Here is a 922746-nt window from a genome sequence, read left to right as displayed (position 1 = left end):
GCTTATTCATTGGTCCAAAACCAATAAATATGCGGTATTTTTTTGTGCAGTTTTGAACTCCAATTAGATAAATCCCTATCGACTATAACTAATACCATGTCCTTGCCATTCGCAAAACCTCCCCACTTCACAAAACATACAACCATTTGGCAAATAATGTTTGACATGTGAGGAATGTCACTGATAAGATGATGTAAATTAAACCTAGTTGAATAATCGGATAAGGTTCTTCAGAGGATTTCATTATTTTTTTACTCTGAATACCTATTAAATACATAAGTATAGTTTAGTTTAAATTTATCGGAAAGGGTGAATGGAGTGTCGGAGGAAACACTGGTTATCGAACATTTGAATAAAGTATTCGCCGCGCCTGCAGGTGATGTTATCGCATTAAGCAATATTCAGCTGAAGGTGAAAAAAGGCGAGTTGATTACGATTATAGGTCCCAGCGGCTGCGGAAAAAGTACCTTGCTAAAAATTGTGGCAGGATTGGATACGAGCTATAGCGGCACGGTTCTACTGAATGGCAAACAGATCGACGGTCCGAGTATTGAGAAGGGATTTATTTTTCAAGAACCAAGACTTTTTCCGTGGTTGACGGTGGAGCATAATATTGCAGCAAATTTATCGCTTAAAAATCCACAGGTTCGCAAAAAAGTAGATGAATTGATTGAACTTGTACGATTAAAGGGTTTTGAGAAATCCTATCCACGTGAGCTGTCAGGCGGGATGGCCCAACGAGTATCTATTGCTAGGGCGTTGCTCCGTAATCCGGATGTATTATTGCTCGATGAACCTTTTGGCGCACTAGACGCTTTTACTAGATCACATCTGCAAGAGGTACTTCTTGATATTTGGCAGAGCAATAAGACGACTATGTTATTTGTGACTCATGATCTGGATGAAGCTGTATTCCTGGGTGAGCGGGTAGTCATTATGAATCCCCGACCTGGGCATATTCGCAATATTCTTCCCATCGATTTACCGTTTCCGCGAAAAAGATCCAGTACTTCATTCCAAGAATTACGTCGACTGGTTCTGAGTGAGTTTGAGAAAGTAGAAGAACCGGCAATCGATGTTGGAGCTGGTATCTAGATAAAGAGAGTCCATTTTTTTATAAAAAGGGGAGAAATGATCCATGAAATTATTTCGTAATTCACTACTTCTTATGTTTGTTTTGACTGTATTTGCAACAGGCTGCGCTTCGAATGAAAAGAGTGCGGGAAAGAACGACGCCAACAAATATGAAGGTGTGACCATTAAGATTGGCGTGCAGGGCAGCGGGGGGATGTTTGGTAAAGCCCGTGAGGAAAAATGGTATGAGCAAGAATTTGATAAGCTGGGCGTAAAAGTAGAATGGACGGAATTTCAAAGTGGACCCCCAATGACAGAGGCGATCGCTTCTAATAAGTTGGACATAGCGACTCTTGGTAACATGCCGGTGATCGCAGCCCAAGCTGCGGGTATTCCTATTAAGATTATCTCACAAGTATTAGAAGGTACGAATAACGTTGCTCTTCTTGTACCTGGTAGTAGTACTGCTCAGAAACTGGAGGATCTGAAAGGCAAGAAGATAGCTGTTACAAAAGGCAGCAATGCTTACAACTTCCTTTATCGCGGTATTGAGGAATCAGGTCTTAAAGAAGCAGATTTTGAGATTATCCAGCTACAGCCTGATGAAGCACAACCTGCATTTGAAACCGGTGGCGTTGATGCATGGGCTACATGGGATCCGTATATTACTCTTAACGCATTGACCGGTAAAGGGAAGGTTTTGACGGATGGTGAGCAACTGGGTGTCTTATCTCCTTCTTTTGTGATCTCCCGTTCAGCGTTCGCAGAGAAATATCCAGAACTAGTTACGCTTTATTTAAAAGTAACCAACAAAGCTATAGCTTGGGAGACAGATAATCGCGCTGAAGCGACTGAAAGATATGCAGCTGAGCGGAACATTCCGGCAGCGGTAATCGAAGGTACGTTTGAACGTTCCCAGATGATCAACATTCCAATTAGCGATGCTGTTGTTGAAGAATTGCAGAAGACAGCCGATTTTCAATTTAATATTAAGAACATCCGTAAAGAGATTGAAGTTTCTAAAATAACAGACAATCAATATATTGAAGCAGCACTGAAGGAACCTTTGAAGTAACGGATGAAACCACAGATGTAGAAAAGAGGTTGTTTACATGCAATTCAGTGCTGAAAAAGCTGTGATCTCGCCACTAATTCATAAGAAGAATCCAGTAAAGAAGCGCGGACTTTCCATCCAAACGACGAATGTATTGCTTGGACTTATCTTACCAATTGCTTTACTCCTGATTTGGGAGATAGCCGGAGCGATGGGAAAGTTAAATCCTATATTGCTGCCAAGGCCAAGTGAAATATGGCGGGAACTGGTTAGCTTGACCGCGTCCGGTGAGCTGGCGAAACATTTAGGCATATCTGCTTGGCGGGCACTGCTTGGTTTCTTAATAGGGGGAGGGCTTGGCTTAGCGGCGGGTTTGTGGGTAGGCTTCTCATACAAAACAGAACGTTTGCTGGATCCGTCGCTGCAAATGCTGCGCACGCTGCCCCATTTAGCAATCGCTCCACTTTTTATTTTGTGGTTCGGATTCGGTGAAACCTCAAAAATATTGTTGATTGCCAAAGGTTCATTTTTCCCATTATACGTGAACACATTTCTAGGAATCCGTTCGGTGGACAACAAGTTGTTTGATGTTGGGAGAGTACTGCAATTCAGTAAATGGCAGATGGTGAGTAAGTTAATTATTCCAGCCTCACTGCCCAACATCTTTTTAGGTATCCGTTTGTCTGTGGGCATAGCTTGGCTTGGACTTGTCGTAGCGGAGATGATGGGCTCTAGCTCAGGTGTTGGCTATCTAATCAATGACGCGCGATCGTTTTCTTTGACCACAGTGGTATTTGTTGGGATCATCGTGTTTGCTGTAGTAGGTAAACTGTCAGATTCATTAGTGAAGCTGTTGGAATCGAGATTGCTAAGATGGCAGGACAGTTATAGGGGAGATAAAGGATCATGAGCAATCACCTATCCAGTAATAAAATAGAGCGTCACGACGATGGTTTAAGCTGGATTCCAAAAAAACTGCATGGTTGGATTGTACCTCTAGCTCTAGTGGTGATTTGGGAAGTGGCAGCTGCGCTCCATCTAGTCTCTGCGACGACATTGCCTGCTCCATCTACCATTATTGCGCAGTTCTTTTCTTTAATAGCTAGCGGTGAGCTGTTTCGACATCTGGGGATTAGCGCCTATCGGGCAGGGCTTGGCTTTTTATTGGGATCTGCTACTGGACTGCTACTTGGCTTATCTACAGGACTTGGGAAGTTGGTAGAGCGTACACTGGATCCATCTTTACAGATGCTTCGGACGATTCCATTACTTGCCCTTATTCCGTTATTCATTTTGTGGTTTGGTGTAGGTGAATTTTCTAAAATACTAATGATTTCATTAGGTGCTTTTTTTCCAGTTTATCTGAACACTTTCCTAGGAATTCGTAATGTTGATATCAAGCTTGTTGAAGTATCCCGTATTTTCCAATATACAAGATGGCAGCTGCTTAGCAAAATGATTATTCCGGCTGCAATGCCTAATATTCTACTTGGTATTCGCCTATCACTTGGTGCATCGTGGCTTGTACTCGTCGTAGCGGAGATGATGGGAACAAGTGCGGGGATAGGCTATATGATTCAGGATGCCAGAGCTTATTCGCAAACAGATATAGTATTCGTTGGAATTTCAATCTTTGCAGTGATAGGAAAACTTTCGGATTCCGCAATTCGATTGCTGGAGAGAAGATGGCTGCATTGGCGTGATACATTCAAAGGTTAACGAACTCTAGAATTCGAAAGGCAGGGTCATTATGGGAACCAGAAAAGATCAGCTACATTTAGGTGCATTTATTTATTATTCAGGACATCATCATTATGGCTGGCGTCATCCGGAATCGGGAGCGGATAAGATCTTCAATTATAAATTTTATCGCGAATTGGCAAAAACCGCCGAGCGTGGGAAGTTCGATATGATGTTTTTGGCGGATTTGTTGTATGTGATGGGTGCGGATCAAGCAGCTTCGGGTATGCTGGACCCATTGACGCTGTTGTCAGCCCTTTCGACAGAAACAGAAAAACTCGGATTAACGGCTACCGTATCGACCACGTATAACGAACCTTATAATGTGGCTCGCAAATTTGCTTCTTTAGATCATATTAGTGAAGGCCGAGCGGGTTGGAATATTGTCACCTCCCAGCTTGATGTGGAAGCTTATAACTATGGGAAGCCGGAGCATCCAGAGCACGGACTTCGGTATAAAATGGCACGTGAATTTGTTGAGGTGGCAACGCTTCTCTGGGACAGCTGGGAGGATGACTCTTTAATCGTCAACCGCGAAGAGGGACAATTTGCTGACGCGAAGAAGATCAAAGAAGTGGAATACAAAGGGGAGTGGTATTCTACAAAAGGAACCCTCAATGTTCCTCGCTCACCTCAAGGGTATCCTGTACTTATTCAAGCCGGATCTTCTGGTCCAGGACAAGATTTTGCAGCTAGTTTTGGAGAGGTGATCTTTACGGCACAGCAGTCGCTTGAAGCGGCTAAGGCCTTCTATGAAAGCGTCAATTCCAAATTAGCAGATTATGGCCGTGAACGTGGTAGCTTAAAAATTATGCCGGGCTTGTCTCCGATCATTGGAGCGACCGAAGAGGAAGCCCAAAGTAAATATAAAGAACTGCAGGAGTTGATTCCTCCTGCCGCTGTTGTTGGTATGTTGTCTGGCATGTTGAGGTTTGACCTGTCCGAATACCCAGTAGATGGACAGCTGCCTGAGATTCCTGATCCAGTAGAAGCATCAAATGGAATGAAAAGCCGGGTTCAGCTGATTATGGATATGGCTCGTAAGGACAAATTATCGATATTAGAATTAGGCCGCCGTTTGCTTGGTGCACGCGGACATATGCAGTTTGTTGGAACCTATGAACAATTGGCAGATTTAATGCAATTGTGGTTCGAAGAGTACGGCTGCGATGGATTTAATATTATGCCACCAGTACTGCCGGGCAACTTGGATGAATTTGTGGATCATGTTGTGCCCATCTTGCAAGCACGCGGCTTGTTCCGCACTGAGTATACGGGGAGTACCCTTCGTGAACATCTAGGATTGGAGCGTCCGGATATTCGTCATTTTCAGAATCGTAGAGTGGCTGAAATAGGGGCTGGTAAATAAGGTTGGATTCACTCCTTTATCGGTTTTTGAAGAACCAATAGAGGAGTGTTTTTGTTATAATAGAATAATCTGAATAGTAAAAAATCATTCTATAAATGCCACATTTTAAATGTCTACCGCCCTACAATAAGGTTTATATATGGTAAATATTGTGATAGACTTAAATAGTATTAGAGCACAACTACAGTGTTTGCAGCTGCATTGGTATACTGGTCTAAACCATACCAAAGACGGATATGCTTAAACCAAGCAATAAAATGCTTGGGAGGTGTCATTCTAAAATGTGTGAGAAGGAGGAGGAAAATGGTATGAGTCTTGTACAAAAGAAAAAAAATATCCCTAACTCATTGTCTGAACATCCTAACTTCAAATCGAAAGTACCGCGTTTGAATGTAGTTGATGGAAAGGCTAAAATTGACTCTGATAACCGTCTCCAACAAAAATGGTTTGAGGAATTTAAGAAGTAATAGATGAATCTAAAAGCCGGGCAAGTTTTTTGGTATGAAGTAGATTATCCAAAAACAGGAGAAACCGAAATAAGACCAGTCGCAATAGTGGAAATTATTGATGGATTACCAATTTTTGTTGTTTTCGTTGCATTGACCCACTCTAAAATAAAAGATTTTGAAGGAAAGTATGATAAGTGGAAAATTCCATTATTTAAAGGAAGAGACTGCGGATTAGGGGAAAGTTCATTTGCAAAAGTGAATTGCGTAGCCCAAGCGGAGGCCTCCTCCTTTAATTCATCTGATTACATCGGTCAACTAAACCCAATCGATTTAAAGAACGTTAAGAAAAAATTAATGGAATTCCTCGATTCAGGGGATGGATTTTGGTAAATTATACATAATTTTTTGAAGAACACTTCTTCAACGAAGTGTTTTTTTGTACCATAAAGCTGGAGGATACTGTTCACTAGATAAGGACGTCATGAAGAAATGAGGTTCGATATGATAAATGTTTATCTTGATGACTTACGAGACTGTCCAGAAGGGTTTACCTTGGCAAGAACATTTGAAGACGCTGTTAAACTTTTCGAAAATAATGAAGTGAACATCCTTACGCTTGATCATGATTTAGGTGAAGACGCCGAGGGAATTGAACTAAAGAACGGGTATGATTTTGTGAAATACTTTTGTGAGCATGGTTTAAGGGCGAATAAGATTTATCATCATACGGATAATCCTGTAGGCAGAAGGAATATGTACGAGACCTTATTGGCAGCTCAACGCAGAGGTTTTATAAAGAAGGATATAGAAATTTACTATTATCCCATAACAGTCAATAAGTATAGTGGAGATTGATGGGACTAAGAGATGTGTTAATCTTTACATAACTTTATACCAAAAAGCGAGGCGTAAGGAAATGAATGCAGCAGAGTTTCAACAGTATGTTAAGGAGTTCAGTGAAATCAAAGGGTTTGATACCAGCACCATTGAGCAGAGAATGCTGTACTTAATGACTGAGGTTGGGGAGTTGTCCAAAGAGGTTTTGTCGGTATCTTTTCATCCAGATGCGGAGCGGAAAGAAAACTTGGGATACGAGATGTACGATGTGGTGTGGAATATTTTTGATCTGGCCAATAAACTTGGCATTGATCTGGAGCAGGCTTTTAAACGTAAGCTGAAGATTAATGAACAGAGGACTTGGGAGTAGGGTGTATCTATTGAATACTTTAAAAAAATCCAAGGACCTCCCCTGAGGAAAGCCTTGGATTTTTTTTCACCCTAAATTTTATTTAAATGAAGCATAACCTTCATCAGCCATTACAACACTACCGTTAATTGCACTAGCTTCTGGTAAGGAGAGCAAGTATACAGTGTCTGCAACTTGTTCAGGTAATGTTAGTTTGTTACCCATTACTTTGCTCTTCATTTGGTCAACCATTCCTTGATCTTTATATCCTTGGATAATTGGCGTATCTACAGCGCCTGGAGCAACGGCAAGCACGCGGATGCCATGAACCGAAAGTTCAAGTGCTGCGGATTTAGTCATCATAATGACCGCACCTTTGGAAGCGTGATATGCGAATGTACCTGGGGAAGCTAGGAATCCAAATACAGAAGCTGTATTGATGATCACACCTTTGATGCCGAGCTCACGCATTTTTTTACCAGCAGCGATAATCCCATGGGCTACACCATGCTGATTGACATTAATGACACTGTGATAATCCTTAAGGTCTTGGTCTAGTACAGGAGTGACGCGGCCGATTCCGGCATTGTTGAACATAACGTCAATTCTTCCATAAGTATCTACAGTTTTTTGAACCAGCGCTTCGACATCTTCATATTTGGAAACATCTGTTTTGACGAAAATTGCTTCGCCACCCTCTTTAATAATTTGTGCTACCGTTTCTTCACCTAATTGTTGATTGAAATCGGCAACGACAACTTGATCACCTTTACTTGCAAATTTAATGGCGGTTTGTTTCCCGATTCCACTGGCTCCACCTGTTATTACGGCTACTCTTTTGTCTGTCATTTGAGTTTCCTCCTCAAGAAATATAGTTATACTAGAAATGAAAGTTGATATAGTAAAAATGGTTACTTACTAACTTATTTACATTGTAACACTTGTCTAAATTAATTAAAATTTAAGTAAATTTAATATTTATTAAGTAAAGATTAACTTAAGGGGTGATTCAAATGAATTTGGAGCAATGCGAGAATATTGTAGAAGTCGCAAAGATTGGTTCTTTAACCAAAGCAGCTCAGAATCGTCATATCACTCTATCCGCAATGAGTCAGTCCATTACCATGCTGGAGGCTGAGCTGGGAGTTACTTTGTTCATCCGTTCGCGCGGGCAAAAGGCGGTTCCCACAGCAGAAGGAAATGCCATTATTAGCAAAGCAAATGAAGTCCTGATGAAAGTAAATGAATTAAAAGAAGAAGCACAGATTTACAGCGATACGTTAAGTGGTCATTTGAAAATTGCTACGATACCTGGACCCATGCATCTGATGGTGAAGGTAATCTCTAGTTTTAAGGCAGATTTTCCAAATGTGAAAATAGAGATTTTTGAAAAAGGACCCAAAGAAATTCTGGATAATGTACTTCAGGATGAAATGGACATTGGACTTATGGTCTCACCGGAGGGAATGCCTGACACATATAAGGGGGTTAAGTTTGAAAGGTTAATGGAAGGAAAGATTGTAGTGGGTGTACATCCATACTCACCGCTAGCCCTGAATTCAATCCTTACACCGGATCAGTTAGTGGGGCAGACGTTGGTTTTATACGATGATCCTTACATTAAGGACTATGTAGAGCGATATTTATCTGGCTATGGGCCGATCAATTTGCTTTTTGTAAGTAACAACACACGGGCGATTGAGAATGCAGTTGCAGAAGGACTGGCCATCACAATTGGTCTGGATTATTCGTTTCTAAAAATATCAGAGATGACTTCTGCCTTCATGAAAACCATCGAGTTACGATCACCAGATACCCGTGCGAAATATTCAGGAGCTATTGTCTCTGCTTCAAAACAGACCTCCCAGACCGCCCGAAGATTTATCAACAGGCTAAAGCATGAATTTGATGAAATGATTAGACGAAGTTAACAGTATGCCTTGGTAAATTTTATCTAACCTTTACGCTTCCTAGTTAATATTAACCCTATGATGTTGTCCAAGCTCAGACGATATTAGGACAGCCAAGTGGGGAGGATGTCAACACAGTGAGAAGGTATCTAAGGCAAATTAATGTTGTTGTTATCTTTGTTTTGTTGATTTCGTTGTTACAACCGGGGGCAATTGTTCGCGCTTCCATCTCTGATTTACCAGCAACAGACTACGGAACCGTTATTGATGTTCGCCAAACGGAGCTTGCACCTGGGGCGATGTATACCTGGATGGATCTCCAGAATGAACGTGGTTTACAAAAGATACATGCAGTGGAGTTCAACCCGCAACAAGGAAATTTGGAGCTGCGGGCAGGTACGAAGGATGGAAAGGTATACGGTATGAAGGGCGTTACAGAAATGGCCACGTATGCGGATTCACCTGAAAACCGAGTGATCGCAGGAATCAATGGTGATTTCTATGAAATCTCCGGTTTTGCTACGGGTGTTCCCAATGGACTTTTTATGGATGAGGGTGTGATCCTGAACAGCTCGATCTCAGCTTTTACATTCGGTTTAAAAGAAGACGGCAGCTCCATTTATGGTGTGCCGAAGCTGACCAAAAACGTGACGATTAATGGAAAAACAACCAATCTGACCAGCATCAACCGATACCGAAATACAAATGAGCTGGTTCTTTATACGGAAGATTATAATACAACTACAAAGTCAACCAATGAGGGTGACGAGGTTGTTCTAGATATTGTCGAGGGAGAAGTGAAAAGCGGCCAGACCTTGAAGCTGAAGGTATCTGAAATCCGCAACAATCAAGGCAATACGCCGCTTTCCCAAGGAAAAGTGGTTTTATCTGCCCAGGGTACGTCCCGTGCTGTTCTGCAAGGGTTATCGGTTGGCGATAACGTTACTGCCAGCTTTGCGCTCAGCGGAGAATGGAATGATGTGAAGGTAGCTATTGGCGGCGAGGGGCCGCTGGTAAAAGACGGAGTAGTTCAACAAGGTGTAGGGCCTTTAGGAATTCATCCGCGGACAGCCATTGGGACAAAAGCGGATGGAAGTCTCGTTTTATTCGAAGTGGATGGAAGATCGCCAGGTTTTAGTGAGGGCGTAGATACCGATGAGCTTGGCAACATTCTGAAGGATATGGGCGTAGTGAACGCCATGAATCTGGATGGTGGCGGTTCTTCTACTTTTGTGGCCAGAATGCCGGGTACATCTGGTGTCCGAATGATGAATCAGGGCTCAGATGGTTACGAGCGTAAAACCGGTAACGGTTTATTGCTTGTCAATACAGCCCCTGAGCAACCTTCGGCTTCTAAGCTGGTTGTGCAGCCGAATACGGAACGTATTTTGCAAGGCTCCAGCTTTATATTCAAAGCGGCAGGAGTGGACGAGAACGGCCATCCGGCGCCTTATTCGGGTACGCTGAATTGGCAGGTGGACGCTAACCTTGGTACTGTCGATGCGAACGGAGTCTTCACCGGAGGAATCACTGCCGGCACAGGAAATGTAATTGTAGAGGCTGGGGCAGTCAAAGGCAGTGCTGAAATTGAGGTTGTAGATAAGCTTACAGAGCTTAGGTTTCCTGATGAGATCAAAACTTATTCTTCAGGTGCTGCTACACAATTAACTGTGAAGGCGCTACGTAATGGACAAGTGATTCAAGCTGACAACCCTAGCTTCGAATGGCGGGTTGAGGGCGAGATCGGAACCGTGGACGAGAAGGGTCTGTTTCAGGCGACGAGTGAGAACGGGAAAAACGGAAAGATTTATGCTAAATACAGGGACGTTGAGACCTCTTTTGAAGTAAATGTGGGGTTACCGCCTGTAATGCTGGAGGATTTTGAGAATGGCATTGATAAATATATAGCCTCTAGTGCAGCAGCTAACAGCGTGGCGATTCAGGAAGTGTCGGATCTGGATTTTGTCCGCAACGGGGACAAAGCCTTGAAGCTGGATTATGATTTTGTTAATAAAACAGGCACATCTGGTGCTTATTTAGCCGCAAGCTCAACCGCCAATCGGATTCAGATTCCGGGGTATCCTGAAAAGATCAGTATGTGGATCTACGGAGATGGCAAAAAGCACTGGCTGCGGGGACAGATTCGGGATGGCAATAATGCGGCAGTGCCTGTGGATTTTACTGATCAGGTAAATGGTGTGAACTGGACGGGGTGGAAATACGTCGAAGTATCCGTTCCTAAGGGGAAAACCACCCCGTTAACGATGGATATGCCTGTCCGCTATATGGAGACAAGCAATCTTAATAAGAGTGCGGGAGCTATTTACGTTGATGATATTCGTGCCATTTATGGCCCGCTAGAGGAGGACAGAACACCTCCTATTCTTAAAGATGCATATCCCGGCGTGAACGAAATTGTCAAAACAGCTACACCGACCCTTTCCGTCAATGGTGAGGATGATGGTTATGATCCAGTGGTGCATCCGGGAACGACCTTAATCGATCCTGACAAAACACGAGTATATGTGGACGATCAATTAGTGGAGCATGGCTTTTATCCTCCAAAAGGTCAGATCACTTATAAACCAAAGGTTCCACTGACAGAAGGCCGTCATAATGTAAAAGTTGCCATTCGCGATTTAAGCGGTAACCAGACGATAAAAGAATGGTATTTTACAGTAAATTTGGGCTCTCCGTTCTATGTGTACCAAACACCAGAAGTAGTATATGCCGGCAACACTTACACTTTGGACGTAACGGCAGAGAAAGCGAGCAAGCTGCAGGAAGGAAATCTTACGTTTGCTTTTAATCCGGCTGCAGTTAAAGATTTGCAGGTAATTCGGGGGAATATGTTATCAGAAACACAAGTGGAGTCCATCATTGATCCGGTATTGGGCACTGTGCGTCTTAACTTAACGAATATCAATTCTTCCAATCTGGGAGATACGGATCTCATCGGGCAAATTCAATATACAGTTCGAAATGATTTTGTGGGTCCCTACACTCAGGAGCAGTTGGCTGGAGATATTAGCAAAGCTTTTGTAATTGAAAATACATCCGGATCGGTAACTTCTACAGAGGGTACTGGGGTTCCTATTTCTTTTATTGGAGCAGCTGTTGAATCTGTTGTGAAGACACAGTTGATGCTCACTTGGAACCATTATGATCTTGCGAAGGGCTTTGATGCATCTTTTGCGGTAAAAGATCTGAATGGAAGTGTCGTTGAAGGAGCAAAGCTGCTGTTCGATGGAGTGGAGGTACAAGGTGTTGCTTCAGGGGCAAGTGGAACACTAACTACTGACTTTGTCACTTCAGCAGAAGGAATTTTTAAATTGCAGGCGGTAAAAGGAAATACCTATAGTCCTGTAATGACGTTCAAGGTTGCTCCATATGACGCTACTGCAGCTCCGCGTAATGTTAATGTTACGATGGGCCAAGATGCAGCAACTTCTCGCCAGTTCACTTGGCAGACAGAACCGTTGACTATGGATACTGTAGTAGAACTTGTGAAAAAAGCGGAGTTTACAAGCTTTCAAGCTGCGAATGTAATAAAAATTACCGGCAGCAGTTCAATTTACAACACCAACAATGACGGAACGATGCGAGTTCATAAAGCGGAGGCCACTGCGCTTACCCCCGGAACGGAATATGTATATCGTGTGGGTGATGGCGAGTCAAATGTAAGTGAGCAAGGAGCTTTTGTTACAAGTGGTGGTGAGGACACTTCTACAAAATTCCTGTTTATCGGAGATTCCCAAGCAGATTCTAAGGCTGGTTTTGGTCTTTGGAGAGATACGATTGAAGCGGCTTACGCGTATATGCCGGATGCGGAAATGCTGGTTCATGCTGGAGATATGGTGGATAAGGGCTTTGAACAAGAGCAGTGGAACTGGTGGTTTGATGCAGCTCAAAAGCAGCTGATGAATACCACACTTGTTCCGATTATCGGGAACCATGAAGTGATGGGAACCAATGGAGATGGGGATTATCTGGCGCAATTCAATAACCCGCAAAACGGTGCGGCGAGCGTAAAAGGTACGAATTATTCTTTTGATATTAAGGATACGCACTTTGTGGTTATGAATACAGAGCATTCAGGTAGTCCGTTCACTGAACAGGCCGAGTGGTTGGATCAGGATCTTTCCGCTACAGATAAAAAGTGGAAGGTGATTTTTTTCCATCAAGGACCGTACGGCAGCATCTATTCGAATGAGCAGGTACAAGCGAAGTGGGTTCCGGTCTTTGATAAGCACAACGTAGATTTGGTGATGAACGGTCATGATCATATCTATTTGCGAACTTTTCCAATGAAGGAGGGTAAACAGGTTGCAGAAGGCGAAGGCACTCGGTATGTTATCGGCGGTTCCTCGGGTCCTAAGTTCTATGCACTGACACCACGTTTTTGGCAGGAAAAAATATATGACGAAGATGAGCAAATCTATACGGCTGTTGAGATTGAGAAGAACGAGATTACGGTTACCGCAAGAACAGTAGACGGAGTTGAGATTGACCGTTTAGTAATCGGCAAATTGGTTCCGGAATCCATTACGCTGGATCAAACTGCTGTAGAGCTTGAGCCTGGGGCTAGCCTGCAATTGCAAGCTAAGGTGGGGCCGGAAGAGGCTAATCATCTGACAAAGCTTTGGTCCATCGTTCCTGATACGGCAGAATCAGTTGTTACTGTAAATGAAAATGGCTTGGTTACTGCATTGAAGCCAGGGACAGCTAAGATAAGAGTCACAGTGACAGGTTACCCGAATATTTTTGCTGAAAGTACGATAACTGTAGATGCGCTGCAAGCAATTAAGCTTCAGGGAAAGAGACAGCTTAAACCGGAAGAAGTCGACCAATCTGTAACAGAAGCTGTCTACGCATCTGGTAAACGAATCGCTATATTAGATGGACTTCATTATTCCAGCTTGAATGAGCATATTGCTACGATCAATGAACAGGGTTTAGTTCAGGCTCATCAGGAAGGCTCCACTGTGATTTCAGTAACCTATAGGGAGTTCGCCTCGGAGTATAACCTTGTCGTAACAAATGATGAGACACCTATTCTTACAGAAATAACGATGAATGGGCCAGATTCGCTGGAACAAGGAAGTAAAGGCTCCGTTGTTGTTCAGGCGGTATACAGTGACGGCAGCAAGCAAGAATTGTTCGAGGGAGTAATCTTTGATACATCTGATCATTCCATTGCAATGATTAGTGAGGCTGGAGAACTTCATGCTTTGAGTGCTGGTACAACAAAAGTCAGCGCTGTTTATAACGGTTTGAGCACTGAATATATTCTGATAGTGACTGAGGGCTCGCCGGGTACGACACCAAGCCCAGAGCCAACACCAACGCCGACACCGACACCAACACCACGTCCAGAGCCAACATCAACGCCGGGTGCTTGGGTGCCGGGACCTGCGGTGACACCAACGCCAACCGCTACACCAACTCCGTCGGCATCAGCACAAACGGGCGTAGTCACCATAACGGCTTCTCAACTGTCAGAGAGCAAGAATGCTCAAGGTGAAGTTGTGGTTTCTGTTAATGGGGCGATTACGGAATTACTTCTGCCAGGCAATGCAGCAGAGCTGCTTGGACGCGCACCGCTTAGAGTGGTTATGCAGGATTTATCCGTTACGATTCCTGCTACAGTACTGGCAGAACTAAGTAAGCTAATCTCAGCTGAGGCTCTTGCCAAGAGTACGATTTCACTACGGCTGAAACCTGTAGCTGATAATACAGCAGTGGATCTGTTGGCTCGTGCAAGTGCACTTGCGGGTGCACAATTGCGGGCGAAAAGTGATCTGCGGGAATGGTCGCTTAGCATATTCACACAAAATGATCAGTCCTTCTCGTTAAGACAGTTTGCAGAGCCGATTATGATTTCATATAAGGTCGGTGCAGATGTAGATCGAAGCTTATTAGGTATTTATTTTATCGAAGACGTGGGTAAATTAGAGTATATGAGCAGTACATGGACGAATGGTTATCTATCTGCTGCCGTCAGTCATTTTAGTAAATACATTGTTTTAGAAGTTGATAAAACATTCAAAGATTTGAAGTCCGATCACTGGGCTTACCTTGCTGTGAAGCAGCTTGCGGTAAAACAGCTTGTACAGGGTGTAGCTGCGGACCGATTTGATCCGAACCGTGCGGTTACACGGGCGGAGTTCACAGCGATGTTAGTTCGTGCGCTTGGCTTGAAAGGTCAAGCGGAACCTGGTTTCGCTGATGTAACTGCAGATAAATGGTATGCAGAAGCAGTAGGGTTAGCCAAACAAGCAGGAGTGATTAACGGCCAGACTGCTTCACAGTTTGAACCGGAGGCGAAGATTTCCCGCCAGGAGATGGCTGCAATGCTGGCTCGTGCATATGCTTACGCGAAGAGTAATGTATCTGTAGCTAGCCGTAACATTTCGGCATTCAACGATATTGGTTATGCTCCACAGTGGGCTCAAGAGGCAATCAGCGAAGTGTACAGACTTGGTCTGATGCAAGGACGGGCTGAAGGACAATTTGCACCGAACCAAAACGGAACACGTGCTGAAAGTGCACAGATGATCCTCAACCTGCTGAGTGTTATGGAGTAATGATTGTGGCCAGTCTCAGGTTGATGGGGACTGGCTGTTTTTTTGATAATTGGATTAGTTGGATATGTGCAGGGTACGCACGTATGTACACAGAGGGGGAAAGCGAATTAAAAGTAAAAACAGGTGGTGAGACACAAAGGATTGGAGAAGGGAAAATGGAGAACGGAAAGTTAAGGCACGCTCGCTGAGGCAGGCTAAAGTACGCTCGCTGAGGAACGCTAAAGCTAAAGTACGCTCGCTGAGGCAGGCTAAAGTACGCTCGCTGAGGCAGGCTAAAGTACGCTCGCTGAGGAACGGCTAAAGCTAAAGTACGCCAACAGCGATGCACACTTGGTAAGTTCGGCTCGGGTGAGCTCCGTTTATCAAGAAAGTTTGTTTTAACAGATAGCCTCGATGGTTTGGGATCGTAACGGACTGTATTGCCGCTATTTTAAGTTTTTGGTCCATATTTCCAACTTTTCGGACTCCATAGCTCTTATTGTCATACTTTTGCCCGGAATCGTAATATATTTTAATGAATAGCTGCATCTGAGTCCGATAGATGAGCAGAATGGCTGAAATCAGCTTAATAAGGTCTCCTCGGTCCGATGAGGTAGAATTGAGTGAGCAAGGTGAGTTACTTGAGTCAGGTGAGCCAAGTGGAGCTAGGTGAGTCAGGTGAGTCAGGTGAGCTAGGTGAGCTAGTTGAGTAAGGTGAGTAAGGTGAGTAAGATGAGTAATATGAGCTTAGGTGAGCTAGGTGAGTATAGTGAGTGAGGCGTGCAAGTTGAGCTAGTTAAGTAAAGTTAGTAAAGTGAGCAGAAAGTGGAAGGTAAGACCAAGAAGATGAATAGGGCTTAAGCAGAAAGTAAAACTGAGGCGAGTAACGAACATATTCCAAATCCTTACAGACGGGCGCCGAGTCTTTTTCCGGTATTTTGTAAAGATAGGGTTATATTGGGCGTGGAATACTGGGAATTACTCTTCAGAGGCAAGTAAAAACAAGGAATAATTGTTATTAGCCAACACAAATTGTTATGTTGTGTTATGATAGTAGGGAGGTGACTCCCATGAATGATTTTGAGAACTATCCCGATGAGCTGGGTAATTTCATTCGGCACATCAGAAAGACGAGAGGGTTAACCTTAAGAGGACTGGAAGAAAAGAGCGGTATAAGTTACTCACAGCTTAGCAAAATCGAACGTGGAGAGAGCATTCCGCTTAAAGACAATCTGGACAAGATCATTGAAGCGCTTGGAACGGATCTGAAGAATCGGATGTACCATTTGGCAGATTATATGCCAGATATTGAATATATCAAGACCTTGAAGCAAGGATATGAGCTGCCACAGCTCAAACAGTCTCAAGATTACATCTACGAGACAGCCTTTAACAAGCTTAAGGAATTCAGAGCGAAGGAAGGGAAAGAAACATCGTACGTTTCCTTTGATTCGAATGAAGTTATAGTTTACGAAACGGAATATGGGGCAGGAATGGTAATAGAGAAGATTGAGAAATACAATCTGACCGATGTCCTGAACGATAAGTTTGAGGGTAACCTCGACTCCTTAAGAAAGAGCCCCCGTAAAGGGCGTCAAGCCTTTCTATTTGGCGAGTGGCTACGGGAGTGCGTTTATGAACTGAAGGAAGAGGAACAGGATCAGGTCATACAAGCACTTAAAGAATTTACTCAGTTTAAAGTACAACAAATAAAGGGTGCTTATAAATAATGTATGCCTTTTGCTAATGATCTCAAAAATGAATGAATGTTGCCCTTTCTTGCAGCCATCTATTCATCTTGATCCATAAACTAACAACTAAAAATGGTTTGACAGAAAAGGGGATATTAATAATGAAAATTAACATGAAGTTTACCAGCAAGGGCAAAGTCGCTATAGAGAATTTTAATAACGAGGAATTGCTGGAGATCTTCGCACGTTACATCAAGACATTATCCAAAAAGTATGACATCGAAGTTGATGTTCCTCTTGAAGCGAATCAAAACATTGTTGGTGATGGTGCGGTAATCGCAACTGCAAAAAATGTGAAATGTGATGTTGAAACTTTCTTTAAAGAATTGGGCAGAGATATTAAAGTTCCCTTGAAGAAAAGACTCGGCGGCAAATTGGAAAATGTTTTCAAAACAGAAATTACAGAATAGAGCATTATTTTTATCTCAGATTAACCATCATATGTGCATATAAAAAAGGTAGGGCCGCGGAGGCTCTACCTTTTTTATGTTAATGTAGTTGACTTAAGGCGACCTAAGGAGTTTATTGTTGGTTGAAGCTGAAGAAAAATGTGTACCATGCGTCAGTGTGAATTTAATGGGGAAGGGGATGTTATATACTTTCAGAATCTATGAGATTTCTACTTCTCATGATCTCTTTAATAATTTCAATGAAATCCGGTAACGCATGGGCATCAACCGCTAGCTCATAGATTCTTAGTAAATCCTCGTCAGATATAGATTCCAGAGATGAGGGCCGTGGAGAGGGATGAAAATAGTAATTCATTATGATCCTCCATCATTAATTGTTTTTATTATAGGTTTATCTATATGGTATCATTTGGAATAGGATCCGTCTCCTGTCATTCATCCTACGAATTTATCTTTACATTTGAGGATTATTATGGCATAATGTGCGATTTTGAGGAAATTGCTAAAAAGTTTCAATTTTTAATAAAATAATCCCGGCATGCGTGAACATGCCGGGATTATTAAAAAACTGAATTTTATTCTGACGGTTTTTTCTTTTGTGAAGCAAGATACTTCTTAAGGCGAGGTTCATTGGATTCCGAAACAGTAGTGAACTGCGTACCTTGATTAAAGCATACAATCTTCCGCCCGGGATCATAGCCTTCTATGTTGTTGATATTGACGACATTGCTGCGGTCAAGGCGTTCGAATCCCTTACCCTCATACGCTACGGAAAGATCGGAAAGCGTGGTGGGGAGAATAAATTCGCCTTCTTTCGTATGGACGAATATTGTATTTTTATAATTCGAGAAATACAATATATCTTCCTCTAGAATATCACTAGAGGAACCGTCTTTCTGTAAGACACGCATCTTTTCCCCATCCTTGTTTAATTACTTGCGCAGTTCTTTTGGAATTTCAGGGCTGTAAGCTGCTGGTTTTAGAATTTTTGTAAAAACTTGAGCAGAAGTACCCAGTAGGTTAGAAGCATAACGAGCTAAGGTTTTTTTCATCTGATTGACCTCCTTTGTAATGGGATTATAACTGTAAAGGATTGAACTAAAAATGCCAATCCAATGACAGACGAATGGATCCAAAAATTCAAAGAAACCAGAATTATGGAAATGATCTTTAAACCCAAATACCATTCTTTGGGGATTTGAGCATTAGCATCAGGATTCGGAGCACATAAGATCATTACAAGTAAAGAAAAAAGATTAATCCAAATCAAATGGTTATGTATTAGATAGGTAATATGAGGGATAAGTGAACAGATAAAGATAGATACAATATTGCAGGCTCTTGCGGATTTTAAATGCACACCACCAGATGACATTCTTAGGAGTATGAAGCTGAATAAGGCTAAGAATGTTTCCTTAAGCTGTCCAGTGAGCCCGCCAATGCATAACGAAGTCATAATAATTAATAAAGTATTCATAATAATGCTAAGGGCATAATGCATGATTTCAATAGAATGCGTTTGCTCTGGATTACTTTTCTTAATGAACTCAACAATTTTAAGAGATAAATGATTCATAATTATTTCTGTCCTTTTTGTATGAGAAATATAGATATCCCCATAATAGTATTCCATAGAGAAATGGGATTATGAAAAAGAAACGAGATTCAAAAAAGTAGTTGAGTGAAGTAACGACAATTATTGTAGGAAGATTAAGAGCGAATAATATTTTTTCATTAGTCGTTGGTTTAATTTTTACATCGGGTTTATCAGGTACAAAGTCATATCCAATACGTTTATGACCTACATACATACCAATGAGAATCGCGGTTAATGCTGATAAAACCTGCATTGTAATCATGTTTTTGGTAATCGGATTCAAGATATTTAGAGGCATGATGATTACAGAGTTTAATAGATACATAAGACTGGTCTGAATCACCAAGTATGCTTGATAGGTCATCCCGGTTAATATAGAAGCGTAGAAGGGATGAATCCGGAATAACATCCACATAAAACAAAACATTAGTGCAAATTGTGAGAAAATATCTAATGGAAAAATCCCATAGTTGATCCTAATTGTATAAGAACAAAAGCCCATAATAAAACTAGCAAACACCATCTCTTTATGATATAGATCAATTTTGAAGATTTTGAAAGCCAGAAAAAACATTGCATAAGTCTCTAGTATTGAAAATATCATAAAAAGAATAAAATCTAGCATGCCGACACTCCCGATGACTTCTAGTTTAACCAACCCTATTATTGCAAGTATCGTATAAAATGAGCTAAAATACAACAACTACAGTATAATTTTCCTCCTATTTTTTCAAAAAAATTCAAAATGAGAGGGGTTTAGACATGGATCGACGTCCAGAAAGCAGTGAGTATCTCAAAGAATTATCAAAATATGTCGATTTAGTGCCAGCTGAAGGAGACATGATTACTATTTTTAGAGAGCAGACGGATGAGATTTGCACTTTTATTTCGAATCTTACGGAAGAACAAGGGGACTATCGTTACGCTCCGGAGAAATGGAGTATCAAGGAAATGGTCGGACATCTGGCTGATACCGGAAGAATCATGTCCTACCGTTTATTGTGCATCGCCAGAGGGGATACGACTCCACTACCGGGTTTTGAAGAGAAAGACTATGTACTTACCGCCAATTTCGAAGCGCACACTTTAAAAGCATTGCTGGCCCACTACAAGCTTGTTCGAGAATCGACATTACTCCTAATGGAAACTCTGCCGGAGGAAGCATGGATCCGGAAGGGAATAGTTAACGAGGCTACTCTTTCTGCGAGAGCTCAGGCCTGCATTATGATTGGACATGACCATCATCATTTGAATATTCTTAAAGAAAGATATTTAGGGTAATATCTTCTTAATCAAAAAAGCATTCCAATAGCCTTTATGGCCTTGGGATGCTTTTTATACACGGCTATAGCGGTGGATTCTTGTGACATTTGCGGCATACCGGATAGTAAGCTTCATTGCCACCAATCTGGATTTGCTTGCCGCTATATACGGGCTTGCCGTTTTCTACTCGTAGAGCCATAGTAGCTTTGCGCTCGCAGAACCAGCAGATCGTCTTCATTTCCTCAATTTTATCAGCGTAGATCAGCATATATTTGCTGCCTTCAAATAACTGATTCTGAAAATCATTTTTAAGTCCGAAGGCCATTACCGGAATGCCCAGCTCATCAACGATACGCACTAGCTGGAGAATACATTCCTTGCTTAGAAATTGACATTCATCAATAAGTACACAGTGTGGTTTAGGTTGGTTACTGCTGACGATATTATAAATATCTGTGTTCTCATCGATGGGGATTGCTTGTTTCCGAAGCCCAATACGAGAAGAAATAAAACCAACCTCGTCCCGGTCGTCTATGGATGGAGTGAAAATGAGCACCGATTTCCCCTGCTCTTCATAATTATGTGCAACCTTGAGTATCTCAATAGATTTACCACTGTTCATTGCTCCGTATTTGAAAAACAATTGTGCCACTTCCATCTATCCTTTCGTAAAAAACATTGATTATATCTTAAAAATGCGACCATATTAGAGTATCATATTCGGATCAGATGTATCCAGTGAAAACATTGCGATTGATTGGATGTGGTATGATAAGAGGTAATAAGAGATGGGAAAGGAAGTAATAAGTGTGACTGAAAGATTAGACGAATATAAGGAACGGTTAGCTCTTTTGCAGCAGAATGGAGATTTATCCAGTGACACTGAAAGCTTGCTGGAAGAAATGATGGCGGATTTGGTGGAATTGAATCGGAGTAATAAAGCACTGCGTCGAGCAATACTGAAAACTGGACAGGCTTCCACGATGTCAACTCGGTTAAGGGATGCACTGTACGAATAGAAAAAGAGGGTATGCGAATGGCTTTGATTTTCTCTTTTCTCAAAAAATATAAGGTAGCTGCAATAGCTGCCCTTGTAATGATGCTCATTGAATTGACGGTAGAATTATCACAGCCTTTGATCATTTCCAAAATCATTGACTTGGGGATCCGAGAAAAAGATACCTCTGTAGTATGGCTGTGGGGCAGTGTATTGATCGGCAGCGCGGTAGTTGCGTTTACAGCCGGGGTACTCAGTTCTTTTTTTGCTGCCCATGCAAGTCAGAGCTTTGCGTTCGATCTTAGGGACAAATTGTACGAAAAGGTACAGTCTTTTACGTATGAAGTATTTAATCGTTTTGCTACTTCGTCACTGATTACCCGTCTGACTGGCGATGTATCACAGCTGCAGGATACTATTTTTATGAGCTTGCGCTTTATGACACGGGTGCCACTTGTTGTGGTAGGCAGTGTGATTATGGCGTTAGTTGTTCATGTGAAGCTGGGATTACTGCTGACGGTGGCGTTACCTTTGTTGATTTTTTTCCTCTATTGGATTATGAGAAAAGCTTCCTTGTTATTTCGTACGGTCCAGCAGCGTTTAGACGGAGTTAATGGCGTGATTCAGGAGAACCTTACGGGTATTCGCTTGATCCGCGTATTTGTGCGTATGGGGTATGAGATTGAACGTTTCACGGTATTTAGCGGGAATTTGATGAGATCAACAGTGTCTGCCTTGCGTTTGACTGAGACGACGATGCCTTTTGTTATGCTTATTGTGAATGCGGCGATTTTGGCGATTTTATGGTTTGGACGGATAGCCATTTCCAGCGGGGATGCTACTTTGGGTCAGACTGTTGCTGTTATTAATTACTCCTTGCGAACAATTGGAGCGTTATCAGCTATCTCTGGTCTTGTTGTAACGTTTTCCCGCGCTCGTGCCTCCTCTCAACGTGTTTCAGAAGTTATGGAAGCGGGAGCTGGAGTTCGTGAAGGCGGGACTTTGCAAGGTGAGCCGATTCAGGGCCACGTTAAATTTGAAGGCGTTTGCTTTAAGTATCCTAATAGTGATATCTCTGTCCTGGAGGACATTCATTTTGAAGTAGCTGCTGGTGAGCGAGTAGCGATTATGGGGGCGACCGGATCAGGAAAATCCTCACTCGTGAGTTTGATTCCGCGCTTGTATGAAGAGACAGACGGCACCATTTGGATTGACGGTGAAAAAAGTGCTGATATCGATATTTCCAGACTGCGGAAATCGATAGGTTATGTGCCTCAGGAATTGCAGCTTTTCAGCGGATCAATTCGCGATAATATTGCATGGGGCAATGAACACGCCACACTGGAACAAATCCAACAAGCAGCGGGAGCTGCACAAATTCACGAGACGGTAAAAGGGTTGCCAGATGGTTATGACACGATGCTTGGTCAACGAGGGGTTAATCTCTCCGGCGGACAAAAGCAGCGGTTAACGATTGCCCGTGCACTTGTTAGAAAACCGGCTATGTTGATCCTTGATGACAGCACCAGTGCCCTTGATGCGGTTACGGAAGGGCTTTTGCTGGAGGCGCTAAAGGATATCTCCTGTACAACCTTTTTGATTACTCAGAAAATCAGTTCAACGGCATCAGCCGATTTGATCCTGTTGCTGGATGAGGGACGATTAATTGGCAAAGGCTCGCATAAGGAGCTTATGGCAAGCTCCGAGCTGTACCGCAAGATTTATGAATCACAGGTAGAGGAGGCGAAGCAGCATGTTCAAAGCATTAATTGAACCTTTTCGTCATCCTAAACCGAATTTTGAACTTGGCGTGGGACGAAGTCTAGGGACAGCATCTGGCGGCAAACCCAAAGCAAAGGCGAAGGATTGGTCAGGGACGCTGATCCGGATCTGGAGTTATCTAGCTGAGCGTAAAGCCAAGCTTATTCTTGTACTGATCATGGTTGTCTTCAGCTCAGCGCTAGCGCTGCTGGGGCCATACATGATTGGCAGAGCGGTGGATAATTATCTGGAAGGTACCGGCGGGCGATCATGGGTTGTTTTTCTGACAAGCCTTGCTTGTGTGTACATTTTTTATTCTCTGACTTCTTGGCTGCAAAACATATGGATGATCGAAATTGCTCAAGAAACTGTATTACGGATGCGTACGGAGCTATTCTCCCATTTACACCGTCTGCCTATTTCCTTTTTTAATCGGAGACAGCAGGGGGAAATTATGAGCCGTCTTACCAATGATATCGAGAACGTCAGCTCTACGTTGAATAGCTCGGCTATTCAGATATTTTCAAGTGTCTTAACCTTGCTAGGAACCGTAGGGGTTATGCTGTGGCTTAGTCCCTTGTTGACGCTGCTCACATTCCTCGTAGTGCCTTTGATGTTGTTAGGCATGCGCTGGATTACACGCCGTACAGGCCCATTATTTAAAGAACGCCAGCGTAATGTAGGGGAACTTAACGGTTATATTGAGGAGACCTTATCCGGACAACGGATTATCAAGGCTTTTTCACAAGAGGAACGCGTCATCTCTGGTTTTCATGAACGCAACAAGCGAATTATGCTGTCAGGTTACTGGGCGCAGTCCATTTCTGGTTTCATCCCGAAGCTTATGAATGGTCTTAATAATCTTAGCTTCGCCATTGTTGCAGGAATTGGTGGTCTGCTTGCGATCCGTGGGTCGATTACAGTGGGTGTGATCATCGTATTCGTTGAATATACCCGCCAGTTTACTCGTCCGCTTAATGATTTAGCGAATCAGTGGAATACCTTGCTCTCAGCGGTGGCAGGGGCCGAGCGGGTGTTTGAAGTGCTGGACGAAGAGACCGAGGCTAAAGATGAAGGTGCAGCCAAATCACTTGAAACTGTACAGGGTGCGGTGAAGTTTGAAAATGTAGCTTTTTCTTATGATGGAGGTTCTAACACGCTGCAGGATATCAGCTTTGAAGCGAAGCCTGGCGAGATGATCGCTTTAGTTGGACCTACCGGTGCAGGCAAAACAACGCTAATTGGGCTGTTATCCCGTTTCTATGATCCCAATCAGGGGAAAATCACGCTGGATGGCTTAGATATCACTTCGATTCGGCGGGAAAGCTTGAGAAGTCATATGGCCTTTGTATTGCAGGATTCCTTTTTGTTCAAAGGGAGTATCCGCGATAACATCCGATACGGGAGGCTGGATGCGTCCGATGAAGAGGTTGAAGAGGCGGCTAAGCTGGCCAATGCCCATTCTTTTATTATGCGAATGCCCGAAGGTTATGAACGGATGCTCTCGGCGGATGGCAGCGGTATAAGCCAAGGGCAGAAGCAACTGCTCTCCATTGCGAGAGCGATTCTTGCTAACCCCTCTATGCTTGTGCTTGATGAAGCAACCAGCAGTATTGATACAGTGACCGAGATCAAGATTCAGGAAGGGCTGCAGGCGCTGATGAAAGGGCGAACGAGCTTCGTCATTGCTCATAGACTTGGCACGATACGTGCAGCTGATCGAATTCTTGTGCTTCAGGGCGGCAGATTATTGCAGCAAGGCTCTCATGAAGAGCTGCTGAAGCAAGGCGGACTGTACAGCGAGTTGGTACAGGGGCGGCGGAAAGAGGCGCTTGATAAGGCGGGTATTTAAGAAAAAGGCGGGAATTTTCAGGGAGCGCAGATTGCGTCCATGAAGTTCTCGCCTTTATGTTATTTATGATAGATAACGAGCACCAGATCGGGTGAGCTGGGAGGGTTTGAAATATGGGGGAATCTATTGTACAAATTACAATCAGCAGGGTAATAAGGCTTGATTGTGTGCGATTCGAGATTCAGATGATCAGGTGAATAAATGATGAGATGAAAAAGCTGATCCTAAGTTTAGCATAGCCTCTTAAGAGATCGTTTCCTGCGTTCCGGCTTGTTTCGCCTTTTGCTTCTCCTTGAACCTTGGACCTACGTAATTCTTCTTACGGTCCCTAGCCAGAATCCAGCCACCAAGGAAAGTCATGCCAGCTGCGAAGAGCAGCAATCCACCACCGAAATGCAGCCAAGCAAAGTGGGGCACTACAGAATCATCACCATGCATGGATATGTAATCAAAAATATCATCCTTCATCATGAGGAAGCCCTTCATTGCTATTAAGCCCGGAAACACAAGAATAAGGATGGCAATGAAGCGTGAAATTAACAGTTTCATAAGTGTCTCCTACCCCTCTTAGCCCTTTAGATTCACCCATATGATAACGCTTTAGCAAGAAAAAGTCCATTTGCATATGACGTTTATAAGTTTTGTAATAGAGCAAAAAGAGAGTACAATATACTAAGTAAAATGAACTTACGTGTAATGACTGGAGGATACATATCATGACAATTTCATGTGACGTGGCCATACTTGGCGGAGGTACTGGAGGGTATGTGGCGGCTATTCGCGCTGCACAGCTTGGAAAGTCCGTTGTCGTCATCGAAATGGACAAACTGGGAGGAACCTGTCTGCATCGGGGCTGCATTCCTAGTAAATCGCTGCTCCGTAGTGCAGAGGTATATGCTGAAATCAATGAGAGCGAGAGCTATGGCATTGAGACAAGCGGTGTACAGCTGGTATTCCCAAAGGTACAGAAACGCAAAGAAGCTGTAGTTGAGCAACTTCATCAAGGCGTACAATATTTGATGCGCAAAAATAAAATACAAGTTGTCAAAGGTAAAGGGCGCGTAACGGGTCCTTCTATTTTTTCTCCGCGCAGCGGTGCTGTAGCTGTGGAACTGGAAGATGGGGAGATGGAAACAGTAGTTTCCAGCCATCTTATTATCGCTACGGGCTCACGCCCCCGAGTATTGCCTGGTCTCGAACCAGACGGGAAAGTGATTCTTAGCAGTGATGAAGCTCTCACACTCGAAGAGCTCCCATCCTCTATCATTATTGTGGGCGGCGGTGTAATTGGGGTCGAATGGGCTTCAATGCTGGCTGATTTTGGAGTGCAGGTAACTGTGGTTGAAGCTGCAGGTCAGTTATTGCCTCAAGAGGATGAAGAGATAGCTAAGGAACTGCAACGGTTGTTGAAAAAGCGTGGGGTTAAGGTACTGACTGAAACTACAGTGGATGCTGCAACCTGCCAGGTAACGGAGGATGGAATTTCGATCGAAGCCCGTAAGGGAGAGCAAAGTCAAAGCCTAATGGCAGAAAAATTGCTTGTATCCGTAGGCAGAGTGGCCAACATCGAGAATATTGGTCTGGAAAACACAGACATTCGCTTTGACAAAGGGATTATTGCTGTAAACGCTAGTATGCAGACGGCAGAGCCGCATATTTATGCCATTGGCGACTGCATCGGTGGGCTTCAATTGGCTCATGCAGCCAGTCATGAAGGGATAATGGCGGTTAACCATCTATCTGGTGAGAAGCTACATCCTTATCATACACATTTAGTACCACGTTGTGTCTATACTCGGCCTGAGGTAGCAAGTGTGGGCTACACCGAGAAGGAAGCTAAAGAGCTTGGACATGATGTAGTGATTGGCAAGTTCCCATTCTCGGCCATTGGTAAGGCAATTGTATATGGCCAGAAGGATGGATTTGTCAAAGTTGTAGCGGATCGTAGCAGTGGAGATATTCTTGGTGTGCAGATGATTGGTCCTCATGTGACGGATCTAATTGGAGAAGCGGCCTTGGCACAGCTACTGGATGCAACACCTTGGGAGATTGGTGAAGCTATACATGCTCACCCTACCCTTTCGGAGATTATCGGAGAAGCAATGTTAGCTGTGGATGGAAGATCTATTGGATTTTAGTTTTTCTTAGCTTTTCTTTTTGGGTAGAAAGGGATTATAATATACTCAAGTCAAGTCTTAGTACCAGGTTTTAAGATCAGGGCATAATTGGTCTTAATTCCTGTAAGACTTCAGGCTTTATGAATAAGGAGGTATCTCTTTATGGAACCCCAAGGTACTGTAGAAACGATTAACAGACATAAGCAGCTTGGACTTAGTGACGGCCAGGTCATCGATATGTACAGATATATGTCGCTCGCTCGTAAATACGATGAGCGCAGTCTGCTGCTTCAGCGCGCTGGCAAGATCAACTTTCATGTCTCCGGTATAGGCCAGGAGGCGGGTCAGGTGGCGGCGGCGTTCGCGCTGGACCGGCAAAATGATTATTTTTTACCTTATTACCGCGATTATGCTTTCGTGCTCTCAGTGGGTATGACTACACGCGAACTTATGTTGTCCGTATTCGCTAAGGCAGAAGATCCAAACAGTGGTGGGCGGCAAATGCCGGGTCACTTTGGCAGCAAACGTCTGCGTATTGTGACAGGGTCAAGCCCTGTAACCACGCAGGTCCCTCATGCGGTTGGCTTTGCTCTGGCGGCCAAAATGCAGAAGAAGAAATTCGTCTCCTTTGTAACCTTCGGTGAAGGTTCCAGCAATCAGGGGGATTTTCATGAAGCTTGTAACTTTGCCGGAGTGAATAAGCTGCCGGTTATTATCATGTGCCAGAACAATCAGTACGCAATCTCTGTTCCTGTTCATAAACAGTTAGGCGGCAAGGTTAGCGACCGTGCGCTGGGTTATGGATTTCCTGGTGTGCGTGTAGACGGAAACGATCCGCTTGAGGTTTATCGTGTCGTTAAGGAAGCGCGGGAAAGAGCCCTCGCGGGTGAAGGTCCTACGCTGATTGAAGCGATGATGTACCGTTTGTCTCCACACTCCACCTCAGATAATGATCTGGCTTACCGGACCAAAGAAGAGGTTGATGAGAACTGGAAGAAGGACGGCGTAGCAGGATTCCGTAATTACTTGATCGGTCTGGGATTGTGGAGTGACGAGCAAGAACAAGATCTTGCTGCTGAATGCAATCTTGAGCTTAAAGCGGCTATCGAGTATGCCGATAATGCTCCGTTCCCGAAACCGGAAGACACACTGCTGCATGTATACAGTGATTCCGACCTCAAAGGAGGGGCATAAACCATGGCTATAATGGAATATATCGATGCCATCAGGCTCGCGATGAAGGAAGAAATGGAGCGCGATGATTCCGTGTTCGTGCTTGGTGAGGACGTTGGTCTCAAAGGCGGCGTATTTACCACAACTAAAGGTCTACAGGAACAGTTTGGCGAAGAGCGGGTTATGGATACACCCCTCGCTGAATCAGCGATTGCTGGTGTAGCCATCGGAGCAGCTATGTACGGAATGAAACCAATAGCTGAAATGCAATACTCCGACTTTATGCTTCCGGCGACGAATCAAATTATCAGTGAAGCGGCTAAAATCCGCTATCGTTCAAATAACGATTGGAGTTGCCCGGTTGTCATTCGTGCTCCTATTGGCGGCGGGGTGTTCGGCGGTTTGTATCATTCACAGTGTCCAGAATCGATTTTCTTTGGTACACCTGGATTGAAGATTGTAGCGCCTTACTCCGCTTATGATGCTAAAGGATTGCTGAAGGCAGCCGTACGTGATCCTGATCCGGTGCTTTTCTTTGAGAACAAAAAGTGTTACAAGCTGATCAAGGAAGAAGTGCCGGAAGGGGATTACACCGTTCCAATTGGCGAAGCTAATCTGCTGCGTGAGGGAACGGATATTACGGTGATTGGCTACAGTCTCCCGCTGCATTTTGCTATGCAGGCTGCGGAAGAATTGGAACGCGAGGAAGGAATTACAGCACATATTCTTGATCTGCGTACCTTGCAACCGCTGGATCGTGATGCGATTATTGCTGCTGCCCGTCAGACCGGTAAGGTATTGATTGTGCATGAAGATAATAAAACAGGCGGAATTGGCGGCGAAGTGGCGGCCATTATCGCTGAGCATTGTCTGTTCGAGCTGGATGCACCAATCTTCCGTCTTTGTGGTCCCGATGTTCCGGCGATGCCAATCAGCCCGCCAATGGAGAAGTTTTTCATGCTAAGTAAAGAAAAAGTGAAGGCGGAAATGCTCCGGCTGGCACAATATTAATTTGTTGAGTAGATGCGAAGCTTCCTAAAACTCAGGTGATGCTGACGAAGCTTCGTAAAACTTTAAGAATATGCTTACGAAGCAAGTTTTACTATGTAGTCTTTCTAAGAGTCAATGCTTCGTAAAACTTTTAAGGGAGTGAAAAGATGTCTGACAACCAAAAGTTGACTGACGTGATCATGCCGCAGCTGGCGGAATCGCTAGTATCGGCGACGATCGGCAAATGGCTGAAGAAACCGGGCGATCCGGTAGAGCAATACGAACCAATATGTGAGCTTATTACAGATAAAGTAAATGCGGAATTACCTTCAACGATAGATGGAGTTATGGGTGAACTATTGGCGGAAGAAGGCCAGGTTGTCAATGTCGGCGAAGTCATTTGTCGTATAGCCGTGCCTGTGACTGCATCTGCTGCTGCAAACGTGACTAACACTAACACAGTTGCAGCTAATTCCTCTAATAATGTTGCAGGACAAAGTGCGATTTCAACTGCTGGCGATATGATGCGTGCACGCTATTCTCCTGCGGTACAGACTTTGGCTGCTGAACATAACATCGATCTGACTTTAGTTGCTGGTACTGGTATGGGTGGTCGGATTACCCGTAAGGATGTGCTGACTTTCCTCGAAAGCGGCGGAGCTAGATCTGCTGCTTCGATTTCTGCTAGCCAGCCTGCCCCAATGGCGTCACAACCGCCTGCTCCACAGTTCGTTCAAGCCCAAGAGAAGAAGGCAGAAGAGCCACTTCGCCATTCGGGTCTACACTTGAGCGAATCTCCTCGTATTCCAACAATTGAAGTTGAGGGTGGCAGAGGCAGCAGTTCTGAATACCTGATTGATGTAACGCCAATCCGGAATACAATTGCTACAAGAATGCGTCAAAGTGTCTCTGAGATTCCGCATGCTTGGACAATGATTGAGGTAGACGTGACTAATCTGGTCGCACTGCGCAATAAACATAAGGATGAGTTCAAGCGTAAAGAAGGTATCAATCTAACCTATCTGGCTTTCATGATGAAGGCTGTTGTGAGTGCGATTAAGGATTACCCGATTATGAACTCTGTCTGGGCTGTAGACAAAATTATTGTCAAACGTGATATCAATATCTCGTTAGCGGTAGGTACAGAAGATTCGGTTATCACTCCTGTGATTAAGAAGGCTGATCAGAAAAATGTCGCTGGGTTGGCTCGTGAGATTGATGAATTGGCACAAAAAACACGCGAAGGCAAACTGAGCCTGGAAGATTTGCAGGGAGGGACTTTCACTGTAAATAATACAGGCTCGTTTGGCTCCATTCTTTCTTATCCAATCATTAACTATCCACAGGCAGCGATTTTAACATTTGAATCGATTGTAAAAAGACCTGTGGTCATTAACGATATGATAGGTGTGCGATCAATGGCTAATATTTGTCTGTCGCTCGATCATCGGATTCTGGACGGAGTCATTTGTGGTCGTTTCTTGCAACGCGTCAAGGATAATATTGAAGGATATACCCCGGATACGAAACTTTACTAAAATAATAACGAGCCAAACTGTGCAGGCATGAGACTGAAAAAGGGGACCTGACGGTATGAATAATTCGGATATTCGTAAGCTGCAGATTTCATATGACCCTATTATGGAGTATGGGACGGCCTGGGAGCTGCAAAAAGAAAGTGTGCATGCCATTGATTCTGGCGAGCAGCCGGAGAGACTTATTCTTTTGCAGCATCCGCCTACCTATACTATTGGTTCACAAAATCATCCTGAACATCTTCTCTTGGATCATGAGCAGCTCGAAGAAAAAGGAATCGCGCTGTTTGAAATCGATCGCGGAGGAGATATTACATATCACGGACCCGGTCAGCTTGTAGGTTATCCGATCCTTAAGCTCGGAGAAGATGGCAAAGTGGATTTGCATGGGTACTTGCGCAGTCTGGAGGCTGTTATTATTGATTATTTGGCATCCTACGGTATTGCCGGAGATCGTAAACCGGAGTACACCGGAGTATGGGTTGGCGATGAGAAGATCTGTGCTATTGGTGTGAAGTTTAATAAAAGTAAATTTAGAAGAGGTTTTATTACCAGTCATGGTTTTGCTTTTAACATTTCTGAGGGGATTGCGGCGCGCGGGTTTCAAGGGATTATTCCATGCGGGATCACCGATTTTGGGATAACTTCTCTAGAGGAATGTGCAGGTCGTCGATTTGAGCTTCAAGAGGTGGCTAGAGAGCTGGTTCCATACTTCTTGAAACATTTCCCATATGAAGAGCTGATGGATACTTTCTGTGATATGGCAAAGGTTGATTAGGAACAAACGTGCAGGCCAAATAGCGGCAAGGAGTTCCTAGCCGCTATTATTAATGCTTCCTGAGCAATGTTTAACCTGCAAGGAACGGCTCGATAACCATAAAGAGCGTAGAGGCAATCATGGCAAACAACATGACGTAGATGAAGATCTTGAACCATTTATTACGTTGCATGGGTAACTCCTTTAGATTTAGTTTAAGTTATTAACATGAAGATGGTAATCCGTACAACCATTGTACCGTATTCACGAAAGAGAGGGAAGTCCAGTGATTTCACAAGACCGATTGATTCAGGAGTTTATGGAACTTGTCCAAGTTGATAGCGAAACAAGAAATGAACGGCAGATTGCCGATGTCCTTAAGAGTAAGTTTAACGAACTGGGTTTAGAAGTGCTCGAAGACGATTCCCAGGAAAGAACCGGACATGGAGCAGGTAATCTATTCATTACCTGGCCAGCTGAGAATGGAGGAGCTGCTCCAAAGCTTCTGTTCACTTGCCATATGGATACGGTTGTTCCCGGACAAAATATCAAGCCTACACTTGGTTCAGATGGATGGATTACAAGTGATGGCACTACGATTCTTGGAGCTGATGATAAAGCAGGACTTGCTGCATTGTTCGAAGCCATTCGTGTGATCCAAGAGCAAAAGCTTCCGCATGGTCAGATTCAATTCGTGATTACAGCGGGTGAAGAATCTGGATTGCTGGGCGCACGTTCGATGGATCCAAGCAACTTGGATGCAGACTTCGGCTTTGCACTTGATTCCAATGGTGAAGTTGGTGCGATTGCGGTCGCAGCACCGACACAGGCTAAAATCACGATGCAAATCTTTGGGAAATCGGCTCATGCTGGCGTGAACCCAGAGGACGGCATCAGCGCAATTCAAGTCGCTAGCAAAGCGATTGCAGCCATGAAGCTGGGTCGTATTGATAATGAAACCACAGCGAATATTGGAAAGTTCGCTGGCGGCGGCCCAACGAATGTAGTGTGCGATCACGTCCAGCTGGATGCAGAAGCACGCAGTATTGTGCAGGAGAAGGTTGGCGATCAAATCGCTTCGATGCGCGAAGCACTCGAGACAACTGTGCGGGAATACGGCGCAGAATGCGAATTCCGCAGTGAAATCATCTACCCTGCTTTTAGCTTTAATGAACATGATCCGGTAGTGCAGCTTGCACAGCGGGCCATTACTTCTATGGGGCTTACTCCACGTCTGTTCCACTCTGGCGGAGGTAGTGACGCGAACGTGTTCAACGGTCTAGATGTTCCGACTGTTAACCTTGCAGTGGGTTATGAACATATCCATACTACCAAGGAACGGATTAAAGCCGAAGATATCGTTAAAGTGGCTGAACTCGTTGTGAATATTGTAAAAGAGAGCGTAAAGGGCTAACCACCTTATAAAACAGCAGAGCAGCGATTCTACCGTAACGGAGGATTGCTGCTCTGTATTTTTTATGTCGAGTTAGTGTAGCTATATTTAGAGCAATCCAAAAAAGTCATGCGACCTCTAACGCTGCTTTTGGCGAGTCTCGAAGTAGAAATTTTCGGAATCCCCGGATGCCACCCCTCTCTTGAGGCTAAAAGACCCAGATGACGCTAAAAGCAAAATTATCGCCATTTGAGAAGAGTTTCGGACACCAGCGCAGCTATTCCATAAGAAGAGGAGCATATAGTGTGTTTTTCGTGCCGATAGCTGCAATGGGGTCCGATAGAATCGTAAAAGTGGGGAAAAGGTGTGTTTAAGTGCAACTGTGTCCGATAGCGCCAAGTCCGCCCCTCTCTTGAGGCTAAAGGACCCAGATGACGCTAAAAGCAAAATTATCGCCATTTGAGGAGAGTTTCGGACACCAGCGCATCTATTCCATAAGAAGAGGAGCATATAGTGTGTTTTCGTGCTGATAGCGTCACTGGGGTCCGATAGCATAGCAAAAGTGCGGAAAAGGTGTGTTTAAGGTCAACCGAGTCCGATAGCGTACAAAGGTAGGCGCAATAGCAACCTAATCAAACAACTTGTGCTAGATATCAGCATCGTGAGCGATCAACAAGTTATGTATGATGCCAGCATCGTAAGCCCATTAGTTGCTTAATCAATCAACCTGTGCCCAATACCAGCGGCCTAAGCAATTCCCCCTAATCGGGGCGACGCAAAAAGACTGGGGTGCCCCAGTAGCCATTTCATGGCTTTTGAGACACCCCTATAGTTGTGTGAACATGTATGGCTAAGTCCCAAAGGAGAGGATGAATTCATCCTGCCTTGGACGGAAGAATTGCGGATTGATCGTGCAGGGAAAGAATGTATGCCAAGGGCATATCGCGCCCATACTGCTGGATCCATCCAGCCAAGATGGCCTTTATTTCCTCCGGCTTACCTACCATCATCACTGCGGATGAGCTTGTACGGCTGAAGATTTCGTTCATCTGAAATTCCTTCTTTCCCTTTAAGTTTGCTATAATACACCGTATGCACAATAGAGAAAAAGGAGACCAGAAACTTTATGGGAGAACAACATTTGCACAGCAAACCCGAGCTTGATGAAGTGACATTGTCTACACAGCCTGTTTTTGATGGGAAGATTATATCTTTGCAGGTGGACACAGTGAGACTGCCTGATGGAAATACTGCGACACGTGAAGTTGTGAAGCATCCCGGCGCTGTAGCGGTGCTTGCTTTAAATAACAATAAAATGCTTGTTGTAGAGCAATACCGTCAGCCCATGCAACGCACTGAGGTGGAAATTCCTGCTGGGAAGCTGGATAAAGGTGAAGATCCATTAGTTGCGGCTGGTCGTGAACTTCAGGAAGAGACTGGATTTCACAGTGGAGATCTGAAATTGCTTAAATCTTTCTATACTTCTCCCGGCTTCGCCGATGAGATTATTCATTTGTATGTGACTACTAACGCTCAACCAGGGGACATGTCACTGGACGAGGATGAATTTCTAGAGGTTTCGGAGCTTACCCTGGAGGAAGCGTATCAATATATGGCTGACGGGCGCATCGCGGATGCAAAAACGATGATGGCAGTGTACGCTTGGCATCTATACACGCTGACAGGCCAATGGAATTAACAACTGAACTGAAGAGTTTCTATTGCGATTTGCATGTTCATATTGGGCGAACGTCGGAAGGTCAGGCTGTCAAAATTAGCGGCAGCCGCGAGCTTACCTTTGCGGGCATTGCCAAAGAAGCTGCAGAGCGCAAAGGACTAGAAATGATCGGTATTATAGATAGTCATTCACCTGGCGTCCTGCGGGATATTCAGCGGTCTTTGGAATCTGGAGAGATGACATTAGCTGAAGGTGGAGGCATTGCTTACCGAGGGACTACGATCATTCTGGGAACAGAGATTGAAATCCGCGAGCCAGGGCGAAAAGAGTGCCATGTGCTCGCTTACATGCCGGACGTGGAACGCATGACCGACTTTAGTGCGTGGATGAGCCGCTATATGCGGAACGTGAATCTAAGTTCCCAACGCCTGTATGCTCCGGCTAGGGAGCTTCAGGATGAGATTTACGGCCGGGGAGGCATTCTTATCCCTGCACATATTTTCACGCCTCACAAGGGCTTGTACGGCTGTGCTGCCGAGCGTATGGCGGACATCTTTGATCTGGACCGCATAGCTGCGGTTGAACTTGGGCTGAGTGCAGATTCCGAAATGGCTGGATATCTCTCTGAGCTGGATAATTTCACGTTTCTAACCAACTCAGATGCGCATTCACTGGGTAAGTTAGGGCGTGAGTATAATGTGATGGAGCTGGCACGGCCTTCGTTCGCTGAACTGCGGCTTGCACTGGAACGTAAAGATGGGCGGAAGGTAAGTGCTAATTTCGGACTTAATCCGCGGCTTGGCAAATACCACCGGAGCTATTGCGGGGGCTGTGGCAGTATTATTGATGAGGCTTATGTCAACTCGGACCGTTGCCAATATTGCGGCAGTCTTAAGCTGGTTAGAGGTGTCTTCGACCGGATCCTAGATATTGCGGACCGCAAGACCCCGTTAGTGCCTGCTGACCGTCCACCCTATCATTATCAGGTTCCGCTTGAATTTATCCCGGGGTTAGGGAAGGCGAAGATGAACGCGTTACTGCAAGCGTTTGGAACTGAGATGAACATTTTACATGGTTGTGGTGAAGCGGAAATTGCCAGCGTTGTAGGTGCGGATCTGGCGTCGATGATCGTCCAGGCCCGCTCTGGAATTTTGGAGCTATCAGCAGGCGGTGGCGGGACGTACGGTAAAGTGGTTCAGCCCATAAAGTAGAGTCATTACCTGAAGGACAAGTCATATCGCGGGACGTTTTCTCATATGGTGTAACATGTAACCGGAAAGGGGAACGTCCCAAATGCGTAATTTACGGCTGATGATGAAGGAACAGACGCCTCTGTATATTTTTGTCGGCGTATTATTTCTGGTAGGTGTTGTATTTGGAGCTCTTATCGTTAGTGCGCTTACGATGGATCAGCAGCAGGAGCTGGGGGATTATCTGGGGAATTTCTTTGTTACGGTTGATCAGCAAGGTCTGCCAGCCGCACCTGATTCGTACTGGAGTATAGCGGCCTTGAATCTGAAATGGATCGGACTGATCTGGATTCTTGGGCTGTCGGTCATTGGGCTGCCGGGAATTTTGATTCTTGATTTTTTAAAAGGGGTACTGATTGGTTTTACGGTTGGCTGTCTGGTTAGTCAATATTCTTGGCATGGGATGTTGTTCGCGTTAGTCTCTGTGGCTCCACATAATCTGGTGCTGATCCCTGTGCTGCTGGTAAGCAGTGCAGCTGCGATAGCTTTTTCCTTGCAGATGATCCGCAGCCGGGTGATGGGACAGCGCCGGACGCCAGTGACTCGTCCTTTTACCATGTACACTATATTGTCATTTGTGATGGCGCTTTTGATCCTGGGTATTTCATGTTTTGAGACTTGGGTTACACCAACCATGATGCGTTGGGTCACGCCTTCACTTGTACAAGCGGTGACGACCTTGACTGTGCAGTAAAAGCGTTTGACTTCTGAAAGCGACACCCCCTATAATGGAAGAAGTGGTTTGAAGACCGGTGCGGTAATTATCCAAGGGGGAGGGAGACAGGTGGAAGCACGGATAGACAAGATTAAGCAACAGTTACAATCCCAAGGATACAAGCTTACACCCCAACGGGAAGCGACCTTAAGAGTGCTGCTGGAGAATGAGGAAGATCATCTTAGCGCGGAAGACGTATTTATGCTCGTGAAGGAGAAAGCTCCCGAGATCGGTCTTGCGACTGTGTATCGTACCCTCGAACTTCTCAGTGAGCTTCATGTCGTAGAAAAGATCAATTTCGGCGACGGTGTAGCCCGGTATGATTTGCGAACAGATACTGCGAAGCATCATCATCATCACTTAATTTGTGTGCAATGCGGCAGTATGGATGAGATTCGCGAGGATTGGCTCGGTCCGCTGGAAGAACGACTGGAGAAAGAGTTTAATTTCACAGTGCTTGATCATAGACTTGATTTCCATGGGATTTGCTACCGCTGTACTGATAAGAACAATACAGACGGAAATCCATCCTAAAGTTATCTTATATTAAGAATTAACTTCACAAGTCCTCCCCGGTTCCTATACCGGAGGGGGCTTTTTAAATGATTAGTCTATTAGAGCCATACATATCAGCCTTTTTTGGAGCATAAAATGAAGGACGAGCAGAATTCATTTATATGTAATAGGAGGCGTCCTTATGATTGTTTCTGTGCCCAAAACAGTGCGTAAGCTGTATTTTATGATCATGTTTGTGGCTCTGAGCTATTTACTCTACTATGCTATGAGCTGGTTAGGGGAATGGCTCAGTCCGATAGAGAACTATGGAATTCCTGAAGGCACCGCTGTTCGGGCATTTGATCACGCCGAGGTTGGTGATGATGGTCTGGATGCACGGCAGCGCTTGCGTTTCTATTACTGGTTCGGAGAATGAAAGCTACGCAGGAAGCAGGAACAAGCGAGAAGAATGTCGAAGAAAGCTAGGGTGGATTTATGCAGAGTAAGCGTTGTGTACACATCTGCTGAAGCCTCATGCTGAATGTGCTGCAGGAAGACACTAAGAGTAGCTGCGCCAGGACAGGAGCGTGAAATAATGAAGTCACACTTGCAGCCTTTTTTACATTATTTGTCCGGAGATAAAGGCTTGTCCCCGAATACACTGGAATCTTACGGTAGGGATGTATCGCAGTTTCTAGAGTTTGCTGAAGAGCGGGGGGTTGAGCAGCCCGAAGAAATCCGAAGATCTCATGTGATGTTATATCTTGGCTCCTTACGCGGAGCGGGAAGAGCCACTGCAACGCTCAACAGAAACGCGGTGTCCCTGCGGACCTTTTTTCATTATTTGCTGAAGGAACGTTTAATTGAGCAGGATCCAACACTGGACATGGAAACCATGAAGCCCGATAAGAAGCCACCTATGGTGCTTGCGGTTTCGGAGGTTGAGCGGCTGCTAGCTGCTCCAGATGTGAGTACAGCACAAGGGATGCGCGATAAGGCTATGCTGGAATTGCTCTACGCAACGGGGATAAAGGTTTCTGAATTAATTTCTCTTAACGTAGACGATGTGCATACAGACATGAAGTTTGCGCGTTGTACAGGGACTTCGGGTAAGGAACGAGTGGTTCCCATTGGAACCATTGCTGCAGAGAGTGTAGCAGCTTACACTTCTCTTATGCGGGACAAGCTGCTTCGTGATCATCAGGAGGAGCCGGCCATGTTCCTGAATAGCCTAGGTGGGCGTTTAACCCGCCAGGGGTTCTGGAAAATCATAAAAAAATACGCTCGGGAAGCAAACATTGAGCAGGATATTACACCGCATACGCTTAGGCATTCCTTTGCCGCCCATTTACTGGAAGGTGGAGCGGATTTGCGTTCCGTACAACAAATGCTGGGTCATGCTGATATTTCGACGACTCAGATTTATAACGGTATCGCGCGTAAGAATATGAAGGAAGTATATGAGAGCCATCATCCCAGAGCTCGCTGATCATGCTTCAAAGATGCTTTTTGTGAGTAAGATAGTTATGATGGAATCATACTTATAGGATAGACTGGGGAATGGGTAATTTTCCACAGGTTATCCTTTGGCAGAAACGGATACCTGACAGGCGATACATTGTATCGCTAGCTACGGAAGCGTCTGACTTCCGGGAGAAGGTACAGCCGTTTCTTCTTGTTGGTGCAAACGAATGAACGAACGATCTATATTAAAAAAGGAGTGAAGACAATATGTCCTCATTTAAACGAATTGGTTTTATTGTTTTGGATAGTGTAGGTATCGGAGAAGCTCCAGATGCTGCGAATTTTGGTGATGCAGGGTCGCATACGCTTGGCCATATTTTGAACCGTGTTGCCGGATTAAAACTGCCTAACCTTCAGCAGTTAGGATTAGCTAATATTGCTCCGCTGCCGCCACTTGAACCTGTAGCTTCACCAACTGGATATTATGGCAAGATGCAGGAAGTATCTGTAGGTAAGGATACGATGACCGGGCACTGGGAGCTGATGGGGCTGAAAATTGAGGTTCCATTCAATACGTATCCGGATGGATTTCCGGCAGAATTGATTGAGAAATTCGAAGCAGCAACTGGCCGGAAAGTGATCGGTAATAAACCGGCTTCCGGTACGGAAATTTTAGTTGAATATGGCGAAGAGCAGATGAAGACCGGAGCTTGGATTGTGTACACCTCTGCGGACAGTGTATTCCAGCTTGCGGCACATGAAGATATCATTCCACTGGAAGAGCTATACAGCGCGTGTAAAATCGCCCGTGAGCTAACTATGGCTCCTGAATTCTCCGTAGGGCGCGTTATTGCTCGTCCATATGTTGGCGAACCAGGAAAGTTCGTACGGACCTCGAATCGCCATGATTATGCCGTGAAACCACCGGAACCAACGGTAATGAATTCGCTGGCTGATATCGGAAAAGATGTTATCGCGGTAGGAAAGATCAACGATATTTTCACAGGTGAAGGGGTTACAGCTTCTTACCCTACGAAGAGCAATGAACATGGTATCGAAGTTACCATTGAGCAGCTTCGCCAACCGTTCAACGGGTTGCTGTTCACGAATCTGGTGGATTTTGACTCTTTATATGGACACCGTCGCGATCCGGAAGGATACGGTCATGCACTGGAAGTATTCGATCAGGCGCTGCCTGAAATTCTATCCACGCTTGGTGAAGATGACCTGTTGATTATTTCAGCAGATCATGGGAATGATCCAATCCATAGTGGAACAGATCATACTCGTGAATATGTGCCGCTGCTTATTTACAGCCCACGCCTTAAGCATCCAGATAGCTTGGGTATTCGTGAGACCTTCTCGGATGTTGCTGCAACCATTGCTGATAATTTCGGTGCGAAGGCGCCGCAGTATGGGACAAGCTTTTTAGCGAAACTGCAATGAAAGAATGTGGGTTGCGCCACAACATTCATTAAGGAGGATCATCCATAGCATGTTAACTCAAAAAGAAATTCAAGAAGCAGCCATTTATATAAAAGACAAATGTCCGGTGGCTCCGGAAATTGGATTGATCCTTGGTTCAGGACTCGGTGTGCTGGCAGACCTGATCACCGATGGGATCAGCATTCCATATGATGAGATTCCTCACTTCCCTGTGTCCACTGTAGAAGGGCATGAGGGAGAACTGCTGATCGGTATGATTGAAGGACGCCGTGTCGTGATGATGAAGGGCCGCTTTCATATGTATGAGGGTTATGGACCGGAGGTTACGGCATTCCCTGTTCGGGTTATGAAAGAACTTGGTATAGCCAGCCTATTAGTAACTAATGCTGCTGGTGGAGTGAACACAGATTTCACGCCGGGCGATCTTATGCTCCTTACGGATCATCTGAATATGACGGGACGGAACCCGTTAATAGGACCTAATGATCCTGCACTGGGCGTGCGCTTCCCGGATATGTCAACCGCTTATAGCCGCCGCCTGATCAAGGTAGCGAAGGAAACGGCAGCGCAGCAGAATTTCGAATTCAAAGAAGGTGTATATGCAGGTCTGCTGGGACCTTGCTACGAAACACCTGCTGAAATCGTAATGCTTCGTCATCTGGGGGCTGACGCTGTTGGCATGTCTACTGTGTCGGAAACCATTGTTGCCCGGCATGCAGGTATCGAGGTATTGGGTATCTCCTGTATTACTAACATGGCTGCGGGAATCCTGGATCAACCGCTCAACCATGAAGAGGTTATGGAAACTGCAGATCGTGTGCGTGAGCGTTTCCTGAGGCTGGTGTTGGGCTTTATTCCGAAAATGTAATTTCGGATACTGCATTTTGAATTTTTGGGAGGTCCAATCTATGACACAAGTGAATGAGCTTGAGCCATTGACGTTTGAACAGATAATGAAGGTAACTAATTTGACTAGACCAAAATTTATCGGACTTGCTCGCGCAATTGTCCGTGAAGTGCAGGTGTAATATGAGAGCTGTAGATATTATTCAGAAAAAAAGAGATGGTGGAGAGCTGAGTCGTGAGGAAATTTCCTTTTTAATTCAGGGCTACAGTAAAGGTGAAGTGCCTGATTATCAGCTCTCTGCATGGGCAATGGCTGTTTATTTCCAAGGCATGAACGCGCGGGAAACCGGCGATCTAACGATGGAAATGGCGATGTCCGGCGATCAAGTAGATCTTAGCCCAATCGCAGGTATTAAGGTCGATAAACACTCCACAGGCGGAGTGGGCGATAAAACAACTGTAGTATTGGCACCCTTGGTAGCTTCTGCTGGAGTACCGGTAGCGAAGATGTCCGGCCGCGGACTTGGGCACACTGGAGGCACGCTCGATAAGCTGGAGTCCATCAGTGGTTTCTCTATCGAGATGGCTCGTGAGCGTTTCTTTGACCAAGTAGGGGAGATCGGGGCTGCCGTGATCGGCCAGTCGGGCAACATTACACCCGCAGACAAAAAGCTGTATGCCCTTCGGGATGTAACAGCAACAGTTGAATCCATCCCCCTTATTGCAAGCTCTGTGATGAGCAAGAAGATTGCAGCAGGTGCGGATGCGATCGTGTTGGATGTCAAAACAGGCAGCGGTGCTTTTATGAAGACGCTGGATGATTCTATAGCACTCGCTCAGGCGATGGTTGACATTGGAACGCATCTGGGTCGCAATACCGTTGCGATTATCAGTGATATGGACCAGCCGCTTGGTTACGGGATCGGAAATGCGTTGGAAATTAAGGAAGGAATCGAGACCTTGAAGGGTCACGGTCCGAAGGATCTGCAGGAGGTCTGTCTTATTCTGGGCAGCCAGATGCTTGTTCTTGGCGGCAAAGCCAAGGATGAAGCGGAGGCACGTTCGATTCTTATGACGCATATTGAAGATGGCAGTGCGCTAGAGAAGTTCAAACAAATCGTGAAGGCACAAGGTGGAGATGTATCGCAAATTGATTCTCCGGAGAAGCTCCCTACGGCTAAGCGATTCATTGAAGTGAAAGCAAAAACCAAAGGGTTCATAGAAGGGATTCAGGCCGAGGAAATTGGCGTTGCGGCTATGCTGCTTGGAGCTGGACGTGAAACTAAGGAATCCGTAATCGATCTGGCTGTGGGAATTCAACTTTCTAAAAAGGTTGGAGATGCTGTAGAGATCGGCGAGACGCTTGCAGTCTTGCATATCAATGATGCCAGTGAGAAGAAAGTAGAGGAAGCTGAAGGTAAGGTGTTAGAAGCCTACCGTATCACTTCTGAACCTGTTCCTGCCCAACCTCTGGTATTTGCACTTGTTACTAAAGATGGGGTAACACGGTACTAGTCAAGGCAACATAAATATTGTCTTGGCTATGGCCGTAAACAGACAACAAAGCAGCGATCCTCCCATATCGGGAAGGTCGCTGCTTTGCGTTTTGTTCAATGGTGCAATATTTATAACTGATTATTGATCTTATTGAAAATCTGCGAAGCCCCGCTGCTTGTATTACATAATACGACTACAGTCTCGCCACTAGCTGGATAGATAGCCGACCGGAAGGAAACACCGGGATCATAGCCCATAATGTGAAATTTGAACACTTTTTCTTCGCGGAGGGTAATCCATACACCATAACCATAATAGCCTTCGCCATCCACATGTACATGGGGAGTAAGCAATAATGAAGTGAGTACTGGACTCAATAATGTATGGTTCATTAACCCGCTCCAGAATAGCTGCATGTCGGGGGCAGTGACGAAAGCACCACCGTCAGCGCCTCCCTTTACCGGGATTGAGTAGATGTTGGTTCTCCAGTTCCCGTTCTCTTCCTCTATGTATCCTAGTGCACAGTTGGCAGGTAAGGCATCTAACGTAAAGTAACCGGATTGCTCCATTCCGCAAGGCTTAAAGATGTGCTGCTCTACATAATCGGAAAAAGACATTCCACTCAGCTCCTCTACCAGAAGGCCTAGCGCGATATAGCCGGCATTATTGTAGTGGAAACGTTCGCCAGGGGTCCACATCATGGGAAGAGTCCGGAACATCGGCACAAAATCCTCAAGCTGTCGCAAGGTGTACATAGGCCGTGCCTTCCACAGATCCTCGAAATCACCCATAATTGTTTCATCAAAATAATCCGGAATACCAGAGCTATGCGTAAGCAGCTGATGTATGGTGATGTCGGGACTAAAGAGAGGGAACTCTACCTTTTTCAGATAATCTAATAGTCTACTTTCAAAAGAAATCAATCCCTGATCGACCAGCTGGCAGACAGCGATCGCGGTAAATATTTTACACCCGGAAGCAATGCCGAACCGAGTATGAATATTGTTTTCGCGCTTATCCGACTTATTGGCATAACCGTAACAACTGCTGATGACTTTTTTATCAGGTTGTTGTACCCGCACTACACCAGAGAAATTGTTCTGTTTAGCTTCTGCTTCAATACAATCTGCAAGGTGGTTCATCTGTATATTCACTCCTCTATAAGCAGTTAAGTTCTTAAATACCATTCGTTAAAATATTACATTTTCCTTTAAAGGGGGGTTAAATGAGTACGGAAAAATTGGAAATACTTAAAAATTGAATTAACTTTTGATCTCCCCTATAATAAAAATGCTCTGCAACTGCTGCTGGGCTTTTTTTTATTGACAACATCATTACTTCTTGCGATAAATTATTATAGTTATTTACTTGGAAATGGAATAATTTCCACCCTTTCTGACGAAACTGGAACACAGTACCTGTGATATGAAGGTTAACGTTCAGGAGGGGAACCATTGTGAGAAAAATGCGTTTTGCTGTGCTTGTGCTCTGTATCGTTGTGTCGGTTCTAGGACCGATGTCAGGTGCTTATGCTGAGGAAAAAAGCAAGGATTCTGGCAGTAATGCTGCCGCTGTAGATCTTGCGCCTGGTGCGCGTTCTGCGATTTTGATGGATGCAGGCACTGGCACTATTATTTATGAAAAGAACAGCCATGATAAGCTGCCTCCCGCAAGTATTACGAAGATTATGACGATGCTGCTTACGGTGGAAGCACTGGATGAAGGAAGACTGCAACTGACGGATAAGGTGCGCACGAGTGAATATGCCGCATCGATGGGCGGATCGCAAATTTTCCTGGAGCCTGGTGAAGAAATGTCGGTGGATGAGATGCTCAAAGGCATCGCTATGGCCTCCGGTAATGATGCATCTGTGGCAATGGCAGAGAAAATAGCGGGTTCGGAGAGCGCTTTTGTCGATCTGATGAATAAAAGAGCGGAAGAGCTGGGTCTGAAAGATACCCACTTTGCCAATTGCAACGGTCTTCCAGCTGCTAATCACTATTCCTCAGCCTACGATATTGCGGTAATTAGCCGGGAGCTTTTAAAGCATGATAGAATTATCAAATATACCGGTTCCTATCAGGATTATCTGCGTAAGGATTCCACCAAACCATTCTGGTTGGTAAACACGAACAAGCTTGTACGTTTCTATACAGGCGCTGATGGACTGAAAACAGGATATACCGCTGAAGCAAAATTCTGCTTATCCGCTACGGCTGCAAGAGACGGTCTGCGTGCTGTTGCTGTTGTGCTGGGTGAGCCGAACACGAAGACACGTAACAGTGAAGTGTCGGGCATGTTTGACTATCTCTTTTCGCAATATAAGATCCACACTATTCACAAAGAAGGGGACGCTATCGGTACCCTTAAGATTGAGAAGGGTGTGAAGTCCGAGCTGCCGATTACGGCGAAAGAGACGTATAGTGTTCTTTTGAAAAAAGGTGTGACGCAAGAAGGCATTCGTCACGAACTAGTACTTCCAGAAAGCGTGAAGGCACCAGTGGCTGAAGGCCAGTCCATAGGCAAGCTGGTTGTCTACCAAGGAACCCAAGTGATTAAAGAGTATGAACTTAAAGCAGGGGAAGCTGTGGCAAAAGCAGGCTGGTGGAAGCTCTTTAAACGTACAACAGGCTCGATGTTCGGCATGGATTAAAAAGAGCTTTTTTGTAGATTGCGCCCATGTGCTTTGTAGATTCATAGGGGTTTTCTTCTAGTTTTGTCGTGAGGCAGGATTCCTGATTTGCCACGTAGAAACCTTGTCCTTGAAGAGAATGGGTACTGTCTCTTAAGGCCAAGTTTTCAAAGCAACGAAGAGGAGAGTGGCAAGCATGAATTCTAATGTGGAAATGGAGCATCACAGGGGTGTGCTGATTGTCCGTTTATCTGGGGAACTCGATCATCATGCCGCCGATTTTGTAAGAATGGATATGGATGAAGCGATTATGCGGGGTCAGGTATCGCATTTGATCCTTAGTCTTAAGCATCTGCAGTTTATGGACAGTTCGGGTCTCGGCGTAATTCTGGGAAGGTATAAACTGATCCATAGTAAAGGCGGCAAAATGGTGGTGTGTGATGCAACGGCACCTGTGAAGCGACTTCTGGAAATGTCAGGCCTGTTCAAGATCATGCCCCTATATGACGACGAGAGCACTGCACTCTCGGATTTGGAGGTTGCGTTATGACAAATGGTAAGGCTGGTAACTTCATGAACGTGCAGTTCGCTGCACTCTCGGAGAACGAATCATTCGCGCGTGTAGTTGTAGCGGCGTTCGTTTCTAGGCTTGATCCTACAATGGACGAGCTGAATGATCTGAAGACAGTCGTGTCGGAGGCGGTCACCAATTGTATTATTCATGGGTATGATAGTGATCCGGAAGGGATTGTGACTATTTCAGCTTCGCTGGACAACGAAACGGTACATTTAACCATTGAGGATCAGGGACGGGGCATTGAGGATTTGGAGCTGGCACAACAGCCGCTATATACCTCAAAGCCAGAGCTGGAGCGGTCGGGCATGGGCTTTACCATTATGGAGAATTTCATGGATGAATTTGAAGTCACTAGTGAACCGGGACACGGCACTTCGATCTCAATGAAGAAAACCATCGTTTCGAAAAAAGCTTTATACAATTAGGGGTTGGAGCCATGGATGCAGAGTCAAAAAAAGCTCCGCCGACCTATTTGGACGATGCGGAGGTCAAACGTCTTATCGCGCTCAGTCAGGCCGGAGATAATCTTGCCCGGGACACACTAGTTAGCTGCAATATCCGGTTGGTCTGGTCGGTAGTGCAGCGGTTTATGAACCGCGGGTATGAACCTGACGATTTGTTCCAGATCGGTTGCATCGGGCTCTTGAAGTCCGTTGATAAGTTCGACCTCAGCTATGAGGTCAAATTCTCCACTTATGCCGTGCCGATGATCATTGGCGAGATTCAGCGTTTCCTTCGCGACGATGGAACCTTGAAAGTTAGCCGTTCTCTTAAGGAGATGGCTAATAAGGTCCGCAAGATGAAGGATGAAATGTCTAAGACGCTGGACCGTCTGCCTACCATCGGTGAAGTTGCTGAGGCACTGGGAGTTACCCCTGAAGAAGTGGTATTTGCTCAGGAAGCTAACAAGCCACCGACCTCGATTCATGAGACTGTGTTCGAGAATGATGGCGACCCGATCACACTGATTGATCAAATCGCTGACGAATCACAGGAACGCTGGTTTGATAAGCTGGCACTGAATGAGGCTATCGGAGGTCTCAGCGAGCGTGAACGGCTGATTGTTTATCTTCGATATTACCGTGACCAAACGCAGTCAGAGGTTGCTAGTCGCCTTGGGATTTCTCAAGTGCAGGTATCCCGGCTGGAGAAGAAAATATTGCAGAATATCCGCGAGCAGATTGCTCAGTAGATAATGGTTAAAATGTAAAGACGCTTGTGAAATAGCGAATAGGAAGAAAAAGCCGCCCCGAGAAGGGGGGGCTTTTTATGTGGAGGGAATCTCAATATGCATTCACTTGGTGACAAGGATATGACCTCATGGTCTATTGACATGGAAGCGAATTTGCTGACAATGTCGAATGTTTTGGAGAAATGGGTGGACTGTTCAGATCATGCTTTACCGCATAACCCCAATTTTTTACGTGAATATGTGTACAGTGAGGATCTTGAACGGTTTGATGCGTATATAGATAAATTATACTCTGGTCACCTATGTAATCTTGAGTATCGTATGCAGTTACCTGCAAAAGCGCTGAAGTGGGTTCAAAGTATAGGCACGCCCGTTTTTAATCAAGAGCATAAGGTTTGTAGAATAGATGGCGTAATCATAGATATCACGGAACAAAAAAATGCTCAAGCCCAGTTAGAGAGTAGCTTTTCTCTGTATCAGCAGATGTTTGCTACGATCGATGTGGCGATTTGGTCTTACGATTACGTATCACGGAAAATGTTATTCATATCGGATGCCATTTTCAATATCACGGGATATTCACCAGAACAGGCGAAGGAAGATGACTTTTGGCTAAGAATTGCTCCTAAAGAAGAGCGGCCTTTAATTCAAGAGATTATAACTACAGTGGGGCAAGGAATAAGCAATCTTAGTGAATATCGGATCATCCATGCCAGCGGTGAACTCCGATGGGTCCAAGTCAGGATCATTCCCAGTATGGATGAGACAGGGGCAGTGGTACGGCTCAATGGGATCTTAATCGATCATACGGAAAAAAAGCAGATGCAAGAGGTTCTATTAAAAAGCGAGCAGCGCTACAAATCCCTGTTTGACCATAACCCAGATATCGTGTGTGAATTGGATCTGCAGGGCAGCATTGTAGCTATCAATCCAGCGGCAGATCAAATTACTGGAGAAGCTTTTAATAGATTCGGAGAAAACTTATCCATTGTGAATTTATTTGGTGCAGAGAATTCGCATATGATGTCTGATTATTTTGAGAAAACGGTTGGCGGAGTTCTGCAGCATTACACGGTTACTTCTGTCCGCGAGAATGGATTAGTTAACCATTGGTCGATGAAAAACATCCCTGTACATGAAAACAATCAAATTGTGGGTACCTTTGTTATCGCAAGAGATATCACTGCATCTGTGGAGGTGGAAAAGCGGCTGGCTCAGCGAGAGGCGGAGTACAGGCTTATTACAGAGAATATGGAGGATATGATTGGGGTTCTGGATCAGCAAGGGAACTTCATTATTGCTTCGTCCTCTTGTGAGAAAATTATTGGTCTTCCTGTTGGTTCAATAAAGAACACAACCATTTTGGAGTATATTCATCCTGATGAACAAGAAGTGTTGCGGGAACAGATCTTGGATATTTTTCGGACAAAAGTATGTAAGATGTTTTACAATCGGTTTATTCACATCAAAGGTCACATTATAGATCTGGAATGCTTGGGTACACCTGTTCTTGGTGAGGATGGAGAAGTAGTTAGTATTGTGATTGTAGCGAGAGACATTACAAAAAGGGTCCAGATGGAGAGTGAACTTAGAGAAAGCGAGGAACTCAATCGGCTGCTTATTGATATGTCACCTGAAGCGGTAGTACTCCATAGTGAATATAAATTCCTTTATGTGAATTTTTCCTGTTTAGGATTGTTTGGAGTTTGCAGTGAGGATCAATTGATTGGCACCTCTATTTTTAATTGGGCCCACCCAGACTATATAACGCTGGCTAGAGATCGGATGCGTGAAATCTATTATGGACCCAATCGGATATTAGCTCCTATTGAACAAAAGGTCGTGCGGTCAGATGGATCTATTATCGATGTAGAAGTAACAGCTAGCTCAATTCTATATAAGGGTAAGGTTGCATGTATCTCTATCTTTAGGGATATCAGTGATCGGAAAAAAATTGAGGTGGAAAGACAGCTTACAGAGCAGATCATTCGGAACAGCGAGGAAAGGTATTTCAACTTACAGATGAGTCTTGATCAATTCTCGCAAGATTTGTTTGGTGCGATGAAGATCAGTCACATGGAACAACGATTACTAAAAGAAGTTAGAGAGGTCTTGCGGGTTACCAATATTTGTATGGTTGAAGTTGAAGATAACCATGATAAAATATGCGAGATTATTGAGACCGAGCAGGGCTATTCACTTAAGATCGGAGAGTTCCGAAGAAAAAGCTATATTCTATCCATTAATGAGAAGTCTATTTTATTAGAAATAAGTTCTGTTCGAGTGTGGCTGAAGACGATTACCCGTTATGTTAGTGTGTTATTTGATAATTTTTTGCTCATAGAAGATCTAACTAAGGACCTTGAGTTAGCGGCTTCCGAGCAAGCTCCGACATGGTTACTACGCTTTATGTTTAATTTATCCGAGAATGAACGCAAACGGCTTGCTCAAGATTTACATGATTCAGCACTTCAAGAACAGATCATCTGGTATCGTAAGCTTGATAATTTTTTAAGTGATAAATCCGTTACGGGGGAACTAAAGGAGCAGTTAGAACAGATCACAGAAGGTTTACTCGATGTTATCTATGAACTGCGGATGATCTGCAATGAGCTTAGACCACCAGCATTAATCAATGAGGGGCTTGCTTCCTCACTTGAGACATTGTTTGAATTTGCTCAGTTGCGGAACGACTATCAGATTTATTTTGAGTCAAACGCTTTCAGGCATAAGTTAAAAGACGAGATTCTAATAGGTCTGTACCGTATTGTGCAGGAACTTTTAGCTAATGCAGCTAAACATTCCTGTGCCACAGAAGTACGTATCTCCTTAGCTAGTGAAGGGCAACAGGTGCTTTTAGATTATGAAGATAACGGAATTGGAATGAGCCTTTTAGGAGAGGATTCTATTAAGAGTATGGGGATTTATGGGATGAAAGAAAGGGTTCGCAGTATGGATGGGACCATACGATTTCTTTCGCCAGAGAATAAGGGATTAGCTGTCTTTATATCCATACCTGCAGATTAATCATGGGGCATAATAAGGGGATAGGGGTGTATTAGGCATGATTCGAATTTTGTTAGTGGACGACCATCCCTCTGTCATGGAAGGGACTAAGATGATACTGGAACAAGAGGGAGATATGGAGGTTACCCTAGCCAATTCAGCCCATGAGGCGCTTAACATGGTGGGTAGCCATACGTTTGACGTGATGCTGTTTGATCTTCATATCGCTGATGGGAATGGGATTGATTTGGCGAAGGAAGTCTTGAAAATAAACGCAGACGCGATTATCTTAATCTACACCGGATACGAAATTACAAACAAATTCAACTTGATGATCGAATCGGGTTTGTTTGGATTTATTTCAAAAACGACCAATAGAGAGCAGTTGGTTGCAGCAGTGCGTTGTGCTTTAAGGGGAGATGTCATTTTGCCTCATACCCTAGTTAAACAGTTAAGAAAAGTATCACCTAAAGGAATGGAGATTAATATTGACCAAGCAAACCCGAAGATAAGCAAAAAAGAGCATGAAATGCTGACAGAGATTGCAAAAGGAAAAAGCAACAAGGAAATAGCAGAGATTGTACTTATGAGTCAACGATCGCTGGAATACAGTTTAACGAGTCTGTTCCAAAAACTAAATGTGAAATCAAGAATTGAAGCGGCAATAAAAGCTAAGCGACTGGGTATATTGAAGGAGTCCGATTTCAACAATTCACTATGAAAATTCGTAACAAACAAATAGATCAAAATCCCGTTCACGGTGCTGTGAGGCGGGATTTTTTGGTCTGCGCTTTTTTTGCGGGATGACGCAATATTTTTGCGTGGTCGCGCTATTTTTTTTCGGTTACCTTAATCTGCTTACCGTATATGATGAAATAGTTCCTAAGAATTACTAAAAAATGACTAACGCCAATGAGGGGCTGAGGAAAATGAAGTGGTTTTATAATTTAAGAACAGCAGTGAAGTTAATCTCCGCATTTCTGTTAGTATCCGCAATATTGTGCTTTGTAGGATTCTATGGAATTACGAATTTGAGTAAGATGGACCGCTCTATCGTGGACATGTACGAAAATCGCTTAACACCTATAGCTTATCTGGGAGAAGCGAATGAACTATTTTTAACAAATAGAATCAATATCCGTGATATAAACACGATGGCTAAAACAGCGGCAGAAAAGAAAGAATACGAAGATAAAATACATAAAAACGTTCAAAGTATTGAAGAGATCATGGGTAAATATAGCAAGACTGCGTTGAGAGCTGAAGAATTAGCCATAATGAAGGATTATCCTGAGATCTGGCAACGTTATATCACAAGTCTTGATGATACTATTGAAATTGATAAAACAAATATTAGTAATGAGAAATATACAAATTTTTTGCTTGTAAGTGATTTGCAAACAGCTACAACAGAGCTGACTGACTTTCTGCAAAATTTAATAGACATCAATATGAAGCAGGCTCAAGGTTCGATTGTTAATGCCAATGACCTTTATCAGTCCTCACGTTTGATTACTTTTAGCGTTACTATTGTTGCGCTGCTCATCAGTATTGGTCTGGGTCTTTTAATATCGCAGATCATAGCACGGCCTCTAAATCAAGTAATGCGCCTGCTAGGTAAAGTGGCCAATGGTGATTTAAGCGAAACGTCGAACCTGGAATCTAAGGACGAGATTGGAATGCTAGCTTATTCTGTTAATGAAATGGTTCTGAACCTAAGACGCACTGTTAGCGGCATTTCCTCTTCTGCGGAAAGTGTCTCAGCTGCTGCACAGCAAATCTCAGCAAGTACAGAGGAAGTAGCTAGTGGAAGTATGAGTCAAGCTAGTGCAGCACAAACGATGAATGAGTTGTTCCGAGAATTATCTGCGGCGATTAATTCAGTAGCCCAGAGTGCTGAACAGGCCTCTGAGCTTTCAGATCAAACGATGCGTATCGCTCAAGATGGAGGGATCGTGGTTAAGAACTCCGTAGAAGGAATGGCAGTACTGGATACACAAATGTCTAGACTTGCGGAAGACTCCGATAAGATTGGTGAGATTATCGCGGTGATTGAAGATATTGCCCAACAGACAAATCTGCTTGCCCTAAACGCAGCGATTGAAGCGGCCCGCGCAGGTGAACAAGGTCGAGGTTTTGCCGTTGTTGCGAATGAAGTAAGAAAGTTAGCTGAGCGGAGCAGTGGGGCTACGAAACAAATCACGGGCATTATCAAAGAAATGCAGAAGAATACGCAGCACAGTGTAAATGCCGTAGTAGAAGGAGTAGCTTTTTCACAAAAAAATGGAGAAGCCTTTGAACATATCCTTACGATGGTGAACGATACCGCTCATAAAGTAACAGAAATTGCGGCTGCCAGTGAAGAACAGGCTGCACAATCGTCTGAGGTGATGTTCTCAATTGAGAGCATATCCGCCGCAACTGAAGAAATGGCGGCAAGCAGCAGTGAAACGGCAACGACGGCCAATGCTTTGGCTCAGCTAGCAGAAGAGTTAAATAGTCTGGTATCTATTTTTAAAGTTAAATAAACAGTGTCAGGGGTATTATCATTGATAGGAGAGGAGAAGTAGTGCAAAAAATAAAGGTGCTCGTTGTAGCTGCTTCAGTAACCATGCGTAAACAGATCTCGAACCTAATTTCGGAGGATTCAACCCTCGAGGTCATTGGAGTAGCTCGAAATGCATCCGAAGCGATCAGCATGGTTCAAAGACTCAGGCCCGATGTCGTGGCTATAGATATAGAAATGCCGGAATTGAACGGGTTGGTAGCACTCACAAGCATAATGTCTCAGCGGCCAACACCTATACTTATCCTGAGCTCCGCTACAAAGGATGGAATAACAGCAACCATTACTGCTTTACAAAATGGTGCAGTGGATTTCATATCCAAGCCGGCTCAATCTTATGGACCTGGTCTATACAGCATAAAAGATGAGTTATTATTCAAAATTAAGAAAGCCGCTGAAATTCCTTTAAGAACTCTTATTCTTAACAATATAAACATCTCCAAAGTGAAAGCTCGACAAGAGAAGCAAAACAACGTTAAGAATGGATGTACAGAAGTTATTGAGCAGATCGTGGGAATTGGATGCGGAGTAGGGGGGCCGAAAGCATTAGAAATCTTAATTTCCTCGCTCCCGGCGAGCTTCCCGTATCCCCTGCTGGTTGTTCAACATATCCCGCCCAAGTACACAAAAGCATTGGCGGAACGACTGAATCGGTTCTCAAGTGTACGGGTGGTGGAAGCCAAGGACAAGCAATCGGTGCTCGGGGGAACCGTCTATATCGCTCCAGGTAATTCTCATATGACCATCATTCAGGAGGGGCAGGATCTCAGAATAAAACTTATGAAAAAGCCTGCAGTGAATGGGCACTGTCCTTCGGTCGATATTTTGTTTGATTCTATATCTGCATTAACTGGTCTACAGCAGCATTTAATCCTAATGACCGGAATGGGAAATGACGGCGCTAAAGGGATGCTGGCTGCTAAACACGCTGGCGCCCAATCAACGCTAGTAGAATCGCAAGAAACTTCTATTGAAAGTGAAATGCCTGAAGCAGCCGCGAAGCTGGGTTGTGTGGATTACGAGCTGCCCTCGCATTTGTTAGCCTCGAAGATTATGGAGGTTACGGGGGAGCTGAGATACCGGAGGGACGCATTTCCATTGGTTTGAACGGTCTTATTTTACTTCTAAAAAAGCGTTGGCAGAATAAAATCCGCCAATGCTTTTTTGTATTTCAGGTTGACACTTTCAAGTGATAACAATTATCATTTACGGAGCTAGAGTAGAGATCATGTAACTCATCGTATACAACGAGCGAAGAAGGAGAGGTTTGCGATGACTTTAAATATATTGAATATGGAAATTCATGATCTTTTTGATCAATTTACTGAACGGATAGAGGGGCATGTTGAGCATAACCAATGGGAACAGCGGCTTACTATTCCTTCACATATTGGCAAGGGAAGCGTCACCCGTACACGGATTCGTCCAGGTATGGAGATTATGTATACGGACATAACTTACGAACAGGATATGAAGCTCCACATTCAAGAAGCTTGTCCGTTGTTTGAACTAAGCTATAATCTAAGCGGAGAAATCTATTGCGAATGGAACGGCAAGGAAAGTTACACGGATAAACAAATGGGCAATGTCCTTTTTCTAGAGGATGTTCAGGTGTATGAAGAGAAAAAAGCAGGTGTCCCCAATCAATTGCTGGAAATACGGTTTGCTCCTAGTGAACTGCTGAATTACGCCGGAGATTTATCGGAGACACAGCAAATGGAAACCTGGCTTAGACATCATCGTGGAAATATTGATCGTTATCCAGATACTGCGGCAATCCGAAAATGTGTCTCCGAAATGATCCACTGTACCTATCATGGAACATTGAGACGTTTATATATGGAGAGCAAAGCCCTTGAATTTATTGCTTTGTTTGGTGAGTCTGATGGTTACGGTTCTATTAGCGATAGTATGACGCTGCGGCATGATGATATTACTAATCTGAAGCGGGTACATGAATTGGTGCAAATCCATTTCGAACAACCGTTATCTATACGTGAGTTGGCTAAGCGGGTAGGTATCAACGAATTCAAGCTGAAAAAAGGCTTCCGCGAATTATTTGGCATGACGATCTTCGAGCTTGTACGTATAAAAAGGATGGAGAAAGCGCTCTGGTATATGGAGGTTGAAGGTTTGAATATAGGGAAAACAGCTGTTTCGGTCGGATATAGCAATGTCAGCAATTTCACGACGACCTTCCGTAAGCATTATGGCTGCAATCCAAGCGAATACTTAAAACGTATCGAACAACAGAGTTTGGAACGAAACAGGCTGTAGGAAGATTTGTAAATGCAGAAAGCTTAAAGCTTCAAGTGTTAGAACATAGGGTTCGGAATCGAACGTTATCTTCTGCATGCTTGAGGTTTTTTTGTGTTTGCTCCCTTATCAAGGAGTGAACCTCCCTTAACAGGTAGAGAAAAAGACCACTCTGAATGATAATAATTTCATAGATTGCAGATAAAAAGGTGGTCATACAATGGAACAACAACAAGTAGATTCGCGACGGTGGTATGCGCTGGGGGTTATTTTACTGCCAACATTACTTATTTCATTAAATACTTATATGATTCAAGTTGCGCTTCCATCTATGCAATATAGCTTGAACGCAAGCTTTTCGGAAGCACAGCTTATCGTTACCGGATTTTCGCTAGGATTAGCTGTGGCGTTGATTATTAGCGGAAAGCTTGGGGATATATACGGCAGAAAACGGATGTTGATGATCGGGGTGAGCGGGTTTACGGTCATGGCAGTGTTAGGCGGACTGACCTCAGATCCGGCTCTTCTGATTGTTATTCGGATTGTGCAGGGATTGGCTGCGGCGCTTATTCAACCTCAGGTTCTATCTACGCTGCAGGTCAGCTTTCTGCCAAAGGAAAAAGGGTTTGTTTTCGGCATTTACGGCGCAATGATTGGCATTGGATTTGCATTCGGATTCATCCTCGGAGGTACTATTGTGAATTGGAATCCGTTCGATCTCGGTTGGCGGATAGTATTTTTTTTCAATGTGCCATTTGGACTTCTCGTCCTGCTGTTAATGCCGATTGTACCTGAAACACGGGCTGAGCAGGCGCACAGTATTGATTGGACTGGAAGCTTCCTTCTGCTGATCGGTTTGTTCCTGTTGATCTATCCGTTGTCAGAGGGACAAAAACAAGGGTGGCCGTTGTGGATTTTTGGCTGTCTAATGTTAGCTCTTTTCGTGTTGTTTACTTTTATCTGGGTTGAAAATCGAAAGGGAAAGCAGGGGACGTTACCGTTAGTCGATCTGTCTATTTTCAGAGATCGAACATTTAGCGCTGGTCTGGCAACCGTTCTTGTCCTTTATCTAAGTATGTTCTCTTTCTTTTTTATTTTGAGCTATTATATGCAATTTGGTTTGCACTATAGTGTTCAAGATACGAGTATGGTTTTCTTGCCTATAGGGATAGGCTTTTTTATGACTTCCCTAATCTCTTCTCGAATGGTCAAAAGATGGGGGATGAGTGTACTTAAGATAGGAGCGCTGATGATGGGGAGCTGTAGTCTGCTGCTTATGTTAGAGCTAAATGTGGACGTTACGCAGCTGCTAGACCCTCGTAATATCCTACTATTATTGATATATGGTTTCGGTCTTGGAATGGCTACTACGCCCCTAGTTAACGTCACGCTTAGTTCAGTACCCACAAAGATCACGGGCACGGGTTCAGGCTTGATCACTACCTTTATGTATTTTGCGAATTCGTTAGGAGTGGCGTTAATCGGTATTTTATTCTCCGCTTCGCTAAAGCATTCTCTTTTGGAAGCAGATCTAGCGGATTATGTAAGGGCGTTTTCCTTCTCATTAGCAGCAATCGGAGGACTTGCTTTTACTGGTTTTCTTTGCCTTTGTTTTTTGCGGGAGCGGAAATTGTAGAGGAGGTATCCTGCTTTTTTTGCGCTGTGAGCAATCTAACAAACGAACGCCCTTCTTAGCTTTATAGTAATACCGAGTGATTGAATTCCATTTAATGTAACTCACTCCAAACCTATCAATGAGAAGGTGCCAGGATGTCCATACTGCAAGTAGAGAATCTCTCGAAAGAATATAAAGGCAAAGGCAAAACGAATCGGTTTCGAGCGCTGAACGGGATTAGTCTTAGTGTGGATAGCGGCGAGTTTGTGGCGATTATGGGACCCTCGGGGAGCGGGAAAACAACACTTTTAAATATACTAAGCGGAATCGACACGGAGTATAGTGGGGTTGTAAGAATTGCAGATACTAGTATAAGTGAGATGTCCAAGAACGAGCTTGCGATTTTTCGCCGGCAGCGTATGGGATTCGTTTTTCAGGATTACAATCTGCTGGATAGTCTGACCCTACGGGAAAATATCATGGTGCCCATGGTGCTGGATGATCAAGAGGTAGAAGATATCAATGCCAAGACAGATGAGACGTTATCGCTATTCGATCTGGATGAGGTGAAGGACAAATATCCTTATATGGTTTCAGGGGGGCAACAGCAGCGGGCGGCGATCAGCAGGGCGATTATAAATCATCCAGATGTGATTTTTGCGGACGAGCCGACGGGGAATTTGGATTCCAAAACCTCGAGTACGGTGATGAAGACCTTCGCCAAGCTCAACACTCTAAAAGGAGCAACGATAGTGATGGTCACGCATGATCCTTTTGCGGCCAGCTATTGTAATCGGGTGCTTTTTATCAAAGATGGGAAGGCTCTACTAGAGATTGCTAGAGAGAATAAAGAGCGCAGAGCATTTTTGGATCTGATTCTGGAGAACCTGGCCTTTATTGGAGGGGGAGAAGATGACCTTTAGGAGAATGGCATTTCAGATATTTAAGGCGAATCTTAGAAGATATTTGTTATTTTTCCTATGCAGCAGCTTTACGGTCATGATCTTTTTTACATTTTATTCGCTGTACAGTAATCCTGATTTTAATGACCCTTATCAAGTGAATGGGATGGTGTCAGGTAATTTATATGCTCCTTTTTTGGTGATAAGGGTGTTTGCTGTTCTGTTTATTGTATATGCTCAAATGGCCTTTTTAAAATTCAGAAAAAGCGACTTTGGGCTATTAATGGTACTTGGAATGACAAGCCACAATATCCGCAAAATCATTTTGTTCGAGAATAGCATGATCGCTTTAGCCTCGATTCTCACTGGTTTAGGTACAGGGACAGTTTTCTCCGGTATTTTTTTCTTGATTGTTTCGCTGTTTGTAAATATTGGGGACAGTGCTTTTATACTGACGCCCGATAGTTATCTGTATACCATTAAATTCTTCGCGGTGATTTACATAGTTGTGATTGCAGTCAATTTGCTACTAACTTTGCGATACAGTATTTTACGTCTTTTAAAAGAGTCCAGAACCGCAGAACGCAACCTGATTCATGGGAAAATCACCGGGGTCATCGGAGTTTTGCTCTTGGGAATCTCCGTTTATAATATGCTCACTCATTACAACCCTTCCGATGCTCGCATGATGTTAATAAATCTGGGAATTAGTATGTTAGGCGTTTATTTGCTGCTGTCAGGACTTGGGGACTGGTTGAAACTTTTTATATCGCGATCAAGCAGAGCATATCACAAGCACCTGCTGTTTAGTTCCAATTTGATCTATACCCTTGGTCGCTCCAAAATAGTGCTTTCTCTTATCACCTTCCTCGTCTTCATCACGATTTCTCTAAGCGGAATTATTTTTTATTTGACCTGGAATGCTGAGGATATTCCGGTTGCAAACAATCCATATGATATTGCCTATTCAGAAGTATTCGGAAAAAATAGCATCTCACCAAAAATACTAAGCGAGATCACGGATCATGGCGCCACGCCGCTGCTTTCACACCAAAAGCTGGAGTATATCGACTTGTTTAATTTCAAAATATTTCTGGACCAGAATATAAACGCATTAATCGGCACTGATTATCATGTGGAGAAAGATCACTTTCTAAATCTGGCCATAGTTGCACAAGGAGAAGAGTGGAAGAATCAAAGACCGGAAATGCCCACCTTTGATCTGATGCTTGCTTCCGGGAAGCATACGCTGTATTCACAAGGTATCCTATTTGACATGGTATTTAACCCTGTGCCGAATCTAATGAATGGTCTTCATATCATTTTAAACGAAGAGGATTATATGGCGCTGAAAGCGGAAAATAAAAAAGCGATCGGTAATCTTCAGCTCCTGAATTTTAAGGATTGGAAAAAAACTGCGGATATAGATGCTAAGTTAAATGCCGCTTTAGCCAAATATAACAAAGACAATACAGAGTCCTGGTATGGCAATGAACGGCAAGAGGCCCTCGTATTCTCTACGAAGTCTAGAATAAGTGACTATCTACAGTTACAGGAGTCTGGCCGATTTGGAATCTTCGTAATTTCATTTGTTGGTTTAATATTTTTCGGCGCCTCCGGGATAGTGCTGCATTTCAGTATTCAGACCGATTTAGAGCGTGAGCGGATCAAATTCAGGAAGCTGAACAAGATTGGAATTACTTCTAAGGACGTGGCTCGCATTATAGGCGGCCCTTTAAAAGTGCTGTTTTTTCTCCCGTATGCATTAGGTATTGCGTTGTCTTCTTTTTATGTTGTTAGTTCTTCCAGGGTTGAAATGTCTACAGCTCTGGAGCCGATGTGGTTTTGTTTGTTAGTAGGCGGAGCGTATCTTTTATTTCAAGTCCTCTTTTATCGTATATACACCAAAATATACACTCACAATATGCTGGCACATATTCAGCTACTCGATATTCCCTTAATAGACCAAAAAGAGATTTCAATTTAATCCCAAATATGATAATATTGGTGCACAAAACGTGGGGGGATTCCATTTGAAAAAGATTTTTTCCAGAATTGCAGTCGCATTAATGATCTTGACCCTTGTTGCGATAGTCACTTGCTTTTATATTGGTGAATTCACCTATGCGTATGGATTAATTTTGGTGCTGTTTTTCGTATTTGCGGGGATGGGGCAGCTCTATAAGCTTAAAAATGATGAGTATATGTACAAAAAACTAAATAACACCGATGAGTATAATGAATATACTAGATGATATAAATTTAACAGAAACTTCTTATGTATAGCCAAACACCCCACTTTAGACAGTGCCTAAAGAGGGGTGTTTTTGTATGTGCCTATGTTTATTTCTTACCGTTGCGTTCAAGAATCATATCTACGAACAGATCAATCTGTGCGGTAATCGCAATCGGATCATAGCGGTAGTAGGTATCAAAATCATTGTAAAATAGATGATCGTTCTTCGCAGCATCAAGTCCGTTCCAAACTGGAGATTCCTTCAGTTCTTTCAGCTTATCCCCTTTTTTGTCAGGATCATAAGTGGTGAGGAACATGTAGTCAGCAGCATATTCGGGCAATAGCTCCATGGACAGCTGCAACGTTTGGTTGTCGTTGCTGTTCTTAGTAGGCATTTTTAGCTTAAGTGCGTTATAAAGGGCTTGTCCACCCCGGCCAGCATTATTTCCGAAGGTCCATAGCTCCCCTTTATCAGTCAGCTCATAGATTCCAAAAGTATCATTTTCATTTACGACACCTTTAAGCTTCTCGCGGCCTTCAGCAGCCTTTTTCTCAAAGTCAGCAATAAATTGTTCAGCTTTGTCAGGCACACCTACAATGTCACCGAACAGTTTAACAGTTTCATAGATATTTGTAGCGGTTCCGTATGGAATATGAATGGTTGGAGCAATTTTGGATAAAGCATCGTAGTTATCATCGTACATAACGACGATCAGGTCAGGTGTAAGTTCCAGAGCTTTCTCGGCGTTAACCGGAGCACCGACATCTTGTGTGTTTGTGAGCAGGTCTTTCAAGAAGGGATTATCAAAGGTACTAGGTTCGACACCTACAACATTTGCTCCTACGGAGAGCAACTCCCCACCATAATAATCTGTAATAATCCGCTGTGGTTTTACAGGTATCTGTACAGTACCTTTAGTGGTTTCATAGCTACGCATTTCAGCAGCTGAAGCCTCAGGAGCAGCCGTTGGCTCAGTGCTTGGTGCTGTAGTTGCTTCTGTTGTTGCTGTTGATTTATTAGATGAAGCATTGTTCGTTCCCCCGCAAGCTGTCACAAATACAGACAATAACATTATGAGTGCCAGGATGGGGAAGAGGGTCTTTCTTTTTAGCATGATAAACCTCCCTATATATATGTACCAATAAATAATAATGAGAATCATTATCATTATTATTTTCAATTTGAACTTTATCAAATCCTAGATTTCCTGTCAATGCAATAAAATAAATGCCTCCTATTAAATCTATCTATTGCCAAACCTAGGAAGGCTCATTTACAATAGCATAGTGATAATGAGAATCAATTTCATAGAAATAGGGTGGCATTCATGAATCAACAGATATCTTCCAAGATTAGACCTAATAAAGGGTCAGCCATACAAGAGTTCCGTTCACGTCCTTGGGCTGCCACGTTAATCTTGGTTGGCGGTCTGGTACTATTAGCACTAGGTATCGCTGTTTCAGTCTCCTTCGGAGCGGCTGATATTAAGCTTTCTGTGGTGTGGGCAGCCGTGTTTCACTTTAATCCGGAGATCATGGATCATCAGATTATTAGAGAATTACGATTACCCCGTGTACTTGGCGGGGCCATGATAGGGGCAAGCTTTGCAGTTGCGGGTGCCATTATGCAGGGGATGACCCGAAATCCACTCGCAGATTCAGGTTTGATGGGCATTAACTCAGGCGCAGGATTTGCGCTGGCGCTTTGTTTTGCATTTTTCCCGAATTTATCGTTTATGTATTTGATCCTATATTCCTTCGTTGGTGCCGGAGTAGGGGCTGGGGTTGTGTATGGGGTCGGATCATTGGCCAAGGGAGGGCTGACTCCTGCTCGTCTGGTGCTGGCGGGTGCTGCTTTTAGTGCACTGCTGTCAGCGCTGAGTGAAGGGGTTGCTTTATATTTTCACATTGGGCAAGATTTGGCTTTCTGGTATGCGGGAGGCGTGGCTGGGACGAAATGGATTCAGCTTAAAGTCATGTTCCCTTGGATAGGAGCGGCGTTAATAGGAGCTATGGTATTATCCCGGTCGATTACAATGCTCAGCCTAGGTGACGATGTTGCTAAAGGGCTAGGCCAGCGCACAGGGCTTGTTAAGCTGGCAGGGACTTTAATTGTATTGATTCTGGCTGGATCATCAGTTGCCGTAGTAGGAGCCGTTGGGTTCATTGGACTAATTATTCCCCATTTGACCCGTTTTTTTGTAGGTGTGGATTACAGATGGATCATTCCATGTTCAGCTATTCTCGGCAGTCTGCTTGCAGTATTTGCAGATTTAACAGCGCGGATGATTAATCCCCCTAATGAAACGCCGCTGGGAGCCATTATTGCACTGATCGGTGTACCGTTCTTCCTTTATCTTGCACGTAAAGAAAGGAGGGAACTGTAATGATAGAGAAAACTTCATTCGATTCCTTCCAAGCCGCCAAAAATAAACGTGGCTTAGTTATAATGATTATTTTAGCTGTACTGATTGTTATTGCTTTTATTATTAGTATGAATACAGGATACATACGTTTGACACCTATGGAGCTGCTTAATACGTTATTCGGTAAAGGGACGGATAAGCAAGAGTTAATCTTGTTTCAATTTCGGTTACCGCGTATTGTGATCTCCGTTCTGATAGGCGCAGGTTTGGCTGTATCCGGAGCTGTGATGCAGGGCGTCTTTCGTAATGCTTTGGCCGACCCCGGCATCTTAGGGATTAACGCTGGCGCAGGAATTATGGTTATGCTGTTAATTTCTTTTTATCCAACGGCAACCGCGGCTCCGGTGTATCTGCTGCCTATGGTAGCGTTTGTTGGTGCGGCAATTACTGCTGCCTTGATTTATGTCTTAGCTTATAAACGGCATGAAGGAATAAAACCCATGCGCCTGTTGCTGACCGGTGTAGCGGTTGCAGCTGGAATGAGTGCAGCGATGATCGTGCTGACTCTTCGGCTGGATCCGGAGAAGTATCAGTTTGTGGCTACTTGGCTTGCCGGGAGTATTTGGGGCACAAGCTGGAAGTTTGTACTTTCATTACTACCATGGATCGTAATTCTCGTGCCGTATGTCATCTATAAAGCAAGGGTAATGAACGTCCTTAATTTGGGTGAACAGACAGCCGTAGGACTTGGGGCTGCTGTAACCAAAGAACAATTCCGGCTTCTTGCGGCTGCGGTTGGTCTAGCTGCGGCAAGTGTTGCTGTGAGTGGCGGGATTGGCTTTGTCGGACTTGTCGGCCCCCATTTGGCGAGACGACTAGTTGGACCCAAACATCAGCTCATGCTGCCAACCTCAGCGCTGCTCGGCTCACTGCTAGTCATTATAGCGGATACCATTGGACGCTGGATCTTACAGCCATCTGAGATCCCCACTGGAATCGTTGTTGCTGTAATTGGAGCGCCATACTTTTTGTATTTGCTAGCCCGTACTAAATCTTGATGAAAGAAGATGGTCACTCACCGGAAGGAGCGAATTTTTACAATGTTGCGTCGTTTTTTTGCTTACTATAGACCCTATAAGGGATTGTTTATTCTTGACTTCTCCTGTGCTATTGCTGCTGCACTGCTGGAACTAGTCTTCCCGCTGGCTGTTAACCGGGTAGTGGATGATATGCTGCCAAGTGGGAATTGGAAATGGATTCTCTATTCTTGCCTCGGTTTGCTGGGGATCTATATCGTCAGCGCCTTTATGCATTTTGTCGTCACTTATTGGGGGCATAAGCTGGGGATTAATATCGAGTCGGATATGAGAAAAAAGCTGTTTGATCGTGTACAGAAGCTCTCTTTCAACTTCTTCGATAATAATAAAACAGGCCATTTGGTCTCACGGATGACAAATGATCTGATGGACATCGGTGAGATTGCCCACCATGGTCCTGAAGATTTATTCATAGCAGTGATGACGCTGCTGGGTGTATTCGGTATCATGCTTAGCATTAATTGGCAATTAGCTATTCTGACCTTTGTAATTGTCCCGCTGATGATTTATTTATCCATGTACTTCAGTCGCAAAATGTCAAAAGCGTTCCACATCATGTTCGCGGACATTGCTGACTATAACGCACGCGTAGAGAACAATGTAAGCGGGATTCGTGTTGTGCAAGCTTTTGCTAATGAGAATCATGAAATTTCCCGCTTTGCAGTTAATAACGAACGCTTCCGTATTACGAAGCTAATGACCTACCGAATTATGGCTTGGAATTCATCCTTTAGCTTTGTGCTCATGAAGCTGGTCTCGTTATTCGTTCTTGTGTGCGGAACCTATTTTGTAATCCAGAAGCAGATGACCTACGGTGAATTTATTGCCTTTGTGATGTTGTCTAATGTCTTCTTAGGACCTTTGCAACAGATTAATTCGGTCATTGAGACCTATCCTAAAGGGATCGCTGGTTTCAAACGTTATCTTGAACTGCTGGAGACGGAGCCGGATGTTGATGACGCAAAAGACGCTAAGCCAGTGTCTCATCTGTCAGGGAATATAACCTTCCAGGATGTAGCTTTTGCTTATAGTGATAAAGAAAAGGTGTTAACCAATGTGAACTTATCGATTTCAGCAGGAGAGACCGTTGCGCTTGTGGGTCCATCCGGTGCTGGTAAGACAACACTTTGCAGCTTGCTGCCACGCTTTTACGATGTAAGCGAAGGCAACATCTCTATTGATGGAATAGATATTCGCTCCATGACGTTGGAATCACTTCGTTCCCATATCGGGATTGTACAACAAGATGTATTCCTGTTTGACGGAACTATCCGTGAGAACATTGCTTACGGCAGATTGGGAGCTTCCGATGAAGAAATCTGGGAGGCTGCAGGGCGCGCTCAGCTGGAAGAACTGATTAAATCTCAGCCCGCCGGGCTGGATACAATGATCGGAGAGAGAGGCGTCAAGCTTTCTGGCGGTCAGAAGCAGAGGTTGTCCATCGCCCGGATGTTCTTGAAGAATCCGACGATTCTCATTCTGGACGAAGCTACATCTGCACTGGATACTGAAACGGAGTCCGCTATACAAGAGGCGCTCGCAGAGTTGTCTGAGGGACGCACAACACTTGTTATTGCTCATCGCCTTGCAACGATCAGAAATGCGGACCGGATTGTTGTCGTTGCGGAAGGTGGCATCGCAGAACAAGGTAAGCATGAGGAACTGCTGCAGACTGCCGGAATTTACAGCCGATTGCATGAAGCGCAGTTTGGAGCTTAAGTAGCTGAAGGGATCACTAGAATATAATTTTGGAGGGACACAATGAATAAACAACTGGAATTATACGATGTAACCATTATTGGTGGCGGACCTGCTGGGATGTATACAGCTTTTTATAGCGGAATGAGAGACTTGAAGACAAAGTTAATTGAAGCGAAGGATGAGCTCGGAGGAAGAATGCTTATTTATCCCGAAAAAATGATCTGGGATGTAGGAGGCGTAACCCCAACTCTTTGTCATCAACTAATCGGTCAGCTCAAGGAGCAGGCTCAAACCTTCGATCCGACTATTGTGCTGGGTCAGCAAATTATGAATCAAGAGAGACAAGAGGATGGAACGTACATCCTGACCTCTTCTACTGGGGAACAACATTGGACCCGCACAGTCATTTTGGCCATTGGTTACGGAATTCTGCAGATGGCAAAGCTTGAAATTGAAGGTGCAGATCGTTATGAGGTGACAAATCTTCATTATACCGTTCAAGAGCTGGAGCCGTTCCGCGGTAAAAGAGTGCTAATCTCCGGTGGAGGCAACTCCGCAGTAGATTGGGCGAATGAATTGGAGCCTATCGCTGCAAGTGTGACGATTGCACATCGTCGTGAACAGTTTGGCGGGCATGAGAAAAACATTGTACGGATGAAGGAATCCTCAGTCAATGTCCGTGCGCCATATGCAGTAAGCCAATTACACAGCAGTAATGGTGAAACGATAGATCAGGTTACGATCAGTCATATAGAGACAGGTGAAACAGAGCAGTTTGAAGTGGATGCTGTCATTGTGAATCATGGTCTGAAAAGCGATTTTGGTCCGTTAAAAGAATGGGGTCTTGATATGGGCGAGTGGTGTGCGAATGTAACCGATAAGCTGGAGACCAATCTTCCGGGTATATTTGCAGCAGGTGACTTTGTGGATTATGCAAGCAAGGTTCGTTTGATCGCAGGTACTTTCACTGATGCGGCTCTGGCGCTTAATAGCGCTAAGCTGTACATAGACCCAACCGCGGCCAAAGTCGCTTACGTATCTTCTCACAATGAACGGTTCAAAGAGAAGAATAAAGCGCTTGGAGTCGTTGACGACCACTAAGGATAGAGGCTTCTCAAACCATAAAATCTGAAGTTTTATATAAGGCGTATAGGGGATCTTATCCATTTCGAGCGGAGAGAAACCTTATACGCTTGCTTTATATTTTATGGGTTATTAAGTCTAGCAGTCTGGAAGGGAGCAGGAATGAAGCTATCAAATAATAACCCGGTTCATAGAATTTATCTGTTAAAAGAGGTAGGGAAACGCCAATGCGGCGGCGGTCACATCAGTAAACCCCAAATTGCCCAGTCCCCACTCTTCCTGACACCAATAGAAGCTATCATTCAAATAACCATAGAAGGAGAGACAGTATCTCTTAAAAATGGTGAAATTCTTTTTCTAAGCGCAGGTGCGACATATCAAATTAATGCTCCATTAGAGACTGTTATCTCTGTTCTAGCAATTTCCTATGAGGTATATGGGCTAAGCAATAGCACGGAGCAAGAATTGGTCTATGGACTTTGCCGTGAAATTTTTCCGGTCAATGGGATTTTACCTATACGTACGACGAATAAAATAACCCGCTTATTCAGCGAATTGGAAGACGTTGCTGCCAATAATTTAGAAGCACAGGCAGATAGAATTCAATCCTTGCTGTATCAGCTACATCAACTTGTCGTAGAGGCTGACGCTGAAGCAGACATTACGGATAGTTCATATTTCAGAATGCTCTCTTATATCCACCAGAATTTCCAAAGGGAGATTACGCGGGAGATGATGTCTCGAATAATGGGCTTCAATCCTCGTTATTTCTCAGTATGGTTCCGCAAGCAGACGGGTTGGAGCTTCACCGAATATGTAGCTCATTTAAGAGTAAATAAAGCGAAAAAACACTTGATGTCCAGCAAAGCAACCATACAGGAAATTTCGCAAAAAGTAGGCTATACAGATGGACTATATCTGAGCCGCAAATTCAAGCAAGTCACCGGGATGACCCCAACAGAGTTCCGTTTGCGTCCCAAACCGAAGCGGATAGTAGCGTTGCAATTTTTAGGGGATTTACTTGCGCTGGGTGTGAAGCCTGTCGCAGTTGAAGAAGATGTGATGAATTACTCCTTGCTTTTGCTGCCGGAACTGGCGGGTGTACGATCATTTGAGCTGCAGGGATGTCCGGAGGAAGCGGAATGGCCTGGGCTGGAAGCCGATTTAGTTATTGCACCAACCTATCTGAGCCCCCGTCAGCTTAAATGCATGGAGAAGTTGGGGCCACTAGTTACGGTAGAGTGTGATAAAATGGACCGCCTGGAACAGATTCGTTTGTTCGGCAGACTGCTGGGTGAAGAGGAGCGGGCAGAGGCATGGATAAGGCACTATCATTTGAAAATAGATTTGTCCAAGCAGCGCTTGTCCTCACTAATTGAATCTGGTGAAACGGTAGCGGTGTATGAGATTAGGCAAGATAACAGTATTTATATCTGGAATCATACAGCCCGAGGGGTGTACAATCTGTATCCAATGCTGGGGTTAACTCCACCGGACAAGGTAAGGTCAGATGTTCTGGAGCGGAATGATCATTTATGCATCTCACTGTCGGAAATGCCAATATATGCGGCTGACCATATGTTTGTGGTCGTATCAGGACAAGAGGACTGGATGTCGAAGACGCGTAAACGGATTAGTAAAAGTGCGGTTTGGCGCAATCTTCCAGCATTCAGGAATGGACGCATATATTACCTGAAGCTTGAGGAATTTTGGGGCAGCGAAGGGCTTGCGCTCGAACGCCAATTGGAGATACAGACAGATTTGTTAACCGGCCATAATTTAAGCTGACAATCGTCCATAACAAAATTGATGTATTAGCGTGTATATATGTTTTCCCGCGGAGACGGTATATTAAATAAAGATCTAAATGATATTGATTATCAATATCATGATAATATAAAGTCTCAAGGGGGATTTACATTGTACAAAATAATATCGTTAGGAAAAACAAGCATGATAGCCGTTATGCTTACGCTGGTGCTGCTGTTGAGCGCATGTGGACAAGCAGCTAATCAAGGGAATGCTCCAGCTAGCACGTCGGCTGAAGTGGCTAAAAGCACTAATAATGATTCTGTAGTTGCCAGCTCTGAGCCGGCTGCTGATGCAGAATACTGGACATACGAAAGCGATAAAGGCCCGGTGCAGATCCCGCGCAATCCACAAAGAGTTGTGATCCCGGTACAAGACTTTATTGGTGATCTTCTGACGCTTGGCGTGACGCCCATTGCCGTTGCCGGGAATGACATCCTGAACCATCCATATTTCAAAGAGGCGCTGACAGGTGTAGAAGTTGTAGGCGATGACATGACGGTGTCCCTGGAGAAAATAACGAGTCTCGAACCGGACTTGATTATCACTTATCAGGAAGATACCTATGAGCAAATCTCCAAGATTGCTCCAACGGTCTTTATTCCTTGGGGCAAATACGACTATAAGGAACGATTGATCGAAATCGGGAAAATCTTGAACAAGGAGCAGCAGGCTGTAAAGTGGGTGGAGGATTTCAATCAGAAGCTGGAAGCGAAGAAAGCGGAATTGTCTGATCTGATCGCAGCTGACAAAAAGGTGGCGATCTTTGAAATTGCCGGTAAAGAGCTGTATTTATATGGTTCGTCATATGGGCGTGGTGGAGAGATTATATATAACGGATTGGGGCTGCATGCACCTGATCTTGTCCAAGAGGCAGCCTTTAAAGAAGGCTGGGCTTCCCTCTCACTCGAAGCGTTGCCCGAGTACTTAGGAGAAGCTGATTATATCTTCCAAGGCTTCAGCCGTGGTGTGGAGCAGGATAAGCTGGACATTCTGGACAGTGTCTTCTGGCAAAGCCTACCTGCTGTTAAGGCGGGTCATGTATTCACCTACGATCTTAAAACGTATTATCTCTCCGATGCTTATGCGCTGGACAAGCAACTGGATGAGATAGTTACGTTGCTGAAGTCTCTTCAATAAGTTAATTTCAAAAGAGTATAAGGGGATGTTCACGGAGCTATAGTAGCTCAAGGACATCCCTTTTGCGTGTTCATATTCCAAGTTAAGCGAGGTTATAGATTCCATTTGTTGCATAAAAAAGCGGTGTAGAACAAATAGTATGAGCAGGAGGTGTTAATGATGGATCCCTTTAACTCTACTATTTTGGACGATAATCTTAAAGAGCTTCAAGAAAGGCTTGGCCATAGCCCTGATATTGTTATTCGTAGAATTAAATCCATAACCACACAGGTTGAGGTAGCTGCCGTATATATTGAGGGATTAATAGAAAAATTGAGGGTCAACGAGTTTGTGGAGCATGCGATGTCGTTTGATAAACTAAGTGAAGAACACCCGGTGGTAAAATCCGCTGAAGATATCTTTTTGTATATGAAAGAAGTGGCGAGAGGAATCGGAGAAGAACAGACGCTTGAAGATTGGGATGTGCTTTTTGAGGCTTTATTCTCTGGAGATACCATTCTTTGGGTCAACGGGATAAGGGAAGCTATCAGAGGGAATACAAGCGGCGGTGAGGTTAGAACGGTATCGGACGCTACAACTCAAGTAGCCATTCGTGGCTCCAAGGAAGGTTTCACAGAATCTATTGGGACGAATATCTCTCTAGTGCGCAGGAAAATAAAAAGCCCTAATCTCTGGGTAGAGTCGATGAAGATAGGTGACGTCACGCAAACGAATGTATCTATTATGTATATTCATGGAATCGTCAATGATAATACCTTACAGGAGCTCAGAACTAAGCTGCAAAGCATTGATATAGACGGGATTCTGGAATCTGGATACATTGAGCAATTTTTAGAAGACACTCCCTTTTCCCCATTCCCAACATTATATAATACGGAACGTCCTGACAGTGTTGCAGGAAATCTTTTAGAAGGACGAGTTGCTATTTTTGTGGACGGGACCCCGTTTGTGCTGATTGCACCTACAACCTTTTTTATGTTTTTACATGCCGTAGAAGATTATTACCAGCGTTATGATATTACGACTTTGATCCGATTATTGAGATTTATTTGCCTTGTTATTTCGTTATTTGGCCCAGCACTCTTTATTGCGATTCTAAATTTTCATCAAGAAATGATCCCAACAGCCCTACTTATTAACTTTGCTTCGCAAAGGGAGGGGGTTCCATTTCCGGCTTTTATTGAGGCTATGCTGATGGAATTTACTTTTGAGATTATACGTGAAGCAGGAATTCGTATGCCATCCCCTATAGGTCAAACTGTATCGATCATTGGGGGCTTAGTGTTAGGACAGGCAGCCGTACAAGCCGGTATTGTCTCTCCTGCAATGGTTATTGTAGTTTCACTTACAGGAATATCCAGCTTTGCTACTCCTGCTTTTAATATGGCTCTTTCCATACGCATCTTGCGTTTCATCATTATGTTTATCGCAGCCTTTATGGGGCTTTATGGAATAACGATCTTTACTTTTATTTTGGTTGCTCATATGTGCAGCTTGAAATCGTTGGGTTTTCCATATATGTCTCCGTTTGGTCCTTTTATCGCTGAGAATCAGAAGGACGCGATCTTGCGTGTGCCCTTGAAATATATGAAAACTCGGCCGCGTCTTATTAGCCAAAAAAATAATACTCGACTTAAGGTGAATGATGGAAAGCCGGGGAGTGGCAAATGAAGGTCGGATGGATGATGCGTTCATTTATTTGTATATGCTGCTTAATGTTGCTGACAAGCTGCTGGAACAGTCGGGAGTTAAACAATTTAGGCATTGTGACCGGTATAGGTGTGGATAAAGTGCCGAATAAAGAGGAATATCATGTTACTTTTCAGATTGTGAATCCATCCTCAACAGCCACAAGTGCAGGAGCTAGCACCGGACAACCCACGGTCACTATTTATTCTTCTACGGACCGTACGATCTTTGGTGCTTTTCGCAAGACTTCAAAAAAGGCGGCAAGACAGATGTTTTTTGCACACACGCAGCTATTAGTTTTAGGCGAATCTACAGTGAAGAGCGGTATTGATGGGATTTTTGACATCTTTGAAAGGTCCCATGAGCTGCGGCTCAACACGAATGTTATTGTAGCCAGAGATACGGAAGCATCCTCTATTCTGAAACTATTGCTTCCCGTAGAAAGCCTGCCTGCAATTGGGATTATTAAAAAGAGTAAAAATACCGCTAGAATATATGGAGAAAGCCGGGATATCAATGTTTTTGAGCTAATTAATGGTATCAGTGGGGAAGGGTCAGTGGTGATATCCGGAGCCAGAATTCTTGGAGACGCTGAAGAAGGAACTAAAAAATCCGGGATGGAGCAAACTCAAGTAAAAGCACTTGTCACAATGAGCGGGCTAAGCGTATTGAAAAAAGGGGTTCTTCAGGGATGGCTGGATGGACCTCTTGCCCGGGGGGCACTGTGGGTACAGAACGAGATTAATGAAACCAGTATTAATGTAGATTCAGATGAGGCTAAAGATTCGATAGCTGTGAACATTAATTATTCAAAAACAAAAATTAAGATTGAACTCCGCAATAAAATACCCGTCATTCATGTGAATGTTGTGGAAGAGGGGACACTTAATGAGACTCAGAGTTATATTGAGCTAAGTGATAGAGAGGTAATCGTTCAATTGGAACAACAAGTGGCTCTTAAAACTAAACAGGAAATAACCCAAGCCTTACAGGCTGCTCAAACTATGAAATGCGATATTTTCAATTTTGGGAATGAACTGAAGCGCACAAATCCAAAAGCATGGGAGACTGTTAAGGACGATTGGGAGTCAGTGTTCGCGGAAGCGGAAGTCGACGTTTCTGTGGAGGCATATATTCGCAGTGTAGGAATGAGATTAGAGCCGCAATTGTTAAAGGAAAAATGACAGGGTTTAGTTGAGAAAGGTGGGAGAAGGCCACTTTATGAAAAAAGAAACCATCAGCGCGAGTCAATTATTTGCTTTGATTTTTTTGTTTGAATTGGGAACGGCCCTTGTGGTACCGATTGGACTTGAAAGTGGCCATGCTGTCTGGATTGCTATTCTGTTAGCTTTGCCCGGTGGACTTCTTTTGTATTTGATTTATGTTTATTTATACCGGCAATATCCGGGCATGATTATTAGCGGGTATACAAGAAAGATACTGGGCAATGTTATAGGCTGGCCGTTAAGCTTAACATACATTCCAATCCTTCTCTTCAATGGCTCCCGAAATCTGCATGAATCAGGTGAGTTGTTAATAGCTGCTTCTTACGACAGAACACCCGTGTTCATCATTTATGCAATGATGGTTGTTGCGGTAATTTACATCTTAAACAAGGGGATTGAGGTGTTTGCGCGGACAGCTGAGATTTATATGCTGATTATAATATTGTTGGGCTTGACCAGTTGCTTTTTGGTTATTGCCGCCGGACTTGTAAAACTAGATAACTTGTTTCCGTTACAGGCCTCGGATTGGAAGAATGCATTAAAATCAGCCTATCTGAATATATGGCTATTTCCGTTCGGGGAGATGGTATGTTTCACTACGATTTTACCTCATATCAAAAAAACCAAGGTAGCAAAAAGAACCGGAATCATCGCAATGACTTTATGCGGATTATTACTCAGTTTTACCCATGCCATCGAAATATCCGTTCTAGGAACAGAAATCTACAGTAGAGCCAATTTTCCGATGTTCACTACGATAACGTTAGTAAACCTGGCTAATTTCATTCAACGTTTGGACGCGCTTGTGCTCTTAACCTTAATCATTGGAGTATTTTTTAAAATGTCAGTATATTGCTATGCTGCAATGGTAGTCACTGCAGATCTATTCAAGGTGCAAGACAGCAGGAAGCTCGCTGTTCCCGTTGGTATTGTTGTTTTGTTCGGGGCTTTTATTAGTTCAGCGAATTATCCGATACATATGGACGAAGGAAGGATATTTCTGAAATATATTTTGCCGTATTTCTGTGCCGCTGTACCTATTCTCTTGTTTATCGTTCATTACATCCGCAGAAAATTAGGAAGCATAGGTTAGTTTATTTTATTTGATGGATTTATTGCTCCTATTTCGGATAGAGGATGTAATTGTATTAACAAAAGGTAAGGAGATAAAAACGAGCATAGTTATTGATTCCTGTATGCTTGTAGCTGCAAAGGAGTCATAGATCGTCCGCATTGAAGTGGTGAGGGTTTCTCCTGATAAAAGGTCGATGATTACTGCCATCAGCAACCCCATAAAAGCAAGCATGAAATATAGTGATAGTAATTTCATAATGATCAACTCCATTTGCTAGATTAATCTTAGGCTAAATGTATTATTACCTCTTGAGTGTTTTTGTAGTCAAAAGAAATAACAAATCCCCTACAGCTCCAACGTTGTTGGAAGCAGTAGGGGATTCTAATTTAAGCGCATTTTATTGTGTAAGCCAAGCAGCCAGCTCTTCGGTCTGGGATAACACGGCAATTGGATCATAGTACCAGGACCGTTCTTCTTTCCATACATAGAGATGGCCATTTTTGACAGCGGGTAGGCTACTCCAGATTGGATCAGCTTTGTAATCAGCTTCTGTACGGTTATTGGAAGTTAAGATAATATAATCTCCTGCGTATTTAGCGAGTGCCTCTGTAGAGATTTCCGCCCATTGCTTCTCCATAATTTCTGCGGCCACAGCTGTAGGGGGCTTGCGACCCAGCGCCTGATAGACAGGCTGTCCGCCTCGGCCAAAGTTATCGCCATAGGCCCAAATGGATTTGCCGCCGTCTTCCATGATGGAAAACGTTGCATCTGCAGGGAGTACTTTGTCTACTTTGGCTTTAGCTTCAGCTATCCGTTTGTCGTAATCTGCAAGCCAGCTTTTGGCTTCCTCTTCTTTACCAAGGAGTTCTCCGAAATAGGTTAATTCGGCATGAGCATCTTTCAGATCACCATATGGCACAACGATGGTTGGAGCAATTTTGCTTAGTGCTTCATAGCTTTCAGCTTGTCCAGAAATAATCAAATCAGGATTAAGTGCGATGATTTTTTCAGGTGACATTTTGCCGTAAGTTCCAGTGTCTGCAACTCCAGTAAGTGCCTCCTTAAAATACATATTCTCCAGTGTTAATCCGGGAGCACCAACAGGGATGGTATCTAGCGCAATCAGACTGCCCAGATATTCCTCAGCGACAATCCTTTTAGGTTGAACAGGAATTTCAATATCACCATTTATAGTAGTGACCTTTTTTAGAGCAGCTGTTTCCGTAGTTTCTGTTGGTTGACTAGTTTCGGTAGGTGCTGTAGTAGCCGATGATGTGTTGCTGGTGTTACTGCCAGTATTCCCCACAGAATTATTGGAATTCCCGCAAGCTGATACGACTAGAATTAATGCCAGCATGAGGGGAAAAAGAAGCCAATGGGATTGTTTGGTGCTATTTTTTCCTGGATTATGCAATTTGTTGTTCCTCCTATGTATATTGATTATCATTCTCAATAAGAACTTTACAAGCTTCACCGGGTATTTACTATGGACGGATATGATCTCAGCTTATGCAAATTTATGATGTCATTACCCGTAGCAATTCTTGAAGCTGTGCCTGTGAGGACAGTGGGTCAAATCCGTAGAACATATCACCTTGGTTCAGAATATATACCCGTCCGTTACGTACTGCATCTAATTGCTTCCAGGCTTTAGAATGTAGTAGGCGAGTAAAACGTTGTCTTCCCTCAGATGATGAAGGGATGCTGGTGATAATAATATGGTCAGCAGGGAACGATACGATATCCTCAATGGATGCCTCTAAGTACCCGGAATCTGTGATCCCTTTTTCAATAATTACGGAGGGGGGCTTGAAGCCAAGATCACCGTATAGAATTTGGCAACCTCTGCCGAAGCTGCTACTGAAACAGTAGGCGGATCGGGAGCTAACCTCCCACACGATAGCCGTACCTCTCTCCATTCCTATTGCATGGTTTAATAACCCGTTGGCGGTAAGACAAAGTCTGTCATAATGACTTAACCATTGTTCAGCACGCTGTCGTCGATTCACAACCTCGGCAATCAGAGCAAATTGCTCTCGCCAACTCATTTGCATAAAGGGCAGCTCAATAACCGGAGCAACAGGAGTCAGAATCTTATTGTCGGGTAGACTGTAGCCGATAATGACGTCTGGTTTTACCGCAGCTACTGAGTCATAGAGTAATGAAAATTTACCTTCGCTCATTTGAAGCTGCTTGGAAGCGGGAACTTGTTCCAAGCTATGCTGCCATTCGGAATAAACCCCGAGTTGAGGCATGATTTCCAGTACTCGCAGGCTAGCGGTGTGATTATAGTTCAAGGCAACGACCCGTTTATTCTTATTCTGGTAGGCTTTAGGTGAAACGCCAACAAGCTGCTTGAATTTTCGGCTCAAATAAGTTCCCTCTTCGTAACCAACCTCATGTGCCAAAGTAGTCAGATTGGGGGAACTGGTGAGAATTCGTTGCTGGGCTTTTCGGATTCTTAATAGTGTAATATAAGCACTGAAGGATAGACCTATTGATTTGCGAAAGGCTCGCGAAAAGTGCTCAGGGCTCACTTCAGCTAAAGCAGCCATTTGATCCCGTGTGATATCTTCATTGTAATGAGCTTCTATATACTCCGTCACTTGCTCCATCCAACTGCTTGATCTTTCTTTACGGGATGTCAGTTCACTATGAAGCTCCACTAGGAACTGGGTGAATAGCTGCTGGACCCTAAACGGCTTTTGCTTATCAGCGTCTATCCAAGCACTGTAAAGCTCACCTGCCAAGGCTGTCAAACGTGTAGAGGCATGGTGGACAGGGGAGTTGTCATTTATAAAAATGTCCTCATCTTTACTCTGGGGTATACAGGAATACTCCATCCATATCCCCTTTAACTGTAATTCAGGTTCCATCTTCAATAAAGAAGAACTACTAAGGGCTATTAAGCTTCCGGCCATGACCTTGTGTAGCTTACCGTCTATTTCAAGAAAACCTTTCCCATCCCAGATCATCATAAGGCTGGAATTAGTAGAAGAAATGTTTGAGGCTGTGTAGTTGGTTATTCCCGATAAGCTGATGACCCGAAGGGGCATATAAAAAGGATGGGATGAATAAGGCATCCCGTCGGATTGGATCTGCATGTAGTAATCCCCTTCTTTTCATTGATAATCATTCTCATTTATAGTATAACAGTCTTTCTTACTATTGACTATAATGATGCTTATGATAGTGTTTAAAATAATCCACGAACGGAATAGGGTTAGCTGATAAGAAGGGGTTGAAGTCATCCATGACGACCTGGAATTTACAAGGAACTGTAAGTCACTTATTAATATGTAACGGTAGCAGCTGCAAGAAACACAAAGGTGAAGAGGTAGCTGAAGCGATAGAAGATGAGATTGAGAAGCAGGGCGCACAAAGTCTTATACATACGACTGTGACCCGTTGTAATGGAAGATGTTCAGATGCTTGTGTGGTGATCGCTTATCCCGAAGGTGTGTGGTACAAAGAGATTACACCTAAGCTGGCGAAATCATTAGTGCGGAAACATTTGCAGGGGGAGAAGCTTGAAGATCACGTGTTATACACCTATGATGGACAATTGATTGCTTCAAATGAAAAGGACGCTAAAGGGAAAAAGAAAAAATAGCAAGGCTTGGGAGTACCTTTTAGTTGCGGTTCTAACCCTGTACAGAGGAATATCTCGTGCAGGGTTATTTATTTATAAACAGGGGAGGATTATGATTGAATCGGATCATGACCAGACTCGTAATAGGACTGTGTGCTTAATTAAGGGAATCAAATTTGACTTGCAGGGCTAACGTTGACTATGCTATTAAAAAGTGAATGAAATAACACAGAATATATGATGGTTTATAGGGGAGAGGGTACGATGGAGAGGCTGCAGGTGTGGCCAGAGAAGTTCAAAAGATTTTTTCTGAATAATAAATTTGTAGTAGTGCTGCTCATTATGCTGCTGGTTGGAATTAATATTCTGGTATTCTCCAAAATACCGTTTATTTTTAAGCCGATATCAGTATTGCTGCACACCGTGGCCGCACCATTATTACTGGCAGGTATAGCTTATTATTTGCTGAATCCGTTGGTAGATCGGATGGAGAAAAGATCCCGAATAAAACGTGTATATGCAATAATCATCCTATATTTGTTGATTGCTGGTATCATCACGCTGGTTTTGTTTATGGTCATTCCAATTATACGGACTCAGCTATCAGGTTTGATCGACAATTTCCCAAGGTATAGTGAATTAATTCAAGAACGGTTTATGGATCTGACCGGAACGGAGTTCTTTGGGCAAGTTCAAGATAGTATCGGAACGAACCTTAGTGAGATAACATCTAAGATAACAGCGTGGGGCAGTTCTTTTCTGAATAATGCCTTGACGGGTGTTGGCAGCTTTGTAGGAGCCCTTACAGAGATTGTCTTGGCGGTTGTAACGACGCCATTTATTTTGTTCTACTTGCTTCGCGATGGAAAAAAATTGCCGGATTATATTCTGAAGTTTGTACCTACTTCTCTGCAGCCGCAGACTCGTATGGTCATGTCGGAGATGAACAGTCAGGTATCCTCTTACATACGCGGGCAAATTATAGTCAGCTGCTGTATTGGTCTGCTGCTCTATATTGGTTATTTAATCATTGGTTTGGAGTACTCTCTGGTTCTGGCTATTGCTGCTGCTTGTACAGCAGTTGTTCCTTATCTGGGCCCGGCAATCGCGATTACACCTGCCCTAATTGTGGCGATGGTCACTTCTCCATTTATGCTGCTGAAGATGATTATCGTGTGGACGGCTGTTCAGCTGATTGAAGGAAAATTCATCTCACCACAGATCATGGGCAAGACGTTGAAGATTCATCCGATAACCATTATTTTTGTAATTATATTCGCAGGTAAAATGTTTGGGATTCTGGGGATTATCCTTGCAGTTCCGGGTTATGCGGTACTTAAGGTGGTATTTACACATCTTTTTGAATGGTTCCGGTTTCGATCGGGCTTATATAAACAGATTGAAGAGAATAAGGAATAATGTGGAAGGGTGAAATGTAATGGGAGCACCAATAGCAGTAACCTCTTATGGTAAGCTTCAGGGAATACAGGAGGGGGAAGTGAACATTTGGCGCGGGATCCCTTTTGCAGCTCCACCTGTTGGAGAACTTCGGTTTCGTGCACCACAGCCACCAGAAGCCTGGGATGGGATTAGAGATGCTTCTGAATTTGGTCCAGTTAGTCATCAGCCAGCGGATACGAGAGGTACTCGGTTCGGTGGCAAGACGCCGCTTCATTCCGAGGATTGTCTGTATTTAAATATTTGGGCGCCAGCAGTTCATGATGAGCCCCTGCCTGTTATGTTCTGGATTCACGGGGGGACGTTTGTGACCGGGGCTGGAAGTCAGGCGCAGTTTGACGGCACAAGCTTCGCTGAGCGCGGCAAAGTAATTTTAGTGACCATTAACTATCGGCTGGGTCCATTTGGATTCATGAATTTGTCTCCATTTGGCCATGGGCTTGCTTCTAATCAAGGATTATTGGATCAAATTGCCGCGCTGGAATGGGTAAAACTGAATATTGCTGCTTTTGGCGGGGACCCGCAGCGGGTAACTGTATTCGGAGAGTCAGCAGGGAGTATGAGTATCGCAGCCCTTTTGGCTATGCCAGCAGCGAAGGGGTTGTTCGCTGGCGCGATTATGCAAAGTGGGGCTGCTCAGACGCTGCCTAACGAGCAAGGAAAGTACATTGCAGCTGCACTGCTAGCTGAATTAGGGATTGCCCCAGATGGAGATGCCAGTCTTCTGCAAACATTTTCTTCTGAACAAATTATCGATGCAGCCGCAAGAATGACTAAAAAGTTAACGGGTGGCTCAATTGGCATGTTATTTCAGCCTGTCATTGATGGGGATACACTTCCTGTAGAACCTGCACAGGCTGTGGCAGAAGGATCGGCACATGGTATTCCGCTATTGATCGGAACCAATCGTGATGAGGGCAACTTGTTCTTCAGAGAAGAATCACCTGAGGCAGACTTTGACGAATCACTCAAGGCGCTGGAGCAGATGATGGGTACTGGGAGTCTGAAAGAGATTGCTAACCATTATTCTTCCACCTGGGAAGGACAAGCCGAAATTCTAACGGATCTTTACTTCTGGGCAACCTCGGTGTCTCTGGCGGAAAACCAATTGAATTATGCACCTGTCTGGATGTACCGTTTTGACGGCACGATCCCAGGTCATCCTTTGTTAAATAAAGCTGTGCATAGTGCAGAAATCGTTTATGCCTTTAATAATCTATCTCATCTAACCCATCTTAGGGCAGAAATTAATCCAACGATGCAGAAGTTGGCTGAAGTTATGCATGACGCTTGGATTGCTTTCGCTCATCAAGGAAATCCGGCTACAGCTGCGAGGTTATGGCCGAAATATAATCTGGAGGAACGGGCTACCTTGATCTTTGATGAAGATACGCATGTAGCTTATGATCCTGAATCAGAGAAACGCAAAAGAATTGTCACTATGCTGGCTTAAGAAGATAGAGAGGCTGAATAAAGATGCAGGTAGAAGGCTTTAACCATGTGACCGTAAATGTCAGTAATTTAGCAAATTCCCTGAATTTCTACACAGGAATTCTGGGCCTTCAGCTAGTTCATAGAGGTAAAACTGATGCTTATCTGGAATGGGGAAGTGCCTGGATATGTCTTCTTGAAAAGCCTGATTATATGGCGATTGCAAATAATGTGGTTGGGATAGACCATATCGCTTTTAGTATTGCAGAGGAACATTTTGAAGAAGCCGTCCAAGGATTGCAAACCCAGAATGTGCCCATAATTAGAGGGCCGATCAAACGGGGAATAGGCTGGACGGTCAATTTTCTAGATCCAGATGGTATACAGCTGGAGCTGCATACCTCGAATCTGCGGGAACGAATGAGTGTTTGGAACACTGCTACCGAATAAAGATGGGTGTCCTATCAGCCTAAACGGCTAATGGGACACCCATTTTTTTAACGACCTAAATATTCTTTGATTCCTAAAACTACTGCTTCGGCTATTTTATTTTGGATGTCCGGGGTAAACAGCAATGCTTCATCCTTGGTATTGCTTAAGTAACCACATTCTAATAATATTGCTGGCATTTTGGTTTCTCTTGTTACATGATAGTTTGCTTGACGAACCCCTCGGTCCTGCAGTCCTGTAGCAACTGCGAGGTATTTGTGAACGGTTTGAGCGAATAATAAGCTATCATTGCGTGTGTAATAGGTCTCTGTGCCACTAGGGTTACTTTTACTGCCCGCCGGAATACTATTGGCATGAACAGAGATAAATAGATCGGCTTTTACATTGTTGGCGAGGTTAGATCTGTCCTGTAGAGTTGGGTATGTATCGCCACTGCGCGTGAGTATAACCTCGATATTTGGTTCTTTCTTTAGTAATTCTGCAATTTTCAGTGCTGTCGGCAAGGTGAAATCTTTCTCTTTAAGCTTGTTAACACTTGAACTCCCTGGATCTTTCCCACCATGTCCTGCATCGATGACGATTATCTTCTTGTCTGTGTTGCCGGTAGAAGGTGGAGGAGTTGTAACCGGTACTTCTGGTAAGGTGGTTTCAGGAAGCGTAACGCTAGTCCCATTAAGATCCACAATAATAAGTCCATCATTAGCATTTATCAGACTGTAGCTATTAGCGCTGTTTAGATCAATGACGATCCGAATGGTAGATGGGGAACTGCTGAACAATGAATAGCGAACGGCAGAGACATTAGGATAGTCAGTAACCGTTAACTGTCCGCTTTGGTTCTTTCCTACGGACAGATTCTGATGGAAGTCGGTTCCAAAGCCAGTATTCGGTAAATCCACGACAATTCGGTCTTTGTCTGTCATAGTGAACACGGTAGGTTTTATACTGCCGTTCACTGCAATAACCAGCTGGTTATCGATGAAGCTAAGATTGGTGACTGTAGCTACTGAGCTATTCCCTTCAGTTGCTGTATTCCCGTTTGATCCGTTGTCTGAAGGTGCTGTTGGAGTGGGTTGTGGAACCGTAATTTCCGGATCGCTTCCCCCAATCTCAGGTACTGGAGAGGTTAAATATACGGTTTTGGTTACATTGTCCCAACCGACAGTAGTTCCTGTCTGTTCCCCAACAAATCTTAAAGGAACAAGGGTTGTGCTGCCACTGAGAAACGGAGGATTGTCCAGTTTGACTTGTTTCCCTGAAGCTTCTGCCATCGTATTATCCACGATCAGCTTTAAAGTAGTTCCCTTTTGCTCAATGATCGCCGTCTTGGTCACATTATCCCATTTCACGGTATAACCAAGCTGTTCCGCAACAACACGAAGAGGAACCATTACACTGCCATTTACAATTTGTACCTGTGCTTCTTTTGAAATCTTAAGATCGTTGCCGTCTAGGTTGATGTGTGTTTCCGCAGAGCCGGCATAACCAGTTCCTGGATGAACCAGCACCAACAAAAGCAGCAGTAACGCCAAAAAACCAAACTTTTTCATCTGCAATCCCTACCATCCCCGTTTATTGGTCTCTAGCAATTCTTACTTTTTCTTCCTTTGATGCCGTTTAAGGCTCGTATAAAGTATAAACGACAATAGTTTCCAAAAGTTGCGCTCTACAACAGATAAAAAGGAAAATTTTCGGTATAAAAATAGAAAAAGAGCCTTCCCAAACATTTGGGATAGCTCTCATTTGCTAGAGAGATTTTATTTTAACGATGTATAACCTGTTTTCTCTACCAATTTCTGACCTTGAGCAGATTGAATCCAATCCAGAAAGGGCTGAATATTAGGGTTGTCGCTTCCCGCGGTCACTGCATAAAATTCTGTTGCCAAAGGGTACTGTCCACTACGAATACTTTCCTTGTCTGGTTGAATACCATCGATGGCCAGCAGGGCTATTTCCCCGTTTCGATTCATTTCTGAGGCGTAAAATAAGAAGCTGTAGCCCAGTGCATTTTTATAGTTGCGATAGCTGGAGGTTTGTTGAATGATACCGCTCATAATATCCGCTACGTCTTCTTGAGGCGGCTTCATGAGTGGAGTGTCCTTCATAAACTTTTGCAACATCGTTTGGCTTCCGCTATCTTCAGGTCGTTGAAAAGCACGGATTCGGTTATTAGCTCCGCCTACATCTTTCCAATTTGTGACCTTGCCTGCGTAAATATCTTTAAGTTGAGCGGTGGAAAGTCCGGTTACGTCGTTTCGTTTGTTTACAAAAAATACGAAGGCCTCGCGGCCGATCGGCGTAAGCTTCAGTTCGACACCTTTTCTTTTAGCTTCTTTTTGTTGTGCAATTGACGGAGCCGCTACAAATATAATATCGGTTTCTCCTTCAATTAATCTCTTGTAAGCTTCAGGCGTGCTGCTGCAAATTACTTGACTTGCTTGAAAATCATACGGATTATAATAACCCTCAGGATAAGTAGATTGAACGAAAGCTGAATACAGTGGATAAAGTGCGGTTGCGCCGTCCAATCTTGGAAGATCGCTATCGATATGATAGGAAGAAGGCTCGTCCAGATTCACTGCTTTGGTCTTCTCAGCAAAGGGTTCATACTGTAGCAGATTAACCTCCCGATCATCGACAGTGGCAATTCTGTTGACGTACGCTTGCTTGATCTCATATCCTGCGGTCGCGAGCAGACTAAGTCCGAGGATAGATAACAATACAATATTGCTTGTTCTTCGGGACAACACATTAAATATGATGAGTACAACATAGATGGCTAATACGATCGCTAAGATCGCCACAAGTGGGGTATAAAACAGCAGTCCTCCGTAAAGCGCAGTAATTATAGCACCTATGAATCCTAAAAAAGCTATTCCTCCAACGGCAAAAATGGAGAACAATAATTTCGTCCAGAATGCTTCTTTCATAACAACCTCCTCGACATGATTACTAAACTATGGAAAAATCAACATAATTTCATTATACAGAAGTTTTTTGGATGAAGCAGTAGAACAATTACGAACAAACATGTAATAAAATGCTGCGAAACATGAAAGTAATGTGTACATTTTCATAAAGTACTGGACGAATGGCTTGAAGAGGTTTATTCTGAGATTGTGAAAAAAACAACGGAATACAAGATTCTCGGGGTAGGGTGAAATTCCCGACCGGCGGTAATGTTCAAAGCGAACTGAGCCCGCGACTCACTTGTTCTGCTTGCAGAGAAGTGACTGATCTGGTGTAAATCCAGAGCCGACGGTAAAGTCCGGATGGGAGAGGATCATAAGATAAAGACGCTAGGAGTCTATCCTTGTACGTCTTTATTGATAATGCCCCCGAGTTTACCTATTTGGTAATTCGGGGGTTTTTGGTCTCTTATCGAGGGTTTGTATCGACAAGGAGAAGGAAATTATGAGTAATGTTACAGCTTCATCATCAACTAAGGTTGGCAGTACATCAGCGCTACGCAGTGGATTTTGGCTCGTTGTGATTGGTGCAGCATTATGGGGCGTTGATCCGCTCTTTCGTATCATCCTGTTAAAATCCTTAACCTCATCGCAAATTGTTCTTCTGGAGCATGTGGTGCTTTTCTTGGCTGCTTCACCTGTTCTTTGGCGTCACCGGGCGGAGCTTAAAGGAATTGGATTTCGCCAGATTGGTGCTTTATTGATTGTTTCATGGGGAGGCTCTGCCGGGGCGACGATCCTATTTACGATGGCACTTTCCAGTGGGGATTTGAATGCAGTGCTGTTACTGCAAAAGCTTCAGCCAATATTCGCTATCGGTCTCGCTGCTTTAATTCTTAAAGAACGTTTGCCAAAAAATTTCGGACCACTCATTGTGTTGGCGCTGGTAGGAACCTATCTGCTGACCTTTGGCTGGAGTATCCCTTTCGGACATGTGAATAACTTTATTGGGGTTAGCAGTCTGATGGCCTTGGGAGCAGCTGCACTGTGGGGGGGATCGACAGTCATGGGACGTTATCTGCTCGGTTCTATGAAATATGAGACAGTGACTTCGCTGCGGTTTATCCTTGCGCTTCCTTTACTTTTCGTTATCACTACGCTAGAAGGTGCCCCGTGGCAGATTCATGGCGGGTTTGGTGCATCGGCAGCTATTGCGGTTAATTTATTGCTGCAAGCTTTGCTGCCAGGACTTCTTAGTATGTTGTTGTATTACAAAGGACTTAGCACGACCAAAGCTTCCTTCGCCACATTGGCTGAACTCAGCTTTCCTATGACGGGAGTAATCATCAACTGGATTGTGTTCCAACAGCTGGTCACTATCCCGCAGATTCTCGGATTTGCCTTGATCTGGGTCGCTTTATTCTTTTTATCTAATCAACAGTCCAAACCACAAACGCTCTGAGCAGATTGAAGTGGAATGGTTCTACCTATATAAAGATGATTCGAAGCCGTATGGCTTTCGGATCATCTTTTTTTGTATGTGATTTTACTCCTTGCTTAGATCAAATCGACTGCAAAAACTGCTGAAATGTTTCTAACGTAACATATAGCAGAGTTAATAAAGCGTTTACAATTAGGGAGCGCACAAAATGACTGTGCTGCTGAGTACATAATCCATGATTAAATTATTTAGGAGGAAGCAGACATTGAAGAAATCATTTGTATTATTTATGATTCTGACCTTTCTTATTTCCCCTTTTACGTTTGGGCAGTCTGCTCAAGCGGCAGGAGATGAGAATATTGCCCTAGGAAAGCCTGCTATATCCGATAGTGAGCTTGCAGGGTATGAAGCGGGTAACGCAGTAGATTCCGATGAATGGAACACACATTGGACGGCGAATGACGGGAGCTTTCCTCATTGGCTGGAAGTAGATTTGCAAGGTGCATATGACTTGTCAGGCGCAACCGTCATCTGGAATGCATGGAGTTACATTAATCAATATACGATTGAAGTATCACGTGATCATAAGGTATGGACAACAGTTGTGGACAAAAGTAAGAGCAGCAGTGTAGAGCAAACTCAGTACAATGCTTTTAAGCTGCGGAATGTTTCATATGTAAGGGTCAACCTGACCGGCATCAACGGCGGAAAATGGGCAGCCATTAATGATCTGAAGGTCTGGGGTGTTCCCGCAGACAGCGCGCCGCATGAGCCGGCACAGGGTGAAATACAAACTGTACTGCCAGTACGGTTGGACACGGAAATTGGGCAAGCCCCTGAGCTTCCAAGTGTTGTAACTGTGGTATATAGCAATTCTGACACGGAGGATGCTCAGGTTGCTTGGGATGTGATCCCGCCAGCAGAGTATTCCCGTCCCGGAACCTTTACAGTAAGCGGTTCTATCTCAGGTACTGTGCAGAAGGCAGTGGCGAAGGTAACAGTAGTAGGTGACAGCAGCACGCCTATTGTTGGATTTGAGAGTATAAATGTCAGCACAATTACGGATGTGCCTGCTTTATTGCCATCAGCGGTAACGGCTATATACGAAGATGGGTCAAGCAAACAGCTGCCTGTAACCTGGGATGACCTTACTGAAGCGGAGTACGCGGTTGAAGGAACTTACAGCGTAATGGGGAAAGTTGCAGGGACAGACCTACAACCCACAGCTGATATTCAGGTTACTCCGCTTGTGCTGCAATCCGGGTTCATAAAAGGTGCGGACATTTCCACACTGGAAGCGATTGAGGATGCCGGTGGAAAGTATTACGACAATGGAGTAGAAAAGGATTTGCTGGATATTCTTAAAAGCCGGGGTGTAAATTACATTCGGCTGCGTTTATGGAATGATCCTCAGGAAGCTGGCGGCTATAATGACCGTGAGCATGTTGTGGAAATGGCGCAGCGTGTCAAAGCCAAAGGGTTTAAGCTGTTGCTTGATTTCCACTACTCTGATTTCTGGGCTGATCCCGGAAAGCAAAACAAGCCAGGAGCATGGGCGGATTACTCCTATGATGAATTGAAGCAAGCGGTATATGACTATACCAAAGATGTTATGGATGAGCTAAAGGAAAAGGGAGCTTCACCCGATATGGTTCAAATCGGAAATGAGATTAATGGGGGCTTGTTATGGCCAGATGGCAAATCCTATGATCAAGAGAATGCTTTTGAGAAGGTTGTTCCGCTTCTGGAGAGCGGAGTGAAGGGAGTTAGAGACAGCGAGGGTGCAGGTCAGGATATCAAAATTATGATCCATCTTGCTGAAGGTGGCAAAAATGATATGTTTCGTTGGTTCTTTGACGAATTAACGCAGCGGAATCTTGATTATGATGTGATCGGCGCGTCCTTTTATCCGTATTGGAGCGGAACGATGGATAGCCTGCAGTTTAACTTGGACGATATCTCTAAACGATATGGTAAAGAAGTGATTGTGACGGAAACCGCGTATCCTTACACGCTGGAGGACGGCGACAATTTTGAGAATAACATCGCCCGCCAAGATCAGCTAGACGGCAGTGGCTTCCCAGCTACGGTTGCAGGTCAAATGGCTGAGGTCAAAACAGTAATGAATGTATTGTCCAAAGTACCCGATGGTAAAGGAACAGGCTTGTTCTATTGGGAACCAGCTTGGATTCCAGTGCAAGGTGTAGGCTGGAAGGTAGGCGAAGGAAATGCTTGGGAGAATCAGGCAATGTTCGATTTTGCAGGGAATGCACTCTCTTCATTAAATGTCTTCAAAACCCCGGTGGCCGGTGAGGGGGGCGAAGAGGAACCCGGAACGGGAGGGAATCCCGGCACTGGTGAGGAACCCGGAACGGGAGGGAATCCTGGCACTGGTGAGGAACCCGGAACGGGAGGAAATCCCGGCACTGGCGAGGAACCCGGAACGGGAGGAAATCCCGGCACTGGTGAGGAACCCGGAACAGGGGTTAATCCTGATCCTATCATCACCGTCAGAGATTCAAGCGTTGTAAATTCAGCAAATAAAGCAGTGGTCGAACATACAGCGGCAGGACAACTTCAGGTGAAGGCACAAGCAGGAATTTCCGGCATAGCTGAGATCACGCTAAGTATAGAGGATATCAATAAGGCGCTGTCGACGCTTCCGGCGGATGGAAAACTGGTTATTTCTGTTCTGCCATCGACGGGAGAGCTTAAGGGAGCAGTCGTTCATCTTCCGTTGAGTTCTATACTAGAGCAGGGCAAACATCCTCAAATAGTAATTGTATATGGGACGGCCTCTGTTACGGTTTCTACGGAAGCTAGTGCAGGAATTATAAAGACGGGAGCTAAGGAACTAACGCTCTCACTGGTTCAGGTAGCTACGCCAACCTTGCCTTCACCATTGGCAACTGGAGCAAAAGACTACCCGGCCTATAACATCCATGTGTCAGTAGACGGGACTTCTATCGATGTTTTCAAAAAAGGAGCAATATCGGTAGCCTTCCACTACAAGCTGAAGCTCGGGGAGCAGAGCCAGCGGATTGCTGTTTATTCGATACTTGCTGATGGAAAACACGAAGTTATCAAAGCTGTGCGGTACAACCCAACCGCGGAACAGATTGTGTTTAACCCAAGTCATTTCAGCATTTATGCTGCGGGGTACGCAGAGGTGGGGTACACAGATTTAAAAGCAGCAGATTGGGCCACGTTAGCGATTGAATCCTTGACGGCTAAAGGGATCGTGCAAGGAATAGGAAACGGGATCTTTAATCCGCAAGGGGAGGTTACACGCGCTGAATTTGTCAGCATGCTGCTGTCCGCGCTGGAGTTAAATGCAGAAAGAGGGACAGGTAGTTTTAAAGATGTGAACCTTGATGCGTGGTATAGCTCTGCTGTGAATACTGCTGGGAAATTGGGTGTTGTACAAGGACATACGGATGGCACTTTTGGCCCGAATGATAAATTGTCCCGTGAAGAAATGGCAGCTATTTCATACCGTGCGCTTAAGTTGGCGGAGAAAGTGAACGGTCAGACGGATGTGAACGTTATTTCTTTTAAAGATAAAGACCTGATCTCGTTGTATGCCAGTGAAGGGATAACAGCGCTTGCGCAGGCTGGGATTATCAATGGATTCGAAGATGGCAATTTCCGCCCGCAAGCCCATACAACACGCGCTGAAGCGGCTTACATCATACTCAATCTTTTGCAGTAATAATAGGCAGACAGGCAATAACTGTGCTCGAAAAGGCAGTTAGGGCCTGTCTTTACCACATTCTTTAGATATTTATCTTTTCGCAAGTAGGGATTGTTTGTACAATAGGGGCTATGACATTTGAGCCGGAGAGTGAAGGAACGTGTATAGATATAATTTATTTACCAAAATCGTGAGTATCATGGTCATTATGCTGATCCCGATAACCATCCTTTACTTCTATTCCAATAAAACGACCACGGATGTGCTGCGTACGGAGTTAAATACTTCGAATAATAATCAGCTTAGTTTTTTTCAGAATCAGGTAGAAAGTAATATGGAGTTATTGTCCTCGTGGCCGATTCTGCTGATCCATGATCCTGATATCCTCAGCCTTAAGGATACTTATCTGGAAAAAGGGCGTTTGAATCTGGATACGATAAACCTGATCAAACGGATTCAGACCAAAATCAGTATTCAAGAAAGCTCCTCCAATTGGAAGAGTAAGCTATATTTATACTCCCCGTCCATTCATCGTATGGTGTCTGAAAATGATGCGAAGTTATACGAAGATGAGGATCTGAAGCGGGAAGTGAAGTCGGGCTGGCATGTGGAGAAAATCGAAGGGCAGGAGGGTGACCGCTTCGTATTCTCATGGTTTTCTTTTACACCTTTTATGTCAGAATTCGCTCCGGAAAAAGTCAAAACGGTTATGAAGGTAGAGTTCGACAGCCGGAACATAGAAGATATGCTGGATAAATTCAAAAGTGATGGCAGAAGAGATCCTTTTTATTATAAGCAGGGAACAGGACTTATTTTTAACCGCAGTGCCGACAAGGTATTAGCAAAAGAATTGGTAGACAGGCTGGAAGAGACCCAGCTGAAGCCTAGTGAGAATCGCACGGTCAAAATAGAAGGTGAATCCTACAGTGTAAATATCGTCTATTCGGACAAAATGGGCTGGTATTTGATCGACTATATGCCGCTGACTGAAATCCTACATCCAATCCTGACCTCTAATCGTTTATTTTATTTTGCGATCAGTGCTTTGTTGTTAATGAGCTGTCTCGTAGCCTATCTGTTATATGTTCAAGTGCAGGTGCCTATAAGGTTATTGGTTGGAGGCTTTCAACGGTTGAAGCAAGGGGATTATTCTGCGCGAGTGGAGATTAAAGGGAAGAATGAATTCAGCTTCCTGTCCGGCCGGTTTAACAGTATGGTAGAACAGATTCAGATGCTGATCGAGAATGTGCTGATGGAGAAAATCCATGTTCGCGAAGCCCGCTTAAAGCAGCTTCAATCACAGATTAATCCACATTTTTTCTATAATTGCTTCTCCTTTATTACAAGTATGGCGAAGCTCGATAATATGGGGGCAGTCGTTGGGATGTCGCATAATTTGTCCCGATATTACAGATACACCACTCGTCAGGAACGTGATTTGGTTGCGCTGTCTGAAGAGGTGGAATTTGTGAATCATTATCTGGAGATCCAGAAGATGAGGATGAGCAGACTTCGTTATGAGATCAATATCCCACCGCAAATGCGCAAAAGAGAGCTTCCGCCGCTCGTACTGCAGCCTTTGGTGGAGAATGCGGTTATACATGGAATTGAGCCCGTCGCCAAAGAGGGACTGGTGCGGATTACGGGTTCCTGTGCAGGCAGAGAAATGACGCTTACGGTTGAGGATGATGGTCAGGGCATGACGCCAGAGGGAATTATAGAACTGGAAAATAAACTAAGCAGGGCGATGGATGAAGAAATGGGCTGCGGTTTATGGAATGTGCATCAGAGAATGCGGCTGCGTTTTGGGGAGACGTCTGGCTTGCGCATCTCGCCTTCTCCGCTTGGAGGATTACAGGTGACACTGCAGTGGTTGCTGCCCTACACAGACAATGAAATGGAATGACATCTAGGAGGGGAAAGAATGATAGAGCTGTTGTTAGTTGATGATGAGCCCTATGTTACGGAAAGTTTAGCTCGTACTATTCCATGGGCTGAAATCGGGGTAAAGCAGGTGCATCAAGCGGCATCGGGTGCTGAAGCTCTGCAAATTATGGAACAGCAGGCTATAGATATTATGGTTACGGATATTTCAATGCCAGGAATGACTGGCCTGCAATTAATTGAAGCCGTGAGCGAGAAATGGCCAAATATTCGGTCCATTTTATTGACAGGTTATTCCGATTTTCAATATGCGAAAAAAGCTATTCAACTGCAGGCATTTGATTATATTTTGAAGCCGGTAAGTGATGATGAGTTTATCAAAAGCGTATCCAGTGCGATTGAATCTTTGAAAGACGAATGGGAAGCTCATGATAGATATCATTTGCTGCTGTATAATCGCAAAGCCGATTACAGTGTTTTGCGGGCTAATCTGATGCACGAATTGCTTCTCGGCAGGGTGCTGTCTGAGCGGACACTAGCCATTAAGCTGAAGGAATATGAAATCTCCTTCCAGCCGGATGCTGAAGCGGCGATGCTGCTGATTCAGCTGGGTAAACATTATGCCGCAATGGATCACCATTCGGTCTCTCTCATGGAATATGCGATCGGCAACATTGCCGAGGAGCTTTTTAAGGAACAGTTCCATGTCTGGTTCTGCAAAGCGCCGCATGATTGCTTGATTCTGCTTGTTGAATTAAAGCCAGCTGTACAGCAGGAATTGGAGCAAATGGCTAACTATGAAGCTGCAAGGCAGCAAATCCTAAAAGCGGTGATCGCGAATTTCCGAATTAGTGTAAGCAATTACCTCAAGGGTGAGATTTCACTGATTGTAACGGAGTGGTTCACCTTTCCAGAGGGGATGACGGCTGCCTATCGAAGCGGCCTTAGCTCGATGTATTTGGCAGCACATGATGAATCCAGCTCCGTGCTGTTTTTGGATGACCGCCAGCATCAGGAGACGATCAGCATCAAATCGCTCGAATGTCTTTATCGTCCACCTACACTCATTCATCTGCTGGAATCCAAACAATGGGATACAGCAAGGCAAAAAATTGCTGACGTGTTCCGGGATATGGAGAATGCACGGTTTTCCAGTGAACATCTGTACGAGGTCTTTCTATCGATAACGAATGCATTTATGTATATAGCGCATAAGAGTGGTCAGTTCATCTCCAAGATCGACCAATACGCTTTAGATCCGTTGTTGACGCAGAGTATTATTGTTTCTTTTGATAAGCTTAAAGATTGGGCGTTTGATATGCTCGATAAGCTTCAGAAGGAGCTATCCGAAAGCGATCAGAATACGAAAAGTTATATTATCAAGCAGGTGCATGAGCTGGTAGGAAACCATTCGGGGCATGAGCTGTCCGTCAAAACCATTGCCGATCATGTATATTTGCATCCAGTCTACTTGTCCAAGATTTATAAAGCTGAGACTGGGGAAGGACTTGGGGACTATATTATTCGGATGCGGATGGAACGGGCATTATATCTGCTTAAAAATACGAATAAAAAAATCTATGAAATCACCTCTGAGCTTGGATATCAGAATCCGCAATATTTCAGTAAGATGTTCAAAAAACACTACAATATGACACCAAATGAATTCCGGGACGGATAGAGGTTGAGAAAGGTGCAGAAACCTTGTTTAAATGACGTATTCGGGCTCAGCGTCGTTCCCTATAATTAAAATGTAACCAACACTTATGGAATCCAAGGGGGAACAAAATGAGCGCGATGAAGAGAAAAAGATGGCTGCCGCTCCTGTGCATGAGCATGCTTTTGGCGGGTAGCCTTGCGGGCTGTTCAGGCAATAACGCTGCTAATAGTAAAGACACTGCTGGAGATAAAGCAGCTGGTGAAGCGACTGCAAATACAGCTTCCAATTCTGAAAACGCCTACAAGGATAAATACGATCCTGAGGTGACATTTACAACCGCATGGGGCGTGGACCCTGAGCTTAAATTCAAAAACGGTGAAAGCATTGAGAATAACGTGGCTACAAAATGGGCTAAAGAAAAATTCGGCATCAACATTAAGTCCCTTTGGTCCATCACAGATACGAACGGCGCATTTGGTACGAAGCTGCGTTTATCCATGTCTTCAGGTCAGGACATGCCTGATGTCGTAACCATCGGTACAGCCGACAACACGATTGCACAGGATTTGATCGATTCCGGCATGTATGCAGATGTAGGAACTTTGTTTGATAAATATGCTTCAGATACTTGGAAAGAAGCGATGGCACAGGATCCTAACGTTTGGAACCAATACAGCCGTGATGGCAAAAGAATGGGCCTGCCTGTTCTCGATTATGCATATAACCATGATTACATTCTGTGGATCCGCCAAGATTGGCTGGATAAGCTGAATATGCAAGCCCCTAAGACGATCGATGAGCTGGAAAAAGTGATGGATGCGTTCAAGAATCAGAACCCTGATGGTTTGGCACCAGACAAGGTAACTCCACTTAGTATCGGCTTCAAAACAACAATGAACACTTGGATGGGCGATCCATCTTGGATCTTTGGTGCTTACGGAACCTTGCCACAGCAATGGAATCTAGATGCTGATGGTAAACTAGAATACGGCTCAGTAAATGCTGGCATGAAGCAAGGGCTTGAAAAACTGAAGGAATGGTTGGCGAAAGGTTATATTCCTCAGGAAGCAGCTCTTTGGGATGAGAACAAAACTGCCGAACCAGCAGTTGCAGGTACAGCAGGGATTCTCCCGGGTCCTTACTGGATGAGCGGCTGGCCGCTTCAGGATACCGTGAAGAACTCTCCAGATGCAGTATGGGCTCCAATTGAAATTCCAGCGGGTCCAGATGGAAAGGTTATGCGTCATGGCACACAATTCACTAACGGTGTAACTTTGATCAGCACGAAAATGAAAAATCCAGAAGCCTTCTTTACTTATCAAAACTATCTGTTCGATAACTTTGCTAATCCAACGCCAGGCAGTGAACTGGATAACGGTCTTTTTGCAGGATATGACTATGAGCTGGACGCGAACGGCAAGATGATCGAAAATGATAAAATTGCTGGCGGTTATGTGAATAGTGTTCGTTATATGCTGGTTCGTGACGGTGCCCGGATCCCGGATGCCCAAATGAAAGCACTCCTTAACCTGGCAGATGGCGCAGAGCCAACAACCCGTCTGGAGAAGGACGTAGCTGTGAATTATGGTAAAGATACCCCTGCGGCTGCCAAAGTTCTGCTGGCGCAAGAGGATAAATCCTTTAAGAATATGTTCACAGGTCCTACGACCGAAACTATGAAATCGAAGATGGACTATCTGAACAAAATTGAGAACCAAACGTTTAATGAAATTATCTATGGCAACAAACCGCTGGATGCATTTGATTCCTTTGTAGCAACCTGGAAATCAGGTGGTGGCGATCAAATCACTAAAGAAGTTAACGAATGGTATGACAGCGTAAAATAAGGTTTGGATTTAGTTTGACTAGGTAAAAAGGAGTAAACGGGACCGTCTCTTCAGCCGTAGCATTAGGCTTTAGGGAGGGTCCCTGTTTGCGTTTGAAGTCCTCTTTTTTCAATGTGATAAAGAGATTGCTTTTGTACCATATATATTGGTTTTGCCCGCTATTTGAGGAATTCGGGCGTTGCTATAATTTGAGTATGGTTACAGAAGAACTTGACACGATATGGGGGACCAAGGATGAGAACACTAAAAAAAACATGGCCTTTTCACTTGATGTTATTGCCAGCGATGATATTCCTGATCATCTTCAGCTTTATTCCAATGGGCGGAATTGTGATGGCATTTCAGGATTATAAGCCATGGCTGAAAATTTCAGGCTCGGCATGGGTTGGATTGGACAATTTCCGTTATCTATTTGAACGTAATGACAGTATGCAGGTCATTTGGAATACATTGATTATTGCTGTTCTAAAAATGATTTTCAATCTGGCTGTACCGTTTGTATTCGCCATTTTGTTAAATGAGATTCGCAAGGTATACATACAGCGTACTATTCAGACACTGGTATACTTGCCTCACTTTTTATCTTGGGTTATTCTCGGCGGGATCTTGCTGGATTTGCTTGCTACAGATGGTTTTGTCAATCAGATCTTAGGCAGCATGGGCTTCAAACCAATCTTTTTCTTAGGGGATAACAACTGGTTCCGGTTCACAGTTATTCTCACAGATGTGTGGAAGGAATTTGGTTATAATACGATCGTTTTCTTAGCTGCTCTAGCAGGAATCAATCCATCATTATATGAAGCTGCTGAAATAGACGGCGCTAACCGCTGGAAGCAGACACGTTTTATCACAATGCCATCTCTATTGCCAATGGTTGTGGTGGTAGGTACCTTGGCTCTCGGAAATGTATTGAACGCAGGGTTTGACCAGATTTTTAACCTCTACAATCCACTGGTCTATCAGAAAGGCGATATTATTGATACCTTCGTGTACCGCACGGCTATTCTGAATGGTGAGATGGGCTTTGGTACGGCAATCGGACTGTTTAAGTCGGCCATTAGTATGATCCTAATTCTCGTCTCGTACAGTTTGGCTAAGAAGTGGGCAGGATATCGCATTTTCTAATCTACCAAAGGAAGAGGGAGACAACTTATGTATTACAAAACAAGAGGTTATCGTATATTCAACGTGTTTAATACTTGCTTTCTAATCCTGCTCGCACTGATGTGTATTGTACCTTTGATTCACGTGCTGGCTGTATCCTTTAGCGCGAAGTCGGCAGCGGATGCCAATTTGGTAGGGTTATGGCCAAAGCAATTCTCTCTGGAAGCTTATAAAAAGACAATAAACAATCCGATCTTTCTACACTCCATCTGGGTATCTGTTCAAAGAACCATACTCGGGACTGGACTTACACTTTTAATTACTTTTTTGGCAGCCTATCCGTTATCCAAAGAAAACTCAGCCTTCAAGGGCCGTAATGTTTACTCTTGGTTGTTCGTTTTCAGTATGGTGTTCAACGGTGGATTGATTCCATTTTACATTGTGATTCAAAAGATTGGTTTGATGGATTCCTTCTGGGTACTTGTTCTGCCAGGTGCGGTAAATACGTTCTTGGTGATTCTGATGCTGAACTTCTTCCGTGGTATTCCAAAAGATCTGGAGGAGGCCTCGCTAATAGACGGAGCCGGACATTTCCGTACGTTGTTCAGTATTTACTTGCCGATTTCTCTGCCGTCGATCGCTACGATTGCCTTGTTCAGCATGGTATTCCATTGGAACTCCTGGTTCGATGGACTATTGTATTTGAATAATTCCAAGCAATTTCCACTGGCGACATTCCTGCAGACGGTTATCATTCAACGGGATATGAGCTCCATGAGCATCAATCCAAAGGAAATGGAGCTGATCTCGCAGACGACGGTGAGAGCCGCGCAAATATTTATCGGAGCCGCTCCAATTTTGATCGTATATCCTTTCCTGCAAAAATATTTTGTTAAAGGGATGACACTTGGTTCTGTAAAGGAGTAGCAATGATGACAACCACATTTATCAATGGAATGGATATCTCGTTTCTGGATGAAATTGAGCAGGGTGGAGGAGCGTATTACAGCGGTGCTGAAGAGTCCGTTGAGAACGCTGAGGATTTGCTCTACATTCTGAAAGACAATGGCGTGAATGCCATCCGGCTGCGGATTTGGAATGATCCTCCGGGCGGCTTCTGCAATCTAGAACGTACGCTGAATATGGCTAAGCGAATTAAAGAAGCAGGACTTAACTTTCTGCTGGATTTTCATTATTCGGATAAATGGGCAGATCCTGCTAATCAATCGAAGCCAAAAGCTTGGGAGAACCTTGATTTTACGGGTTTAACATCAGCTGTGTATGAGTATACTCGTGAGGTTCTTGAGCTTTTGCAATCTCAAGGCACAATGCCCGACATGGTGCAGATCGGTAATGAGATTACTCCAGGCATGTTATGGAATGAAGGCAAGGTGGATGGAGAGTGGGATACTACGGAGCAATGGGAACAGTTCATTACACTGGTTCAAGCAGGAATAGCGGGCGCAAAAGCTGTTGCTTCTGATTTGTCCATCATGATCCATATTGACCGTGGTGCTGATCATCCAGCCAGCCGTAACTTTTATGATCGGTTTTTCGAGCATGGCGTAAATTTTGATGTGATCGGATTATCTTTTTATTCTTGGTGGCACGGCACGCTGGATGACTTGCGATCTAACCTGAATGAATTGGCGGTGCGGTACAATAAGGATATTATTGTTGTTGAAACAGCTTATCCTTGGACGCTGAATGCACCTGAAGGTTTCCCCTTAATAGTAAGTGAGGAAAAGCAGCTGCATGAAGGTTATCCGGCTACAGTAGAGGGACAGACTAAGTATATGAAAGATTTTATTAGTGTTATTGAGAATATACCTAACGGTAAAGGTATCGGGTTTTATTATTGGGAGCCAGCCTGGGTTCCTTCGCAAAAGGAATGGTCCGTGGGACATGAGAATGGTTGGTCCAATCTGACCCTGTTTGATTTTGCGGGAGGAAAATTGGATTCGCTCGAATTCTGACGTATTTAGGATTGAAACAAGAAGACAGCTTAAGGTTAATACCTTGAGCTGTCTTCTTTTTAATTTCCAGAAGAAGGATTGGCCTTTTCTGATACCTATAAACAAGCAATATTTCAGTATTTCAAGAAATTGATTCAGAGCAGCAAGAGTAAAAATAAGGCTTTACTCCCATACTACCGTTATCTTGGACCTGAGCTTCACCATAACCTTTAGGAGGAATGCGGATGAAACAACATTCTGCTCCCACCATCTATATACAGCTTAAAAATCGGGTGATGGTTCCCAAGGGTAAAGGTGTCACGTTGGGTGATATTGCTTTTTTGATAGCGGAGCCTGAGCTGAAAGAGTCGTTGGAGACAATTCTCTTAATGAAGCCGGAACAAAGTGACGGCAATCTGATTTTAATTGATCTGTTGATGGTTATCCCCCGGATATATGAACTTATACCGAATGCGGACATTGAACCGATCGGTGAAGGGAGGACGATTGTGCAGATTGAGAGTCAGGTAGAGAGACGGAAACCTTCGGTGGCGATGTTTGTTTTAGTGTGGCTGCTGCTTTTCTTTGGGTCTGCTCTGACAATTATGAACTTTCATGCTGATGTAAATATGCTGGAGGTACAAATTCGAATTGTGGAGATGCTAACGGGTCATCGGGATGAGCATCCCTATATATTTCAGATTGCTTATTCTCTGGGCATCGGGTTTGGGATGGTCATTTTTTTCAACCATTTATTTAAAAAGAAGTGGAATGAGGAGCCTACTCCGCTGGAAGTGGAAATGTATCTGTATCAGAAGAACATCGACCAATATGTCATCAATGAGGAATACAGCAAGATGAGGCGCCGCAGTGAAAACCAATCAGAGAATACGGAGGACTGAAGATGACGGCACCCATAGCACTGGGACTAAATTTGCTGCTGGGCATTGCGGGTGGTATTGCTGTAGGCGGTGGAGTGATCGCTCTATTTGTTGTGCTGGATATGGTGCCGCGTCTGGCGCAATTAACCTCTTCTTACGATAAAGTTCATTGGTATGAAGGCGCGATGGTAGGTGGATCTTTAGTAGGTACTGTTAGTGATTTTTGGAATTGGAAAATTACCTCAGGTCCTCTAGTTGAACTTGGTGTAGGACTATTTGATGGAATTTTTGTCGGGATGCTCGCTGCAGCATTGACCGAGGTATTAAATGTGCTGCCGATACTCGCTAAACGCTTAAATATGACACATTATCTATTCGGTCTGTTAATGGCGATGGTGAGTGGGAAGGTCGCGGGTTCTTTGTTCGACTGGTTTGTATACCGACAGTAAACAGGGGGTTAGGAAATGAGCAAGTTTATTCACAGCGGTGATTCTGCACCGGAAGATGACCATCTGGAAGATAATGCTGCAGCTGCTGCAGCAATGAAGACAACTGCAGAGGATCTAGTTGCAGATCACACAGAACCTGAGGGCGCTTCAGCTATCGGTGAAAGTGAAGATTCAGCGGAAAATTCTACAACATCTGAAACTAGCCAGGACCAGCAGGATGCAGAGGCATCAGCCGAATTAGGCACTGAGCAGCAGGATGCAGAAGTGACTGCGGAGCAGGGAACAGAACAGCAAGATGCAGAAGTGACTGCGGAGCAGGGAACAGAGCAGCAGGATGCACAAGCGACTGCGGAGCAGGGAACAGAGCAGCAGGATGCAGAAGTGACTGCGGAGCAGGGAACAGAGCAGCAGGATGCAGAAGTGACTGCGGAGCAGGGAACAGAGCAACAGGATGCAGAAGTGACTGCGGAGCAGGGAACAGAGCAACAGGATGCAGAAGCGACTGCAGAGCAGGGAACAGGGCAGCAAGATGTGGATGCGACTGCGAAGCAGGGAACAGAGCAGCAGGATGCAGAAGCCACTGCGAAGCAGGGAACAGAGCAGCAGGATGCAGAAGCATCGGATGAGCTCGGCAATCAGGAGCCAAATGAGCCGAGTAAAGGTTTTTTTGCCAGGTTATTTGGTATGGATTCAGAGGATTCAGAATCAGATGATGAGGCACAGGATCAGAATGCTCAGGCAGCAGGAGGAACAGGTAACGATGCTGGTACTGGGGAGGAGTCTCAAGCTCAACCGAAGCCTTCAAAGAAGCAGGCGCAGCAGCAGTCTCAGAACAAAAGTAAAGATAAGCTACAAAACAAACGCGATAGTGAGCATTCTAACTCATTAAAGGAATCCGTTATTTATTGGCAAGGCAATGATCATATCCCAGGTTCTCTACAAGAAACAAAAAACACGCTGACCGAAGTGATGGGGCTGGGAACAAGTTTTGATGTGACGTTTAGAGAAATGTCCTTTGGGGGACATAAGACAGCTTTACTCTGCTTAAGCGGATTCACCAACGAAGATGTGACGGATGAAATTCTGAAACGACTAACCTACCTTTCTTCAGAAAATTTGTCCGCAGGTGTATTAGGTAGCTTTATGAACGAATACATCCCTCATATTCAAGTTGAAGAGGGTAGTGTATTAAGCGAATGTTTCGATAAAGTATTAAAAGGAATGAGCGCACTATTTATTGAGGGTGAGAACAAAGTTATCCTAATGGATACTCGATCTTACCCCATGCGAAGTCCTGATGAACCCTCGATTGATCGGGTGGTGCGTGGTGCGCGCGATGGTTTTACAGAAACCCTGCTTAGTAATATTTCACTTGTAAGAAGACGGATACGTGATCCGGGGCTGAAGCTTGAAATGTTTCAAGTGGGACGGCGGACACGGACAGATGTCTGCGTGGCTTACATCGATGATATCGTTGATAAAACGCAAGTAACGTCAGTCATCGATAAAATCAACAGCATCGATATCGATGGTATTCCACTGGCGGATAAGCAATTGGAGGAAGCGATTATCGGCGGAGGGTGGAACCCTTATCCTATGGTGCGTTATTCTGAACGCCCTGACGTTGTAGCCTCCAATTTATTAGAGGGACGGGTCATATTATTCGTGGATACCTCGCCCATTGTAATTGTTCTTCCGACTACCTTTTTTGATCTTTGCCAGCATGCGGAGGAGAATCGCCAGACTCCTTTTATGGGGACATATCTGCGGTGGGTCCGTTTCATCGGCATCTTCGCTTCCATGTTCCTGCTCCCGTTATGGATGCTGCTTGTTATCCATCCTGAGTTAAAGCCTGCTATGCTGGATTTTATCGGGCCGCAAAAGACAGCGAGAATTCCTATTCTCGCTCAGTTTCTGATTGTAGAGCTTGGGGTTGATTTACTGCGGATGGCCGCCGTGCATACCCCAACACCTTTAGGCTCAGCGATGGGTCTGATTGCAGCCATATTGATTGGTGATATAGCGGTGCAGAGTGGTCTGTTTGTAAACGAAGTAGTACTGTATATGGCGGTAGCCTCAATCGGTATGTTCGCGACTCCGAGTTATGAGCTGGGTCTGGCGAACCGTATAGTCAGGCTTGTGTTATTAATTGCCGTAGCGGCGTTCCAGGTACCAGGCTTTATGATTGGCACGACGTTACTGACTATCTTCTTAACCACTCATCGGTCCTATAACTCCTCATATATGTGGCCGTTTATACCCTTTAATGCAAAGGCAATGAGTGAAATTCTATTGCGTAAACCGGTCTTAAGTTCGAAGGAAAGGCCGTCTTTTAACAAAACCAGAGACAATACCAGAATGCCGCCATCTCAAGAGAATGAGTAACAATCGTAGGAAAATACAAAACTACTGCAAATTAGTCCATTCAATGGAGTTCCCACTGTCTGTTATACTGAATACACTAAGACAGGGTGGAACCTTGATATTCCACAGAAATTGGAGGACTAAAGAATGTTTCTACACGGTACTAGCCGCATTAACGATGCTGGGCATTTGGAGATCGGCGGATGTGATGTAACTGAATTGAAAGCGGAATATGGAACCCCGCTATATATATTGGACGAGCAATTGGTTAGACAACGTTGCCGGGAATATATGGATGCTTTTAAAGCCTCCGGCCTTGGTTTCCAAGTAGCTTACGCAAGCAAGGCGTTTTCAGTAATGGCAATGGTTCGTTTGGCTGATGAAGAAGGTTTGTCACTGGATGTTGTATCCGACGGCGAACTATATACAGCTTTGCAAGCTGGCTTCCCGGCAGAACGCATCCATTTTCATGGCAACAATAAGACATCTGAAGAGATCGAAATGGCGATTGATGCCAAAATCGGCTGCTTTGTAGTCGATAATCTGGTAGAGCTTAACCTTTTGCAGTCCATTGCTGCACGTAAAGAAGTTAATGTAAACATCTTATTGCGGGTGACACCAGGTGTAGAAGCGCATACTCATGAATATACCGCAACGGGCCAGACAGATTCCAAATTCGGCTTTGATATCGGTAATGGATCGGCCTATGAAGCAGTGAAAGCAGCAGTCAGCAAAAAGAATATCACGCTGCTTGGTGTGCATTCCCATATTGGTTCGCAGATCTTTGAAACCGATGGTTTCCAGCTAGCTGTTGAGCGTGTGGCAACTTTTGCCCGCAGTGTTAAAGAAGGCTTGGAAGTGGACTTCCGTGTAGTCAATCTTGGCGGAGGTTTCGGGATTCGTTATGTCGAGGGAGATACCCCATTACATGTTTCTGAATATGTTGCAGCGATTACGGATGCAGTGAAGACTCATTTTGCTGGAATTTATAGTGCTTTGCCGGAAATTTGGGTGGAGCCGGGCCGTAGTATTGTTGGAGATGCAGGTACTACATTGTACACTGTAGGATCTAACAAGGACATTCCTGGCGTGCGTAAGTACGTTGCTGTTGATGGTGGAATGACCGACAATCCACGCCCTGCTTTGTATCAGTCTAAATACGAGGCATTGCTTGCTAACCGTGCTAACGAAGACGCAACTGAGACTGTCTCCATCGCTGGTAAATGCTGCGAGAGCGGAGATATGTTGATCTGGGATGTAGAGCTGCCGAAGGCTGAAAGCGGCGATTTGTTGGCTGTAGCCTGCACAGGCGCGTACAATTACTCCATGGCCAGCAACTATAACCGTCTTCGCCGTCCGGCTTTAGTATTCGTACAGAACGGACAAAGCGATCTTGTAGTGCGTCGTGAAAGCTATACGGATCTTATTGCCAACGATATTGTACCAGAGCGTATCGCCAAACAGACAGTTGTTGCTAAGTAATAGCCTGCTGCTGTAAGGTGGGTAAAGTTGAGCAGCATATAGAGCAAGCAGGAAAGTCTCCTGCTTGCTTTGCTTTGTGCGTGGTTTCATAGTAATATAATTGAGGTATTCTAAATTTGTTAATTTTGAAAGGGGTCATTTACATATGGCAAAGCAAGCGAAAATCACTCTAGAAAATGGCGGCGTAGTGCTGCTGGACTTGTTCGATCAAGATGCACCTAACACTGTAGCCAACTTTGAAAAGCTGGCAAAAGAAGGTTTCTACAACGGATTGACATTCCACCGTGTTATCCCTGGTTTCGTTGCTCAAGGCGGATGTCCTAACGGAACTGGCTCTGGCGGCCCAGGTTACACAATCAACTGCGAAATTAACCCAAACAAACATGAACGCGGAACACTTGCTATGGCACATGCAGGTAAGAACACAGGCGGAAGTCAGTTCTACATCTGCTACGCTCCACAACCACACTTGGATGGAGTACACACTGTGTTTGGTAAAGTAGTAGAAGGTATGGATCTTGTTGATGCTTTCAAAGGACGCGACAAAATGACTTCGGTAGAAATCATCGAAGCTTAAGATTTAATAGTTAAAAGCCAGTCTCCGAATATCGGGGCTGGCTTTTTTGTGTTGTTAAAGAATCCGCCTAACCTGTCTACGCCGTGAATTGCGCCGCTCTGGTAGCCAGAAGAATATCAAATACATAGCTAGAAACACAGTGAAGGCAAACAGCTCTTCAACAAGCAGGTAATAAGGATAAGGTCCAAAATAATCCAATACGGAATAGGTACTAGGTTTCTGGGATAGGAACATGTAGTTTGAGCCTAGGAAGTAATTAGCAGTCCAGATGCAGGCAGCCACAATATTGAGGCCGAGCATGGTGATGAGTAAAGATCTCCAAGTCGGCTTGTAGCCCTCAATCCAGGTCATGTAAAGAGACGCCAGAATAATAGAACCATGAGCTATAAAAAACAGGAGAAAGCGGAAATGAGGGAACGGATAAACTAGGTTAGGGGTGAGCAACGCAATAAATGCTCCGCCGATCCCGGCAAAGTAGAGAAAGGAATAAAGGGTTCGACTGCGTGAAATTAACATGATAATAGACAGCAGTAGAGTGATTCCACAGAGCTCGAACGGTAATGAGGAGCTGGAGCGCCAGATGTTCTGAGAGATGTACCACATTTGCAGCCCGGCTTCTGAGACTACAAGTAGTATGATTAGCAGCAAACGCACGCTTTGCCGAAGTCTTGAATCTGTACGAATTTCAAACCGTAAGCCATAGAGCAGTAGACAACTTAACGTAATGATAGACAGCGCAACCCAATGCGAAGATGAGAACATGATGAAATCCTCCGCGTGCTGGCGATCAAAAAAAGATGAAAGCTGCATAGACGAACCTCCTTTGAACGTGAAAACATCCATCAAAAATAAAGTTTGAGAATTTTAATAATCTTGATTCTAGATATCCATAAAATGGGTATATATGTATATGTTCTGTCAACTCCACCGCATAAGGAAGACTTTTCATTATATTAACATAAGATGGGGCGTAGGGCGCGGAATTACATATGAAGCTTTTGAACATGCAGGGGTGGAAAACAATTAGAACAAGAAAATGGAGGCAACAGGAACATGTTTAAGAAAAAAATAAGTGTAATGGTCATTATTTTGATGCTTGTGGCCCAATATGCCTATGGCATCGGATTTGCTCCGCAAGTAAAAGCGGCTGCGATTGATGACGAAAGAAATATCATCACCAGTGTTTCAATGGCTGTTTACGGGCCAGATGGAATCACGGTCACGAACAGCGTATACGAACGAGATGCTAATGTTACCTTGGATTATAATTGGTCTCTTCCTAAAAATCATAATTACAAGCAAGGTGACACTTTTACTTTTCAGCTTCCAGAACAGTTCCAGCTATTTAATGATTTTAACGGACCCTTGGTCTCTGAAGATGGAGATGTAGGGAGCTTTGAAGTGAGGCAAATTTCACATGAAGTGATAATGACTTTTAATGACTACATAGAAACACATGATGACGTGCAGGGAACGCTGCGGTTAAATACTAAATTCGATAAACAGAAAATCTCGGGCAGTACTATTCAGAATATTTTATTTCCCGTGAGCGGCGGTATTCAGACAGTGACAGTTAATTTTAAACCCAGTGTTGGATCGACTATAGAGAAGAGAGGTATTCCCGAAGGCTTCAATGCGAACCAAATATTATGGACTGTTGATGTCAATAAGTCTTTGGAAGCCGTGGGGAATGCCATTGTGACGGACCCCATCCCTTCAGGCTTATCATTAAATACTCCAGTCACAGTGAGCGTGTATCAACTGAGCATTCAATTGGATGGTTCAGTAACGGAAGGAGCATTGCTCGACACAAGCAAATACTCTGCAGAGCTCTCCGGAGGGTCATTGATTGTCCGTTTTACGGAGCCTGTGATTAAAGAGGCTTACCGTATTGTATATTCCACAGGGATTACTAATGACCATCAGCTAAGCTTCACCAATACTGCAACTTTTTCAGGAGATGGGCAAGAGCCTGCCAGCTCCTCTGCCACAGTGAATGTAGAACGTGGAGGAAGCTTGAAAAAGTATTCCACAAGCTATGATGGGGGCAAGCAGATCATTTCCTGGGCAATTGAATATAACTACAATGAAAAGAACATCCCGCAAGGAAACGCTGTGTTAACAGATTTGTTCGATGATTCTCAAGAACTGGTAGCCGATTCGCTAAAAGTATATGCTGTGCAGCTGGATTCTTCCGGTGGTGCAACGTTAGGCAAGGTTTTGACAAAGGATGTTGACTACACGGTTGTTTCCACGTCAGACGTTCATAAGTCTGGGTTTGTATTGCAATTTGCACACGATGTTACTTCACCATATCGAATCGAATATAAGACAAAAGCGATAAAACGCGTGTTTGAGGATGCCACCATAACTAATACAGTATCTGATAGTACGTATAGTGATCAGGCTACCCGATTAATCCGGTCTTCCATTCTTTATAAGACTTTATCAACCGTAGATTATCAGAATAAAACATTAGGCTGGAAGGTCACATTGAATAGTGATAATTACCCGATGAGCCATGTTACAGTTACCGAATCCTTCCCATTTGGCGGCCTAAAGTTTATTCCAGAATCACTGGTGATTAGAAATCTGAATGGGAATGTTTTAAATCCAAATAACTATGATCTAGTGTACAACTCACCTGTCGAGCCTAATAAAGGCTTCAAGGTAGTGTTTAATTCACCGATATCTGGTCTTTATACGATTAGCTATACTACAGAATTTAACAAGGATTGGATTTGGGCTAAAACTGAAAATTTCAATAACAAAGTTCGGTTAGACTGGATGGACACTACTGAAGCCTTACGCACGATAGAAGCAGAAGGGTTATTCATTCCTAGACCTGAGGCGAAAAGCAATGGATTTAAAGCGGGAGCCTACGATGCTTCAACTAAAAAAATTACTTGGACGATAGGCGCCAATTATAACGGCAAAACCCTCGAAGCTCCGGCGCTTGTTGATATTTTAAAATCAGGCCAGACCTTGGTTCCTGGTTCACTAAAAGTTTACACTATGAATATTGCAAAGAATGGTGACCCTACCAAGGGTACAGAAGTGAATCCTAATAAATATACCTATAGCGTAAATAGCGTAAATAGCGATAATGAATTAAAGGTTATTTTTACAGATAAGATTAACTCCGCTTTCTACATTGAATTTAACACAAGTCTTGAAGGGCAAATAATAGGCACTACTGTTGATAATAAAGCTAATCTCTATGATGGAGCAAAAGTGGTTTCCAAAGATTTGACCGCCTCCGTAAAAATTCCTTTTGGAGAGGATTATGTGCTGAAGGACGGTACACAAAACGGGGATAAAATCGACTGGAGCCTGCAAATTAACCGGGGGCAGTCTACTGTAAAGGATGCTCTAATCAAAGATACTCCTAGTGCTAATCAAATTTTGCTGCAGAATTCATTCCATCTGTATCCTACGGCTGTAGCTGTGAACGGAGATATCACGAAAAGCGGCCCTGAATTGATTCAGGGTATTGATTATAGCGTTGTTATCACAACGGATGCCGATGGAAAACAATCCTTTGAGTTAAGCTTTGCCTATGAAATCAGCAGGGCTTACATTCTCGAATATCAATCCCTGATTGTGGCTAACACTGGAGACAAAGTAATAAATACTGTACATTTCAGTGGTTTTAACGGCAGCGAAATAAGTAAAGAAACCTCTAGAGAAATTATTGTCGGGGTCTCCAGCGGTTCTGGCACAGGCAGCGGGGGAAGAGGCACTCTCAATATTAAGAAGTTAGATGCTGATGATAATTTAAAGGCGCTTGGTGATGCGACTTTTGCATTGTATCGACTAAATGGCACGGAACGTGTACTGATTAACAGTCTAACTACAGATGCAGAGGGTACAGCGACATTTAATAAAATATGGCTGGGTAACTATGTATTGGTGGAGACAGCAGCTCCAAATGGTTACGTGCTCGATACATCCGAGCATCCAGTGGAGATTCGTTCCTCGTCAGCGATTCAACTGGTGATTACGAATCAAAAAGCAGTGGAGCCCACGCCTACGGTAACGCCAGAACCAACCGGTGCTCCAACAACAACACCAGAACCAACCGTAACACCTGCACCATCAACAACGCCAGCACCGACGGTTTCTCCATCACCAGAAGCGACTGCTGCACCTACACCAATCCCTACAAGCAGCACATCTGGAGGTTCGGTGGTACCCACGTCTACAAGCTCGCCCGTACCCGAAGTAATTATTAATGATCCAGCTGTTCCTGCTGGTCCTGGAAATGCGGCCGATCCAGGATCCCTGACATCAACCGATGAGGGAACTCCTGAGCAAGAGATTACCGAAGAAGAAATTCCATTAGGAGAAGTTGATATCGACGATGAAGAAGTACCAAAAGGTACGGTGAACAATAGCACTTCGGGTGCTCCTCAGCTGCCGAAGACAGGTGAGAACAGTCCTTTGCCTCTGTATCTGTCGGGAATAGGGTTGATAACCATAGGATTTGTTATGAACCGAGTATTTAGACGTAGAGGTAAGACAGAGTGATCGGAGATTAGTGTGATTTAAGATTTTTTTGCAAAAGCACCCAGCATGATAAATGCCGGGTGCTTTTGTGCTTTTTTTTTGAAAATTTTATGGCTGATTCTTAAGTGTACCGGCGTTATCTGAGGTGCTTAGGTTATAGCGCAGCCATTCGCCTTCCTTTTCACTTGAGACATTCCAGCCGAGCTGTTCGGCAACAAAGGCTAGCGGGACTAAAACTTTTCCTCCTGCCAGTAGCGGCGCAGCATCAATGGTGAGAGCTTTCCCGTTCACGAGTGCTTTGACACTGCCCACTGTCATAGTAACGGTGTTCTCGGCGGAAGTAAGCGATACAGTTTTAGTGGCCGCATCCCACGTTATGGATGCACCCAGGGCTGTCCCGATATCTTTGGCGGGCAGCCATAATTCTTTATTTCCTTGCACTAAACGGATGTTAAGTGCTAGTGGTAATCCATTTACTTGTACACTGCTGCGATAAACTTTTCCGTTATTATCCATAACGGCGCTTTCCGCCTGTGATTCCAGCGAGCTATTAAGCGCCTTTATGTTGCTGGAAGTTACCCGATATTTGGAATTGTCCTGTCCGATAGCTTCTGCTATCCACGTGTTAACCTCACCATTATGATGGCTTAAATCCTTATAGAGGTCTAGGTTGAATGTCCAATCCGCTTCGGCTTGGAAATCGTATAGCTTCACATTTGGAAACTGTTCAAATTGCTCGAATATCCATTGCCGCATGAAAAGCTGATTGTTAAAGCGAACGGGATTGCTGGCAGACCAAGCGACCTGACGCATAACGCTGTAGGGTGGGTAGTAGAAATAAAACTGGACATCGGGATATTCCTCCAGCAGAGGACGGATATACGTATTAAAATAGCCCTTTACTTGCTCAATGCTTTCCTCGTTAGTACCGTAATCCAGCTCCTTGTCACAAGCCATTAGGTAAGATTCTGCAACGTATTGCTTGCCAAACACTACTTTGTTATCCCAGTTGTATAAATATTCCAAATTCTGGTTAGCTTCACCACTCAGGTTGTTTTTGATGCTGCTTATAAATTGTTTATATACAGATGAATTGAACCAGTATTTGTAGTCGGTCCACAGTTTACCGTCATACAGATAGTCAGGGAAATCTTCCTCATCTTCCGCTGTGGCGAGTTTCAAAGAGAAATAATCCAAACCCCAGAGCACTTGTTTTACTTTGCCTGTCTCCAAGGCGAGTTTGGCAATTTTATAATGCTCATCGACCGTGGATCCTTCCATAGATAACTTTAAGGTTGTCCCACCTAAGCTGGCATCTACTTGAGAGGGAAGAAAGTTCTCTGTCATAGACGTGCCGATGATAATATTGTCGTAGTCGTAATTTTTAGCTAAACCCGGATTCTGATAACGTTCTTCTTCTGACAAGAGTGGGGTATACCACGATGGACGGTGATAGAATTGTAATGGGTCGATAAAAGCAGTAATCAGCGCCGTTAGAAGCGCTAACAAGCTGAAACAAAGCAGGAAATAACCTATGAAACGTTTCGATTTAGTATGAATCCCGGGGGATTTACGTGGGTTGTTATTATTTTGAAGCCGTGATGCAAGCATCATCATTCCTCCTTACAGTTCTAGAAGTTAAAGTATAAAAAGGTTGTAATTCGGCTGAAGAATAACAGCGAGAACAAAATGATAAATGCCATTACAAATGCTGTTTTCCAGCTATACTGAAAATTACGTTTGTTCAACAGATGAAGGGGATTCCAGAGAATGATCGTCATTAAGATGAGAATCAGGATGATTGCCCATTTAAGCGATCCAATAGATTGCAAAGATACCCCGTTAAGTCCACTCATCCCTTTCAACAAACGAAATGCCTGCGATATATGTTCTGCACGGAAAAACACCCATGTGATGTTCACAAATATGAAAGTCAGCAACCATGATAACCATTTGGGAAGGGAGAAGCCCCAGCGTCCCCAACATTTCTCTACAGCTTGTCCTACTCCATGCAAGAGCCCCCACAGGATGAACAGCCAACCCGCACCGTGCCAGAAACCACCGAGCAGAAAAGTAATAATGACATTTCGGATCGAAATCCAGAAGCTTTTCCGGTTGCCGCCAAGTGGAATGTAGATATAATCTCTAAGAAAATGGCTGAGCGTAATATGCCAGCGTCTCCAGAAATCGCGGATGCTTATGGCTCGGTAGGGTTCATTGAAATTTTGCGGCAGATGGATGTTGAACAGCAGTGCTATTCCAATCGCCATATCGGTATAGCCGCTGAAATCATAGTAGATTTGTAAGGTATAGGAAAGGATAGCGACCCATGAATCTACAAAATATGTTGCAGCTGCAAAACCGTTATCAGCATAACCAGCTAGGGTATCCGCTAGGATGACTTTTTTTCCTAATCCGATGCTGAAGAAGAGGGTCCCCTTCCGTATGTTGTTCCAATTCCAAACCTTATTTCGCAGTTTATCGAATTGGGGCATCATATCCTTGTGATGAAGGATGGGACCGGAGATCAGATGCGGGAAAAAAGTCACAAATAGCGTGTAATTCAAAAGATTGTACTCACGCGCTTGGTTCCGGTAAACATCAACGAGGTAGGCGATTTGTGTAAAGGTAAAGAAACTTATGCCTAAAGGCAATATAAGATGGTGCAGAGAAAGGTTGCTTGCGGTTACCTCATTCCAATTTTCTATAAAAAAATCCGTGTATTTGTAATAGCTGAGTAATAGAATATTTGTGCTTAAGCTAAAGATTAGCAGCGGCCGGCGAAGCTTAGCTGTTGTGGAATGAATGAAATGGCCCATAACATAGTTAAATAAGATGGATAACAAGATTAGAGGGACATATTTTATGTTCCAATACCCGTAAAAAACTAAAGAGGCGAGGGTAAGCCATACCTTAGCACAGAGTGTGAGACGAAGACGATTCAGAATAAAATATCCGGCCAGCACGATAGGCAGAAAACCAAACATAAAGGGATACGAATTAAATAGCATAACAACAATCCTCACTTATAGCAGATTTGGTATGAAATCACTATAAGCCAGAGATCTTAAGGCTTTATGTTATGAAATCTTATCATTTTCTTAATGGATGAGATTGTACAAAAAAATCCCTGCAAGCATCATTCGCTCACAGGGAAAGAGGTTTCAAATTCAGTTTGTTTGCGTGTGCTTTTGGCTGTAATGGTTCCGCCGTGAAGCTCTGCAATACTCTTGGCTATGGCCAGCCCTAAGCCACTTCCGCCTGTCTCTCGGGAGCGGGATTTATCGACACGATAAAAGCGTTTAAATAAGTGGGGGAGGTCGGATGCAGGGATAGGAGTACCGTAATTCGTACATAGAGCAACTATTCTATCGTCTTTTCTAACAACAGAAATGTCTAGAATTTTTCCTTCCTTTCCGTATCTTACGGCATTGGTAAATAGGTTCTCATACAATCGCACCAGCTCGTCCGCATCTCCGTTGATAATCAGAGGAGCTGTATCTGTATGAATGCGGTAGGTCATATCTGCTTGTTCCAGTACGGGTGCAAATTCCTCAATCAGCTGTTCGAGCAGCTTGCCGAGATCTACAGGCTCAATATTTAGCGGTAATCCGCTGCTGCTGACGCGAGTGTATTCAAATAAATCGTCGATTAGCTTTTTAAGAGTCAAAGATTTCTCATAGGCAATATTCACATAATAACGCAGCTCAACCTCATTTTTATAACGATCCTTCTCCACATATTCAAGGAATCCGAGAACAGAGGTTAGTGGGGTTCGGAGGTCATGGGACACACCTGTGATTAGGTCGTTTTTGGCTTTTGCAGCGGCTCGTTCTTCCTCTATAGCAGATTTTAGCTTGCCAGCCATAGTGTTCATATTTTCAGCGAGCTTTCCGAGTTCATCCGTACCTGTTACCGGCACCTTGAAAGACAAATTGCCATCCGCAATGGCCTGAACTCCGCTCGTAATGTTATGAAGATTCTTAGTTGTATTTCTGGACAGTTTTAGGATGAAAAAAATAAATAAAGGAATCCCTATAAGAATCACAACTGGCGTTGATCCAATGGTATTGATCACCCAGAGAATGAGTCTGACTCCCCAAAAGGAGCGTGAAGGATTTAACCACAGCAATAGTGAAGTGCCATAATAGCCGCCCATTAAGATTAAAGCGGTGAGTGCTAGGCTCGTTAAGCTGAAGCCAACTATTTTCCAGGATAGGGTATCGAATCGTTTAAAGTTCAACTAGAAGGACCTCCTTTTTCCAGTTTGTAGCCAACGCCCCATACCGTTTTTAAGTATTGTGGTTTACGCGGATTTTCTTCTATTTTTTCTCTGATTTTACGAATATGCACCATAAGGGTATTGTTGCTTTCCAGGAATTGTTCTTTCCATACTTTGGCGTAGATCTGCTCCATGCTTAGGACTTGTCCCTTATTACGGGCGAGCAGCTCTAGAATCGCAAATTCTCGCGGGGTAAGCTTAACTGGGTGATCATCCACACTTACTTCATGCGTAACCGAATTAATAACCAAGCCATCAATGATGATTTCATCCTGTTTGGCGTTTAGATCTGCCATGTAATTTCGAGTTCTGCGCAGCTGGGATTTAACACGGGCAACTAACTCCAGCGGACTAAAAGGTTTCGTAACATAATCATCTGCACCTACGCTTAGTCCGGTGATTTTATCAAGTTCCTGCCCTTTAGCAGATAACATGATGATCGGAAATTTTTGCGTTTCACGAATTTTAATACAAGCCTCGATGCCGTCCATATTAGGCATCATGATATCAAGAACCATGAGGTCTATAGTCTCTCTATTGATAATTTCGAGTGCTTCCAGCCCGTCTTTGGCAGTTAACAGCCGGTAACCCTCGTTCTCCAGATAGATCTGCATTAGTTTAATAATCTCGGCTTCGTCGTCCACCAATAGCAGCGTTGCGTTGTGCATTTCTCAGCGTCCTTTCTTGCTTGTAAAGCGCAATTCTTGCTATAAGAAGTATACAACATTTTCTTGTTTGGCAGCCTCATTTGAAGACCAGTGAAGGCAAAGGTACTGTATAGCAGCTAATAAATTAGTGGAATAAAAGACCAAATCCCCCACAGCATTATGTCAGTTTGTTTTTTCTTTTAGCTTGCTCTGATTACTGTGCCTCAATCCATGTTTTGATCTGTGGATAATACATTCTCAGCCATGGCTCTAACATGTAAGAAGAAAAATTCTTAAACCTTATTTAACAGGAAACTTCTTAACAGCGGTGGCAGGTAAAAGTAAAGGGAAACTTAATAGTTTCTTAACAAGTCTTAAGAATTAGGAAGCTACTATGCTATAATAATTTCAAATTATATATGTTGGGGGTTATTTGGAATATGTGGAAAGAATTCAAAGCTTTTGCCTTAAAAGGAAATGTTCTTGATTTAGCGGTTGCGGTCATTATTGGAGCTGCATTCGGAAAGATTGTAACTTCATTAGTAAATGACATTATTATGCCAATTGCAGGTTTGCTTACGGGTGGTATAGATTTAAAGGACCGGGTGCTTGAAGTCACTACGGACCTGAAAATACCTTACGGACTATTTTTACAATCGGTTGTGGATTTCTTTATTATTTCGTTCTCCATCTTTCTGGTGATCAAGCTCGCCAATAAATTTCAGCGCAAAGAAGCCGTTAAAGTTGAAGTGGTAGAGACTCCAGCACCTGCAGAGGATATCGTGCTGCTTACGGAAATTCGTGATCTTTTGAAACAACAAGAACGTGGTTTGTAATCCTGAAATATAACCAAGAAGCGCCAGGAGTCCTTGTCCTGGCGCTTCTTGGTTTCCTTTTATAAACTCAGTACAATCTATAATCTAGTTACAAATTTTAAGTAAATATAATAAACGCACTTGCATTTCGCTGGTGTAAGTGATAATTTTGTTAGTAAGGAAAACTTGAATCTCAATTAAATAAAGGATCAATCCTTCAGGGCAGGGTGTAATTCCCTACCGGCGGTGATGCTGTTGTAGAAGTAACTTATTCAGTTCATCTACAGTGCTCAGTCCGCTACCCGGCTCGCGTTGTTGACGCGAACGGTGGACCTGGTGAAATTCCGGGACCGACAGTATAGTCTGGATGGAAGAAGGAGAGGTTGACTGCTTGTCTGCAATGGACTGGCGGATCGCAGTGTTTTCATATAATCATGTGCGATATTTCACAATACCCGTCGATTGACGGCTATTTAAGCACACTTTTATTTGGACTGCCGATGAACTCTCGCATAACCCATCTTGAACTCCTCCTGGAGAATGAGATGGGTTTTTCTGTTTTTTTAGCTTAAGAATTGACAGCAGTGGATAGGAGGAAGAGATGGACAACATGAATGATGAGTTTTATATGTCGCTAGCACTGGACATGGCCGAACGTGCCCAAGGACAGACGGGAATTAACCCTGTTGTTGGCTGCGTTGTGGTGAAGAATGGAGCAATGATTGGACTCGGAACTCATTTACAGCGAGGTACGGGGCATGCCGAGGTGCACGCCTTGAATATGGCAGCTGGGCAGGCACAGGGTAGTACGGCATATGTCACACTAGAACCGTGCAGCCATTATGGAAAAACTCCACCTTGCAGCCAAAGGCTGATCGATGAAGGGGTAGCTAGGGTTGTAGTTGCTTGTGAAGACCCCAACCCCCAGGTGGCAGGAAGAGGAATCCAAATGCTGCGTGACCAAGGGATTGAGGTCGAAGTAGGTTTGTTGCGTGATCGCGCGCTTCGATTGAATGAGCGTTTTATCAAATATATTTTGACAAAACAACCTTTTGTTACGCTGAAGAGTGCAAGTACACTTGATGGCAATCTAGCTACCAAATCTGGTGACAGTAAATGGATTTCGAATGGGGAAGCGCGGGAGATCGTACATACGCTGCGGCATCGGCATCAGGGCATCATGGTCGGTGTGAATACAGTGATTGCTGATAATCCCTCTCTGACAACAAGAACAGAAGTGCCTGGCATTAACCCGACGCGGATCATCATTGATTCCGGGCTACGTATTCCTCTGGATTCGGCAGTTGTATGTGATGGTCTAGCGCCTACACTTATTGTAACAACCGATGCTGCAGATCCTGCTAAGAAGGCTGCACTGCTGGAAGCAGGCGTTCAAATCGTTGTGTGCGGAGCAGGTCCAAGAGTGGATCTGAAGGCGGCCATGATATCCCTTGGCGAAATGGAAATTGGCTCTATTTTACTGGAAGGCGGGGGGACGCTGAATGGTGCGATGCTGGAGAGCGGGCTAGTGGATCGTGTGATTCTTTTCTTCGCTCCAAAAATTGTCGGCGGTGGTGCAGAAGCGAAAGGGACTTTCGTATTTCCGGGTGTAGAGCTGATGAAGGATGCGATCTCACTTGAAGGATTGGAAGTAAAAGTGCTAGGAGATAATGTATGTATCAGCGGTACTCCGGTACGCTAACAAAAGCTATGCAAGAAGTGAATTTGAGGAAGTAATGCTTTTTAGGAGGGATATCATGTTCACCGGATTAATTGAAGAGGTTGGTGTTTTGCGCAGTGTCTCCGCCGGTGGGGAAATGATGGTGCTGAATATTGCCGCTTCGGTCATCATGGATGATCTAAAAATCGGTGACAGTGTGTCCGTCAATGGGGTTTGTCTCACGGCGACAACTTTGGGCGATCATTCCTTTACAGTGGATGTAATGCCGCAGACCTACCGGAATAGCAATCTGAAGGAGCTGAAGCCCGGCAGCCGGATGAATCTGGAACGAGCGATGGCAGCCGGCGGGCGTTTTGGAGGGCATATTGTCCAAGGACATGTTGATGGCACTGCCATTATTAAAAGTGTAAAACGTGATCAGAATGCTGTTGTATTCGAGATTGCACCGGATCGTAAATCACTATTTAAATATATTATCCCCAAGGGATCGATCACGATCGACGGCATTAGTTTAACTGTAGTGAAGACTACAGCAACATCGCTTGCAGTGTCCATTATTCCGCATACGTTAGGGGAAACAGTTCTGACGCACAAACGGGCCGGGGATAGTGTGAATATCGAGTGTGACGTACTTGGCAAATATGTAGATCATTTATTGCATTATGGCTCAGCCGCCCAAGATGAGGAAGGCGAGAGCCGCTCCGGGATTAGTCATGATTTTTTGGCGGCGAACGGGTTTGTTTAAATAAAGAGTTTGCTTACGAAGAAGGGAATAATCTTTCGTAAAGCTTTTAGGAGGATAGGATCATGAGCGAGCAATCGAAAAAGGAAAGTGTCTTGGATCCGATTGAAGAAGCAATATATGACTTAATGCGCGGTAAAGTCATCATTGTAGTGGATGATGAAGATCGTGAGAATGAAGGGGATTTTATAGCCCTTGCTGAACGTGCGACACCAGAGGTCATCAATTTTATGATTACTGAGGGACGTGGATTGGTTTGTATGCCTATTACCCAGGAGCGTGCGGCAGAACTTGAACTGCAAGCTATGGTAACCCACAATACCGATAATCACGGTACGGCTTTTACCGTATCTGTTGACCATAAAGATACAACCACTGGGATCTCTGCGGGGGAAAGATCTTTGACCGTTAAAGCCATGATTGATCCAAAAGCGAAACCTGCTGATTTCCGCAGACCGGGGCATATGTTCCCGCTGATTGCGAAAAAAGGTGGCGTTCTGCGCCGCTCCGGACATACGGAGGCTGCTGTTGATCTAGCGCGGATGTGTGGCGCTTATCCAGCCAGTGTCATTTGCGAGATTATCAAGGAAGATGGCTCAATGGCCCGCTTACCTGATCTAATCGAAATTGCCCGCAAGCATGATCTTAAGCTGATCAGTATCAAGGATCTTATTCATTATCGCAACGAAAAAGAACAACTCGTCACACGCGAAGTGTCTGTACGACTTCCTACCGATTTTGGAGATTTCCAGACCATTGCTTATACAAATGAAGTGGATGATAAAGAGCATGTAGCTTTGGTAAAAGGCGATATTTCCGGCGATGAGCCAGTGCTTGTACGTGTACATTCCGAATGCCTGACTGGTGATGTATTCCACTCCCATCGCTGTGATTGCGGCCCGCAATTTGAAGCTGCACTGCGGCAGATCGAAACTGCCGGTAGGGGCGTGTTACTCTATATGCGCCAAGAAGGCAGAGGCATTGGCCTTATCAATAAGCTTCGGGCTTACAAGCTGCAAGAGGAAGGTCTTGACACTGTAGATGCGAATCTAAAGCTTGGTTTTCCAGCAGATCTGCGTGACTATGGAATTGGAGCACAGATTCTGAAGGATCTGGGTGTGCGCCAAATCCGTCTGCTCACGAACAACCCGCGTAAGATCAAAGGGCTGGAGGGTTATGGGTTGGAAGTCGTTGAGCGCGTGCCGATACAAATGCCGGAGAACAAGGACAACACCAATTATCTCCACACGAAGCAAGCGAAGCTTGGACATATGCTGTCTTTTGACGATATTGAACAAAATGAGGATTCGAAAGCTTAACCATACATTATAAAAAACGAAGGGTAGATGATGGATATGCCGAAATATTTAGAAGGTCACTTAGTTTCTGAGGGGTTAAAATACGGAGTTGTTGTAGGACGTTTTAATGAATTTATTACCAGCAAGCTTTTGTCAGGTGCACTTGATGCCTTTAAACGCCATGGTGTTGGTGATGATGAAGTGGATGTTGCTTGGGTTCCAGGGGTATTTGAAATTCCGTTGATCGCGCAAAAAATGGCTGAAAGCGGCAAATACGACGCTGTAATCACCTTAGGAACGGTTATCCGTGGTTCCACTACACACTATGATTATGTATGTAATGAAGTTGCCAAAGGAGTAGCCGCTATCAATCTTAAGACCGGCGTGCCGACCATTTTTGGCGTAGTCACTACTGAAAATATTGAACAGGCCATCGAGCGTTCAGGAACCAAAGCAGGCAATAAAGGCTGGGATGCTGCGACTGCTGCGATTGAAATGGCGAATCTTAACAAACTGTTTAAGTAAGTCAGCTATTGACGAATCAGTCGAATTCGTGCTTATTTATAGTATAAGAAGAAAGCATGGATTATAAGAGCCCTTTCTACTTGTGTAGCGTCCAGACGGGCGCTGCACTTTACTTTTTTTGGCGGGAGGATGCTTCGTGACTGTATTGTACAAGCTGGAGACGTTTGAAGGTCCGCTGGATCTGCTCTTGCATTTAATTGATAAGGCGGAAATCGACATCCAGGACATTCCGGTCGCCGAGATCACCGAACAGTATATGGAATACCTGCGTAGCATGCAGGAGCTTGAATTGGATATTACGAGTGAATTTCTCGTGATGGCCGCTACCCTTTTATCTATAAAGAGCAAGCTATTGCTGCCCAAACCACCGGTCATTGAGATCGATGATTTTGAATATTACGAAGAGGATGAATTTGATCCACGAGCTGAACTTGTTCAGCGACTGATTGAGTATCGTAAGTTCAAGAGTATTGCTGTACATTTAATGGATATGGAGAGCGAGCGGAGCTTGATTTTTACGAAGGAGCCTGAGGATTTGGGTCCATTCGTGCCAGAAGAGATTGATCAAACGCTAAAAGGACTACATACCTCAGACTTAATAGCCGCTTTTCGTAAAGCGCTAAGTAAGGCTGCCAGAAGGTCTTCTTACCAGCGGATCACCCGGGATGAAATATCGGTAAAAGATCGTATACGTGATGTATCAGATGCGCTGCAGCGCAGAGGAACAGGCGGTAAGCTGCATTTCTCGGCACTGCTTCACGATGAAATGGCACGGCACGAAATCGTAGTTACTTTTCTTGCGATTCTGGAACTGATGAAAATGAAGGCGATTTTTTGCTACCAAGAGAAATTGTTTGATGACATCGTAATGGAGTGGAGAGGAGGAGAACACTTCAATGGATTACAAAACGCTGAAATCGATTATTGAAGGCCTGCTGTTTCTATCAGGGGATGAGGGAATCTCCGTACGCCAAGTGGCTGAAATTACGGAACAGCGCCCAGAGCTTGCGGCCGGAGCCTTAGAGGAACTAAAAGAAGATTATGTAGCACAGGAGCGGGGCTTACAGGTAGTGCAAATTGCCGGGAATTATCGGCTGGCTACATTGCCTGATCATGCCCACTATTTTGAGCGTCTGGCCTATTCACCATCCAGATCAACCTTGTCTCAGGCTGCCTTAGAGACTCTCGCAATCGTGGCTTATCGCCAACCGATTACGCGGGTGGAGATTGAAGAGATCCGAGGTGTGAAGTCGGAACGCGCAATTCATACGCTGAATAACAAGGATTTGATTCATGAGGTTGGTCGTGCGGAAGCGGTAGGCCGGCCAATTTTGTACGGGACGACTAAATCCTTCTTGGAGAGCTTTGGTCTTGCCAGTCTAAAGGATCTGCCGGAACCGACAAATTTTGAGTCCACGGATAATTTGGAAGAAGAGACACAGCTATTGTTCAATAAGCTGGATACTCAAATGACTTTTGAGGATGTCGAGCTGCCTTAGTTCGTACGAGAACGCTAATAATTGTATTGAAGGGACTGCCCTTAAACCATTTATGTGGTTTGGGACAGTCCCTATTTTTATTTAAACTCATATTTTTTATGCAAACCCCGAATTTTTTCCAGCTTAAATTGCCATACTAAACCAAAGGTTCCCATTATTAAGGTTTCTTGGAGGTAAATACGTGACGTTATGGCTTGCAATTCCCCTTGTTTTGCTTGTACTGGCACTGATCCTGGTCCTGTCTTCATCTATCGATTTCCGCATACGGTGTTATAAACATGGAAAAAATGACCTGCTCGAATTAGATGTTACCTCTCTTTTTGGTTTGATAAAGCTTCACTATGAACTTCCCCAATTGGTCTTTAAGGGATTGGAGCAGGGTGTGTGGGGAAAGTTTAAAGAGACAGGGACTGCGACGACAGGTGTAGATACCGTAAAAGAAGAGATATTTGATAAAGAAAGAGTAATGCACTGGCGCGCCAATGTTAACCAAGCTGTGAAATCTACACGCGGCTTGAAGGAATGGTTAAAAGAGACTGTAGCTCATGTCAAAATATCAAAGCTCGATTGGTCCACCGATTTCTCTCTTGGTGATGCAGCAGACACTGCGACCGCATCGGGAGCGGTTTGGGGCCTGAAATGGAGTATTGTTGGTTTTATTTCGCAGTGGGTGAAATTGCAGCAGCATCCTCGAATTTTTGTTAAGCCTGTTTTTGAAGATGAGCTTTGTTTTGCAATGGAGTTTGTCTGTAAGGGGAAAATGTCAGTCGGCTATACTTTGTATGCCTTAATGCGACTATCTCGGCGTGTCTTGCGTGAAAAAGGCGGGATCGGCCATTGGAGAAATCTGCTGAAACAGATGCGTCAGGAGCCACACGGGAAAGTTTAAAATGAAAGTTACATACAAATGGGCGGATGTGGGGATGATATACGCTGTAGAAGAAAGAGAAATCGTACTCAATTAAAGGAGGAAACAATATGAGCGACCATCCTATTCAAGGCCTAATGCAAACAGCGATGGAAAATATCAAGGGTATGGTAGATGTGAATACCATTGTCGGTGATCCAGTACAAACCCCTGACGGCAGCATTATCCTGCCTATCAGTAAAGTTGCCTTTGGATTTGCTGCTGGTGGTAGTGATTATCGAGTAGAAGATTCTATAAGTGGTTCAAGCTCCCAAGGTGGAGTCAAAATGCTTCCATTTGGTGGAGGTAGCGGGGGAGGCGTCTCCATTCGACCGATCGCTTTTTTAGTGGTAGGTAAGGATGGAGTGAATATTGTCCCTCTGGACAATCAAACTCACCTATTCGAAAAAATCATCGATGCAACACCAGGGCTCATCGACAAAATTCAAACGATGTTCCAAACCGGTAATGCTGCAGCTCAAACGCCGCCAACACCTGCCACACCGGCAGCAGCACCTGTTAAAACCGATCCAAGTACATCTCAATCTTCAACTCATTAGGTACACATAATTCTACAAATAGCCTCGGGGATATCGCCATACACAGGCGGTGTCCCTTTTTTGACGTGTCAGAAAGTATATTTTGATCCCCAAATTACCTGAGAATGTATCGAAGCAAAGCCTCACGTTGTGGGGATATTTTGTGTGGAACATCCCAAGGAGTGGACATACCCTAAGGCTGGTCCGCATACACTTGTACAACATAAACACTTTTACTTAAGATCCGATAAGAAGCCGGAGGATGAACATGAAGACAATAACCCGTAAATGGCCATTCGCCTTAATATTGTGCCTTTCGCTGCTGCTTCTGGCGCCGCTATCTTCAATTCAGGCCGAGAACAGCTCTATCTCTACACATGCAAGAGCAGCGGCACTGATTGATGTGGAATCTGGGCGTATTTTGTACAGCAGCCGTGGGGATGAGCCTATGCTTATTGCCAGCTTGACCAAAATTATGACCGCCCTCGTCGCCATTGAGAATGGTGATTTAGCCTCTAAAGTCAAAGTAGGAAAAAATGCCTATGCGAAAGAAGGCTCTTCTATTTACTTGCAGCAGGGAGAAGAGATGACGCTGGAAAATATGCTGTATGGCCTGATGCTGCGCTCAGGGAATGATGCAGCAACGGCGATCGCTGAGCATATCGGTGGTTCTGAGGAAGGTTTTGTATACCTTATGAACGCTAAGGCTGAGGAGCTAGGGCTAACCCATACTCATTTTGCTAATCCCCATGGTCTTGACGCTGAAGGGCATTATTCTAGTGCTAACGACTTGGCTGTTCTGACCGCTTATGCTCTTCATAATCCTGTATTTAAAGAAATTGTGAAGACGCAGGAGAAAACTGCAGACAATCCAAATGAGAAATGGGATTACAAATGGAGAAACAAAAATAAGATGCTGTATTTATACGAGGGAGCGGACGGTGTAAAGACAGGTTATACCAAAAAAGCACTGCGCTGCCTTGTCAGCTCTGCCACCAGAAACGGCCAGCAGCTTGTCGCAGTTACTATAAATGACGGCGATGACTGGAATGATCATGCTTCCCTGCTAAACTTCGGGTTTAATCACTATCCGCTCAAAACACTGATCGAACGTGGTGATGCCGTGTCGGGCTATAACTTTGTAACCTCCAAAACCTTTGCTTATCCACTTGGACAAGGTGAACAAAATAGAGTGATCACGAAACTTGTTTTAAATCAGAAGGAAAGTGCTTCAGCCGAAGCTACACGAGCGAATTTTGGATTGCAAGGAGCGCTTGTGCTGGAGCTGGGCGGAAAAGAAATAGGTCGCGTGCCGGTGTATACTCCTGAGAACCTGCCTCCTGAGCAATCTGCTTATATGAAAAAGTACAGTCCCACACTAGCACAGGCTTACCCGGCAAATAATTGGTTCCAGGCGCTGGGCAGTGCACTGAAGGCTCTATTTGAAATGGGAGCGAGTTCGAAATAAGAAAATGGGCTGATGAATGAAGAAGGAGGCGTATCCATGATTAACGGGATTTGGCTAGGAATGATCATCATCGGTTTTCTGTTCGCCGCCGTTAACGGCAGAATGGATGAGTTTACAGCCGCCGTATTCGACGGAGCCAAGAGTGGGGTAACGGTAAGTTTTGGCTTAATCAGTGTGCTTGTGTTCTGGCTTGGGATTATGAAGATAGCAGAAGATGCAGGTTTGCTTAAAAAGATTGCCAAGGTGCTTGGCCCTGTCGTAGCTTTTTTATTCCCTGATGTGCCGAAAGGGCATCCTGCCATAGGATATATTCTCTCCAATATGAGTGCTAATCTGCTCGGACTAGGCAATGCCGCAACGCCAATGGGCATCAAGGCGATGCAGGAGCTGCAAAAGCTCAACCCTGATAAAGAGACCGCGACACCAGCCATGTGTACTCTTCTAGCGCTTAACACAGCAAGCATTACGCTTATCCCGGCCACACTGATTGCCATCCGGTTAAACTATGGTTCAGCCGATCCCGCAGGCATAGTAGGTACAACACTTGCAGCAACGGCCGTGGCTACACTTGCAGCGATTGCGGCAGACCGGTTTTTCCGAAGGTTGACTTTATTGCGCAAACCGCCGAAGCCCCCTTCAGCAAAGTCCGGGGTTCCTCCTTTGGCGAAGACAACACTCCCTAATTCCTCATTGAAAGGGTGAACGTGATTTGTACCAGTTTATCAGTCTCATATCGGCATGGGCGATTCCGGTCATGATCACGTTCATCCCGCTCTATGCTTTTACGCGCAAAGTGCCAGTCTACGAATCCTTTGTTGAAGGTGCGAAAGATGGGTTTGGCACGGCCATTGCGATTATTCCCCATCTTGTGGGGATGCTGGTTGCGATCAGCGTTTTTCGCGCTTCCGGTGCGCTGGATTTTTTTATGGGCTTCATATCCCCAGCCCTGCGGGGGCTTGGTGTTCCGGCAGAAGTATTGCCGCTTGGTCTTCTGCGGCCGCTTACGGGGACTGGGTCGCTTGCTTACACTACGGATCTAATCCGTGTGCATGGCCCGGATTCTTTAATTGGTATGATTGCTTCCACCATACAGGGGAGCACAGATACTACGCTTTATGTTTTGACCGTTTACTTTGGAGCTGTAGGCGTACGGAATGGCCGTTATGCGCTTAAGGTTGGCCTGTTCTCCGATGTTGTCGGCTTTGTCGCCGCGATCGCTGTGTGTTTGCTATTATTTGGATAGTCACCCCATTGCCCCCCTGAACATATGCTATTGCAGCAATGTGGAGGGGGGCATTCCGCAATGAACTATAAAGGCTTTATTCTGCATCATTCTAGCTGCACATCCATTAACGGTAAAGGTTTTGACTTCTGGGTAGGAGTGGATGGCGCAATTTATGCAGCACCGCTACTGACAGATCCGGAGTATATTCATATTTGTTTGGAAGGTGATTTTGGTAAGAAAGTGGGCGATCCTCCAATATCCGGAAGGCAGGAGCAGCTTTTTGCAACGGCTAAACTCGTTTTAGAATTAGTAGAACGCTACCAAATCTCCCCTTTAATCATCGAACCCCACAATAATTCCTGCCCAGGAGCATTTTTTCCTTGGAATGAACTTGTGATTTATCCCTCTGATGGTTATCATTGATCTGAGGTGACTAGTCGAATATGGAAAGATTACAGAAAATTTTGGCGCAGGCCGGTGTGGCGTCCAGACGCAAGTGTGAAGAAATGATTTTGGCCGGTAAAGTGGAAGTCAACGGGGAACTCGTAACTACGCTTGGCACGAAGGTGGACCCCGCAACAGATATTATTAAAGTTTCCGGTAGACTGATCCGGGGCGAGAACAAAATCTATATTATGTTCAACAAACCTAAGGGAGTAATCACAAGCGCTTCCGATCCAAAAGGTCGTAAGGTTGTAACTGACTACCTAAAAGGAATTACTGAACGGGTTTACCCTGTAGGCCGGCTCGATTACGATACGGAAGGTTTGCTGCTGCTGACGAATGATGGGGACTTTGCTAACTTGCTGACTCATCCGAAGCATCATGTACCTAAGACGTATCATGCTACGGTCAAGGGTATACCGCATGGCACTGCATTGGACAAGCTGAAAGCTGGCATCAAGCTGGAAGATGGCATGACAGCGCCTGCGGAAGTAGAGTACAAGGATATTGATGAGGCAAATAAGGAAGCGGTTATCAGCATCACGATTCACGAGGGACGTAACCGTCAGGTACGACGCATGTTTGATGCGATTTCACACCCCGTACTCCGTCTGAAACGGATTTCATTCGGGGATATTATGCTGCAAAATCTCAAACGTGGCTCTTACCGTCATTTGACCAAGGATGAAATTAACCATCTGCAGCAAATTGCCAAAGCAGGATTGCTTAAAGAAAGAACTCCACGTAAAGAGTCATAAAGACACAGAATATTCACAATTAAACCCCCTAAAGCTGTGACGAAATTCGCTATAATGTTCATAGGATGTTCACACCTTACAACATAAGTATGAGTTGCGTCACAGAAGGGGGCTTTACGTGTGGGTAAAGCAAGAAAACCAATTCAAATCGTGATTCTGTTTCTAATTGTTATAGTGGGCGGTTATGCCATCGGTTCCTCTGTATTTGGGGGAAGCGGCAAACCAGAGGAAGGGAGCAAAGCACCTTCCTTTGATTTGCTTGGGCTTGACGGTCTGGCTCATACCCTAGACGAATATAAGGGCAAGACTATTGTGCTTAATTTCTGGGGCTCTTGGTGTGCACCTTGTGTCAAAGAAATGCCGGCTCTCCAAGCGCAATGGGAGAAATGGAAGGACAAAGACGTAGTGGTCTTAGGCATTAATGTGGGCGAAGACCGGATGACTGTCGAGAATTTTGTGAAGCAGGTAAACATCGATTTTCCGATTTTGATGGACACTGGACGTGATGCTGTACGAAGTTATGGTATTTCTCCGCTGCCAACTACCTTATTCATTAATTCCAAGGGTAAAATTGACAACATTCATATCGGCCAGCTTGATTTGAATTCACTTGATGATCAAATTGGGAAGCTGGTGGATTGATGAGTGAACGCGAGGCATTTATAACCAATACCAAATGTGAATGTGGTCACCAGAACCCTGTAGGTACTGTTTTATGCGAAGCATGCGGGAAGCCGTTGGGGAAGGAATCAGACTGGGGCGAGAATTTGGAAATGCGTTACGATGGCGTAGCTCGCCGATCTCAGCGCGTTAACCCGGGGATTATTGATCGGGTGTGGAATTTTTTCTCTTCCGTCAAAATAGCGATCTATCTGATCGTGTTGACACTTATAGGCTCTATGCTGGGGACGATTTTCCCGCAGGAGAGTACTTTTCTTAATATTGATGCCTCAGTTTATTACAAGCAAGAGTACGGAACAGCCGGATATATTTATCACAAACTTGGACTTTCACATACATATGAATCCTGGTGGTTTGTAACTCTACTCGTAATGATCGGCGCTTCACTTGTGATCTGTAGCTTGGATCGAGTACTTCCGCTCTATAAGGCCTTAACCAGACAGAAGATTCGGAAACATCGTCAGTTCTTAACTCGGCAAAAAGCTGTGTTAGTGACTGAAGTACAAGAGGAACCAGAAGCTTGGGTAGCCCGGGTAATTCAGCCTATGCGTAAAAAGGGCTATCGCGTGAAGACGGATGGAGGGGCTCTGCTGGCAGAGAAACATCGCTTCAGCCGCTGGGGACCATATGTAATACATATTGGCTTAATTATTTTTTTACTTGCTGTATTAGCAAGAGGATTGCCGGGACTGAACATGGATCAGCATCTTGCTTTCCCGCAAGGGGAGATCACACAGATTCCGGACACCACCTATTATTTGAAAAATGAGAAATTTACCGTGGAGTTTTATACGGAGGAAGAGATGCCTGAGGAATTTCGCGGCAAAAAAATACTTCCAAAGCTATTCCAGACCCAAGCTGTGCTTTATGAATGCACCGCGGATTGTGGAGACCCTTTGAAGGAACCGCAGCTATCCGAGGTGACGAAACATGATATCCAAGTAAATTCACCTTTGGATTATAAAGGATTGAAAGCGTATCAGTTTGATTATGATCTGACCCCTGTGCTGCGTTCGGTACAGCCTGAGCTTAAGAATTCCACCACTGGCGAGGCGTACGGCAAATTTAAGCTGGACATGAAGAACCCTCAGCGGGCAATTCAGGCGGGTCCTTATACTTTAACTTTGAAAGAAAAGTATATGGATTTTGGTCTAAATGAGGAGGGTCAGCCGATTTCCAAATCACCTTATCCGAATGCACCTGCTTTTTTGTTCCTGATACAAGGTCCGGATCTCCCGGCGGAAGGGCAGCAGTATTTCTATTTTCCTAAACAGGTGGATAAGGCGCAGTTTCAACAGGCTGCCATTAACGATAAGCTTGGCGGGAGCAATAGATTTCTTGAGCTTGAAGTGGACAACATGAGCGACGTTGATTTTTCGGAATCGACTACTTACTTGAATATACGTATTGATCGTGCAATGCCGTTTGTATGGCTAGGTGCAGCAATCGTGATGCTGGGTTTAGTGCTTGGCTTCTACTGGCAGCATAGACGTATTTGGCTTACCGTTGCTAACGGGGAGCTTATCCTCGGAGGACATACGAACAAGAACTGGTTCGGGTTCCGCCGTGAGATCGTTTCTATTTTAGAAAAAGTAGATCTGGTAGTCGATGAAAAATCATTAGATAATGGAGGAGGCCTTTCATGAGCTTGCTCGACATCAGCAGCGCTGTCTTTATTGCCGCATTTTTATTATACAGCGGTTCGTTTATGTTATTCACTATCGCCATCATGGGTCGCAAGTGGTCAGGCCGCAAGCCGGAGGAACATACCGCACGTTGGGGCAAAATTGCTTTTATTTTCTCTTCAATAGGTCTTATCTTTCATCTTATTTATTTCTTTACACGCTGGGCGGGCTCAGGGCATATTCCGGTCAGCAACATGTATGAGTTCATGACTTTTTTATCGATGATGGTGATGGTTGCCTTTACTGTGATGTACGCTATTTATCGTAAGGTAATCTTGGGTCTTTTTGCAGTTCCAATCAGTATTATTGTGATGGCTTATGCCGCAGTATTTCCACAGGAAGTACAGCCGCTGATTCCATCTCTTCAATCGAACTACTTAAAGATTCACGTAACACTGGCTGCACTAGGTGAATCCTTCTTCGCAGTAGGGTTTGCGGCGGGACTGATGTATCTGCTGCGAACAGTCAATTTTTCCAGTAAAGAGAAGGCGGATCGCAAGCAACAGAGGCTGGTCGAATTTACTCTCTTTTCAATCATTGTTATAATTGGGTTTCTGGGTTCTGTTTTTGCATTCCGCGGAGCAGGCTATGAAACTGTTTTTGTCCGTCCGAACGTTACGATTGACAGCCCCGGGCAGGAAAATAGTACAATAGAGAAAGTGAGTTATCGAATGCCGCCGATTGTGGCACCTCACAATAGCGAAATTGAGAGCTTCCAGTCGTTTCTTGGCATAAAAGAACCACTCTTTGAGGCACCATCTTGGATGAATGGTGTAAATGCTGGACGGAAGTTTAATACTGTAATTTGGTCACTCCTTTCCGGATTAATCCTCTACGGAGTTCTTCGCTTGATCGTACGTAAACCGCTGGGCACTGCTTTACACCCAGTGATGGACGGAATTGATGAGGGCGATCTAGATGAGATTACGTATAGGGCGATAGCCATTGGCTTTCCTATTTTCACATTAGGGGCTTTGATCTTTGCAATGATATGGGCGCAAATCGCTTGGGGAAGATTCTGGGGATGGGACCCTAAGGAAGTCTGGGCGCTTGTCACTTGGCTCTTCTATAGCGCTTATCTTCATTTACGTTTGGCTCGTGGATGGCAAGGAAGAAAATCTGCCTGGCTGGCTGTGCTTGGCTTCCTGGTCGTAATGTTTACTCTGGTTGGCGTTAATTTAGTCATCGCCGGACTTCATTCTTACGCGGGGACGGACTGAGCATAGTTTACCTGTTAACGTTGCACAATGGTTTAAAGGTTACGTTCTACTGTATTGATGAAGGGGTTGTAGTGAAATGGCAGATCATTTAAACAGAATTCTGGTAGTGGATGATGAGGAACGCATTCGCCGCCTGCTAAAGATGTATCTTGAAAAAGAAGGTTATGAAATCGATGAAGCGGAAGACGGAGAAATCGCTCTTCGTAAAGCAACAGCAAATGACTACGGTCTAATTTTGCTGGATGTTATGCTGCCTGGCATCGATGGGATGGAAGTGCTGACAAGACTCAGAGGAGTGAAGTCAACACCGGTCTTAATGCTTACAGCTAAAGGCGAAGAGATCAACCGTGTCCAAGGCTTTGAGATGGGCGCAGACGATTATGTTGTGAAGCCCTTCAGTCCACGTGAAGTCATTTACCGGGTGAAGGCTATTATGCGCCGTTCTTCGGCGACTGCTTTCTTGTCCAAGGAGAGCAATTCCAGCAATAACATTGTATTTACTCATCTTATTATTGAGCATGATGCTCACCGTGTGACTGCTGGTGGTGAAGAAGTAAGTTTGACACCTAAAGAATATGAACTTCTGCATTATTTGGCTATTTCGCCTGATAAAGTATTTTCTCGTGAAGAACTGCTTAAGGATGTCTGGAATTATGAATTTTTCGGAGATTTGCGTACTGTAGATACTCACGTAAAACGTCTTCGTGAAAAACTGAATAAAGTATCACCGGAATCTGCAGCGATGATTACGACCGTATGGGGCGTAGGCTACAAACTAGAGGTACCTAAATAAGTGAACTTCTGGAGAAGTCTTGTCGGCAAACTGTGGGTTACGATCATCTGCCTGGTCGCTGTCGTGCTTATTACCTTGGGGTTATTTTTGCTTCCCTACATAGACAGTAACTTTGCCAATTCCGGAGATATCAAACGTTTATTTATGTATACTTGTATGATCGGATTTTCTTTGACGACATTTTTTGCATTGTTTTTGTTTACCAAAATTACTCAGCCGATGCAGCGTGTCATTGAAGCTGCGAATAACATTCGACGGGGTGAATACGGAACAAGGCTTACGCTTGTCACAAGTGATGAAATTGGCCAGTTGGCTACTTCCTTTAACCATATGGCTGAGGAGCTTGAAGAGAACATTCGCAGTCTGCATCATGAGAAGGGGCATCTGTCTAGCGTACTGCGCAGTATGAGCGATGCTGTGATCACCTTTGACATTGAAGGGCAGATTATTTTGACCAATCCGCACGGCCAAGCTCTGCTAGAGAGCTGGAGCGATTTGCAGTGGGGACATGCGAGTGATGCTGAGCTCCATCCCGAAACGGCTGAGAGCAGTGTTCCTCCTCCCCTGCGTCCTTTATTTTTAAGCACCTTGAAGCAAGGTGGCGATGACCGCTCCAATGTACATGTACGGCAGGGCGTCTGGTCTGTTCATATGGCACCGTTATATTCTGAAGGCAGTATCCGGGGAGTAGTTGCTGTACTGCGGGATGTGACGGAAGAGGTGCGTCTGGAAAAGATGCGCAGAGACTTCGTAGCTAATGTCTCCCATGAAATCCGCACACCATTGTCGATGATGCAAGGGTACAGTGAGGCTTTATTGGACGGGATGGCTTCATCCCCTGAAGAAAGCAGTGAGCTGATCCAGGTCATTCATGACGAATCACTGCGTATGGGGCGTCTGGTTAAGGATTTGCTTGATCTTGCCCGAATGGAAGCCGGACATACGGATATGATGAAAGCTCAGGTGGACATGAACGAACTGCTGGAACGAGTCTACCGTAAATTTTCTGTACGTGCGAAAGAGCGCGATATCCATCTTCACTTACAACAAGAGAGTGATATTGCTGTTCTGAAGGCGGCGGATGAGGATAAACTGGAACAAGTCTTAACCAATTTACTCGATAATGCTTTTCGCCACACACAGGGTGGCAAAAAAATCACGGTTCATACAGGAACTTGTGTATTAGAAGGCCGTCGTTATCTTGAGATTAAAATTCAGGATGAAGGGGTTGGAATTCCACCAGAGGATCTGCCGTATATATTTGACCGCTTCTACAAAGCTGATAAGGCGCGTGTACGGGGAGAATCAGGTGGAACGGGACTTGGACTTGCGATTGTTAAAAATATTGTAGAGTCGCATCACGGGACCATCTCAGCTTCAAGCAAACTAGGCGAAAGTACAACCTTTACGCTAAGACTTCCTGTCGAAAAACAGTAATTCCAAACACAATGTGTGATAGCGCCTCTGACAGCAGAGGTGCTTTTTGTTGAAACAAACACATTAATCTTGTTCATCGTGGAACATATCTTGTAGGTTTTGCTTGGGAGGGCATAGAATGATTTTATCTTTAGACCAAGGTACTACCAGCTCACGAGCCATATTGTTCGATACGGAGGCTAAATGGGTCTCACAAGGTCAATATGAAGTTAAACAATCCTTCCCCCATCCAGGCTGGGTAGAGCATGACCCTGAGCAAATCTGGGCGTCACAGCTCGCAGCGGCAAGAGATGCGATTGCGCGGGGTGGCATAGCAGTTGAGGAGATCTCTGCCATCGGAATAACCAATCAGAGAGAAACAGCTTTAATCTGGGATAAAATAACGGGCAAACCGATATACCCTGCGATTGTGTGGCAGGACAGGCGTACTGCAGAGCAATGTGAAGAACTTAAAAGTAAAGGGCTGGAGCAAGTTATAGCGAGCAAGACGGGCCTTGTTGTAGATGCTTATTTCTCAGCTACGAAAATCTCCTGGATACTGGATCATGTGGATGGCGCCCGAGAACGGGCGAATCGTGGGGAACTTCTAGCAGGGACGATCGACAGCTGGTTAATTTGGAGACTTACTTGCGGAGCCGTACATGTCACTGATGTTACCAATGCCTCACGTACGATGCTGTTCAATCTTCATGAACGGTGCTGGGATGAAGAGCTAATGGAAGAGCTTCGTATTCCGCGTGCCATTCTGCCAGAAGTAAGAATGTCTGGCGGCGAATTTGGAGTAGCAGACAAACAGTGGTTCGGGGCGGACATTCCAATTCGCTCTGTACTTGGAGATCAACAGGCCGCATTGTTTGGACATACTTGTCTAGAACCCGGCAGTGCCAAAAACACCTATGGTACAGGCTGCTTTATTCTAATGAACACAGGCACAGAAGCTGTAGCCTCCAGCCATGGCTTGTTGACCACTGTAGCTTGGGGTATGGGAGATGAACTCTATTATGCCCTAGAGGGCAGTGTGTTCGTGGCCGGAGCGGCCGTTCAGTGGCTGCAGGAGGGGCTTGGTCTTATAGAGGAGCCAGCAGGCTCAGAAGATAAAGCACGGGAAGTAGAGGACAGTGAAGGGGTTATCGTTGTGCCTGCGTTTACCGGACTGGGGGCACCCTATTGGGATATGTATGCCCGTGGAGCCATATTTGGCCTTACTAGAGGCACTACCTCAGGACATCTGGTACGAGCTACATTGGAGTCCTTAGCCTTTCAATCTAGAGATGTAATAGGAGCTATGGAAAAAGACGCAGGCATGCCATTGACCGGCCTTCGTGTGGATGGCGGAGCTGTGCGTAACGATTTGCTGATGCAATTCCAGTCTGATATCCTGGGCAGTGAGGTTACTAGAACAACATATGCGGAGACAACAGCTTTGGGTGCGGCGCTTCTGGCCGGGTTAACGTCCGGAGTCTGGACACGTGCCCAGCTAGAGAGCTTCAACAAGGCTGAGAGGGTCTTCTCGCCTGAGATGGGTATAACTGAGCGGGAAGGTCGTTACAACGCCTGGAAGGACGCTGTAGCGCGTACCATGGGTTGGGAGAAGCATGAAGGATATCAGTGATAAAGGGGCTGTATATGTCTATGGTTAACGGAACCGAATCTGATCTGCCGGGCGGACTATCTAAGCCGGCGCTTCGAGCCCTGCATGGGGCTGGATATGTTCAGCTTCAACAATTCAGCAAGCTTACGGAGGCAGAGCTTCTGCAGCTACATGGATTGGGGCCAAAGGCGATCGTTCTACTGCGGAGTGCTCTCGCGGAAAAGGGGCTCACCTTTGCAAGTAAGTCCTGATGTTGCGTTCATATTTATATTAAAAAACGGCAAGCTTAGGTGAATCCCTAGCTTGCCGCTTTTTGTTATACAGCTCCTAATATTCAATAACAAATGCTACATTTTGCCAACCGGCGCCCACTGTCCAGAACAGGACTTTATCACCACGTTCGATCTTTCCAGTAGTTACAGCTTTATGTAGAGCAATAAATGGGCTGCTGGTAGAGGTATATCCGAATTCATCCCCTATGTATACCGCTACATTGCGATCAATGCCGACTTTCTTACACATCTCTAAGATATTAGGCAATGAAAACTGTGAGAAGCAGGCTGCTTTAATGGCTTCAGGCGCGATATTGTTGTTAGACAGTAGAGTACGAATAGACTCAGAAGCAGCATCTATGCAAATGGAATCATCAAAAGGAATAAACTTCACATTAAACTCTCCAGCCGCTACACCTTCTTTACCCAGTTTAGCCAGGCCTGCGCACGGGAATTTGGAATTATCGCAAACACAAGGATCCGTTTGGTAGATAGAGTCAATGAAACCGACCACATCCTCAGCTTGTTCAAGAATGACTGCCGCCGCTGCATCACCGAAGTTAGCGTAATAGACTGGATCATTCTTATCGGCATGAGGGGTTACATAATCGGAGCCGATGACCAACGCTCGTTTAATCCTAGGATTCGCTTGCATCTGACGGCTAACCTGTTCCACAGAAGCCGTCATACCCGCACAATTAGCATTACTGTCAATGCAGATCGTATGGGATGCGCCTTTGATCAAACGGTGAATCATTAATGAGTTGGTAGGAAAGATATACTCAGGAGTTTGACTTGCATAGGCAATAAGGTCGATATCGGCACCTGTGAGACTACTTTTCTCCAGAACATTCCTGGCAGCCTCAAAAGCCATCGTAAGGGAATTCTCATCCGCATCCTTAATACTATACCGTGTAATACGACCTAATGCGGATAATAGACCTCGAATATCAATGCCTTTTTCGTCAAAATGCTTAATGAAAAAGTCGTTACCAACTATATTGCTGGGATGATAGATATCAATGCCTTTAATACGAATTCCGGTCATAATACGCCTCCAGGAAAGCAGTAAAATGTGGCCTACATATTAAGATTAAAAGATCTAGACTGTAACCGCAGAAATGATCTCGATGTTATCGAGTCCAGCTTTACGGCCAAGACGGGAAAGCTGCATTTTGAGGATCGGGTTATTTTCAAGCGTTAGATTTACTTTTACAAATCCATCATTCTTAAACATTACAAAGCAGCTTTCTAAAAGAGGTACAACATCTGGTGCAGTTACATTTAGCTTTCTGCAGTCGATTTTTAGTTCATAGTCAGCTGGAGTAATTGGATTGATAGTTTGTTGATAAGCTTGAATAGATTTTAGACCATCTTCTTCAGAAAATGTTCCATCCAACTCAATGTTAATAACCTTGTTTGTAGTGTCTGTCTTCAAAACGAAACTTCCCATGCCTAAATCTCTCCCATAGATTGAATTTGTCCAAAACAGTTCGACTGCAATATCCAGCCATGTATATCCATTTAGCTGTTTTATAAAAGTCAAAATTCGACACTATACAGCAAGTAATGGGATATTCCGACTCTATTATAGGCATATTTTTCAAGTGTATGCAATAATAAAGTCGAATTTTGTATATTGTTGTCGAACTGTTGGGTTATTGGATTTCTTCTATGGTTGCAAGCAGGATATTAAAAGCTGTGATGATTCTAGGTGCCCCTATAACGGGTACTAAGTGTAATAGAATACCTTTAAGCTGTTCTACGGTGACTCCAACACGAAGGGCCATGACATAATGAACGCCCAACTGTTCGAATTGACCCATTGAAATTAAAGATGAAATGACTGCGATTTCCTTCCAGTCAGGGGCTATAGTATTACGTTGAAAAATATCGCCATAGGCATTCCCCATAATAAATTCAGCCAAGTCAGGGAAGTGGTCTTTAATTGGAGCTAGTGCTTTTGCGCCATAGTCTCCTGATAGATTCGTGAAGTGGTTGAGACCACTGTTGATATTTTCCTTCATGGTTAGCCTCCTAGTTTAGGTTCAAAGTACGGTGTGCAGTCGGAGGGACTTCATCACGGTCTGTTAGTAGTTCAATAACGGCAACATGGTTTAGAGCTACCGCATCTTTAATTGCAGCTGTGAATTCATCCGCAGTCTCACATTTGTAGCCTTTAGCACCTAGAGATTCAGCGAATTTCACGGCGTCCATTGGTACTTCATATAGAGTTCCATCGATACGACCTGTGGTTTTCTCCATACCCTTAAGAGCCATATCTAGTTGCTTATTATTGACCACGATAAAGATAACAGGGATATCTTTGCAGACAGCGGTGTTAATCTCAGCGCCGAGCATCATGAAACAACCATCACCTGTAATGCAGAGGACAGTTTCTTCAGGAGCTGCAACTTTTGCACCAATAGCCATGCCGATCGAATTACCCATGCAAGCAAAATACGCATCAAAAACAAAGCTGCCCGGTTTCTTAACCTTGTACCATTTTGCAGCGTGGAATCCATGACTTCCATCATCAACGAAAATTGAATTATTATAAGGGATCAAATCACTTAAAGTGCTCATTACGGAAGCAAGGGAAAGATTCTTGAGGGTTGGAAGCTCTTCTGAATAATCCGCATCGGCCAAAGCCTCACGTTTGGTGATTGTGCTTGGGTCAATATGATTTAGGCAGTGCACCAAATTATCGCGCAGGTCCCCAGTGACCGGTATCGTTTTGGACAATAGTATTTTTCCGACAAAGGTTGGATCAATATCAAATTGAATTAAAGTTGCTGGATGATTCTCCCGTTTAAGATTACAGATGGTCATATCACTTAAACGTGATCCAAGCACTATAAATAAATCGCTTTTATTCAATAAATCGTCCCCGTGGGTCGAACCGCCAACGCCAATAGGACCATGATAGAGTGGGTGATCCCAGACTATAGCCCCTTTTCCACCAGGAGATGTTACTACAGGAATATTAAAAGTTTCTGCGAGTTGAGCAAGCTCTTTATGTGCTCCGGAGCGGTTAATTCCTTTACCCGCAATAATCAAAGGATTCTTAGCAGCTTGAATAGCTTCGATGACTCTATCGATATTAGCTTGACTAATTAGAGACTCTCTTTCTGGGATTACTATATTGCATTCTTCCAATACTTCAGTTTGTACATCAAAAGGAATACAAAGATGAACAGGACCCCGTTTGGTCAGGGCCACAGAAATCGCATGATTAAAAATAGTACCAAAGTGATCCCCACGTTCAACCAATTTACTGAACAAGGTGGCAGGTCTGAACATATCAGCTAAATCAGCCAGAAAAGAGGTGGAGTCCTGACATTGAGGAATTCCAAGCTCTGTAATGGATTGGTGGCCGGTAATAAATAGGACAGGTAGGTTGTTAGCTTTCGCATGTGCTGCTGCTGTAAGCAGGTTAGTTCCCCCAGGACCCGAAGTACCAAATGCTACGCCTAGGTTACCCGTTTTCAGCGCATACCCTGCTGCTTCGAATCCGGAGCTTGCTTCATGTCTGCCGGGAATAAATTCAATACCGTAATCCACCATCTTTAGAACAATTGGACAAATGGATTTGCCAATGATCCCAAAAGAATGGGTGACTCCAAGGTTACGTAGTGCTTCCGCCATGTAATCTGCGACTGTCTTCAAAAGAAACACCTCACAAGTTTTTTGATATATATTAGTTATTAATCTACCGAATAGATACGATAGATCAATATACTCAAAAAGTAAAAACCTGTGCTCTATAGTAAGCACAGGTTGGTGGCATAAGGCACCGCTAAGACTGAACAATAGTTCAGCCGTCCTGGTTCCTCTGCAACCTGGCAATCATGGCCTCAAAAGAAAAAATGAGGCTGTAGATCCATGGTTTTGCGTCATCCTCTTTCGAGGATTTTGCCAATATTAATTTATAGTTGATAAGAATAATTTTCCTTTACAATATATTCCTCATTAATTTTTGTCAACATAATCCGCTAAAAAAACTCGAAATTTGACGAAAGTCTTGTCCAAGAGATGAAGTTTTACCTCGCGAAAAAAACTGCCACCTAAGACTCAGCTTAGGTGGCAGTTGATAGTTTTGAACTAGAATTTAAAGATATGAATGGTTTTTTGCAGATTAAATACGGCCTGGGTCATTTTTTCCGTTTCTTCTGCAACAGACTGCAGGGCATTAATCTGTTCATTCATAGCCGCCGATACCTCTTCCGTGCCAGCAGCAGTTTCTTCGGTGATTGCTGAGATATTCTCAATTGCACTGGAAATTTTCAAGGCACTTTCTAGCATAAGATCGCTCTCCGCAGAGAATGAAGAGATTTGCTCGGTAATGTACTGCACGCTTTGTACAATTTGTGCGAAAATATGGGCAGATTGAGTGATCATTTCATTCTGAACCTGCACAACCTCTTCATTGATGGCGATATTATCGATGGCTTGTTTAATATCTGACTCAATGCTGCGGACCAAGCCGAATACTTCTTTTGTGGATGCCGTAGATTCCTCAGCAAGCTTGCGAACCTCTTGAGCTACAACGGCAAAACCCCGACCATGCTCTCCGGCACGAGCAGCTTCGATGGAGGCATTCAGTGACAGCAGGTTGGTCTGCTCAGCGATCTCTGTGATGGTCTTGGTGATCATCGTAATCCCGCGGGCATTTTGTGAGAGAGCTTCAATAGTATCAGCCACTTTTTGTGTAGCCTCTATGTTTTTACGCATGCCTTCAGCCTGTGTATCTACGGATTGGCGCCCTTGCTCAACAAGTTCTAAGGTATGTATTGAACGTCTGTTCATTTCTTTGGTGGAGTTCGTATAATTGGATACTTTAGTTTCAATGTCTTTAATGGATTCTGTCATATCAGCGATATCCGTAGATATTTCATTTGCACCAAGAGCGAGCTCAGTAGAAGAAGAGGCTACTTGTGCCATGACAATTTTCAGGTTCTGGTTCTTATCTTCGATTCCGCGGCTTGCATCCATAACTTGACGGGTGATCTGCGATGCATCGGTCAAAATCTTCTTGAGCTTATCAATCATTGTGTTAAAGGAGCGGCTTACGTCACCCATTGAACCATTTTCGTCCGCTCTGCTAGTGAAATCACCCTTCGAAATACTGTGAGATACATTAGCAATATCATCAAAAGATGATGTAAGCGTTCTCTCCACGAAGCGAGCAACAGGTAAAGTCAGACCTGCAAGAACAACTACTAGTATAATTCCTACGAGAAATTGACCTAGAATCATTAACGTAACTAAGACAGGAATAGCAAACAGTGCGGCAACGAGGTAACATCCGGCAACAATTCTTTGTTTTAACGGAAGTTTGTGCATCCAGCTCATTGGTAAAATGTCCCCCTTATTAAATTTTATGTAATGGTGTTATTATAGGGGATTTATAGGTCATTGGTCTATAGAGAAGTGTCATAAATCTTCTTTAAGTAGTAGATATTTAGAATTCATGTCAAAATTCCTCATATATTGTGGAAATTGTTTTAATAGCAGACTTTACCATCCCTACTAGTTCGATAGGAGCTAAAACAATAACTGAAGGAGAGAAAGAGAGTACGATACGACAGGCAGATTCTATAGCATTAAACTCGGCCTCCACGTTCATCCACCCAGTATTAGCAGAGGGTTCTACTAAAGTTATAGTTACATATCTTTCACGTTGTAATTCTTTAAGAATAGACTCATTCACCTTTAAGTTCACTACATATTTTGGCAGTGCTGCTTTAAAAGCTAAAGTCGATTGTTCCCAGTAGCTTTTTAAATCAAAAGCCTCAGGTCTGACAAATGATTCATAAGTTGCGTCAGCTTGTATTAATCTCGACACGCGAAAAGTCCGCATTTCACCCTCGGTTCGTGCCACTACATACCAAACTCCACGTTTTGCGACTAACCCGAGAGGTTCAATGAAACGCTCCTTCATCTCGTCATTCCGTGGGTAAGTGATCTTCACTTTACGGTCTTCCCAAACAGCTTCCTGCAGGACAGATAGGAACGGATATGTCTCGTCGGAAGGGTGCCAGCTGGCACCATCTATATGAATGCGCTGGCTCAGGTAACTGGCTGGATTATTCGGCCTTGATGGGGAAGCAGCCTCCAGCTTAAGCACGGCGGAAGAGAAGTCGTTTTGTATACCCAGATCTTTTAAGATTGAGGAGTCTGCGGACAGCAGCAGAGTTGCAATCTCTGAGGGCTTCATACCCGTTAAGGAGGTTCGGTATCCTTCTGTGAGCATCCAACCCCCTTCACGTCCCCGTTCGGCAAGAATAGGTATTCCTGCTGTACATAAGGCTTCCATATCTCTAAACACAGTTCGTTCAGACACTTCTAAGGTCTGGGCTAGCTCACGGGACGTCATCTTTCCACGATTTTGCAGCAAAAGTAAGATGGATAACAAACGATCGGCTCTCATTAAGGGACACTCCTCCTCCTAATAAATGTTGGCTAGTTCTTAATTAATTATTACATTATATATGTCAGTTGATGTCATATTAAAGAATTATACTATATAAGGTAAGGATTAAATACAGAACATTAGAGAAAAACAAGTGTAGAAAGGATTGAGAACATGACTTTAAAAGGAAAAGTAGCATTGGTCACCGGAGGCAGCAGAGGTGCTGGTAGAGGAATTGCATTGGAGCTGGCAAGGAAAGGTGCATTCGTTTATATTACGGGCAGAACGACAGAGGCTTTTGGGACAGAGCATAGCAAGCGGAGCATTGATAACGTACTTAGGGAAATAAAAGCGGAGGGAGGGTCCGGCAGCGCCATACGATGTGATCATACCAAAGATCAGGAGACAGAGGCGGTCATTCGCCAGATTGCTTCAGAGCAAGGAAAGCTTGATATTTTAGTCAATAATGTATGGGGCGGCAACGATTTACCTATTGAGCAGAAGTCTTTCTGGGAGCTTCCTACAGCGCATTGGGACAATATGTTTAATGCGGGTGTGAGGGCACAGTTGATAACAAATTATTATGCAATACCATTAATGCGTGAGGCAAAAGCTGGCGGTCTAATCATCCATACAACCTTTTGGGATCGTTACAAATATCTAGGAAATTTCTATTATGATCTTTCTAAACATACACTTGTGCGTATGGCCTACGGGTTATCGAATGAGCTTAAAGAGGACAACATTGCAGTTATTCCGCTTACTCCGGGCTGGATGAGGACAGAGGCGGTGTTGGAGAGCATGAACACGGATGAGGAGCATTGGCATGAGGTTGAAGAATTGCAGATGACTGAATCCACAACCTATATCGGTAGAGCAGCCGCTGCTCTAGCAGCCGATCCTAAGGTTATGTCTATAACCGGACAACCGCAGCAGGTTGCTAAGCTGGCTGAAAAGTATGGATTTACAGACATCGATGGTCGGACTGTTCCCGCATTCTTAGTCTAAACAGCAAACTTGATCTGTTTGATCCCATATGTGCGTATGAAGCAGTATAGGACACAGCTGATCTATAATGCAGCATTTTCGTATGTTTAGAACGCTATCGGTCCCCAGAGACGCTATTGATAGGCAAAGCACCTGATTTAGCTCTCTTCTTGAGGAATAGTGGCACTAGAGTCCGAAACCCTGCTTCAAAGGCGAAATTATTGCATATAAGGTCATCTGGGTCCGTAACCTCAAGGGCGTACGTAAGCCTCCACGAGGGTACTCGATTCGATATTGTAAATGAAGCCGAAATAGGTCGACGATCAACAACAAAAGCAGCGAAACTCCTATAGGGGGAGAATCGCTGCTCTGTTGTTTGATTTCTATCGTATTGCTTACAGAAGAATGATTTCTTCGGCAGTGTTGATTTCTGGTAGACCAGCAAGCTTCACAAGCACATGAGTAGGTACAGCTTTATCAACGGTCAGCAGCATGATTGCTTCGCCACCAACGATTTTACGTCCCACTTGCATGGAAGCGATATTAACATCATTTTCGCCCAGCAATGTGCCCACAAGTCCGATAATCCCTGGTTTGTCGTTATGGGATACTACAATTTGATGTCCTTCAGGAGCGATATCAACCGGGAACTTGTTCACTTGAACAATTCTTTCTCCATAACCTTGCAGCAATGTTCCGGCTACGAGACGTTCTTGGTCGTGATCTGTTTTAAGGGTCACGGTAATCAGATTAGTGAAGCCTTTAGTTTTGGAAGCTTTAGTTATTACTACATTAACGTCGCGTGTTTTTGCCAAGTGCATGGAGTTAACGATGTTAACATCCTCAGCGAAGTGGCGGGAGAGCACGCCTTTCACAATATAGCGGGTAAGTGGTTGGGTATCGACATCTGACAGATCACCCGCATACTCAACATGGATTTCACGAATAGCACTATCTGTAATCTGGGTAACAAAGCTGCCCAGCTTCTCACCAAGTGTGAAGTAAGGCTGGAGTTTGTTCATTACGCTTGGAGCAACTGGAGGAATATTTACAGCATTGATGAACGGTTCATTACGCAGAATATGCAGTACTTGTTCCGATACATCGATCGCTACATTCTCCTGAGCTTCAATTGTAGAAGCGCCCAAGTGAGGAGTCACGATAATTTTTGGATGCGACAAGAATGGGTGATCTGCTTGTGGCGGTTCTTTTTCGAATACGTCAAATGCAGCGCCAGCAACAATACCGCTATCAATAGCTTCTACTAACGCCATTTCATCAATTACACCACCACGGGCACAGTTGATGATGCGCATTCCCTTTTTCATCACTTCAAATTGCGGGCGGGAAATCATATGGCGTGTTTCCGGAGTAAGTGGAGTGTGCACAGTAATGAAGTCTGCTCCGCGGACTACATCGTCAACGGAAGCTAATTTTACTTCCAGTTTCTCCGCACGCTCAGCAGTTAAGAAAGGATCAAAAGCAAGGATTTCCATGCCGAAAGCTTTGGCACGTTTTGCCACTTCGCTACCGATTCTGCCCATTCCCAGTACACCTAAAGTTTTGCCGCGAAGTTCTACACCCACGAAGGTTTTTCTATCCCAGGTTCCACCAATTGTTTTTGCATAAGCTTGTGGAATGTGACGGGCCAAAGCCATCATCATTGCAAAAGCATGCTCACAAGTTGTAATGGTATTTCCATCAGGAGCGTTGATAACAACAACCCCACGTTGAGTAGCAGCTTCCAGCTTGATATTATCTACACCCACACCTGCACGACCAATGACCTTTAAGTTTTTTCCAGCTTCGATAATTTTTTCAGTTACTGTAGTTTGACTGCGGACGAGTAGACCATCATATTCACCGATGATTGCAACGAGCTCATCTTCACTGAGACCTGTTTTTTTGTCTACAACTACATCTGTTGCGTCCATCAATTGCTGAATGCCCAAATCACTGATTGGATCCGATACTAATACTTTAAACATGGTTTCTTATCCCCCTTAAAGTTGAAAAGCTTTATATGTCGAGGACGCCCTGATGGGCAGTCCACAATACCAGAAGGTTCACGAACTAGTAGAGAAAAACATGTAATAATAGTAGATCAACGCGGTGTCGCACAAAAGAAACAGCGTGCAAGAGTACCGCGAAATCGGTAACTTTGGGCATAAGGTAGTATTTATGGGGGATTAGGGAATTAAAAAAACTCCCAACCCCATACTACTGCCGTAGTAAGGGACGAGAGTTATCTTCGTGGTACCACCCTAATTCACTGCAACTTGGAAGAAGCAGCCTCATTGGCCTGCATAGGCCACACTGTTAACGGAGTTGATCCGATTGTACCTACTTTAAGGTTCGATACAATATCTCAGGAGCGCTAAAGATAGCTGTTCGTCACCGGTTTGCACCAACCACCGGCTCTCTGAAGACTTCCAGGATCTTTGTTCCATCATCGGTTTTGAATGATTAATTTTTTCATAATGTAACACGGTATGCAAGTTGTGTCAATAGGCTTTGCAAGCAGCGTTTCTTGAAGTGAACTTCATTTTTCGTTATGATTCAATAACTGGTTCTATTCAAAAAAGAACGGAAGCTGTGGAAGTGTCTCCCTGTTATAATACTGTTCCCGCCATTTTACAAAATCCTGTTCCTGCACAGCACCTGTAGAAATCAACAAGGTTACTGAGGACTGGATATCCGAAAGATTTAATGAGCTTGCAGTGCCTGAGTAAATCATATCGTCTATTTTAGCAGTGATGTCCTGAGGATCATAACCTGCAAAAATTCCGCGATTCAGCATCATGTCAGCGATAGAAGCATTCTTCAAAAGCAGGGGCATTTTTTTCCACTGGATGAAAGACATCGTTTTTAGTTCGCCAGGTGCAGAAGGTATTTTCTGGTTTGTCTTAGAGCCCCATTTTAGCATAGAATCATAGAAGTTCTTTTGTGCTAACAGACCGTACTTCACGGCGCCGGTTGTAAATTCATCATTTTTCAATAACTTGGCTGTCTCTGCACCAGAGGCACTAGTAGAGACTTTGCCGGAGGCCTTAGAAAATAAAGTTAAGCTTTTGAGTACATTGACCTGTGACTGATGTAATAGAGGAGAGTTAGTGAAAATTGAATCTTGATTAACTCTTTCATATTGCTGGTCTGCTAGAATACTTAGATTCTTCATTACTGCCGCATTCATACGAGCATCTGTGCTGCGCGCTAACTTATCTACTTGAATGTTCCAATTCCGCTTGAATTCCCGATAGGGCAAAAATACGTTATGATAGAAAGTAACAAGATCCTGCTGTTGATACGAGCCCGTGAATTCTACTAATCCATTCATGCTTGATTGATTGTCATATTTGGCTTCAGTTTTGTCTGCGCCAACCTTGACGCCAGTAAAAAATGCGGCGAAGGCGCAAACTAAGAAAAACAAAAAAACTAGCGTGTATAACATTTGATTGCGGGACTTACGTTTGCTCATAATAAATGCTCCTTTTTCTGGGGGGATTATCCTATGTATTATGTATTGATAGCAACACTATGGACGGTTTCTCTCTCGGAGCGGCCCGAAAAAAATAAAGAACAGGCAGGTCACGATGAAAAAATTCAAATTTGGCGAGATTAAGGTTAAAAAGGTAGAACCAGGCCAGTTGACAGACCGTCTTCTGCTGCTCAATCTCTATATCACTCAGGGGCTCACATTAATTATCGGTTTGATATGGATATTATTTCAGAAAAGAAATCCTTTTCAGCTATTAATTATTCCAGAAAAAGTACATTTTGTGGCATGGGGCCTTGGTCTTGCTGCTGCAATGCTAATTGTTGACTATTTATTGACACATATTGTCCCTGAGGAAAGCATGGATGATGGTGGAATAAACGACCTTTTATTTCGAAATCGCCCTGTGTGGCATATTATCGTCATAGCAGCAATTGTATCGGTATGTGAGGAGCTCTTATTCCGCGGAGCCATCCAATATTCCATTGGCCCTTATTGGACGAGTATAGTATTTGCTCTTATTCATGTCCGTTATTTACGTCACTTTGTACCTACCGGCTGGGTATTCTTAAGCAGTTATGGTCTTGGATATATTTACATTCAATCGGGCAGCCTCTGGGCCCCTATACTATGTCACTTCTTCATCGACCTGATCTCAGGTCTGGTGATCCGCTATAGGAGGGAATCATGAGTGAGGAATTAAGCCGGGTAAAGTCTCGACAAAAACAACACAAAAGTGAAAGCAAACATCCTGGCAAAAGTAAAAAAGAGAAGCGGACTTCGGAGGCTGTAAAAAAGGCTACTCCTGAAAAGAAGTCTACTCCTATAAAGAAAAATGCTACCGCTCGGGTTTCTACAGCAACTTTATCAAGAAAAGCTCGCCGCCCAGCAGGTTCTGCAAAGCGCTCTTCCACCGGAAGTAAAGAGAAGGACGAAGAATCTGTTCCTTCTCGTTCAGATACTTATTCTTCAGAAAAAGTTCGTCTAAGCAAGATGTTTGTGAATTCTTTGATTTTTATCTTTGTTATTTTGCTAATCGGGCTGCTTTGGTGGGGAATTGAAGGAGCGCCTCCGCTGAGTACATTATGGTGAGCACATGGGTATGGGGAATGGCTCTGGTCATTCTATTGATAGCTGCGGCCGTTGTCATAATCATGGTGATTAATGCTTTTAGAAACAGAATTATTACCGAGGAAATAATGCTAGATTCGTTACCTGAAGAGTTCGATGGATTTCGTATTTTGTTTATAACAGATATCCATCGCCGCCGCCTTCCTTCCGCGCTTCTGACACCATTAAAGGGTGGGGTAGATGTTGTCTTTCTGGGAGGAGATCTAACGGAAAAAGATAGCCCTTTAAATCGTCTTGTCGATAATATGACTCTAGTTACTTCTATTGCATCTACCTATGTAGTGCATGGAAATCATGATTACCGGGCTAATATTTCAAGGGTAGATGAGATTATTCAGGACAGTGGTGCAAAACTGTTAATGGATGAAAATGTGGCTTTTGAACGTGAGGGAGCTAAACTTTGGTTAACCGGAATTGATTTTCCGAAAAATGGGGGCAAAACTCCATACGGTCCTTTTCCGCCATTAACCACAACCCCTTCTGCTGAAGGTACCTGTCGTATTATTCTTGTACATGATCCGCTTTGGTTATCCAAGCGCCAGAGTGTGCCAGCGGACCTGATTCTCGCAGGTCATACGCATGGGGGGCAGGTGATCCTTCCATTTGTGGGTCAAAGACATGTAGAGCATTTCTATCATAAATATGACGCTGGAAAGTTTAGTTGGCCAAGAGGGGACGGTTCCGCAAAAAATGCCCTGCTGCTGATCAGCAGAGGGTTTGGAACAGCACATCTGCCACTTCGCTGGGGCAGTCCTGCTGAAATGCATGTGCTGACACTGCGTAAATCAACCCAATAGGGCTTACTCTTTCCAGTAAGAAAAACTGGTAGCGTAAAAAGGGGGTTCCAAAGCCATGCAAATGGCTTTTGGAACCCCCTTCTATTTTTGTTTGATTCGAAAACAATTGCGCTGACGAAGCAACTATCGGACATGTAAAGATGAGAAGATCAACGCATTTTTAGCTCAATGCTGCGCGGATCAACAAAGCTGTAGCCTTTACCCTCAAGTGTAGTGAGCAAGGTATCCAGTCCCTCAACGGTCCATGGTAGCTCATGCATCAGGATATTACTGCCGGAATGCAGCTGATCGGTAACATTACTGATCAATTTTTCTGTCTTACCCGTTTCCTTTTCTTTCATTTCCCAGTCAAGTGAGCCTACAGACCAGGTCATGTATAACATTCCATTCTCAGCCGCGACCTTCTTGCCAACATCCCCGCCGGCACCATGTGGCGGACGGAAAAAGTGAGGAGCTTCTCCCAATGTTTCTTTGACAATATCTTGAACGTCTTCGATTTGCTTTTTAACCTCAGTATAGGACTTGTCTTTCAATACAATATGATCCCAGCTGTGGTTGCCGATAATTCCACCGCGGTTATGTATTAACTCCAGAAGCTCAGGATGCTCCTTAACACGATAACCATTTACGAAAAAGATGGCTTTAGCTTGATGTTTGTCCAGAACATCCATCAAAGGGTTAATCATTGCCGCATCTTTAGGACCGTCGTCAAAAGTGAGCAGAACCACTTTTTTATTTGTAGCTTCCTCATTAGGGACGATGTCGTAATTTTTGTTCATATGGTACAGCAGTGGAATTTCAGCGGATGCTTCACCCTTACTGGCTGTACTATTTCCTGTAGTACCTCCATCTGCTGTTGCTTCAGGGGTAGGACTGGCTGTTGCTTCAGGTGCTGGCGCCGTAGTTTCTGCGCTTTGTGTAGCTGCCGCCGTGGGCGGATTGTTTGTGGTGTTTGTTTCCTTGGCTGTATTTCCATTTGCACCGCTGTTGCCACAGGCTGTAAGCAGCAAGGTAGCCAATAGGAGCACTGATGTCATTTTACCCACTTTTTTCAACTCGCTTTCTTGTTATTAGGTTGTATGAGCCGGAATCTTTCCGCGAACACTAAACATGATTTTACCATACAAGGAGGCTGGAAATATGAATACTTCGTCATTTTTATGCGGGGTGCTGATGGGCGCCGCAGCCAGTATGATTATGTCCAAAAAGCGGAATTCTTTAATGTCTTCGCTAGGGCAATCGGGTGGTTCCATGAGTGGGGCTGCAGATAAAGCAAAAGAAAAAATAATCGGTATGGCCACGACTGGTTTTGGTAACACTGCTGTTTCAAGCAGTAATGCTCAAAGTAACGGTTCAAGCAGCGCAACCTCTGATGATAAGACTGAATCACCAGTGAAGTCGAAGGAATCCAATCTTAAATTGTTAAAGGAATTCATTCGCAGCAATCCTGAAGTAAAGAGCGAAGTAGAGCAGATTCTTAAAGAAACGCATACAACCATACCGGGATTGTAACCGTAAAGGACTCCATCAGAATCATTTTGGGGATGAAATATTCCGCAGAATGATTCTTTTTTATTATTCAGGGCCTTGAAAATGGTTTATTCAATAGAGAGGATTTTATATATTTATTTACGTGCATTTATCTCGGCAAAATGATAACATACTTACATAGTAACCATTTTTGGCTCATTACTCGGGACTCATCATACATTATAATAAATGAGCTTGCAAAAGGAGGATCCTGTCATGAGAATAGAGCGATTAAGTCAAGATAAGATACGGATTTTCCTCACTTTTGACGACCTGAGCGAGCGGGGCATCCAGAAGGAAGACATGTGGCAGGAAGTTCCTAAGGTTCATGACCTGTTTACGGAGATGATGGATCAAGCATATAGTGAACTAGGTTTTGATGCCACGGGTCCGCTTGCCGTAGAAGTTTTCGCATTGCCCGCGCAAGGCATGGTCGTTATAGTGACCCGAGGAAAATATGATCACCATCAGTACGGTGCGTCCGGGGAAGAAGAATTGCCAGAAGAGATTTATGAAATGGAAGTTACTCTTGAACAAAGCGACTCCATTGTATATGCATTCCGCGATTTCGAGGTTCTGGTTGAAGCGGCTCATGTGCTCATCGGTAATATTACTTCCCAGGGGAAACTGTATTCTTATAACAATAAATGGTATCTGTATTTCGATCCAAAGGAATTTGAAGAAACGGCGTTGTCAGGTCTTGTTGGCGTACTTGCTGAGTTTGGAGATTCCTCACCGGTCACAGAAGCTGTTCTCGATGAATACGGGAAAACAGTGATGCCGGAGAATGCGGTCCAGTTATTGTGCACTCATTTTAAGCGTCAGGAGTAATTAGGCAAGACTAGGGGCTGATGACCATTGTTTAGGCCGATCAGCCCTAGTCTTGTTGTTGGTGATATGTCGGTCATTCTTGTATCAAAGTTATCATCTACCTTGCTGTGTAACGGCAGTAATAGGGTTTAGGGGTGTAGGGAGGTTATTCGGTGCTCGTGTTATCGGTCATTACGTCGGCAGTAGCGCCGGGACTTGCTCTGTTGACCTTTTTTTATCTGAAAGACAAGTATGATCAAGAACCGCTTCATGTAGTCATTAAAGTATTCTTGCTCGGCCTTCTGATTGTGTTTCCAGTAATGATCATTCAGAGAGGGCTGATGCTGGGACTAAATGGTGGTCCCTACGTGGAGTCGTTTCTCATATCCGCTGGCGTGGAAGAATGTCTAAAGTGGTTTGTGCTGTACCATATGATTTACAATCATACCGAATTTGACGAGCCATATGATGGGATACTATACGCTGTGGCGATTTCGCTCGGCTTCGCAACAATAGAAAATGTAATGTACGCTTGGTATAGCAACGCTTCTATCGGATCAATGTTTCTAAGAGCACTTCTTCCGGTTTCTGGACACGCTATGTTTGGTGTGATCATGGGCTACCATATGGGAAGGGCGAAGTTCTCAAAAGGAGTTCATACCCGCAGAATTCTGGTGTTTTCTCTCCTGTTGCCATGGATGTGGCATGGGATATATGACTTTATTTTGAGTACGACAGCCAACTATTGGATATGGTTTATTGTGCCTCTGATGGCTATCCTATGGTATGGAGGTATGGGAAAGGTTGCTAGGGCCAACAGCCGTTCTCCTTTCCGCTTTCTGAAACGTGAAGAAGAGGTTAACCTATAATCGAGATGGACACACTTATATTCGAAGGGCAGTTCCTAGTAAGGAATTCCAGAGAGGAGAGAGGTGTCTTTTTTTGCGTATAAAAGTACGTATCGTTTGCAAACAGTGTGGTGAGACCTACATATTAAGAGGGATTAAAGAGCATGGTGTCATTCAAACCGGCTTTAAACAATGCCTTTGCAGTAATAGCAGTGGCTTTGAGATTGAAGAGAGAGCATGAACGGACGTTATAGTCACATTGTGTAGCAACTTCAGTGCATAAGACTCCTAGTTTATTGTCAAACTAACGCCAATAAGCTATCGAAAGGAGTCTTGTAGCCCTATGTACAAAAGATTAAGTGCTGTAATGTTCCCGCTGACCGCGCTGCTGCTGATTGGTGCGCTTGTGTGGGGTTATCAGGAGAATCAGGAGAAGAATTCAATACTAATTAAGGCGGAGAACCAATATCAACGCGCCTTTCATGATTTGTCCTATCATGTGGACCGTCTTCATGGTGAGCTTGGAAATACGCTTGCGGTTAACTCTGCTTCTAATGGGATGCACCGCAAAGGACTTGTGAATGTGTGGCGGATGACTAGTGAGGCCCAAAATGAGATTAACCAGCTGCCGTTGACCTTGCTGCCATTTAGCAAAACAGAGGAGTTTCTGTCCAAAATCTCCAACTTTTCTTATAAAGCCGGGATTCGTGACTTCACTAAAAAACCTCTGACAGATGGAGAGCTGAGCAATCTAAAAGCATTGTACAAGAACTCAGGAGAAATCTCTAAGGATTTGCAAGAGGTACAAAATAAAGTCATTGGCAATCGGCTGCGCTGGATGGATGTTGAAACGGCGTTGGCGACAGAAAATAAAGCGGAGGACAACACGATTATTGACGGCTTCAAAACAGTGGATAAACGTGTAGGGGCATACCCTGAGCTAGACTGGGGACCTTCAGTAGCAAGCATCTACGATAAACGTTCCGTCAAAATGCTCGGAGGTACCCCCGTGACTGCCGAAGACATCAAACGTAAGGCGTTGAAGTTCGCGGATGCGGGCTCCAATGCTAAAGTGGATGTTAAAGAAAATGGGAAGAACACTGAATGGCCATCCTATACAGCAACTGTTAGCGCTTCGAATAAGAAGCACACCATTAGTATGGATTTCACCAAAAATGGCGGGTTGCTGATCTCTTATTATGACAACCGTGAGGTTGGCCCTGCCAAAGTTTCTATTAAAGAAGCCGTTACCAAAGCAGAGCAGTTTCTTGAGAAAAAAGGATATCCCCATATGACTGCAGTCAGCGCTGATCGTTACGATAATATCGGGAATTTGACCTTTGTAACCAAACAGAATGATGTATTGATTTATCCTGAAAAGATGACCATTCGTATGGGGCTGGATACAGGTGATACCATCGGTTTTGAGGCCAGCGAATACGTCAATGAGCACAAGGACAACCGGAAGCTTCCAAAACCAAAGCTTACCCTTGCAGAGGCGAGAAAATTTCTGAATTCTGATTTCAAGGAACAATACAATCGCTTGTCCTGGATTAAAAATGATGATTCCGTCGAGGTCTTGACTTACGAGTTCGGTGGAGGGGTCAATGGCTCAAAGTATCGTATTTACATTAACGCCGAGGATGGCATTGAAGAGTCTGTGGAAGAAATCAGACCTTCTTCGGGGTCTGAGGCAAAATAAAGGGAGGGCGCATCCAGCAGTTGGGTGCGTCCCTTTTTTTTGCAATATCTATAAAATATATCTGACTGGCTGATATTCCCATGCTATAATCAGGGGTAGTGATAATTACTAAACTGATGTGGCGGTGACATCTTTGTATCCTAAAATTAACGAATATCTATACATACAGGTTGCTTCCAGTGACGCTGCTGAAGCAGAAGTTGAATATAGATCAAGAATTGCAGAGACGGAAGAAGACGCATTCCTGATTGAAATTCCTATGCAGGAGAGCAATGGTCGTCTAAAAAGGCTCTTTATGGGGGACGAGCTTTCGGTTTATTTTTTAACTGAGGGTGGCATCAAAAATTACTTTAATACTTATGTACTGGGCTTTAAAGAAGATGTAATTCGTATGGTCCGGATTCAAAAGCCGGAGACAGATTCGATTTTTAAGATCCAGAGAAGAAGCTTTTTCCGAGTGAATGCAGATCTAGAGCTTGCTGTGAAGGATAGCCTTGGCAAACGGTTCCTGGTTCGTACAGATGATATTGGTGGTGGAGGAATCTCCTTTTTGGTGGATAACCAGGTTAAGCTGGAGGTTGGTAATAAATTGTCCTGCTGGGTACTGGTACCTTATCGAAACGGAAGCACGGAGCATGTCAATTTTGAAGGTGAAGTAGTGCGCATTAAAAAGCTAGAGAATGGACGCCTTTTAGCGATGTTGAAATTTGTCGCTATTTCAGATTTGGAACGCCAGAAAATTATCCGTTATTGCTTCGAACGTCAGTTTGATTTCCGCAACAGATAAGCGTTTTTTACAGCTCTATTAAGCTGTCTGATTTTGCACTGAAGTATAAACTGTGGTATAATTTTATAAGTCGCAGGCAATGCCTGCTTTTTTCTTGATAATATCATCAAGCATAACAATTTATGTGTGCTCCTTGATATTGCAGGAATAGTTTTCGTAACGCTAGATGCTTTTTTTATGAAAGAGTGTTTGAGGAGGAATGCCCCGTTGGATAGGCAGGGTACACATACTTATGACAGAATAAACGTCGCCATCGACGGACCTGCCGGGGCAGGCAAGAGCACTGTAGCCCGATTGGTAGCCCAGAAGTTGTCTTATATCTATGTCGATACTGGTGCAATGTACCGGGCAATCACCTGGTATATGATCCAAGAAGGCATTGAACCGGAAGATCAGCATCGAGTGAACGAGAAGGTTCGCGACATGGTGATTGAACTTATTCCGGAACGAGACATTCAGAAGGTGCTGATTAATGGGGAAGACGTGACCCCACATATTCGGAGCCTTCAGGTTAGCGGCCTTGTGTCGCAGTATGCGAAAATCGAGGATGTAAGATCCAGACTGAGTCAATTGCAGCGTCAGATGGCGCTTCGCAAAGGCGTGGTAATGGATGGCCGCGATATCGGTACAACCGTGCTGCCGGATGCCGAGGTAAAGATTTTTATGACGGCAAGTGTGGAAGAACGAGCTCTCCGTCGTTATAAGGAACTGAGAGACGCGGAATCGGTGACGCTTCAGCAGCTTGAACACGATATTGCAAAGCGGGACCGTCTGGATGAAGGACGGGAGATTTCACCGCTGCGCCGTGCAGAAGATGCTATTCTTCTGGATACGACCTTAATGAATATCGATCAAGTTGTGGAGGCCATTGTATCCCACTGTAGATCTCATGTTGACGGGGAGAGAAATCATTTATGATTTATGCAATTTGTGTTGGATTGCTTCGCTTGATTTACGCAATCCTTTTCCCACTTAAGATTGTGGGGAAAGAAAATGTGCCAAAGGAGGGCGGGGTACTGCTCTGCGCTAACCACATTAGTCTGCTTGATCCAATGACTATTGGAATTAAGCTGGACCGTCAGGTAAAGTATATGGCTAAGGCTGAACTGTTTGAGGTTCCGGTGCTTGGCTGGCTCATTAATAAATTGGGTGCTTTTCCGGTGAAACGTGGCGGCGTAAGCAAAGAATCCATAAAAACGGCCCTTAACACACTTCGTAATGGTAATGTCATGGGTATCTTCCCGGAGGGTACGCGTAACTCTGATGCCGGAGTGGCCAAGAAGGGTGCTGCTAGCTTTGCACTTCGAAGTGGCGCAGCAGTTATTCCAGCGGCTATTATCGGCCAGTATAAACCCTTTCGACGCATGGTCGTTGTCTACGGTGCTCCTGTAGACCTTAGTCAATTTGCCGGTGCGGGGAGCGAATCTCTCGAGGCTGTTACCGATGTCATTATGGATCGCATCCGTGAGATGAAAGAGACAGGTAAACCAAGTGCTAGTTAAGGGATGAGCAGAACAACAAATTTTGCCCAATGTTTTGATTAAATAACGGCATAGCCGCTATTTTTTGGAACATACTATCATCAAGTGTAAGTGAAATATTATGCATTGCTTGTTTTGAACTCTGCTATACGCAGGTTTAAATAAATGGGGTTTTGAATCGAGGAGGCTAATCACATGTCTGAAGAAATTAAAAATCAGGAAGCTGCGGAAAAGAATGAATCCGTAGAAGCGGTGGATTCCGCTGTGACAGAAAATAACGGAGCTGTAGAAGAAGTTGCTGCCGTTAACGAAGAAGAAGTGACTAACCAAGCTGACTTGGAAATCATTTCTCTGAAAAAAGGCGATACCGTGAAAGGAACAATCGTCAAAATCGAAGATAACCAAGCTTATGTAAGCATTGGATATAAATACGACGGTGTGATTCCAATTCGCGAATTGTCCGCAGTACAACTGGACAACGCTGCTGCAGCAGTAGAAGTTGGACAGGAAGTAGAATGTAAAGTTGTCAGCATCAACGACAACAAGGAAAGCCTTGTTCTTTCCAAACGTGCTGTTGATAGTGAAAAATCATGGGAAGATCTTGAGAAATACTTCGCTTCCCAAGAAGCTTTCGAAGTTACTGTGGCTGACGTTGTTAAAGGCGGCCTCGTAGCTGATGTTGGAGCTCGCGGATTTATCCCAGCTTCCATGGTAGAGCGTCACTTCGTTGAAGATTTCAGCGATTACAAAGGCCGTACCTTGCGCGTTAAAGTGAAAGAACTTGACCGTGAGAACAGCAAAGTAATCTTGTCTGCTAAAGAAGTTCTTGAAGAAGAATTCGAAGCTAACAAGCTGAAAATTATGGCTGAACTATCTGAAGGCCAAATCATCGAAGGTACAGTACAACGTCTGACTCAATTCGGCGCATTTGTTGATGTGGGCGGAGTTGACGGTCTTGTACACGTATCTGAAATCGCTTGGAGTCACGTAGAGAAACCTTCTGATGTAGTATCTGAAGGTGATAAAGTACGTGTTAAAGTATTGAAGGTTGATCCTGAAAAAGGAAAAATCAGCCTGAGCATCAAAGCTGCTGCTCCAGGTCCTTGGGACTCTGCTGCTGGCGAAATCAACATCGGTGATGTTGTAACAGGCGTTGTAAAACGTCTTGTGAACTTCGGAGCATTCGTAGAATTGCTTCCGGGTGTGGAAGGTCTTGTGCATATCTCACAAATCTCCCACAAACACATCGCTACTCCACACGAAGTATTGAAAGAAGGACAAGAAGTTCAAGTGAAAGTTCTGGACTTCAATCCATCCGAGAAACGTGTTAGCCTGAGCATCAAAGAAACTGAAGAAGCTCCAGCTCCATCTGCTAGACCTGAACGCAACAATAGCAGAGACAGAGCTCCTAAAGAAGTTCTGAACAACCCTAACGTTTCCCTTAGCAACGAAGGCCTTAGCTTTACGCTTGCTGAACGTTTTGGTGACAAGCTGGACAAATTTAAGGGTAATAACTAATCCCTAAACGAGCTTTTGAATATACGGGTAAAGTAATCGGCGAGCCCTCGATACGGGGGTTCGCCGATTGTCTTTTTTTCGGAACTGGTCGGATTATTGAGAGTTAACATGATTGTTAGCCAATTTAAATGTTTTTTGCTATGATGAGTAACGTAAGGATGACAGGAGGAATGAATATGGCAAGACCCGTTGTGGCAATTGTTGGGAGGCCTAACGTCGGAAAATCGACGATATTTAATCGGCTGATTGGCGATAGATTAGCCATTGTAGAAGATAAGCCGGGGATTACACGTGACCGGATTTATGGTATTTCAGATTGGAACGGTAAGTCGTTCAGTGTGATTGATACCGGAGGTATTGAAATTGATGGAGAAGATACAATTCTGAAATCAATCCGTGTTCAAGCGGAGCTGGCGATTGAAGAAGCGGATGTTATTGTATTTATGTGTGAGGCGAAGAGTGGTGTGACGAATTCAGATGAAGAGGTAGCTCAGATTCTGTTCCGTTCAGGTAAACCGGTCGTTCTTGCCATCAACAAAGTGGATAATATGAAGCGTGCGGATGATATTTATGAGTTCTATAGCCTTGGTTTTGGCGATCCAATCGGAATTTCTGGTAGTCACGGAACCGGACTCGGCGATTTGCTAGATGCTGTAGTTGAACGCCTACCTGAGAAAATAGATGATGAATACGATGAGGATGTCATTCGTGTAGCTTTGATTGGCCGTCCGAATGTAGGTAAATCCTCTCTGGTTAACGCGATTTTGGGCGAAGAACGTGTTATCGTCAGCGATATTGCAGGGACTACAAGAGATGCTATCGATACTCCTTTTGAACGTGATGGGCAACGTTATGTGCTTATCGATACGGCAGGTATGCGTAAAAAAGGCAAGGTATACGAGAACATTGAAAAATACAGTGTTATGCGAGCTATGCGTGCGATTGAACGGGCTGATGTGGTCCTCGTTGTAATTAACGGCGAAGAGGGCATCATCGATCAGGACAAGCATATTGCTGGTTATGCACATGAAGCTGGTAAAGCATCTATTTTTGTTGTCAACAAATGGGATGCCATTGTGAAAGACGATAAGACTATGCAGAACTTCGAGACTAAGATTCGTGACCATTTCTTGTTTATGAGTTACGCACCGGTTGTCTTTTTGTCGGCTTTAACCAAACAGCGTTTGCAAAAACTGCTGCCTGTTGTACAGCATGTATCTCAACAGCACGCACTGCGCATTACTACACATTTGGTGAACGACGTTGTATCTGATGCAATCGCGATTAACCCTCCACCAACTGACAAAGGCCGTCGCTTGCGTATTAACTATGTAACGCAGGTTGCGGTTAAGCCGCCTACGATTGTGGTGTTCGTGAATGATCCGTCGCTGATGCACTTCTCCTATGAACGTTATCTGGAGAATAAAATTCGCGCAGCATTTAATTTCGAAGGAACACCAATCCGTCTCTTTACACGGCGCAAATCCGAAAACGAAGGTTAGGGGAGAAGAAGTGTGGCGCTTGAACTTCTGGTTATCGTTGTAAGCTATTTGCTTGGTTCTGTCAGCTTTAGTGTACTGCTTGCAAAGTTGCTAAAGGGAATTGATATCCGTCAATACGGAAGCGGAAATGCGGGGGCTACCAATACACTGCGTGTATTGGGTAAAGGTCCTGCAATACTAGTGCTGTTGCTGGATGTGCTGAAAGGGGTGGCCGCTGTATGGTTAGGAACCTGGGTCGGCGGTTGGGGAACCTGGGTTCCGGCTCTTTGTGGAATCGCGGCCATCATCGGACATAATTGGCCGCTCTATTTTCGTTTTCGTGGGGGGAAAGGCATTGCTACTACGATCGGTGTTATGGCTACGCTTTGTTTATGGCCAGCGCTGCTCGCCGGTATCATCGCCATCCTGTCTATCTTTATCACACGTTACGTGTCCCTTGGCTCATTAATTTTTGTAGCACTGACACCAGTGGCTTTATTGTTGACAGGATTTACACAACCTGTGCTCTGGACCAGTATTATTATTGCGGTCTTCGCCTTCTGGCGGCACCGGACGAATATTGTAAAGATTGTAGAAGGCCGTGAGAACAAGATAGGCTCAAAAGTTAAAGGAGGGAATCGTGTTGTCTGATAAAGTTACCGTACTTGTAGCGGGGAGCTGGGGAACTGCGCTGGCTAGTGTGCTGGCTGCAAACCACTCGGAAGTTTATCTGTGGACACGCAACTCTGATCAAGCTGCCGAGATCAATGGCTCTCATACGAATAATAAGTATCTGCCTGGCATCGCACTGCCAGCTAACATTATTGCAACTACGGATATGGAAACGGCAGTGTCCGGTTCTAAGGCGGTTGTAATTGTAGCTCCGTCTTCAGGAATGCGGCAGGTTGCTCGCAGTCTGAAGCCATTCTGGAAGGATGACATGTTATGTGTTCATGCTACGAAGGGCTTTGAGTCGGAAAGCAATAAGCGGATGTCCATCGTAATTGCAGAGGAACTAGGCTGTGACGAAGGGCAGATCGTCGTCCTCTCCGGTCCAAGTCATGCAGAGGAAGTTGTACGCCGGTGTCCTACAACCGTTGTAGTTGCTTCACCTGATGACAAACGTAGCGCCGAAGCGCAGGAATTGTTCATCAACAACGATTTCCGTGTATATACGAATCGTGATCAGGTAGGGGTAGAGCTTGCCGGAGCTCTTAAGAATATTATTGCCCTTGGTGCAGGTCTATCCGATGGCCTTGGATATGGGGACAATGCTAAAGCAGCCCTTTTGACCCGTGGACTCGCCGAGATATCTCGGGTGGGAGTTGAGCTTGGAGCCAATCCTTTGACCTTTGCCGGCCTTGCCGGAATTGGCGACCTTGTTGTGACGGCTACTAGTCAGCACAGCCGTAACTGGCGCGCTGGGTCCATGCTTGGTCAAGGCAAGCCGCTGGCCGAGGTGCTGGAATCCATGGGGATGGTAGTCGAAGGTATTCGTACTACCGAAGCAGCTTATGCAATTTCGCTCAAGCTGGGTGTGCAGATGCCGATTACGGATCAGATTTATCATGTGCTCTTTCAAGGAAGAAGCCCACGCAGTGCGGTTGAAGCCTTGATGGGGCGTGATCGTAAGCCTGAGCTTGAGTCGATCTCCCAGGAAACTTGGGAGCAGTGGCATTCCTGATCCTGTTCACCTTTTTCCACAAATTCTCATATGTTGTAATGGGGATTGACGGAGGAGGGATGAAAAGTGAGCAGAGATTTTTCCAAGGATGCATTGAACGCCATTAACAAAAAGGCGGGCAAGAACATTACGGAAAGTGCCGTCAAAAAGCTAGCCAGTACGGTAAAGCCAGGAACTACGCAGAATGAAGCCCAGCTCCGCCAGTTAATTAAGCAGGTGTCATCAATGGCGAAAGTGCCGGTCAGTGAAGCTACTGTGCAGGAGATTATCAATGCCGTTAAAAAAGGCGGCGCAGGTTCCAGCACAATGGAGTCTTTAATGAAAATGATGCTTAAAAAATAGCTTTATGTTGGGTGAGCAAAAGAAAACGGATCAATGAATGATTCCGTCGTCTTTTGCTTTTTTTTTTATATTCCTGATAATTTTCACGAAGCGTAATCTATTTAAAATAATACATAAAAAATGATGTTTTTTTACAGAAAAGGATAAGGTCATGATATAATAGTCCCTAATAAATTACAGGCGAATGGGGGCTTTGACCATGGATCCGATGACAAAAATGTGGTTATCCCTGATTGCGATGCTGATTATGGGATTATCAGTATTTCTTATAACTTTTGCTCGGAGCAAAACCAAGGGATTGCTTAAGGCTGTACTGTCTATACTTGCTTTTGTCATCATGTTAGTGGGCCTATTGGGCGGAGTTGTTTCAATTATGTAAGCAGTTACATAGTGTTGAGGAAGGAAGTAACATCATGAAATCACAAAAAGGAGTTACCGTTGTATTTCAACCAGAAGGTCGTAAAGCTGTTGTGAACCGTGGCATTTCGTTATTAGAGGCTGCTCGTAAAGCAGGAGTGCCAATAACAACTAGATGTGGAGGCAAAGCAGGCTGTCTGATGTGCAAGGTTACAGTCGCGAAGGAAGAGGCTGCTGCAGTAAGGCCTCCCGGTGATATTGAGCGGCGTAAGCTTGGATCGGCCTTAGAAGAAGGAACGCGTCTGGCCTGTCAGGCTGCCGTATGGAGCGACGTAACCGTTCAGGTGCCGGAAGATCCACTGAAGGCTGCGGTGCGCCGTAAGCTTGAAGCAGCGCGGCGTGGGGAAGAAGATGAGCTGTGGTAGCGTAAGAATGTCACCGTGGGAGGGACTCGGTTGGAGTTTAAAGGATATAAAATGAAACTGAAGGCAGGGGCCAAGCTTTTGCTAGGGATGGTATCGCTCGCGCTTACGCTTTCGGGCTGTCTATACCCAGGTGAAGAGAAGCGGGCTAGTGTTAATTATCGGGAAAGTGTTAAACGGATACAAGCAGCCGTTGATGATTATCAACAGGAGGAAGGGGTACTGCCCATTCTTAATGCGGATGAAACTACTCCAAGGTATGAGAAGTTTCGTATTGACCTGGGGAAGTTGAATAATAAGGGATATTTGGATGATATACCGGCTACCGCTTTTGAGCAGGGTGGAAGTGCTTATTTTCTTATTTTGAATGAGGAAATTGATCCTGTGGTGAAGGTGATGGACCTTGTTACGGTTCAAAAGGTGAATGACGTGCAACGACAGGTTAACCGCTATAAATCAGCTCATGGCGGCAACCTGCCTGTGCTTGATGAGCTATACCCCGGATTGTATACCATTGATCATAAGCAGGCGGGTACAAGCTCTATAACCTTAACTAGCGTCTATTCCGGTCAAGTTCTTGATTTTATCATGGATAAGGATGGAACTGTCTACGTAGATTATGTTTTTGATATCATGGCTGCCGTCGATAAGAAGGGTGGAGAGCACGACAAGAATCAGGACTTGCGACTGGATCTGGAGGAAGCTTCATATTACGTTCCCGTAAAGTCTTTGCCGTATCTATGGATTAATAATCAGCCGATCCCACAGCCTCCAAGTTAGAGTTATAGTTTAAAAGCGTCTAAGCTTCGGTTTTATCCGGGGCATTAGGCGTTTTTTGTTTATAACCTTTTAATCTCAGCATCCACTAAAAATAGTTCTATCAACGAATCCTACCTCATAAGATGGATGAGTAAGCTTCCGGGCGTCAGACGCCTTGCGGCGCGCAGACTTAACTTTTTTTGAAATTACATTGGGAAATGCGCGAATACGGGTCATAAATTCGTTCCGGATACATATGATGATACTAGTCCAAATGCATGTCCGAGCATTCGGAGTTTAGCGCGGGGCAAGTACGTCCCGGTCGAAAGCAGCTAGGCTTCGGGCGGGCATACGATAAGTCCGGTTGATGTCCTGCAAGGGTCAGATTACCGGCGGAACGCGAAGTCGATGCTCTTCAGGCATTTTTTCTTCGGAGTAATATGAGGAGGGGATCTCTTTTGGAAAAAGTGGATATTTTCAAGGACATTGCCGAGCGTACCGGCGGAGACATTTATCTTGGCGTCGTCGGCGCGGTTCGCACGGGGAAATCGACATTTATCAAGCGCTTCATGGAAACAATTGTCCTGCCAAACATCACGAATGAGGCTGATCGAGTAAGAGCTGTGGATGAGCTTCCGCAAAGCGCAGCAGGCAAAACGATTATGACGACAGAACCGAAGTTTGTGCCAAACAACGCAGTCCAAATCAAGGTTGCGGAAGGGCTTGAGGTTAATGTTCGTCTGGTAGACTGTGTAGGTTACGCTGTAGAGGGTGCAAAAGGTTACGAGGATGAAAATGGACCACGTATGATCTCTACACCTTGGTTTGAAGAGCCTATTCCTTTTCAGGAAGCGGCAGAAATCGGGACACGTAAGGTTATTCAGGAGCATTCAACGCTAGGTGTAGTGGTAACAACAGATGGTACGATTGCAGAAATTCCGCGGAACTCGTACGTGGACTCTGAAGAGCGCGTCATTGCAGAGCTGAAGGAAGTGGGTAAGCCGTTTGTGCTTGTCATTAACTCCACCCGGCCACGCAGTGAGGAAGCGCAGCAGCTCCGTAACGAGCTAGCCATCAAATACGATATCCCAGTTATGACGCTAAGCGCCGCAAACATGAGCGAAGATGACGTAACTGGTGTGCTGCGGGAAGTGCTTTATGAATTCCCAGTGCATGAAGTAAATGTAAATCTGCCAAGCTGGGTTATGGTGCTTGGAGAAAACCACTGGCTACGTAGTAGTTATGAGAACTCCGTTCGCGATACGGTAAAAGACATTCGCCGCCTGAGGGATGTTGACCGCCTCGTATCTCAGTTCACCGAATATGACTTTATTGATAAAGCTGGCCTAAGTGGTATGAACATGGGTCAGGGTGTAGCAGAGATCGACCTGTATGCTCCAGAAGAGCTGTACGATCAAGTTCTGATGGAAGTGGTTGGGGTTGAGATCCGCGGTAAGGATCATTTGCTCCAGCTTATGCAGGAGTTCTCACATGCGAAACGAGAATACGACCGATTCTCAGAAGCTTTGGAAATGGTCAAGACTACTGGCTATGGTATCGCGGCTCCATCTTTAGCCGAAATGGCACTCGACGAGCCAGAACTGATTCGTCAGGGCTCTCGCTTCGGGGTTCGCTTAAAGGCTACGGCACCATCCATTCATATGATTCGGGTGGATGTGGAGTCTGAATTCTCGCCAATCATCGGAACGGAAAAGCAAAGCGAAGAGCTGGTTCGTTATCTGATGCAGGACTTTGAGAATGATCCTATTAAGATTTGGGAATCCGATATTTTTGGCCGCTCCCTGCACTCCATTGTAAGAGAAGGAATTCAAGGCAAGATAGCTATGATGCCGGATAATGCGCGCTACAAACTGCAAGAAACGCTTGGTCGCATTATAAATGAGGGTTCCGGCGGACTTATTGCAATTATTCTCTAAGCTGAATATAAATAAATTCAAAGAGTGGGAGAAATCCTGCTCTTTTTATTTGTATCTATCCTAAAACTTGATTCCTAGTTCCTATAATAACGGTGAATCTGACTCAATTATTCTGATGAAATAAAGACCTTAAATGCTCCTATAGGTCTAACAAATTAGATTGAATTTAGATAAATATGCAAGGATAGATGATAATTTCTGCTCCTTTTTTGAGTAACAGCTTGAATTTATGGATGGGCTGTATTACTATAAGTTTGTTGCGCTTCAAGGTCTAAGGGCGCCAAAGTTATGTTTTAAACGGGATTATCACGTATATTTTACGTTGAAACGGAAACAGTGTATGATACCGGAGAATTTACTCAGGGAGGTGAGAAAACATGAATAAATCAGATTTGATCAATGTAGTTACAGAAGCAACTGAACTTCCCAAGAAGGATGCTACTAAAGCTGTAGATGCGGTTTTCGAAGCAATTACAGAAGCACTGCAAAGCGGTGATAAAGTACAACTGGTTGGATTCGGAAACTTTGAAGTGCGTGAGCGTTCTGCACGTAAAGGCCGTAACCCGCAAACTGGTGAAGAAATCGAAATTCCTGCAAGCAAGGTACCGGCATTCAAACCCGGTAAGGCGCTGAAAGACGGAATCAAATAAAGATTTCTACATACCTATCCCATAGTCTTTTTAAGAACAACTATGCCGCCCTCCAAGGCGGCATTTGTTTTTTGAAATACTATGAACTGTATAATAGGTTTAGAGGAGGATGAGTGATGATGGATAAAAATACGGGTACTACTCCGCTTCCAACGGGCAGCGACTATATTGTGGTTAAGGCTAAAGATAATGGCGTTCAGGTCATTGGGTTAACCAGAGGTACAGATACACGTTTTCATCATACAGAGAAGCTGGATAAGGGTGAGGTATTGATTGCCCAGTTTACTGATCATACCTCAGCGATGAAGATCCGCGGTAAGGCTGAAATATGGACAAAGCACGGACAATTGGAAAGTGAAAGCTGAAAAGCAGGCATAGCCTGCTTTTTTTCAAAATATAGTAAAGAGAAATGATCGTATTCCGCTAAGAGTGGGAATTATGGATAAGGGGGGCGTGTTCATGAACAAGGCCTGGTGGGTTGGAGCCGTATTACTCTTGACTGCAACCTCTGCTGTAATATTGCCCAAAGTGGCAGATATGGATTCAACCTTACAGCAGAGAAATGGTGCAGTGGAGACTTTTACTGGCGGCCATAACACGGTGCTAGACAACGATAATCTTGTTGATGTTCTTGGCGCACTTCCATTGACCTTATCCATTGATAGCGTAGGCTGGGAGGATCACGTTCTGTCTCTGGATTTAAAAGTGAGCGGAAATGATCATGAACCCCAGGAGCTTTATCGAAATATGGCACAGACTATTTCTTTTGCTTTTCAAGAAACCTTGAATGTGGATCAGCTTCTGCTGCGCATCGTGGTCATGGATAAATGGCTGGATAGCCGCCGGCTGCTGCTAGCAGGGGATATCAGACGCGCGGAGTGGTCCGTTGAACTCCAGAATGAACTTCAGTCTGCGGGTAATCTCCCCATATCCGAGCGTCTCAAGACAGGCTTCCGTATTAGTGAGACTGAGCTCTGGAAGAAGCAGTTCATTTATCCTTGAGAAGAATAAAAGAAACTCAGTTGTATCACAGTGCGTGACAAAAAAACATGTGATATAATAGACAAGATTGTGAACAAAGGAATTAATATAAATGTCAATGGCTTCGGAGGCTGAAATGAAACCGTACTGCATACCGCAACTGGCAAAACCCTACACCGACTACGACATGATTCAGAAGCATACGGATTTGCCGCCGTTTTCTGATGGCCGGGGTCATTTGTTATATATTTTTCTAAACCATGGATCTTCTGTAAAAGGAAGTACTGGTGAGTTGTATACGCTCGTAACCGCACTTATTCAACTTGGACTAGATACACATGAGGTAATTGACCGCTCGAATGATAGACGCGGTGGAGATCCTATGCGTTCCCGTCAATTAAAGGTATTGGCTGGTGATTATTTTAGTAGCTGGTTTTACCATCTGCTTGCAAAGAGTGATCAGATTGAGATGGTTGGAATCTTGAGTAAGGCGATTGCTGATTTCAATGTCTTGAAAGCGAACCTCTATGTGAAGATGAGAGGAATCCGTCTTTCGGCTGAACAATACTTGCGGCACATGGTACAGCTCAATATGCGGCTGTTCCTTTCTTTTACGCCCATGATCGAGAATTCCTTAGTGGAATTGTGGGAGAAGTTATTGACAGAGTTCAGTCAGTGCGAAACTGTTGCCATAGAGCTTCAGCGTTGTGATAACCTTGAGAATGCAAGCAATGGTTATTGCTACTGGAAGATGCTGGAGTCAGCGACAGAGGAAGAACGCAAACAGCTTCAAGACCAGAACCTTGATCAGAAGGACTGGAAGATGCTGAAGATGAAATATAAATGTGATTCTCTGCTGACGGACAAGCTCCATCAGTCGATTCAGTCGATTCAGGGACTATTACAAAGCGTTAAAGACGAAAGCCTGCTTAGAGAGCTTGAGATAGCGCTGGATCGTATTCTCCTGCAGATGAAAGTCTCAGGACAAGCAGCCGTGGAGGGTTAGTGGATGACTATGGACAAAACTACAACTGCTGTGGGTGATAACAGCAAGCCGAAGGAACAGTTTGTGCACTCGGTGTTTGAGAGTATTGCAGGTAAATATGATTTGATGAATGACATCTTAAGCTTTCGCCGCCATAAGGCTTGGCGTAAGTTCACGATGAAGAAGATGGGTATGAAGCGCGGGGATTCAGCTGTAGACTTATGCTGCGGCACTTGCGATTGGAGCATTGCCTTGGCCGAAGCCTCACAGACAGGGAATGTGATAGGGCTCGACTTCAGTGCAGGCATGCTTGAAGTGGGGCGCCGTAAGGTGGAGGAGCGCAAGCTTCAGGACCGGATCTCTCTCGTACAGGGCAACGCTATGGAGTTGCCTTTTGAAGACAACGCATTTGATTATGCAACGATTGGTTTTGGACTCCGCAACGTACCGGATCTTGTTCAAGTGCTGAACGAGATGAAACGGGTGGTGAAGCCCGGAGGAATGGTGGTCTGCCTGGAGCTTTCCAAGCCGATGAAACAACCGTTTAAAGGTATCTATTTCTTTTATTTTCAGCGTGTACTCCCATTGCTGGGCAAGTTATTCGCTAAAAGGTATGAGCAATACAAATGGTTGCCAGAATCGCTGGCGCTGTTCCCTGACCGGGAGCAATTAGCTGCTATTTTCCGTGAAACCGGACTGCAAAAAGTGGAATCCTTCCCCTTGACCGGAGGCATCGCGGCATTACATATTGGGCTCAAGGAGAACGGGAATGTTTAAGAAAATCGGTATCTTTTTACAAATGATCAAGTTTGAACATACGGTATTTGCTTTACCTTTTGCTTTTATGGGCGCTTTACTTGGTTCCGTTGTCATGTTTGGCACACTACCTACCTGGAGCCAGATTGGTTGGATCGTAGTGGCTATGTTTGGGGCACGGAGCGCTGCTATGGGTCTGAATCGACTGATTGACCGGATAAGTGATGCTAAGAATCCACGCACAGCGGGAAGAGCTATTCCTGCAGGATTATTGAAGATCGGTGAAGTCGTCATTTTTATCGGCATTTCGTTTTTCTTACTCTTTTGGGCAGCCTTTAAGCTGAATCCTTTGTCGGCCAAGCTCTTGCCAATCGCAGTTTTCCTTCTTGTCATTTATTCATTTACTAAGCGCTTTACATGGGCCTGCCATCTTATCCTCGGTCTGACCATTGCGCTTGCACCTTTAGGCGGTTGGGTAGCTGTAACTGGTAGTGTGAATTGGACTTCAATGGTATTTTATTTCACTATTGTGTTTTGGACTGCAGGTTTTGATGTAATTTATTCTTGTCAGGATGTTGAGTTTGATCTAAAAGAGGGCTTGAAGTCCATTCCGGTTCGGTTCGGGGTTCAAGGTGCACTCTTTATTGCCCGCGTATTTCACATTCTCACGGCGATTGGTTTCGTATCGTTGCTGTTTATGACGGATTTAAGCTGGTGGTATGTAGCAGGCATGATCATCGCATATATCATTCTCTTTTATGAGCACTACATTGTATCTCCGAGTGACCTGAGCCGTCTGCAGACTGCTTTTTTCACTATGAACGGCGTATTGAGCATCGTGGTGTTCTCTTTCACTTTGATTGACTTGGTGGTGCAGTTCTACTAATGACGCTTACTAAACCGAAAAACATCGTGGTTGGAATTACAGGAGCAAGCGGTGCGATATATGGTGTTCGTCTAACTGAAACCTTGCTGTCACTAGGCTACTCCGTGCATTTGGTAGTTAGCAATGCGGGCTGGCGCGTATTTAAAGAAGAACTTGGCTATATCGCATCAGACCGGGAGGGCTTTTTGAACGAAAGGTTCAAAGGCTATCCCGGTTCTCTGCTTTATCATCCTGTTGCGGATATCGGCGCATCCATTGCAAGTGGTTCGTTTCGTGTGGAAGGGATGATTATTATGCCTTGCTCTATGGGAACATTATCCGCGGTAGCGAATGGGACCTCTGATAATCTGATGACACGTGCTGCTGACGTTATGCTCAAGGAAGGCCGCCTACTGGTGCTTGTACCTCGTGAGACTCCACTGCATGCTATTCATCTAGAGAATATGTTGAAGCTGTCCCGTCTGGGAGTTCGGATGATTCCCGCAATGCCGGCTTTTTATTTTGGGCCGCAAAGTATGGATGATCTGATTAATTTCATGGTGGGCAAAGTGCTTGACAGCTTTAATATTGAACACAATTTATTTCGAAGATGGGGGGATTGAAAGGATGGACAATAACAGCCACACCATCATTGGCAAAATCAGCTATACCAACTCATGGCCGGTATTTCACAATTTTCATCCCTCTGCACTGAAATATCCTGCAGAGATGGTGAGTGAGGTACCTGCCATTCTTAATCAGGGGATGAGCCGTGGAACTATTCATGTAGGTGCTTTATCCTCTTTTGCTTATGCTGAGGCCAGTGACAAATTATTACTTCTACCTGATTTATCGGTTAGCGCGGACGGTCCTGTGAGATCAATATTCCTTTTTTCCAGGGTGCCATTTGCTCAGATTGGCAGCGGTAAGATCGCTGTTACGAATACTTCTGCAACCTCAGTAAATTTGCTGAAAATTTTAATGGAAAAAGCTTTTGGCAATAAACCGGAGTATATTAGCGCTAATCCTGATTTGGATGACATGATGCATGAAGCGGATGCCTGTTTATTAATTGGTGATAATGCTATTAAGGCCTCATGGCAGGATCAAGGTTATATCGTTACTGATCTAGCTGAGGTTTGGAAGGAATGGACGGGCTTAGGGATGACCTTTGCGGTCTGGGCAGTGAATCGAAAGGCTGCGGAGGACAAACCGGAAGCTATTTCTGAGATTGCAGAGGCTTTTGCCGAGAGTAAAATGCGGGGATTGAGAGATTTAGATCCTATTGTACAAGCAGCTTGTTCTAACATTGGAGGAACAAAGTCTTATTGGGAAGGGTACTTCCGCAATTTATGTTATGATTTTGGAGAAAGGCAGCAGCAAGGTTTGAACCTCTATTTCCGCTATGCCTATGAGATGGGCCTGCTGCCGCAGGAAGTGAAGATGGAGATTTGGAGCCATAAACTGTTGACACGGGTGAAAGAATGAAACGACTGCAAATATTCGGATTACTGAACAGAGATATGGATCAGATTGAAAAAGAGCTGTACCGCAGTGTACAGGGGGATGACGATCTGCTTACAGAAACCTCCCTGCATTTATTAAAGGCAGGCGGCAAAAGATTACGTCCCGTATTTGTCCTAATGGGCGGGAAATTCGGTAAGTATGATCTGGAAAAACTGAAACGGGTGGCGATACCGTTAGAGTTGATCCATAGCGCTTCACTGGTCCATGATGATGTGATCGACGATGCAGAATTGCGCCGTGGTGAACTCACCGTGAAAGCAAAATGGGGCGATAAAATTGCCATGTACACTGGTGACTACATATATGCAAAAGCGCTGGTTATGACTACGGAGCTGAAGAATCCACGAATTCATCAAATTCTGTCTAAGGCGATGATCGAAATGTCGATCGGAGAGATGGAGCAGATTCGTGACTTTTTCAACAGTGAGCAAAGTGTACGTCATTATCTACGGCGTATCCGCCGCAAAACAGCCCTGCTGATTGCAGTTAGCTGCCAACTCGGCGCTCTTGCTGCTGAGGCAGATCCAGAAGTAGCTCGTCTGCTTTATAATTATGGATATAACGTGGGTATGGCGTTCCAGATTCGTGATGATTTACTGGATCTCTCAGGCACAGAGAAACAGATCGGTAAACCTCCGGGCAGTGATATGCGGCAAGGAAACATTACACTTCCAGTGATTTATAGTCTTGAGGATGAGCGACTGCGCGAGTCATTGCTTGAGGAACTGAAGTCTATACGTGAGGGACATAGCACGGTAGGACATGCGATTGATCTCATTCTTTCCGGAGACGGAATCGCCCGTTCTGAGGAGCTCGCTTCACGTTATATCGACAAGGCGCTGGCGGCGCTGGAACAATTGCCTAACAATAAGACTAAGCGCAATCTGCGCGATATTGCGTATTTTATAACAGGTAGAAGTTATTGATCTTCTGGTGAGATTGAAATTAAACGTTTCCAGAAAGCAATGTTTCTGTTAAGATAGCGTCAAAACAACCCTTCAAATGGGAAAATGGAGAGTGCTTCTATGGAAAAGACGTATCTGATGGTCAAGCCTGATGGAGTTCAACGTGGATTAATAGGGCGTATTGTTGCCCGCTTTGAGGATAAGGGGTTTAAATTGGTCGCTGCTAAACTGATTACAGTTAGTGAGGATCAAGCGAAAAGACATTATGCTGAGCATGCAGGCAAAGACTTTTTTTCAGAGCTGGTCTCTTTCATCACTTCAGGTCCAGTGTTTGCAATGGTATGGGAAGGCGATGATGTCGTAACTTTATCCCGGACACTCATAGGCAAAACAAAAGTTGGAGAAGCTCTGCCAGGCACGATTCGTGGCGACTTTGCCAGCCATACACCACTTAATTTAATTCATGGATCAGACTCGCCTGAAAGTGCAGAACGGGAAATTGCTAATTTCTTTGCTCCAGATGAACTGAATCAGTATAACAAAGACATCGCAGTCTGGATGTAAGGTCCAGGTGGGAGGCAGGGGATTAACATGTCTGATCGTAATGTTGCAGCATTAACAACAGATCCAGATTATAGCGGATTTATTCACAACGTTAAACAAAGCACCGGAATTGATCTGGCTCAATATAAAGAAGCGCAGATGAAGCGGCGTTTGACGACTCTTCGGATGAAGAATGGGTATCATACCTTCAGTGATTTTTTTGCAGCGATGATGAAAAATAAGGACTTATTTTATGAATTTTTAGATCGAATGACGATCAATGTCTCTGAGTTCTGGCGGAATCCGAATCGCTGGGAAGTTTTGCGGGATATTATCCTCCCTGACCTCCAGCAGTCGGGCCGCAAATTAAAGCTGTGGAGCGCGGCATGTTCCACAGGCGAAGAGCCTTACACGCTGGCTATGATTTTGTCGGACAAGAATATATTGGCGCAGACAGGTATTCTTGCCACTGACATTGATGATGGCGCTTTATCCAAAGCAAAGCAGGGTCTTTATTTGGAACGTTCTTTAAAGGATGTGCCGAAAGACGTGGCAGCACGTTATTTTACGCCGGAAGGCCCTGTCTTCAAGGTCAGCGATTCACTTAAGAAAAACATAGATTTCCGCAAACAAAATTTGCTCTTGGACAAGTTCGACGAAGGTTTCGATCTTATTATTTGTCGCAATGTAATGATCTATTTTACTGAAGAAGCGAAGAACAAGCTCTATCATAAGTTTTCGGCTAGCTTACGTCCGGGTGGTTATTTGTTTGTGGGCAGCACAGAGCAAATCTTTACACCGGCTCAATATGGCTTTGAATCGACGGAAACTTTTTTCTATCGTAAAAAATAAATACTTTTTGCTCCTTCGCCATTAACTTCAAAGGTATACTTTCGCAAAAGTTCAGTGATACTGGATAGTAGAATCTGTACGCTAAGTGAAAGGAAAGTTAAACCGATGGACAAAAGCAAGGTCATTGCCGCGTACAAACGAGGCTTTATCACCGTTCGTGAGTGCGGGCAAATTCTCGGTGTGGAGGAAATGCAATTGGAGCGCCTTCTGCAGCTGGAAGAGCGTAAGTCTACATTCCCTCCACCAAGCCAGCGGCTCGGCAGCCAACAAGCTGAGGACCGAGCCGAGGAGCGCCATTCATACTCTTAAGGGTATGGATGGCGCTTTTTATTTCGGTATACATACAGTGTTTCTAGGGAGATCCCTTTCTTGTCAAAGCGGATTCCCTATACTATAATGAGCAAAGATCATAGGATTTTAGCGGTTTACAGTTTAAAAGTATAAAAGGGGGAAGACATCATGAGTTTACGCTATTTAACAGCGGGGGAAACGCACGGCCCCCAGCTAACGGCTATTATTGAGGGATTGCCAAGTAATTTAACTTTGGATTTTGAAGAGCTTAACTTTCAATTGCATCGTCGACAAAAGGGATACGGACGTGGACGTCGCATGCAGATTGAGAAAGATACGGCACAGATTGTAGGTGGAGTACGTCACGGCTATACTACGGGTGCTCCGGTAGCCTTGGTAGTAGAGAACAAGGATTGGACTCACTGGAAGAACATTATGAATATTGAACCTATTCCAGGCAGTGATGAAGAAAAACGCCGGGTAAATCGGCCGCGTCCTGGACATGCAGATTTGAATGGTGGATTGAAGTACAATCATACGGATCTTCGCAACGTTCTGGAGCGCTCCAGTGCCCGCGAAACCGCAGCCAGAGTCGCATGTGGCGCTGTAGCCAGACAGCTGCTGGCAGCTTTTGGTGTGAAAGTAGCAGGTCAAGTCATTCGCATTGGTGAAATTGAGGCACCTGCAAATGATCTGCCTATCGATGAGCTGATTGAACGGACAGAACAGTCTTCTGTCAGAGTTGTCGACAAAGAAACAGAACAGAAAATGGAGGCTTACATAGATCAGATCAAGGAAGAGGGCGACTCCATCGGTGGAATCGTTGAATGTATCGTCGAAGGACTGCCCATTGGACTTGGCAGCTATGTACAGTCAGATCGGAAGTTAGACGGGGCAATTGCTGGGGCAGTAATGTCGATTAATGCCTTCAAAGGCGTTGAGATCGGCATTGGATTTGAAGCAGGAAAATTGCGTGGATCGCAAGTCCATGATGAAATTATGTATGAAGCTTCTAAAGGATACTATCGCGCAAGCAATCGTTTAGGCGGTTTTGAAGGCGGGATGACGAATGGCATGCCGGTAGTGGTTCGTGGTGTTATGAAGCCTATTCCTACCTTGTATAAGCCACTTCAAAGTGTAGATATCGATACGAAAGAACCTTTTACAGCTCAAGTAGAACGTTCGGATGCATGTGCGGTTCCAGCGGCATGTGTGGTTATGGAAAGCGTAGTGGCATGGGAAGTTGCCAAAGCATTTCTTGATAAATTCGGCGGGGATTCTCTCGAAGAAATTAAAGCGAACTATGAAAACTATCTTGCACAATTGGAGAGTTATTAATCATGCGTACAATCAATGTAGATTTGGGAGATCGTTCTTATCCAATCCACATCGGTAGTGGTCTGCTGCAGAACATTGGCCAGTACTGTGCTGAGGCTGGACTGTCCACTCGCAGCCCGCTACTGGTTGTGAGTGATAGTGAAGTAGCTCCACGGTATTTACCGGCGCTTGAAGAAGCTCTACGTCAGCAAGGTTATACCGTAGTAAGCCATATTATGCCAGCAGGGGAAGCATCCAAATCATTAACCGTGTATGAAGAGGTTATGACGACCGCGATTCAAGCGGGACTAGATCGCAACTCAGCGGTGTTGGCTTTAGGTGGCGGGGTTGTTGGTGATTTAGCTGGTTTTGTAGCAGCTACCTACATGCGCGGAATAGGATTTCTACAAATTCCAACGACGATTCTAGCCCATGACAGCAGCGTAGGCGGCAAAGTGGCTGTCAATCATCCACTAGCCAAAAATATGGTTGGTGCGTTCTATCAACCTTCGCTGGTGCTTTACGATTTGGATACCCTTCGCACGCTTCCGCCACGCCAAGTCTCTTCTGGCTTAGCTGAAGTAGTGAAGCATGGTCTGATTATGGACAAAGAATTTGCATATTGGTGCCGTGAACATGCTGATGAGCTGCTTGCTCTGAATGCTGAAGCCCTCGGTTATGCCCTTGAGCGCGGTTGTGCGATCAAAGCTCATGTCGTGGCGAACGATGAACGTGAGCATGGACTTCGGGCGATCCTGAATTTAGGCCATACGATCGGCCATGCTATTGAAGCGGTTGGCGGATATGGTGTGTTTTTGCACGGTGAAGCGATTGCGATTGGTATGGCGGGTTCGGCGCTGCTGGCTGTAAAGCTTGGACGTGACCGATCCATTTATGAGGATACAGTATCTATGTTATCTGCCCTTTCACTGCCTATACAGCTTCCTTCTGAATATGATGAAGAGGAGCTAATGGAAGCGATGATGCATGATAAGAAATTCAAAGAAGGCAGAATGACTTTTATTGTGCCTGATGCCATAGGAGCCGTTAGTATTGTAAACGATGTACAGGAATCGCTTGTGCGAGAGGTTCTCGCAGAGCTTAAAAAGGAGGGGAAACCGTGGTAAATCGAGGGATTCGCGGAGCAACTACCGTGATTAATAACGAAGAAACAGAGATTTTGCGTGAAACCGTTGTGCTGCTGCGGGAGATCGTTGAACGCAATAATGTTATAGCTGAGGATATTAGCAATGTATGGATTACGATGACCAATGATCTGGATGCTACTTTTCCGGCAAGAGCCATTCGTGAGATTGAGGGCTGGGAAATGGTGCCGCTTATGTGTTCAACCGAGATCCCGGTCAAAGGCAGCCTGCCGATGTGTATCCGGTTAATGGTGCAGTTTAATACGGATAAATCACAGCGTGAGATCCGCCATGTGTATCTGAATGAAGCTCAGAAGCTTCGTCCGGATTTGTCGCAGAGTAAGTCTTAAATTTGAGTTGTGGGTTGTCAATGACCCTTGTCATCATGTATAGTGTAATTAGCCGAGTATAGAAGAGTTTAGTTGAGTTGAGATGAGTATAGTTGAGCAGAGTGCAAGAAATTTTTGCGAATATAAGAAAGTATAAGCTTTGTTCTATACATTCTTATATTTCACGCATATACGCTTACCGTCCTTATAAGGATGCTGAAGACGTTTATGCCTGATTAGCAGTTTTTGTGTACGCAGAGTCTTTATTTTGATATGTACTGGAGTGTTATTTCACATCCGTGATGTATCTTATTTAGAGATAAGTCTGTAGGCACAACATAACGATGCTGATCATTGCTCAAAAACATATACTTACTTACACAAACCCTCTACTTTGGTAGAGGGTTTTTCTGTGTTTCGGAAAGATTTATATAACTAAGGGGGCATCTAAAAATGACGAATCCGAGTGTTCAAGAGGTGGTAAAGCTGTCGCAGGATTATAATCTGATTCCTGTTGTGAAGCGGCTGCTGGCTGATATGGAAACACCTATCCGGTTATTCCAACGTTTTGCTGAACGTGACCGCGCGTTCTTACTAGAAAGTGTAGAGGGTGGCAAACAATGGGCCCGGTATTCGTTCATCGGCAGCGATCCCTTTTTAATGATATCGGGAAAAAAGGGTGCAATTAACGTAGAGATCGACGGTAAGAAAAAACAGCTGCATGGAAAGCCGATTGAGGAGCTTAAGGCGCTGCTTCGTTCATACCGTAGCCCTAAGCTGGATGAGATGCCGCCATTTACTGGAGGAGCGATCGGATTTTTTGGATATGATCTGCTGCAATATTATGAGAAGCTTCCTGAGCATCCAGTAGATGATCTCCAAATGGATGATATCCGGTTTATGTTCTGTGATCGCATCATTGTTTTTGATCATGTGAAACAACAAATTCTCCTAGTTGGCAACCTGCATGTTAAAGACGGTGATACGGACTCAGATATCAAATCCAATTACGAAAGCTTAAGTCGTAAGCTTGAGGATATGGCCGAAGAGCTGCAGAAGGAAGGGCCTAAGGAAAATGTGAACCGCCGCAGTATTCCGCAGGATATTGAGCTGGGTGAGATTCATTCCAACCTGACTAAAGAACAATATATCAACAACGTAGAACAAGCGAAGGAATACATTCGGGCTGGCGATATTTTTCAAGTGGTGTTGTCGCAGCGCCTGCATATTGAAACGGAAGTTTCTCCACTGCATGTATACCGGATGCTCAGGACGCTTAACCCATCTCCATATATGTATTATTTGAAAATGGATGAAGAGATTATTGTTGGAACCTCACCGGAAGCGCTCGTAAAGGTAGATGGAAACCGTGTGGAGACACGGCCGATTGCCGGAACAAGACCAAGAGGTGAAAGTGAAGCTTCGGATCGTGCTTACGCCGCGGAGCTGCTGGAGGATGAAAAAGAACGTGCAGAGCATTTGATGCTAGTTGATCTAGGTCGTAATGATTTAGGAAGAGTGTCCAAATTCGGTTCTGTAAAATGTGATTCCTTTATGGAAATTGAAAGATACTCTCATGTCATGCATATGGTATCGAATGTGTCAGGCACGCTTAGCGAGGATAAAGATTTCTTTGATGCCTTTCTCTCCTGTTTGCCAGCCGGTACTGTATCAGGAGCACCTAAGCTACGGGCAATGGAGATTATTGCTGAATTGGAGCGAGAAGCCCGTGGTGCTTATGCGGGGGCGATTGGATATTTGGGATTCTCGGGAAATATGGATTCATGTATCACCATCCGTACAATCATCTTCCGTAAGGGCAGAGCATATGTGCAGGCTGGGGCGGGTATCGTTTGGGACTCGGTTCCGGAGAAAGAGTATGAAGAGACGGTGAATAAAGCGAAGGGCATGCTAAAAGCTATTCGTATGGCAGAGGCTATGTTCCCACCCGAGATAAAAGAGAAACAAGTCATCAATCAAGATTACATGTACGCATATACCCCTGAACAGGTGGTTTGATTAATAAAAAAGATTACATTAAGGCTGGAGGATGAACATTATGGATGCAACAAAATTGATACAATCAGGAATCGCTGGACTAATCGAAGGCAAAAGTCTGACACGTGTAGAAGCACGGGATATAATGGGTGCAATCATGCTGGGAGAGGCTTCACAGGCGCAAATCGGATCACTGCTGACCGCTTTACGGATTAAGGGAGAGACCGTGGAGGAGATTACGGGGTTTGCGGAAGCCATGAGAGGTTTCGGCACACCTGTCCTTACTGAAAAAGCGCGTCTGCTAGATACATGTGGTACGGGCGGTTCCGGCATCCATAAGTTTAATATTTCTACCGCCTCAGCGATTATTTCATCAGCGGCTTCGGTACGAGTTGCCAAACATGGCAACCGCTCAGCTTCCGGTAGAGCAGGAAGTGCAGATGTACTTGAAGCTTTGGGCGTCAACATTCATCTGAATGCGGATCAGGCCCGGGAATGCTTGGATCGAATCGGCATTTGTTTTTTATTCGCGCAAATCTATCATCCTTCGATGCGGCATGCGGCGGCACCGCGTAAAGAGCTTGGAGTGCGGACGATTTTTAATATGCTTGGTCCGCTTACGAATCCCGCTGGTGCTGACCGTCAGCTGCTGGGGATTTATGATCGGAATAAGACAGAGACGGTGGCTAATGTACTGAAGGAGCTGGGGTCCAAGCGTGCGATGGTTGTTAGCAGCTTGGATGGTCTGGATGAAATCAGCATCTCGGCCCCTACATTAGTGTCTGAGCTAAAAGAGGGCATCGTAACCACGTATGAGGTAACGCCAGAGGCATTAGGTCTTAACAGACATCCACTGGAAGCTGTGCTGGGTGGAGATGCAGCTGAAAATGCGGCGATTATTACCTCGGTCCTTCAAGGGCAGATGAATCCTTATCGCGATATCGTTCTTGCTAACGCCGGAGCCTGTATATATGTTGCTGGTCTGGCAGATACCATGGCCGGAGGCGTAGAGAGAGCAAAAGATGTAGTGGATTCAGGCAAGGCACTATCCAAGCTTAATCAGCTTGTAGCTATGACGGAGGAACTTAATTATGTATCTTGATAAAATTGTCGCGACTAAGATTAAAGAGGTTGAACTGCTCAGTAAAAACTTTTCGCTGGCACAAGCAGAGCGTGATATTGCGCTTCTTCCGGCAACAAGAGGCTTTCGTAAGGCTCTGACCCAAGGGAAGAACAGAGATATGGGCTTGATCGCTGAGGTGAAGAAGGCTTCTCCTTCCAAAGGGTTGATCCGTGAAGATTTTGATCCTGTTTCCATTGCAAAAGGGTATGAAGCTGGAGGTGCAGATTGCTTATCTGTTCTGACGGACACAGAATATTTCCAGGGCAGCGCAGCTTATCTGCAGCAAGTGAAGGAAGCTGTAAATCTGCCGCTGCTTCGCAAAGATTTTATTATCGATGAGAAGCAGATCTACGAAGCACGTCTTCTCGGAGCGGATGCGGTGTTGTTGATCGTCGCTATTTTGACACCGGCACAACTGTCTCATTTTATAGATATAGCTTCAGAGCTTGGATTGGATATCTTGACTGAGGTGCATGACCGAAATGAACTGGCGGTTGTACTGAGCACAGAAAAGATAACCCAACCAAACGTTCTTCTTGGAATTAATAACCGTAATCTACGTACCTTTGAGACCTCTTTGGAGACAACAGCCGAGCTGGCAGCTCTTGTGCCGCAAGGTGTTCCAGTGATCAGCGAAAGCGGAATTTCCGGGTCAACAGACATCGACTACCTAAGAACTACTGGTGCTCACGGAGTGCTCGTTGGGGAGTATCTAATGCGTCAAGCTAACGTAGAGGATGCGGTTAACGGTTTGCTCGGGGAGCTTCCTAACGGAAAGGACCGTGTCCGGCATGGCTGAGACATTAGTAAAAATCTGTGGACTTCAGGACGTTGAAGTGCTAAAATCTATGTTACACTTACCACTAGATTATATCGGATTTGTTTTTGCACCTAGCCGCCGGAAGGTGTCCATAGAGCGTGCTGCCGAACTGATTGCAGAGCTTCCAAATTGGAAGACTGGTCAAATCCCTAAGGCTGCCGGGGTTTTCGTTAATCCGAAGCTGGATGAGTTGAACGAATTGCTGTCTGTGGTGCATTTAGATGTAATTCAGCTCCATGGACAGGAGAGTCCAGCTTTTTGCCAGCAGGTTCGCCGAGCTTATCCACAGGTTCAGGTATGGAAGGCACTGTCCGTTGCTGATCAAGAGCGGGAAAAAGTTGAAAATGAATATACCTTGGAAGATTACGCAGCTGCAGTAGATGCGGTTTTATTAGATACTTATGATCCATTGCAGAGCGGCGGCTCTGGCCGAACCTTCGCATGGAACAAATTACCTGCTTACCAAGAAATTGCAGTACAACATGACTTGCCCTTGTTTGTGGCTGGAGGGCTTCATTCAGATAATGTTGGTGAATTGCTTGATACCTATGCCCCGTATGGGGTAGACGTGTCGAGTGGAGTAGAGACTGACGGCATTAAGGATATTCAAAAAATGACAGCTTTTGTGGAAAGGGTGAAGCAATCATGATACAAGTACCGGACCAGCATGGACGTTTCGGTTCATTCGGAGGCCGCTTCGTGCCCGAGACTTTGATGAATGCATTGATTGAGTTGGAGGAGGCTTACCGTAAGTTTTCGGCAGATCCAGCTTTTCAGGAAGAAATAGATTATCTATTAAAGCAGTATTCCGGACGGGAGACCCCGCTGTATTATGCGGAGCGTCTGAGCAAACATCTGGGAGAAGCTAAAATATATCTGAAGCGTGAAGATTTGAATCATACAGGTGCCCATAAGATTAACAATGCGATTGGTCAAGGGATTCTGGCCAAAATGATGGGAAAAACGAAGGTAATCGCTGAGACGGGTGCGGGTCAACATGGTGTAGCCACAGCTACAGTTGCAGCTTTGCTAGGAATGGAATGTAAGGTGTTTATGGGGGAAGAGGATACACGTCGCCAGGCCCTTAACGTATTCCGGATGAAGCTGCTTGGTGCAGAAGTGATTCCCGTTACTTCCGGATCTCGTACTTTAAAAGATGCCGGCAACGAAGCGCTTCGCTACTGGGTTAGCAATGTAGATGATACCTTCTATATATTGGGTTCAGCTGTAGGACCACATCCTTATCCGATGATGGTTCGTAACTTTCAGCGGGTTATTGGGGATGAAACACGGCGCCAGATTCTGGAGGCTGAAGGAAGGCTGCCGGATGTGCTCGTAGCTGCTGTAGGCGGTGGCAGTAATGCCATCGGTATGTTCTATCCATTTGTTGAGGATGAAAATGTCGGTATGATTGGTGTAGAGGCGGCTGGTAAAGGCATTGATACCCCTTTTCATGCGGCAACAATGAGTAAAGGAACTCATGGCGTATTCCAGGGATCGATGAGTTATCTCCTGCAGGATGAGCATGGACAAGTAACAGAAGCACATTCCATCTCCGCAGGCCTGGATTATCCTGGTGTGGGTCCTGAACACTCCTATCTAAAAGATATCGAACGCGCAAAATATGTCCCGATTACAGATGCAGAGGCGCTAGATGCACTGAAGCTGCTATGCGTAACGGAAGGCATTATTCCAGCGTTAGAATCGGCGCATGCGATAGCACATGTTGTAAAAATGGGTCCAACCCTTACTAAGGATGATATTGTTGTCATCTGCCTGTCAGGCCGGGGAGACAAAGACGTAGAATCCATTATGGCGTATACAGAAGGGAAGGGAACTGAATGACAACCCAAACTACAAACCGGATGGATTTGGTATTCCGGAAGCTTAAAGCTGAGAACCGGACCGCATTGATTCCTTTTCTGACTGTTGGAGATCCAGATTTGGAGACTACTCTTGCCATCATCACTGAACTGGAGACAGCAGGGGCAGATATTCTGGAGCTAGGAGTACCATACTCTGATCCGCTTGCAGACGGCCCTGTAATTCAGCGAGCATCTGCCCGGGCACTGCGGGGTGAAGTTCACCTGCGCACTTGCATGGAGACCGCGTTAAAGGCTCGTGAAGCCGGCAGCAGTTTGCCATTTATCTTGTTTTCTTATTACAATCCTATCCTGCAAATGGGTCTAGATACGTTTTTTGCTGATCTGAACAAGCATGAAATTAGCGGACTTATTATCCCGGATCTTCCCGTTGAGGAATCAGCGGAGATGCGGCGCCGTAGTGATGAAGTTGGAGTCAACCTCATTCCTTTAGTTGCACCCACCTCAAGCGAACGTATTGCAAAGATTGTATCCGGTGCGAGCGGTTTTATCTATTGTGTATCTTCATTAGGGGTGACTGGAGAAAGATCCTCTTTCCATGCGGATGTAGAAGCCTTTATTGATTCCGTTCGTCAAGCTACGGATCTGCCAGTGGCTGTAGGATTTGGGATCTCTACTGGCGAACAGGTTGCCCGGTTTGCTCAGATTTGCGATGGTGTTGTAGTAGGAAGTGCCATTGTCCGCAAAATAGAAGAGGTAATTCCGTTGCTTGATCATCCTGCTACGCGGAATGAGGGACTGTTGCAAATTCGAGAATTTGTGGCACAATTAAAAAGACCATAACAGTGTCATTCTGACCTGTGTATAGTGGAGTAATCAACTATGGAGAGCGAGGACTATTGTATGAATCCAAAACCGAATATAGTTAATCTCCCTGTCTACAAACCAGGGAAACCTATAGACGAAGTCAAGAAGGAGCTTGGCTTAAGTGAGGTTATTAAGCTTGCATCCAATGAGAACCCGTATGGAGCTTCACCGAGTGCAAAAGAAGCAATTCTAGCAGAACTTGAGAATCTTTATCTTTATCCGGACGGCTCAGCCGTTGAATTGACTTCAGCACTTTCCAGCCGTCTTGGCGTGAATAACGACAATATTATTTTTGGCTGTGGCTCAGATGAGATTATTGCACTTATTGCTCGTGCCTTTTTCTTACCGGGTGATGAGACAATCATGGCGGACCAAACCTTCTCCGTGTATAAGAGTAACGCAGACATCGAAAGTGCGGTATCTATTGAGGTGCCACTTGTAAAAGGTACACATGATCTGGATGGGATGCTGGCCCGTATAACGGACCGCACTAAGGTTATCTGGATCTGTAATCCGAATAACCCAACAGGTACGATTGTTCCAGAGGAAGCTTTGGTTTCTTTCCTGGATGCTGTGCCTTCCAATGTAATGGTTGTCCTTGATGAGGCATACTGTGAGTATGTAACAGATCTTTCATACTCCAATGGTATCCAGTTACTGACTCGTTACAAGAATCTGGTTGTGCTTCGCACATTCTCCAAAATTTATGGCTTAGCTGCATTGCGTATTGGATACGGTGTTGCGAGTCCTGAGATCATTTCGTTGATCAACAAGGTACGTGAGCCTTTTAATACCTCACGACTTGCTCAAGCTGCAGCTCTTGCTGCTTTGAATGATCAAGATTACGTACAGGAATGCCGTCGTCTTAATAGCGCGGGTATTGTCCAATTGCAAGGTGAATTCAAACGTCTGGGTCTAGAATCCTTCCCGGCACACGGGAACTTCATCATGGTAGATGTTCGTAAGCCTGCTACAGAGGTCTTTGATGCTTTGATGCGTAAAGGAATCATCGTAAGAGCGGGTCATCAGGTTTATCCGACTTATATTCGGGTTACTGTAGGCTCGGCTGAGCAGAATACAGCTTTTATCACCGCGCTGGAACAAACTCTTATAGAGAGTGGAGTACGCGCTTAGTAATAACAGCAAGTCAAGACTAAAGAAGGCAGGTAGTTCAAAGAACATGACGACAAAAATAGCAATATTCGGTGTCGGTCTGATCGGAGGCTCACTGGCCCTTTGCTTTAAAGGCAAGGAGGGCCTGACCGTCGTTGGCCATGCCCACCGTCCTGAATCCGCGAGTAAGTATATTAGCAGAGGTGTGGTCGATAGTGCCACATTGTCTGTGGAGGAAGCGGCAATCGATGCCGATTTCATTTTTTTATGTGTGCCGGTGGGTATGCTAGAGGATTATTTGCAGCAGTTAAGCAAATTGCCGCTCAAGCCCGGCTGCATCATTACAGATGTTGGAAGTACGAAAGCTAGTATTGCCGCATGCGCGGTCTCTTTGGATATTCCTGGAGTACATTTTATCGGCGGTCACCCTATGGCAGGATCAGAGCGTTCAGGTGTTGAGGCAGCTTCATCGCTGTTGTTTGAGAATGCCTATTACGTATTAACGCCTCCACCGGGAGTGCCAGACGAGGCTTATCATGCGTTGGAGTCCTTACTCCACCTTACTAGAGCGCAGATTGTACGCCTTAATCCAGAACGTCATGATGAGATTGTAGGCGCCATTAGTCATTTGCCACATATTATTGCCGTTGCGCTGGTAAATCAGATTAAAGCTTATGATGATACTGACTCCTTGTTTAGTACGTTAGCTGCAGGGGGCTTTCGGGATATTACAAGAATTGCGTCCAGTGATCCAATTATTTGGCGTGATATCTTGTTAAACAATCGTTCAGTGATGCTTCGATTGTTGAAGGATTGGAACGAGGAAGTTTCTTCTTTTGTTCGTTTGCTGGAAAATGAAGATGGTGTAGGGATTGAAGAGGCATTTCATGAAGCCAATGGCTTCCGTAGTCAATTGCCTGAACGGCGTAAAGGTATGATAGCACCTTTATTTGACCTACATATTGATGTACCGGATCATCCGGGGATTATCGGTCGTATTGCTACAGAGCTGGGGGATCAAGGAATTAACCTTAGCAACGTACAAATTATCGAAAGCCGTGAAGATGTGCCGGGGATTATGCGTCTCTCTTTCCGTCAGGAGAACGATATGGAGCGGGCGAAGATCCTGTTGCAGCATCATGATTATACGGTATACGTGTAGTATTAAGGTTAGTTCGGGTTCATTTTTAAATCATAAAAAACAGTAAAATAGCGATTCTCATGTGAATAGAGAATCGCTATTTTTTTGTTTTTTGGGTTATTGGTTGCTTATTTCAACATGCCGTCAGTATCGTCATCGGCATCGGTACCACCATAAGTACCAGTATAAGTACCAGTATAAGTACCAGTATAAGTACCACCTAGTACTTACGGACCCTAATGACGTTATTTGCTCGTTTTTTGCCTTTGAAGCAGTCTTTCGGACTCCACAGACGCTATTTCACATAAAGAGGCTTATATTGGGTGTTTTTCGTGCCAATAGCTACTATGCGGTCCGTTAGCATCCCAAATGTGGATTAATGCTGCGTTTAAGGTCAACTGTGTCCGATAGCGTCTTCGTACAAGCTAAATGTTTTTTGATCAACGAAGCAAAGAAAGGAGTGCCGCAAAATGCTTCCGGATTAATACCCGAAGACTCTAATTTAGGTTTGGTTTGTTGCAACTGTTCCCCAACTCGCTTTCTTCATTTCGATCAGTATTTCTTCCAAGAAATTCTCTGGTACTTGAGTTTGTTTCTTCGTAACTAGCTTGGCTACCTACAAAACGATTTCTTGCTGCTCCTAGACCGACAATAAAGAGTAAGACCGAAGCGCCAAGCAGTATGAATAGTGGCAGGTTCCAACTATTTGTGGTGTCATGCAGATATCCTATAAGGGCAGGACCGATTGCGGCAAGCAGATATCCGATCGATTGCGCCATACCAGACAGTTCCGCTGCTTGATGCGCATTTTTAGTACGCAAACCGAAAAACATCATGGACAAGCTAAAGGCACAGCCTCCACCAATTCCGAGTATGATGATCCACAACAGAATGATGTTGGAGCTTCCGTAAAGCAGTCCGAGCGTTCCCGTCAAAAGCAAAATGGTTGTAATGAACACTAACGAACGTTGATTTGACATTCGCCCTGCAATAACGGGGACAATAAAGGTAAATGGAAGCAGTGCTAACTGCATTATTGAGAGGTACCATCCTGATTGGCTTGAGTCAATGCCTTGCTGTTTTAAAATTTCAGGCAACCATGCGATCAGCACATAGAAAATCATAGACTGCATCCCCATAAACAAGGTTACTTGCCAGGCAAGAGGGGAACGCCAAACATTCACATCATTGCCGGTCATCTGTTGACTCGTCGAGGCTGTTTGCTTCGTACGCTTCCTTAATTGAGGCAACCAGCAGAGGATCGATACAAAGCTTAGGATCCCCCAAATTCCCAATGCACCCTGCCATTTTAAACCTGCGTTTGCAGCTAGCGGTACACTGATTCCCGAGGCGATCGCTCCAGATAAACTCATTGAAATTGCAAATACACCAGTCATGGCACCGATTTTATTAGGGAAATCACGTTTGATTAAACTTGGCATTAATACATTACAAACGGCAATTGCAAATCCAAGAATTGCAGTTCCAATATACAGATTTGCAGCCCCAGATAAAGAACGTATTACAATTCCAACAGTCAAAAAGATCAGGGCAAACAAAATTAAAAGTTCAACTCCATACCTACGTCCTAGTTTTGGTACTAGAGGCGATAATAAAGCAAAGGTAAGTAAAGGTACCGTTGTGATCAAGCCTGCTAAAGTATTGGAAATATGAACGTCATCCCTTATGAGACCCACTAAAGGACCGACCGAGGTTAAGGGAGCACGTAAATTTGCGGCAATAATAATAATGCCGAGTAGTAGCAGCCCTAAAGATGATGGTACGAATTTTTTATTCGGCATTCTTCATTTTCCCTCCCAGAATTAATGCGTACTAATATCCGCGCGGACAATGAAAGTATAGTATAGTATATTAAATTTAACAATAAGTATTTTAAAGTTTACTTTATTGAGATAGTTCTATAACTTGAAATGCTTATATTAGATAAAAAAATACAACTCAGAGTTTCCATTTAGAATGGAATACTGAGTTGCATGTAATAGGTGAAATTTTCGACTTTTAGAAACCATATTTTAAGGAGATATGGAGCACTGTTTCGCTATTCGTATGATTGGTATAAGAGTGAGGGCGATCTGCACGAAAACTGATCGTATCATATTGATTTAATGTGTACATTTCTCCATCGACTCGTATTTCAATGGAACCAGTCATTACTGTCGCAATTTCAGTTGTATTCACATGATGACCTTCAGGGTGATACGAACTATTTGGCTGTAAGTAAGCCCGACACATTTCAATATCGTTGCTTACGTTTTTAAAGACGGGTTCTATGATCCAATTCTTTTGATCATTAGAAAACCGGAGACCTTCGCCTGCTCGATACAAACTAACAGGGTCTTCAGATTTGAACAAAGCTAATAGGGGCAAAGATATGCCTTTTGAAATTTTCCATATTATCGCCAAAGTTGGATTTGTCTCGCCACGTTCGATATTCCCCAGAGTAAGTTTACTTACGCCCGTTAATTCCGCTAAGTCGTCTAAGCTCATGTTTTTTTCTTTTCTGTACTTTTTCAAGGCACCGCCGATTTGTAGTACCAGTTGTTTTGATTCATCGATTTCATCCATTTCAAATTCACCTCAACAAATAACTTTATAGCTAGTATATTGTTTATCCTGACTCTTTTCCATACGATTAGGATTAGAGGGTGGATTACACACGCAGCTATGCAAATGACGTCTATGTAACGAACCTGCCCGTAGGCTTATCACCTTCCCCGGTTTAATCCTTTATTTTTGCAAAAGGAGGAATACCAATGGGGTGAGCGCAGAGGAGTCTATATTTGTAGGTGATCATCCAATGAATGACGTACAAGCGAGCCGTAACGCAGGGCTGCAAGCCATTGGGAAACGTAATGAGCAGATATCTCTTCAAGTGGACGTAGACGGGGTAATAGATGATTGTGGGGATTTGTGGAAGCTAATTCGCTCGCTATATTAAAAATAATCTAATATAGATCATCTAAAAAAAAGGTAGAGCGCTTTCAGGACAAAAAAAGACCGCTTACAAAGTAAGCGGCTACAGTTCACAATAAATTGGAACCGTTAAGTATTGGATAGGAGTGGAGAGAAACCATACTGTACTTTTATTATATGTATACGTTTACATTTTGTCAACAGTTTTTAAAAATTGATAAATGTGTTATTTTTAAAGCCGGATTCTAAGTCAGAAATCCAATGTCGGGTCTTGCTGGCGAGTCGACCTATCTAAAGTCTATTAATGTCATCCTATGAGAATATGTGGTACAATAGAGCAGGTATGTTTCTAGATTCGTTTCTATATTTATGTAAAATTAGAAGTATGCCTTATTTCTTTTTGTCTTCTTCATATACATCATGCCTTAATTATCGGGTAGTTGAATATACATAGGTGTATTTCATAAAAAAACTAAAAATTTGCAGTAACACCGCAACTTTTAAAGCCCAAACCGGTATAATAAGTACGGACCGGATGGGAAAAGACGTGCAAGGGCGAGGAGGGCCAATCTCACCATGACGGATTCCCAGTTGATCCAGCAAATCAAACAAGGAAACACGGAATTATATTCAGAATTAATGCGTCGCTATCAACGTAAAATACTAGCATTTGTATATCATATGCTTAGAAATTCACATATGGAGCTTATCGCAGAGGACCTTTGTTCGGAGACCTTCTACAAGGCATTTCGTAGCTTGCATTCCTTTCGAGAGGTAGATGCTTCATTCTCAACATGGCTGTACACTATCGCCCGCAACACTGTTCTAAGTGAGCTTCGCAAGAACCGTGCCGGTAATGTATCTCTGGAAGAGAGTGGATATACACCAGTAGCACCGTTTGAAGTTGCACCCGAGCAGGCTGCATTGCGCAATGAACGGATGAATTTGGTCCGTGAGGCGATAAATAATCTTCCCGAAAAACAACGCTCTGCACTTATCCTACGTGAATATGATCAAATGGACTATCAAGAAATCGCAGAAATTTTAGATCAGAGTGTAAGCTCAGTGAAATCATTATTGTTTCGTGCCAGGAGTAGTGTGAAGCTTCAACTCGAATCCTATTTCAATGAGCCTGAAGTTGAAGAGCAGGTTGAGAGGGTGTAAGGCGAATGAATTGCAGGGAAGCGCAAGAATGTATTCCGCTCTTGTGGGACGCTCCCCCCACACATCCTAGGCGGATTTTACTTGAAAGACATATTGAAACTTGTCCTTACTGCGCTGCAGAATGGGCTCTATGGCAAGAGAGCAGCCTGCTTATGCAAGATTTGAGGGAAGAGATCAGTGAAGAGCGTGCTGAAGCCATAAATGTTAAGGTCATGGAGCGGATTTATTTAGAGAGTCCATGGTTGATGCCCGGTGACGGGAAATCTGCTGGGACCTCTGCTATTGTTCGCCATCGGCTTAGCTTATGGATCGCATGCTTTCTGGCAATATTTCTGTCCAGCGTTCTTTATTTTACGATGTTCAGAACTCCAGGTGATGCAGTTGTTGCTCAGAGTGGAATTGTGGAGACAGGTGTCGCTGGATCCTCGATGGAATGGCAATCAACGTATCCAATTTTGGGCTCTGAAGGTGGGATCATTGAACCCCTTGTAGTAAGTATGGGACCCACTCATCCTCAATACTGGATGATGTTATCAATGTTAGGTGTAGGCTTTGCAGTATTTTCATTAACTAGGCTGAATCGTTATCGCCGATCATAGAGGGTTATTAGACGTATGTCTTTGCTTCCGTTGTTTATAATATTCAGAACATTGAATGAGTCCCTTTACTTAATGTAATGAGGGGCTTTTTGCATTGTAAAACTCATAAAAAGAAGACTTTTTATTTCATCCATGTTACATTAAGAGACAAATACTTTGCTGAAAAGGGGGAGGCAACATGCTAATCGGCTTGATACGCCATGGATTGACGGACTGGAACGCGATAGGGAAAATACAGGGACAAAGTGATATTCCACTTAATGATGAAGGACGGATGCAAGCTGCAATGCTTGCTGACCGCTTATTACAGGAACCGTACAGCTGGGACTGCTGCGTTACTAGTAATCTTTCCCGCGCTGCTGAGACCGGTAAGATTATTGCTGACAAGTTAGGGATTCCGCTATTAGAACCTGATCAGCGTATCCGGGAACGTGCTTATGGGCAGGTAGAGGGGCTTACTGCCGCAGAACGTGAAGAGAAGTGGGGTAAGGAATGGAGCCAGCTCTCCCTCGGTCAAGAAACCGACGAACAGCTTCAGGCGCGGGCTCTTGCTTTTATGGAAGATATTTCTGCATTGCATCCCAATCGGAATATACTCGTCATATCCCATGGAGGATTTCTTGCTCAGCTGTATACTGCTCTTTACAAGGATAAGTATTCTGAACGAATTGGCAATCTATCCTTGACGATTCTGGAGAAGAAAGAGCGGGAATGGAACCCTATTTTATATAATTGTACTCGCCATATCCTGCAAAATCAGCATTAACCCGGGCTTCGGGTTATTTTTTTTGCAATAAAGGGAATAAAATAGGCAGTATTCCCCATAATGGTAGTAAAACGGTGAGGCGATAAAACATGAATCTGGCGGATATGCTTACTTATGCAGATATTGGACAGCTGACCGCCATAGCGGGCCGCTACCGGTGTGAATGCAAACAGAATTCCAAACACGACTTGATCCAAAGTATTTTGATTATGCTTGGAAGCAGAAGTTTTATGGAGTCTCATATCCGGGAATGCGCTCCGGAGGATTTAAGGTTTTTAAATACATTGCTTTTTGATGAACGCACCTACTTTAGTCTTGAGGATTTGTTGGCTGTGGCAAGGCAAGCGTCTTTTAATGCACCTGAAGGAAAAACTGGAGGTTTCCGGGAGATGGTCTCTCGCTTCAAGAGTGGAGGCTGGCTCTTTAGTGGTTCCTCACAGCAGACCAGATATTTGTACCAGGTACCCAAAGATTTAAAAGAGCGTTTTCGGGAGACGATGAGTGCGCATATCAAAGAGAGCATCGCAACTAGCCCTGAACCTGTGATGTATCGCAGTGAAGGAGAATTAATGATCAGTGATCTGGTAATGCTGCTGAGATATATTAAGGACAATGAGCCAGAACTGAATCAGGAAGGGGCAATGTATAGGCGTTATCAGCAAGGTGTGATGAACGCGCTTCATATTCCGGAGGAGCTTCTTAGCAAAGGCGGTTGGAGGTTTGGTTATGGGAGAGCTTGTGAGCATTATCCTCCAAGATTTGCGCTTTTGTATGACTATATTCGTCACCGCCGCTGGATCTCTGAGGAAGGCTTCCGGCTAAGGCTTACTGCGACCGGTGAGGCTGTGTTAAACGATGGAAAATGTGATTCGTTGATGCAGATATTCTCTTTTTGGTTAAGACTATATAAAGGGGCTGTGCCAAATCTACCTTCACTTGTGTATTGGATAAGCATCAGCGCCGGTAATTGGGTGACAGTACCTTCTTTAGTGGATGGTGTGGGGTGGCTAATTAAACCGTTTTATTATGACAGTGCTGCTTCTATTCTAGAGCAACGTATAATACGGATGATGGTGCACCTAGGGATGCTTAAATTGGGCGAGACTTCTGGTGGACTCGCTGTGATGATGACGCCATGGGGGATAGAGACAGCCGTGCCTAAGTATCTTCGGTAGAGGTGCGTGTGCGAAATGCTTATGGGGATTACATACGCAGATGTAGGAATCCGTTATTGTTGCTGATGGGTACAATAGAGGAAGTATTGAGCGGAATGGGCAAATATGTAGAACGAAGACAGGATTGATGAATATGCTTTAGTAGGTGCCGATTCTCTTGAAACCGAAAACATAATCATCTTGATGGATATCAAAATATCAAATAACAAGAAAAAAGGATCTCTTAAACAGCGGAGGTGTATCGAATGGACAAAATGAAGGCTACGTATGAAGTGATGCTAGGACTTGCGGCAGAAATGGTGTGGGATGAAGCGCTGCGAAAGCGTCGCTCCGACATCTTGCACCGTGAGATTGACACGGCGCTGGCTACCGGAGATGAGATGGCTTTCCGAAATCTTACTGAGGAACTTAAAAGTTTGGCATAAAGAAATGCGCTTAGCGCATTTCTTTTTTTGCTTATAATCTACTCAATTTGCTTAATCGAACGAAAATATAAAATCTAAATCTGGACGTTCCTCCTCCTCCTTCAATATAATGGGTTCTATAACTTCAGGAAGCTTTGCGAAAGAACGGAAAAATTAACAATTATACATAGGGAGATGAATGGGAATGAAATTCAGCGATTTTGAGGTGGACACTTGGGAAGAAAATCAAAAATTCTATGATACATGTCTCATACCTTTTACAGGATTAAGTGGACTTGAGAGTCCTCCTGAGACCGTTCAGGCACTCGAAAGATTACGTAATTTCATGGATATGGTGGAAATACCGTTCAAGGGGCGGATCGTGACTTACCCAGCCATTCAGTACGCTGGAGAGGGCTATGTGAATTTAATTAATGAGATTTGCCAAAAAGTCAAATCCAGTGGTTTCCAGCATGTAGTGGTGTTGACAGCGGATGTACCTCTCCAAGAAAGCCAAATCTATGAAAGCGATTTAGTTCTCTCTCTGCCTATCATTGAGGCTTCTCAAGAAGGGAGGAATAACAGTGAAATTAGTATGAAAATTCAAGACATGTGGCGGGGATGAACTCCTTATAAATGTGACAGAAAATCAACAATTATAGGTTGAAACCGCTTTTTAGCCTGTCACAAATTAGACAATATTCTTGACGGGTTTTGGAGCCTAAGCTATTATTAGGTTGAATCCAAATGGTATGTGATGTATTTCATTGAAAAGATTTGAAAACGGATTATTTATATTGAGACATCTCTGATCGGACACCACAGATACTTTCTTATATCTTGAGAAGGGGGTTATATAACAGTATGAGCAGCCATAATGAACAACAGGAGACATGGCCTGAACAACCACCCAGCCGTAAAGAGATGTCGCGCAGGCAATTTTTGACCTACACGCTTGGTGGCGCCACTGCTTTTATGGGGGCGGGTACAATTCTCCCCATGGTCCGTTTTGTCGTGGATCCGATATTACATAAGAAGGGTGCTGGAGATTTTATCAAGGTTGCTGAGATAAGCAAAATCACCGAAGAGCCCCAGGAATTTACTTTTGAATTGAAACAGAAGGACGGATGGTACGACAGTACAGCGACACTCACTGCGTGGATCCGGAAAGACGCGAAGGGTGATATTTATGCGCTTTCACCGATTTGTAAACATTTGGGATGTACGGTCGGGTGGAACAACGATAAAGCTCATCCGGACGAATATCACTGCCCTTGCCATGGTGCACGTTATACAAAGCTTGGCAAAAATCTCGAAGTTGCTCCTAAGCCGCTTGACCAGTATAAAACGAAATTCGATAACGGGTGGGTGCTTTTGGGAGACATTGTGCCAAATACAGTAGCTCGTGAGGAGGCGTAGTTCTGATGTTTAAAAATGTCTATAACTGGATTGACGAACGTCTGGATGTTACGCCGATTTGGAGAGACGTGGCCGATCACGAGGTTCCTGAGCATGTTAATCCGGCCCATCATTTCTCTGCGTTCGTGTATTGCTTTGGCGGACTGACCTTTTTTATTACAGTCATACAGATTTTATCAGGTATGTTCTTAACGATGTATTATGTTCCGGACATTATTAATGCTTATGCTAGTGTTGAGTATTTGCAGACAAGTGTTGCATTTGGACAGATTGTCCGCGGGATGCATCACTGGGGCGCAAGTCTAGTAATTGTTATGATGTTCCTTCATACAATGCGCGTCTTCTTTACAGGCTCTTACAAAGCGCCGCGCGAGATGAACTGGGTAGTTGGAATGCTGATTTTCTTCGTAATGTTGGGACTTGGTTTAACAGGTTACTTGTTGCCTTGGGATAATAAAGCTTATTTCGCAACAAAGGTAACTCTTGAAATAGCCAATTCTGTTCCAGTGATGGGGCCGGTGCTGAAGGAACTGATGCAAGGTGGAACGATTGTTGGTGCCGAAACCTTAACTCGTTTTTTCGCATTACATGTATTCTTCCTCCCAGCGGTGCTTCTTAGTCTGCTCGTAGGACACTTTATTATGATCCGCAGACAAGGGATTTCCGGACCGTTGTAAGTTAATCTGAGAGAGGAGGAATACGGATGGCGCATGGAAACAATTCTAAGGAAAAGGTTGTATATGTCGGTGATTCCAGAGTTCGCAGAGGGAACGGATTTATCACACCTCCGGACTACACGGCTTACCCCGGCAAATCGGAAGCCTTTATCCCTAACTTTCTACTGAAGGAATGGATGGTCGGAGTCGTTGTACTTGTAGGAATATTAGTCCTTACTATTTCAGAGCCAGCTCCGCTAGGGTTTCCAGCAAATGCTAGTGCTACGGTTATCCCGATTCCTGACTGGTATTTCTTGTTCCTCTATCAGTATTTGAAGCTCCCATATGCTTCGGGCGATTATATCGTTCTGGGTACACTAGGAGTTACTGGTGTAGCTTTTGGTTCACTTCTGTTGGCTCCTTTTCTGGATACGGGTAGAGAGCGTCGCTTTTACCGTAGGCCGATTGCTTCATCTTTAATGTTCTTGTCACTTGCAGCAATTGTTTATTTGACCAATACAGCCTGGACTGAATACAAACATGAAATGGCTGAAACGGGTCAGATTCCTGAAGATGTTCAAAGGGAAGAAAAGGCGGCGGAGAACAGGGCAAAGGGTCTTCCGACCTCCAGTGCCGTTAAGCCAAAAGAAGTAGCGATTGTGGACAAGGATGATCCTGCTATGGGGCTCTTCAAGCAAGCCACTTGTATCTCCTGTCACGCAGCGGATTTGAAAGGGGCGGGCGGACCTTCACTTCGTGGAGTTGGAGACACTCATGACAAAGAAGCAATCCTTACTATTATAAAAGAGGGTCAAGGGCAGATGCCGAAAATGTACGATACCGCCTTGGGAGCAGGTCTATCAGAAGCGGATATTGATACATTGGCCGGCTGGCTTGCCAAACAAAAAAGCGAACAGTAAAATAATGATAACGCAACCTGATCGTGCATGCGGTCAGGTTTTTGTATGTCTAAATGCAAAGTGCCATTACTTGGGGAGGTTAATAATCTGTATGCCAGTTCATTGGTTTAACAAACTGTTTAAAAACCGGGGAATTATCTGGTTGTTATTTATCGTAAATTTCCTGGGTACAATTTATGGTTACATATGGTATGGCAATCAACTGGAGTTCACTGCGGCTAATTATCCACACTGGCTGCTTCCATTTGTTCCGGATAGTCCAACCGCAAGTTTGTTTTTTACCTTGGCTCTGTTGCTGATGCTCTTTCCTCCAAAAAGCTACACAGGAAACAATGTAAGGGAACTTATTGAGGCTTTGGCGGTCGTTACGTCAGTGAAGTACGGGATATGGGCAGTGAGTATTATTTTTGCCGGGGGTTATCACGGTGATGTTTTGGTTTGGAAAGATTGGATGCTGGTAATCTCCCATACGGGGATGGCAGTTGAAGCATTGATTTATGCAAGGTTTTTTTCTTTCCGCAAAATGATTCCATTAGCCCTGCTTTGGACACTCGCCAACGATATGCTGGATTATTCTTACGGAATCTATCCGTGGTTACCTTCTGTTTTGAACGATTATGTTATACAGGTACAGTACTTTACAATGGCGCTTACGCTGCTTAGTGTTGCAGCTGCTTGGTTGTTTAGTAGAAGACAAAGACCGGTAGAGTCAATCTATCAGTTCAAGAATAGACGTTAGTAAGCAGTTCTATCCCTTGTCCCCCTGCCATACATTTAGAATTATAAGAAGTATAAGTTTTATACTATGCTTTATCCTTATAATTTTACGAGAAACGAATATCGTCTTTAAAAGACGACAACGTCGTTTCTTCTTAAGTAGGAGGGGGATGTCTCATGCTCCGCGGGAGATATTATGTAGTGGTTGTTCTAGTATTCTGCTGGCTGCTGTCCAGTATGGATGTTGTAAAGGCTTCAGCAGCGCTAGGGGATGCTGGTGAAGGGTCTGGCAAAGCTTCGAAGCAAAGCGCCGACGTTAGTTCGGGCAACGGTTTGGCAGTAATGAGCGGAAAGACTGGAGCGCAGCAGCTGGAACAAGCTGCTGAGGCATTGTATGGGAATGTTTTGGAAGGAGATGTAATGAAGGTCCGACAGGAGACCGAAGCGATCTCCAAGATCTTTGTGTCCTCATCCTTTGAAGGAATGACCTCTGTGGAGGGTATTAATGCATTGTCAGGGGTCATTATGGACCTGAAGGCTACCGTGGCAGGCGCGAAAATAAATCCACAGCAATGGGAAGCGGCAGCCGCCAAGCTACGTCTAGCTGCCAACAGTCTTAATCATCCGCGCCAGCCTATTTGGCTTCAGTACTACAAGCTGATTCGTGAGGATCTAAATGCGATGGAGCAAAGTGCGGTTGCGAATGATTTGGCGGGCTGGAAAACAGCTCTGGAAAGACTGCAGGGCAGGTATGATAACATCCGGCCGGCAGTGATTGTCTCCCGCCAGCCTGAAGTTGTGAATGCTTTTGATTCCTGGCTCTCATATGCGGCCGGCATTCCTTCGTCCTCACAAAAGGTTGAACGTGCCCGCCTGCTTGAAATTGTATCTTATGGTCAGGATGCGGTAAGAGTAATGTTCGGAAAAGAGAAGGATGAACCTGCTTTGTCCTTGCCGCTGGCATCGCAAGAATTTGGGATTTGGGGAGGGTTAGCCGCAAGCTTCATTATAGCTGCGTTAGCCTATGTAGCCTATCGCAAGTATCGTGGTCAGAATCAGAATTGGAAGCCGATTCCGTAGGATGAAATTATAAACAGCAAAAAGGAGTGTGGGCTTGAAATGGCCTACACTCCTTTTTATTTAGGTTTCTCGAAAGCCTTCTCCATGTACGTCGTGTACATCACTAATAATTACGAAGGCGCGTGGATCAACGGATTTGACCAGCAGACTTAGCCGGCGGATTTCTTGCCTTGAGACTACACAGTACACCATATATTTGGCTTGCTTGGAATAAGCACCAATGGCAGGGATGAGGGTTACACCACGGTCCATTTCGGCTGTAATCAGATCGGCAATTTGTGGTGCTTCATCACTGATAATTGTAAATGCCTTGGCAGCATAGGCGCCTTCTTGGATAAAATCTATAACTCGTGATGAGATAAAAACTGCGACGAGTGTGTAAAGTATTTTTTCTTTAGGAATGTAGAGGATGGAAGAGCCAATAATAATAATGTCGATGGCCAAAATAATCTGCCCCATGCTCCAACCAAAATTCCGTCCCAGAATTCTTGCGACAATATCTACACCACCTGTTGTACCCCCAAAACGGAATACAAGCCCAAGCCCCGTTCCAAGCGTTACTCCTGCATACAGTGCCGCAAGAATAAAGTCGTGTTCGGTACTGAAGGGGATAATCCATCCCGCAGTAATCATTCGTTCGAAAACCCACAGGAAAAAGGTCAATGCCCCAATCCCTACACCTGTATACACAATTTGCCGCCCGCCTAGAACTTTCCAGCCCAGCAGAAACAAAGGAAGATTGATCAGCAGTGTGGATAAAAAGATGGGAATACTAAAGGCATAATTAAGGAGAAGTGTGATCCCGGTTACGCCGCCTTCCATCAACTGATTAGGAATGATGAAATACAGTAGCCCGAAGGCATATACTGCGGCTCCGAGCAAGATGGGAGCGACTGTCTTGCTGATTGTAATTACCTTTTTTGAATTCATGAAATCCCTCGTTAGGCCTTTTGTAGGCAGTTTTTCTTTTCCTATAATAAGTATACCTTTTCTTGCGTGTGTTAAAATATTCAAAAAAGATTGTCTTCAAAACGTCTTTACGATAACATAGGGGCAAACAGAAGGCAAGATATACAGAGGGGGAGAAGTTACATTTTATGGACAAAAGTCTTGGTGACATACAGCGTGAAGTAGACGCTTATATATCGCAGTTTAAGGAAGGGTACTTCAGTCCACTCTCTATGCTGGCCCGCATGTCCGAGGAAGTCGGAGAACTGGCTAGAGAGGTCAATCATGAGTTCGGCGAGAAGCCTAAGAAGTCTGATGAAGCTGAGAATTCCATTGAACTTGAACTGGGAGATATTCTGTTTATTACCGTTTGTTTTGCAAATTCTCTCGGGATAGACCTGACGGAAGCGCATAATAAGGTAATGCATAAATTTAATACCCGTGATGCGGGACGTTGGACGCCGAAAGACACCGATTAGGCCTCTATAACATATGCTGTACCAAACGAACGGGATTTAGCCGTGAGGATGGTGTGTATATGGATCATAAGGATTATGTAAGAGAGGCCTACCGCTCGATATTGCGCAGTGACTTTGCCGAAGCTATTGTTTGCTTCGAGTCTGCAATTGCAGCAAGCCCTGCTGATGCCGAGGTTAGATATCGTTGTTCCATAACGTATGCCCGCAGTGGTATGCTAGATAAAGCTTTAGTTCATGCTCAGGCTGCTGTAAAGCTGGACACCAGCAAACCTGAGTATAGTCTGCATCTGCAGCATTTGCAGGCTATGATGCATGTACAAGAAGCCAAACGGTTGATAGAAGATGAAGATAACAAAACTCGCAACCCTTATCATCCGATTACACTGCTCAAAGAGGCTATTACCCTTGATCCATTATATGGGGATGCTTATGTATGGCTTGCTATCGCGCATAGCCGAGTGAATGAACATTTACAAGCTATGACTGCCTTAAAAGAAGTGATTTCGTTACATCCGGATGATTCTGGCTTGCGGGAATTGATGAGAGACCTTCAGAAATCCATACAATCGTATATGCAATAACTATATAACTAGTGAGAGCGAGGATGGAAAAAATATGAATAACAAGATCAGGGTCGTTGTATCCGGCGCAGGCGGAAGAATGGGTAAAGAGGTTGTTAAACTTGTATTGCAGGACGAAGAACTGGAGTTAGCAGCAGCAGTAGATCGTTCTTCGGGCGATATTGATGCAGGGCGTCTGGTAGGTCTGGAAGACTCAGGCGTTATTGTAACTTCTGATCTTGAGGCCGCCCTCGCGGGAAGCAACGGAGATGTCCTTGTCGATTTCACTACACCGCAGTCAGCGTATACGAATACAGCGCTAGCTATTAAGTACGGAGTGCGTCCGGTTATCGGTACAACCGGATTCACACCGGAGCAGATGGTGGAACTGGACAAGCAGTGTCAAGAACAGGGGATTGGCGGACTTATTGCTCCGAATTTCTCCATTGGAGCTATTCTATTGATGAAATTTGCGGCACAAGCTTCAAAGTACTTCCCGCATCTGGAAATTATAGAGTATCATGGTGACCAGAAACTGGATGCTCCATCTGGAACTGCGGTCAAAACCGCAGAGATGATTTCGGAAGTTCGTGAGGAACTTCGTCAAGGTAATCCTAAAGAGGAAGAAACCATTGAAGGTGCCCGTGGTGGTTACTATAACGGATTCCGGATACATAGTGTCCGTCTTCCTGGTGTGTTTGCTCAAGAAGAAGTGATTTTTGGTGGATTCGGACAATCCTTGAAGATTCGCCATGATTCTTATGAGCGTGCAGGATATATGCCAGGCGTTAAGATGGGTATTGAAAAGGTAATGGGATATACAGGCTTGATCTATGGATTCGAGCACTTTATAGAATAGACAGGAGAGAACACCATGTTAAAGATCGCATTTATTGCCCACGATCGTAAAAAAGATGAAATCGTAAATTTTGTATTAGCTTATGAACATGTATTTGAAGGTCATGAACTATTTTCTACAGGGACTACTGGCCAACGGATTATGGATGTAACTAACTTAAAAATTCATCGTTACATGTCTGGTCCATTAGGTGGAGATCAGCAAATCGGTGCAATGGTAGCACAGGATGAACTGGATCTTATTATTTTCATGCGGGATCCATTAATGGCGCAGCCACATGAACCTGATATTTCAGCTCTGCTTCGTTTGTGTGACGTATACGGGATACCGGTAGCTACGAATATTGCCACAGCGGAGGTTCTTGTGAAGGCGATTGATCGTGGTGATTTTGCTTGGCGTGCACTGGTTCACAAATACAAACCAGGTGTTGATGAATGAAGCTGGACATTCTTGTATTTGGTGCGCATGCAGATGATGCGGAGATTGGTATGGCAGGAACAATTGCGAAACATACCGCTGCGGGACTTAAGGTGGGACTTTGCGATTTAACAGCCGCGGAAATGTCATCGAACGGTACAGTAGAACTTCGCAAGCAAGAAGCGCAGCAAGCTGCAGACCTTCTCGGAGCATCCGTGCGGACAAACCTGGGTCTGCCAGATAGAGGGCTTTTTATTACAGCAGAGCATGTGGCGGCTGTGACTGCTGAAATTCGCCGCTTTTCTCCTACGATAGTTTTTGCTCCTTATTGGGAGGATCGTCATCCCGATCATATCGCCTGTAGCAAGCTGGTGGAAGAGGCTGTGTTTAATGCCAAGCTACGTAAATATATGCCGGACAAGCCGGCAATTCCTGCTCCACAGCTGTACTTCTATTTTATCAATGATTTAGGACGTACCGATCTTATTGTTGATGTTACTGAACAATATGGCTTGAAGGAGCAGGCATTGTCCTGCTATCGCTCGCAGTTCACCAAACCTCCGGGTGAGGATGCTGTATCCACACCGTTAACGGAAGGCTACATTGAACGAGTCCGTTCGAGAGATATGCTGCTTGGCCAGCGCAGGCTGATTCCTTATGCAGAAGGGTTTGCAACCAAGGTACCTCATACGGTGGAATTGTTTACTTAAGGAACGGATATAACGAAGTTTGTATGATAATATAATAAGCTGATTATGATTGATCCAGGAGCGCTTGGAATGAATACGCCATTGCGCTCCTGAGAGCTTTTTTTGAACAGCTTAGAGAAATGAAGTCCTGTGTGATTTTGAAAGAAACGGTGTTCGCTTCGCTTTTTTGAAAGCGGCCGACAAACAATAGATGATTCATTACACGAATCAATACTGGAGAAGAAGGAGACAGGAAGATGGATCGTATGCTAAAAATAGGAATTACCTGTTATCCGTCTCTTGGCGGTTCAGGCGTAGTTGCGACTGAATTAGGTAAACTCTTGGCCGAGAAGGGTCATGAAGTTCATTTTATTACACATAGTATCCCGTTCCGGTTGGGAACGTTTCAGAAAAATATTTTTTACCATGAGGTAGAAGTAAACGATTATTATGTATTCCGCTATCCTCCGTACGATCTAGCGCTTGCTACGAAGATGGCTCAGGTTGCCAAAATGCAAAATCTGGATCTTCTCCATGTTCACTATGCAGTGCCACACGCAGTGTGTGCTTTCCTTGCAAAGCAAATGCTTGGGAACGATATGAAGGTTGTAACGACTTTGCATGGTACGGATATAACGGTGCTTGGTCAGGATGAATCGCTTAAAGATTTGATTCGTCTGGGGATTAATGAAAGTGATGCCGTTACGGCGGTCTCTCAGGATCTTATTAGAGAAACACGGGACGTACTCGATATTACCCGCGACATTGATCTCACTTATAACTTCGTGGATCATCGGGTCTATTATCCGCGTGATGTAACGGATCTGCGGGGAGATTTCGCAGCGCCTGATGAGAAGATTCTGATGCATATCAGTAATTTCCGTCCTGTAAAAAGAGTCAGCGATGTTGTTGACGTTTTTGCAAAAGTGAATCGTGAACTGCCTTCACGCCTGCTGCTTGTAGGTGAAGGTCCGGATCTTCCCAAAATTCAAGCCAAAATTAGCGAAATGGGTCTGGAAGATAAAGTTCGTTTTCTGGGAAGGCAGGATGAAATCGCTCAGGTGATCTCTTTAGCTGATCTGCTTCTGCTACCTTCCGAGAAGGAAAGCTTTGGTCTGGTTGCTCTGGAAGCAATGGCTTGCGGCGTACCGACGATTGGCTCGCAAACCGGAGGCATCCCTGAGCTTATAGAGCATGGAAAGACTGGATTCCTTGCACCGATTGGCGATACAACGGCTATGGCTAAATATGCAGTTAAGCTCCTGTCGGATGAACGTATGGTGCAACAGTTCAGAGAAGCTTGTTTACAAACAGCCTGCAAAGATTTCTGTAAGGATTCGATAACGAAACAATATGAAGATATTTATTACCGGGTGCTGGGGCGCAAGGTACTTGGACTGGACCCGGTTCGGGGGTAAGGAGTCATATATGGAATGGACAATGGCACCTTCTGCGATGGCAATTGCAGCGGAAATTGTAATTTCCGAGTTAACCCAAAATGGTCACGAGGCTTATTGGGTTGGAGGATGTATTCGCGATGAGCTATTGGGTAGGCCAGTGCATGATATGGATATTACAACCTCAGCACTGCCAGAGGAAGTGATAGCTATCTTTGCGCGCAGTGTGCCAACAGGATTAGCTCATGGTACGGTCACCGTGATACAGGATGGTTGTGGGTTTGAAGTGACGACATACCGGACAGAGAGTGGTTATGTAGACCACCGTCGTCCTGAGCATGTTTTTTTCGTCAACGATGTGAAGGAGGATCTTCGTCGTCGTGATTTCACGATCAACGCGATTTGCTGTGGATTAAATGGGGAACTTATTGATCCTTTTGAGGGTGAGAAGGATCTACAGCTGCAGGTGATTCGCTGTGTAGGCGATGCGGAGGAGCGGTTTGACGAAGATGCACTTCGTATGCTTCGCTGCATTCGTTTTGCATCGGTGCTGGATTTCTCCATCGCGAAGAACACGTGGAGGGGCCTGATGCGCCAGCGGGATAAGCTGGCGCATATTGCTGTGGAGCGTGTCCGCGCGGAGCTGGACCGCATCGTCGAGGGGCCGCATCCTCTGCGCGGCCTCGGCATGCTAGCGCGCTGCGAGCTGCTGGCGCGCGGCAAAGCCCCGTTCCCCTGGACCGGAACCGATATGGCGGCTGCTGCCGCCTTAACGGCCGGGGTCGGGGAACTGGAGAGCGCCCGCCTGCGGTGGGCGCTTCTCCTCCATGCCCTGAAGCAATCGGCCCAAGAGGCCGATGTGCTGCTGCGGGCATGGACGTTCTCGGGGACGACGCGGAGCGGCGTCGTCCAGGTGCTGCGGGTCCGCGAAGCTTGGACCGCTGCGATAGAGGCCATGCCGCCGGGTAAGGGCGGCATGGAAGGTCTGCGGCGGCAATGGATCGCCGCCGTGCTGGCCTTCGGCGTGGAAGCCGCCGAAGGGTGGCTCTCGCTGCTGGCGATCCTGCCAGCCGCCGCACCTTCGCTTCCCGCTGTGGTTTCACCGGCGGCCTCTTCTGCCTTTTCCGTCGTGGAATCGACAGAGGCCTCAACAACACCTGCCGCTGTAAATGTACAAGCGGCAAGAGAATGGATCGCTCAAATGCCGCTAACCAGCCTTTCAGAGCTTGAGATTACAGGCAATGAGCTGGTGGGGGCTTTGGACAAACGTCCGGGACCATGGCTAGGCAAAATGTTAAATGGACTCCTGCAAGCGGTCGCTTCAGGTGATTTACCTAACGATAAACAATTATTACTGCTTGAAGCAAAAAGGATGGATAGACATGAGCGATGATAAAGCGCTGTCGCTAACTGAGCTGAAGCGAGAGACCTCCGCTTCGAATTGGGTAGGCGTCATTCAGTTGCTGGAATCTGTGGTGTCCACTCAAGAAGAAGCTAAGTTTTTAGCGGAGAACGGCGCGCCGGAAGGGACAACTGTCATCGCGGAAGAACAGACGGGCGCCCGAGGCCGAATGGGAAGAAAGTGGTTTTCTCCCCGTGGCAAGGGCATTTGGATGAGTATTGTGTTACGGCCCCAATTACCCTTGTCGGAGACTCCGCAGCTGACATTGCTGGCTGGGGTTGCCGTCTGTAAGGCAATTCGACGGGTAACAGGTGTAGATGCCGGCATCAAATGGCCGAATGATCTGCTCGCAGGCGGTCGTAAGATTTGTGGGATTTTACTGGAATCTTCTCTAAGAGAAGGGGAGCTTCATTATTGCATTGCTGGAATTGGCATTTCCGCGAACATGACAGAGGAAGATTATCCTGATCATCTGCAGGAGGTCGCGACTTCACTTCGGATTGAGCGGGGGGGTGCTCCAGTTGACCGTTCTGAGCTGGTAAAAGCAGTTTTGGACGAGCTGGAGATGCATTACAATTTGTACATGAAGCAAGGTTTTAAACCCATCAAAGAACTATGGGAGTCCATGTCAGTGACTTTGGGCCGCCAGATCGCACTGAATAGCCCTCAGGGGCGTTCCGAAGGTGTGGTAGTAGGTTTGGATGAAATAGGTGGTCTGCTGCTTAAAAACAGCTTAGGAGAGATCTCTAACGTATGCTCAGGTGAAATTGAACTTTTATAATATTTTTTATATGACAAGGGTATCATCCCTTGTCATATTTTTTTCGTGTAATTCCGAGCTTTTTTTGTTATACTATGGGTCGGAGGCGGTATCGTTTATCGAACTGTACTCTTGAACTGAAGAACTTTTTTATATTTTTATTATTGGAAATACCTTCATAACTGCGTTTGACGGTTACGTTGGATTCTGCTCTGAGCCGTAAGGACCGAGACAGAAGGGACGATCGCAAGTGACTCTTTTTTGCCCTTCGGACCTTTTTAGCAAATGATTGCTAAAAGGTTTTTTTGTTGCGATTTTTACGGGCAGGTTACTTAAAAAAGGAGGACGAAAAGAGAAATGGCAAACAAACAAGCGCTAAATATTGTAAAAATGAAAAAAATGAAAGCAGAAGGTGTGCCCCTGAGCATGCTGACCGCTTATGATTATCCGTCTGCAGTTCTTGCAGAAGAAGCAGGTATCGACCTTATTTTGGTTGGTGACTCTCTTGGGAATGTAGTCCTTGGATACGATACAACTTTACCGGTAACGATTGAAGATATGGTGTACCATACCCGCTCGGTAACTCGAGGAGCACAAAGCACCTTTATCGTGGCGGATATGCCATTTATGACTTATCACGGAAGTGTAGATGAAACTCTGCGGGGAGTGCGCAGATTAATGCAGGAAGGGCGGGCTCATGCCGTCAAAATGGAAGGTGGACTCGAGATTTGTGAGACTGTAGCTACGGTGGTAGCTGCGGGAGTCCCTGTACTGGGACATATCGGGCTTACTCCGCAATCCGTGAATATGATTGGTGGCTACCGGATTCAAGGCAAAGATGCCAAAGATGCGCAACGCCTGATGGATGAAGCTAAGGCGCTTGAGGCCGCAGGTGCTTTTGCAATCGTTCTGGAGCTGGTAACGGAAGAAGTAGCCCAAGCGATCTCTGAAGCGCTTAGCATCCCAACCATTGGGATCGGTGCAGGCCGTTACTGTGATGGACAGGTATTGGTTTTCCATGATTTGCTGCGATATGCCTCACCTTACCGTGAGAAACGTTTTGTCAAAACCTATGCGGATGTGGGTAATGTAATCCGTGAGGGCATCAGCCAATATGTGAAGGAAGTGAAGGAACGTTCCTTCCCAGATGAAAGTCACGTTTTTAATGCAGATGAAACGGTTTTGGAATCTTTATATGGCGCTGCAAGAAAGGAAGGGAAATAAATGAGAGTCGTCAGAAGCATGGAGCAGCTGCGCGAAGCTTTGGAGTATATGAGACAAGGCGGGCACGCCCCGATTGGGTTCGTTCCTACGATGGGATACTTGCATGACGGACATGCCAGTTTGCTTCGCCGGGCTGGAGAAATGAGCAACACAGTGGTAATGAGCATTTTTGTGAATCCTTTGCAATTCGGGCCAAACGAGGATTATGATTCCTATCCGCGTGACGAGCGTCGTGATTTGGAACTCGCTGAACGTGAGGGAGTAGATATTGTATTTATCCCCAGTGTGGAAGAAATGTATCCGCAGCCTACTCGGACTACGGTCTCGGTATCGGAGCTTACTACCCGGCTTTGTGGGGCTTCCCGCCCTGGGCATTTTGATGGTGTAACCACAGTGGTTAATAAATTCTTCAATGTCGTACAGCCGGATTATGCTTTCTTTGGGCTGAAGGATGCTCAACAAGTTGCAGTGCTTCGCCGAATGGTGTCCGATCTTAATATGAATGTCGAAATTATTCCTTGTCCGATCGTTCGTGAAGGGGATGGACTTGCACTCAGCTCACGTAACGTATTCTTGTCTCCAGAGGAGCGTAGTCAGGCATTGGTGTTATCTCGTTCCTTACGTGAAGCACGTCAGTCTATTGAAGAAGGAAAAGTAACAACCGTTGCTGAAGTGCGGGAATTGTTGACATCGGTTATTTCCAGCTCTCCTCTAGCGATGATTGATTATGCGGAGATCCTAACATTCCCTGATCTTGAAGGATTAGAGGATGAAGCTCTTTTATCAGAAGTGGATGGGGAAATTATTATAGCGCTCGCCGTGAAGTTTGGCAGAACACGCTTGATTGATAATAATGTATTTATACCAAAGGAGGTTGCTGCACTTGTTTAGACATATGATGAAATCCAAAATTCACCGCGCAACAGTAACGGAAGCGAATTTGAACTATGTGGGCAGTATTACCATTGATGAGAGCTTGATGGAAGCCGCGGACATTCTTGAGAATGAAAAAGTTCAAATTGTGGATAACAACAATGGTTCACGACTGGAAACCTATGTAATCCCTGGACCGCGTGGAAGCGGAGTGATCTGTCTTAATGGTGCCGCAGCTCGTCTTGTTCAGCCGGGCGATACAGTAATTATCATTTCCTATGCGATGTTGTCCTCGGAAGAACTGGAGTCACATAAGCCAACGGTGGTATTCGTGGATGAGAATAACAAACCAGTGAAGCTGGCTGATCATGAATTGCATGCTACAATCGCTTAATGTATGGACTTACGCCATGTAATGAATGGCAGGGATGAAAGACCCCGATCTCGCAGAAAATGAAGTCAGGCAAGCTGAACTGATTTCATCTTCAGTAAGGGGGGATCGCCCATGTTTCAACATTTGTTTGCTGAAATGAACAAGGTGCTTCAGGAGATCGTAACAGATTACCCTACAGCGGAGGGTGCCCGCCGGAACGAGCTTTTATGCAATTATAATATGCTGCATAGACTGAGCGATAAAGTGATGGATGAATGGCTCGCTTTTGCTGAGAAGCTTAGTTCCTTTCGCGAAAGTGCTGATTTTACAGCAGTGGTCGAAGAGGAAGTGCCGGAACAGGAAGCACCAGAGCTATGTATGGATTCCTTTGTAAGAGGTCAGGGGTATTATAAGCTGCTGATGTATGGAAAGTGTATTGATCAGTTTAAAGAAGTTATTGCGCAATACCCGGATAGCTTGGCTGCTCGATTATATTTAGCCATCTCTTATCTGCAGGAAGGTGACGGTGAGGCCGCTTGGAGTCATCTGAACCATATGCTGGGCTTGATACGGGAAACCAAGCTGAAAGCCATGGTTTATAATGCTTTAGGCTGCATACGAGCCTCACAGGAACGTTTCAATGAAGCGCAGGAATTGTTTGATCTTGCTTTGCAGCATGACCCTGCGCTTCCGGAACCAAACGTTAACTTAGAGGTATGCCGCCGTCGTGGAGGGAAGCTGCATTTTGGAAATCAGCTGGTTTCCCTTTTGTAAAAGAATAACTGTTTTGGAAATTTCCATTCAAGCGATGCATCCCCTGAACCAGTGGTGTGCATCGCCTTTTTTCGCAACTTCTGTTATGCTGATTAAGAGTCTCAATTGAAAGGGAATAGAATTATAATGAAATTTGCCGTGCTTGATTTTGAAACAACAGGAACCCAATCCGTGGGTGAAATTATCCAGGTTGGCCTTGCAATTATAGAAGAAGACCGGTCCATCTCCCGGGTATATGGTTCCTATGTCAAGCCCGGAACGCCGATTCCTCCTTTTATAACAGGTCTGACGGGGATTACCGAAGATGATGTTAAGGATGCGCCTGAGCTGGATGAGATGATGATGGAGCTTGTTCCGCTCTTGGATGATGTTGTGCTTGTAGGGCATAATGTCGCTTTCGACTTCCATTTTTTACAAAATGCTTTAGATCGTTGTGGTTATTTGCCATTTCAAGGGCGGATTTTGGATACGATTGATTTTCTGAAAATTTGCTTTCCTTCGCTCACATCTTATCAACTAGGCTCTGTCAGTGCTCATTTTGGAGTGACACATGATCGTCCGCATCAGGCAGATAGTGATGCACTTGCGACTGCTTTAGTGCTGTTGAAATGTCTTGAGGAGCTCTACGAGCTGCCGCTGCTTACGATCCAGAGACTCTGTGAGCTGTTTACCGAAGAGGATAGTGATCTGGGCTGGTACTTTGATGGTCTTCTGCGAGAGCGGGAAGCGGAGACGCTACAGCCCGAAGGTGATCTGACTTTCTATCGTCAATTAGCGCTTGCAGTAGGAGATTGGACGGAGTTAGCGCCACCTAGAGATGAGCATGCTGAGAATCCGCTAGCGAATTTATCTTTTACTGATTATATGGACGAAGTAACCAAACGACTTAAAGACACATTACCGCAGTATGAAAGCCGGGAAGCTCAGGATATTATGATCAATGAGGTGATGACGGCACTTGCCGAAGACAAACACCTACTGATCGAAGCGGGCACAGGAACCGGTAAATCGCTCGGTTATTTGTTGCCTGCCATATATCAAAGCGTTCGCACCAATGAAAAAGTCATGGTCAGCACTCATACCATTAATCTGCAGGACCAATTGCGCGAGCGGGATATCCCTTTGTTAACGCAGGTAGTTCCTTTTCCGTTTAAAGCTGCTATTTTTAAGGGAAGAGGGCATTATTTGTGTCTGCGTAAGTTTGAGCATAAAATTAATAAAAAGGACTTTATAAGCCCAAGGGAAGATGCGCTTACTGCAGCTCAGATGATTGTATGGCTCACTCAAAGTGAATCAGGGGATGATGAAGAGCTGAATTTAAGCGGCCGGGGCGGTGACTTCTGGGAGACGGTGGCAAGCGATACCGATTCCTGTCTGGGCCGTTCTTGTCCTTGGTTCCGCAAATGTTATTATCATAGGGCCAAGCATGAAGCTGGGATTGCTGACGTGGTTATTACGAACCACTCCAAGCTATTCGCAGATGTTAAGGCTGGGCACCAGCTGCTTCCGGCTTACGAGCATCTTGTCATTGATGAAGCACATCATTTAGAAGATGTGGCTGGTAAACATCTTGGCATGCATATGAAGCATTTCACTGTGGCACACACGTTATCGCGACTGTATAAAGATAGCCGAAACGGACAGCTTCCTGCTCTGCGTCAGATATTACAGTCGTCAGGCAGTGAAGAGGCTTCAGAATGGAGCGGAGTCATCGATCGGATCTACCCGGATCTGCTTACTGTCAAAGAAACCTGGGATGCACTCAGCGACAAGCTGTTCAGCCTATTGCCGGAACGCAGTGATGCAGGGGCAGGAGAAGCGGGACAACTGGTTATGCGGTTGCTTCCCGCCCGTAAGCCGAAGGATTGGGATGAATTGGTTGCGCTAGAGAACACTATGAATCTGACGTTAAGCGACATCATCCGTAAGGGTGATAAAATGCTTAACGAGATGCGTGACCAGGAAAGCCAATCCTCAGCAGACAGCCTTGTTACTGATATTAGCGGTTTATTTAAAGATTTGGCTTCCATACGTGAGCAAGTAAGATTCTTTATGGGGCTGAATGACGATAATGTAGTATATTGGCTGGAGGCAAATGGAAATTACCGCAGCAAATCACTACAGCTGTATGCCGTCCCTGTGGATGTTAGCAGCCAGCTTAAAGAGTTGTTCTTCGATAAGAAAAAAAGCATCGTGCTTACCTCGGCGACGCTATCTGTAGATAAATCTTTTCAATTTATGATTGATAATCTCGGACTTAACGAAGCTGTAGAAGAGGGACGTCTAATGACCTCACTCCTTCCATCTCCCTTTAAGTATCGCGAGCAGGCACTGCTAGTTATACCGCGTGATTTTCCTAGTGTGAAGGGGAGTGTGGGCGATGCTCGATTTGTCGATACACTCGTACAGTCATTATCGGAAGCTGCTAAAACAACACGTGGGCGGATGCTGGTTCTGTTTACTTCTTATAAAATGCTGCGTCAGGTATATGATCCGCTTAAAGAGGCTTTGGCCTCACAAGAGATTACGGTGCTTGGTCAAGGCGTGGAAGGTGGCAGCCGGAGCAAGCTGATCCGGCGCTTTCAGGACAGTGCAGCATCCGTATTGCTGGGGACGAGCAGCTTCTGGGAAGGTGTAGATATTCCAGGTGAAGCACTGACTTGCCTGGCCATCGTGAGACTTCCGTTTCAACCACCGAATCACCCGTTGGCGGAAGCGAAGTCGGAGTTATTGCAGGCCCAGAAGAAGAATCCGTTCATGAAATTATCTGTTCCTCAAGCGGTTATTCGTTTTAAGCAGGGATTCGGAAGACTGGTTCGCACGGCGCAGGATCGCGGAATAGTTATTGTTTATGATACAAGGGTTATTGAATCTCATTACGGGAAGTATTTCCTTTATTCATTGCCTGGTCCCAAAATGGAGCATATGCTTACTGATCAAATGGTCCCCCGCATAGCGGAATGGCTAGAGGATGGTGGCGCTTCTTAAAACGCTCGTCTTCAGTTTAGCTCCTCCTTATCCTTAAGGGCGGTGTGTTACAGTACCGTCCTTAATAAGGAGAGGTAGACGTTTGAATATGGATTTTCACAAGAACATTACTATTTTTAGGAGGAAAAATATGAAATCGGATAAAATATCAGAAGCCGTTGTTCGCAGACTGCCTGTGTACTTGCGTTTTTTGAATGATCTCCAGAATCGCGAAATATTAACAGTTTCCTCTCAGGAACTTGGACAAAAGCTTGATCTTAATCCCGCACAGATTCGTAAGGATTTAGCATATTTTGGTGACTTCGGCAGAAAAGGTATCGGCTATGATGTAACGTATCTTATTGAGAAAATCCGTCATATCCTGAAGCTGGATCAACAGCTTAATGTAGCTTTAGTTGGAGCAGGTAATCTCGGACATGCCTTGTCTAATTACAATGCATATCTCAAAGATACTATGAAAATCACGGCTATATTTGATTCGTACGCTCCTAAGGTTGGACGTAAGATCAACTCCCTTACTGTGCAACCGATGGATGAACTAGGCAGCACAATTCGTGAGCAAGGTATTCGCATTGCCATTATTACCGTACCTGATTCAGAAGCTCAAAATGTAGCAGATATCCTCATTTCTTCTGGGATTGAAGCGATTTTGAACTTTGCCCCTGTGATTCTGAAGACACCACCGAATATCCGGGTGCATGCAGCTGATTTTACAACTGATCTGCAAAGTCTTGCTTATTACTTGCGGGATGGAAAGGAAGAAAGTGAACATGAACAACAATAAAACGATAATTAAGGGCGGGTATTTTCTGACTCCGGGAACGGATGAGCCGGTTCTGAGTGGATATATGACTATTGAAGATGATTTAATCACTTACATAGGAAAAGAAGAGCCTCAGATGGAAGCTGGAGTGCAAGTGGTTGATGGCAGCCGTCTGCTGTTCATGCCTGGACTTGTAAACACACACGGTCATGCGGCGATGTCTTTGCTGCGTGGATATGGAGATGATTTAGCGCTACAAGTGTGGCTTCAGGAGAAGATGTGGCCAATGGAGGAAAAGTTCACCGGTGATGATGTATACTGGGGAACCTCCTTATCTGTATTGGAAATGCTGAAGGGTGGAACTACGACCTTCCTCGATATGTATGATCATATGGACCGAGTAGCCGAGGTAGCTGAGTTATCAGGTATCCGTTCCGTATTGATGCGTGGTGTGATCGGGTTATGTCCAGAGGATGTACAGAATCACAAGCTTGCGGAAGCGATTTCTTTTGCCCGTAACTGGCATGGAAAGGCTGACGGTAGAATTACTACTATGATCTCGCCACACGCCCCTTATACTTGCCCTCCTGACTTCCTGGTTAAGTTCGTGCAGGCAGCGCATGATCTGGATTTACCGATGCATACGCATATGTCCGAAACGAAACGTGAAGTGGAACAAAATGTGGCGGATTACGGGTTGCGTCCTGTAGCTCACTTAGAGAAGCTTGGAATGTTCACACGTCCCTCGATAGTTGCACATGGTGTTCATTTAAATGATGAAGAGATTGAGATCTTGGCTCGCCATAATGTGGGTGTATCTCATAATCCGGGCAGTAATTTGAAGCTGGCTAGCGGAGTGGCTCGGGTTACTGATCTTCTAAAAGCTGGTGTGAAGGTGTCTCTTGGCACGGATGGCGCGGCAAGCAACAATAACTTGGATATGTTTGAAGAGATGCGGCTTGCAGCTCTCATTCATAAGGGTGTCAGCGGTGATCCAACGGCTGTCCCTGCTCCAGAAGCTCTGCGTATGGCTACAGAATATGGCGCGCAGTCCATCTTTTTAAATAATGTAGGCAGACTTGCTGTAGGGATGAAAGCTGATTTCATTGCTATTGATATCGATCAGCCGCATTTGCTGCCACACACAGATCTGTTGTCTCATGCAGTTTACTCTGCTAGCGCTAAGGATGTTGAGCATGTGTGGGTGAATGGTAAACAGGTCATCAAGCATGGACAATGCTTAACCCTGGATGAGGAAGCTATCCGGCGTAAAGCGCAAGAAGTCTTCGAAGGTTTATTGAAGCGTTAAGTCTGGAGAATAACGAATAATTAATAGGCTGCGACTTTTTGCTTTTAGCAAAAGTTGCGGCCTTTTGTGCATTTTTAAGGCTGAGAAAGCTAGAAAATTATGAAATTTTGGATAAACACGCAGGTGTGTTATATAATCAAAAAAGATATATTACTAGAAAGGGAGCTGTACCTTGAAGAAAAGGAAAAAATGGATCCTCCTGGGGTCAGTTCTGATTCTGCTCCTGGGGTTTGGACTTATCCAGTTCTATGCCTATATTATGAAAGATCAATGGAACGAGCGTGATATCGCTAAGGATGTTGCCAAAACCAGAGCGGGTCTAACAGAGGTAACCAAAGCACAAAAATCGGTTTGGGATGAAAATGCAGTGTACTGGGTATTAACAGGGAAAAATGAAGCCGGGACTGCTCTTATGGTCTGGGTCCGCTTTACGGTAGATGGAAAATTTGCTGAAGGCGACGACGCAGTGTTTGCTGAGGAACTAAGTAAAGGAACCTCGGAAGCCCAAATACGCGGCATTATCAAAGCTGATCTTCCGGACATAACGATTGAACGCTTGCTGCCGGGAGTATATAACGGAGAGTATGCTTGGCAGCTTTTTTATAAACAAAGCGGTCGGTATTATTATCAATTTTATCGCTTTTCGGATGGGTCCCGAATGGGCGAAGGTTACAGTTTACCTAAAAGTTAAGCTGAACATAAGGAAATTAAGGGTGGCATAGTAAACAAGCGAACTTATTATAAGTTCGCTTGTTTACATTTATTTGATGTACAAAAGTGATATACTAAGTGATATACTGAATGGGTGGTTATCACCGAATATTCCCTTAAATTCACATACGAAAATAGGCCGATTGATTAAAAATCAAGGCCGATTTTGTCGAAAGTGAGGAATTTATTTGGTATTGATGGAAATATTTAAAAAATTAAATTTTAAATATATTCACATTTATTTTGAAATTAGTATATACACCTGTGATATACTACTACTTGTAATTAGAACAGCAATAAGAGACTTCAGTCTCTCTGATGAGCTCTCAAGTAGCTATAAATTATTATAATGAGCTTTATATTTTGTCATCTTTGAGAGGAGGACGTTTCTTGAAATTACGTCTTGTACCTGTGCTGATAACGTCTCTACTGTCGGCTACTCTATTGTTTGGTGGCTTCTTTTTGTATCGTCAGTTTGCAATGCAGGAACCACTTCAGAAGATTGTATCTCAATATGAGGGCGTCAATAATTCTCATATCAGTATTAACCGCAATGAGGTCACTTTGAAACTTGATCTCCAGCCAGGCACGAAATTACGTGAGCTGGTTCAGTACGTCTCCCAAGAAGGAAAATCGATGATTGATGGACGTACACTAAAACTTGATGTAGAACAGAACTCCAGTGAACTGCTGGATGAATACTGGGATAAAGCGATGTTCTCTGTAGCTGAAGCCATGGAGAGCCGTAAATATACACTTATACCCACAGAACTTGATGGACTCAAAGCGCAATATCCGCAATATAAAAATGTGATAGCCTCAACAGAAATTGACGACAATAATGTCTATGTAAGCTTGAGTAATGGAAAAGAAAGCAAATTTATTATTTTGCCGCGAAAACCTGCGACATTGGGGGTATGGAATAATGCCTAAATACCTTAAAGAAATTCTAATCGGATTTGTTCCTGTCTTGTTTATTTTTATGGCTTTTCTAGGCATTAATATATTCCCGATTGTAATTGCTGCTGGGATGCTCACGGCTTTACTTATCATTGCTCATTTAAGAGGCGGACTTGCGGTAAATGCAGGTGCCGGGAAGAAACGCAAGAAGGATGGACCTTCAAAGCTTACTTTTGAAGAAATTGGCGGGCAAGACAATGCAAAACAGGAGCTTCGTGAAGCGTTGGATTTTTTGATCCGGCATGAGGAAATCAGCAAATTCGGGATTCGGCCTTTGAAAGGGATTCTGCTTACAGGCCCTCCAGGAACAGGTAAGACCCTTATGGCTAGAGCAGCAGCACATTATACGAACTCTGTATTTGTGGCAGCATCAGGCAGTGAGTTTGTAGAAATGTACGTAGGTGTCGGTGCCGGCCGTATCCGCGATTTGTTTAAGGATGCCCGTACCCGCGCCCTTAAGGAAAACAAGCAAAGCGCTATTATTTTCATAGATGAAATTGACGTAATTGGCGGTAAGCGTGAGGGCGGACAGCAGCGAGAATATGATCAGACCTTGAATCAGCTGTTGACTGAGATGGACGGGATCTATAACAACGAAACACCACGCATTCTACTGGTAGCAGCCACTAACCGTAAAGAAATGCTTGATTCAGCATTGCTGCGTCCTGGCCGGTTTGACCGTCATATTCAAGTGGACATGCCTGATAAAAAAGGCCGCAGATCGATTCTCGAATTACATGCCAAAAATAAGCCGCTTCATGCCAATGTGAACCTCGATAAAATTTCCGAAGAAGCCTATGGTTTCTCCGGTGCTCAGCTCGAAAGTGTTATGAATGAGGCAGCAATTTATATGATGCGTGAGGAATTGACAGAGGTTGAGCAGCGGCATCTGTCGATGGCGATTGACAAGGTTATGATGGGGGAAAAAACGGACAGAGAAACAAACCACGAAGAGAAAAAGCGGGTGGCAATCCATGAATTGGGACATGCCATTATGGCTGAGCTGCTCCGTCCGGGAAGTGTCAGTCAGGTTACGCTGACTCCGCGGGGGCAAGCCCTTGGTTATGTACGTCACAATCCTCAACAAGAGCAGTATCTGTACACCAAAGATTATCTAGAAGATCAGATTATGATCGCACTTGGTGGAGCGGCTGCAGAAGAAATGTATTATGGCGGACGAAGCACAGGTTCGCGTGGCGATTTTGATCAGGCCCTGAATATTGTCGAAACCATGATGAAATCCGGATTGACTTCGTTGGGTATCGCCAAGCTGGAAATGGTTACCACTGAAGAACTTATGAAGGAAAACAGTAAAATATTGGATGAATTGATGGTACGTACTCACGACCACCTTGAAAAGCAACGAAATGTATTTGATTACTCCCTTGACATTTTAATGAAGGAAGAAGTGCTCTCTGGAGAGCAATTTCGATGTCAATTTCGTGACAGCGTGCGTTTACCAGCATAAATATTTATGCTGGTTATTTTTTTTTACTTTTCAGGCATGCTAAGATATCATTATATGTCGGGCTTTATAAATTTTTGCGACAGACAAGGTACAATACAAAAGTATAGATACCTGAAAGGATGGAGACTTTTTTATGAATTTCAAGAAAATTGGTGTCATCGGCGGTGGCACAATGGGACAAGGGATTGCCGAAATGCTGGCAGCCAAGGGCCTGGATGTATTGCTGGTGGAGAAAACCCCTGAGAAACTGGACTACTCCTACGAAATGATCGAGACAAGTCTAGATAAGCAACTGGAGAAATGGGCGATCACTCAAGCTGAGAAAAAGCTGATTCTTAGCCGCATTCAAAAAGTGACACATTTCGCAGAGCTGAGCTCTTGTGACATGGTTATCGAAACAATCGTTGAGGATTTAGAAGAAAAGAAAAAAATATTGAATCAACTGGATCAAGTATGTCCAAACCACATTATTCTTGCCAGCAATACGTCAACACTTAGCTTGACTGAACTTGCAAGTTCTACAATGTATCCGGAACGCGTGATCGGAATGCATTTCATATACCCTGTAGCTAAAGTGGATCTTGTTGAAATTGTACGCGGTCTGAAAACTTCAGATGCTACTTTTGAAGATACAAAATCCTTTGTTGATGAAATTGTTGAGAAAAAAGGTGTAATGATTTATGAATCCCCAGGATTTGTAACATCACGCCTCATTTGCTTGTTTATCAACGAAGCTATGCATGTACTGCAAGAGGGCGTTGCCTCCGCACAGGATATTGACGATGCTATGCGTATTGGTTATCAATTCCAATATGGACCGCTTGAAATGGCTGACAGATTTGGTCTGGATTCGGTTCTTGCTGCACTCGAAAATATGTTCCGTGAATATGGTGAGCTGAAATATCGTCCTTCCACGATCCTTAAGAAGATGGTGCGTGCAGGACAATTGGGTATGAAATCAGGCGAAGGCTTCTTCCAGTACGACAAGGATGGTGACCGTATATGAATATTCTAGTAATTAACTCCGGTAGTTCTTCTTTAAAATATCAATTGTACAATATGGCTGATGAATCCGTTTTGGCTAAAGGTTTGGTGGAACGTATCGGGATGGATTCCTCCATTCTGAACCATAAACCTACTGGTAAAGCTGAAGTAACAGAAGTAAGTGAAATTTTGGAGCATAACACAGCGATTCGTAAAGTTCTAGCTTGCCTAACGGATAAAGAGCATGGCGTTATTGAATCCATTAAAGAAATCAATGCTGTGGGTCACCGTGTAGTACATGGTGGTGAATTCTTCAAAGCTTCCGCACTTGTGGACGCTGATGCCAAGACTAAAATTCGTCAATTGTTTGACCTTGCACCCCTGCATAACCCAGCAGCAATGATGGGGATTACGGCTTCTGAAGTAAATATGCCGGGTGTACCGCAGGTTGTTGTATTCGATACTGCATTCCATCAAACAATGCCTGAAAAAGCTTATATGTACGCGATTCCTAGAGTACTGTACAATAAATATAAAGTTCGTCGTTATGGCGCACACGGTACATCACACGACTTCGTAAGCAAAGCTGCTGCGGAGTACTTGGAGCGTCCGTTGGAAGATCTGAAGATCATTACTTGTCATATCGGTAACGGAGGTAGTGTAACTGCAGTTCAAGATGGAGTGTCTGTGGATACTTCCATGGGTATGACTCCTCTGGAAGGTTTGATGATGGGTACTCGCAGTGGTGATCTTGATCCAGCAATTGTACCTTACGTGATGAACAAGGAAGAATTGTCCGTAGGCGAAGTTAACTCCATGTTGAACAAACATAGTGGACTTCTAGCAATTTCGGGCGTAAGCAGTGATATGCGTGATATTATTGAGGGTATGGAAAAAGGTGAGCCTAATTCCACGCTAGCTTTTGAAATGTATGAGTACCGCTTGCGCAAGTATATCGGTTCTTATGCGGCTGCTATGAACGGTGTAGATGCTATCGTATTCACTGCTGGTGTTGGTGAAAATGCTTCATTGCTACGTGAGAAACTGCTAAATAACCTTACGTTCCTGGGTATTGAGTTGGATGTTGAAGCTAATAAAGTTCGCTCCGGCGACCCGCGTCGTATCTCTACGGTAGATTCCAAAGTGCAGGTGCTTGTAGTTCCGACTAACGAAGAACTTGTCATCGCACGTGATACAAACCGTATTGTGCAAGGAATTAACGGCTAAATTAGAGGAGAGATTGAAGGCATGGCTAACAAGAGTGTAATCAAGAACGTGAATGAACATGTTGGAGAAAGTGTTGTTATCGGTTGTTGGGTAAACAACAAGCGCTCCAGTGGTAAAATTCAGTTCCTGCAGCTTCGCGATGGTACAGGTTATATTCAGGGAGTTGTAGTGAAATCAGAAGTGCCTGAAGAGGTATGGGATGCAGCTAAGAGCCTCACACAGGAAAGCTCATTGTATGTGACCGGTATTATTCGTGAGGAGCCTCGCAGTCAATCCGGTTTTGAAATGACTGTTACCGGAATTGAAGTTCTGCACCTTACAGAGAATTATCCAATTACTCCGAAAGAGCATGGCGTTGATTTCTTGATGGATCACCGTCACCTCTGGCTCCGTGCCTCGAAGCAGCGGGCTGTTCTGGTTATTCGTGCGGAGATTATCCGGGCAATCCAACAGTTCTTCAACGAGAGCGGATTTACAAAGGTGGATCCTCCGATTCTGACGCCAACGTCAGCAGAGGGAACTACTAACTTGTTCCACACGAAATACTTCGATGAGGATGCTTACCTGACCCAAAGCGGACAGTTATACATGGAAGCTGCAGCTATGGCACTGGGCCGTGTATATTCCTTTGGACCAACCTTCCGTGCGGAGAAATCTAAGACTCGTCGCCACTTGATCGAGTTCTGGATGATCGAGCCTGAAATGGCCTTCACAGATCATGAAGAAAGCTTGAAGGTTCAGGAAGAGTTTATTAGCTTCGTAGTACAATCCGTATTGAAGAATTGCCGTGCGGAGTTGGAAGCGGTAGGCCGCGATATTTCCAAGCTGGAGAATATCAAAGCACCATTCCCACGCATTACTTATGACGATGCGATCAAGTTCTTGAATGATAAAGGCTTTGAAGATATTGCTTGGGGTGATGATTTCGGTGCACCTCATGAAACAGCAATCGCTGAAGCATACGATAAACCTGTATTTATTACTCATTATCCTGCTTCATTCAAAGCGTTCTACATGAAGCCGGATCCAAATCGTCCTGAAGTCGTACTGTGTGCTGATATGATCGCTCCTGAAGGTTATGGAGAGATTATTGGGGGTTCACAGCGGATCGATGATCCTGCGCTGCTTGAAGAGCGTTATAAAGAGCACAATCTTTCGATGGACTCTTATAAATGGTACATGGATCTGCGTACTTACGGATCTGTACCTCACTCCGGTTTTGGACTTGGGCTTGAGCGTACTGTAGCTTGGATCTGTGGTCTTGACCATGTACGTGAGACTATTCCATTCCCACGTACACTGTACCGCCTCTACCCATAAGTTCTTAGGATTTGAACAAAGGGGGAAGCACATGGACGGCAAGACATGGAGTACCTGGAGCGAAGGCGTCTCCTTCGGTCTGGAGAACGGAATGGCCGTCATACCTTACGCATTACTGAAGTATTACCGGAAGCTGAATTTAAGCGGAAGTGAAGCCATGCTGCTGATTCATCTGCTCTCCTTCAGGCAAGTGGAAGGGATTGAGTTCCCTTCTCTGGAGGAGCTTCAGGTCGTAACTGGTCGTAGCATTTCCGTTCTGGCCGGAGAATTGCAGAAGCTCATGAAGGAGGGTTTCATTAGCATCGATGGAGACAACGATGAGCTAAGAGATATCCATTATGAACGCTACAATTTCTCAGGGCTATATGGAAAGCTAGGTGCTTATCTTGCGACAGCTGTACAAGAAAATGAGCAAGATAAGGACAAGGGAGCATATGGAACATCAGCTCCCCGGGCTGCTGCGTCAGGTGGAGGATTCGGAACTCCCCCCATATCTCCTTCTTCACTTGGAGATAAAGAGGAAAGCCGGAATCTATTCAGTATTTTCGAGAAGGAATTCGGGCGCCCGCTGTCTCCAATGGAATGTGAGACGATTTCCAGCTGGGTGGATCAAGACCGATATCCTGAGGAGCTGATTCTGTTAGCACTCAAGGAATCCGTATTTGCGGGGAAGGTTCATTTTCGTTATATCGACCGGATATTGCTGGAATGGGCCCGTAACCGGGTCAAGAACGCTCAGGATGTTAAGACATATACACAAAAATTCCGCAATGGTGGAAGATAGATCGTTTAGGAGAGAACCGTATTGCTTTAGCTATTGCTAGAGTCTGTACGGTTCTTTTTTTATTTTTTTAGATAAGTGCAGGGGTAGGCGAGGATCTCAGCGTCTATTGCTGTGGGAAGGAGGGGAGAGTCATTGAGGAAGAGCTATTAATCAAGCGGATTTGCCAAGGAGACGAAGATGCATTTCGCCAGTTTGTAAATACATACAGTCAGCACATATACAAAATCACCTATTCTGTATTACGTGAAGTCAAAGGGGCTGAAGACGCTGCTCAGGAAGCTTTTCTTCAGATGTATAGATCTCTCCCTGACTACCGTTATCAAGGCTTAAAATCATGGATTACGCGGATCGCCTTAAATAAGGCTATTGATGCCAAACGTAAACGTGATCGGCTACGAGAGTTACCTGGTGACTATGAGCTTGTGCTGAGCCAGACACCTTCAAATGAGGAGGATGTACTAGCCACTGTTGTCCGTCGTGACCGGATGAATCGTCTGTCGGGTGAGATCAACAATTTACCGGAGGGTCATCGGGAAATTATGGTGGCTTATTATCTGGAAAATAAAAAATATGAGCAAATTGCTGCTGAAAATGAAATTACTCTGAAGACGGTGGAGTCCAGACTATATAGGGCGAGACAATGGATGCGAAAACATTGGAAGGAGGACGAATGGCTATGATGAAGAGTGGAGAAAACCTAATTCGCCGCGAGCAGGCAAAAGCTTATCTTGAAGGGCAAGAAAATAGTTTAGAGCGAGAAGAATGGGAACTAATGCTGCTCAAGGATGAAGACACATTTGTTTCATACATGGAGATGCTGGATGAGCTAAAGGAGGATCTGCCTTCATTGGAGAATTCGTCTGCTTTTACAGAGAGAGTTATGGGAGATTGGGTGGCTACAGTGAGAACTTCAGTAGTCATAGAAGAAGTAGCGGGGCAAGAAGAAGGATCACGGCGTTATCGCTGGTATGATAAAACAATCTTTCATTATGCCGTTGCTGCTTCGTTAACGCTGTTGATTATGTCTTCCGGGATGTTTGATAAGTTACTCACGGGTGAAATGGAGCTTATTGTCCCTAAGAAAGATAATTCGCCATCTTATAGCGAACAATTCATGCAAGCCACCAGCGGATGGTTGAGCCGGATTATGGACGGAAGACAGAAATGAGAGGAGAAATGAACAATGCAACAGCAGCGTAACAAAATTAAGGGTCTTTTTCTTAATATGATTCCTGGAGCAGGTCATTATTATATGGGAAGACGCCCACAAGGGATTGTTTATTTTTTGCTAAGCTTTGGTGTGTTATTTATGTCATTCTTAATTGCTATGGCTGAAGGGGATGAGGGAATTCTGGCATTGGGAGTGATCGGATTCTTACTTCTATGGATTCTTTCGATGATTCATCTGGTGATTAAATTACTGCAAATGCCCACTCCAATTGTAGCGCCTGATGGATCAATGCTGGATTTTAGTTCTACTATGCCCGTAAAGACGGAGGATAATGAACGTGTGCATGTCATCTTATTGTCTTTCATTCCTGGATTGGGTCATTTTCATATGGGGCTGATGCAGCGTGGACTATCCTTTCTGATTTCTTTTTTCGGATTCATGACCGTTATGCTGTTCTTGGCCGGAATTACTTCGAGTGATGCATTTTTGCTGCTGTTTGGAGTATTGCCAGTAATTTGGCTGTATTGCATGTTTGATGCAGTTCAGTTGATCCATCGTAAACAAGCAGGAGAAATGCTTGTTGACCGCACATTATTCGAAGAGATGGAGGCTGGACGTGAGGAAGGACGACGCAGCAAAGTATTAGCGACATTACTATCCGCATTTCCTGGCGCTGGACAGATGTATCTGGGACTGCAAAAAAGAGGGCTCCAGCTCATGCTTCTTTTCTTAGGAAGTATCTATGTCATGGATCTATTGCGGTTAACATTGCTCTTTTTCCTTATCCCGGTCATTTGGTTCTATAGCTTATTCGATGGCTTACAGTTAGTTAGCCGATATGGACGTGAACCTTTGCAGGATAAGCCGGTTATCGAAGGTTTCTTAAATCATCAAGGATGGCTCGGAGCAGTCCTGATGTGTCTCGGATTATACTTTATTGTTGTGAATGTCGCAGTTCCTGCCATCGATATCAGATTTCCAGAATGGCGGCTGGAATATCGCGTAAATGAATATTTTAAGACCATTGTCGTATCCGTGTTATTGATTGGTGGAGGGGTGAAGCTGATGACTGGAAGTAAGAATAATAAAGGCAGAAAAGGGGCGGGGGGTCAATCTTGAATAATCCAGTAGAAGTAGAGCCGGGAGTCATGGTAACTAGCGAGTTTCCAGTGAACGAAGGGAAATCTAGAAGTTGGCGTGTAGGTACGTTGTCGATGGGACTGAGCCTTTTATTTCTCGGGGCATTAATAATGGTCTCGCAGTGGAAAGGAGCGGATGTGTTCGAGACAACACTTGCTTGGTGGCCGCTCATTTTTATTTTACTTGGTTTAGAAATTGTAATTTACACCTTATGGTTCCGTGGTAAAGGGAAAATGTACTATGATGTGCTAAGTGTTCTGTTCGTCGGATTTCTGGCAGTGTGCTGTTTAGTGTTCGCAGGAGTCAGCTCTTTAGGATTAACACAAGAACTTAGACATGTGATCTCATCTACGGAGGAGAATTATTCCTTGCCGGAATGGAAGGGGAATGTTCCACAGGGTGTAGGCACACTTATAATCCAGGCTGCCGAACCTTATGGAATTATGGTTGATCGAACGGCTGGGAACGAGTTGAATGTATTTGGGAGTTATTCCACGGCAGAAGGGCAACTCAAGCAAGAGCAAGAGAAGCGGCTGTTGCAAACTAAGCAAGTCGGAGACACATTTTACGTCATCTTAGGAGACATACCTAGACATCTAGTATTCGATAACTCCAGGAATGCGTTGAACGTGACCGTTGCGGCTCCAGTAGATCTAAAGGTAATTGTAAGAGATAATTATGGAAATGTTGTAACAAGGTAAAAAAAGATCGCTTCCCACCCGATGAGGGGATGGGCTGCGATCTTTTTTGGTTAAGAACGAAGCTCTTTCTCTAGGGCTGCACCCATTTCACGTGAGCGTTCGGCACATCGGTTAACTGCTGCAATCACGGTTTCAAAGAATTCCCCTCGTTCAAGCACTTCTATAGCTGCTTGTGTTGATCCGTTAGGGGAAGTAACCTTCTTACGAAGTGCTGCGGGTTCTTCTCCCGTCTGTTGTACCATTCGGGCAGCTCCCAGCACAGTTTGAACAGTTAATTCGGTGCTTTGATCAAGTGGCAGCCCACCACGGATACCAGCGGCGATCATGGCTTCCATCATGTAATAGATATACGCAGGCCCGCTGCCTGAAATTCCGGTCAAGGTTTCCATACGTTCCTCATCAATGACTGTTGTAAGCCCGACAGCCTCAAAGATATTAAGAGCAAGGCGACGGCCTCTTTCGTCTACTTCTTTGGAGAAGGCTAGACCAGTGGCACCCAGACCGATGGAACTGGAGGTGTTAGGCATTGTGCGAACAATAGGCTGTGCTTTGCCAAGTAGACCTTGCATGGTTCGAATAGATAGACCTGCAATGACAGAAACTACGATCTGATCCGGAGAAAGAAGCGGGCCTAGTCCGCGTAAGGATTCTGCAGCATCTTTAGGTTTCATTGCCAGTACTATTACTGGTGCGTTACGTAGGTATTCTATTTTTTGTTCGGGATCATTTGTGCCTATTACACCATAACGGCTTTTTAGTTCTGCCAGACGTTCACTGCTGCTGCGATTGAGCATGATGACATTATCGGACTTCACGATATTGCGGCTAATCATCCCGCGAACGATGGCTTCTGCCATGGAGCCTGCGCCATAAAAAACAATATTATGATTCATGAGTGGAACTGAAGGTTGCTGACACATGGCTAAAATCCTCCTAAAAGTTGTGTGATAGAATACTTAAACGTGTATACTAACCCCGAATTTGTCCCGTTCCGTAGATCTTATATTTGGTTGAAGTTAGTGCAGGCAGACCCATCGGGCCACGAGCGTGGAGTTTCTGGGTACTAATACCAATCTCTGCACCGAATCCAAATTCAAAGCCATCCGTGAAGCGGGTTGAGGCATTGTGATAAACAGCGGCAGCATCCACTTCTTGTAAAAAGCGTGTGGCGTTCTCCTGATCTTCTGTTACGATACATTCCGAATGTTTTGTGCCATACTGGGCGATATGCTGCATAGCTTCTTCCATATCACTGACGATTCTAATATTAAGGATATAATCATTGTATTCTGTAGCATAGTCTTCTACGGTTGCAGGTAATACCCATGGGACATGAGAGATGGTTTGTTGACAGCCACGAAGTTCTACATGAACCTCACGGAATGCTTCGGCTAAGGATAACAGATATTTGCTCGCGTAATCCTGATGAACGAGTAGTGTTTCCATAGAGTTACATACCGAAGGGCGCTGAGCTTTGGCATTTAAACTAATGTCCTGTGCCATTTCTGGCAAGGCAGTTGCGTCGAGATAAGTATGGCAGATGCCTGCTCCAGTTTCAATTACGGGAACGGTTGCGTTAAGGACTACATTTTGAATAAGAGAGCTGCCTCCGCGCGGGATAATCACATCTAAAAGTCCGTTCAGCTTTAGCATTTCATCTACTGAAGAACGATTTGGGTCTTCAATCAGCTGAAGCGCGTTAGGCGGCATTGAGGTTTCAGCAAGAGCATTGTGCAGAACCTCGATAATTTTACGATTGGAGGACAGGGCAGAGGAGCCCCCGCGCAGCACAACAGCGTTGCCGGTTTTGAGACATAGACCCGCAGCATCAACAGTAACATTGGGACGTGCTTCGTAGATGATGCCGATCACACCAATCGGAACACGCAGCTTCTGGATGTTGAGGCCGTTAGGACGTTCAATGCTTTCTAGCGTGTCACCGATAGGGTCCGGTAATACAGCGATTTGTTGCAAGCCTTCGGCAATGCTGTTAATCCGGTCAACATCTAATGCCAGCCGGTCGAGCATGGATTCCGGAGTTCCATTAAGTCTTCCTCGTTCCAAATCCTCCGCGTTGGCGGTGATAATGGCGGGAGCTTCGCGGCGAAGTGCATCGGCCATGACCAGCAGTGCTTCATTCTTCTGGCCAGTTGTTAAGCTTGCTAGAACTCCTGTTGTCTCCTTGGCTAATTTACTCTTATTAATAACTTCACTCATGACGTTTCCTCCCTATATTTGAATTGAAAAAAATGTTTATCTCAGTGTAATCCATTCGTCACGGTGAATGACCTCAAGCCGGTGTACTTCTCCCAGCTTCGGTACAATTTCACGGCTTGGCAGACCTTGAATGCTGCGCAGCTGAGCATCATCGTAATTTACAATCCCACGTCCAAGCAATTTGGAGTCGGGTCCAAGAACTTCTACAACATCTCCTGCGTGAAAACTACCTTCTGTCTGTTTGACGCCTACAGGCAACAGGCTGTGTCCGCCATGTAGCAAAGCTTCTACAGCCCCTTCGTCCACGTATAGGGAGCCGAGAGGGGTAGACATAAAGCCTAGCCATTGTTTTTTGACGGGAAGAGAGGATAGCTTCGTTGCAAAATAAGTGCCCCTGCCTTCTCCCGTTGCAGCAAGCTGTAAATCACCAGGTTCGGTGGCTCTTCCGACAAAGACAGGAACACCACCCCGAGTAGCAATTTTGGCCGCATCGATTTTGGATCGCATACCGCCTGTTCCAACACTAGAGCCAGCTCCACCAGCAATAGCATATATCTCCGGTGTAATGTCATCTACGAACTGATAACGGACAGCATCCGGATGCTTGCGGGGATCTCCACTGTATAAACCATCCATGTCGGTTAAGACAAGCAGTCTAGAGGCTTTTAACAGGTTGGCTACGAGCGCAGAGAGGGTATCATTATCGCCAAATTTCAGTTCATCTACGGAGACAGTGTCATTCTCGTTAAATACGGGCACCGCTCCTTGGCGAAGTAGCTCTTCTACAGTCATCATAGCGTTATTCATGGCTCTGCGGCTGCAGAAATCGGTGCGAGTCAGCAATATTTGCGCGGTAGTAATTCCATGCTGGGCAAAAGCTTCCTGATAAGCCTGCATCAGCAGTACCTGACCCACAGCCGCAGCGGCCTGCTTCTCATGCAGCAGCTTCGGACGTGCTGGATAACCGATACTGCGGAAGCCGGCGGCTACCGCACCAGAGGTTACTAACAACACCTCACAGCCGTTTTTCTTCAACTCGGCAATCTCTGAGGCAAAAAAGGAGACTGCTTCACGATTCAAACCGCCCTCGGGTCCGGTCAGCGAGCTGCTGCCTATTTTGACCACGATTCGCGTCGTCATTTCTGTCCACATCCTCTTCGTTTATTAAGTCCTGAAAACAACAAAAAGCCCCCATCCTTAGACTTAGCAAAGGACGAAAGCTTATAAACTTCCGCGGTACCACCTTCATTGATGAGGGATCATCCGACTTCATTCTCATAACGGGAGGATCCGTCCTGTTAGACACAGGCCGCTCGGGGGTAGGATTCGGAACGAAAACCGCGGTAAATTCTTTCAGCCTGTCGGAATCTACTCTCTAGGCGCGGTTAGACTCATTCTTACTGGTCCCGTCTGCACGTTTCACTTATTTTCAATAGAATACCATGGAGCTGGTTGCATTGCAAAGGGAAAACGTAGGATATATTTCTTCATGCAGAAAGCTCTATATATTATGTTTAACGTCAAAGAGAAGGGGTAAAGAACTTATAATCTGTTACCAGGAGGTGGATTAAATTGACTAAAGACAACAATGCCGAGCAGGGACAGAATCAAGATTCAAACGAAGTAGCAGAGCTTAAGAATAGTGTGACTCGTGAATTTGTGGAAGAGCACACCGGGGCTCCAGTTGATAAGGGATTGGCTGATTCAAGTAAAGCACGTGTGTCGGATGATCAGAACCGCCTGATTACACAACGTAATTTGCGTAAATAATCTAGTACTGTTAAAAGAGGTTTACCTGAAAAAGTGCCCCGGCAACCACGCGAATGGTTACTGGGGCACTTTATTTGTATATATTCTATTCTTCCGTTAATTCAGACACGGTTGATTTGAATGTTTCTACAAAAGCCTTTGCGGCCTTGGATAAATATCGTCCGCGTCGATATGCTACAACTAGCGTACGACTAGGCACCGGATCAGCGAGCGGTAAGTAGACTGGAACAAATTCACTCCGCGGTGCACGAGCGATAAAACGAGGAACAAGAGTCACGCCCATACCTGTTGCCACTAGGGATTGAACGGTTTCCATATTATTGCTCTCGAAAACGATTCGTGGCTCGAATCCGGCTTTCCGGCACAGCTCCACAGTCATTTTGCGGAAGCCCTGACCTTCCTTAAGTACGATGAAAGGTTCGTCCTTAAGCTCTTCAAGTGAGGTCCGTGTTCCATCTAAGATTCGTTTAGCGAGCGGATGTTCAGGAGGGACGGCAAGATCAATTCTTTCCTCTCCAAGCTCTTCATAAGCTAGAGCAGGAATTTCGAGGGGTAAGGAGAGCAGGCTTAAATCGGTCTGACCACTTGCCGTGAGCTTCTCTAGGTTCATCGACGAGTCTTCTAGCAGCGTAATTTCTACCTCAGGATAATTTTGTTTGAAAACTGGAAGCACATGCGGCAGAAGATGTGCACCTGTAATCGGCATACTGCCCACAACTACACGTCCAGTGCGCAGTTCTGATATGTCGGACATCTCTTGTCGCAGCAGCTCCACTGCGTCAATGATAATCTGGGCTTGTTCAACGAATTTAGAACCTGCGTAGGTCAGCTCAACTGAGCTGGTATTACGCTGAAAAAGCATTACGCCGAGCTCTTTTTCCAGTTTGGAAAGCTGCTGGCTGAGCGAGGGCTGGGCAATATGCAGCTTGTCCGCTGCACGTGAAAAGTTTTTTTCGGCTGCGATTTGCAGCACATACTGCAGTTGTCTCAGTTCCATATATGGACTCCTTAGGGAAATGATTTACTTATAAGTATATCCTATTGGATTATAGTTTTGTATAGGCAACCCGAAGGAGCATTCACTTCTTCACTCCCCAGAATTTGCGGGGCCTGTTTTCAAGAATTATCCCTACTACACTGATCGAAGTATCCGATACCCTCCCGCAGTATATTTATTGCGCCGGATCTTGAGAGTATCTATGAGATAACTGCATTCTGTGCAGCTATTTCGTATGCAAAAGGGATGATTTTGGTTTTAAGTGTATTCTATACAACTAAAAACTAGAGTTCCCAGCTATAGGGCGATAATTCAAGAAAATAGCTGCACAAAATACACTTATATTCATTAACGAATGATTCACAGGAATATAGCTGTACAAAATACAACTAAATGCTCTTATACCTCAAGCTTGCGTATCGCTCTTACACATCCCGCTTGCGCAACGCTCCTACACATCCCGGTTGCGCAACGCTCCTACACATCAAGCTTGCGCATTGCTCCTACACATCCCGCTTGTGCATTGCACCTACATATTGCGCCTCAACATACCCTAACTCAGCTTATAGGTTCAGACTATCACTTTTATAGATATCATATCTTGGAATTATAAAGACAGGGGTGTTATATTTAGATCATTCAAGAGAGACTCCACGCTCTCTTCCAATGAACGATTCTATTAATGAGGTGAAATTATGAACAACAAGACAATGTTTGAGAAGATTTGGGAGAATCACGTTATTCATCAAGAGGAAGGCAAACCTAGCATTATTTATATTGATCTGCATTTGGTTCATGAAGTTACTTCTCCGCAGGCTTTTGAAGGGCTTCGCCTCAGCAACCGGAAGGTTCGCCGTCCTGAGCTGACTTTCGCAACGATGGATCATAACGTACCAACTAAAGATCGTTTTAACATTAAAGATCCAATCTCCAAGCAGCAAATTGATACCCTTTCTAAGAACTGTGCTGATTTTGGTGTAAGACTGTTCGATCTGAACGATATTGATCAAGGCGTCGTACACGTAATGGGTCCTGAAATCGGGTTGACACATCCTGGTAAAACTATCGTTTGCGGCGACAGCCATACCTCCACGCATGGTGCATTCGGCGCGCTGGCATTCGGTATCGGAACTAGTGAAGTTGAACATGTAATGGCTACCCAATGTTTGCAGCAATCCAAAGCTAAGACTATGGAAGTACGCTTTACAGGCAAACGTAACCCTGGCGTAACAGCAAAAGATATGATCCTGGGTGTTATTGCTAAATACGGTACTGATTTTGCCACAGGTTATGTAATTGAGTATACAGGCGAAGCTATTCGTGAATTGTCGATGGAAGAACGTATGACTGTCTGCAATATGTCGATCGAAGGTGGAGCAAGAGCTGGCTTGATTGCCCCTGATGAAACTACTTTTAATTATCTGCGTGGACGTCAATACGTACCGCAAGGCGAAGCTTATGATGCTGCTGTAGAAGCATGGAAGAGTCTTGTAAGCGACGAGGGCGCCCAGTACGATACGGTTGTTGAATTTGATGTGGAAACATTGATTCCACAAGTGACTTGGGGTACTAGCCCGGGCATGGGAACTGACATCAACTCCAGCGTTCCGAATCCAGCTGACTTCACCACTGAAAATGAACGTAAAGCTGCTGAAAAGGCGCTTGAATATATGGATTTGACTCCTGGAACACCTATTTCTGAAATTCCGATTGATTATGTATTTATCGGTTCCTGCACTAACGGACGGATCGAAGATTTGAGAGCTGCAGCAGTGGTAGCTAAAGGTCATAAGGTGTCTGAAAAGGTTACTGCCATTGTTGTTCCTGGCTCAGGCCGTGTTAAGATGCAGGCTGAGAAAGAAGGACTTGATAAAGTCTTTACTGACGCTGGCTTTGAATGGCGTGAAGCGGGATGCAGCATGTGCTTGGCCATGAACCCGGATGTTCTGCAGCCTGGACAACGCTGTGCATCTACCTCGAACCGTAACTTTGAAGGACGCCAAGGACGCGGAGGACGTACACATCTGGTATCTCCAGCTATGGCAGCCGCAGCTGCGATCAAAGGTCGTTTCACTGATGTACGTGATTGGAATTATAAGACGGAAGCCGTCAGCTCATAGAACTAGAGAGAACACGGGAGGATAAAACTATGGATGCTTTTAAAAAATTAACAGGAATTGTTGCACCAGTTGACCGGGTAAATGTAGATACGGATGCGATTATTCCAAAACAGTTTTTGAAACGGATTGAACGGACGGGATTTGGACAGTTTTTGTTCTATGAATGGCGTTTTGATGAAGAAGGTAACGATAATCCAGCCTTCGAAATGAATAAACCACGTTATCAAGGGGCTTCTGTTCTGATCTCACGCGCTAACTTTGGCTGTGGATCCTCTCGGGAGCATGCACCATGGGCGATTATGGATTACGGGTTCAGAGTTGTAATTGCACCTTCTTATGCGGATATCTTCTACAATAACTGCTTTAAGAACGGCATTCTGCCGATTAAGCTTTCGGAAGAGCAAGTGGATGAATTGTTCAAACGGACAGCTGAGCATGAGGACTACAAGCTGACAGTTGATCTTGAGAACAATGCTTTACAAGATGAATTCGGACTGAGCATCAGCTTTGATCTGGATGAGCACCGTCGTCAATTCCTGCTGCAAGGCTTGGATGATATCGGTTTGACCCTTCAACATGCAGATGAAATTGCTGCTTATGAAGAGCGTCATGCTGCAAAGCTATTCTCTTAAAAAGAGGATATAACTGGTCTGATACTTAAACTTTACAAAAAATACGCAAAACTTCTATTTCCGGGTGTCGGAAATAGAAGTTTTTTTGCTATAATCGATATATTCATTGGTCATTAAGGAAACATTTGGTGATTTCTGTCGTCTAAATACTTATCTAGGATCTATTACTTGCAGAAGGAGCGGAAAATGAGAATGAGAAGAGCTGGGCTTCGTGTATTGCTGCTTTTGTTACTGCCTTTATTATTTTTAACATCCACCGGACAAGAAGCTGCCGCAGCTGGTAGCAGCACAGGCAGAATTATTATGGACAATCAGGAACTTGCTTTGCCAAAAGGAATTAAACTCGAAAATGTAAATGGTAGCGTTATGATTCCGGTCAGAGTGGTAGTAGAGAATCTTGGATTCGAGGTGTTATGGGAGCAGCAGACCCGGAAAGTAACCGTTCACCAGGATGGTAAAAGCATTGAGCTGGCGGTAGGACGGAAAACAGCTGATGCAGATGGGGTGACATTTGATTTAAATGCAGCTCCTAAGCAGAGTGGCGGCACAGTACTCGTTCCAATTCGTTTCGTAAGCGAGCAGTTCGGCTTAAAGGTGGGCTGGGATAATGTTGATAAAACCGTCTATTTGACAGGTGGACAAGTTAGCAATCCTACAATGACACCTGAGGGGAATACTACCAATCCAACAGCAACTAATACACCTGCTCCAACTCCAAGTGCTACGCCGGGAAGTGACAACGGGACAACTGCTGGCAGTGTAGTAACTTCACCCAGCCCGACACCAGTTCCACAAACAACTACGGCACCGGGAAGCACAGCAGGAATTCCAACAGGCCCTCTAGTAAACGGGGCAGTATTCACTGAGAACCGACTTATTATCGCTGTGTCGGGGGCTACTAAGCCAAACGTTACAAAAATGAGCAACCCTGATCGAATCGTCGTAGATTTTCCGGGTGCTGCGTTCGATCCGAATTTCATTGGAAGTCTTACGGGTGTTACCACCACTGGCGGTCCACAAGGTAAGCTGGACGTTGCCGGCTACCCGCTCGTTTCTGAGATCCGTTATGCACTGTTCAGTGTGAGTCCTTCCACTGTCAGATTCGTAATTCAAACGGTTGGAAATCAACCGTACCAGCTTAGTACGGATGAAAGCACCGGGCTGGTTACGATTGATTTGAATGTAACTAACAACGGAGGCAACACCACAGGGGCTAATGGAACGTTAGGTAAGCCAATTGTAGTTCTAGATGCGGGTCATGGCGGAACTCAATCAGGAGCTGTCAGTCTCACAGGTAAGCTGGAAAAAGACTTCAATCTGGCCGTCATCCGCAAAGTACAAACGCTGTTAACGCAGGAAGCATTAGTTGACGTGGTGTTTACTCGAACTGACGATGCTACATTGGGGCTTCAGGATCGCGTGAAAATTGCGGAGGCTGCTAAAGCGAATCTCTTTATTTCAGTGCACGCGAATTCGCTAGAGGTTGGATATCCAAATAGAGATAAAATAAATGGCAGTGAAACCTATTATTCTCGCAGTGATAGTCTGCCTCTTGCTCAGATTATGCATAAGCATTTATTAGCCGCTACTGGTTTTAAAGACAACGGGATTCGTACGAAAAGCCTTCATGTTACACGGGAAACCACAATGCCAGCAGTCTTGCTAGAGGTAGGATATCTTACAAATTCAGGAAATGAATCGGCGATGTATAGTGAGCAGCTTCAAGAGAAATTAGCGAGAGAAATTGTTGCCGGAATTAAGGAATATCTGGGGCTTTAACACTTGCGGTTGGTGAGATTTCTCAATTTTTATGGAATATATTCGCAACCTTTATAGATTACCAGCGTCTAATAGAGGTCTGAGGTTGACGGAGACAGGGGCACCACGATCGCCATTCACAGGCGAATACTAGATTCTTAGAGGTGAAGAATGAAGAAATTCAGTTTGATGTTGTTATTGTTGCTCTTTGTGTTGGTTTTGCCTGAGCATGGACATGCTGCTGCCGCGAATAGCAAGATTTATCTAGACGGCAAAGAAATTACTGCAGGGCAAAAAGTACCGGTTGAAAATGTGAATGATACTATCATGGTACCGTTGAGATTGATCTCCGAGAGTCTTGGTTATACCGTGGGCTGGGATCAAAAAAGCAAAACGGTGACGATTGAACAGCAAGGGAAGGTCATCAAACTTATTGTTAATCAAAAGACAGCTTCGGTTGATGACAAAACAGTACAGCTTACCACTGCGCCTGTCCTGCGGAGTGATACAACACTTGTACCTATACGGTTCATAAGTGAGCAGTTTGGTCTCACCGTCACTTGGGATAATGCGAAGAAGATCGTGTATCTTATTACCCCAGGATCCTCAAATGAAAACGGCAGTTCTGATGGGAACTCTGGAAATGGTGGATCTGAAGTTGTTGTTCCGCCGGTAGATCCTACTAAAAATTTAACCATGATAAATGGTTTGAGCTTTAGTGAGAATCGTTTAAGCATTGCGATGGAAGGTAATTCCGAGCCAAAAGTAAGTGTAATGACAGGGCCGGATCGGTTAGTTATTGATTTTCCTAATGCCACTTTCTCAGATCTGTTTGGTACGGGACAAGTTCTTGATCCTGATCTGAATGGTAAACTGGAAGTGAAGGATTATCCTGATGTATCAGGTGTCCGGTATTCGCTTTATAGCTCCAATCCTTATACTGTACGTTTTGTAATTGATTTGAATTATCCTAAGAATTATAACATCAGCGTCTCTGGGACGGATTCTAAGTTGGTTATCATTGACCTGAATGCAGAAAGTACGGATGATACTTCAACACAGCCAGGTAATGATGGCAAGAAGCTCGTAGTACTGGATGCGGGGCACGGAGCCAAAGATTCTGGTGCAGTAGGAGTAACAGGAAAATACGAAAAGAATTTTAATTTAGCTATAGTACTTAAGACAGCAGCATTGCTGAAAAAAGAAAGTAATATCGATGTCGTACTGACACGCAGTGATGATACATTCTTGGAGCTCAAGGATAGAGCGGCTATGGCTAATAATTTAAAAGCAGATCTATTCATTTCTGTACATGCTAACAGTTCCGCATCTTCTGCGGCAAGCGGGACAGAAACGTATTATCAGCGGGAAGCCAGTAAGGCCTTAGCGAAAGTAATGCATAAGTATCTTGTTGAGGCTACAGGGCTTAGTGATCGCGGTGTACGATACGGAAATTTCCATGTCATTCGTGAAACGAAAATGCCTGCTGTTCTACTTGAAGTAGGATACCTTAGCAATAAGAAGGATGAGACATTGCTCTTTACGGAAGCATTACAAAATAAAGTTGCTGCTTCAATAGTGAGTGGAATCAAGGAATATTTGGGTATAAAATAACAGACCAGTGGCAGACGAGCGCCGCAAAGTCAGCTTTCTGCTTTTATCAATAAAAAGGCAAGAAGTGGTTTTGCGGTACCTGTCTGCCCGTATTCATCTAGAGGAGGCGTTTATTAATGTTTAAACAAAAATGGACTATGGTTGGGGTTGCTGCGCTGCTTCTAATAGTGATAGCTGGCTGTGGAGATAAGCCTACTGCAGCTCCTGCTAATGGAGTGGAGCAAGATACTACAAACGTTGTAAGTGGTGCGGGAGAAAGTACCCCAGCTCCATCTGATGATCAGGAAACCGAAGTGGCTAGTACTCCGCAACCGACAGCAGATAATACTAATGTAGAAACTCAGCCGTCTTCGAAGCCGGTAGAAAATGAGACACAAAAGCAAAGCCAGAGTATTGAAGTTTATTACACTGATTCGCAAATTATGAATTTAGTGCCTGCTAAGACTACGATTAACTACTCTGACGATGTTGAGAAATATACAGAAACGTTCAAAGCACTGCAAAGTAGTGAAAATACAGATCTTATACCTTTATGGGGAAAAATTGAACTGAAATCATTAAAATTTGTAGAGGGTCAAATCGTAATGGATATTCACAAACCAGATGAAGCTCAGCTTGGTGCGGGTGGAGAATCCTTTGCCATTACTTCACTTGCCAAAACTTATTTTCAATTTGCGGAAGTAAAGAGTATCGAAGTTTTAGTTGATGGTGAAAAGGTAGAAAGTCTAATGGGCCATGTGGATCTATTGCATCCTATGACTAGAGATAATTCTTAATTGGTTATGCAACAAAGGAATTAGGCATCTAGCTGACGAATTTTTAAACATACTATTTATTTGAGTCATAGAGAGGGGAATAATCTATTGTCCGCGCAAAAAAGGTCAAAACGTCCATTGAAGGCTTATTCTAATAAAGCAGTGTCGGCTGTTATGGCTGGTGTTATGGTTTTTGGTGGTGCAAGTGCAGTGTTTGCAGACACAGCTGCCACTACACCGACATCAACCACTACACAATCTGTAGGGATTTTTAGCGATGTGAAGACAGGCTTCTGGGCTGAAAAACATATTTATAAACTCGCTTCACAAGGAATTGTGGTTGGGAATAATGGATTGTTCCGTCCGGGTGATTCTGTAACTCAGCAGGAAGCAGTGCTTATGGCCCTGCGGTTTATGAAGCTGCAGGATAAAGTGGATGCTTCTTCTGCGGTAGCATTGCCTACAGATTTTAAGGTTACGAATTATTACAAGGATTATGTTGTGTTAGCTTTTCAACAAGGATTACTCGATAAAGCAACCGAAATGGCTCCAGATAATCTGAAGACTTCTTGGGGAGAGCGTAAAGCATCCCGGGAATGGATTGCGGAGCTGTTAATCCGCTCCCTTGGAAAAAGCGCAGATGCAGCAGGGGCCGCTAGTGAGCCAACAGGCTTTGCGGATGATACCAAAGTGTCTGCCAACAAACGTGGTTACATCAACGTTGCCGTTGATTTAGGCCTAGCAAACGGACTTGACGGCAATCGTTTTGATCCGCAAGGTGCTGTAACACGTGCGCAATTGGCGACTTTTTTCAGTCGTGCTGAAGCTCACAATACGGTTGAATACGACAACACGGTATCAGGAACGATCAGTCAATTAGCAGATGGGAAACTATCCGTTTATAACAACGGAAAGACTTCTACATATACCCTGGGAGCAAGCACTGCTTATTACACAAGTGCTTCTGAAAGCAGAATCAATCTAAGTGATGTCCAACCCTACACTAAGGTTACTGTAATTGGCGCGACATATAACGCGGCTTATGTTGAAGTGACTGACCCTACACAACAAGTAGAGACTCTGTCAGGAAACTTTGCCATGGTAGCTCCAGGTAATAAGCTTTGGTTAAAGTCACCAACAGGGTTCACTGAATACTACTACGATGAGACTACTTCCTTTGTGGATGTAAATGGAGCTGGAATTGAACCTGCTTCGCTGGTAACAGACAGTGTAGTTTCACTGCAACGTGAAACGTACAGTGGTTCGCATAAAGTAGTGAAGGTTCAGGTGACTTCAGGGGTCATTAACAAAACAACAACAGGCACCATTCAAAGTGTAGATCTTACTGGCAAAAGCATTACTTTCAAAAATACCGCGGGTACAGTAGAAACTTTTAAATGGGAAGATGAGACTTCATTATTCAGCTCCCAAGCATCAGTGCTGAAACCTGCAGATTTGAAGACAGGTAATGCGGTGAAATATACGATTCAAGATAATGTGATCCGCACTGTAGAAGTGACGGAAGGTGTTGAACGGACAGTTGAGGGGGTACTTACCGAGCTGACTAGTTCCACAGTTGTTTACAAAAAAGCAGACGGAAATCGTGAGGTTAAACTGCTTGGCACTAAACCGACGATTGTTATTCCGAACATGAGTGGAGCAGTAGCTGATGATCTTATTGCTGATGCAGTAGGTGGGGACAAGATTCAGGTTACCTTAAACAGCAGCGATCAAGTTACCAAAATTGAAGTGTTAAGCCGCCAAATTGAGCAGTATAGTGGAGCAACAATTGTGGATTATAATAGCAAAACACAGCTCCTTACAGTTATGGACAGCAGCAAAAAAGCCCATGTGGTTCAGTTGGATGAGAAAACAAAGCTGATTTATGAAGGTGCATTGCCTAACTTAACTAATATGGGTGCGAAACTTATCGAGAACCGCAAAGTTAATCTGAAGGCAATAGGACAGCGGGCTTTGTCTTTGGAAATTGTCACAAAGTACGAAGGAACTTTAACAGCTGTTAATTCTACGTCGAAAACTCTTGTTTTGAAGCTTAATGATGGACAAAGTTTAACGATGCCTTATCCGCAACTTGTTGATCTCTTTGGTAAGACTAGTCCTTCCCTAAGTGATATTCCTATTGGAAGCAATGTAACGGCTTCACTGACTACAGGTCAGGATCTGATAGCGGTATTGAAAGTGAAGACTGTGCTGCAAGTTGAAGCGGCAACCGTGAATTCTGGAACCAACCGTTTGGGCATCAAATGGAATGGGGGAACCAGTGATATTAATACTTTGGCAATCCCGTTGACCAATGAAGCTGGTGAGAGCATTAAGCTAACGGATTTAAAAGCGGGAGATTATCTTAATGTGACCTTTGATGGTAGCTCACCGCTGGCTATTCAAGCAGTTAAGCTCACAACAGGTCAGGTAAGTTCTGTAGATGCCGCTGGGAATAGCGTAGTCGTGAAGGATTATGCTGGAGCTGCACAGACCTTAGCGGTAAGTGGAGGAGTCAAAATCATTCGTGACGGCTCGACAACGACTGCTCTTAGCAACTTGACGGCAGGGGACAGAGTAGAGATTCGCAAGGATCCGGATGGATCTACAACGATTCGTATTATGTCTCAGCTCAGTAGAACATTCTCACGTTATGAGAGTGCAACAAACTCATTGGTGACGAAGAGACCTAATTTGAACGATAAATATCAATTTTTTGTTCCTGCTAATGTTTATATTCATCAGGGAGATTCGACTTTATCCGTGCAATCTTTGAAAGAAAATGATAATATTATAATGTATTTCAATAATGATATTTTGGTTGAAATTGTGAAACAATAGTTGCAATGGTGGATTTCTGAGTGAATCACCGTCTTGACACAGGGGGCTTTACCTGCGTCAAGACGTTTTTTTTGAAATATAAGAAAGTATAAGTATTGCTCCTATACTGTATGTCTTATATTTCTCGCTTAAACGCTTACTGTTCTTATTAGGACAATCCAGGCGTTAATACTTGAAATATAATGCCAGTATCGTATGTGTTGAAATGTATGAATCCATACGTTATAATACATACTTTGCTTATATTTCTAACATTTGAGGTGAGACGCTCGTAGAATTTTCTGAGCGTTTTTGCTCCGTGGAGGGGACACTATGAAAGCTGCAGACGTCCGCCACATTTTGGATACGATTGGAGATTTGTTTCCGGATGCACATTGTGAGCTGAATCACAGTAACGCTTTTGAATTGACAATAGCGGTGCTGCTGTCAGCCCAATGTACGGATGCAACGGTGAACAAAGTGACCGAGGACCTGTTCCAAAAGTACAAAGCCCCCATCGATTATATTTCTGTGCCGCTGGAGGAATTGGAGGGGGATATCCGGCGCATCGGCTTATATCGTAACAAAGCTAAGCATATCCAAAGCCTGTGCTCTATACTCATAGAACAGTATGGCGGAGAAGTGCCTGAGGCACATGACTTACTTGTAACGTTGCCAGGAGTAGGTCGTAAAACCGCTAACGTAGTAGTATCCAACGCATTTGGAGTTCCTGCCATTGCTGTGGACACTCATGTGGAGCGGGTTGCTAAACGACTTGCATTGGCAGGCTGGAAAGATTCTGTGCTTGAAGTGGAGAAAAAGCTGATGAAGGCTGTGCCACGTGATGAATGGACGCTCACGCATCACCGGCTAATCTTTTTCGGACGATATCACTGTAAGGCTCAGAATCCAAAATGTCAGGTTTGTCCGCTCCTTGATGTATGTCGAGAGGGCAAAAAACGTATGAAAACGGCTGTCGTCAGGAAAGCTAAAGATCATACGCCAAAAAGTTAAAAGTTAGAGTTGAAGAAGAGGATGGGATAGAGATGAAATGCATTTCTGTATACACAGATAATTTTGAGGTATTCTCGGATATTTTTGACCGCGTAGTGGAAAGCCCGCTGGAAGAAAATGAAGAGCAAGAAGTAGAGGGCATTACGATTAGTCATTCCGGTGATGTGCCTGAGCACTATCTGGAGCGTATGTCTGTAAAACCAGAGGTTGTCGTAATGAGAGACAAATCTCGTGGATTGACTATTCTGCAGCACGGAAAAGTATTTGAAATTCTGTTGCCTGTTTTGGAAACTGCATAATTGAGAAGTGACCTGAAATGGAGTCGGCCCTTGGGGCTGGCTCCTTTTTTATTGAATATCCTTATATTTCTACGAGAAACGACTGTTGGCTTTACAGGACGACAACCTCGCTTCTTTTTTTTATCATTTCGTAGGAGATGATAGGTTATTTTGTAAGTAGTGTGTATTTAATTTGTGTCAAACTGGTGATAAACTGTAATTATTATTTATAAAAATGTTCCGCGCTAAAGTTCAGAAATTGTACCTATATAAGTTTTGCATAAAAAAGAGCTTAAATCAGTATTCAAGAATGGATTAAGATCAGTGCATGATTAGAAGGTAACTGTGGAGGTGGAATGTCTGTGGGAGCGGAACGGGTTAGAATTCAGAGAGAGACATTAAGTGAAACAGCATCGCTGCTTTCCCAGCTGAAAGATTTAATGCGCCACTGGGGCGACGAGAGTGCTGAACGAATATATGAAGATTTACAAAATAAAGAGGGTGGGAATGAACTGACCCTTGCTTTTTGTGGGCATTTTTCGGCAGGGAAATCCAGCATGATTAATCTTTTATGCGGTAGCTCAGTGTTACCTTCCGGACCTGTGCCGACTAGTGCCAATATTGTTTCTATTCGCAGCGGGGCTCCACGAGTGCTTATCTATCCAAGGGTTGAGGGAAGTGAAAATGAATCTGCCCCTGTAGAGACAACACCAGAAAGATTACAGGAATATTGTCGAAATGGCGGAGAATATTCCGCGATTGAAGTCTGGAATGAGATTCCTCTTCTAGGGAAGCATGGTGTTCTATTGGATACGCCTGGCGTAGATTCGACGGATGATGGTCACCAGGCGGCCACTCGTTCCGCGCTGCATTTAGCTGATGTCGTCTTTTATGTTATGGATTATAACCATGTACAGTCAGAGAATAATTTGGCTTTTGCCAAAAATCTTAGTGACTGGGGCAAACCGCTCTATCTTATTGTTAATCAGATAGACAAGCATAGAGAACAAGAAATTTCCATTGAAGAATATAAACGCCAGCTTGAAAATGCTTTTGAGCAGTGGGGGATTCATTGTGCGGGGATTCTGTTTACCTCACTCAAAATGAAAGAGCACCCACTGAATCATTGGGATAATCTGCTGAACCTTATAACAGAGCTGTTGGAGCACAGGGAACAATTGCTTCAATATAGCTTGTCACGTTCCATTCATCATACAGCAGATTCTTCGCTAACCGCGTTCCGTGAAGACCAGCAGGAGGAGCGGGAAACTTTTTTAGCTGAGCTAGAGGGTGCAGAGGTTACAGTTGTGATGGAAGAGCTGAAATCGCTGGAAGAAGAGAAGGCACTGCTTGAGGAGCTGCCTCAGCAATCACGAGCTAGCCTGCGAAGTGATCTTGATGCCTTACTCAATAATGCTAACTTAATGCCTGCGGATGTTAGAGAGGCGGCAGGGAGCTATGTGGAGAGTGTCAGCCCAGGCTTCCGCTTAGGTTTGTTCTCTACAGCCGGACGGCGGGAGAAGGAACAAGGCAAACGACTGGATGCCTGGCAAGGATTACTGGTCCGAGAGGTTTCCGCTCAGCTGGAATGGCATCTGATTCAGCTGGTACGTCAATGGGCGGAGAATCTCGGACTGTGGGCAGAGGAGGCAGAGACGACTCTGAAGCAAGGGTTCCCGGCGGTGAGCCAGGAATGGCTGGCGGCTGCAGTTAAGCCGGGAACGGGGAATAGCGGCGAGGCGCTGCTCAATTTCTGCCGCACACTTGCGGCAGATCTGAAGAGCCAATTCCGCCGCGCTGCGCTGTTAGTTGGCGATGAGCTCCTGGCGAAGCTGCCATCGCTTATCGAGGAGCAGCGTGCGGAACTCCAGCGCCGCGATCAGGCCCTTACGCGGCAGGCGAGCGCTGCCCGCGCGCTAGCCGCCCTGGACCGCGCGGCTGACGCCCGCGCGCACGAGCTAGCGGCGCTGCTGCCGCCGCGCCGGACCCTCACCCCCGGCATCCTGCCGGAGGTGAGGGTCACCCCGCGTGCGGCTGCGCAGAGCGCCGCACCGCGGGAGACCCAGCCGCGCGAACGCGCCGCGGCTGGAAGTGCCGCCGCCGCAAGCTGGGCGGCGGGAACGGCTTCGCCGGCGGGCGGACGCCGCCGGCTCTCGGCAGCCGCTGACGCGCTGGCGGCTGCGGCAGAGCTGCTGCGCCGCGAGCCAGCGATGGCATCGGCGGCGCGCAGTCTGGCCGCACGGGCGGAGGATCTCGCCGGCGGCCGCTTCACCCTTGCGCTGTTCGGTGCGTTCAGCGCAGGCAAATCTTCCTTCGCCAACGCTTTGCTCGGCGAAGAAGTGCTGCCCGTGTCGCCACACCCTGCCACGGCCGCAGTTAACCGCATATTGGCGCCGGAAGGAGACTTCCGCCATGCCAGCGCGGTTGTAACGATGAAGAGCATGGCGGATTTCTGGGATGACATCTGCCATTCCTTCAGCGTGCTGCAGCTTGGAGAGCCGCAACAGGATACGTGGACAGCAGTACTTGCGAGCCTGCCAACACGGGGAATTCACCCCTCTGCGCTGCCGCATGCAGGATTTCTAAGAGCCGCAGCATCCGGTTGGGCTGAAGCAGAGCCGCTATTAGGAACGGTGCGGACGGTTGATTTGGATGAATATCGAAACCTAGTTGCGGAAGAGACCCGGGCTTGCTTCGTGCAAGGGATTGACCTATATTATGCCTGTCCTTTGACGGAGAGCGGGATTGTGCTCGTAGATACACCAGGAGCAGATTCACTGCATGCACGCCACACTGGCGTAACCTTTAGTTACATGAAAAATGCGGATGCGATCTGTTTTGTGACCTATTATAACCACGCCTTTTCGAAGGCGGATCGCGGCCTCTTGGCCCAGCTGGGCCGCATTAAAGACAGCTTTGCTCTCGATAAAATGTTCTTTATTATTAATGCCTCCGATCTCGCTTCAAGCGAAGAAGAACTAGATGAGGTTAAAGCACATGTCGTTCAAAATCTGCGTGCCGGAGGTTTGCGGTCTCCGAGAATCTATGCTTTGTCCAGCTTGCTTGCTCTAGAAGCTAAAACTCAACATAATCACGATCTTTATGAAACCTCCCGCTTCAATGAATTTGAGCAAGCATTATCCAGCTTTGCTGGTGATGAGCTTCCACAGCTTTCACTTAACGCAGCTGCTGAGAGCATCGCATCGGTTCGGCGCCGGGCTGAGGAATGGCAGAATCTGGCTTCCAAGGCGGCGAGCGAGCGTGAAGCCGGGTTAAAAGAACTGCAGGAACGGCGGCAGTTCGCCATGAAGCGGTTATCTCTTTTGGAGACTGAGGAACGTCCTAGCAGAGATCTTATTCATGAAAGTGAAGAACTGATCTATCATGTGTGCCAGCGGATTAGCTTCTCCTTCAACAGAAATTTTCAGGAATCTTTTCATCCCTCCTTACTGCGTGAGGATGCAGGGAATTTAAAAGCCATTTTCTCTGCCTGTGGTGCCGAACTAATACGTACTACTCAGCGCGAGCTTGAGCAAGAGCTATGGGCAACAACGCTGCGGCTAGAGAGCACGGGACGCAGGCTTGTACATGAAGCTGCTGAAGCGGCAGCTACAGAGCTACTCTTTTCCACGGAGGAATTTCATCTTATGGAGAATGAGGAGCAGGCTTGGCCATCTCCTAAGGATCTGGAATGCCAGCTTCAGCCTGTGCAGTGGTCCGCTTTATGGGGCCATTTCAAATCCCCGCGTTATTTCTTTGAGGGAACTGGGCGGGAATTAGTCAAAGGTGCGGCAGAGCCGCTTTTGAAAGAAGCGGTTAATCTTGCAGCGGCAGTGCAGAAGGAAAAATTAATTGCTCATTACGTCGAGAATATCAGCAGAGAATTAAAATCTGCTGCCGAAAGCCTGCAAGAAGGGCTTGCGGAGCAAGAGAAAGCGATGTTAGATCTCCTTAAAGGGGGTGAAACTGCAGATCATTGGGGCCAAATAAGCCACCAATTATCACGTCTAGAACAAACTTTCGTTGATAAAGTCGACAAAGTTCTGTGAAGTTTGTAGGAAAATGTCGAAGAACACTTGCAATCTGGCGTATGATGGATGAAAATAAAGAAGCCTGAAAATATACAATGAAACTGTTACGTTTTCTGAAATTCATAAAAACGAGACAGTCAATTTGCCGAAAGAGGTTGGAATCGACAATGTGGGGAGCTCCTTTTTCAGCTCAAAGCCGCAAGCTGTTGCTGCTGGGCAGCGGGGAACTGGGTAAGGAAGTCATAATTGAAGCTCAACGCCTTGGCGTAGAGACCGTAGCTGTAGACCGTTATACCGATGCACCGGCGATGGGTGTAGCTCATCGTTCACATGTAATTGATATGCTGGATGCAGAGGCGCTGAAAGCGCTGATTCGCTCTGAGAAACCGGATGTCATTGTTCCGGAGATTGAGGCAATTGCCACTCATGCTCTTCAAGAGCTTGAAGAAGAAGGCTTTTTCGTTGTTCCGACGGCGCGGGCGGCTCGGCTGACCATGGACAGAGAAGGGATTCGTCGTCTTGCGGCTGAAGACCTTGGACTGCCAACTGCTGATTACCGTTTTGCGGATAGTCTGGAAGAGCTGCAACAAGCTATAGCCGAGTTAGGCACTCCTTGTGTCATTAAGCCGATTATGAGTTCTTCTGGCAAGGGTCAGAGCGTATGCAAAAGACCTGAAGATGCAGAAAACTGCTGGAACACTGCTTTGGATGGAGCGAGAGCTAAAGGAACACGGGTTATCGTGGAGGCTTTTGTTACTTTTGAGAGCGAGATTACTCTTTTGACGGTGCGATCTGTGTCTGGTACGGTATTTTGTCCACCTATTGGACATATTCAGAAGGATGGAGATTACGTGGAATCCTGGCAGCCTCACTTTATGAAGCCAGAGCTGCTTGAAGAAGCGCAATCTATTGCAAAAGCAGTAACGGATCAGCTCGGAGGTTTCGGTATTTTTGGAGTGGAACTTTTTTTGACAGATCAAGGCGTATTGTTCAGTGAAGTGTCACCTAGACCCCATGATACGGGGATGGTCACGATGGCGACGCAGGATTTATCTCAATTTGCAGTGCATGTCAGAGCTATTCTTGGTTTTCCTGTCCAGTCAGTACAATTGCTGACACCTGGTGCCTCAGCTACGCTGAAGGCTGATGGAGAAGGACGAGCCTTTGCTGTGACCGGAATTGGTGAAGCTTTGGAACTGCCTAGGACTCAGGTTCGCGTATTTGGTAAACCGGAAGTTCGTCCTGGTCGGCGGATGGCAGTAGCGTTAAGTGCGGCGGAAGATGTGGAAATCGCGCGGACGATAGCCAAGCAGGCGGCGTCTATGCTAAAAGTGGAGGTATATGAGGATGAACAGTAGTACCATGGCACCTGTACTGGAAATTCGCAAATGCGGCTTGAATGATCTGGAGAGAGTTACAGCGCTTCTGCGGGAATTCGGCTATCCAACAACGCTAAGCGTGATGAAAGAGAGACTGGAAAGCATGGAGAACAGCAATCTCCAATGCACACTTGTAGCAGAGCTGAACAATGAAGTTGTGGGTATGATCGGCCTTAGACAGGTAAGCTCGTATTACAAACAGACAGATTGTATCACTGAGATTACTGCACTTATCGTATCAGAAGAACTCAGAGGAAACGGACTCGGTAAAAGACTTGTGGCCGCAGCAGAAGAATGGGCACGTGAGCAAGGTTGCTGTCAGCTTTTCCTTAGAAGTGGCAACCGCGTAGAACGCGCACCGGCACATGCTTTTTATCGTCATATCGGTTTCGAAAAGACAGCAGGCTATCGCTTTAACAAAGCGTTGCTATAATACTTATAGGTTACCGATCATCCCCATCCCAGCTACGGCGGGATGGTTTTTTTTTGCTCTGGAACTCTTTTTTTATATGTATTTAATATATTAATACCTAAAACTATTTAAATAACTTAACCATAGATGGATTGGTTTGAATCATATACAATAAAATTTATGACATCTAAAACGTTTCCAAAGAGGGATGAGACATGTATAAGCTAGTTCTTGCTGAAGATGAAGAAGACGTTAGGGAAGGCGTTATCGGGCAGATTGACTGGGAGCGTTACGGATTTGAGATTGTCGAGCAGGCGGAGAATGGACGGGAAGCTGCGGATGCCATAGACCGTTTGCTGCCGGATGTGGTAGTTACCGATATCCAAATGCCTTTTATGAATGGACTTCAGCTGGCTGAATGGATTCGTAGTCATCATCCTAACACTAAGATTATCATTTTGACTGGGTATGATGAATTTGAATATGCTCAGAAGGCGATAAAATTGCAAATTGATGAGTATATTTTGAAACCGTTCTCTTCACAGGAATTAATTGAAGTATTGCTTAAGGTTAGAGCCACTATCGAGGCTGAAATTGCAGAAAAAGAAAATGTATTTGTACTCAGTGAGCATTACCGGAAAAGTCTGCCTGTGTTAAGGGAGCAATTTTTATCGTCCCTTATTTCGCGTAGATTGCGTACGGATGAAATTACTGAGAAAAGCACTGAATATGGCATAAAATTAACGGGACGGTGGTTTCAGGCTTCGGTAATTAGTGTGGATTATATTCGTCCTGAGCGGGAATCTGCTGGGGTTACAACAGGCAGGCAAATTTCTTTACGAGACACTGGTGAAAAGAATTTACAGCTATTCGCTGTGCTGAATATTGCTGAAGAAATATGCTCGAAGCATGGTTTTGGAAGGGTGTTTATTCATCGTGATGAGGTCGTATTGCTCACAATCCATGAAGAAGGGGAAGAAACTGATATTACTGGAAAGACATTTGAGCTTCTTGAAGAAATCCGCCAGAACGTACAGCGTTTTCTGAAGCTGACGGTCACGGCAGGCTCCGGAACGGTCTGTTCATCGCCTGCTTTGTTATTTAATTCTTTTGGGGATGCCTTGCAGGCATTAGATTATCGGCTTATTCTCGGCAATAACCGGGTGATCTGGATTGAGGACGTTGAGTCACGTTCCAGCACACTGCTAACCTATGATGAACTAACCCAGCAATCCTTAATCCGGACGATTAAACTAGGTACGGTGCAAGAACTCAAAGAGGTTGTTGAGGATTTATTTGCCGGTCTTGACGCAGAGCAGGTGTCTACACAGGATTATCAGATTTTTTTGCTGGAGATTTTTACATCTATCCTGCGAGTGGCTAAAGAATCCGGCAGTGAGGCTGCAAAGTATATTGGTTCTGGCATTTCGTCGCTAACTGCCATCAATAAATTTAATAGTATGGCCGAAGCCAAGCAATGGATTATTGCAGTCTGTAGCGGTTTAATGGATACGATTGCATTAGAACGTCAATCCTCCTATAAGCTGCTTATTGATGAAGCTAAAGAATATATACGCAGCCACTATGTTGAATCTGATATTTCCATCGGCAAGGTTTGTCAGCATTTACATATAAGTACCGGCTATTTTAGCAGTATTTTTAAGAAGGAAATGAAAATGACGTTCGTTAGTTACCTTTTGCAAATTAGGTTAGAAGCAGCCAAGGAACTTTTGCGGTCCACGGAGCTGAAGGCCTTTGAAATTGCAGAAAAAATAGGTTTTGCCGATCCTAACTATTTCAGCTTTTGTTTCCGCAAAAAATATGGCCAATCTCCTAAAGAGTATAAAAACAGCTCCAGAGGAGGGTAAAGATGCTGAAGGATAAACCATATTCCTTTCCTCTAAGACCGCAGCATCCCAAAGGTGGAAAACGTCGGTTGTCCTCCAAGCTCCGAAGCATTCAAGTTACGATTACACTCACTTTTACATCTGTTGCCGTGCTGGTAGCTGTCGTTGTCAGTCTTATGCTGTACAATAAGTTTGCCAAGACCGCAGAAGAGAATGCCAATATGAATATGCAGCAGATCATTGAGCAAGTGAATTACAATCTGGGTCTTTATGTTAAGGGAATGCGCAATATTTTTGAGACAGCGGAGGAGCAGATTACGAATAGCCCTTCCGTGGATTCCGCTTTATTGACGGAAAGAATGGCTATGCTAATGGGGAGCAGAGAGGATCTGGTCTCGGCGGCTGTTTTTACACCACAGGGGAAATATGTCGTGGGTACACCCGGTCAGAAGCTGCGCAGCAACACACAGCTGGAGACTCAGAGCTGGTTTACGACGGCGCAAAGAACATCAGAGCTCTCCTATTCCGCACCTCATATTCAGAATTTGTTCAAAGGTCAATATATCTGGGTCGTGTCTATCAGCAAATTAATTCAATATAAGGAGAACGGAGTCTTAAAAACCGGCATCCTGCTGATGGATTTTAACTTTCGAACCATTGATGAGCTGAGCAAGCAGGTTAAGCTTGGCAAAAGAGGATACGCTTACATCCTCGATCAGCTAGGAAATATTGTGTACCATCCCCAGCAGCAGCTGATTTACGCGGGCTTAAAATATGAGAATGTGGAGCCAGTACTGGAATATGCTTTTCGTAGCTATTTGGATGAGTCTACGGGTGAAAAACGGTTTATCACCGTAAGAACACTGGAACAGACAGGCTGGAAGATCGTGGGCGTGGCTTATTATGATGAGATTGTAACCACCAAACGTGATCTAAACACTTTTTTATCCTGGTTTTTAGCGGTAGTCATTTTATGTGTAATTATTGTATCCGTCTTTTTGTCTGCACGTATTGCCCGCCCTATCCGCAAGCTGGAACGGACGCTTCAGCAGGTGGGCGAAGGGGATCTCAACACCCGAATAGATGTCAGTGGGGCGTATGAGGTGGAACAGCTGTCCAAACGGTTTAACCTTATGCTGCAACGTATCCGCCAACTGATGGATCAGATTATTTATGAACAGGAAACCAAACGTAAAGGTGAGCTTGAAGTACTGCAATCCCAGATCAATCCGCACTTTCTGTACAATACCCTGAATTCTGTGATCCGGCTCGCTGAACGCGGCAAGACTGAGGAGGTAGTCACGATGATTCAGTCCTTATCGAAGTTTTTCCGGATTAGCCTTAGTAAAGGGAATAATATGATTACCGTGCAGGAAGAGCTTGATCATGTTCGTCATTACCTTGTGATTCAGAGTTTTCGGTTCAAAAATAAGTTCCGCTACGAGATCGAGGCTCAGGATGAAGTGCTGCAGTGTCAGACGATTAAGCTAATTTTACAACCTATTGTGGAGAATGCCCTGTATCACGGGATTGAAATGATGCCTGATGAAGGTTTTATTTCGATCCAAGCGGAGCTGAAGGATGATCTTGTCATCATCCGCATTCGTGATAATGGACTGGGAATGTCCGAGGAGACTATGAAGGTTCTTTTAACAGGCGGCAGTAAGAGTATGCATGGCTCCGGGGTAGGCGTTAGAAATGTTAACGAGCGTATTGAGCTGTATTATGGGCGTGATTATGGTCTTTCTTTTGAAAGTGAAATTGAAGAAGGCACTACGGTTACTCTTATCTTCCCGGCACTCGCAGCAGGCGAGGGCAATCCTGGACATGAGGAGGATGAGACATCGGTATGAGAATCGTTCGTTTTTGGCTAACCCTGCTGGTATGTGTGGTGTTATGGACAACTATCACCTCTTGTTTTAATTCGGCACCTAATTATATCAACACGAACAAAACCCGCAATATTCATCTTATTGTAAAAATGAACAAAGGTGACTATTGGAATACAGTTAGATTGGGTGCAGAAGCCGCGGCACAGGAATTTAATGTGAAACTAACGTTCAAAGCTCCGAATGCTGAGAGTGATATTGCGGAACAGGTCAGAATGGTTGAGGACTCCATTAAAGAAAAAGCGGACGTTATTATTTTAGCTGCCAGCAGCTATATGGGACTTGCACAAGTGGTTGATCGGGCGGCATATTCCAAGATTCCCGTATTGTCTGTGGATGCAGAAGTCGGTTCGGCCAGAGTAAGAGCCTATGTGGGTTCAAACGGTTATGAAGCGGGACAAAAGTCTGCAGAAAGACTCATTCAGCTGCTAAATGGATACGGGGAGGTCGGCATCATTAACTTCACAAATTCATCTTTGGGGGCGGAGCAGGAGTCTTCAAACGGCATTGAATATGGTGCTAGGGACGCGGAGGAGCGGGAAAAGGGATTTTTAAATTACGCTGCCCGATATCCGAACATACAGGTAGTAGAGATTTCTTATACCACTTCGAGTATTAGTGATGCTGAAGAGCTGACACGGTTAATGCTGCTGAAACATCCAAATCTTCGCGGGATCGCCAGCTTGAATGAGACAGCTTCACAGGGGGCGGCAAAAGCTATCCAGAGCCGAGGGCTGCATAATATTAAAATGGTTGCGTTCGACAGCTCCCCGTCAATGATGGAGTTGCTGCAGGAGGGTACGGTTCAAGCGACCGTAATCCAAAATCCTTTTAGTAACGGGTATTTAGCCGTAAAACATGCCGTTGAGGTAATCGAAGGAATGGATGTTCCTGAACGTGTCGATACGGGCACTAAACTCATTGATTTGGACAATATGCTGTGGCCTGAGAATCAGAAATTGTTATTTCCCTTCGTCAGATAGTGGACGGTTTATTTTTGAAAAGACGAATGCCATCCTTAAAATGGGAGGTATTCGTTTTTTGGGTTCAGTAGAATTTTTATAAAAGTGAGTAGGATTTTATATTCGAAACCGTTTTCACCTAAGGCATAATATGGATGTGCCCGAGAGAATTCAGGGTTAAACCAAAAAAAAGAAGTATAAACAGGAGGTCAATGAATAATGAAAAAAATCACTTCCGTTCTTTTAGCAAGCGCAATACTGGGTGCCGCCCTGGCAGGCTGTGGCAATAGCAACAATAATGCAGACAGTGGTAAAGCTACCAACGCTCCAAAAACTGAAAATGCGGGCTCTTCCACTGAAACGCCAAAAGTAGGGGTAGCCATTTACAAATTTGACGATACCTTCATGACAGGTGTTCGTAACGCAATCGACACTGCTGCCAAAGGCATTGCTACTGTAGATATCGTAGATAGCCAAAATTCTCAACCCACACAAAATGACAAAGTTGACTTGTTCATCACCAAAAAATATAAAGGCATGCTGATCAATCCGGTTGACCGTACTGCGGCTGGCGTTATTATCGAAAAAGCAAAAGCGGCAAATATTCCGGTGGTTTTCCTGAACCGCGAGCCGCTGCCAGAAGATATGAAGAAATGGGATAAGGTTTATTATGTAGGCGCTAAAGCGGAAGAATCCGGAACTATGTCCGGTCAACTGATCGTGGACTACTGGAAGGCACATCCTGAAGCGGATAAAAACGGCGACGGTGTCCTTCAATACGTAATGCTAAAAGGCGAACCGGGGCACCAAGACGCTGAGCTTCGTACTACTTACTCCATCCAAGCAATTGAAGATGCCGGCATCAAGGTAGAAAAGCTGGCTGAAGATACTGCGATGTGGGACCGCGTAAAAGGGCAAGAAAAAATGGCAGCGTTCCTTGGCTCCCATGGCGACAAAATTGAAGCTGTGCTTGCGAACAACGACGATATGGCTCTCGGTGCAATCGAAGCACTGAAAGCTTCAGGTTACTTCACGGGTGATAAATTCATGCCTGTAGTAGGTGTAGATGCTACTGCTCCTGCGATTCAAGCGCTACAAGATGGAACGATGCTTGGTACCGTGCTGAATGATGCGAACAACCAAGGTAAAGCTGCGATCACAGTTGCTGCTCTGCTTGCTAAAGGAGAAACACCTACAAAAGATAACGTAGGCTTTGATATCACAGACAACCAATACGTGTGGATTTCCTATAAAAAGATCACCAAAGACAATATCGATGACGCCAAATAATAACGCTCTAATCTAGATGGAATTCATGATCATATGGCAGCAACGGGGAGCGGATATTCGCTCCTCGGATTTCTTTCAGGCAGGGAACAGGATGAAACCGCTGTGCCTCTCATGAAAAAAGAAAAAAGCGTAGGGGGCGTAACAACATGGAAAAAGCTGAGTTTTTGCTAGAAATGAATGACATTACTAAAGAATTCCCCGGCGTCAAAGCGCTGGATGCAGTTAGTTTAAAGGTCAGACCAGGTTCGGTGCATGCCCTTATGGGCGAGAATGGTGCGGGTAAGTCCACTTTAATGAAATGTCTCTTTGGTATTTATTCACCGGATGCCGGTGAGATTTTTTTGGAGGGTGAGAAGACCTCTATCGGAAGCTCAAATGACGCTTTGAAAAATGGGATCTCCATGATTCACCAAGAGCTGCATCCCGTGCCGTTCCGAAGTGTGATGGAGAATATCTGGTTAGGACGCTTCCCAACCAAAGGGATTGGACCTTTCCAGTTTATTGACCATAAGAAAATGTACACTGACACGGAGAATTTGTTTAAAGATCTGGATATCGATCTGAATCCCGAGACATTAGTGGGTAAGCTGTCTGTATCCAAAATCCAATCCATTGAAATTGCGAAGGCTGTCTCTTTTCACTCCCGCGTTATTGTAATGGATGAACCTACTTCCTCCCTGACCAGTGTGGAGGTGGAGCATTTATTTCGGATCATACGGGACCTTAGGAGTAGAGGCGTAGCTATTATTTATATATCTCACAAAATGGAAGAGATTCTCGAAATTTCTGACGAGGTTACCATTATGCGGGACGGTAAAAAAATCGGAACCTGGCCAGCGGCGGAATTGACTACAGATCTTATCATTTCCAAAATGGTCGGCCGCGACTTGACCAATCGATTCCCAGAACGTTTTAACGTGCCTGGCGAAGTATATATGAAGGTTGAAGGATTAACCTCCCCTGAAGAAAGATCGTTTAAAGATGTTTCTTTTGAATTAAGACGAGGTGAGGTTTTAGGGATTGGTGGTCTGGTAGGCGCTCAGAGAACAGAGGTTATTGAGGCATTATTCGGCCTGAGGGCTATCAAATCGGGGACGATTTCTATCGATGGTAAGCGCATTCATATCCAATCTCCCAAGGATGCTAAGAAACACGGAATGGCTTTGCTTACGGAGGAACGGCGTGTCACCGGTATTTTTCCAGTCTTGTCTGTTCATGAAAATGGCGCAATCGCTAATCTGCATCGATACCAGAAACTACTACTTCTACTAGATGGAAAAAAGAAAAAAGAAGAAGTCGATAAAATGATTGAAAAATTACGGACCAAAACTCCAACAACCAAAACGCTGATCATGAATCTTTCTGGTGGGAATCAGCAAAAAGTGCTGCTCGCCAGATGGCTTCTAACCGAGCCCGAAATCCTGCTTCTGGACGAGCCGACTCGCGGTATCGACGTAGGGGCTAAATTTGAGATTTATTCGATTATTGCCGACTTGGCGCAGCAAGGGAAAAGCATCATTATGATCTCCTCAGAAATGCCGGAGCTGCTCGGAATGTCTGACCGTGTAATGGTCATGTCGGAGGGTAGGCTTACCGGAATACTAGAAGGCGAGCAAGCTACGGAAACCGAAGTTATGCGGCTCGCTGCACAGCATTAGGATAGGATTTCAATGATAGTTTTGCTGGGCGAAACTAGATTTGGTTTACGAAGAGAAGTACTCTTCGCGTAACTTTAAGGAGGAACACTACTAATGAACGCTAAACGAGCCCAATCTTTTATTACTCAAAATGCTATTTATATTGTCTTGGTAATTCTAATTATGGGTATTGCCTTATATGAGCCGGCCTTTATCTCTGTAAATACTTTACGGGACATTCTAATTCAGTCGTCAACACGGATTATCATCGCGCTTGGTGTTGCCTTCATCCTTATCACAGCTGGGACGGACTTGTCTGCTGGACGTGTGGTTGGTTTTACAGCGGTAATCTCTGCTTCGATGCTGCAAATTCCGGATTATTCCCGGCGCTTTTTTCCTGATCTGCCGCAGGTGCAAGTGTGGCTTCCGATCCTTATAGCTATTATCGCTGGCCTTCTCTGCGGACTCGTCAATGGTATTGTCGTCTCCAAGCTGAACGTCCCGCCGTTTATCGCAACACTGGGTACGATGGTTATCGTCTACGGCTTGAATTCCTTGTACTTTGACATGGACCCCAACCAATCACAGCCGATTGGCGGTCTGCGTCCAGATTTCACTACAATCGGTTCCGGGTTTATTGGCAAGGGGCAATATTCAATCCCGTATATCGTGCTGATAGCCTTGGGTGTCGCCGCCATCGTATGGGTGGTGTTCAATAAAACTAAGCTGGGCAAGAACATGTACGCTATCGGCGGTAACATGCAGGCAGCAAAAGTATCTGGCATCGATGTTTCCAAGAACTTGATCTACATCTATGCGATTGCTGGAGCCCTTTATGGTTTGGCGGGTGTGCTGGAGGCTGCCAGAACAGGTGGCGCAACCAATAACTATGGTAACATGTATGAGCTTGATGCGATTGCTGCTTGCGTCGTGGGCGGGGTGTCCACAACCGGTGGTATCGGAACAGTGCCAGGTGTTCTGGTCGGTGTTATTATCTTTACCTTAATCAACTACGGCCTGACCTTTATCGGCATCAGCCCTTACTATCAGTTGATTATCAAAGGTCTGATCATCATCGCCGCGGTCGCATTTGATATGCGGAAATATTCTTCGAAGAAGTAGTTGTGTGGGGGATGTGTGGTGATTATAGCGTTTGCTATTTATGGCAAACGCTTTTTGGTTTGTCCATTTCGCTTGCGGATATAAGCAACTCGTAAGAATCAGTTCATAAGTACCAATTCATAAGTACTGAACGTCGCCCCCTTGCTCCTCGCATAGGAAAACTACGCACGAGCACGAAAACTACCCACTAAAATGCCACCACGACTAAACAGCGCCAGCAACACTAACATCAACATTACTTACCACCACCAACTTCAATCAACATTGCCACCCCTGCTCCATCAAATCTAATATTGCACCAATAGGACTTACTCCACCCGATAGTTACACCATCACCGCCACGGAACATCTACAGCATCATTACCATCACCAATTAATATCATCAATACAAACACGGCTATTAAGCTCCACTCAACATCATCAGGATCAACACCGCTATCACCGCCACAAATCAATATCAGCAGCAATAACACTACCATCGCCATCAGGAGCACCACGAAAACACATCATATTCATCATAGCTCACCAACAATATCAACAAACTAATATTAGTAACAGAACAGAATCACCATGAGGTGAAAGAACGGTATAAATCCCGCAGAATTGGCTGAAACGAGCTATGTGTGGCGAATGAACGGTATAAATCCCGTAGAACTAGCCGACCTGAGCTATGTGAGGAGAAAGAACGGTATAAATCCCGTAGAATTGGCTGAAACGAGCTACGTGGGGCGAAAGAACGGTATAAATCCCGTAGAATTGGCTGAAACGAGCTATGTGAGGAGAAAGAACGGTATAAATCCCGCAGAATTGGCTGAAACGAGCTACGTGGGGCGAAAGAACGGTATAAATCCCGTAGAATTGGCTGAAACGAGCTATGTGTGGCGAAAGAACGGTATAAATCCCGCAGAATTGGCTGAAACGAGCTATGTGTGGCGAATGAACGGTATAAATCCCGTAGAATTGGCTGTAACGAGCTACGTGGGGCGAAAGAACGGTATAAATCCCGTAGAATTGGCTGAAACGAGCTACGTGGGGCGAAAGAACGGTATAAATCCCGTAGAATTGGCTGAAACGAGCTACGTGAGGTGAAAGAACGGTATAAATCCCGCAGAATTGGCTGAAACGAGCTACGTGAGGCGAAAGAACGGTATAAATCCCGCAGAATTAGCTGAAACGAGCTACGGAGGAGGAAAGAGAGGTATTAATGCTCTAAAGTACGCCAAAACGAGCTACAGTGGAGGAAAGAGAGTCATTAATGCCCTAGAATACGCCGAAACGAGCAACGGAAGTGGAAAGAAAGGCATTAATGCCCTAGAATACGCCGAAACGAGCGACGGAGGAGGAAAGAGAGGCAAAAATGCCCTAGAATACACCAAAACGAGCGACGGAGGAGGAAAGAGAGTCATTAATGCCCTAGAATACGCCAAATCGAGCAACGGAAGTGGAAAGAGAGGCAAAAGTATCCTGGAATACGCCTCCCCCTAACCCCAAAGATCAAAAAGCACATAAACCAACGTTCTTCCATATTCTATAGGCAAATGCCTTTGTTAAAGGGGAGCGACTGGATGTTAAGGATTAGGTTGAATGAGCTGGGGAAAGGGAATGACAATGGTCTGATACAGGCGGATGTATGGAAATGGGATGGCATTGGCTGGAACGAATATATTACCCAGCAGGATGAGGATTTCATACGCACGGAAGAGGAGTTATTCGTCACGATTCCGGCAGAAGCGGGATTATATCGTGTAGATTACTCTAATAAGCCTTTTGAGGCGCCATACTTATTGCCGGAGTGGGTGGGGGACGATCTGCGGACCACGGGTCTGCATCCGGCGCCGTTTAATCTCAAAGAGGGCACACTTTGGGGATATATTAATGACGAGGGCCGTGTTCAGATTGAACCCCGGTACGAATATGCTGAGGATTTTCAGAAGAACGGTCTTGCCGTAGTTCAGCGAAAAAATAGCAGCGGGCTCATTGACAGCACTGGAAGAGAACGAGTGAAGCCGATCTATTCATTTATTGCGCCTTTTTCGGAAGAGCGCGCCGTAGTGTCGGATGCCAAGGGGTACACTTTTATTGATGAAAAAGGCAAAGAAGTGACGTCCGCCCGGTATGATTATTTGAACTCATTACATGAGGGGCGTGCACTATTTTCAAAACAAAATACGACCGGCGGCCAATCGCAATATGGATATGTGGACGCGCAAGGCAAAGAGGTGCTGCCCGCGATTTATGTAGATGCCAATGATTTTATGAACGGCGTGGCTTTGGTTAAAATCAAAGAAGGAGAGTATGCGCTCATCGATCCGGATGGGAACATTCTGCATACGTATAACCATCCTTTCGTTGGAAGTCCGGGAGAAGGTTTGCTAGCCTATCAAGCGACTGAAAACGGTAAATATGGCTATTTAAATACGGATGGTTCTGTAGCTATTCAGCCGCAATTCACCTCTGCTTTACCTTTTTCAGAGGGACGTGCGGTGGTGAATACCGCTGAAAATTATGGCAACGCCTACGGGCTGATTGATAAACAAGGAAAAATGATCATCCCGGCAAAATATTATGAAGTATTGCAGCTAGGTGAAGGCAGAGTAGCCATAGGAACGCCTGTATTCCCCAGCCAGCCTTATCGCGGATCACGTTACGTAATTGCAGATGCGGAAACGGGAGCGGTCCTGAGCAATCACACCCTGCTTGGCGTGAACAATTACCAGGAGGGATTGGCGTCTGTATTTGATGCTAAAGATACTTATTTTATCGATAGAAGTGGAAAAAAGGCAGCCCAGCCCCCAGTTATTCCAGGGGCAGGAACACTCACCCTTAGCGGACGTTTGATAAGAGCAGATGTAGATCAACGCACATCTTATTATGATCGGCAGGGAAAGCAGGTTTGGCGCCAAAATGGAGTCATTCCGCTGAGACCTCCCTATTCCGTAGTGGAGAAGAAATACAAACCGAACAGGGATTATCTGGTGTATTATCCGGTCGTTGAGGGGATTGCAAGTGCGGAAGTTTCGCGAGAGGTTAACGATAAGCTGCGCAAGCTATCCCTTGCTGAAGACGTTGGGAGTGGAGGGGTTTCCCAGGACTTTAGTTATAATGGTGATTTTTCAGTCTCTTTCTTCCGTAAAAACCTGCTGGTGCTGGAGCTGACCGGGTATCGTTTTCCTTTTGGAGCAGCACATGGAATGCCTACCAAAATCTATCCGCATATTAATTTGCGCAGCGGCAGGTTCTATAAGCTGGGGGACTTGTTCAAGCCGGGCAGCAGATATGTGGAGAAGCTCAGTAAAATTGTGGGCAAACAGATCGAGAACGATCCACAATATTCATATGTTTTTCCGGATACGTATAAAGGAATTACCTCGGATCAGCCCTTCTTTGTAGATAATGAAGCGTTGTATCTATATTTCGCACCTTATGAGATCGCTCCGTATTCTGCAGGTTTTCCAACCTTCCGGATTCCTTATGCGGAAATCATGGGATTGATCTCTACGGAGGGCGAGTTCTGGCAATCGTTTCATTAATCGTCAGGTATCCATAGGTTTGCTGAAGTTGCCGTCCTTTCGGGGAGGGCGACTTTTTTCGCTTTTTTTCGCTTTTTTTTCGCGCATAACAGGTAAAATGGTATTTTTAGGCAGGAAAACAGCGAAAGAAAGCGAATGTATCTAGGAATTGGAAATCTTACAGTCAAGACTATTATATGTAAAAAATTAGAAGCGCACATTTGAGAGATTTATGCTACAATGACTGAGGAACAAATTACAACTTTGTAACATTTGTAGATGGTCACTCTAGGCAGAAGCATATATTACACGCAAGAAAAAAGGAGATGGCAGATTGAAGAACAAGACATTAAAAGCAATCATCGGTGGTAGCGTGGCAGCTGTTATGGCACTTAGTATTTCTCTTCCATTGGAAGCAAATGCGGCATCGAATGAATCGACAGTAACAATAAAAGGCACAAGTTATGAGCAAATATTACAATATTTTAAACAAGCTAATCTTGAGGGATTCCCTTTTTCGAATAGCACAATCGTGGTAACTAAGCCGCAAACTGGAACAGTACCAAACAAAGACAACACGACCACAACTACAACTACAAAACCGGTTACAAAGCCAGCAGACACAACTACTGTAACTAAGCCAACTGATAATACAACTACAACAGGTGCTGTGAGCAATAAAGGAACCTATGTTCAGCAAATCGTAACGCTGGTAAACAAAGAACGTGCAGCAGCTGGTTTGTCACCTGTAGCTGGATTGGACAGCCTGCACAAAGTTGCCGCTACAAAAGCTACAGATATGCGTTCGAATAACTATTTCTCACATACTTCACCTACGTATGGTTCACCTTTTGATATGATGAAATCCTTTGGCATCACTTATAAAGCCGCAGGTGAGAACATCGCAATGGGACAAAAAACACCAGAAGAAGTAATGAAGGCATGGATGAATAGTCCAGGTCACCGCGCTAATATTTTGAATGCTAACTTCAATTATATCGGTGTCGGTTATGATAATAATTACTGGGTTCAAGAGTTTATTGGTAAATAATACGCGTAGATGCTTCAGGAAGAAATCGTTCTCCGATGTAAGTCGGGGAGCGGTTTTTTTTGTGTGGTGAAGAATAAAAATGCAACAAAAAAAGAAGTAAGGAACTTGTCCTTACTTCTTCTGTCTAGCTCTATGGGTTATGCAGGGGTCGAACCTGCGACCTGCCGATTAAGAGTCGGCTGCTCTACCAGCTAAGCTAATAACCCGTAATGTCTAAAGAGTCAACGGTGAATATTATATAATGGCATTAATTAAAAAGCCAGTATTTTTTTATTTTCAAAAAAGTCCACACTCGTTCCTCGGCAAAAACACTGTAGCAGCGGGATTTTTTTCTTTGCTAGACATTTGCAAAACTTGTATGGAAGAATTATGTTTATGTAACATAGTTAAGATCTTTGTAAATTGTGGAACAATACATAATAGAACGGCATACGGAGGGATAGCTTTGAAGGATTCGAAATGGACATGGCGCAGCGTCAGCTTGATTTCCATAGTAACAACTATAGTTTTGATGGTTGGTTTAGTTTATGCGGTTAAAGATATTATCTATCCGGTCGGAGAGGTTACCGAGAGCAGCTTGCCTCAGCAAACAGCCGCACCGGTGACGGAGACTGTCAAGCTCCTCAAAATTGTTGCGCTCGGGGATTCGCTTACCAAGGGGACCGGTGATAACACCGGAGAAGGGTTTGTTAAGCGTGCGCTTACTGGTTTATCCGCAAAAGGTGTCACAGTAGACTTTTTAGGCAATATGGGGATTAACGGGTTGACTACTGCGGGGCTGTTAAGCAAACTGAACGAAGATGGTGTGGAGTATGCCTTGCGCATGTCGAATGTTGTTTTGCTATCCGTCGGAGGAAATGATCTGTTTAAGGATTCGGATATTCTTGAGAATAATGGGGCGCAACAGGGCAACACAACTTCATCAACCTCGGGGCAGGAGCTGACTCCAGAGTCTTTATTAGCCGCTCTGCCAGAAGCAGCAGCTAGACTGGAGAAGATTCTCGATAAAATCTCACAGATCAATCCGAATGCGCAAGTTTACTATATGGGGCTGTATAATCCCTTTGGCGATATTCCAGAATTACTGGCACCAGGCAATCAAGCGGTAACGAAGTGGAATAATACGGCAATGGATATTATTAATGAGCATAGCAACATGACCTTGGTTCCTACGTTTGACTTGTTTAACAGACATTTGGACAAGTATCTATCCACCGATCATTTTCATCCTAATGGTGATGGCTATCAGCGAATCGGAGAACGGTTCATACAGGCTGTGCAGTAGTATATAGGTGAGTGTTAAATTTTGCAGTAAGATCATGTAGGTAAATGCCCTTTGAGCAAGTACAAACCGAGAAAATGACAGTCACAAGGAGCTAAATTAAATATGACAAAAGCGAATAGTGAAGACTCCGGCACAGTCGTCTTGTCTGTGGACGGGGTACGTAAAAAAATAGGACGAAAATGGATTATTGATGATGTCACTTTCGATGTGAGAGAAGGGGAAATCTTTGGCTTTCTCGGGCCTAATGGCGCTGGGAAGACGACCACGATCCGCATGCTTGTGGATTTGATTCGACCTACTGAGGGCAAGATTACAGTATGTGGGTACAATGTGAACCGAAATCCGGAAAAAGCATTGCAATATGTAGGGTCTATCGTTGAGAATCCTGAGGTGTATACCTATTTGACCGGATGGGAGAATTTGCAGCATTTTGCCCGGATGCAGCCTGGCGTAGACAATGAACGTATTAGCGAAGTGGTCGATATTGTTCGATTAGATCAGAGGATACATGATAAGGTAAGTACATACTCGCTTGGGATGAGACAACGATTAGGCATTGCGCAGGCGCTGTTGGGACGTCCACGGCTGCTTATTTTGGACGAGCCGACGAATGGACTTGACCCTAAAGGCATTAAAGAGCTGCGAGAATTCATTCGCAAGCTGGCGGATGAAGGGCTGGCGGTGTTCGTATCCAGCCATCTGCTTAGTGAAATTCAGCTTCTTTGCGACCGTGTAGCGATTATTAGTAAAGGGCGTGTATTGGCAGTAGGTGCGGTAGATGAGCTGATCGCTCGTAATTCGCCGTATGTACTTTGGGAGCTGGAGCCTTTTGCTGAGGCCCGGGAAATGCTGGCTGATCGTTCAGATATTCAAATTCAGAAACTGGAAGACGTCACATTGGATGACTCAATTATTGCCGGGATGGGCCCCAATTCTTTAATAACGATCATGGATCAGGATCTGATCCCCGAGATTGTGGCCGTAATGGTTACTGCTGAAATTGAGGTGAGAGCTGTGCATAAAATTAATCCGACACTGGAACAGCTATTCTTGAAACTAACGGAGGGTGAGAATGTTGAGTAACTTGCTTCCGCTAATCCGTAATGAGTGCTTGAAGATTATAAAAAAGAAACGGTTTTATGTTATACTGCTGATTCTGATTGTACTGGTGCCTATGTTCACCTATGCACAGATGCGTTCAGCCGAACGGAGTCGGGAGAAATTTAATTCCGATTGGCGGCTTGAGATCCAGCAGCAGATTATCGATAATCAAAATTCACTGGGCAGTGACCGGATTCCAGAGGAATGGAAGACTTATCGGCGAATATTTGTACAACAGCTTCAGTATTATCTTCACCATGACGTTAATCCGAATGAACCTAGCGGGGTTACCTTTACCCGAGAATTTATGGATAATTCGGTTACATTATTTATTCCATTGCTCATTATGGCGGTGGCCTCAGATTTGGTCTCGGCCGAAAGGACAACTGGAACTATCAAAATGCTGTTGACTAGGCCGGTCAAGCGTTGGAAGGTGCTTTTTAGCAAAATGACAGCACTGCTAATGTTTGTCTCGCTTATCGTACTTTCCACATTTGCAATCAGTTACTTTATCTCTGGTCTCGCCTTTGGTTTTAAAGGTTTTAATATTCCTGTTTTTACAGGCTTTAAAATCAGTGGTGATTCGCTAGATATGTCTACTGTACATGCAGTGCCCCAGTGGAAATATATGCTTATGCAAGGTGGTTTGATTTGGTTCGTCAGCGTAGTGGTTGCACTGCTCGCGTTCATGATCTCGGTGCTTGTTCGCAGTACTGCGGCGAGTATAGTAGTTATGATGGCAGCGCTGATTGCAGGTAGTATACTGACCAATATGGCCTCTGCCTGGACAACAGCGAAATATTTATTTATGGTAAATCTTGGACTGACCAGCTATTTGTCTGGTACTCCCGCCCCCATTGAAGGGATGTCCTTGTCATTTTCCATGGCTGTGCTGGCAGTATGGGGGGCCGCTTCGGTGATCATTTCATTCGCCGTCTTTACGAAAAGGGATATTTTGAATTAGAATGAACAAAGTGACCAAAACGTTTGTTTGCATTTCTTAGAAATATAGGAGAGTATAATTTCACGTTATATTCTATCCTTAGGTTTTTGGCAGTAACGGATACCGTTCTTAACATAAAGGACGGCCAAGCCGTTTCTTCTTAGTATAGAGAAAAGAAGGAGGAGCATGAATGCTCGAACAGATCGATATGTTTGCTGAAGTTTCTAATAACGGCGAGAATGGCCGTACTGGATACGATGCTGACGACATTCAAGTGCTCGAAGGTCTGGTTGCAGTACGCAAACGACCTGGCATGTATATCGGCAGTACGAGTTCTTCAGGACTACATCATTTAGTATGGGAAATCGTAGATAATGCCGTAGATGAGCATTTAGCCAAGTATTGTACAAAGATTGACATACTGCTTCGCAAGGATGGCTCGATAACCGTTAGCGATAATGGACGGGGGATCCCAACTGGAATGCATAAGACAGGGGTACCTACCCCGCAAGTTGTATTTACAATTTTGCATGCGGGCGGTAAGTTCGGTGGATCGGGTTATAAAAAATCAGGCGGTTTGCATGGCGTAGGGGCTTCTGTCACAAACGCTTTGTCTGAATGGCTCGAAGTAGAGATTTATCGTGAGGGCAAAATCCATCGGCAGCGGTTTGAGTACTGGGTGGACAAGAAGGGCAAGGAGCATGTTGGCGAACCTGTAACTGGTCTTGAAGTTCTGGGTAACACCAATAAAACGGGTTCGAAAATTACTTTCAAGCCAGATATTCGTGTCTTCCCAAATGGAATTGCTCTGAATTATGACACGCTGGCAGAGCGGGTTCAGGAGATTGCTTTTCTGAATTCCGGTTTGCGTATTACACTGCAAGATGAGCGGAGCAACCGTCAGGATGAGTTCTTTTATGAAGGTGGAGCCAGTCAATTTGTGCAGTTCCTCAACGAAGGTAAGGATGTTCTCCATGATGTTATCCATTTCAGTGCAGAAAAGGATGATATCGAGGTAGAAGTAGCTCTGCAATACAACGGAGGCTACACAGAAACCTTGGCTTCCTTCGTAAACTCCATTCCAACTCGCAGCGGGGGCACACATGAGACCGGCTTTAAAACTGCGTACACTCGTGTATTAAATGAATATGCCCGCCGCACGCAATTGCTTAAAGAAAAAGATAAAAACCTGGAAGGTAATGATCTGCGGGAAGGCATGATGGCTGTTATCAGTGTAAAAATGTCCGAGGTTGAATTTGTTGGACAGACGAAGGATCAGCTTGGCAGTGCTTCCGCCCGTAGTGCAGTAGATTATATCGTTTCTGAAAATATGGCGCGTTTCTTGGAAGAAAATCCACAAGTTGCGCAGAGCCTGCTGAAGAAATCGATTCAAGCGTCGAAAGCCCGGGAAGCGGCACGTAAAGCCCGCGATGAGATCCGCACAGGCAAGAAACGCAGCGAAAGCTCGAATCTTGGCGGTAAGCTGTCTCCTGCACAATCAAAGGACGTTACACGTACGGAGCTGTTTATCGTGGAAGGTGATTCCGCCGGTGGTTCGGCTAAGCAAGGCCGTGACTCTAAGATTCAAGCGATATTGCCGCTAAAAGGTAAACCGATGAATCCGGAGAAAGCTAAGCTGCTGGACATCCTGAAGAACGACGAGTATAAAGCAATTATTTCTACAATAGGTGCTGGAATTGGTCCGGATTTCACCGTCGAAGACAGCAATTATTCTAAAATTATCATTATGACCGATGCCGATACCGATGGAGCGCATATTCAGGTGCTGCTGCTGACATTTTTCTATCGTTATATGAAGCCTTTATTAGATGCAGGTAAGGTCTTTATCGCTCAGCCTCCACTTTATAAGTTGACCCGCAAAACGGGTAAGCTGGAGACTGTAAGGTATGCCTGGAGTGATGAAGAGCTGCAAAATTACTTAAAGGAATTCGGCAAAAACTTCGAGCTTCAGCGTTATAAAGGATTGGGCGAGATGAACCCCGATCAGCTGTGGGAGACCACGATGAATCCAGAGTCGCGTACGCTGCTTCAGGTACAGATTGAGGATGCTGCTAAGGCGGAGCGCCGTGTTTCAACACTTATGGGTGACAAAGTCGATCCACGTAAACGCTGGATTGTTGAAAATGTCGATTTCACCGAAATTGTAGAGTAATGTCAGTGCTGCAAGTGACGATAATCCCGATTTTCTAAGAGCTTGGTGATTTATGGGACCTAGGGGATTTTGGAACTGTAGGAGCGATAGTGCCCAGAATTCCAAAAAGCTCTGAAGTACCTGAGAATCACCACACTATTTTAAAACGGGCAGTTTGAGGAACAGAAGGTGAGCAAAGTGAGTAGTTTATCAGAACAATTTTTGCCGGCATTTCTGGAAGAGGTCGTCGGTGACCGCTTTGGTCGGTATTCCAAATATATTATTCAGGACCGGGCAATCCCCGATGTCCGTGATGGACTTAAACCCGTGCAGCGCCGGATTCTTTATGCGATGTACGACTCCGGCAACACCCCTGACAAGCCATACCGCAAGTCAGCCAAAACTGTCGGAGATGTAATGGGTAATTACCATCCACATGGTGACTCCTCTATTTACGATGGTATGGTACGTATGGCACAGCCTTGGAAGATGGGGCATGTGCTAGTTGACGGTCACGGCAACTGGGGCTCCATGGACGATGACCCAGCTGCGGCAATGCGTTATACAGAAGCACGGCTGTCTCCCATTGCAATGGAGATGATGCGTGATATCGAGAAGCGGACGGTCTTGTTTAAAGATAACTTTGACAATACGGCCAAAGAGCCTGTTGTGGTTCCTTCCCGGTATCCGAATCTGCTCGTAAATGGCACGAGTGGGATTTCTGCGGGTTTTGCTACTGAAATTCCGCCACATAATCTGCGTGAAGTAATTGACGCTTGTATCGCAGTGATGCAGAAGCCAAATATTGAGCTGGAAGAAATTATGACCTTCATGAAAGGTCCGGATTTCCCTACAGGCGGCACAATCATGGGCGGAGACGGCATCATGGATGCTTACCGCACAGGTAAAGGCCGTATTTACCTGCGCTCCAAAACAGAGATTGAGAATATGCGGGGCGGCAAGCAGCAAATCGTGATCACGGAAGTTCCATTCCAGATTGTAAAATCACGGTTGGTTACTTCCATGGAGAATATTCGGCTGGAGAAAAAGATCGATGGCATTGCCGAGGTTCGTGATGAGAGCGGCCGTGAGGGACTGCGGATTGTAGTCGAACTCAAAAAAGAGGCTGATGCTCAAGGCGTGTTGGCGTATCTGCTCAAAAAAACCGATCTTCAAATTACCTATAACTTCAATATGGTTGCTATTGTTAACAAAGCACCTCAGCAGCTTGGTCTAAAAGCCATCCTGGAAGCTTATATCGCGCATCAGCGTGAAGTTGTGACTCATCGCACCCAGTTCGATCTGGAACGCGCTGAAGACCGTGCTCATGTCTTAGAGGGCTTAGTTAAAGCACTGAACATCCTGGATGAGGTTATCGCTGCGATCAAAGCTTCGAAAAATCGTCAGGATGCTCAGAACAATCTCGTATGGATGTTCGGCTTCAGTGAACGCCAAGCCGATTCGATCCTTACTTTGCAATTGTATCGTCTGACCAATCTGGAGATCACTTCACTCCAGAAAGAATTAGATGAAATGATGGCAAAGATTACACATCTGCGCGGTATTTTGGATAGCGACAAAAAGCTAGTTGCTGTAATTCGTAAGGAACTGCTGGAGATTCGCGACAAATACGGCATTGATCGCCGTTCTCTGATCCAAGGCGAAGTCGAGGAGCTCAAGGTTAGCCTTGAAGCGCTGGTCAACGCGGAGGATGTGCTCGTTGCTCTTTCAGCAGATGGATATATTAAGCGGACTAGTATGCTTTCCTTCACCCGTTCTGGTGGGGAGCGTCATACCTCAGGCGTCAAAGAAGGCGATCATATCGTCAGGCTGCTGGATGTAAATACCCGTGACAGTCTGCTGGTATTTACCCGCAAGGGGCAATACTTCTTGCTTCCTGTGCACCAGATTCCGGAGTTTAAATGGAAAGAGCCTGGTACAGCAATTGTGAATGTTATTGGATTGTCTAAAGGAGATGGAATCGTTAGTGTGATTCCGGTGAATAATCTAGATGATCCGCAGCAGAGCCTTGTGTTTGTCACCCGTCGGGGTCAGGTGAAGCGTACAGAGCTCAAGGAATACTCTACAAGCCGTTCTGGAGCTGTAGCGGCCTGTAAGGTAGCCGAGGGTGATGAGATCATTACAGTGGCTTCTAGTACGAATGACAAGGACATTGTGCTGGTCACCCGTGAGGGAATGAGTATCCGATTCCATGAGAATGAGGTTAACCCTATGGGGCGCGTTGCATCCGGTGTAAGAGGAATTCAGCTGCGCGAGGGCGACGAGGTGATTTCCTGCTTCTGGGTCAGCGAAGATGAAGGCGAAATCCTTGCCATTTCTGATATTGGTTATGCGAAACGTTCATTACTTGTGGATTATCCATCACAAAGCCGTGGTGGCAAAGGAATGCCAACCTTCGAATTCAAGGAAGGCAAACGAATACGTCCAAATGGCAGCAGGTTAGCAGGGGCTTTCTATTGCAAGGAGCCATTAGAACTGAATGCCGTTACCCGTGAGAATGCCCACTATACGTTCTCCTCTGAATCAGCGCCGCTGGGCGAGCGTCGTTCTACAGGCAAACAGATTGTAGCTGTGGAGAAAAAGGATGAGATCATAAATCTTTTCCCATCAGTTCATTAAAACTAGCGATTAACAAGTGATTTTATAACGGCGTTTAGTCCGCTCTTTTGGAGGGTTGACTAAGCGTCGTTTTTTATTTTTTTATGCTGAAGGTCCGGCAGATTTATTTTTCTTCGTTTGCAGGAAATGGAAGTTGTTTCGCGAAAATGTAGATATACCGGATAGAACCGCGAGGAAAGGAAGGAATAAGTGTGCATGCTTCTGAATTCAGTAAAATTTGGCATAAGATTTTAAAAGATTATAAATTACATATGGACAGTAATCTTGCTCCAACGCTGACGGATGCCCAACTTACTGTACTTGAACTGCTTCAGGAACGCGACGCCATGAAGCCTTCTGATCTGGCTCCACATTTGGCGACCAGTCCTGCAGCGGTTACGATGTTACTTGATCGGATGGAGAAACATGAGCTTATTGTGCGGGAAAGAGATGCTTCGGACCGGCGGATTGTATGGGTGAGTATAACGGAGACTGGAATGGAAGAAACTGCACGGGGTCTAAAGATCCGCAGTGATTTTTTTGCGGAAGCGCTTGATCCGATCTCCTCTCATAACCAACAGTTACTGCTCTACTTAATGGGCAAAATGGTTGTTACAACTACACCGGAGGGTTCTACACCTTGAAGCAAATAGCTTGGCTGTATCACTACTATGATGAATCTACAGGTCCATTTCAAAATCTGTCTGATCTGCCATCCCAAGAAGCGGAACAGGTTCTGAATGATCTACGTCAGCGTAATAAAGGTTTTGCGAGTAAGCGTTCAGCAGATTATCTAGATATTCGCCGGGGTCTTGAAGCAAAGGCCAGGGAATTATTTATAATAAAAGGTGGTAAGCCTTCTAGAGCCTGTCCGCATTATATGACGCTGGGAGAATGTCCGTGGTTATTAGACTGGTATCCTAGAGGTAAAAGCCTGCAAATTACTATTGAGCAGTTTGATCCTGCTTCGATCAGTTTCACTTACGGGGATTTGTTTCCTACTATGAGATATAAAGATGGCAAACCTTATCGCAATCAAGTTTATACATGGGACGAGATTATAGATGTAATCGATAAATTCGGTATGCCACAGGAATGGAATGCCAATGGTGACAAGGGACCTGAACGATATATTGAGGTTCAAATTTGGGATGATAAGCCTTTAATAAATATGATAGGGTATTAGATTTGGATCTACACCCATTTAGAATATATGTATAAAGAGCCGATGGAAGCAATGCGGAAAATGTTGAAGAAGATAGAGGCGTTTAGAAGAATTAGATGAATGTAGAAATATATAGAAATATATAGATATATATAGAAGTATATAGAAACATTTAGAAGCGTTTGAAAGTATATATAGGTATTTAGTGGCATCTAGAAGTAAGAGAAACATGTAGAGGTATCTAAATGTATTTAGTTGTATTTTGTACAGCTATTATTTGTAAATTACTCGAGCATTGAGATATAACTGTATTTTATACAACTATTTTCTTGATTTACTTCTCTTTTTACAGTTTCCCTGATTTTTAATTGTAAAGAGTACACTTAAAATCCGATCTATTGCTTTTTTATTCGGAATAAGTGTATAGAGTGCAGTTATCTTACTTTCATTTCAGATTCCAACTAGGATCCACTGCTGATCCACTGCTGATCAACTACTGATCAACTGCTGATCCACCGCTAAACAGAGCGGTGGATCGTTAGCTAAGTTCAGGCTGGAAGGTGGAAGGAATGTTTAATCTCGAAGGGATTTTTAATCTCAAAGGGATATTCAATGCCCGGCTGGAATAATCGGACTAAGCATTCGTGCGGAGCTAGGAAGAACACTCCAACGTGGACCCTCTTCCCATAGTCTCTGATCAAGTAGCAGACGCAGAACCAAAAACAAGGCAGTGATTCTCCACTAACCGGAGAATCACTGCCTTGTTTTAAATAACAGGGTTTGTTTCATTGCCTAAAAAGGGCTGCTTCAGGACAGCCCTTCTTGTAGTGTTTCACGCGGCCACAGATCCCAAGGATGGGTTTGTGGGGGCAGAGAGATGAGTTCCACTTCTTCTTTAGTAACAGGGTGAGGGAATCCTACAAGTGCTGACCATAACGCAATTTGTTGCCCCGGTCTGTTCACTGAAGCCCCGTACTTCTGATCACCGTATAATGGACAGCCGATCGAACTCAGCTGCACCCGAATTTGGTGGGAACGCCCTGTAAGTAAATCAATCTTAAGCAGGCTGTATCCTTCTGCACTGTCAAGCACTGTGTAATCCAGAATTGCTTCCTTGCCGCCGGGAGTTCCTTTTCGAACCACGGTGACGGTGTTACTCTTTGCGTCTTTAAGAAGCGTATCTGTAAGACGGCCACGAGTGGCTGGCGGTTTACCATGCACGACTGTTAAATACACCTTATGAAAGCCGTGAGTACGGACACTCTCGGATAGTCTTGAAGCCGCTTTGGAAGTCTTGGCAAAAATCATTGCGCCCCCAACCGGTCGATCCAAACGGTGGACCAGACCTATATAGACGTTGCCGGGTTTGTTGAAACGTTCCTTCACATCTTCTTTCAGCAGGTTCAGCAGGTCAGGATCGCCTGTTACATCCTCCTGAACAGGAATATTCACGGGTTTTACAATCCCTAGAAGATGGTTGTCTTCGTACAAGACTTCAAATCGTTGCGATCCGCCGCTTACAGCCTCATTGTTGCCGGAACTATGCTGTGTCATGGCTTACGCCTCCCAGCGACCCAGGATACCACATGGCAGGTTCATGCCGGAGGAGGTGATCGGAAGACCAATTTCGCCGGAGGTAAGTTTTCCGCCATAACGTTTGCCCATGGTCATGGACAACATGTTGCGCAGTACAGTTGGAGAAATTCCAGTGGTGTAGGAATTAATGAGCATGAACAATGGGTTGTCGCTCATAATTTCCATACAGCTCTCAAGGAAAGGGTACAAGCTTGATTCAAGCTTCCACATTTCTCCACCAGGTCCTCTTCCGTAAGAAGGAGGGTCCATAATAATCGCGTCATATTTGCTGCCGCGGCGTTGTTCACGTTGTACGAACTTGAATACATCATCCGTGATAAAACGCACTGGACGTTCTCCAAGACCAGACAGCTGAACGTTTTCTTTCGCCCACTGCACCATACCTTTGGCTGCATCCACGTGAACGACAGACGCACCGGCACTCGCCGCTGCCACAGTAGCTCCACCTGTGTAAGCAAAAAGATTCAGCACTGAGATTGGACGGTTAGCCGCTGCAATCTTGTCCATCATCCAGCTCCAGTTGGCTGCTTGTTCCGGGAATAGTCCTGTATGCTTGAAGTTTGTAGGACGTAAGTGGAATTTTAATTTACCATAGCTAATCTTCCAATCGTCTGGAATGGTTTTTTTCATTTCCCATTGTCCGCCACCAGCGGAGGAACGGTGATAATGTCCGTGCACATCACGCCATTTAGCGGTCTCATTATTTAGAGGCCAAATAATCTGTGGATCAGGACGACGCAAGATAATATCGCCCCAGCGTTCGAGCTTCTCTCCACCGCCTGTATCAATTACTTCATAGTCTTTCCAATCGCTCGCTATATACATGATTTAATCCATCCTTCAAAAAAATTCATTTAGCCTTTATTGTACAACATTTCACCTGATTGCTACAAACAAATTACGCCTCAGCCAGCTTCACCAATTATTTTGTCCAATGCTAATGAGGTGTATAATATTCCCATGCTTATGCGGCTATTCAACTGGTGCTTCATGACTTGATTGTGTATGATCAGATAGTAGAGTTCTTACCCTATTTACGATCGGAGAACTAAAGCTATGTTCAATCTCTCACCGCTGTATTTCCCTATAACTGCAAAACCCAACCACACTAGTGAGTTTCTGCCCAGCCATGCCTTGCAGCCGTTTATTCGCTGTTTTTGGGGTTCTGTAGATGTGGAGTCTATACAACAACCTGAGACGGAGACAATAATTCCGGACACCTGTATGGATATTATTTGGGATTTGGATAGAGAATCAGGCAATACAAACACTTTTTTCTCCGGCATCAATGACACTCCATTTGAAGTCTCCTCAGACAGAAAGCCAGGGGGGAGTTCAACCTTTGGTATCCGATTTCATTTCTGGGCGGTTCATTTTTTTGCAGATGATCATCTGCGGAATGTCTTGAACGCACATGTCGATGTAGAACAATATTTTGGCACTTTTAAAAAAGAGCTTGGTCATCTATTGGAGAAAGTAAACTCGATGGACGAAAGGATTGCAGCCGCTGAAGCCTATCTGCTTCGTCGTCTTGAGCGTAGAGGGCGGACTAACGATCGGATGATGAACGCAGTCTATACTATGGTTAAACAAAAAGGGATTGTGACCGCAGAGGATTTGGAGACCAGTTCTAATTTAAGCAGACGACAACTTGAACGGCTTTTTCAAGAATATATAGGTGTATCGCCCAAAAAAACAGCAGATCTCGTGCGGTTTCAGAATGTATGGCGGGAGATGTGTCATTTACCTGGGCAGACGAAGAATATGCAGGATCTTATTTTCGCGTATGGTTACAGTCACCAGTCCCATTTTATCAATAATTTCAAAAAATATGCAGGAAGAACCCCACTTGAAGCCTTGGTCTATGCAGACCGAAGAATGTCGTAATTTTGCAATACAAAGCGTGTCAACCTTGTTAGACTAAACCCAAGTAAGAAATGAGACATATTATGAGAATGAGAGGGGACAAGTTATGATTTCGTCTTTTGAAGGGACTAACATTTACACTAAAGATACTGCGGTGTCAGCTAAATTTTATACGGAGGTACTAGGAATTCCTATGCCTTTCGAAGGTTACGGTAATTTCGACGGGGCAAAGCTTGGCTTTGGCAAGAAACAGCCGGGAATTATTATTTGGGATGCTGCAAAGTGGGAAAATCTTACGACAGGTTTTGTTAATTTAGTATTCGGCTGTGATAATCTGGATGAGACATACAAGCAGTTGAAAGCTAAGGGACTGGATTGTCAGCCACCTGTTACGATGGAATATGGCGGTAAAGAAATGAATTTTCGTGATCCTGATGGGAATCACATAACCTTGCTGGAAGGTGCTTATTAAGCTTCTTTTTAAGAAAAATGAGACGGAGCGCAAACCTCAACCGTGTGTAATAACGGGGAGTTTGCGTTTTTTTAACTTTATTTATTGACAATGATAATCATTATCAAATAGAATGAGGTGAAGCGTATATGATTTAAATTTAAGGTGTTAGTAGGGGAGGAACAGGAGTTTATGGCTAGAGTGCTTGTGGCATATGCTAGTTTAACTGGCAACACTGAGGAAATGGCTGAATTGATTGTAGAAGGAATACGCCAAGCAGGCGGTGAGGCTGTTTTGAAGTCAGTCACTGAATGTAATGCGATTGAGATAAAATCATATGAAGGCGTTCTGCTAGGGGCATACACTTGGGGAGACGGAGAGTTGCCGGATGAATCTCTTGATTTCTATGAGGAGATGGATGAACTTGATTTGACTGCTATGAAGTCAGCAGTTTTTGGTAGTGGAGATACAGGCTACGCCATTTATTGTGGGGCAGTGGATGTTATCGAGGAGAAGCTAAAGGAGCGTGGAGCAGTCATTTTGCAAGATAGCCTAAAGATTGAGTATGGCCCTAATGCTGCCGAAAAAGAAGCCTGCCGTCAATTCGGACGTCAATTCATCGAAGCCTGTATGGCGGTAACCTAAGATGGGTGGGCCAGTGGGAAGTTGGTTTAACAAACCAAGGGATGTACATACCCCTCCGTATAAACGGCTGCACGATTATCGCATGGAGCATATTATGCTGGGCGGGACTGAGAATTTAGCTAGCGGAGCTCCAGCGACGGGGCTCCCACGCTGGCGTCAGCAGGTTCAATATGCTGTGGGGCATACACTTAATGACTTCTATAGTCTGTTGCCGGAAGTGCGAAGAGAGACACCTATACAATTTCTGTTAGAACGCCGGTGGCCTCCTAGGGGAGATGCTTTTCCCTCCCTTTTGCAATATTGGGATATCAAAACGAGTGTAGCTGATGAGCTTATGCGTATCGTTTCAAGCAATCATCTACAGGAGATTCCAGTGATGTTATATGAACAGTGGCATGTTCCAGTTCCAGCGCTGAATTTGGAGTTATCGATGATTACGCAGCTGGCTTGGAACTCTTCAAAAAGTTGCCGAAGCGTGAACATTCAGAAATTTATGGTTAATGGCAATGAGGATATCATCACTGGATTTATGCATATGGCCAATGTTTTTTGCCATCATGCTTATGGTGAGCCAGCGGAGACCGTGGAAGTTTTCTCGCTGCTGGATGGACGTAAATACTGCTTTGATGGAGAGGCAATCTCGATTATGGAGTCACTGGATTATGTGCGTCTGTTATCCGTATTTCTTGAGCGTGAAGTGTTAGCTGACGGTTCCTTAAGCTGCAGCGATCGTAGAAATGAGAGAGGCGAAGCGGATTATTTACTATAATAAATAGACCTCCTTATCTGCAGGTTAGAACACCAGCAAGTAAGGAGGTCTTATTGTGACTGCTTTATTAAAATCTCAAGAGTAGGTCTGGGGATTAGCCGATATATCGGTAATAATCCTGTTTATTCTGAATGACAAAGCCGCAGCTCTCATACAGCTTAAGTGCATTGGGATTATCCAGTGCGACCTCCAGATTTACACCATTATAATTTTTGCGCTCTCGTTCGATGGTCTGAAGAAGGGCGCTGCGGCCAATGCCAAGCCCACGTAGCTTTTTGTCGACTGTAAATCCATAGATCCAGGATTCATTATCTTCAGTCCACACTCGCATCTTCCCAACAGGCCTGCCGTCCATCTCGATCATAATATTCTCTTGCATACCTTCCTGTTTGTGCAACTCATACTGCTCTGCAGCATCTTCTGTCTTCATATCAAAACCTCCACAATCCAGTTCGACCAGAATGTGTGCCTCTTCTTCACGAGCTGGCCGTAAGACGACAGTCCCTGTTGCTGAGCTGACATCAGATGACACCATGGAATTGCCATCCCATTTCATTTGATATTCAGCGTGATTGAACTGCAGAGGCAAGGTTTGCAGGAAAGCAGTTCCAGATGAAGAAGCGGCGGGTGCATTTAGAAGAAGAGTAGAGACTTTATTGCGCTTGATTATGGTTTGTGCTCGGTTCCACAGAGAGGTGAAGATTCCGCGTCGACGGTAGCCTGGCCGAACCATGCCACAGACCTCCATATCGCTTCCAAAACCATAGAGTCCCAAGAAACCGACCAGTAATTCGTCCTCATAAGTCACGAGCCATTCCGTATCACCTGCGCTTGATGGCTGGCGGAGCATATCCCAATTCAGTTTTAATGAAATTCCTTCATATTGCTCACAGCGTTGTTGTAATTCCTCAATATTCTTAAAAGTGTCGGCAGTCGTCAAACCCGTTTCCCCCTAAAGTGTATTTGAACTATTATAAGTTCGCATAGTTACTAAAAAAGCTTCGCGGAAACGGGAGCAGGTTTAAGCTCTCCCGCCAGTATTCCCGCTCAGCACGTCTTTGTACTCCGGGTGCTTCTCGAATTGATGCGCAGCATAGGAGCACACGGGTACAATTTTTAAATTCTCATTCCGAGCCTTGTCCACAACAGCACGTACAAGCTCTTGTCCAGTACCTTGACCGCGCAGTTCTTCGGAGACACGAGTGTGGTCAATGACCAATTCCCCGGTTCCTTTATCCAAACTGTATGTGATTTCGGCAAGGTCCTTACCGTCATTAGCAACAAAAAAACGTCCGTTTTCATTTTGAATTTGCATCTTATGGCTTCACTCCTAATTAGTTATTGCCTATATTTTACTACCATGAATTGCAAAAAGCGAGGAGCGAACCAGATTGATTGTTCTTCGGGCTGATTGTTGTTTTCCTTGTTACCCGAGGATCGCTGCACTGCATTTTTGTTCATGTGGGCAACATGGCTATAGCAGAATATGAGCAAGTGAGAGTTAACTAACCTCGAGTATTTGTTTTGGTAAGCTGAAAACTGGGAACGCTGGGAATGCTGGGAACGCTGGGAACACTGGGAATGCTGGGAACGCTGGGAACGCTGGGAACGCTGGGATCGCTGGGAACGCTGGAATGCTGGGAATGCTGGGAACGCTAGGAACGCTGGAATCCCGGAACCTCAGAACGCTGGAACCATGGAACCCCCGAACCCTTAACTCTCGCTTGTCCTAATCTCTGCGGAATCTAACGGACCCAATTGACGCTATTTGCACATTTTTAGTCATTTGTGCAAAGTTTCGGACCCCAGTGCAGCTATTCCTTTGGAATAGGCGCGAAATAGGCATTTTTAATGCCCATAGCGCCTATGGAGTCCGATAACATGCTGAAAATGGGATAATACTGCGAATACGGTCAACTGTGTCCGATAGCGTAGGATCCTAATCCGCCGCAGAAGCTTACGGACCAGAGTCCTAATCCCCCGCTGATGCTTACGGTCCAGAATCCTAATTCCCCACTGATGCTTAGGGACCCAGCAGACGCTATTTGCACATATTTAGCCTTTTGAGCAAAGTTTCGGACCCCAGTGCAGCTATTCCTTTGGAATAGGCACGAAATAGGCATTTATAGTGTCAATAGCGCCTATGGAGTCCGATAGCACACAAAAAAGGGGATAATACTGCGAATAAGGTCCACTGTGTCCGATGGAAGAGTATCCTAATCTCCCGCAGGAGCTTACGGACCCAATAGACGTTATTTGCACAAGGTCAACTGACCGATGGAACAAAATCCTAAACCTCCGTAGAACCTCTCGGACCCAGCAGACGCTATTCGCACATATTTAGCCTTTTGAGTAAAGTTTCGGACCCCAGTGCAGCTATTCCTTTGGAATAGGCACGAAATAGGCATTTATAGTGTCAATAGCGCCTATGGAGTCCGATAGCATGCTGAAAATGGGATAATACTGCGAATAAGGTCAACTGTGTCCGATAGCGTAGGATCCTAATCCCCCGCTGATGCTTATGGACCAGAGTCCTAATTTCCCACTGATGTTTACGGACCCAGCAGACGCTATTAGCACAAGGTCAACTGTGTCCGATAGAGCTGAGTCTTGATCTCCCGCAGGAGATTACGGACCCAGCAGACGCTATTAGCATAAGGTCAACTGTGTCCGATAGCGCAGAGTCCTGATCTCGCGCTGAAGCCTACGGCAGACGCCATTAGCACAAGCTCAGTTGTGTCCGATAGCACCCACGCTCGCGGAAATGACAGCTAAACCAGCGTGCAATGCAGAGAATTCGGTGCTGAAATAGCAGCTAATGAATTTTTATGCACTCCCGTTTATAGAGTAGCTTGCGTATTCTCAGGATAATACAATAAGATTAAGAGAATATCTCACTACTGAAAAGAACCGCTAGCAGGAGGAATCATTGTGGAATACAAGGTTGAGGTTGAATTTGGATCGATTTATGAATTGTTGAACAGCTTACATACTTATCTCTGCAAAAAATCCTATAAGAAGATTGATTTAGGGGTAGCGTGGGCTAATGAAATTGAAAGCACGCTCAGTGAAGAGCTGTTATCCCGTTTGAAAGAAACCGAACTAAACAATGAGTGGAAAATGTTGAATCTGCTCATTTACTGTTGTCCATTTAAAGATGATGTAGACAGTGTGTTGAACTGGATTGAAGGGTTATCGGTTGGCGAGTTATATGAGACCTTATCAAAATATGTAAAGGTATTTCCAAGCCATATGGAGGATTACCGTAACCGCGTAGTATTTTTACTCTCCGAGTGGAACCGCCAGTACTTTAGCCAATGCAATCCTGCGATTTTGAGCAAACTGCAGCAGCATGCGGATTCCAAGAACATGGAGCTTAATGGACTGGACACTGCGGATTTCGTGAACAAGACGACCAACGGATTTTACTTCATGCCTACGGATGGGCTTAAGAAGCTCGTACTGATTCCACAGTATCATTTTCAGCCTGCTAATATTATCTATTGCTACGGTGAATTAACGATCTGCCATTATGCGGCGTGGATATCGATGGAGAATGAGGAACTCTCCCCTTTTATGTACAGAGCGATCCGTAGTCTGAGTGAAAAAAGCCGGCTAAAAATCCTCCAAGCCCTTAGTGGTGGCCGTAAGACGTTTACCGAAATTGTTAAGCATGCGGGGATCTCGAAGGGGATTGTGCATGATCATATTTTTAATCTTCGTTGTGCAGGTTTACTTCATGCCTATATTGAAGGGGAGAATGTCACCGGATACAGTCTGCGTCTTGAAGGCATTCATCGGATGAATGAGCAGCTATTCGAGTATTTGAAATAATGATTTTTAAAAAATATAACCGCCTGAAAGCCAGGACTTCTCTTATGCAGAGAGAGTTTTGGCTTTTTTTATTTATTTTAATTATCGCCTAATTCTGTTTATGGAGAATTTTTTTGAAGTTCTCTCTTTACAGAACTAGAAAACCTTTCTATAATGAACATCAGATGTTATTCATACTTAACGGGTAGGAATTATAGTTATTATTCTATTCAGAGAGAAAAGGGAGATAGGTACATGAGAAAAAATGCGATTGTAATCACTTCATTACTGCTTACGGGGTCACTGTTACTTTCTGCTTGCGCTAACAACAGTAATAACGAATCCTCATCCGCAAACAATGCGGCTGCAGGCTCCAATTCAACCAATGTGGAAGCAACCACTGCACCAGAGATTGTTCCTGCGGGTGCTCTAAGCGAACCTTTTACTGCCACGGATTTATCCAAACTTCCAGCGGTGGCCCAAAAACGTACAGATACCATTATCGTCGGACTTACGGACCCAAGCGGAGCGTTCACTCCTTATTTTCAACAAAGTGGTTATGATGGCAATGTCTCTTCACTGCTATACGCATCTCTCGTAACTGTTGATGACAAAGGCGTTCCAACGCCGGAACTTGCGGAGAGCTGGGATGTTTCGGATGATCAGCTTACATACACGTTCCACTTGAGAAAAGATTTGAAATTCAGCGACGGTTCACCGTTAACAGCGGATGATGTGGCATTTACATGGACGATCCAATACGACAAATCGTATGATGGTAGCTCCCAGCTTCCATCGCTAAATGTTAAAGGCGGCAAAGCCTATAAGGAAGGTACATCCCCTACAGTTGAGGGCATTAAAGTAATTGATCCACAGACGATCTCAGCAACCCTTGAGCAACCAAACGCAACGGCGCTGGTACAGCTCGGCTCGAATGTACTGTCGAAAGCTTACTATGGCAAGGACTATAAAATTGGAAATCTTGAATACATTAAAAAGCTGCATGAGAAGCCACTTGGCGATGGACCTTACAAGCTGGAAAAATTTATTCCAGGTCAAGAAGTGCGTTTTGTAGCGAATGAGAATTATTTCAAAGGTAAACCAAAGACGGAGCATTTCATCTACAAAACTACGGAAGGCGACGTATGGCAGTTCGTAGAAACTGGTGAAGTGGACTACGCTTCCTTTAGTGCGACAGACGAGAATATCGAGAAGCTGAAAGCACTCGGTTTTGTGAATATTATTCCTTACACTCCAAGTACCTATGGTTACTTGCAAGTTAACCTGAAGCATGAGCAGCTCAAGGATAAGCTTGTACGTCAAGCTATTGTGTACGGTTTGGATCGTCAGAGTATTTATGTGGATGCAGCACAAGGTGCAGGTTCTATTGCCAACATCCCGGCATCCCCTATCTCTTGGTCTTACACGGAGGAAGGTATTAATCCTTACAAATATGATCCGGAAAAAGCAAAACAATTACTCGATGAAGCTGGCTGGACGGTAGGCGCGGGGGGTATCCGTGAAAAAGATGGCAAACCGCTGTCCATCCATTACCTCGGTTCGAAGAGTAAAAACACAGATATTTTCATCGCTGTAGCTAAAGAGAATTTTGAAGCGCTGGGTATCGAATTCCAGCCTGAGGTTTTCGCAGACTTTAACTCACTGGTATCGAAAGTAGAAGGTGGGGACTACGATCTCGTATCCTTCTCCACAAGCATGTTGACTGATCCGTCTGACGGGTTCATGCAATTCTTCGATGGAGAAATCACGGATTATGACAATCCGAAATTCCTGGAGCTGTACAACAAAGCCTTGGCCACTACTGATATTGAGGCGCGCAAAGTGGTATATAAAGAGCTGTATCAGCTTTTCAATGATGAACTGCCTATTATTTTTACAAGTTATAAAAAGACAGTATACGCCTATAACGGACGTATTGAGAATCTCTCGGTCAGCCCGTTCATCGGTCTTGCTGGCAGTCTGCCAACTTGGAGCCTGAAATAAATAAACCAGTGTCCCCTGCCCTGACTGGATTCAAGGGCAGGGGACGAATCATAAGGAGTCTGTCATGAGCGCTTATTTATCGAAAAGACTGTTGTACATGGTCATCATCTTATTTGCGGCATCATTATTGATCTTCTGTCTGTATGCTTCAACTCCCGGTGACTTCATAACCGGAAATATTAAATTGACCGCTGAACGCAAAGCTGAGCTGCGTGAAATCTACGGCTTAAACAAGCCTGTGCTTGAACGGTATGGGATCTGGATGAAGAATGCGCTGCATGGTGATTTCGGGTATTCCTTAGCCCAACAAAAGCCTGTGCTGCAGCTTTTTAATGATTATATTTGGAATTCCTTTCTGCTGGCTGCCGTATCTACGTTTCTGACGTGGGTGATTGCGGTCATTATTGGCGTCATCTCTGCCTATAAGCAGTATTCATGGTTCGATACACTCGTGATGATCGCTATATTCGCAGCCATGTCGCTGCCGTCATTTTTTATAGGCTTATTCCTGATCAAAATCCTGGCCGTCGATCTCAAGTGGCTGCCTCCAGGTGGAATAATCACCACGGGTAGTAATGCTACGAGTTTGGCTTACTTTAAGGAGATAGTAACGCACATGACCCTTCCGGTTGTGGTTATGACCCTTCTGGGATTAGGTTCGCTCACCCGTTATTTTCGCAGCAATATGATCGATGTCTTAAAACAGGATTATATCCGTACGGCACGCGCCAAAGGCCTGAAAGAACGCAAGGTGCTCTTTACACACGCCTTACGTAATGCCTTGCTGCCCGCAATTACACTGGTTGGTTTTGAGCTTCCGGCACTATTTGGCGGATCACTTATTATTGAGAAAATATTCAATTGGCCTGGGATTGGCCAACTGTATATGCAGTCCTTCGGACTAAGGGATTATCCTTTACTGATGGGCTTTACGATGTTTATTGCCATACTTACCGTCATAGGAACGTTGCTTTCGGATGTTTTGTACCGGATTGCCGATCCTAGAGTTCGGCTATAGAGAGGAGGAAGCTGACGTGGCAGTTCAAAGTAATGTAGCTGGGATTGCGAAGCCGCAGACCACCAAAGGAAAATCCTCTTTATTCCGGCAATCCATGCGGAGGTTGCTGAAGAACAAGCTGGCGGTATCCGGATTTGTGGTGGTGATCTTTATGTTTGCGCTTTGTTTTATTGGTCCGCTGTTCTCACCCTATACGGATAACAAAATTAATATGGTTATGATGAACAAGGCACCCAATATGAAGCATTGGCTGGGCACTGATGCATTGGGCAGAGATATTCTGACCCGGGTAATGCAGGCGGGGCGCATTTCACTGACCGTGGGACTAGCGTCAATGGTTCTTTCGGTGTTTATCGGTGCTCTTTTGGGGGCTATTGCTGGGTATTACCGCGGTATTGCCGATCAAATCATTATGCGGATTGCGGATCTTTTATTGACGGTCCCGAGTCTGCCACTGCTCTTTATTTTTGGTGCGTTATTATCGGAGTGGAAGATTCCAACGGATTATCGGATGTATATCGTTATGCTGATGCTTAGTATTGTTAGCTGGCCGGGTATGGCACGTATGGTACGGGGGCAAATGCTTAGTCTGCGTGAACGTGAGTTTATGCAGGCGGCGGTAGTATTAGGCCTCCGTGACCGGCGTAAATTGTTTAATCATTTGCTGCCGAATATCGTTCCGTTGCTGATCGTTATGGCTACCCTTAACATCGGTGGCGCTATATTGAGTGAATCGGTTCTCAGCTTTTTTGGGCTAGGTGTTATGCCGCCAACTCCAACCTGGGGCAATATGATTGATGCTGCGAATAATATGATCGACTTTCAGGATCGGCCGTGGCTGTGGATTCCACCAGGGTTATCGATTTTTGCGACAGTGATCGCGATCAATATCTTTGGAGACGGACTCCGGGACGTGCTTGATCCTAAACAGAAGAGGTAGGTGACCCTCAGATGAGTGATTTAATGAATATAGACGGTCTAAGTACATACTTCTTCACGGAAGAAGGAAAAGTGAAAGCCGTTGATGATGTAAGCTTCCGTGTTCGCGAGGGAGAGACGGTATGTATCGTTGGAGAATCAGGCTGCGGCAAAAGCGTGACCGCGATGTCCATCATGGGGCTTGTTGAGGAACCCGGGGGCAAGGTAGCCCAAGGGAAAATTGATTTTCAGGGTGAAGATTTGTTGAAAATGGACAAAAACACACTGCGGACCATCCGCGGGAATGAGATCGCGATGATCTTTCAGGAGCCCATGTCCTCCCTTAATCCTGTAATCAAGATCGGTGAGCAAATCATGGAGCCGCTGATTGTACATTTGAAGATGAACAAGAAACAGGCGCGCATCCGGGCGATTGAACTGATTAAGCAGGTAGGCATATCACGACCAGAGCAAATTGCTGATAGTTACCCGCATGAATTAAGTGGAGGTATGCTGCAGCGGATTATGATTGCTATTGCCATTGCCTGCAGTCCAAAGCTATTGATTGCTGATGAACCGACTACGGCGCTGGATGTAACGATTCAAGCGCAAATTCTGGATATGCTGCGTGAAATTAAAGATAGCTCGGGCATGTCCATTCTACTAATCACCCATGATCTTGGCGTAGTGGCAGAGATGGCCGATTATGTGATTGTTATGTATTCCGGAAAGATTGTGGAGGAGGGTGAAGTTGTTGAATTGTTCAACAACCCCAAACATCCCTATACAAAAGGGCTGCTCAAATCGAAGCCGGTAATCAATCAGCGACAGGATGAGCTGTATTCCATACCAGGTCAAGTGCCAAATCCGCTTGAGCTGGTGCCCTCTTGTTATTTTCATGACCGCTGTGAGCATTGCATGCCTGTATGTGTCAGCCAGCAGCCCCAGCTTAAAGAGGTGGCCAGCAGACAAAAGGTAGCTTGCTGGTTGTATGAGGAGGCGGTTGTTCATGCCTGAAGCACTGCTTGAGGTCAATCATTTAAAGAAATATTTTCCTGTTACTAAGGGGCTGCTTAACCGAACCGTTGGGCATGTAAAGGCTGTTGACGATATTAGCATCACACTTCAACCTGGGGAAACGTTTGGGCTTGTAGGGGAATCTGGGAGCGGCAAAAGTACAGTCGGACGGACGATTTTACGGCTAACGGATAAAACGGCAGGTGAGATCAAGTTCAAAGGGATAGACATTCACTCCCTGTCGCCCGCTGAATTACGCAATATTAGACCCCAAATGCAGTTGATCTTTCAAGATCCTTATAGCTCACTTAACCCACGGGTTCGTATAGGTGATGCCATTGGTGAAGCTTTACTGGATCATGGTTTATGCTCAAGGTCCGAGGTGCGAGATCTGGTGCTTGAAGCGCTAGCGGCTTGCGGGTTATCTTCTTATCATATTGATCGCTTTCCGCATGAATTCTCCGGGGGGCAGCGGCAGCGGATTGGGATCGCCCGTGCGCTTGTTTTGAATCCTGAGCTGATCATTGCAGACGAACCAGTTTCAGCACTGGATGTTTCCATCCAAGCACAGATTATTAATTTATTCAGTAAGCTCCAGCAGAGTCGAGGGTTAACGTATTTGTTTATCTCCCATGACTTGAGTGTTGTGGAGCATTTGTGTTCAAGAATCGGTGTCATGTACCTGGGCTCTATGATGGAGACGGCTTCAAGAGATGAACTGTTTAAGAATCCGCTCCACCCGTATACCAAAGCGCTGCTGTCGGCTGTTCCGATTCCTATTCCAAAGCTGAAAAGGGAAAGAATTGTACTTAAGGGAGATATTCCGAGTCCGGTAAATCCGCCTTCTGGCTGTAAATTCCATACCCGTTGTCCCTTTGCGCAAGAGGTTTGCAGATCTGAAATCCCGGTATTTCGTGATGTTGGCAGTAACCATTTTGTAGCTTGTCATTTAGTTTAATAGTTGTCACAAATATAGCAATGATTTACTCCTAAGACATGAATAATTAATGTTGAATTGTATAATAATACAATTTGACCTTATTTTTGCCTGGGCTCAAAAGTCGTGAGAGGTTTCAAAGCCAGGTCAATGGGGTAATTAGAGAGTGGTTAGGTTAGGCGTACATATCTAATCGGTCTAGTATAAAATCCCTACTTAGGAGGAATCATCGTGAATACAACAGTACGTTTGACAGAAAGATCCGGCTCGACTTCTTCACAGCGCAGAAAAGGCTTTGTACCGGTAGTCGTGTACGGTGCAGGTTCAGATAGCCAGTCCTTTACAGCGGATGCTAAGACAATTTCAGGTATTTTAGCCAGCAACCCACGGGCTGTTCTTACTTTGGAATTGCCAGACTCGGGCAAAAAGAACGTGGTTATTCAAGAAATCCAACGTCAGCCAATTTCCAAACAACTGCTGCACATTGATTTTCAGCAGATTGATATGAAGGCCAAATTGGATACAAAAGTAGCGTTCCACTTTACAGGTGAACCAGTAGGTGTGAAGAGCGGCGGCGTGCAACAAATTGAATTGCATGAGCTGGATATTCGCACACTTCCAGATAAAATAGCTGCATCCTTTGAAGTGGATATCAGTGGACTAGATATTGGTGATCAATTGCTGGTATCTGATTTGCCGAAGCATGAAGGCTGGGAAGTATTGACGCCTGAGGACACATTGATTGTCCGTATTTCACCTCCAGCAGCGCAAGAGCCAACAGAAGAAGATACTGCTGAACCCGCTGTAGCTGAAACTGCTGGCGAAGATAAAGCAGAATAGTATAGAGATAAATAGTAAAGAGCAGATAGAATCCTTATAAAGGAGCTGTCTGCTCTTTTTGTTTTGTCTTCATAAATATGAATTCATAAAAATGATGCTGGTCTTTCGTATGATTTCTCAAATGGCAATTTTGGTTGTTTCGCCTCATTTAGTTAAAAATTTACATAAAATCGTTGACGAACGGGTTTCTAAGCCTGAAAATGAGGACAATTACCATGGTAAAATATTCAAAAGTCCCTGTTGTTGCTGTTTGAAAACGCTTTAGTTTTTATGCTTCAAAGAACTCTTATTGCCTAGTTCATCATGATTAAGAGGAGGAAAGTTATGAAGATGAGGAAGCTGTTTTCGATCTTAATGACAAGTTTGCTGGTGCTTGGGGTAGCTCTACCCTTTGGTGGAAAAGCGAATGCAGATGCTGCAAGTGACGCTTCAAATCGTGCTTTAATCTGGCTGAAGGCCCAGCAGGATGCAACAGCGGGGTATGCTTTTGAGGGACTGGTCGATAGCTTTGAAGATTTCTGGGGACCAAACAACCCCAAACAGATTGTATACACATATGATCAAGCGGTTGCAGCTATCGCCTTTATTGTAAAGGGTGAACGGACGCGGGCAGAGCAGGTTTTGAACAAAATGCGGGACATTCAAGATCCATCAGGCTTCTGGCTGAATTCTTATTGGTATAACAACGGCTTCGGAGAAGAAATCCGTAAACATGTGGGACCCGTTGTATGGATGGCAATGGCTGCTATGGCTTATGAGAAGCAATATAATGATTCACGGTATCGTCCGATGGCACTCAAAGCATTAGATTGGAGTTTACAGTATAAAAAGGCTAATGGCAGTATTGCAGGGGGATGGAGTGGTTGGAGTAATTCCGATGAGCCTTGGAGCTCAACCGAGCACAATATCGATATTTACCGGGTATTGCAGTATTATGCTTCGGTGGATTCCTCAAAGGCAGCCACTTATAACAGTGCGGCTTCTGGAGTCAAAACCTTCCTGGATAATTATGTGTGGGATGACACAGTCAAACGTTTCAAGGGGGGCTGGAAAAACGATACAAATCTGATCGACCCCAAAATACCTTTAGACGTGAATCCTTGGGGAGTATTAGCTTTAGGCGTATCCGGAACACATAACTACGGCGCAAGCTTAACCTATGTGGAAAATGCCTCCGGCACCCCGGGAACACTTGCGAATCCGCGTTACAAGCAGACGCTTACTTACAATGATGCTGGGAATACGCTCACCGGATATGATTTTGACTGGACAGATGAAGTATTGCCAGCGTATGACGATAACGGAAATCAAATTGGCAATACGGGTGCTGACGTATGGTTTGAAGGAAGCGCATTCATGTCGCTCGCTTATTATCTGCAAGGCAATGCCTCAAAGGCAGACGCTATTAATACAGAGATTATTAAAAAACAAGGCACAAGCGGTGCTTCGCTTGGGGGTATTCCCTACTCGCTGAAAGGGTCCAGCAACAGTTATTGGGTGATGGCGCAGCAAAACTGTGTTTCCAGCACAGGTTGGTTAATAATGTCCCTGCACCGGTTTAATCCATTCACAGGTCAATATTTGACGGGTGGTGGTAATACTGGGGATACAACCGCGCCAACCGCTCCCGCTAATCTAACGGTAACCAGTAAGACGGATACAGGAGTTAGCTTAAGCTGGTCCGCTTCTACCGATAATGTTGGCGTTACAGGTTATATTGTTTATCGCGGAACACAGCAGGTGTCCACTGTGGGGGGAACTACAGCTACTGTTAGTGGACTTACTCCAAGCACAGCCTATACGTTTACAGTAAAAGCTACAGATGCAGCAGGTAATTTATCCTCCGCTAGTAATACCGCAACAGTTACTACTAATCCCACTGGAGGCAGCGGAGGCGGTGATCATGTGACGGCTGACTTTACAGCAGGGGTAACGAGACTTTCTGCTACAGAGGCGAGTATCTATATTACACCTGTAACCAGTGCCCTTTATGTAGATGTGCATTACAAGATTAACGGGGGTTCCCAGCTTAATTACAGGATGACTAATAACTCAGGAACATGGAAGCAGACGGTGAGTGGATTAAGCGCTGGCAGCAGTATTGAGTACTGGTTCACTTACGAAAAATCCGGCCCGCAATATGATTCAGCACATTATACTTTTGTTCAGTAAGATTAGCAGATCGTAAAAATCATTCTAAGAGAAGGCTGTTCCATGCTGCTATTTATAGCGGCGGGGGCAGTCTTTTTTTGTGGAAAAAATAGTGAATGACCGTTAAATCCTTCTCAAGACGGAGGTCTGCTCTTAAGGTATGCTTTAAAATCTTTGGGGGAGACGTTAGGACACGATGGTTACTAGCGTAGATAGGTATGAGGGGAGTTTAATTTATTGGTTTTACAACGTAACAGTGTTATGTTACGATGGCTTCAAGGAGTGATAAGCATGGAAGAGGATTTGATCTCAAAGAAGCAGCTATTGGATTTAACCGGTATATCTTATGGGCAATTGTACCGCTGGAAGCGGAAGCAGTTGATTCCAGAGGAATGGTTTATCCGTAAATCTACGTTTACTGGACAGGAGACTTTTTTTCCAAAAGACATGATTTTGTCCCGTATCGATAATATTGTGAATATGAAAGATGGACTTTCTTTGGATGAAATGGCTGATAAGCTATCAGATAAGGCTTCTTTTGACAGAGTAAGTATATCTGCTGCGGAAATTATAGAACGTAACATTGTTTCGTCGATGACGCTGGGGAAATTTGGAGAGAGGCTCGGTGTCAAGAATGGATATAGCTTCGATCAACTCACTTATTTATTGGCTGTAGATCGCCTGCTTAGTGCAGGGGAGATGAGTATGGAGGAAGCAGAGCTGCTGTTTCGAACCTTAATGGATAAAGCCTCCAATCTTGAGAGTGGCAGCTGGGAGTTATTTTTTATCCGCAAAATGGGGGTGTCATCCTTTATTCTGGCTCAGGCACCAGCGGAGTTATGGTTCGATGAAGGGGTAAAGCTGGTCAGTAAAATACTAAGTGCAGATGTAATAGAACAATTGAAAGGTAAGTTTGCTTTTAAGCTTGTTGAATAGGGGGTTAGTGTAATGGACAAACGAGAGCTGCCGGATCTGATTATAAACGGAGTCAGCGGGGGGGCAGGAGGTACTTATAACAGCGTGCGAATCGATGGTGTAGGCAAAGTAACGGGACCTATCGTGACGCGAATTTTTAAAGGAAACGGGCATATGAATTTGAAGAATGATCTCTCGGCGGAAGAAGCGGAATGCAATGGAACGATGAAAGTGCTGGGCCATTTGCATTTTAACTCCCTAAAAGTGGACGGAATGATTACTGTCGGGGAGAGCATTCGGGGAGAAAGCTGCACACTTCATGGAATGCTGAATATCAAGGGTGATTGTGAGCTTGAGGATTTTGCGGGGGAAGGAAGCTTTAGTGTCGGAGGTTTACTTAGTGCAGGACATGTAGACTTCAAACTGCAAGGGCAGGGAAAGGCGCATGAAATTGGTGTGGAGAGTCTAGTGATCCGGCAAACGAATAGTGGAGTCTGGAGCAAAATGTTAAGTGGAATCATCCCTAAATTAAGATCGGAGCTGCGGGCTCGGACTATTGAAGGAGATTTTATTGATTTGGAATATACAACGGCTGATGTTATCAGGGGCAATATTGTGATTGTAGGTCCAGGCTGTACTGTTGAGCGGATAGAGTATCGTGATCAGATCACAGTACATCCTGAAGCAAAGGTTGGAAAGGTGGAGAAGATCGGTGACTGAAGAAACAATTCGGAGTAATTTGAAAATAATGGGCACAACGACCTCAGCGGGAGGCTGTTTTCGGGATATTAAGGTTACTGGGGAAGGTCATTTTGCAGGGGATGTAGATTGTGAGAAGCTGAGCCTGACTGGAAATGCCAGGGTAGATGGAAACCTGCTAATGACCAAAATGAAAATAACCGGTGAGATGACATTTATGGGTAATCTTGAAGGCGATGCCTTGCGGGGGCAGGGGGAAATTAAAGCAGCCTCCGTAAAAATCGACGATATTCATCTTAACGGTAATTTGGAGGTTAATGGTGATTGTGAAGGTGAACATCTGCGTATTTCGGGCGCTCTCAATGTGGCAGGACTGCTAAGTGCGGAGCAACTGGAGATCAATTTATATGGTCTAAGTAGAGCGAAAGAGGTTGGAGGCAGTGCTTTAACGATCAAAAAAAGCAAGACCGGAAAATTCCTGCATTTGATGAAGCAGAATCCTAAAGTGCTTTTTGAGGCTGGGCTCATTGAAGGCGATACGATAGAGCTGAATAATACAAAAGCAAATATTGTCAGAGGAGATCGGGTAATCATCGGTGTGGACTGTGAGATTGATACTGTGGAATACCGTAGTGCTTTGGAGATTCACAAGAATGCAATAGTGAGGCATCAAGTAAAGCTGTAACACATAGTTATAGATCTTTTGACAATGGGGAGTGGAATAAATGAGTGCTGCCAAAGCGCCCAATCTGGGCATTGTAATCGCAGGTCTGCTGTTGGGAATACTGATGGCCTCCATGGACAGCACCATCGTTGCTACAGCAATGGGCAATATTGTTGGGGAACTAGGCGGTATGGACAAATTTGTCTGGGTAACATCAGCTTATCTCGTAGCTGAGATGGCGGGGATGCCTATCTTTGGCAAGCTGTCTGATATGTATGGGCGTAAAAAGTTTTTTGTTTTTGGGATTATTGTATTTATGGCGGGTTCAGCGCTTTGCGGGACGGCAGATACGATTACTCAGCTGGCTGCTTATCGGGCGATTCAGGGAATTGGAGGCGGCGCGCTAGTGCCGATTGCTTTTGCCATAATGTTCGACGCCGTACCGCTGGAGACACGGGGCAAGCTGGGCGGTGCATTTGGTGCGGTATTTGGATTATCGAGTATTTTTGGTCCATTGCTAGGCGCGTATATCACCGATCATATTGCTTGGCAGTGGATATTTTATATTAACTTACCACTTGGACTGTTGGCTTTTGTGATGGTCGTATTCTTTTATAAAGAATCACATGAGCATTCCAAACAACCTATTGATTGGCTGGGTGCGGGCACACTGCTGGGCTCTGTCATCTGCTTAATGTTTGCGTTGGAGCTGGGTGGAAAAGAGTACGCTTGGGGCTCCTCGATGATCCTCGGCTTATTTGCAGCTTTTGCTATATTGGCGGCAGTGTTCCTTTTTGTAGAGACGAGAGCGAAAGAGCCGATCATTTCCTTTGCGTTATTCAAAAAAAGACTGTACGCCGTCAGCATTCTGTGCGCGCTATTTAGTGGTGCTGCATTTATCGTGGCTTCCGTATATATCCCGATCTTTATCCAAGGTGTATTAGGGGGTTCGGCTACCAATTCAGGACTTGTCCTGCTGCCGATGATGGTCGGCTCAGTAATTACCGCCACAACGGGAGGATTCCTGATGGCAAAAACCAGTTACCGCAATCTGCTGATTCCTACGTTTGTACTTTTGGTGATCGGCACAGGACTGGTAGCAACGCTTACTCCGGAAGCTTCACGTCTCTTGGTTACCTTGTACATGATTTTAATCGGATTGGGCATCGGCGCTTCCTTCTCTGTGTTAAGCACAGCAGCTATTCATGGTCTGACTGCGCAGCAACGCGGCTCGGCCAGCGCAACACTGAATTTCATTCGTTCGCTTGGCATGACCATCGGAATAACCACATTTGGCATTATTCAAAGCCATTATTTCTCGGGCAGTCTAACTAAGTTGCTCACAGCAAATGGAGGAGGAGCTGCTTCTGCGGGGACTGCTGGGGTTATGGATTTTAAAGATCCGCATTCCCTGCTGTCGCCTGAGACTAGAGCACTCATTCCACCGGAAATTTTGAGCAAAAGTACAGAGGGACTTTCCTCTTCCATTGCGAACACCTTCGCTTGGGCGGTTATTCCTGCTGCGTTAGCTTTGCTCGCCTCCTTTTTTATGGGGCGCCAGAAAATGGATGCCTCCGCGGAGGGGAAAGATCAGACGCCCGGGCATTAGGCTGTGGCGAAAGGCGCGGGCATTCGAATGACGAGCGGAATGTAGTGCTTATTATGCGGAATGCAGTGAATTAGGTGTAAACAAACTAGGGTTGTAAAGTGATGGAGCAGCTTCTCATTTGAGAGGCTGCTTTTTTATGTGTGGTTGGGAGTACAAATGAGCATGAACCCTCGAAGTAAGGGAGCTGAGTTCGAAGGTTGAGTAAATGCGATGAATTCTGGAAATAAGAGCATCTGAGTCCTATAGCATGAGGGAATGCGATGAATTCAAGAATGAGTCAGATAGCAGGTGGGAATGCGATGAATTCAAGAATGAGTCAGACTGCATGAGGGAGTGCGCTGAATTCTCGATAGAAGTGCGCCTGAGAATGATGCGTGGAGTGTTGCGGACCGTAGAGTCGCTATTGCTGATTTTTGAGCTACTTTGCCGTAGTTTCGGACTGTATAGCTCTTATCGGCATGCATATGCTCGTATTTGGGCTATATTTGTGTGGATAGCTGCACCTGAGTCCGATAGCACGAGGAAAAGCGATGAATTCCGGAAATAAGTGCATCTGGGTCCGATAGGATGAGCAAATGTGATGGATCCAAGAATGAGTCCGACAGCATGAGGGAATACGATGAATTCTCCATAGAAGTATGCCTGATTTAGCTGCATGAAGTGTGTTGCGGACCGTATAGTCGCTATATCTGATTTTTGAGCTACTTTGCCGTAGTTTCGGACTGTATAGCTCTTATCGGCATGCATATGCTCGTATTTGGACTATATTTGAGTGAATAGCTGCACCTGAGTCCGACAGCACGAGAAAATGTGTTGAAATCCGGAAATAAGTGCACCTGGGTCCGATAGTACGAACAAAGGTGATGGATCCAAGAATGAGTCCGACAGCGTGAGGGAAAGCGATGAATTTCCGAGAGAAGTGTGCCTAAGAATGATGCATGGAGTGTTGCGGACCGTATAGTCGCTATTGCTGATTTTTGAGCTACTTAGCCGTAGTTTCGGACTGTATAGCTCTTATCGGCATGCATTTGCTCTTATTTGGACTATGTTTGAGTGAATAGCTGCACCTGAGTCCGATAGCACGAGGAAAAACGCTGAATTCCGGAAATAAGTGCACCTGAGTCCGACAGCATGAGTAAATGTGATGGATTCTCGATAGAAGAGTGCCTAAGAATGATTCGTGGAGTGTTAGGGACCGTATAGTCGCTATATCTGATTTTTGAGCTACTTTGCCGTAGTTTCGGACTGTATAGCTCTTATCGGCATGAATTTGCTCATATTTGGACTATATTTGTGTGAATAGCTGCACCTGAGTCCGATAACACGAGGAAAAGCGCTGAATTCCGGAAATAAGTGCATCTGGGTCCGATGCCAAAACTATGAAGTGTGAAAGACCATAACAAATGAAGAGGACAAAGCGCACCATAGTTGATGTAGCGGACGAAGAGGACAAAGCGCACCATAGTTGATGTAGCGGACGAAGAGGACAAAGCGCACCATAGTTGATGTAACAGACGAAGAGGACAAAGCGCACCATAGTTGATATAACGGACGAAGAGGACAAAGCGCACTATAGTTGATGTAGCAGACGAAGAGGACAAAGCGCACCACAGTTGATGTGGCAGACGAAGAGGACAAAGCGCACCATAGTTGATGTAGCAGACATAGCGACCCTTAACAAAGCATATCCATCAGCGGCAGGATGACGGGAATTCCCTGTCATCCTGCCGCTTTTTATAAGCCAAAAGGCATGTAGGCTCTCCATCACTAGACCTACAGCGATTAGGTAGAAAATGGTCGAAATAGATGCGAATTTGGTTCACAAGCATCAGACGGTTCTCCAGTGAGGCCGTTCTGTGATCTATCTCGTCATACGTAAAGGTTCTGATACTATGAAAACGTAATCAAAATCTGGGTATAGGAGATTCCGACATGGGGGTACCTTCTGGTGAATTACTTCCCAGCGTCGATCCGGTTCATCGATCCCGCTGGAAGATGAAGAACAAACATAAGTTGTTCTTCATGGCTTTTCCGTTTCTTGTTGTCACCTTTATTTTCTATTATCTGCCGATCAGCGGATGGATTTATGCATTTTATGATTTCATTCCCGGAATACCGTTGTCTGACACGCCATATGTCGGGTTGAAATGGTTCAAGACGATTGTATCCAATCCAACACAGACCGCAGAGGTTGTGCGCGTGCTGAAGAACACACTTGCCATGAGCTCACTTGGACTAATTACCTCGATATTTCCAGTGATCTTTGCGATTTTTCTGACCGAGATTAAGTCAGGCTGGTATCGCAAGATGGTGCAGACGCTAACCACGATTCCGAACTTTATCAGCTGGATTCTGGTATATGCATTGGCCTTCTCGTTGTTTTCCGTTGATAACGGGGTCATCACACACATTTTAGTGCAGCTTGGAATCGTTGATGAGGGTTATAACTTTTTAGCCTCCAGCTCAAATATTTGGGTCACGATGATCATTTGGTATTGGTGGAAATCGTTAGGCTGGGGTGCCATTCTCTATCTTGCTGCAATCGCAGGCATTGATCAGGAGTTGTATGAAGCCGTAGAGGTGGATGGTGCAAGCCGGTTCCGTAAAATCTGGCATATTACCATTCCGGGTCTTATCCCAACCTTCTTTGTCCTACTGCTGCTCTCCATAGGTAACCTGGTCAATAACGGGATGGAGCAGTACTTTGCCTTTCAAAATGCGATGAATAAAGATTCCATAGAAGTGCTGGATCTTTATGTATACAATATTGCGTTCGCTAACAACTTTCCGTTTGCCACAGCTGTCAGTATGCTGAAGTCGGTCGTTAGTGTAATTCTACTGTTCGCGGCAAACACATTATCCAAGATGGTGCGTGACGAATCTATTATTTAAGGCAGGGGTGATCCCATTTGAGAAAGAAAAAACTAACTTCTGGAGAATTAATCTTTCAAATTATTATCTACACACTCTTTGGATTGTTCACCCTGTCATGCATTTATCCATTCTACTATTTGTTCATTAATACGATCAGTTCGAATGATCTTAGCGCAGCAGGGTATATCAAATTTTATCCAAGGCAGATCCATTTTGATAACTATAGTAAGGTTCTAAGAATCAGTGGTTTAGGTCATGCGGCTACAGTCTCTATTTATAGAACAGTTGTTGGTACTTTGCTCACCGTTGGATCTTCGGCATTTCTTGGGTACTTGTTCACCAAAAAGGAAATGTGGGGCCGGAGTATTTGGTACCGCAGTGTTGTAGTTACGATGTATTTCAGCGCAGGGCTGATCCCATGGTATATCACCATGCATAACTTGCATCTGACTAATAATTACCTGGCTTATATTTTGCCAACCATTATTACTCCTTTTAATATCATTTTGGTCAAAACCTTCGTCGAGGCTATTCCGCCCTCACTTGAAGAGTCAGCGTCAATGGATGGAGCAGGTTACTTCCGGGTGTTCTGGAGTATCATTGTTCCTCTTACAACACCTATCTTGGCTACGATTACGATTTTCTCAGCGGTGAATCAGTGGAATGCCTTTATTGATACGGCGTTTCTGATGACAGATACGAAATACTTTACGCTCCAGTTCTTATTATGGCGTTATTTGAACGAATCCAGCTCGCTCGCAGCCTTAATTCGTAATTCGCCAGATATGGCCGCTAGTGCAGCGAATATGCAGACTCCAACCTCAGTGCGGATGACTGTAACGATGATCGTTGTATTGCCAATTTTGATCGTGTATCCGTTTTTCCAACGCTTTTTTGTCAAAGGAATTATGATCGGTGCGGTGAAAGGCTGATGGGTGGCCGCTCTGGACTAGAACTGGGTTTTCCTCTGTTATAAGCAGAGTTGAACTATAAGTGAAGAGATGAAAGGGAGGGTATAAAGCAATGAGATTAAGAAGAGCATCGCTTGTCATGCTATCCGTAATCCTGGTCTTCGTTCTTGCAGCATGTGGCGGAGGGAATAATACGGCTAACTCGGGCAAAAACACGAGCACAGAGAAACCTACGTCGGCTGCCACGAATGCCCCGGCGGAAGAGACAGCAGCACCGGATGACGGAGCGCTTGATCATTCCAAGCCGCTGAAGCTGACTGTATTCTCAACAACCGCTAACTATGCCGGTCCACAGACCGGATGGTTTGCAAAAATCATCAAGGATAAGTTCAACATCGAAATGGAGATTGTAGCTTCAAACCTAACTGGTGGAGATACCAAAATCTCTGCAATGATGGCTTCCGGAGATCTTGGAGATATCATCATTTTCGGTGACGACAAGAACCACTATCCAAATGCCATCAAAGGAAAGCTGCTCTTGGACTGGACACAGGACGGTCTTTTGGACAAATACGGAAAAGACATTTCTAGCACTTTTCCAAAAGCTATTGAAAAAGCTAAGGTAGCTTTTGGCGGTGGATCATCAGTCTTTGGTATGGGGAACAGCGTAGCTTCTAATCCATCCGGACCTTCTGAAGGAAAAGATATGACTTGGGGTCCAGACCTGCGTTTTGATCTTTACCAACAAATTGGAGCGCCAGAAATTACAAAGATTGAAGATTATCTGCCTGTGCTGAAAAAAATGCAAGAGCTCGAGCCTAAGAATGAACAAGGCAAAAAAACCTATGCTTTCTCGATGTGGTCTGATTGGGATGGCAACTATAAAATGACATTGGCTAAACAGTTCGCAAACATGATGGGCTATGACGAAATTCCTGATACTGCTGTGTATGTTAAGGCAGATGAAGAAAAGTATTATGACTTCTTATCCGAAGATAGCTGGTACATGAAATCGCTCAAACTGTATTTTGAAGCTAACCAGATGGGGCTGGTTGATCCGGACTCTATGACGCAAAAATTTGACGATGTTGTTGCGAAATACAAAGATGGTCGTCTATTGTTCTCTTGGTTCCCATGGCTTGGAGCTGCTAACTACAATACACCAGAAAGAACAGCCGAAGGTAAAGGTTTTGCGCTGGTTCCGTTCAAAGATGAATTGATGTATTCCACAGGCTTCAATGTTTACGGTGGTAACGGTATTATTGCAATCGGCGCAAAAGCTAAGGAGCCTGCTAGAATTATGGAATTCATTAACTGGATGTACACACCGGAAGGTGCAATGATTTCTGCAGGAAGTGGTACAGCAGTACCAAACGGACCTCAAGGTCTGACTTGGGATATTGATGCAAACGGCAAACCTGCAGTGACTGATTTTGGTTGGAAAGCTTATACTGATCAACAGAATACTCAAGTTCCTGCTGAATACGGCGGTGGTGACTACTACTATGGCTCCAATCAAATGAACTTCTCGTTTGTGGTTCCGGCGATGGTGAATCCAGAGAATAGTGAGCCATTCGATCATAATCTGTGGACAACAACCCTAGAGCGTAACCCATCCAAGCTTGATAGTGACTGGAGAGCGAAAATGGGCGTTCTGACTCCTAAGGAGTATTTTGAGAAAAACAATCTATTGGCTGTAGCACCACAAGGCTTCACTGGCAAAGAACCATTAACCATGGATAAAACAGTGGAACAAAAGAATAAACAAATCGGTACGGTTATTCAACAGATTTCCTGGAAAATGGTCTTTGCTAAAGATCAAGCGGAATACGATAAATTGAATAAAGAAATGCATGATAAGGTAAATGGTCTTGGGTATTCCGAAGTTATGGATTTCTCGATTAAAAAGGCTGAGGAATTGTTCGAGGCTCGTAAAAGCGTTAAATAAACACGGCTAGTAACTATAAAATAAGGCGGGGCGGCGTGGAGGCTGTTCTGCCTTATTCTATTCAATTAAGGATAAATGTGGTATTCTCACATTAATATAAAACGCTTTCAGATAGAAAGAAGAGGATAATCCAGATGGTAAGAGTACCCCTGCGGAGTCATACTCCAGCTGTCAAATCCTTACGCAATACCTTATTTATCTATCTAGTAATCGGAACACTACTTCCGCTTCTCTTAGTAGGATTCGTAACCTACACCTCTATTTACTCCATCCTTTCAGGTAAAATTGGCAACGGGATCAGCGCTAGTCTGAGACAGGAAGCCTCAAGCCTGGAGAATGCCATCGACAATATGGATTTTGCCTCCAAACAGTTTGCTCTGGACGGTCAGATTGTGCAGGAGATGTCCTCATTTATTCAGGAAAAACAAATTTTTCGCAAATCGCAAATGATGAATTCCATCAACCAGAAGATCAATCTAGTCAATTTTACGAACCCTTATATTGGACTTACAGCCTACATTATGCCGGACAGCGATGATCCCGTTCTGTTCACCAACATGAGCGCACGCAGAAATTTTGATATCAGTACATTGCCGTCTTTTATGCGATATAACGGGGCTGACTATTATGGACCACATCCCACTATGTACGCTGTTGGTGATAATCTCGTATTCTCGGAGCAGCGGATTGTCCGTGTGCCGGGCCAGCATAAGCTTTATATTTATTTGGAGACGAATTATAGTTTGTTTCGCAAAATCTTCAATCAGGAGTCCTACGGGATGAAAGTAAATCATCTGCTGGTCAATCAGCAAGGTAATAGTACAAAAGTGATCGACGGCAAACTTCCGCTAAGTATTATTAAAGCTGCGGGAAGCAACTCCAATCTCACCCATGAAACGCTAAGCGGATATCATCTTTTTCGTTACGCGAGTCCTCAGGGCTGGAAGCTTATTGCCGTTGTGAAAAAATCAGAATTCAACAGTGAAATTTATTCTTGGTTTTATAAAATGATCTTACTTGCCTTCTCCACCCTTCTTTTTGCCGGATTTCTGGCTTGGATCATCTGGAGGAAAATTTATGGTCCGTTGCGTAAGGTCAACCTTGAAATCAACCGAATGGCGGAAAATGTTACCGCTCCGGTAGCCTATACGAATGTGGAAGAATTTGATTTCGTGCTTACCAACTTTCAGCAGATGAAAAAACAGGTGAATGAGCTGATTGTTGCGGTTGCCCATAATGAGAAACAGAAAAGCCAATTTGAGATTGAGAAGTTGCTCAGCCAGATCAATCCTCATTTTTTGCATAATACCTTAAATACGGTACAGTGGATGGCCCGGCTAAACGGCCAGAAGGAGATCGACAAGCTGGTCACTCTTCTTGTAAAGGTGCTGCATTATAATCTGGGCAAGCAAAGCATCATTGTTACCATTGGCGAGGAAATTGAAGCGATTCGAAATTATATGGAGCTGCAGCGTATTCGTTATGATTATGAATTTGAATTTAACGTTGAAGCTGATGAGGATGTATTGTCTGTGGCAGTCCCGAGATTTCTGCTTCAGCCTCTGGTGGAGAACTCGATTTATCATGGATTAAGCGATAATGGCAAGGTAGATGTTGAGATAACGAAACATGGTGAAGGAGAGGTTCAGCTATGTGTGAGAGACAATGGCGCTGGGATGGATGCAGATACATTAGATCAGCTGTTGTCTGATGATGGAGCGAAAAAACGGGGACTTGGAATTGGTTTTTCATATGTGAACCGGATGCTTAGAACCTATTATGGAGAACAAATGAAGCTAGAGATGTTCAGTAAGCCAGGAGAAGGTACGGTTGTATCCATTGTGATTCCGAGGAAAGGTAAGGAGGACTTCGATGATTAAGGCTGTAGTTGTGGATGACGAGAGACTCGTGCGAAAAGGCTTCATATCCCTGATCGACTGGTCATCCTTAGGGATTGTTATAGTTGGGGAGGCAGGTGATGGTAAATCTGCTTTGGAGCTGCTTCAACAGCAGGAAGTAGATTTATTATTTGTGGATTTGACCATGCCAGGCATTTCAGGCTTCGAGCTCATTAAAATGGTTAGACAACGGTTCGCAGGCATTCGCTGTGTTGTTCTTACTTGTCATCATGAATTTGACTATGTTCAGGAGGCTATGCGTTTAGGAGCCGTTGACTATATTGTAAAAACACTGCTTGAGATGGAAAATGCGGATGAAACCATCAGACGTCTTGTCGATCGTATTAAATGGGAGGACAATACACGGGATGCTCTGGTTCGTGGGGAAAGTAAACGTATGGCTGCTGATAAGGCTCTGCTGTATTTGCCCCTAAATCATCAGTGCAATGAAGAAGAATTATTTCAGCTGTCCAGCGTGAAAAATAATCCGCTCATTACTTTTCATGAGATGTGGATGTCGCCCTTATTACATCGTTTCTCAATAGATGAGAGCAAACGTGAGCTTAAGATCCAGCTATCCGGACGATGGCAGACCGCGCTGATCAGTGGATTGAGAGATCAACCCTTGCAGGAACTGGAGGAACAGCTCACTGCGAAATTACGCCGTATTCTATTTTATCATCCTGAACCAGAGGATTTGACCTCATTGAAATATGAAGACATAAAGAAGGAAGCAGCGGCTCCCTACTCAAAACAAGAGGCGGATAATCTGCTGGAGCAAGCACAGAATTTGAAGTGGACAATTGATGGAAATGAGTGGGAGAAATTTGTAGCAAACATACTTCAGCAGAAACCCCGTTCTGATCAGTTTCTGGCGTTTGCACACTCTCTAATACAAAGCTGGAGCTCTTTACTATTAAAGCCTGAAGATGCTGCTCAACTGGAAAGGGACATCTCCCATAATCTGAACTGGTGCCATTGGAAGAACTGGCTGCGGCGATTTTCTGATCATGTGGGACGAAGAATGCTGGAACTTGGATTAACTAAAGAGGTTATGTCCTGTCTTATTCGTGCAGTTCGTTATATGCAGAGCCATGCAGGTGACAAAATCAATCAGAGCGACGTAGCAGCCGTCATTAATATGAGCCGTGGTTATTTCAGCCAATGTTTCGCTCGTTTTGCCGGAGAGACATTTGGTGAATGTTTACGGGGAATGCGGCTGGAACTCGCCAAATCACTGCTGCTGGAGACTACTCTTCCCGTCTGTGAGATTGCTTCGCGGTCCGGTTTTGAGGATGATCGTTATTTCAGCAGATTGTTCAGAGAACGTATTGGTAAATTACCAAGTGAATTCCGTGCGGAGGGGAAAAACCAAATATGAAATTTTGGAAATCTATCCTCCTAGTGTTTATGGTCATTGGAATGACATCATGTCGTGACAATATCGGTACTGTAGATTCGGTTGCAAGCCCTCAGGCAGGGGATGAAGATACTTCTATCGCTTATAGCAAATATGAGGATCCGATTGTGATACGAGTAGGGTTTAAGGTTCCCGACTCGCGACTTAATACAGGTGACAGCAACGATAACAATCCAATCACCCGTTATTTAGAGAGCATTACGAATATCAAAGTGGTTCACTCCTGGGAAGCGAAGGGTGAGGATGCTTTTACGCAAAAGGTACAGCTTGCCATTGATAGCAACGATTTGCCTGATGCCATGGTTGTGGATCGGGATCAACTGAAGAAATTAATTGATAATGATATGATTGAAGATTTGACAGAGACTTATAAAATATATGGATCTGAACTTATCAAGGATATGTACAATTCTACAAAGGGTGAGGCATTAGAGGACGCTTCCCGCGATGGTAAACTATATGGATTACCGAATGTAGCTATTGATGCTGACTCTCCCGTGCTGCTCTGGGTACGTCAGGATTGGCTGGAGAAGCTGGAGCTGCGGCCTCCTCAAACTTTTGAAGACATCGAGAAAATTGCCAAAGCTTTTATTGAAAAAGACCCTGATGGAAATGGAAAAAGAGATACTGTCGGTCTAAGCGGCTACAAAAATATCGTATATGGAACTAAGCCATTAGTTAATGGTCTGGATGCTGTGTTTAGTGCATTTCACGCTTTCCCCACGAATTGGATTAAGGATAACAACGGCAATATCGTGTATGGCTCCATTACACCAGAGACCAAACAAGCGCTTGCTAAACTTGCTGATTGGTATAAACGCGGGTTGCTGGATCCGGACTTTGCACTATACAAGGAAACTCAGGAGCCTATTATTACAGGTAAATCTGGGATGTTTTTTGGTCCTTGGTGGATGCCTTATTATCCTTTATCAGAGGCAGTGGCTTTGGATACGAAGGCAGAATGGAGAGCATATGCAGCTCCAGTTGACGATTCCGGTAAGTTTGTCGCTCATTTAGCGCCGGTAACAGATCGATATCTTGTTGTGCGTAAAGGGTTTGAACATCCTGAGGCTGTAATCAAGCAATTAAACGTGTTTACAAGACTCGAAAGAAGACAGGATCCTAATCAAGAGGAGGTAAAAAAGCTGGGTGATTTCTCTGCGCAGACAGGCATTCAGCTGCGTGCTTATTATCCGTTCGATCTTCTGATAGATTATAGGGATGCGATTGAGAAACATTATGCTGATATCCAGCAGGCTTTGCACGGAAAGATAGACCCGGATACATTAAATTCTGATACCCGGCTCATTTATGATCAATGGGTAGCGGAAACAGAGCAGCCCAAAAAAGATCTTGAAGGCTGGAAAGCAGCGAATGCGTATAAATACGGAGTAGCTGTGTTAACCTCAACTGCTATAGAGGGAGTGCGTGGGGTCTTTTATGGGAACACCCGGCTTATGAAGACTAAATGGTCGGAACTGCAGAATCTGGAGAATGAGACGTTCTTAAATATCATTGTGGGTGATTCACCGCTTAGTGATTTTGATGCGTTTGTAGCTAAATGGAAGAGTATGGGCGGAGAAGAGATTACGGAAGAAGTTACTGAGCTCGTAAAGCAAAAGTAAACGTGGGATGCCTCAACAGCCTAATGGCTGTGGGACATCCTTTTTCTTATGTTCTATTCTTCGTTTTGGCTGATTTTTTGCAGCAGGAAATGTAGTTGCTCTACTTCTTCATCGGTTAAATGGCCCACAAGGCTTTTATTAAATTCATCTAAGATGGACTGTAAAACTGGGAAGAAATCGATGGCTTTCGGGGTAGGATATAGAAGGTGAGAGCGTCGATCATTAGGATCGTCTTTGCGCTCGATATATCCCGAGTTCTCTAATTGCTTCACAGAACGTGCTGTAGTTGCTTTATCGAACTTCAATTCGGCAGTTAACTGATCCTGAGTAATGCCTGGCCGAGAAAGAATCAATTTAAGAAAGCTATGCTGTCCACCACTACCGATTCCATAGGGGACAAATTGCTTAACCAGTTTCTTTTGATTTTGACGGTGAAGATGGGAAATTAGCTTCCCGATAGGCTCTCTTGCCAATATAGACACCTCTTTGGGTTATATGTTCGTTCATTTGTTGCCTTGAAATAAAGTGTACAATAAAGTCGTTGCGCACGCAACTAAATTGTTGTACACTGGGTATGGCGAGTTTGGTTGCGTGCGCAACTAAACAGTGATTATTAATATTTAATGAGGTGTTAGTTATGAGTTCTGTAAGTGCAACCTATCAGGAGGATAAAGAAATTCAGAAGAAGCGCTGGATGATCTTAATTGTTCTGAATATTTTTACGTTTATGTCCACCCTTGATGGTAGTATTGTCAATATTGCTCTGCCTGAGCTATCCAAACAACTGAAGCTGCCCATGGCGCAAATCGAATGGGTAACAACAGGATATTTAATGGCGATCTGTGCGGCGATCCTTTTCTTCGGCAAGCTTGGAGATATCGTAGGAAAGATTCGAATTTTTAAGATTGGCACGATTGTATTTGTTATTGGATCTATGCTGTGTGGGCTTAGTGTAAGCTTACCAGCCTTAATTGCTTCGCGCGTAATACAAGCCTTAGGTGCTTCGATGACCATGGCGAACAGTCAGGGAATTGTTACGGATATCTTTCCTGCCACGGAGCGTGGTAAAGCCCTTGGTTTCATTGGTACATTCGTGTCTCTGGGAAGTATAGCTGGCCCAAGTTTAGGCGGGATTATGGTTTCCACCTTAGGCTGGGAGTATATCTTTTGGGTAAACGTCCCTATTGGCCTGATCGCTATATTTTTTGGCTGGAAGGTATTGCCTAAGGATTTAACGAGAGTGAAATCTTCGATTGATGTGCCGGGCAGTTTACTGTTTGCTGTCTTTATTATTACTTTGTTCGCAGGATTATTACTAGGTCAACAGCTTGGATATGGTAACAGCTTAATTGTTACATCAATAATTGTTGCTGTAGTCAGCTTCATTGCTTTCATATGGACGGAGCTTCGCAGAAAAGAACCGCTGTTGCAGCTGTCATTATTTAAGAATCCGTTGTTTTCTTTAAGTATCTTATGTGGTTTTCTCGTATTTACAGCGAATTTCTGCTTCAATATTATCGCGCCGTTTTATGCACAGAACATGCTTAATTTATCGCCATTCTATGCAGGCTTTTTGTTAATGCTGCTGCCGATATGTATGGTAGTCGTGGCTCCAATGAGTGGAGCGCTATCGGATAAAATAGGCTCGGAATTTTTGACTTTTGCAGGGCTGGTGGTCATGGTTATTGCGCAGTTCGGATTAGCACAGCTTCATGTAGGAAGCTCTGTTGTGCTGGTAGGTGTGTGGATCGCTATGCTGGGGATAGGAAGTGGTTTATTTCAATCGCCGAACAATTCGCTTGTCATGTCTAAGGTACCAAGAACACAGCTTGGTTCTGCGGGTAGTGTCAATTCGTTAGTTCGTAATGTTGGTATGGTTGTCGGCATAACAATTGCTACTACAATTCTTTTTCAAGTGATGAGCAGTAAAGCCGGCTATAGGGTGACAGGGTTAGTTCCTGGTCGGCCAGAGTTATTTATCGAGGGCATGCATGTAGTGTTTGTAACCTCGGCATCGATATGTCTAGTGGCTGCTTTATTAACTGGCTGGAGATTGGTGAGTGCAAGAAGCGCCAAAGTGCAGTCATCTGAAAGATAACATAAAATGAAAAAGATCCTTCTGGCGCTACGGCTAAGAAGGATCTTCTTTGTGATGAAACTGTAAGGCTTCCTTAACGGCTTGCAAGTATTGATATTGATAACGTACATCCGGTTCTAGGTAGGCCCCTTCAGCCCATTCATTCCAGGCGTTGATATAAATATATTCACTTTTGAACATTTTTTTGGCGCGCTCAATTTGTCGTGAAAGGTATTGGCCGAATTTTTGAGGATTAGCGCCTAAGGTACTTTGTCCGGCAGGGCCTTTACGTGGTGTGTTATCCCAGTTGACAAAAGCTCCCGGATATATGATTTCTCCGTCTCTATGGGGTGTCCGCTCCAACATAGATTCCCATAACTCATCATAATCAATTACGATATGTCTCTGATCCTCCACCTGCTTTGAGCTCCATAAATGCTTAACCCCGCCATGTGCGAATGTGTAATGCGGCTCAAATTCCAGACTGGCATCGAATCCTTGCTCTTTCTTTAGGGGGAAACCGCCCAGTGTCCGGACCAGATGAAGTCCTTTAAGTCCGTTCTGCAGAGCCAATTCGCGCCAATATTGAAGCATTTCTTCACAGCGCGGGATACTAGCAGACCGATAAATGATAAAGACAGGCTTATCCTCCACCCGGATATAACGATCATCTTTGAAGGCTTCCAGCAAAGCATAAAAGTGCATTCGCCAATCCCGTTCTTCTCCGTATTCCTGTGGCATCAGGACATCCTCTTCGGTACCATCCCAGCTACGTGTCCAGGGTTCGTTAGCCCAAGAAAGGCAAAAGGGAAAGTCAGGCTCTTTGCTCGCAAGAATCTGCTGAACCGGTTGTTCCAGCAGCCGCCTGCCATTAAACCAATAGTGATAATAACAAAAACCGTAAATGCCATGAGCCCTTGCAGTCTCTGCCTGCCATTGTTTCACTTTAGGATCCGTTAAATCATAGTAGTTATTATTTAATGGCTTCTTGGGCTGATCATGTTCAGGATAAAGGGCTGCAGCCTTCCTGACATTTGTCCATTCTGTAAAACCCTCACCCCACCAGGAATCGTTCTCTGAGATCTGATGAAACTGAGGCAATACAAAAGCAATGCATTTCAAGTCAGGTCACCCCCTACGGTTCCTTGAATATTTTTCTCAGCAGTAACTTTCCTTGCTGGATATAAGAATGGTTATATTTAAGTTCCTTTAGGGCACGAGAGGCAGAAATTCTTCTTTCTTCACTATGTGATAAATAGTGCTTAAAGCTATCGGAGAGCTCTTTGAAGTTCTGGAAACGAATGAGATCTTCTTCTGCAATTCGGTAATTATGAAGATGGGGATGATCCTCCACTAACTGAAATACACCGCAAGCGGTGACCTCCATAATCTGCTGCACAGAACCAGTGCAATTGATGACGATTTTTGCTCCATTATAATAGCTGGACATATCTTTACTATGTGTGATATCAATGAAATTTCTGGGGGGTTCCCAACCACGCCCGGCGATCATTACCTTAAGGCCTTGAAGTAGGTCTGAATACGCCAACGTGTAAAGCACACTATCGATTTGAAAATCGCCAAGAATGAGTACGTCACTCTGATAACAGTCCTCCACACGTCTTGGATAATAGAGATCCGTATCCGCAGCATATGGGAGAAAGCTGGAATGTTTGCCCCATAAACCCTGATAATAGATCAGATTAGCTATGTTCTGTGTGAAAATATAATCGAACAACAATGCCAGATTACGTTCTGTTGGAGTAAGACAAGCGGCATCTGCCATCCATACCGCTTTGGGAACGTTGGAAGCTTTCAGAGCAGGGAGGTTCTCCTCCGGAAATAGGGTCTCCGATCCTAGAGCTAATATTAGATCAGGTTGAAAATGAGCTAAATATTCCTCCAGATTATGCTGGAATTTAATAGCAAGTACTTCTTTGACCAAATGCCTTAGTTGATCCTTAAAAAGTCGTACATTAGGCATTTTATCACTTGCCACTGTAGGAACCAGCAGCAATATTCTTAATTGCTTGAGTTCCCGTTGCAAAGGCTCTGCTCTATAAGAGTTCATCTCTAGGATGAGGTTATGGTGTTGCGATGGATTAACTTGGCTGATGGTGACTTCGTGACTTGAAGGCCTTTCAGGAGTGAGCCTATTAGCTGTCTTCTTCATAATTCCTCCTGTATTCTGTGGAGCCAGTCGTCCGCTCTAGCACCGAGTCTTGCTAATCATTATATGTGTAGGGGGTTATTTTGACTTTAGGTATAAGGCCATTAATCAGAGTCTCGAAGATAAAAAGCGGATTTAGTGAAAGCTGTATATCTATCTATGACAGGGCTGGCTTGTTTAACATAAGATATACTATAAAACCTGAAAGGGATGATCGCCTTGCCAACCTTCGATAGCGTTCTAGTTACAGGAAGTCAGACCATTCAAAATGATCTGCACGTTAATGGAAATGAGACTATCGATTCGAATCTGCATTTGAATGGTAGTCAGACTATAATGGGAAGCCTAAATGTGAACGGCAGTGAATCCATACTCGGTCATCTGGGGGTAACCGGTGAAATTAGCGGGGCAGGCACCATCAGAGCTGCAACCCGGTTGATCGCTACGAACCAAGCAACATTGCCACCAGGCGCTCCTACCAGCCTGCAACAGGTTCGATACTTTTCTGTAGGTGCTGTAGGTCAGACTGGTCTCGTTCTGAAGGGCACAGATGGAAATGATTATGTATTATTTATCGATTTGACTGGCGGAACGCCTAATATAGGCATTCAACGGGCTTAATCAAGATAAACTAATATTCTCAGCTTTAGAATATAAAAAAACAGCAAGTCTCCTAAGTACAAATAGGGACTTGCTGTTAGAGGTTTCTATTAATTCTTAAAGCTATGAATTGGTGCAGGGATTCGTCCGCCACGATTAACGAAATTCGCGCAGTTGAAGCCATTCACTGCCATAACTGGTGCATATCCGAGCAGGCCGCCAAATTCGACCATTTCACCAACATCCTTGCCGATTACTGGAATCACGCGAACCGCAGTGGTTTTGTTATTCACCATGCCGATTGCAGCTTCATCCGCGATGATGCCGGAAATGGTCTCCTTGGTAGTGCTTCCTGGGATAGCGATCATATCCAGTCCTACGGAACACACACAGGTCATAGCTTCCAGCTTCTCTAGTGTAAGGGCACCCCGCTGAACCGCTTGAATCATGCCGTGATCTTCACTGACTGGAATAAAGGCTCCACTAAGTCCACCTACATAGGAGGAGGCCATCACGCCACCTTTTTTAACATTGTCATTTAGGATTGCCAGAGCAGCAGTTGTTCCCGGAGCCCCAGCTTCCTCCAGACCCATGACTTGAAAGATTTCGGCAATGGAATCTCCGATTTCTGGAGTAGGAGCTAAGGATAGATCGATAATCCCAAAAGGAACATTCATCCGTTTGGAAGCCTCTTGAGCAACTAGCTGACCGACACGTGTGACTTTGAAGGCTGTCCGTTTAATGGTTTCACATAAGGTTTCAAAATCCTGCCCTCGAACCTCTTCAAGCGCACGTTTGATTACACCAGGACCGCTGACGCCAACGTTGATGACACATTCCCGCTCTCCAACCCCGTGAAATGCTCCGGCCATAAAAGGGTTGTCCTCAACGGCATTACAGAAAACTACCAGCTTGGCGCAGCCGATGGAATCCCGATCCTTGGTGCGTTCCGCAGTTTGGATAATGATGTCGCCCATTAATTTCACAGCATCCATGTTGATTCCACTTCTGGAGGAACCGACATTGACCGAGGAGCAGACTCTTTCAGTGACTGCCAATGCTTCAGGAATACTGTCAATCAAAATACGATCGCCTTTGGTGCAGCCTTTTTGTACAAGTGCAGAGAAGCCGCCGATAAAGTTAACGCCTACCTCTTTTGCAGCCTTGTCCAGGATTTCAGCAACAGGTACATAGGTATCTGTCTTCACCGCACCAGCGGCAATAGCGATGGGTGTGACAGAAATCCGTTTGTTAACGATAGGAACCCCAAATTGTCTTTCCAGATCTTCACCCGTCTTTACGAGCTTTTCAGCGGATCTGGTGATTTTGTCATATACATTTTGATTAAATGTGCGCATATCCGTGTGGGCACAATCCATGAGGCTGATCCCCATCGTTATGGTACGCACATCCAGATTCATTTCACGAATCATCTTATTCGTTTCTTGTACTTCCACTAGTGATATCATGGTCAGCCATCCTCCTAGATTCGGTGCATAATATTAAAAATATCCTCATGCTGAAGCTTGATTTCCACGCCAATCGATTCGCCAAGCAAATGTAATTCCTCTACAATATTCTCAAAAGCTTTAGTTGAGCTAGAAATGTCTACAATCATCATCATGTTAAAATAATCTTGAACAATCGTCTGCGAAATATCCAGAATGTTCAAATTGTGTTCGGCTAGATATGTACATACTTTAGCAATAATCCCTACTTTATCTTTTCCCAATACAGTAATAATCCCCTTCATGAATACAGCCTCCCTTTGTATTTGTTGATTTCACCGTGTATACGGAATGAACCATTCCAACTATTATTGCAAATGATGAAACAAGCTTCAACCAAAGGTTTTTTGTCAGTTTGATTAAATATTTATTTTGGCAGCTGAAATTATAGAAAATTCATTTGACAGCCTATAAAAAATGTGATGAACTGAGAGTTTGATATGCTAGTCTGAAGGAGTAAATATGACTACACAAAAATATAAAGATATGGTTGAGCAAAGAACGAAGATGACCCTCCAGGAATGGACGGAACAGGCGGAAGTGAAGGAAAAGGACATTTATCGTTTTTTGCATAATTTAAAAGGCACTGCTGGTACTGTCGGATTACCGGATGTCGAACAATTTGCCGAGGATACGCTGCCCTATTTCATGGAAAGCAGTCTTAAGAGTTGGTCAGTCGAGGAATGGGGGGATTATTTATATCCACTGATTCCATTGTTTAATGTCCATTCATTGGCAGCTTCAAGCTCTGTTAAAGCATTGGATAAAAAGGGACCTGCTGAGACGCTCACACAGAATGATATTCTTCTTATCGACGATGATGTAGAGCTAGTTGCTTATCTGAAAGAGTCGTTGGAGAGGCAGAATTACTATGTAAGCATTGCCTTATCTGCTGAACGGGGACTCAAAATCTTTTATGAAACGAAACCAGATCTCATTCTGCTGGATATTCTTTTACCGGATAAAAGCGGGATTGAGGTGTTGAACCAAATTATCGGCAAGGCTAAAAAAGAACGAATTCCCATTATCATTATAAGCGGGGAGTACTCCAAAGCGACGCAAATGCAGGCGTATTCGCTGGGGGTGATGGATTTTTTACCGAAGCCTGTAGATATTGATTTATTTCTGGTATTGATCAAAAATCGCTTTCAGCTCAAGAGAGAATGGCAGGAGTCCATCATCGTGGATGATTTGACCGGCGCATTCAATCGCAAACACTTTAATCAAGTCATGAAGCAGCTGATTGGTGATTTTAAGCGGACCAACCGCGTATTTTCGTTAGCGCTGATTGATTTGGATTATTTTAAAAACGTTAATGATACATATGGTCACCTAATCGGAGACGAAGTTCTGCAGGGCTTTTCCGAGCTTGTGAAGAATTCCATCCGTCTGGAGGATACCTTTTGCCGTTATGGGGGAGAAGAGTTTGCAGTGTTCTTACCTCACACGGATGCGGAATCTGCAATGTTGGTTATACAACGTATTCAAGAGCGGTTTGCGGCGACTGACTTTTTTGCGAAAAATGAAATCTTTCATGTGACTATCTCTAGCGGGATTTCTGAGGTAACAGATGCCGAGAATATAGCCGATAAATTGATTGAGGAAGCAGATCAGGCTCTTTATGCTAGTAAGCATGCTGGAAGGAATCAGACAACGCTTTATTCGGACCATTTATCCACTACTAAAAAGCATTCGGTTCTGAATGTGATTGTTGTGGATGACGATACGCTAATTCGGAGAATTGTGACCAGTCAGTTCGCCATTTGGGAGCCGGATAATATTGCTGAGGTGAAGGTTAGCAGCTATGCGAATGGGCTTGATTTCCTGCAATCGGATTGGTATGCCGTGGATGAGAAGTATATTATTTTGCTGGATGGTGTGATGCCTGATCTGGATGGAGTAGAAGTTCTGGAAAGAATCCGCAAAACGTATCCGGAAGTAAATATATTAGTGATCATGTTGACGGGAAGAAATAATCAGGCGGATATTGTACATGCCCTGCAGATGGGTGCCGATGATTATGTAGTGAAGCCGGTCCATATGCCTGAGTTGTTGTCGAGGATAGAGCGGTTGGCTCATAGATTTTTGTTCTAATTGGGTTCTGAATATGTTGTGAGCACCAGGAGAGATCTAAAGCGGAGGGAACTAGGCAGCTATGCAAAAGGTAATGGTAGTGGATGATGAAGAAGTATTACGAATGTTAATCGTAGACACCTTAGAAGATTTGGAAGACGTGGAGATCCACACTGCCGAGAACGGATTAGAGGCGCTTTCAAAATTGTCACAGGATCATTATGATTTGGTGATATTGGATTATATGATGCCTGAAATGACAGGGATTGAAGTCCTAGGCCAACTGGATGATGAGAAAAAGAAGGCTACAGCTATTTTAATGTTAACAGCCAAAGCCCAAGATGTAGACCGTCTTCGAGCGGTAGATGCAGGCGCACGTTATTTTATGCCAAAACCTTTTAGTCCTATGGAACTCTTGCAGATTGTGGAGGGGATCCTAAGTGACAAAGGGAAGCAGCTCTAATCACAGTATTAAAAATAGATATTTTCGTATCATTGCCTTGGTTTTTTCGTTAATCATTATTATGGGATCTGTATTTTTATTTTTCATAAATAATGAGCAGAACAAATTAAGTAGAGACCGTGAAGTTCTGCAAAATAAGGCGGACACGATTAACGAATTGGCGACTGCGTTAAATGAGGTTTTTTTCCGAGCGAGGGGATTCAGCGCACTTAAGAGTGACAATGAATTAGATCTCCTAAACTTAGGACTTGTTAACTTTGATAAGATTCTGGATACCTATTCTAATCTCAATTTATCTCCGGAAGAAGCCTTGTTTAGAGATGGTTTGAAAGCATTTTATGTTCAGTACAAAACTAAAGTTTTACCTGAAGCGATTCGGTTTGTCGAGGCAGACGATTATGTGTCTTTGAGAGCTCTATCCGCAGATGGCAACACGAAATCAGTAAATGATTTTTTAACGTATACAAAAGAGTACAAGCAACGATCCGATGCCGCATTAAATACTATGGCTATGGATTACATCAAACGTGCCAATGAGTTTACCTTTATCGCATTCTTTTTCAGCACGATTATTCTGCTAATCTTCACCTTTATGATTTGGCGGATTCTGAAGAACCTAATAGATCCTATTCTGAAGCTGGAAGGGGCAACCCATTCCCTGGCTGCAGGAGAAGAAATTCTTCTGGGCAAGCTTAAGAATCAAGATGAAATTGGCCGACTTTATGATGCTTTTCTAAATATGGCTAGAAGTATTCAAGATAAAGAAGAAGAATTGATGATGCAGAATGAAGAGCTGCATGCGCAGCAGGATGAACTTCAGGATCAGCAATATAGGCTGCAGCGCTCGCTTAGTGAAATTGAGAGTATGATGAAAGCCTTGGATCAATCGTCTGCGGTGGGGATCCTTACTGCTAAAGGTGTCTTTACCTACGCGAATGATAATTTAAGTGGATATACCCGCTATAAAAAGTCTGAGATTATCGGTTACACCTATAAGTTATTTGAACTTTATAATCTCTCTGATGAGGGTTATCAGAAAATCTTTAACAAATTAAATACAGGCGGAGTGTGGAACAATGAGCTGCAGATTCTAGCCAAAGACGGATTGCCCATCTGGCTGCATCTGACGATTGTGCCGTACCTGAATGAAGAGGGTGTGATTTATCAATACATCCTTATTGCGAACGATATCACCTCAATGAAAAGCGTGCAGCAGGAGCTAGCCGAAACGTTAAAAAACACAGAACAGACCAAGATGATGCTTGAACTTAATAATCAGCTGAATCATGATATTACTTATACTTTGGATAAACATGAATTTGCCGATAAGTTTATTGAGTTTATGCATCGCCTGTATGCCTTTGATTCGAGTTTCTTCCTGCTTGTGAAAGATAATATTGCGGCTGTGAAAGGCATTCCACAGGAGAATGTGGAGCGTTATCTTGATCATGAGAATAATGAGATGTTATATCGCTTGCAAGCGGAAAAAACGTACCTAATCAAGCGCCTGGCCACACAATCAGAGCAAGGGATTTCTGCGAGTGAGGTCTATGTTTACGACTTCTACACTACTGTTGTGAACGCAGAGGATGAGATTCTTGCAGTGTTCTGTGGCAGCCGGATTGGTCATTCCTTCAGCAAAGAAGAGATTAATGAGGTTCAGGGGATGATGAACCGCGTAGCGCTGGCGATTGAACGTTTATTCATGTATGAAGAGATTGAACATGGACGAAAGCTGAATCGGGACATCGTAAATAATGTGAACGAGGGCATACAATTTGTGAATACAGAAGGTATGCTCCTGCAGATGAATAAAGCGTTGAGCAACATTTTTAATTATGAGTGGACAGAAGGAACTTTGATTCCCCGTCAGAAATGGATGGATTATTTCATTGAGCACTCGAATGAGAATCATGAACTTCGGATGTTTTTTGAAAAAGCGATTGCTGAGGATGCTCTGGAATCCAGCAGCATGCAATACTCCATTGGAACTGAATCGAAGAAGCATATTGACGTGTATGCGATCCCTGTATTCCGTCGCGAGCTGCGTATTGGTACATTGTTTGTCTACAGAGATATCACTAGAGAATATGAGCTGGACCTTATGAAATCTGATCTTGTCAGTACGGTAAGTCATGAGCTAAGAACACCGCTATCGAGTGTACTTGGTTTCACAGAACTGTTATTGTCTAAGACCATGAAGCCTGAGAAGCAGCTTAAATATCTGGAGACGATTCATAAGGAAGCTAAACGACTGACGGAGCTCATTAATGATTTTCTTGATTTGCAGAGAATGGAGTCAGGTAAGCAGCAATATATCACGGAGCATTTGAATCTCAGTGAAATTGTATTAGGTGTAATTGATCAATATAAACTGAGCAGTACCCATCATGTGCTCCTAGTGGATGAGGCTTTAAATGCGGATGTTGATGTGGACAAGGATAAGATTGTCCAAGTTCTGACGAATCTGTTAAGTAATGCGATTAAATTCTCGCCTGATAACAATGAAGTTAAAGTACTGCTGCATAACGAGTCGGATAGAATTATTGTACGTATCCAGGATAATGGTCTTGGCATTCCTAAGGATCAAATAGGACAGCTATTCCAAAAATTCAGAAGAGTGGATAATAGCGCCTCTAAAAGAATTGGAGGAACAGGACTCGGACTTGCTATCTGTAAGGAGATCATTGAGAAACAAAAGGGAAATATCGGTATAGATTCCGTAGAAGGAGAGGGCACTACCGTCTGGTTTAGCCTCCCTATCCTCCATGCGGAAGCGAGCCGGCAACAGGATGAGCTTAATAAATGGAGCACCGATAAAGAGCTCAAACCTAATGTAATGATCGTTGAAGATGATTACAGTCTTTCGTTGCTTTTATCAGAAGAGCTTAAAGGGAAGGGCTTCCGTGTTACCCATCATTACCATCCACAGCAAGCTTTTGATCAGGCCTTGAAAACACCATTTGTGGCGATTGTGGTAGATTTGATGTTGGGTGAAGAGCTGGATGGCTGGGATTTGATCCGAATGCTTAAAGAAGATCCAAGAACTGAAAATATACCTATCGTTATTTCTTCTGCTCTAGATCAATCGGATAAGAACCAATTAAACGATGTAATTCAAAAATATTTAACAAAACCTTATCCGCCCGGCGAGCTGTCGAATACGCTTGAGGAGATAGTGAAGATTAAGACGGGGATCGGCGAGGTGTTATTTCCCGAAAGTAAGCAAAAATTATAGCTTTTATTTATCACAATATTTTATAAATAGTATCACTTTTTATAATGAAACCGATCAAAACAGGTTAAATCATACTGTTTTGATCGGTTTTTACGTACTTTATAGATACTTTTTCAATAAATTACAATTATTAGGGTAAATCGACATCATTGATCGTTTACAATTATTGTGATAGCCTGATTTCATGAGGTACGGATCATCAGAAGATTTCATGTTTAGGAGAGGTGGATATTGTTGCAACTACAGGTAACGAACAGTCCTTTTAACGAGAGCCAAGTCGAGCTACTCAATCGTCTTCTACCATCCTTAACGGAGACACAGCAAATATGGCTTAGCGGTTATTTGTCAGCCATGGGCCTTACTACTGCATCATCGGCAGGTGCCGAGGTTCAATTAGTACAATCAAATACGATAGGAAATGTGGAAGGTAGTGCCGTTAGTCAACCTGTAGCTTCACGTGAAGTGACCGTGTTGTTTGGGTCCCAGACAGGGAACTGCCAACGGCTGGCTGGGAGCTTGTCCCGCAAGCTGGAGGAGCAAGGATTTCAGGTCACACTCACTGCGATGAACAGCTTTAAGCCCAATGCGCTTAAGAAGGTTGAGAACCTCCTATTGCTGGTCAGTACACACGGTGAAGGCGAGCCGCCAGATAATGCACGGATGTTCCATGAATTTCTCTATAGCAAAAGAGCCCCTCAATTAGAGAATCTGAAGTTCTCAGTGCTGGCACTGGGGGATACCTCTTATGAATTCTTTTGTCAGACCGGCAAGGATTTCGATCAGCGGCTTGAGGAACTTGGCGGCAAGCGGTTAAGTCCGCGTGTGGATTGTGATCTTGATTATGATGATTCGGTTACCGAGTGGTTTGAAGGCGTGATTGGTGCCTTAAATGCACATTTAAATGCTCCGGCCATTGCGGCAAAAGCGGTTCAAGCTGCGGAAGACGCAGATTCTCAGGAGCCTTTGTATACCCGCAACAATCCTTTTAAAGCGGAAGTATTGGAGAATCTAAATCTGAACGGACGTGGTTCTGACCGTGAGACCCGCCATTTGGAGCTATCCCTAGAAGGTTCTAACATACAATTTGAGCCAGGGGATGCGCTGGGTGTCTATCCGGAGAATCATCCTGAATTGGTAGACGCTATTATTCATACTATGGGCTGGAATCCTAATGATATTGTTCCATTTAATAAAAAAGGGGAAGACGGCACCTTACGTGAGGCCCTTCTTCACCACTATGAAATCACTGTATTGACCAAACCGTTACTTGAACAAGCGGCGAAGTTATCTTCTTCTAACCAATTAAGTGATCTATTGTCGCCAGAACGTGCGCAACAGCTTAAGGAATATATTCAAGGCCGCGATCTGCTCGATTTGGTTCAGGACTTCTCTCCATGGGAGGGTTCGGCCAGTAGCTTTGTGACTATTTTGCGCAAGCTTCCGGCACGACTCTATTCAATTGCCAGCAGCTATAAAGCTAATCCAGATGAGGTTCATTTAACGGTTAGAGCTGTACGTTATGAGGCACATGGCCGTGAGCGTTATGGGGTCTGCTCGGTACATTGTGCTGAAAGAGTCCAGCCGGGAGATACGTTGCCCATCTACATTCAACATAATCCGAACTTTAAGCTTCCGACGAATCCTGATGCACCGATCATTATGATTGGACCGGGCACAGGTGTTGCACCCTTCCGCTCTTTCCTGGAGGAACGTGGCGAGCTTGGGGCGGAAGGTAAATCATGGCTGTTCTACGGAGATCGGCATTTTGTGACGGACTTCCTCTATCAGACGGACTGGCAGAGAATGCTTAAAGACGGCTTGTTAACTAAGCTGGATGTTGCTTTCTCCCGTGATACCGAAGAGAAAGTATATGTTCAGCAACGCATTCTGGAAAAGAGCCGCGAGGTCTACGAATGGCTGCAAGCGGGAGCTCATATTTACATTTGCGGAGACGAGAAGCATATGGCACATGATGTTCATTCTGCTCTGATTACTGTCATCCAGCATGAGGGTGGTCTGAGTCCTGAAGAAGCGGCAGCTTATTTGGATAATATGCAGCAGGCGCAGCGCTACCAACGTGATGTTTACTAATGGATAGAGGAAAGTTATCGAATGACTTCGGGGGGAGATAACAACAATGGCAAACAATGAAAAGGTTAAGCCGATCGGCGGGCCTCCAAGCGATGTTGAGCACATTAAGCAAGAGAGTAACTATCTGCGGGGCGCGCTTGTTGAGACATTAAGCAATCCGATTACCGGAGGCTTGCCGGAAGATGATAATCGGCTGCTGAAATTTCACGGAAGCTATATGCAGGACGATCGGGATTTACGCAACGAGCGCGAACGGCAAAAGCTGGAGCCTGCATTCCAGTTCATGCTTCGTGTAGTTGCCCCAGGCGGGGTAGCGACACCAGAGCAGTGGCTAGTGATGGATGATCTGGCACAAAAATACGGCAATGGAACCTTACGTCTGACTACCAGACAGGCGTTTCAAATGCATGGGGTACTCAAATGGAATCTTAAGAAAACCATTCGCAGCATTAATGATACGCTGATGACGACGCTGGCAGCTTGCGGCGATGTTAACCGTAACGTAATGAGTAATCCGAATCCTTACCAGTCAGAGGTGCATGCAGAGGTCTACGAATGGGCGCGCAAAGTAAGTGATCACTTATCACCACGTACGCCTGCTTACCATGAAATCTGGTTGGACGGTGAGAAGGTAGTAGATAGCTTAGGCGAACGTGCGGAAGTAGAACCGATCTATGGTCCGGTATATTTACCGCGTAAATTCAAGATTGGTCTAGCGGTGCCTCCTTCTAATGATGTGGATGTATTCTCGCAAGATCTGGGTTTTATCGCTATTCTGGAAAATGAGAAGCTAGTCGGCTTCAACGTTTCTGTAGGCGGCGGTATGGGGATGACTCATGGCGATACCAGTACTTATCCTCAGTTGGGACGTATAATTGGTTTTTGCCGTCCGGAACAGTTGATTGATGTGGCAGAAAAGACCGTAACAATCCAGCGGGATTATGGCAATCGCTCTGTCCGCAAAAATGCACGGTTCAAATATACAATTGACCGCCATGGTCTGGAATGGTTCGTAGACGAACTGCATGAAAGACTCGGATGGCAGCTTGAAGCAGCACGTGATTATCATTTTGATCACAACGGAGACCGTTACGGCTGGGTGAAGGGTACCAACGGAAAATGGAATCTGACACTTTATATCCAAAGCGGACGGATTCATGACCAAGAAGGATACACCTTGATGACTGGCTTGCGGGAGATTGCTAAGATTCATACTGGAGATTTCCGTCTAACGCCGAATCAGAATCTAACGATTGCCAACGTCACTACTGCCAAAAAACGCAAAGTAGCTGAGCTGGCTAAACAGCATGGACTAACAGATGGAGCACATCTTTCTGCATTGCGGCGCAGCTCCATGTCCTGTGTAGCACTGCCAACCTGCGGACTTGCGATGGCTGAAGCGGAACGCTATCTGCCTTCGCTGATAGATAAGCTGGAGCTTGTTATAGATAAAGCTGGTTTGCGTGACGAGGAAATTGTGATCCGAATGACCGGCTGCCCTAATGGCTGTGCTAGACCGGCGCTGGGTGAAATTTCGTTTATCGGCAAGGCTCCTGGCAGATACAATATGTATTTAGGAGCAGGCTTTACGGGTGATCGCCTCAATAAAATGTATAAAGAAAACATAGATGAGAAGGAGATCCTAGAGACGCTTGAACCTATTCTTCACCGATATGCCAAAGAACGTCAACAAGGCGAGCATTTTGGAGATTTCGTGATCCGTGCAGACTATGTTAAAGTCGTTACCTCTGGACTTAATTTCCATGACTAAATGAAAGTAGATTTAAAAATGTCCCGGGGCCAGTTGATGGCTGCCGGGATTTTTGTGGTTTGGTCGTAGTTAGATGCGCGGGGTGTCGTGTCGTACACATAATGCTCCAGAGGTAAAGAACGGTAGGTGAGCGCAGACGAATAGAAGATGAGTAGTAGATGAGGGGCAGATGAGCGCAGACGAGTAGCAGATGAGTATTAGATGAGCGATAGTAGAGCAGTAGATGAGCAGTAGATGAGCGCAACGAGCGGCAGTAGACTAACAAGGTGACGGACTCAGGAGCCCTTATTTCCTGAAATCTTGCCAATTTGCCGAGTGTTCGGACACCAGCGCCGTTAAGGGTATGAAAAGAGGCTGAAATAGGCCTTTTTCAGAGGAATAAGGTCTCTCCAGTCCGAAAGTTGCTCAAAACGGCTTAAATCGCACAAATAGCGTCATCTGAGTCCGAAAATCACGACAAAGCGCTCCAAAGGTAAAGAACGGCAGATGAGCAGCAGATGAGTGCAGAAGAGAAGTAGAAGAGTTGTAGAAGAGTAGTAGAAGAGTAGTAGATGAGCAATAGTAGAGCAGTAGATGAGCGCAACGAGCGGCAGTAGACTAACAAGGTGACGGACTCAGGAGCCCTTATTTCCTGAAATCTTGCCAATTTGCCGAGTGTTCGGACACCAGCGCCGTTATGGGGATGAAAAGAGACAGGAACAGGCCTTTTTCAGAGGAATAGCGGCTCTCCAGTCCGAAAGTTGCTCAAAACGGCTTAAATCGCAAAAATAGCGTCATCTGAGTCCGAAAATCACAACAAAGCGCTCAAAAGGTAAAGAACGGCAGATGAGCGCAGACGAGCGGTAGTAGACTAACATTAGAGTAGTGAAAGGGTCATATTAGATAGTGGGACAGAGTGAAATTAGCTCAGTAGGAGCAATTGTAGAGTAATACGCAGAACAGCAGGAGCAATAGTGAAGTAACGCAGAACAGCCAAATAAAAGAGAAGCAACCGACTAGCGGAACAATAGACGAGCAGCAGTAAACTATCATCAAAGTAGTAACAGTCCGGCAGTAAACTAACATCAAAGTAGTAACAGTCTGGGAGCAGGCTAACAGCAGTAGATCACCGTTGACTGACAAATCTAGCAGCAGCCTTCATTTGATCTACAATAATCTAGTAAGATCCCAACATCTGCGCTACAACAGATTCAATTTAAAAACCAGCAAGTCTCCAATTCCGGGAGGCTCGCTGGTTTATGTTTTTAAGGAGCGATGCCGGAGATCAGTACATCGTCTTGATACAGGGTTACTTTGTTCCAAGTGCTGAAGGAAACTTTGGTTGGATCGAACGAATAGTCATTTGCTTCATTGAAGTTAGACCAGTCGCTTTTGTGCACGCGTAATTGGATTTCTCCTGACTGTCCACCGGCAGGTATGGAGCCCGCGCTAGCATTGAAAGTAAGCTCAACGTAAGAGTCGGCGTTCGTCCCACTTGTGGACCCGAGGGCAACCGATATATTAGAAGCACCGACCTGCGCCCAATCGATTACTCCATTGAGAGAGGCGCTTCCATCTTTAGTAAAGTAATAACGAATTTTCAGTCCATTTAAATTGACTGCCGTTGTTCCGTTGTTATAGATGTTGAAGTAGGGCTTGATTGAGTTATCAGTAGCATTGGTATCTGCTGCACGGTAGTAAAGTGCCAGATTACTGGTTGGCGAGCCGGTAGGAGTGGCTGTAGGTGTTACTGTAGGTGTAGGTGTAGGTGTAGGTGTTGGTGTAGTGCCACCATCCGGCACAGGTTGGTAACCAGGTGTTGTGTAAATTTTATTAAGCACGGAGGTTGCTAAGGTTCCGTTTGCTCCATTAACGACTGTATTTCCCCAGTTGCTGAGTGTTCCTGCTGGACCGCTGGCTAGATCCAGATATTCAACGCCTCCGCCATTACCATACCAGGACCAGGCGAGCCAGCCCACCTTTTTTTCCTTCGTGTAGCTCATAATGGTGGCTTCATCGACATCTCCACCCGTGTGCTTGTCACCGAATTCGCCGATAATCACAGGGGCTCCAATAGCCAAGGCACTATCGATATTACTCTTGACTGTAGCAGCATTACCTCCAGCATATTCGTACATATGAATTGAGAAAATAGTATTTTTTAAGGTATCTGAATTAAATACAGCCTGACCACTAGTGAAAATAGATTGTGGGTATTGACCCCATCCCGCTGCATCTACAACTAAAGTGTTCTTAATGCCCGCATTTCTTAACGCAGGAATTGCCGCTTGGTATCCACTGGCCCATGTTGCAGTGTTCCAAGAACCGTACCATTCATTAGCAATATTCACAATGACACGATCTTCTTTACCGATCAAAGCATCCTTGATGCTGATCCAATAGTTTACTGCAGCGTTAAGGTCAGAGGTGTTGTCTGAGCCCGTAGCATCATGCACTTCCAGCATGGCAATCATTTTATACTGATCACAAAGTTTTAGAATATTTTGGACATCAGCTAAAGTATCGAGAGACCACTTGCTGCCATTAGAAAGTACAATTCTGACGGTATTGGAGCCAGTCGCTGCGATGGCCGGTATTGCAGTAGCCAGATCGTTTTTGTACCAAGTGTGTGCATGATTCACCCCACGCATTACAAAAGGACTGCCAGTAGCATCGTATAAAGTGGTACCGCTTACATAAAAACCTTTAACAGAAGTGTTTGCTGCCGCTGCCTGCTGTTGAGGTAAAGAAATAGAAAGAGTAAGGATACTAATTAATACTAACAAACTGATTTTCCGGAACGAAAAATGCTTTCTGAATTTCATCAACATTTCCTCCTTAATCAAATAGGGTTGCTTCTTTGATTATGCGTATCCTCCAGGTGGTTGCAGTAAATGCACTCAATTACAGGCATGTATCACCTCCTCAGTTATTTTGAATATAACATATAAAGGAATTTTTAGGAATAATAAATAATTTAACGATAACAATAACTTTATGTTTTATTAGAAAGATAAGAGAAATTGCTGATAAGGCACTCGTCTTTCATCTAACATTCTCATAAGAAATGATGTTATTTTTAGATTCAGGAAGGAAAATATAATTTTTTTTGCCTAATGATTTGGATTTCTCGCGATTTTCTTTCATAATATAAAGGGTAAACTAAATACAAAAGAAGAACCGTTGCCCGAGAGCGATGTGTTCTGTACAGAAGAGGCGATATTATGATTATCATGAAAACGATGGAAGAGATCGAAAAAATGCGTGCGGCGGGAAAAATTCTCGCTGAATGTCATCGTCAAATTGCGCAAATTTTGCAGCCTGGTATTACGACCTGGGAAATTGATGAATTTGCAGAAAAATTTATATTGTCTCAAGGAGCTACTCCTGAGCAAAAAGGATATAATGGGTACCCGTACGCAACCTGTGCATCTGTAAATGATGTAATATGCCACGGATTCCCGAAAAAAGAGCCGCTAAAAGACGGGGATATCGTAACCATTGACATGGTTGTTAACTTAAACGGCTGGTTGGCAGATTCGGCCTGGTCTTACGGGATTGGCAATATTAGTGAACAGTCGACCAAACTTCTAGACACTACTAAGGAATCTTTATTCCGTGGAATCGAGCAGGCGGTTGCAGGCAACCGTATTGGCGATGTTGCGCATGCCATCCAAGTTTATGCAGAGTCTAACGGGTTTTCTGTAGTGCGTGATTTTATTGGCCACGGGATCGGTTCAGAAATGCATGAAGCTCCGGAAGTACCTCACTATGGTCCAGCAGGGAGAGGGCCTCGTCTTAAAGAGGGGATGGTATTTACCATTGAGCCCATGCTGAACACAGGCAGTTACAGAACAAAAATTGATGCGGATGGTTGGACTGCGCGTACCATTGACGGCGGATTGTCAGCACAATATGAGCATACTTTAGCGATTACCCCACAAGGAACGATTATCCTGACTGAACTGTAATTTTGATGAAAAATAAAATGACCAGTCTCCGTAATGGAGATTGGTCATTTTTTATTAATCTGTAATGTTGCGAGTGTAATATTCAATGATATCTTTTCTCCTAATAATTCCAACAAATACACCCTCATTATCAATCACAGGAACGAAATTCTGATCCGCAGCAAGCGTCAGCATATCCTCCATTTCTGCATTAATGAGAACACTTTCGTTATGAACATGCTTTTGGATGTCGCTTACTGGAACTTCCCCTATATTGTCAAAGGTTAAATCTGCTGTGTTTTTCAGCTTCCACAATAGATCACCCTCCGAAAGTGTTCCTACATATTTTCCTTCATTATCAATAATAGGGATAGCCGTGTAATGGTGCTGTTCTAATTGTTCTAAGGCTTCCAGCATGGATAGTGAGTTAGTGATATAGGCGACTTGATCTTTTGGCAACAAAAAAGAGGATATTTCCATCGGCATGAACTCCTTTGTATTATGTTATTTTTTGATTAGGCTACTTTTATTTAAACATACTTTTGGAATGGATAGAATTTTAAATTTTCACCCCTTGAATTATAGGTAATAAGTCCTATTGAATAGAGGTCGTATTTTGTCGATTAAAGATATATTATCCTAGAGTGGAGTTGTTCAGATGGCATTGTATCGAAGGCTTTCATTAACGTTTAAATTTGTTATGGTGGTAAGTTTAGTAATTATTGTGATCTTTTTCTTTAGTTTAGTCGCAAACCTGGCTAATCTGCGTAGTGTGAGCATATCCAACGGTGAACTTCAGGCAGAGGTCGCAGGAAAAAGTTATGCGGAGACCATTCAGAATAGAATGATAGACATTCAGTCGACGGGTGAAGCGCTCGCTGAAGTACTCCTTGAATCAAGAGAACGTCAAACCTTGGACCGTGAAGATGTTGTTTCTACAATGAAAACTATGCTTGAGCACAGACCAGAAATTTTTGGGATGAGCATATTATGGGAACCCAATGCTTTTGATCAGAACGATCAGGCTAATATAAATAAGATGCCATATGATGATGGTACGGGGCGTTTTATTCCTTATGTCTTTAGAAATCAAGGTGCAATAAAGGTTGAACCCTTAAAGAATTATGATGTAGAAGGTGCGGGTGATTATTACCTTTTACCAAAAAAAGAGAAAAAACCGGTATATATTGAACCCTACTCCTATGAGACGACTGGTGGAGCTATAGAGATGATTTCGGTCATGCTGCCAATTTTGGATAAAACGGGTGCATTTCTGGGGACTGTAGGGTTCGATGTTTCGTTAACCCAATTGCAGGAAGAAGCCGTTAACTATAAACCTCTGGGAGGTTATGTTTCTTTAATCACTGCTAATGGCAAATATGCAGCCAACCCAAATGATCCTCAAAGTGTACTCAAAGAATTCGGTGATACAGAAGATAAAACAGTACTGTGGAAGCGTGTGAAGAATGGGGAGGCCAAACTGGGATACACGATAAATTCCAAGGGAGAAGACGTGCTGCGGACTTTTGTTCCGATACCAATGCCTGGAAGTGACCAGGTCTGGTACACACAGACAGCGATCTCTAAGGATGTTATCATGGCTGATTATGAACAAGCTAAAACAGAATTTTTTATCATTATGATTATTGGGATTTTGATTTTAGCTGTTATTGTTGGTCTTCAACTATGGTTGATGGTAGTTAAACCGCTTCGCTTGTTATCTGAGAAATTGCAGCTGATGTCTCAGGGGGATTTGACTCAAAGCCTGCAGGTTCGAAATGATGATGAATTCGGGAAAATGGCTACACATTTTAATCATATGACCCATAAGCTTCGAGAAATGTTTGGACTTGTCGCTGATCTATCAATGTCCGTGGGAGCTACCTCTGAAGAGCTGACAGCTAACGCTGAGCAGACTGGGAAAGCTGCTGAACAAATTGCTGTGGCAATTGGACGAGTAGCCGAAGGAGCGCAGCTGCAGAATGATTATGCGGGTGATTCTTCAATGGCGATGAGCGAGCTGAATGTTGGAGTGCAACGGATCGCTGACTCTTCGTCATCGGTGTCTGCGTCTGCAGATGAAGTTACCGATCAGACGAAAAAGGGCAGTGCGCAGCTGCAAATGGCAGTGAATCAAATGTCGGAGTTAAAGCTGTCTGTAGATGAGACGAGTCTGGCGATTGAACGTTTAGGCGAACGATCTGCTCAGATCAGCGGGATTATCGGCTTGATTTCGAACATAAGTAAACAGACCAATCTGTTGGCACTAAATGCGGCTATTGAGGCGTCCAGAGTGGGTGAACATGGCCGAGGTTTTGCGGTGGTGGCCTCAGAAATTCGCATGCTGGCAGATCAGACTAAAAAAGCTGCCGAACAAGTTACTGCTTTGGTTGAAGATGTGGTGCAAGATACTAATCAAGCTTCACAAGCGATGGCTGTCGGCAATGAAAAAGTAATTCTTGGTGTGCAGAGTGTATCTGATAGTGATCTTTTATTTACGTCGATTCTGACAGAGATGACACAGGTAACCGATCAGATCCAAGAGGTCTCAGCAGCTGCACAGCAGATGACCGCGGGAACGGAGCAAATTTCAGTTACCGTTAAACAATTAGCCGATCTTGCTTCGGAAGCTTCCTCTGACTCCCAAAGTGTAGCAGCAGCCTCTGAGGAGCAGCTTGCTTCTATGGAAGAGATCTCAGCCTCGTCGGAGTCACTAAGCTCAATGGTGCAAGACCTGTTGGATAAATTATCTTACTTTAAAATTTAGATTCCCTTTTCAAATTTAAAGAATGGCTGTCACCTAAAACTATGAAAATGACTGCTGTGTCGAAAGCAGATGCTTAGTCACTGGAAAATACGCTTAGTAACCTGCTAACGGACACAGTGGTCCTTAAAAGTACGATTATCCGATATTTGGTATGTTATCGGACTCCAGTGCAGCTATTGGACCGAAAAATGCTTATTATGAGCCTCTTTCCAAGGAATAGCGTCACTGGAGTCCGAAATCTAGCGGTAAAGAATTAAAACATGTAAATAACGTCTACCGAGTCCGAAAGCCCCGTAGGATAATGAATGTGTAGTCGTAGCAGGCCGCGAATGACCAAAAAACGCCGAACAGCGATTCTTCGATAACAGAAGAATCGCTGTTTTGTTGATTTTAGGATTTTGAAAGTGAGGAGGTCAGTCACCGCTCGTAGAATCAATTATGGCACAGCTCCTTCTTACCTCCCATTTTCTTCATAATGCAGTAGAGTATCTATTTGGTGTTAGCTGTGTTATAATCAATCTATCGAAAGTATTTACCTGGCGAATTCACATAGCGTAGAGGGTTATTCTTTAGACGTTAATAACCTTGTACCATATGTGAATTTTTATTTTTTTAGAGATTTTGCAAGAGATTTTTTGAGGATAAGAATAACATGTAAATAAAAATAAGGTGGTAATTATATTATGCAAACAGGAACAGTGAAATGGTTTAACGCAGACAAAGGTTTTGGTTTTATCGAGGTTGAAGGTGGAGAAGATGTATTCGTACATTTCAGCGCTATTACTGGTGACGGATTCAAGTCCCTGGATGAAGGACAACGTGTAGAATTTAACGTAGTTCAAGGTAATCGTGGTCAACAAGCTGAGAATGTAGTAAAACTGTAAGTAGTAAAATGAATCCCCAAACGTATCGTTTGGGGATTTTTTTATAGAAAGGTGGCGGATGTAAATGCAGGTGTTTGAAGACTGGAATTTAAAAGTTAAGAAAACCTTTAACGCTACAAGTAACAAAGAAGTATTGACGGTGTCTGAAGCGGGAAGCTTGCTCGGGCTGTCTAAAGATCAAATGAAAAGTTATGTAGATCAGCATAAGTTGACTAAAGTTCCGATCATGAGAAGTGTCGTCAGATATCTTTTACTGAAGAGTGAGATCGATATGATTGTGAAAAAAACCTAAGATCATCATTAATAAATAGGGTAGACCAATCCTTGATAGGATATGGTCTTTTTTTGTCTCACAAATTTCTTATAAATAGAAACTTATCGACCCTAAGATCGTCTATAATAATGGGATATTTTAGGTAACAGTGTCATCCGGCAAAAAATATCCTCACATACTGGTGGTTATCTATCAAAACATTACGTGAGATCTAAGGAGAAAATTATGAAACGACTAGAGCGTAAAGATTATTACAAAGCTATTGAGCCTTTAGGAAAAGTGAAAATAAATACGATGTTTGCTGAGTCCGTGGTTAAACAAGTCATACCTGGCAGCGTATATGTTGACGATATCGTTAACCCGCGTGCTTTTTACATTGCACACCCTTGTGGAATGTCTTTATTAATTGGAGAGTCGGATAATGAAGAGTTCAAGCGCGATCTTTTTGATTACATAACCAATAAAAATATGATTCGGCATCATCAAGAGTTGCTGCAGGCTGATCCAGCGGGAGGCTGGCCGAAAGTTATCGCTCATTGGAGTGAACAGGAAATGCTCCATAGAAATACAAGGGTCAACTTCAGCTTTAATTGCGAGAAATATCTGAAACAGAAAGCTTCTTATCTTAACCAAGACCTTGAAGTGGTGCGAATGAACAAAGAACGGTTTTTGGCGGCAACAGGAGATGTCAGTCCTAAGGCGTTTTGGAGGAATGAAGAGCAATTTCTTGCTGAGGGGCTGGGCTTCAATATTCTTGACGCTGGGGAAATTGCCTCTACGGCATTTTCGGGTTTTGTTAATGAGCATCAACTGGAAATAGGCATAGAAACTTCAGAAGCACATCGGGGGAAGGGCTATGCCTACGCGGTCTGTTCAGCCTTAATAGAATACTGTCTAGAACATCAGCTTGAGCCGGTGTGGGCGTGTCGTCTGGATAACGAAGGTTCTTTCAACTTAGCGCATAGATTAGGCTTTGAGACAACTTACATGATTCCCTATTACCGGCTGGTAGAATCCGTCATCAGGAAGGGTTAAGGATCCGAATGAAAAATAAACAGATTACCCATTCAGCTTCTTCATTTTCTTTAAGTAGAATTGAGAAAAAAAAGGTGAAGAAGAAAACTAAGACCAGCAAGAAAAAAAAGATCTGGCTATTTACGCTTGCTATCGTACTTATTGCTGGGCTAGGATCTTATGTTTTTCGTAAAGAACTGCTGATTTTCGGATTTAATAATGTTGTGGCTCCGACTATTGAACACACGCTTGATGGATCATACGTTCCTTTAGAAAATAATGAAAACGCTGAAGCTCCTGGATTACAACCAACGGCGGATAACAAGGATCGTCCATTTTCTATCCTCCTATTGGGTACTGATCAGCGGGGAAAAGAGAACGGGCTTTCTGATTCGATTATATATACTGTGATCCGGCCAGTTGATCATAAAGTATTGTTCGTGTCGATCCCTCGTGATTCCTATGCAGAAATTATCGGAGCGGAAAAGGTTAAAGGAGCTAGGAAAGAAACTAAGATTAATGCAGCTCATTCCTATGGCGGTCCTCAGATGAGTGTAGACACCGTTAAAAATTTATTAAACGCGCCTATCGAATATTACGCTACTATTAATTTTAACGGTCTTGTGGGCGTTACAGATGCTCTAGGGGGTGTTGAACTTCCGATTACCAAGGTGATTGAGAACAAGAGCCCGGATCATGAGAAATTAAGAATTGAACCGAACAAACCGATTTATTCTGGCGCTGAAGCGTTAATGTATGTAAGATACCGCGAGGATTCTGATTTTAAACGAACGGAGCGGCAGCGGATCTTTTTGAAATCTGCGCTTGAACGGATGAAGAGAGTAGATAATATCCTTAATATACAGAAAATCATCGAAATAGCAGGCAGTAATTTCCAAACCAATATGAAGTCAGACTTTATTCTTGATTTGGCGAAAAGAGTAATCCTTGAAGGGGGTACTCCTGAGATCACAAGCCATATGTTGCAGGGTGAGGGCAGACGGAAGGATCAATGGTATTACATGCTTGACGAAAATGATGTGAAGCGTACCCATGAGTTGATTGAGATTTGGCTGAATCCTGACTCTACCGATACGGATCTGTCCGCAGCTTCTGCGGATGACGCAGCATAGATGTTGTGACTGAATTATTTTATTTTTCATGTGGAGGTTGATCTCTCTGGCTGCAAAAACAAATGAGCAAATGTTACTCGAATTTAAGTCCCTCATCCCGTTCGTAGAATCTTTAGGTGAAGTATCAGACAAACATTGGAATCAGCCTATTGCAGCTGGTAAATGGACTTTAAAGGATATCATCTGTCATCTTATGTTATGGGATAAATATTTTTATGAAGGTGCGATTAAGAAAATAATTCTCCGGGAACCGATCACAACCAAGCAGTTGGATTTTAACGAGTTTAATGCTAACGCTGTAGAATATGCTAAATTATTATCTGAACAAACATTAATTGAACAATTTGTACGTTATAGAACTAAAATCATAGATGTAGCTGCAGGGTTAACGGAAGAGGAATTCAATCAGGAATATAAGGATGGAGATCGCAAAAAATTCAGCGTTCGCAAGTACTTGAGAAGTTTTATCCCACATGATAAGCATCATAAAAAACAGATTGAGCAGTTCTTAAAACCTTAAAACTTGGCGCGATTTTGAACTAACTTCATGGATTGGCGTATGAGGATAGGACCAAACATGCTTCCGGCAGAGGCGGCAATTAAGGAATGGAAGGGGAATTTTATAGCAAAATAAAAGACCCATCCAGCAACAATATCAATAAGGATGAACTTCTTGATCTCGGATAATGGTATGGTCACGAAGACAATGGATTGTTTGTTTCTCACAGCAATGACCTCCTAATTTTAAGAAAACATCTTATAAATCCACTGTTCATTCTATTTTGGAACTAAGATGTCCCATTCCGTCTAAATCTACAATCGAATCGTAAAAAAAGGAAGTATGCCTTGCGGATCTTTTTCGCAAAGTGTACTTCCTTTTTTGTATATGAGGATATTATCTGACTAATATTTGGCAGGGTATGGAAAGTCACAGAAGATATATTCAATCACTAGTACAATGTAAGCGTTGTCTTTTGTGAAAATATATCCTAAAGGAGCTAAGCTATGAGAGTGAAGAGACTATCTTTTAACCAGCTTGTGTTTATCTGTTTAGGTTTTCAATACTTGTTAATGCGTTTGTTCTCTGCCGGCGAGGCGATCGTTATCACATCGATAGAGCTAGTAATATATATTGTTTATACTGTCGCCACCCTTGCCGGATTGTTTCTCCGGAGCAGACGAATTGATAGTGAAGCTGTATCTGGGTTGTCGTCGTTATTTTTCAGCGTGTTATGGACGGTGTCTTTGTTCTCACAATTTCGGAAAGAAAGTTATCCAAATGCTTTAACAATCATTAATTCGCTGGGGGTGTCTTCAGCGGTAATCGTGATGCTCACGCAATTTATAATTTTGGCCAAGGCTTAGGCCTTAGCTGAAAAAAGGCGGGTGCCCAGTAGCTATTTTATGGCTATTGCGGCACTCGTTTGTTTTTTTTCATCCCCAGAAATGAAAGCTCACCCTGTTCATTCCGTTTAAATTCAAATTCACTGTCATGCTTGGTATGATGGAATCTTGTTTCTGAGATAGGATAGAACGGTGTAACCTCTTCATCATTCCAGACAAAATAATAGTCCTGGCCCCTACGCTCTACGCTCGCTTTGCAGCCAAATCCCTCATAGGTCCCCATATATTCAGCATACATGCTATCATCAAGTGGAAAGGCTCGCGGGAATATCGGCATTTCAGCAGGCTCACCGAATACTAATCCAGATAGAGATTCCGTTAACTTGGTAATGGGGACACAATCATAATTGGTCAACATGATGACGGTTGTCTGCTCTTCTGGATATCTGTGCATTTCACTTCGGAAGCCGCGATAAGCACCACCATGATACATTCTTTTACGATCATAACGTTCGTCCAAAAACCAACCAAATCGATATTTGAGATTACTTGAATGAAAAGCCATCTCCAGAGTATCGTGAGACACTAATTGATCGGAGTAAAAAGCTTGATCCCACAGGAAAAGATCAGCAGCCGTCGAATACATAGCACCCGCTGACAGGATAGAGCTCATATGTATGTATTCACCCTGAGTATACTCTCCCCATGAGGAATGATAAGGTGAGGCTAATTTTGAAATGATTTGCTGATTGTTATAAACTCCTGTATTTACCATGCCAAGAGGCTGTAATATAAAAGTAGTGATATAATCTTCAAATGTCATGCCAGTAATCTTTTCAATGATCATCCCCAATAAATAATAGCCTGAATTATTATAAGAAAACGATGTGCCAGGCATAAATGCAGGCGGTTGACTCACAAATAGCTGTAACATCTCCAAGGGAGTCAGCTTCAGTTTATTTAATTTTTGATTATATTCGGGTAGAGAAGTGTAGTTGGCTATACCCGAGGTATGTCCCAGCAGATGAAGGATGGTCATCCCCTCGAATGCATGCTGTTCAGGAAGATATTTTAAGATCGGATCTTCCAGTCGCAGACGTTTTTGTTCTTTTAGCATCAGAATCGCCATGCCAGTGAATGACTTGGTTAGCGACCAGATCCGGAATTTGGTATCTATAGCGTTCGGGACCTGATGTTCTAGATTCGCATACCCATATGCTTTTTGTAGCTTGATTTCTCCATGCTGAGCTATCAAGACTGTGCCGCTCAATGGCCAGCTTTGTTCGTATTTATCTAAAAATTGCTCCAGACGCTGGGATTGTTTATCCACAGGTAACCCCTCCTTAAAGGCATATTCTAACATAATACTAAATTCTGTTGAAGCGGAGAGAAATCCATGAGATATGATTGTTTAATTATTGATGATGAAACTGAACTTGCGGAGACCACCTGCGAATATTTTAATTTGTTCGATGTTCAAACCGCGTTTGTTACAAGCGCTGATGCCTGTCGAAGCTTTTTACGTGAGCATCAGGTCTCAATGTTACTGCTAGATATTAATTTAGGCGGTGAATCCGGCTTCCAGTTATGCAAAGAGCTGCGTCAGACGATGGGGATTCCTATCTTGTTTATTAGTGCCCGCTCGAGTGAAGATGATGTATTGATTGCTCTTGATATCGGAGGAGATGACTATATTCATAAGCCGTATACCCTGCGAGTGCTGCTCGCAAAAGTGAAGGCGGTGCTTAAACGCCACAATAACGAAGTTATAGCTGAGGCAGCTATCCTCCAAGCCGGCCCTATCCAGATAGACCCCGAACTTAGGAGGGCAAACCTTAATGGCGTAGCTCTCAAGCTGAAAACGATGGAATATAAATTGCTCAGCTATTTGATTCAGCAGAAAAATAGGGTAATCCCCAAAGAGGAGTTATTTACTGAGGTATGGGGAGATGTTTTTGCGGGGGATGGCACCTTAAATGTACATATCCGTCATCTACGTGAGAAGATTGAGCAGAATCCTAATGATCCTCAGTACATCCGTACAGTATGGGGCATCGGTTATGCTTTTGAGGACAAATAGTTATGACAAAAAAACTGCTGTTGGCCCTTCTGCTTACTATATTTGCCGCAAGTTTAGCGCTCACCTTCCTAATTCTTAATTTGCAGGTGGAGACAGGAACAGATAGAGTGGCGATCAATACCATTGTGAAGCTCACGGAACAGAACTGGGACAAGCTTGATCCGAAGCTGTACAAGGAAAGTCCTTATGAATTTGCCATTATAGATACCACGGGAGTACTTAAATATCAGACGGGAAATGCGATTTCCGTTACTGTTAACGAAGCCATCAATAATCGGGATACTCTAGTGGACGTTTTTGTTCAGGATAAGATGGTGGGGAAGGTGATTATTAATAATGATTACCGTGCGATCTTTATACATATGAAAAAACAATTTATACAAGTTTCTATTGTGATGCTGCTTCTGCTTACGGTTCTAGGCGTTCTCTATATTTGGTTCCTGAATCGATCGGTTCTCCGTCCGTTCCGCAAAATGCAGCAATTCGCGAAGCATATCGCGAGAGGTGATCTGGAAGTGCCGCTGGAGATGGATCGTAATCATCTGTTTGGTGCTTTTACCGAAAGCTTTGATATGATGCGGGAAGAGCTTGCAGCGGCTAGACACAGCGAATATTTGGCGAATAAAAGTAAAAAGGAACTGGTTGCTAGTCTCAGTCATGACATTAAAACACCCGTTGCTTCGTTAAAGGCGATCACGGAACTGATGTTATTAAGCGCAAGGGATGAGAAGACCGGCAGACAGCTTAACACTTTGTACTCCAAAGCAGATCAGATTGATCGTCTGGTGACTGATATGTTCCATTCGACCTTGGAGGAACTAAATGAACTTAAAGTCAGCTTAACGGAAGAGCAAAGCCACCTGCTGATCCAAATTATAAATAATGTAAATTTCTATGAACGGATTTCAGCAGCGTCTGTGCCTGACTGTCTCATTACGGTGGACCCCTTGCGGTTGCAGCAGGTGATCGATAATGTTGTGAATAATTCCTACAAATATGCCTACACAGACACACCCATAGATATTAAGTTTGAGATCACGGATCATTATCTGGAGGTAGATATTCTGGACTATGGTCCCGGGGTTCCTGAAGAGGAGCTGCCTTTAGTATTCAATAAATTTTTTCGGGGCAGTCTGGCCGTGAGCCAGAATGGTGCAGGTCTAGGCCTGTACATTTCCCGTTATATGATGCAAAAAATGCAAGGCGATATTCTGTGCTCCAATCGGGAGGACGGATTTACAGTCAAACTGCTAATTCCTTTAGCAGGACAGAATTAAGAATTAGCTAAGGATTGCACAAAGACATGTTAAGAACATTTAACGTACGATAAGGTTGCAATTACGAATGAGCTTGTGATTGCAGCCATTATATTTCGCGTAGAGCTATGATTTTTTTTAGCGCAATTAATGAGCATGAAACTAAATGGAGTGTTCAACATGAGCGAAGTGAATAATAAAGTGCTGATGCAGACTAATAAGCTTGGAAAAACCTTCTCCCATGGAGGAACTCAGCAGCATGTTTTGAAAAATCTGGATCTGACCTTATATCATGGTGATTTTACGATTATCATGGGCAGCTCTGGTTCTGGTAAATCAACACTGCTGTATGCCATTTCGGGTATGGATAAGCCAACACTTGGAGAGGTTCTATTTGAAGGTCAGGATATCACAGCCATGAGTAATGATCAGCTTGCGATATTCCGGCGGAAGAATTGTGGGTTCGTGTTTCAGCAGATTCATCTACTGGATACGATGAGTGTCCTCGACAATGTATTATCAAGTGCTTTTCTTGTACAAAAGGATAGAGCAGGTGCTGTAAAAAAAGCCAAAAAGCTACTCTCTGATGTAGGTCTGGATGACTCTGTCTGGGGCAAGTTTCCGGCGCAAATCTCAGGTGGCGAAGCTCAGCGGGCGGGGATTATCCGGGCATTGATCAACAGTCCAAAAGCGGTTTTCGCCGATGAGCCGACGGGTGCGTTAAATAGTTCAGCAGGAATAGGTGTACTGCGCGTCCTTACTGAGGTGAATAGACAAGGGCAAAGTATAATTATGGTTACTCATGATTTTAAAACCGCGTTGCGTGGAAATCGGATATTGTATTTGCGGGATGGAGTCATCGTGGGAGATTTGCGTCTTACCCCTTATAGCGAAGATAACGGAACTGAACGGCAGCAGCAATTACAGTCCTTTCTAACCGAATTGGGGTGGTAGGGATGAGTAGCCTAATAGGAAAATTAGCTTGGTCCAATATTCGTAAAAGAAAAAGTGCTACGGTTACGCTCTTCATTCTTATCATGATAGCTGTGCTGCTGCTGAACATTGGTCTTACGGTCATTTTGAAGCTCAATTCCTTCCAGCAAGAAAAAATGACTGAATTAAGGACTCCAGAAATAAGTGCATATTTTCCAAAAGATGATTATCTAGAAGAGTATGAGGAGCTTGTGGATAGTTATTCATATACAGAATCCTGGGAGAATGAAGCAGCAATTCTGTTAGCAGATGCTAAAATGAAGTACGGACAAACGGACACTACGGTAGCTTTTATAATTCTTAACATGGATACACCGCGGACCAAGGGACTGTTCAAGACAACGACTCCGCCAGGATCTAAGGATGCAAATATGATCTATTTGCCTTATTTGTTCCATGTTGGATCGGGGTATAACCTTGGGGATACCTTTACTTTTGTATACGATAATAACTCATTTTCTTATACCATAGGTGGCTTTATTGAGGAGCCGTTGCTAGGGACGTTAACTAATGGAGCTTTAAAAGTTTTTTTGACTGATGAAGGTTATAAACAGTTGGGGGAACGTCTTGGAACTGAAGCTCAGTACAGCTATCTATCAGCAGATTTAACCGATCCTTCAAAGGATGTAAAGCTGGAGCAAATGCTTAGTGAGCGGATTTTTGCCTCAGGAAGTACGGATCAATTTCAAGTCATGCGGGCAGAGGTTGGGCTCGAAGGGAACCGTGTTTTTGTTAATCTTTTAGCAGCCATTTTAATCGTATTTGCACTGATTATGGTTCTAATCTCGCTTATTGTCATCAGGTTTCAAATATTGGGGCATATTGAAGACAATTTAACGAACATCGGTATTTTAAAAGCTAACGGTTATACTTCATGGCAGATTAAAAATGCGCTTCTGCTACAGTTCACCTCAGTTTCCATCATTGCAGCTATACCGGGAGGCGGGTTATCTGGGCTGGTTATGCCGTTGGTAGGGAATATGATTTCGTCTTCAATCGGACTTCTGTGGCCAATATCCTTTGAAGGGGTCAGTGCAGTGCTTAGTTTGGTTATTGTCTCTGGACTAGTGCTACTTGTTACCTATCTGTCGAGCCGGCGAATTCGGAACATTACTCCGATTACAGCTCTGCAGAGCGGAATCCTCACTCACAATTTCAAGCGGAACCCAATTCCACTCGAAACATCCCGGATGAATCTGCAATTCAGCTTAAGCCTTAAAGCTTTAGTAAGGCAGGCGAAACAGAATATGATGATCGTATTGATCGTTGCCGGATTAACCTTTTCTAGTATTTTTTGCTCTATATTGAATTTCAACTTTAAGGGAGATACCTCCGCCGTTATAGAACTGGTAGGTATAGAACGCAGCGACTTTTTGTTATTGCCGAAAAACGGTGACCTACAGCAGGGGAAGTTTACAGAATTAGAAGCCATGCCAGGGGTTGAAAAGTTGACTGTATTGGATAGCATGGTCGCTTCGATTAAAAACACCAGCTTTATGCTCCGGGTATCTGACGATTATAGCAAGCTGGAGACACAAACCATATACAAAGGGCGAGAGCCAATTTATGATAATGAAATTGTGATTTCCGGTGTTATTGCAAAGTTGGAAAATTCAGAAATAGGGGACGAGGTCCCGATCACTTTTAATGGTGTGACGGAGAATTATTTGGTTACTGGCTTAAGCCAGCAGATTAGCCAACTTGGAATGGTGGCGAGTATGACCGGTGATGGAATGAGAAGACTTCAACCGGAGTACACCCCTCTGTCCATCAATGTGTATCTGAAAGAGGGGGGAGATGCACAAGCTTTTGTGAAGGATCTGGAAGCACGCTTCCCTAAGCAATGGAACATTACTAACATTCGAGAAACGGTTGATAGTACGCTCAGTACATTCACTGCCGCAGTATCTTCTATGACAGCAGTCATCACTGTGGTGACGATTATAGTAGTCAGTCTGATTTTGTATTTAGTGATTAAGACTTTGATTCTGAAGCGGAAACGTGAGTTCGGCATTCTTAAAGGAATGGGTTATACCACTTTTAATCTGATGACGCAGATTACCTTTAGTCTGTTTCCGGTGATTGTGGTGGGAGTAGCTTTGGGGAGCATAGGGGGGTATTTTTTCTCAGACTCAGCGTTTGTACTATTGCTCTCGAGTTTAGGGATTTATAATGTCCAACTGGCGGTTAGTTTGCCTCAAGTATTGCTATTGTGTGCAGCCATTCTAGTAGTCGCTTATGCGGTGTCTATGCTTGTTGCCCGGCGAATTCGGAAGGTTAGTGTGTACGATTTGATTATGGACTAATTTAAGCGAAAAACAAAAAAAACAACGAGCAGGAGGTTAGTTACTCCATGCCCGTTGTTTTTTTATTACATATTCATTCGTCCGTCATCATAATTGAATTGCCAGTCGATGCCGAATTTATCTTTTAGACTACCATAACAAGAGCTCCAGAAGGTTTCTTGCAGTTCCATAACTACTTTACCGCCCTCTTGAAGCTTATCGAAATATTTCTTTATGTTATCTAAATCCTTACTAACTACGGAAAGACTAATATTGTTTCCTTCGATAAAAGGCATGCCTGGAAAAACATCAGAAAACATTACATTACTGCCTTCGATATTCAAGCGGGTGTGCATAACCAAATCTTTAGCTTCCTCAGGAAGAGTGAAATTGGGATCGGGTGGTGTTTCACCAAAGGTCATGATTTGTGGACGTTCAGTGCCAAACACCTCTGCGTAAAACTCTGCTGCGTCACGACAATTCCCATTGAAATTAAGATAAACATCGATAGACATTTTTTCCACTCCTTAAAGGTTTGTTAGCGTTACTTCGAAAATACTTAAAATTCAAAATACCTTGTCACTTCCACATTGTATCATTTACCAGTTTATAAACAAATATTCTTATAGTCTCATTATTAAACTTTTATTTCATCTACTATCTTCTAATTAAAAATAGGATATGGTAGTATTCAAGAAAAGGGATAATTTTCTATAAATTAAATAAAATTATATTTATGTTAAATAGTTAGGGGATTTAGGCTCTTGTTAGATCTTTAAAACGGAGGGGAGGTGATGATGAGTGCGGGTAAGGCATAGAGGAGGTGACCATTCTTTAAAGGAGTGAATACTGCAATTGTAGCATCGCGTGGCTATTAATAAATTATTTACGAATTTATTTAATTGTCGAAAGGAGAATAATAAATGACAAAAGCACTAAGGAAGCAAATGTTGTTATTGCTTACGATCATGGCTTTAGTTATCACCGGATATGCTCCTTCTACCACGTATGCCAGTGAGGCACATGTTGACAATCCGTTTGTAGGAGCTACAGCATATGTTAATCCTGATTATGCCGCACTGATTGATACCTCTATTGCTCAGGTTACCGATAGTACTTTAGTTTCCAAGATGGAGACCATTAAAAAATATCCGACAGCCGTATGGCTGGATCGAATTGCTGCAATTTATGGCGGGACAGAAAACGGAGGCAGAAAAAGTCTTGAGGAAACATTAGATTCCGTACTCGCGCAAAAGCAACCAAACACGCCGATTACAGCCACATTCGTAATTTATGATATGCCTGGGCGGGATTGCCACGCTTTGGCCTCCAATGGCGAGCTGCCACTGACAGCAGCGGGTTTGACAACCTACAAATCAGATTATGTTGACGTAATCGCCAGTATTTTTGCAAAGCCCAAATATAGTGACATTCGTATAGTGACGATCGTAGAGCCGGACTCGCTTCCGAATCTAGTTACTAATCTCAGCACACCACAGTGTGCTCAAGCTAACTCCACGAATATTTACCGTGATGCTACACGTTACACTTTAAATGCTCTCCATGCCATTCCAAATGTGTATACTTACATGGATATTGGTCACTCTGGCTGGCTCGGATGGGATACTAACCGTGGCCCCGCTATCGACCTCTTTACTTCGGTTGTGTCAGGCACTACAGCTGGACTTGCTAGTGTCGATGGATTCATTACGAATACAGCCAATACCACTCCACTAGTAGAACCTAATCTTCCAGATTCGAATCTTACGATAGGCAGCCAGCAGCTTCGTTCTGCAAGTTATTATGAATGGAATCCGTATTTTGATGAAGCTGATTTCACAGCAGCTTTGTATTCAGGTTTTGTAGCAAAAGGTTGGCCTTCCACGATCGGCTTCCTTATTGATACTTCCCGTAACGGGTGGGGAGGACCTAATCGTCCGACTAGTGCAAGCGGAACAACCGTTAACGCTTATGCGGATTCCGGTCGGATTGATAAACGTCTCCATCGCGGCAATTGGTGTAATGCCAGCGGTGCCGGAATTGGAGAAGTTCCACAAGCAGCACCCGCAGGTTATGCAGCCTCACATTTGGATGCATTCGTCTGGGTGAAACCTCCGGGAGAATCTGACGGCTCCAGCAGTGCCATTCCAAATAATGAAGGCAAGGGCTTTGACAGAATGTGTGATCCAACTTATACCAGCTCAAGCGGCACACTGACCGGTGCATTACCTAATGCGCCTGTATCAGGCCACTGGTTCCATGATCAATTTGTTCAGCTGGTACAGAATGCTTACCCTGTAATTCCTCTGAGTAACGGAGGGGGCACTGTAGTTCCAGCGGCACCCACTAACTTGGTAGCGACAGCGGGAGATGCAAAAGTAAGCCTGAGCTGGACGGCATCCAGCAGTGCGACTAGTTTCACAGTAAAACGAGCGACCACAAGCGGAGGGCCGTACACCATTGTAGCAACCGGGCTAACGTCAACGAGCTACACCAACACCGCCCTAACGAACGGAACAACCTATCACTATGTTGTAAGCGCAACCAATAGTGTAGGAGAGAGTGTGAATTCGGGACAAGCGAGTGCGACCCCAGCAGCAGTGGCGACTGTTCCGACGGCACCCACTAACTTGGTAGCGACAGCGGGAGATGCAAAAGTAAGCCTGAGCTGGAGCGCATCCAATAGTGCGATTAGCTACACTGTGAAAAGTGCAACCACAAGCGGAGGCCCGTACACCACTGTAGCAGCAGGGCTAACGACCACGAGCTACACTAACACCGCCCTAACGAACGGAACGACTTATTACTATGTTGTAAGCGCAACCAATAGTGTGGGAGAGAGTGCGGATTCTACACAAGCGAGTGCGGCTCCAGCAGCAGTGGCGACTGTTCCCGCGGCGCCAACCAATTTGGTAGCGACAGCAGGAGATGCAAAAGTAAACCTGAGCTGGAGTGCATCCAGTGGTGCGACTAGTTACACTGTGAAAAGTGCAACCACAAGCGGAGGGCCGTACACCACTGTAGCAACAGGGCTAACGGCAACGAGCTACATCAACACGGGCTTAACGAACGGAACAACCTATTACTATGTTGTAAGCGCAACCAATAGTACAGGAGAGAGTGTGAATTCGGCACAAGCGAGTGCTGTTCCACAAGTTCCGGCAGCAACTAGTCTGACGTTGCAGTATCGGGCAGGAGATACTAATGCGACAGACAATCAGATCAAACCTTATTTTAATATTAAAAATAACGGCACAACCGCAGTGAACTTAAGCGATCTTAAAATCCGTTATTATTTCACTAAAGATAGTAATCAGACGTTAAATGGCACAATTGATTGGGCACAGATCGGCAATAATAATGTTCAAGTCGCCTTTGCAGACTACACTGGCACGAATGCAGACACTTACGTTGAACTTTCGTTTGCTTCTTCGGCTGGTTCCATTCCAGCTGGAGGCCAGTCCGGAGATATTCAACTCAGAATATATAAATCAGATTGGACTAATTTTAACGAAGCCAATGACTACTCCTTTGATGCTACTAAAACTGCTTATACTAACTGGGATAAAGTGACGCTTTATCAAAGTGATGCTCTCGTATGGGGAATTGCTCCGTAACGGAAGCAGGGGATATTTAAAAGAGCCGCTGGAGTGATCATGGCGGCTCTTTCTGTATTATTTAATTCGTTTACCGAGTAGCACAAGCAGCCAGATGATTCCAGCCCCAACAATGGCGTGACCAAGACCCGCAATATGGGGCAGGAAGCTAATATCACTGCCGTTAATTTGCAGCATTCCGCGTGTAGCCATTGCACCAATCGTGATTAGAAGACCAATGTTATAGACAATGTACCATGCACCAAAAGATTTAGCCTCATGGATATTAAATAACTTGTCTAAGATCATAGCAATAATAAAGAAAAAGAATCCTAAGACTAGAATGTGAGTGTGAAGCGCAACTAATATAGTATCTCCTGTGAAATCATTCATTTTAGTAATTTCGCGATAGGCCACTCCGGCTATCAAACCAAGAATTGCATAGAAAAAAGACGTGTAATACAATTTTTTCATAAGAATATCTCCTTTGTAGGTATCGTTATGATTGAAGTGTATCAAGCAATTAAGAACGCAATATGAACAAATGATTACAAGGTGAAAAAAATCACTAGTTTATAAAATACATTATATCCTAAAGGAAGTTTCACTTTCCACGACGAACTGTACTACTAGAGAAATGAGAGGAGACTTAAGGAAAATATGATCGATAACGTTGAAGGATTTCCTGTGCTCGAAACAGACCGCTTTATTTTGAGAAGAATTACACTGGATGATGCTAAAGAAATATATAATTATTTTTCAAAAGATGAAGTGACCCAGTATTATGATCTGGATAGCTTTACCGATATACAGCAAGCGATCAACCTTATCGAAAGATGGGATGAACGTTTCAAAGGCAAACAAAGTATTCGCTGGGGAATAGCCAGGCGTGAGGATAATATAATGATGGGTTCATGCGGATATCATAACTGGGCGCACAGAAATTTCAAAGCAGAGATTGGGTATGAATTATCTCCACTTTATTGGCGGCAGGGTGTGATGACGGAAGTCCTGACAGCTATTATTGCGTATGGCTTTGAGCATATGAAGCTCCATCGAATTGAGGCGTTTTATGATCCGGCTAATATTGCCTCCAAGAAGTCTCTTTTGAAAGCGGGCTTTAAGTATGAGGGATTGTTGCGCGAATCTTTTTTTGAAAAAGGTAGATTTGTAGATGCGGAGATTTGCTCTTTGTTAGCTTCCGATACGAACTAAGAAGTATAAAATTAAAAAAATGCGAGTTAACCATAATGCGAGAGGACGTATTATGGTTTTTTGTTTGTGATACAATAAATAGATTATCGAATTTATCCTACGTGGTACTAATCCAACATACATATCATGATGAAAGAAGGTGAAGGTATGGAGTTTGAGTATTTGCTTCGTGTAATTGGCGCGGGAATTTGTGGCGTATTAGTTGGATATGAACGCAAAAGCCGGATGAAAGAAGCTGGAGTTAGAACACATTTTGTTGTGGCCTTAGGTGCTGCACTCATGATGGTCATCTCCAAATATGGGTTTCAGGATCAAGCGGATTGGCCTAATCTTTCTCTTGATCCCGCTCGGATAGCTGCTCAGGTAGTAAGCGGAGTAGGTTTTTTGGGCGCAGGAATGATTTTTATGCAAAGACACACAGTCAAAGGGCTCACTACTGCTGCAGGGATTTGGGCAACAGCCGGAGTGGGCATGGCTATAGGGTCTGGTCTTTATATTCTTGGCGTAGGAGCAACGATAATCATTTTACTTGGGCAAAAGATCTTACACAGTCGTAACAGCTGGCTGGCCGCACCAAAAACCCAACAGCTCGTTATAAGTCTAGCTAACACAGAAGGCGCTATGGGCCGAATTCAAGAGTTGCTTAAAGAACACAAAATCGCTGTTCTAAGTTTTCATGCTGAAAATAACAGTGTAGAATCCGAATTAAACGTAGAAATCGTTGTAAGATTGCCTGAATCATTTAATCCAGTACAATTGTTATCGATGATCCAAGAGGACGCAGCGGTTAAGACCGTTGAGTTTCAATGATTTTTTAGCACCTTCGATGTAACTAACTCACTTCGCATCAAAAGCTACCTCCTTTTTGAGAGTTTCCTTTTGATGCGAGTGTTACCTTCAATTTACCATCGATTCACACACCCTCACATTAATCCAAGCAAAATACCACTTTCAGTCTTTTTATTCCAATTATTAGGTTCAAGATTCAAATTAAATGCTAATTCATGGGCTTATATGTTATGTCTGTGTTATATATTGAGTGGTTTTTGTGTTGGTTATCTTTCGTTAACCGCTTACATTTATTTTTAAATAAAAAATATGTCATTTATATTGACACATAAACCATGACCCTTTATTATTAATCCCATCACTGGAGAAACTAAATTAAAATTTAAATCAAAGAATACATTATCAGCGCTTTATTTGTAAATATTTTCTTGTTTTTGTGGTTTATTAATCCAATTAATGCACTGGAGAAAATAATTAGGAGAATGCCCGTGAAAAAGCACGATCAGGATTTTATGAAGCGACAAAATCGTTTAACGGTTTTCGAAATTATAAAAAATCAACAACCGATTTCTCGCGCTTCTATTGCTAAACAGACTGGTATGAGTCCTACGACTGTAAGTCGAATTGTCGGAGAGTTGACGGAGGAAGGATATTTACTCGATTCAGAGCAGGTATCATCAGGATTAGGTCGGAAATCAACGTTAATAGGTATGATGGACGCTTCTGTATTATCGGTTGGCGTTGAACTGGATCGCAGTCTTATGTCTATTGGAATTGTGGACTTACAAGGACAGCTTATCTGCAGTAGTCAATTTCCCCGTACACCAGACGAAAGCCCGGATCGAACGCTGGAACGGATTCATGAAGCCATTGAGCAATTGTTCCAGCAGCATGTGATTGACAGAACACGCATCGTGGGTATTGGCGTTGGACTTCCTGGCATTGTGAATAACGAAGAAGGAATTGTTGTCTTCTCTGTTCAGCTAGGATGGAAAAATGTGCCGTTAGCCAAACGCTTGAAAGAGCTGACAGGTTTTGAAATCGCTTTGGACAATGAGCTGAAAGTAAGGGCTCTTGCTGAACATCTTAAAGGAGCTGCAGTCGGCTCCAGCCGTACGGCATTATTGGGTTTCGGTCAAGGCGTGGGCTCTGCGATGATTCTCGAGGGAGAGATTTATCGAGGGGTGATGAACAGTGCGGGTGAAATTGGGCATACGACAGTGGATCCTAACGGAATGATGTGTGAGTGCGGCAAAGCGGGCTGTTTACAGACCTATATAAATATCAGTTCTTTATTATCTGAAGCTAATCGGATTCGCCCGATCCGTACGATTGAGGAGTTATTCGCAGCAAAACATGCAGGAGAACAATGGGCGATGCACTTGATCGACCGTGCACTCATGTATATGGCCATCACCATTAATAATGTCGTATGCATGTATAACCCCGACAGCGTGATTTTAAGTGGAGAACTCGTGGACAAATTCCCGGATATATATGAAGAAGTTGAGCAGCTGTACCTCTCGCGCTTTACCTGGGAGCCGCTTCGTGGTTCCTTTACGATTCATCGCTCGTTGCTAAATGAGAAGGGTGTAATTATTGGATCGGGACTTTTATCGCAGAATCGATTTTTTGCCTTAGATTAAATTAACTACTGCTGGGGAGGTTGTACAGATGGGATTTACAACATTGGTAGAAGAATATCGTGGTGGCCTGCTGGAGAATGTGCATTATGGTGCAGTTAGTGTAGTTGATGAGAAGGGCAACATTTTGTACAAAGCAGGCGATCCGGAGCATATGACTTATCTTCGCTCTGCTGCTAAGCCATTCCAAGCTTTGCCGGTAATGAAACGCCGGATCGATGAAGTATATGGTTTGACAAGTAAAGAAGCTTCGCTGTTTACCGCTTCACACCGGGGAGAAGCCTTCCATATTGAAGCGCTTGAAGCTCTTTTTCAGAAAATGGGATTAAAAGAAGAGTCACTACATTGCTGCTCTACATACCCGCTGAATGAAGAAGCCAAAGCAGAACGTCACCGGGCAAATGAACCCACTCGTAAAATCTTTCATAACTGCTCAGGCAAACATGCAGGGTTAATGGGCCTTAGCAAATATATGGGTTGGGATATAAACACTTATTACGATCCTAACCATCCTGTACAACAGGAGATTCTTGAGATGATGGCTTATATCGCTGAAGTTCCCAAAGCGTCCATCCCGCAAGGTATTGATGGCTGTGGACTTCCTATCTTCGCACTTCCGCTTCATAAAATCGCTTATTCCTATCTAAAGCTAGCGTGTCCCGATTTGATTGAGGATACGGATATACGTAACGCAGCCGCTGTCATTGCAAAACTTATGAACGATAACCCGGTTATGATTGCTGACACGAAATTTGTATGCTCAGAGCTCCTGAAGGATGACAATCTGACGGCTAAAGGTGGAGCAAAAGGGGTATACGGTATCGGACTCCGTAAGGAACGAATGGGTATATCACTGAAAGTATCCGACGGATCAGAACAAGTCTGGCCATGTATTATCGCATCGATTCTAGAACGTATTGGTTACAGCAATCAAGACACAATTGATCGCCTATATGCACTCGTGCCTAACACGATTGTTAATGATGGCGGTACTGTAGTCGGCGAACGCCGTGCTGTATTTCAATGGGAGATCTAGAGCATAAGGTCAAGAATAATCTTCAAGTTTGGTGATTAATCGGACTAGAAGCTTTTCTAATACATCGTTTGAATAGGGGAGTGTAAAAAATGAAAGCAAAAGGAAAAGTATGGTCAATGTTCATGCTGCTGCTTATTACAGTAGTAGTGACTGCAGGGTGCGGCAACAAAGCGAGCAACGAGGGACAAAACGGCAATACTGCTGGTGGAACTGAAACTAGCACCCCAACTACAAAGAATGATAAAGACATTGTAATTGCCATCAATTCTAACTTTATTACGCTGGACCCTCATAACGCAAGCGATACGCATTCAATCAGCGCTGCCAGAACGATGTACGAAGGTCTGATGGGTTTTGACGAGAATATGAACGTGGTTCCTGTTCTTGCCGCAAGCCATTCCATAAGTGAAGACGGGTTGGTCTACACGTTCACGCTGCAAGAGAATGTTAAATTCCAAGACGGTACTGACTTTAATGCTGAAGCGGTTAAAGTAAACATCGACCGTATTCAAGATGAGAAGAACAATCTGAGACTGCGCAAAAGCTTCGCAAAGGTAGCGAAAGTGGAGACTCCTGATGCTAAAACCGTGGTTATTACACTCAGTGAGCCGTACAACGCATTTTTAAATAAAGTAGCTATGGCACCTATTATTAGTCCGAAAGCTTTAGAAGAAAATGGCACCGATATTTCGAAAAATCCTGTAGGGACGGGACCATTTAAGTTCAAAGAATGGGTGCAAGGCGACCGCTTGGTTGTCGTTAAGAACCCTGATTACTGGCAAGCGGGCTTGCCAAAAGTGGATAGTGTGACCTTTAGACCTGTACCAGAGAATGGATCACGGATAGCCATGCTGAAAACCGGCGAGGCAGATTTTATTTATCCAATGCCAACGGAGCAAGTATCTGAGGTTGAAGGTCTTGAAGGAATTACTGTAGATACCATCGATTCGACAATCGTCCGTTATGTAACGTTAAATACGATGAAAAAACCTTTTGATGATGTGAAGGTACGTCAAGCCATTAACTATGCTATCAATAAAGAAGCTTATATCAAAGTTGTGAAATCGGGTCTTGGTGCTAAGCTTGATTCCACGATGTCTTCCAAAACACAATACTATTCCCCGCAAACAGGTTATGACTATGACATTGAAAAAGCTAAACAATTGCTTGCTGAAGCAGGTTATCCTGATGGATTCGAAACCGAAATTTGGGGTGAAAATGAATCCGAAACTATGAAGGGTATGCAATTTATTCAGCAACAGCTAGCACTTGTAGGGATTAAGGTAGACGTGAAATCCATGGAAGGCGGCACATTGTCCGACCAAATTAACTCTGCTAAGACACCTGAAGAAGCAAAAATTCAAATGTGGTATGTCAGCTGGTCTCCGTCTTCAGGAGATGCAGATGGTGCAACCAGAGGGTTGTTCAGTAGTGAAATGTTCCCGCCTGCTGGCTCAAATACAGCCTATTACAAAAATGAAAATGTAGACAAATGGATCGCTGAGGCGAATAAATCTGTTGATCCAGAAGCGGCTAAATCCATCTATGGCAATATTCAAAAAACAATTTGGGAAGATGCTCCATGGGCATTCATGGGCGTCGACCAAATCATCTCAGGCAAAAGATCGTATCTGGAAGGAGTTAAGGTCTTCCCGGATGGTTCCATTAATGTCCTGAATGCAGAAGTGAAATAATGCTAAACAAACGTTAGGTTTAATATCCCAAGAAATGAACGAGGCCGCTTCTGTAGTATGGTGGGAAGCGGCCTCACTAAATCATTTGTCGATACTGAAGGGGGCTTATGAGTTGGGTAGATATGCTTTACAAAGACTCCTCGGGGTTATTCCGCTGTTGTTCATTGTATCGGTGCTTGTCTTTTTGTTTATTCACTTAATCCCAGGCGATCCAGCCCGACTTATTGCCGGTAAAGATGCCACGCTTGAAGAGATTCGTGGAATTCAGGAGCAGCTGGGTCTCAATCTGCCTTTGTGGAAGCAATACATAAACTACATGGGTGATCTGCTAAGTGGGAATCTGGGCAATTCGATCCGTTCAGGGATCCCGGTTACTGACATGCTGGAAAGCAGAGTAATGCCTACGTTGTGGCTGACTTTTCTTAGTATGGCCTGGGCTCTAATTATTGGTCTTCTAATTGGCGTGGTTTCAGCCGTTTATCGCAATCGGTGGCCGGATCATTTAGGGACGTTGACAGCCATTTCAGGGATGTCTATTCCTGGATTTTGGTTAGGCTTGGTACTCATTCAAATTTTCTCGGTAGAGCTTGGTTGGTTTCCAACGGGTGGTGTTGATTCCTGGAAGTCCTATATTCTTCCTTCCATTACACTCGGGATGGGGATTATGTCTATGTTGGCCCGTTATTCTAGGTCATCTATGCTGGAGACTCTTCGGGAGGATTATATCCGTACAGGACGTGCAAAAGGCTTACGCGAGTATGTTGTTATCGGCAGGCATGCGCTGCGCAACTCTTTGATTCAGGTGGTTACCGTAGCTGGACTTCAGTTTGGGTTCCTGCTCGGCGGCTCTGTAATGGTTGAGACGGTATTCAGTATTCCGGGTCTTGGCAGGCTGCTAGTAGACTCCATTTTGTTCCGGGATTATACAGTCATTCAAGCCTTACTGCTTCTGTTTGCTACACAATTTATTCTTATCAATCTATTAGTAGATTTATTGTATGGCGTACTTAATCCGAAAATAAGGTTTTCTCAGTAGCTAATGCGACTAAGAAGCAGAATTTCAATAGATTTATAGGGTGAATTTAGGATCAGGAGGGATATCATGAGTGACAATTCGGCGGTGATGGGAGCAAAATCTCCATTACCCGGAGAGGTACTGGCCCCGGAGAAAACAAAAGGCCGTATGGGTGTTTTTTTACGTAAGTTCAGTAAACAAAAGATGCCCCTTGTGGCCGCATTTTTTATTATATTGCTATTCCTAATTGCAATTTTCGGGCCATTTCTGACCCCGTATAATCCTGATGAACCAAACTACGATGCTCTTATGGCAGGTCCTTCTGCTGCACATTGGGCCGGGACAGACGAATATGGCCGTGATATTCTAAGCCGTTTGATTGATGGTACTCGCTTAACCTTAGCGGTCAGTCTCAGTTCCGTCTTAATCGCAGGTGTACTTGGAACTATCCTAGGTCTGTTAAGCGGATATTATGGCGGTTGGCTAGATCGGATAATTATGCGTGGCAGTGATGTACTATTTTCTTTTCCTGACTTGCTGCTTGCCATTGGGATCGTCGCCATTCTCGGTCCGGGTCTATCCAACGTTGTTATCGCAGTTGCAGTTTTTGGTACTCCATCGTTCGCCCGAATTATTCGGAGCGTAACGCTGTCTGCGAAAGAAACATTGTTTGTGGAAGCGGCTCGTTCCATGGGAGCGAAGCATCGCCGGATTATTTGGCGGCATATTTTTCCTGAGACCGTGCCCAGCATTATCGTTAATCTATCCATGAAGATTGGCGGAGCGATCTTGGCCGCTGCTTCATTGAGCTTTCTCGGAATGGGTGCAAAAACAACAGAGCCCGATTGGGGCGCAATGTTAAGTATGGGACGTGATTATTTAAGTATTGCTCCACATATCGTTTATTTTCCGGGGATAGCCATCTTTTTAACAGTACTTGCATTTAACCTGGTCGGGGACGGACTGCGTGATGCTCTTGATCCCAAAATGAAAAACTAAGGAGGGACAAGACATGACTCAACATTTGTTGGATGTACAAGGGCTGAAAACGGAGTTCAAACGCGGCGATGGAAGTATAACTGCGGTTGCGGGGGTAGACTTTGCTATTAAAAAAGGCGAAGTGTTAGGCCTGGTTGGTGAATCTGGTTGTGGCAAAAGTGTAACCTCATTATCGATCATGCGGTTGCTTAAAGATACGCCGGGCAGAATTTCTGAAGGTTCTGTGCGTTTTGAAGGAAAGGATTTGACGAAGATTTCTGAGAAGGAGATGCGCCAAATCCGGGGAAATGATCTGGCAATGATTTTTCAGGAGCCGATGACCTCTCTTAATCCAGTGCTGCGGATTGGGCTGCAATTAACAGAGCCGATTAGACTGCATTTGGGTTATGGACGCAAGAAGGCTCGTGAGCATGCGATTCATATGTTGCGGCTTGTAGGTATCCCTCGCGCAGAGGAATTAATCGATGAATATCCGCATCAACTATCCGGCGGGATGAGACAGCGGGTTATGATTGCAATGGCCATGTCTTGTCATCCAAAGCTGTTGATTGCCGATGAACCCACGACCGCACTCGATGTAACGATTCAAGCGCAAATTCTTGATCTGATGAAGCAGTTGAAAGATGAACAGGATATGGGAATGCTGCTCATTACCCATGATCTTGGAGTAGTTGCCGAATTATGTGACCGGGTAGTTGTTATGTATGCAGGTCGTGTGGTGGAAGAAGCCTCTGTTCAGGAGCTGTTCGCCAGACCGCAACATCCGTATACCAGGGGATTGATTCAATCGGTACCTAAGCTGCGCCAGAATGTACATCGCTTGGAGTCTATAAAAGGGAATGTGCCAGACCTTTCACAAATGCCTGCCGGCTGTAAGTTTGCGCCACGCTGCGAATTTGCCATGGAGCGTTGTCTGTCGCAAGAACCTGAGCTACTTCCGATTGAGGGGCTAGAGCGCAAAAGCCGTTGTTGGCTTACACAGCAGGAGGACACGGAAGGAGCGGGATGTTTATGAAAGAGACTCCATTAATTGAGGTTAAGGGTTTGAAGAAGTTGTTTTCTGTGAAGAAGGGCTTCTTCGGAACGACTAAATATTTACACGCCGTTGATGGGATTTCATTCGCCATTCGTAAGGGAGAAACGTTCAGCCTTGTAGGTGAAAGTGGCTGTGGGAAATCGACTACGGGCAGGCTGGTGACCCGCTTACTGGAACCCAATCATGGAGAAGTATGGTTTAAGGGACAAAATATTAGCCATATCTCAGACAACCAGATGCGGCCTCTGCGCAAAGATATGCAGATGGTGTTTCAAGACCCTTATGCTTCACTTAATCCCCGCATGAAGGTGAAGGATCTTGTCGCCGAACCCCTGCTTATTCATACAAAGCTGTCCTCTAAAGAACGGGATAAACTAGCTTGCGAACTGCTAGAGACCGTTGGATTGAACAGTTTCCACGCCGAGCGATTCGCGTTTGAGTTCAGCGGTGGACAGCGGCAACGGATTGGGATTGCCCGGGCTCTGTCCGTTCGCCCAAGTCTAATTGTGGCGGATGAACCCGTGTCAGCGCTGGATGTATCGATTCAGTCCCAAGTGTTGAATCTGTTACAGGACTTGCAGGAGGAATATGGCCTGACGTATTTATTCATCTCTCATGATCTCAGTGTGGTCGAGCATATTAGTGATCGAATTGGGGTTATGTATCTGGGTTCTCTTGTGGAGACGGCTGATAAGGATACATTGTATGACCGTCCCTTGCATCCTTACACCCAAGCGCTGCTATCTTCAGTTCCCGTGCCCGATCCAAGCTTGAAGAAGGAACGCATTATTCTAAAAGGGGATCTTCCAAGTCCCGTTGATCCGCCGACGGGCTGTCGTTTTCATACAAGATGCCCTTCCTGTATGGAAATCTGTAAGCAACATGCGCCTGTATTCCGGGAAGTTGAACCAGGTCATGAGCTCGCTTGTCATCTCTTTGATGAAGAAATGTTGAAACTAGAACGATAATTTAAAATGTGAGTACACTTTACGGAAAAGAAGGGACAGCTATGAATATCTTGTTCGATTCCGCTAATGGGGCGGATACGCTTATCTACTTAGCCTATGAAGAGGAGACTTTTCCTCTTCGGCTGGGAGAAGCTCACAAACAGAGTGGCAGTGTGACATGGTTATATGCTCGCTCTGAGGAAGAGTCCGATGTGATAGCTATTGGAATGGGAAAACGCCGGGCTCTTACGCTTGAGAAAGTTCGCCGAGCAGCGGGATCTGCCGCCCGTACAGCCCTAAGAGAAGGAAGAAATTCAGCTTCATTTGTTCGTAGGACAGCAGAAAGTAATATTTCCGCTGCGGATGAGCTTCAAGCATGGATTGAAGGCTGGCTTCTCGGATTATATCGTTTTCAAACCTATCGTGGTGTTACTAAAATAGACATTTCAGTTGATTTGCTGCTCCAGACAGCTGATTGGCCTGAACTGACTAAGCTTGAACTGGAAGTTGTACTAAGTACTGGCCGCATGCGCGCTGAAGGAGCAGTGGTTGCTCGCGATCTGGTGAATGAGGTGCCCGGGACTCTAAATCCGGATCGGTTCGCAGAATGGATGGTCGAATATTTCGAGCGTGATAACGCAGCAGTGAAAGTTCATGTCTACCGGGGGCAGGAGCTGGTTGACCTACAGATGAATGGGTTGCTGGCGGTTGGAGCAGGCAGTAAACACTCCCCAGCCCTCGTTGAAATTCGCTATGAGAGTAACCCTGAATTGCCAATGCTGGCATTGGTGGGTAAAGGTGTTACCTTCGATTTGGGTGGGATGAATGTTAAGACCGCAAGTGATATTAGCGATGCACGTATGGATATGGGTGGGGCAGCAGCTGTTATTGGGGCGCTGGATATTTTAGTAAGGAATCAAGCTCATGTAAATGTGACCGCGTTGATCCCAGTTGTTGATAACGTACCAGATGCTGAAGCAATGCTGCCATCGTCTGTTATACGCTATCCTAATGGGCTGACGGTTCAGGTTGCAAATACGGATGGCGAGGGGCGGCTTATTATCGCGGATACTCTTATTCATGCAGCAAATATCGGGGCAACTAAGGTCATTGATATTGCAACGCTTACTGGAAATGTTGGCGCAGCGTTAGGATTAGGTATCGCCGGCATATGGGGTGATGGAGAGATGACGCAGAGCCTCGTCGAAATCGGTGAGCGCAATGGAGAACGACTGTGGCCCATGCCGCTTATGGATGAATACGAAGTCGATCTTCGAAGCAATTACGCTGATCTACGCAACGTTAGTACTTCACCTTTTGCAGGTGCGATTACAGCAGCGCTTTTTATACGGCGTTTTGTAGCGGAATCGCTGAGCTGGGTTCATATTGATATGGCTGGGACGGTTCAGTACAAACAGGATGTGGGGTATTCAGAAGCTGGAGCAACGGGCTATGGTGCTCGACTGCTCGCTGATTATGTCATGAAACAGGCACAACAATAACAACCGGAAGAGTGGAGGAAAGTTATGAGATTGGAAGTCATCGCTACCTGTATGGACGATGCCCTTACAGCAGAAGCGAACGGGGCTGACCGCCTGGAGCTCATTACTGCGATTACGGAAGGCGGATTAACACCAGGGATAGGATTGGTGCAACAAGTTGCCAAATCGGTTAACATTCCTGCGTTTGTTATGGTTCGCCCGCACAGCCGTTCTTTTTGCTATTCAAAGTATGACATTTTGACCATGGCAGCAGAGATAAAGCAAATTGCAGCCAGCGGTGCGGCGGGGATTGTGCTTGGTGCGTTAACCCCGGAAGGGACTATCGACGAGCGAGCGCTTGAAACATTATTGCCGTTGACCGAGGGATTGCAAGTAACCTTCCACCGTGCTTTTGATGAGTTGAAGGATCAAATAGAAGGTTATCGAACGCTTTGTAAGTATCCGCAAATTACGCGTGTGCTCACTTCTGCCGGGCCAGGTCCGGCACCTGAAGCTATTCCTGCTATGCGGAAGCTAGTCGAGGAATCAAAGGGTAAATCGGTAAGTATACTGGCTGGAAGCGGTCTGAAGCCGGAAGGTATTACTTCATTTATACATCAGACTGGAGTAACAGAAGTACATTTTGGGTCGGCTGTACGTTATGACAAAGACGCTTTGTCGCCAATCGATCCAGCAGCCTTACGGGCGTTAGCGGAGAGTATTCATTCTAACGGCTAATAATAGATAGTGAAAAGGTGAATGGGTTATGCAGAAGGTTGAGAGCTACGTAGTTGGAATCGATTTAGGAGGCACAAAAATTGCCGCAGCATTGTTTGATTCAAAGGGGACCGTGTTGAAACGGGAATTGATGGAAACGGCTGGGGCACGTACCGCTAAAGAAGTGGTGCAGCGAATGATCGATATGATCCGCTCCGTATCCGAAGGGCGACCACTCACAGGAGTGGGTCTGGCTTCTCCCGGAGCTGTAAATAGCCAGGACGGGATCGTTATTCACGGCACCAATCTTCCGGAGTGGGATAATGTTCCACTGAAGTATTGGATGGAGTTGGAGCTAGGCGTTGAAGTAAAGGTAGTGAATGATGCGAACGCTGCGGCTTGGGGCGAGTATGTCCGAGGTGCTGGCAAAGGTGCAGACAACATGGTTTATGTTACCTTTAGCACAGGGATTGGAGCAGGTATCGTCATTGACGGCAAGCTGCTTCTTGGCAAAAATTCATTTGCTGGTGAACTAGGTCATAATATTATTGACCCGAACGGAACGGAATGCAGCTGTGGAAGATTCGGCTGCTGGGAAGTTTTCGCTTCGGGCACAGCGATTCGGGATATGGCGCTGCGAAGTATGGAGAGCAGACCGTCGATGATTACGGAACTGGCTAATATAAATGGAGAAAAAATTACTTCGCGGCACGTATTTGAAGCCATGGCACTTAACGATCCCGTGGCCGTCGAGGTTATTGACCGGAGTATTCATTATATGGCACTAGGTCTAGCCAATGCAGTACATACGTTCAATCCTGATCGGATCGTGATCGGTGGGGGCGTGAGTAAGGCTGGAGATTTGTTATTCCCTGCACTGGTGGAGAAGACGGAGCTATTTGTCATGGATCCTTATAAGGGTACTTTTACAATTGAACCTGCCGCTCTCAAAGATGATGTAGGCCTAATTGGAGCAGCAGCATTATTCCATACCGCTTAGGTGGAGTGAAAGATTGATTCACAGCTTTCATTAACGGAGGAGTTGGAGAGATGGGTACAAGAGAAGAAAGAACGAAATGGTTCTTACAGGATAGGTTCGGGATGTTTATCCATTGGGGTTTATATTCAATTCCTGCTAGAGGGGAATGGATACGCGGCAACGAGCGGATGAGTAGAGAGCATTACATGACGTATTTCGATGAATTTGACGCCTCACGATATGATCCGAAGAAATGGGCAAGTGCAGCCAAAGCTGCGGGTCAGAAATACGCTGTGCTTACGACCAAACATCATGACGGGTTCTGTCTGTTCGATAGTAAGCTGACTGATTTCAAAGCGACTAATACGCCCGCTGGGCGTGATCTAGTGCGGGAATATGTAGACGCTTTCCGTGCTGAAGGTATTGCAGTTGGTCTATATTACTCTATCATAGACTGGCACCATGAGGATTATCCCGGTTATGGAGATAAGGCACATCCTGATCGGGATAACGAAGCGGTCAAAGATAAGCCGATTGATTTCGATAGATACTTGGAGTATATGCATGGGCAAGTAAAGGAACTGCTCACCAATTACGGTAAAATCGACATTATGTGGTTTGACTTCTCCTACGATAATATGACAGGGGAGAAGTGGAAGGCTACGGAGCTTATCCGGATGATTCGTTCCATACAACCTGATATTATTATCGACAATCGATTAGGTGGCAATATTCGTGCGGCAGAACCTGAGGAGTATGCTGGAGATTTCTTCTCCCCCGAGCAGATCATTCCGCCTGGCGGCATTGTTGACGTAAACGGCCAATCCATCCCTTGGGAAGCCTGCATTACCCTGAATGACAACTGGGGTTATCATTCCGAGGATAAGAATTATAAATCGACCAAGCAAGTCATCCGTACGATGGTCGAATGTATCAGTAAGAATGGTAACCTGCTCCTCAATGTTGGACCAGATGCCAAAGGTGAAATGACGCGGGAATCCCTGGTTATCCTTGACGAAGTTGGGGAGTGGATGCGCCTTAATGGAGATAGTATTTATGGATGCGGGAAGTCTTTGCTACCTAAGCCAGAGTGGGGACGTTATACGCAAAAGGGCAATAAATTGTATGCGCATGTCTACGACCGTGGAATTGGCCCGATCTATTTCCAAGGCTTGAAAGGGAAGATTAAAAAGGCTAGATTACTACGTGATGGTACCGAGCTAAAGGTGGAGGCGCCGTGGATGGCTGAGGAATATTCGGATGTTGACGGTGGAGCTTTTATTACATTAAAAGGCGCGATGTTACCTGATGAGATGGATACGGTTATCGAGCTTGAACTATTTAATTAAATCAGAAGGAGTTGTCCCATATGCCCTGAATGGCTGCTGAGACAACTCCTTTTTTTCGTATTCTTCGCCAACATTTGCACATACGAAACACCTATCGGACACAGATGACTCTAAACCCAGAAATATCGCACTTTTGGGATGCCAACGGACCGCATAGCCGCTATTGCCTTGAAACACCCCCGATATGGAGCTGATTCTAGGGAATAGCGTCATTGGAGTCCGAAGCCCTGTTCCAAAGGCAGAAAATGTGCAAATAACGTCATCTGGGTCCGTAACTCTCAGAGGGGGCTGACAATGTTGAAGTTGTTGCATTTGAAGCAGGCATTCAACGAGTCAGAAAACAAAGCGGCAATTCTCCAAATAACAGGAGAATCGCCGTTCTGTGAATACTAGAGGCGAGCCTTGCGGAAGCCTTCATATATATTGAGGACCGCAACTAAAATCAAGACTGCTATACCTCCACCTACTAGCCCCGTTTCAAATTGGTTAGCTGTAGTGGTTAATAAATTAGACATGTAGTTAATGAATTCTTGGTTAAATACATTCGGATTTATAAGGATAACAGCGAATACAATAAGCACAATGAGCTCAAGGGCCGTATTACATAATGCTAATTTTCTAGTCCATTGTCTCTTGATTAATTTATATATAGTTAACGCGACTTCTAATCCGATCACAATAAGAATAATAGGCCAATAATCAAGTAATACATGCTGATTAAAAGCTGGGGCCACGAAGTTAAGTGCGCCTTCACCGCCTCTATAGACTCTGATCAGGTGTTCAGCATTAAAATAAACAGTAGCCCAAATGGCAGTCCACAGTAAACTTCCGAACACTTCGAAGCTTGTAATTGCTTTTTTCTTATGGACAAGCGCGATATCCTTCAAATCATCAGGAGTCCATTTCCTTAATTTTGTAGTAAGAGGATGACCTTCCTTTCCTTTATCCGCCCGTTCGATAATAGCGAACACAACAGTTATCCAGAAAAAGACTTGGATGCCTACTTCAAGAAAGGTTCCAATTCCTGTACTTATAACTGCAGTAACAATATCCGCAACTGTTTTATCGCCGCTGTAGCCAATCAAGTAATCAGCAACCAGAGCGATTAAAGAAACAACTACAGCGATGGGTATAATCATTTTTAATAACGTAACATATAAATCGAAATAGCGTGGGCCGATGAGATACATGGGCTGATCGCGGTACTCACTAGCTAAAATAGCTGGATTGCCCAATTTTGCAAGGACGGCTTTTACCTCTTTTTCGTCATAATCATCCGGTAACATATCCTCGATGGTTGATCGTAATTCTAATGCGATGTCTTCCCGATTTTGTTCTGGTAACCTCCGAGTAACTTCATGAATGTAAATCTCAATCAGCTTCATGGTCATCCTCCCCTTGTAATAGGCCGTAGAGTTCTTTCGAATTCTTAAGCCATTCTTCCTTTAGCTGTAAAAAAATCTCTACGCCATAGTCACTTAGAACATAATACTTACGGGGTCTGCTCTCGGATGTGTCCCAGCTGCTCGTCACTAATTCCTGTTTCTCTAATCGGCGAAGTAATGGATATAGGGTGCTTTGATCGATGATGATGCTGGATTCCTCCAACAATTGAACGAGCGAATATCCATACTGGGGCGTTCGTAATTGACTTAAAACGGCTAGCGTTAACGTACCTCTTCTAAGCTCTGTGATTAAAGTATTTAATAAAGTACTCATTCACCCACCTCATTATTTAAAATATAAGAATTTATAATCTCTTATAAATTGTTCTTATATTTTTGGTTTAAACGCTTGCTGTCCTTAAGAGGACGTCGAAGTCGTTTATACTTACTATGTGTCATACAGTATTCGATCTATACTATGCATCATACACTATTGTTGTTCCAACATCAATTGAATAAAATAATCTTCTGAGAAATAAATAAGAAAATTTTTCTATTTTGTGAAGCAGTTTGATTAAAAGGAGGTCGTGAAATGATTCCATTTTTTAGTGACATCCCGAATGCTTCTACATGGGAGGGAGTTGAACCGGTTCATAAGGGCTGGTCAAAGGACAAGAAATATTACATTAGGACCTGCGACGGCAGAGAGTTATTGTTGAGAACGGCGGAATTCCCATTATGATCAGAAAAAACGGGAGTATGATCATTACGAAGTCGAGGAACTTGGAATTATTGATTTTAATAGATTTGATTATGGTGATCCATGGGTATTTTAATCATGATGTTCCAAATGTATTCTTTAGGCTTTATATACCGAAGTGGTATTGGCAAGTTATACTGAGTGAAAAGACTCAGCTATTTGAGAATAGTTAGGGGAATTAAGCGATGAATATACTGATTGCTGAAGATGAAACTGATATAAGAAAACTAGTGAAAATACATTTAGAAGATCGATCCTATCAAGTATTCGAAGCCAAGGATGGCATTGAGGCTTTAGAGGTTGTTAATCAACATGAAATAAATCTTGCCATTCTGGATATTGTAATGCCCAGGCTTGATGGGCTTAATCTGCTGCGACGGATAAGAGAGAAAAGCCATATTCCGGTTATCTTGTTAACTGCCCGCGGTGAAGAAATTGATAAGATAGTGGGCTTAGGCCTTGGAGCAGACGATTATATGGTGAAGCCATTTAGTGCTTCAGAGCTTGTGGCTAGGGTTGAGGCGCAGCTGAGACGAAGAAATGTATACGATCTTAGCCAATCGATAACTGAAGAAACAATCCAACATAGAGAATTGAAGCTGAATTTAAAGGAATGTATGTTGTACATAAATGAAAGTCCAGTTCTTCTAAATGCCAAGGAATATAAGGTGTTACAATGTCTGATGCAGAGTCCTAATCAAATTTTTACGCCCAAAAAGTTATATGCAGCGGCGTGGGAAGAAGATTTCTATAGTGATAATAATACGATTATGGTTACCATCAGCCGTCTAAGGAATAAGATCGAACGGGACCCGCACCATCCCGAATATATCGTTACAGTGCGTGGACTAGGTTACAAATTCTACAACCCAGGTAAATAAGATGAGAAAACAAAATATATCCTATCAATTGTTAAAAAACTATATCGCGATCTTTCTTATAACAACGGTTATAACGATATTGGTGATTGTTGCTTTGTTTTGCATGAACAGGCTGGGATCTAAGGACATTATTTATAATCAGTTAACGGCTGCTAAGCTTATGCAAAATGACTATCAAAGAATTGACACTAGTGTTGTTAATGATGTTGGGGGCAGTTTACAGGTTGTAAATTCCAATTACGAAGTCATACACTCCATTGGCAACAATCCATTTACGTCCAAGCAGATTAGTGTCAAAGAATTTACGGATTTTCTAATGAATACTGGCGCTAACAAAGATATGATCACTGTTGAATATAATGAGCAGGAACAATTTTGGCTGATCGTCTCTTTACCTATACAAGTGAAAATGACAGGCAGTTTCCATTGGAATTCAGATTCACCTATGCAGGATCATACCCTTCAAATGCTTGGGTTTATTGGGTTAGGTTATTTGTTGATTCTGATTCTAAGCACGATGATTTATGCGAGAATTACGGCGGTTAGTTTCATTAAACCCTTAGACCAGTTGTCCGCTGCTGTTGAAAAAATTAAGAATGGGGATTATTCAGCAAGAGTGCAGGTAGGCGGGAATCGGGAGTTTAGTCAACTGGAGCAGGCTTTTAATCATATGGCAGAAGTGATTCAGATCCAGACCTCGTTAAAAGAACAGAGTGAAAACAATCGAAAAAATCTAATATTGGATATATCCCATGATTTAAAAAATCCATTAACAAGTATTATGGGTTACGCAGAGCTTGAACTAAAAGAACAGGTGAGCGGTCGGATAGAACATTTGGAATTTGCCAAAATAATATACGAAAATAGTATCCGTGCCAATGTATTGATTCAGGATTTGTTTGAATTATCGAGAATGGAAAGTCCCGAATTCCGCTTGGATGTTACAACAGATGATTTCTCAGAATATTTGAGAGAAGAAATGATACATATGTTGCCCGAGCTTGAGGCTGCGGGTATGATCCCTGATTTTGTAATCGAGCCAGAAGAAATAATTCTACAGTTTGATAAAAAAAGAATGAATCGAGTATTCTCAAACCTGCTTTATAATGCCATCGCTTATCAGGAGCAAGGTTCTACGTTTCAAGCTGTGCTGGAAAAGGTGAATGATGGAGCCAAGCTTACTTTTATTAATTACGGCCAACCATCAGCCTTGAACCCGGCAGGTTCTGGATTAGGGTTACTCATTGTTCAAAAAATAATAGCTGCTCATGGAGGGACTGTTCAGCTGAATACGCAAGATAACCAGTTTGAAATTATAATTGAGCTGAACCGGCAAATTTAAGGTCTATGTAAGATTACATTAAGTCATATGAAATTTCCCAATGCTAAAATGGTTGATATTCAGTCTATTAACAATTTTACTTGGGGGAATAGATTATAATGATTGATGAAAAATTAAGTAAAAGGCAATTGATCTTAGGCGTTATATTAGCAGTAATGTACTTTTTAGGGTTGTTCTCTATTCTCTTGATCAGGCCGGTTATGGGGATTCTCAACCATGTTTTTATTTGGCAGCCAGAACAACAAAATCGAATGGCCTTAATGTTGAATAGTCTGATCTACATAGGAGTGATTATAGGTTTTAGGGGATTCTATAAACAAGCTATTCATGATTTCAGACAATACTGGGTCCGTAATATGTTATGGATGGTTTGGGGACTTTGTTTGATTATTATCATCGGAAGTATGTTGATCCCCACACTAATTTCCATTTTTCATCCTATTACAAAGTCTGTTAATGAGGTGGATTTACGGGCAATGTTGTCCTCGTATCCATTTATTTTTACAGTGAACGTGGTATGGATTGGCCCCTTGATTGAAGAATTAGTATATCGGGTTACCATTTATAGAACGATCCGCAGGAAGAGTCGTCTTCTGGCTTATCTGATATCCTCCTTTTTATTTGGCTTTCAACATGTCTATAGAGCCGTGGTGTTCCAGAGTAACTATAACGAAATGTGGAATATCTTCTCCTATATGGCTGCTGGATTAATCTTTGCCTACCTATATGAGAAAAGAAAAAATATATTAGTGCCTATAGGCGCGCACATGTTTAGTAATGGTTTATCTGTGCTTCTCTATTTCTTAAGTTAATACGAAACTTGACTTCATATCAGATTACTAGTAAACTGATAATCAAATAGATCCAATTCCAAAGTAATGGATGTGGCATAATGCGAGACAATGGATTCACTGAAGACAATAAACTAAGCTTATTGATCTGGCTGCGGCTGGTAAGAGTTTATGACAATAGTAACGATCTTTCCAATGAGTTCTTGAAGCAGTTTGATTTAACGGTCAGCCAGTTTGATGCGTTAGTACAAATACTATTACATCAGCCTGTGACACAAATGGATATTGCCGAGCATTTAACCATTACTAAAGGTGGAGTATCACATATGCTTGGCAGATTAGAAAAAGAAGGATGGATTGAACGCAAGCAGGATTGGAAGGTGAAGTATATTTCTTTAACTGAAAAGGGCCAGGCGCTTATCGAGAAGGTGCTTCCTTTGCAATCGGATTTCCAAGCTTCGTTATTCGATCCACTGACGGACGACGAGAAGAAAGTATTTTACAGCATGCTTAAGAAGATTCACCGCCATAGCCTGAATGAGAATCGGATTCCACGAGGAGTTCAGTAGTATTGTAAAAGCTTTATTCTGAATAAAGCTTCCTTTTTTCAGCATCAGTTTACTAGTAAACCATAATTATATTAGGAGGAAATTAAAATGAGCCAACCACAAATAACCGGACAACATCATGTATCAATGATTACTAAAGACGCTAAACAAAACCTATGGTTTTATACAGAAGTACTGGGACTAAGACTTGTCAAAAAAACCGTAAATCAGGACGATCCAACCATGTACCATTTATTCTATGGCAACTCTAATGGCGCTCCAGGCACCGAGGTATCCTTTTTTGAAATGCCAAATGCAGGCCAGACCCGGAAAGGAACGAACAGTATTTCTGCAATCTCTCTTCTCGTTCCTAGCGATGAGGCTTTAGTATATTGGGCTAGCAGATTAGATACATTTGAAGTCGCTCATGAAGCTATCGTAAGTATAGAGGAGCGCAATTCGCTTACTTTTCAGGATAGTGATGAATTAACGGTTCATCTGGTGTCCGCAGAAAAAGATAATGTGACTCAGCTGGTAGAACCTTGGATTACTGATGATATTCCACCACAATATGCCATTGTTGGATTGGGTCCCGTTGAATTGACTGTTCGTGAGGCTAGCCGTACAAAGGCTGTTTTGGAGGATATTTTAGGCTATACACAAGTTCGTAGAGTGCCATCCATGGGTGACCCGAAGGTAATGGTGGATATTTATGAAACAGCTAAAGGCGGCTTGTACACTGAACTTCAGCTCAAAGAAGTTAATGATCAAGACCGGGAAAGACCGGGAAGAGGGAGTATCCATCATGTGGCTATAAGAGTGAAGGATCTGGAAGAATTAACCGCATGGGCTGCTAAAATCACAGCTGCAGGGTTCAAGAACACAGGGGTCATTGATCGTTATTACTTCCATTCCTTGTATTTCCGTGATCCGAACCATATTCTTTTCGAGCTTGCTACAGATGGTCCAGGGTTTGAGATTGATGAATCTTTTGACACATTGGGCGAGAATTTGACCTTGCCTTCTTTTCTGGAAGAACGCCGGGAAGAGATTGCATCGAAGCTTCATCCTATCCAATAATACAGCGAAGAAAGTAGGACATCATCATGATGGAACAATATAGAATCGACGAGAATAAGGGTTTAGAAATAGGTTTATACACTTTAGGTGATCATGTTGCAGATGCCTTAACAGGTAAACCAATCAGTGAACGACAACGGATTCAAGAGATCATTGCTGCCGCCAAATTAGCAGAGGATGCTGGATTAGATGTATTTGGAGTGGGGGAGAGTCATCAGCCGAAATTTATTACTTCAGCAGCATCGGTCGTACTTGGAGCTATAGCAAACGCAACGGAACGAATCAAACTTATCAGTTCAGCGACTGTATTGAGCACAGCGGATCCTGTACGTGTACATGAAGAATTTTCGACATTGGATTTGTTATCCGAAGGCAGAGCAGAAATTGTTGCTGGACGTGGATCACGATTAGGAGCTTATGAACTGTTCGGATATGACGTGAGGGATTATGAAGAATTGTTTGAAGAGAAGATTGAATTGCTTATGAAAATAAATAACGAAAAAAGAATTACCTGGGAAGGGCAATTCCGTCCTGCTCTGAATGATATGGAGATTTTTCCGAAGCCACTGAGTGGTAAACTGCCCATCTGGAGAGCGGTTGGTGGACCTCCGGCAAGTGCAGTTAAGGCAGGAAGAATGGGCATCCCGATGATGCTGGCTGTTCTAGGTGGACCTGCTTCAGCGTTCAAGACCTCTGTGAATATGTATCGTCAGGTTGCCGCACAATCAGGTTTTAATCCGGCAGAGCTGCCGGTGGGTACAACCACCCTTTTATATATCGATAAAGATTCACAGCAAGCATTCCGTAACTATTACCCATATTTAAATCACATGATGAAAGAGCTTCGTGGATCAGCGTACCCTAAAGACCAATTTGCTGAAGCCATGAGTGTGAGAAATGCGCTGCTCGTAGGCAGCCCACAACAGGTTATTGAAAAAATCCTTTATCAACATGAGCTGTACGGACACAATCGTTTTCTGGCTCAGATTGATATTGGTGGTTTACCTTATGCTCAGGTTGAGCAAATCATTGATTTGTTGGGATCGGTAGTCGCACCAGCCGTAAGACGGGCCACAGCTAAGAAATAAGAAAAACTATGAGATTGGAAAAAATTATATTAAAATTATTCCAATAAGGTTAGACGATGGTTTGAGAAGGATCACTTAAGGAGGCGAAGTGTGACGAATAAAATGATAGCTGCGCAACGTCTATATAACCAGAAGATCGTTGATTACAAGCTAATCAAGCCTGAACAGGTCGTTAAAGAATTAGGGGCAGTACAGGCGCAGGATTACATGCAGGCGATGTGGGCGATCGGGTTACGTACTCCATCTTCGAATTTAGCTGATATAGAGCGTGCTATCGCTGATCGTAAGATGATTCTGAATTGGACGCTGCGAGGTACGCTTCATTTTGTCCCACCGGAAGATGTAAAGTGGATGCATCAGCTATCTGTGCCGCGTTTAGCGGGACAAACAAAGCGGCGGAATGCAGAGCTTGGGCTAGATGATCAGACACTAGAACGTTGTAGACATATTATAGTTAATGCTTTACAAGGTGGAAAGCAGCTAGATCGTGCACTTCTACTTCAGCTTATAGAAGAAGAAGGTATTCACACAGGGAACCAGCGTGGTTATCATATGTTGTGGAATGTTGCGTACCAAGGGTTGATTTGTTTCGGACCGATGAATGGTAAGCAGCAAACGATTGTTTTGTTAGAGGAATGGGTGCCACAGTTTCGAGAACTTTCTTACGATGAGTCATTGTATGAACTCGCTCGGAGATATTTCACTGGACATGGTTTAACAACTGTTCAAGATTTTGCTTGGTGGGCAGGCATAACCCTTACCGATGCTAGAAGAGGTCTGGAAGCGGCCAAAAGTCAACTGCAATCAGAGGTTATTGATGGCAGTGAGTATTGGGTGTCTGCTGATCGGCTAGAGCCAACTGCTGAGGACTCGGGCGTTCACCTGCTTCCGGGTTTTGATGAGTACATTCTGGGTTATAAAGACCGAAGTGCCGTTCTAGAGCCCAACGTTGCTCCTTTGATAGTTCCGGGGAATAATGGTGTTTTTCTTCCAACGATTGTTGTGGAGGGTCAGGTTGTGGGTACATGGAAAAGAACCCTAAAGACCAAGGGGATTGAGATTATGATCCATCCTTTTGCCGAGCTGGGCGATACGGAAAAGTTGGTACTTAAAGAAGCTGAGCGATATGCGGCATTTATTGGGCTGCCAATACTCAAAATGAATGTGAGTGGTTCATTGAGATGAGTATTTCACTATTCTCACCAATCTCATCATTCTTGACATTCTCACCATTTTCATCTTTCTTACCATACTTTTGTGCGCATCTCTCTCGCTAACGGACACCGTTGCACTTATTAGCACCTAAATGCTGATTTGCTGAGCTTTTCGGACTCCAATGCAGTTATTCCCGTCGCAGCACCTCTTTTGACCCCTATTTTTGCGGAATAGCGGCATCTGGGTCCGATAGATTCGTAAAAAGGCTATTTTTAGCTCAATAGCGTCTCCTGAGTCCGAACGGCATAATGGGTGAAGGGTGAAGGGTGAAGGGTGAAGGGTGAAGGGTGAAGGGTGAAGGGTGAAGGGTGAAGGGTGAAGGGTGAATGGTGATTGGTGAAGGGTTGAATGGATACCGATTACCGAATAACATTTCACGAATGCACTCTGAGTAAAAAATAACCCGGCAGGGCGGACCTGCCGGGTTATTTTCATGAAGCATATAGTTAGCTTAATTAGATTCGTCTAGCTAATTCAGCGCCTTCCCAAATTGCATTCAGCGCTCTTCGCGCTTGCACCGCATCGCCAATTTCATGATAAGGGATGGAGCTTTCCTCCAAGAAGTCCTGAAGGGGTTGTTTGTTAAGGGCGCGTGAACCTACAGCAATTACTACATAATCAGCAGCTAGGCTGTGACGTTCGCCGTCTTTTTCAACAATTACGCTATCCCCTTGAATCGCCATACATTTGCTGTTGGTCATTAATTCAACGCCATGTCCATATAGACTTTCCATGACACAGATTTTCCGCAGAAGCCCTAGATCATTAGCAACATCAGCTTGCATTTCAACTACAGTGATTTGATGTCCGCGCTCTACAAGCAGTTCTGCGACCTCAAGCCCCACTAAACCACCGCCGATAATAACGACTCTTCCTTCTGGATGAACCGTTCCCCATAACACATCATGTGAATTGACCACATGTGAACTGTCGATGCCTTCCACAGGCGGAATAATAGGAGAAGATCCGATTGCAAGAATGACCTCATCTGGCGCAATTTCTTGGATTAATTCAGGTGTAACCTCTGTATTCATTCGAATGTCTACACCTTCACGTTTAGCGGTTTCTCCCATATTCAGAGCGGCTGCAGCCATTTCCTCTTTACGTGGTGCGGCACCGGCAATATAAAGCTGTCCGCCCAGAATGTCATTTTTTTCGCATAATATTGGATGATGCCCACGTCGTTTCAGGGTGACAGCTGCTTCTAATCCGCCAGGGCCACCACCAGCAATAAGTACTTTTTTGGGGATACCCGTTTGCTGCAATTCATATTCACTTTCACGGCCGGTTGCAGGATTAAACACACAGCTGATAAATGGAACATTAGGATTCACGAATCCATCGAAGCAGCCTTGATCGCAACCCACACATTTAACGATCGTGTCTGCACGTCCGGCTAAAGCTTTATTGCAGAATTCCGGATCTGCCAGCTGCGCACGCCCAATGGCTACAAAATCAGCCAAACCCTCCGCAATAATCCGGTCTGCAATTGCTGGATCATTAATACGGCCTACGGCAATAACAGGGATGTTAACCACAGATTTAATTTGTGCTGCGTTATCTACATTGAAGCCTACAGGTAAATCGATCGGTGGTACTTCATATTTAATTGCAGCGCCAGCAGGGACCCCACGAGATACATTAATAGCATCAATTCCAGCTTCTTCAGCGAGCTTTGAGAAGAGCTTCATATCTTCCAGTGTAAGTCCGCCCGGTAGATCCTCAATCGCAGAGATTCTCATCAAGATAGGGAACCCAGGTCCAACCGCTTTCCGGATAGCCCGGATACAAGACAGCGGGAAGCGGCAGCGATTCTCCCAAGAACCGCCGTACTCATCCTGACGAAAATTCATTGCAGGACTTAGAAATTGTTGGGGCAAATAACCATGGCCGGCATGGAATTCCACACTGTCAAATCCGGCTTTCTTCGCACGTAATGCTGTATCTGCGTAAGCTTGAACCATCTCACCGACTTCATGATGCGCTAGTTCACGTGGTATATGAGTCACGCCTTCAAACGGAACAGGTGAAGAGGAGACCTGAATTAGGTTGGGAGTTACTTTACCTCCATGCCATAACTGTAGACAGCTTTTGCCTCCTGCCTCTCGAATAGCTAATGCTAATTGAGCCATACCTGGAATGAATTTATCATCATAAAGGGCAGGAGCATCATCGGAGGCCGCCGTTGGGTGAATAGTTGTTACTTCTACAGTATTTAAGCCGTTGCCGCCTTTAGCTCGTGCTACATGGTAATCAATCAGACGATCACTGACGTATCCACCCGGCGCATTCATTTTCGTGCCCATCGCTGGTAAAATGACCCGGTTCTTAAGCTCCATATTTCCGATTGTGCCCTTGCTAAATAAATGTGTGAATTCCATATGATAACTTCCTCTCTACATATAGGTTAAAAATAAATAGGTTATTTTAACCTATATTAACGAAAGGGTGGGGTGAAAGTATGTGCAAAAAATCACGAGTGATTTGGCAGAAATGTAGTAATTGAGGTAATATAAGAAAATGATGAACCGGATACGTATTCCGGAAGCCCGGAGGATGATTATGGATATTGAAGTTTTGATTCTGGCCCAATTAATGAAAGGGGCCAAACATGGTTATGAAATTAAAAAAAACATTATTTTTGTAATGGGCAATGATAAAATCGTAAACAATAACTCGCTTTATCCAAAGCTGAAATTATTTGAAAAGCGAAAATGGGTAATCAAAAAAACGGAAATTCAGGAACGCCGGCCTAAACGTTATGTATATTCTATAACTACTGAGGGTGAGGAGCGGTTTAACACCTGCTTAACAGAATTTACGCTGGAGACTATTCGAATTGATAATGAATGGTCTATTCGTCTTGCTTATTATGAGCTTTTGGATCAGGAGACACGTAGAAGATTGCTTGATTACAGAGAGACTTATATGAACGAAAAGCTGGACCATTTACAGCAGTTATCCAAAGTAGTTGGCAATAGTGAGGATATGGATTACTCTGAGGAGCTCTATTTTTACACCCGAAGTATGGTTTTACGAGAGATCGAGTTAATTAAGGAGCTGTCACGTAAATTAGAAGCATAAGGAAACCGTTGAATTAGCTATAAAAATAGAATTTTATAAACACACCTCGCTGTAATCGTTAATTAACGGTATATTTGTAAAATCGATTCATAGTTTAGCTTTAGGTTTTCCGCTTGTGATTGGTATCATCATCTTTATTTTGGGTTTGATCATATTGGGAATCGAATATTTCACATCAGATTAGTTGAACAATGGGAAGAAGGGGTGTCTTCTTGAAAAGAATATACATCGCAGTCCTAAGTTTTGTACTTCTGCTTATATTAACCATTTGTGATCGTGAGGAAGTCAGCAGCACGGCGATGCCAGAGATAACCATTCATATGGATGGAAAAGTGATTCAATCTCAAACCCTCTCCAGAGAGGTGGGCATAGAACTGGATGATGAGAGTGCGCTTGAGCCTGGAGCAACGATCAGAGGATTTCATCTGACAGGTAAATGGGCGGATCAGACTAAGGATATCCTTTTTGTTGTGCGAACAGATGCTAAGTAAATACTGTATTTTCAAATGAAAAAGACTACCCAGAAAAAAATCTGGCTAGTCTTTTTTTACTCGCTTTTATTTATTGGCTTTAAAACCTGATGCTTGCATAAGCTTGGTGAATACTTCGGTGTTTTCGTAGATTCCAGTAAATAATTGTGCATTTTTGCCCATAGCTGTAATTGGAATATCAACCGCAGTATGGCCTGAGGTCGTCCAGTCCACTACAAAATTGTGTTTGGAATTGGCGATGGCGAAAGGACCGTCTTCTTTGGATATGCCGTCACCGGACTCATCATCTGCGTCAACTGCTTCAATAGAAAATCCGCCGGTCTCATGGTCGGCAAGCACTAGAACCAGTGTATCTGGATTCTTTTTGGCGAAGTCTTTGGCTACTTGCACGGATTTGTCCAGTTCTTGACCTGATTTAATCGTCATTTTAGCGTTGTTTTGGTGTGCAAATTCGTCAGTGCCTTCTTCTTCCACCATAAGGAAAAATCCCTTTTTATTTGTTGCTAGCGTATCTATAGCTTTCTTAGTCATCTCGGGCAGCGATACCACCGGATTATAAATATCTCCTTCACCCTCAGGCTTTTGCTGGAACATTTCCTCGTTTGCGAATATTCCAAGCAGCTTGCCGTCTTTTGCTTTTTGCATATCCGCTTTGTTCGTTACATAGGTGTAGCCCAATTGTTTAGCTTTATCCACAAGGTTTCCTTGCGTTCCTTTGCTTTTTTCTGAAGGATCTTCAGCGGGTTCATCTGGGAATTTGCCGGGATTGCCTGCCGGGTACCAGAAATCCTCACCCCCACCGAGCAGAACATCAACCTTGCTCTTAGTCAGAAGCTGAAGAGCGATATCACTTTGCTTTGAGCGGTCTTCAACGTGAGCACCAAATGCGGCGCCAGTCGCGTCTGTAATCTGACTAGTAGTAACGACACCAGTTGATTTCCCGGCATCTTTAGCATATTCCATAATGGTCTTAACACTTTTTTTATCGGCATCCATTCCGATAGCGCCATTATAAGTCTTCACACCGCTGGCATAAGCAGAAGCAGAAGCAGCCGAATCTGTAACAGGGACAGTAGAGCTTGTATGGATTAATCCAACGTATGGCATGGAATCCATTGCTAGATTTCCTTTTTCACCTACGGTGGCAAGCCGGATGGCATCACGCTGAGCAGCACCCATTCCGTCTCCAATAAACAGAATTACATTTCTTGTGTTCGAAGATGCTGCGTCTGCTTGATTAGGTGCATTTGTAGTGACTATGCTGGATACAAAAAGAGCAGTTGCCGCTGTTGCTATAATTGCTGTTCTGACGCCATACTTTTTCGGTGATTTCATAATTTCCCTCCTAATGTATGTTTACAGTCTCATATTATAGTAGTTACATTAAGAGAATGTTTTCTTGTCTTGTAAAAAATGTAAAATGATATAGCGAATATAAATTATCGGAGCTGTGATAAAAGATTTTAAAATAAAAAATATCTAGGTGTATTATTGGCATATTGGATATATTCGTCTCCGAATACGGACTTTAAATGTTGCTCTTCTTGAAGAATTAGTAAATGAATCGCGGCAATGTTAAGAATGAATATTAGGAGTGTTAACAGATTGGGGTACATCAGATACAATCCCAAAAACATGAGATCAAACCCGACAAATGCAGCGTTTCTACTATATTTATAAATACCGTGTGTGATGAGTTTGGTTACAGTAGTCTTATCAATCCCAACTCTCCATGAAGTGCGCATAGCAATCATAGCTTGAATGAAAATGGAACATCCGAGGGCAGCTACACCCACACCGCTAAAGTGAATTACAGGAATATCAAACGTTTTGCCTACAAGTGTAACCAGAAAGGACTCTGCTACGGAAAAAACAAACCATGCTGCGCCCCATAAAAAAGTAGAGGTTTTTACCAATAGCTCGGTATAATGGATCTTAGATAGTTTAGCGCCTTTAGCCAGAACGTTTCCTTTAATGTGGTTTTTCTTGTAAAGTATAAGGAGCTTTAATAGATAAGAAATTAGGAAGATGCAGAAAAGAAGTAGAGATAGGATGTTTTTAAGATCGCTCATTATGATTTCCTCCTCACTAATACATATGAATGATTGCTCATATGTTTGTTTATATCTTATTTCCTAATATTGTACATGTCAACTAATTATTGATTTAGGGGGATATCGTGAAAATAAGAGTATACAAAAAACGGTGGCTATGGGTGTTGGTTATCGCGGTTATTGTACTTGCAGGTACTGTAATCGGTATGCTGGTTACGCAAACTGGGCTTGCAACCTTTACTTCCAATGCTTATGGAGTCTCTTTGAAGTATCCAACGGAATGGGTTGTAGATTCAGCAGATGATAAGAAGGGTCAGGGGGAGGATGGTTTTTTTCAATTATCCGCTATGTCTGGAGAGGGACAATCAATAGATGAAGTTGCTGAAATCGTTGCCTCCCATCAGCTGAAGCCTTATGGCTCCAATCCGCAAATTACTGAACTGACATTAGAGAGGTTGAAAGAGGAAGAGAAGGCAAAGTTGATTATGCCTTCTGCTGACCAAGGGGAGGAATGGAATCATCAAGCGGCGCTTATAATTAAATATCCCGAAGCGGTGAAAATAGGAGATGATGTATACTATTATTTTATTTTGCAGGGCGATAAGGAACATGTGGAGGAGATAGGTCAGACCGTAAGATTTACAGGTAAACCGTAAAGTGCTTGCGCACGAAGGTAGTCTATGGGTTTATTTGCAGGGATATCCAAGAAATATTTCGACTGCCATGTTTGCGTTTTTTGAGCTTGGCGACTCGTGGGATTGTCCCAAGGCGGGTAGACTCGAAAAGCTCTTTTTCCACCTTCGCCTTTATCAGATAGAATATCTTGTTCTCCTAGGACAGCTTTTGGAAAAATAAATTGGCCAAAGTGATTCCCATTTCGTGTACTTATAACGAAGAGATCAGCAGGATCTGAGATGTCATAGGGTTGGATGGGATGATCTCCAATTCGCTCCCATAGTGTCACAAATTGCCCGACTTTAGTGGGTGTGATTTTAGCCACCCGGAATCTAATGGCCAGCGCATTTAAGGTAAAGATATATGCTCCGTATTCCGCATTTTGCGGTTCAAGAATTGGTTCGGAGCAATCAAACCTGCAAGGATTATATACTTCTTCCATGGTAGCAAGTAAGTCACTATGTAGGGTATCTAAAAAGCTCATCTTCTTATCATTCATCTGTTATTCTCCCATTTGAGTTCGTAATGTTCACTATCTTAATGCAAGTGAACCGAGTTCACAAGTGTAGGAATAATAGAGAAATTGAACTTATGCTAAACTTGGAATCTTCAGAAGTGGTTATGGCGGAAACCTATTCGGGGAGTTGTTTGTTTTACTTACTGACGTTTTGTCATTTGTTGGATTTATTTTATTGATATGGTTTTCCAAAGAAAAATAGTTTGTGATTTTTGGGGGAGTAGAAATTTTGGATATGATGAACATACTGGTTGAAGAACGCCATTGTCCTTTATGTAAAGAATTGAATCGTTGTGGCGCTGAAGGCGGTGACTGTTGGTGTTTCCATACAGAAATTCCACTCGAATTGCAAGAAAGGATCCCGGAAGAACTGAGAGGGAAAGCTTGTATCTGCCAAAAATGCGTAGAAGCATTTAATAAACATTAACCGGGATTTTAATTAACTCTCGACGAAAACCGTAATTTCATTGTATATAATTAAAGTGTAATCTAAAAAAATAATGGAGGCGCAGATGAGGAAGCCAATAATTGCAGTAGATATGGATGATACAATTTGCCATCTAGTGAAGCGAGCCATATACCATAATAATAATGATTTTCCCACGCATCTGCTGCGGTATGAGGAAATGCTTGATTGGAATACGGATCATTTACGTCATCCGGATTGTACACAAGAGATTTTCTATGGGCGGCCCGGTCTGTATGAAGAGCTTGAACTGTTTGACGAACATGTCGTAGGAGAAATGGAGAAGCTGCATAACGCTTATGATGTAATTATAGTTACGGCAGCCCAACCCCAGTCGGTGGTGGAAAAATGGAACTGGCTGCAGAAGCATATGCCGTTTATTCCGATTGAAAATTTCTTTACCTGTAAGCGAAAAAATCTTATTAACTACGATCTATTGATCGATGACGGGGTGCATAACCTGGTTCCGGCATTGCAGGAGGGAAGAAAAGTGCTTTGTATTCCGCATCCATGGAATTTGCGGGCCCGTGAACAATATGCTTTTCCATTATTGACCTCATGGGAAGGTGCAAAAGAGAAGATAGATCAGATGTTAGGACGTCCAGAGAACGAATGAGACTGTTTTTTTATAGATGATGTACAGAAAAATATCCTCCGCCAAAAAATGAAGGTATCCCATTAGCCATTGTGGCTTTTGAGATACCTTTTTTATGTCTATTGCAGAAGCACAATTTCATTATTATGCTCTGGATGTAAATATGTTGAATTAGTGACATTTCGATTCTTGGACTCTTTTCTTTGTATATTATTGTATATAAAAGGAGTGGAGATAGTAGTGAGAACAATCGGAATTGATTTAGGAACGACCTATAGTCTTGCTGCTTATTGGGACGGCAGTCAGGCTGTAATTATTCCCAATGTACTCGGGGAGCATGTAACACCCTCGATTGTTAGTGTAGATGCAGGGGGAGAAGTATTAGTTGGAAGAATCGCACAGGAAAGACTGATTACACATCCACAGTTAACCGCCTCGACTTTTAAGCGCTTTATGGGATCAGCAAAGAAATACACGCTAGGTACGATGACTTTTACTCCTGAAGAGTTATCTTCTTTTGTTCTGCGATCACTGAAAGAGGATGCGGAAAATCATCTAGGTGAGTCCGTAACGAAAGCTATAATCAGTGTTCCGGCTTATTTCAATGATGTTCAGCGGAAAGCAACTAAGAAAGCGGCTGAGCTGGCTGGTTTACAAGTAGAGCGGCTTATTAGTGAACCTACGGCGGCAGCACTCGCTTATGGCCTGCATCAGAATCAGGAGACTTCATTTCTTGTTTTTGATTTGGGTGGAGGAACCTTTGATGTGTCAATTCTGGAGCTTTTCGAAGGGGTAATGGATGTTAAGTCGATTGCCGGAGATAACTATCTTGGCGGGGAAGATTTCACAGAGATACTAGTGGCCTATTTTATCCAAAAGAATAAGCTGGACGCTGAATCGTTAACACCAATAACGAGGTCGATGTTGTATAAGCAGGCTGAGCAGAGTAAACGAATTCTTGGTACAGAGTCTGCTGCGACTATGCGGATAGTTATTAAGAAGGAAGAATACATGCTGACTATAGAACGCTCAGAGCTTGAGCAATTGGTACAACCATTACTAATACGTCTAAGACAGCCGATAGAAAGAGCATTGCGGAATGCTTCTCTGCAGCCTTCCGATCTGGATGGGATTGTGATGATTGGGGGTGCGACTAAAATGCCTCTGATTAAGCAAATTATCAGCCGTATGTTCGGGAAAATGCCTTATGCGAATATCAGCCCAGATGAGACCGTCGCACTGGGAGCTGCGGTTCAGGTAGCTCTGAAGCAGCGTGATCAAGCGCTGGATGAAATGATTTTGACGGACGTTTGCCCCTATACATTAGGAACCAGTGTTTTGCGTAGAGGTTCAAGCGGACAAACGTCATCTGGACATTACTTTCCGATCATTGAACGTAACACTCCGATTCCTGTTAGCCGGGTAGAACGTCTATATACAGCCGCAGATAATCAAAAGATCATAAGTGTGGATGTGTATCAGGGGGAGAGTCCTCGCGTTGAAAATAATCTTTTCCTGGGAGAAATGGAGTTTCAGATTCCGCTAGCACCTCGGGGAGAAGAAAGTATAGATGTCAGATATACATATGATGTGAATGGGATTCTTGAGGTGGAGGTTACAACCGTTTCAACAGGTCAGAAGCATCAGATGATCATTGAGCAAAATGCTGGTGGAATGACGAAAAAGCAAATTGAAGCTCGTTTACTGGAACTGCGGAGTATCAAAATTCATCCGCGTGAGCGTACCGAGAACAGGCTTCTGCTTGCTAGAGGTGAGCGTTTATATGAAGAGGTGCTTGGGGACCAACGGAAATTTATCGCACAGTGTCTGAAAGTATTCGAAGATGCTTTATATACTCAGAACGAGAAAGTGATTGAAAAAGCGGCACAAGCTTTCAATGAGCAATTGGCGGAAATTGAAGGGTGGTCATACTTCACATGACAATCTGGAGTATGTTGGAGATTGAACCCACACATGAACTAGCTATCATCAAAAAGGCCTATGCCAAAAAACTGAAATCGCATCACCCCGAAGATGACCCTGAAGGATACCAGCAGCTTAGAGAAGCTTATGATACAGCTGTGAAATGGGCCCGCTCCGGGCAGCGTATAGTAAGCACTGTCCCTTCATTGGTAGGTGAGGATAAGAAAGAAATAGCAGGAGCAATATCAAAAGAAATAGAAAAAATGGTGATACAAGCAGAAAAAGTAATACGAGTAGATGAAGTTGAGGAGGAAGACACCGAGGAAGAAGTAGAAGGGGCAACTTCTATACCGCATGAAAACGAGTGGGCGCTGTTTCGCCATCTTCCCATCCAACTTGATGCTGATCTTCAAGAAGAGCCAGCAGATATTTTTGACAGACAAATTAGGGAACTGTATGCGGATTTCTCGCGGCGGATTAAACAAGCTTCGTGGCATTCACTTTTGAATGAAGATTTCATGTGGAGTATAGAGCATCGTGATCGGCTAAGGGATAAGCTTATGTTGTTCCTTGATCAGTATCGAAATTTGCCTCATGCCGTATGGGAGGCTTTGGATTCATTTTTTCATTTTCGTGAGGACAAGGAAATATTTCTTCAACGTTATGATAATAAGTTAGTTGAGTACATACTAGGGCAGGTCGACGGAAGCATGGAAATGCGTTATGAGTGTTTCCTTTTGCAGGAGTCTCTTGAGTTTGACATAGAACACTATCTAAATCTGAGGCGATCCGCTCAATTCATGCTGATGGAGGATAAACATACTGAAGCGGGTCAACTGCTCGACGAAGCAAATAAGCTGTTTCAGAATGATCCGGATCTGCAATTATTGCGAGCTAAGAATTGTCTGGATACTGCTGATTATATGGAAGCGCTGGTGTGCTTGGACCGAGTAACCACTATGTGGCCTAACGAAAGAGACGGTTACTTATTAAGAGGGCGGCTTCTCTACTATTTGCAGCGTTATGAGGAAGCGATGAAGGATTGTGAATATTTGTTGCAAGAGGATGCTGGAAATAGAGATGTGCAATGTTTAATTCTGGAATGTAAGATTGCACGTTCTCAAATTGAGGAAGCTCTTACACAAACGGAGACTAATGAGTCTAAAAAGGACGAGTTCATTCATTTTCGTTTCCTTGCGAATAAGTCCATGTTGAAGAACAAAAAACTGTATCCACAACGTCTTCGTATCTCTTCGCTCGTAACCATTGGAAAGAACATTATGGGGCCTATATTATTCTATCTATTGGTTTTCCTGAAATTAAGCTGGTTCTATATTTTGGTATATACCATATGTTATTTTTCAGTATCTGAGCTTCCCCCGCTTGTCAATGCAGTGTTCATTCTTATTTTTCTATGGAAAATCAGGAAGATTTGCAAAACAGCATACCTATTCTCGAACTAATATCAGGAGGCTCTACATGCTGAAGGAATACAATGTTAAGCAAAGAAAACGATTGGAAATGTATTTCCGCTGTCTTTCCTCTACCTGCATACGTGGTCTCTTAGGGAGATACTATGTGGTTTATGAATTTGATTTCAGTAATGTCTTCTTCAAAAGAGGATTAATCAAAAATGCTTGTGAAAGATGGAATATCGAGGATGCTAACTCCTTTCATCGCCAGATTCGCTGGCTTCTAGAAGATGGCAACCGTGCAGAATATAGATCTTTACATGCTCGTTTAGCCACACTTTCCGAAACCTCACGCAGTAAATATCTTGAGGCACATAAGGATCATGAGGATTTTGTTAATCTGAAGGTTGTTGCACAAGGTATACATCAGTTGCCTTCTGGTGACATTTCTGCTTTTGGGTTAGCTTGGGTAATTTATCTGAGCCGGATTGGTTATGTTGAAGATTATTTGAAGAAGGAAGAAGCCTGGGATTACAAAATAGAAGCCGCAAGGCAGCTACAAGAACGTTATAGCAGTTGGGCGGATTATTATATAGCCTATTCCTTGGGCAGCAAATTTTCATTAGTACAATCCGGCGGATTAGATAATCTATTTGAGACGGGATTGCAGAAGCTCATGCGAAATAGCAGCATTCTATACAGGGAAGCCGTTTGGGGGCAAAATCTGCAGCCGGAAGCCACTTAGTCCGAACTTAGGTAATTAATACCTATTGAATACCTATCCCGTGTTGCTTAAGGACCCAGAGGTCGCTATTTGCAGATTTATAGCTCTTTGAGTTGGTTTTCGGACTCCAGTGCAGCTATTCCTTGAGGAAGGGGTCTTTTGTGGCGTTTTTCATGCCAATAGTGGCTATGCGGTCCGTTAGGATCCCAAATGGGGGATAATGCAGCGTATAAGGTCAGCTGTGTCCGATATGCTGCGTCTTAAGTGTAAATGTGATCTAAGCAAACGAAGTTTAGTGTTACAACGCGAGCAAAGGTTTCGCTCAACGGATCAGATCAAAGAGCAAGCTAAAAGTAAAACGCAGCAGTAAGACCAAACAGTAAACAGTAAGACTAAAACCCAGCAGTAAAAACCCAACGGTTAAACCCAACAGTATATCCCAATAAAGAGGGAGTTCCAGCTGCTATAACGTAGCTTTTGGAATTCTCTCTTTTTTGTGATGCCGGATTAATCTTGACAGGATCTAATATTTGTATATAATTGGAATAGACCGACGGTCGGTCGATAGAATGGAGGACGTTTCAGATGAGAATTTCCAAAGAAGCGGAAGAACGTAGAAATGAAATATTGGATACAGCAGAAATGCTGTTTTTTACGAAAGGGTATACCAAAACGACAGTGAATGATGTCTTGCAGGCTATAGGTATTGCGAAGGGAACCTTTTACTATTATTTTAAATCGAAGGAAGAGGTCATGGATGCTGTTGTGCTGCGATTTATTGATGCTGGTGTAGCAGCTGCTAAGCAAATTGCTGCAGATCCTAAGCTGACCGTTCATGAAAAGCTGCTGCAAATCATTATGGCGCAAAAGCCGGATACGGACAGAAAAAGCCAAATGATTGAGCAGTTCCATCAGGCTGATAATGCACAGCTGCACCAGAAAAGCTTGGTGGAAACCATTTTGCGGCTAACTCCTGTATTGACGGAGGTCATTGAGCAGGGCATAGAGGAGGGACTGTTTCGCAATCCGTATCCCCGGGAGACGATGGAATTTCTATTGATCACCTCTCAATTTCTTTTTGATGAAGGGATATTCAAGTGGCAGCCTGAGGAAATCATCCAGAAGATAAGAGCTTTTATCTATACGATGGAAATTACGCTAGGGGCGGAGAAAGGTAGCTTCGACTATGTGTTTCAAATGTTTGAGTAGGGGAGAGGGAATATTCTGAACAACAAATCCTTCGGAAATTTTATGATCATTTGGATGGGGGAGTGGATATCCAGTATTGGCAGCGGGTTGACGGCTTTCACCTTAGGGGTCTATGTGTTCCAGATGACGCAGACCGCCTCTAGTGTGGCACTTTTAACCTTATGTGCTTTTCTCCCTTCCATTGTGCTCAGTCCTTTTGGCGGCGTGTTAGCGGATCGGTTTGATCGGCGATTGATGATGATAGCAGGGGATTTGTTATCTGCTTTTGGACTTATATATGTTCTCATCATCATGCTGCTGGGTGAACCTCATTTATGGCAGATTTGTCTGGGCGTGACGTTTAGTTCGATTTTTGTATCCTTGCTTGAACCTGCCTACAAAGCTACCATTACAGATTTATTAACAGAGGAGCAATTTGCCAAGGCTAGTGGTTTAGTTCAGCTTGCTGCGTCCTCAAAATATCTTCTTTCCCCTATCCTTGCCGGGATTTTGCTTAGCTTTATGGATATAAAAACTATCCTGCTTATAGATATCTCAACCTTTCTAGTTACAGTTCTTGCAGTGATGGCTGTTCGCAGGAATCTACAGACTGAACACAGAGTTCCAACGAATCAGTCGTTTGTAAAAGATTTGAAGGAGGGCTGGGATGCTCTTATTTACACGAAAGGTGTATTGCAGCTTACGATCATTTTGTCTGTCGTTACTTTTTATGTGGGTTTTCTCCAAACCTTATATACGCCTATGCTTCTACCCTTTACGGATACGAAAACTCTAAGCACGGTATTATCTGTAAGTGCTATAGGGATGTTGCTCGGCAGTCTGATTATTGGAGTTTTTAGCATCGATCGTAAATATATCAAAGTATTAGCGCTCGGCCTAGGATTCGCCGGACTGTTTTTTTCTTTGGTGGGTCTGACCACGAATGTTGCTTTTATTACAGCTGCTGGTTTTTTATTTTTTGCAACGTTGCCTTTTGTTAATACCAGTGCTGACGTTATGATTCGCAACCATATCCCAAATGACACACAGGGGCGGGCATGGGGGATCATTGGCATTTTATCACAACTCGGTTATGTGGCTGCGTATGCTTTTGCTGGCATATTGGCTGATCAAGTGTTTAATCCTCTTTTACGAGAGGGAGGTCTACTTGCTTCATCAGTAGGTAAGGTGATAGGCACTGGGGAAGGACGGGGAATCGGTTTATTATTTATCATCTCTGGTTTGCTCATCATTATTATGGCAATTGTGATCCCCAGAATGAAATCAATTCGCTGCCTTGAACGTGAATAATTGAACGAATTAGAGAGGAGAAGGCCCGTCAATGCTGCTACGAATTGTAAAAAGAGACCTTCAACGCAATAAAATCATTACCTTCGGATTATTTGTGTTTATCATGTTATCGGCTTTGCTTGTTGCTTCAGCTTCGCAAGTGATTATAGAATTGTCGGGGTCCTTGAATCAGCTATTGATTAAATCCAAAGCCCCTCATTTCGTGCAGATGCACGCAGGACAAATCGACAGCTCAGCAATCGAGAGCTTTACAGCCGCTAATCCACTGGTGAAAGATCAACAAACCGTAGAGATGCTTAACTTGGATGGATCTAACGTTTATCTAGGCAGTAACCAAGGCTCGGAAGCAAACAGCGTGATGGATATCGGCTTTGTAGAGCAGAACCCTTCATTTGATTTGCTGTTGAATTTAGAGAACAAGGTGATTGAGGTATCGGCAGGAGAAATCGCTGTCCCCATTTATTATATGAAGCAAAAGAATCTGAAAATCGGCGACGTAGTTAGTGTTCTAGGTGAACAGTTCGATAAAAAGTTTGTGATTACTGATTTTGTAAGGGATGTCCAAATGAATCCAGCCATGGTCAGCTCCAAACGTTTTGTCGTAAATGCTGCTGACTTTACAGCGCTTAAACAACAGCTCGGCGAACCTGAATACCTGATTGAATTTCAGCTTACAGATCTATCTAAGCTCAATGATTTCCGCAATGAGTATCAATCCTCAAATCTGCCCAATAAAGGCCCCTCCATTGACTATCCTTTATTTAAAACGCTGAATGCACTGACGGACGGGATTATCGCAGTTGTTATTATTTTGGTAAGTGTTCTGCTGATGCTGATTGCTATTTTATGTCTCAGATTTACGATGATCGCTACCTTGGAAGAGGATTACAGAGAGATAGGTGTCATGAAAGCGATTGGGATCACGCAGCAAGATATTCGCAGCATTTATTTAGCAAAATATATCGTGATGGCAGCCGTCGCCTCTGTATGTGGATATTTACTGTCTTTAGGTGTGGTTCGTTTGTTTACAGCCAATATTACTTTGTATTTGGGCGTTGCTCCTGCCAGTATCCTTCATTATTTTGTTCCTGTCCTGGCGGTAGGTTTGATCTTTGGAGTTGTTGTATTCTTTTGCCGGATGATTCTTAGACGCTTTAATCGCATCACGGTTGTAGAAGCTTTACGGTCAGGTACGAGGGGGGAAGCAAAGATTAACACAAGCAGATTTTCACTTAGCAAGCGTAAATTTGTTAACGTGAATGCTTTTCTCGGGGTAAAAGATGTTTACGGGCGCTTCACCATGTACGGATTATTGTTCTTCGTATTTGTGATCAGTTTGTTTATCGTTCTAGTGCCAGTGAATATATTGAATACCCTTCAGTCTCCCCGGTTTGTTTCTTATATGGGTGTCGGTCAGAGCGATATTCGCATTGATTTGCAGCAATCGAACCAAATAGAGAAGCGTTTTAATGAGATGATAACCAAGCTTGAAAATGACCCGGACATCTCTAAATTTTCTCCACTGATTACTTCTAGATTTAAGGTATTAGGTAGTGATGGTGTATGGGAATCGCTAAATGTTGAAACCGGTGACTTTACTATTTTTCCGCTCTCGTATGTTCATGGAGGAACTCCTAGAAGTGCAAGTGAGATCGCTCTTTCTGACCTGAACGCCAAGGAACTGAATAAAAAGGTGGGGGATATCGTTCATTTAGAGGTTGCTGGGGTGGCAAAAAAATTGACCGTTAGCGGGATCTATCAGGATATAACTAATGGTGGCCGAACCGCAAAAGCGCAATTGCCATATGATCCGAAGACGGTTCTCTGGTATGTAGTTGCTTTGGATGTGAACCCGGGAATTTCCGTCCAGGCAAAAATGGATCAGTACACCAAATTATTTTATCCAGCAAAAATCACTCATCTGCAAAGCTATTTAGCTCAGACATTAGGAAATACAATTCGCCAATTGAAGCTGGTTACAGGCTTATCCATCGTTATCGCATTTTCGATTTCGATATTGATTACCTCTTTATTTCTGAAAATGCTGCTTGCCAAGGATTCTTCGCAAACCGCTATTTTGAGAAGTGTTGGCTTTACGTTAGGAGATATTCGTAGGCAATACCTGGTAAGGATGCTGATAATATCAGGGCTGGGCGTCATTCTTGGTACTTTTGCGGCTAACACTCTCGGGCAAAAAATTGCTCAAATGCTAGGCTCTTTTATGGGTGCTTCTAAGATACAGTTTGTAGTCAATCCGGCGGTAGCCTATCTTATTCTTCCTCTACTTTTCATGCTGATTGTAGCGCTCACCACCGTAACAAGCACGATCTCAATGAGAAAATCCAGTATAGCCAAACTAATTGCCGAATGATAGGAGGTGGCAGAATGTTCATATTAGAGTCGAAAGGGTTAAAAAAAAGTTATTCAACAGGGCAAGGAACTCCGCTGTCGATATTAAAGGATGTTCAGCTTCAGGTGTCTCAGGGGGAATTCATAGCTGTCATGGGACCTTCTGGTTCAGGAAAATCAACATTGCTGTATACGATCAGCGGGATGGATAAGTTGACAGAGGGAAGTGTTATTTTTAAAGGGCAGGAGATCAGCGGAGTTTCAGAGAACGAATTAGCCGGTCTGCGCTTAAAGCATATGGGCTTTATTTTTCAGCAAATGCATCTGTTAAAAAACATGAATATCCGCGACAATATCATCCTGTCTGCTTATCGGGCGAGAACCAGCAGCCGTAGAACTATCAATAAAAGAGCAGCTGAGTTAATGAACAAAACAGGAATATCTGCGCTGGCTGAACGTGATATTACACAGGTGTCAGGAGGACAATTACAAAGAGCAGCAATCTGCAGAGCACTCATTAATCAGCCAGATATATTATTTGGCGATGAGCCAACCGGGGCGCTTAACTCAAAAGCAGCTAGTGAAATCATGGACATATTAGCAGATATTAATCAATCAGGAACAACGCTTATAATCGCCACACATGATGCTAAAGTCGCTGCTCAAGCTGAGCGTGTCTTGTATATGCTAGATGGCAGCATTGCAGCTGAGCAACGGCTTGGAAAATATAATCGCGTAGATGGTGAATTGAAAAGGCGGGAGGAGAAGCTTGCGGCCTGGCTATTAAAGCTGGGATTCTGATTGGGGATCTAGCGCTGTACGAATGTCAAACAACGTTTTGCAGTTTAATATCTGCCCAGCACTAAAACCTATCCTATATGCAATAATAACCACTCAATGCGAAGGCATTAAACAATTAAAAAAACTATTAATGCTCCTCGATCATTGCTGATATAAACCGACCAAAAAAGCAATTGCCCCGGCGTATCCGGATAACAGCAATTGCTTTCTTGTTCACTTACTAATTTTTTAGAAAGCTTACGGCACTACGTAGATATTGGGTTTAGACACAGTGGCCATACCGTTGCCTAGGAAAAATCCTGTGTGCGGAGGTTGATTGTAAGCTGTATTCTGCCAGGCAATGCTTAACCGATATACTGGATCATGCATTAAGGTATATATTTTATTGGTGGTGATGTTCGTAGTTGTATAGATTCGTAGAGCCGAGTTATCGGACTTTCTCCAGATAGCCTCTTCGCGCCAGTCTCCAAGCAGGTCGGCCTGTAGGCTTGGCGTTGCTTTGGTACTATTGTTGGATGCTACGCTCGCTCCGGTTAATAAATTGGTAACGGAGTTGCTTGCAGGGTTCCATTTATCGATCTTGACACCATCCAGCAGTTCGCGGGACAAGTCGCCATCCCACCAGATCCCAAAATTCACAGAAGGCATTGAGCTGCTTATTTTGGTGCCTGTAATGGAGTATAGGCCAACGCCGTGAGCCCATACCTCTTCCCCGGGATAATTGGGATCAATATCGGCAGCCATCCCCCGGCCGGTATCTTTTCCCGTGTATACACCCCATAAGACCGTCCCGTTTGCGGCATCCCATACCGCAGCGCCATAGGGAGAACTAGTGTTTTCCATGACTTTAAAAACTTCGAGACCGGGGCGGTTCGGATTTAAATCGCCTACATGCAGCGCGTCTCCATGACCCAGCCCTGTATTGTATAAGGTCGCACCGTTATTATCAATGGTTAAGGCACCATAAATGATCTCATCCTTACCATCGTTATCCACATCGGCTACACTTAAGCTATGATTACCTTGACCGGCGGTTCCAGCATTGGTGGAGCTATTGCTATCAAAGGTCCATTTACGGGTCAAAGCACTGCCATTCCAGTCAAAAGCTACAACGACTGTGCGCGTATAATAACCACGTGCCATAATGATGCTTGGATGTACTCCATCCAGATAGGCTACTCCTGCTAAAAAGCGGTCTACTCGATTGCCGTAATTGTCACCCCAACTGGATACCGTTCCTCTGGCAGGAACATAATCAATCGTGGTTAAGGCTTTGCCCGTTTGTCCGGAAAATACACTCAGATATTCAGGTCCGGTCAGGATATATCCACTGGAATTGCGATAATCTGCACTTGCGTTTCCAAGGGTTACGCCAACTCCGTCAACCGTACCGTCTGCTGTTTTGCAGACTACTTCGGCTTTACCATCACCATTGAAATCATAGACTAGAAATTGAGTATAATGTGCTCCATCCCGAATATTTTTACCCAGATCAATTCGCCATAGCCGAGTTCCATTCAGCTTATAGGCATCCAGATAGACGTTGCCTGTATAGCCACTTTGCGAGTTGTCTTTGGAATTGGAAGGATCCCACTTCAACACGATTTCATATTCCCCGTCACCGTCTAAGTCGCCCACGCTGGCATCATTGGCACTATAGGCATAACTTACGCCATCTGGCGTAGTGCCGCCAGCCGGAATTTGAATTGGAACGTCCAAATAATTGTTGGCCCATACATTTGCTGCTGGGGAATCAGATTGCTCAATACCGCCAACGATTGCTCGAACTGTATAGCTAGACGAAGTTGTGCCGGCGTTATCCTGATAATTCGTGCTGTCCGTGATTGGGGTAACGTTTACTTTTGTGCCATTGCGGTATAAATTAAAAGAAACCGACAGTTCTTCTGTTCCGAGTAGCCGCCAGCTCACAAATACACCGCTGGATACCTTCACTGCTACTAGTCCCCGATTTAGCTTTTCCGCTTGCCGGGCAGATGCTGCCGACACAGAGGAAAGTGAGCCAAAAGCTGCCGTCCCTAAGGTAAAGACTAAAAACCAAATGATTACAAGATACCCTGATTGATGTAACCGCTTACTCATTAACGAAGCCTCCTTTTCATTTTTGGTTCACGAGGGTTACACAGGCATAGTGAACAGTACATAATATTTCATAAAGATAAAAATATGTTTTAAATTTACTTGAACCATTTTAAATGAGTACGACTTTACTCACACGGAAAGGAATACATAACATGGAAAATATAAGCTATAATTTAAAATTCGCTACACTTTGCGCCAAATATAATCTGGGTCTGTTGATGAATGAACCTGAACCGATAACAGGTGGACTTTTGCACAGAATGTATCGCCTGCAAACGGATAAAGCGCAATACGCAGTAAAGGCCTTAAATCCTCAAATTATGCAACGAGATACAGCAATGTCCAATTATATTTTTTCTGAAATGGTTGCGAATCTGGCTTATCAAAAGGGAATCCATGCTGTTCCGGCAATCGTATCTAATGGCAGTAGTATGCATGAGGTTGAAGGGCAATTTTATTTATTGTTTCCATGGGTTCAGGGGAAGGCATTACCTTTAGATGAAATAGATTTAGATTGTTGTAAAAAGATTGGGGCAATTCTTGCGCAGCTCCACATCATCGATTTCTCACAGGGAACGGATGATCATCACTTTGAAACGCTTAAAGCGTCTAATGCTGCAGTTGAAAATTGGAAGGAGCTTGCTCTCAAAGGAGAGCAGCAGGGTGCAGAATGGTCAAGCTTGCTAGCAGATCACCTGCATAAGATAGAGAATTGGGAGTCATTGATTCATTCTTCAGCGAGTCTATTGACGAATCATTATGTTATCAGCCATCGGGATTTAGACCCCAAAAATGTCTTGTGGGATGAGCAGAAAGTTCCAATAATAATCGATTGGGAAGCAGCAGGACCTATTCATCCTACGTTAGAGCTGATAGATGTAGCTTTATATTGGTCAGGTTCTGAATCGGGAGATTTAAGCAAAAAGGCATTCTCAAATTTGATTAACAGCTATCTGGAGCATGGCGGAGAGATTTATGCGGATTGGCAGGTTGTGCTCAACTATGGCTTTTTGGGAAAATTAGAATGGTTAGCTTACAATATCAGACGTTCGCTAGGACTGGAGAGCTCAGATGATGCAGAACGGGAGCTGGGTACTCGTGAGGTAATCCGTACGATTAATGCATTACACGACTACGCTGATTTTATTCCACAATGTTTATTATGGTTGGGAGATTTAGAGGAAGGTAGTGCCTAATCTATTAAAGGAGAACTTATTTATGAATGTTATTAACGCTACGATGGAAGATATAAATGGATGAGTGTGTTCCGATGGACCGGAAGGGGGTTCACGCCAAAAGTTTAAACTGACTGTACGTTAAAAAGGAGGACTTATGAAGAAGTTTATAGTTATATCTGGCGTCTCGCTATTTTTGCTGGCGATTTCTTTTAACCCATTGTTCAACTATATACGTGAGTACATAATCTCTGATCAAATTAATCAGCGTTATGAGATAAAGCATGCTGAAAAAGAATATAACCCAATAAACGTACAAGAGATAACGGTTGATGATAAGAATATTAAAATCAGGGAAGAAAAAACAGGCAGGAAAGCAGATTTGACCCCATGGGATGAAGAGGAGAAGGTCCCGCCTGGTGATATTGTCAAAGTTCAGTTCTTATTAAATGATCAAAAAATCTCCACCCCTGATGAAATATGGCTATCCAATCGGGACAGAGGCAGCCGGTATTTTTCGTGGATAGATATTCTCACAGTAAAGGACCGAAAGACTGGTGAGAAACAAATAAGTATAGTCCAAAGACTGACCGATGATAGTCAACCCATGGAAACAAGAAAATGGAAAATCATTACGATTGCCCAAGACGGAGAAGTAGACGAAGAGGTTCTCAGCTATGCGCAAAGAAGCAACAATCATTTAGGCGTCAGGCTAATCGAGTTCTCCGGTACCTCCCTTATGGGTATGGGCTATTATTCAGATGTTACTAAGGCCTACCCTAGTATTTTCTTCCCACTCCTATTTCCGTTTCTAACTGGTATAGCGGGTCTCCTGTTATTGATTTTTCTGATTGTTCTTTTACTGTTTGAGCTTCATTTTAGAAGTGTTATTAGAAAAAGAGGGCGATAAAGAACACAGGATACGTTCTGAAATTACTTGTAGTTTCGAATTACCTTTAATTTAGTGATAGTTGATAAGGCAAACAGCAGCAGTAAGACTCCGATTGAACCCATGACAGGACCAGGGCTGAAGAGATCAGACAAGAACGAGACAGCAGTAAGACCAATGGTTGGGGCTACACTCATGATAGAACCTAATACACCAAACACCCTACCCTGGATGTCTTCTGAAACTTCCAGCCTAAGGATTGTATTAATCAGCAACGTGGAGAATGAGAACATGAAGCCAATCACAAGAATGATAGGAATGGCAATCGCAGCGGAAGTGACGAATGATAACAGGAGGTACAGGGGACCGAGACATAGCAGTCCAGTCATAATAAGGAAACCTCTGTTTTTCAATTTGGAGCCGAGCAGCAAGATCAGACCGGATCCGATCATATAACCAAGTGGAATACAGGCTTCAATAAGTCCAAACTGAAAGGGAGTGGAATCCCACACGTTGACGGCCATAACCTGGGTCAACATCAGAGAGGGGACAAAAAATAAGGTTAAGGTAGGAAGCATAATCATAACGGCGCGTGCAAAAGGGTACCTCCAAATATAGCGAATTCCATCGATCAAATCCTGTGTGAATTTCCGTTCTTTCTTGGGCACGTTATTTAATTGAGTTGGCAAAGGAAGGGAACGGACCGCTAACACGAGCAGAAAGGAGAGGAAGAATGTAGCTCCATCAAATAAAATAGCGTCGGCTGCTCCAAAACTCGCTACGAAAATCCCACCGGCGGAATAACCAATAGTCCGGCAGATGTTTTCAGACAAGTTCAACAGTCCTACCGCTTTTTGTAGATGTTCTTTACCAACAACAGTAGTGATAGAAGCTTGGTATGCCGGGGACTGGAATAAAGCTGAAATGGTCGTAAGACCCGTCAGTATGGCGACGATAATGAACGAAGTAGAGGGCAGGGAAATGGCTAAAGCTAGCGTCACTACGAGTCCGCAACTTATCAGATCTGTGATCAGCATGAGGGTTCGACGATTGACCCTATCCGCAAAAGTTCCCCCTATCGATCCGAGCAAAGAACTAAGCAATAAATTGATTATCGTGATGATGGCAATCATTTTGGCGCTGCCGGTCGTTTGCAGTACCCATAAACTTAAAGCAATACTATGAAAAGTGTTACCGAACAAGGAAATGGAGTACGAACTGAGTAGCAGCAGGAATCTCCGATTTCCCCAAAGAGAGGGATGAGCTTGAACAGCAGAGGGAACTTGTTTCACTAATACAGGACCAGGCATAAGTTATGCTCCTTTCAACTTAAACGCTTAAGTGAATAGCCAAAAAAATTATTCTACAAAATAACAATTATTTTCTTGTGCGGAGTAGTCAGAATGATGCAATAATTTGTCCATGAGTTCAAATGCAGTAGCCGCTTTATCCCCTGTGAAAATGAATTTATGAACGTCATCTCCTAATATTTCCGGACAATTGCAGGTGCAAAGAACAGAGAGTTGTTCGAACCTCCCGTTTTTTTCAACGTAACTTCCAATAAACTCATTAATGACAATGGCCTCTTTATAGCCCCCCTCCTGTAAGAATGTATTTAATTCCTCCAAATTGACAACGGTGAATATCGCTTCTTGAGGTAATGGAAGACTGTCCTGAATAAAGCGGGTGAGGAAAGAGTTATTGAAGCTCTCCATAATTAAACATACCTGTGAAAGGTCCTGTGGTTTTACCTTTTGCAGAGCTGCTCGATAGTTGAAAAGGACCTGCTTAAAGAGTTTATCTTCAATCATGCTGTCGATCAGAATCAAAGGAATTCCTTCTACAAAATGCTTGGAGATCGAATAAAAGGCTTCCTCGCGCACATCGATCAGAAATACAGCCTCCAGCTTTCTTTCTACGATAATATCCAAAGAAGGCTGGTCAACATCAAGTGAATATAGCAGCGTATGGTAACCAGCATTTGTTAACCGTTGTTCCAAGGCATGTATAAATGAGAACTGGGCATGGAGCTTCCAGTGTGGGGTATGGGCTGCTGTGTTAACAAGCACACCGACCAATCTTGTTTTCTGATTCGCAAGTGAACGTGCTGCCAGATTCGGTATGTAATGCAGTTCCTCGGCAAGCTGAAGAATCTGCTGGCGCGTTTTCTCAGGAATGGTTTGGTTGCCGACACGATTCAGAACATAGCTCACTGTTGCGACGGAGACATTGGCACGAAGTGCGATGTCCTTCATGGTTGTCTTTTTCACCAGTAAATAGCTCCCTTATCCTTGTGATATTTTCTAAAGATTAACATTCTGATTCTAAAGCGTCAATGGGGGGGAGTGAGCAGTCAGATGACCCTGTTAAGTTGCTAGAAATGGAAGAATGTAGCCCTTGAGATTCAACCCTGGGAAGATCTGCTTGATAATCGTCTTAAGCTAAATTATACGAAACAAGCTTTATGCAAAAGCTGAAAAAATGTTTATTGACCCAATGGTCATCCTTCCGCTGTATTATTTTTATGCTGGAGTTTTGCATAAACCTAACATTAAAAAAGTAAGCGTAGAGTATGATGGTTCCATATCTTTTTCAAGAGGATATCTAATCTAAAGATTTATAGTAATAAAGATTATGAGGATACTTCCGCAGTTATTGGGAGTGTCCTTTTTGTATGGAATTAAGCACCTTTGTGACCTTTCTTAAAATTTGGGTAAATAAGTATTAAGATCCATGAACCTAAAACGGGCAGCGAGATGAGGTGTTACTTATGGATACGATTCCGGATGGAGAGGAGTGATCTTTGTGAAACCGCTTCAGATAACGACACAATATTGTGAAAATTTTCACCTGTTTATTAAAATTTTTAATATATAATTAATTTATAATCAAAAACAAGGGGGATTTCAAATGAAGTTATTTAAAATGATGTTAGTAGCAGGCGTCTCGGTTGCAGTCTTGTCTGGTTGTGGTGCGAATAATAATAATGCGACTAATTCGGCGGCTACTACGGCTCCAACTACAGAGCAAACGGATGCAGTTACTACAGCTTCAATCGTAAATCAAGCAGATGCGTTTACCAAGGCTGTAAGTAAAGATGGAAATTGGATTATTGCCATTCTAAATGATGTGACGATTGCCCAAGATGTTGTTGTTGAAGGCGAATTCCATGATAAAGGGGCCGCAGACGGCGACATCTACCGTAAGATTGCTCTTTATGCCCAAGACGCTGATCACAAAGTTACTGCCAATTACACACTCACTATACCTAAGTTAACTGTACAAAGTGAAAATTTACGAGTTCAAGGCGGAACCATTAAAGGTGATGTTTATGTAGAAGCGAACGGATTTAATCTGCATGAAACCTCGACTATTGATGGAAATCTTTACTTCGCAAACGAAGATGTGAAAGCAACTGCAGGGATTGAAGGTAAAGTGACTGGGGCAACTGAAGTTAAATAAGTTAGTAATGATTTCGATTAGGTAGAAGTTGAAGGACTAACTATATAGATAGAATTATCCGGATAGGTTCAGGAAAAAGGAATCAGTATGAATGGGCAAACTCATAATGGACTACACCCCATCTAGTTACCATATGAGAGCCGACGGAAGCTTTGAAGTAACAAGTAATGGAGTATTGAAGTGTACAGTAGATGGTTTTAACTGTATTTTGTACAACTAAAATGCTCAAAATGCTCGGCCAATGAAAATAGCTGTATTTAGTACATCTAATTTCTTGATTTAATACTCTACAGGCTATTTCTCTAGTTTTTAATTGTATAGAATACACTTAAAGTTAGAATTAGCCCTTGTGGATATGGAATAAGTGTATAGAATGCAGTTATCTTACAAATTTCAACAAGATAGTGCGTTACAACGGAGTGGGTATCCGAAAGCTACGAATGATTAAGCTTAGCTCGTAACCTACTCAAGCAAACCGCCGCAGACCCAAAACACCAGGCAGTGAACCTCCAACGGAGAATCGCTGCCTGGTTGTTTTTTGTGGATGAATATATGAACTATTGTTGATTTTCTTCATATTGACTTATAATATTACTACCACTACTAGGAGGAACACATATGTCTAAGGAGTATTCGCGCACATATATTGAGAGCGTAAAGCTTGAAATGTTAAATAGGTTGGGATTAAAGCAGGTGTTCTTCAAGGAGCAAATAGGGGATAGCCTAATTTTTGAAGCTGTGGGCTTTGATAAAGGGGCAAAACATCGCTTTTGCGTTAGACCAAAGACGAAAACGATTGATGAATTCATTTCAGGCAAATGGATGAAGGTCCGCAGTTTTATAATCAAAAGTGTGGATATTTAATGTTGAACCCTATAAAGGTAGCCCCGTTAATCGGAGTTACCTTTTTATTTTTTGACCCATAGTCATTGATAATGTGAAGTATCTCCATACAGATCAATGGTTGTATTGTTATCAGTTAGGGTTACTTTACATAATGCTGTAGAGAGAATATCCGGTAACTCCCCAATTTCCTGCAATGATTTATTGAGAAAATAAGCCATAATGACTTTTAAAGTCATCCGATGCGTGACGATGAGCACTTCTAGCCCTACGTTATCGTTTATGATGCGCTCCATTGTCGGCACTGCTCTTTGTTCAAGCTGCTTGTAAGTTTCACCTGAGGTTAGAGGAATATATAGATCGGGTCTGGTGAAAAAATGGGAATATTGTAAAGGGGATTCTAGTTGTATCTGATCCGTATTCATTCCTTCCCAGCTCCCCATGTTAATTTCCATTAAAGAAACTTGCTGATGAATAGGTAAACTCCGCTTTCCCCGTAAAATCTGCGCAGTATGCAATGCTCTTGGACTAGTACTAGAATAAATTGCGCCTAAGTTTTCTACTTCCAAACGATCTCTTAACCATTCCGCCTGCTGTTCGCCCAAGGCTGTAAGCGCAGAATTTTGATGCCCTTGCATTCGTTTTTGTAAATTCCATTCTGTTTGCCCGTGGCGGGTTAAGTATAATACTGTTTTTGTCATTAACGAGACCTCCCTTATGAATAGTTGTAAGTATAAGATAAATAAATATAAATAAACAATATATAATAGTTAACATCCATAATGTATAGTTATAGTAAAATGGCTGAGGATAAGCGGCGAATACAGATATTATTTTATGAAGTGAGGAAGAGATCACGATGAACTATCATGTATTAAAATTGTTTTATTACGTTGCGATCACAGGTAGTGTGACCAAAGCCTCTGAACGTTTGCATATCAGTCAACCCGCTATATCAGCGCAAATCCGTAAGTTTGAACGGGAGAATCATATTTTATTATTTGAAATTAAAGGAAAGAGGATGGTGCTCACCCCTTTAGGAAAAAGGTTAATCGAACCTCTTGAGAAGTTTTTTGCCATGGGTGATCAAGTCCAGCAAATCATTGAAGACTATCACAAATTTCCTGAGGGGAATCTGCGGATTGCAGGTAATTATTTAGCGACAAGCATCCTCATTCCCCGGTGGGCGTCATTATTCAAACAATCTTTTCCGGAAGTTAACATTCAGATCACTACTACTAATTCTCATGGTGTCATGGAAAAATTAAATAATTTTGAAGCAGACGTGGCGATTTACAGTGATATGGAGTTTCCTTCGCATAATACAGGAGTGTTCGAACATCGGGAGTTATATAGGGACGAGTATGTATTCGTGGTTTCTTCCCATCACCCTATTGCCAATCAGCAGGTTAGTTTTGAAGAAGTGATGTCTGAAGCATTTATTATGAGGGAAGAGGGCAGTGCAGCCAGAGAGCAGCTTGTCCGGTTGTGTGAAGAAAGAAGTGTACAGCAGCCAACGATTGGGCTTCAATTTAATGGAGTGAATGAAGTTATTCAAGCTGTCATTGCCGGTTATGGAATTAGTTATGTATCCGCTTTGTTGGCGAAACCTTATCTTGATCAGGGAACATTAGCTAAAATAGCAGTAGAAAATGTAGTCTCCAAGCATTCGATATGGATGGGCTACAGAAAGAAGGAACTTCAAGAAAGTTATATGCAGTCGTTTATTACGCTCGTTATGAAACAATTAAGTATAAAATAATTTTAGAAAATTAAAGATAATCTCATGGTAAACTATGGATAAAAATATTAGGAGGGGTCATAATGGATCAAATTGTATTCAAACAAATTAAGTTTGTGCGAAGTGTTACTGTGCGTGCTGTCGAGGGACTATCTGAGGGAACTTTGAATAGCATTCCAGAAGGGTTTAATAACAATATCCGATGGAATTTGGGACATATTTATTTGGTGCAAGAGAAGTTTGCCTTTCATTCTGCTCGGGAGCTTATGCAATTGCCGGCAAGCTTTGAACGCTTATTTGCGAAAGGGACTAAACCAGCCGAGTGGAATGAGGAACCGCCAACGCTTGAAGTTTTACTTGAGATGCTTACGGAGCAACCTAAACGGATCCAGGAAGCTTTTCACAATCGCTTAAGTGAGCAAGTAACCCCTCTTACAACAGGAAGTGGATTAACCTTAAATTCAATCGGTGAATTCATAAATTTCACACTTTACCATGAAGGTATGCATTTCAATACAATAAAATTATTAAATCGTTTTGCAGATAAATAAATTCAAATAACAAAAGATATCGATATATAGTTGGTATCTTTTGTTAGCTTTATGATCGAAAAAAAGATTTGTAAATGAAAAGGTTATGTGATAATCTAATTTATGTAATACATGTAACCGGTTACACATTGGGGGATGAATGTAAGAATGATGACGATCAAAGATGTCGCAAAAATAGCTGGAGTTTCAGTAGCAACAGTCTCACGGGTTATTAATGAATCTGGTTATGTGAATATCGATACCCGCAAAAAGGTTGAGGCAGCGATCAAAGAAATGAATTATACCCCTAATGAGGTTGCAAGATCATTATACAAGCGTAAATCTAAATTAATCGGGCTGCTCTTGCCTGATATTACTAACCCGTTCTTCCCGCAGTTAGCGCGGGGGATAGAGGATCGGATGCAGGAGCAAGGTTATCGGATCATCTTTGGCAATAGTGATGAGAACGAGGACAAAGAGATGGATTATATTCAAACCTTTATCCAAAACAATGTCATTGGCATGATATCGTCAACCAATTTCCCTGAGAGTGACGTTTATTCTAACTTGAAGATTCCGGTTGTATTTCTGGACCGTACTTCTAATGATAGCCCTTCCGTATACGCAGATGGCAAAAAGGGCGGACGTCTTGCAGCACAGGAGATTATCGCACGGGGAAGCAAAAAAATTACAGTGATACAAGGACCGGCGCATATCAAACCTGCACAAGATCGATTTCTTGGGGCGATTGAAGTCCTTAATGAAATGGGAATCAGCTATAATGTGATCGAAACTTCATCCTTCTCCCATACAGTAGCAGAACAATGGGCTGTGGAGTTATTTGATAAATATATAGATACGGATGGCGTAATTGCCAGTAATGATATTGTGGCGACGGCAGTCATTCATGAAGCACATCGTTTAGGTAAAAGAGTGCCGCAGGATCTGCAAATCATCGGATTTGATGATATCCCGCTCAGCAGCTTGTTGTCACCTGCTTTATCCACCATTCGCCAGCCGGCACATGATATGGGTAGAGAAGCAGCGGGTTTACTTATTAAGCTAATTGAGCAAGATAAGGTGGAAGAGAAGATTATTCAACTACCCGTTAGCTTTGTGGAGCGGGAAACTACAAGAAGTAAAGAATAGATGACAACATGAGAAAGGTTGATGAATATGGCTAAGATATGTGTAATTGGCAGCTGTTCAATGGATTTAGTAGTGACTTCGAATAAGCGGCCTCACGCGGGTGAGACTGTGCTTGGAGAACAATTCTCCACCGTTCCGGGCGGTAAGGGTGCGAACCAAGCCGTCGCTGCTGCCCGTCTAGGAGCAGAAGTTACGATGGTTGGTTGTGTAGGTGATGATTTCTATGGTACCGCTATCATGGATAATCTGAAAAAGAATCGCGTTTTTACCGCCAATGTGGAACCGGTTACACATGTCGAAAGTGGAACAGCTCACATCATTTTAGCGGAAGGCGATAACAGCATTATCGTTGTAAAAGGAGCCAATGATTTAGTTACTCCTGCATTGGTTGAACGGGCACTTGATAATATTAAAGGCTCTGACATGGTATTAATCCAACAAGAAATTCCGGAAGAGACGGTGTCTTATGTAAGTGAGATTTGCTATAAATTCAATGTGCCTATGTTGCTTAACCCAGCACCTGCTCGGCCTATCAGTGAAACGATTATAAACAATGCCACCTATTTAACTCCCAATGAACATGAATGTGCAATATTATTTCCTGAGATGAGTACTGCTGAAGCTTTACGCAAATATCCCAATAAGTTATTTATAACCGAGGGCAGCAATGGTGTACGTTATTACGATGGTAAACAGGAAGTTTTAGTTCCCACCTATAAAGTGAATGCTATAGATACCACTGGAGCAGGAGATACTTTTAATGCGGCATTTGCTGTTGCTCTAGCTGAAGGCAAGTCTATTCGTACTAGTGTAAAGTTTGCCAATCGCGCGGCTTCTTTATCCGTCACAAAATTTGGTGCCCAAGGTGGCATGCCAACAAGAGTAGAGGTGGAGGTGAGTCTTTAATTATGAAAAAACAAGGAATCTTAAACAGTCATATTTCCAAAGTGCTTACTGATTTAGGCCACACCGATACGATTGTCATTGCTGATATTGGATTACCCGTTCCATCTGGTGTTCCAAAGATTGATTTAGCGCTTAAATTGGGAGTTCCCAGCTTTCAAGAGATTGTCGAAATCATTTCAGAGGATATGGTCATAGAGAAAGTTATCGTGGCAGAGGAATTAGCAGCAAAAAATAAAGGCACTTCTGAATACTTGAATGACAAATTTAAGGAAATACCTATAGAGGCGATTTCACATGAACAATTTAAATTGTTAACCCAGCATGCGAAGGTCATCATTCGTACGGGGGAAGCTAAGCCGTATGCAAATTGTATTTTACAAGCCGGGGTCTATTTTTGATAAAAAGGGGGTTCAAAGCATATGCACATTACGATGAAGGATATTTATAAATCTTTTGGGGCTAACCGTGTGTTGACGGGTGTGGATTTTGAGCTGAAGGATGGTGAAGTTCATGCCCTAATGGGAGAGAATGGTGCAGGAAAGTCTACTCTGATGAACATTTTGATTGGACTGCATCAGCGTGATCAAGGAACCATTAGTATAGATGGTCAGGAAACATACTTTAACAATCCCAAAGAGGCTGAACGTTATGGGATCGCTTTTATCCATCAGGAGTTGAATGTGTGGCCGGATATGACAGTTCTAGATAATCTGTTTATTGGTAAGGAACGAACCTCCAAACTAGGGATCTTAAATATGAAAGAAATGAAAGCGTTAGCAAATGAACAGTTTCGTAAGCTCTCCGTAACGATTCCCTTAAATCAAGAGGCGGGGGAATGTTCGGTAGGGGAGAAACAGATGATTGAGATTGCAAAAGCGCTTATGACTCATGCAAAAGTTATCGTCATGGACGAACCGACAGCGGCATTAACCGAACGGGAAATCCAGAAATTGTTCGAAGTCATAACTTCCCTTAAAAAGGAAGGCGTCTCCATCGTGTATATTTCGCACCGGATGGAAGAGATTTTTACGATATGTGACCGAATAACGGTCATGCGAGATGGGAAAACAGTAGACACGAAGCCCATTCCAGAGACTAACTTCGATGATGTAGTTCGGAAGATGGTAGGGCGTGAATTAACCGACCGGTTTCCTGAGCGTACCTCCAAACCCGGAGAGGTTGTTCTTGAAGTTAAAAATGCCACGAAAAAAGGGCAATTTAAAGATGTTAATTTCTCCGTTCGTTCGGGTGAGATCTTAGGTTTCTCAGGATTAATGGGATCTGGACGAACAGAAATGATGAGAACCTTATTCGGATTGGAATCGTTAGACCGTGGTGAGATTATGGTGCGAGGAGAAAAGGTCACGATTCGAAATCCCAATGATGCGATGAAGGCGGGGATAGGATTCGTTACGGAGGACCGTAAAGATGAAGGGTTAGTGCTTGATTTCTCTATTCGAGACAATATGGTGCTTACAAATTTATATAGCTTCGCTCCTAAGGGTGTAATCATTGATAAAAAAGAACAAGAATTTGTAGACATACTTATCAAGCGGCTGCACATCAAGACACAGTCTTCCTCCACTTTAGTCCGGAATTTATCCGGGGGGAATCAACAAAAGGTGGTCATCGCCAAATGGATTGGGATCGGCTTAAGTGTGCTTATCCTCGATGAACCTACCCGTGGAGTGGACGTAGGAGCTAAACGGGAGATCTATCAGCTCATGAACGAATTAACGGAACGTGGAGTCGCCATAATCATGGTATCGTCAGAGCTTCCTGAAGTCTTAGGAATGAGCGACCGGATCGTAGTGGTTCATGAAGGGGAAATTAGTGGAGAGCTATCACAACAAGAAGCTACGCAAGAAAAAATCATGACGTTAGCTACAGGGGGGCAATAGTAATGACAACTATCAAAGGTGAGAGAGAAAATAAAGGTTTTCAAATCGGGCAAATTACACAGAAGCTAGGTCCATTACTAGGGCTGATTATTCTAATTGTTATCGTTACGGTGTTGAACCCAAGCTTTATGGAGCCCCTTAATATCCTGAACTTGCTTAGACAAGTTGCCATAAATGCGCTTATCGCTTTTGGGATGACCTTTGTTATTCTAACGGGTGGTATCGATTTATCGGTGGGTTCTATTCTAGCCCTATCCAGTGCCTTCACAGCTAACCTGATGTTGTCTGGTTGGGATCCTGTCTTAGCCATTATTGTAGGTTGTTTAGCGGGTGGCGTGATGGGGATGGTTAACGGACTGATGATTACAAAAGGTAAAATGGCGCCATTTATCGCTACGTTGGCGACCATGACGATTTTCCGGGGATTAACACTTGTATACACAGACGGTAATCCGATCACAGGTCTCGGAGACAGCATGACCTTCCAATTGTTTGGCCGTGGATATTTACTGGGAATACCTGTACCTGCTATAACAATGATCATCGTCTTCGCAGTCTTATGGGTTGTATTGCACAAAACTCCATTTGGTCGTAAAACCTATGCCATTGGTGGTAATGAAAAAGCATCTATTATTTCAGGGATTAAAGTCGACCGCATTAAAATAATGATCTATTCATTGACCGGTATGTTGTCCGCATTGGCAGGAGCGATCTTGACTTCCAGATTGAACTCAGCGCAACCCACAGCAGGCACATCTTATGAGTTGGATGCTATCGCAGCTGTAGTATTAGGCGGTACGAGCTTAACTGGTGGTCGTGGACGTATCGTGGGCACATTGATTGGTGCATTGATTATCGGGATTTTGAACAATGGATTGAACTTGCTCGGCGTATCCTCTTTTTACCAAATGGTGGTCAAAGGGATCGTTATTGCTATTGCCGTACTCATAGACCGTAAGAAAGCCGTATAAGGGGGATTCCAACATGAAAAAGTTAACTTTGATTCTTACTTCCTTACTATTAATTCTCATGACAGGTTGTTCCTTGGAGCCTCCAGAGTGGGCTAAGCCTAGCAGTGGTGGAAGCATGGAGAATATGAAGATTGGATTATCCATATCTACTTTAAATAACCCCTTCTTTGTATCCGTTAAAGATGGTGTTTTGGCCGAGGCTAAGAAGCAAGGCTTGGAAGTCCTTGTCATTGATGCCCAAAATGATTCTGCTAAACAAAGTAATGACGTCGAAGATTTGATGCAAAAAGGTGTGAATGCGTTATTGATCAATCCAGTGGATTCATCAGCGATCTCGACAGTAGTGCAAACAGCTAACAGTTTAAATATTCCCGTCGTTACGTTGGACCGTTCCGCAGATCAAGGGGATATCAAAGCTCTTGTTGCCTCTGATAATGTAAAGGGTGGCTCTATGGCGGCACAATATATTGTAGAGCAGCTTGGGAAAGGTGCAAAGGTCATCGAGCTAGAAGGATCCCCAGGAGCTTCAGCGACTCGGGAACGCGGTAAGGGATTCCATGAGATTGCGGACAGCCAGCTAGAGGTCATTGCTAAGCAAACGGCTGATTTCGACCGTACGAAAGGGCTGACCGTTATGGAGAACCTTCTACAAGGAAATCCTGGCGTACAAGCAGTTTTCGCTCATAATGATGAAATGGCGCTAGGTGCTATTGAAGCCATTCAAAGTTCAGGCAAGAATATCCCTGTGATTGGTTTTGATGGAAATGAAGATGCACTTAAATCCATCGAAGCTGGTAAATTAACAGGAACCGTTGCGCAGCAGCCTGAATTAATTGGCCAACTAGCCATTCAAGCCGCTAAGGATGTATTAGAAGGCAAAACCGTAGAGAAGCTGATTGCGGCACCGCTTAAACTAGTTGTTAAAGAGTCAAAATAATAATCATTATAGAAAAAGACTGCGCTCACCGATTTGGTGAGCACAGTCTTTTTTGCTATACATTGCAGCTTATTCTTCAATAACTCTATCCGGTAGCTGTGTAACATAACTGTCTGACAAATGGAGTAGCTGTAAGGCACGCTCGAATTCGTCTTCTGTGGATTGCAGAGGTTGGTTGCCGTTACCAGATAAAGTATAATGCTGGCCATCCTCGAAGCCACTGCCGGATAAGAAGAGCTCTTCGTTATTTACGAAAGATCCTGTAGGCAAGTAATACCGTTGTGGTAGTAAGTTATAAGTTGATTGATTCAAGAGATCTTGTCCGAAATGAATATGATCTGCAAGAGAGACACCCAATAAATTAGATACGGTAGGTAAAATATCCACTTGCCCGCCTAGCTGTTCTTTTACACTAGGAGTTGTAATCCCTGTTGCTGACATGATCAACGGAATATTAATCAATTCACGTTCCGAATATTCATGGCCGAGAATCTCTTCCAGTAGGAGATGATCATCCTCTTTTAGAGAGAAGATAGGCAGTCCACGATGATCCCCGTACAATACGATCAAGCTGTTATCCCACACACCGTTTTGTTTGAGCTCATCGATAAAAAGTCCCAGCGCATAATCAGCATAATTCTGAGCCCGAATATAATCGCCAACAAGCGTTCCTTCGAATCGCTCTGGAAGTGTCATTTTGTATTTATCCTCTGGGATGGAGAACGGATTATGAGATGACATCGAAATTACATGGGAGTAGAAAGGTTGCTCATTCTGATCCATTCTTGCCAGCTCTGCAGCTGTTTTTTCATACAAAACTTCATCAGAAGCGCCATAGAATACTGTGTCTTCTTCTCCGAAGTAAGTTTTATCATAATAACGATTGAATCCCAAAGCACTATAAAGCTCACCACGGTTCCAAAAGTCGACTTCGTTCGTATGGAATGTTGCCGTATCGTAACCTTGTGCTTGCAGCAGCTTGGGTAAGCTTGGAAGCTCTTTAGGAGCGTACATTTGGGTAGCTGGACCATCAGGGGGTACATAAAAAGAAGTGTTCACAATAAACTCTGCATCTGAAGTGTTGCCTTGTCCAACCTGCTGGTAGAAACGCGGGAAGTAGAAGCTGCTGGCGGCAAGCTTGTTCATATTTGGTGTGATTTCTTGTCCATCAATCTTTAGATTGATTAAGAAGTTCTGGAAAGACTCCATTTGCAGAATGATTAGATTTTTTCCTTTGGCGGCTCCAAATAAAACCGGATTAGAGATAGCTTGAATTCCTTTGGTTTTATCAATAGTGGATTGCGTAATCTCAGAAACGTCAATTTGTTCTTCCTCTTGATCAGCTAGGAGAGAGTAGGCTTCATAATTAAGAATGCCCATTTGTTCCGCTTTAATCGTTTCGTTCATACTGGCACGGTTTGGAAAAATATTCATTGCACAAATGATGATGGAAATACAGAACAGGACTGCCACCGCTTTACGGTTACTTTTGCGCGACATGGCTTTTTTCCAATCCAGCGCTTTCTGTTTTCTAAACATCACCAAGCTGATGACAATGATATCCACAAAGATAAGCATATATTGAGGACGAAGGACCGAAAATATACTTTTCTTTACGGCTCCCACTTGTTTGACCTGATCTAATACTTGCGAAGTAGCAATGATGCCAAAATGATTATGATATACAATTAATGAGAAAAATAGAGTAGTAATCAATACATTGACAAGCATGTAAATTGCAATTTTTCGTTTCGTAGCGAACCATTCAATCAAGCAAAAGACTAGAAGTACAAAAGGGATTTCTTTAAGCCAAGTGGTCCAAGTAGGGCCATCTTCAAATAGAAAATACCAGGCAAAATAGCTTTTCACAAGCATAATGAGAGAGAAGAATAGCAGGGATCTTTTACTAAGTGTACGAGGTTCTTTAAACGGCATTGCTTATGCCCATCCTTTTCTTTTTAGATTAGTTCATTCTATTACATTGAAGCGTTTAAAATCAACTAGATTTGGGTATGTCTGAGTGAAATTTTCCTGAATATTACAGTTTAGGTGGATTGAATAGTTCACGATATATAAAAATTTTTTATGAAGATGAACTTTTTATAGTGCTCCTGACTCATATAGGGGAGAGAGGTGAAGGCATGGATGTTGTTCGATTGGTGAAAAAAGCTAAAAAGGGAAATAAAGAAGTTTTGCTGCAATTAATCATGTATGAAAAAGATATTTTTTATAGGCTTGCGTACAGCTATATGGGAAATGCGCATGATGCTATGGATGCCATGGAGGAAATGATAGTTACGTTATACGAGAAGATTGATCAACTTAAGAAAGAGGAGTCTTTTTACAGCTGGAGTAAGACGATTTTGGTAAATGGCTGTAAAAGGCAACTTCATAAGCGAAGCAAGCTGGTGTTATTAGAGGACTGGAACATCACTGACGAGAAGGAAAAAGCCGATGTTACATCAGGCAATCCTTATCATAAAAGTGAACAGCAAATGGATATGCAGGCGTTATTGTTACATGTGAACGAGCAGCAAAGAGAAGCAATTCAATTGAAGTATTTTCATGATCTCGATTATCAAACGATAGCTGAGATCACACAGGTCTCGATCGGAACTGTTAAATCAAGGATCTACAATGGATTACAAACGCTGAAAAATCATTACAGAGGTGATGTTGATGAACAATAACGTCGAACAACGATTAGTGGATGAGAAGAGGAACTTAGAGTCCATAACTGCACCTGAGGGTTTAGAAATGAGATTAAGAAATGCTTTAGACTCGGCACCTCCAAAAAGAATAAAAAGAAAAAGCTCGCCCCTCTGGAAGATTGCAGCCGTCATTATATTAGTGATAGTAGTTTCTGGAAACAGCTATAATGCCTTCGCTTATTATGGAAAAAAGTTATTTGGTTTTGATGAGGTGTTAGAGGGAACTTTACAACAACTCAATGAACAAGGAATGGGACAAAGCATAGACAAAAAGACGACGTTAGCAGATGGAACAGAACTTACGATTAACGGAATTATGGCAGATGCCAATCAATTTATTGTATATTACACGTTAAACAATCCTAAGGGACTAGAGGAGACGGGAGATCATTTTAGTCCTTCAAAAATAGAAGGGTTTCTCACGAATTCCAACATAAGAAGTGGCGTATCTTTAATCAACGACGAACATACAGAAATAAAAGGCACGATGACATTTGATAGCGTAAGCCCATTCTCGAAAAAACTGACACTTCATTACTGGGGACCTCCACAGAAAGGGCAGATGAGTGAAGGGAGCATAACGTTTTCTTATAATCCAAATCAAGCGATGGTGACTCAGATCAAACAGTCGATTAATAAAAAGGTCAAAGCCGACAAAGGATCAATTACCTTCAAGTCGATCACGGCCACACCCACCATGACTGTGATTAAAGGGAGTATGAATGTCGAGAATTTCGATCGAATAAGATTAGGGTTAGAAGGCATTCAATTAATTGCCAATGGAAAGCCTGTAGAAATATTAGGTAGTAGCAATAAAACCTCGCTGGGTGGGAGATCATTTGATATTCGTTATGACACCTTGCCAAAAGAACTGCATTCATTGCAGCTGGTTGTTAAAGAGTTTGTTGGATATCAGAAACTGGAAGAAAAGTATCCTCTAAATGCTGATAGTAATGAGCCGATTCTACTGGGGGATAAAGAATTATGGATTAAGGATGTGACCAAGACCGCTCAAGGGATTGAAGTAACTATTGCTACAGATGAGGATGTAATGCTGGATGGTGTGTCTATAGAAAATGCTAACGAAAACACGGCTTTAAAAACAACAATTAATCAAAAAGAGTCAAAACAAACAAACGGTAAACTCATGAAGGAACGCACCTTATTATTTGATACACAAACGAAACCTGAAAGTATTCTGATAGAAGGAATACATTATATGAAGGAATATAACAAGGTCATTGAGATTCCTGTGGATTAAAAAGAAGTGCCATATCCATAATTTATGAAATATAGTAAGCTATAATAGTCTGAGAAAGTGAGGGGGTTATGGAAAATATAGGTGCTTATAAGGTGAGTCGTCCGTCGTTAATGTCGCTTCTGTTTTCTATGATTTTTTCAAGTGGCATACTATTGTTAAATACCAGAAATAATACGGAGTTTAAAGTATTACTTTATTTTGGTTATATATGGTCGACCTTCTGTCTGATTGTTGTAATCATATTGTTCTATAGGATCATTACGATTAGAAAGTTCATTGAGGTTCGGATTCTTCCGGACTCTATAATAGTAGAAAACAAAGAAATTCAAGCGAATCAAATTGATAATATTTATGTAAAGGGCTATTTCATACCCGTAATAGGCATTAAACCTGTAGATCACAAATTTCCTCCCTATAGATTATGTTTTAGTTTTCTTGACGAAGAATACAAGGGAATGAAAGAACTAACCGCATGGGCCGAAAGTAATCAGATTAAACTATCTAAAAAAAGATTTATGAGATGGCTTTAACCGGGCTCTTACCAGTCCACCATACCGCGCTATATGCGCATTGCGGAAAGGATGGGTGTCCCAAAAGCCGAAAATGGCTGCTGGGGCACCTCATTTTTTTTGCTCCATCATCGTCCCCCAAACGTCGCTCGTTTCCTCCATCCGCGAATCCTGAAACTTCGTTTGCTTCCTCCATCATCAAGAACCCTCTACTTTTGTCACCTCCGCTATCCCCCAAAAAAAACTACACTTTCTTCGATCACATTTGCACACCCGTAAGCATCTATCGGACTCAGATGACCCTTAGACGCGTCATATCCCACTTTTGGAATTCTAACGGACCGCATAGTCGCTATTGGCCTGAAAAACACCCCGAAAGCAGCCTTTTCAGGGGAATAACTGCACTGAAGTCCGAAACTTTGCTCCAAAGCCGAAATATTCGCAAATAACGTCATCTGGGTCCGAAAGTAACCGTCTTCCATCATCGAGTCCCCAAACCTCGTTCGCTTCCACTATCCGCGAATCCTCATACTTCGTTTGCTACTGCTATCACTGATTTCCAAATCCCGCTGACATTCTCTATCATCGACCCCCCAAGTCACGCTTTCTTCGATCACATTTGCGCACCTGAAAGTGGCTATGGGACTCAGATGACCCTTAGACGCGTCATATCTCACTTTTGGAATCCTAACGGACCGCATAGCCGCTATTGGCCTGAAAAACACCCCGAAAGCAGCCTTTTCGGAGGAATAACTGCACTGGAGTCCGAAACTTTGCTCCAAAGCCGAAATCTTCGCAAATAACGTCAACTGGGTCCGAAAGTAACCATCTTCCATCATCGAATCCCCAAGCCACACATTCTTGAATCAAATTTGCGCGCCCGGAAGCATCTAACGGACTCAGATGACCCTTAGACGCGTCATATCTCACTTTTGGAATCCTAACGGACCGCATAGCTCTTATTCGTCTAAAAAACACCCCAAAAGATGACGTTTCGAAGGAATAACTGCACTGGAGTCCGAAACCTTGCTCCAAAGCCGAAATCTTCGCAAATAACGTCATCTGGGTCCGAAAGTAACCGCCATCCATCATCGAATCCCCAAAACCTCGTTCGCTTCCCCTTTTGGAGTTCTGACTGCCGTATAGAGACTGATTACCCCAATACGCTAATAGGTAGAATGAATGGTAAATCCTTAGTTTTTTTGTTGCAAATACAACAATTATGGTATACTATTTTCCTGTCACATCTGCATAACACCATATAATTAGAGCTCGAAATAAGAGTTTATTTGTAAATTGATATTTTAAAAGGAGAAAACAATATGGCTATCAATATAAAAAAGTGCACGGTCGAAGATCTAGGTTCACTTCAAGGAATTAGTGTTGAAACATTTAATGAGACATTTAGAAATCAAAATTCACCTGAAAATATGAAGGCCTACCTGGATAGAGCATTTAACTTAAAACAATTAGAAAAAGAATTGTCGGATAGCTCATCAGAATTCTATTTTATTTATTTTAATGAAGAAATCGCTGGGTATTTAAAGGTTAACACCGAGGATGCTCAATCTGAAGTAATGGGTAATGATTCACTTGAAGTCGAGAGGATCTATATTAGAAAAAAATTTCATAAACAGGGGCTTGGGAAATATCTAATAAATAAAGCTATAGAAATAGCGGTACAATGTAATAAAGAGAAGATTTGGTTAGGGGTTTGGGAAAAAAATAAAAACGCTATTAGCTTTTATGAAAAAATGAGGTTTGTTCATACAGGAACTCATTCTTTTTATATGGGTGAAGAAGAACAAATAGATTTTATTATGACAAAACAACTATAACATTTGTCTAAAATGATGTTAACTAAGAGGAACGATAGGAGGCTTAGAATGAAGCAACTTTATATAAAACAAAAGGTATTCAGTCTAAGTGGTAAATTCACGGTAAAGAATCAGCAGGAGCAAGATGTCTATTACGTAGAGGGCAGTTTTATGCAAATTCCCAAGACATTCTCCATCATGAATACAACAAGAGATGAAGTCGCACTTATTACGAAAAAAGTGTTCAGTTTTTTACCAAAGTTTTTTGTAGAAGTAGATGGTCGAGAGGTATTGACGATTAAGAAGGAGTTTTCTTTCTTTAAAGCACGTTATACGATTGATGCGGCTGACATTGAGGTACATGGTAATTGGTGGGATATGGATTTTCAGGTTTTACAGCATGGTGTAGTCATCGGTAAAGTGAACAAGGAATGGTTCACTTGGGGGGATAGCTATAAGGTTCAAATATTGAAGGATGAGATGGAGACGCTCATGATTGCGTTCGTTGTCGCTATTGATTGTGTGAAGGCTGACCAGGCATCTACATCACATCAGTGAAGATTCAATATTAAAGTTAAAAACTTAGTAAGGTGATGTAGACGGAATAAATTCAGCAGGTAAAGCTGAGTGTAATTGGTCAGTTTATCTATGATGCGCTGAACGTACCATAAGTAGAGGCAAATTAGGTTTCTGATAGTGCCTATGCTAGATCTTATTGTTGATTTTCATTTTTTGAAAAAACGCCTATTGCGCCCAAACGCTCTCTCCGCGAATGCATATGATGATTATGCCTACTCATTGAAAGGAGCGATCACATATGGGATTTTTTCCAACACCGGGAGCCGGCGGGGGATTTCCAGGATTCCCAGGCGGACCTGGCGTGCCGGGAGGACCAGGAGGACCAGGAGGACCAGGGTTTCCGGGTGGAACCCCCGGACAATTTCCGGGGGGTGCACCGGGAGGCGTTCAAGCGCCGACGGCTCCTCCACCGCAATTCGTGCCACAAATGTCGTCTACCACATTTGCCATTGATCCCGGCGGGATCAGACGCTGCCTGTTCCGCAACACATACATTTGGCTGAACAACGGCGAGCAATTCTGGTTCTTTCCGGTATTCGTCGGACGTAATTCTATTGCAGGGTTCAGATGGAACGGTTTTTTCTGGTCGTACTTCGGCATTGATTTGAATCGGATTAGCTCGTTCACGTGCTTCTAAGGCAGACAGCGATAGAGAACAGCCAGCAGGCTGTTCTCTATGTTGTGCAAATTATCGTGTCCCGGGAGTTGTGAATTTCGCAAAAGATACATAGTGAAGAATCGTTTCCCCTGACGCTAACGTTAATGCTGGATCAAAAAAGGGACTACTCTGCGAAGGATAGCCTTAAAGCTTGCCGTTACAGACAGCGTGTTGAGCCATCTCATAAATCACGGTAATGCGGAGGGATGGGCACGTTGGTGATCCATTGTGTTATGAATTCAATTAGTTTTTTTGCCGCTGGAGAGGCATTTTTAATGGAGGCGGCTGCAATACCAATAGAACGATAATACTCGCCTTCCAATGGGCGATAACATACAATGTCGGGGAGATGTGACAAAATCATTTCTGGGAGAATACTTAACCCTAAACCATTTTGTACCATGGCGATTATGGCATGATCATCTTCTAATTCATATTTGATCGTGGGTGTGAGTTTATTTTGCGAGAAAATTCGCTTTACATCGGTGTCACAACCCGCAATGGGCATGATAAAAGGTTCATCAATCAATTGCTCAAGGCGGATGGTTGATTGGCGCTCGAGAGGATGATTCTGCCACATAGTGCAGACCATCCTATCTTTTTGAAGAGGGACCACATGAAAAGCATCTCGAGTAGGCAGATTAACAAATCCCAAGTCAGCGGTTCCATCGGCAATCCATTCTTCTATTTCAGAGTAGTTACCATCAAGTAGTTTTATTTCAATATGTGGAAACTGATTTTGAAATTGTTTAATGATTTGGGGCATCCATTGGATCGATACACTAGAGAAAGTACCTATTTTCACAGTGCCGATTTCGACACCCTTTAATGCAGCTACTTCTTGATTGAGTTTTTCATTAAGTTGGAGGATTTCTCTGATATGTGGGATTAAACGTTCGCCATCGTTGGTTAACCGGATACCCGATCTGTTTCTTATGAGAAGACACAGTCCGAATTCAGCTTCTAAGCTAGAAAGCGCATGACTGATGGCTGATTGTGTTAAATTTAATATCTCTCCTGTTTTGGTAATGCTGCCGATCTCAACTACCTTACTGAAAATTTGATATTTTAAAAGATTCATAATGATTTCTCTCCTCAATAATGTATGAAAAAAATTCATTAAACTAACAATTAATATTCATTATTTTTATCTTAATTATAATAGTATAATCTGTTTTATATAAAAACATCTACGATTAAAGGGGAGTTTGAGCGGAATGGTTCATGAATCAAATGGATCTTATTATGCAGTCATATTTTCAAGTCAACGTACGGACGGGGATAACGGATATAACCTTATGGCTGAAAAAATGGAGCAGCTTGCGTCCGGGCAACCTGGGTTTTTAGGAGTGGAAAGTGTCAGGGATTCTTCAGGAGCGGGTATTACGATTTCTTATTGGGAGAGCTTGGACGCGATTAGGAACTGGAAACAGCATCAATCTCACAAAGTTGCTCAGGAGAAAGGTAAGAAAGAATGGTACCAAAATTACAAAGTGAAAATTTGTAAAGTTGAAAGAGAGTATTCTTGAGTGGTAAAATATTACTGCAAAGTAATTGGGAATCAATCCATTGAAGCGTACAACAACAATCATTTTATTTCAAAAGGATGCGAAGAAACTTATCCGAGAAAATAGAAGAGTCCGTTACTAATTAGATAAAATATAGATATGGGATGGTTTTTAGATGAACTATCAAATTAAAAGGGCGACCCTTGAAGAAAAAGAAATCCTCAACAACCTAATGCAATTTTATATGTATGATTTCTCCGAGTATATGGATTTACACCTTGAAGAAAACGGAAAATTTAATGATTATCCTCTCAATGATTACTGGACAGAGGACTCGAATTTCCCATATCTGTTAACTCTGAATGGGAAAAATGCTGGATTCGTTTTAGTCAAATTAAAAAATAGAGATGATGATTTATACTTTTCCATTGCAGAGTTTTTTATTATAAAAAAGTATCGGAGAGTAGGATTAGGTAGACTAGTTGCAAAAGATATTTTTAATATACATAAGGGGCAATGGGAAGTTTACCAAATAGATAATAACGAGCCCGCACAACGCTTTTGGAAAAAGGTGATAGAGGAATACACTGGCGGAAAATTCACTGAACGAATTGAAGCAGGGAGAAAGACACAGGTGTTTGTTAATCGAGTTGAATCTTAAGCTAGGGTACAATAGATCAATAAAAAGCGGCAGTCGTGGACTTTATTTTCTAGTCCAGGGTTGCCGTTGTTTTTTTAGGATCTCCAGAAGTGATGTTATAGGCCAGTTGTCCGGGTATTTTTGAGTAGTACAAAATCACTTCTAATGTTAAAATTACCCAAAAAGTATTTTAGGAGGCTAAGACGGGAATTATGCTAAATATACAGCAGATTGTAGAACTTATTCCTCATCGGTATCCGTTTATTTTAGTGGACAGAATTATAGAGCTGGAGGAGAACAAAAGAGCAGTAGGTATTAAAAATGTATCCATTAATGAACCGTTTTTTAGCGGCCATTTTCCTGAGCATCCTGTTATGCCGGGTGTTTTAATTGTGGAGGCATTAGCCCAGGTAGGCGGAATCACAATGTGCAAAAACGAGAAGCTGATGGGCAAGATAGGGTTATTAGTTGGCATTGATAATGCCCGTTTTAAGCGCCAAGTAACGCCTGGGGATCAGCTTCTTCTTGAATTCGAAGTCAATCGGATGAAAGGTGAAATTGTAAAAGGCAAAGGCACCGCAACAGTAAATAGTGAGCTTGTATGTGAAGCTGAGATTTCTTTTGCATTTGTGCAAAAAGGAGGTTCAAAATGAAAAGGATGCCGTTTGTACGACCAACCGAACATTACGATCTGCAAATTAAGGATATTGACGAGCAAATATGTGCATTGATCAAGCAACGAAAGGAAATCTCGAATAATAATCCAGGATTCCCACCGTTTGAATCTATCTCTAAATGGGCAGAAAATTATGAGCTCTATGAGGATTTTTTGAAAGCGGTATTTGGGATGTTGCTAAGTGAAGATCATTTTAAACCGATGGTTGAGCCAATTGATTTTAGAAAACATATTGCAGTTCTTAAATCAATTGAGAAAGATGGATTTTTTTATACACTGACCTCTATACGCCAATATAGTAATGCTAGTGTGGTCACCCTTAATATAGATTGGGACATGACAACTGAGCTTCCAACAAATTCTCATAACCATAGCTTTTTCGAGCTGTTTATAGGAGAAGAATATGATAGTCGAATGATGAATGGCGGAAGTTCAACCGGACAAGCTTCTTATAATTACGTAATTTCTCCACCGCTTTCTGACGATCCTTCAGGTGTTATATTAGAGTTCAGGGAACATGGTAAACCCTTCAAGAACAATGAGACAGGAAATCAAATTGTTTTTAGGCTGTAGTACTTATTTCTTCTCCGGAAAATATTGCTTATAGCTGTCTCCATTGCTATTATCAAAAGTGGAGATCCGAGCGAAGTTAGTTTGACTCCGCTCTATATCACAGTTAACGGATTTTTAGTGAAATAAAAACTGGCCATCCTGAGGGGATGGCTGTTTTCTGTGAAAGACAACTTAATGATTCATTTCCGAATGCGTTCCTTCCTCAGGAGATTTGCCTTCTGGTGGGATCCAAACGGGACGAATCGCAAAGGATAAAAGCAAAAGTAATGTTAATATAGAGGCTACGATTAAACCGAGTTTTCTAATCCTCGTAGGTGAAACTAATACTATAACAAAAATGACAAGGACAAACCCAACCGACGTTACAATTTCGATTACGGTTATGGGATGTAAAGGTGGCAGCTCTAGATTTATGAGCCCTTAAAAACTACGAAGGTACAGTTTACAATTTAGATATTCAGGAATACGAAAATTGATGACCCCACACAGACTTCACATGTCTGTATTTTTTTGCTAATTGTGGTTCTATAGTATGATTTTTTGGGATTATTTGAAAAATGGTTGAGAAATACATAGTGTATAGTCAATACTGTGACTTATAATGTTAGCTTAGGTAATGATCTAAAACTCTTAATATAACCTTGAATATATTCATTTACGCAGTAAAAGGCTGAAAGGAAGTCATCTCTTGTTTGAAACCCTACTTTTAAATTTTTTGTTTTTGCTTTTTCCAGTATTAACATTTCTAATATTCTTTGAGAATCGGGCCTATTCCTACAATAGATTGATTCTCGTTTTTATGTCTGCAGTGACCATGAGTCTCTGTATTGCAAAACCTATCAGACTTGAAATTGGCTATATTTTTGATTTGAGGTACATTCCGTTTATTATTGTGGCACTGTTTGGAGGATATAGGAACGTTCTTCCTCTATATATTATTTTGAATGCTTACAGATTCTATGTGGGTGGAGGTGGAGTATTTTATTCGTTTCTATTTGCGACAGCGATTCTGATTTTGGTGCCGTTATATAAAAATAGATTTTTAAAATTACCATCGAAGGGCCGTGTGATTGCGGCAAGTCTGATTGCTTTGCTAATTATGGGGGTTTATCTGTTAATTTTAGGTTTTGTTCAGGATTCTTTAGACAGGCAATTTTGGATTCTTTCATTAAATGCGTTGACAACTCATGTTGGGGTGATGAGTGTCATTATGATTTTGATTGAGAAAATTATCTCCAATATTAAAAATCGGGAACGGATTGTCCAATCGGAAAGATTAAATGTCGTCAGCGAGCTAGCGGCAAGTGTATCCCATGAAATCAGAAATCCACTTACAGTGACTAGTGGTTTTTTGCAGCTATTAAATAAATCTAAAACGATGACGCCAGAGGAAAAGGGCTTTGTAGAGTTATCTCTACAAGAGCTACAGCGAGCAGAAAAAATTGTAAGTGATTATCTCTCCTTTGCCAAGCCACAATCTGAAAACATGGTTTACTCCAATATGAAGGCAGAATCAGAATATACTAAAAATATCATAATGCCTTATGCCACTATGCACAAAGTAGATGTCCAATTTAGTTTTAATAATTCGTTAAATAAAAACTATGACCGAAACCAGATTCAGCAGTGTCTAATTAATTTATATAAAAACGGTATAGAAGCGATGAAGGAAACCGATGGCGGTACGCTATTTATCGATATATTTGAAAAAAAACAAAATATTATGATCAGTATCAAAGATAACGGAGTCGGCATGACTAAAGATGAAATATCGCGACTCGGTAAGCCGTATTATTCCACTAAAGCAGAAGGAACGGGGCTGGGTATGCTTATGGTCTACAGTACCGTCGATAAAGTGAAAGGAACTATTGAAGTCGATAGTGAAAAAGGCAAAGGGACAACGTTCCTTATAAATATCCCAACATAGGCAAGTTGCAGAGAGTATCCTTTGCTGTTTATACCCCACTAGGAGTGTGTAATACCTCTCATGAATGGATTTCGTGTAAAAAGGGTAACGAGCCTGTGCGAGTCCCATCTGGAGGTGCAGCAATGGAGATATTTGTATCTATAGGCGTCAAATTGGTCATCAGCTTTTTTGGTTTGTGGATCATTACCTTTATTACCGGCCGCAAGACGCTTAGTCAATTGACACCACTCGATTTTCTGTCTTCATTGATTTTAAGTGAAATTGTCGGCAATACGATATATGATGATGAGGTGAAGATCTGGCATCTGCTGTTTGCTCTTTTTATTTGGACCGCATTATCTTATCTGTTCGAAAAGGTGACCACCTATTTTGTGAAATTCGGGAACATGGCGGAAGGCCGGACAGTGCTGCTAATTGACGATGGCAAAGTGAATCAGGATTTGTTGGAGAAATACGATATTGAGTATACCCAACTGCTGTTCATGCTGAGGCAACAAAATATCTTTTCCCTAAGTGAAGTACGGTATGCTCTGCTTGAAACGAACGGCTCTCTATCGGTTATGCGCAAGTCTGAAGCTGAGCAGTCTTCTGCTTTTTCCATAACAGTTATTGATAAAGGCAGGGTACTGGAAGAGTCCATGCGGGGCAGATCGATGAACAAGGAGCAGATTCAGGAACGCGTCAGAGAGCAGGGTTATAATTGCATTGAGGATATTGCCTATGCTGAATATAAAGAAGACGGAACGCTCTATATCCTTCCCAAAAACAAACCATAAATCAACATGATGAGACGCTGGAGCCGGGAGGCTCAAGTGTCTTTATTTGAAATCAGGAGTGCCTAGTGAATAATAAATTTTAATGGAGGTAAGGATGATTAGTTTAGGATTATGGATCTTAACCGCTCTAATTGTGCTAGTTGTTGTAATGTTTCACGCAGGAGCATTATTAGATTTTATCCGGCCTAGTGTGCTACAAACTCAAATTTTTGGTCTTCACATTACATTGTTTGGAGTAGTTGTGATATTGGCCTATGAGGTCGTCGCGGGATAGGCGTTTTTATTGGATTAATTGGACTGTTTACGGGGATCTTGGGCTCTTTTAGAGATTTCTCTAAACCGGAGGATAAAAAGAATATCTGACAGCTTATATATTTACTAACTTTCGGAGGGGTATAACTTTATGGAGATTTCTTTATGTAAAGCAGACGCGAGCGACGCAGAGTTTATTCATGAAATGCAAGTAAAAGCCTTTATGCCATTGCTGGAGAAATATAAAGATTATGAAACCAGCCCAGCCAATGAATCTGTGGAACAAATCAGGGATCGAATTAATCAGTCTTTTGCAGATTATTATATGATTAAGTATTTTGATATTGCTGTGGGCGGTGTCCGTATCGTTAAAAAGGATAATAAAGCTTATCGGGTCAGCATCATCTTTATATTGCCAGAACATCATGGGAAGGGGATTGCCCAGCAGGTTTTTGCAATGATTGAACAGAGATATAAAGATGCAAAGAAATGGGAGCTGGATAGTATTATACAGGAGCAAAGGAATTGCTATTTATATGAAAAGTTAGGGTATAGAAGCACGGGGGAAACCCAAAAAATAAATGACAACTTAACATTAGTTTTTTATGAAAAACATATGAGTTAAAGCCTTAGGGTTATACTTAAAAAAAAGACAGCGGGCAGTTCATGTCCACTGTCTTTTTCACATACAAATCAATACACTCGAATACGCTTCACAAATAACGATATAATCAATCCAATACCTGCAATTGCTGCGATAAATAAGTAAGCATGTGTAATTCCAGCGGTTAATATTTCAGGCTGTGCAGCGGTTGGATGTGTGTTTGCGAATCGTGTTTGTCCGCTAGACATTAGCGTAACAGCGAACGTTGTACCAAGAGCACCTGCAATTTGCTGAAGTGTACTCATAACAGCAGCCCCATCCGGATAGTATTTCACGGGTAATTGATTTAACCCATTGGTTTGAGCGGGCATAATGACCATAGCTAATCCGATAAACATTGCGCAGTGTATTAAAATAAAGGTTAGGCTACTGGTTTCAGTAGAGTTTCTTGTAAATAGAAAACCAGCAATGGTTGCGATAAAAAATCCAAGCGGCAGCAATAATTTCGGACCGTATTTATCGAATACTCTACCCGTAACTGGAGCCATAGCCCCGTTAATAACACTGCCTGGAAGAAGTAGAGTACCAGCCATTGTGGCCGATAACAATAAACCTCCTTTTAAATATAAAGGTAATAAAATTGCAGAAGATAAAATGATCATCATTCCTAAAAAGAGCATTATAAGACCTATCGTAAACATGGGATATTTAAATACCCGTAAATTCAGCATTGGGGTTTCCAATTTAAATTGCCGTAATACAAACAAGATTAAGCTGATGAAACCAACAATAAGAGGCAGCAAAACAATGATTTCACTCAAAGAATGATCAGCAAAGTTACTAAAACCAAAGACGATTCCACCAAATCCAAAAGTAGAAAGCAAGATGGATAAAATATCTATTTTAGGTTTTGTGATGTTGGCTACATTTTTAATGAATGTTAATCCGAAACCTGATGTAAATAACAATAAAGGTAAGCTTATCCAAAAGATATACTCCCACCCAAAATGATCTACAATTAAACCAGATAGAGTAGGCCCAAGTGCCGGTGCACACATAATAACGAGCCCCATCATTCCCATGACAGTTCCGCGTTTATGTGCAGGAAAAATAATAAGAATAATATTGGTCATTAATGGAAGCAATAAGCCTGTCCCTAAGGCTTGCACTAATCGTGCAATTAATAATGAGGTGAAATTAGGCGAGAGGGCAGCAATTAATGTACCGACGATAGATAATAGCAAGGAAGCTGTGAATAATTGTCTAGTGGTAAACCATTGCATTAATAGGGCGGATATTGGAACGAGGATACCTAATACAAGTAAATATCCTGTGGTTAGCCACTGAACCGTTGAGGCGTTGATTGAAAATTCATCCATTAAATTTGTAAAAGCCATGTTTAAGGCGGTTTCACTAAATAGCCCGACGAATGCACCTAACATAAGCGAGAAGGCCATGAGGGCTGGACGTTTAACTTGAACAGTTGATGATGATTCCATAATAATGATGAACCTCTTTTCAGAATTTTGATTCGTATTATTTTTGCATGATAGATGATATATCAACTATATGGGGGAGAGAAATGCTTTAAGCACTTCTTACATTATTCAGCACATGTGTTAGCAAAGTCTTTAACGTTGAGTAATCTGAAGCAGATAATCCTGACTCGATAATTTCGTTTAAATTGACCGTCACCTCATTTATAGTATTCTCTAATTTCCGTCCTTCTTCTGTTACATATACATTTACCGCTCGGCGATCTTGCGCACTTGTTACTTTGTGTATGTAACCTTTGCTCTCTAAGCTGGCGATCATTCGGGCAACACTGGCTTTGTCCTTACCAAGATTAGCAGCAATCTCGTTCTGAGATAGACCTTCTTTATCAAGCATCAGAGCCATAAGTAGATGCTGTTCAGGTGCAAGTCGAAAAGGAGCAAGTAACTTTGTTAAATAATTTGCTATTTCTAAATGCAAATCTCGAATGACCAAACCTAAAGGTTCTCTTGAATCCATATGATCTCTCCTAATTGAAGAATAGATGATATATCAACGTTATTGATTTGTCTATATTAGCATAAAGTTATGTATGCTTGTCAAGTTAAAGAAAATGAATTGAATCATAGACTTAGATACAAGCGGCAAAGTTGTTTAATGCCCAATCACTTGATGATACATAGTCATATGCTGTTGTGAAATTTGAAAAAATTAATTAGGGAGGGATTTAAATGGGGTATAACTGTGTTGGGGGCGTTCAAGAACAAAAAAAGGCTCCAGTTTGTATTAATCCTTGGACATCAACGGGTACGATTCTTGTGCTTTACATTCTTCTCGTCATTATCCTTAAAACTTGTTGGATCTAGAATTCATGTAAATTGATGCCCCAAAGTTTTTTTCTTCGGGGCGTTTCTTTGTTTTCTTTAGTTAGATAATAGACACGTTAAGGATTCAGGATAGACTTAACGGGAATAATCGGGTTGTGTCATAGAAATAGGCTGAGGATTGGCAAGTACCCATTGCACCGCCAGCTCGCATAATCTGGCTGGTTGCTCATTGCCAGCGATGTTGCGGAACCGTTTGGCGAGTGATGTTGCCTCTTGAAGAAGGACGGGCTCTAAAGGCGTTCCCGTGCTAAAATGCCGTATCAGTGCATCCAGCATTTTACGGTAATCGGCATCCCAGTTTCCTCCGCCATTATTAAGGATTTCATGAGACACCCGCCCTGTGATGCGGATAACCTCACCCTGCACCGTTGTCGCGTGTCCTGAAGCAGGGACGAGAAAATCCCACAGCTCTTGGTGCTGTGCGGGCCATGCGGTTGCCGTTACCTCGATAGGAGAGATTCCATCATGTCTCTGCAGTTTCGCTATAGGCTCGACATCAAATTGCCGGTACAGCTCCAGGAGAGCATTTGCAGTTTCATCCAGTCGATCTTTATTGTAATTTGTTCTGACGAATTCAAAATCCTTGCCGATACGCCGCACGGATTCCTTCATCTCCGGCGTGATTACTGCTCCTGCATCCAGCATAATTCGCGAGATTTCTGCCATGTGAACTATATCGATATTCCGGCATTGTAATAATCCTTTGGCGAGAGGTGTGTTTTTCCGGTTATTTTCTGCATGGACATTTGCGCCGCGTACCACCAGATCACGCACTACTTTTGTTTTGTAAGAAGCAGCTGCTGAGTGCAGCGGTGTCTCATTCTGGTAATCCAGAGCTTCCATATCTGCACCTAGTTCAAGGAGTAAGGGGACATTTCCGGACCAGGTTGCAGCCTGAGCATGAAGAGGGGTACGCTTATAGTTGTCGGCAGCGTTGATGTCAGCACCCTGCTCCACAAGCCAGGAAACCATCTCATCCGGTATTTGCCGGAAGCTGAGGGCGGTACCTTTGCTGTAACCCCCACGGGCATCCCATTCGCATAGCTCAAATACCTCTTTTAAGGCAGATATATCATTCGTTTTAACCAGCTCGGCAAAATTGGCGGGTAATGTTTTTTTCTTTTTGCCCATCTCATTTTTCCGCTCCTTTATTAATAGATAAATAGCAGATAACTTCTTGCAAGTTTATCATATAGTAGAATTGAACACTAATTCATGCAGGACGAAAAGGTTGAAGATATAAACGTAACTTTATTGGAAAAGAGTGGGATATCGTTTATATGGCGTTCCCGAAATCATAGACTATTAGAAAATGAAAACATTAAGCTTGTGTCTTGGAAATATATTCGAGATTTACGAAGGGCATCGAAATTACGCTAACACAAGGCAGTCAGACAAAGCGATCGACTCTGCTTTTGTTGTTTTTTAAGTTCGTTCATTTCTAATTTTTCTGAACTCCTTAGGAGTTATGTTTAAGTGTTTTTTAAAAGACTGGATAAAGTGATTTGCGTTATTGAAACCAACTCGCTGTGCGATTTCAGTTATCGTGTAGTCAGTTGCTATTAACAAATCACAGCTTTTATTAATGCGATATTTAATTAAGTAGAAATACGGAGTCATATGGATACTTTTCTTAAAACCTCGAGTGCACTCCGATACACTTAGATGTGCTGTATCTGCTATTTCCTTCAATGTCAAATTATTAGAATAGTTTTTGTGAATAAAACTAAGCATTAATTGTAGTCTCTCTTGCTGGAGTCTGTTATATTTAGACGATTCCTCAGAGGATAGAGAAAAATTTGATATAAGGATTAACCATAACTGGACTGTTTTGATAGAAACTTCGTACTCCCATCCCCATTTTTTTTTCGATTCAAATTCTTTTTTCATAGCCCAAAGAATTTGTAGGATTTGATTATGCCAGTCCTTATCTCCTTTGATTTCTAAACTTAACAAGAATGAATTGGTATACGGAAGTACATACTTTTTTTCCATTGCACTATCAGAATAAAAAGCAAGTAACTTCTCTGGGAAGTTAAAACTAACATATTCACCCTCTTGGTTAAGGTATGTAACAATATGAAGTACGCTCTTATTAATAAAGATGGCCTGACCTGCTTCTAAATCATAATTGATTCCGTTGACTTGTATGGTTAGTTTCCCTTTGGTCACTAAAGTAATTTGTAGTTCTTGGTGCCAATGTAGATCGTTAACCCCTCTGCCATTAGGAATAGATTCATAATTGGTATGAGTGTACATGATGTATGGAAATGCATCATTAGGAAATTGAATGGCTTCGTGTAATTGCTTTTTCAAAGTGCTTATTCTCCTTATTTGACGATATTTCAATATAAATTAAAGATATAGTTGCACAATATTGATCTTGGCGGTGATATTATTATATCCAGCCTAGACTTATCATACAATTCTGTGCACAGGGATTGTCACACATTTTGGAGGAACTATGGCTAGTTCAAATAAACCGCCTATACTATTGCATCCGTTTATTCTGTTATTTATCAGTATTTTGTCCGTTTCTATCTCTTCAATCATGATTAAACTTTCAGATACACCTACTTCAGTGGCCGGGATGTATAGATTGTTTATTTCTGTAATCATCATGCTCTGTTTTACATCTGGGAAAATGGCTCGTTCTACTGAGATGAATAAAAAAGATTGGGTCATCGTTATTTTATCCGGCCTATTTCTAGGGTTACACTTTTTATTCTGGATGGAATCATTGGTCTATACTTCAGTTGCAAGCTCCATGGTGATCTTATCGTTACAGCCGCTATTTGTTATGATGGGGTCTTACTTTTTATTCAAAGAACATGTTAACCTGCTAAGCGTTTTTTGCCTGATTGTTGCTCTTTTAGGTTCGATTGTTATTGCATGGGGAGACATATGGGTTTCGAAAGATGCATTAATTGGCGATGGTTTATCGTTAATTGGCACATTCTTTGCTTCAGTCTATCTGTTGGCCGGGCAAAAAGTAAGCGGCAAAATCAATGCAAGTATATACAGCATTTTCGTTTTTTTTATTGGTGGTACTGTTATGCTCGTGTACAATTTGATAAATAATGTCTCATTAATTAATTATGCTTCATCAGATTGGATTTATTTTTTGCTTCTTGCAATAATTCCAACTATTTTTGGTCAATACATCTTTAACCTTTTGTTAAAGTCGATTGGAGCAACTACTGTCTCGGTTGGGATTATTGGTGAGCCTGTTCTTGCTATAGTCCTTGCATATCTATTATTAGGGGAAACTATATCATTATTCCAGTTTTTAGGTGGCATAATAACCTTACTCGGTATGGGAATGTATTTTTGGTCGAAATCTTTAAAGTACAACATTCAAAATAAGTGAATGAGTAGTTGGAAAATGTTTTAGCTAAATAGGGGGATGGCAAATGGTAACTATTGATGATTTTTTAAAACTTGATGTTCGTGTTGGAACAATTATTAAAGCGGAGTTTTTTGCAAAAGCAAAAATACCTGCGATTAAACTCCTAATTGATTTTGGACCAGATATCGGAAGCAAAACATCAAGTGCACAGATTACTAAACGATATAAGGCCGAAGAGATTGTAGGGCAACAAATCATTGGGGTAGTTAACTTTTCTGCTCGAAATATTGCGGGTTTCCAATCAGAAGTATTAGTTCTTGGAGGAATACCGGATAAAGGGGATGTGGTTCTCTTGAAGCCAGATATTAAATTACCTAATGGGACACCTATTGGGTAATATAGGGTAATTGTAGTATACAAAAATTGATAGTAATCGGAGAGAAGACAATGGAAGAATTAACAAGCTTAGCATCTGAAAGTATTGAGGCAAGTAAAACGGCGCTAGTCGTGATCGACTTGCAGCAGGGAATTGTCCACAGTCCAAAGCAGGGGCCGCATACAAGTGCTCAGGTGGTTGAGAATGCCAGCAAATTAGCCCAATCCTTTACGGAGAAAGGAGGATTTGTTGTTCTGGTGAGGGTGTCATGGCTAGATGGGCAAGATATGCTTAAACCTAAAACTGATTTGAAAATGAATTCCGTGACCTATCCAGAAGGTTGGGACGACATCGTACCAGAATTAGCGAATATCAAAAATGCACATCTGATTACCAAACGGCAGTGGGGGGCATTTTTCGGTACTGATCTTGATTTGCAGTTACGACGCCGCGGAATAGACACGATCGTATTATGTGGTATTTCTACCTCGATTGGTGTGGATACTACTGCTAGAGAAGCTTATCAGCTTGGTTATCATCAAGTTTTTGTAGAAGATGCTATGACCGCGATGGCTAAAGAAGAACATGATTATGTATGCAAAACTATCTTCCCTCGCATAGGTAAGATCCGGTCGAGCGATGAAGTAATATCCATGTTGAAATAGTACAAAAAAACCTCATGCTCTCTCTGTGATCTCAGAGATTGTCATGAGGTTTTTTAATTGAAGTTATGTCTTACATAAAGATGAGGAGAAGTATCCCAGCTAAGAAGCAGTAATAAGAGAAATACTTCAAATTACCTTTAGCCATAATCCCCATAAACCAACGCATGGAGAAATAAGTGACGATAAGTGTAGTAATAAATGCAATCAAGTATGGAATGGCTAGCTGCGAGCGGTTAGGATCGTGGGCAATATCAGATGCGCCCATAACGAGTCCGCCCAAACTGACAGGAATATAAAGCATAAAAGAAAAGCGTAAAGCAGTTTCTTGCTTCATTCCCACAGCGATGGAAGAGATGACAGTTGCACCAGAACGGCTTATCCCAGGAATAAGGGCGACTGCTTGGGCAAGTCCGACTATAACTGCATCCTTCGCTTTTAAGTCACCATCTTGTTTACGTCCGCGAAGGTTACGGATCAACCATAAAGCTACCCCTGTAACAAGCAAGGCGATGGATACGGTATGAACCGACGAGAAGATATCCTCAATCTGATCCTTGAAGAGTAAGGCAACAATTACCGCAGGCAAGGTACCGATGATGATGTACAAAGAGAAGAGGAAATCCGACTTATATTCCTCTTTGCGGGTCAGAATAAATTGAACGAATCCAGTGATCAATCTTCCGATATCTTTGCGGAAAATAAAACAAATCGCAATTAGTGAAGCCGTATTTGTTAAAATTTCAAATGATAGCCCATTTTGTTTTAAGCCTAGCAATTTCTGTGCGATGATCAAATGGCCGCTCGAAGAGACGGGGATTGGCTCAGTTGCCCCTTGAACAAACCCTAGAAACAAGTATTTAAGCCACAGTATAATATCTTCCATTTTACCTCCCAGTATTTTTGTAATCTTTTCAATCATATCGTATTCAATAAAGAAATGACAATAGAACCATCGTGCCATATTCAATTGGACGAGTTATACTAATTCATAAGACTATTAAATGAGGTGGAACTATTTGTAGTACATTACTAAAAATTCAGCAGCATGATATTCCAAGAGCAGCCAGTGTTCTGGCCGAAGCATTTGCCAAAAATGATCCGTTATATCAGCATATCTTGCCTGATGAATCAACCCGATTACGCGTGTTGAATATTTTTTTTCATCGTTACATTGAGATGTTGTATCCATATTCGGATTTACTAACGACTTCTACTAACTTTGAAGCAGTGGCTTTAGTGTTCCATTCGGAGCGTCAGACAGGGACAGTGATTTCGAACGTCAGGTATATGAAACAGATAGTCCTTGCGATAATTAAGTCATTGCCGATTTGCCGAATCATTGGGGTGCGAGGATTTATACGTGGTTTATCTATTTTGTGTAGTATGAGTTCCTTGTGGTTATCAATGTTTGGGGATCAGAAGTATAAACATTTGGATATGCTTGCAGTGCAGGATCAATATCGAGGTCAAGGATATGTATCAAAAATCATGACACCGCTACTCGCGGAATGTCGTATGAGCAATACGTTATGTACGTTAGAGACACAGACACCGAGCAATTTGCCCGTTTATGAGCATTATCAGTTCCGTACGGTTAAGGTCATTCCTCTACCTAATAGCACACTTGAGCAGTATTGTATGGCGTTTACGCCAGGAGTTGCCGAGTAGTTAATAAAAAAGGGCGGTCCCATTCAGCCATTTCATGGTTTTTGGGGCTGTCTTTTTTTTGCGGAGTCTATAAGGGTTAATGAAGCTTCAACAGAAAAATCAGGGAATTTCTCCCTGTAATTCTGCGATCTTTTGTCATCCGGCTAGAATCAATTATTTTGTTTAACAAAAATAGCATAACCTTTGTAGGATTGTTATAATAGAAACATATATTCCCGTGCTTCAGAACCCTATACAGGATGTATAGGGGTTTTATTTCTTTTAGTGAGGGTGATCGAGAACAAGTATGGGGTTGTCCGTACAGGGAAAAGAGGATCGGAGAGTTCCGCAGGAAATTTTAAATTATGAAGTGATGGCGAGGTTAGCAGAAAGATGAATTGGTCGGATTTTGGCGAACGAAACAAACGATTGAATCCCCTGTGGAATTTGGGGGCTGGCATGAACCTTGGCGAAATCCAACCTTACAAAGAAATGGTATCTTTAAGCGTTCTGCTGCAAGTCTATTATCTGGAGCTAGAATCGAATGAGAGAAGATCCAAAGAGGATATTATTGAGCTTACTTGGACTGCGCTGGAACGTTTTAATATCGCCAATCTTGGGACTACCGAATCCGTAGAGCGTCTCGTGGACGGTTTATTGTGGAGCGGGAATGGTGGGGATTTCGAATCCTTTTTCTATGATGATGTGACCCGGCAAATGTCCGTGCAGAAATATAAGTATTTCACGGTGGACGAGGATGCGACTCGCAGCAGTTGGGAAGAGAACGGCAGAACCATCTATCGTCTCTCTGAATATGCAATGGAGCTCATTTTTATGAGCCATGAGATTATTGATGAATTTCAGATCAGCATCAAACTGCTCGAGATTCAAATGCATATAAAGCATGGGCGCGTAACTCGGGCTCTTCAGGATGTTAATGAACTGATCTCCCGTGTCCGCAAGATGACCCAGCAACAGCAAGAATACCGCAATGCGTTACGCCGCAATCCGAAGCATATTTTTAGTGAATTCGGAGTAGCTCGGCATCAGCGACTCGAAGAGATTCATCATCAGTTCGAGGAGGAACGCAAACATTTTGACAGTATTCACCGTTCTCTGGCCCGGCTGGCCAATGATGAGAAAGACGTGATCGACTTCAATGAGATCCGTATTCTCTCTGAACGAGTCGAGCTTTCTAGGCGTGTACACGATGAGCTGGCTGAGGTAGTATTGAATATTTTTGAGATGGAGACCAATTTAAGGTTGAACTTCCCTGAATTATTCTGGGGAGCAGCCGGGTTTAACTTCCGTACACATGTATGGGAGGAATGGGTGAAAGAAGAGGGTCTGCCAAGCGGTGACAGTCTTGAACTGCTGCTCAGCGGATTATTCGCTCCGAATCAGGACTTCGTTTATCCGCTTCCTTGGGCTTGGGAGGAACAAGAGGTAGGGTTTATCCCCGACTTAGTGATGGATGATTTCGAAGATGAGGTGGACACAGAGCCTGTTCAATATATTCCTAAAGGTATTCCATGGGCAAAAGTAGTAGAGCTGTGGCAGCCGGTTTTTGCTGCCTTGGCTGAGCAGGGAAGCTTTACCTTTACTGCAGACGCTTTTTCCGCCGAAGAACTAACAGGGTGGGCAAACACACCGGATGCTGTTGATCTGTGGGTGCAGTTTTTTCATACAGATATTTTAGTGCAGGAACAGGCACCAAAAGGTGGTAGCGGCGTTTCTGATGAATGCCAACAGCTAATCCAATATGTGCTTGCGGAAGATCTTCTGTTGGAGAGTTTACGCGGCAAAACGCTGCGGACGAGCATTGCTCCAGAACCAGCCTCAAGGGTACGGTGTCCTGGTCTGGATATGAGTCCATATATGATTACGATCGTGGAGAGGTGAGAAGTTACTAACATGAGTTATACATTAGAACAGGTACAGCAAGCTTCGCGGCTATTTTTTGAATTGCTCCGTAAAAAAGTAATTCCTCTCGATGACCCTGCAGCGGCTGAATGCCTTCAGGATGCAGGAACTTATGATGCACTTCAGTACGTTGCTAAAGAAGGGGGCTGTCGGGTGATGAATTCCGGGCACCGTCTCCATCTGCTAGTTAATCCGCTGGGATCAGTGTTTGCAACCAACTTCACCCAGTTGAAGAACAAATATTCACGTGTTGAGCGTAAAACACACTTACATATTATCAATATTATTATTCTGGTTTTTCTGGCCGAAATGGATCAGGATGAGACTCATTTTAAGTCGGGGCAGGACAGTATGTCCTATATTCAAATTGCTGATCAGGTGTCCTCGCTCTTTCAGGCGTGGATTCAGATGGATGAGGATGGGCGATTTAGCCAGCAGTGGCAGCTTGATATCCAAGCGATGTTTAAGGTATGGACCAGTCTCTATATGCAGACTAAAAGTCAGGAAGAAAGCGATCTTCTGACCAGAGGCGCAGGCTCACGAATTGGGCTGATTCATGAAGGCATGAAACTTCTGGAGGAGGAGAAGCTCGTATTCATCTCTGAGACAGAGAAGCGTATCTTTCCTCGGGAAGAGCTTTATGAGAGAATGCGTTATTTATATCATGATGTCGATCGATACCAGGAATTAAAGAGCCTCATTGGAAGAACTTTAGCTGAGAAAGACGGTGCTACCTATGCCGCGGATTGAACGCATACGAATTACAGGACTTAAATACGAGAAGATGCTCAAGAAATACGACGACATGATTCTGGACCTCTGTAACGAAGAGGGACCCGCTAATACGCTTATTACGCTCATGAATGGCGGTGGAAAGGGCGTACTGCTGCAATCCATTTTCCAGTTATTGATGCCCAAAACACCATGGGGCAAAGACAGTGAGAACCAGGTTGAGGCATTCTTTCATAATCATAAAAAACAACTTAAACCGTACACTTTTCACGTAGCTATCGAATGGCATCTCGACAACAATGAGCGCAATGAGTATATGACCACGGGAATCGCTATGACGGCACATAATTCGCTTGATCAGCAGGATATCAAAGTGGATTACTTGCTGTACGCACTTACAGATTACGGTGAAGCGGCTGAACTTACGCTATCAACGTTGCCGTTATTTGACGAGGTGACTGCTGAACCTACGAGTTTTGAAACGATCCAGCAATTTGTGCGCGATCGGCGGGGAGAGATTGTACCTTTTGGCAGCCATAGCTCGGATTTGAAAAGATATTATGACTTCCTGGCTACCCGGGATATCCATATCGCCGAGTGGCGTAATATGCGGCGGATCAATGGTGAAGAGGGCGGTATCAAAGGTTATTTTAAAAAGAATGATGCCTTCACCAATCATAACTTGTTCGAAAAGCTGATTATTCCTGAAATCGGATCTAGTCTGAATGAAGGATTAAAGGAAGACGACAATACGCTGCAGCGGATGTTTATCGATACAGCAACAGTGGCTCAGCGCTTGCCGATGCTTGAACAGCGGGAGCAGGTCTATACAGAGTTTCTTAGTATGGCTGCACCACTTTATGAGCTGGTAAAACTAGGCGTGGAAGCAGAAAACGTAGTTCAAGAAACGGAATTACGTGGACGCCAAATCTATACGGTTATCTATGAAGAGCAGAGAAATGCAGAAGTTGAGCGAAGTAAGATTGCTGATGAACTGGCTGGACGTTATCAGGATGCGAAGCAATTGCGCTTTGAGACAGACAATCTTAAATACTTACGCAGCAAGGAAGAAACGGAACTGAAGCAAGAAGAGTTTAAGAAGCTCAGTGATGATCAGAGCCGTGCGCGTGGTCGGCTGGAGGATTCCAAAGCGCAAGAGAAGAAGCTTGAAGTAGCTTATTTTCTGGCTAAACGGTTGCTCCATACCCGGCAAATTGAGCAGTGGCAAAAAGAAATTCAAGCTATCGAAGGTTCTCTGGAGATGAAAGAACGGCAAGAGGTCATTCAGGCAGCCAAGGAACAGCTGCGGAAACAGTGGGATGTGGTGTTTAATCTCTGGCAGCAAACGATCAGAGAGTTTGGGACAGCACAGCAAGACCTAACGGTGGAAGAGAGAAGATTGCGCAAGGAAAGGGAAAGTTTCTTGGTGGAGCTGGCCGGGCTGGATAATCAGATCAATGATTTGACCTTATCTATTCGGCAATACACGGAAGAACTCGGAGCATTCGCAGCCCAATATGGGCAGGATGCCGCCCATTCTCCGGCAGCTGCCCTGCAGCGTACGATCTCAGCGGCCAAAACGATTCTTCAAGACATTGGAGACTTGGAAGAACAGCACAAGCAGGAAGAGATTCGGAAGCTGGCACTGCATAAGAGTCATGCTGAGCTGAGTGAGAAACGGCGTTCTTATGAGCGTGAAGCGGACGAGCTTGGGGTTCTGCTTGAGTCACAGACTCAGAAAGAATCCCAGTTATGGTCACAGCTCGTTGTCCTGCTGGAAATGTATGAGGAGCATAATCGTTTAGGAGCTACCGGCCTTTTTGAAGAACAAGATGTTATCCCGGCACGTTTTATCCGAAAAATAGATGAAGTAGAGCAACAGACTAAACGTTCCAGAAGGGATTACTATAATCAGCTCATGGATGTGGAACTTCAGAACCAATCCTACTGGCTACCCAATTCAGATATTCTGACGGTCAAAGATACACTCGATTCGTTAAAGATTCAATCAACGCTAGGTAGTTCCTACTTAAATGACCGTCCGTATCTTGAACGTGAGGAAGAACTGGAGCAATATCCGTTACTTCCATATAGTTTGATTATGACCCGGCGCGAAGCTGATAAAATTCAGCCGGAACTGATGAAGGACACCTTGCTTAAATCAGCGGTGCCGATCTTTATCCGTGAAGAGATGGCAGCTTCGCATCAAGTATCCTTCATGCTTTTTGCGAATCAAGGGCCGCAAATGGTGTTGCAGCCGGATCGTTTCCAGGATTGGAAGAGCAGTATTCAGGGGAAGCTCAAAGAACAGGAGCAGATCCTTCAGGACTCTGAAGCTTATTTATCTAAGTTAAAATCGGTGCGTCAAGAATATGACCGTTTATTCCAAACTGAGAATACCATGACGCTTACAGCCAAGCATGATGCCCTTATTAAACTGCAGGCTGAACTTCAGCAGAGCATTAACAATCTGAGCAATGAGATGGATGAGAACGAAGGGACGCTTACCCGGATCGGACGGGAGCTCGCTGAGAACAAAGTTCTAAGTGTGGAGCATGAGCAGAGAGCGGGGGTTCTGCAAGCTTGGATTGAACGGACGAAGAAACAGGAACAAGATTATAAGGAAAAACAAAAAATAATCGAACGAAAGAATCTGGTGAGCAAAGAGTTAGCAGGTAAAGATCAGCAGCTTGAACACCTAAAGGTGCAAATGGAAAGCTTGAGTGGACAACGCAATAAATGGACGAGAGAAACCGAATATGCGTTGTTCCCCAGACTGCAACGATGGTTTCCTGAGATTGTTTTCCCAACAGACCCCCAGCTTTCTGATGAAGGAGAAGTCATACCTGTAGATCCTGTAGAGCAGAATCTTCTCTTGCAGCAGCTCAGTACCGTGGAAAGTCTACAGCAATCATTAACTGAAAATGAACTGGAAGTTCGGACAAGAGCTGCACAGATTAAAGCAGCAAGCGAGAATCTGGCTGAGCTTGAATCCAGCCTGAATCAAGTGGATGTGAATTGGCGGAAGGCGACTGAACCTACGGAAACGTCTGAGACCATTATGGCTGCAAGAAATCGCCAAAAGACGGATACTACTTCGTTGGAGGAAGACTATCAGATTGTTCACGACGGTTACATCCGCTGCCAGACTGAATTGGAGAACTTGCAGAAAGAGTTGCGCAAAGTAGAGAAGGGGATCAAAGAGAAACATGAACGTGCCGTGGAGCTTTGGAATGAGGCGCTAGGGGATAAGGAGACAGAAATTCAGGAGCGCTGCCAAGCGAATGAGCTTATGCTTAATCAGTGTAAAAGATCCTTGGACCGAATCGATGTCCTCCTTCAGACTTTATCCAATCAAATCAAAATAATGAACGCGCATATTGAGGATCGCGTCAACCTACGGAGTGTGCCAGAAGAAATAACGCTGAGGGTTAGAGAAAGCTGCGAGCCTCTAGTAGCCGACTGGCTTCTCCGCATTAAGGATAGCCGGATTAGACAGGATGAGATCTCCAAAAAGGTGAAGGAAGAGAAAAATTCCTTAACCGAAAAACTTGCGAAAAATGAACGGAATTCCGAACTGGAGACCAAGATTCTAGATCGATTGAATACGGTCCATTGGGATAATTTCGCCATTGCACTGCAAGTCCTAGATTCCATGCTACGCAGTTCGCGCGATCAGATCGAGAGCATTCAAAGCGATAAGGAAGGCATGGATCTCTCCCGCAAGATGTGGGTTGGCCGGGCATCTCTACGAGTGGTACAAATCATTGATATTATGAAGCGAATGGAACGCCGGATGATTATTCATAACGAGAATAATTATGCCTTCCCGCTGGTACGTCTGAATTACAAGAATATCAATGTGCCAAGAACAAGCGATGAGGTAGAGCCGATGGTGAGTGACTACTTCAATCAATGCATCAATGAATTGCTCAAAAAGTATCCAAAGATAGAACAAGTGCCGGCGCTGGTAATCAAAGAGGTTATTAATGACGGACGAATTGTCTATGCGGCGCTGCAGAACCGCTTTCCGATACTTCAAGTGTATAAACCGGTAACGGAGAATTATTTCCTCTACGCCGCACCGGAAGATTATCATTATTCGGACTGGGAGATTATTAATCGCGGCGCACTGGATGAAGCAGTCGGCAGTGGTGGGCAACGTCAATCTGTACAGCTGCTGGTCGCAATGATGATCATGACGCATAAACGGGTGAATCGTGAGAATAAAGGCTGGACGGTCTTTTTATATGACAATCCTTTCGGAGAAATGGTCTCCAATAACGTGCTTGACCCCGTCTTCGAAATTTCCAAGGCACTCAAATTCCAATGGCTGATTGTTACGCCGCCGGAGCTGGTGAAGAATGATGTCAGCGTGCGTTTTGGCGTATATTGGCAGCTTTATTTTGGAGGCGTCAAAGGGGACATGCTGGAATCGACCCTGATCAAGGGAGGAAGAAAGCTTATTCCTGTCTCGTTGTTCTGAGTATGGAATGAAACTTAAAGAAGCTCCAGTATGCATCACGCTGCTGGGGCTTCTTTTTATTAAATGTTAAAGATGGTGTGGTTATTTAGGTTTGCGTTCGGAAATATATGAACCGGTGAGCGTTAAAAAAGTTCCCGTCAGGATTGCCCAGGTGATCTTTTCATTCAGAACAAGGGCAGAAGCTGCCACTGTAATTACAGGCACAATATAGATGTATACACTTGTTTTTACAGCCCCCAGAATCCCTACAGCTTTATTCCAAGTCAAAAAACACAGTGCCGAGGCACCCAGACCTAAGAAAAGCAGGTGAGCTACATTTGAAATCTCTTTGAATCTACTCAGACCCAGCTGGAAATCAAACAGAAACAGAGTAGGCAGCATAAACAGCAGACCATAGAAAAATACTCTGCGGGTAGCCCCTATAGTATGAACCTTTAGTAGGCTTATTTTTCGCATCAACACTGAATATATTGCCCAAACCACAGGTGCCAGCAATGCCAGCAAGTCGCCGATGGGGTTCAGTGGCAGAAGATAACTCCCGTTCAGCCCAATTAATATAATTCCTGCCAAGGCTATCAAAAATCCTATAAAAAACTGCCTATGAAATTTCTCTTCTTCTAAAAAGAAGTGAGCGATAACCGCCGTGAAAAATGGAGCGATGGAGACAATCACACCTACATTGGATGCAAGGGTATAGACTAGGGCAATATTTTCTATAAGAAAATATAACGTGACTCCACAAAGACCTGCTGAGATAAAGAGTAATTCCTCTTTAAAGGATGTAGTTCGGATTGGACGTGAATAGATCAGTAACAGTACAAAGTACCCAATAAGAAAACGGAAGAACAGAATTTCCACAGGCGTAAAGTCTTTTAACAGTATTTTTGTGGAGATAAAGGTGGTTCCCCAGATTAAAATCGTAAGCAATGCCAGCAGATGTCCTGTGTTAATCTTGCGTTGATTTATCATTTCGTAAGTTCCATTGATGACTTTACTCCCGTTTGTTGAACAAATATACGCATATATTGCTTAGGGGTTAAGCCTATGAGTCTTTTAAAAAAATTTGTGAAATGGCTCTGATCACTGAATCCGGTTAGAGAGGCCACTTCTATTGGCAATATTCCTTGTTCTAAAAGCCTTTTGGCGTGGTTGATGCGAATAGTTTCCAAGTAACGGTAAGGTGATATTCCTTTCTGTCTGGTAAATAAACGCAGCAAGTAATATTTACTTAAGCCGCTCAATTCACTTAGCTGGTTCAGCGTAATGTTCTGCGCATAATGTAACTCTATGTATTCGCAAATGATTTTAATTTCAGAAGTAGGCTCTTGAGCGGGACAGAGGGTTTCTGTCTCCGTGTATTCTCTCAGAAGCTGCTCAAGGAGAAATAGAAACAACTCTTCTTTTTGAAAATCGGATTGATCCTCTAATATCATTTGGTGCAGATCGTGTAAAGGGCTCGACAGTTCACTTTGGTAGAGGACATTGTGTGTGAACCGCGGTAAGTAGTCTATGCCGGTAATTTCTAGCACATACTCACGCATGACTTCCGGCTGAATATTGATGCAGCGATAGTCAAGCGTTCTCCCGTCTATCTGTTCACAGGCATGGGGATCCGCCGGATTAAAGATGACCACATCTCCGCTGTTAAGAATATGCTCTTCTTGGTTACATAGCAGATGTCTTTTTCCTTGTTCAATAAAACCTATGACATAATAGTCATGAAAATGGTTGGGAAACTTCTGCATAATACCTTCGAATCGATAGGCCTCAAATTTTAAGTCACGATCGAAAACAACTGTTCGAACTTCACGAGTCATTGCTGCACCTTCTTTTCCAATTATGTATAACCATTATAATGTGAAAATTAGGGGCATTCTTGCATGATGTTGCGATACCTCATCTTCTACATGATAGGTTCCTCAGGTGTAATGATCGTTGGAATACTCACAGTAAAAGTTGTTCCTTGCTCCAGAATACTTTCTATAGAGATCGCTCCGCCATGATTATGTATAATATTTTGTGTGATCATATAACCTAAGCCTGTTCCTGTTTCTTTGGTCGTATAAAATGGTTTGCCGAGGGCATTGATCTGTTCCTCTGTCATCCCACAGCCTTCATCCTGCACACTGATTCGGGCTTCTCTGTCATAGGTTTGCACATGAATATAGATGTTTCCCCCATGATTCATTGCTTCCATCGCATTTTTAAGTAAGTTAATAAATACCTGCTTCATCTGATAAGCCTCACCATTGATCCAAATGGATTGATCAGTACAGACAGGGAGGATCTTGAGATTTTTTAGGGCAGCTTGTCCATTCATTAGTGTGGTGACTTGTTCCAGCAAAGACAATAAATCCACTGGTTTACTAATATGAGTGGTTTGGGGTTTAGATAAGACAAGCAGTTCGTTGACGATGAACTCGATGCGTTTCAATTCTGACTCAATAATGGAAATATATTTATCATTCATCCGCTCGGAAGAGCGCAGTAGCTTCATAAAGCCATTAATGGCTGTAAGAGGATTCCGTATTTCATGAGCGATTCCAGCTGCTAACTGTCCTGCTGTGGATAATTTCTCGGACTGTATCAGTCGTTCATCTTCCAATACTTGCTCGGATATATCTTTGAATATGCCAATGTAGGCTTCGTTTCCCTCATAAATGATCGGCAATGTAATCCCATCTACATATTTCTGCTGGTTATTTAAACAATTAATCAGGTAGCAGACAGAACCTGTTGTTCTATCAGTGTTGAATTTCTTTCTTCGTTCTGAGAGAATTTCATAATTAGAGTAGTCTACAATATCCATAGTCGATAGACCAAGCACTTGATCTAGGCTTTCCGCATGGATTAATTGTAAACCTGCCGAATTTGCATACAGAACAATCCCTCCCCTAGTGATAAGCACGGGCTGAGGCAGTTCCTCCAGCAGCTGTAGAAAAGAGCTCTCTTTTTCAAGTAGATGGGAATTCACAACCTGAAGCTGAGTCTCCATTTCCCTGATCAGGGTTTTATTCTCGAATTGAGTAAAATAATATATGGGTTGACCATTGTCACCCAGAAGGATAGATATGGAGACCTTTAAAGATAACCGGCGTCCGGTGGGATGGAAATAATCTACTTCGAGTCTCTGCGGATCAGTGCTCGTAGGTGGAAGAGAACTTCCTAATGAATTGAATTTATGAATCTGATCTAGTAGGGTACGGACGGTTGGAGAGGGTGTCGTTAATTCGGTTTCATCATACCCCAAGAGGTCGCATAATGCTGAATTCAGTTTTAGGAACGTTCCATCAAGCGAAATAAGGGCCATACCCATCACGGCTTGAGTAAAAACAAAGTCAAAACCTTGAAAATCATTTGTCCGCACAGCAGGTTACCTCTCTTCTTTATGGGGGAGTGAGTGTTATTTCAAAATGCAATATGTCTAACAGTCATAGTATAAAACATATAACTCAATAAAACATATAAAATTTCTGGGTTATTAGATATTCATACAACAGTTAAATAAAATCAGGTAGAATGGGAAGATACGTTGCATTTTAAGACAAGTGGAGGCGTTGTATTATGTTATCAGTTGTTGGTGAAATTCAAGGAATTAATCGTTATCCGGTCAAGTCATTTGCGGGTGAAAAATTAGAAAGCTGTATGATTGAACCGTATGGAATGCTTGGTGACCGTTTTTGCTCCTTTTACGATGAGTCAAAAGAGGGCTGGCGAAGATATATCACCGCTAGAAATATACCGAATATGCTTACCTATCAAGCGCAATTTATAGATGGACAAATCCATGTAACGGCATCAGACGGGCGAACCTTTGGATGGGATGATAATCTATTGGAAGAAATCCAAAGCCAAACCAAAACTCCAATCACTATGTCTGGTCTAAAAGCTGCACATCCACAGCCAGAACATCCGCAGCTCCTATCCGTGGATGGCGCTAGTATTCTACTCATTACGGATGCCAGCTTAAAAAAACTGGAGGCAACCTGGGGGCATTCCTTGGATCAACGTCGTTTTCGCGGGAATTTTGTTATCGCGCTGAATGATGATTCTCTTTTTGAAGGAGATTGGATTGGACGCCGGCTCAACATTGGGGATGTACAGCTACAGGTAGATAGTTTTTGTGAGAGATGTGTTGTGATTACGATGGACCCGGATAGTCTCCAGAAGGACCCAGTGCTTTTGAAAAAATTACATAAAGAGTTTGATTTGCATTTCGGAGTCTATGCCTCTGTAATCAAAACAGGGGAAATTCGAATCGGAGATAAAGTAGAAATAGTAGATTAGATATATAATCCCAATAGTATAAACTTCCTTTACATTACTCCATGGATAAATTATCCTTTAAAGGATGACGATTTCATATCGGGAGGTTATGTATGAAGAAAAATTTGGCATCCTTATTAGTTGCATTGCTTCTATTGGTGTATGTCCCTACTAGTGTTTTAGCAGCGGATAGCAGCAAAGGGCAAACGTATGTGAACACTCAGAAGGTGGCAGCAGAGAAGGCGGCGTTCTTAACGGAGAAGCTGGGGACGACTAGTCTCCAATATGCTCTTATTGATGGCGATAATATCGTTGTGAGCGGTCAATCTGGATTTAGCCATGTGGAGAGTAAGACAGCACCAAGCGTCACAACGATGTATGGTATTGGCTCGACGAGTAAAATGTATACAACAGCTTCTATTATGAAGCTTGTTGAGCAAGGAAAAGTAGATTTGGACGGTTCAGTCGTATCTTATTTGAATAATTTTACGATGGAAGATTCTCGTTATAAGCAAATCACTGTACGGATGCTGTTGAATCATTCATCAGGTCTTGCTGGCTCGAACTTATCCAATTCTTTCTTATTTAATGATTCCGATCCTATTGCAAAAGATAGTTTGCTAGAGACTTTGTCAACACAACGTCTGAAGGCCGATCCAGGCGCCTACTCAGTATATTGTAATGATGGATTTACGTTGGCTGAGTTGATTGTTGAAAAGGTCAGTGGCACGGACTTTACCACATTCATTCATCAAAATTTCACAGAACCTCTAGGGCTTGAACATACGAAAACGCCTGTAGATTCTGTAGCTTCTTCTCAGCTGGCTAGTGTCTATAATGCTACCTACTCAGCAGCTTTACCCAAAGAAACCATTAACGTGATTGGAACAGGTGGTATCTATTCCACTGCTGAGGATTTGGTGCGTTTTGCAACTATTTTTACAGGCCAATCGACTGGCATTTTGTCAGAAAAGTCTGTAAAAGCGATGGAACAAGAGGAATATAAGCGTGGAATATGGCCTAAAGGAGCCGATAATTCGTTAGCTTATGGATTAGGCTGGGACAGTGTGAACTTATATCCATTTAACCAGTACGAAATCAAGGCTTTGACAAAGGGTGGAGATACAGGTCTGTATCATACCTCATTAGTTGTACTGCCCGAGCAGCAGATGGCAGCAGCAGTAATATCTTCTGGCGGATCAAGTACAACGGACCAGATGCTTGCCAACGAAATTTTACTCAGCGCTTTACAGGAAAAGGGAGTTATTAAGGAACTGAAAGCTACACCTACATTTAAAACTTCGAACAAAGAGGATATGCCGCAAGAATTGCTAAACTATGCGGGTGTCTATGGTGATTCTACGCAACTGATGAAGATAGAGGTTAGTAAAACTGGGGAATTGAGTATATCTTCAATTATAGCTCCTACAATGCCGGCGCAGAAATTTTCCTATAATTCGAACGGAGAATTCTTAGATGCAGAGGGTACAAGTAAAGTTAGCTTTGTGAAGGAGAGCAATGGCCGTATCTATCTTTGGAGTCAAGGGTATGGGGTGATTCCAGGACTTGGTGAAACTGCCGTTACCCAATATGCAGCTGAGAAGCTTGAACCTAATGCCCTATCTCAAGAGGTCACTACTGCATGGCAGCAGCGCCAAGGGAAATTGTATTTTGATGTCAGCGAGAAGTACAGCTCCCAATATTACATGAGTATGCCGGTAGCTGGAATCGCTATGTTCCCTGACGCACCTGGTTATATGGGCTCGAATAAAATAACTGGGCCTAATAAAGCAGAAATGACCGTGCAAATCCCAACCATCGCTGGGCGCGATCTTGCGGATCTTATTTTTGAAGAGAAAAATGGTGTGGAGTATTTAAAGATTGGCAATCAATTGTTTATACATCAAGATGCGGTTAAACCTATTTATGCAGGCCCGCAATCTATGGTAACTATCCAATCAGATGGATATGCTAGATGGTATGGAGTTCCTGAAACGGCAACAGGTAAGATAATGACAGTAGAGCTGCCAACCAAGAGTTCTTTTGCTGTCTATGATGAGAATGGTGTATGTGTGAATTACTTTACCATTAGCGGTCTTAAACAAGTCAAACTTCCTAGCAACGGAAAAATTGTATTTGTAGGTGATGTCGGTGCGAAGTTTGAAGTGACCCTCAAGGCGCAATAAACGTATATAAAAAAAGAATCCTGTTATCAAGATTTTCGTCTTGGTAACAGGATTTTTTATTTGAAATTTTGTGAGAATTCTCTTATTTTATCTACGAATATCCCTTTGAGCTGATCAGTACCTTCCTTTGGAGCCTTATAGGCCTTATAACCTCCAAAAGATTCAATACAAATCGCAGCTTCTTTCAGATCATCAGGGAAATTTTTCTCTATTAATTCTTCGGTTTTCTTAGGTTTCTCGTTGCAAATGTAGTAGCCCATCTTCTTAGTCAGTAACTCATCTTTATTTTTTTTGATAAAGTCACGAATGGCTTTATATATTTTTTCATCTCTTACTCCTGCGCCTAAAATAATGCTATCAAATGCCTCGATATCTGGCTTTTCTAGTTCGATATTGCAAATTTTGCTCTGAGGTAGCTCTTCTGATAATACTTTTGCACATTGTTCTGTTGCTCCAGATTTTGTAGCGTATAGAATAAGTACTGCCATTGTGTTCCCTCTTTTCAGTTAAGATTAATCGCGTTCCCGCATAGAAAAAATCTCGCAGATCAATTATCTTGATTATCAAGATATAGTATATTTTATCGAATATACTGATCATTTGTCAAGCCAACGGCAAGCTCCTGAGTGTTAATTAGATATCCTTATTATGGTATCATGGGAATAATATTAATCTAATGCTAACTATATCTTTAATGAAATATACAAAAATAAGAGGAGTGAACGTGAATTGGGGATCACCGTAATGCTAATCATCTATTTGTTGCTTGGAATATTCGTGATTAAAGTAGGCATCGATAACTCTAGAAGTACGCAACTATCAAAAGAAATATTAAATGAGTTAAAAGAAATCAAAGAACTAATGATCAGAAATAAATACGAATGAATTCTATATAAGAGTGGAGGTGAACGAAAGTGAAAATTGGACTTATACTTATAATCCTTGCTTTTTCTAACCTATTTCTAAGGATATGGATTGTTGGCCCGGATAAAGAAAAACTTCCTGAAGACGGTTATGAGCTTAATATAAAAGGGAAGCTTATACTTGCACTTGTGGGATTAATTACGGGGATTGTGATAATAATTGCCGATGGCCCAGAGGGTACGGTTATAAAATGGTTTTGGATTGTAGTTATAGTAGTAGCAATAGGGTTTCAGTCGTTCATCGATTGGAAATTTCTAAAACATACGAAACAGCACATAGTTTCACTTATTTTGTTAGTCCTGGGTGTGGTATTAGTTTATTTTATATTCTGATCTAGTTTCATTCGTACCGGTTTCGGACCCAGATGACGTTAATTGCTAAATAATCGCCTTTTGGGCAGCGTTTCGGACTCCAGTGCAGCTATTCGTTAGAAAGTGACTTATATTAGGTGTTTTTTATGCCAATAGTGGCCATGGGGTCCGATGGAATTCTTAAAGTGGAAATATACTGCTGTTAGTGTCAATGGAGTCCGTTAGTGGCTTTGTAACTGCTGATGGTTTCGAATCATACGAAGAAAAGAGGTGTTCCGGCAGCCAGCATATGGCTTGTTGGGCACCTCCTTTTTGTGTTCACATTATACTTCTGCTTTCGTAGCCACGAGTGGACAGAATCCAGGGTTCGTTATACATAATTCTTGAGCGAATTCCGGTTGGAGCTTGGAGAGCTCGGCGAAATAGCTGCTGATTACGTGATTACCACTTGTAGATCCATTCTGGAAAGACAGTGAGTTAAAAGTATGGACATGATTGTAATAATACTTTTTTTCCCGTTTGGGGAGCTTATAGACATGTGGAGGTGCGTAGGTTACAACATCAAAAAGATTGGCATACCGGTAACTCTTCTGCACATATTGTTTAAAAATATTAACGAAGTCCGGATCACCTACCCGTGGGGAACCATAAGTATATAGGTTAGGTGAGGTGTAAGAGGTATTTGCCGCAATATCTAAGGTACATAAGGTGGCGAGCGCTCCACCGAGGCTGTGGCCCGTAATGTATAAGGTCTTGTCAGGAGATAGCTTGGAGAGCGCAGAGAAGATGCCGTCCCGAGCTGAAGAATAAATGTTGGTGAAGCCACGATGGGTGAGAGAGTCTTCTTTAAGATATTTGAACCGTTCCTGTGAAGCGAGGACGTTGGATATCCAATTGGTCGTCGTACTGGTTCCCCGAAAGGCAATAATAATCTCTTGTGGAGACTCCAAAATAAAGCCGAAACGTTCCCATACATTATTGAAGGATTGTGCTTCAATGGGATGACATAGCTGATAATCGAATGGAATGACGAAAACTCCATCTATATTTGAAAATTGTGTATAGGTTTGCCCGCAGACTGCAGCTAGAAAGATCGCCCTTTGCTCTTGCTCATCCCTCTTACTCACGTACATCCCGCCTTTCTTTCCTACACTATATTAGGGGGATGAAGGAGTGATTCCTAAGAAAAAGGATTCCCTGAAACATCTCTCTGAGTTACTATATATAAATAAGTCCAACAGCGAGAGAAAAGGGGGAAATGCATACATGAGCAACTTATTGGAAATTTTACACAAGGAAGTCGTGCCGGCAGAAGGCTGTACGGAGCCGATTGCAGTTGCGTATGCCGTCTCCTTGGCGGCAGAGCTTCTCGAGGAAGAAATTACGGGGATTCAGCTGCATCTCAGCGGTAATATTATCAAAAATGCAATGGGAGTGGGCATTCCCGGGACAGGCCAGACAGGCCTGCCCATCGCAGCAGCCCTTGGAGCGGTGGTCGGCCGTTCTCACAAGGAGCTGGAAATTCTGTCAGGTCTGACGCAGGCTGAGTTGAAGATGGCAAATGACCTGCTGGATAGAAAGCTGCTAAAAGTGGAGATAAAGGACACTCCTGAGAAATTATATATTGAAGCCCAATTGTTTACGCAGAACCATACGGCGACTGCCATTATTGCCAGAGAGCACACCCATATAGAATATTTGGCTCTGGACGGGGAGAAAATAACACCCCGGAATTCAAAAGCCGACTGTGGCAAGCCTGGTCTTTCCGACACGGAAGAGTATGCGGGCTCAGTTGACCAGATATTCGAGTTTATCTGTACCGCTCCTTTTTCAGACCTTAGCTTTCTCTTGGAAGGGGCGCGGATGAACAAAGCGATCTCTGATGAGGGATTGCGAGGCGATTATGGCTTGCAAGTAGGTAAGAAAATGAATCAGCAATCTGCGGTGAATCTGTTCGGCAATGATGTAGCGAACAGAATTATCGCGGCTACCGCAGCGGCTTCAGATGCTCGAATGGATGGCAGTGCAATGCCTGTGATGACAACTGCGGGCAGTGGCAATCAAGGCATCGCCTGTACGCTTCCCGTTATAGCTCTGGCGGAATTGCTGGACAAGGATGAAGAAATGCTAGCTCGGGCGCTTGCACTGAGCAATCTGGTCACTGTGCACATCAAACATTATATCGGGCGTTTGTCCCCATTATGTGGTTCAGGGATTGCAGGGGGAGTAGGAGCAAATAGCGGGATCATTTATCTCATGGGCGGCAGTCTTGAGCAGATCAAGCATGGGATACAGAATACGATAGCTTCTTTGTCAGGCATGATCTGTGACGGTGCGAATTCTACCTGTGCGCTGAAGATTTCCACCTCCACCAATACGGCGATCCAGGCAGCCACTCTGGCTATGAACAACATTGCTCCTACAACCAAGGATGGTGTAATTTTCGAAGAGGTGGAAGATACCATCCGCAACATGGAGCGTTTGGTTCAGGAAGGGCTGGCGGATACTGACAAGACCATTCTCAATATTATGCTCTCCAAAGGCGGAGCGAATTAGCTTCCAAATAAGTTGAAAACAAGATAGAACATCATAATTAAGACCGCCCGGTTCCCTGCATAAAATGGAAGGAAGCCGGGCGGTCTTTGTAACACTTCGGCAAAAACATAGGTCTGCGAGAAGATTTGCATTAAATTTTAACATAACTTATTCTGAGTTAATAAAGGCATAGAGACTGAGGGTATGAAAAGGAGATAATATGACAGAGAAAATAGATATAGGCTGGAATTTTGCGAACAGTTATACTCATCTGCCGGAATCAATGTTTACAAGGATTAAGCCAACGCCTGTGCGTAAACCGGAACTGATTATTTTTAATGAACCATTGGCTGCTACTCTTGGGCTGAATAGCACAGCACTACAGAGTAAGGAGGGTCTTGGGATTCTTGCCGGCAACGAAGTTCCTGAAGGTACCCTGTCGCTTGCACAAGCTTATGCTGGACATCAATTCGGACATTTTACCATGTTGGGAGACGGTCGAGCAGTGCTGCTGGGCGAACAGATCACCCCTCAAGGTGATCGTGTAGATATTCAATTGAAGGGTGCGGGAAGAACCCCATACTCTCGTGGTGGCGATGGCCGGGCAGCGCTTGGACCGATGTTACGCGAATATATCATCAGTGAAGCTATGCATGGACTTGGGATTCCTACGACTCGCAGCTTGGCGGTGGTAGCTACAGGGGAGCCGCTAATTCGGGAAACGGAACAGCCGGGGGCGGTTCTGACCCGGATTGCTGCCAGTCATTTGCGTGTTGGAACCTTCCAATATGTTGCTGCATGGGGGACTGTGGAGGATCAGCGTATTCTGGCTGATTACACGTTGCAAAGACATTATCCAGAAGCTCCTGTGGAAGATAATCCATATCTTGTTCTGCTTCGGGAAGTAATGGAACGTCAAGCAGCGCTAATTGCTAAATGGCAGCTTGTAGGTTTTATTCACGGAGTGATGAATACTGATAATATGGCCCTTAGCGGAGAAACGATTGATTATGGTCCATGTGCCTTCATGGATGTGTATAATCCTGAGACAGTATTTAGTTCCATAGACCAGCAGGGTCGTTATGCTTACCACAATCAGCCCGGGATTGGCGCATGGAATCTCGCCAGATTTGCCGAGACTCTCTTGCCATTGCTGGCTGACGATCAGGCACAGGCGATTAAGCTGGCTGAGGAGGCAATTTCAGATTTTTCGGAGCGGTCCTATCAATATTGGCTAACGGGAATGAGAGCGAAGCTGGGAATCTTTAACGAAGAGTTAGAGGATGTTGCTCTGATTGATACCCTCCTTGAACTGATGCAAAAATATCGGGCTGACTACACTAATACATTTCGGTCCTTAACTCTAGGCGTAATGGAAGATGCTGCTCTGTTTGGCACCCCTGAATTTAAGGAATGGAATGAGCTGTGGCAGGCGCGGCTTAGCAGGCAGCAGGAATCACAATCCTCTTCGCTGAAGCTGATGCACAGCAGCAATCCTGCGATTATTCCACGGAACCATCGTGTAGAAGAAGCGCTTGAGGCTGCGGTAGAGCGGGAAGATTACGATGTGATGGAGAGGTTACTTCAAGCTTTGACTAACCCATACGCCTACTCCTCTGAACAAGAGGAATACTCGGCACTTCCTGAGGAATCCGCATGTCCATATCGTACATTCTGCGGTACTTGATTTGCATATAATTTATCTGGAAAATGGGGGAAGGAAGAATGTTTCATGCTTATGATGTTCTAGCCAATCAGTTGCTGGCCAATGCGAATGATCCGAGTTGGTATGTGCCCCTTGAAGTGGCGGTTAAAGACTTAAGTGAAGAAGAAGCTTTTTGGAAGGTAACGGAAGAAAGCAATAGTATTGCTGAGATTGTGCAGCATCTGCTTTACTGGAATGAAACTTGGCAAACAAGGTATAAAGAAGCCAGTGTTCAGGCGGTTCCTCCAGTGGATAGTAATAATAATACCTTTGTCGTTGCAGAAGGGAAAACGTTCCAAGCGCTGCAAAAACAACTTTTAGAGGTTCTTTTACACTGGCAGGAATTGATTAAGAAAGAACAATTGGAAGCTGATGTTCAAGGATTTCCAGACAGTAAATGGTGGGAAGTCCTCGGAAATGTAACAACCCATAATGCTTATCATGTGGGCCAAATTGTTTATATTCGAAAGATACAGAAGAGCTGGAACCGCGATGTGAAGTGACATTGTGAAGTGAATCCTAAAGAATAGACATTTTAAAGGCGTTAGCGGATGCACATTCATCTGGCTTTCGTCTTTTTTTACGCATTAATACTTATATATACTTAATTATTAACTTATAAATGCTTGTAAATGCTTATAAAATGACTTATGATGACTTTAGGAGGTGAATTTCATTATGTATCAAGAGGAACGATTATTAAAAATACTCGAATATTTGAAACAACACCAATCGATGAGTGTTCAAGATATCTGTACGCAATTTGAAGTCTCAAGAGATACTGCCCGACGGGATATTGTTAGGTTAGTACAAGAGGGCGTCGTTGTTCGGACGCATGGCGGTCTAGCGTTACCTGAATTGCAAAAAGAATTATTATCTTACCAGGATCGTTTGATCGATGAATCCGAGAGTAAGCAGAGAATAGGGAAGATCGCGGCCGGGCTTATCCAAGATCGTGAGACTGTGATTTTAGACGTATCGACCACTGTACAGTTTGTTGCAGAACAAATTAGTGCGCAGGATATTACGGTTGTCACGCACTCGATAGATAATGTAGGGATTTTATCCCATCGCGAGGATCTGCAAATTTATGTACTTGGTGGTTACTTGAATGTGAAAAACCGCTTGTTATATGGTTCTTCCATTATCGATAAACTTAGTGAAATTCGTGCGGATAAAGCCTTTATTGGAGCATCGGCGATCTGTGCTGATGGACTCTATTATCCTTATGAAGAAGATGCGCGGGTAAAAAGAGAAATGGCTCGAAGATCTGATCAAGTGATTTTAGTAGCGGATCACACCAAATTTAATGCTAAATCCTTTTATCGGCTAGACTTTGATTTCGTTGATATTTTAGTTACAAATCGAGAGCTTCCAATCGAGATCAGAGAAGTTCTAGATCAGAAGAACATCACAGTTATTGAGTGTCTAGATGAAGCTGAAGAGGTTCGAAATCAAGAGTGATAACGAATGGAGGAGAATGTTTATGACTTATATTTTGCAAAATGTACAAGTAGTGCTTCAGAATAGTATAGTTTCAGCGGCCAATGTATGGATTTCTGAAGGAAAAGTGATGAGGATAGACTCAGGAGATATTTCTATCCCAGAGGGTGAGTATGAACGGATTGATGGCGGAGGGCATTTGTTAGTGCCCGGAATGATAGATGTGCATATTCATGGCGCTAACGGGTTTGATATGATGGACGGTACTGAAGAGAGTATTCAAGAAGTATCGAAGGCTTGTGCAGCTTCTGGTTGCACCTCATTTCTGGCTACCTCTGTGAGTTCTACGATGGAGGATCTTTTAGAGATGATTCGTAGTGTCAAACGTGTAATTGGGCATGAAGTGGGAGCAAAGATCGCAGGCATTCACTTAGAGGGACCTTATCTAAACCCCAAGAGAAAAGGAATGCAAAATGAAAAGTATCTGCGGCATCCTAACTTAGAGGAAATGAAGCTCATTTTCCAAGAAGCTGGATCACTCATAAAAATGGTTACGATTGCTCCTGAGCTGCCGGGAGGCATGGAGCTTCTTTCCTTTTTGAAAGAACGGGGAGTGGTGATAGCGATTGCTCATTCGGATGCCACATATGAGGAAGCCAAACAAGCTTTTGCCGCTGGGGCAAGTCATGTTACGCATTGTTTTAATGGCATGCGGCCGATCCATCATCGAGATCCGGGGATTGTGGTTGCCGCTTTCGAAGAGAGGCATGTGAGCCTGCAAGCTATTGTTGATAATGTCCATCTGCATCCTGCAATTATCCGCTTGATGCATACCATGAAAGGACCGGAAGGAATGGTCTTGATCACAGATGCCTTACAGGCAATGGGGTTAGGGGATGGAAATTATATATTTGGAGGACATCAGGTTACGGTATCTGGTGGCATAGCGCGATTGGAAGATGGCACGCTGGCCTCCAGTACAGTTACCATGAATGAAGCCTTACGTTATACTGTCGAAACTGGAATTTCGCTCACAGATGCCGTGCAAATGGCTTCAACTACACCGGCCAATATTCTTGAACTTCAACAAAAGGGGACGATCACCTCTGGCTTGGATGCTGACCTGGTTCTCTTGGATGATGAATTCAAAGTGCTCTGGACAATGGTAGGAGGGCAGATCTTACAGCTGTGACCGGTATTCATGTGCGGTTATTCCGAACACGCTTTTAAAATGCCTGTTCAGATGAGTTAGATCCACAAATCCGCAATCTACAACAGCTGCATAGATATCCTTGGTTCTCTCTATGGACTGCTTGGCACGCTCTACCTTGCAATTTAAGAAAAATTGATAGGGTGATATTCCTGTATGTGTCTTAAACTCGCGAATAAACTGATATTTGGATAGACCAAACTCTGTGCAGAGATCGTCCAGCTTCAGCACATGGTCTAAACTGCAGTACATCATTTCCTTTGCTTTTTTGAGAAATTTATTATTCGTTCTACGATCGGTAACTATTTCAGTATTAGAGACTAAATGAACCAGAGTGAATAGCAGTTCACTGCACAAAGACTCCTCTTTGCCATTCTGAATGGCATGGTTTAGGGCTAATATGCACTGCGCCAATTTGTCATCGTATAAGATAGGAGTGGCGAAGCGGAGTTCTTTTTTTCTTAATATCTCTAACATTAGGGTTGGCTTAATATAAAGCATGACATAATCAATGCCACCTTTATCATACGCATTGCCATCATGTGTTTGTTCCGGATTAAACAACATTACGCCATTTTTATGAGAGGATTGCAAACTACCGTCAAGATTATATTGCTGAATGCCACGAAGGGTCACACCGAGTGCATATTCCTCATGGCAATGTTTTTTATAGGTGAAATCAGTAAGGCTGGCGGATAAGGACAGGATCTCTGCTGACTTTTTATAGTTAAATTTCTCCACGTTCTTAACCTCCGCGACTTTATAGGATTCCCGATATCATAATGGCCGAGTATACTAAAAACAGTGCCATCACGGTATTTAGAACTTTTTGATGATTTTTCATAAATGTTCTGAAGATTGTCCCAAATACAACCCATGTCGTAAATGCAAAAAATCCGATCACAGTTATAATTATAACAAATATAAACAAGGCAAGCGAAGAGGTATAGAATGGCATTACGTAGTTGGGAATAACCGTTAGTGTAAATACTAGCACTTTAGGATTCACAAGCTGCATAAGCACGCCTGAGCGGAAATTGGCATTGGGGTCAGGCTGGTCTTCCATTGAACCCATTTTAAAGATTTTATAAGCAAGGTAGAGCATATATAAACTCCCAATGATTTGCATAATGATCAGGATATTTGGGATGATTTCTACTAGAACACGGTTCAGCAGAGTAGAAAGGAGGAGTAATAAGCCAAAAGCCAGCGTAGATCCGTATACATACCCCATTGATTTTTTAGCCCCGGAATGCTGCACGGAAGAAAGAATAACAATATTGGTAGGACCGGGTGTAAATGTAGCGACAACGCAATAGATCAGAAAGGACAATATATTCATGATGACCTCCAGTAAAGTAGTTCTATGAATATAAACCTTTCAGTCTGAATGCTGATAGTATATTATTGCAGGATTTTTAAGAATTCCGGCCGGGAATAGAAGAGGTGTCCGAATCAATGAATAAGAGTAATCCAATGACCATAAGCACGCTTTCTCCAGCTGATTTTGAATCCACATGCTCTGTTTTTGAAACTTCAATCCAAGATGCCTTTGAAAAAGAAGGGCTTGATCATTTACAAGACGATATCCAAAGTGAAATAGATCATAAAAAGCAAATGGTGATGACTTCACTGGATACTACGACTGGGGAGCCTTACTTCCTTCTTGCAAAAATAGAAGAGCAGGTTGTCGGTACGATTTCTTTTGGACCTTGTGGCGAAGATATTCAAACCTGCACGGATCATCAGTTAGATGAAATAGGGGAATTGGGCAGTTTATACATTATGCCAAGTTATCAGGGCCAAGGTGTAGGTTCAGCCTTAATTAAGGAAATGATGATATTTCTAAAAAAGCAAGGGGTAGAGCAGTTTTGTCTGGACAGCGGTTATAAACGTGCACAGGTCAGGTGGCAACGTAAATTTGGGCAGCCTTATAAAGTAGTAGAAGACTATTGGGGACCTGATTCTGTCCATATGGTTTGGTTTTGTAATGTGAATGATCATTTAAGCTAGAGATATATATTACATGAAAATAACAGTCCCTTTGCTGCGCGCAGAGGGATTTTTTGTTTTGTTGGATAAAACGGGTGTAATGTCGTTTGACAGATGATCTTTTGCCGGGTAATATGAATCTTATATTTAGTAATTTAGTAAATTAGTAATTTAGTAAATTAGTAAATTAGTAAATTAGTAAATCATAAAATGGAGAGTGACTAACATGAAAATTCCAACAACTCTAAAACATAAACCTGTAGTCGTGTCAGAAAATTACGAGCAGGTTGATGGCCGCTACGCCGGGGACACAGATGCAAAAGGTCTGTCCCTAGGATTAGCACAATGGAACGATAGAGGAAAGGTCGACATCTCAGCAAAGGTATGGAGACATACAGGGGACAAATGGTCGAGACAGTCCGAAGAGCTGCCAATGCACAGAGTGCTTGACCTGGCAATTTTGATTTGCAGAAGTAGTTTGTATTTTCAAGAGGCCTATCGTTTTCCAAAAATGTATGATCCCGAGAGCCCTATGATTGATCGTATTGGACTGCAGGGAGATGCAATGAGTGTATCTGTATGTGCAGATAATCCCATGATTGATAATGATATTAAGCTGTTCGCTCAGGCGCTTAGTGATGATGGTGAAATGATCGGAGAACGACTTTCGGTATTGTCCCGTTTATTAAAAGAAATGGGGTACTGAAATTTAGCAGAATGGCCTGTGAAAGGAGAATCATAAATTATAATGGACAAAAGTAAACGTAAAGAACTTCAGGAGCAATATAAGCAGCTCAAGACGTACATGGGTGCTATTCAAATTATAAACAAAAGAAGCGGGAAAATATTCGTTGACAGCTATCCCAACCTGAAGAATAAATGGATGACTATACAGATGCAATTAGATATGGGCAGATTTGCGAATGCAGAGCTGCAAAAGGACTGGAAGGAACTTGGAGCAGAAGCCTTCAGCTATGAGGTGTTAGAGCAGAAGGAGTCAGAAGACGTAACCGACGTGCGCTGGGAGCTTAAACTATTGAAAAAGAAGTGGTTCGAGAAACTGCAGCCCTTTGATGACAAAGGATATAATAAGCCACTAACCCATTAAGCCAAGTATAAAGAAACCTTTAGCTTTTATAGCAAGGGTTTCTTTTTTTAGGGATCGTATTTCACTCCGGATTTTATGTGTCGTAATATTATATATGTTTTGTCGCATTTTCCTACTAAAAAAGCTGTTTATTATGTGTTATTTTTATAGCAGATGTCAGAATAACATATATACGGGAGGCACAAGTAAATGACCATTAGAATTGGTAAGCTCAGCTATTGGCATGTGCATGCATGGGATTATACCAAGCAAGCTCAGGAGCATGAAGATACCGTATTAGCTGCAGTTTGGGACGAAAACGTAGAGCGTGGGAACAAAGCTGCGGAAAGCTTGAATATTCCTTTTTTTGAATCACTGGATGATCTGCTTGCGCAAGAGGATATAGATGCCGTTATCGTGGATGCACCAACGAATATGCATAGAGACGTAATCATGGCTGCGGCCAAAGCGGGTAAACATATTTTCACAGAAAAAGTTATTGCCCCAACGTTAAAAGAAGTTAACGCAATTATCGCAGAAGTTAACGAGAACAAAGTGAAGCTAACGGTCTCCTTGCCTCGTTTAAATGACGGCTATACATTAACTATTCAAGAGATTCTAAGTCAGGAACTGCTCGGCAAGATTACTTACGTTAGAGTTCGCTTATCCCATAACGGAGCAACGGAAAGCTGGCTTCCCGATCATTTCTTTAGCTTGGAGCAATGTGGAGGCGGAGCTTTGATTGATCTTGGCTGTCATCCCATGTATTTGGCAAAGCTTTTCTTAGATCAAGATGTGACTGGGGTTAGTGCTAATTTTGGGTATGTAACCGGTAAAGAAGTGGAAGATAATGCTGTAGTGACATTATTTACGGATTCAGGAGCAATTGGTGTGGTGGAGGCTGGTTTCGTGAATAGTCATTCGCCGTTTACTATCGAGGTGCATGGAACTGAAGGAACGCTGCTTTACGGAACACCAGAGAATAAGCTTCTTCTTAGAACGAACAAATCCACAGATAAAGAAGAAGGCTGGAAAGAAGTAGCCCTGCAAAGCAATCGTGAAAGCGCCTTCCATCAATGGGTTGATCATATTCAAAATAATATACTCGCCACTCAAAATGTTGAAATGGCAGTTGAGCTTACCAGATTAATGGAGGCGGCGAACCGCTCGGCTAAAGAAGGCTGTGTAATTCCGATTGGGAGGACTTAACGTTGAGCAGCTTTCCCTATGAGATGATGTTTGAGAAGCAGGACATGCTTGAAAGATTGGATATCACGATTCTATGGGGACATTACGAGATTACAGTGTTTAGATTTCATTTGACATCTTTTCCACCGGGCAGAGTAGTCGAGTTCCATAATCATTCTGAATTTGAGTTTCATTTCATTCCGCGCGGGAAGGGAGAAGTTATTCTTGGGGATCAAAAGTATCCTCTGTCAGAGGGAATGTTCTATCTAACCGGACCAGGTGTCATGCATCGTCAAGAGGCAGCCGCAGATGAATCCATGGAAGAGCTATGCCTGCATGTTGACATCAAGAAGAGGATCCGGGATGATGCTGATCTTTGGGAGGTTGCGGAAGCTGAGACCTGTGTGGAGAAGCTGAAGTGTTTACCCTTGGTCCCAGCACAAGATTATCACGGGGCTATGAAGTGTTTTCGAGAAGCGTACGAAGCATGCGATGGGAAGTTGACCGGATATTATACTTCAATTAAGCATCTCGTGATTAGTATTTTATTAAAGGCCGTTAGAGCGTATGATTCAGGCGGGATCCGCACGGAGGCGCCGGTTAGAGATATGCTGACTTACCGGTATCAATACGCAATGCAATATATGGAAGCGAATTATTCAGGAACGGTTACCTTAGAAAATGTTGCGGAAAAGCTGAATATTAGTTCAAGGCAGCTGCAGCGGGTGTTTAAGCAAGTAAATGCAGAACAATCATTCAGTAGGGCGCTTGAGGACATCCGATTGCAAGCGGTCTGCCGCAAGCTTGAAGAAAGCAATTATCCGATAGAACAAATCGCACAGTCGGAAGGGTTTACCAATGCTACCTATTTGCATATTGTCTTCCGCAAGCGGTTAGGCATGACACCGGCAACTTATCGAAACAGCAAACAAATCCATTAGAGGTGAGGGTGAAGGATATGAGTAAGGTTTTTCGTGTAGGGATTATTGGATGTGGTGGTATTGCGAATGGCAAACATCTTCCAAGCTTGAGCAGACAAAGTAAGGTTGAGATCGTGGCTTTTTGTGACATTATTAAAGAACGTGCTGAAGAAGCAGCGGAGAAATACGGAAATAATAAAGCTACTGTCTATACGGATTACACTGAACTATTAAAAGATCAATCCATTGATATTATTCATGTGCTTACGCCTAATGATGTCCATGCGGAAATATCAATCGCTGCACTAGAAGCCGGAAAACATGTGATGTGCGAAAAACCAATGGCTAAGACAGCGGCAGATGCCAAACGAATGGTTGAAGCAGCGAAACGTACAGGCAAGAAGCTGACCATTGGATATGACAACCGATATAGAGAAGACAGCTTATATTTGAAAAAAGCCTGTGAGTCCGGAGAGCTTGGTCATATCTATTTTGCAAAAGCACATGCCATCAGACGGAGAGCCGTACCGACCTGGGGAGTATTTCTTGATGAAGAGAAACAAGGCGGCGGTCCGCTTATCGATATCGGAACTCATGCGCTGGACCTAACCCTTTGGATGATGGATAACTATAAACCTAAAGTCGTGCTTGGCACTAAATATCATGAACTTTCACAAAAAGAAGAAGCCGCCAACGCATGGGGACCGTGGGACCCTAAAAAGTTCACCGTGGAGGACTCAGCCTTTGGAATGGTCGTAATGGAGAATGGCGCAACAATCATGCTGGAAGCGAGCTGGGCTCTGAATTCACTAGACGTACATGAAGCGAAATGCAGCTTAAGTGGGACGGAAGCAGGCGCAGATATGAAGGACGGACTTAGAATTAACGGAGAGAAATTCAGCAAGCTGTACACTAATAAAATTGAGCTTGGGGCAGGCGGCGTTGCCTATTATGAAGGTAAAGCTGAAAGTGCTCCGGATATAGAATTAAGAAAGTGGATTGAAGCGATTGAACAGGATAAGGACCCGGTTGTAACTCCTGAACAGGCTTTTGTTGTTTCGCAAATATTGGAAGCTATTTATGAATCGGCGCAGACCGGCAAGGCTGTGTATCTGGATTAGATTTTGACAACTATAGCGATTTAGAGTAATATCCACTTGTGATTTAATTATAGGGATCTGAGACAAGACTCTCTCTTTACCGGGAGAGTTTTTTTGTTTTTTACTTGTTTAGACTCTGGGTAATAGGGGTGGAAATCGTGGATACTATTGATCGCAATCATGTGCTTATTGTGGAAGATGACGATAATATTAGACGTTTTATATCTATAAATTTAACGAATAACGGGTTTGTGGTTAGTGAAGCTGCTTGTGGAGAAGAAGCCTTGCAGAGCTTTGAGGTGAGCCGTCCAGATGTTCTGGTTCTGGATATCATGTTGCCTGATTCTAATGGGTTCGAAATATGCCGAAAGCTAAGAGAGAAAGACGCTGGGGTCATCATCATTTTCTTAACCGCTCGTGGACAGGATATGGACAAAATCAATGGCCTTGAAATGGGTGCTGACGATTACATTGTTAAACCTTTTAATCCATTAGAATTGGTAGCACGTATTAAAGCGATTTTGCGCCGTACAGAATCAGCTCTCAAGCCGCAAAAAACGATACTTCAAGCTGGACCGATTCGGCTGGATCTGAATGCAAACAAGATGTTTAAGCAGGATGACAGCATTGAATTAACTCCGAAGGAATTTCAGATGATGAAGACCTTTCTGGAGCATCCGGATACAGCACTCTCTAGGAATGAATTAATGAATCTTGTCTGGGGAGAGGATTATATTGGAGATCCTAAGACGGTAGATGTTCATGTGCGTAAGTTAAGAGAGAAAATTGAGGTTGATCCTTCTAATCCGCTTTGGATTGAGACGGTATGGGGGCTCGGATACCGCTTTAGAAAGGATGGTTGAAGAATGGGGATTCAGAAAAGATTAGTAGGAAGCTATTTTGTAGTCATCTGTCTTACTGTGCTCATTCTTGAAATCATTCTTAATGTATCTGTACGATATTATTATTTTCATAACATTGAGGAAACCCTGATGAATCAAGCAGAGCTATCGGCTTCTTTTTTTCAGCAATACTTTGGGGACCAGGATCTGGAGGAACAATCGGATAGGTTACTGAAGGGTTTTGCGAGTCATTCCGATGCACAGGTACAGATTATTAATGTTGAAGGCCGGCTGTTGCAGGATTCAAATGGACTTCAAGGCGATCTTACTATGACTGAGTACATAGATGTGCAAGCAGCAATAAAAGGGCAGCCCGGCAGTTGGAAAGGTGCGGACCCTAATACAGGGGAAGCGATTTACGCGGTATCTTATCCTTTACAAGCGAATGGAAACATCGTGGGGGGAGTCAGATTTATCACGTCCTTAACGGAAACTATACATACAGTTAAACAGATTACGGTTTTACTGATCGGGGTGGGGATCATCGTCATTGGCATTGTCACCTTACTTGGATTATTACTGTCTTGGACCATAACCAGATCCATTAAAGATTTGAAGCAGGCAGCAGACCAGATGACCGAAGGAGACTTCAGCATCAGAGTGCATAAGCGCTATCAAGATGAGCTTGGTTCATTGGCGGATACGTTAAATATGATGGCAAGCCGAATCTCCAAGAGTGAACAGCTTAAGAATGATTTTATCGCTTCCGTATCCCATGAACTGCGAACACCCTTGACCTCGATCAAAGGTTGGGCAATTACCTTAAAGGCGAGTGAGGTGAGTAATCAACCTCTGTTTTATGATGGGCTTGATATTATTGAATCCGAAAGTGACAGGTTAACTCATATGGTGGATGAATTGTTGGATTTCTCCAAGTTGGATAACGGAAGAATCGCCGTTCACTTCACATCTGTGGATCTAACAGAACTACTGCAGCATATCGGCAGACAACTTACCCCTAGAGCGACCCGACAAGGCATCTCACTAGATGTAAAAATAGAAGAACATCTGCCAGTGATTCAAGCTGACGAGAATCGTGTGAAGCAAGTCATGATTAATCTCATTGATAATTCACTCAAATTTACTGGTTCATCAGGTCGAATCTTTATCACCGCTCATACGGTTCCAGGGAAAGTCGTGATTTCTGTAGAGGATACAGGCTCAGGCATCGCTGAGACGGATTTAGAGAATGTGCGGCAAAAATTCTACAAAGGGGATCAACAGGCTTCGGGCAGCGGCTTGGGATTATCCATCTCGGAACAGATCATTAAATTGCATCATGGAGAGCTGCGAATAAGCAGCACTTTAGGCAAAGGAACGATTGTCCAATTTGACTTACCGATAGAATAAGAATTCAAATTTAACTATTTCATAACCACTTTCATCTCTTTCACAGATAAAATACTATATATGCGGACAAGCGAGGAGTCGATGATCCAAATGCCGAGCAAATTCATAAAAATAGGTACCCTGTTGACAACTTTATTTTTGCTCGGAGGATGCGGAGTCCCGGCGACACCCGGAGAGCTGATTAAACCTCCATCATCAGAAGCAAATCTGCAGCGAGACAAAACGAGCCAGGAATTTATTAAGTGGCTTCCAGACAAAGCTCAATTGATAACTCCGATGAAGGGACAAGAAGATAATGCCATCTCCTTTGGCGATATGGATGGAGACGGAATCGACGAAGCCGTAGTTGTGTATGAGTACAGTAAAAACAAAGGATACGCTATAAAAGCAATGTTGTTGAGGCAGGAAAATGAAGCTTGGCAGAAGATTTCCGAGGTCGAGGGGTTTGGGTATGGTCTAGATTATGCCGGATTCTTTGATGTTGATGAAGATGGCCATAACGAGCTCGCGCTTGGCTGGTCATTGGGTGAGGCTGGGAATGGTATGGATATTTATACGCTAAGTGAAGATAAACTTAAGCTGTTATCGAAGAAGGCGTATCAGGGCAAATATGATCTGAGGTAATCATTTAACCTAATCATCCGCAGCGCTTCATTGAGAAAAAAGAAGTAAAAGTGCTCAGCGGATTATTTATAATGCCCATTTTCATGTATATATCCCCTACACAACAAGAAAACTACAGAAATTAAATAGAGGTTGTAAATGCTTATCTCTACCAAAATTGCAAAGCTGGACAGATCCGTACTTTTTCTCACCACCTGCTTAGTTGGCATGGGTACTGTTGCTATTTATGAAGCGACTACGGATACGCGGTTAGACGGTCTTTACATAAGTTATTTGTATTTATTTGCTTTATTTTGCCTACCCATGTTATTCATTGCTTTGGTAGATTATAAGATTCTATTAGGCAGGTTAGCCTATCTCTTTTATGGCGTGGGCATAGGTTTACTAGTACTAGTCAAGCTGGTTGGAGAAAACCTCAATGGTGCTGTGCGTTGGTTAAGTATTGGGAGCTTTCAGCTTCAGCCCTCCGAGCTGGCTAAAATATGTACGGTGCTGCTCATTGCTCATCTATTAGGTACACGAGAGGGCCAGCGGCTGCGATTTTTTCAAGATTTAGTGCCGGTCTGTTTCGTTTTTTTAATTCCTTTCATTTTAATAATGGATCAGCCCGATTTGGGTACAGCACTCGTATTTGCTGGCATATTACTTAGTATGCTGTGGATTGGTAACATCCGTGCTCTATATATGATTCTGATCCTTGGTGTTGTGATTATTTCGATCGGCACGATATTATGGCTGTATTATGCTAACTTCGACCTGTTATCCAAGATTGTCGAGCCCCATCAACTGTCACGAATCCAAGCTTTTTTGGACCCGCAGAGCGATCCAGATAAGTCTTGGCATGTGAAAAACGCAATGATAGCCATTGGCTCCGGAGGATTATCGGGCAGTGAAGGTATTTTTTTGCGAAAAGGATATATTCCATATGCGTATTCCGATTCGATCTATGTAGTCATCGGGGGGAAATACGGTTTTATAGGTTCATCCGTGCTGCTGATGCTTTATTTGCTGCTCGTGTACCGAATGATCTTTATTGCGCTGGATAGTAGGGACCGTGCGGGTACCTATATTGTCACCGGGTTTATCGCTATGTTCATCTTTCAAGTTTCCGTTAATCTTGGGATGCATATTGGGTTACTGCCCCTAACGGGGATTTCATTACCTTTTATTAGTTATGGAGGCAGCTCGTTGCTAACTAATATGATAGCGATTGGCATAGTGCTAAGTGTTAAAGTTCATAAGGATGAAAGCGCTGATTGAATAAGCTATTGGAACTGAGTGGAGGAAATTATGTCTAACAAACGCAAGTGGACAACAACCCGTAAAATTCTGACGAGCATTGGTCTTGTCTTAGGCGCAACTATTATAGGGATTGGAGTATATGCAGGGTATTTATACAAAAAGACGGATGATGCGATACAGCGTATGGCAGCTCCAGTCACCATCCAACCCACTGCTGCTCCAGAGGAAAAAAAGGAGACGGTATCGGTTGAACCTATGATTTTTCTGCTTGCCGGGGTAGATAGCCGGGACGGTGGCGGTGGGGTAATGAATACTGATGTTCTGATGCTTGTCAGCTTCAATCCGGACACGAAATCAACAAGTTTCTTATCTTTACCCAGGGATTTGTTGCTAAAACCTAAATCGTTACCTTCCCGTAAAGCCAATTATTATTATGCTTATCATTACATAAAAGACAAAACAGAGGCTATTCCGAATACAAAAGAGTTTTTCAGCAATTTGCTCGGTTTGCCGATTGATCACATGGTTGTGGTGAATTTTGATGTGTTGCAGGAGACCGTGGATTTGCTTGGCGGACTGACTATAGATGTCGATATGGATATGAAATATACCGATACGGCAGATGGTACACACATCGATTTAAAGAAAGGCTTGCAAAAGCTGGATGGCCAACAAGTTCTTGATTTTGTGCGGTACCGTAAATCGAATCAAGGAACGGCTGAATCCTCCGATTTCCAGCGTAATGATCGACAGCAGCAAGTAATCAAGCAGATCCTGGATAAGCTAGGGAATTTCCAAGGCGTGTCCCAATGGGGAAATGTATTGGATATCATTGGTGAAAATGTGAAGACGGATATTCCTCAAGCAGATCTGCAGCAGTGGTTATTCAACTTCCCTAAACTTAAACCAGAGCATATTAATTCCTTACATGTGGAATCTCTTTGGAAGAGTCCGTATGTCTATGTGAATAAAGAGGATCTAAAACAAGCACTTACTACTCTGAGTACGGAAGCAGGCGTCAGCTCCGAAAGCTCATTACACTTGGAGAATGTTGGAACGGTGGATTAACATCTATAACCCTGCTCTTAAGAGCAGGGTTTTTTGTTTGTTCTACTATAAATCCCGCTAACCAGTAAAGTAATCCGCCAAGAGGTAGAGGCCTGACTTCCATGCATAGTACCATAAACACAGCGATTATGACGAATCGTATATTGTTTCTGGTTTACTTGAGAGGAGAAGGGGATTTTATGAAATACAGACGGGGTATTATGTTTCTAATCGTACTTACAGGAATGATCTCAATAGCTGCTTTTAATCCGATTATTGGTCCGCTTGCGCGAAATTTGGGGCTGAGTGATTTTCAATCAGGATGTTTAGTATCGGTGGCGGGGTTATGTTGGCTGCTCGGAGGATATTTCTGGGAAAAACAAACGTTTTTGAGCCGAAAGTGGCTGCTTGCTTCGATTATGTTCGTCTATATGGCGACACTTATCATTTTTGCACTATTGGCTGATTATGCAGTAAATGCACAGAGTAAAGAGAGTCTGTTTTGGAGTTTCTTTTTACTTCGCGCAATCGCTGGCTTTTTCTTTGGAGGAATTCCGGCATTAGCACAAGCTTATGTTATGGGCTGGAGTACAAAAGAAACCCGTACACAAGGAATGGCATTATTTGGTGCGGCCAACGGTCTTGGTTTCGTAGTAGGACCCGCAATGAGTGGAGGAATGGCTTCACTGGGCCTGACCTCACCAATGTACGCGGCCGCTATTTTATTGTTCACCTTGGCTATATTGTTTCTGGTGTTTATTCCTAAAGAAAAGAATATTGAGATTGAGCGGCAGGCGATTTCACTTTCCCCCAATGATCGACGGATACGCCTCTATTTATGGATTGGACTTTTGCTTTCGTTTGCTCTGAATATCGTGCAGGTTACTATCGGATTTTTTGTGCAGGATAGCTTGGGTTACAGTACTCAGCAAGCCACTCAGTTAATTGGAATGGGGCTGGCGATCTCGGGAATAATGGTAGTGCTCTCGCAAATTGTAATCAGTAAGTATCTCAAATGGCATCCTAAAAAAGTGCTGCTCGTGGGACTCTTATTTGTTGCCTTAGGCTTGCTGGGATTGTTATTGTTCATCAGATTTGCGTATGTAGACTTTACATTTTTGGGTATTGGCATCGGCTTTACACTGCTCGGCTACAGTGCGGGTGCTTCAATGGCGGTTCAAGACCATGAGCAAAGAAGCGTTGCTTCCTTTATTGCGGCCCTGCAAGGTGGCGGGTCATTCATAGGGCCAGTTATAGGAACGGCCTTATACACCGTTAATATGGCGCTTCCTTATTCTATCTGCGTACTGTTGATATGTATTGTAGGTCTCGCTAATATGAAGAAAAAAGCGGCGGATCGTGTGGAGAGTTGTTAAAGAAGAAAGGCTGCTCTTAGGAGCAGCTTCAGGCTGTCGAGGGTGACTCGACAGCTTTTTTTGTAGCTTTCTGCTGGCAGTGAGTTTATGTAGAAAATAAGGAGAAAGAGTTTTTTACCTCGTATTGAGCTTCCAGTTAATAGTATAATAAGAACTCGTAGGAGTTATTTCAATATGTTGTAGAGAGGTTATCCACAATAACTTTATACGAATACATACTCATATTTTTTTGAGGAATAAGGAGATGAAAGCATGACTGTAAATACTACAGCGGAACAAATCCGCATTATCGAATACGATTCTTCTTATGCTGGGGCAGTCGCAGAAATGTGGAACCGCAGCAACGAAAGCTGGGGCGGAGGCACCAATCAAAGAACTGAGGACAGTGTGCGCCGTGAGATGGAGATCTCGTCCAATCTTAATGCCTTTCTTGCCGTTGATGGCAAAGAGGTAGTCGGCTTCTGCAGCTTCGCCCACTACCGTCAAGATGAAGGGGCTTTGTATGTCCCGCTATTGAATGTACGCCCCGATTATCACGGATACAAGGTTGGCCGCAATCTGATTCTGAACGCTGTTCGCCAAACAATAGAAGCGGGCTGGCCACGTCTTGATCTGTTCACCTGGGCAGGTAATACGAAAGCCGTACCGATGTATAAGAAATGCGGATTTTTTTGGGAGAAAAATGAAGATTACGTCCATCTGATGAATTTCATTCCAACAGTACTGCAAACGGAAGCACTTGCTCCTTATTTTGAAGAACTGGATTGGTATGCAGACAGTACCCGTGAACTTCCCATCCAGCCAGATGGCCGCCAGGAGCGTGGCTTTGACTTCTTTGATTACACTTGGCAAAAGGGAAAACTCTCCTTGCGGGCGGAATTCGAGAAGACTGGCCGCGGTCTGACCGCTCTTGATACACCAGACTATGAAATCTCTACGGAAATTGATGATCATGATCTTGTGTTTGGTTCGACCTACAAGATTCGCTATCGCATCAAGAATCGTTCGACGTCTGAGCTGGCCATTGAGATCGAAGGCCAGAACGATAAAAATATCCGTTTTGCTCTATCTGCTGCGCGAATACTCGCTCCAGGTGAAACGGTTATCGTGGAAGGTGATTTTGAGCTTGATTCAGTTCGGGAAGAACAGAACGATAAGAAGACACACCCCGTTGTTATGAGCAAGTGGATCATCGGTGGCAAGCGTGCGGAATTCCGCATTGGCGTTGCTCCTAAATTTCCACTCAAAATGAAGATAGCGCTGCCACACCGGGAATTGTATCTTGGTCTTCCTTCGGAACTGTACCTTAATGTGGAGAATAATTTTGCTGCAGAAGCAGAATTTTCTTTTGATTTGCCCGAAGACGAATTCCTCGTATGGGCGGACCGTACAGTAAGCTTTACTGTTCCAGCTAAGAGTAAGGCTTCTATTCAAGTACCCTTTACCCTAAATTCATACGGTCTTTATTCACAGGCTATTGAGGTAACGGCCGTTCCGGTTGGAGAGAAGGCAGTCACCTTCATAAGCAAACTATCCGTTCTAATGAAGGGAACGCATGGCCGCTTTGGCGGGGAAAACGGGGATCAGTGGGTGGCTGTGAATGGCGCTTACTCTATTCATCTTAATAATACCGACAATGGAATGTGGATTGAATATCCCGGCTCGAGCCATAATTTCTGGTTGACCCATCCGAAGTTAGGCAAGCCATTCGCAGAAGAATTCTCTAAGAAACAGGCCAAAGAAGTAAAGATCTATTCTGAAGGGGAGAGCCAGGTTCTCGAATCTCTTTACGAGTCGGAAGAATTCCCGGGTCTTGAGATAAAAAGAGTGGCTAAGCTATTTGCCAACGGAATCGCTGAGTTTTATAGCGAGGTCTGCAATACCAATAGTGATATCCTGGAAGAAGACATGTATCTGTTGACGAATTTCGGCTTTTTCGGTAAACAGCTCATCTTACCATATCAGGGCCAATACGTGGACATGGGCGACGCTTACTCAGGCGATCCAAGTCTTTGGGACAGTGCACAAATTACGGAGAACTGGTTGTTCTGCAAGGAAGAGAACGTCACATGCGGAATCTGCTGGGATCCTTCGCTAAAATTGCTTCGCCCGGAATACCCGCTTGGGCTGGAGCATAATCTTGGCCGAATCTCCGCTGGAGATGTCGTACGGACAAAAACTATGGTGTTTGCTCTTAACACCTTCCTTAAGTGGTCGGAATTCCGCGCCTTTGCCCTAAAACAGCAGAATTCGGTCATACCGGTGTTGGATGACCATCTTGAGCTAACGCTCGGCGGTGGAAATCCTTTTGCGGCAGGGGCACTTCATGCCGAGCTAATCGAACGAAAGATGACACCGCTTGATGGAAGCCTTGAATTGTATGTACAGGCTGATGGAGAAGAGGAGCGAAGTGTCGCTGAGATGGAGTTGCAAAGAGGACAAAATTTGCACTCCGCTGGTTTTGAACTCTCTACTGAGGATACAGAATCACCAGAACACAACGAATCTGGCCGTAAGGTCCGGGTCGTCTATCGTGGTGAGGATCGCATTCAAGAGCGAACAGGCCTCTGGTTTCCACAAACGGAAACAAGCGTTGTTTGTGGGATAGAAGAAGGACCTGCGGGTCCCATTTACACAGTGAGCAACGGAGTTCTATCTATTGCAGCTGCTCCTGATTTCGGCAGCGTTGTGCATTCCTTGAAGCACCAAGGAGAAGAGTGGCTGGACAGCACCTTTCCGAAAGCTGAACCACGTTCCTGGTGGAATCCTTGGCATGGTGGACTCGGTGTGGGTATTTCTGGCATAGGCGGATTTAGCCGGTTGCAGGAGCCAAGAAGCGCAGCTTGGACGGAGCAGATGGATGATCACGGCAACGTCTGGAAGGGATTGAGACTGACCACTTTGATGGAGAAGCAGGAAGCAAACCGGGGGATTACGATCAATCAGCATTACCTCATGCTGCCCGGAGTTCCTGTGCTCTGTGTGTTGATTTCAGTAACCAATGAAAGTGGAATGACGCTGCCGCATTATTCGCTATCCGAGGATAGTTACTTTAAGCCTTCACCAATCTATTCGGAAGGCTGGATGGAGCTCCCAGAGGAAGGCAACTTCCCTATCGGGAAGGTCGAAGCCCATCTGGAATCCAAGGGGCTTATCCGAATCGGTGCAACTTCGCGTAAAGACATGCTGCATGTGGTGCATAGTTATCCTAATCAGAGAGCTATGTCTTACGTGAACAATAAGGTATTCACATATGGTGTGAATCACCATCTACTACTTCTGAACGGAGAAACCGATTGGACACAGCCGACCTTCATGATCATGGGAGAGCTCGCTCTGGATCCAGAGGCAGTTCGTAATCTTATGAAGGTGACCTTTGCTAGTGCTTCTGACAAAAAGGAGACTATAAATGCCAATCATTGATATTCACATTCATCTGTCGGACATCGATAGCTTTCATCAGACAGCACTGGACCTCTCCAAAGTTGATTACACAGCTGCTGGGCTCAAAGCGGAGTTTGACAAGAACGACGTTGTTCTCGGCATTGGTATGGGGGTCACGGAGCAGACGAAGGGAGCCTTCCCTGACTCTGCCTCTCCCAATCCGATGGGTCTCGACTTGGAAGCCAGTGTGCCGCCATTCTTAATGGAATGCGTGGGCATTAATCCGAATATGCTCGGAGGAAAGGATGCTTTGGATGAGCTGGACCGAATTGAGGCACGGCTGCAAGCTCCTGAGGTAGCTGGTATTAAGCTCTATGCCGGGTACTATCATCATTACGTTTATGACAAAATCTACTCGCCGATCTATGAGCTGGCCGCCAAGTACGGCACGCCTGTGGTTATTCATACCGGGGATACGTATTCGATGAATGGATTGCTTAAGTATGCGCATCCGCTTACCGTGGACGAACTGGCGTTCCAACGGCGCGACGTGAACTTTATGATCTGCCATCTAGGCGATCCATGGGTGATGGATGCTGCCGAAGTGGTCGCCAAGAATCCGAACGTCTATGCCGATTTGTCTGGTCTCGTTGTTGGTGACCGGCCTCATTTTGAGCGGTTCATGAATGAACCCCTGTTTATGGATCATTTTCGCCGGGCGTTGGTGTACTCTGATCACTATGAAAAAATGTTGTTCGGTACCGATTGGCCACTCGCGCCTATTGACCTGTATGCGGAGTTCGTCCGCCGGCTTGTGCCTGAGCAGCACCACGAGAAAGTATTTTATGAGAATGCCTTTGCATTATTCCCACGCATCCAGCAGAGAATTGCAGCGCTCTGAGCGGAGCGGGACAGTATATCTGAAACGCAGGAAAATAATATAATTACGAACAAGCCATCCTTAGTTAGTACTAAAGGATGGCTTGTTTTTACATTTGTATGATGACCATGCCTATTTTTAGATTGAGTTTCCAAATTTTAATCTTCCTTTTCTTTACTTAACAGATCAGCTAGCTCAACCGAATTCTTATTTCTTAAATCCAGCATCTTTTCGCTATTGCTAGCTTTAATCAGGAAACCATCTTTCGTTTTAAAATCCATATAAAGGCTGAATCCGGCCACCTTTGAATTAGCGTAAGTAACAGTCATTCGATAAGTCGGTTCACCCACATCAACAGACCCGCGTACTTTTTTTACAGTTCTTATAGCATCTTCGAAGATTTGAAGGCTTTCACGGTCAGTATAAGTAATTTCTGTTGTTTCGGATACAAGATTGACACTTACGATCTTTTGCGTGGGTCTGACTAATACAAATAATAAAATTAGTAAAATTATCAGTGAAAATGATAGAATACTAAATTTTTTCATAACCTACCTCCTTACTTAAGAATAATGCAGACCAATCACTTAGTTTCCAAAATAGTTATAAATTTCAGCTGAGTGTGCGTTGGTTATCATTGTTGGAATCTTATAAAAATTCCTAGGGTTCTATTTATTATTTGCTACTGGACTTGTGAAACCTTTATTAAAATAATAAACGTCTAAGAATGTATACATATTTTAGAAATAATGTGCTTGCTTTTTAATTACACGTTTGTATAATGAATGTATTACACAAATGTATAATAAGGAGAAATATGGATGAATAACAAAATCAAACGCTTGCCAGATGCTGAACTGGAAATTATGCTGGTGATTTGGCGAGCCGAGAGTTGGGTTAGCTCCTCTTATATTTTGAATCAACTGGGGGACAAACGTAAGTGGGCGCTTGCAACTTTGATGACAGTGCTGTCACGGCTGGTTGAAAAGGGCTTTCTATCTTGCGAAAAAGAAGGGCGGAGCAACCGTTATCTCGCTGCAATTTCTGAGACAGATTATAAAGAGAGCGAAGGGAAGTCTACGCTTGAAAAGCTGTTTGGCAACTCTGTGCAGGATATGGTGATGTCCTTATACAACGGGAAGGCGATTGATAAAAGCGATCTTGCTGAGTTGCGGGAACTGCTCGATAGAGTAGATAAGGAGGAATCCTGATGATAACAGGTCTTTTTACAGATTTTCTGGTTATTTCTGTGACCCTTAGTTTAGTTATTATCGGCTTAATCACATTAACTCCCTTGTTAAGAAAACATTATTCGGCTAAGTTGAGCTATTGGATATGGTTGATCCTAACCTTGCGGTTATTGTTGCCATTCAACTTTTCCTTTACCAATCCTCCTGTGGCGATTCAGCTACCCGAAGGTCAGGCCATAGCAACTGTCTTTCAAAGCTCAGTGTCCCAGAATTTGCAGGCGGATACGCCAGTAATCTCTCAGCCGGTCCAGACAGGGGATGTAAGCCATATCCCTTCTATAATTAATATTTTAGCTTACATCTGGGTTACTGGCGCTGTGCTTTTTTTAGGGTATCATTTGCTGAGTTATTTCTTTTTCAGGAAACAGGTGTTACGTTGGAGCAGCCCTCTTCAGAGAGAGGATATGTTCTCCAAGCTCAAACAAGTCGCTAAAGAAATGCATGTAACAACCACCATTGCGGTTCTGATAAGCAGTAAAGTTCCGAATCCGATGCTAATGGGTTTTTACAAGCCAACACTATTCTTGCCGCATGATCAATATAGTGACGAAGAGCTGGAGTTTATCTTAAAACATGAGCTGGTCCATTACAAAAGGCATGACATCATATATAAGCTACTGCTACTGATTGTGCAGGCACTGCATTGGTTTAATCCATTGGTCTGGTTCATGGCACGCGAAGCTGTCCGCGAAATTGAAATTTATTGTGATGACACCGTTGTACGTAAGCAAAATGCGGCATATCGAAAGAAATACTGCGAAGCCATTTTATCGGTTATGCAAAGTAATGCTACACGGCATGTAGCTTTATCAACGAATTTTGCAGGAGGGAAACACTCGATGAAGCAGAGATTTGGCAGTATTTTAAATATGAAAGAAAAACGAAATGGAGTAGGCGCATTTCTTGCGGTCTTAATGGTGGTTGGTATAACTGCAGTGATAGCAGCCTGTACGAACCTAACCGGACAATCTACAGATACGGCGCTCAAACCAGGTACTATTTATTCCTACAGCTCTAGTGGCGAAGAAGTTGTTGTGCATGACGCTGGGAATGCGTATTCCATGGACGAGGATGGTAATGTCTCTGTCTCCTATCGGAAAGGGGAGATCCAAGCGCAAACGCCTTTAAAACTTGATACGACTGGAACAGAAATGGGGATGGGGAGAGCGGATACCGGATTTTATATCTCCGAGGATAAAACTGCAATTGTATATGGATTTGCGGATGGTAAAGAATCCCCTCTACATGTATTAATCAGTGATGACATGGGGAAATCGTGGAATAACTACAACATTGCAGGTGCAAAGGGTTATGACGCCAAGTTCATCGGGTTTACTGACAAACAAAATGGATGGATCGTCTCCGGAGGTTCTGCAGGCGTGGGACGCTCATTAAATTATGTATACCAGACCTCTGACGGCGGGAAGACATGGACGGAGCTTGGAAATCCTAACGATTTATACGCGGAAAGTTTAGCCGGGGCAGGGTTTTCTAACAAGGATATCGGATTCTTAGGGTTCAGATATTATGAAGATAATGGGCCTGTTATTTATTGGACCAAAGATAAGGGACAGTCATGGGAAAAACTCGTGGTATCCCTTCCGGAAACCTTTAATGAATATCAAAAAACGCCGCTTTCACCTATTTTTATTGGAAAAGAAGGATTGTATCCTATTCTGCTCAGCAAAGAGGGCAACACTGTAGGTACCATCTATCTGTCGAGTAAGGACAACGGCCTGAAGTGGACGTATGATCCCGCATATGATCAAATGAGCGATTCTAAATAGGAGCAAGTGGAGCAGGGGGTGATCTACAAAGATCTCGCCCCTTTTTTATACGGAGAGCGGACGAATTTAATAAGTAGCGGCTTTTAATTGTATTTCGTACAGCTATTTTCGCTCGAAAAACTCGCTCATGAAGATAGTTGTATTTTGTACAGCTATTTTTTAGTTTTTTGCCGCTAAAGCTGATAACTGTGATTTTTAATTGTATAGAATACAGTTAAAGTGAGAAGTTAGCCTTTTACAGACGAAATAAGTGTATAAAGTGCAGTTATCTCATAGGTTGCATAAAGTTACAGCGATAAAATATACGGGGAGAGGATAGCGGAAGCAAGCTGCTGTCAGTGAAGAAAGCAAGCTGCTATCAGTGAGGAAAGCGAGTTGCTGTCAGTGTGGAATGGATGCTCGATCGTAATTCGGCTGGGAATTGGAAAATTCTGCGTATTTTTCTCCGAGGGTTGCCCAAAGAAGACATTAAAATCGGATAGCTACGATTTATGATTATCTGCTTAAACAAACCGCTACAAACCAAAAACACCAGGCAGAGCTTCTCCATTAATCGGATAATCCATGCCTGGTTGTCTTTTTACTATTTTTATAATAACGAGACTTTATTTGAATCTATCATAATCTGCTTTCGTACGACGCCTCGTCACCGATAAAAGTGGAATAAATTACTTTTTCCAGCCTCCACCGCTATGTGAGGAGGACTCTACATAGTCTACGTTGATTTTGCCAGTGCTTGTTCCTACCTCAGTGTTGAAATTATATTGTCGCAGGTTCCAATCCTCGAAGGTTCCCTGCCAGTCATTATCTACGATGAAGGTGTAACGTGTTGTGGCGGAATTAGTGCCTCGAATATGAGAGCAGACTGCTCGTGATCCGTAGATACCCATTTTATAGCCTTTGGAATTTTTAGTACTGCTGTCTAGCACTGATTTTATGCCTTGAAAATAAGGTACTATATTGTTTGTGATTTCGGTAGAGGTCATATCGCGGTCTATCGCAAAATAAATCGGAGTGCTGCTGGTTTGTCCCAAATCACTTGCTAATCCTACAGCCGTTTCAGCATCTTTAATCCCATTGGCTTTCGTAAAATGATCGAGCGATTTGCTGATTTGATAAAGGGATATGATATATAATCCCCCATCTGAAATCCGTGTAATCTCAGCTGAGGTGAGACCATCTTGGTATCCTTCCACGCGATTTAAATATCGGCAAACGAATGTGAATTTATTATTTTTAAGTGTAGTTAATCTTGCTGCTGTTACATTTGTAGCTGTATCACAACCTAAAGCCATTGTAATTGCCTTCTTTCAATTTTTTTGTTTAAGGTTTGGCGCCAACCTCCCTATCAATTTATGAGAAAACTTTCACAGATTCTTGGGGGAACAACGAAATGGGAGAAAAAGAGGCAGATTGAGAGGAATAATAGAAGGAGAGACTTTGAACTTAGAATTTACCATTATTGTTAACTTATAGGAACCTTTGGAATTAAACTGCGTCTATACCCTATGAAGAATTTATGATTTTCTAACATGGAGGTTGATCAAGATATGGATAAAAGATGGTTGCTAGCTCCAATACTTGTTGCATCATTGCTTGCTGCTCCAGTTGCGAATGCGGCATTGCCCGCTTACTTCACTTTCATTATGGATGGAGGCGGGAAAGGTACGAGCGCTGCACTAGTAAAGGATGGGATTACTTATGTTTCAGCCAGTCACTGGGAAGCGGCAGGACTTAAGGTTGTATGGGATAAATCGCATCAAAGAGCGGAGTTTACTGGATGGGGAAAAAAGATAGCCGTTCGTATTGGAAGTAAACAGGGGGTCCTTGATGGTAAATTGGTAAGTGTAGAAGGTGTTCCTTTTGAAATTAATGGTCAACTCTATGTACCTGCCCGTTTTCTTGTAAATTCATTAGGAGGAACAACGGTCAGCTGGGATGCGACGAAGAGGATATATACAGCAACTGGGCTATTGAACTATGCTAGTGCCAGCGCACAATTTGCTGGATCTACTTATACAGTGGATAAAAAAACAGGGGGTTTATATCTAACAGATTCCGCAGGACAAACTCGCTTGCTAACGAACCTTGGTTCGCAGTTATTCGATGCTGTTCAATTCGATTTTCAGAAGACGCCGAAAGGTCTAATCTATCTAACCGTAACAGATGTTTACGGAGAACCACATATCAATAATAAATGGTATACGATGATTATTAAGGATGGAATGGTCATTCGCCACGCAAGTGTAGGATACCATCTTCGTTATGGTGACAATGTGAAAATAGCTGGCGATCAGCTCCTGCTTACCGATGGGAAAATATTACGATTAATTGAAGATGGAACAGGGAACGTAACGGAGACGATTAATCTGAACACCCTAGGTGGTAATTCGGATAATTATTTAGTGGAGGGAATGGACGAGGATTTTCTGCTGATTCGGTCCAATCAGCAAGGTTTCCTCATGATGATAGATCGTAAAACAGGTGCCAAAACATTGTTGTACAAAGCACTTCTTGACGTAGAGCAGCAAAAATATGCCGAAACAAACGACCTTCCTTTTTTTGGAGACAATCTGAAATTCCTGAAAAGAGAAGGGGATGCCCTGCTTTTTAATAATGAATATGCAAAAGACGGTAAGGTTTATAAGTTAATGCTGGACGGTTCATAATGGGGAGGCTGAGCGTTATCTCCGCAGGTTATCATAGTAAGATTTGATCCCAAGGTTTAAGAACCTTGGTTTTTTTGCTAACTAGAATAATATAAGATCATGCTTAAACGGGTCAATGATTGTCCTGGATTATAATATACATGGGGTTTGTCTGCGTTAAACGTGATAGAATCACCAGATTTTAATAGATATTCATTATCATTGACACGCAAAGACAATTCACCATCAAATACAGTGATTAATTCTTCAGTTCCTTCCATATGTGGATTGGCATCAAGGTATCCACCTTTGTCTATCTCAACTGTATAACCCTCAAATCGTTTGCTTTCATCAAATGGGAAAGATGGGTACACCCGATATTTTCCGTTGTCTTCAAGCAGTGGTTGAATTTCATTTCTTAATACGACTCTTGTGTCAGGCTTTGGGTAATCTATCAGCGCAGAAAATGAAGTTTTTAATCCATTGGCGATTTTCCAAATGGTTGTAATGGTAGGTGCCGATTCGCCTCTTTCGATTTGACCAATCATTGTTTTGCTTACTCCTGTTAATTCAGCCACCTTTTCCAGGCTTAAATCTTTACTTCTTCTAATCTTTTTTATATTCTCCGCAATGATTTGATTTATCTCTTCCACGGTAATTCTCCTAATCCTATTTACTTTATAACGACCAGGATATACAATAAAACGCACATAAGGACGTTATAGCGTCTGATTAATACATTATAACATACAACGAGGTGGAATTCAGTGATTGTTTCTTTGTTTTTATATGCATTTGTGGCTAGCTTTACTCCGGGACCTAATAACATTATGGCAATGACTTTTGCAAACCAGTTTGGTTTACGAAAAACAATGAGATTTTGTTTAGGAGTGGGCACAGGTTTTTTCGTGATTATATTGTTATGTTGCTATTTTAATATACTTCTGATCAATTTTATCCCTAAGATTGAATCTATTATGGCTGTGATAGGCGGAGTCTACATGTTTTATTTAGCATTTAAAATTATTAGAAGTAAACATCAAGAAAGTGATGGAAGTGGCGATAAACACAACAGTTTTATTGCGGGTATGCTTTTACAATTTATTAATCCTAAAGGGATATTATATGGAATCACAGTTACATCTACATTTATTCTTACCTCTCATTCTTCCTATTTTAGCTTATTGATTTACTCTATAGTCTTAGCATTCATCGGTTTTATGGGCACTTTTAGTTGGTGTTTATGTGGTTCTCTTTTCAAAAAAATGATATCTAAATATAGAAGTCAATTTAATATACTGATGGGATTGTTGTTAGTGTATTGTGGAGTTTCGATAGTGATAGGATGAATGAATGAATGAATGGAGCCCCATGTCAATAACGCCATAACATTGAACCGGCTTGATAACCTGACCCTAATGTCCAAAATAATAAGTTGTCGCCACGTTTGATCAAACCATGTTCAATAGCACAATATAAGGCCAGAAAGGGACTGCTTGTGCCTGTATAGCCATATTCGTCGGCTACATAAATAATTTTATGTTGATCCAGGTTCAGCTTAGCTTGAAGTAATTTAATATTAGCCAATGTAAATTGTGAAAAACAAAAAACTTGTATATCCTCGAATGTTAGGTGATGTTTGTTCAATAATTCAACAATAGATGCTTCCGCAAATCGTACACTGTCTATTCCGCTGAATCTCCCCCAGTGTAAGTAGCGGTGTTCAGCCCCATCACGCAAAGACTTAGCCAATCCTTGAGCGGGGTACACAATTTCTTCTGTAAAACGGCTGTCCGAAAGATACCTTACGTCAATTAATCCACTCTCTGAATGATCTTTTTCTAAAATGAGGGCTACGGCGGCATCGCCAAAAATTGAATATGTTATTGGATGTGAAGGATCAGCCCATAAATTTAAAAAATCCGAACCGATAACCAACGCTCTATCTCTATCAGGATCATCGTATAAAGTACGAGCAGCCTGTTCAACCGCAATAAACATTCCTATACAATTACCATTCAAGTCATAGCAAAGCGTATCATCTTTACCTTTGATAGCTTTGTGAATAAGCAATGAATTCGTAGGTGATAAATATTCCGGAGTTGAGCTGGAAAAAAGAATCAGGTCTATATCTGCAGATTTCAATGATGCAGCATCAATTGCCTGTTGAGCGGCATTAATCGCCATCGTCAACGAGTTCTCCTTCGTTCCTTCAATAACATGGCGGTTTTTTCTGCCTGTCTTTTTAAGAATCCGCTTAATATCTATACCTTGCTTTTGAAAATGGTCAATAAAATATTGATTGTTAATCACTCTTTCAGGACAATAAATGGAGACTTGTTTTATCGAGATACCTTCTAACATAGCATGATCACTCCTTGTAATAATTTTGCAATCACATTACATTAAGTAATCTAAAAGTATCTATTTACCTAACAAAGCCTGCTTATTTCTATAAGCTTGTTTGTCCAAATCTTATTTGATGTTATACTTTATGATCTTAACAAAGCATAACATTAATTAGTAAAAAATTCTATAAATTACTATAAATTACTATAAATGTAACTATATCGACGCATCTAAAATATCCACTAAGATTAAGTCCACAGCAACCATGTTGCGAGTGGACTTTTTTGCTTTTTATATTTTTGAATTAGAGATGAATAAATCAGGGGTACTTTACAAAAACTTTATTCGATTAAGTCACTACTTTGCCAAATCAGGAGGGGTTCTTATTAAACCATTTATCGTAATAGTAGCGCTATTACTCGTTACTGCTTGTTCGGGTAATAACTCGGCCAACAACCAAATGACAACTCAACAAACGAAGGTTGACAATCATGCTCGTAAAACTGCCTCAAGTTCAACTTTAACGCAAGCATCTTCCATTTCCACGGAGAATGCAGGGAATTCAACAATTAAGACTAAACAAGTTCCTGGCGATGTAACGAAATGGCTGGATGGGTTCATCCGTACCAATCCACCTACAGGAAGCACAACAGATCAAACAACGTATCCGCAGCAGTCGGCGAAACCACAATATTCTGCAAATCCGCAACATTCTGCTGTCCCACAGAAGTCTGCAAATCCACAACCATCCACCAATACATCCCAATCGGTACAGCAAGTATTGGATCTGGTGAATAAAGAAAGAACGAATGCAGGCTTGAAGCCTCTTAGCTTAAATAGCGAACTTTCGAAAATGGCTTTGGCTAAAGCGCAGGATATGTATGACAATAACTATTTTGACCATCAGTCTCCTACGTATGGATCTCCGTTTGATATGATGAAAGCATTCGGGATCTCATACAATTCAGCGGGGGAAAATATCGCCAAAGGTCAGTCGAGCGCAGAAGAAGTAATGAACCAATGGATGAACAGTCCTGGTCATCGTGCCAATATCCTGAATAGTAGCTTTACAGAAATTGGAATAGGTTACTATAACAGCGAGTGGGTTCAAGAATTTATTGGTTAGAGCGAGTAACGTAATAAACTTAACAGGGGTGTCCTAATAAGCTAAAAGTGGCTGTTGGGCATCCCTACTTTGCTTCGTTTGATCCAATAACACTTGCACAGACCAAGCCCATCGGACACAGCTGACCTTAAACGTGTCATGGGTCTATATTTTGCATCCTAGCGGACTGTATAGCAGCTATTCCCATAAAAAAACACTCAATATGAGTCTTTTTATATGAGATAGCGTCAGTGGAGTCCTAAACTCTGCTCCACAGGCCAAAAAATTGCAAATAACGTCCTCTGGGTCCGGAAATCTCAGAATCTTCAATCGCGATGGCAAGCAATTATGTTGAGCAATACTTTTGCTGGCGGGCTGGATCCAAGAAAAGAAGAAGCTGAAGTCTGCGAAATGAGATAGGGGATATTGAATCCGTTTAGAACGGGTTATTTTTTGTGTTGATTTATATGATAATGAATAAAAGTGACCAATAGAATTAGAAGAAACGGCAGGATGTAAGCTAGGTTAGTGATCAAGGGCCATGTAGTATTCACGATTTTCTCAAGCTCAGACTCCTGTGTGTAAGTCGTTACAGATAACAGCAGGCAGACAAAAGCAAGTGGGAAAACAATTAAACGTTCATCCTTCAATCTCAGAAGCTCCTTTAGTACTTTAATAAGAATAAGCAGCAGGATAGAAGCCTTGAAATAGAAGCCGATAATGAGTGAAAAACCAATCACGGATTCGATTCTTTCAATGGTTTCCTGAAAATAAATGAGTCTCGCCAACTGATATAATGAATATTTCAAGCTGCCGGACAGTGGTCCCAATACCATAATACTGCTAATGACAGAAGCAATTAACGTCAGGGCATTGATGATGAGTGCAAGATACATCTGTTTTCCCAGTTTAGAATTGTCTTCTTTACGCACGAACGGTAAAATCATCGAAAAAACGATAAGCTCGGAATAGGGGAAGCCATAGACTACATATGCAGCGCTTAGGATAGGCCTAAATCCATCAGGCATGATGGGCAGTAGGTACTCGGGATGATACAACCCTGCTACGAGTATCCAGACTAAGATGATAAATCCGAACATTAGTGACATTAGGACGGCTGCCATGCGTGCAATTACTTCGATTCCAGCTAGAGCTGTCATCGCAATCGTTATAAAAAACATGGTATTTACCGCGTAAGTGGGCGTTTCTTTTAACATCGTACTTTTGAAAAAGGTTCCGATCTCAATTACAATTCCTGCGACATTCCAAAACAGCACACAAGTGAAAGGAATCAGGAGGACGAGGGTCAGTCCGTTTCCAAGTACGGAGCGGCTTTGTTCCACAAGCGAAAGATCTGGCGCTCGTCGGTTCAAATATAGAATACCGGAAAGCAGAGCCATTCCTATGGCAGAGGCGATTAAGAGGGATATCCAGGCTCCGTTGCCAGCAAAGTTAGTTAGTGACGCAGGGACGATAACGATTGAGGAACCGGTCATAAAGAAGAGAAACAGCATGGACATTTGGATCGAACTAACACGTTCTTGCTTATTCATACGTTCCTCCTCATTCTTTAAGCTTATGAAATGGCAGGGTTGATCCAATGGACGATGTGCTCAGCTGGAGCCGTGAATAAATTGAAGATGGAATCTAAATTGGGCCATGGCTTAGCTGCAATAAAGATAAATCCGAGATAAAGTACGGGTAGTAATAATACTCCATAAACTACTCGATCGCGGATGGAGGCTTGTCTAAACCTTGGGATGTCATGGGCTAGCATAGCGGAAGCTAATAAGAGAACGCAGATTATTTTTCCCACCATAGCTACTTCTCCTTTGTTCCAAATATTGTGCCTGAGTTCATTCCAGTGCTTAACACTTTGACATCAACGTTGATATCGAACTGAGTCTGGGCGAATGTATCCTTCCATTGAGGCTCTAGTTGTTTCCACAGCTGCGGATTTTTCCGGTAAATCTGATTGCCAATTCCGAGTGCGTCGATCTTTTTTGTTTTCAAAAACTTGGTTGCGTGCTCAACCTGTTGTTCAACCTGAGTTATGATACGCTGCTCAAAAAGCTTCATGTCCTTATTGTTTTTTAAATGTGAGCAACGTAATTCTCCGATCATTCCTCCAATAGCAATTTTTACACCGACGGACACAGAACCATTTTTTACGATTGGAGTAAGCGTACTGTTGAAGGTAAGCACTTCAAGCGTTTCTTTTTTCCGCAGCGGTACTTCGGTCTCATCCGGGCAAGGAAATTCTAGTACTCCATAGATATATCTATCCGTCAGCATCATGAATGCTTCGGTATCCTTCTCCTTTAGAATGTCAATCATTTTACCGTCATGAATTACAGCCAGCCCAGATATCAATGGTTTATGATCCAAACTGGTCTTATGCAGGTAAGGGATGATGGAAGTATTGGAGGGGCTACACATTTGTATAGCCAGCTCATAGAGAGGAATCTTGGAAGTTTTTGCGGCATATAGAGCACCGCTCGTCTCCATTCTCTTATACTGTTGACCAATGGTCTGCTCGATAAACGGGTTGATATCTAAAAATGGTGCCGCAGATTGCTCAGCGATGAGAGGAAGAACGGTACCACGCGGTTCTTGATCCCTGGAGAAAAAATCAAGTACCTCCCGGATGTTCGTGGTTCTGGCTAGTTGCTCCCCGATTAATATGACACGCATATGATCCCATTTGGCTTTTCGACCAAATTTTGCCGGGATCTCCCTTATTGCTTCAAAAAAGGTTTCTCCACTCGTAACGATATTAATTCCCTTGGACGCTGGATCCCCTGCTTGTCCCATTTCTATTTTGGTGGAAGGATTATAGAAATGTGTCGTGATTACAATCCGATTGTCTTCGCTTTGGTCAATGGCGACCGCCTGCACATACCCATACTCGTCCAATTCTTTATTATCCCAGCATCCGCTAGTTAGAGTGAGTACAAGAAGGGAAATTAGTATGGTAGTAAGCCGCTTCACTATATCTACTTCCTTCCTGAAGTCTTTTTATATAAGTGTCGATTTCGTGGTGAATGAAGCAGCAGTCTTCTCGGAAGCAGAAAAATAGAATCACGTACTCTTTTAAGATCTAGCGGAGCTAACGAGTCTAAATACGGTTCTCCTAAAGAGCGCAAGGTAGCCAGATGGAGATAAATTAGAATAAAACCGACCATGATGCCAAGTCCTCCGAATGTTGCCGCGAGAATCATTAAGGGAAACCGTAAAATCCGCAGCGCAATTGCCATATTGTATTGAGGTAGCGCAAATGAGGCAATGCCTGTTAAAGCGACGACAATGACCATGACCGGAGAGGCAATCTGCGATTGAATAGCAGCTTGTCCAATGACCAATGCCCCAACGATACTGACGGCCGACCCAATCGGTCTGGGTAAGCGTATGCCCGCCTCTCTCAATAGCTCAAAGAAAAACTCCATGATCAAAGCTTCAACCATAGCCGGAAAGGGGATTCCTTCGCGTGTGTTTAGAATGGCAAGCAGCAGAACCGTGGGAATTAGTTCGGAATGGAAGTTGGATAAGGCAATATAGGTACTGGGTAACAGCAGGGCGATGATGAAGGCAGCGACCCTAATCATTCTTATCAATGATGAAAAAATGGTCCGGTAGTAATAATCTTCGCTATTCGTAAAAAACTCCATGAAATTCCCGGGACAGATCAGAATGGAAGGACTTCCGTTAACCATAGCAATAATCTTTCCGTCTAGCAGTGCTGTTATAGCTGTATCCGGTCGTTCTGTATAGCGGACTTGTGGAAATGGTGAGTAGAGCGAATCACCGATCCACTCTTCGAGATAGGAAACGTCAAGAATTTCTTCCTGATCAATACTTGCTATCCGTTGTTTGAATTGATTTAATGTTTCTGGTTTGACTACTCCATCCAGATAACCATAGGACAACGTTCTTTGAACCTGCTTACCAGAGGTAAAGAACTCGAACTTAAGATTAGTAGATTTCAGCAAACTACGAATAACACCTACATTACGCTCCAAGCTTTCTATAAAGCTGACGTGGGGACCTTGAACAGTAGGCTCTGAAATGGGCTCAGAGGTTTGGCGCTGTTCTACATCGAAGGCATAATAGGCAACGGCTTTTTGCCAACCTGTAAAGAAAAGGACAACTTTCCCATCAAGAATCCCCTTAATGGCTTGACCGATATTGTCCATTAATTCAAGCAGCGGTGATGAAACACCATTTTTTTCAAAATAGGAGATGACATCTTCAACGGTCACGTCCAAGGTGGGACCCAGCTCATGCGGAACTAAATTCTGCAAGATATCTTTAAAATAATTTGTAGGGTCAGACTTAGTAAGTGTATTGAAATAGACGGATGAGGCTTCATACTTAAGATCCGGGCCATAATGCCATGGAATAACCTTTAGGTCCGAACAATTCGCAAAACAATTATTAATAATCTGTAAGTTGTCTTCGAGAGACGCAGAGATAGCATGGGAAAAAAGATCCTTCATTGAAAGCTCATTTTCGGCTTCGAATTGAGGGTGCACCTTAGGATTAGACGGAGGTGTCTTGGCGTTAAAAAATTTCCGCATGCAATTCTCCTTAAATAAATGAGATGTTAAGTGATTTTTATCTTCTCCCTTATTTAGGAATTTATTCGGAAGGTGGAGATAGATCAAATTTTTCGCAAAAAGAACAATTGGAACTGGCTCAGGGAAGAGATGCGATGTTATAATGAACATAATTTTTTTCAGGAGGTGCTCCTTGTGACTCATTCCATTCGTTTATGGTAATCAGTGGTGCAAGACAAGTGGACTCATTCATTTTTTGAGATAAGGAAATGAGTTTATTTGTGATGTGCCTGTTTCAGTGTGCCTATGCTCATGGAATGAGTTTATTTAAGTTTTTAATCAAAGGAGATGACCTTATGCAAATACAATGGAAAAAAGCCTTCGCCCTTATTTTTAGCGGACAGATTTTCTCGATTCTCACGAGTTCGATGGTTCAATTCGCGGTGATCTGGCACTTAACGGAATCGACAGGTTCAGCGGCAGTTTTGATGATTGCTGGGTTGGCAGCGTTTTTGCCGCAAGCGGTCTTGGGTCCTTTTGTAGGGGTCTGGCTGGACCGTTGGAATCGTAAAATAACGATGATTATTGCTGATAGCGCAATTGCGCTCTTCAGTCTGATATTAGGTATTTATTTCATGTGGGGGGAACCGGGACTTGGCTTTGTGTATGTCATTCTGAGCCTGCGTTCGGCGGCATCAGCCTTTCATGCTCCGGCTTTTCAGGCGGCTGTACCGTTGATTGCACCTGAAGAAGAATTGACAAGAGTCGCGGGCTGGCAGCAGATGGTGTTCTCTTTCTCGAATGTAATGGGTCCTGCACTTGGGATAGCGGTTTACTCGGCAACTTCGCTCGGGGCAGTATTACTACTCGATGTGGCCGGGGCTTTGATTGCGAATCTGATGCTGTTCATGGTGAAGATCCATCAGCCTAAAGTGCAGGCTACAGTTGCGCCGTCTTTCGTTCAAGAATTCCGTTTGGGTTGGAACGCACTCATTCAAGCGAAACCCATTGTGTTGATTACGGGGGCTACTGCGGTGTTTAGTATCGCATTTATGCCATTGGCGACACTGTTTCCTTATATGACATTGTCTCATTTTGGCCGTGGAGGATACAGTGCCAGCCTGGTGGAAGCGGTGTTCAGCATCGGGATGATTTTAGGCGGTCTGCTATTGTCGATGTTCTCATCTAAATGGAGCGACATTAGCTATATGAGCGTAGGTCTGCTAGTCATCGGTCTTACCTGTGTGATCGGTGGTTTGATTGGTCCGAATGCATTTGTGATTTTTGCCATTCTCTCGTTCTTGATGGGCAGTGCGGCACCCTTCTTCAATGGTCCCTTCATGGCGATGATCCAACGTTCTTTTGAACCCGAGATGCTTGGGCGTGTCATTTCACTCGTGACCAGCATTATGATGTTGTCTTCGCCAATAGGGCTGCTGTTGGCAGGACCTGTGGTGGATCGATACGGTGTGCAGCTATGGTTCCTCGGTTCAGGAATTGTGGTGATGCTGACCGCTCTGTTTATTTTCATCCAGTTTCGGCGGCTGGCGTCCGCGATTCCGATGAATTGACTAGGGTAGAAACTTCCCTGTAAAAAAGAGTTTATAGGCCGGTCCGAGAGGATCGGCTTTTTGGCGGTTCTTCATATTTTTTCAAATTATAATATGATAGAATTACGTTCACTTGGAGGGATACATAATATGAATCTTCACATTGCAATCTGTGACGATCAGAGGCAAGATGCCTCGCGGTTGGAAGAATTACTCATGAAGCAGATAACCAGCCTGCAAGGGATGACTGCCTCTATTGAGATTTTTGAATCAGGCCAAACCCTGCTTCAGGCAATGACGACTACCGCATACGATATAGTTTATCTGGATATGGAGATGCCCGAGTATAACGGTATAGAAGTCGCAGAGAAGATCCGGCTCAAAGATGCCAGGGTATTAATTATCTATGTCACCAGCCATACAAGTTATATGAGAAGAAGCTTTGCGGTTCATCCCTTTCGCTATTTACTGAAACCCATTGATGAACATGAACTGCAGACCGCCACAGTCAAAGCCATTCAGCAATGCATGCAAAGAAACAACGTGCTGTCATTCTCAATCCATCATATGAGCTATAATTTAAGGGTAGATGATATTATGTATATCACGGTAGAACGAGGCAAAAAATTGGTCCTTTGTACTGAACAAGGGACTTACTCGTATTATGGCAAACTGAGAGAGTTGGAAGGACAGCTGGGATCACATGATTTTTGTCGCGTACATACGGGATTCCTGGTAAATTGGCTGTATGTTCGTTCTTTAAGCAAAGAACTTATTCAGCTGAAGAACGGGGTGGAGCTTCCCGTCAGCCGCAGTAGAAGCTCTGATTCTTTACGGTCCTACCATGCCTTTATAGAAAAGAGGCTCTTAAGATAAATGTCTTTCATCCGGGAGATTAGTCCTTATTTTTTTGGTGTATTTATGCTCGTCCTTATATATGTCCCGCAAGGGGTCACATTTTATATTTTTCTCAAAAAATTCCTGATCCTGAGCAGGAGCAAACAGTCATTTATAGGTTGTCTTATTATCTTTTATATAATTAAATCGCTTACCGCTGCTAGCTTACCTCTAGTTGATTCGGTCATCCTTCACCTGCTTGTGTATAGTCTGATTACCATTATTTATTTCCGCGGCAGTGTGCTACAAAAGCTGTTCTTTAGCAGTTTCTATACAGTGTTTACGGTGGTTATTGAGATGCTGGTATGGTATGGGATTCAGCATATCCCACTCAATGCCGAGGGAATAGATACAGTTAATTTCTGGTGGTTATCTTTTGCTTTCCTATTTGTTGTTTTGCTAAGCATCATGTTATGTCTGCTATTGCTGCGGTTGTTCAAAGTGGATACCACAACGTTACTGTCGAATCAGGATTGGGCTGTGCTGAATCTTGTTTCTGCGGGTTCTTTGCTTATTATTATTGTGAATCTGAGAAATTCCAGTGATAAACCTTTTAATATTCCGTTTGATTTTGTATTCATCCTGCTTGGGATTCTTGTAGTTAATGTGGCTGTAATGTTTATATATCAAAAGTTAATGAAACGGATGCAAATAGAATTGCATAATCATGTGCTACAGCAGCAAGTGAAGGATTACACGAGTAAACTGAAAGATAATCAGGAAGCACAGCGTTTGCGGCATGATCTGAACCATGTGTTGATCCTTATTCATTCTCTGCTGGATGAAGGAGCTGTACAAGAAGCCAAGCGATATATTGCGGAGCTTGCTTCGACACAGGAGGCAGGAGAAAAGTATATTTCTTCTGGAAATATAGCTATTGATGCCATCTATAATGAGAAGTTCGCCAAAGCCGAGCTACATCAAGTTACAATGAAATCTCATTTTCGCATCCCGCAGGACCTGTCACTTGCAGGCAAAGAGGTTGAAATTGCAATTATTTTAGGCAATGCATTAGATAATGCAATCGAAGGGGTTCAGAGATTACCAGAGTCAGAGCAGAATGTTATTGGGCTGGAAGTGATTTATTGCGACGGGTTATTGGTGATTTCTTTAAAGAATCCTGCATCTCTGCTTACAGAGGACGGGCAGGGCTCTTTTTTGTCCAGCAAGCGGAACTTTGGGCGTAGAGGGTTCGGAATCGAAAGCATTGAGTATGCGGTTCAACAGCTTCAAGGAAGCGTCAGTTTCAGATATGAGAATGGGCAGTTCATGATGTTGGCGGTATTACCACTGCCTGAGTAGCAATCCGCAACCAACTACTCCACCTAACCTGCAAGTTACGGTCTCTTCCCGCTGGTAAGCAGCGGTCCATGATATATTGAGGCTGTTCTTATTAAAGGGAGGGTATTCCATTGACATTGTCATTGCTCATCAGTGCAGTCCTTCAGCTCATCTTATTCAGCATCATTCCCTATACATACTGGTTTTTTACAAGCAGAACAACTTCATCCTTTGCCATGTGGATTGGCTGGAAGAAACCCCAATTGCTTTCTAGGAAGCAGTTCATACTATGGTTTATACTTACCATGACTATATTCACCAGCCTGGGAATGCTTACAGCAATCTATATGCTGGATAAGAATACTTTGGCCAGCTCACAGTTTTATGGTACAGGTCTTAAAGGTTTGATTCCGGCATTGATTTATTCTTGGTTACAGACTAGCTTGTCCGAAGAGATTCTGTTCCGCGGCTTCATTGGTAAACGGTTAAGTTCGAAATTCGGATTCGGAATTGGAAACTGTGCTCAAGCTTTATTATTTGGTGTCGTACATGCTGTGCTGTTATACAGCAGTTCCGGATTATTGAATTCTGCTGTTGTAATGATTCTTACAGGTTTTGTGGGTTGGAGCATCGGAATGTTGGATGAGAAATTATCCGGCGGTTCGATCATTCCAGGTTGGGTTCTGCACGGGCTGACTAATCTGATTTCCACCATTTTTATGATGTATCAATGGATGTAGCAATCAAAGTTTTTAGAGAGTACATTTTAAAAATATGGTAAACTAAAAAAGTCTTAAATTATAAGATTAAAGTTTATATACCATTTTTATTGGGAGGTAGATATTATGAAAAACAATGTCAGCTTGCAAAATGATATGGGGATAACGTTTAACTGATCAAGCGTTGACGTTTCCCCACCATTCGAAAGGGGAAAATCATTTGAATCAGGTATTATTAATCATCGATGCACAACAAGAATTAATGGATGGAAACGAAAAGGAAAGTGCAGTATTCAATAAAGAGCAGCTTATCCGGAATATTAATAAAGTGATTGAACAAGCAAAAGAAGCCGATGTCGAAGTTGTGTTCGTTAGGGATCTAGATGTCGCTGAAGGAACAGGTACAGGCTTTCAAGTTCACAATGAAATCAACAGGTCTGCAAATGCCAAAATCTTTGATAAGCTGGCAACGAATTCTTTTCACGGAACTGAGCTGCTACAATATCTGAAAGATCAGCAGATTGAGCATGTGGTGATTATGGGATGTAAAACTCAACACTGCATCGATACTGCGGTTCGGACGGCTACGGTTAGCGGCATGGATGTTACATTGGTCGGAGATGGTCATTCTACAACGGACAATGATGTTTTAAGTGCAGAACAAATCATCAAGCATCACAATAAAACATTACATGGGCACTACAATGTCGAACATTTTTCTATGGTCAGAAGTTCCGAAGAAGATTTGTTTCGCCCAACGCATGACTCTTATAGATAATAATTCAGTGGCGGCACTTAAATGTGCCGCTTTTTGCTGTTTTGCATTACCTCTGATTCTCGTCACCTATACTGATAGACATATTCGCCTAAACCATTCCCATCCCATCTTTATGGGATTGTTCTTGCAAGGGATCTACTTATAATTGTTAGTAATTCTTAAACAATATGAGTAGGGACGGGATCAACATGATGGCAGCAAAAGATATAGAGTTTAAAAGCACACACGGGCAGCGGCTGGGAATGATGGCGGCTATTTGTATGGGGGCGTTTATTTCCCATTTTACAGCTGGAATTGTGAATGTGTCGCTTCCTTTTATTGTGAATTATTTTCAGACAGAGCTTGGGAAGGGGTTATGGATGACAACAGGTTATCTGCTAGTGATTACGGCTCTTCTTCCTATTATGGGGAAACTGGGAGACCGTTATGGTTTTCGCCGGATTCACAATCTTGGATTTGTGATTTTTACTGTGGGTTCTATCCTGGTCGCTTTTTCACCTAATCTGCCAATATTGCTAACGCTCAGAGTTGTACAGGGAGTAGGAGCTGCGATGTTCCAAGCAACTAATATTGCACTCATCACCATTCATATGCCGAAAGAGCAAAGAGGTCGTGCACTCGGAATTTTAAGTACAGCTGTCGCGCTGGGCGGGATGACGGGACCTATAGCGGGAGGTTTGATTGCAGAGTGGCTGAGCTGGAAATGGTTATTTTTAATCCATGTTCCTATGGCGATTGTGGCTACAATTATGGCATATCGGTACATCCCGAACCGTGTGCAAGAGCGCAAGCCGGGTGCTGTCAGCTTCGTGGGGGCCAGCTTGTTTATGGCATTCATCACCTTGGTCCTTCTCGTAATAACAAATGGGAGCAAATGGGGCTGGGTGTCCGTGCGGACAATGACAAGTTTGGTGGGGGTTTCCTTGTTGTTGATTACTTTTCTATTCTGGGAGCGGAAGCAAAAGAATCCTTTTCTACCCTTACAAGCATTGAAAATTCCAACTGTAGCGGGAGGCTTGATCGTTAGCTGTGCCTCTTTTATTTTATCTAATACATTGCTTGTCCTCATTCCATTTTATTTGATGGGGACTTCGGCTCCGTTCTCGTCATCTACGACAGGATATATTATGGCGGCTTATCCCATTGCCTTGGCGTTTGCAGGTCCTCTCGCAGGCTACTGCTCCGACCGTTATGGCTCTCATCGTTTGATGCTTATGGGACTGAGCTGCATGGGAAGCGGGTTTATCTTGTTACTGGTGTATTTAGATCATATACCGATTTATGGAATCGCGGCGATTCTATCTCTTATTGGCCTTGGTATGGGGCTCATTGCCTCTCCTAATAATAGCTTCATTATGCAGCAGACACCACGGGAACACGTGGGTTCGATTGGCGGATTAATTGCTTTAACAAGAAATGCGGGTATGGTCTTTGGCTCAGCACTTGGACTTGGTGTGATGAGTGGAGAGACAGGACAAGGGAGTCAGTTGCAGGCGTTCAAATTGGTTTTTGAGATTAATATTTTCATTTGTTTAAGCGTTATTGTATTAATGGTTGTTATAAATAGAAGGACATTTAAATCTGCTTGATCTAAAAAAATGTGTGTGTAATCACAACTCAAGCTTTGGTGTTCTGTTACGTTGGAAGTAACGAATGATTATCTAGATATGGAGGATAACGATATGTTTTGTTACCAATGTGAACAGACACCGAATGGCGGATGCACCGTTGTAGGGGTATGTGGCAAAAATGAAACCATTGCGAGTTTGCAGGATACGATGATTTTTGCATTAAAAGGAATTGCAGCGTATGCGACACATGCCCGGCAGCTAGGATATAGCGATCCCGAGGTGGATCGTATCACCCACGAAGCTTTGTATATGACGTTGACCAATTCCAACTTTAATACACAGGAACATTTGGAGATGGCGATGAAGGTCGGGGATGCGGCGGTTCGCATCATGGATGTACTGGATCGTGCGCATACGGACCGCTTTGGCATTCCGCAACCGATCACAGTCAGTCAGAACAAAATTGAAGGTCAATGTATTGTTGTAACAGGACATAATTTATATGCGCTGGAGGAATTACTGCGGCAGACAGAGGGGAAAGGCATCAACATTTATACCCACTCAGAAATGCTGCCTGCGCATGGATATCCTGCACTCAAAAAGTATAAGCATCTGAAAGGCAACATCGGCAAAGCATGGTATGATCAGCGTAGATTGTTCGAGCAGTTTCCCGGTGCAATTCTTGCTACCACAAACTGTGTAATGCCGATTAAAGGCACGTATGCAGACCGCTTTTTCTCATATGAAGTAGCGGGGCTGGAAGGTGTAGAGAAAATAACGGGCGACGATTTCTCCCCATTAATTAATCGTGCGTTGTCCCTACCTGCGGCTGATGTAGAGTCAGATCTGGTACTTACGACCGGATATCATCATGAAACTGTAATCGGGTTAGCACCAGAGATCATTCAAGCTGTCAAAGACGGGCATATCCGCCGGTTTTTCGTCATTGCTGGCTGTGATGCGCCAGGTACTGGCGGGAATTACTACCGTGAGTTGGCGACTTCCTTACCGAACGATACTGTCATTTTAACTACTTCTTGCGGAAAGTTCCGTTTCAATGACGTAGATTATGGCACCGTTGGAGACACCGGTATTCCGCGTTACATTGACCTTGGGCAATGTAATAATTCCGGTTCTACAGTGAAGATTGCCATGGCTCTGGCTGAGGCATTTGAGTGTACGGTGAACGAGCTGCCTGTCAGCATCGTGCTGTCTTGGTTTGAGCAAAAAGCAGTAGCCATTCTGCTAGGCTTGTTCAGTCTCGGCATTCAGGACATTCGCATCGGACCCAAGCCACCCGAGTTCATTTCACCAGGTGTACTGGATGTTCTGGTAGAGCTTTTTGGATTGAAGCTAATTACTACTGCTGAGGAAGATATGAACGCGATGTTGGCATTGTCGTAGAGTGAAAATCAAAGGTTGCCGCCCGGAAGGGATTGGCAGCCTTTTTTTGATAGGGGATTTAGGGGATACATCATTGTCGAAGCATGGCGATCCGTAATGGATGGTCATGCTTCTTAACTTGCCATTACAAGATGAGCTTATCGCGTGCTCGCCACATAATTATAGAGGGTATCTCTCAACTCGAACTCGTACGTCAAACCATTAACAATCCCCACAACATGATCGTTATCATACAGGTCAAGCATGAATCCAGCCATTTCCTTCGCGGTATGATATTTCGGCACAGTCCCATGATATTCGAATTCGGGGATATCGAAAGAAAGCTTCGCGAATTCTGTTTCTGTTGCGGCAGGTGCTAGCACTTTAGCCTGCATAAGTGCACCTTGACTCTTCAACTCATGAGAGAGTCCTTCAGTAAAGGCACTCACATAGAACTTAGTCGCACAGTACGTAATGGCATTTCCCACAATCGTATAGCCGCCACCGGATGAAACGTTGATTAGTTGTGTTCCTTCAACATTGGAATAATCACGAACGAATAGAGAGGAAAGGATCGTCAACGATTCAATGTTCAGATGCAGCATTGCAGAAATTTTATCTAAATCTTGCTTGGCCACTGAAGCGAAATTTCCAAACCCCGCATTGTTGATCCAAGTTTCGATTTCGAACCCTTGTAGATCCTCATAAAGCTTATAAGCATTACTAGAAACGGATAAGTCAGTTACTCGAATAACGACATCTATATCGGGGGAGTTATGATTGATTTCAGATTTTAGCTCCTCCAGTTGCTCCCTTCTGCGGGCTGTAACAATTAAGTTTTTACCGCGAGCCGCAAAGGCTAGAGCGGTTTCAAAACCTATACCTGAACTGGCGCCTGTAATTACAGTATATTTCATGTGAATTCCTCCGTTTTTACAAGAATATTTAGTGTTTCAACAACGATGTAATCATAAAGCTTAGAGTTTACTCTAAGTCAAATATTTTTTATAATTATGGGGACTCTTAAAATCAACATAGATTCGGGGGCTTATATGTATACGATCAGCGATGTAGCCAAATTACTAGGGATTACCGCATATACACTGAGATATTATGAAAAGGAAAAGATTATTGCTCCGATGCGGAATGCGAATGGAGAAAGAATATATGATGACTCCAATCTTGCTTGGCTGCGATTTGTGATGAGGTTGAAACAAACCCAAATGCCGATCTCACAAATTAGAGAATATGCGCAGTTATATCTAGAAGGAGAGCATACGGCCCAAGCCCGCTTGAACCTTCTTGAGAATCATAGTAACTCTATACAGAGCCAAATCAGAAACTTAACAGCCACAGAGAAGATGTTGAAAGACAAAATTGCAGCCTACAAAAATTCCCTTGCGAAAGAGACAGGCATTTACTAAGCAGGCGACATAAAAGTATGCCAATGATTAAGATAATTGTGAGATCAAAAAAAGGGCCCTCACGATTCATTGATAGACGCTAGTTCCGCATGTATGTTTGCGGATCAGCGTCTTTTGCTTTTGGGCTAGACTCCGGCAAAATAGCCGTATGCCTCGCTATTCGCATCCTCGTCTCATTCGGCAACACCTTATTGACAGCGCTAGACGTATTCGTTATTGTGTTTAGAAACATGATTCAATTGAGAATGATTATCTCTTGAGAATTTAAAGGGAGTTTGCGAATCAGTTATGGACGTTCTGAAACTTATACAAATATGGAACCAGGTGATTATGAGTGTGCTGGACGTACGGCTAAAGCAGGCCGGAAACGACAACGATTTGAATCAATACCGTTTGCCGGCAAGCGCATTTTTATTCGCTTTTCAAGGACAAGGCGAGTTGTGGGTTGACGATGAGGTATGGCTGTGCGATCGTTTCCATGTACTGCACGCCGGCAAAGGCTCTCTGGTGACGGTTCGGAGCCGAGAAGCGCTGAATGTATATATCGTACTCTACAAAGCGTTTCTCCCCGCTTCGGCCTCGCGCGAATTTCATATAATGATGGAGGAATCCGACCCGTTTCTGGAAAGCTGGGGGTTCCCGCCTGGCGAACCGCTGGCCATGCTTGAGCTGCTTCAAACGATACGCGACGGTTGGCTTAAATCTGACGACGGATTGACCCGGCTGTCGGCCAAGGGAGACTTTATCCGCTTCGTTCACGCTGTCCTGAGGGAGCGTCTGTTCGGAGCCGGCGAGCCATCTTTATCGGAGCAAGTTATTCGACATTTGTCCAGGAATTATCGCCAGCCGATCTCGTTTGAGGAGCTTGCTCGGCAATTGAATTACAGCCAACAATATATATCGCGAAAATTTAAAGAACAGACAGGGCTCAGTCCGCTGGACTACGTCATTCGTTTCCGAATGGAAGATGCGAAGGCTCTGCTGGCCGGTACGATAGCAACACAACAGGAAATAGCATCACATGTCGGTTATCCGGACCTCATTTATTTCAGCCGCATGTTCAAAAAGCATGCCGGCATGACGCCAGGTCAATATCGTAAACGATACGGCCAGTTCGTTTCAGATTATGCAAGGAATAGGTCACAATCGTCCGTTGTTCTAAGCCGGTCATTAAGCTATCCTTTTTATGTGAGTGATATTGATTATCAATTTCAACAGGATGGGGCGAATAAAATGACTAGAGCAACCCGAAGTTTTTATGCAGTGATGCTGTTATGTTTGACCATGATGTTAACAGCTTGTGGTGGGTCGGTGAACAACGGAGGTGCAACGAACAGCCAGGTTGCCGTCAGCGCTTCTCCAACCATGATCACTCAAGAGTCAGAGGTTTTGGCATCTTCTGAGATCAAGGTAGTCAAGACCGCTTTCGGCGATGTCGAAGTTCCTGCACACCCTCAGCGCGTAGCGGCAATTTCTTATCTCGGCACCGTACTTGCTCTGGAAGTCCAGCCGATCGCAGCCGAATCGTTCTTGATGTCGAGTCCTTATCTCGAGGGAATGCTGGACGTCGTGACGGATGTAGGCGACTCGTTAGAGAAGCTGCTGGAACTCAATCCGGATTTAATCATAACGCATAATCCACAGCCTGAGGTAGTCGAGAAATATCAGATGATCGCACCTACGGTATCGGTTCCTTACAATCAGTTTGTATCCATTCAGGAAGAAATGCTGTATTTTGGCGAGTTGCTGGATAGACGTGAGGAAGCGGAGAAATGGAACGAACAATTCGAGAAGGAAATTGCAGACATTCGGGAGAAAGTCCAACAAGCTGTTCCCAAAGGAGAGACGCTTTCGATCATGCAAGAGTACGATGGAAACGTGAGCCTTTTTGGTCCGAAATCGGGACGAGGCGGCCGGCTGATGTATGAAATAATGGGGCTGAAGCCGCCGACGACGGTTCCAGAATTTATGCTGAAGGAATCCTACTATGAATTTTCGCTGGAGAAACTTTCGGAGTACATGGGTGATTATTTGATTCTGACGACGGAAGCCAGCTTGGAATCGCTGCAGGCTGATCCAATCTGGGGGTCACTAGAGCCGATTCGCAACAATCGGGTATTTTTATGGACGGAGAACCAATCCTGGTACCGCGACCCAATCGCCGTGAAAAGACAAATCAACGATTTGACCGACTGGATCATCGAGGCAGCGAGTCGGTAACTGCCTAGAGTAAGGATTGATCGAACAACGGTAATATAAAATCAGAACTTGCCGTAACAGCCAGCGCGCTGATCCGTACCATAAGTGACGACAGGGAATTTTTGAGCGGTAAGTTGGAGAGTGTTGTAAAGATGTGAAATAGCTCGACAGAGGGTGTCCCAAACGTCATAAAATGGCGGAGGGATACCCTCCTTTTTTTAAGAGCGGAGTGGGGAAGGGACTAGAGATTGTGCTGAACGGTCAAGTTTATAACTCTTTCTGTGCAAAGGTTATTTCTAAAATCCAGGTGAAAAGTAGGTAGACTCAGGACAAGCGATCACTATAATGGAAATATGAGACATTCATAGAACCGATCAATAGGATATAAATAAGAATCCGGCTGAGTAAAAAAAAGCGATTAGAGGAGGCCATCTCGTGGGAAGATCATTCGCAAATTTGCATATCAAGTCGAATAACCTTGAGAAGACTGTCGAAGCATTAAGAGAGCTAAGCGAAGGGCATGCCAAAGTATTAGGCAAGACAAATCATGAGGCTCCAGAGAGCAAGGTTGTCATGTACGTAAGCAAAAGCAACGAGAACTGGATCAGCGTGCTCCACGATTATTTTGTATGGGGTACGGTGAAGAAGGCCGGTAAAACGTTGTCCCAGCTTACCGGGGAGCCAGTGATGACCGCCGGATATATGAATGAGGAAATATTCGAGTTGTCGTTGTTCGAGAATGGAGACATTCAAGCCGAAAAGATCTTTTGTGAACAGTGGACGAGGGATGAATATGAACAACTCCGGGAAGAGCGTCTCAATGATGATTACTTGCGAAAAGCGTTGGATATCCGTAATGAGGATTTTGACGGCTTCATTGGAATTACGAGTCCGGGACTAGCCGTAGATAAGCTGTCAGAAATCGTAAGCATGTCTTTATGGAGTGACTGGGAGTGGATCCCGTACGAAGAAGCTCTCAAAAATCGATTTGTGAAATATGAATTTTGAAAATACACGAGTAAATGGCTAAGGACATCTGAGATGACATTTTAATACATGGCGGTGAGCGAAAAGAAATGGATAAATTAAAGAACAGCGGATTTTATAAACTTAGATTCTTCATCAGGCCGGAAGAGTTTGAAAGCGTTTTGAAGCGTTTTGAACAAAAGCAAGCGCAATTTCATCTAACCAATTATGCCCAGACAGAGCATGATCTGAATCAGGTGTATGAGGCGTATCAGACCTTTTATTATTATTTTACGACAGAAGAAAAAAGGAATGAGGGTCTCCCTTTCTTTGTTTATTCTATTTCTGTTGCGTCTGATAATGAAAGCTCTGGATTTTTCGCGAGAAATGAAGGTGTCTATTTTCCATATTACGGACAATGGGCAGAGGATGAACTGCCGTGTATCTTGCTATCATTTCCTAAAGGCTTTCAAATAGATTTGGAAGATGAAAAAGGGAAGTATTATATCTATGAGGATATTCGGGATCATAAGCCGTTAACATATACGTTTTTCGATGAAATAACGGGTGCTATTAAAAAAATGACAAAGCCGCTTCGCTTCTCGGCGCATGATGCAGATGCTATGAAGGAGCAAAAGCCTTCTGTGCGTATAAGCCATGGTGCGATTCAAGATTTGAGCAAATCGTGGATTTTCAATAAATATGGGCTTGTGACGGGTGGCAAATAGTTCAGGGCAAATTACACCGAGGCACTGGCTAAGCTGGAGAATTCAAAAATTGGGGATTGATATGTTGCACTCTCTAAAATTTCAGTATTATCTTGGATAAAAAAGCTGCTCAACCTGCAATATTTTATAGAATTCTCTTATCTGGAAGAGTTGCATGTTGGGGCAGCAGGAGGAGTATTTATGTACATCGTATCTCAGTCAAAACCGCTGTCTGATGGACAAAACCAAGCACTTGCAAAGGAAGATGCCACTGTTTATCCACCGGGCTACCTCCGGTTTTTGCGGCGATTCGGCGAAGGGACTTACAGAGGGTGGTTGAATGTTCAGTTTCCGGATGCGGAGGTGCTCAAACCTTTTGCAGAATACGGATTATGGGAGCATGACGAGTATAGCCCCATTACTGAACAACAGATCGGTGAGTGTATCGTTATAGGTACAACGGTGGACGGTGATTTTCTGGCAATACATCCCCAGACAGCTGGGCTGCTTTGGCTACCTCGGCATGCGGAGCACGTAAAGGCGATTTCCCTGCAGGCAGGGGATCAGGAAGACGAAGGGTTGTACGCCTTGGTGCTGGACGAAATTTATCGTCAGGTGTATGGAATCAGTCAAGGGGAGAGCGTCTATTATGAACCGTGGACGGGCACTCGCAGCCATCGCTTTTTGCGTTTGCCACAAGGGCAGGACCAGCTTACGCTACCCGAACTGGCTGGATTGTGCCAACATGAATTTCCGCCGGATTTGTTTATTGAGAATACCTATGTTTGTTTCCTGTTCTACCGGCAGCTGGGAGGCTATGTACGGTTGAATTATGCCTACCAGCAAGAGGTGGCCATCTTCTATGAACAGGATATGGGTCAGGCGTTTGCTGTAATGGAGCAGTGGCTCTTATCGAAAGGCTGCGAAGCGATTTCAGAAAATAACAGCTAATCTGGGTGCTCCGTAAGTCTGGGAGAGGGAGGTATGCATGAAACTAGTTTTTACTTTGGATACACATGGAACGTGTGTGGGTCAATTGAGAGATGAACTGCTGCCCTTAGAGGAATTAGCAAATACATGGGAGTTTCCCTATGATATCTTTTTTGTGTTGCGTGTTTTACCTGAAGGTTATGGCCGAAAAACATCCAGACGGTTTGATAGCAGGGATCATACCCTCGAATTAGATATCAGCATAAGTTATGAGCAGTACCAACGGATGTCCAAGCATGAGCAACGTGAGGGATTAGGTATTCACCTTTTTAACTATTTGTCAGAGTCAGTTGCTAAATATAATAAGCATGCAGTTAAGGAAAACCAAAATCAACTACTGGACCTAGTGAAAAAATGGATGCTCGAAAACAATTGGCTAAATGGAAAGTTAAATCAAGCACGGGACCTACTTTCGCAAGACATGGATCTTTATGAAGTCAGCCAGAAATTGCAGATGCCATTAGAAGAGATTGAGTATATCCTTCTCCGTATGAATGACTATGAGCCAACTGATGTTCATCCTGATAACCTTGTAGTAGAAAAAGCACCGCCATATCATTTCTAGAAGGCTGGAGCAAATAGAAGACATCCTGCCTGAACGGATCCACTAACGGAAAGGAGGAAGCCGATGCAAGAAATAGAGAGGCTGGCGATAGAGATCGCCGATGCTGCTAGAACGTCTTTTCGCGCTCTTTTTGAAAATGGCGAACGTTACTATTACTGTACCCTTTACACTACTGGCGAGGGACATGCGCCAAGTATCTCCGCCTGGTCGTGGGAAGCTTTGGAGGTAGAAGCAGCCAGGCAAGGCGTCGAAAGTGACACACCGGCATCGACGATTGCGGAACTTATCAAATGGTCTTATGCGGATTCGCCCTATTGTTGTTTCGGCGATGAGAACTTTGATAATGTTAAACAACGATTTACCGATCGTTCTTTCATTGCGGTTCTTGAGGATGACGAAGGGAATCGCGAGTTTGATTTGAGGCTGAAGGCCATGGAGCTGGCGATGAAAATACTCGATGATGAAGGTGTGTTTGCCTTGAATCAACTGCGAGAGTCAGTATGCGTCCTTGTCGAAGTCATGCCGCCGGATGAGGTCAATACTGAAATCGCCCTCCGTTTGAATCGGGCAGAATCTCCAGCTATGCAAGTATGGTTGGCGGAAGCGGCGGAGTAGAAGCCTCCGCTTTCGGAAATCGTCTACTATATTCGGATTTAAAATGAAGGGAAAATAATTTATGAGCAATCTTTTTCGATTCATTCCTATTAGCCAACTAGCAGATAAATTTCCCGAAGGATCTTGGTGGGCGAAGTTTTACCAAGATTTTAGTGACGAGCAACTTGCCGCTTACTATGAAGGGGATTTGACGCTGCCTTCTCTTAATCTAGATTGGGAGCAACCTTTCCCGCAACAAAAAGAGGTAATCATCATTTTTATAGAAGGAAATTTTACTGTAGACAATCTTTATAATAAAGAAACGGATGGTGCCATAGGGCTTTTGGTGACCGGTAATATGAGTGCAAAAAATATAGCTGTAGGCGGTCAGGAAATTTATGTTTCGGGCAACCTGATGATTGAGGAAATATTATGCGGCTCCTACAATCATGGGGAAACGATTGTTAAAGGTGATCTCAGCGCTGCGGTTTTAGTTCAGGATGACGAGTACAGTTTCAAAGTGGACGGACATAAATCGATCGCCTGCTTAGTAAATGTGTGGGAGGGGGACGGCGTATTTCAGGAGCTTCCGGTAGACATTCATGAAGTGTTGATTGATGAAGTTTTTTTGGATATGGAAGAGGATGAGGAGGACTTTTCCTTTGGCACACTGGTGAACGTAATTAAAGAAGGCCGTTCTGCTCTAAAAAAAATAAAGGAATCCCCCACTAGCAAGAAAGCTATTCATTTATATTTCACCCATAACACAATCAATGAAGAAAATATATTGAAGTTGACGCAGTGTATTTTAATGCCAAGTGACAAGCCTTCTTTTAATTTTCGGGAGCAAGACGTTTTTTTCAAAGTTCAACTGGAGCATATTGATGCTGACGGGGATGAGCGGGATCTTAGCGTTTATATGAATGATAACCGGCATCACTATTATATTTGGCTGGAGCAAGATCATTCTGTCGGTTTGTTGAAGAGAACCATAGAAGAAGGGTCTGAGTGGGAGGACATTACAGAAGAGTCTCAGGAACAACTAGCAGAGATTAGCGATTGCTGGACGATGTTGCTGACCTGCGTTAATATGGCTGAGCTTTATCTACGAAACATTGAGGTACAGTATGTGCAAGACATTTTGCAACACACTGTAATTCGGGAATTATATTCGGAAGTGGAGGATAATGGCGGGTTCTGGGACGGCTCTAAATGTTACAGCTTCCGTCAAACGCATACGGACGAGGACGGAGACCTCCTACATGGTCGGATTGAAATCAGGACTCCAGATGAAGCGTATTATTTTTATACAGTGGACAATGGAACTTATGTTTCCCGGAATTATCAGCCGCCCGATCAATATGGCAAGCAGGACATGTCCTATTTGGATCTTAGGCGCTGGGAAGCATCAGAGCGGTATTTTACAAGATTCAAACAATTTATTACAGACACGATAGAGTCAGGTGTAAATAGTTAGATCTTGATATGCATTAGAGGAAAGGATGATAGAAATGCCAAATGATAGCCAAGCTGGTCCTTCAGCTGGTTCTGTTAGAGAAGTTGGTAGTTATCCTATCAACCTGACAGGTCCACGTAGTCATACTCTTGTCCTTAAGCCCGGTGTGGGCAGTCTATCCATGGGTCCGTCGCAATTGGGGAAAAAGGTTGACCTTCATGTCGCGTCTGATGCGCCTATCGATTGGACCGTATTCGATGTCTTTGCCACACCGGCTGGCTCTCCCTGGCCGCGATTTCTGCATTATACAGGCAGTGATTCAGGCTTCTTTGACTGGGCACAGAAACGTCCCATTGAAGAGATGACATGGACTCCGATCCTGTCTGCAGACACGGTGGCGGACGCCAGTCAGTCCAATTTGCATGGCTTACATGTCGAGTTGGAACCATCCGGGAGGTCCCTTAGCCTAATACTTCCGAAGCAGCCTTTCCGCCTGAGTGTGTCCGGCGATCTATCACGCTTCTCGGCCACAGGCGAAATGCCATCTTCTCTTACACTAGCACCGCGCACCGGCCGACGTAAGAATGATCCCCCTTTTTTGCTGCCCGATATGGGGGAGCTGCACCAGGTAACGAGCTTGACGCTACATAACGCACCGCTGGGACAGCCCATCTCGCTAGAGTGTCTAAACCGGTACCCAAACCTTAAATCACTGAGTTTGTGGGGAAACTTCTGCGATTTGAATCTATTGGCTCATCATACCGAGTTAACGAATCTGGAGCTGCGCTTCATGCCTGATCTGGGGGACTTGCCGACCTTGAACGCGTGGCCGTTACTTGACAGATTTATCGCCTACAATGTCGAAGAAAGCGCTGGCAAGCGTCTAAAAAAGCAAATGAAAACTCGCGCTGAAACCCGTCCTTGGACCGACCATGCTTCAGTGAGCCAATTACGAAAGCCAGAGTGGTGGACGACCGAGTTTGGCCGCCCATTCTCCTCCTGGGCTAAACGTCTAGCCAAGCTGGCTAATGAAGCTTACAACGTTGCACAGGTAACCTTGTCCGAAGCCCGTAGCTTTGCTGAAGCCGAGGCCGCCATTACCGCTTTCACCGTGCGCTTCAACAATCTTAAGGGCATCGAAACCACCGAACGAGAAGACCTTGGTGAAGCGGTATGGCAACTTAGCCAGTCTGACCACCTGATTGGCCAGACTATCACAGAGGAGATGGCTCAACGCTGGTTCGATGCAGCACGCGATTACTAAATGAATTGAAAGTCACACCCCTAGAATAGAAATCGGAATGACCCAGGGGGTTATCCAATGTCTATTCTAAGGGGGGCATTTCACTATACTGGCGGGGTTTTGTTATACGATCATCCCCATTTCTCGGAGTCTATCTTTAATTTTCTTTAAACGAGCTTCTTTTTCGGTATCTTCAGTTAATACCTCTACAGATGTTTCGTTATACTTCTTAATGATCCTCTTTAAAGTTAATTCTTTCATTTCCTTTTTACTGTGGATGGTAACATGAGGGACAGCTGTATAGTTTTCTATGGTCTTGGGATCTGCAGAAATTCGTTCTAGTAAACTAAGTAGAAGCACCAGTCTTTGCTGGCCCAACCTCGGAACTTGGTATAGTTTTTTCCATGTGGAATTTAATAGATGTTCAAGATCTGTATATCCCTTCGAGTATAGAGCATTTATGAGGCCTGTTAAATTTGGACCCCGTTCTTCTGCATGCGCCACAGCAACAATACAAGCAATATTCTTAGAATAGAGATGCGCCGGAAGTGGAAAAAAATGTATTAATGCCGTATTTCCGTCGATGATGTCAATCATGATGATATACCTCCATTAAAATATGTGTTCACTATACACGTTTAGTATTCTGGCAAGGTCTGAGTCAGCAGGGTGAATTTCCCTGACTTGGTACAATCGATTGATACACTCTGCATTATTAAACCCCAAGCTACTGATCATTTTCTGAACACCAGCAAAACCCGTTACATAAGATCGTAGAATATGTAGCAGATATGATTCGCTGCGCTTCATAATCATTGCTAAGTAATGATATGATATAGGTATCAATTTTGTGGGGTGCACTGATATGGATTTCCGAATCAAAGAACTAGTTAATGCTACACAGCAAACCTATGGACTGGACAACTACTATTTACATACAAATGAAATTTATCGCGAAGTTACGATGCTGGGAGAAACCGGCTATTTGCTTAGTATGGAATGGTTTCCTTCTCACATTAAGGAATGGAAGGAAGATTATAATCCGGAAGGAACTGCAGTCATTACGCTTGACCTGCTATCCAATAACTATAAAAGTGTTATTTTTGTTGGAGGGAAATCTTATGCAAATCGAACACCATTCCATAACATTGAATTAAACGGCGTTATTCAGTGGATGGAAGCTGAAGTAGGGCTTGAATATGGTAAACAATTCTACCTAGTGAAGGAAGAAAGAGGAGAATATCATTTTGCCGAATGTATAGACGGTATACCTATCTCTCCCGGCGGGCGAATGGAGTTACGCTTCGATGCGGAAGGTAGGATTATTTTTTATAGTGTCTATCGCCAGTTTCCTTCCAGTTCGCTTGTGCAAAAAGAGGATTATTCTCTCACGCTTCAAGCGGTAGAGCTACTGGCTAAAAACCAACTACAGCTTATAGAATATCCAGTGTACGAGATGAAGCATCTCCTGCCGATCTATGGGATAGAAGAAATCTACATTACAAATGATGGAACAACCACAATTCCATTTGAGATGATATCAGGAACGAGAGCACGACTGAATATTGATCAAGTAATGCAGTGGGAGCAAGCGGACACGAAACAGTTCGCAAGGACGGAGATCCGTCTGCAAGAAGTGGTTACAATCGAACAGGCAATAGCACGTGAGCCGCATCCAGATTCATTTTCAATCACAGACATAGAACAAGCCCAATGTATAACCGCAGTCGAAATTGGTTTAAGCCAGCTCTATCCGGAAGAATCCGGACAATGGATATTGAAGACTTTACATCGGGAAAGAGGACATATTCAAGCGACATTGAGGAAGAATGTGTCAAGTAATCGTATTTTTCAGCGTAAGCTCCTTCTGTTCATCGATACGAACAATTATAAGGTTATAAATTATATGGATAACAAGCTAATGCTCGATACGTTTGATGAATTCAAGAGTGAAGGGAAAATTGCTGTGAGCCATGACGAAGCTTATGACAAGCTCAAGGGATGGTTCGAATTAACACCCGTCTATGTGTATGATCCTGGGCAGAAGAGGTATGTGCTGTGCGGAAAGCTGGATTGTGATTATGCCGTGAAGGCCGCCAGCGGAGATGTGGTAGAGTTGGGTAGTTTGGAATGATTGTGAAACCAGATTGATTTAGTCTAAAGATAACATCCGAAACTCATGTCCAAGAGACATGGGTTTTTCTTTATATAGTTGGATTTTCTTGCAGAAGGTGACTAATTTAAGACTTACTAAATTTTGTCCTTTTTTTAGGTCAGAAAGCTTTTTAACTAGATGCCAAAAATTTAGACTTAATGAAAATAATTGTATAAAAATTTGATTTACACGCAGAGAAATTCCGGTGTATAGCGTCAAATATAAGTAGACGTTAAGAAAAAAGAAAGTTTCGTTAGGTACAATGGATGAAATGAGAGACAATAACCGTTTTAAGGATGGTGAATGAGTTGGGTTTCAAAATACGTAAAACCACGGTGCAGTCCGTCTGGATGATGTGGGAAAAAGCTTTTGCGTTGCTTTCACATTTTCGCGGATCGCATAAGTCACGCTTTGGTATATGTACCGTGATGCTAAAAAAGCACCGGGGACAGCCTATTGTATGCCAAGACGCCACGGTCATCAATCAGGGAGAGTGGGTGGGAGAACTCCACCTCGACAATGAAAGAATCCTGAAGTTGATCCGGTCCGAAGGATCGGATCGTGCCGCACTGCAAACGGCTCGCATGCTGCGCAAATCAATGCAGCAAATCAACGAAGCCTTCGAATCGCAGTCCGAGTTCAGGCAGGTCAAGGCTTTATTGGGGATTACACTGCTCCATCGGGGATTAACGCACGGTCTTGGCTTTGAACAACAAAATATAAAGTCCGGCGTTTTCGAACGCATCACCACCATCTATCTTCGATTGCTGCTGTCTGCCATGCATCCTGAAGGGAGACAAAGAATCAATCGGCGAACAGAGCAACTGGTCCCGATGTTACTGATCCATTCACGCGCCTCACTGAAAAATCGATTTTCACCCGGACAGAACTACTCTGGATAGGTCTTAAGCTTGTTATAAGGAGGTGTAATCATACTTACATATCTGATAGGAGGAATACTATGTGCCGCTACTCTTTACATGTTTATTCCAAGTTTGATTACGCGAGTGAGCGGCTTTGGTGTTTTTCGCAAAGGAACGGTAGAAAAACAGGTGGCATTCACTTTTGATGATGGGCCACATCCGAAATATACGCCGGAATTGCTGGATTTATTGAAGTTACATCAAGTGAAGGCTACTTTTTTCGTGCTTGGATCGCGAGCGGAGCAGTATCCAGATCTGATCAGAAGAATGGATCGGGAAGGCCATCAGATTGGCATCCATAATTACTGCCATACCTCTAATTGGCTGATGCTGCCCAGTACGATTAGGCGAGAACATCTGGAACGCTCCGCTGATATTATAGAGTCTATTGTCGGAATCAGACCCAATCATTACCGTCCACCCTGGGGATTAATCAATCTATTTGATTTCTTTCGGCACAAGCAGTATCGAATTGTTCTATGGTCGCTGAAGGCGAGTGACTGGAACATCCGGGCCTGTCAAACCCGGATGCAGGCCATTTTATTAGGTGGAATCACCGATGGCTCCGTTGTTTTACTTCACGACAGCGGAGAGACTGCGGGCGCGGACCGGCATGCTCCTTATTTTATGCTGCAAGCTTTAGAAGAAGTGCTAAACCAACTACAGGCAAGAAACTTGCAATTTGTTCGGCTTGATGAAATGTCTTGATGTATTCCAGTGATTTGTTATTAAGACTTAAATTGTTTGCGGAAGCAGAGCGGCGAGATGCCCATTATTAATTTGAAGGTTCGTCCAAAGTGGGAGGTGTTATCGAACCCAACCATTCCCGCAATTTCAGTAACATTAAAAGAAGAGCCAACCAGCAAATCACGCGCTTTTTTAATGCGGATGTTATTGATATATTCAATGAAGCTGAACCCGGTGGATTCTTTAAAAGTGCGGCAAAGGTAGGAAGAGCTTATGTCGAATTGCCGTGAAATCTCACAGAGCTTGAGCGGTTCCATATAATGTTGATTTACATAATTAACGATGTCCAGGACTTTCTTATGTGTACGATTGGATTCTACAAATGAAGCTACGCGGCTGTCAAATAGTTTACGATTAAGATAGAGGAGCAGCTCCACCAATAATATTTGTTGGTACTGTTCATATCCGCGGGCTTGCTTCTTCCCCTCCTGGATCATTTTCTGAAAAAGCTGTTCGATGAAATATTGATCCATCCCGGTCATCTTCAAAGCACGGTAATCACTTTTGAACAATTCGAGCAGTTCCTCACATTGACTGCCGGTGCAGAAATGCTGCAGGAATTCTTTTTTAAACAGGAGTGTAACCCGTTCATACATATTGCAGCCGGAATTGACCAGTTTGTGCATTTCGTGAATATCCATAAATAGTAGTGTTCCGCCCGCAACCTGGTAAGTTCTGTCCCCTATAAAATAATAAAAATCCCCGGATATTAAATACAGAATCTCATATGCATCATGATAGTGTCTTGAAGGCATGCTGGTGTATACCTGTTTCTTGCGGCTGATGTCAAAAAGAGTAGACTCATAAAATACCGGTTTCATTCAGCACCTCCTAAGAGGATTGTAGACTTAATCTATGGTTTGTAGCAACATATGTATAAAAATTAATATTTACAAGAAAATACGTGCTGTTTGGACAAAGTTTTTGAGATAAGCTTGAATTGAATTTACCAAGTGTTGGTAAAAGGAGGGCTGTCATGCTCAGATAAGTTAGGGATAAGGTTCACTGCCACTAAAAGTTAAAGCGCTTAAACTATTCAATTAAAGGAGAGATTGCGGTGCTAAATTCAACGAAGAGTAAGGTTTCCAAGAAGATGAAATTTTCATTGATGATTCTGCTCAGTTTTTCAATGATTTTTTCTTATGGCTGTCTGTCCAAAACATTTCAACAGAAAAGTTATGCGGCAGGGAACCCTGATTCTAATTTCTCACCGGCAACACTTCAATTCTTGCGTGACAACACAGGTCTGGATGGTGAGCAGTGGAACAATATTATGATGCTTGTCAACAAACCGGAGCAGGACGATCTGAACTGGATCAATTTTTACGGATATTGTGAAGATATTGATGATGACCGCGGGTATACGATTGGAATATTCGGTGCGACTACAGGCGGCTCAAATGATACCGGTCCCGACGGTCCGGATCTGTTCAAGGCATATGACGCTGCCAAAGGCGCGAGTAATCCTTCGGTTAAAGGCGCATTGGCCCGGATCGGTGTTAAGGGTTCGATGAAAGGGAAGATCCTCGAGATCAATGAAAGCGAAGAGAGCTTCTGCAGAAAAATCGGCAATTTGCAAAATGATCCCGAGTGGAGAGAGGCTATGTGGAAAACGTTCTACAATATCTATATTAAATACAGTGTGGAGCAGGCCCGCAAACGCGGCTTTAACTCGGCATTAACTATTGGTTCCTTCGTGGATGCAGCGCTGAACCATGGAGCTACCGGCGGCTCCGAGACCCTTCAAGGGCTTTTGGGTAAATCCGGAAGCAGCACGGATGAGAAGACTTTTATGACCAAATTTTATAAAGAACGGACCAAGATTGTGGATACTAATGAGTACAACTCTCCGCCTAACGGCAAGAACCGTGTGAAGCAGTGGAGCAATTTGCTGAACATGGGAGAGACAGACCTGAAGGGTGCAGATTCAGCAATCCTTCAAGTCACCGACTGGGAACTCCAATAACAGGAAGGTAAGGGTAGCAGAACCGCCGTTCTTCTCGGAGACGGCGGTTCGATGATAAGTGAGATTAAGGAAGAGGGAGATGGGCTGAATGGATAACAACCAATCTTATCTCAAAAATAGATTTTACAAGGTAATCAGTCTAATGGTTATAGGTTTGCTGCTTGCCATGGAGTTGACTGGTTTTGTCTCAGCAGGAAGGGAAGAAATTGAGGAAGACCTTGTAAATGAAGCAACTGCAGTTCAGGAAACGATTGCCCAGTGGATTTTTAAAGACAAAGGCGAAAACGGTGTATTTCCGGCTACAGGCGGGGTATATCAGACGTCTTCATCCATTCGTGATGTAGGAACTAATACGGATGCGTACACCTATGAGTCAAGTGAGAACAGCGTACGCAACCAGGGCTGGCATGAAGGAACGGGCCTAAAATACTGGCTTGCCACGCTTTCTACCCAAGGCTTCGAAGGGATCTTCCTCTCTTCACAGCAAACCTCTTCAAGTACAGGACCCAGGGATTTTAAGGTGCAATACAGTATAGATCAACAGGAATGGATAGATGTTACGGGCGGCAACCTTGTTCTAGCCCAGAACAATTTTAATTGTTCCAATAATACCTGCAAATTAACTAACCTCGCTTTGCCTGCCGGAACAAACAATCAAGATGTACTCTATATCCGCTGGGTGGTAAACTCTGCGAAAAGCGTAAGCGGGGGAACGGTGTCCAGCTCAGGCTCAAGCAGAATCAAAGATATGATAATTAAAGGAACACGCAGCAGCGGCGAACCTGGGGACACTCCCACACTTGAGGTAAGCAAAACTCCCGCTTCAGGGGCTGCAGATGTTCCCCTTAACGCAGAGATCACCGTGAAGTTTAACAAAGCCATCAGTCTCGACAGTAGTTATCAAGTTGTAATCACAGAAAACAATCTTCCTCTTACCAACATTTCTGCTTCACTCCTCGGTCAAGACACAGTCAAAGTCAGCCACCCTACTTTCACTGCCGGCAAAACTTACAACGTGACCGTCCCTAAAGAGCTTGTTAAGGGGACTACGGATGGCCGGACACCTGAGAACGATATTACCTGGAGCTTTAAGACGAAGTCTCCGGATACCGGCATCAAAACACCAACGCTTCTGAACATGACTTTTAATGGAGACCCGAAGACAAGTATTGCCTTTGACTGGTATACAGCCGAAACCGTCAGAGGTACAGTAGTGCAAGTAGTGGAGGCCGCCAATGCGGGAGGAAGCGAGTTCCCGGAACAACTGGCAGCTTCTTATGAGGGCAGCGTAACAGTTATTGAAACCTTAATGACATCAGGAGACAGAAGCTCCAAAAAGTATAAAAAGTTCGCCAGCCACAAGGTTATTGCAAGCGGTCTTAAGCCTGGAACTAAGTATATCTACCGGGCCGGTAACGGTGATGCGGACGGCTGGAGCGAGGCGGGTTCTTTTACCACGGACAAGGCGGATAATCAGGATTTCCATTTCCTCTATGTAACCGACACCCAAGGCTCAAGTAAATCGAATTTCGATCTGTGGCAGGATACTTTTAAGAAAGCTATTGAGAAAACGGTAGATCCCAAGTTTGTTCTTCTTACTGGGGATCTAACGGATGACGGTGATCTGGAGCAGCTGTGGCAGTGGTTCTTAGGTGTGCCGAAAAAAGAATTTGCCAATGTGCCATTTGCACCGATTATCGGCAACCATGAGATAGGGGATTATCCGAATAACAACTTCTATAACCATTTTAATCTTCCAAAAGATGTCGGGACGGGCGCTCATGACGGGTCGGTATATGCTTTCGAATACGGCGATGCCCTGTTTATGCAGATCAATTCCCAGTACGAAGGGGAGGTCAAGCCGTATAAAGCGGATATTCAGTTCACGAAGCAATTGGAATGGATGCGGAATCAAGTGGCAAAGACCGACAAGAAGTGGAAATTCGTCTCGATGCATAAGGGAGCGTATTCTTCAGGGGATAATGCTTCAGCAGAAAGCGACCGGGTAGAATTTTACCGGAAATATCTAATTCCTGTATTTGATGAGCTGGGTGTGGATATGGTGTTTGAGGGACATGACCATATGTATATGAGGTCTTTTCAAATGCTGAACAACGTTCCGATTAAGAATGTTATTACCGATGAGCAAGGAAATGTGCTGAATCCCAAAGGGACCGTGTATCTGATGGGCAACTCGGCCGCTTCGAAATTTTATGCCATTAATCCAGATGCAGACACTTTTTTTGCAGCAAAAAACGACCAGCCCAATAAGAAAATGTTCGTGGATGTTTCCATTACAAGCGACGTGCTGAAATTCACATCCTACACAGCTGTTAAAGATAAACCTCTTGCCGTCTATGATGCTTACAGTATTAAACGGACTGACGTCAAACCCGGCATTGTAGAAAATCCAAGTGCAGTAAGACAGTCAGGGAACCGTGCAGTTCTTTCGTGGAAAGCGCCAGCAAATAGCTCTGAGCCTGTGCGAGGTTACCGGATTTACGAGAAAAATGATAAAGTCAGCACAAATTGGAGCGTGTATGTGCCGACGGTAAGCGGTCAGACGAGTTACAGTTATACATTAAACGGCATAGATTCTGCTAAAGCCTACAATTTCGTGATTAAAGCAGTGGGGACAAGAAATAATTCGCTTCCAGCAGAGGCAGGAATGCAATGAATGGATAGAGGAGGCGTTGACGGGGCTTAGGCATCCGTTAACGCCTTTTTTTCATAGTTGTTGAAGCTATCCATTCCTCCTAGGGTAACTCCTCGGAAAGATAGCTTCACTTTTTACCAGATCATGAGCAGAATCGGCAAGAGGGTTTGGGGTGGGTCCTACGAAACCTAGAATTGGGATGATAAATTTAAGTGCCATCCATACATAGACCCCAGGTAAGCCGTGAATCAAAAATACGCAGATCCATGACAGTAAAGCTGCAGCCAACATTGTACTACCTAAATACCCGAATGTTTGAGTTATTCTTTTCATATTCGCTCCTAACGTATAAGAAAGTGTCTAATAGTTAGATGAATATAACTGGAAAATCACTTCGGCTGCTAACCTATCCGAGGCTCGACTCGGTGATTTGGATAATACCACCGTAGGGAAATCTGAAAAACAATCATTTGTGCAACTGTATTTGTCTTGTACCGTTCTTTGAAGTTAGTAATAGACTATATCAATCTCAGAGAAGGAGTTGATTTAGTTGGCTAACAGTGATATACGTCTTACTCTTTGGTCGGGTACTAATTTTACCAATCGCCGGATTCGATTCAGACGTGGGGGAGTTGCGGTTCGTGATCTTGGAGCGTTTCGGTTTAACAACGTTCTCTCGAGTTTCCGTCTCAGAAATGTTGTGCAGAGCTCTCAAGTAACGCTTGTACTATTTTCGCGAATTAACTTTCAGGGATCGTTCCGTGTATTCCGTGGCAGCCAAAACGTAGCGAACTTGAATAATTTTAACTTTAACAATGTCACATCTTCGTTGATATTGGTAGGCCGTATCCTTACAAGCTCCGAAATTTCCCAAATTCAAAGCACGGGTAGAGCGCCTCGAGATGTCCTCGTAATAAGACAATAATAATGCAAAGGGTGCCCCTAGGGCGCCCCTTTTTTACAAATATCAGTAGCACAGGTCAAGACAAAATATGCATAGAATTTAATATAAAATAAGAGAATAGGTGCTGCTCCCGCAAACAATCCTCCTTTAAACTAGTAACGTACTTAACAAAATCTGCTAGAGGAGGATTCAAATGCGCAAAAAGGTTATCGGGACAATTTGCAGTACAGTTATGGTTTGCAGTCTGCTTGCAGCAGGCAACGGAACATCCTACGCCAATAACTCTGATGCTCCTACCAACAAATCGGTCAAAAACGTAATCCTGTTTATTACGGATGGGATGAGCTTATCCGATGTGAACTTGGCCAGATGGTATCAGGGAGGTCAGGCGCTTGCGATGGATAAGTATTTCAGCGGGCTGGTGAGAACCTATTCTACGGATTCACTGACCACAGATTCCGCTGCCGGAGCTACGGCTTATGCCACAGGCCATAAGGTTAAGAGTGAGACGGTATCCATACTTCCAGACCGAATAACGATGCCTTTCGTAAGCGCAGTTAAACCAGAGGACATGAACAAACCTCTGCCTACCCTTATGGATGCAGCGAGAATGGCAGGGAAAAGTACAGGAACGGTATTCACTTGTGAATTAACGGATGCGACACCGGCTACATTTTTAAGTCATGCATACACGCGTGACAATGCGCAGTCTATTGCAGAACAGATGGTCTATAGTGGTGTAGATGTTCTACTTGGGGGCGGTTCCGGGTATTTGGTACCCGGCAAAGAAGACATTAACCGCAAGGACGGAGAAGATTTAACCAAAATCCTGAAATCAAATGGGTATGAATACGTAACGGATAAAGCAGGTTTAATGAATTCTAAAACGAATAAAATCTGGGGACTATTCAACCCCGAAGCACTGGATGCTGATTTTGACCTGAACCCGCAAAAGCAACCGAGCCTTGCCGAAATGACCAATGTAGCGATAGAGAAGTTGTCACAGAACGAGAATGGTTTTATTCTGATGGTCGAAGCAAGCCAGATTGACTGGTATGGTCATGATAACGATCCAGTGGGGATTATGAGTGAAACCTTAGCGTTTGATAAAGCCTTCAAAGCCGCTGTTGATTTTGCAGAAAAAGACGGGAATACAGCAGTCTTATCGGTTTCGGATCATGCTACCGGCGGGCTCAATATGACGAACTATGATTCTACCAAAGACCTAATCTCCGTGCTGAAGAAAGCGAAGCACACCAGTTATTACATTGAAGGCAGTATTAATGAGAGCAATTTCAAAAAGGTCCTTGCGGATAATTATGGACTTAGTGATCTAACCAAAGAAGAAGCGGATCAAGTCAGATTGGGAATGCAGGACAACCTTTCGCCAGTCATCGGTAAAATTTTGGGGGATAAAATAGGAGTAACCTTCTCTACGGATGATCACACATCGGAAGAAGTTGGATTGTTCGCCTACCATCCGGCTAATTTTAAACCGACCGATTTCATGAACAGCGGTGTAATCCAGAATACGGATGTGAATAAGTATATTCAAGAAGTAACCGGACTCAATCTGGCGCAGCTTCAGGATACACTGTACGTATCCAGTGATAAATTCAAGGCCAAAGGAGCTACGATTACCCTAGATAAGACCGATAAGACTAATCCGGTGGTTGTAGTGAAAAAAGCAGGCCAAGTTCTCAAGCTGCCTATAGATAAAAATATCGCCATTCAGGATGGCAAAACAACGAAACTAAATGTGCTGACAGTAATGATTAAAGATAAAGTGTGGATTTCGCAGGATGCGTTGGACTTAATTCTCTAATTCTTAAAGTTCATGTTGTGATCTGTCGCCTAAAAGTTAAAGCGCTTAAACTTGAGAACCCCTTTTTAAAAGGGGTTTTTGGGTTTAGATAAGAAATTTCGACTTGAATTGAGGCGAGGAAAGCGAAGCTTTTATCGTTTTATTGCAGGCTTTGTTCCATAGGTCATCAAGCGCCAAACCTTTTCTAAAGGGCCCATGGAAAAAAACTTGAACCAAATGGTGCTAAAAATGATTTGAATCATATAATTCAGAACTGCGATGTAGAGAATATCTTTTGGTGAAACGACTTCGAGACCTATCATTGAAATGATTGCCGTCCCTATAATGCTTTGTGCTACATAATTTGTAAACGCCATTTGACCCACCCGTGATATGGGTTTCAGGAATTTCACCATTTGTTTATTTTCTAATAGTAGAAATAATGTTGTTAAGTAGAACAAAGTGGTTGGGAGAGATCCTAAGCCCGTAACTGAATCTACATTGCTGTTCCCATTTTGAGAAGCGTTCCAAATCCATAGTGAAAAACCAATGAACAACAGAAATGATACCATTTGAATCCATCTAATGGGTCTTGTTAATTCTTGTATATGTGTCAGCCAACCTGACTTTGCGGTTAAAAAACCAGCTAAAAACATAATAAAGATTTGTATAGCGTCATTAGAAAAAATATCAAGAATAGATGAGATTGCCCCTTGAGAAGGTAGGAATATTTTTACCACTAAGGAAATGATGTAAATGGATGTCATACCCATAAGCCACTTTTTAAGTGTAGAAACCGTTGTGTGATAAAAAGGGATCAGAAACAATCCGATAATGGCGTATGCGGGCAGAATGGTTCCCCAAAAGATAAATACATGAATGATTCCCAGCAGCAAAAGGATTAGTAAACGTCTAGCCATACGCCATCTGGGTTTATCTCCCCGGCTTTCGGCTCTTGAGGCGAAAATGTATAGACCTACACCAAATAGGAATGAAAAAATAGAAAAGAACTTTTTTTGTACGAAGATGATTATCAAGCTATGGATGATTCCATTAATGCCACTATAGTCTGGTAAGGGATCTCCTTCCATAATAACTTTAAAGGCTCCAACATTTATAAGCAGAATGCCAAAAAGAGCAAGTCCGCGAATGATGTCGAGTGAAATGATTCTTTCTTTTTGCGAAATGGAGGGATTCATTAATAGTGCTCCTTTGAAAATATTTTTATTTGCCTAGGAGTCAGTATAAGTTGCGAACCTTACATTAAATTGATGCCAACATTACAGGATCCTTAAATTTGATAAAATGTTCCAACTCCAGTTGAATTAGAATCAGTTTTATGGTTAATATGAATACTAAATCATTTTGGGGTGTGAACTAGAAATGTCAGCATATACTCAACCGATCTTTGTGGCAGCGATCTTTTTTGTGGTTTTAGCATTTGCCTTATTTATCCCATGGCTCATTTATACCTATAGAAAATATAATTACCTTCCCTTTTCTACCACGTTAATTTCGTTTTCGTTTATCTTTTACTTTCTAGCAGCGTTATTTTTAGTATTGTTGCCGTTGCCGGAAATACGTAACACTTGTTCTCTTCAAAAACCGGGTACACAACATTATTCACTTATGCCATTTCAATTTATAGTGGGCACCTTTGGGAATAGTGGCATCGTGTTATCACAGCCTGCAACTTATAGGCTATTATTTAGCCAACCCTCATTCTATCAAGCGTTTTTTAATTTCTTGCTATTATTACCTTTTGGTGTTTATCTGCGATACTTTTTTCAAGATAAGAAATATTGGAAGAAAGCTCTAGGCTTCACGTTCTTATTAACTTTATTTTATGAGATAACACAGGTAACCGGCATTTACGGGATTTATAATTGCCCTTATCGTATTTTTGATGTGGATGATTTATTGTTAAATACTACTGGTGGTGTACTGGGGTTCTTTATTGCTCCAGCTGTGTTGGCGTTATTCCCGTCAAAAAAGAAAATTAAGGAGAAAGCGGAAAGATTATTAGCGCTTGATGAAGTAAGAGGGATGTCTGTGTTACTGGCTGTTATTATTGATCTATTTATCAGCAACCTAGTAGTTAAAGTTGTGTTGAGTATGACCAACGTTAATATGGTTAGTGAATTTATTGCGAGCACCATTACACTTTCTGTAACTTTTTTTATTATTCCGATGATTTGGAATGGATCGACAATCGGTACGAAAATAATGCGTTACCGCTATGACAGTAAAATAAGTCGAGTGGAAACGAACAAACGATTATTTAAACGCTTTGGTGCCATTTACGCGATGTACTTCATAACAGTCATTGCGAATACTTTGAATAATGTGGAAATATCAATGGATTCTCCGTTTTATAAGGCATCTATATTCTTAACCCTAGGTGCTGGATTGACCTCTCTCATTTTAACGATCGTGTTGTTCATTCATGTTATATTAGTCGTGTTTGGCAAACAAAAACGCCGCTTTTACTTTGATGAAGCTTCTGATTTATATACAACCAGAAAAAAATGAATGCTATTCAATAGCAAGGGATACTCCGTAGTCTTAAATGGCTACAGGGTATCTTTTTTTTGTAGATTTAAGCTTGTTGTAAGGTTGGCATGAATTTGCTGTAAGGTTCGGTGCCTATAGTATAAGTATCAGCAAATTATGAGGTGAAATGAATGGAACCATTATTAAAAGTAGAAAACATAAAAAAAGTGTACGGGAAGTTAAGTGCTGCTTACACAGCCTTAGAAAACGTGTCTTTTGACATTCATGAAGGTGAGTTTGTAGGGATTATGGGACCTTCCGGAGCGGGAAAATCAACCTTGCTAAATTTGTTAGCAACCATAGATTCTCCAACAGAAGGAAAGATATATATGAAGAACAAGAGTATTCATGATCTGAAGGAAGCAGCTTTGTCAGACTTCCGGCGTGAACATCTCGGGTTCATCTTTCAAGATTACAATTTACTCGATTCCTTGACGGTAAAGGAGAACATATTGCTTCCCCTGGCGATTGCCAAAATTCCAGCGAAGAAAATTAATCACCTCGTGACTCAGATCTCTAAAGTATTTGGGATTGAAGATTTACTGGGGAAATATCCTTACCAAATCTCTGGGGGTCAAAAGCAAAGAACCGCTGCGGCTAGAGCGCTCGTGACAAAGCCTGCACTGATTTTGGCTGATGAACCAACAGGTGCACTTGACTCCAAATCAGCAACAGATTTATTGGAAAGCTTAAGTACTTTAAATGAAAATAACAATTCGACCATTATGATGGTGACCCATGATGCCTTTGCCGCAAGCTTCTGCCGCCGGATCATTTTCATCAAGGATGGTTCATTTTCAACAGAAATCTATCGTCGTTATCAGACACGCAAAGCCTTCTTCCAAGAGATCTTAGATGTTCATGCGGCCATTGGGGGTGAGGTAGATGACGTTATTTAGTCTAGCAAGAAAAAATATAGCCAGAAACTTCTCGCAATATTTTTTATACATCGCATCGATGGTGTTTAGTATCATCATTTACTTTACATTTGTGACCTTAAAATATAGTGATACGATAGCAGAACAGACGGCTTCATCCCAAAAACTGGGTTCCCTAATGAGTGGAGCGGCAGTCATTCTTATCTTTTTCGTGTTCATATTTATAGCTTATTCCAATTCATTTTTTATGAAAAAACGTAAAAAAGAAGTCGCACTGTATGCGTTGCTGGGGGTACGTAATCGTCAAATCGGTTTTATGCTTTTTTTTGAAAATTTATTATTAGGATTATTCTCTTTAATAGTAGGGATTGTATTTGGCTTCCTTTGTTCAAAAGGATTTATGACGATTTTGATTCATTTAATGGGTTATGACGTTGTAGCACCCTTTACTTTTTCAATGGCGGCAGCGATGAACACGGCTATCGTATTTCTGGTTATTTTCTTAGTGACATCGTTTCAAGGCTACCGTTTGATCTATCAATTTAAGCTGATTGATTTATTTCATGCTTCCAAAAAGGGAGAAGTGGCGCCTAAACCATCTATGATAGTAGCTGTTCTTGGAGTGTTACTTATTGTCTTGGGCTATTGGCTTGCAATGCAGGACCTTTTCACTTCTAAGGTATGGGCAAAAATCGGATTTCTCATGACCGTATTAATTATTTTAACAACGGTAATTGTGGGTACATTTTTATTGTTCCACAGTGTGACTGGCTTTCTGTTAGCAATGATTAAGAAAAATGAAAAGTGGCTGTGGAAGGGCCTTCATGTAATAACCATTTCGCAGTTGCTCTATCGTATCCGTGGGAATGCACGTACATTAACTGTGATTGCTGTGTTGAGTGCTACAACAGTAACTGCCGGTGGAGCGGTCTATAGTCTGTATTACAATACGAATGACTCGGCAAAAACGATTAATCCGAATACCTTTATGTATCAATTAACAGATGCAGAAATGGATAAACAAGTAAGTGCTGTACTGCCAGCTACAAAATACGATGAAAATATCGAAGCGCTATCCATTACATTTCATACGAAAGAATTAAACTCGCGATCCTCGTTCGATAGCTCTGATAAAAGAGGGTATACAGTTATCGATGAAAAAACATACAACAACTTAGCAAATGTACAGCATAAAGAAAAATTAAATGTAAAGGATGGCTACGCGGTTATTTTAGATATCGGATATAACAAAAGGTTCTCACCTATGTATACAGGAAAAACTATAACAACAGGCAACGGCCATCCACTCACATTCCAAAGCTTTAAAACACAAACCGTATTAAATGCAGGTACAGCAGGTATAACAGTTGTAGTCTCGGATGAACAGTATAAAGTATTACGGAATGATGGAGAAGTGCTACGCTATCGTGTTCTTGGGGTAGAGGATGCCTCTGTGGATTTATCTGCAAAAATTGCAAACCAATTACCTGAAGAAGCGCTATTTTCAAGCAGGCCTCAAGATTACCAAACAAGCTTGGAAAGTGTGGGTTCTCTACTTTTTATAGGAAGTTTCCTTGGACTCGTATTTCTGGCTGCAACAGGCAGTATCATTTACTTTAAAGTTTTAACTGAGGCAGAAGAAGATAAAGCACAGTACAATATGCTGCATAAAATGGGTGTCAGTGCAAAAGAAATGCGGAAATCCATTGCGTCACAGGTATTCGTTATCTTTGTTGTACCGCTTATAGTAGGGTTATTGCATAGTGTAGTGGCTTTAAAAGCATTCTCTAGTCTACTGATGATAGATTTAGCAAAGCCAGTGTTGCTCTGGATGATTGCTTATACCATAATTTATGGGTTGTATTATTTCTTAACCGTAGCTTCATACAATCGTATTATCACACTAAATAATAGAACAGAAGGATGATTGAGATGAGAAAATTTCTAATTACTATGGGTATTTTGTTTGTTATTGGGGTTGTAGGTGTCTTTGCTCTAGCAAAGATTGATTTCAATCGCATGAATGCCGAAAATTATTATTTACAAATTACAGAGGATGGGGAACCCCATGAATATAAACTGAGTGATGGTACAGTGATGACTTCCTATTCCTATACACTAGAAGCTACAAATGCCAAAGGGAATACAATTCCACTGGAATTTAATGCACAAAAAAATCTTCGTAAAGGCGCCTACTTAAAAATGTATGTAAAAAAAGGTGATCAAGTCTCCTCATATGATGAAGTGAAGGTAGAGGATATTCCGCTAAAAGCAATAAAAAACTAATAAATTGAAGAAGGGCTGTCTCCAATAAAGGTAATGGAGCACAGCCCTTTTCTCTGCCTAATGAGTAAGTAAGGCATTTGTATTATAAAAGTATAGTAATGGTTGTTCCGGTATTCTCAATGCTCGTCATATCGAGTTTCCCCTCATGAGCCCAAATAATGTCTCTTGCGATGGCCATTCCTAAACCAGTACCATGCTTACTCGTTGTGTTTGTACCCCGATAGTAACGTTCGAAAATCTGTTCCAGATCTTTAGCTGGAATTCCATGACCATTATCAGAAATCGAAATTCGGGTATGAGATTCTGGACCTGTATCCACTCGAATCTTCACCACGACATTTTCATCGTTATGCACCAGCGCGTTGTAGATCAAGTTAAGGATCGCTCGTTTTAGTAACTTCTTATCTACTTTATGCATTGCTTTAGCCACATTCGCCTCAAACTCTATCTGCCGTTCACCAAAGGTCGGGTCATTTAAAAGTTCAATCGTCATTTCTCGTAGAAACTGAACGAGATTCACCTCTTCAAATTGCAGGGATAGCTGGTGATTACGCAAACGTGTCGTTAAATTGAGGTCATCTAACAGATCTTTCATATACATCGATTTACTCTTGATAATTGATGTGTATTCCTGTAATTCTTGGGCTGTTAGATCTGTGGCACTGTCGTTAATAAATTCTGCATAACCTTGAATAGAAGCAAGTGGTGTCTTCATGTCATGTGAAACATTGCTAATCCATTCCTCACGCATTTGATCGAGACGTTTACGTTCCTCTTCATGTCGATCGAGCTTTTCAGATAGTTCATTCATATTACGAAAAACATCTTCATAAACACCTTTGGGAGTAGGCATTTTCTTAAAACGTCGTTCCCTGAGCTGTTGAATACCCTCTATTAATGTATGAAGGGGTGCAGTTAACTTTTTCCCAAATAGAAATCCAATGAGGATTACAATAAGCACATCAACGATTAAAAAAATGAAAAGAAAAACATTAACATCTTTGAAAATTTTAGCGTAGTCATAGGTCATTACGTAGCGGCCTATTTTAGGATTATTAATCCCTAAAAAGTAACTGAAATGTTGGGCTTCGCTGACAAAAACCGTCGTGCGTGCATCTAATTCTTTATATTTATACATTTGTACAATTTCAATAGGAGAATACTCTGTTTTCAATTCTTCAGGGGTATAAAATGCTGCTGCTTGCTCCCCTTGGTCATTCAAGAATTGTACCCAGGCGCTCATTTCTTGCAGTTTTTTGAGACCTTCTTCGTTCACAACAGGTTTGCCAGCCTGTAATTCTACGTATTGTGAAAAGGTTCGGCTAAAGGTTTCTGCAGATGCTTCTTCAGTGCCAAAGTTATTATTATTTACCTTTATAACGAATAAGGAAAGGAACAAAATCGCGTTTACAATACCAACGATCACAACAATAGTCATAACCGATCTTAAAAAGCGGAGTGTCAATTTCCATTTCAACTAGTCTCACTCCTTGGTATTTAATTTATAACCTAACCCTTTAACCGTCAAAATAAAGGAAGGATTTGAAGGGTCTGCCTCAATTTTTTCGCGTAAGCGCCGAATATGTACCATCACTGTATTATCGGAACAAAAAAAGTCCTCACCCCACACCTGTCCAAACAAGGTTTCTTTGCTTAGAATCTGATTGGGATGATGCATAAAACAGCTCATTAAACCGACTTCTTTGGCGGTTAGCACGAGGACCTCGCCATTCTTTTTTAATTCTGTCTCATTGGCACTAAGCTCAAAGGGGCCAGCTTGTAAGCTTTTCGGAGCTTTTTTTTCTTCTGTAAAGCCAGCTCTTCTCAGTTGTGCCTTTACCCGATAAGCGACTTCTTTCGGACTGAACGGTTTAGTAATATAATCATCGCCACCTATCGCCAGTCCTAACAGCTTATTAATTTCCTCGTCTTTTGCAGACATAAATAAGATGGGTGCATTTGATGTTTCCCGAATTTTTCTGCATAAGTCATATCCTTCTCCATCTGGGAGCATAATATCTAGCAATATAAGCTCAGGATTATACTCCTGGAACTTGTCCCAACCCTCTGCAACGGTCCCGGCAGTTACAACGTCTGGAACACCTTCTTTATGTAAAACAGCCTTCATCAGACGCGCTAAATCATCTTCATCGTCTATGATTAATACCCATTTACGACTTGCCATTTATTTCCCTCCAAATCCGTCTTTATGTACATTATTACATTATAAAGAACTCTTTATTTCTTGCGCAAAAAAATCGCAAAAGAAAGGCTTGCATGAAGATGGATATTACTTAGACGAACATAGCAAAGCAATATTCGGTCATTTATTAAAATTCATTCTAGATATAGTCAAATCAGGTAAGGAGGAGAAATTGTCTGCACTGTATATGGCCCTTTGAAGAAGTTCGCTAAAATGATGGAAGAAGGTGAGTTACTGTATTCGCTTGAGCTCGAAGAAGAACTTGCAGACAGCTTTTGGAATGCCATTAGATTGCAGCGACTTGCAAGGAGTGCAAGCAGCCTTAACAGGAACAACTGCAACCAATGCTGATTTGCAGAATATTTCACAGGATGACTTTGTACGTACAGCCGTGATTATGCTGGTCGGAATCATAATTGTGCTAATAGTCATTACGCGCTCTGTATCCAGTTCTCTGTTCATTATTGCTTCCTTGGTGCTAGTGTACTTACTTCTCTTGGAATCAGTGAAATCTTGAGCTGGATCGTTCCATTTTTCAGCTTCATTATGATTGCAGCCCTGGGCGTTGATTACAGCATATTCCTGATGATGCGGTATAACGAGCTTGAAGGGGATGTTGGATCACCTGCGCCGCGTTGATTCCTTCGGGCGTAATGACACTTATACAGGTAGCATTCGTATTAATCATTGCACTATTATTACTAAGTGTAGCGGCCATGCCGGTGTTCTTGACTACATTAAAGCAGCTTGCTAGCAAATTAAATGGTTCAAGCAACGGTGCTACATCAAAGGATGTAGTTGACAAATTGAGTCATATTTAGACGGCAGTGAAAATTAAAAATACATGCGTATTACGTATGCTGAGAACAACAGAAAGAATCTTCGGGGACCTTTGTGGTCCCTTGTTTCACCATATCAGAAAGTATATAATTATCGACTATACCTTACAACTTTATTACGCTATAATCAACGTAAAGTCACCAGATGACCTAAGAGTAGGATGATTTTAATAGATTAATTAATATTAGCTTTGATATGCCGAAACGTATTTTGTTATTGAAATAGGTTGTTTATATTGTTTATGATATTAATAAAGGTGTTAATTAAATCTAGAGTAGGTAGATTATGAGTCTAAATGACAACGTATTAATTAAAATTCGTGATATGCGAGAGAGTTTTACACCAGTTGAACGATTGGTCGGAGATTACATTTTAGAAAATACGGAAGAGATCCCTCATTTGTCGATTAAGGAATTGGCTCAATCGAGTAAGACAAGCGATGCATCTGTCCTTCGTTTCTGTAAGACGATGGGTTACAGCGGATACCGCAATTTTATTGTGAGTATATCGGCATCTTTGGGTTCTCGTGATGAGGATTCAAAGGCTCAATATACAGATATTCAGCCAGGTGATGATCTCTCGACAATTATATCAAATATTTCATTGAATAATTGCAAGTCCATTGAGGATACGCTTAGTGTTATTGATCGAAAAGAAATTACAAGAGCTGTAGAATTACTATGTCATAGTAAGCGAATTGTTTTCTTTGGAATAGGTGCTTCGGGACTCGTTTGTATGGACGGGGAACAGAAGTTCTCGCGAATTAATAAGATGTGTCATGCCTATACAGATGGTCATAGTCAGCTCACGGCAGCAACTTTACTTGAGAAAGATGATGTTGCCATTTTCATTTCTAACTCTGGAGCAACTAGTGATATTATTGATGCACTGGAAATTGCCCAAAAGAATAGAGCGAAATGTATTGCGATTACGAAGTACAATAAAAGTGAGCTTGCGGAGCGGGCGGATATTGTACTGAGCATATCCACACCTGAAATAACAATCCGCAGTGGGGCTATGGGCTCACGTATTGCGATGCTTACGATCATCGACATATTATTTGCTGGTGTCGCAAGTGCAGAATATGAAGAAGTAAAAACCTACTTAACAAAAACGCATAATATATTAAAGAAAAAACTTAGAAATTAGGTTCTGATAGAATGAATGTGAAGGAAAGCATTGATCATGGATCAATGCTTTCCTTTTTTTGTATTTCATTCGCTTATTCGTGTACTAAAATGTACTACATATCAATCCATGTTAGATTATCTACATGATGAATACGTTGATCTAATGAATATAATAAGTAGTTTAATTCAATAATTAATAGCTTGGCACACAATAATGAGGAAGAAAATGAATGGAATCGAAGACGAAACATCATCCGGTTGAACGCGGATGATGTAACTTTATGTTTCGTTTGGAGCGATAATCAGCAAATAATACATTTTTTTAAATCGCTTTAACCTTAGAGCCATAGCGATCAAAGCAATTGGTAAAAATTTAAATTGTATCTTGTAAGCGCTTTATAAATGTGGTATAACATAGTATGTAAGAAATGAAATAAAACATCAGAATTTAATTTCTTTATGAAATTATATTTCAAAATCTATTGACGAAGCGATGGTGTTGTATTAGTATAAGAGCATAATAATTGTAAGTTAATATAACACGTTTTGTTAACTAGGTGACAGATTGAGACTGGGAAGAAGGAGGATGGCTATGAATGACTACCTTGCGGGATTGACAACAGAGGCTGTGAATCCAGACACATTAATGATTGATGAATGTACTACGGAAGAAATGATCCAGTTAATGAATCAACAAGATGCACTGGTCCCCAGAGCTATAACTGAGGAGATTCCGCAGATTGCAAAGGCGGTAGATATTCTACATCATAGGTTGTCTAATGGTGGAAGAATGTTTTACATAGGAGCTGGCTCATCAGGAAGATTAGGTGTTCTGGATGCTTCCGAATGTCCTCCTACCTTTGGTACAGATCCTTCCTTGGTGCAGGGCTATATCGCTGGTGGTGATATTGCTTTGCGTACTGCGGTTGAAGGCTGTGAAGACGATATGGATGAAGGGATCGCATTAATCGAAAGCATTGGTGTAACAAACAAAGATGTACTAATTGGGATTTCGGCAAGCGGTAGTGCAAACTACGTTATTGCAGCTTTAGCGAAAGCAAAGGAACTTGGAGCAGCCACTATCGGTGTTTGTAACAACAGAGGCTCAAAGTTCGAACCCATTGTAGATGTTTGTATAACACCTGTTGTAGGACCTGAGGTCATTAGCGGTTCGACTCGATTAAAGGCAGGAACTGCTCAGAAGTTGGTGCTTAATATGCTGACAACATGCACAATGGTCAAGTTAGGAAAAACGTACAACAACTTGATGGTTGATCTGAAGGCTAGTAATTTTAAGCTCGTAGATCGCTCGATTCGTATCATCATGAACACGACTGGTGTAGATACATCAACCGCCGCAGAAACACTTGAAAAAGCATCTATGAACTGTAAGTTGGCAATTATGATGATTAAATCGGGGTTAGATGCAAAAGAAGCAGAACAAGTACTTAACGCAAACGGAGGACGCTTGAAACAGGCAATCGCATCATTGGTTTAGGTGTGAAAAGTGGAATAACAGGATGGATGCTATTAATAATTGAGGGGGCTGTTTTCGATGAAAAAAAGATCACGTGGATTAACTCTGTTTTTGTCAGGAATCATGATGGTATCACTCTTATCGGCTTGCGGAGGAAACGGAAATAACGCTACAACTTCTACAGATTCCGGTAATACAGGAACTAGTAACGGTGGTTCTGAGCCTAAAAAGGATACGATTACAGCACTTTTACCTCCGATATCAGCGAACTATCAAACACGTTTTGCTGATATGGAAAAAGAATTTAATACACTACATCCTAACTTGACTTTGAAAATCGAGCCAGCGAGCTGGGAAGATATGACGCAAAAACTTGATACTCAAGTAAATGCAGGTTCTCCTCCAGATATTGCTTTTATCGGTGCTTCAGGAATTTCGAAATATGCAGCACTTAATGTATTAATCGACCTTAACGGTGCCCTTTCTGATGAAGCCAAGGCCGATTATGACGAAGTTCCATTGAAATATTTCCAACTAGGTGACGCTCAATACGGCCTACCAGCATATATGGAAATCCACACTATCGGTGGTAACAAACAATTCCTTGAAGAAGCCGGAATTGATTGGAAAAGCATTCAACAAAACGGTTGGACTTATGAAGAGTTCCGTAATGCAATTTCTAAAGGCATAGTGAAAAATGATAAAGGTGAAACTACTCGTTATGGTTTCGTGTTCGCAACATCTGGTGTAGCATCTAAAGACTATCTAGCTATTCTTGCTAAAACTGCAGGTTTACCAGATTACTTCGATAAAGATCTTAAATATACGTATACAAGCAAAAACTTCTTGGGGCTACTTACATCTATTCGCGAAATGATCAACGATGGTTCTATGCCTAAAGAGCTAAGCTCTATCGATGCTGGCAAACGGTGGAACATGTTCCTAACGGGTCAAACGATGATCACAGGTAAAGGTTTATCTGCATTTGAAAACTCTGCTCGTCTAAACAATGAGAAGATTAAAGCGAACGATGGTTCAGCTGTTGCAGATTCTATTGAAGTTGATTATATTTCACTTCCAGTCCCAACATTCAACGGTGCTGATTATGTCCCTACTTCAATCGTTGATGGTTATATCGCACTTCGTGGTAAAAAAGCTCCATCTGAAGAGCACATCAAAAATATTGCCCTAGCAACGAATTTCTTGTCTTCTGGTTCAATTGCTGCTAACTACAGTAATGAGCTGTTCTTATCACCAATTACTGAATCTGCACGTAATGCAGAATTACTTGAAAAATTCCCTCGTAACGAAGATAACGTTGCTGCAGGTAAAGCTATGATGGCCAAAGCGCTTCCGGCTCGTACAGATATTCCTACTGATCTGGCTGCTGAAGCATTAAAAATTGAAACAGAAGTTATTATTCCTAAACTACAAGCCTTACTTGCAAATGAGATTGCTCCACAAGAAATGTATGATGCAGTTAAAGCAGCTGCAATTAAATCTTTCGGTAAAGATGGTATTGTAGTTGACTAGTCTGTCGTAGGCTGATATGTGAAAGCTGTGCGTAGCTAGAACGTACAGCTTTCCTTCTAAATTAGCTAGAGCTTGTACTGTTTTTAGAAGAGAGGTGCAACCCAATGAATCAAACGTTGACTAAAAGAAAAAAATTGAAGCTCGAAAGTGACTCAGGTTGGGGATACGCGTTTATCGCAGTAGCACTTATTGCGTTTTCTTTATTTACCGCATATCCAGTCATCAATGCTTTTATTATCAGCTTACAAAAATATGGTCCATTAGGATCCACTTTTGTCGGCATGGATAACTTCGTTAACTCGTTTTCAGATGAACTTTTCTGGAAAGCGCTGAAAAACACGTTAGTATATACGCTATTAACTGTTCCGTTTAATATTCTTCTGTCATTTTTAATTTCAATTTTGATTATTCCTTTCAAGAAAAAAACACAAACGATCTTTAAAGCACTATATTACTTGCCAGCCGTAGCATCTGGTGTAGCGCTTTCTGTTGTGTGGCTGTGGATCTTCGATCCTTTAAAATCAGGTATTGCCAATAAGCTCGTGAGTTTTTTAGGTATTGAAAATCAAAACTGGCTTGGTTCCAGTGCAACTGCAATGTTCTCACTTGTGTTAATGTCATGGTTATCAAGTCATGGTACAGCAATTATTATTTATATAGCCGCATTACTCGCTATTGATAACAGCTATTATGAAGCAGCTGAAATTGATGGCGCGTCTTTCCTGCAAAAGCTTTGGTTTATCGTTGTCCCTTTCCTTAAGCCAACAACGCTATTCCTACTTGTTACGGGTGTTATCGGTTCCTTCCAAGTATTCCAAAACGCTTATCTTATGACAGGCGGTGGACCAGACCATGCAACAACAATGGTAGGTTTGTTAATCTTTAACAATGCGTTCACATATTTTGAGTTTGGTGAGGCAGCGGCACAATCATTAGTTCTAGCAGCGATTATCGGATTTATCTCATTCCTTCAATTCAAGTTTATAGGTAAAGATGTAGAATACTAGGAAAAGGAGCAGAATACTATGGGTTTGTACAACAATAGCTTAAGAAGCAAAGGGTATCTGTTTATACGTAATGGTGCAAACATTACGTTCCTTATCCTATTCGCCGCAGCTACCATATTCCCGATATACTTTATGGTCATTTCCTCGTTCGGTGATCCGGTAGAAGCTGGTGCAATGAGCTATTCTATCCTACCAAAGAAGATTTCATTTGAATCTTATAAATTCTTTTTTAACTTTAGCCCACATACATGGGACTGGTTATTGAACTCTTTTATAGTGGCAGCGTGTATCACGGTATCTAACGTATTTTTTGCTACTCTTGCTGGATATGCTTTTGCAAAAATGAAATTTAAAGGGAAAAACATTTTGTTCGCTATTTTGCTGGGATCTATGATGATTCCTGTTCAAGTTACTCAGGTTCCACTATATATTTTGATCGTAAATATTTTTGAATTACAAAATACGTACACTGCGTTGATTATGCCGAGCATAGTAACGGTATACAATATCTTCTTGGTTAAGCAGTTCATGTCCTCCATTCCAGGTGAAATTATTGAATCTGCTAAAATCGAAGGTTGTTCCCAGCCTAAAATCTTCTGGTATATCATTATGCCTCTATCTAAAACAATTATGGCAGTACTAGCAATCCTAACGTTCATGGCGGCATGGAATGACTTTTTCTGGCCGTTCCTAGTAACGAATACGATGGATATGCAAACCATTCAGGTCGGCTTGAAAAACTTTCGCTTTGCGAATACAACTTACTTTGCACCGATGATGGCGGGGGCAACCATTTCAGCAGTTCCAATGTTTATTTTGTTCTTCAGTTTACAAAAATACTTCCTTGAAGGGGTAACAGTTGGAGCGGTGAAAGGTTAATGGACAAACAATCAAAAGTGGATGCAACATACTTTGTTGGCTTGATGTCAGGTACATCAGTAGATGGTATTGATGCAGCAGTAGTTAAGCTTTTCCCATCAGCCGAAAAAGAGCATGGAGTAGAGATTGAATTACTGGCTTTTGAAAACACTCCTTTTGAGGTGCAAGTTAGAAACTCCATATTTGAGCTTTTTGATCCCGCTAGCGCTACGATTGATAAGGTTGGCGCAATGAATATGTGGCTTGGCGAATTATACGCCCAAGCCACATTATCCGTTATAGGGAAATGCGGCCTTTCGCCTTCGCAAATATTCGCAGTAGGATCGCATGGTCAAACAATCTATCATGCTCCGGAAGAGAATGTTATGGGCGGCTATAATCTGCATTGTACCGTTCAGATTGGGGATGGTGCAGTTATCGCCAATCGCACAGGAATTCCTTGCGTATCAGACTTTCGAGTTGCTGACATGGCAATGGGTGGACAAGGAGCTCCGTTAGTACCATTTACCGAATACTTATTGTTTAACAATCCAAAGAAAACACTTCTGATGCAAAATATTGGCGGAATAGGCAATGTGACTGTTTTGCCTGTAAATGCCTCACCAGATGAGGTATTTGCTTTTGATACGGGTCCTGGAAATATGATTATCGATGGCCTTGTATCGCAATTATTTATACCAATGATAATGGATGTTAATGGCGAAATTGGTGCGGGCGGTCAAGTGATTGATGAGCTATTGAAATGGATGCAGCAGGATAAATATTATACGATGCCGTTACCAAAATCGACAGGCAGAGAACGGTTTGGCCAACAATACGTGGCACAAATTATTGAAATGATGAAGGTTAATCACTGGAAAGCAGAAGATGTTGTTGCAACAGCTACGTACTTAACTGCCTGGAGCATCGTCGATAGCTATGAACGGTATATTGCACCGCAGCACCAGGCTGAGCAATTGCTAATTGGCGGCGGTGGAAGCTATAACAAGACGCTTTTGCGTGATTTACAGCACTTATTTGCACCGCATAACGTGCAGGTGCTGACGCAGGAGGATATCGGTGGTAATAGTGATGCTAAGGAAGCAATTGCTTTTGCTCTGCTAGCGTATTACACGATGGAGCGCTTACCCAACAATATCCCGCTAGTAACTGGAGCTTCACAGCCAGTAGTAATGGGCAAAATTTCCTGGCCCTATATTGGACGTTCACAGGAGGCTTAAATGATGCAAATCAGATCCTTTTCAATTGAAGATCACTCTGCAGTTGTAGAGCTTTGGAATCGTGAGGCTACAAAATATGATTATAAGCCATTTACAGAGCGAGAGTTTCAAGATACATTCATCGACCATCCTTATTTTGACGCTGACTGTATATGGGTAGGCTGTGACGAAAAAGGGATTGTTGGTTTTGCAGCTGGCTGCTGCGGTGACGATCTCCCTCTTGGAGATGTGGCCGGTTATATTACGAGTGTTATTATAGATACCCATGTGGCTTCTCTGGAGCTTTACGATGCTTTTCTATTGCGTTTAGAAAAAAGATTCCAAGAACTTGGGAAAAGACAAGCGGATGTATTGTTTTTCAACCCTGTTAAGCTGAAGTGGAGTATACCAAGTGCGCCTCAGCATGAGCATAATAATGCCCCGGGCATCAGTAAGGATCAGCCATTATATGAAGCTTTAATGGCTAGAGGCTACGAAGATCGAGCGACGCAATGCGGCATGTATTTAAAACTCGGAAGCTTTATAGTTCCCGAAGATATTTTAGATAAGGAAACCAATGCAAATAGCAAGGACTATTACATTACGTCCTATGTCCCTGATTTACATACAGGGCTTGAAGCAACGCTTGCTGCCCTGCAAAATCCGCAGTGGAAGAAGGATATTGTTACTTACGTGAAGGTTGGCGCACCACTTGTAGTAGCTGTGTACGGCAACGAGGTTGTGGGCTTTGCAGGTCCAATTATTTCGCAGCCTGATGGAAGAGCATTTTTTTGCGGTATCGGAGTGCACCCAGAGCATGAGGGTCATGGCCTTGGCAGTGTATTATTTTTCCGAATGGTTGAAGCTTTTCAAAATGTGGGCTGTCAATATATCTCTCTATTCACTGGAAATAATAATCCGGCTCTTCGAATCTATCAAAAAGCGGGCTTTACTATTGAAAAACAATTTTCTATATTGCGGAGGGAACTTTAAAGATGAGCGAAAAATTCACAGTATTAGCAATTGGAGCGCATGTTGGTGATGTGGAGCTAGCTTCTGGTGGTGTACTCGCTAGTCATAGTTTAAAGGGAGATCGCATTGTGACATTAGCGTTAACTGCGGGTGAACGAGGGGTCCCGGCAGGACAGGATATGAAGGAATATCGTCAGCAAAAAGTGAAAGAGGCACAGGTTTTTGCGGATATGCTAGGTGGTGAAGCCATTGTATTCGATGATTATTGTGACGGAGAGTTGCCTGACAATCAAGAAATTCGTATGGAGGTTTGTGATGTAATTCGTCGCGTGAAGCCTAACATTATTATTACACACTGGAAAAACAGTATGCATAAGGACCATGCGCTAACGCATCATATCGTAAATGATGCCCGTTTCTTCGCAAGTCTATCATCCTTTGAACGAGCGCTCCCCGCGCACTTTGCAGCAAGATTATATTACTCCGAAAACTGGGAGGATGCGGTTGATTATGTCCCTTACGTATATGTGGATTTCGATCAAGCGGCATTTGATCTATGGATAGATGCTTTAAGCAAGCATTGGTTTGTGACGAATAGCAAATCTTTCAAATACATGGATTACTATAAAGCACTAGCAATTGTTCGCGGCTGTGAAGCAAGAAAGACATATGCAGAAGCATTTATGGTGCCAGCTGAAACGGTGAAGGTTAGGCAGTCTAGTCTTTGGTAACTATTCAACTAGCTAAGAGGGAGTGTTTCTATGTATTGCAGGAAACATTCCCTTGTTCTATCCATTTATGCGAAAAAGCAGCTAGGAGGCAGCTTCATATGGTGTTAAATGGGATTGATTCTATAACGAATTATCGTTATTTGTTCGAAGGTAAGCGCGTAGGATTGATTACAGCGCCGACAGGTCTTACGAAGGATTTTGCATCAACGATTACTATTTTACATGAAAATTTTAATCTTGCTGCGATGTTTTCACCTGAGCATGGCGTTCGCGGAGATTTGGATGCAGGGGCAGTAGTAGACACTTACATGGATCCTTTTACGAATGTTCCAGTCTATAGCTTGTACCGTAAAGACTCCAAGCGTTTAACAAAAGAAATGCTGAATGAAGTAGACATCATTGTATACGATATTCAAGATGTTGGTGTACGCTATTACACATTTATTTATACGATGCTGTATGCACTTGAAGATTGTGCAAATGCAGGTGTGGAATTTGTTGTTCTTGATCGTGTTAATCCGCTTAACGGGGTAACGGTAGAAGGGAATGTCTTGAAGCCTGGCTTCAAATCATTTGTTGGAAATTACGAGCTAGCCGTGCGATACGGCTTAACAGCAGGTGAGGTAGCAACGATGGCAAATGATCAAATGAATTGGAATGCATCGCTGCATGTCGTTCGTTTGGAAGGCTGGGAACGGAGCATGTCCTTCCCGGATACAGGATTAACTTGGGTTCATCCTTCACTTGGAATACCACGATATGAAACGGCGTTATTATATACAGGAACATGTTTATTTGAAGGCACAAACTGCTCCGAAGGACGTGGAACAACGTTCCCTTTTGAAATGATTGGTGCTCCGTTCATTCAAGCGCAGCAATTGGCAGATGAGATGAATGCAAAAGGTATCCCGGGTGTGCTTTTTCGTCCAGTTCATTTCAAGCCAACGTCATCTAAACATTGTGGCGAGCTATGCGGCGGGGTACAAATTTACATTACAGATCTCCAAGTGCTGAGGCCTTTAGAAGTTGGGGTAACCTTATTATTTACGATAAGAGATTTGTACGAGCAATTTTCATTCCTGCCTCCTGTGAAGGAGGGCTCTCGTCCATTTATCGATTTGCTGGGGGGAGACAACATGTATCGTACGGACAATATGCAAGCCAAGCAGCTGCTTGAACAGTTTGCAGCGGAAAGCAAGCAATTTGCAGAAATAACACAGCAGTATCATTTATATCGCTAGAGGAAGGTGAATAATTGATGAGAACAATAGAACATATGAGCTTGCGCGAAAAGATTGGACAAATGTTCGTAACAGGCTTCCCTTCAACCGAGATCACTCCTGAGCTGAAGGAAGTTATTGAGCATTATAAAGTCGGCAATATTATTTTATTCTCACATAATATCGACAATAAATATCAATTAGGCGAGCTTGTTACTGAGCTGCAGCAATGGTACACGACACATACTGGTATCCCGGGCTTTATTACGATCGACCAAGAAGGCGGTCGAGTCACTCGTATGCCTAAAGACGCGACCAATGTTGCTGGAGCCATGGCAATTGCTTCTTCAGGACGACCTGAAAATGCGTATGCAGCAGGCAGAATGACTGCCAGAGAATTGAAAGCATTAGGTATTAATTTTAATCTAGCTCCAGTTATGGACGTTAACAATAATGCATTGAATCCAGTCATAAATGTTCGTTCCTATGGTGATTCTGTTGCAACAGTATCCCAGTATGGAATTCAAATGATGAAGGGATTGCTCGATGGAGGCGTCATGTCCTCACTTAAGCATTTTCCAGGTCATGGTGATACAAATGTCGATTCACATATTGGCTTGCCTACCATTGAAAAAACACTTGAGGAAATAGAGCAGCTTGAGCTGCTGCCGTTTAAGGCCGCAATTGAGCAAGGCGCTCAAGCGATTATGAGTGCACATATTTTATTTCCGAAAATTGAAAAATCCGGTGTGCCCGGAACTATGTCTCATACCATTATTACAGAGATATTAAAAGGAAAATTAGGATATAAAGGGTTAGTTGTATCGGATTGTTTAGAAATGGACGCGATCAAACGATACTATGGTACGGCAAAAGGAGCGTTAGGAGCTGTTAAAGCAGGTATTGATTTGGTATTCATTAGTCATACTCCTGAGACAGTGAAGGAAGCGATTCATTTGATCGAAGAAGCTGTAGCCACCGGTGATTTGGATGAAGCGCTGATTGATGCAGCTGTTACAAAAATTATAGCTTATAAAGCACAATATGCGACGATTGAGGAGCTGGATTATGAACTAGTTGGCTGCGATGTACATCGCCGAGCAAATGAGCTAATGCGTACGGAAACGATCTGCCTCATGAAAGGAGAGCTCCAGCCCATTCATACCGGTGACGAGCAAGTGTTATTTATGGGTTCCTATTCATACCGCACCGATCTTGCGTCCAGCAGCTTGAATCAAGCTCTTAGCTTTCCGCAATATATGGGGGAGCATTTCAATACAGCTTATGAGATTATCGACATTGACCCGAGCGAGGAGCAAATCAACGCTGCGCTGCCAAAGGTACAAGGCTACAAGCATATTGTTATCGGCTTGTTCAATGCGCGTGAAAACAAAGGTCAGCTTGCGCTTGTTCAGAAGCTGCTGGCAGCAGGCTGCAAAGTAACGGCCATTACATTAGGTCGCCCGTATGATTTACCGTTAATCGAAGGCGAGTTCTGCGGAATTGCGGCATTTGAGTATACACTTGATGCATTCAAATCACTCCTTCCAATCCTAAATGGTGAGGTTGTACCCACCGCCAATATTACGATACAGATGTAGATAAAAGTACAACAAGGGGACATAGGTATGGCATTTATCGTTGGAATTGATGGGGGTGGCACGAAAACAGCTGTCACCATTACGCATGACCAGGAAGACTCTTTATTCACCTTTACTGTAGGGCCTATTAATTATAACGGTGGTGATGCTGACTCTATTGCCGCCTCCTTTGAGGAAATTTTTAGTCAAACGAAGCTCTACTGCGGTAATTTACAAGAAGTTGCTCATATATGTATAGGTGCGGCAGGAATAAGTAATCCGCTGGTCATCAATTTTTTGGAGCAGCATGTGAGAAATAACGGTTATATCGGGCCATTAACGATTACAGGCGATCAAGAAACCGCATTATACGGGGCACAAAATGCGATGCAAGGCATCATTCTCATTGCCGGTACAGGATCGATTTGCTTCGGGGTGAATGAAAAAGGAGAGCAGCATCGCACAGGAGGCTTTGGTCATTTGATTGATGACGAGGGAAGCGGTTATAGCATTGGGCGCGATCTATTATCCGCATTAGTTCAAGTGGAGGACGGAAGAATAACCGATACGGTCATCCCAGCGATGGTATATGAGCGGCTTGGCTTAAGTACTGTGAAAGAGATTATTGGCTTTGTTTATGATAAAAATACGACGAAAAAAGATATTGCGCAGCTCGCACCGATTATGACGACCGCATGCGAGAAGGGCGATGCACATGCACTAGAGTTAGCGGAGAAATGTGCAGCCAATCTATATGAGCTTGTTGTGCCTGTTATTGAACGGCTTAAGCTATATGAAAGTCCGATTGCGATTGCAGGAAGTGTGCTGCAAAAGTCTCGCTTTGTGAAAGAAGCCTTGGAGCGAAAGCTCGCACAGAGCTACCCGCAAACAAAGCTGATTTTGCCGATTAAGGATGCAGCCTACGGTGCTGTCCTGTTAGGAAGATCAAAAATGAACAACGACTAGTTTTTATCGCTATGGAAAAATAAGGGTGTGTCATAAGTCCGAGCAGTTGGACTTGCGACACACCCTTATTTTAAAATGGTAGGAATCAAAAATGGCTTAAAATTTATCGGTCAAATAAAACACGGCTTGTTGTTTCGGAAATAGAGCTTGAAGGATGTTAGCGTCCTCAGTGCTGTCCTTTGCTGCGCCTGCTTCATTATAGCCGAACATGATATAAGTCATTAGCTCGCGTTCATCTACTTCTATTGAAGTATAGGGATTGGTATGATTACTAGCATCGGAAACAGAAAGCTGCTTTTGCTTATAATCCAAGTAGATACAGTCCTCATTGCTGCGAAGTGCAATATGCAGCTCCTGGCCTGCAATTATGTTGCTACGGTTTAGGCGATCTTCTAATTCAGGCTGAAGCTTATGGAAAGTTGAACTGAGATTGATCATTTTCCACATCGCCATATTGATTTGAATTGAATTTGCTTGATGCTGTAGGTAATAGGAATATAGCTTATGATCCTCTGGGAGCATCGCTAATATTTGCTTTGCATTTTGGCGCAGCTGACATAAGGCATGAAACAAAGCTTCAACGCCGTTTTCGGCTTCGTTCAAATACAATAATTCATTAATGAATACTTGTTCAGTATCTTTCTTTTCAATGATGCCATAAGCGACGATTTTCCCATTTCTGCGAAGGAGCAAGCAGTCAACTTTCTTCCATTCCGGCCAGGTCAATAAATCATTCCAATACGTTTTACTTCGGATCACGGTGTAGGTACGATTCTTATTAAATTGTTCATAGATGAAACGGATATCATCGAGATAACAGGCTTCAAAAGGAATGATTTCATCACTGCTTTGCTGCTGCTCCAAACTTGCTGGTTTTTCAATTGCGAAAGCAGTCTCGGGAATAAGTCTCCAGCCAGCTTTTTCATAAAACGCATGCTTACTAGCCAAAAGCAAGCTTATATCATAATCGGTTTCTTTCATATAGTTGGTCTGCGCATGAAGAATTTTGTGTGCAAGCCCCAGCCCGCGGTAATTTAGATCTGTACCGACACTCCCCATTGCACCCGTTTTCAAGATCGCTTGACCGACTCTAATATGAAACGGAAAAATTTGTACATTAGATGCAATCTTATCGTCAACCATCGCAAACCATGTTGTATCTGGATCATATGTGGTGTCTAGGTCTAATCTTTCTTGGAAAAAGGCTCGACCTACGGAAAAGCATTCATCTAAAATATCGTAAATATTTTCAAGCTGCTCTCTAGTTGGATGGTTCATTACGATGATGTTTGGTGTCGTCGTCATCTTCATTTCCTCCTGCGCCGTAATGTTGGGATAAATTTAATAAATGAAAAAAACGATTTTTTGGAATTTAATTTCTTATTTATAGTTTAATATTGAAAGAAAAATTCGTCAATAAAAGGAACGTGTGGAATCATAGAAGTGATACAAAATTTAGATTGCTCAATATAGTCAAATGAGTATTAGGAAAATAGCGACTTCGGCTGAGCAATTACAAGCACAAAGCGCACAAATGAAGGCGCAGCTTAAAAAGAAGAATGATAAACCGTTAAAGAACTTTTTGCGAAAAATCGGAAATATTTTCATACTGATGATTCTTGCATTTGTTGGAGCGGGTATAATTGCGAGGAAGTATGATTTCGCAAATTGAGCTAGACTTAAATGAATTGCCAGAATCAGAGAAAAATTAGCGGAGTACATTCTTGTAAATGCTAAAGAAGTGCTGCATATGACCATACATGAGTTAATGGAACAAACCTGAGCAAGTACTATATTAAGCATGGATGGACTTATTTATACTCTGACGCAGTGATCCGCACCATTGCAGATACGAGGCGAGTCCTTTACCTACACAGAATTTCAAACAGATGTACTTGCCATAATTCAGTTTTCAGATGAGTAGCTCTGCGTAGCAAAAAAAACTGGATAAATTGTTAATTTCACCCCTACAGTCACTAAAATCGATTATAATAAAATTTATGTTCAAGTCGATCACCTATCCTAAGTTAATAGGATCATCATACGCAAAAAGTCATAGCGCTGAATCGCCTATGCTATACGGGTTATAGAGTTTTTAAATACACACTTATGTATAAGAGGAGGCGAATGATATGACGATAATGCCTGTTATAGTAATGATCTTTGTATTTGTACCTGCCATTGTACTCATGGTAAGCATGCCTTATTTAACAAGAGAGACGATTAGTTTTGGGGTCACCGTCAGCCCTGTACAATTCCATAGTGAGCCTCTGCGCCAGATGCGGAAGTCATATGCTAGGATTAGTGCTACCGTGCATACCATCCTATTCATGGTTTGTATCCTCTGTCTAATATACGGTGATGAACATTCCAAGCAACAAAGTTGGATCATTGTCACTTATTCACTCGCCATGGTCGGAATCTCCCTAGTCATAAACATTAGCTATCATTTCAAAATGAAAAGTTTACTACCTATGCTGCCTATTGCTCTGGAACCATCGATCATGGCAGTGGACACTGGATTTCGGAAAAGAAACATTGGCTTGTCTAATAATTGGTTCCTCATTCATGTTTTAATTACTGTTGTTAGTATTGTAACTGTGCTGCGCAACTACGATCTGATTCCTGATCAGATTCCGATCCATTACAACAGCAGTTGGAACGTAGACCGCTATGCAGCTAAATCTTTTAGTTCTGTGTTTATGCCTACGATCATGCAAGTGTTCATAACACTTTTGTTCATATTTGAGAATTGGAGTATTCGCAGAGTAAAGCAGCAGGTTCAACCCAATGATCCTAACCGTTCCATCAGACAAGACGCAGCTTACCGCCGTACTTGGTCATATTTTATGCTTACAGCAAGCTTCTTAATAGTTATCCTGTTTTCCGTCGTGCAACTAAACATGATATCTCTGCTTAACATGAGTTTCGCTATCCCTATAATCCTAATCATAATAGCCCTTGTCATCCTATACGCCTTGGCCTTAACGTTCTGGGCTGGTCAGGGCGAAAGCCGCTTGGAGCGATCTGCCGATAGCTCCAATGTCAGACCTGTCCATGACGATGATAAATGGCGATTAGGTATGATTTATTTCAATCGCAAAGATCCAAACCTAATCGTCAAGAAAAGGCTCGGAGTCGGCTGGGGATTAAATTTCGGTCACCCAGTAAGCTGGCTGTTTTGGCTCGGAATTATTGTACTGTTAGTTGTGGTGCGGTAACAAGGCTTGGAGGTTAATACTCACCGGAGTATAGGCGAAGTTAGAGTTTCGAAACAGAATATGTACCGAAAAAAACGCCTAAAGGGCGTTTTTTATTATCTTTAAGGATCTCAGTAATATCTTTTTTGAATTAAATCGCATCTTAAAGAGTATTTCTCGTATTAATATCTCTTTGTTACAATCAGATTGTTATCTAAAGGAGGGTATAAAATGAACTATCGCAAATTAGGAACTAGTGGCTTACATCTAAGTGAGATTGCTTATGGTAATTGGATTACACATGGTGCTCAAGTGGACAATGATACTGCCCATGCTTGTGTTCGCGCTGCATTGGATGTAGGGATCACAACATTTGATACTGCAGATGTATATTCCGATACGAAAGCTGAGATGGTGCTGGGCCAAGCATTAAAAGGAGTGCACAGAGCTGATATCGAATTGTGTACCAAGGTGTGCCATCCCACAGGGACGGGACGTAACGCAAGAGGTCTGTCCCGCAAGCATATTATGGAGGCGTGCCATGCTTCACTGAACAGATTACAGACCGATTACATTGATATCTATTATGCGCATCGCTTTGACGCAACAGTATCCCTTGAAGAGACCTTCTTGGCTTTTTCGGATCTGGTACGTCAAGGTAAGGTTCTCTATGTCGGGATAAGTGAGTGGACGGCGGATCAGATAGCAGAAGGTGCTGCTTTGGCGAGAGAATTAAAGGTGCCATTAGTGGCTAGTCAACCTCAATATTCGATGTTATGGCGCGTGATGGAGACGGAGGTAGTTCAAGCTTGTGAGCGGGAAGGGATTGGACAGGTGGTCTGGTCGCCGCTTGCTCAAGGGATTCTTTCAGGCAAATATATGCCAGGTCAACCATTGCCAGAGGGTTCTCGTGCTTCAACAGCTGCGGGCTCACCATTTATGAATAAATTGGCGGGTCAGTGGCTTCGGACTGAGGTGCTTGAGGCGGTCTCGAATCTCTCTTCCATCGCCAGTGAAGTTGGGTTGACGCTTCCGCAGTTGGCTATAGCATGGGTGTTGCAAAATCCACAAGTCTCATCTGCAATTATTGGGGCATCCAAACCTGAGCAGGTTATAGAAAATGCCAAAGCTGCGGGAGTTCGTCTGGATAGGGAAGTGATGTTGGAAATCGATAGGGTGCTAGAAGGACTCGTTGAACGTGATCCTAGAAAAACGGGCTGAATATTATATCATTCACCATTAATAACTTCTGAACTCATTTGTCCTATGATCTCTAGTAACGCGGATAAGGAGGCACGATCGCAATCGGTTCTCCAAGCGGCATAAAGGGGAATCGATGGTGTGCTTTCTTCAAAGGGACGAAATGTGACACCTTCACGCTGAAAAATAGCAACTGATGAGGGCACAATGGAAACTCCAAGATTAGCAGCTACCAAGTTTACAATGGTGTACATCTGAATGGCTTCCTGTACAACATTCGGATACATGTCGTGTTGGGCGCAGAAGCTCATAATGAGGTCATGAAAAGGAGCTCCTAAATGACGTGGGAACGATATAAATGGCTCTAAAGCTAAAGAGCGAATGGATAACACCGGTAAATGAGCTAGGTGATGCTGCTCTGGCAAAACGGCAATAAGCGATTCATTGACTAAGGGACGATGCTCGATATGTTTGCCCGACTCTGTATAACGTACAAATCCAATGTGAATCGTTCCTTCATGTAAAGCCTGCCACTGCTGAGCAGACGTCATCTCATGTAATGTGAGTTGGACTTGTGGATAACGTTCCCGAAACATTTTTAACATATCAACCAATACTCCACCAGCTGCAGAATCTATAAATCCAATGTTCAAATGTCCGATAATTCCTTGATCGACTAATTGTGTTGTTTTAATAGAGCGTTCCAGTTGAGATAAAATGGATTTAGCCTCCTCTAGAAATACCGCCCCCGCTGACGTGAGACGAACTTGTCTTTTATTCCGTTCTAATAGTTTCACACCAATCTCATTCTCCAGAGCTTGAATTTGCTGGCTTAAGGGAGGCTGCGTCATATTTAGCTTCTCTGCTGCACGGTTAAAATGCAGTTCCTCTGCTACTGCGATAAAGTATTGTAATTTTTTTATGTCCATACTTTTCATTCTCCCTTGAAATGCTTCTCCAAGCAAGTATAAGGATCTTTGAACGAAAATGAAAGGAATGACATGTCGTCTCCTCACTTAAACTCTACCTCCCATCTTACTTTTAGACAAAAAAACATTTTTGCAGTCAAAGACATGATGTGTAAAAACGCATACATTTAAATAGAAAGTTTGAGGATCATGGGAGGTAATGAGGATGAAAAATAGAAAGATAATGTTTATGAGCCCACACCATGTGGAAACGGTTGAAGAGGAGCTTGTACTTAAGGCTTTAGGTGACCATGAGGTACTCGTAAAATTGATTTATTCGCTGATTAGTCCGGGAACGGAGATGGCAATGTTATCTGGCAAAGAGGATTGGGCAAAGCTCCCGCTGTGTCCAGGTTATGCAAGCGTCAGTCGTATCGTAGAATGTGGTAAAGGTGTTCAGGAATTTCAAGCGGGCGATGTGGTTTTTCATTACGGAACTCATTGCGAATATCAAGTGGTTGAAGCTAGGGATGTTTTCATTCGAGTGCCGGATGCGCTAGACTTGAAATGGGTACCGTTTACCCGGATGGCTACGGTAGCTTTTACATCGATACGTGTGTCGGATATCGAACTTGGAGACAAAGTGAGTGTGACAGGTCTTGGATTGGTAGGCAATCTTGCAGCTCAATTGGCGCGTTTGCAGGGGGCTACGGTAATTGGTATGGATTTGTCCAAAGAACGGCTGCGGACCGCGCGTCAATGCGGTGTGGATTACACACTGGACAGTGGCGAAGGATTGGTAAAAGAGCAGATTATGACGTTAACTAAGGGCAAGGGTGTTTCCAGTCATATTGAGGCAACCGGTGTTTCCAAAGTTGGGGTTGATAGTCTTCAATACATCGGCTCACAGGGAGAAATCATCTTTTTGGGTAGCCCGCGTGGAGAATACAATACAGATATTACGGATGTGCTTAATTACTGTCATCTGTATAACCGGGGATGCATTACATTTAAAGGTGCTCACGAATGGCGTTATCCAACAGAGCCTAATTCGTTTGTGAAACATTCCTTGGTGCGTAATTCTGGCATTGTCTTCGAGCTTATGCAACAACAGAAGCTGCACATCGAACCTTTGATTAGCCATGTCATCAAGCCGGAGCAAGCTAGCGAAGCCTATGAGGGATTAAGAACCAACAAAGATCAGTATAATGGCGTACTGTTTGATTGGTCATAAAGGGGGAGAACGACGATGATAAGAGGATTAACAACAGCGGGTTTGGGAGAAATTGCTTCTAATGAAGAATATATCAGACTTGCGAGCCAATTCGGGTTTCAGGCCATAGACGTCAATCCATTAGAGTTGGTACAGCAGTATGGCAAGGATGGGGCCATCCAATTACTGGAAAGTCATGGCATCATGCTAGGATCATTTGGTTTAGAGGTAGATTGGCGCACGACAGAGGAAAGCTTTAGGGAAAGTCTGAAATCGCTTACGCTGATGGCTGAGGCCGCTGCTGCATTAAATTGCACCACATGCTGTACCTATATTTTGCCTTCGACAGATCTTCCGGTCGCATCGTTCATGATTGCAGCCACTAGACGTTTAAGACTATGTGCAGAAATATTAGGCGCCTATGGTATTTCGTTAGCCTTAGAGTTCGTTGGTCCTCATCACTTACGTACACAATGGGCAAATCCGCTAATCTGGACGATGCAAGATACGTTGGACTGGATGGATACAATTCAAGTGAGAAATATCGGTTTATTACTGGATTCCTATCATTGGCATACGAATGGATTAACGAGTGAGGACCTGCTGAAATTACAACCGCATCAAATTGCGTATGTCCATATTAATGATGCTAAACCTCTGCCGATAGAGGAATTGCTAGATTCCGATCGATTGTATCCAGGGGAAGGATCCATTGATCTTACCGGATTCTTGGGAAGCTTGAAAAAGATCGGATACAAGGGCGTTATCGCTCAAGAAGTGCTAGCGCCAGCTTCATCACAAAGTTCATCTGAACTATTTTCTCGTTCCAAAGCAGGCTTCGATAAAGTATTCTCATCACTGGAAATCTAACCCCATCGAATCCAACATTGGAAGGAGCGTTAAGGATGAGTCTGTTCAAGGGTAGAATCGCTGCACACACCATCACTTGGGGGCAAGCGCATTTCAAAGCGTTGGAGGAAGTCTCCAGACTGGGTTTCACGGGGATTGAGCCGTGGGCGTCTTTTGCACTTCAATATGAAGAAAGTCCAGAACAATTACAAGAGCTCATGGCTGGGTACGGGCTGGAGATGACTGCGTTGTATGGAGGTACGGCTGGGGGACAGCAGCAAAAATTCGGCAATGCCGCGAACACTTCGAGTATCATTGACTACAATGTGCGACTTGCTAAAATCATAGCGAAGTGTGGAGCAGACATCCTTGTCCTAGGGCCAGGTGGCACTCGGGATCAACCCTCATCGCTGGAAGAATTGAAGGTTGCCGCAGCCACGATGAATGAAGTGGCGAAAAGAACCTATGCCTTAGGGGTAAAGACATGTGTTCATCCGCATTTGTGGACGGAATTGCAAGACGAGAAAGAAATTGAGATTGTGATGAGCCTGACAGATCCGCGGGTGGTATATCTTGCCCCGGATTCAGCACATCTGCTCGGAGCGGGGATGGACCCGGCATCTATCATCCGAACGTATCAGGACAGGGTAGCTTATGTTCATTTGAAGGACCTGACAGATAGGTCTGCCGCTACACTTGATACACAGCTTCCTCATTTTTGTGAGTTAGGCAAAGGATCTGTTGATCTACACGCAACTATTGAAGCGCTGAATGAAATTGATTATTCCGGTTGGATGACACTCGAAGTGGACGAATCGCTAAATAGCCCGTACAATACCATGGAAATCTGCCGAGATTATGTAGAAGATCACTTAAAGATTCCGGTTAGGATATAAAATAAGATCAATAAAATGTCAGAAGAAGGAGAAGATTCGAGGTGAATGAGTCGTGGATGAACAGCATTTCCCCTTATGTTCGAGTAGCCAAAGTCATGGAATCCTCCTTACTAGCAGGTGAATGGTTGGATCAAGATCACGTGTATACCTATATAGATCAGGGAGAGGCGGAGTTTTTCTTGAATGGGGTGAAGTTCCTGGTTCGAGAAGGGGATGTGCTGCTCATGCATCCATGCTTGCCCCATATAATTAGGTCCACCTCGGCTTTACCCTTAGTGCAGTATATCTTTCATTTTGATTTGTATGATAACGAGGATAAAAGCTCATCGGATCAAGCGGATGGACTTAGGCCCGGGATCCAGGATATCATGCCAAGTGAAATGCAGCTTGCTGATATTTATCCGCTATCTCATCTGCAGCTCCCAGATCGAATCGAATTGAAGAGAAAATTCATGCAACTGCAAAAAGAGATGCTAGATCCAACGTACGGTGGGGTATTAATCAACAAGTCTATCTGTTTGGAATTGTTGTTTTTGTTCTTTAGGAATCAGAATCTGTCCAAAGGAACGGAAGGGAAGAGAACCAAAGGATGGCCTTTAATTGAAGGCGCCATTCATCACATGCACCAGTGTTATCAAGATCCGCAGTTAAGTAATGAATCTATCAGTAGTCATGTTGGGGTGACTGCCAATCATTTGTCGTATGTGTTCAAGACTCAGCTTGGGGTGACCATTCATAATTATTTGAAGCATGTTCGTATCGAGCAGGCTAAATTGAGAATCATTCAGGGAAAGCAAAATCTAACGGAGATTGCCGAAGATGTGGGGTTTTCTAGTATTCATCTGTTCAGTCGGACGTTCAAAACAAATGTGGGAGTAATGCCTAGTAAGTTTGCCGCGATGCGATCTGCTTTAATCAATAAATCGCAATAAAGGAATCGACCATCTGCTCTTTGGGATGGTTGATTTTTTTCCTCTGAACATAGGATTACATACGTCTATAGGCCTCTTAATATAGTATAATCATACTGTATTGCTCAAAGTTGGAGATAGGGATATAGCACTATTAAATACTATTGACGAATGAGGAGTCTATGAGAACTTCGGAGAATAAAATTAAGTTAAGTCATATGTTGTACGTAGTAGTATTCATCTGCCTGCTGATTGCAATACGCTGGAGCTGGTACAATCATTTTACTCTGTCCAATCCTCCTGTAGTGGAGCAAGGTGTGCTCGATTTGCGGGGAGTAGACCTTGAATCACTAAGCTCCTTTCCATTGGATGGAGAATGGGAGTTTTATCCTGAACAATGGGTGAACGCTGCCAATATGGATAGTGTTTTAAAAGGCCAGATGCTTCAGGTGCCGGGTAACTGGAATTCTGTATTCAATTCTGCTGAGCAAAAGAAAGCGTATGGATATGGAACTTATCATTTGCGGATTCTGCTAGATCGCCCCTTGTCTGAGCCACTTAGCTTTTGGTTCCAATCCATCTATACTTCTTCTGAAGTGGAGATTAATGGAACAATTCTCTCACGGTTTGGAGTGTTATCTGACGAGAAGGAAGAGCATGTTTATGTGACGAAAGCATTCTTAATCAGTTATACACCTACAGATCAGAAGCATCTGGATCTGTTTGTTCGGACGTCAAATTATGAGTCTCCACTAAAAGGAGGCATAATTCGGTCCGTGGAGTTTGGCATTCAACATGAGGTAGACACTATATACTGGAATTCCATTGGCTTGCAGCTAGTCGTAGGAGTCATGCTTCTTCTACATGGGTTGTATTTATTGATTATCTATCTGATGGATGTACGAAAAACAGAGCTGATTATTTTTTTTCTAATGATGGTCGCTGCGGCTGTATCCATTGGGGTTGAACATAATGGACTGATGTTCCGGTTTCTTCATGTTGATTTTGCCTGGATGCTGAGGTTAAAGGTTCTTTCGTATATAGGGTTTTGTTTATTCCTTTTATTGATGGGAAGAGAACTATTGGGGAATCGACGGAAAGGCAAGGCGTTTTATAGTTACATCCTGTCAGTTCTCATTTTTACTTTATTTATTATTGTAGGTCCTGAAGAGGCAGTGTTATATATCATCGGAAAAGGGTATTACATGATCCTGTATTACGTTCCAGTGTGTTGGACGGTATATTATTTTTGGAAGATGGTAGCCTTACGAGCTGAAGGTGCTCTATTTTTATTGTTTTCAGTGTTAGCAGTACTAAATAATATGTTGTGGGGGGCTGTCTACTATGCCGGTAGCTCACAATTTATGTTTTATCCCGTAGATTTAATTGCTGCCCTTGCCGCATTTTCCGCCTATTGGTTTAGGAGATATTTTCATCAATCCCATCAAAATGTGTTACTGAACGCTCAATTGGCGGAATCCAATAAATTAAAGGACCGTTTTCTAGCCAATACGTCACATGAGCTGCGCACTCCACTGCATGGGATTATGAATATTGCCCAAAGTGTGTTAACAAGAAAAAAACATGTGCTGGATGAAGAGAGCCAGCGTGACATGGAATTGCTAATTATGGTCAGTCGCCGGATGTCGCTTATGCTGAATGACTTGCTTGATGTTGTGCGATTGCAGGATAAGCGGATTGTGATGAATATAAAGGCGTTGCAAGTGAGGTCATTGGCTGAAGGTGTACTGGATATGTTACGTTTCTTAACCGGTGGGACGAAGGTGGAGCTTCGAATGTCTATAGATGAGAATCTGCCTCGTGTTTATGCTGATGAGGAGCGATTGGTGCAGATTCTGATTAATTTAGTTCATAACGCACTAAAGTACACCGAACAGGGAAGTGTTGAACTGGCCGCAGAACAAGTGGGTGGGGATGTATGGATACATGTTACGGATACAGGAGTAGGTATGGATGAAGCTTTGAAAAAGCGTGTTTTTATGCGCTATGAACAAGGGGCTTACGGTCAAGGCGGCATTGGGCTGGGGCTTAGCATCTGTAAGGAGTTGGTCGAACTGCATGGCAGTGAATTATTGCTGCAATCGCAGCCGGGTCAGGGAAGTAAGTTCAGCTTCAAATTACCTGTAGCTAAAGGGAGCCTGCAGTCATCTATTTCAGATTTTCATACAGAAAAAGATTCGGATCCATTGTCACCATTCAGCACGTGGATAACTGCGGAGAAATCAGCTATGGTGGCTGCCGCCTATAACACAAAGGAAGTAGAGGCACTCTCGAAGCTCGATACAGACGCTGACATCATACATGTGCTAGCGGTTGATGATGATTCGGTCAATTTAAAAGTTCTGCAAAATATTTTATCAGATGGAGCTTATCGGATTGATACAACGACTTCAGCCCGTGAGGCACTGGATATGTTGCATCATGAGCAGTTCGATTTGGTTATCGCTGATGTGATGATGCCGGGCATGTCTGGATATGAATTGACAAGATTGATACGCGAGCGGTTCACGATGTATGAACTGCCTATTATTCTATTGACCGCTCGCAGTGAGCAGGAGGATGTCTATGCAGGTTTCTTGGCTGGCGCTAATGACTATGTAACCAAGCCAGTAGATGCCATGGAATTGAAGTATCGTGCTTCGTCGCTCACTTCTATGAAGCAAGCAGTCAATGATCGTTTGAGAATGGAGGCTGCTTATTTACAAGCGCAGATCCATCCACATTTTCTCTTTAATACATTAAATTCGATTATGTCCTTGAGTGATTTTGACACTGTCAAAATGAAAGATCTTTCAGATGCATTCACTACTTATCTGCGGATCAGCTTTGACTTCTTAAATGCAGGCAAACTTGTTTCGCTGTCGCAAGAGCTGGAGCTGGTCGAGAATTATGTATATATCCAGCAGCAGCGTTTTGAGGAGAGGCTGCAGGTTGAATGGGAGGTAGACGCGAATCTACAGCTTCTAATTCCTCCGCTGACCATTCAGCCACTGGTCGAGAACGCCGTCCGGCATGGGATCTTAAGTCGGGCAAAAGGTGGAACCTTGCGTATTCACATCGAGACACATGCGGAGGCTGTTCATTTTATCATTGCTGATACGGGGATTGGAATGGATGAAGCTCAAGTCAGTAAGTTATTGCAACCAAAAAGTCTTAAGGATCAAGGAATTGGGCTCCTTAATACAGATCGGAGATTAACACAATTATATGGACAAGGCTTGAAGATTCAAAGTATTCCTGGGGTGGGAACTACGGTATCTTTCATTATTCCTGATTAGGAGGGTTATAAAACCATCCTTTTCTGTCCAGCTGTAATTGAGTGGATGTGATTTGGATGATCAATTCTTCCACGGCGGATAAGGTTGCAACTATACAGACAATGGTTGTCCAAATGGTGGGGTTACTATGGGAAAGCCATATAGGAGTTACAAATAAGAGAAGCCCGGTGAGTTTATTGCCGTAGGTATGGATACTTGCGTAAGTTTTGAATCTGCGGAGGGCAATCCCTGTCGATGTTATGCGGATGGCCGCGATCAAGAAGATCCATAGGATGAATTCGAGGGTAAGACCCAGATACGGATACAAAGTAAATAAGCAGATACCGATTAGTATCGTGTCGGCAGCAGAATCCAGCTTTGCTCCGAGATTACTTGTTGTGCCTGATTTTCGGGCAATTGGACCATCTATCAGATCGGTGACTCCGCAAAGGATATAAATTGCAAGAAAGGCCGAACTTAGCGGCTCGAAGAATAACAGCATTATTGCCAAAATAATTCTGCCAAGTGTAATACAGTTAGGTATAACTTTCAACTTCAATCCCACCTTTGTTCATGACCTCATTTAATTCTATTGTACCAGAGGAAGAGTATATGCTATTTGGAAAAGGATTATAAGATAGTATTGAAGAAGTAGTGAAGTAGAAGTATAGATTAGGATTCTAGCGGTAAATTAGGAGGGATTTTATGAAGCAGAATACAAACTTAAAGGTACATACATTAGCTGATATCGAACATCTGAAAATTCACGGCAGAACAACAGGGTCACTTTCTCCACTAACGTTATTTTGGACAGGCAGTGCGGTCGAATTAAATGTTAAAAGCTCTGAGCTATGGCTTGAAGTAGAAGCAGATTATGATGTTTATGAACCCTGGATTAGCATCCTGATCAATTCCGTTCCTGTTAGCAGACAAATGTTAGTAGCAGGCAGGTATTGGATTTGTGTATTTAGAGGCATGAATGATCGTGTTGTCAACAATATTCGTATTGTAAAAGATGTGCAGGCAATGAGTGGAGATCCTGGCTGCTCTTTGCAGATACATGCGGTGAAGATGGATGGAAAATTCCTGCCGGTTGCGGACAAACCCCACAAGATAGAGTTCATAGGTGACAGCATCACATCCGGAGAAGGAAGTATAGGTGCCAAGGCTGAAGAAGATTGGATTCCAATGTGGTTTAGCGCCATCAACAACTATACCAGAATGACAGCAGATGCTTTAAATGCAGAATATAGAGTTATTTCTCAAAGTGGCTGGGGAGTCCTTACTAGCTGGGATAATAATCCGCACGGTAATATCCCTGATTGTTATGAGCAGGTTTGTGGTCTTCTAACTGGAGCAAAAAACGAAGCTTTAGGAGCTTTTCAAGAACATTCTTTTGAAACCTGGCAGCCAGATGTTGTGGTAGTTAATCTAGGAACAAATGATGGGGGCGCCTTTCAATCGCCAGAATGGAAAGATGAGGTAACAGGGGAGAGCCATAAACAACGCTTAAATGAAGACGGGACCTATCATGAGGATGATATACAAGCTTTTGTCGATGCCGCTGAGAAATTTCTGATGAAGCTTAGAAAAAATAATCAACATGCACATCTCGTATGGGCATATGGGATGCTTGGTATCCCGATGATGCCAGCGATCTACCGGGCGGTCGATGTTTATAGCAAGAAAACAGGGGACAAGCAGGTTTCTGTATTGCAGCTTCCAAATATGACGGATGAGACCATAGGGGCAAGAAGTCATCCGGGAGCATTAGCTCATGAACAAGCGGCAAAAGAGTTGACGGGGTATTTGAAAGGGATTCTAGCGAGCGAAAGTTAATGAGGAATTCATAAAAAAACAAGCCTGAGCGAAAGGATCACGCTCTGGCTTGTTTTTATTTACTTTAGTCTATTTGGTAGATACAGACTTGAACCATTCGTTAACTTCTTTGGTGATTTGATCACCACCATTTGCTTTCCAGTTGGAAACAAAGGAGTCAAAGGCATCTACAGGTAGCTTACCGTAAATGATTTTGTTGAAGGTTTCCATTTCGGATTGACGAAGCAGATTCCATTTGGATACCATCGTTGGTGTCGCAGCGCCAGTGAAATAGTTCTGTCTACGAATGTCTATTTGTGACATAACAACTTTTGCAGCGGCCCAGTTTTCCGGTTTACGGAACTCAGCCATTTGTTTTTCATAAGGAGTTACAGGGGTTTCACCATCAGCAAGTTTAACCAATGTCTTCATGAACAGATCAGGAATACGAGCCGGTCCAGTTAAGAAAGGAAACTCATTGGAGAAGTCTTTAATCTTCTCTTTATCACTAGTAGGCTTTCCATCAATCATGTCCCAATCGTAGCCTTTAGCAAAGCCGTATTCAAATTCACTACCAGCTGCTGGATTAGCTAGGTTATCAAGCAAGTAGTTGTAGTATAAGAAAATTGCTTCAGGGTGCTTAGCATCTTTGTTAATCATGATACTAGCGTTTACCCCAGAGTTCTGCCATTTGGTACCGATGAGTCCGTCTGGACCTGCTGGAACCGGATAAGCTTTGATCTTCGCTCCAGGTACATTTTTCATAAGATCGGGAGCCGGCCAGTCTGGAACCCAGTTTGCCCCTGGTAGAATACCTGCGGCGCCTTTTGTCCAGCTTTCAGCAGATTTACCTTCATCCCAAAGTGCAGAGTCTGTGTGAATATAACCTTTGTCCATCCACTCACTAAGCTTAGCAAGGGCTTGTTTAGCACCAGGGTTAATGGAACCGTATTCTAGATTGCCGTCGGCATCTTTATTCCATTGTTCCTCAATCGTACCGTAAGCACCGAATAACCAGTCGAGTTGGCCCATCCAGGTGTTTGTATTATTTTTCAAAGAAATCGCAAGTGGGAAAACATCTTTAGGTGCTAGACCGTCAGGGTTTTCGTTCTTAAATTTGTCCATGATATTCTCAAGATCGGCGATTGTTTTTGGAGCCTGAAGGTTCAGCTTTTCCATCCAATCTTCACGTAACCAGAGAAGAGTATCGTCATTATCGGTATATTCAAGGATCGGCATATTGTATTTCTTACCGTCTTTTGTGAATGGATACCAAAGTTCTGGGTGTGCTGCAGCATGATCTTTTAGAATTTTATTAGCATATTTGTCGAACAACTCATCGATAGCAATGAACTGACCGGAATCAATCAGTTGATTGGTCAATACTGCATTGGTTGGTACAGAAACGAAGTCAGGCAGCTTTTCGCCAGAAGCAATGGCAAGCTGAAGCTTTTGTCTGTATTGATCGTCATTGGCAGGATACCAAGTATCTTTATGCTTCATGCCCAGTGTTTCCAGCATCCAGCGATCGTGAACATTGTTTTCTTTGGTATCACCTTGAACATATTTCTTCGGCATCAATACCGAACTGAACTCGATGGGTGGATCGTATTTACCTTTTTCAAAAGCAGCATCTGCTTCAGATAAACTAGTCTCAGACGATGTGGTATTGTTTTGTTTGGCGTTTTCATTATTTCCGCCGCCACTGCCACAGGCTGTGAGTGTGATAAGTGCTGTGACCGTTAACAACGACCACATTTTTTTGAACTTGATCATTCTTTAATTCCCCCTACTGTGTATGATCTTTACAAGTGTAACTTTAACAACTAGTCGGGGATGGCATCTATATGAGATTTTTAGTTTCGATAGGACTCTATCATGCTATTTATTATTGTCTCGATATTCCTGCGGCGTTACTCCGAACTGTCGTTTGAACACTTTTATAAAATAAGCAGGGTCCATATAGCCGATCTCCATGCTGATTTCATAGACTTTTTTAGAGGTAGTCTTCAGCTTATGGCAGGCGCGATCCATGCGCAGGCGCGAGATATAATCGCTTATTCCTTCACCCGTTTCAATCTTATAAATTTTTGATAAATGAGTCGGATGGAGGTTTACATGGTCAGCCAGAACCCGTAATGAAACATCTAAATGCAGGTTTTTGTCTGTGAAATCTTGAATCTTTTTCACATATTCAGACCTGATGTCTTTAATTTCGTTAGACGTTCCCTCTTTCAATTTGCTCAGAATGCTCAGGGACCATTTTCTAAGTTTACCGATGGTCGAGAACGCTTCACCGCTTTGCAACCAACCGAGATCGTCTCCCGCTAAGTTAGCTAGAGTATGCCCATTTCGGTGTGCGAGATTCGTGAAGGATGCAGTGATTAAAAAACCGGCCTCCATGCAATGCTCCCACGATTCAGACCATTTCTCATCCAGCTCCGTGCAGACAGCGAGTAGTTTCTCTTGCGCAGCATCCCAATGCCCACTTTCAAGCAGGTGTATTAGTGTCGGCGGGGTGTAAAGGGCATCCAAAGGTCCTTGGGTAGTGGAAGGTTCAAATTCGCTGACCCGCATTACGAATTCGCGCTCGTCTCCCACGATCTGCCGGAAATAAGCTGTAGCCTGACGGAAACGGCTCGACACCTTCTCGGGAAACTGGAACCACTCGGTGATTACTATGGACAGGGAACCTTTCAGAAATTGCTTAACCTTATACTGAAGCTGTAAAGAAAGCTTTTCTAGGATGGTTTCTTTGCCGATGTCGGATCCTTTCTCTTTAAGCTGAAGCAGAAACACAAGATATCCATGTTCCTCTTTAACGCCCCAGACCTGCATGAATTCACCCATAATCTCTTCAGCCATATTGATGATGGCATATTCAATTAAGGTTTGATCATTATTGTTATAATGGCTAAATTCTTCTTCCATGCGTACAAGCATCAAAGCGCAATCGCCAGAATGGAAGGGCAAATCATAAGTTACGAGCTTCCGTTCCCATTCGCCAGCTTGAAATTGATGACCTTGCAAGGCATCAAGGAGCAGTTGACCACGTAAAAGCGGCAGATTCTCACGAAGGGTAAACTGGGTTCTTTTAAGCGAACTGATAAGTTCCCATTCTGTGTTCAATTGCTCGATGGCAGTTTTGACTGCACCGATAATTTCATCATCGGTAGGTGGCTTAAGTAAGTAATCGACGGCATTATGCTGAAGTGCTTTTTTGGCGTAATCGAACTCCGAATGGCCTGATAAAATAATACATTTGATCTTTTTATCACGTTTTCTTATCCGCTCTATTAATTCAATTCCCGTCATTTCGGGCATTTGGATATCCGAGATCACAATATCAATAGGGTTGGTATCGATAATTTGTAGCGCTTCACGTGCTGAATACGCTTTATGCACCTGTTCAATGCCTAGCGTATGCCAGGGTTTAGTCATGGCAAGATTATCTACCCAGTGTGCTTCATCGTCTACTATAATCATTTGCATGTTGTTATTCTCCTTGATGATTCTTAAATTTAGAATATTCATCCTCCGTAGGGATTTCCCAGATAATCTCTGTTCGGAAACCTCCAAGAGGGGATGGTTTAAAGGTTAGACAGGATTGATTGCCGAACAGGTGCATGATCCGCTGATTCGTATTCCAGAGCCCGCAGCCCATTTCTTCCTGCAATGGCTCCTGCATTTTACGATTCAAAGCTTCCAGCTGCTCCGGATTCAAGCCAGGTCCGTCGTCATCAATGTAGATCTTGCAGAAGCCGTTCGAAATCTCACCACTAATGCTGATCTCACCCGATGAATACGATTTGGCCACTCCGTGAATGACTGAATTCTCCACAATAGGTTGTAGCATTAGACGTGGCACAGACTGGCTTAACATGTTCTCAGGGATTTCGATATGATAATCAATTCTGGCATTGCGCAGCTTTTGAATATCCAAATAGTTGACGAGCAGCTTGATTTCTTCATCCAGTGACGCGGTTTCCCGTTCCATTCGGGTAGTATAACGGTAGTAAGCACTTAAATTATAAGCCATGGAGACGACAGCGTCCTCATCCTTCATTTGGGCCATATTGATAATATAACCAAGGCAGTTATAGAGAAAATGCGGATTGATTTGCGCCTGCAGTTGCTTAAGTGTAGCTTCGCGGGCACGGATTTTCTCATTGAACACATTCTCTATCAGGTCTTGAATTTGATGGGACATATCATTAAAGCGATGGAATAGAAACGAAAACTCGTTCCGGCCCTCGTTATGAAGACGTACAGAATAATCTCCACGCTGCACGCGCCGTAAGCCTTTAATTAGCTTTTTGATAGGATATTGAACATTTCTGTATAGTAATATGGAAGCGGAAATTCCCATAACAAACAGCAAAATCATCGAGATATAGAACAAATCCTGACTGAGCGAAATGGGTTTTAGGATTTGATATAGAGGGACAACATCTATTAAATTCCAATCCAAATAGGAGGACTTCACAGAGCTGACCAAGTAGTTCTTGCCATTGAGTTTGACTACATCCTGGGTAGTATTCTCAGGTGAGTGTTTATCCAGGTAACGAATGAGTTCTTCAGATAGCTGCTTGTCCGCACTGCGATTCAGAATTGGCGAGTTCCCTTTATGATAGAGAAAAGGATCACCTTGTCCACCTTCCTTGTACGTATCCAGCATGTTCTGAATATTCTCATAACTGAAGCTGGCCTCAATCACCAAGTTGCTTCCCGTCAACATCCCCGGCTGAGCTAAGGAATCTGTATAGAACCAGTAGAAGGATTTTAACTCGTCTTTAGATTCCAAGCTGTGATCGCCATACGTCCATTTTCCACTCATATTTCTTTTTAAGTAATCCTCATCATACCCAAATGCTCGATTGTAGTTGGAGATGACATCTTTATTTTGCTGTGAATGTACGGCATATCTGGCAGGCCAAATATCTGCAACCCCGGATTGAAGCACCATCTTTTCCTGAATGACATACCGGGTCTGCATCTGATCATATCGATCCGCCCAAATGTTTAATCCGTTGAAGGCTCTGACATTGGGATCTCTAGAAAGGATAAGGGTGAAGTCCATCATCTGATTAATACGCGAATCAATTTGACTGGACAGAAAAGTGAGCTGCTTCGTATTGGACACCTGCAGCTCTTTGCTTACAACATCGTATGTGACGTTATTTGAAAAGGTATACATGATAATAATGGGGATGAACAAGAGTATGATCAGGCAGTTTATTTTGGCAAACAAACTAAACCGGGATTGTGTTAATTCTCTCAGGGATGTAAAGCGCTTCCAAATATTCATAAATGTACCCTCCAGATGATGTCCTAATAAAACCATATCAAGCCTAACAATGTTATATAGTCAAACCTGAGAAACGCCTGATACTATTTATAGCAGAGATCCCCATCACACACAAAATATTTTTTTTGGGAACAGGAGAGAGCTATGGAGGCTAATTCAATACAGCAGGTAGGCCTGGAAAATAAACCAAGTATAAAAAGAAAAAGAAAAAAAGGCTATAAACAACCATGGGTGCTCCACTTCATGGTATTACCGGCGGCAATTATGGTTTTTATTTTTTCTTATATCCCCATGTCAGGAATACTCATGGCATTTCAGGATTATAAGCCTGCATTAGGATTTTTTGATTCCGAATGGGTCGGACTTAAGCATTTTAGGTACATGTGGGAGAACGATTACTTCCTGCAAATTACCTGGAACACACTGTTTTTTGCTTGCTCCAAAATTGTTTTGAACCTGATTATTCCTTTTATATTCGCCTTGTTGCTTAATGAGGTAAGGAATATGGGCCTTAAAAGATCTATTCAAACACTCGTCTATCTACCGCATTTCTTGTCATGGGTTACCCTTTCAGGAATTCTGATCGATATCCTAGCACAAACAGGGATCGTGAATCAGTTTATTTCGTCCGTTTTCGGCATAAAACCGATCTTTTTTCTAGGGGACGGCAACTGGTTCCGATTTACCATCATAGCCAGTGATGTTTGGAAAGAATTTGGTTTCAACACGATCATTTTCCTAGCTGCGCTATCCGGCATTAATCCATCACTTTATGAAGCTGCTGAAGTGGATGGGGCAGGTCGCTGGAAGCAAACGATGTATATTACCATACCAGCACTTATTCCAATTGCTATTGTAATTGCGACCTTGGCACTGGGCAATGTATTGAACGCCAACTTTGACCAGGTATTTAACCTATATAGTCCTTTGATCTATCAACAAGGGGATATCATTGATACCTTTGTATATAGAGAAGGTCTTCTCAGCGGACAATTCAGCTTTGCGACCGCAGTTAATCTTTTTAAATCAGCAATTAGTTTAATTCTAATCGTTATTTCATACCGACTTGCCTATAGATTTGCAGGGTACAGAATTTTCTAGAAAGGATGACAACAAATGTACCATAAAACCCTTCCATATCGAATATTTAGCATATTCAATAATGTGCTCCTAACTATCCTTTCGGTGCTCTGCTTGCTGCCATTGTATCACTTACTCATGGTATCTCTTAGTGCGTCCGCCCCAGCCAATGCTGGGTTGGTCACCTTTTGGCCAATTGGCTTCACTTTGGAGGCCTATGCAAAAACTTTTAACAATACTAATTTTCTTACATCCCTGTGGGTGTCGGTAGAGCGGACAATACTAGGAACAGCACTTGCACTGGTAGTAAATACGGTTGCAGCCTATGCTCTTTCTAAGGAAACTAGAGTTTTCCGGGCGCGTAATATCTATCTTTGGTATTTTGTCGTAACCATGTTGTTCAGTGGGGGTCTGATTCCGGGATATATCCTGATTCTAAAGCTCGGGCTGATGAATTCTTTGATGGCACTTATCTTACCTGGATTGGTAGCCGTATTTAACATCATTTTGCTGCTGAACTTCTTCCGTGGTGTACCTAAGGACCTTGAGGAAGCAGCCTTTATTGATGGAGCAGGACATTTTAAGACCTTTTTGAAAATATATTTACCAGTCTCCTTACCAGTCATTGCAACAGTTTCCCTATTCATGATGGTGGGCCATTGGAACTCTTACTTTGACGGTATAATCTATATCAGAGATTCGGATAAGCTGCCACTGGCGACGTTTATGCAGACCATTATCGTTCAGGCAGATATGTCCAAGCTTGATCCGTCAGCTGTAGCTAACTTGTCTCAACGGACCATACGGGCTTCACAGATTTTCATAAGTGCGCTACCAATATTGTTGGTTTATCCATTCCTGCAACGTTATTTTGTGACAGGGATTGTAGTCGGAGCAGTAAAAGAATAGTCAAAAAAGAGGGAGTTACTGGACTAGTCCATGTAGCTCCCTTTTTTTTGTAGGTATGGCATGCAAATAAGCATTCCCAGATGAATTGCGCCTTCTAAAATACGGTGCTATACTTTTGGCATGAAATATGCTCGGAGGTGGTACAGTGCTAATGTTGAAATGCCCATTAGCTAGAAGTTCCTCACGCAAAGCCTAATATAGGGCGATACTTTGCGTGAGGTGCGATGGATGGATATATCGCCCAACTTAATTTTATCGTTTCTATAAATGGGCTTTGCACCTTATGAACTTTTAATATAAATAAGGGGCTGAAAAGCGATGTGTACACCATTTATTAGAAACCATCAATATAACTTAATTAAGAAACAAACGAAATTTGTTCTGCATACCCTGCGAACCGTTGCGGATCGTAGAGTCTTGGAGACTGTAAGATATAGTGCTGCTACGAACATTATTGAGGCATTTCCTTCTCTTACGGAGAATCACAAGCAGATGCTGGAACAAATATCGACCTTCGAAACTGCAGAAGATTTCCAGAGATATCTTAGTGAATTAGAACCATACCTAGAGTCATATCCGACGATTACGCTGAAGCAGATTCAGAAGCTATTCCCTAAGAATAAGAAACTGAAAGTACCTGATCTACAACTCATCGACTATCGCAACATAACGTATTTGAGTTGGATAGATATTGCCAGTAATAAATTATTCATTATCTATCCGTACGAAGGACAGTTCATTGGTATTGAGGGTAGAATCACACCAACGCACAAAAAAGGGTACTGCATGTTCTGCAATCGGCATCAAGAGCTTGCATTCTTTTATGTTAAGACCAAGAATGTGAACGTTTCGCCGGATAATATTTCTGCTGTGGGTCAATACGTATGTCTGGATAATCTGGAATGTAATCGGAGCATAACCGATACAGCTAAGCTTGAGAGGTTCATTCTCTCTGTCCGCAAATAATGTTTAGAAAAGGCTCCCTTAGTGGGAGCCTTTTTTGTTAAAAATATTGTCAGGATATAGACAATCCGTTTCATTGAAGCAATGGGGCACGACATTAGTGGATATAATGAGATTCAAGGGCCGAATGAATAATATAAGCGTTTACAAACAGAGAATTCGAGTGGTTATAAAAATAGTCAGAAAATTTCCATATGACGTGCTTTGTTACTTAAGCTATAATGAGGTCTAAAAAAGAAAACGGGGCGTTATAATGAATCAAATGAAGGGTAACAAAAATCTTCTCTCGGAGAAGGAGGAACGCTTCTCTTCCGCGGGCTTTATTTTTGCCGCCATCGGCAGCTCGGTTGGGCTAGGGAATATGTGGAAGTTTCCTTATATTACAGGAGAAAATGGGGGGGCAGCTTTTTTCCTGCTTTTCATCGTCTGTTTAGTGCTGATAGGGTTACCGGTGCTATTGGCAGAACTGGCTATCGGACGCAGCGGGCGTGGTAGCGCGGCGACCTCTTTTATGCGGGCTGGAGGCGCGAAGAGTTGGTTTGCAGCTGGAATGTTGCAGGTACTTGCGCCGTTTCTAATTCTCTCCTTTTATATTATTGTTGCTGGCTGGACGCTGAACTATTCGATGATTGCTTTTAATGGACAACTATTCAGCACTACTGATTATGCAGGCGAATTCAATTCGTTTGTCTCCGGATATATGCCGATCGTTTGGCAGGGGATAGCCATTCTGATTACGGCGGGTGTAGTCATCCTTGGCGTATCAGGCGGGATTGAGAAATTTAACAAAGTATTAATTCCTGGTATGGTCGTACTCCTTGTAGTGTTAATGATTCGCGCAGTAACCTTACCGGGTGCATCCGCAGGGGTATCTTTTTTCCTAAAACCGGACTTTTCAGTGTTGACAGCGGAATCTGCGCTAGTTGCATTGGGACATGCCTTCTTTTCATTATCGCTCGGGATGGGGATTCTCCTGACTTACGGATCTTATGTTGATAAAAAACAATCGCTGGGTACCGCTGCAATCGCAATCGGTGCAGGAGATTTGTTATACGCGTTTATCGCAGGCTTGATTATTTTTCCGACGACGTTCTCATTTGGTATTGCTCCTGATCAGGGGCCTTCGCTGATTTTTATCGCTTTGCCAGCCGCTTTCTCGGCTATGCCTTTTGGTGCGCTCTTCGGCGGTTTGTTCTTTATCTTGCTGGCGATTGCTGCTCTAACCTCAGCTGTATCGCTGCTTGAAGTGCCTGTATCCTTCACAATGGAGCGCTGGAATTGGAGCCGGAAACGTTCGGTTTGGATTTTGACGCTGATCTGTTTCCTTCTTAGTATTCCTTTAGCGATGTCACTGGGAATGTTCCCGGAGCTAACAATTGGTGGCAAATCTCTATTTGATGGGCTGGACTTTATCACCTCTAACATTATGCTGCCGCTTGGAGGTCTGCTGATTACCATCTTCGCCGGTTATTTCTGGAAAGGTGCAGCGGAAGCCGCTGGACTACAGGCGCGCTGGTTCCGTGTTTGGCTGTTTATGCTCCGTTATGTGGCGCCGATCCTAGTGTTCCTAGTGCTGCTCCATACCTCGGGGATTATTTCCTTCTAATTCTGAAATTTATTTATCCAAAAATAGCTCTACAACCCCTGAGGGTTGTAGGGTTTTTTTGTGTTGAAAAGAGGGGATTAAATTGATTTTTAATTCCTACTTGACTAGGTGGAATAATTGGAATATAGTATAAAAAAGCTTGAACGGTATGGAAGGGAATGTAACTAACCAATCCATTCTTAACTAATAATTGTATACAATTATACAAATATATTATTGGGATTCGGACCCCACAGATTATCGATGAGGAGCAGTATAGAAATGGCGATACGATCACGAAGGTTATCAAAGGATAATACCTACTATGAATTAAAACAAAAAATTATTGATAGCGAGTTTGAACCGAATCAACCTGTAAATGAAGAAAATTTGGCGGCCTTGCTCGGGGTCAGCCGCACACCTCTAAGAGAGGCGATACAGAGACTGGAGAACGAGGATTTTCTGGTTCGACAGCCAAATGGAAGACTGCGGGTAGCTTCAGTAACCCTTAAAGAGGTTGAAGAAATATTTCTTATTCGCAGCATGCTTGAAGGCTATATTGCAAGAAGTGCAGCTAAGCATGCCACAGAGAAAGATATTGTGAATTTAACGACGATGATTACAAAAATGAAACACTCGTTCCAGCTTGGTGATAATCAGAATTTTGTTACATATGGATTTGAGTTCCATGATTATTTATCAGAAATCAGCGAACTAAAAACCTTCGAGAAGGTTCTGAATCAATTAAGAGATCATTCGCTTCGTTATTGTCGATTCGTCTCTATGCATGGAGATTGGAACACACAAGCGGATGAAGAACATGATCTTATTTTACAAATGATCGCTGCTAAAAATGAAGATGGTGCTGAAAAAGCCATGCAAGATCATATTTTAAGCAGTCTATCGACTGCGCTTGATCGCATCAAAGGGATTGAAGAAAAGCTGGAAGCATAACGAAAGGGGAGTACGTCACCTATGAAACCACTGACTGAAGTTGAGCAAGCTTTAGCTAATCAATTAATAGAGGTTCGCAGAAACCTGCATCGTGAGCCTGAATTAGCGTATGAAGAGTTTAAAACCACAACAAAATTACGGGAATGGCTGACCCAAGCCAATATTCACATCCTTGACTTGCCTTTACAAACCGGACTCATCGCAGAGATCGGGCAGGGTCACGGACCCATAGTGGCCATTCGTTGTGATATTGATGCACTTCCCATAGAGGAACAAACTGAATTGTCCTTTGCCTCAGAGATCCCAGGAAAGATGCATGCCTGTGGTCACGATTTTCACACGGCTACTATTTTAGGTGCTGCATTATTATTAAAGGCTCGTGAAAATGAACTACCTGGAAAGGTTAGAGTATTGTTTCAACCCGCGGAAGAAACAGGGCATGGGGCGGAAAGCGTCTTAGCCTCGGGAGGACTCCAGGATGTGGCGGCTATATTTGGTCTCCATAATTCACCTGACTTGCCTACGGGAGCTTTTGGAACAAGAACAGGAGCTTTAACAGCCGGTGTTGACCGGTTTGAAATTACAATAAAAGGTGTCGGCGCTCATGCTGCTTATCCTGAAAAAGGTGTGGATACGATTGTAACTGCGGCTCAAATCATTACCGCACTACAAACCATCGTAAGTCGCCAAAACAGCACCACTGAACCAGTAGTGTTAAGTGTTACCCGAATTAATGGAGGCTTCACATGGAATGTATTGCCGGAAAAAGTCGAATTAGAAGGTACAGTAAGAACTTACAATGAAGAGATTCGCCGCAATATTCCAATACAAATGACTCGTCTTATCGAAGGGATTGCTGCGGGAGCTGGGGCAGAGGCCCAGTTACACTGGCATCCAGGTCCACCCGCAACGATAAATCATGGGGAATGGGCGGACTTTACCAAAGAGATCGCCTCAGATTTCGGCTATGAAGTACATGATATTCCTCCACAGATGGGTGGAGAAGATTTCTCTTTTTATTTACAACAGATACCGGGTGCTTTTGTGAATATAGGATCGGGTCCAGCCTATCCCTTACATCACCCTCGTTTCGATGTTGATGAAGCTGCGATATTGCCAGCTGCTAAGTACTTCGCTTTATTGGCAGAACAAGCGCTGGTGAAGCTGCAAGAGGAAGCTTAATCCTAAAGATGATTGAGGGGAATGGAAATGATTGAATTAAAGAATGTTTACAAATCGTTCACTCGGAAAGGGACAACTATTGATGCTCTTAAAGGAATCGATTTAAAGGTCGAGAAAGGCGATATATTCGGGGTTATCGGCTATAGCGGTGCTGGGAAAAGTACATTAATTCGTTTAGTCAATTATTTGGAAAGACCCACCAAAGGACAAGTTATGGTCGCTGGACGTGATTTGGGAACATACAACGATAAAGAGTTGCGTACCGCTAAGAAAAATATCGGAATGATTTTTCAACATTTTAATCTATTAGAATCAAAAAAAGTATTTGATAATGTGGCGATCCCTCTAGTTCTCCTAAAAAAGAATAAAAATGAAATCCGCCAGCGGGTAATGGAGCTGCTAGAGTTTGTTGGATTAAGTGACAAAGCGGGGAGTTACCCGAGTGAGCTATCAGGTGGTCAGAAGCAACGTGTCGGGATTGCCAGAGCGCTTGCCTCGAATCCGTCTATCCTTTTATGTGACGAAGCGACCTCTGCCTTAGATCCACAGACCACACATTCTATCTTACAGCTATTAAAAAAAATCAATGCTGAATACAACATTACCGTGATGATCATTACACATGAAATGTCCGTGATTCAAGAAATTTGTAACAAGGTAGCGGTCATGGAAGAAGGCCGGATTATTGAGCAAGGAAGTGTTCTAGATGTATTCGGAAGTCCAAAACATCTGACCACGCAAAATTTCGTGAAGACGGTTATTCAAAATAGCATGACCTCTAGCGTGCGGAAATCTATCAAAACAGAACCCGGAAGTCAGCTGTACAAGCTTAATTTTGTGGGAGCAAGTGCCTCTGAGCCTATCCTGTTTGAAATGATTCGCTCCTGCGATATAAAGGTCAATATTTTATTTGCGAATACGACGGAGATTCAAGAAACAACACTGGGAACAGTGATCATTCAATTCGATGGTGAGGCAGCAGAGATTAACAATGCATTATCTTTCTTAACAAGAAATGGAGTCGGTGTAGAGGAGGTAGAATCTAATGTTTTCGACCACAGTAACAGGTGATCAATTTCTGCAGGCGATTATAGAAACAATTCAAATGGTAGGGTTCTCCTTGTTTGTTGGTTCCCTGATTGGGATCCCATTTGGGATATTGCTTGTCATCACTCGTCCGGGTGGGGTTTTGGAGAACAAAGCGCTTTACGCCGTACTAAATCCAATTATCAACATCATTCGCTCATTGCCTTTTATTATTTTACTGGTTGCGATTGTGCCTTTCACACGATTGATTGTTCATACTTCAATTGGGACAAGCGCAGCGATCGTACCCTTGATTATCTATATCGCACCTTATATAGGACGGTTGGTAGAGAACTCACTGCTTGAAGTGAATCCGGGAATCCTTGAAGCCGCTGAGGCGATGGGAGCCACTCCTTTTCAAGTCATTTGGTACTTTTTATTGCCAGAGGCGGTTGGATCCTTAATCCTGTCTCTTACTACAGCGACGATTGGTTTGATAGGTGCAACTGCAATGGCTGGAACGGTAGGGGGAGGCGGCGTGGGAGACTTGGCGATCGTATATGGATACCAACGCTTTGACACTGTTGTCGTAGTAGCCACCGTGATTATCCTCATTATTTTAGTGCAAGGTATTCAATCTTTAGGCAACACGCTAGCAAGAAAAATTCGCCGTTACTAGTTACTACATATTCTGGGAGGGACTCGACAGATGAGTGAATGGAGTAAGCAAGATCGTTTTAAAGCATTATTATCTGGAGAACGGGCGGATCGTCCAATCGGAAGTGGTTGGCGCCATTTTATCGACAAAGAACAAACTGCAGATGATTTAGCAGAAACTACGATTTCTTTTACGAAAAAATATGATTGGGATTGGGTCAAGATTAATCCAAGAGCGACTTATCTGGCGGAAGCTTGGGGGAATCAATACGATTTTACGGATTATCAGACCGTATTTCCGAGACAGCAAACGACGGCTATTCCAACAGCGGCTAGTCTGTGGGATATCGACGTCAAAAAGGCAGTCCAGTCAGCCCCTTTGGCAGAGCATTTAGATGCGGTTAGAAAAATTCGTCAAGGGTTACCAGACACCCCGCTAATCCAAACGGTATTTTCACCATTAACAGTATTGCTATTTATTGTAGGGCGTTCTGCTTACGTTACTAAAACGGTGTTTGGTATTGAGCACCCGGTAACTTTGGAATCCTTGTTTAAAGAACATCGAGCGGCAGCACATCATGCGCTACATGCGATTTCCTTAACCTTAGCCGATTATGTACAAGAGTTACAGCAAGCGGGTTCTGACGGTTTGTTCTACGCAGTGACGGGCACAGCTCACCCAGGATTATTTGATGAAGCTATGTTTGACGAACTGTCCAGACCTTATGATTCTATTGTTTTAGAAGCAGCAAGCTATGGAAAAAACATTCTTCATACTTGTGGAGCCTACGCCCAGCCTGAGAAGTTTAACGATTATCGGATTGACGGGATCAGTTGGGATACGATAGCCGAGGGGAATCCAGGGTTAGAGGCAAATCTCAAGGCTACTAAAGTGGGTGGAGTCGATCATGGGTTGTTTGCGGTAAACGATATTGCCCAAATCAAGCAGCAGGCTGAAGATGCATTAAAGTTAATGAAAGACCAGCCGTTTATTCTATCACCAAATTGCGCAATCCCACTCAATGTGACGGATGAGGCGTTGGCACAATTTAAAAAATCTATATTGGAATAGGGGAAATAAGTATGAAAAAGTTAATGTTAGTGATGATGATAGGTGTTCTTGCAGTGTTGACGGCTTGTGGCAATAAAGAGGCGGGGGATTCTGGAGATAAGAAAAAGCTTACCGTTGGATTTGGTGTCGGAACCTATGAGGAACAATTCCGCCAATCGATTCTACCGATTCTAGAGAAACAAGGGTATTCCGTTGACATTAAAACCTTCTCGCAAAACATGCAGGTCAATCCAGCAATGAAGGAAGGCTCCATTGACGCAAGCATATTCCAAAGTACAGCTTATATGGAGGCCATTAACGAAGAAATCAATGCAGATATGGTCGGAATTGCTTATGTTCCAGGTGCTCCACAAGGTCTTTATTCTGTAAATCATACCACGCTAGACGATGTTAAAGACGGTACAACCGTAGCTGTTCCGAACGATCCGGTAAACCAAGAGCGTGCACTGCGTATTCTGGAAGAATTGGGTTGGGTCAAAATTAAAGAAGGGGCAGGCGTAGCGGATTTTAATATTAATAGTATGGAACCGGATAAATATAATATTGATATTAAAATATTGGACCCCGCTCAAATCCTTGTCTCCCTTCAAGATGTTGATTATGGCGTTGTAAATGGTAATTATATTGCTAATTCGGACAGAAAGATTACGGATGCTTTGAAAATAGAAAACACACCTATGGAACACAGAATTATCGTATCGGTTAATAAAAAGGATGAAAATTCTCAGTGGGCTAAAGATTTGAAAGCTGCTTATGAATCCAAAGAGTTTGAAGAATATATTCTTGGATTAGAAAAATATGATGGTTTCATTCTACCTGAAGCTTGGGACAACAATTAATTAAGGAAGTGAACGGAGTGACCAAAGAAAAGATTCATTTTATTGGTGGCGGACAGATGGCGGAAGCGATCATCCGCGCATGTATAGCGAATAACACCTTGTCTGTAAATCAAATTAGTGTATCGGATATTAATGAAACGCGTCTGCAGTTTTTGAATACCAAATACGGTGTAGATACGGAGAGTTCGCAAGAGCATAACCTGTCTACAGCAGATGTGATTGTAGTGGCAGTTCGCCCACAGGATGATTTAACTACCCTTGGTCAAAACGTACAACAATTCGCTACAGCTTCTGCCGCAATCGTATCGATTGTGGCGGGTGTGACAAATGATCAGTTAGCTGGGTATTTTGGAGTTGAACGGTCCATTATCCGGGTTATCCCCAATACTTTAACCGATACAGGATATGGCTATAGTGGTGTAGCATTAAATGCTTATGCTACTCGTGATCAAGTGGAGCATTTCCTACTCGGCTTTGGAAAAGTACAATATCTGGATGAGGCGTTAATGGATGTTTTCACTGGATTTGGTGTGGCGGGTCCTAACTATATCTATTATTTCATTGAATCTCTCGTGGATGCAGGTGTACTTGCCGGACTGCCGCGTGAGCAAGCCTGGAAGGTTGCACTGGAGAATATGATGGGCTCGGTAGCAATGCTGCAACAGACAGGGCTGCATCCACGACAGCTGCTGGATATTAATAATTCACCTGGCGGTGTCGGCATGCATGGCTTGTACGAATTAAACAACAGTGATTTCGCAGCGGGTCTGCAAAGAAGTGTTCTGGTAGCCGTAAAACGTACTACTGAGCTGGGAGTGAAGTAATCATGGCAACGATGAAATGGGATCATTTAGTTCACTATGTCAATGATTTGGCCAAACCGGTTGAGATCTTTGGAGCTCATGGATTGGTTGCTTTTAAGGGAGGCTCTCATAAAGATTGGGGAACCTATAATGCCTTAAGTTACTTTGGGCTAACCTATCTCGAGTTTCTGGGCATTGAGAATCTTGAGCTGGCAAAGGCAACTGAACATAATTTAGTGGTGAAAGATGCAGTAAAACTTCTACCAGAACATGAAGTTCTAAGTAGAGTAGTCATCCGGACGGATGATATTGAAGAAGTAGCGGCTTCCCTGAAAGCAGCAGGCTTATCATTATCTCCAATTATCGATGGTAAGCGTCTAGATAACGAGGGAAGATTAATAGAGTGGCGGATGATGACCATTGCTGGTGACTTTGGGGGACTGGTCTATCCGTTCATCATTCAATGGAGCGGAACGGATACAGAGCGAGTGGAAAGATTAACATCATCTGGAGTCATTAAGCCTCATCCTGCGGGAGAAGTCGAAATCGTGCGTGCTGTATTCCATGTCTCCGATCCTGAAGCTGCAGCCAACCATTGGGGAACGATATTCGGACTGCCAGTTACGAAGTCAGAGGATGATACCTTCAGCCTTAAGATTGGCGATAGATCATTTGCTTTCGTGCAAGGAGACGAGAACCAATTCAAGCAGGTGGTTTTTGAAACGGATTCGTTAGACCTGAAAGGGAAGACGATTTCGATTGGTGATGGGGAGTATGTTTTCGTTTAAGGGACTAGTATCTTTATAATTTTAGAAATAAAGACTTACTTGAAGGGATCGATACCTCGAGTAAGTCTTTTTGCTATTCACCGAAGGTACTAATGATTCTGGCATTTTTTTGTTTTAATAAATTTGTAAGATTTATTGAATTCCATTATATGGTACGATATCCATGGTATAAAAGGAGGTGAAGATAATCGGTGCAGAACAAAAATACGTGGCCCATTTCCACTCCGGATAAGCTTAGTGTGGATCTAGCGCAGATAAAAAACCTTGATTATGCCTCTAAATTTATATTACTATAGACATTTTTATCTTGTCTGTCACTATGGATTTTGATAAACATAATGGATAAATATAAATATTACATATGGAGGTAATTACGGATGAAAACTCACTATTACTTAGATTGGTTTTATGATAAGGGTTTTTCTGAGAAGCTAGTCAATGTGTTGCATGAGGATATAACAGACAGAAAATCGCTGGTTATGATTAGCGCTGAATCGTCTGATTTTAGTGATGAACAAGTTAATATTGATAGTGTTTTTGAAAGGACATGGTTTAATCAGGCTAACATTTATTTTGATGAATATCATTTCATTGATGACCGCACGCAGAAGGAAGATGCCCAGCGATTAATTCAAAACGCCTCTGTCGTTTTTTTATGTGGTGGAACCGCTCGGGACCAAAAGCACCTTTTGACGGAATATGAATTATCGGATTTGATTAAAAAAAGCAATGCTGTTGTAATGGGAACAAGTGCTGGTGGGATGAACATGTCTGATGAATATGTGGATGAATGCACTGTTTGTGAAGGTATGGCTCTTAATCACTTTTCTTTTGAAGCTCATTTTGATCATGATAACACCGCGATGATTGAGGAGCGTTTCCCTTTATCGAATAAAATGGATATTTATGTGGCGGCAGACAAAGATGGTGCTGTACGTGTGAAGGGCAACAAAATCGACATTATAGGCAATGTATATTTAATTTCCCACTCAAAGATTCAGAAATTGGCTGAGACGCTCTAATTATGGTTGAGTGGTTGTGACACTGACGGTTAACTGAATGGTATTTGTTTTCAGTCCCTACTTGACAGCACCTTAAGAGCTAATCGGGTTGATTAATCCTGCGAACAAGGAAGATTTCCCATAACGCGCATACGATGTTGAAGTCATCAGCATTCGATCTTGAATTTATATCATTCGAGATCCATGTAAAGTTATCGGAATCTGCGATGGTAAGGATATGAATTTTCAAGTGAAGAAGCGTTTGATACACTGAGAGGAGAAATCAAGTCTCTTTTCTTATATACGGGGTCTAGAAAGGAGTGAATAAGCAATGGAGTGGAAAGGTGATGCAAAGGCCAATAAAAAAAGAGAGTCTCAGTTCACTGAGGAACTATCGGAGTCACAATTATCGGCTTTAGAATATGTTACGAATTACGCGCGAACTCGAAAAAGTGAAGCAGTTCAGACCATCCATGAAATTCTTCAAATGTCTAATGTGGATCGGGAAGAGTTTGAAGATGCTGTGGTCAAAATAAAGTCACATGCGAAGATTGCTCTACATTTCCATCCAGATCGACTAGATCCGGTAAAGAAAAGTGTTGCAGAGGCGCTATTGGAGCAAGGTGTGTACAAGAGCCAATTTGAGACCTTGTTATCCAGTGGTAGTGTATCAGCCTATTCTGGCGGTCCACGTGATTTGTGGGAGGAAAGACTATTTGGAGGGGCATACCAACAAGAGGGTGCTTCGAATAGCGAACGCCCTAAATATGGCGCTCTTGATTTGATGCGTCATTCGGATGGGCCAGCTCCGCGCTTTGGCTCCTGCTATTTCCTCCTATTCCCTGAGGTTTCTTATCGCAGTACATACACCTATATGGATTCGCATCAAAACCCTGTACAGAAAGGGACATATGCAGAATTTGATGATATGATGGCGGCATTACTAGAGGAGATTTTCTTAAGAGATTCCGCTCTAGGGGAAAAAAATCTTCAATCACAAAAATTAGTCGACCATCTTCGGGTCAACCTCACAATGCCGTTTTCAGACCCTTCAAAGGGTGAAGCTAAACGTAATCTTAACCACTATATTGAAGCGCAAGTTCATGGAAACATCCGTCTAAAGGAAGATGTGGAAATCTTAGTAGCCGATCCTTCATTCAAGGGTACTCCAACAGGGCAAGTCCTGGAGCAAATATGTTTACAGTATGCCGTCCAACTCTATTGGCACATGGGATTCGCGATGTGGGTAGACGAAGTGCCTTCAGATTTTAGAGGGCCTACGATGCCCTCCTTGGCTAAGCGTATTGCTCATGACGGTTATATCGATACGAGCATGATTGGATCTGCTGCTATGCACTTAAAGCATGATCCTTCAGCATGGCGGGACCGAGGAACCGAAAAAGAAGTACTTCAAGAATTAAAACTCTTATGGCATGTTTTGGTAAAGTACGGAAAGCCGCTCCGAAACTTTAAGTTGTAAGAAGCCTTGGTACGCTTGAAGTTATGGGCATTTAAGTAAACAAACAAATAAATAAGCGAATTTCCCTCCGTATGAGATATTTGACTTGTCATTGATGGGATGTTTGGGTGAATCAATAGTAAGAAGCTTCTGCCAAAGGAATTGGTGGGAGTTTTTTTGCATGTGGAAATTTTCTCGATTTGATAGATTTACAAAATATGGAATATATGCTATCTTATCTATGAAAGCGCATCCAAGAGATGGTATATTGAACTTTTATTTACCATATTTAACATAGGGAGGAAAGGTGGAAATGAAAAATTTGCTCAAGAAGGCAATCACAATGATGCTGGCATTTACTCTGCTGCTTGGATTGATGACAGCGCCGCCCGTTCATGCAGACAACGCACTTTTCACAATTGAAGGCGAAAACGCTCAGCTCACCTCCGATCTTCAAGTGACGACCCAAATTTACGGACAGCCCAAACCCGGATACTCCGGAAGCGGATTTGTCTGGATGCAGAATTCCGGTACAATTACCTTCACAGTGACTGTCCCGGAAACCGGCATGTATACGATCTCCACACGTTATATGCAGGAGCTCAGTGCTGACGGAAGACTTCAATCTTTAGCCGTTAACGGCGTTACGAAGGGTTCGTATATGCTACCCTATTCGACCACGTGGTCGAATTTCGATTTTGGTTATCACAAGCTGAATCAAGGCAGCAACACTATTCAACTGAAGGCCGGCTGGGGTTTCGCTTATTTTGATGCTTTCACGGTGGATTATGCCGATCTTGATCCCCTGGATGTGCAGCCTGTTCTCAGCGATCCTCAAGCCACATCAGAAACTCAGCTGCTGATGAATTATTTAACGGAGGTTTACGGCAATCATATGATCTCCGGTCAGCAGGAGATTTACGGAGGCGGAAATGATGGCAATTCCGAGCTGGAGTTTGATTGGATTCACAATTTGACCGGAAAGTATCCGGCCATCCGCGGATTTGATTTGATGAATTACAATCCGCTTTACGGCTGGGAGGATGGTACAACCGCCCGGATGATCGATTGGGTGAATAACCGGGGCGGGATTGCGACAAATAGCTGGCATATCACTGTACCCAAAGATTTCACCGCCTATCAGCTCGGGGAATTTGTGGATTGGAAGAAAGCCACCTATAAGCCGACAGAAACCAATTTTAATACTGCTAATGCGGTAGTTCCAGGTACGAAAGAATACCAATATGTACAACTGGCTATTGAGGATTTGGCGGAGCAACTGCAGATTCTGCAAAATAACAATGTGCCGGTTATCTTCAGACCCTTCCATGAGGCGGAGGGCAACGGCGGATTGAATGGGGAAGGTGCATGGTTCTGGTGGGCTTCCGCTGGCTCGGAGGTGTACAAGCAATTATGGGATCTGCTCTATACCGAACTTACAGAAACGTATGGCCTGCACAATTTGATCTGGACCTACAACAGCTACGTGTACAGCACTTCTCCCGCATGGTATCCCGGCGATGATCAGGTGGATATTGTAGGCTATGATAAATACAATACGATCTATAACCGCTATGACGGTTTGTCTGGTGTCCCCAATGAGGACGCAATTACCTCGATTTTCTATCAGCTTGTTGATTTAACAGGCGGTACGAAAATGGTAGCCATGACGGAGAACGACACCGTTCCAAGCGTTCAGAATCTGACAGAGGAAAAATCGGGCTGGCTCTATTTCTTACCGTGGTATGGTGAGCATCTCATGAGTTCCGCCTTTAATTATCCGGCCACCTTAACAACGCTGTACCAAAGCAATTATGTAATCACGCTCGATGAGCTGCCTGATTTGAAGGTTAACAATCCAATTCCAAGTGCGTCTATCACACCTGCAAACGTCGAATTTGATAAAAATGCCTCCAATCAGAATGACAAAGCCATCACCGTGAATTCAAACGGCAATACGTTAACCGCTCTCCGGACAGGCGCCAATGCATTGACAGCGACTCAGGATTATACCTTGAGTGGAAATACGCTGCTGCTCAAAAAAGCATTTCTGGCGACACTGCCGGTTGGCGAGCATTCGATCATCTTTGATTTTAATAAAGGACAAGATCCCGTATTAAAAGTGAAAATTGTCGATTCCACGCCAAGCGCATCCATTGCGCCCGTGAGCGCTGCATTTGATAAAGCAGCGAATCTAGCCCAGGATATTTCCGTAGCCCTTACCTTAAATGGACACCAGCTTGCAAGTATCACAAATGGAAATTCCACACTTTTAGCGAGTCAGGATTATACGGCATCAAGCGCTGCTGTTGTTCTGAAAAAATCCTATCTTTCCACGCTGCCGCTGGGACAGAATACCCTAACCTTTCATTTTAATGGAGGAAATAATGCTGTTCTTACAGTGAACGTAGCGGATAGTAGTGTTCCAGTACCCACTGGAGATTTGACGGTCCAAGCTTTTAATGGCAACACAAGTGCCTCCACCAACGGGATTTCACCCAAAATCAAAGTAGTCAATACCGGTGATTCAGCGATTCAACTAAGTGATGTGAAGGTCCGGTATTACTATACGATTGATGGCGAGAAAGATCAGAGTTTCTGGATCGACTGGGCCAGCATCGGAAATGCGAATGTAACCGGCAATTTCGTTAAGCTGGCGACTCCTGTTGCCAGTGCAGATTATGTTTTGGAAATTGGTTTCACGAGTTCGGCTGGAACACTTAATCCAGGTCAGAGCGCAGAAATTCAAACCCGTTTCTCCAAAACCGACTGGTCCAATTACAACCAGGCTAATGATTATTCGTTCAAGGCATCCAGCAGTCAGTTCATCAACAATGAACAGGTCACCGGGTATATGAATGGTCAGCTTGTGTGGGGGATTGAGCCGTAAGCTTTTAATGAAAAAAGGTATCTTTGTGTAATACAAAGATACCTTTTTTCATTTTGGGAAGAAGCAGGGAGTGCAATGGAAGAACCATTTCTGAAGTAGCCAGATTGCTCGATGATCAGTTTCTGGAGAAGGAAAAGCTTGAATTGAGCGAGATTACCATCGACTGTGTTGGCTATTTTCAGAACAGGAGCAAAGAAATTTTGTTAAAATTAGGGATTTAGGTGCTTCTGTGGAATTTTTGTAGTCAGTCGCGATTCTCCTGAGTCGTTCCTATGGTGTGCAATGTCGCATTAATCCGGCTGCAATGTCGCAAAAGTACATGGAAATAGAGTATGAAGATAGATTATACTCGCTTTATTGATCTGATAATGAAAATCATTATCATACATAAGGGGGAGTCAGCATGAAAAGAACAAAGAAGAGGCAAGCAACCGGTAGAAAGGTAGATGCTGCCCAAAAAGCAGGACTATTAATGATATGGATGATGGCACTGGTACTTGTGCTAACGGCTTGCGGTACTGGAGGTGGAGCAAATGCGGGCACTGCCGCACTGCCATCTGCTTCAGCCGAGCCGTCACCTACATCTGAGACACAGGCTCAGACTACAGCCTTCCCGGTTACCATCTCGCATATGAAGGGTGAATATACGCTGACTGAGAAGCCGAAGGTCATCGCCGCGCTTGATGTGAAATTCGTCGATCAATTGTTAGCGATAGGCGAGCATCCGGCAGGCAGCGTTGTGGCTGGAGCGAAAGATGCAAAGTTTCCAGAATATTTAAGTGAACAATTGGGTGATGTGAAGGTCCTGGGCACACGCGATGAGCCCAATCTTGAAGCTATTGTAGCGATGAATCCGGATCTTATATTGATGACCGACTTTCAGGAGCAGGTGTATGACAGCGTCAGTAAAATAGCGCCCACAATAGTACTCGACTTCTATGAAGATTGGCGGGATACATCGGCTACCATCGGTATGATAACGGGAAAGCAGGCGGAGGCGAAGGTAGTGCGTCAAGCCTACGAGGACAAAATCGTCGGACTACGGGAGCAGCTGTCGGCGAAGCTGGGCGACGAAACGGTAGCTCTGATTCGCCCAAGACCGGAAGGTATTCGCGTACACGGTCCCGAACATCGGACCGGAAGCATTCTTTATGAGGATTTGGGATTGAATATCCCTACATTCGTTCAGGAGATCAAAGATGATACCTCCGTTGAAATTTCGATGGAGACCATCGCTGATATCGGAGCAGATCACTATTTCCTGTTATCGGATGAATTGTTTGCCAAAGAGGCAGAGGCAATGGCGAACAGTCCGGTCTGGAAATCTCATGATGCCGTTAAAAATAACCGCGTATACAATGTGAATTCAACGCTATGGATCGCTTATTATGGGCCAATTGCCCTCAACATTATTGTAGATCAAACCGCGGAAGCGCTGTTGGGATCGCATTAAAATGGACAACTATCTGTCGTCTGTCACCTGGAAGCAAATGGCGGAGGAATACCGTCTGTGGGTAGGTGAACCGCCTGAAGGCAACGTTCGGACAATTGCCCTTAGCCAGTTGCACGAAGAAGCTGCATGCCGCGAGTATGTAAGCTGGCTTAAGGGTTATATCGGTGCGCCTGATATGCAGGTTGCCGCTTCCATGCTGGCCAAGCGGATCGGTTATCTGTGGATCGCGCCGATGCTGACCGCTATGACCCTTCATAACCGGGAAGTCTCCATCCCGCTGGAGAACAGCTTCCTCTATCATCCGGCTTCCCCAGCTTTTAAAGGGGATACGCGTTTTCCTTTCCTTGCGCTGAACGGGCTTCGAGCGACGGCGGCACCGGAAGACAGGGAAGCGTGGCGAGAAGAGATCGTAGAGGAAATTTTCGCGGTACGTCTTGCGCCGCTGCTGCATACGCTTGCTGCAATTGGTCCCGTCTCCATGGCAGTACTTTGGGAGAATATTATGGTACGTATTGCTCCGCTGTATTCTCCTAGAACAGGTGAATTAGGGCAAGAAAGGCAACGAATACAAGCAGATTTTGCCTTCCTGACCCGGATAGCTCCCGGACAATTGTTCGGCGCAAGACGCAATCCATTTACCCGGTTCACAGAGAACAATGACCTAGCTCCGGTTGCAAAAAAGAAACGTATCACCTGCTGTTTTTATTACAGGATGTCGGCGGAATATTGCGGGAAATGTCCGAAAATTGACAATGAGAATGAATCTCAATTAAAATGACAACAGCAACGCATTCACTTTTGTTGCGGACGCGCTTTCACTAAAGCATGTAATCCTATTCGAGTGCGCCCGTTTAACAGAGGATGCTATTGTCAGGAGATGAGAGAAATGCCGCTGAAAGAACAGGCAAGTTTATGGAGTGATACAACGATCAAGATGCTTGATGTGCGCAGCGGTACTTTGCCACCCGGCGGCGTTATGAGCGAAACCGGATTAACAGCCAATGTGTTGCTGCTGGCAGGCGGCGGGGAAGGTAGGCTTGTGATGAATGGCGAAATTTGCCATATCCAGGCCTATTTCGCTTGTCACGCAGTCAAGGGATCAGCATTTACTTTGACTGCTGGATCAGAAACCATTCATTATACCGTTATTATGTACAAGGCTTTTCCAATGTTGGGGGCTGCCCATGTTCTGTTTCCGCAGCGCAATCACCCGTTACGCACTTCATTTGTTCACCGTCCTGTGCTCCTGGCTGAACTGCATCAGACTGCGGAACAAATCGAAGCCAAATGGAGCCGGGGCGAAGGGCTGGAGCGTTTCCATGCGAATGCGCTACTGCAAGGAATGCTTTACGAGCTTATTATGGAGTATGAATGTGGTCAGAAAGGCACAGAGGCGGATATGGTGGATGTTGTCGCTGCCTATATAGCGGGGCATTATCGTCAGGAGCTGGAGCTTAAGGAGCTGGCAGCGCTTGCCGGATGCAGTACAAGACAGTTACAGCGGCGATTCAAACAGGAGAAGTTACTAGGACCGATGGAATATGTAATCCAGCTGCGGATGGAGAGTGCCGAGCGGATGTTGCGTCATACGGATGCTCCCATCGGCGAAATTGCAGAAAAAACGGGCTATCGCGACATGTATTACTTTAGCAGGGCATTTAAGAAATATCACGGAGTTCCCCCGCAGATCTACAGGCGCACTGCTGCTTCAGGGATCGGTGCTCTCTCAGCATATTCTGGGCTGCCGGATCGCCTGGCCTCATCGTACCAGTCGCTGCAAGGCCCGGTAATTTGTCATATGCGAGGCGAATATTGCGTCACCGCTTCTCCGAGGCGTATCGCCGTACTCGACGTTCAATATGCAGACCATTTGCTTGCGCTTGGGATATCTCCGGCAGGGAGTGTAGGAACGGGTAGTGCAGCGTTAAAATTCCCCCAATATATCAGGGAAAGGCTTAAGACAACGGAAATGCTCGGAACTTATGAGTACCCGGACCTGCAAGCTGTTGAACGGCTGCGGCCGGATTTGATTGTCTGTACTGAGGTGCATGCTCAGCATTATGAACGGTTAAGCCAGATTGCGCCAACCCTAATGTTTCAACGGAATGAGAGCTGGCAGACGATTCTGGGCCTGTTCGGTGAATTGACGGACAAGCGGACAGAGGTGGAGCGTATTATTGCGGATTACCTGCGCCGAACAGCATTGCTGTCTGAGCAGCTTGCAACGGCGCTGGCGGGTCAGAGCGTGGCCTTGATCCGTCCGCGTGAGTCGCTGGTACGGGTGCATACTGCCTCCCATCGCACAGGTGCCGTGCTGTACCGGGATCTTGGTCTGCCAGCTCCTCTATTTGTCGCAGACACTTCCGACACGGCTTATCATATTACAGTTGATAGACTGCCGGCTGTGCATGCCAGCCATTATTTTTTACTTAGTAACGAGATGATGCAGGAGGGGATATCTGCGACAGAGCAAAGCGTCCGAGGGATGTTGGATTCCGATGAGCGGCCGTATATATACCCGGTAGATGCCGCTACATGGATCGGCTGCTACGGACCGACAGGTATCAATTACATTGTGGATCAGGTAGCCCGTACCTTGCTGGCCTGAGCGTATCTAAGAGAATCCCCTAATTTCAGGCTATTTTTAGCCTAAACGTGAACAGCTCCTGTGATTATCACAGGAGCTTGTTTGTGCTGTGGATTATTTTTTGTTGGGATAGCATTTAGAATTATCTGTCTGACCTAAAATATAGTCGATGCTTACTTTATAGAAATTAGCTAGCGTAATTAAAACGGCGCTCGGAACATCCAAAATTCCATTTTCATAGCGGGAGTAGGTGGCTTGTGTAATATGTAAAAGCTCCTCTATTTGTTGCTGTGTCAGATCTTTGTCTTCGCGTAAATCACAGATTCCTGTGTACAATGCTCATCAGCATAAGAATGAAATCCTTTGAAAACTGCGATATCTACTCATTCTTTAAATTTAACTTTTAGAGTAAGGAGTTTTTTGGTTCGTTCTGTTTAGTAAATAGTCAGTACTCGTCTTATGATAATCTGCTAGCTTAATCAGAATGGCCGTGGGAATATCAACATCACCGCGTTCATAATTACTATAAATCCTCTGGCTGCATTGCAAATACTCTGCCATTTGGGTTTGAGTTAAATCTTTATCTTCACGCAAATCTCGGATACGTTGATACATACTAAACACCTCCAAGGCAAGCATATCTTAGCGAATTATTCGCTATTGATTTTTAGCGATAAATTCGCTAAGATGATTGAAGAGATGATTTGGGAGGGATGACTGGTGAGTCTTTTGGAGGATTTATATTACGGGAAAATCTGTCCAAGTGAACTTTTGTGTTTACGCGATCCCGAGTATATACAGAACTCCAAGCTAATCTCAGAGTTTATGGACATCCTAAAAGCAAAGTTATCTATAGAAGACTTTACTATGATTGAACAAGCCTTGGATCTGAGTGGCATGCAGAACTCTATCTCATCCGCTTCCGCCTATACTCTCGGATTCAGAATGGGGGCTGCTATGATAATAGAAGTATTAGAACATAAGGATGAACTTATACACTCTAAGGGAGAAGCTATGTCTTGAAAAAATAAAGATAGAGCTATTAGAGGGTAGAAATCGAGAAGAGGAGAACAAAAATTGAACAATATTCCAAACCGCATATGTTGATAGACGAACTTCTTCAGGCAGAAAGTTGGGGCATTATTCAAGCGAAGTTGGTTCCTGCTATTAAGGAAGCTATCGCTATGGGAGAGGTTGAAAAACTCTCTAAACTTAGGACTAAGATTCCATATTCTTTCGAAAATTCATTAAAGCATTTGAAAAAAGCGGAGCGGGAATTCATTCGAAACGGATGACGGAAGTGGGGGAACCTCTTAACATGCGCTGGTTATATGAAAAAGATAATTTGACGATCAGTTTTACCGTAGTGAGAAACTAAGCCAGTCGGAGGCGTAGTTGATATACCGATTAGCTCTCTTTCTTCGCTTAGGACGGATAAAAATATCGGTATCAGAAGCAGTGAAAAGGATATCATTGCAGCTATCCCTGAGGCATCCCGCAGCGAAAAGAAAGTAGATGGTGTTGTTAACTATTGGGTGAACGTTATCAAGCTTGACGAAGGATTCTATCATCCTTCCCTTGCCTTTGTCGTCAAAGAAGACAAGGTTGAAAATCTAGAGTTAACCAAATTACTTATTGATCTGAGTGAATAAAGAAGGCAGGCTCACATGGCCAGCCTTCTTTATTTAGCTTTACAAGGCGACTTCTTTTTTGTGACCAGCTGGATGCTCCAATTGCTTCATTGGCTGCATAAATTCCCGTTAGAACTGATCCTCCTGTTTCTAAGATACCCTGGTTGATTACCGGAAGCAGCTTATAGCCTAGGGTCTTTTTTTTTTGGTGCCTGTAAAATCGGGGCTTGACCATTAAGGGCAGGGCCTTCTTTACGTTATTCCAGACCATTGACAATTATTGTAAAGATGGTGTATTGTAAGTGATAAGTAGTAAGTAGTAAGTAGTAAGTTAATCAAACGCTCACCATACGGAATAAATATCATCCTGTAAATACGAATTAATGGATAGGGGTGGATGGTTATGATGGATCTTAAATTAGCACCAAGTTTTTCATTGATCGCGCTTAATGCACAGAGAAGTCTTCAGATGACTACTGTTAAGAAAGTGTCTTTGCGCTGCATGGCAGCAGCGGTTATATTGGAGCTTTACTTAGAGGGATGTTTTACACAATCTGAGAACAAGTTAACTTTGCACAAGGAAGCACTTGATCAATCTCATTCAACACTCTATAGAGAAACTGTTCTACAACCCTTACTTCAAAATAGTGCTGAGGTAACGGGTGACCTAAATTGGTGGTTAAAGAAGGCTTCGAGGAAGTCTAACCATCAATTAAAAAAGTTCGAAACTGCGATTTCAGATTATCTTCAAGCAATGAATTTGCTTGAAGATATACCAAGCCTGATAGGGAGCGACATGTATTTTGATTCTGCTGAAGTTGAAATTAGAGCCTATCGCAGTAATATGGAGGCGTACACGAGCATTACAGAGAATATGCGGGCAGAGATTTTGGAAGAGGGCCCAGTAACAGATCAGGTCATTTGTATGCTATGGCTACTTCGTGAATGTGGATGTATGCATGATTTCTTCTCGCTGAACGAATTAGAAGAGGTGAATATCAAATTACATGATCTATACCAAAGTAACTTATGGGCAAAGGCGCTGTTTCCTATACAAATTCGCCAGGGAGTTGAGTTAGGTATCAAACGTTTTTTAGCATTGAAGACAAAGTTTGCGAAGACTTTTATCGGCAGCAGTCTCAATCTTATCTTTCCTGCCCTTGAGCGATCACGAGCTGTCTTTATAGAAACAGAGTCCTGGTTTGATAATTCTAATCAAAGGTTAGACGCAGTTATTACAAGATTAATGTCCTATGGACATGAAGTTAAGGTGCTGGAGAGAGGATCGATTGCGACTCTTAAAATTGATAATTTGCTCTACGATGCGATCCCACATTTTGTAATGATGAAAGTGCCAATTCAAGGTGTGCGTCTTATTCCGAAGCGCCCGCTGTAAAGGAGTTGGTTATCAATGTCTAGACAACGATCCATGGAGAATATTATGGCGTCAGAATATGTATCGATAGGGGAATTAGTAAGAATCACAAATGCTCGTTATAGTACACTCAAACATTATACAGAAGAAGGCATGCTGCCCTTTGAACAGGCAGAGGAGAATTTAACACGCAGATATAAAAGAGAAGAAACCGTCGCGCGCATTCTTTGGATCAAAGAAATGAAAGCAAACGGTTTATCTATCCCACAAATTAAAGAAGCTTTAGGAATGAATTAAATTCCCCTTATCCTTGCAGTCAAATCTAAACCTAACTCCGCGGGAGCTTCCCCCCATACTGCGCGCGCAATTGCTGCAATTTATCCAGCTTGCTTAGACTACTGTCCCTATTCGCTAATCCCACTCCAAGGATCAGATTCTCAATAATATAGGTGGGGCCAACCATGGAATGGAACTCCCAAACCTCACCTCTCCCCGCATAAAGTACGATATCTGCATCTTGGGATCGCGGGTAGACAAGTCTATCTGTGATCAGGATAACCTGGTAATTTGCTTCACGTGCATGGTTCAGTATGACTTCAATCTCAGGCAGTATTTGTACAAACCCAAACACAAGCAAGACATCTTGTTTGTCAGCATGCATTAAGGTCTCTAGCAGCTCATGGCCGCTGGGGGCCATTTTTTTCATTTGAAGACCAAAACGCGCCATTCGATAGATCATTAGCTCTGCTAATCCGGCGCAAGGTCCAGGGCTGTATACATAAATAATCCGAGCTGTAGATATCGCATCTACTGCACGCTTTAGTACATCGTCGCTTAAATAGCGGCGTGTTTCTTGCAAATGATGTGAACAATTGTCCAGCAGCAGTTGAGGGAGTGAGGTATCGTCTGATCGCTGCATGGCATCACGCATTTTTACAGAAGGTGTGGATTCAAAGCGGAAACGGAGCCGGTTTTTAAAATCTTTGGCATGTTTGTATCCCGCAGCTTTCCAGAACCGTGAAACAGAGGCGATGCTCAAATGCAGCTCGTCTGCCATTTCTTGTTCGGTCATATAGACCACACGTTGCTCATTTTTTTGAATAAAGTCGGCAATTATCCGTTGATTAGGCGAAAAAGCGCGATGGTTCCAATCTTTATACAATCTCTCAATCCTCCTATGATGATGCGATAGATAGAATATAACGTGTGAATATGTTGTAAATATTTTTACAACGTTAAAAATATTGAAAAAAATATTACTCTCATTTAACAAATGAAAAAAGCTGTGATGACATGGCCTTCTTATAATGAAGATAAATTCTTATTGGGAGGCCAAATATTTCATGAGCACGATAAAAACGCGTTACACACTGACTCAGTCACAAAAAATGATGATTTTTGTACTGTCGATGTCGCTTTACGGGTTGTCCAATATGTTTACCGAGCTAGTGCCTGGGATCAAACTGGGCCCGATTGAATTATCCATTGAATATTTCGCCTTCATTCCTTTGACATTATGTATGTTGTTTCACCCCTTATATGCGGCGGTCGGAGCAGCTGTTGGTGAGGTAATCTTCGGGGAATTGATGTTAGGCCAATTTGGAGGTTTAGGGGAGCTGGAGAAATTCATTACCTTCTCACTGGCGATGTATACCGCAGGCCGCATGGTATCTGATCCGAAGAATCGTAGACAGGTTGGAGTGGCTGCGATTACCGGCGTGGCGATTCACCAGTTTTTTAGCTCCGTTATAGATATTGTGAAGGTATGGGTAGGGGTAGAAGAGCTAGAGGCTGTTAAAGGACTGGCAGAAAGTATCGTTGTAATTGAGGGAGTAGGGTTCTTGAATGATGTCCTCTTCTCCGGTATTTTGTTCGCGCTAATTCCTACTATGTATCTGGTTCCGCGTTTATATGGAAAAATTGAACCATTGCTCGGCATGAAGCCACGTGAGCGGAATATGAAATATGCAACAGGAGCATGGCTATCTCCTAAGCTGGTCATTGCCGGAACCTTTCTAGTGATGGTAGCGGTGGGTTCGGAATTGTTATCGGAATCGGGCTGGAACTTCGGTGATTTTGAGCTTGCAGGCGCGGAATCGAATGAAAAGACCTTGATTTGGCTCAGTATGTTGGTAGCGGCTGTTGTAGCGGCAACGGCGATTATTGCACTGCTTCGGCGTTCGGCACGAAAAAGACAGGAAGCGGGTCAAGCAGATGCGTAATACAATTCTTGAATTGAACAAAATTAACTTTACGTATCCGGGAGCTGAACAACCAGTACTGCAAGACGTAGACTTACGACTGGGAGAAGGGGATTTTATTGCGATCATCGGCAGTAATGGCTCCGGGAAATCTACTCTCTGCAAATGCTTTAACGGCTTAATTCCACATTATTACACTGGTGATTTCAGTGGAGAGGTGACAGTTTGCGGCCAATCTGCGGATGGAAAAAGTGTAGCAGAGCTGTCCAAACGTATCGGTTATGTTTATCAGGATTTCGAGAATCAATTGGTACGACCGACTGTGCTTGATGATGTGTCTTTTACACCTCTGAATTATGGATTTACGGATTACAAGGAACGGGGAGAGCGTGCGCTGGCGTTAACCGGACTTAGTGACTTGAGGCACGAATTTATTTGGCAGTTAAGTGGTGGGCAAAAACATCTGCTCGCTCTGGCCGGAGCACTAGCTATGGATCCGGAAATTCTGGTGATCGACGAACCCGTAGCCCAGCTGGATCCGCAGCATGCCCGTCATATCTATGATATTTTGCAGCGTTTGAATGAGGAGCATGGAAAGACCATTGTAGTGATTGAGCATCATGCGGAATTTATTGCGGATTATTGCAAAAATGTTGTCCTGATGGATCAGGGTAAAATGTGCTGGCAGAAGCCTGTGCGTGAAGCTTTGTCATCTGTACAAGAATTGCTAGAGCTGGGCATATACCCACCGGATGTGACCCGGGCGGCTTGGCTGCTACAGCCTGATGATCAGAAGCCAAAGCTGCTTCCCTTAAATGCTGAGGAAGGCAGTACCCGCATGACGCTTCGTCAGGATGCCAAGGAGACACTTCCAATCGGACGTATGCAAGAGCAGCTCCCCATAGCTGCAAAAGAAGAAAATTCTATCGTTCAGCTGGAGAATGTTCACCTCTCTTACCGTACGATTCATAAGGTGCTGCATCCTGTACTGAATGGAATTCAGCTAGAACTGGGGCAGGAAGAGTCCATTGCTCTTATTGGCAACAACGGAGCAGGTAAATCTTCATTAATGAAGCTGATTGCTGGTATTGTCAGACCTACAGCTGGAACCGTAAAGGTTAAAGAAATGACGGTGAACGGGCTACCGCCTGAACGTCTCTCCGGTACGGTAGCTTACGTATTCCAGAATCCGGAGGAAATGTTTATCGAGGATTCTGTGCGTAAGGAAATTGCTTATTATCTGAAGGCGCGGAAACTACCAGATACGGATGGAAGAGTGGATGAGATGCTAAAGGCATTTCGCTTAAGCGAGCTGGCTGAACGGGATGCCCGACTGTTAAGTGGAGGGCAGCAGCGCCGGGTATCCTTGGCGATTGGTGCCGCGGTTAAACCCGCCATCATGCTGCTTGATGAACCGACAGCTAATCTGGACATTTCGACCAAACAAGAAATGGTACATGTGCTGGAGACGCTTCGTAATCATGTGAAGACGGTCGTCATCGCAACTCATGATATGCAGCTTGTCTCTGAATGGGCCAGCAGAATAATTGTAATGCATCAAGGGCGGATAATTGCGGATGGGACGAAGGATGAAATTTTCGCTGACGGCCTTCTTTTACGGCGTGCGGGTCTGGCCCAGACTCAATTGATGGAGCTAAGTCGTATGCTCGGTCTCCCAAGAATTTGCAGTAGCTTAGAAGAGTTTGTGAGTTTAGTGGAAAAGAAGGAGGTAGCTGCAATCCATGGAAGCCGTTAAACGGGCACTTGACCGTATATCTGTAGAACAAATCAAATTGGAGTTACTCGGGACCGCATATAACAGCAGCAGCACTTTTCTGGGCAGGCTGGATCCGCGAACCCTGCTGCTCTGGTATCTCTTTTTTGCCATCGTGCCTTGGTTTGTACATAACCGGACAATCCTGTTAGGGATGTTCGTGCTTATGGTTTTAACGACCGTCCTCTCCCGGGTCAGCCCTTATATTATTTTTATATTATGTCTCGGCTTAATCAGCCAGATTGGCTGGATGTTTATATTGTCGCTTTTTTTCGGCGGGGGGATTGAATCCTTGCTGCCTATGCTGACACTGACACTTAAGCTTTCGGTGATTTCGCTGGCGAGTATAACGGTTTTCTCTAGTCTTGATCCGGAACGACTTAGTGACGGTTTACTGTCTTTAGGAATCCCTGATACTTTTGCATTCAGCTTATCTTATGGCTATCGTATCTTGCCTACTTTACTGGAGGAATTCCATCAGATCCTACTTTCCTTTAGATTGAGAGGGCAACGACCGCTTCAACATGGAATTTTCTATTGGCGAACAATAACGTATTATTTGCGAATCGTCATTCTGGCATTTTACCCGCTCATGTTGAACACAGCTAAACGTTCTCGAACTACGATTGAAGCACTTGAGACTCGGGGATTTAGCTACGGGCTTAATAATAAGAAAGTGAAGAAGATCAAGTTATCTTATTTGAAAATGAAGCGGTCCGACTGGTACTTTTTATCCGGATCCACTGCTTATGTCATCTTGATATTCTGTATTGGTTATCTCTACCCTGAACTGGTGTATTAACATAACTTATAAGCTCAAAGGAGACGAATTAGACATGATGAATATTGATCTGCATACCCATGGTAAATTATCTAAAAAATCTACGTTTTCCCCCGAATATTTTGCGGAGATGATGTTCGAAGCCAAGGCAAATGGATTACAGGCTGTAGCATTGACCGAGCATTTTAATACTTCTAATTTCTTTGCGATGTATGATGCGCTGGATCAGACTTATCCCTATAACGGGCATTATTACGATGTGAACGGACTTAAACTGTTTCCAGGCATGGAAGTGGATATCGCGGAGACAGGTCATATCCTGTTGATCGGACTGAAGGAGAATGTTCTAGCTGTCCGCGCTTTACTAGATGAGCATACGCAGGAGGGGAATTTCATACCGTTTAAGCAGTTGCTTGATATGGCCGATGAACATAATCTTTGGAAAATCGGAGCCCACCCCTTCCGAACTTCTACGCCTTTACATCAACTGGATCCGGCATTGCTTCAGCGATTAGACGCTTTTGATTTCAACGCTAAGGATATTTACATGCAGGGGGTGGAGACTTATAAGAACCTGATCACGCCCTTTGCTGAGAAGTTGGGTGTGCCTGTGATTGCTGGCAGTGACAGTCATCAGTGTTTGCAATATGGCAGTGTTGTGAATCGTCTGCAAGACTCCTGCTCAACTGTGGAAGAATTGAAGGAAGCTATCAAACAAGGGAACTATGAAATAGAGGTTTCTCCGTGTCTTCATACCAAAGTAAAGGCTTCGGTAATGATGAAAAAACTATTGAAGCAGTTAATTGGCGAAGCCCCCTCCAGAGATGAAGCGGAGTTAGGATATATGGCGTAGAAAATAGAAGAGGGTTGTTCCATAAGCCATGAAATGGCTACTGGGACAACCCTTTTTGTTGTTCGCTGGATTTCATTACTTTTGCATGTACAAAGATAACTATCGGACACAGATGACCTTAAACGCAGTTTTATTCCGCATTTGGGATGCTAACGGACTCCATAGCCACTAATGGCACGGAAAACACCATATATGAACCTCATTCTACGGAATAACGGCTCTGGAGTCCGAAACTCTGCTCAAAAGGCTGGAAATTTGCCAGTAACGTCATCTGGGTCCTCAAATCTCAGAATGTATGAATTATCGTTTGTCTTTCGAATCTTTATTGCTGACTCGGGTGGGTCTGGTCACCCAATTCGTGCGATTCATCGGTTTTACGGTATCAATTCTTGAATTGGAAGGTTCATTCGAAGGTTCTGTGGATTCAGTTTCAGTAGAAGCTGCACCCTCTTGATCTCCGGTTTTTTTCCTCGATAGTCCTGTACCATCATGTTTGCCTCTGTTCCATACTCTACCCTTACTCATACATACACTCCATTTCTATACGCTTATTCATAAACCATATCATATAAGGACAAGTTAAGGAAGAAAGACATAGCACAGATCGAAGAATTTTTCAAGTTATAAAGGTTACTGGAGATTTCATTTTATGGTGGCTATAATAGTACTGATATTGAAAGGAGAGTACTTATATTATGGCAATCAAGATCATAACAGACAGCGGTTCAGACCTACCCCTTGACTACATGGAGAAGTATAATGTTTCCGTGATCCACCTACCGGTTCATTTTGGGCATGAGTTAATGCCGGCAGTTACGGACACGAAAAGCTTTTATGCTCAAATGCGCGAATCCAAGGAGCTGCCTACCACAGCTAGTCCAAGTCCCAACGAATTCCTTGAGAAGTTCAAGCAAGTGGAGGAGGGAACTGACATTATGGTCATTTGTATGTCCTCTAATATTAGTAGCACTTATCAGACGGCTATGATTGCTATGGAAATGTATAAGGATGAAGGACATACCAATGCAATAGAGGTTATAGATTCCAAAAACTTCTCAGGCGGGCTGTCATTGATTGTCGGACTGGCGGCGCAGTGGTCTTTAACTTGTTCAAGCTTGCAAGAGCTCAAGGAAAAGGTACTTCAGCAGATAGAGGAAGTTAACGCTTATTTTACGCTGGACACTCTGGAGAATGTAATGAAAGGCGGACGTCTAAGTCGGCTCTCGGGAGCCGTAGCGTCTGTACTCAATATAAAGTTGCTGCTCAAAATCAGCGAAGAAGGCACTGTCGAAGTAGTGGAGAAGACCCGGGGTCTTCCAAAAGCACTGAATCGTCTGCTAGCGCATTTGGATGAGAAGCAGCATGATTACGAGAAAGCGGTTATCGCTATTGTACACAGTAATTGTGAGAAGCTGGCACTCGAGATTAAAGAACGCATTTTACTAAAGCATCCCTTCAAAGAAGTCTTACTCTCAAGCATGGGGCCGGTGATGGGAACCTATGCTGGGGAAGGCGGAATTGGCGTAGCTTTTTAAAGTAGTGATCCTCACAATCCAGACAAATTACGATCGTACATGGGACGGTTTCCCGTGTGCGATTTTTATTTTATTACTATGTGATAATTTAGCTATTCTTTAGATTGTGTTTAGGCTCTGTTAATAATCACAGAATATAGTTAGATGGGGGGATTATCATGTATACAATATTGATCGCTGATGATGAAGCAGAAATTGTGGAATTGCTAAGATTATATTTAGAGAAAGAGTACAACATTTTGGAAGCGAACAGTGGTACTGAAGCCTTAACGCAGGTACAGAACCATAAAGTTGATTTGGCAATTCTGGATATTATGATGCCGGGTCTGGATGGATTGCAATTATTGAAAAAGATCCGCGAGGTTCATCATTTTCCAGTGTTATTTTTATCCGCCAAAAGCGAACATCATGACAAGATTCTGGGTCTTGAACTAGGAGCCGACGATTATATTTCCAAACCGTTTAATCCATTAGAGATAGTAGCCCGTGTTGGAGCACTGCTGCGGCGTGTACATCATTTCGATGCGCAAGTCGTTGAGGAAAAAGAAGCTGAGCAGATTGTATTAGGTGAATTAATGCTGGATCAAAGCCAGTGTCTGCTCTATCGTTCTGGTGAACCTGTGGTGCTTACTTCTACCGAGTACAAAATTTTGGAACTAATGATGAAGCAGCCTGGACGAGTCTTTACACGCAAAAAAATATATGAGGCCGTGTGGGAAGATTTCTATGTGTACGAAGATAATAGTATCATGGTACATATCAGCAATATCCGGGAAAAAATTGAGGAAGATTCCAAAAAGCCAGTATATTTAAAGACTATTAGAGGGCTGGGATACAAAATTGAAGCGCCTATGGAGCAATAGAGATCAACGACCTTTACAATCATCGCTGACGCTGGATTTTTTGTTGTTTATCTGTATTTTGTTTTTTCTCGTGATTGTATATTATTTGTTTATTAATCTTGATGTGACCCATATTTTTGAAAAAAATAAAATCGCTGATCCTGATTTGAAGGTGGAAGCTAGTGCTTATCGAGATAATCTGGAGCATGGGATAGAAACCAAACGTCTTCTGCGTAGCGGGGGATGGATCGAGATCTTGGATCAAGACATGAAGGTCACCAAGGTTGTTGGAGAAAAAAAAGACGGTGTAACCCAATATACCAGTAACCAGCTTTTAAAAAGTTTGGAAAATGGAGAAGATCAAGCTTACTTTTACTCGTTGACCACGCTAAATGCTCAGAGCGAATCGGAGTGGCTGCTCTTGAAGCTGCCGCGGGAAGCTATCACCATCACCATTAATAGTGATCCCTTCGTGGCCTACTTTAATCATTCGCTTTCATACTACGTCTTTTTGGGTGTGGGAATGATTCTTTTGCTAATTATCGTGTACAGCTATTGGGTAGCGCGGCGAATCAGGAAACCACTGCGTATCATCACGCTTGGATTGAAGCAGATGATTCAGGGGAATTATGATACTCGAATCGCTTTATATGCAGAGAAGGAATTTTCGCAAATTGGAGAGACTTTTAATTATATGGCAGACGTAATTGAAAAGACGACCAAAGAAAAACGCCAGGCAGAGGAAAGTAAGAAACGGATGATGGTTGATCTATCCCACGATCTGAAGACGCCGATAACGAGTATACAGGGCTTTGCCCAGGCGCTTGTAGAGGGTAGAGGCGAGGATGAAGAACGCCAAAAAAGATATTTAAGCTATATTTATAATAAATCCTCACAAGTTACTAAGCTGATTCAGAACATGCTGGAGCTGTTAAAAATAGATTCACCGGATTTCTTGCTACGAATGGAGCATCAAGAACTGGGCGAATTTATTCGTGAAATCATTGCAGATACCTACGGAGAGATTGAACAAAAGAACTTTGTTTTGCATCTAAATGTTCCCGAAGAGGATGTGTTCTTGAACTTTGATGCGGAGCTGCTCTCGAGTGTGGTTCATAATTTGATCTCCAATGCACTGATCTATAATCCTCCAGGTACACATTTGCGTGTGGAGGTGATTCCTTTGGAGAAAGAAGTCACGATTGAAATCGCTGATACTGGAGTGGGTATTCCAGAAGAGCTGTGGTCCACAATGTTTGATCCGTTTGTTCGGGGAGATAAAGCGCGGACAGCTTCGGGAGGAACAGGGCTAGGTCTCTCGATAGCTATGAAAAATACAGAGAAAATGGGGGGTACGCTTCATCTCAGTCGCCGAAAGAAGGAACCTACGGTATTCACCATCCGGATTCCGAAATAACGAGCTGGAAGACATCCAAATCAGAAGACGGGAGAGAAACTATGGCTAAACTGAACAATTTCATCAGAGTTTGTCTAGCGATTCTTTTAGTGTTAGGCATTGTATTTTTAGGCTCACGCGTAGATTTTTTATTCACACCGATCCTGTCTTTGTTCAGTGTCATTATAGTGCCTTTAATGCTGGCGGGTTTCTTTTATTACCTGCTGCGGCCACTGATCGATACCTTGGAGAAATATAAGCTGAATCGTTCTTTGGCGATTATCATCGTATATGTAGTTATTTTAGTGCTTCTGTTTGCTTTTATTATCGGCGTTTGGCCTTCACTTCGCACACAATTAGTTAATTTCGTCGATAATATGCCGAATCTCATTGCCTCCTTGAATCAACAGCTATTGAAACTAGAAGATAATGAATTTCTGTCTGCGTTGATCCCTGCTGATGCGAATCCAGCCTCCACATTGACGGATTATTTGAATAAAGGGTTTACGCTATTAACGAATTACGTATCAGGATTGTTCTCTTTTGTTTCGAATTTCGCGATCATTTTATTCACCTTTCCGATTATGTTATTCTACATGCTTAAGGAAGGTGGGAAATTCGGACGTAAGATTGTAAGTTTCTTTCCAAAGAAGTATCGTGAAGAAGGAACTACAATGATGACTGAAATCGACAGTGCGCTTAGTGGCTTTATCGTGGGCCGGGTGCTTGTTAATTTAGCCTTAGGCGTTCTGATGTATATTGGTTTCCTTATTATCGGCCTGCAATATGCATTGCTGTTGACTGTAATCGCAGTTGTGATGAACTTCGTGCCTTTTATTGGTGCGATACTGTCTAGTATCCCTATTTTCATCATCGGATTCATTCAATCGCCGTCTATAGCCGTCTGGTCCATCATCATTGTTCTGGTAGCGCAGCAGATACAGGATAATTTAATCGCTCCCTACATCTTTGGGAAAAAGCTCGATATTCATCCACTGACAACGATTATCCTGGTATTAGTTGGCGGTGATTTAGGCGGGATCATTGCGATATTGCTGATCATTCCGCTGTATATGATTGTTAAAATCGTCTTGACCAAGGCCTATTATTTGTTTGTCAAGCAACGCCGGGTAGAGATAGAGGTAGAGGAGAGTCCTGATATCTCTTAAGTTAATAAAACACTATGGAGGGATTTCTATGAATGAAGGAACGGAGCAAGGACTAATTCATATTTCAGATGATGTGGTGACTTCGATCGTCGGGCAAGTGGTTCTGGACACACCGGGTATTGCCGGCATGTCAGGAAGCAGTATCTCGGACAACTGGGCTAAACGTCTAAGCGGTAAAAATGTAAAAAAAGGAATGTCCGTTGAAGTAAAAGAAGTGGATGTTGCCATCGATCTTCAGGTCATAGTTAATTACGGATGTTTGATTCAAGAGGTCTGCTATATACTGCAGCAAAATGTAAGAAATGCTGTTGAGAATATGATGGGACTGTCTCTAGTTTCCGTAAATGTTAAGGTTGAGAAGGTCGCTCTGCCATTCTAAGAATAGCCCATTTAATAGGCACCGTAATCTAGGCTTCTGCATAGAATGGAGCAAATCCATTTACGGAGGTCAGAACATCCATGTCGACATTTAACACTGGGCAGCAACAGAATGTGATTTATCAGGCCGATCCTGCTGTGATCCGGCACCTGCACGGTGTCCGCGATTCCCTACATCAATCTTGCAAGCCATACCTTAACCATAAGGTGAACGTACAGACAATAGATGGCTTTGTACATGAAGGCGTTATAGCCGGAGTAGATAATAAACACTTGTATCTGAACGTTGCAGCTAATGGGCAAATGCCCCGAGGGTTTTACAACCCTCATCAGCCTTATCATCCTCATCCGGGCCCGGGACCTGGCCCATATCCAGGACCTTATCCAGGTCCCCCATACAATAATAATGTGATTTTACCGCTTGTGTTGTTTGAACTGCTTGCTATCTCTTTAATCTAGTGCTCGGGTTTAATTGAAGAAGGACATGTGCAGGATTTGTGGTCATACGTTGACGCATCCCGCCAGGTCCTTTTTTTGTAGGCGTAAAGTATGTGTTAGAAGAAGGTGTTCTCATTATCACTTTAGGGATATAATGGGTACAAACTCTGGGAGGTGGCATATGATTAGATACCCTTTTTTGAAAAAAAATGCGACGATAGGCGTTACAGCACCTTCATCTGGAGTAGGCATTCAAAATGCAGAACTACTAACACTGACCTCCAGCCGGTTGAAGTCGCAAGGATTTAATGTCATTATCGGCGAAACGGCATGGAAGCAAGATAAGGCTAAATCTGCACCAGCCAATGTTCGTGGTCATGAGTTTAATGAGATGATCAAAGATGATGGAATCGATGTCCTTATTCCGCCTTGGGGCGGGGAATTGTTAATTGAAGCTCTGGAATTTATTGATTTTGATGCTTTGCAGGACAAATGGATCGTGGGATATTCAGATATAAGCGTCTTGCTGCTTGCGGTCACGCTGACAACCGGGTTGGCTACTGCACACGGAGCGAATCTCATTGATTTACGGGGAGAGTATTCGGATGATACTACAGCCCTCTGGCATGCGGTTCTAGAGACACCAGTGGGTGAGTCCATTGTGCAGCATTCATCTCTTAAATATCAGCGGGAATGGCAACATGATGTGCCTTCGCCATGCGTTTTTCATTTGACAGAGGAGACTTATTGGAAGTCTCTAACTACAGATGATGTAACGATGAAAGGACGTCTGTTGGGTGGTTGTATAGATGTAATTAGGCATTTGATCGGCACACCTTATGGAAAGCTCCAGCATTTTCAGCAAGAAATGATTCATGACGAACCTATAGTTTGGTATTTGGAAAATTGTGAATTGAACACAGCGGATTTACGCAGATCTTTAGTGCAGATGAAGCTGGCAGGGTGGTTTGAGAATTGTTCGGGGATTATGTTTGGCAGAAGTCCAGCTAATCGGCCTGTGGATAACTATACTGCCGAGGATATCTATGCTGAACTATTTGAAGAGCTTAAGGTACCGATCGTTTATGATATCGATTGTGGTCATGTCCCGCCGCAGGTTACTTTTATTAATGGAGCTTATGCAGAAATTGAAGTGGCAGACGGAGTAGGGACGGTAAAGCAATATTTCTATGAATAGCGTTATATCAAAAAAGGACAACCCCTCGGGTTGTCCCTTTTACTATTATTAGTTCCCTGTATTTACAATCGCTGTGATTTCCTCATCCAGGTCCAGTCTTACATCTTCACGATAGGCGCGAACACCATATTCGCTGAGCATGTAACGCAGGATCGCTTCAATCATATTGGACTCCACTAGAAATTGACTGCGGCCCTGTACCCAAACCTCTGCAGAGTAACCGGTATCTTCTTCCCAGCTCAGTTCTACCTGAACATCCTCTGGGCGAACAGCCTTTCGTTCCGCCATGTGCAGACAGAGGGCATTGATGATCTCATCCATGCTTAGAACAATTGTAGACATTAGTAACGACCATCCTGTTCTTCTAAGCGGCGACGTTCTTTTCTACGACGGAAGAAGGACATCACGAGCATAACCAATACATAGATAGCTAGCAAATTAACGGCAAAGCCTAGGAAGTCACCAAAAGCTCCCATTCCACCAAACATTCCACCGAATAATAATCCGGCCAAACCACCGATCATCATGCCTTTCATTAAGCTGCCGCCGCTGAAGAAGCCACGTTTTGTATTTGCAGCAGATCCTGCTGTGGAACTTTTAGTGCTGTCACTTTTTTTGATGTTATTTGTTGTTGTTGATTTTTTTGGGGTTGTTGAATAGCTGCGAGTGCCGGATTTGAATCCGCCGCCACCTCGACGTGCATCGGCAAAGTCTGGAGCAACCACTGCAAAAAACAGAGTGAAGGCCATTAGAATCATCATTACGCGTTTCATTGGTTTCATTTAGTACGAAAACCCTCCTGTGAGCATGAATTTTTGTGTATGGTCGGTAATACGCAGACATGCCCCACAAGGTTTCAATTTTATTTATCATAATTTATACTTTTATGCACAAAAAAAGCGTGGATCCAGGATCCACGCAAACAGCAGTTAGAGAGTCGTCATTCGTTACTTATACCCATCAGCGACAAGCTCAAGCGCTCCGGTTGCCGGATCGATGATCATGCCATGGATAGGTACATTAGGGGGAAGCAGTGGATGACGTTTAATCAGGTCCACAGTCTGAATTACCCCTTCTTCGACATTGTCAAACCCACGCAGCCATTTTGTAAGTTTGATTCCGGAATTCTCCAGTGTAGACAGCACTTCTTCAGATACTCCACGTTCTTTAATGGAATTGATCATATGGTCCGCATTGAGGGAGGCCATACCGCATTCATAGTGTCCAACCACGATTACTTCTTCAGCATCTAGTTCATATAGAGCTACCATTACACTACGCATAACACTACCAAAAGGTTGAGAAATAACCGCACCAGCATTTTTGATGATTTTGACATCACCATTTTTGAAATTCATGGCTTTCGGCAATAATTCAACGAGTCTAGTGTCCATACATGTGATGATCAGCATTTTTTTGTCAGGATAACGACTGGTTAAATAAGCTTCATAGTCCTTATTCTCTACAAAACTTTTATTAAAGTTAATAATTTCTGATACGTGGCTCATATTAGCTTCCTCCCTTAAATTCCTTGAATTGTACTTACGTTGCGCATATCTCTTACCATGATATTGTTACCATAAATCTGAGAATCACTGACCAGCTTATAGGAAGAGAAACGTTCCTCTGCATCGAGTCGCATCTTGTCTTCATAAAAGATTTCCTGTTGCCGGCTTACGATAAAGGGAAGAGAATTCGTCTCTATCCTAGAATCGCCTTGCTCCACTTCTGAAACAATCAGTAACACATTAATTCCGTCACACCCGCAGCCTACCGTATCATAAAAGAGCTTGAAAAATCCTGGCTGATCTCCAAGCCTTTCCTTCAACTTCCTTTCTGCGAGAGGTGTAACTTGAATCATCATAGCCCTGTTCACGCTCCTTGATTTTTGTTCGAAGCATGGTCTGCTTCTTATGTAACTCATTAAATATTTAAAATTAGAGATGTATCTCTGAAGTTGATTATACTCATTCAAAAAAGTATCATCAAGAGGAGTCTGTAAAACAGAGAAAGCAGGTGGAGTAGAATGGAACAACAAGTAAAGGAACGATGGGAACAATTCAGCGAGTTATTAGCAAAAATTAGTGGATATTCAGAGGCCATAGAATTAATGCACTGGGATTTGCGCACAGGTGCACCACGTAAGGGAGTAGAAGTTCGTTCCGGTACGATTGGGATGCTGAGTGGAGAATTGTTCAGACTTGAGATTTCACAGGAGATGGGTGACTTTACAGCATTTTTCAGCCGTCCAGAAGTGTTGAGCCAGCTTACAGCTAATCAACAAAAGATCGTCAACGATTGCCGCAAAGAGTATGAGCGCAGTAAGAGTATTCCTTCCAAAAGATTTGAAGAGTACGCTGTCCTGTCTGCTCATTCCCAAACGATCTGGGAAGAAGCTAAGGAGAACAATGACTTTGCTACATTTGAACCTTATTTGAGTAAAATCGTAGCTCTGAAACAAGAGTTCATCGATTATTGGGGTGTAAATGGCACACGTTACGATACGCTACTAGATATGTATGAGCCTGATCTCACGGTAGAGAAGGTAGATGAAGTGTTCAGTCGCCTCCGCAGCCGCTTGGTTCCGTTAGTGGAAGCTATCGCTGCTTCACCTAATAAACAAGATACCAGCTTCTTGCAGCAGATTTTCCCTAAAGAGCAGCAACAAAAGTTTGGTAACTTTATTCTGAAGCAAATGGGCTATGACTTCGACGCAGGCCGCTTGGATGAGAGTGTGCATCCTTTTGCTACAGGCCTGAATCCAGGTGACGTTCGTATTACGACCGCTTATTTACTTGATAACGTGACTAGCGCCGTCTTCAGCTCACTGCATGAAGGTGGACATGCGCTTTACGAACAAAATATCAACCAAGATTTAGTGGGAACACCGCTGGCTCAAGGCGCATCGATGGGGATTCATGAATCTCAGTCGAGACTATGGGAGAATATGATCGGCCGCAGCCGTGCGTTCTGGCAACGTTATTATGGTGATCTGCAGCAGCATTTCCCAGAGCAGCTTGCTAATGTAGATGTAGAGGATTTCTACCGGGCTATTAACAGTGTGGAAAATTCATTCATCCGAATTGAAGCAGATGAGCTTACATACAATCTGCACATTATTGTGCGTTACGAGATCGAAAAGCTTATTTTTAATGAAGGTCTATCTGTCAAAGATCTGCCTCAGGTATGGAATGCTAAATATCAAGAATATTTAGGTATTACACCGCCTAATGATGCGCTTGGTGTATTGCAGGACGTGCACTGGTCCGGTGGAGACTTCGGATATTTTGCATCCTACTCTTTGGGAAATATGTATGCTGCCCAAATCTTGAATACACTCCGCAAGGAGCTGCCGAACTACGATGAATGGATTGCTGCGGGAAATCTTTTGCCGATTAAAGAATGGTTAACAGAAAAAATCTACCGTTTCGGAAAAAGTCTGACCCCTTCGCAAATTATCGAACAAGTAACAGGTGAGCCGCTCAGTCCAGATTATCTGGCTGATTATTTGGAGGAGAAATACACGGAGATTTACAAACTGTAATCCAGTGAGGTCCGCGTGGTATAATAGAAAGAAAGCTTAGACGGAAGGATATGGATATGGCAAATACTCACACCTACACCCGGAGAGAAGAAGTCGCGAATGCGATTACGCACGGGATCGGAGCTGTATTAAGCGTCGCTGCACTTGTCCTGCTTGTTGTTTTTGCAAGTCTGAAAGGAACGGCATGGCATGTAGTCAGCTTCTCCATTTATGGAACGACAATGCTGCTTCTGTATCTCAATTCAACACTTGTGCATAGTCTCAAAGAGGGTAAGGCAAAGGATTTGTTCGAATTTTTCGATCACTCCTCTATTTATCTGTTTATCGCAGGCACGTATACACCCTTTTTGCTAGTAGCTATTCGGGGAACACTTGGCTGGAGTTTATTTGGTGTTATATGGGGAATCGCAGTATTTGGCGTTTTCTTCAAAGCGTTTTTTGTTAAAAAGTTCTTGTTCATGTCTACGGTGTTCTACATTGCTATGGGTTGGCTGATTGTTATCGCCTGGAATCCTCTTTCAGCAGTGGTAGCGGATGGTGGCATGATTCTGTTGATGGCTGGAGGAGTGCTTTATACTCTAGGTACAGTTTTTTATGTATGGAGAGGGTTTCCGTTCCATCACGCGATCTGGCATGTTTTTGTTCTTGCGGGCAGTGTCACACATTTCTTCGCCATATTGATTTATGTACTGCCAATCCAATAATTTCAAGCGGATTTATCGCGGAAAATATGGATTTTTAATAAAGAAAGAGATGACAAGCAAAAGTGCTTGACATCTCTCTTTCTTTTAGGTATCATAAGGGACGTTGTGAAGGTGTAAAGTGTTTTTCCTTGACGAAGGGGTTGTCCTTAATGAGTCAGGAGAATAGGCTCGAGAAAACGAATCGTATCAATTTGCTTTTTGCCTTCTATGAACGACTGCTTACAGATAAGCAGCAAACGTTTCTTAAATATTATTTTCACGATGATTTTTCCTTGGGAGAGATTGCCGCTGAATTTGAAATCAGCCGCCAAGCTGTTTATGAGCATATTAAGCGCGCTGAGCAAGTCCTTGAGAATTATGAAGAAAAACTTGGACTATTAGTGAAACATGAGAGTCGTACTAAATATTTAGAAGAGCTGCGCAGACTGCCGGAGAATGGGATGCTGCCTGAGCAATATAAACTTCGGTTCGCGGAGATCGTGGATCGCTTGCAGAGGTTAGAGTAGCATGAAGGGAGAAATCTGCATATGGCGTTTGAAGGTTTAACCGGAAGATTGCAGAATGTGTTCAGCAAGCTACGCGGTAAAGGTAAAGTATCCGAAGAAGACGTAAACGAAGCTATGCGTGAAGTGCGGTTAGCCCTTCTGGAAGCCGATGTTAACTTCAAGGTAGTTAAAGAATTCGTGGCTAAGGTGAAAGAAAAGTCCATCGGCAAGGAAGTCATGGACAGCTTTACGCCTGGCATGGTAATTATCGACATCGTCAACAAGGAACTAACCGAGCTGATGGGCGGAAGCCAAGCGAAGCTGGCCAAGTCGAACAAGCCGCCGACCGTCATTATGATGGCGGGTCTACAAGGGGCTGGTAAGACAACCACTTCGGGTAAGCTAGCTAAGCTGTTACAGAAGGGCAATCATCGTCCGCTCCTGGTTGCGGGAGATATTTACCGGCCTGCTGCTATCAAGCAGCTGCAAGTGCTGGGAGAACAGATTAAGGTTCCTGTATTCTCACTTGGTGATCAGACTAGTCCGGTAGAAATTGCCAGACAAGCTGTACAACATGCGAAGGATAACGGACTTGATTATGTTATTATCGATACTGCTGGCCGCCTGCATATTGATGAAGAACTAATGGAAGAACTCAAGCAGATTCACAATGTTGTAAATCCTGATGAAGTACTTCTTGTAGTAGATGCTATGACGGGTCAAGACGCCGTGAATGTAGCCGAGAGCTTTAATAAACAGCTTGAGCTTACAGGGGTCGTATTGACGAAACTCGACGGCGATAGCCGTGGTGGTGCTGCACTGTCAGTAAAAGCTGTTACCGGTTGCCCGATTAAATTCGCTGCTTTAGGGGAGAAGATCGACGCGCTGGAGCCGTTCCATCCGGAACGTATGGCTTCGCGGATTCTGGGTATGGGCGACATGCTGTCGCTGATTGAGAAAGCCCAAGCGAACATTGATACTGACAAGGCTAAAGAAATGGAACGTAAGATGCGTAATGCAGAGTTTACGTTCGACGATTTCCTAGAGCAAATGGATCAGGTGAAGAAGCTAGGCCCTATCGATCAAATTCTTGATATGCTCCCGGGTATGAACAAAGCCAAGGGCATTAAAGATTTAAAGGTCGACGATAAGCAAATGGGACGCGTTGAAGCCATAGTTCATTCTATGACTAAGGCGGAGAAGCAACAGCCTGAGATCATTAACCATAACCGCCGCAAGCGTATTGCAACCGGCAGCGGAACCTCAGTCGCTGAGGTCAACCGCCTCATCAAACAATTTGATGAGATGCGTAAGATGATGAAGCAATTCTCCGGCATGATGGGCGGAGGCGGCAAAGCCTCCAAGAAAAATGCCATGAAGCAGCTTAAAGGTCTTGGTGGTGGAAAAGGGCTGAAATTCCCTTTTAAATGATCTTGAATGTCTGACCAACTAATGTTGGAAACTATTATAAGGAGGTGATTTTTCGTGGCAGTACGTATTCGTCTAAAAAGAATGGGAGCGCATAAAGCGCCTTTCTATCGTGTAGTGGTTTCCGATTCCCGGTCCCCTCGTGACGGTCGTTTTATCGAGGAAATCGGTTATTATAATCCGATTGAACAACCGGCAGTAGTTAAGATCGATGAGGAAAAAGCTCTTAAATGGCTTCAAACAGGTGCGCAAGCATCTGATACCGTCCGCAACTTGCTTTCCAAAGCAGGCGTGATGAAGAAGTTTCATGAGCTTAAGCAACAGAAATAATGACTGATTGCGAGGGTCCTCTATGGAAGAATTAGTTGGAGTAATTGCTAAGGCTTTAGTGGATCATCCAGAAGATGTGACGGTACGGGCTGTGGAGAAAGAGCATTTGATTGTCTATGAGCTGTCCGTACATCCAGATGATGTAGGAAAGGTCATCGGCAAGCAAGGCAGGATCGCCAAGGCGCTCCGTACAGTAGTCACATCTGCAGCAGTCAAGAGCGATAAACGCGTAACTGTAGATATTTTATCTTAAATAATGCGTACAATGAGGGGCTAGGGATAGTATATCCCGGCTCCTTTTTGTTCAAATATATAGATGAAGCTTGTAGAGGAGAGGGTTATATGACGGAAGAATTAACCGTAGGCCGGCTTGTGAATACACATGGAATTCGCGGGGAGATTAAAGTATTATCCCATACCGATTTTCCTGAGGTTCGTTTCGCTAAAGACAAGAAGCTGTTCGTCATTCCTGCGGATGGCAGTGCAAAATTCGAAGTGACTGTAGAATCCGCTCGAGAGCATAAGGGTATGTTTATCGTTAAGCTTAAGGGATATACCAATATTAACGAAGTGGAAAAGTATAAGGGAAGTTTGCTTAAGGTGCCAAGTAATGATCTGGTTGAACTGCCAGAGAACGAATATTACTTCCACCAAATCGTTGGCTGTGAAGTTTATACGGATGATGCTGGAAGTGAACCGCTTGGCACAATTACGGAAATTTTACAGCCAGGTGCAAATGACGTGTGGGTTGTTAAGCCTGCTAAAGGTCAAGACATCCTTATCCCTGTAATTAACGATGTAGTGCTGAACGTGGACATTGAGGCCAAACGAATTACGGTTCACTTAATGGAAGGACTATTGCCATGATCAGAATTGATGTGCTAACGCTCTTTCCGGAGATGTGCGAAGGCGTATTTAGCACAAGTATTCTTGGTAAGGCACGCGAAAAAGGGATTGTATCTTTGAATGCTGTGAACTTTCGTGATTTCTCAGGAAATAAGCACAACAGTGTGGATGATACACCGTATGGCGGGGGCGGGGGTATGGTACTAAAGCCTGACCCGATCTTTGCAGCGGTAGAACATGTATTGGGGATCGAGGCTATTCCTTTGGAGAATGGATCTGAATCTGCAGTCCCGTCGCCTTCCTCTGTGAAGCCGCGCATCATTCTTATGTGCCCACAAGGAAAGACCTATAATCAGAAGATTGCTGAGGAACTGGCACAAGAGCAGCATCTAATCTTTATATGTGGTCATTATGAGGGCTACGATGAGCGGATACGGGAGCATCTGGTTACAGATGAACTGTCGATTGGCGATTACGTGTTAACGGGTGGAGAACTACCAGCACTGACGGTTATTGATTCAGTAGTTCGGCTACAGCCAGGGGCGCTTGGAAACGAAACCTCTGCGATCACCGATTCGTTCAGTACAGGGCTGTTGGAATATCCTCACTACACTCGACCCGCTGAATTTCGCGGTTGGAAGGTACCAGATATGTTGCTGAGTGGCCATCACGCCAACATCGAAGTATGGCGGAGAGAGCAAGCGTTACAGCGTACACTTGAACGTAGACCTGATTTGCTCGAAAGTGCAGAACTAACATTGAAAGACAAGAAAACACTGGAACGTCTGAAAAATGAAATCAAGCCGGAGTAAAATTTTAATAAAACAGGCATATTTTACGTCTTTTTAACGTATCTTACGTTAAGGAGGCGTTTTTGTTATGTTTACTTAAGTATAAGAAGGGCTATAATCTCGTGTTTTTTTTGCGTAATTTCCAAAACAAATTAGCATAGGTGCGTTGAACTCTTCTATTTGGGGTAATAGATAGAGGTGGCGTAATACTATATGCAGCTTACGATGCAGCAAGCTTAACTATTGAAAGGAATGAACTGAAGTGACTACGAAGACGCGTGAAGAATTCAAGCCTAGCGTGGACACGATCCACAAAGATGCGGAGCCGCTCCGCACCGTGAATGATATTATCGATTATTATACAAATCGCAAATCGTAATTCCCATTCGCCCTTTAAAGCTTGAACATATAAGATTAATAATTAAGTATGAATAAGCAAGTCCAATAAAACCATTAGAGTATAGCGAACGAAAGTTCACTACATCTAATGGTTTTATTGTGCTCTACTAAGAGGTCAAACCCTGTGATTCTGATCAGAATGTAAACGCCCACTCTTCAAGGAGAATTAAAAACTCTTTGGAAAGGGGGCGTTTGGTTAACTATAAAAATTCGTGGAGGCGCATTCTACTCTTTGCGAAAGAGGCGATATACTCCTGTAAGTAGAGCGTAAAGCGCAAAACATACGAGAACAGTAACTGCCCATGCATAGTTGCGAACGGTATAGGTAAGCGATGATAAAATAATAAAGATGGTAATACGCAGTACGCCTTCCTTAATAAACTGTTTACGTGCTACATTCATTCGATTGGCCTCCTTGAATGGATAGGATGGTACGGATAACAAGCCGAGAATATGTCTTTCCTTATATATAACCTTTGGGAATACAAAAAATGCAGAGAACGGAAAGTAAATATCGATCCAAACAAATGACCTATGTAACTTAGCCGTTACCGACCTGTACTCCTCACCATAGAGTATATCATTACGAATGAGGAGGAGTACACTAGTGGAGGCTTATTATAATTGCTTACGTTGTAAGAATAGAAGGGTACGTATCCTGACTACTGATGGCAGACAGCATGAAGGTGTGATTACAGATGTGGACAGATATAATGTTTACTTAAGAACAGGATCCAATGGACCTGTGCAGACTTCTGCATTTTTTGGTTACCCTTATGCTGCTGACAATATTTTAACTCTCAGCTTGTTCACACTGTTGGCTATTGCATTAATCTGATATGATGATGCAAAAACAGACCGTCCGCTAATCCGGACGGTCTGTTTTTAGTGGTTGGTTACTCTACTGTAATTGCACCTATATCAGAGCTTAAGGACAACAAAGGACCTCCTCCGTTAACATCACGTTTGCCACCCTCAACCCCGGTGATCTGGCCTAGATCACTTTTAGCCACCAAGCTACATTTCACGCCATCGGCTAGAACAGCATTGAGGCTACCTACATTTGTTGTCGCTTTAAGACGGCTATCACTCTTCATTCCGGCTATATCCATGCGTATGCTTCCTGTATTAGACTCTAGAGTGGACTTACCGGTGATGTTAGCTCCTTCGATATCAATAGCTCCAACGTTGCTGACGACGCGGTAATTTCCGTCCAGATTGCGGAGACGAATTTGCCCGACATTATTGGTGATTTGATATTCATCCATACGGGTGGGGATCTCAATGGTATAGTTAATGCTAAAATCTGAATAACCGTATTTGTCTTGAGCCCAAGTCCATAAATCCTTCTTCGGATTTGATTTGGAATTTGTAGATACCTTCAGAGTATCGCCACTAACGTCTATTGAAATCTCAGCGTCATCCAAGATTTTCTGGCGGTCAGCTTTATGAGCGGAGCCGTTATGGGCTAAGATTGTCGCACTCACATTAATTTGATCACCCGTAGTTGATGTAACTTCTATTTCTCCCACTGCATTGTTCATGCTAAGCACTGAAGCAGAGCCGATCTCTTTAGATAAGGATAGTTCTTTGCTAATGCTGTTTGCTTTAACTTCGTCGACCACCTTGGTAGCTGTATCCTGAACGGCCTGTTCCACGCTTGCAGCGGCTTTACCTAGCTCTTGCTTCACAGCCTCACCAATATTCTGCTGCACATCTTCAGTAATATTCTTTCCTAGTTCATTATTAGCGGATTGCCTACCCGGTAACTCTGTGCATCCTGCCAGAAGTACGACGGACAAGACGGCTACAGCTGCCATTACGCTAGTTGTATTACTCTTTTTCATTGAATAAAATCCTCCTTATTTTTGGGTATATGTGTTCTTCCCTAAGCGCTACGTTATGTACGTACTTCTGTAAGTATAGCCTATGGGGATTTATTGTAAAAACGGCTGTAGGCGGGTTAATATACTGGACCAAAGACTAGGTATTTAAAAAGTGTTCACTACACTTCAAATTTCAATTGTGCTAAAATGAAATATAGATCTTACGCTCACATTAAAATGGGTAAGAGTACATATAAAAAGAGCGAAGATGCTCTCATATATAATCTTCAGCAGCTACTGAAAAGCGCTTTTTATAGTGAGATGTGCTAAGGCTAGTTTGCGAATACGATATAGACCGTTGCCTTACTTGCATCACAGGGCGGTCTTTTTATTTTCTTACCTCAAGTAAATCATGAAGAGCGGAGGGAGCCAGATGAAATATGTAGTTATTTTGCTTGTCTTGCTAGCGCTGGGTGTTGGGTATTATATCGTTCAGAAAAAGAAAACAAGCAGCTCAAGCGATCCTTTGCGCACGACTAGCAGTAATGTGATCTCAATGGATAGTCATCGCAAAGCCAAACAGAGTCCAGGGGAGCAACCTTGCTCTTCTTGCAAGAAGAAGAATGGGAAGTTGATCTTCTATGCTCAAGACAATGGAACCGTGGTCGGCTTGTGTAAAGACTGCCAGTCTAAGGCAAAAAAAAGAGATATGTTACCGTTATAAAATAGAAAAATAAGTTGTATTAGCCCGTCCTTTATGATATTATTAACTCTGTTGTGTGGAATACGGTGGTCCGCTGCGGATAATGAGGGAGAGCTCAGATCTCTCCGGAAGAGGCAAGAACACCTGTACGGAAGGAGGAAGTCCTTAATGAATATCCTACAAGCTATTACGCAAGAGCAACTTCGTAAAGATATCCCTAGTTTTCGTCCGGGTGACACTTTGAAGGTGCATGTAAAAGTTATCGAGGGAACTCGTGAGCGTATCCAGTTGTTCGAAGGCGTTGTAATCAAACGTCGTGGCGGTGGAATCAGTGAGACTTTTACGGTTCGTAAAATTTCTTACGGTGTTGGTGTGGAAAGAACATTCCCAATCAACTCGCCTAAACTCGAAAAAATCGAAGTGGCTCGTCGTGGTAAAGTGCGTCGTGCTAAGCTTTATTACCTTCGTGAACTACGTGGTAAAGCAGCGAGAATTAAAGAAATTCGTCGCTAGAATAGTGACAGAGGAGAGGGGCTTGAGTTCAAGCCCCTTTCGCTTTTATTTTTTTTTGAAAATATAAGAAAAGCATAAGTTTTACGTTATACAGTATTCTTATATTTCTCGCATAAACGCATACCGTCCTTAAAAGGACGCTGAGGGCGTTTTAGCTTGGTATACAATGCGTGTGACATATACGCTTGGGGATAAGCTTCTCCGAAAAGGCCTCCTGAAGGAGTATCTGTGGAGGGGTTTTTGGCAGGAGTTTTTTTGTGTTGTATAGTAAGAGTAGTATTAAGAGAGGACGGTGAACTATGCAGCAGGAACAAAGCGAAACTTTGGAATCGAGCGAGCAGAACCCACGTAAACAGAAAAATGAAGTGCTGGAATGGGTCAAGGCCATTGCGATTGCTTTAGTTCTGGTTATACTGATTCGCTGGCTTTTATTCAAGCCTTTTATTGTAGATGGACCTTCCATGCAGCCTAATTTCCATACGGGAGAACGTGTTATCGTTAATGAAATTTTATACGATATAAGATCTCCGCAGCGGGGTGAGGTTATTGTATTCCACGTGCCATCTGAAGGCAGAGATTTTATTAAACGTGTAATTGGTGTGGCTGGAGATACTGTGAAAGTAGAAGGAGATGTAGTTACAGTTAACGGTGAGGTTGTTAACGAGACTTACATCCAAGGCGCTATTGATGCTGCGCATAGTAACAACGCTCTGTATAATAATAAAGATTTTCCAAATGAAAAATTCACGGATGGTACTGTACCAGAAGGACATATTTTCGTTATGGGGGATAATCGCTCGGATAGTACAGACAGCCGGATGATTGGCTATGTGCCGCTGGGTGATATTGTGGGTCGTGCAGATTTAATCTTCTGGCCGATAAAAGATATTACACTGATTAACCATTAAGTTGACAGAAGTCAAAGGAGGTGACGGCAATGGCCATTCATTGGTTTCCTGGTCATATGACGAAGGCTAGGCGGCAAATCGAGGATAAGCTGAAGCTGATTGATGTTGTTATAGAGTTGCTCGATTCCCGTCTGCCGCTTTCCAGCCGCAATCCGATGATTGACGATATTTTGCGGGACAAGCCGAGATTAATTATTTTGAACAAAGCGGATCTGGCGGATCCGGAAATTACTCGGAAGTGGCTGGCGTACTTTAAGGAACAAGGGCATGTTGCCCATCCTGTGGACGCATCTACTGGAACAGGCGTTAAGGAGATTCCGGAGCAGGTCAAGCTGCTGTTGAAGGAAAAAATTGATCGGCAGATCGCAAGGGGAATGAACCCACGGGCTATGCGCGCATTGATCGTCGGTATTCCTAACGTCGGTAAATCAACGCTGATTAATCGAATGGCTGGTAAGAGTATCGCTGCTACGGGTGATCGCCCGGGGGTTACTAAGGGCCAGCAGTGGATTAAAACAGGAGGTAATCTGGAGCTTCTGGATACTCCTGGTATCTTATGGCCGAAGTTTGAGGATCAAGACGTGGGTTACCGCTTGGCAGTGACGGGTGCGATCAAAGAAGAAATCCTGAACATTGAGGACATTGCTTTTTATGCAGTGAAGTATTTGGTCAAGGATTATGGTTCCAGATTTCAAGAACGCTTTGGTATTGAGAAGCTTCCTGAGGATCTTGAGAACCCTGATGAGATCGTTGCAGTTATGGAAGCCGTGGGCCGCAAACGCGGTTGTCTGATTAGCGGTGGACGTGTTGATCTGGAAAAAGCTTCACGTGCTTTGCTGCATGAGCTGCGGGCAGGTAAGCTTGGTCGTTTTACGCTGGAAACACCTTAAAGGCGTTTAAATGAATGGGTATGGAAGAGCCATCCGGAAATTTTCGGGGGCTCTTTTTTTGCTGATTTGGATGGTTATTTGTACATGACCATGTGAGCTTTACTATGGTAAGCTGACTTATGTAGTTTATAGAATAATTTATAATTGGCGGTGACAGATCGTGAGTACGATAGATATGTTGAGTTATGAAAAAGAGGGCTGGGAACAGTCTTATCGCCGTATAGCCGGCGTAGATGAAGTAGGCAGAGGTTGTTTGTTTGGGGATGTTGTTGCAGCAGCGGTGATTTTGCCGGAAGGGCTTATTATTGATGGCGTCAACGACTCTAAGAAGCTTACAGCGAAAAAAAGAGATGCCTTATTCGAGATTATTATGGAGCAGGCGATAGCTATTGGTGTAGGTTATGTGGATTCCCGCATGATTGATGAAATTAATATTAAACAGGCTTCTCGTCTGGCGATGAAAAAAGCGGTAGAAGGTCTTAGTCATACCCCGGACTATATGTTAATCGATGCTGAAAAAGTTGATCTTCCGTTGCCGCAGCAGGCGATCATAAAAGGGGATGCTAACAGCCAGTCTATTGCGGCAGCTTCGATTATAGCTAAAGTAACAAGAGATAGACTGTGTGAAGGGGTGTGGGAGGAATTATACCCTGATTATGGGATTGCGATACATAAAGGTTATGCGACCAAGCTTCACAGGGAACAAATTACGGCGTTAGGTCCGACACCTATGCATCGGCGCAGCTTTATTGGGAAGATTCTTGCTGAACAGCAAACCCTTTTTTAGAAATATCAGAATATAAAAGACGCCAAAGGCGTTTAAGCTTGGATGAATTCACCGCTCAAAAAAGTCGGATTAATACCGATATAGTAAGAAGAGAGAAAATGGAGGGAGGAGAAACGGTATGAATATCGGAACATTGATCCGTGGATTGCTCGGGGATAATAAACCGGGAGCAGCCAAGTCTTTGGAATTGAAGGAAGGGCAGGTTGTACGTGGTGTTGTATTGTCTGTCTCGGATTCGGGAAAAGAAGCCGTTGTGCAGATTCAAGGTACACCTGTTCGTGCGGAGTTGGAAACACCACTACTGCCAGGAGAGACCCTGAACTTACAGGTTGGAGCACCCGGAGAAGGCGGATTGCCCGTATTGAAGCCGGTCTCCCTCGGCGAAACGGTGTTAGCCACCCCGCAAAACATGGGCGAGGCATTGGAATCGCTTGGGCTTACTGACTCCAAAGCGGGTAGGGAAATTGTGTTGGCGATGCAGTCGGGTGGTATTCCGCTTACCAAAGAGACAGCGGCGATTCTGGATGCTGTAATGAGTGCGAAACCTGCGGGCGTGCCGACCTCAGAGTGGCTTGATGCAGCTGTCATTTCTGTAAAGCGGGGCTTGCCGGTTACCCCTGAAAGTGTGAAAGGATTGCAGCAGGCGGTTTTTGGTCCGCAGCTTCATCAGCTTTTGTCAGCGCTCGAAGAACAGATTACGATTTGGGCAGGTCAAGTCGCCGGTGAAGAAACAACAACAGCCGAAGCTAAAACTGGAATGGGTACCCCAACCGGAAACCTGAATGCTCCTGTAACGACAGGTACGGGCGCTGTGATTAACGCGGAAGCGGTATCAGCAGGTGATGCTGATGCGGAAATGGACCAGGTGGCGGTTAAAGGAACTGGACAACCTGTAAGTAAACCTGCTGAGGGTAGTGGTGGTGCTACTACTACAAGCGGAAGTACTGCTGCAACAGGAGGGGCAACGGGAGCCGGAGTTATTTCTGATGAACCAATAATTCCTTTGAATTCAGTGAAATCAGAAATATCAGGAAGTGCAGCTGCAAGTACAGCTGAAACTCCTGAGAATGAAACCGGTATTGTAACTGCCAAGCCAGTGGTCCCCGAAGAGGCTGGTGAGGTAGCTCAGCTCTCGAAGAGTGGAAATACTGGTGAACCTTTGACTGGGAAAATAACTTCTACGCTTGCTTCAGGAACTCAGAGTAGTGCTGCTAACACGCAAGGGGACGGAATTGTAAGCAATCAAAATAGTTCTAATCAGAGCGAAACTCATGGCAATGAAATGAGTCTAAATAAAGATAGAGCGCAGGGTAGTGTCAGTGGCGCGATTACAAGCGCCACTGGATCAGCAGGTGCAGATAGCCAAGCTGCTGCGGGAAGCCAAGCTGGTGCAGCAAGCCAAGCTGCTGCGCCTAGCGGGGCTGCCCTGCTCGCGAAGCTGCAGGGCGTGCTCACCGAGTTGCGCGGCAGCATGCCGCAGCTCGCGAACGTCCCGCCCGCTGAGGCGGCGGGACAAGAACCTGCCCCCGCGCCGGCAGCGCCGCGCGGGGAGACCACGGCTGCTGCGGCTTCGCCGGTGCAGCCAGACACCGCCCCACCCGCGGATGCGGAGTCGTGGGTGGGGCGGGTGTTGAAGCTGCTCGGTGCGGAGCACGAGCAGCAGGCCGTGCGCGGCGGCGCTTTGCCGGCCGCGGAGACGGCGCGAGCGGCAGCGGGGACAGCTGCAGCCGCGCTAGGCAGTGTCGGCGGGGAGCAAGCTGCGGACACGTTGAAGGGCGTGCTGCTGCAGCTTATGAGCAGCAGCGAGGTGCCGCCCGCGGTAAAAGATGCCGCGAGCGGGCTAGTGCAGCAGCTGACAGGCCAACAGCTGCTGCTGAATACAGATCGGACTGCTCCCTTCGCGCAGGTTACATTGTTCTTGCCGCTGCAAGGTCCAGATGGGCAGGAAACTGCATCGGTTCATATCCAGTCCAGGCGGGGCCGCAAAGGGGAGTTGGATGCAGCTAACTGTCGATTGTGGTTCGATTTGGACATGAAGCAGCTAGGGCAGACATTGGTAGATGTGCAGGTTGTAGATCGAATCGTTAGTCTTAAGCTTCATAATGATCATCCGTGGGTGCTTGAGCTGCTGGAGACGCGGCGTGAAGATATAAAAACTGCGGTAGAATCCATCGGTTATCAATTATCAGGTTTAAGAACCGAACCCTTGCCAGAATTGAATTTGCCTAAAGAGCTTGCTGGCTCCAATACTAATAAGTTTGTTGATTATGTTCCTGAGGCTTACAAAGGAGTGGATTACCGTATATGAATGAGCCTGTACAGCCAATTTCACAAGGGCTCAAAAAAGCGGTCGCTCTCAAATATAGTCCCGGACAAAACGAGGCTCCTGTCGTAGTAGCCAAGGGACAAGGCGCGATAGCAGACCTTATTCTGCAAAAGGCTAAGGAGAGCGGGGTTGCTGTTCAGGAAGATGCAGCCCTCGTGGAGGTGCTTTCAAAGCTTGATCTGGACCAACAGATTCCGTCTGAGCTCTATCAGCTGGTGGCGGAAATCCTCAGCTTTGTGTATCAGAGCGATCGTTCCGCTGGTGAACGGGGACAAGAATGAAAGAGCCATATGCAAGAAAACACTATAACCGCAAAGAGAAAGGAGCTGCTGCAGAGAACGGAGCTGTGCAGTACCTATCTTCTAGCGGGTATATGATATTGGAACGGAATTGGCGTTGTCGTACTGGAGAGCTTGATATCATTGCGGAGCGTGAAGACTGTATTGTTGTTGTCGAAGTTCGTAGCCGCAGTGGAGAGCTGCTTCAGGGAACTCCAGAAGAATCGGTGAATGCTCGCAAAATAAACCAGGTTCGGAGTACAACACAGGTTTATTTGCATATGAAGGGTTATGAGGAACGGCGGGTTTCTTTTGATGTAATTAGCGTCTTGTTAAATGACGATCTTAGCCTAGCTTCACTTAGTCATATTCGCGAGGCGTTTTAAGAGTAACTCTATTTCCTCATGCGATTCTTTATGAATTTGCTGCTGTTCTGATAAAAAAGTCTTTACATACCTTCCGCACTGTGGGTCATTTCTCAAAAGAAATGGGTAAACATTAGGAGTAACTTTTTAATGTCATCATGAGGAGGGCTGTCTAGTGAAGAATAAACCTTCTGAAATGCAGGTTAGTTTTACATGCCAATATTGCCAGCAGAAGATTGAAGTGAAATTTAAAGCAGAGCCAATATCTGTCGTCTGTTGCGATAATTGCAATAAGACCTTCACGGTAATGCGGCCCACTATAGCGGAGGAAATATTAATAGATTGGGAAAATGAAGCGTTATTTCAAAAAATCCGGGCTGAAAAGTCGCAAAACAGCAATAGCAGTCTCTTAGCGCTTGTAATTAGAGTTATTGAACTGCTTACATGGCGTGACAAAGGCAATGGACAGGTGGAAGCGATCAAGGAGATGCGTGGCTGGCTCATTGACAATGAGGAGGCGCCTCCTTTAGCTGAACTGATTCAGAGTGATGTTAATAAACGTTCGAGTAAGCGGCGCGACTGGGAAAAGTAACATTAACAATAAAGAGGTATTCCGTCATCGCCTCATGACATAGAATGATACGTATAATTTCGTGAGAAATTAGGCGGAAAAGTCCTCGGGGCTCCGAATTTCCTAGGGTTTATGGGTAGTCGGAGCTTTTTTCATACATACTGTCATTAGAATAGGAACAAAAGGAGGGTGCACATGGCTAAGGTTTTTTTCACATCAGATCATCATTTTGGGCATAAGTTGATCATTGATTTTGAATCCAGACCCTTCAACGATGTAGAGCAAATGAATGAAGTTATGATTGAAAGTTGGAATTCGGTAGTGAATCCGGACGACAAAGTATTTCATTTGGGAGACTTTTCTTTTCTGAATAAGGAGGCAACTCGTGCGATTGTGGCCAGACTGCATGGATACAAAATCCTGATCCTTGGCAATCATGATCGCGGCCGCAGCCGAAGTTGGTGGCTTGAGGCAGGTTTTGATGAGGTTAGTGAATATCCTTTGATTTATAAGGATTTCTTTTTCCTCTCACATGAGCCTATGTACATGAATAAACATATGCCTTACGTAAATGTGCACGGCCATATTCATGGGCAAAAATATGAGGGAAACAATCATTTTAACATTTGTGTAGAGCATTGGAACTATAAACCGTTGACTTTTGAGCAGATTAGGGACTCGGTCGTAGTTAAAGAAGGGGATTGATGTAGGTCTTTAGAGATGTGCTTTCGCTTTTATGTAAAACTTGAATTTCTTATTCTAAAGATAAATTGCTCACAGATTGCGTTAGGACACAACTTCTATAATGTACTTAACAGCTAATATATATATTTGGAAAATAAGGAAGCACCTTTTTTCTTGAAGCTATGACACCCCAAATTAGGGTGTAATTCAGGAGATGAGGTGTTTTTATTATGTATGGGAAAATGTTTAGCGCGTGTCTGTATGGGATTGAAGGGGTAATGATCGGTGTGGAAATCGATCTTGCAAATGGACTGCCGCAGACGAATATCATTGGCTTACCAGATTCAGCGATTCGCGAGGCTGTTGAACGAGTTAGGGCTGCCGTTAAAAATTGCGGTTACCGCTATCCACAGCAGCGTATTACGATCAATCTTGCTCCAGCTGACCTGCGTAAAGAAGGTTCCGCTTTTGATCTAGCGATTGCTTTAGGGATACTGATAACTAGTGGCCAGTTGATTATGCCTTCAGCTCAAGAGATGCTTTTGATTGGAGAGCTTGCGCTCGACGGCAGTCTGCGTCCGGTTTCGGGTGTGCTGCCGATGGTTGAAGCAGCGCGTAAAAGCGGGTTTAAAGCCGTTCTGCTCCCGCAAGGCAATGCGGCAGAAGCCGCTTTAATCAGTGGCATGAATGTTTATACCATCGACCATTTGCAAGCGTTAGCGAATGCTGCTGAATCTGTGGCTAGCTTTGGTCCGATTATAGATAAGCTAGTTCCTCTAGTAGAATCTGAAGGATCACCACTTCCTTTTCCTGTATCCGTGAGTATGGGGACGGGGGCAAAAGAACAACCTCCGGTGCTTGTTCTTTCTGTAGAGCATCTCAAATATAACCCTAAATATTCTGATTCTGAGGCTGCTTCTTCCGAAGCGAATGAAATAATGGATGATTACAGTGATGTGCTTGGACAGCAACATGTGAAAAGAGCACTAACTATCGCGGCTGCAGGGATGCATAATATTATGCTCATCGGCCCACCTGGCACAGGCAAAACGATGCTGATCAAACGCCTTCCCAGTATCCTTCCACAATTGTCGGACAGTGAGGCACTTGAGGTAACCAAAATTTTTAGTGCGGCTGGAAATTTGAAGGATGCACACAACGGTTTGCTGCGAAGTCGTCCATTTCGTTCTCCACACCACACGATATCTTCTGCCGGATTAATTGGAGGGGGCGGTATTCCCAAGCCAGGTGAGGTAAGTCTTGCGCATCGAGGTATTCTGTTTCTGGATGAATTGCCTGAATTCTCCCGGAATGTGCTTGAAGTGCTGCGACAGCCACTCGAAGATGGGGTGGTTACTATAAGTCGTGCCCGGGCTTCCTTTACTTTTCCTGCCAAATTCATGCTCGCTGCATCGATGAATCCGTGCAGCTGCGGCTTTTTTGGAAGCGGTATCTCCCAGCAAAATTGTACCTGTAGTCCATCAAGGATTGCCCAATATCGAGCCAAAATATCCGGTCCATTATTGGATCGGATCGACTTACAGGTTGATGTTCCCCGCCCGAAGGAATGGAATCGGCAGGGGCATGTTTTATCGTCAGCAGATATGCGTGCGGAGGTGTTGGCTGCTCAGGCCATCCAAGCTAAACGTTACAAACGACTGGCGATTTCATGGAACAGTGAACTTTCCGGTGCTTCCCTTCGGAAATATGCAAGCCTAAACCGAGAGAGTGCTCAAATGCTGTATGATATTTTGGAGAATTTAGGTCTAAGCATGCGAGCGCATGATCGGATTATTAAGCTATCCCGTACCATAGCTGATCTGGAGGGTGCACAGGATATTTCTTCTGCACATCTCGCGGAAGCTGTGCAATACCGTAATCTGGATCGACAGGTATTAGCGGAGGAATAAAGATAAAAGAGCAGCGATTCCCGTTAATGAGAATCGCTGCTCTATACTATGGACCGGTAGTGACGAGCACCGCCGAACCATTATTATGCTCTGATGCTTATGGAACGGACCTAGAGGACGTTGTTTGCAAGTTTTTAGCCCTTGGAGCGTAGATTCGGACGCTGGAGACGCTATTCCTTCGGAAGAAGGTTATATTGGGTGGTTTTCCTTCCAATAGCTGCTATGAGGTCCGATAACATCCCAAATATGGGATTAAGTTGCGTTTAAGATCAACTGTGTCCGTTAGCGACTTCGAATGTGAAATGCCACGTATTCAAACGAAGGTTAGATCGTTTAGCAAATTTCACATACATTTTTCTCTATAATTTCTTACAGTACATTCAGTTCTACTTCGATATTGCCACGAGTGGCACGGGAGTAAGGACATGCGCCATGGGCAGCTTCTACCAAAGATGCTGCGGTTTCTCTGTCAACGCCTTTAACCAGCACGTCAAGCTTAACCGCAATGCCGAATCCGCCATCTTCAACTTTACCAAAGCTTACAGTAGCCGTAACTTCACTGCCTTCAATCTTCACTTTTCCAAGACGAGCAACCATGTTCAGAGCACTGTCAAAACAAGCGGAGTAACCAGCTGCGAATAATTGTTCAGGATTAGTGCCTTCACCTCCGGCACCCCCCATTTCACGTGGTGTACTGATCGTAAGGTTGAGTTTAGGGCTTTCTGATTCTATATAACCGTTTCTTCCCCCAACGGCTTTAACTGTGGTTTCATACATCTTTTGTTGAATTGTCATCATAATAAATCTCTCCTATTCATTAATTAGTTTGTGTACAATCTAATTTATCACAATTAATATAAAAGTCAAATTAATTTTTTGCTATTATTATGATATATGAGGGAATTATGATAAAATAAAGAGATAAGGCGGGTGAATAAATATGAAAATGAGTGAAGAAGATATGCAGAAAATGACTACAACCCCAGAGCTGCTGATCGAGAATCAGCTCTGTTTTACCATTTATGCTTGCTCGCGTGAGATTACAAAGCTGTACCAACCGTATTTGGATAAGATTGGTTTAACTTACTCCCAATACTTAGTAATGCTTGTGTTATGGGAACGGCAGCAATGTACAGTGAAAGAGATTGGTGAGGCGTTATTTTTGGATTCAGGCACGCTGACTCCGCTATTGAAACGCTTGCAAGCTGCAGGCCTAATTATACGTGAACGCTCGATGCAGGATGAGCGAAAGGTATTAATCTCACTAACGAAACAAGGCTGGGCACTTCAAAGTGATGCCGTGTGTATTCCCGGCAAAATGATGGAAGAAACGACACTGACAAATAATGAATCCATAGAGCTACTTGATCAGTTTAAAGACTTACTGAATCGTGTTCACGAAGCTAATATCCAAGATAGTAAAAAGTAAGCGTAGTAAGGAGTCAATGCGATCGTTCGCATTCCGGCATGAAATCAAGCGAAAAAATGTGTACAAATCATGAATATATTTAAGGTAAGCGTTTTAAAAACATGTTACACTATTCTGGGTTCCTTTGTATGGCGTATAGGTAAATATAAGCTTAGTCTTATAGATTTACACAATGTCTCTTGCAGAAATAATGCCATTCTTTTTACGAGTGGTAGATCAGTTTCTGCTGGTTCCGGAATAGTGCTGCATGTATAACATCAGCCTATCCCTAACCCCGCGGCAATCAAAACGGAAAGCGAGATGACAACAGGCTGCCTGTTTAGTCACCACGCTACTTTAGGAGGCTACCGCTATGAATATCCACGAGTATCAGGGAAAAGAAGTGCTTAAGAAGTACGGTGTAGCCGTACCGAATGGAAAAGTAGCTTATACAGTGGAGGAAGCGGTAGAAGCCGCAGAGTCACTGAGCACACCGGTTGTTGTAGTTAAAGCTCAGATTCACGCAGGTGGACGCGGTAAAGCTGGAGGAGTAAAGGTTGCTAAGAATATCGATGAGGTGCGTAGTTACGCAACTGAGATTCTGGGCAAGACTCTAGTAACTCACCAGACTGGACCGGAGGGTAAGGTAGTAAAAAGACTGCTCATTGAAGAGGGTTGTCAAATTGTTAAGGAGTATTACATTGGTATCGTAGTTGACAGAGGTACTGGCCGAGTGGTCATGATGGCTTCTGAAGAAGGCGGTACTGAGATTGAAGAAGTAGCTGCAACACATCCGGAGAAAATTTTTAAAGAGATCATTGATCCGGCAGTGGGTTTGCAGACTTTTCAGGCGCGTAAGCTGGCTTACAGTATCTCTATTCCTAATGAGCTGGTAGGCAAAACTGTGAAATTCATGCAAGCGCTATATTTAGCTTTCGTGGATAAAGATTGCTCTATTGCCGAAATTAACCCATTGGTAGTGACTGCGGATGGGAATGTGATGGCACTGGATGCCAAACTGAATTTTGATTCCAACGCCTTGTTCCGTCATAAGGATATTCTAGAGCTGCGGGATTTGGATGAAGAGGATTTAAAGGAAATCGAAGCCTCGAAGTATGACCTTAGTTACATTGCACTTGATGGCAATATTGGGTGCATGGTAAACGGTGCAGGTCTCGCGATGGCGACTATGGATATTATTAAGTATTATGGGGGCGAACCCGCCAACTTCCTGGATGTAGGGGGCGGTGCAACGACCGAGAAGGTAACAGAAGCCTTTAAAATCATTTTATCCGATGAAAAAGTGAACGGAATTTTTGTTAACATTTTCGGTGGTATTATGCGCTGTGATGTTATCGCTAACGGTGTTGTAGAAGCGGCTAGTCAACTGGGTTTGACCAAACCGCTGGTTGTGCGTCTTGAGGGAACAAATGTTGGATTGGGCAAGCAGATTTTGGCCGGATCGGGACTGAATATTGTTGCTGCTGATTCTATGGCGGACGGTGCCCGTAAGATTGTGTCTCTTGTGCAATAATGGCCTGATTTAGGAAGCCAGTTATCGTATTTGACAATATAAGTAGGGATGTGACTTAAGGCATGAGCATTCTTGTAGATAAAAATACGAAAGTTATCACGCAGGGAATTACAGGATCAACGGGTTTGTTCCATACTAAAGGTGCGCTGGATTATGGAACACAGATGGTTGGAGGGGTAACACCGGGTAAAGGTGGAACATCTGTCAACATCACGCTTGAAAATGGCAGTGAGGTTAGCCTTCCGGTATTCGATACTGTTGTAGCTGCTAAGGCGGCTACAGGCGCAACCGCTAGTGTAATCTATGTACCGCCAGCATTTGCAGCAGACTCCATAATGGAAGCCGTGGACGCAGAACTCGACCTGGTGATTTGTATTACCGAAGGGATTCCAGTACTTGATATGGTAAAAGTGTCCCGTTATATGGAGGGGCGCTCTACTGTATTGATCGGACCTAACTGTCCGGGAGTTATCACTCCTGGTGAGTGCAAAATAGGAATTATGCCGGGTTATATTCATATGCCAGGGTACGTAGGTGTTGTCTCGCGCAGCGGAACTCTAACCTATGAGGCTGTTCATCAGCTGACCACGCGTGGAATCGGGCAATCTTCAGCTGTAGGTATTGGCGGAGACCCTGTTAAAGGCTCAGAGTTTATTGATATTCTGAAGCTTTTTAATGAGGATCCGGGTACAAAGGCAGTCATCATGATTGGTGAAATTGGCGGAACCGCAGAGGAAGAAGCAGCAGAGTGGATTCGTGAGCATATGACTAAGCCGGTAGTAGGGTTTATTGGCGGCGCTACTGCACCTCCTGGCAAACGTATGGGGCATGCGGGTGCTATTATTTCCGGAGGCAAAGGCACAGCGAGTGAGAAAATTGCCGTACTTGAATCGTGCGGAATCAAGGTTGCTCCTACACCTGCCGAAATGGGCTCAACGCTAGTAAGTGTGCTCGAAGAACGCGGTATTCTTAGCGCTTTTACAACGCATTAATTATTTTATTTAATTGAAGGAATTCACTCTACGCGAGTGGGCTTCTTTCGTGTATAATTATTTCAGAGGTAAGCAACCTTTTGTTCCTATCCAAGGGATAAAAGGTTGCTTTTTTGTTTTTTAACATAGAAAAATATTGAATTAAAAGAAAATATTGCATTCCTCTAATTCATGTTACAAAATAGGGAAGGCTAACCCTTCCATTAAAGGAGAGTAAGCTTATATGGAAGAAAAAGATCTGCTGTTTGGTTTTAATGAAGTGGAGGGGATTGGCTGGAAGAGTATCGACAAGATTCGCAGAGCCGGCTTAATGTCAGAACGAGCATTTTCCTGTAGTGCAAAAGATTGGAAAACGATCGGATTGAACGGAAAGCTGTCGAATTATCTTGCTTCCATATATACATTAGAATGGATCGCCAAAAGGCGCTTATTAATGGAAGAATGTGCAGTGAAGATGGTCACTGTGTTTGATGCGGCTTATCCTGTTTTGTTGAAAGAGACGGCACAGCCACCGTGGATCCTTTATTATCGAGGTCGTTTGGAAATGTTATCAACTCCTAGTGTGGCGATGGTTGGCACTCGTGTGCCAACAGCATATGGACGAAAGGTAGGGGAGATTCTCGCGGAGGAGCTTAGTGCAGCAGGTCTAACGGTGGTTAGCGGACTTGCGAGGGGGATCGATAGCATTTGTCATGAAGCGGCGCTAAGAAGCGGTGGAGGGACCATAGCGGTAGTGGCAACAGGGTTGGACAAAGTCTATCCAACTGAGAATATTGAACTGGAGCGGCGTATTTCTCAGGAAGGGCTTGTCATTACAGAGTATCCTCTTGGAACTAAAAGTCATCCTGGATTATTTCCACAGCGTAATCGGATCATAGCAGGTTTATCACGGGGGACAGTGGTCGTGGAGGCTGACAGTCGCAGTGGATCACTTATTACAGCCGATGCTGCCTTGGAAGCTGGGAGGGATGTCTTCGCAGTTCCCGGACCTATTACATCACCTAAGAGCAGAGGGGCGTTAGAGCTTATCAAGCAGGGGGCAAAGCTGGTAACCAGTGGATTAGATATTATAGAAGAATATACTTCTTATTTGCCGACAAACGTAATAAAAACAGGGAATAATAGCACTACCGAACAGACAGCAGACGACTTTATGATTGAAAAGAAATTGACAAATGAGGAGTCTCACCTATACCATATACTGCATCAAGGCCCTTTTATATTGGACGATCTGCTTGTAAGAACAGGATGGGATTTTGGACATTTGCATTCAGTTCTGTTATCTTTAATCATAAAAAAAGCGGTAACACAATTACCAGGAGCTATTTATAAGGTAATTTAATATAGAGGTGCGAGTGTTAACGAGGAGGAAGAGTCTATGGCAGATGCATTAGTTATTGTCGAGTCGCCTGCAAAAGCGAAGACAATTGGCAAATATCTAGGTAGTAAATATATTGTAAAGGCATCAATGGGACATATTAGAGATCTACCGAAGAGTCAAATTGGTGTTGAGGTGGAGAATGATTTCAGTCCCAAATATATTACTATCCGCGGTAAGGGATCTATATTGAAGGAATTGAAAGACGCTAGTAAAAAAGTTAAAAAAGTTTATCTCGCAGCTGACCCCGACCGCGAAGGGGAAGCAATTGCTTGGCATTTGGCGCATGCGCTGGATTTAGATAATACACAAGAATGCAGAGTTGTTTTTAATGAGATCACCAAACAAGCGGTAAAAGATGCTTTTAAGACACCGCGTAAGATTAATATGGATCTCGTGAATGCACAGCAGGCTAGACGTATTTTGGATCGACTGGTAGGGTACAAGATTAGCCCTCTATTATGGAAGAAAGTCAAAAAAGGTTTATCTGCTGGACGTGTACAATCCGTTGCCGTGAAGATCATTATGGATCGTGAGAATGAAATCTCCGCTTTTGTACCCACCGAATATTGGAGCATAACAGCGAAGCTTGGAATCCGGGATTCCGTCTTTGAAGCTAAGTTTCATAAGCTGAATGGTGTGAAAAAAGAACTGAACCAGGAAAGTGATGTTCAGGAAGTTCTTGAAGCCATTAAGAACGCATCTTTTAAGGTGAGTGATGTGAAGGAGAAGGAAAGACAACGTCATCCTTCGGCTCCTTTTACCACCAGCTCCCTACAACAGGAAGCAGCCCGTAAGCTTGGATTCCGTGCCGCTAAGACAATGTCTGTTGCACAGCAGCTATACGAAGGTGTGGAACTCGGTAAAGAAGGTACCGTAGGTTTGATCACTTATATGCGTACTGACTCCACGCGTCTCTCTGTCACCGCTCAGGATGAAGCTAAAGAGCTTATAACAGCTAAGTATGGTGAGAAGTTCTTGCCAGAATCCCCACGGCAGTATTCTAAAAAGGCAGCTGGAGCACAGGAAGCGCATGAAGCGATTCGTCCTACCTCGGCATTACGCGAACCAGAAATGGTCAAAGAGTTCTTGAGCCGTGATCAATTCCGTCTCTACAAGCTAGTGTGGGAGCGATTCGTATCAAGTCAGATGTCTTCTGCCCTGCTGGATACGCTTTCGGTCGATATTGCTGCAGGTACTGCTACATTCAGAGCTGTTGGTTCGAAGGTTTCATTCCCCGGGTTCATGAAGGTTTACGTAGAAGGCAACGATGACGGAACTACAGATGAAGACAAGTATTTGCCGCCGCTTCAAGCGGGAGATGCTTTAAATAAGCAGGAGATCGAGCCTAAACAGCACTTTACACAACCGCCTCCACGATATACGGAAGCAAGACTTGTAAAGACGCTTGAGGAGCTGGGTATAGGCCGTCCAAGTACATATGCCCCAACGCTGGAAACCATCCAGAAGCGTGGTTATGTGGCTATTGAAGAGAAAAAATTCATGCCAACCGAACTTGGCGAGCTTGTTATAGAGCAGATGGAGCAATTTTTTCCGGAAATCCTAAACGTTGAATTCACCGCGAACATGGAAGGGGATCTTGACCATGTGGAAGAGGGCTCAGAAGACTGGGTAAAGGTTCTTGCAGAGTTTTACGAATCGTTTGAGAAGCGTTTGGTATTCGCGGAAGAAGAGATGAAAGAAATTGAGATTGAAGATGAAGTCTCTGATGAGATCTGTGAGAAATGCGGCAAACCTCTCGTGTATAAGCTGGGTCGCTTTGGGAAATTCCTAGCATGCTCTGGCTTTCCGGATTGCCGAAACACGAAACCGATTATCAAGGATATTGGCGTAACTTGCCCTAAATGTCATGAAGGTAAGGTTGTGGAGCGACGCAGCAAAAAAGGGCGAGTTTTCTATGGCTGCGATCAGTACCCTGGTTGTGATTTCGTTTCATGGGATAGACCTTCTATAAAACCATGTCCATCATGTGGATCTTGGATGATTGAGAAACGTAATAAGCAAGGAACCAAGCTACAATGTACATCTTGTGATCATACAGAGGCGGTTCTAGACAACGAAGAAGAATTAGCAGATTAATAGTCTCTATGGGAGGAAAAAAGACAGTGTCAGATACAGCAAAAGTAACAGTAATTGGAGCGGGTCTCGCAGGAAGCGAAGCCGCTTGGCAAATAGCATCACTAGGAGTACCGGTAAGATTATATGAGATGAGACCCGTAGTAAAGACACCAGCCCATCACACGAATCAATTTGCTGAACTGGTATGCAGCAACTCCTTGCGTGCGAATGGATTAGGAAATGCTGTAGGTGTATTGAAGGAAGAAATGCGGCGTTTGAACTCTCTTGTTTTAGGTGCTGCTGACCGACACGCGGTACCCGCAGGAGGAGCACTTGCCGTAGATCGGGACGGATTCTCAGGTGAGATCACCCATACTTTGCATAATCATCCGCTCGTGGAAGTCATAAATGAAGAACTTACGCATATACCGGAGGAAGGGATTGTTGTTATTGCAACGGGCCCACTAACTTCACCGGCATTATCTGCTGAAATAAAAGGGCTGCTGGGTGAAGAGTATTTCTACTTCTATGATGCAGCAGCACCGATTGTTGAGAAAGACACCATTGATATGAACAAGGTGTATTTGGCTTCCCGTTATGATAAAGGTGAAGCGGCTTATCTGAACTGTCCGATGACAGAAGAGGAGTTCGACGTGTTTTATGATGCGTTGATTTCTGCTGAGACAGCAGCACTCAAGGATTTTGAGAAAGAGATATACTTTGAGGGCTGTATGCCTATTGAAATCATGATGAAACGCGGCAAGCAAACAGCGTTATTTGGCCCAATGAAGCCAGTAGGACTTATCAATCCGCATACAGGTAAACTTCCTTACGCGGTTGTGCAACTCCGTCAGGATAACGCTGCTGGCACACTTTACAATCTTGTTGGTTTTCAGACCCATTTGAAATGGGGCGAGCAGAAGCGTGTATTCTCGCTGATCCCTGGTCTTGAGAATGCTGAATATGTTCGTTATGGTGTGATGCACAGAAATACATTTATTAATTCTCCTAAGCTTCTGCACCCAACCTATCAGATGAAAGGCAAGGAAAGACTCTTTTTTGCTGGACAGATGACAGGTGTAGAAGGTTATGTGGAATCAGCTGCTTCCGGGCTCATAGCTGGTATTAATGCTGCACGGGCAGCACTCGGACAGGAAGGGCTGATCTTTCCGCAGGATACTGTTCTAGGCAGCATGCCAGCTTATATTACTTCTGCCGATCCAGAGCATTTTCAGCCTATGAATGCCAATTTCGGTTTGTTGCCGAAGGTAGAGAAGAAGATCCGCAATAAGAAGGAAAAGAATGAAATGTTAGCTCATCGCGCTCTGGACAGTCTTGCCGAGTATGCCAACCGTACAGGACTCGCTTATTCGGAGCCGGAGGTTGTCGATAGCGAACAAAGCCCATCTTAAGGAGGTAACTTACAATCATGGTACCCAGCTTTCATGCGACTACAATTTGTGCTGTAAGACATAACGGACAGGCAGCTATAGCAGGTGATGGACAGGTTACATTCGGAGAGAGTGTTATTATGAAGACGACGGCCAGAAAAGTCCGTCGCCTGTACAGAGGACAAGTAATAGCAGGCTTTGCGGGATCCGTTGCGGATGCTATTACCCTATTCGAAAAATTCGAGGGCAAGCTGGAGGAGCATCATGGGAACCTGCAGCGGGCTGCAGTTGAATTAGCGAAGGATTGGCGTCAAGATCGTATTCTTCGGAAGCTTGAAGCTTTGATGATTGTTATGGATAAGGAAGGAATGCTCCTGATCTCCGGAAATGGTGAAATTATCGAACCGGATGATGACGTTCTTGCGATTGGTTCCGGGGGTAATTTTGCGCTGGCTTCAGGTCGAGCACTCAAACGTCATGCACCCAATCTTTCCGCTGCGGATATTGCTAGAGAATCGCTTCAGGTAGCATCTGAAATTTGTGTGTACACTAATTCCAACATTATTGTTGAACAATTATAGACTCAGTGCCATAGAGACAAGGAGGAATTCACGATGGTGAATCAATCGCTTACACCCCGTCAAATTGTAGCCGAATTGGATAAATATATCGTAGGTCAGAAGCAAGCCAAGAAATCGGTAGCTGTTGCGCTCCGTAATCGGTATCGGCGCAGTCTGCTAGCAGAGGAACTGCGTGATGAAGTCGTTCCTAAGAACATCTTGATGATCGGACCTACAGGTGTGGGTAAGACAGAGATCGCCCGGCGTCTAGCAAAGCTTGTTAATGCACCGTTCATCAAAGTGGAGGCCACTAAATTCACTGAGGTCGGTTATGTAGGTCGAGATGTGGAATCTATGGTTCGTGATCTGGTAGAGACTTCTATTCGTATGGTCAAGCTTGAGCGTACGGAGAAGGTTAAGGATCGTGCGGAAGAACTGGCTAATGAGCGGATCGTTTCTATATTGGTCCCTTCCTCTTCCAAAAATAAATCACAAAAGAATCCTTTTGAGATGATTTTTGGAGGGAATTCTGCCCAAGAGGACTCTAAAGAAGACACTGAGCAGGATGGAAGCCTAAGTGAACGCCGCCGTGGGGTTAGATTTAAGCTATTAGCTGGTCAGCTGGAAGATGACATCATTGAAATTGATGTTGAGGATACAGCGCCAACTATGCTGGATATGTTTGCAGGTCAAGGAAACGACCAGATGGGTATGAATATGCAAGAGATGTTCGGCAGTTTGCTGCCTAAGCGGACGAAGAAACGTAAGCTTCCTATTCGGGAAGCGCGCAAGGTACTCATTCAGGATGAGGCGGCCAAGCTGATAGATATGGATGATGTGATCCAGGAATCCGTGACTCGGGCTGAACAATCAGGCATTATTTTTATTGATGAAATCGATAAAGTAGCGAGTCAGGGAAAAGGGTCTGGACCGGATGTGTCGCGTGAAGGCGTGCAACGGGATATTTTGCCGATTGTAGAGGGCTCGACCATTATGACGAAATACGGTCCTGTGAAGACAGACTATGTACTCTTTATGGCTGCCGGAGCTTTCCATATTGCTAAGCCTTCAGATTTGATTCCAGAACTTCAAGGTCGTTTTCCGATTCGCGTAGAGCTGAGTAGTCTAACGTTAGAGGATTTCGTTTCTATTTTGACGGAACCAGAGAATGCTTTAACTAAACAATATGTGAATCTGCTTAAAACAGAAAATTTAGAAGTGGAATTCCAGAAGGATGCTATACATGAGATCGCCAAAATAGCGGCTTCAGTGAATCAAAATATGGAGAATATAGGTGCACGGCGTCTTCATACTATTTTGGAGAAGCTGTTAGAGGATCTTTCTTTTGAAGCGCCTGAGCTGACTTTAGAAAAAATGGTTATTACCCCGGAGTATGTGCGCGAGAAATTGGCAAGTATAGCTCAGGATCGTGATTTAAGTCAGTATATTCTTTAAAGCGACAAAAAAACAAAAAATCTATGTATTTTGAATTTGGGCATAACGGATTAGATAAATTACAAATTGGTGTCGTGAAAACGTAAAATTATGTCAAAACATGCAATTAAAAAGAAAAAAATGAGTTGAAAATGTAAATAAATAGTAATAAAGTGCTAAAAGCCCTGTCTTTTCTAAAAAGATAGGGCTTATTTCTTATTGTAATAATATACAAATTAAATGAAAATCAATGTATGTGAAAATGCTAAGTGTTATTCATTGCGACAGCGTTCGACGGAATACCGTAAATTTAGAGTATTTTTTCTTTATTTGTCGAAAGCAAGCAGGTTTTTTGATGGAAGTTGTGGAATTCTTTTCATTATGATAGCTTTGAAAGGAGGAATTGTCTTGGGATTGCTGAATAGTGTCAGTTTTCAACGATTGCAGGGAGGCATTGATGCTGCCTATAAACGACAAAATGCTCTAGCAAATAATGTGGCTAATCAAGATACGCCCAATTTCAAACGTTCTGATGTTTCATTCGAAAGTATCCTGCAACAACAGGAAAGTGGAATCCAATCTACACTTAGAGCGAAAGTTTCGGATACCCGGCATTATCAATTTGGCAGCAACACAATTGTTCCCGCTGCTGTTGAAAATACTGATGAAACTACCTCTATGAACAATAACGACAACAATGTGGATGTAGATCGCGAAATGGCGTTAAGCGCAGAGAATCAGCTTAGGTATAGTTCTTATGTTGAACAGATTAACAGTCAGATTTCGATGATGCGAGCCGTAATTCAAGGAGGATAAGAGAGTATGAACTTTGGAAGTAGTTTTGGGATCAGCGCATCTGCATTAACGGCTCAAAGGTTGCGGATGGATGTAATTTCTTCCAACGTAGCCAATGCTGAAACTACAAGAGCATCCGTGGTGGATGGCAAGGCTGTTCCTTACCGACGTAAGTTGGTTGTTTTGGAAACGAACGAAAGTAATAAATTCTCGAATATACTAAATTCGAAAATGAATAATAGCAATGAAGGGGTTAAGGTGCAGTCGATCATAGAAGACACTTCACCATTGAAGCCGGTATACAATCCGAGCCATCCCGATGCGGATGCTGAAGGATATGTCTATATGCCAAACGTAGACATTACCAAAGAAATGGTTGATATGTTATCTGCATCTCGCTCTTATGATGCCAATGTTACGATGCTTAATGCATCCAAAGCTATGGTAAGCAAGGCACTCGAAATTGGTAGATAAATGAATGTTAATTAACTTAAGGGGGGGAAACAGTTGATACAGAATATATCTAATGGGGTTCAGGCTGTACAGCAGCTTGCAATGAAACCGACATCTTCCGAAGTTTCATCCACTCCTGCTAATTCGATGGAGAGCTTTGGCTCTTATCTTGAGGATGCGCTCAATAAAGTGGCTGATCAGGAACAACAAGCTAAGGATATGAGTAATAAATTTGTATTGGGAGAAGTGAACATTGACGAAGTGATGATTTCTTCCCAACAGGCTCTACTGAGTTTACAGTTGACTACACAAGTCCGGAACAAAGTGATTGAAGCCTATCAAGAAATTATGAGAACTCAAATATAATAAATCCTAGCTTAGTTTCGGATGGGGTGACACTGTGAATGAAAGATTTGCCCAATATCGGGAGAAGGTTCTCTTGTATTGGAACAGATTTAGTGGTAAACAGAAGATTTTATTCTTTTCAACATTGTTTATCATTCTAATAATAATCGTAGTTATGACCATGCAGCTTTCAAAAACAGAATATGAAGTAGCATTTCAAGATTTGGACAGTACGGATTCGGCTGGAGTAATGAAAGCCTTAGATTCAGCAGGTGTTTCATACCGATTAAGTCAAGATGGAAAGAGTATTTCTGTACCAAGTACAGAAGCAGCTCGGGTCAAGGTGGATATCGGTTCTCAGGGGATTGTTCAAGGTGGCTCTATCGGATATAAAGTCTTTGACGAAAATTCGTCAATGATAGGTACAACAGATAGCGAGTTTAACGTGAAGTACAATAATGCATTAAACGGTGAAGTTGAACAGTTAATGAGACGTATGCAAGGGATTAAAGATGCAAAAGTGCTGATTAATTTGCCTAAAGAGACAGTTTTTGCCTCACAGGCTGATCAGGAGCAGGCGTCTGCATCCGTTGTGCTTTCATTTGATCCAGGATTTAGACCTACCCAAGACAATATTGACGGGTATTTCAATCTTGTGAAAACTGCTGTGCCTAATTTACCAATTGACAACATTACCATTGCAAATAATGAAATTGAATTAATGCCAACAGCTAAAGGTGGACAGGCTGGTGTCACAAACCAAGTTGAAGAAAACTTCGCTCTTCAGAAGAAATTCGAAGAAGAAGTAAAGAAAAATGTGAAACAATTCCTTAGCACTCTTACCGGTCCTGATAAAGTGGATGTTCTTGTGTTCTCAAAGTTGAACTTTGACAAGGAAAACCGGAAGGAAGATCTTGTTACCCCTGTGGATACAGAGAACATGAGGGGGATTGAGATCAGTTCACAAATAATTAGTAATTCGTATTCGGGTCAAGGTAACACGACTGGCGGAGTGGCTGGCACTGGTTCTCAAGATGTTACGGGCTATCCTTCTAATGCGGGTGCGGATACTTCTACCTCGGAGGAATCTTCGGAAACGAGGAACTTCGAAGTTAACCGAATTACTAAAGATGTTATTGCTAGTCCGTATACTGTTAAAGACTTAACCATAAATGTTGCAGTTGAACCACCTTCAGGAGAAAAAAGTTTAGATGATGCAACATCAGCTGCAATTCAAAATATTTTGGTGAATATTGTTCGCGCTTCTCTTGCAGATTCAGGTACTACATATACAGACGCTGATTTGACCAAAAAGGTTTCGGTCTACTCGCAACAATTTGGTGGCACCGATGCCAACACCGTTAAAGGTGGTCTCGCTTCTTGGATGATATGGGCTATCGGAGCAGCAGCATTGCTGGTTGGAGCAGGTGGAGGATATCTAATCTACCGGAGTCGTAAACAGACTGTGGAAGAGGAAGATGAAGACATTCCATTGCAGGTTCCTACTGAATTTCCTTCTATTAACTTGGAGAGCGTGACGAATGAAAGTCAAGTTCGTAAGCAATTGGAAAGTTTGGCCAAGAAGAAGCCAGACGAATTCGTAAATCTGCTGCGTACATGGCTTGCAGACGAACAGAGGTGAACTAATGGCAAAGGCTAGCCAGCAGGGACTTAGTGGCCGTCAAAAAGCTGCGATCCTGCTTATCACACTAGGGCCCGAGGTATCGGCGCAAATTTTCAAACATTTAAGAGACGAGGAGATTGAACAGCTGACTCTTGAAATTGCTAATGTTCGCAAAGTGGACAGCGGTGAAAAAGAGTCGATCATGTCTGAATTCCATCAGATATGCCTCGCCCAGGAATATATATCACAAGGCGGTATTAACTACGCTAAAGAAATTCTGGAGAAAGCGCTTGGGTCAACAAAAGCAATGGAGGTCATTAATCGTCTGACTGCAACATTGCAAGTAAGACCTTTCGATTTTGCACGAAAAGCGGATCCTAATCAGATTCTCAACTTTATCCAGAATGAAAATGTACAGACTATTGCACTTGTATTGTCTTATCTGCAATTTGAACAAGCTGCTGCAATCCTTTCCTCGCTTCCTCAAGAGAAGCAGGCAGAGGTGGCTAGAAGAATTGCTGTGATGGACAGTACCTCTCCAGAGGTAATTACGCAAATTGAACGTGTGCTGGAGCAGAAGCTTTCCGCTACAGTAACCCAGGATTATACAAATGCCGGTGGTATCGAATCAATTGTACAAATCTTGAATGGGGTTGACCGGGGGACAGAACGTACGATTCTGGATTCTCTCGAAATTCAAGATCCAGAGCTTGCCGAAGAGATCAAAAAACGGATGTTCGTATTCGAAGATATTGTTAATGTGGACAATCGTTCAATACAGCGCATTGTTCGTGATATCGATAATGCGGATTTACAGCTTGCACTCAAGGTTGCCAGCGAAGAAGTACGGGATGTTATTTTCAGAAATATGTCCAAGCGTATGGCAGAAACGTTCCGAGAAGAAATGGAATACATGGGTCCTGTGCGGCTGCGTGATGTTGAAGAAGCACAGACTCGTATTGTAGGCACGATCCGCAGACTCGAAGAGTCTGGTGAAATTATCATCGCTCGTGGCGGAGGAGATGACATCATTGTCTAAGCTGATCAAACACTCCCAGTATGTTCCGGTTGATGTCTTTAAGAGACTGGAACAGGCCCGGCAATATGCGGGCCTAACTGAGGAGCCCGTTCCCGAGGAGACTTTAAGCGAGACTGACTATCATGATCCCGCACGTGAAGAGGCAGAAGAGACGCGTAAGCAAATGCTTAAGGACGCTCAGGATTTTGCTGAAGAGCAGGTTCGGAATGCATCTCTTGAAGCGGAACAGATTGTAGAGTCCTCGAAAGCGGAGGCTGAAGAGTGGTGGAAACAACGGCGTGAGCAGGATGAACATCTGATCGAAGCTATCAAAGCTGAAGCTCATCAGCAAGGTTATGAGGAAGGTGTTTCTCAGGCTGAGGAAGAGATGAAGCATAAGATCGCAGAGATGATGGAAGAAGCGCGTGCTGTTTTGACTGAGGCGTATAAAGCAAGAGAAGTGATTATTCAGGAAGCAGAGCCTTTTTTAGTAGAGTTAAGCTGTGATATTGCAGAGAAAATTGTGGACAAGCAGTTAACGGTAGAACCACAATTCGCAATGGACTTAATTCGCAAAAATCTGGCTCGTAAGCGAGAACAGGGTTTGATCTCACTTTGTGTATCCCCAGCGCAGTTCGCTTTTGTGAATGCTGCTCGGGAAGAATTATCACTAGCTGTTGATTCACAGGCCGAACTGCAAATCTTACCCGACTCAACGGTAAAAGACCAAGGATGTGTTATCCGCTCTTCCTTTGGCAGCATTGATGCTCGAATCGACACACAGCTCGCAGAGATCAAGAAAGAGCTGGTAAGAATTGCGCTGGACACCGATGAGCAGAGAAATGGGGAAGACGATGCTTAATAGCAACCGTTATAAGGAGCAACTTCGTAATCTCGATCCGGTGAGGATCAATGGGAAAGTGACGCAGGTAATCGGTCTAATGGTTGAATCGGAAGGTCCTGACGCAAGTATAGGTGATGTATGCTACATCTACCCTTCTAAAGGAAACAAACCGCTGCAAGCTGAGGTCGTTGGTTTCCGTGATAACAAGGTACTATTGATGCCACTTGGTGAACTGCAGGCGATTGGACCTGGTTGTGATGTAGTGGGCACTGGTAAGCCGCTTAGCGTGCAAGTAGGTTCTGAATTGTTAGGAAAAGTACTGGATGGTCTGGGGCAGCCGCTTGATGGCTCTCTCATTCCAGCACGAATGCCACATAGCTCTACCTTTAATATTCCTTCCAATCCACTTAATAGACCGCGGGTGCAGGAACCCATCAGTATTGGTGTGAGAGCGATTGACGGTTTGCTAACGATTGGCAAGGGACAGCGGGTCGGTATTTTTGCTGGCTCGGGGGTCGGCAAGAGTACTTTGATGGGGATGATTGCCCGGAATACATCGGCTGACGTAAATGTTATTGCTCTGATTGGTGAGCGTGGCAGAGAAGTATTGGATTTCATTGAACGGGATTTGGGACCAGAGGGCTTGCAGCGATCCGTAGTAATTGTTGCTACCTCAGACCAACCTGCATTGATTCGCATAAAAGGTGCGCTTATCGCTACAACGATTGCCGAGTATTTCCGCGATCGTGGCCTTAATGTAATGCTGATGATGGATTCGGTCACCCGTTATGCCATGGCCCAACGTGAAGTTGGACTTGCAGTTGGAGAGCCGCCAGCCATGCGGGGATATACACCTTCGGTGTTTGCCAGCTTACCCAAACTGCTGGAACGTGCCGGTACAGGTCCTACAGGCTCTATAACAGCCTTTTACACGGTACTGGTTGATGGTGATGACATGAACGAGCCAATCGCAGATGCAGTCCGAGGGATACTTGACGGACATATCGTACTCAATCGAAATATTGCTAACAAAGGACATTTTCCAGCAATAGATGTTCTTTCCAGCATAAGTCGAGTAATGAAGGATATTGCTCCAGAAGAACAGATTGCAGCAGCGGAGAATGTGAAACGCCTTATGGCCGTTTATAAGGATTCAGAGGATTTGATTAATATTGGAGCTTATCAAAGAGGCTCTAATGCTCAAATTGACGAGTCGATGGAATTTATCGACAGTATATGGGATTTCACCAAACAAAAGGTGAATGAAAAAGTTACGCTGGCTGAAGTTCAACAGTCTTTAATTTCACAGTTCTCAAGGAGTTGATTCGGTATTATGAGGTTTCATTATACTTTTCAAAAAGTCGTTGACTTGAAGGGCAATGAGAAGACACAGGCAGAATGGATGCTCTCAAGCGCGCTTGGAGAATTGCAGGCACAGGAAAGAAGCCTGGATGAACTCATCTTTCAGCGGAGTGCTATCATGCTATCCTTACAAAATGCCGCAGAGCAAAAGACACCTATGATTAAGATTCGTGAAATGCAGGAGTATGTGGAATATCTGGATAAATGCATTGCCCGTAAGCATACGGACATTAGCCGTGCACATCAAGAAGTCCAGAAGAAACAAGATCAGTTAAGCACTAAGGTTTTAGATGAAAAAGTATGGTTGAAGGCAAAAGACAAGGCTGAGACACTGTTTCAGCAAAGTATGATTTTACGGGAACAAAACGAACTGGATGAGATGGCAACCGTCCGCTTCGCGATGAAATCCCTCTAACCCGGGAGGTTTCCGCTAGTGGCTAATATTGATAATGATATGGAACTTGAAAATGAAGGGTCAGCGGGGAAATTTGAGCGGTTCTTATTCTTAATGATACCGATTATCTTCACGCTAGTACTGCTTGGAGTACTGTTGACGCTTTTTAATATGGACATTCGTAATAATGTGCTTGAAGTTGCGAATAAAATTCCTATCCTGGAAAAATGGGTTCCTGATCCGCCTGCAGATCCTTCTAAACCGAAGGAAGAAAGCAAAAAGCAGGAAGTGAGCTCAGCGACAACGATTAAGGAGCTTAAAGCTCAGCTCGCCCAGCAGGAAGAAAACCTGAAGAAGGTTACAGATGAAAAAACAGCCCAGGATACCAAGGTTCAGGCGCTAGAGTCACAGATTGAGGGTATGAAGAAGGAAGCTGAAACCGCAGAGGCAAGCACAGAAGAAACTGAAGATCCTTATCAGAAACAGGTTTCTGATTTGGCTAAGTTGTATGCGGGCATGAAAGCTTCGAAGGCTGCACCGATCATGGAGAATTTAACTACAGAAGAAATGGTACAGATCTTCAGTGTCATGAATAAAGCGAGTAAAACTGCGATTTTGGAAAAAATGGATCCGCAAAAGGCTGCAGATGTAACGATTAAGTTAAAAGAAACCACATCTTCGAGTGACATGGCGATCGCAGCCCTTCAATCTAGATTGAAGAAAGATGCCGGCACAACAGCAACAGCAACAACCAGTAAGAATTTGGATAAGGAAAAGTTGAATCAGACCTTCAGCTCAATGACTCCTGCTAATGCAGCATCGTTACTAGGAGAAATGTACAAGATTAGCCCTGATAAGGTCGTGACGATTATGAATACCGTAAGTGATAGTGTTCGTTCATCTATTTTGGGAGAAATGACTAAAAATGATAGCGCGCAAACTGCGAAAATTGTTAATCGTCTGATGGGTGCTAAATAGATAGGGAAAGGAGGTGAAAAATAAATGAGTTTAGTCGTTCAATCGCTTGTGAGTGCAAACGCAACTGCAGTAAATGGGAGTTCATCGACTACAACGGGCACAACAACGACGAGTGCACCATTTGCTCAAACCCTGGTACAAACCATGGGAGGCAATGCCAACACCCCGTCGACTCCAGCTGAACCCCTATTGGGAAATCTAGCTTCTTTGCTGCAAGGCCTGTTAAAGGAAGTGCAGCCGACTGGAGAAGAGCAAGCAGGGCAAGACACTCAGAAGGGGGAACTCCTTGAAAAACTTGCTGCTGATGTTGAGAAGCTGGATGAAAGTATCAGTAGTGATCCAGCTCTGTTGGTAGCCTTGCAAGCTTGGATTCTTCAGGTATCTGCACTTCTATCTGGAAGCCATGCTGCAGAGAATGGTACTACTACAACGGAAGCAGAAGTGGCTGGAAGCTTGTCACCATTGGCACAGAATGCTGATACATTAAGATTTGCAGTTCAAGATGACTTGCAAAGTTTAGTTTCTATGATTCAAGAAGCTGCAGTAAGTGGCAATGAGGAAGTTGCAACTAAGGGAATCAGTTTATTGAATAATTTCACAGCGCTTTTAGAAGAGTCCTCCTCTAACACTAATAAGGGGAAGGGAAAGACCAGCAATGTGAGTATTAATTCTGATTCTTCCTTACAACAGCCCGTTATTACTGAAAGCAAAAATAACCAAACGGATAAAACAATTCAGAATGTGAGCAGTCGTTCCGGAGAAGCTGTTGTAGTGAAAAATGATACGGTTGTAAGCTCGCCTGTGACATCAGGAACTGTGCAAGAAGCTGAAGCAGAGACTGCGAACACACCGTTAATCAAGACAGGCGTAACCGGGGAAACGAAGACAACAGAATCTGCTCAAGATTCCCCGCTAGGAATTACAGCTAACGAAGGGGATCATGAGGTTGTTACTGCGGGGCAGTTATCTCTGCGCGGAGGAATTACAGCACCGCTGAAGGCTGAAGTGCCAGCAGCGCCTGTTCCGGTTCAGCAATTTGCTCAAGAAATGACAGGTTTCATTACAGGCAAATTAGAGATTGTGCAAAAAGGTGGGATCGCTGAAGCGACTATATCCCTTTTTCCAGAAAATCTCGGACAAGTTGATGTTAAGATCACCATGCAAAATGGTCATTTAGTTGCCCAGTTCATGACTGAACATACCGGCGCTAAAGATATGCTGGAACAACAAATGAACCAGCTTCGCGCTGCATTGCAATCTCAAGGTCTTCAAGTGGAGAAGCTGGAAGTTACGCAAAATAATACCCCACTCAATTCGCAATGGGGGCAGGAAGGACGCCAACCTAATTCCGGAAGTGGACAGCAGGGTAGACGTTCCAAAGAAAGCAGAGAGGAAGCCAGTGATGCTGTTCTAGCCGCAGAGCTGAATGGTGAATGGAAGGACTGGGTTTCAAACGCGGGACAAGAAGATCAGTCCCAAGGTGGATCTTTTTCTGCTAAGGCTTAACTTTAATAACAAAGGAAAGAGAGGTGAGTGGTTATGGCGACAACAGTTCCGGTCTCTACTAAAGATCAGTGGAATTATACAACTCCCGACTCTAGTGCACGCACAACGGGTAATTCTACTTTAGGTAAGGATCAGTTTTTGAAGATTTTGATTACTCAGCTGCAAAATCAAGATCCGATGCAACCGATGGAAGATAAAGAATTTATTGCGCAAATGGCCCAGTTTACATCCGTGGAGCAATTGATGAATATCTCTACTCAGCTTAATGCTATGAATCAGTCCCTTGGATCTGTATCCGGGTTGATTGGTAAAGATATTACTTGGACAGACACCGCCACAAAGCTGCCTAAGACAGGTAATGTTGAATCTATCGTTGTTAGCAATGGTATTCAATATGCGGTTGTGGGAAAAGACAGAATTGCTTTAACCGATATTACACAAATTCAGAATGCCGCAGCAACACCAGAAAGCGGTTCTGGTACAGATAGTAATACTCCGGAGAATAGCGGAGGAAGCGGGGCGAGCATATGAGTGACAGGCTTACTATAGGCCAACTGTATCCTGCGTCCCTGCATTCTACAACGTTACAACGATCTTCGCTGCCTAAGCAGTCTGTGGCGGGGGAAGCTTCTTTTGAGAGTTTACTGCAACAGAAACTATTAAAATTCAGCAATCATGCTGCTAAGCGCCTAGAACAAAGAGGGATAGAGCTTGGAAGCGGTCAGCTAGATCAAATTTCATCTGCTGTGGACAAAGCTGCTGCTAAGGGAAGTAAAGAATCCTTGATATTAATGAAGGATTTGGCGTTTATCGTTAGCGTTCCTAATCGCACAGTAGTTACTGCTATGGATGGTAACTCGATCAAAGATAATGTATTTACACAAATCGATAGTGCAATAGTGATTTCATAATAGGCTGGTCCTAACGGAAAGCCGAGGCGGCCGCTGACCGACTGACGCGGTCCCAATTCACTTGGAAAGTTATTAGGACTCTATAATCTGGGAGGACATTAAACATGTTAAGATCAATGTATTCAGGGGTTTCAGGAATGAGAGGCTTTCAAACTAAGCTTGATGTAATCGGTAATAATATTGCTAACGTAAACACTATCGGGTTTAAATCCGGACGTGTTATGTTCAAGGATATTATGAGCCAAACCGTTTCTGGTGTTACTGCACCGGGTGAGGATGGTCAAGGTGGGGTAAATGCGAAACAAGTTGGACTAGGTGTTAGTATTGCTTCTATAGATACCCTACATTTGGCTGGTAGTGCTCAAACCACCAACAACCCAACAGATTTACGTATCGATGGAGATGGTTTTTTCCTGGTTAAGCTTACTGAGGATCAAGATACTGCATTTTTGACCCGCGCCGGAGATTTCCACATTGACGCTGCGCGTAATCTGGTTACCGCTGACGGACTTCATGTTTTAGATTCCGACGGTGGGATCATTCAATTAGGTGACGATGTAACGGCGTTTTCTATCTCTAATGATGGAACAATTGTTCAGACCATGGAAGATGGAACGACTGGAGCTGGGGTGAAGATTGGTGTAGCCAAGGTTACTAACCCATCTGGTCTGGAGAAAATCGGAGGCAATCTGTATCGTATGACACTTAATGCGAATGCAGAAGGCGAACTAGTTCCGACTACAGCGAACAATACAGAAGATGGCACCGGGGCAATCATCTCTGGACAGCTGGAAATGTCCAATGTGGATCTTACCAATGAATTTACAGAAATGATCGTATCACAGCGTGGATTCCAGGCGAATTCCCGTATCATCACAACTTCTGATGAAGTGCTGCAGGAAGTAGTAAACCTGAAGCGTTAATTTAATCAATAAATTCTATATTTTCTTAAATGGTTCATGCGGAGTCGTGGGGGAGTTACTCCTCCCCCTATTTTGTTAGGAGGCCTGTTATGATATCGGTAACAAGATTAAATGGAACACCGATGTGGATCAATGCCCTACTGGTCGAAATGGTAGAAGAAAGCCCGGATACATATATTACGCTCGTAACCGGAAAAAGACTGATCGTTCTCGAAAAAGCCGATGAGGTTATTACGAAGATCCGGGATTATAACAGGGACATAGGCACATATGCTGCCACCATTAAAATCCAGTCAATGGAGGAGCTAACATGAAAAAGATGATGCCGTGGCTCATCACGATATTACTAGCGATTACTCTGATCGTGGTCGCCGCATTTTTACTAATGGACAGGATCTTTCCGAAAGATACGAACGAGGTAAGTGCTGCTGTTCAAAATGTGGAAACAAAACATTTAACTGCAGATGAAATCGTCGAATTGACGGCAGAGATCATTGATATCAAAACAAATCTTGCTGATCCCGATTTTATCCTTCAAGTAGATTTCGCCTTCCAACTGAGTTCTGCGAAATCAAAGGAAGAATTCGAAAAAATAAAAGAGATCAAAATCAAACCAATAATTATCAAGACGCTTGCAGATACCAAACCTGAGGACCTTAATGGAGCGAATGGAAAAGATCAGCTTAGCAGTAAGCTTATTAATCTGATCAATAAGACATTGACTGAGGGCCAAATTACTCAGATCGAAATCACCAAATTCCTTTTGGCTTCTGTGTAGCTTTATTCCTGATAATTCTTTGATGGGGGGGTGATTGAATTGGTTGATGTACTATCACAAAACGAAATTGATGCTCTACTTGCTGCACTTTCTTCAGGTGAGATGGACGCCGATGAACTTAAAAAGGAAGAAACTCAGAAGAAAATCCGCTCTTATGACTTTAAACGGGCTGTCCGCTTTTCCAAAGATCATATCCGCAGTCTTACACGGATACATGACAATTTCGCCCGTTATCTTACAACGTATTTTTCAGCCCAATTGCGCACCTTCGTTCAGATTAATGTCGTTCAAGTAGAGCAGCTCCCTTATGATGAATTTATTCGCTCCATACCGAAAATGACGATATTGAACATTTTTGAAGCAGAACCTTTAGAGGGCCGCATGGTAATGGAAGTTCATCCTAACATTGCTTTTGCTATGCTGGACAGGTTGCTTGGAGGCTTTGGAACTGCACCTTCTAAGATTAATGCTCTAACTGAGATCGAAACAACGATTATGGAGCGTATCTTTAGTAGATGTTTTGAGAGTCTGCAGGAGGCTTGGAAAACGGTGCTGGATATTCATCCGCGGATGGAAGCTCTTGAGACGAACCCGCAGTTCATGCAGATTGTATCGCCCAATGAGACCATTGCATTAATCTCTCTAAGTACCAAAATTGGAGACACAACAGGCATGATCAATCTTTGTATACCGCATGTCGTTCTAGAGCCTATCATGTCCAGACTTTCTGTTCACCAATGGTTTGTGACAGAGAAGAAGACGCGGGATGAAGATGAGCTACTGGCCATTAGAGCTAGAGTTCATAAAGCGAAGCTGCCGATTGTTGCTGAACTTGGAGAATCGAGCTTATCCATATCTGAATTCTTAGGGCTTAGTGTCGGTGACGTGATTTCTCTCAACAGAAACGTAGATTCTGGACTGTCGATTAAGGTAGGGGAGAAGCTTAAGTTCATCGGAAGTCCCGGAATGGTTAAAGATCGGGTAGCCGTGCAAATAGACGAAATTGTCAATGAAGGAGTTGAAGAATTTGACGAGTAAAGATTATTTATCCCAAGAAGAAATCGACGCCCTTCTGAGACAATCTGCGGAGGGCTCATTAGCTCCTACGGAGAAAACGGTAGATGACTATCTAACACCGTTTGAACAGGATGCTTTGGGCGAAATTGGTAATATAACGTTTGGCAGTGCAGCAACAGCACTTTCCACTTTACTAGGGAAAAAAGTAGATATTACAACCCCTCAAGTTTCGATCATTACACGCGGGGAGTTTGAAATCGCTTTTCCTAAACCGCATGTAGCTGTTCACGTTCAATATGTGGATGGGTTTCAAGGCATTAACTCACTTGTTATTAAGATTAGGGATGCGCAGGTCATTGCCGATCTGATGCTTGGCGGTGCTGGCGAACCTAAGGATGAAGAGTTGAATGAAATTCATATTAGCGCTGTGCAAGAAGCTATGAATCAAATGATGGGTTCTTCTGCTACATCGATGTCTACGATTTTTAATCGTTTTGTTAATATCTCGCCTCCGGGTATCGACATTTTGAATATGTCCAGCGGAGAAGGAGTAGGCAGTCTGCCAGACGATGAGACCCTAATTCGTATTTCGTTCCGGCTTAAAATTGGTGATTTGATAGATTCTACTATTATGCAGCTTTTGCCTGTTCAGTTCGCAAAAGATATGGTATCCATGCTTCTTGGTGATGTTAGTCCTGCAGAGGAGGAGGCAGCGGTCACAATGGCTGAAACACCTGCCGTGACTAATTCTGCTGAGACACCACCTCCAGCACCTCCGGTGCAACAGGCGCCCTCACAGCCCGCAGGAGGAACGCAACCACCATATCCACCGCAGGGTATGCCACCGTATCCAGGGATGCCAGAAGGCGGGTATTATTATCCTCCAGCGGGTATGCCAGCATACGGAATGCCTGGGATGCCACCATACGGTATGCCACCGCAAGGGATGCCATATGGACAGACACCACCGCTTAATTCTGAGGCAAATCGCAATGTAAATGTACAGCCTGTGCAATTTGCAAATCTGAATGGTGGGGCCTTTGGTCATATTGATGAAAATAATTTAAATTTATTGATGGACATACCGCTTAGAGTAACCGTAGAATTAGGAAGGACCCAGAAGCAGATCAAAGATATTTTAGAAATGTCACAAGGCTCAATTATTGAGCTGGACAAGCTCGCAGGTGAGCCTGTAGATATTTTGGTTAACAACAAGCTTATTGCCAAAGGTGAAGTCGTTGTTATCGACGAAAACTTTGGCGTACGCGTTACGGATATCGTCAGCCAGTGGGACCGAATTCAGAAATTACAATAAGCATACTTAGGGAGGATTTTGTAAAAATGGCTAACCGAATTCTAATCGTGGACGATGCAGCATTTATGAGAATGATGATCCGTGACATTTTGTCGAAAAACGGATTTGAAGTAGTGGGCGAAGCTCAGGACGGTTCTCAAGCGATAGAAAAATTCAAGGAACTGCGTCCGGACCTCATCACGATGGATATTACTATGCCTGAGATGGACGGAATCGCCGCCCTGAAAGAAATCAAAAAAGTAGATCCGGCTGCAAAGGTTATTATGTGTTCAGCCATGGGCCAGCAGGCTATGGTTATCGATGCAATCCAAGCAGGAGCTAAAGACTTTATCGTGAAGCCTTTCCAAGCTGACCGGGTTATCGAAGCTATTAACAAAACGTTGGGCGCGTAGGATAAAGTCATGTTATATTCCGAAACGCTCGGAAGCAGTAACACCCTGCTGAATTTGTTTAAAGTTATTATTGTCCTGGCGATAATCATTGTACTTATAGTGGTACTAATTCGTTTTCTTGGACGACGTAATCAGACCTTTATGAGCAACCGTTCCATAAGAACGCTTGGTGCAATTGGGCTTGGACCTAATAAGTCGATGCAGGTTATCGAACTGGGAAGCAGTCTTTACTTAATCGGGATTGGTGAGAATATATCCATTTTGGATAAAGTCACCGATCCGGATGAGGTAGCATTGATCATTGCGGCATTTGAGGATCAGTCCTCTAACCAGAATAATTTCCTCGCACCGCTTATTGCCAAGGTTAAGGTAAAGCTGCGTGGGGAGGTTCCATCTCAGGAAATTGAACTTAGTGAAACATCATCTTTTTACGAGACTCTGCAATCCAAGCTTCGTTCTGCACCAGAGCGTAAAGAGAAAATGGAAGAGCTGCTTCGGGATGATGTTACTAAGGATGAGTCGAGGAATATATGAAAAAGAAGCTAATTCTTGCTATTCTGCTGTTCGGTATTATCAGTGTGGTTATGATGACGCCGATACATGCTGATCCTATACCTAATGTTAATATTCAGGTCGGTAATGAAGGTTCAAGCAGTGGTACCAGTTCCATATCAATTCTTCTTCTTGTTACGGTTCTGAGTATTGCTCCGGCGTTTCTGGTTCTTATGACTAGCTTTACTAGAATTGTAATCGTATTAGGTTTTGTGAGAACCTCGCTGGGTACTCAGGCAATGCCTCCGAATCAGGTGCTGGTAGGACTTGCTCTGTTTTTGACCCTGTTCATTATGTCACCAACGCTGGCCACAGTGAATGAAAATGCGTTGCAGCCGTATATGAAGGGGACAATCACCCAAACTGAGGCTTTTGATAAAGCTGCTGATCCGATGAAAGAATTTATGTTTAAACAGACGAACACCAAAGATCTTCTGTTATTTATGAAATACACCGGTTATACCGGATCTACTAAACCGGCTACATACAGTGATATTCCACTGACGGTGATGGTGCCAGCTTTTGCAATTGGCGAATTGAAAAAGGCTTTTACAATGGGCTTCTTAATTTTCATACCATTCCTGATTATTGATATTGTTGTGGCGAGCACACTGATGGCCATGGGGATGATGATGCTTCCCCCGGTTATGATTTCATTACCTTTTAAAATAATGCTCTTTGTACTGGTAGACGGCTGGTACTTAGTCATTAAATCATTACTTCTTAGTTTTAACACCTGACCTAAAGAGGAGGCATGAGGGATGAGTACGGAGTTTATAATCGGGCTAGCAAGCCAAGCCGTATATTTAGTGCTGGAAGTCAGCGCACCCATGCTGATTCTTGGTCTGGTGGTAGGGCTAATAATCAGTATTTTTCAGGCTACGACACAGATTCAGGAACAGACGCTAGCGTTTGTTCCCAAAATCGTCGCAGTGCTACTGGCTTTATTGCTATTTGGTCCGTGGATCATCACGAAGCTGATTGACTTTACAAGCCAAATTTTGGGTAATCTCTATATGTATATTGGTTAATCAATGAACATGGAGACCATACTGCAAAGTTTACCCGTCTTTTTGCTTATTTTTTGTCGAATAACCGCTTTTTTTGTTGTCGTTCCTGTATTTTCTTCACAAGGGGTCCCGACAACCTTTAAGATTGGCATTTCTTTTTTTGTAGCATTGGTTGTCTTTAGTGCTAACGGAACAGGGCTTACGATCCCGCAGGATTTCAGTTATATTTTGCTGATTGCCAGAGAGGTATTAATAGGATTATTGCTAGGTTTCGTTGGATATTTGATGTTTATGGCGATTCAGACAGCAGGTTCATTTATTGATATTCAGATTGGCTTCGGTATTGCTAATGTTATCGATCCTATGACTGGAACGTCTGCACCAATTCTTGGTAATTTCAAATATATGATAGCCCTGCTAATGTTTCTGAGCATGAATGGTCATCACCATCTGCTAGATGCTATTGTGTACAGTTATAAATGGGTTCCTATGAATAATGATTTATTTCTAGGCATGATTGACGGTAGTTTGTCAGAGTTTCTGGTTCGAACATTTGCTCAGTCCTTTGTACTCGCTTTTCAAATGTCGGCTCCTTTAGTAACTGCGCTGTTTCTGACTGATGTTGGCCTTGCTTTCTTGGCGAGAACGGCTCCGCAATATAATGTATTTGTTATTGGGGTTCCGCTCAAAATCATTATAGGTCTTGCACTGCTTTTAGTGCTGATGCCTGGTCTGGCTGTGCTGTTTCAGAATCTCTTCGATATCATGTTCGAATCCATGGAGAATTTATTGAATCTCATGGGGAAGAGTCCGTAGGTGACCGTAAGGGGAGCGTATTATGCCTAAGACGAAGCGGTATAGACTGGATCTTCAACAATTCGCCGGTGAAAAGACGGAAAAAGCAACCCCGAAGAAACGGCAAGATGCTCGTAAAAAGGGTCAAGTAGCCAAAAGTGCTGAGCTATCCGGTGCAGTTGTATTGTTATCAGCAGTAGTTAGCTTGATGATGTTTGGTGGTTTTATGAAAGAGCGCTTCATGAAGCTATATATGGATGTATTTCAGAATCAAATGACACTGGAGGTTACTCCTGAGAATATAACGCTGCTATTTAATCAATATGGACTACAAATACTGATTTTGCTAGCTCCATTACTTGGAATAGTTTTTGTTATGGCGCTGGTAAGCAATCTGGCGCAGGTGGGCTTTATGACCACTGGAGAGGGGATCACCCCTAAATTCAGCAAGCTTAATCCGATAAAAGGGTTCAAAAATATTTTCTCCATGCGTTCGTTTGTCGAGTTCCTGAAATCCATATTTAAGCTTCTAATTATCGCTTATCTGGTATATAGCACTTTATGGGGAGAAAAGAAGAACTTTGCATCCCTGTCGCATATCAGTGCGGAGGGGATTTTTAAATTTGCGGCCAAGCTGACGATGAGTCTTGGCTTGAAAATCGGGGCTGCCCTATTGGCTATGGCTTTTCTGGACTACATGTATCAGAAGTACGAGCATGAAAAAAGCCTGAAAATGTCCAAGCAGGATATCAAGGATGAATACAAAAAAATGGAGGGTGACCCTCTAATCAAAGGTAAGATCAGGGAACGCCAACGTAGAATGGCCATGCAGCGTATGATGCAGGAAGTTCCAAATGCGGATGTAATCATTACGAATCCTACGCACTTTGCTGTTGCGCTTAAATATGACGGTACCAAGATGGAAGCGCCGCAGATTATAGCAAAAGGGCAGGATTATGTAGCACTTCGCATCCGGGAGCTGGCTAAAGAGCACGGCGTCGTGACTATGGAAAACAAACCGCTGGCACGGGCATTATTCCAAAGGGCAGAGATTGGAGATGTCGTTCCAAATGATCTGTTCCAGGCTGTGGCTGAAGTGCTGGCATATGTATATAAGCTTAAAGGTAAGAGGAGATAAGGCGGGGGGGTTAGGACATTGAAAGCTAAAGATTTAACAGTTTTGCTAGGCATCATCGGGATCGTGCTTATGATGATTCTGCCTATCCCGTCCTGGCTATTGGACGTTTTGCTTGTTATTAACATCTCAATCGCATTAATTATCATTCTGGTTGCTATGAATACGAAAAATGCACTCGAATTTTCAATTTTCCCTTCATTGCTCCTAGTAACCACACTGTTTCGTCTGTCACTTAACATCTCGACTACAAAACTGATCCTGACTTATGGAGATGCCGGTTCAGTGGTATCTACTTTCGGTAGCTGGATCGCTGGCGGACAAATTGCTGTTGGATTTATCGTGTTTCTGATCCTGGTAGTAGTTCAGTTTATTGTTATCACCAAAGGTTCAGAGCGCGTAGCTGAGGTAGGCGCTAGATTTACCTTGGATGCGATGCCCGGTAAGCAAATGAGTATTGATGCCGATCTTAACGCAGGCATGATTAACGAAACCCAGGCACGTGAGCGTCGTCGTAACGTAGAACGCGAAGCGGATTTTTTCGGAGCCATGGACGGTGCGAGTAAATTCGTTAAAGGAGACGCGATTGCGAGTATTATCATCTTGCTGATCAATCTCATCGGTGGATTTATCATCGGTATGATGGTTCACGGGATGGACTTTGCTACTGCGTTATCCACTTATTCTGTATTGACCATTGGGGACGGTCTCGTCAGTCAAATTCCAGCTTTGCTGATTTCGACAGCAGCCGGCTTGATTGTTACTAGAGCTTCTTCGGAAGGTAATCTTGCAGAAGAGCTGACAGGACAGTTGTTGTCCTATCCGAAATTGTTGTATATTGTCGCAGTTACGGTAGCTTTTCTTGGACTCTTTACACCCATACATATGATTACAACGCTCCCATTGGCCGGATTGCTGGCTTTTGCAGCCTACCGTATGGGACAAAATTTAAATAAGAAACAGATTGCCGAAGAGCAACTTGTTGAAGAGAAGCAGATTGAAGAGGTACGAAGTCCGGAAAGTGTCATTAATTTGCTGTCAGTTGATCCCATTGAATTCGAGTTTGGTTATGGTCTTATTCCTTTGGCGGATACAGGTCAGGGAGGCGATCTGTTAGATCGTATCATCATGATTCGACGGCAATGTGCCCTAGAAATGGGTCTTGTAGTACCTGTTATTCGCATTCGCGACAATATTCAACTAAAACCGAATGAATATGTCATAAAAATTAAAGGAAATACAGTCGGCGGTGGTGAATTATTACTTAATCATTACCTTGCAATGAGTCCAGGATATGATGATGAATCTATAAACGGTATTGAGACCATCGAACCATCCTTTGGGCTTCCAGCATTATGGATTGATGAATCGGTTAAAGAGCGGGCTGAATTGTCCGGCTATACTGTAGTAGACCCTCCATCTGTTGTCGCAACACATCTGACGGAGTTAATCAAACGTCATGGACATGAGCTGATAGGAAGACAGGAAACTAAGATGCTGGTGGACAACCTTAGGGATAATTATCCAGTGCTCGTCGACGATCTTATTCCTTCTGTATTGGCGATTGGGGATGTGCAGAAGGTGCTTGCTAAGCTGCTTCGTGAAAAGATATCGATCAGAGATTTGGTTACGATTTTTGAAACATTGGCGGATTATGGGACATACACCAAGGATCCGGATATTCTCACTGAATATGTTCGTCAGTCCTTGTCCAGACAGATTACTCAGCAATTCTCACAAGCAGGAGAGACACTGAAAGTCATCACAGTTGGACCTAATCTTGAAAAGAAAATTTCCGAGAGTGTGCAGCAATCTGAACAGGGAAGTTATTTGGCCCTTGATCCAACTTCGACACAAACGATCTATCAGCGGTTAAGTGAACAGATCAATCGATTGCTGCAGACAGGGCAACAGCCAATAGTGCTCACATCACCAACCATTCGTATGTATTTGCGGCAGGTGATTGAACGAACGATGCAGGATATTCCTGTACTGTCTTATAGCGAGCTAGAGCCTAACATTGAAATACAAAGCGTCGGAGTGGTGAATTTATGAGAGTGAAGCGTTACGTGGTCGATTCGATGCCTGACGCCATGCTTTCCATACGCAACGAGCTTGGGAGCGAGGCCGTCATTTTAAGTACAAAGGAAATCAAAATCGGCGGATTTTTAGGGTTATTTAAGAAGAAAAAAATAGAAGTTGTAGCAGCAGTAGAAAAGGCAGAGAAGAATAATGTTCCAAAAAAGCCGGCTGCGCCAGCGATGAACATTCCACGGAGTGCAGTACCACAGGCTTATCAAAAAGCGTCATCTGCTTCCACTACATCTTCTATACCTTCCGTACCTTCTGTTTCATTAGAAAAGCCAGAAGAGTCACGGACGTTTGCGGAGATTGCCGCAGCCTTATCGGAAGCTATCAATGTACAAGAATCGATAGCCAAGCATCCGGAGCCAGTACCTGAGCAAAAACTTCCTGAATTAAATCTGGAAGATGCACCTTCTGTATCAGCGTTGTATGAATCATTAGGATTAGAACAATCGCCAGAGGTTGCCACTGCTCTCGAAAATGATGTTCTTCGTGAGATTAGAGATATGAAGCTCTGGATGGAGCGAATTGCCAGACAATCCTCAGGTGGAAGAGAACTTCCAGACAGTCTGCAGGAGCTACGGGATCTTTTATTAGAGCAAGAAATGGATGCTGTGCTTGTTGAGGAATGGATCAGTAACATCTCGGAACGTTGGGTAGATGAAGGGCGTACTTGGGGACCAGAGAAATTTATGGGATCTCTTAAAGAACAGATTGATGGTTTCCTGACGGGACGAATTGCTGATGGAATTGCCCGGGATACTCAAATTGTATATATTGCCGGACCCACTGGAGTTGGAAAGACCACAACCATAGCTAAGCTTGCGGCAGAACAGCTATTTAAGCACGGACGCAAGGTAGGTTTTATCACCTCCGATACGTATAGAATCTCAGCTGTTGAACAGTTGCGAACCTATGCTGCTATCCTCAATGTTCCACTGGAGGTTGTCCAATCGCCAGGAGATTTGCAAAGAGCACTCTTTCGCTTGGAGAGTTGTGATCTAGTATTAATGGATACAGCTGGCCGAAATTATCGCAATGATATGCTAGTAGCAGAACTGCAAAGCTTGCTTGCGAAGGAATTGAGAAGTGAAACCTATCTTGTGCTTAGCCTGACCTCCAAAAGCCGTGATATGAAACTTATTGCAGAGCATTTCGGCAGATATAGACTGGATAAGGTTATTTTCACAAAGCTGGATGAGACGGGGAGTTACGGCCCGCTCTTTAATGTCCTGAATGACTTCCCGCTTACCTTGTCTTATATGACTGATGGTCAAAATGTACCTGATGATCTGCTTATGGCTACCAAAGGACAGCTTAGTGAGTTGCTTCTTGGAACAGGTGAAACATGATGGATCAGGCACAATCCTTAAGACAGCTTGTATCCAGTCAGGATTCTAAAGTAGCTGTAAGAGGGGGATCATCCGCCAGGATCATTACGGTGTGTAGTGGTAAAGGGGGCGTTGGTAAGTCGAATTTCACACTTAACTTCGCTCTAACTTTAAAGGCTATGGGCAAACGGGTTTTGCTGTTCGATGCAGATATCGGCATGGCTAATATAGATGTGTTGATGGGCGTATCGGCGAGATATAATCTTTATCATTTGTTAAAAAGAGAAGCGGATATCGAGCAGATTATTCAATACGGTCCGAATTCGCTCCCTTTTATAGCTGGTGGCTCTGGAATGGATGAGCTATTTACTCTTTCAGAGTCTGATCTTGATTATTTCACAAATCAGATAGCACTTATCGCGGACAGCATGGATTATATTTTATTCGATACAGGTGCTGGATTATCTAAGGAAACGATGAAGTTTATAACTTCTGCCGACGATTGCTTAGTCGTTACTACACCAGAACCAACAGCTATCACAGATGCATACGCATTAATGAAGGTTGTGAATCGTACCTATCCTGAGACTTCCTTTAAATTGATTGTGAACCAGGCAGGTGATGAAAGGGAAGCCATAGCGACAAGCGACAAGATCCGAATGGCCGCCAGTCGTTTTTTGCAATTAGATATTTCTTATCTTGGTCATATAAGCTCAGATGCCCATGTAGTGCAGGCTGTCAAAAGGCAAACGCCTTTCACATTGGCTTTTCCAAACTGTATTGCTGCAAAGGATATACATCGGCTTGCCCTAAGTTATTTGACCATTGATTCTAAAAAGACCACAAAAGTCCAAGGGATTAAAGGCTTTATCCATAAATGGTTAAAGCGAAGTAAATAGTTGTTCTGAATTTGGGACAGAGGTGGAAATGATATGAAGCCATATAAAGTATTAGTTGTTGATGATTCGGCATTTATGCGCAAGATCATTTCCGATTTAATTGAAAATGACGCTGACTTTCAGGTGACGGCAACAGCAAAAAACGGTCGTGAGGCTATCGAAAAAATCAATGAGCTTCGTCCAGATCTGGTTACTATGGATGTAGAAATGCCAGAAATGAACGGCCTGGAAGCGCTGAAAATAATAATGGCCTCAGACCCTCTGCCAGTGATTATGCTGTCAGGGATCAATGAAGAGGGCATGAAGGAAACCATTCTTGCACTGGAATGGGGCGCTTTTGACTTTATTCGTAAACCTTCGATTACCAACTCTCAGGATATCATGGGAGTGGGAGAATCCTTAAGGGAACAAATGAAAGAGGCTATGATGGCCCGGGAGCAGCGCGAAGCACGTGCTTCTGCATTTAAGTTGCCAGACATACCGCCAGTAGAAGTCGCACCGCCAACTGTACCGAGAGTGATGCCCGGCAAACCCAAGGTAGAACCTAAAGCTTCACTCAAAAATGAAGTGACCAAAAAACCGCGGGTGAAGCAGCCGTTAGATCATACTGTTCCTAAAAGAGCAGCAAAACCATTAATCTCTACTCCACCACCTTTATCAGAAAAGAGTAATGCAAGGTCAAGAGTAGAGAATAACGCTACCCCACCAAAACCGTTGCCTAAACCTAAAGTGGAAGTGTCTTCTGACGCTCCTGCAAATCCTCAGGTCCGGAAGTATGGGAGTAATGATCTGCAAAAGTTGGTTGCCGTGGGGTGCTCTACAGGTGGACCACGTGCCCTAAAGGTATTTCTGGAGAAGATTCCTGCAGATTTTCCAGCGCCTATTGTTATTGTGCAGCATATGCCGCCTAACTTTACCAAATCACTAGCCCAGCGACTGAATACCTTCAGCCCGCTAGAAGTGATTGAAGCTGAGCAGGGGATGATATTGCAAAAAGGAACTGCTTATATAGCACCTGGAGGCTATCATTTACAAGTTGTCCCATCCTCTAGAGGGCAATATGCGGTTGTACTCACAAAGGAGGAGGCACGTAATGGCCATCGACCTTCTGTGGATGTTTTATTTGAATCATTGCTGCCGCTCACATCGTTAGAACGTCATTTGTTACTAATGACAGGGATGGGTAGTGATGGGGCAAGAATGATGAAATCCTTATACGACTCTGGGGTAACCTCAACCTTTGCTGAAAGCGAAGAAACTTGTGTCGTATATGGAATGCCGCGATCTGCGGTGGAATTACAGTGCGTCCAGCACGTACTGCCTTTGCAAGAAATTGCTCCAAGGCTGGTGCAAGCTGTTAAATAACAGAAAAGCGAACTCAAAGGGGAGGTGCTCACTGATGGACATGAACCAATATTTATCCATGTTTATTGATGAGTCGAACGATCATCTGCAGTCATTGAACGAGAGCATGATGGGGCTGGAAGCGAATCCTGAGGACATTAGTATCGTACAGGTAATATTCCGCTCTGCGCATACCTTAAAAGGTATGGCAGCAACTATGGGCTTTGAAGATTTGGCTTCACTCACACACCAAATGGAAAATGTTCTTGATTTGGTACGCAACAACAAACTGCGCATGCAGGATTTCATTTTTGATACGTTGTTCAAAAGTTTGGATGCCTTGGAGTCTATGGTTGAGGATATTACGGGAGGAGGCGAGGGTAAAGCGGATGTTTCGTCTATCGTCTCCTCCTTACAGGCTATAGTCCGGGGAGAGATTCCTGTTGCGGGTGGTGAGGCAGCTTCTGTCTCAGGACCTGCTGCACAAGCGGTTGAAACCCCGATTCATTTAGATGAGTTTCAATTTTCTGTTCTAGAACAGTCGATTCAAGAAGGACATCAAGTATTATATGTGGACGTATCCATTCGCAAGGATTGTCAGCTTAAGGCAGTACGTGCATATATGGTGTTTGATCTTTTGGAGCGTTCAGGTGAAGTGGTTAAATCCTTCCCATCCGTTCAGGATATTGAACAAGAGAAATTTGATCAAAGCTTCTCTCTCTATTACATAACTCAAAAAAGTGCTGATCAAATTCAGGCTATGATACTAAATCTGTCTGAGATTGATAAGGTATCGGCAGTAGCATTGGATCAAGACTCTCTGCAACAGCTGGGTCAAGAAACAGCAGCAGCAGCCTCTGAAGTGGCTGCCACGACTACTGAGGCTCCAGCAGCTACACCTGCGGCTTCTGCCGCTAAACCCCTGCCAACCAAAGAAGAAGGGAACAAACCGGCAGCTCACAAAACAGGTGGGGCACCATCACGTACCATTCGTGTAGATATTGAACGTTTGGACGTGTTGATGAATTTATTCAGTGAACTTCTTATCGACCGTGTCCGATTGGAACAGCTGGCTTCTGAGGTTCAAAATGGTGATCTTACAGAAACGGTTGAGCATATGGGCCGGGTAAGCGGAGATCTCCAGAATATTGTAATGAAGCTGCGGATGGTTCCAGTAGATACAGTATTTAACCGATTCCCACGTATGATTCGTGATCTAGCCAAGTCACTAGACAAAAAAGTAGATCTTATCATCACAGGAGCAGAAACTGAGCTAGACCGAACGGTCATTGACGAAATCGGGGATCCGCTGGTGCATTTATTGCGTAATGCAGTTGACCATGGTATCGAATCCATTGCGGATCGTGTTGCTGCTGGTAAGCCTGAGACCGGAACGGTCTATTTGCGGGCTTTCCACAGTGGTAATCACGTCTTCATTGAGATCGAAGAAGATGGAACAGGGATTTATCCAGAGAAGGTTCTGAAATCTGCTGTGAAGAAGGGTGTTATAACACAAGAGCAGGCAGCCAGTATGTCGGACGATGAAGCTTTTCAGTTGTTATTTGCCCCAGGCTTCAGTACAGCAGAGGTCATTTCTGATGTTTCAGGCCGCGGGGTAGGGCTGGATGTAGTGAAATCTAAGATTTCTTCTTTAGGCGGCAATGTAACGATTTATTCTGCTCCAGGTAAAGGAACAAATTTCTCAGTGCAGCTGCCTTTAACTCTATCAATCATTGCTGCAATGCTTATCCGATTAGGTTCCGAGAAGTATGCCATTCCTTTGACCTCTATAGTGGAAACCGGAATCGTGAAGCAATCTCAGATCCGTACAATCCATGGCAATAAAATGGTAGAATTCCGTGATTCGCATATTCCTCTGGTTTCGCTAAGTCGTCTCTTTTCAGTACCAGATTATGATGAGAGTACCGAAGAAGAAACAGAAATCGTAGTGGTGCGCAAGGGAGAAAGATTAGTTGCCTTAGCAGTACAGGATTTTATTGGCCAGAACGAGGTTGTGATTAAGAATCTGGGTAAATATTTGCCTGATGTACAAGGAATATCTGGCGCAACCATTCTTGGTGATGGTCAAGTAGCACTTATTATTGATCCGAACGCTTTTATTAAATAACTAGGATAGAACAGGGAGGTTCATTCCATGGCTGAAGATATTAAAGTGATAGTGTTTAAATTAGGCGTAGAGGAATATGGAATTGAAGTTGAAAAGGTACAAACTATTGAGCGCATGATGCCCATTACTCGTGTACCTAAGACCTATTCATTTATCAAAGGTGTAATTAATTTACGTGGGGTTGTTATTCCTGTAATTGATCTACGGGGCCGTTTCGGCATCGAAGAGGCTGAACACACCGATCAGACAAGAATCATCATCGTGTCTGTTAATGAAATGGAAGTAGGCTTCATTGTAGACTCTGCAAATGATGTTATAGATTTGAACAGAGATTCTATTGATACACCTCCTGATGTTGTTGGCGGCATCAAGGCAAAGTATTTGGATGGGGTGGCCAAGATTGGAGACGAGCGCTTACTGATTATGCTTAACTTGTCAGAAGTGCTTAACAAAAGCGAAATCGTTCAATTAGAAAGCCTAGAGGGCTAACCTGTGGAACTATTTAAGCACTATAAGGATTTCAAAATGGATGTGCTTAAGGAAGTTGGGAACATTGGAGCTGGAAATGCAGCCACCGCATTATCACAGCTCTTGAATAAGCCGATAGATATGGCTGTTCCTAAGGTACAGCTCCTTAACTTTGAAGAAATAACAGATAAAGTTGGCGGAGCCGAAGAACTTGTATATGCGGTGTTTCTACGTGTGGAGGGTGAAGCTCCAGGTAACCTGTTTTTCATTCTGTCACCAGAAGCGGCTATGAACTTGCTTAGTCGTATTGCGGGCATTGAGCTATCGAGTAATGAAGAGCTTGGAGAAATGGAGCTCTCTGCACTAAGCGAAATTGGCAATATTTTGGCAGGATCGTATCTTTCTTCTCTAGCAGATTTCACCGCACTTTCTATGTATCCAACGGTGCCGGCCCTTGCTATGGACATGGCTGGCGCTATCCTTAGCTACGGTCTGCTGCAATTCGGGCAGATGGGGGACGATGCATTGTTGATCGACACTACCTTCTTCGAAGGGAAAAACGAAATTGAAGGGCAATTTTTCCTTATTCCCGATCCGGAATCATTCCCGAAAATCTTCAAATCGCTAGGAGTTCCTTTTGAAAATGATTGAAGAACAAAGCATTATTAAAGTAGGGATGGCGGATCTTAACGTGGGTAGCCAAGACAGTTTAATTCGTACCACAGGTCTTGGCTCCTGCGTGGGATTAACATTGTTTGACCCTGGAAAAAAGCTTGCAGGGATGGCGCATGTAATGCTCCCATCATCTGAGATTGCTAGGGAAGGGCAGTTAAACATCGCTAAGTTTGCAGATACTGCAGTGCCGGAGCTCTTATCCCGTCTGCTAGAGCTTGGGGCGGTTCGGAGCCGGATCGTAGCCAAGATGGCCGGAGGTTCACAAATGTTTGCCTTTGCCGGGGGGAGCGACACCATGAGGATCGGGCCTCGTAATGTTGAATCTTGTAAACTAGCACTTGAAAATTTAAAAATTCCGTTAATCGCAGAAGACACAGGCGGCAATTATGGCCGTACGATAGAAATAGCCTGCAACACTGGTATATTGTTTATTCGCAGTGTGCAAAAAGGCGCTAAGGAACTATAATTATGAATATGATTGGAAACATTTTGATAAACTTGGTGTCGGGTTTGGTAGGTTTCATATTTACCTTTTTTGTAACCTACAGTAACAATGTATTGGGTACTAGTTTATTAAGAAGCCTAATTGCATTTATCATCTGGTTTCTGCTTGCTTTCCTCGTAAGATGGGTATTGGGTTTTATTATGATTCAAACATCGCCTCCGGATGAAGTGGATACTGGTGGTGAAGAACTTGGGGCGAAGCTGGATATCAGCACGCCTAATGAGGATGAAGAATTAATCAATCTACTAAAACCGAAGCCAGGACAAGGAAACGAAAATAGCGAGGGATTTAAGCCTCTTACACCTCCTAAGCTAGTTTCGATGAAGGATCCTGAAGAATTGGCCAAGGCCGTTCGTCACCTGAAAGAAGAATAAGTGAGGGCTGAGGCGGAATCGGTGATCTTATTGGAAGGTACATTTCGCCGCGAATGCTCGCTGACTAAACTTTGGGAAGGGTGAAAGCTATTGAACGAGCGTAAAGCTTCTCAATTGGAAACTGACGAGCTATGGGAACAGTGGAAAGAACACAGAGACCCTGATGCCAAAAAGAAGCTGATAGAGAGTTATCTCCATATTGTTGATTATGTATCCAGTCGTTTGGCTGTGGGATTACCCAAAAATGTATCCAAAGATGATTTAGCCAGTAATGGGGTTATGGGACTAATTGATGCGATTGAGAAATTCGACTACAAACGAGGATTGCAGTTTCAGACCTATGCGTCCTGGCGTGTGCGTGGTGCGATATTAGATTCATTACGCCAAAGTGATTGGGTACCTAGATCCGTTAGGGAAAAAGCTAAAAAAATTGAGGACGCTTATCAGCAGCTGGAGCAGAAGCACTTAAGGTCAGTTAGTGACGAGGAAATGAGCCAATACCTTAATATTAGTGAACTGGAATTTCAAAATATGTTGCAGGATGTGGCTGTGATGTCACTTTGTTCACTGGAAGACCCGATTCGTGAAGAGGAATCAGAGACCCGAATGTCCATACTGGTGGACGATAAAGCTAAGAATCCGGATAGCAAGGTAAATGAATTCTACTTGCGCGAAGCGCTCACCAAAGGTATTGAGAAATTAACGGTGAAAGAAAGGACCGTTGTGTCCCTTTTATATTATGAAGATTTATCTTTAAGTGAGATTGCTGAGGTCATGTCGTTATCTCCTTCAAGAATTTCGCAGTTGCATTCCAAAGCTATTTTGCGGCTGAGGGGAACGCTCGAGAAGAACCGTGATCTCCTTATGCAGAACGATTAACCGTTAGCGGTGACAAGGGGGAGCAAAATTTGATCGGTCAATATGCTTTGAATCAGTACTTGAGTATAACTTTTTCGGAGGACAAAGGAATCGCGTATTTGCAGTTCTCCAAAAAGGATGAGAATTTTTCCTGCTCATCTACAGAACTGGAAGCCTTCCTGCACAGTCACAATATTCGCTACGGTATCAAGAGTGATGTTGTCGAACGTATTAGTAGTCATCCTGAGGAGTTTTTTTGGAGTAAAGTTCCGATTGCTGCAGGTTATCCTGCTGTGCATGGCACAGATGGACGAGTTATGCTTACAGTTGATCTGGAAGAGGACCGCAAACCGCTTGAGAAAGCGGATGGTAAGGTCGACTACAAGGACTTGGTCCGGCTTCGTAATGTGCTTAAAGGAAAGTTAATAGCTAAAATTATCCCTGCCCAGCCTGGAAAGTTAGGGATGACTGTAACTGGTGATGAGCTTGCTTTCAAGGCTGGAAAGGAAGCTCATTTTAAAATCGGGAAAAATGTACTCATTGATAACGATGGCACTTCGATGTACGCAGCGATTGATGGACTGGTCACGTTAACTGATAACGGGAAAATCAATGTGTTTCCTGTATATGAAGTGAATGGTGATGTCGATTACGGCACTGGAAATATTGATTTTGTAGGTACAGTCGTCATACGTGGGAATGTCCTTTCAGGCTTTACGGTGAAGTCTGCCGGTGATATTCGGGTTGTAGGCGGCGTTGAAGGTGCAGAGTTAATCTCTGGGGGCTCCATTGAAATTACTGGTGGAATTATCGGATATAACAAAGGCCAAGTTACCGCTGGAAAAAGTGTGAAGGTTTCTTTCATTCAAGATGGAAACGTAACCGCTGGGGAAGATGTAATTGTCTCTCAGAGTATTATGCACTCCAATATACGTGCTGGTAGAGATGTTATCTGTAACGGCTCTAAAGGTTTAATTGTGGGTGGAATCGTTCAGTCTGGAGAAAGAGTTGTAGCAAGAACTATAGGTAACACCATGTCCACTGCGACTGTGATTGAGGTAGGCGTGGTTCCAGAGCTTAGAAATGAGATTAACGAACTTCGTCAAGAGCTGCGGCAGCTGCTGGAGAACGAGGATAAAACCTCTAAAGCTTTGTATCTATTAAATCAATTGGCTACTAACGGTCAGCTCCCTGCGGATAAAGTGGCGCTTCGCGTCAAATTAAATGCTACTAAACAATCCCATCAACGTGAAGAAAAAAGAATTAAAGAACGAGTGCTAGAGATAGAAAGAATGTTAGAAGATACAGGTAGAGCGAGAGTTGAGGTTATCAAAACCATTTATGGCGGTTCAAAGATCATGATCGGCAGATATACCCGATTTGTTAAGGATGCTACGGAGCGGGTTGTGTTTATTTACAGTGATGGGGATATATCTTTAACGCCGTACAATTAATCGGGCGGGCAGCATTTGCGGCCGGCCATTACTTGTGAGAGAAGGGTTAAGATGAGCCTAAAACCGGTGGAACTGCAAATTGCTTTGCCTCGCACCACGGAGGCGGGCAAGCTTCAGAATGAATCTCAGCAACGTCCTGCTATCGACCAACATCAATTGGCTGGGCAAAATGTAAAACAAAGTCAGGAATTGGCCATGCGGAGCACTGAAGTGGATGAGTCTTCTGAATCAGCTTTACGGGATGGCGGTGGAAAAGGCAATCAGCATTCAGGTGGCAATTCTTCGTCAGATAAACATTCGAACCCGCCTGCAACCCGTGATGCTGAGCATCCTTACAAAGGCCAACGCATTGATCTAAGTCTTTAATAAGAATCTACATGAATCTACATCTGATATGTAAAAGGAGATAAGGCACTTGCAACCATGGGTTTATATTGTGCTAGTAGGTGTCGCCGCTATTCTTTATGCCCTTTTACTTCCCGCACGTGTAAAGGAAGGAAAAGCTAATCAGCAAAGCCTCAAAGATACAGAGGCTGCGCTTGAGCTATATATGGCAGACATAGAGCGCGAGAATGAGGAACTGGTACAATTAGTTAGTAGTATTAAACAACAATCGCAAACTAATCATAATGTACTGCAGGGACAGGTTAATGAATTACAGAGTCAAGTGGTAGAGTTGCAGAACAGCTCTTTAAAGCTAGAAGCACGAGTGGCCGAGGAAGAAAAGAGTTTGAAAGAACTTGCAGTGTCGGTTGAACAAGGTTCGAAGGTTAAAGTTGGTGTAAACGAAGATCCGTCTCTCCCAGCAGAGATGAGTTCAGTGTCGCCAGATGTGAAAGCGAAACCTATTAGTTCGATAAAATTACGTTACCCAAGATTGTTTGAACTGCATGAGCAGGGCAAATCGATAGATTCCATTGCCAAGACAGCTGGACTTCAGCGAGGGGAAGTGCAACTGATTCTGCAACTTGCCAAACAGGAGGAATCGGTATGATTAAGAACCGTTCATTCTTGTTCGGGCTAGGCACAGGACTAATTACTGGCGCTTTATTACTTCAATTAATGATCTCCGGTGGAGCGGCTCCACTTACCAAAGAACAAGTTCTACAGGGTGCGGAGAAACTGAATATGAAAGTCATCGATGAAGCTGCAGTACCTTCCTCAGGGGAAACTGAGAATGATAATAAAGAGGAAGTCACAGAGACCGGGGGGCCGACAGCAGAAAGCAAGGAGAACGTCAGCCCCTCTGCGCCGGCTGCAGCAGCCTCCCCCACGCCGGCAGTGTCACCTACAACGCCTGAGAGCTCTGATAAAGCCATTGCCCCGAACAAGCCATCTACGCCTACTGACGGGAAGGTTGAGCAACCAAAGGTCACTCCAAAGGCCAGTGCCGCTCCAACCGCTGTAGCTCCTGTAACGCCTAAAGTCACAGCAAATGCTAGTGTTTCTGTTCGAATTCCATCTGGCAGCACATTGACCGCAACAACAGATATTTTAGCGAAGGCTGGTGTCATTAAAGATAAGTCTACTTTTCTAGAGGCTGCAAACAAACGTAAGATTAATACCAAAATTCAATCCGGTTCTTATAGCTTTAATAAGGGAGAAAGTATTGACTCGATAATAGAGAAATTAATAACTTTAAAGTGATCGTTGCATACACTGAGATAATATGGTATAGTAATTGACGGTGTTAAAACACACGCCGGTTGATTTCGACAAGGGGTGCTTTCTTCTGAAGAAAGTCTTGCTGAAAGATGACGCATGGCGGAGGAGACACACAATAAACCAAACTTAGGAGGTGTGTGAAGATGGCAGTAATCTCCATGAAACAGCTTCTAGAAGCTGGGGTACACTTCGGTCACCAGACTCGTCGTTGGAACCCAAAGATGGATCGTTATATCTTCACTGAAAGAAACGGAATTTACATTATTGACTTGCAAAAAACAGTCAAAAAGGTAGAGGAAGCTTACAACTTTGTAAAAAGCGTCGCTGGTGACAACGGCACAATCCTATTCGTAGGAACAAAGAAACAAGCTCAAGATTCCGTAAAAGAAGAAGCAGAACGTTCCGGTATGTTCTTCATTAACCAACGTTGGTTGGGCGGAACTCTTACTAACTTCCAAACTATCCAAAAGCGTATTGATCGCTTGAAGAAATTGGAATCTTGGGAAGAAGACGGTACTTTTGAAGTACTACCTAAGAAAGAAGTTATCCTTCTTCGCAAAGAGAAAGATCGTCTTGAAAAATTCTTGGGCGGTATCAAGAACATGAAAGGTCTTCCAAGCGCGCTGTTCATCATTGACCCGCGTAAAGAGCGTATTGCAGTTGCAGAAGCTCGCAAATTGGGTATTCCAATCGTAGCTATCGTTGATACTAACTGTGATCCAGACGAAATCGACTACGTAATTCCAGGTAACGACGACGCTATCCGCGCTGTTAAATTGTTGACTGGTAAAATGGCAGACGCTGTTGTTGAAGCTCACCAAGGCGAAGACACAACTACTGCTTAAGTAGCGACTAACACATACAAGAACTTAAATGAAAAGGGTGGTTGGCAGGTGGATAACCTCTCACTGCCCTTTTTTTAGGATAAAGGCCTTGAATAATGTAAGAAAACGACAATTACCTGGAGGGAATAAACAATGGCAGTTGATGCAAAAGCAGTAAAAGAACTTCGTGAAAGAACAGGCGCTGGTATGCTTGATTGTAAAAAAGCGCTTGAAGAAGCTAATAACGATATCACTAAAGCAGCAGAATTGCTTCGTGAAAAAGGTCTGTCCGCAGCAGCGAACAAAGCAGGACGTATTGCTACTGAAGGCGTTGTAGAATCTTACATCCACGCTGGCGGCCGTATTGGTGTACTTGTAGAAATCAACTGCGAAACTGACTTTGTTGGTAAAACAGATTCCTTCAAGGAATTTGCTCGCGATATCGCTATGCAAATCGCTGCAGCAAACCCGCGTTATGTTCGTCGTGAAGAAGTTCCACAAGAAGATGTTGAAAAAGAAAAAGAAATCCTGAAAGCTCAAGCTTTGAACGAAGGTAAGCCTGAGAAAATCATTGAAAAAATGGTTGAAGGACGTATTGGTAAATATTACGAAGAATATTGCTTGCTTGAGCAAACTTTCGTTAAAGACCCTGACAAAACAATCTCCCAATTGTTGAATGAAAAAATCAGCACCATCGGAGAAAACATCTCGATCCGTCGTTTTGCTCGTTTTGAACTAGGCGAAGGTTTGGAAAAGAAAGTGGATAACTTTGTTGAAGAAGTTATGGCACAAGTTAATCAATAATAGTTTCATCATAAATGTGAAGAATTGAATAAAGGCAAGCATCAGAAGAGCGGAACACGTACACGTAGTGTTCCGTCTTTTGCAGAAAGTGAGGGTATACATTTGGAACAGCCGGTATTTAAGAGAGTAGTCCTTAAGGTAAGTGGAGAGTCTTTGGCAGGACAAAACGGATATGGTATTGATGCCGACATGATTATTTCCATCGCTGAACAGATCAAGGAAGTTGTAGAACTTGGCGTTCAGGTTGCGATTGTTTGTGGCGGGGGGAACATTTGGCGCGGGATCGCGGGCAGCGCAAGCGGCATAGATCGCGCTACTGCAGATTATATGGGCATGCTGGCAACAGTAATGAACTCACTTGCACTGCAGGATGCATTGGAGCAAATCGATGTGCCAACAAGAGTACAGACTTCGATCTCGATGCAGCAAATTGCTGAACCATACATTCGTCGTCGTGCGATTCGCCACTTGGAGAAGGGCCGTGTTGTTATTTTTGCAGCAGGCACAGGTAACCCATTCTTCTCAACAGATACTACTGCAGCGCTTAGAGCGGCAGAGATCGAAGCAGAAGTTATTCTGATGGCGAAAAATAAGGTTGATGGAGTATATTCTGCTGATCCGTTCAAAGATAGTACCGCTGAGAAATTCGAACAGCTTACTTATATGGATGTTCTGAACAAAAACCTCGGTGTTATGGATTCAACAGCTTCATCTTTATGCATGGATAACAATATACCGCTCATTGTATTTGCCATTACAGAACAAGGCAATATCAAACGTGTCGTTCTCGGTGAGAAGATCGGAACGATTGTTAAAGGGAGTGTAGATTAATGCCACAATCGGTCAAAAAAAATGCTGAAGAGCGTATGGAAAAAGCGATTTCATCGCTGAAACGTGACTTGGCGACATTACGTGCAGGACGTGCAACAACATCGCTTCTCGATCGTATTCAAGTTGAATATTACGGGGCACCTACTCCAATTAATCAGCTGGCCAACATTAGTACTCCGGATTCCCGGACACTGTTGATTCAGCCGTGGGACAAAACATCGATGTCTGATATTGAACGGGCGATCATGAAATCCGATATCGGATTGACACCTGCCAATGACGGCACCATTATTCGTCTTTCTATCCCTCCGCTGACTGAAGAGCGTCGGACGGACTTGGTTAAGCTGACTAAGAAATTTGGTGAAGAAGCGAAAGTAGCGATCCGCAACATTCGCCGTGATGCCAACGATGATATTAAAAAGATGGAGAAAAACGGTATCTCTGAAGATGAGTCCCGTGGCCATCAGGAAGACATTCAAAAAACAACGGATAAGTTCATAGCCGAAGTTGACAAAGTGCTTGTTTCCAAAGAAAAAGAGATTATGGAAGTTTAATGATATTCAAGAGACTTAAGGCCCCTCCGTTAATGGTGGGGTTTGTCTCTTTCTGATAAGAGCTTGGAGGAAACGGAAATGATCAAACGGATTCAAGCGTGGCTGAGCCGTAAAGACAGGCAACAGTCAGTCGAGATTTCACCGGATAACATTCCCCGGCATGTGGCTGTGATAATGGATGGTAATGGACGCTGGGCTAAACGGCGCGGCTTACCGCGCGTTATGGGTCATCAGAACGGCATGAAGGCTGTCAAACGTGCTACGATCGCTGCAGACGAATTAGGTATTAAATACTTAACGATGTATGCGTTCTCGACAGAAAACTGGATACGCCCGAAAGAAGAAGTCGATTACTTGATGCGTTTGCCTGGGGAGTTTCTGGCGATTGAGCTTGATGAGCTAATCGAGAAGAATGTTCAAGTACGCATGATGGGTGACGCTGACGCTTTACCTTCATATACCCGTAAGGCTATGGAAGAGGCGGTAGCTCGAACAAAAGAGAATACTGGATTGATCTTAAATTTTGCTCTTAACTATGGTGGACGCAATGAAATAGAAGGCTGTATGCGCAGTTTAGGGAAAGATATCCAAGCTGGTATATTGTCGCCAGAAGAAATTACATCAGAGTTGATTAACAACAGACTATTAACTGCTGGTTTACCCGATCCTGATTTGCTGATACGTACAAGCGGAGAAATTCGGCTTAGCAATTTTATGTTATGGCAGGTTGCCTATAGTGAACTGTGGTTTACTGATGTGTACTGGCCTGAGTTCGACAAAGAGCATTTGCATCAGGCCGTTGCTGAATATCAACGACGAACACGCCGTTATGGTGGACTGAAGTAGCTTGTTAGGAGATGGAACCTTTGAAGCAGCGATTGATTACCGGAATTGTTGCCGGAGTATTATTTTTAGGGTTATGTGTACTGGGAAACTGGCCGTATCAGGTTCTGCTTATTGCTATGGCTCTTATAGGTTTTTATGAATTTGTCAAAATGATAGGTATTCCTACGCTTTCCGGTACTACTGTTCTGGGTTACGCAGCTATTCTAAGCTTCATGATCCCATGGAATTTGCTTGGTGTTAATGAGCCGTTGTCCTGGGAGCAAGGGATTTGGATTCTGCTGTTATTGTTCCTTCTGGTCACCGTTTTTACTAAAAATAAATTAGATATTCGAGTAACAGCCTTGCTGTTTACTGGTATTGTATACATTGGAATGGGCTTCTCTTATATGGCCGTGGCTCGTGCATCGGATGACGGACATGGTTTGTTCTGGACTTTTTTGCTCCTGTTCTGCATTTGGGGCAGTGATGCGGGGGCATATTTTGTAGGCAGAAGCTTTGGCAAGAACAAGCTCTGGCCGGCCATCAGTCCTAACAAAACGGTGGAAGGTGCTGTTGGCGGGGTACTGATCTCGATGCTTATTTCTATCGTGTTTGCGCTGCTTGCTCCTGAACACTTGACGATAGGACGAGCATTGCTTATTGGGCTTTCTTGTGCGATATTAGGACAGCTTGGAGATCTTGTGCAGTCAGCTTATAAACGTGCGTATGGCATTAAAGACTCAGGTACACTTTTGCCAGGGCATGGCGGTATTCTTGATCGATGTGACAGCTGGATTATCGTATTTCCATTCGTACATATTGTAATGCTTATGCCTTACTATTAAACGAAGGGAGAGAGTATAACTATGAAAAAAATAAGTGTTCTAGGTTCGACGGGTTCGATCGGCACTCAGACTCTAGATGTCATCGCAATGCACCCAGACTCTTTTGAAGTAGATGGCTTGGCGGCCGGAACAAATACAGCATTATTACTGGAGCAAGTTCGTCGTTTTAACCCGCGTAGAGTCTCTGTGGCAACGAAAGAGCTGGCAGATGAGATTAGATCCAGCCTACCTTCTGGTATAGAGCTTTACAGCGGGAATGAAGGGCTTGTTGAAGTGGCGGCTGGCGGCGATGCCGAAATAGTCGTAACGGCTGTTATGGGAAGCGTAGGGCTTCAATCAACACTAGCCGCAATTGAAGCCGGCAAACATATTGGACTCGCCAATAAGGAGACATTAGTAACGGCCGGACATTTGGTCACTAATCTCGCTAATCGTAAGGGAGTTAAGCTGTTGCCGATTGATAGTGAGCATTCAGCTATTTATCAATGTCTCAATGGCGAGAACATCTCAGATATTGCCTACATTACTTTAACAGCATCCGGCGGCTCATTCCGTGACTTTACGCGTGATCAGCTTAAGGATGTGACGGTAGAAGATGCGCTTCGTCATCCGAATTGGAGCATGGGCGCGAAAATAACGATAGATTCTGCTACAATGGTGAACAAGGGCCTAGAGGTTATTGAAGCACATTGGTTATTCGGTCTTCCGTATGAACAAGTGAATGTGCTGCTGCACCCGGAGAGCATCATTCACTCTTATGTTGAATTCCGTGACAGCAGTATTATTGCCCAGCTTGGCAATCCCGATATGCGTGTCCCGATTCAATATGCACTTACTTATCCAGCTCGTTGGGAATCTCCGGCACAGCGGTTGTCGTTAGCTGAGATAGGACGTTTGACCTTCCGTGAAATGGACTTTGAACGTTACCCTGCACTGAAGCTAGCGATAGATTGTGGAAAAGCTGGTGGAACGGCGACTACAGCTTTTAATGCTGCGAACGAAATAGCTGTTGCTCGATTCTTGAGTCATGAGATCTCGTTCCTGCGTATTGAGGAGATTATCGGAGAAGTGCTAGATCGTCATAATAACGAGCATAATCCGAATCTGGAACAAATTGAATCCTGTGATAGACGTGTTCGAGAACTGGCAGCTACGCTGTAGAACGTAGAAAGATATCCTTTTCAAAATATAAGAAAGTATAAGTTTCACTTTATACATTATCCTTATATTTCTCGCGTAAACGCGTACCGTCTCCTTAAGGGACACCGATGGCGTTATTGCTTGAATGGAAATACTTACTTTGCCCTAAAAATAGGTTGGGACAGTTGATTCTCTTGTGCCTGATCGGAGAATAATGATAAATTAAGAGGACATACTTCGGTCTTACACCTAAAGGGGGATGATACGTTTGGAAATGGTTCAGGTCGTTTTTTTAACGGTGCTCATGTTTTTTGTACTTGTGACTGTACACGAATGGGGTCACTATTATTTTGCCAAACGCGCCGGTATTCTCGTGAGGGAATTTGCTATCGGTTTCGGTCCGAAACTGTTTTCTTATAAACGGAATGAGACTCAGTTCACTCTTCGCTTACTGCCTTTTGGCGGTTATGCCCGCATGGCTGGTGAAGATCCTGAGATTGTCGAGATAGGTTCTGGACAGACCATTGCGGTAAGGCTCGGACAAGACAATAAAGTTAAAAACATTTATCTGGATGCACTAGACACCCGTAGAAATGTTATCCGTGGTGAGGCGCTGAATACCGATCTCGAGGATAAATTGCAGATTACCTTAGATGTGGACGGAGAAGTTACAACTTATGATGTTCATCCGCAAGCGATGATGATTAAAGGAACGCAACAGACACAAATTGCACCTAAAGATCGTCAATTCGGCAGCAAGACCGTGGGTCAGCGTGCGTTGGCTATTGTTGCGGGTCCTGTGATGAACTTTCTGTTAGCCTTTGTACTCTTCGCCATCCATTTGCAAATGGTCGGTATTCAAGTTGAAAATCCTACTTTTGTTAAGATTGGCGACGTCTCCGAAGGAATGCCTGCGCAAGAAGCAGGACTCCAAAAGGGCGACATCATTGTCTCCATCAATGGTGAGAAGATCGGTGCTGATTACCAAAAAATGATTAGCTTGACCTCGGAGTCCAAAGGGAAAGAAATGAACTGGACGCTGCAGCGGGGAGAGGAAACCCTTAACGTTACGCTAGTTCCTCGTAGTATGGAAGGGCAAGAAGGCGGTAAAATAGGCATCACTCCTGAGCTGCCTACTCGTAAAGCTGGTTTTGGCGAGACGATAACAGGTTCAGGAAAAGCTATGGTCGATACGACAGAAGCTATCTTTTTGGGCTTTAAACAATTGATCAATAAATTCAATATGGATGATATTGGAGGTCCGGTTCGTACGTTTGAGGTAACCGGTCAAATTGCTCAACAAGGTATTCAGTATCTTACATACTGGGCCGCTATTTTGAGTCTATATCTGGGGATATTTAACCTCTTGCCGATTCCGGCACTCGATGGAAGCCGTCTGGCATTCCTAGGTGTAGAGGCACTGCGTGGCAAACCTGTGGATCCGGGTCATGAAGGCATGGTTCACTTTGTAGGTTTTGCACTGCTATTTTTATTAATGATTGCTGTTACGTATAATGATATTTTACGTTTGATCAGCGGCTAATTTTCTTCGGGAGGCATTCCATTACATGGCAAAAGATAAACAATTCGTTACGGAAATCACGCCGCAAAGCGAGGATTTCTCACGCTGGTATATTGATGTTATTAAAAAAGGAGACTTGATGGATTACTCTCCTGTTCGTGGCTGTATTGTATTTAAGCCAGAAGGCTATGAAATATGGGAGCATATTCAGGAGGAAATGAACCGTCGCCTCAAGGAAACTGGGCATCGAAACGCTTATTTTCCAGTGTTCATTCCAGAGAGTTTCTTTCAGAAGGAAAAGGATCACATTGAAGGCTTTAATCCAGAGCTGCCATGGGTAACAGAAGCGGGTGGTGATGTACTTGAGGAACGTCTCGCAGTTCGTCCTACTTCAGAGACCATGTTTGGCCACATGTACTCCAAATGGATTCAATCTTATCGTGACCTTCCTGTACTTATCAATCAATGGGCGAACGTGGTTCGTTGGGAGAAACGTACATTGCCATTTATCCGCACTACTGAGTTTCTTTGGCAAGAAGGGCATACCGCGCATGAGAATGAAGCGGAAGCTCGTGAAGAAACTATGCGGATGCTGGATAACTACCGTGATTTTGTCGAGACCTATCTTGCCATTCCGGTTATTACCGGACAAAAGACACCTTCCGAGCGTTTTGCCGGTGCGGTAGATACGTATTCTATTGAAGCGATGATGAAGGATGGACGCGCTGTTCAGGCTGCTACTTCACATTACCTCGGCACCAAGTTTGCCACAGCTTTTGAGATTCAATATTTAAGCCGTGACAATAATTTGGAGTATGTACACACTACTTCATGGGGCTCAACCACTCGCTTGATTGGCTCCCTGATTATGGTGCATGGAGATGACCGCGGTCTTGTTCTGCCGCCTAAGGTAGCTCCAACGCAAGTTATTATGATTCCTATCGGACCTCCTAAGACCCGCGAAGCTGTGATTGGGCGGACGGACGAGCTGTTCAAGGAATTGAAGAATGCTGGCGTTCGTGTACGTGTGGATGATCGTTCAGATGTTACCCCAGGCTGGAAGTTTAATGAATATGAAATGCGTGGAGTGCCAGTACGTTTGGAGCTTGGACCACGTGACATGGAGAATGGCGTCTGCGTTCTCGTCTCACGTGTCACCGGTGAGAAGAAGGTTATTCAACAGGAGAACCTCGTAGAAGAGGTTCAAACAATGCTTGAACAGGTTCACAAGGAAATGTTCGAACGTGCGCTGAAATTCCGTGAGGACCACTTCTATTCTGTGGATTCCTTGGAGGAAATGAAAGCTTCGATGGACGAAAAACGTGGATTTGCTCTAGCGGGATGGTGTGGTTCCGAAGAATGCGAGTCCAAAGTTAAGGAAGAGACAGGTGCGGGTAGCCGCAATATTCCTTTTGATCCAGCGGAGACTAAGCAAGTCTGCATATGCTGTGGCCAACCAGCCAAGCATACTGTGGTTTTTGCAAAGGCGTATTAATCATTAGGCACCGATCAACAGTCTTGTAGTATTTTAATTTAGCTTCTGGCGAGAGGAGTCGGCGGGCCGTAAGAACCCAATGCTTTTTGAAACCAGAAGCTTTTTAAAATATAAGAATTTATAGGTTTTCGCTATAAATTCTTATATTTTTACGAGAAACAGTTGTCGTCTTTAAAAGTCGACTACATCGTTTCTTCTTATCATATTGTACTTTCACTGTATATCATGGATAGTTTTAACTGGGTTATTAAAGGTGGGAGGAAAGCATGGAACAAAACCAGGAGAGAAGAAAAAGGTTCGAGCTCTTGATGAAGCAGGGTGAAATTCCGCCTGCAATCATGGACCCCTACTTTTTGGATGGGTATATAGAACGTGTTGAGATCAGTCGCGGTAATCGGGACTGGCAAATCATTATTGCGAAAGAAAGTCTGGTTCCAGCACAGGTATATCGGACATTTTGCCTTAGAATGCGTGAGAAGCTACAGCATATAGCTAAAGTAAGCTTTTTGTTCCTATATGATGAGAAGGTTAGCAGAGCGGAGCTTGTCCAGGAATATTGGGGACTGTTTCTGGAGTGGGTACATCGGGAGATCCCATCGGTAAACGGCTGGCTGACCCGCTCCTCACAGGAGCTTAAAGAGGATACTTTAATGTTAACGATGAGTGATTCCACTTCGATGGAGTTGGCTCGCAAAAAAGGCATCGATGGAGCAATTATTAAATTTTATGATAAGTATTTCGGTCTCTCCTTAAAAGTTAAATTACTAATGGCGGAGAACGAAAATAATAATGTTGAAGCATTCGAAGAATTTCAGCAAAAGCTTCAGCAAGAACAACGCGAGATCGTTGAGCAGATGATGACTGCTGTGGAAACAGAAGCTCCTGCTGATGATAGCGATCCTAATGAAGTAATTAAGCTTCAAGTGGGGTATGAAATTAAGGAACAGGCCGTGCCGATTCTTGAAATTCAAGATGAAGAGAAGAAAATTACAATTCAGGGTACCATTTTTGGTCTGGATCGTAAGGAGCTTCGCAATGGCAGTACCTTGTTCACTTTCAGTCTGACCGATTTTACGGATTCTCTACAAATGAAGATGTTCGCGAAGACTAAAGATGATCTGAAGGTTATGAGTCAGCTAGCTAATGGCAAATGGGTAAGAGCACGCGGGAAAGTAGAATATGACCGTTTTATGCAGATTCCTGAGCTCGTGATGATCCCTTCAGATTTAACGGAAGTTAAGGCACCGCCTGCGCGTAAAGATACAGCTCCTAAGAAACGGGTGGAATTCCACCTTCACACTACGATGAGTACGATGGATGCGGTCACTCCGATCACTACCTATGTCAAAACAGCTGCCCAGTGGGGTCATCCTGCGATTGCGATTTCTGATCATGGCGGCGTTCAGGCTTTTCCTGATGCAAACCATGCAGCTCATAAGCATAAGATAAAAATGATTTATGGTGTGGAAGCTAATGTTGTGAATGACTCTGTGAATATTGTCGAGAACGCTCAGCCTTTGGACTTGAAGACAGCTACCTATGTAGTGTTTGATATAGAAACCACGGGTTTATCGATTACCCGCAATAATATTACGGAGCTGGCGGCCATTAAAATGTGCGAAGGCAAAGAAGTAGACCGTTATTCTACTTTTGTTAATCCGCATGAGAAAATCCCTTATCATATTCAGCAATTGACCAATATTACGGATGAAATGGTTAAGGATGCTCCGGATCTTGAACCAGTGCTGCGTAAGTTTGTTGAATTTGTGGGTGATAGTATCCTTGTAGCTCATAACGCCAGATTTGATATGGGTTTTATTCAGGCCTCGTTACGTAAAATAGGTGAACCTGTGCTTCCGAATCCATCTCTTGATACGCTTGAGCTCGCGCGGTTACTATATCCAAGCATGAAGAATCACAGGCTGAACACATTAGCCGATAAATATAAAGTTCTTCTGGAAAGCCATCACCGTGCGATTGATGATACCATAGCACTCGGCGGTATATTAACAGGATTGCTCGCAGATGCTGAAAAGATGAAGGGCATGACCCGCCTTGATCGACTAAACGATTATGTGGGTAATGATCTTTCGAACACAAGACCGTTCCACTGTAATATTTATGCACTAAATCAAATAGGGAAAAAAAATCTCTATAAGCTCATTTCCATGTCACATACGGAATATTTCAAACGTGTACCTTGTATTCCGAAATCCAAGCTGGAAGAGCATAGAGATGGACTGCTCGTGATTTCCGGTTGTGAACGTGGAGAGTTTTTTGAAGCAGTACTCAACAAAACGACTGAGGAAGCCATGGAGGTTGCTCATTTTTATGATGTGCTGGAGATTCAGCCATTGACCATGTACATGCACTTGGTGGACAAGGGCTTTGTAGCAGGCCCTGATGAGCTTCGCGATGTAGTCCGGAAGGTTTGCGAAATAGGGGAACAGTTGAATAAACCTGTTATCGCAACGGGGAATGTGCATTATCTTGAACCCCGGGACAAGCTGTATCGTGATATTACGATTAATGGGATCACGGGCTTTAGTCCGCTTAAAGACCAACGCAAACCGGATGCACACTTCCGCACAACAGATGAAATGCTGTCTGAATTCGAATTTCTTGGTGCTGAAAAAGCGATGGAAGTCGTTGTCACAAATACAGTTGAGCTGGCGGAGCGTTTTGAAGAACTGGAGCTATTTCCAGATAAGCTATTTACACCAATTATTGACGGGGCGGACGAAGAAATTCGCGAGACCTGCTACAATACTGCCAAATCCATTTACGGTGAAGAGCTGCCTGAGGTAGTTATTGCCCGTTTGGAGAAAGAGCTTGCACCGATTATTAAATACGGGTTCTCTGCCAACTATTTGATTTCTGAACGTCTTGTTAAAAAGTCAAATCAGGATGGGTATCTCGTAGGCTCGCGGGGTTCCGTAGGCTCTTCTGTAGTAGCTACATTTCTTGGGATTTCAGAAGTTAATCCTTTGCCTGCGCATTATATTTGCCTAAACCCCGAGTGTCGCCATAATGAATGGTTCCTGGACGGTAGTGTGCGGAGCGGATTCGATTTACCAGATAAAGTCTGCCCGGATTGCGGTCAGAAGCTCAAAGGTGAAGGCCAGGATATTCCGTTCGAGACCTTCCTTGGATTTAAAGGGGATAAAGTCCCCGATATCGACTTGAACTTCTCAGGGGAATATCAGCCGAATGCACATAACTTTACCAAAGAAATGTTTGGTGAGAAAAATGTATTCCGTGCCGGAACGATTGGTACCGTAGCTGAGAAGACAGCCTTCGGATTTGCAAAAAAATACGAAGAACTGCACCAGAAACGTTGGCGTGGAGCTGAAGTTGGCCGTCTGGCGGCTGGCTGTACAGGCGTTAAACGTAGTACGGGACAGCATCCGGGTGGTATAGTCGTTGTTCCAGACTATATGGAGGTAGAAGATATTACGCCAGTACAATTCCCGGCGGATGATGTCAATGCTGAATGGAAGACCACACACTTTGATTATCACGCTTTTGACGCGAATTTGCTGAAGCTTGATATTCTGGGTCATGATGATCCGACGATGATGCGGATGCTTCAGGATTTGACAGGTGTTGATCCAACTTCTATCCCGATGAATGATCCGAAAGTAATGAGCATGTTTAACTCTACAGATGCACTTGGAGTAAGACCTGACGAAATCAGATCACCGGTTGCGACCTATGGTGTGCCCGAAATGGGTACCAAGTTCGTACGTCAAATGCTTATTGAGTCGAAGCCGTCCAGCTTTGCTGACTTACTGCAAATATCAGGTTTGTCTCATGGTACTGGAGTTTGGCTTGGTAACGCTCAAGAGCTTATAAAGAATAACACTTGTAACATTAAGACCGTTATCGGTTGTCGTGATGACATCATGCTCTTCTTAATTTATAAAGCGGGAATGGATGCGAGCTTGGCCTTTAAAATTACCGAGAGTGTTCGTAAAGGTAAAGGTTTGTCTGACGAATGGATCGAGGAAATGAAAAAGTGCAAGGTCCCACAATGGTATATTGATTCTTGTCTAAAGATTCAATACATGTTCCCGAAGGCGCATGCTGCTGCATACGTAATTTCTGCAGTGCGTACCGCCTACTTCAAGCTGTATCATCCTATTGAATATTATGCGACTTATTTCTCTGTACGTGCAGCAGATTTTGATATTGAATTGTGCTGTAAGGGGTATGAAGCCATCAGCCGTCAGATCGTAGAAATTGAGCAAAAAGGATTTCAAGCTTTGCCTAAGGAAAAGGCTATGTTGCCTGTCCTTGAGATGGCTTTGGAGATGACGGCACGTGGGTTTACATTCAAAAACATTGATCTTTACCGCTCAGAAGCGAATAAGTTTATTGTTGATGACAAGAGTTTGATCCCTCCGTTTTCTGCTTTAGCGGGAATTGGTGAGAATGCTGCTATCAACATAGCTGCTGCGAAAGATGCTGGCGAGTTCCTGTCTATTGAAGATTTCCAGCAGAAATCAAAGGCAAGTAAGACAGTTATTGAGCTGCTGACCGGCATGGGCTGCTTCCGCGGCTTACCGGAAAGCAATCAACTTTCCCTATTTTAAAGGCTTTAACAACACTTATTTCATGGCTAGAAAAGAGTGCTCCAAAGGGGGAGTCAAGGGCTAGCACTTGTCAGTCCAGTTTCCCTATGGTATAATTTCTTTGGTAATAATGAGATAAGTCCGTTGTGTAAAGAGTGGGGAAACCCACTCTTTATCTTTGGTATATAGCAAAAGACAAGTTCGTGGAGGTAATTTTCTTTTGAGCACACCCAAATCTAAAATTAAACAAACGGTAGAGCAGATGCTCGGGCCCTATCTCGACGACAATGGTTTCGAACTGGTGGACGTTGAATACGTGAAGGAAGGCTCCAATTGGTTTCTGCGTATATTCGTAGATAAAGAAGGCGGCATTGATATTGATGACTGCGGGATCATTAGCGAATATTTCAGTCAGAAGTTAGATGAGAATGATCCTATTCCTGAGGCATATTTCCTTGAGGTTTCCTCGCCGGGAGCAGAGCGTCCTCTCAAAAAAGCTTCGGATGTAGCTAAAGCGGTAGGTAAGGACGTGTATGTGACTGTTTATGAGCCGATTCAAGGACTCAAAGAATTTGAAGGTCGTTTGCTCTCGTTCGAGAACGAGGAACTGCTCATCTCCGCGGGCAAAAAAGAACATGTAGTACCGTACGCCAAGGTCGCAAGTGCGAGATTGGCCATTATTTTTTAACGTCTTGAAAGGGGGGCCGGAAATTCATGAGTATGGAGTTTATTGAAGCAATGAATGAGCTGGAGAGGGAGAGAGGCATCAGTAAAGATGTGCTGTTTGAAGCGATTGAAGCGGCGCTGATCTCTAGTTATAAACGTAATTTCAATGCAGCACAGAACGTGCGTGTTGACATGAATCGCAATACAGGTGTCATTAAAGTGTTTGCCCGCAAGTTAATTGTTGAGGAGGTCCTGGATACAAGGACTGAAATCTCATTGCCGGCAGCCAGAGAAATTAACCCGCATTTCCAGCTGGAAGATATCGCTGAGCTTGAAGTGACACCGCGTGATTTTGGACGTATTGCCGCACAGACTGCTAAGCAGGTTGTAACTCAACGAATTCGCGAGGCAGAGCGTGGACTTATCTATAATGCTTTTATCGACAAAGAAGATGATATCGTTACTGGACTAGTTCAACGTCAAGATATGCGGAACATTTACATTGATCTTGGTAAAATCGAAGCGGTTCTTCCGCTTAGCGAATTGATGCCAGGTGAAAAGTTCAAACAAAGCGAACGCATCAAGGCTTATATCACAAAAGTTGAGAATACAACAAAAGGTCCGCAGATTATGCTCTCCCGCAGTCATCCTGGATTACTGAAGCGTCTGTTCGAGCTTGAAGTTCCTGAAATATTTGACGGTGTAGTTGAGATTCGTTCTGTAGCCCGTGAAGCTGGCTTCCGCTCGAAGATTGCTGTGTATTCCCGCAATCCAGAAGTAGATCCCGTTGGTTCTTGCGTAGGTCCAAGAGGCACACGCGTTCAGACCATCGTTACTGAGCTTCGCGGTGAGAAGATCGATATCGTCCGTTATTCTGATCTGGTGCAGGAATATGTTGCGAATGCACTTAGCCCTTCAAAGGTTCTTGAAGTTCAAGTCTTTGAAGCGGAGAAGATGGCGAGAGTGATCGTTCCTGATTATCAATTGTCACTGGCTATCGGTATTAAAGGGCAAAATGCACGTCTTGCCGCTAAACTTACCGGCTGGAAGATTGATATCAAGAGTGAAACTCAAGCGGAGCAGGAATACGGCAGACCGAAATCTTCTATTGATGAAATGCATCAGGATTCCGTCTCCATAGATTAATTAACCTGCTTGACGGGAGGCGTTTGTTATGAAACAAAAAAAGGTGCCGCTGCGTAAATGCGTTGCTACCCAAGAGATGATGCCTAAAAAAGAGCTGATTCGTGTGGTAAGAACGCCTGAAGGTGAAGTGCTGATTGATCTGACGGGCAAGAAGTCAGGCCGTGGTGCTTACATATGCGGCAAGCTTGAATGCTTTCAGCTGGCACAAAAGAACAAAGCACTTGACCGTGCATTGAAATGTCAAGTGAGTCCTGAAATCTACGCCCAGCTAGCCCGGGAGTTTACTTCCGTGGAAGAGCAGTTTCTAGCAGCAAAGGATAGTGAGGATAATGAGTAAGGCGCTTTCTTATTTAGGGCTTGCCATGAGAGCAGGCAAGATAGTCACCGGTGACGAGGCTGTACTCAAAGCTGTACGGTCTTCAGAGGCGAAGCTGGTCGTTCTGGCAGGTGACGCTTCAGATAATACCCAAAAAAAGTTCCGTGATAAATGCGGAACTTACGATATTCCACTAGTAATCGCATTTCACCGGGATGAACTCGGTGCAAGTATTGGTAAAGACCAGCGTGTAGTACTGGCCATTACGGATAAAGGATTCGCGGAAATGATCTCCAAGCAACTCGGAGATACTGTCGGAGGTGGATTTATTGACTAAAGAAGAGAACAAAGATAAATTGCGCGTGTACGAATACGCCAAGTCACTAAACATGAGCAGTAAAGAAATTATTACTATTCTGAAGCGTTTGAATGTCCCTGTGAATAATCATATGAGTGTCATGGAGAATGGATCCGTGAACAAAGTTGAACAGTTCTTTAAGGATATCAAATCAAACGCTGCAGCCAAGCGGGATACCGGCACCAGCAGCCGGCCGGTAACAACCGGTGCGGTAACAGCCGAACCTCAAAGTGCTCAGAATGCCAACAAAAATCAACAGGAAAAGCAGGTAGGTATGAACAGTAACCAAAACAACAACCAATCGACGACGTCCCCAAGGCCCCAAAGCGGACAAGATTCCCGCAGAACACAAACAGGTTCAACGCAGAATGCACGTCCGCAACAAAGCGGTGCTCCACGTACTAACAGTACTAGCAGTACTAGCAGCAGCCGCCCGCAAGGCAGCACTACTGGCGGCAATCGCCCACAAGGTAGCAATACCGGTGGCAGCCGTCCGCAAAGCAGTAATACTGGCGGCAACCGTCCACAAGGTAGCAATACCGGTGGCAGCCGTCCGCAAGGCAGCAATACTGGTGGTAGCCGCCCACAAGGCAGCAACACTGGTGGAAGCCGTCCACAAGGCAGCAACACAAGTGGCAGCCGTCCGCAAGGACAAAGCAGTGCACCACGCACTGACAGCCGTCCACAAGGTCAATCTGGCACAGGCGGAGGTTTCACACGCGGTGATGACAGAGGTCCTAAAAAGAACACAACTGGTGGCAGACCGAATAATAATCAAAGACGTTTCGATGATGGTAAAGGTGGTAACTACCGCGGTCGTGGTGGTAAGAATGGCCGTGGCAAGAACCAGCCAATGGTACACCGCGAGAAGATCGATAACACACCTAAGAAAATCATCGTTCGTGGCAGCATGACCGTTGGTGAAACAGCGAAATTGCTTCACAAGGATGCTTCTGAAGTAATCAAAAAGCTGATTTCGATGGGTGTTATGGCTACCATCAACCAAGAACTTGATATCGACACCATTTTGCTGCTCGCTGCTGAATTTGGCGTAGAAGTAGAAGTGAAGATTCCTGTTGACGAGGACAGCTTCGAAACAGTGGAAGAGAATGACAATGAAGAGGATCTTCAGACTCGTCCTCCAGTAGTTACTATTATGGGTCACGTTGACCATGGTAAAACTACACTACTTGATGCTATTCGTTCGACCAATGTGACGCTAGGCGAAGCCGGCGGAATCACTCAGCACATCGGTGCTTATCAAGTCGAAATCAACCAAAAGAAAATCACGTTCCTTGATACACCTGGTCACGAAGCATTTACTGCTATGCGTGCTCGTGGTGCACAGGTTACGGATATGACAATTATCGTAGTAGCTGCTGATGACGGTGTTATGCCTCAGACCGTTGAAGCTATTGCACACGCTAAGGCTGCTGGACTTCCGATTATTGTCGCTGTTAATAAAATCGACAAACCGGGTGCAGATCCTGATAAGGTGAAGCAAGAGCTTACAAGTTATGAACTTGTTCCTGAAGAGTGGGGCGGAGATACCATCTTCGTTAACCTCTCTGCGAAACAACGTATTAACTTGGAAGAACTGCTGGAAATGATCCTGCTCGTAGCTGAAGTTAATGAGTACAAAGCGAACCCTGACAAACGGGCACGCGGTACTGTTATAGAAGCTGAGCTTGATAAATCCCGTGGACCAGTTGCTCGTATACTCGTTCAGAACGGTACGTTGAAAGTCGGCGATGCCTTTGTAGCAGGTAACTGCTTCGGACGTGTACGTGCGATGGTCAATGATAAAGGTCGTAAGATCAAAGAAGCTGGACCATCTACTCCAGTTGAAATTACAGGTTTGACTGAGGTACCACAAGCTGGAGATCCGTTTATGGCTTTCGAAGATGAGCGTAAAGCGCGTGCGATTGCTGATAGACGTTCTACTTCCCAACGTCAATCTGAGCTGAATACGAACACCCGTGTAACTTTGGATGATCTGTTCCAGCACATTAAAGATGGCGAGATCAAAGACCTTAACGTGATTATCAAAGCTGACGTACAAGGTTCAGTCGAGGCGCTTAAAGGATCCTTGGCTAAGATCGAAGTGGAAGGCGTACGCGTGAAGATCATTCACAGCGGTGCTGGTGCAATTACTGAATCCGATATTACGCTTGCAGCAGCATCGAATGCTATCGTTATCGGCTTTAACGTTCGTCCAGACGCACAGACCAAAGCAGCTGCTGAGCAAGAAAAAGTAGATGTTCGTCTGCACAACATTATCTACAATGTAATTGAAGAAATCGAAAGTGCCATGAAAGGTATGCTCGATCCTATCTATAAAGAGAATGTTATCGGTCACGCCGAAGTTCGCAGCGTGTTCAAAATCAGCAAAGTGGGTACCATTGCAGGATGTATGGTTACTTCCGGTAAAATTACCCGTAATGCTGAAATGCGCTTGATCCGTAGCGGAATCGTAGTGTTCACAGGTAAGGTTGATACTTTGAAACGTTTCAAAGATGATGCCAAAGAAGTGGCGCAAGGTTATGAATGTGGCATAACTTTGGAACGCTATAATGACGTCCAAGAGGGCGACATTATCGAAGCGTTTCTTATGGAAACTGTAGAGCGCTAAGCGAAGAGGTGAATATAGATGTCTAAAATTAGAGCAGGACGAGTGGGCGAGCAGATCAAGAAAGAGCTTAGTCAACTTATCCAAAGCGGTCTGAAAGACCCTCGAATCGGTTTTGTAACTGTAACTGGCGTAGACGTGACTAACGATCTATCGCAAGCCAAGGTATACCTAAGCGTGTTCGGGGATGAAGAGCAGAAGTCAGACTCGCTTAAAGCGATTGAGAAAGCCAATGGTTTTCTTCGCTCAGAGCTTGGCAAGGCCATTCGCCTTCGGCATACACCGGAGCTGATCTTCAAGTTCGACGAATCTGTCGCTTATGGCAGTCATATTGAGAAGCTTCTTGGAGAGCTTCATAAGAACGATTAGAAATAAGTGATTAAAGTGGGGTTCAAAATAGCGTTATGCTATTTTGAACAACCTTTAAAAAGGAGACGGCGAATGCAGAGCTATGAACAAAGTCTCCAGCAGACCCGTGAGTTTCTGCTGGAACACGACGATTACCTTGTAGTGTCGCATGTTCAGCCGGACGGAGATGCAGTCAGCTCCACCCTTGCGGTGGGCTGGCTTCTCTCATGTCTGGGCAAAAAATATACTATGCTGAATGAAGGACCGATCCCGAAGCGAATGGAATACCTATGGCATTCGGATGAAATCATCAATATGGCCTCTAGTGAACCGCCCCGTCAATACAGCAACGTCATCTGTGTGGATTGTGCGGATTTTCAGCGAGTAGGGCTGACAAATCGCTATTTTGCGAATGAGGCTCTTATCCTGAACATTGATCACCATCCAACAAATAACGGTTATGGATTCGTTAATTTAATCAAACCGGATGCAGCTGCGACAGCGGAAATTTTGTTCGACCTGCTGAAGACATTCGAGATCGAATGGGATATTGATATCGCCACAGCTATATATACGGGTCTGTTAACAGATACCGGTGGTTTTCGTTATACCAACACATCACCAAAAGTAATGGCAGCTGTATCTGAGCTATTATCCCTTGGGGTTAACGGTCCTGAACTCGCTGAGACATTGCTTGAAGAAATGACGCTGCCACAGGTTAAAATATTAAATAAAGCCTTAAATACGCTGGAATTATCTCCTGAAGGAGATATTGCCTGGCTATATGTTACACCCGAGCATATGATCGAATGTGCTGCTGCTAATGAAGATTTGGAAGGAATCGTAAACTACCCTCGTAATATTCGGGGCGTGGAAGTAGGCATTCTTTTTAAAGTTATTCACGAACATGCGGTCAAGGTTAGCCTGCGTTCTGCCGGTAAAGTTGACGTGGCTGCATTGGCGCAAACGTTTGGAGGCGGCGGTCATACCCGTGCTGCAGGTGCGCGTATAGAAGCTACGCTTGAAGAGGCAATAGCTCAGGTGCTTGAGGAGGTAAGACGTCATTTATGAGTGAATTAGAAGGTGTTCTGGCGGTTTATAAACCGGCAGGCTTCACTTCACATGATGTTGTAGCCAAGGCACGTCGGATTCTCGGCATGAAACGAATTGGTCATACGGGGACACTAGATCCCCAAGTGACTGGTGTATTGCCGCTTTGTCTGGGACGTGCGACTCGCGTTGTGGAGTATATTCAGGAGCTGCCCAAAGAATATGTGGCAACACTGAGACTGGGGATGTCCAGTGATACTGAAGACTTAACTGGAACCATTACGGAAACTGTTGATGAGGTTCATGTAACTGAGGAAGAGATTCTTGCAGTGCTTGCCTCTTTCAAAGGCGTAATTTCTCAGGTTCCTCCCATGTACTCTGCGGTGAAAGTCGACGGCAAACGTCTTTATGAATTGGCTAGAGAAGGCAAAACCGTTGAACGGAAAAGTCGCGAAGTAGAGATTTATGAAATCGAAATGACGGATATGAATTGGGAAGGTAATCATCCCGACATCACTTTCCGGGTATTATGCTCCAAAGGCACGTATATTCGTACACTTTGTGTAGATATCGGTCGTGCGCTTGGACTGCCGGGTGTAATGGTGAAGCTGGAGAGAACAATGTCGGCAGGAATTTCTGCCAGCCATTGCTTATCCCTTGAGGATATTGCCGCGCACAAGGAAGCCGGAACATTGGAAGATCATTTAATCGCTGCTGATGAGGCAATTTCGCATTTGCCTAAGCATACCGTTATGGATGAGAAGAAGAAGGCAGCACTGCAGGGTCAACGTTTGTCTTCGCGGTTCATTGCTCCAGAAGTGAAGACAACAGGTCAAATTCGGCTATACGATCTTCAGGGATTGTTTCTTGGCATTTATGAGCTGGAAGAGACAGGTGCTATTGCCCCAGTAAAGGTGTTTGCACAAGCTTAAATCAATTTTACCAAGTGAATTGTAGGTGAGAAACAGCGTGAGAACCGTAACGTTAACCTATCCGATGTCGCCGGAGACTGCTGCCGAATGGGCACAACCTCAAGTGGCTGCTCTAGGGCAGTTTGACGGCCTGCATCGTGGACATGCCAGCGTCATTACATCCGCTGTAGCCTTAGCCCGTAAACAAGGTGTGCCGGCTGCAGTCCTTACATTTCATCCTCATCCCAAAGATGTTATGGGTAAGGGAGATTATGAAGGGTACTTGACGCCACCCTTTGAAAAGCAAGAGATTCTTGCCAGCATGGGTGTCGATATCCTGTATGTTGTTGAATTTAATGAGCAGCTTTCCCGGGTTAGTCCACAGAATTTTGTCTCTGTTATGCTTTTACCGCTACATATTGTAACAGCAGTTGTTGGCTTTGACTTTCGCTTTGGCTACCAAGGTGAAGGCGATGTTGAGATGCTTCGCAAACTGGGTGAAGGTGTTATGAATGTGGAAGTTGCTCCTCCTTTTCTGCTTGAAGGTGAAAAGGTTAGCAGCTCCGGCATTCGTAAAAGTCTCCAAAATGGAGATCTGGGGCTGGCAAACTCCTGGTTCGGACGTTGCTATCATCTGCGTGGTGAAGTGGGGCATGGTGAGAAGAGAGGCCGCACAATTGGTTTTCCAACTGCCAATTTGAAGCTCAGTGATCATTTTGTCATTCCGACCAAAGGTGTATATGCGGTCCGAGTCTTTTATAAGGATAAAGTTCTGTACGGGGTTATGAATGTGGGTGTTAAACCAACCTTTCATGAGGGTGTGTTAACTCCAAGCTTTGAGGTTCATCTTTTTGACTTCGAGGGTGACCTGTATGATCAAGAGCTTAAGGTAGAATTGGTAGCTTACATTCGTCCAGAACGGAAGTTTGACTCCATTGGAGCATTGATTACTCAGATTGGCGAGGATGCAGAAACCGCGAAGAAGATTCTGGAGTATAATTTATAGTCATCCCGGACAAGCCGTTTACTTTTGTTAATGGAGATGCTATACTAAGTAACGTTGCTGGCTTACAGCATCATAACCTTAGCTTGGTTGCACGTTCTCACCGACGGTGACGAGGCTAGTGGCGATTATATTGAAGGAGGTGAACAGGATGGCATTAACTCAAGAACGTAAACATCAATTGATCGACGAGCACAAAACTCACGAATCCGATACTGGATCCCCTGAGGTGCAAGTTGCTATCCTAACGGAGAACATCGTTAATTTGACTGACCACTTGCGTACGCACAAGAAAGATCATCACTCCCGTCGTGGATTGTTGAAAATGGTTGGACAACGTCGTAAACTTCTGGCGTATTTGAAAAACAAAGACATCAGACGTTACAGCGCCCTGATCGAAAGACTGGGATTGCGTCGTTAATTTTCCATAAGATTACTCTTAAAGCAGCCTGGTTGTATACCGTATGTCCTTCTCGGAGCGACAGCGGGACAGCTGGGTTGCTTTTTGAAAATTTAGGGAAAACTTAATATTAGGATCGATGAGATTATTCGCAAAAACGGCGACTTTACTTTTCAGTAAAGCCCAGCCGTTTCTTCTTATATGCATACAGAATAGGCAGCCTCCTTTGGGACAAGCCTTTCCAATTCATTTAGATCGATATGTGAACCTGCTATTTTAGACTGCGGGTCTACTACTATTCAAGGAGGTATTTATGGAAAAACGTGTAGAAATGCAGCTGGGTGGAAGACGCCTTGTGCTGGAAACGGGCCGCCTGGCTAAACAAGCAAACGCAGCCGTTATGGTGCGTTACGGGGATACTTCGGTATTATGTACCGTTACGGCTTCAAAAGAGCCTAAGGATCTGGATTTTTTCCCGCTTACAGTTAACTATGAGGAAAGATTATATGCGGTAGGTAAAATTCCTGGCGGATTTATTAAACGGGAAGGTAGACCGAGTGAGAAAGCGATTCTGTCAAGCCGTTTGACAGACCGTCCAATCAGACCACTATTCCCTGAAGGATTCCGTAACGATGTTCAGGTATTAAACATGGTAATGAGTGTGGATCAGGACTGCGCACCAGATATTGCTGCTATGATCGGTACTTCAGCAGCACTAAGTATTTCCGATGTGCCTTTTGATGGACCCATCGGCGGCGTTGCTGTAGGTCGGATTAATGGAGAGTTTGTGATCAATCCGGATATGTCTCAGCAAGCAATCAGTGATGTTTATGTGGTGGTTGCTGGAACGAAGGATGCAATCATGATGGTTGAAGCAGAAGCGAACGAAGTGACGGAAGATGTGATGCTCGAAGCGATTATGTTCGGTCATGATGAAATCCGCAAGATCGTTGCAACCATTGAAGAACTGGTTAAAGTGGCTGGTAAAGAAAAAATGGCTGTGAAGCTGCATACAGTGAATGCTGACGTGAATACTGAGGTCCGTGCATTTGCTGAGGCTCGTCTGGTGGAAGCCGTTAAAATAGCTGAAAAACATGCGCGTCAGGAAGCGATTGATGTCGTTAATGATGAAGCGGTTGCGTATTTCGTAGAGAAGTACATAGAAGCACCGGAGCTTCTGAAAGATGTTAAAGAAGTCCTACATGATATCGTGAAGGATGAAGTAAGACGTCTAATCACACATGATAAGGTTCGTCCAGATGGACGTAAACTTGATGAAATCCGTCCGATTGAATGTGATACAAGTCTGTTACCGCGTACACACGGTTCCGGTCTGTTTACACGTGGACAAACACAAATCCTTAGCGTTTGTACTCTTGGGGCACTAGGTGATGTGCAAATTCTTGACGGAATCGATCCTACTGAAACGAAACGTTTCATGCACCATTACAACTTCCCGCCGTTCAGCGTAGGGGAAGCTCGTCCGCTTAGAGCACCAGGACGCCGTGAAATCGGTCATGGAGCACTTGGAGAACGTGCATTATCCAAGGTTATTCCTAGTGAAACTGAATTCCCGTACACGATTCGTCTAGTATCAGAAGCGATTGAATCTAACGGTTCTACTTCCCAGGCAAGTATCTGTGCCAGCATTCTGGCTATGATGGACGCTGGTGTGCCAATCAAAGCACCTGTAGCCGGAGTAGCAATGGGTCTGATCAAAGACGGAGAGCATGTCTCCATCCTGACGGATATTCAAGGTATGGAAGATCATCTCGGAGATATGGACTTCAAGGTAGCTGGTACAGCAGAAGGTGTTACAGCTATTCAAATGGACATTAAGATTGCCGGTATCGACCGCAAAATTCTTCAGGATGCACTTCAGCAGGCTAAAGAAGGCCGTCTGTTCATCTTGGACAAAATGAATGAAGCGATCTCTGCGCCAAGACCTAATCTGTCCAAATATGCTCCAAAAATCATTATTATCAACATCAATCCGGACAAAATCCGTGATGTTATCGGTGCTGGCGGTAAGATTATCAATAAAATTATTGAAGAAACCGGCGTAAAAATCGACATCGAACAAGATGGCCGTGTCTTTATCGGTTCTTCAGATGAAGAAATGATCCAAAAGGCGCGTTCGATTATCGAAGGACTTGTGCGTGAAGTACAAGTTGGAGAAATCTATGTGGGTACAGTTAGACGTATTGAGAAATTTGGAGCATTTGTTGAACTAATTCCGGGTAAAGACGGATTGGTACACATTTCCCAATTGTCTACTGAGCGCGTAGCTAAGGTTGAAGATGTTGTAGCTGTCGGGGATACAATTACCGTTAAAGTTACCGAAATCGACCAACAAGGCCGGGTTAACCTGTCGCGTAAAGCGGTATTGACTTCGGAAACTGGAGCTAAAGCTTAAGTTTCGATTGTAGAGGTACCTTTTCTAAAGTACCTAATAGCATAATAAAAGGAGACAGAAGCGATTGCGTTCTGGCTCTTTTTTTATATGAAATAAAGTAATGTGCATCACTATCACGCATCTGGCCTCTGTTCTTATGACATAAATTCCTCTCTTGTCTCATAGATTGGGACAAAGTGTCTTTGTATTCGTGTGGAACGGACTACAAGTCGTTTCTACCGGGGAGGAAGTCGTCATGAAGACGGAAAAAGTGGCTTTAGTGGTTGCTTGTATTGCGATCGTGATAGGAATTGGCAGCACTCAGGGACCGGTAAAGGACATGCTTGCGCAATTGAAGCCGCAGGATGACCTAGCTGTGTGGAAGGATATTTCTAAGGCGGAGAACAATGATCTTCGGGCACGGATTGAGACCGCCGCAGCCAAGCTTAATGCCCCTCCAGTGAATGCTGTGGTTGATCGGGTATGGAAGGCGATTCCGGGTTATAACGGGCTTGAAATTGATGTAGAGAGTACATATCGGAATGCTCTTTTGGCACCAAAAGAACCTATAAAATTTGTGTATCGGCAGATCGAACCACAGATATCCCTGAATCAACTGGGGGCTGAACCCATATATCGTGGGAATCCGGCTAAGCCGATGGTATCGCTGATGATTAATGTGGCGTGGGGAAATGAGTACATTGTGCCAATGTTGGATGTTTTGGATGAAGAGAACGTTAAAGTTACGTTTTTTCTGGATGGGAGCTGGCTGAGTAAAAACCCGGAACTGGCTAAAGAAATGCTAAAACGCGGTCATGAGATGGAGAATCACGCTTATACCCACCCTAATATGAGTACTTTAAGTCGTGCACGAGCTACTGTAGAAATTGAGAAGACACAAAAGCTGTTAAAGGAATCGCTTGGAGTCACTAATAAATGGTTCGCCCCCCCTTCTGGTGATTTCGATCAGGAGACGGTAGAAATTGCAGGCAGCTTAGGGCTCAAAACCGTACTATGGACCGTAGATACCGTAGATTGGCGAAATCCGTCTCCTGAATCTGTGGTTGCCAAAATCACAAGCAAAGCGGAACCCGGCACTCTAGTCCTAATGCATCCCACAGCCGCATCCTCCAAAGCTCTGAAGGCCATGATACGTGGAATCAAAGCAAAAGGGTTACAGCTAGGCACAGTTAGTCAAACACTCTCAGCAGAGCGGCTAATCCCCTCTAATGTTGAGTGAGAGATGTATTTCTGGTAGGATTATAGGCACGTGTAATTAAATTAGATAGAACATGGCTATTAGCCAGGAGGACTTGAAGTGGAAAAAATAGTGTTATCCAATGGTTTACGAGTGGTAATGGAGAAAATCCCGACCGGCCGGTCCGTTTCTTTCGGAATCTGGGTAAAGACAGGCTCTCGGAATGAACATCCTGGAAACAACGGGATATCCCATTTTGTAGAACATATGCTTTTTAAAGGTACGGATCGGTACAGCGCCAAGGATATTGCTGAGCAGTTTGACGCCATCGGCGGCAATGTAAATGCGTTTACCTCAAAGGAATATACATGTTATTATGCTAAAGTATTGGATGAGCATCTGCCTATCGCTATAGATGTGTTAGCGGATATGTTCTTCCGTTCACGGATGGACGCTGAAGAGCTGGAGAAAGAAAAGAATGTCATCCTTGAGGAAATTTCCATGTGCGAGGACACGCCGGATGATCTTGTGCATGATTTGATGTGTGCTGCTGCCTACAAGGACCATCCGCTTGCGTATTCCATCCTCGGCTTGAAGGAACGGCTAATGGAGATGAAGCCGGATGATCTTCGGGCGTATATGAAGGAACAATACACGATTGAGAATACGGTTATAAGCGTTGCCGGCAACATTAGTGATGGATTGATTGAACTGCTGGAACAGCATTTTGGTTCTTTTGATAATCATGGTACAAGTGCGCCGCTGACCCCACCAGATTACTATGGAGAGCTCTTATTTCACCGCAAGAAAACAGAGCAGAATCACATCTGTCTTTCCTTACCAGGTGTCCGTTCTGGCGATCCCCTGCAGTATGCTATGGTGCTGATTAATAATGCCGTAGGCGGAGGGATGAGCTCCCGCATGTTCCAGGAAATTCGTGAAAAGCGCGGATTAGCTTATTCGGTGTATTCCTATCACAGCTCCCAGGCAGATTCTGGTCTGTTTACGGTCTATGCTGGAACAGCGCCCAAGCAAACAAAGGATGTCATGGAGTTAATCAAGGAAATGATGTACGAACTTGCTACCAACGGCCTCAGTGAAGATGAGCTGAGAAAAGGTAAGGAGCAGCTTAAAGGCAGCCTCATTCTTAGTCTCGAAAGCACTAGCAGCCGAATGAACCGTATCGGAAAAAATGAACTTATGCTCGGAAGACATAATACATTGGACGATATGATCGCCAAAATTCAGCTAGTGACGATGGACAATATCAACAGTGTGCTGGACCATATGTTCGCGGAGCCGCTTTCTTTAGCGATGGTAGGCTCATCAGATAAAGCTATTGCAAATGTTAGGAGAGATGATCTTGTCTTATTACGTACAAATCAATAAACTTGCTGGAAACGAGGATGTAAATCTTCCTTGTAAAATGTCGGAGCAAGCTTCCGGTTATGATCTTTATGCTGCCGTTGCGGGTGAAATTGTACTTGCACCAGGAGAGCGGGCATTAATTCCAACAGGGATTTCACTGGCTATGCCAGAGGGGCTTGAAGCGCAGATCCGTCCGCGTAGTGGACTGGCCTTGAAGCACGGGATTACCTGCTTGAATACACCTGGAACTATAGACGCCGATTACCGCGGAGAGATCAAAGTGCTCTTGATCAATCTGGGGCAGGAGCCTTTTGCTATCGCTCGCAATGAGCGGATTGCCCAAATGGTATTTCAAGCCGTTCCAGTGGTTAATTTGGTGGAAGTGGAAGAGTTATCCGAAACACAACGCGGAGCCGGAGGCTTTGGCCATACTGGCAAGTAAGATTGTTGTTACAATTCATTTAAAAAGCTTACGAATTCATGCCCAAGGCATGATTCGTGAGCTTTTTTTATTATGCAGAGTTAATTATCCAAAACTTTAATTTCTTCGATTGTTATACAACTAACCCCGACTTCCCCATCGAATAAACTCAGCATTTTCATTGGCGCTCTGCCACTACTCTAACCCTACTGTCAAAGTAAAGACGAAGCCCCTATCGGATCCCAGTGCTCTTATTTATAACAATTCTGCTTAATTCGGCTGTTTTCGGACCCCAGTGTCACTATTTGATCAAAAACACCTGATATCGAGCCTGTTTACATCGAATAAGAACTCTCCAGTCCGAAACTCCTCCTAAAAGGCAAAAAATACACAAATAGTTGCATCTAGGTCCTTAACTCATCAGCCGTAACCCGTAACCCATTAGTTCATCATCAGCCTTGCGTGCCGGGGATTTCATTTCCGCTCTTCACCCATTAACTATGCCCAGCATAAGATGCTTTATAGTCGATAGTGTATGTTGAAAGGAGCGTCATCCCTATGCTTACTGGCGTCAGGATCGTGTTCCTGGGCGGGGACGCGAGACAGCTTGAAGTGATTCGGAAATGTGTGGAATTGGATGCGACGGTAAGCGCTGCCGGGTTCGATAAGTGGGAGGCCCCTAGCCCAGGGGTGAGCCTGGAACAATTGACGGTAGAGCTGCTGAGTAATGCAGATGTATTAGTGTTGCCTACGGTAGGCTGTGATGATGAAGGAAATATTAGTGCTCTATTTTCTTCTGAGCGTTTAACGATTCTGGAGGAGCATTTCACTGCGCTGCCATCCGATTGTTTAGTGTATACCGGTATGGCTAAAAGTTACTTGCGCGGGATGTGTACCAAGCACTCACTGAAGTTAATCGAACTGCTTAATCGTGATGATGTGGCTATTTACAACTCTATCCCGACAGCGGAGGGAGCGCTGGTAATGGCCATTCAGAACACGGATTTTACAATTCACAGCTCGAAGTCAATGGTGCTGGGTTTAGGTAGAACTGGATTTACAATGGCTCGAAGTCTACAGGGACTGGGGGCCAGTGTAAAGGTTGGTGTCAGAAAACAAGAACATTATGCACGTGCTGAGGAAATGGGCTGGAAGCCTTTTATGACCAATGAGCTGCTGCTTCACGTACCGGATGTGGATCTTATATTTAACACGATACCAAGTATGATCATCACCGCGCAGGTGCTCTCGCGGCTTGCGCCGCATTGCGTAATTATTGATCTGGCATCTGCACCAGGCGGCTGTGACTTTCGTTATGCTGAGAAACGTGGGATTAAGGCGATGCTGGCTCCAGGACTCCCTGGCATTGTAGCTCCAAAAAGCGCTGGGATTATTATGGCAAATGCGCTGGTACAGTCGATTTCGGACGAGGCTTTAATCAAGGGGGACGAATAAAATGGATTGGCACGGAAAAACAGTAGGGTATGCGATCACTGGATCTCATTGCACTTTTGCTGAGGTAATGCCACAAATTCAGCGCTTCGTAGACGGGGGAGCAAACGTAGTACCTATAGTTTCTGCCTCTGTACTAGGAACAGACACCCGCTTTGGGACATCGCAAAATTGGTTAAAACAGTTGAAAGATATAACAGGGAATGATATCATTTCTACAATTGTTGAAGCGGAGCCGCTGGGTCCTTCCAAGCTGCTGGATGTGCTGACAATAGCACCTTGCACAGGAAATACAACGAGTAAACTGGCTAATGCCATGACGGATAGTCCCGTGCTAATGGCAGCTAAATCACAGATGCGCAACGGACGTCCACTAGTTCTAGCGATATCTACAAATGATGGATTGGGCCTAAATGCCGCAAATATTGCTAAGCTTCTGGTGGCTAAACATATTTATTTTGTACCATTCGGTCAAGATAACCCTGAGGGTAAACCTAACTCGCTCGTGGCACGCATGGATCTTATCCCGGAAGCTTGCTATGCCGCTTTGCAAGGTAAACAACTACAGCCGATGATCATCGAACGGTTTCATTCAGCATAGAAAATTGACAGAGCTCGGCTGATTTTGTTGTGGACAATAAAAGGGGAGATGCACCAAATGAGCAATGAGAAATGCCAAGATAACGTAGTGGAACCAGCTAAGTTCATTGCTATCAAAAAAATATAAGCAGTATTGCTACCGTCCTCAGGTTCGAGGGCGGTACAGCCATTTAACAACTTACTTAACGAATAAGCTCACGTACCGTAATCTTTTCACGAATGATTAGTGTGTTTGCTTTGATAATAATGGGGGAATTATACATGGGTATTCTGGTACAAAAATTCGGAGGAACATCGCTATCCACACCGCAAGCTAGAGAACACGTAATCCGCAATGTCAAAAGGGAGCTGGCAAGTGGCTATAGTCTTGTAATTGTTGTATCGGCTATGGGCCGTCGTGGAGAGCCTTACGCAACTGACACTTTGCTGGATTGGGCTGTGCAGAACGGAGATGCACTTCCAGACCGGGAAAAAGATCTCTTGATGTGCTGTGGCGAAATTATTTCAGCTACTACTCTATGTGGGCTGCTGGAGAATGAAGGCATCGCTTCTACAGTGTTAACGGGAGCTCAGGCAGGATTTCTGACAGACAGCAACTACGGTAATGCCAGAATTCTGGATGTGCGTCCGGAACGCATTCTCCGTGAGCTGCGTGAGGATAAGGTAGTTATTGTTACCGGGTTCCAGGGCCAGACTGAGGCGGGTGATTTGACAACTTTAGGCCGTGGCGGCAGTGATACCTCTGCTACAGCACTGGGTGCTGCTCTTCATGCTGATATGGTGGATATTTATACGGATGTTAACGGAATTCTTACAGCAGATCCACGGATCGTTGAAGATGCTAAGCCATTAACTTACGTTAGTTATACTGAAATTTGCAATATGGCTCATCAGGGAGCAAAAGTCATTCATCCACGTGCGGTTGAGATTGCTATGCAGGCACAGATCCCAGTTCGTGTTCGTTCAACCTTTTCAGAAGCTGAAGGTACGTTGGTTACGAATCCAGAAGGATTTAACGATATCCAAGCAGGGGGAATTGTGGATCGATTCGTTACAGGGATTGCTTATGTCAGCAATGTTACACAGATTTCTGTGGAATGCCCGGACGGTAACGGAACCGGAGTGCAACTGCAAATCTTTAAGAGTATGGCAGATAACGGGATAAGCGTTGATTTTATTAATGTAACACCTACGGAAGCTCTTTATACGGTTTTTGATGACAAATCAGAGAAGGCTATTTCTGCTCTACAGCAGCTGGGTTTGCGACCTAAGAGTTTGTCGGGTTGTGCCAAAGTTTCTGTTATCGGGGGCGGAATTAATGGTGTGCCTGGTATTATGGCGCGCATTGTTGAGGCGCTTAGCTCGCAAAACATTCAAATTCTACAATCCGCGGATTCGAATACAACGATATGGGTGCTTGTGAAAAAAGAAGATATGGTGCAGTCCCTGCGTTCGCTGCATGCTATGTTTGAATTGCACCGCTGACAAGGAGGAATTCAAAGTGGATTTCGGAAGATTAATAACAGCCATGGTAACCCCTTTTGATGGGGATGGAGAAATCAACTGGGATGTAACTTCACAGCTTGTCGATTATTTAATTGAGGTACAGAAATCAGAGGCTTTGGTTGTCTGCGGAACGACAGGGGAATCGCCTACGTTAAGCGATGAGGAAAAGCTGCAGCTGTTTTCTTTTGTGCTGGAAAAGGCGAATGGACGTTGTAAAGTTATTGCTGGAACTGGCAGCAATAACACGAAACATTCCATTCATCTGACGAAGGAAGCGGAGAAAATAGGCGTAGATGGAGTGCTTTTGGTCGTTCCTTATTATAATAAACCGAATCAGGAAGGTCTTTATCAGCATTTTTCCACGATTGCTTCAGAGACTTCATTACCAGTGATTCTATATAATGTTCCAGGTCGAACAGGTGTAAGTATGAGCGTGGCCACTACCCTGCGACTTGCTGAGATTCCGAACATCGTTGCTACGAAAGAATGCGCGTCTGTAGATCAGGTAACACTTATTGCCTCTGCTTGTTCAGATGATTTCCGTGTATATACGGGTGATGATGCCTCAGGTCTTGCCAGTCTGGCTGTCGGTGGATACGGAATTATAAGTGTATCTAGCCATGTGGTTGGTGCGCAGATGTCAGAAATGATTTACGCTTATACCTCCGGCAATGTTCAGCTTGCTGGAGAGATTCATCGCCAGCTGTTCCCGATTTTTAAAGGAATGTTTGAATGCCCACAACCGCTGCCCAATCCTTCAGCTGTAAAATATGCTTTAGGACTCAAGGGGATCCCTGTGGGCGGAGTCAGATTGCCGCTTATTTCGCCAACGGAAGCGGAAGCGGCTTTTATTGAAGCGCTTTTTCACTAAGAATTAATCATTGCTGATGTACGTTCTAAACCGGCTACTCTATTGAGGGAGCCGGTTTTTGCATTTATATTTTTTTTCTGAAATATTGAGGCGAATTTAAGGAAAGAATTTGGATACGAGGCGGATGACTTGTCTTTTGCCAAAAAAATCATGTATAATGATCTTAAGTGACTGGGTGCGGTTAAAATTAAATATGCGGTAATCTTCCGTCAATGTAATACATTGTGAGACAGGATAGGTCCCAAGATGAGTCTGTTTAAATAAATGACATGTCTTCGCGCGAGGGGCGCGACGGTGAATTTTGATGGCGTTTGTCCGCTTCAATATGAACTTTACTGCCCGGAATCGGGAGCTTTCGCATTGCGCATTTTACAGATTTCAGGAATTTCCTCGTCGATTGGAAGTTATTGGCTGTTTGAAAGAAATGTGTTCAGCGCCGCTGAAATAATCGAAGTTCGATATTTACCAATAAAAGTATGACGTCCAACATCATAGGAGGGTTAGATTCATTTGTCCAAAAAAAACAACAACGATAAATTGACGATTTTCGCATTGGGCGGAGTCGGAGAAATCGGGAAAAACATGTATGTTATTCAATACGGAGCTGACATTGTAGTCGTGGATTCGGGACTCAAGTTTCCGGAAGAGGATATGCTCGGTATTGACATCGTAATTCCTGATATCTCGTATTTGACAGAGAACCGTGACAAGGTAAGAGGTATTGTGCTTACTCACGGACACGAGGATCACATCGGTGGTCTACCTTATGTCCTGAAGAATTTGAATGTTCCAGTCTATGGAACAAGATTGACTTTAGGTCTTGTAGAGAACAAATTGAAGGAAGCGAACCTGCTGGGTGACACCAAACGGATTCTGATCAACGAAGATTCAGAAATTCAATTGGGGAACTCACTTAAGGTAACTTTCTTTAGAACCAACCACAGTATTCCTGATTCCGTGGGTGTATGCATTGAGACTCCGGAAGGAAATGTTGTTCATACGGGCGATTTCAAATTTGACCACACCCCAGTCAACGGTCAATTTGCAAATCTGCATCGGATGGCAGAGATTGGCCAAAAGGGCGTACTTGCTCTTTTGTCAGATAGTACGAATGCTGAGAAACCAGGCTTTACCCCATCTGAGAAGAATGTCGGTATTGTGCTGGAAGATATTTTCCGCAAGGCTGAGCAACGTGTCGTTGTAGCAACTTTTGCTTCCAATGTGCACCGTATTCAACAAGTGGTTAATGCAGCAGAATCTACGGGTCGTAAGATTACGGTAATTGGCCGCAGTATGGTCAACGTTGTATCCATCGCTTCAGAGCTTGGATATTTGAACGTACCTGACGGAATGCTGATCGAACCGGAAGAAATGAATAGAATGGCAGCAAATCGTGTAGTTGTTCTTTGCACAGGCAGCCAAGGTGAGCCAATGTCTGCATTGACACGTATGGCACGTTCTAGTCATCGTAAAGTAGATATCCTGCCAGGCGATACCGTTATTATTGCGGCAACACCTGTGCCAGGTAATGAGAAGTATGTAGGCCGTACTATCGATGAATTGTTCCGTCTTGGTGCTAATGTGATTTACAGCGGTTCCAACTCCGGCGTTCACGTATCCGGTCACGGTAGTCAAGAAGAACTTAAGCTTATGCTTAACCTGATGAAACCGAAATTCTTCATTCCGATCCACGGTGAATACCGCATGCAGCGCAAACATGCTTTACTGGCAGAATCGGTTGGCGTAGAGCCACAGAACATTTTTATCACTGAAATCGGTGAAATTGTTGAAATCCAGGGCGGTGCCGCTCGTAAGGCTGGTAAAGTAACAGCTGGTAACGTATTGATTGACGGACTAGGTGTAGGCGATGTTGGTAACATTGTATTGCGTGACCGTAAGTTGCTGTCTCAAGATGGTATCTTGGTTGTCGTGGTTACACTTAGCAAGCAGAATGGTGCAATTGTTTCTGGACCTGACATCATTTCACGTGGTTTTGTTTATGTTCGGGAGTCCGAAGGGCTGCTCGACGAAGCTAACCGAATTGTATCCAGTACATTGCAACGCCTGATGAGTGAAAAAGTAAATGAGTGGGCTTCCCTTAAAACAAGCGTAAAAGATTCGCTGGGCCGTTTCTTATATGAACAAACGCGCCGCAGACCGATGATTTTGCCAATTATCATGGAAGTGTAAGGAGAGTTTCTCCTTCAATGAATATATAGCTAGGGCTGAGCCCCTTTTCCCCGGAAATATTGGACGGTTTCCACGGGAGAAGGGGTTTTTGTATGTTCATAAGCTGAAAATTGCATAATGCAGCACCCTGAAACGTCATACTAAGGATTGTTAGTAAGGCAACAGCAGACTAGAGCTGCATATAACAAGGGAGAGCTGCGAAGATGAACTACATCGAAGGATCAAATGGAGCAAAAAATGAGGAAGTTGTCCCAGGAGAAACTAATCCGAATCCTAATGAAAATATGCCGCCCACTACAATGGGAGCGATTAAGGAGCTTGGACAAACAGTAGTCCCAAGTGGAGAGCCTGATATTTTTTGCTTAACGATTATTGGTCAGATTGAAGGACATATTGTTATGCCTCCACAGAACAAAACAACAAAGTATGAGCATATCATTCCGCAGCTGGTGGCAGCTGAGCAGAATAAAAACATCAAAGGCCTGCTTATCATTTTAAATACGGTAGGTGGAGATGTAGAAGCGGGATTAGCAATTGCGGAAATGATTGCATCCCTCTCCAAGCCAACGGTAACCGTAGTCATTGGAGGCGGGCACAGCATCGGGGTGCCGATTGCAGTTTCCTCCACTTATTCGATTATTGCTGAAAGTGCAACGATGACGATTCATCCGATTCGAATGAATGGTTTAGTGATCGGAGTGCCGCAAACTTTCGAGTATATGGAGAAAATGCAGGAACGTGTCGTTAAATTTGTGACTTCCCATTCGCGTATTTCTGAAGAACAGTTCCGTGATCTCATGTTTAAGACAGGTGAGCTCAATCGTGATATCGGGACGGCTGTGGGGGGCTTGGATGCCGTTAAATATGGTCTGATGGATGAGGTCGGCGGGATCGGAGCGGCACTTGCGCATCTTAACCGAATGATCGGCGGGGATTTCTCAGCATCGACTCCAGGAGGGATTACGCAATGACACTGTACACAGTAGTTGCAATGGAACAGGTGTGGGAGGGGGCATTTAACAATTATGCCGCAACCCGAGAAGTTAGTGTGCAGGGCATGCTGATGCAGGTTGAACCGATGGAGGAAGGACGTGCGCGGATTGTGAGATTATTGGATTGTCCGCTGAACCGTTATCTAGATCCGGCGTTCTCTCCAGGTTCGATAATTACATTAACATAAAGATTCATTTTCTGACAAAAGAGAACATAGGTACGCCACGCCATTATATGGTATAATGTTGTTCCGGGGGTGGCTGGCGTGGCTAAACGAAAAAAGAAGAAGAAAAAAGCGCTGCTCGGCAGCGTTTTAAAATATGAAATATATGGAATTTTATTAATAACTATTTCCGTCATTGCACTGTCTGGTGAAGCAGCCGTAGGGCGCTCACTTTCAAGTATGGCGGGTTACTTATTAGGGAGATTTTATTTTGTCTTGCCGCTTATCGGCATTTTTTATGGACTTATGGTGATGATCCATCGAAGATGGCCTTCCTCGTGGAACAGCAGGCATACTGGCGTGCTTCTGCTTCTATTGTCTATGTGCCTTATGAGCACAATATCTGCAATGGAGCAGAAGCTTGGCCCGTTGTCTTTGTTACATCCTGGCAATGTAATGACACAAATACATAATGATCTTTCGGGATCACTTTCACCTGGCTCGAACGAAAGCAATGTCTATATGCTGGGTAAGGATATAAGCGGAGGGTACATTGGCGGGTTGGAGTATGCAGCGCTGTTATGGCTTTTTGGTAGTCTGGGCGCTAAGCTGCTTATGATCGTCATGCTGGCGATCAGCTTTATGCTAATTACCAACTTGTCCTATGTGGAGATTTTTACGCTTTTGCGAGTGCGCTTGGTTAAGTTTGTGGAGGGGATTCGTCTCCATGCTGCAAACCGTCCGAAGGCGGTTCCCGTAGCGGCCAGACCTTCTAGAGCCGCTGCCCCAGCTAAAGCTCGGCAGGTGAAGCAGCCTGTCTATGATGACGAGGAGGAAGAAGACGAAGACGATCGGTATTTGCCTAATCGCAAACAACCTGTCCTTTTGAAAAAAATATCTGGTTGGTTCTCAGGCTCCACGCGTTCACAGGTGGAAGCAGATTCTGAGGATGACGATCAGGGTCCAATTGTGACAAGTGCTTCAACCGGTCCGATTATTTCGGGATTAACTCCAGATAGTCATGTAATTCCATTAGACGATATCGATCATGATTTTGATGATGCGGATCTGGATATTGAACCTGTGACGCCTATTATTCGTGACTTCTTTGAACATATCCGTTCAGAAGGGTTAAACGAAGAAGACCGGGAAGAGTGGAGTGAATTCTCACCCGCAGCTCGTGGTGAAGCAGCTAAACCTGCTGTAGCCGGACCTAATGCCGTTAAGCAGCAGCCTACGGATGAGTCTGAGGAGAATGTAAGCATAGACTTGGAAGGCCTGCTAGGTGCTTCTCCAGATGGAGAGATTATTCCTGCTCTTCCAGCACCACCTCCACCGAAGCCATATAAGCTGCCATCGTTCCGTCTTCTAGCCAAACCTAACAATGGTGGCAAAGCTGGAGATCAGAATGATTATATGCAGACAGCCCGTAAGTTAGAAGCAACACTTGAAAGCTTTGGGGTACGGGCTAAGGTGCTGGAGGTAGTAAGAGGCCCAGCGGTTACGAGGTATGAGATACAACCGGATATTGGGGTTAAGGTTAGCCGTATTGTAAATCTGACGGATGACATTGCCCTTGCACTTGCAGCCAAAGATATTCGGATGGAAGCGCCGATTCCGGGTAAATCTGCAATTGGGATAGAAGTTCCGAACTCTGAGGTGTCTATTGTTACCATGCGCGAAGTTATGGAAACACAGATTTTTCAGGAGGCTGAATCCAGATTATCGATTGCTTTTGGCCGTGATATTTCCGGCCAGACCATTATTGGCAATCTGGCTAAGATGCCCCATTTATTGGTGGCCGGTGCAACAGGCTCCGGTAAATCTGTCTGCATCAACGGGATTATAACAAGCATCTTATACAAAGCTAAACCTGATGAAGTCAAATTCCTCATGGTCGATCCTAAGATGGTAGAGCTGAATGTGTATAACGGAATTCCCCATCTTCTGGCTCCGGTTGTCACAGATCCCAAGCGGGCAAGTCTTGCTTTGAAGAAGATTGTTGTGGAAATGGAGAAGCGTTACGAGCTATTCTCCAAATCGGGAACACGGAATATGGAAGGTTATAATAAGCTAATGGCTGAGAATCCAGCGGCAATTCTCCCGTATATCGTTGTTATTGTGGACGAGCTTGCGGATTTGATGATGGTTGCAGCCAATGATGTCGAGGATGCAATTTGCCGACTTGCACAAATGGCGCGGGCGGCTGGAATTCATTTAATTATCGCTACACAACGCCCTTCAGTAGATGTAATCACAGGTTTAATTAAAGCTAATATTCCATCCCGGATCGCTTTTGGCGTATCGTCCAATGTGGATTCACGTACCATTTTGGATATGCCCGGTGCAGAGAAGCTGTTAGGCCGAGGTGATATGTTGTTCTTGCCAATGGGCGCATCTAAACCTATTCGTGTACAGGGAGCTTTTATGAGCGACCAAGAAGTAGAGACTATTGTTCAATATGTCAGCAGTCAAGGTGAAGCCGAATACGATGAGTCCATCGTTCCTGAAGTGGATGATACAATCACTGAGGATCAGGAGCCACAAGATGAATTATACGAGCAGGCCGTACAAATTGTGCTGGAGGCTAAGCAGGCTTCAGTGTCGCTGCTACAGCGTCGTATGCGTGTCGGTTATACCCGTGCAGCCCGGTTGATTGACTCTATGGAGGCTCGTGGAGTCATCGGTCCTTACGAGGGCAGCAAGCCGCGTGAGGTGCTGGTGTCACTTGAGCAATATCAGCATAACAAGATCAGCTCCTAAGCTGGACAAGCCCGTCGAAACCTTCAATAGACAGTAAAAGAGATGGCCACTTTATGAAGTGGACCATCTCTTTTTTGTATCCTGAGTACTTATTTGACTCTAGGTGCAGCAAGCAAAGCTTCAACAATATAATCCAGTTGCACATTTAGAGAATAGATATCACTGTAATAACCTAATCCAAAATCAATTTCCATCAAACGGCCTTCTTTCACGGCAGGGATATTGTTCCAAATTGGGTTTTGGGTCAGATCAGCCATACCATCATAAGAGGAGCGGAAGATATAGTCACCGCTGTATTTGCCAAGGACTTCAAAGGATACGGATTCGCCATCCGCACCAGTCGCCGTATCTATTTTCTGTTGAATGATTTCCGGCGCCTTCATGCCTAAATATTCATAAATGATTTGCGAACCACGTCCGAATTGCTTGCTTGCCACAACAGCCATACTGTTGTCTTTTCCACCTTCCATGATGGATATTGTGTGATCCAGAATACCAGCTTCTTGCAGCTTTTGTTTGCTGTCTTCAACTTTTTTATGGAAATCAGTAAATAATTCTTTTGCTTGATCTTCTTTGCCTACGACTTGTCCAATAAAGGACACCCGTTCTTCTGTTGACATTTTTTCATACGGAACTAACACTGTTGGTGCAATTTGGTGGAGGGCTTCATAAGTTTCCTCTGACGGCACGATGATAAGATCAGGATTTAGAGCAAGGATTGCTTCAGGGCTAGCCTCAAACCAGGTGCCAAGCTTTTGCACATCTTTTAGCTCATCTTCAAATGCAGCACCCTCGGATACATCGGATACACCTATAGGTTTAATGCCTAGAGCCAGTACATCACCGAGCAAATAAAGAACTACGACTCTTTGTGGACTAGTGGGAACGGCAATGTCTCCTTTAACTGTGGAAATTATCCGGGTTTGTGCTTCGACAGCAACTTTGTCTGTATTTGCTCCTGTACTTGTTTCTGCTGAGGGGGTTGGTGTCCCATTGCTTGACGCATTTGAATTTGTGGTTCCCGTGGAACAAGCGCTTAACACTATGGTAAAGCATAATAACAGGGTGAGCAGTAATGATGGTTTGGCATTTCTAAACATTGGTAATTCCCCTTCTCCGTTATATTGATAATGATTATCATAATCAATATAACGGAGAGGTTGTGTTCGGGCAATGTCAATTTGTGCACCTTGGGATGGCATATCACGCCAACTGGGTTGGGTGATCAATTTATTTTTGTATCGGACAGGGGAGGTTCCGTAATATTTTTTGAACATTTTTCCTAGATAATAGCCATCAGGATAACCTACTGCAATTGCGATGTCATGCAAGCTCGCCTCAGTGTTCAGGAGCAGTATTTTCGATTTTTCCATGCGGATGCTGATTAAGTACTGAGCAGGGCTAGTCTGCAGCCGTGTTCTGAATAATCTGGATAATGTTCTAGGGCTGCTGTTTACCGCTTTAGCTAATTTTTCAAGAGAGAAGGTTTCCTTATAATAAGTCTGCATATAGCGAATTGCTTGATCTAGCGGATCAGGTTGTATTAACTGTGTTTCCAACGTATGCAGCTGCCTAAGCAGCTCATAAATCCATTGATAAAACAGTGTTTTAACATGCAGCCGATCCAAAAGACCTGTTTTGCCCCAATCAGTAAACATGTTCTCCATCTTATCAAATAAGGGCAGTGGACTAGTAGGCGTAAATCCATATTGAAGATTAAAGGGATTATTGTGTTCCATAATTGCTTTTAGATTGTTGCGTGAGGCGAGTGAAAGGTTTGCTTTATATAAAATTAAGTAATACTCCAGTAGTTCCTCCGTGCGTAAAAATTGAATGTTCATTCCTTTTCCACCATGAAGGATATGAAAGTTGCCGATCTCATGCGGGATCTCGTCAATCAGTATTTCGGCTTTGCCGTTTATGATCAACAAGAATGCGCTTGAGGGCAGCTGATAATGTGAATTCAGATCACTAGATCGTTGAAAAGTATGGCGTATATCAATAATTTCTATTAATGCGTGGTTCCACAATAAAATGTGGTCCTTTAAATTCATGATTAATATCAACTCCAACGTTTTCTTATTTCGATTATAGTTGATAATTATTCTCAATTACAATGAAATGCTATTACTTCTTTTTTAGTAATGCATAGGATGTCCTGACAGTCGTCATAATAACTTTAGCCATCCATGCAGAACTCACAAAAGAAAGGTAGAGCGAACCCCTATGAAGAAACATAAGTTGTGGATCTTTGCTTCTTTAACCCTTGCACTTGCTGCCGCGCCGTTTGCAGGAATGCTGCTCCAGGGTAATGGCATAGTACAGACCAAGCAAAGTGCTGCTGCGTCATTTGTCCATGAACTAAATCATCCTGAAGAAGAGGCCTTGCCTGCCTTCAGCACGACTCCGATTAAACTCGGTTCTTCTGGTCAGGATGTTTATGAGTTGCAAGGACGTTTAAAACATCTGGGCTTTTATGAAGGGAAAATAGACAGTCAGTTTGGTCCGAAAACGAAAAATTCAGTAACGTGGTTTCAATGGAAGTTTGGAATGAAGTCTGATGGCATCGTAGGCGCTAAGACTAAGCTGAAATTGTATAACGCAACTAAGAACTGGAAGCCAACAGAGTCGGCTTCAGCAACCGGAAATAATACAGCAAACAACAACACCGGTAACAAAACAAATACAACCAATAATTCGGATTCAGCGTCTCTGTCTTCAGGGAATACGATGGGATTATCAGAAAATGATCTCAAAATTATGGCTAATGCCGTCTATGGTGAGTCAAGAGGTGAACCTTTCGAAGGACAAGTTGCTGTTGCTGCAGTAATCTTGAACCGGGTAAAATCTCCGAGCTTTCCAAATACGCCGTCTGGCGTTATTTTTCAGCCGGGAGCTTTTACAGCTGTAGCTGACGGGCAGATTTATTTGGAGCCAAATGAGCAGGCACGAAAAGCAGTGCAGCAAGCGCTGAATGGCTGGGATCCTTCGGGTGGATGTTTGTATTATTTCAACCCTAAAACGGCGACCTCCAAATGGATTTGGACTCGTCCACAGGTCAAGACTATCGGCCAGCATATTTTCTGTATGTAGATAAGTAAAGAAGTAAATCCAGAGAGCAACCGGGAAGAGGCATCCGGTTGCTTCCTTACTTTGGAATGGTTTAGAATGGTTATTAATTCATAAACATGTTAATGAGCAACTATCCACGCGGTAAAGGAGTTTTGGACTTGACTAATAATGTATTTCAGCATGGCAACGTTGCAGGTATGCGTATTCACGTGATGCCTACCAAGGCGTTCAAGACCTACGCCATCTCACTTTATGCCGGCGTCCCACTTAATGAGGATACGGTAACCCCTACAGCACTTGCCCCATTTGTGCTCCGCAGAGGTACCGCTTCTTATCCAGAGACTACTCAATTCCGCGAGCGTTTGGAGGAGCTGTATGGCGCTGGATTTGGTTTTGATATTTATAAAAGAGGCGATTATCAGATTGTTCAGTTTCGCATGGACACCATTAATGACTCCTTCGTGCAGAGTCAGGAGAGCTTGCTTGAACAATCCTTTGCTTTCCTAGGAGAAGTCCTGACCCGTCCGTTGGTGGAGGATGGAAGCTTCCGTTCTTCCTATGTTGCAACAGAGCGTGAAACAGTGCGCAAGAAGCTGGAATCTATCGTAAATGATAAGATTCGTTATGCTGCGGAACGCTGTATCGAAGAAATGTGCCGTAACGAGCCCTATCGCCTTCATCCACTGGGTCAAAGAGCGGATTTGGATCGGATTACTCCAAAAAGTTTGTACGAATCCTATAACTCATGGCTGGATGGAGCTATTTTGGATCTCTATGTAGTGGGAGATACGACTACTGAGGAAGTTGAAAAGCTTGTGCAGCATCACTTCGGACGCATTCAGTCGGAGGTGGGCTTATATAGCTCCAAGTTTGTCCCAGTATCCGTCAGCGAGGTACGGACGGTAGAGGAGAAGCTGGATGTCAGTCAGGGCAAGTTGAACATGGGTCTGCGCACATCAATTACGTATAAGGACGATACATATGCGTCCGCACTTATGTACAACGGAATATTAGGAGGGTATCCACACTCCAAACTCTTCGTCAATGTACGGGAAAAGGCCAGTCTTGCATACTATGCTTCTTCACGCTATGACGGTCACAAGGGGATTGGAACGATACAATCAGGTATTGAAACGCAAAATTACAACAAAGCTGTTGAAATTATAGAGAAACAACTGGAAGAGATGAAAGCTGGCAATATCAGTGATCTGGAGTTAAGCCAGACCAAAGCCATGATCCGCAATCAGCTTTCCGAGATTCCGGATTCTGCTTTTGAGATGATCTCTTACGACTTCAACCGCCAGTTGTCAGGAAAAGAACGGACAGCGGATCAGCTGCTAGAAGAGGTGGAACAAATCGGTGCAGGGGAAGTAAAAGCTGCAGCGGAGACCTTTCAGCTGGATACGATTTATTTCTTGACAGGGAAGGAGGAATAGAGATGGAACAGATTCAATACGACAGACTTCAAGAGACCCTTTATCATGAGGTGATGGATAATGGGCTTCAGGTTTATGTATTGCCAAAACCAACATTCAAAAAAACTTACGCCACATTTGCAACTAAATATGGTTCTGTAGATAACCATTTTCATGTCGCAGGTGGAGAAGAGACCACTGTTCCTGATGGTATAGCTCACTTTTTGGAGCACAAAATGTTTGAAGAGCCAGAAGGCGATATTTTTGCCACTTTTGCCTCAAATGGAGCTTCAGCTAACGCTTTTACAAGTTTTGATCAGACGGTTTATCTTTTCTCGGCAACAGAGAACATAGAGACCAACCTTAGTACACTCGTTGATTTTGTGCAACGACCTTATTTTACGGATGAGAATGTAGAAAAGGAAAAAGGGATCATTGGTCAAGAAATCAATATGTATGCAGATAATCCAGACTGGCGCGTGTACTTTGGCCTTATTGAGGCCATGTATTCGAAACATCCGGTTCGGATTGATATTGCCGGAACAATAGAGTCGATTAGTACGATTACGAAAGAAACACTGTACACTTGTTACAACTCTTTTTATCATCCCAGCAATATGCTGTTGTTCGTAGTGGGTGGTGTGGATCCAGAGAAGGTATTCTCCTTGATTCGCAGCAATCAGCAGGGGAAATCTTATGGTAAACAAGGTGAGATTAAGCGTATTTTTGAAGAGGAGCCGGAACAAGTCGCTACGAAGCGCTTAGAAAGCAAACTCGCTGTTTCGATGCCTAAGATTATGTTTGGATTTAAGGAAAAAGTTGATGGTCTTACAGGCGAAGCTGCGCTTAAGCGTGATCTCGCCACAAAGCTTATGCTTGATTTGCTGGTTGGCAGCAGCACAGCGTTGTACCAAAAGCTCTATGATGAAGAACTGATCTCAGACAGCTTTGGCCATGAATTTAATAGTTCAGAACAATATGCTTTTTCAGCTATGGGTGGAGATACCAAGGACCCGGATTTGCTGCTAAAACGAATTAAAGAAGAAGTGGATCAGATCTTAAAGTCTGGCTTTGCTGAGAAGGACTTCGAGCGGGCACGGAAAAAGAAAATAGGCGGATATTTGCGCATGCTGAACTCCCCTGAAAGTATCGCACATGAATTTACACGTTACCAATTCCGTGGTGGTGACCTGTTTGAAGTTCTGCCTATTTACGAATCGATTACTTTAGCTGAAGTGAATGAGCGTTTACATGCCCATGTAAATTGGGAGCAGCTCGCTGTTTCACTAGTGGTGAGTCCTTAAATGGCGCTTTTGGGAGAGAGCAACAAACCATTAGGAGAAATGACAGTTCTGGTGACAGGGGGCAGCGGGGGAATCGGTGGCGCCATTGCAGAACGGTTTGCCTCTGTAGGCATGAATATTGTTATTCACTACAAGCACTCACATGAAGCTGCTAATGATGTCGCTCGGCGTTGTATGGCCCTTGGAGCAAAGGTAATGACTGTAAATGCGGATATGAAGGATCGCAGTCAGATTGTACGAATGGCGGAGAAGCTTGAAAGTAATGGAATGCAGCCGGATATTCTTGTCAACAATGCCGGTAAATCTCATTATGGGATGCTGGCTGATGTGAGTGAAGAGGAATGGGACGATATTATGGCCATTAACTTGAAAGGTACCTTTATGTGCAGCCAGATTTTTATGCCGTACATGGTATCCCAGCGTTATGGTCGAATCATCAACGTTTCTTCCGTGTGGGGAATATCGGGAGCCTCTTGCGAGGTCGCTTATTCAGCCAGTAAAGGCGGAGTAAATGCTTTTACTAAGGCGTTAGCTAAGGAACTAGCACCTTCTGGCGTAACTGTGAACGCGGTAGCTCCAGGAGCGGTTAATACGAATATGTTGTCTAACCTACAGGAGGATGAGGTCCGGATGCTGGAGGATGAGATTCCGGCGGGACGTTTGGCTACACCGAACGAGATCTCCTCACTGATTTACTTTTTAGCATTGCCTGAATCCGGGTATATTACTGGGCAGATCATTAGTCCTAACGGTGGCTGGATTACTTAATGCTTAACTTGGAGAAAAGCTCCAGCATAAGAATCTATCGTCTGAGACATATTATAAGTGTTGTTTTTTAATCTCTCGTAAGGCGGCTTACAGCCTGTATGCAGGTGTTTGACCGTAAACATGAAGGAGGATTTAAGATGACACAAGACGATAGCGTAATCAAAAATTTTGACACCTGGAAGAAATTCCTAGGTAAACGGGTTGTACAGGCAGAGAAACTTGGGATGAGTCAAGATACAATCTCAAAGCTGGCTTTTGAAATCGGGGAATTCCTTGATGAAAAAGTGGATCCAGCAAACACTCAAAACCGTGCGATCAAAGAGCTATGGGATGTCGGCAACGATGAAGAAAAGCAAACGATTGCTAAACTCATGGTCAAGTTGGCGAAAGACAACGCCTAAGCTTGCGGAAAAGCTCCCCCTGTGGGAGCTTTTCTGCAATTATTACAGGACTGACCTTGCCTTTCATTTTTATTTTATATATCATTAACATGACCCGTGTAAAAGACCGCTTTGCCGGGGCAGCTTTTTTTGCTGTATTGGCAAAGGGTAGGGAAAAGGAATCTATGAGGTGTACAAGTGGAATATAAACAGTGGTATATGGAATACAAGATTCACAAGAACAGACCCGGTCTGCTTGGTGATATCGCTTCAATGTTAGGGATGCTGGAAGTTAACATTCTGACGATTAATGGAGTTGAAGGAAAAACTCGCGGAATGTTGCTGGAGACCAATGATGATGAGAAAATTATGCTGATGGGCGAAATGCTCAAAAAAGTTGATAATATTACAGTTTCAGCTCTGCGGTCTCCAAGGCTCGTGGACAAGCTGGCTGTGCGCCATGGGCGATATATTGAACGGGATTCAGATGATCGGAAGACGTTTCGTTTCACCCGCGATGAGCTAGGTCTATTGGTTGATTTTCTCGGTGAACTGTTTAAAAAAGATGGGAATCAGGTTATAGGACTTCGTGGTATGCCCCGTGTAGGAAAGACGGAATCCATTATAGCTGGCAGTGTCTGTGCTATGAAACGCTGGACATTTGTCTCCTCCACATTATTGCGGCAGACGGTGCGCAGTCAATTGGCTGAAGATGAGATGAACCCACATAATGTATTTATAATTGATGGTATAGTTAGTACGATCCGCTCTAATGAGAAACATTATAATTTATTGCAAAATGTTATGAGCATGCCAAGCACAAAGGTTATTGAGCATCCAGATATTTTCGTACGCGAATCTGAGTATAGTTATGATGACTTTGATATTATTATTGAGCTGCGGAATAATCCAACTGAAGAAATCTTGTACGAGTCATTTACGACGAGCTACAGTGATGATTTATAGAACACAAACGATGAAGAATACACTTCCGAGCATGTTTTTTTATAAAGCTGGTTAAGGAAGTTTACATTCATAGAACTTACAGGAGGTGATGGTATGTCGGAACTGGGCCGGCAATTGAAAGAGGCACGTCTGCAAAAAGGGATGAGTCTTGACGATGTCCAGGAAGTAACAAAAATTCGCAAAAAGTATTTGGAAGCCATCGAGTCTGGAGACTACAAGGTGCTTCCAGGAAGTTTTTATGTGAGGGCGTTTATCAAAACGTATGCAGAAGCAGTAGGCATGAGTCCTGACGAACTGCTCGAGGAGCATGGGAACGTACCTGCACCACCCGCAGACACGACCATGGAGACGGTGATTCAAAAGCGCAGCCGTAGACCCGAAACCGAACGGAATGCAAAATGGCTGCCAACGGTGCTGATGTGGACATTCCCTATATTGATTATTGTAGTGATTTACATTTATGCTTCTAGTTTAAACAAAGCAGACCCTGATCAAGTTGATCAAACAAATATCACCAATAATGTGCAGGATCCTAATACAGCACAAACATCTCCACCCGCATCAGGAGGCGGTGTAGTAGCGCCTACTTCCTCGGCAGGTGCAGAAGCAACTACTGAGCCAACTACGGAGCCTACGCCAACACCGACACCAACGCCGTCTCCTCAATCTATCACGGTTACACCAGATGGGAAGTCAGGCAAAACAACGAAATTTAAGGTTACAGCTCCTGCCGGAAGCGAAGTTAAGGTTGAGATTGTTGCATCCGGAGTAAGCTGGCTTGAAGTTTACAAAGGCGAGAACTCTAAAGGTGAAAAACTCTCCTTCGGAAATACAGCAGCAGGAGAAACTATGAACTTCGTTCTGGGCAGTGAAGGCATGTATATTAAGTCTGGGTATTCCCCAGCAACTGAGATTACCGTAAATGGTCAAGTAATCACGGATGAGAAGACGTCCTCACGTCTCCTGCTTAATCTTGACGACGGTTCTGGAAATGAAGGTACCCAAAGTGAAGGGACAGGCGAATAACAAATAGGATGTATAGACTTTGGCTTTAGGGAGAACATAAGAATGTTTTCAGTTTTAGCCAAAGTGAGGTGTACATCTTATGACAGTTAGCTGGATTGTAGCTGGCCTTGGGGTTGTTGTCAGTCTCATCGGATACTATTTGACACCAGGTGCTTGGGGATACGGAATTCTCGGATTCGGTATTGCACATATTGTGCTAGGAATTCTGGATATGTTTCGTAATCCGGTCCGAAGCAGATAGAAGCTGTAGAAATGAACGTCTCCAACGGCGTACTTCCGGTGGAGACGTGTTTCTACCCTTTTGAACCAAACTCACTCGAAGGAAAAGCTCCACTTAGTGGGGCTGTTTTCTATGTCGGGTGAGCTACATAATGATTTATCCAAAATTAGACTTAATAGTACCATTCTCTTATAATAGTAGCAGACTAATTGTATAAAGGACGTGGAGTTTAATGAGTTCAGAATGTTCATTTGATATTGTATCCAAAATGGATATGCAGGAGTTAACGAATGCTATTCACCAAACAGAGAAAGAGATCGACAACCGCTTTGATTTTAAGAACAGCAAAAGCAGTCTGAAGCTGGAGAAAGACGCACTTATTATCGCCTCTGAAGACGAATATAAGCTCAACGCTGTTATTGATATTTTACAATCAAAGATGGTGAAAAGAGGCATTACCCTAAAGAATCTGGATTTCGGTAAAGTAGAACCGGCCTCCCTGGGATCTGTACGTCAACGTTTAGGGCTTAAGCAAGGCATTGATCAGGAGAATGCGAAAAAGATTAATATTCTGATCCGTGATTCAAAATTAAAGGTGAAGAGCCAGATCCAAGGGGATCAAATTCGTGTGACCGGTAAGAGCCGCGACGATTTGCAGCAGATTATTCAGATCTTGCGTAAAGCTGATTTGCCGCTGGATCTACAATTCATGAACATGAAATAGAATTTTGTGCCCCGCAGTGCTTATTAGCACTAACAACGCGGGGTGCTTTCTGTTTTTTTGACACCTATTTATTGCTATAATATACTTGCTTAAGTAGAAATGGATTAGCCTGATTTAGGCAATTTGTATGAACGATTTAGGGGAGGAAAACTTCAGTGAATTTGCCCAACCGCATCACGCTAGCTCGTATTTGCCTGATCCCGATTATGATGTTTTTTTTACTGGTGGATTTCAGTTTTTATCCAGAACCGATACATTGGGGCTCGTTTCAGCTATCTGTTAATCATTTGGTAGCAGCTGTAATCTTTTTGCTTGCGGCCAGCACGGATGGAATAGACGGCTACATTGCTAGGAAATATAATATGGTCACCAATCTCGGTAAACTCCTTGATCCACTTGCGGACAAACTGCTGGTATCTGCAGTTCTGATTTCACTTGTGGAGCTGGGCAGATGCGATTCATGGATTGCTATTGTAATCATCAGTCGTGAGTTTGCAGTCACCGGACTTCGCCAGATTGCATTGCTAGAGGGAAAAGTGGTTGCCGCCAGCAAATGGGGCAAGATAAAGACGGTTGTACAAATTGTTGCGATCTCACTGCTGTTGTTGAATAATTTCCCATTTCAATTTGTCAGTATTCCTGTAGACGATATTGCTATTTGGGCCGCAGCGCTTATCACTATTTATTCTGGAATTGATTATTTTGTGAAGAATAAGGATCTGCTACAGCTGCATAATGCGTAAGCATGTAAGCTGGATATACAAGGAAAGGTAATAGGTGAAGCACCTATTACCTTTTTTGAAATCCAAAAGCAGTGTACCTACATTATAACGAGGAGGCGAAAGCCAGGTATGAAAGCGGAGATTATTGCAGTAGGGACAGAGCTTTTGCTCGGTCAAATCGTGAATAGTAATGCCCAGTTTTTGTCTATCGAGCTAGCTGCCATCGGGATCGATGTATACTTTCAAACCGTTGTCGGTGATAACAGCAGCCGCCTACAGCAAGCCATCGAGATCGCTCAGAGTCGGGCTGACGTTATTATCTTTACGGGCGGAATTGGCCCCACTGAGGATGATCTGACTAAAGACGCACTGGCTGCATCGCTAGGTAGAACGCTCCATATTGATCGTTTGGCGATGGATCATGTACAACGTTTCTTTGATGATCGTAAGATCGTTATGACCGAAAATAACCGCAAACAGGCACTTATAATTGAAGGAACTACACCGTTGCCGAATGAAATCGGTCTTGCGGTTGGGATTGCTTTTGAGCATGAGAAGAAATATTATATTGTGCTTCCAGGTCCACCTCGTGAGATGAAACCGATGTTCGTTGATAAAGCAGTACCGTGGCTACAGCAGCACGCCTTGACGAACGAAACACCGCTTTATTCAAAAATGCTCAAATTTGCCGGCATCGGAGAATCACTGCTGGAGGACAAGCTCATCGAACTGATTCGCAGTCAGACTGATCCAACGATTGCTCCGTATGCCAAAGAGGGAGAGGTAACTGTTCGTATTTCGACAAAGGCCCCTTCTGAGCATGAAGCTACAAAAAAGCTGGAGATACTGGAACAACAAATCAAGGAGATTTTGCCGGAACATTTGTATGCGAACATTGATGTGCCGCTGGAGCAATTGATTGTGGATTGGATGGCGGATGCCGGCCTGACCTTAAGTGCGGCAGAGAGCTGCACCGGAGGTTTGCTGATGGAGAGCATAACAAATATTCCAGGCAGTGCATCGATGTTTGCCGGCGGAATCGTCTGCTATTCGAATGACCTAAAGAAAAAGCTACTGAATGTGCCAAGTGCTTATTTGGAGGGACCCAATGCTCCTGGAGCCGTAAGTCGAGAAGTTGCCGAGGTGTTGGCTGACCAAGTGAGAATGATTGCAGACAGCGATTTCGGCTTATCTGTTACGGGTGTGGCTGGACCGGGTTATTCTGAGCGCAAGCCTGTTGGACTTGTATTTATCGGCTTGGCTGAACGGGGACGTAAGACAGAGGTCTATGAGCTTAATCTTAAAGGTACACGGGAAAATATCCGGTTGCGTACTGTAAAGGCTCTGCTGTATCGTCTGTGGCGGAGACTTGAGGAACGCAAGGTGGAGACACCTCTTGAGGGTTCAGACTTGTAATGGGAGATTAGCCCAGTTATAATAAACACATACGGAAGAACCGTGGCACTGAGATTTCTTTGCTGCGGTTTTTTGTATATTTGCAGAGATTTTGATCACGATGACTACTCATGATCATAAGTCGTTGATGTCCGGTGAAGTGGGGAATTTAATTAACTTCTATCTCCGGAGGGAGGCTTACAATAAAAGGGATAAATAACGCCCAAGACAAAAAAAACGAATGTATGTTCGAAAAAAAGCTTGGCAAGACCTTAAAAACACGTTATTATATTACTATAAACAGTGAAGGAAGTGGTCTGATTGTCAGATCGTCGTGCAGCGCTTGATATGGCGCTTCGTCAAATAGAAAAACAATTTGGTAAAGGTTCGGTAATGAAACTGGGAGAATCCACGCATATGCAAGTGGAAGTTGTACCTAGCGGATCTTTGGCACTTGATATTGCGTTAGGTATAGGCGGACTTCCAAAGGGACGTATTATTGAAGTATATGGACCGGAATCTTCAGGTAAAACAACAGTTGCTCTTCATGCTATTGCAGAAGTGCAAAGACAAGGCGGACAAGCTGCATTTATCGATGCCGAGCATGCGCTTGATCCGAAATATGCACGTAACTTGGGCGTAAATATCGATGAGTTGCTGCTTTCTCAGCCAGACACGGGTGAACAAGCGCTGGAAATCGCCGAAGCACTCGTTCGTAGTGGAGCCGTTGATATTATTGTCGTTGACTCCGTTGCTGCTTTGGTACCTAAGGCTGAAATTGAAGGCGATATGGGTGATTCCCACGTCGGATTGCAAGCTCGCTTGATGTCTCAAGCACTTCGTAAGCTTTCTGGTGCCATTAGCAAATCCAATACGATCGCTATCTTTATCAACCAGCTTCGTGAGAAGATCGGTGTTATGTTCGGTAACCCTGAGACAACTCCGGGTGGTCGTGCATTGAAATTCTACTCTTCTGTACGTTTAGATGTACGTCGCGTAGAGAGCATCAAGATGGGGAACGATGTGGTTGGTAACCGTACTAAGATCAAGATTGTGAAGAATAAAGTAGCCCCTCCTTTTAAACAGGCTGATGTTGATATTATGTACGGTGAAGGGATTTCCAAAGAGGGAAGTCTTGTAGATATCGGTACTGAAATGGATATCGTGAATAAGAGTGGTGCATGGTATTCCTACGAAGGCGAGCGTCTCGGTCAAGGCCGTGAGAATGCTAAACAGTTTTTGAAGGAACATCAGGATATTGCCCTTATTATTGAGAATAAGATCCGTGAAGCAAGTAATTTATCCACTATTGTTGCTGCGCCGAAGAATGAAGATATTATTGCAGAGCAAGAAGAAGAAGAGAAATTGCTTCTCGAAATCGAATAGTATATTAAGCAATAGGACGCCCTGTGATTGATTGTTGCAGGGTGTCTTTTCTTAACAAGTAACGAAAGTAAGACGATAACCGATCTATTGCTACGAGGTGACAAACAACTATGGTAATACAACTGGATTTTGAAGCAGAAGAACAAGATGAGCAGGTGTTATCTGATTTTCCTGAAGGAGAACTCTTAGAGATCACTAAAGTAGAACGTCAAAAGAAATCTGACCACCGTTATATCATACATTTCGGAGCATATAACATGACTGTGCACGAGGACGTCATGATTAAATATCGAATGATTACTGGTAATTCTTTTATGAAGGCTGATTTGGTGGAAATTGTTGTAGCTGATGAGCGTCAACGAGCTTATGTAGAAGGCCTCCGTTATCTAGAACGTAAACCACGCACCGCTATGGAAATGACTCGCCGTTTACGCCAGAAGGAAATAGGAGAGACTATTATTGCGGAAGTGGTGCAGCGGCTGCAGGAGGAAAGACTTCTTGATGACCCTTTATATGCTAAGCAATGGGCAGAGCAACGAATAGCGAACCAGCGGAAAGGGAAGATGTGGATTCGACAAGAGCTACGTGAGAAAGGGATAGACAAAACCCTTATATCGGAAGCTTTGGAGAATATTACTCCTGAACAAGAGCTGGAGAGTGCACTCGAAACTGGGCGCAAGAAATGGAATCTCATCCGTGGAGAAGCTTCAGATAAGCGAAGAAAGACTGGAGCCTTCCTTATGCGCCGTGGATTTTCGGGCGATATGGTTCGCCAAGTGATCAATACTTTACTTGCGGAAGACAATTATGAAGGTGAAGATGAGGAGTTTTACTAGAATCACTGATTCTCTTGACATTAATGCGTATATCGACTCTCTTGACAATGTCTTTTTATAAATAATAAAATATAACATGAATCGGCATAAAATTAGAATCCTTTTTCCTTCCCAAAAAGGAGACTGTTTTAAACGGTTCACGTACAACTCATATGAAATGTAATCGCCGGATAAGGCGGGCAGTGTGCATGTGCAGCATGTGCAGTATGGCAATCGGTTGTTTACCGGTTTTTTGTATGGTGATGAACGGATAGTTAAACAACTGCACAATTCCCAGGGATATACCTTGGAGAGGAACCAACGAGGAGGTGAACAGATGCTGGAATCATGGATCTGGGTCATTATCGTTCTCGTTGTAGCTGCAATATTCTTTGGGTTCGGTTATTTTATTCGTAAATCCCTTGCAGAAGCTAAAATCCAAAGCGCAGAAAGAGAAGCCGTTGTCATCGTTGAGAATGCGAAGAAGGACGCTGAGGCGCTGAAGAAAGAAACAGTATTGGAAGCTAAGGACGAAGTCCATAGAATCCGTACTGAAGCTGAGAAAGAAACTCGTGAACGTCGGAATGAAATCCAACGGCAAGAGAGACGTTTGCTGCAAAAGGAAGAATCTCTGGATAAAAAAATGGAATCGCTTGAAAGAAAAGAAGAACAAGTAGCTAACAAAGAGAAACGAATTGATGAAACCCAACAGCAAATTGATGTTATTTACAAAAACCAAGTCACTGAATTGGAACGTATCTCCAATTTAAGCATCGAAGATGCAAGAAGTATCATTCTTAGCAATGTTGAGCAAGAAGTTCGCCATGAAACGGCACAAATGATCAAAGAAATTGAACAGCAGGCGAAAGAAGAAGCGGATAAGAAATCCCGTGAAATCATCACACTCGCTATCCAACGCTGTGCAGCTGATCACGTAGCGGAAACAACGGTTTCAGTTGTTACGTTGCCGAATGAAGAGATGAAAGGTCGGATTATCGGTCGTGAAGGCCGTAATATTCGTGCTTTGGAAACTCTTACAGGTATCGACCTCATTATTGATGATACGCCGGAAGCAGTTATTTTGTCAGGATTTGATCCAATCCGCCGTGAAGTGGCCCGTACGGCACTTGAGAAATTGGTGGCTGATGGACGTATTCACCCCGCTCGTATTGAAGAGATGGTGGAGAAATCCCGCAAAGAAGTGGACGAACGGATTCGGGAATATGGTGAACAAGCTACTTTCGAAGTGGGCGTTCACGGTTTGCATCCAGATTTGATCAAGATTCTGGGGCGTCTGAAATTCCGTACAAGCTATGGTCAAAATGTATTGAAGCACTCCATGGAGGTTGCTTATTTAACAGGACTGATGGCCGGTGAGCTTGGGGAAGACATCGTGCTTGCAAAACGTGCAGGATTACTCCATGATATCGGCAAAGCGCTGGATCATGAAGTGGAAGGTTCGCATGTTGAGATCGGCGTTGAACTAGCGAAGAAATATAAAGAACATCCGGTTGTTATCAACAGTATCGCATCTCATCATGGAGACTGCGAAGCTACCTCGGTTATTGCTATGTTGGTTGGTGCCGCTGACGCATTGTCGGCTGCTAGACCTGGTGCTCGCCGTGAAACACTGGAAACGTATATTAAACGTCTAGAGAAACTGGAAGAAATCTCAGAGTCATTCGAAGGCGTTGAGAAATCATTTGCTATTCAAGCGGGCCGTGAGGTGCGCGTGATGGTACAGCCAGAGAAGATTGACGATGCAGAGGCATTCCGTCTTGCTCGCGATATTACGAAGATGATTGAAAGTGAACTGGATTATCCAGGACATATCAAGGTTACCGTTATTCGTGAGACACGGGCTGTCGAATACGCTAAATAGGCAATAAGTAGATAACATACGCTTCGGAAATAACGATATTTATGATCGTTTCCTTGTACATGTTTCTGCTAGGAATATAAGGTTAAAGGATAAGATATAACTTATACTTTCTTATATTTGATGAAAATTGGCCCCTAAGCGGGGCCTTTTTTCTTTTAAATATGAAGACTTATCCGTTAGATGCAGAGGTTAAGATTAGGAGGAGAGAAACATTAAAGTACTATTCATTGGAGATATCGTAGGTAGTGTAGGTAGGAAGGCACTTCGGGAGATGTTGCCCTCATTAAAAAGCAAATATCAACCACATATAATCATAGTTAACGGTGAGAATTCTGCTGCCGGTAGAGGTATTACTAAAGCGATCGCAAATGAATTTTTTAACTGGGGCGTTCACGGAATCACCATGGGTAATCACACATGGGACAACAAGGACATCTTCGAGTTTATCGACGATGAGGCCCGGATTATCCGTCCTGCTAATTTTCCTCCAGGAACACCGGGAAGAGGATATACAGTTGTTAAAGGTAACGGCAAAGAGCTAGCTATAGTTAACCTGCAAGGCCGTACATTTTTGCCTGCGATTGATTGTCCTTTCCGTGTGGGTGAAGAAATTGTGGAAGAGCTACGTAGAGATCATAAATGCATTCTCGTTGATTTCCATGCAGAGGTTACCTCTGAGAAAATCGCCATGGGCTATTTCATGGATGGTCGCGCATCAATTGTAGTAGGGACCCATACTCACGTTCAGACGAATGATGATGTGATTTTGCCGGGTGGAACGGCTTACTTGACCGATGCGGGCATGGTTGGTTCAAGCGAAGGGATTCTGGGTATGGAAAGAGATGCAGTACTTTATAAGTTCACTACACAGCTTCCAGCACGATTTGTTGTTGATGAAGGCAAATGGCAGCTTCACGGTTTATTTGCAGAGTTAGACGAGAGTACTGGCGCGGCTACCCGTCTGGAGAAAATACGGCTACGTGAAGATGAATGGGTAATGAGCTAGTAGTAGGATAAGATAAGTGATTTTCCGGGTAAATTCGCCGAATAAGGGTAAAGTGTGATATTTATTATATCGAAAAAGAGTATCTGTTGTACCATTTTCTCCAGAGTAGTCCGCAAAAAGAAGGAATTATTTCTTCTCTCGCGAATAACATCTAAAGTAGTGGAAGAACACCATTATTTTCCCAGGGGAGGTACTTACTATGGATGTATTAAAAGTATCAGCTAAATCCAATCCAAATTCCGTCGCCGGCGCTTTAGCAGGTGTTCTTCGTGAACGTGGATCGGCCGAATTACAAGCTATTGGAGCTGGAGCACTGAATCAAGCAGTCAAAGCAGTTGCCATTGCCCGGGGATTTGTTGCACCAAGCGGAGTAGATTTGATCTGCATTCCGGCATTTACAGACATTGTGATTGATGGAGAGGATCGAACCGCGATTAAATTGATTGTAGAACCCAGATAATAGAAGCATAGAACGGATGAACCTGTTTACTTATGTAAACAGGTTTTTTGCTTTTCGTATATAGTCTGGCGTTTTTAAGCATAGAATCTGGAATAGGGCTGCATGAAAGCGAGGGCTTGGGATGAGAACCGATAAGCTACAGGTTGCGGATTTTCATTGTGATGTGCTGAGTAAAATGCAAGCATCACCAGATATGGATTTTAAGAATGATCCTCGGCTGGATGTTACCGGAGAGCGGCTGGTAGCGGGCGGTGTGGAATTGCAGATTTTTGCAATATACCTTTCGGCAAGTAGAGGAAGACCTAGCTTTGAGAATGTTTTAGGACAAATTGATTTGTTCCGGCAAAAAATAATAGGCACAGAGAGCCTTCAGTGGCTGCGTTGGAAGGAGGAGGTAGGAAAACGAACAGCTGGAACATCCCCATGGGGAATGCTCTCTCTGGAGGGTGTAGACGGTCTAGAAGGGAACTTGTTTTATGCACAGCTCTGCTTTGAGCTTGGCGTGCGGTTTTTGGGAATCACTTGGAATTATGCCAATTGGGCAGCGGACGGTGTTCTGGAGCAGCGCAACGGCGGATTTACGGAAAAAGGGCGAATGCTGATCGAATGGTGCAACGACAGTGGAATGCTGCTTGATGTGTCGCATTTGTCTCAGGCAGGTTTTTGGGAGCTAGCCGACTTAAGCTCACGTCCGTTTATAGCTTCCCATTCGAACGCCGCAGCAATCTGTGGGCATGTTAGAAATTTAAATGATGAACAGATTAAAGCTTTGATTGCAATGGACGGAAGAATGGGCCTGACCTTTTATCCGTGGTTTGTATGTGATGATGGAAAAGCTCGTATGGATGATTTGTTAAAGCATATTGATCATGTATGTAGTCTAGGTGGCGAGAAGCATATGATGTTTGGTTCGGATTTTGACGGCATTGACACTTGGGTAGAGAACATGGAGCATCCGGGAAAATACCCTGAGCTCGCGGAGCACCTGCTTCGTTACTATCCAGAAGCTTCCGTAAAAGGTTGGTTATATGAGAATGCGGTCTCCTACCTGCGCACAAACTTACCTTCTCAGGTGTCTAAATCATGACAATCCTGCTCTAAAAGTATGAATTGTCGAAAAAAAGGCCCTCGTTATGATGTGGGGCTTTTTATTTTTGGTTAAGAAGATGTATAATGGTTAATGGCTTGTACAGATACTAGAGAAAATACAAGGAGTGACTTTACTATGAGTAAGACTGTACCCGTAGGTGTGTCGGCTAGACATATTCACCTTACGCAAGAGCATGTGGAGGCTTTGTTTGGCCCAGGATATCAACTAACGGAGTTCAAACCCCTCTCTCAACCAGGACAGTTTGCAGCAAATGAGCAAGTAGCAGTTATCGGCAGCAAAGGTAAATTTGACAAAGTAAGAATTTTGGGACCTGCTCGTCCGGCTTCCCAATTAGAAATTTCCCGTACTGACTCCTTCGCACTTGGCGTGAAAGCTCCAGTTCGCGAATCTGGAAATATTGATGGAACACCTGGCATTACGCTTAAAGGACCTGCTGGCGAAGTAGAATTGGAACAAGGCGTTATCATCGCCGCTCGTCACATTCACTTCCATACTTCTGAAGCTGAAGCTTGGGGCATTGCTGATAAGCAATTGCTTAAAGTTCGCCTCGGAGGCGACCGTGGTCTCGTATTGGAGAACGTAATTGCACGCGTATCAGACAGCTTTAAACTGGATATGCATATTGACACTGACGAGGCTAACGCTGCAGGTGCCAACAACGGCGATACTGCTGAAATCGTAGAATAGTCATCATAGTTATAGCAAAGATAAGAAGCGGGGGAGAAATCCTCCGCTTTTTTTGCGTGTCTGATCTGTGTGCTGTAAAGATTGCGTGTCTGATCTGCGTGCTGTAGGGATTGTGTGGCTGATCGGCGTGCTGTAAGGATTGTGTGTCTGATCTGTGTACTATAAGGAATGCGTGTCTGATCGGCGTACTGTAAGGATTGCGTGGCTGATCGGCTTGCTGTAAGGATTGTGTGGCTGATCTGTGTGCTATAAGGAATGCGTGGCTGATCTGCGTGCTGTAAGGTTTGCGTGGTTTACCCGACGGCTTGTACTTATCGGACTGTATTGCAGCTATTTCAGCATTTTGATCTATTTTGCCAAGGTTTCGGACTGCATAGCTCTTATTGCCTTATATTTGTACTGAATTGGGCTTCGAAGGTGTGAATAACTGCATCTGAGTCCGATAGCATGTCCAAAATCCACGAATTTTCAAAATAAGGGCGTCTGAGTCCGATGGCTCAGCAGTCTCCAGGCTCAACAGGCTCAACAGGCTCAACAGGCTCAACAGGCTCAGCAGTCTCAGCAGTCTCAGCAGACTCAGCAGTCTCAGCAGGATCAACAGGCTCAACAAAAGATACGCCGCAGGATAAATTGAGAAGGAGTATTTTACGGTTAGTAAAAAAATTTCTGTAAGAGTAGAACGGATGGTATCCTGAAATGGATTATTAATGAAAATTGGTGTGATGATAAAGAAAATCTATTATTATGTAACTTATTGTGTTATGATTATGGTTTATGACGTGACAAAAGGATTTATTGTTAAGAATATATGTATTAGAAATTAAGGAGACCCAATGACATTTAATGAACTGAATATTGTGCCTGCAATTTTGAAGGCTTTAAGCAAAGAAAACTATACATCACCTACACCAATACAGGAGCAGTCGATTCCAGCTGTATTAGCGGGTAGAGATTTACTTGGATGCGCGCAAACGGGAACAGGAAAAACAGCAGCATTTTCCGTGCCTATTATTCAATTGCTAAGCGAACAATCGAGCCCTAACAAATCCAATAATGTGCGACGCATTCGCTCGTTGATTTTAACACCGACAAGAGAACTAGCGATTCAAATTGCTGATAACATAAAAGCGTATAGCCAATATACAGATATCCGCTCTGCTGCCATTGTTGGCGGTGTGTCACAGAAAGTGCAAGAGCGCGCACTGAATCAAGGTGCCGATATTCTTATTGCTACCCCTGGTAGACTTATCGACCTGATCAATCAGAAACGTGTAGATCTGCAATATGTACAAATTTTAGTTCTGGATGAAGCTGACCGGATGCTGGATATGGGCTTTATTCATGATGTGAAACGAATCATCGCCAAAATGCCTACGAAGAAGCAGACTCTGTTTTTCTCGGCAACGATGCCAACTGAGATTTCTAAATTGATCAAAACATTGCTTGTGAATCCAGTGAAGGTAGAAATCACACCCGTGTCATCTACTGCGGATAGAATCAATCAATCGATCTATTTATTAGAGAACGGAAATAAGCAAAACCAATTGAACCTGCTGTTACAGGATAAATCCATCGTCTCAGCTTTGGTGTTTACTCGTACCAAACGTGGTGCAGACCGTGTTACCCGCGATCTGGCTAAAGTGAACATTGCTGCTCAAGCCATACACGGCAATAAATCACAAAATGATCGCCAAAACGCCTTGCGGAATTTTAAAAGCGGTGCGACTCGTGTTCTCGTAGCTACGGATATAGCTGCCCGGGGAATTGATATTGATGAGCTGTCTCACGTAATCAACTTCAACTTACCGAACATTCCGGAAACCTATGTGCACCGGATCGGTCGTACAGGCAGAGCGGGATTGAGCGGAACGGCAATTTCTTTTTGCGAAGCTGAAGAGCTTCCTTTCCTTAAAGATATTGAAAAATTGATTGGAAAATCGATTCCGGAAGTTATGGACCATCCTTATCCGATGTCTCGTAAAACGCAAATGAAGACAGATCGTTCGGCGAAACCGTCAGGTTCGAAAGCAGCAGCTTCGAGACCATCGTCTTCCAGACCGTCGAATTCCAAACCAGCAACTGCTAAACCTGCGGCAACAAAACCGGCAGCAACAAAATCAGCGGCATCTAAACCAGCTAAAGCAAAACCTAAGTCTAACCCTCCATTGAAGCCAAAGTCCGAGTGGTTCACAAAAGGAAGACAAAAAACGAGCAGCAGATAAGTTAGTTTGAATGCGTATCGTTTCTATAGTAAAAATAAAAAAACCGTCAGAGTAAATCTGATGGTTTTTTATGTTTTATGTCCTGATAATTTACAACAAAAAACAGCCGCTAAACAGTTCCTCACTGTACAACGGCTGTTGTTATTTCATTTATGCGGTTGCTTCAATTGTATTGTCCTGAACATAGGGGCTCAGTTCTTGCTGAAGTCCTGCGCTGATGGAAGTCATAGGGAGGCGAAGCGTATCCGAGGACAGTAGGCCGTTTTGGCTAAGCATCCATTTAATTGGAGCGGGATTCGATTCCTTGAACAATAGGCGGATGATCGGCAGTAGTTGTTCAAAGCTTTCTTTAGCAAAGTCCACTTGACCAGATGTAAAGGCTTCAAAGATACGAAGGCATTCTGCCGGGAAAACGTTGGCAGTAGCAAGCATACCCCCAGCTGCTCCGCAGCTAAGCATTTCATAAAAGAGGGAATCATCGCCGCCAAGCACAGGTTTAGCACCTGTACGGACTAATTCTGTAACCATTTTTGTACTGCCTGAGCAGTCTTTTAAACCGACAACATTATTCATTTCTAGGATGGTACGTGCAGTATCTACCGTCATGGCCGTACCTGTACGACTTGGAATATCATAAGCCATGATTGGTATGCCTACTTCTGCTGCTTTGCGGAAATGGGCAATGATACCCTCTTGTGAGGGACGACTATAATAAGGTACGACTACTAGTGCACAATCAGCACCAAGGTTTGCAGCAATTTCCGTGCGTGCAACCGTAGAGGCTGTATCATTGGTACCTGTACCAACTACTAAGGGGATTGATGTGGATTGTAGAAGCTCACGGGAAGTGTTTACTAGAAGCTGCATTTCATTTACGGTTACAGTGGGCGATTCTCCGGTGGTTCCATTAACGACCAGACCTTGTATGCTGTTGTTAATAATGTTCTTTACATAACGCTGATACGAATCCAAATCAACTTCACCAGCAGCATTGAACGGGGTGACCACGGGGACATAAACTCCATAAATCTGTTGTTCTGTAAGCATAAATTATCGGCCTCCAAAATATTTTAATTCCTCTACATACACTTTACCATGGAAAGTAGCATCGTCGTTAGCTATAATAAATGATATGGATCATCAAAAATATTGATGTTAGGGTGAGGTAATGGATTTAACCTATTTACGAACCTTCCGCGAGGTGGCTAAACGTCAGAGCTTTACGCGAGCTGCTGAAGAATTGGGATATGCACAATCAAGTGTGACGATGCAGATACAGAAGATAGAGAAGGAATATGGAGTACCTTTAATAGAGAGGCATGGCCGTCAGCTGCGGCTTACCCCGCCAGGAGAAGAGTTATTGAAGCTGTTCGTGGAGATTTTGGATTTATATGATCGTTCAAAAGAAACCATCGCCCAGCAAATCGGAGGTACGTTAACTATTGGGACGATAGATTCTTTAGCGGCCTTTTATTTACCTCCTTACCTGCAGCAGCTAAGGACTAAATTTCCGAAGCTGGATATTCATCTGCAAACGATGCAGGAAGCTAATCTTCTTGCCAAAATAAAAGATGGCGAAGTAGATCTAGGCTTAATGTTGGATCGCACCACTGCGGATTCCATCCTTGAGCGTACGATCGTCAGAGATGAGCCGCTTGTTTTGATAGCTCCCATTCATCATCCGCTTGCCCAGATGGATACGGTAACCCTACAGGATCTGAATAACTGTGAGCTAATAGTCTCGGAGGAAAGCTGTATTTACCGGAGTTTGTTCGAGAATTTGTTAAAAGAGCACGGGATCATATTCCGCATAGGTTTTGAGCTTTCGAATCTGGAGGCCATTAAACGTTGTGTAATGAATGGTCTTGGCATTGCTTTGTTACCCAAAATCGTGGCAGAGGAAGAAATTGAACGGGGAAGCTTGGCTGAGTTGTCCTTTGTTCATCCCGAAATTCATTTTGATCTGCAGCTTCTCATGCACCCTAAGAAGTGGAAATCACAACCACTGCAATTTTTAATCCAAATGCTGTTTGCAAATCATTAGTTTATTCCCATCAGGGTCTTTTACTACAAACCATTTTTGATCTTGAATTTCGGTTACTATATTTACACCGAGCTCCTTTATATAGTTGAAAGAGGCTTGCAGATCATCGGTTATAAGCATAAGAGCAGGTGTTGTAATTGGAGGAGCCCCTTCAGGCTCTAAACCTCCCCACATGGGCATGGTGTCCAGAATGATCCCAGTGCTTCCTTGCATAGTTAACGGACATAAATGACCGTTTATAATCGAATGATCTGCTTCTTGGAGTCCTAGGACTTGGCAATACCAGTTACGGGCTTTTTCAATATCGTGTACGGGGATAAATACACTGCCAATCAAATTCTTAATGGGACTTGTTGCTGAAGAATTTACAATGGACTGTGCTTGTTCATGCATTTGAATCCCTCCAGAGAAGATGCTAGACCTTTATTTGTAATTTATGTATCTAATCTATTTAAAACATAGAATCATCCTATGTGCAAGTTGAATGTTATTTATCGATCAAATCCTAAATTTGTATGCAAAATACAGCTTTATTTAATGAAAGTCGCTGTAAATATTGACATTGAAAATGAGTTTATGTTATATAAAAAGAAGAATTAGCACTCATCTAAGAAGAGTGCTAATCACGATGTGCTGGATAAGAAGGTTATTTTGAAAGGAGATTTATTTATTCATGGCCAAAAAAGAGTTTAAAGCCGAATCGAAAAGATTGCTGGAAATGATGATTAACTCCATTTATACACAACGGGAAATATTCCTGCGTGAGCTGATTTCCAATGCAAGTGATGCGATTGATAAGATCTATTACAAAGCATTAGCTGATGAAGGCCTGGTCTTCAATAAAGAGGATTATTATATTAAAGTGACCGCCGATAAGGCGAACAGAACCTTGACGATTTCCGATACAGGTATCGGGATGACACAAGAGGAGCTGGAGAATAACTTAGGTACAATCGCGAAGAGTGGATCTCTTGCTTTTAAGAAAGAGAACGAAGCTAAAGATGGCCACAACATCATCGGGCAGTTCGGGGTGGGCTTCTACGCTGCGTTTATGGTGGCTGATGACGTTATAGTGATCAGTAAGGCATTAGGCAGTGACGAGGCCTTTAAATGGGAGTCTAAGGGCGCTGACGGCTATACCATCGAGACTGTCGAGAAGGATTCTGTCGGCACTGATGTGATTTTGAAGATTAAAGAGAATACGGAAGAAGATCAATATGATGAATATTTGGAAGAATATCGCCTGAAATCTATCATTAAAAAATACTCCGACTTCATCCGTTTCCCAATTAAAATGGACGTGAAGGAGCAAAAGCCAAAAGAAGGCACGGAGAACGAGTTCGAAGAAGTTATTCAAGAACAAACCGTAAACAGCATGGTGCCTATCTGGCGCAAGAACAAAAGCGAGCTGACTACAGAAGATTATGATAACTTCTATGCAGAGAAACGTTACGGCTTCGATAAGCCGCTTAAACATATTCATATCAGTGCTGATGGTGCTGTAGTGTACAATGCAATCCTGTTCATCCCAGAAAATACGCCGTTTGACTATTACACAAAGGAATATGAAAAAGGTCTTGAGCTCTATTCCAACGGTGTGCTGATCATGAACAAATGTGCGGATCTGCTGCCTGATTACTTCAGCTTTGTAAAAGGTATGGTGGACTCAGAGGATCTGTCCTTGAACATTTCCAGAGAGATGCTCCAGCATGACCGTCAGCTGACTCTGATCGCTAAGAACATTAAGAACAAGGTGAAAAGCCAACTGCAAAGCCTGCTGAAGGATGAAAGAGAGAAATATGAGCAGTTCTATAATGCTTTTGGTAGACAGCTTAAGTTTGGTGTCTATAACGATTATGGGATGCACAAAGACACCCTTCAAGATTTGTTGATGTTCTATTCCTCTAAGGGGAAGAAGCTGGTTACGCTGGACGAATACGTTTCAAGAATGCCAGAAGATCAGAAGTATATCTACTATGCTTCCGGAGAGTCGATCGACAGAATCGAGAAGCTCCCGCAAACCGAGCTTGTATCGGATAAAGGGTATGAAATTCTCTACTTCACTGATGATATTGATGAATTTGCGATCAAGATGATTCAGTCTTATAAGGAAAAAGAATTTAAATCCGTATCCAGCGGAGATCTGGGGATCGAAGCCGACGAAGCGGACAAGCCAACGGAAGCGGAAGAGAACGAAAACAAGGAGCTTTTTGAAGCGATGAAGGACATCCTGTCCGGCAAAGTGAAAAATGTTAAAGCTTCCAAACGTTTAAAGACTCATCCGGTATGTCTCTCTGCCGAAGGTGAACTGACAATCGAGATGGAGAAAATCCTGAAATCGATGCCGAATGGCCAAGAGGTGCAAGCGGATAAGGTACTCGAAATCAACATCCATCACGAAGTGTTCCAGTCCTTGAAGGCGGCAGCAGAGAACGACAAAGAAAAGCTCGGTTTATATACGAACCTGCTGTACAACCAAGCCCTGTTGATCGAAGGTCTACAGGTTAGTGATCCTGTTCAATTCACCAATGATATTTGCAAAATCATGAAATAATATGAAGTACAGAGACCATCCAATTGTATTATGATTGGGTGGTCTTTTTTATTTCAGCATTTCATTTTGTTGTGCGAAAAAGGTAGTAATCAATACCAGAGTCATTATTTGTGCAACCGCTGATCGAATAGATAATTTCATCTTGTGTGCTTTTTTTACTTGTGACTTCGGAGCAGGTATCGGTTCTGATTCCTGTGTTGCTTCCACCGAATGCATCATTAGAGGTATCGTAGCTATAATTAATCACGTTACCGTCAAACTTCAAATCCTTAAATATGGGATCGCCTTCATCTGTGTAACTTGTAACGCGTATATTGTCTGCTTTTTTGCTGGAGAGATTAGTTATAAATTTCTCGAATTTATCTAGGTTGTACACTTTTTCAAAAGAAACAATATCCCCTCTACTGATGGCTTCTTTGGAAGTATAGGGTTCACTTTTGGGAACAGAATTAACTTTATGATCGGAACAACCCCATACTCCTTCTAGTAAAAGAACAGAGAGTATAAGTGAATTTACTTTTTTCACTGAGGGACCTCCTTGTAACGTATTTATATAAAAGACGGAGATTAACTGGAAAAGTTACAGTGAGCTTGATGTTTAACATTGACAATAAACAACAAATTGAGTATTATTTTCTCTAACTTGAATATGTAAAAGCAAAGAAGAGAAAGAGTACCACGGCAATTCTTTCAACAGAGAGCTCCGGTCGCTGAAAAGGAGTAAAGAAAACCCTTGGGAATATGGTCTCAGAGCTGCGCATCGAAACCTTATGGGTTGTAGGCTGCGCCGGAACCTGCATCCGTTACAGTGCTAGGGTATAAACGTTAATTAACGTCGTACCTGAAGAGGTAAATGTCATGAGGCATTTATAAAATTAGGTGGTAACACGTGAGTAGAACTCTCGTCCTTTGTGGATGGGAGTTTTTTTGTTGTCTAAAAAAGGAGGAGAAGGTTAATGAGTAATGTGTTTATAGGTGGCGCTTGGCCGTATGCGAATGGATCTTTACATCTGGGGAGATTATCAAGTGTGTTGCCTGGGGATGTGCTGGCACGATATTTTCGCTCCAAAGGGGATAACGTATTATATGTATCAGGCAGTGATTGCCATGGCACACCCGTAGCAGTTCAGGCTGCGAATGAAGGGATTACGCCGGGAGCTTTTGCAAGCAGATATCATGAAGAGTTTCTGAAGTGTTTTGAACAGCTGGGATTTAGTTATGATCTATATACTCGAACGGATCAACAGCAGCATCATAAGGTTGTGCAAGCGTTGTTTACAAAGCTGCTAGAGAATGGTCATTTATATAAAAAAACCATTGCGCAATGTTACTGCGAGGTGGATCAGCGCTTTTTGCCAGACAGATATGTGGAAGGGACTTGTCCGGTATGTGGTGAGCGGGCGCGAGGGGATCAATGTGATTATTGTTCTACGATTCTAGATCCTGCCGATTTGTTAGACAGAGTCTGCAAATTATGTGGGAATACACCAACAGAAAGGCCGACAGAACATTATTATCTTAGCTTATCTAATTTTCAGTCTGAATTAACGGAATATGTAGAGGAAGCACAATTTTGGAGAGAAAACGCTATAAAACTGACTAAACGTTATTTAAAAGAAGAGCTGCAGGACCGCGCGGTAACAAGAGACTTGTCTTGGGGTGTAGATGTTCCTGTGGCTGGATTTGAAGATAAAAAAATTTATGTTTGGATTGAGGCGGTAAGTGGTTATTTATCAGCCAGTAAGCAGTGGGCTGCACAGTCCGGAGGAAACTGGGAGGATTTTTGGTTAGAGGAAAAAGGGGCGATTACCGCTTATTATGTGCATGGTAAAGACAATATTCCATTTCACACTTTAATATGGCCGGCTGTGTTATTAGGAGCAGGAGGTCTGCATTTACCGGACAGGATTATATCTAGCGAATATTTAACCCTTGAAGGGCAGAAATTCTCCACTAGCCGAAATTGGGCGGTCTGGGTACCTGATATTTTAGAGCGGTATCAGCCAGATTCTATTCGTTATTTCTTAATTGCCAATGGACCTGAGAAGCGGGACACGGATTTTTCCTGGAGAGAGTTTATTTATAGCCATAATGGAGAGCTGCTTGGAGCATTTGGTAACTTAGTGAACCGTTCATTGGCTTTTGTAGATAAGTTTTATGAAGGGAAAGTGCCAAATGGGCAATTAGATAAGGGGTGGAAGGACAATATCGACCTCTTGTATCTGGAATCAGGACGGCTTATTGAGGCTGGGAATCTAAAAGATGCGCTGGAGTTTATTTTTTCTTATGTGCGCAAGGCAAACCAGTATTTCGATCTGCAAAAACCATGGATACAGATAAAAGAGGATCAGGTTTCTTGTGATTCTGCAATATACACATGTGTGCAGATTATTGCGAACTTAGCGAATTTGTTGCATCCGTTTCTACCGTTCTCTTGTGACAAGATCAGGGGGTTCCTGTCGTTAGAACTACCGAATTGGCAGCCTTGCTCGGTGCCCCCTTACCAACAGGTTACTGATTTACAATTATTGTTTGAACGAATTGATATTAGCCGTATTAAAGAAGAAGAGGATAGGCTAGATCAACAGCAAGTGAATAAATAGAGCTGGTATTTATCCATTCCTGAAGCTTTCAATAAACTTGGAAGCCAATGATGATAAGTATTTATCCTTAATCCAGACGGCGGCGACCCGCGTGCGTAGTGATTCACTACTGATTTCTTTATAGATCAAATTACGGTTACTCGTTAATTCGAAAGCGGATTTGGGGATGATTCCAATGCCAAGACCAGCGTTTGCCCAGAGCAGTGTTGTTCTAGCATCATCATTCATACAGAAAATCAGCGGATCAAAGCCGTTCTCAAGACATGTTTCCCGGATAAGCTGCTCAAAACGGCGGTAGATAATAAGCGGCTTATCCTTTAACTCACCGATCTCAATAAAGTTTTCATCCGTTTTCCAGTCATACTCAGGTGTCATTACGGCAATCATAGGTTCAGCTTGTGTGTAAAGACATTCTAAATTTGTACCATTAAAGGGTGTCCTAACAATCCCGACTTCGACAATACCTTTATTCAGGAGGTCAATGATTCTAAAGGTATTTCCTTCATGAATCTCAAACTTCACACCTCTATACGTTTTGTGAAACTCACATAGCCGATCTTGAAGCAACGTAGCTCCAGAGGAAGAAACAGTACCAATGGCTAGGGTTCCTTTTAAACCTTTGACAAAATCAGTGAGCTCACGGGCAGTGGAATCTGCCAGCTCCAGGATTTGTTGGGCACGGTCCCGCAATATGGCTCCAGCTTCAGTGAGCTGCACGCTGCGTGGACCTCGTTCCACTAGCTTTACACCGAGTTCTTCCTCTAGGAGCTTTAGCTGCTGGCTCAGCGGAGGCTGGGCCATTTGCAGTTTTTTGGCTGCAGATGTAATCTGCCCTTCCTCAGCTATCGCCATAAAATATTTAAGTTGTCTAATATCCATATAAAAATCCTCCGAACTTGAGATATGCTAATCGTATGGGAGCGATACGAATCCAATATTATTAATATGTGAGTAGATATGCCATAATCATAACTGTTCTTATACATATTTCAAGTGGTTAAATACTTCTTATGTTGGGTGTGGATGAATTTGTTCAAAATTGCAGTATATTTAAAGCCGTACAAAAAAGAAGCGATCATTGGACCGATCTTCAAACTGATGGAAGCGATTCTGGAGCTGATTTTGCCTACCATTGTCGCATTGATCATCAACAACGGGGTTGGTAATCATGACAGCGCCTATGTTTACCGCATGGGTGGCCTAATGGTGCTGATGTCACTGCTTGGCTTCGGCTGCTCCATGGTATGCCAATACTATGCAGCCCGGGCTTCACAGGGATTCGGTACGACACTACGCAATAAGATGTTTAGACATATCACATCTTTGTCGTATGCTGAGCTGGATACCTTAGGTACGCCTACACTGATTAATCGGATTACCAATGATGTAAACCAGCTGCAAATTGCTGTGGCTATGCTAATTCGTCTAGTTATTCGTGCGCCGTTTATCTGCATCGGGGCTATCCTAATGTCCATGATTTTGGATTTTAGATTATCGCTGATTCTAATAGCGGCAACACCGGTTTTTGGCATTATTTTATATTTTATTATCACCCGCAGTGCTCCTTTGTACCGAAAATACCAGCAGAAGCTGGATGCCCTTGCGCTCGTACTGAGTGAGAATTTGTCGGGGATTCGAGTAATTCGTGCTTTTGCCAAAAGACGTACAGAAAAAGAACGTTTTGATGCTTCGTCCGATGATTTGACTACTACAGCGATCCGGGTTTCGCGGATATCTGCTTTGCTTGGGCCGATGACTACACTTGTAGTAAATGCGGCAATCATTGCTATTTTGTGGGTAGGCGGAATTCATATCGATGGGGGCCGATTGTCTCAAGGGGAGATCATTGCCTTCATCAATTACATCACTCAAATCTTGCTGGCGCTGATAGTGGTCTCCAACTTGGTTATTATTTTTACAAAAGCCTCATCCTCAGCTAATCGTGTGAATGAAGTGCTGGGTGTTAAGGTCTCCGTGTCTGAGGAAGGAAATGCTGTGATTGCTGAACCTGCCCCTGCTGCCCCTGCTATACAATTCGATCACGTATCCTTTGGGTATAATACGACAGGTGAATCGGCATTAGAGGATATATCTCTAGTAATTAATCGCGGAGAGACCGTGGGCCTGATTGGCAGTACGGGTTCAGGTAAGTCTACTTTTGTGAATTTGATCCCTCGTTTTTATGATGCGGTGCAAGGTGAAGTAAAAGTGGATGGTGTGAATGTCCGAGATTATAAGCTGCATCAGCTTCGTGAGAAGATCGGGATTGTACCGCAGAAAGCTGTGCTGTTTACAGGAACGATCGCTGAGAATATACGTTGGGGCAAGGAAGATGCAACTGAGGAAGAAATCATGCAGGCAGCCTCTATTGCTCAAGCGGAGGAGTTTATACGTAAATTACCCGAAGGGTTGAATACGCAAGTATCTCGTGGGGGATTAAATTTATCCGGTGGACAAAAGCAGCGCTTAACCATAGCTCGTGCAGTAGTAGGAAAGCCATCGATTCTTATTTTGGATGACTCCTCCAGTGCGCTGGATTTCTCCACAGATGCGGCACTTCGAAAGGCTCTCAAAGAGAGCAGCCAGGAAATGACCGTACTCCTTGTCTCGCAGAGGGTAAGCACTGTAAGACAAGCGGATAAAATAATGGTATTTGAGGAAGGGCGGATCGCCGGTGTCGGAACCCATGAGGAGCTGATGCGTGGTTGTGAGGAGTATAAAGAAATCTGCCTGTCCCAGCTATCAAGTGAGGAGTCGGGCCAATGAACAAAAACAACATTTGGAAAAGACTTATTGTATACACAGGGCATTATAAAAAAATAGCTATAGGTGCAGTAATCTGCGCAATACTTAGTGTGATTGCCAGTCTAATTGGCCCGCTGCTCATCGGTAGCGCCATCGATTTTATGATCGGGCCGGGAGAGGTTGATTTTGACGCCGTACTTAGACTGCTTTTGATTCTGGCAGGGGTGTATATTGTCGGCAGCTTTTTCGGATGGCTTCTTACCTACCTGACTAATCGAATTGCCTACCGGACTGTATATGACTTACGGCGGGAGCTTTTTGATAAATTAAATGTTTTGCCGCTAAAATTTCATGATAACCACCCGCAAGGGGACAGCATCAGCCGGTTTGTTAATGACATGGATGCGGTCTCTGATGGACTGCTGCAAGGCTTCTCAACACTGCTCACGGGGATCATCACTATCGTGGGGGCAATTGTACTTATGTTGTACATTAGTCCTTTAATGACCCTAGTTGTTCTTCTGTCAGCACCCGTTACATTTTTTGTGGCAAGATTCATTACGATGCGCTCCCAGAAGATGTTTAAGGAGCAGGCTAAAATTCTGGGCGGTCTCAACGGATACGTGGAGGAAATGATTGGCGGACAAAAAGTGGTCACAGCTTATCATTATGAAGACCGTGCACTGACCCAGTTTGAAGAACGAAACGAGACTTTGTACCAGACTGGTGTGAAATCACAATTTTACGGTTCCTTGTCCAATCCGACAACACGGTTAGTAAATAATATTACCTTCTCTGTTATCGCGATGATCGGTAGTGTTATGGTGATTCGCGGGCTTGTGACGGTAGGGGATTTGTCCAGCTTTTTGATCTTCTCCAACTTGTTCGCTAAGCCGTTTAATGAAATTACAGGTGTGATTACGCAGCTTCAATCGGCAACGGCATCAGCGCAGCGGATCTTCGCCATTCTAGACCTCTCGCCTGAACCAGCGGATGCAACAGACGCCAAAATTATGAATACAAGCCAAGGGACGATTACCTTTGAAAAAGTATCCTTTGCTTATAATCCTGAACGTCCTCTGATTAATGATTTCAGTCTGGAAGTGAAACCAGGTACCCGGGTTGCAATTGTAGGGCAGACGGGAGCGGGGAAGACCACACTGGTTAATCTGCTTATGCGTTTTTATGATGTGGATAAGGGTTCCATCAAGATTGACGGTGTGGATATCAAGACGATTACCCGTGACAGTCTGCGGCGTAATTTCGGGATGGTGTTGCAGGACACCTGGCTTTTTGGCGGCACAATTAGAGAAAACATTGCCTACGGCAAACCTGAGGCTACCGAAGAAGAGGTCATCGCTGCTGCTAAGGCTGCAAATGCTCATAGCTTCATTAAACGCCTGCCTGAGGGATATGATACAAAGATCAGTGGCTCAGGAGATAATTTGTCGCAAGGACAAAAGCAACTGCTTACCATAGCACGAGTGATGCTCGTAGATCCGCCTATGCTCATTTTGGATGAAGCCACCAGCAGTATTGATACGCTGACTGAGGTACGGATTCAGAAGGCTTTTCTAAAAATGATCGCTGGTCGGACCAGCTTTGTAATTGCTCACCGTTTGTCAACGATTCGAGAATCGGATCTCATTCTTTTCATGAAGGACGGAGACATTGTCGAAAGTGGCACGCATGACCAACTCCTAGCCAGCGGTGGATATTACGCCAGATTATATAACAGTCAGTTCGCATCAGCTTAGACTTTGCATTAAGAAAAAGAGCATTCAATCCCTAAATTGGGGGTGAATGCTTTTTTTGGTTGTGTTAGTTTTGTTTGGTTTGGGTGTAGCCCGCCGTTACCAAAGTCGTTTGCTCAGTGTTCCAATGTAGTTAGCTCACCGTCCCCGAAGTAGTTTGCTTAACGTTCCAAAGTAGCTATCTCATCATCACCAAAGTAATTTGTTTACCATTCCAAAGTAATTTGTTTACCGTTACGGACCGTATTGCAGCTAAATGGTGTTTTTGGTGCCTTTTTTCAAAGTAACGGACTGCATAGCACTTATTCGTCTGATTTTGCAGCAAAAAGGAGCGGATATGGCACAATAGCTGCATCTGAGTCCGAACGATGTGCAAAAAGGCATGAATTTGCGAAATAAGGGCGCCTCGGTCCGATACGTAGCAATGGCATCCACCACCAAAGGTAGATTGCTTCTGATCCGGAGTAGATTGCTTAGAAAGTAGTTTGCTCAGTGTTCCAATGTAGTTAAATCATCGACAGTTTGCTTAGCGTTCCAATTTAGTTAGCTCATCGTCAGTCTGATTAGCGTTCCAAGTAGTTAACTCACCGTCCCCAAAGTAGTTTGTTTAGCGTTCCAAAGTTAGTTAGCTCATCGTCCCCAAAGTCGTTTGCTTAGTGTTCCTAAGTAGCTATCTCATCATCACCAAAGTAATTTGTTTCCCCTTACGGACCGTATTGCAGCTAAATGGTGTTTTTGACGCCTTTTTTCAAAGTAACGGACTGCATAGCACTTATTCGGCTGAATTTGCAGCAAAAAGGAGTGGATATGGCAAAATAGCTGCATCTGAGTCCGAACGGAGTGGAAAAAGGCATGAATTTGCGAAATAAGGGCGCCTCGGTCCGATACGTTGCAATGGCAGCCACCACCAAAGGTAGATTGCTTCTGTTCTGGAGTAGAATGCTTAAAAAGTCGTTTGCTTAGCGTTCCAAAGTAGTTAGCTCATCGTCACTAAAGTAATTTGTTTACCGTTCCAAAGTAATTTGTTTACCGTTCCAAAGTAATTTGTTTACCGTTCCAAAGTAGTTTGTTTAGCCTTGCGGACCGTATTGCACCTAAATTGTGTTTTTGGCGCCTTTTCCCAAAGTAACGGACTGCATAGCACTTATCTAGCTGAAATTGCAGGAAAAAGGAGCGGATATGGCACAATAGCTGCAGCTGAGTCCGAACGGAGTGGAAAAAGGCATGAATTTGCGAAATAAGGGCGCCTCGGTCCGATACGTAGCAATGGCAGCCACGACCAAAGGTAGATTGCTACTGTTCCGGAGTAGAATGCTTAGAAAGTAGTTTGTTTAGCGTTCCAAAGTCAGCTATCTCATCGTCACCTAACTAATTATCTCAACGTCCCCAAAGTAGTTTGTTTGCCCTTACGGACCGTGTTGCACTTAATCGTAATTTTATCCCACCCGTTAGAGGTGAAAATCTCAAAATAAAATATTTGCAAACGAATGAACTATCTGGACGGGCTAAACGTATTATAAGAAACGTATATTGAACACGACGAAGCTACAGTAAATATGGCATATTGAGAGTGTTATGAGATTGGAAGGGGAGTGGCAAGATGTTGACAATCAAACATTTTACCAAAAGCTATAAGGGTGGCAAGAAGGCGGTAAATGATCTGAATTTGGTGGTCGAAAAAGGTGACATCTACGGCTTTATCGGTCATAACGGTGCAGGGAAAACAACGACTATCCGAGCAGTGGTCGGAGTTTTAGATTTTGAGGAGGGAGATATCGAGATTGGTGGGTACTCCATTAAAAAAGATCCCTTAGCCTGCAAAGCGATTACTGCGTATATTCCAGATAATCCGGATTTATACGATCATCTGACGGGCATTCAGTACTTGAATTTTATTGGTGATCTTTTTAGCGTATCGAAAGCGGATCGGGAGTTACTGATAAAGAAATATAGCGATGAATTTGAGATTACCTCTAATCTGGGGGATTTGATCTCCGCGTATTCTCATGGTATGAAACAGAAACTCGCGATTATCTCTGCGCTTATTCATAAACCGAAGCTGCTAGTTCTGGATGAACCCTTTGTGGGACTTGATCCAAAAGCGGCACACACGCTCAAGAGAATTATGGCGGATATTTGCAGCCAGGGCAGTGCGATCTTTTTTTCGACGCATGTACTGGACGTGGCCGAGAAGCTCTGCAATAAGATCGCCATTATCAAAGCGGGTGAATTGATCACTCATGGGAAAACAGAAGAGGTGAAGGGTGACAGCAGCCTTGAAGATGTGTTTTTGGAGTTGATAAAACATGATTAATATCTGGAGATTGACGAAAATTCAGCTAATCTCATCCTTTGGGTTAAATAAAGCTTTGCATACACGAGATATGAAAGAAAGACGAAAAATGCTTTTGCTGAGCATCGGTATCTTAATAGGGATTGTCATGATGGCAGTGGTTTCGTTTGGATATAGCTTCATGATAGCAGAGACCCTTGAACAGATAGGCCGGCCAGAGCTGCTGCTTGCGATTATGATGGCTGTCACTTGCTTGATTGGATTTTTTACAACGATCTATAAGGCGAGTGGGGTATTATTTGGCTCCAAAGATTACGATCTCGTAATGTCGCTGCCTATCAAAACGAGCCATATCGTAGCAAGCCGTGTAGTTCAGCTCTACGTGCTGAATATACTGTTCTCATTGATGGTGATGGTGCCAGCAGGTGTAGTTTATGCTATAAAGGTAAATCCGGCAGTAGTGTATTATTTATTTTTCATGATAACGCTGCTATTTATCCCATTAGTGCCGATCATTGCTACAACGATTATTGGGGCATTGATTAGTTGGATCTCCTCACGGTTTAAAGGAAGTCGTTTGATAAGTCTCATTCTGACTTTTGCCGTAATCATTGTTATTATTTTGGGTTCAAGCCAAATGAATGGGAATGACCCGCAGTTAATTGCAGATATGAGCACACAAATTGCCGATCAAATCTTTAACTTATATCCTTTGACGGTCATGTATGTAGATGCTGTCTGCTCGTATCAGGTAGCTCCTTTACTATTATTTATAGGAATTTCATTACTTTCTTTTATGCTGTTTACCCTTATTCTTGGCAGCAAATATAAAGCAATACACACAGGCCTTACGACTTCTTACTCAAAGAATAAGTATCAAATGAGGTCACTTGCAGTCTCTTCACCGCTTTACACATTGTATAAAAAAGAGCTGCGCCGCTATTTCAGTTCTTCTATATATGTGCTAAATACAAGTATTGGTATGGTAATGCTACTTGTCATGGCGATCACCTTACTGTTTGTTAGCTCAGAGCAATTAGGAAAGATTATTGAGATACCAGAACTCTCTAATTATCTAAGCAGATTGGCGCCACTATTTGTTTCCTTCTTTGTAGCATTAAGCTGTACGACCTCGAGTTCGATTTCGCTTGAAGGTAACCATATTTGGATTTTAAAAAGCGCTCCCGTTCCGACAAAAACTATATTATTAAGTAAAGTCGCAGTGAATCTCACCATTACTGTGCCGATTGTGATTGTTAGTAGTGTGCTTCTTATGATTTCTCTGGGCACTGGCTGGATGGAGAGCTTGTTATTGCTAATAATCCCCGTCCTATACGCTTGTCTTACCGCAATGGTAGGTGTGATCGTAAACTTGAAACTTCCTAAACTGGAGTGGACCAATGAAGTCTCTGTAATTAAACAAAGTGCTTCGGTCCTTGTAGCGATGATTATAGGATTTATCAGCTTGCTGATTCCATTTGGTTTGAGTTTTCTTTTATCTGATCTAAATGGTAATCTCGTTATGTTAGGTATTGGTGTGGTGATATTAGTAGCGTGTGGAGTGATGTATAGATACATCCAGTCCACAGGAGAATTTTTATTTCGGGCTCTTTAAAAAAAGGGCATTCCAAAAGCCGAAATTGGCTGCTGGGATGCCCTTTTTATGTGCAAGATTTATTTTCGTGAAAAATCCCTAAGTTCTACCGTCGCACTTGTTGTTCTTGTTGTTCTTGTCGCTCATTAGCTAACTGTTCAATTCCGCCCACCATTATTTTTAGACCTGTATAGAACATCTTATCGGAGCCAATTTCATTAAAAATATTGTTTTCGTACATTCGTTTTATAACATTAGGTCCATCCCCGGATAAGTGCTCAAGCGATTGTTTAAAAACCACTCTAGCATCTCCATTAGGTTCATTTTTCATGGCTAAGTCTATTCGATCCTGCTCATATTTGTCCAATTCGAATGAGATTACATAGTTTAACACGCATGCAATCAAGGAGAATTTATCACTATCGCTTAAAGGAAGATGATCCACGATCTGAAGCAAAGTATTCAGTAAAGATAGATAATTAGGTTCAGAAGGTAAGGTTCTCATCATCAGCTGAGCCGAGCAAGGATACTTATGTAAAACCCCACGAATTCGGTCTACAAAATTAAATAACTGTTCTTGCCAAGCACCTTCGAGATTCGCAGTTTCGAGGGCTTCTTTGGCGACCTCATTAGCAAGCGTCTGGAAAATGCTCTGTTTACTCTTAAAATGCCAATACAGAGAGGCGGCTTGTATTTTTAGTAGTTCTGCTAATTTACGCATACTAAATGCCTCTATGCCGATATCATCCAACAGCTCCCAAGAAGCTTTTATTATATCTTGTTCAGTGATTTGCAGATTTTTGATTCTCATCGAAACGACCTCCTGTTGCTGTCTTTCTTTATCATAAGCGAAGATGAATGGCTGGTCTACCATCGTTAGATTACTGCTTTATCTTACAGTGTTAGATATTTATATTTACAAGTGAATAAACGGGTGCTATATTAATCTTACACTGTTAGTTTAAAGGTGCGATTTTATAAAAAAAGGAGGCAGCAGTTAGCAATTTTATTAGTAAAAATCAAAAAGGATGTGTATAGACCCATGAGTAATCTTCAAGTGGAACAATCCCAACCAGTCACCAAAGAATTTTCTATAAAAGCAATACTTCCCGTAATACTGGCACTTATAACAGGAATGCTGCTGGTTATGCTCGACAGTACAATTATGAATGTAGCGATCCCGCAGCTTGAAAAAACCTTTGATGCCAGCCTAAAAACAATACAGTGGGCCATTACGGGTTATACGCTGGCTTTATCCGTAATTATCCCATTGGCCGGTTGGTTCTCGGATAAGTTTACTGCCAAACGTGTTTTTTTAGCTTCGATCGTATTGTTTACCATAGGTTCTTTATTATGCTCTATGGCACAATCCACAACAGAGCTGATAATCTTTCGTATTTTGCAGGGATTAGGCGGAGGGATGATTGCTCCAATTGGTATGGCTATGTCATTCAAAATCGCACCTCCCGATAAAAGAGGTTCAATCATGGGATTGCTTGGACTACCGATGTTAATTGCGCCTGTTCTTGGTCCTGTACTGTCAGGATGGCTGTTGGAATATGCCAGCTGGCACTGGATTTTTCTGATTAATGTTCCCATTGGCATTATTGCAATGATTGTTGGAGTGAAATTTCTTCCGGTAATAGAGAAGGGGAATAAAGCTAAATTGGATATTTGGGGTGTGATTTTAACACCGCTCGCCTTCTCCAGCTTGGTATTTGGGGTGCATAGAGGGGGAGTAGATGGCTGGGGGGATCGTATAACGATTATATCTCTTGCGTTCAGCTTCATTGCTTTAGCCTTGTTTATTTTCGTGGAATTGCGCCAAAAAGAACCGTTATTGGAACTTCGCTCTTTTCGATCTCTAGAATTTAGTAAAGGTATGATTTTGACCTGGATTAATCAGTTCGCCTTATTTGGTTCGATTCTGTTAATTCCAATTTTTTTGCAGCAGGTCAGAGGTTTTTCTTCCTTTGAATCGGGGCTTTTAGTTATTCCCCAAGCATTAATATCCTTTGCTGGCATGATTATTGGAGGAAAGTTATTTGATAAGTTTGGAGCTCGGCCCGTTGTGTTCTCTGGACTTGTGCTGCTGTCCACCGGACTCTTTCTCTTGTCACGTTTACAAAATGATACAAGTGTATACGTTATGATCAGTTATTTTGCCATTATGGGACTTGGCCAAGGATTAACTACTATGCAGCTCGGTACACATGTGCTTAAGGCCGCTCCGAAGGATCTGATCAGCCGTGTTACCCCACTTACTGCCTCTGCGCAACAAATTGTGGGTTCCTTTGCTGTCGCTATAATGTCGGGCTTATTGACTTCCAATATAGCTACACATATGAGTCAAGGGAATCAGAAACTACCCTCAGCGGCTATGGTTGCAGGATTCCACGATACGTTCCTAGTTTCATTGGTCTTGGCGCTGTGTGGTGTGGTTCTTAGTCTCTTTTTGCGTAATCCGAAGAGCTGATCCTATCGTACTCTACCAATATTTTAGCGATGTTTATTGATTGTATCCTTGGTATAATTCAAAGATTGATAACCAAGGGGGAATCTCTTAACCCGTGAAAAATATATTTGCTAGATTTACTATAATAACCCTCGCTGTCGTGCTAGCCGCCGGAGTATTTATTCAGCATATATCGGCCGATAATGGGGTTCCTTTTGAGGATATAAACACTAGTTATGCAAAAAAAGAAATCATAGATTTATATAACCGGAATATATTAACTGGCACCTCGAATACTAAATTTTCACCTACTCAATCGATTACTAGAGCTGAATTTATAACAGTACTTGATCGACTGTTGAAGCTTGATCCAGCGTTGAGTCCGGTATCTCCTTATACCGACGTAGCCAAAAGCGCTTGGTATTACGGCTGGATTCAGGCTGCGGTTCAGCTTGAACTGGCGAACGGCACTTCGGCAACTACTTTTGCACCCGCAAAAGCAGTCACTCGGCAGGAAGCGGCTGTGTGGATAGCCAAAGCTCTAAAGCAAACAAACACTGCAACTGCCGCACAAACTAATTTTAAGGATCGGCAACAAACTGCTAGCTGGGCAAGTGCTGCTGTAGCTAAGGTTAATGATCGCGGATTAATGAAAGGCGATAATAGCGGAAATTTTCGGCCCACGGACCCGATAACAAGGCAAGAGACGGCAGTGCTGATGGATCGGGTGCTGCAACATACAAGCTGGGCGGCAGAGCTGGAAAGTAATCCGGACAAACGTATTGTTATAGGCTGGCAGTATGGTCTCACGACGGCACAATTTGAGAATCATGTTCTGCAATCGAACGTCAACACATTATCACCACGTTGGTATTATGTTGGGAAAACAGGGGCAGTAACGGATTCGACAGACGCCTCGCTGGTGACTTGGGCAAAAAATAATAAGAAGCAAGTCTGGGCGATGGTTGGCAATCGATCGGATCAAGAAGCGACGCATCAGATGCTGTTGAGTACAACCGCAAGGAATACGGCAGTTAATCAGTTAGCTGCTTTAGTGAGTAAATATGGATTAGATGGACTAAATATAGATTTTGAAAATGTAGCGGCCGAAGATCGTGTGTATTTGACTTCGTTTATTACTTTATTAGCCGAGAAAATGCATTCGCTCGATGTTATCCTGTCGATGGATGTATCTCCTGATCTTGGAACGGATTGGACAGAAGCTTTTGACTATGCTGCCCTAGGCAAGCAAGTGAATTATATGGTGATGATGGGTTATGATGAGCATTATGACGGGAGTCAAGTTCCGGGGTCCAATGCCTCGCTTTCTTATGATCAAAAGGCTGTGAATACAATCCTAAAAGTTGTACCTAGTCAAAAAGTTATATTGGCATTGCCCTTATATAATCGGGATTGGACATTGAACCAGAAGGGGACGGTTTTATCCTCTCAATATATTACGCTTCCGGAGCAAAATCAGATTATCAGCAGCTATGCATCGAGACCCGTGTGGAATCCTTCGCTGGGACAATATGTCGCGGGCTACTCGAAACAAGCTATAAAACATACGATCTGGATTGAGGATGGGCGTTCATTAATAACAAAATACAACTTAGCGGTTACTAAAAAACTTGCTGGAGTAGCTTATTGGTATATAGGCGGAGAAAGCTCTGATGTATGGTCCAGCTTAAGGAATGCAGAGAAATTTTACGATTATACTTTTTAAAAATATGAAAGACTGGATGCGAATAGCCGCTTAGCTATATTGCTGTCCAGTCTTTTTATAGGGTTATTAATGCATAGCTGGTAGAATTAGATTGATTAAATCAGCCTCGCGTTACGTATTTTTTGAAGTTTTTCACGTTTAGAACTTTAACATTTTGAGCTAGAAGTTTCTTGTCGCTAACGACCCAAGTGTGATCTTTGGAGTTTTTTCTACGAATCGCAGCGAAGTTATACTTATTTCCTGCATAGATCTTAAAGCCCTGTGCAGCACAATCCGCACAAAACTTAACGCATTCACCTTTATTCCAATCTGGAAAGGAAATCTGCTGGAAGACATTTCGTTTTACGAGTAGGGTCGCACCCTGAACATTGGTTACCTGTTTATTTTCCATATGAAGATAACGAAGCAAAAGTAGCTTCTTATCAGTTAAATACATATAGTGAGCTCGTTTTCCAACGATATCAGCTTTAGTTTTATGGAGGATGTTCATACTATCCGTTAAATAGTTGGCAGAGTAATAATCGTCGTCATCAAATTTAGCGATACAACTATAATTCGCTAAGTGCACACCAAAATTCAGACAAAACCCCAGTGAACGATATTCTGGTAGTTTATAGATCCGTACGTTTTTATGTTTTTTTGCAGCATGTATATAGTCTTCTATTTTCAAGCTATCATTATTAATGATCACGATAAGCTCTTTAGACTTGAAATTCTGTCGTTGATAGTTATCAAATATTGTTTTAATACAATCCATTCGTTTTGTACAAGTTAGAATAGACACAGCAGATGAAGTAGATTCAGCAGTTAATTTCATAACGAAATCTTTGGACGGCGTCCAACAAAATTCCTGTAGTTTTTAATATTCCGGATGATCTTATGGTTAGCTATTAGTGTACTATCACTGATGATCCATGTATGTTTTGAAGAGTTTTTTCTACGTATGGCAACGAAGTTATTTTTACTTGCAGAATAAACCTTATAACCTTTCTTTTTGCTTCTGCTGCAAAAGAGATCATCCTCACCTACGTTTTTATTAGGAAATTTCACATGATCGAATACTTTTCGTTTGAAGACGAGCGTAGCGCCAGGGAGATGGGTAACCATTCGGTGTTCATCATTTGCGAAACGAAGAATCAAAGTCTTTGAACCTAGTAAATACATATAGTGAGCCCGTTTTCCTAGGATATCAGCTTTAGTTCTTTTTAAGGTCAGAATACTTTCCGTCAAATAATAAGGGGCATAATAATCGTCGTCATCAAATTTGGCGATGGTATGATATTTGCATTTTGTTACGGCATAGTTTAAGCATGAACCGAGAGATTGCTGTTCAGGTTTACGATATATCTTAATATTTTTGTGTTTTTTAGCTAAGGTTTGGTAGGGGGATAGTGGAATTTTATTATTATTGATAATAATGATAAGTTCTTTATTGGCATATTTTTGTCTGCTGTAATTTTGAAATAGGTTGTTTAAATAATTATGGCGATTGGTACAGGTAATAATAGAAATACCTTGTTGGTTCGCCTTGTTGTGAGGTACAGCACTCATTTAACCAACCCCTCATATGCATTTTTGGGAAAAGTCTCATAATACGATATGTCCAAGTTAGGATAGAGTAACGGCATATCAACCTCTTAAAAGCAAAAATGGACTTGTTTAAAAAACACAAAACCCACAGTGATAGCTGTGGGTTTTGTAAGAGAGACACATCATATGAAACACTTTGGATGTTTGTTCAGAAACAAGATTCAATGATGGATACGCCATTCTCGATTCTCGCCTTACTCTGCGTTAAATAATCCTTGGTCCAATCATCTAGGTTAGACATATCAAAACTCCGGTACATCCCCGTATAAACAATAATCTCTCTTAATCGAAGAAAAAGAGGAATTAACTTCAGCTCATTTTCTGAAATCCTGTTCTCTTTAACGTAGCCTTTCAGAAAATGCTCCATAAAACGCTGACATTGAAGCTGCCTGTCCTCCATACTATCATCCCCGTAAACGTAGACTAGATAATACAGTTGAATGGCGATATCTTCTACAAACCAGCTGTACTGAGCTTCATCAAAATCAAACAAGGTCAGCTTGCCATTGTCGACCAAAAAGTTGCCTACATTGATATCCCCATGGATGAGACCATAGGTATTTATATTAGCGTCGAGATGCTTTAGTTGATCCATAAGCGCCTTACAGCTTTCCAAAACACCACTTTGGGATGGAGGAATAAACCTGGTTACATTCTGCAGGTAGTAGTTCTGATGCCACGCATGTCTTTTGGACTGTGGTTTATAAGATTTTGCTAATCTGTGCATTTGTCCAGTGATCATGCCACACTGCTCATAGAGGTCTAGATCCTTCAGGCAGTCTGGGTAACCTATTCGTTTCCCTTGTGCTTTTTCAAAGGAAGATACCATAAAGCATGAATCACCAATCTCTATTTGCTCAACTAGATTACCCAGAAGAGAACCTACGGGTCTTGATACGGAAACGCCATGATCTGCCAGGTATAGAATCCATTCAAGTTCAGCCGTTAACAATTCTATACTGCGTAGCGAGCTATGAGTAAATCTTAGAATATATTGATGATTGCTAAGTTGATATTCATAAACAAAATTTTGAAATCCGCCAATGAAGCTTAGCTCATCTATGGGGATACCGTATTTCGTGCAGGCAGCACTTACAATCTGGTCATTAAATAAGGACTTAATCTTTTGTTCCAAGGGTTCTACTCCGTTCTACATTACAATGATTTTATCGAAATCGTTCTGGAGCTTTCCTGGACCTCAATAAGCAGCGGTCGTTCTTGTGGGTTGAGATTTGGGGCATGAATGGCCAGCATAAGTCTGCCCGTCAAATCACGAAACAACATTCCATGTCCGCCATCTTTGGCATAAAGAGGCTCAGGATCATGTTGCCAAGGTCCGCTAATGTCACCGCTGACGGATCGGGCTAAACCCATGGCATAACCACTAGCTCCACTGCTAGACCACAACATAAGCAGCTCACCACTGCTAGTCTGATGCATAAAAGGACCGTCAGTTACGTATTGCCCTTCTTTGCCGCCTACCGTCCAAGGAGCTTGTGAAGCCTGGAAAAGCAGCATAGGTTCGCCAATAGTAGCACTTAAATCCTCCTTCAGCCGAACGGCATACATTTCTCCATCAGTCACTTCAATCCATTCACGGCAAAAGATCATCCAAGGTTTGTCTTCTTTATCTACATATAACGTTCCGTCAAGGCACTCCCAAGAAGCAGGGGTAATCGGATGATTACTGATAGGGAGATAAGGACCCTCAGGTGTTTCCGCGCTTAATATTTGTGTCCCCCGTGGAACGCTATGTCCTTTAAAAGAAGCGAACATATAATATTTTCCGTTGTAGCGGTGAACCTCTGGTGCCCAGAAATGATGATCAGCCCAAAAATCAGTATCTGGACGAAAAGCAGCAATGGGCCCGGACCATTCCTGAAGATCTGAGCTGATATATACATCGAAGCCGTGAGGTGCGCCACTCCAAGCTGTTAGGCCATCTGTGCCAAATAAATAGTATTGTTCAAGTTCAGGCACAGATAGGATATAGGGATCTCTAAAGTTAATATCAGATAATGTTTTCATTAAGGTGCCCCCAATTTACAAGCTATCATCTGCTTAATTTTACAATATTTTCTTTAGGCTTGGAAGCGTTACTTCATTTGCTCGTCTTGTAGCAAACGTATTTTCATTACTCCGGGTGTACAGCCGTAGTTTTTTCGGAAGACACGTATAAAATAATTAGTCTCCATGGCCAGCTGAAGCGCTATATCTTGAACGGGAATCTCCACATCCTCCGTCATTAATTGCAGCGCCCGCTCCAGCCGCAGATTCTGCAAATACTTATGCGGAGTGACCCCATATTCCTGCACAAATAAACGCTGGAAATGCTGCACAGAGTACCCGACTGCTGCTGCAAGATTGGAGATCAGAAGCGGTTCTGTGTAATGTTCGTTGATCAGCCCGACGGCTGTAGTTAGGGCTTCATTTCGGACCGACTCGAAGGCTAGACGATTACCGGAGACTTCTGAACTCTTGGCAGGGCGCAGCATCAAGAGCAGTCTATAGAGTGTGATAGACAACTCTTGCATCCACATCTCGTCCTGCCGATTGGGGGCAGGAGAATTCACCGTATGCCAGATTTGGCCGATTTCTTCCCAGCATTGTTCAAAACGATCCGTTCGATAAGGAACAGAAGGGAGCAGTTCAAGCGCTTCCAGCAATCCATGAGCTTGACTGCCTTGAAAGCCGATAAAGCCAACATGCCACGGTTCATGAGAGGTAGGATAATATTCATGACCACGATCGGGCGGGAAGGCAAAAGCCATCCCCGGTTCCAGTATGATTTCTGTGCCACTTTCCAGATCACGAAATAACCCGGTTCCGGTCCGGATTAAAAAGATTTGATACACAGGAAATCCTGCTGGGCGCACATGATGGAATTGGATATGGCGACCTACAGAGTAGGGGGATAGGGGCAACGTTCCAGAGTCGCGCGGTAATTCAATCAGAGAAAAAGGTAGCAGGTTTATCACCTCATCTTCATTTTGTGCTATCACTTCGAGACTATATTCCTACTGATTGAAATGAATTTTCTTATATTATAAATAGTATAAATGATGATTCCTGAATAAGATAGCTTACGCTTCTAGCCTATCATCAGAGAATAGTCCCATTCTATAAATGGGCAGAATTGAGAGGATGATCGTACACAATGAATAAAAAACATTCCCCGATAAGCAGAAAAGCTGGTGTCATGCTGCACGGTGCTGATTATAATCCTGAACAATGGCTGAAATATCCGGAAGTATTGCGTGAGGATATCCGATTAATGAAGCTGGCGGGCTGCAATGTCATGTCCGTAGGCATTTTTTCGTGGGTATCTCTTGAACCTGAAGAGGGTGTGTTCACTTTCGAATGGTTGGATGGTGTACTTGATTCTTTTGCAGAGAATGGGATTTACGCTATCTTGGCAACGCCAAGTGGTGCCCGCCCAGCATGGATGTCGCAAAAATATCCAGAAGTCTTAAGAGTGGAGCGTAACCGTGTTCACAATTTGCATGGCTTCCGTCATAACCATTGCTTTACCTCACCAGTGTACCGGGAGAAAACTGCAATTCTGAATGCAAAGTTAGCGGAACGGTACAGCCAGCATCCAGCCATTATCGGTTGGCATATTTCGAATGAGTTCGGTGGGGAGTGTCACTGCGAGCTCTGCCAGGATGCTTTTAGAGAATGGCTGAAAGTGAAATATAATAACAGTTTGGATGAGGTGAATCATGCTTGGTGGGCTACTTTTTGGAGCCATACCTACACTTCATGGTCACAGATTGAATCCCCAGCTCCACATGGTGAGACACAAGTACACGGCTTGAATCTTGACTGGCGGCGTTTTGTTAGTGAACGGACGATTGATTTCTGCCAGCACGAGATCAATACCGTTCGTCCTTATAATCCAGAGCTGCCAATCACGACGAATATGCATATGATCGATGGCATTGATTACCGCGAGCTGGCCAAAATCCTGGATGTGGTCTCATGGGACGCTTATCCAGACTGGCATTATACCGAAGACGGTGACGATACTAGATTGGCAGCATGGACGGCGATGCACTACGACTTAATGCGCTCTTTTAAAAAGAAACCGTTCCTGCTGATGGAAAGCACGCCATCCCTTACGAACTGGCAATCGGTCAGTAAGCTGAAACGTCCCGGAATGCACAAGCTGTCTTCCTTGCAAGCGGTAGCGCATGGTTCGGATTCTGTGCAGTATTTCCAATGGCGCAAAAGCCGCGGATCAAGTGAGAAGTTCCACGGCGCAGTTGTAGACCACAGTGGCCACTCCGAGACTCGAGTATTCCAAGATGTAGCGGAAGTAGGAAAGACGCTGGCGGGAATGACGGAAGTAGTGGGTACGTCCACTCCGGCGAAGACGGCGATTATTTTCGATTGGGACAACCGCTGGGCGATAAAGGATGCGCAAGGCATCCGTAATTCCGGATTACGTTATGAGGAGACGGTGCTACAGCATTATCGTGCACTTTGGGAGCTGGGCATTCCAGTTGATATTATAGGCTCTGGAGATGATCTGTCTGCCTACAAGCTGGTTGTTGCCCCTATGTTATATCTGATTAGTGAAGAGAATGGAAAGCGCATTGAGAAATATGTGGAGCAAGGCGGCACTTTCCTCGCAACCTATTGGTCAGGAGTAGTTAACGAAACGGATTTATGTCATCTGGGAGGATTCCCTGGTCCACTGCGCAGAACACTGGGGATTTGGGCAGAGGAGACAGAAGGGCTGCACAGCCGTGATCTGAACGGGTTAGTAATGGAGGTAGGTAATAAACTTAAGCTAAGCGGTGACTACGATGCGCATGAGATAGCCGAGCTGATTCATTTGGAAGGTGCAGAGGCTTTGGGGCATTATCGCAACGATTTCTATGCGGGCCGTCCAGCGCTTACAGTCAATCGTTTTGGTGAAGGAAATGCGTACCATCTTGCTACCCGTGTGAAAGACACTTCGTTCTATGTTGAGCTATACGCAGCGATCACATCTAAGGCAGGAATTACCCGTGCGATGGATAGTGAGCTTCCAGCAGGTGTGACTGCACAACTTCGCACAGATGGCGAAAGTGATTATGTTTTTGTGCAAAATTTCAGCGGCAGTCCGCAAACGGTAGAGCTGGATGGAGCGGAATACACAGACTTGGAAACAGGTCTTTCAGCTCCGGCCCTATTGAATCTAGCGGTGAATGGACTTGCGATGTTGAAGCGTAAAGCATTAGTATAATAAAAAGGCAGGACCTGAGTTTCAGGTTCTGCCTTTTTTTTGAATAGAATCAGTTCTTAACTCTTCCCATCATAATGGTGTTATACAATTTGCCGTCCGATAGAAGTTTATCTTTCTTTAAAATCCCTTCAATTTCAAAGCCAAGCTTTTGATATAGCTTAATAGCGTTGGTGTTCGTTTCCAGCACATTTAGGGTGATCTTTTGAATACCATTAGTGTCAGCCCAGGCAATCGATTCGGCGAGAAGATTTTTTCCAATACCATATCCCCAATAATCCTGCAGCACACATACTCCAAATTCTACTTTATGAGCAAATCTTTTTAAGGGATAACCTTCGCATCTGGAGAACGCAACGATTTGATTATCAACTACTGCGACTAGAAAAAGGTTATTATTTTTCTCAGAATCGGCTTGAATAAGCTGTTCAAACCCTTTTTCGTCAATAAAGGCTTCGCCTGGTTCCCGATCTAAATTCTCGGTTTCTCCATCGATCCGCACTCTTAATTCAGATAACACTTTAGCGTCTTTAGAGGCAGCAGATCTAATGCTGTATTGGATTCCATTCACTGTAAATGTTTGAGGATTAATGATCATATGTCCTCCGTGACGATGGGTGATGTTAGAATTATTGCTTCGATGCCCTCAATGATCCGAGTGAAATAAGCTGCTTCATGAGGCACAAAATGAGTCCGATCCACACTTTGTTGAATGTTGATTTTTTGTCCGTTTGAATCCACTTTGAAACCATTGATTTGTAGACTATGTATTTCTCCTTGCCAAAAGCTTCGGAAGTCGGCAAACTTTGTGATAACTATTCCTGCGACCTCTTCTTCTTGCAGCTTAAAATCGTCCAGAGGATAAGGATTGTTATAAACAAAAACATGCGCTCGTTCTTTATCGATAAGATTTTCTTTGATCATACTGTAAGGAATTGTACCTAAGGGAATCAGCTCATCAAAAGCTAGCTCCAAACCGAGTTCTTCTTGAACCTCGCGAATCCCGTCCTCTACCTTTTCGTGTGTCAGCAAATGTCCAGCGGCCGTGATGTCCAGCAATCCTGCATAATCTTGTTTCTGCTCACTACGAAGCTGTAAATAAATATAGGGGATTTCTTGGGTTTTGCTTATAAACCAGCAGTGGAAGGTCTCGTGCCAATGTCCTAACCGATGTACTTCTGCCCGTGGAGCTGTACCGATTCGGTGACCCGCTTCATCAAATATAGTAAGTATCTCATTATGCATAGAAAAGCTCCTTTGTGAAAATATCTACTGCTTAAAGCCTATCATAAAAACGATCGAATTGCTTAATGTCCCCAAGTGATTTTTATTGACATCGTTAAGAAATATATGTATATTTTTGGATGTTAATCAAAGGAGGAGTTAAATGAATTTAGTAGCCATGAAGCAGGAAGACTTGGACACTTTAAGTGATGAAAGGTTAGGATGGGCCTGTATGGAGCCTACCTTTCAGCTGATTCGCGGAAAATCGCCATCGACCAAATCAGAAGTGATCTCGAAGCTCACAGAGGGGCAACAAGCCTTATGTATGTTCAGAGTGCTATATGGTCACAGCTGTAATTCCGAAGGAGAATATTATGCTTGGATTTCCTACATGCAAGACCTGCCAGGGTATTGGACAGGGGTGATAGGAGGCATACGATTTTTTGACGATTCACCCATGATTCTTTTGCTTCAGGAAACAAAGACATTTCTCGAGGAAAGAAATCATCGACTGGGTAAAGAGTGGGCGGATGCGGCCATCACGGATTTGGATCGAGACCCTCAGCTGTTAGAAGTAATTAGTGAGTTATTCGAACGATATAAGAACCTGACACCAAATACGCATAGAATTATCGGCGATTATATTCGCACTCATCCAGAGGAGTTTGTAGAAATAGGGTGTTCATAATTATGAATATGAAGAAACGTTATGTATTTCTCGTACTCATTTTTTTATTAATCGAAATCCCTGTAATTATTAATCTCTACCATAGTTATAATTCATTTGAGAATTTAGTGTTGGATCAAATCGATGAAACTGAAATCACCTCAATCGAGATTGAGAAATCTTTAGTGGATGAAAAGGTAGTGATTGAAGATCCGAAGGAAATTGAAAAGATCATTTATGCTTTTTCAGATGTAAAATTGAGAAGAAGTAGTGCTTTGGACAAATCTACGGAGACCTACTGGATAAGTATTATTGTAAATAACAGCTTGAGGTTTGGCATGAATCTTACGGATACTAACTTCCTGTATGTGACAGATCTTGATAAGAAGGACAAATACAGTTCGGGAAACTTTAGAATGACTAGTGATTTTGATGTGAATTCCATTGCAAGCTTATTTAAATGATGTAGAACGATCCACAACCACTGATACTGAGATTTTCGGACCCAGATGCCCCTATTTGCGAATTTATCGCCTTTTGAGCAGGTTTTCGGACTCCAACGACGCTATTGCTCATGAAAGAGCTTATAATTGGTGTTTTTTGCGCCAATAGCGGCTATGAGGTCCGATAGCTATCCAAATAGCGGATAAAACGGTGTATAAGGTCAGCTGAGTCCTTTAGCTGCTGCGTGTGCAGATTGTTCAGTTGAGTCTGATAGTGCTTCATATCCACACAAAAAATGGGTGCCCCTATGGGACACCCATTTTTGTATGGATTATCTAGCCATCCATCCGCCATCCACATTAAGAACGTGACCGTTCAAGTAGTCAGATGCTGCGGAAGCCAAGAATACAGCAGGGCCTTTAACGTCATCAGGCGTTCCCCAACGTGCTGCAGGGATACGGTCTAAGATAGAGTCCGAACGACTTTGGTCGGCACGGATTGGTGCGGTATTTTCAGTAGCCATATAGCCTGGTGCAATTGCATTGATGTTCAAACCGGAGCCTGCCCATTCATTGGCAAAAGCTTTAGTAAGACCCGCAACCCCGTGTTTACTCGCAGTGTAACCAGGGACATTGATTCCGCCTTGATAGGAGAGCATGGAGGCGATGTTAATGATTTTGCCGGATCCTCTTTCCAGGAAGTGGCGGCCTGCGATTTGCGACAGAAGGAAAACTGTGTTCAGGTTCAAATTGATGACATCAAACCAGTCTTTTTCACTATGATCTTTTGCCGGTGCACGGCGGATCATTCCTGCGCAGTTTACGAGAATGTCAACATGTCCGGTCAGCTCTAGCGCTTGGTCAAAAGTGCTTTGCAGCTTGCTGTGATCACTTAAGTCAGATTCGATACTAACTGCTTTTACTCCAAAAGCTTTTGCTGCATTTACGGTTTCTTCACTCGAATTAAGGGAGACAGATGCAACGTCTGCACCGGCTTCTGCAAATGCAAGCGCGATTCCTTGTCCAAGACCTTGAGCTGCGCCTGTTACAATAGCTGTTTTACCTGCCAAGCTGAATAATGATGACATATAAATTACGCCCCTTTATTGTAAATGGATTGTTATTCCGGGTTTACCCGCATTCAATGGTAACGCCTGCACTGCGGAACTGATCTGCCGTTTCGGGGGAGAGCCCTTTGTCCGTCAGAATCACGTCAACTTCTTGTAGGGAAGCAAAGGTACGCAGTGCAGTATGGCCGAATTTATGATGATCTACAACCGCGAATACCTTACGGGCTGTAGATACAAGGGCTTGCTTGAACTCAATTAAATCTCCGGTATAAATGGAGAGCCCATGCTCTATATGAATAGCAGTCGATGAAAGGAATGCTTTTTGAATATTAAGCTTTTGTACATAGGAGACGGCTTCAGGACCAGCCAACATATTACGGACACGATAACCACCGGGAACGACCAGACGGATGTTATCTTTGGGAACCAGTTCGCTGATGATGTATACATCATTGGTGACTACCGTTAGTGGCATATTGTCCAGACGCCGAGCAATTTCAAGCGTAGTGCTACCGCCATCAAGAGCGATAATATCGTCCGGTTCAATATGAGCAAGCGCACGCAAGGCAATCTCCGTCTTCTCGTCAGAGTATTTATCCAGCGGATCCTTGGAGGGCAAAATACCAAACTGGTCGCTTTGTGCCAGCACAGCTCCGCCATGTACACGTACGATCAGCCCTTGTTCCTCCAGCCTGCTTAAATCCTCGCGTATTGTTTTTCCAGTAACCTGAAGCTTATCGCTCAGTTCATTCACCGTTACATCTTTTTGGTTCAGCATAACTTCCATAATCATCTCGTGTCGTCGTATCGGGTTCATCCGCCTGCCTCATCTTTCCGTAGTTGATTTATCTCTATTGTAATTCTTTCATGGATACGGGGTCCATATCATCATATCTTTTATTATCGCCAGCCATACTCCAGATAAAAGTATAGTTATGAGTGCCGACACCACTGTGGATGGACCAGCTTGGAGAAATAACGGCTTGTTCGTTATGCATTACGATATGGCGGGTTTCGTCAGGTTCTCCCATCAGGTGGAACACAACGGAATCGTCCGGAAGATCAAAATAGAAATAGGCTTCCATCCGGCGTGGATGGGTATGTGCTGGCATGGTGTTCCACATGCTGCCTGGTTTCAGTTGGGTCATACCCATAACCAGTTGGGCACTTTGCACACCATTTGTGTGAATGAAGCGGTGGATTGTCCGCTCGTTAGAGTTCTCCAGACCACCCATCGCACCGGATTCAGAATCGGCCAGTGTGGTTTTGGTAGTAGGGTAGGACTGATGGGCAGGAGCAGAATTCAAATAGAATTTAGCAGGCTTGGAAGCGTCTGCACTTTTGAAGACTACATCTTTAGAACCTTGACCTACATAAAGACATTCTTTGAAATCCACTTCATATTCTGTGCCATCTACAACCACGGAGCCTTTACCACCGACATTGATGATGCCCAGTTCTCGGCGTTCCAAGAAATAAGTAACCCCAAGTTCTTTAAGGTCAGTAGTTAGCGCAACCTCTTCTTTTACAGGATTAGCTCCACCAACGATCATACGATCTTCATGGGTTAGGACAAGCTTTAGCTCATCAGGAGCAAAAATAACGGGAATGTGGAATTCCTTACGGAGGCGCTCAGTGTCAAATTGTTTTACTTCATTAGGATGGGATGCGAAACGTCTTTCCATTGAATGTTCAATCTCCTTTGTGTACATATTATCGTTCGTATAGGTACACTTTAGTCCATTTATGTTCATTTTACAAGTACTAATCTTTTTTATTTCGTTTATTTATGTTTATTTATTGGTTTTTCCAATTGCAAAATGAACGAAAAGTGTGCACAATAGAGCTATTATGCTCGATTTTCATGAATGACGGAAGATGATATAAAACTGAAATGATGGAGGTTGAAAAGTAATGCCGGGGTTGAAAAATATCCAGAGTACTTATAAGGAACGTCAGCAAGAAATTATTTTTAATATAGCACTGGAAGCAGAGCAACGCCCTTTATTGGAAAGTGGACTCTGGTTCCATGATGATGTGCGAAATAACTTTTATTATGCTTCGTATCTTTTTGCAGTGGCTGTTGATGATTCTTTTGAGCTGCCTTTTGATCGTGAGCAAGCGAAACAGAAAGCACAGGATGTACTGCTGGAGATCTTAATGCTTCAGAACCGGCAGCCCGGCACAGAGTTATACGGTCATTGGCCGCTCGGTTTGAATCCGGTTCCGCGAGATGCGTCACCGCATGAGTTACCAGTGGAGCTTATGGGCAGCCTGCTGGCGTATTTTTGCAAAAGATACGGAGGAGCATTAAATGCTCAACTTCGCATAGTTCTGAATACAGCGTTTGGACATATTTATCGCAGTGATTTCTACCGTAAGCCGGTGGTTACTTTTGGGCATCATGAAGCTAAATATACAGCTGCTAAGCTGATTTTTGGCACCCTGTTTGCGGATGAAATATTGCTTGAGGATGGCCGGCAGAGTCTGAAGGATACGCTGACTTATATTCGTACTAAAGGGATGCCGGAATACGGCAGTCTTCCGTGGTTTTGGCATTGGGTACAGGCATTCACCTGCGCGTTGGAACTTGTCCTGCCTGAGGATACGGAGCTTACTACAAGCCTTAAAGAAATGCTTGACCATCTATGGAATGTACGAGCTGAATTCTATCTGCGTGGTGCTTGGGTTGGTGCGCATTCTAGAGGCTGGCCGCATGATGTTCCCGGCGATGCTAATGTACTTCATGATTATGTTCAGTTTGGAGACTTCCAGCTGCCTGAGAGGATGCCGCGCACTGAGTATGCCGGTTTATTATTCTATCAAGTATCCGATGAAATATTAGCCGCAGCCATGAATCGCCAGACACCAGTGGAAGTAGGGAAGATTACTCAGAAGGTTGTCCCAACGGATCCACAGCCGCAGCCTTTGCTTCATTCCTATGCTTATATTACAGAGGAGTTTGCAGCAGGCGGGATGTGGGAGCGGGTTGAGGAATTCGATAATGAGCAGCTTCGCTGGGCTTTTTCGTTACCTGTGAGTGGAGAGGGAAGCGCAAATCAGCTGTATTTCTTCCACCCGGGACAAGGCTACAATGAGGGAGATCCCCGCCATCAAAGCCGTTATATGGAGGTTCTCTATCACAAGAATGTCATCATTTCTTTATTCCCAATCCCTCAGGGTGAGAAGAATACGATCATCGGTGTACTTCCCCAAGGGGAATGGAAACAAGAGCCTAATACATTGTACGGGCAGGTTGGTGAGACGTATTTTATTATTTATTTATCTCACCCTTATCAGCTGCAGGAACGGTCCAGATTCATAGAGGTATCCGTCGCAGGGATGCCGGGCGGTGTGATCGTTGAAGCATTGGGCATTAAGAAAGCTGCCGAATGTGGTATTATTGGTTTAGAGGCTTTTGCCGCAGCTATGGCTCATAAAGAAAGGAATTTCGAAGTGGGAGAGGTATTAGCAGCGAATTATACCAACATGGATGGTGAAAGCTTAGTTTTGAGTATTAGTAGGGAGTTAGAATTACCGCAAGCTCAGCTTAATGGAATTCAGATCTCATTAGATCATTATTCAGTATAAAAAAACACAATTACTGTGATAAATAGTAATCCGAGTCGGCCTTTTTGGCCGGCTTCTTTAATAAGGAGCTACATGAAAGGATGTGATGCCCCATTGCACAGCCCGCAATAGATACCTAAGTATCTGTAAACGTGATTTTGTCCAAAATACTTATAATTGGGGTGAGCGACGATTTATCTGGATAAACTAGACCTAACGATTTGGTAATTCAATCCTCCCTAAGCACATTTCCCTTTAGAATAGCGGTGTTAGGTTACTAAATAGTAATTAATTACATTAAACCCTATTTTTCTGAGAGACATTTGTCACAATAAAGGTTAATATCTAAGTGAGATAGAAATGATTGCGCTTACTTATTTTCTAATAAACCTAATCATAATGAATGCGAGGGATATAACAGTGATTGAAACTGAATTTCGTGTAGAAAATGACTTTCTAGGCAGTAAACAGGTAGATAAGAACGCTTATTATGGGATTCAGACACTACGCGCAGTCGAGAACTTTCCTATTACGGGCTATCGGGTTCACAAAGAGTTAATTAAAGCGATGGGGATTGTAAAAAAAGCCGCTGCGCTTGCAAATATGGAAGTTGGCCGTCTCTATCGAGGGCTTGGAGAAGTTGTAGTGAAAGCAGCAGAAGAAATCATCGAGGGTCAGTGGCATGAACAATTTATTGTAGATCCTATTCAGGGTGGTGCGGGAACCTCGTTAAATATGAATGCGAATGAGGTTATTGCTAACCGTGCCTTAGAACTGCTTGGCCATGAAAAGGGAGACTATCGTCACTTAAGTCCCAATTCACATGTAAATATGGCGCAGTCTACAAATGATGCGTTTCCGACGGCAATTCATATTGCCACACTTTCACTGCTGGAGCAGCTACTTGTAACGATGCACAGAATGCATGATGTGTTTGCGGTAAAAGCGGATGAATTCGATCCTGTGATAAAAATGGGGCGGACACATCTTCAAGATGCAGTGCCGATTCGTCTGGGTCAAGAATTCGAGGCTTATCGCAGAGTGCTTGAAAGAGATATCAAACGTATTGAGCATACACGCCATCATTTGTATGAAGTCAATATGGGAGCAACAGCAGTGGGTACAGGATTAAATGCTGATCCTCGTTATATTGAATTGGTGGTAGAGCACTTAGCTGAGATCAGTGAATTACCGCTCGTAACGGCAGATCATCTCGTCGATGCCACCCAAAATACGGACGCCTATACAGAAGTGTCTGCTGCCCTAAAAGTGTGCATGATGAACATGTCCAAGATCGCTAATGATCTGCGGTTGATGGCCTCCGGTCCGCGGACTGGGTTTAATGAGATTTCATTGCCTGCACGCCAGCCTGGATCTTCAATTATGCCGGGCAAAGTTAATCCGGTTATGGCAGAGGTCATTAATCAGGTGGCTTTTCAAGTTATAGGGAACGATCATACGATCTGTCTGGCTTCCCAAGCGGGTCAACTGGAGCTGAATGTTATGGAGCCAGTGCTTGTGTTCAATCTTATTCAGTCCATCAGCATCATGAACAATTCCTTCCAAGTCTTCACAGACTTCTGTCTGGCTGGGATTGAAGCCAATAAGGAAAAGCTTGAGCGGGACGTGGAGCGGAGTGTCGGAATCATTACGGCTGTGAACCCGCATCTGGGGTATGAAGTGGTATCGCGGATCGCTAGAGAGGCGATTTTGACTGGGGAATCTGTACGGGAATTGTGCATTAAATATAATGTGCTGACCGAAGAAGAGCTTAATCTGATTCTGGACCCATACGAAATGACACACCCGGGAATTGCAGGAGCAGCTTTATTGCATAAAGAGTAGAATGTTCCGGAGGATCGAGCTTTTTGTTTGGAAAAAGCAAACCCCCGCCACCGTTTAGGGTGACAGGGGGAGATCCTAAATATGTTTTACTTATATGAATCTACTTCGCGATTGTCTGAAGTAGGTTCTTTTTTTACATTTCAGGCTTAAAAGAAAAATAAAGAACGTAACAGGCCGCGTTTTCTTGGCGGAGCCGTTAGCCTGGTAGAGGCAGTGGACTGGGAATTTTCATAAGAGGTGAGCGGTTTGCCGTTAGACACTTGCAACGGTTCTATTGATGCCGCGATTTGCTTGATCATTATTCGTAGGTCCTCAAGCTCCTCACGCTGCTGGAGCAGTTGGATCAATACTACTTCATCGGCTTTTTGATCGAGTGCACGTTCAACATTGTTGATGCGAGACAAGATATCCTTCATAGGCTCAGCATCTGTGTGCTGTAGTGGATTTTCCTGTTGTGATGTGGAAATTTGCTGCTCATTCGTGAGTGTGAGTTGTATACATTCCAAGGCCTCTCCGTGATTAATACGGTCTTTAATATGATTGAGCAGGTCGATTTGCTGCTCCGAGAACACATAATGGCCAAATCGGTCTTTTGGAAAAAAATCAGGGAACATGGCAGCCCAACGTTTAATTGTGGTTAGACTAACTGACAGCAGCTCTGCGGCATCTTTTGTTTTTAGAATATCCATTTCGATTCCTCCAGTTCACGTAGTCATGTTATGAGTAATATTCGTTGTCCAGCAGCGGCTCCCTGCACGGTTGACAAAGGTAGTGCGTATTCGCTAAACAAAGTGTAATTACGAGCAATCTCACCCTTTTGGATTTCACTATCTTGCTTTTCCATTCCAAATTGAGTACAGATGAGCCTGCTCAGGGGTATAATTGCATTAGAGGTGAAGGCGATGAACAGGATTGAAGATGAGGAACAAATGACTGAGGAGCAATGGCAGGCTATTTTGCAAAACGATGTTGCTTATAACGACATATTTTTTTATGCGGTGAAGACTACAGGGATTTTTTGTCGACCCTCCTGCAAATCCAAAGCACCCAATCGGGAGAATGCGTGTGTTTTTCAGAATGCTGAACAAGCGCTGGCAGCCGGATTTCGTCCTTGCAAAAGATGTAAACCGACAGGTGAGCGTCTTCCTGATAAGGAATGGGTAGCTGTGATGACGGAGTACATTGATCATAATTATATGGCCCCCCTCACCCTTGAAACGTTAGCTGAGGTATGTCATGGCAGTCCTTATCATTTACATCGAACCTTTAAGAAAGTAACAGGAATCACTCCTGTGGATTATATACAGCAAAAGAGAATCGCTAAGGCATCTGAGTATTTGCTTACTACAGAGCAGGCAGTTGCTGAGATTGCATTGCGCGTGGGTCTGCCCAATACATCGTATTTTATTACTTTATATAAGAAAAAAACAGGGTATACGCCCACACAGTTTCGTCAGCTTAACAAACAGAAAGTAACGTTGGCTTCTGATTTTAATTTGGAGGGACCGAATCATGGAGAATAAAACAAATGCTATTCTATACTGGACATTATTAACCTATAAGGACTGGAGTTTTTATATTGCAGCCACAGAGAAGGGTTTAAGTTATGTGGGTTCGCAGCAGCAACCCTTTGAGGAATTAAGCGAATGGGTTAGACGTCGTTTTCCGGGGAGTGAACTGGTGCAGGACGATGAGAAGATGGCGCCTTATGTGAGGGAGCTTAGTGAATATTTGCAAGGGAACCGGCAGAGCTTCGGCATTCCTTTTGATTATCAGGGAACTCCATTTCAGCTTGCGGTGTGGAAGGCGTTATGTGAAATTCCATATGGACAAACCTGGTCCTATTCGGATATTGCCACACATATTCAAAAACCAGCTGCGGTGCGCGCGGTAGGGACTGCCATTGGCGCGAATCCGATTCTGATTACGGTGCCCTGCCACCGGGTTATTGGTAAGAATGGGACATTAACAGGATACCGGGGTGGTTTGGATATGAAGACCAAGCTACTTCAGTTGGAGAGAGGAGAGTATACAGCAGATATATGAAAATAGAGTCCAATTACACCTCCCCAAAAACCTTGCTGAATAAAGGAACAGGTTATCTGTCAGGCTACAGTCATTCCTTAAATCCATATACGGGCTGCACTTATGGCTGTTCCTATTGTTATGTACGCCAGATGCCTGTCTCGCTGTTCCGCAAAGAGGAGTGGGGGACGTGGGTAGATGTTAAACAAGAAGCGGCTGCAATATTACAAAAAGAACTGCACAAAGCGAAGGCGAAAGGTCCCGTCTCTATTTTTATGTCGTCAAGCACAGATCCCTATCAACCGGTAGAGCACAAGGAAGAGGTGACGAGATCTTTACTGGAGGTTATGGTTCAAGATCCGCCCGATTTCCTATTCGTGCAGACGCGTAGTCCGCTGGTTCGCAGAGATATAGATTTATTATTACGTTTAGAGGATAAGGTTCGTGTAAGTATAACTGTAGAAACAGACTGTGAAGATATTCGCCAAAAATTCACACCAAGCGCTCCTCCCATTGCTGCAAGACTGAAGACGTTACAGCTTCTACGTGAAGCTGGCATCCCCATTCAAGCTACTATAGCGCCAGTACTGCCAAGCAGTCCAACTTTTCCAGCAACCTTAAGGGCTTTGGTGGATAGAGTCTGTGTGGATGACTATTTTATGGGCGACGGCAGCGGCGGCAAACGCACACGGAGATTAGGGATTTATTCCCTATATGAAGAGCTGCAACTGGAAGATTGGTATGATCCTGCAGCATATCGCAGAGTGTATGAAGGACTTCAGCAAGTTTTTTCCGAAGAGGAGCTATTCTTGAGCCAGAAGGGGTTCGAGCCTTAATCTGAAACATGGTATAATAAATGAGAGCATTCATACTTAGTATTTAATATACTTAATATCCGTAATAGCTTATTGGAGGATTAGTGTGGCAAAAGCAAAGGTGGCCAAGCGGCCCACAAGAGATGAATTTGTGCTTGAGGAGTTAGGTAATCAGTTAGTTGAAGCTAAGCAAGAAGGTTCTGAGATTTTATTGACTGTATGGGGAAAAGAAGAAGAGGTACGCGGCATGATCGTGGAAATGGATTCGCGAACCGGGAAAGTACACCTTAGTAACCATGAAGAAATCATAAAAGTTCCTTTTATGGATATCATGCAGGTTAATTATCCCAGAGATTAATGGGCACGGCAGCAACAGGAGGTCCTGAAAGCTATCATAGCTTTGGGGCCTCTTTGATCATAAAGATAAGGAATAGAGGATATAGAAAGGGAGGTCAACAATGCAAGTAACCAAAACCAACGCGATGCGAATGCTGGATGCCAAAAAAGTTGGCTATGAAGTGTTCGCTTATGACAATGAAGATGGACTAATCCATGGCACGGCTGTGGCTGAGAAGATTGGAAAGGCGGCAGAGACGGTTTTTAAAACGTTGGTCGCTCATAGCGGCGCAAATCTTTATGTATTTGTTATCCCAGTTGCCGAAGAGCTGGATCTCAAAAAGGCGGCCAAAGCCGCCGGAGAGAAAAAAATTGAGATGCTGCCAGTGAAGGATCTGCAGAAATGGACAGGGTATATCCGCGGTGGTTGTTCACCTGTTGGAATGAAAAAGCTGTACCCCACGTTCATTGATAGCAGTGCAGAAGGGCTGAACACGATGGCTGTCAGCGCTGGGAAGATTGGCCAGCAAATGGACGTAGCCCCACAGATACTCGCTGAGGTTGTACATGCGAAATTTACAGAACTAATCAAATAGCCGAGCAGCAAGCTGACCTAAATATTCCTTCAATGCTAACCCTGTTGTGGAGATCGCTCCCGGGGATGGACTGAACTTGGCGGGCTGCAGTGCAATATCAGCGCTGGCGATATAATCCGTAGGATAGGCTTGCGCTGTTAGCCCTGCATTCTTAAAGTGCAACATCGCTCGGGACATATGAAAACCTGAAGTAACTAGTATAGGTTTTATAAGTCCGGTTTGTTGCAGGATGGCTGCGGTATTTACAGCGTTTTGCTCCGTGTTGAGGGATTGATTTTCGATCAGGATGTCCTCTTCGGGTATGCCCAGACCCAGTAGTTGTCTTTGCGCGATATCCGCTTCATTACCACTGTCGGAGAATACTTGTCCGCCAGAAAATAAGATTGGCAGACCTGTCTGCCGATGGAGGCGAACAGCAGTAAGCAGGCGATTTGCCGCTGATCCGTATAAATTGCCCTCGCCGTCTATATCCGGTGTGCCAGAGCTGGCGCCCCCGCCGAGTACGACGATGACATCTCCTTGCAAAGTTTCCGGCTGCGGATATTTCCGTTCTAGACTGCCGATCAGCGCATCGCTGACTAAGGGTGTCATGGAGAAATACATTAATAGTGTAACCCCGAGTAGAACTAGTGCTGGCCGGCGGTTTTTTTTCCATAACCAAATGACTAAACCTAGCAGAAGCACGATAAACAGGCCGGGAGGAAGCACAAAGCTGTATACAAATTTGATGATGTAAATCAACAGTATCAACCGCCTTCTAAAAATATAAGTTCAGGTTGTATTGTAACATGAGATTGCAAGATTACATATTTACATGCGCATCCTTATACAAAACGGATATTGCCGCAGCTATCAGGATCATCCCCATAAAAGCGGGTGCAGCATGGCCAAGTGATACATATATTTGCCCTCCAATGACAGGCCCGATCATTCTTGCTAAAGCCTGAATAGATTGGCTACCGCCTTGAATCCTCCCTTGTTCACTAGAATCGACAGACTTGGAAAGCATCCCATTGAATGAAGGCCCAAAGATCGAATCCCCAAAACCAAATATAAACATTCCAGCGATAAAAAGCGGATAGTATGAGAACAAAGCAGATAGTGCAATAAGGCTGTAGCCTATAATCTCCGAAACCATTCCAAGAATTGCGATCTGTTTATCCCTAAATTTCAGCAAAAGCTTAGGCATGATGAAACCCTGTGAAATGATGTCTTGGAAGCCCATAATTGAAAACATCAGTCCGATTAGTGCAGGCTTCCAGCTGAAAGTATCCATTGTGAATTGTGAAAAAACAGCCTGTAAAGATCCGTTGGGTATCCAGAGTAAGAATGCTGAGACCAGTAGCCTTTTTAAGTTTTTTATGGACAATATGCTTGCAAGCTGTGTAAATGGATTCAGTCTTACCAAGGTAATTTCTTTTAGTCTATTGTTCTTGTCAAGGCTCTCAGGCATAAAAAAGAATCCGTAAACAACATTTAATAAGGTTATTATTGCTCCGAAATACATAGGTACAGAATAACCAAACTTGGCAAGTAAACCGCCTAGCGTTGGACCAATGACGGTGCCTACACCAACAACCGCACTCACCCAGCCAAAGTATTTGGTTCTCTGTTCTGGTGGAATGATGTCAGCAAAATAGGCGAAGATAGTACCTATGCTTCCGCCGGTTATACCTTCTATTAAACGTCCAACAAAGAGAACCCATAACGCTCCTCCTATCCCAAAAACTAAGTATCCAATCGCGGAACCCAAAAGGCATACCAAAAGTAATGGACGACGCCCGTATTTGTCACTCAAAGCTCCAAGTGCAGGGGCTGCAAAAAATACGCAGACTGCATAAACAGAGGTTAGCAGCGTGACAACTATTGCCTGTTCTCCCGGATTGCTTATATAAGGCTGCACTAAAAATGGGACAACGGGCATGATGATACTGAAGCCTATTCCGCACAGAAACACAGAGAGCAAACCGAAGATTAGAGCGTGTTTATCTACGGTTTGCTCTGTGTTCTGTTCATTATGTGATCTGAATTTGAACATTAAATTCTCTCCTCAAAAGTTGATGTTTTGATTCCTTGGAAACAAATCTGGTACATCACCATTTTTATCACGGTTTTGTTTCCGTGTCAACAAAATAATGACCATAAAAATGCAGCCTTTCTCATAAGAGCCCGGCTGCATGGAGTTTCATTTTCATTATTCGAATTTATTCGGATTAAAATCTATACCCTGTTTCTTTATTTCTGCATCCAAATGCCTACTATACTTTTCTACGAAGCTAAGCATACTGTCAAATTGCTCCTCAGTTACCTGCTCAAATACGGCTTTATCCCGCTCTTGGAACTCTTTGTGCAGGTCCTCATGGATTTTATAAATTACTTTCCCTTGCTCAGTAAGCCTAAAATAGATTTCTTTTTTGTTATCCGATTTTTGGTAGCTTTCGATGAGGCCCTTTTGGATGAGCTTCTTAGTTAATTTACTTATGGCACCGCGAGTCATATAAAAGGACTCTGCAAGTTTTGTGACGTTGGAATCTGCATTTTTTTCAATGTATTCGATGCAATGTACTTCAGAAGGTTTATAACCCTTAAGACTGTCTTCCATCTTATCCTTATTAAGCCAAACCATCTTGTTATATACGTCCCTGAAACCCATCATGACCTGATCTTCTTTGTTCATGGCCTGTCCTCCCAGCGCTCTTACATTAACAAATTATATTGATTTTTTGTTTCTATTTCAACAATATTAAAGTTGAGGATAGTTTGTTTCATTGAACTTTAGATAAAAATAACAGGTGAGTAGTAACAAGCGTAGATATAATATTCTTAAGAAACTGCGGTTTCTTCTTAAGAAAGTTCATCCGCTTGAAGCTGCACCAAAGATTGTTTGTCTGTTATCATAAGATTAAGATGATTGGACAGCTGTGGGATGATTTCTCTAAGGTAGGAGGACTGCATAGTGAAGAGTATTCGGGTACTGCTCGCAGATGATGAACCGGTGATTTTGCGAGGCCTAAAAAAACTGATTTCATGGGAGAAGCTTGGACTAACCATTGTTGGAGAGGCCAGTGATGGAATTGAGCTGAAACAACAGATCGAGGATTGTGATCCTGATCTGATTATTAGTGATATAAGCATGCCAGGATATACAGGGATTGATATCATCCGCGAAATTCATGAAGCTGGCAGAGCGGTGAAGGTTATTTTTATAAGCGCTTATCAGGAGTTTACGTATGCCCGTCAAGCACTGCAATATGGTGCGCTGGATTATTTGGTGAAGCCCGTGAACAAAAATCAGCTGGAACAGGTTGTGAGCAAAGCCGTCTCCCTTATTCGTCAAGAAACAGAAGGCGAGCGCAACAAAGAGAAGCTGAACCATTATGAACAGAGAAACCGCAGATTAACGATCGAAGAATTGCTCGACAAGCTGACGGACGGCAATAAGGGAACAGCAGACACCTTACTTGATATGGGGATTATTGCGCTAAGTCGCTACGTCAGTATTTGTTTGGTAGAGACGGACGAGTCGTCGGGGCAGCCTTCCAGATGGGAAGAACGCGAACGTAAGCTAATTGATTTTGCACTGTCTAACATTATTAAAGAAACCGTGGAGCAAAGCGATAATAGCTATATGTTCCGTAAAGGGGAACGTTTTTGTATCCTGCTCCAGCATGAATATGCTGAGGAACCAGCGGGAATTGCCTTAGACCTCCATGACAAAATTACAAGTTTTCTGAAATTAAAGGTGACTCTTGGGGTAGGCAATCCTGTTGACGGTATGGATGATGCTGATGAATCTTATCGCCAAGCTTTGAAAGCGCTAAATTATAAATATTTTACAGGGCCTAATCGTGTGATTCCTGTTAAAGAGAGCAGGTATGAGAGTGAATCATTGATTCAAGCTCCGCTGCATGAAATCCAGTCCGCCCTTGGGATTGCCATGAAATTACAACACAAAGAACAAATTGAGCAGGAGTGCCTGCGATTATTTCAGACGATCCGGCAGACGGCAGGCGGGAATAGAAACCAAGCCGTTTCTACCGTATACAATACATTCTTGCAGCTTGAACAAGAGCTTATTCAATTCGGTGTGGAGGCAGGTCCATCACTTCAGGATACAAATCCGATTCTTGAACGATTGGCTAATTATTCTACCTTCCAAGAGGTGGAGGAAGATTTCCGTGTGCTTTTGAGCAAAATGTCCGGGCAAATTGGCAGTCGCATGGGCAGTAAGGAACTGAAGCAGCTATCCCAGGTGAAGGCTTATATTGAGGAGCATTATCCAGAAAATATTACACTGGAATCTATGGCAGGGATGATGTTTATGAATTCCTATTATTTCAGCAGCTTTTTCAAAAAACATACCGGACAGAACTTTAAGAATTATGTCACTGAGGTGAGGATGAATCATGCCCTTCGTTTATTGCTGCAAAGCGATATGATGGTTTATGAGATTGCCGATAGTGTAGGCTACAACAATGCCCGGCATTTTAGCGATATGTTTAAGAAGAAATATGGCAAGCTGCCACAAGAATATAAGCAATCCTTCAAAAGCCAATAGTCAGATGGATAGCAAAGGGGATGCCTTCATTCATGTTTATCTGGGGCCGAAGATCCAAAAGTATATTTGTTAAATTCTCCGCTTCCTTTTTATTAGTCGGCCTAATTCCGCTTTTTGCACTTAGCTACATTTCTGTGCAGACGTTTTCCGGATATGTCGAGCGTTACACAACAAGCAATTTGCAGCAAATGGTGCTATATATGAGCTATAACCTGAATTCAGCCTTTAATCAGTACAATGAGGTCTCTAAGCTGATGTATACGGGACGATATGAAGGTTTTATCGAGAGTTATTCGCAGAATCAAACCTATAATGTAAATGAGCTGGAGCAGATCAATACGATTCCTATTGAAACCTTTCTAAAAACAGTTCTCTACAGTGATTCCTACATCACCAGTGTTTATTTTCATAGGGAGTCAGACGATAAGCTCTACTATCAGGAAAAAGAAAACAGAGGGGTCAATTTTGATTTGCTGCCTTATCAAGAGTGGTTAACTAAAATGGCTCCAAATCCTTCACAAGTGGCAATTTTCCCTACCCATTCCGAAGAATATTATACAGGTTCAAAGCGCAGTGTGTTCACCATCGGCCGTACTTTAATTGATATTTCCGGGCGTGTCACCAAAGATCCCAAGATAGTTGGGACCTTGTTTATGGATGTGGATGTTTCGTTATTTAATCAGTTCTTCAGAGAATTAAATCTGGGGGGACAGGATGAATTATTTCTGCTGGATGGCGACGGAAATGTATATTTCACGAATGAGACAAGGTCAGCGAATGGAGAGGCTTTTCGGGCTAAAAAGGACGAGGAGATGATCGTTCTCAGTGAAGAGATTCCTTTTCTTAAAGGCACGGTGACTGCCAGAATTCATCGAGCAAATTTATTCGATCAGCTTTTTTCAGCCCGTACGACGGTGTTTATAGCGATGTTTATTTGTGCGATTGCAATGATCATCATGGGCGTCTGGTTCTCTAGGCGGCTGGCTGCTCCGATTCGGAACTTAATTAAGCAAATGGCTATCGTAGAATCCGGTAATTTGGATACCCAGATGGTCGTGAACAGCAATGATGAAATGGGTAGACTTAGCCATGGTTTTAACCGAATGGTCGAGCGTTTACAAGCCTATATCGATGAAGCTTACGTTGCCCAGATCAAGCAGAAGCAAACGGAGTTAAATGCTCTGAAGAGTCAGATTCGTCCGCATTATTTATACAACACCCTGGAAGTCATTCGAATGAATGCGGTGGATAAAGATAATGATGAGGTCGCAGATATGATTTTATCACTCTCTAACCAGTTGAAATATGTAATCGACTATGGAGAGGACAGGGTAAGCATACGACAGGAGCTGGAGCATCTACGGGATTATTTCTATATTATCTCTGTGCGGTATGAGAATAAATTTGAGCTTGTAGTCGATCTCTCACCCGAAGTGGATCTGAACTGGTACATTCTGAAATTGTCACTTCAGCCGATAGTTGAAAATGCTATCCAGCATGGCTTACGCAGTCAAGGCAGAGGGACAGTTGGATTGACGATCGAAAAGAAAGATGAAATGCTGTTGGTTACGATCTATGATGATGGAATCGGTATGAGCAAGGAAAAGGTACAGCAGTTGGCTGAAACCTTGGAAGAGCCTAGTTCGCCTAGCAAAAATGTTGGACTAAAAAATGTACATGAACGAATTCGTACAGTGTACGGTGCAGAATACGGGGTATCTATCAGCAGCCGTGAGCATATTGGGACATCAATTCTATTGTTGCTTCCGATTGTAGAGGATCCGTATAAAATCTCGGATTCGGAGAATGCGTAAAGGATAGACGATGAACGGAAGACTGCGGTCTTTCGTTCTTTTTTTACTTATTCTTAAATTCACCGCATATCCCGCTTAAAAAAGTTCATTCTAACTATTTATAAGGAATGCTATTCTATTAGCAACGGAAACGCTTTCGAGAGATGATGCGCACATCTTGCTTCAGTTTCCACTGTTCACTAAAAGGGGAGGCTATTATGATATGTACAAAAAAACAATGATGAAACTATCCGTATTGTTACTTGCCACAACAACAGTTTTGACTGCTTGCGGTGGAAATAATAATAATGCAGGAAGTAAGGCAACTAATACGCCAGCATCCGAGACGCCTTCAAATACACCGCAAGAGACCAAAAAAGAGGTTAGCTTTACGATAGGTTACGCCTCCGGAGATCCGGCCACCAAAAAAGCTATCTCAGATACGGTCAAAAAGTTTACTGCAGCTAATCCGAATGTCACTATTAAAGATTTGAGCGAAACTTCATCCGCTGCCTATCTTGACTGGCTGAAAACCAAGGATGCTGTGGGTGAATTCCCGGACCTGGTGGAAATGCGGGATACAGAAGTTTTTGCCGATGCGGGTAAGATTGTAGAGCTGCCTTCCGATCTGCTAGATTTGTTCGAAGCCCCTCCACAAGTGGATGGTAAGGTGTGGAACGCACCGCTGCAAGTGAACGCTCCCCAAGGGATTATCTACAGCAAAAAAGCATATGCGGATGCAGGGATCACCGAGCTTCCAAAAACCTATGACGAATTCATCGCCATCCAAGAAAAATTGAAAACATCAGGCATTACTCCGATTGTAGTAGGCGGAAAAGATATTTTCCATATGGGCTTTTGGGTTAACAAATTCCTGATTGATGAGGTCTACTCGAAAGATGCAGATTGGAACTCCAAACGTACCGCTAAAACGGTCAGCTTCACGGATGCTAATGTAGTTCAAGGCATAACGGACTTCAAAGAATTGTTCAAGAATTATGTAGATAAAGGTTGGCTCAGCACGGGCGACAATCAGACCGCTTCGATTCTTGTTTCTGGCAAAGCAGCACAATTGTACTCCGGTACGTGGATGTTTACACAAATCGCTGAAGCAGACCCGAACTTTGAATTTGGCTTCTATGCTCTTCCTGACCGTGAAGGGAAAATCAATGTCATAGGTCTTCCGTCACCTGCAGGCTGGTCTTTATCGGCTGAAGCCGCTAAGGATGCAGACAAAACAGAAGCCATCAAAGACTTTATCCGTTTCTTCTTCGCCCCAGAACAGTATTCGAACTATTTAGCAACGATAAATGCGATTCCTTCAACAAAAGAGAAAGTAACCTATGACACAAGTGAACAAATGCAGGTGGCTTTGGATCTTATTGCTGACCCGAATGTAGTGAAATCGTTGGCGATCAATAACTGGTGGGGAGACAATCTAATCCCTCCACAATTCCGTAACTGGTACTACAAGCTGTTGCAGGATCTCGTGGTAAAAGATGGAGATGTAGCGAAGTACATGAAAGATGCGGATACAGAGTATGACAACCAAGTGAAAGCTAATCAGATGTAAGAGCAGCGCCTGATCGAGCAACCTCTGCTGCTGCAGAGGTTCTCTTTTTAACAAGCGCGGTCTTTTAAGGGAGGGAGAGTAGCCATGGCTACATCCGCAGTAAATGCTGACAAGTCATTGATAGGCACTGTGCAGCACAAAAAGAAAAAGAAAAAATGGCAGTCCTACGCTCTGCTGTTCATATTACCATCATTTATTTTGTACACCTTGTTCGTTATCGTCCCTACGGTAGGCAGTGTCTATTTAAGCTTCACCTCATGGGATGGCATTAGCGACAACGTAAGGTATATCGGCTTCGCTAACTTTGTGGAAATTTGGAATAGTCCAAGGGTGCATAACGCACTGAAAAATACGATGATCATGACCATTTCACTTGTTGTTCTAGAGAATATTGCAGCAATTGCAATGGCAATGATGGTCGATAAGGTACGCTGGTTCCGGAATTTATTCAGAAGTGTATTTTATTTCCCTACGTTGCTTAGTGGAATCGTAATGGGTTTCGTCTGGGCGATGATCCTGAATTACAACTTTGGTGTATTTAATCAGATTCTAGAGTCTGTTGGGCTTGGAACCTGGATTGTGGATTGGTTGGGCAATCCTAAATATGCGATGCTGTCGATTATTTTGTCTACCGTTTGGAAAGGCGCGGGGTATTATATGATCATTTATCTCGCTGGATTGCAAGGTATTCCGCAGGAATTGAATGAGGCGGCTAGTATTGATGGAGCAGGGGGCTGGCAACAGTTCCGGCATATTACCTTTCCGCTGCTTGCGGGGTCAATGACTGTATGTATGGTATTATCGATGATCAGCGCCTTGAAGATTTTTGATCAGATTGCCGTCATGACTGATGGTGGTCCGGGCTTTGAGACGGAGACATTAACTTATATTATTTATAAGGTTGGGTTTGGTGAATTAAGACAAGGTTTTGGTACTGCGCTGGCGATGGTCTTGTTCTTAATCATACTTATCATTACAGTCTTCCAAGTGAAGGTTCTCCAGAAGCGGGAGGTGCAGCTCTAAGATGACGATGCAGACACGCAAAAGAGTTGGGCAAATCGCACTTTTCATTGTTACATTATTAGTGGCTATTATCTTTTTCTTTCCTATTTTCTTTAATTTGATGTCAGCCTTCAAGAGTAATGCAGAGATTATGAAGGATGCCATTGCTTTTCCGAAAACCCTTTATCTGGACAGCTTTAAATATCTGTTAACCGAAACAGAGTTTCCACGGGCTATTCTGAATAGTCTGATTTTGACAGCAGTTTCTATTGCGGCACAGGTCTTAATTATTCCGATGGCGGGCTACGCAATTGAACGCAGAAATGCCAGATGGACTCGGTTCATGTTCGTTTACTTTTTAGCAGGAATGATGATCCCTTTTCAGGCGTATATGATTCCTCTGTTTAAAGAGCTTAGAATGCTGGGGTTATACGGCAGCCTTGCCGGTCCAATTCTAATTTATGTAGCCGGTGCGGTGGGCTTTGGGTGCCTGCTGTATACAAGCTTTGTCAAAGGCATTCCTAGAGAAATTGAAGAAGCGGCAGAGATCGACGGATGTTCTCGTTATGCGATATTTTGGAAAATTGTTTTCCCGCTGCTAGGACCCGTCACAGCCAGTATGGTGGTCTTAAACGGACTTGGAATCTGGAATGATTTCCTGATGCCGATGCTGGTATTGCCTTCAGGAAAGGCTAAAACTATGGTCGTGGAAATTTACCGTTATATCGGAGAATTCTCCTCACGTTGGGATATGATTTTTGCAGGAACAGCAATGTCGGTTGTGCCTGTGCTGATTGTGTTTATCGCCTTGCAGAAGTATTTTGTTAAGGGGATTGCGTCTGGTGCAACGAAGGGTTAATTCATAAAAAGGGATATATCCTGTGACCACTTTGTGGGCTGCGGGGTACATCCCTTTTTTTTGTATGGAAAACAATCACTAAAGTGTATTTGGATTCGCGGTTAAACGGCGGTAGCCCATTGGCGGGAGACCTGTCCAGCGTTTGAATTGCTTGCTGAAATGGGACACATCCCGGTATCCTAGCCGGTGGGCAACCGATTCGACAGATAGACTATTATCCATTAGCAGCAGTTTGGCGTGACGAATGATCAAGCGGGATAAATATTGTCTTGGCGACATGCCATAAATTTGGTGGAAAACACGATTGCAGTGAGTTGTACTGTATCCGAGTTTTGCCGCAATGTGCTCAATACCGCCGCCTCTTTCGCCTGTGCTTGCAGCGGAGGAGACAGATCCTTGCAGCAATCCTTCGATGGCGTTAGCTAAGGCGACGGTATTTTCCGTAGCTTCTGTATCTGCCAGGAGGGGCATCTCCGAAAGTACCCAGCCGCTGAGCGCGGTTAGAAGTTGCAGCGAAGCATGCAATGTAATCAGGCGATTTCTGTGTGTGTCCTTTGACTCTGACAGGATGGAAGAATTTATGATGACATCTAGAGCGGAACGAATGGCTCGCAGCTCCGGGGTATTCCCACTTAGACTAACAGCGTCTGCTGTTAGCAAAGCTCGCCGTAAAATCAGATCATCAATATCAAAATGCAGGCAGTAATAAGTCATGTCACGACTAGCATTCGAACCGAGGCTGCTATGTTCTACACCGGGACGAATGAACAAAATATCACCGCTTTGCTGGATAAAAGATTTATTGCCGACCGTCATATGTTGCTCACCCTGCAGTACAACGTTAATCTCAAACATAGGATGAGTGTGTACGGGATATTGCCAATCCGGATTTACTTTTCTCCAATGCGCGGCGAAGATATGGAAAGCCGCTTGGATATCTGGAGACATCTGGCCATCAATAGAATTATGAAAAGCGGGATCATTCGAGATCATTTCAATCCTCTTTTACTGTAAAGTTTGGCTTCATTATAACATAGGTTTTTATCGATGTTTGATTTGCCCAAATAAAAGAAGGCTTTAACCCTGTTGTACTTCCGGAAAGATCGATAACATGGAGATATAGCCCGGAGGTATCCGGGACCATGCTGGAAGGAGTGTTATTATTTATGGCGCATAATCAATTTTTTAATGCCCATCATTCACCGATTGGTGCATTTGCGAGTTTCACTTTAGGATTCAAAGGAGCTAGTGGAGGTTTTGATCTGGAGATTGGAAAACCACCTAGACAAAATATATTCATAGGATTAGAACGTGCTGACGGAAAGGGATATGATACACTGCCATTTCATGAAATCGGGGGAGAGGACGAAAGTAAACGTTATGATATTGAGAATCCGGATCCTAATCCTGACAAGGAGAATATTCTGTTCCCTTTTCAAGAGCGTGAGATTTCTAGAGATTTTCATATAGCCACAGACAGCTGGAGTGCGGGTGATTTGACCTTCCGGATTCTGTCCCCCGTTCGTTCTGTACCGGATCCAGAAACTGCTTCTATAGAAGAAATGAAGGATGTGCTGCTGCCTGCAGTGCTGGTTGAACTCGAAGTGGACAATACCTCATCCGCCACCTCGCGCCGTGCATTCTTTGGTTTTCAGGGAACAGATGTGTATAGCGGAATGAGAAGACTGGATGATGTATCATCGGAGATTACAGGCGTTGGCCAAGGAAGATTTATTGCGATTGCTGCGGAAAAAGGAACTGCAAAGTCCGCACTCCATTTCACCATGGAGGATATCCTAACGGAGGAGCTGCAGGAGAATTGGACCTTTGGACTGGGACGAGTCGGCGCTTTGATCATGGATGTTCCAGCCGGAGTAAAAGAAACTTACCGCTTTGCTATTTGTTTTCACCGTTCAGGTTATGTCACCTCAGGAATTGATGCTTCTTATTACTACAATCATTATTTCAACAATATAGAGGCAGTGGCTGAATATGCATTAGCTAGATTTGATATCCTTAAGCAAGAAGCGGAGCAAGCTAACGATAGATTTACTCATGATGACCTATCCGCAGATCAAACCTTTATGTTAGCGCATGCGATTCGTAGTTATTATGGCTCCACGCAATTGCTGGACTACAAGAATAAGCCATTTTGGATCGTCAACGAAGGCGAATACCGGATGATGAATACCTTTGATCTTACCGTCGATCAGTTATTTTATGAGCTGCGTTTGAATCCTTGGACTGTACGTAATGAACTAGATATGTTCGTGGAAAGATTCAGCTACGAAGATACGGTGCGTTTCCCGGGTAATGATACAGAGTATCCAGGTGGAATTAGCTTCACACATGATATGGGTGTAGCCAACGTAGTTTCACGTCCGGGATATTCTGCTTATGAGGTCTATGGCATTGATGGTTGTTTCTCACATATGACACATGAACAATTGGTTAACTGGGTGCTGAGTGCAGCAACTTATGTAGAGCATACAGGCGACCGCGGCTGGATGGAACGTAATCTGAGTATTATGGAGAAATGCCTGGATAGCATGGTAAATCGCGATCATCCAGATCCTGAACAAAGAAATGGTGTCATGGGGCTTGATAGCTCACGTACGATGGGCGGAGCAGAAATTACTACGTATGACAGTCTGGATGTGTCTTTAGGTCAGGCTCGTAACAATATTTATCTGGCAGGAAAATGCTGGGCTGCTTACTTGGCTATGGAGAAAATATTTGCAGAGCATGGGCGTGCGGAACAGTCCAAAACAGCAGGGGATCAGGCTGAAAAATGCGCCGCAACAATGGTGGCAAGTGTTACAGCAGACGGGTATATTCCGGCTGTCATTGGAGAAGGCAATGACTCCAAGATCATTCCGGCTATCGAAGGCCTTGTCTTCCCTTACTTTACAGGCTGCAAAGAAGCTCTTGATCGTAATGGACGGTTCGCCGCCTATATTGGCGCACTCGACAAGCATCTGCATGCGGTGTTACAGCCGGGAGTATGCTTATTCGAAGACGGAGGCTGGAAAATCTCTTCAACCAGCAATAATAGCTGGCTCAGTAAAATCTATCTCTCCCAATTCATCGCCCGCAGCATTCTGGGACTGGAATGGGAGGAACGGGGAGCGGCAGCGGATCGTGCCCACGTAGCTTGGCTCACCCATCCGGAGCTTTCCATCTGGAGCTGGAGCGATCAGATTATTTCCGGTGAGATCACGGGCAGTAAATATTATCCGCGTGGCGTTACAGCGATTTTGTGGTTGGATGAGAAATAAGAGTAGATAGTTTCAATAAGTAGAAACGGAATATGCAAAAATACTAAGAGGGGGCTACCCCTCTTTTTTGCTGTTTCGAAGTATCACCTATCGAAGCTGAGAGGAAATTAATATAGCTTTTACAGCTCATTGACGCGGAGCGTATATAGGCTTGTTATATTGAGGGGAAAAGGGGGATGAAATATGAGAGAAATGGAAGAATCGTCCTTTACCACTACCCAGCCTGTTCTTGCAAGCGATACTTATGGTTGGGATAAGCTTCAGGTTTCACAATGGTATAGCCCGCAGCAAGCTTTCACCCCATCCTCGGAGTCAAAATATTTAATTGGGATTCACTGCACAACCTACTACGAAAACTATTACACCATTCATATTATCCCTTGTAATGAGAGCCTTCTTTGTCCTTGGGGCAGAACCTCGCTCTATTTTTTGAAAATTGAAATTACACCAGCGGTCATCGAAGAGATTGCTCGTGAATCAGGTTATCTGAAGGAAGGACATATCCAATTGGACCGCAAATTTCATGTCAAGGATTCCAAGCTGCTGCAATTAGGGCTTTGGATGCTGGAGGAATTGCAGAATGGCGGTGCCAAAGGGAAAATATACAGTGACTCTTTATCGAATATGTTAATTATTCATTTGTTACAACACTATTCTTCTGTGATCCCCCTGCACTCAAACAGTAAAACGCCCGCCAACCAAGAGATATTTCAGGTCATTCAATTTATGCGTGAGCGGTTGGAAGATGAGATTCAACTGACTGATCTCGCAACCATGGCTAATATGAGCCAATCACATTTTATTCGGATTTTTAAACAACAGACAGGATATACCCCCCATAACTATTTAATCCGGCTGCGAATCGAACGTTCTAAATTTCTTATTCGTTCCGGGAAAATTGGGTTGAAGGAAATTGCGTCTCAGGTGGGTTTCGCCGATCAAGGACATTTTACTAGATTGTTCAAACGAGAAACCGGCCTAACCCCAAAGCTGTATGCGAATCAAAGCGCCTCCAAGCCTAATCATATGGTTTATTAATTTTATTCTTGTAAATGAGAGTTTTATTCAAGGAATGAAGTGTTTTGTTCAATTAGAGAGCTGCAGCCAGCTCCTATAATAAGGTTGAAGTAAGGCGTACAAATGCCGAACTACAACCTTATTAGGAGGAGAGAAAACATGAGATTAAAAAGATTATTCAGTCTGATTTGCGCGGGGGTACTTACGACCAGTTCTTTATCTTTAGTAGCATCTGCCACACCTGTCGGACCGGATAACCTAGTAAACACCGTGGTAGAGTCCAGCGCAGAGTCAACTTCAGATTCAATGATCACTGCTGGATGGCATGAAGTATCCAAGCAAACCTTTTGGTTACTAGATGCTCTTGAAAGAGGACAAGGGGTGGCTACAGACGGGAATTCATGGATCTTTAATTCCTCGTATGGGCTCTTACGGACTGGACTTGATGGAAAATCCGTAAAAGCAAGGAATGAATTGGCTATTCCACTGGAGATTGCCTCTCAAGGTGGAGACCATATCGGTGATATTTCCTACTATAACGGTAAAATATACGCTCCTATTGAAGATGGTAAAAACTATCAGCATCCTTACATCGCCCTTTATGATGTGAACACTTTGAAATATACAGGCACATCCTATGCTTTGCCGCTGAATTTGCATATTGGCGGTGTACCATGGGTAGCGGTGGATGCCGCTCGCGGTCAGGTTTATACAGCTCAGTGGAGTAATGCAAGCGTCTTGAATGTCCTTAGCCTCGACGATATGCATGTAATCACAACCGTTCCACTTTCCCAAAGCATTGATCGAATTCAAGGTGCCGAAGTGTACAACGGTATTCTATATGCCTCTACGGATAACGCGACCCAAACGGTTTACCAGATTGATCCGGAGACTGGAAACGTATCTGTGGCCTTTGATCGCAATCTGCCTAGTGGTACAGAGGCTCAAGGAATTGCTGTATTGCCCACCGCTGATGGTGCCCAGCTTCATATTCTTGATGTAGGCTCAAATCGTATTAGTGTGAACTTTCGCCATTATGCATTCTAATTCAAATCCAAGCGAAAAAAGGGGCTAACAGAAATGCTAAAGCAATCCAAAACCATTCTAACGCTATTATCCATTTCCATGCTAGCAGTAGCGGGCTGCGGTCAAGCCAATAACAGTACAGTTGAAGCCAAAGCGAAAACTAATAACGCTCAGCCTACAGCAATCGCAGCAACTCCTGAATCCACAGAGACTCCAGCTACTAAGCCGGTGGAGATTACCTTTTATTATCCGGTTAATGTGGGGGGGCCTCTTACTAAAGTAATCGATGGGATGGCTAATGCATTCATGGAACAGCACCCGGAAATTAAGGTTAATCCCGTGTACACAGGCAATTACGGTGATAATACCGTAAAAATCCAAGCGGGTGTACAAGCCAAACAGCCACCGGATGTCGCGGTCATGATGTCAACAGAGCTGTACAGTATGCTCGATATGAATGCAATCATTCCGCTGGATGATTTTATTGCAAAGGACACGAATATTCAAATGGAAGACTTTTATCCCGCCTTTGTGGAAGATACTCAGTCTGAAGGTAAAACGTACAGCCTGCCCTTTCAGCGAAGCACGATTGTTATGTATTACAACAAAGAAATGTTCAAAGCCGCAGGACTTGATCCAGAGAAGCCACCCACTACATGGGATGAGCTTGTAACTTATGCTGAGAAGCTGAACAAAGACGGTCACGTTGGGCTGGAAATTCCGGGCAATGATGATTCATATTGGATGTTTCAAATGCTTGCTCGGCAAAATGCTTCTGATCCGAAGCAAAACATTATGTCTTCTGATGGCAAAAAAGCGATGTTTGATACACCGGAGAATGTGGAGGCATTGCAGTTCTGGTTGGATTTGTCCCATAAATATAAGGCGATGCCGGAAGGTGTTATTGATTGGGCTACGGTTCCAACGGATTTCATTCAAGGTAAAGCAGCCATGATGATGCACACAAGTGGCAATTTAACCAATGTAAAAAATAATGCGAAATTCGAATTCGGTGTAGCGTTCCCACCTGCACAAAAACAATTTGGATCACCCACTGGTGGCGGCAATCTGTATATTTTCAAGGACAGCTCTCCTGAAAAACAAGCTGCAGCTTGGGAATTCGCCAAATACATGACGGCTTCGGAACAGGCGGCCCTCTTCAGCAGCTCATCCGGTTATGTTGGCGTAAGAAAATCCGCTTATGATACAGATGCAATGAAGAAATATACGGCGGATTTCCCGCAAGCATTGGTTGCAAGAGACCAGCTGGAATATGCGTTCCGGGAATTATCCACTCATAATCATGGTAAAGTATCGACGGCAATAACGAATCAGATTCAAGCGGCATTGGCAGGAGAGATTGATGCCGCAGGTGCGCTCAAAAAAGCGCAAGCAGAAGCAGATCAGGCACTAGCTCCCTTCAATAAGTAATTATTAAGGTATGGGGTACGCCAGGACAGCCTTGGTAGCATGTTCTGGCGTTATTCCATTATTCAATAATCATAGAAACCTTTAACAGGGAAGGATTGAATGGTATGAATGCCGGATGGAGTGAGAGGCTTAGACGAAACGGATTCGGCTGGGGACTTGTGTTGCCGTCGCTGCTTTTTCTTTGCTTGTTTACTTATTACCCTATGTTTAAATCGCTTTGGCTCAGCTTTTATGAGAAAAACTTAGCAACTCCTGAGCCTTTGTTCGTAGGATTTGAGAATTACGCTAATCTATTGCATGACCATGTTTTTTTGAAGGTGTTCAGTAACAATATATGGTTCGCTCTTGGCACAGTACCAACCTCAATAGTTTTGGCTTTCTTGATGGCACTGTTTGCCGACAAAGCGATAAAAGGGCGGGGACTGGCACGTCTTTCCTTTTTCTATCCGAATATGATCCCAATGATCGCGGTGGCGAACATTTGGTTGTTTCTGTATACCCCTCATTTTGGTCTTTTCGCCAGATTGGCTTCTTGGATCGCGGATCAGCCTATGAATTTGCTGGGAACTCCTGATACAGTGATGGGCGCATTAGTCATCATGATGATTTGGAAAGAAGCCGGATATTTTATGATTTTTTATTTAGCAGGAATGCAGCAGATTCCTAAGGATTTATATGAAGCGGCTGCAGTAAACGGAGTCAGTACGTTCACTTCCATTCGTAGAATCACAATTCCACTCACGATGCCAACAACATTGTTCGTGGCTGTTGTGGCGATAACGAATTCCTTTAAGCTGGTTGACCATCTCTGGATTATGACAAAAGGCGGCCCGAACAATGCAAGCAACCTGCTGCTTTATTATATCTACGAGTCCACTTTTAATTTCTACGATCAAGGAATGGCCGCATCGATGACGGTGGTCATGATCGTGTTGCTGCTCCTGATTTCCTCTTTGCAGTTTTTTTGCTGGGATCGGAAAATCCATTATGAATAGGAGGTGGATTCCATGGAGGATAATCCATTAAAGCTGCCCTTAGTATTAAGGCAGAATACACGTAAAGCTTTAGAAGAGGAGCGTATGTTGAACTCAGAAAGAACGAAGCGCCGAATCCAGCAGATACTATGGCATGCGGTTGGATTTACTTTTGCCGCGGTCTGGATCATTCCCTTCCTATGGGTGGTCAGAACGGCTTTTTTACCTAAAGACGTCGCTATCGATTCGGGCTGGTCTTGGGGCTTTACGTTCGAGAATTTGATTCATGTCTGGAATGGAGCGCCTTTTGGACGATTTTTAATGAATACATTGCTGGTGTGCGGTGTTGTGCTAGCTGTGCAACTCGTTACGATGACAATGGCTGCTTATGCGTTCGCACGAGTACGTTTCTTTGGAAAAGAGCTGCTGTTCCTGTTATTTTTGGTGCAAATTATGGTGCCGCCGGATGTTCTTATCTTTTCCAACTATCAAGTGTTGAACGAAATGGGTCTGCTGGATACCAAGCTGGGGATTATGCTGCCTTACTTTGCCTCCTCCTTTGGAGTGTTTCTCTTAAGACAATCCTTTAAGCAATTACCCTATGAGCTCGATGAAGCTGCCCGGGTGGAAGGCGCCACACGGCTGCATATTCTTTCCAGAATCTATGTCCCACTGTCACGCCCGATTTATGTGTCCTTTGCCATCGTGTCGGTCAGCTTTCATTGGAATGATTTCTTGTGGCCGTTAATAGTAACCAATTCAGAGGAAAATCGCTTGTTAACTGTAGGATTGGCCATGTTCGCAAAAGCCACGGAATCAGGCGCACAGTGGTCTGATGTCTGCGCGGCTACGCTGATTGTCTCGGCACCCTTAATGATTGGGTTTTTATTGTTCCAACGGCAAGTGATAGGTAGTTTTATGAGCTCTGGCATTAAAGGTTAGGAGGAGGCATTTATGAGGCTGGCGATTATCGGAGACTTACATTATCCGAACGAATTGTTAAACAACAAGGTTTTGATTAAAGAGGCACGAGATGCTTTTTACGAGCAATTTATGAATCTATTTTTGTCCATCCCAGCCGATTATCATATTTCTGTGGGAGATATGGTGCATGCAGGAGAATTTAGCGAATTTAATTATATCATGGGTAAGATTAAGGACAGCAAGCATTCCAGGCGTTTTCTACATGTTCTTGGCAATCATGATACGTACACTTATCCTAAGCAAGAAATCCTTTCCGTCACCCGGCAGCAGCGATACAGTGTGATTGAAGAGACCCATGCGATCATTATATTGCTGGATACCGCACGGGAAAATCGTGACGATTGGAGCGGAACGCTTGATGATGAACAGTTAGCCTGGCTCGAAGCACAAATGAAGCGGACTACAGATAAGCCACTATTCGTTTTTGGCCATCATCCCTTGTATAATACGACGGCTAGATCAACCGAACCGATGATGTCACTGGATCCCAGCTTGGATATTTGGCCGATATTGAAGCAGTGGAAAGGTGTGGGTTTTTATTTTAACGGCCATAATCATGTACATTCCATCGTTAGACAAGAAAACTGGCATTTCATTCAAACGGCCTCCATTCTGGATATTCCTGCTGCTCGAATTCTCACTGTGCTTGAAGATGAGATCCGGTTAGAGATGGTGAGTCTGGCGAGCGAGCAATTAAGTAAATGGTCTTCATTATTTACCCTCAGCATTTTTGATTATGAAAAATATCCGCAGGCTGAAGGGGAGGCGGGAGATCAGGAACTAATCATCAATCGACTTCAAAGGGACAGAAAGCAGGTGGACCAGCAATGAATCGCCAGCCAGTAAGATTAGCCATCGTAGGCGGGAATCGCGGGGCCAGTTTTATGAATGCACTATACTCTCTATCGGATCGGATACATCTGACCGCCACTTGTGACTTGAATGAGTGGGTTCTTAATCAATGGAAAGAGAAATTTCCGGACATCCGAACGTATCGGGATTATCATGAAATGTTAAAAGATTCGGCAATTGATGCGGTGTTTATCTTAAGCCCCATGCATTTGCATGCCAGACAATCTATTGATGCTTTAAAAGCGGGTAAGCATGTCCTAAGCGAAGTGATTTCGATCCAATCTTTAGAGGAAGCTTGGGAGCTTATCGAAACTGTTGAACAAACTGGACTTAAATATATGATGTCTGAAAATTACTGCTTCTCGCGCTCCAATCTGACGATTAAACATATGGCGGATCAAGGCATGTTCGGTGAAATTACTTATCTGGAAGGCGGATACATCCATGATTTACGTCACTTGACTCATCATCCGGATGGATCTCTGACTTGGCGGGGGCAATTACATCAGCAGTATAACGGGATCAATTATCCGACGCATTCTATAGGTCCAGTTGCCCAATGGATTAATCTCAATAAGCCTGATGGAGATCGATTAAAAAGCATCTCGACTTTTGTTTCTAAATCAAGATCCTTACAATATTATTTTGGAGAGCATTATGGAAAAGATCATCCGGCAGCGCGTGAAGGTTTCTGGCGGCAAGGCGACAGTGCGGTTGCGGTCATCCAAACGGAAAAGGGTGTACTGATTGAGCTGCGTGTAGATTGGAGCTCTGTACGACCTCATAATAAAACTCATTATTTGCTGCAAGGAACTGAAGGGGCGTATATTACGGGCCGCCATCAGCAAGAGGAAGATTTGATCTGGTTCAGGAATCTTTCGCCCAAAAATATAGAGGATGGAGAGGAATTGTGGGAGCCGTTAAGCAGCTATCAGCCACTTTATGATCATCCAACATGGAAAAAATGGGGCGAATACGCTGCTGGGACGAAACATGGCGGAGGTGATTTTATGGTGCTTGAGGAATTCATTTCCGCGATTCAGGAGGATCGCACCCCTTCGGTGGACGTATATGATGCCGTTACTTGGAGCTCTGTGTTTACATTATCTATGGAATCTGTAGAGATGGGTGGGAAAGTTATAGCTTTTCCTGATTTTAGATCGAAGGTGAGAATTTGACGGTGGAACAGGCGCTTTCCAAACTTGTAATGAAAAAAGATATACTGTCCGACTTGCCTGCTTTTCTCTGTCCTACCGGGTATCTAATTCGTCATTTCGAGCCGGATGATGAACGGAACTGGGAAGAGCTTATACGCCATTCTTTTACAAGGGAAGTTAAATTCGTAGATAAAATCAGTACTCATGTGCCGTTTTATTCTGATCGCTTGTTGTTCATTTGCCGCGGGGATCAGCCTGTAGCGACAGCTACGGCCTGGGAATTAGGCAGTGGAGACCCTAAGCGCTGGTACTTGCATATGGTTGGAGTGCTTCCGGAATATTCTGGCAAAGGCCTCGGTTATGCTGTAAGTCTTGCTGTTTTGCACAAAATAAGAGAATCAGGTGGAGCGGCAGCCTCTTTAGAAACCGATGATTTCAGATTGCCCGCCATCCGTATTTATTTGAAATTAGGATTTCAGCCGGTGTACTTGGATGAGAGCCATCCTGGAAGATGGGAACGAATCCTGCAAAGGCTTTGATTTTAATAATGATTAATGCTAGGGATTAGGGGGGCTATACGCCTCCTTATTTCATTCTGGCACCTACGGAAGAAACTTGATTCAAGAATTAACTTGTCGGTAGGTTTAATTGCTGCTATAGTCATACTGACTTATTAAATGCGTTTAATAAGTCAGTATGACTATAGGTGAGAGGGTGGGAGAGCCATGGCGAGTGAGAAACGACTTCCTTCACAGCAAATGAAATCTGAAATTATCCGAAATATTCGAACAGCATTATTAGAACTAGGAAAAGCAACGAAGGCAGAGTTAAGCCATAAATTGCAATACAGTTTCCCAACGATAAGTAAATTTCTAATGCAGATGGAAGAGGCAGGGGAAATAACGGTCAGCGGTCTGGATGAGTCAAGTGGGGGAAGAAGGGCAATAAGATACACCTATAATCCGAATTATCGGTTAGGGATGGCTATTTTTTTGGAAAAAAATGAAAGCAATTATACCATCTATAATTGCATTGGGGAGGTAATCAAAGAAGGGAGTTTGCCCAGTATTCTTGAGGAAGATGTTAGTAAACTGGTCATGCTTATTGAAAATGAAAAAAAGGCCAATCCTAAAATCCATTCTGTGGCTATTGGAGTTCCAGGTGCGGTGAATCATGGGCAGATTTTTCTGATTCCGGGTTATGAGAAATATCAGAATTTAGATTTGAAAAGACACATAGAAGATCAACTATCTATTCCGACAATCGTGGAAAATGATATGAATGCCGCTGTAATCGGCTATATGACGCAACGAAATTTGAAAGAGAATATATCTCTAATGTATCTGTATTTAGGGAAAAATGGTCCGGGGGCTGGGATCGCGGTCAATGGTGAAATCGTGCGAGGAAAGACGTTTTTTTCAGGAGAAGTTCAATTTTTGCCACAGTATGATCATAAAAATTTCATAGAGGCATTAACTGGAGATCCTGGTGGATCAAATATGCAATCGAATCATAGTGTGGATGCGATTAGTCGATTAGTGGCTACTATGACTTCTATTTTGAATCCGCATTATATTATTTTTTGTGAGGATGAATTAGCTCCAGCCATGCTTAATCAAATCTATGAACGGAGTGCAACATACGTTCCGAAGGAGCATCTTCCAGCGTTAGCGGTAAGTAACTTGAAACGTGATTATCTGAATGGATTACAAAGTCTTGGATTAGGCTTATTAGTTTCACAACAAATAGATGAGAACAATTAAGGAGATAACTATGGCAACTTTTTTTCTTATTATTATTTATTTAGCATTTATTAGTTTAGGCTTGCCGGATTCATTGCTTGGCTCCGCTTGGCCAGTGATGAGAATGGACATAAATGCTTCATTAGGTACTGCTGGAATTCTTTCGATGGTTATTGCAGTAGGGACAATTGTGTCCAGTTTAATGAGTGGTGTTATCCTTAAACGTTTTGGTACAGGGAAAGTGACTCTTATTAGCTGTATCATGACTGCTGTAGCGTTGCTTGGTTTTGCAGGGTCACCTTCGTTAGTCTGGTTAATTATTGCTGCAATTCCACTTGGTTTAGGTGCGGGATCTGTAGATGCCGGATTAAATAGTTATGTGGCTACGCATTATAAAGCCCATCATATGAGTTGGTTACACTGTTTCTGGGGAGTGGGCGCCACGCTGGGTCCTATTATTATGGGCTCTTTTATCTCTGGAGAAGGTCTATGGCGGCAAGGTTATCTTACGGTTGCTTACATACAATTGAGCTTAGTCATTATTCTATTCGTTACACTGCCTTTATGGGATAGAGTGGCTGGGAGCAATAACCACCCGAATGCTGAAAGTGATCCTGAGTTCAACCATCCGGAGCTAGAGCATGCCGCAGAGAACACAAAACCATGGAAATTAAGAGGGGTAAAGCTAGCAATGTTAACCTTTTTATTTTATTCTGCCATCGAAACGAGTATGGGCTTATGGGGGAGCAGCTTTCTTGTAAACATTAAAGACATTCCTGCATCAACTGCAGCGACATGGGTATCATTTTTTTATCTAGGGATTACCTTTGGTAGAATGGTGACGGGTTTCATTACTTTTAAAATGAGTAATAAACAGCTAATTCGATATGGCCAGCTCATTGCTTTAATCGGTACGATACTGTTAGTATTGCCGCTTCCAACTATAGTTTCACTTGTAGGATTTATGATTATAGGTTTAGGGTTAGCCCCCATTTTTCCGTGTATGCTACATGAAACCCCTGTACGATTCGGGAAGAAACATGCTCAGTCGATTATGGGCTTTCAGATGGCAACAGCTTATACTGGCACCACGCTGATGCCGCCTTTTATCGGCTTATTAGCTTCGAAATTCACGCTGGGTATTTTTCCTGCAATGATCGTTTTTTTCGCCATCGTTATGCTCTTGTGTACAGAAAAGCTTAATCAATACTCAGCAAAAGTAAATGTCGGTTAAATTTGAATTGAATATATTACGGACTAACCCTTCATATATATAGCTATAGGAGGGGGGAGCTGTAAATGTGGTTGTTAATTATTATAGGTGTTGGATGTCTCTCCGGTTTTATATTGTTTAGAAAGAATATATTGGCCGCCGATCACGAACATTTTCAAGGACCGGAGAAATTGTCCATCATTATCCCCGCAAGAAATGAAGAATACAATTTGCGTTTTCTGCTCGACTCACTCCAGCTCCAAACCATTACCCCCTATGAAATTATTGTTGTGGATGATTTCTCGGAGGATCGGACCAAGGAAATTGCCGAAAGCTATGGAGTTAAGGTTATTGCCAACAGCAGTCTCCCTGAGGGATGGACGGGCAAGAGCTGGGCAATCTGGAATGGGTATTTACAAGCCTCGGGCGATATTTTTGCTTTTCTTGATGCAGATATCCGGTTAAAGCCTAACGCTCTGGCCTCATTATTAAAAGCAAGGGAGCTATCGAAAGGTGTCATTTCGGTAGTTCCTTTTCATCATACAGAAAAGCTGTTTGAGAAACTTGCCTTAATCATGAATATGCTGGGGATCTTCACATTCACCTCTGTTTTTGAAAAGAATAACGCTAAAAAAGGATTATACGGTTCGTGTATTCTAGCTTTAAGGCAGGATTATGAAAAAGTTAATGGCCATCAAAGCATTAGATCTGAAGTGCTGGATGATTTGTCTTTAGGAGAGAAGTTTATCGCTGCAGGTGTTCCCATTAGAAATTTTATCGGTTATGGCTTAGTATCTTTTCGTATGTATCCGAAGGGGATAAAAAGTGAGATTGAAGGCTTCAGTAAAGGGGCTGTCTTAAGCACCTCAACGTTAAGCCCGCGGACAATTATTCCAATCGCGCTTTGGGTGATCGGACTCATCATCTCAGAAACTGTGTTTATTTTTGCGAATACTTCATGGTTTATGCCTTTATTGATCGGTTATCTCCTTTATATGTTCCAGCTCTTTTATTTTATAAAATATGTAGGTGTATTTGGCATCGTTATTCCTGTATTTCACGTGGTGGCAACTGTTTTCTTTATCTTGATTATGCTTTATTCGATATATCAGGTCGTTTTTCTGAGGCATGTAAGCTGGAAAGGAAGGCAGATCCAGGTGGGAGGCCCTAGGGACTAATGATCATATTGTGGGTCGCGGGTTTATTTTTGTCGGGATCTCTTATGTTTTCCTATTGGCTTGGTCTTGCGCGTAAAAAGAACTTGAAAGACATTGGCGACGGTAATCCGGGTGCTTTGAATCTATGGAAGTCATCTGGCTATAAATTCGGAATTTTTGGGGTGTTGTTGGATTTTTTAAAAGGATATTTGCCTCTTTTATGGGTAATGGAAAGTCATTATAGTCAGGGTTATTTCATTATTCCGCTAGCCTTAGCTCCTATTGCCGGTCATGCCTTCTCTCCATTTCTTAAAGGAAAAGGAGGGAAGGCGATCGCCGTAACCTTTGGGGTATGGAGCGCGTTGACAGGATTCAAGGCCTCTTTAGCATTAGCAGTTATCCTGGCAGTGTTGAAAGTGCTCGGCAGCGGGTACAAAAGCAGAGGGAATTCACCTGTCTCGGATGGTGTGCAAGTGGTTAGCGGAATGCTGCTCCTTTTTGTTTATTTGGGCATCAGTAAGTGGTCTGCTCCTATCCTGTGGGTATGGTTTGGGAGCTTTGTGATCCTTATGTATACGCACAGGTTAGAATGGATTGCATGGGTGAAGGAATATTCAAAAAGGGAGCGGGGGCATTGAAGTTACTTTCTTTGTCGCGATAGATGTTTTGTATAGGTTAATAAACAGGTTTCCAGCGATTAATTTCGGGGAAGCCTGTTTTTTTCGGTTTTATAAGATGCGTTATCTTTAAACAGAAGATTTTATAATGGCTAAAGTTGGTGCATTTTAGTATCTTTAATTATAAATGCTTTCAATTTAGAAAGTTACAGAGATAGGGTTATGAACTAAAGGGGGGCTTGTGATGAAGATCGGCGGCAGAGTAAGAAATGGAGGCACATGGTTTACCCATCTGATTTTTTCATTCACATTATTAGCCGTTGTTTTAATCGGACTTGTGGGCAGTTATCTGTATGTTCAGGCTAATCGCTTAATGGTGGATGAGATTGCCAGAGACAGTAAGCAACGACTGATGACTTCAAGTGATTTTGTGGAGAATACGCTGCTGCAAAAATACGAAAACAGTATCCGCAACCGAGCAGTGTCTACCTTGTCGTTAGAAAATCAGTCTATGCTGAATTATTTACTGGACAGTGAATGGGAAGGCAATACGAGCAGAATATTAGCTTTTCGCAAGGATCTCGAAATTTTCAAGCTTACTAATGAAGGCGTTTACAAAATATCCACATACTTCGAGAAAGGAAATTATATCATCGATAACAGCCAATTTTATTCGAAGCTGGACAATTCTCCAGATGCTTCCTTCTTGAAAACTTCAGTGACACCAGCCTTAAACCGCTGGACATATAGAACGTTATCGGATGAAGAAGAGGTGTTGACTTACGCAATCGCCCTTCCCTATGGTGCTTTATCAAAAACATCAACAGGCACCATGTACATTGACGTTAGCTTAGAATACATCAATAAAATGATTTCCAGCACGATGAGCTCGCCGATGGAAAAGCTATATGCTTTTGATGAAAAGGGCAGCCCTATTATCCATACGGGCTCGAACGTCGAAGAGGGGCTTAAGACTGCTAAGCAATGGATGAAGTCAGCAAGGAATAATAAGGAAATTCATTATAATAAACGCGACAAATATGTGTTGTCTTTTAAAAATGACCAAACCTCGAATAATCAATGGAAATACGTATTAATACGGCCTATGAATTCATTTGTATCCTCATCAAAGCAGCTGAAGAGCCAAATATTTGTCAGCTGTATCCTGGTATTGTTAATTGGGCTTCTATTCGCTTATTTGATTTCCAAACGTGTATATGTTCCGATGAAGAAGCTTGTTAACAATGTTCGCAGCTTTTATCATCCAGGCACCGTAAACTATTCGCAAAATGAATTCGCTATTATTGGTAGTACAATCTCAAAGCTAGGTCAAAAAATCGAAACCTTAGAATCTAAAGCTAAAGTGAATGAACTAAAAAATCTGGTATTAGGTGCAGGCGTTGGCTCGGATTACTACGATTATTTACCTTTGCAATGTCATTACATGACTAGCTATATTCGTATAACTAAGGGAGATTGCGAGGAATTCAGGGCTTTTTATGAACAGCATGCTGCCTATAGCTTTTATAAATTCGTCAGCTTAAATACCCAGGAAGCGGCGCTTATCTATTTCAGTGAGTTGAATAAGGATCACGAGGAGCTGGAGCTTTTATTATTGAAGGAACTGGAGCTTATAAAAAATGTGTTGCCTGAGCAACTACACTTTGGAGCAGCGCTTGGATCGAAGGTTCAGGCACCTGAAGAAATCCCCTTTTCGTATCAAAATGCCTTACATGCCTATCGATATCGGTTTATCTATGGTTCGGAAGCTATTGCGCGGTATTCACATATCCCGCTTAACGATGTTACGCCACACTTATTCTCTTTTGATCTTTATAAAAATGCCTTAAAGGCGGGCAATGACGTTACGATGAACAGGTTTATGGACGATTTCCAAAGGGTCATGGAGAAAGGTGATGTCCAATTGGAGACGGTTGAGTTAGGCCTGCTTCAGTTGGTTACGGTCCTGTATCAGACCATTATTGAGCTTGATCTGCAACAAATCGTTTCGCCTTCCAGTCTGTTCGATGAGTTCAAAAAGGAGACGTTGGCCGAAACCCTTGATTCCATTCGTGATTTATCGGCACAAATTACAGCTTATATTCAAGAGTCAGGAAATCACGCACATACAGAGATCATTCATAAATTAAAAATCTTTATCGATGATAATATTCAAGAGGATTTATCGCTAAATAAATTATCTGAGGTTGCTTCGTTGGCGCCATCGTATATTTCTACCTTGTTCGGAACCGTTATGAATGAATCGTTCACTGAATATGTAACCCGAGTGCGGTTGGAGAAGGCGGCTGATTTATTAAGAGAAAAAAAGCAGCTGTCCGTGGCTGAGATTTCTGCTCAGGTGGGTTATCGTAACCCGCAATATTTTCACAACAAATTCAAAACACGTTACGGAGTTACACCGGTCCAGTATAGGAACGCAGGCAATGCAAACCATTCGAACCATTCAAGTGCATAATTCTCCAATCCATGTGGAAAAGGCAATCGTCTCGCGATTGTCTTTTCTTTTGTTCGAAAAATTATAGCCCCAATACGAAGATAATTTACTGATTTTAATGAATTTACAATAGAAAAAGCGCTTACAATGCCCTAACGTAAGGGGTGTTCAGACACAGTCTTAACGCAAAATCGTATTCGGAAGGAGAAAACAACTATGAACCCGGCAAGCACTGCTGGCATTCAAAAACAGGGAGAGAATCTTAAGCCGAAAGTCTCGAGGTGGACACATACTTGGCGCCAATACAAAAAAAACAAATATTTATTCTTATTACTAGCTCCCGTGATCATCTGGTATACCGTATTTGCTTATGGCCCGATGTATGGCATTCAACTGGCCTTTAAAGATTATTTTATTCGTGATGGAATTTGGGGAAGTCCTTGGGTCGGCTTAAAGCATTTCGAATATTTGTTCACAGCTTCACCCGACTTTTGGAAAATCATTAAGAACACGCTTATTATCAGTTTTTACCATATCATTTTTGGTTTTCCTGCACCGATCATATTGGCTCTGTTATTTAACGAACTTAGGTTTTCCTTCTTCAAGAAGGTTGCACAGACGATATCCTATTTACCCCATTTCTTATCCTGGATCGTTATTGGGGGGATATTGATCGCTTTGTTATCTCCGAATTCCGGTGTGGTCAATTATATTATTCAGTGGCTCGGCTTTGATCCCATTTACTTTTTAGGCAGCGAGAAATATTTCCGCTTTACGCTCGTTATGTCAGGAATATGGAAGGAAATCGGCTGGGGAACGATTATATACTTAGCAGCATTAGCAAGCATCGATTCCCAAATGTACGAAGCTGCAGTTCTGGACGGAGCCAATCGCTGGAAACAAACGTTATTTATCACCATTCCTTCGATCCTGCCGGTGATTGCTATTCTGCTTATTCTTCGGGTAGGGAGTGTGCTGGATGCTGGCTTCGATCAAGTCTTAACACTTTATTCACCAGCTGTATATGGGGTGGCGGATACGTTAGATACTTATGTGTACCGGATAGGTCTGCAAAACTTTCAGTTCAGTCTAACGACGGCTGTTGGATTATTTAAAAATGTGGTGGGTCTTATCCTGGTGTTATTTGCTAACTTCATAACGAAAAAAATGGGGCAGGAAGGTCTTTATTAATGAATGAATGTAAGGAAGGAGTAACTACAATTGAAGCTATCCACTGGTGAAAAAGTATTCCAAGTCTTTCTAATCCTATTTGTAATCATTCTTTGTATTACGATGATTTATCCCTTCTTGCATGTGCTCTCTATATCGTTTAGCACCCCTGCGGAAGCACTACGGCCGGGAATTCATTTCTATCCCAAAGAAGTTTCCTTCTTTGCTTGGAAGCGTGTACTGACAACAGATACGGTCTGGCAAACGATGGGGAATACGGTTTTCCGCACAGTTGTAGGAACAGTTCTGACACTCGTGTTTCTGTCACTGGGAGCATATCCGCTATCTCGTAAATATTTGCCGCACCGGGGATTTTATACAATGTTCATTGTCGTAACGATGTTTTTTGGCGGCGGGCTTATCCCTACCTATCTGCTAATCAAAAGTCTGGGACTTATAAATTCGTTATGGGTTTATATTGTCCCCGGCCTGCTCAGCACGTTTAATCTTCTGCTCCTGCGAAATTTCTTTATGGGTATACCGGAGGAACTGGAGGATTCAGCTAAAATAGATGGGGCTAATGATATGCGGATCTTATTTACGATTGTTATTCCGCTGTCGAAGCCTGTTCTAGCAACATTAGCCCTATGGACTGCAGTAGGGCACTGGAACGCTTGGTTTGATGCAATGTTGTATATGCAGGATCAATCAAAGATTGTACTGCAGCTTTTCTTAAGACGGCTTGTTATTTCAGCCGAAGGAGATCCGATGTTACCACTTCCTACCAATGAGCAGGCTCCTGAAATGGTCAAAGCGGCTATTATTATGTTTACAGCGCTGCCTATATTAATGATCTATCCATTCCTGCAACGTTTCTTCGTCAAAGGAATTATGGTTGGATCACTTAAGGGTTAGAAGGCTCAGAACGGTTTAAACAGTCCGCTATATCCGCGGGTTGTCTAAATATATAGATGAACAAAAAAAGGGAGGAAATAAAAGAATATGAGGCATACATCCAAGAAATGGTTGGAAATTGCTGCGATAGCCCTATCGGCTTCACTTGTCATGAGTGGTTGCGGCGGGAATGCGGCGAATAATAACACTAACGAAACGAAGCCGACGAATCAAGGTCAAGGGGGGGCATCAGCAGCTGAAGCTCCGATTGAAATTATTTGGGCGAACAACTTTAATACGCCAGAAGAAGACGGTAACTATGTGCAAACCGAGCTCGAGAAGAAATTTAATGTGAAAATCAAAAATATTAAATTGGAACGTGGAACTTGGAAAGAACAATTTTCAGTGCTTCTAGCTTCTGGAGATATTCCTGATATCTTCCCGGTCGATGCAAACGAAACGGATATGGTGCAATGGGCAGATCAAGGGATTATTGCGACGATTGATAAGGCTGAAATTGAATCCCTGATGCCGAAATATGCAGCAGCATTGGATTCGGTTGATTCCGGGGCATGGGGCGTAGGCTTATACAACGAAAAAAACTGGGGGATCCCGAAAATTTGGCCAGGTGGTCTTGATGGATTTATTCCGGGCTATAATGAAGCCTGGCTGAAAAATATTGGCTACTCAGAACCACCCAAGACATTGGAAGAGCTTGAGGATGTACTCACCAAATTTGTTAATGAAGATCCGGACAAAAATGGGAAGAAGGATACTTACGGTTTAATCGGCCGCGGCAAGCTTCCAGAGCAATTGTTCACAAGTGTCTTCTCAGCATTTGCTGTTTCCCCTTATCAGTTCAAAAAGGATGCTTCCGGGAACGTAGTTTATGGAGGCATTACAGAAGAGACGCGATCAGCATTGGCGTTATTGAGCAAATGGTACAAAGCAGGTCTGATTGATCCTGAATTCATAACTAGTGATAATAACGAAATCAATATTAAATTTGCTGACCAAAAAGTGGGTATGGTGGATAACGGGAAGTGGGGCAATTTTTATAAAGAATCTGGGTTTGTCGCAAAACCTGGTCTAGAGAAAGGTCAAATATTCGTGCCTGGCAAGCCGTTTACAGCTCCAGATGGCGTTGCTTATTCTTTCGCGTATGGTGCAAGACAGGCGCCAGTATTGTTCGGTGTTCAACTCGAAAAGGATGAGAAGAAACGTCATAAGATTATGGAAATTCTCGAATATGTGTCTACGGATTCCGAAGGTTTTCTGCTGACAGGTTTCGGTCAATTGGGTGTGAGCTATGATATGGAAGGGGACCTTGCCATTCCAAAAGCGGATGAAGAGGTTAGTGCTCCGAAGATGGGAGCGGGCAATTTCTATAATCCACTTAGCTCCACAGACACTTCAATGGAAAAACATACGGTAAAACAAGAATTGCTAGATTTGAGAGACAAGATCACTCCAGGTGTTACACCATTGCTAGATGTACTGGGACCAGCCGTATTAACAAGCAAACCCAAGTATTGGGGCAATCTGAAGACGTTGCAAGATACGTTTGTTATCAAAGCAATTACAGGAGAAGCGAACACGGGTAAAGATTTTGATAATTTCAAGGATAGCTGGCTAAAGGCCGGAGGTCAGGAAGTAACGGATGAGGTAAATAAAGTGCTGGCAGATCGTAAATAGCAGCGTTCGCTGATTAGTACTGGATGATAGGCTGGAGCAAAAGCTTGCTCCAGCCTATTTATTAAACCCTTAAGAGAGTTGATTTTAAGATAACGGAGGTAGAAATGAGCGGATTAATTATTTATGAGCAGCCGAATGAAGCCCTGGGGAAAGACGATTTTACAGTGAGTGTACGAGAGCCTGGTGGGGGATGGCAAGCACTGTTTGTTTTTGAAGCAAAGGTGGATATGCATCAGGTTCGATCGACATCGATGGTTTATTTTGATATGGAAGGCACGGTGGAGGTCTCTGTTCATTGTAATAACCGGCAGATTGAACAAGCGGTTATTCGCCCTTTGGCAACCCATATTCCCTTTCAAATCGAAGAGAATACCCTTTTGTTCACATTGGAGCACCCGTGTAAGCTTTCCATTGAAATCAATGGAGAACGTTTTAGTAACTTGCATCTTTTTGCCAACCCCTTGGAGACAGCCCCACCTAAACTTGACGATGATAATGTAGTGCTTGTCCAACCAGGAATACATCAATTTGCGGCTATCGCAGAACAAGTTCATCATTTGTCAGAAAGGGCTAATGGGGAGCGTCAAACGATATATTTTATGCCCGGGCTTCATCAATTCGAGAATCCAATGCTGCATATCCCTTCTGGGACCACAGTTTATATTGCCGGAGGCGCGATCCTTTGCGGATCCATAATTATTGACCATGCTGAGAATGTTGTTGTTCGCGGCAGAGGTGTTCTGTATTTGGCGGATATGGAGAAAACCACTTATTTAAGAGGCGTTCAAATCCAGCATTCTGAACAGGTTGAGATCGAAGGGATCATCACGCTTGATCCTCCGCATTACAGTATATATATCGGAGCGTCTAAGCATATCCGCATTCATAACTTCAAAGCTTTCAGTACACGCGGCTGGTGTGATGGAATTGATATGATGGCTAGCTCAAATGTGGATATTAAAGATGTGTTCTTGAGAACTTCTGATGATTGCATTGCCATTTACGGCAGCCGTGGAGAGTATTATGGAGACTCACGCCATATCACAGTTAAAGATTCCATACTCTGGGCGGACGTTGCTCATGCCATGCATGTCGGTATTCATGGTGATCACCAACATAATGGCGATTTTATAGAAAATATTTGGTTTGAAAATATCGATGTGCTTGAGCATCACGAGCCGCAGGAAAATTATTGGGGGGTTATGGCAATCTGTGCAGGGGATAACAATACCGTTCGTAAGGTTACTTTCAAAAATATCCGGGTGGAGGATTTTGAACTGGGGCAGCTGTTTGATGTCCGCGTGGTGTGGAATAAAACCTATAATCCGGTGCCAGGACGATGTATCGAAAATATAGAGTTTAGCGATATCACCTACAATGGGAAGAATATCAATCCTTCCCGTATATTCGGCTATGACGAGGAAAGAGGTGTGAAGGATATTTATTTTTATAATCTTCAGATTAATGGAGAGGTTATTGTCGACCTGAATAACAAACATTTTGTAGTGAATGAATTTGCCAGCGGTATTTATTTGCATTAAATCAGAGGATGTAAATGAATGGAGGAGAACAATGAATTCATTTAAAGAGCTACTCTTTGGAAAATCGCTTAAACGTATTTTTAGGATCACAGTTTCCTTAAGTTTGTTGGTAACGCTAGTGCCTTTATCGGCAGAAGGAGCCGCAGTAGAATCGACAGAGCTGTCGATAATTACGGATTACCAACCTACCATTAATGAGGTTATAGATGAAAGCGGATTCAAACATCCGGGTGTTGGCCTGACCAAGGATATTCTTGAGAATATTAGGACACAGGTACGGGCGCAAAAAGAACCCTGGATCGCTTATTATAATCAGATGCTTCTCTCTCCGGCAGCTTCAAGGACGGTCACTTCCAACAATCAAAGTGGTGCGGATCCGTTGAAACCAGCGAGCGATGCTTTTAATAGCCAGGGCTTTAATTCAAGATTTATAGCGGATGGTTTGAAGGCTTATACACAAGCTCTATTGTATGTAATATCGGGTGATGAGGTTTACAGAGCCAATGCCATGCATATTATCCGGATTTGGTCACAGATGGACCCTGAGAAATACGTGTATTTTAATGATGCACATATTCATACAGGAATTCCACTTAATCGAATGGTTACTGCGGCGGAAATCTTAAGGTACACAAGTGCTCAAACTGAAGAGCTGAAATGGACGGAAAAAGATGTCGCTGATTTTACGAATAATCTTATTAATCCGGTTATTGAAACGTTCCAACACACAAATGATCGTTTTATGAACCAGCATCTTTATCCGCTGCTTGGAGCTATGTCAGGTTATATTTTTACAGGAAATACAGAGAGGTACAATGAGGGAGTTGAATGGTTTACCGTCAATAAAACCGCTGTCGATCAGGGGCAAAATGGCGCGATAAAAGCTTTATTCAGATGGGTTGATACAAATATTGTAACAGGGGAAAAAGTTAATCCACCCGTAGTTCAGCATGTTGAAATGGGCAGAGATCAGGCGCATGGCGCTGGGGATATAACGAATGTAGAGATTTTATCACGTTTATTATTGGCTCAGGAAACAAAGGTAGATCCGGTAGAGGGGACTGTTTCTAGTGCGCCAAATGCGGTGGGTCCGTATGAATTTCTAGATCAACGGATTTTAAAAGCTGCCGACTACTTTGCTCAGTATATGATTGGCCATGATACACCATGGATTCCAGTGGCGGCACATACAGATGTAAATGGAAATCCAACGATTATCTATAAACACTTGGCTGGCGGTTACAGGGGGAGAATTGGCGGTAATGTCTATGATCTTTATTATTATTATAAATATACAGCTGGAATAAATATGGAGGTTGAAGCTCCTTATTTTAGCGAGATGTTTGCTAAGCGATTGCCTTTCTATTGGGAGTCTCCGGATGGAGGCGGGGATTATTGGCTGTACATTCCTAAAGAAGCAGAGGGCGAGGGTACGCTCAATTTGCCGAAGGTGATAACGAATCCAGATTTGAGAGAACTAGAAGACCGGTACACGAAGCTTGATGGTCACTCCACCACAAAACAAGAAGGAGACACTACTTACGTTGAAATTACCGCAACAGATGAGGGCAGTAAAATTGCTTTTGTGGGTGCAAGCAGTGGCGAACGAATCATTGCTTTTAAGATTCGGACTAATGGCATAGCAACCATGGAGGTGTTTGGCGATACCGTTACGCTGCCTGATACAAAGGGGCAATGGAGGTATATTCAGTATGAGTTCAATGAGTTCCAAGGCTTCAGCGATCTTGTCTATTTTAATGTAAAAGGAAATGGAACAACAGTCGATATTGACCATATTAATTTAAAAGCTGGGGCACAGCTTACCCCTCCAGTATTTACATCAGGAAAGGCACCAGTATCTTTATTTACCTATGAGGGATCTACAGCTGCAATTCAATTTGATTTCTCTGCGACAGACGCAGGTGCAACGGATGTTGTTACCTATCAAGCGGATCAGTTACCTGAGGGTGCAGTGTTCAATGAGACTTCAGGTGTTTTCTCTTGGTCTGGAGCACATGCGGGAACCTACTCCTTTGTAGTGAGTGCCGCAGATGGAACTTCGGTTACAGCCAAGGATGTTAGTGTTGTAGTAGCGAATGATCGGCAATCTGCCGTCAACGCCGTCATTTCTCCTTATCATGTTGATGTGCCTTACATTTCGGCAACGTTAGCTTACTATAAGCAAGTGCACGCTGAGGTAATGGATGTAATTACTACTGCCACTGACGAGGTCTTCTATCAAAAGTTATTTGACCTGAATCTCGCAGTGCAAAGTCTTAAAGAATTGACGCCATTAATGAAAGATGGAAGTGTTAATTTTACGAATATGTTTGTTAGCTCAACCTTTGGTAACGCTGTCCCGAATCTGCTGGACAACACAAATGATAGTTTTGTGGGGTATTATACAGCGCAGGATCGGGCGCATTACATGGATTTAGGACCGGATTTTCAAATATCAGCAGAAAGCTTTGAGCTTCAGGTAAGAGCTAGTTTTCCGGAGAGAATTGGCGGCGTTGCAATGTTCGGATCGAATGACAAAGAAAATTGGACCCGCTTAACCCCCGGCTTGACAACAGTTACTGAAGAGATGCAGAGACTTGAGGTTCAAGCAGGCCTGGAGCATGAAAAATTCCGATTTTTGAAAATGGAAATGATAAAGCCTTCGAGTACTATGCTGGAAATTGCTGAATTTAGAATCTTTGGCCAGCGGTATGAGACAGTAAATCTATTAGAGTCCGTGTCCATTCACTCGGACCAAAGCTTACGAAATCGAATTATACCCGGGGATACGATTCAATTATCCTTTAAGTCTACAGAAATGATCCATAATGTCACGGCCCATATACAGGGTCAACCTGTTGCAGTCAGTTCTGTGGACAATATCAACTGGACAGCTATGCTTGTGGTGAATGAAAATGTTCCATCAGGTACTGTGAAATTTAAGATTAATTATAAAACGGCAGCTGGAGCGGATGCAGTAGAGACTATTTTTACAACAGATGGTTCTACTTTATTCATTGCAGATCAGACGGGACTTGTCGCTAATGTGCTTGAGATAGCAAACCTAATCGATTCCAGTGGAAGAAATCCGGCTGATCTTTTGGCAACAGCAAAAGTTTTATTTGATAATCATTTAGGTTCCATCACTGATTTTCGTTTAAATGGCAGTGGTTATGGTGCATATCTAACCTTTGACTTTAAAGAAGGCGGCCAGGCATTGCTGTCTAGGGTAGAAGTAATCGGAAGGCAAGATAATTATGCGGGCAGAATTAATGGAACAGTGGTGCAAGGCTCCAATGACAATGTGACGTGGATCACGATCTCTAATGTAGCAGGAAATACGCCGGAATGGCAGAAGTTGACGATTAACAGCACAGAACCCTATCGTTATATCCGCATCACCAATGGAAACAACTGGTATGGAAACATGGCTGAACTACGTTTGTATGGTGATGTTACAATCAATTCAAAGCTTGATGCGGTGTCCATTAGCTCCGACCAAAGTATCCAGAAACGAATTGTGCCTGGGGACACGGTGAAATTGTCTTTTAAAGCAAGCGATGCAATTAACCAAGTGAATGTCAATATTCAGGATCAAGTCGCAACCGTTGCTACTGTCGATAAGATCAATTGGACGGCTGAAGCGGTCATGGGCAATAACGCACAACCTGGACCTGTGAACTTTAGTATTAAATACAAGTCAAAGGAGGGAATCGAGGGGCCGGAAAAAACATCAACTACAGATGGTTCCTCTCTGTACATTCCCGATGAGACCGAGTTGATTAGTAATGTGCTTGCGATTACTAATTTAAGTGATTCCAGTGGGAGAACACCAACAGATCTCAGGAATGTTGCGGGATCATTATTCGATGGAAATGCAGGCACAATTACGGATTTTCGGGTAAATGGTAGTGGATATGGAGGATTTATAACGTTTGATTTTAAAGAAGGGAATAGGGTCCAGCTGTCCAAGGCAGAGGTGCTTTCCAGGCAAGATAATTATTTTACACGAATCAATGGGACTGTGGTTCAGGGTTCGAATGATCATACAAGCTGGACGACAATCTCCTCTCCTGCAGGAAAAACGATGGATTGGCAGACCTTAAGTATTAGTAACGCAGAAGCCTATCGTTATATCCGGATCTATAATAGTAGTAATTGGTTTGGAAACATGGCGGAATTACGCTTTTATGGCGTAGTGAAAGGGGCGGACTCAACAGCTCCGGTGACAACGGATGATGCGCCACAAGGTTGGACCAACAAGGATACGTTGGTAACCTTCACAGCTACAGATGCGGGCTCTGGTGTTGCGGCAACCTATTTCACAGTAAACGATGGCGAGCAGCAAACCGGGAATTCAGTTATTTTGTCCAATGAAGGAACACATAAGTTAGTTTATTGGAGCGTTGATAGAGAGGGTAATGTGGAACAGCCGCAGAAGACTGCTGTGATGAAGATTGATCGGACCGCACCACAGGTGGTAATTAAAGGAGAGAGTTCCTATACCATAGAGCAGACATTAAACATCACCTGTAGTGCAGCTGATACTGTATCAGGCATCACTTATTCGCCATGTGATTCAACGCTCGCAGATGTTAAAGCGTATACGCTGGAAGCGGGAACGCATAATGTAACTGCGAAAGCCGAGGATGCGGCGGGCAATGTCGGGCTGGCAGAGCATTCGTATAGTGTATATGCGACATTTGACAGCTTGTCGGCATTAACCGAAAATTTTGCAGCTGAGACGGGTGCTCCAGATTTAGAAAACGTAACCAATTCACTTAAGCAGCAGCTGGCGATCGCCAAAGAAAAAGCTCAGCAGCATGCTGGCGCAGAAGTTCACAGCTTGCTGGAAGCTTTTAATAGTGAAGTGAATCTCCAGAGCAATCAGGTGTTCACTTCTGAGCAGGCAGAGGTTCTAGTCCGTTGGTCACAATGGCTCCAGAATACAACTCCGCTTGCTGGTGGAGCCCCTGGAAAGCCAGTGTTATCTGACAATAATGGGCACGACACCGGGCTTCGAGATGGTAGCTATGCCGTCACGATGAATCTTTGGTGGGGGAACAACGGTACCGAGTTTAAGCTCTATGAAAACGATGTACTGATCAGTACCCAGATGCTGACGGACAGCTCACCGAATGCACAAGCCATGAGTACGGATATTGTGGGCAAATCAAATGGAACCTACACGTACACGTGCGAGCTAGTCAACAGCTTCGGTTCGACTACCTGCGATCCGCTAATCCTTACTGTTACAGATGCAGCGCCGGGCAAGCCTATAGTATCCCACGACAACTGGAGTGGGGATGGAACTTACGACGTTGTGATGAATATGTGGTGGGGAACCAATGGTACTGAGTACCGTTTGTATGAGAATGGAGAAGTAATCGACACACAGACACTAAGCACGGCTACCCCTGCGGCTCAGCTGACAGTTACGAAACTTAAAGATAAGACACCAGGTGTATATGAATACTACGCGGTATTAGTCAATGCATCAGGCGAGACATCTAGCGAGAAAATCACAGTAACTGTCAAGCCAAGAAACTGACCATAGAGCTGATGTAATAGGAAGGCCCTTTCTTCGGGATGACCGAGGGATGGGCTTTTTTATAGCAGTTAAAGGATATTATTGAGGGATTGAGACGTTGAATAACGAACGGAGAATTAGGGAAATCTGTAAATTGACATAACACCTAAAGGTGTTATAATGAAAAGCGAACCCAAAAGGTGTTATATTAAATGAATGCTGGAGGCTATTTATTATGCAAACTCAAGAACCCTTACAAGAAATTCGTCAAACGATTTTACTAAATGCGCCAATAGAAAAGGTTTGGAAAGCTGTTGCCACGGCAGAAGGAATGGCAGCCTGGTGGATGCCTAGTACATTTGAGCCTGTTGTTGGGTATGAATTCATCCTGCATGCTGGACAATTCGGAGATTCTCCTTGTAAAGTAACCGAAGTTGATCCTCCGAATCGTGTTGGTTTTAATTGGGGGAAGGATTGGCATCTTGCTTTTGAACTGAAAGAAATCGAAGGGAAAACTGAATTTACCTTGATTCATTCTGGATGGGACCCTGAAAAAGTTACTGAATTTGGACAACCACATCCAATCGTACGCGGCTTTATGAATAGCGGCTGGGAAAAAATCGTCCAAGAAAAACTTCCTGCTTATATCGAGGCATAATATGTCGGTTGCTGAAGCAGGACATGATGTATTTCAAGCGATAGCAGATCCTACTCGCCGCAGTCTGCTAAAGCTGCTCGCTAATAAGGAAATGTCTATAGCATCTATTACGGATTGCTACCCGATCAGCCGAACCGCTGTTAATAAGCATTTACAGGTATTGTCCGATGCGCAGCTTGTTAGCAGTCAGAAAGTCGGACGGGAGACCCGGTATAAGCTTCAGCCAGAACCTTTGCTGGAGCTGCAAGATTGGCTTGCCTTTTTTGAAGGTTACTTGGCTAATAAATTGTTTGCGCTTAAAGAATATGTTGAGTCTGACTCAGACGAGAAGTGATAAACCGGGTGGCGTGAGATCGCGCTCCCCGGTTTTTTGTGTTGTTTAAATTCAGTTTATAAAAGGGAGTTACCATCACAATACAAACTAAAACGTTGGAGGAATTGTAATGGTAAATGAACGCAAAAAAATAATTGAGCCCAACCCTGGAGATTGGGCCGTCGAAGCGCGTGGGCTTGTCAAAACGTTTGGTGACAATCGCGCAGTTGATGGAGTAAATCTAAACGTTAAGGCAGGCACGATTTACGGCGTTCTTGGTCCCAATGGGGCAGGAAAGACGACGGTAATTCGGATGCTGGCTACGTTACTTCGTCCGGATGCGGGGGCGGCGCGAATCTTCGGGCATGATGTGGTAAAGGAGTCGCAGATTGTTCGGCAATTGATAGGGGTTACGGGACAATATGCTTCTGTAGATGAGTCACTTAGTGCTACAGAGAATCTGATTATCTTTTCACGTCTTTTAGGGTTAGGGCGGGCAGAGGCGCGGCAAAAGGCAGTGGAGTTGTTAGAAGAGTTTGGTTTGACGGAGGCGGCGAAACGGCCGCTTCGAAATTTCTCTGGTGGTATGCGCCGACGGCTGGATCTTGCAGCGAGTCTGATTGCCCAGCCTCCGCTTATCTTTTTGGATGAACCAACAACAGGTCTGGACCCACGGACACGTTCGCAAATGTGGGATACCATTCGTCGGTTGGTGAACACAGGATCAACAGTGCTGTTAACTACACAGTATCTTGAAGAAGCCGATCAGCTGGCAGATCGTATTGCAGTTATTGATCATGGCCATGTCGTTGCAGAAGGCACCGTGGATGAGCTAAAAGCTTCAGTGGGCACCACCTCGCTGCACTTAAAAGTCCAAAACCTTAAAGATATCGCTCAAGCGCGCCGGATTGTGGAACATGTGCTGCATATCCAGTCTATTGTGCCGAATGAGGCTGGAAAAATTACTGCACCGATGGCGAACGCTGATTTAGTCACTGATTTGCTTATTGCACTCCGCGAAGCGGGGATTCCACTCGCAGAGATGAGTATGCAGAAACCGACGCTTGATGAAGTGTTTTTGACGATCACTGGCCATGGAGTTACGGATGAGGCATCCCAAGCATCACAAGAATCAATGAATAAGGAGGCAGCAAGAGCATGAGTATGAGAACTTCTACTATTAGTCCAGGTGCGACCCGACAATTGAAAAACCATACGAGCTTCAAACAATCTGTTCGTAACTCGTTAACGATGGCTTATCGCGGGATATTGAAAATCCGTCGCACACCCGAGCAATTGTTCGACGTAACGCTGCAGCCAATTATTTTCACACTAATGTTTACTTATATTTTTGGTGGAGCCATATCAGGAGATGTAGTGAGCTATTTGCCCGTTATTATTCCTGGTATTCTAGTGCAGACTGTAATCACGACCTCCATCGTCACTGGTGTCCAACTGCGGGAAGACATGGATAAAGGGGTGTTTGACCGCTTTAAGTCATTGCCGATTGCCCGAATAGCCCCATTAGCCGGAGCTTTGTTGGCAGATACGATTCGATATACGATCGCTACTGTGCTTACTTTTGTCATGGGCTATATTATGGGTTACCGACCTGATGGCGGTCTGGAGCATGTCGCAATTGCTGCGCTTTTGGTTATTGTCTGCTCCTGGTCGATTAGCTGGATTTTCGCTTTCTTTGGTGTGATTGCCCGAACCGCTTCCAGCGTACAGGGGATATCAATGATTGTGTTGTTCCCACTCACGTTTTTATCCAACGCCTTCGTGCCTGTAGATACGATGCCTAACTGGCTGCAATGGTTTGTCAAAGTCAATCCAATCTCGCATCTTGTGTCAGCTGTCCGTGAGCTTGCTAACTCTGGAACCGTAGGCTGGGATTTCGCTATTTCACTTATCGGAGCCGCTGTGATTGTTGCGGTTTTTGCACCTATCACTGTGCGTGCATATATGCGCCGGACATAATTAGAGAGATGAAGAAGCGGCAGAAATGCCGTTTTTTTTTGTGTTTTTTTAGCATGTTAAAAAAGCCGTGATCTAAGGATATCCCAAGATTACGGCTTGAATTTATTGAGTAGGGACTTGCAAAGAGGCCTTTTTAGAATTAATTATCTTTTTTAAAGAAGGTATGAATTAAATTGGAGACCGATCTATCATATAATATTTTAGCTGTTTCCTCATTTTGAATATGTCCCCCTAAATGCAGATGAATGACGCCATGCAATGACGCCCACACCAGGTTCACAACAAGCAGAGGGTCTTTTTCGTTAATAAATCCTTGTTCGATGGCTTCTGTAATAAGGGCTATCACTTGTTGTAGTGCCGTAAAGATAGCATGTAAGCTTTCCTCCTCCGGTTTGAATTCGCTAAAGGCTCCTCCGAACATAACCATATAATAGCTAGTATGATTCCGTGAGAAATCCCAATAAGCTTGTCCAAGCTCGCGAAGATATAAATTTAGATTGTCTTGTTTTGGAACCGCTTGAAAGGCAGCAGCCAACAATTTACACCCTTGCAGAAAAAGCTCCTTCGCTAAACCTTCCTTGTTTCCAAACAAGTTATAAATGATTTTTGTGGGACATTCCATTTTTTCAGCAACCTTACGGATGGTTACACCTTCGGGTCCAGATTCATGCATAATGGCCGCAGCGGCTTCGATAATGTTGAGTCTTAATGTTTCCGCATGCTGTTGTTTTGCTTTTGGGTAGGTTGTAACAGATTGTGCATCTATAGAAGATATTTTGGACGATTTTTGCATGTAGTTTCACTTCCTTAGAACTTTACTTTAGCTTTTTTTAGATAGCCGTTATTTCTAAACCTTATTTTACTGATGTAGAAGAGAAATAGCCAATAATTAAATGTGTAGAACTTTATTTGACAACGCAACTTCACTTGGATACAATGATTCTTATTGAAACACTGTTTCTAAATGGTCGTTAAAGGGAGAGAGGATAACAATGATTACAATTCAAAATAAATGGACGTTGATTACCGGCGCTTCTTCGGGTATAGGTGAAGCGTTTGCTCGAGAACTTGCAGCCAAAGGAAGTCACTTAATTTTAGTCGCCCGTTCTGAAGATAAACTGATTGCTTTAGCGGAAAAATTAAAACGAGAATTTCAAATTCAAGCGGAGGTTCTGGTTGCTGATTTATCTCAAGAAGGTTCCCCTGAAAGGCTCTATCAACAATGTGTAGAACGTGGCTTGAACGTTGATATTCTTATTAATAATGCAGGTTTTGCTACGCATGGGCTTTTTGAACAACTATCTGGTTCGAGACAACATGAAGAAGTGATGCTAAATGTTTTGGCGGTTGTAGATCTGACCCATTTGTTTTTGCCAGAGATGTTAAATAGAAAAAGTGGAGTGATCATAAACGTTGCATCAACAGCTGCATTTCAACCTCTCCCTAATATGGCTGTATATGGAGCGACAAAAGCTTTTGTATTATCATTTACTCAAGCGCTATGGGAGGAAAATCGGAAACGGGGCGTACAATTTCTTGCGTTATGTCCGGGGTCTACGGAAACAGAATTTTTTAATGTCGTGGGAGCCGATGAGGCTTCGGTAGGCAAACGAGACACTCCAGAAAATGTCGTTCAAGTGGCTCTTCGGTCGCTTCAGGCTAAAAAAGTATTTGCTGTCCCAGGATTTACAAACTATATTTCTGCTCAAATGTCACGTTTTTTCACACGTAAACAAATGCTTTATTTTGTTGGACGTATGCTCCGTACACGACATTAATAGGTCAACGTATTCAAGTTGGTGTATTCCTTAGCAATGATTAACTATTTCATTGATTATAAAAAAACAACAAAACAGCGGTTCTCCCCAATATGGGAGAACCGCTGTTTTGTGTTTTGACTTGCTGACTTTGACTCAGTTTCGCTTGGATTTACATCAACAAAATCAACATCAACATCAACATCAACAATCGACATCTAAATCTCAATCACACCGCCGACTCATAATCATCCACTGTGGTACGGACCCAGATGATGTTATTAGCATGTTTTTCGCAGTTCTAGCGTAGTTTCGGACTCCAGTGCAGCTATTCCCTAGAAGTGGGCTCGAATATGGTGATTTGTGCGCCAATAGGAGCATTGGTGGACCTCTGTCAAGAAAGTGGACAGTCACGCAACAGACATTCTAGTCAATTGCTCAGCAAAACGAACTGGAGAAAGATACCCCAGCGCGCCATGCATTCGCTTGCGGTTATAGTAAAACTCAATATATTGAAAAAGTGTCTGGTAGGCTTGCTCCTTAGTTTTGAATCGCGGATTACAATAAATGAGCTCCTTTTTCAAAATGCTGTGCCACGACTCGATACAGGCGTTATCATAACAGTTACCTCTGCGGCTCATGCTGGACTCCATGCCATACGCTTTCAACTGCTTCGTGTATTCATGAGAAGTATATTGAGAACCTCTATCGGAGTGATGTAATAGACCCTTTTCCGGTTGTTTAGCTTCGTAAGCATCTTGTAAAGCGCCCGAAATCAAGCTAGTTTCCATATGGTTCTCCAAACGCCACCCCACGATTTCGCGCGTGCAAAGGTCCATCACACTAGCCAGGTACAAGCGCCCTCCCCGGCAAGGAATGTACGTAATGTCGGTAACCCATACTGAATTGGGTTTGCGTATTTTAAATTGCTGGTTCAGCGTATTCGGGGCAATCGGATGGTCATGATTGGAGTCAGTGGTCTGTACCCGATACGTTTTGGAGACAATGGAGCGAAGTTTCATATGTCGCATGTACACACTCACCGTGCGTTCGGTAACGGTATAACCTTCTTGATGTAACAGGCGGGTGATCTTCGGACTCCCATACCGTTTTTGATGGTCTGTAAAATGATACTGAATTCGCTTCATTATCGCAGCCTTACGAAGCATATGCGTACTGGTTTTTTCTGTCCGCCACTTGTAGTACCCGCTCCGTGACACATGTAGGGTCATGCACATCTTCTCCAAGAGAAACTCGGAGCGATGTTTTTCAATAAACTGGAATCTCAGTTCCTTGGTTTGCTGAAGATGTGCACTGCTTTTTTTACGATCGCTAATTCCTCTTCCACATCGGCAATCTTGTTATCTTTTTCTTGAAGTTGACGGCTCATTTCTTTCAACTGTGCCTCGAGTTCCCGTACTCGATCCATGCTAGCCGCCGGTTCATTCTTTAGTTCTCGATACTGGCTCATCCATTGATGCAGGGTACTTTTTGGGATGTTGAGCTCTTCCGCCAAGTCGCCCACTGTCTTTGTTTGCTCTTGAATGAACTGCACTGTCTGTTTTTTAAATTCTTCGTTATACCGTTGTCGATGTTCTCCCATGTGAACACACCTCCGTGGACTCATTATCGCCAGTCTGTTAACTACTGTCCACTTTTTATTCTAGCTTCATGGGGTCCGATAGGATCAGAAAAGTGGGGAATTTCTGCGAATAAGGTCAACTGAGTCCGATAGTACCTCGTCCAGGGTAATTAACTAACTAATGTATTAAGGTTCAATAAAAAGGAAAACAAACCAGCGTTGGTTTGTTGCTTCAATAGATATTGGGGCAAGCAAGGCTAACGGACCCCAATGACACTATTAGCATGTTTTTCGCAGTTCTAGCGTAGTTTCGGACTCCAGTGCAGCTATTCCCTAGAAGTGGGCTCGAAAGTGGTGATTTGTGCGCCAATAGGTGCATTGGAGTCCGATAGGATCAGAAAAGTGGGGAATTTCTGCGAATAAGGTCAACTGAGTCCGATAGTAGCTCGTCCGCCAAAGTAAGGGGAAGTAAACACCTATGTTCTTGCAGTCAACCTTATTGTATTAAGGTTCAATAAAAAGGAAAACAAACCAGCGTTGGTTTGTTGCTTCAATAGATAATGGGGCAAGGAAGGCTAACGGACCCCAATGGCGTTATTAGTATGTTTTTCGCAGTTCCAGCGCAGTTTCGGACTCCAGTGCAGCTATTCCCTAGAAAGGGCCCTAAATATGATGTTTTGTGCGCCAATAGGAGCGTTGGAGTCCGATAGAACCTGAAAAGTAGTAAAATGCCTCGAATAACGCCAACTGAGTCCGATAGTACCTCATCCGCCAAACTAAGAGTAGGTAAACGTCACCGTATATGCAAACAGCCTACTAGTAAACACTATCGTCCTGCAAACAACCAATTGATGAACACTATCGACTTCGCAAACAGCCTACTAGTAAACACCATCGTCCTGCAAACAACCAATTGGCGAACACTATCGTCTATGCAAACAGCCTACTAGTAAACACCATCGTCCTGCAAACAACCAATTGGTGAACACCCCCGCCCTCGCAAACAGCCTACTAGTAAACACCATCGTCCCCGCAAACACTACTGGCCTGCACCTTCGTATACCTAACCCCGTATTGGAAGCTACGTCATGCGCAGACAGCAATTGTGATTTAATCAAGGAAGGATCGGTCCTCAAATTATGTTGGCCTATTTTCCCATTAACTACTTCATCTGTCGTAGTAATTATGTTATACTGCAACTACTACGACAGATGAAGTAATCATGGGGGGATATTTTTGATCAGCAGTGATGTTATACGCGGCTACAATGATACGATGATCCTATACATGCTGCTGGACGGGGAATCTTACGGGTACGAGATTTCCAAAAATATCAGGCAGTTAACGCAGGAGAAATATGTCATGAAGGAGACAACGTTATATTCTGCCTTCACCCGACTGGAGAAAAACGGATATATAGAATCCTTTTATCTGGATGAGAGTCTTGGTAAGCGGCGTACGTATTACCGGATCACCCCTTTGGGTCTCGCCTATTACCGAGAAAAATGTGAGGAATGGAAGGTTACACAGCAAGTTGTAAACCAATTTATCAAGGAGTGGTGATAGAGCATGGAGACGATCATAGTATATCTGGATAATATGTTTGCGGGTCTGCCAAAAACTCCGGAACTGGAACATCTGAAGCAAGAGCTGCTATCAGGGATGGAGGAGAAGTACCTGGAGCTGAAGCTTGCTGGCAAGTCGGAGAATGAGGCGATTGGTATCGTCATATCGGAATTCGGCAATATTGAAGAGCTGACAGCAGAGCTTGGCATCGATCCAGTTGCGCCAGAACAGGCTATTCCGGTGCTGACGGAAGAAGAGGTTTACGCTTATGCGGCGGCCAGACGAAGCGCTGGATTATGGACGGGGATCGGCGTTTTTCTCTGCGCATGCGGAGTGGCGTTTTTGATCACCCTGGATACAATATTTGAAAATAAGGCTGTTATGAGTGATAAAGGTTCGATGCTGGGGCTGGTCGGAATGTTCGTGCTGGTCGCTATCGCGGTCGGGATGTTTATACACAGCGGAATGAAGCTGGATCGCTTTAAGAGTCTGGAGCAAGGCTTTCAGCTGCCTTATGCTCTAAAAATGGCGCTTCAACGCAGCCAAAGTCTTTATGCTCCGACTTACCGTCTTTCTCTGATTACAGGAGTCTGCCTATGCGTGCTGTCGCCGGCTTTTATCTTTACCACTAGCTATGTCAACGATGACTATGCTCCCTATGGAGTCGCTGCTTTTCTGTTTATTGCAGCTGTGGCGGTGTTTTTGTTCATCTATTACGGGAATATCCAGGGTACTTATACGAAGTTGCTGGAGGAGCCGAATATCACTGCAGAGAAGCAGGAAGAGAACCGATTTGTTGGAGTTGTTGGGGCTGTATTATGGCCTTTGGCGACGGCGATTTTTCTGTTCACGGGTTTTGTCTATGGGCGCTGGGACGTAAATTGGGCAGTATTCCCAATTGCTGGAGTTCTATCCGGCATGTTAAGCAATGTTCATCATGTTCTGAAACGTAAAGATATCTCCTGATGGTGTTAACTGCACTTGTACATTCCTGAACTAGATAGATTATATGTAAGGTATTCTACCAGTTGATTTTACTGGAAGAATGCCTTTTTTTGTTGGATTTTAACAGGTGAGCTAAATGAGCCCTTTAATATTTTGACATTTAAATTTTAAGTACGGACTTGGACATATGTTGAGAGAAGGAGAATATGAATATACAACAATAATCTTGTTAAAGAGGCGACAATACATTAACTAGTTAGGAGAAATGATCGATGGAATTCGAACTGGGCAGCATTTTGAAACTAGTAAAACGTAGGCTGCTGTTCATTATTGTATTATGTATCGCTGCAGTCGGGCTCGCTGGTAGTGTTAGCTATTATGTTTTACAGCCGAAATACGAGGCGACAGCTTCTATACTTATTCAAGGGGACAGGCAGCAGAAAGCAATTAATGACATTATGGCCGGACAAAAGCTGGTAACCACTTACGGGGAGATCATTCGAAGCAGCAGGATAGCGGAAGAGGTTGTCAGAAAGCTGCAGCTAAAAATGACAGCGGAAGAGTTGCTCAAAAATGTGAAGACAAGAACCAATAGTGAATCACTCGTAACAACGGTAATTGTGACCAATTCAAAAGCTCAACGGGCAACAGATATTGCGAATGGCTTTGGAGAAGCCTTTAATGCGAATATTCAATCGATTATGGGAGTGGAGAATGTTGTATTTCTCGACCGTGCCAAGGTTCCTTCTGATCCTGTCTCACCTAAGCCGGTCTTTAATATGGCTGTTGCCTTCGGATTGGCGCTGATTACCGGGATCGCAATCTCTATCCTCCGGGAATTGATGGAGAAACCCGTGAGAAGTGCCAAAGATATTCAGCTTGATTTGCAGCTTCCGCTTCTGGGAACCGTGGGCAAATTGAAGCCACGTAAACAGCGGAATAAAGCGAAAACCAAATCAGCAGAAGGAGCCACAAGTTATGAAGAAGAGAACGCCAAAATTATATTGCCTGGAACAACCGAAGTCATCTAGCGGAGATCAATTCCGAAGCATACGCTCCAATATTCGTTATACCCGCGTTGGTGGAGAGATCCGCTCTTTATTAGTCACAAGCTCGCTTCCGGATGAAGGAAAATCAACGGTAGCGATAAATCTGGCGATTGCCATGGCGGAAGCTGGTAAGACAGTTCTTCTCATTGATGGGGATCTACGTACGCCAACGGTGCATAAGGCATTTGATCTGCCTAATTGGATCGGACTTAGCAGTATCTTAGTGGATCATACCCGCTTAGAGGATTGCATTATTTCGATTGAGGATGCAGAAGGTTTGTCAGTATTGACCTCTGGTCCGATTTCACCAAATCCCGCTGAATTATTAGGCTCTGAAGGAATGAAGCGATTGTTTGCAGAGCTGAGCGTGCGTTTTGATACGATTGTCATCGACTCATCCTCTGTATTAATGCCATTTTCGGATGCCCTTATTTTGGCAACGATGACTGAGGGGGTATTGCTAGTTGTGAAATCCGGAAAAGTGCTCTTAAAGCACACGAGTTCTGCCAAGCACTTGCTAGAGCAGCAGGGAGCACATTTGCTGGGAGCCGTATTGAATTATCGGAAAAAGAGCAGGCGTTCCAAGATTCGTGGTGAAGATTTTGCCGAGTGGGCCTCTTCTTCAGGAATGGTCTGACGTCTATGTCATTTGCTTCTCTTCGTTATTTGCTCGGGAATATCACTTACGCTGGTGCTCAGTTTGTGATTGTGATCCTGCTGAATAAATTCGGGTCATCGGCAATCGTGGGGCAATATTCGCTAGGGCTTGCAGTTACTGCTCCGATCTTTATGCTGTCGCATCTACATCTTCGTTCCGTATTAATCGTTGATTCATCGGGGAAATACAGTTTTGGAGACTTTCTGGGCTTACGGCTGATAACAACCGCCCTTGCGTTTACGATTACCGCAGGTTTTTGCATAATGAGTGGTTTGGATTGGAATACAGCATTGGTTATTTTCTTCATCGGTCTGTATAGAATCGTTGAATCAATCAGTGATATTTTATTAGGCATCGTTCAAAAGGAGGAGAGATTAGATCAAATCTCAATCTCCAGAATGGCAAAAGGGTTATTCTCCATTCTAATCTTCATCCTCGTATTTATCCCTACACAGAGCCTTATTCTTGCCTTGTTAGTCATGATTATCGGATGGTTAGCGATAACGATTGGATATGATGCTCGTAAAGCGAGAATATACACTTCTCTCAGGCCACTCTTCAACAAAAGAAGCCTATGGAGTTTACTGATCGTCAGTTCACCGCTAGGCGTGGTGTTGGCGTTGATGTCGTTAAATACGAATATCCCATTATACGCGATTTCCTATTTTAAAGGGGAGCATGACTTAGGTATTTATGCTTCACTCTCATATATGATTGTTGCCTGTAATGTTGTCGTCACCGCACTTGGTGAAGCCATAACACCACGTCTTGCCAGGTGGCATTCAGCCGGGAGACACAAGGAGTTTGTCACTTTACTCAGCCGAATGATAGCGATGGGTTTGGGTTTTAGTGCGGTCGCTTGTTTGATAGGGTGGTTGTTTGGACACAAGCTGTTAACCTTATTATTCAGTTCAGACGTGGCAGGAGAGTTAGGGTTGTTTCATTGGCTGCTGGCGTCCACCATGCTGGTATTTATTTCATCCTACCTGTGGTACGCCATAACGGCTACCGGAAGGTACAAAGCCCAGATTCCATTGTTTCTGTGCACAGCATTCACTAATGGCTTATGTTGTCTGATCTTCGTACCTCATTACGGGGTAGTAGGTGCTGCGATGGGAGCTAGTTCGTCGTTATTTGTACAGATGATTGGCAGTGTAGTTGTGCTGTATCGTGTCATCGGAAAGGTAAGAAATCGGGAACAGTCGGAAGCGGCAGCATAAGTTCTTTGTTTTATAGGAAAGTAGGAAAGTAGGAAAGTAGGAACTTGTATGACATCTGTATCTGTTGTAGGGAAGCCCTACACCATGCACAATTTATTTCTGTTTGCGGTCATGGGGTATATCATATGCCTTCCGGCACAGATTGATTTTGGTGGAGCCTTCCGTATCGCCCCGTCGGATCTCTTCTTAATGTTAGGTTTGTTTGCCGCTGGATTCCATCTCAAATTGGACCGGAGGATATTCAGTTCATGGCATTGGGGCATGCTGTTCATTTTTGTTCTAGCTTCCTTTGTATCCATTTGGCGCAACGGCTTCATAACCCAATACGCCTTATTGCAAAAAGATATTGGATTCATACTCCTTTTGTTGACCTACATCATGCTTGTGCAAGCCGTAGATAGCTGGGAACGGTTATATAAGATGCTCCGATTTTTTCTGACCAGTGTGCTGCTCTTAAATGGTGTTGCCCTATTTGCTTTTTTCAGCGGAGTAAAGGTTCCGTTCATGGTGCAAGACGGGCGGTTGTCCGGCATGTTAATTGATCCCAATGCATACGGGGGATTGCTGGTGACGGCTTTTGCCATTCATATCATGACGAGTGGGGAGAAGATAAAGCTGCTGCGGGGATGGGTCAGCATATTAGCGACGATAAGCTTAGCCGGGGGCATTATGATGACTTTCTCGCGCTCGTCATGGATTGGTCTCTTCCTTGTATTACTTACACTTTTGATTACCAAACCTTCCAGACTGATCAAGATCGGAATGGGGTTTGGTGTGGCTTTTATAGCTCTGCTGCTGTATAAAGGCACCGCTTATCTAAATGTGCTGGAGTCTATGTCCAGCAGACCTTCCCAGATCCAGTCGCGTCTTGACATCATTGACAAAGCGGTGGATTGGATCGCACAAAGTCCATTATTAGGCATTGGGCTTGGTTCCTATAATTACGAACTGCGCATTATTATCCACAACACGCCAATATGGTTTTTGACTGAATTCGGCTTATTGGGCTTGATTGTATATGGCGGATTTATGATTTGGTTCTTCATTGTGGGTATCCGTTCTTATCGTGCAGCAGATCCCATTCATAGGCCAATTATTATGGCATTGCTGTTGTCCCATGCGGCGATGATTGGTTTATCGATGGGTATTGAGGCGTTATTCCAGCGGTATTGGTGGTTCATGATGGCGATGAACGGAGCTTGCATCCGGTTAACAGACAAAAACCTGAAAGGAGAGATGCCCTATCGAACCCAACACGTTGAACGGTCAACTGGGCGCAAGCTTCGACAACGAGCAGAGCAACCTCAATAAAAGCTCAAGTAAGGACATCGGGAGTATTCCAGCTGAGGGTGGCTTACAAGCAAAGGTTGCTTTTGTAGCCTCCATATATGGGCATTTCGAGAGTTTTCATTTACCTTACATGGTGTTATTGCTGCAAAAAGGGTGTGAAGTCCATGCTTACGCTCAGCCGGGCGAAGCCAGACAGCGCTTGGAACAGCGGGGAATTGTATGTCACGACGTATCTATACAACGAAGTCCTTTACAGTTGAAGAATTGGACGGCTCTGCGGATCTTAACGAAAAGCTTCCAAGCGGAAAAATTTCAGTTCGTCCATGTACATACACCAGTGGCTTCGATTCTCGGACGGATTGCAGCCCATAGAGCAGGTGTCCCTAGCGTATTGTATACAGCTCATGGTTTTCATTTTTTTAAAGGTGCTCCTTTTCTGAACTGGATGCTTTATTATCCGTTGGAGTATTTGATGGCACGTTGGACGGATGTACTGATCACCATTAATAGTGAAGATTATGAGCGTGCTCAGAAATTCCCTGTGCGAAAAAAAGTAACTTATGTGAGCGGAGTCGGGCTTGATCTTCAGGTATACGGTAGCGGTGAGGGGGATAATGAAATTGCAAAAATGATGGGGGAAAGTCGTCACCAGCTATTTGATTTACCTAAGAGTGACAATGATAATCCTTCATTCGTTGTTCTCTGCGTCGCTGAGTTAAATGCTAACAAGAACCAAAAACAGTTGATCGAAGCACTACATCATTTGGGTGATCAAGCAAGAGATATTCATCTAGCATTCGCAGGTACAGGTCCTTTCGAGCAAACCCTTATAGAACTTGCTACTCGGTTAAAGGTTAGGGATCAAGTGCATTTTCTGGGGTTCAGAAGAGATATACCGGATTTGCTACAAGCGTGTGATGTTGCGGCACTTGTGTCCTATCGTGAGGGGTTACCCCGGGCGATTATGGAGGCGATGGCAGCAGGCAAACCCGTGATCGGCACTCATATTCGGGGCATTCGCGATTTGATTGAGCATGAGTCAACGGGCATGTTGGTTCCAGTGGATGATATTGCCGCTACGGCAAAAGCACTGGTTCAACTGCGAGCGGACGCAGCTTTGACCGCAGCAATGGGTAAGGCGAACAAGGACAGGATTATTCGCTATGGATTGCCAGCGGTGCTTCGTGAAATGGACTCGATTTATATAGAAGCGCTGAAAGAACCAGGGATAAAGCCATTTCCGTCTGAAGTACAAACGGGTCTGACAGCAGATAGATAATTCATTCTCGCATATACGACAACAAACGAATAAACGAATAAACGAATAATTAGTTAATTAGGGAGAAAGAAGTGATGAAAATGCGGATCGTACGTTTAGTCATGTTGGATGCGGGAATTATAGCGGCTTCAGTGTGGCTTGTGTTTTTACTTCGGTTTGATTTTCAAATCCCTGAGCAGTACATGTGGATGCTTCCGTGGGCGATACTCATTCACATTATGGTGTACGCAGCGTTCTCATTTGGATTCAAGGTGTATAACAATATTTGGCGATACACCGGTATAGGTGAGTTATTGCAGCTGCTAAAAGTGAGTGCTTTAACACTTTGCGGAGTGGTTGCTGTCAATGTATCTGCGCATGTATTCGTCCCTTCCTATCGATTGCCGATTTCGATTTATTTTGCAGCGGGTTACGTATTTCTCGGCATTGCCGGCTTACGTTTAGTTAACCGCCTCATCAACGATAGATTCGAAACACTGGGAATAAAGGGTTCATCCGAAGGCAATCTGCTAATCGTTGGGGCGGGAAAAGCAGGCATCCTCGTTACCAAAGATATCAAGCATTCAAGATTTAAATTCATGAACCCAGTTGCCTTCATAGATGATGATATCTCAAAGCGCAAGCTGGAGCTTATGGGGTTGCCGATTGTCGGTAACCGTAACTTCATTCCCCAGGCAGTCGAGCAGCTGGATATTTCGTTCATTATCATCGCTTTGCCTACGGCTCCTCAAAAGGAATTACTGGAGATCATCGAAATCTGCAAATCTACCAAAGCTCAGATCAAGTTAATGCCTAGTATGACCGATATTTTGGACGGGAAAATGGCCATTAACATGATCCGTGAAGTATCCGTAAATGATTTGCTGGGGAGAAGCCCCGTAGAAATTAATACGGAAGAGATTCGTGAGAATTTGGGAAGCGAGTGTATTCTCATCACGGGTGCAGGCGGTTCAATTGGTTCGGAATTATGCCGGCAATTGGCTGCGTATCGTCCGAAGGAAATGCTGCTTTTGGGGCATGGAGAAAATAGCATTTATCTTATTGAACAAGAGTTGCGGCAGTTATATCCCGATCAGATCATTCATCCCATTATAGCGGACATTCAGGATGTATCGCGGATCGATAACGTTTTTCAAAAGTTCCGCCCCTCCATTGTGTATCATGCCGCTGCTCACAAGCATGTTCCTCTTATGGAGATGAATCCAGTAGAGGCAGTTAAAAATAATGTGATCGGCACAAGGAATGTAGCGGAAGCGAGTGCTAAATATGGCGCTAAACGGTTCATCCTCATCTCATCGGATAAGGCGGTTAATCCTACCAGTGTTATGGGGGCCACGAAACGAGCCGCGGAAATGATCATTAATGATCAGAATTCCTTAAGTAAGACGGTTTTTGCCGCTGTACGTTTTGGTAATGTGCTGGGCAGTCGGGGCAGTGTCATTCCGTTATTCAAAAGACAAATCGAAAACGGCGGCCCGGTGACGGTTACACATATGGATATGGTGCGTTACTTCATGACGATACCCGAAGCGGTACAGTTGGTTATTCAAGCAAGTGTGCTGGCACAAGGGGGAGAAGTGTTTGTGCTGGATATGGGTAAGCCAGTTCGTATATACGATCTAGCGAGGGATTTAATCCGCTTGTCGGGTCTCGAGCCTGACAAAGATATTCCCATTGTAGTCACTGGCATTCGTCCTGGAGAAAAATTGTTTGAGGAGCTTTTGACTGAAGAAGAAGGATTATTGGTCACTAACAACTACCGTATTATGATTAGCCGCCCGCAAAGTGTCTCCAGATCTGAACTGAATTTGGTGTTGGGGGTTCTGGAGAACTTGTGCAAACGGTATGAACTGATGCCAAGCAGTCATCAGATCAAAAAACTGCTAAAGCAGCTAATTCCAAGCTATTCGGGCTTTCAGGAAGAACCGCAGGTGGGCACACATGATCTTGAACGCATTAAATCCGAAGTTCATGCGGGAATCTGACCTATGAAGTCGACTAAGCATTCATGGATGACAAGATTATGGGGCAAGCGCGACAAGGCAATTACAGGTAAACGTTCACGCATGCGGCGGGTGGGACGATACAGCCTGATTGTTATTCTTGTTGTGGTTGTAGTTGGGGGGATCTGGATTGGAGGGATATTGAATCCAGAGCATCGTTTTAATAAGGCGATTCTTAACCCTTTGACGATCCCTAGCTCTAATGTGGTTACGGACAATGAAACGATGGTGCAATCGCTCAGCACACCAGCCCCACAAGCTCAAACGGATGAGCTTACCCTTACAACTTCTACACAGACTCCAACTGCGGTGACATCTCCAACAGACAAGAAAAGCTCATCCTTTAATGTAGTGCTAATTGGAACAGACACTTGGGGCGGAGAAAGCTCGCGGGCAGATACGATCATGGTTGCCCATGTGATGCCGGATCAACGGAAGGTGAATATCGTATCTGTGCCGCGGGACACGCGGGTTTATGTGCAGAACGTCGGTTATACCAAGATCAATCATGCACATATCGTTGGTGAAACAAAGGGTGGGAATCAGCAGGGTACGCTGACACTGATTCAAGCCGTTAGTGATTTTATGAATATTCCTATTCATTACTACATCAAGACGAACTTCTCCGGTGTTCGTGATTTCATCGATTCGATCGGCGGGATCGATATGCTGATTGATCAGGATGTGACCATCACTCCGGAGATCACCATCAAGAAAGGTGAGCAGCATCTGGATGGTGCCCACACGCTTTATTTAGCAAGGGAGCGCTACTCGACTCCGGAGGGTGACTTTAGCCGCCAACGGGAGCAATTCAATATCGTTCGGGCTGTAGCCAAAAAGCTATTAAGTCCGGAGCATATTCCTGATTTAGCTGGACTGCTACTGCGTGAAAAGAAAGACATTATTGATACGAGTTTTAGTGACAGTGATTTGATGAGCTTAGCTTGGCTATTCAAGGGAATGGATTCCGCGGATTTTGCTTACGAACAGATTCCTGGCCATAACAGCTCTGCTCTAGATCCGCTCGTCCGAACCAAAGTGTATTATTGGAGTGCAAATCCGGAAGAGGTAAAGTCACTTACAGAACGTCTTTTTACGGAATAAGAGAAAGGCGGGGGAAAGACTACCATGTATCGCCATATGAAGCGGGGCTTCGATTTGGTGGGAGCGATCGTTATGTTAGGTGTGTTTAGTCCGGTCATGGCTGTGGTGGCGTTGCTGCTTCGGATAAAGCTGGGAAGTCCTATTTTGTTCAAGCAGCAGCGGCCGGGAATGGGAGAAAGACCCTTCTACATCTACAAGTTCCGAACCATGGCTGAAATGTATGATGCGCAGGGCCAGCCGTTATCGGATGCTCGGCGTTATATCAAATTCGGCGGATTGATTCGAAAGCTGAGTCTGGATGAGCTCCCGCAATTAGTAAATGTTGTGAAGGGAGAAATGAGTCTGATCGGACCAAGACCTTTGCTCATCCGTTACAGCCCGCATTACTCTGAACGGGAGCGGCTGCGATTTACTGTAAGACCCGGAATAACGGGATTGGCGCAGGTATCTGGACGTAATACTTCGGAGTGGAAACAGCGGCTCTCCTATGACGTTACCTATGTTGAGAAGCTAAGCTTTAGATTAGATGCGTTGATCTTATGCAAAACTGTGCTGAAGGTGATCCGCCAAGATGACGTTGTGGCCAATCCGGGTGAGCATAGTCTGCCGCTCGATGAGTACAGAATGAACCAAAAGGAGGGGTCGGCATGAATTTGCGGTTTAGTCCGCTTCAGGAAGATGATATTCACCTTGCATGCCGGCTCTTACAGAGCAACTTGCCAGAGTCGGTCTACAATCAAACCATATTCGCCTGTGGCGGTTATCCCGAATATTTGAAAGCAGCATGTAAATGCGGAAGCCATTCAGCAACACTGCTGATTGGTGCCTATTCTGAAGAGCTTCTTATTGGATTCGCTGAATGGCGAAGAATGGAGCAGATGCTGGTTCTGAATAACTTGAATGTGGACGCAGCTTATCGAAAAGATGGCATCGGCGGCAAGCTTATGGCGTACGGGGAGACATTAGCCCAAAAGGATGGCATTTCGAAGCTGGCACTTGATGTATTTTCGTGGAATGAGCAAGCTCATGCTTGGTATTTGCGGCTTGGTTTTGCAGAGGAAGGCCGGACTTACTGGTATGTAAGAGATTTGGCTCCATCGATTGATAGGGATAGAGAAGCATTGGCGTACATCATAGATGATTATCCGATGGCAGAGGCACATCATCAAAAGTATGGATTCTCTTCTCTTAAGATTAGAACGAAGGAAGAGACTTCAGTTGTGGGCCGGTTAGGTGAACAGTATTATCGTATCCAACTGCAAAGTGGAGGGTGGAGTGGCTGCAATCTTTTGACAGACGTATTAATGGATTTAGACCGGGAGAAAAGGCTGCTGTTGCTTTCTTCAGATGCTTATTTGCGTGAGCGAGACCCCGGGCTAATCTTAAGCACTGAAAGTATACGTATGATCAAACTATTGGAGAATCAAGAGGTGTTGTATGAGTAACTTCATCGTGTTAGGCAGCTCTAGTTCAGCGGAATGGGATGCCTATTTGAACCAGCTAGAGACGAAGGATATCTATTTCTCCTCAGCGTTTTTTCGGCTGTTTGAGGATGGAGAGCATCAGCAGGCAGAGCTGTTTGTTTTTAAGCAGGGAGATCAGCTCATAGTTTATCCTTACTTACTTCGCTCCATAAGCCATCTTCCTGCCGTAATCCAACTGGGGCTTGAAGGCGATTGGTACGACATTAGTACACCCTATGGATACGGGGGACCGATATCGAATCTCCCTCCGGGAGCCGAACGAAGTGAGCTGTACCGGCAATTCAGTGAAACGTTCACGGATTACTGTAGAGAGAAAAAGATCATGACCGAGTTTGTAAGATTTCATCCCTTGATTGGCAACGCTACGGAATATCAAAGTGGTCTGACCACCGAATGGAATAGGAATACAATTTATATTGATTTGACTGTGGGTTCGGAGTCAGAGCTCATCCGGCATTATGGCAGCAATCATAAACGGAATATTCATAAATTAAAGTCCGCACCCTTTACGATTCGAAATTCGAATCTGAAGGATCGTATTGAGTCCTTCAGTGAATTGTATTACGGAACACTAAACGATTTACAGGCGGATTCTTTTTATTATTTTCCCAAAAAATTTATAGAAGATACTAGTCATCTACTTGAGGGGAGAGTAGAGCTATTCGAAGCTATGGATGGGGAGAAAACGGTGGCGACCAGCATCGTGTTACATGAACGACCGTGGATGCATTATCACCTATGTGGTTGGGATCGCGCCTATCTGCAGTGGTCACCTACCAAATTGCTAATACACGCAGCAGCCAAGTGGGGGATGGAAAATGGCTTTGAATGTTTTCATCTTGGCGGGGGATATAAGGGGAATGACGACTTATTTCAATTCAAGCATAGATTCGCGACACAACTGGAACCCCTTGACTATTACTTAGGTAAACGAATCTTTTTCCCAGAGTTGTATGAGCGGATCATATCCTTTTGTGACACCAGAATATCAGGAAATTACTTTCCGCTCTATCGGCATCCAGATCTCGATATGATATGTATTCCATCTGAAGAAATCGGTCCAAATGGAGAAAGGAGCTTCGCATGAGCATTCGTCAAACGAGCATTCTGCCACGAATCTTGTTATCCCCGCCGCATATTAGTGGACGTGAGCAGGTCTACATGGAGGAGGCGATACACTCTGGTTGGATTGCTCCTATTGGTCCGCAAGTTGATGCGTTCGAGCGGGAGATGGCCGCCTACACAGGATCAAAGGGTGCACTAGCGTTAAGCTCTGGCACGGCGGCGATTCATCTCGCACTTCGTCTAGCCGGTGTCACACAAGGAGATTACGTGATCTGTTCAACGCTCACGTTCGTTGCTAGCGCCAATCCTATTTTATATTTGGGGGCCACCCCCGTATTTGTCGATTCAGAGCCTGAGACCTGGAACATGTGTCCGCTAGCTTTTCAGCGGGCCTGCCAAGCTTTGAATGACAAAGGACTGCTGCCAAAAGCGGCTGTTGTCGTCAATTTATACGGACAAAGCGCAGACATGGAGCCCATTGTAGAAATAGCGGACCGATATGGAATTACCTTGATTGAAGATGCTGCCGAATCACTAGGTGCTTTCTATCAAGGCAAGGCCAGCGGAACCTGGGGCCGATTCGGAATCTATTCTTTCAACGGAAATAAGATTATTACGACGTCAGGTGGGGGCATGCTCGTATCCGACGATACCGAAGCCTTAGATCAAGCGCGCTTCTGGTCTACGCAAGCCCGAGACACTGCCCCTCATTATCAACATTCCGAAATGGGATACAACTATCGGTTAAGCAACCTGTTGGCAGCCATAGGACGCGGTCAATTAGAACTGCTTGACGAGCGGGTTGAACGGCGCAGATCTATTGGCCGGCGATATAGGGAACGGTTAGGTTCCATACCGGGTCTTCATTTTATGCCGGAAGCGCGCAATTGTCGCAGCACGCACTGGTTGAGTGCGCTGACCATCGATGAAGAAGTGGCGGGGTTCTCTTCACAACAACTCCTGTCATGTCTGGAACAGCACAATATCGAAGCTAGACCTGTATGGAAACCGCTGCATTTACAACCCTTGTTCGAGAGCAATTACTACTATCCTTACAGTGAGGAATACAGTGTATCGGATAAATTATTTTCAACAGGTGTCTGCCTGCCTTCTGGAAGCTCTTTATCAGATGATGATTTGGAACGTGTCGTTTATGCGATAGAGACATGTAACCAATACCGTTGATTCATCTTATTTAGCCTTCCATCCGCTGGCAGCTGATCCGCTTTCCTTCACATACAAAGTGGCTTGTGCCGTGCCATCCGTTCGCATGGCCAGACTGCCAACTGGGGCGGTTACGACTCCCTCGGGCGAACCCTCTACTATGAACACCGCGGGCAACACTGCCCCGCCAGTGAGGCGAATGGCCCGTTTGAAGTTACCGTAGGTCGAGAACCATTCAGGGAGCGAATATGGATTATACAAGGTTCCTAGTGATGTGCCTTGCATGCCGATTAGTGTTTCGAATTCTAGAATTCGCTTTACCTTCACTGCTCGGGTATCAAACACCGCTACATTATTGAGGCGCAGAGACGGTTTGGCTGCACCGTAAGAAGAGACTAGCACTACCTGATTGGTTCCGCTATTGCGGACGATCATATTGTCGACAGTAGCCATCGCGTCAGACTCCGTTGTGAATAAATGCAAGGTATTGCCCGTTAAATCCTGTGCATCTATCGTCCCCACATAAAGATCTCCTCCGTCGATTCGGACACCACTTGCTAAGGTGGAACCCGAACCGTACATTCCTAACGAACCGATATGCAATCTTGGTTTACCTCCGGCAGCATTAAACGCTGCATAGATCGCAGGGCCCCCGATGCCATCGAACTTGGCGCTAGCGATATCAATAAATTGTGAATAGATCGTCTGTAGACCGAAGCTAGCTTTATGATCGGTGGAGCGGATAGCCAAGTGATTGATTTTCAGCGTTAGTCCATAGGACAGTAAGGCTGGACTTACCGATCCGCTTACACGCATATCTAGTGAACCGATGTCGAGTGTCCAGAGTCTAGCGATAGCATCTGTAAGCCCTGCTGATAGGTCGTTACCGAAACCTATGGTTGTCAAGGAGTCGAATCGCTGATAAAAGCTGCGCGTTCCTTTAAAGACATCGGGTTCAAGATCGAGAGAGTTAGCACCAGTAAAACCAGGCGCGCCACCGCGGCTATTATTCAGAACCGCTCTGTTGACATGAAGCTGGTCTACAAAATGGACCACAAAGTTCTTTCGTCCAGCAGTCTCACAGCGTGCATATCCGATGTGCACATTAACGGAGGGGATTTCTTCTGTCCCCCCAATGAAGATATTATCCCCATAGCAATCGTGAGAGTACACTGACTCTATCGTTATATTTTGCGAAGAAGAAATGAACAAGCCGTGAAGCTGATCGTTGACGGCTGTTTTAACAGTCGATGCACTTCCATCAATTTCAAGGGTGCCCGCGATTGTGATATTTGAGGCATTTAAGATTACTAGAACCCTAGTGTCTGAGGGTGGGTTCGGGGCAAGCACAAGTTTGGAGCCGGCTTCAAAGCTTAAATTCGTTTTGGCTGGAATTCGAAGACACCACCAGTCGAGGATGGAGGGGTTACGCATGCGTCCCGAAGATACCTTATATACACCTGGAGGAAAGATTACTACTTTGTTTTTGGCGTTTCCCGCATTGATAGCATTTTGAATCGCTACTGTATCGTCCTTAATACCGTTTCCTACAGCGCCGTACGATCGGACGTTCACATAACCGTTAGTCTCAGGGTCTATTTTAATAGATGTGACGGCACCATCAGAAAGGATGGACGTAGTCACCGAGCTGTCTGGAATAGGGGCAGTAGCCATATACTTCACTCCTTTATCCTTTGATTTTGTATTTTATGTGAATTTTTCGGGGAATGCACGGTACAAAGATCACTCTTAGCGGGCGAAAGGAGTTTTTTATTTTGAAGGTATTGGTAACTGGGGGGTTAGGCTTTATTGGGTCCCATGTGGTTGATCGGCTAATAAAAAAGGGCATAGAAACTGTGATTTTAGATAATGTATCCGGAGCCTCCGGTCTGACTTATATGAATCCTGCTGCGGTTCTGTATAAGTACGATATTCGGGATGAGACTTTGCATGAGGTGTTTAACCTTGAAAAGCCAAATGCAGTCATTCATCTGGCTGCACAGATCGACGTCAGAGAATCACAGCGGAACCCGTTATTTGATGCGAATGTGAATATTGTTGGCACGCTGAATGTACTGCGCATGTGCGAGATCCATCAGGTTCAAAAGCTAGTCTATGCCTCGTCGGCAGCGGTTTATGGGAACCCGGAATATTTGAGCATTGATGAGCAGCATCCCTTAAATCCCGAGTCCTGCTATGGTGTATCCAAAAGTGTACCAGAGTCATATATTCGGATGTTTTCCAGCTTACATGGGCTAAAATATACGATACTGCGTCTCGCTAATGTATATGGGCCTAGGCAAAGTTCACATGGGGAAGCTGGCGTTGTTTCCGTTTTTCTGGATCGCATAAAGCAAGGGAAGAATCTTGTTATCTATGGGGACGGTGAGCAGACTAGAGATTTCGTCTATGTGGAGGATGTGGCGCAAGCGTTTGTTGACGCGGTTCAGACCGAAGGCAGGGTGAATAATGAGACGATGAATATTAGCTGCGGAATACCAACCTCGATAAATACGATGGTTCGGATGTTAAGCGACATCACGGGTGGTGATTTCCTGACAACCTATGCGGAGCCCCGTCCGGGGGATATTCTCCATAGCTACTTAAACAATCAAAAAGCCCAGGAATTATTATCTTGGTTCCCTAACCATAACTTTCATACCGGGCTGAAAAAAACAATTACTGACCGCTTAAGTGTAGGAAGCGCAGTAGATCATTAAAAGCACACATTGAAAGGGGCACTCCGCATGGAACGCAAAATGAACTCGGAAATGTTCGTTCTTCGTAGTGTAGCCTGCTTAAGTATAGCCCTGCTGCATGCTCTTTATCGGGTTTATGACGATGGAAATACATCTTGGGTAGAGTCGGTGGGTTTACTGCTAACGTTTGGCACACCTGTATTCGTATTTATCTCCCAATTCGTGTTGTCATTTGCCTATCCCAATGAAATTCCAGCGAGATTTTGGGAGAAAAGAATCAAGTATATTTTATTGCCTTACTTTTTTTTCGGGACCTTGTATGCAGGACTAAAAGGATTGGAGCTGTCGAGTAGTGATGGCATTCCTTTGCTGCAGGCTTTTTGGTATTACCTCTGGCGTCATTTGCTGATTGGAGATTTCCATGGTTATTTTATACTGATTATCTTTCAGTTTTATGCTTTATTCCTCTGGTTTCAGACGTATGCGAAGCGGCTTAACCCCCGCAATGTTCTAATCGTATCGTTCCTTATTAACGTTATCTATTTGGGTTTCTTCAACTTTACTACGCCCGCAGATACGGCAGCCGCCCATTATTTCTGGGATAAAATGTACTGGATTTTCGCACCTGGTTGGATTTTTTACTTTACAGTAGCCTATTACTTGGGACGAAATGAGCTGTGGTTCCGGGAAAAATTAAAAAAGTTCCGCATAGCCGTATACACGCTCCCGGTTCTGACAGGTGCGCTAGTGCTGTTCGTGAATAGTCAAGGCTGGATAACGGCGCATAGCTCCAAAAGAATTGATATGCTTCTATTCGCCTTAAGCATGATTTTGCTGCTCTTCTCCGTGGCATCGAAAATGAAGAAAGTGCCACGTGTGCTGGAATGGAGCAGCAGATATTCTTTTGGCATATACTTGCTTCATCCTTTGCTATTGGCTATATTCGTTAAGCTTCCAGCTTCATTTGGGTTGCAAAACCTTGGACTATTTAGTGTTCTGCTGCAATTTGTCGGTTGTGTGGTAGGCTCGGCACTTATAATGAATTTAGCGAATCGAATTCCTGGCGGAGCGTTTGTATTCGGTCGGATCGGCGTTGGGATAAACCCAAGCAAACCACCGAAATCGCTGGATAAGCCGATAACTCCGAATATTGGGAATGCAAACTAGCTTGGATTTGACCGGCCGCTAATCGTCTGTGTTTAGGTGATTAGTGGTCTTTTTTGTTTTTGTATTATTGCGATTACTTCGCTATTACATCGCGATTACATCTCACTAGCAGCATCCTCTCAATTCTCATTAAAAAAGCAAAATAGTTGTAAGAAGTACAATTAAGCTCTTATGCTCGCAGCTTTGAGGCAGTTTAATTGTATATTTTACAACTATTATTTTAGATTCCCGCCATATTGAGGCAATTGCTCGTATTTAAATGTACAGAGTGCAACTAAATCCACAAAGGCTACCTTCAAAGCGTATATAGTTGCACAAAATGCAATTAAACAAACTTCGTCGTTACCACGCCTTAGCTGCACTGTGCGTTGGTGGTAAATACAATTAAACAAACTTCGTCGTTACCACGCATTAGCTGCACTCTTGCACATTGGCGGTAAAGTCCCAGTATAATTGTTGTATTATGGTCAGTTCACACGAGGTCTTGTTTGTCGGACCGTATTGCAGCTATTTTCACTTTTTAGTTCATTTTGCGATAGTTTCGGACTGTATTGCGCTTATTTCCATAAAAACACACATTATGGAAGCTACTTTGCACGAATAGCTGCATCTAAGTCCGATAATTTAGCAAAATGAATGAAATTATTAAATTAACGGCTCCTCAGTCCGATCTATAGTGAGGGGGATCTAATTAGATGAACTTCGATTATAGTCGAAGGGACCTAAATTAGTTAGTCTATAATTAGGTAGTCCCTTTATGGTTTTTTACATCCAGAGAATAATGCATCGTGCAGAATATTAGGAGGAAATGAATAGTGGAACTTGGAGTAAGTACATTTGTCGAGACCACACCTGATGTCCAAACGGGTGAGACAATAAGTCATGCAGAACGACTACGTGAAGTAGTGGAGGAAATTGTACTTGCCGAAGAGGTGGGATTAGATGTATACGGAGTAGGTGAGCATCATCGGTATGATTATGCGGCGTCTTCACCTGCGGTTGTACTGGCTGCGGCTGCTTCGTTGACTACTAAGATCCGGTTGAGTAGTGCTGTAATGATCCTGTCTTCAGCCGATCCGGTGCGTGTCTTTCAGGACTTTGCAACGCTGGACGGAATTTCAAACGGACGTGCGGAGATTATGATCGGCCGGGGTTCGTTTACAGAGTCTTTTCCTCTATTCGGATATGATCTGAAGGATTATGAAGAACTGTTTAATGAGAAGCTGGAATTGTTATTAGCCATCCAAAAGTCAGAAAAAGTGACCTGGAAAGGCAAACACCGAGCAGCTATAGAAAATTTGGGGATTTACCCGCGTCCGGTTCAAGATCCTTTACCGATTTGGATCGGGAGTGCAGGAAGTCCAGAGTCTGCGATCCGCACAGGATCACTAGGTTTGCCTTTTGTTTTAGCGATTATAGGGAATGTTCTACCACTGGATTATGCTTCACATGTACAGCTTTACAAAAAAGCAGCAGCTGAAGCCGGGCATGATATTTCAAAATTTCCAATCGCTTCGCATTCACACGGGTTTATAGCGGAGACTAATCAGTTAGCGCTGGAGAAATTTTTTCCTTCAACGCATGCCCGGACCAATGTGCGGGCGAAGGAAAAAGGAACACCTCCGTACCATCGTGCAGATTATGATGCAGCGTGCAGCTTAGAGGGCGCCCTTTACGTAGGTGATCCAGAAACTGTCGCTAATAAAATCATTCATCTGCGCAAGCATGTGGGAATTACGCGATTCTTTTTACATGTGCCGCACGGTACTATGCCTCATGAGGATGTTATGCAGGCGATTAGACTGCTGGGCACCGAAGTGGCCCCACGTGTGCGGGAAGAAGTAGCGCGCTGGGAAGCAAGTAACCGGTAATTTAGTAAGCTGCGTCCTTAGGACGTGGCTTTTTTTGTAAGGTATACTGAAGAAATGAATAGCGTTTTATACAGGAGGGGCAATGGAAAAAAATCATTATTTATCTCAATTCAATTTGCTTCAATCGTTAGGACTGGAAGATCTAATTGAAATGGAAGAATTAACGCGAATAACAGTAGTCCCCAAAAATACATATATCCAAACACCGTCAACCTTTTCTGAAGGACTGTTTTTTGTGAAAAAAGGAAAGGTTCGCTTATACCAATTAAACGCAAACGGTAAGCAATTTACATCGGATATCCTCAGTGAGGGTAATGTTTTTGGTGAAATGGGTATGATTTCTTTTGGAACGAAGGAACATTATATTGAAACGATTGAGGAAAGCCATATCTGCACAATTGATCCTGCAAGGTTTGAAGAATTCATCTCTCACCGACCTAGGTTTATGATGTCATTATTGCAAGTATTGAGCGACCGCATAAAAAGTATGAGTCAGTTAACTCAGAATCTAGCCATCGGAAATCTGCATGATAAAATATTGTGCGTTCTTTTAAAGCTGGCGGATCAGCATGGGGTTGAGCATAAGGATAATTGTTACAAAATTAATGTTCCTCTATCGCATCAAGAAATCGCTAATTTAATTGGAGCCAGCAGAGAAGCTGTAACAGTGGCATTGCAAGAATTGGTGAAAGCGGAGGTTATTCAGACAGGGTTCAGAACTATCTATATCCAGCGAGACAAGATTTTGGAAAGAAATATAACATAGCTATCGAGTTGTAAACGAGATTACAGCTTCATTTTTAGAAACAACGGTATCCTAGCTATGACATGAAGGTGATTTAAGCTTTCAAATCATAGTGAAGGGACGATTTCCATGGAACACAGGAAGGGCGCTCGAAAGGTTACTGAAATTCCCGTTGAGATTGTAGAACTGCTGAATAAAGGATATTTACAGACCGTGAATTTAACGGAATGGCTTGCTGTGGATCATCTTACATTGCTGGAAAATGTACTGAATGAGCTAGGTTTTGAACAGGAAGCTAAACCAATTTTACAAAGGCTGAATGCGTTATCGGAAAAGAAAATCATGAAGCTCATCCCGGTGATTTCACGTGAGTGGCAGCTTCTATTTGACTGTAAATCAGAGCTGGAACGTTCCCGATTATTTGCTGTGTTAGCTCATCATAAATCCGATAGTGTTCGCTGCTGAGCTGCTTATATCGTGGGCCAGAATCATCAATGGAGTCTAGTTCAAAAACTAACAGCAATCCGTCCTTTTGCAGCGGATGGTCATTTTGGGGTGCGTGAGATTTCATGGATGGCTTTAAGGGAATCAGTCATTGCCGAGCTGGATGCTTCCATTGAATTATTAAAGGCTTGGGTTCATGATCAGGACGCAAATATTAGGAGATTTGCGATCGAATTGACGCGCCCACATGGGGTATGGGCAAAGCATATTACAGCGCTCAAAGAAAATCCAGCGATTGGCCTTCAGCTATTAGAACCGCTTAACTCTGATCCGGCAAAATACGTTCAGGATTCTGTAAGCAATTGGTTAAATGATGCTAGCAAAAGCCATCCGGCATGGGTACAGCAAATTTGTGATGAATGGTTGAACCTATCAGGTACCAAGGAATCAAAGCGGATTGTAATCCGGGCTACAAGAAGTATTACTGATCAAAAATAAAATAAGTGCATCACTTTAGACTGGATAATCAAACGTCAAACACTATGGGCTAATAAGTGTTGGCGTTTTTTTGTTGTGGAGTTAACTTGGATAATTCAAGAGAAAGACTCCTTCGTGTTTATTATTTAAACCAAAATTCATGAAAATATTTATATTGTTAATCCTCAGGTCATCTGTTATACTCAGAAACACCAAATGTTATAAAAACTAACACTAATTATAGGGATGGAGGATTTTCGTATGAAAAAACAAATAATTCGTAATGTAGGTGTCACGTTATCCCTGTTTTTAGGGGTGAACTCGTTATCGAGTGTTATGTATGCTAACACATCGAACGATGCGTATAAACCCAAAACCCATGTACTGAAGGCGAATTCGGAAACTGTTCGATGGGGGAATATAGGTAAGGGAGATCCAGCTCTAACTGTGCATTCGGGAGACATCGTAACGGTTGAGGCCATTACACATCACTCAGGGGATGATTACGAGCGGATGATTAAAGGAGATGCGGGAGTAGAGGATATTTTCCACTGGATTGAAGGGGAGAAGAACGAAGCGCTCCGCGGGCCAGGCGTACACATTATGACAGGTCCTATCGCTGTTGAAGGTGCTGAACCAGGAGATGTGCTGGAAGTTAAGATTCTGGACATGAAGCTGAGACCAAATGGGAATGACCAATACGCTGGCAAAACATATGGCGTGAATGCCGCAGCGAACTGGGGCTATCTATACGGAGATATGGTAGAGGAGCCGAAAAAGCGTGAGGTAGTAACTATCTACGAGATGGATACGGAGGGTGGAACAGATTATGCAACAGCTGTATATAACTACAAATGGTCTGTGCAAACCGATCCAGATGGTCAAGTGCACCCGACAATTGACTACCCGGGTGTTATCGTTGACCATAATACGATTGATAAGAACTTCGATGTGCTAAAAGGCGTGAAAATTCCGGTACGTCTCCACTTTGGTACAATGGGTGTGGCGCCGAAAGAAGCGGATGTTGTTGACTCCGTTCCACCTTCTTACAACGGCGGTAACGTAGATGATTGGCGGATTACCGAAGGTGCAACGATGTATTATCCAGTATCCGTAGCTGGTGCACTTCTGTCGATCGGTGACCCGCATGCCGGTCAAGGTGATTCGGAGATTAACGGAACTGCGATCGAGACATCGGTCACTGGGGATATACAAGTCATTCTTCATAAAAAAGCATCGCTTAACAACAAGCTGAAAGGTTTAAACTTCCCATTACTTGAAAATGAGAACGAGTGGGTTGTACATGGATTCAGCTACGCCAATTATTTGGAGGAGCTGGGGGCTAGTGCTCAGACGGATATCTTCAAAAACTCGTCCATCGACAAAGCGATGAAGGATGCCGCTCATAAAACAAAAGATTTTTTAATGGCTGGAATGGAATTGAGCGAAGATGAGGCGTACTCTCTGATGTCTGTGTCAGCTGATTTTGGAATTACACAAGTGGTGGATGGAAACTGGGGCGTACACGCCTTAATTGATAAAGGTCAATTCGGCGATTCCGAGCGCAAGCCCGTGGTTTTACGGAGCAGCTTTGAGAACTTTGGAGCAAAGGTTGGCTGGCAGCCAGCCACTAAGACAGTTACGCTAAGCTACAATGGCAATGTTCTGGAGATGAAGGTTGGAGCGACAACGGGGATTTACAACGGAGAGACAGTGAAGCTTGTAGCCCCAATAAGTGTTGTGAACGGGAAGATCGTGGTCAGCGAATATTTCGTGAACTTTTATAAAGCTAAGCTGGCTAAGACAGAGTAGGACGAAATAGCAATTATTCGATAATCCTAAAAAAATCCAAATGAGAAAAGAACCGTCTTTATAGGCGGTTCTTTTTCTTATATATTCAATCCGTCCTGATTTTTGTGGCGTTTTAATAAGATTTGGTTTTCTACACGTACCAGTCCATCCAGACAGTAGATTGATTCATGCATAAACCGTTCCATCTCTTCAAGATTCTCTACCAAGATGTGAATATGCAGAATACATGGTCCCGTCATTTCGTATAATACAGCTACGTGTTCGTTTTCCTTTAATACATCGACGATATGATTTAAATGAGCAGGTTCTACTTCAAGTTCCAGGTAGGCGGAGATTTTCTTTCCTAGCTTTTCAGCACTGATGACAATCGAGAACTGTTCAATAATCCCTTGATTGACTAGCCGATCAATACGATCTTTCACCGCGACACTTGATAAACTGACTTCTTTAGCTAGATCAGTATAGGAAATTCTGCTGTTTTGGGCCAGCCGCATCAAAATATGGTTATCGATAGGATCTAGCATGCGGATTCGTTCACCTCTTTTTTCGTAATTGTATCAGAAAAAAAGTGGAAATGCCTAGTAGCGCTTTACAGTAGAAGTGTGTGACGGCATTCTCTCCTGAAGATAGTTGACATAAAAGAATTATTTCACTATACTGGCTGTAATCTTATATACGATATACGTTGAAGGAGCCCAGTAGTAACTTAGTCCCTGTTTCAGAAAGCCGGGGGTTGATGAAACCCGGTACACACTAAGCTTGCGAATTACACTTTGGAGTATCTCGGGTAATACCGAGCGGAATGGCGAACGATATCTCGTCAAGAGTGGTATCAATGGTATGCTTGAGCATAAGCGTTTCATGGGTGCAATCTGGGTGGTAACACGGTTATTCAATCGTCCCTATGTCTACAATAGACAAGGGGACGATTTTTTTTGTTTTTAAATATAAGGATTTATAGGGTTCACTTCATCAATACTCCTTATATTTCTCGCTGAAACGGTCCCGTCCTAATCAGGAGGGCGAACCGTTTCCGCTTGGCGGACTGATGTTTCATTTATAGGATAACTACTAATTTTGAGGGGTGTAAGGCAATGAATATTATCGACGAACTAGAATGGCGCGATGCCATCAATCAACAAACAGATGCCGAAGGGCTTAGAGAACTGACCAATCAAAAATCGGTATCCCTGTACTGCGGTGTAGATCCAACAGGTGACAGTATGCATATTGGCCACTTGATTCCATTCATGGTGCTCAAAAGATTTCAACTGGCAGGACATCGTCCGGTGATTCTTATTGGTGGGGCTACGGGAACGATTGGTGATCCAAGTGGGCGTCAATCTGAACGCTCTTTGCAAACGCTGGAGCAAATCCAAGCCAACGTTGACGCACTTACAGCACAGATGAAAAAACTGTTCGTGACTGATGGCGACAATCAAATCCGCATGGTGAACAACTACGATTGGACGCATAAAATCAATGTTATCGAATTTTTGCGTGACTATGGTAAAAACTTCAGCATCAATTCGATGCTTGCCAAGGATGTTGTAGCGAGCAGATTGGACAGCGGAATTTCCTTTACGGAATTCTCCTACCAAATCCTGCAATCCCTGGACTACCTGCACCTGTTCCAGCATGAAGATGTGCAGCTGCAAATCGGTGGTTCTGACCAATGGGGGAACATCACAAGTGGCTTAGATCTGATTCGTAAAAAAGAAGGTTCTGAGGCGGTAGCATTCGGACTTACCATCCCGCTTATGCTGAAAGCCGATGGTACAAAATTCGGTAAAACAGCTGGCGGAGCCATTTGGCTGGATCCGAACAAAACGACAGCTTTTGAATTCTACCAGTTCTGGGCGAATACAGATGACCGTGATGTTGTGAAATACCTGAAGTACTTTACATTCCTCTCTAAAGAACAAATTGATGCACTTGCAGAAAAGGTGCAGACCGAACCGCATAAACGTGAAGCGCAAATAACACTGGCTGAAGAAATGACCAGATTCGTGCATGGTGAGGAATTGCTGGAGCAGGCTAAACGTATTACTGCCGCTCTGTTCAGTGGAGATATTAAATCTCTGACCGCTGACGAGATCGAGCAAGGCTTCAAGGAAATGCCGACCTACGAAACGACATTGGAGTCCAAAAATATCGTGGAGTGGCTGGTAGATCTAGGAATTGAGCCATCCAAACGTCAAGCGCGTGAGGACATCACCAAAGGCGCAATTTCCATGAATGGCGAAAAAGTTAGCGATGTAGCATTTGAAGTTACAGCCAGCGAAGCCATCGGCGGACGTTTTATCATTATCCGTAAAGGTAAGAAAAACTACAGCCTGGTGAAATTGTCCTAATAATAAGAAGCCTTCCTTATGAATAAGGAAGGTTTTTTGTTGTATTTTAAGTATAGAGGCCGACTATTTGCATATTAAGTGAAATTTGAAAGGTGAAATCGTCAAAATTATGGTAAGCTTAGGATTCGTGTGATTTATGGATTAACATGATATTCTACAACTATAACAGAAAATTAGGAGTGGTAATTTGAGAAGACAAAAACCAATGACCATGGAAGAATTAATGAATGAGTTACAAGGACAGAAAACGTATCAAGAAGATCCCAATCACATCTCTTTCGAGAAATTGTTTAATGAAGCGTTTATGAGTAAGTATTCCAATTACAAAAGTTTCGATGAGTTTGTAACCAAAGGGAACTTTCAAGTAAAGACAGAAGAAGATGTTGCTGACATACCTGATGAACTGTTTGATCGTCATGTTGTTAGGGAGACGAAGTTTGCGGATTGGAAATCCATGTTGGAAACAGCAAATAGAGAATACGTCCGTAATTAATAAGACTAGTCTCTAACTACCGTTAGACTCATCCACAAAGAAACTGCACACCCTTATTGCTTTGTCCCAACGGACAATGGGGAGTGCAGTTTTTTTGTGCCCAGTTATTTGACCAGCTATGATGTTTTACTCATCGTTGACTCGCAGATCTATGATTTAATTGAACAAATAGGAATTAGGTTTTACAAAGATAGTATTACATAGGAGGGGCAGAATCGTATGACTGCATGTATACAAACCTCTAAGCAGGAGACCCTTCATGTCATGTGGAAAACCGTCTCAGAGGATTGTAATCTAGCCTGTGATTATTGCTATTACAGTACTGCCGGGGGACATCCTCAGCAACCGATCCGGGTGATGGATACGGAGCTTCTGGAGCGGTTTATCGCTCAGTACATGAAAAGATCATCAGGGATAGCGACTTTCTCTTGGCAGGGTGGGGAGCCATTATTGGCCGGACTTCCGTATTTTGAACAAGTGATTTCATTTCAAGCTAAGTACGCTCCGCCTCATACGATGATCAGTAATGCACTGCAGACCAATGGAACGCTTATCCATGAGAAATGGGCGAAATTTTTTAAACGGTATAACTTTTTGGTCGGGATTAGTCTGGATGGCCCAGAGCCTATTCATGATGCTCATCGTGTAACGGGTTCGGGGAAAGGCAGTTATGATCTAGTTATGCGTGGGATTCGTCATTTACAGAATGAGGGTGTGGAGTATAGTATTCTGACGGTGATTCATGAAGATAACGTGACGAAACCAGATGAGTTGATGGCATTATATCTAGAACACGAATTTCCTAATATTCAGTTTATCCCCTGCATGGATTTTGTTTCTCAGAAAAGTGAAGTAGCGGGACGTTTCCGAATTACACCTGAACAATACGGAGTCTTTTTATGCCGTACATTTGACCTTTGGTACAACGGTGGGTACCCAGAGCTTCCTATTCGTATTTTTGAGAATATGCTTCTTGTATTCATGCATCGTGAGGCAGAGTTATGCGTTCACAACTCATGTTGCCCGAAGATGATGGTGCTTGAAACGAACGGGGATGCCTACCCTTGCGATTTCTTTATTGATGAAGAGCATAGGCTAGGAAATATCGGCCAAACTGACTTGGAAGCACTGCTAAGCAGCCCAGTATATGATGATTTTTTGTTAATGAAGCCCAATATGAATGAATCATGCTATAAGTGTGAGTACCTTAGCTTTTGCAATGGGGGATGTCCGCGCAACCGGAATTGGCTTGATGTTAATGATCGGACTGAGGTTGATTATTTCTGCCATAGCTATAAAATATTCTACTCATACGCCTATGAACGCATGCTATTACTGGCGAACCGACTTAGATCGGAGCGGATGCTGGAGTACAGGAAAAGTGCAAAACCACTTCCGGGTCGAAATGATCCATGTTTCTGCGGAAGCGGGAAGAAATTCAAAAATTGCTGTCAGGCATTATAGCTTTGACTAGATAAGGTTGTCCCAACAGTCATGCAAAGGATTGGGAACAACCTTTTTGTTATGTTATAGAACCATATGATTTCTCGCCATTATTGCCGCACCCGTCACAACAGCTTCTTCTTTTAATATACCTAGGGAGAAGTGAGGTTGGTATTCAGGATAACGGTAAGTGTTTCTCTGTGCCACCTCCACCGCTGTTTGGAAAAACAACTCGTGAGAGTGAATGAGTGCACCGCCTAGAATGATGGTCTCTGGATGAAACAGGTTGATAACGTTGGCGAGCCCGATCCCGAAGTGGCTGGCAGCTTGGGTAAATAATTCACGCGCGTGTGGATTACCGTCTCTAAAGGCTTGTACCAATACATCATAAGTCAGCTTCTCAGGCGCCACTTTATATCTTTGGAGGATCAGATCGTTGTCCATTTTCGCCTCTGAGCGCGCACTTTGTTCTAGTGCCTGCACAGATACGAATGCTTCCAGAGCCCCGTAGTTCCCGTCATGATTTAATCGGGGTCCATCTGTCTGGATGATCATTTGACCAATGGCATCTTCCATATCCATTGTGCCATGAACAATACTTCCATGCGACATCATCGCATAGCGGAGTCCTGCTCCAGCATGTACATAAAGCATATGCTGAATGTTTGCGTGACGGATAGACCATCGTTCCCCAAGCAGTGCAGAATTGGCACCGTTGTCCAACCATGCCTTGAACCCCGTCCGTTCCTCCACCAGTTTGCAAATCGGCAGATTGTTCCAGCCTGAAGAAGGGAAGTGCAGCGGTTTTAGGATCAAGCCATTTTCCCGATCAAGTGGCCCCACAGCCCCTATTCCTATCCCTATGATTTGACTGTCCACTAACTGATGGTCCCTAAGGAAAGCGCGTATTTGATTACTGATATGATCTATAAATCTTTCAGGTGTGAATGCCTGATCCATTCGCCAGTGAACTATTGATTTTGGGTTCATTTGCATATCAAATAAACCAAGGGAAGAATACACCCTGGAAATCTCTAAACCGATTATATAACCGTAGGAAGGATTGATCTGGTATAAAATGGGTCTTCTTCCTCCGCTAGATTCTCCAAATCCGCTTTCTATCAGCAAGCCTTCTTCCGTCATCTCATCTAATATCCGGGTCATTGTGCTTTTGGTAAGCGAAAATGTCTGTAAAAGATCCAACTTGGAAACAGTGCCTTGTTCGGCGATTCGGTCGTATAGGAGTTTTTTTGGTGACGGAATATGTGTCGAGCGCTTTTCCACGATATACCTCCAAGCTATATATAGGATGAACTTGTAAGATCGTTTTTTATATAGTTTGTATTTATTAACATGAATATAGTATAACTCATAAACCCTTGGTTGTATTTTACCGTTCAAAAAACTTAATTCCATTTTGGGAAAAAGTGATATAATGAAATTACGACAGATTATATAAGGGTGGATTCCATGAGAACAACTATGAAAACAAATATGATACCGAATACAGACCTGAGGATAAGTCTATTGTTTCAGTTGTTTTGGGTATTTGTTCGAATTGGTCCTGTAACCTTCGGGGGAGGTTATGCGATGATCCCTATGATCGAACGGGAAATTTCCGCTAAACGAAAATGGCTGGGTGAAGAGGAGATGGATGAAATTCTATCTTTAGCTGGTGCTGCACCTGGGGGTGTAGGTGTAAATGCAGCAGCATTCATTGGTTATCGTCTTGCTGGTGTGAAGGGTGCGATTGCTGCAATCGCAGGGATAACGATTCCGACCTTTATCATTGTTTGTTTGCTTAGCGCCGTATACTCCCAACTGGCAGACCAGCCAAAAGTCATTGCCGCTATGAAAGGGATAAATGGTGCTGTTATTGCCTTGATCCTAGTAGCTGCATATCGAATGGCCAAGAACGCTATAATTGACAAGACTACCGCTGTTACGGCGTTAGTTATACCGGTTGTTTTACTGGTTTTCGGAATTAATCCCATTTACGTGATTGCAATTGGTTTATGTATTGGGTTTGTATATCTGCAAATTAAACAGCTCTTAGGGCTCCAAGTTCGAACGGAGAAGGAGTCCTTGAAAGCTTCTGATGAAGAATCGAATTATCCGGAGTATTACATCTAGGGGGAAGCGATGTGATTTGGAGTTTGTTTTTCACTTTTATAAAAATTGGCCTTCTCTCGTTTGGAGGAGGGTACGCCATCATTCCGATGATTCAGCATGAAGCCATGGCTGGGGGTTGGTTATCCGAAGGGGAATTCCAAGAGGTAGTTTCCATCGCAGGGATGTCACCCGGGCCTGTTGCAACGAACAGTGCAACCTTGATCGGATATCGTATAGCCGGAATCGAAGGAGGGATTGTGTCAACATTAGGCATGGTTCTGCCCTCATTTTTAATCATCATCGTTATTTCCGTCTTCTTTTATCGGGTGAGGGACAGTCAATGGATTAAAACGTTATTTTATGGTTTGCGGCCAGTGATTACAGGCTTGATTGCCTATGCTGCGATTCGTTTTGGCTTAAATAGCGTGCAACATGCTTTTATTACTTGGCAGACCCTTGGCATGTTGATCATTGTATTCGCTGCACTTTATGGTTTAATGAAATATAAGCTGCATCCGCTCACCATTATCGTTGCTTCTGGCATTCTTGGGGTAGCTTTTTTTTAGACAGAGCCGGGACGATCCCAGATTGGAGGTAAATCATGTCAGAGAATATACGGGCTTGTTGTTCAGCTAGTCGAAATCAAGTCGCGAAACAAGAATCTATTGATGTTTGTAAGGAGAACACAACGGTTCAAGGAGTAACAGGGGTGAAAGATTTCTCGGACATGATCCTTATCCCTGGAGGCACTTTTCTTATGGGGACGGATGATAAGGAAGGGTTCCCCGCAGATGGAGAAGGTCCGACTAGGAAGGTTACCTTATCTTCCTTTTTGATGGATGCAACGGCGGTTACGAACAAGCAGTTTGCTGCTTTTATCAAGGAAACAAACTATGCTACAGATGCGGAACGTTTTGGATGGTCTTACGTGTTTCATTCTTTTGTTTCCATGGAGACTGGGAAAAAGGTGACCCAAGTAGCCACACAAACCCCTTGGTGGTGGGTGGTGGAGGGAGCGGATTGGTGTCATCCTGAAGGTCCGGATTCCAAAGTAGATGAACGACTTGATCACCCGGCTATTCACCTATCATGGCATGATGCGGATGCATATTGTCGTTGGGCTGGTAAACGTCTGCCTACGGAAGCGGAGTGGGAGTATGCCGCACGAGGAGGACTGGTTCAGAAACGGTATCCTTGGGGGGACGAATTAAAACCAGACGGAGAACATCGTTGTAATATATGGCAGGGAAAGTTTCCCGATAAAAATCATGCCAGCGATGGTTTTGCAGGTACCGCACCTGTAAGGTCCTATCTGCCTAACGGCTATGGTCTTTATAATATGTCAGGAAACGTGTGGGAATGGTGCGCGGATTGGTTTACTAAGGACTATCATTTATCTTCCGAAGCCGTGAATCCGAAAGGTCCAGTAAGTGGTGTCGCAAGATCGATGCGTGGAGGATCATATTTGTGCCATAAATCTTACTGCAACCGTTATCGGGTGGCGGCAAGAAGCAAAAATACTCCAGACAGCTCTGCCGGAAATATTGGCTTTCGATGTGCGGCTGATTATACAAGTTAGAGCACTTTTACGACTACTACATAAGAAGGAGGAACTTCCTTGTCCTCTATCATCCATAGTCAGTTTGACATCAGCGTGCTGGACGTCCTAAAGATTCAATATCAGAAGCGGATCCTGTTCGATTACGTCCAGTCTTGTTATACCGTCTCTTATATCCAAAAAGGTGAGGTATTGACGACATCCTCCGAAGGAGAATATGTTGCTTCTGCCGGAGACGTGATGATCCACCGTCCTAACGAGCCTTTCAATGTGATCTCCAAAACGGATGGGATACATTATCTGTTTAATATTAACGCTAAAGTTAAAGACGGAGATGACTTTTTTAAGTTATTCCCTTTAGGCAAGGTGATTCGGGTCCGGGTTCGAAGCGAATATGAGCGAAGGTTTGACGAGTTGCGAAGCCTGTGGTTGCAGGAGGAAGATGATTTCAGGAATGTTCAGGTCGGTTCATTGGCATTTTTTCTTCTTTATGAAATTATGGAGAGTACCAAGCTTGGCGGGCGCCGCTCTTCACGAGATCCCTTTATCACGGACCGCTTTAACGAAGCGTTGCAATATATGGAGGAGAGGCTTGATCAGGAGATTAGTAGAGAGGAACTTTCCAAGCTCTATCATATGAATCCTGTTTATTTTAGCCGGGCATTTCAGAAAATATATAAACTGACACCCATGCAAATGCTGCGAAAATTGCGGCTGCAGCAAGCTAAACAAATGCTGGAATATACGGATTATACAATCGAGCATATCTCCCAGAGATGTGGTTATTATGATGCTTCACACTTCAGCAAGGTATTTCGTGGTGAATACGGCAAGAGACCGGCAGAGTACCGGAAAAGTATCGAATTTACAAAAACAAACATCGCTGCTCCATAGCGGAGTTTTCCATATTCATTTACTCTTATAAGCATGAGCAGATCATCTAAGCTGCCCGAATCGAGCGTAACCATTTCGATGAAAAGGAAAGGCAGGGAATAACTCATGAGAATCTTGTATTTGGATTTGGATTCGCTTCGCCCGGACCATCTGGGATGTTATGGCTATCATCGGAATACCTCCCCGAATATCGATTCAATCGCTAAAGAAGGTGTCATCTTTACCAACTACTATTGTTCAGATGCTCCTTGCCTGCCGTCTCGTTCCGCTTTAATGTCGGGGCGATTTGGCATTCATAATGGGATTGTAGGGCATGGCGGAACCGCTGCTGATATGCGTAGAGAAGGAGCCAAACGTGAATTCAATGACCGTCTGGGGATGGAGAGCCTTCCGGCTATATTAAGGCAAGCGGCGATGAAAACCGCATCGATCAGCACCTTCTCCGAACGACACTCGGCGTGGACCTTTAACGCCGGGTTCCAAGAAGTGTTTAATGTTGGTGGCAGAGGGCATGAGACGGCAGAGCAGGTGCTTCCAGTGGCACTTAAATGGCTTGAGGATAACGGGGAGTCCGAAAATTGGTTTCTGCACCTGAATTTCTGGGATCCGCATACACCTTATCGTACACCCGAGAGCTACGGTAATCCGTTCGAGAAGGAGCCTTTACCCGATTGGATCACGGAAGAAGTGTTTGAGCTTCACCGAAATAAGAAGGGGCAGCATAGTATTGAAGATATGAATGCGCTCGCGAAATCGCATTATCAGCAGCATTTCAGGCATCAGCAGGAGATAGAGAACCGTGATGACCTGCGTGTTATCTTTGACAACTATGATGCTGGAGTTAAGTATCTGGACGAGCATCTCGGGAAAGTTTTTTCTAAGCTGAGAGAACTTGGCGTGATGGAAGATACGGCTATCTTGATCTCTGCGGATCATGGAGAGAGTCTGGGTGAACTAGGAATTTACTCCGAACATGGCACAGCAGACGAGGCGACTTGCCGTATTCCGATGATTGTTCGCTGGCCAGGGGGCAAGAAGGGAATCGTGGAGGAGGGGCTACATTATCACCTTGATCTAGGACCTACATTAGCGAGCCTTTTGAATTTGAAAGGGGCTGCTTCTTGGGATGGTGAAAGTTATGCAGGTGCCATTCTGGAGGGGAATTTGGGAGGGCGTGAGTATCTCGTAATCTCACAATGCGCGCATGTGTGTCAACGCAGCGTCCGGTTTGCGGATTGGTTATATATACGTACCTATCATGACGGACACCATGGATTCCCGCAAGAAATGCTGTTTGATTTGAAGCATGATCCTTATGAACAACATAATCTTGCCGAAGTGCGTAAAGACGTTTGTATGGAGGCTGTCTATTTGTTGAATGAATGGCATGATCATATGATGGGCTCCATGGATTGTGATATCGATCCATTATGGACGGTACTTATGGAAGGTGGACCCTACCATGCCAAAGAGTATCTGAGCTCATCCTTATAGGATGCTTAATAATATCCTAGTAAATGCGGTGAATGAAAGACATATGAAAGGGAGGTTGCCCTGAATGGGCAACCTCCCTATTTATGTTCTCGCTTTTTGTGGATCTATTAAAGATCCGGGAAGCCTCAAAACGGTCTTCGTCCCGCTACCCTCCTTACTGTACAGCAGAACGCCGCAAGGATCGCCATACTTAAGATTTAGACGATTATTGACATTTAGGAGACCGATATGATCTCCTGATTCTATATTCTTACCAGCCAGCAACTCCGTAAGTTGTTCCAGTCTTGTTGTATCGATACCTACACCATTATCTTCAACCACGATTTCAAGCAGCCCCGCTTCGTTTTTTTCTACGGAGATCAGCAAAATTCCTTGTCCTTGTGCCTCAAGCCCATGACCAAGCGCATTTTCAACAATAGGTTGAAGGATCATTTTAGGCACGGGAATGTGTAACCATTCCTGTGGACACAACAGCTTGTAAGTAAATTTGTCCGGGAAACGGCCTTGGTAAATCCTCACACAAGATTCCGCGATTTTCAGCTCTTCCCCAAGAGTTACCTCCTCTTTGCCTTTGATGCTGTACTTGAGCATTGTGCTTAAGGCGGTAGTCATCTCGAAGATATCCCGATTTCCTTTTACGATCGCAACGCCCTTGATTGTATCTAAAGTATTGCTTAAGAAATGCGGATTAATTTGACTTTGTAAATACGAATATTCCGCCCGCTGCTTTTCCAGATCGGTCAGATAAAGTTGAGTTGAAGCATCTATTAATTGGTCCGTCAAATCGTGGATCCGTGTGGTCATATCGTTGAACTGTCGAGAGATGATTTCAATCTCAGCATAGCCCTTTAAATCGACCTTGTTGTTCAATATCCCCAGACTTCCACCCTTTAATTGATTCATATAGCGCATAAGCCTAGACAACGGTCTTAAGAGATTCATCATAAGTACAGAATAGGGAATAGAGACGACCAGCAAGATTAAGGCTAGAAGAGCATAGCTGACTTTCTTCAATTTCTCCAGTTCTTTCATTAAATTATGGACAGGAACAGCAGTTATGATTTTTCCAGAGATCTCCGGTAAGCTAAAGGACTGAATTGCATATTTCTTTCCATGAACCGTCTCGACGATGGACTCTCCATCCCTTCCAGTTGCCCGAGTTTGAAACTGCTGGAGCATATCCTCCGGCTCATTGCTATTAGAGTAGATCATGCCTTTATCATCCATCATAAAAAAGCTGGTTCCGACCAATCGGGGATACTCAGAAATTTCAGTTTGAATGGCTTTCATATCTACAATAACTGCGAGATAGCCAATTTTTTCACCATATAGGGACGTGTCACCTGAAGCGAAGATGTTCATCCCGAAAAGCAGTTTTCTCTTGTCGATGACTTTGTCTGGAGGACTGTATCCGCGATAATGAACGATTCCATCCTCCTCAGCTGTTTTCATAAGATCGATAGCATATTTTGTTCTTCCTGCTAAGGAAATACGTGTGTTTGAGCTACCGATAACAATAATATCTAAGATATCCGTGTTCATATTTCGGGCGATGCTCAACAATCCTTCAACTTTTTGGGATAGATCGTAGACTCGAAGCTTATCATTCTCGACTAGGAACTTTTGGACGGTCGAATCGTAACCCACATTCATCATCATGGAAGAGACGTTGGCATAGTTGTCAGAAATCCGTTGTTTGAGGAGGGAGACCAGCTCCGTATTGTATTGCGTATTTTGATTAATGATAGTCTCGCTTGATAGTTGGTAGACTCGTGAAACGATGATTGGGATAATGGCAACAATAAATAACCCGAATAGCAAAACCTGAGTACGGATGGATAGTCTCTTAAATGTCTTCATTGTTTTGTTCCCTATATTGTGTAGGTGTCATTTTGAGATGCCGCTTAAAAATTCGTGTGAAATAGAAATAATCCTGAAAACCGCATTTCTCACCGATTTGGTAAATGGAAAGGTTGGTTTCGATCAGCGTTTTACAAGCGTATTCAATTCGTAAACGACTGATATGTTCGATGATGGTCTCGCCGACCTCTTTTTTGAATAATTGGCATAAGTAATTTGGGCTTAAAAAAAACTGATTGGCTAATTGCTGGATCGAAATTTCTTGATTGAAATGGTTGCGGATGTATAACATGATTTCTTTGACTTTGTGGTTTGAGATTCGTGAAATATCAGATTCGTTTCTGTTCATAAAAATATCAAGTGTCATAAGAATCAGATCATCGATCATAGCTTCAGCCGTGCCGTACCGATAATAGAGCTGTTCATATCCTTCAAAAAAACGGCCGCTAACCCGAGTCCCTTCCCGAGGAAATAAGTAGAGGATCGATGTATAGAGCAAATAGGCTTCTTTAATGGTGAACGTTCCCTCTTTGAATAATTTCTTTATCGATTCCATGGCTGCTATGAAACCGAGCCGGTCTTTATTATGAAGAATCCGGGAAATCTCTTTGAGCTTCTCGTCGATCGGTATTTCCTGTTGTGGATTCACACGGTAACATCCGGGCATCCCCGTTGTGAACATACTGAAAGCAGCATGAGAGGCGGACTCTAAAGACGCATCCAATTGGTGTATATCCGAAATAGGAGGACCGATCCCGACTCCGCACTCTTGTACAACTTCTGTTTGTTTAAGACCCTGGAGGAAGACTTCGTATTGGCACTCTTCCAATAAGTAACCATACCGACGGCGGCTCATTGGGAAGACCAGGGAAGAGAACTGCCTGACATCTACAGGTGAACTTAACCCTTGGATAACAATGGGGATATGAGGGGTATCTTTCGACAAGGGTATTTTCTTCTCATCCAACCATAAGTTAATTCGTTCAAGATCTCCGGAACAAACCGCTTCATAAAGTTCGAAGTCGTGGATAGGTTGTTCTTTAACTGTCTTGGAATCGTGTTGCTGGGCTATTCGGTTGAGCATTCCTTCAATTTCTTCGATTTCAAAGGGTTTGAGACAATATCCGAAAGTACCATAATTCATTGCTTTTTGTGCATAAGCGAACTCGGCATGTCCGCTGAGTACGATAAAGATCGTATCCGGCGCGATGGCCTTGCCACGTTGAATGAGCTCTAGTCCATTCATAACAGGCATCTTGATATCTGTTAGAACAAGGGTGGGGCGAAGCGATTGAATTAATTGAAGGGCTTCTTGCCCGTTTTCGGCATCGTCGATCACTTCAAAGCCGTATTTCTTCCAATTCACTCCTGCTTTAATTCCTTCTACAATCCACTTCTCATCATCTGCAATAATTACTGAACGCATAAGTGAATCCCCCTCTCTTTATAGAGCTCTTAGATTTATCCTAGCGATTGTGGACCAAGGGGGGTATGGACGATCTTACGCTCACTATGTCCGATATTACGTGCCACAGGAAGGTCTCCCGCAAAGGTGTGAAAAATCCACATGATCGGAGTTGTATTCTCTATACAAGAGAATTTACACTCCCGATATAATTTACCATATAAATCGCTTACAAGCATAACAAACTCATACAGAAAGGTGGGGAGAAGATTGGCTGATTCTGTAACCGCTCGTACGCCTAAACGAAGCTTAAAAACTCGTGCTCCAAAGCAAAGTTTAGGAAAAACGATTTTACAGTACAAGTATTTTTACCTTATGGTTCTACCGGTGTTAATCTGGTATGCCCTCTTCAGCTATGCTCCCATGTACGGTGTAACGCTAGCGTTCAAAACATTTAATTACAGTGAGGGGATTCTGGGAAGTCCTTGGGTTGGCTTGGAGAATTTTCAAACACTGCTGACCGACCCCGATTTTCGCAAGGCGTTTTGGAATACGGTCATTATCAGCTTGATGAAGCTGGTCACTCATTTCCCGATGCCCATTATCCTGGCGATTGTTTTATATGAGTTTTCCAGGACAAAAATGAAGCGGTTTTTTCAGACGATCCTGACGTTCCCGCATTTTATATCGTGGGTTGTACTGTCGGGGATTATTATCAATATTTTAAGCAAGGACGGGATTTATAACCAGATCATCATGCTGTTTGGTGGAGATCCGAATTCTCCTCTTGTCGATGAAAGTGCATTCAGACCCGTTCTGTATATCACGCATGTGTGGCGAGAGATCGGTTGGGATTCAATCATTTACCTGGCGGCTCTGGCAGGGATCAATCCTGAGCTGTTTGAAGCGGCTGAAGTGGACGGAGCGAACCGGTTTCGCCGTTTGCTAAACATCGCATGGCCGGGTTTGAAGAGTACAGTCGCAGTTCTGTTAATCCTTCAAGTTGGACAACTACTAACCCAAGGTTCGAGCTTCGAGCAAATTTTCAACCTGTATAGTTCGCCGGTATATTCGGTTGCCGACACGATCGATACTTACATTTATCGGACTTCCTTCACGATTGGAGGAGACTTTGGATATATGACCGCCGTGGGTGTCGTCAAGTCCATTATCAGCCTAATCCTTTTATGGGCGGCCAATACGTTCGCTAAGAAGATGGGCGAGGAAGGGCTGTATTAATCTGCAGGAAAAGGGGAGAAGCAAGTGACCGACACAACGGTTAAAAAGAGAAAAAAGTGGAGTGTCTTCGATATCGTCGCATTCGTGGTTCTGGGGCTCCTAGCAATAGTAACATTTTTTCCTTTCTATAATGTTCTTATTATCTCTGTGGCAAAGTTCGAAGCGATTAGTAAAAGTGACTTTTATATTTTTCCGCTTTCGTTTGACCTGTCCGCTTACAAGCTTTTGCTTCAGGATATGAAGTTTTGGACTTCCATCTTTAATTCTGTCATCGTAACTGTGGTTGGCGTGTTGTTCAGTATGACAATCTCTGTGGCGGGAGCTTACGCATTATCCAAGCGGGGTATGCCCGGCAGAAACATAATGCTCAGCTTGATCTTGTTCACTATGTTTTTCAATGGCGGTTTAATTCCTTTTTACTTAGTCGTTAAGGATCTAGGATTCGTAAACAATATACTCGTCATGATCATCCCCGCGGGTCTCAATACGTTTTATCTAATCATTATGAAAAACTATTTCAATACCATTCCAGAAAGCTTGGAAGAATCGGCTAAGCTAGACGGGGCGAATGATCTGTACATTCTTTTCAAAATCATTATTCCGATCTCTGCTCCATTCATGGCGACTTTTGCTTTGTTCTATGCTGTGGAAAGATGGAATGAATGGTGGTATGCGCTGATTTTTATCAGTGACGCTGCAAAAGCACCACTTCAGATTTATCTACGGGAGACACTTATTACTTCGAATTCCTTGCTAAGCCAAATGGCACAAACGATGGCCGAGCAGGAGCAGACGGGGAAGGTCTACACACCTGCACTTCAAATGGCAGCGATTGTAGTTTCGAGTATTCCGATTATTGTTGTTTATCCGTTCCTGCAGAAGCATTTTAATAAAGGGATTATGGTGGGTTCAATAAAAGGATAAGAAAGATTTTAAATAGATTGATTCTATCCTAAAATAGTATAAAGGGAGGTTTCAAGCATGCATAGAAAGAAAATAATGACATTGGCATTATGTATAACTTTGTTGGCTTCAGTACTCACGGCTTGCGGTGGAGGCAATAACGGCAAAGGGCAGGCTGGTTCAAACGGTGAAACATCTCCGAATTCTTCTAACTCCACGGATAATCCTTACAAGGATCCAATGACCATTTCTCTTGGGTTTTGGGATGCGGATGCCGAGATTGCTAACATCGAAAAGGACCCGATCGCTAAACAAGTATTGGAGAAATTCAACATCACACTAAAACCTGTCAATTTGTCTTGGGATGACTATACCCAGAAGATTCAAATGTGGGCCGCTTCCGGCCAATTGCCAGACATTTTCGCGATCGACGCCGTCGGCACGCAATATCAGCGCAAATGGGTGAATCAAGGCGTTGTCAAAGCGCTCCCGGATCTTTCAAAGTATCCAAACCTTGCAAAATACTTCGAATCGCCAGATATTAAAGGATTAGGAGTAGATGGAAAGTATTATACTGTGCCTCGCCGGATGTTCCCGAGTGTTGATTGGAGCGCACTGGATCGTATGGTCTTCTATCGTTGGGATCTTGCTCAAAAGGCTGGGATCACCAAAGAGCCAGAGACATGGGAAGAGTTTGAAGCCATGCTTGATGCAATCGTAAAGTCGGATCCGGAAGGCAAGCATGTTACTGGTCTTACGACGACAACTACCAAGATGCTGGGCGGATTCTTCTGGTTGTATGGCAACCCGGTTGCTACTAGTGATGGAAGCGGCAGTGATTTTAAATGGATCAAAGAGGATGGAAAGTTTATCCCTGCTGTATTCTCTAAAAATGCGCTGCCAGCGCTGCAAAACATGAAGAATATGTACGAAAAAGGATTGATCGATCCAGACATCGCGCTCGTCAAACCAGCAGAGTCCTATGACAATTTCGTAGCAGGCAAAGCAGCTGCTCTTCTAAGCGGTGGAGGTTTCATAAATTTAAATAGCGATATGTATGAAAAACGCTGGAAAACAGCTTATCCGGATAAGGATATGACGGAGAGTGTGAAGGCGCTCAAGCCGCTTATCGGTCCTGATGGTGAACGCTCACATGCCATCTTTAAAACATACTGGTCAGAAAGCTATTTCAGCAATAAGATTGACGATAAAAAGATGGATCGCATCATGGCACTCTATGATTATGTGTTGTCTCCTGAAGGCAAGGATCTGTTGACTTATGGCATCGAAGGTGTAGATTATAAGCTCGAAAATGGGCAGAAGGTTGTCATTGAAAAGGGTTCATTAAATGAGAAGTATCCAGCTAGCAGATTTCTGAAGAATTTGGTGGCTTATGAAACTTCGGATAGCTATAACATGGATAACCCGACGATTGCTAATGAAGGAATCCGCAAAGAAGCTGTCGATTACATCGACTGGATTCAGAACAATACAAAGGTGCCAGAATACGACATTCGGTTAACTTATATGTCCACCCCAACAAAGGATAAATTTACTGTGCTTGACCATGATGATTTGCTTAAGATCATGCTTTCCAAAGAACCCGTTGAGAGTTACTGGAATAGCATTGTGAACGATTATAAGGCTAAAGGTCTTGATAAAATGATAGAGGAAGTAAATGAGAAGGCCAAGGAACAAGGTATTGAATAATGGATGAATAGAGAAGATCCGGGCGCTAGTAGCCCGGATCTTCCGTTTAATTATTTGAAGTATGGCTTAGACTGTGCGGCGCTACTGACCGCATACTTATAAGATTGGGAGGGTAAAGTCTATGAACCTTAGCATTCACTTGACAGGGTTAACCGAGAAACAGTTAGCAGCTGTTTCAGAAGTAGCGGGAATATTGAGTATTCGAATGGAACGCTCAGGGATACCAGTGATTTGTAAGAAGCAAGGGAAGGGCATTCAAATATCTTACGATGAGGCTCAGGTCACCATTGCGTATGAACAGGAGCATCAATTGTTCCGGGCACTCAGCCGATTTCTTGAGAACGTACGCCGTGGAGAACGAGTTGAAATTAATGAACGGCCGGTTTATGAACAGTTAGGCTTCATGGTAGACTGTTCGCGAAATGCGGTTCTTAACTATGAAGGATATAAGGAATTGATCCGGCGTTTAGCGCTTATGGGATATTCAACGGTTCAGTTGTATACGGAAGACACCTACGAACTGGAGGGATACCCTTATTTCGGCTATTTGCGAGGCCGATATACAGGAGATCAAATTCGGGAGCTGGATCAGTATGCCGCGTTATTTGGCATAGAACTGGTTCCTTGTATTCAGACCCTGGCCCATCTCGGCCAAGCGTTGAAATGGCAGGCACATGCACCGCTTGTGGATTTCCAGGATATTCTCCTTATTGATGATCCCAGAACTTATGAGTTAATTGATCGAATGTTTGCTTTTATGTCGGCTCATGTAAGCAGTCGCCGCATAAATATCGGGATGGACGAAGCTCATATGATGGGACTTGGTAAATACCTGGATAAGCATGGGTATCAGGATCGCTCCTCGTTAATGTTAAAACACTTTAGCACTGTTATGGAGATCGCCAGAAAATATGGTTTCCAGACGATGATGTGGAGCGACATGTTTTTTCGTCTGGCCAGTTCCGGAGAATATTACGATGCTGAAAGTCCAATTAGCCCTGATATTGTAAAGCTGATTCCTGAAGATGTTACCTTGATCTACTGGGATTATTATTCGGAAACGCAGGAGAAATACGACGGGATGTTAAGCAAACATAAGCAGCTGAATGATCATATTGGATTTGCAGGTGGTGCTTGGAAATGGATGGGCTTCGCTCCAAACAATGAATTCAGTCGCCATGTCAGTCTGCTGGCTCATGATAGCTGTGTTAAGTATGGAATTCAAGAAGTGTTGATTACCGCATGGGGAGATAATGGCGCTGAAGCTTCCGTTTTCTCGGTTCTTCCTACCCTTCAACTTTGGGCGGAGCTCTGCTACACGAGATGTTTCGTGGAGAACCATGTCAAAGAAAGATTCAGTAGCTGCGTGCAAGGCAATTATGATGACTTTATGGCACTCGATGCGGCCAACTTGGTTCCGGGTAATTCGGCACCGGGGGGATGTTCTATCAATCCGGCTAAATACTTGCTTTATCAAGATATTTTATGTGGTTTGTTCGATCGACATGTTATTCCTAGCTCGTATTCGAAGCATTATCAGCAAAGTGCAGAAAAGCTCGAACAGGCGATCACTCGCAATTCGCCTTGGCAATCCTTATTCTCTGTACAAGCCAGCTTGTGTCGCTTGCTCGAAATAAAGAGCGAAATCGGGATTTCTATACACGAAGCTTATCATCGTGGAGATTTAGAGGAATTGGCTCACTTTGCCAAGGTGACTTTGCCACAATTATCTGATTTGGCCAGACAATTCATGGACGACTATCGAGTGCAATGGGAGCAGGAAAATAAGGTGTTTGGTCTTGATGTCTTTGATCTTCGTATGGGAGGATTGCTTCAGAGAATCAGAACGGCGATTCATCGAATCAATCGTTATGTCGAAGGGAACGTGGAACAGATTGCTGAATTAGAAGAGGAGCTTCTGACGTTCGACGGCCTTGTTGACGAGGGCAACCCCAGGGCGATAAGTGCGAATTTATGGCACACGATTGCAACACCATCCGTGATCGCTGGGGTTTAAGAAGGGGGTGAGGTTATGATTGATACTAATCTGGACAATCAAAAGGGCACAAAGCAGCCTAACCTTCTGCTTATCACCGTAGATCAGATGCGTTTTGATTGCCTGAGCATTATGGGACATCCCGTCGTTGAGACACCCAACCTGGACGCTCTGGCATCAAGGGGGATCTTATTTGAGCACGCGTATTCGGCTACCCCCAGTTGTATTCCCGCCAGGGCTGCTATCATGACAGGAATGAGGCAAAGATCACATGGCCGGGTTGGTTATCAGGATAAGGTTGAATGGAATTACGCCCATACGATTGCCGGCGAGCTTGCTCAAGCTGGTTATCATACGCAGTGTGTTGGCAAGATGCATGTGTATCCTGCACGTAATCTATGTGGATTCCATAATGTGGTGCTTCATGATGGATATCTTCACTACAATCGGGATAAGAACCAAACGTTCCATGATGAACACTATGATCAAGTGGACGATTATTTGCAGTGGCTGCGAAGACAAACTGATACCAATTCGGATATCACTGACTTAGGACTCGATTGCAACGCCTCAACGGTTGCCCGCCCCTGGCACTTGCCGGAAGCGATGCATCCAACGAATTGGTGCGTAACCGAGTCGCTAGACTTTTTGCGAAGAAGAGACCCTGGGAAACCATTTTTCCTATGGTCTTCCTTCGTTCGCCCGCATTCCCCCTTGGATCCGCCACAATGTTATCTAGATATGTACAAGGACTTGGAATTTCCTGATCCTCCAATCGGAGATTGGGTGGACGAGAGTGCTGCCTTAAACGGAGCTAAGGATCCAACTTCTTCGTTCACTAATTTGCCAAAGCGCAGATTGGATCGTGCCCGTGCCGCGTATTACGCGCTAATTACGCATCTTGACGACCAAATTGGGAGGTTGATCAATGGGCTGCAGGAGTATGGAGTTTTAAATGAAACTTTGATTCTATTTACTTCTGATCATGGTGAAATGATGGGGGATCACCATTACTTCCGGAAATCTCTTCCTTATGAAGGAAGTGCTAAGATTCCTTTCATAGTGTTTGATCCGGGAGAAACGCTTGGACTTCTTGCCGGCTCCCGGCTTGATTCCATTGTAGAGCTTCGCGATATTATGCCCACATTTCTTGAAGCTGCTAGCGTCCAAATACCATTTACAGTAGAAGGGCAAAGTGTGTTGCCGCTGTGCAGGGGAGATCAGACATTGTGGCGATCTTATATTCATGGGGAACAAGCCTATGGAGAAAAGTCCCACCACTTCTTAACGGATGGAAGAGAGAAATTTATTTGGTATTCTCAGACAGGGGAAGAGCAGTATTTTGATTTAGCGGCAGACCCCTCTGAGAAGATTAATGCGATAGGCTGTATTGATAAATTCGAGCGCATAAAAGAATGGAGAGAGCGTCTTATTCACGAGCTGGAGGGACGAGAGGAAGGGTTTGTAAACAACGGAGAATGGATTGCCGGACGCCCAATTTCTCATATTCTAAAGGCATCCCAATTGGGGAAATAATCATAACTTAGGGCAACCTGAACTTTCAGGTTGCCCTAAGTCTGTTAAGGATAGAAAGAAAGGTTAGTGAATTTACCAGCTACTCCGGCGTTCAGGCAAAGGGTCCTGATCTTGAATCATTCGATGGACGAGCAATTCAATCATCGAATGGCGAATATCACTATAATCGGGATCTTCAAAACGATTGGAGTTCTCATGAGGATCCTCTTTCAAATCATACAATTCACCGTAGGTCTCACCTGCGAAGATTACCAGCTTATAGCGTGTTGTACGCAAACACTTAGCGTTAATGCCGCGATCATGAGCAATATAAGCGGTTAGGGCAGAATTACGCACATGGGACTCTCTTCCAGCCAGCACCTCCATCTGTGACACACCTTGAATTCCGTAGGAAGTTTTGAGACCTGCGGCTGCAAGCAGTGTGGGGACAATATCAACATGTTCCATCAAAGCAGGGACCCGTTGCCCGGAAGCAATCCCAGGACCGCGTACGATCATCGGGATTCGTGTTAACCCTTCATAAAACCACGGCCCTTTGTAAATCAGCCCATGGTCACCGAGCAGTTCTCCGTGGTCGCTGGTGAAGAGGATGACTACATCATCGTACATATCTTTTTGACGCCAAGCTTTTATAATACGTCCGATCTGCTCGTCAATGAAGGTAATCATCGCATAATAATTTCGGGTGAGCCGTTTCATATGCGCTTCATTAAGAGAATGCTCCTCACCGCCACCAGGCCAATATCCTCCCTGACTCTGACGCAGCAGATGTGGAGGACGAAGATGCACGTCGTCTGCTTCGCTGGCTGGAGATGGAATGTCAGTGTCAGCGTACATATCCGTGTAAGCTTTTGGAGGGTCAAAAGGGTGATGTGGATCGACGAAACTGGTCCATAAAAATAGCGGTTGTTCGGTTTTGTGGGCGAGGATCACATCGATACTCCGTTCAGCAATCCAGTATGACTGGTGTAGCTCTGGAGGGATTTCGCTCTCCCACACATCGTTTTGAGCATTAGAAGCTCTGTAACGGTCCTTGCTGAAACGTTCTGCCGCTTCAGGGTTGCGCTCTCTAAGCCACTCCATATATTCCCCGATACAATTGTCTTCCGTAATATGATGTTCATCAAATCCGTAGTACGTTCTATCGGAAGCTCTTCCGCGGTCACGATAAGCAGGCTCTTCATATTCTTGTGAAAAGTCCCCCTTCATCTGAGGGCGGAAATGCATCTTTCCTATACCGATGGTTTTATAATCCGCTTTCTTTAAATGATCGCATAAGGTAAGTTCGTCTTCTCTGAGTGTGGTACCGATGTTCCAGGCACCGTGAACATGCGGATACCTGCCTGTAAAAATGGAAGAACGTGAAGGCGTGCAAACAGGACTAGCGCAGTAAGCACCAGTGAAGAGTGTGCCTTCCGAAGCAAGCTTGTCAAGCTCAGGTGTCAGTACGGAAGCGTTTTCGATACCTAGTGCGTCCGCACGCATTTGATCTGTGGTAATTAACCAAATATGAGTTCTTTTTGACATCCGTAACAACCCCCTATGAATATAGTGTATAGCATCACAAAAGCCTCTAGCAACCAATGAATTCTCCATATATTTCATTAGAATCGTCCATATGGGTTGATATTTTTATTACCTATAATTAAATAGTCTATCTCAATGTTGGAGGAGAAATTATATGCGAAAGTTATCCATATCAGGGGATTATTTTACATTAGACGAACAACCCATCCGGTTGCTTTCTGGTGCGCTTCATTATTTCCGGATCGTTCCGGAATATTGGCAGGATCGTTTGCTGAAGCTGAAGGCTTGTGGATTGAATACTGTTGAAACCTATATTCCTTGGAATTTACACGAACCAGAGGAGGGGAGCTTCAATTTTGCTGGATTTGCTGACATCGAGGCTTTCGTTAGACTTGCTGGAGAGCTTGGTTTGCACGTGATTTTGCGGCCAAGTCCTTATATTTGTGCGGAATGGGAATTCGGTGGATTGCCAGCTTGGTTACTTGTGGACAATAACATACAGCTGCGTTGTAATGATAACGTCTATTTATCTAAGTTGGATGCCTATTTCGATGAGTTGCTTCCACGTCTGCGGCCTTTGTTAAGCACTAACGGTGGGCCTGTGCTTGCTCTTCAGGTAGAGAACGAATATGGAAGCTTTGGTAGTGATAAGACTTACCTGAATGATCTAAAAGCAGGAATGATCGCCCGCGGCATGGACGTTCTGCTGTTTACTTCAGATGGAGCTGAAGATCATATGCTCCAAGGGGGCATGATTGACGGAGTGTTCGCCACGGTGAATTTCGGTTCACGGGCAAAGGAAGCCTTTGCTAAACTACGTGAATATCAGCCTACGGGACCGTTGATGTGTATGGAATTCTGGAATGGATGGTTTGACCACTGGATGAAACCGCATAATACACGCCCCGAATCTGAAGTAGCGGAGACTTTGGATGAAATGCTGGCTTTAGGAGCCTCTGTTAACTTCTATATGTTCCATGGGGGGACGAATTTTGGATTTATGAATGGGGCAAATCTTTTTGACAAATATGAGCCCATCGTAACCAGCTACGATTATGATACGCTGCTGGACGAATCCGGTAAGCCAACTGCAAAATTCTATGCAGCTCGAACAATAATTGAGAAATACGTAACGTTGCCGCCCCTGGAATTACCGCCGTTAATAAAGTCACAAGCTTATGGTAAAGTGTTGATGACAGAAGCAGCACCACTGTTCACTCAGTTAGACGTTTTGTCTCACCCAGTACATAGAGCATGTCCCGAGCCAATGGAGAAACTGAATCAGAATTATGGGTTCATTTTGTATTCGACGAAGATCAGTGGACCCCGCAGCAGTACGGAGCTCGTCCTTCAAGAAGTACGTGATCGTGCGCTTGTATTCGCGAATGGGGCCTTTGTCGGTACAGTTGAACGCTGGGATCCGCGAGGAATTCCATTAGAGGTTCCAACGGAGGGACTGCAGATCGACATCCTTGTGGAGAATATGGGGCGTGTAAATTATGGCCCGCTGCTTCGTGATCCAAAAGGCATAACCTGTGGCGTTAGACTCGGCTATCAATTCCTGCATGATTGGACGATTCGTTCTTTGCCTTTAACCCATCTTAAGGGATTATCATTCACACCGATAGATTGCGAGCAACGTCAGCAGCCCACTTTTTACCGGGGGAGCTTTCAAGTCAGTAAGCCTGAGGATACTTTTTTGCAGCTGGATGGATGGAGTAAAGGTCAGGTTTTTATAAACGGCTTTAATTTAGGGCGCTACTGGGAGAAGGGTCCAACTAAAACACTGTACTTACCAGCGCCGCTTCTGCGTCAAGGTGATAACGAGCTAATCTTATTCGAACTACATGGCGTAATGGAGCCAGTGGTTACTTTTGTGGATACACCGGAGCTCACATGATATTTAACGGGTGAGGAAGTATCATGATTCTATAGTATGGGTCTGATGATTTTTAATATATAATCAAAACAGCCCAACAATTTATAGGAACTGAAAATGCACGATTAGGGTGGGTTAGAGGAGGATTTTAAATGAGCTATGATTTGATGGCATTCGAGACGTCTAAAGCACCGCAAGAGAGAGCAGCGTTTATGGAGTGGTATGAACAGCAAGTGCAGTGGTCGGAAGACCATGCCTATAATGATCCATCAGTTTTATCGGAGGCGTTGCAACGCTTTTATAGTGAGTTGTCTGAGCAATTTCCTAATATGAATGTAGAGGACGAGATTTTTGAAGCGATGGAGGAAGCCGGAACGGATAACCGGTTGACTGACTACTCGCTTGGCTCATCCGTCATCTATGCGGCTTTCGCTTATTCTGTAGCTGAGGAAGCTTATACGGCGATGCGGGAGTTGGCTATAAAACACAAAGTAGGATTTTTTGATGTAAGCAGCAACGAAGGCGATATTATTTTTCCTTGAAGCAAAATGATTTAGAGTGTAGACAGCTGGTTGCTCTCCTAGTTGTTAATGAAGTAGTGGCAACCAGCATGTTTTCTATCTTCTTTACTCTACAACAGACGGAATAATACAATCCTTAATCAGAGGCCACCGGTCACGAGGCTGAAGTGTGAATTCTGAGGCGATGGCTACGACAAGTTTTTTTTCTGGAATGCAGCAAATGACATTACCACCATCACCTAACGCTGAGTAGGTGTAAACCCCGTCTTCTTCGCGTAGCCACCACAAGTAACCGTAATGATTAGGGTTCATCGCTGTTGATTCCTCAATCCATGTCTCCGAAATGATCTGATTATTCTCCCATTGTCCATGGTTCAAATATAATAAACCAAAACGCGCCATATCGCGTGGAGACAACGTAAGTCCCCATCCTCCTGTGGTGATACGATTTGGGTCTTCCACCCACCCCTTCACATTAACCCCAAACAAATCATCGAACCCAAATGAGCTCATCTCATAATCCGGGATTTCATTCATTCCGATAGGTTTAAATAAACGTTCGTTGGCGAACTCACGGGCACTTTGTCCAGTGCTGCGCGTGATGATGGCAGAAAGCAGATGTGCTCCAGCGGTAGAATATTTGAAATCCCCAATTGTTCCTTGTTGGTCTAGCATATCCAGCGTATATTTTACCCAGTCAGGCTGCATACACATTTGCTCCAGCGGTTCGTGCCAATCTGCAAAAGCATAAGATGCGGTCATCGTAAGGAGATGGCGTAAGGTGATTTCTTGTTTTTGCGGATCTTGAGCAGCGTTTGGAACATAGTCCGGGAAAAACTCCAGTACCTTTTGATCTGCATTGTTAATAAAGCCAGCCTCTATGGCAATGCCTATGAGCGCGGATATGATACTTTTTGTTACAGAGGCCACATGATGTGTGTCATTCGGGCTAGCGCCATTATAATATTTTTCATAAGCGATAGTTCCACTTCTTACCACAACAATCCCGTTGATATTGCTATACTCGGATTTGATCCTTGATTCTAGCTCTGAAAGCATATTAGCATCCATTCCTAAGTTTGCGGGGGCTGAGATTTGCCAATCTGAAGTTGGATAATTGTTTTTGAGCATGAAAGGTACTCCTTTATGAATTTTTTTTCTTTACTGGAAAATAGACCTCGGTAACCAGATCCTCAGGCACAGCAACCTGTGTCGGGTCCGTTAAGTAGATTTCATAAGGTGAGTTCACCCATTCATAACCTTCATTTTCTATCCATTCTCTCAGCTGAGCATAGACCGAGGTCAATTCTGAATAGGCGCCTTTAAGAACAGATCTCGCACAAAGAGCATCAGGCAAATCTCTTGTACCTTTTACACCCTCTTTTATGGGGAGAGCAAACTCTGTATCATTTCCGGCTGGATTATATTCATGGCTGTGATATATCGTTATTGGCGTACCGAGCAAAGTGAGTTTTTCCGTGGCGATTTTTTCATATAGCCTGCTAAAATAATGTTCATAACCTAGCGCATAGTCATTACTACTCAACATCTGACGCATAAAAAGAATATTCATAGGCTGAGTTTCAACAAGCTCTACTTTTATCTCATTCAGGTAGGACATCATGGGAATACCTTTCTCCAAATTTAAAACATCACTATTGATTTGTTGTAAGGTGTATTCATAAGCGCTTATTTTCTCCTGTATTTCTTTTTTCTTGAGATTAAGGGCTGAGTAGAGCTTCTCTTCTGAATGATTCTGTTCCCATTGTAAAATGTCTTTGATTTCTTCCAGCGAGAAACAATAACCTTTCAGACGATTGATAAAAAGCATTTTTTTAAGTTGTTTAATGGAGTAATACCTATAACCGTTCTCAGGGTTAATCTCATCGGGATGAATTAATCCGATCTCATCATAATATCGAAGCGTCTTCGTAGAAACTTCGCATATCTTCGAGAATTCTCCAATCGACAGCAAAAAGTCATCTCCTTTTTTCGTTTTAATTAAGCTTCCAAGCCAAAACATCGATGTTTGGTTCTAGCTCTACTTAACACCTTACCCTAAGGTCAAAGTCAACAGCAAAATAGTGAACCGATTCTAAGGTTACGACAATATATAGGTGAATGGCCATTCAGAAAGGAGTAGCCTACTTGGAAATTGAAGAGTTGAGTGACCTAATAAAATTACATGGCAAAGCAATTTACGCATTTTGTTTTACGCTTGCGGGGAATAGGGTGGATACGGACGATCTCTATCAGGAGACTTTTTTAAAAGCTATGGAAATGCGGCATAAAATGGACCTGAACCAAAATCCGAAAGCGTTCCTTATCTCGATTGCTATCTCATTACGCAAAAACAAACGCAGAAAATGGGCATGGCGGCAAAGAATTGCACCTACAGCAGATTATAATGAAGCGGTCGATCTGGCGTGTACTTCCGATGGAGAGGTTATGCCAGAGGATGCATTGCTGTCCCAGGAGCTTCGGCACATGATTCATGCTGCCGCAGACCGGCTGAATGAGAAACTGAAAATACCGCTCTATCTGTACTATACCGCAGAAATGACCGTTGATGAGATTGCTTCAGCGCTAAGGATTCCACCGGGCACAGTTAAAAGCAGACTTTTCCAAGCCCGCAAGGCGATGAAAAAGATTTTGGAGGTTGAATCCCAATGAATGACTCCGAAAAGTTGGATCAACTGCTAAAGCAAGCGCTAGCTTCTACAGCAGAGCCGACAGAGGAATTAAACGAAAGAATCATCCAACAGTTTAAGGAGACTAAACCAATGAAACCAGCCTATAAAAAAAGAGTTTCGATTGGACTAATGGTTGCTATATTCACGCTTGTAATGTCTTTAACGGCTTATGCAGCTACACAGCTATTTAGCCCCAAGCAGGTTGCTGAGCATCTGGGCCAGCAACTGCTGGCAAAAGCATTCGAAAGCAGGGATGCTGTTGAAATCAACCAATCGGTTATATCTGGTGATTATAACGTGACGTTGAATGGAATAGTCTCGGGGGAAGGTCTTTCAGAACTGAGTAAGTCTGATCAGAATATTAACCCAAACAGATCCTATGCCGTTGTATCCATCGCCAGAATAGACGGTGGCCCCATGCCTGCTACAAGTGAACCGGAGTATGGCCAGGATCCATTCTTTGTGTCACCGCTTATAAAGGGACTAAAACCATGGCAGGTTAATATCACAACAATGAATGGTGGCTATAGCGAGGCTGTTATAGATGGAATTATGTACCGGCTGATTGAATGTGATGGAGTGGAGATGTTCGCTGACCGAGGGGTATATCTAGCTGTCAGTAATGGTAGTTCTTTTTTCAGCAAAGATGCGTTTGCTTATAATGAAAGTACAGGGGAAATTAGCGCTAATAACGATTACAAGGGAACCGCTATTCTATTTGAACTTCCGCTGGACCCAACCAAAGCTGACCCTGTCAAAGCTGAGAGCTATTTACAGGAGCTGTTGAAAGAACCCTCTGCCGACAGCAAAATTGATTCAGCGGTTTCAACAGATGCAGCTGCCTCTATTGATGATGATGAGAAGGAACTAATTAAAAAAATAGAGGATATGAAGAAAAAAATCTCCACCGGCACGATTATCCCTGAATCTGTAAAGGAAGTGCGTGTTGATGAACAAGGGGCTTTCAATTATGAATACGATAACTGGAGTGTTAAGCTTTTTGTCCAAAATATGTTTGAGGAAGGGCAAATCGGTTACTCGGATTCCGTAAGCTTCAGTGCGGACGATAAAGAAACTAGGGCACTTCAATTTTCCAGAGATGAAAAGGGTGTAATCACGGGCAGGATTATTATTTTGAATTAGAGTATCATTCAGATAACTTTTCACAAGACTTATCTATATTCGTTTTATTTATCGTCCATGACCTTCAGATCAATTCTTTGATCGGTCAGTAAAGAATTTAACGAAGAATTTAAAGCAGGAGAGATTGTTGAATATCAAATCATAATAGAACAAAACGAAGTATCTATTCAAAAGATTAAGGCCAATAAGTAGCAGACTCAATGATTGCAATGAAAAAAGCAGGTGGACTAGCCACCTGCTTTACCGATCACCACACTTTAATATAATTTTTGCCCTTATTCAAAAGTGTAAGAGGTCCTAAAGTGCTTTTATTCTCTTTCTTGTTATCCAGAAAATCTGTATCCAGAATTATATTGCTGCCATCCGGATTCTCAAACTCGGCATCCACGATGCGCACCCGCGGCAAAGTCTCAGTTGAATGTACCTCACCTAAGAAGTTAACGAAGCTTTCAGGCAGAGCAATGGAAAGGAATCCCTCATCTCCTTGATCTACAATAAAGAAGTCTGGATCAAAGCTTTCTTCAACTAGCTTTACATTCTCTCTTTCGAAAGGCTCTGCACTGTTTAAGTAAGCGTTGTTATTAATGAACATAGGCTGTTCAACGAGTTCAAACTCCTCAAGATCACCGTGTAACTTATGGACATTCTCGATATACTCCGCCAAAGAGGTGGTGTAGTTATTGAAATGTGATGTGCCCACGCCTGTCCATCCGTCTTTTCCAACAATGATATTGTTATAGAACCGATCGTCCCCACCATAAATAAGTGAGAAACCGGCAATTTTTGTACTATGCGGAAGATGATATTGCGTGGACCGGTTTAGTACCTTTCGATGAACCATCCTGCCGCCGATCAGATTGTTGATATAGGCTCCACCTTGGGCTACATTCTCTAAAGCATGTTTAGCTGTCAAGATATTATGGTCAACAATGTAAGGGCCATGGCTTACTTCTATAAACAAATCCCGATGATTTTGATAGAACAGATTTTTGCTGATTCTTGTCCCTTGGGTCTGCCAATCCAGCCATAAACCTAAAGTACAATCGTGAATCCGGTTATGGTGGATGTGAGTATCGATCGGTGCGTGAAGCTTGATCCCGGCAATTTCGTGGCCCCAGAATTCCCGTTTTGTCGCAATGTTGTAAATATGGTTATGATGAATTTCGCTGAAAATACAACCTAAGTGGCCGACGATGGCATTTTGGCCGCAATCATAAATGGTATTATGGCGGATAAGATGTGAACCGATCGATTCTTTGCTCCAGCCCTGACGCTCAGCAGTAAAGACGGATTCAAGCTGATATTGATATCCGGGTTTGTCTTTTCGAAGGGTACGGTAATTATGGCCTGTGGAAGCTTCTTTGCCGATACTGATAGCGCTGCATTTGGCATCGTGAATGATATTATTTTCAATAATCCAGCCTTTGCTCCAGTTAGTGCCCAGCAGTCCGGGCTGGTCTGCCGTTGGAGGTGCCCAAGGTGTTGCCGCATGCGCCATTTCAAAACCTTTTACAGTAATATAATCAATTCCGGTTTCTTCAGGGTAGAAACAAGATCTGCGTACATTGATTTCTACCAGTTCTTTGTTCGGGTTGGCACCTTGGAAATTAGCGTAAATCGTGGTGTGGTCAGGGCTTACTTCGGCAAACCAAACGTAGGTCGTCTGTTTTGGATTTTGGACCGGAACCATCTCTTGTGTCCAGAGATCCTTGAACTCCAGCTTTTCGATGGGAGCTGCCAGTTGATCATACTGACTGACCTCATAAAAAGATATGCCATTTAGATATACATCGCCTAAGTGTCTTGTCTCCTCTATAGTAACGAGCCAATCGCCAGACACTTCCTCAACATACGGATTAAAGCTGCCAAAAAACGTGTTCGGCAAGATCACTTTCCATATTTGGTTCTCAACCTGCTGCCAATCTTGTATATGCTCAGAGCCTTTTATGACAACCTGCTCGTCTTCAGCGGCTTGATAAATAATTCTTCTTTGTTCGCTTAATCCTTGGTATCTCGGTTTTACCCACTCGCGATATATCCCTTCATGAACGATAACCTTATCCCCAGCCACAGCTACTGAAGCCGCTTTATTGATGGTTAAAAAGGGATCCACCTGAGTGCCTTGACCTTGATCTGAACCGGTTTTTGATATGTGATATTCCATTGTCCTATAACCTCCGCTTGGTTGACTTTATCCAATATTATAGGAAATAACGTTGTTAGTTCTATACTTTATATAGTACACTTTAAGACAAAATTAGTGTTTTCGTGAAGGAGAATCTACTTGTGGCCCTTTTTTGAAAAACATGGTGTCAGCGAAAAAGATTACTTTAAACTCATTCCATTGAAAAACTATCATTTTCCACTTCATTTTCATCGGGCATTTGAGATTATTTATGTCAAAGACGGGCAGTTATCTATCACCATTGATGGGAAAAGCTATCAGGTGCAGAAAAATGATCTGGTTTTTATTTTTCCTAATCAGATGCATGAATTTGAGACGATTGATTTTTCGGAGATTATGGTAATCCTTTTCTCCACAGAATTGATAGGTGATTTTCACATGAATTATAAAAGCTTTATACCAAATGATAATGTTCTCCATGCTGTGAATGAACCTGATTGTACAAAGCTGGATTCGATTTATAGCCAGAAAAGTTTCCTGTATGGTGTATGTGCGCAGTTGATCTGTCAGACATCATTTGCTCCGGTCAAACAGTCCCCGCAAACAAAGGTGCTCTATAAAATCCTGCTTTTTGTAGAACAAAATTATTCTGCCGATTGCACATTAAAAGCTGTAGCAAAACATCTGCAATATGATTACCCGTATTTATCAAAGCTATTTGTCCAGCTGATGAAAATGCCCTTCACAGATTACTTGAATCACTATCGGATCTCACAAGCATGTTATATATTAAAAAACTCGAATCTGACTATTGGTGAAGTTGCCAACCTTTGCGGCTATAGTAACTTACGGTCATTTCATCGGAATTTCCAGAAAATCACCCATCAATCGCCGAAAGGGTATCGGGTTTCCAATCCTCCTGATAAGGAAATGAACTAGAAGACTTAAAGGGGGGAGGGAAGAGGATAAAAAAGAACTCCAAAACCACGAGTATAGTGGTCTTGGAGTTCTTTTTTTATTTTTGCATCATAATTCTGTAAATCAGCATGGCGGCTTCGGCACGTGTGGAATGGGCAGTTGGTGTAAGCTGCTGCTGAGAGTCTCCTTTAATGAGACCTGCTGATACCAGCGTTGCAATATCATTTGCCGCATAATTAGAAATTTGATTATGGTCGGTGTAGCTGTCTAATGCAGAGGGGGAGGAAGCGGTCGTATTCGATTCCCATACCTCAGCAGCCTTCAATGCCCTAGCTGCCATAACAAACATTTCTTGTCTGGAGATGGAGTCATGAGGGTGGTAAAGGCCGTCGGTTTGGCCCGTAACGACCCCTAATTTCTGAGCTGTCATAAGTCCCTCATAAAAATAATCGTTAGGTGACACATCAGCAAAGCTATTTCCTTCTGCTGCGGATAGACCTAAAGCTCTAACCAATAAAAGTGCGAAATCTGCACGTGTAACAGTCTGGTCGGGCCTAAACTCTGTTTCTGTTACACCATTAATGACACCTTTTGATGTTAGTACTTCTACAATAAACTTCGCCCAATAAGAATCAGTTATGTCCCTGAACGTTTTGTGATTGTAAACGGCGGCGTATTGTCCAGATGAATTTGTTGTTGAGAAAATAGCTTGCTTCTTATCTGAATCATAATTCCCGCCTACTACCGGTTGGATGACTCCGTGCTCATTGACGTTCCACACTACAATAAAGGCGTTGTTCAATGGAGGTACAGCTGCTGGATAAGGAAGCCCAATTTGTATGGCCGAATTTAAACTCTCTAATTGAACTGTTGTACCATCCAAAAGTAACTCGTAATCAATAAGCAAACTTTCACCCAATTGCTTCTTTAAACTTCCTGTTGTATCGACAGGCTTGAGGAGCAAGGTAACCGTCTTCACATTGTCCAGTGTCTTCGCCGGGAATAGATTATCCGGAAGTACAAAGGTAGCTAGTGATGTATTGATCTCCAGCTGCAATGTGGATGCTCCAACAAGAAATGCTGCGGCAGGGAGAGTGACTTCAAATGAGCCAACTTTTGGCGATTGTTCCTCTGCGAGCTGAATTCTTAGGATTTTGTGGCCTGCGGAATTAGGTTTGGCTAAAGCCATAATCTTTTGTAAGGAAGATTCAGTCAATATTGCGCTAGCTTTTTCTCCATTCATAGTAGTAGGTATCTCAATCCTTACGCTACCGTCCAAATGGAGTATAGTAGTGGCCGAATCTCCAACCGATGTTCCGGAACTGCCTGCACTCACGGCAGCCGTCGGACTTGGAGAAGCGGTCGGACTCGGAGAAACAGTCGGACTCGGTGAGGCCGTCGGACTTGGAGAAGCCGTTGGGCTCGGAGAAACAGTCGGACTCGGAGAAGCCGTCGGACTTGGAGAAGCCGTCGGACTCGGAGAAGCCGTCGGACTTGGAGAAGCCGTTGGACTCGGAGAAGCCGTCGGACTTGGTTCCGGCCCATCCAAAGGAATGAACTTCAAGAAATCGCCCCAGATTATATTCCCGTCAGCATCCCGAGAGTAATTGACTACAGGATTTAAGCTGACAAAGTTAGAATCACTCAGTTCTAAACCTGATTTATTCGCCGATCGCGTACCGTCAAACATGAAATTATTGTCCGCAGCTAAAGAAGCTGGATATTGGTCTTTTGCAATGTTGGCAGTTCGGTAAGATAAGAAACCGTCAATCGTAAAGTCTGCAGTAATGTGATCATAAGTGGTGAAGCTTATATTACCACGCGTATTGTTAAATCCGATGTTGTTGATGGCGATCACACCTGGATTACTATTACTTGTAAAACCATAAGCGCCATTACCAAAAGCGATGGAATCGCGGATGGTATGTGTGACATGAATGCCTTCGCCACCAAGCTTGAAGCCATTTTTATCACCGGCACCTACGGTTCCGTCTGTTAAGAACCCATTGTTGAAGGCGGCGCTGTGCTCAATCAACACTGAACCTATTGCACCTGAGCCTGCTTTCGTATATAAGTCCCAGCCATCGTCGATATTGTTATGCGCCAGACAACCTCTAAAAATATTACCAACACCCGCAGTCAATTTTGCCGCGAAGCCATCGGCATTATTGTCAGATGGATCACGGTTGTCGAAGGAGGTACTGTTGAGAATTAAGTTGTAGGAAGGCCATTCACTGATTTCTATCGCGGTACCATCTGTTCGGCTGATTTGTAGACCAGTGTCACCATTCGCATAGAAACGGCTATTTTCAACGATGTTATAATTGCCTCCCACTGTAAAGCCCTTGGTATTCCCAGCTGAGCGAGTGAAATCAAGTCCCTTCACATGCCAATAGTTTCCGCTCAAGAGAACGCCTTCTGTTTTTTTGTCAAAATCAAAGATAGGTCTTGCTCCTGGTGCTGCTTCTATATACTTTTTGGCGGAGGCTTTGCCATCATTGTACTTTTTAATCTCAAGTGGTGATTTCCGCACATAACGACCCTCAAGCACAATAATATGCTGACCTGGTTTAACGAAATCAATCGCAGTATCGATATCAAGTGGGAGATTGATTGTTCCATCTCCGGAGCTTGATCCGGTGGGGGATACGTAGATATCATCATCTTCGTTATAACTTTTTAGGGTGACGGTAAAGTTGCTGATGATCTTCTCATAAGAGGTCAAATACTGAGTATCATCTGGTAAAAAAGTAATGCTGAAGTTCGTATCTCCTTGATCAAGAAGTCTCGTGGGAATAGAAAGACGTTTACCAGCTATTGCCTCGATATCCTGAGCGATGATCGTAGAACCTTGCTTCAACGTCACCGTTCCGTTGACATTAGAGCGCACAATCATTTGGTAAGCTGGATCTGAGGTTTTACTTAGTGAAAGTATATTTAAGCTAGGTGTGACGGGAGTCGCAGGTGGTTCTATTTTAGGAGAATCTGTAGCTGCTGAAGTGACTGTTAATTGAATATTGCTTACATTAATTGTGGCTAAACGAGCAGCATAGAATCCGACATACATTTTTGAATCCTGTACGCTTAGAATGTCTGGTGTGAAATGAATAGCTTGTTGGCCATTATTGAGCTGTCCTGTAAAACCACTATTCGTCTTTGCTAAGGTTAAATGGTAAGGTGCTGCTGGAACAGTATTGGCAGGTGCCGGACGTTCTTTTTGAAGCATGATGGTTTGAATCCCTTTACTGCCAGTCCCATCCGTTTTTTCAACTCCCGTACGGACAAAAAGCTGTGTGCCCAGATCGCTTTTCGTCCCGCCGCTATAACCACCGATGGCAGCTATATTGGATGCAAAGACGCTAGAATTTCCTTGTGTGCCGATGACGTCACGTGCCATAATGCCAAAAGATTCTTGCCCGTCATATGGATTTTTTGCAAAAGCCAACACTTGGATATCCGCAGACAGCACGAAATTATCTTCCGCAGCATCTAGCTCGGTGTAATAGAAGGTAATGCCGTCATGATCTTCGGTGACTTTACCGCCGCCTTCCAAAGCGATCAGTTGGGCGGATCCATCCTCGTTGACAATCGTCTGATTGTTAGCAGCTGAAGTGGACTGACCGAATTGAATGCTTTTCCAAACGGGATCCATCTTTTCTTTTACTGTAACGGAATACGTAATGGGCATAATAGAAGAATCGGTAGGGAGTATGCCAATTTCATACACTCCAGCTGCCTGATTGTTGAACTTGGAAGTGTCGAGCGTATAGCTGTTTAGCTTCTCTCTATCTGAATTATCATACACTTTGGATACGAAGAGATCTTTGCTGTCAAAGTTTTCGTTAATAAAAAAGGTAGTTTTAGGATAGCTGGTGACTTCGATGCCTACTAGTTTTTTAACGTTGACCTTAACTTGAAAAGAGGTTGTTAAGCCTTTATGCGTAATTGTGATTTTTTTATCCCCAGATGTCGTGGTGTCGAGAGGAGAGACTTTGTATTCATTGTTCAACAGCCGAATCTGTGTACCATCACTGTAATGAGCATAAACCACAAGTCCTTCTAGTTTGAGGGAGTCCCCGATATAGTAGAGTGTTTGTTTAGGTTCATTTCGAATTTCTAAAGCGGATAACGTCGCTGCTTTTACTTCCACGTTAAAGGTCGTTGTGATTGCCGGCGCCTCTGTTGAAGTAACGGATACCGCTGTGGAGCCTGATTGCGTAAATAGATACGGTAATAAATCGCTGACCGGTTGTCCGTTAATGGAGAGGGAATAAAGATCACTGGTCAGTTCTTTGGTCAGGAAGCCGTCGTTATAATTGGCAACAAGAACAAGACCTTCTGGATCGAAGGTATCCCCTGGGTAATATACGGTTTTAGCTGGATAATACTTCACTGATAATGAGGTCATAGATAATGGAACGATTTGCAAAGGAATGCTCACGAAAGCACCGTTGTAGTTAATGGTTATGATATTTTCTCCAACCTTGCTGCTATCAAAGCCTGTAACAATATAATCCGTAGAAGATAAAACTGCCTCGCTCTCATCAGAAAAAATAGCCTTAACGACTAATCCAGTCAAATCAAGGGGTTCACCAACCAGATAAGTGGTTTTCGTCATTGCGCTCGTATCAGCGGTTAAGCTGGTTACGATTTTGGATTCAAGCTGGATGTCTATGTCACTGAAAGTAACAGTTGCATCTCTAGCTACATAAATTCCGGCAAAAAGAGTATCTGTGAACGTATCGTCCAGTGTTATGATTTCGGTCTGATCACCCACACTTAATCGATAAGTATCTCCTGATTTTTTAATACTTAGCGAATATACAGCTCCTGCGGACGGAGCCTGGATATCGCTAAAAGGATTTAACTTCACTTGGGTGTCTTTTTTATAAAAACCTTTCATTACCTGATCCAAAGCACCCACCGCCGCATAGTTAGAAGTGGTTGTGCTTGTATCTCCGTTCGTCCCAATACTGTCGCGGAGCATAAGACCGAAGGATTTCTGGTTAGGTGTGCTGACAGTGCTATTGCTATTAAAAGCAATCACTGAAGCGGTCGCTTTCAGTTCAAAGTTCGCTTCCACAGGAATCTCTTTCGAATAAAAAGATAATCCCTCATCGCTGCTGGAGATTTTGCCGCCGTAAGTCGTCATCGTTACAGAGGTTGGACTTTCAATAATAGGTTCGGGGTTCTTTGCTGGACTAGTATTGCCTCCGAAGGCGCTGAAGCCCCAAGGTCCTAGCTCGATTTGACCTTCTTGACTGAATTGAATATTTCGGAACGTAACCGTAGTATTTCTAGCGGTATAAAGGCCCGCAAATTGAATGGAGCCGTCAAAGCTTTCGATCGTTTTGGTTTCATTGCCGATGCGGACAATATACAGATTTCCGGTCTTTTTGATGCTTAATTCGTAATTCTCTCCTTGGGCAGGGCGATTAGTGTTATCAAACACGTACCCAAGTTTCTGTAGGCTTGTATTTTGCAATTTGTGAAACGCTTTCATTTCTTGATCCAAAGCACCCACGGCGACATAATCACCAGAGTAGGCTCCGAATTGGTTATCCCACACATTGCCGCGCAGCATTATTCCGAAGGAAACTTGGTTATTGGCTGTCCAAGCATCCACGTGAGCCGTTGCCTTCAATTCAAAATTAACACTTGGATCAACTTCTTTAAAGTAATAAGCGATACCTTCCGTGCTGCCCGATACTTTACCTCTATCGTTCGAGCTTCGCAGTGTTGCTGATCCATCCGTGTTCTCCGTAATGCCAAAGTTAGCCGCAGTAATCTTGTCTTGCCCCCCAACATCACCAAATACGCTACCTTGCCATTCACTTTGAATGTTAATCATTCCTTCATAAGGATCTGGTGCTTCCTCTGCAAACATCGATAACGGAAAAGAGGAACACAAAAGCAGGAAGGTTACGAACATGGCTAACAAACGTTGTTGTTTTCTCAATGATTAAAACCTCTCCTTATATGATCGATTTTGACTAAAGCTAAGCTTGATCATCCGAAATTATACGTTATCACTAAAGCGTACAGCTATAATCAATACGCCATATAACGCTGTTTATGCAGCAGGAGAGGGATAATCTGAGTTAATGACACCCGGTTTATGCCTTTGCTTCTGCTACTTACGTGGAGTTTTCGGAGTCTGTTGCTGGTGGTTAGTACGCTGGCGTGGTGGTTACGGGCGCCGAAGCTGCCGGTAAGTATGCTTGCAGTGGAAGTCCGCGAACGTTTGAGCAAAAATTACGCCCGCGATTGTCGTTACGGACCGTAGTGCAGCTATTTCAGCTAATTCGCTCATTTTCCCTAAGTTTCGGACTGCATAGCTCTTAATGAGCTGAAAAAGTGGATCAGAGCAGTGTTTTTGAGTAAATAGCTGCGTATGAGTCCGATAGTGCGGAGAAATCGAAGATTATTGGCAAATAAGAGCTATACGGTCCGAACGTATAGAGTGCATTGGTGATAGTCGTAGGTATTCTATAAAATGCGTAGTTTCTGAAAAAATCAAAGCCTTTACACGGGCTTGTGCTGTTGTTAAGTACTTTCCGCGTGGTGGTTACGGACCGTAACGCAGCTATTTCAGCTAATTCGCTCATTTTCCCTGAGTTTCGGACTGCATAGCTCTTAATGAGCAGAAAAAGTGGATCAGAGCAGTGTTTTTGAGTAAATAGCTACAACTGAGTCCGATAGCGTGGCGAAAACGAGGAAATTCAGCAAATAAGGGCTGTACGGTCCGAACGTAGGGAGTGCATTGGTGATAGTCGTAGGTATTCTATCAGATACGTAGATTCTGGGGAAATCATAGCCAATACACGGGCTTGGGCAGTCATTACTTCCGCGGTTGTCGTTACGGACCGTAGTGCAACTATTTCAGCTAATTCGCTCATTTTCCCTGAGTTTCGGACTGCATAGCTCTTAATGAGCAGAAAAAGTGGATCAGAGCAGTGTTTTTGAGTAAATAGCTACAACTGAGTCCGATAACGTGGCGAAAACGAGGAAATTCAGTAAATAAGGACTATACAGTCCGAACATAGGGAGTTCAGCTGGCGAGAGTGCATAATGGATGGCAAACAGATTAAAACTGGCTTACAAAGTGAACCAAATCATCTAAATATGGCTCAACAACAATATGTCGTGGAAAAAAGACAGCGGTCAAATATGTTCTTAATGGTGATGAGGCATTCTTTTTTGAGAGCATAGAGTGATCAGCATCAGGAATATAGAAGACTGAAAGCAGATTTTCAGGAATTTTTTCACGGTAAACACGTTCGGTTTCCTCAACATCTACATTTATATCTTGCCCGCCAAGAACTAAATGGACAGGTGTAGTGAAGTTTTTTAAATCCCCGCTCGCATCTGACTGATAATTTTTAGCGAAAAAACCCCATTTTTCTTTGGAAATTAAATCGTCCGATTGTGCAATTCGCAAGTAACTTTCATACGACGCCTGTTCTTTAAGTAGCAGTAGGATTTGCGCGTTATAATCTTCTCTCTTTTTTATCTCCTGTTCTGAAAAACCTTCTAAAATCATCTCTTGTCTGGTATTGTATTGTCCTTGAGAAATCCATTGAATGGCGGTGGATACAAGAATACTGAAGGCGAGATCAGGCACTTTTTTAACAATCTTAGGAATCACCCAGCCCGCCTGACTTGCTCCCCACAAACCAATAGCTTGATCATCAATCATAGGTAAGGCTTTAGCCCAGTTAATCGCATAAATAGTTTCTTGCGCTCTATCCTCCATGCTTTGCTCTAGCCAGTTCCCTGAAGAACCCCCAATACCCGGTTTGTTAAGAGATAAGGAAGCATATCCGGCAGAGGCGAGCTTTTCCCACAAAGGTTTATATCCATCATCGTAAGTATCATTAACTGGGCCATCCCCATGAACAAAAACTACCAGTCCGACGGTTCCAGAGTAGCTTTTGGGCAGAACTAAGGTTCCTGTTAGTTGACCTTGAGGCGTATCAATTTCAATTTTTTGCTCAGTCATTGAAAAAGAATGTTGCTGTAGTACGAACAGGACCGCTGCAATCAACAACGAAATGGTAATCATCCAGACAGTTAGCTTAATTTTCTTTTTCATTCATTGATCCCCCAGATTGTAGCGATGTTTTTCTTATCATGTAATGCCAAACAGGCTCTTTAAAAAGTAAATGTCTTACCGCGCTATAGTCAGATTTATGGATCTCAAAGTTCAACTGCTGGTACATATTAATGGCACGTTTATTCTTGTTAGCAACATGTAGCGTTAATTTTTCAATTTCAGAATGACTGTTGACAAAATCTGCCGCCCAACCCAGCAACTCTTTGCCAATTCCCTTATTACGGTGACTGGACCGAACAGCCAAATGAGCCACATAACACTCTTTTGCTCTAGGTTGATAATCCAAAAAATATAACCCAAGGATTAACTTACAAACATTTAAGTATCCAAATTTCTTGAATAGCTGCAAAAAGGGAGCCCGATTCAGTGGTTTAATTGATCCTTTTTTAAGGGAGATTGTATCCTGCCATTTTAAGTAGATAGTGCCAACCACTTCTCCGTTTTCATAAGCGATTATTTGTTTGGATGATAAAGAAGTAGAATCTTGTTCCCAAAGTCTTATAAGTAGATCAGCAATTTCATTGTCCTCGAGAGAGAGGAGAGAGTGGAATTTCCCGTGAAATGCATCTACCAAAAGCCTGCTTACAGCCTCACGATCTTGTTCCTGGTAATGGGCGATGATAACCTCGTTTGTACTCATTTAGTGGTATCATCTAAGGCATGCTCGATTTGAATTTGAAGCTCATAATGAAGCTTGTCGTTGTTAAACATGGATAGGTACGATTTCTCCAAAATGATGATTGGTCCCAATACCATGTAGTGATGCCCATTTAAAAAGTGTTCCAGCTTGGCAATCTCATGATCTACATCCTGATCGTCTGTTACAAAAAATGCTTTATAGAGATAACACCCTTTTTCTAAAACAATGTCAGGGGCGGGAGTGGTTTCAATGGTTTTAAAGCATAAGGTTACTTGTTCAGAATCGTATACATAATGCAAATCTGTTTCAAATAAATGATGGTACTGCGGTCTTTTTTCATATAAACTTCGTGCAGTTAGTGTTTCGTTATCCTCTAGCACCAACCACTTTTTCAGATAACGATTGTCCACATGTTTAATTTGATAATCCCCCTTCATGTTGCCATAATCTGCATGCTCTTTTAGTACCTTTTGTATAAATTGTTGCAGAATTATTAATTGGTTTATTTCTGAGTTGATTTTGTTTAACGATTTCTCTAACAGCAGTTGGTAGTCATTCGTTGCGGATTTATTCATACTTTGGCTAATGGTGCTGACAGGGATGTTTAATTTGCGGAGCAACAGGATATGTGCCAATTGATAGATCTCATCGATGCCGTACATCCGGTACTGATTATTGTCTATATAGGATGGAAACAGGATTTCTTTTTCTTCAAAATATCGAATCTGGTGGATAGATACATTCATAAGTTTTGATAGTTCGCCAATTGTAAGGTACGGATTCAAGGGCGGTGCTCCTAACTGTAAGTTATTTGATAAAATAACTATAAACCTTAGGTCAGACCTAAGGTCAAGCGTTGATTAAAATACGGACTAAGCAGAGCACTTTTTTTCTAAATAATGATTAGTAATAGTAATGGGTGGTATTGAAAAAGACTTAGATTTTGGAAGGACAATGCGGGGGTGCAACGGATTAGATTCAGGATCATTTTTTTGTATGAGCCTTGCTGGTATGACCCTAGAGTTGCCATTACGGACCGTAATGCAGCTATTTTAGCTAATTCGCTCATTTTCCGTGAGTTTCGGACTGCATAGCTCTTAATGAGCTGAAGAATTGGGTCAGAGCAGGGTTTTTGAGTAAATAGCTGCAACTGAGTCCGATAGCGTGGCGAAAACGAAGATAATTGGGAAATAAGAGCTATACGGTCCGAACGTAACTTTGTTAATCAAACCATACTAATCAAAACAAACTAATCAAGTCATCACATTCTAAGCTGATGGGTTCGATTGCGTACTTTTCCACCGACGATCTCTAGTAGCTGCTGTTCAACTAACTCATGTAAAACACGTCGGGCATGGCGATTAGTGACTCTAAGATGGTGGGTGAGCTCTACAGGTGTGAACGGACGCAGAAGACGTCTTGCGAAACGAAGTGTTTCAGCTTCTAACCAAGTTAATGAAGAGGGCGCGTCTGAAGCCATGAATTTGCCGATGAATGCGAGTACTAGTTGTTGACATAGCTGAGGCTCGTCCGTGATTGAAGGATAGGCGATGGATAGGAAGGTCCAACCGTCTAGCGATAATAAGGAATGGCGTCTACATAAATCTTTGAATCGTCGTACATCAAGATCTCTAGCATGCGGACCGTAGCCTTGAATCTCAATTCCACCCTTTGCTCCACCTGGCATATAGGCCAGATCAAGATAACGATAACCATTGTTGAAATCGCGCACTTCCCATTCGGGGAACAAGTAGTTGAAGTTTCCTACAGCAGGAAACCATACGGCACGCAGAAATTCGACTGTTCCATAGCCCAACCCTTTTGCAAGAAGCTCCTGTCTGCGGGGATTGTTCTCCTTATCCAAGTTGATCTGTAACCATTCCTCTAGTTGCTGTTCGAATCTGGACATTTTGTATATCCTCCTTAAGTAATTTTTTGAAAAAAGAAAAAGCCGCTCCCATACAATTCCTCCTGAGCTTAACCCAGGATAGAGATTGTATAAAAGCGGCGTGTTCTTCACGTCCTATAGTTGCTATTATAACGAGTGCTGGGGATTTCTTCAATGAGTTACTGTGTATAAAGATGACGAATTCTAGTAGGTTTTAAAGGAAGGAAGCTAGCAGGGTGAACGAGCTGAATTTGCTGAAGTTAATAGTTACTCTAAAAGCGGATTCTTCCCCCGCGCGGCCGCATGGCTTTTCTAGGACGATCATCATATGCTTACTGATCCGCAAAAATGGATTACGTGCTCTGCGCAATATCATTATTCATTTTCGAACGTTGCGGACCGTATTGCAGCTATTCGTACATTTTCGCTCGTATTCCAAAAGTTACGGACTGCATAGCTCTTATTAGCTGCAAATCGACTCAAAATGGGGTAGTTATGTGCAAATAGTTGCAACTGAGTCCGATAGCGTGTCAAAACCCTCGTTTTTCAACAAATAAGGTCTTTTGAGTCCGCAAACGCGCGGTGTAAGTATTCAGAGTTCCCAACGACGTCAGAATTGTCTATCTAGTCCAAGATGTCAGATATCATTGTTTTCATGTCTTCCATGTCACCAAAGTCATGTAACTCCGGGATGAACGGACAGTATTGCAGCTATTCGTACATTTTCGCTCGTATTCCAAAAGTTACGGACTGCATAGCTCTTATTAGCTGCAAATCGACTCAAAAAAGGGTGGTTATGAGCATATAGTTGCAACTGAGTCCGATAGCGTGTCAAAACCCTCGTTTTCAGCAAATAAGGTCTCCTGAGTCCGCAAACGCGCGGTGTAAGCATTCAGAGCCGCAAGAATTCTCAGACCCTCTTTTCATACAAGTCCCGCTTTTTCCGAAAAAAATCCTAATAAAGGCCTATTACTTTGTCGAATTGTGAAGGAAATTAGAAAATTTTATAGAATTATCTATGTTCATCTAGACTTTTTACTCTACATCACGTGTTGCAGGATGGCCCTGGTGATTGCTGCAGCTTTACTCTTCCATAAAAGGGGCCGATACGATGCTCAAAAGGACATTACTTATCTATCTGATTGGTTTAATTTTATTATCTGCGATTCCTCTATCCATTCTTATGGGTCACGATAAACAAGGGAGTCACCTGCAAGTGCAGCATGGAGTCATGGATCTCGCAGCTTGGGATTACGAACAGGATAAGATTATCAAGTTAGACGGTGAATGGGAGTTTTATTGGAATCACTTATTAACTCCTGAGCATTTTAGGGCGGGTAACGCAGATATACCTGCTTCTTCAGCTTGGATGGAGGTGCCCTCCCGGTGGAACGGCAACATCGTTAATGGAAGCCCTTTACCTGCCTTCGGTTCCGCCACCTATCGGATGGTTCTAAAAAACCTGCCTGTAAGCGGGGTATTCGCCTTGAAAAAAACAAATATCCGCTTTTCAAGCAGGATTTTTGTTAATGGACAGTCAGTTATTGAGGATGGAAATCCTGCTGCTAATGAAGCTGATTATCGGTCAGGGAATATCCCGCTGATTGGGCTTTTTTCGTCTGATAAGGGAGATGTAGAAATCATAATTCAAGTCTCCAACTTCGATTATGTAAATGGGGGTATTCCGGTTTCTTTATCCTTTGGTGAGGAAGCAGCAATGATGGAGGTTCAGCAGAAGAGTACGGCCCGTGAATTTAGCACCGTTGCTATTTTAGGCACACTTGCCCTTATCTTTTTTATCTGCTTTGGGGCGGCGTCCTTATACCGTAAGCAGGATTACTCTTTACTTGTATTTGCTACTATTTGTTTGCTGTTTGCGATATATCATGGGTTGATCGGCGAGCGTTCACTCTTACTCTTTTTCCCTAAACTTTCGTTCATAGTGCTCTACAAAGTAAAGGATATAAGCTCCATCTCCTGCTTTATTGTGCTCGCAATATTTTTTTACCAAATGCACAAAAGCATAATATCTTTAAAATTTACTCAAGCCATAACGATTGTTTTAGGCAGCTTTATAATTCTGGTCGCCATCCTGCCGATTCGTTCTTACACGGTCATTTATCCGTATGTGATTATTTTATATGAGCTGATGTTAATTTGGATGTTATGTAGAGTGGCTACCCTATATATTAGAAGCGCAGAAGTAAATAGAATCAAATTGCTGCTGATGTTTATGGCGATTCTAGCTATTAATCTATATTCCATAGACATTATTTTGTTTGCTCTTTCTATAAAAGAGAACCTTTGGCTCGGGCAGTTTTACATTGTGGCTTTTAATATCATCATGATCGTGCTGATTGTTCTACGTTTTTTTGAAGCCTACCATACCATAGACGAGATGAAAAACCAGCTGATCGGGCTGGATAAAATTAAAGATGAATTCCTTTCCAACACCTCACATGAACTAAAAACACCTCTAAATGCCATAGTGAACATTACAGCTACGCTGCTGGATGGGGTTGAGGGTCCAGTTAATGAAAAACAAGCGCAGAATCTAGCGATCGTAATAGGGAGCGGCAGAAGATTAACACATATGGTAAATGAACTACTTGATTATTCCAAAATGAAGTATGGAGACATCACATTATACAAAAGCAACCTGGATTTGAAAGCCGTTGTTGATTCCGTCATTGGTATTCATTCTTTTTTGCTCGGAGAAAAGTCGATCCTGCTCGTTAACAGAGTCGCTTCGAATTTTCCTATGGTGAATGCAGATGGCAATCGTCTGATTCAAATTTTCCACAACTTGGTTGATAATGCGATTAAATTTACGGAACAGGGTGAAATAGAGATTAGTGCCAGAGTTATTCAGGAGTGGGTGGAAGTACGTGTGGCAGACACAGGTTTGGGTATCTCACCGGATATGCAGGAGCGTATTTTCAAAGCTTTTGAGCAGGTGGATGAGGCGGAGATTCATAGTCATGGTGGAACAGGGCTCGGATTAAGTATTACTAAGAAGCTAGTAGAACTGCATGGTGGGAACATAGCTGTGGAATCTACAGTGGAAAAAGGTTCGGTGTTTATTTTTACACTTCCACGGTGGGATAAAGCGGTTAAGCCAATCTCGAGGCCAACCCTTAAGGCGGCACATTCTTATAAAGAATTAAGTTTCTCCCATGGTAGTTATCCCCTTTATATCAAAGGCGAGATCAATGAGCCCATTTTAGTAGTGGACGATGATTTTGCCAATCTGCAATCTATGATCAATCTGTTTAAGCTAGAGAAATATTCTATTGTGGTTGTCAATCGCGGGCAGATGGCACTTGAGGAGCTAGCGAAAAACACAGACTTTTTTCTGGTGGTACTGGATATTACCATGCCGGACATTTCGGGTTACGAGGTTCTGCAAAAGATTAGAGAGAGATTTACTCCTTTTGAACTGCCTGTGTTAATGCTGACGGCCAAGAACAGGGTGAGCGATATGAAGATGTCCATGGATAACGGTGCAAATGACTATGTGGGAAAACCTTTTGAAGCTGAAGAGCTAATGGCACGTGTTAAAAGTCTGACCCGATTGAGAGCTTCCGTGAAGACTGCCAAAGACGCCGAAATTGCTTTTTTACGATCCCAGATCAAACCTCATTTCTTATACAATGCTCTGAATTCAATTGCTGAACTATGTGTGGAGGAACCTGAGAAGGCCGAAGAGTTGACACTGCAGCTGTCCCAGTATTTGCGAAGCAGCTTTGATTTCAAACAACTGGATTCACTAACGAGTCTGGAGAATGAGCTTGAGCTGGTAGAGGCTTATATCAATATTGAAAAAGCACGCTTCGGTGCCAGATTAAATGTGGAATATGATGTGAGAGTGAATACGGATTACCGGATTCCTCCGCTGATTCTACAGCCTTTGGTCGAAAATGCAATAAGGCATGGCCTAATGTCCAATTTGCGGGGTGGCACGGTAATTATATCTGTAAAAGAATTAGAGAATTCTGTGATTAGCTTTATTGTGGAGGATAATGGATCTGGAATGAGTGAGCATAAATTGAAAGAAGTAATGCAGTCAGATGTAGATAAAAGAGGGGTGGGGCTGTGGAATATCAGTCAGCGCATCAAGCTATTATATGGAAAAAATATTCATATTCAAAGTGCTGAAGGATTAGGCACAACGGTATCTTTTGAAATTCCAATACAGCAGCTTAAGCGGATGGGAGGTTGAGGCATGCTGCGAGCGATTATTGTAGATGATGAGGAGTTATCGGTAAAACGCCTGAAGCGGATCTTATCGCAGAGCGGAGAGATTGATGTCTATGAGACGTTTTTGAATCCTGCGGTAGCTTATGCTTTTGCGAAGGCCAATCCGATAGATGTAGCTTTTTTGGATATTTCTATGCCTGAGACGAATGGGATGAAGCTTTCTAGCCTTTTGCATGAATTGGATGAATCGATAGATGTGGTTTTTGTAACCGGATTTGATGAGTATGCGCTGCAGGCTTTTGACCTGAGTGCAGTGGATTATCTTTTGAAGCCTGTAACTGCGGAGCGGTTGTCTAAGACGTTAGAGAAACTCAAAAAAATAAATCGAAATACAACGGTTGAGCCTACGTTAGAAGTTTTTTTATTTAATGGTTTAAAAGTGTACCGCAGAACGCAGAACAGAGAGCTAATCAAGCTGAGAAGTCCAAAAACAGAAGAATTATTTGCTTTTCTGGTTAGTAAAGGGACGGTTAGCCGGGAGGAAATTATCGACACGTTGTGGAGCGGATTGGAGCCTGAAAAAGCGTGGAAGAATCTGAACTCGACGCTGTATTATATTCGAAAAGCAATCGGCGCCAATTATATAAAAGCTAGCAGGAACGAAATTCATATAGTAGAGAGCAGCATTTATTGTGATCTGTATGAATTTGAGCGATTGTTAAAGCAAATCAGGCAAACCTCTGAAAGACATGTTGAATGGATGATTCAAGCAGAAGGTTTATACACAGGAGCATTACTTAAAGGAAAAGCCTATGAATGGGCCAGTAGCAGGACGCGCAGACTCGAGCATGAATATATAGGATTGCTGGAGCTGGCTGCAAGATTTCATTTGGAGCAGAATCAGCAGCAGCAAGCACTGCATTATTTTGGAGAAATAATAAAATTAGATTCCTTGCGAGAGGACATCTATCATGAAATCATCAACTTATTAATTGAATTAGGGCGAATGAATGAAGCACAGCGGAAATTTGGTCAATTGGAAGAGATGCTGCAGCAAGAGCTCGGAACAACACCCGATCCTAAACTCAAAGCGTTAATGAAACAGAAGTTATTGTAATGGAAGGAACCTTCGAATGGATGGTTATCGAGGGTTCTTTTTTTGTTTATTTTTTGTTTATCTTAATTTTGTATAATACTCTCGATTATTGTCGAATTAAGGACATGATTTATGCTAGAGGGGGAAATAGAGTTTGAAGCCATCATTTATGAAAATAGGCATTAGTATTTCGTTATGTACTGGACTTGTGGTGCAGGGGGTGGGTCCTATGCAAACTCCAATCATAAGTGCAAAAGCTAGTTTCGGTTGGCTCGAGAATAGCCCAGCTATAATAACGTCCATCAATGAAGATGACTATTCCAACGCAGGAGTTGAGGTAGCCAGCTTTTTGACAGGAAAAGTATCGGATCCAGCGTCAACAGGGATTGCTGTAGTAGCTTTAGATAATACCAAAGGGGCCTGGCAGTATTACAACACGGTGGGACGAATTTGGTATAATATCGAGCCGGTGTCGAACAGTAATGCTTTTCTGCTGCTGAAATCGGAGAAAATCCGTTTTGTCCCGGCGAAAGACTGGAACGGAACGGCATCCATTAGCTTTAAGCTATGGGATACAACAGCATCCGGTTATCAAAATTATCAAAAAAATGCGAATACCACAGTATCTGCCGCGTTCAGCTCAGATCCGGGTATAGCCGTAATTACTGTAAATCCAGTGAACGATGCACCTTATCTGACAGAACTAAATGGTGGGGACTATCTTAGTTTTGACGGTAACGGGGATTATGTGACCTTCCCGGATCAACGGATTTATGGGAATTCTTTTACAGTTGAAGGATTTTTGAAGGTAGATGCTTTTCAGACATGGATGAGATTTTTTGAATCATCGATCGCAGAGCAGAACCACAATATTTTTGTAGGTTTTAATGGCAAACGGATGAATTTCACTGCCTACACTAATAAGGGAGATATTAATGTCACTGAGGATTTCCCGATTTCTAAATGGGTTCATGTCGCGATTGTTTATGATCACAGTCAGAAAAAGGGACGGATTTATTGGGATGGTGTACTTAAGGCAGAAGGGGCCATGGATTTAAGTACAGTAGGAAACGTTGCACGTCCGAATAACTGGCTTGGAAAAAGCACGTGGAGACAGGACGGAGATTATAACGGCGGAATGAGAGACGTTAGGTTCTGGAGTAAAGCCAAGAGCCAAAGTGATATTGTTCGAGAAATGAATGTCGACTTGACAGGCTCGGAGCCTAATCTGGCTTTAAACTATAAATTAGCGAATAGCAATGATGGGAATGTCGCTATTAATACCTCTGGTCTTCCCCTTAAGAACGGTACAATTACTGGGGCAACCTGGAAGCAGGACACAGGTTTTATGGGGAATACTACAACCGATAAAAACAAGTCGGTCTCACGATCCTTTAAGGTCCTCGATGTGGATGGAGATGACCTACAAGTATCAGCTACTTCCTCGAATACGCTCTTAATTCCGAATAATGGACTGAAAGTAAGTGGAAGTGGTGAGCAACGGACTTTAGAAATAACACCCGCAGCGAATGCTTTTGGCACCAGTGTGATTTCTGTTAAGGTAAGTGATGGAGCATTAAGCAACACATACACTTTTAATGTGACCGTAAACAATACGGGGGATGTAATCGTAACCGGAGTGACCCTGGATAAACCATCACTCAGTTTAACGGAAGGAGAAGCAGGAGACACGCTTAGTGCCGTAATAGCACCTGCTGATGCCACGAACAAAACAGTAAATTGGAGCTCTAGTGATGAGACTGTTGCAACCGTTGTAAACGGGGTGGTAACTCCAGTTGGCGTTGGAACAGCGATCATCACGGTAACGACTACTGATGGAAGTTTTACTGCTTCGTCTGTAGTAAATGTAAGTGCTCCAATCCCGCCGGTTGTGAACGTAACTGGTGTGAAGCTAGATCAGGAAACACTGGATTTAACAGCTGGTGAAGCTGATGGACTCCTAAAAGCAACAATAGAGCCTGCCAATTCAACGGATAAAGACGTGATTTGGAGCTCGAGCGATGAAACTGTAGCGACCGTAGTGAATGGAGTAGTAACTCCGGTTGGTGAGGGTAAAGCGATCATTACGGTAACGACGAAAGATGGAAGTTTTACAGCTTCGTCTGTAGTAAATGTGAGTGCCCCAATCCCGCCCGTTGTGGACGTAACTGGAGTGAAGCTAGATCAGGAGACACTGAATTTAACAGCTGGTGAAGCTGATGGAATTCTAAAAGCAACAATAGAGCCTGCCAATGCAACGGATAAAGACGTGATCTGGAGCTCGAGCGATGAAACAGTCGCGACCGTTGTGAACGGAGTAATAACTCCGGTTGGAGAGGGTACAGCGGTTATTACGGTAACGACGAAAGATGGAAGTTTTACAGCTTCGTCTGTAGTAAATGTGAGTGCCCCAATCCCGCCCGTTGTGGACGTAACTGGAGTGAAGTTAGATCAGGAAACACTGAATTTAACAGCTGGTGAAGCTGATGGAATTCTAAAAGCAACAATAGAGCCTGCCAATGCAACGGATAAAGACGTGATCTGGAGCTCGAGCGATGAAACAGTCGCGACCGTTGTGAACGGAGTAATAACTCCGGTTGGAGAGGGTAAAGCGATCATAACGGTAACGACGAAAGATGGAAGTTATGCGGCTTCAACGACAGTTAATGTAGCCGCTCCAAAGCCACCTAGCGTTATCGTAACTGGGGTGATTTTAGACCAGACAGAACTTAACTTAACGGTGGGTGAAGGCGACGGGAATCTACAAGTTACAGTAGCACCTGCTAATGCGACAAATAAAGGTGTAATCTGGAGCTCCAGCGATGAGACCGTAGCTAAGGTTGTTTATGGAGTAGTAACTCCGATTGGTGAGGGAACAGCCATCATTACGGTAACGACGAAAGATGGAAGTTATACGGCTTCTACAACCGTCACTGTGAAGGCTCCTGTTAAGCCAGTTACAGCACCAGGAATTCCAACATCTGTAACTGCAACTGCAGAGAATGGTCAAGCAATCATCACCTTTATACCGCCGGTGAACGATGGAGGCAGCGAAATCACAGGATATATTGTAACTGCTAATCCGGGAGGTTTGACGGTTACGGGAACTGGAAGTCCACTGACAATCAGTGGTTTGACGAATGGAACAAGCTATACCTTCACGGTACAGGCAATCAATAAAGCTGGCATCAGCGAATCCTCTGCTGAGTCCAATGCAGTTGTTCCTAGCACTTCATCTGGTGGTGATGTTGTTGTTCCGTGGCAACCAACCCCATCAGCAACTCCGGCACCTGTGGTAAATGATGCTTCCATCCTAATCAATGGTAAAGCGGAAACAGTGGGAACCGCAACGAATGGTAAACGGAATGAGCAAACGTTAACCACCATTGTGTTAGATCAGAAGAAGCTAGAGGACAAACTCGCCACTGAAGGTAAAGGTACGGTAGTTTCTCTCGCTGCAAATAGTAAATCTGATGTTATAGTTGGCGAACTAAACGGACAAATGGTTAAAAATATGCAGGGTAATCAGGCAATTCTTGAGATCAAAACAGGAAATGCGACATTTACACTGCCTGCTCAGCAAATTAATATTGACGCTTTGAACGAGCAAATCGGCAAGTCGGTAGCTTTGCAAGATATTAAGATACAGATTGAAATTAGCGCCCCTACAGCCGATAAAGTTAAAGCTTTAGAAGCAGCTGCCCAAAAAGGATCCTTTTCATTAGTTTCCGCGCCAGTTAATTTTACGGCCAGAGGTATCTACGGAGAAAAGAGTATTGAACTTTCCCAATTCAATACGTATGTTAAACGTACCATAGCCATTCCTGAGGGGATGGACCCGAACAAGATTACAACTGGAGTGTATGTTGATTCCGAAGGTTCGGTACACCATGTACCTACTAAAGTGGTTGTAATTGATGGCAAATATTTTGCTACTATTAACAGCTTAAGCGGAGGTACTTACTCCGTAATCTGGCATCCGCTTGAATTTAGTGATGTGGCTAATCACTGGGCAAAAGAGGCAGTGAACGATATGGGCTCTCGATTAGTCATTGAGGGAACAGGTAATGGTCAATTTACTCCGGATCAAGCCATTACCCGTGCAGAGTTTGCGGCGATTGTTGTACGCGGTCTGGGACTTGAGATGGAACAAGCTGCAACACCATTCTCAGATGTAAAGACCACGGATTGGTATAACAGTGCGATCAACACAGCATTTGCTTATCAATTAATCAATGGTTTTGAAGATGGTATGTTCCGCCCTGATGAACATATTACCCGTGAACAAGCGATGTTAATTATCGCCAAAGCGATGAAAATTACAGCGCTACAGACTAAGCTTTCTGTTCAATCGGCTGACGTTTTGTTAGCTCCATTTACAGATAGTAGTGAGGTTTCTAACTGGGCGATCAGTGGAGTTACTGACACTTTGCAGGCAGGCATTATCATGGGAAGAAGCAGTAAAGGGCTTGCTCCGAAAGATGATATGACCAGAGCTGAGGTTGCAGAGATCGTGAAGCGGCTACTTGAAAAGTCGGATTTAATCTAATCTACTGAGCTCCAGAATTGTGATCATTAGAGGATTCGTTCAAAGAAAATTGAACGAATCCTCTTTTCTTTTTATGGTTAGCCAAGCTGGAGAATGGCTAATTATCCAGAAAAAATAACTTAGCTCGTTTATACGATAATTAATCATTAATGAGGCTCATCCGCACCTTGCGAATATGGAGAATAATATATTCGATAGTGATGGTTATACTTCCTTACATTCTGCTGCTTTTCATACGGATAATGTAGAACTAATAGAGTTGTAAATCGAACATGGCGCCGACATTTCTGCTAAAATAAAAAGTGGTGAATCTGCATGGTCGGTTGCGATTAAGCAGAGTAATCATAATGTTGCAGAAATTCTTCGCGGAAAAGGAGTAGTCTTGAATGAAAATCACAGTGGATGATAAGAATGATTCAACGGTAGCTATAATCTCTGGTGAGGAGATCATAATCAATAATGTAAGGGATGCCTTAGACTTAATGATGAATGTGAAATACCAAGGATGCGATAAAATGCTTCTGAGGAAGGAACAGATTACGGATGATTTTTTCGAGCTAAAGTCTGGAGTTGCTGGTGAGATTGCACAAAAATATACAAACTATCAGATGAGAGTTGCTATCGTAGGAGAATTTACAAGCTATAACAGCAAAAGTCTGAATGATTTTATTTACGAATGCAATCAAGGCGATAAAATGTTGTTCAAAAGTACTGAAGCTGAGGCTTTAGCGGCCCTACATTTATGCAAATCGTGGAGATGATCCAGAGAGGAGTTATATCATGGATGAAAGTAAAATCACATATGAATCGATCGATGCCTATATTTCCGGGTTTTCGCTTGAGGTTCAGGAAATCCTTAATACGTTAAGAAAGGTGATAAAAGAGGCGGCACCGGAAGCAGAGGAAAAAATAAGCTATCAGATGCCTACTTTTGCATTACACGGAAATTTGGTGCATTTCGCTGCTTATCCCAAGCATATTGGATTCTATCCAACTCCAAGTGGAATTAATGCTTTTAAAGATGAATTATCAGGCTATAAAGGTGCTAAAGGTTCCGTTCAATTCCCTATTGATAAGCCTATGCCTTATGAATTAATTAGCAAGATTGTAACCTTCAGAGTCGCTGAGAATCTAAAAAAAGTTGAAGCAAAATAATGTCTCTACTGGTATGAAATAGAGAGGTCCATCTGGTCAGGGCTGGAAGTGTGCATCCATTGTTGATGTTCTTCTTGATGCTGGTGAACATTGGATCCACTTCCGAGGCACTCCTGCCTCTTTTTCCTCATTTCGGACGTCGTACAAACGCCAGTATGATATCCTGGGCATAGTCCCCGAACCCACTTCCGAACAGATTTAGTCCTCGTTTATTGAGTGCATCCTCCCGAATTTCAAAACGTACACGAATAGGTTCATTAAACGCCAGCTTTAAAGAGCTGATTGTAGTGGAAGATGAGAGAGAACCATTACAGCTGCTGCCCGATTCCGAGACACTCCATGTAGTAAGAGCTCCATATTCAGTTCCACTTCTCCAACGTTCAGGGGTCAGTTTCCCTTTGCGGTTCCCGAAATCGGAGGGACAGGTCCAAGTCCCGACTAACTGGTCATTGATGGATAAGCTGATATCACTGGCCCAATCCTCTCGAAATGAAGGGGCTTCTGAGCATACTTCTGCCGAAATGCGGATTTCGTCCAACTCGACGCCTGGAGGCAGGGGGTTGGCAAAATAGTATTCGACATAACCGGCTTCTGCGAACCATAAGAGAGAGGCATCGACTCGTTCAGGCATGTAGAATGCTCTTGGATCATCTTGGGAGCCAATGACACCACCATCTTTTCCGGCCATCCCGCAGGACGGTTGTATGGAGCAGTGGGAGAACATTCCGATGGGCATATGTATTTCCTCAGTTTGATGCAGCCCATCCCCTAGCTTTGAAGGGAGATCGAGTTGAATAGAGCGACAGGTGACCGCACAGATTTTTTCGCGATTTGCTCCTTGTGTAGATGAGATAAGATTAACCTGTTCTAACGTCTGCACATTGATAGATATCGTTGGCTGAGCTACACCTAACGTCTCAGCTAATTGACTGACACTCATAGGCTTCTCTCCAAGGGCTTCAAGAATGCGGACGCGGACGTCACCAGACAGTGCTTTAGCTACATCTAAAATTCGTGACGCGGGATAACGTATCGTTTCTTGTGAAATATCATTCATCATATTTGTTCCTTTTCGTATAGGATGGGTTGAGGTTATTGTACAATGAAGAACGAGTATTGTAAAATCATAATAAACATTGCGAAAAACATATACTGGTGCTAAAATGGGCTCAACTTCTTATTTTGAAAGGCTGTGCTCGCCATATGACAACTTCTATATTAGCTTCTGAGACACTTGCGATTCCTCGTTCTGAACACCCTCATCCAAATTGGCAACGTCATGAATGGATGAATTTGAATGGGCAATGGTCATTTAAGTTTGATCCGAACAATGAAGGTATGAAGGCGTTATGGTACTCCAATCCTGAAATCGCTTACGACTCAATGATCACTGTACCTTTTTCTTGGGTAAGTCCCTTATCCGGAATTGGCTGCGATCAACAAGGAATAGGCTGGTATCGCCGCACCGTGAATGGGCAGGCTGTTGACCAACAAACACGATTGTTTTTACGTTTTGGGGCAGTAGATTATTCATGTGATGTGTGGATAAATGGAGAACATGTAGGTTCACATCAAGGTGGATATGGTTCATTTGAATTTGATATTACACCTTACTGGGCAGCTAATTGTGAGAATAATATTGTCGTAAGAGCTGAGGATTTCGATCATGCTTATCAAGCGCGGGGCAAACAAGGATATGGAGAAATCCGTGGAATTTGGCAGCCTGTATGGCTTGAAGTACGTCCCGAAACTTATATGAAAGATGCAAAGTTTGTGACCCGTATAGATGGACAGGTGAAGGTAACTACAAGAATAATTGCGCATGAAACGGGTTCGGCAGAGTTTACGCTGCAATTCGCTGATCATTCTGTTGTTCATACAGAGAAGCTGCAGCTTATAGCAGGGGTGAACGAATGTAAGCTGTCTATCGATGTTCCCAATCCGCATTTGTGGAGTCCAGAAAATCCTTATTTATATGAAGGTGAATTGCAGCTTAGTGGATCGTTTGGTACAGATACAGTCAGCACTTATTTCGGAATTCGCGAAATTCAGACTGCCCGCTTTGAAGATCGTGATTATCGGTGGATCACCTTAAATGGTAAGCCGATATATTTGAACGGTACTCTTGATCAGTCCTATCACAAGACAGGGTTTTTCACCTATCCAACGGATGAAGACATGCGGGATGAAATTTATCTAATGAAACGTTTAGGGCTAAACATGGTGCGAATTCATATTAAGCCCGAAGAACCCCGTAAGCTGTATTGGGCGGATAAGCTTGGCATTCTTGTTATGGAAGATATGCCTTGTTTCTGGGGTAATCCGGATGACAAGGCCAGAGCCTCCTATGAGAGAGAAGCCCTTGAGGTGATTGAACGAGATTATAATCATCCATCTATTTTTTCGTGGGTTATGTTCAACGAGACCTGGGGTTTGAAGACAGATGCTCAGGAGGCTAGCCTCACAAGTGATATACAGCAGCAGAGTAGTTATCTTAAAGAGACACAGGAATGGGTGCGGGAGAAATATCGCTGGGCGAAGCAGCTTGATCCGACTAGAATTGTTGAGGATAACTCGCCGTGTAATTATGATCATGTGGAATCGGATATTAATACATGGCACTTTTACATTAATGGTTACGAGCAGCTGCAAGCCCACTTAAATGAGGTTGTAGATAAAACATTCCCGGGATCGGAGTTTAACTGTATTGGCGGCAACGTACAGTCTGATGCCCCTCTAATGAACAGCGAATGCGGTAACGTGTGGGGGATAGAAGGTGGTGCAGGGGACAGTGATTTGGCATGGCATTACCGCTATATGATGAATGAATTCCGGCGGCATGATAAGCTATGTGGATTCGTATTTACTGAATTCCGTGATGTTACGAATGAGTTCAATGGTTATTACCGGCTAGACGGGAGCGATAAGGATTTTGGATATGGGGATTTTGTTCCCGGGATGACGATTGCGGATCTGCATTCCCCAGATTTTATCGTGATAGATGCTCCTCCATGCCAGACAGTAGAAGCAGGGCAGAGTGTTAAAGTACCTTTGCTAGGTTCGAGCTTCGCGGACAGCTATCACGGTCATAATTTGAAGCTGAAATGGGAACTGTGGTACGACAATTTGGGGACTCGGGTCACTGCGCAAAGTGGACATATGTCTGTGAAATGGGATAACTTTGGAAACACTATACTTCCTTCTTTGAACATTACAATGCCTGGTCAGGAGGCGGCTGCAATACTTGCTGTTTCTCTGATTAATGAGAAGGGTGAAGCGATCACGCGGAATTTCATTACTTTTGATGTAAGAGGCGGTAATAACACTGTATTGTTTAAAGGTGAAGGAGAATTTATTCAAATTCCAGTGGGAGCTTATACCGATCATAACTTTAAGCATCAATGGGATGCTATCCAAGGATCTAAAATCAATGGTGCTGGGCAAGGTCAGTATGTATACGAGGTTACACTGCCAGATGCAGCAGATAAATCAATGATTGGTGAGATCGAAATCATGTTCGAAGCAAGTGCTAAACGATTGCTGGCGCGGCATGTTGAAGGTACGAAGCTTAATGATATGGGCCTTGATCTTATGCATGGGGCAGATGCGAGGGTGGAATATAATCCGAATACGTATTATATGACGGATGAAGAGCGTCATCCTTCCCGAGTGAACGTTCTGGTGGATGGGCAGCGGATTGGTTCTTTCTATTTACCGGATGATCCGGCTGATAGCAGAGGGATTTTGTCTTGGCATTATCAGCCAATAGCGAATAAGCTGGATGAGGCTGGATCTTACGGCTACCTATGCAAGGCAAGTGTACCGGGGCAGTTAGCAGCGAAGCTGGATCGCAATCGTGTTTTCCGTTTGGAGCTGCAAGCAGAGGACGGCGGGCTAGCTTTGTATGGCCGTAATGCAGGTCGTTATCCACTGGACTTGTTGATTCGTTATCGCTAAATAACCTTAATATGAAAATAAAGCAATCCCAGCTAAGAAGCAGGGATTGCTTTTTTATCGGTACTGCAAGGTATTATTAAAGTTCTTTATCATTAATGCTGTTTAACCAGCTTTCAATCTCTCCAATGACCGAACTAATGCAGCCATCTTCAAAAGGTGAAGTCAGGCCCGCAAGTTCAACCAGCTTGATAAAGGATTTGCTACCTCCAGCTTGACATAATTCTAAATAATCACTCCAAGCGGATTTAAAATCTTCATTTGAACGTTTCCAGAACTGGAAGGCACATAGCTGTGCTAGTGTATAGTCAATGTAATAGAACGGGGAGGCGAAGATATGGCCTTGCTTATGCCAAAATCCACCTTGTTCCAGATAAGCATTACCTTCATAATTGCGGTGCGGCAAATATTTTTTCTCGATTTCTCGCCATGCTTGCTTACGTTCAGCAGGGGTTGCTTCAGGATTGCTGTAAACAAAATGCTGGAATTCATCTACAGTAACTCCGTAAGGAATAAACTGAAGGCTATCTGCCAAATGATTGAAACGGTATTTGTCTGCATCCTCTTCAAAGAACAATTCCATCCATGGCCAAGCAAAAAACTCCATGCTCATGGAATGGATCTCACAGGCTTCATAAGTAGGAAAAGCATATTCAGGTACATTAATATTTCGGCTTTCATACACCTGGAAGGCATGCCCCACTTCATGGGTCAAGACATCAATATCCCCTGAGGTTCCATTGAAATTTGAGAAGATAAAAGGTGCTTGGTATTGGCTGAAGTAAGTACAATAGCCACCGCCTTGCTTACCTTTTTTACTTACTAAATCCACTAGATTGTTATCCAACATAAAAGTAAAAAATTCATCAGTTTCCGGAGAGAGCTCTTTGTACATCTTGGATCCGTTAGCTACAATCCAGTCAGGATCTCCTTTAGGAGTGGCATTGCCAGTCTTGAAGCTGAAGTTCTCGTCATAAAACTTCAAGGCATCCAGACCTAGGCGTTCAGTCTGCCGTTTCTTAAGCTGTTGGGAGACGGGTACGATATGCTCCAGAACTTGTTTCCGGAAGTTGGCTACCATGTCGGCGTTATAATCGGTACGCATCATCCGGTCATAACCTAGCTCAATAAAGTTGCTGTAACCAAGCTTTTTAGCAATGCGGTCACGGACTTTAACTAGCTCGTCATAGATTCGATCAAAGTCACTCTCATGTTCAGACATAAAATCATATCTGGCTTGTGAAGCACGTTTGCGCATATCGCGGTCCGTGGACAATTCAAAAGGAGTAAGCTGAGTCAGTGTCCGTTCTTCGCCTTCGAATGGAATCTTGGCGGACGCGATAAGCTGAGCGTATTCTGTAGAGAGTTTGTTCTCCAATTGTAAATCTTCGATGATTTCTGGACTAAAAGTACGCAGAGCTACTTCTGCAAGCTGAAGCAGCTGCGTACCCCATTCTTGTTCGAATTCGGCTCTGTATTTGGAATTGACGAGTGCTTTGTAGTAGTCCGTTATGTATTCCTGAACGATAGGGCCAATCTCGTCCATGAATTCCTGTTCAGCCTTGTAGAATTCATCTGTTGTATTGATCGAATGGCGAACGCTAACCAATGTCTGCAGGGTGTCAAACTCATTGCGAAGCTTGTTAATAGCGGTAACGGAAGCCTTTTGCACTTCTAATGGCTCGGTGTCATTGAGATCTTTAAGCAGGTTGTTAAAATCCTGTTTGAACTTCTCTACATCCGGGCGCTCATAGCGATAATCATTAAATTTCATTAACTATTCAACTTCCTTTCTATACCAGATAGTCTCTATTATATATTCTGAACAGCAATTTACGATAGACCTGTGTTAGCTGTTTTTGAATAAAAAAAGAACAAATGGACAAAAGTGTAAAAACTTGTTAGATGAAATACGGTTTGATATTATCTAAGAATATAGTAGAAATGATATTTATAGCGATTACTTAGCCTTTATTTAACCCTCATTCACTGAATACGGGTTATCTCTGTTTATATACGAAGTTTTGTATTTTTTCACTTTACATCCTTCCTCCCTCTTTTTTTGCTGTAGCCGCACAACTGTCGACAAACTTAATATATCATGATATATTATTATGTATAAGATGAAAAAATTAGAGTCAGGAGATAACGAAAGTCATGAGTGAGACAACATCATCCAAACCGATGTATGAAAAAATATTTGATGAAGTGAAGCAGCTTATCGTTAATAAATCCTATGGACAAGGGGAACGGGTTCCCTCAGAGAAAGAACTGGCTGAAGCCTATAATGTTAGTCGGATTACGAGTAAAAAAGCTCTGGAAATGCTCGCCGCGGAACAATTAATTGTGAGAAAACCGGGGAGAGGTTCATTTGTGGCAGATCCAGCAGTCGATTACATGGAATCAGCGATATCTCCGGGGACGGTCTCCGACGGAACTGTTTTCAATTCCTTTAACCATGAGGAAAAGACGATCGGTCTGGTTATTACCGACTTTGGCAACAGCTATGGCACAGGCTTAATTTATGGCATGGAGCAGGCTTCACGTGATAATGATTGTTTTCTGGTTTTAAGAAGAACCTTTGGGGTGCCGGAGAACGAAGAGAAGTCTATTCAGAAGTTGCTCAGCTTAGGTGTAGATGGTCTGATCATTTTTCCGGCTCAAGGCGAATTTTTTAATGCTGAGATTCTAAAATTGGTGATAGGACGGTTCCCGCTAGTTCTGGTAGATCGCCATTTAAAAGGAGTGGCAGCAGCATCGATCAGTACTGATAATATGCAGGCTGCACTCAAAGGTACGGAGTATTTATTTGATCTCGGGCATACTCATATCTCCTTTCTCTCTCCACCTCCAGCGGATACCACAGCTCTTGAAGAGCGGGTAGAGGGATTTATTCAAGCGCATGCGGAACGGGGAATAGCTGTAGACAAGGGATTGTGGGTCAGCGATTTGACCTCAACACTACCGGATTCCTTCAACGATGAGAATATTGAACATGACATTTCACGGTTAATTTCTCATTTGCAAAAGAATCCAACAATAACGGCGCTTTTTGCTGTGGAATATAATATTGCGCTGCTGGCTAGAACAGCGGTCCAACGACTTGGGCTACGGATTCCAGAAGATATTTCGATCATTTGCTTTGATAGTCCGCCAACTCCACTCGGTTCGGGTTATGCATTTACCCATTTACGGCAAAATGAAGAAGAGATGGGGCGGCTCGCAGTAGAAAATGTATTGCGAATTATGAACGGGCAGAGTGTGTCCAATAAGATAATGCTGGAAGCTGAGTTGATTTCTGGTGAATCCACAAGCTCCGCTAAACAATCCATCTCTGAATAGATTTTTGGTTTATTCTCCAACTTAAACATATATTAGTTGTTATAAAAACCTATCCTTTTGGATGGTTTTTTTTATTTGTTTTAGATATATATTTATCATTATAGGTATATTGATATATTATTATAATAAAATAAACATATTGACATACTAATCGCATGACAATATACTAATCAATGAAAGCGCTTCAAAGTTAAAAAGAAAAAGGGGGTATTATAACTGAAAGCAACTAGAGAAATACCCGAGTCGATGCATAAACTGGCATCTAGCGTAAAAGCAAAGCTGAGTGATCGCCCGAAATTAGCCGAAATGTTCGAGAAATGTATGGCTAACACCTGGAACACAACCTTAAAACGAATGCCAAACGGAAGCACTTTTGTTATTACCGGAGATATTCCAGCGATGTGGCTACGGGATTCCGCCGCACAGGTCAGACCTTTCCTAATCCTTGCCTCCGAAGATGAAGAAATTGCAGACATGATTGAGGGACTTGTACGTAGACAATTTATTTACATCCAGCTTGATCCATATGCTAACGCATTCAATGAAGAAGAAAGTGGGCATGGCCACCAAGAGGATCTGACGGAGATGAGCCGGGGAGTCTGGGAAAGAAAATATGAAATTGATTCGTTATGTTATCCAATCCAACTGAGTTATCTGCTCTGGAAGAATTCGGGCCGTACTAGTCAGTTTAATGAGTCGTTTGTAACAGGCGTAGAAAGAATCATAACATTATGGACTACCGAACAGAACCATGAGCGCGATTCAAAATATCTTTTTCAACGGATGAACTGTCCGCCCACGGATACGTTAGCTCGAGAAGGCAAAGGGACGTTGACGGCTTATACCGGAATGACTTGGTCTGGATTTCGTCCTAGTGACGATGCCTGTGAATATGGGTATTTGGTTCCAGCCAATATGTTCGCGGTGGTTGTTTTACGATATGTGTGTGAAATTGCCCGTGAGATTTTAGGTGATCAGGAGCTGGAAAAGAAAGCTAGAAAACTATCTGACCAGCTCAATAAGGGAATAAGTGAGTATGGAATTGTAGAACATCCAGAGTTTGGGGCGGTCTATGCCTATGAAGTAGATGGTCTGGGACAGGTGAATATTATGGATGATGCAAATGTACCGAGTCTTCTCTCCATCCCTTATTTGGGTTATGTGACTGCTGATGATCCTATCTATAAAAATACCCGTGAACTTATTTTAAGTAGCACTAATCCCTATTTTTTCGCAGGAAAAGCGGCTGCTGGCATTGGAAGTCCGCATACGCCAAATCGGTACATCTGGCCCATAGCTTTAGCGATGCAGGGAATGACATCTACCCGCTTTGAGGAACAGGAAGCCTTACTTCAGCTGCTGGAGAAGACGGATGCTGGAACTGGATTTATGCATGAAGGGTTTCATGTGGATAATCCTGATGAATTTACACGTCCATGGTTCTCTTGGGCAAACATGATGTTCTGTGAGCTTGTACTCATGCGCTGCGGTAAGCAGATTAAGCGCGGATGAGACCAACAAGGTTTGAATAATCGACTCTAAAGGGGATAGAGAACATGAAAAAATGGCTGGTTACCTCAATTGTTTTGGTAATGACTACTGCACTTGCTGCGGGCTGCGGTGGTAATAACGGATCTGCGGACAAAGAGACCGGAAACACAAGCAAAGCTGGGAGCAGTACCGGGAAAAAGACAGAGCTTACCTTCTGGGGAGATTGGGGCGGTGAGGGGCAGAAGCAATTCGAGACCATGGTGGATGCTTTTAATAAATCGCAGGATAAAATTCACGTAAAATATGTGCTGCAACAGGATATGATCACGAAATTCCTAACTTCTGCGACCAATGGCGGCACTCCTGATGTACTGTTTTGGGACCGTTGGAGAACTTCGCTGTATGCCCCGAAAAATGTACTGCATCCGGTGGATGAATACTTAACGCGTGACGGAATTTCTGAAGATGATTTCTACAGTGAATCCCTACGGGAGCTTTCATACGATGACAAATTATATGGGCTGCCGCTTACAGTAGATGCACGTGCTCTTTTCTATAATAAGAAGCTGCTCGCAGAGGCAGGACTTCAGCCTCCAACAACTTGGGATGAGCTAGAGGCAGCGGCTACGAAGCTAACGAAATGGAATGGCAATAAACTGGAGACTGCAGGGTTTTCCATGGGAGATTTGGGACTTTTTAATATGTATCTCCAACAGGCTGGCGGCACCATGCTTACAGAGGATGGAAAGACCAATTTTAATAATGAGCAGGGCAAGCAAGTGCTTGAGTTCTGGGATCGCCTAATGAATAAGGACAAAGTGTATAAAGTAGGGTTCGAACTTGGACTTGGTGAAGGGCAAGATGCTTTTGTCACAGGTAAAGTGGCTATGCTGTATTCCGGTCCGTGGATGCTCAGCACCTATAACAAATATGGTAAAGATCTGGATTATGGAATCGTTCCTCCTCCGGCCGGACCAAATGGTGATAAAGGCAGTGTCATGGGGGGATTTGGTCTAGTGATTCCAGAAGGCTCCAAACATAAAGAAGAGGCATGGGAGTTCATCAAATGGTGGACAGCGAACAAGGATAACGCGTTGCTCTGGGCAAAGACGAGTCTAAACCTGCCGGGTTATAAGCCATCGATGGAAGATCCATTTTTCAAGGATGATCCAAAGTGGCAGCCGTTTCTGGAAACGTTGGAGTTCGCCAAGGTTCGTCCGAACCACCCTGGATATTCCGTAATGGAGACTGATGCTTTGGCCCCTAATTTGCAGCTTAACCAGCAAAACAAGATGAGCATTGATGAGACCTTAAAGAAATCGCAAGAAGAGGGCGACAAAATGCTGAAGGATAATGAAGTAGTGAAGTAATAAGTAAGACATTTGAAGTAAAGGGGGGGTTCGCCTCCCTTTTGCTTAGGAGGGGGTAGCTGAAATGGCTTCCATCAGAAAGCTAGAGAAACATCAGGCGCGGACGGCTTATCTGTTTATTACACCCACGGTATTGCTGTTTACAGTATTCACGGTCATCCCCGTGGTAATGGCGCTATATTTAAGCTTTACCAACTACGATGTACTTAGTAGAAACGATTGGATCGGTTTTGATAACTATCGCCGTTTGATAGAGGACAGTTTGTTATGGAAAACATTCCGAAATGTATTTCTGTATTCCATCATTTTCGTTCCACTTAATATTCTGATCTCACTTCTCCTCGGGATTCTGCTTAGTCGATCCTGGCGTGGGGTAAAGTTGTTCCGCACATTGAATTATCTGCCTACCCTTACATCCGCTGTTGCTGCAGCTACGGTATGGATCTGGCTTTTGCATCCTGAATTTGGTTTGGTTAACGGGTTGTTGTCCTATGTTGGGATTACGGGTCCAGCTTGGTTATCCGAGACACGAACGGCGATGTTGTCCATTATTATGCTTACCCTCTGGCAATCGGTAGGTTCTAATATGATTATCTACTTGGCAGGTCTGCAAGGCGTGCCTTACTATTTGTATGAATCTGCACGGCTGGACGGTGCTAATAAGCTGGCTTGTTTCCGGTTTATTACTTGGCCGCAGCTGCGACCAACGACCTTTCTTGTCAGTACGATGTCAATCATTGGTGCGTTGCAGTTGTTCGACCAAGCTTTTGTGCTGACGCAGGGGGGGCCGGCGAATATGACAAAGACTCCAGTTTATCTGATCTATCAGCAGGGCTTTAATCAATTGCAAATGGGGTATGCGTCTGCACAAGCATTTGTGCTTGCTGTGGCGATTCTCATATTCTCACTTATAAACATGCGGATCACAAAGGCGGAGGAGTCCATTGTATAAGCCGGGCTTGCCATGCAGAAGGGGGATAGAGGTATGGATACTAGCGGAAGTTCGTTATTAAAAAGAAGCTTAAGCAAATCAATCTATTATATAGTGTGCATAGTTATTGCCATCGTAATGTTTCTACCTTTTTATTGGAGTGTTCTTACATCTTTGAAGCCTGACGAAGAGATATTCGCCATGCCCATCCGGTGGTTTCCTTCACATTTGACCTTAGAACACTATCGTAAGGCATTTACTACGGTTCCGTTTGCGCTCTATTTCTGGAATTCGCTTGTACTTGCAGTAGCGGGTGTACTGGCGAATCTGTTCTTTGGTTCCATCAGTGGATACGCGTTCGCAAAGCTGAATTTTAAGCTCAATAAGCCAATATTCCGCGTGCTGCTTGCGGCGATGATGATACCAGGCATTGTGACGATGATCCCCACGGTTTATGTCATGCGCCATATTCCTCTTTTTGGAGGCAATGATATTTTTGGTAGCGGGGGTAACGGGCTGATGAACTCATTCTGGGGGATTATTCTTCCGGGCGCTTCTGGAACCTTTGCTGTGTTCTTTATGCGGCAATTCTTTCTCACCTTACCTAGTGACATGATGGAAATGGCCCGGATTGAAGGCTGTGGAGAGTTTAAAATATTTTGGCGGATATATTTGCCGCTGACTAAACCGGCGCTGGCTACTTTAAGTATCTTTACCTTCCAAGCGGGCTGGAACAGTTTCTTATGGCCAATGATTGTGCTGAATGATCCCGACAAAGCAACGATTCAGATGGGACTTCAAGCTTTCTCGTATAATTTTCAAACAGACTACGGTCCAATGATGGCTGGAGCGCTGGTAGCAATCTTGCCGATATTGGTGTTGTTTTTAGCGCTTCAGCGTTATTTTGTACAGGGGATAGCCTTCAGTGGTATTAAGGGTTAATGCAATAAAAATCGAACCAGGGAGAGAGTCTATATGAACCAATTGGAGATAGGGATTTGGGAGGAACGGGCGAATCAAGCACAAGCTGCATTGGATTCATTATTCTGGAATGAAGCGATCAAAATGTACAATATAGAAACACCTTGTCCAAATGGAGACTGCAACACGATTTTTCATTATTGGTGGATGGCCCATGCTGTGGATGTATTGGTAGATGGACTACAGCGGACTAGAGAGAACTGGTATGCCGAAAGGCTTTCCGAACTTCATGAAGGTCTGCTTCAGCGAAATGGTGGTGTGTGGCCAAATGAGTTGTATGATGATATGGAATGGATGGCTCTCGCGTGGCTTCGTGCTTATCAAGCAACAGGAGTGGAAGGTTATAAAGATACAGCCCTTCTTTTATGGAATGACATTCAGACAGGCTGGAACGAGCATATGGGCGGTGGGATTGCTTGGCAGAAATCACAGTTGGATTATAAAAATACACCAGCCAACGCACCGGCAGCTATACTTGCGGCACGCTTGTATCAAGCTTTTGGTGAAGCCAGCAATCTTGAATGGGCGTTAAAAATATACAGATGGCAAAAAGAGCATCTAGTAGATCCGGCAACGGGTTTTGTATGGGATGGCATGAATCGCACTGGTGATGGAAAGATCGATAAAGATTGGAAATACTCCTACAACCAAGGTGTTTTCATTGGCGCAGCAGTTGAACTGTACCGTATCACTAAAAAGCAGGAATATTTAGAGGATGCTCGTCTAACCTTTGCCGCCGCAGCCCATGAACTTGCTGACTCTCAGGGAGGTGTGCTGCCAGATGAAGGAAATGGTGATGCGGGACTGTTTAAAGGAATCCTGATTCGCTATACAGCTGAATGGGTCAAAGCTGATTCTGCTGCAGTTGATGCTGTTAATTTCCTACGTGCGAATGCAGAATGTCTCTGGGAACAAGGAAAGTCAGAGGACACAGTGTTGTTTGGCACAGATTGGACTTCGTCCTCTGCTGGTATAATTCAGCTCAGCTCCCAGCTTAGTGCGATCAAGCTGCTGGAGAAGATGGCTGAATTAACTAAGGAACAGGGTTGAGGTGAGTTCTTAATGACACAAGCAAAGGAAGCCATAGAAGCAGTCAGTTGGCAGGAAAAGTCCGAGTGGTTCCAACAATGTCTACTACGTAATTATTATAATGCTGAGACGGGGATCATGAACCAATGGTATCCCAGAGAGTACAACGTTGCGGGGGAGAACTTTTATTATTGGTGGCAGGCTCATGTCATTGATATTTTAGTAGATGGTTATGAGCGTAGTGGAGATCCTGTGTATTCCTTGAGAATTAAGGAGCTAAGTCAGAGTCTGCAAGCTTATAACGGGGGGACTTTCAGGCATAATTACTATGATGATATGGAATGGACAGCATTGGCGTTGCTGCGTGCTTATCGGGTTACAGGACATGAAGCCTATCTAAGTGCTGTGCTTGATCTATGGGAGGATATTAAGACGGCTTGGAATGAACAGTTGGGTGGAGGTCTGGCGTGGAAGAAGGATCAGCTCGATTATAAGAACACACCTGCCAATGCACCTGCCGTCATCCTTGCAGCCCGGTTATATGAACTTTTTCATAAGCAAGAGGATCTGGAGTGGGCGCTCCGTATCTATGAATGGAACAAGACATATTTGATGGATTCTACGACTGGTTTTGTGTGGGATGGGATGAATAGACTCGGGGATGGCCAGATCGATTACGATTGGGAGTTTACTTACTGTCAGGGAGTGTTTCTAGGCGCTGGCCTAGAGCTTTACAAGAATACGGGTGATGCTCATTACTTAGAAGATGCGAATCGAACGGCTAATACATGTATTGATCGGTTATGCGATCCAATTAATATGATGTTACCTGATGAAGGCGTTGATGATACTGGATTGTTCAAGGGCATTCTGATTCGTTATTTGGTTCAGCTCTGTAAAATATCTCCTGTAAATATCCGTATTCGTGAGGTCATATTGGCCAATGCAATGCAGTTGTGGGAAAAAGGTCTGGATAAACAACGGGGTCTGTGCAGTTCATCGTGGGAAGTGAAACCGGAGCTTCCGGTTCAGCTGAGTATTCAACTCAGCGGCTTGATGCTACTGGAGGGTGCTGCGGCACTGGTGAACAAATAGCCTGAAATATATAAAGACACCTCAAGAGAGGTGTCTTTTTGTTGTTTAAATTAACTATCTGCAATTAGAAAATCCGATGTTTCCAGCCATTTAATTTAGCGACAGCTTCAATATAATAGTAGTCTCCATAGATCAGGGATACATCAATGAAGGAATTGCCACTGCCAGTTCCGTGCAATAAAATCGCTTCATGCTCTGGCAGCTCCCAGGTTGCGTAATTTTCGGTCAGTGAGCGCAGAATTCGCTCCGCTGCATTTGCATATAGACTTTTTTCGCCTAATGGTACGATATCTGCAAGCTCTAATAATCCTGAAGCGGCTATAGAGGCTGCGGAGCTATCTCGGAACATCCGGGTATCATCCTCTAGGCGGAAATCCCAATAAGGGACTTGATCCTCAGGCAAAGCAGAGATGAAATAATGTGCGATCCGTTTAGCAGTGTTCAGGAAACGTTCATCTCCGGTGTGGCAATAAGTATTGATGAAGCCGTACAGTCCCCAAGCCGTTCCACGGCTCCAAGAGGATTCAGCCGAGTAGCCTTGACCGCCAAAATTCTCAAGATAAACACCTGTCTCTGCATCAAAAGAAATAATATGTTTGGTGGATCCATCCTTACGTATGCCATATTCCATTGTCGTTTCGGCGTGGTTAATTGCAATATGCTTATAGCGGGGATCACCTGTCACTTTGCTGGCCCAGAACAGCAGGGAGATATTTAACATACAGTCGATAATTACCCAGCCGTATTTATCTTCATTCCATGCGCGGATGAATTTGCCTACAGGATTATAGCGGGCAGCGAGGAAGTTCGCCGCTTCAATTCCTCTGCGCAGGGCATCTTCGTCACCTGTAATTGTATGTTTGATTACAGCTGTCGGTAGGAATTGGAATCCCACATCGTGATGCATCTCAACTGTTGGTTTAATAAACCATTCCTCCAAGGTACCGTCCCAATGCCAAGCGGCCTCCTTGTAAAGATCTTTTCCGGTCATATCATGCATGATCCAGAGGAGTCCAGGCCAGAACCCTGTAGTCCACCAGTCTGAACCGATATCATCAAATTTGCCATCTTTTCCGGCGAAATGCGGGCACTTATCACCGATCTGCTCTATCATACGTTCTACTTTTGTATCGAGTCTACCCATGATCTCTTGCCAATAAGGGTTTGTCATTGTTACTGCCTCCAGTGTATTTAGGATGTTATGAGTATAGCTTTCTAAAGCTCAGGAAAGTTGAGTTTTGATATAAGGAAATGTTTAATTATTGTCATGTTGAAGTTGGCTTTTAATCTATAACTGACAAAATACAAACATTTCTGCATAACACATTAAAACTTTATCGGTGTTGGAAAAGATACAATCTAAATGAACAGGAGGATGGTAAAGTGGATGATTTTCAAGTATATAAAGCACCTAAAGAAATCCCGGAACGTGAGGATTATAAGGTCAGAGTACGGCAGCCTGAAGGAGAATGGCGTAGCTTGTTTATTTACGAGGTTAAGGTAGATATGCATGAGGTACGTCCTGCATCCATGGCTTATTTTGATCTGGAAGGTACAGTAGAAGTTGAAGTCACCTGTCTTTATACGGAGATTGATTGTGTGAACATTGCTCCGGCTTCGCGTGGGATCACTTACGAACATCATGGAAATACCCTTTTGTTTAAGCTAACGGGTCCGCAAAAGTTATCGATTGAGATCAACGGTGATATTTTTCGGAATCTGCATTTATTTGCTAACCCTAAGGAGAAGGATGCCCCTCAACCAGAGGATGCTAATGTCTTAGTAGTCCAACCGGGTATACACCGGAAACCTGATCTTTTACGTCTGCTGGATAATGCCGCTGCTGATCCTCGTGAAAAGAGGAAGGTGCTTTATTTCGCTCCGGGCACACATTATATAGAAGAAACAGTATTGCCGGTCCCTTCGGAAACCACGGTGTATCTTGCCGGAGGTTCAGTGCTTGTAGGTTCCTTGGTATGCGAGGGAGTTCATGATGTATCCATTCGTGGTCGCGGTATAATTTATCTTGCGGATTTTCATCGATTCTCGGCCTTTCGAGGGATACGAATTGTTTTTTCACGATCTATAAATGTGGAAGGTATTACCGTGATTGATCCGCCACATTACAGCATTTTCATCGGGCAGTCTGAGCAGATTGTGATTGATAATTTCAAATCGTTTAGCACTCGGGGGTGGTCTGATGGCATTGATATTATGTCGAGTGCTGAGGTTAGGATCCGGGATGTTTTTATGCGTAATTCTGATGATTGTATTGCTATCTATGGCTCAAGATGGGATTTTTATGGGGATACCCGCAATGTTAGCGTTCGTGATTCCATTCTGTGGGCGGATGTCGCTCATCCATTGATGATTGGTACACATGGGGACCATGAACGTAACGGGGACACCATCGAGTCTATTGTTTTTGCAAATCTTGATATCTTGAATCATCACGAACCGCAAGAGAACTATTGGGGGGCACTGGCGATTAATGCCGGGGATCGAAATAAGGTATGTAATGTTCTTTATGAAAATATACGTGTGGAGCGTATTGAGCAGGGGCAGCTAATTGATGTGCGGGTGGTCTATAACAAGGACTACAATCCAGAGCCGGGGACAAGCATCCGGGACATTACATTTCGCGACATCAGCTATAGCGGGACGGCCAACCCTTCACGAATTTATGGATATGACGAAGAGAGAGCTGTTTCAAATGTGACCTTTGTCAATTTAAGGATCAATGGTGAACTGATGGACGCCCCCCGCCCAGAGCTGATAGATATTAATCATTTTGCTGAGAATATACTCTTCGTTACTGAAAAAAATACGGTTGTGTAGATTAGATCTAATTACTTTTTCTATATTTTAATGGCGTCGTCCCTAGGACTCTTTTGAACAGTTGATTGAAATAAGAGGCATTTGGAAATCCAACAGTGATTCCGATTTGCTCCACAGGCAGGTCTGTCGTTCCTAACAAGCGGCAGGCCTGTTTGATCCGGCGGGCAGTCAGATAATCAACAAGCCTTCCTCCGGTTTCCTGATGAAAGATTCTGGAGATATAGGATTTGGACAAGTGAATCTCCTCAGCCAACTGATCCAGATTAACCTCCTCATGATAATGCTCTTCGATAAAACTCATGATTTTCTCAGAATAGCGCAAGGTTCGCCGTTCTCCTGATTGGAATACATGCTGATCTTCAGTTCCTATACTGCTCAATAATTGAAGAATTAACAGTGAAATGTCTTCGGTATCCTCAGTCAGACTGACTTTTTTATTGTGATTATATTGCTCCAGAATCCACTCCACAGACTCAACGTGATCCTTAAGATCAAAGGCACAATGTGTATTTTTTCCTTGCCAAAGCGCTGTGAATAAAGCCTTTCTTTTCGCAAAACCCTCCAGCAGGTGCTCAGCAACATGTGGATCAATGTAGAAGATGGTTCGTTCAAAAGGACACTCGGGAGAAACCTCAGAATAGATCCGGTGCAGCTGATAGGGCTGGAAAAAGAATAACATTCCCCTGCGAATATCGTACATCTGCTGATTCACAACAACGTTTCCCTGTCCGCCGTACACAAACATGACTTCACAGCATTGATGCCAGTGATAATAACCTTTGTAATAGTCATCGGTATATATTTTATAATCCCAAATCAAGGTCTTATGTTCTTCAAAAACAACAGGTTCGAACAGCTGCTTCATAGGCCCTCCAAGATGACAAAATACAAACATTTTCTTATATCTCATTATAACTTTTATCGTTATGAAAGCGATACAATAAATACGTTAAACTATGAAAAATCCGGTAGTGGAGGGTAACATTATGACGCAAAAAATTGTTAATCCGGTGTTGGCAGGTTTTCATCCAGATCCGTCTTTTATTAGAGTAGGGGATGATTATTATATCGCAACCTCTACTTTTGAATGGTTTCCAGGTGTAGAAATCCATCATTCCAAGGATCTAGTTCATTGGCATTCCATTTCACGTGTGCTGACAGAAGCCTCACAAGTAGATCTGCGTGGTAATGTAAGCTCTGGTTCCATTTGGGCACCCGCGCTTTCTTATGATCAAGGCGTATTTTATCTGCTATTTACAGATGTGAAATCTCGCAAAAGTGTATATAAAGATCTGCATAATTATTTAATTACAGCGACGGATATCATGGGCCCGTGGAGTGAGCCGGTTAGACTAAATGGCAGCGGATTTGATCCATTTTTGTTCCATGATCTGGAAGGGACCAAATGGCTGCTTAATATGCGTTGGGATTTCCGTAAAAATCACAATAACTTCTCTGGCATCATTATGCAGCAATATGACCCGGAGACTGGCAAATTAACGGGACCTATCCATGAAATTTATAAAGGGACACCTATCGGAGTGACCGAAGGTCCGCAATTGTACCAGAAGGATGGGTACTATTACTTACTGACAGCTGAAGGAGGCACTGGCATCAACCATATGGTCACCTTAGCTAGAAGCAGAAGCCTCACAGGTCCTTATGAGACGGATCCGGATTTCCCGATTATGACCACGGCGCATGATCTGACCTACCCGTTTCAGCAAGCAGGGCACGGATCGCTCGTAGAGACTCAGAATGGGGACTGGTACATGGCACATTTATGCACACGTCCGATTCCGGGAACGGCAACGATGAATCCGTTAGGCCGGGAAACTGCGATTCAACGTTGTGAATGGACAGAGGATGGCTGGTTGCGATTGGCCCACGGAGGGAAGCTGCCTGCATTGGAGACCGTGGCTCCTGAACTGCCGATATTCACTTTTGAGGAGCTGCCAAACAGAGATGAATTTGATGGAGAGGTTCTTGGACTTCCATACCAAAGCTTGCGTGTGCCTTTTGATGAATCTTGGGTTAGCTTGAAGGAACGTCCGGGTTTTCTTCGTCTGCGCGGCAGAGAGTCATTAGCTTCACTGCATGATCAGAGTTTAATTGCCCGGCCGATTCAACATTTTGAATGCTTAGCTACAACCTGTCTGGAATTCGAGCCGGATAGCTTCCTGCAAATGGCTGGGTTAGTCCTCTATTATGATGACAGTGATTACTATTATTTGCGTGTTACCGCAGATGAGATTCGTGGAACTAGTTTGGGCGTTGTGCTGTGTAGAGGTGGCAAATACGATGAGATTTCCTCTATGCAGCTATCTGTGAAAGATTGGGATCGTTATTATCTAAAGGCGGAAATTCATGGACGTGATCTGTTGTTTTATGCTTCATCAGACGGGGTGAATTGGACAGCTGTCTGTACTCCCTTAGATTTTGGTACGCTTTCGGATGAATATGGCGGCAAGCTTGGCTTTACCGGTTCCTATGTCGGGGTATGTGCTCAGGATTTGGATCAGCAAGCGAAGCCGGCTTATTTTGACTATTTTGAATATAAAGCTTTATAGGTGTTCGGAAAAACCATAATATTCTTCATATTCTATTTTAGGATAAAATGTTAATTTTTACTTATCTTACATAGAAAGGGATGTTTGTGATTTTGAAAAAGACTTATAAAGTCGCAATAACCTGCACGCTCTTACTGAATCTGGCCCTGTCCTCTGCTGCAATGGCCGCACCCATCGACGTCGACGTAAGTAATTTGAAAGAAGTCCAAACTTCTGGACCGGAAAAGGTTTGGGTTGGAGAATGGAAGGGCGACGATACGATTATTGTGGACACACAAGGAAATGTTACTACAGTTGGAGAACTCAAAGAGTCTTCAAGCTTTGTACCCCCGGCAGATGACAATCTTATTAATAATGAATTGTTGGCACCGGAGCTAATAACACCTACTTTTGAACCTGATGCTCCGCAAGCAACTCTATCTTCCGCTTATGGTCATGCGTGGCCGTATACAGCCGAAAATAGTTATGGGATTAACTGTTATGGTTATGCCTTAAGATTTCCAGGGGCAATCAACCCTGGTGATGGAGACGGGGTCTCAAATGTCAGAGATCCTGCCTATTTTACTAACGTGTATTATACTGCTGGTCTTGTGGTTCAAGATGGCAATACGAATCCTTTATACTTTAAACCGGGTTGGCGGATACTTCCGGGCCGAACTGCAGCGATTAATTCCGATGAACATCGAATTGCACTAAGAGTGGGATGGATCGACTCAAATGGTAATGGTAAAGTCGATATTCCTGAGGATAACGTTGATTACCACTTCATGCTTCAAAATAGCTCAGGTCTATGGTCAGAGAAACATGGACATCAAGCGTCTCAAAATACGGGAATTTCAGATCCTAGCAATTTCGTCTGGAGCAATGGTTCTCTTTATGGTTTTTACAATAGCGTAACCGTTTATATTGCTGCAAAAGTATTTTAGAATTTCATAAAACATTACGTATGGAATAGCGGTAGTCTTTTTTTGAAGATTATGGTTATTCTTTTTTAGCGTCGAATTGTTTATGAGATGTTGTATACACTTTTGAGTTTTAATGTGATACAATTAAATTGTACACAAATTAAAATAAGGTGGTTATTTTGATGGTATGGGTAGCTAATATTATGGTCGGTGTTGTTGCGTTAATACATATCTATATTGTTTATTTAGAAATGTTTGCTTGGTCAAAGCCAAAAGGGCTTCGAGTCTTTGGAATGACACAGGAAGTTGCGGATGCTTCTAAAACACTGGCAGCGAACCAAGGGTTATACAATGGATTCTTGGCGGCAGGTTTAATTTGGGGATTGGTTCATCCGAATGTAAATTTCGGCCATCAAATTGAAATCTTCTTCTTATCAACTGTTATAGTGGCAGCGTTATATGGAGGACTGACGGTGAAAAAGTCTATTTTATTTATGCAAGGACTGCCAGCTTTAATTGCATTAATCCTCGTGGTTTCGATTTAAGATAACATAGAAGTAATCGATTAGGTTTCTACCTCGCGTACTTGCGTGGTGGAAGCCTTTTTTGCGTAAGATCAAGAAATTATTGGGTAATGAAATGCGCTGGATTAAAAACAGGAATTATGGATGGTGTGCCAAGAAACAACAGAGAATTGGTTGATTAATGTGTTTTAGCTACAGGTGTGGTCCTTAGATAAGATGTAAGGGACTTTAACAAACCCATTGCATGCTTGTGTGGGCTGAATGAGTAGACAGAATGGCGTTTAATCTGAAAGTTCTAGACTTTTAAAGTAAATTCTCATCATAAAAAAAGAGCTGCTACCCAGCAGGGAACACCTGTCAGGGAAACAGCTCTTTTTATGTGCTGGTTTAAATGAGGATCTTATTTAATAGAGGCTGCATAAATCGCTTCTACAGATTTGGAGAGGAGCGCGTTAAACTCTTCTTCTGACTGCCCAGCACTTAGTCCCTGCGATAACGCACGTGAGAAGCTGGCGATCAGTCCTTGATTATGGGCGAGCTTATCGTTGGCCTCCGCTTGTGTGTAACCGCCGGACAAAGCGACAATTCGCAAAACATGAGGATCATCCACTAATTCGCGGTAGAAATTATTCTCCGTTGGGATGGAGAGCTTAAGCATGACCTTCACGTCTTTGCCCAGCGTAGACAATTGGGCCGATAGTTCTTCTTTTAGCAGCTTCTCTGAAGCCGTTTTATCAGCACTGTGGATATCAACTTCCGGTTCGATAATAGGTACGAGTCCCGCTGCTAAAATCTGCTTACCGATTTCAAACTGCTGTTCAACCACCTTTTTGATACCGGAAGGATTAGCCTCTTTAATCACCGAGCGCATTTTTGTACCAAAGATGTTACGTTCGTTGGCCCGCTTCAGAAGATCACTCAAGCCGGGAATAGGCTTCATTAGTTGTACTCCGTCTTCAGGGTCGGCAAGACCTTTATCGATTTTCAGGAAAGGCACAATCCCTTTTTTCTCCCATAGAAAATCGGCAGTATATTGCCCGTCTATGGAACGATCCATTGTGTTCTCAAATAAGATTGCACCCAGTATATGCTTTGAATCAAATGCAGGGCTCTTGATAATGCGCGTTCTCATCTCGTGAACCAACCCATACATTTGATCTTCATTAGAGTAACTGTCCTCTGCAACACCATATTGCAGCAGCGCTTTTGGTGTACTGCCACCACTTTGATCCAAGGCAGCTATAAATCCCTGTCCCGTCCGAATTCTTTCCCATTGCTCCATATTCATGAAAATTCTCCTTCCTTTCGTGAACTGAATGAATAATCTTATGTTCATTAACTATAACACTTAATGTACCGGCTCTAAACAAATGGCATTGTAAACTTGGCTGGTAACTAGTCTATTGTGAGGTGGTTTGAATCTGCGTTATAAGGACTTCCGGATCTAATTGATCCATGGGGATGACGAGGTATCTACGTGTAAGGTCTCCTGAGTCCGATCCCTAGATGGTGAAGACTTGCAATCTTAGCATACGAGAACGAATCGACGTTTGAGGTCACTTTTTGGTCGAGTAGCTGTATCTGAGTCCGATAGCATGGCGAACTGGGCTAAATCTGCGAAATAGCGTCTCCTGAGTCCGGACTATTGATGGCGAGGACTTGCAGCCTCCGTATACGAGAACGAATCGACGTATAGCGTCATCTGAGTCCAAACCCATAGTTAGTGAAGACATGCAGCCTCAACTGACGAGTACGAATCGACGTTTGAGGTCACCTGAGTCCGGACTAGCCAAGATTGATGATACTACAGCATCGTTCGGACTGTATTGCAGCTATTTAGATTTTTTGGAGTATTATTCAGAAGTATCGGACTGCATAGCTCTTATTTCCAAGTATTTGCTCCAAAGAGGGGTGGATTTGGTTCAATAGCTGCATCTGAGTCCGATAGCATGGCGAAATGGGCTAAATCTGCGAAATAACGTCTCCTGAGTCCGAACTCATAGTTAGTGTGGACATCCAGTCTAGGTTGACGAGTATGAATCGATGTTTATGGTCATCTGAGTCCGGACTAGCCAAGATTGAAGATACTACATCATCGTTCGGACTGTATTGCAGCTATTTGGTGTTTTTGGAGTATTTTTCAGAATTATCGGACTGCATAGCTCTTATAGCCAAGTTTTTGCTCCAAAGAGGAGTACATTGGGTCGAATAGTTGCATCTGAGTCCGATAGCATGGCGAAATAACCTGAATCTGCGAAATAGCGTCTCCTGAGTCCGGACCATCGATGGCAAGAACATGTAGCCTCCGCAGACGAGTAAGTATCGACGTATAGCGTCACCTGAGTCCAAACCCATAGTTAGTGAAAACATGTAGCCTCAACTGACGAGAACGAATTGACGTCTGAGGTCATCTGAGTCCGGACTAGCAAGATTGAAGATACTACATCATCGTTCGGACTGTATTGCAGCTATTTAGTATTTTTGAAGCATTTTTCAGAAGTATCGGACTGCATAGCTCTTATTACCAAGTATTTGCTCCAAAGAGGAGTACATTGGGTCGCATAGTTGTATCTGAGTCCGATAGCATGGCGAAATGACCTGAATCTGCGAAATAGCGTCTCCTGAGTCCGGACCGTCGATGGCGAGGACTCGAAGCCTCCGCAGACGAGTAAGTATCGAAGTAGAATGTCACCTGAGTCCAAACCCATAGTTAGTGAAAACATGTAGCCTCAACTGACGAGAACGAATTGACGTCTGAGGTCATCTGAGTCCGGACTAGCAAGATTGAAGATACTACATTACCGTTCGGACTGTATTGCAGCTATTTGGTGTTTTTGGAGCATTTTTCAGAATTATCGGACTGCATAGCTCTTATAGCCAAGTTTTTGCTCCAGAGAGGAGCGAATTAGGTTTAATAGCTGCATCTGGGTCCGATAGCATGGCGAAATGGGCTAAATCTGCGAAATAACGTCTCCTGAGTCCGAACCCATAGTTAGTGTGGACATAAAGCATCGGCAGACGAGAACGAATCGACGTATAAGGTCTCCAAGGTCCGATATCGCCGCATCGGAGATGCGGGTAAACATAATGTTACTCCAAGCAGAAACTAAAGACGCTCTATGCGAACTTTAAAGTGATCCCCCAAAGCGCACACCTAGCAAACTTAAGGACAATCCCAATGGTACACCTAGCAAACTCAAGACATTCACAGGGTACTCTTAGCAACCTTCAACCTATCCCCAATGGTACTCTTTGCAAACGTCATCTCATCCCCAATCGTTCTCTTCACAGACTCCAAATCACTCCAATGTGCTCAGCGAAAATTCCTTCGAAGTATTCTCAAGTAATATTCCTCGAAGCAGTCACTTTTTATGCTTAATTCTCAAATTTGGGATCAAATCGCATAGTCTTCATCAAGGCGCGCGAGACCAAACCACTCTATTACTTAAAGTTAGTTTGAAACACAGGGGAAGGATGAGCTTATTTAAGCGACTGGGAATTTTGTTTATGTTGTAAACAGCTTTGGATGAAGAATTTTAAATCAGAGTGTGTAAAGTCAGAACGCCAAAAGCCATGCTGGGAGCGGGTTGTTATCTTATTTGCGGATTATTTCCTAGTAAATTAATACGAATAATCCAATAAGATAATTGGTGTGACATTAATCATAATTACCAATTCGAAGCTTTGTGAAAATAATAACTTTTCGTAAATGTCGAAATGAGGTTGACGAATAAAAATATCAGTCGTATGATTGATTCTACTGAGTATGCTAGTAATTAAAAGTAAGTTAATAAATAATATATAATAGCGGGAGGAATGAAAGTGGAATCATCAACATTTGTGCTTTTTGGCGCTACAGGAGATTTAGCAAAACGTAAAATCTATCCTGCACTATATAACCTCTTTTTAGATGGTCAAATTTCAGGTCCTCTCTCAGTGATTGGATTAGGAAGAAGAGAAGTTTCAACTGAAGCTTTCCGTAAGCAAGTCCTGCAATCTTTGCAGACATTTTCTAGACAGCCGGCAGTAGAATCTCCACAGTTGCAGGTTTTCTTGGAAGCTTTTGAATATAGCGTTCTAGATGTAGGTAATACAGAGGATTATTTGAAGCTCCTGGAGCATGTTAAACGTCGTGAGCAATTTTTTAACATTCCGGAGAATCGGATGTTCTATTTATCGGTGGGTCCTGAGTTTTTCAAGGAAATTGCCGCCAATATTCACTCCAGTGGTCTGGGATCTACGAAGGGCTGGAAGCGTCTGATTATTGAGAAGCCTTTTGGTACAGACTTGCAAACAGCAAGAGAGTTAAATGACAGCTTGAATGCCGTATTTACTGAAGAGGAGATTTTCCGAATTGACCACTTCTTGGGTAAACCGATGGTTCAGAATCTGGAAGTTCTAAAATATTCAAATCCTGTGCTTAGAGCACTGTGGAAAAATCGGTATATCGCAAATGTGCAAATTACGGCGAGTGAGATTGTTGGCGTTGAAGAACGGGCAGGCTATTATGATAAAGCTGGGGCTCTTCGTGATATGTTCCAGAACCATATGCTTCAATTGCTCATGATGATGGCGATGCAGCTTCCAAAAGGCAGTACACCTGAAGAGATCCGTGGGAAGAAAAGATATGTCATGGAGCGCCTCATTCCGCTAAGTAAAGACGAAGTTAATCAATATGTTGTCCGCGGACAATATGCTGAAGGTGAAATTAAAGGTAAATCTGTTGCAGGCTACTTGGATGAACCCGGAATTAGCCAATCCTCACAAAATGAGACGTTTATTGCAGCGCGTTTGTTTATAGATGATCCATTGTGGAATGAAGTTCCGTTCTATATCCGTACCGGCAAGAGAATGAAAGAGAAATCAACAAGAATTGTTATAGAATTTAAAGAACCGTTTAATGATAACAATAACAAAAATAAAGGGAATGACGTTCCAAATCTGCTCATCATCGAGATCGGTCCAAATGAAGCCATTACGCTTCAGTTGAATACGAAGGATCAGCTGCAAAAAGGGAAACTTGAACCTGTCCTCGCTACTTATGAAGCCGGAACTTCAGACGTACCAGAAGCTTACGAAAATCTGATCTTTGATGCGCTTCGTGGTGACGCCACTTTCTTTGCTCACTGGAAAGAAGTCGAGCTGTCATGGCAATGGGTTACACCAATCCAGGAAGCTATGGAAGAGGGGCTAATGCCACTTCATACCTATGCTTCAGGTTCTTATGGTCCAGATGCGGCTATGGAGCTTTTGGGTGAAGACCGCTGGTGGTTTGATGATGCAGATCAGGAGTCAGATCTTCTCGACGCTCAAGCAGAAGTTGCAGCAGCGCAGGAATCTATACGGCCAGGGGCTTAAGCCCCTGCCTGTTTTTTTTGCCAATTTAGCTAAAATACATCACAAGAATCTATAAATCGGAGGGAATTTACATGAAAGTAGGATTAGTTGGGTTAGGAAAAATGGGTTTTAATTTGGGTCAAAATTTGCTGGATCATGGACATGAGGTTGTTGCTTTTGATCTGAATGCGCCTGCTGTAGAAGAAATGAAAGCTAAAGGCGCTAGTGGAGCAGTAACGCTTCCAGAATTGGTACAGCAATTGGAAACACCAAGAATCATTTGGATCATGGTTCCGCATCAGGTCGTTGATTCTGTAATCGCTGAACTTACTCCACAGTTGTCTAAAGGTGATATCGTTATTGAAGCAGGAAACTCGCATTATAAGGAATCGATTCGTCGGTATGAGGAATTGAAGGAGCACGGAATTCACTTTATGGATGCAGGTACCTCTGGCGGTATGGAAGGGGCGCGTAATGGCGCTTGTTACATGGTTGGCGGAGATCCCGAAGCTTGGGAGGTTGTGGAGCCTATTTTCCGTGATACCGCTGTAGAAAGCGGCTTTTTATATGCTGGTAAAGCAGGTAGCGGCCATTTTCTAAAAATGGTGCATAACGGTATCGAATACGGCATGATGGCTGCTATCGGTGAAGGTTTTGAGGTTCTGGAAAAGAGTGAATTTGACTACAACTTTGAGGAAGTAGCTCGGGTGTGGAATCACGGCTCTGTAATCCGTTCGTGGCTGATGGAACTTGTGGAACGCGCCTTCTCGAAGGACGCTAAACTAGATGAGATTAAGGGCATTATGCATTCGTCTGGTGAAGGCAGATGGACGCTTGAAACCGCCTTTGATTTACAAGCGGCGACTCCGGTTATCGCTATGGCGTTATTGATGCGTTACCGTTCCCTTGAGACCGACACATTCACTGGAAAAGTAGTTGCTGCACTGCGTAACGAATTCGGCGGACACGCTGTGGAAACTAAATAAGATTGGCCGACTCTGAATTGAGTGTTTACAAGCTCGAATTTCCCGCAATTTATGTTGCGGAGAAATTTGGGCTTTTTATTTTAAGGGGAATAGATAATGGGAAGTATAGATGGAGTACGAATTTAATGCAGTTTACATATTTTAGGGGTAGAAGGGTAAGTTAGGAAGCAAGGGGGAGATTTCATGCAAAGTGGAATTCGTGAGCGACTTCATTTTCTAAATAAATTTCTGCATGCGCCCCGACAATATGGTAGTGTGACTCCCAGTTCACATTGGCTGGCCCAGACGTTGCTTGATCCAGTGCCTTGGAACCAAGTGCATTCTATGGCTGAGTTGGGTGCGGGGACTGGTGCAATCACAAGGTTTATTCCGCGTGGAGAAAAGACCGGTATGAATGTTCTTTTATTTGAAATAGATCCTGATTTTCGCAGTCAATTAAGAGAGGAATTCCCTGGATGTTTCTGCAACAATGATTGTCTCCGGCTGCGTCTTGCGCTTCATAACAGCAGTCTGGAGAAGCTGGATTGTATCGTGAGTAGTTTGTCTTTGATGAATTTCTCGAAGCCAGACCGCACTAAGTTTATGGAACAGATCATTTCTTCTTTAAAAGAAGGAGGGTGGTTTATAACCTATGAATATTTTCCGCGGATGAAAACAGAGTTGAGCCAGCATTTTGAGATCCTACACACGAAGTGGGTGCTGCTGAATTTTCCACCAGCGCTTGTATATATTTGCAGGAAAAAAACTACAACGCAAGTGCAACGCGAAAATCCCAAATCAACAGTCAACGTAATCCCAATCTCTCAGGTTTATACAAAAAGATAATCATCTTTATATAACAAATGCCGTCACCCATTACTCATTGGGGAACGGCATTTTTAATTGGGCACCGAAGGCGTTTGAGCCCGATTAATAGAGAAGCTCAATATTCTCTTTGTTCAGGCGCTTCAACCAAACCTCAGAAGGCTGGCGGTCTGTGATCAAAAAGTCGATTTGGCCAAGCTCGATCAGCTTCGTAAAGGCGGTCTTATCGAATTTGGTGTGATCGGCCAGGAGTATGACCTTGTTAGCTTGACGTAGCATATATTTCTTGAGCTCACACTCCGGTTCATTAGAATCTGTGATGCCTCGCTCCATATCTATTCCTTTACAACTGATAACCGCAGTGTCCACATTGTATCTTTGAATGGTGTCATGTGCTACAGGACCCACGAGTGACATGGATCGGTAACGTAAAGAACCTCCGGTGGAGATGATATCCATCCCAGAATTCGAGAACTCATGCAAAATATTAATCGAGTTCGTAATAATGGTCAGATTGTTTTTATTGCCAAGCAGTTTTAGAAACTCAAAGGCTGTGGAGCTAGGATCCACCATTAACGTATCTCCATCATTGATTAAATCTAGCGCCTTAAGAGCGATTCCCCGTTTGATATCTGTATTCAGCGCATTGCGTGTAACAAAAGGCAAATCCTCGTTCGTGTGACGATTCAGCATGGCCCCGCCATAGGTTCGGCTTAGAATGCCATCCTTCTCCAGCTTCTCCAAGTCTCTGCGTATCGTCTCTTCTGTAACTTCAAACATCCGGCTTAGATCAGAGACTAATACTCGTTTATCCTGATGAACAAGATCAATTATTTTTTTGCGTCTTTCAGCTGCAAGCATAGGGATCACCTTTCCGAAATCTGTATATTCCTTAATCATAGCTCCAAATATCTGTGTTTTGCAATAAAATCAACGTAAAATCATGTTTGTTTTCCAATAATATTCACAAAACGGATATAAAACAAATAAAAACAACATAAAAAATATTTAAAATGTTGACAACAAAGATTTGCGGGCATACGATGAAGGAGAAAAGAAGTCCTGTAGTGGTAATTAGATTTGAAAGATACCAGAGCCGGCCCAGTTGCGATTTAGAGGCCAGCCTGAGGCGCTGCAGCCGGAATACTACGCTCTAGCTTGCAGAGTTGTGTGTAAAACTTTGGTGTTGATAAATTAACTTTAGGAGGCTGGTCAAGCATGAGCACGCATGTGTATTATGTTCCATCGATCAATATTATGGGCAAGGGATGCTTGCAGGAGATTGGTCCATACATCCAAGAGCTTAAATTAAAAAAGGCGCTTGTTGTTACGGACAAATTCCTTATGAAAAGTGGCATTGCTGGTAAATTGCTGACGGTATTGGACGAAGCGGAGATTGAATATGCCATCTATGATGAAGTGAAACCCAATCCGACCTGTAAAAATGTCCACGATGGCGTTGATTATCTCAAAGCGCAGAATTGTGATTATCTGATTTCCATTGGCGGTGGATCACCACAGGATACTGCCAAAGCCATTGGTATCATTGCCACAAATGGCGGTCATATCAAAGAATATGAAGGTGTACACAAGTCTAAGCATAAATCACTGCCGATTGTCGCCGTGAATACCACTGCTGGTACTTCGGCTGAAGTGACCATTAACTATGTAATCACAGACGAAGAACGCAAAGTGAAGATGGTTATGGTAGATAAGAACAGCCTTGCGACGATTTCAGTCAACGATCCTGAGCTTATGGTTGATAAACCCGCTGCACTTACCGCGGCTACGGGTATGGATGCATTGACTCATGCGATTGAAGCGCTGGTGACGCCGGGAGCATATCCGGTAACCGATGCTACGGCACTAGCCGCAGTGGAGCTTATTTTTGCTAATCTGGCTCGTACTGTGAAGAATGGCCATGATATCGAAGCGCGTGAACAGATGGTATACGCGATATTCCTTGGCGGATTGGCTTTCAATAATGCGGGGCTTGGTTATGTGCATGCGATGGCGCATCAGCTGGGCGGCGTATACGATCTGCCGCACGGCGTATGTAACGCGATGCTGCTGCCTTTTGTGGAAGAAGAAAATGCCAAATATGTGCCTGAGAAATTCAGATCCATTGCTAAAGCGATTGGACTTAATGTAGAGAACCAAACGGATAAACAATGCGCAGATTTCGTAATTGAGTCGATCAAGGCGTTGTCTAAAGAAGTAGGGATTCCAGCTAAATTATCCGAGCTTGGTGTAGAAGAAGTAGATCTTGATCTTTTGGCTGAAAATTCGATGAAGGATGCTTGTGCACCAGGGAACCCTTTTATTCCTACTAAAGAAGAAGTTATTACACTGTTCAAAAAAATATTATAAATCACCCCTTATCATAGGAGATTGTTTATGAATAATCACATCGCCGTTGACATCGGTGCCTCAAGTGGGCGGCTGGTGCGCGGAATATTGCAAGAAGGTATTCTTTCCTTAGAAGAGCTTCATCGCTTTAGCAATAGCTTTACGGAACAAGAGGGTTCCTGTTTCTGGGACATTGATTATTTAGTAGAGCAGATTATGATCGGGCTTCGGAAGGCTAAAACCGATGGAATTACTACCTGTACGCTCGGTATTGATACATGGGGTGTAGATTATGTGCTGGTAGATGCGGACGGGAATCGTGTTCATGAAGTATACGCCTACCGGGACCGCAGAACGGATCTGGCTGTGGATCAGGTGGCACAGCAGCTTTCACCACAAACCGTCTATGAAAAGACAGGAATCCAGCAGTTATCCATCAATACCTTGAATCAGTTATATGTTCATAAAGAAGAAGAGCTAGCGCAAGCGGATCAGATTTTACTTGTACCAGATTATCTATATTACCGACTGACTGGCCGTAAAATCAACGAGGTTACGATTGCATCTACAACACAGCTGTTGAATCTGGAAAGCCGGGATTTTGACGATGACCTATTAGAATTTTTGAATATCAGGAAAGATCAATTTGCAAAATTAACTGAGCCTGGTGTAGTGGTTGGTCCTCTTGACGAAGCTTTAATCCAACAATATGACCTGCCTGAATGCCAGCTGATCTGTGTGGCTTCCCATGATACGGCCTCAGCAGTGCTAGGTGCTCCACTTCAAGAAGGCTCAGCTTATATCAGCAGTGGAACTTGGTCTTTACTCGGTGTAGAAAGAACGGAGCCTCTAAATTCTCTAAAAGCCATGCAGGCTAACTACACCAATGAGTGGGGAGCCTACGGAACTTATAGATTCCTCAAAAATGTAATGGGCTTATGGCTTATTCAAGAGGTTCGCAGATTACTGAACAATTGTTATAGTTTTGCGGAGCTTGCAGAGCTTGCACAGGGAGAAGAGGGGTTTCGCAGCCTGATCCCTTGTAATGCACCAAGGTTTCTTAATCCATCGAACATGATAGAAGAAATCCGCAGTGCCTGTATGGAGAGTGGGCAGCCCGTTCCGGAGACACCTGGACAGTTAGCACGTTGTGTTTTTGACAGCTTGGCGTTATCCTATCTAACTTATTTGGAAGAGTTGGAGGAGCTGACAGAACGTCGGATCGAGGGATTGCAAATTGTCGGCGGCGGGGCGAACAATCGGCTTTTATGCCAACTAACCGCTGACGTTATCGGCAGGATAGTAAAGGCTGGACCAACGGAAGCGACTGCTCTAGGAAATATAGTAGTGCAGATGATTAGCACAGATTCCATTGCAGACATAACTGAGGCAAGAGCTATTATCGAACAATCTTTTGAAATAACATCATACATTCCGCAGCCGATCAAGCATTTTAATAACATTCTAAATCGTTGGAGAAGCCTTCATCTGTCCAAGGTGAATGAGCTTATCTAAGCGAAACAGACTTGCACTAATTTAGGAGGATAAACAGCATGGATCAGAGCATTATCACTAGTTATAACGAAGCCAAAAAACTATACGCAGCCCACGGTATTGATGTGGATAAAGTGCTGGAGCGACTCGCGCAAATTAAAATTTCCATACATTGCTGGCAGGGTGATGATGTAAAAGGTTTTCTTTTTAAGGAAAAAGAACTAAGCGGGGGCATTGCGGTAACGGGAAGTTATCCGGGCCGGGCGGGTACACCAGATGAACTACGTCAAGATTTAGAAAAGGCGTTATCTCTTATTCCTGGTAAACATAAGGTTAACCTGCATGCTATTTACGCAGATACAGATGAACCTGTAGATTTGGATGAACTAGAGCCACGACATTTTCAATCCTGGGTGGATTGGGCGAAGGAGCAGGGCTTAGGGCTTGATTTTAACCCTACTTGTTTCTCACATCCGAAAGCAGCCGATGGATTCACTCTCAGTCATTCGGACGCGGAGATTCGGAATTTCTGGATCAGACACTGTAAAGCTTCGCGTACGATCGCTGAGCATTTTGGGCGGGAGCTGGGTCAGCCTTGTGTGACGAACTTTTGGATTCCAGACGGATATAAGGATACGCCAGTAGATCGGCTAGCTCCGAGAGTACGTTTAAAAGAGTCGCTGGATGAGATTTTTAGTCAGGAAATAGATCCGCTTTATAATATGGATGCCTTGGAAAGTAAACTGTTTGGAATTGGTTCTGAAAGTTATGTGGTTGGCTCTCATGAATTCTATATGGGTTATGGTTTAACAAATGGAAAAGCGATCTGTTTGGATGCGGGACATTTTCATCCTACAGAAGTGATTTCGAATAAATTATCTTCGATTCTGATGTTCAGTGAGCAGCTGCTGCTGCATGTCAGCAGACCTGTCCGCTGGGACAGTGACCATGTGGTAACAATGGATGATGAGCTGCTGGAAATCGCCCGTGAATTGGTTCGCGGGGATTTACTTCCTCGTACGAATATTGGATTGGATTTCTTTGATGGCAGTATCAATCATCTCGCGGCATGGGTCATTGGCACCCGCAACACTATTAAGGCGTTGCTGCGTGCGATGCTGGAACCAGTGGAAGAGCTTAAGCAAATCGAGCGGTCCGGGGATTATACTTCACGTCTTGCTCTGGTAGAAGAGTTCAAATCGTATCCTTTTGGAGCGGTCTGGGATTACTACTGTGCATCACAAGGTACACCGGTGCGTGAGCAATGGCTTACTGAAGTGAAAAATTACGAACAAGACGTTTTGTCTTTAAGATAGAAGTGGATACGGAGAGCAGCAAATACAAAGGAGAGAATAGACTATGAGTACATCCTTGTTAGAATCAAAAGGTTATATTGCCAGCAGTGAAGCTCCATTTATTCAGGAAATGTCAGAGATCACCCGTCATATGTGGGAGCTTGGCTGGGATGAACTGAATGGTGGGAATGTCAGCTATTTACTGGATGAGAATGAGGTGGCTAAGTATATTAATGTACTGGAGCCGTTGCGCACGATCAAACTCACCTTTCCGGTAAAAGAATTAGCAGGCAAGTATTTTATCGTAACAGGTTCGGGCAAATATTTCAGAAATGTGATTAAAGACCCTGAAGCGAATTTGGGAGTGTTAAGAGTTAGCGGCAATGGCGAAAGTGTGGAAGTATTGTGGGGATTGCGGAATGGTGCAGTTCCTACGAGTGAGCTCGCTTCGCATTTTATGAGTCATATTGAACGTTTGAAAGTAGATCCCACACACCGTATCGTGCTGCATACACATGCTACAAATGTTATCGCGATGACCTTCACGCATGATCTGGACGAACTGAAGTTTACCAAAACGTTATGGGAAATGTGCACAGAGTGCCTTGTTGTTTTCCCTGATGGGGTCAGTGTTATTCCGTGGATTGTTCCGGGCAGCAGTGAAATCGGCCGTGAGACTGCCAAAAAAATGAAGGATCACCGTTTAGTCATCTGGCCGCAGCATGGGATTTTTGGCACTGGCTCCACCATGGATGCTACCTTTGGTCTAGTAGAAACGGTTGAAAAGGCTGCGACGATCTACAACTTGATTGGCGGTAGAGAAATCAAACAAAAGATCACAGACCAACAGCTATGGGATTTAGCTAAAGCATTTGGAGTTACACCTAAAGCGGGGATTCTTGAAGTCTAGAGAGTCATTATAATTTGGTGAAACCGGGCAATCGTAGATTCTGCGAGGTCCGGTTTTTGTTGTCTTTTTCTTAAAATTTGCATTTCCCATCTTTTGGGTAGATAATAAGCTTACTTAAAGTAATCAATTAATAAATTGGAGGTAACATATGAATACAGAGCAACTATTTTTACCTTTTCAAGTGGGGAATCTTTCGCTGTCGAACCGATTTGTAATGGCGCCGATGACACGCGCGCAGTCTCCGAAGGGTGTGCCGGGAAGCAATGTTGCCGCTTATTATCGTAGACGTGCAGAGGGTGGAGTGGGATTAATTGTTACTGAGGGTACTGCGATAAATCATCCAGCGGCTGTCAGTCACCAAGATATTCCTAATATACATGAAGAAGCATCTTTAGAAGGCTGGAAGAAGGTTGTGGAAGAGGTTCACGCAGCTGGCGGCAAGATCATCCCGCAGCTTTGGCATGTGGGGATGGCGCGTACAATCGGCGAGTATCCTAACGTTGAAGCCCTTCCTGTAGGCCCTTCGGGTCTTAATTTAGCAGGTGAGCCGGTGACAGAGCCGCTGACCACAGAAGAGGTTGAAAGCTTAGTAACAGCCTTCGCTCAAGCGGCGGCAAATGCCAAAAGCGTTGGCTTTGATGGCATCGAACTGCATGGCGCTCATGGGTATCTGATAGACCAGTTCTTCTGGAATAGAACGAATAAACGTACCGATCGTTACGGTGGCGATTTGGTAGGAAGAACAACATTCGCTGTCGAGATCATTAAAGCATGCCGTCAAGCGGTTGGACCAGACTTCCCAATCGTGCTGCGCTTTTCCCAGTGGAAGCTGGGGGCGTATGATGAGAAGCTGGCGAAGACTCCAGAAGAACTTGCAAGTTTCCTGGCCCCGCTTAGCGAAGCGGGTGTAGATATCTTTCATTGCTCGACCCGACGCTTCAGTCAACCTGAATTTGCTGGCTCTGATCTTAATTTAGCTGGGTGGACTAAGAAGCTTACCGGGAAGCCGTGTATTACAGTAGGCTCTATTGGCCTGCAAAGCGATTTCTTCGAGGAAGATAAAGCTCAGAAGCCTGAGGATAATATTGATGAGTTAACTGAAAGGTTTGATCGGGAGGAGTTTGATTTGGTTGCAGTGGGCAGAGCGCTTATTAGCGATCCGGCTTGGCCTGCCAAAGTACAGAGTGGAGCGATAGACGAAATCATCCCATTTACTCCTGAAGCAACGAATACGCTTTACTAAAACTAGCAGAATATACAATGACTATTTTTTTAGGTAAGAGGCTGTGTAACTGTTTCAAGAGTAGTGTATCTGCTTATAATAGTAGCATACCCCCCTTAATATGATAGAACTTGACCCTGCCAAACGTTGGCGGGGTATTTTTTTGTCGATATGCAACGCTTCATTACATCATAAATAGACCGGGCACTTCTATGTTAGGCCAGCATTATGTTATAATTTTAAATTAGCAAAGTATAAAAATAATTGTTGAACAATAGAGGACGTGAAAACAGCATGACAAAGGGGAACCATAACTCACCGGACTTAAAATCCGGCAAGGGTTCTAAGGATTATTCGAAATATTTTGATTTTAGTGATGCAAAGGTAATTAGTGAAGAGGAAGGTAAGGTTACTTACCGGATTAAAGGAAGAAATGTGCAAATTAATAGCCAGCCTGACTATAAAGAAGGAAAACGGCGCGGCAAGGAAGAAATAGAAGTGCATTATGATTTCGAGATTCCTGAAGAGATGCAGAATTTCGGAGTGGGCAAATATTATCATATAACGACTTATGGCTGCCAAATGAATGAGCATGACACGGAAACGATGAAGGGCCTATTGGAACAGATGGGCTACCGCAGTGTCGCTGACCGGAATGACGCGGATCTCATTTTGCTGAATACTTGTGCGATTCGGGAGAACGCCGAGGATAAGGTATTTGGAGAGCTAGGACATCTTAAGAACCTGAAGATCGAGAAGCCGGGTCTGTTGTTAGGGGTATGCGGTTGCATGTCCCAAGAGGAAGGCGTAGTCAACCGGATTATGTCAAAGCATGGCTTCGTGGATATGATCTTCGGTACGCATAATATTCATAGGTTGCCACACCTCATTAAAGAAGCGGTATTTAGTAAGGAGCTTGTGGTTGAGGTATGGTCCAAAGAAGGCGACATTATTGAGAACTTGCCGAAGAAGCGGGAAGGCATGCGCGCTTGGGTGAACATTATGTATGGCTGTGATAAGTTCTGCACGTATTGCATCGTACCGTTTACACGCGGTAAAGAACGCAGTCGTCGTCCAGAGGACGTTATCGCTGAGGTGAGAGAGCTTGCGCGCCAAGGCTTCAAGGAAGTAACGCTATTGGGGCAGAACGTAAATGCTTACGGTAAAGATTTTACGGATATTGATTACACCTTCGGGAACCTGATGGATGATATGCGTCTGATTGATATTCCGCGCATTCGCTTCATGACATCGCATCCACGAGATTTTGACGATAAATTGATTGAGGTTTTAGGCAAAGGCGGCAACTTGGTGGAGCATATCCATCTGCCGGTTCAATCGGGAAGTACTGCCGTTCTTAAGAAAATGAGCCGTAAATATACCCGGGAAGCTTATCTGGAATTAGTACGCAAGATTAAGATAAGTGTGCCGAATGCTGTATTAAGTACCGATATTATCGTTGGTTTCCCTGGGGAGACTGATGAGCAATTTGAAGATACCCTATCGCTTGTGCGTGAGGTTGGGTATGATATGGCATATACGTTCATTTATTCTCCACGTGAGGGCACACCAGCAGCGGCGATGGAAGATAATGTACCGATGTCGGTGAAGAGTGAACGTCTGCAAAGATTAAATGATCTCATCAAAGAGAACAGCCGGATCATTAATGACCGGATGCTGGGTGAAGTTGTAGAGGTGCTGGTTGAAGGGGAGAGTAAGAATAACTCCGAAGTCCTTTCCGGCCGTTCCCGCGCTAACAAGCTGGTCCATTTTGAAGGTCCTAAGGAGCTTATCGGCACATTTGTGAACGTGAGAATTACAGATACCAAAACATGGTACATTAAAGGGGATATTGTGGTCGAGGCCGCAGCTGTTCATTAATCACATACGAATGGGGAGATGACTAATGAGTACAGAAGAACAACAGTTGAATAAATATGGAATGAAAACTTATAATACCCGTGATCTGATCGTTCGCGAGGATATTATGGGCAAAGCTAAAGAACTAGCATCATTAATCTCAACCAGTGAAGAGGTACGCCATTTTCAACAGGCTGAGCAAAAAATTCTTAATCACGAGCGTGTGCAAGGACTGATTGCAACCATTAAGAAAAAACAAAAAGAAATCGTGGCCTTCGAAAGCTTCAATAATAAAGATATGGTCGCCAAAATTGAACGTGAAATTGAAGTGCTGCAAGATGAGATCGACGGTATTCCAGTCGTGAACGAATTTCAGCAAAGCCAGAGCGACATTAATTATTTGCTCCAGCTGGTAATTTCCGTGATTAGAGATACCGTTTCGGAAAAAATAAATGTGGAAGCCGGCACTGATGCGCCTCCGACCACATGCGGATAACCCACACTCAGTTCAGGGGGCGGATGCAGATCCGTCCCTTTATTTCAATATAAGAGGTAGAAGTAAAGTACATGAACATACATAATCCTTATAATTCAACGACAACGTCGTTTCTCATATAGTCTTTTTGTAGGATAATGTAAAATAATGGAATTCGGTGTTGATTTATGAAGAACATGTTTGGTACATTTAAAGATACGAATAAGTAAAACTACAGCTTCGGAAAAGGATGGGGCAATTATGAGCGACAATGGGGAATTAACCTATAACGCCAAAAAATATCGTACACCGGATGGTGTTCCGGCCGACATTGTAATGTTTACACTGACCAAACGCGAACGGAAGACGGTCACCAAGACGCTGCCTTTACGTGAGTTGAAGGTAATGTTAATTAGACGGAAAAAATGGCCGTGTGCAGGCATGTGGGCTCTACCAGGCGGATTCTGTCAGGAAGATGAGTCTATATATGATGCTGCAACTCGTGAGCTGAAAGAAGAGACTGGTGTCGATGGAGGTCACTTAGAATATCTTGGGGTTTATAGTACACCTGGCCGCGACCCTCGGGGATGGATTATCAGCCATGCCTTTTTCGCTTTAGTAGAAGAGTGGATGCTGGAGCAAAGACAAGCTTCCGACGATGCGGGTGAAGTGGGTTTATTTACGTTACAGGAAGCGTTAGAAGAACTGGAGCTCGCTTTTGACCACCATGAAATCATCAAGGATGCATACGTACGTATCCAACAGCAAATGCTGCAGACAACGATAGCAAGACAGTTTTTGCCTAGGCATTTTACGCTAAGTGAGCTTTATCAGGTGATTCAGACAGTAGTGCCGGAATTTAAAGAACCAAATTTTATTCGTAAAATCACGTCAACACGCAGCCGTCAGGGTATATTAAAAGAAGTGAGAGATGAAGAGGGCAATGCACTCAGCTCCAATCAATACTCACAACGCCCGGCTCAGCTGTATATGTTTACAGATCACGAGCCATTGTTGTCTATTTATACGTAGTGTCTTAAATCAGGGGAGGGACGATTCTCATGAGAGCACTAATAGTAATTGACTTTACCAATGATTTTGTCGATGGGAATTTACCGGTTGGGCAGCCTGCAATCGATATCGAGCCAAGAATCAGCCAATTAACGTCTGAGTTTGTCCAAAATGGCGATTATGTTGTAATGGCTGTTGATTTACATGAAGACAATGATCCTTATCATCCCGAGAGTAAACTGTTTCCACCTCACAATGTACGAGGGACTAGAGGGCGGGAGCTTTATGGAAGTTTGAAAACTGTTTATGAAGCTGACCAGGATTCCATCTATTGGATGGATAAAACTCGATATAGCGCTTTTAGTGGAACTGATCTGGAGATTAAGCTGCGGGAACGTGGCATTACTGACCTTCATTTGATTGGCGTATGTACAGATATATGTGTTTTGCACACTGCGGTGGATGCATATAACAAAGGTTTTACTATTACTGTGCACGAAGATGCGGTCGCCAGCTTCAACGCGGATGGACATAAATGGGCACTAAATCATTTCCGGGGAAGTTTAGGAGCAGACGTTGTTAAGGCATAATACTATAAAAAACATACACATACAGCAACGTGGATATTAGGAGATGAGGACTTGAAGAGAGAACTTGCGCTACATACAGATAAATATCAGATCAATATGATGTATGCCCACTGGGTGAATGGAAGCCATAAGCGAAAAGCTGTATTTGAAGCTTATTTCCGCAAATTGCCTTTCGGAAACGGCTATGCCGTGTTCGCAGGATTAGAGCGTATCGTTGGGTACATCGGCGGCTTGCGTTTCACCGAAGATGATATCCGTTACTTATCGGAGCAAGAAGAAAATTACGCTCCTGCTTTTTTGGAAGAATTGCTGCAATTTCATTTTCAGGGCAACGTTTATTCGATGAAAGAAGGGGCGTTGATTTTCCCGGATGAACCACTAATCCGTGTGGAAGGGACGATCATGGAAGCGCAACTGGTGGAGACCGCTATTCTGAACTTCATGAACTACCAGACGCTGATCGCTACGAAAGCTTCCCGAATCAAGCAGGTAGCTCCGAATGATATACTCCTGGAGTTTGGTACCCGTCGGGCACAAGAAGCGGATGCGGCGGTCTGGGGCGCTAGAGCGGCCTATATCGGCGGCTTTGATGCAACCTCCAACATGCTGGCAGGTAAAATGTTTGGCATCCCTACCAAAGGTACACATGCTCATTCTTGGGTTCAGAGCTTCAGCAGCGAGCAGGAAGCTTTTGATGCTTATGCTAAGGTGATGCCGGATGAAGTTACACTATTAGTTGATACCTTCGATACGTTGCGCAGTGGTGTGCCGAATGCGATTAGAACCGCCAAAAAGCTTGAAGCTCAAGGTAAAAAGATGATCGGTATCCGCTTAGACAGCGGTGACTTGGCCTATCTATCCCGGCAGGCACGGAATATGCTGGATGAAGCGGGGCTCGATTATGTGAAGATTGTGGCGTCCAACGATCTGGATGAGAATACAATCATGGATCTGAAGCTGCAAGGTGCAGCCATCGACACATGGGGTGTAGGCACACAATTGATTACGGCTTCGGATCAACCCTCTTTGGGTGGGGTCTATAAGCTGGTAGAAATTGAGTCCGCAACTGGAGAAATGGTACCGACAATCAAGATTTCTTCTAACCCTGAAAAAGTATCCACACCAGGCAGCAAGGACGTATTCCGGATTATCGGGAAAAATGGCAAAGCGCTAGCAGATTATATCTGCTTCCCGGAAGAGGAAGCTCCACGTAACGGCGGTCGGGTGAAGCTGTTTAATCCGCTGCATCCATACATGCACAAGTATGTGGAGCGTTATGAAGCACTGCCAATGCTTGAACCGATTTACGTGAACGGCTTCCAAGTTTATACTTTGCCGGATCTGAATGAAGTTCGCCGTTACCATCGGGAGCAGAAGGATCTGTTCTGGCCGGAATATCTGCGTAAGCTCAATCCAGAGGTGTACCGGGTGAATCTGAGTGAGAAGGTCTGGACCAGCAAGCAACAATTGATCGCGGAGCATATTCAGCCGGAGATCGAGTAGATTTTGTAGTTTCGATGGAAAGAAGCACGGGAAGATTAGATTCCCGTGCTTTTTTGCGTTTGGGTGAAGCTTGCGTTGGGTGAAGCTTGCGTTTGTTAACTTCGAAAGCCGTGAGTTTATTTTCTGAAAGTATATTAAGCTAGTTTGTCCGCGTATATCTGATTTGGCTTTTGTTGCATTTTGTGCAACAGAACACTAGTTAAAGTATATCGACAAATTATCATACCGCCAAAAGAATAAGTACATCCCGTAGAATGAGGCGAATCCGGTGCGAGTGGGCAAATCAACGGTATAAATCCCGCAGAATGAGGCGAATCCGGTGCGAGTGGGCAAATCAACGGTATAAATCCCGCAGAATGAGGTGCATCCGGTGTGAGTGAGCAAATCAACGGTATAAATCCCGCAGAATGAGGCGAATCCGGTGCGATTAGGTAAATCAACGGTATAAATCCCGTAGAATGAGGCGAATCCGGTGTGAGTGAGCAAATCAACGGTATAAATCCCGTAGAATGAGGCGCATCCGGTGTGAGTAGGTAAATCAACGGTATAAATCCTGTAGAATGAGGCGCATCCGGTGTGAGTAGGTAAATCAACGGTATATATACCGCAGAATGAGGCGAATCCGGTGCGAGTGAGCAAATCAACGGTATATATACCGCAGAATGAGGCATATCCGGTGTGAGTAGGTAAATCAACGGTATAAATCCCGCAGAATGGGGCGCATCCGGTGTGAGTGAGCAAATCAACGGTATAAATCCCGCAGAATGAGGCGAATCCAGTACGAGGAGGCAAATCCAGTACGAGGATGCAAATCAACGGTATAAATCCCGTAGAATGAGGCGCATCCGGTGTGAGTGAGCAAATCAACGGTATAAATCCCGCAGAATGAGGCGCATCCGGTGTGAGTAGGTAAATCAACGGTATAAAACCCGCAGAAGGAGGCGCATCCGGTGCGAGGAGGCAAATCAACGGTATAAATCCCGTAGAATGAGGCGAATCCGGTGTGAGTAGGTAAATCAACGGTATAAATCCCGCAGAATGAGGCGAATCCGGTGCGAGTGAGCAAATCAACGGTATAAATCCCGTAGAATGAGGCGCATCCGGTGTGAGTAGGTAAATCAACGGTATATATACCGCAGAATGGGGCGTATCCGGTGCGAGTGAGCAAATCAACGGTCCCATAAGAAAAGGTGTATCCCCGTTCTACGCGATCGCGAAGAACAATGGATACACCTTTTTTCATGTAAGTGCGAGATATATAGTTTAGTTCTTCTTTCGGAATTTAGCGAATGACCAGATGGTAAGCATCAGCAGGAAGCCCAGACATGTGCCTATGCTGATCCGGTTCTGAGTGTCGAAAAGGAAGGAAATCGTGATAACCGACAAACAGATAAGCGTCAAAATCGTAATATAAGGGAAACCCCACACTTTAAAGCTTGGCTCTTTAGGATAGGTTTTCCGCAGCTTCAGCTGTGATAGGCAGATGCTGATCCATACCAAGCTTACTACGAAGCCGGGAACAGCCATCAGCAGCCGGAAAAGTCCATCCTGTGCGAAGTACGCTAACATAGAACCAACAAAAAGAACTATAGCGCAAAGTTTAAGACTGTTGATCGGCACACCTTTTGCTGAGGTCTTTGCTAAGCTACGTGGAGCTTCACCCTGTGAAGCCAAAGAGTGCAACATCCGTGTGGCGCCGTAGATACCAGAGTTAGCAGCAGAGAGCACAGCCGTAATCAGTATGAAGTTCATAACATGGTCAGCACCCTTAAGTCCTGTAGCCGCTAATACCTGCACAAAGGGGCTGGTATGCTCGTTAAGCTGATTCCAAGGAATTAACCCACAGATGATCAGAATTGGAATGGTGTAGAACAGAATAACACGTAAAATGAAGCTTTTGACAACTCTAGGCAACACTTTTTCTGCATCTTGAGTTTCTGTTAAAGTTAGTCCAATCAGCTCAGATCCGCCGTAGGAGAACATGACGACCAGAAGGGCAGAGAAGATAGGTGTCCAACCTTGTGGGAATAATCCGCCATAATCCGTAAAATTACTTAAATAGGGAGTCCCTTCAGACATAGGCAATAGCCCAAACAATAATGCAGCTCCCAGAATAATAAAGATGATAATCATAGCTATTTTGATTCCTGCTAACCAAAACTCCGTCTCTCCATAACCGCTTACACTCATCATATTGATGCCAATAATTAAAGCACCACTTGCTAGACTCAGTAGCCATAATGGAACATCCGGTAACCAGTACTGCAAGAAGCTTCCTGCCGCCAGCACTTCGATCACGCAGACAGTCAACCACATGAAGCAATATAGCCAACCCACGATAAAGGAGAGCCGTTCTCCAAAAGCCTCGCGGATGAATTCCTTCATATTTTTGTTCGGGTATACCGTGGCCATTTCGGCAATTGCACCCATAACGACTAGTAGCAGCAAGCCTGCCAATACATAGGAGAGAACAACCCCTGGTCCAGCAATGCTTATCGTCTCAGAGCTTCCTTTAAAAATCCCCGTACCGATTACGCCGCCCATCGCCATAAAGCTGATATGCCGTGGAAGCAATTTTTTTTGTAATGATGCTTCGTTTGACTTCACATTTAATGCCTCCTAAGTAGGTTCAAAAAATTACACCAAGAATCAGTTTATCCTGAAATGGACTAGTTGAAAAGTATAAATGATACACATTTGTAGAAATAGAGGTGATTTTTCATCGGTGTGTGATATTTATCATGAAGAATGTGATGAATTTAACATCTTAATTTTTAATTTTATTGCTAAATGAAAGTAGATAAATAAGCTTAGGCAACACTTGGAAAATGCAAGATTTGTCACTTCGCGTCTTGCAAAATCAAGTTACAATCGTTGAAAAAGTCAAAAGGATATTATACTAGATGACATTCTGAAAGGGGCTATGTCGGTGGTACAGTTACCAAAAGTGAACGAGCTCGGATTTTTTGAGATTCGTCTGGAGTCAATTGGAGGGTTGGGTGCGAACCTGGCTGGTAAAATGCTTGCAGAAGCAGGTGTTGTCGGTGCTGGAATGAATGGGGTCAGCTTTTCGTCATATGGTTCGGAGAAGAAGGGATCAGCGGTAAAAGCGCATATCCGGTTTTGTGATTTGAATACGCCTATTCGTGACACGTCTCCGGTTGAGCGTCCGCATGTTGTTGGGGTATTTCACGAAGCATTAGCAAAGACAGTTAACGTAATTAGCGGAATTTATGAACATAGCACAGTATTGGTGAACTCAGCAAAATCGCCGGAGGAATTGAAATCCTCCCTGAATATGATGGCAGGAACTATTGCAGTCGTTGATGCTACAACGATCGCCTTAGATGAGAAAAACCGCGTTAATATGGCGATGCTAGGCGCGTTGTTCCGGATGTGTGATTTCTTGGACCCTGAAATTATGAAAGGCGTTATAGAGAAATCACTAGGCAAAAAATATCCACAGGCAGTACAGTCAGCACTGACTACTTTCGACCGTGGATTTAATGAAGTTAAGTTTATGCATTTTCCACTGCCTGCGGGCGTGACAATGCCTGAGTTCGTGCGGTCTGATATTTCCGCATTGGGTTATGAAACACAGCCTATCGGCGGTACCATTACGAATCCTGGCAGCAGCTTTTTAAAGAACTTGAGCATTTCTCGCTCCGGTTTGCTGCCTCATTTTAAGCAGGAGGATTGTATTCATTGTGCGCAGTGCGATACGGTGTGTCCTGATCTGTGTTTTGTTTGGGATGAGCAGCCTGATAAGAAGGGACGTCCACAAATGTTCCTGCAAGGTATTGATTATCAATACTGCAAAGGCTGTTTAAAATGTGTAGAAGCTTGTCCTACAACTGCCTTGTCTGGCGAACGTGAGGAAGAGGGCTACGCAGAGAGTCATACGGTCCGGCATATTTTTGATCTCGTTACTGAGGCCTAATTAACGGAGGAAAGGTGGAATACACGTGGCTATAGATTATGAAAAAGAAGTAGGCTCTGCTAAAGTAGAGCAGAAATTCCTATATGAATCCGGCAATGAAATGGCGGCTTATGCTGCTCATCAGATAAATTATCATGTAATGGGGTATTTTCCGATTTCTCCATCGACAGAAGTAGCGCAATTTCTTGATACGATGAAAGCGAATGGCCAGCATGATATTATGCTGATTCCGTCAGATGGCGAGCATAGCTCTGCTGGTATCTGTTATGGCGCTTCAACGGCTGGCGGACGTGTATTTAATGCTACCAGTGCCCAAGGTTATATGTTCATGCTTGAGCAATTGCCTGTACAAGCTGGTACGCGTATGCCTATGGTTATGAATCTAATCTGCCGTTCGATCTCTGGACCGCTGAATATTCACGGGGACCATTCAGATTTGTATTTTGCTTTGAATACAGGTTGGCCTATTTTAATGTGCCGGGATCCACAATCTATTTATGATATGAACCTAATGGCATTGAAGCTTGCGGAACATGCTAAAGTTCGTCTTCCGGTAATGGTGGCTTCAGATGGATATTTCACCTCCCACCAGAAACGCCGCGTTCAAGCTTTTACTCATCGGGAGGATGTTCATAAATTTGTTGGACCACAACCTCCAACAGGCTTTACCGATACTTTAGACCGCAATAATCCGGTAACGGTTGGTCCTTATATGAACGAACCTGACTATATTAACAACCGCTATCAGCAGTCCGTAGCTATGTACAATGCGGGAGAAGTTTTTGAAGAAATTACGAAGGAATTTGCTGAGTTAACCGGACGTCATTATCCAATGATCGAGGAATATCGGATGGAAGATGCTGAAGTAGCCGTATTCTTGATGAATTCTGCCTCTGAGATTATTAAGGATGTTGTGGATCAGCTTCGGTTGCAAGGGATCAAAGCCGGTGCAATCTCGCCGAATATGATCCGTCCTTTCCCGCAGAAGCAAATTGCTGAAGCGCTGAAAAATGTTAAAGCAATAACCGTTGGTGACCGTGCAGATTCTGTTGGCGGACATGGTGGTAACATGGTCAATGAAATCAAGGCAGCCCTGTTCACATATGGCAACACTACGACTAAAGTAATTAGCCGTATCTACGGTTTGGGTGGTAAGGACTTCTACGCAGAAGATGGTCATGCCTTTTTCCAATTAGCAATAGATGCTGTTGCTGCAGATCGAGTAGACATACCATTTGATTATTATGGCCACAATCCGGGTACACCAGATAAAGCTCCGCAACGTCTTCTGAAGCCAATGGACTTTGACTCACTGAAGACAGGCTTAATCACTGTGAAACAGGATGAAGCAACAGGCAAATTAAGCGTACGGATTCCGCCACTGCGCAGCTTAACGAAGAAACCTAAACGGCTCTCCCCAGGGCATGGTGCGTGTCCAGGTTGCGGGATTTTCTCAGGACTGGAGACTTTCTTCAAAGGGATTGAAGGGGATATCGTCGCACTTTATCATACAGGCTGTGCCATGGTAACGACTACGGGGTATCCGTATTCCTCCCATAAATCAACGTTTATCCATAATCTTTTCCAAAATGGAGCAGCTACCTTGTCCGGTGTCGTAGAGATGTTCTGGGAACGCAAACGTCGCGGTGAGCTGGATGGACTAGGGCTTAAAGAGGACTTTACGTTTGTTATGGTAACCGGAGATGGCGGTATGGACATCGGGATGGGACCGGCAATTGGAGCTGCACTGCGTGGTCACAAAATGATTATTGTAGAGTACGATAACGAGGGTTACATGAATACTGGAGCACAGCAGTCCTATTCGACACCACTGGGTCACCGTACTTCAACCTCCAGTATCGGCAAGCAGCAGCAAGGTAAAGTTACTCAGCATAAAGATACAGCACAAATTATGGCGGCTACTAACATTCCTTATGTCTTCACGGGTTCGGAGGCTTATCCGCAGGATCTGGTGAAAAAAGCGGCAAAAGCACAGTGGTACGCACAAAACGAAGGTTTGGTGTATGGTAAAATCCTGATCGCATGTCCGCTAAACTGGATGTCTGATGATAAGGAAGGCACGAACATCGTATCATTAGCTGTTGAGTCTTGCTTCTTCCCGTTATATGAAGTAGAGCATGGTTCTACGAATATCACATATAATCCTGAAGATAAGGGCAAACGTGTTGAGCTCTCAGCATGGCTGAAGACAATGGGTAAAACTCGTCATTTGTTGAAACCTGAGAATGAGCCAGCTTTACACAGCTTCGAAGAAGAAGTTGAGCGCCGTTGGAATCGTCTCAAGGCAAAACACGAACATCCTGACTTATAAGCTGTGTTTATCTCCAGTATATAAAATATGAAATAACCCGGCAGATTTGTCTGCCGGGTTTTTTGTGATTAGGGAGCATTTGCGCGTAAGAAGCAGTTTTCGGACACCACTGACCTTAAACACAGCTTTCTCTCCCGTTTGAAATTCTAACGGACTCCATAGCAGTTATCGGCCCTAAAACTCCCAAAATGAACCCTTTTTGAAGGAATAGTGTCACTGGAGTCCGCGAAACTTCTGAAAAAGCTAAAAACCAGCAAATAACGTCTCTTAGGTCCTATGTGTTAAAAACTTGGTCATTTACAGTTAGAATAAAGTCCAGTTTCCTTTTACTCTTGCATGTTGCTCTGCTCTAACCAGAAGATAGCGGGTACAAATGACAAGACAAGCACTACCTACGATTAAAGCGCCGAGAGCCCACCACCAGCTAATACCGATATTATCGTATAACGCCCCGCGCACAAGAACCAGACTATATGTGAGTGGAAACAGAAGGGATAAACCCGTTGCCCATGCTGGGAATACTGCTGGTGGAATACGAACCCCGCCAAACAGCTCCATTGGTGCTTGAAAGATGTAATAGAGTAGCCCTGAATCCCTTGAGAAGAGAGATATCGCACACAGCAAAGCTCCCCATATAACCGCTGATATCATGATAAGTATTAATACAGGTATTAAGGCGCCCCAGTTAACAGTCGTTACGTCCGCAAGAAAAATGAAAGTCAGAATGGAGAAGCAAGCGAACATCCATATTCCGTGAAATAGTGAATATACGGAACGTCCATACAGGAAGGCCATTTTTGACGCTGGCGTTAGGAACACTACCTCAAGTGTACCCCCTTTGCGTTCTTGTTCGAATAACCATGCGGCTTGCACAACCGTCCAGTATAACTGAAAGACGAGATATCCGCTCAGCAGAAAAAGGGGAATCCGTCCATCTGGTATTACTTTTGAGAGTGCTGATCCTGCTCCGGTTCTAAAGGGCTGCATAGTAAAGTAGGTGGTTAAAAAGGTGAGCGCCGGCCAGAGTAGAAGTGAAAAAAACACTGCGCGTCCCTTAACTCTATTTCGATGCTGCTTAGTGATCTCCGCGCTAAGGGTAAACCATAAACTATGTAAGTTCATGATACCCTTCCTTCCGAAAGGAGGATAATCGCATCCTCCAAAGTAGGTTTTTCGGATGCGAAGCTTTTAATGCTAAGTCCCTGCTCAGTAGTCCATGGCAGGAGCTCTGTAATGATTCTATCAGCCAAAGGTGTCTTTACAGAAATGCGCTGCAGTCCATCATTTTGAAGTTCTAGTTTTTCTGTTGCGCAGACACCCATTAATTCCGCAGGCTGAGTAAATGTTCGTAGATGCTCTATTAGCTTGGGACGAAGTGATTCATGCCAGCCTGTAACCTCTAAATGAGCAGTTTGCGAGCCTGCAACCTGATGGACAATCCGCTCAGGTTTGTCACAGAGCAGAAGCTCGCCTCGATTCAGTACATAAACTCGGTCACAAAGTTCTTCGACCTCCTGTAAATAATGGCTGGTCAGAAGGATACCCTTTCCACTGTCCAGTGCAAGCTTTCTTATCGTACTGCGAAGCTGCCTGGCAATAGGGGCATCAAGGCCAAGTGTGGGCTCATCTAGAAATAAGTATTGTGGATCGTTGATAAGCCCGCGGGCGATTTGCAGCCGTTGCTTCATCCCTTTAGAATATTGTTCAACGGGTTGGTCAGCAGCTTGGGTCAAACCTACTTCCTCCAGAAGACGTCCTGCTTCTCTAGCGATGTGAGGGCTGTTCATTCCATAGAGTTTACCGAAGTATTGAAGATTCTCTCTACCAGTGAGCCGCCAGTACAACATTCGTTCTCCTCCGGCGATCATATTTACTTTTTGCTGAATGGCCTGTCGATTTTTGTGTAGTGACATTCCATCGACTTCAATCCTGCCGGAGGTTGGCTCTAGGAGAGTAGAAAGCATACGTATTGTTGTGGTTTTTCCAGCGCCATTTAGACCGAGAAGACCTACGATTTCCCCCGCAGCGATATCTAAAGATAGTGATTTCACTGCTGTCACTGATCTTTTTTCCGAACGGAACCAGCTCAGTTTATGTTTGCTCTCGTAAATCTTAGTAACTTCATGCATATTAATCAATGGTTTCACCCCTCCAAGGTTTTAGAATCGTTCGAATAACCCGCGCTCTATGCGCCGGTTTGTCCATTGACCAACCGTTATGTATACAACACTAAGCAGTATGATTGGCCATATGTCAGGTAATCGTATTGCTTCTCCAGTTAGCAGCGAGCCTCGAAGGAGTTGTAGCGCATAGGTCAATGGGAAAATCTTACCTATAGCCTGCAAGTAGTCAGGCAAGTATTGCCTTGGAAACTGAAATCCACACAGTAGAGCAGTTAGCGTAAATAGAGTATTTTGCACAATGAAGGTGTCCCTTGTATAAAGCATAATGCTTCCTAGCACCAGCGCCATCGCATAACACGATAGTAAAAATAGCAAAATTCCCACGAAGACAGATATGAAGTGAACAGAGGGGAGTCGAAGTCCTGCTAAAAGGCCAAAGAAGAGAACTACCAGCAATTCCGCCCCACTTCGATACAACTGCTGGACTGCGTTTCCTAGAAAATAACCGCTCCGGCTTGAAGGGGAGAGCAACAGTGCCTCAAGTGTACCTTCTCTCCATTCGGTAATAAGTGCCCTGGATACGTTCATCATCATACTGACGGAAAATATACTGAGCATACCTCCAATAATTACATAGGTCAGATAGTCCTCACTGCCACTATAGATAGCAAATTTTGAATCTATATCCCCTTTGATTAGATACACATAAGAAAAATAAGAGATGATGACTAGATAAACTCCATCAATAATGTGCCCGAATGTAAAGGTCCAGGGAAAGGCTCTAAGATTAGATTTTTGGTTTCTTTTTAGGGTTGCGATAGCGATATGCCACATATGTACTCACACCTTTCATTAACCTCATTGTTCAAGGTACTGCCTTTGCAGGATGAGCAGATTATCAAAGACTTCTTTGTTCACTGAATAAAATAAATAATTCCCTTTTCGCTGTGATTGGGTAAATCCTGCTTCACTTAGTTGTTTTAGCTGTTTAGAGACCGCAGCTTCAGAAATACCCAATATTGGCGCAAGCTGCTTGGTACAGTGCGGCCCTTTCCACAGCAGTTTCAGAATTCGCATCCGCGTATCATCACTTAAAGCTTTGAGTTGGCGCAACAGGTCACTCGGCGGTCCCCCACTAAAGGCAAGACCGGGAACATCCACCGTGAGAGGCAAAAATAAAGTGTCTTCGAACCAGCCAACAAGCAGATGCGGAAATATGAATGTAGAAGGAAAAACGTACACTTGTCCAAGCTGGTCATAAGGAAAGTAATACGTTACAGCCTTTTGTACTGTCAGAGTCCCGTTCTCTGAGAGGAGGCGTGGGTGGAGCGTATTTAGTGCCTTTTCCGGGGAACGACTGGCTAAGTCTTGAAACTGAGCGGCTGAGATGTTCATAAATGGTTCAATATAGTCCCATTCCTGCCCGAAATAATCATGTTCGTATGTAATTAATGTTGAGATTAATAGCTTGCGAACACTAGCCAGATTGTTTATCAGGTACTTCACGTTTCCACTCAACTTCATCAGCGAACGCTTGCTTTCAGATTCATTCAGCCATTCGACTATGGTACTTAGTGCAATTTCTTGATTCATAAATAGATACACTAGCTCTGCATCCGGAAGTTTTTTGAGTAGGGTGATTCCTTGATTGCAAGAAATAGGGACACCCATACGGTCCGGTAAATCTAGCAGAGCGATCCAACGTTCTGACAACTGCCCAAGTGTGTGGATGTTCTCCTGTAGAGCAAGAGGCATTCTTTTCTTGAGCTCCAAAGCCCATTGTAATCTTGTTGGATGGTGTTCTGGTTGATGAAAGACATGCAGACTGCATAATAACTCATGAAAAGGACTGACGACCGTTTTGATCTTTCGATTTAAAGTTTGGAGTGAGCTCATCTCTTTCCTTTCCGATTAACTGTTTGGTTAATCAAAAACCACTTTCGCGTAAAGTGTTCAAAATTATAGGGGGAATGGTCAGGATTGTCAAATCTTTTATGCAGAAAAAAGCGAGAGCACATCCCCATGCGTTGGACATGGATGTTTCTCTCACTTATAGGATTCTTTTAATAGAGTTATGAAGTAGAGTTTTATCTTCTGCCTCTAGGCATCATAGAGTTATCGCACATGATATCTTTAACAGAATAGGTATAGCAATGGCGAGGAACTGGGACACAGTGATGGCGTCTAACGATTTCTACCGGGTGAATAACATTCACAACTTGAGGGTGGTAATAATCTTGATAAACCACCTTAGGTGGGTCGGTGACAGTTTGGGCCGGACATTTTGGACATTCTTCTGACATTTCCTTCAGCTCCTTTGTGTGTGAACTTACCGTATTATACGCACAGAACAAAGGTATGCTTGGTTATTTGTCTAGTTTATAAAAAAATGGGTGGGATTATTGTTTGTATATCTCTCGCATTACATGACGAAGCTCCGGGATAATAAGCCGTTCCATAGCCAATTTAACGGCTCCAGTGGAGCCGGGCATAGAAAAAATAGCTGTGTTGCCAATCGTACCTGCAATTGCTCGACTAAGGATTGCTGCAGAACCGATGTCTTCTGTGTAGCTTAACATTCGAAAAATCTCACCGAAGCCCGGCAGCGTTTTATCCAGCAAGGATGAAACTGCTTCGTAGGTGGTATCACGGGGAGAAATTCCTGTTCCACCCGTGAGCAGCACGGCTTCAACTCCAGTGTGATCAGCGTTTTTATAGAGTAGTTCACGAATGTCTTGATAGTTGTCTTTGATAATGGTGCGCCCTATAACTTCATATCCGGCAGCCTCAAGCATGGATTGGATTAAAGCTCCACCGGTATCGGTTTCGGTAGTTCTGGTGTCGGAGACGGTAATGATATAGCAGGATACGGATTGTGGTGCTTCCTTCCGATGTTCTTCAACGGATGACAATGAGATCAGCTCCTAAATTAGAGATGTTCTCATGATAGGGTATGGAGGAAGCAAAGACAAGTTTCGTTATCCAGCGCTAATCTTTTGAGGTTATAGGGATGCCGCTTGCGTGCTTTGGCATCATGTAGTAAACTCGCTACCATACCCGTAATTTGCAAGGAGCGATGAATCATGGAACAGGTTGTACCTGTGTATATATTGTCAGGATTTCTGGGAAGCGGCAAAACTACCCTGCTGCAGCGCCTGCTGGAACATTGGAAAGATCAGGGCTTACGCCCGGCAGTAGTGATGAATGAGCTGGGTGAAGTGAATCTGGATGGGCTGCTGGTTGAGCAAACCGTTCCTATGGCTGAGCTGCTCGGCGGCTGTATCTGCTGTTCTATCCGAGGAGATCTCAGTACAGAGCTAACTACTCTTATCAAGAAGGAATCACCGGATGTTGTTGTTATTGAGGCCACAGGTGCGGCGAACCCGCTGGAAATTGTAGATGGCGTAACCGAAACTTCACTGTATCAAAAAGTAGAGCTGAAAAGCTTGATCACTGTCGTTGACGCCGCGCATTTGCTCGAATTGTACCGTGCGCAGCAAGGCGCAACCTATCGACTGATGCAGGAGCAAATTCGCTGCGCCTCTGTTTTGATTCTGAATAAAACTGACCGTGTCTCAGCAGATGAAGCGGAAGAGATCACAACCGTTCTGCGAAAATGGAATTCTTATGCACCGATTATGCCAGCGGAGCGTTGTGAGATCGACACAGAGGAGCTCCTGCGTAGCGCAGGTGGAGTTCTTACGGATTCACAGCTTGAAGAGGGCGACAGTGAAAGCCATGTGCATGAGGAAGCTCTGCAACCTTCAGGAGGCACCCATGCTTCCCACGATCACGTGATGGCATACACACATTACTTCAAACGACCTGTCAACAGCGAGACCTTTGAACAGTTCGTCAAGGAGCTTCCGCGGGATGTTTATAGGGCTAAAGGCATTGTGACCTTTAATGACACCTCCAGTCGTTTTCTTTTTCAATATGCTTACCGTGAAGCTGATTTTATGAAAATCACACCTCAAGGCGAAGTGCCAGACGTAGCTGTATTTATCGGGGAACATTTCTCATCCAGTGAGTTACGCACGAAGCTGCTGGAGATGGAAGGACGTATTTTAGTTCGGCCTGGAACGATCAAAAGAAGCCTGTAATCCGTTCTGCTTCAGAAGAAGCTGTGGTTCATTCCTAATCTTGTAGGTTAATAGTAAGGCATACCATTAAAAATGCAGGAGGTTGAAGGCTATGACCCGAATTCAATATCAGGAGTGCATTGACGCTTGTCTCGAAAGTATGAATGCCTGTAACTACAGCTATGTCTCAAGCCTAAAAGAATATGATCTTGCATCTCTTCGTGAGAGCATGCGGCTCGATCGTGAATGTGCGGATATTTGTTCTTATGCCATTCAAGCAATGACCCGTCAAAGTCCGTTTGTATCTGGAATTCTAAAACTATGTGCAGAAATATGTGAAGCATGCGCGGATGAGAGCAGCAAGCATATACATAATCACTGCCAAGAATGTATTAATGCCTGCCGTAAAGCTGCAGATGCATGCCGTTTGATTAGCGATGCTGTTGAGGTATATGCGTAAATCGTATAACTTAACTCTCATATATGAACTAATAGCCAGACTGTTGCTGTAGAGATATAGCAATAGTCTGGTTTTTTAGATCCAGGTCTGTTTGATTCATGCTATTGGTAGAAAAAAAGGAAACAAGCATGTAGAATGCTAAATACATACAGATTTAACCTTTTACATATTATTGATAGCGCTTACAAAAAAGATTGGAGGAGCAGTATCATGCAAAAGGTCCTTTTAGTTGATGATGAATTTATTATCCTGGATGGCATCTCATCGGTAATGAACTGGGAAGCATTGGGCACAGAACTTATTGGAACCGCGCAAAATGGCTTGGAGGCATTAGAATTAATCAAGCAAGCTATACCTGATATTATTATTACCGATATTCGTATGCCGGGAATGGACGGGCTGGAGCTGGTGGCGACGGTTACAGCGCTTCATCCTGAGACCTCTTTTATTATGCTGACAGGCTTCTCAGAATTCGATTATGCTAAGATGGCGATGCAGTATGGGGTTAAACATTATTTACTGAAGCCGTGCAGCGAAGAGAGCCTGAATGAAGCGCTAAGCGAGGTAGTTCAGAAGCGAGAGGAACGGCAGTACGAGGAGAACTTTATCCTATCGATAAAATATGGACTGGAACGTGTACTTCCACATGCCAAAGAACAATTCCTGAAGGAGCTTGTGACGAACAAGACCTATGGTGTGGAGGAATGGAAATATTTTGGTGAGCTGTTTGGACTGAATTTTCAGAGTCAACGTGTTAGGCTACTGCTGGTAGAGATTGAAGGAGAACATGAATATGAGCATTTGTTCGCGGTCAGTAATATTGCGGGAGATATTTTTCAACATCATATTTTAAGCTCCACTGTAGGGCGGCGTGTTCTGTTATTAATGGAAGATGACCTGTCTGAAGCTGCTTTATTTGAGAAAATAGACAGCATCCGCGCTACCTTTATGAAATATTATCATATTGATCTGACGGCCGCATTAAGTGAACCTGGAGAGCTGACGCAAGTAAGGCGTTTATTCAAGCAGACGATCGAATGTCTTAGCCATAGATTTTATCTGGGGGAAGGGAGCTTAATTACAGAAAAAGATATCAGCATTCCAGAGGATGAGGAAGGTCTAGAGCTGCAAGTGGATCTCGAACACCTCGTTATGCTCATTAAAGCGGGGCACTGGGCAGATGCTGAATGCGAGCTGCTGTCACTTTTGCATCAACTTCTGAATCTTAGATATGACATTGCCAAGACCAAATCCTATCTGATCCAGATCTTCATGGAGATTATACGTTTGAGTGATCAAAACAAGATGCAAACATATATTGATAAGCTGCCCCGAATGATGGAGACTAGCACGCTCCAGTCTTTTCAGCAGTTTGTAATGAGTATTGCAGAAGAGATTACCCTTGATCGTTATAGCCGCAATCGCAGTAAGCAATCGCAAATGGTGGCAGAGGTAAAGCGTATCGTGGATAGGCGTTATTGTGAAGAGACATTAACTTTGCAGACTGTTGCACAGGAGATTTATATGAATCCTGATTATGTTAGTAAGATGTTCAAGAAAGAAACGGGGGAAAAGTTTACGAATTATGTTATGAAATACCGGATGCAAAAAGCGCTCGAAATCATCGAAGGATGTGCACATTTTACGATTGGACCTCTAGCTGAAGAAGTCGGTTTTGGAGATAATGTATCCTACTTTAGCAAAGCCTTCAAGAAATTCACGGGTTTTTCTCCTTCCGAATATAAAAAAACGGCTCCATAATTGTTTCATTTAAAGATAGCCCATATACCCTACGTACTTGATCGATAAGTACTGTGGGGTATTTTTGTGTGCGAGGACAAAGAGGGTTCCACGGTTTTGAACAAATAATTACCGGATATGAACATGGGGAAAGGACAGCTTTACCTGTAAAGTTATGTGCATAAGGAAGCTAGTCATATTACATACGGGGAGGCCAACCAATGGAGCTTAAGCATCAGCTGCTGATCAAGAAGTCCGGTATGAAACCCGGCAAATGGTCTTATGTGAAAAAAGAACTGCAGCGGAATAAATATGTGTATATCATGTTAATTCCCGTGGTGCTCTTTTATCTGATTTTCAGCTATGGGCCGATGTACGGTCTGCTAATGGCTTTTCAGAAATCCTATAGTCCTATAAAAGGGATTATGGCGGGGCAGTGGATCGGGTTTGATAATTTTAAAATGTTTTTTGAAAGCTACTACTTTTGGCGGATTATTAAGAACACACTGATTCTTAGCTTTTACAGTATTATTTTCGGATTTCCGGCACCCATTATATTGGCTTTACTGTTAAATGAGGTTCGGAATAAGTGGTTCAAAAGCACGATTCAAACCGTTAGCTATATGCCGCATTTCATTTCAGTCGTGGTTGTTGTCGGCATGTTAAAAACATTCTCAGCACTTGATGGCGGGTTGTTTAACGTAGTTCGTAGCTTTTTTGATCTACAGCCTGTGATGTTTCTGGCAGAGAAGGATATGTTCCGGCCACTTTATATTCTCTCCAACATCTGGCAAGGTGCGGGCTGGGCTTCCATCATCTTTTTGGCGGCGCTTAGCGGAATTGATCCCCAATTATATGAGGCTGCCAAAATAGATGGCGCAGGTCGCTGGAAACAGCTTCTGAACATTACCCTGCCGGGAATTATGCCTACTGTCGTCGTTATGCTGATTCTGCGTCTGGGCGCGGTTATGAATTCCGATTTTCAAAAAATATTACTGATGCAGACCGCTCCAACCTATGAAACCTCGGATGTTATCTCAACCTTTGTATACCGTTCTGGGGTGCTGGAAGGCAATTATACGTATTCCACAGCCATTGGATTAATTAACGGGGTTATAAATTTCTCACTGCTTTTGCTTGCCAACTCTATTAGTAAAAAAGTGAACTCCACCAGTCTTTGGTGAGGAACAGGAGGTGAACCTATGCGACGTTCGGCAGGTGAACGTATCTTTGACTGTATTAATGTGTTGCTGTTGTTAGGCATCATGGCTGTATCGATTTATCCGCTCCTGTATGTGCTGAATTCCTCTGTGAGTGATCCGAACGAACTGCTGCGTTCCAGGTCATTAATGCTGCTGCCTGAAGGCTTTCAGCTCGAAGCTTACAAAGCGGTATTTCATAATTCGAAAATCTATAGTGGATATTTAAATACACTTTTTTATGTAACTGTTGGGACAATCGTTAATTTATTGATGACATCAATCGCAGCGTATTCCTTGTCCAGATCAGATCTTTTCGGTAGAAAAACACTGATGAAGTTAATCACCTTCACGATGTTTTTTGGCGGAGGGATGATCCCGACTTTTCTGCTCATTCAGAACCTCGGGATGGTCGATACCCGCTGGGCGATGATTATACCTGGAGCGATTAGTACTTTTTATTTTTTGATAATGAAAACTAGCTTTGAGGGAATACCGATCAGCTTGATCGAGTCGGCGAAGCTTGACGGAGCTAATGATATCTTGATTTTATTCCGAATTGTACTGCCACTGTCCAAATCTATTCTCGCGGTTATGACTCTTTATTATGCGGTTGACCATTGGAATGATTATGTAGCCCCGATGCTGTATTTGCGCAGTCAGGATCTCTATCCGATTCAAATTGTAATGCGGGATATTCTGATTAGCAGCAGTACAGAGTCAATGGGAGCTGGGGTAGATACAGGCTTCGCTATCGGTGAGAACATCAAATACGCCACTATCATAATCTCAACGTTACCAATCATGCTGGTGTATCCGTTTATCCAGAAATATTTTGTTCAAGGCGCTTTAATCGGTGCCGTGAAACAATAAATAACATTTATTTATGGAGGCGATTTTGGGTGAAAAGAAAAATAGGGGCCATGATGTTAAGTTCCGTCCTTCTTTCTACAATGCTGGCTGGCTGTTCAGGCAATAATGATGGAACTAGTGCGGGTAATAAGGCGGGAGATCATAAGGGGAATACTACCGCAACTAATACGCCGGTGGAGAAGCTGACAGAAATTCCACTGCCAATTACAAAAGACGGAATGACGATTAATTACTGGCGTGCAAATGATGGTAAGCTTACCGCTTCTTTGGAGAGTTTTGGTGATATGGCCAGCTATAAAAAGAAAGAAGAGTTGACTGGCATCAAAGTGAAGTTTACGCACCCACCACTTGGACAGCAGAAGGATCAGTTCAACCTGTTGATTTCTACGAAAGAGCTTCCAGATGTCATTTATTATAATTGGGCGGATGCGGTTGGTGGGCCGGAGAAATTAATTGAGGATGGCCGAATTATCCGTTTAAATGAGCTGATAGAACAATATGCACCGAATCTTCGCAAAATCATTGAATCCGACCCGGATGTAAAAAAACAAATCACACTGGATGATGGAACGATCTATATGTTCCCTCTTCTGAAGCTGGATGCGCTGAAGCTGAATGCCACTTCAGGGTTGATTATGCGCAAGGATTGGCTCGATAAGCTGGGACTGAAGCCGCCGACCACCATTGAGGAATGGCATACTGTTTTGAAAGCGTTTAAAGAAAAAGATCCTAATGGCAACGGGAAGGCCGATGAGCTGCCGTTCACTGGAAACTGGGGTCCTGGTGACCTGACGAAGCTGCACGATTTCTCACCAGGGTTTGGGGTAATCGGCGGTTTTCAGATGAATGGGGATAAGGTCGAATACGGGCCGATTCAGCCAGGTTATTCAAGCTTCTTGGAAACGATGGCCACATGGTATAAGGAAGGGCTTATTGATCCGGAAATTATGACCAACGATGGCAAAGCCTTTGATTATAAAGTGACGAATAATTTAGCCGGTTCTTATGGCGGTGGTGTCTTTAGCGGTATGGGCAAATTCTTCAACCTGATGCGCGATACCGATCCGAACTTTAATCTTACAGGTGTACCTTGGCCGGTTTCTCCTAACGGAACAGCTTATGCTACTTTTAATATGAACAATAAAGTATTGACGTATGGTGAAGCAATCACTACCGGAGCGGATAAGGATAAACTGAAGGATATTGTCCAATGGATGGATTTCAATTACAGCCCACAAGGACATGAATTGTTCAACTTCGGAATTGAAGGTGAGAGCTATGTGAAGGAAGGAGAAGGAATAAAATTCACAGATGTCATTACCAACAATCCTAAAGGTTTGACTTACGATCAGGCGTTAGCCTCATATGCGCTTTCGATTATGGATGGACCCATCAATCAGGATAGCCGTTATTTGGATGCTTTATTGTTCGATGAGGGGCAACGAGAGGCTAATGCTTCTTGGATGAAGGCTAGCTCTGATTTGACGCTTCCTCCGTTTCGTTTGAGCGTTGACGAAGCCAGCAAAAGCACTTCCATTATGAGTCAGGTCAACACGTATCTGAATGAAACGATGACAGCAATCATTAATGGCCAGAAACCAATCTCAGAATTTGAAAAAATGGTGGATACGATCAAAGGAATGGGCATTGAAGAAGCTATAAAAATCCATCAGGCTGCGTATGACCGTTACATGGCTAAATAAGCGGATTAAGAAGACTATCCGGGTTATCCATAATGTGGTATACAAGTTATATTACAGTGACAAAGGAGAGCCCGGATGAAAGTTTATCGGAATTTGAGTATTAAAATGAAGGTGTTCCTGATGATTGTTCTGATACTGATTCTGATTATATCCATGGCGTTCGGTTCTTTATATTATGCCTACTCTATTTATGACAAGCAGCTTTACGACAAGTCGTATCGGCTGCTTAATTTGTCTTCGACTACGATTGATATGGAGCTTAAAAAGCTGGAATCCATGACTTTGACGATGATTGCTGATCGGCAAATTCAAGAAGGCCTTAAGGAATTGCGCAAAGATGATTCCGATTTTACTGGATATGTTACACGGCAGATGATTGCTGATCGGTTATGGACGCATATCAGTATGGACGAACGTTACATTCAGTCTGTACATTTGATCGATTCCCAAGGGAAGGTCAGCAGATACGGAGAGACGATTCTGTTCACAGAGGAGAAATCGGCACGAATGACCCGAGAGGCAGAAGCGGGGAATGGTGCTGTACGTTGGTTGTATCCTGACGATTCAGATCCGATGCTGGTCATGGTCCGAGAAGTGAGAGCTTATGATCCAATGACGCTAGATAAGCTGGGCACGCTCTATTTACGCATTAATATAGGGAGGTTAGCCCAAGATTACGCTGGTGTGGCCGCAGAAGACAGCGATATTATTTTGAAAGCAGGTCAGGAACTGGTTTATCCTTATCGGAAAGTGGCGGACGGTGTAACAGCGGTTTTACAGCCTTTAAAATCAGGGGCTGGATACGAAATCAAAGAGATGAATGGAGAAGTTGCCTTTGTATCACAGAAGCAATCTTCCTACTCTGGATGGACTTACTACAACTATGTTTCTTATAATGATATTTTTGAAAAAACCATTTGGCTGAAGAATACAATGATCATTGTATTTGGAGTTGCGATTGTGATTATAATTGCGCTAGGGATGAGCTTTGCCCGTAATCTGACACAACCGATTCGCTCGCTGATCAGTCAAATGAAAGAGGTTCAATATGGAGATCTGGACAGTATGGATACTAAGCTGATGGCTCCTCCACTTCAGCAAATGGATGAGGTGGGGTTATTACAACGGACATTTCGTCAGATGATAACACAGATTAACACATTGATCAAAGAGAACTATGCCAACCAGCTGATTATAAAAGAGACAGAATTTAAGGCTTTGCAAGCGCAGATTAATCCTCATTTCCTCTATAACTCACTGGATTCGATCCACTGGTTAGCTAAAAAAAGTGAACATGCACAGATTTCGAGCATGGTTGTCTCGCTTGCTTTTCTTCTTCGGTCATCGATCAGCTTGAAACAAAATGTAATCACAGTCGCGCAAGAGCTAGAAATTGTGAAGCATTATATCACTATTCAGAATTATCGGTTTCAGAAACGTTTGGATTTTCATATGGAGATTCCAGAGGTCTTTAATACTGTCTCTATTCCAAAGCTAACCCTGCAACCGCTGTTGGAGAATGCTATTCAATATGGTGTTGAGACGATGATTGAACCTTGTCAAATTCTATTATATGCTGAACCATTTGATGGCAAGCTAGCGATTGTAGTTGAGGATCGTGGCCCCGGAATGGAAGCAGATTTCCTCAAACGATTACTAAATGGGGAAGTAGAGACTAGAGGCACAGGTATTGGCTTGCTTAACATCCGTGACCGGGTCAGACTTGCCTTCGGTGAGGAATATGGCATTTATGTTGAGAGTACGGTTGGGTTTGGAACAAAAGTCAGTGTTCTTTTGCCGTTCCCGCAGGAGGTGTAGGTGATGCGCAGATTCATACTTAGCTTGGCACTGCTATGCATGATTACAACTCTCGGAAGCTGCGGGCAACAAAAGGACCTTCCACCAGAGAATGCAGTAGAAAAAATTAACCTCCGGATTGCCTGGTGGGGAAGTGACTTCCGGAATAACGCTACAATTCAGGTTATCCAAATGTATGAACAACAGAATCCTCTGGTGAAAATTGAATATGATTACAGCGCCTTTAATGAGTATTGGAAAAAGCTTGCACCTAGTGCAGCAGGCAATGTTCTTCCAGACATTATCCAAATGGATATCTCTTACCTTTCGCAATATGGAACTTTGAATTTATTGCAAGACTTGTCACCTTATATTAAGAGCGGACTTATAGATACGAGCAGCATCAGCGACAACAATCTTGCCGGAGGTAAACTAGGCGAGCAACTATATGGTTTTAATCTAGGGATTAATGCTTTGTACAGTGTGTATGATCCAGAAGTTTTTAAGGAGCAGGGAATTGAGCCTCCAGGGACGGATTGGAGCTGGGAGGATTTTGAGCAGATCGGCGTTACTTTAAAGGAACAGGGGAAAGGAATTTATCTGGGAACTTATCTGACGCCAGAACAGTTTTTTGCTTATTATTTACGGCAGAATGGAGCGTCATTGTTCTCGGAAGATGGAATAACCCTTGGCTATAGCGATGATCGCTTGTTTGTAGAGTATTTCGGACGTATGCAGCGTCTGATGCAGGAAAAACTGATTTTCGAACCTGATATCTGGACGTTAGATGTTAACAAACCGGATCAAGACCCTTTTTACAAAGGGGAAGCATTGCTGGGTTGGGGATATTCTAATCAGTTTATTAGCACTGTTCAGCGTTACGGAAAACCGCTGGCTTTAGCCACCATGCCAGGCCCGCACAATGATCGCGGCTTATTCTTGAAACCAGGGATGTTTTTTTCGATTTCAAAAAGCTCTAAGCAAAAGGAGGAAGCAGCAAAATTCATTAATTTCTTTGTCAATAATCTGGAAGCTAATAAAGTGCTTAAGGGAGAACGTGGCGTCCCGGTGTCCTCAGCTATTAAAGAGCAGATGAAGCCATTTCTAGAGCCAGAGCTTGCACAGGTTTTTGAATATATTGACTGGGTGGAGCAGAATAGCAGTCCGATGGATCCACCGGATCCGGTGGGTGCTTCAGAAGTAACTAGCGTATTACGTCAATTATATGATCTGCTTATGTTCAGCAAAATCACTCCTGAAAAAGCTGCCGAACAGTTCCGCCTTCAAGCCGATGAGATTTTATCTCAGAATATAAAATAAACAAAAAAAGGGGAGAAATACTGGATTGAAAGTAAATTTTAGAAAGGGCTGCTATGGCAGTTCTTTCTTTTTTTTGATTCCTAGAAGAGGAAATTCGTAGGGAACCGGAGAATTAACAGTAGATATGAAGGGAGAATGTTAAGTGGCGAACTTAGTAGATCGTAACTTTGCCGGCGGTAGTATAGGTGTTGCTACTTCCCTAATTGAATTAGAGCAGATCAGTAAACAGTATGGACGCCGACCCGTATTGGAGGATGTATCGTTCACTATTGAAAAGGGAACTGTAACTGCTCTGATCGGACGAAACGGATCCGGCAAAAGTACCCTGTTGTCAATCTTAGCTGGACTTGTCCACATTTCCTCAGGAAAGCTGAGTTGTAAGGATCCAAATCTGAGAATTGGTTATGCACCTGAGATGTTTCCAGGGTTGAAGCTGACCCCAGAACAGTACTTACGAAGTATGGGTCAGATTAGCGGCCTTGCGCCAGTCCTGATCGAACAGGAGCTAACAACGTTATTTCAACTTTTTAAACTGGAGCACTTTCGCAAGCAGTCGATGCTAAATTTCTCCAAAGGAATGCTGCAAAAAATTAATTTGATTCAAAGCTTGTTGGGAAGTCCCTCGTTGCTGCTTCTTGATGAACCTATGTCGGGCCTTGATCTCCCCTCAATGAATAAGTTAGCTGATCTTCTCATCGTTTTGAGAAATAAGGGGACTGCTATAGTCTTCTCTGTACATGAACCCCAATGGATTGAATTGCTTGCGGATCAGGTTCATGTGATACATGAAGGGAAAATTGTAAAGTCAATTCAGGGGTCAGAGAAGCTAAACATAAAACCCTCTACATACATACTATTGTCTAATCTGTCGATTCAGAAACTGCAGCAATTGAAGGAAATGGCAGGTTTCATTTCAATAAATACGTTTAAGGATAGTTGTAACATAGAACGTACGGCGTTGACAGTAACAAGTTCAGAATCAGATACTTTTTTGCGGGTTATCTTGGAGTCGGGTGGTTCAATACAATCGGTAGAACCTCGCGGAGGATCGCATGACTTAGAAAAATGGATGAATCCTAGGAGTTGAACAGGGGGTCTTACGTGTATCCGTTTATCGTTTACATGCTGCGAAGTTATACTCGATCTCAGCGTTATTTCGGCCCGTTAGCAGGGATTGTGATTGCAGTCTTGATATTGTATTCTTATAAGCCCAATCCAGTTATGAATAGCTATGCCGCTACAGCAGTAATGCTCTTTATAAGCTGCGTTTGGATGAGTCTTAGTTTTTTGAATCATGAGCACGCTGTTCATCGGCAGATTGCAGTTGTTCACATGCGAAGTGCGGCTAAACATAGTGCAGGTGGTATCTTAACGCTTGCATTTCTAACGCTGCTGCTAGATCTATTGATTGTCCTTTATCCTTGGGTAACGGGTCATTTTGCAGAATCACCCGGGGGATATCGGTTAATTCTCGCGCTCATAGGACATGGATTATTGGGTATGCTTGGTGTGGCTATTGCCCTATTCTTTCAATCTTCTTGGGTTCAAAAAGGCAGTCATGCGACAGGTATGTTGTTAGCTATCGTTATACTATCACTGGGCGGAGCACAAATCAGCGAAAGTTTGCCTGGTATATTTCATTTTTTGATCTGGTTGTTGCCGCCAGTAACTCCTGTAATGGAGGCCATGATGAAAGCTGATACTTTGTCATTAGCGGAGTTGTTAGGTTCCTTTGCACAAGCATTAGTATATATAACACTGCTTATCGGTTTTTATTTGTACAGATCAAGACAGAGGGATTACAACAAAACATAACTTGTATAGATAAAAGGAACAAGGATACAGAAGTGGGGGAAAAGATGAAGGATACATATGTACCTGAGAGTGAACAATCAAAAGAGTTATTCGCCTATTTTGGACTGGCAGTTTATTATGGACAGGCCCTCGAGCAGCAGCTTACCAACTTGCTATTGCTTACTAAGCTATCACAAGGAAAAACGCCAACAGAAGCAGATCTGACAGACCTTTATCAGCGAAAACTCAGCAATTCACTCGGCCAACTCATCAAAGAAATCCAACATCATTTTCCTTTCTCGGAGCAAGAAACCGCTCAGTTGGAGGAAGTATGGAAACAACGTAATTACATCGTTCATGATTACTTTAAAGAGCGTATACAGGAAACCTTTACGCCTGCCGGAAGGGCTAAAATGATTCGGGAGCTGAAACGTTTTAAAAATAAAGCAAGTAGACTTGAAGTTAAACTGCAAGGCTACTGCACAGAAATGTTCACGAAACTTGGATTAGAGGAGGAAAACTTATTGTAATAATCCTTCTAATCCGCAAGCTGTTACAACCTCTGGTCTAAAATGAACCGAAGAAGCTCTAACACAGCGAGAGAGTGCAGTTAAAGCTTCGCCTAATGCCGGAATCATCTCCGGTGTTAGGCTTTCTCCAGGTTCCCACCACCAATTGTTAATATTCAATGTTTGGCTCTTCTTATCCATCACCGGTTCAAATCTGCCAACAAAACGATCATTATATAATATAGGCAGTACATAGTAACCATATTCTCGTTCTATTGCCGGCTTATAGACCTCCCAGCGGTAATGAAATCCGAATAATTGCCGAACCAGCTCACGTTCCCACAACAAATTATCCAGCGGAGCCAAAACGGCCGCAAATGAATCACGTGGTTGAAGCCCAATCTCTTCAGATTCTTGCAGTATCACAGACTCCAAGGTTGGAGCATCTATACTGCGGATATAAAGCGGAACCTTAATCCCCTCGACCCAAACTTTTCTGAGACTATCCTTCTCCAGCAATCTCTGAATCGCCGCCGCACGCTCTTTGCTCTTCAGTCCGGATATGCCCAGCCATCCGTCTCCAGATTTATTCCATAACAAGCCGATACTTCCTATTCTACGTAACACATACCAATCATGAAATTGTTCTTCCGTGACATTTGGATCGGCTGAACTCAGCAGCTCTGAGGGTAACAAACGTTCAGCGAAATCATAATATCGCCGGGTATGTACACGATGGTGGACAACAATCTCTCCCCAAAAGTACATGCTTTCCATTGCAGCTCGTGATAATCTTGTCGGAGCCCAAGCCCAATCTACTTTTTCCTTTCCGTCTAAATCCAGAGAGGAGAGGGGGCCACGCTTCTGAAGCTCTTCACGAACCTGTGCTACAGCGACCATTACAGGCTCATTAGCCTGATGGTGGGAGGCAGCAGCTGTTCTTCTCCGCTTAAAATAAGGCCAATCCTCTGTACAATAAATTGACATGTTCTTGTCCCAGCCATCAACGAGCAGTCTGTCTTCATACAGAAGCTCTTGGACCAGTTCT

Annotated in this window: 822 protein-coding genes, 1 tRNA gene, 1 pseudogene, 3 riboswitches and 2 other annotated features (1 of these 829 only partly in view); of the genes and pseudogenes, 664 read left to right on the top strand and 160 right to left on the bottom strand. The window is 43.7% G+C overall.

The annotated features are described in order from the left end of the window. The first annotated feature begins 318 nt into the window (after nt 1–318). The 9 genes from NSQ55_RS21270 (at nt 319) to NSQ55_RS21230 (ending at nt 6893) form a co-directional block, all read left to right on the top strand. Entirely contained in the window at nt 319–1095 is a 777-nt protein-coding gene (locus tag NSQ55_RS21270; protein ID WP_339168976.1) for an ABC transporter ATP-binding protein, read from the top strand. A 43-nt stretch (nt 1096–1138) separates the two neighbouring features. After that, a complete protein-coding gene (locus NSQ55_RS21265) occupies nt 1139–2149 on the top strand; it encodes an aliphatic sulfonate ABC transporter substrate-binding protein (protein WP_076129472.1) in 1011 nt (336 codons plus the stop codon). Nucleotides 2150–2186: 37 nt separating this feature from the next. Beyond that, the gene (locus NSQ55_RS21260) at nt 2187–3038 is read left to right on the top strand and encodes an ABC transporter permease (protein WP_076129473.1); all 852 of its coding nucleotides are present in this window, start codon (nt 2187–2189) and stop codon (nt 3036–3038) included. After that, the gene (locus NSQ55_RS21255; protein WP_076129474.1) at nt 3035–3847 is read left to right on the top strand and encodes an ABC transporter permease; all 813 of its coding nucleotides are present in this window, start codon (nt 3035–3037) and stop codon (nt 3845–3847) included. The genes NSQ55_RS21260 and NSQ55_RS21255 overlap by 4 nt, the downstream gene beginning before the upstream one ends. Before the next feature lie 31 nt (nt 3848–3878). Further along, a complete protein-coding gene (locus tag NSQ55_RS21250; protein WP_076098651.1) occupies nt 3879–5237 on the top strand; it encodes an LLM class flavin-dependent oxidoreductase in 1359 nt (452 codons plus the stop codon). A gap of 308 nt (nt 5238–5545) precedes the next feature. Then, entirely contained in the window at nt 5546–5704 is a 159-nt protein-coding gene (locus NSQ55_RS21245) for a hypothetical protein (protein WP_175618933.1), read from the top strand. A gap of 3 nt (nt 5705–5707) precedes the next feature. Beyond that, entirely contained in the window at nt 5708–6076 is a 369-nt protein-coding gene (locus tag NSQ55_RS21240; RefSeq protein WP_076129476.1) for a type II toxin-antitoxin system PemK/MazF family toxin, read from the top strand. A 111-nt stretch (nt 6077–6187) separates the two neighbouring features. Next, nucleotides 6188–6541: a cyclic-phosphate processing receiver domain-containing protein gene (locus NSQ55_RS21235; protein WP_175618934.1), complete on the top strand. Its 354-nt coding sequence runs from the start codon at nt 6188–6190 to the stop codon at nt 6539–6541. A 61-nt stretch (nt 6542–6602) separates the two neighbouring features. Continuing rightward, nucleotides 6603–6893, top strand: a complete 291-nt coding sequence (locus NSQ55_RS21230) for a MazG nucleotide pyrophosphohydrolase domain-containing protein (RefSeq protein ID WP_076220766.1) — start codon at nt 6603–6605, stop codon at nt 6891–6893. Between the two features lie 78 nt (nt 6894–6971). On the opposite strand, the gene NSQ55_RS21225 is transcribed toward NSQ55_RS21230, so the two are convergent. Then, on the bottom strand, nt 6972–7721 hold the full coding sequence (locus NSQ55_RS21225) for an SDR family oxidoreductase (protein ID WP_076129478.1): 750 nt from the start codon (nt 7719–7721) through the stop codon (nt 6972–6974). Nucleotides 7722–7885: 164 nt separating this feature from the next. Here NSQ55_RS21225 and NSQ55_RS21220 point away from each other — a divergent pair, with 164 nt between their 5' ends. From NSQ55_RS21220 to NSQ55_RS21205, 4 genes are all read left to right on the top strand, one after another. Continuing rightward, complete coding sequence (locus tag NSQ55_RS21220) at nt 7886–8803, top strand: LysR family transcriptional regulator (protein WP_339168971.1); 918 nt, start codon at nt 7886–7888, stop codon at nt 8801–8803. Between the two features lie 116 nt (nt 8804–8919). After that, nucleotides 8920–15369 (top strand): phosphodiester glycosidase family protein, encoded by a 6450-nt coding sequence (locus NSQ55_RS21215; RefSeq protein WP_339168970.1) that lies wholly within the window; start codon nt 8920–8922, stop codon nt 15367–15369. Between the two features lie 1049 nt (nt 15370–16418). Further along, complete coding sequence (locus NSQ55_RS21210; protein WP_036676012.1) at nt 16419–17078, top strand: helix-turn-helix transcriptional regulator; 660 nt, start codon at nt 16419–16421, stop codon at nt 17076–17078. 122 nt (nt 17079–17200) lie between these two features. Continuing rightward, nucleotides 17201–17509, top strand: a complete 309-nt coding sequence (locus NSQ55_RS21205; protein WP_036676014.1) for a hypothetical protein — start codon at nt 17201–17203, stop codon at nt 17507–17509. Between the two features lie 575 nt (nt 17510–18084). On the opposite strand, the gene NSQ55_RS21200 is transcribed toward NSQ55_RS21205, so the two are convergent. The 3 genes from NSQ55_RS21200 to NSQ55_RS21190 form a co-directional block, all read right to left on the bottom strand. After that, the gene (locus NSQ55_RS21200) at nt 18085–18420 is read right to left on the bottom strand and encodes a LytTR family DNA-binding domain-containing protein (protein WP_036676016.1); all 336 of its coding nucleotides are present in this window, start codon (nt 18418–18420) and stop codon (nt 18085–18087) included. Between the two features lie 21 nt (nt 18421–18441). Beyond that, nucleotides 18442–18561 (bottom strand): cyclic lactone autoinducer peptide, encoded by a 120-nt coding sequence (locus NSQ55_RS21195; protein WP_139329854.1) that lies wholly within the window; start codon nt 18559–18561, stop codon nt 18442–18444. Between the two features lie 504 nt (nt 18562–19065). Next, nucleotides 19066–19731: a hypothetical protein gene (locus NSQ55_RS21190; RefSeq protein WP_339168967.1), complete on the bottom strand. Its 666-nt coding sequence runs from the start codon at nt 19729–19731 to the stop codon at nt 19066–19068. Between the two features lie 137 nt (nt 19732–19868). Here NSQ55_RS21190 and NSQ55_RS21185 point away from each other — a divergent pair, with 137 nt between their 5' ends. Further along, nucleotides 19869–20387 carry a DinB family protein gene (locus tag NSQ55_RS21185; RefSeq protein ID WP_076184145.1) on the top strand — a complete coding sequence of 173 codons (519 nt, stop codon included), beginning with the start codon at nt 19869–19871 and terminating at the stop codon, nt 20385–20387. Nucleotides 20388–20451: 64 nt separating this feature from the next. Here NSQ55_RS21185 and NSQ55_RS21180 read toward each other — a convergent pair whose 3' ends face one another. After that, on the bottom strand, nt 20452–21021 hold the full coding sequence (locus NSQ55_RS21180; protein ID WP_036676019.1) for a thymidine kinase: 570 nt from the start codon (nt 21019–21021) through the stop codon (nt 20452–20454). A gap of 136 nt (nt 21022–21157) precedes the next feature. Here NSQ55_RS21180 and NSQ55_RS21175 point away from each other — a divergent pair, with 136 nt between their 5' ends. The 3 genes from NSQ55_RS21175 to NSQ55_RS21165 are packed head-to-tail and all read left to right on the top strand — an operon-like array spanning nt 21158 to nt 24979. Continuing rightward, nucleotides 21158–21388 carry a hypothetical protein gene (locus tag NSQ55_RS21175; RefSeq protein ID WP_036676022.1) on the top strand — a complete coding sequence of 77 codons (231 nt, stop codon included), beginning with the start codon at nt 21158–21160 and terminating at the stop codon, nt 21386–21388. 17 nt (nt 21389–21405) lie between these two features. Continuing rightward, nucleotides 21406–23139 (top strand): ABC transporter ATP-binding protein, encoded by a 1734-nt coding sequence (locus NSQ55_RS21170; RefSeq protein ID WP_076184143.1) that lies wholly within the window; start codon nt 21406–21408, stop codon nt 23137–23139. Beyond that, on the top strand, nt 23120–24979 hold the full coding sequence (locus NSQ55_RS21165) for an ABC transporter ATP-binding protein (protein ID WP_076129485.1): 1860 nt from the start codon (nt 23120–23122) through the stop codon (nt 24977–24979). Before NSQ55_RS21170 ends, NSQ55_RS21165 begins: the two co-directional genes overlap by 20 nt. Before the next feature lie 243 nt (nt 24980–25222). Here the strand turns inward: NSQ55_RS21165 and NSQ55_RS21160 are convergent, their stop codons facing one another. After that, nucleotides 25223–25528 (bottom strand): DUF2627 domain-containing protein, encoded by a 306-nt coding sequence (locus NSQ55_RS21160; protein ID WP_076129486.1) that lies wholly within the window; start codon nt 25526–25528, stop codon nt 25223–25225. A gap of 167 nt (nt 25529–25695) precedes the next feature. Between NSQ55_RS21160 and lpdA the strand changes: the two genes are divergently transcribed. The 5 genes from lpdA to lipB all read left to right on the top strand — a co-directional run bounded on the left by lpdA (nt 25696) and on the right by lipB (nt 31572). After that, nucleotides 25696–27117 (top strand): dihydrolipoyl dehydrogenase, encoded by a 1422-nt coding sequence (lpdA, locus tag NSQ55_RS21155; protein WP_076184136.1) that lies wholly within the window; start codon nt 25696–25698, stop codon nt 27115–27117. 141 nt (nt 27118–27258) lie between these two features. Next, complete coding sequence (locus NSQ55_RS21150; RefSeq protein ID WP_076184133.1) at nt 27259–28290, top strand: thiamine pyrophosphate-dependent dehydrogenase E1 component subunit alpha; 1032 nt, start codon at nt 27259–27261, stop codon at nt 28288–28290. Between the two features lie 3 nt (nt 28291–28293). Then, a complete protein-coding gene (locus NSQ55_RS21145) occupies nt 28294–29280 on the top strand; it encodes an alpha-ketoacid dehydrogenase subunit beta (protein ID WP_036676034.1) in 987 nt (328 codons plus the stop codon). Nucleotides 29281–29426: 146 nt separating this feature from the next. Further along, complete coding sequence (locus NSQ55_RS21140; RefSeq protein WP_339168959.1) at nt 29427–30797, top strand: dihydrolipoamide acetyltransferase family protein; 1371 nt, start codon at nt 29427–29429, stop codon at nt 30795–30797. 55 nt (nt 30798–30852) lie between these two features. Continuing rightward, entirely contained in the window at nt 30853–31572 is a 720-nt protein-coding gene (lipB, locus tag NSQ55_RS21135; RefSeq protein WP_076219292.1) for a lipoyl(octanoyl) transferase LipB, read from the top strand. Between the two features lie 70 nt (nt 31573–31642). Here lipB and prli42 read toward each other — a convergent pair whose 3' ends face one another. Then, nucleotides 31643–31744: a stressosome-associated protein Prli42 gene (gene prli42, locus NSQ55_RS21130; protein ID WP_094872112.1), complete on the bottom strand. Its 102-nt coding sequence runs from the start codon at nt 31742–31744 to the stop codon at nt 31643–31645. A gap of 93 nt (nt 31745–31837) precedes the next feature. On the opposite strand from prli42, the gene NSQ55_RS21125 reads away from it, so the two are divergent. Continuing rightward, nucleotides 31838–32965: a tripeptidase T gene (locus tag NSQ55_RS21125; RefSeq protein ID WP_076129490.1), complete on the top strand. Its 1128-nt coding sequence runs from the start codon at nt 31838–31840 to the stop codon at nt 32963–32965. An 854-nt stretch (nt 32966–33819) separates the two neighbouring features. Here the strand turns inward: NSQ55_RS21125 and NSQ55_RS21120 are convergent. Next, on the bottom strand, nt 33820–33993 hold the full coding sequence (locus tag NSQ55_RS21120; RefSeq protein ID WP_162636775.1) for a hypothetical protein: 174 nt from the start codon (nt 33991–33993) through the stop codon (nt 33820–33822). Between the two features lie 77 nt (nt 33994–34070). Here NSQ55_RS21120 and NSQ55_RS21115 point away from each other — a divergent pair, with 77 nt between their 5' ends. From NSQ55_RS21115 to NSQ55_RS21075, 9 genes are all read left to right on the top strand, one after another. Beyond that, nucleotides 34071–34643 (top strand): NUDIX hydrolase, encoded by a 573-nt coding sequence (locus NSQ55_RS21115; RefSeq protein ID WP_036676048.1) that lies wholly within the window; start codon nt 34071–34073, stop codon nt 34641–34643. Continuing rightward, nucleotides 34634–35833, top strand: coding sequence for an endonuclease Q family protein (locus NSQ55_RS21110; protein ID WP_339168952.1), 1200 nt, complete (start codon nt 34634–34636; stop codon nt 35831–35833). Before NSQ55_RS21115 ends, NSQ55_RS21110 begins: the two co-directional genes overlap by 10 nt. A gap of 82 nt (nt 35834–35915) precedes the next feature. Then, the gene (gene spoIIM / locus NSQ55_RS21105) at nt 35916–36566 is read left to right on the top strand and encodes a stage II sporulation protein M (RefSeq protein ID WP_036676050.1); all 651 of its coding nucleotides are present in this window, start codon (nt 35916–35918) and stop codon (nt 36564–36566) included. Between the two features lie 90 nt (nt 36567–36656). Beyond that, nucleotides 36657–37121 carry a Fur family transcriptional regulator gene (locus NSQ55_RS21100; protein ID WP_036676051.1) on the top strand — a complete coding sequence of 155 codons (465 nt, stop codon included), beginning with the start codon at nt 36657–36659 and terminating at the stop codon, nt 37119–37121. A gap of 163 nt (nt 37122–37284) precedes the next feature. Then, nucleotides 37285–37518 carry a DUF4227 family protein gene (locus NSQ55_RS21095; RefSeq protein WP_036676052.1) on the top strand — a complete coding sequence of 78 codons (234 nt, stop codon included), beginning with the start codon at nt 37285–37287 and terminating at the stop codon, nt 37516–37518. 159 nt (nt 37519–37677) lie between these two features. Further along, nucleotides 37678–38571 (top strand): site-specific tyrosine recombinase XerD, encoded by an 894-nt coding sequence (gene xerD, locus NSQ55_RS21090; protein ID WP_076129493.1) that lies wholly within the window; start codon nt 37678–37680, stop codon nt 38569–38571. 242 nt (nt 38572–38813) lie between these two features. Continuing rightward, nucleotides 38814–39992 (top strand): phosphopentomutase, encoded by a 1179-nt coding sequence (gene deoB, locus NSQ55_RS21085; protein ID WP_339168947.1) that lies wholly within the window; start codon nt 38814–38816, stop codon nt 39990–39992. 49 nt (nt 39993–40041) lie between these two features. Continuing rightward, entirely contained in the window at nt 40042–40860 is an 819-nt protein-coding gene (locus tag NSQ55_RS21080) for a purine-nucleoside phosphorylase (protein ID WP_280753006.1), read from the top strand. Nucleotides 40861–41021: 161 nt separating this feature from the next. Then, nucleotides 41022–42353 (top strand): pyrimidine-nucleoside phosphorylase, encoded by a 1332-nt coding sequence (locus tag NSQ55_RS21075; RefSeq protein WP_036676056.1) that lies wholly within the window; start codon nt 41022–41024, stop codon nt 42351–42353. Between the two features lie 110 nt (nt 42354–42463). On the opposite strand, the gene NSQ55_RS21070 is transcribed toward NSQ55_RS21075, so the two are convergent. Then, the gene (locus tag NSQ55_RS21070) at nt 42464–43477 is read right to left on the bottom strand and encodes a serine hydrolase (protein WP_339168944.1); all 1014 of its coding nucleotides are present in this window, start codon (nt 43475–43477) and stop codon (nt 42464–42466) included. Between the two features lie 374 nt (nt 43478–43851). On the opposite strand from NSQ55_RS21070, the gene NSQ55_RS21065 reads away from it, so the two are divergent. The 13 genes from NSQ55_RS21065 to NSQ55_RS21005 all read left to right on the top strand — a co-directional run bounded on the left by NSQ55_RS21065 (nt 43852) and on the right by NSQ55_RS21005 (nt 59336). Next, nucleotides 43852–44988, top strand: a complete 1137-nt coding sequence (locus tag NSQ55_RS21065; RefSeq protein WP_235219379.1) for a D-alanyl-D-alanine carboxypeptidase family protein — start codon at nt 43852–43854, stop codon at nt 44986–44988. A 175-nt stretch (nt 44989–45163) separates the two neighbouring features. Beyond that, nucleotides 45164–45517 (top strand): anti-sigma F factor antagonist, encoded by a 354-nt coding sequence (spoIIAA, locus tag NSQ55_RS21060; RefSeq protein WP_036676057.1) that lies wholly within the window; start codon nt 45164–45166, stop codon nt 45515–45517. Continuing rightward, the gene (gene spoIIAB, locus NSQ55_RS21055) at nt 45514–45969 is read left to right on the top strand and encodes an anti-sigma F factor (protein ID WP_036676058.1); all 456 of its coding nucleotides are present in this window, start codon (nt 45514–45516) and stop codon (nt 45967–45969) included. The genes spoIIAA and spoIIAB overlap by 4 nt, the downstream gene beginning before the upstream one ends. Nucleotides 45970–45980: 11 nt before the next feature. Continuing rightward, complete coding sequence (gene sigF / locus NSQ55_RS21050) at nt 45981–46736, top strand: RNA polymerase sporulation sigma factor SigF (RefSeq protein WP_036676059.1); 756 nt, start codon at nt 45981–45983, stop codon at nt 46734–46736. A 96-nt stretch (nt 46737–46832) separates the two neighbouring features. Continuing rightward, nucleotides 46833–49763 (top strand): PAS domain S-box protein, encoded by a 2931-nt coding sequence (locus NSQ55_RS21045; RefSeq protein ID WP_339168940.1) that lies wholly within the window; start codon nt 46833–46835, stop codon nt 49761–49763. Between the two features lie 37 nt (nt 49764–49800). After that, nucleotides 49801–50463 (top strand): response regulator transcription factor, encoded by a 663-nt coding sequence (locus tag NSQ55_RS21040; protein WP_076219667.1) that lies wholly within the window; start codon nt 49801–49803, stop codon nt 50461–50463. Between the two features lie 208 nt (nt 50464–50671). After that, a complete protein-coding gene (locus NSQ55_RS21035) occupies nt 50672–52270 on the top strand; it encodes a methyl-accepting chemotaxis protein (protein ID WP_076184111.1) in 1599 nt (532 codons plus the stop codon). 41 nt (nt 52271–52311) lie between these two features. Next, entirely contained in the window at nt 52312–53415 is a 1104-nt protein-coding gene (gene cheB / locus NSQ55_RS21030; RefSeq protein WP_339168938.1) for a chemotaxis-specific protein-glutamate methyltransferase CheB, read from the top strand. 165 nt (nt 53416–53580) lie between these two features. Then, a complete protein-coding gene (locus NSQ55_RS21025; protein ID WP_076129500.1) occupies nt 53581–54585 on the top strand; it encodes a helix-turn-helix domain-containing protein in 1005 nt (334 codons plus the stop codon). A gap of 199 nt (nt 54586–54784) precedes the next feature. Next, on the top strand, nt 54785–56200 hold the full coding sequence (locus NSQ55_RS21020; protein ID WP_339168936.1) for an MFS transporter: 1416 nt from the start codon (nt 54785–54787) through the stop codon (nt 56198–56200). A 134-nt stretch (nt 56201–56334) separates the two neighbouring features. Then, nucleotides 56335–57102 (top strand): ABC transporter ATP-binding protein, encoded by a 768-nt coding sequence (locus NSQ55_RS21015; RefSeq protein ID WP_339168934.1) that lies wholly within the window; start codon nt 56335–56337, stop codon nt 57100–57102. Further along, nucleotides 57092–59068, top strand: coding sequence for an ABC transporter permease (locus NSQ55_RS21010; RefSeq protein ID WP_339168932.1), 1977 nt, complete (start codon nt 57092–57094; stop codon nt 59066–59068). Before NSQ55_RS21015 ends, NSQ55_RS21010 begins: the two co-directional genes overlap by 11 nt. Nucleotides 59069–59114: 46 nt before the next feature. Then, complete coding sequence (locus tag NSQ55_RS21005) at nt 59115–59336, top strand: hypothetical protein (protein ID WP_042190339.1); 222 nt, start codon at nt 59115–59117, stop codon at nt 59334–59336. 88 nt (nt 59337–59424) lie between these two features. Here the strand turns inward: NSQ55_RS21005 and NSQ55_RS21000 are convergent, their stop codons facing one another. Beyond that, a complete protein-coding gene (locus tag NSQ55_RS21000; RefSeq protein ID WP_076184088.1) occupies nt 59425–60432 on the bottom strand; it encodes an ABC transporter substrate-binding protein in 1008 nt (335 codons plus the stop codon). Between the two features lie 213 nt (nt 60433–60645). Here NSQ55_RS21000 and NSQ55_RS20995 point away from each other — a divergent pair, with 213 nt between their 5' ends. The 9 genes from NSQ55_RS20995 to NSQ55_RS20955 all read left to right on the top strand — a co-directional run bounded on the left by NSQ55_RS20995 (nt 60646) and on the right by NSQ55_RS20955 (nt 72521). After that, nucleotides 60646–61704, top strand: coding sequence for an iron ABC transporter permease (locus NSQ55_RS20995; protein WP_076129506.1), 1059 nt, complete (start codon nt 60646–60648; stop codon nt 61702–61704). Continuing rightward, nucleotides 61704–62741, top strand: coding sequence for an iron ABC transporter permease (locus tag NSQ55_RS20990; RefSeq protein ID WP_076129507.1), 1038 nt, complete (start codon nt 61704–61706; stop codon nt 62739–62741). Before NSQ55_RS20995 ends, NSQ55_RS20990 begins: the two co-directional genes overlap by 1 nt. Before the next feature lie 42 nt (nt 62742–62783). After that, nucleotides 62784–64499 (top strand): ABC transporter ATP-binding protein, encoded by a 1716-nt coding sequence (locus NSQ55_RS20985; protein ID WP_076104415.1) that lies wholly within the window; start codon nt 62784–62786, stop codon nt 64497–64499. A gap of 42 nt (nt 64500–64541) precedes the next feature. Beyond that, nucleotides 64542–65582: an NAD(P)/FAD-dependent oxidoreductase gene (locus NSQ55_RS20980; protein WP_076129508.1), complete on the top strand. Its 1041-nt coding sequence runs from the start codon at nt 64542–64544 to the stop codon at nt 65580–65582. Between the two features lie 144 nt (nt 65583–65726). After that, nucleotides 65727–67352 carry a helix-turn-helix domain-containing protein gene (locus NSQ55_RS20975; protein ID WP_339168925.1) on the top strand — a complete coding sequence of 542 codons (1626 nt, stop codon included), beginning with the start codon at nt 65727–65729 and terminating at the stop codon, nt 67350–67352. Nucleotides 67353–67484: 132 nt separating this feature from the next. Continuing rightward, entirely contained in the window at nt 67485–68513 is a 1029-nt protein-coding gene (locus tag NSQ55_RS20970; RefSeq protein WP_248548462.1) for an iron-hydroxamate ABC transporter substrate-binding protein, read from the top strand. Nucleotides 68514–68669: 156 nt separating this feature from the next. After that, entirely contained in the window at nt 68670–70184 is a 1515-nt protein-coding gene (locus NSQ55_RS20965) for a spore germination protein (protein WP_139329852.1), read from the top strand. Then, the gene (locus NSQ55_RS20960; protein WP_339168922.1) at nt 70181–71386 is read left to right on the top strand and encodes a Ger(x)C family spore germination protein; all 1206 of its coding nucleotides are present in this window, start codon (nt 70181–70183) and stop codon (nt 71384–71386) included. Before NSQ55_RS20965 ends, NSQ55_RS20960 begins: the two co-directional genes overlap by 4 nt. Before the next feature lie 37 nt (nt 71387–71423). Then, on the top strand, nt 71424–72521 hold the full coding sequence (locus NSQ55_RS20955) for a GerAB/ArcD/ProY family transporter (protein ID WP_339168920.1): 1098 nt from the start codon (nt 71424–71426) through the stop codon (nt 72519–72521). A gap of 6 nt (nt 72522–72527) precedes the next feature. On the opposite strand, the gene NSQ55_RS20950 is transcribed toward NSQ55_RS20955, so the two are convergent. The 3 genes from NSQ55_RS20950 to NSQ55_RS20940 form a co-directional block, all read right to left on the bottom strand. After that, nucleotides 72528–72758, bottom strand: coding sequence for a hypothetical protein (locus NSQ55_RS20950; protein ID WP_076220622.1), 231 nt, complete (start codon nt 72756–72758; stop codon nt 72528–72530). 142 nt (nt 72759–72900) lie between these two features. Then, nucleotides 72901–73917 carry an ABC transporter substrate-binding protein gene (locus tag NSQ55_RS20945; protein ID WP_339168917.1) on the bottom strand — a complete coding sequence of 339 codons (1017 nt, stop codon included), beginning with the start codon at nt 73915–73917 and terminating at the stop codon, nt 72901–72903. A 103-nt stretch (nt 73918–74020) separates the two neighbouring features. Continuing rightward, nucleotides 74021–75607, bottom strand: coding sequence for an AraC family transcriptional regulator (locus NSQ55_RS20940; protein ID WP_339168915.1), 1587 nt, complete (start codon nt 75605–75607; stop codon nt 74021–74023). Nucleotides 75608–75756: 149 nt separating this feature from the next. Here NSQ55_RS20940 and NSQ55_RS20935 point away from each other — a divergent pair, with 149 nt between their 5' ends. The 4 genes from NSQ55_RS20935 to NSQ55_RS20920 all read left to right on the top strand — a co-directional run bounded on the left by NSQ55_RS20935 (nt 75757) and on the right by NSQ55_RS20920 (nt 79434). Further along, nucleotides 75757–76116, top strand: coding sequence for a (2Fe-2S) ferredoxin domain-containing protein (locus tag NSQ55_RS20935; protein WP_076184074.1), 360 nt, complete (start codon nt 75757–75759; stop codon nt 76114–76116). A gap of 243 nt (nt 76117–76359) precedes the next feature. Beyond that, nucleotides 76360–77514: an AI-2E family transporter gene (locus NSQ55_RS20930; RefSeq protein WP_339168913.1), complete on the top strand. Its 1155-nt coding sequence runs from the start codon at nt 76360–76362 to the stop codon at nt 77512–77514. A 19-nt stretch (nt 77515–77533) separates the two neighbouring features. Beyond that, nucleotides 77534–79006, top strand: coding sequence for a carboxylesterase/lipase family protein (locus NSQ55_RS20925; RefSeq protein ID WP_339168912.1), 1473 nt, complete (start codon nt 77534–77536; stop codon nt 79004–79006). Between the two features lie 23 nt (nt 79007–79029). Then, nucleotides 79030–79434, top strand: a complete 405-nt coding sequence (locus NSQ55_RS20920) for a VOC family protein (RefSeq protein WP_076306175.1) — start codon at nt 79030–79032, stop codon at nt 79432–79434. Nucleotides 79435–79481: 47 nt separating this feature from the next. Here the strand turns inward: NSQ55_RS20920 and NSQ55_RS20915 are convergent, their stop codons facing one another. After that, complete coding sequence (locus tag NSQ55_RS20915) at nt 79482–80984, bottom strand: N-acetylmuramoyl-L-alanine amidase family protein (RefSeq protein ID WP_076308428.1); 1503 nt, start codon at nt 80982–80984, stop codon at nt 79482–79484. Between the two features lie 207 nt (nt 80985–81191). Then, nucleotides 81192–82364 carry a substrate-binding domain-containing protein gene (locus tag NSQ55_RS20910; protein ID WP_076192262.1) on the bottom strand — a complete coding sequence of 391 codons (1173 nt, stop codon included), beginning with the start codon at nt 82362–82364 and terminating at the stop codon, nt 81192–81194. Nucleotides 82365–82573: 209 nt separating this feature from the next. Further along, nucleotides 82574–82722: riboswitch (FMN riboswitch) on the top strand. A 126-nt stretch (nt 82723–82848) separates the two neighbouring features. Between NSQ55_RS20910 and NSQ55_RS20905 the strand changes: the two genes are divergently transcribed. From NSQ55_RS20905 to NSQ55_RS20845, 13 genes are all read left to right on the top strand, one after another. Beyond that, nucleotides 82849–83805 carry a DMT family transporter gene (locus NSQ55_RS20905; RefSeq protein WP_076104422.1) on the top strand — a complete coding sequence of 319 codons (957 nt, stop codon included), beginning with the start codon at nt 82849–82851 and terminating at the stop codon, nt 83803–83805. 244 nt (nt 83806–84049) lie between these two features. Then, nucleotides 84050–87496: a glycosyl hydrolase 53 family protein gene (locus tag NSQ55_RS20900; protein ID WP_339168908.1), complete on the top strand. Its 3447-nt coding sequence runs from the start codon at nt 84050–84052 to the stop codon at nt 87494–87496. Nucleotides 87497–87638: 142 nt separating this feature from the next. Further along, entirely contained in the window at nt 87639–89384 is a 1746-nt protein-coding gene (locus NSQ55_RS20895; protein ID WP_339168907.1) for a histidine kinase, read from the top strand. Between the two features lie 18 nt (nt 89385–89402). Continuing rightward, nucleotides 89403–91043: a response regulator gene (locus NSQ55_RS20890; protein ID WP_076127424.1), complete on the top strand. Its 1641-nt coding sequence runs from the start codon at nt 89403–89405 to the stop codon at nt 91041–91043. 107 nt (nt 91044–91150) lie between these two features. Further along, nucleotides 91151–92869, top strand: coding sequence for an extracellular solute-binding protein (locus NSQ55_RS20885; RefSeq protein ID WP_076127426.1), 1719 nt, complete (start codon nt 91151–91153; stop codon nt 92867–92869). A 234-nt stretch (nt 92870–93103) separates the two neighbouring features. Continuing rightward, nucleotides 93104–93994 (top strand): ABC transporter permease subunit, encoded by an 891-nt coding sequence (locus NSQ55_RS20880; protein ID WP_036676126.1) that lies wholly within the window; start codon nt 93104–93106, stop codon nt 93992–93994. 27 nt (nt 93995–94021) lie between these two features. After that, a complete protein-coding gene (locus NSQ55_RS20875) occupies nt 94022–94900 on the top strand; it encodes a carbohydrate ABC transporter permease (RefSeq protein ID WP_036676128.1) in 879 nt (292 codons plus the stop codon). Between the two features lie 2 nt (nt 94901–94902). Beyond that, the gene (locus NSQ55_RS20870; protein WP_339168905.1) at nt 94903–95949 is read left to right on the top strand and encodes an arabinogalactan endo-1,4-beta-galactosidase; all 1047 of its coding nucleotides are present in this window, start codon (nt 94903–94905) and stop codon (nt 95947–95949) included. A gap of 224 nt (nt 95950–96173) precedes the next feature. After that, nucleotides 96174–96830: a stage V sporulation protein AA gene (locus tag NSQ55_RS20865; RefSeq protein ID WP_036676129.1), complete on the top strand. Its 657-nt coding sequence runs from the start codon at nt 96174–96176 to the stop codon at nt 96828–96830. A 2-nt stretch (nt 96831–96832) separates the two neighbouring features. Beyond that, nucleotides 96833–97258 carry a stage V sporulation protein AB gene (locus NSQ55_RS20860; RefSeq protein WP_036676132.1) on the top strand — a complete coding sequence of 142 codons (426 nt, stop codon included), beginning with the start codon at nt 96833–96835 and terminating at the stop codon, nt 97256–97258. 684 nt (nt 97259–97942) lie between these two features. Then, complete coding sequence (locus NSQ55_RS20855) at nt 97943–99643, top strand: spore germination protein (protein WP_076127621.1); 1701 nt, start codon at nt 97943–97945, stop codon at nt 99641–99643. A 126-nt stretch (nt 99644–99769) separates the two neighbouring features. Beyond that, nucleotides 99770–101104 (top strand): diaminopimelate decarboxylase, encoded by a 1335-nt coding sequence (gene lysA / locus NSQ55_RS20850; protein WP_036676133.1) that lies wholly within the window; start codon nt 99770–99772, stop codon nt 101102–101104. A 145-nt stretch (nt 101105–101249) separates the two neighbouring features. Further along, nucleotides 101250–101681: a peptidylprolyl isomerase gene (locus NSQ55_RS20845; protein WP_036676135.1), complete on the top strand. Its 432-nt coding sequence runs from the start codon at nt 101250–101252 to the stop codon at nt 101679–101681. A 54-nt stretch (nt 101682–101735) separates the two neighbouring features. Here the strand turns inward: NSQ55_RS20845 and NSQ55_RS20840 are convergent, their stop codons facing one another. Next, a complete protein-coding gene (locus tag NSQ55_RS20840) occupies nt 101736–102491 on the bottom strand; it encodes a TIGR02206 family membrane protein (RefSeq protein WP_076127434.1) in 756 nt (251 codons plus the stop codon). A gap of 243 nt (nt 102492–102734) precedes the next feature. On the opposite strand from NSQ55_RS20840, the gene NSQ55_RS20835 reads away from it, so the two are divergent. Continuing rightward, the gene (locus NSQ55_RS20835) at nt 102735–106211 is read left to right on the top strand and encodes a collagen binding domain-containing protein (RefSeq protein ID WP_339168902.1); all 3477 of its coding nucleotides are present in this window, start codon (nt 102735–102737) and stop codon (nt 106209–106211) included. A gap of 87 nt (nt 106212–106298) precedes the next feature. On the opposite strand, the gene NSQ55_RS20830 is transcribed toward NSQ55_RS20835, so the two are convergent. The 4 genes from NSQ55_RS20830 to NSQ55_RS20815 form a co-directional block, all read right to left on the bottom strand. Further along, complete coding sequence (locus NSQ55_RS20830; protein ID WP_339168900.1) at nt 106299–107807, bottom strand: stalk domain-containing protein; 1509 nt, start codon at nt 107805–107807, stop codon at nt 106299–106301. 14 nt (nt 107808–107821) lie between these two features. Further along, complete coding sequence (locus NSQ55_RS20825; RefSeq protein WP_076184053.1) at nt 107822–109201, bottom strand: MBOAT family O-acyltransferase; 1380 nt, start codon at nt 109199–109201, stop codon at nt 107822–107824. 128 nt (nt 109202–109329) lie between these two features. Next, on the bottom strand, nt 109330–110433 hold the full coding sequence (locus NSQ55_RS20820; protein ID WP_076184051.1) for a HAMP domain-containing sensor histidine kinase: 1104 nt from the start codon (nt 110431–110433) through the stop codon (nt 109330–109332). Next, on the bottom strand, nt 110430–111140 hold the full coding sequence (locus NSQ55_RS20815; protein ID WP_076127445.1) for a response regulator transcription factor: 711 nt from the start codon (nt 111138–111140) through the stop codon (nt 110430–110432). The genes NSQ55_RS20820 and NSQ55_RS20815 overlap by 4 nt, the downstream gene beginning before the upstream one ends. Before the next feature lie 419 nt (nt 111141–111559). Here NSQ55_RS20815 and mscL point away from each other — a divergent pair, with 419 nt between their 5' ends. From mscL to NSQ55_RS20710, 21 genes are all read left to right on the top strand, one after another. Then, a complete protein-coding gene (gene mscL, locus NSQ55_RS20810) occupies nt 111560–111955 on the top strand; it encodes a large-conductance mechanosensitive channel protein MscL (RefSeq protein WP_076127447.1) in 396 nt (131 codons plus the stop codon). Nucleotides 111956–112143: 188 nt separating this feature from the next. Further along, nucleotides 112144–112317, top strand: a riboswitch (FMN riboswitch). A gap of 218 nt (nt 112318–112535) precedes the next feature. Then, nucleotides 112536–113636 (top strand): bifunctional diaminohydroxyphosphoribosylaminopyrimidine deaminase/5-amino-6-(5-phosphoribosylamino)uracil reductase RibD, encoded by a 1101-nt coding sequence (gene ribD / locus NSQ55_RS20805; protein WP_248548480.1) that lies wholly within the window; start codon nt 112536–112538, stop codon nt 113634–113636. A gap of 55 nt (nt 113637–113691) precedes the next feature. Next, the gene (ribE, locus tag NSQ55_RS20800) at nt 113692–114360 is read left to right on the top strand and encodes a riboflavin synthase (protein WP_076127451.1); all 669 of its coding nucleotides are present in this window, start codon (nt 113692–113694) and stop codon (nt 114358–114360) included. 62 nt (nt 114361–114422) lie between these two features. Continuing rightward, a complete protein-coding gene (locus NSQ55_RS20795; protein WP_076127453.1) occupies nt 114423–115676 on the top strand; it encodes a bifunctional 3,4-dihydroxy-2-butanone-4-phosphate synthase/GTP cyclohydrolase II in 1254 nt (417 codons plus the stop codon). A gap of 36 nt (nt 115677–115712) precedes the next feature. Next, nucleotides 115713–116180 (top strand): 6,7-dimethyl-8-ribityllumazine synthase, encoded by a 468-nt coding sequence (gene ribE, locus NSQ55_RS20790; RefSeq protein WP_036676377.1) that lies wholly within the window; start codon nt 115713–115715, stop codon nt 116178–116180. Between the two features lie 136 nt (nt 116181–116316). Then, the gene (locus tag NSQ55_RS20785) at nt 116317–117108 is read left to right on the top strand and encodes a segregation/condensation protein A (RefSeq protein ID WP_036676147.1); all 792 of its coding nucleotides are present in this window, start codon (nt 116317–116319) and stop codon (nt 117106–117108) included. Next, nucleotides 117077–117679, top strand: a complete 603-nt coding sequence (gene scpB, locus NSQ55_RS20780; RefSeq protein WP_036676149.1) for an SMC-Scp complex subunit ScpB — start codon at nt 117077–117079, stop codon at nt 117677–117679. Before NSQ55_RS20785 ends, scpB begins: the two co-directional genes overlap by 32 nt. A 181-nt stretch (nt 117680–117860) precedes the next feature. Beyond that, complete coding sequence (locus NSQ55_RS20775) at nt 117861–118568, top strand: DUF2953 domain-containing protein (protein WP_076127459.1); 708 nt, start codon at nt 117861–117863, stop codon at nt 118566–118568. 89 nt (nt 118569–118657) lie between these two features. Then, nucleotides 118658–119146, top strand: coding sequence for a GerW family sporulation protein (gene ytfJ / locus NSQ55_RS20770; RefSeq protein WP_076127461.1), 489 nt, complete (start codon nt 118658–118660; stop codon nt 119144–119146). Between the two features lie 247 nt (nt 119147–119393). After that, nucleotides 119394–120593 (top strand): D-alanyl-D-alanine carboxypeptidase family protein, encoded by a 1200-nt coding sequence (locus NSQ55_RS20765; RefSeq protein WP_179088156.1) that lies wholly within the window; start codon nt 119394–119396, stop codon nt 120591–120593. Between the two features lie 36 nt (nt 120594–120629). After that, nucleotides 120630–121295, top strand: a complete 666-nt coding sequence (locus NSQ55_RS20760) for a nucleoside recognition domain-containing protein (RefSeq protein WP_076127464.1) — start codon at nt 120630–120632, stop codon at nt 121293–121295. A 7-nt stretch (nt 121296–121302) separates the two neighbouring features. Next, nucleotides 121303–121836: a spore maturation protein gene (locus NSQ55_RS20755; protein WP_036676158.1), complete on the top strand. Its 534-nt coding sequence runs from the start codon at nt 121303–121305 to the stop codon at nt 121834–121836. A gap of 60 nt (nt 121837–121896) precedes the next feature. Next, nucleotides 121897–122241, top strand: a complete 345-nt coding sequence (locus tag NSQ55_RS20750; RefSeq protein ID WP_076127466.1) for an N-acetylmuramoyl-L-alanine amidase — start codon at nt 121897–121899, stop codon at nt 122239–122241. 20 nt (nt 122242–122261) lie between these two features. Further along, on the top strand, nt 122262–123020 hold the full coding sequence (locus tag NSQ55_RS20745) for a pseudouridine synthase (RefSeq protein WP_036676166.1): 759 nt from the start codon (nt 122262–122264) through the stop codon (nt 123018–123020). Nucleotides 123021–123140: 120 nt separating this feature from the next. After that, nucleotides 123141–123662, top strand: a complete 522-nt coding sequence (locus NSQ55_RS20740) for a redoxin domain-containing protein (protein WP_038572444.1) — start codon at nt 123141–123143, stop codon at nt 123660–123662. After that, nucleotides 123662–125347 (top strand): cytochrome c biogenesis protein ResB, encoded by a 1686-nt coding sequence (locus tag NSQ55_RS20735; protein ID WP_076302769.1) that lies wholly within the window; start codon nt 123662–123664, stop codon nt 125345–125347. Before NSQ55_RS20740 ends, NSQ55_RS20735 begins: the two co-directional genes overlap by 1 nt. Then, complete coding sequence (gene ccsA / locus NSQ55_RS20730) at nt 125344–126606, top strand: cytochrome c biogenesis protein CcsA (protein WP_036676173.1); 1263 nt, start codon at nt 125344–125346, stop codon at nt 126604–126606. The genes NSQ55_RS20735 and ccsA overlap by 4 nt, the downstream gene beginning before the upstream one ends. Nucleotides 126607–126682: 76 nt before the next feature. Beyond that, nucleotides 126683–127399 carry a response regulator transcription factor gene (locus NSQ55_RS20725; RefSeq protein ID WP_036676174.1) on the top strand — a complete coding sequence of 239 codons (717 nt, stop codon included), beginning with the start codon at nt 126683–126685 and terminating at the stop codon, nt 127397–127399. Beyond that, the gene (locus NSQ55_RS20720) at nt 127400–128836 is read left to right on the top strand and encodes an ATP-binding protein (protein WP_076302768.1); all 1437 of its coding nucleotides are present in this window, start codon (nt 127400–127402) and stop codon (nt 128834–128836) included. Nucleotides 128837–128954: 118 nt separating this feature from the next. After that, a complete protein-coding gene (glpK, locus tag NSQ55_RS20715; RefSeq protein ID WP_076213562.1) occupies nt 128955–130448 on the top strand; it encodes a glycerol kinase GlpK in 1494 nt (497 codons plus the stop codon). 14 nt (nt 130449–130462) lie between these two features. After that, a complete protein-coding gene (locus NSQ55_RS20710; RefSeq protein ID WP_076184031.1) occupies nt 130463–130678 on the top strand; it encodes a DNA-binding protein in 216 nt (71 codons plus the stop codon). Between the two features lie 76 nt (nt 130679–130754). Here NSQ55_RS20710 and NSQ55_RS20705 read toward each other — a convergent pair whose 3' ends face one another. The 6 genes from NSQ55_RS20705 to NSQ55_RS20680 form a co-directional block, all read right to left on the bottom strand. Further along, entirely contained in the window at nt 130755–131747 is a 993-nt protein-coding gene (locus tag NSQ55_RS20705; protein WP_076302767.1) for a ketoacyl-ACP synthase III, read from the bottom strand. Between the two features lie 54 nt (nt 131748–131801). Continuing rightward, on the bottom strand, nt 131802–132152 hold the full coding sequence (locus NSQ55_RS20700) for a hypothetical protein (protein ID WP_076127478.1): 351 nt from the start codon (nt 132150–132152) through the stop codon (nt 131802–131804). Nucleotides 132153–132357: 205 nt separating this feature from the next. Next, the gene (locus tag NSQ55_RS20695) at nt 132358–132726 is read right to left on the bottom strand and encodes a carboxymuconolactone decarboxylase family protein (RefSeq protein ID WP_036676184.1); all 369 of its coding nucleotides are present in this window, start codon (nt 132724–132726) and stop codon (nt 132358–132360) included. Nucleotides 132727–132736: 10 nt separating this feature from the next. Further along, the gene (locus tag NSQ55_RS20690; protein WP_143765018.1) at nt 132737–134377 is read right to left on the bottom strand and encodes a thiamine pyrophosphate-binding protein; all 1641 of its coding nucleotides are present in this window, start codon (nt 134375–134377) and stop codon (nt 132737–132739) included. A 155-nt stretch (nt 134378–134532) separates the two neighbouring features. Next, a riboswitch (cyclic di-GMP riboswitch) is annotated at nt 134533–134629 on the bottom strand. Nucleotides 134630–134803: 174 nt separating this feature from the next. Next, on the bottom strand, nt 134804–136054 hold the full coding sequence (locus NSQ55_RS20685) for a HAMP domain-containing methyl-accepting chemotaxis protein (RefSeq protein ID WP_036676188.1): 1251 nt from the start codon (nt 136052–136054) through the stop codon (nt 134804–134806). Between the two features lie 121 nt (nt 136055–136175). Then, a complete protein-coding gene (locus NSQ55_RS20680; RefSeq protein WP_076127480.1) occupies nt 136176–137132 on the bottom strand; it encodes a YafY family protein in 957 nt (318 codons plus the stop codon). Between the two features lie 156 nt (nt 137133–137288). Between NSQ55_RS20680 and NSQ55_RS20675 the strand changes: the two genes are divergently transcribed. Continuing rightward, complete coding sequence (locus tag NSQ55_RS20675; RefSeq protein WP_076302765.1) at nt 137289–138122, top strand: SDR family NAD(P)-dependent oxidoreductase; 834 nt, start codon at nt 137289–137291, stop codon at nt 138120–138122. 374 nt (nt 138123–138496) lie between these two features. Here NSQ55_RS20675 and serA read toward each other — a convergent pair whose 3' ends face one another. Together serA and NSQ55_RS20665 are read right to left on the bottom strand one after the other, a co-directional pair. After that, nucleotides 138497–140089, bottom strand: a complete 1593-nt coding sequence (gene serA / locus NSQ55_RS20670) for a phosphoglycerate dehydrogenase (protein WP_036676193.1) — start codon at nt 140087–140089, stop codon at nt 138497–138499. A 243-nt stretch (nt 140090–140332) separates the two neighbouring features. Next, nucleotides 140333–140563 (bottom strand) — a binding site (T-box leader). A gap of 110 nt (nt 140564–140673) precedes the next feature. Further along, nucleotides 140674–141579, bottom strand: coding sequence for a hypothetical protein (locus NSQ55_RS20665; protein ID WP_076127483.1), 906 nt, complete (start codon nt 141577–141579; stop codon nt 140674–140676). A gap of 115 nt (nt 141580–141694) precedes the next feature. Here NSQ55_RS20665 and NSQ55_RS20660 point away from each other — a divergent pair, with 115 nt between their 5' ends. From NSQ55_RS20660 to NSQ55_RS20650, 3 genes are read left to right on the top strand one after another with little or no spacing between them, the layout of a single operon-like run. Further along, on the top strand, nt 141695–142288 hold the full coding sequence (locus tag NSQ55_RS20660) for a CPBP family intramembrane glutamic endopeptidase (RefSeq protein ID WP_036676197.1): 594 nt from the start codon (nt 141695–141697) through the stop codon (nt 142286–142288). Next, entirely contained in the window at nt 142285–142689 is a 405-nt protein-coding gene (locus NSQ55_RS20655; RefSeq protein ID WP_038572439.1) for a hypothetical protein, read from the top strand. Before NSQ55_RS20660 ends, NSQ55_RS20655 begins: the two co-directional genes overlap by 4 nt. Beyond that, nucleotides 142683–143525, top strand: coding sequence for a metallophosphoesterase (locus NSQ55_RS20650; RefSeq protein WP_280753025.1), 843 nt, complete (start codon nt 142683–142685; stop codon nt 143523–143525). The genes NSQ55_RS20655 and NSQ55_RS20650 overlap by 7 nt, the downstream gene beginning before the upstream one ends. A gap of 149 nt (nt 143526–143674) precedes the next feature. Here NSQ55_RS20650 and NSQ55_RS20645 read toward each other — a convergent pair whose 3' ends face one another. Next, the gene (locus tag NSQ55_RS20645) at nt 143675–144571 is read right to left on the bottom strand and encodes a polysaccharide deacetylase family protein (protein WP_076184237.1); all 897 of its coding nucleotides are present in this window, start codon (nt 144569–144571) and stop codon (nt 143675–143677) included. A gap of 94 nt (nt 144572–144665) precedes the next feature. Between NSQ55_RS20645 and NSQ55_RS20640 the strand changes: the two genes are divergently transcribed. From NSQ55_RS20640 to NSQ55_RS20450, 39 genes are all read left to right on the top strand, one after another. Then, nucleotides 144666–145037 carry a hypothetical protein gene (locus NSQ55_RS20640; protein WP_280753027.1) on the top strand — a complete coding sequence of 124 codons (372 nt, stop codon included), beginning with the start codon at nt 144666–144668 and terminating at the stop codon, nt 145035–145037. A gap of 234 nt (nt 145038–145271) precedes the next feature. Continuing rightward, complete coding sequence (locus NSQ55_RS20635) at nt 145272–145886, top strand: genetic competence negative regulator (RefSeq protein WP_036676203.1); 615 nt, start codon at nt 145272–145274, stop codon at nt 145884–145886. A 152-nt stretch (nt 145887–146038) separates the two neighbouring features. Next, the gene (prsW, locus tag NSQ55_RS20630) at nt 146039–146734 is read left to right on the top strand and encodes a glutamic-type intramembrane protease PrsW (RefSeq protein ID WP_076134692.1); all 696 of its coding nucleotides are present in this window, start codon (nt 146039–146041) and stop codon (nt 146732–146734) included. Between the two features lie 322 nt (nt 146735–147056). Further along, a complete protein-coding gene (gene ypeB / locus NSQ55_RS20625; RefSeq protein WP_076127490.1) occupies nt 147057–148415 on the top strand; it encodes a germination protein YpeB in 1359 nt (452 codons plus the stop codon). A 133-nt stretch (nt 148416–148548) separates the two neighbouring features. Then, nucleotides 148549–149202, top strand: coding sequence for a flagellar brake domain-containing protein (locus NSQ55_RS20620; RefSeq protein ID WP_036676209.1), 654 nt, complete (start codon nt 148549–148551; stop codon nt 149200–149202). Nucleotides 149203–149409: 207 nt separating this feature from the next. Continuing rightward, nucleotides 149410–150120: a (d)CMP kinase gene (gene cmk / locus NSQ55_RS20615; RefSeq protein WP_254848699.1), complete on the top strand. Its 711-nt coding sequence runs from the start codon at nt 149410–149412 to the stop codon at nt 150118–150120. Next, nucleotides 150117–150704: a lysophospholipid acyltransferase family protein gene (locus NSQ55_RS20610; RefSeq protein WP_036676211.1), complete on the top strand. Its 588-nt coding sequence runs from the start codon at nt 150117–150119 to the stop codon at nt 150702–150704. The genes cmk and NSQ55_RS20610 overlap by 4 nt, the downstream gene beginning before the upstream one ends. 174 nt (nt 150705–150878) lie before the next feature. After that, the gene (gene rpsA, locus NSQ55_RS20605; protein WP_280753028.1) at nt 150879–152201 is read left to right on the top strand and encodes a 30S ribosomal protein S1; all 1323 of its coding nucleotides are present in this window, start codon (nt 150879–150881) and stop codon (nt 152199–152201) included. A 176-nt stretch (nt 152202–152377) separates the two neighbouring features. Beyond that, nucleotides 152378–153703, top strand: coding sequence for a ribosome biogenesis GTPase Der (gene der / locus NSQ55_RS20600; protein ID WP_036676212.1), 1326 nt, complete (start codon nt 152378–152380; stop codon nt 153701–153703). Between the two features lie 12 nt (nt 153704–153715). Beyond that, on the top strand, nt 153716–154333 hold the full coding sequence (gene plsY, locus NSQ55_RS20595) for a glycerol-3-phosphate 1-O-acyltransferase PlsY (protein WP_036676213.1): 618 nt from the start codon (nt 153716–153718) through the stop codon (nt 154331–154333). Further along, on the top strand, nt 154326–155366 hold the full coding sequence (locus NSQ55_RS20590) for an NAD(P)H-dependent glycerol-3-phosphate dehydrogenase (RefSeq protein ID WP_076127494.1): 1041 nt from the start codon (nt 154326–154328) through the stop codon (nt 155364–155366). The genes plsY and NSQ55_RS20590 overlap by 8 nt, the downstream gene beginning before the upstream one ends. Nucleotides 155367–155432: 66 nt before the next feature. Further along, entirely contained in the window at nt 155433–155708 is a 276-nt protein-coding gene (locus tag NSQ55_RS20585; protein ID WP_038572437.1) for a stage VI sporulation protein F, read from the top strand. Between the two features lie 199 nt (nt 155709–155907). Continuing rightward, nucleotides 155908–156087: a DUF2768 family protein gene (locus NSQ55_RS20580; RefSeq protein WP_036676218.1), complete on the top strand. Its 180-nt coding sequence runs from the start codon at nt 155908–155910 to the stop codon at nt 156085–156087. Between the two features lie 34 nt (nt 156088–156121). Beyond that, nucleotides 156122–156490 carry a 2Fe-2S iron-sulfur cluster-binding protein gene (locus NSQ55_RS20575; RefSeq protein ID WP_036676220.1) on the top strand — a complete coding sequence of 123 codons (369 nt, stop codon included), beginning with the start codon at nt 156122–156124 and terminating at the stop codon, nt 156488–156490. Between the two features lie 30 nt (nt 156491–156520). Then, complete coding sequence (locus NSQ55_RS20570; protein ID WP_280753029.1) at nt 156521–157267, top strand: hypothetical protein; 747 nt, start codon at nt 156521–156523, stop codon at nt 157265–157267. Nucleotides 157268–157704: 437 nt separating this feature from the next. Beyond that, nucleotides 157705–159183 (top strand): stage IV sporulation protein A, encoded by a 1479-nt coding sequence (spoIVA, locus tag NSQ55_RS20565; protein WP_036676222.1) that lies wholly within the window; start codon nt 157705–157707, stop codon nt 159181–159183. Nucleotides 159184–159560: 377 nt separating this feature from the next. Then, nucleotides 159561–159833 carry an HU family DNA-binding protein gene (locus NSQ55_RS20560; RefSeq protein ID WP_036676223.1) on the top strand — a complete coding sequence of 91 codons (273 nt, stop codon included), beginning with the start codon at nt 159561–159563 and terminating at the stop codon, nt 159831–159833. Nucleotides 159834–159949: 116 nt separating this feature from the next. Continuing rightward, entirely contained in the window at nt 159950–160198 is a 249-nt protein-coding gene (gene mtrB / locus NSQ55_RS20555; protein ID WP_051490908.1) for a trp RNA-binding attenuation protein MtrB, read from the top strand. A gap of 94 nt (nt 160199–160292) precedes the next feature. Further along, nucleotides 160293–160835: a hypothetical protein gene (locus NSQ55_RS20550; RefSeq protein WP_280753030.1), complete on the top strand. Its 543-nt coding sequence runs from the start codon at nt 160293–160295 to the stop codon at nt 160833–160835. A 115-nt stretch (nt 160836–160950) separates the two neighbouring features. Continuing rightward, nucleotides 160951–161820 (top strand): heptaprenyl diphosphate synthase component 1, encoded by an 870-nt coding sequence (locus NSQ55_RS20545; RefSeq protein WP_076127631.1) that lies wholly within the window; start codon nt 160951–160953, stop codon nt 161818–161820. A 3-nt stretch (nt 161821–161823) separates the two neighbouring features. Continuing rightward, complete coding sequence (locus NSQ55_RS20540) at nt 161824–162576, top strand: demethylmenaquinone methyltransferase (RefSeq protein WP_139329851.1); 753 nt, start codon at nt 161824–161826, stop codon at nt 162574–162576. Then, entirely contained in the window at nt 162569–163441 is an 873-nt protein-coding gene (locus tag NSQ55_RS20535; RefSeq protein ID WP_076127498.1) for a UbiA-like polyprenyltransferase, read from the top strand. The genes NSQ55_RS20540 and NSQ55_RS20535 overlap by 8 nt, the downstream gene beginning before the upstream one ends. Further along, entirely contained in the window at nt 163441–164043 is a 603-nt protein-coding gene (locus NSQ55_RS20530; protein WP_339168871.1) for a flavin prenyltransferase UbiX, read from the top strand. The genes NSQ55_RS20535 and NSQ55_RS20530 overlap by 1 nt, the downstream gene beginning before the upstream one ends. 4 nt (nt 164044–164047) lie before the next feature. After that, nucleotides 164048–164908 (top strand): menaquinone biosynthesis protein, encoded by an 861-nt coding sequence (locus tag NSQ55_RS20525; protein WP_076127500.1) that lies wholly within the window; start codon nt 164048–164050, stop codon nt 164906–164908. Next, nucleotides 164905–165873, top strand: a complete 969-nt coding sequence (locus tag NSQ55_RS20520) for a polyprenyl synthetase family protein (protein ID WP_076127501.1) — start codon at nt 164905–164907, stop codon at nt 165871–165873. Before NSQ55_RS20525 ends, NSQ55_RS20520 begins: the two co-directional genes overlap by 4 nt. A 99-nt stretch (nt 165874–165972) precedes the next feature. Next, on the top strand, nt 165973–166416 hold the full coding sequence (gene ndk / locus NSQ55_RS20515) for a nucleoside-diphosphate kinase (protein WP_076127503.1): 444 nt from the start codon (nt 165973–165975) through the stop codon (nt 166414–166416). Nucleotides 166417–166443: 27 nt separating this feature from the next. After that, nucleotides 166444–167247 (top strand): protein-glutamate O-methyltransferase CheR, encoded by an 804-nt coding sequence (locus NSQ55_RS20510; protein WP_036676236.1) that lies wholly within the window; start codon nt 166444–166446, stop codon nt 167245–167247. A 105-nt stretch (nt 167248–167352) separates the two neighbouring features. Next, complete coding sequence (locus NSQ55_RS20505) at nt 167353–167556, top strand: hypothetical protein (RefSeq protein ID WP_339168868.1); 204 nt, start codon at nt 167353–167355, stop codon at nt 167554–167556. 150 nt (nt 167557–167706) lie between these two features. Next, the gene (gene aroC / locus NSQ55_RS20500; protein ID WP_076192207.1) at nt 167707–168876 is read left to right on the top strand and encodes a chorismate synthase; all 1170 of its coding nucleotides are present in this window, start codon (nt 167707–167709) and stop codon (nt 168874–168876) included. A gap of 2 nt (nt 168877–168878) precedes the next feature. Continuing rightward, nucleotides 168879–169982, top strand: a complete 1104-nt coding sequence (aroB, locus tag NSQ55_RS20495; protein WP_076302761.1) for a 3-dehydroquinate synthase — start codon at nt 168879–168881, stop codon at nt 169980–169982. Next, complete coding sequence (gene aroH, locus NSQ55_RS20490) at nt 169976–170350, top strand: chorismate mutase (RefSeq protein WP_076127508.1); 375 nt, start codon at nt 169976–169978, stop codon at nt 170348–170350. Before aroB ends, aroH begins: the two co-directional genes overlap by 7 nt. A gap of 432 nt (nt 170351–170782) precedes the next feature. Then, nucleotides 170783–172348 (top strand): anthranilate synthase component I, encoded by a 1566-nt coding sequence (gene trpE, locus NSQ55_RS20485; protein ID WP_076127509.1) that lies wholly within the window; start codon nt 170783–170785, stop codon nt 172346–172348. Nucleotides 172349–172388: 40 nt separating this feature from the next. Further along, entirely contained in the window at nt 172389–173429 is a 1041-nt protein-coding gene (trpD, locus tag NSQ55_RS20480) for an anthranilate phosphoribosyltransferase (RefSeq protein WP_175617300.1), read from the top strand. Then, entirely contained in the window at nt 173419–174249 is an 831-nt protein-coding gene (trpC, locus tag NSQ55_RS20475) for an indole-3-glycerol phosphate synthase TrpC (RefSeq protein WP_339168864.1), read from the top strand. Before trpD ends, trpC begins: the two co-directional genes overlap by 11 nt. After that, the gene (locus tag NSQ55_RS20470) at nt 174242–174919 is read left to right on the top strand and encodes a phosphoribosylanthranilate isomerase (RefSeq protein WP_076302758.1); all 678 of its coding nucleotides are present in this window, start codon (nt 174242–174244) and stop codon (nt 174917–174919) included. Before trpC ends, NSQ55_RS20470 begins: the two co-directional genes overlap by 8 nt. Further along, entirely contained in the window at nt 174916–176115 is a 1200-nt protein-coding gene (gene trpB, locus NSQ55_RS20465; protein WP_076127515.1) for a tryptophan synthase subunit beta, read from the top strand. The genes NSQ55_RS20470 and trpB overlap by 4 nt, the downstream gene beginning before the upstream one ends. After that, nucleotides 176112–176936, top strand: coding sequence for a tryptophan synthase subunit alpha (gene trpA / locus NSQ55_RS20460; RefSeq protein ID WP_076127517.1), 825 nt, complete (start codon nt 176112–176114; stop codon nt 176934–176936). Before trpB ends, trpA begins: the two co-directional genes overlap by 4 nt. Before the next feature lie 60 nt (nt 176937–176996). Next, nucleotides 176997–178094, top strand: a complete 1098-nt coding sequence (gene hisC, locus NSQ55_RS20455) for a histidinol-phosphate transaminase (protein ID WP_076127634.1) — start codon at nt 176997–176999, stop codon at nt 178092–178094. A gap of 46 nt (nt 178095–178140) precedes the next feature. Next, a complete protein-coding gene (locus NSQ55_RS20450; protein ID WP_326047953.1) occupies nt 178141–179235 on the top strand; it encodes a prephenate dehydrogenase in 1095 nt (364 codons plus the stop codon). Nucleotides 179236–179711: 476 nt separating this feature from the next. On the opposite strand, the gene NSQ55_RS20445 is transcribed toward NSQ55_RS20450, so the two are convergent. Both NSQ55_RS20445 and NSQ55_RS20440 read right to left on the bottom strand, forming a co-directional pair. After that, nucleotides 179712–181016: an MFS transporter gene (locus tag NSQ55_RS20445; RefSeq protein ID WP_339168860.1), complete on the bottom strand. Its 1305-nt coding sequence runs from the start codon at nt 181014–181016 to the stop codon at nt 179712–179714. A gap of 217 nt (nt 181017–181233) precedes the next feature. Then, nucleotides 181234–181800 carry an XRE family transcriptional regulator gene (locus tag NSQ55_RS20440; RefSeq protein WP_038572428.1) on the bottom strand — a complete coding sequence of 189 codons (567 nt, stop codon included), beginning with the start codon at nt 181798–181800 and terminating at the stop codon, nt 181234–181236. Nucleotides 181801–181993: 193 nt separating this feature from the next. Here NSQ55_RS20440 and NSQ55_RS20435 point away from each other — a divergent pair, with 193 nt between their 5' ends. The 12 genes from NSQ55_RS20435 (at nt 181994) to NSQ55_RS20380 (ending at nt 191048) form a co-directional block, all read left to right on the top strand. Continuing rightward, nucleotides 181994–182173 (top strand): hypothetical protein, encoded by a 180-nt coding sequence (locus NSQ55_RS20435; protein WP_076127519.1) that lies wholly within the window; start codon nt 181994–181996, stop codon nt 182171–182173. Nucleotides 182174–182724: 551 nt separating this feature from the next. Continuing rightward, a complete protein-coding gene (locus tag NSQ55_RS20430; protein WP_036676255.1) occupies nt 182725–183312 on the top strand; it encodes a sigma-70 family RNA polymerase sigma factor in 588 nt (195 codons plus the stop codon). Between the two features lie 152 nt (nt 183313–183464). Beyond that, nucleotides 183465–183911 (top strand): hypothetical protein, encoded by a 447-nt coding sequence (locus NSQ55_RS20425; RefSeq protein ID WP_051490909.1) that lies wholly within the window; start codon nt 183465–183467, stop codon nt 183909–183911. Nucleotides 183912–184089: 178 nt separating this feature from the next. Continuing rightward, nucleotides 184090–184677 carry a histidine phosphatase family protein gene (locus tag NSQ55_RS20420; RefSeq protein ID WP_076127520.1) on the top strand — a complete coding sequence of 196 codons (588 nt, stop codon included), beginning with the start codon at nt 184090–184092 and terminating at the stop codon, nt 184675–184677. An 89-nt stretch (nt 184678–184766) separates the two neighbouring features. Next, nucleotides 184767–185852 (top strand): hypothetical protein, encoded by a 1086-nt coding sequence (locus NSQ55_RS20415; RefSeq protein ID WP_339168856.1) that lies wholly within the window; start codon nt 184767–184769, stop codon nt 185850–185852. 245 nt (nt 185853–186097) lie between these two features. Then, nucleotides 186098–186277, top strand: coding sequence for an IDEAL domain-containing protein (locus tag NSQ55_RS20410; RefSeq protein ID WP_036676261.1), 180 nt, complete (start codon nt 186098–186100; stop codon nt 186275–186277). A 184-nt stretch (nt 186278–186461) separates the two neighbouring features. Further along, the gene (locus tag NSQ55_RS20405; protein ID WP_076127523.1) at nt 186462–186881 is read left to right on the top strand and encodes a DUF2487 family protein; all 420 of its coding nucleotides are present in this window, start codon (nt 186462–186464) and stop codon (nt 186879–186881) included. 239 nt (nt 186882–187120) lie between these two features. Continuing rightward, nucleotides 187121–187675 carry a ubiquinol-cytochrome c reductase iron-sulfur subunit gene (locus NSQ55_RS20400; protein ID WP_076127525.1) on the top strand — a complete coding sequence of 185 codons (555 nt, stop codon included), beginning with the start codon at nt 187121–187123 and terminating at the stop codon, nt 187673–187675. A gap of 5 nt (nt 187676–187680) precedes the next feature. Next, a complete protein-coding gene (locus tag NSQ55_RS20395; RefSeq protein ID WP_036676266.1) occupies nt 187681–188352 on the top strand; it encodes a cytochrome b6 in 672 nt (223 codons plus the stop codon). 26 nt (nt 188353–188378) lie between these two features. Then, entirely contained in the window at nt 188379–189251 is an 873-nt protein-coding gene (locus tag NSQ55_RS20390; protein ID WP_076134674.1) for a menaquinol-cytochrome c reductase cytochrome b/c subunit, read from the top strand. Nucleotides 189252–189342: 91 nt separating this feature from the next. After that, nucleotides 189343–189990 (top strand): DUF1405 domain-containing protein, encoded by a 648-nt coding sequence (locus NSQ55_RS20385; protein WP_051490910.1) that lies wholly within the window; start codon nt 189343–189345, stop codon nt 189988–189990. A 155-nt stretch (nt 189991–190145) separates the two neighbouring features. Beyond that, nucleotides 190146–191048: a sporulation protein YpjB gene (locus NSQ55_RS20380; protein WP_339168851.1), complete on the top strand. Its 903-nt coding sequence runs from the start codon at nt 190146–190148 to the stop codon at nt 191046–191048. Between the two features lie 60 nt (nt 191049–191108). Here NSQ55_RS20380 and NSQ55_RS20375 read toward each other — a convergent pair whose 3' ends face one another. Further along, nucleotides 191109–191978, bottom strand: a complete 870-nt coding sequence (locus NSQ55_RS20375; protein WP_076127532.1) for a YitT family protein — start codon at nt 191976–191978, stop codon at nt 191109–191111. 167 nt (nt 191979–192145) lie between these two features. On the opposite strand from NSQ55_RS20375, the gene NSQ55_RS20370 reads away from it, so the two are divergent. From NSQ55_RS20370 to NSQ55_RS20245, 26 genes are all read left to right on the top strand, one after another. Continuing rightward, nucleotides 192146–192475 carry a nucleotide pyrophosphohydrolase gene (locus NSQ55_RS20370; RefSeq protein ID WP_036676271.1) on the top strand — a complete coding sequence of 110 codons (330 nt, stop codon included), beginning with the start codon at nt 192146–192148 and terminating at the stop codon, nt 192473–192475. Nucleotides 192476–192534: 59 nt separating this feature from the next. Next, entirely contained in the window at nt 192535–193056 is a 522-nt protein-coding gene (locus NSQ55_RS20365; RefSeq protein ID WP_036676272.1) for a tetratricopeptide repeat protein, read from the top strand. A 34-nt stretch (nt 193057–193090) separates the two neighbouring features. Beyond that, nucleotides 193091–193894: a 4-hydroxy-tetrahydrodipicolinate reductase gene (dapB, locus tag NSQ55_RS20360; RefSeq protein WP_036676273.1), complete on the top strand. Its 804-nt coding sequence runs from the start codon at nt 193091–193093 to the stop codon at nt 193892–193894. A gap of 15 nt (nt 193895–193909) precedes the next feature. After that, a complete protein-coding gene (gene mgsA / locus NSQ55_RS20355) occupies nt 193910–194332 on the top strand; it encodes a methylglyoxal synthase (protein ID WP_036676275.1) in 423 nt (140 codons plus the stop codon). Continuing rightward, a complete protein-coding gene (gene bshB1 / locus NSQ55_RS20350) occupies nt 194329–195021 on the top strand; it encodes a bacillithiol biosynthesis deacetylase BshB1 (protein ID WP_038572419.1) in 693 nt (230 codons plus the stop codon). The genes mgsA and bshB1 overlap by 4 nt, the downstream gene beginning before the upstream one ends. A gap of 236 nt (nt 195022–195257) precedes the next feature. After that, a complete protein-coding gene (bshA, locus tag NSQ55_RS20345; RefSeq protein ID WP_036676278.1) occupies nt 195258–196418 on the top strand; it encodes an N-acetyl-alpha-D-glucosaminyl L-malate synthase BshA in 1161 nt (386 codons plus the stop codon). After that, the gene (locus NSQ55_RS20340) at nt 196393–197790 is read left to right on the top strand and encodes a CCA tRNA nucleotidyltransferase (RefSeq protein WP_339168847.1); all 1398 of its coding nucleotides are present in this window, start codon (nt 196393–196395) and stop codon (nt 197788–197790) included. Before bshA ends, NSQ55_RS20340 begins: the two co-directional genes overlap by 26 nt. After that, entirely contained in the window at nt 197780–198580 is an 801-nt protein-coding gene (locus NSQ55_RS20335; protein WP_076127538.1) for a biotin--[acetyl-CoA-carboxylase] ligase, read from the top strand. Before NSQ55_RS20340 ends, NSQ55_RS20335 begins: the two co-directional genes overlap by 11 nt. 336 nt (nt 198581–198916) lie before the next feature. Beyond that, nucleotides 198917–199783, top strand: coding sequence for a 3-methyl-2-oxobutanoate hydroxymethyltransferase (panB, locus tag NSQ55_RS20330; RefSeq protein ID WP_076127540.1), 867 nt, complete (start codon nt 198917–198919; stop codon nt 199781–199783). Beyond that, a complete protein-coding gene (gene panC, locus NSQ55_RS20325) occupies nt 199784–200674 on the top strand; it encodes a pantoate--beta-alanine ligase (RefSeq protein ID WP_339168842.1) in 891 nt (296 codons plus the stop codon). It abuts the gene before it with no gap. Beyond that, the gene (panD, locus tag NSQ55_RS20320) at nt 200667–201050 is read left to right on the top strand and encodes an aspartate 1-decarboxylase (RefSeq protein WP_036676288.1); all 384 of its coding nucleotides are present in this window, start codon (nt 200667–200669) and stop codon (nt 201048–201050) included. The genes panC and panD overlap by 8 nt, the downstream gene beginning before the upstream one ends. Before the next feature lie 111 nt (nt 201051–201161). Next, nucleotides 201162–201803: a hypothetical protein gene (locus NSQ55_RS20315; RefSeq protein ID WP_076127543.1), complete on the top strand. Its 642-nt coding sequence runs from the start codon at nt 201162–201164 to the stop codon at nt 201801–201803. A gap of 126 nt (nt 201804–201929) precedes the next feature. Then, on the top strand, nt 201930–204791 hold the full coding sequence (gene dinG / locus NSQ55_RS20310) for an ATP-dependent DNA helicase DinG (RefSeq protein WP_339168840.1): 2862 nt from the start codon (nt 201930–201932) through the stop codon (nt 204789–204791). A gap of 130 nt (nt 204792–204921) precedes the next feature. Beyond that, the gene (locus NSQ55_RS20305; RefSeq protein WP_036676294.1) at nt 204922–205575 is read left to right on the top strand and encodes a redox-sensing transcriptional repressor Rex; all 654 of its coding nucleotides are present in this window, start codon (nt 204922–204924) and stop codon (nt 205573–205575) included. Further along, a complete protein-coding gene (locus tag NSQ55_RS20300; protein WP_339168838.1) occupies nt 205562–206863 on the top strand; it encodes an amidohydrolase in 1302 nt (433 codons plus the stop codon). Before NSQ55_RS20305 ends, NSQ55_RS20300 begins: the two co-directional genes overlap by 14 nt. Nucleotides 206864–207035: 172 nt before the next feature. Beyond that, nucleotides 207036–207554, top strand: a complete 519-nt coding sequence (locus NSQ55_RS20295) for a DUF5590 domain-containing protein (protein WP_036676299.1) — start codon at nt 207036–207038, stop codon at nt 207552–207554. A 410-nt stretch (nt 207555–207964) separates the two neighbouring features. Beyond that, a complete protein-coding gene (locus tag NSQ55_RS20290) occupies nt 207965–208507 on the top strand; it encodes a hypothetical protein (RefSeq protein ID WP_076127549.1) in 543 nt (180 codons plus the stop codon). Then, the gene (locus tag NSQ55_RS20285) at nt 208500–210002 is read left to right on the top strand and encodes an AAA family ATPase (RefSeq protein WP_076276715.1); all 1503 of its coding nucleotides are present in this window, start codon (nt 208500–208502) and stop codon (nt 210000–210002) included. Before NSQ55_RS20290 ends, NSQ55_RS20285 begins: the two co-directional genes overlap by 8 nt. Nucleotides 210003–210135: 133 nt before the next feature. Continuing rightward, the gene (locus tag NSQ55_RS20280) at nt 210136–211008 is read left to right on the top strand and encodes a 3-hydroxyacyl-CoA dehydrogenase NAD-binding domain-containing protein (protein ID WP_036676304.1); all 873 of its coding nucleotides are present in this window, start codon (nt 210136–210138) and stop codon (nt 211006–211008) included. Next, entirely contained in the window at nt 211005–212213 is a 1209-nt protein-coding gene (locus tag NSQ55_RS20275) for an acetate kinase (RefSeq protein ID WP_036676305.1), read from the top strand. Before NSQ55_RS20280 ends, NSQ55_RS20275 begins: the two co-directional genes overlap by 4 nt. Before the next feature lie 21 nt (nt 212214–212234). Next, nucleotides 212235–213533, top strand: coding sequence for an asparagine--tRNA ligase (gene asnS, locus NSQ55_RS20270; RefSeq protein ID WP_036676308.1), 1299 nt, complete (start codon nt 212235–212237; stop codon nt 213531–213533). Between the two features lie 31 nt (nt 213534–213564). Beyond that, nucleotides 213565–214317 (top strand): DnaD domain-containing protein, encoded by a 753-nt coding sequence (locus tag NSQ55_RS20265; RefSeq protein WP_339168833.1) that lies wholly within the window; start codon nt 213565–213567, stop codon nt 214315–214317. 71 nt (nt 214318–214388) lie between these two features. Further along, nucleotides 214389–214997: a sigma-70 family RNA polymerase sigma factor gene (locus NSQ55_RS20260; RefSeq protein ID WP_339174566.1), complete on the top strand. Its 609-nt coding sequence runs from the start codon at nt 214389–214391 to the stop codon at nt 214995–214997. Then, nucleotides 214988–215485 carry a hypothetical protein gene (locus tag NSQ55_RS20255; RefSeq protein WP_339168831.1) on the top strand — a complete coding sequence of 166 codons (498 nt, stop codon included), beginning with the start codon at nt 214988–214990 and terminating at the stop codon, nt 215483–215485. The genes NSQ55_RS20260 and NSQ55_RS20255 overlap by 10 nt, the downstream gene beginning before the upstream one ends. Nucleotides 215486–215500: 15 nt before the next feature. After that, complete coding sequence (locus NSQ55_RS20250) at nt 215501–216607, top strand: hypothetical protein (RefSeq protein ID WP_076127557.1); 1107 nt, start codon at nt 215501–215503, stop codon at nt 216605–216607. Further along, nucleotides 216604–217329, top strand: a complete 726-nt coding sequence (locus NSQ55_RS20245; protein WP_339168829.1) for a hypothetical protein — start codon at nt 216604–216606, stop codon at nt 217327–217329. Before NSQ55_RS20250 ends, NSQ55_RS20245 begins: the two co-directional genes overlap by 4 nt. Nucleotides 217330–217379: 50 nt before the next feature. Here NSQ55_RS20245 and proC (NSQ55_RS20240) read toward each other — a convergent pair whose 3' ends face one another. Genes proC (NSQ55_RS20240) through proB form a run of 3 tightly spaced genes read right to left on the bottom strand, consistent with a single transcriptional unit; the run spans nt 217380 to nt 220686 of the window. After that, the gene (gene proC / locus NSQ55_RS20240; protein ID WP_076134661.1) at nt 217380–218249 is read right to left on the bottom strand and encodes a pyrroline-5-carboxylate reductase; all 870 of its coding nucleotides are present in this window, start codon (nt 218247–218249) and stop codon (nt 217380–217382) included. A 49-nt stretch (nt 218250–218298) separates the two neighbouring features. After that, a complete protein-coding gene (locus NSQ55_RS20235; RefSeq protein ID WP_339168826.1) occupies nt 218299–219546 on the bottom strand; it encodes a glutamate-5-semialdehyde dehydrogenase in 1248 nt (415 codons plus the stop codon). 36 nt (nt 219547–219582) lie between these two features. Continuing rightward, nucleotides 219583–220686: a glutamate 5-kinase gene (proB, locus tag NSQ55_RS20230; RefSeq protein ID WP_076101454.1), complete on the bottom strand. Its 1104-nt coding sequence runs from the start codon at nt 220684–220686 to the stop codon at nt 219583–219585. Nucleotides 220687–221118: 432 nt separating this feature from the next. On the opposite strand from proB, the gene NSQ55_RS20225 reads away from it, so the two are divergent. Then, nucleotides 221119–221316 carry a hypothetical protein gene (locus NSQ55_RS20225; RefSeq protein WP_076183972.1) on the top strand — a complete coding sequence of 66 codons (198 nt, stop codon included), beginning with the start codon at nt 221119–221121 and terminating at the stop codon, nt 221314–221316. A gap of 85 nt (nt 221317–221401) precedes the next feature. Here NSQ55_RS20225 and NSQ55_RS20220 read toward each other — a convergent pair whose 3' ends face one another. Further along, nucleotides 221402–222313 carry a LysR family transcriptional regulator gene (locus NSQ55_RS20220; RefSeq protein ID WP_076101451.1) on the bottom strand — a complete coding sequence of 304 codons (912 nt, stop codon included), beginning with the start codon at nt 222311–222313 and terminating at the stop codon, nt 221402–221404. Between the two features lie 695 nt (nt 222314–223008). Between NSQ55_RS20220 and leuC the strand changes: the two genes are divergently transcribed. From leuC to mglC, 17 genes are all read left to right on the top strand, one after another. Further along, the gene (gene leuC / locus NSQ55_RS20215) at nt 223009–224433 is read left to right on the top strand and encodes a 3-isopropylmalate dehydratase large subunit (protein ID WP_339168822.1); all 1425 of its coding nucleotides are present in this window, start codon (nt 223009–223011) and stop codon (nt 224431–224433) included. Between the two features lie 29 nt (nt 224434–224462). Further along, complete coding sequence (gene leuD, locus NSQ55_RS20210) at nt 224463–225065, top strand: 3-isopropylmalate dehydratase small subunit (protein WP_076127570.1); 603 nt, start codon at nt 224463–224465, stop codon at nt 225063–225065. Between the two features lie 186 nt (nt 225066–225251). Next, nucleotides 225252–226844 (top strand): N-acetylmuramoyl-L-alanine amidase family protein, encoded by a 1593-nt coding sequence (locus tag NSQ55_RS20205; RefSeq protein ID WP_081387076.1) that lies wholly within the window; start codon nt 225252–225254, stop codon nt 226842–226844. 150 nt (nt 226845–226994) lie between these two features. After that, a complete protein-coding gene (locus NSQ55_RS20200; RefSeq protein ID WP_076127574.1) occupies nt 226995–228437 on the top strand; it encodes an N-acetylmuramoyl-L-alanine amidase family protein in 1443 nt (480 codons plus the stop codon). A 116-nt stretch (nt 228438–228553) separates the two neighbouring features. Beyond that, entirely contained in the window at nt 228554–229213 is a 660-nt protein-coding gene (locus tag NSQ55_RS20195; RefSeq protein WP_339168818.1) for a GerMN domain-containing protein, read from the top strand. Between the two features lie 87 nt (nt 229214–229300). Further along, nucleotides 229301–232033, top strand: coding sequence for an S-layer homology domain-containing protein (locus NSQ55_RS20190; protein WP_081387837.1), 2733 nt, complete (start codon nt 229301–229303; stop codon nt 232031–232033). A gap of 312 nt (nt 232034–232345) precedes the next feature. Continuing rightward, nucleotides 232346–233026, top strand: a complete 681-nt coding sequence (nth, locus tag NSQ55_RS20185; RefSeq protein ID WP_036676333.1) for an endonuclease III — start codon at nt 232346–232348, stop codon at nt 233024–233026. 32 nt (nt 233027–233058) lie between these two features. Further along, nucleotides 233059–233325, top strand: a complete 267-nt coding sequence (locus NSQ55_RS20180; protein ID WP_036676334.1) for a hypothetical protein — start codon at nt 233059–233061, stop codon at nt 233323–233325. Between the two features lie 341 nt (nt 233326–233666). Further along, entirely contained in the window at nt 233667–237353 is a 3687-nt protein-coding gene (locus tag NSQ55_RS20175) for a dynamin family protein (protein WP_339168814.1), read from the top strand. Between the two features lie 149 nt (nt 237354–237502). Continuing rightward, complete coding sequence (gene purT / locus NSQ55_RS20170; protein WP_339174565.1) at nt 237503–238693, top strand: formate-dependent phosphoribosylglycinamide formyltransferase; 1191 nt, start codon at nt 237503–237505, stop codon at nt 238691–238693. Next, entirely contained in the window at nt 238683–239147 is a 465-nt protein-coding gene (locus tag NSQ55_RS20165; RefSeq protein WP_232061416.1) for a GNAT family N-acetyltransferase, read from the top strand. The genes purT and NSQ55_RS20165 overlap by 11 nt, the downstream gene beginning before the upstream one ends. A gap of 194 nt (nt 239148–239341) precedes the next feature. Then, complete coding sequence (locus NSQ55_RS20160; protein ID WP_339168811.1) at nt 239342–240994, top strand: response regulator; 1653 nt, start codon at nt 239342–239344, stop codon at nt 240992–240994. A gap of 2 nt (nt 240995–240996) precedes the next feature. Further along, nucleotides 240997–242826 carry a sensor histidine kinase gene (locus tag NSQ55_RS20155; RefSeq protein WP_081383399.1) on the top strand — a complete coding sequence of 610 codons (1830 nt, stop codon included), beginning with the start codon at nt 240997–240999 and terminating at the stop codon, nt 242824–242826. Further along, nucleotides 242823–243845, top strand: coding sequence for a substrate-binding domain-containing protein (locus tag NSQ55_RS20150; RefSeq protein WP_036685687.1), 1023 nt, complete (start codon nt 242823–242825; stop codon nt 243843–243845). The genes NSQ55_RS20155 and NSQ55_RS20150 overlap by 4 nt, the downstream gene beginning before the upstream one ends. 198 nt (nt 243846–244043) lie before the next feature. After that, nucleotides 244044–245114 (top strand): galactose ABC transporter substrate-binding protein, encoded by a 1071-nt coding sequence (locus NSQ55_RS20145; RefSeq protein WP_094903385.1) that lies wholly within the window; start codon nt 244044–244046, stop codon nt 245112–245114. 146 nt (nt 245115–245260) lie between these two features. Further along, entirely contained in the window at nt 245261–246772 is a 1512-nt protein-coding gene (locus tag NSQ55_RS20140; protein ID WP_076101437.1) for a sugar ABC transporter ATP-binding protein, read from the top strand. A 93-nt stretch (nt 246773–246865) separates the two neighbouring features. After that, nucleotides 246866–247873, top strand: a complete 1008-nt coding sequence (gene mglC, locus NSQ55_RS20135; protein ID WP_076127586.1) for a galactose/methyl galactoside ABC transporter permease MglC — start codon at nt 246866–246868, stop codon at nt 247871–247873. A 332-nt stretch (nt 247874–248205) separates the two neighbouring features. Here the strand turns inward: mglC and NSQ55_RS20130 are convergent, their stop codons facing one another. Next, nucleotides 248206–248358: a hypothetical protein gene (locus NSQ55_RS20130; protein ID WP_175617299.1), complete on the bottom strand. Its 153-nt coding sequence runs from the start codon at nt 248356–248358 to the stop codon at nt 248206–248208. 145 nt (nt 248359–248503) lie between these two features. Between NSQ55_RS20130 and NSQ55_RS20125 the strand changes: the two genes are divergently transcribed. The 4 genes from NSQ55_RS20125 to NSQ55_RS20110 all read left to right on the top strand — a co-directional run bounded on the left by NSQ55_RS20125 (nt 248504) and on the right by NSQ55_RS20110 (nt 252433). After that, nucleotides 248504–248962: a hypothetical protein gene (locus NSQ55_RS20125; RefSeq protein ID WP_339168800.1), complete on the top strand. Its 459-nt coding sequence runs from the start codon at nt 248504–248506 to the stop codon at nt 248960–248962. A 24-nt stretch (nt 248963–248986) separates the two neighbouring features. Next, nucleotides 248987–249358 (top strand): hypothetical protein, encoded by a 372-nt coding sequence (locus NSQ55_RS20120; RefSeq protein WP_339168797.1) that lies wholly within the window; start codon nt 248987–248989, stop codon nt 249356–249358. A gap of 80 nt (nt 249359–249438) precedes the next feature. Then, entirely contained in the window at nt 249439–251403 is a 1965-nt protein-coding gene (locus NSQ55_RS20115; RefSeq protein ID WP_339168794.1) for a WG repeat-containing protein, read from the top strand. A 313-nt stretch (nt 251404–251716) separates the two neighbouring features. Continuing rightward, a complete protein-coding gene (locus NSQ55_RS20110; protein ID WP_036685704.1) occupies nt 251717–252433 on the top strand; it encodes a CAP domain-containing protein in 717 nt (238 codons plus the stop codon). A 133-nt stretch (nt 252434–252566) separates the two neighbouring features. Here the strand turns inward: NSQ55_RS20110 and NSQ55_RS20105 are convergent. Next, nucleotides 252567–252639 (bottom strand) — tRNA-Lys (locus NSQ55_RS20105). Nucleotides 252640–252878: 239 nt separating this feature from the next. Between NSQ55_RS20105 and NSQ55_RS20100 the strand changes: the two genes are divergently transcribed. The 7 genes from NSQ55_RS20100 (at nt 252879) to NSQ55_RS20070 (ending at nt 261719) form a co-directional block, all read left to right on the top strand. Next, the gene (locus NSQ55_RS20100; RefSeq protein WP_339168790.1) at nt 252879–253718 is read left to right on the top strand and encodes a GDSL-type esterase/lipase family protein; all 840 of its coding nucleotides are present in this window, start codon (nt 252879–252881) and stop codon (nt 253716–253718) included. Between the two features lie 102 nt (nt 253719–253820). Then, nucleotides 253821–254801, top strand: a complete 981-nt coding sequence (locus NSQ55_RS20095; RefSeq protein WP_076183951.1) for an ABC transporter ATP-binding protein — start codon at nt 253821–253823, stop codon at nt 254799–254801. Continuing rightward, nucleotides 254794–255783 carry an ABC transporter permease gene (locus NSQ55_RS20090; protein ID WP_036685819.1) on the top strand — a complete coding sequence of 330 codons (990 nt, stop codon included), beginning with the start codon at nt 254794–254796 and terminating at the stop codon, nt 255781–255783. The genes NSQ55_RS20095 and NSQ55_RS20090 overlap by 8 nt, the downstream gene beginning before the upstream one ends. Before the next feature lie 169 nt (nt 255784–255952). Next, nucleotides 255953–257935 (top strand): DNA topoisomerase IV subunit B, encoded by a 1983-nt coding sequence (gene parE, locus NSQ55_RS20085; RefSeq protein WP_076183949.1) that lies wholly within the window; start codon nt 255953–255955, stop codon nt 257933–257935. Between the two features lie 177 nt (nt 257936–258112). Further along, nucleotides 258113–260554 (top strand): DNA gyrase subunit A, encoded by a 2442-nt coding sequence (gene gyrA, locus NSQ55_RS20080; protein ID WP_339168788.1) that lies wholly within the window; start codon nt 258113–258115, stop codon nt 260552–260554. A 191-nt stretch (nt 260555–260745) separates the two neighbouring features. Next, on the top strand, nt 260746–261177 hold the full coding sequence (locus tag NSQ55_RS20075; RefSeq protein WP_076127601.1) for a MarR family transcriptional regulator: 432 nt from the start codon (nt 260746–260748) through the stop codon (nt 261175–261177). Continuing rightward, the gene (locus tag NSQ55_RS20070) at nt 261174–261719 is read left to right on the top strand and encodes a hypothetical protein (protein ID WP_305954006.1); all 546 of its coding nucleotides are present in this window, start codon (nt 261174–261176) and stop codon (nt 261717–261719) included. The genes NSQ55_RS20075 and NSQ55_RS20070 overlap by 4 nt, the downstream gene beginning before the upstream one ends. Before the next feature lie 786 nt (nt 261720–262505). On the opposite strand, the gene NSQ55_RS20065 is transcribed toward NSQ55_RS20070, so the two are convergent. Further along, on the bottom strand, nt 262506–263252 hold the full coding sequence (locus NSQ55_RS20065) for an RluA family pseudouridine synthase (RefSeq protein WP_339168785.1): 747 nt from the start codon (nt 263250–263252) through the stop codon (nt 262506–262508). Between the two features lie 3 nt (nt 263253–263255). After that, nucleotides 263256–264119: a class I SAM-dependent methyltransferase gene (locus NSQ55_RS20060; RefSeq protein WP_036685718.1), complete on the bottom strand. Its 864-nt coding sequence runs from the start codon at nt 264117–264119 to the stop codon at nt 263256–263258. 231 nt (nt 264120–264350) lie between these two features. Here NSQ55_RS20060 and NSQ55_RS20055 point away from each other — a divergent pair, with 231 nt between their 5' ends. From NSQ55_RS20055 to NSQ55_RS20040, 4 genes are all read left to right on the top strand, one after another. Further along, nucleotides 264351–265181, top strand: a complete 831-nt coding sequence (locus NSQ55_RS20055) for a helix-turn-helix domain-containing protein (protein ID WP_076304048.1) — start codon at nt 264351–264353, stop codon at nt 265179–265181. 85 nt (nt 265182–265266) lie between these two features. Then, entirely contained in the window at nt 265267–265632 is a 366-nt protein-coding gene (locus tag NSQ55_RS20050) for a VOC family protein (protein WP_248548511.1), read from the top strand. A 171-nt stretch (nt 265633–265803) separates the two neighbouring features. After that, nucleotides 265804–266256, top strand: a complete 453-nt coding sequence (locus tag NSQ55_RS20045; protein ID WP_076219230.1) for a flavodoxin — start codon at nt 265804–265806, stop codon at nt 266254–266256. Nucleotide 266257: 1 nt separating this feature from the next. Beyond that, the gene (locus tag NSQ55_RS20040; protein WP_076308378.1) at nt 266258–267025 is read left to right on the top strand and encodes a hypothetical protein; all 768 of its coding nucleotides are present in this window, start codon (nt 266258–266260) and stop codon (nt 267023–267025) included. Nucleotides 267026–267119: 94 nt separating this feature from the next. On the opposite strand, the gene NSQ55_RS20035 is transcribed toward NSQ55_RS20040, so the two are convergent. Both NSQ55_RS20035 and NSQ55_RS20030 read right to left on the bottom strand, forming a co-directional pair. Continuing rightward, nucleotides 267120–267965 (bottom strand): GNAT family N-acetyltransferase, encoded by an 846-nt coding sequence (locus tag NSQ55_RS20035; protein WP_076127613.1) that lies wholly within the window; start codon nt 267963–267965, stop codon nt 267120–267122. 81 nt (nt 267966–268046) lie between these two features. Continuing rightward, nucleotides 268047–268340, bottom strand: coding sequence for a GNAT family N-acetyltransferase (locus tag NSQ55_RS20030; protein WP_076308376.1), 294 nt, complete (start codon nt 268338–268340; stop codon nt 268047–268049). Nucleotides 268341–269956: 1616 nt separating this feature from the next. Between NSQ55_RS20030 and NSQ55_RS20025 the strand changes: the two genes are divergently transcribed. From NSQ55_RS20025 to NSQ55_RS19940, 18 genes are all read left to right on the top strand, one after another. Continuing rightward, on the top strand, nt 269957–270859 hold the full coding sequence (locus tag NSQ55_RS20025) for a winged helix-turn-helix domain-containing protein (RefSeq protein WP_280753037.1): 903 nt from the start codon (nt 269957–269959) through the stop codon (nt 270857–270859). A gap of 234 nt (nt 270860–271093) precedes the next feature. Continuing rightward, a complete protein-coding gene (locus NSQ55_RS20020) occupies nt 271094–272842 on the top strand; it encodes an ABC transporter substrate-binding protein (RefSeq protein ID WP_339168761.1) in 1749 nt (582 codons plus the stop codon). Nucleotides 272843–272906: 64 nt separating this feature from the next. Beyond that, entirely contained in the window at nt 272907–273860 is a 954-nt protein-coding gene (locus tag NSQ55_RS20015) for an ABC transporter permease (protein WP_339168758.1), read from the top strand. A gap of 16 nt (nt 273861–273876) precedes the next feature. Next, nucleotides 273877–274800 carry an oligopeptide ABC transporter permease gene (opp4C, locus tag NSQ55_RS20010; protein ID WP_339168756.1) on the top strand — a complete coding sequence of 308 codons (924 nt, stop codon included), beginning with the start codon at nt 273877–273879 and terminating at the stop codon, nt 274798–274800. An 11-nt stretch (nt 274801–274811) separates the two neighbouring features. Next, complete coding sequence (locus NSQ55_RS20005) at nt 274812–275795, top strand: ABC transporter ATP-binding protein (protein ID WP_076130798.1); 984 nt, start codon at nt 274812–274814, stop codon at nt 275793–275795. After that, nucleotides 275788–276753 carry an oligopeptide/dipeptide ABC transporter ATP-binding protein gene (locus NSQ55_RS20000; protein WP_036685744.1) on the top strand — a complete coding sequence of 322 codons (966 nt, stop codon included), beginning with the start codon at nt 275788–275790 and terminating at the stop codon, nt 276751–276753. Before NSQ55_RS20005 ends, NSQ55_RS20000 begins: the two co-directional genes overlap by 8 nt. Nucleotides 276754–276963: 210 nt before the next feature. Then, on the top strand, nt 276964–277572 hold the full coding sequence (locus NSQ55_RS19995) for a 50S ribosomal protein L25 (protein ID WP_076130800.1): 609 nt from the start codon (nt 276964–276966) through the stop codon (nt 277570–277572). A gap of 324 nt (nt 277573–277896) precedes the next feature. Continuing rightward, the gene (locus NSQ55_RS19990; RefSeq protein WP_179089376.1) at nt 277897–279744 is read left to right on the top strand and encodes a fibronectin type III domain-containing protein; all 1848 of its coding nucleotides are present in this window, start codon (nt 277897–277899) and stop codon (nt 279742–279744) included. Between the two features lie 270 nt (nt 279745–280014). Next, nucleotides 280015–280659, top strand: a complete 645-nt coding sequence (locus tag NSQ55_RS19985) for a YhbD family protein (RefSeq protein ID WP_339168746.1) — start codon at nt 280015–280017, stop codon at nt 280657–280659. Nucleotides 280660–280671: 12 nt separating this feature from the next. Then, the gene (locus NSQ55_RS19980; protein ID WP_339168743.1) at nt 280672–281358 is read left to right on the top strand and encodes a hypothetical protein; all 687 of its coding nucleotides are present in this window, start codon (nt 280672–280674) and stop codon (nt 281356–281358) included. Further along, nucleotides 281351–282022, top strand: a complete 672-nt coding sequence (locus tag NSQ55_RS19975; RefSeq protein WP_339168740.1) for a hypothetical protein — start codon at nt 281351–281353, stop codon at nt 282020–282022. The genes NSQ55_RS19980 and NSQ55_RS19975 overlap by 8 nt, the downstream gene beginning before the upstream one ends. Before the next feature lie 40 nt (nt 282023–282062). Further along, entirely contained in the window at nt 282063–283610 is a 1548-nt protein-coding gene (locus tag NSQ55_RS19970) for an MDR family MFS transporter (protein ID WP_339168738.1), read from the top strand. 1932 nt (nt 283611–285542) lie between these two features. After that, nucleotides 285543–286502: an ABC transporter permease subunit gene (locus NSQ55_RS19965; protein WP_076130774.1), complete on the top strand. Its 960-nt coding sequence runs from the start codon at nt 285543–285545 to the stop codon at nt 286500–286502. A gap of 17 nt (nt 286503–286519) precedes the next feature. Beyond that, nucleotides 286520–287416, top strand: coding sequence for a carbohydrate ABC transporter permease (locus tag NSQ55_RS19960; RefSeq protein ID WP_036685756.1), 897 nt, complete (start codon nt 286520–286522; stop codon nt 287414–287416). Nucleotides 287417–287507: 91 nt separating this feature from the next. After that, nucleotides 287508–289343: an extracellular solute-binding protein gene (locus tag NSQ55_RS19955; protein ID WP_076187499.1), complete on the top strand. Its 1836-nt coding sequence runs from the start codon at nt 287508–287510 to the stop codon at nt 289341–289343. A gap of 134 nt (nt 289344–289477) precedes the next feature. Continuing rightward, complete coding sequence (locus tag NSQ55_RS19950) at nt 289478–291223, top strand: sensor histidine kinase (RefSeq protein ID WP_076130772.1); 1746 nt, start codon at nt 289478–289480, stop codon at nt 291221–291223. After that, nucleotides 291216–292622 (top strand): response regulator, encoded by a 1407-nt coding sequence (locus NSQ55_RS19945; RefSeq protein ID WP_076305543.1) that lies wholly within the window; start codon nt 291216–291218, stop codon nt 292620–292622. The genes NSQ55_RS19950 and NSQ55_RS19945 overlap by 8 nt, the downstream gene beginning before the upstream one ends. After that, a complete protein-coding gene (locus NSQ55_RS19940) occupies nt 292619–294286 on the top strand; it encodes an extracellular solute-binding protein (protein WP_076305544.1) in 1668 nt (555 codons plus the stop codon). Before NSQ55_RS19945 ends, NSQ55_RS19940 begins: the two co-directional genes overlap by 4 nt. Before the next feature lie 53 nt (nt 294287–294339). Here the strand turns inward: NSQ55_RS19940 and NSQ55_RS19935 are convergent, their stop codons facing one another. Next, on the bottom strand, nt 294340–294759 hold the full coding sequence (locus NSQ55_RS19935) for a MarR family winged helix-turn-helix transcriptional regulator (protein WP_339168729.1): 420 nt from the start codon (nt 294757–294759) through the stop codon (nt 294340–294342). A 164-nt stretch (nt 294760–294923) separates the two neighbouring features. Between NSQ55_RS19935 and NSQ55_RS19930 the strand changes: the two genes are divergently transcribed. Beyond that, the gene (locus NSQ55_RS19930; RefSeq protein ID WP_076187490.1) at nt 294924–296384 is read left to right on the top strand and encodes an MFS transporter; all 1461 of its coding nucleotides are present in this window, start codon (nt 294924–294926) and stop codon (nt 296382–296384) included. Nucleotides 296385–296417: 33 nt separating this feature from the next. On the opposite strand, the gene NSQ55_RS19925 is transcribed toward NSQ55_RS19930, so the two are convergent. Continuing rightward, nucleotides 296418–297485 carry a glycoside hydrolase family 99-like domain-containing protein gene (locus tag NSQ55_RS19925; RefSeq protein ID WP_339168724.1) on the bottom strand — a complete coding sequence of 356 codons (1068 nt, stop codon included), beginning with the start codon at nt 297483–297485 and terminating at the stop codon, nt 296418–296420. A 13-nt stretch (nt 297486–297498) separates the two neighbouring features. After that, entirely contained in the window at nt 297499–298536 is a 1038-nt protein-coding gene (locus tag NSQ55_RS19920; RefSeq protein WP_339168722.1) for a glycosyltransferase, read from the bottom strand. Between the two features lie 207 nt (nt 298537–298743). On the opposite strand from NSQ55_RS19920, the gene NSQ55_RS19915 reads away from it, so the two are divergent. Next, nucleotides 298744–299154, top strand: coding sequence for a hypothetical protein (locus NSQ55_RS19915; RefSeq protein WP_248548519.1), 411 nt, complete (start codon nt 298744–298746; stop codon nt 299152–299154). 89 nt (nt 299155–299243) lie between these two features. Here NSQ55_RS19915 and NSQ55_RS19910 read toward each other — a convergent pair whose 3' ends face one another. Beyond that, nucleotides 299244–300599: a PFL family protein gene (locus NSQ55_RS19910; RefSeq protein ID WP_248548616.1), complete on the bottom strand. Its 1356-nt coding sequence runs from the start codon at nt 300597–300599 to the stop codon at nt 299244–299246. 17 nt (nt 300600–300616) lie between these two features. Continuing rightward, nucleotides 300617–300886 carry an ACT domain-containing protein gene (locus NSQ55_RS19905; RefSeq protein ID WP_036685776.1) on the bottom strand — a complete coding sequence of 90 codons (270 nt, stop codon included), beginning with the start codon at nt 300884–300886 and terminating at the stop codon, nt 300617–300619. A gap of 217 nt (nt 300887–301103) precedes the next feature. On the opposite strand from NSQ55_RS19905, the gene NSQ55_RS19900 reads away from it, so the two are divergent. The 5 genes from NSQ55_RS19900 (at nt 301104) to cysI (ending at nt 310277) form a co-directional block, all read left to right on the top strand. Further along, nucleotides 301104–302735 (top strand): diguanylate cyclase, encoded by a 1632-nt coding sequence (locus NSQ55_RS19900; protein WP_036685778.1) that lies wholly within the window; start codon nt 301104–301106, stop codon nt 302733–302735. A gap of 61 nt (nt 302736–302796) precedes the next feature. Beyond that, nucleotides 302797–303177, top strand: a complete 381-nt coding sequence (locus NSQ55_RS19895; protein ID WP_036685780.1) for a response regulator — start codon at nt 302797–302799, stop codon at nt 303175–303177. Then, complete coding sequence (locus tag NSQ55_RS19890) at nt 303155–306415, top strand: ATP-binding protein (protein ID WP_339168713.1); 3261 nt, start codon at nt 303155–303157, stop codon at nt 306413–306415. The genes NSQ55_RS19895 and NSQ55_RS19890 overlap by 23 nt, the downstream gene beginning before the upstream one ends. 234 nt (nt 306416–306649) lie before the next feature. Continuing rightward, nucleotides 306650–308506 (top strand): assimilatory sulfite reductase (NADPH) flavoprotein subunit, encoded by a 1857-nt coding sequence (locus NSQ55_RS19885; protein WP_339174563.1) that lies wholly within the window; start codon nt 306650–306652, stop codon nt 308504–308506. A 46-nt stretch (nt 308507–308552) separates the two neighbouring features. Beyond that, the gene (gene cysI, locus NSQ55_RS19880) at nt 308553–310277 is read left to right on the top strand and encodes an assimilatory sulfite reductase (NADPH) hemoprotein subunit (RefSeq protein ID WP_339168711.1); all 1725 of its coding nucleotides are present in this window, start codon (nt 308553–308555) and stop codon (nt 310275–310277) included. A gap of 1244 nt (nt 310278–311521) precedes the next feature. On the opposite strand, the gene NSQ55_RS19875 is transcribed toward cysI, so the two are convergent. Continuing rightward, nucleotides 311522–313081, bottom strand: a complete 1560-nt coding sequence (locus NSQ55_RS19875) for a cellulase family glycosylhydrolase (protein WP_339168708.1) — start codon at nt 313079–313081, stop codon at nt 311522–311524. A 399-nt stretch (nt 313082–313480) separates the two neighbouring features. Between NSQ55_RS19875 and map the strand changes: the two genes are divergently transcribed. Next, entirely contained in the window at nt 313481–314227 is a 747-nt protein-coding gene (gene map / locus NSQ55_RS19870; RefSeq protein ID WP_076278759.1) for a type I methionyl aminopeptidase, read from the top strand. A gap of 54 nt (nt 314228–314281) precedes the next feature. On the opposite strand, the gene NSQ55_RS19865 is transcribed toward map, so the two are convergent. Beyond that, nucleotides 314282–314686, bottom strand: coding sequence for a CBS domain-containing protein (locus tag NSQ55_RS19865; protein ID WP_038572361.1), 405 nt, complete (start codon nt 314684–314686; stop codon nt 314282–314284). Nucleotides 314687–314864: 178 nt separating this feature from the next. Here NSQ55_RS19865 and NSQ55_RS19860 point away from each other — a divergent pair, with 178 nt between their 5' ends. The 6 genes from NSQ55_RS19860 to NSQ55_RS19835 all read left to right on the top strand — a co-directional run bounded on the left by NSQ55_RS19860 (nt 314865) and on the right by NSQ55_RS19835 (nt 320798). Further along, nucleotides 314865–316973, top strand: a complete 2109-nt coding sequence (locus tag NSQ55_RS19860) for a methyl-accepting chemotaxis protein (RefSeq protein ID WP_339168704.1) — start codon at nt 314865–314867, stop codon at nt 316971–316973. Nucleotides 316974–317656: 683 nt separating this feature from the next. Next, complete coding sequence (locus NSQ55_RS19855) at nt 317657–317857, top strand: cold-shock protein (RefSeq protein ID WP_036685790.1); 201 nt, start codon at nt 317657–317659, stop codon at nt 317855–317857. A gap of 64 nt (nt 317858–317921) precedes the next feature. After that, nucleotides 317922–318149, top strand: coding sequence for a hypothetical protein (locus tag NSQ55_RS19850; RefSeq protein ID WP_038572358.1), 228 nt, complete (start codon nt 317922–317924; stop codon nt 318147–318149). A gap of 207 nt (nt 318150–318356) precedes the next feature. Beyond that, complete coding sequence (locus NSQ55_RS19845) at nt 318357–319166, top strand: GNAT family N-acetyltransferase (protein WP_339168701.1); 810 nt, start codon at nt 318357–318359, stop codon at nt 319164–319166. Nucleotides 319167–319174: 8 nt separating this feature from the next. After that, entirely contained in the window at nt 319175–320278 is a 1104-nt protein-coding gene (locus NSQ55_RS19840; RefSeq protein ID WP_339168700.1) for an LCP family protein, read from the top strand. Between the two features lie 37 nt (nt 320279–320315). Beyond that, nucleotides 320316–320798 carry a DinB family protein gene (locus NSQ55_RS19835; RefSeq protein ID WP_339168699.1) on the top strand — a complete coding sequence of 161 codons (483 nt, stop codon included), beginning with the start codon at nt 320316–320318 and terminating at the stop codon, nt 320796–320798. Here NSQ55_RS19835 and NSQ55_RS19830 read toward each other — a convergent pair. After that, nucleotides 320795–321004, bottom strand: a complete 210-nt coding sequence (locus NSQ55_RS19830; RefSeq protein ID WP_076100132.1) for a hypothetical protein — start codon at nt 321002–321004, stop codon at nt 320795–320797. The genes NSQ55_RS19835 and NSQ55_RS19830 overlap by 4 nt on opposite strands. Before the next feature lie 279 nt (nt 321005–321283). Here NSQ55_RS19830 and NSQ55_RS19825 point away from each other — a divergent pair, with 279 nt between their 5' ends. Beyond that, nucleotides 321284–321643 carry a hypothetical protein gene (locus NSQ55_RS19825; protein ID WP_036685802.1) on the top strand — a complete coding sequence of 120 codons (360 nt, stop codon included), beginning with the start codon at nt 321284–321286 and terminating at the stop codon, nt 321641–321643. A gap of 43 nt (nt 321644–321686) precedes the next feature. Here the strand turns inward: NSQ55_RS19825 and NSQ55_RS19820 are convergent, their stop codons facing one another. After that, nucleotides 321687–322952, bottom strand: coding sequence for a serine hydrolase domain-containing protein (locus NSQ55_RS19820; RefSeq protein ID WP_339168695.1), 1266 nt, complete (start codon nt 322950–322952; stop codon nt 321687–321689). Between the two features lie 66 nt (nt 322953–323018). Between NSQ55_RS19820 and NSQ55_RS19815 the strand changes: the two genes are divergently transcribed. The 4 genes from NSQ55_RS19815 to NSQ55_RS19800 all read left to right on the top strand — a co-directional run bounded on the left by NSQ55_RS19815 (nt 323019) and on the right by NSQ55_RS19800 (nt 328257). Further along, a complete protein-coding gene (locus tag NSQ55_RS19815; RefSeq protein ID WP_339168693.1) occupies nt 323019–323702 on the top strand; it encodes a response regulator transcription factor in 684 nt (227 codons plus the stop codon). Between the two features lie 2 nt (nt 323703–323704). Beyond that, a complete protein-coding gene (locus tag NSQ55_RS19810; RefSeq protein ID WP_076190536.1) occupies nt 323705–324979 on the top strand; it encodes a HAMP domain-containing sensor histidine kinase in 1275 nt (424 codons plus the stop codon). Between the two features lie 159 nt (nt 324980–325138). Continuing rightward, entirely contained in the window at nt 325139–325912 is a 774-nt protein-coding gene (locus NSQ55_RS19805) for an ABC transporter ATP-binding protein (RefSeq protein ID WP_339168691.1), read from the top strand. Between the two features lie 2 nt (nt 325913–325914). Beyond that, complete coding sequence (locus NSQ55_RS19800) at nt 325915–328257, top strand: ABC transporter permease (RefSeq protein WP_339168689.1); 2343 nt, start codon at nt 325915–325917, stop codon at nt 328255–328257. 65 nt (nt 328258–328322) lie between these two features. Here the strand turns inward: NSQ55_RS19800 and NSQ55_RS19795 are convergent, their stop codons facing one another. Further along, nucleotides 328323–328751: a VOC family protein gene (locus NSQ55_RS19795; protein WP_076307627.1), complete on the bottom strand. Its 429-nt coding sequence runs from the start codon at nt 328749–328751 to the stop codon at nt 328323–328325. A 453-nt stretch (nt 328752–329204) separates the two neighbouring features. Here NSQ55_RS19795 and NSQ55_RS19790 point away from each other — a divergent pair, with 453 nt between their 5' ends. Beyond that, entirely contained in the window at nt 329205–331853 is a 2649-nt protein-coding gene (locus NSQ55_RS19790; RefSeq protein ID WP_339174561.1) for a glycoside hydrolase family 6 protein, read from the top strand. Between the two features lie 57 nt (nt 331854–331910). Here NSQ55_RS19790 and NSQ55_RS19785 read toward each other — a convergent pair whose 3' ends face one another. Then, the gene (locus NSQ55_RS19785; protein WP_076129897.1) at nt 331911–332306 is read right to left on the bottom strand and encodes a DUF2871 domain-containing protein; all 396 of its coding nucleotides are present in this window, start codon (nt 332304–332306) and stop codon (nt 331911–331913) included. A 186-nt stretch (nt 332307–332492) separates the two neighbouring features. Between NSQ55_RS19785 and NSQ55_RS19780 the strand changes: the two genes are divergently transcribed. From NSQ55_RS19780 to NSQ55_RS19720, 13 genes are all read left to right on the top strand, one after another. Next, the gene (locus tag NSQ55_RS19780; RefSeq protein WP_081387118.1) at nt 332493–333047 is read left to right on the top strand and encodes a GNAT family protein; all 555 of its coding nucleotides are present in this window, start codon (nt 332493–332495) and stop codon (nt 333045–333047) included. 147 nt (nt 333048–333194) lie between these two features. After that, nucleotides 333195–333857 (top strand): MgtC/SapB family protein, encoded by a 663-nt coding sequence (locus NSQ55_RS19775; RefSeq protein ID WP_094903188.1) that lies wholly within the window; start codon nt 333195–333197, stop codon nt 333855–333857. Between the two features lie 467 nt (nt 333858–334324). Then, on the top strand, nt 334325–335482 hold the full coding sequence (locus NSQ55_RS19770; RefSeq protein ID WP_339168685.1) for an ROK family transcriptional regulator: 1158 nt from the start codon (nt 334325–334327) through the stop codon (nt 335480–335482). A gap of 28 nt (nt 335483–335510) precedes the next feature. Continuing rightward, nucleotides 335511–336515: an asparaginase gene (locus NSQ55_RS19765; protein ID WP_076190548.1), complete on the top strand. Its 1005-nt coding sequence runs from the start codon at nt 335511–335513 to the stop codon at nt 336513–336515. 89 nt (nt 336516–336604) lie between these two features. Further along, nucleotides 336605–338209, top strand: coding sequence for a glutathione ABC transporter substrate-binding protein (locus NSQ55_RS19760; protein WP_339168684.1), 1605 nt, complete (start codon nt 336605–336607; stop codon nt 338207–338209). Between the two features lie 112 nt (nt 338210–338321). Continuing rightward, the gene (locus NSQ55_RS19755; RefSeq protein ID WP_036689023.1) at nt 338322–339245 is read left to right on the top strand and encodes an ABC transporter permease subunit; all 924 of its coding nucleotides are present in this window, start codon (nt 338322–338324) and stop codon (nt 339243–339245) included. A 66-nt stretch (nt 339246–339311) separates the two neighbouring features. Further along, a complete protein-coding gene (locus tag NSQ55_RS19750) occupies nt 339312–340223 on the top strand; it encodes an ABC transporter permease subunit (RefSeq protein WP_038572342.1) in 912 nt (303 codons plus the stop codon). Nucleotides 340224–340236: 13 nt separating this feature from the next. Beyond that, the gene (locus tag NSQ55_RS19745) at nt 340237–341238 is read left to right on the top strand and encodes an ABC transporter ATP-binding protein (protein ID WP_076278748.1); all 1002 of its coding nucleotides are present in this window, start codon (nt 340237–340239) and stop codon (nt 341236–341238) included. Continuing rightward, nucleotides 341235–342227 carry a dipeptide ABC transporter ATP-binding protein gene (locus NSQ55_RS19740; RefSeq protein ID WP_339168682.1) on the top strand — a complete coding sequence of 331 codons (993 nt, stop codon included), beginning with the start codon at nt 341235–341237 and terminating at the stop codon, nt 342225–342227. The genes NSQ55_RS19745 and NSQ55_RS19740 overlap by 4 nt, the downstream gene beginning before the upstream one ends. 41 nt (nt 342228–342268) lie before the next feature. Further along, a complete protein-coding gene (locus tag NSQ55_RS19735) occupies nt 342269–343708 on the top strand; it encodes a leucyl aminopeptidase family protein (protein ID WP_339168680.1) in 1440 nt (479 codons plus the stop codon). A 24-nt stretch (nt 343709–343732) separates the two neighbouring features. Next, nucleotides 343733–344425 carry a copper homeostasis protein CutC gene (locus NSQ55_RS19730; protein ID WP_076304849.1) on the top strand — a complete coding sequence of 231 codons (693 nt, stop codon included), beginning with the start codon at nt 343733–343735 and terminating at the stop codon, nt 344423–344425. 28 nt (nt 344426–344453) lie between these two features. Further along, nucleotides 344454–345404 carry an ROK family protein gene (locus NSQ55_RS19725; RefSeq protein ID WP_076304850.1) on the top strand — a complete coding sequence of 317 codons (951 nt, stop codon included), beginning with the start codon at nt 344454–344456 and terminating at the stop codon, nt 345402–345404. 50 nt (nt 345405–345454) lie between these two features. Continuing rightward, a complete protein-coding gene (locus NSQ55_RS19720) occupies nt 345455–346732 on the top strand; it encodes an alpha-L-fucosidase (protein ID WP_339168678.1) in 1278 nt (425 codons plus the stop codon). Nucleotides 346733–347121: 389 nt separating this feature from the next. Here the strand turns inward: NSQ55_RS19720 and NSQ55_RS19715 are convergent, their stop codons facing one another. Continuing rightward, on the bottom strand, nt 347122–348117 hold the full coding sequence (locus NSQ55_RS19715; RefSeq protein ID WP_076190558.1) for a hypothetical protein: 996 nt from the start codon (nt 348115–348117) through the stop codon (nt 347122–347124). Beyond that, on the bottom strand, nt 348104–348451 hold the full coding sequence (locus NSQ55_RS19710) for a PadR family transcriptional regulator (protein WP_076301754.1): 348 nt from the start codon (nt 348449–348451) through the stop codon (nt 348104–348106). The genes NSQ55_RS19715 and NSQ55_RS19710 overlap by 14 nt, the downstream gene beginning before the upstream one ends. Nucleotides 348452–348709: 258 nt before the next feature. Between NSQ55_RS19710 and NSQ55_RS19705 the strand changes: the two genes are divergently transcribed. The 8 genes from NSQ55_RS19705 to NSQ55_RS19670 all read left to right on the top strand — a co-directional run bounded on the left by NSQ55_RS19705 (nt 348710) and on the right by NSQ55_RS19670 (nt 355792). Then, a complete protein-coding gene (locus tag NSQ55_RS19705; RefSeq protein ID WP_179089375.1) occupies nt 348710–348859 on the top strand; it encodes a hypothetical protein in 150 nt (49 codons plus the stop codon). Nucleotides 348860–349062: 203 nt separating this feature from the next. Then, complete coding sequence (locus NSQ55_RS19700; protein WP_076179132.1) at nt 349063–349758, top strand: response regulator transcription factor; 696 nt, start codon at nt 349063–349065, stop codon at nt 349756–349758. Between the two features lies 1 nt (nt 349759). Beyond that, a complete protein-coding gene (locus NSQ55_RS19695; RefSeq protein ID WP_076301753.1) occupies nt 349760–351100 on the top strand; it encodes a HAMP domain-containing sensor histidine kinase in 1341 nt (446 codons plus the stop codon). Nucleotides 351101–351198: 98 nt separating this feature from the next. Further along, the gene (locus NSQ55_RS19690; RefSeq protein WP_076179130.1) at nt 351199–351912 is read left to right on the top strand and encodes a type II CAAX endopeptidase family protein; all 714 of its coding nucleotides are present in this window, start codon (nt 351199–351201) and stop codon (nt 351910–351912) included. Between the two features lie 80 nt (nt 351913–351992). Continuing rightward, nucleotides 351993–352460 carry a MarR family transcriptional regulator gene (locus tag NSQ55_RS19685; protein WP_076129882.1) on the top strand — a complete coding sequence of 156 codons (468 nt, stop codon included), beginning with the start codon at nt 351993–351995 and terminating at the stop codon, nt 352458–352460. 87 nt (nt 352461–352547) lie between these two features. Then, a complete protein-coding gene (locus tag NSQ55_RS19680) occupies nt 352548–353519 on the top strand; it encodes a ring-cleaving dioxygenase (protein ID WP_076190569.1) in 972 nt (323 codons plus the stop codon). A 26-nt stretch (nt 353520–353545) separates the two neighbouring features. After that, nucleotides 353546–354607 (top strand): LLM class flavin-dependent oxidoreductase, encoded by a 1062-nt coding sequence (locus tag NSQ55_RS19675; RefSeq protein WP_339168676.1) that lies wholly within the window; start codon nt 353546–353548, stop codon nt 354605–354607. Nucleotides 354608–354697: 90 nt separating this feature from the next. Then, nucleotides 354698–355792 (top strand): winged helix DNA-binding domain-containing protein, encoded by a 1095-nt coding sequence (locus NSQ55_RS19670; protein ID WP_339168675.1) that lies wholly within the window; start codon nt 354698–354700, stop codon nt 355790–355792. 485 nt (nt 355793–356277) lie between these two features. On the opposite strand, the gene NSQ55_RS19665 is transcribed toward NSQ55_RS19670, so the two are convergent. After that, entirely contained in the window at nt 356278–358203 is a 1926-nt protein-coding gene (locus NSQ55_RS19665; RefSeq protein WP_339168673.1) for an FAD-dependent oxidoreductase, read from the bottom strand. Between the two features lie 181 nt (nt 358204–358384). On the opposite strand from NSQ55_RS19665, the gene NSQ55_RS19660 reads away from it, so the two are divergent. Next, entirely contained in the window at nt 358385–358906 is a 522-nt protein-coding gene (locus NSQ55_RS19660) for a PadR family transcriptional regulator (protein ID WP_036688994.1), read from the top strand. A gap of 212 nt (nt 358907–359118) precedes the next feature. Next, complete coding sequence (locus NSQ55_RS19655) at nt 359119–359397, top strand: hypothetical protein (protein ID WP_076307637.1); 279 nt, start codon at nt 359119–359121, stop codon at nt 359395–359397. 66 nt (nt 359398–359463) lie between these two features. Here NSQ55_RS19655 and NSQ55_RS19650 read toward each other — a convergent pair whose 3' ends face one another. Further along, complete coding sequence (locus tag NSQ55_RS19650) at nt 359464–360732, bottom strand: alkaline phosphatase (RefSeq protein WP_076183093.1); 1269 nt, start codon at nt 360730–360732, stop codon at nt 359464–359466. Nucleotides 360733–360860: 128 nt separating this feature from the next. After that, entirely contained in the window at nt 360861–361469 is a 609-nt protein-coding gene (locus NSQ55_RS19645) for an isoprenylcysteine carboxylmethyltransferase family protein (RefSeq protein ID WP_076183090.1), read from the bottom strand. Nucleotides 361470–361576: 107 nt separating this feature from the next. On the opposite strand from NSQ55_RS19645, the gene NSQ55_RS19640 reads away from it, so the two are divergent. Beyond that, nucleotides 361577–362107 carry a hypothetical protein gene (locus tag NSQ55_RS19640; protein ID WP_076129876.1) on the top strand — a complete coding sequence of 177 codons (531 nt, stop codon included), beginning with the start codon at nt 361577–361579 and terminating at the stop codon, nt 362105–362107. On the opposite strand, the gene NSQ55_RS19635 is transcribed toward NSQ55_RS19640, so the two are convergent. After that, complete coding sequence (locus NSQ55_RS19635) at nt 362077–362625, bottom strand: MepB family protein (protein WP_339168669.1); 549 nt, start codon at nt 362623–362625, stop codon at nt 362077–362079. The two genes, NSQ55_RS19640 and NSQ55_RS19635, sit on opposite strands and share 31 nt — an antisense overlap. A 253-nt stretch (nt 362626–362878) precedes the next feature. Here NSQ55_RS19635 and NSQ55_RS19630 point away from each other — a divergent pair, with 253 nt between their 5' ends. The 9 genes from NSQ55_RS19630 (at nt 362879) to NSQ55_RS19590 (ending at nt 373412) form a co-directional block, all read left to right on the top strand. Continuing rightward, nucleotides 362879–363070: a cysteine-rich CWC family protein gene (locus NSQ55_RS19630; RefSeq protein WP_339174559.1), complete on the top strand. Its 192-nt coding sequence runs from the start codon at nt 362879–362881 to the stop codon at nt 363068–363070. Between the two features lie 85 nt (nt 363071–363155). Next, on the top strand, nt 363156–363725 hold the full coding sequence (locus NSQ55_RS19625) for a hypothetical protein (protein ID WP_076129874.1): 570 nt from the start codon (nt 363156–363158) through the stop codon (nt 363723–363725). 219 nt (nt 363726–363944) lie between these two features. After that, complete coding sequence (locus NSQ55_RS19620) at nt 363945–365645, top strand: molecular chaperone HscC (protein ID WP_339168667.1); 1701 nt, start codon at nt 363945–363947, stop codon at nt 365643–365645. Next, nucleotides 365642–367090, top strand: a complete 1449-nt coding sequence (locus NSQ55_RS19615) for a J domain-containing protein (RefSeq protein ID WP_339168665.1) — start codon at nt 365642–365644, stop codon at nt 367088–367090. The genes NSQ55_RS19620 and NSQ55_RS19615 overlap by 4 nt, the downstream gene beginning before the upstream one ends. 16 nt (nt 367091–367106) lie before the next feature. After that, entirely contained in the window at nt 367107–367784 is a 678-nt protein-coding gene (locus NSQ55_RS19610; RefSeq protein WP_339168663.1) for a DUF1266 domain-containing protein, read from the top strand. A gap of 564 nt (nt 367785–368348) precedes the next feature. Continuing rightward, complete coding sequence (locus NSQ55_RS19605) at nt 368349–368972, top strand: TetR/AcrR family transcriptional regulator (protein ID WP_339168661.1); 624 nt, start codon at nt 368349–368351, stop codon at nt 368970–368972. Nucleotides 368973–369014: 42 nt separating this feature from the next. Continuing rightward, nucleotides 369015–370262 (top strand): MFS transporter, encoded by a 1248-nt coding sequence (locus NSQ55_RS19600; RefSeq protein ID WP_339168659.1) that lies wholly within the window; start codon nt 369015–369017, stop codon nt 370260–370262. A gap of 31 nt (nt 370263–370293) precedes the next feature. Next, the gene (locus tag NSQ55_RS19595; protein WP_339168656.1) at nt 370294–372633 is read left to right on the top strand and encodes an ABC transporter permease; all 2340 of its coding nucleotides are present in this window, start codon (nt 370294–370296) and stop codon (nt 372631–372633) included. Nucleotides 372634–372647: 14 nt separating this feature from the next. Further along, nucleotides 372648–373412 carry an ABC transporter ATP-binding protein gene (locus tag NSQ55_RS19590; RefSeq protein WP_339168654.1) on the top strand — a complete coding sequence of 255 codons (765 nt, stop codon included), beginning with the start codon at nt 372648–372650 and terminating at the stop codon, nt 373410–373412. 237 nt (nt 373413–373649) lie between these two features. Here NSQ55_RS19590 and NSQ55_RS19585 read toward each other — a convergent pair whose 3' ends face one another. Then, nucleotides 373650–375512, bottom strand: a complete 1863-nt coding sequence (locus NSQ55_RS19585; RefSeq protein WP_339168652.1) for a rhamnogalacturonan lyase — start codon at nt 375510–375512, stop codon at nt 373650–373652. A 152-nt stretch (nt 375513–375664) separates the two neighbouring features. Between NSQ55_RS19585 and NSQ55_RS19580 the strand changes: the two genes are divergently transcribed. Together NSQ55_RS19580 and NSQ55_RS19575 are read left to right on the top strand one after the other, a co-directional pair. Beyond that, a complete protein-coding gene (locus tag NSQ55_RS19580; protein WP_339168650.1) occupies nt 375665–376708 on the top strand; it encodes a phosphotransferase in 1044 nt (347 codons plus the stop codon). Between the two features lie 136 nt (nt 376709–376844). Next, nucleotides 376845–377597 carry a hypothetical protein gene (locus NSQ55_RS19575; RefSeq protein WP_339168648.1) on the top strand — a complete coding sequence of 251 codons (753 nt, stop codon included), beginning with the start codon at nt 376845–376847 and terminating at the stop codon, nt 377595–377597. A 23-nt stretch (nt 377598–377620) separates the two neighbouring features. Here NSQ55_RS19575 and NSQ55_RS19570 read toward each other — a convergent pair whose 3' ends face one another. Together NSQ55_RS19570 and NSQ55_RS19565 are read right to left on the bottom strand one after the other, a co-directional pair. Further along, a complete protein-coding gene (locus NSQ55_RS19570) occupies nt 377621–378886 on the bottom strand; it encodes an MFS transporter (RefSeq protein WP_339168646.1) in 1266 nt (421 codons plus the stop codon). Nucleotides 378887–378934: 48 nt separating this feature from the next. Further along, nucleotides 378935–379846: a LacI family DNA-binding transcriptional regulator gene (locus NSQ55_RS19565; protein ID WP_339168645.1), complete on the bottom strand. Its 912-nt coding sequence runs from the start codon at nt 379844–379846 to the stop codon at nt 378935–378937. Nucleotides 379847–380486: 640 nt separating this feature from the next. Here NSQ55_RS19565 and NSQ55_RS19560 point away from each other — a divergent pair. Next, complete coding sequence (locus tag NSQ55_RS19560) at nt 380487–381038, top strand: hypothetical protein (RefSeq protein ID WP_339168643.1); 552 nt, start codon at nt 380487–380489, stop codon at nt 381036–381038. Between the two features lie 618 nt (nt 381039–381656). Next, nucleotides 381657–381902, top strand: coding sequence for a hypothetical protein (locus NSQ55_RS19555; RefSeq protein WP_036688955.1), 246 nt, complete (start codon nt 381657–381659; stop codon nt 381900–381902). A 62-nt stretch (nt 381903–381964) separates the two neighbouring features. On the opposite strand, the gene NSQ55_RS19550 is transcribed toward NSQ55_RS19555, so the two are convergent. Continuing rightward, nucleotides 381965–382582 (bottom strand): histidine phosphatase family protein, encoded by a 618-nt coding sequence (locus NSQ55_RS19550; RefSeq protein WP_339168640.1) that lies wholly within the window; start codon nt 382580–382582, stop codon nt 381965–381967. Between the two features lie 158 nt (nt 382583–382740). Between NSQ55_RS19550 and NSQ55_RS19545 the strand changes: the two genes are divergently transcribed. From NSQ55_RS19545 to rbsB, 8 genes are all read left to right on the top strand, one after another. Continuing rightward, entirely contained in the window at nt 382741–383643 is a 903-nt protein-coding gene (locus NSQ55_RS19545) for a LysR family transcriptional regulator (protein ID WP_076183050.1), read from the top strand. Nucleotides 383644–383705: 62 nt separating this feature from the next. Next, nucleotides 383706–384173, top strand: coding sequence for a DinB family protein (locus NSQ55_RS19540; protein WP_076127369.1), 468 nt, complete (start codon nt 383706–383708; stop codon nt 384171–384173). Nucleotides 384174–384320: 147 nt separating this feature from the next. Beyond that, the gene (locus NSQ55_RS19535; RefSeq protein WP_076127368.1) at nt 384321–385301 is read left to right on the top strand and encodes a LacI family DNA-binding transcriptional regulator; all 981 of its coding nucleotides are present in this window, start codon (nt 384321–384323) and stop codon (nt 385299–385301) included. Between the two features lie 27 nt (nt 385302–385328). After that, on the top strand, nt 385329–386207 hold the full coding sequence (gene rbsK, locus NSQ55_RS19530) for a ribokinase (RefSeq protein ID WP_076127398.1): 879 nt from the start codon (nt 385329–385331) through the stop codon (nt 386205–386207). Nucleotides 386208–386209: 2 nt separating this feature from the next. Continuing rightward, nucleotides 386210–386605 carry a D-ribose pyranase gene (gene rbsD, locus NSQ55_RS19525; RefSeq protein ID WP_076127366.1) on the top strand — a complete coding sequence of 132 codons (396 nt, stop codon included), beginning with the start codon at nt 386210–386212 and terminating at the stop codon, nt 386603–386605. Between the two features lie 21 nt (nt 386606–386626). Further along, nucleotides 386627–388108, top strand: a complete 1482-nt coding sequence (locus NSQ55_RS19520; protein WP_076218180.1) for a sugar ABC transporter ATP-binding protein — start codon at nt 386627–386629, stop codon at nt 388106–388108. Between the two features lie 2 nt (nt 388109–388110). Beyond that, nucleotides 388111–389079 (top strand): ribose ABC transporter permease, encoded by a 969-nt coding sequence (rbsC, locus tag NSQ55_RS19515; protein ID WP_076127362.1) that lies wholly within the window; start codon nt 388111–388113, stop codon nt 389077–389079. A 13-nt stretch (nt 389080–389092) separates the two neighbouring features. Beyond that, the gene (gene rbsB, locus NSQ55_RS19510; protein WP_076183044.1) at nt 389093–390016 is read left to right on the top strand and encodes a ribose ABC transporter substrate-binding protein RbsB; all 924 of its coding nucleotides are present in this window, start codon (nt 389093–389095) and stop codon (nt 390014–390016) included. Nucleotides 390017–390085: 69 nt separating this feature from the next. On the opposite strand, the gene NSQ55_RS19505 is transcribed toward rbsB, so the two are convergent. Then, nucleotides 390086–391951 (bottom strand): LTA synthase family protein, encoded by a 1866-nt coding sequence (locus NSQ55_RS19505; RefSeq protein ID WP_076183042.1) that lies wholly within the window; start codon nt 391949–391951, stop codon nt 390086–390088. A gap of 206 nt (nt 391952–392157) precedes the next feature. Between NSQ55_RS19505 and NSQ55_RS19500 the strand changes: the two genes are divergently transcribed. The 5 genes from NSQ55_RS19500 to NSQ55_RS19480 all read left to right on the top strand — a co-directional run bounded on the left by NSQ55_RS19500 (nt 392158) and on the right by NSQ55_RS19480 (nt 397530). Continuing rightward, nucleotides 392158–392706, top strand: a complete 549-nt coding sequence (locus tag NSQ55_RS19500; protein ID WP_339168634.1) for a sigma-70 family RNA polymerase sigma factor — start codon at nt 392158–392160, stop codon at nt 392704–392706. Continuing rightward, a complete protein-coding gene (locus NSQ55_RS19495; RefSeq protein ID WP_076190606.1) occupies nt 392696–393988 on the top strand; it encodes a DUF4179 domain-containing protein in 1293 nt (430 codons plus the stop codon). The genes NSQ55_RS19500 and NSQ55_RS19495 overlap by 11 nt, the downstream gene beginning before the upstream one ends. A 1831-nt stretch (nt 393989–395819) precedes the next feature. Next, nucleotides 395820–396335, top strand: a complete 516-nt coding sequence (locus NSQ55_RS19490) for a GNAT family N-acetyltransferase (protein ID WP_339168631.1) — start codon at nt 395820–395822, stop codon at nt 396333–396335. 48 nt (nt 396336–396383) lie between these two features. After that, nucleotides 396384–396872, top strand: coding sequence for an LURP-one-related family protein (locus NSQ55_RS19485; RefSeq protein ID WP_076183031.1), 489 nt, complete (start codon nt 396384–396386; stop codon nt 396870–396872). A gap of 259 nt (nt 396873–397131) precedes the next feature. Next, nucleotides 397132–397530, top strand: coding sequence for a transporter (locus tag NSQ55_RS19480; protein ID WP_076304876.1), 399 nt, complete (start codon nt 397132–397134; stop codon nt 397528–397530). 202 nt (nt 397531–397732) lie between these two features. On the opposite strand, the gene NSQ55_RS19475 is transcribed toward NSQ55_RS19480, so the two are convergent. Then, on the bottom strand, nt 397733–398632 hold the full coding sequence (locus tag NSQ55_RS19475; protein ID WP_339168627.1) for a LysR substrate-binding domain-containing protein: 900 nt from the start codon (nt 398630–398632) through the stop codon (nt 397733–397735). Between the two features lie 136 nt (nt 398633–398768). On the opposite strand from NSQ55_RS19475, the gene NSQ55_RS19470 reads away from it, so the two are divergent. From NSQ55_RS19470 to NSQ55_RS19435, 8 genes are all read left to right on the top strand, one after another. Beyond that, nucleotides 398769–399080 (top strand): antibiotic biosynthesis monooxygenase, encoded by a 312-nt coding sequence (locus NSQ55_RS19470; RefSeq protein ID WP_339168626.1) that lies wholly within the window; start codon nt 398769–398771, stop codon nt 399078–399080. Nucleotides 399081–399234: 154 nt separating this feature from the next. After that, a complete protein-coding gene (locus NSQ55_RS19465; RefSeq protein WP_339168624.1) occupies nt 399235–399720 on the top strand; it encodes a GNAT family N-acetyltransferase in 486 nt (161 codons plus the stop codon). A 191-nt stretch (nt 399721–399911) separates the two neighbouring features. Beyond that, nucleotides 399912–400352, top strand: coding sequence for a 3-hydroxyacyl-ACP dehydratase FabZ (fabZ, locus tag NSQ55_RS19460; protein ID WP_076127337.1), 441 nt, complete (start codon nt 399912–399914; stop codon nt 400350–400352). Then, entirely contained in the window at nt 400349–400948 is a 600-nt protein-coding gene (locus NSQ55_RS19455; protein ID WP_076190619.1) for a chorismate mutase, read from the top strand. Before fabZ ends, NSQ55_RS19455 begins: the two co-directional genes overlap by 4 nt. 688 nt (nt 400949–401636) lie before the next feature. Next, on the top strand, nt 401637–402875 hold the full coding sequence (locus NSQ55_RS19450; protein ID WP_339168621.1) for an ATP-binding protein: 1239 nt from the start codon (nt 401637–401639) through the stop codon (nt 402873–402875). 122 nt (nt 402876–402997) lie between these two features. Beyond that, complete coding sequence (locus NSQ55_RS19445; RefSeq protein ID WP_339168619.1) at nt 402998–403651, top strand: DUF421 domain-containing protein; 654 nt, start codon at nt 402998–403000, stop codon at nt 403649–403651. Nucleotides 403652–403745: 94 nt separating this feature from the next. Beyond that, nucleotides 403746–403925, top strand: a complete 180-nt coding sequence (locus NSQ55_RS19440; protein WP_339168617.1) for a hypothetical protein — start codon at nt 403746–403748, stop codon at nt 403923–403925. Between the two features lie 129 nt (nt 403926–404054). After that, nucleotides 404055–404528 (top strand): GNAT family N-acetyltransferase, encoded by a 474-nt coding sequence (locus NSQ55_RS19435; RefSeq protein WP_339168615.1) that lies wholly within the window; start codon nt 404055–404057, stop codon nt 404526–404528. 68 nt (nt 404529–404596) lie between these two features. Here NSQ55_RS19435 and NSQ55_RS19430 read toward each other — a convergent pair whose 3' ends face one another. Then, complete coding sequence (locus NSQ55_RS19430; protein ID WP_339168612.1) at nt 404597–406006, bottom strand: MDR family MFS transporter; 1410 nt, start codon at nt 406004–406006, stop codon at nt 404597–404599. Nucleotides 406007–406094: 88 nt separating this feature from the next. Further along, nucleotides 406095–406520, bottom strand: a complete 426-nt coding sequence (locus NSQ55_RS19425) for a MarR family transcriptional regulator (protein WP_339168610.1) — start codon at nt 406518–406520, stop codon at nt 406095–406097. Nucleotides 406521–406786: 266 nt separating this feature from the next. Here NSQ55_RS19425 and NSQ55_RS19420 point away from each other — a divergent pair, with 266 nt between their 5' ends. Then, nucleotides 406787–406867, top strand: coding sequence for a YjcZ family sporulation protein (locus tag NSQ55_RS19420; protein WP_232061537.1), 81 nt, complete (start codon nt 406787–406789; stop codon nt 406865–406867). 96 nt (nt 406868–406963) lie between these two features. Here the strand turns inward: NSQ55_RS19420 and NSQ55_RS19415 are convergent, their stop codons facing one another. Together NSQ55_RS19415 and NSQ55_RS19410 are read right to left on the bottom strand one after the other, a co-directional pair. Beyond that, entirely contained in the window at nt 406964–408019 is a 1056-nt protein-coding gene (locus NSQ55_RS19415) for an ankyrin repeat domain-containing protein (protein WP_076190631.1), read from the bottom strand. Between the two features lie 294 nt (nt 408020–408313). Further along, entirely contained in the window at nt 408314–409204 is an 891-nt protein-coding gene (locus NSQ55_RS19410) for an AraC family transcriptional regulator (RefSeq protein ID WP_076190634.1), read from the bottom strand. 148 nt (nt 409205–409352) lie between these two features. Here NSQ55_RS19410 and NSQ55_RS19405 point away from each other — a divergent pair, with 148 nt between their 5' ends. The 3 genes from NSQ55_RS19405 to NSQ55_RS19395 are packed head-to-tail and all read left to right on the top strand — an operon-like array spanning nt 409353 to nt 411278. Continuing rightward, complete coding sequence (locus tag NSQ55_RS19405; protein WP_076190636.1) at nt 409353–410258, top strand: DMT family transporter; 906 nt, start codon at nt 409353–409355, stop codon at nt 410256–410258. Between the two features lie 43 nt (nt 410259–410301). Then, nucleotides 410302–410634: a chaperone CsaA gene (csaA, locus tag NSQ55_RS19400; protein ID WP_339168607.1), complete on the top strand. Its 333-nt coding sequence runs from the start codon at nt 410302–410304 to the stop codon at nt 410632–410634. Nucleotides 410635–410684: 50 nt separating this feature from the next. Next, complete coding sequence (locus NSQ55_RS19395; protein ID WP_076127313.1) at nt 410685–411278, top strand: hydrolase; 594 nt, start codon at nt 410685–410687, stop codon at nt 411276–411278. 70 nt (nt 411279–411348) lie between these two features. Here NSQ55_RS19395 and NSQ55_RS19390 read toward each other — a convergent pair whose 3' ends face one another. Next, nucleotides 411349–412161 (bottom strand): undecaprenyl-diphosphate phosphatase, encoded by an 813-nt coding sequence (locus NSQ55_RS19390; protein WP_036688882.1) that lies wholly within the window; start codon nt 412159–412161, stop codon nt 411349–411351. A 293-nt stretch (nt 412162–412454) separates the two neighbouring features. Between NSQ55_RS19390 and NSQ55_RS19385 the strand changes: the two genes are divergently transcribed. From NSQ55_RS19385 to NSQ55_RS19370, 4 genes are all read left to right on the top strand, one after another. Then, the gene (locus NSQ55_RS19385) at nt 412455–412946 is read left to right on the top strand and encodes a GNAT family N-acetyltransferase (protein ID WP_081383226.1); all 492 of its coding nucleotides are present in this window, start codon (nt 412455–412457) and stop codon (nt 412944–412946) included. A 372-nt stretch (nt 412947–413318) separates the two neighbouring features. Beyond that, the gene (locus NSQ55_RS19380) at nt 413319–414827 is read left to right on the top strand and encodes a hypothetical protein (RefSeq protein WP_339168606.1); all 1509 of its coding nucleotides are present in this window, start codon (nt 413319–413321) and stop codon (nt 414825–414827) included. Nucleotides 414828–414839: 12 nt separating this feature from the next. Continuing rightward, the gene (locus NSQ55_RS19375; protein ID WP_076182984.1) at nt 414840–415598 is read left to right on the top strand and encodes a DUF6063 family protein; all 759 of its coding nucleotides are present in this window, start codon (nt 414840–414842) and stop codon (nt 415596–415598) included. After that, nucleotides 415585–420066 (top strand): hypothetical protein, encoded by a 4482-nt coding sequence (locus NSQ55_RS19370; protein ID WP_339168603.1) that lies wholly within the window; start codon nt 415585–415587, stop codon nt 420064–420066. Before NSQ55_RS19375 ends, NSQ55_RS19370 begins: the two co-directional genes overlap by 14 nt. Nucleotides 420067–420147: 81 nt before the next feature. Here NSQ55_RS19370 and NSQ55_RS19365 read toward each other — a convergent pair whose 3' ends face one another. From NSQ55_RS19365 to NSQ55_RS19355, 3 genes are all read right to left on the bottom strand, one after another. After that, nucleotides 420148–421032 carry a DMT family transporter gene (locus tag NSQ55_RS19365; protein WP_256720981.1) on the bottom strand — a complete coding sequence of 295 codons (885 nt, stop codon included), beginning with the start codon at nt 421030–421032 and terminating at the stop codon, nt 420148–420150. Beyond that, nucleotides 421032–421883, bottom strand: coding sequence for an AraC family transcriptional regulator (locus NSQ55_RS19360; RefSeq protein ID WP_076218426.1), 852 nt, complete (start codon nt 421881–421883; stop codon nt 421032–421034). Before NSQ55_RS19360 ends, NSQ55_RS19365 begins: the two co-directional genes overlap by 1 nt. A gap of 86 nt (nt 421884–421969) precedes the next feature. After that, nucleotides 421970–423433, bottom strand: a complete 1464-nt coding sequence (locus tag NSQ55_RS19355) for an ATP-binding protein (RefSeq protein WP_256720974.1) — start codon at nt 423431–423433, stop codon at nt 421970–421972. Nucleotides 423434–423630: 197 nt separating this feature from the next. On the opposite strand from NSQ55_RS19355, the gene NSQ55_RS19350 reads away from it, so the two are divergent. Both NSQ55_RS19350 and NSQ55_RS19345 read left to right on the top strand, forming a co-directional pair. Then, nucleotides 423631–424353: an MOSC domain-containing protein gene (locus tag NSQ55_RS19350; protein ID WP_076276121.1), complete on the top strand. Its 723-nt coding sequence runs from the start codon at nt 423631–423633 to the stop codon at nt 424351–424353. Between the two features lie 92 nt (nt 424354–424445). Next, on the top strand, nt 424446–426518 hold the full coding sequence (locus NSQ55_RS19345; protein WP_076182972.1) for a serine hydrolase domain-containing protein: 2073 nt from the start codon (nt 424446–424448) through the stop codon (nt 426516–426518). Nucleotides 426519–426574: 56 nt separating this feature from the next. Here NSQ55_RS19345 and NSQ55_RS19340 read toward each other — a convergent pair whose 3' ends face one another. Next, on the bottom strand, nt 426575–427006 hold the full coding sequence (locus NSQ55_RS19340; RefSeq protein WP_339168599.1) for a flavodoxin domain-containing protein: 432 nt from the start codon (nt 427004–427006) through the stop codon (nt 426575–426577). 426 nt (nt 427007–427432) lie between these two features. Between NSQ55_RS19340 and NSQ55_RS19335 the strand changes: the two genes are divergently transcribed. After that, nucleotides 427433–427774: a DUF4181 domain-containing protein gene (locus NSQ55_RS19335; RefSeq protein WP_036688860.1), complete on the top strand. Its 342-nt coding sequence runs from the start codon at nt 427433–427435 to the stop codon at nt 427772–427774. A gap of 302 nt (nt 427775–428076) precedes the next feature. On the opposite strand, the gene NSQ55_RS19330 is transcribed toward NSQ55_RS19335, so the two are convergent. After that, the gene (locus NSQ55_RS19330; protein ID WP_339168596.1) at nt 428077–428886 is read right to left on the bottom strand and encodes a lipase family protein; all 810 of its coding nucleotides are present in this window, start codon (nt 428884–428886) and stop codon (nt 428077–428079) included. A 133-nt stretch (nt 428887–429019) separates the two neighbouring features. On the opposite strand from NSQ55_RS19330, the gene NSQ55_RS19325 reads away from it, so the two are divergent. From NSQ55_RS19325 to nagA, 5 genes are all read left to right on the top strand, one after another. Then, nucleotides 429020–430309 (top strand): L-serine ammonia-lyase, iron-sulfur-dependent, subunit alpha, encoded by a 1290-nt coding sequence (locus tag NSQ55_RS19325; protein WP_076218429.1) that lies wholly within the window; start codon nt 429020–429022, stop codon nt 430307–430309. 199 nt (nt 430310–430508) lie between these two features. Continuing rightward, nucleotides 430509–431975: a YdiU family protein gene (locus NSQ55_RS19320; RefSeq protein ID WP_339168593.1), complete on the top strand. Its 1467-nt coding sequence runs from the start codon at nt 430509–430511 to the stop codon at nt 431973–431975. 38 nt (nt 431976–432013) lie between these two features. Further along, nucleotides 432014–432496 carry a DinB family protein gene (locus NSQ55_RS19315; RefSeq protein ID WP_076301716.1) on the top strand — a complete coding sequence of 161 codons (483 nt, stop codon included), beginning with the start codon at nt 432014–432016 and terminating at the stop codon, nt 432494–432496. A gap of 175 nt (nt 432497–432671) precedes the next feature. Further along, complete coding sequence (locus NSQ55_RS19310; protein WP_076276126.1) at nt 432672–433457, top strand: DeoR/GlpR family DNA-binding transcription regulator; 786 nt, start codon at nt 432672–432674, stop codon at nt 433455–433457. A 22-nt stretch (nt 433458–433479) separates the two neighbouring features. Beyond that, on the top strand, nt 433480–434628 hold the full coding sequence (gene nagA, locus NSQ55_RS19305; protein WP_339168591.1) for an N-acetylglucosamine-6-phosphate deacetylase: 1149 nt from the start codon (nt 433480–433482) through the stop codon (nt 434626–434628). Here nagA and NSQ55_RS19300 read toward each other — a convergent pair. Both NSQ55_RS19300 and NSQ55_RS19295 read right to left on the bottom strand, forming a co-directional pair. Continuing rightward, on the bottom strand, nt 434617–435387 hold the full coding sequence (locus NSQ55_RS19300; RefSeq protein WP_076127284.1) for an AraC family transcriptional regulator: 771 nt from the start codon (nt 435385–435387) through the stop codon (nt 434617–434619). The genes nagA and NSQ55_RS19300 overlap by 12 nt on opposite strands. Nucleotides 435388–435406: 19 nt before the next feature. Further along, nucleotides 435407–435988: a LysE family transporter gene (locus NSQ55_RS19295; protein ID WP_339168589.1), complete on the bottom strand. Its 582-nt coding sequence runs from the start codon at nt 435986–435988 to the stop codon at nt 435407–435409. Nucleotides 435989–436104: 116 nt separating this feature from the next. Between NSQ55_RS19295 and NSQ55_RS19290 the strand changes: the two genes are divergently transcribed. From NSQ55_RS19290 to NSQ55_RS19225, 14 genes are all read left to right on the top strand, one after another. Beyond that, the gene (locus NSQ55_RS19290; protein WP_076276130.1) at nt 436105–436659 is read left to right on the top strand and encodes a GNAT family N-acetyltransferase; all 555 of its coding nucleotides are present in this window, start codon (nt 436105–436107) and stop codon (nt 436657–436659) included. Between the two features lie 205 nt (nt 436660–436864). Further along, nucleotides 436865–437344, top strand: coding sequence for a DUF6530 family protein (locus NSQ55_RS19285; protein WP_038572158.1), 480 nt, complete (start codon nt 436865–436867; stop codon nt 437342–437344). Nucleotides 437345–437386: 42 nt separating this feature from the next. Next, entirely contained in the window at nt 437387–437746 is a 360-nt protein-coding gene (locus NSQ55_RS19280; protein WP_339168586.1) for a GIY-YIG nuclease family protein, read from the top strand. Between the two features lie 189 nt (nt 437747–437935). Further along, complete coding sequence (locus tag NSQ55_RS19275; protein ID WP_339168585.1) at nt 437936–438934, top strand: Gfo/Idh/MocA family oxidoreductase; 999 nt, start codon at nt 437936–437938, stop codon at nt 438932–438934. A 2-nt stretch (nt 438935–438936) separates the two neighbouring features. After that, nucleotides 438937–439854 carry an AraC family transcriptional regulator gene (locus NSQ55_RS19270; RefSeq protein ID WP_248548564.1) on the top strand — a complete coding sequence of 306 codons (918 nt, stop codon included), beginning with the start codon at nt 438937–438939 and terminating at the stop codon, nt 439852–439854. A 17-nt stretch (nt 439855–439871) separates the two neighbouring features. Continuing rightward, nucleotides 439872–440954, top strand: coding sequence for a Gfo/Idh/MocA family oxidoreductase (locus NSQ55_RS19265; RefSeq protein ID WP_076190679.1), 1083 nt, complete (start codon nt 439872–439874; stop codon nt 440952–440954). Between the two features lie 137 nt (nt 440955–441091). After that, nucleotides 441092–441796 (top strand): response regulator transcription factor, encoded by a 705-nt coding sequence (locus NSQ55_RS19260; RefSeq protein ID WP_076127275.1) that lies wholly within the window; start codon nt 441092–441094, stop codon nt 441794–441796. Between the two features lie 3 nt (nt 441797–441799). After that, entirely contained in the window at nt 441800–443185 is a 1386-nt protein-coding gene (locus NSQ55_RS19255) for a HAMP domain-containing sensor histidine kinase (RefSeq protein WP_339168582.1), read from the top strand. A 90-nt stretch (nt 443186–443275) separates the two neighbouring features. Further along, nucleotides 443276–443809 (top strand): hypothetical protein, encoded by a 534-nt coding sequence (locus NSQ55_RS19250; RefSeq protein WP_339168580.1) that lies wholly within the window; start codon nt 443276–443278, stop codon nt 443807–443809. A gap of 138 nt (nt 443810–443947) precedes the next feature. Beyond that, the gene (locus NSQ55_RS19245) at nt 443948–445069 is read left to right on the top strand and encodes an FtsW/RodA/SpoVE family cell cycle protein (protein ID WP_076278706.1); all 1122 of its coding nucleotides are present in this window, start codon (nt 443948–443950) and stop codon (nt 445067–445069) included. A 30-nt stretch (nt 445070–445099) separates the two neighbouring features. Then, nucleotides 445100–446119, top strand: a complete 1020-nt coding sequence (locus NSQ55_RS19240) for an LCP family protein (protein WP_076218415.1) — start codon at nt 445100–445102, stop codon at nt 446117–446119. Nucleotides 446120–446298: 179 nt separating this feature from the next. Further along, the gene (locus tag NSQ55_RS19235) at nt 446299–447474 is read left to right on the top strand and encodes an MFS transporter (protein ID WP_076182926.1); all 1176 of its coding nucleotides are present in this window, start codon (nt 446299–446301) and stop codon (nt 447472–447474) included. A 252-nt stretch (nt 447475–447726) separates the two neighbouring features. Beyond that, complete coding sequence (locus NSQ55_RS19230; protein ID WP_339168576.1) at nt 447727–450897, top strand: GNAT family N-acetyltransferase; 3171 nt, start codon at nt 447727–447729, stop codon at nt 450895–450897. Then, a complete protein-coding gene (locus NSQ55_RS19225; RefSeq protein ID WP_076104960.1) occupies nt 450884–451759 on the top strand; it encodes an amidohydrolase family protein in 876 nt (291 codons plus the stop codon). The genes NSQ55_RS19230 and NSQ55_RS19225 overlap by 14 nt, the downstream gene beginning before the upstream one ends. A gap of 137 nt (nt 451760–451896) precedes the next feature. Here NSQ55_RS19225 and NSQ55_RS19220 read toward each other — a convergent pair whose 3' ends face one another. Further along, a complete protein-coding gene (locus NSQ55_RS19220) occupies nt 451897–452286 on the bottom strand; it encodes a hypothetical protein (protein WP_326047697.1) in 390 nt (129 codons plus the stop codon). A gap of 273 nt (nt 452287–452559) precedes the next feature. Between NSQ55_RS19220 and NSQ55_RS19215 the strand changes: the two genes are divergently transcribed. Together NSQ55_RS19215 and NSQ55_RS19210 are read left to right on the top strand one after the other, a co-directional pair. Next, complete coding sequence (locus NSQ55_RS19215) at nt 452560–452949, top strand: BlaI/MecI/CopY family transcriptional regulator (protein WP_076143756.1); 390 nt, start codon at nt 452560–452562, stop codon at nt 452947–452949. After that, a complete protein-coding gene (locus NSQ55_RS19210) occupies nt 452949–454775 on the top strand; it encodes a M56 family metallopeptidase (protein ID WP_339168571.1) in 1827 nt (608 codons plus the stop codon). The genes NSQ55_RS19215 and NSQ55_RS19210 overlap by 1 nt, the downstream gene beginning before the upstream one ends. A gap of 668 nt (nt 454776–455443) precedes the next feature. On the opposite strand, the gene NSQ55_RS19205 is transcribed toward NSQ55_RS19210, so the two are convergent. Further along, nucleotides 455444–456070, bottom strand: a complete 627-nt coding sequence (locus tag NSQ55_RS19205; protein ID WP_076127258.1) for a glycoside hydrolase domain-containing protein — start codon at nt 456068–456070, stop codon at nt 455444–455446. Between the two features lie 255 nt (nt 456071–456325). Between NSQ55_RS19205 and NSQ55_RS19200 the strand changes: the two genes are divergently transcribed. Then, complete coding sequence (locus NSQ55_RS19200; protein WP_175617282.1) at nt 456326–457444, top strand: copper amine oxidase N-terminal domain-containing protein; 1119 nt, start codon at nt 456326–456328, stop codon at nt 457442–457444. A 77-nt stretch (nt 457445–457521) separates the two neighbouring features. Here the strand turns inward: NSQ55_RS19200 and NSQ55_RS19195 are convergent, their stop codons facing one another. Next, nucleotides 457522–458076 (bottom strand): XRE family transcriptional regulator, encoded by a 555-nt coding sequence (locus tag NSQ55_RS19195; RefSeq protein WP_076127257.1) that lies wholly within the window; start codon nt 458074–458076, stop codon nt 457522–457524. Nucleotides 458077–458190: 114 nt separating this feature from the next. Between NSQ55_RS19195 and NSQ55_RS19190 the strand changes: the two genes are divergently transcribed. Further along, nucleotides 458191–458772: a LysE family transporter gene (locus tag NSQ55_RS19190; RefSeq protein ID WP_339168567.1), complete on the top strand. Its 582-nt coding sequence runs from the start codon at nt 458191–458193 to the stop codon at nt 458770–458772. Between the two features lie 25 nt (nt 458773–458797). Here NSQ55_RS19190 and NSQ55_RS19185 read toward each other — a convergent pair whose 3' ends face one another. Beyond that, the gene (locus NSQ55_RS19185) at nt 458798–459787 is read right to left on the bottom strand and encodes a ketoacyl-ACP synthase III (RefSeq protein WP_076127253.1); all 990 of its coding nucleotides are present in this window, start codon (nt 459785–459787) and stop codon (nt 458798–458800) included. Nucleotides 459788–460046: 259 nt separating this feature from the next. Between NSQ55_RS19185 and NSQ55_RS19180 the strand changes: the two genes are divergently transcribed. Beyond that, a complete protein-coding gene (locus NSQ55_RS19180; RefSeq protein WP_339168565.1) occupies nt 460047–460898 on the top strand; it encodes a CAP domain-containing protein in 852 nt (283 codons plus the stop codon). A 425-nt stretch (nt 460899–461323) separates the two neighbouring features. Here NSQ55_RS19180 and NSQ55_RS19175 read toward each other — a convergent pair whose 3' ends face one another. The 3 genes from NSQ55_RS19175 to NSQ55_RS19165 all read right to left on the bottom strand — a co-directional run bounded on the left by NSQ55_RS19175 (nt 461324) and on the right by NSQ55_RS19165 (nt 465454). After that, nucleotides 461324–462430 (bottom strand): endospore germination permease, encoded by a 1107-nt coding sequence (locus tag NSQ55_RS19175; protein WP_339168563.1) that lies wholly within the window; start codon nt 462428–462430, stop codon nt 461324–461326. A gap of 268 nt (nt 462431–462698) precedes the next feature. Then, on the bottom strand, nt 462699–463868 hold the full coding sequence (locus NSQ55_RS19170) for a Ger(x)C family spore germination protein (RefSeq protein WP_339168560.1): 1170 nt from the start codon (nt 463866–463868) through the stop codon (nt 462699–462701). A 5-nt stretch (nt 463869–463873) separates the two neighbouring features. After that, nucleotides 463874–465454, bottom strand: coding sequence for a spore germination protein (locus tag NSQ55_RS19165; RefSeq protein WP_339168558.1), 1581 nt, complete (start codon nt 465452–465454; stop codon nt 463874–463876). 335 nt (nt 465455–465789) lie between these two features. Here NSQ55_RS19165 and NSQ55_RS19160 point away from each other — a divergent pair, with 335 nt between their 5' ends. The 7 genes from NSQ55_RS19160 (at nt 465790) to hcp (ending at nt 473633) form a co-directional block, all read left to right on the top strand. Beyond that, a complete protein-coding gene (locus NSQ55_RS19160; protein ID WP_339168556.1) occupies nt 465790–467004 on the top strand; it encodes an MFS transporter in 1215 nt (404 codons plus the stop codon). Nucleotides 467005–467133: 129 nt separating this feature from the next. After that, nucleotides 467134–467859: a LytTR family DNA-binding domain-containing protein gene (locus NSQ55_RS19155; protein ID WP_076190714.1), complete on the top strand. Its 726-nt coding sequence runs from the start codon at nt 467134–467136 to the stop codon at nt 467857–467859. Continuing rightward, nucleotides 467860–469182 carry a GHKL domain-containing protein gene (locus NSQ55_RS19150; protein ID WP_339168554.1) on the top strand — a complete coding sequence of 441 codons (1323 nt, stop codon included), beginning with the start codon at nt 467860–467862 and terminating at the stop codon, nt 469180–469182. It abuts the gene before it with no gap. Nucleotides 469183–469292: 110 nt separating this feature from the next. Further along, on the top strand, nt 469293–469901 hold the full coding sequence (locus NSQ55_RS19145) for a CPBP family intramembrane glutamic endopeptidase (protein WP_076190720.1): 609 nt from the start codon (nt 469293–469295) through the stop codon (nt 469899–469901). Nucleotides 469902–470100: 199 nt separating this feature from the next. Then, nucleotides 470101–470658: a cysteine hydrolase family protein gene (locus NSQ55_RS19140; RefSeq protein WP_076127240.1), complete on the top strand. Its 558-nt coding sequence runs from the start codon at nt 470101–470103 to the stop codon at nt 470656–470658. A 188-nt stretch (nt 470659–470846) separates the two neighbouring features. Beyond that, the gene (locus NSQ55_RS19135) at nt 470847–472247 is read left to right on the top strand and encodes an MFS transporter (protein ID WP_339168552.1); all 1401 of its coding nucleotides are present in this window, start codon (nt 470847–470849) and stop codon (nt 472245–472247) included. 93 nt (nt 472248–472340) lie between these two features. Further along, nucleotides 472341–473633: a hydroxylamine reductase gene (gene hcp / locus NSQ55_RS19130; RefSeq protein ID WP_036688774.1), complete on the top strand. Its 1293-nt coding sequence runs from the start codon at nt 472341–472343 to the stop codon at nt 473631–473633. 137 nt (nt 473634–473770) lie between these two features. Here the strand turns inward: hcp and NSQ55_RS19125 are convergent, their stop codons facing one another. Further along, nucleotides 473771–474529 (bottom strand): SDR family NAD(P)-dependent oxidoreductase, encoded by a 759-nt coding sequence (locus NSQ55_RS19125; RefSeq protein WP_339168549.1) that lies wholly within the window; start codon nt 474527–474529, stop codon nt 473771–473773. Nucleotides 474530–474664: 135 nt separating this feature from the next. Between NSQ55_RS19125 and NSQ55_RS19120 the strand changes: the two genes are divergently transcribed. From NSQ55_RS19120 to NSQ55_RS19080, 9 genes are all read left to right on the top strand, one after another. Next, a complete protein-coding gene (locus NSQ55_RS19120; RefSeq protein WP_076182898.1) occupies nt 474665–475036 on the top strand; it encodes a MerR family transcriptional regulator in 372 nt (123 codons plus the stop codon). A gap of 288 nt (nt 475037–475324) precedes the next feature. Continuing rightward, nucleotides 475325–477256, top strand: coding sequence for an AraC family transcriptional regulator (locus tag NSQ55_RS19115; protein ID WP_339168547.1), 1932 nt, complete (start codon nt 475325–475327; stop codon nt 477254–477256). Between the two features lie 414 nt (nt 477257–477670). Then, nucleotides 477671–478243 (top strand): hypothetical protein, encoded by a 573-nt coding sequence (locus tag NSQ55_RS19110; protein ID WP_339168545.1) that lies wholly within the window; start codon nt 477671–477673, stop codon nt 478241–478243. A gap of 68 nt (nt 478244–478311) precedes the next feature. After that, entirely contained in the window at nt 478312–478929 is a 618-nt protein-coding gene (locus tag NSQ55_RS19105) for a hypothetical protein (protein ID WP_339168543.1), read from the top strand. Nucleotides 478930–479109: 180 nt separating this feature from the next. Further along, complete coding sequence (locus NSQ55_RS19100; RefSeq protein ID WP_339168541.1) at nt 479110–479859, top strand: hypothetical protein; 750 nt, start codon at nt 479110–479112, stop codon at nt 479857–479859. A gap of 37 nt (nt 479860–479896) precedes the next feature. Then, nucleotides 479897–480463, top strand: coding sequence for a hypothetical protein (locus tag NSQ55_RS19095; protein WP_076127226.1), 567 nt, complete (start codon nt 479897–479899; stop codon nt 480461–480463). Between the two features lie 63 nt (nt 480464–480526). Further along, on the top strand, nt 480527–481078 hold the full coding sequence (locus NSQ55_RS19090; RefSeq protein WP_339168539.1) for a DUF4303 domain-containing protein: 552 nt from the start codon (nt 480527–480529) through the stop codon (nt 481076–481078). A gap of 61 nt (nt 481079–481139) precedes the next feature. Next, nucleotides 481140–482534 (top strand): hypothetical protein, encoded by a 1395-nt coding sequence (locus tag NSQ55_RS19085; RefSeq protein WP_339168538.1) that lies wholly within the window; start codon nt 481140–481142, stop codon nt 482532–482534. A gap of 34 nt (nt 482535–482568) precedes the next feature. Next, the gene (locus NSQ55_RS19080; protein WP_339174557.1) at nt 482569–483777 is read left to right on the top strand and encodes a hypothetical protein; all 1209 of its coding nucleotides are present in this window, start codon (nt 482569–482571) and stop codon (nt 483775–483777) included. 102 nt (nt 483778–483879) lie between these two features. On the opposite strand, the gene NSQ55_RS19075 is transcribed toward NSQ55_RS19080, so the two are convergent. Next, complete coding sequence (locus NSQ55_RS19075; protein ID WP_339168537.1) at nt 483880–484353, bottom strand: hypothetical protein; 474 nt, start codon at nt 484351–484353, stop codon at nt 483880–483882. A 268-nt stretch (nt 484354–484621) separates the two neighbouring features. Between NSQ55_RS19075 and NSQ55_RS19070 the strand changes: the two genes are divergently transcribed. From NSQ55_RS19070 to NSQ55_RS19060, 3 genes are all read left to right on the top strand, one after another. Continuing rightward, a complete protein-coding gene (locus NSQ55_RS19070; RefSeq protein WP_339168536.1) occupies nt 484622–485890 on the top strand; it encodes a hypothetical protein in 1269 nt (422 codons plus the stop codon). A gap of 371 nt (nt 485891–486261) precedes the next feature. Continuing rightward, entirely contained in the window at nt 486262–486813 is a 552-nt protein-coding gene (locus NSQ55_RS19065) for a hypothetical protein (RefSeq protein ID WP_060623267.1), read from the top strand. A 78-nt stretch (nt 486814–486891) separates the two neighbouring features. After that, a complete protein-coding gene (locus NSQ55_RS19060) occupies nt 486892–487542 on the top strand; it encodes a polysaccharide deacetylase family protein (RefSeq protein ID WP_175618995.1) in 651 nt (216 codons plus the stop codon). Nucleotides 487543–487562: 20 nt separating this feature from the next. Here the strand turns inward: NSQ55_RS19060 and NSQ55_RS19055 are convergent, their stop codons facing one another. Next, nucleotides 487563–488402 (bottom strand): AraC family transcriptional regulator, encoded by an 840-nt coding sequence (locus NSQ55_RS19055; RefSeq protein WP_076217885.1) that lies wholly within the window; start codon nt 488400–488402, stop codon nt 487563–487565. Between the two features lie 287 nt (nt 488403–488689). Here NSQ55_RS19055 and NSQ55_RS19050 point away from each other — a divergent pair, with 287 nt between their 5' ends. The 4 genes from NSQ55_RS19050 to NSQ55_RS19035 all read left to right on the top strand — a co-directional run bounded on the left by NSQ55_RS19050 (nt 488690) and on the right by NSQ55_RS19035 (nt 494932). Then, on the top strand, nt 488690–489547 hold the full coding sequence (locus tag NSQ55_RS19050; RefSeq protein WP_339174554.1) for a chitosanase: 858 nt from the start codon (nt 488690–488692) through the stop codon (nt 489545–489547). 88 nt (nt 489548–489635) lie between these two features. Continuing rightward, nucleotides 489636–492224: a metallophosphoesterase gene (locus tag NSQ55_RS19045; protein WP_339168535.1), complete on the top strand. Its 2589-nt coding sequence runs from the start codon at nt 489636–489638 to the stop codon at nt 492222–492224. Between the two features lie 529 nt (nt 492225–492753). Continuing rightward, complete coding sequence (locus tag NSQ55_RS19040) at nt 492754–493128, top strand: hypothetical protein (protein ID WP_076182861.1); 375 nt, start codon at nt 492754–492756, stop codon at nt 493126–493128. 172 nt (nt 493129–493300) lie between these two features. Continuing rightward, the gene (locus NSQ55_RS19035; RefSeq protein WP_076127207.1) at nt 493301–494932 is read left to right on the top strand and encodes an alkaline phosphatase; all 1632 of its coding nucleotides are present in this window, start codon (nt 493301–493303) and stop codon (nt 494930–494932) included. A 131-nt stretch (nt 494933–495063) separates the two neighbouring features. Here NSQ55_RS19035 and NSQ55_RS19030 read toward each other — a convergent pair whose 3' ends face one another. Further along, a complete protein-coding gene (locus NSQ55_RS19030) occupies nt 495064–496110 on the bottom strand; it encodes a DUF418 domain-containing protein (protein ID WP_339168534.1) in 1047 nt (348 codons plus the stop codon). Nucleotides 496111–496294: 184 nt separating this feature from the next. Between NSQ55_RS19030 and NSQ55_RS19025 the strand changes: the two genes are divergently transcribed. The 4 genes from NSQ55_RS19025 (at nt 496295) to NSQ55_RS19010 (ending at nt 500628) form a co-directional block, all read left to right on the top strand. Further along, nucleotides 496295–497443 (top strand): VanZ family protein, encoded by a 1149-nt coding sequence (locus NSQ55_RS19025; RefSeq protein ID WP_339168532.1) that lies wholly within the window; start codon nt 496295–496297, stop codon nt 497441–497443. 152 nt (nt 497444–497595) lie between these two features. Beyond that, nucleotides 497596–498363, top strand: a complete 768-nt coding sequence (locus NSQ55_RS19020) for an ABC transporter ATP-binding protein (protein ID WP_339168531.1) — start codon at nt 497596–497598, stop codon at nt 498361–498363. Then, complete coding sequence (locus tag NSQ55_RS19015) at nt 498350–500269, top strand: ABC transporter permease (protein ID WP_076217889.1); 1920 nt, start codon at nt 498350–498352, stop codon at nt 500267–500269. The genes NSQ55_RS19020 and NSQ55_RS19015 overlap by 14 nt, the downstream gene beginning before the upstream one ends. Before the next feature lie 5 nt (nt 500270–500274). Further along, nucleotides 500275–500628 carry a YxeA family protein gene (locus NSQ55_RS19010; protein WP_076217890.1) on the top strand — a complete coding sequence of 118 codons (354 nt, stop codon included), beginning with the start codon at nt 500275–500277 and terminating at the stop codon, nt 500626–500628. An 82-nt stretch (nt 500629–500710) separates the two neighbouring features. On the opposite strand, the gene NSQ55_RS19005 is transcribed toward NSQ55_RS19010, so the two are convergent. Then, nucleotides 500711–502105 (bottom strand): HAMP domain-containing sensor histidine kinase, encoded by a 1395-nt coding sequence (locus NSQ55_RS19005; protein ID WP_076307687.1) that lies wholly within the window; start codon nt 502103–502105, stop codon nt 500711–500713. Between the two features lie 6 nt (nt 502106–502111). After that, nucleotides 502112–502813 (bottom strand): response regulator transcription factor, encoded by a 702-nt coding sequence (locus NSQ55_RS19000; RefSeq protein ID WP_339168527.1) that lies wholly within the window; start codon nt 502811–502813, stop codon nt 502112–502114. Between the two features lie 313 nt (nt 502814–503126). Between NSQ55_RS19000 and NSQ55_RS18995 the strand changes: the two are divergent. The 12 genes and pseudogenes from NSQ55_RS18995 to NSQ55_RS18940 all read left to right on the top strand — a co-directional run. Next, a pseudogene (locus tag NSQ55_RS18995) lies at nt 503127–503652 on the top strand (MMPL family transporter); the annotation flags it as partial. 304 nt (nt 503653–503956) lie between these two features. Next, nucleotides 503957–504820, top strand: a complete 864-nt coding sequence (locus NSQ55_RS18990; RefSeq protein ID WP_042129113.1) for a MurR/RpiR family transcriptional regulator — start codon at nt 503957–503959, stop codon at nt 504818–504820. A 573-nt stretch (nt 504821–505393) separates the two neighbouring features. Then, nucleotides 505394–506299, top strand: a complete 906-nt coding sequence (gene murQ / locus NSQ55_RS18985; RefSeq protein WP_076182833.1) for an N-acetylmuramic acid 6-phosphate etherase — start codon at nt 505394–505396, stop codon at nt 506297–506299. 57 nt (nt 506300–506356) lie between these two features. After that, a complete protein-coding gene (locus NSQ55_RS18980; RefSeq protein ID WP_339168523.1) occupies nt 506357–507811 on the top strand; it encodes an extracellular solute-binding protein in 1455 nt (484 codons plus the stop codon). A gap of 104 nt (nt 507812–507915) precedes the next feature. After that, nucleotides 507916–508818: a sugar ABC transporter permease gene (locus NSQ55_RS18975; RefSeq protein WP_060622964.1), complete on the top strand. Its 903-nt coding sequence runs from the start codon at nt 507916–507918 to the stop codon at nt 508816–508818. Between the two features lie 18 nt (nt 508819–508836). Then, a complete protein-coding gene (locus tag NSQ55_RS18970) occupies nt 508837–509697 on the top strand; it encodes a carbohydrate ABC transporter permease (RefSeq protein ID WP_076127188.1) in 861 nt (286 codons plus the stop codon). Continuing rightward, nucleotides 509697–510917, top strand: a complete 1221-nt coding sequence (locus NSQ55_RS18965) for an anhydro-N-acetylmuramic acid kinase (protein ID WP_339168519.1) — start codon at nt 509697–509699, stop codon at nt 510915–510917. The genes NSQ55_RS18970 and NSQ55_RS18965 overlap by 1 nt, the downstream gene beginning before the upstream one ends. Then, nucleotides 510918–511889: a GNAT family N-acetyltransferase gene (locus tag NSQ55_RS18960; RefSeq protein ID WP_312148213.1), complete on the top strand. Its 972-nt coding sequence runs from the start codon at nt 510918–510920 to the stop codon at nt 511887–511889. A gap of 2 nt (nt 511890–511891) precedes the next feature. Further along, complete coding sequence (locus tag NSQ55_RS18955) at nt 511892–512599, top strand: PIG-L family deacetylase (protein WP_339168516.1); 708 nt, start codon at nt 511892–511894, stop codon at nt 512597–512599. A gap of 98 nt (nt 512600–512697) precedes the next feature. After that, the gene (locus NSQ55_RS18950) at nt 512698–513840 is read left to right on the top strand and encodes a DUF1343 domain-containing protein (RefSeq protein ID WP_076182821.1); all 1143 of its coding nucleotides are present in this window, start codon (nt 512698–512700) and stop codon (nt 513838–513840) included. Nucleotides 513841–513857: 17 nt separating this feature from the next. Beyond that, nucleotides 513858–515420 carry a glycoside hydrolase family 3 protein gene (locus NSQ55_RS18945; protein ID WP_036688710.1) on the top strand — a complete coding sequence of 521 codons (1563 nt, stop codon included), beginning with the start codon at nt 513858–513860 and terminating at the stop codon, nt 515418–515420. A gap of 27 nt (nt 515421–515447) precedes the next feature. Next, on the top strand, nt 515448–516365 hold the full coding sequence (locus tag NSQ55_RS18940; protein WP_339168514.1) for a BadF/BadG/BcrA/BcrD ATPase family protein: 918 nt from the start codon (nt 515448–515450) through the stop codon (nt 516363–516365). 96 nt (nt 516366–516461) lie between these two features. Here NSQ55_RS18940 and NSQ55_RS18935 read toward each other — a convergent pair whose 3' ends face one another. Continuing rightward, complete coding sequence (locus tag NSQ55_RS18935) at nt 516462–517670, bottom strand: GNAT family N-acetyltransferase (RefSeq protein ID WP_339168513.1); 1209 nt, start codon at nt 517668–517670, stop codon at nt 516462–516464. 827 nt (nt 517671–518497) lie between these two features. On the opposite strand from NSQ55_RS18935, the gene NSQ55_RS18930 reads away from it, so the two are divergent. Next, nucleotides 518498–519586 (top strand): DUF1648 domain-containing protein, encoded by a 1089-nt coding sequence (locus tag NSQ55_RS18930; protein ID WP_339168511.1) that lies wholly within the window; start codon nt 518498–518500, stop codon nt 519584–519586. Between the two features lie 210 nt (nt 519587–519796). Continuing rightward, entirely contained in the window at nt 519797–520786 is a 990-nt protein-coding gene (locus NSQ55_RS18925) for an aldo/keto reductase family protein (RefSeq protein ID WP_339168509.1), read from the top strand. Between the two features lie 8 nt (nt 520787–520794). Here the strand turns inward: NSQ55_RS18925 and NSQ55_RS18920 are convergent, their stop codons facing one another. Further along, the gene (locus NSQ55_RS18920; protein WP_076182797.1) at nt 520795–521694 is read right to left on the bottom strand and encodes a LysR family transcriptional regulator; all 900 of its coding nucleotides are present in this window, start codon (nt 521692–521694) and stop codon (nt 520795–520797) included. 205 nt (nt 521695–521899) lie between these two features. On the opposite strand from NSQ55_RS18920, the gene NSQ55_RS18915 reads away from it, so the two are divergent. From NSQ55_RS18915 to NSQ55_RS18895, 5 genes are all read left to right on the top strand, one after another. Continuing rightward, nucleotides 521900–522907 carry a zinc-binding alcohol dehydrogenase gene (locus NSQ55_RS18915; RefSeq protein ID WP_076127168.1) on the top strand — a complete coding sequence of 336 codons (1008 nt, stop codon included), beginning with the start codon at nt 521900–521902 and terminating at the stop codon, nt 522905–522907. 15 nt (nt 522908–522922) lie between these two features. Continuing rightward, nucleotides 522923–523756: a sugar phosphate isomerase/epimerase family protein gene (locus NSQ55_RS18910; protein ID WP_076307696.1), complete on the top strand. Its 834-nt coding sequence runs from the start codon at nt 522923–522925 to the stop codon at nt 523754–523756. A gap of 35 nt (nt 523757–523791) precedes the next feature. Continuing rightward, nucleotides 523792–524631: a sugar phosphate isomerase/epimerase gene (locus tag NSQ55_RS18905; RefSeq protein WP_076304571.1), complete on the top strand. Its 840-nt coding sequence runs from the start codon at nt 523792–523794 to the stop codon at nt 524629–524631. A gap of 41 nt (nt 524632–524672) precedes the next feature. Then, the gene (locus tag NSQ55_RS18900; protein WP_339168504.1) at nt 524673–525563 is read left to right on the top strand and encodes an AraC family transcriptional regulator; all 891 of its coding nucleotides are present in this window, start codon (nt 524673–524675) and stop codon (nt 525561–525563) included. Between the two features lie 161 nt (nt 525564–525724). Beyond that, complete coding sequence (locus NSQ55_RS18895; protein WP_339168502.1) at nt 525725–528841, top strand: ATP-binding protein; 3117 nt, start codon at nt 525725–525727, stop codon at nt 528839–528841. Here the strand turns inward: NSQ55_RS18895 and NSQ55_RS18890 are convergent. Next, complete coding sequence (locus NSQ55_RS18890; RefSeq protein WP_339168500.1) at nt 528828–529373, bottom strand: CDP-alcohol phosphatidyltransferase family protein; 546 nt, start codon at nt 529371–529373, stop codon at nt 528828–528830. The two genes, NSQ55_RS18895 and NSQ55_RS18890, sit on opposite strands and share 14 nt — an antisense overlap. A gap of 152 nt (nt 529374–529525) precedes the next feature. Between NSQ55_RS18890 and NSQ55_RS18885 the strand changes: the two genes are divergently transcribed. Then, complete coding sequence (locus NSQ55_RS18885) at nt 529526–530659, top strand: SGNH/GDSL hydrolase family protein (RefSeq protein WP_076182776.1); 1134 nt, start codon at nt 529526–529528, stop codon at nt 530657–530659. A gap of 69 nt (nt 530660–530728) precedes the next feature. On the opposite strand, the gene NSQ55_RS18880 is transcribed toward NSQ55_RS18885, so the two are convergent. The 3 genes from NSQ55_RS18880 to NSQ55_RS18870 all read right to left on the bottom strand — a co-directional run bounded on the left by NSQ55_RS18880 (nt 530729) and on the right by NSQ55_RS18870 (nt 535946). Continuing rightward, nucleotides 530729–532414, bottom strand: coding sequence for an ABC transporter substrate-binding protein (locus NSQ55_RS18880; protein ID WP_076127158.1), 1686 nt, complete (start codon nt 532412–532414; stop codon nt 530729–530731). A gap of 105 nt (nt 532415–532519) precedes the next feature. Then, complete coding sequence (locus NSQ55_RS18875) at nt 532520–534130, bottom strand: response regulator (protein ID WP_339168497.1); 1611 nt, start codon at nt 534128–534130, stop codon at nt 532520–532522. A 4-nt stretch (nt 534131–534134) separates the two neighbouring features. Continuing rightward, a complete protein-coding gene (locus tag NSQ55_RS18870) occupies nt 534135–535946 on the bottom strand; it encodes a sensor histidine kinase (RefSeq protein ID WP_036688684.1) in 1812 nt (603 codons plus the stop codon). Nucleotides 535947–536090: 144 nt separating this feature from the next. On the opposite strand from NSQ55_RS18870, the gene NSQ55_RS18865 reads away from it, so the two are divergent. The 18 genes from NSQ55_RS18865 (at nt 536091) to NSQ55_RS18780 (ending at nt 557215) form a co-directional block, all read left to right on the top strand. Beyond that, nucleotides 536091–537047 carry an ABC transporter permease subunit gene (locus tag NSQ55_RS18865; protein WP_036688682.1) on the top strand — a complete coding sequence of 319 codons (957 nt, stop codon included), beginning with the start codon at nt 536091–536093 and terminating at the stop codon, nt 537045–537047. Between the two features lie 15 nt (nt 537048–537062). Further along, entirely contained in the window at nt 537063–537935 is an 873-nt protein-coding gene (locus tag NSQ55_RS18860; protein ID WP_036688680.1) for a carbohydrate ABC transporter permease, read from the top strand. A 318-nt stretch (nt 537936–538253) separates the two neighbouring features. Beyond that, nucleotides 538254–538901, top strand: coding sequence for a FusB/FusC family EF-G-binding protein (locus tag NSQ55_RS18855; protein WP_076179940.1), 648 nt, complete (start codon nt 538254–538256; stop codon nt 538899–538901). A 250-nt stretch (nt 538902–539151) separates the two neighbouring features. Next, nucleotides 539152–540504 carry a sodium-dependent transporter gene (locus tag NSQ55_RS18850; protein ID WP_339168493.1) on the top strand — a complete coding sequence of 451 codons (1353 nt, stop codon included), beginning with the start codon at nt 539152–539154 and terminating at the stop codon, nt 540502–540504. 261 nt (nt 540505–540765) lie between these two features. Next, nucleotides 540766–541437: a GntR family transcriptional regulator gene (locus NSQ55_RS18845; RefSeq protein WP_052097124.1), complete on the top strand. Its 672-nt coding sequence runs from the start codon at nt 540766–540768 to the stop codon at nt 541435–541437. A 21-nt stretch (nt 541438–541458) separates the two neighbouring features. After that, a complete protein-coding gene (locus NSQ55_RS18840) occupies nt 541459–542619 on the top strand; it encodes an amidohydrolase (protein ID WP_280753068.1) in 1161 nt (386 codons plus the stop codon). Nucleotides 542620–542646: 27 nt separating this feature from the next. After that, the gene (locus tag NSQ55_RS18835) at nt 542647–543690 is read left to right on the top strand and encodes a methionine ABC transporter ATP-binding protein (RefSeq protein ID WP_036688670.1); all 1044 of its coding nucleotides are present in this window, start codon (nt 542647–542649) and stop codon (nt 543688–543690) included. Next, entirely contained in the window at nt 543665–544324 is a 660-nt protein-coding gene (locus tag NSQ55_RS18830; RefSeq protein WP_036688669.1) for a methionine ABC transporter permease, read from the top strand. Before NSQ55_RS18835 ends, NSQ55_RS18830 begins: the two co-directional genes overlap by 26 nt. A 30-nt stretch (nt 544325–544354) precedes the next feature. Further along, nucleotides 544355–545374, top strand: a complete 1020-nt coding sequence (locus NSQ55_RS18825; protein ID WP_076127146.1) for a uroporphyrinogen decarboxylase family protein — start codon at nt 544355–544357, stop codon at nt 545372–545374. Nucleotides 545375–545385: 11 nt separating this feature from the next. Further along, the gene (locus tag NSQ55_RS18820; RefSeq protein WP_076141012.1) at nt 545386–546213 is read left to right on the top strand and encodes a MetQ/NlpA family ABC transporter substrate-binding protein; all 828 of its coding nucleotides are present in this window, start codon (nt 545386–545388) and stop codon (nt 546211–546213) included. 17 nt (nt 546214–546230) lie between these two features. Next, a complete protein-coding gene (gene proC / locus NSQ55_RS18815) occupies nt 546231–547037 on the top strand; it encodes a pyrroline-5-carboxylate reductase (RefSeq protein WP_339168487.1) in 807 nt (268 codons plus the stop codon). Nucleotides 547038–547039: 2 nt separating this feature from the next. Next, complete coding sequence (locus NSQ55_RS18810) at nt 547040–547804, top strand: VOC family protein (RefSeq protein WP_339168485.1); 765 nt, start codon at nt 547040–547042, stop codon at nt 547802–547804. A 377-nt stretch (nt 547805–548181) separates the two neighbouring features. Continuing rightward, nucleotides 548182–548826 carry a Type 1 glutamine amidotransferase-like domain-containing protein gene (locus NSQ55_RS18805; RefSeq protein ID WP_076182759.1) on the top strand — a complete coding sequence of 215 codons (645 nt, stop codon included), beginning with the start codon at nt 548182–548184 and terminating at the stop codon, nt 548824–548826. Nucleotides 548827–549136: 310 nt separating this feature from the next. Further along, the gene (locus tag NSQ55_RS18800; protein WP_339168482.1) at nt 549137–550285 is read left to right on the top strand and encodes a DUF3626 domain-containing protein; all 1149 of its coding nucleotides are present in this window, start codon (nt 549137–549139) and stop codon (nt 550283–550285) included. Nucleotides 550286–550577: 292 nt separating this feature from the next. Beyond that, a complete protein-coding gene (locus tag NSQ55_RS18795) occupies nt 550578–553154 on the top strand; it encodes a glycosyl hydrolase (RefSeq protein WP_339168480.1) in 2577 nt (858 codons plus the stop codon). A 403-nt stretch (nt 553155–553557) separates the two neighbouring features. Beyond that, nucleotides 553558–554607, top strand: coding sequence for an iron-siderophore ABC transporter substrate-binding protein (locus NSQ55_RS18790; protein WP_076309706.1), 1050 nt, complete (start codon nt 553558–553560; stop codon nt 554605–554607). A gap of 1 nt (nt 554608) precedes the next feature. After that, nucleotides 554609–555385 carry an IucA/IucC family C-terminal-domain containing protein gene (locus NSQ55_RS18785; protein WP_076307712.1) on the top strand — a complete coding sequence of 259 codons (777 nt, stop codon included), beginning with the start codon at nt 554609–554611 and terminating at the stop codon, nt 555383–555385. Between the two features lie 108 nt (nt 555386–555493). Further along, nucleotides 555494–557215, top strand: a complete 1722-nt coding sequence (locus NSQ55_RS18780; RefSeq protein WP_339168477.1) for a helix-turn-helix domain-containing protein — start codon at nt 555494–555496, stop codon at nt 557213–557215. Between the two features lie 93 nt (nt 557216–557308). Here NSQ55_RS18780 and NSQ55_RS18775 read toward each other — a convergent pair whose 3' ends face one another. Continuing rightward, the gene (locus NSQ55_RS18775) at nt 557309–557530 is read right to left on the bottom strand and encodes a helix-turn-helix transcriptional regulator (protein WP_339168475.1); all 222 of its coding nucleotides are present in this window, start codon (nt 557528–557530) and stop codon (nt 557309–557311) included. A 60-nt stretch (nt 557531–557590) separates the two neighbouring features. Continuing rightward, nucleotides 557591–557809 (bottom strand): helix-turn-helix transcriptional regulator, encoded by a 219-nt coding sequence (locus NSQ55_RS18770; RefSeq protein ID WP_076100339.1) that lies wholly within the window; start codon nt 557807–557809, stop codon nt 557591–557593. Nucleotides 557810–557914: 105 nt separating this feature from the next. Between NSQ55_RS18770 and NSQ55_RS18765 the strand changes: the two genes are divergently transcribed. From NSQ55_RS18765 to NSQ55_RS18755, 3 genes are all read left to right on the top strand, one after another. Then, complete coding sequence (locus tag NSQ55_RS18765; protein WP_076127124.1) at nt 557915–558217, top strand: DUF6809 family protein; 303 nt, start codon at nt 557915–557917, stop codon at nt 558215–558217. 1011 nt (nt 558218–559228) lie between these two features. Continuing rightward, nucleotides 559229–560221: a hypothetical protein gene (locus NSQ55_RS18760; protein ID WP_339168474.1), complete on the top strand. Its 993-nt coding sequence runs from the start codon at nt 559229–559231 to the stop codon at nt 560219–560221. Nucleotides 560222–560236: 15 nt separating this feature from the next. Beyond that, on the top strand, nt 560237–560497 hold the full coding sequence (locus NSQ55_RS18755) for a helix-turn-helix domain-containing protein (RefSeq protein ID WP_036688642.1): 261 nt from the start codon (nt 560237–560239) through the stop codon (nt 560495–560497). 31 nt (nt 560498–560528) lie between these two features. Here the strand turns inward: NSQ55_RS18755 and NSQ55_RS18750 are convergent, their stop codons facing one another. After that, nucleotides 560529–561362: a MurR/RpiR family transcriptional regulator gene (locus tag NSQ55_RS18750; protein ID WP_076127116.1), complete on the bottom strand. Its 834-nt coding sequence runs from the start codon at nt 561360–561362 to the stop codon at nt 560529–560531. A 181-nt stretch (nt 561363–561543) separates the two neighbouring features. Between NSQ55_RS18750 and NSQ55_RS18745 the strand changes: the two genes are divergently transcribed. The 4 genes from NSQ55_RS18745 to NSQ55_RS18730 are packed head-to-tail and all read left to right on the top strand — an operon-like array spanning nt 561544 to nt 565809. Further along, nucleotides 561544–562422, top strand: a complete 879-nt coding sequence (locus NSQ55_RS18745) for a cell division protein FtsQ (protein WP_076127114.1) — start codon at nt 561544–561546, stop codon at nt 562420–562422. Continuing rightward, nucleotides 562415–564157, top strand: coding sequence for an energy-coupling factor transporter ATPase (locus NSQ55_RS18740; RefSeq protein ID WP_339168471.1), 1743 nt, complete (start codon nt 562415–562417; stop codon nt 564155–564157). The genes NSQ55_RS18745 and NSQ55_RS18740 overlap by 8 nt, the downstream gene beginning before the upstream one ends. Next, the gene (locus tag NSQ55_RS18735) at nt 564144–564977 is read left to right on the top strand and encodes an energy-coupling factor transporter transmembrane component T (RefSeq protein ID WP_076100351.1); all 834 of its coding nucleotides are present in this window, start codon (nt 564144–564146) and stop codon (nt 564975–564977) included. Before NSQ55_RS18740 ends, NSQ55_RS18735 begins: the two co-directional genes overlap by 14 nt. A gap of 34 nt (nt 564978–565011) precedes the next feature. Further along, nucleotides 565012–565809: a PHP domain-containing protein gene (locus NSQ55_RS18730; RefSeq protein WP_305953529.1), complete on the top strand. Its 798-nt coding sequence runs from the start codon at nt 565012–565014 to the stop codon at nt 565807–565809. Nucleotides 565810–566109: 300 nt separating this feature from the next. On the opposite strand, the gene NSQ55_RS18725 is transcribed toward NSQ55_RS18730, so the two are convergent. Continuing rightward, on the bottom strand, nt 566110–566334 hold the full coding sequence (locus NSQ55_RS18725; protein WP_076127110.1) for a hypothetical protein: 225 nt from the start codon (nt 566332–566334) through the stop codon (nt 566110–566112). A gap of 170 nt (nt 566335–566504) precedes the next feature. Here NSQ55_RS18725 and NSQ55_RS18720 point away from each other — a divergent pair, with 170 nt between their 5' ends. The 7 genes from NSQ55_RS18720 to NSQ55_RS18690 all read left to right on the top strand — a co-directional run bounded on the left by NSQ55_RS18720 (nt 566505) and on the right by NSQ55_RS18690 (nt 572765). Further along, on the top strand, nt 566505–567344 hold the full coding sequence (locus NSQ55_RS18720; protein ID WP_339168469.1) for a DegV family protein: 840 nt from the start codon (nt 566505–566507) through the stop codon (nt 567342–567344). A 155-nt stretch (nt 567345–567499) separates the two neighbouring features. Further along, nucleotides 567500–568207, top strand: coding sequence for a response regulator transcription factor (locus NSQ55_RS18715; protein WP_170914177.1), 708 nt, complete (start codon nt 567500–567502; stop codon nt 568205–568207). Beyond that, the gene (locus NSQ55_RS18710; RefSeq protein ID WP_339168468.1) at nt 568185–569603 is read left to right on the top strand and encodes a HAMP domain-containing sensor histidine kinase; all 1419 of its coding nucleotides are present in this window, start codon (nt 568185–568187) and stop codon (nt 569601–569603) included. Before NSQ55_RS18715 ends, NSQ55_RS18710 begins: the two co-directional genes overlap by 23 nt. Nucleotides 569604–569644: 41 nt before the next feature. Continuing rightward, nucleotides 569645–570751, top strand: coding sequence for an AI-2E family transporter (locus NSQ55_RS18705; protein WP_036688627.1), 1107 nt, complete (start codon nt 569645–569647; stop codon nt 570749–570751). 28 nt (nt 570752–570779) lie between these two features. After that, a complete protein-coding gene (locus NSQ55_RS18700) occupies nt 570780–571130 on the top strand; it encodes an Asp23/Gls24 family envelope stress response protein (protein ID WP_339168465.1) in 351 nt (116 codons plus the stop codon). Nucleotides 571131–571210: 80 nt separating this feature from the next. Further along, nucleotides 571211–571588 (top strand): hypothetical protein, encoded by a 378-nt coding sequence (locus NSQ55_RS18695; RefSeq protein ID WP_036688624.1) that lies wholly within the window; start codon nt 571211–571213, stop codon nt 571586–571588. A gap of 160 nt (nt 571589–571748) precedes the next feature. Beyond that, a complete protein-coding gene (locus NSQ55_RS18690; protein WP_339168463.1) occupies nt 571749–572765 on the top strand; it encodes a S66 peptidase family protein in 1017 nt (338 codons plus the stop codon). Between the two features lie 48 nt (nt 572766–572813). Here the strand turns inward: NSQ55_RS18690 and NSQ55_RS18685 are convergent, their stop codons facing one another. From NSQ55_RS18685 to NSQ55_RS18670, 4 genes are all read right to left on the bottom strand, one after another. Next, the gene (locus NSQ55_RS18685) at nt 572814–573098 is read right to left on the bottom strand and encodes a YxcD family protein (RefSeq protein ID WP_036689115.1); all 285 of its coding nucleotides are present in this window, start codon (nt 573096–573098) and stop codon (nt 572814–572816) included. Nucleotides 573099–573106: 8 nt separating this feature from the next. Continuing rightward, the gene (locus NSQ55_RS18680) at nt 573107–573538 is read right to left on the bottom strand and encodes a hypothetical protein (RefSeq protein ID WP_339174551.1); all 432 of its coding nucleotides are present in this window, start codon (nt 573536–573538) and stop codon (nt 573107–573109) included. A gap of 174 nt (nt 573539–573712) precedes the next feature. Then, a complete protein-coding gene (locus NSQ55_RS18675) occupies nt 573713–574273 on the bottom strand; it encodes a carbonic anhydrase (protein WP_036688619.1) in 561 nt (186 codons plus the stop codon). Nucleotides 574274–574287: 14 nt separating this feature from the next. After that, nucleotides 574288–574629: an iron-sulfur cluster biosynthesis family protein gene (locus NSQ55_RS18670; protein WP_076127099.1), complete on the bottom strand. Its 342-nt coding sequence runs from the start codon at nt 574627–574629 to the stop codon at nt 574288–574290. A 162-nt stretch (nt 574630–574791) separates the two neighbouring features. Between NSQ55_RS18670 and NSQ55_RS18665 the strand changes: the two genes are divergently transcribed. The 8 genes from NSQ55_RS18665 (at nt 574792) to trmD (ending at nt 580914) form a co-directional block, all read left to right on the top strand. Further along, nucleotides 574792–576309 carry a carboxypeptidase M32 gene (locus NSQ55_RS18665; protein ID WP_339168460.1) on the top strand — a complete coding sequence of 506 codons (1518 nt, stop codon included), beginning with the start codon at nt 574792–574794 and terminating at the stop codon, nt 576307–576309. A 56-nt stretch (nt 576310–576365) separates the two neighbouring features. Further along, complete coding sequence (locus tag NSQ55_RS18660) at nt 576366–577013, top strand: hemolysin III family protein (protein WP_036688612.1); 648 nt, start codon at nt 576366–576368, stop codon at nt 577011–577013. Between the two features lie 149 nt (nt 577014–577162). Then, complete coding sequence (gene ylxM, locus NSQ55_RS18655) at nt 577163–577519, top strand: YlxM family DNA-binding protein (protein WP_036688609.1); 357 nt, start codon at nt 577163–577165, stop codon at nt 577517–577519. A 21-nt stretch (nt 577520–577540) separates the two neighbouring features. Continuing rightward, entirely contained in the window at nt 577541–578929 is a 1389-nt protein-coding gene (gene ffh, locus NSQ55_RS18650) for a signal recognition particle protein (RefSeq protein WP_036688607.1), read from the top strand. Between the two features lie 54 nt (nt 578930–578983). Then, on the top strand, nt 578984–579256 hold the full coding sequence (gene rpsP / locus NSQ55_RS18645) for a 30S ribosomal protein S16 (RefSeq protein WP_036688604.1): 273 nt from the start codon (nt 578984–578986) through the stop codon (nt 579254–579256). 22 nt (nt 579257–579278) lie between these two features. Next, nucleotides 579279–579509 (top strand): KH domain-containing protein, encoded by a 231-nt coding sequence (locus NSQ55_RS18640; protein WP_036688600.1) that lies wholly within the window; start codon nt 579279–579281, stop codon nt 579507–579509. Between the two features lie 89 nt (nt 579510–579598). Then, on the top strand, nt 579599–580123 hold the full coding sequence (gene rimM, locus NSQ55_RS18635; RefSeq protein WP_076190860.1) for a ribosome maturation factor RimM: 525 nt from the start codon (nt 579599–579601) through the stop codon (nt 580121–580123). Continuing rightward, the gene (gene trmD, locus NSQ55_RS18630; RefSeq protein WP_339174549.1) at nt 580123–580914 is read left to right on the top strand and encodes a tRNA (guanosine(37)-N1)-methyltransferase TrmD; all 792 of its coding nucleotides are present in this window, start codon (nt 580123–580125) and stop codon (nt 580912–580914) included. Before rimM ends, trmD begins: the two co-directional genes overlap by 1 nt. A 603-nt stretch (nt 580915–581517) precedes the next feature. Here trmD and NSQ55_RS18625 read toward each other — a convergent pair. Further along, a complete protein-coding gene (locus NSQ55_RS18625) occupies nt 581518–581694 on the bottom strand; it encodes a hypothetical protein (RefSeq protein WP_155288145.1) in 177 nt (58 codons plus the stop codon). Nucleotides 581695–581899: 205 nt separating this feature from the next. Here NSQ55_RS18625 and NSQ55_RS18620 point away from each other — a divergent pair, with 205 nt between their 5' ends. After that, nucleotides 581900–582130 (top strand): hypothetical protein, encoded by a 231-nt coding sequence (locus tag NSQ55_RS18620; protein ID WP_036688596.1) that lies wholly within the window; start codon nt 581900–581902, stop codon nt 582128–582130. A 58-nt stretch (nt 582131–582188) separates the two neighbouring features. On the opposite strand, the gene NSQ55_RS18615 is transcribed toward NSQ55_RS18620, so the two are convergent. Beyond that, nucleotides 582189–583139, bottom strand: coding sequence for a hypothetical protein (locus tag NSQ55_RS18615; RefSeq protein WP_036688593.1), 951 nt, complete (start codon nt 583137–583139; stop codon nt 582189–582191). A 412-nt stretch (nt 583140–583551) separates the two neighbouring features. On the opposite strand from NSQ55_RS18615, the gene NSQ55_RS18610 reads away from it, so the two are divergent. From NSQ55_RS18610 to NSQ55_RS18560, 11 genes are all read left to right on the top strand, one after another. After that, nucleotides 583552–583842: a hypothetical protein gene (locus tag NSQ55_RS18610; RefSeq protein ID WP_051491579.1), complete on the top strand. Its 291-nt coding sequence runs from the start codon at nt 583552–583554 to the stop codon at nt 583840–583842. A gap of 147 nt (nt 583843–583989) precedes the next feature. Beyond that, the gene (gene rplS, locus NSQ55_RS18605; protein ID WP_036688590.1) at nt 583990–584334 is read left to right on the top strand and encodes a 50S ribosomal protein L19; all 345 of its coding nucleotides are present in this window, start codon (nt 583990–583992) and stop codon (nt 584332–584334) included. A 299-nt stretch (nt 584335–584633) separates the two neighbouring features. Further along, nucleotides 584634–585242 (top strand): signal peptidase I, encoded by a 609-nt coding sequence (gene lepB, locus NSQ55_RS18600; protein WP_036688589.1) that lies wholly within the window; start codon nt 584634–584636, stop codon nt 585240–585242. Between the two features lie 29 nt (nt 585243–585271). Beyond that, nucleotides 585272–586132: a ribosome biogenesis GTPase YlqF gene (gene ylqF / locus NSQ55_RS18595; protein WP_036688587.1), complete on the top strand. Its 861-nt coding sequence runs from the start codon at nt 585272–585274 to the stop codon at nt 586130–586132. A gap of 175 nt (nt 586133–586307) precedes the next feature. Continuing rightward, nucleotides 586308–586919, top strand: coding sequence for a ribonuclease HII (locus NSQ55_RS18590; RefSeq protein WP_076100429.1), 612 nt, complete (start codon nt 586308–586310; stop codon nt 586917–586919). Between the two features lie 118 nt (nt 586920–587037). Further along, nucleotides 587038–589227 carry a DNA ligase gene (locus tag NSQ55_RS18585; protein ID WP_339168450.1) on the top strand — a complete coding sequence of 730 codons (2190 nt, stop codon included), beginning with the start codon at nt 587038–587040 and terminating at the stop codon, nt 589225–589227. Then, on the top strand, nt 589224–589526 hold the full coding sequence (locus NSQ55_RS18580) for an EscU/YscU/HrcU family type III secretion system export apparatus switch protein (RefSeq protein ID WP_038571992.1): 303 nt from the start codon (nt 589224–589226) through the stop codon (nt 589524–589526). The genes NSQ55_RS18585 and NSQ55_RS18580 overlap by 4 nt, the downstream gene beginning before the upstream one ends. Then, a complete protein-coding gene (locus NSQ55_RS18575) occupies nt 589523–589909 on the top strand; it encodes a YraN family protein (protein WP_339168448.1) in 387 nt (128 codons plus the stop codon). The genes NSQ55_RS18580 and NSQ55_RS18575 overlap by 4 nt, the downstream gene beginning before the upstream one ends. Nucleotides 589910–590063: 154 nt before the next feature. Further along, the gene (locus NSQ55_RS18570; protein ID WP_051491578.1) at nt 590064–590480 is read left to right on the top strand and encodes a hypothetical protein; all 417 of its coding nucleotides are present in this window, start codon (nt 590064–590066) and stop codon (nt 590478–590480) included. 174 nt (nt 590481–590654) lie between these two features. Continuing rightward, nucleotides 590655–591164 (top strand): metallophosphoesterase, encoded by a 510-nt coding sequence (locus NSQ55_RS18565; RefSeq protein WP_036688580.1) that lies wholly within the window; start codon nt 590655–590657, stop codon nt 591162–591164. A gap of 209 nt (nt 591165–591373) precedes the next feature. Continuing rightward, complete coding sequence (locus NSQ55_RS18560) at nt 591374–593053, top strand: YifB family Mg chelatase-like AAA ATPase (RefSeq protein WP_036688578.1); 1680 nt, start codon at nt 591374–591376, stop codon at nt 593051–593053. A gap of 369 nt (nt 593054–593422) precedes the next feature. Here the strand turns inward: NSQ55_RS18560 and NSQ55_RS18555 are convergent, their stop codons facing one another. After that, nucleotides 593423–593851 carry an organic hydroperoxide resistance protein gene (locus NSQ55_RS18555; RefSeq protein ID WP_036688575.1) on the bottom strand — a complete coding sequence of 143 codons (429 nt, stop codon included), beginning with the start codon at nt 593849–593851 and terminating at the stop codon, nt 593423–593425. A gap of 142 nt (nt 593852–593993) precedes the next feature. Here NSQ55_RS18555 and NSQ55_RS18550 point away from each other — a divergent pair, with 142 nt between their 5' ends. From NSQ55_RS18550 to NSQ55_RS18170, 77 genes are all read left to right on the top strand, one after another. Continuing rightward, nucleotides 593994–594482, top strand: coding sequence for a MarR family transcriptional regulator (locus tag NSQ55_RS18550; protein ID WP_235219564.1), 489 nt, complete (start codon nt 593994–593996; stop codon nt 594480–594482). Between the two features lie 352 nt (nt 594483–594834). Then, nucleotides 594835–595995: an ADP-forming succinate--CoA ligase subunit beta gene (sucC, locus tag NSQ55_RS18545; protein WP_038571984.1), complete on the top strand. Its 1161-nt coding sequence runs from the start codon at nt 594835–594837 to the stop codon at nt 595993–595995. 62 nt (nt 595996–596057) lie between these two features. After that, a complete protein-coding gene (gene sucD / locus NSQ55_RS18540) occupies nt 596058–596987 on the top strand; it encodes a succinate--CoA ligase subunit alpha (RefSeq protein WP_036688571.1) in 930 nt (309 codons plus the stop codon). Between the two features lie 223 nt (nt 596988–597210). Beyond that, complete coding sequence (gene dprA / locus NSQ55_RS18535) at nt 597211–598329, top strand: DNA-processing protein DprA (RefSeq protein ID WP_339168445.1); 1119 nt, start codon at nt 597211–597213, stop codon at nt 598327–598329. 36 nt (nt 598330–598365) lie between these two features. Then, the gene (gene topA, locus NSQ55_RS18530) at nt 598366–600465 is read left to right on the top strand and encodes a type I DNA topoisomerase (RefSeq protein ID WP_036688567.1); all 2100 of its coding nucleotides are present in this window, start codon (nt 598366–598368) and stop codon (nt 600463–600465) included. Between the two features lie 8 nt (nt 600466–600473). Further along, a complete protein-coding gene (gene trmFO, locus NSQ55_RS18525; RefSeq protein ID WP_076100371.1) occupies nt 600474–601856 on the top strand; it encodes an FADH(2)-oxidizing methylenetetrahydrofolate--tRNA-(uracil(54)-C(5))-methyltransferase TrmFO in 1383 nt (460 codons plus the stop codon). A gap of 17 nt (nt 601857–601873) precedes the next feature. Then, nucleotides 601874–602416 carry an ATP-dependent protease subunit HslV gene (gene hslV / locus NSQ55_RS18520; protein WP_036688562.1) on the top strand — a complete coding sequence of 181 codons (543 nt, stop codon included), beginning with the start codon at nt 601874–601876 and terminating at the stop codon, nt 602414–602416. A gap of 33 nt (nt 602417–602449) precedes the next feature. Next, nucleotides 602450–603850, top strand: coding sequence for an ATP-dependent protease ATPase subunit HslU (hslU, locus tag NSQ55_RS18515; protein WP_248548840.1), 1401 nt, complete (start codon nt 602450–602452; stop codon nt 603848–603850). A gap of 387 nt (nt 603851–604237) precedes the next feature. Then, nucleotides 604238–604645 carry a flagellar basal body rod protein FlgB gene (gene flgB, locus NSQ55_RS18510; protein WP_036688558.1) on the top strand — a complete coding sequence of 136 codons (408 nt, stop codon included), beginning with the start codon at nt 604238–604240 and terminating at the stop codon, nt 604643–604645. 6 nt (nt 604646–604651) lie between these two features. Next, nucleotides 604652–605098 (top strand): flagellar basal body rod protein FlgC, encoded by a 447-nt coding sequence (gene flgC / locus NSQ55_RS18505; protein ID WP_036688555.1) that lies wholly within the window; start codon nt 604652–604654, stop codon nt 605096–605098. 33 nt (nt 605099–605131) lie between these two features. Further along, nucleotides 605132–605443 carry a flagellar hook-basal body complex protein FliE gene (fliE, locus tag NSQ55_RS18500; RefSeq protein WP_036688553.1) on the top strand — a complete coding sequence of 104 codons (312 nt, stop codon included), beginning with the start codon at nt 605132–605134 and terminating at the stop codon, nt 605441–605443. A gap of 34 nt (nt 605444–605477) precedes the next feature. Next, the gene (gene fliF / locus NSQ55_RS18495) at nt 605478–607064 is read left to right on the top strand and encodes a flagellar basal-body MS-ring/collar protein FliF (protein ID WP_076182681.1); all 1587 of its coding nucleotides are present in this window, start codon (nt 605478–605480) and stop codon (nt 607062–607064) included. Between the two features lie 4 nt (nt 607065–607068). Then, nucleotides 607069–608085 carry a flagellar motor switch protein FliG gene (gene fliG / locus NSQ55_RS18490; protein WP_036688550.1) on the top strand — a complete coding sequence of 339 codons (1017 nt, stop codon included), beginning with the start codon at nt 607069–607071 and terminating at the stop codon, nt 608083–608085. After that, nucleotides 608078–608926, top strand: coding sequence for a FliH/SctL family protein (locus NSQ55_RS18485; protein WP_036688548.1), 849 nt, complete (start codon nt 608078–608080; stop codon nt 608924–608926). The genes fliG and NSQ55_RS18485 overlap by 8 nt, the downstream gene beginning before the upstream one ends. Next, nucleotides 608907–610232 carry a flagellar protein export ATPase FliI gene (gene fliI, locus NSQ55_RS18480; RefSeq protein ID WP_235219563.1) on the top strand — a complete coding sequence of 442 codons (1326 nt, stop codon included), beginning with the start codon at nt 608907–608909 and terminating at the stop codon, nt 610230–610232. The genes NSQ55_RS18485 and fliI overlap by 20 nt, the downstream gene beginning before the upstream one ends. A gap of 9 nt (nt 610233–610241) precedes the next feature. Then, on the top strand, nt 610242–610685 hold the full coding sequence (gene fliJ, locus NSQ55_RS18475) for a flagellar export protein FliJ (protein WP_036688544.1): 444 nt from the start codon (nt 610242–610244) through the stop codon (nt 610683–610685). 39 nt (nt 610686–610724) lie between these two features. After that, on the top strand, nt 610725–611642 hold the full coding sequence (locus tag NSQ55_RS18470; protein ID WP_076127908.1) for a kinesin: 918 nt from the start codon (nt 610725–610727) through the stop codon (nt 611640–611642). Between the two features lie 24 nt (nt 611643–611666). Further along, nucleotides 611667–613148 (top strand): flagellar hook-length control protein FliK, encoded by a 1482-nt coding sequence (locus NSQ55_RS18465; protein ID WP_339168442.1) that lies wholly within the window; start codon nt 611667–611669, stop codon nt 613146–613148. Nucleotides 613149–613181: 33 nt separating this feature from the next. Continuing rightward, a complete protein-coding gene (locus tag NSQ55_RS18460) occupies nt 613182–613679 on the top strand; it encodes a flagellar hook capping FlgD N-terminal domain-containing protein (protein WP_036688543.1) in 498 nt (165 codons plus the stop codon). Continuing rightward, on the top strand, nt 613676–614059 hold the full coding sequence (locus NSQ55_RS18455; protein ID WP_036688541.1) for a TIGR02530 family flagellar biosynthesis protein: 384 nt from the start codon (nt 613676–613678) through the stop codon (nt 614057–614059). The genes NSQ55_RS18460 and NSQ55_RS18455 overlap by 4 nt, the downstream gene beginning before the upstream one ends. A 104-nt stretch (nt 614060–614163) precedes the next feature. Continuing rightward, nucleotides 614164–614982, top strand: a complete 819-nt coding sequence (gene flgG, locus NSQ55_RS18450; protein ID WP_036688538.1) for a flagellar basal body rod protein FlgG — start codon at nt 614164–614166, stop codon at nt 614980–614982. An 89-nt stretch (nt 614983–615071) separates the two neighbouring features. Next, entirely contained in the window at nt 615072–615296 is a 225-nt protein-coding gene (locus NSQ55_RS18445; protein WP_036688535.1) for a flagellar FlbD family protein, read from the top strand. Next, the gene (locus NSQ55_RS18440; RefSeq protein ID WP_076100380.1) at nt 615293–615760 is read left to right on the top strand and encodes a flagellar basal body-associated FliL family protein; all 468 of its coding nucleotides are present in this window, start codon (nt 615293–615295) and stop codon (nt 615758–615760) included. Before NSQ55_RS18445 ends, NSQ55_RS18440 begins: the two co-directional genes overlap by 4 nt. Nucleotides 615761–615799: 39 nt before the next feature. Beyond that, the gene (gene fliM, locus NSQ55_RS18435) at nt 615800–616798 is read left to right on the top strand and encodes a flagellar motor switch protein FliM (protein WP_036688529.1); all 999 of its coding nucleotides are present in this window, start codon (nt 615800–615802) and stop codon (nt 616796–616798) included. Next, nucleotides 616788–618092, top strand: a complete 1305-nt coding sequence (gene fliY, locus NSQ55_RS18430; RefSeq protein WP_076182668.1) for a flagellar motor switch phosphatase FliY — start codon at nt 616788–616790, stop codon at nt 618090–618092. Before fliM ends, fliY begins: the two co-directional genes overlap by 11 nt. Nucleotides 618093–618118: 26 nt before the next feature. After that, nucleotides 618119–618484 (top strand): response regulator, encoded by a 366-nt coding sequence (locus NSQ55_RS18425; RefSeq protein WP_076127811.1) that lies wholly within the window; start codon nt 618119–618121, stop codon nt 618482–618484. 9 nt (nt 618485–618493) lie between these two features. Then, nucleotides 618494–619018 carry a flagellar biosynthetic protein FliO gene (locus NSQ55_RS18420; protein ID WP_036688521.1) on the top strand — a complete coding sequence of 175 codons (525 nt, stop codon included), beginning with the start codon at nt 618494–618496 and terminating at the stop codon, nt 619016–619018. Beyond that, on the top strand, nt 619015–619776 hold the full coding sequence (fliP, locus tag NSQ55_RS18415; RefSeq protein ID WP_036688518.1) for a flagellar type III secretion system pore protein FliP: 762 nt from the start codon (nt 619015–619017) through the stop codon (nt 619774–619776). The genes NSQ55_RS18420 and fliP overlap by 4 nt, the downstream gene beginning before the upstream one ends. Before the next feature lie 21 nt (nt 619777–619797). Beyond that, nucleotides 619798–620067 carry a flagellar biosynthesis protein FliQ gene (gene fliQ / locus NSQ55_RS18410; protein ID WP_036688516.1) on the top strand — a complete coding sequence of 90 codons (270 nt, stop codon included), beginning with the start codon at nt 619798–619800 and terminating at the stop codon, nt 620065–620067. A gap of 9 nt (nt 620068–620076) precedes the next feature. After that, the gene (gene fliR / locus NSQ55_RS18405; RefSeq protein WP_036688514.1) at nt 620077–620862 is read left to right on the top strand and encodes a flagellar biosynthetic protein FliR; all 786 of its coding nucleotides are present in this window, start codon (nt 620077–620079) and stop codon (nt 620860–620862) included. 22 nt (nt 620863–620884) lie between these two features. Beyond that, nucleotides 620885–621979 carry a flagellar biosynthesis protein FlhB gene (gene flhB, locus NSQ55_RS18400; protein ID WP_036688512.1) on the top strand — a complete coding sequence of 365 codons (1095 nt, stop codon included), beginning with the start codon at nt 620885–620887 and terminating at the stop codon, nt 621977–621979. Between the two features lie 18 nt (nt 621980–621997). Continuing rightward, on the top strand, nt 621998–624031 hold the full coding sequence (gene flhA / locus NSQ55_RS18395) for a flagellar biosynthesis protein FlhA (RefSeq protein ID WP_076182665.1): 2034 nt from the start codon (nt 621998–622000) through the stop codon (nt 624029–624031). Further along, nucleotides 624028–625413, top strand: coding sequence for a flagellar biosynthesis protein FlhF (flhF, locus tag NSQ55_RS18390; RefSeq protein WP_076304474.1), 1386 nt, complete (start codon nt 624028–624030; stop codon nt 625411–625413). The genes flhA and flhF overlap by 4 nt, the downstream gene beginning before the upstream one ends. Further along, on the top strand, nt 625410–626291 hold the full coding sequence (locus NSQ55_RS18385) for a MinD/ParA family protein (protein ID WP_076127818.1): 882 nt from the start codon (nt 625410–625412) through the stop codon (nt 626289–626291). Before flhF ends, NSQ55_RS18385 begins: the two co-directional genes overlap by 4 nt. 33 nt (nt 626292–626324) lie before the next feature. Continuing rightward, entirely contained in the window at nt 626325–627656 is a 1332-nt protein-coding gene (locus tag NSQ55_RS18380) for a chemotaxis response regulator protein-glutamate methylesterase (protein WP_076127819.1), read from the top strand. 34 nt (nt 627657–627690) lie between these two features. Further along, entirely contained in the window at nt 627691–629763 is a 2073-nt protein-coding gene (locus tag NSQ55_RS18375; RefSeq protein WP_339168433.1) for a chemotaxis protein CheA, read from the top strand. Between the two features lie 27 nt (nt 629764–629790). Further along, nucleotides 629791–630252: a chemotaxis protein CheW gene (locus NSQ55_RS18370; protein ID WP_036688501.1), complete on the top strand. Its 462-nt coding sequence runs from the start codon at nt 629791–629793 to the stop codon at nt 630250–630252. A gap of 3 nt (nt 630253–630255) precedes the next feature. After that, nucleotides 630256–630882 carry a chemotaxis protein CheC gene (locus tag NSQ55_RS18365; RefSeq protein ID WP_076182646.1) on the top strand — a complete coding sequence of 209 codons (627 nt, stop codon included), beginning with the start codon at nt 630256–630258 and terminating at the stop codon, nt 630880–630882. Next, nucleotides 630875–631372, top strand: coding sequence for a chemotaxis protein CheD (locus NSQ55_RS18360; RefSeq protein ID WP_036688499.1), 498 nt, complete (start codon nt 630875–630877; stop codon nt 631370–631372). Before NSQ55_RS18365 ends, NSQ55_RS18360 begins: the two co-directional genes overlap by 8 nt. A gap of 8 nt (nt 631373–631380) precedes the next feature. Continuing rightward, nucleotides 631381–631785 (top strand): hypothetical protein, encoded by a 405-nt coding sequence (locus tag NSQ55_RS18355; RefSeq protein ID WP_076127910.1) that lies wholly within the window; start codon nt 631381–631383, stop codon nt 631783–631785. Between the two features lie 90 nt (nt 631786–631875). Next, complete coding sequence (locus NSQ55_RS18350; RefSeq protein ID WP_076127824.1) at nt 631876–632664, top strand: FliA/WhiG family RNA polymerase sigma factor; 789 nt, start codon at nt 631876–631878, stop codon at nt 632662–632664. Nucleotides 632665–632693: 29 nt separating this feature from the next. Next, the gene (locus tag NSQ55_RS18345) at nt 632694–634097 is read left to right on the top strand and encodes a FapA family protein (RefSeq protein ID WP_036688497.1); all 1404 of its coding nucleotides are present in this window, start codon (nt 632694–632696) and stop codon (nt 634095–634097) included. 51 nt (nt 634098–634148) lie between these two features. Further along, nucleotides 634149–634463: a hypothetical protein gene (locus NSQ55_RS18340; RefSeq protein WP_076127826.1), complete on the top strand. Its 315-nt coding sequence runs from the start codon at nt 634149–634151 to the stop codon at nt 634461–634463. A 49-nt stretch (nt 634464–634512) separates the two neighbouring features. Then, the gene (locus NSQ55_RS18335; protein WP_076127828.1) at nt 634513–635091 is read left to right on the top strand and encodes a hypothetical protein; all 579 of its coding nucleotides are present in this window, start codon (nt 634513–634515) and stop codon (nt 635089–635091) included. Next, nucleotides 635088–635744, top strand: coding sequence for an endolytic transglycosylase MltG (locus NSQ55_RS18330; RefSeq protein ID WP_076307724.1), 657 nt, complete (start codon nt 635088–635090; stop codon nt 635742–635744). The genes NSQ55_RS18335 and NSQ55_RS18330 overlap by 4 nt, the downstream gene beginning before the upstream one ends. 161 nt (nt 635745–635905) lie before the next feature. Further along, nucleotides 635906–636607, top strand: a complete 702-nt coding sequence (rpsB, locus tag NSQ55_RS18325) for a 30S ribosomal protein S2 (RefSeq protein ID WP_036688493.1) — start codon at nt 635906–635908, stop codon at nt 636605–636607. 132 nt (nt 636608–636739) lie between these two features. Next, nucleotides 636740–637390, top strand: coding sequence for a translation elongation factor Ts (gene tsf / locus NSQ55_RS18320; protein WP_036688492.1), 651 nt, complete (start codon nt 636740–636742; stop codon nt 637388–637390). Between the two features lie 102 nt (nt 637391–637492). Then, nucleotides 637493–638221 (top strand): UMP kinase, encoded by a 729-nt coding sequence (gene pyrH, locus NSQ55_RS18315; protein ID WP_036688491.1) that lies wholly within the window; start codon nt 637493–637495, stop codon nt 638219–638221. Next, complete coding sequence (gene frr, locus NSQ55_RS18310; RefSeq protein ID WP_076127832.1) at nt 638221–638775, top strand: ribosome recycling factor; 555 nt, start codon at nt 638221–638223, stop codon at nt 638773–638775. Before pyrH ends, frr begins: the two co-directional genes overlap by 1 nt. Before the next feature lie 78 nt (nt 638776–638853). Next, nucleotides 638854–639621 (top strand): isoprenyl transferase, encoded by a 768-nt coding sequence (locus NSQ55_RS18305; RefSeq protein ID WP_076127834.1) that lies wholly within the window; start codon nt 638854–638856, stop codon nt 639619–639621. Between the two features lie 20 nt (nt 639622–639641). Then, entirely contained in the window at nt 639642–640445 is an 804-nt protein-coding gene (locus tag NSQ55_RS18300; RefSeq protein WP_076127836.1) for a phosphatidate cytidylyltransferase, read from the top strand. Between the two features lie 21 nt (nt 640446–640466). Next, complete coding sequence (locus NSQ55_RS18295; RefSeq protein ID WP_076307726.1) at nt 640467–641606, top strand: 1-deoxy-D-xylulose-5-phosphate reductoisomerase; 1140 nt, start codon at nt 640467–640469, stop codon at nt 641604–641606. 247 nt (nt 641607–641853) lie between these two features. Beyond that, nucleotides 641854–643128 carry an RIP metalloprotease RseP gene (rseP, locus tag NSQ55_RS18290; protein ID WP_076127839.1) on the top strand — a complete coding sequence of 425 codons (1275 nt, stop codon included), beginning with the start codon at nt 641854–641856 and terminating at the stop codon, nt 643126–643128. A gap of 25 nt (nt 643129–643153) precedes the next feature. Beyond that, on the top strand, nt 643154–644602 hold the full coding sequence (gene proS, locus NSQ55_RS18285; RefSeq protein ID WP_076182631.1) for a proline--tRNA ligase: 1449 nt from the start codon (nt 643154–643156) through the stop codon (nt 644600–644602). A gap of 266 nt (nt 644603–644868) precedes the next feature. Continuing rightward, a complete protein-coding gene (locus tag NSQ55_RS18280) occupies nt 644869–649197 on the top strand; it encodes a PolC-type DNA polymerase III (RefSeq protein ID WP_076182626.1) in 4329 nt (1442 codons plus the stop codon). A gap of 199 nt (nt 649198–649396) precedes the next feature. Then, nucleotides 649397–649864 (top strand): ribosome maturation factor RimP, encoded by a 468-nt coding sequence (gene rimP / locus NSQ55_RS18275; protein WP_076182620.1) that lies wholly within the window; start codon nt 649397–649399, stop codon nt 649862–649864. A gap of 26 nt (nt 649865–649890) precedes the next feature. Continuing rightward, nucleotides 649891–650988 (top strand): transcription termination factor NusA, encoded by a 1098-nt coding sequence (nusA, locus tag NSQ55_RS18270; RefSeq protein WP_036688470.1) that lies wholly within the window; start codon nt 649891–649893, stop codon nt 650986–650988. A 28-nt stretch (nt 650989–651016) separates the two neighbouring features. Beyond that, a complete protein-coding gene (locus NSQ55_RS18265) occupies nt 651017–651325 on the top strand; it encodes a YlxR family protein (RefSeq protein WP_036688467.1) in 309 nt (102 codons plus the stop codon). Next, nucleotides 651318–651641 carry a YlxQ family RNA-binding protein gene (locus NSQ55_RS18260; protein ID WP_036688466.1) on the top strand — a complete coding sequence of 108 codons (324 nt, stop codon included), beginning with the start codon at nt 651318–651320 and terminating at the stop codon, nt 651639–651641. Before NSQ55_RS18265 ends, NSQ55_RS18260 begins: the two co-directional genes overlap by 8 nt. Next, complete coding sequence (infB, locus tag NSQ55_RS18255) at nt 651634–654294, top strand: translation initiation factor IF-2 (protein WP_076127844.1); 2661 nt, start codon at nt 651634–651636, stop codon at nt 654292–654294. The genes NSQ55_RS18260 and infB overlap by 8 nt, the downstream gene beginning before the upstream one ends. Nucleotides 654295–654312: 18 nt before the next feature. After that, nucleotides 654313–654660, top strand: coding sequence for a 30S ribosome-binding factor RbfA (gene rbfA / locus NSQ55_RS18250; RefSeq protein WP_076127845.1), 348 nt, complete (start codon nt 654313–654315; stop codon nt 654658–654660). Nucleotides 654661–654732: 72 nt separating this feature from the next. Next, on the top strand, nt 654733–655710 hold the full coding sequence (locus NSQ55_RS18245) for a bifunctional oligoribonuclease/PAP phosphatase NrnA (RefSeq protein WP_076106341.1): 978 nt from the start codon (nt 654733–654735) through the stop codon (nt 655708–655710). Further along, nucleotides 655707–656621, top strand: a complete 915-nt coding sequence (gene truB, locus NSQ55_RS18240; protein ID WP_339168425.1) for a tRNA pseudouridine(55) synthase TruB — start codon at nt 655707–655709, stop codon at nt 656619–656621. The genes NSQ55_RS18245 and truB overlap by 4 nt, the downstream gene beginning before the upstream one ends. A 37-nt stretch (nt 656622–656658) precedes the next feature. After that, entirely contained in the window at nt 656659–657606 is a 948-nt protein-coding gene (locus NSQ55_RS18235) for a bifunctional riboflavin kinase/FAD synthetase (protein ID WP_076127848.1), read from the top strand. Nucleotides 657607–657754: 148 nt separating this feature from the next. Then, a complete protein-coding gene (gene rpsO, locus NSQ55_RS18230) occupies nt 657755–658024 on the top strand; it encodes a 30S ribosomal protein S15 (protein WP_036656390.1) in 270 nt (89 codons plus the stop codon). A 292-nt stretch (nt 658025–658316) separates the two neighbouring features. Next, nucleotides 658317–660419 (top strand): polyribonucleotide nucleotidyltransferase, encoded by a 2103-nt coding sequence (pnp, locus tag NSQ55_RS18225; protein ID WP_076127850.1) that lies wholly within the window; start codon nt 658317–658319, stop codon nt 660417–660419. A 235-nt stretch (nt 660420–660654) separates the two neighbouring features. Next, nucleotides 660655–661638, top strand: coding sequence for a polysaccharide deacetylase family protein (locus NSQ55_RS18220; protein WP_076182607.1), 984 nt, complete (start codon nt 660655–660657; stop codon nt 661636–661638). Between the two features lie 78 nt (nt 661639–661716). Beyond that, nucleotides 661717–662985 (top strand): pitrilysin family protein, encoded by a 1269-nt coding sequence (locus NSQ55_RS18215; RefSeq protein WP_076190912.1) that lies wholly within the window; start codon nt 661717–661719, stop codon nt 662983–662985. Continuing rightward, the gene (gene dut / locus NSQ55_RS18210; protein WP_172628834.1) at nt 662960–663406 is read left to right on the top strand and encodes a dUTP diphosphatase; all 447 of its coding nucleotides are present in this window, start codon (nt 662960–662962) and stop codon (nt 663404–663406) included. Before NSQ55_RS18215 ends, dut begins: the two co-directional genes overlap by 26 nt. Nucleotides 663407–663943: 537 nt before the next feature. Further along, entirely contained in the window at nt 663944–664840 is an 897-nt protein-coding gene (gene dpsA, locus NSQ55_RS18205) for a dipicolinate synthase subunit DpsA (protein ID WP_076182605.1), read from the top strand. A gap of 1 nt (nt 664841) precedes the next feature. Beyond that, nucleotides 664842–665438 carry a dipicolinate synthase subunit B gene (locus NSQ55_RS18200; protein ID WP_036688443.1) on the top strand — a complete coding sequence of 199 codons (597 nt, stop codon included), beginning with the start codon at nt 664842–664844 and terminating at the stop codon, nt 665436–665438. A 260-nt stretch (nt 665439–665698) separates the two neighbouring features. After that, nucleotides 665699–666922, top strand: a complete 1224-nt coding sequence (gene dapG, locus NSQ55_RS18195; protein WP_036688442.1) for an aspartate kinase — start codon at nt 665699–665701, stop codon at nt 666920–666922. Between the two features lie 16 nt (nt 666923–666938). Next, on the top strand, nt 666939–667814 hold the full coding sequence (gene dapA / locus NSQ55_RS18190; RefSeq protein ID WP_076201735.1) for a 4-hydroxy-tetrahydrodipicolinate synthase: 876 nt from the start codon (nt 666939–666941) through the stop codon (nt 667812–667814). A 510-nt stretch (nt 667815–668324) separates the two neighbouring features. Next, a complete protein-coding gene (locus NSQ55_RS18185) occupies nt 668325–670004 on the top strand; it encodes a ribonuclease J (protein ID WP_076127859.1) in 1680 nt (559 codons plus the stop codon). A gap of 203 nt (nt 670005–670207) precedes the next feature. Then, nucleotides 670208–670975 (top strand): ATP-dependent Clp protease proteolytic subunit, encoded by a 768-nt coding sequence (locus tag NSQ55_RS18180; RefSeq protein ID WP_076136428.1) that lies wholly within the window; start codon nt 670208–670210, stop codon nt 670973–670975. Continuing rightward, a complete protein-coding gene (locus NSQ55_RS18175; protein ID WP_076127863.1) occupies nt 670972–671184 on the top strand; it encodes a YlzJ-like family protein in 213 nt (70 codons plus the stop codon). Before NSQ55_RS18180 ends, NSQ55_RS18175 begins: the two co-directional genes overlap by 4 nt. Nucleotides 671185–671262: 78 nt before the next feature. After that, nucleotides 671263–673923 carry a DNA translocase FtsK 4TM domain-containing protein gene (locus NSQ55_RS18170; protein ID WP_339168416.1) on the top strand — a complete coding sequence of 887 codons (2661 nt, stop codon included), beginning with the start codon at nt 671263–671265 and terminating at the stop codon, nt 673921–673923. Nucleotides 673924–674012: 89 nt separating this feature from the next. On the opposite strand, the gene NSQ55_RS18165 is transcribed toward NSQ55_RS18170, so the two are convergent. After that, complete coding sequence (locus tag NSQ55_RS18165) at nt 674013–675977, bottom strand: AraC family transcriptional regulator (protein WP_339168415.1); 1965 nt, start codon at nt 675975–675977, stop codon at nt 674013–674015. 172 nt (nt 675978–676149) lie between these two features. Between NSQ55_RS18165 and sleB the strand changes: the two genes are divergently transcribed. The 20 genes from sleB to NSQ55_RS18065 all read left to right on the top strand — a co-directional run bounded on the left by sleB (nt 676150) and on the right by NSQ55_RS18065 (nt 695484). Further along, a complete protein-coding gene (sleB, locus tag NSQ55_RS18160) occupies nt 676150–677016 on the top strand; it encodes a spore cortex-lytic enzyme (protein WP_036688421.1) in 867 nt (288 codons plus the stop codon). A gap of 176 nt (nt 677017–677192) precedes the next feature. Next, a complete protein-coding gene (locus tag NSQ55_RS18155) occupies nt 677193–678431 on the top strand; it encodes a pitrilysin family protein (protein WP_254848801.1) in 1239 nt (412 codons plus the stop codon). Between the two features lie 2 nt (nt 678432–678433). Next, nucleotides 678434–679714, top strand: a complete 1281-nt coding sequence (locus NSQ55_RS18150; protein WP_038571902.1) for a pitrilysin family protein — start codon at nt 678434–678436, stop codon at nt 679712–679714. After that, complete coding sequence (gene fabG / locus NSQ55_RS18145) at nt 679715–680482, top strand: 3-oxoacyl-ACP reductase FabG (RefSeq protein WP_036688412.1); 768 nt, start codon at nt 679715–679717, stop codon at nt 680480–680482. A gap of 137 nt (nt 680483–680619) precedes the next feature. Next, nucleotides 680620–680883 (top strand): DUF3243 domain-containing protein, encoded by a 264-nt coding sequence (locus tag NSQ55_RS18140; RefSeq protein WP_036688409.1) that lies wholly within the window; start codon nt 680620–680622, stop codon nt 680881–680883. 177 nt (nt 680884–681060) lie between these two features. Continuing rightward, on the top strand, nt 681061–681828 hold the full coding sequence (locus NSQ55_RS18135) for a DUF3388 domain-containing protein (protein ID WP_036688406.1): 768 nt from the start codon (nt 681061–681063) through the stop codon (nt 681826–681828). A gap of 93 nt (nt 681829–681921) precedes the next feature. Continuing rightward, nucleotides 681922–682854: a RodZ domain-containing protein gene (locus tag NSQ55_RS18130; RefSeq protein ID WP_339168411.1), complete on the top strand. Its 933-nt coding sequence runs from the start codon at nt 681922–681924 to the stop codon at nt 682852–682854. A 79-nt stretch (nt 682855–682933) separates the two neighbouring features. Then, a complete protein-coding gene (locus tag NSQ55_RS18125) occupies nt 682934–683095 on the top strand; it encodes a hypothetical protein (RefSeq protein WP_169744781.1) in 162 nt (53 codons plus the stop codon). A gap of 211 nt (nt 683096–683306) precedes the next feature. Further along, nucleotides 683307–683798: a YajQ family cyclic di-GMP-binding protein gene (locus NSQ55_RS18120; RefSeq protein WP_076127877.1), complete on the top strand. Its 492-nt coding sequence runs from the start codon at nt 683307–683309 to the stop codon at nt 683796–683798. Nucleotides 683799–683953: 155 nt separating this feature from the next. Further along, nucleotides 683954–684541, top strand: coding sequence for a CDP-diacylglycerol--glycerol-3-phosphate 3-phosphatidyltransferase (gene pgsA, locus NSQ55_RS18115; RefSeq protein ID WP_036688397.1), 588 nt, complete (start codon nt 683954–683956; stop codon nt 684539–684541). A gap of 108 nt (nt 684542–684649) precedes the next feature. After that, a complete protein-coding gene (locus tag NSQ55_RS18110) occupies nt 684650–685936 on the top strand; it encodes a competence/damage-inducible protein A (protein WP_036688393.1) in 1287 nt (428 codons plus the stop codon). A 300-nt stretch (nt 685937–686236) separates the two neighbouring features. Further along, a complete protein-coding gene (recA, locus tag NSQ55_RS18105; protein WP_076127879.1) occupies nt 686237–687301 on the top strand; it encodes a recombinase RecA in 1065 nt (354 codons plus the stop codon). A 110-nt stretch (nt 687302–687411) separates the two neighbouring features. Beyond that, nucleotides 687412–688137 (top strand): RecX family transcriptional regulator, encoded by a 726-nt coding sequence (locus NSQ55_RS18100; protein WP_076127881.1) that lies wholly within the window; start codon nt 687412–687414, stop codon nt 688135–688137. A gap of 319 nt (nt 688138–688456) precedes the next feature. Continuing rightward, nucleotides 688457–689998: a ribonuclease Y gene (rny, locus tag NSQ55_RS18095; protein WP_036689085.1), complete on the top strand. Its 1542-nt coding sequence runs from the start codon at nt 688457–688459 to the stop codon at nt 689996–689998. Nucleotides 689999–690209: 211 nt separating this feature from the next. Then, nucleotides 690210–691004: a TIGR00282 family metallophosphoesterase gene (locus tag NSQ55_RS18090; RefSeq protein WP_076276224.1), complete on the top strand. Its 795-nt coding sequence runs from the start codon at nt 690210–690212 to the stop codon at nt 691002–691004. 199 nt (nt 691005–691203) lie between these two features. After that, the gene (locus NSQ55_RS18085; RefSeq protein ID WP_019910496.1) at nt 691204–691464 is read left to right on the top strand and encodes a stage V sporulation protein S; all 261 of its coding nucleotides are present in this window, start codon (nt 691204–691206) and stop codon (nt 691462–691464) included. Nucleotides 691465–691585: 121 nt separating this feature from the next. Continuing rightward, nucleotides 691586–692551 (top strand): membrane dipeptidase, encoded by a 966-nt coding sequence (locus NSQ55_RS18080; protein ID WP_339168402.1) that lies wholly within the window; start codon nt 691586–691588, stop codon nt 692549–692551. Nucleotides 692552–692689: 138 nt separating this feature from the next. Beyond that, a complete protein-coding gene (locus tag NSQ55_RS18075; RefSeq protein WP_036688383.1) occupies nt 692690–693262 on the top strand; it encodes a phosphate propanoyltransferase in 573 nt (190 codons plus the stop codon). Between the two features lie 492 nt (nt 693263–693754). Then, nucleotides 693755–693934, top strand: a complete 180-nt coding sequence (locus NSQ55_RS18070) for a hypothetical protein (protein ID WP_339168397.1) — start codon at nt 693755–693757, stop codon at nt 693932–693934. A 161-nt stretch (nt 693935–694095) separates the two neighbouring features. Next, on the top strand, nt 694096–695484 hold the full coding sequence (locus NSQ55_RS18065; protein WP_339168396.1) for a DEAD/DEAH box helicase: 1389 nt from the start codon (nt 694096–694098) through the stop codon (nt 695482–695484). Between the two features lie 150 nt (nt 695485–695634). On the opposite strand, the gene dapA (NSQ55_RS18060) is transcribed toward NSQ55_RS18065, so the two are convergent. Further along, nucleotides 695635–696531 carry a 4-hydroxy-tetrahydrodipicolinate synthase gene (dapA, locus tag NSQ55_RS18060; RefSeq protein WP_076179900.1) on the bottom strand — a complete coding sequence of 299 codons (897 nt, stop codon included), beginning with the start codon at nt 696529–696531 and terminating at the stop codon, nt 695635–695637. Between the two features lie 121 nt (nt 696532–696652). Here dapA (NSQ55_RS18060) and NSQ55_RS18055 point away from each other — a divergent pair, with 121 nt between their 5' ends. Continuing rightward, nucleotides 696653–697528: a LysR family transcriptional regulator gene (locus NSQ55_RS18055; RefSeq protein ID WP_076127886.1), complete on the top strand. Its 876-nt coding sequence runs from the start codon at nt 696653–696655 to the stop codon at nt 697526–697528. Here the strand turns inward: NSQ55_RS18055 and NSQ55_RS18050 are convergent. Next, complete coding sequence (locus tag NSQ55_RS18050; RefSeq protein ID WP_076179899.1) at nt 697499–697921, bottom strand: VOC family protein; 423 nt, start codon at nt 697919–697921, stop codon at nt 697499–697501. The genes NSQ55_RS18055 and NSQ55_RS18050 overlap by 30 nt on opposite strands. Before the next feature lie 280 nt (nt 697922–698201). On the opposite strand from NSQ55_RS18050, the gene htpG reads away from it, so the two are divergent. Then, nucleotides 698202–700082, top strand: coding sequence for a molecular chaperone HtpG (htpG, locus tag NSQ55_RS18045; RefSeq protein WP_339168391.1), 1881 nt, complete (start codon nt 698202–698204; stop codon nt 700080–700082). 61 nt (nt 700083–700143) lie between these two features. Here the strand turns inward: htpG and NSQ55_RS18040 are convergent, their stop codons facing one another. Continuing rightward, on the bottom strand, nt 700144–700608 hold the full coding sequence (locus NSQ55_RS18040; protein WP_339168389.1) for a DUF4362 domain-containing protein: 465 nt from the start codon (nt 700606–700608) through the stop codon (nt 700144–700146). Nucleotides 700609–700733: 125 nt separating this feature from the next. After that, nucleotides 700734–700995, top strand: a binding site (T-box leader). A gap of 43 nt (nt 700996–701038) precedes the next feature. Here NSQ55_RS18040 and metG point away from each other — a divergent pair. After that, nucleotides 701039–702685 (top strand): methionine--tRNA ligase, encoded by a 1647-nt coding sequence (gene metG, locus NSQ55_RS18035; protein ID WP_339168387.1) that lies wholly within the window; start codon nt 701039–701041, stop codon nt 702683–702685. A gap of 9 nt (nt 702686–702694) precedes the next feature. On the opposite strand, the gene NSQ55_RS18030 is transcribed toward metG, so the two are convergent. Then, entirely contained in the window at nt 702695–703564 is an 870-nt protein-coding gene (locus NSQ55_RS18030; RefSeq protein ID WP_076182582.1) for a LysR family transcriptional regulator, read from the bottom strand. Between the two features lie 150 nt (nt 703565–703714). Between NSQ55_RS18030 and NSQ55_RS18025 the strand changes: the two genes are divergently transcribed. From NSQ55_RS18025 to NSQ55_RS18010, 4 genes are all read left to right on the top strand, one after another. Then, nucleotides 703715–705451, top strand: coding sequence for an ABC transporter ATP-binding protein (locus NSQ55_RS18025; protein ID WP_076179894.1), 1737 nt, complete (start codon nt 703715–703717; stop codon nt 705449–705451). Continuing rightward, nucleotides 705448–707187 carry an ABC transporter ATP-binding protein gene (locus tag NSQ55_RS18020; protein ID WP_076218623.1) on the top strand — a complete coding sequence of 580 codons (1740 nt, stop codon included), beginning with the start codon at nt 705448–705450 and terminating at the stop codon, nt 707185–707187. Before NSQ55_RS18025 ends, NSQ55_RS18020 begins: the two co-directional genes overlap by 4 nt. Nucleotides 707188–708784: 1597 nt before the next feature. Next, nucleotides 708785–709498 (top strand): ABC transporter ATP-binding protein, encoded by a 714-nt coding sequence (locus NSQ55_RS18015; protein ID WP_076217841.1) that lies wholly within the window; start codon nt 708785–708787, stop codon nt 709496–709498. Next, on the top strand, nt 709491–711092 hold the full coding sequence (locus tag NSQ55_RS18010; RefSeq protein WP_339168383.1) for a hypothetical protein: 1602 nt from the start codon (nt 709491–709493) through the stop codon (nt 711090–711092). The genes NSQ55_RS18015 and NSQ55_RS18010 overlap by 8 nt, the downstream gene beginning before the upstream one ends. Nucleotides 711093–711177: 85 nt before the next feature. On the opposite strand, the gene NSQ55_RS18005 is transcribed toward NSQ55_RS18010, so the two are convergent. Beyond that, nucleotides 711178–711882, bottom strand: a complete 705-nt coding sequence (locus tag NSQ55_RS18005; RefSeq protein WP_339168381.1) for a TetR/AcrR family transcriptional regulator — start codon at nt 711880–711882, stop codon at nt 711178–711180. A 231-nt stretch (nt 711883–712113) separates the two neighbouring features. Between NSQ55_RS18005 and NSQ55_RS18000 the strand changes: the two genes are divergently transcribed. Both NSQ55_RS18000 and NSQ55_RS17995 read left to right on the top strand, forming a co-directional pair. Then, entirely contained in the window at nt 712114–713547 is a 1434-nt protein-coding gene (locus NSQ55_RS18000) for an MDR family MFS transporter (protein WP_339168379.1), read from the top strand. Nucleotides 713548–713641: 94 nt separating this feature from the next. Then, the gene (locus NSQ55_RS17995; protein WP_339168378.1) at nt 713642–715252 is read left to right on the top strand and encodes an S-layer homology domain-containing protein; all 1611 of its coding nucleotides are present in this window, start codon (nt 713642–713644) and stop codon (nt 715250–715252) included. A 100-nt stretch (nt 715253–715352) separates the two neighbouring features. Here the strand turns inward: NSQ55_RS17995 and NSQ55_RS17990 are convergent, their stop codons facing one another. The 5 genes from NSQ55_RS17990 to NSQ55_RS17970 all read right to left on the bottom strand — a co-directional run bounded on the left by NSQ55_RS17990 (nt 715353) and on the right by NSQ55_RS17970 (nt 719844). Next, entirely contained in the window at nt 715353–716069 is a 717-nt protein-coding gene (locus tag NSQ55_RS17990; protein WP_076190933.1) for a glycosyltransferase family A protein, read from the bottom strand. Further along, on the bottom strand, nt 716066–716803 hold the full coding sequence (locus tag NSQ55_RS17985; protein ID WP_339168376.1) for a glycosyltransferase: 738 nt from the start codon (nt 716801–716803) through the stop codon (nt 716066–716068). Before NSQ55_RS17985 ends, NSQ55_RS17990 begins: the two co-directional genes overlap by 4 nt. Nucleotides 716804–716990: 187 nt before the next feature. After that, the gene (locus NSQ55_RS17980; protein ID WP_339168374.1) at nt 716991–717977 is read right to left on the bottom strand and encodes a phosphotransferase; all 987 of its coding nucleotides are present in this window, start codon (nt 717975–717977) and stop codon (nt 716991–716993) included. Between the two features lie 20 nt (nt 717978–717997). Further along, nucleotides 717998–718870, bottom strand: coding sequence for a glycoside hydrolase family 43 protein (locus NSQ55_RS17975; protein ID WP_076129816.1), 873 nt, complete (start codon nt 718868–718870; stop codon nt 717998–718000). 68 nt (nt 718871–718938) lie between these two features. Further along, nucleotides 718939–719844 (bottom strand): AraC family transcriptional regulator, encoded by a 906-nt coding sequence (locus NSQ55_RS17970; protein WP_339168372.1) that lies wholly within the window; start codon nt 719842–719844, stop codon nt 718939–718941. Nucleotides 719845–719999: 155 nt separating this feature from the next. Between NSQ55_RS17970 and NSQ55_RS17965 the strand changes: the two genes are divergently transcribed. Beyond that, nucleotides 720000–722075: a beta-galactosidase gene (locus NSQ55_RS17965; RefSeq protein ID WP_339168370.1), complete on the top strand. Its 2076-nt coding sequence runs from the start codon at nt 720000–720002 to the stop codon at nt 722073–722075. Between the two features lie 49 nt (nt 722076–722124). On the opposite strand, the gene NSQ55_RS17960 is transcribed toward NSQ55_RS17965, so the two are convergent. Both NSQ55_RS17960 and NSQ55_RS17955 read right to left on the bottom strand, forming a co-directional pair. Next, the gene (locus NSQ55_RS17960; protein ID WP_076182551.1) at nt 722125–722670 is read right to left on the bottom strand and encodes a GNAT family N-acetyltransferase; all 546 of its coding nucleotides are present in this window, start codon (nt 722668–722670) and stop codon (nt 722125–722127) included. Next, nucleotides 722667–723317 carry an NUDIX domain-containing protein gene (locus NSQ55_RS17955; RefSeq protein WP_339168368.1) on the bottom strand — a complete coding sequence of 217 codons (651 nt, stop codon included), beginning with the start codon at nt 723315–723317 and terminating at the stop codon, nt 722667–722669. The genes NSQ55_RS17960 and NSQ55_RS17955 overlap by 4 nt, the downstream gene beginning before the upstream one ends. A 142-nt stretch (nt 723318–723459) precedes the next feature. Here NSQ55_RS17955 and NSQ55_RS17950 point away from each other — a divergent pair, with 142 nt between their 5' ends. Then, nucleotides 723460–723984: a hypothetical protein gene (locus tag NSQ55_RS17950; protein ID WP_076307243.1), complete on the top strand. Its 525-nt coding sequence runs from the start codon at nt 723460–723462 to the stop codon at nt 723982–723984. A 2-nt stretch (nt 723985–723986) separates the two neighbouring features. Further along, nucleotides 723987–724427, top strand: coding sequence for a hypothetical protein (locus NSQ55_RS17945; RefSeq protein ID WP_036688330.1), 441 nt, complete (start codon nt 723987–723989; stop codon nt 724425–724427). A gap of 311 nt (nt 724428–724738) precedes the next feature. Here NSQ55_RS17945 and kduD read toward each other — a convergent pair whose 3' ends face one another. The 3 genes from kduD to kduI are packed head-to-tail and all read right to left on the bottom strand — an operon-like array spanning nt 724739 to nt 727161. Then, complete coding sequence (gene kduD, locus NSQ55_RS17940) at nt 724739–725494, bottom strand: 2-dehydro-3-deoxy-D-gluconate 5-dehydrogenase KduD (protein ID WP_036688326.1); 756 nt, start codon at nt 725492–725494, stop codon at nt 724739–724741. Between the two features lie 43 nt (nt 725495–725537). Then, nucleotides 725538–726293, bottom strand: a complete 756-nt coding sequence (locus NSQ55_RS17935; RefSeq protein WP_076129821.1) for a DeoR/GlpR family DNA-binding transcription regulator — start codon at nt 726291–726293, stop codon at nt 725538–725540. 34 nt (nt 726294–726327) lie between these two features. Beyond that, nucleotides 726328–727161, bottom strand: coding sequence for a 5-dehydro-4-deoxy-D-glucuronate isomerase (kduI, locus tag NSQ55_RS17930; protein ID WP_036688322.1), 834 nt, complete (start codon nt 727159–727161; stop codon nt 726328–726330). 229 nt (nt 727162–727390) lie between these two features. Here kduI and NSQ55_RS17925 point away from each other — a divergent pair, with 229 nt between their 5' ends. Next, nucleotides 727391–729067, top strand: coding sequence for a hypothetical protein (locus NSQ55_RS17925; protein WP_339168363.1), 1677 nt, complete (start codon nt 727391–727393; stop codon nt 729065–729067). Nucleotides 729068–729460: 393 nt separating this feature from the next. Then, on the top strand, nt 729461–730891 hold the full coding sequence (gene aspA, locus NSQ55_RS17920) for an aspartate ammonia-lyase (RefSeq protein ID WP_094903409.1): 1431 nt from the start codon (nt 729461–729463) through the stop codon (nt 730889–730891). 146 nt (nt 730892–731037) lie between these two features. Here aspA and NSQ55_RS17915 read toward each other — a convergent pair whose 3' ends face one another. Further along, nucleotides 731038–731580: a MerR family transcriptional regulator gene (locus NSQ55_RS17915; RefSeq protein ID WP_280753091.1), complete on the bottom strand. Its 543-nt coding sequence runs from the start codon at nt 731578–731580 to the stop codon at nt 731038–731040. Between the two features lie 213 nt (nt 731581–731793). Between NSQ55_RS17915 and NSQ55_RS17910 the strand changes: the two genes are divergently transcribed. From NSQ55_RS17910 to ybaK, 5 genes are all read left to right on the top strand, one after another. Then, nucleotides 731794–732414: a bifunctional transcriptional activator/DNA repair enzyme AdaA gene (locus tag NSQ55_RS17910; protein WP_076217828.1), complete on the top strand. Its 621-nt coding sequence runs from the start codon at nt 731794–731796 to the stop codon at nt 732412–732414. Next, on the top strand, nt 732404–732937 hold the full coding sequence (locus NSQ55_RS17905; protein ID WP_248548816.1) for a methylated-DNA--[protein]-cysteine S-methyltransferase: 534 nt from the start codon (nt 732404–732406) through the stop codon (nt 732935–732937). The genes NSQ55_RS17910 and NSQ55_RS17905 overlap by 11 nt, the downstream gene beginning before the upstream one ends. Then, a complete protein-coding gene (locus NSQ55_RS17900) occupies nt 732934–733752 on the top strand; it encodes a radical SAM protein (RefSeq protein WP_339168361.1) in 819 nt (272 codons plus the stop codon). The genes NSQ55_RS17905 and NSQ55_RS17900 overlap by 4 nt, the downstream gene beginning before the upstream one ends. Before the next feature lie 85 nt (nt 733753–733837). Next, nucleotides 733838–734089, top strand: a complete 252-nt coding sequence (locus NSQ55_RS17895) for a YolD-like family protein (RefSeq protein ID WP_036688306.1) — start codon at nt 733838–733840, stop codon at nt 734087–734089. A gap of 100 nt (nt 734090–734189) precedes the next feature. Further along, nucleotides 734190–734663 (top strand): Cys-tRNA(Pro) deacylase, encoded by a 474-nt coding sequence (gene ybaK / locus NSQ55_RS17890; RefSeq protein WP_339168358.1) that lies wholly within the window; start codon nt 734190–734192, stop codon nt 734661–734663. Here the strand turns inward: ybaK and NSQ55_RS17885 are convergent. From NSQ55_RS17885 to NSQ55_RS17875, 3 genes are all read right to left on the bottom strand, one after another. Continuing rightward, nucleotides 734652–735404 carry a YdcF family protein gene (locus tag NSQ55_RS17885; protein WP_076129828.1) on the bottom strand — a complete coding sequence of 251 codons (753 nt, stop codon included), beginning with the start codon at nt 735402–735404 and terminating at the stop codon, nt 734652–734654. The two genes, ybaK and NSQ55_RS17885, sit on opposite strands and share 12 nt — an antisense overlap. Nucleotides 735405–735465: 61 nt before the next feature. Then, nucleotides 735466–736701, bottom strand: coding sequence for an MFS transporter (locus tag NSQ55_RS17880; RefSeq protein ID WP_339168356.1), 1236 nt, complete (start codon nt 736699–736701; stop codon nt 735466–735468). A gap of 156 nt (nt 736702–736857) precedes the next feature. Continuing rightward, on the bottom strand, nt 736858–737340 hold the full coding sequence (locus NSQ55_RS17875; RefSeq protein ID WP_076182515.1) for a MarR family transcriptional regulator: 483 nt from the start codon (nt 737338–737340) through the stop codon (nt 736858–736860). A 279-nt stretch (nt 737341–737619) separates the two neighbouring features. On the opposite strand from NSQ55_RS17875, the gene NSQ55_RS17870 reads away from it, so the two are divergent. The 5 genes from NSQ55_RS17870 to NSQ55_RS17850 all read left to right on the top strand — a co-directional run bounded on the left by NSQ55_RS17870 (nt 737620) and on the right by NSQ55_RS17850 (nt 744448). After that, the gene (locus tag NSQ55_RS17870) at nt 737620–739221 is read left to right on the top strand and encodes a response regulator (protein ID WP_339168354.1); all 1602 of its coding nucleotides are present in this window, start codon (nt 737620–737622) and stop codon (nt 739219–739221) included. 32 nt (nt 739222–739253) lie between these two features. Continuing rightward, complete coding sequence (locus tag NSQ55_RS17865; protein ID WP_076182507.1) at nt 739254–741035, top strand: sensor histidine kinase; 1782 nt, start codon at nt 739254–739256, stop codon at nt 741033–741035. Nucleotides 741036–741237: 202 nt separating this feature from the next. Continuing rightward, the gene (locus NSQ55_RS17860) at nt 741238–742587 is read left to right on the top strand and encodes an extracellular solute-binding protein (RefSeq protein WP_076190970.1); all 1350 of its coding nucleotides are present in this window, start codon (nt 741238–741240) and stop codon (nt 742585–742587) included. A gap of 84 nt (nt 742588–742671) precedes the next feature. Next, on the top strand, nt 742672–743610 hold the full coding sequence (locus NSQ55_RS17855; RefSeq protein WP_076129834.1) for a sugar ABC transporter permease: 939 nt from the start codon (nt 742672–742674) through the stop codon (nt 743608–743610). A gap of 1 nt (nt 743611) precedes the next feature. Next, complete coding sequence (locus NSQ55_RS17850) at nt 743612–744448, top strand: carbohydrate ABC transporter permease (protein WP_179089370.1); 837 nt, start codon at nt 743612–743614, stop codon at nt 744446–744448. Between the two features lie 78 nt (nt 744449–744526). Here the strand turns inward: NSQ55_RS17850 and NSQ55_RS17845 are convergent, their stop codons facing one another. Beyond that, a complete protein-coding gene (locus NSQ55_RS17845; RefSeq protein ID WP_076129835.1) occupies nt 744527–745441 on the bottom strand; it encodes a helix-turn-helix domain-containing protein in 915 nt (304 codons plus the stop codon). 173 nt (nt 745442–745614) lie between these two features. Between NSQ55_RS17845 and NSQ55_RS17840 the strand changes: the two genes are divergently transcribed. The 23 genes from NSQ55_RS17840 to NSQ55_RS17730 all read left to right on the top strand — a co-directional run bounded on the left by NSQ55_RS17840 (nt 745615) and on the right by NSQ55_RS17730 (nt 776132). Continuing rightward, entirely contained in the window at nt 745615–747726 is a 2112-nt protein-coding gene (locus NSQ55_RS17840) for a glycoside hydrolase family 52 protein (RefSeq protein WP_076301781.1), read from the top strand. A 183-nt stretch (nt 747727–747909) separates the two neighbouring features. Next, on the top strand, nt 747910–748764 hold the full coding sequence (locus NSQ55_RS17835; RefSeq protein WP_076301593.1) for an AraC family transcriptional regulator: 855 nt from the start codon (nt 747910–747912) through the stop codon (nt 748762–748764). 138 nt (nt 748765–748902) lie between these two features. Continuing rightward, nucleotides 748903–749790, top strand: a complete 888-nt coding sequence (locus NSQ55_RS17830; RefSeq protein ID WP_076182490.1) for a hypothetical protein — start codon at nt 748903–748905, stop codon at nt 749788–749790. A 33-nt stretch (nt 749791–749823) separates the two neighbouring features. Further along, the gene (locus NSQ55_RS17825; RefSeq protein WP_339168347.1) at nt 749824–751200 is read left to right on the top strand and encodes an extracellular solute-binding protein; all 1377 of its coding nucleotides are present in this window, start codon (nt 749824–749826) and stop codon (nt 751198–751200) included. Between the two features lie 104 nt (nt 751201–751304). Further along, entirely contained in the window at nt 751305–752195 is an 891-nt protein-coding gene (locus NSQ55_RS17820) for a sugar ABC transporter permease (protein ID WP_339168345.1), read from the top strand. 84 nt (nt 752196–752279) lie between these two features. Next, nucleotides 752280–753116: a carbohydrate ABC transporter permease gene (locus tag NSQ55_RS17815; protein WP_339174543.1), complete on the top strand. Its 837-nt coding sequence runs from the start codon at nt 752280–752282 to the stop codon at nt 753114–753116. 12 nt (nt 753117–753128) lie between these two features. Continuing rightward, nucleotides 753129–753989: a metallophosphoesterase gene (locus tag NSQ55_RS17810; protein WP_339168343.1), complete on the top strand. Its 861-nt coding sequence runs from the start codon at nt 753129–753131 to the stop codon at nt 753987–753989. After that, nucleotides 753986–755188, top strand: a complete 1203-nt coding sequence (locus NSQ55_RS17805) for a Gfo/Idh/MocA family oxidoreductase (protein WP_076182471.1) — start codon at nt 753986–753988, stop codon at nt 755186–755188. Before NSQ55_RS17810 ends, NSQ55_RS17805 begins: the two co-directional genes overlap by 4 nt. A gap of 2 nt (nt 755189–755190) precedes the next feature. Next, a complete protein-coding gene (locus tag NSQ55_RS17800; protein ID WP_339174542.1) occupies nt 755191–755706 on the top strand; it encodes a GNAT family N-acetyltransferase in 516 nt (171 codons plus the stop codon). Between the two features lie 186 nt (nt 755707–755892). Next, complete coding sequence (locus tag NSQ55_RS17795; RefSeq protein ID WP_339168341.1) at nt 755893–756930, top strand: ROK family protein; 1038 nt, start codon at nt 755893–755895, stop codon at nt 756928–756930. A 10-nt stretch (nt 756931–756940) separates the two neighbouring features. Beyond that, the gene (locus NSQ55_RS17790; RefSeq protein WP_339168339.1) at nt 756941–758143 is read left to right on the top strand and encodes an MFS transporter; all 1203 of its coding nucleotides are present in this window, start codon (nt 756941–756943) and stop codon (nt 758141–758143) included. A 65-nt stretch (nt 758144–758208) separates the two neighbouring features. Further along, entirely contained in the window at nt 758209–759300 is a 1092-nt protein-coding gene (locus tag NSQ55_RS17785) for a glycosyltransferase family 2 protein (RefSeq protein ID WP_339168337.1), read from the top strand. Further along, nucleotides 759300–759917 (top strand): glycerol-3-phosphate acyltransferase, encoded by a 618-nt coding sequence (locus NSQ55_RS17780; RefSeq protein ID WP_339168336.1) that lies wholly within the window; start codon nt 759300–759302, stop codon nt 759915–759917. Before NSQ55_RS17785 ends, NSQ55_RS17780 begins: the two co-directional genes overlap by 1 nt. Before the next feature lie 223 nt (nt 759918–760140). Further along, nucleotides 760141–762372: a helix-turn-helix domain-containing protein gene (locus tag NSQ55_RS17775; protein ID WP_339168334.1), complete on the top strand. Its 2232-nt coding sequence runs from the start codon at nt 760141–760143 to the stop codon at nt 762370–762372. 195 nt (nt 762373–762567) lie between these two features. Continuing rightward, nucleotides 762568–763542: an ABC transporter permease subunit gene (locus tag NSQ55_RS17770; RefSeq protein WP_339168332.1), complete on the top strand. Its 975-nt coding sequence runs from the start codon at nt 762568–762570 to the stop codon at nt 763540–763542. 30 nt (nt 763543–763572) lie between these two features. Then, on the top strand, nt 763573–764436 hold the full coding sequence (locus NSQ55_RS17765; RefSeq protein ID WP_076129850.1) for a carbohydrate ABC transporter permease: 864 nt from the start codon (nt 763573–763575) through the stop codon (nt 764434–764436). Between the two features lie 87 nt (nt 764437–764523). Continuing rightward, nucleotides 764524–766110, top strand: coding sequence for an extracellular solute-binding protein (locus NSQ55_RS17760; RefSeq protein WP_076129851.1), 1587 nt, complete (start codon nt 764524–764526; stop codon nt 766108–766110). A gap of 104 nt (nt 766111–766214) precedes the next feature. Next, nucleotides 766215–767651, top strand: coding sequence for a glycosyl hydrolase family 28 protein (locus NSQ55_RS17755; protein WP_339168329.1), 1437 nt, complete (start codon nt 766215–766217; stop codon nt 767649–767651). Nucleotides 767652–767682: 31 nt separating this feature from the next. Then, complete coding sequence (locus NSQ55_RS17750) at nt 767683–773202, top strand: discoidin domain-containing protein (RefSeq protein WP_339168327.1); 5520 nt, start codon at nt 767683–767685, stop codon at nt 773200–773202. A gap of 214 nt (nt 773203–773416) precedes the next feature. Then, nucleotides 773417–773839, top strand: a complete 423-nt coding sequence (locus NSQ55_RS17745) for an SRPBCC domain-containing protein (protein ID WP_248548798.1) — start codon at nt 773417–773419, stop codon at nt 773837–773839. Between the two features lies 1 nt (nt 773840). Next, the gene (locus NSQ55_RS17740) at nt 773841–774173 is read left to right on the top strand and encodes a metalloregulator ArsR/SmtB family transcription factor (protein ID WP_339168325.1); all 333 of its coding nucleotides are present in this window, start codon (nt 773841–773843) and stop codon (nt 774171–774173) included. Nucleotides 774174–774282: 109 nt separating this feature from the next. Then, the gene (locus tag NSQ55_RS17735; RefSeq protein ID WP_339168323.1) at nt 774283–775314 is read left to right on the top strand and encodes an ATP-binding cassette domain-containing protein; all 1032 of its coding nucleotides are present in this window, start codon (nt 774283–774285) and stop codon (nt 775312–775314) included. A 2-nt stretch (nt 775315–775316) separates the two neighbouring features. Continuing rightward, complete coding sequence (locus tag NSQ55_RS17730; RefSeq protein WP_076129863.1) at nt 775317–776132, top strand: ABC transporter permease; 816 nt, start codon at nt 775317–775319, stop codon at nt 776130–776132. A gap of 139 nt (nt 776133–776271) precedes the next feature. On the opposite strand, the gene NSQ55_RS17725 is transcribed toward NSQ55_RS17730, so the two are convergent. Continuing rightward, nucleotides 776272–776925, bottom strand: a complete 654-nt coding sequence (locus NSQ55_RS17725) for a TetR/AcrR family transcriptional regulator (protein ID WP_076182436.1) — start codon at nt 776923–776925, stop codon at nt 776272–776274. Nucleotides 776926–777124: 199 nt separating this feature from the next. Here NSQ55_RS17725 and NSQ55_RS17720 point away from each other — a divergent pair, with 199 nt between their 5' ends. Beyond that, nucleotides 777125–777910, top strand: coding sequence for an SDR family oxidoreductase (locus NSQ55_RS17720; protein ID WP_076304439.1), 786 nt, complete (start codon nt 777125–777127; stop codon nt 777908–777910). A 389-nt stretch (nt 777911–778299) separates the two neighbouring features. Here NSQ55_RS17720 and NSQ55_RS17715 read toward each other — a convergent pair whose 3' ends face one another. Both NSQ55_RS17715 and NSQ55_RS17710 read right to left on the bottom strand, forming a co-directional pair. Then, the gene (locus NSQ55_RS17715; RefSeq protein ID WP_256715985.1) at nt 778300–779163 is read right to left on the bottom strand and encodes an IS3 family transposase; all 864 of its coding nucleotides are present in this window, start codon (nt 779161–779163) and stop codon (nt 778300–778302) included. Nucleotides 779164–779174: 11 nt separating this feature from the next. Further along, nucleotides 779175–779492: a transposase gene (locus NSQ55_RS17710; protein ID WP_076301905.1), complete on the bottom strand. Its 318-nt coding sequence runs from the start codon at nt 779490–779492 to the stop codon at nt 779175–779177. Between the two features lie 1215 nt (nt 779493–780707). On the opposite strand from NSQ55_RS17710, the gene NSQ55_RS17705 reads away from it, so the two are divergent. From NSQ55_RS17705 to NSQ55_RS17645, 13 genes are all read left to right on the top strand, one after another. Next, nucleotides 780708–781034, top strand: a complete 327-nt coding sequence (locus tag NSQ55_RS17705; protein ID WP_076129753.1) for a PadR family transcriptional regulator — start codon at nt 780708–780710, stop codon at nt 781032–781034. A 6-nt stretch (nt 781035–781040) separates the two neighbouring features. Beyond that, nucleotides 781041–782003: a permease prefix domain 1-containing protein gene (locus tag NSQ55_RS17700; RefSeq protein WP_076129752.1), complete on the top strand. Its 963-nt coding sequence runs from the start codon at nt 781041–781043 to the stop codon at nt 782001–782003. A 251-nt stretch (nt 782004–782254) separates the two neighbouring features. Then, the gene (locus NSQ55_RS17695) at nt 782255–783013 is read left to right on the top strand and encodes a Wzz/FepE/Etk N-terminal domain-containing protein (RefSeq protein ID WP_339168319.1); all 759 of its coding nucleotides are present in this window, start codon (nt 782255–782257) and stop codon (nt 783011–783013) included. Further along, nucleotides 782961–783668 (top strand): CpsD/CapB family tyrosine-protein kinase, encoded by a 708-nt coding sequence (locus NSQ55_RS17690; RefSeq protein WP_076182420.1) that lies wholly within the window; start codon nt 782961–782963, stop codon nt 783666–783668. The genes NSQ55_RS17695 and NSQ55_RS17690 overlap by 53 nt, the downstream gene beginning before the upstream one ends. A gap of 5 nt (nt 783669–783673) precedes the next feature. Beyond that, complete coding sequence (locus tag NSQ55_RS17685) at nt 783674–784909, top strand: oligosaccharide flippase family protein (protein WP_076281651.1); 1236 nt, start codon at nt 783674–783676, stop codon at nt 784907–784909. Nucleotides 784910–784993: 84 nt separating this feature from the next. Further along, complete coding sequence (locus NSQ55_RS17680) at nt 784994–786220, top strand: O-antigen ligase family protein (protein ID WP_339168316.1); 1227 nt, start codon at nt 784994–784996, stop codon at nt 786218–786220. Continuing rightward, nucleotides 786168–787478, top strand: a complete 1311-nt coding sequence (locus NSQ55_RS17675; protein ID WP_339168314.1) for a glycosyltransferase family 4 protein — start codon at nt 786168–786170, stop codon at nt 787476–787478. Before NSQ55_RS17680 ends, NSQ55_RS17675 begins: the two co-directional genes overlap by 53 nt. A gap of 74 nt (nt 787479–787552) precedes the next feature. Beyond that, entirely contained in the window at nt 787553–789463 is a 1911-nt protein-coding gene (locus NSQ55_RS17670; RefSeq protein ID WP_076182408.1) for a nucleoside-diphosphate sugar epimerase/dehydratase, read from the top strand. 3 nt (nt 789464–789466) lie between these two features. Continuing rightward, nucleotides 789467–790585: an LCP family protein gene (locus NSQ55_RS17665; RefSeq protein ID WP_254847679.1), complete on the top strand. Its 1119-nt coding sequence runs from the start codon at nt 789467–789469 to the stop codon at nt 790583–790585. A 24-nt stretch (nt 790586–790609) separates the two neighbouring features. Continuing rightward, the gene (locus NSQ55_RS17660) at nt 790610–791236 is read left to right on the top strand and encodes a sugar transferase (RefSeq protein ID WP_076129746.1); all 627 of its coding nucleotides are present in this window, start codon (nt 790610–790612) and stop codon (nt 791234–791236) included. Next, entirely contained in the window at nt 791233–792030 is a 798-nt protein-coding gene (locus tag NSQ55_RS17655; RefSeq protein WP_076214686.1) for a GNAT family N-acetyltransferase, read from the top strand. Before NSQ55_RS17660 ends, NSQ55_RS17655 begins: the two co-directional genes overlap by 4 nt. After that, a complete protein-coding gene (locus NSQ55_RS17650; protein ID WP_076182393.1) occupies nt 792023–793156 on the top strand; it encodes a GNAT family N-acetyltransferase in 1134 nt (377 codons plus the stop codon). The genes NSQ55_RS17655 and NSQ55_RS17650 overlap by 8 nt, the downstream gene beginning before the upstream one ends. Next, nucleotides 793153–794319 (top strand): DegT/DnrJ/EryC1/StrS family aminotransferase, encoded by a 1167-nt coding sequence (locus NSQ55_RS17645; RefSeq protein WP_339168310.1) that lies wholly within the window; start codon nt 793153–793155, stop codon nt 794317–794319. The genes NSQ55_RS17650 and NSQ55_RS17645 overlap by 4 nt, the downstream gene beginning before the upstream one ends. A 6-nt stretch (nt 794320–794325) precedes the next feature. Here the strand turns inward: NSQ55_RS17645 and NSQ55_RS17640 are convergent, their stop codons facing one another. Further along, nucleotides 794326–795972, bottom strand: a complete 1647-nt coding sequence (locus tag NSQ55_RS17640) for a glycosyl hydrolase family 28-related protein (RefSeq protein ID WP_076182389.1) — start codon at nt 795970–795972, stop codon at nt 794326–794328. A 101-nt stretch (nt 795973–796073) separates the two neighbouring features. Between NSQ55_RS17640 and NSQ55_RS17635 the strand changes: the two genes are divergently transcribed. The 7 genes from NSQ55_RS17635 (at nt 796074) to NSQ55_RS17605 (ending at nt 803513) form a co-directional block, all read left to right on the top strand. Continuing rightward, on the top strand, nt 796074–797018 hold the full coding sequence (locus tag NSQ55_RS17635; protein ID WP_339168307.1) for an NAD-dependent epimerase/dehydratase family protein: 945 nt from the start codon (nt 796074–796076) through the stop codon (nt 797016–797018). Between the two features lie 27 nt (nt 797019–797045). After that, nucleotides 797046–798164, top strand: a complete 1119-nt coding sequence (locus NSQ55_RS17630; RefSeq protein WP_076214702.1) for an acyltransferase family protein — start codon at nt 797046–797048, stop codon at nt 798162–798164. An 815-nt stretch (nt 798165–798979) separates the two neighbouring features. Then, complete coding sequence (locus tag NSQ55_RS17625; RefSeq protein WP_339168304.1) at nt 798980–800035, top strand: LLM class flavin-dependent oxidoreductase; 1056 nt, start codon at nt 798980–798982, stop codon at nt 800033–800035. Nucleotides 800036–800117: 82 nt separating this feature from the next. After that, complete coding sequence (locus NSQ55_RS17620; RefSeq protein ID WP_076129738.1) at nt 800118–800801, top strand: Crp/Fnr family transcriptional regulator; 684 nt, start codon at nt 800118–800120, stop codon at nt 800799–800801. A 108-nt stretch (nt 800802–800909) separates the two neighbouring features. Then, nucleotides 800910–801245 carry a hypothetical protein gene (locus NSQ55_RS17615; RefSeq protein WP_339168302.1) on the top strand — a complete coding sequence of 112 codons (336 nt, stop codon included), beginning with the start codon at nt 800910–800912 and terminating at the stop codon, nt 801243–801245. Nucleotides 801246–801257: 12 nt separating this feature from the next. Continuing rightward, nucleotides 801258–801722 (top strand): DNA alkylation repair protein, encoded by a 465-nt coding sequence (locus NSQ55_RS17610; RefSeq protein WP_339168301.1) that lies wholly within the window; start codon nt 801258–801260, stop codon nt 801720–801722. A gap of 240 nt (nt 801723–801962) precedes the next feature. Then, on the top strand, nt 801963–803513 hold the full coding sequence (locus NSQ55_RS17605; protein WP_076303322.1) for an acetamidase/formamidase family protein: 1551 nt from the start codon (nt 801963–801965) through the stop codon (nt 803511–803513). A gap of 77 nt (nt 803514–803590) precedes the next feature. Here NSQ55_RS17605 and NSQ55_RS17600 read toward each other — a convergent pair whose 3' ends face one another. After that, a complete protein-coding gene (locus NSQ55_RS17600) occupies nt 803591–804037 on the bottom strand; it encodes an Lrp/AsnC family transcriptional regulator (RefSeq protein WP_339168298.1) in 447 nt (148 codons plus the stop codon). A gap of 570 nt (nt 804038–804607) precedes the next feature. Between NSQ55_RS17600 and tyrS the strand changes: the two genes are divergently transcribed. The 3 genes from tyrS (at nt 804608) to NSQ55_RS17585 (ending at nt 807824) form a co-directional block, all read left to right on the top strand. Continuing rightward, on the top strand, nt 804608–805867 hold the full coding sequence (gene tyrS / locus NSQ55_RS17595; RefSeq protein ID WP_076129736.1) for a tyrosine--tRNA ligase: 1260 nt from the start codon (nt 804608–804610) through the stop codon (nt 805865–805867). A 205-nt stretch (nt 805868–806072) separates the two neighbouring features. Beyond that, entirely contained in the window at nt 806073–806360 is a 288-nt protein-coding gene (locus tag NSQ55_RS17590) for a hypothetical protein (protein WP_036688213.1), read from the top strand. Between the two features lie 219 nt (nt 806361–806579). Next, complete coding sequence (locus NSQ55_RS17585) at nt 806580–807824, top strand: anaerobic sulfatase maturase (protein ID WP_339168295.1); 1245 nt, start codon at nt 806580–806582, stop codon at nt 807822–807824. A 63-nt stretch (nt 807825–807887) separates the two neighbouring features. Here the strand turns inward: NSQ55_RS17585 and NSQ55_RS17580 are convergent, their stop codons facing one another. Then, nucleotides 807888–809087, bottom strand: a complete 1200-nt coding sequence (locus NSQ55_RS17580) for an ROK family protein (protein WP_339168294.1) — start codon at nt 809085–809087, stop codon at nt 807888–807890. Nucleotides 809088–809273: 186 nt separating this feature from the next. Between NSQ55_RS17580 and NSQ55_RS17575 the strand changes: the two genes are divergently transcribed. The 5 genes from NSQ55_RS17575 (at nt 809274) to NSQ55_RS17555 (ending at nt 813861) form a co-directional block, all read left to right on the top strand. Beyond that, nucleotides 809274–809936, top strand: a complete 663-nt coding sequence (locus NSQ55_RS17575; protein WP_254857000.1) for a chromate transporter — start codon at nt 809274–809276, stop codon at nt 809934–809936. An 11-nt stretch (nt 809937–809947) separates the two neighbouring features. Further along, nucleotides 809948–810481 (top strand): chromate transporter, encoded by a 534-nt coding sequence (locus NSQ55_RS17570; RefSeq protein WP_076214731.1) that lies wholly within the window; start codon nt 809948–809950, stop codon nt 810479–810481. 35 nt (nt 810482–810516) lie between these two features. Continuing rightward, on the top strand, nt 810517–811494 hold the full coding sequence (locus tag NSQ55_RS17565; protein ID WP_339168291.1) for a formylglycine-generating enzyme family protein: 978 nt from the start codon (nt 810517–810519) through the stop codon (nt 811492–811494). 39 nt (nt 811495–811533) lie between these two features. Next, nucleotides 811534–812367, top strand: coding sequence for an AraC family transcriptional regulator (locus tag NSQ55_RS17560; protein ID WP_339168289.1), 834 nt, complete (start codon nt 811534–811536; stop codon nt 812365–812367). A gap of 105 nt (nt 812368–812472) precedes the next feature. Then, nucleotides 812473–813861, top strand: a complete 1389-nt coding sequence (locus NSQ55_RS17555) for a sulfatase (RefSeq protein WP_339168287.1) — start codon at nt 812473–812475, stop codon at nt 813859–813861. An 81-nt stretch (nt 813862–813942) separates the two neighbouring features. On the opposite strand, the gene NSQ55_RS17550 is transcribed toward NSQ55_RS17555, so the two are convergent. Next, nucleotides 813943–815721 carry a histidine kinase gene (locus tag NSQ55_RS17550; protein ID WP_036688197.1) on the bottom strand — a complete coding sequence of 593 codons (1779 nt, stop codon included), beginning with the start codon at nt 815719–815721 and terminating at the stop codon, nt 813943–813945. Continuing rightward, complete coding sequence (locus tag NSQ55_RS17545; protein WP_339168283.1) at nt 815708–817147, bottom strand: response regulator; 1440 nt, start codon at nt 817145–817147, stop codon at nt 815708–815710. Before NSQ55_RS17545 ends, NSQ55_RS17550 begins: the two co-directional genes overlap by 14 nt. A gap of 249 nt (nt 817148–817396) precedes the next feature. On the opposite strand from NSQ55_RS17545, the gene NSQ55_RS17540 reads away from it, so the two are divergent. The 5 genes from NSQ55_RS17540 (at nt 817397) to NSQ55_RS17520 (ending at nt 824510) form a co-directional block, all read left to right on the top strand. Further along, on the top strand, nt 817397–818365 hold the full coding sequence (locus NSQ55_RS17540; RefSeq protein ID WP_076129727.1) for an ABC transporter permease subunit: 969 nt from the start codon (nt 817397–817399) through the stop codon (nt 818363–818365). 24 nt (nt 818366–818389) lie between these two features. Further along, entirely contained in the window at nt 818390–819289 is a 900-nt protein-coding gene (locus NSQ55_RS17535) for a carbohydrate ABC transporter permease (protein ID WP_076129726.1), read from the top strand. 57 nt (nt 819290–819346) lie between these two features. Continuing rightward, nucleotides 819347–820978, top strand: coding sequence for an extracellular solute-binding protein (locus tag NSQ55_RS17530; RefSeq protein ID WP_076129725.1), 1632 nt, complete (start codon nt 819347–819349; stop codon nt 820976–820978). A 121-nt stretch (nt 820979–821099) separates the two neighbouring features. Beyond that, a complete protein-coding gene (locus tag NSQ55_RS17525) occupies nt 821100–822995 on the top strand; it encodes a family 20 glycosylhydrolase (RefSeq protein ID WP_339168278.1) in 1896 nt (631 codons plus the stop codon). 15 nt (nt 822996–823010) lie between these two features. Beyond that, complete coding sequence (locus NSQ55_RS17520) at nt 823011–824510, top strand: arylsulfatase (RefSeq protein WP_339168277.1); 1500 nt, start codon at nt 823011–823013, stop codon at nt 824508–824510. 72 nt (nt 824511–824582) lie between these two features. On the opposite strand, the gene NSQ55_RS17515 is transcribed toward NSQ55_RS17520, so the two are convergent. After that, the gene (locus tag NSQ55_RS17515; RefSeq protein ID WP_339168276.1) at nt 824583–826037 is read right to left on the bottom strand and encodes a sulfatase-like hydrolase/transferase; all 1455 of its coding nucleotides are present in this window, start codon (nt 826035–826037) and stop codon (nt 824583–824585) included. A gap of 154 nt (nt 826038–826191) precedes the next feature. Between NSQ55_RS17515 and NSQ55_RS17510 the strand changes: the two genes are divergently transcribed. Both NSQ55_RS17510 and NSQ55_RS17505 read left to right on the top strand, forming a co-directional pair. Beyond that, nucleotides 826192–827937, top strand: coding sequence for a beta-galactosidase family protein (locus NSQ55_RS17510; RefSeq protein ID WP_339168274.1), 1746 nt, complete (start codon nt 826192–826194; stop codon nt 827935–827937). Between the two features lie 131 nt (nt 827938–828068). Further along, nucleotides 828069–828458: a hypothetical protein gene (locus NSQ55_RS17505; RefSeq protein WP_076133856.1), complete on the top strand. Its 390-nt coding sequence runs from the start codon at nt 828069–828071 to the stop codon at nt 828456–828458. A gap of 84 nt (nt 828459–828542) precedes the next feature. Here NSQ55_RS17505 and NSQ55_RS17500 read toward each other — a convergent pair whose 3' ends face one another. Together NSQ55_RS17500 and NSQ55_RS17495 are read right to left on the bottom strand one after the other, a co-directional pair. Next, a complete protein-coding gene (locus NSQ55_RS17500) occupies nt 828543–829568 on the bottom strand; it encodes a serine hydrolase (RefSeq protein ID WP_339168270.1) in 1026 nt (341 codons plus the stop codon). Between the two features lie 13 nt (nt 829569–829581). Further along, nucleotides 829582–830412, bottom strand: coding sequence for a MerR family transcriptional regulator (locus NSQ55_RS17495; protein ID WP_339168269.1), 831 nt, complete (start codon nt 830410–830412; stop codon nt 829582–829584). 173 nt (nt 830413–830585) lie between these two features. Here NSQ55_RS17495 and NSQ55_RS17490 point away from each other — a divergent pair, with 173 nt between their 5' ends. Together NSQ55_RS17490 and NSQ55_RS17485 are read left to right on the top strand one after the other, a co-directional pair. Further along, complete coding sequence (locus NSQ55_RS17490) at nt 830586–831110, top strand: sigma-70 family RNA polymerase sigma factor (protein WP_081386240.1); 525 nt, start codon at nt 830586–830588, stop codon at nt 831108–831110. Further along, nucleotides 831107–832273 carry a hypothetical protein gene (locus NSQ55_RS17485; protein WP_076182337.1) on the top strand — a complete coding sequence of 389 codons (1167 nt, stop codon included), beginning with the start codon at nt 831107–831109 and terminating at the stop codon, nt 832271–832273. The genes NSQ55_RS17490 and NSQ55_RS17485 overlap by 4 nt, the downstream gene beginning before the upstream one ends. 247 nt (nt 832274–832520) lie before the next feature. On the opposite strand, the gene NSQ55_RS17480 is transcribed toward NSQ55_RS17485, so the two are convergent. Continuing rightward, nucleotides 832521–834437, bottom strand: a complete 1917-nt coding sequence (locus NSQ55_RS17480; protein ID WP_339168265.1) for a right-handed parallel beta-helix repeat-containing protein — start codon at nt 834435–834437, stop codon at nt 832521–832523. Nucleotides 834438–834557: 120 nt separating this feature from the next. Here NSQ55_RS17480 and NSQ55_RS17475 point away from each other — a divergent pair, with 120 nt between their 5' ends. Then, nucleotides 834558–835337 carry a helix-turn-helix domain-containing protein gene (locus tag NSQ55_RS17475; protein WP_076281666.1) on the top strand — a complete coding sequence of 260 codons (780 nt, stop codon included), beginning with the start codon at nt 834558–834560 and terminating at the stop codon, nt 835335–835337. A 76-nt stretch (nt 835338–835413) separates the two neighbouring features. On the opposite strand, the gene NSQ55_RS17470 is transcribed toward NSQ55_RS17475, so the two are convergent. The 5 genes from NSQ55_RS17470 to NSQ55_RS17450 all read right to left on the bottom strand — a co-directional run bounded on the left by NSQ55_RS17470 (nt 835414) and on the right by NSQ55_RS17450 (nt 845981). After that, nucleotides 835414–841275 carry a bacterial Ig-like domain-containing protein gene (locus NSQ55_RS17470; protein WP_339168262.1) on the bottom strand — a complete coding sequence of 1954 codons (5862 nt, stop codon included), beginning with the start codon at nt 841273–841275 and terminating at the stop codon, nt 835414–835416. Between the two features lie 1128 nt (nt 841276–842403). After that, complete coding sequence (locus NSQ55_RS17465) at nt 842404–843411, bottom strand: alpha/beta hydrolase (protein WP_339168260.1); 1008 nt, start codon at nt 843409–843411, stop codon at nt 842404–842406. Continuing rightward, a complete protein-coding gene (locus NSQ55_RS17460) occupies nt 843395–844072 on the bottom strand; it encodes a GNAT family N-acetyltransferase (protein WP_339168258.1) in 678 nt (225 codons plus the stop codon). The genes NSQ55_RS17465 and NSQ55_RS17460 overlap by 17 nt, the downstream gene beginning before the upstream one ends. Next, the gene (locus tag NSQ55_RS17455) at nt 844069–844857 is read right to left on the bottom strand and encodes a MerR family transcriptional regulator (RefSeq protein ID WP_339168257.1); all 789 of its coding nucleotides are present in this window, start codon (nt 844855–844857) and stop codon (nt 844069–844071) included. Before NSQ55_RS17455 ends, NSQ55_RS17460 begins: the two co-directional genes overlap by 4 nt. 476 nt (nt 844858–845333) lie before the next feature. Further along, nucleotides 845334–845981: a transcriptional regulator gene (locus NSQ55_RS17450; protein ID WP_339168256.1), complete on the bottom strand. Its 648-nt coding sequence runs from the start codon at nt 845979–845981 to the stop codon at nt 845334–845336. Between the two features lie 215 nt (nt 845982–846196). Between NSQ55_RS17450 and NSQ55_RS17445 the strand changes: the two genes are divergently transcribed. The 6 genes from NSQ55_RS17445 to NSQ55_RS17420 all read left to right on the top strand — a co-directional run bounded on the left by NSQ55_RS17445 (nt 846197) and on the right by NSQ55_RS17420 (nt 856960). Continuing rightward, a complete protein-coding gene (locus NSQ55_RS17445; RefSeq protein ID WP_248548775.1) occupies nt 846197–846427 on the top strand; it encodes a hypothetical protein in 231 nt (76 codons plus the stop codon). A gap of 644 nt (nt 846428–847071) precedes the next feature. Next, nucleotides 847072–850182 carry an ATP-binding protein gene (locus NSQ55_RS17440; RefSeq protein ID WP_143763968.1) on the top strand — a complete coding sequence of 1037 codons (3111 nt, stop codon included), beginning with the start codon at nt 847072–847074 and terminating at the stop codon, nt 850180–850182. Nucleotides 850183–850185: 3 nt separating this feature from the next. Beyond that, nucleotides 850186–851277 (top strand): response regulator, encoded by a 1092-nt coding sequence (locus NSQ55_RS17435; RefSeq protein ID WP_339168253.1) that lies wholly within the window; start codon nt 850186–850188, stop codon nt 851275–851277. A gap of 133 nt (nt 851278–851410) precedes the next feature. After that, the gene (locus tag NSQ55_RS17430; RefSeq protein ID WP_339168252.1) at nt 851411–855805 is read left to right on the top strand and encodes an Ig-like domain-containing protein; all 4395 of its coding nucleotides are present in this window, start codon (nt 851411–851413) and stop codon (nt 855803–855805) included. Nucleotides 855806–856191: 386 nt separating this feature from the next. Continuing rightward, a complete protein-coding gene (locus tag NSQ55_RS17425; RefSeq protein ID WP_076128242.1) occupies nt 856192–856566 on the top strand; it encodes a DUF4180 domain-containing protein in 375 nt (124 codons plus the stop codon). Nucleotides 856567–856585: 19 nt separating this feature from the next. Next, nucleotides 856586–856960 carry a DUF1801 domain-containing protein gene (locus tag NSQ55_RS17420; protein ID WP_076304056.1) on the top strand — a complete coding sequence of 125 codons (375 nt, stop codon included), beginning with the start codon at nt 856586–856588 and terminating at the stop codon, nt 856958–856960. A gap of 127 nt (nt 856961–857087) precedes the next feature. Here NSQ55_RS17420 and NSQ55_RS17415 read toward each other — a convergent pair whose 3' ends face one another. Beyond that, the gene (locus NSQ55_RS17415) at nt 857088–858020 is read right to left on the bottom strand and encodes a helix-turn-helix domain-containing protein (protein ID WP_254848923.1); all 933 of its coding nucleotides are present in this window, start codon (nt 858018–858020) and stop codon (nt 857088–857090) included. Nucleotides 858021–858163: 143 nt separating this feature from the next. Here NSQ55_RS17415 and NSQ55_RS17410 point away from each other — a divergent pair, with 143 nt between their 5' ends. Further along, complete coding sequence (locus NSQ55_RS17410) at nt 858164–860917, top strand: sugar-binding domain-containing protein (RefSeq protein ID WP_339168247.1); 2754 nt, start codon at nt 858164–858166, stop codon at nt 860915–860917. A 76-nt stretch (nt 860918–860993) separates the two neighbouring features. On the opposite strand, the gene NSQ55_RS17405 is transcribed toward NSQ55_RS17410, so the two are convergent. Further along, a complete protein-coding gene (locus tag NSQ55_RS17405) occupies nt 860994–862688 on the bottom strand; it encodes a M3 family oligoendopeptidase (protein WP_339168246.1) in 1695 nt (564 codons plus the stop codon). Between the two features lie 383 nt (nt 862689–863071). Here NSQ55_RS17405 and NSQ55_RS17400 point away from each other — a divergent pair, with 383 nt between their 5' ends. The 7 genes from NSQ55_RS17400 (at nt 863072) to NSQ55_RS17370 (ending at nt 871153) form a co-directional block, all read left to right on the top strand. Continuing rightward, on the top strand, nt 863072–864256 hold the full coding sequence (locus tag NSQ55_RS17400) for a GntR family transcriptional regulator (RefSeq protein ID WP_076200730.1): 1185 nt from the start codon (nt 863072–863074) through the stop codon (nt 864254–864256). A gap of 246 nt (nt 864257–864502) precedes the next feature. Continuing rightward, nucleotides 864503–865768, top strand: coding sequence for a glycoside hydrolase family 125 protein (locus tag NSQ55_RS17395; RefSeq protein ID WP_339168244.1), 1266 nt, complete (start codon nt 864503–864505; stop codon nt 865766–865768). A gap of 44 nt (nt 865769–865812) precedes the next feature. Then, nucleotides 865813–867117, top strand: a complete 1305-nt coding sequence (locus tag NSQ55_RS17390; protein ID WP_076184486.1) for an ABC transporter substrate-binding protein — start codon at nt 865813–865815, stop codon at nt 867115–867117. 64 nt (nt 867118–867181) lie between these two features. Beyond that, nucleotides 867182–868069 (top strand): sugar ABC transporter permease, encoded by an 888-nt coding sequence (locus tag NSQ55_RS17385; protein WP_339168242.1) that lies wholly within the window; start codon nt 867182–867184, stop codon nt 868067–868069. 33 nt (nt 868070–868102) lie between these two features. Continuing rightward, nucleotides 868103–868990 (top strand): carbohydrate ABC transporter permease, encoded by an 888-nt coding sequence (locus NSQ55_RS17380; protein ID WP_076142466.1) that lies wholly within the window; start codon nt 868103–868105, stop codon nt 868988–868990. Between the two features lie 33 nt (nt 868991–869023). Next, complete coding sequence (locus NSQ55_RS17375) at nt 869024–870079, top strand: glycoside hydrolase family 76 protein (RefSeq protein WP_339168239.1); 1056 nt, start codon at nt 869024–869026, stop codon at nt 870077–870079. A gap of 12 nt (nt 870080–870091) precedes the next feature. Beyond that, nucleotides 870092–871153, top strand: coding sequence for a glycoside hydrolase family 76 protein (locus tag NSQ55_RS17370; RefSeq protein ID WP_339168237.1), 1062 nt, complete (start codon nt 870092–870094; stop codon nt 871151–871153). Between the two features lie 64 nt (nt 871154–871217). On the opposite strand, the gene NSQ55_RS17365 is transcribed toward NSQ55_RS17370, so the two are convergent. Beyond that, nucleotides 871218–872324, bottom strand: coding sequence for a glycoside hydrolase family 88 protein (locus NSQ55_RS17365; protein WP_339168236.1), 1107 nt, complete (start codon nt 872322–872324; stop codon nt 871218–871220). A gap of 212 nt (nt 872325–872536) precedes the next feature. Here NSQ55_RS17365 and NSQ55_RS17360 point away from each other — a divergent pair, with 212 nt between their 5' ends. Then, entirely contained in the window at nt 872537–873991 is a 1455-nt protein-coding gene (locus NSQ55_RS17360) for a glycosyl hydrolase family 28 protein (RefSeq protein ID WP_339168234.1), read from the top strand. 7 nt (nt 873992–873998) lie between these two features. Here the strand turns inward: NSQ55_RS17360 and NSQ55_RS17355 are convergent, their stop codons facing one another. Next, nucleotides 873999–874856 carry an AraC family transcriptional regulator gene (locus NSQ55_RS17355; protein WP_076200752.1) on the bottom strand — a complete coding sequence of 286 codons (858 nt, stop codon included), beginning with the start codon at nt 874854–874856 and terminating at the stop codon, nt 873999–874001. A gap of 121 nt (nt 874857–874977) precedes the next feature. Between NSQ55_RS17355 and NSQ55_RS17350 the strand changes: the two genes are divergently transcribed. From NSQ55_RS17350 to NSQ55_RS17340, 3 genes are all read left to right on the top strand, one after another. Continuing rightward, nucleotides 874978–876561: a glycoside hydrolase family 43 protein gene (locus NSQ55_RS17350; protein WP_339168230.1), complete on the top strand. Its 1584-nt coding sequence runs from the start codon at nt 874978–874980 to the stop codon at nt 876559–876561. 92 nt (nt 876562–876653) lie between these two features. Beyond that, nucleotides 876654–877487 (top strand): hypothetical protein, encoded by an 834-nt coding sequence (locus NSQ55_RS17345; RefSeq protein WP_076309773.1) that lies wholly within the window; start codon nt 876654–876656, stop codon nt 877485–877487. A 161-nt stretch (nt 877488–877648) separates the two neighbouring features. Continuing rightward, nucleotides 877649–878011: a DUF1304 domain-containing protein gene (locus NSQ55_RS17340; protein ID WP_076128270.1), complete on the top strand. Its 363-nt coding sequence runs from the start codon at nt 877649–877651 to the stop codon at nt 878009–878011. Between the two features lie 379 nt (nt 878012–878390). Here the strand turns inward: NSQ55_RS17340 and NSQ55_RS17335 are convergent, their stop codons facing one another. Beyond that, on the bottom strand, nt 878391–879278 hold the full coding sequence (locus NSQ55_RS17335; RefSeq protein ID WP_076144711.1) for a fructose bisphosphate aldolase: 888 nt from the start codon (nt 879276–879278) through the stop codon (nt 878391–878393). 2534 nt (nt 879279–881812) lie between these two features. Here NSQ55_RS17335 and zwf point away from each other — a divergent pair. The 3 genes from zwf (at nt 881813) to NSQ55_RS17320 (ending at nt 885138) form a co-directional block, all read left to right on the top strand. Continuing rightward, nucleotides 881813–883348, top strand: coding sequence for a glucose-6-phosphate dehydrogenase (gene zwf, locus NSQ55_RS17330; protein WP_076184477.1), 1536 nt, complete (start codon nt 881813–881815; stop codon nt 883346–883348). A gap of 71 nt (nt 883349–883419) precedes the next feature. Further along, a complete protein-coding gene (gene gnd, locus NSQ55_RS17325) occupies nt 883420–884313 on the top strand; it encodes a phosphogluconate dehydrogenase (NAD(+)-dependent, decarboxylating) (protein ID WP_036688068.1) in 894 nt (297 codons plus the stop codon). Between the two features lie 183 nt (nt 884314–884496). Then, nucleotides 884497–885138: a methyltransferase gene (locus NSQ55_RS17320; RefSeq protein ID WP_339168225.1), complete on the top strand. Its 642-nt coding sequence runs from the start codon at nt 884497–884499 to the stop codon at nt 885136–885138. Between the two features lie 84 nt (nt 885139–885222). Here NSQ55_RS17320 and NSQ55_RS17315 read toward each other — a convergent pair whose 3' ends face one another. After that, nucleotides 885223–885978: a DeoR/GlpR family DNA-binding transcription regulator gene (locus tag NSQ55_RS17315; protein WP_076100077.1), complete on the bottom strand. Its 756-nt coding sequence runs from the start codon at nt 885976–885978 to the stop codon at nt 885223–885225. 357 nt (nt 885979–886335) lie between these two features. Between NSQ55_RS17315 and NSQ55_RS17310 the strand changes: the two genes are divergently transcribed. From NSQ55_RS17310 to NSQ55_RS17265, 10 genes are all read left to right on the top strand, one after another. Beyond that, nucleotides 886336–887487 (top strand): iron-containing alcohol dehydrogenase, encoded by a 1152-nt coding sequence (locus NSQ55_RS17310; protein ID WP_076194676.1) that lies wholly within the window; start codon nt 886336–886338, stop codon nt 887485–887487. 27 nt (nt 887488–887514) lie between these two features. After that, the gene (rhaB, locus tag NSQ55_RS17305) at nt 887515–888981 is read left to right on the top strand and encodes a rhamnulokinase (RefSeq protein WP_076194678.1); all 1467 of its coding nucleotides are present in this window, start codon (nt 887515–887517) and stop codon (nt 888979–888981) included. Nucleotides 888982–889019: 38 nt separating this feature from the next. After that, entirely contained in the window at nt 889020–890276 is a 1257-nt protein-coding gene (gene rhaA, locus NSQ55_RS17300; protein ID WP_076128282.1) for an L-rhamnose isomerase, read from the top strand. Between the two features lie 43 nt (nt 890277–890319). Beyond that, entirely contained in the window at nt 890320–891165 is an 846-nt protein-coding gene (gene rhaD, locus NSQ55_RS17295) for a rhamnulose-1-phosphate aldolase (RefSeq protein WP_036688060.1), read from the top strand. Between the two features lie 148 nt (nt 891166–891313). Then, nucleotides 891314–892408: an NADH:flavin oxidoreductase gene (locus NSQ55_RS17290; RefSeq protein ID WP_076219350.1), complete on the top strand. Its 1095-nt coding sequence runs from the start codon at nt 891314–891316 to the stop codon at nt 892406–892408. 273 nt (nt 892409–892681) lie between these two features. Further along, nucleotides 892682–894268, top strand: a complete 1587-nt coding sequence (gene miaB / locus NSQ55_RS17285) for a tRNA (N6-isopentenyl adenosine(37)-C2)-methylthiotransferase MiaB (RefSeq protein ID WP_038571650.1) — start codon at nt 892682–892684, stop codon at nt 894266–894268. Nucleotides 894269–894293: 25 nt separating this feature from the next. Then, nucleotides 894294–894743, top strand: a complete 450-nt coding sequence (locus tag NSQ55_RS17280; protein ID WP_339168222.1) for a YlbF family regulator — start codon at nt 894294–894296, stop codon at nt 894741–894743. Nucleotides 894744–894983: 240 nt separating this feature from the next. Further along, the gene (locus NSQ55_RS17275) at nt 894984–895754 is read left to right on the top strand and encodes an NUDIX domain-containing protein (protein WP_036688055.1); all 771 of its coding nucleotides are present in this window, start codon (nt 894984–894986) and stop codon (nt 895752–895754) included. 29 nt (nt 895755–895783) lie between these two features. Next, on the top strand, nt 895784–896323 hold the full coding sequence (locus tag NSQ55_RS17270; RefSeq protein ID WP_076194688.1) for an isochorismatase family cysteine hydrolase: 540 nt from the start codon (nt 895784–895786) through the stop codon (nt 896321–896323). Between the two features lie 51 nt (nt 896324–896374). After that, nucleotides 896375–897826, top strand: a complete 1452-nt coding sequence (locus tag NSQ55_RS17265) for a nicotinate phosphoribosyltransferase (RefSeq protein WP_076128292.1) — start codon at nt 896375–896377, stop codon at nt 897824–897826. Nucleotides 897827–898021: 195 nt separating this feature from the next. Here the strand turns inward: NSQ55_RS17265 and NSQ55_RS17260 are convergent, their stop codons facing one another. From NSQ55_RS17260 to NSQ55_RS17250, 3 genes are read right to left on the bottom strand one after another with little or no spacing between them, the layout of a single operon-like run. Next, a complete protein-coding gene (locus tag NSQ55_RS17260; RefSeq protein WP_339168219.1) occupies nt 898022–898642 on the bottom strand; it encodes a hypothetical protein in 621 nt (206 codons plus the stop codon). Then, a complete protein-coding gene (locus NSQ55_RS17255; protein WP_339168217.1) occupies nt 898569–899069 on the bottom strand; it encodes a hypothetical protein in 501 nt (166 codons plus the stop codon). The genes NSQ55_RS17260 and NSQ55_RS17255 overlap by 74 nt, the downstream gene beginning before the upstream one ends. A 20-nt stretch (nt 899070–899089) precedes the next feature. Further along, nucleotides 899090–900433, bottom strand: coding sequence for an amino acid permease (locus tag NSQ55_RS17250; protein WP_036688050.1), 1344 nt, complete (start codon nt 900431–900433; stop codon nt 899090–899092). 322 nt (nt 900434–900755) lie between these two features. Between NSQ55_RS17250 and NSQ55_RS17245 the strand changes: the two genes are divergently transcribed. Both NSQ55_RS17245 and NSQ55_RS17240 read left to right on the top strand, forming a co-directional pair. Then, on the top strand, nt 900756–901766 hold the full coding sequence (locus NSQ55_RS17245; protein ID WP_038571642.1) for a 2-oxoacid:acceptor oxidoreductase family protein: 1011 nt from the start codon (nt 900756–900758) through the stop codon (nt 901764–901766). A gap of 25 nt (nt 901767–901791) precedes the next feature. Continuing rightward, the gene (locus tag NSQ55_RS17240) at nt 901792–904098 is read left to right on the top strand and encodes a thiamine pyrophosphate-dependent enzyme (protein ID WP_339168214.1); all 2307 of its coding nucleotides are present in this window, start codon (nt 901792–901794) and stop codon (nt 904096–904098) included. 303 nt (nt 904099–904401) lie between these two features. Here the strand turns inward: NSQ55_RS17240 and NSQ55_RS17235 are convergent, their stop codons facing one another. The 5 genes from NSQ55_RS17235 to NSQ55_RS17215 form a co-directional block, all read right to left on the bottom strand. After that, a complete protein-coding gene (locus NSQ55_RS17235) occupies nt 904402–905220 on the bottom strand; it encodes an ABC transporter permease (protein ID WP_339168212.1) in 819 nt (272 codons plus the stop codon). Next, nucleotides 905217–906227, bottom strand: coding sequence for an ABC transporter ATP-binding protein (locus tag NSQ55_RS17230; RefSeq protein ID WP_339174540.1), 1011 nt, complete (start codon nt 906225–906227; stop codon nt 905217–905219). The genes NSQ55_RS17235 and NSQ55_RS17230 overlap by 4 nt, the downstream gene beginning before the upstream one ends. Nucleotides 906228–906257: 30 nt before the next feature. Beyond that, nucleotides 906258–907055 carry an ABC transporter permease gene (locus tag NSQ55_RS17225; RefSeq protein WP_280753109.1) on the bottom strand — a complete coding sequence of 266 codons (798 nt, stop codon included), beginning with the start codon at nt 907053–907055 and terminating at the stop codon, nt 906258–906260. A 24-nt stretch (nt 907056–907079) separates the two neighbouring features. Further along, nucleotides 907080–908117: a metalloregulator ArsR/SmtB family transcription factor gene (locus NSQ55_RS17220; protein WP_339168210.1), complete on the bottom strand. Its 1038-nt coding sequence runs from the start codon at nt 908115–908117 to the stop codon at nt 907080–907082. A gap of 503 nt (nt 908118–908620) precedes the next feature. Further along, complete coding sequence (locus NSQ55_RS17215; protein ID WP_076128304.1) at nt 908621–909139, bottom strand: molybdenum cofactor biosynthesis protein B; 519 nt, start codon at nt 909137–909139, stop codon at nt 908621–908623. A gap of 165 nt (nt 909140–909304) precedes the next feature. Between NSQ55_RS17215 and NSQ55_RS17210 the strand changes: the two genes are divergently transcribed. The 11 genes from NSQ55_RS17210 (at nt 909305) to NSQ55_RS17160 (ending at nt 921719) form a co-directional block, all read left to right on the top strand. Further along, nucleotides 909305–910324, top strand: coding sequence for a GTP-binding protein (locus NSQ55_RS17210; RefSeq protein WP_076184465.1), 1020 nt, complete (start codon nt 909305–909307; stop codon nt 910322–910324). 91 nt (nt 910325–910415) lie between these two features. Further along, nucleotides 910416–910763 carry a four-helix bundle copper-binding protein gene (locus NSQ55_RS17205; protein WP_339168208.1) on the top strand — a complete coding sequence of 116 codons (348 nt, stop codon included), beginning with the start codon at nt 910416–910418 and terminating at the stop codon, nt 910761–910763. A 210-nt stretch (nt 910764–910973) separates the two neighbouring features. Next, on the top strand, nt 910974–912524 hold the full coding sequence (locus NSQ55_RS17200) for a response regulator (protein WP_076184464.1): 1551 nt from the start codon (nt 910974–910976) through the stop codon (nt 912522–912524). Nucleotides 912525–912724: 200 nt separating this feature from the next. Continuing rightward, the gene (locus tag NSQ55_RS17195) at nt 912725–913687 is read left to right on the top strand and encodes an ABC transporter permease subunit (protein WP_339168206.1); all 963 of its coding nucleotides are present in this window, start codon (nt 912725–912727) and stop codon (nt 913685–913687) included. An 18-nt stretch (nt 913688–913705) separates the two neighbouring features. Next, the gene (locus NSQ55_RS17190) at nt 913706–914575 is read left to right on the top strand and encodes a carbohydrate ABC transporter permease (RefSeq protein ID WP_076184462.1); all 870 of its coding nucleotides are present in this window, start codon (nt 913706–913708) and stop codon (nt 914573–914575) included. Nucleotides 914576–914604: 29 nt separating this feature from the next. After that, nucleotides 914605–916278: an extracellular solute-binding protein gene (locus NSQ55_RS17185; RefSeq protein ID WP_076184461.1), complete on the top strand. Its 1674-nt coding sequence runs from the start codon at nt 914605–914607 to the stop codon at nt 916276–916278. A gap of 75 nt (nt 916279–916353) precedes the next feature. Beyond that, nucleotides 916354–918096 (top strand): sensor histidine kinase, encoded by a 1743-nt coding sequence (locus NSQ55_RS17180; protein WP_339168202.1) that lies wholly within the window; start codon nt 916354–916356, stop codon nt 918094–918096. A gap of 3 nt (nt 918097–918099) precedes the next feature. Beyond that, nucleotides 918100–919395, top strand: coding sequence for an extracellular solute-binding protein (locus tag NSQ55_RS17175; RefSeq protein ID WP_339168200.1), 1296 nt, complete (start codon nt 918100–918102; stop codon nt 919393–919395). Nucleotides 919396–919537: 142 nt separating this feature from the next. Next, nucleotides 919538–920482 (top strand): ABC transporter ATP-binding protein, encoded by a 945-nt coding sequence (locus NSQ55_RS17170; protein ID WP_076128324.1) that lies wholly within the window; start codon nt 919538–919540, stop codon nt 920480–920482. A 14-nt stretch (nt 920483–920496) separates the two neighbouring features. Continuing rightward, entirely contained in the window at nt 920497–921210 is a 714-nt protein-coding gene (locus tag NSQ55_RS17165; protein ID WP_339168198.1) for a hypothetical protein, read from the top strand. A 44-nt stretch (nt 921211–921254) separates the two neighbouring features. Then, the gene (locus NSQ55_RS17160) at nt 921255–921719 is read left to right on the top strand and encodes a hypothetical protein (protein ID WP_038571625.1); all 465 of its coding nucleotides are present in this window, start codon (nt 921255–921257) and stop codon (nt 921717–921719) included. On the opposite strand, the gene NSQ55_RS17155 is transcribed toward NSQ55_RS17160, so the two are convergent. Next, nucleotides 921711–922746, bottom strand: partial view of a winged helix DNA-binding domain-containing protein gene (locus NSQ55_RS17155; protein WP_076194710.1) — the 3' portion only. The gene runs 203 nt beyond the window's last position; only the last 1036 of its 1239 coding nucleotides appear in the window; its start codon lies off the right edge, out of view; its stop codon occupies nt 921711–921713. The genes NSQ55_RS17160 and NSQ55_RS17155 overlap by 9 nt on opposite strands.

It is taken from the genome of Paenibacillus sp. FSL H7-0943, assembly GCF_037963265.1.
Classification (GTDB): Bacteria; Bacillota; Bacilli; order Paenibacillales; family Paenibacillaceae; genus Paenibacillus_AQ; species Paenibacillus_AQ odorifer.
Note: the sequence above shows the minus strand (reverse complement) of the source record. Positions and strands in the feature narration are given on the sequence as shown.

What these genes read in the sequence shown, in the direction of transcription:
- NSQ55_RS18920 (WP_076182797.1), bottom strand. Translation starts at nt 521,694, where the DNA reads ATGGACATAAAAAAATTACAATACTTTATCGCAGTAGCAGAGGAACTG.
- NSQ55_RS19915 (WP_248548519.1), top strand. Translation starts at nt 298,744, where the DNA reads ATGATCGCCTTGCCAACCTTCGATAGCGTTCTAGTTACAGGAAGTCAG.
- NSQ55_RS20220 (WP_076101451.1), bottom strand. Translation starts at nt 222,313, where the DNA reads ATGGAACTGAGACAACTGCAGTATGTGCTGCAAATCGCAGCCGAAAAA.
- NSQ55_RS19185 (WP_076127253.1), bottom strand. Translation starts at nt 459,787, where the DNA reads ATGTTAGAAGGTATCTCGATAAAACAAGTCTCCATTTATTGTCCTGAA.
- NSQ55_RS18360 (WP_036688499.1), top strand. Translation starts at nt 630,875, where the DNA reads ATGATTGAAGAACAAAGCATTATTAAAGTAGGGATGGCGGATCTTAAC.
- csaA (WP_339168607.1), top strand. Translation starts at nt 410,302, where the DNA reads ATGGTAACTATTGATGATTTTTTAAAACTTGATGTTCGTGTTGGAACA.
- trpB (WP_076127515.1), top strand. Translation starts at nt 174,916, where the DNA reads ATGATACAAGTACCGGACCAGCATGGACGTTTCGGTTCATTCGGAGGC.
- deoB (WP_339168947.1), top strand. Translation starts at nt 38,814, where the DNA reads ATGTCCTCATTTAAACGAATTGGTTTTATTGTTTTGGATAGTGTAGGT.
- NSQ55_RS19775 (WP_094903188.1), top strand. Translation starts at nt 333,195, where the DNA reads ATGGAGTTTGAGTATTTGCTTCGTGTAATTGGCGCGGGAATTTGTGGC.
- NSQ55_RS20250 (WP_076127557.1), top strand. Translation starts at nt 215,501, where the DNA reads ATGCAACAGCAGCGTAACAAAATTAAGGGTCTTTTTCTTAATATGATT.
- NSQ55_RS17230 (WP_339174540.1), bottom strand. Translation starts at nt 906,227, where the DNA reads ATGCATGAAGTTACTAAGATTTACGAGAGCAAACATAAACTGAGCTGG.
- trmFO (WP_076100371.1), top strand. Translation starts at nt 600,474, where the DNA reads ATGGGAGGAAAAAAGACAGTGTCAGATACAGCAAAAGTAACAGTAATT.
- NSQ55_RS18875 (WP_339168497.1), bottom strand. Translation starts at nt 534,130, where the DNA reads ATGCAAATGATTATAGTAGACGATGAAGCACACTGGGTAGATAATCTT.
- NSQ55_RS21045 (WP_339168940.1), top strand. Translation starts at nt 46,833, where the DNA reads ATGCATTCACTTGGTGACAAGGATATGACCTCATGGTCTATTGACATG.
- NSQ55_RS18910 (WP_076307696.1), top strand. Translation starts at nt 522,923, where the DNA reads ATGATAAGAGGATTAACAACAGCGGGTTTGGGAGAAATTGCTTCTAAT.
- NSQ55_RS21240 (WP_076129476.1), top strand. Translation starts at nt 5,708, where the DNA reads ATGAATCTAAAAGCCGGGCAAGTTTTTTGGTATGAAGTAGATTATCCA.
- ribD (WP_248548480.1), top strand. Translation starts at nt 112,536, where the DNA reads ATGGACAACATGAATGATGAGTTTTATATGTCGCTAGCACTGGACATG.
- NSQ55_RS19735 (WP_339168680.1), top strand. Translation starts at nt 342,269, where the DNA reads ATGAATATCTTGTTCGATTCCGCTAATGGGGCGGATACGCTTATCTAC.
- NSQ55_RS21095 (WP_036676052.1), top strand. Translation starts at nt 37,285, where the DNA reads ATGATTGTTTCTGTGCCCAAAACAGTGCGTAAGCTGTATTTTATGATC.
- NSQ55_RS17795 (WP_339168341.1), top strand. Translation starts at nt 755,893, where the DNA reads ATGGCGAGTGAGAAACGACTTCCTTCACAGCAAATGAAATCTGAAATT.
- kduD (WP_036688326.1), bottom strand. Translation starts at nt 725,494, where the DNA reads ATGTCATCATTATTCAGCTTGGCAGGTAAAACAGCTATTGTAACAGGC.
- NSQ55_RS17425 (WP_076128242.1), top strand. Translation starts at nt 856,192, where the DNA reads ATGAAAATCACAGTGGATGATAAGAATGATTCAACGGTAGCTATAATC.
- NSQ55_RS18005 (WP_339168381.1), bottom strand. Translation starts at nt 711,882, where the DNA reads ATGAGAATCAAAAATCTGCAAATCACTGAACAAGATATAATAAAAGCT.
- proB (WP_076101454.1), bottom strand. Translation starts at nt 220,686, where the DNA reads ATGACGACGCGAATCGTGGTCAAAATAGGCAGCAGCTCGCTGACCGGA.
- NSQ55_RS17205 (WP_339168208.1), top strand. Translation starts at nt 910,416, where the DNA reads ATGACCCGAATTCAATATCAGGAGTGCATTGACGCTTGTCTCGAAAGT.
- NSQ55_RS20655 (WP_038572439.1), top strand. Translation starts at nt 142,285, where the DNA reads ATGAGTGAGGAATTAAGCCGGGTAAAGTCTCGACAAAAACAACACAAA.
- NSQ55_RS19590 (WP_339168654.1), top strand. Translation starts at nt 372,648, where the DNA reads ATGTTCATATTAGAGTCGAAAGGGTTAAAAAAAAGTTATTCAACAGGG.
- NSQ55_RS17180 (WP_339168202.1), top strand. Translation starts at nt 916,354, where the DNA reads ATGAAAGTTTATCGGAATTTGAGTATTAAAATGAAGGTGTTCCTGATG.
- NSQ55_RS19630 (WP_339174559.1), top strand. Translation starts at nt 362,879, where the DNA reads ATGATGAACATACTGGTTGAAGAACGCCATTGTCCTTTATGTAAAGAA.
- NSQ55_RS17400 (WP_076200730.1), top strand. Translation starts at nt 863,072, where the DNA reads ATGAGTGAGACAACATCATCCAAACCGATGTATGAAAAAATATTTGAT.
- NSQ55_RS17600 (WP_339168298.1), bottom strand. Translation starts at nt 804,037, where the DNA reads ATGCTAGATCCTATCGATAACCATATTTTGATGCGGCTGGCCCAAAAC.
- ylxM (WP_036688609.1), top strand. Translation starts at nt 577,163, where the DNA reads ATGAGTCAGGAGAATAGGCTCGAGAAAACGAATCGTATCAATTTGCTT.
- NSQ55_RS17830 (WP_076182490.1), top strand. Translation starts at nt 748,903, where the DNA reads ATGAGATTAAAAAGATTATTCAGTCTGATTTGCGCGGGGGTACTTACG.
- NSQ55_RS17275 (WP_036688055.1), top strand. Translation starts at nt 894,984, where the DNA reads ATGAGCGACAATGGGGAATTAACCTATAACGCCAAAAAATATCGTACA.
- NSQ55_RS19875 (WP_339168708.1), bottom strand. Translation starts at nt 313,081, where the DNA reads ATGAAATTCAGAAAGCATTTTTCGTTCCGGAAAATCAGTTTGTTAGTA.
- NSQ55_RS19100 (WP_339168541.1), top strand. Translation starts at nt 479,110, where the DNA reads ATGTACATCGTATCTCAGTCAAAACCGCTGTCTGATGGACAAAACCAA.
- NSQ55_RS20205 (WP_081387076.1), top strand. Translation starts at nt 225,252, where the DNA reads ATGAGAATGAGAAGAGCTGGGCTTCGTGTATTGCTGCTTTTGTTACTG.
- NSQ55_RS19135 (WP_339168552.1), top strand. Translation starts at nt 470,847, where the DNA reads ATGATGGCAGCAAAAGATATAGAGTTTAAAAGCACACACGGGCAGCGG.
- spoIIAB (WP_036676058.1), top strand. Translation starts at nt 45,514, where the DNA reads ATGACAAATGGTAAGGCTGGTAACTTCATGAACGTGCAGTTCGCTGCA.
- NSQ55_RS18120 (WP_076127877.1), top strand. Translation starts at nt 683,307, where the DNA reads ATGAGTTCAGAATGTTCATTTGATATTGTATCCAAAATGGATATGCAG.
- NSQ55_RS19780 (WP_081387118.1), top strand. Translation starts at nt 332,493, where the DNA reads ATGATCGATAACGTTGAAGGATTTCCTGTGCTCGAAACAGACCGCTTT.
- NSQ55_RS20530 (WP_339168871.1), top strand. Translation starts at nt 163,441, where the DNA reads ATGACGCTTACTAAACCGAAAAACATCGTGGTTGGAATTACAGGAGCA.
- NSQ55_RS18970 (WP_076127188.1), top strand. Translation starts at nt 508,837, where the DNA reads ATGGGTTTGTACAACAATAGCTTAAGAAGCAAAGGGTATCTGTTTATA.
- trpE (WP_076127509.1), top strand. Translation starts at nt 170,783, where the DNA reads ATGACGAATCCGAGTGTTCAAGAGGTGGTAAAGCTGTCGCAGGATTAT.
- NSQ55_RS18165 (WP_339168415.1), bottom strand. Translation starts at nt 675,977, where the DNA reads ATGAATTTAAAGGACCACATTTTATTGTGGAACCACGCATTAATAGAA.
- NSQ55_RS20635 (WP_036676203.1), top strand. Translation starts at nt 145,272, where the DNA reads ATGAGAATAGAGCGATTAAGTCAAGATAAGATACGGATTTTCCTCACT.
- NSQ55_RS17640 (WP_076182389.1), bottom strand. Translation starts at nt 795,972, where the DNA reads ATGGCTACTGCCCCTATTCCAGACAGCTCGGTGACTACGTCCATCCTT.
- NSQ55_RS20960 (WP_339168922.1), top strand. Translation starts at nt 70,181, where the DNA reads ATGAAGGTCGGATGGATGATGCGTTCATTTATTTGTATATGCTGCTTA.
- NSQ55_RS20510 (WP_036676236.1), top strand. Translation starts at nt 166,444, where the DNA reads ATGTCTGATCGTAATGTTGCAGCATTAACAACAGATCCAGATTATAGC.
- dapG (WP_036688442.1), top strand. Translation starts at nt 665,699, where the DNA reads ATGGGTATTCTGGTACAAAAATTCGGAGGAACATCGCTATCCACACCG.
- NSQ55_RS17565 (WP_339168291.1), top strand. Translation starts at nt 810,517, where the DNA reads ATGTCAGAGAATATACGGGCTTGTTGTTCAGCTAGTCGAAATCAAGTC.
- NSQ55_RS17590 (WP_036688213.1), top strand. Translation starts at nt 806,073, where the DNA reads ATGACCATGGAAGAATTAATGAATGAGTTACAAGGACAGAAAACGTAT.
- rbsB (WP_076183044.1), top strand. Translation starts at nt 389,093, where the DNA reads ATGAAAAAGTTAACTTTGATTCTTACTTCCTTACTATTAATTCTCATG.
- NSQ55_RS19840 (WP_339168700.1), top strand. Translation starts at nt 319,175, where the DNA reads ATGAAAAATAAACAGATTACCCATTCAGCTTCTTCATTTTCTTTAAGT.
- NSQ55_RS17550 (WP_036688197.1), bottom strand. Translation starts at nt 815,721, where the DNA reads ATGAAGACATTTAAGAGACTATCCATCCGTACTCAGGTTTTGCTATTC.
- NSQ55_RS17880 (WP_339168356.1), bottom strand. Translation starts at nt 736,701, where the DNA reads ATGTTCAAATTCAGATCACATAATGAACAGAACACAGAGCAAACCGTA.
- NSQ55_RS18705 (WP_036688627.1), top strand. Translation starts at nt 569,645, where the DNA reads ATGGCTAAACTGAACAATTTCATCAGAGTTTGTCTAGCGATTCTTTTA.
- NSQ55_RS19580 (WP_339168650.1), top strand. Translation starts at nt 375,665, where the DNA reads ATGGAAAATATAAGCTATAATTTAAAATTCGCTACACTTTGCGCCAAA.
- proC (WP_076134661.1), bottom strand. Translation starts at nt 218,249, where the DNA reads ATGTGTCAGCAACCTTCAGTTCCACTCATGAATCATAATATTGTTTTT.
- NSQ55_RS20430 (WP_036676255.1), top strand. Translation starts at nt 182,725, where the DNA reads ATGACGGATTCCCAGTTGATCCAGCAAATCAAACAAGGAAACACGGAA.
- NSQ55_RS20300 (WP_339168838.1), top strand. Translation starts at nt 205,562, where the DNA reads ATGAACAACAATAAAACGATAATTAAGGGCGGGTATTTTCTGACTCCG.
- NSQ55_RS20675 (WP_076302765.1), top strand. Translation starts at nt 137,289, where the DNA reads ATGACTTTAAAAGGAAAAGTAGCATTGGTCACCGGAGGCAGCAGAGGT.
- NSQ55_RS18795 (WP_339168480.1), top strand. Translation starts at nt 550,578, where the DNA reads ATGAAAAATTTGCTCAAGAAGGCAATCACAATGATGCTGGCATTTACT.
- NSQ55_RS18675 (WP_036688619.1), bottom strand. Translation starts at nt 574,273, where the DNA reads ATGAGCCACGTATCAGAAATTATTAACTTTAATAAAAGTTTTGTAGAG.
- NSQ55_RS17500 (WP_339168270.1), bottom strand. Translation starts at nt 829,568, where the DNA reads ATGCTCAAAAACAATTATCCAACTTCAGATTGGCAAATCTCAGCCCCC.
- NSQ55_RS20950 (WP_076220622.1), bottom strand. Translation starts at nt 72,758, where the DNA reads ATGAAATTACTATCACTATATTTCATGCTTGCTTTTATGGGGTTGCTG.
- NSQ55_RS17405 (WP_339168246.1), bottom strand. Translation starts at nt 862,688, where the DNA reads ATGAAATTTAATGATTATCGCTATGAGCGCCCGGATGTAGAGAAGTTC.
- NSQ55_RS20745 (WP_036676166.1), top strand. Translation starts at nt 122,262, where the DNA reads ATGGAAAGATTACAGAAAATTTTGGCGCAGGCCGGTGTGGCGTCCAGA.
- ypeB (WP_076127490.1), top strand. Translation starts at nt 147,057, where the DNA reads ATGTACAAAAGATTAAGTGCTGTAATGTTCCCGCTGACCGCGCTGCTG.
- NSQ55_RS20700 (WP_076127478.1), bottom strand. Translation starts at nt 132,152, where the DNA reads ATGGGAAGTTTCGTTTTGAAGACAGACACTACAAACAAGGTTATTAAC.
- NSQ55_RS19815 (WP_339168693.1), top strand. Translation starts at nt 323,019, where the DNA reads ATGAGATATGATTGTTTAATTATTGATGATGAAACTGAACTTGCGGAG.
- NSQ55_RS17160 (WP_038571625.1), top strand. Translation starts at nt 921,255, where the DNA reads ATGAAGGATACATATGTACCTGAGAGTGAACAATCAAAAGAGTTATTC.
- NSQ55_RS19125 (WP_339168549.1), bottom strand. Translation starts at nt 474,529, where the DNA reads ATGAAATATACTGTAATTACAGGCGCCAGTTCAGGTATAGGTTTTGAA.
- NSQ55_RS19965 (WP_076130774.1), top strand. Translation starts at nt 285,543, where the DNA reads ATGGGGGTACCTTCTGGTGAATTACTTCCCAGCGTCGATCCGGTTCAT.
- NSQ55_RS18680 (WP_339174551.1), bottom strand. Translation starts at nt 573,538, where the DNA reads ATGAAACGCGTAATGATGATTCTAATGGCCTTCACTCTGTTTTTTGCA.
- NSQ55_RS19850 (WP_038572358.1), top strand. Translation starts at nt 317,922, where the DNA reads ATGCAGGTGTTTGAAGACTGGAATTTAAAAGTTAAGAAAACCTTTAAC.
- NSQ55_RS17390 (WP_076184486.1), top strand. Translation starts at nt 865,813, where the DNA reads ATGAAAAAATGGCTGGTTACCTCAATTGTTTTGGTAATGACTACTGCA.
- NSQ55_RS19395 (WP_076127313.1), top strand. Translation starts at nt 410,685, where the DNA reads ATGGAAGAATTAACAAGCTTAGCATCTGAAAGTATTGAGGCAAGTAAA.
- NSQ55_RS19010 (WP_076217890.1), top strand. Translation starts at nt 500,275, where the DNA reads ATGAGAAAATTTCTAATTACTATGGGTATTTTGTTTGTTATTGGGGTT.
- NSQ55_RS18200 (WP_036688443.1), top strand. Translation starts at nt 664,842, where the DNA reads ATGGATTGGCACGGAAAAACAGTAGGGTATGCGATCACTGGATCTCAT.
- NSQ55_RS20000 (WP_036685744.1), top strand. Translation starts at nt 275,788, where the DNA reads ATGCCTGAAGCACTGCTTGAGGTCAATCATTTAAAGAAATATTTTCCT.
- NSQ55_RS17835 (WP_076301593.1), top strand. Translation starts at nt 747,910, where the DNA reads ATGAGAGAAATGGAAGAATCGTCCTTTACCACTACCCAGCCTGTTCTT.
- NSQ55_RS17460 (WP_339168258.1), bottom strand. Translation starts at nt 844,072, where the DNA reads ATGAGTACAAACGAGGTTATCATCGCCCATTACCAGGAACAAGATCGT.
- NSQ55_RS17505 (WP_076133856.1), top strand. Translation starts at nt 828,069, where the DNA reads ATGAGCTATGATTTGATGGCATTCGAGACGTCTAAAGCACCGCAAGAG.
- NSQ55_RS20030 (WP_076308376.1), bottom strand. Translation starts at nt 268,340, where the DNA reads ATGCAAATTCAAAATGAAAACGGACGTTTTTTTGTTGCTAATGACGGT.
- NSQ55_RS19715 (WP_076190558.1), bottom strand. Translation starts at nt 348,117, where the DNA reads ATGAAGCTGATTGAGATTTACATTCATGAAGTTACTCGGAGGTTACCA.
- NSQ55_RS21255 (WP_076129474.1), top strand. Translation starts at nt 3,035, where the DNA reads ATGAGCAATCACCTATCCAGTAATAAAATAGAGCGTCACGACGATGGT.
- NSQ55_RS17650 (WP_076182393.1), top strand. Translation starts at nt 792,023, where the DNA reads ATGAGTAACTTCATCGTGTTAGGCAGCTCTAGTTCAGCGGAATGGGAT.
- NSQ55_RS19250 (WP_339168580.1), top strand. Translation starts at nt 443,276, where the DNA reads ATGCCGAGCAAATTCATAAAAATAGGTACCCTGTTGACAACTTTATTT.
- NSQ55_RS19470 (WP_339168626.1), top strand. Translation starts at nt 398,769, where the DNA reads ATGGTTCATGAATCAAATGGATCTTATTATGCAGTCATATTTTCAAGT.
- NSQ55_RS21170 (WP_076184143.1), top strand. Translation starts at nt 21,406, where the DNA reads ATGGCTTTGATTTTCTCTTTTCTCAAAAAATATAAGGTAGCTGCAATA.
- sigF (WP_036676059.1), top strand. Translation starts at nt 45,981, where the DNA reads ATGGATGCAGAGTCAAAAAAAGCTCCGCCGACCTATTTGGACGATGCG.
- fliR (WP_036688514.1), top strand. Translation starts at nt 620,077, where the DNA reads ATGGAGACCATACTGCAAAGTTTACCCGTCTTTTTGCTTATTTTTTGT.
- NSQ55_RS17755 (WP_339168329.1), top strand. Translation starts at nt 766,215, where the DNA reads ATGAGCGGATTAATTATTTATGAGCAGCCGAATGAAGCCCTGGGGAAA.
- NSQ55_RS19380 (WP_339168606.1), top strand. Translation starts at nt 413,319, where the DNA reads ATGAATTGGTCGGATTTTGGCGAACGAAACAAACGATTGAATCCCCTG.
- NSQ55_RS19225 (WP_076104960.1), top strand. Translation starts at nt 450,884, where the DNA reads ATGCCAATCATTGATATTCACATTCATCTGTCGGACATCGATAGCTTT.
- NSQ55_RS20880 (WP_036676126.1), top strand. Translation starts at nt 93,104, where the DNA reads ATGAGAACACTAAAAAAAACATGGCCTTTTCACTTGATGTTATTGCCA.
- map (WP_076278759.1), top strand. Translation starts at nt 313,481, where the DNA reads ATGATTATCATGAAAACGATGGAAGAGATCGAAAAAATGCGTGCGGCG.
- NSQ55_RS17935 (WP_076129821.1), bottom strand. Translation starts at nt 726,293, where the DNA reads ATGAACCCGATACGACGACACGAGATGATTATGGAAGTTATGCTGAAC.
- NSQ55_RS18110 (WP_036688393.1), top strand. Translation starts at nt 684,650, where the DNA reads ATGAAAGCGGAGATTATTGCAGTAGGGACAGAGCTTTTGCTCGGTCAA.
- NSQ55_RS19055 (WP_076217885.1), bottom strand. Translation starts at nt 488,402, where the DNA reads ATGAAACCGGTATTTTATGAGTCTACTCTTTTTGACATCAGCCGCAAG.
- NSQ55_RS20910 (WP_076192262.1), bottom strand. Translation starts at nt 82,364, where the DNA reads ATGAAAGAAGCATTCTGGACGAAATTATTGTTCTCCATTTTTGCCGTT.
- NSQ55_RS20045 (WP_076219230.1), top strand. Translation starts at nt 265,804, where the DNA reads ATGGCTAGAGTGCTTGTGGCATATGCTAGTTTAACTGGCAACACTGAG.
- NSQ55_RS19575 (WP_339168648.1), top strand. Translation starts at nt 376,845, where the DNA reads ATGAAGAAGTTTATAGTTATATCTGGCGTCTCGCTATTTTTGCTGGCG.
- NSQ55_RS20550 (WP_280753030.1), top strand. Translation starts at nt 160,293, where the DNA reads ATGAACAAGGCCTGGTGGGTTGGAGCCGTATTACTCTTGACTGCAACC.
- NSQ55_RS20335 (WP_076127538.1), top strand. Translation starts at nt 197,780, where the DNA reads ATGAGCGATGATAAAGCGCTGTCGCTAACTGAGCTGAAGCGAGAGACC.
- NSQ55_RS20280 (WP_036676304.1), top strand. Translation starts at nt 210,136, where the DNA reads ATGAATTTCAAGAAAATTGGTGTCATCGGCGGTGGCACAATGGGACAA.
- NSQ55_RS18955 (WP_339168516.1), top strand. Translation starts at nt 511,892, where the DNA reads ATGAGCGAAAAATTCACAGTATTAGCAATTGGAGCGCATGTTGGTGAT.
- NSQ55_RS18130 (WP_339168411.1), top strand. Translation starts at nt 681,922, where the DNA reads ATGTCGGAACTGGGCCGGCAATTGAAAGAGGCACGTCTGCAAAAAGGG.
- NSQ55_RS17760 (WP_076129851.1), top strand. Translation starts at nt 764,524, where the DNA reads ATGAGGCATACATCCAAGAAATGGTTGGAAATTGCTGCGATAGCCCTA.
- NSQ55_RS21025 (WP_076129500.1), top strand. Translation starts at nt 53,581, where the DNA reads ATGACTTTAAATATATTGAATATGGAAATTCATGATCTTTTTGATCAA.
- NSQ55_RS21140 (WP_339168959.1), top strand. Translation starts at nt 29,427, where the DNA reads ATGTCTGACAACCAAAAGTTGACTGACGTGATCATGCCGCAGCTGGCG.
- NSQ55_RS17465 (WP_339168260.1), bottom strand. Translation starts at nt 843,411, where the DNA reads ATGAAAAAGAAAATTAAGCTAACTGTCTGGATGATTACCATTTCGTTG.
- tsf (WP_036688492.1), top strand. Translation starts at nt 636,740, where the DNA reads ATGGCAGTTGATGCAAAAGCAGTAAAAGAACTTCGTGAAAGAACAGGC.
- NSQ55_RS20125 (WP_339168800.1), top strand. Translation starts at nt 248,504, where the DNA reads ATGAACGGTATAAATCCCGTAGAACTAGCCGACCTGAGCTATGTGAGG.
- NSQ55_RS19175 (WP_339168563.1), bottom strand. Translation starts at nt 462,430, where the DNA reads ATGAATAAGCAAGAACGTGTTAGTTCGATCCAAATGTCCATGCTGTTT.
- NSQ55_RS20285 (WP_076276715.1), top strand. Translation starts at nt 208,500, where the DNA reads ATGCCTAAATACCTTAAAGAAATTCTAATCGGATTTGTTCCTGTCTTG.
- NSQ55_RS17415 (WP_254848923.1), bottom strand. Translation starts at nt 858,020, where the DNA reads ATGATGAATGATATTTCACAAGAAACGATACGTTATCCCGCGTCACGA.
- lipB (WP_076219292.1), top strand. Translation starts at nt 30,853, where the DNA reads ATGAATAATTCGGATATTCGTAAGCTGCAGATTTCATATGACCCTATT.
- NSQ55_RS17270 (WP_076194688.1), top strand. Translation starts at nt 895,784, where the DNA reads ATGAGAGCACTAATAGTAATTGACTTTACCAATGATTTTGTCGATGGG.
- NSQ55_RS20385 (WP_051490910.1), top strand. Translation starts at nt 189,343, where the DNA reads ATGCCAGTTCATTGGTTTAACAAACTGTTTAAAAACCGGGGAATTATC.
- NSQ55_RS20985 (WP_076104415.1), top strand. Translation starts at nt 62,784, where the DNA reads ATGTTGCGTCGTTTTTTTGCTTACTATAGACCCTATAAGGGATTGTTT.
- NSQ55_RS17620 (WP_076129738.1), top strand. Translation starts at nt 800,118, where the DNA reads ATGGAAAAAAATCATTATTTATCTCAATTCAATTTGCTTCAATCGTTA.
- NSQ55_RS18885 (WP_076182776.1), top strand. Translation starts at nt 529,526, where the DNA reads ATGAAGCAGAATACAAACTTAAAGGTACATACATTAGCTGATATCGAA.
- rhaA (WP_076128282.1), top strand. Translation starts at nt 889,020, where the DNA reads ATGGATCAGAGCATTATCACTAGTTATAACGAAGCCAAAAAACTATAC.
- tyrS (WP_076129736.1), top strand. Translation starts at nt 804,608, where the DNA reads ATGAATATTATCGACGAACTAGAATGGCGCGATGCCATCAATCAACAA.
- NSQ55_RS21200 (WP_036676016.1), bottom strand. Translation starts at nt 18,420, where the DNA reads ATGCGTGTCTTACAGAAAGACGGTTCCTCTAGTGATATTCTAGAGGAA.
- NSQ55_RS21250 (WP_076098651.1), top strand. Translation starts at nt 3,879, where the DNA reads ATGGGAACCAGAAAAGATCAGCTACATTTAGGTGCATTTATTTATTAT.
- NSQ55_RS20050 (WP_248548511.1), top strand. Translation starts at nt 265,267, where the DNA reads ATGATTTCGTCTTTTGAAGGGACTAACATTTACACTAAAGATACTGCG.
- flgC (WP_036688555.1), top strand. Translation starts at nt 604,652, where the DNA reads ATGAACTTTGGAAGTAGTTTTGGGATCAGCGCATCTGCATTAACGGCT.
- serA (WP_036676193.1), bottom strand. Translation starts at nt 140,089, where the DNA reads ATGTTTAAAGTATTAGTATCGGATCCAATCAGTGATTTGGGCATTCAG.
- NSQ55_RS18800 (WP_339168482.1), top strand. Translation starts at nt 549,137, where the DNA reads ATGGAGTGGAAAGGTGATGCAAAGGCCAATAAAAAAAGAGAGTCTCAG.
- NSQ55_RS19615 (WP_339168665.1), top strand. Translation starts at nt 365,642, where the DNA reads ATGACAATCTGGAGTATGTTGGAGATTGAACCCACACATGAACTAGCT.
- NSQ55_RS17545 (WP_339168283.1), bottom strand. Translation starts at nt 817,147, where the DNA reads ATGCGTTCAGTAATTATTGCAGATGATGAGAAGTGGATTGTAGAAGGA.
- NSQ55_RS20815 (WP_076127445.1), bottom strand. Translation starts at nt 111,140, where the DNA reads ATGCACAACGCAACGCTGCTATTGGTGGACGACGAAGCCGAGATTATT.
- NSQ55_RS18175 (WP_076127863.1), top strand. Translation starts at nt 670,972, where the DNA reads ATGACACTGTACACAGTAGTTGCAATGGAACAGGTGTGGGAGGGGGCA.
- NSQ55_RS17225 (WP_280753109.1), bottom strand. Translation starts at nt 907,055, where the DNA reads ATGTGGCATATCGCTATCGCAACCCTAAAAAGAAACCAAAAATCTAAT.
- NSQ55_RS18640 (WP_036688600.1), top strand. Translation starts at nt 579,279, where the DNA reads ATGGAAGAATTAGTTGGAGTAATTGCTAAGGCTTTAGTGGATCATCCA.
- nth (WP_036676333.1), top strand. Translation starts at nt 232,346, where the DNA reads ATGAAAGCTGCAGACGTCCGCCACATTTTGGATACGATTGGAGATTTG.
- NSQ55_RS20680 (WP_076127480.1), bottom strand. Translation starts at nt 137,132, where the DNA reads ATGAGAGCCGATCGTTTGTTATCCATCTTACTTTTGCTGCAAAATCGT.
- NSQ55_RS18550 (WP_235219564.1), top strand. Translation starts at nt 593,994, where the DNA reads ATGAAAATGAGTGAAGAAGATATGCAGAAAATGACTACAACCCCAGAG.
- NSQ55_RS21185 (WP_076184145.1), top strand. Translation starts at nt 19,869, where the DNA reads ATGGATCGACGTCCAGAAAGCAGTGAGTATCTCAAAGAATTATCAAAA.
- NSQ55_RS17350 (WP_339168230.1), top strand. Translation starts at nt 874,978, where the DNA reads ATGACGCAAAAAATTGTTAATCCGGTGTTGGCAGGTTTTCATCCAGAT.
- ccsA (WP_036676173.1), top strand. Translation starts at nt 125,344, where the DNA reads ATGAGCTTGCTCGACATCAGCAGCGCTGTCTTTATTGCCGCATTTTTA.
- NSQ55_RS21020 (WP_339168936.1), top strand. Translation starts at nt 54,785, where the DNA reads ATGGAACAACAACAAGTAGATTCGCGACGGTGGTATGCGCTGGGGGTT.
- NSQ55_RS19930 (WP_076187490.1), top strand. Translation starts at nt 294,924, where the DNA reads ATGAGTTCTGTAAGTGCAACCTATCAGGAGGATAAAGAAATTCAGAAG.
- NSQ55_RS19810 (WP_076190536.1), top strand. Translation starts at nt 323,705, where the DNA reads ATGACAAAAAAACTGCTGTTGGCCCTTCTGCTTACTATATTTGCCGCA.
- NSQ55_RS17210 (WP_076184465.1), top strand. Translation starts at nt 909,305, where the DNA reads ATGGAACAGGTTGTACCTGTGTATATATTGTCAGGATTTCTGGGAAGC.
- NSQ55_RS19435 (WP_339168615.1), top strand. Translation starts at nt 404,055, where the DNA reads ATGGAGATTTCTTTATGTAAAGCAGACGCGAGCGACGCAGAGTTTATT.
- NSQ55_RS17510 (WP_339168274.1), top strand. Translation starts at nt 826,192, where the DNA reads ATGCGAAAGTTATCCATATCAGGGGATTATTTTACATTAGACGAACAA.
- NSQ55_RS19945 (WP_076305543.1), top strand. Translation starts at nt 291,216, where the DNA reads ATGATTAAGGCTGTAGTTGTGGATGACGAGAGACTCGTGCGAAAAGGC.
- cysI (WP_339168711.1), top strand. Translation starts at nt 308,553, where the DNA reads ATGGCAAACAATGAAAAGGTTAAGCCGATCGGCGGGCCTCCAAGCGAT.
- NSQ55_RS19325 (WP_076218429.1), top strand. Translation starts at nt 429,020, where the DNA reads ATGAGCAACTTATTGGAAATTTTACACAAGGAAGTCGTGCCGGCAGAA.
- NSQ55_RS19475 (WP_339168627.1), bottom strand. Translation starts at nt 398,632, where the DNA reads ATGAATCTTTTAAAATATCAAATTTTCAGTAAGGTAGTTGAGATCGGC.
- NSQ55_RS17335 (WP_076144711.1), bottom strand. Translation starts at nt 879,278, where the DNA reads ATGAATATGGAGCAATGGGAAAGAATTCGGACGGGACAGGGATTTATA.
- NSQ55_RS19705 (WP_179089375.1), top strand. Translation starts at nt 348,710, where the DNA reads ATGATTCCATTTTTTAGTGACATCCCGAATGCTTCTACATGGGAGGGA.
- NSQ55_RS19545 (WP_076183050.1), top strand. Translation starts at nt 382,741, where the DNA reads ATGAACTATCATGTATTAAAATTGTTTTATTACGTTGCGATCACAGGT.
- NSQ55_RS19490 (WP_339168631.1), top strand. Translation starts at nt 395,820, where the DNA reads ATGGCTATCAATATAAAAAAGTGCACGGTCGAAGATCTAGGTTCACTT.
- NSQ55_RS17530 (WP_076129725.1), top strand. Translation starts at nt 819,347, where the DNA reads ATGCATAGAAAGAAAATAATGACATTGGCATTATGTATAACTTTGTTG.
- NSQ55_RS17750 (WP_339168327.1), top strand. Translation starts at nt 767,683, where the DNA reads ATGAATTCATTTAAAGAGCTACTCTTTGGAAAATCGCTTAAACGTATT.
- NSQ55_RS18150 (WP_038571902.1), top strand. Translation starts at nt 678,434, where the DNA reads ATGGAACAGATTCAATACGACAGACTTCAAGAGACCCTTTATCATGAG.
- NSQ55_RS17975 (WP_076129816.1), bottom strand. Translation starts at nt 718,870, where the DNA reads ATGAAAACATTATCTGATATTAACTTTAGAGATCCCTATATCCTATCT.
- NSQ55_RS19535 (WP_076127368.1), top strand. Translation starts at nt 384,321, where the DNA reads ATGATGACGATCAAAGATGTCGCAAAAATAGCTGGAGTTTCAGTAGCA.
- NSQ55_RS17395 (WP_339168244.1), top strand. Translation starts at nt 864,503, where the DNA reads ATGCATAAACTGGCATCTAGCGTAAAAGCAAAGCTGAGTGATCGCCCG.
- NSQ55_RS20315 (WP_076127543.1), top strand. Translation starts at nt 201,162, where the DNA reads ATGTTTCAACATTTGTTTGCTGAAATGAACAAGGTGCTTCAGGAGATC.
- NSQ55_RS17690 (WP_076182420.1), top strand. Translation starts at nt 782,961, where the DNA reads ATGAAGAAGAGAACGCCAAAATTATATTGCCTGGAACAACCGAAGTCA.
- NSQ55_RS19760 (WP_339168684.1), top strand. Translation starts at nt 336,605, where the DNA reads ATGAAAGCAAAAGGAAAAGTATGGTCAATGTTCATGCTGCTGCTTATT.
- NSQ55_RS17340 (WP_076128270.1), top strand. Translation starts at nt 877,649, where the DNA reads ATGGTATGGGTAGCTAATATTATGGTCGGTGTTGTTGCGTTAATACAT.
- NSQ55_RS20005 (WP_076130798.1), top strand. Translation starts at nt 274,812, where the DNA reads ATGAGTGATTTAATGAATATAGACGGTCTAAGTACATACTTCTTCACG.
- NSQ55_RS18340 (WP_076127826.1), top strand. Translation starts at nt 634,149, where the DNA reads ATGAGCCTAAAACCGGTGGAACTGCAAATTGCTTTGCCTCGCACCACG.
- NSQ55_RS17855 (WP_076129834.1), top strand. Translation starts at nt 742,672, where the DNA reads ATGGCTACATCCGCAGTAAATGCTGACAAGTCATTGATAGGCACTGTG.
- bshA (WP_036676278.1), top strand. Translation starts at nt 195,258, where the DNA reads ATGGATCGTATGCTAAAAATAGGAATTACCTGTTATCCGTCTCTTGGC.
- mscL (WP_076127447.1), top strand. Translation starts at nt 111,560, where the DNA reads ATGTGGAAAGAATTCAAAGCTTTTGCCTTAAAAGGAAATGTTCTTGAT.
- flhB (WP_036688512.1), top strand. Translation starts at nt 620,885, where the DNA reads ATGCCTAAGACGAAGCGGTATAGACTGGATCTTCAACAATTCGCCGGT.
- NSQ55_RS19230 (WP_339168576.1), top strand. Translation starts at nt 447,727, where the DNA reads ATGACTGTAAATACTACAGCGGAACAAATCCGCATTATCGAATACGAT.
- NSQ55_RS19155 (WP_076190714.1), top strand. Translation starts at nt 467,134, where the DNA reads ATGAATCTTCACATTGCAATCTGTGACGATCAGAGGCAAGATGCCTCG.
- NSQ55_RS19090 (WP_339168539.1), top strand. Translation starts at nt 480,527, where the DNA reads ATGCAAGAAATAGAGAGGCTGGCGATAGAGATCGCCGATGCTGCTAGA.
- NSQ55_RS20055 (WP_076304048.1), top strand. Translation starts at nt 264,351, where the DNA reads ATGTTCAATCTCTCACCGCTGTATTTCCCTATAACTGCAAAACCCAAC.
- NSQ55_RS21210 (WP_036676012.1), top strand. Translation starts at nt 16,419, where the DNA reads ATGAATGATTTTGAGAACTATCCCGATGAGCTGGGTAATTTCATTCGG.
- NSQ55_RS18905 (WP_076304571.1), top strand. Translation starts at nt 523,792, where the DNA reads ATGAGTCTGTTCAAGGGTAGAATCGCTGCACACACCATCACTTGGGGG.
- murQ (WP_076182833.1), top strand. Translation starts at nt 505,394, where the DNA reads ATGAATGACTACCTTGCGGGATTGACAACAGAGGCTGTGAATCCAGAC.
- NSQ55_RS20440 (WP_038572428.1), bottom strand. Translation starts at nt 181,800, where the DNA reads ATGGATGAAATCGATGAATCAAAACAACTGGTACTACAAATCGGCGGT.
- NSQ55_RS18000 (WP_339168379.1), top strand. Translation starts at nt 712,114, where the DNA reads ATGAGTAATCTTCAAGTGGAACAATCCCAACCAGTCACCAAAGAATTT.
- NSQ55_RS20165 (WP_232061416.1), top strand. Translation starts at nt 238,683, where the DNA reads ATGAACAGTAGTACCATGGCACCTGTACTGGAAATTCGCAAATGCGGC.
- parE (WP_076183949.1), top strand. Translation starts at nt 255,953, where the DNA reads ATGCTCGAACAGATCGATATGTTTGCTGAAGTTTCTAATAACGGCGAG.
- NSQ55_RS20580 (WP_036676218.1), top strand. Translation starts at nt 155,908, where the DNA reads ATGGATCCGATGACAAAAATGTGGTTATCCCTGATTGCGATGCTGATT.
- NSQ55_RS18385 (WP_076127818.1), top strand. Translation starts at nt 625,410, where the DNA reads ATGATGGATCAGGCACAATCCTTAAGACAGCTTGTATCCAGTCAGGAT.
- NSQ55_RS19370 (WP_339168603.1), top strand. Translation starts at nt 415,585, where the DNA reads ATGCCGCGGATTGAACGCATACGAATTACAGGACTTAAATACGAGAAG.
- NSQ55_RS18355 (WP_076127910.1), top strand. Translation starts at nt 631,381, where the DNA reads ATGATTGGAAACATTTTGATAAACTTGGTGTCGGGTTTGGTAGGTTTC.
- NSQ55_RS19605 (WP_339168661.1), top strand. Translation starts at nt 368,349, where the DNA reads ATGAGAATTTCCAAAGAAGCGGAAGAACGTAGAAATGAAATATTGGAT.
- NSQ55_RS20505 (WP_339168868.1), top strand. Translation starts at nt 167,353, where the DNA reads ATGGACAAAAGCAAGGTCATTGCCGCGTACAAACGAGGCTTTATCACC.
- NSQ55_RS17645 (WP_339168310.1), top strand. Translation starts at nt 793,153, where the DNA reads ATGAGCATTCGTCAAACGAGCATTCTGCCACGAATCTTGTTATCCCCG.
- NSQ55_RS18610 (WP_051491579.1), top strand. Translation starts at nt 583,552, where the DNA reads ATGAAATATGTAGTTATTTTGCTTGTCTTGCTAGCGCTGGGTGTTGGG.
- rbsK (WP_076127398.1), top strand. Translation starts at nt 385,329, where the DNA reads ATGGCTAAGATATGTGTAATTGGCAGCTGTTCAATGGATTTAGTAGTG.
- NSQ55_RS18770 (WP_076100339.1), bottom strand. Translation starts at nt 557,809, where the DNA reads ATGTATCAACGTATCCGAGATTTGCGTGAAGATAAAGATTTAACTCAA.
- NSQ55_RS19555 (WP_036688955.1), top strand. Translation starts at nt 381,657, where the DNA reads ATGTCTAAGGAGTATTCGCGCACATATATTGAGAGCGTAAAGCTTGAA.
- NSQ55_RS17700 (WP_076129752.1), top strand. Translation starts at nt 781,041, where the DNA reads ATGGAGACGATCATAGTATATCTGGATAATATGTTTGCGGGTCTGCCA.
- NSQ55_RS19845 (WP_339168701.1), top strand. Translation starts at nt 318,357, where the DNA reads ATGAAACGACTAGAGCGTAAAGATTATTACAAAGCTATTGAGCCTTTA.
- NSQ55_RS18085 (WP_019910496.1), top strand. Translation starts at nt 691,204, where the DNA reads ATGGATGTATTAAAAGTATCAGCTAAATCCAATCCAAATTCCGTCGCC.
- fliJ (WP_036688544.1), top strand. Translation starts at nt 610,242, where the DNA reads ATGAGGTTTCATTATACTTTTCAAAAAGTCGTTGACTTGAAGGGCAAT.
- NSQ55_RS19035 (WP_076127207.1), top strand. Translation starts at nt 493,301, where the DNA reads ATGCGCAAAAAGGTTATCGGGACAATTTGCAGTACAGTTATGGTTTGC.
- NSQ55_RS17585 (WP_339168295.1), top strand. Translation starts at nt 806,580, where the DNA reads ATGACTGCATGTATACAAACCTCTAAGCAGGAGACCCTTCATGTCATG.
- NSQ55_RS17845 (WP_076129835.1), bottom strand. Translation starts at nt 745,441, where the DNA reads ATGATCTCGAATGATCCCGCTTTTCATAATTCTATTGATGGCCAGATG.
- NSQ55_RS17720 (WP_076304439.1), top strand. Translation starts at nt 777,125, where the DNA reads ATGATTACAATTCAAAATAAATGGACGTTGATTACCGGCGCTTCTTCG.
- NSQ55_RS17420 (WP_076304056.1), top strand. Translation starts at nt 856,586, where the DNA reads ATGGATGAAAGTAAAATCACATATGAATCGATCGATGCCTATATTTCC.
- NSQ55_RS20390 (WP_076134674.1), top strand. Translation starts at nt 188,379, where the DNA reads ATGGCGCATGGAAACAATTCTAAGGAAAAGGTTGTATATGTCGGTGAT.
- hcp (WP_036688774.1), top strand. Translation starts at nt 472,341, where the DNA reads ATGTTTTGTTACCAATGTGAACAGACACCGAATGGCGGATGCACCGTT.
- NSQ55_RS21000 (WP_076184088.1), bottom strand. Translation starts at nt 60,432, where the DNA reads ATGCTAAAAAGAAAGACCCTCTTCCCCATCCTGGCACTCATAATGTTA.
- hslV (WP_036688562.1), top strand. Translation starts at nt 601,874, where the DNA reads ATGGTACCCAGCTTTCATGCGACTACAATTTGTGCTGTAAGACATAAC.
- NSQ55_RS17370 (WP_339168237.1), top strand. Translation starts at nt 870,092, where the DNA reads ATGACACAAGCAAAGGAAGCCATAGAAGCAGTCAGTTGGCAGGAAAAG.
- der (WP_036676212.1), top strand. Translation starts at nt 152,378, where the DNA reads ATGGCAAGACCCGTTGTGGCAATTGTTGGGAGGCCTAACGTCGGAAAA.
- NSQ55_RS20265 (WP_339168833.1), top strand. Translation starts at nt 213,565, where the DNA reads ATGGACGGCAAGACATGGAGTACCTGGAGCGAAGGCGTCTCCTTCGGT.
- flgG (WP_036688538.1), top strand. Translation starts at nt 614,164, where the DNA reads ATGTTAAGATCAATGTATTCAGGGGTTTCAGGAATGAGAGGCTTTCAA.
- NSQ55_RS19415 (WP_076190631.1), bottom strand. Translation starts at nt 408,019, where the DNA reads ATGGGCAAAAAGAAAAAAACATTACCCGCCAATTTTGCCGAGCTGGTT.
- fliI (WP_235219563.1), top strand. Translation starts at nt 608,907, where the DNA reads ATGGGGAAGACGATGCTTAATAGCAACCGTTATAAGGAGCAACTTCGT.
- NSQ55_RS18935 (WP_339168513.1), bottom strand. Translation starts at nt 517,670, where the DNA reads ATGACGACGACACCAAACATCATCGTAATGAACCATCCAACTAGAGAG.
- NSQ55_RS18945 (WP_036688710.1), top strand. Translation starts at nt 513,858, where the DNA reads ATGAGAACAATAGAACATATGAGCTTGCGCGAAAAGATTGGACAAATG.
- NSQ55_RS18835 (WP_036688670.1), top strand. Translation starts at nt 542,647, where the DNA reads ATGATTGAATTAAAGAATGTTTACAAATCGTTCACTCGGAAAGGGACA.
- NSQ55_RS20925 (WP_339168912.1), top strand. Translation starts at nt 77,534, where the DNA reads ATGGGAGCACCAATAGCAGTAACCTCTTATGGTAAGCTTCAGGGAATA.
- bshB1 (WP_038572419.1), top strand. Translation starts at nt 194,329, where the DNA reads ATGAAGCTGGACATTCTTGTATTTGGTGCGCATGCAGATGATGCGGAG.
- rimM (WP_076190860.1), top strand. Translation starts at nt 579,599, where the DNA reads ATGACGGAAGAATTAACCGTAGGCCGGCTTGTGAATACACATGGAATT.
- xerD (WP_076129493.1), top strand. Translation starts at nt 37,678, where the DNA reads ATGAAGTCACACTTGCAGCCTTTTTTACATTATTTGTCCGGAGATAAA.
- NSQ55_RS20145 (WP_094903385.1), top strand. Translation starts at nt 244,044, where the DNA reads ATGAAAAAAATCACTTCCGTTCTTTTAGCAAGCGCAATACTGGGTGCC.
- NSQ55_RS20200 (WP_076127574.1), top strand. Translation starts at nt 226,995, where the DNA reads ATGAAGAAATTCAGTTTGATGTTGTTATTGTTGCTCTTTGTGTTGGTT.
- NSQ55_RS19340 (WP_339168599.1), bottom strand. Translation starts at nt 427,006, where the DNA reads ATGGCAGTACTTATTCTATACGCTACAAAATCTGGAGCAACAGAACAA.
- NSQ55_RS17195 (WP_339168206.1), top strand. Translation starts at nt 912,725, where the DNA reads ATGGAGCTTAAGCATCAGCTGCTGATCAAGAAGTCCGGTATGAAACCC.
- NSQ55_RS19060 (WP_175618995.1), top strand. Translation starts at nt 486,892, where the DNA reads ATGTTTATTCCAAGTTTGATTACGCGAGTGAGCGGCTTTGGTGTTTTT.
- NSQ55_RS20885 (WP_076127426.1), top strand. Translation starts at nt 91,151, where the DNA reads ATGAGCGCGATGAAGAGAAAAAGATGGCTGCCGCTCCTGTGCATGAGC.
- NSQ55_RS19790 (WP_339174561.1), top strand. Translation starts at nt 329,205, where the DNA reads ATGGCTTTAGTTATCACCGGATATGCTCCTTCTACCACGTATGCCAGT.
- NSQ55_RS18660 (WP_036688612.1), top strand. Translation starts at nt 576,366, where the DNA reads ATGGCAAATACTCACACCTACACCCGGAGAGAAGAAGTCGCGAATGCG.
- rhaB (WP_076194678.1), top strand. Translation starts at nt 887,515, where the DNA reads ATGAATAATCACATCGCCGTTGACATCGGTGCCTCAAGTGGGCGGCTG.
- NSQ55_RS19425 (WP_339168610.1), bottom strand. Translation starts at nt 406,520, where the DNA reads ATGGATTCAAGAGAACCTTTAGGTTTGGTCATTCGAGATTTGCATTTA.
- sucC (WP_038571984.1), top strand. Translation starts at nt 594,835, where the DNA reads ATGAATATCCACGAGTATCAGGGAAAAGAAGTGCTTAAGAAGTACGGT.
- NSQ55_RS17735 (WP_339168323.1), top strand. Translation starts at nt 774,283, where the DNA reads ATGGTAAATGAACGCAAAAAAATAATTGAGCCCAACCCTGGAGATTGG.
- NSQ55_RS19080 (WP_339174557.1), top strand. Translation starts at nt 482,569, where the DNA reads ATGCCAAATGATAGCCAAGCTGGTCCTTCAGCTGGTTCTGTTAGAGAA.
- NSQ55_RS20905 (WP_076104422.1), top strand. Translation starts at nt 82,849, where the DNA reads ATGAGTAATGTTACAGCTTCATCATCAACTAAGGTTGGCAGTACATCA.
- NSQ55_RS19020 (WP_339168531.1), top strand. Translation starts at nt 497,596, where the DNA reads ATGGAACCATTATTAAAAGTAGAAAACATAAAAAAAGTGTACGGGAAG.
- NSQ55_RS20020 (WP_339168761.1), top strand. Translation starts at nt 271,094, where the DNA reads ATGAGAAAAAATGCGATTGTAATCACTTCATTACTGCTTACGGGGTCA.
- NSQ55_RS21115 (WP_036676048.1), top strand. Translation starts at nt 34,071, where the DNA reads ATGGGAGAACAACATTTGCACAGCAAACCCGAGCTTGATGAAGTGACA.
- NSQ55_RS20410 (WP_036676261.1), top strand. Translation starts at nt 186,098, where the DNA reads ATGGACAAAATGAAGGCTACGTATGAAGTGATGCTAGGACTTGCGGCA.
- NSQ55_RS20965 (WP_139329852.1), top strand. Translation starts at nt 68,670, where the DNA reads ATGATGGATCCCTTTAACTCTACTATTTTGGACGATAATCTTAAAGAG.
- NSQ55_RS20640 (WP_280753027.1), top strand. Translation starts at nt 144,666, where the DNA reads ATGAATACTTCGTCATTTTTATGCGGGGTGCTGATGGGCGCCGCAGCC.
- NSQ55_RS21080 (WP_280753006.1), top strand. Translation starts at nt 40,042, where the DNA reads ATGTTAACTCAAAAAGAAATTCAAGAAGCAGCCATTTATATAAAAGAC.
- leuC (WP_339168822.1), top strand. Translation starts at nt 223,009, where the DNA reads ATGAACAACAAGACAATGTTTGAGAAGATTTGGGAGAATCACGTTATT.
- NSQ55_RS21145 (WP_036676034.1), top strand. Translation starts at nt 28,294, where the DNA reads ATGGCTATAATGGAATATATCGATGCCATCAGGCTCGCGATGAAGGAA.
- NSQ55_RS18830 (WP_036688669.1), top strand. Translation starts at nt 543,665, where the DNA reads ATGTTTTCGACCACAGTAACAGGTGATCAATTTCTGCAGGCGATTATA.
- lepB (WP_036688589.1), top strand. Translation starts at nt 584,634, where the DNA reads ATGCAGCAGGAACAAAGCGAAACTTTGGAATCGAGCGAGCAGAACCCA.
- NSQ55_RS18980 (WP_339168523.1), top strand. Translation starts at nt 506,357, where the DNA reads ATGAAAAAAAGATCACGTGGATTAACTCTGTTTTTGTCAGGAATCATG.
- gnd (WP_036688068.1), top strand. Translation starts at nt 883,420, where the DNA reads ATGAAAGTAGGATTAGTTGGGTTAGGAAAAATGGGTTTTAATTTGGGT.
- rpsA (WP_280753028.1), top strand. Translation starts at nt 150,879, where the DNA reads ATGTCTGAAGAAATTAAAAATCAGGAAGCTGCGGAAAAGAATGAATCC.
- NSQ55_RS17990 (WP_076190933.1), bottom strand. Translation starts at nt 716,069, where the DNA reads ATGAAATTAACTGCTGAATCTACTTCATCTGCTGTGTCTATTCTAACT.
- trpC (WP_339168864.1), top strand. Translation starts at nt 173,419, where the DNA reads ATGTATCTTGATAAAATTGTCGCGACTAAGATTAAAGAGGTTGAACTG.
- NSQ55_RS17745 (WP_248548798.1), top strand. Translation starts at nt 773,417, where the DNA reads ATGCAAACTCAAGAACCCTTACAAGAAATTCGTCAAACGATTTTACTA.
- NSQ55_RS20520 (WP_076127501.1), top strand. Translation starts at nt 164,905, where the DNA reads ATGAAACGACTGCAAATATTCGGATTACTGAACAGAGATATGGATCAG.
- NSQ55_RS18455 (WP_036688541.1), top strand. Translation starts at nt 613,676, where the DNA reads ATGAGTGACAGGCTTACTATAGGCCAACTGTATCCTGCGTCCCTGCAT.
- NSQ55_RS18870 (WP_036688684.1), bottom strand. Translation starts at nt 535,946, where the DNA reads ATGAATATTTGGAAGCGCTTTACATCCCTGAGAGAATTAACACAATCC.
- NSQ55_RS17555 (WP_339168287.1), top strand. Translation starts at nt 812,473, where the DNA reads ATGAGAATCTTGTATTTGGATTTGGATTCGCTTCGCCCGGACCATCTG.
- NSQ55_RS17860 (WP_076190970.1), top strand. Translation starts at nt 741,238, where the DNA reads ATGTACAAAAAAACAATGATGAAACTATCCGTATTGTTACTTGCCACA.
- NSQ55_RS20130 (WP_175617299.1), bottom strand. Translation starts at nt 248,358, where the DNA reads ATGGCGATGGTAGTGTTATTGCTGCTGATATTGATTTGTGGCGGTGAT.
- aroB (WP_076302761.1), top strand. Translation starts at nt 168,879, where the DNA reads ATGCGTACAATCAATGTAGATTTGGGAGATCGTTCTTATCCAATCCAC.
- NSQ55_RS20695 (WP_036676184.1), bottom strand. Translation starts at nt 132,726, where the DNA reads ATGAAGGAAAATATCAACAGTGGTCTCAACCACTTCACGAATCTATCA.
- NSQ55_RS19825 (WP_036685802.1), top strand. Translation starts at nt 321,284, where the DNA reads ATGAGAGTGAAGAGACTATCTTTTAACCAGCTTGTGTTTATCTGTTTA.
- fabG (WP_036688412.1), top strand. Translation starts at nt 679,715, where the DNA reads ATGGCGCTTTTGGGAGAGAGCAACAAACCATTAGGAGAAATGACAGTT.
- NSQ55_RS19650 (WP_076183093.1), bottom strand. Translation starts at nt 360,732, where the DNA reads ATGAAATCACCGAAAAAGTATGGCGTCAGAACAGCAATTATAGCAACA.
- NSQ55_RS20535 (WP_076127498.1), top strand. Translation starts at nt 162,569, where the DNA reads ATGTTTAAGAAAATCGGTATCTTTTTACAAATGATCAAGTTTGAACAT.
- NSQ55_RS17785 (WP_339168337.1), top strand. Translation starts at nt 758,209, where the DNA reads ATGTGGTTGTTAATTATTATAGGTGTTGGATGTCTCTCCGGTTTTATA.
- NSQ55_RS19560 (WP_339168643.1), top strand. Translation starts at nt 380,487, where the DNA reads ATGAAGTTATTTAAAATGATGTTAGTAGCAGGCGTCTCGGTTGCAGTC.
- NSQ55_RS19585 (WP_339168652.1), bottom strand. Translation starts at nt 375,512, where the DNA reads ATGAGTAAGCGGTTACATCAATCAGGGTATCTTGTAATCATTTGGTTT.
- NSQ55_RS19710 (WP_076301754.1), bottom strand. Translation starts at nt 348,451, where the DNA reads ATGAGTACTTTATTAAATACTTTAATCACAGAGCTTAGAAGAGGTACG.
- NSQ55_RS20365 (WP_036676272.1), top strand. Translation starts at nt 192,535, where the DNA reads ATGGATCATAAGGATTATGTAAGAGAGGCCTACCGCTCGATATTGCGC.
- NSQ55_RS21075 (WP_036676056.1), top strand. Translation starts at nt 41,022, where the DNA reads ATGAGAGCTGTAGATATTATTCAGAAAAAAAGAGATGGTGGAGAGCTG.
- NSQ55_RS17670 (WP_076182408.1), top strand. Translation starts at nt 787,553, where the DNA reads ATGAAAATGCGGATCGTACGTTTAGTCATGTTGGATGCGGGAATTATA.
- NSQ55_RS19290 (WP_076276130.1), top strand. Translation starts at nt 436,105, where the DNA reads ATGAATAAGAGTAATCCAATGACCATAAGCACGCTTTCTCCAGCTGAT.
- NSQ55_RS20865 (WP_036676129.1), top strand. Translation starts at nt 96,174, where the DNA reads ATGAAACAACATTCTGCTCCCACCATCTATATACAGCTTAAAAATCGG.
- NSQ55_RS17355 (WP_076200752.1), bottom strand. Translation starts at nt 874,856, where the DNA reads ATGAAGCAGCTGTTCGAACCTGTTGTTTTTGAAGAACATAAGACCTTG.
- NSQ55_RS19050 (WP_339174554.1), top strand. Translation starts at nt 488,690, where the DNA reads ATGATTCTGCTCAGTTTTTCAATGATTTTTTCTTATGGCTGTCTGTCC.
- NSQ55_RS20415 (WP_339168856.1), top strand. Translation starts at nt 184,767, where the DNA reads ATGAATCTGGCGGATATGCTTACTTATGCAGATATTGGACAGCTGACC.
- NSQ55_RS19015 (WP_076217889.1), top strand. Translation starts at nt 498,350, where the DNA reads ATGACGTTATTTAGTCTAGCAAGAAAAAATATAGCCAGAAACTTCTCG.
- pnp (WP_076127850.1), top strand. Translation starts at nt 658,317, where the DNA reads ATGGAAAAACGTGTAGAAATGCAGCTGGGTGGAAGACGCCTTGTGCTG.
- dinG (WP_339168840.1), top strand. Translation starts at nt 201,930, where the DNA reads ATGAAATTTGCCGTGCTTGATTTTGAAACAACAGGAACCCAATCCGTG.
- NSQ55_RS17950 (WP_076307243.1), top strand. Translation starts at nt 723,460, where the DNA reads ATGAATTTAGTAGCCATGAAGCAGGAAGACTTGGACACTTTAAGTGAT.
- NSQ55_RS19065 (WP_060623267.1), top strand. Translation starts at nt 486,262, where the DNA reads ATGATGTGGGAAAAAGCTTTTGCGTTGCTTTCACATTTTCGCGGATCG.
- rhaD (WP_036688060.1), top strand. Translation starts at nt 890,320, where the DNA reads ATGAGTACATCCTTGTTAGAATCAAAAGGTTATATTGCCAGCAGTGAA.
- NSQ55_RS20660 (WP_036676197.1), top strand. Translation starts at nt 141,695, where the DNA reads ATGAAAAAATTCAAATTTGGCGAGATTAAGGTTAAAAAGGTAGAACCA.
- NSQ55_RS21110 (WP_339168952.1), top strand. Translation starts at nt 34,634, where the DNA reads ATGGAATTAACAACTGAACTGAAGAGTTTCTATTGCGATTTGCATGTT.
- NSQ55_RS18565 (WP_036688580.1), top strand. Translation starts at nt 590,655, where the DNA reads ATGGCTAAGGTTTTTTTCACATCAGATCATCATTTTGGGCATAAGTTG.
- NSQ55_RS19210 (WP_339168571.1), top strand. Translation starts at nt 452,949, where the DNA reads ATGATAACAGGTCTTTTTACAGATTTTCTGGTTATTTCTGTGACCCTT.
- NSQ55_RS17825 (WP_339168347.1), top strand. Translation starts at nt 749,824, where the DNA reads ATGCTAAAGCAATCCAAAACCATTCTAACGCTATTATCCATTTCCATG.
- panB (WP_076127540.1), top strand. Translation starts at nt 198,917, where the DNA reads ATGGCAAACAAACAAGCGCTAAATATTGTAAAAATGAAAAAAATGAAA.
- NSQ55_RS19455 (WP_076190619.1), top strand. Translation starts at nt 400,349, where the DNA reads ATGAAAAGGATGCCGTTTGTACGACCAACCGAACATTACGATCTGCAA.
- NSQ55_RS21190 (WP_339168967.1), bottom strand. Translation starts at nt 19,731, where the DNA reads ATGCTAGATTTTATTCTTTTTATGATATTTTCAATACTAGAGACTTAT.
- nusA (WP_036688470.1), top strand. Translation starts at nt 649,891, where the DNA reads ATGAGTATGGAGTTTATTGAAGCAATGAATGAGCTGGAGAGGGAGAGA.
- NSQ55_RS17965 (WP_339168370.1), top strand. Translation starts at nt 720,000, where the DNA reads ATGAATAAAAAACATTCCCCGATAAGCAGAAAAGCTGGTGTCATGCTG.
- NSQ55_RS20855 (WP_076127621.1), top strand. Translation starts at nt 97,943, where the DNA reads ATGGATTCAGAGGATTCAGAATCAGATGATGAGGCACAGGATCAGAAT.
- NSQ55_RS18155 (WP_254848801.1), top strand. Translation starts at nt 677,193, where the DNA reads ATGCGTATTCACGTGATGCCTACCAAGGCGTTCAAGACCTACGCCATC.
- NSQ55_RS17725 (WP_076182436.1), bottom strand. Translation starts at nt 776,925, where the DNA reads ATGCAAAAATCGTCCAAAATATCTTCTATAGATGCACAATCTGTTACA.
- NSQ55_RS19700 (WP_076179132.1), top strand. Translation starts at nt 349,063, where the DNA reads ATGAATATACTGATTGCTGAAGATGAAACTGATATAAGAAAACTAGTG.
- NSQ55_RS19520 (WP_076218180.1), top strand. Translation starts at nt 386,627, where the DNA reads ATGCACATTACGATGAAGGATATTTATAAATCTTTTGGGGCTAACCGT.
- NSQ55_RS17380 (WP_076142466.1), top strand. Translation starts at nt 868,103, where the DNA reads ATGGATACTAGCGGAAGTTCGTTATTAAAAAGAAGCTTAAGCAAATCA.
- NSQ55_RS17375 (WP_339168239.1), top strand. Translation starts at nt 869,024, where the DNA reads ATGAACCAATTGGAGATAGGGATTTGGGAGGAACGGGCGAATCAAGCA.
- NSQ55_RS17775 (WP_339168334.1), top strand. Translation starts at nt 760,141, where the DNA reads ATGAAGATCGGCGGCAGAGTAAGAAATGGAGGCACATGGTTTACCCAT.
- NSQ55_RS18615 (WP_036688593.1), bottom strand. Translation starts at nt 583,139, where the DNA reads ATGAAAAAGAGTAATACAACTAGCGTAATGGCAGCTGTAGCCGTCTTG.
- NSQ55_RS18850 (WP_339168493.1), top strand. Translation starts at nt 539,152, where the DNA reads ATGAATCAAATGAAGGGTAACAAAAATCTTCTCTCGGAGAAGGAGGAA.
- NSQ55_RS20255 (WP_339168831.1), top strand. Translation starts at nt 214,988, where the DNA reads ATGGCTATGATGAAGAGTGGAGAAAACCTAATTCGCCGCGAGCAGGCA.
- NSQ55_RS19215 (WP_076143756.1), top strand. Translation starts at nt 452,560, where the DNA reads ATGAATAACAAAATCAAACGCTTGCCAGATGCTGAACTGGAAATTATG.
- NSQ55_RS21040 (WP_076219667.1), top strand. Translation starts at nt 49,801, where the DNA reads ATGATTCGAATTTTGTTAGTGGACGACCATCCCTCTGTCATGGAAGGG.
- NSQ55_RS20160 (WP_339168811.1), top strand. Translation starts at nt 239,342, where the DNA reads ATGTATAAGCTAGTTCTTGCTGAAGATGAAGAAGACGTTAGGGAAGGC.
- NSQ55_RS19480 (WP_076304876.1), top strand. Translation starts at nt 397,132, where the DNA reads ATGGGATTTTTTCCAACACCGGGAGCCGGCGGGGGATTTCCAGGATTC.
- NSQ55_RS20845 (WP_036676135.1), top strand. Translation starts at nt 101,250, where the DNA reads ATGGCAAAGCAAGCGAAAATCACTCTAGAAAATGGCGGCGTAGTGCTG.
- NSQ55_RS19985 (WP_339168746.1), top strand. Translation starts at nt 280,015, where the DNA reads ATGGAAGAGGATTTGATCTCAAAGAAGCAGCTATTGGATTTAACCGGT.
- NSQ55_RS17525 (WP_339168278.1), top strand. Translation starts at nt 821,100, where the DNA reads ATGAACCTTAGCATTCACTTGACAGGGTTAACCGAGAAACAGTTAGCA.
- NSQ55_RS19390 (WP_036688882.1), bottom strand. Translation starts at nt 412,161, where the DNA reads ATGGAAGATATTATACTGTGGCTTAAATACTTGTTTCTAGGGTTTGTT.
- NSQ55_RS19635 (WP_339168669.1), bottom strand. Translation starts at nt 362,625, where the DNA reads ATGAATGATAAGAAGATGAGCTTTTTAGATACCCTACATAGTGACTTA.
- NSQ55_RS18445 (WP_036688535.1), top strand. Translation starts at nt 615,072, where the DNA reads ATGATATCGGTAACAAGATTAAATGGAACACCGATGTGGATCAATGCC.
- NSQ55_RS19595 (WP_339168656.1), top strand. Translation starts at nt 370,294, where the DNA reads ATGCTGCTACGAATTGTAAAAAGAGACCTTCAACGCAATAAAATCATT.
- NSQ55_RS19045 (WP_339168535.1), top strand. Translation starts at nt 489,636, where the DNA reads ATGGATAACAACCAATCTTATCTCAAAAATAGATTTTACAAGGTAATC.
- NSQ55_RS18810 (WP_339168485.1), top strand. Translation starts at nt 547,040, where the DNA reads ATGGCAACGATGAAATGGGATCATTTAGTTCACTATGTCAATGATTTG.
- NSQ55_RS17865 (WP_076182507.1), top strand. Translation starts at nt 739,254, where the DNA reads ATGTTTATCTGGGGCCGAAGATCCAAAAGTATATTTGTTAAATTCTCC.
- NSQ55_RS18575 (WP_339168448.1), top strand. Translation starts at nt 589,523, where the DNA reads ATGAAAGAGCCATATGCAAGAAAACACTATAACCGCAAAGAGAAAGGA.
- purT (WP_339174565.1), top strand. Translation starts at nt 237,503, where the DNA reads ATGTGGGGAGCTCCTTTTTCAGCTCAAAGCCGCAAGCTGTTGCTGCTG.
- NSQ55_RS17780 (WP_339168336.1), top strand. Translation starts at nt 759,300, where the DNA reads ATGATCATATTGTGGGTCGCGGGTTTATTTTTGTCGGGATCTCTTATG.
- NSQ55_RS21010 (WP_339168932.1), top strand. Translation starts at nt 57,092, where the DNA reads ATGACCTTTAGGAGAATGGCATTTCAGATATTTAAGGCGAATCTTAGA.
- NSQ55_RS18465 (WP_339168442.1), top strand. Translation starts at nt 611,667, where the DNA reads ATGAGTTTAGTCGTTCAATCGCTTGTGAGTGCAAACGCAACTGCAGTA.
- NSQ55_RS21015 (WP_339168934.1), top strand. Translation starts at nt 56,335, where the DNA reads ATGTCCATACTGCAAGTAGAGAATCTCTCGAAAGAATATAAAGGCAAA.
- ytfJ (WP_076127461.1), top strand. Translation starts at nt 118,658, where the DNA reads ATGAGCGACCATCCTATTCAAGGCCTAATGCAAACAGCGATGGAAAAT.
- NSQ55_RS20180 (WP_036676334.1), top strand. Translation starts at nt 233,059, where the DNA reads ATGAAATGCATTTCTGTATACACAGATAATTTTGAGGTATTCTCGGAT.
- NSQ55_RS19505 (WP_076183042.1), bottom strand. Translation starts at nt 391,951, where the DNA reads ATGCCGTTTAAAGAACCTCGTACACTTAGTAAAAGATCCCTGCTATTC.
- NSQ55_RS20445 (WP_339168860.1), bottom strand. Translation starts at nt 181,016, where the DNA reads ATGCCGAATAAAAAATTCGTACCATCATCTTTAGGGCTGCTACTACTC.
- NSQ55_RS18760 (WP_339168474.1), top strand. Translation starts at nt 559,229, where the DNA reads ATGATGGATCTTAAATTAGCACCAAGTTTTTCATTGATCGCGCTTAAT.
- rpsB (WP_036688493.1), top strand. Translation starts at nt 635,906, where the DNA reads ATGGCAGTAATCTCCATGAAACAGCTTCTAGAAGCTGGGGTACACTTC.
- NSQ55_RS19610 (WP_339168663.1), top strand. Translation starts at nt 367,107, where the DNA reads ATGCTGAAGGAATACAATGTTAAGCAAAGAAAACGATTGGAAATGTAT.
- NSQ55_RS19805 (WP_339168691.1), top strand. Translation starts at nt 325,139, where the DNA reads ATGAGCGAAGTGAATAATAAAGTGCTGATGCAGACTAATAAGCTTGGA.
- NSQ55_RS20920 (WP_076306175.1), top strand. Translation starts at nt 79,030, where the DNA reads ATGCAGGTAGAAGGCTTTAACCATGTGACCGTAAATGTCAGTAATTTA.
- ribE (WP_076127451.1), top strand. Translation starts at nt 113,692, where the DNA reads ATGTTCACCGGATTAATTGAAGAGGTTGGTGTTTTGCGCAGTGTCTCC.
- NSQ55_RS21035 (WP_076184111.1), top strand. Translation starts at nt 50,672, where the DNA reads ATGAAGTGGTTTTATAATTTAAGAACAGCAGTGAAGTTAATCTCCGCA.
- NSQ55_RS20395 (WP_036676266.1), top strand. Translation starts at nt 187,681, where the DNA reads ATGTTTAAAAATGTCTATAACTGGATTGACGAACGTCTGGATGTTACG.
- NSQ55_RS20665 (WP_076127483.1), bottom strand. Translation starts at nt 141,579, where the DNA reads ATGAGCAAACGTAAGTCCCGCAATCAAATGTTATACACGCTAGTTTTT.
- NSQ55_RS20725 (WP_036676174.1), top strand. Translation starts at nt 126,683, where the DNA reads ATGGCAGATCATTTAAACAGAATTCTGGTAGTGGATGATGAGGAACGC.
- NSQ55_RS19360 (WP_076218426.1), bottom strand. Translation starts at nt 421,883, where the DNA reads ATGACTCGTGAAGTTCGAACAGTTGTTTTCGATCGTGACTTAAAATTT.
- NSQ55_RS18380 (WP_076127819.1), top strand. Translation starts at nt 626,325, where the DNA reads ATGAAGCCATATAAAGTATTAGTTGTTGATGATTCGGCATTTATGCGC.
- NSQ55_RS19660 (WP_036688994.1), top strand. Translation starts at nt 358,385, where the DNA reads ATGGATATTGAAGTTTTGATTCTGGCCCAATTAATGAAAGGGGCCAAA.
- NSQ55_RS18730 (WP_305953529.1), top strand. Translation starts at nt 565,012, where the DNA reads ATGATGAATATTGATCTGCATACCCATGGTAAATTATCTAAAAAATCT.
- panC (WP_339168842.1), top strand. Translation starts at nt 199,784, where the DNA reads ATGAGAGTCGTCAGAAGCATGGAGCAGCTGCGCGAAGCTTTGGAGTAT.
- rbsD (WP_076127366.1), top strand. Translation starts at nt 386,210, where the DNA reads ATGAAAAAACAAGGAATCTTAAACAGTCATATTTCCAAAGTGCTTACT.
- NSQ55_RS19540 (WP_076127369.1), top strand. Translation starts at nt 383,706, where the DNA reads ATGGATCAAATTGTATTCAAACAAATTAAGTTTGTGCGAAGTGTTACT.
- NSQ55_RS18180 (WP_076136428.1), top strand. Translation starts at nt 670,208, where the DNA reads ATGAACTACATCGAAGGATCAAATGGAGCAAAAAATGAGGAAGTTGTC.
- NSQ55_RS19720 (WP_339168678.1), top strand. Translation starts at nt 345,455, where the DNA reads ATGGGTACAAGAGAAGAAAGAACGAAATGGTTCTTACAGGATAGGTTC.
- trpA (WP_076127517.1), top strand. Translation starts at nt 176,112, where the DNA reads ATGACAACCCAAACTACAAACCGGATGGATTTGGTATTCCGGAAGCTT.
- NSQ55_RS17710 (WP_076301905.1), bottom strand. Translation starts at nt 779,492, where the DNA reads ATGGGAGAACATCGACAACGGTATAACGAAGAATTTAAAAAACAGACA.
- NSQ55_RS19570 (WP_339168646.1), bottom strand. Translation starts at nt 378,886, where the DNA reads ATGCCTGGTCCTGTATTAGTGAAACAAGTTCCCTCTGCTGTTCAAGCT.
- NSQ55_RS18260 (WP_036688466.1), top strand. Translation starts at nt 651,318, where the DNA reads ATGAGTAAGGCGCTTTCTTATTTAGGGCTTGCCATGAGAGCAGGCAAG.
- NSQ55_RS18895 (WP_339168502.1), top strand. Translation starts at nt 525,725, where the DNA reads ATGAGAACTTCGGAGAATAAAATTAAGTTAAGTCATATGTTGTACGTA.
- NSQ55_RS20610 (WP_036676211.1), top strand. Translation starts at nt 150,117, where the DNA reads ATGATTTATGCAATTTGTGTTGGATTGCTTCGCTTGATTTACGCAATC.
- NSQ55_RS17905 (WP_248548816.1), top strand. Translation starts at nt 732,404, where the DNA reads ATGGAGAATAAAACAAATGCTATTCTATACTGGACATTATTAACCTAT.
- NSQ55_RS20540 (WP_139329851.1), top strand. Translation starts at nt 161,824, where the DNA reads ATGACTATGGACAAAACTACAACTGCTGTGGGTGATAACAGCAAGCCG.
- NSQ55_RS19330 (WP_339168596.1), bottom strand. Translation starts at nt 428,886, where the DNA reads ATGTACGTGAGTAAGAGGGATGAGCAAGAGCAAAGGGCGATCTTTCTA.
- NSQ55_RS18915 (WP_076127168.1), top strand. Translation starts at nt 521,900, where the DNA reads ATGAAAAATAGAAAGATAATGTTTATGAGCCCACACCATGTGGAAACG.
- NSQ55_RS21245 (WP_175618933.1), top strand. Translation starts at nt 5,546, where the DNA reads ATGAGTCTTGTACAAAAGAAAAAAAATATCCCTAACTCATTGTCTGAA.
- rbsC (WP_076127362.1), top strand. Translation starts at nt 388,111, where the DNA reads ATGACAACTATCAAAGGTGAGAGAGAAAATAAAGGTTTTCAAATCGGG.
- NSQ55_RS17815 (WP_339174543.1), top strand. Translation starts at nt 752,280, where the DNA reads ATGTTGAACTCAGAAAGAACGAAGCGCCGAATCCAGCAGATACTATGG.
- NSQ55_RS19685 (WP_076129882.1), top strand. Translation starts at nt 351,993, where the DNA reads ATGCGAGACAATGGATTCACTGAAGACAATAAACTAAGCTTATTGATC.
- NSQ55_RS20995 (WP_076129506.1), top strand. Translation starts at nt 60,646, where the DNA reads ATGAATCAACAGATATCTTCCAAGATTAGACCTAATAAAGGGTCAGCC.
- trpD (WP_175617300.1), top strand. Translation starts at nt 172,389, where the DNA reads ATGGATGCAACAAAATTGATACAATCAGGAATCGCTGGACTAATCGAA.
- NSQ55_RS18585 (WP_339168450.1), top strand. Translation starts at nt 587,038, where the DNA reads ATGAATATCGGAACATTGATCCGTGGATTGCTCGGGGATAATAAACCG.
- NSQ55_RS19160 (WP_339168556.1), top strand. Translation starts at nt 465,790, where the DNA reads ATGCAAATACAATGGAAAAAAGCCTTCGCCCTTATTTTTAGCGGACAG.
- NSQ55_RS19265 (WP_076190679.1), top strand. Translation starts at nt 439,872, where the DNA reads ATGAGTAAGGTTTTTCGTGTAGGGATTATTGGATGTGGTGGTATTGCG.
- NSQ55_RS18790 (WP_076309706.1), top strand. Translation starts at nt 553,558, where the DNA reads ATGAAAAGAACAAAGAAGAGGCAAGCAACCGGTAGAAAGGTAGATGCT.
- dapB (WP_036676273.1), top strand. Translation starts at nt 193,091, where the DNA reads ATGAATAACAAGATCAGGGTCGTTGTATCCGGCGCAGGCGGAAGAATG.
- NSQ55_RS20980 (WP_076129508.1), top strand. Translation starts at nt 64,542, where the DNA reads ATGAATAAACAACTGGAATTATACGATGTAACCATTATTGGTGGCGGA.
- NSQ55_RS19405 (WP_076190636.1), top strand. Translation starts at nt 409,353, where the DNA reads ATGGCTAGTTCAAATAAACCGCCTATACTATTGCATCCGTTTATTCTG.
- NSQ55_RS19765 (WP_076190548.1), top strand. Translation starts at nt 335,511, where the DNA reads ATGGGATTTACAACATTGGTAGAAGAATATCGTGGTGGCCTGCTGGAG.
- NSQ55_RS19970 (WP_339168738.1), top strand. Translation starts at nt 282,063, where the DNA reads ATGAGTGCTGCCAAAGCGCCCAATCTGGGCATTGTAATCGCAGGTCTG.
- NSQ55_RS18420 (WP_036688521.1), top strand. Translation starts at nt 618,494, where the DNA reads ATGTTATATTCCGAAACGCTCGGAAGCAGTAACACCCTGCTGAATTTG.
- NSQ55_RS18010 (WP_339168383.1), top strand. Translation starts at nt 709,491, where the DNA reads ATGATTAATATCTGGAGATTGACGAAAATTCAGCTAATCTCATCCTTT.
- NSQ55_RS19980 (WP_339168743.1), top strand. Translation starts at nt 280,672, where the DNA reads ATGGACAAACGAGAGCTGCCGGATCTGATTATAAACGGAGTCAGCGGG.
- NSQ55_RS19920 (WP_339168722.1), bottom strand. Translation starts at nt 298,536, where the DNA reads ATGAAGAAGACAGCTAATAGGCTCACTCCTGAAAGGCCTTCAAGTCAC.
- NSQ55_RS17440 (WP_143763968.1), top strand. Translation starts at nt 847,072, where the DNA reads ATGCTCAAAAGGACATTACTTATCTATCTGATTGGTTTAATTTTATTA.
- NSQ55_RS19315 (WP_076301716.1), top strand. Translation starts at nt 432,014, where the DNA reads ATGTTTCATGCTTATGATGTTCTAGCCAATCAGTTGCTGGCCAATGCG.
- NSQ55_RS19070 (WP_339168536.1), top strand. Translation starts at nt 484,622, where the DNA reads ATGGATTTCCGAATCAAAGAACTAGTTAATGCTACACAGCAAACCTAT.
- proS (WP_076182631.1), top strand. Translation starts at nt 643,154, where the DNA reads ATGGCAAAAGATAAACAATTCGTTACGGAAATCACGCCGCAAAGCGAG.
- fliG (WP_036688550.1), top strand. Translation starts at nt 607,069, where the DNA reads ATGGCAAAGGCTAGCCAGCAGGGACTTAGTGGCCGTCAAAAAGCTGCG.
- NSQ55_RS17520 (WP_339168277.1), top strand. Translation starts at nt 823,011, where the DNA reads ATGATTGATACTAATCTGGACAATCAAAAGGGCACAAAGCAGCCTAAC.
- prli42 (WP_094872112.1), bottom strand. Translation starts at nt 31,744, where the DNA reads ATGCAACGTAATAAATGGTTCAAGATCTTCATCTACGTCATGTTGTTT.
- NSQ55_RS19940 (WP_076305544.1), top strand. Translation starts at nt 292,619, where the DNA reads ATGAAATTTTGGAAATCTATCCTCCTAGTGTTTATGGTCATTGGAATG.
- NSQ55_RS18440 (WP_076100380.1), top strand. Translation starts at nt 615,293, where the DNA reads ATGAAAAAGATGATGCCGTGGCTCATCACGATATTACTAGCGATTACT.
- sleB (WP_036688421.1), top strand. Translation starts at nt 676,150, where the DNA reads ATGAAGAAACATAAGTTGTGGATCTTTGCTTCTTTAACCCTTGCACTT.
- NSQ55_RS19955 (WP_076187499.1), top strand. Translation starts at nt 287,508, where the DNA reads ATGAGATTAAGAAGAGCATCGCTTGTCATGCTATCCGTAATCCTGGTC.
- NSQ55_RS19740 (WP_339168682.1), top strand. Translation starts at nt 341,235, where the DNA reads ATGAAAGAGACTCCATTAATTGAGGTTAAGGGTTTGAAGAAGTTGTTT.
- NSQ55_RS19675 (WP_339168676.1), top strand. Translation starts at nt 353,546, where the DNA reads ATGATGGAACAATATAGAATCGACGAGAATAAGGGTTTAGAAATAGGT.
- NSQ55_RS17235 (WP_339168212.1), bottom strand. Translation starts at nt 905,220, where the DNA reads ATGAACTTACATAGTTTATGGTTTACCCTTAGCGCGGAGATCACTAAG.
- NSQ55_RS17900 (WP_339168361.1), top strand. Translation starts at nt 732,934, where the DNA reads ATGAAAATAGAGTCCAATTACACCTCCCCAAAAACCTTGCTGAATAAA.
- NSQ55_RS20830 (WP_339168900.1), bottom strand. Translation starts at nt 107,807, where the DNA reads ATGATGATGCTTGCATCACGGCTTCAAAATAATAACAACCCACGTAAA.
- NSQ55_RS19500 (WP_339168634.1), top strand. Translation starts at nt 392,158, where the DNA reads ATGGATGTTGTTCGATTGGTGAAAAAAGCTAAAAAGGGAAATAAAGAA.
- NSQ55_RS18745 (WP_076127114.1), top strand. Translation starts at nt 561,544, where the DNA reads ATGAGCACGATAAAAACGCGTTACACACTGACTCAGTCACAAAAAATG.
- NSQ55_RS20420 (WP_076127520.1), top strand. Translation starts at nt 184,090, where the DNA reads ATGCTAATCGGCTTGATACGCCATGGATTGACGGACTGGAACGCGATA.
- NSQ55_RS19730 (WP_076304849.1), top strand. Translation starts at nt 343,733, where the DNA reads ATGAGATTGGAAGTCATCGCTACCTGTATGGACGATGCCCTTACAGCA.
- NSQ55_RS19085 (WP_339168538.1), top strand. Translation starts at nt 481,140, where the DNA reads ATGAGCAATCTTTTTCGATTCATTCCTATTAGCCAACTAGCAGATAAA.
- NSQ55_RS17515 (WP_339168276.1), bottom strand. Translation starts at nt 826,037, where the DNA reads ATGTCAAAAAGAACTCATATTTGGTTAATTACCACAGATCAAATGCGT.
- NSQ55_RS18820 (WP_076141012.1), top strand. Translation starts at nt 545,386, where the DNA reads ATGAAAAAGTTAATGTTAGTGATGATGATAGGTGTTCTTGCAGTGTTG.
- ybaK (WP_339168358.1), top strand. Translation starts at nt 734,190, where the DNA reads ATGCAAGTAACCAAAACCAACGCGATGCGAATGCTGGATGCCAAAAAA.
- NSQ55_RS18065 (WP_339168396.1), top strand. Translation starts at nt 694,096, where the DNA reads ATGACATTTAATGAACTGAATATTGTGCCTGCAATTTTGAAGGCTTTA.
- NSQ55_RS20450 (WP_326047953.1), top strand. Translation starts at nt 178,141, where the DNA reads ATGACGACAAAAATAGCAATATTCGGTGTCGGTCTGATCGGAGGCTCA.
- NSQ55_RS18555 (WP_036688575.1), bottom strand. Translation starts at nt 593,851, where the DNA reads ATGATGACAATTCAACAAAAGATGTATGAAACCACAGTTAAAGCCGTT.
- NSQ55_RS18220 (WP_076182607.1), top strand. Translation starts at nt 660,655, where the DNA reads ATGAAGACGGAAAAAGTGGCTTTAGTGGTTGCTTGTATTGCGATCGTG.
- NSQ55_RS20705 (WP_076302767.1), bottom strand. Translation starts at nt 131,747, where the DNA reads ATGACCGGAATTCGTATTAAAGGCATTGATATCTATCATCCCAGCAAT.
- NSQ55_RS18690 (WP_339168463.1), top strand. Translation starts at nt 571,749, where the DNA reads ATGATTAGATACCCTTTTTTGAAAAAAAATGCGACGATAGGCGTTACA.
- NSQ55_RS19855 (WP_036685790.1), top strand. Translation starts at nt 317,657, where the DNA reads ATGCAAACAGGAACAGTGAAATGGTTTAACGCAGACAAAGGTTTTGGT.
- NSQ55_RS20015 (WP_339168758.1), top strand. Translation starts at nt 272,907, where the DNA reads ATGAGCGCTTATTTATCGAAAAGACTGTTGTACATGGTCATCATCTTA.
- NSQ55_RS18880 (WP_076127158.1), bottom strand. Translation starts at nt 532,414, where the DNA reads ATGATCAAGTTCAAAAAAATGTGGTCGTTGTTAACGGTCACAGCACTT.
- NSQ55_RS21225 (WP_076129478.1), bottom strand. Translation starts at nt 7,721, where the DNA reads ATGACAGACAAAAGAGTAGCCGTAATAACAGGTGGAGCCAGTGGAATC.
- mgsA (WP_036676275.1), top strand. Translation starts at nt 193,910, where the DNA reads ATGTTAAAGATCGCATTTATTGCCCACGATCGTAAAAAAGATGAAATC.
- NSQ55_RS20765 (WP_179088156.1), top strand. Translation starts at nt 119,394, where the DNA reads ATGAAGACAATAACCCGTAAATGGCCATTCGCCTTAATATTGTGCCTT.
- aroC (WP_076192207.1), top strand. Translation starts at nt 167,707, where the DNA reads ATGAGTTTACGCTATTTAACAGCGGGGGAAACGCACGGCCCCCAGCTA.
- NSQ55_RS20915 (WP_076308428.1), bottom strand. Translation starts at nt 80,984, where the DNA reads ATGAAAAAGTTTGGTTTTTTGGCGTTACTGCTGCTTTTGTTGGTGCTG.
- NSQ55_RS20425 (WP_051490909.1), top strand. Translation starts at nt 183,465, where the DNA reads ATGCAAGATTTGAGGGAAGAGATCAGTGAAGAGCGTGCTGAAGCCATA.
- NSQ55_RS19275 (WP_339168585.1), top strand. Translation starts at nt 437,936, where the DNA reads ATGACCATTAGAATTGGTAAGCTCAGCTATTGGCATGTGCATGCATGG.
- NSQ55_RS20750 (WP_076127466.1), top strand. Translation starts at nt 121,897, where the DNA reads ATGAACTATAAAGGCTTTATTCTGCATCATTCTAGCTGCACATCCATT.
- NSQ55_RS18245 (WP_076106341.1), top strand. Translation starts at nt 654,733, where the DNA reads ATGCAGAGCTATGAACAAAGTCTCCAGCAGACCCGTGAGTTTCTGCTG.
- NSQ55_RS18720 (WP_339168469.1), top strand. Translation starts at nt 566,505, where the DNA reads ATGGCAATCAAGATCATAACAGACAGCGGTTCAGACCTACCCCTTGAC.
- NSQ55_RS19165 (WP_339168558.1), bottom strand. Translation starts at nt 465,454, where the DNA reads ATGCGGAAATTTTTTAACGCCAAGACACCTCCGTCTAATCCTAAGGTG.
- NSQ55_RS19075 (WP_339168537.1), bottom strand. Translation starts at nt 484,353, where the DNA reads ATGATTGACATCATCGACGGAAATACGGCATTAATACATTTTTTTCCA.
- NSQ55_RS20760 (WP_076127464.1), top strand. Translation starts at nt 120,630, where the DNA reads ATGATTAACGGGATTTGGCTAGGAATGATCATCATCGGTTTTCTGTTC.
- NSQ55_RS20065 (WP_339168785.1), bottom strand. Translation starts at nt 263,252, where the DNA reads ATGACACAGCATAGTTCCGGCAACAATGAGGCTGTAAGCGGCGGATCG.
- nagA (WP_339168591.1), top strand. Translation starts at nt 433,480, where the DNA reads ATGACTTATATTTTGCAAAATGTACAAGTAGTGCTTCAGAATAGTATA.
- NSQ55_RS19095 (WP_076127226.1), top strand. Translation starts at nt 479,897, where the DNA reads ATGAAACTAGTTTTTACTTTGGATACACATGGAACGTGTGTGGGTCAA.
- NSQ55_RS20370 (WP_036676271.1), top strand. Translation starts at nt 192,146, where the DNA reads ATGGACAAAAGTCTTGGTGACATACAGCGTGAAGTAGACGCTTATATA.
- NSQ55_RS20095 (WP_076183951.1), top strand. Translation starts at nt 253,821, where the DNA reads ATGACAAAAGCGAATAGTGAAGACTCCGGCACAGTCGTCTTGTCTGTG.
- NSQ55_RS20955 (WP_339168920.1), top strand. Translation starts at nt 71,424, where the DNA reads ATGAAAAAAGAAACCATCAGCGCGAGTCAATTATTTGCTTTGATTTTT.
- NSQ55_RS20935 (WP_076184074.1), top strand. Translation starts at nt 75,757, where the DNA reads ATGACGACCTGGAATTTACAAGGAACTGTAAGTCACTTATTAATATGT.
- NSQ55_RS18950 (WP_076182821.1), top strand. Translation starts at nt 512,698, where the DNA reads ATGGTGTTAAATGGGATTGATTCTATAACGAATTATCGTTATTTGTTC.
- NSQ55_RS19795 (WP_076307627.1), bottom strand. Translation starts at nt 328,751, where the DNA reads ATGTCTATCGATGTTTATCTTAATTTCAATGGGAATTGTCGTGACGCA.
- NSQ55_RS21205 (WP_036676014.1), top strand. Translation starts at nt 17,201, where the DNA reads ATGAAAATTAACATGAAGTTTACCAGCAAGGGCAAAGTCGCTATAGAG.
- NSQ55_RS19235 (WP_076182926.1), top strand. Translation starts at nt 446,299, where the DNA reads ATGAAATACAGACGGGGTATTATGTTTCTAATCGTACTTACAGGAATG.
- NSQ55_RS20375 (WP_076127532.1), bottom strand. Translation starts at nt 191,978, where the DNA reads ATGAATTCAAAAAAGGTAATTACAATCAGCAAGACAGTCGCTCCCATC.
- NSQ55_RS21260 (WP_076129473.1), top strand. Translation starts at nt 2,187, where the DNA reads ATGCAATTCAGTGCTGAAAAAGCTGTGATCTCGCCACTAATTCATAAG.
- NSQ55_RS18050 (WP_076179899.1), bottom strand. Translation starts at nt 697,921, where the DNA reads ATGCATGAACAAGCACAGTCCATTGTAAATTCTTCAGCAACAAGTCCC.
- NSQ55_RS19115 (WP_339168547.1), top strand. Translation starts at nt 475,325, where the DNA reads ATGGACGTTCTGAAACTTATACAAATATGGAACCAGGTGATTATGAGT.
- NSQ55_RS19345 (WP_076182972.1), top strand. Translation starts at nt 424,446, where the DNA reads ATGAAGAAAAATTTGGCATCCTTATTAGTTGCATTGCTTCTATTGGTG.
- NSQ55_RS17770 (WP_339168332.1), top strand. Translation starts at nt 762,568, where the DNA reads ATGAACCCGGCAAGCACTGCTGGCATTCAAAAACAGGGAGAGAATCTT.
- NSQ55_RS17660 (WP_076129746.1), top strand. Translation starts at nt 790,610, where the DNA reads ATGTATCGCCATATGAAGCGGGGCTTCGATTTGGTGGGAGCGATCGTT.
- NSQ55_RS17320 (WP_339168225.1), top strand. Translation starts at nt 884,497, where the DNA reads ATGCAAAGTGGAATTCGTGAGCGACTTCATTTTCTAAATAAATTTCTG.
- NSQ55_RS18560 (WP_036688578.1), top strand. Translation starts at nt 591,374, where the DNA reads ATGTATGGGAAAATGTTTAGCGCGTGTCTGTATGGGATTGAAGGGGTA.
- lpdA (WP_076184136.1), top strand. Translation starts at nt 25,696, where the DNA reads ATGACAATTTCATGTGACGTGGCCATACTTGGCGGAGGTACTGGAGGG.
- NSQ55_RS19495 (WP_076190606.1), top strand. Translation starts at nt 392,696, where the DNA reads ATGAACAATAACGTCGAACAACGATTAGTGGATGAGAAGAGGAACTTA.
- NSQ55_RS18460 (WP_036688543.1), top strand. Translation starts at nt 613,182, where the DNA reads ATGGCGACAACAGTTCCGGTCTCTACTAAAGATCAGTGGAATTATACA.
- NSQ55_RS18370 (WP_036688501.1), top strand. Translation starts at nt 629,791, where the DNA reads ATGGCTGAAGATATTAAAGTGATAGTGTTTAAATTAGGCGTAGAGGAA.
- NSQ55_RS18020 (WP_076218623.1), top strand. Translation starts at nt 705,448, where the DNA reads ATGAACAAAAACAACATTTGGAAAAGACTTATTGTATACACAGGGCAT.
- NSQ55_RS18305 (WP_076127834.1), top strand. Translation starts at nt 638,854, where the DNA reads ATGATCAAACGGATTCAAGCGTGGCTGAGCCGTAAAGACAGGCAACAG.
- NSQ55_RS19200 (WP_175617282.1), top strand. Translation starts at nt 456,326, where the DNA reads ATGGATAAAAGATGGTTGCTAGCTCCAATACTTGTTGCATCATTGCTT.
- NSQ55_RS21230 (WP_076220766.1), top strand. Translation starts at nt 6,603, where the DNA reads ATGAATGCAGCAGAGTTTCAACAGTATGTTAAGGAGTTCAGTGAAATC.
- NSQ55_RS20545 (WP_076127631.1), top strand. Translation starts at nt 160,951, where the DNA reads ATGAAACCGTACTGCATACCGCAACTGGCAAAACCCTACACCGACTAC.
- NSQ55_RS17605 (WP_076303322.1), top strand. Translation starts at nt 801,963, where the DNA reads ATGAAAAAACAAATAATTCGTAATGTAGGTGTCACGTTATCCCTGTTT.
- dapA (WP_076179900.1), bottom strand. Translation starts at nt 696,531, where the DNA reads ATGCTTACAGAACAACAGATTTATGGAGTTTATGTCCCCGTGGTCACC.
- NSQ55_RS18975 (WP_060622964.1), top strand. Translation starts at nt 507,916, where the DNA reads ATGAATCAAACGTTGACTAAAAGAAAAAAATTGAAGCTCGAAAGTGAC.
- rbfA (WP_076127845.1), top strand. Translation starts at nt 654,313, where the DNA reads ATGTCTAAAATTAGAGCAGGACGAGTGGGCGAGCAGATCAAGAAAGAG.
- NSQ55_RS19600 (WP_339168659.1), top strand. Translation starts at nt 369,015, where the DNA reads ATGATCATTTGGATGGGGGAGTGGATATCCAGTATTGGCAGCGGGTTG.
- topA (WP_036688567.1), top strand. Translation starts at nt 598,366, where the DNA reads ATGGCAGATGCATTAGTTATTGTCGAGTCGCCTGCAAAAGCGAAGACA.
- NSQ55_RS19750 (WP_038572342.1), top strand. Translation starts at nt 339,312, where the DNA reads ATGAGTGACAATTCGGCGGTGATGGGAGCAAAATCTCCATTACCCGGA.
- NSQ55_RS18080 (WP_339168402.1), top strand. Translation starts at nt 691,586, where the DNA reads ATGAGAACCGATAAGCTACAGGTTGCGGATTTTCATTGTGATGTGCTG.
- NSQ55_RS19785 (WP_076129897.1), bottom strand. Translation starts at nt 332,306, where the DNA reads ATGAAAAAATTGTATTACACGTCTTTTTTCTATGCAATTCTTGGTTTG.
- NSQ55_RS19625 (WP_076129874.1), top strand. Translation starts at nt 363,156, where the DNA reads ATGAGGAAGCCAATAATTGCAGTAGATATGGATGATACAATTTGCCAT.
- NSQ55_RS21265 (WP_076129472.1), top strand. Translation starts at nt 1,139, where the DNA reads ATGAAATTATTTCGTAATTCACTACTTCTTATGTTTGTTTTGACTGTA.
- NSQ55_RS20890 (WP_076127424.1), top strand. Translation starts at nt 89,403, where the DNA reads ATGATAGAGCTGTTGTTAGTTGATGATGAGCCCTATGTTACGGAAAGT.
- NSQ55_RS18965 (WP_339168519.1), top strand. Translation starts at nt 509,697, where the DNA reads ATGGACAAACAATCAAAAGTGGATGCAACATACTTTGTTGGCTTGATG.
- htpG (WP_339168391.1), top strand. Translation starts at nt 698,202, where the DNA reads ATGGCCAAAAAAGAGTTTAAAGCCGAATCGAAAAGATTGCTGGAAATG.
- NSQ55_RS20400 (WP_076127525.1), top strand. Translation starts at nt 187,121, where the DNA reads ATGAGCAGCCATAATGAACAACAGGAGACATGGCCTGAACAACCACCC.
- NSQ55_RS20060 (WP_036685718.1), bottom strand. Translation starts at nt 264,119, where the DNA reads ATGTATATAGCGAGCGATTGGAAAGACTATGAAGTAATTGATACAGGC.
- NSQ55_RS17480 (WP_339168265.1), bottom strand. Translation starts at nt 834,437, where the DNA reads ATGGAATATCACATATCAAAAACCGGTTCAGATCAAGGTCAAGGCACT.
- NSQ55_RS21150 (WP_076184133.1), top strand. Translation starts at nt 27,259, where the DNA reads ATGGAACCCCAAGGTACTGTAGAAACGATTAACAGACATAAGCAGCTT.
- sucD (WP_036688571.1), top strand. Translation starts at nt 596,058, where the DNA reads ATGAGCATTCTTGTAGATAAAAATACGAAAGTTATCACGCAGGGAATT.
- NSQ55_RS19865 (WP_038572361.1), bottom strand. Translation starts at nt 314,686, where the DNA reads ATGGAAATATCCTCTTTTTTGTTGCCAAAAGATCAAGTCGCCTATATC.
- NSQ55_RS17910 (WP_076217828.1), top strand. Translation starts at nt 731,794, where the DNA reads ATGAACAGGATTGAAGATGAGGAACAAATGACTGAGGAGCAATGGCAG.
- NSQ55_RS17310 (WP_076194676.1), top strand. Translation starts at nt 886,336, where the DNA reads ATGAGCACGCATGTGTATTATGTTCCATCGATCAATATTATGGGCAAG.
- NSQ55_RS18865 (WP_036688682.1), top strand. Translation starts at nt 536,091, where the DNA reads ATGGAGGCTAATTCAATACAGCAGGTAGGCCTGGAAAATAAACCAAGT.
- NSQ55_RS20040 (WP_076308378.1), top strand. Translation starts at nt 266,258, where the DNA reads ATGGGTGGGCCAGTGGGAAGTTGGTTTAACAAACCAAGGGATGTACAT.
- NSQ55_RS20875 (WP_036676128.1), top strand. Translation starts at nt 94,022, where the DNA reads ATGTATTACAAAACAAGAGGTTATCGTATATTCAACGTGTTTAATACT.
- NSQ55_RS17435 (WP_339168253.1), top strand. Translation starts at nt 850,186, where the DNA reads ATGCTGCGAGCGATTATTGTAGATGATGAGGAGTTATCGGTAAAACGC.
- glpK (WP_076213562.1), top strand. Translation starts at nt 128,955, where the DNA reads ATGATTTTATCTTTAGACCAAGGTACTACCAGCTCACGAGCCATATTG.
- NSQ55_RS20650 (WP_280753025.1), top strand. Translation starts at nt 142,683, where the DNA reads ATGGTGAGCACATGGGTATGGGGAATGGCTCTGGTCATTCTATTGATA.
- NSQ55_RS19665 (WP_339168673.1), bottom strand. Translation starts at nt 358,203, where the DNA reads ATGGAATTCACACATTTATTTAGCAAGGGCACAATCGGAAATATGGAG.
- NSQ55_RS17730 (WP_076129863.1), top strand. Translation starts at nt 775,317, where the DNA reads ATGAGAACTTCTACTATTAGTCCAGGTGCGACCCGACAATTGAAAAAC.
- NSQ55_RS21175 (WP_036676022.1), top strand. Translation starts at nt 21,158, where the DNA reads ATGGGAAAGGAAGTAATAAGTGTGACTGAAAGATTAGACGAATATAAG.
- NSQ55_RS18280 (WP_076182626.1), top strand. Translation starts at nt 644,869, where the DNA reads ATGGAACAAAACCAGGAGAGAAGAAAAAGGTTCGAGCTCTTGATGAAG.
- NSQ55_RS19680 (WP_076190569.1), top strand. Translation starts at nt 352,548, where the DNA reads ATGAGCCAACCACAAATAACCGGACAACATCATGTATCAATGATTACT.
- NSQ55_RS18785 (WP_076307712.1), top strand. Translation starts at nt 554,609, where the DNA reads ATGGACAACTATCTGTCGTCTGTCACCTGGAAGCAAATGGCGGAGGAA.
- NSQ55_RS20305 (WP_036676294.1), top strand. Translation starts at nt 204,922, where the DNA reads ATGAAATCGGATAAAATATCAGAAGCCGTTGTTCGCAGACTGCCTGTG.
- NSQ55_RS18590 (WP_076100429.1), top strand. Translation starts at nt 586,308, where the DNA reads ATGTTGAGTTATGAAAAAGAGGGCTGGGAACAGTCTTATCGCCGTATA.
- NSQ55_RS19800 (WP_339168689.1), top strand. Translation starts at nt 325,915, where the DNA reads ATGAGTAGCCTAATAGGAAAATTAGCTTGGTCCAATATTCGTAAAAGA.
- NSQ55_RS19860 (WP_339168704.1), top strand. Translation starts at nt 314,865, where the DNA reads ATGGCATTGTATCGAAGGCTTTCATTAACGTTTAAATTTGTTATGGTG.
- NSQ55_RS18100 (WP_076127881.1), top strand. Translation starts at nt 687,412, where the DNA reads ATGGTAATACAACTGGATTTTGAAGCAGAAGAACAAGATGAGCAGGTG.
- NSQ55_RS17985 (WP_339168376.1), bottom strand. Translation starts at nt 716,803, where the DNA reads ATGAGTGCTGTACCTCACAACAAGGCGAACCAACAAGGTATTTCTATT.
- NSQ55_RS18375 (WP_339168433.1), top strand. Translation starts at nt 627,691, where the DNA reads ATGGACATGAACCAATATTTATCCATGTTTATTGATGAGTCGAACGAT.
- NSQ55_RS18930 (WP_339168511.1), top strand. Translation starts at nt 518,498, where the DNA reads ATGACGATAATGCCTGTTATAGTAATGATCTTTGTATTTGTACCTGCC.
- NSQ55_RS17680 (WP_339168316.1), top strand. Translation starts at nt 784,994, where the DNA reads ATGCACAATTTATTTCTGTTTGCGGTCATGGGGTATATCATATGCCTT.
- NSQ55_RS19990 (WP_179089376.1), top strand. Translation starts at nt 277,897, where the DNA reads ATGAAGATGAGGAAGCTGTTTTCGATCTTAATGACAAGTTTGCTGGTG.
- NSQ55_RS20940 (WP_339168915.1), bottom strand. Translation starts at nt 75,607, where the DNA reads ATGCAGATCCAATCCGACGGGATGCCTTATTCATCCCATCCTTTTTAT.
- NSQ55_RS17200 (WP_076184464.1), top strand. Translation starts at nt 910,974, where the DNA reads ATGCAAAAGGTCCTTTTAGTTGATGATGAATTTATTATCCTGGATGGC.
- NSQ55_RS20140 (WP_076101437.1), top strand. Translation starts at nt 245,261, where the DNA reads ATGGAAAAAGCTGAGTTTTTGCTAGAAATGAATGACATTACTAAAGAA.
- NSQ55_RS18780 (WP_339168477.1), top strand. Translation starts at nt 555,494, where the DNA reads ATGCCGCTGAAAGAACAGGCAAGTTTATGGAGTGATACAACGATCAAG.
- NSQ55_RS17615 (WP_339168302.1), top strand. Translation starts at nt 800,910, where the DNA reads ATGGAACACAGGAAGGGCGCTCGAAAGGTTACTGAAATTCCCGTTGAG.
- NSQ55_RS19690 (WP_076179130.1), top strand. Translation starts at nt 351,199, where the DNA reads ATGATTGATGAAAAATTAAGTAAAAGGCAATTGATCTTAGGCGTTATA.
- NSQ55_RS20825 (WP_076184053.1), bottom strand. Translation starts at nt 109,201, where the DNA reads ATGCTATTTAATTCGTATCCCTTTATGTTTGGTTTTCTGCCTATCGTG.
- NSQ55_RS20115 (WP_339168794.1), top strand. Translation starts at nt 249,439, where the DNA reads ATGTTAAGGATTAGGTTGAATGAGCTGGGGAAAGGGAATGACAATGGT.
- flhF (WP_076304474.1), top strand. Translation starts at nt 624,028, where the DNA reads ATGAGAGTGAAGCGTTACGTGGTCGATTCGATGCCTGACGCCATGCTT.
- NSQ55_RS20840 (WP_076127434.1), bottom strand. Translation starts at nt 102,491, where the DNA reads ATGCAGCTTTCATCTTTTTTTGATCGCCAGCACGCGGAGGATTTCATC.
- NSQ55_RS17850 (WP_179089370.1), top strand. Translation starts at nt 743,612, where the DNA reads ATGACGATGCAGACACGCAAAAGAGTTGGGCAAATCGCACTTTTCATT.
- NSQ55_RS21160 (WP_076129486.1), bottom strand. Translation starts at nt 25,528, where the DNA reads ATGAAACTGTTAATTTCACGCTTCATTGCCATCCTTATTCTTGTGTTT.
- NSQ55_RS19445 (WP_339168619.1), top strand. Translation starts at nt 402,998, where the DNA reads ATGGAGATATTTGTATCTATAGGCGTCAAATTGGTCATCAGCTTTTTT.
- NSQ55_RS20195 (WP_339168818.1), top strand. Translation starts at nt 228,554, where the DNA reads ATGTTTAAACAAAAATGGACTATGGTTGGGGTTGCTGCGCTGCTTCTA.
- NSQ55_RS18700 (WP_339168465.1), top strand. Translation starts at nt 570,780, where the DNA reads ATGAATGAAGGAACGGAGCAAGGACTAATTCATATTTCAGATGATGTG.
- NSQ55_RS18125 (WP_169744781.1), top strand. Translation starts at nt 682,934, where the DNA reads ATGACAGTTAGCTGGATTGTAGCTGGCCTTGGGGTTGTTGTCAGTCTC.
- dpsA (WP_076182605.1), top strand. Translation starts at nt 663,944, where the DNA reads ATGCTTACTGGCGTCAGGATCGTGTTCCTGGGCGGGGACGCGAGACAG.
- NSQ55_RS18075 (WP_036688383.1), top strand. Translation starts at nt 692,690, where the DNA reads ATGAGTAAGACTGTACCCGTAGGTGTGTCGGCTAGACATATTCACCTT.
- NSQ55_RS19900 (WP_036685778.1), top strand. Translation starts at nt 301,104, where the DNA reads ATGACTACACAAAAATATAAAGATATGGTTGAGCAAAGAACGAAGATG.
- dprA (WP_339168445.1), top strand. Translation starts at nt 597,211, where the DNA reads ATGGAAGAAAAAGATCTGCTGTTTGGTTTTAATGAAGTGGAGGGGATT.
- NSQ55_RS19350 (WP_076276121.1), top strand. Translation starts at nt 423,631, where the DNA reads ATGTTATCAGTTGTTGGTGAAATTCAAGGAATTAATCGTTATCCGGTC.
- NSQ55_RS17410 (WP_339168247.1), top strand. Translation starts at nt 858,164, where the DNA reads ATGACAACTTCTATATTAGCTTCTGAGACACTTGCGATTCCTCGTTCT.
- NSQ55_RS20575 (WP_036676220.1), top strand. Translation starts at nt 156,122, where the DNA reads ATGAAATCACAAAAAGGAGTTACCGTTGTATTTCAACCAGAAGGTCGT.
- NSQ55_RS18625 (WP_155288145.1), bottom strand. Translation starts at nt 581,694, where the DNA reads ATGAATGTAGCACGTAAACAGTTTATTAAGGAAGGCGTACTGCGTATT.
- ylqF (WP_036688587.1), top strand. Translation starts at nt 585,272, where the DNA reads ATGGCCATTCATTGGTTTCCTGGTCATATGACGAAGGCTAGGCGGCAA.
- NSQ55_RS19295 (WP_339168589.1), bottom strand. Translation starts at nt 435,988, where the DNA reads ATGAATATATTGTCCTTTCTGATCTATTGCGTTGTCGCTACATTTACA.
- NSQ55_RS20150 (WP_036685687.1), top strand. Translation starts at nt 242,823, where the DNA reads ATGAGAATCGTTCGTTTTTGGCTAACCCTGCTGGTATGTGTGGTGTTA.
- NSQ55_RS21235 (WP_175618934.1), top strand. Translation starts at nt 6,188, where the DNA reads ATGATAAATGTTTATCTTGATGACTTACGAGACTGTCCAGAAGGGTTT.
- NSQ55_RS17960 (WP_076182551.1), bottom strand. Translation starts at nt 722,670, where the DNA reads ATGATCATTAATCCTCAAACATTTACAGTGAATGGAATCCAATACAGC.
- NSQ55_RS18960 (WP_312148213.1), top strand. Translation starts at nt 510,918, where the DNA reads ATGATGCAAATCAGATCCTTTTCAATTGAAGATCACTCTGCAGTTGTA.
- NSQ55_RS20235 (WP_339168826.1), bottom strand. Translation starts at nt 219,546, where the DNA reads ATGAGTGAAGTTATTAATAAGAGTAAATTAGCCAAGGAGACAACAGGA.
- NSQ55_RS18055 (WP_076127886.1), top strand. Translation starts at nt 696,653, where the DNA reads ATGGATTTAACCTATTTACGAACCTTCCGCGAGGTGGCTAAACGTCAG.
- NSQ55_RS19745 (WP_076278748.1), top strand. Translation starts at nt 340,237, where the DNA reads ATGACTCAACATTTGTTGGATGTACAAGGGCTGAAAACGGAGTTCAAA.
- NSQ55_RS17790 (WP_339168339.1), top strand. Translation starts at nt 756,941, where the DNA reads ATGGCAACTTTTTTTCTTATTATTATTTATTTAGCATTTATTAGTTTA.
- NSQ55_RS19205 (WP_076127258.1), bottom strand. Translation starts at nt 456,070, where the DNA reads ATGGCTTTAGGTTGTGATACAGCTACAAATGTAACAGCAGCAAGATTA.
- NSQ55_RS18265 (WP_036688467.1), top strand. Translation starts at nt 651,017, where the DNA reads ATGAAACAAAAAAAGGTGCCGCTGCGTAAATGCGTTGCTACCCAAGAG.
- NSQ55_RS18805 (WP_076182759.1), top strand. Translation starts at nt 548,182, where the DNA reads ATGAAAACTCACTATTACTTAGATTGGTTTTATGATAAGGGTTTTTCT.
- NSQ55_RS21195 (WP_139329854.1), bottom strand. Translation starts at nt 18,561, where the DNA reads ATGAAAAAAACCTTAGCTCGTTATGCTTCTAACCTACTGGGTACTTCT.
- NSQ55_RS19550 (WP_339168640.1), bottom strand. Translation starts at nt 382,582, where the DNA reads ATGACAAAAACAGTATTATACTTAACCCGCCACGGGCAAACAGAATGG.
- NSQ55_RS17365 (WP_339168236.1), bottom strand. Translation starts at nt 872,324, where the DNA reads ATGACAAACCCTTATTGGCAAGAGATCATGGGTAGACTCGATACAAAA.
- NSQ55_RS18725 (WP_076127110.1), bottom strand. Translation starts at nt 566,334, where the DNA reads ATGAGTAAGGGTAGAGTATGGAACAGAGGCAAACATGATGGTACAGGA.
- NSQ55_RS19025 (WP_339168532.1), top strand. Translation starts at nt 496,295, where the DNA reads ATGTCAGCATATACTCAACCGATCTTTGTGGCAGCGATCTTTTTTGTG.
- NSQ55_RS19385 (WP_081383226.1), top strand. Translation starts at nt 412,455, where the DNA reads ATGTTGTATCCATATTCGGATTTACTAACGACTTCTACTAACTTTGAA.
- NSQ55_RS17685 (WP_076281651.1), top strand. Translation starts at nt 783,674, where the DNA reads ATGTCATTTGCTTCTCTTCGTTATTTGCTCGGGAATATCACTTACGCT.
- NSQ55_RS17315 (WP_076100077.1), bottom strand. Translation starts at nt 885,978, where the DNA reads ATGCTTGCAGCTGAAAGACGCAAAAAAATAATTGATCTTGTTCATCAG.
- NSQ55_RS20930 (WP_339168913.1), top strand. Translation starts at nt 76,360, where the DNA reads ATGGAGAGGCTGCAGGTGTGGCCAGAGAAGTTCAAAAGATTTTTTCTG.
- NSQ55_RS19905 (WP_036685776.1), bottom strand. Translation starts at nt 300,886, where the DNA reads ATGAAGGGGATTATTACTGTATTGGGAAAAGATAAAGTAGGGATTATT.
- fabZ (WP_076127337.1), top strand. Translation starts at nt 399,912, where the DNA reads ATGCTAAATATACAGCAGATTGTAGAACTTATTCCTCATCGGTATCCG.
- NSQ55_RS18330 (WP_076307724.1), top strand. Translation starts at nt 635,088, where the DNA reads ATGATTAAGAACCGTTCATTCTTGTTCGGGCTAGGCACAGGACTAATT.
- NSQ55_RS18840 (WP_280753068.1), top strand. Translation starts at nt 541,459, where the DNA reads ATGAAACCACTGACTGAAGTTGAGCAAGCTTTAGCTAATCAATTAATA.
- NSQ55_RS18990 (WP_042129113.1), top strand. Translation starts at nt 503,957, where the DNA reads ATGAGTCTAAATGACAACGTATTAATTAAAATTCGTGATATGCGAGAG.
- NSQ55_RS17925 (WP_339168363.1), top strand. Translation starts at nt 727,391, where the DNA reads ATGCCGGGGTTGAAAAATATCCAGAGTACTTATAAGGAACGTCAGCAA.
- NSQ55_RS18670 (WP_076127099.1), bottom strand. Translation starts at nt 574,629, where the DNA reads ATGATGATTCAAGTTACACCTCTCGCAGAAAGGAAGTTGAAGGAAAGG.
- truB (WP_339168425.1), top strand. Translation starts at nt 655,707, where the DNA reads ATGAGTGAATTAGAAGGTGTTCTGGCGGTTTATAAACCGGCAGGCTTC.
- NSQ55_RS20710 (WP_076184031.1), top strand. Translation starts at nt 130,463, where the DNA reads ATGTCTATGGTTAACGGAACCGAATCTGATCTGCCGGGCGGACTATCT.
- hisC (WP_076127634.1), top strand. Translation starts at nt 176,997, where the DNA reads ATGAATCCAAAACCGAATATAGTTAATCTCCCTGTCTACAAACCAGGG.
- lysA (WP_036676133.1), top strand. Translation starts at nt 99,770, where the DNA reads ATGTTTCTACACGGTACTAGCCGCATTAACGATGCTGGGCATTTGGAG.
- NSQ55_RS18855 (WP_076179940.1), top strand. Translation starts at nt 538,254, where the DNA reads ATGTGTACACCATTTATTAGAAACCATCAATATAACTTAATTAAGAAA.
- NSQ55_RS20795 (WP_076127453.1), top strand. Translation starts at nt 114,423, where the DNA reads ATGAGCGAGCAATCGAAAAAGGAAAGTGTCTTGGATCCGATTGAAGAA.
- leuD (WP_076127570.1), top strand. Translation starts at nt 224,463, where the DNA reads ATGGATGCTTTTAAAAAATTAACAGGAATTGTTGCACCAGTTGACCGG.
- NSQ55_RS19255 (WP_339168582.1), top strand. Translation starts at nt 441,800, where the DNA reads ATGGGGATTCAGAAAAGATTAGTAGGAAGCTATTTTGTAGTCATCTGT.
- NSQ55_RS18925 (WP_339168509.1), top strand. Translation starts at nt 519,797, where the DNA reads ATGAACTATCGCAAATTAGGAACTAGTGGCTTACATCTAAGTGAGATT.
- NSQ55_RS17810 (WP_339168343.1), top strand. Translation starts at nt 753,129, where the DNA reads ATGAGGCTGGCGATTATCGGAGACTTACATTATCCGAACGAATTGTTA.
- NSQ55_RS17945 (WP_036688330.1), top strand. Translation starts at nt 723,987, where the DNA reads ATGAATATGAAGAAACGTTATGTATTTCTCGTACTCATTTTTTTATTA.
- NSQ55_RS19440 (WP_339168617.1), top strand. Translation starts at nt 403,746, where the DNA reads ATGATTAGTTTAGGATTATGGATCTTAACCGCTCTAATTGTGCTAGTT.
- NSQ55_RS17385 (WP_339168242.1), top strand. Translation starts at nt 867,182, where the DNA reads ATGGCTTCCATCAGAAAGCTAGAGAAACATCAGGCGCGGACGGCTTAT.
- NSQ55_RS20735 (WP_076302769.1), top strand. Translation starts at nt 123,662, where the DNA reads ATGAGTGAACGCGAGGCATTTATAACCAATACCAAATGTGAATGTGGT.
- NSQ55_RS17695 (WP_339168319.1), top strand. Translation starts at nt 782,255, where the DNA reads ATGGAATTCGAACTGGGCAGCATTTTGAAACTAGTAAAACGTAGGCTG.
- NSQ55_RS17665 (WP_254847679.1), top strand. Translation starts at nt 789,467, where the DNA reads ATGAAGTCGACTAAGCATTCATGGATGACAAGATTATGGGGCAAGCGC.
- NSQ55_RS17190 (WP_076184462.1), top strand. Translation starts at nt 913,706, where the DNA reads ATGCGACGTTCGGCAGGTGAACGTATCTTTGACTGTATTAATGTGTTG.
- NSQ55_RS19120 (WP_076182898.1), top strand. Translation starts at nt 474,665, where the DNA reads ATGTATACGATCAGCGATGTAGCCAAATTACTAGGGATTACCGCATAT.
- NSQ55_RS19245 (WP_076278706.1), top strand. Translation starts at nt 443,948, where the DNA reads ATGCTTATCTCTACCAAAATTGCAAAGCTGGACAGATCCGTACTTTTT.
- NSQ55_RS19375 (WP_076182984.1), top strand. Translation starts at nt 414,840, where the DNA reads ATGAGTTATACATTAGAACAGGTACAGCAAGCTTCGCGGCTATTTTTT.
- NSQ55_RS17450 (WP_339168256.1), bottom strand. Translation starts at nt 845,981, where the DNA reads ATGTCCAGATTCGAACAGCAACTAGAGGAATGGTTACAGATCAACTTG.
- NSQ55_RS19220 (WP_326047697.1), bottom strand. Translation starts at nt 452,286, where the DNA reads ATGAAAAAATTTAGTATTCTATCATTTTCACTGATAATTTTACTAATT.
- NSQ55_RS18030 (WP_076182582.1), bottom strand. Translation starts at nt 703,564, where the DNA reads ATGGATATTAGACAACTTAAATATTTTATGGCGATAGCTGAGGAAGGG.
- NSQ55_RS21120 (WP_162636775.1), bottom strand. Translation starts at nt 33,993, where the DNA reads ATGAACGAAATCTTCAGCCGTACAAGCTCATCCGCAGTGATGATGGTA.
- NSQ55_RS20275 (WP_036676305.1), top strand. Translation starts at nt 211,005, where the DNA reads ATGAATATTCTAGTAATTAACTCCGGTAGTTCTTCTTTAAAATATCAA.
- miaB (WP_038571650.1), top strand. Translation starts at nt 892,682, where the DNA reads ATGACAAAGGGGAACCATAACTCACCGGACTTAAAATCCGGCAAGGGT.
- NSQ55_RS17820 (WP_339168345.1), top strand. Translation starts at nt 751,305, where the DNA reads ATGAATGCCGGATGGAGTGAGAGGCTTAGACGAAACGGATTCGGCTGG.
- NSQ55_RS20835 (WP_339168902.1), top strand. Translation starts at nt 102,735, where the DNA reads ATGTTTAAGAAAAAAATAAGTGTAATGGTCATTATTTTGATGCTTGTG.
- spoIIAA (WP_036676057.1), top strand. Translation starts at nt 45,164, where the DNA reads ATGAATTCTAATGTGGAAATGGAGCATCACAGGGGTGTGCTGATTGTC.
- NSQ55_RS17915 (WP_280753091.1), bottom strand. Translation starts at nt 731,580, where the DNA reads ATGGATATTCTAAAAACAAAAGATGCCGCAGAGCTGCTGTCAGTTAGT.
- NSQ55_RS19105 (WP_339168543.1), top strand. Translation starts at nt 478,312, where the DNA reads ATGGATAAATTAAAGAACAGCGGATTTTATAAACTTAGATTCTTCATC.
- NSQ55_RS18070 (WP_339168397.1), top strand. Translation starts at nt 693,755, where the DNA reads ATGGCTCAGCAGTCTCCAGGCTCAACAGGCTCAACAGGCTCAACAGGC.
- NSQ55_RS18735 (WP_076100351.1), top strand. Translation starts at nt 564,144, where the DNA reads ATGGAAGCCGTTAAACGGGCACTTGACCGTATATCTGTAGAACAAATC.
- NSQ55_RS20525 (WP_076127500.1), top strand. Translation starts at nt 164,048, where the DNA reads ATGGACAATAACAGCCACACCATCATTGGCAAAATCAGCTATACCAAC.
- NSQ55_RS21220 (WP_339168971.1), top strand. Translation starts at nt 7,886, where the DNA reads ATGAATTTGGAGCAATGCGAGAATATTGTAGAAGTCGCAAAGATTGGT.
- NSQ55_RS17875 (WP_076182515.1), bottom strand. Translation starts at nt 737,340, where the DNA reads ATGAACAAAGAAGATCAGGTCATGATGGGTTTCAGGGACGTATATAAC.
- NSQ55_RS18425 (WP_076127811.1), top strand. Translation starts at nt 618,119, where the DNA reads ATGGCTAACCGAATTCTAATCGTGGACGATGCAGCATTTATGAGAATG.
- NSQ55_RS18845 (WP_052097124.1), top strand. Translation starts at nt 540,766, where the DNA reads ATGGCGATACGATCACGAAGGTTATCAAAGGATAATACCTACTATGAA.
- ndk (WP_076127503.1), top strand. Translation starts at nt 165,973, where the DNA reads ATGGAAAAGACGTATCTGATGGTCAAGCCTGATGGAGTTCAACGTGGA.
- NSQ55_RS19725 (WP_076304850.1), top strand. Translation starts at nt 344,454, where the DNA reads ATGCAGAAGGTTGAGAGCTACGTAGTTGGAATCGATTTAGGAGGCACA.
- NSQ55_RS17630 (WP_076214702.1), top strand. Translation starts at nt 797,046, where the DNA reads ATGGAACGCAAAATGAACTCGGAAATGTTCGTTCTTCGTAGTGTAGCC.
- scpB (WP_036676149.1), top strand. Translation starts at nt 117,077, where the DNA reads ATGGATTACAAAACGCTGAAATCGATTATTGAAGGCCTGCTGTTTCTA.
- NSQ55_RS17655 (WP_076214686.1), top strand. Translation starts at nt 791,233, where the DNA reads ATGAATTTGCGGTTTAGTCCGCTTCAGGAAGATGATATTCACCTTGCA.
- NSQ55_RS18740 (WP_339168471.1), top strand. Translation starts at nt 562,415, where the DNA reads ATGCGTAATACAATTCTTGAATTGAACAAAATTAACTTTACGTATCCG.
- NSQ55_RS18695 (WP_036688624.1), top strand. Translation starts at nt 571,211, where the DNA reads ATGTCGACATTTAACACTGGGCAGCAACAGAATGTGATTTATCAGGCC.
- NSQ55_RS18470 (WP_076127908.1), top strand. Translation starts at nt 610,725, where the DNA reads ATGGAACTTGAAAATGAAGGGTCAGCGGGGAAATTTGAGCGGTTCTTA.
- ffh (WP_036688607.1), top strand. Translation starts at nt 577,541, where the DNA reads ATGGCGTTTGAAGGTTTAACCGGAAGATTGCAGAATGTGTTCAGCAAG.
- NSQ55_RS20405 (WP_076127523.1), top strand. Translation starts at nt 186,462, where the DNA reads ATGAAATTCAGCGATTTTGAGGTGGACACTTGGGAAGAAAATCAAAAA.
- NSQ55_RS19310 (WP_076276126.1), top strand. Translation starts at nt 432,672, where the DNA reads ATGTATCAAGAGGAACGATTATTAAAAATACTCGAATATTTGAAACAA.
- NSQ55_RS18580 (WP_038571992.1), top strand. Translation starts at nt 589,224, where the DNA reads ATGAATGAGCCTGTACAGCCAATTTCACAAGGGCTCAAAAAAGCGGTC.
- NSQ55_RS20870 (WP_339168905.1), top strand. Translation starts at nt 94,903, where the DNA reads ATGATGACAACCACATTTATCAATGGAATGGATATCTCGTTTCTGGAT.
- NSQ55_RS19465 (WP_339168624.1), top strand. Translation starts at nt 399,235, where the DNA reads ATGAACTATCAAATTAAAAGGGCGACCCTTGAAGAAAAAGAAATCCTC.
- NSQ55_RS19150 (WP_339168554.1), top strand. Translation starts at nt 467,860, where the DNA reads ATGTCTTTCATCCGGGAGATTAGTCCTTATTTTTTTGGTGTATTTATG.
- rpsO (WP_036656390.1), top strand. Translation starts at nt 657,755, where the DNA reads ATGGCATTAACTCAAGAACGTAAACATCAATTGATCGACGAGCACAAA.
- NSQ55_RS20155 (WP_081383399.1), top strand. Translation starts at nt 240,997, where the DNA reads ATGCTGAAGGATAAACCATATTCCTTTCCTCTAAGACCGCAGCATCCC.
- NSQ55_RS18015 (WP_076217841.1), top strand. Translation starts at nt 708,785, where the DNA reads ATGTTGACAATCAAACATTTTACCAAAAGCTATAAGGGTGGCAAGAAG.
- NSQ55_RS17575 (WP_254857000.1), top strand. Translation starts at nt 809,274, where the DNA reads ATGAGAACAACTATGAAAACAAATATGATACCGAATACAGACCTGAGG.
- fliQ (WP_036688516.1), top strand. Translation starts at nt 619,798, where the DNA reads ATGAGTACGGAGTTTATAATCGGGCTAGCAAGCCAAGCCGTATATTTA.
- NSQ55_RS17740 (WP_339168325.1), top strand. Translation starts at nt 773,841, where the DNA reads ATGTCGGTTGCTGAAGCAGGACATGATGTATTTCAAGCGATAGCAGAT.
- asnS (WP_036676308.1), top strand. Translation starts at nt 212,235, where the DNA reads ATGGCTAACAAGAGTGTAATCAAGAACGTGAATGAACATGTTGGAGAA.
- NSQ55_RS19645 (WP_076183090.1), bottom strand. Translation starts at nt 361,469, where the DNA reads ATGAGCGATCTTAAAAACATCCTATCTCTACTTCTTTTCTGCATCTTC.
- NSQ55_RS19280 (WP_339168586.1), top strand. Translation starts at nt 437,387, where the DNA reads ATGGACAAAAGTAAACGTAAAGAACTTCAGGAGCAATATAAGCAGCTC.
- NSQ55_RS18940 (WP_339168514.1), top strand. Translation starts at nt 515,448, where the DNA reads ATGGCATTTATCGTTGGAATTGATGGGGGTGGCACGAAAACAGCTGTC.
- NSQ55_RS20990 (WP_076129507.1), top strand. Translation starts at nt 61,704, where the DNA reads ATGATAGAGAAAACTTCATTCGATTCCTTCCAAGCCGCCAAAAATAAA.
- NSQ55_RS21065 (WP_235219379.1), top strand. Translation starts at nt 43,852, where the DNA reads ATGTCAGGTGCTTATGCTGAGGAAAAAAGCAAGGATTCTGGCAGTAAT.
- NSQ55_RS18665 (WP_339168460.1), top strand. Translation starts at nt 574,792, where the DNA reads ATGGAACAACAAGTAAAGGAACGATGGGAACAATTCAGCGAGTTATTA.
- NSQ55_RS20685 (WP_036676188.1), bottom strand. Translation starts at nt 136,054, where the DNA reads ATGAGCTGGATGCACAAACTTCCGTTAAAACAAAGAATTGTTGCCGGA.
- NSQ55_RS18140 (WP_036688409.1), top strand. Translation starts at nt 680,620, where the DNA reads ATGACACAAGACGATAGCGTAATCAAAAATTTTGACACCTGGAAGAAA.
- NSQ55_RS19695 (WP_076301753.1), top strand. Translation starts at nt 349,760, where the DNA reads ATGAGAAAACAAAATATATCCTATCAATTGTTAAAAAACTATATCGCG.
- NSQ55_RS21070 (WP_339168944.1), bottom strand. Translation starts at nt 43,477, where the DNA reads ATGAACCACCTTGCAGATTGTATTGAAGCAGAAGCTAAACAGAACAAT.
- NSQ55_RS19240 (WP_076218415.1), top strand. Translation starts at nt 445,100, where the DNA reads ATGTCTAACAAACGCAAGTGGACAACAACCCGTAAAATTCTGACGAGC.
- NSQ55_RS20860 (WP_036676132.1), top strand. Translation starts at nt 96,833, where the DNA reads ATGACGGCACCCATAGCACTGGGACTAAATTTGCTGCTGGGCATTGCG.
- kduI (WP_036688322.1), bottom strand. Translation starts at nt 727,161, where the DNA reads ATGGAAAGACGTTTCGCATCCCATCCTAATGAAGTAAAACAATTTGAC.
- NSQ55_RS20470 (WP_076302758.1), top strand. Translation starts at nt 174,242, where the DNA reads ATGGCTGAGACATTAGTAAAAATCTGTGGACTTCAGGACGTTGAAGTG.
- NSQ55_RS18295 (WP_076307726.1), top strand. Translation starts at nt 640,467, where the DNA reads ATGAAAAAAATAAGTGTTCTAGGTTCGACGGGTTCGATCGGCACTCAG.
- NSQ55_RS19285 (WP_038572158.1), top strand. Translation starts at nt 436,865, where the DNA reads ATGAAAATTCCAACAACTCTAAAACATAAACCTGTAGTCGTGTCAGAA.
- NSQ55_RS17220 (WP_339168210.1), bottom strand. Translation starts at nt 908,117, where the DNA reads ATGAGCTCACTCCAAACTTTAAATCGAAAGATCAAAACGGTCGTCAGT.
- NSQ55_RS18860 (WP_036688680.1), top strand. Translation starts at nt 537,063, where the DNA reads ATGTACCATAAAACCCTTCCATATCGAATATTTAGCATATTCAATAAT.
- NSQ55_RS19485 (WP_076183031.1), top strand. Translation starts at nt 396,384, where the DNA reads ATGAAGCAACTTTATATAAAACAAAAGGTATTCAGTCTAAGTGGTAAA.
- NSQ55_RS20380 (WP_339168851.1), top strand. Translation starts at nt 190,146, where the DNA reads ATGCTCCGCGGGAGATATTATGTAGTGGTTGTTCTAGTATTCTGCTGG.
- NSQ55_RS21165 (WP_076129485.1), top strand. Translation starts at nt 23,120, where the DNA reads ATGTTCAAAGCATTAATTGAACCTTTTCGTCATCCTAAACCGAATTTT.
- ribE (WP_036676377.1), top strand. Translation starts at nt 115,713, where the DNA reads ATGCCGAAATATTTAGAAGGTCACTTAGTTTCTGAGGGGTTAAAATAC.
- NSQ55_RS17485 (WP_076182337.1), top strand. Translation starts at nt 831,107, where the DNA reads ATGAATGACTCCGAAAAGTTGGATCAACTGCTAAAGCAAGCGCTAGCT.
- NSQ55_RS19320 (WP_339168593.1), top strand. Translation starts at nt 430,509, where the DNA reads ATGACAGAGAAAATAGATATAGGCTGGAATTTTGCGAACAGTTATACT.
- rplS (WP_036688590.1), top strand. Translation starts at nt 583,990, where the DNA reads ATGAATATCCTACAAGCTATTACGCAAGAGCAACTTCGTAAAGATATC.
- NSQ55_RS17955 (WP_339168368.1), bottom strand. Translation starts at nt 723,317, where the DNA reads ATGCATAATGAGATACTTACTATATTTGATGAAGCGGGTCACCGAATC.
- mtrB (WP_051490908.1), top strand. Translation starts at nt 159,950, where the DNA reads ATGATGGATAAAAATACGGGTACTACTCCGCTTCCAACGGGCAGCGAC.
- metG (WP_339168387.1), top strand. Translation starts at nt 701,039, where the DNA reads ATGAGTAATGTGTTTATAGGTGGCGCTTGGCCGTATGCGAATGGATCT.
- NSQ55_RS20560 (WP_036676223.1), top strand. Translation starts at nt 159,561, where the DNA reads ATGAATAAATCAGATTTGATCAATGTAGTTACAGAAGCAACTGAACTT.
- NSQ55_RS19030 (WP_339168534.1), bottom strand. Translation starts at nt 496,110, where the DNA reads ATGAATCCCTCCATTTCGCAAAAAGAAAGAATCATTTCACTCGACATC.
- NSQ55_RS17175 (WP_339168200.1), top strand. Translation starts at nt 918,100, where the DNA reads ATGCGCAGATTCATACTTAGCTTGGCACTGCTATGCATGATTACAACT.
- hslU (WP_248548840.1), top strand. Translation starts at nt 602,450, where the DNA reads ATGGTGAATCAATCGCTTACACCCCGTCAAATTGTAGCCGAATTGGAT.
- mglC (WP_076127586.1), top strand. Translation starts at nt 246,866, where the DNA reads ATGAACGCTAAACGAGCCCAATCTTTTATTACTCAAAATGCTATTTAT.
- NSQ55_RS19430 (WP_339168612.1), bottom strand. Translation starts at nt 406,006, where the DNA reads ATGGAATCATCATCAACTGTTCAAGTTAAACGTCCAGCCCTCATGGCC.
- NSQ55_RS17840 (WP_076301781.1), top strand. Translation starts at nt 745,615, where the DNA reads ATGGCGCATAATCAATTTTTTAATGCCCATCATTCACCGATTGGTGCA.
- NSQ55_RS19950 (WP_076130772.1), top strand. Translation starts at nt 289,478, where the DNA reads ATGGTAAGAGTACCCCTGCGGAGTCATACTCCAGCTGTCAAATCCTTA.
- NSQ55_RS17805 (WP_076182471.1), top strand. Translation starts at nt 753,986, where the DNA reads ATGAATCGCCAGCCAGTAAGATTAGCCATCGTAGGCGGGAATCGCGGG.
- NSQ55_RS20975 (WP_339168925.1), top strand. Translation starts at nt 65,727, where the DNA reads ATGAAGCTATCAAATAATAACCCGGTTCATAGAATTTATCTGTTAAAA.
- NSQ55_RS17290 (WP_076219350.1), top strand. Translation starts at nt 891,314, where the DNA reads ATGAATACAGAGCAACTATTTTTACCTTTTCAAGTGGGGAATCTTTCG.
- NSQ55_RS19000 (WP_339168527.1), bottom strand. Translation starts at nt 502,813, where the DNA reads ATGGCAAGTCGTAAATGGGTATTAATCATAGACGATGAAGATGATTTA.
- NSQ55_RS17280 (WP_339168222.1), top strand. Translation starts at nt 894,294, where the DNA reads ATGAGTACAGAAGAACAACAGTTGAATAAATATGGAATGAAAACTTAT.
- NSQ55_RS19895 (WP_036685780.1), top strand. Translation starts at nt 302,797, where the DNA reads ATGCAAAAGGTAATGGTAGTGGATGATGAAGAAGTATTACGAATGTTA.
- NSQ55_RS18825 (WP_076127146.1), top strand. Translation starts at nt 544,355, where the DNA reads ATGAGTGAATGGAGTAAGCAAGATCGTTTTAAAGCATTATTATCTGGA.
- frr (WP_076127832.1), top strand. Translation starts at nt 638,221, where the DNA reads ATGCCACAATCGGTCAAAAAAAATGCTGAAGAGCGTATGGAAAAAGCG.
- fliP (WP_036688518.1), top strand. Translation starts at nt 619,015, where the DNA reads ATGAAAAAGAAGCTAATTCTTGCTATTCTGCTGTTCGGTATTATCAGT.
- NSQ55_RS17255 (WP_339168217.1), bottom strand. Translation starts at nt 899,069, where the DNA reads ATGAAAAAAGGTGTATCCATTGTTCTTCGCGATCGCGTAGAACGGGGA.
- NSQ55_RS18755 (WP_036688642.1), top strand. Translation starts at nt 560,237, where the DNA reads ATGTCTAGACAACGATCCATGGAGAATATTATGGCGTCAGAATATGTA.
- spoIIM (WP_036676050.1), top strand. Translation starts at nt 35,916, where the DNA reads ATGCGTAATTTACGGCTGATGATGAAGGAACAGACGCCTCTGTATATT.